The following is a 922746-nucleotide window of genomic DNA, read 5'->3' on the forward strand; positions in this document are numbered from 1 at the left end:
AAGATGGTCACCAAGGAGTTCAAGGGCCTGGTCCACGGCGATTACGGCAAGACTCCCGCTCCCATCAGCCCCGAGTTCACCAAGAAGATCCTGGGCGACGAGCAGCCCATCACCTGCCGCTTTGCCGACACCCTGGCTCCCGAGATGGACAAGCTGAAGGCTGAGGCCGCCAAGTGGGCAACTCAGGAAGAGGATGTTCTGACCTACGCAATGTTCCCGCAGGTCGCACCCAAGTTCTTCGAGAAGCGCAATGCCAAGAAGCAGGGCGTGGACGCTGACCACGCTGATTACACCAATCAGTCTCACCCTGTCTAAATCATAATACCAGAAGGGGCTGCTGCACCGTTTGATGCAGCAGCCCCTTCTTTTTGTTATTGTTTTTTGTGTTCCCGCAGGTCTCAGTTGTTCTTGCCATTCTCAGCCTTCATGGCGTTGTAGCCGATCAGCACGGTCCAGACATAGGCGCAGGTCTTGGGGATCATCAGCATACCGATCAGGGGGTTGACATCTGCCCACAGCACCACCGGGATATAGAAGCCGAAGCTCAGCACGATGGTCAGCCACATCCAGCGGAAAGCCTGATCCTTGTGTTCCTTGGCACTGTGGTAGAACAGCACGATGATCAGCAGGCCCAGCAGTGCAAAGGGAATGTTGCGCAAGATGCCCCAGGTCAGCGGGGTGTGGTTGGTCAGCCACTGGTTCTGCGGCATCATGCACAGCACGATGCGCACGGCAGAAAGGGCGTACACGGCAATGGTCAGATCCTTCTGGCCCTCGATCTGGTAGCGCTTGCGCCAGACGTAGTACAGCAGTACATAGAACACGGTCATGGTCACAGAGGTGATCCACTTGCCCAGGCCCAGAGGCACAGCGTAGTTCTCCAGGCCGGTGGTGCACAGTGCCAGGGCACGGGGCACCAGATGGAAGGAGTCACCTGCACCCAGCACCACGGCCATCAGGCCGAACAGGCGGAACTGGGTGCCAGCCTTGCTGCCGCGGATCATGCGGATGCCCAAGGTCAGCACGGTGACCAGATAGAAGATGTCGAAAACGGTCTCAATGATTGCTCTCATAAAAATGTTGCTCCTTTACGGTTGGTTTGCTGCTCTATCGCGATCCGGTCAGCGATTGCCGACCGGACTGCATCGTTGTGATGTGCAGACTGCCGTGGGTGGAATGCTGGGGAAGATGTCCTGCATCACTCAATATGAACGCTGTTCACTTTTGGCCGTAAAAAACTCCCACAAGACTGTGGGATGTTTTTTACACTTCATAAATGGTCCTGCGGATGATCTCCAATACCGTTATGGGGTCAAAATCCTGCTGCACCACGGCAGAAAGCATGAGGGAGAACAGGATGCCCGCAAATTTCTGGCGGGTGAATTCCTCAGTAAATGCGTCTGGCCGGATCTTTTTGTCCCTGGTCAGCACCATGGTCAGCGCATCCAGGATGTGCTGCCAGGTCTGCCGCATCTGCTGCTTGCCATCGGCGGTATCCTGCCGCACAAAGCCAAGCGCGTGGTGGGTGAAGAAGCCGGGGTATTGCTCAGAGCCGTACTCCATCTGCCGGTACATCCAGCGGATGCAGGACAGGGTATCCTCAAACACCGCCGGGTCGTCCGGGTGGCGGAAGATATCGCTCCAGATGCTTTCCACCGCCGCGCTCACCAGTTCGGTCTTGGAACCGAAGTAGTTGTAGATGCACCCCACGGATACCCCGCAGGCTGCTGCCACGGCACGGATGTTGACCGCTTCCCATCCATTCTGCTGGATGAGGACCCGGCTCGTTTTCAGGATCTCCTCCTTGGACGTTGCCATCGGATTCGTATGACCACCTCCTCAACATGAACGCTGTTCACGATGCATAGTATAGCGCTGTTCCTGCCCCTTGTCAAGGGGGGTAAAATAGATTTTTTTCGCCGCATTGCTTGCAAAAAAAGGGGCGGCAGAGTAAAATATATAGTATATGTATCGTAACATGGGTCTGTGTGCCCCAAAGCGGATACATATACGAAGAATGTCCGCAGAAAACCCTTTGGAATACGAGGAAAAAAGCATGATTTTGAGCATGACCGGTTTTGGCCGGGGAACTGCTGTGCGCAATGGCCGTGAGATCACGGTGGAGCTGCGCAGCGTCAATTCCCGGTACTTTGAGTATTCTTCCCGGATGCCCCGCACCTGCAGCTATCTGGACAGCCGCCTGAAAAAGCAGCTGAACGAGCGGGTGACCCGCGGCAAGGTAGAACTGAGCCTGACGGTGCAGAACGTGGATGCCGCCGATACTGTGGTGGCTGTGAATCAGGAGCTGGCAAAGAGCTACCAGCAGGCCCTGCGGGCCCTGTCTGAGACGCTGGAGGTCAAGAACGATGTGACCGCCGGGATGATCGCCCGTTTTCCCGATGTGCTGACCACCCGCCACGCCGATGTGGATGAGGAGCAGCTGTGGGAGGATGTTTCCGCTGTCACCGCCCAGGCACTGGACCGCTTTGTGGAGATGCGCGCCGCTGAGGGTGCCAAGATGAAGGCTGACGTGGAGAACCGCCTGCGTTTTCTGGAAGAATGCGTGGGCCGGGTGGAGACCCTGAGCGCCGGCCGGGTGGAGAACTACACCAACCGCCTGTACGAAAAGCTCAAGGTCATTCTGGAGGACCGGAACATTGATGATGCCCGTGTCCTGACCGAGGCCGCCATCTTTGGCGACAAGACCGCCGTGGATGAGGAGACCGTCCGCCTGCGCAGCCACATCGCCCAGTACCGCTCCATTCTGGAGCTGGACGAGCCCGTGGGCCGCAAGCTGGATTTCCTGACCCAGGAGCTGAACCGTGAAACCAACACCATCGGCTCCAAGTGTCAGGATCTGGATATCACCCGCATCGTGGTGGATATGAAGGCGGAGATCGAGAAGATCCGTGAGCAGATCCAGAATCTGGAGTAAACCCTGAGATTCAGATGGTTCGGAGGAAAAGATGAAACTGATCAACATCGGCTTTGGCAATCTGGTCAGCGCGGGCCGGGTGGTGGCTGTGGTCAGCCCCGATTCTGCCCCGGTCAAGCGTCTGGTCAAGGAAGCGCGGGAGCGGGGGATGCTCATTGATGCGTCCTATGGCCGCAGCACCCGCGCCGTCCTCATCATGGACTCCGACCACGTTGTCCTTTCAGCCCTTCAGCCCGAAACGGTGGCCAGCCGTGCCGCCGGTCAGGCCGAGGGCAAAGCAGTGACAGAAGAGGAGCAGTAAGACCATGGAAAATGAAAAATATCTGTTTGTCGTTTCCGGTGCCGCCGGTACCGGAAAGGACAGTGTGGTCAGCGCTTTGCGCAAGGCCCACCCCGAGATCGAAAAAACGGTTTCTGCCACCACCCGTTCCCCCCGCCCCGGGGAGCAGGAAGGGGTAGACTACTACTACCGCACCAAGGAGCAGTTCCAGCAGCTCATCAATCAGGATGAGGTCGTGGAGCACAATTTTTTCAACGGCAACTACTACGGCACCCTGAAGGAAGAGGTCAACAAGCGGCTGAACGCGGGCAAGCTGGTGGTCATGGTCATCGATGTGCATGGCGCGGCCAATATCCGCCGCATGTATCCCGGTGCCACCACCATCTTCCTGCTGCCCCCCTCCACCCAGGAGCTGGAGCGCCGCCTGCGCGGCCGCGGCACCGAGAGCGAGGAGAGCATCCGGGAGCGCCTGGAGATCGCCCGCAATGAGCTGGCCCAGCAGGACAAATTCACCCTCAAGCTGGTCAACGACGAGGTGGATGCCTGCGCCGCAAGGCTCTATGATGTCATCTGCCAGCGTGCGGGCCTGACCCGCTAAAACGCTTTGAAGGAGCTGCCTGAATGCCCAAAACGGTAGGCGTTGCAGTGAGCAACGCGACCTTTCATTTCGACAAACTCTATACCTATGCCGTCATGCCCGACCAGCAGGATACCGTCCGGCTGGGCAGCATGGTGCTGGTGCCCTTCGGGCGGGGGAGCCGTGCCCGGATGGGCGTGGTTCTGGCCTGCGATGCCGAACCGGAGAGCGCAAAGCTCAAGTTCCTGTTCGATGTGGCCCCGGCCTCTGCCTGCCTCACCCCGGAGCTGCTGCGGCTGGTGCATTTTTTGAAGGAGCGCACCTTCTGCACTTATTACGAGGCCGTCAAGGCGGTCATCCCTTACGGCGCACAGTACAAGCCCACCGTGGCGGAGGACGGCGTGACCCCGGTGCTACAAAAGCAGCTCGTCCGCCACACGGAAAATGCCTATAAGCTGGTGGGCACGCTGCCCCCAAAGCCCAGGCCGACCGCCAAACAGCTGGCCGCAGTAGCCCTGCTGGCCGGGGGTGAGCGCACCCTGTCGGCATTGGAGGAAAAGGGCATCAGCCGGGCAGTGCTGGACAACCTCTGCGCCAAGGGCGTGCTGGAATGCAGCAAGGTGAACAAATCCATCGACCTGTATTCTTCCATCCCGCTGAAGAACGAGCCCATCCTTCTCACGGAGGAGCAACAGGCCGCCTATGACACGCTGCTGCCCGGGCTGGAGGATGCAGCCCCGCACTCGGCCTTGCTCTACGGCGTGACCGGCAGCGGCAAAACGCTGGTGTTCCTGAAGCTCATTGAGCACTGCCTGCAGATGGGCCGCCGGGCGCTGGTGCTGGTGCCTGAGATCAGCCTGACCCCTCAGATGATCCTGCGGCTGAAAAGCCAATTTGGCAAACGGGTGGCCGTGCAGCATTCCGCCCTCAACCACACCGAGCGCCTGCTCCAATGGCAGATGATCCAGGACGGCGGCGCGGATATCGTGGTGGGCACCCGCAGCGCGATCTTCTCCCCGCTGGAAAACATCGGCCTTGTCATCATTGATGAGGAGCAGGAGCACACCTACCGCTCCGAATCCGCGCCCCGCTACTCGGCCCACGAGGTGGCCCGGCAGCGCGCGGCGGAGAACGGGGCCCTGCTCCTGCTGGCCAGCGCCACCCCCAGCACCGAGAGCTATTATGCCGCCCAGCATGGCCGCACCCAGCTGGTGCGCCTGACCAAACGCTATGGCGGCAACCCGCTGCCCAAAGTCCAGATCGTGGATATGCGGGCCGAGCTTGCCTCCGGCAACCCCCGGGAGATCAGCCTTGCCATGGAGGATGCCATCCGGCACAACCTTGAGGCAGGCAAGCAGACCATTCTGCTGCTCAACCGCCGGGGTTACCAGACCGTGGCTCAGTGCGAGGACTGCCGCGAGGTGCTCAAATGCCAGAAGTGCAGCGTGCCCATGGTCTACCACAAATCGGCCCACAAGCTGCTCTGCCATTACTGCGGCAGCCAGCTGGACCCGCCCCCTGCCAGATGCCCCGCCTGCGGCGGAAAACTGCAGTACCGGGGCTTTGGCACCCAGAAGGCCGAGGAGGAGCTGGCAAAGCTCTTTCCGGAGGCCCGCATCCTGCGGATGGACCAGGATACCACCGCCGCCAAGGATGCCCACGAAAAGCTGCTGGCAAAGTTTGCCCGGCATGAATACGACATCATGGTGGGCACCCAGATGGTGGCCAAGGGGCTGGATTTCGAGGATGTGACGCTGGTGGGCGTGCTGGGCATCGATTCGCTCCTGTTCGCCCAGGGCTTCCGGGCCTATGAGACCGTGTTCAGCCTCGTCACGCAGGTGGTGGGCCGGAGCGGCCGGGCAAAAGACCCCGGCTTTGCCATCATCCAGACCACCGACCCGGACAACCCGGTGCTCAACCTTGCCGCCGCGCAGGACTACGACGCGTTCTTCGAGCAGGAGATCGCCTACCGGAAGCTGGGGCTTTATCCGCCCTTCTGCGGGCTCTGCGTTGTGGGTTTTGCCGGGCCAAAGGAGAGCGAGGTGGCCCGGGCTTCCGCCCGCTTTGCGGCCCTGCTGGGCCGACAGGCGGCCAAACAGCCCGACCTGCCCCTGCGGGTGCTGGGCCCCACCCCCGGCAGCATTGAAAAGATCAACGATTCCTACCGCTATAAACTCACCGTCAAGTGCCGCAACGACCGCCGTTTCCGGGACCTTATCCGGGAAACGCTGACCCTCTACGAGCAGGAAAAACTGCCCGGCAAGGCCACCGTTGTGGTCGATCTGCACTCGGACGGGGATATCTGATACAACACAACAATACAACACAACAAATTTTGGAGGTACCACTATGGCTATCCGCAATATCGTAAAAGAGGGCGACCCCATCCTGAACAAGGTCTGCCGCCCCGTGACCAACTTTGACGACCGTCTTGCCACCCTGCTGGATGACATGCGGGAGACGATGATCGCCGCCGACGGCGTGGGTCTGGCAGGCCCTCAGGTGGGCATGCTGCGCCGCGTGTTCGTGGTGTGGGACACCACCGATGCTCCCGAGGAGATCCCCGAGGATTATGAGTACAAGTTCATCGATTTCGTCAACCCCGAGATCCTGGCTGTTTCTGAGGATGAGGAGACCGCCTACGAGGGCTGCCTGTCCTTCCCCGGCCACAACGGTGCTGTGACCCGTCCCGTTGCCGTCAAGGTGCGTGCGCAGGACCGCAACGGCAACTGGTTCGAGCTGGAGGCTGAGAACCTGCTGGCCCGCTGCATCCAGCACGAGAATGACCATCTGGACGGCATTACCATCATGGAGTCCAGCGAGTATTTCTACGAGGACACCGAGGAGGGCAAAAAGGCTGCCCGTGAAGCGAAAGGAAACAACTGATGCGCATTCTGTTTATGGGGACCCCGGGTATCGCCGCAGAGTGCCTGAAGGCCTTGTATGCCGCCGGTCACGAGATCTGCGGCGTGTACACCCGGCGGGATAAGCCGGTGGGCCGCAAGCAGGTGCTCACCGCGCCCCCGGTCAAGGAAGTTGCTCTGGAGCACGGGACCCCCGTGTTCCAGCCCCGTACCCTGCGGGACGGCAGCGAGGATGCCAACATCCGGGCGCTGGCCCCTGACCTCATCGTGGTGGTGGCCTACGGCTGCATCCTGCCCAAATCCGTGCTGGAAGCTCCGAAGTATGGCTGCATCAACCTGCATGTGTCCCTGCTGCCCAAGTACCGCGGCAGCGCCCCCGTGCAGTGGGCTGTTCTGAACGGCGACACCGAGACCGGCGTTTCCATCATGCAGATGGACGAGGGGCTGGACACCGGCGATGTGCTGGTCTGCGAGAAGATCGCCATCGGCCCGGAGGAGACCAGCGGCGAGCTGTTCGACCGGGTCACCGCCGTAGGTGCCCGCGTCCTCTGTGAGGCGGTGCCCGCTATGGAAGCTGGCACCCTCCAGCCCCAGCCCCAGCAGCATGAGAATGCCACCCTGGCCCCCATGCTGGACAAGGAGCTGGCGGAGTTCAAGCTGACCGATACTGCCGCGCACATCCACAACTGGGTGCGCGGCATGAACCCCTGGCCCATGGCCTGGTTCGTGACCGCAGGCGGCAAAAAGGTCAAGGTGACCGAGTGCCGCGTGGCTGCCTCCAACGGTGAGGCTCCCGGCACGGTGCTTTCCACAAAGCCCCTGACGGTGGCCTGTGCCGATGGCGCGGTCCAGCTGCTCCATGTGGTGCCTGAGGGCAAAAAGCTGATGGATGGCACCTCCTTTGCGGCTGGTCTGCGCCTCAAAGCGGGGGATACCCTCTGATGGCGGCCAATCCACGGGCAGCGGCAGTGGCTGCACTGGTCCGGCAGGAGCAGGACGGCTTCTCAAACCTTGTGCTGGATGCCGAACTCCGCCGCCAGAAGTTGGAGGGCCGGGATAAGGCCTTTGCTGGTGCCATCTTCTACACCGTGCTGGAACATCAGGGCACGCTGGATTTCATTCTGGAACAGTTCCTGCCCAAGGGCCTTGCCAGGCTGGACCCGCAGGTGCGTGAGATCCTGCGGGCCGCACTGGCGCAGGCCCGTTATATGCAGGTGCCGGTGTCGGCGGCGGTGAACGAGGCCGTCAAGCTGACCCGCACCTTCAAAAAGGCGAGTGCGTCCGGGCTGGTCAATGCCGTCCTGCGCAAGGCCTGCAATTATGATCTGGAAACTGCCCGTTTCCGGAACGAGACCCAGCGCCTCATGGTGCTGGGCTCTGCGGGGCAGGATGTGGCAGAGTTCCTGCGCACCCATTACCCCGAGGAAGCGCTGGGCATCCTGACCCACACCGCCGACGGCGGCTGCACCAGCCTGCGGGCCAACTGCCTGAAAATGGATGCCGCGGCCCTCTGTGAAAAACTGCTGGAAAGCGGCGTGAAGAGCGCGCAGCCCGGCCTTGTGCCCGGCAGTGTGCTGGCAAAGTTCGAGGGCAGCCCGGCGGAGCACCCGCTCTTCAAGGAGGGCTGTTTCCATGTGGAGGGGCAGGCCAGCCAGCTGGCAGCCCTCTGTGTGGAGGCAAAGCCCGGCGATACCGTGATCGACCTCTGCGCGGCACCCGGCGGCAAAACGCTGCTGCTGGCCGAGGAGATGCAGGGGCAGGGCGCACTGTACAGCTGCGATGTGGCAGAGCACCGGGTCGGGCTCATCCGGAGCGCTGTGGAACGGATGGGCTTTGCCCATGTCACCGCCCTCTGCAATGATGCCACCCGCCCCAACCCAAAGCTGCCCGCCGCAGACCGCATTCTGGTGGATGTTCCCTGCAGCGGCCTGGGCATTCTGGCAAAAAAGCCGGATATCCGCTATAAGACGCTGGAAAAAGCACGCCACGATGAATTATTGGCCACCCAGTCGTCCATTCTGGACACAGCAGCCGCTCTGCTGAAAGCAGGCGGGCGGCTGGTTTACTCCACCTGTACCATCGACCCCGCTGAGAACGAGGAGCAGGTGGCGGCATTCCTTGCCCGCCACCCGGAGTTCCGGGTGGTCCGGCCCGCTGTGGCGTTCCCTGACGGAATGACAGTGGGGGAGCACGGGGCGCTCTCGGTGCCCACCCGCACCGGGATGGACGGCTTTTTCCTCTGCGCCATGCAGAAAACCCAATGAACCCGCCGTCCGGTTCGTATTGATTCATAGGAGAATACCATGGAACAAAAACGCTGTATCTCTTCCCTGACGCTGGCCGAGCTGACCGCTGCGCTGAAAGCTATGGGTCAGCCGGGCTTCCGGGCAAAGCAGATCTTCCACTGGGTGCACCAGAAGCTGGTCACCGAGTTTTCTGCCATGACCGACCAGCCCAAGACACTGCTGGCAAAGCTGGAAGAGCAGTTTTACATTGCTGCCCCCAAGATCGAGCGCCGGCAGGAAGCCAAGGACGGCACCGTGAAATATCTGCTGCGGATGGCCGATGGCAACTGCATCGAGACCGTTGTCATGCGCTACCACTACGGCAACACGGTCTGCGTCTCCACGCAGGTGGGCTGCCGGATGGGTTGCCGCTTCTGCGCCTCCACCCAGGCAGGCCGGGTGCGCAACCTGGAAGCCGGTGAGATCTGCTCTGAGATCTATACCGCCCAGAAGGACATCGGGGAGCGCATCTCCCACATCGTCCTCATGGGCATCGGGGAGCCGCTGGATAATTTTGACGAGGTCATGCGCTTCCTTGAGAACATCTCCTCCCCGGAGGGCGTGAACATCGGAATGCGCAACATCAGCCTTTCCACCTGCGGTCTGGTGCCCAAAATCGACCAGCTGGCCGAGAAAAAGCTGCAGCTGACCCTTTCGGTCTCCCTGCATGCCCCCAACAACGAGATCCGCAGCGGCATGATGCCGGTCAATGATGCCTACCCCGTGGAGGTGCTGATGCCCGCCGTCCGCCGCTATCAGGAGACCACGGGCCGCCGGGTCAGCTTTGAGTATTCGATGGTGCGCGGTGTCAATGATTCCGATGCCTGTGCCAGACAGCTGGCCGACCTCATCCGGGGCATGGGTGCTCATGTGAACCTCATTCCCATCAACCCGGTGGACGGAAGCCCCTACTCGGCTACCGATGCCGCCAATGTCCAGCGCTTCCAGAAAAAGCTGGAGAGCCTGGGGGTCAACGCTACGGTACGCCGCCGTCTTGGCAGCGAGATCAGCGCCGCCTGCGGTCAGCTGCGCCGGGACGAAATGAATGGTAAGGCGTAAATCGCAAGAGGAGAAGCCTATGAAACTAGCAGGAAAAACGGATGTGGGCCGCGTCCGGCAGGAAAATCAGGATGATTACCGTGCCGGGGAGCTGCCTGGCGGTGCTGTCTGGGCACTGGTGTGTGATGGTATGGGCGGTGCCAGAGGCGGCCGCGAGGCCTCACAGGGGGCCTGCAATGTCATCGAACAGGTGTTTCAGGAGCAGTACGCCCAGTGCGGAGCAGGGCAGGAGGGAGCTTTTTTGAAAAAGGCCCTCATCAGCGCCAACCGCTATGTGTTCAACAAAGCTGCCCACGAGGAATCGCTGGCCGGTATGGGAACCACGGCGGTCTGCGTACTGGTGCGGGGCGGGGAAGCAACCCTCTGCCACGCGGGCGATTCCCGCGCCTACCTCTGCCGGGGCGGCAAACTGACCCAGCTCACCCACGACCACTCCTATGTGCAGGAGCTGGTGGACTGCGGCACCATCACGGAGGAGGAGGCCGAGCACCATCCCCAGAAGAACATCATCACCAGGGCGCTGGGCGTGGATTACCGGCTGGAGCCGGAGGTCACCTCGGTGCAGCTGCAGGCAAAGGATCTGCTGCTGCTCTGCTCGGACGGCCTGACCAACATGGTGCCGGTGGAGCAGATGGAGCAGCTGCTGGCGCAGGGCCCGTTCTACGATCTGCCCGACCGGCTGGTGGATGCCGCCAACGAGAACGGCGGCTCCGACAACATCACCGCCCTGCTGCTGGCTGTGGAACCTACGGAGGTGCACCATGGATAACCTGATCGGCAAAACGCTGGATGGTCTGTACACGGTGCGGGAGCTCATCGGCACCGGAGGCATGGCCAATGTCTACAAGGCCGTTGTGGGGCCGGGGGGCCCGGTGCCGGAGGGCACGGTCGTGGCCGTTAAGGTGCTGCGGCAGGAGCTCATGCACGACCCCGACCTTGTGCGCCGTTTCAAGAACGAGTCCAAGGCCATCTCGCTGCTCAACCACCCCAACATCGTCAAGGTGTATGATGTCTCGGTGAGCGACCATCTGCAGTATATCGTCATGGAATATGTGGACGGTATGACCCTGCGCGAGTATCTGAACGAGCGGGGCGGCAAGCTGACCAGCCGGGAGACCGTTCACTTTATCTCCCAGATCCTGAAAGCGCTGGACCATGCCCACCACAACGGCGTGGTGCACCGGGACATCAAGCCCCAGAACATCATGCTGCTGGACAACGGCCAGCTGCGGATGATGGATTTCGGCATTGCCCGCATCTCCCGGGCTGAGAACCAGCTCTCGGGCGGCAAGGCCATGGGCAGCGTCCACTATATCAGCCCGGAGCAGGCCAAGGGCGATGAGACCGACTTCACCAGCGACCTCTATTCGGTGGGCGTGATGATGTACGAGATGCTCTCGGGGCATCTGCCCTTCGATGCCGATGACGTGGTGGAGGTGGCCATCAAGCAGATCTCGGATCAGCCCAGGAGCCTGCGGGAACTGGCTCCCTGGGTGCCGGTGGGGCTGGTGGAGATCACCGAGCGCGCCATGGCAAAGCGGCCCGAAAACCGCTACAAGAGCGCCGCTGAGATGCTGGAAGCCCTCAACGCCTATGTAGAGAACCCGGCCATCGTGTTCAACTACACCTATCTTCCCGATGAAATTCCTGAAAAGGTGGTGGAACCCCCTATGCCCAGAAAAGAATCCCGTCCGGAGCGCGGCAGTGCCCCGGCAAAAGGCAGAAAAAAGAAAAAGCGCACCGTGTTCCTGCCGGTGCTGTTTGGCATCACCGTGGCCTTTGCACTGGCCTGCGCGGCCCTGTGCTGGATGATCCTGAATGATTCCAGTTCCCTGATGGGGGAAAAGGCCGATGTGGTGCTGGCAGATTACAGCGGCATGACCCAGGATGAGGTCAACGCTTCCCAGCAGGTGGCATCCGGCCAGATCGTCATCAACTGGGAGCAGGCCTACAGCAACGATTACGCCGCCGGTTACGTCTACCGGCAGTCCCCGGTGGCGGGCCGTACCGTCCGCGAGGGTCAGAGCGTGACCCTGACCGTCAGCCTGGGCATCCAGTATGTCACCGTGCCGGATGTCTCCAACTATGTGCAGGCAGATGGTGAGCAGCAGCTCAAGGATCTGGGGGTCTCTGTTTTGATCACCCAGGCGGTGGAACCCAGCGTGGCCGCAGGCTCCATCATCCGCACCGAACCTGCTGCGGGCAGTCAGGTTGCCGCAGGTTCCACAGTGGTGGTCTATGTCAGCCGCCCGCAGGTCAACACCACGGCCAAGGTGCCTGCCCTGACCGGTCTCAAGAGCGTGAACGATGCCCGCTCCGTGCTGGTGCAGAACAAGCTGGGCCTTGGCAGCACCACCGAGCAGTACAGCGACCAGCCCGCAGGTACCATCATCGGCCAGAGCCCGGCGGCAGGATCTACCGTCAAGGTGAACAGCCGTGTCAGCATTACCGTGAGCGCAGGCCCCGAGCCGGTGCCTGAGACCCCGGCTGAACAGCCGGGCAGCTCCTCCAGCGATTGGTGGAGCGGCCTGATCGGGGGCAGCTCTTCCAGCAGCGGCGATTCTTCCAGCAGCGAGGGTACCGGCCTGGGCGACTGGTGGAGCGCGCTGCTGTCCTGAGGGAGGAACGGATGAAGGGATATATCGTAAAAGGAATTGGCGGCTTTTACTACGTCAAGACCGAAGAGGGTGTGATCGAGTGCAAGCCCCGGGGCATCTTCCGCAAACAGAAGATCACCCCCGTGGCGGGCGATGAGGTGACGCTGGAGACCGAGAACGGCGCGGCAGTCATTGCCGAGATCGCACCCCGCAAAAACGTGTTTGTCCGGCCGCCTGTGGCCAATCTGGATGTGCTGTTCCTTGTGGCCAGCACCACCCAGCCCACCCCCAGCACGCTGGTGCTGGACAAGCTCTCGGCCATCGCCGTGGACAAGGGGGTGCAGCCCGTCATCGTCTGCACCAAGGCTGACCTCGGTGAGGTGGAGTTCCTGCGCAGCGCCTATGAAAGATCCACTCTGCCCTTCATTGCCATCCGCTACGACAGCGGGGAAGGGTTGGACGAGGTCAGGCAGTGGATCAGCGGGCGGCTCTGCGCCTTCTGCGGCAACTCCGGTGTTGGCAAATCGACCCTGCTCAACACCCTGCTGCCTCAGGCCGAGCGGGAGACCAGTGCCATCAGCCAGAAGCTGGGGCGCGGCCGCCATACCACCCGCGAGGTGACCATCTTTGAGGCCTTTGGGGGCCGCATTGCGGATACCCCCGGTTTTGCCAGCCTGGAAGCCAACCGCGCCGGGTTCATCCCCAAGGAGAATCTGGAGCACGCCTTCCCGGAGTTCGGGCCCTACCTTGGGCAGTGTCAGTTCACCGGCTGCTCCCACCGCACGGAAAAGGGCTGTGCCATCCGTGCCGCTCTGGCCGAGGGAAAAGTCTCCCGGACCCGGTACGACAGCTACTGTGCCATGTATGAGGAAGTCAAGGATGTCAAGGACTGGCAGAGGAGGGGAATGTGATGCGCTGCGTGATCCTCTCGGCCTGCCCGGTCTCGCCGGAGCTGAAGTGTCTGCTCCGCCCCGATGACTTCATCATCGCCTGTGATGCAGGCTACCGCAACTGCGCGCCGCTGGGCTGCAAGCCCAATATCATCCTGGGAGATTTCGATACCGCGCCCTGTCCGGTGCAGCAGAACGACGATATCATCGTCCTGCCTCACGTCAAGGACGACACCGACACCGAATATGCCGCTAAGCTTGCCAGTGAGAAGGGCTTTACTGAGGTGCTTCTTCTGGGGGCGCTGGGCGGCAGGCGGATCGAGCATACCCTCTCGAATCTTGCCACCGGCCTTGGGCTGGAAGAACGAGGGGTGCGGGCAACGCTTCAGGATGAGCGCAGCCGCATTACCTTTGTCCGCTCCGGCGAGACCCGCGCCTACCCGAAGGAGGAATTTTTCTATTTCTCCGCTTTCCCCATGGAGGGCAGGGCGGAGGGCGTGTGTGAGCGCGGTTCCTACTATGAGCTCACCGATGATGTGCTGGTGGCCGGTTACCCGCTGGGAGTCAGCAATGAGTATGCCGAAGGCTCAGACTGCATCACCATCTCCACCCGCAAGGGGGCGCTGGTGGTCGTGGAAACAGTGCCGGATACACCGATCCTGACCGGGAACAAGGCCTGAGCCGCACACTTTGCCGTCCTGCCGCTTATATTGTGGTATCACACCACGAAAGGCGGGAGAGCGATGCAGGTGGTCGTTATCAAAAGCCCGAAGTGTCTGCGCGGCGTTCTGCGCAAGCTGTTCGGCATCAAAAAAGGATAAGAAAAATACCGGGGCAGGCGGCTGCTCCGGTATTTTTTGTGGCACATCATTCTTTTGTGGTATAGGTCAGATCCAGCACCGGGCCAAAGGGGTCAAAAATGAGGTTCTGGATGCCGGGTGCGATCAGCAGGCGCTTCTGCTGGGCAAACAGAGGGACCGCCACGGCATTGCTGAGCAGCTGGCGCTCACAATCGCCCAGCAGGCGGCAGCGGGAGCTTCCGGTGGCCTGGGTGCTGGCCTGCAGCTGGGTGGCATACAGGGAATCTGCATAGCCGGTCAGGCTGCCGCCCGCTGCGGTGAACTGGTTCAGCATGTTGTACACACTGCCGCCCTCGGCGCTGATGGGGGCCAAGGCGATGGTGTAGTCCCCCTCGGCCAGCCGTTTCGCAAAGGTCTCCTCGTCCACTTCCTCTACGGAGAAGAAGAGGGAAAACTCCTTCTGCCACACGCCATTGATCTCCTCAGCGGCGCTGGTCACGCCGGAACCGGCAGGCACCATCAGGCTGACCTTGTTGAAGTCAGAGGTGGTCAGCGTCTGCCGCGCCGTGAGGTAGAGCGCTCGGGCATCCACCGCGGCGGGAGTCACATCCCCGGCGGTATCCCGGTAGTTCATGCCGTCCACAGTCAGGCCATCCGGTACCAGACCGTTGGCGGCGGCATAGAGCCCGCCGTCCGGCACCTCGGCTGCACCCCGCGCGGCGGAGGCCAGTGCCTGCCGCAGCTCGGTGGAAGCAAACACGCTGCTGCAGTTGAACAGCAGGCTCCATGTGGTATCGGAGTAGGAGAGGGAAGTCAGGGTGGTGGGCGCGGCGGTGTCGTCCGGGGCGGCAGAGCACTTCTCGTTGGCAATCAGCTCTGCGGCGGACTGCCCGGCGCTGTTGGTGTTCTGCACCAGCCGCAGGCTGTCGATGAGGCTGCCCGAGGGGGCACGCCGCAGGAACAGGCCGCTGGCTGTCCAGTTGTAGATGTAGAAGCTGCCGCTGGAAAGGGTGGACGAAGCATTCAGACCGTAGGTGCCCCGGGTGGAATTGAAAAATTCCTCATCGCAGGGCATGGCACCGGGCAGGGTGAGCTTCTCGAGGAAATTGTCGTCGGCACTGCTCAGGTGGAACACCAGCGTCAGCGGCCCGGAGGCCGTGACTCCCAGTGCGCTCTCGGGCATCTGCCCGGCCAGCACGGCGGCGCTGTTTTCAAGGGCCGCAAACTCCACCGTGTAGGGGGAGTTGGTCTCCGCCCGGAACAAGCGCCGGAAAGCGAACACAAAATCCTCGGCGGTGATGGCGTAGTCAGTGGCGTTGCCCTTGGCGGCGGTGTAAGTCAGGCCGTCCTTGAGGTAGAAGGTGTAGGTGAGGCCATCGGAGGACTTCTCCCACCGTTCGCAGAGGGCAGGCTCATATTTGCCGCTGGGATCTTTGCGGACAAGGCCGCTGTACAGGTTCTCGCAGGCGATGACATCCGCAGAAGCCGAGGCCACCTGCGGGTCAAGGTTGGCCGGGATGCTGTCCACGAACCAGGTGAAGCTGTTGGAGCCCGAACCACAGCCGGTCAGGGCAAAAACAAACGCAATGGTCAGCACCACTGCGGAAAAGCGGATCAGGGAATGTTTCAAGAAAATGCGCTCCTTGTAAGATGATACAATTAAAGTATAGCGGAAACGGTCGGAAAAGACAATCGACATTTTGTGAATTCAGATAGGATTTCGGTGCATCCGGGGCCAGAACAAGGTTTGGCGTTGCCAATTGGCTGGAAAAGGTGTAAAATGGAGCAGTGAATCAATTTCAGCCTGAATTTTCATAGAGGAGGTTCTTTCTTTATGCAGAAAGATCAGCAGAAGCTTGCAGAACTCATCCGGGGCAAAAAGGTGGCGTTCATCGGTGCCGGTGTCAGCCACAAGACTCTTATCAAGGAGTTTGTGGAGCTGGGGGCCCATGTGACCCTGTGCGACCAGAAAAAGAGCGTGGAAGAGTTTGGCGATTATGCCGCTACCATCCGGGAACTGGGCATTGACCTGAGCCTGGGCGAACACTATCTGGACGGCTTCAAGGGCCAGGATATCATCATGCGCACCCCCGGCTTTGTGGGCTACTTTGAAAAGCCCCTGCAGGATGCCATGGCGGCGGGCACCATGGTCACCAGCGAGGTCGAGCTTTTCTTCGATTTCTGCCCCTGCGAGATCGTGGCCGTGACCGGCTCTGACGGCAAGACCACCACCACCACCCTCATCTCCAAGTTCTACGAGGCCGCAGGCCGCAAGGTGCATCTGGGCGGCAACATCGGTGCGGCCCTGCTGCCCATGCTGCCTGAGGTCCGGCCGGAGGATGTGGCTGTGGTGGAGCTGTCCAGCTTCCAGCTCATCAGCATGCACCAGAGCCCGAAGATCGCGGTGGTGACCAACGTCACCCCCAACCACCTCGATCACCATAAGGATATGCAGGAGTACATCGACGCAAAACGCAACATCCTGCTCTACCAGAACCCGCCCTGCCGTGCCGTGCTGGGCTACGAGAACGAGATCAGCCGCTCCATGCAGAAGGACTGCAAGGGCGGGCAGGTCTGGTTTACACGCCTGCACGATACCGACAACGGTGCCTTCCTGCGCAAAGAGGACAACATGCTCTGCATGGCCGAGGACGGCGTGGTAACGCCCTTCCTGGCCCAGAAGGACATCAAGCTGCGGGGCCTGCACAATATCGAGAATCTGCTGGCCGCTGCCGCCGCAGTCTGGGGTGAGGTTCCCATAGAGGCCATCCAGAAGGTGGGCAGCACCTTTACCGGCGTGGAGCACCGCATTGAGCCGGTGCGCACGCTGGACGGCGTGCTCTACTACAACGATTCCATCGGCACCAGCCCCACCCGCACCATTGCGGGCCTGCGCAGCTTTGACCAGAAGGTCATCCTCATTGCGGGCGGCTATGATAAGCACATCCCCTATGAGCCGCTGGCTCCCGAGATCGTGGCCCATGTCAAGGATCTGGTGCTGATGGGTGCCACCGGCCCCCGCATTGAAAAGGCCCTGCGGGAAGACCCCGGCTTCAACGAGGCCGCACTGCCCATCCAGCACGCGGACAATATGCAGCACGCCGTGGAGCTGGCCCGTGCCGCCGCAAAGCCCGGCGATATCATCATCCTGTCTCCCGCCAGCGCCTCCTTCGACCTCTACCCCAACTTTGAGGTGCGCGGCCGCGAGTTCAAGAACATCGTCAACGCACTGAAATGATCACGCAGGTCAGAACGCCTCGCCAGAGGCAGCGGTTCCGCAGCGCCTGCCGCGGAAAGCTCTGCCTTGGGGTCACGATGCCGCAGGCGCTGGCGCTCTTCGGCAAAAGCCAGCCGGGCCGGTTCTTCGCCGGGCCAACGCTGGCGCTGGATGTGGGCGGCAGTACCGCCTGGCTGGCGGGCCACGCCAACCCGGACGAACTGGCCAGCTTCCTGCATTTTTGCGGCTGTAAGGCGGTTGTCCTGGACGAGGCCGAGTGCCCGCCGCCCACCGGCTGGGCCCGTGCAAAGTCCCATTTTGTCTTTGGCCTGGCACCCGGAAAGCAGCTGCCGGAACCCGCTGTGGAAGAAACGCTCTGGGCCTCCCTGCATTTTGACCCGGAGCCGCCGGCGGGCCCCGTTGCGCAGATGCTGTTTCCGGACCGCCCCACGCGGCGGGATGATTTTTATTCTGAGCTCTGCTCAAAGCGCGCCCGCGGCAGGGCTGTGGTCTGGGCTCTGGAGCAGGGAGGGGAGCTTGCCTGCACCGTGGGCGCTTACGCCATTGGAACGGAGCAGGCTTACATGGCCTGCGGCGAGACTGCGGAGCCATTGCGGGGGCGCGGCATCGGCGGGCGGCTTATCGTCCGGCTGGCCAACACCCTCTCGGCGCAGGGCCTGCAGCCCCTTTTCCTCTGCTCCCCGGAACGGGTGCACTTTTATACCCGCCTCGGCTTTGAAAAGCTGGGAGAGTATGCCCGGTACGAAGCCACAGTCTGACACGGCGGGAGTTTCTCTGAGGACCGTCCGCTGGGGTGGGACCCTGTTGCCGCAGGCAATAGGGCGGGCGATGGAATGGCCCGTTTCGTGTCCGAGGAGAAAGCTGCCGACGGGTCATCATAGCATAAACTTACAAAAAGATTAAGGAACCAAAATGTCAATGCTGAACCACTTTTTTGATTACAAACCCGAAGTCCTGGCGCTGGACGAAAAAGCCATGGAGCTCTGCCAGCCCTATTTCCACCACATGGAGGAGATCCGGGACTACAACCAGCTGAAAATGCTCAAGGCCTTTGCCGATACCCAGATGTCCTCCACCGATATGCTGGGCACCACCGGCTACGGCCTGTGGGATACCGGCCGCGCCAAGCTCGAGCAGATCTTTGCCGAGGTGATGGGCGCGGAGGATGCCCTTGTGCGCAGTCAGTTCCAGAGCGGCACCCATACGCTGGCGGTGGCCCTGTTCGGCCTGCTGCGGGCAGGGGATACCCTGCTGGCTGCTACCGGCCGCCCCTACGATACGCTGGAGGGCGTGATCGGTCTGGACGGCAAGGGCAAGGGCACCGGCACCCTGATGGACTACGGCATCCGGTACGACGAAGCCCCCCTCAAGGCCGACTTCACCCCGGATTACGCGCTGATCGCTCAAAAGGCCCCGGGGGCAAAGGTCTGCCATATCCAGCGCAGCCGCGGCTACCTGCAGCGCAATGCCTTTGATCTGGATACCATTCAGAAGATCGCCGACACGGCCCGTGCCGCCAACCCCGAGATCATCATCTTTGTGGACAACTGCTATGGTGAGTTCACCCAGATGAAGGAGCCCTGCCAGGCCGGTGCTGACCTTGTGGTGGGCAGCCTCATCAAGAACCCGGGCGGCGGCATCGCCCCCACCGGCGGCTATATCGCGGGCCGGAAGGATCTGGTGGAGCTGTGTGCCTACCGCCTGAACGCCCCCGGACTGGGCAAGGAGCTGGGCTGCACACTGGAAACGCCCCGTGATATGTACCTTGGCTTCTACTATGCCCCCGGCGTGGTGTGTGAGGCCATCAAGACCGCCATCTATGCCCAGTGCCTGCTGGAGCTGGTGGGCAAAAAGCCCATCCCGCGCTACTGCGAGGACCACAACGATATCGTGACCTGCTTCGATGCCGATACCGCCGATGCCCTCATCGGCTTCTGCCGCGGCATTCAGGCCGCCAGCCCCGTGGACAGCTATGCCGCACCGGAACCCTCTCCGGAACCGGGCTATACCGATGAGGTCATCATGGCAAGCGGCAGTTTTACTCAGGGCAGCACCATCGAGCTCTCCTGCGACGGCCCCCTGCGTGAGCCTTACACCTGCTACCTGCAGGGCGGCCTGAACTTTGCCGCAAGCCGTGCCGGTGTCCTGCTGGCCGTGCAGAATGCTTATTTCAAGGATTGATCTTTTCAGAAAGAAAGCGTGAATCAAATGAATCGTGTTACTCCCATTGATGCCCGGATGCTGGAACGCTTTGAGCAGGGCTATGCTGCCCGCCCGGAGCTGAATGTGATGTCCAATGCAGTTTCCCGCACGGCGCTGCCGGACGCGGCCTTTGTGCCCGCCGCCGCTGCCAAGCTGCGGATGGACTTCTCTGTGCTGGTCAAGACCAATAACATCACCAACCAGAAGCAGAGCGGCCGCTGCTGGATGTTCTCCACCCTGAACGTCCTGCGCCAGCGGGTGATCGCCAAGTGCGATCTGGAGGATTTCTCCTTCTCTCCCACCTATCTGGCGTTCTACGATAAGCTGGAAAAGGCAAATCTCTTCCTTGAGAACATCCTCCACTTTGCGGATCAGGATCTGACCGACCGTGAGACCTACACCCTGCTGGGCAACCCGCTGCCCGACGGCGGCCAGTGGGATATGGCCATCAGCCTGATCAAAAAGTACGGCGTGGTGCCCTCCTGGGTCATGCCGGAAACTGTCCACTCCACCGGCACGGCCAAGTATCTGCCCATCCTGAACCGCAAGCTGCGGGAGGATGCGCTGGAACTGCGGGCCATGGCAAAAGAGGGAAAGGACACGGCCGCCCGCCGCGAGGAGATGCTGGCGGAGATCTACAACGCCCTGTGCATCCTCTACGGCCAGCCTCCCAGGAGCTTTGACTTTGAGTATACCGACAAGGATGAGCACTACCACTGCGACCGGAACCTGACCCCGCACACCTTCCTGGAAAAATATGTGGGCAATGATCTGGATGATTACGTCGTCATCATCTCCTCGCCCATCCATGCGTTGAACCACACCTACTGCCAGCCCTTTATGGGTGACGTGGTGGAGGAGAATATGTTCTGGCTGAACCTCTCGCAGGAGGAGCTGGAGGATCTGACCATCCGTCAGCTGCAGGCAGGGGAGGGGGTCATGTTCAGCTGCGACTGCCACCCCGACGGCGACCGCGCCAACGGCTATTGGGACCCCGACTGCTTCCAGTACGGCGAGGTGCTGGGCGGCTTGACCTTTGGCATGACCAAGGCCGAGCGGCTGCTCACCCGTGAAAGCACCATGAACCATTGCATGATGTTCTGCGGTGTCAATCTGGACGAGAACGGCAAGGCTGACCGCTGGAAGATCGAGAACAGCTGGGGCGATGCCTCCGGCCAGAAGGGCTATTACATCGGCAGCGAGAAGTGGTTCAAGGCCAATGTATACCAGATCACCGTCCGCAAGAGCCTGCTGAGCGATGCCCAGCGTGCCCTGCTGGATCAGGAGCCCCTGCCCATGAAGCTGTGGGACCCGCTGGCTTAAATTCAAATAAGATGCTATAAAGAAATCCCCTCGTCATAGGCGGGGGGATTTCTCTGTTAAGCGGGTAATAGGGGAAGCTTCAACGTGAAGCAGCTGCCTTTGCCTACTTCACTTTCCAATAGGATTTCTCCGTGGTGCAGGTGGGCAAGCTCCTGCGCAATGGTCAGTCCCAGACCTGTGGAGTCGTGCTTGGAAGAGGTGGTGGTGTGGAAATACCGGTCAAATACGGCGGCCTGATCCTCCGGCGCAATACCGCAGCCGGTGTCCCGGACGCTCACCAGAGCAGCACCGGCCTCCACCCGGCTGTTGACGGTGATGTTCCCTCCTGCAGGGGTGTAGTGAATGGCATTTGTCAACAGGTTCTGCAGGATCTGCTGCAGCCGGATCTGGTCGCCCCACACCGGCAGCTCCGAAGCCGGGGGAGCCTGAAGCACCACGCCCTTCTTCTCAGCCTCCTCCCGGCAGCTGTCACAGACCGCAGCGATGACATCCCCCAGAGATATCCGGTCCTCGTTGAGCATCACCTGTTTCTGCTCCAGCTTTGCAGCCAGAAACAGATCCTCCGTCAGGCGGCGGAGAAAGGCCGTCCGCTGCTGTAAGGCGGGCAGCAGGGCCGGCAGGGCCTCCGGTGCAGCCTCCAGCGTATCCAGGCCACTGCTGACCGCAAACAGGGGACTGCGCAGGTCGTGGAAAATGTTCAGCATCATGCTTTTCCGGGCCTCGGTCTCCTCCGTCAGGGCCTTTGTCCGCTGAATGACACGGGCATCCAGCTCCCGGGCCAGCTGCTCCGCCCGATCAAATTGCAGGGCATACCGGCGGCAGACGTAGGCCATGCAGCCCAGAGTAAAAGGAGCGTCGTAGATCCGGGCACACCGGAACAGGTAGAAAAACACGCTCTCCTGAAAAAACGGCACGTGCATGCCCGGCAGGACCACCCATACCCGGAAGCCAATGGTGATGGCACAGGGAAACAGCATCAGCAGGGCAGCATCGGAGCCCCGGGCATACATTGCCATCAGTATGCCCAGACAGTAGCCCATGCCCAAAAGCAGCCCCACCGCCCGTACGCGGCTGAGGGGAATCAGCGTCAGAACAAGATACCCCAGCGTCAGAAGCAGGGAATGGAGCCGCTGCCCGTGAGACACCGGCACAGCCCCTGTCAGGGCGGCACACAGCAGAATGCCTGCCAGAACCGTGACGGTAAAGAATCCCCGGCGGAAAAAGACGCTCCAGCCGGAACTTCCCACCGGAGCCAGAATGATCACCAGAGCCCAGAGGGTCAGCACCGTCAGATACAGCAGAAAATACCCCAGTTCCTTCTGCGGCTTGTATCGGTACAGGGCCAGCACCACCGCCCCCAGAGTGCAGAATACTGCAATGGCCATCCACTGCAGCACCGTGCGGAAGGTCAGGGCAGCCACTCCTTTTTCCGGGAACAGGGCAGCCCATGCCATCAATTGGGCTTCGGAGTCCATGCCGGGGACCCCAAAATCCGCCAGCGCCGGCAGTCGCTGGTTGAACCAGATCCCTGCCAACCCAATGGCCAGTGCCAGTGCCCCGGCAGCAGCCGGAAGCAGAAATCGCTTTTTTATCATAAAAAGACCCCCTGCAAAAACTTTGGAGAACCGGTTGAGAACAGCCCGGAAATACGGTATACTAGATAAGGATATTATAGCAAATTCACGCCGAAAAGGGGAGAGCAAACAGGATGATCCGCATTCTTCTGGTGGAAGATGATCCGGTGATCCGGGATACTACCAGCTATTTCTTGAACTGTCAGCAGAATTTTGAGGTGGTCTGCGCTGACACCGGCGGCGAAGCGCTGAGCCACGCCCGGGAAAAGTTCGATGTGATCCTGATGGATATCCTTCTGCCGGATACCAACGGCATGGAACTGTGCCAGCGCCTGCGCAGCTGGTACCACTGCCCCATCATTTTTACTTCCTGTCTGGACGATACAGACACAGTGGTACGGGCGCTGGAATTGGGCGGCGATGATTTCCTGACCAAGCCCTACAACCACAAAGTTCTGCTGGCCCGCATCATGGCAAACATCCGCCGTGTCCAGATGGATGCCGCAGAGCCCAGCGTCAGCGGCTACCACTGTGCGGCCTTTACGCTGGATCCCAACAGCCATTGCGTGGAAAAGGATGGCCGGAGCATCCATCTGGCCGACATGGAGTACCGCATCCTGACCCTCTTCATCCGGTATCCCAACACTTTCTTTACCGCAAACGAGCTTTACCGGAAGATCTGGGGGAAGGAGAGCCTGGGGGATGTCCGCACTGTGCAGGTGCACATCCATAACCTCCGCAGTAAGATCGAGCCCGACCCTGCAAAGCCCATCTACCTCAAAAATGTCTGGGGCAAAGGCTATATTTTCCGCCCGGAAGGGGAGACGGAAGCCTGAAATGGTTTTGCTGTCTTAAATATCGTTAATCCTCAAAGCACCCACTTCTTAAGGAAACTTAAGCCGTGGGTGTTTTTTCTGCTCTGATTTGACCGTTATTTATCAAACAAAGTGGAAAACAGGAATTTCCCAGTGAAGAAACGGCAAAGATGTTTAAGAATTCTTAAAAGACAACAGGCAGACTTTGTGTTAATTTATTATCGAACGAAGTCTGCACCGCATTGTGGCGGTACGTTTCGGATAAGAAGGAAAATCAAAGAATAAGAACAGAAAAAGAGAAGAAAGGATCATCCAAGCATGAACAAGATCTCGCGTAAAGGCTTTCTGAAGATCGCCGCTGCCGCTGCCATGTCCGGTGTCACCGCCGGTGCACTGGCTGCCTGCAACGCTGCAAACTCCTCCACCGCCGCTTCCTCCGGTGCAGCAGGCAGCTACACCCCCGGTACCTATACCGGCACTGCCGAGGGCATTTCCTCTACCGTCAAGGTCACCATGACCTTCTCTGACAGTGCTGTGACCGACGTTGTGGTCGACACCTCCGGCGAGACCGCTTCCTACGGCGCTGCTGCTGCCGAGGAGCTGAAGAACCAGCTGCTGAATGCCGGCTCTGACGAGATCGACGGCGTGTCCGGCTCTACCATCACCTCCGATGCCGTGAAGAAGGCCGCCAAGAGCTGCTTTGCACAGGCAAAGGGAGAGGCAACTGTAACTTCCGTTCAGCTGCCCACCGGTGACGAGACCGATTGGCTGGGCAAGGAGCCTGACATTGACGAGGCTGCCATCACCGAGACCGTGGACACCGACATCCTCATCGTGGGTGCCGGCAACGGCGGTATGTTCGCTGCTGCTTATGCCGCTGCCAAGGGCCTGAACTTCCGTGTCATCGAGCAGAACGGCAATGTGCAGGATACCCGTCACTGGGTGGGTGCTGTGGATGGCTTTGGCGCTCAGGAACAGGGCATCAAGATGGATCGTGCCAAGCTGCTGAGCGAGGTCTCCCGTTACGCCTCCGGCAAGTGCGACCAGCGCGTGGTCAAGACCTGGATCAACGAGTCTGCCGAGATGATCGAATTTGTCCGCACCATCATGGAGGACAAGTACGGCGTGAAGATGATCTACACCTACGGCGACGAGGCCAAATGGCCTGCAGAAAACGCCGAGCACAACACCGATTATATGTACCCCGAGATCGAGTATACCTATGATCGCTCCAGTGGTGCCGCCCGGAACGAGCTGCTGCTTCAGTACATTCAGGAGCTGGGCTACGATGTGGACTTCAAGACCAGTCTGGCCAAGCTGGAAAAGAACAGCGATGGCCGCATTACCGGCATCATCGCCCAGAGCACCGAGGATGACCACTTCATCCGCTACAACGCCAACAAGGGCGTGCTGCTGGCCTGCGGCGGCTTCCCCGGCAACCCCTACATGATGGAGCAGCTGGACCCGCTGGGCACTTCCGTCACCACCGCATGCTCCTACTCTCCCTCCGATAAGGGCTACGGCATTCGGGCTGCAATGTGGGCCGGTGCCAATCTGGACAAGGAGGCCGCTCCCATGCTGTTTGACCGCGGCATCGTGGCCCCCGGCGTGGATGGCGGTTATGTGGACAGCGACACTGCCTTTGGCGGCAAGGCTTTCCCTGGTACCATCCGTCAGTACAACCCCGGCACCCAGCCCTTCCTGAAGGTGAACCGCAACGGCGAGCGCTTTGCCAACGAGAGCAGCCCCTACAATGACATCGTCTACGCCGCTGCTCACCAGCCGGGCCGTGTCTACGCTCAGATCTGCGATGCCAACATTCTGGAGGACGCAAAGCGTTTCCACACCATCGGCTGCTCTGCCCAGACCCGTAACGGCGGTGAGAAGTACATTCAGGGCAAGATGGACGAGGCGATCGAGGCCGGTGCATTGTTCAAGTGCGATACGCTGGACGAGCTGGCTGACAAGATGGGCTTTACTGGCGCTGCCAAGGACACCTTCCTTGCCACCGTGGAGCGCTACAACGAGCTCTACGACAAGCAGAACGACGAGGACTTCGGCAAGCCTGCTTACCGCCTCAGCGCCATCCGCACCGCGCCCTTCTACGGCTGCTGGCTGGGTGCCTCTCTGCTGACCACTGAGCAGGGCATTGCCATCAACGAAAAGGGTCAGGCTCTGGACAACGATAACAAGCCCATGCCCGGCCTGTATATCACCGGCGATATGTCCGGCAGCTTCTTTGCCAACAACTATCCCTGCCTGATGGCCGGTGTGGCTATGGGCCGCACCCTGACCTTCGCCATGAAGGCCGTCAAGCAGATGGCCGGTCTGGAATGATGTCACTCCCCGGAAAATGAACTGAAAACCGCATAAAAATGCAGCGCCGCTGAAGCCCTGAAAAGCTTCGGCGGCGCTGTTTTACGTTTCCCTCTATACACAAAAAATGTCAGGCAGTCCTCAGCACACGGCGCGGCGGGGCGCGGCCAGAGGCTCGATCACCGGCGGGTGCATCCCTTCCCGGTAGTCCAGATCCCCCTGATCCATGCCGCGGAGCAGTACCTCGGCGGTGGCAATGTTGGTGGCAATGGGTACGCTGTGCATATCGCACAGGCGGAGCAGATTCTGCTCGTTGGAGCTGCCGCTGTCGGCCCGGAGCGGGTCGCGGAAGAACAGCACCAGATCCACTTCATCGCAGGCAACACGGGCGGTGATCTGCTGAATGCCGCCCAGCTTTCCGGAGAGGTAACAGTGAACTGGCAAGCCGGTGGCCTGGTTCAACATCCGGCCGGTGGTACCGGTGGCAATGACAGTGTTCCGGGACAGGATACCACTGTAGGCGGTGCAGAACTGAAGTGCAAGTTCTTTGCGGGAATCATGTGCAAGAATGGCAATTGTCATAATTCGCCCTCTCCTTTGTACTAGTGTCGTCATGCGGACAGCTGTTTGAAATGGATTGCAGTTGTGAGAAGAACAGTTCCGGGCACATTTCAAAACGCCCCGCTGAACTCATTCCCACACTTTCCAATATAGTTTTACCGCGTCGAAATATGGGTTGTCAAGGGGAAAATGTGAATTTTTGCCCTAATTTCGGCTAAAAGTATGACTTTGTTTTTGTACAGAATGGAGAAATGAAAAATACATCATGGCACAAACGGAAAAATAATTTTCGAAATTTTGGGGCGAAAGTGTTTCTATAACAAAAACAGTCCATCCCTGCAAAACAAAAATACAGGCCGCTGTCCTTCCACGGCGGCCTGTAAGAAAAAAACGGAAAAATGTTTTCGCAATTGAACGGTTCAGCGGATCTGGCCGCTGCCGTGAATGATGTACTTGTAGCTGCACAGCTCTTCCAGCCCCATGGGGCCACGGGCGTGGAGCTTCTGGGTGGAAATGCCCATCTCGCACCCCAGCCCGAACTCCCCGCCATCGGTAAAGCGGGTGGAGCAGTTGACGTAGACCGCCGCACTGTCCACCGCCGCCGTAAAGAGGGCGGCATGGGCCTCGTCCCGGGTCAGGATGGCTTCGCTGTGGCCGGTGGAGTGCGCGGCGATGTGGCCGACGGCCTCCTCCACGCTGTCCACGACCTTGACAGCCAGGATGTAGTCCAGGAACTCGGTGTCAAAATCGGCAGGGCCTGCAGGGGTGCCGGGGATGATGGCGGCGGCACGCGGGTCCAACCGCAGCTCCACCGGATGCAGTCCCTTTGCAGTGCGGTCAGGGCCCAGCCGCCGGGACAGCTTGGGCAGGAACTCTGCCGCAATGTCACGGTGCACCAGGCACACCTCCTCCGCGTTGCAGACGCTGGGGCGGCTGGCCTTGGCGTTTTCGATGATGTCCAGCGCCTTATCCTGCTCGGCAGAAGCATCCACGAAGATGTGGCAGATGCCGGTACCGGTCTGGATGCAGGGGACTTTTGCGTTTTCCACACAGGCGCGGATGAGCCCGGCCCCGCCGCGCGGGATGAGCAGATCCACATAGCCCACCGCCGTCATCAGGGCGTTGGCCGAGGCGTGGGTGGTGTCCTCAATCAGGCAGACCGCTGTTTCGGGCAGGTCGTTTGCCCGCAGACCCTCCCGCAGAGCCGTTACAATGGCGTTGGCACTGCGCCATGCCTCCCTGCCGCACCGCAGGATGCAGGCATTGCCGCTCTTGATGGCAAGGGCGGCGGCATCGCTGGTTACGTTGGGGCGGCTCTCGTAGATGATGGCGATCACGCCCATGGGCACGGCGGTCTTTTCGATGACCAGCCCGTTGGGGCGCTCCACCCGGCGCAGAACTTTGCCCACCGGGTCGGGCAGGTCAGCCACTTCCCGGATGCCCTTTGCCATGGCGCTGATGCGCTCCGGTGTCAGGGCCAGCCGGTCCAGCATGACCTCCGAGATGTGCTCCCTGGCTGCTTCCAGATCGGCGGCATTGGCTTCCAGAATGGCCTGCTGGCGGGCAGGGGAGCAGAGTGCCTCTGCCATGCCCAGCAGGGCGGCGCGGCGCACCTCGCCCGAGGAAAGGCCCAGCGTGCTTCTTGCTGCGCGGGCGGCTTCCAGGATCTCCTGTGTCGTCATGGATCAGCCCTCCTTTCTGCCCGCAAAGCGGGTGCCTGCGGGTCTGCCGTCTGCAATGTCGTAGAGCAGCTCCGGGTGGGAACCGTTGGCAATCACCATGTCCGCGCCCTCTGCCGTTACCATCTGGGCGGCACGGAGCTTGGTGGACATGCCGCCGGTGCCCAATGCGGAGCCTGCCCCGTCTGCCAGCGCCAGCACCTCCGGAGTGATGCGCTCTACCAGCGGGATGAGCTTTGCGTCCGGGTGGGTGTGGGGATTGGCGGTGTACAGGCCGTCGATGTCGCTCAGCAGCACCAGCAGATCCGCATGGATGCAGCAGGTGACGATGGCGGCCAGCGTGTCATTGTCGCCGATGGAGGTGATCTCGTCGGTGGCAACGGTGTCGTTCTCGTTGATGATGGGCAGCGCACCCAGCTCCAGCAGCCGGGTCAGGGTGTTCTGGAAATTCAGCCGCCGTCCCTCGTGCTCCACATCCACGCCGGTGAGCAGGATCTGCGCCACGTTGTGGTTGTAGGCGGTGAACAGGCGGTCGTAGGTGTACATCAGCTCGCATTGGCCCACAGCGGCGCAGGCCTGCTTGGTGGCCATATCACCGGGGCGGGAGGGCAGGGACAGCTTGCCCACCCCCATGCCGATGGCACCGGACGAGACGAGGATGACCTCGTGCCCTGCGTTCTTCAGGTCGCTCAGCACCTTGACCAGATCCTCCGTGTGGCGGATGTTCAGCCGCCCGGTGGAGTGTGCCAGCGTGGAGGTGCCCACTTTGACGACGATGCGCATAAACTTAACCCTTTCCCATTTCCTTTGTCTTGTCGTAGGCGGCGATCACCGCATCGGTCACCGCGCCGCGGAAGCCGTGCTCTTCCAGCACGCGCACGCCCTGAATGGTGCTGCCGCCGGGGCTGCACACCGCATCCTTGAGCTCACCGGGGTGTTTTCCGCTTTCCAGCACCAGCTTGGCGCTGCCCAATACCATCTGGGCAGCATATTCCTGCGCCTTGGCCCGGGGCAGGCCGCAGGCCACGCCGCCGTCGGCCAGCGCTTCAATGAACTGATACACCCAGGCCGGGCCGCAGCCGGAAACGCTGCTTGCCGCATCGATCAGGGCCTCGGGCACAGCGTCCAGCCGCCCGGCGGGTGCCATCAGCTTCAGAAACTCCTGCTCCTCCTCCGCTGTCACATTGGCGGAGCAATACTGGATCATGCCTGCCCCCACCGAAGCCGGGGTGTTGGGCATGATGCGGATCACGGGGTAATCTTCCCCCGCCATCTCCTGGATGCGCGCGATGGAAAGCCCTGCCGCCATGCTGCAAAGGATGAAGCGGCTCGGCCGCTCGTTCAGGGTGAACTTAAGCGGAGCCAGCAGGGCCTCCATCATCTGGGGCTTGACCGCCAGAAAGATCAGGTCGGAGCGGCCCGCCACTTCGGCGTTCGTGGTGGTGTTGCAGCCCAGCTCTGCGGCCAACGCCTCTGCCTTGGCGGCAGTGCGGTTGGCAAGATAAACGTTCTGTGGGTCGGCAGCCTTGCAGACGGCCCGCGCAATGGCACCGCCCATGTTCCCACAGCCTAAAAATCCGATGGTCTTGATCATACTTGCTTTCCCTTCCTTTCTCACTCAGAAAGAAATAAATGGAACGCACATTCGTTCCACTCCATCCATTGTAAGCATCCGGAGCCAGAAAATCAAGAGGAACCTCCCGGAAACCCGGCAAAAAGGCGGAGGGACGGCTGCAAAATGGAGAGGAATGTGAAAAAAATATCAAAATGAGAGATTTTGAACTTGCAAAACGGGGGGCATTTGCGTTATAGTATAAAGGAAGTATTCTTACTTCTCTGGCCCCATAGGGCGGCTACCACGGTCAGCGGCACAGTGTGTGCCGCTGGGAAAGGATGGATCTCGTGTCGCAAACTACAAAAAGGGCGTTGGAGGCATCGCTGAAAAAGCTGCTGCTTCAAAAGCCGCTGAATAAGATCACCATCAATGATATCACCGAGGACTGCGGCGTGAACCGTATGACCTTCTACTACCACTTCAAGGACATCTACGACCTCGTGGACTGGATCATGGTCGAGGATGCCGCCAAGGCGCTGGAGGGCAGACAGAGCTTTGAGAACTGGACAGATGCCTTTCTGGACATCCTGCATCAGGTGCAGGACAACAAGGTTCTGGTGATGAATGTTTACCGCTCCGTGAGCCGTGAGCAGTTGGAACAGTACTTATATAAACTGCTGGACTCCATGCTGCGGGACTTTGTGGACCGCAGTGCGCAGGGCTTTACCGTGCAGGATTCCGACAAGCAGTTCATCATCGACTTTTACAAATACGCGCTGGTGGGCATGGCACTGGAATGGATCCGCAGGGATATGAAGGAGGACCCCGTCCGGATGACCGAGCGGCTGAATGTTCTGCTCCACGGCGAGCTTGAGCGGGCGCTCCGCCGCTTCCGCACCGACCGCAGCCCCGCAGATCTTGACGACTGACAATATTTTATCAATCCGGGCACCGTGATGGGTTTTCCATCACGGTGCTTTTTCTGTTTATGGCCTTCCGTTTGACAAAATGTTACAGTATGGTCAGCGCAAAATGAAAGGTGAAAACCTGGAAACCACAGCAAACGGAGGGAATAAAATGTATTATTCCAGCGGGAACTATGAGGCCTTTGCGCGCCCGAAAAAGCCTGCGGGAGTGGATCGGAAATCGGCCTATCTCGTGGGCACCGGTCTGGCGGCGCTGACAGCTGCCTGCTACCTGGTCCGCGACGGTCAGATGAAAGGGGAACACATCCATCTCTTTGAAAAGGGACCCATCCCCGGCGGTGCCTGTGATGGCTGCCAGTACCCCGGCATCGGTTATGTGATGCGGGGCGGCCGGGAGATGGATGACCATTTTGAAGTCATGTGGGATCTGTTCCGTTCCATCCCGTCGCTTGAGACCGAGGGCGCAAGCGTGCTGGATGAGTACTACTGGCTGAACAAGGCAGACCCCAACTACTCGCTCTGCCGCGCCACGGAAAACCGGGGGCAGAACGCCCACACCGATGGGAAGTTCGGTCTTTCGGATCAGGGCTGCATGGAACTCATCAAGCTCTTTTTTACCCCGGATGAGCAGCTCTATGATAAGCGCATCACCGATGTCTTTGACGCGGAGGTGTTCTCTTCCAACTTCTGGCTTTACTGGCGCACCATGTTCGCCTTTGAGAACTGGCACAGCGCACTGGAAATGAAGCTCTATCTGAAGCGCTACATCCACCATGTGGGTGGTCTGCCTGATCTGCGGGCACTGCGCTTTACCCGGTACAACCAGTACGAGAGCATGATCCTGCCCATGATCCGCTATCTGGAAGGACACGGTGTGCGCTTCCACTACAACACCAAGGTCACCAATATTGAGTTTGAGCTGACCGAGGGCAAAAAGCAGGCCAGGACCATCTGCCTGCTGGTGGACGATGAAGCGGAACGGGTGGACCTGACCGAGAATGATCTGGTGTTCATCACCAACGGCGGCTGCGTGGAAAGCACCTCCATCGGCTCCCAGGATCAGCCTGCAGTGTTCAACCCCACCCTCCGGCCCGGCAACGGCTGGGATCTGTGGAAGAAGATCGCCGCGCAGGATGAGGCCTTTGGCCGCCCGGAGAAGTTCTGCTCCGATCCGGAGCAGACCAACTGGATGAGTGCCACGGTCACCACGCTGGACGAACGCATCGTGCCCTACATCCAGAACATCTGCCAGCGTGACCCTTTCAGCGGCAGGACTGTCACGGGCGGCATCGTCACGGCGCGGGATTCCGGCTGGCTGCTCAGCTGGACATTCAACCGTCAGCCCCAGTTCCGGGATCAGCCCAAGGGCCAGCTCGTGGGCTGGATCTACGGCCTGTTCAGCAACACGCCCGGTGACTACATCAAGAAGCCCATGCGGGATTGCACCGGCAAAGAGATCTGCATGGAGTGGCTGTATCATCTGGGGGTCCCCGAAAACCAGATCGAGGACCTGGCGGAGCACAGTGCCAATACTGTGCCTGTGATGATGCCCTATATCACAGCTTTCTTCATGCCCCGCACCGCAGGCGACCGCCCGGCGGTGGTGCCGGAGGGCGCAGTGAACTTTGCCTTCATCGGCCAATTTGCCGAGACGAAGCGGGATACCATCTTCACCACCGAGTATTCCATGCGCACCGGCATGGAAGCTGTGTACACCTTGCTGGATATCGACCGGGGCGTGCCGGAGGTCTGGGGCAGCACCTACGATGTCCGCGACCTGCTGAACGCCGCTGTTCAGCTGCGGGATGGCAAACCCCTGAGTGATCTGAAAATGAACTGGATCAAAAAATTTGCACTGGGCAAAGCGGTAGAAAAGGTACAGGACACCGACCTGGGCCGTCTGCTGCTGGAGTATAAGATCATCTGAGCGCCGGGAATTCAGCCCGGCAGGCAGGGAAGAGAGCCCTGTAAAATTCTATTGAATCTGGAGGAAATAAAAATGAATACCGCATTTGATTCTCTGACGCACAAAATGCAGCGTGCTGCACTGGGCAAGACTGTGGATCTCGTGCTTTCTCATGCCGAGAAGGACCCCGCCAAGACGGTTGGACAGATCGTAGATCTTTCAAAGCAGTTCTACGGCGATTCCTTCAGCGAGGAGACCTATGCACATGCCAAGCAGACCCTGACCGACCCCAACAGCAAGTGGTCGAAGCTCATCAACTGTATGCTGAACCAGCTGGACCCCAACGTGGCCCGCACCACGGCCCTGAACCTGGGCTATGAGGCCTTCTTCCGCGGTACCAAGACCATCCGCGAGAATCGTGTCAAATATCAGTGCAACATTCCCTGGCTGATCCTGTTTGACCCCACCTCCGCCTGCAATATGCACTGCGTGGGCTGCTGGGCCGGTGAGTACGGTCACAAGAACAACCTGAGCTTTGACGATATGGATAAGATCGTCACCGAGGGCAAGGAGCTGGGCGTTTATCTGTACATGCTCACCGGCGGTGAGCCGCTGGTGCGCAAGGTTGATATCCTCAAGCTGGCCGAGAAGCACAACGATGTGCAGTTTGCCATCTATACCAACTCCACCCTGATCGATGAACCGTTCTGCAAAGAGGTCGTCCGTCTAGGCAACATCGCCTTCATGCTGTCCATCGAGGGCACCCCGGAGACCAACGATGCCCGCCGCGGCGAGGGCCACTATGCTGCCGTTATGCGCGCGATGGATCTGCTCAAGGAGCACGGCATCCTGTTCGGCACCTCCATCTGCTACACCCGCGACAACATCGAAGCCGTTACCAGCGATGAGTTCATGCGTTTCCTCTGCGATAAGGGTGCACACTTTGGCTTCTACTTCCACTACATGCCCGTGGGTAACGAGGCAGCGCCTGAGCTGATGCCCTCTCCCGAGCAGCGCAAGTACATGATCCAGCGCATCCGCTATCTGCGCAGTGAAGCCTGCGATATCCCGTTCTACCCCATGGACTTCCAGAACGACGGCGAGTTTGTGGGCGGCTGCATTGCCGGCGGCCGCAACTACTTCCACATCAACTCGGCCGGTGACGCGGAGCCCTGCGTGTTCATCCACTATTCCAACGCCAACATCCACGACAGCAGCATCCTGGAGATCCTGCAGAGTCCGCTGTTCATGGCCTACCACAACGGCCAGCCCTTCAATAAGAACCATCTGCGCCCCTGCCCCATGCTGGAAAACCCCGAGCTGCTGCGCAAGATGGTTCACGAGACCGGCGCCCACAGCACCGACCTCCAGAGCCCGGAAAGCGTGGATCATCTGTGCGACAAGTGCAAGAGCTACGCCGCCAACTGGCAGCCGACCGCCGACGAGATCTGGTCCCATACCAAGATCCGCGAGAGCCGTTACGAGAACTATAAGGATTGGAAGCCCAATCAGCAGTAATTGCAGGTACTCCCCCTGAAATCCCCCTTTTGGTATATCTGCCCTGAAAGCCGAAGCTCCCCCTTCCCCAAGCGCCGAGACAGCGCCGGGAAGGGGGAGCTTTGCGTTTCTCGGCTGCTCTGAGAAAATCGTGTGGTAGGAATACAAAAACCGGCCCCGCCTCCCATGCAGGAGACAGAGCCGGTTTTGCGATTCTATTGTGTTTGGGATCACTCGTCGTCGGGGTCACCGAAGGCATCGTGATAGAGGTTTACCATGCCGGATTCGTCGTTGCGATTCAGGCCGTGGAACACCAGCTTTTTGATGACATCATAGATGACCGCGAAGAGCGGCACACCGATGATCATGCCCACAAAGCCCCACAGGCCGCCAAACAGCAGGATGGCGAACAGCACCCAGAAGCTGGAAAGGCCGGTGGTGTTGCCCAGGATCTTGGGTCCGATGATGTTGCCGTCCACCTGCTGCAGCACCAGAACGAACAGCACGAACCAGAGCGCCTTGATGGGGTTCTGGATCAGAATGAGCAGGGTGGCGGGGATGGCACCGATGAAGGGGCCGAAGAAGGGGATAACATTGGTCACGCCGATGATGACCGACACCAGCAGGGCGCTGGGGAACTTGAAGATCAGGCAGGCGATATAGCACAGCACGCCGATGATGGCAGAATCCAGGATCTTGCCGTTGATGAAGCCGCCGAACATCCGGTCAGCGTAACGGACTTCCTCCATGATGAGGTCGGCCCAGCGGGGCTTGACCAAACTATAAAGGATGAGCTTGCCCTGCTGCCCGAACTTCTTCCGGCTGGCCAGCAGATACACCGAAACGATGAGGCCGATGACGAAATTCTTGATCCAGGTCACCACGTTCACCACGCCCACAGCGGCACCGCTGAGGATGTTCTGCATGGAGGGGAGCAGGGTGTTTTTGATCCAGGCATCCAGGTTGGCATCCAGGCTGTCGTAAGAGTTCTCGATGAAGTCCAGCAGCTTTTTGTTGTTGGCAATGAACTCCTGCTTGGAGATCCACTCCACAAAGTCGCCGATGTTGTCCCGCGCCGTGAAGTACAGGGCGGTCACGCTGTTGATGAGCTGCGGCACGATCATCATGATCAGAGCGTAGATCAGCAGCAGGCCGAACAGGATGGTCAGAGCAACGGCCAGCATGTTGGCAAAGCGGTGCATCCTTTCCGGGAACAGCTTGTGGAGAAATGCTTCAATCCAGTTGCACACCGGCTTGAGCAGATAGGCAATGACACTGCCGTAGATAAAGGGCATCAGGATGCCGGTCAGGGTTGAAACGGCATTGCCGAAGCCCTGAAAGCGGTAGATCAGGAAAAAGAAGAGGATGCTCAGGCTGATCGCGCCAAAGCCTGCGAACATTCCGTAGAGATAGGGTTTGATATGCGGTTTTTTGTCCATCATGTCATGGAAACTCCATTCCTGCCGCAGACAGCAGGATTCCCTGCGGCAATGTCAGCGCTTGTTGCTCCTGCGCCAGATGTGCAGCTTTTCGGCTTCGGCGATCAGCTCGTCCCGGAAATCGGGGTGTGCCACACTGATCAGTGCTTCTGCCTTTTCCCAGCTGGTCAGACCCTTCAGGTTCACACAGCCGTACTCGGTGCACAGGTAGTGCACGTTTGCGCGGGTGTCGGTGACGATGCTGCCGTTTTCCAGGGTAGGACGGATGCGGCTCTCCAGCTTGCCGGTCTTTTTATTCATAAAGGTAGAGGACAGGCAGATGAAGCTCTTGCCGCCATTGGAAAGGTATGCGCCCAGAACAAAGTCCAGCTGACCGCCTGCACCGGAAATGTGCTTGATGCCTGCACTCTCCGCGTTCACCTGACCGAACAGGTCAATATCCACCGCATTGTTGATGGAGATGAAGTTGTCGATGGCGGAGATGCTGCGGATGTCGTTGGTGTACTCCACGGGAGCGGCCATGCACTCCGGGTTGTCGTTCAGGTAATCGTACATCTTCTGGGTGCCTGCACCAAAGGCGTAGACCTGACGGCCCCTGTCCAGATTCTTGTGGCGGCCGGTAATCTTGCCTGCCTTTGCAATATCCACAAAGGCATCCACATACATCTCGGTGTGCACGCCCAGATCCTTCAGGTCGCTCTGCGCGATCAGGTTGCCGATGGCGTTGGGCATACCGCCGATGCCCAGCTGCAGGCAGGCACCGTCGGGGATCTGCGGGACGATGAGGTTTGCTACCTTCAGATCGACCTCGGTGGCGGCACCGGCAGCGGCCATCTGGCCGATGGGCGGGTTGCTGCCCTCCACAACACCGGCAACCTGGGAGATGTGCACCCAGTTCTCGGTGCCGCCCAGGCATTTGGGCATGTTCCGGTTGACCTCAACGATGATCTTCTTGGCCTTATCGCAGACGGCACCCAGGTGGGAAGCACAGGGGCCAAAGTTGAAATAGCCATGCTCGTCCATGGGGGTCACCTGGAACACCGCCACATCCACGGGGTCAGAGCTGTCGCGATAATAGCGGGGCAGTTCAGAGTAGCGGATGGGGGAGTAGAAAGAGAAGCCCTGGGCGATGGCCTTGCGCTCAATGCCGCCCATGTGCCAGCTGTTCCAGGTCATGTGGGCAGCAGGATCCTCGATCTGGAAGATGGCGGGCACCCACATCAGGATGCCGCCGCGGAAGTTGACATCCTCCAGCTCGGGCAGACGCTTTGCAATGGCAGCGTCCACTGCAACGGGGGTGTTCACGGCCCAGCCGTAATCCACCCAGTCGCCGCTTTTGACCAACGCGGCAGCCTGGTCAGCTGTCATTTTCTTCTGCGCATACAATTCCGTAAAATCCATTATAAACCATCCTCTCTTACAATAACATAAAGGAATTGTAAATTCCAACTTAGTTATATCATTAACAAACGGGAGAATCAATACTTTCCTAGCAAAAAACAGGGCTGGATGCAATATAACTAAAAATCTTAGCTTTTTGTAGAGATTCTTTGGTGCACAAAAAATAAATTTTACACAAAAAATACTTGATAAAATTTTGACGATGTGCTTTACTTATAGCGTAGCAGGATGCAGCGTGGCACTGCGGGTAAGATTGTTTAAAAATTAACGATACACCGTAGCAGAAGAAAAGAACATCTTGCACAGCAAACTGGAAAGTGCTATCATGTCAGAACCAATGCGCTTTTCAAAGGCGCGCAAGGAGGACAAAACCGATGGCAACTGCAGTTTACCCCGGGTCGTTCGATCCGGTCACACGAGGTCATCTCGATATTATCAAGCGCGCGGCAAAGATCAACGATCATCTGATCGTGGCCGTGCTCATCAACAGTGCAAAGCACCCATTGTTCACCGTGGAGGAGCGGGTGGCCCTGCTGCAGGAATGCTGCAAGGGGATCCCCAATGTCACGGTGGAGAGCTTCGACGGCCTGACCGTGGAGTTCGCCAAGAAGCGCCACGCTTCGGTCATGGTGCGGGGCCTGCGGGCGGTAACGGATTTTGAAAACGAGATCCAGCTGGCGCAGACCAATCACGCGCTGATGCCCGGCATTGAGACCATGTTCCTTGCAACCAGCATCAAGTGGAGCTATCTTTCCTCTACCATTGTAAAGGAAGCCGCTCGCTACGGCAGCAGCATCTCCAAGTTCGTTACTCCGAATGTGGAAGCTGCCGTGGAGCAGAAGATGGCCGAGCTGCGCAGCAGGGGAGAGAACGTCTGACCCCCATTCCTTATGCAAGAAACGCTTCGGCGTTTTGATAAAACAGTCTTTCTTAAATCACAACATACACAATCAGGAGGCTATTCACATGAAAAAGATCGTTATCGCATCTGCATGCCGTACCGCCATTGGTAAGTTCGGTGGCACCCTTGCCAACGTCCCCGCTGCTGAGCTGGGCTCCATCGTCATCAAGGAGGCTCTGAACCGCGCAAACGTCAAGCCTGAGCAGGTCGATCATGTTTACATGGGCTGTGTGATCCAGGCTGGTCTGGGCCAGAACGTTGCCCGTCAGGCTTCCCTGAAGGCTGGCCTGCCCATCGAGACCCCCGCTGTCACCGTCAACGTGGTCTGCGGTTCCGGTCTGAACTGCGTGAACATGGCTGCTCAGATGATCGAGGCAGGCGATGCTGATATCGTGGTCGCAGGCGGCATGGAGAACATGGACATGGCTCCCTTTGCAATGATGAAGGGCCGTTACGGCTACCGCATGGGCGCTCCCATGGGCAAGAGCGAGCTGGTCGATACCATGGTCAACGATGCTCTGTGGGATGCCACCGGCTTCAACAAGCACATGGGCATGACCGCTGAGAATGTCTGCACCAACGAGACCTTCCAGAAGAAGTACGGCTACAGCCCCATCAACCGCGAGATGCTGGATGAGTTCTCTTACAACAGCCAGGTCAAGGCTGACAAGGCCATCAAGGACGGCGCTTTCAAGGATGAGATCGTTCCTGTTGTCATCAAGGGTAAGAAGGGCGACACCGTGTTCGATACCGATGAAGGCCCCCGTCTGACCCCGGTCGAGAAGCTGGCAACCCTGAAGCCCGCTTTCACCAAGGACGGCATCGTGACCGCAGGCAACTCTTCCGCCATCAACGATGGCGCTGCTGCTCTGGTCATTATGAGCGAGGAAAAGGCCAAGGAGCTGGGCGTTGAGCCTCTGGCAACCTGGGTCGCTGGCGCTCTGGCCGGTGTTGAGCCCGAGGTCATGGGTCTGGGCCCCATCGCAGCAACCAAGAAGGTCATGGCAAAGACTGGCCTGACTGTTGCTGATATGGACCTGATCGAGGCCAACGAGGCATTTGCTGCACAGTCTGTGGCTGTCAGCCAGGCTTTGAACTTCGATATGAGCAAGGTGAACGTCAACGGCGGTGCAATCGCTCTGGGTCACCCGGTCGGCGCTTCCGGCGCTCGTATCCTGGTCACCCTGCTGTACGCTATGAAGCACCGTGGTGCTCACAAGGGTCTGGCTACCCTGTGCATCGGCGGCGGCATGGGCTGCGCTACCATCGTTGAGATGTAAGCTCCCCCTTTGGAATTGAATTGAATGACAGCCCGCGCCCCGGCTCAGACCGGAGACTCTGCCGGGGCGCGGGAGCTGTTTTGAAACACTGAGAATCTGAATTGGAGGTTTTCACAATGGCTTTTGTAAAAACCGAGGTGCAGGGCGCTGTCGAGATCATCACCATCGACCGTCCCAAGGCACTGAATGCCCTGAACCCTGAGGTTCTGGCAGACCTGAAGGCAGCTTTTGAGGCTGTCGATCAGGAGACCATCCGCTGCATCGTCCTGACCGGCGAAGGCGACAAGAGCTTCGTTGCAGGCGCTGATATCGGCTCCATGAGCACCATGACCAAGGCAGAGGGCGAGGCCTTCGGCAAGCTGGGCAATGACGTGTTCCTGATGATCGAGAGCTTCCCCATCCCCGTCATTGCAGCCGTCAACGGCTTTGCACTGGGCGGCGGCAATGAGCTGGCCATGAGCTGCGACATCCGCATCTGCTCTGACAACGCCGTGTTTGGTCAGCCCGAAGTTGGTCTGGGCATCACCCCGGGCTTCGGCGGCACCCAGCGTCTGGCACGTTTGGTCGGCATGGGCATGGCAAAGCAGCTGGTCTACTCTGCCCTGAACATCAAGGCGGACGAGGCCTACCGCATTGGTCTGGTCAACGCCGTGTATCCGCAGGCTGAACTGATGGAGAACGTGCTGAAGCTGGCTGGCAAGATCGCCAAGAACGCTCCCATTGCAGTGCGCAACTGCAAGAAGGCCATCAACGGTGGCATCAGCCTGCCCATTGAGAAGGCTGTGGAAGTTGAGGAGAAGCTGTTCGGTGCTTGCTTCGAGACCCACGATCAGCAGGAAGGCATGGCCTGCTTCCTGAGCCGTGAGAAACCGAAGCCCAAGGCAGTGTTCACCAACAACTAATCCGTTACATAATTTTTGATATTAAAGGAGAGATTTCCTATGAAGATCGGTGTTATCGGCGCTGGCACTATGGGCCAGGGCATCGCAAAGGCATTTGCACAGGTTGAGGGCAACACCGTTGCTCTGTGCGACATCAAGCAGGAGTGGGCTGAGAACGGCCTGGCAAAGATCAAGAAGGGCTACGAGAAGCTGGTTGCTAAGGGCAAGATCCCCCAGGAAAAGGCTGACGCGATCGTTGCAGCCATCACTCCGGGCCTGAAGGAAAATCTGTGCGCAGACTGCGACCTGGTCGTTGAGGCTGCTTTTGAGGATATGAAGGTCAAGCAGACCACTTTCGGCGAGCTGGATAAGATCTGCAAGCCCGAGTGCATCTTCGCTTCCAACACCTCCTCTCTGTCCATCACCGAGATCGGCAAGGGCCTGAGCCGTCCTCTGGTCGGTATGCACTTCTTCAACCCCGCTGACCGCATGAAGCTGATCGAGGTCATCGCTGGCTGTAACACCCCCGCCGAGACCGTTGAGAAGATCAAGGAGATCTCCGTGGCCATCGGCAAGAACCCTGTTCAGGTCAACGAGGCTGCAGGCTTTGTGGTCAACCGCATCCTGATCCCCATGATCAATGAGGCTGCCTTCATCAAGATGGAGGGCGTTTCTGATATCGCAGGCATCGACACCGCTATGAAGCTGGGTGCCAACCACCCCATGGGACCCCTGGAGCTGGGCGACTTCATCGGCCTGGATATCTGCCTGGCCATCATGGATGTCCTGTACCATGAGACCGGCGACAGCAAGTATCGCGCCTGCCCGCTGATCCGCAAGATGGTTCGCGGCGGCAACCTGGGCTGCAAGACCGGCAAGGGCTTCTACGTTTACAACGCAGACCGCACCAAGACCCCTGTTGACCAGCTGTAATTTCTGATAAACATTTCTCCCGGCCGTGGGGAAAGCGGTCGGGAGGAATTTGTTTGCAACCGGGAAGGGGAGAACCCCGACCCCGGGAGATAAAAAACACCCGTTAGGAGGATATAGCGATGGATTTTACTCTGTCCAAGCAGCAGCAGATGGTGCAGAAGATGTACCGTGAGTTTGCTGAAAACGAAGTCAAGCCCCTGGCTAAGAAGGTTGATGCAGAAGAGTACTTCCCCAAAGAGACCGTCGAGAAGATGGGCAAGCTGGGCATGATGGGCATTTACTTCCCCACCTCTGTCGGCGGTGCAGGCGGCGATGTGCTGTCCTACGTCATGGCAGTGGAGGAGCTGAGCAAGGTCTGTGGCACCACCGGTGTCATCGTCTCCGCTCACACCAGCCTGTGCGCTGCTCCTATTTATGAGAACGGCACCCCCGAGCAGAAGGCAAAGTATCTGCCCAAGCTCTGCAGCGGTGAGTGGCTGGGCGCTTTCGGCCTGACCGAGCCGGGCGCTGGTACCGATGCACAGGGTCAGCAGACCATTGCCAAGGAAGAGGATGACTGCTGGGTTCTGAATGGCTCCAAGATCTTCATCACCAACGCCGGTTTCGCTGATGTCTTTATCGTCATCGCTGTCACCGACCGCGTTCTGGATAAGAAGGGCCGCCCCACCAAGCTGTGCTCTGCCTTCATCGTTGAGCGCACCGATCCGGGCTTCTCCGTCGGCAAGGCTGAGGATAAGATGGGCATCCGTGGTTCTTCCACCTGCGAGCTGATCTTCGAGGATTGCCGTATCCCGAAGGATCGTATGCTGGGCGTGCGCGGCAAGGGCTTCCAGCTGGCCATGGCTACCCTGGACGGCGGCCGTATCGGCATCGCTTCTCAGGCTCTGGGCATTGCCGAGGGCGCTCTGGAGGAGACCGTTGCCTACGTCAAGGAGCGCAAGCAGTTTGGCCGCAGCATCTCCGCATTCCAGAACACCCAGTTTGAGCTGGCTGAGATGAAGGCCCGCGTTGAGGCTGCCAAGTATCTGGTCTACGCTGCCGCTCTGAAGAAGCAGCAGGCCATGGACGGCGCAAAGGTCCGTTACAGCGTGGAGGCTGCTCAGGCTAAGCTGATCGCAGCCCGCACCGCAAGCGATGTGACCCGCCGCTGCCTGCAGCTGTTCGGCGGTTACGGCTACACCCGTGACTACCCCATCGAGCGCATGATGCGTGATGCCAAGATCACTGAGATCTACGAGGGCACCAGCGAAGTGCAGATGATGGTCATTTCCGGCGCTCTGCTGAAGTAAGGGAGGTAAGATTTACAATGAAAGCAATTGTTTGTGTAAAGCAGGTTCCTGATACCTCCGGCAAAGTCGCCGTCAAGGCAGACGGTACTCTGGATCGTGCCTCTATGGCCACCATCACCAACCCCGATGACCTGAACGCTCTGGAGGCTGCTCTGAAGCTCAAGGACGCTACCGGCTGCGAAGTCGTTGTCATCACCATGGGTCCTCCTCCGGCCGAGGGAATGCTGCGTGAGCTGCTGGCCCGCGGCGCGGACAAGGCTGTTCTGGTCTCCGGCCGTGAGTTCGGCGGTTCCGATACCTTTGCAACCAGCCAGATCCTGGCTGCTGCTGTCAATAAGATCGGCGTTGGCCCTGAGGACGTTGTGTTCTGCGGCCGTCAGGCAATTGATGGCGACACCGCACAGGTCGGCCCCCAGATCGCTGAAAAGCTGCATCTGCCTCAGGTCACCTATGTGGCTGACATCCAGAAGGATGGCAACACCCTGACCGTGAAGCGTATGCTGGAAGACGGCTACATGATGGTCAAGGTGCAGACTCCCTGCCTGCTGACCTGCATCAAGGAGCTGAACCAGCCCCGTTACATGAGCGTCAATGGCATCTTCACCTGCTACGACAAGCCCATGGAAGTGTTCGATTACAACGCTCTGAAGGATGATCCGCTGATCGAGGTCGACACCATCGGTCTGAAGGGTTCTCCGACGAACGTCTTTAAGTCCTTCACTCCTCCGCAGAAGGGCGCAGGCACCATGCTGACTGGCGACGACACCGCCGCACAGCTGGCAGGTATCCTGGCCAAGAAGCACCTGATCTGATGAAAGGAGCATAGGATTACAATGGCTGATTTTAACGAGTACAAGGGCGTTTGGGTCTTTTGCGAGCAGCGCCAGGGCAAACTGATGCCCACCGATTTCGAGCTGGTCAGCGAGGCCCGCAAGCTGGCTGATGAGCTGAACTGCGAAGTCACCGGCCTGCTGCTGGGCGATAACGTGGACGGCATTGCCAAGGAGCTGGGCGGCTATGGCGCTGATAAGGTCATGGTCTGCGACAGCCCCCTGCTGAAGGATTACACCACGGACGCATACGCCAAGGTCGTCTGCGACATGGTCAACGAGTACAAGCCCGAGGTCCTGCTGATCGGTGCCACCAACATTGGCCGCGATCTGGGCCCCCGCTGCGCAGCCCGCCTGCACACCGGCCTGACCGCTGATGCTACCCACCTGGATATCGACACTGCAAAGTACATCGACTTCCTGAAGGAGAGCTCCACCATCGATCTGTCCAAGCAGAAGTTCGATATGGAAGACCGCAACCTGAAGATGACCCGTCCCGCATTCGGCGGCCATCTGATGGCTACCATCATCTGCCCCCGCTTCCGTCCCCAGATGTCCACCGTGCGTCCCGGCGTTATGAAGAAGGCTCCCTTCGATCAGGCTAAGGCAGATGCCTGCCAGATCGTGAAGCCTGCTTTCGAGCTGTCCGCTGCCGACATCAAGACCGAGGTCCTGAGCGTCGAGAAGGCTGCTGAGAAGCTGGTCGATCTGATCGGTGCCGATGTCATCGTCTCCGTTGGCCGCGGCATCAGCAAGGATGTCAACAAGGGCATCGAGCTGGCTGAGCAGCTGGCTGCTGCACTGGGCGGCGGCGTTGTGGGTGCTTCCCGTGCCGTTACCGATGCAGGTTGGATGACCGCTGACCATCAGGTCGGTCAGACCGGTAAGACGGTCCACCCCAAGATTTATGTTGCTCTGGGCATTTCCGGTGCCATCCAGCACACCGCTGGTATGCAGGATTCCGAGTGCATCATCGCCGTCAACAAGAACGAGAGCGCACCTATCTTCGGTGTTGCTGACTACGGCATCGTGGGCGATCTGTTCAAGGTCGTTCCCGAGCTGATCAAGCAGATCGAGGCTGCCAAGGCTGCTGAATAAGCATCTGATTTTCCCCGAACCCTGATTGTGATAAGGCCGCCGCGCAGTGGAAACGCTGTGCGGCGGCTTTTTGCGTCTCCGGAAAAGCGCTCCGTTCTATCCCACCTGTTCCCGGAATAAAATGACACCAAGAGCGGACAGGAAAGGAGCGCGTACCATGGAGTTGAAGATCTTTCGGGATGCCCTGCCGGCGGCGGGGACAAACTGTACCCTTAAGGCAGAGCTGCCGCTGGAAACAGAGATCCTGATCTCTGATTATCTGCCACCGGTGTTTAAGCTGGTCAAGTGCTTTGTCAGGCCGGTGGTGCTGCAAAAGCGGCTGCAGCCCGGCAAGCTGCAATTGGAGGGATATCTGCGCTGTGTGGTCTATTATCAGGGGGAGGATGGGGCGGGTCTGTGCCAGACCGAGCAGAAGCTCCCCTTTACCAAGCTGCTTGACCTGCCGGAGTTCGTCTTCACGGCATGGGCCGTGCAGGTGGAAGGCCAGACCGAATATCTGAACTGTCGCACCGTCAACCCGCGCCGCATCGAGGTGCGGGGGGCGTATGGGCTGGTGGTATCGGTGCATACGCAGGTCAAAACGGATGTCATCACGGCTCTGTCGGATGGCGGTGTGGAGCAGAAATTGCTCACCCTTTCCGGGGTGCGGCGTGCCGCTGTGCTGGAAAAGCTGGTCACGGTCGAAGGCGAGATCCGCTTTCCCACGCCGCCCGCCGCCGTTTTGGACCTCAGCGGCAATGCCTCTGTCGGAGACCTCAAGCTCCTGAACGGGAAAGCCGTTGCCAAGGGCGTGCTGGTCGTTTCCTGCGCCTGGCGTGCCGAGGGCGACCCGGTACTGCAGAGCCAGAGCGTGAACCTGAACTTCAATCAGGTGCTGGATGTGGACGGCCTGAGCGAGGACTGCCGCTGCCTCTGCGTGGCCGAGCCGGTGGGCTTTACGCTCACGGAGGGAGAAGGGGAGGAACCCAGCCGCCTGACCGCCACCCTGATGCTGCGCCTGCGGGCATGGAGGCCCTATCAGCTGCAGTGCGTGGCGGATGCCTTCTCCACGAAATTTGAGACAGAACAGACCCCGCAGACGGTACAGACGGAATCGCTGGCCTGCACCCTGGATGAGACCGTGACCCTGACCGGCTCCGGCCCTCTGCCGGACGCTGGGGCTAAAATTCTGGCCTGCTTTGCCTCCTTTGGCCCGGCCTTGCTGGCATACAGGGAAAATAACTGGGAGCTAACCAGCCGGGTAACTGTGACTGCCTTTGGGGAGAACAGCCTTTCGGAGCTGGAAAGCTATGAAAAGGTGTTGGAGCTTGCCCTGCCGCTGGAGCGGGAGCTGCCCTCGGATGCGGAGCTGATCCCGGAGTGCTGGCTCCGTGCCGAGGACCTGCGCTGTGTCTGCGCAAACGGCACACTGGAGGTCAGCCTTTCCGTCAAGGCAGAAGGAGCCATCCTACAGCGGAGCGGAAACACCTGTGTGGGCTCCATCGCGCTGGGAGAGCCGTTGATCCCGGCAGACCCGGAGATCAGCCTGCGCATCTATTATGCACAGGCGGGGGAGGAGCTGTTTGCCATCGCCAGGCGGTTCCATGTCTCCCCGGCCCAGATGCTTGCCGCCAACGACCTTGCAGAGGGCACCACGGCCATTGATGCGCCTCGGAGGCTTCTGGTGCCGGGAGCAGGGGGCTGATCCATCCGATTTTGTACTTCATAGAAGGACAATTCAAAGCTAAAGTATGACTTATGAACTAAAAATGAACAAAAAACATCCCGGACCTCTCCCAATTTGAGAAAGGCTCTGCTATAATAATTTTTGTCGTGTAAAAAAGCCTTTTAGATAAAGGAGAAGTTATGATCAAAAATATCGAGTTGGAGAAGGGCGCATACCAGTTTGATGCCAAGATGCCCCTTCGCCAGGCCATCCCGCTGGGCCTGCAGCATGTATTTGCCATGTTCGTGGGCAACCTGACCCCGCTTCTTATCATCACCAGTGCCTGCGGCCTTGCAGGCGGTGAGTTTGCTGACCTGCAGGTCAGCCTGCTGCAGAACGCCATGTTCGTGGCCGGTGTGGTCACGCTGGTGCAGCTGTTCTCCATCGGCCCTGTGGGCGGTCAGGTCCCCATCATCATGGGCACCAGCTCCGGCTTCCTGGGCGTGTTCAACAGTGTGGCTGCTTCCATGGGCGGCGGCGTGCTGGCCTACGGTGCCATCATGGGCGCTTCCATTCTGGGCGGCCTGTTCGAGACTGTGCTGGGCTTCTTCCTCAAGCCCCTGCGCAAGTTCTTCCCCTCGGTGGTCACCGGTACGGTGGTGCTGTCCATCGGTCTGTCCCTGATCTCCGTGGGTGTCAACTCCTTTGGCGGCGGCAACGCAGCCAAGGACTTCGGTTCCGCGGAAAACCTGCTGCTGGCCGTGTTCGTGCTGGTGGTGATCCTGTTCTTCAAGCATTGGACCACGGGCTTCCTGAGCTCCTCCTCCATCCTCATCGGCATCGTGGCGGGCTATCTGGCTGCCTTTATCATGGGCTTTGTCCTGCCCACCACCGGTGTCACCGCCGAGGGTGTGGAGTTCACCAAGGCATGGGTGCTGAACTGGGGCAAGGTGGCACAGGCCGATTGGTTTGCCATCCCCAAGCTGGTCCCCGTCAAGATCATTTTTGATATGCGCGCCATCCTGCCCGTGCTGATCATGTTCATCGTCACCGCTGTGGAGACCGTGGGCGATATCTCCGGCGTGATGGAGGGCGGCATGGGCCGTGAGGCCACCGATAAGGAGCTGTCCGGCGGTGTTATCTGCGACGGCCTGGGCTCTTCCTTTGCCGCCTGCTTCGGCGTTCTGCCCAACACCTCCTTCAGCCAGAACGTGGGCCTGGTTTCCATGACCAAGGTCGTCAACCGCGGTGCACTGGCTACCGGTGCCATCTTCCTGATCCTCTGCGGCCTGATCCCCAAGCTGGGTGCATTGGTCTCCATCATGCCGCAGGCCGTTCTGGGCGGTGCTGCCGTGATGATGTTCTCTTCCATCGTGGTGTCCGGCATCCAGCTCATTACCAAGGAAAAGATGACCCCGCGCACCCTGACCATCGTTTCCGTTGCACTGGGCGTGGGCTACGGCATGGGTGCCAATGCCAGCATCCTGGCACACACCCCCCAGTTCTTCCAGCTGATCTGCGGCGAGAGCGGCATCGTGCCCGCAGCCTTTGTGGCCATTGTGCTGAACGTGCTGCTGCCCAAGGACGATAAGGCCGTATAAACCTCTCAGTCACCTTCGGTGACAGCTCCCCTGACAGAGGAGCCAAGAAGTGCCCTTGCCTCTCCTGTCAGGGGAAGCACCATTGCGCAGCAATGGCGGAGAGCTCCTCCAGAGCTTCCGGCGTATCTGCATCCAGCAGTTCTTCCCGCCGCTGGGCGTAAACGATCTGTACCTGCTCAGGGTGAGCCTTGAGTACAACACTGCCGCCCTTGCCCTCGGGCAGGGTGCGCAGAGCGGGAAAATATCCGCATTCAAACAGAACGGGACTTCCGACAACGGTGTCCGGGCCATCTGCGGCCCGGGCTCCCAGCCGGAAGATCGCCCGCTCTGTTTCTTTTTGTGTCTGGGCAAAAGCAGTGATCAGCGCTTCCAGCGTCTCCCGCTGCAGCAGGGGCTGATCTCCGGGCAGGAAGATGCAGCCTGCAAGGTTGGGGCATTGCTCCAGCAGCGCCTCCAGCCCCAGCCGAACGGTGTCGTTCCGGCCCGGCAGGCTGTGGAGCAGGCAGGGAACGGCCTGTGCGTCACACAGGGCCTTTACCTCGGCAGAGCGGGTCACGACCACCCGGGCGGCAAGGGCGGGGGTGGCGGTGACCTCCAGCGCCCGGCAGAGCAGGGGGCGGCCCCCGAAATCGGCCAGCAGCTTGTTGGAGCCGAACCGCCGGGCCAGCCCCGATGCCATGATGACGCACCCCACCGGAGGGCGGGCGTTTTTTCTGAACAACTCTGCCATAAAATCATTCCTCCTGAATCTGCCGGATCTGCGGCAGTCTTTCCAGTGGCATTATAAGGGATTTTGTGATAAAATAAAAGTAGCAATCAAAAAAAGAGAGGTACTGCGTATGATGACGATCCGGGAATACAAACGGGCCGAAAGCCTCGAGGAAGCCTGGCAGCTCAACCAGAAGCGAAACAATCGGGTCATCGGCGGCATGATCTGGCTCAAGATGGAGAATATCAATGTCGGCACCGCCATCGACCTGTCGGGCCTTGGGCTGGACAAAATTGAGGAAACGGCCGAGGGCTTTTCCATCGGGGCCATGGTGCCCCTGCGGCAGATCGAGCTCCACGAGGGGCTCAATGCCTACACGGAGGGCGCTGTGCGGGAATCTGTGCGCCACATTGTGGGCGTACAGCTGCGCAGCCTTGCTACCGTGGGCGGCAGTATTTACAGCCGCTTTGGCTTTTCCGATGTTCTGACCATGTTCCTGGCCCTGAACGCCTCGGTGGAGCTCTACAAGGGCGGCATCGTGCCGCTTTCGGAGTATGCTCAGCGCCCGTACGACAGGGATATCCTGGTACGGGTCATCGTGCCGAAAGAGCAGGCAGCATTCTGCTATCAGTCGGTGCGCAACAGCCAGACGGATTTCCCGGTGCTGACCTGTGCCGCCGCGAAAACGGCCGGGGGCTTCCGGGTCGCCATTGGTGCCCGGCCCGGTAAGGCAGTGCTGTATACCCTGCAGCCCAATGCCGCCGAAACGCCGGAGCTGACCGCCGCCCGCTTTGCCGCTGAGGTGCGGGCAAACATCCGGACGGAGAGCAACATGCGCGGCAGTGCGGAATACCGCAATCATCTGGCCGGGGTGCTGGTCAAGCGCGCTGTGCTGAAATTGGAAGGGAATAGGTGAGACAAGATGCAGGTGAATATTATTCTGAACGGAACCAAAGTCACGGCAGAGGCCGCACCGGACACCCTGCTCATCGATTTTGTCCGCGCACACGGCTGTTACAGTGTCAAGCGCGGCTGTGAGACCTCCAACTGCGGCCTGTGCACCGTCTTTCTGGACGATGTGCCGGTGCTGTCCTGCTCTGTGCTGGCAGCCCGTGCCGACGGCCACAGGGTGACCACGCTGGAGGGCCTGCAGGAGGAGGCTGCTGAGTTCGGTGCTTTTATCGCCGATCAGGGTGCAGAGCAGTGCGGCTTCTGCAACCCGGGCTTTATTATGAACGCCCTCGCCCTCTTCCGGGAAAAGGAATACCCCACTGAGGAGGAGATCAAGGAATATCTTGCGGGCAACCTCTGCCGCTGCTCCGGCTACGAGGGTCAGCTGCGAGGCATCCAGAATTTCCTCGCCTGGAAAAAAGCAAAACAGGAGGGTGCCGAATGAAAAACGTCAACAAAGCATTCCGCAAAAAGGATGCCATGCAGCTTGTGACCGGCAAGCCCGTTTACATGGATGATCTGGCCCCGGCAGACTGCCTGATCGTCAAGCTGTACCGCTCACCCCATGCCAACGCCATGGTGGAGCGCATCGACACGTCCGTGGCCAAAAAGGTGCCCGGCATCGAGGCTATCTTCACCTGGGAGGATGTGGACCAGAACGCCCGCCGCTACACGCAGGCCGGCCAGACCTACCCCGAAGCCAGCCCCTACGACCGCCTGGTCATTGACCGCCACGTCCGCTTTGTGGGGGACGTGGTGGCCATTGTGGTGGGCAAGGATGAGAAGTGTGTCGAGAAAGCCATGAAGCTCATCAAGGTGGAGTATCAGGTGCTGGAGCCGGTGCTGGATTTCCACACTGCGAAGGATAACCCCATCCTTGTCCACCCGGAGGACAACTGGGAGAGCCTGAGCCCCGTGGGTGCCGACAACAAGCGCAATCTCTGTGCCCACGATGCGTGCGGCGACGGCGACATCGATGCCGTGCTGGCAAAGTGCGATGTTGTCATCGACCGTGTCTACCACACCAAGGCCTGCCAGCAGGCCATGATGGAGACCTTCCGCACCTGCTGCTGGATGGACCTGTACGGACGGCTGAACATCCTCAGCTCGACCCAGATCGTGTTCCATACCCGCCGCAATGTGGCAAACGCCCTGCACATCCCCAAATCCATGATCCGCGTCATCAAACCCCGCATCGGCGGCGGCTTTGGTGCCAAGCAGACGGCGGTCTCGGCCATCTATCCGGCCTTTGTTACCTGGAAGACCAAGAAGCCCTGTAAGCTGATCTTCACCCGCGAAGAGAGCCAGACCGCATCTTCGCCCCGCCACGAGATGGAGATGCACGTCCGTCTGGGTGCCACCAAGGACGGCATCGTGAAGGGCATCGACCTCTATACCCTGTCCAACACCGGTGCCTACGGCGAGCACGGCCCCACAACGGTGGGCCTTTCCGGCCACAAGTCCATCCCGCTGTACGGCAAGGCCCAAGCCTTCCGTTTTGTCAGCGACGTGGTCTACACCAACCACATGTCTGCCGGTGCGTACCGCGGCTATGGTGCGACCCAGGGCCTGTTTGCGGTGGAATCTGCTGTCAACGAGCTGGCCGCCAGACTCCACATGGACCCCTTCAAGATCCGTGAAATGAACATCGTCAAAGAGGGCGATGTGATGCCCGCCTATTACGGCGCTGTGAACACCAGCTGCGCGCTGGATCGCTGTCTGAAAAAAGTCCACGAGATGATCGACTGGGACAACAAGTACCCTGTGCGCGACCTTGGCAATGGCAAGGTGCGTGCCGTGGGTATGGGCATGGCCATGCAGGGCTCCGGCATTTCCGGCATGGATGTGGGCAGTGCCACCCTCAAGGTAAACGATGACGGGTTCTACTCCCTCATCATCGGCGCTGCCGATATGGGCACCGGCTGTGACACCACGCTGGCTCAGATCGCCGCCGAGGTGCTGGACTGTGACCTGGACAATATCACCGTCTTTGGCGCGGATACCGATACCTCGCCCTATGACTCCGGCTCCTACGCTTCCTCTACCACCTATGTCACCGGCAAGGCAGTGGAAAAGTGCGCCCTGCGGCTGCGCGGCCAGATCTGCAAGCTGGGCGCGGAGCTGCTCCAGACGACCGAAGATGCTGTGGATTTTGACGGCAAGTTCGTCTCCCTGAACGCAGACCCTGAGAAGAGGGTCTCTCTCTCTGAGGTGGCCTTCGCCTCCCAGTTCGGCCACATGGTGCCGCTGGAGATCACCGAGACCCACACCTCGCCCCTTTCGCCCCCGCCCTACATGGTCGGTGCAGCTGAAATTGAGCTGGATAAGGAGACCGGCGAGGTCAAGGTGGTGGATTATGCCGCCTGCGTGGACTGCGGCACCCCCATCAACCCCAACCTGACCCGTGTGCAGGCCGAGGGCGGCATTCTGCAGGGCATTGGCATGGCCCTGACCGAGAACATCACCTACGATGCCAAGGGTTGGCCGATGGAAAATTCCTTTATGCAGTATAAGATCCCCGCCCGTGTGGACATCGGCCACATCCGGGTGGAGTTTGAGAGCAGCTACGAGCCCAACGGCCCGTTTGGTGCAAAATCCATCGGTGAGGTGGTCATCAATACCCCGCTGCCCGCCATCGCGGATGCCATCTACAATGCCATCGGCACCCGCTTCTACGAGCTGCCCATCACCCCGGAGCAGGTCGCCATGGCGGTGGAAGAAAACCGCTGATGCTTTCGGAAAAACAATTTCCGTTTCTGGCAGAAAAGGGCCATGTGGTCTCGCTGGTGGGCGGCGGCGGAAAAACCACCCTGCTCTATGCCTTTGCCCGGCATTGTGCCGCCAAAGGCTGGCGGGTGCTGGTGAGCACCACCACCCACATCCGGCAGCCGGGGGAGAATTATGCCGCAGATGAAGCCGCTCTTGCGTCCCTCTGGGCGGCAGGGCAATATGCCGTGGCCGGTGTCCCGGCAGAGCAGGGCAAGCTGACCGCCCTGCCGCCGGAGCAGTTGACCTGCTGGATGGCACAGGCGGATATGGTTCTTCTGGAAGCGGACGGTGCAAAACGGATGCCCTGCAAAGTTCCGGCGGCCCATGAACCGGTGCTGCTGCCGGAAAGCGATATCGTGCTGGCCGTGGCAGGATTGTCTGCGCTGGGCAGACCTCTGCGGGAGGTCTGCTTCCGGCTGAAGCAGGCCTGCGCCCTGCTGGGCGCAGCCCCCGAAACGCTTCTGACCCCGGAGCTGCTGGCAAGGCTGCTGGCCAGTGAGCAGGGGGGACGAAAACTGGTAGGGAACCGCCGTTTTTCTGTGGTGCTCAATCAGGCGGATGCCCCCGCCCGCATTGCCGCGGGCGAACAGACCCTCGCGCTCCTGCGCGAAAAATATGAGGTGCAGGGCGTGTTGACTTATTTTGATGAAAGGGAGCGTGCATGAAATGGCAGAACAAGGCCCCATTGTCTTCTGCACCGGCGGCGGATGCACCGCCAAGCTGGGGGCCGGGGTACTGAGCCGCATTCTGGAAAAGCTGCCCCGGGGCGAAAAAGACCCCGACCTTCTGGTTGGCTACGACAGCCGGGACGATGCTGCCGTCTACCGCATCACCGAGGACATTGCTCTGGTGCAGACGGTGGATTTCTTCCCGCCGATGGTCGATGACCCCTATACCTTCGGGCAGATCGCCGCAGCCAATGCCCTGAGCGATGTCTACGCCATGGGCGGTGAGGTCAAAACGGCACTGAATCTTGTCTGCTTCCCCGAGAGCATGGATCTGAATGTGCTGGGAGAGATCCTGCGCGGCGGTGCCGAAAAGGTGGCCGAAGCCGGGGGCACGCTGGCGGGTGGGCACTCCATTGCCGATACCGGCGTGAAGTACGGCCTGTCGGTGACCGGTCTGGTAGACCCGCACCGCCTGACGGCCAACGATACCGGCCGCCCGGGCGACAAGCTCCTTCTGACCAAGGCGCTTGGCGTGGGGCTGATCTGCACCGCCAACCGGGTGGGCGAAGCCGCTCCGGAACAGATGGAAGCAGCAGTCCGTTCCATGGCCACCCTGAACAAAACGGCGGCAGAGATCGCACGCAGGTACGAGGTGCACGCCGCCACGGATGTGACCGGGTTCAGCTTCCTGGGCCATCTGCACGAGATGATGGGGGAGAAGCTCTCCTGCGTCATCGATGCCCATGCGGTGCCGGTGCTGCCCGGTGCGTGGGAGGCCGCAGATGCCTGCCTGTACACCGCCGCCGGTCAGCGCAACCGTAATCATACCGGGCCCTTTGTCCGGTTTGAAAAAGTGCCCTTCCCGATGGAAGAGATCCTGTTTGATCCCCAGACCTCCGGCGGCCTGCTGTTTGCCGTGGCCCCGCAGGATGCCGCTGCCCTGGAAGCAGAGCTGCAGGCGGCGGGTCTGCCCGCAAAAATCGTGGGCACCATTGGGGAAAAGCAGACACCGGAGATCACAGTAACATACGAATGATGGAGGAACAACCGATGATCAAGATCGATGCCCGTGGAGATGCCTGTCCGCTGCCCGTGGTCAAGGCCAAAAAGGCCATTGCAGAGCTGCACGGCCCCGGCGAGGTGGAAGTGCTGGTGGACAATGAAATTGCTGTCCAGAACCTGACCAAGATGGCCCAGCAGAAGGGCTATCTGTCCAGCTCCGAAAAACTGGCCGAACAGGAATACCGTGTTCGCTTTACCATCAAGGACACGCCCGCTGCGGAAACCGCTGTGCCGGGCAAGGTGAAACAGCAGGCAGAAGCGGAAACCTGCATCCCGGATGCCCGCACCGATACAGTGGTGGTCATCGCGTCCGACAAGATGGGGGAGGGGGCCGAGGAGCTGGGCAAGACCCTGCTCAAGGCCTTCGTGTTCTCCCTGACCCAGCAGGACAAGCTGCCCAAGACGATCCTTTTCTATAACGGCGGCGCATCCCTGACCTGTGAGGGTTCGCCCATGCTGGAAGACCTGAAGGCACTGGAAGCTGAGGGTGTGGAGATCCTGACCTGCGGCACCTGCCTGAACTACTACGGCATAACGGAGAAGCTGGCCGTGGGCGGCGTGACCAATATGTATGTCATCGCTGAAAAGATGCTGAACGCCGGGAACGTGGTCAAGCCGTGATCTACCTTGATAACGCCGCAACCACTCTGCACAAGCCTCCGGAGGTGGGGCAGGCGATGCTGGATGCTCTGCAGACAGCGGGCAACCCGGGCCGTGGGGCCCATGCGCCCACCCTGCACGCCTCCCGTGTCGTCTACGAGACCCGGGAAGCGCTGGCCCAGCTCTTCCACGCCGAAGGCCCGGCCTGCATCGCCTTTGCATCCAATGCGACCCAGGCGCTGAACACGGCCATCAACGGGCTCTTTGGCCCGGGGGATCATGTCATCACCACGGTCTGCGAGCACAATTCCGTCCTGCGGCCCCTCTACCGCCTCCAAAGGCAGGGGGTTGAGGTGAGCTTTGTGGATGTGGACGCAAACGGTGTGCTCTGCTATGCGCAGTTTGAGCAGCTGCTCCGTCCAAACACCAAGGGAGTGGTTGTGACCGGTGCTTCCAATGTCACCGGAAACCGCACGGACCTGGCGTTCGTGTCCGCTTTTGCAAAAAAGCACGGCCTGTTGTTTCTCGTGGATGCCGCCCAGACAGCGGGTGCCATGTTGGTGGATGTGCAGGCACTGGGGATCGATGTGCTCTGCTTTACCGGGCACAAGGCGCTGCTGGGCCCGCAGGGCACCGGCGGGCTGTATGTCCGGCCCGGGCTGCAGGTTGCCCCCCTTGTGGTGGGCGGCAGCGGAGTCCACAGCTTTGATGAACACCACCCTACCGAAATGCCCACCGCTCTGGAAGCCGGGACGCTGAATGTGCCGGGAATCGCCGGGCTGGGGGCCGGGGTGCGCTGGCTCCTGACGCAGGGCGTGGAAGCGCTGGAAGCAAAAGAAAATGCGCTTGCACGCCTGTTTTATGAAACTGTCCGGGAAATTCCCGGTGTGCGGCTCTATGGTGACTTCACTGCGCCGCGTGCGCCCATCGTCTCGCTGAACCTGATGGGCGAGGATTCCGCCCGGGTGGCAGATGCGCTCTGGGAGGAGTACGGCATCTGTGTGCGGGCCGGTGCGCACTGTGCTCCACTGATGCACAAGGCGCTGGGCACCGTGGAGCAGGGCGTGGTGCGGTTCAGCTTCTCCCACACCAACACCCGGGAGGAGGCGCTTGCCGCTGCCCGTGCGGTGCGCAGCCTGGCGGAGGAATAAATAATGCGTGCAAAGAGACCCTATATCGTGTTATCCTTCCGCACCACAGTGGAAGCAATGGCATGGGAAAAACACTGCGAAGCGGAACACATCCCCGGGCGGCTTATTCCGCTGCCCCGGGAGCTCTCTGCCGGGTGCGGCCTTGCGTGGCGGATGCCGCCCGAGGACTGGCCGCTGTGGCAGAGCCGCATCGACCCCGCCGCCTATGATGCCGCAGCGGTGGTAGAACAATAACAAATAAAGGAGAATTGGATGGGAAACCGTTCTTTTTTCAATGCACTCCATGACCGGGAGGGGGATTTTCTGCTGGCCACGGTGCTGGAAGGCCGGGCGCAGGGGGAACGTGTCCTGCTGCGGAACACAGCACCGGTCTGGCCGGAGGAGCTGCCTGCGTTCTGGGGGGAGCATCTGCCTGCCTTGGCCGCTGTGACCTCCAGTGGAATTCTGAAATCAGCCGGACAGCGCATCTTTGTGGAGCGCTTTGGCGCAGCCCCGCAGCTTGTGGTCTGCGGCGGCGGCCATGTGGGCGCGTCGGTGGTGCGGCTGGCAAAGCTGCTGGGCCTGCCGGTCACAGCGCTGGAGGACCGCCCCGAGTTTGCGGAGGAGCTGCGTCAGGTCGGGGCCGATGCTGTGCTCTGCCTGCCCTTTGCAGAGGGCCTTGCACAGATCCCCGGCGGGCAGGAGACATACTTTGTGGTCGTGACCCGCGCCCACAGCTGTGATATCGCCTGCCTGCGTTCTATTCTGCAAAAGCCCGCCGCCTATGTGGGCATGATGGGCAGCCGGAAGCGCGCGGCTCTGGTGCACACACAACTGGCCGAGCTGGGGCTGCCGCAAGAGCGCATTGATGCCCTGCACGCGCCCATTGGGCTTTCCATTGGCGCAAAAACCGCACAGGAGATCGCACTTTCTATTCTTGCGGAGATCGTCTCTGTTAAAAACAGCCGCCAGCAGACCGAGGGCTTTTCCCCGGTGCTGCTGGCTGCGCTGGAACAGCAGACCGCTCCGGCGGTGCTGGCGACCATCGTAGGCCGCCATGGCTCTACGCCACGGGAGGAAGGCTCCAAGATGTTGGTCCTGCCCGATGGCTCTGCCGTGGGCAGTGTGGGCGGCGGCATCATGGAGTACCGCACCCAGCAGCTGGCGCGGGAATTGCTGGAGCCAGGGGCTGCCCCGTGCAGGCTGGCCGCCTTTACCACAGAGGGGGCTAGCGATGCCGCTGCTATTGCAGCCTGCGGCGGCTCCATGGAAGTCTTTTTGCAGCGTCTGGAACCGGAGGAATGAGCCATGAAACGTGATGACCTGATCGTTGTCCGGGGCGGGGGAGACCTTGCCACCGGTGTTGTGCATCGGCTCTGGTCGGCTGGCCTGCGGGTGCTGGTGCTGGAAACGGCCCATCCCGCCGCCATCCGTCGGCAGGTGTCTCTCTGTGAGGCTGTTTACGAAGGCGAGACCGCTGTGGAAGGAATGCGGGGCATCCGAGTGGAGACGCTGGCGGATGCCGATGCCGTCTGGGCACAGAACGCCGTGCCGGTCCTGATAGACCCAACAGGTGCGTGTCTGCCGCAGGCAAGGCCTGCTGTTCTGGTGGATGCCATCATCGCAAAGAAAAATCTGGGCACCACCCGGGAGATGGCTCCGCTGACCATTGCCCTTGGTCCTGGCTTTGCGGCGGGGCAGGATGTTGACGTGGTGGTGGAGACCAAGCGCGGCCACAAGCTGGGCCGCATCATCCGGGAAGGGTCTGCCGCACCCAACTCCGGCGTGCCGGGCATCATTGGCGGCTATGGTGCCGAGCGTGTGCTCCATGCGCAGGCCGCGGGCATCTTCCGCAACCTGCATTCTATCGCTGATTTTGTGGAGGCAGGCGAGGCTGTGGCCGAGATCGAAACACCAGACGGCCAGCGTTTACCGGTGGCCACACAGATCTCCGGCATCCTGCGGGGTCTGCTGCGGGATGGCTACCCGGTGACCAAAGGATTCAAGGTAGCCGATGTGGACCCCCGTCGCGCAGAGCTGGAAAACTGCTTCCTCATCTCGGATAAGGCCCGCTGCATTGCGGGCAGTGTGCTGGAATTGATCACAGCAGCGTGCTGGAACTAAAAGAAACGGGACTGTTTTTGCAACAGCCCCGTTTCTTTGTTACTCTGTCAGTTTGGTGATGAGCATCTGATAGATCTCGTTGCCCTTGAGGATGAACTGCTTCTTGACCAGATCGGCACTCAGTCGGTCAGGCGTGCCGATGTCCAGACAAAACAGCTCCTGATCCAGTGCCTTGATGGTGCAGCGGATGGAGCAGTGGCCGTCCGGCTTTTCGGTGATGCGGGCGCTGTACTCGGCTTCCTTGCGGGCCCAGGTCTGGCTGCGCAGAACCGCCGCCACCGCGCGCTCCCGCACACTGCGGGGCAGGTCATAGGCAAGCTCCTGTGCGACCCTGCGTCCTTTTTCGGTGATGGAATAGCGATCTTCCTTCAGTGTGACCAGCTGCTGGCGAGTGATATCATCCAGACAGGAGCCGATCTCAAAATAGTTGACCAGCTGCTCTTCCATCAGCGCATTCTCGATCTCCGTCCGGGTGATCGGCCCGGCATTCTTTACCAGATAACACAACAGCAACCGGATCTCCGTGCTGTCGGTCAGTCCGCCGGGACGAACACCGGCGGTAAAAGCATCGTTGGCGGCCATCGTTCTGCACATCCCCCTGTTATTTCAAATTGCTGCCCGGCACTGCCTCGGGGCAGGCCGTAAAGAATCACTTTCTTATAGTATAAAGGGTTTCAGACCGGATTGCAAGCCGCAACCGCAAAATCTGTCTCAATGCGCTTGCGGCTTTCGGGGGTGGAATACAGCCAGTGGTCGATATGCCCCTCGGTGATGAAATAGCGCAGGTCGAACCGGTGGCTCTGGCCCAGGCTGTGGTTGACGATGACCAGCTTGATCTTCATTTTATCGGGCAGGATGTTTTTGATGTAGACGCTCACCGCCTGCCCGGGGTGCAGGTCAGGGCAGGTCTCGGCAAGGCCGGCCAGATTGGGGGCGATCTCCACAAAGGTGCCATATTCCTCCACGCTCCGCACAATGCCCACCACGGTCTCGCCCACGGTGAACCCGGCGGCGTTTTCCTCCCAGGTGCCCAGCAGCTCCCGGATGCTCAGCACGAACCGCCCCTGCACGTCCCGGTTTTTGATGGCGCACAGGATCTGCTGGCCCACACTCACCCGGTCGGCAGGGGAGGAGATACGGCTGACCGACATGCAGTCGATGGGCAGCAGGGCGCTGATGCCGCACCCAACGTCACAAAAGGCACCAAACGGCTCGATGTGGGTCACAGTGCAGGGCAGGATGTCCCCGGGCTGTAAGGTGTCCAGATACTCTGCCTTGCACATCCGCTGTGCCTCGGCCCGGGAAAGCAGGTAGCAGGGCTGGCCGTTTTCCCCGGTCTCCATCCCTTCGATCACAAAGCAGGTGGGGCGGCCCACCCGCGTCAGCACCGCAATGTCCCGCACGGTGCCGCTCTCGGCCCCATCGGCGCACTGGCCAAAGGGCATCACGGCCTTTACCCCGCCCAGGTCGAACCGGAGCTGGCGCTGGGTGTCAAAGGCAAGGGCGGTGCTCTGTAAAATTTCGCGGCTGGCGATGGCGGCGCGCAGTTCTGTGGGGCTGAGCCGGTCTGCGGAACGGTAATTGCCTTCAGTACGAAATGTCTGCATCATGGTTTGTTCCTCTTTCTGTGTTATTTTAGCGTTTTCCGCTGCACGTCGGCACACAAAGCAGGTGTCGGCATTAAAACTCTATGCGCGGACAATTGCATTTTATACGAGTTTGGTTTATACTATATCTGTATGTGCGGCATAGAAACCTGCTGCACAGGGTACTGCCCCGCAAAGGGGCGGCAGGAGGGAAAGAAACATGGATATCGCAGTGGGAGATACCATCCAGACCCGCAAAAAACACCCGTGCGGAGCTTCCAGCTTCGAGGTGCTCCGGGTCGGTATGGATTTCAAGATCCGCTGCACGGGCTGCGGCCGTGAGGTCATGCTGCCCCGCGCGAAAATTGAAAAAAACATCAAGAAAGTGCTCAAGCCCGGCGCTGCCGAGTAACCATTGGGTCATGTAAGGAGAACTGCACAGTATGTCAAGACTGCTTTCCCAAATGGAGGCTGTCAGCCACCGGTTTGAAGAACTTTCCATCCGCCTGAACCAGCCGGAAACAGCGGCAGATCCTGCACTGTTCCGCCGTCTGATGCAGGAGTATCACGAGGCAGAACCTGTGGTGCAGGCCTATCAGGCCCTGATCACGGCGCAGGATCATCTTGCTCAGGCCAAAGCCCTGCTCGAGGGCGAGACCCTTGATCCGGACTTTAAGGAAATGGTACAGCAGGAGATCGGCGAAAAAAGTCAGGAAGTGGCGCAGCTGGAAAATAATCTCAAAATTTTGCTGCTGCCCAAGGATGTCAACGATGATAAAAGCGTCATCATGGAGCTGCGCGGCGGTGCGGGCGGCGAAGAGGCCGCACTGTTTGCCCACAGCCTGATGCGGATGTACACCATGTACGTTCAGAGCAGGGGCTGGGAGCTGGAGGTTCTGAACCTCAACGAGACGGAGCTGGGCGGTGTCAAGGAAGCTATCCTTGCCGTGAACGGCGCAGGGGCCTATAACCGGCTCAAGTATGAGAGCGGAGTGCACCGTGTCCAGCGTGTGCCCGAGACCGAAACGCAGGGCCGCATCCACACCTCCACGGCAACCGTGGCGGTGATGCCGCAGGCCGAAGAGGTGGATCTTGTCATCGACCCCAAGGATCTGCGCATCGATACCTTCCGCTCCTCGGGTGCGGGCGGCCAGCACATCAACAAAACGTCCAGCGCCATCCGGGTCACGCACATCCCCACCGGAATGGTGGTGGAGTGCCAGAACGAGCGCAGCCAGTTCCAGAATAAGGATAAGGCGCTGGAGATCCTGCGCAGCCGCCTGCTGGCCCAGAAGCAGAAGGAACAGCAGGATGCCATCAATGCCAACCGCGCAGGGCAGGTGGGAACCGGTGATCGCAGCGAGAAGATCCGGACTTACAACTTCCCGCAGGATCGCTGCACCGACCACCGCATCGGCCTGACGGTCCACAATCTGGATAAGATCATGGACGGAAATCTGGACGAGATCATTGACGCACTGGCAACCCATGAACAGGCCGAAAAACTGCGTCAGCTCAACGCACAGGCTGAATGAAGCTGTGATGAAAAGAATAACGTGCTTGTGTTGATTTGATGATTGAAAAGTATTTTCACTTTACAGATAGAAAGAACGATGAATCGCATGAAAATGAAAACTGAAATTTTACCTGCTGAGGGCGAAGCAATCGCCAAAGCGGCTGATCTGCTGCGCAGAGGGGAGCTGGTGGCCCTGCCCACCGAGACGGTCTACGGCATTGCCGCCGATGCGCGGAACGGCGCGGCGGTCGCAAAGATCTTTGTGGCCAAAGGCCGCCCGCAGGACAACCCCCTGATCGTCCATGTCACCGGCCCGGAGATGCTGCCCGGCCTTGTCAGCGAGGTGCCCGAGCGTGCCCAGCTGCTGATGGCCGCGTTCTGCCCCGGCCCTTTGACCATCATCATGCCCCGCGGCCCGGAGGTGGCCGCGGAGTGCTGTGCCGGTCTGGACACGGTGGGCATCCGGATGCCCAGCCACCCGGTGGCACGGGCTGTCATTGCGCAGAGCGGCTGTGCCTTTGCGGCCCCCAGCGCGAACCTTTCCGGCAAGCCCAGCCCCACCAACGCACAGGATGTGTTCACCGATATGGATGGCCGTCTGCCCCTGATCCTGGATGGCGGCGAGTGCGATGTGGGTGTGGAGAGTACCGTGATCTCTGTGGTAGGCGAAAAGCCCACCCTGTTCCGCCCCGGCCATATCACGCTGGAAGATCTGGAGCGTGCTCTGGGGGAGGAGGTCGAGGTCTCCAAGGCCATCCTCGAGAAGCTGCCCGAGGGTGCTGTTGTCCGCAGCCCCGGCATGAAGTATAAGCATTACGCCCCTAAGGCAGATGTCACCCTGCTGGACGGCACCTTTGAGCAGTTCAAGGCCTATGTGGATGCCCATGCCGACCAGAACCCCAGCTGTCTCTGTTTTACCGGCGAGGCAGAAAAGCTCGGCTGGCCCTGCGTGGAGTATGGCAGGGAGGACGATGGTGCCGATCAGGCAAAGCATATCTTCCGCAGCCTGCGTGCCCTGGATGAGCAGGGGGACGGCGTGGTCTATGCCCGCTGCCCGAAAAAGGACGGCCTGTCCATGGCAGTGTACAACCGCCTGATCCGAGCGGCAGCGTTCCGGGTGATCCAGCTATGATCACGCTTGGGATCACCGGCCGCAGCGGCTGCGGCAAATCGACTGTGACGGCGGTGTTTGCCGCCCATGGTGTCCCGCTGGTGGATGCCGACCAGATCTCCCGCGAGATCCTTCTGCCCGGTTCTCCGCTGCTGCCGGTGCTGGCCCAGCGGTTCGGGGCAGATATCCTGTATGCCGACGGCAGCCTGAACCGCCGCCTGCTGGCAGACCGCGCCTTTGCTGCGCCGGAAGGAAAGGCTGCTCTGGATTCCCTCGTGCTTCCAGAGATCATCCGGCGGGTCTGCAGACTGAAGCAGGCCGCCCGGGAGGCCGGAGCACCGCTTTTTGTGATAGACGGAGCCGTGATCGTGGGCACCGATGCGGAAAAAGAGTGCGACCACCTCTGTGTGGTCACTGCGCCCTTTGCCACCAGTGTGGCCCGCATTGCGGCCCGGGACGGCATCGCCCCGGAAATGGCGGCACGGCGGCTCAACGCCCAGACCCCGGAAGAAGTCCTGCTTGCCAGGGCCGATCTTGTCCTGCGCAACGATGCTGACCTTGCTTCTCTGGAAGCGGCGGCAGCGGCGCTCTGTGAGCAGCTGCAGGCTGAGGGTGCACGGAAAGGGGGCGCGGACACTTCGCTTTGAAAAAGTTTTTGAAAACGCTGGTTCTGCTCTTTCTGCTCTGTATGGTCCTGCTGGCGCTGCCGCCGGTGCGCCGTCAGGTGGAACAGCGGCTCTACCCGCGGAAATACAACGACCTTGTGGAGCAGTACGCTGCCGAGTATGACCTTGACCCGCTGCTGGTCTATTCCTTCATCCGCACCGAGAGCGGCTTTGACCCGGGCGCAACTTCCAGTGTTGATGCGCGCGGCCTGATGCAGATGACGGAGGAGACCTTCCTCTGGCTCCGCAGTAAGCTGGGCCTGGAGGAGGAGGTTTCCTTTGGCGACCTGTACGACCCCGATGAGAGCATCCGCTTCGGGTGCTATTACCTTCACCTCTGTCTGGTGCGTTACAACGGCGATATCTCCACGGCCGCCGCAGCCTACCACAGCGGGTGGGGCACTGTGGATGCCCTGCTTCAGAAGGAGGAACATTCAGAGGACGGGTTGACCCTGTCGGGTTTCCCCTATAACCAGATGCACCACTATGTGGAAAAGATCACCGCCTGCTATGCCAAGTACACCGAGCTGTACGGAGCCTGAGCAGGCTGCAAACCCGCTTGAACCGGCTTGCGCCGGTTTGAAATATTTAGGAATACCGAAACAGAAAGGCAGGAGAAATTCTATGGCAGAAAAAACTCCGAACCAGCAGCTGGCTGAAAAGCTGCTCTATAAGCCTGCTTACGTCGCCGATAAGGACGCTGACGTGAAGCAGAAGGCCCACGACTTTGCCGAGGGCTACAAGAAGTTCCTGGATGCAGGCAAGACCGAGCGCGAGGTTGCCGCCGAGAGCGAGCAGATGCTCAAGGATGCAGGCTACCAGCAGTTCGACCCGAAAAAGACCTACAAGCCCGGCGACAAGATCTACTTTGTCCAGTACAACAAGGCTGTGGTGGCTTCCACCATCGGTACCAAGAGCTTTGAGGATGGCTTCCATCTGGTCATTGCCCACACCGACAGCCCCCGTCTGGACCTGCGCCCCACCCCGCTGTATGAGTCTGACCACCTGAGCTACTTCAAGACCCATTACTACGGTGGTGTCCGCAAGTATCAGTGGGGCACCATTCCGCTGTCCATCCACGGCGTGTTCACCCGTGAGGATGGCTCCACCGTCACCGTCCGTGTGGGCGAGGATGAGAACGATCCCGTCTTCTGCATCACCGACCTGCTGCCCCATCTGGGTGCCGAGCAGAACGCCCGTCCCCTGAAGGACGGCATCAAGGCTGAGGAGCTGAACCTCCTCATCGGCTCTGATGCTGTTGATGACGAGAACGTCAAGGAAGCTGTCAAGCTGAATACCATGATCCTGCTCAACGAGAAGTACGGCATCACCGAGAAGGAGTTCATGCGTGCTGAGATCGAGATCACCCCGGCTTACAAGAGCCGTGACGTTGGCTTCGACCGCTCCATGGTGGGCGGCTATGGCCACGATGACCGTGTGGACGCTTATCCTGCACTGATGGCCGAGATCGAGACCAAGAACCCCGCCTACACCACCGTCTGCGTCCTGACCGATAAGGAAGAGATCGGCTCCGATGGCGTGACCGGTATGCAGAGCATGTACGCCTTCCACTTCATGCAGGAGCTCTGCCGTGCCGCCGGTCAGGATGATATCCTGGCCTTCCGTCACAGTGTCTGCCTGTCCGCTGACGTGACCGCTGCCTACGATCCCACCTGGGCAAGTGCATTCGAGCCTATGAATGGCACTTATGCAGGCCGCGGCGTTGCCATCTTCAAGTACACCGGCGGCGGCAGCAAGGGCTCCGCAAGCGATGCCTGCGCTGAGCTGGTCAGTGATATCACCCGGATGCTGGACAACGGCAACGTTGCATGGCAGATCGGTGAGCTGGGCCGTCTGGATCTGGGCGGCGGCGGCACCATCGCCAAGTATGTCGCAAACCGCGGCATCCCCGTGCTGGATATCGGTGTGCCTGTGCTGTCCATGCACGCTCCCTTCGAGGTCATCCACAAGAACGACCTGTACATGGCTTACCGTGCCTTCTCCCTGTTCAACAACGCACAGTAAGCGCGATCCAGAATGAATGCCCCGGCAGGTTTTGCGCCCGCCGGGGCATTTTTGCGCTATTTTAAGAAAAATGCTTGACCTTTAACCGACTTTATGGTGTAGTGTAAGGGCGGAGGTGAAGCAAATGAACATCAAACAGGCTTCAGAACAAAGCGGTGTGTCTGCCCCGAACATCCGCTTTTACGAAAAAGAGGGGCTTCTCACACCGGCGCGCAGGCAGGGCAATGACTACCGCGATTACACCGCCGGGGATGTCCGCACCCTCAAGCTCATCCGAATGCTTCGGATGCTGGATGTGCCGCTGCCCACCATCAAGGCGGTGCTGCGCGGGGAACAGCCCCTGCAGCAGGCGCTGCAAGCCCAGCAGACTGTGCTGGAGCAGCAGGCGGCTCAGCTGGCGGGTGCGATCCGCTTTTGCGCAGAGCTGACCCAACAGGCTCCTCAGGTGGATCAGCTGGATGTGGACGACTGCCTGACCCGCATGGAAAGCCCCACCCCGCAGCAGGGCTTCTTCTCCGGCTGGCTGCAGGATTACTGCACGCTGGCGCGGGTTCAGCATCAAAAGCACTTTTTCTTTATTCCGCAGGGCAGCATCAACACCCCGCAGGAGTTTACGGCGGCGTTGCAGACCTATGCAGAAGAGCGGGGAATGCAGTTCGCCCTGACCAAAGAGGGGATGTACCCGGAGTTCTCGCTGGATGGCATTCCGTATAAAGCTTACCGCAATCCGGGCAAATACCGGGACGAGATCTGCTGTGACACCGTGCATCCCGAGCAGCTTGACACCGGGCTTCCCTCCCGGCGGGAAAAGCTGCTGCGCATTGCGCGTATCGTGCTGCCGCCGGTGTGCGTCTTTGCGGCTATCATGGCAGCGGGGTGGGCAGTCACCGGCGGCACGGACTGGCTCTGGCTGGCGGCGCTGGCATCCGGCGGGGTACTGCTGGGGCGCTGCTTTGAAAAGTGGCTGTAAGGCGCATTACCCCAGCGGCAGCGCCTCGGCTACGGTCAAAAAAGTGTAGCCGTTGTCCGTATACCACCGTATGATGTCCGGCAGCGCCTCGGCGGTGGTGCGGGTGGTGGCAGAATCGTGCATCAGAACGATGCACTGGGTCTGCTCACCGGTCTCATGCACCACATTCCGGTAGATGGTTCCGGCACTGGGCTTGCCGCCTACGGCATCCTCAGCACAGACGTTCCAGTCTACATAGGCATATCCTTTTTCGGCACACTGCTGTTTCAGCTCGGCCATCACACCGCGCCCGCCGTAGCGGCGGCTGACCGTGTTGGTGCTGCCGCCCGGAAAGCGCAGGTAATGCAGAGAAGCTGTGTTGACATAGGGCGAGATGCGCTCTTTCAACAGCTCGATATCCTGCCAGTAAGCAGCTGAACTCTGGTAGATGTCACTGTATTCATGGGAAGCGGAATGCAGCGCGATCTGGTGGCCTGCCGCCGCCGCATCCGCAATGAGCGGCAGGTATTTTTCATTGTAGCCCGTGGCCACCACAAAAAAGGTGGCCTTGACCCCGGCGGTGTTCAGCGCATCCAGAACCGCCGGGGTCGTTTTGCTGGGGCCATCATCGAAGGTCAGGCAGACCCATTTCTCCGGCACCGGCTCTTCCTGCGGCAAGGAGCTTGCAGGGGCCGCCTCCGGAGCAGGGGAGGCAAAGCCGGTATCCGGTACCGGGGTCAGGTCGCTTTCCTGGCAGCCGGGCCCCGCCGGCACAGCAAAGAACAGCCCCAGCCCAAAGCCTGCCGCTGCGCCCGCCAGAAGCAGAGCTGCCCTGCGAAATAAGATCTTCCCGTTTGCTCTCAGCCATGAAACCATCTCCCAAACCTCCTTGACAAATCGCATTGGATCTGCAGTATCTCTTATAGGATATGACCCGCTGAAAATTTGTAGAATACAAAAGCAGGCAGAGGAATTGACATTTTCCGCAAAAATTGATAAACTAAATAAGTTCTCCGTGCAGGAGTGGCGGAATGGCAGACGCGCTGGTTTTAGGCACCAGTTCCCAGTGAGTGAGGGTTCAAGTCCCTTCTCCTGCATACACAAAACGGCAGGCCCTTGGATAGAATCCGGGCCTGCCGTTTTGTTTGCGGCTTTGGTTGGAAAGCATAAGAAAATCCCACGATCTATCGCTAGACCGTGGGATTTCTTTTATGCGAGGGAGGGGACTCGAACCCCCAAGGATAAACCACACGCACCTCAAACGTGCGCGTCTGCCAGTTCCGCCACCCTCGCACAACTATAAAATTGTTGCAATCCCGGATTTCTGAGGCTCGAAACCGTTGTTGCGGACTGCTTGAATATACTACCACATTACCCCGGGAAAGTCAAGCGATTTTGATAGAAATTTCCTCGTTTCATATTCGATCGTGTTCCGGTGCATACTAGAACAAATTATCACCGGGGAGGCAGGACCGTGAAACGACGCAACAGAGCACAGCGATTGCTGAGACTGACAGCAGTGTATCTTCTCCTGCTGCCGTTTCTGCTGCTGGGTTGGCTGTACAGCCGCCTGCCGGATCGTGTTTATCTGGAACCCGGGCAGGCCTTGCTTTTGCCCCGCTTTGGCTGGGTGGAACCTATGGGGCTTCACGGCAGCCAGAATGCGGCCAGTACCCAGGTCGTGGGCAGTTACCAGACCACTCTGTCACTGGGCGGCTGGCTTCCCATCAAGAATATCCGCACGGTGGTCACGGAGCGCACGCAGGTCACGGTCTGCGGTACGCCGTTCGGGGTCAAAATGTTCTCCGAGGGGGCACTGATCGTTGGCTTTTCCGATATTGACAGCCCCGGCGGGAGCACAGTGAACCCGGCAAAGGCGGCGGGACTGCGCCTGGGAGACCGCGTGATCCGCATTGGACAGACCAGGACGGAAAACAATGACGCTGTGAAGGAAGCGCTGGAAGCCGCCCGGGGAAGCGCCGCAGAGGTCATCTATGTCCGCAGCGGGGAACAGCGCAGCACCACCCTGACCCCTGTCTGGGATGCTGCTGCCGCCCAGTGGCGGGCAGGCATGTGGGTGCGGGATTCCTCCGCCGGTGTGGGCACTCTGACCTTTGTGGACCCGGAAAAGGGTGTCTTTGCAGGGCTGGGGCATCCCATCAGCGACGGCGACACCGGCGAAAGCATCGCTCTGCGCAGCGGGGAGATCGTGCCGTGTGATATCACCGGGTGCAGCATGGGCACTGTGGGCAGCCCAGGGGAGCTGAAGGGGAAGTTCCTGAGCGCCCACGCCATTGGCAGCATCCGGATCAATGGAGAAAACGGTGTTTATGGCACAACGCGGACAGGCTTTTCCGGGCAAACCATGCCGGTGGCGTTTGCGCAGGAGGTCGAGACGGGGGATGCACAGATCCTGGCTACCGTCGCTGGGGAAACACCCCGTACCTACCATGTCCGCATCGAGAAGATCAGCGATGCCGATCCGCGCCGCAATATGGTCGTCCGGGTGGTGGACAAAGCCCTGCTTTCCCGGACCGGCGGCATTGTGCAGGGGATGAGCGGCAGTCCCATTTTGCAGAATGGGCGGCTGGTCGGCGCGGTGACCCATGTTCTCGTCAACGATCCGACACGGGGCTATGGAATTTTCGCGCAGACCATGCTGGAGCAGGCTGAACAGGTTGCAACGGCGGAAAAATGAGCAGATTTGGTAAAACAAAACAGGCTGATTCGACTGAAGATTCCATAATATGGCAAAAATAACAGTTGAAATCCATGGGAATTTATGGTAAAATCAGAAACGTAAGGAAAACCGCACACATTGGAGGAATGAACGATGGACAAGATCAAATTTTTGATGTCGGATACTGGCGCAGAGATCACGGCAGCCTGTCGTGAAGCTTTGGAGCAGAAGGGCGTAGAGGTGACCGTGGTGGAAAAAGACGGCCTGAAGGTCCTGCAGAAAATGCTTGCAGTGCGGCCCCAGGTGGTGTTGCTGGATGCCTTTATGCCCGGGCTGGATGCGCTGGCCGTGAAACAGAAGTACAATGCAGCCGGTGAGCGTCACACCTCTTTCTTTGTGACGGGGGCGTTCCAGAGCGAGGAAATGGTGCAGGAGCTGCTGGACGAGGGCTTTGCTTACTACTTCGTCAAGCCCTTTGACGAGACGGTTCTGGCAAGCCGCGTGCTGAAGGTGGCTGCCGGGCAGGAAAAGCGCATTCTGCATACCAGCGTGGACAGCGATGAACTGACAGTCACTGAGATCCTGCACCAGATCGGCGTTCCCGCCCACATCAAGGGCTACCAGTTCCTGCGGGATGCCATCCTGCTTACCATGAACGAGCCGGAGTACATCAACGCTGTGACCAAGCGTCTCTACCCGGAAATCGCCAAGAAAAACGGTACCACTGCCAGCCGGGTGGAGCGCGCCATCCGCCACGCCATTGAGGTGGCGTGGGACCGGGGCGATGTGGACACTCTTAACAGCTATTTCGGCTATACCATCCACAACCTGCGGGGCAAGCCCACCAATTCAGAGTTCATTGCGATGATTGCCGATAAGATGCGGCTGGATAAACGGCAGAGGGCAGTGTGATGGATACACGTGCCGACGTGATATTTTGTGCGCAAAGCTGGCAATTCTGGGATGGTGAAAAATGTTTATCGCTATGGCATTATAGAATTATGGATTCCATAGCGATGAATTGAATGTTGATAGGGCGATAAATCTCCGGAATTTATTGGGTGTGGAGCCGAATGGATTCCGGAGGTTTTTTGTGGTGGAAAAAGATGTAGAAATGTTTCTGGAGGCGTGTGAGTTAAAGGGACTGAGTCGGTATTCTTTTCGGAGAAGATGGCAGGGCAGATTCGGAAGTGGATCAAGTATAAAGACCGCTATCGTAAAAGCATGGCTCACACCGAGGGCTGGGTAACAGCAGAACAATAAGACACCAGCGTATCGTGTTGCGAAAACATGGTACGCTGGCGTTTTTGTTTGAAGAAATTGCTATGTTCTCTTATTGCTGGTAAAATAGGGGCGGATGTACGAATAAGAATGAATGTGGGAGCGTGATGGAAAGTGGATATCTCTTTTAAGATGGGCGATGAAAAGTTCAATTATAGAGTGAGTGCAATCATAATTTCTAACGGAAGAATTTTGGCAATGTCCCATGACAAACCGTCAGAGTACTACTCTCTGCCCGGGGGTAGAGTGATGATGGAGGAAACGGCCGAACAAGCGATGATACGGGAAGTTCGGGAAGAGCTTGGTGTTTCACTGAAGATATCCCGGCCATTATGGTTGAATCAATCTTTTTTCACAAAAGATACAGATGGTCTCCGATATCACGAGATATGTATTTATTTTTTGATGGATACCGCAGATGCTGGCCTGCTGGAAAGGCAAAACACGTTCACTCGAACAGAGGGAACCGATACGCATATATTTAAATGGTTAGAGATTGCTCAATTAAAGGATGAAACTTTTTATCCATTGTTCCTGAAAAAAGAAATTTCCAACCTTCCGGATGGGTTCACGATCCGAACGGAAGTGCGATGATGAATCTGTGCTTTCGATGTTGACGCTTTTGTTGTACAAAATTGAGGAATTTATCCTAATGGCATTTCTTCTGTTGTGATATAATTGTATCGATCAAAAGGAGGAATGCAAGATGATCCATCTGCTGTTAGCGGTGATCTATGTTTCTTTTATCAGTCTGGGCCTGCCGGATTCTCTGCTGGGGGCTGCGTGGCCTTCGATCTATCCGGGGTTTGGAGTTCCGGTCTCCTACTCCGGTGTGATCTTCTGTATCATATCGGTGGGAACGGTGCTCTCCAGCCTGCAAAGTGACCGGATGACCCGCCGGTTTGGAGCAGGCGGTGTTACAGCCATCAGCGTGGCCATGACCGCCGCAGCGCTGTTCGGGTTTTCTGTCAGCAGCTCATTCTGGGCCATGTGCCTGTGGGCGATCCCTTATGGACTGGGAGCTGGAAGCGTGGATGCGGCACTCAACAACTATGTGGCGCTCCATTTTGCCAGCCGCCACATGAGCTGGCTCCATTGTATGTGGGGGATCGGTGCCTCGGTCGGGCCCTACATCATGGGCGCGGCGCTTTCTTCCCGTGCCGGGTGGCAGACGGGGTATCGGGTCATCAGTGTGATGCAGATGGTGCTGACGATCATTATTCTGCTGAGCCTTCCGCTCTGGAAAACGAAATCGGGTGCGAATGCCGAGGAGCGGGAAGCAGCTCCGGCAGAAGCGCTGACCCTGAAACAGATTTTCCGGATCTCGGGCGTAAAAGAGGTTCTGGTTACATTTTTTTGCTACTGCTCTCTGGAGCAGACCACCAGTCTGTGGGCCAGCAGTTATCTGGTGCTGAACAGGGGAATCGCGCCGGAGACCGCCGCCGGCTTTGCCAGTCTTTTCTTTGTCGGCATCACCGTGGGGCGGGCGTTGTGCGGCTTCCTGACCTTAAAATTCGATGATACCCAGATGGTTCGTATGGGGCAGGGGATCATCGCGATTGGGATAGCGGCGTTTCTTCTGCCGCTTGGGGAAGCAGTGACACTGGCAGGGCTGCTGCTGGTTGGTCTTGGCTGTGCTCCGATCTATCCCAGCATCATTCATGCAACGCCGGGCCGCTTCGGTGCGGACAGGTCACAGGCGGTCATTGGGGTTCAGATGGCCAGCGCCTATATTGGCAACTGCCTGATGCCGCCGTTGTTCGGCGTGATCGCAAACCACACCACGATTGCAATTTTTCCGTATTACCTGCTGGTGATCCTGATTTTGATGGGATATATGCACGAAGCGCTGCAAAAGAAAACAAAAGCGGCGCAATAAAATACCGCTGCTCTTGCATTTGGGGAAATGCACAAGAGCAGCGGTATTTTTGTATGCATATCAATCCCGCACCTGCACCGGAACAGTCGGCAGGTCTCACAATCGGATGCGGCGCACCACGATGATGGTTCTGGATGCGGCACTGGGGGAAACCCTTTACTCAGACGGCCCAGATCGCTGGGGTTCTCTTGCCTGTATGCGTCGGCAGGCATCCTCCTTCACAAGCTCAATGATCACCGCCGTCAGGGGGATAAAGAAGATGATACCGATGATGCCAAAGAGCTCTCCGCCGATCATAGCGGCCACAAGGGTGTACAGCGGAGAAAGCCCCACAGATTTTCCCACCACCCGGGGGTAGATGAACTGGTTTTCAATAAACTGTACGGCAAGGTAAACAATGAGGCAGCGCACGGCCAGAACGGGATCCACCAACAGCACGAGGAACACGCTGACTACGCAGGAGATCAGCGCTCCGACGTAGGGGATAATGGCGCAGATGGCGGTCAGCATTCCCACCAGGCTGCCGTAGGGGATCTTGAAAACGGAAAACGCAAGGGCCATGAGAATGCCAAGGATCACGGCCTCGCTGCATTGCCCTGTCAGGAAGTTTGCAAAGGATTGCCGGAACAGTCGGCAGAACTTCAGCAGCCAAGCGGAGTGGCTGGGCTTCAGGTAGGCACAGACCAATGTGCGGGCGTGGTGGCAGAGACTCTCTGAGCCAACGGACATATAAACGGAGATGATCAGGGCAAAGGATGCGGTCACCACGATATTTACCGTGGCAGATACGGCACCTACCGCATTGACCAGCACGGTGTCGATGCTGTCGGTGACCCTGCGGAGCAGCTGCTCCCAGTCGATGCCCTCCAGCCAGCTCATCAGCCACCCCATGTCGGCATCCTGTGCGCTGAGATAGGCGGTCCAGCGGGGGATGTTTGCTTCGATCTGTACATAGAGGCTGTGAAAAGACTGCACCAGCTCCGGAATCAGCAGTGTCAGCGCCAGCACCAACACCAGCACAACACCCAGCAGGGTGATGAAGAAGCTCAGGAGATGAAGTACTTTATCCGAGGGCTGTTTTTTGGCCTTGCAGAACAGGCGTTTCAGCCGTTTTTCCAGCCCGGTCATAGGCACGTTGATAAAAAGTGCCAGAATGCCGCCTGCCAGAATGGGCAATACCAGGTCTACCAGCTGTGCAGCAAATGCCAGAACGGAAGAAAGCCGCAGCAGCGCCACAAAAAGCGTGACTCCTACAACAGTTATGAGCAGATATTGTTTTGTTTTTGGTTCCATGAAAAAATCCTTTCCCGGAGCTGATGGCTGAAATATGCAAAGAGAACGTCTGCGAACTCTTTTTTCGTATTGTAATCAGAAGCAGCTGGCTTGTCAAGAAGTTGGGAACTGCGGGGTTTTCTTTTTGGGTCGGGCGTGATATAATATGTAGGTCGCAATTCTGTGAAAAAACTCAAAATAAACGGGAATGCGTGGAAAAGCAAAGGAATATAACAAAGAGTATCTTTGCTGCTTATATAAGGTTGAACGAAAATCAACTTAATACAAAATTCCATAGTACAGTCTGTATAAAAATGACACGAAAAAAGCTGAAATTTCCTCTTGCTTTTTCTGAGATCTGTGCTATAATATTAAGGCAATCGTTTCCAAGGCCGCTCGCGGGGGTAGCCGATATTGAAGGTTGTGATGGGCACATACATTTATAATATGGCCCCAATAAGTCAGAACCAGAAATGAGGTGAAAAAGAATGAAACAGGGTATCCATCCGAACTACGTTGACTGCACCATCACTTGCGCTTGCGGCAACGTCATTAAGACTCGTTCTACCAAGCCCGAGATCCACGTCGAAGTTTGCTCCAAGTGCCACCCCTTCTACACTGGTAAGCAGAAGCTGGTTGACACCGGCGGACGTGTTGAGCGCTTCAACAAGCGTTTCGGCCGTAAGTAATTACTGGTCTTTTCAGCGCCGTCTCCTTTGGGAGGCGGCGTTTTTTGTTGTTATGCCGCACAAAAGCTCTCTTTCTGTAATCTACACGCCGTTCCCTTATTTTGAACACATTTCCGGACTAAAATAAACCAGTATCTTCAAAAAGCGCTTTGCGCTGCCTTAGAAAGGAGCGTTGTGAACGTGATCGAAGTTTCTCATCTCACCAAACAGTATGGCAATCATCTTGCCGTGGACGATGTCTCGTTTACCGTGGCAGATGGCCAGATCTGTGGTCTGCTGGGGCCCAACGGCGCGGGCAAATCCACCATTATGAACATCCTCACCGGCTATCTCTCTGCCACCAGTGGGCAGGTGACGGTGGCAGGGCACCCTCTGCCCGAGGAGGCCGATGCCGCCAAGGCCTGTGTGGGCTATCTGCCCGAACAGCCGCCCCTTTACCCGGAGATGACGGTGCAGGAGTACCTGACCTTTGCCGCCGAGTTGAAGGGTGTGAAAAAGGCGGAACGGAAGGAGCAGGTGTGCAGGGCTGCCCGCCGTACCGGGCTGGAAACCGTTCTGCCCCGGCTCATCCGCAGCCTTTCCAAGGGCTACAAGCAGCGGGTGGGCATTGCACAGGCATTGCTGGGCAGTCCCAGGCTCATCATTCTGGACGAGCCGACGGTCGGCCTGGACCCGGCACAGGTCATCGAGATCCGCAAGCTCATCCGGGAGCTGGGTCGGGCACATACAGTTATCCTGTCCAGCCATATCCTCAGTGAGGTGCAGGCAGTCTGCCAGCAGATCCTGATCCTTTCCAAAGGGCATCTGGCGGCAGCAGGCAGTCTGGAGGAGCTGACCGCCGATGGCAAGAGCCTGGAAGCGGTGTTTCTGGAACTGACCGACGGTGAATCGGAAGAAGCAACCGGAGAGGAGGACGCAGAATGACAGCTATTTTTAAGCGGGAATTCCGCAGCTTCTTTCACGGGATGCTGGGGTACGTCCTCACGGCGTTTCTGGTGGCGAGTTCCGGCCTGTATTTTCTGGCCCGGTGCCTGATCTACGGCCTGACGGATTTCAGTTACTACACCCTCTACCAGACCATTTTCATGCTGCTGCTCTATATCCCGGTGCTGGCGATGCGCTCACTGGCCGAGGAGCGCCACAGCCGCACCGACCAGCTGCTGCTCACCAGCCCGGTCTCAGTGTGGGGCATCGTGCTGGGCAAGTTCTTTGCCATGGCGGCTGTGTTCGCTCTGCCCTGCGCTGTGGATGCGGTGATGATCTTCATCCTCTGGGCGCTGGGCAGCACCGTGTCTGCTCTGCTCGCAAACCTTGCGGGGCTGCTCTGCTACTTTTTGCTGGGCTGTGCAGCCATTGCATTGTGTGAGTTTCTCTCCGGCCTGACCGAGAACCAGATCATTGCTGCCGTGGCGGGCTTTTCAGCTCTGCTGCTGGCCTACCTGATGCCCAGCCTGCGCAGCATGTTCAATGCGGGCAGCGCCGTGGCGCTGGCAGTGTTCACCGGGATCGCAGGCGCGGCTTCTCTGGCGGCCGGTCTGCGCACCCGCAGCTTTGTGCTGGGGTGCCTGACCTTTGCGGCGCTCTGCCTGGGCCTGACGGGGCTGTTTCTGCTCCGCAGTGCATGGCTTACCGAGGCTTTCAGCGCCGTGCTGAGTGCCCTGTGCCTGTTTACACCCTTTGAGGATTTTGTCAACAACAGCTTCTCCATCCCTGCCGTGGTCTATTATCTGACTGTGACGGCAGTGTTCCTGTTCCTTACGGCGCAGGACATTGAGAAGCGCCGCTGGAACTGAGAGGAGGGAACACAGATGAAGCTTTTTGCAAAGCAGAGCTCCTCGGGTGACGGGCGGGTGTTCCGCAGCGGGGTGTGGTCGGCAGCCATTGCCGCGGCTGTGATCGTGCTGGCCGTGCTGGTTAATCTCATTGTCCGGGCCATTCCTTCCAGATATACCGAGTTCGATCTCTCCGAGGCGGGGCTCTACACCCTGAGCGAGAGCTCCAGACAGGTGGCCGACGACCTGACGCAGGATGTGACCATTTACTATCTGGCTCAGACCGGCAATGAGGACCAGATCATCTCCAAGCTGCTGGACAAATACGCCGCCCAGAGCAGCCATATCACTTGGGAGCTGAAAGATCCGGCAGTCTACCCGACCTTTGCGGCCCAGTACGGCGCACAGGATCTGACCTCCGGTGGGCTGATCCTGGTCTGCGGGGAACAGAGCAAGGTGCTGGATGCCGCAGAGCTTTACGACTACGATTACAGCGATTATGCCGCCACCGGCGCGGCCAACGTGACCTTTGACGGTGAAAGCAGGATCACCTCTGCCATCTACCAGCTGACCAGCGGAGAGAGCCGCCATGTGTACTACACCACCAACCACGGCGAGCAGGCGCTGACTTCCACCCTGACCGATGCGCTGGAAAGCCAGAACCTGACCGTCTCGGCACTTGACCTGCTCTCCCAGACCATCCCCGAGGACTGTGACCTGCTTGTCATCAACGATCCGGCGCAGGACTTTTCCGGCGCAGGCAGTCTGGTGGATGAGCTGGGCCAGCTGCGCAGCTACCTGAGCAACGGAGGCCGCGTGCTGCTGCTGACGGATTCCTATTATAGTACCCCCAATCTGGATGCTGTGATGGCCGAGTTCGGCCTGACCCGCACCGAGGGCCTTGTGGTGGAGGGTGACACTAACCACTACCTCAATGGCTACCCGGCCCTTTACCTGCTGCCGGATTATGCCAGCACAGAGGAATCCACCGCGCTGGACGGTGTGAACACCAGCCGCCGAGTTCTGCTGCAGATGGCACAGGGCATCACCCTGACCGAGACAGAGCATGTGGTCTCGGAAGCCCTGCTGGTCAGCTCGGACAGTGCTTACAGCAAACCGGAAGGTTACGAGATGACCACCACCGAGAAGGCGGGCGGCGACATTGCCGGTCCCTTCACGCTGGCAGCATACGCCCGCAATGAGGACACGGGTGCCCAGGTCATCTGGGTCAACTGCGGCAATATGGACAATGAGGGCATCTATCAGGTCATCCCGGGCAATGTGACCTTCTTGCAGGGGTGTGCGGCTTCGCTGGCCGGGCAGGAGAGCGCTGTCCTCATCGACAGCAAGGCACTGGAAGCAGTTCCGTTGGAAGTGCCAGGTATTGCCGCCTCTACGCTGGGCCTGCTCTTTGTCATCGTTCTGCCTGCGGCTCTGCTGGCTGTGGGTGCCGTGGTGGTCGTGCTGCGGCGTAGAAAGTGAGGACCTGTCCATGAAAGCAAAACAGCGTACCCTCGGGGTGCTGCTTTTCCTCATCCTGCTGGCAGGCGGCGTGTTTGCCCTGCTGACGCTGCGGAATGCCCGGGAAGAACAGGCTGCCAGTGCGGCCGCAGATGGAACCATTCCGCTGGCGGCAGTTTCGGGCAATGACCTGACGCAGATCGTGCTCCACTATCAGGGCGAGACGAACACCCTGCTCTATACCGCCGATGGCTGGACGCTGGCTGAAGATCCCGCTTACCATCTGGACACCTCTGCCTGCAACACAATGCTCATCGCGCTTTCCTCTTTGAACGCAAAGCGGGAGCTGAGCCCGCAGGCAGGGGAGGACTACGGCTTTGCGGAGCCTGCGCTGACCATAGAGGTGACGGCAGCGGGCGAAACGGACACCTATACCTTCGGGACCAGCAATACCATGACAGGGGATCTCTATGTCCGCAAGAATAACAGCGATGTCATTTATACGGTATCGGGGACCAAAGCCGCCTGCTTTGAGTTGACCAGGGCGGAGCTGTTCGGTGCCTTCAACCCGGCGGGGCTGACGGTCTCGGAGATCGAAGCCGTCTCCTATACGCTGGCCGATGGCGAGACCGTGACCCTGAAAGCAAACTCGGAGCCTGTAGCAGAGAGTGACAGCAACGCCTACCAGACTGTCTGGCGGCTGGCAGGGGACACCGCCGCAGACCTCGACGAGACAAAGGTGGATGCCATCCTCTCGGCGCTCTGCACCTATGTCTCGGCACAGGCAACAGATGCCGACCCGGCGGCGTATGGTTTTGAGGCTCCGCTGGTCACAGCAGAGGTCACCACAGCCGATGGCACAATAAATCTGACCTATGCCATGGGGACAGACGGCTGTTACCTGATGGTGGAAGGCGACAGCTCCGTTTATACGGTGGATGCCAGTGTGGTGAGCGCGCTTTTATACCCTGCGGATCAGCTGAAAGCAGAATAAAACGTTTCACTCCCGCACTGTGCGAATTCTTGGTACAGCGCGGGATTTTTTTGCGCCGGATGTAAAGTTTCGGCAAACCTCGACAGAGTGATTGACATTTCAGTTCGGATTGTTTATGATAGGCGATGACAGGGCAGAATAACTGCACAATATTACGGATGTCATGGATGTTGTGCGGGGCTGGTCGCCCTGGTACGAAGGATGGGGTGGATGCCCTGTCTTTTTTCGTATCTGAGTTTAAGGAGGAAAAGTAAAAAATGGACAACTCGGTGATCGTTTCACTGCGCGATATCGTGGTGGAATTTGACGGTCAGCGCATTCTGGATGGGCTGAACCTGGACATCCATGACAAAGAGTTCGTAACGCTGCTGGGCTCCTCCGGCTGCGGCAAGACCACCACCCTGCGCCTGATTGCAGGCTTCCTGGAACCCAACGCGGGTCAGGTGCTGCTGAAGGGCCGAGATATTACCGGTGTGCCCCCCTATAAGCGTCCGGTGAATACCGTGTTCCAGAAGTACGCGCTGTTCCCGCACCTGAACGTGTTTGAGAATGTGGCCTTTGGCCTGCGCCTGAAGAAGATGGACGAAGAGACCATCCGCCGCAAGGTACGCGATATGTTGGAGGTGGTCGGCCTGAAGGGGTTTGAGCGCCGCAGCATCGGTCAGATGTCCGGCGGCCAGCAGCAGCGAGTTGCCATTGCCCGCAGTCTGGTCAATGAGCCTGAGATCCTGCTGCTGGACGAGCCTCTGGGTGCACTGGACCTTAAGCTCCGCAAGGAGATGCAGCTGGAGCTCAAGCGCCTGCAGCGTGAGATGAACATCACCTTTATTTATGTTACCCACGATCAGGAAGAGGCCCTGACCATGTCCGATACCGTCGTTGTGATGAACGGCGGCAAGGTGCAGCAGATCGGTACCCCCGAGGATATCTACAACGAGCCTAAAAATGCCTTTGTGGCGGACTTTATCGGCGATTCCAACATTGTGGATGGCGTGATGCACCGCGACTTCCTGGTCTCCTTCTCGGGTGTGCAGTTCCCCTGCGTGGACCGCGGCTTTGCCCGGGAACAGAGCGTTCAGGTGGTGGTCCGCCCCGAGGACATTGAAGTGGTCAGTCCCGTGGAGGGTCAGCTGGTGGGCGTAGTCAATGATGTCATCTTCAAGGGCGTTCACTTTGAGATGCACGTTGAGTGCGAGGGCCGTGAGTGGCTGATCCACTCCACCCGCGCCTGCACCCCCGGTGAAACCATTGGTATGCGCATCGGCCCCAACGAGATCCATATCATGGCACGTTCGGAGGGCTGAATGGGAAATGATGAAAATTTACGATAAGAAGCTGGCCTATCCTTATTTTATCTGGATGGTGCTGTTCACGGTGGTTCCGCTGATCATCGTGGTCTATTATGCCCTGACCGATGGCAGCGGCAATTTCACCATTGCCAATCTGACCAGCGTCAGCGGCTACGGCTCCGTGTTTGCCCGCAGCCTGCTGCTGGCCCTTGTGGCTACCGTGATCTGCCTGATCATTGCATTTCCGGTGGGCTATTTCCTGTCCCGCCTGCGGGTGAACAAGCAGCATATCATGCTGATGCTGGTCATGCTGCCCATGTGGATGAACTTCCTGCTCCGCACCTATGCCTGGATGGGCCTGCTGAGCATCAACGGCCCTGTGAACGCGGTGCTGGGCTTTTTTGGCCTGGGCCCCTATACCATGCTGAACACCTCCGGCGCGGTGGTGCTGGGCATGGTGTATAACTATGTGCCCTACATGATCCTGCCCCTCTACACCAGTATGACCAAGATCGATCAGAGCCTGGTGGAAGCGGCACAGGATCTGGGAGCCTCCACCACCCAGACCCTTTTCCGGGTGCTCATCCCCATGAGCGTGCCCGGCATCAGCACCGGCATCACCATGGTGTTCGTTCCGGCGGTGTCCACCTTTGTCATCAGCCGTATGCTGGGCGGCGGCTCCAACCTGATGATCGGCGACCTGATCGAGATGCAGTTCCTGGGCAACAGCTACAACCTGAACGTCGGTTCGGCCATGAGCCTTGTGCTGATGATCATCGTCCTGCTCTGCATGAGCTTCACATCCAGCTTTGATGAAGATGAAATGGAGGGCGTGTCCTGATGAAAACGAAACATCTGCGCCTGATGCAGCGGGCCTACGTCATCCTCTTCTTCTGCTTCATGTACCTGCCCATTGCCTATATGATTGTGTTCAGCTTCAACCAGAGCAAGGGCTACGCACTGTTCACAGGCTTTACCCTTAAGTGGTACACCAGCCTGCTCCATAACTCTGCCATCCTGAGCGCTTTGCGCGTCTCGCTGGAGGTGGCCCTCATCTCTGCGGTCATTGCAACGGTGCTGGGCACGGCGGCCTCGCTGGGCATTGCATCCATGAGCCGCAAGAGCCGCCTGGTGGTCACCAACATCACCTATATCCCGGTGGTCAACCCGGAGATCATCACCGGCATCTCCCTGATGCTGCTGTTTGTGGCTTACCAGCGCTTTTCCGAGGGAGTCTCCTGGCTGCCCGACACCATCATGGGAATGCCCACGCTGCTGATTGCGCATATCGCCTTCAATGTGCCCTATGTCATCTTCAACGTGACCCCCAAGCTCAAGCAGCTGGACATCAAACTGTATGAGGCAGCTCTGGATCTGGGCTGCGATCCCAGGCAGGCGTTCTTCAAGGTCATCCTGCCTGAGATCAGCCCGGCCATCCTGTCTGCCTTCCTCATCTGCCTGACCTACTCCATCGATGATTTTATGATCTCCTATTTCAACTGCGGCACGGTGGAGACCCTGCCCATTGCCATCTATTCCATGACCCGGAAAAAGGTCAGCCCGGAGATCTATGCCCTGTCCACCATCATGTTTGTGGTGATCCTGACCATCATCCTCATCTCCAATGCCATGGAGAGCCGGGAGTACCGCCGGGATCAGAAGGCACTGAGAGGGGAGGACGTAAAATGAAACGTTTTGCTGTTCTGCTGCTGACGCTGGCCATGGTATTCTGCTGTGCTGCGCCCGCCTTTGCCGCCGGAACCATTGAGGTGACCGAGGACGTTTCGGTCTCGGACGATTACGACTGGACTCGCTTTCAGGGCCAGAATCTCACCCTGAACGTTTACAACTGGGGCGAATACATCTCCAACGGCTCCGATGACAGCGTGGATGTGGTGGCCGCCTTCGAGAAGCTTACCGGCATCAAGGTCAACTACACCACCTTTGATTCCAACGAGTCCATGTACGCCAAACTGAAATCCGGTGCGGCCAACTACGATGTGGTCATCCCTTCGGATTACATGGTGGCAAAGATGATCGCCGAGGGAATGCTTGCACCGCTGGATTACAGCAACATCCCCAACTCCCAGAACATCGATGCGGTCTACCGTGATCCGGATTATGACCCCACCAACGCCTATACCGTGCCCTATATGCTCTGTACCACCGGCATCATCTACAACACCACCATGGTGGAGAATGCCCCCACCAAATGGGCTGACCTGTGGGACGAGCAGTACACGGGCAACATCCTGATGTTCAATAACAGCCGTGATGCCTACGCCATTGCAGCGTTCAAGAACGGCACCAGCATCAACCCCGAGACCCCGGAAGAGGTGGACGAGGTGGTGGAGACCCTGAAAGCGCAAAAACCGCTGGTGCAGGCCTACGTTATGGATGAGATCTTTGATAAGATGATCGGCGGCGAGGCGGCCATCGGCGTGTACTACTCCGGCGATGCCATTACCATGATCGATGATAACCCGGATCTGGCCTGGGTGTTCCCGGAGGAGGGCAGTGTGCTGTCGGTGGACTGCATGGCGGTGCCTGCCACCAGTGAGCACAAGGAAGCTGCGGAGATGTTCATCAACTTCATGTGCGAGCCGGACATCGGAAAGGCCAATGCGGAGTATATCGGCTATACCACCCCCATGCAGAAGGTGTGGGATATCCTGGACGAGGATCTGAAGTACAGTGAGATCGCATACCCCTCTGAGGAAGTGGAAGCCAGGGAAAAGGTGTTCACCGCCCTGAGCGATGAGGTCAACAACGAGCTCGATGTAAAGTGGAGCGAGATGAAGAGCTACAATGAGGGCGGCAGCGGCGTTGTGTTCCTGATGCTGCTGCTTGCCATGGTAGCGCTGGCCTGCTTCAATATCTGGCGCAAGCTGCGCAAAAAGACCCGGAATCAGTATTGAGAAGAAAGGGCCCTCTCCGTCAAAGCCTCTGGCAATGCGAAGCAATGACGGAGAGGGTCCTCTTTTGGAAAGGAAACGTATGAATCAATATACCTATCATACCACCGTCCTGAACGCAGACGGCGATTTTCGCCGGATGATCAAGCCCAGCGCCCTGTTCCGCTATGTGGAGCAGGCTGCGGCAGACCACGCCCGCGCCTACGGCATGGACGATGCTTTTTTCAAAGCGCACCACACGGCGTTTCTGGTGGGCAAGCAGGCGGCGCAGATCACCCGGATGCCCCTGCGTGCCGAAAAGCTGACCTTTCTTACCGCCTGTGAGCCGTGCAAGAAGGGTTCGATGAAGCGGCTGACCCGCATTCTGGACGAAGCAGGGAAGGAGTGTGCCCTGATCGACAGCCGGTGGATCGTGGTGGATACCGATCGCGAGTGCATCCTGCGCCAGCCCTCCTGGTATACGCCCGGTTACTGGAACGAGGATCTGGACGGGGAGCTGCCCCAGCTGGTGCACAAAGCAAAGGAACTGACCTGTGCAGGCAGCCGGACAGCCAGTTACTCCTTGTGCGACCTGAACGGCCATGTGAACAACGCCTGCTATCTGGACATTGCCTGCGATGCCCTGCCGCTGGAGGTGGTCAAGGCCGGGCCGTTGAAATTTGTCTCCGTCAAGTACCACCGGGAGATCCCGCTGGGCAGTCAGGTCGAGGTGTTTTATGCGCCCTCGGCCGATGGCTGGTATGTGGTGGGCCGCCGCGAAGAGCACGCCGCGTTTGAATGCTACCTGGAATTTACAAAATAAATCCGGAAAAATTACAATTATGTTACAAAATCTGCGAAAAAGGTCTTGCAAAACAGGAACAAAAGAGTTACAATATGGTTACAGAAAGCGATGAGCGCTTTTTGAGACTGAAATCTTTTTCTTCTTGTTGAATAAGAGATATCGGGTGCAGGGCCTTCTCCTCCTCCGGCTGTTCTCCTTCACAGCTGTCGGCCACTGTATCGCACAGGCGGTATCTCGCTTCGTGTGCAAAAAAGTCCGTCCGGTTTTCCGGTGCGGACTTTTTTGCACTCTAATTTGTGTCAGAAAACCGGCCTGTCAGGCGGAAAAGTATGACCTTGCACGTTTTTGGTGGTCAATTTTACTGTTTTTCCGCAAAGGACAGTTCTAAAGTTTGTTGCCGCTGGGGTTTGTATTCTGACGGGGTTTGTGGTAAAGTATAGTCAATCAATTTATAAGCAGCAAACATGAATTATTTTGATGCTGGCCCGTTGTTGATGCGTTAAGAAAAAAGGAGTTTAGAGTATGGCTTATTTCTATGAAGAACCTTCCCGCACCTTTGGCGAGTACCTGCTGGTTCCGGGTTATTCCTCTGCAGAGAATGTCCCCACGGCAGTCAGCCTGAAGACCCCGCTGGTCAAGTACCGCAAGGGGGAAGAGGCCTGCCCGCTGGAAATGAACATCCCCATGATCAGTGCCATCATGCAGTCGGTCTCCGGCGATAAACTGGCCATTGCACTGGCACGTGAGGGCGGTGTGTCCTTCATTTACGGCTCCCAGAGCATTGAGAACGAGGCTGCCATGGTGCGCCGCGTCAAGAGCTATAAGGCCGGTTATGTGGTCTCCGATTCCAACCTGGCTCCCACCGCCACCCTGCACGATGTGCTGGAGCTCAAGGCCCGCACCGGCCACTCCACCATTGCTGTCACTGCCGATGGCACTCCTCACGGCAAGCTGATGGGCATTGTGGCCTCCCGTGATTACCGTGTCAACCACACCCCCGATGATGCTTCCGTTACCACTTTTATGACTCCCATCGAGAAGCTGGTCACCGCACCGGAGAATACCTCCCTGCACGACTGCAACAACATCATCTGGGACAACAAGATCAACACGCTGCCGCTGGTGGATGCTGAGGGCAACCTGAAATACTTCGTGTTCCGCAAGGACTACGATTCCCACAAGAAGAACGTCAACGAGCTGCTGGATGCCAACAAGAGCTATGTGGTCGGTGCCGGCATCAACACCCGCGACTATGCCCAGCGCGTTCCCGCACTGGTCGAGGCTGGCGTGGATGTGCTCTGCATCGACTCCTCCGAGGGCTACTCCGAGTGGCAGAGCCGTACCATCGCCTGGATCCGTGAGCACTACGGCGACACCGTGAAGGTGGGCGCAGGCAACGTTGTGGATGCCGAGGGCTTCCGTTTTCTGGCAAAGGCCGGCGCAGACTTTGTTAAGATCGGCATTGGCGGCGGTTCCATCTGCATTACCCGTGAGACCAAGGGCATCGGCCGTGGTCAGGCCACCGCTGTCATCGAGGTCGCAAAGGCCCGTGACGAGTACTACAAGGAGACCGGCATCTATGTGCCCATCTGCTCCGATGGCGGCATCGTCCACGATTATCATATCACTCTGGCTCTGGCCATGGGCGCTGACTTTGTCATGCTGGGCCGCTACTTCGCACGCTTTGACGAGAGCCCCACGAACAAGGTGCGCATCAATGGCCAGTATATGAAGGAGTACTGGGGCGAGGGCTCCAACCGTGCCCGCAACTGGCAGCGTTATGACCTGGGCGGTTCCACCAAGCTGAGCTTTGAGGAAGGCGTGGACAGCTATGTTCCTTACGCAGGTCCTCTGGCCGATGGTGTCCAGACCACCCTGTACAAGGTCAAGAGCACCATGTGCAACTGCGGCGCACTCTCCATCCCCGAGCTGCAGCAGAAGGCCAAGCTGACTGTGGTTTCCTCTACCTCCATCGTGGAGGGTGGCAGCCATGACGTTGTGCTGAAAAATGCGACCCCCAATATTATAAACGGCTGAGCCTGAACAGGCTTGCAGGGCCGCTCCCGGAGCTTTCGGGGGCGGCCCTTTTGGCAGTACCGAAAAAAAGATTTTTCTTTCTGCACGCAGGAAATTTACAAAAGCCCTTGCACCCGGGCGGCAAAGATGCTATCATGGTACAAACGTCCTGTCAAGACAGGGTGCAGGCCCACGCACTGCCGGAACAAAGGCAGGGGGAGAAGGGGCTGCTTTTTCAGCAGCGGCAAGGCTTTTTCGCTGCTGCGAAGTACAAGGAGAGGAAACTTTTCATGGACGAGATCAAAGTTGTTCCGTACATTCCGGACGAAGATTATGATAACCCTGCCATGGTGGTGGATTTCTACGAATTCACGATGGCAAACTGCCTGTTCCTGCACGGCTTTAAGAACACCACCCTTGTGTTCGATATGTTCTTCCGCAAGAACCCGGACAACATGGGCTACTCCATCAGCGCAGGCCAGCGCAAGCTGACCCGGTTCCTGCTGAATTATCACTTCAACGAGCAGGATATCCGCTGGCTGCGCACCAAGGGTATGAGCGAGGAATTCTGCGAGTATCTGCGCACCTATAAGTGGAAGGGTGATATGTACGCTCTGCCCGAGGGCACGGTTTGCTACCCCCATGTGCAGATGGTCCGCATTGAGTGCGACCTGGTGGGTGCGATTCTGATCGAGACCTACCTGCTGCAGACGATGAATTTCCACAGCCTGATCACCACCAAGGCGACCCGTGTGACTGGCCTGAACACCCATACGCCCCGCAGTGTCATGGAGTTTGGCACCCGCCGCGCGCAGGGCGAGAGCGCAGGCAATGATGGCGCGTATGCCGCTGTTCTGGGCGGCTGCATCGGCACTGCCAACTGCCTGGCTGAGATGAAGTATGGCTCTGAGGTCAAGGCAGTTGGAACCGTGGCACACAGCTTCATCGAGTTCTTCCCGACGGAGTTTGATGCCTTCAAGGCCTTTGCGGATACCTATCCGGATTCCGTCAGCCTGCTGCTGGATACCTACAACATCATGGAGAGCGGCCTGCCCAACCTCATCAAGCTGGACGACTACCTGATCGAGAAGTACCCCAATGACCCCAACCGCCGCGTCAAGAGTGCCCGTATCGATTCCGGCGATCTGGCCCGTGGCTCCAAGCGCCTGCGCAAGGCACTGGATGCCGCAGGCAAGCCCTATATCAAGCTGGTGGCCTCCAATGGCCTGGACGAGCGGAAGATCGCCAACATGGAGCTCTATGAGCACGCTCATTTTGATTCCTACGGCGTGGGCGAGAATCTCATTACCTCCGCTTCTGACCCTGTGTTCGGCGGTGTGTATAAACTGGTGGCGGTCAAGCTGCCGGATGGCACCTATCAGCCCAAGATGAAGTGCTCGGATTCTGCCAGCAAGGCCATCATCCCGGGCAAGAAAATGCCCTGGCGGCTCTACGATGAAAATGGTCAGGCCCAGTGCGATCTGATCGCCATGGATGGTGAGGTCATCGAAGCGGGCAAACCGGTAAAGATGGTCAATCTTGACCCGGATGCCATCGAGCGCACCATTACCATCACCCCCACCAAGGTCAAGCGGCTGCTTGTGCCCCATATCCTGAACGGTGAGCTGGCCATCGAACTGCCCGGGATTGCCGAGAAAAAGGCCTATATCGCAAAGCAGCTGACCGAAGAGACTTGGGAGACTGAGCTGCGCATCGAGATGCCGCATAAGCACTATGTCAATATGACCCCCGCTGTGGCCGAGTGCCGCGCCAAGATGTATTCGGAACTGCATGGCGGAAAGGTGTAACTTGACAAAGCAGGGTTTCTATTGTATTATAATAGCCGTTGTGTGAATCCTACATGTTTTGATACATGTTTGCAACTCCGTAACGATGGACTTGTGATAAATGTTTACCTCATCACCTGTTATTCCCGGTTCTCTGTGAATGTCCAGAGCAGCAGGGCTTTGTAAGCCGGGTTTCTATGCGCCACTGTGGTGAAATTGGCAGACACGAGGGACTTAAAATCCCTTTCTGGAGACAGAGTGCGGGTTCAAGCCCCGCCGGTGGCATAAAAAATCCCCTTCAGCGTAAGCTGAGGGGGATTTTTTACTGTTGTATCGCGTACAAAGTGTAATTCTGCGCAGGCAGGAATGCCGGATGCAGCTCAGTGGTTTTCCATAGCATTGAATCGTTCCAGGAAGCTGTGATCCACACCCTCGGATCGATAGCCCGGCATGGTATCAATGGCAACATTGTGGATGCTGCGGAAGATGCTGTTTTCGATATTGGGATTGTCACGCTTCAGGCGGCGAAGCAGAATCTTGATCTCCTGCCGCTTGGAACCACCGCCGCCGTTGTCGCACATGGTGCAGTTCTCGGTAAAGCGGCAGGCGCACTGGATGAATTCCAGATCATTGTAGCGCTTCCAGGCCAGGATATCTTCTTCCCGGATGCAGTACATGGGGCGGATCAGGGTCATGCCGGGGAAGCTGGTGCTGTGGAGCTTGGGCGGCATGGCCTGCATCTGGGAGCCGTAGAACATGCTCATCACGGTCGTCTCAATAACATCGTTGAAGTGGTGGCCCAGCGCGATCTTATTGCATCCCAGCTCCTTGGCCTTGCTGTACAGGTGGCCGCGCCGCATCCGGGCACAGAGGTAGCAGGGGTTCTTTTCGGTGTTGTTGGCAACGGAAAAGATGTTGCTCTCGAAGATGGTCACCGGGATGTGCAGCAGCTCGGCATTGGACTCGATCTTCTGACGGTTGATCTCGTTGTAGCCGGGGTCCATCACCAGAAAGACCAGTTCAAAGGGAACATCGCTGTGCTTCTGCAGCTCCTGCATCAGCTTTGCCATCAGCATGGAGTCTTTGCCGCCCGAGATGCAGACGGCGATCTTGTCGCCCTCCTGTACCAGCTCGTAGCGCTTTACCGCCACGATAAAGGGGGTCCACAGCTCCTTGCGGTATTTCTTGATGATACTGCGTTCGATCATCTGATAAGGTTCAAGCTCACGTTTCATGTTGGTTCCTCTTTTTATTTAATGTAGGGCGGTCAGCTCACGGTAGCAGACATCGAACGTCTGCAAAAAGGCTTTGATCTCGTCCTCGGTGGTCAGATGGCTCAGGCTGATGCGCCAGGAGGACAGTGCGTTGCGGCGGTCGCGGCTGACCGCAAACACCGCACGCGAAGGCAGACCGTCCGAAGAGCAGGCTGACTTGACCGAGACGCAGACCCCTTTGGCATCCAGCTCCCGCTGGAACACGGTGCCCTTGACATTACGGACGCTCAGATTCAGCACATGAGGGATGGCGTGTTCTGGGCTGTTGATGCGCACCAGCGGATATGTGCTGAGGGCGGCGCGGAGCTCTGCATTCAGTTTTGCCACATGGCCAACGTGTCCGGGCAGGTCAGTGACGGCGAGATCAAGCGCACAGGCCAGCGAGGAGGCCAGCGCCACAGTGGGGGTGCCGCTGCGGTAGATGGTGGTACTCTCGCCGCCATGGATGAGAGGCTCCAGCGCCAGATTCCGCCGCTTGATCAGCAGGCCGATGCCGTTCAGTCCGTAGAATTTGTGGGCCGTCAGGCTCATGGTGTCCACGCCCTCAAAAGAAACGGGGATCTTGCCCACAGCCTGGGTCGCATCCACATGCAGGTGACAGTGAGGGTATGCTTTCAGGATGGCGGCGATCTCCTGTACAGGCTGCACCACACCCAGTTCACTGTCCACCAGCGTTACGGCAACGCAGATGGTATCCGGGCGAAGCAGATCCTTCAGGTGCTCAAGATCTACAGTACCGTCCTGTTTCACGTCCAGCAGGTTGATCTCATACCCCTGCTCCTGTAATGCCGTCAGGGTGCCGCTGACCGAAGAATGCTCCAGCGGAGTGGAGATGATGTGCCTGCCCGCATGGCGGGAGAGACGGGCCAGCCCCTTTAAGGCAAAGTTGTTGGCCTCGCTGGCACCGGAGGTATAGATGATCTCTGCTGGCTGAACGCCCAGCAGGGAGGCGATTTTGATGGTGGCGGCATCGATCTCTGCCTTGGCGGCAGAGCCTGCCTGGTGGTGAGAGTTGGCGTTGCCGATGCAGCGGCGCTCCACGGCACAGAACTGCTCCAACACCCGCGCATCCACCGGGGTGTTTGCAGAATAATCCAGATAGATCATAACATTCCTCTTGAAATACAAATCAATTCAATAGGTTATATTATAGTGCGGACAGGGGCATATTTCAAGATGTCCGGCCAAAAAGCTGAGGGAAACTGCGGCAAACGGATTGCATCCGGGCAGGGTTTCTGGTATACTTTATAAAGTCAGACAGGGAAGGGGAGAGCAAAATGTTTCGTTCGACTTTGCGGAGCGCGTGTTTTGCCTTCCGGTCCCGTTTTTTGAATCTGCTCCAGAAGATTGAGGCACTGCCGTTGCTGCGGCAATGCCTCTTTTTTTGGGCAGCGATGAAAGGAGAACTTCTCTATGAGTGAAAAGATCGATTACTCCAAGGGCATTTACGATGCCCGGCAGCTCGGCACCGGACGGATGCTGATCCTGGGCTTGCAGCACATGTTTGCCATGTTCGGCGCAACTGTGCTGGTGCCCCTGCTCACCGGCCTGAGCGTTTCCACCACTCTGCTCTGTGCCGGTCTGGGCACCCTGCTGTTCCACCTTGTCACCAAGGGCAAGGTCCCGGCCTTCCTTGGTTCCTCGTTTGCATACCTGGGCGGTTTTTCCATTGTAGCCCCCATGCTGGCTGACGCAGACGGCAACCTGACAGTTGTCAATACCAAAATGCTGCCCTACGCCTGCGCGGGCGTGGCACTGTCCGGCATTCTGTACCTGCTGGTCAGCCTGCTCATCTCCACCTTTGGCATCCGCCGCATTATGAAATTCTTCCCGCCGGTGGTCACAGGCCCCATCATCATCTCTATTGGTTTGATCCTGGCCCCCTCTGCCATCACCAACTGCGAGTCCAACTGGCTGCTGGCTTTTGTGGCCCTGGGCACCGTTATTGTCTGCAACATCTGGGGCAAGGGTATGGTCAAGATCCTGCCCATCCTGATCGGTGTGCTGGTCTCCTATGCTGTGGCTCTGGTCACTGGTGCAGTCAACTTTGAGGCCATTGCTGCTGCCGACTGGTTCGGCATCCCCCTGCACAAGAGTGCCATGGGCCTGTTTGCCATCGACGGCAGCCCTGAGTTCATCAGCGCAATGTTCACCATCATCCCCATTGCGCTGGCAACCATGATGGAGCATGTGGGCGATATCGCTGCCATCAGCGCTACGGTCGGCCACAACTATATCAATGATCCCGGCCTGAACCGCACCCTGATGGGCGACGGCCTTGCCACTGCCATGGCCGGTCTGCTGGGCGGCCCCGCCAATACTACCTACGGTGAGAACACCGGTGTTCTGGCCCTGAGCCGCATCTACGATCCGCTCGTCATCCGCATTGCCGCTGTGATGGCTGTGATCCTGAGCTTCAGCCCCAAGTTTGAGGCCGTCATCAACACCATCCCCACCGGCATCATTGGCGGCATCAGCTTTGTGCTGTATGGCATGATCTCCGCGATTGGTGTCCGCAATGTGGTCGAGAACCGTGTGGACTTTACCAACAGCCGCAACCTGATCGTTGCCGCTGTCATCCTGGTCTGCGCACTGGGCTTCAACTCTGTGGGCGGTCTGACGTTCGCTGTGGGCGGTGTCTCCATCAACCTGTCCGGCCTGGCCATTGCCGCTATCGTGGGCATCCTGCTCAACGCCATCCTCCCCGGCAATGATTACGAGTTTGATGCTGCCAACGGTTCCGATGCTCCGAGCAGCGGCAACCTGCAGGTCTAAAAAATAAATAGGAATAATTCTTAAAATTAGTCTTGACTAATCTAGGAATCATTGCTATAATAGGCTCAGAAGCAAGGCCCCCTGTACCAGAGGGGAGGCCAAGATCATAATGAAAAACAATGGAGGATATTCTTATGAAAAAGTATGTTTGCACCGTCTGTGGTTATATCGCTGAAGGCTCTATCCCTGAGCAGTGCCCTGTCTGCAAGGCTCCTGCATCCGCATTTGTCGAAAAGACCGGCAACACCTATGTGACCGAGCATGTGGTCGGCATCGGCAAGGCTGAGGGTGTGCCTCAGGAGATCGTTGACGGTCTGCGTGCAAACTTTGAGGGTGAGTGCAGCGAGGTCGGCATGTACCTGGCCATGGCCCGTGTGGCAGAGCGCGAGGGCTACCCCGAGATCGCTGAGGCTTACAAGCGCTATGCCTACGAAGAGGCTGACCACGCATCCCGTTTCGCCGAGCTGCTGGGTGAGGTCGTGACCGACAGCACCAAGAAGAACCTGATGATGCGTGCTGAGGCTGAGTGCGGCGCATGCTCCGGCAAGATGGACCTGGCCAAGAAGGCAAAGGCCCTGAACCTGGATGCGATCCACGATACCGTCCATGAGATGGCGAAGGACGAGGCTCGTCATGGCCGCGGCTTCGAGGGCCTGCTGAAGCGTTACTTCAACGTGGAGCTGTAATTCCTGCATTTTTCTGAACCTGTTATCATAAAGCTGCCGTGCGGTTCCAAAGCTGCACGGCAGTTTTTTTGCTTGACGGGATCCATGGCAGGGCGTACAATGAAAAAAACATTCCGAAAAGGGGAAGTCTTATGAAATCAACTTCCACACGCTTTGCGCTGCTGGACGAGCTGCGCGGGCTGGACCTGATCAGCATGATGCTTTACCATGGCATGTGGGACCTGGTCTATCTGTTTGGTGTGCGTGCACCGTGGTATGGCAGCTGGCAGGGAGAACTGTGGCAGCAATCCATCTGCTGGGTGTTCATCTTGCTGTCCGGCTTCTGTCTGCCGCTGGGCCGCCACCCGGTCAAACGAGGCGCGGTGGTGTTTGGGTGCGGCGCACTTGTCACGGCGGTCACGCTGATCTTCATGCCAGCGGATGCTGTCTGGTTCGGCGTGTTGACCCTGCTGGGCTCGGCTATGATCATCACAGGACTGCTGAAAAAGTGGCTGGAAAAGGTGCCCCCGGTGGTCGGCCTTGCAGGGAGCATGTTTCTGTTTTACTTCACCCGCTATGCAGCCGATGGCTATTTGCAGCTGGGCCATTGGCTCATCACACTGCCGGGCTTTCTCTACGCCAACTACTTCACGGCCTATCTGGGGTTTTATCCCTTTGGCTTCTTCTCTACGGATTACTTTCCGCTGACCCCGTGGCTCTTCCTGTTCTGGGCTGGTTTTTACCTGCATCATCTGGCAGAGCGAACAGCGCAGAGTCTCCGTCCGTTGCGTCGTTCGGTTTGCCCGCCGCTGGGGTGGCTGGGGCGGAACTCGCTGATGCTATATCTGCTCCACCAGCCGGTGATCTACGGCGTGCTGACGGTGGTGTTCCTGTTGCTGCGCCGGGGTGAAGGAGCGCTCTGAAAAATTCTGCAAAAGGTTCTTGACAAGGAGCCCGCCCTGTGGTATTCTTTTGATGGTTAGAAAAGCCTAACCAAATTGCTCTGTCTTATGTCAGGCAGAGCAATTTCTTGAAGATAAAAGTTAGAATATACTAACTGAAATTGAAAGAGAGGTTCTTCATTATGAGCAAAGTAGCAGTTGTATTCTGGAGTGCAACCGGCAACACGGAGACCATGGCAAACTACGTGGCAGAGGGCGCAAACGGCACCATCGTTCCCTGTGGCGAAATGAACGCCGCAAAGCTGGCAGAGTTTGATGCAGTTGCATTTGGCTGCCCCGCAATGGGCGCAGAGCAGCTGGAAGAGAGCGAGTTTGAGCCGATGTTCTCCGATCTGGAGGGCTCCCTGAACGGCAAGAAGATCGCTCTGTTCGGCTCTTATGGCTGGGGCGACGGCCAGTGGATGCGCGACTGGGTCGAGCGTGCACAGGGTGATGGTGCACAGGTGCTCAACGGTGAGGGTCTGATCTGCAACGAGGCACCGGATGAGGATGTTCAGGCTGCCTGCCGCAAGCTGGGTGCAGATCTGGCTGCATGGTAAAGCGGAAACTTGACAAAAGAAGTTTGTTCTGATAGACTAACCGGCAGAGTGTAAGAATTCCGGCTCTCTGCCGGTTTTTTGTTTTGTCAGGAGGAAAAGAATGTCAAAGACCACCCCGAAAGACCTTGCCAAAAAGAGAAACGATGAAAAACTGCTGGTCAGTGAGATGATCGCACTTTACTGCCGCAAACAGCATCATAGCCCGAAGGGAAAACTCTGCCCGGAGTGCCAGCAGCTCCATGATTATGCACTGGCCCGGATCGAGCATTGCCCCTTTATGGAGACGAAAACTTTTTGCTCTGCCTGCAAAGTTCACTGCTACAAACCGGAAATGCGGGAGCGGATCCGTACTGTCATGCGCTGGGCCGGGCCACGGATGCTGCCGGTGCATCCCATCCTTTCCATCCGGCATGTGGTCGTCACCTTGAAATCGAAGCGGGAAGCCCGGGCAGAAAAATAAGCACCCATGTATAATCGCCTGAAGCCGGGGCAACCTAGAGCCAAGGAGGCGATAGAAATGGAAAACACAGGTGTGACCTGCGATGTCTGCGAGTGCCGCCACAATGTGCAGAGCTGCAAGTGTGATCTGCCCCAGATCAAGGTGACAGAGCACTGCTCCTGCACCACCCAGCAGGTGGAGACCCCGCACTACTGCCAGAATTACGAAAAGAAATAATCTGTAATGGCAGAAAACTCCCCGCCCAGCGCCCAAGACAGGGCATTGAGCGGGGAGTTTTTGTGTGCTGTTCAGTGGATGACCACACTGCAGGTAGCAAGGCTGCGCACCAGTGTGCCGACGCTGTCCTTCATCTGGATGCCGGCAAAGCCCAGGCGGAAAGCGGTCTGCACATTCTCCAGCCGGTCGTCAATGAAAACACTTTCCCCGGCCTTGAGCTGGTATTTGTCCAGCAGGGCCTTATAGATGCGCGGGTCAGGCTTGTTGATGTGCACCTCGCAGGAGGCCACGCCGCCGTCGAACAGGCCCTTGAGGTCGCGCTCGGTCAGAAAATCCAGCACATCCTCGGGGATATTGCTCAGGTAGTAGACACAGTAGCCACGGCTCTTGAGTTTCCGCACCAGCTCCTGCATCCGGCGGCGGGGGCGGAGGATATGCATCCAATCGTCCAGCACGCCCTGCACCTCAAACGCGCGGCCATATTCCTTTGCGCGGGCCAGCATCCGCAGGTTGGCCTCGGAGCGGGTGATAAGCCCTGCATCCAGCAGCTTCCACTCCTCGCTTTCAAAAGTCAGCTGGGAGACCTGTTCCTCTACCTCGGCATTGCAGAAGCGGTCTACCAGGTAGGTCTTGGGGTCGAAATCCACCATGACACCGCCCAGATCAAAGATGATATTTTTATACATCGCTGTTTCCTCAATTCTGTATGGATGTTTCTGCCAGAAAGATTCTGTCCACAGTATAGCACAACTGCCCGCTCTGCATCAAGCACTGCGCTGCCGCATAGGATGAAACAGGCAAACTGCGGGGAGGGGAGCACGATGACATTCCGGGAGCTGTGCACAAAGGAGATCGTTCAGCTGAGCAACGGGGCCTGCCTTGGCCGCGCCGATGATCTGGAGCTCGATCCGGCAACGGCGCAGGTCAAAAGCCTGCTGCTGCTCGGGCAGCCTCATCTGTTTGGACTGCTGGGCCGGGACGAGACTCTGGTCATCCCCTGGACGGACATCGAAACACTGGGAGTGGACGCGATCCTGGTCCGCACGGAGCTGCCGGAGCCGGAAGCCAAAAAGCAGGGTTTCTGGCAAAAAATGCGGCACTGGCTGGACGGCTGAAATTTTTCGTGAATTTTTCCTGCATCAGGGTTTGATTTTACAAAAAATCGGATTATAATAGAGAACCGTGAGCGGCAGAGCCTTGCCGCTCCGGCTTGAAATCTGATTTCCGGAAGTGAAAGGAACTTCTCTCTATGAACGCAAAAAAACATACGCCGCTTTCCCTGCATGGGCTGCGGCTGCTCTTCCCGCCGCTGGCAACGCTGGGCATCCTGTTCCTGACGGAGTGGATCGCCCGCGGCAGCCTGACAGGGGAGACCTTTACCCAATACATTTTCCCCCATGCCGAAGCCTATCTGCTGGCGTGGGCCATGCTGTTTCTCAGCTGGCTGGCAGTGGACTGGCTGACCCGGTTTGCACCGTTGGCGACCCTGCTGGCGGCGGTGCTGGGCTGTGCCCCGGCGGCAGTCAATTTCTACACACTGCAGCTGCGCGGCGAGCCCTTCCTGCCCTGGGATCTGATGCAGGTGTCAGAGGCTGCGGGCGTGGCAGCTGCGGCCGGTATCCACATCCAGACCAGCATGGTGGTATCCATTGTTATTATCGTGCTGCTGGTCGTAGTGTCTTTCTTCCTTTATAGAGGGCGGCAGAAGCTGAACTGGAAGCCCCGGGTGGCAGGCTTTCTTGCCAGTGCGGCAGCTACCTGCGGCCTGCTCTTTGGCGTGTTCCTGCAGCCTGCCGTGACACAGGCCATTGGCATTGTGCCGGATGCCTGGATGCAGGATCGCTACTACCGCTATTATGGTGTCATCACCAGCTTTCTGACCAATCTGACCAATCTGGAGATCTCCAAGCCGGAGGGGTATTCAGAGGAGGCTGTCAACGAGATCCTGGATGATACTGAAGCTGCACAGAAATATTCCACTGCTCCGCTCTACCCGGGATCTTACGGTGCCACCACCTCTGCGGACGAGACTGTGAAAAAGCCCACCATCATCTACGTGATGGACGAGTCCTACTGGGATGTGTCGGAGCTGGAGCAGTACGGTTTCCAGTTTGATACCGATGTCTCTGCCAACCTCCACGCCCTGCAGCAGACCAGTGCTTCTGGCCGGGCGTACAGCCCCAGTTTCGGCGGCGGAACCTGCGATGTGGAGTTTGAAGCGCTGACAGGCTATTCGGCTTCCTTTCTGCCCAATGGCAGCAAGCCCTACCAGCAGCATGTGACCAAGCCCATGTTCTCGCTGCCCAATTACCTCAAGCTGACGCAGGGATATCAGACGGCGGCAGTTCATTGCTTCTGGGCCAGGTATTGGAGCCGGGACACGGCATACCCCAACCTGGGCTTTGACACCTTCCTGAGCCTGGAACAGATGACCCACGTCAACAAGGTGCGCAGGCACTACTGGACCAGCGGTCTGGTCACGGATGACTCCATGGCGGACCAGATCATCCAGCAGTATGAAAAGATGAAGACATCCTCGGATGCACCGGTTTTTCTGCACGCAGTCACGATGCAGAACCATACCAATTATAATAAAGACAACTACCCGGACGATGTGCGGGTGAAGGTGACAGAGCACCCGGCGGGCCTCAAGGCCAGCACCATCGGCGCACTGGAAGATTTTGCGACTGGCATCCGGGATGCCGATGCCATGCTGGGCAAGCTGACCCAATACTTCTCGCAAGTGGACGAGCCGGTGATCCTGGTGTTCTGGGGCGACCATTACAACCCCATTGATTCCAATTATGATGTCTTTACCAGCAGCGGCTATGCCAGCGATTCCAGTGCGGACCCGCGCCTGCACCAGACCACCCTGTTGATGTGGTCGAACTACACCGACAAGCCCGTGGATCTGGGCACCATTGCCGCTTACGATATCTCGCCGGTGATGATGAACCTCTACGGTCTGGAGCAGCCGCTTTATTTCCAGCTGCTGAACCGCCAGCTGCAGGTGGCCGACCGCGCCAATACCCGGGGTACGGTGATGAATCTGGACGGTACCACCACCCAGACCCCGAGCTCCCTGCAGGAAAGCTGGAGCCAGAAGCACTGGCTGCTGCAATATGACCTGATGTTCGGCAAGGGCTATGCCCTCAGCCGGATGGGCATGGAGAGCCTGAACAGCACTCAGACGGGCGAATAAACGAAAAATACGCGATTTTCTTGTAAAAAACAGAGAAAACCCCTTGCATCACACGCCTGTTTGTGCTATTATTATTCAGCATTACACACGCATCACTATGCCCTTTTGTGCTCTTTCGGGAGTGGAGGGCAGTCCAAGGCCATCCGATATGGCCGCGGATCACGGTGTGCGGAGGCAAAACAATATTGGAGGTATTTTTACTATGGCAGTCGTTTCTATGAAGCAGCTTCTCGAGGCAGGTGTGCACTTCGGTCACCAGACCCGCCGCTGGAACCCCAAGATGAAGAAGTATATCTTCACCGAGCGCAACGGCATCTATATCATCGATCTGCAGAAGACCGTGAAGAAGCTGGACGAGGCTTACAACTACGTGAAGGAAGTTGCAGCTGAGGGCGGCGACATCCTGTTCGTCGGCACCAAGAAGCAGGCTCAGGAGTCCATCCGTGACGAGGCTCTGCGCTGCGGCATGCACTATGTCAACGCTCGCTGGCTGGGCGGTATGCTGACCAACTTCCGTACCATCCGTAAACGCATCGACCGTATGGATCAGCTGGCTAAGATGAAGGAGAACGGCACCTTCGAGCTGCTGCCCAAGAAGGAAGTTGCTAAGCTCGAGCTGGAGATGGAGAAGCTGGACAAGTACCTGGGCGGTGTCAAGAACATGAAGACCCTGCCGAAGGCTATGTTCATCGTTGATCCTCACAAGGAGCGCATCGCTGTTGCTGAGGCTCGCAAGCTGAACATCCCCATCGTGGCTATCGTTGATACCAACTGCAACCCCGACGAGATCGATTACGTCATCCCCGGCAACGACGACGCTATCCGCGCTGTCAAGCTGATCGCTGGCGCTATGGCTGACGCTGTTCTGGAAGGCAAGCAGGGCAACCAGGAGGCTCCCGCTGAGGAAGCTGCCAACGCCTGATTTCTGGCTGTACAGAACAAACCCGTGAAATAACGTGTAAGGGAGACTACAAAAATGGCTATTTCTGCAAAGGACGTTATGGAACTGCGCAAGCAGACCGACTGCGGCATGATGGAGTGCAAGAAGGCTCTGACTGAGGCTGACGGCAACTTCGAGAAGGCTATTGAGATCCTGCGCGAGCGTGGTCTGGCTACTGCTGCCAAGAAGGCAAGCCGCGTTGCTGCCGAGGGTATGGTCTACGCTGACTACTGCCCCAAGTGCAAGGTCGGTGTTGTCATCGAAGTCAACGCTGAGACTGACTTCGTTGCCAAGAACGACAAGTTCGTTGATTTCGTCAAGGAAGCAACCAAGGTCGTCATGCTGCAGAACCCTGCTGATGTTGAGGCTCTGATGGCTTGCAAGACCGAGGCTGGCGAGACCGTTGACGAGGCTCTGAAAAACCTGATCCTGGTCATCAAGGAGAACATCAAGATCCGTCGTTTTGTCCGTTACGAGGGCGTTTGCTCTGCTTACGTCCACGGTGGCGGCACCCACGGCATCCTGGTCAACTTCGAGACCACCAACGACATCGACAGCAAGGACGAGTTCACTGCTTACGGCAAGGACATCGCCATGCAGGTCGCAGCTGCTAACCCCAGCTACGTCGATGAGGCTTCTGTCCCCGCTGAGGTCGTTGCCAAGGAGAAGGAGATCATGCTGGCTCAGATGGCTGGCGATCCCAAGAACGCCAACAAGCCTGATGCTGTGAAGCAGAAGATGATCGAGGGCAAGATCAAGAAGTTCTTCAAGGAGAACTGCCTGGTCGATCAGGAGTTCGTCAAGGACGGCGATCTGTCTGTTGCTCAGTACACCGCTAAGGTCGCTAAGGATCTGGGCGGCGAGATCAAGATCGTCAAGTTCACCCGTTTCGTGAAGGGCGAGGGCCTGGAGAAGCGTGCTGATGACTTCGCTGCTGAAGTTGCAAGCATGGTGAAGTAATTCAGTCTGACTGAATGAATTTAAGAGCTGTGGTACCTGTAACAGGGTGTCACAGCTCTTTTTGTTTGTGTTTGAACGGGAAGTGTGTTATCATAGGAACAATTACAATGAAGAGAAAGCTGGAAGTGAAGAATCTCGACCAGCCGCTGTACCGAAAAAAGGAAGGCGGCATCTGACAGGAGATGTTACGATGAAAACACAGAAACTTGAGATCAGCGGTATTCCTGCTTTGCTGTACGGGAAAGAAAGCCGGAAAGTATATCTCTATGTCCATGGCAAAATGGGATGCAAAGAAGAAGCCTTGCCTTTTGCAGAGCTTGCCTGCCCAGCAGAGTATCAGGTCCTTGCTGTTGATTTGCCCGAACATGGAGAGCGCAAGGGAGGCTCCGAAAAGCTGCTGCCGTGGGTGGCGGTTCCAGAGTTGGAAGCGGTCTATTCCTATGCCGCAGAGCGTTGGAAGAATGTCTCTTTGCGGGCTACAAGTATTGGAGCCTGGTTTTCCATGTTGGCCTTACAGGCAAAGCCTTTACGGAGTGCTCTTTTGCTCTCACCAGTGGTAGATATGGAAGATCTTATCACCAATATGATGCAGTGGGCAAATGTGAGTGAGGCCCAGTTGAAAGAAGCAGGGGAGATTTCCACGGATTTCGATGAGACGCTGTCGTGGCAGTATCTCTGCTGGGTGAGGGAGCATCCCTACCGCTGGAAAGTGCCCACGCAGGTGCTCTATGGCGCAAGGGATAACCTGACTTCCAGGGCAGTGCTTGAGCAGTTCAAACAACGGACAGGTGCGCATCTGACCATCATGGAAGAAGGAGAACACTGGTTCCATACCGAGCTGCAATTGGCTGTTCTGCAGGAATGGGAGCGAGCACATATCTGAAAGAAGAGGAGAGAGAAACATGAAGATCGAACCCAGAACGTTCACACTGCCCAACGGGGAAGTGCTGACGGTGCGCAGCTTATGCGCCGATGATGCGGAGGCATTGAGTGCATTCCGCAATGCAATCTACAGCGAAACACATTTTATGGCCCGATACCCGGAGGAAGGAGCGAGTCTGGAAGCGATGCGGAACTGGCTCGCAGGCTACGGGGAAAGCCCTGTGAACTTTGAGGTGGGCGCTTTTGCCGGAGAAAAGCTGGTGGGGGAGTTTGGTGTTGCACAAGTGCGGCCGCATATCAAATATCGCCATCGTGCCGTAATGGGCATCTCCGTACGGAAAGATTACTGGGGCTGCGGTCTGGGCAGTTATCTGATGCAGCTGGCCATTGACCAGACCCGCGCCAACGGCTTCGAACAGCTGGAACTGGGGGTGTACAGCGATAACGCCCGTGCCATCCATCTCTATGAGAAGTTTGGGTTTGAGCGCTATGGCATCCAGCCCCGGGCCTTTAAACTGAAAGACGGCACCTACCGGGATGAGATCATCATGGTGAAGATGCTGTGACCTGAAAAGGATAAAATAAAATCTCCCACTGACGGGGTTCGATGTCGTCAGTGGGAGATTTTTATCGTTTTACGGTCAAACCGTGAAAACCTCAGATTTTGGCCTCGCTGTTGTGCTCAGCCTTTTTGTAAGCAGAGAAGGAGTGGAACACAATGTTCAGACCCAGAACGATCAGCAGAACAGCCAGGATCAGCTGCAGGCCATTGGCAATGAACACGGCACCCCAAGTGGTCTCGCCCGCAGGAATGCTGACAGAAGCGGCGGTGCTGATGGCCTTGACCATGGCAATCAGGCGCTGCACCAGAGCGGTGAAGGTGACGCACAGCATGATGATCAGCGGGGGGAACAGCATCTTGTTGCTGCGGCCGGTGACCTTCAGGAAGACGCACAGAGTGGCCAAAACCAGAGCGCTCAGCAGCTGGTTGGCGGAACCGAACAGAGGCCAGATGTTTGCGTAGCCGATCTTGGTCAGCAGGAAGCCGAAGGCCAGAGTGAGGAAGGTGGAGAAGTAGACGTTGCAGAACAGCTTGCGCCAGCCCTCAGCGTGCTCCATGTCGTCCACACTGAACAGCTCCTGGAAGCTCATGCGGCCGATACGGGCCACAGCGTCCAGACTGGTCAGGGCCAGAGCGGAAACACACATCGTCATAAAGACCGTTGCTGCATAAGCGGGAACGCCGAACATCTCAAAGAAACCGGCAACACCGCGGCTGAAGATCTGGAACGGGGTGCCTGCAGCGGGGGTACCGTCCGCAGCAGCGGCAGCACCGGCAACGCACAGGGCCAGAACAGCCAGCAGGCTCTCCAGAATCATTGCGCCATAGCCAACCTTCAGCATATCCTTCTCGTTCTCAACGGTCTTGGAGGAAGTACCGGAGGAAACCAGGCTGTGGAAGCCGGAAACAGCACCACAGGCAACGGTGACGAACAGGATGGGGAACATGGTACCCAGCTTCTCATTGGTGAAGCCGGTGTAAACGGGCAGATTCATGGTGGGGTGTGCAACGACCAGACCAACCACAGCGCCTGCGATCATGGCAACAAACATGAAGGTGGTCATGTGGTCCCGGGGCTGCTTCAGCAGCCACATGGGAAGCACGGCGGCAAAGAAGATATAAACGAAGGTGATATAGCTCCATGCGGCCTTGCCCAGGATGATGGGCAGATTTGCGCCAATGACAAAGGACAGCACGATGAAAACAATGCTGATGACGCTCTCCTTCCAACCGGAGAAGTTGAACTTCTTCTGGATCAGGCCAAAGACCACGGCGAAGACCATGAACATGATGGAGACCATGCCGGCAGCGCCGTTGGTCTGAGCAGCGTCCACCAGAGCGCCGTCCGCGCCATAAGCATTGAAGGTGCCGGCGACCATGTCAGCAAACGCTGCAATAACGATGCCGCAGAACAGCCAGCAGAACAGCAGGAACAGCTTGCGGCCTGTCTTGCCGATATACTTTTCGATCAGCATACCCATGGACTTGCCGTCATTCTTTACAGAAGCATACAGAGCGCCGAAGTCGGTAACAGCACCAAAGAAGATGCCGCCCAGCAGGACCCACAGCAGAACAGGCAGCCAGCCAAAGGCAGCAGCCTGAATGGCACCGGTAACAGGGCCGGCACCTGCAATGGAGCTGAACTGATGTGCAAAAACGGTCCAGCCGTTGGTGGGAACGTAATCCCGGCCGTCCTCATGGACGACCGCAGGGGTCTTGGCGGTGGGTTCGATGCCCCACTTGTTTGCCAGCCAGCGTCCGTAGAGGGTGTAAGCACCAAACAGACACACGGCTGCGATCAAAACGATGACCAGCGTGTTCATTTCTTTTACCTCTTTCCTTTGCTTTTCATGCGGCAAAGAGGTCACGCTGTGGCTCCTTTGCCTGAAAATTGTGTATACTTTATCCCCATTTTCATAATTTGTCAATATTTTTCGGAGCAGTTCAGAGGATGTGCTAATTCGACAGAAAATCAGGCAAAAAATTTTAGGTGATTTTATTTCACTTGTGAAGAGAAGAAAACTGTGGACACGCTGAATTGAAAACGATTCACGCAAAAGACTTGACTTTCACACTTTCGTGTGCTAAAGTGATAACATGATATGATTCTTTCTGTCAGAAGTTCCGGCGTTTGCCGCAGAGGAGACCGCAATGACTGAGAAAAATTCCAGAAAAAACGAGACCGTAGATGCGTTGTTCGATGCCATCCTGAGCCTTGAGAGCCGGGAGGAGTGCTATGCTTTTTTTGAGGATCTGTGCACAGTAAAGGAGATCTCCGATATGGCACAACGGCTGGAAGCGGCAAAGTTGCTGCTTGGCGGCCGCACCTATGACCAGATCGTGAAAGAGGTAGAGATCAGCACGGCGACCATCAGCCGTATCAATCGCTGTATCCAATACGGAACCGGCGGTTACCAGAGCGTAATTGAAAAGATCTCTGCACAGGAGAAAAAGCAGTAACGGCTGCACGGCAGGGGACATAAGATGGGGTACACCTTATATAGAAAGGATGAGTCCCCTATGGCAACGATCAATTGTCCCACCACGCTGGAATGTCCGGCCCTGCCCCGTGTTACCCTGAGTCAGGCTGTGATCGATCTGATGGAAAGTATCGCACTGCAGGAAAGTGCTCTGAGCCACATCCTCTGCGCCGAGAGCCAGAAGATGAAAACCGCACTCGCCATGAACGAGATCGACCTGTGCAAGCTGCTGGAAGTGAACGATTCTGCCACCAACATGGTGCACGCCGTGGCAAATCTGGAGCTGGTGCTGAAGGAAAAGCTGGAGTTTATCTCCAATAATCTCTATTATCCCTCCGCTGATAACGGCGCTGCAGCCCAATAAGCCTGCATGACCCCCTGCCTGTCCGCATTCTGGCGGGCAGGCATTTTGCGTTTTAAGGCCAGATTGTGACCGATTTGTATAAAAAGTGCAAAAACGATTTGTTGGAATTGCTGAAAGCGCAATTCTGTGCTATACTATACCGTGTATATGTGTGAAAGAGAGGGAAACGAACTTGCAGCACTATGACGTGATCTTATTTGACGTGGACGGAACCCTGATCGATTCCGCCCCCGGCATCCTGAATACACTGGAAGAAGTTTTTACCAAGATGGGCGTGGATGTCACCCATGTGAACCTGCGGCGCTATCTGGGGCCGCCGCTCCGCAAGAGTTTTGGAGAGCATTTTTCTGACCCTGCAAAAATCGAGGAGGCCACCGAGCTCTATCGGGAGAGTTACCGCGAAAAGGGCAGCCATGAGGGTACGGCCTACCCCGGTGCGGCAGAGATGCTGCGCCGCCTGAAGGAGGCAGGATTTGTGCTCTGCACCGCAACCTCCAAGCCGACTGTGGTCGTGACCCCCATTCTGGAAGAACAGGGACTGGCCCCTTACTTTGATTTCATCGGCGGCGCGTCCATGGATGAGAGCCGGGATACCAAAACGGAAGTGGTGCGCTATGTTCTCACCCAGCCCTGTGTACAGGGCAAGCGGGTGCTGATGGTGGGCGACCGCAACGATGATATGCGCGGTGCTGCTGATTGCGGGCTGGATGCCGCCGGTGCCCTGTATGGCTACGGCAGCAGGGAAGAACTGGAGCCCTTTGGCCCGGTGCTGCTGGCGGAAAGTTGTGAAGAACTGACGGACAAGCTTCTGGCCTGCCGTGCAAACGGTTGAACGATAGGATAAGTGGTGAATATAACATGAATCATAAGAATCAATCGGACAAACAGTCTATGACATCGCTGCAGCGGCAGGCCGTTCTGGTCTGTGTGGTCTGCGCACTGGCGGCTTTGCTGACCGTAGGCATCACCCTGACCCTGCTCAAACGGGGAAAGCCAGAAACGCCCGGCACACCCGCAGACTCCGTGCCGACGGACACCACCGGGGACGGTGAAAGCACAGATCTTGCCAATCACTATCAGATCGATAACACCTCCAGCGCTCTGCTGACTGAAACAGCGGATGCGGGCACGGAATATCTGGACAGCACCCTGTTTCTGGGAGACTCCAACACCGTGCGTCTGTATAACAACGGTCTGATCTCCTTGCAGCAGTTCTGCGCCAAGGAGGGCATTGGCACCCAGGTGGCCCTGAACGAAGGAATCGTCACCTTTAAGAATGACACCACCCACTACACCATCGCACAGGCGGTGGCAAAAATGAAGCCCCGCCGTGTCGTGATGACCTTTGGCACCAACGACACCGGCATGGAGGTGGCTGATTTTATCAGTAACTATACCGCGCTGGTGCAGGCCATTCAGGAGGCTTACCCCTACACCGATATCATCGTGAACACGGTGCCTCCTATCCCGGAGAATCACTCCAATTACCCCCATATGGATCAAGCCAAGATCGATGATTTTAATATGGCACTGCTCAACATGTGTGAACAGCTGGGGGTCAGATTTCTGAATACGGCTGAGGTCCTCAAGGGAGAAAATGGCTACGGCCAGCCGGATTACTACACGGATGGTGATATCCACCTCAAAAGCGCCGGTCTCAAGGCTGCGCTGAACTATCTGCGCACCCATGCTTACCAGACCGAGGATCGCCGCCCGGACACCAATAATATCCCCACCCGTACGTTGGAATATGTATCCAACCCCAGCTCGGCGGTGCAGGCCCCCAGCTCGGAAGAACCCGCTTCTTCCAGCGAGAGTGAAAGCGTCAGCAGCTCTGAGACTGCCAGCGTTAAGTTTGAGGCCCGTTATCAGGTGGAAAAGAGCGGCGGCGGCACCCTGAGCTGTGGGAACGAGAGCGGCAAGACCAGCCTGACATACGGTATCACAGATGCATCCCAGTCGCTGACTGTCACGGCCACCCCTGCGGAGGGCCATGTGTTCGTCAAGTGGAGCGACGGCGTGACCAGCAAGACCCGTACCGATACCGGCTTCAAGCAGAATCTGGACGTAACAGCCGTGTTTGCCGCTGCTTCCGTTCACATCTCGGAAGGCAAGGCTTCCGCCGGCTCCTATGTCTTTAAGGCTGCGCTGGAGGGTAAATATGCCAAGAGAGAAAACCTGCATTGGTTCGCCAACGGTCAGGAAGTGAAGGAGGCCGCAGGCCAGACAACGGTCACCGTGTCCGCTTCGGCCATCACCAGCGGCAGCTATAAGATCTATGCGGTGGTCGTGTACAACGACTGCGCCGTGGTCAGTAATGCGCTGACCATCACGGTCAGCCCGGAGCCCGCTTCCAGCTCAAGCTCCGGCAGCTCTTCTACTTCTTCCGGCAGCACATCCGCGTCCTCTTCGGAGAGCAGCAAGTCTGAGAGCTCGAGCAGCAGTTCTTCCCACAGCACGGCGGAAAGTGAGAGCAAGAGCGAATCCAAGAGCGAGAGCACCTCTTCTTCTCACAGCAGCTCGGAGAGCAAGGCAGAGAGCACATCGTCCTCCAGCAGTGCTGCCTCTGAGAGCAAAACGGAATCCAAGGAGCAGACCAACAGTGAATCGGTCTCCGTTTCGGTTGAAAATGATATTGAGCCTGCAGAGGAACCTTCCGCTTCCACCGAAGCAGAAGCCAGCCGGTAAACCTTTTTCTGTCTGCCCGCATAGGCTGGGCAGAAGGGAGGGAGCCGGATGTTCTGTGAAGAGATCAAGATCCCCGGGCTGCCCGGTGAGGGAACTGTGACCGATGGCAGTGTGGATTGGTATGAGATGGACTGGGAGAATGTGGACAACGGCATGACCGAGGAGCAGATGCCCAGAAACGTTGACAAACCCTGCGCCGCACAAGATCCGTGCACAGACAATTCCCCGGTGCAGACCGATGATGAAACCTATGAGATAGTTCAGGAATAACCGGAAGCCAGCTCTGCCGGGGCGGGGCTGGCTTCTCGCTGTTCTTTTGATCTGGGAAAAATTCCCCGGTGATCGGGGACAAGCGTCCCGGAAAATGACACAAGCATGAAAGAGGGGTAATGAACCATGGCAAAATACTACTGTGTTCTGTTTGATGCTGATAATACGCTGCTGGATTTTGATGCAGCGGAAAACAAGGCGCTGGCTGGCACCCTGCGGGAGTACGGCATTGAGCCGGATGCCGAGACGGTGCAGACCTACCGCACCATCAACGAGGAGCTCTGGCGGCAGCTGGAAAAGGGTCAGATCCGCCGAGACAAGCTGATGGGGGAGCGGTTCACCCGCTTTCTGAAGGCAGTGAATGCCGCAGGCAACGGTGTGGAGATGAACAAATTCTATCTGGATCAGCTCTCTACCCACCCTGACCTGACATCTCCCAACGTGCTGGACGTGCTCCGGGAGCTTTCCGAAGTGGCAACACTGGCTGTGGTGACCAATGGCTTTGACCGGGTGCAGAGCCGCCGTGTGCGGGAATCCGGCATACTGGATTTTGTGGAGGATGTGTTCGTTTCTGAAAAAATGGACAGTGAAAAGCCCAACCGCAAGATTTTTGATGCCGCGCTCCGTGCGCTGGGCGTGGAGAACCGTGAGCATGTGCTGATGGTGGGCGACAGCCTGAGCAGTGATGTGCAGGGCGGTGTGAACGCCGGGCTGGATACCTGCTGGTATAACCCCAACCACGCCGAGAATCCCGGCAAGGTCGTTCCTACCTATGAGATCAGCAGCCTGGAAGAGCTTTACCCGCTGGTGATGGAGCCGGAGGAACTGGCCAATGTGGGCCTGAAGAATCGCCGCCACCAGCTGTAATGCTGTGCGGCCTGTGTGAGAGATTGGAAAACGAACAATGCTGATACATTTGGAAAAGCTGGGCAAGAGCTTTGGCGAGAAGATCGTCCTGCATGATGTCACGGCCAGTGTCGAACGGGAGGACCGCATCGGCATCGTGGGCCAGAACGGCGCAGGCAAAACGACCCTGCTGAAGATCCTGACCGGCGAGTATACGGACTACGAGGGTGAGTTCAGTGTGACCCATGGTGTGACGCTGGGCTATCTGGAACAGAATGCAAAGCTCGACCCTACGTTGGATATCTACGGCGAGATGCGTTCCTGCTTTGCCCATGTGCTGGATGCCATGGCCCAGATGCAGATCCTGGAGCGCAGAATGGCCGCCAGCCCGGAGGATGCCTCTCTGCTGGAACAGCACGATGCCTTGCAGAACATCATTGATGCCGCTGACGGCTACAATATGGACGTCAACATCAAAAAGGTGCTGTCCGGTATGGGGTTTGCGCAGGATACCTGGACGAAGAATATCGCTGTGCTTTCGGGCGGTGAGCTGACGCGCCTGCGTCTGGCAAAGCTGCTGTTGGAAAAGCCGGATGTCCTGATTCTGGACGAGCCCACCAACCACTTGGATTTTGCCACCATGGAATGGCTGGAGAATTACCTCAAGGGCTATTCCGGTGCCGTGCTGGTCGTCAGCCATGACCGCTATTTCCTGGACAATATCTGCACCAGGATCTGGGAGGTTTCCTTCCAGACCATGACCACTTATAAGGGCAACTTCTCAGCCTATCTGCCCCAGAAGGAAGCTGCCGATGCCCTGCGCCAGAAGCAGCACGATGCAGATGTAGCACTGGCTGAAAAGCTGCAGGATTATGTAGACCGCAATCTTGTGCGCGCTTCCACCACCAAGATGGCCCAGAGCCGCCGCAAACAGCTGGAAAAGCTGGAGATCACGGAAGCACCAAAGGATGAAACGAACCAGCTCAAGTTCCGCTTTGAGTATGATGTGGAGCCGTGGAACGAGCTGGTGCTGATGAAGAACCTGACCATCAGGATCGGGGAGCGCACCCTGCTGGAACCCTTTACCTACACGGTCTGCCGGGGTCAGCGGCTGGTGATCGCAGGCCCCAACGGTGCGGGCAAATCCACGCTGATGCAGGTGCTGGATGGTAAGCGCCGCCCCTCTGGCGGCATGGTGCGGCTGGGTACGGGAGCCCGGCCCAGCATTTTTGCCCAGCAGCAGAACCGTTTGGGACAGGGCCGGGTGATCGATGTCATCTGGAACAAGTATCCCCGGATGACGGAGCTGGAAGTGCGCAGCCATCTGGCAAAGCTGGGTTTCCGGGGCGAGACAGTGTTCAAGCCCTGCGAGGCACTTTCGGGCGGCGAGCTGGCCCGCCTGCGCTTTGCTGAGATCGTGCTGGAGCGGCCCAATCTGCTGTTTCTGGACGAACCCACCAACCACCTGGACATCTACACCCGCGAGAACCTGACCGAAGCCCTGATGGCATACACCGGGACCCTGCTCATGGTCACTCATGACCGCCATCTGATGAACAGTCTGGGCTGTCCCATCCTCTATCTGGAAGATGGCAAGGCCACCCTGTATCCGAGCTACGATGCCCTGATGGGCCGTGCCGCTCCTGCTGCCGCTCCGGAAAAAGCCGGGGATCAGCCCGCCAAGGCCGGTTACGGCAAAGAGCAGCGCCGCCGCCGCGCGGAGCTGCGGGCCAAGATCAAGGCTTGCGAGGATGAAATGGAAGCCTGCGGGGCAAGGGAAGTGGAGCTTGACAATGAGATCAACTCCCCGGAGGTCTACAATGACCCCGATCTGCTCCGCCAAAAGAGCGATGAGCTCAGTGATCTGCGCTTCCATCAGGAGGAGCTGTTTGCTGCCTGGGAAAAGGCAATGGAAGAGCAGGAGCAGTACGAACAGGCTGCTGGTGAAGAATAATCTGCTGCAAAGGAGAACAATGATGCCCTATAACCGCCGCAATTACAACAAAACGCACAGCATCGCCCTTTCAGGCCTGCTGTTTGCTCTGGCGATGGCGCTTTCCTTCATCGAGGGCACATTGGTCATCCCCGGGCTTTTGCCAGGCATGAAGCTGGGTCTGGCGAATATTGTGGTGATGTATGCCCTGTTCTTCATGGGGCCAAAACAGGCCCTTGTGCTGGATGTGCTGAAGGCGTTCTTCGTCTTTCTGGTCTCCGGCTGGACGGCAGGTTTTCTTTCCCTCTGCGGCGGCCTGCTCTCGCTGCTGGTGATGTGGCTGCTCTACTATCACTGCCCGCTGCGGCCTACCTGGTTCATCCTGTCGGTCTGCGGCGCGCTGGCCCACAACATCGGCCAGCTGCTGGGAGCCAGTGTCATCCTTTCCACAGCAGTGTCCCTTTACTATGCACCGATTATGCTGGTGCTGGGCCTTGTGATGGGAATGCTCACCAGTGTCACCCTGCGGGCTATGCTGCCTGCGCTGGGACGGCTGGGTTATAATATCCAGGAAAACCGCAAAGGATGAGCCGTCCGGTTGCAACCGGGGCCGGAATCCGATATAATAAATCAAATCTGAATTTTTACCCAACAAAAAAACTGCCCACGGGATAGCGCACTTTGGCGCGGGGCAGCTGGGAGGTATGAGTTTATGTCTGAAAAAGTGACTGTTAAGGTGGAGCGCAATATCCTCCATCTTCCCGCCATTGCCCTGCGTGGGCTGGTGGTGTTCCCCAACAACCTGCTGCATTTTGAGGTAGGTCGTGACAAGAGCATTGCCGCTGTGGAATGGGCCGTGCGGAATAAATCCGAGGTGTTCCTCATTGCGCAGAAGGATATGAAGGCTGAGGACCCCAAGGCAGAGGAGATGTACCAGTACGGCGTTGTGGCCGAGATCAAGCAGGTCATGCGTGTTTCGGATGATCTGGTGCGCATTCTGGTGGAGGGCAAGTTCCGCGCCAAGCGCACCGAGCTGGATACCGACGGCAGCTTCCTGCTGGCATCGGTGCGGCCGGCTCCTGTGCGCCCCATCAAGGCAGAGGAAGAGACCGAGGCGGAGGCCCTGCTCCGCAACGTGAAAACGAGCTTCGACGCGGTGCTTTCCATGAATCCCCGCATCAGCAAGGATGTGGTGTTTGCTGTTACCTCGAATAACGACCCCGCCTTCCTGTGCGAGTACATCCCTGCCAATCTGCTCTTCCGCTTTGAGGATAAGCAGGCTGTGATGGAGGAAAGCACCCTCATCGGCCGTCTGCGCCTGCTGGTGGAACGCCTGCATCGGGAGCGCCGGATGCTGGAGATCGACAAGGAAATCGCCCAGAAAGTGGACGAGGCCATGGATAAGAACCAGCGTGATTACTACCTGCATGAGCAGATGCACATGATCAGCCAGGAGCTGGGCGAGGACGATGATACCACGGCAGAGGCCGAGGAGTACCGCCGCAGGATCCAGGAACTGCATCTGGACGAGGAGCGGGAGAAGAAACTGCTCAAGGAAGTGGACCGCCTTGCCAAGATGCAGAGCAGCAATCAGGAGGGAACGGTCATCCGCACCTATCTGGACACCTGCCTGGATCTGCCCTGGAACAGTTTTACCGAGGACGACCTCGATATCGCCAAGGCACAGCGCATCCTTGACCGCGACCACTACGGCCTGAAGAAAGTCAAGGACCGCATTCTTGAGGTGCTGGCTGTCCGCAAGCTGGCCCCGGATGTCAAGGGGCAGATCATCTGCCTGGTCGGCCCTCCGGGTGTCGGCAAGACCAGCATTGCCCGCTCCATTGCCGAGAGCCTGAACCGCAAGTATGTGCGCATCAGTCTGGGCGGTGTGCGGGATGAGGCAGAGATCCGCGGCCACCGCCGCACCTATATCGGGGCCATGCCCGGCAAGATCATCAACGCCATGATCTCCGCCAAGAGCTCCAACCCCCTGATGCTGCTGGACGAGATCGACAAGCTGGCAGGCGATTTCCGGGGTGACCCGGCCGCCGCCCTGCTGGAAGCTCTTGATCCCGAGCAGAACACCACCTTTAATGATCACTTTATCGATATGCCGTTTGATCTGAGCCATGTGCTTTTTATCACCACGGCAAATGATCTGAGCGCCATTCCCGGCCCTCTGCGTGACCGCATGGATGTCATTGAGCTGCCCAGTTATACCCGGGTGGAGAAATACAACATTGCCCGCAAGCATCTGGTACCCAAGCAGCTCAAGGCCTGCGGTCTGGCCGGGAAGGTCATCTTCTCCCAGAGCGCGCTCTACGGCATCATTGACGGCTACACCCGTGAGGCCGGTGTCCGCACCCTGGAGCGTACCATCACCAGTGTCCTGCGCAAGTGCGCCCGCAAGATCGCGTCCGGTGAGGCGGAAAACGTTTCTGTGACCGGCAGCAGCCTGGAAGAGCTGCTGGGGCCCCGCTTCGTCAAGCCCGATTTCCTCAACCGGACCAACGCCATCGGCATTGCCAACGGTCTGGCCTGGACCAGCATCGGCGGCGAGACCCTGCCCATTGAGGTGCAGGTCATGGACAATGGCAGCGGCAAGATCACCGTCACCGGTTCGCTGGGCGACGTGATGAAGGAGAGTGCCCAGCTGGCCATCACCTATGTCCGTGTCCACGCCGAGGAATACGGCATCGACCCTGAGCGGCTGAAGAAATGCGATCTGCACATCCATGCCCCCGAGGGTGCCGTGCCCAAGGACGGCCCCAGCGCCGGTGTTACTCTGACCACGGCTCTGGTGTCCTGCCTGTCCGGCATCCCGGTGCGCGGTGATGTTGCCATGACCGGCGAGATTACTCTGCACGGCAATGTGCTGCCCATCGGCGGTCTGCGCGAAAAGAGCATGGCTGCCTACCGTGAGGGGATGAAAACTGTGCTCATCCCCAAGGATAACGTTCCGGACCTGTACGAGGTGGATGACGAGGTGAAGAAGAATCTGACCTTCCTGCCCATGTCTGACCTCGCACAGGTGCTCAATGCCGCTCTGCTTAAGCCCAAGAGCGTTTCTGCCCGTCATCCGCACCCCGCCAAAAAAGCAAAGCCGGTGGAAGCGGCCATCCCGCCCGCACCGGAAAAACCGAAGCCGGGGGCTGTCTGCTAATCAAAGGAGCAAACGATGAACTACAACAAAGCGGATTTTATTGCAAGCTACGGCATTTCCAGCCAGCTGCCCGAAAGTGACCGTCCGGAACTCAGCTTCTCAGGCCGTTCCAACGTGGGCAAGTCCAGCCTCATCAACAAGCTGTGCAACCGCAAGAACCTTGCCCGTGTATCCAGTACACCGGGCAAAACGGCCACCATCAACTTCTATGAGGTGGACAACTGCTATTTTGTGGATCTGCCCGGCTATGGCTATGCCAAGGTCAGCAATGCAGACCGCGAGCGCTGGGATGACCTCATCAACAGCTATTTTGAAGCCCCCCGGCATCATACCCTGCTGGTGCAGCTTATTGACTGCCGCCATGCCCCCAGCGCGGATGACCTGCAGATGCTGAAGTATCTGCACTACCATCAGATCCCCTTTGTTGTGGCATTGACCAAAGCTGATAAGCTCAAAAAGAGCCAGCTGGCCAAGACACGGGAGGATTTTGAAAAGGTCTGCCTGCCCTATGGCTGCCAGAAGGTGGTGCTGACCAGCGGCGAGAACGGCTACGGCATCCCAGAGCTGCAGGCGGTGTTGAACGAGGCCGTGGCGGCTGAGTTCACCGATGACGAGGAAGCGGAGTAAACCATGGCCTACAATGAATTTGCCTATTTCTATGATGAATTCAACGGCGAAGCCGACTATGATGCCCTTTATGAGCAGATCCGGCAGGAACTGAATGCTCACGATATCCGGGGTGGCATTCTGGCCGATCTGGGCTGTGGAACAGGGGAGCTGACCCTGATGCTGACCCAGGCGGGCTATGATATGATCGGCATCGATCAGTCCGAGGAGATGCTCTGTGTTGTGCGGGATAAGGCGGAACAGCTGGGCCTTTCCGGCAAGCTGCTGCTTTTGCAGCAGGATCTGCTCAAGCTTGACCTCTACGGCACCATCCGGGGTACGGTGTCTACCTTCGATACCTTCAACCACATCCCGGACCTGGATACCGCCATTGCCAACGCGGCTTTTTTCATGGAAGAGGGCGGCGTGTTCCTCTTTGATATGAATACCCCTTACAAGCACCAGAAGGTGCTGGGGGAAAATGTATTTACCTTTGAGGAAGAGGATGCTGCCTGCGTCTGGCGCAACCACTATCACCCTGCGGACCGCCGGGTGGAGATCACGGTGGACATCGACTACCGCGAGACCGGTGAACACTTCCATGAACAGTTCTATGAATATACCTATGACCTGGATACCATCCAAGCCGCATTGGAAAAGCACGGCTTTGTGCTGGAAAAGGTCTGCGACGGTGAGAGCTTCGGCCCCCTGACCGAAGAGAGCGAACGCTATTTCTTCTGTGCCGTCAAGCAGTATACCCAATTGGAGGAAAAAGAAAATGTCTAATCTGATCCGCGGTATTTCTGAAAACGGCGGTGTTGTGTTCTGCGGTGTGGACTCCACTGAGATTGTCCGCACGGCCGAGCAGCTGCACCACACCAGTGCGACCTGCAGCGCAGCCCTGGGCCGCCTGCTCACCGGTGCGTCCCTGATGGGCTCCATGCTCAAGGACGATGGCGATTCCATTACGCTGCGTGTGGCGGGCGGCGGCCCCACCGGCACGGTTGTTGCCTGTACCGATGGCACCGGCAATGTCAAGGGCTGTATCGACCACCCGCTGGTAGAGCTGCCTCTGAAAGCAAACGGCCATCTGGATGTGGGCGGTGCTGTGGGCAAAAACGGCGTGCTGACTGTCATCCGTGACAACCGCCTGCAGAAAGAACCCACTGTGGGCCAGGTGCCTCTGGTCTCCGGCGAGATCGCCGAGGATCTGACCAGCTACTATGCTTACAGTGAGCAGGTGCCTACCGTCTGCGCTCTGGGGGTGCTGGTGAATACTGACCTGACCATTGCCTGCGCGGGTGGCTTCCTGCTGCAGCTGCTGCCCGGTGCCACCGATGCCGAGATCACCCAGCTGGAGCAGAACATCGCCGCAATGCCTTCCGTTACTGAACTGCTTCGGGAAGGCAAGACCCCAGAGGATATGATGAACCTTGCACTGGCAGGCTTCAACCCCAATGTACTGGATGAGCGCGAGGTGCAGTACAAGTGTGACTGCAGTGAAGAGCGTACCGAAGAGATGCTGCTGAGCCTGGGCCGCAAGGAGCTGGAAAAGCTCCGGGATGAGGACCCTGACTGCGAGGTCGTCTGTCATTTCTGCCACACCAAGTACCACTTTGACTTGAATAAGTTGGTAGAAAAGGCCGCCTACAAAAAGGAAAAGGCCGAAACGCAGGAACCGGAAGCCTGAGATGGAAAGTTATTACACGCCTTGCAAAGAATTTGATGCCTGCAATGAACTGATTGAGCGCTACTGGAAAACGGGTCAGTATGAACAATGTTTTCGAGGGCATTTACAACTTGCAGAGAAGGGGTATCCGCTGGCAGAATGCCAAGTAGGATATTTTTACTTGGAAGGCATCGGTGTCCAGAAAAATTTAGAAAAAGCTTTTTATTGGACGGAACGCGCCGCACAACATGGCGACCGTGATGCACAGTTCAATCTTGGCTGGTTCTATGAAAATGGAATTGTTGTGCCGAAGGATTTGAAATGGGCAGAACGGTGGTATGTTCGGGCGGCAAGTCAACGACAAAAGGAAGCACTTGAAAAAATTAAAAAGATTAAATAAGCAAAACAGCCCGGAGCGAAAAACTCCGGGCCGTTTTCAGGTGCAGATGTCAGCGATGATGGTGTAGACCACCCGGTAATGCAGCATATTGTTCTCGGTTGTGACATCTACTTTCTGCGCCACAAATTCTGCGTCCGGGTAATCATTTTGCAAGGTCTGTAAGCCATGCAGACGGGCCAGTGCACTGGCTTCATCCTCTGAGGAATGAACTTCATTTTCTGCCTGTTCGTAATAGGTGCTTTCCTCGACGGAAAGCGGGAGCGTCAGCCCCAGAAGCTCCGGCTGAAGATGCCGTGTGACCGCCGTGGAATCGTCCGCAGGGGAGAAAAGGGAAGGCAATGGGAACACCCGCCCGGCAAGGAAAAGCCTTCGCTGAACGACAGTGTTTCCAGTCAGCTGGTATGTGGCAGCCATCAGCGGAAGCTCTTCCGCAAACTCCCACTCGAACTGCGCCCGGACGCTTCCGGCGGCAGGCTGAAAGATCAGCGTACCGTCCCGTTCAGCCCGGGCAGTGCCGATGAGTCCCTGGCCTTTTTCCACTGCCTGCCCGGGAACCACCAGCATCGTCCCGCTGACAAGGTTTGTGTTGACCACCGTACCTGCAGCCTTTGCCCGCAGGCCATGGAGCGTTCCGGCGGCGATCTCCGGCACCGGTTTGGCTTCTGCCGCTTCCAGTTCCAGCCGCCCATCCAGAAAATTCAGGCTGACCCACGAGAACTCACCGCTTTGCAGCAGAGCATATTCCCCGGCGGTAAGTTTTTCCTGCGTGACGATACTGCCCGGCATCAGGAAAACGGTTTCCCGCAGAACGGAAGCTGCCCGCGCCTGCTGGCCGGTCGTCAGGCCGGAAGCATCCACAGCCCAGACAAGGCCCTGGGACCAAAGCAAAAGCGGCACAAACAGCAAAAGCCCGGCCCACAGCCCCCGCCGCCGGAGGTAGGGCCGCAGGAGAAAAAACAGCCCTGTCTTTTTGCGGATGCGCAGATGCACCTGCCGCTTGCGGGCAAGTTTTGTCAGCCGGAGGTAGTGCCATGCCGCGCACCGGGCCGTAAAGCCGCCGGGAGCAGGGAAGATGTCAGTGAGATGCAGGCCTGTCCGTGCAGCTTCGGAGAGCAGGCCATCGGTATCACCGTTCCGGGCAGAAAATGCTGCCCCGGCCCAAAGCTGTAAGATGCTGCATCCCTCCCTAACTGCTGGAAAAATCTGTGCGTAAAAACCGCCCCCGCAGGGTAATTCGGTGAGCGGCCAGCGTTTCGATTCTAAGCCCGTCCCCATACACGGTGAACAGCCCGCCCGCAAATTCCAGGCAGAGCCTGCCCTCCTCATAGGTGCGCACCCTGTGGAAGTGCTCGATCTCCATCACACCGCCGCTCAGATAGACAGAGGGCTGCCCATAAAAGCCCCGGGGAGGCTGGCGCAGCATCCGGCCAAACCAGCCGCGCAGGGAGAGCCGCCCGGTTTTCTGCTGTTTCACACCCGCTCCCTCCCCGCCGGGCAAAACTGCGCCCCGTATCACATATATATGGAACCGGAGGGCGTGTGTATGAATCAGCTTTTCAGATGGGATCAGACGGGTTTGTTTTTGCTGGCACTGGCGGCAGGGATTCTGCCGTTTGCAGTGCCGGAGGTTTGTGCCGCTGCTCTGCGGGAAGGGTTGACCCTCTGCAGCGGGCCGCTGCTGCTTTCTCTGTTCCCGTTTCTCGTGGTATCGCGCCTGCTCATCCAATGCCCGGAAAGCGACCTGCTGGCCCTGCCGTTCCGGTTGGCGGCGTGGGGCATCGGCATCCGCAGACCCTGTGCGGCACGGGTGCTCTGCATCGGGTTCCTGGGTGGCTTTGCACCAGCAGCCAGTGCGGCGGCGCAGGCAGTCAGGACCGGTCAGCTCACGGCTGAGGAAGCGGATGCCCTGCTGCCGGCTTGTATCTGTTCCGGGCCATCCTTTGTGGTGCTGACGGTAGGGCAGAGCATGCTGGGCAGTGCGGAGCTTGGTGTGCTGCTGTTTGCGGCACAGATTACTGCAAACTATCTGACTGCCGCCCTGCTGAACCGGTTTGCAGGAGTGCATTCGGTCGAACAGGAATCTGCAGCGCCAGCATCCCCTGCACCGCCGCGGTTGGATGAGATCCTGGCCGATGCTGCCATAACGTATTGCAAGCTCTGCGGGTTTATCCTCTTTTTCCGGTTGCTGGCCGCCGGAGCAGGGGCTCTCTTGCCTACCGGTGCGGGCACACTCTGTGCCATTCTGCTGGAAGTCTGCTCTGGCTGTGACCTGGCTTCCCGTACCGGACGGTGGGGGAGCCTGCTCTGCTGTGCGGCACTGAGCGTGCAGGGGCTTTCCGTGTTGCTGCAGGTGCGCACCATCTGCCCGGCGGAAATGACCCTGCACCCGCTCTATCGGGCCAGAATACTCCATCTGCCGCTTTCACTGGCCCTGTTCTATCTGTTGCTGCCGGGCGGGGAGGCGGATGTGTTCAGCACTCTGCCTGCCCGGGTCCTTTTGATGCGGCGGGTGCCGCCGGATTGTGCCCTGCTCGTTTTTGCAGTGTGCTGTATGGCAGCCTGCACTTTGCGCAGTGGAATCCGTCAAGTTGAACAGAAACAGATGGCAAGAAATGCAGGTGGGTGTTGTATAAATTCCAAAACTTTGCTATAATAAGACGTAAGCATTCAATGACAGGGAAGCTTCCCTGAACAGATGGAAATAAAATAAATGAGCACACGCTTATTTTAGATGGAGGACCATAGAATGGATTTACAGAATATGGATCTTAAGGGCGGGAGCCTGCAAATTTCCACCGAGGTCATCGGCAAGATCGCACGCTGTGCTGCACTGGAAGTGGACGGTGTGTCCGAGGTCTCCTGCGGCAAGCAGAACAAAAAGGTCAAGGAGCTGCTGGCTGCTGCCAGCATCCAGCCCCCTGTTACCGTGGAGATGCGGGACGGCACCGCAGAACTGACCCTGAATCTGGTGGTCAAGTTTGGTGCAAAGATCCCTGCTGTGGCCGAAAAGGTACAGGAGAATGTCAAGTCTGCTGTTCAGAACATGACCAATGTCACGGTAAGCCGTGTGAACCTTGTCATTGCCGGCCTTGCAGCTGAGGAACAGGAATAAAAAGTAGAAGAGGAAGATTATGGAAAATATTTTGCCCCGTCGTGAAGCCCGTGAGAATGCGTTCCTGCTGGCTTTTTCCCAGACCTTTGGTGATGTGCCCCTGCAGGAAGCACTGGATACGAACAACGAGTGTGGGGAAGAGCGTCCGGTGGATGTGTTCGGCCAGCGCCTGCTGAGTGCCTATTACAGCCACTCTGCAGAGGTGGACGACCTCATCCGTGACCATCTGCGCAACTGGACTATGGAGCGCCTGCCCCGTGTCAGCCTGACTGTCCTGCGTCTGGCTCTGGCTGAGATGCTGTATGGCGACGAGCGTAAGCCCGGTGTTGTCATCAATGAGGCTGTGGAGCTGACCAAGAAATACGGCGCAGATGAGGACTATCAGTTCGTGAATGGTCTGCTGGGTGCTGTTGCCCGTGAGCAGGGTCTGGACACGGAGCCGGTGGAGTCGGAAGAACAGTGAGCCACTATACGCTGGGCATCGACACAAGCAACTATGCAACCTCTCTGGCGGTTTTTCACACAGCCGGAGAGGTTGTTTGCGCAAAGAAACGTTTTCTGCCGGTCAAGGAGGGCCAGCTGGGCCTGCGGCAGAGTGATGCGCTCTTCCACCATACTACGGCTCTGCCTGAGATGCTGGAGGAGCTTGGCCGGGAGTTTGATCTGACCCAAATCTCGGCAGTGGGCGTTTCCCAGAAGCCGCGCCCCGTGGAGGGAAGCTACATGCCCTGCTTCCTGGCGGGTGTCAGCGCGGCCACAGCCTTTGCGCAGGCCCGGGGCATCCCGCTCATCCATACCACCCATCAGCAGGGACACGCGGCGGCAGCGCTGTTTGCAGCAAAAGGGGAAGAGCTCTTCCGCCAGAAAGTGCTGCTCTTCCACATCTCAGGCGGTACAACGGATCTTCTGCTCTGCAATGAGGTAAAGGAGATCGCTACACTGGGCACCAGCACCGACCTATACGCCGGGCAGGCAGTGGATCGTGTGGGGGTCAAGCTGGGGTTTGGCTTCCCGGCAGGTGTGGAAGTTTCCCGTCTGGCTGCCTTGTGTGAGGAACCCATTAAGCCCAGATCCAGCGTGAAGGGGATGCAGTGCAGTCTTTCGGGGCTGGAGAATCAGTGCAATGCCCTGCTGAATGAGGGCAAAACCCCGGAGTATGTCTGCAAATACTGCCTGCTCTGTGTGGCAGACACCGTGGTCAAGATGACAAGAGCCGCCCAGAAGGAATACCCCGGCCTGCCGGTGGTCTGTGCGGGCGGTGTGATGAGTAGTGATATCATCCGCGCCTGGGTGCAGCAGCGCCTGCCGCAGGTGTATTTCGTGCCCGGGCAGTATTCCAGCGACAACGCCATCGGTGTGTCCATTCTTGCCGCACAGGGGGCTGGATTATGGCTGAAGTGATCTCGGTCTCGGCCCTGAACCGGTACGTCAAAAATCTGCTGGACGTGAATGATGTTCTGTTCGATCTGGCCCTGCGGGGCGAGATCGCCAACTTTGTGCAGAACGCCCGGAGCGGGCACTGCTACTTTTCCCTGCGGGACGAAGCCGCCAGCGTCAGGGCTGTGATGTTCCGCTCCGATGCGCGGCGGCTGGGTTTCCAGCCCGAAGAGGGCATGAAGGTGGTGGTGCGCTGCCGTGTGACCCTCTACGAGCGGGACGGCGCGTTTCAGGTCTATGTCAACGACATGTTCCCGGACGGCATCGGTTCGACACAGCTGGCCTTTGAACAGCTGAAGGCGAAACTGGACAAAGAAGGGCTTTTTGCACCGGAGCATAAAAAGCCGCTGCCCAGGTTCCCGCAGTGTATCGGCCTTGTCACCAGCAAGACCGGTGCTGCACTGCAGGATATTCGCAATGTCATCGGTCGGCGCTGGCCCGCAGTGCGTCTGCTGCTGGCTCCTGTGAATGTGCAGGGCTTTGAAGCGGCAGAGGAGATCGCTGATGCCATTACCCGGCTGGACAAAAGTGGGCGGGTGGACGAGATCATTGTAGCGCGCGGCGGCGGAAGCCGGGAGGACCTGTGGGTATTCAACGCCGAGGTCATTGCCCGGGCGGCCTACCGCTGCAAAACGCCCCTCATCAGCGCCATTGGCCACGAGATCGATTTTACGATCCTGGATTTTGTGGCAGATCAGCGCGCGCCCACACCCTCAGCGGCGGCAGAGCTTGCTGTGCCCGACCGTGCCGAACAAGGACGGAAATTATGCACTTTGGAAGAAAATATTCACAATTGTATCCAATTTAAGCTGAGTTTATGTTATAATAGGCTGGAACAGACCGAACAGCTGCTTTCCCGTGCTGGTGTACAGGCAGCGCTGGAGGAGCGTGCTGCCCGCCTGGATACTCTGGCCGGGCGGCTGCAAACTGCCGCCAGAGGTAAGCTGCAGGCCGGAGAGCTGCGTCTGAAGCATACGGCAGCACTTGCCGCATCCCTGAACCCCTACGGTGTGCTGGCCCGCGGCTATGCCATGGTGCAGGACAATAGGGGAAGGATCTGCACGCCGGATGCACTCCGGCCCGGGCAGACCTGTAAACTCCGGGGCACGGAACACCGCGTGACCTGCACGGTCAATACAGTGGAGGAACTGGATGAGAGCACCCAAAAGCTTTGAGGATGGAATGACCCGGCTGGAAGCCATCCTTGAACAGATGCAGCAGCCGGAAACAACGCTGGCGGAATCGGTCAAACTCTATGCCGAAGCCGCATCCCTGATGGATTATTGTAACAGTACGCTGGAAAAGGCCACGCTGCAGCTGGATGAGATCGACGCGCAGCGGGCCCCCCGGCCGGATGCCGCACATTAAGGAGGAAGTTTCATGGATTACGCGAAGCAGTATCAAGAGTATCTTGCCCGGGCAAATCAGGCACTGGAAAAGGCCTGCGAGACTTTTTTGCCCGAGGAATCTGAGGTCTGCCGGGCTGCACGTTACAGCCTGCTGGGCGGCGGCAAACGCATCCGCGCAGTGCTGGTTCTGGCCGTGTGCGATATGCTCAACGGCAGCGCTGAAGCAGCCGAGCAGTTTGCGGCGGCGGTCGAGATGCTGCACTGCTATTCTTTGATCCATGATGATCTGCCCTGCATGGACAACGATGACCTGCGCCGGGGCAAGCCCAGCTGCCACAAGGCCTTTGGTGAATCCACTGCGATGCTGGCCGGCGATGTACTGTTGACCGAGGCGTTCAACGTGGTCGCAAATGCACCGGCTTCGCCCATTGTCAGTGTGCGGGCCGCAAGGGCCTTGGGCGCTGGTGCGGGCAGCCATGGCATGGTTTATGGGCAGGAGCTTGACCTGAAATATGAGGCACTGGCTGCCACTGAAGAGCAGCTGCGGCTGATCCACCGGAACAAGACCGGTGCGCTCATCAATGCTGCTGTTCAGATGGGTGCTGCCGCTGCTCAGGCCAATGAGACCCAGTGCAAGGAGCTGGAGGACTATGCCTTCGGCATTGGTCTGGTGTTCCAGATCGTGGACGATGTGCTGGATGTGACCAGCACCGCCGAACAGCTGGGCAAACCCATTGGCAGCGACAGTGAGAACGGCAAGACCACCTTTGTGACCTTGTATGGGGCCGAAGGTGCCATGGAGCTGGCAAAAAAACTGAACAACGAGACCTGCGCCTCCCTGCACGCGGAATTTGGCGAAAAGGCCGCTTTCCTGGAGCAGCTGGCAAAAGAGCTGCTGGTGCGCCGCAGCTGATCCGAAAAAATAAGAAGGTGGAACTACCATGCAATTTATCCATAGCGTCCTGACGTTCAATGAGATCCTTACAGTATCCCTGTTGTCCTGGTTTGTGGCGCAGGTGCTCAAGACCATCATCAACTTTGTCCTGCTGGGCAGGTTCCAGCTGGAGCGGATGTGGGGCGATGGCGGTATGCCCAGTGCCCACAGTGCCACGGTAACGGCCATGGTCATTGCTACGGCACGCAGCGAGGGTATCCATTCGGCTATCTTTGCGGTGGCCGCAGTTGTTGCCATCATCACCATGCACGATGCTATGGGTGTGCGCCGCGAGACCGGTGAGCAGGCCAAGGTGCTGAACAAGATGCTGGAGCAGTGGATCGAAGTGACCGAGAAAAACAATCCCTTCCTGCAGAATATGCACCTGAAAGAGATGGTTGGTCACACTCCGCTGCAGGTTATGGCCGGTTTTGCACTGGGTATACTGGTCGGCTTCCTCTATCCTATGGGCCTCTGAGCGCCCCATTTCAAAACGTGAGAAGGACGTGAATTTATGAATTCGCCTTTGCTGGAGAAAATCTCTCAGCCCAGCGATCTGAAAAAGCTGTCCAGTCAGCAGACCGTGCAGCTTTGCGCAGAAATCCGTGAATTTCTTCTGGATAACGTATCAAAGACCGGCGGCCATCTGGCATCCAATCTGGGTGCTGTGGAGCTGACGGTGGCTCTGCACCGGGTGCTGACCACCCCCACGGATGAGATCGTGTTTGATGTGGGCCATCAGTGCTATACCCACAAGCTGCTGACCGGCCGCCGCGAGGGCTTTGCCAAGCTGCGGCAGCTGGATGGCATTTCCGGTTTCCCGAACCCAAACGAAAGTGAGCATGATGCTTTTATTGCCGGTCACGGCAACACCGCGCTCTCGCTGGCCGTGGGCATTGCCTGGGCCAAAAAGCTGCGGGGCGAGCCGGGACAGGTGGTTGCCCTCATTGGTGACGGTGCCTTTACCGGCGGTATGGTCTACGAGGGCATGAACAATATCGGCGGGCTGGACAATCTGCTGGTCATCCTGAACGACAACAAGATGTCCATTTCCAAGAATGTGGGCGCGTTGTCCCGCTACCTGAGCCATCTGCGCACCACCAGCCGCTATTACGATGCCAAGGAAAATGTGCGTTCCTTTCTGGATGGCGTGCCTGTCATCGGCCCACCGCTGAAATCTGCGATCCAGAACAGCAAGGCCATGGTGCGCAGGGCAATGTATCATTCGACCATGTTTGAGGATATGGGCTTCCACTATTATGGTCCTTTTGATGGTAACAATGAGCCGGAGCTTGAAGGGATCCTGCGCGATATCCACAGGCAGCCCGGCCCCCATTTCCTGCATGTCGTGACCAAGAAAGGCAAAGGCTATGCCCCGGCTGAGAGCAACCCCGGTAACTTCCACGGTGTTTCGACCTTTGATCTGGTCAACAGCATCCCGGACCCTGAGGTGGCTCCCAAGGAGTCTTTCTCGACGGTGTTCGGCAATGTCCTGAACAAGGAGGGGGCGGAAAACCAGAAGATCTGTGCCATCACGGCCGCAATGAAGTATGGTACGGGCCTGCAGTTCTTTGCACACACCCACCCCAAGCGTTTCTTTGATGTGGGCATGGCAGAGCAGCATGCTGTGACCTTTGCAGCGGGCCTTGCCAGCCAGGGAATGCTGCCGGTAGTCTGCATCTACTCCACCTTCCTGCAGCGTTCCTATGACCAGATCATCCATGATGTGAACCTGCTGAAGGAGAATGTTGTCCTTGCCATCGACCGGGCCGGTTTTGTTCCGGCAGACGGCGAGACTCATCAGGGAATCTTCGACCCGGCCTTCCTCAGTCAGGTGGGAATTCCTGTCTATTCGCCCTCCAACTATGCCGAACTGCGGCACTGGCTGCCCATCCTGCTCAGTGATGAGATGCAGGGTCCCCGGGCAATCCGGTATCCCCGCGGTGGTGAGAGCGCAGCACTGGCGCAGTTTGGCTGTTCCGGCAGGGAATATGACCGGCTCTATACCGCCCCTGATGCTAAGACTGTAATGGTCAGTTACGCCGACGAAGTCGAGGATGTGCTGACTGCGGCGAAGCTTCTGGGCAAAGAAAATGTTCCCTGTGATGTTTATAAGCTTGTAAAGATATATCCCTTTACACCTGAGCTTATTTCTGAAATTTCAAGATATGACGTTGTTTTGTTTGCGGAGGAATGCGTAGCCTGCGGCGGCATCGGTGAGCATCTGGAAATGGCTCTGCGGAAAGCAGGATGGCGGGGTGCTTATATCCATCGTGGTGTGGAGGATGTGCGTCTGCCCCATGCGACGGTTCCGCAGATCAAGCAAAGCACCGGCCTGGATGCAGAACATCTGGCACAGGCCATCCGTACATGGAAAGGAGCAGAATCTTGAAGATTCGTTTGGATCAATATCTGGTTCAGCATGGCCTGATCCAGAGCCGTGAGCGCGCCAAGGCGATGATCATGTCCGGCGTGGTCTTTGTCAATGAACAGAAGGTAGACAAAGCCGGTGAGATGATCAAAGAAGATGCCAAGGTGGAGGTGCGCGGCCATGATATCGGTTATGTCAGCCGCGGCGGCCTGAAGCTGGAAAAGGCGATGCAGTGTTTTCCGCTGACCCCCAAGGGGAAAGTCTGCATGGACATTGGCGCATCCACCGGCGGCTTTACCGACTGTATGCTGCAAAATGGGGCAGTCAAGGTCTACGCAGTGGATGTGGGCTACGGTCAGCTGGCATGGAGTTTGCGCACCGATGAGCGAGTGGTCAATATGGAGCGCACAAACATCCGCAACGTGACCCTTGACCAGCTGGCAGAGCCAATCGAGTTTTTCAGTGTAGATGTCTCTTTTATCTCGCTGCATCATATTTTCCCGGTGGCGCAGGCCATCACCACTCCGGACGCTATGGGTGTCTGCCTGGTCAAGCCTCAGTTTGAGGCTGGCCGCGAAAAGGTGGGCAAAAACGGCGTTGTCCGTGACCCTGCCACCCACCGTGAGGTGCTGCACAATGCCATGGGCTATGCTGCTGCCAACGGCTTCAAGGTCTGCGGACTGGATTTCAGCCCCGTCAAGGGCCCTGAGGGAAACATTGAATATCTGATGTTCGTTCAGAAGAGCGATGAACCCGGTGCGCTGGATGATTCGGTTGCTGAACAGGTGGTGGTATCCAGCCATTCTACGCTGGACCGCTGAACCATAATCCATAAAATCAGGGAGGGCGCGGACGATGACCGTCTACATTTCCCCAAACCCCGGCAAGGCTATGGCCTACGGCATTTCCCAGCGTGCGGCGCAGATCCTGCTGACCCATGGGGCACAGGTGCTGATGCAGGACGGCCTGCAGGCCGAGTGCATGACCATGGGCGTGGAGTATCTGACCCAGAAGGAATGCCTGGAACGGACGGATGTCATCCTGACCATCGGAGGAGATGGCACCATCCTGCATGAAGCCAACCTCTCACTGGAATACAGAAAGCCCATTCTCGGCATCAATCTGGGCCGGTGCGGCTTTCTGGCTACCTGTGAGGTCGATGAAATGGAAGCCAAGCTCTCCGCCGTAGCCCGGGGTGAATATTTTCTGGATAACCGGATGCTGCTTTATGTCCGTGTGCTGGGGGATGACAGCTGGGAGGGCCATGCCCTGAATGATGTGGTTATGACCAAGGGCCGCCTGCAGCAGGCAGTGGATTTCAGCATCTATTGTGATGATATCCTGGTGGAGCATTACCGGGGCGATGGTGTCATTGTGGCAACGCCCACCGGCTCCACCGCTTATTCTCTGGCGGCAGGCGGGCCGATCCTTGATTCTCAGACCAAGGGCATCGTTGTCACACCCATCTGCCCCCACAGCCTTGCCAGCCCGGCCATGGTTTTTGCGCAGGAGCGCAAGATCAACCTCTGTGTGGGCCAGGTGGCAGATGAAGAAGTTTTTATCAGTTGTGATGGGAATGCGGGCTATTCCGTAAAAGCCGGAGCCACCGCGGAGGTGCGGCTGTCTGATCAGGTCGTGCAGCTCATCACCTTCAGCAAGGCCGACCAGTTCCAGGCCATTGACCAGAAACTGCGCGGCAGACGATGACACAAACACAACGAAGGGAGAAGATCACATGGGACGCACCAGCCGAGGGGATAACAAAAGCAAGCAGCAGCGGCAGCAGACCATCCTGCGTCTGATCCAGGAGAATCCCATCAGCCGACAGGAGACTCTGTTGGAGTACCTGAGCAAGGAAGGTTTTGATGCCACACAGGCGACCATTTCCCGCGATATCCGGGAGATGAACCTTGTCAAAGCTGCCACCACCACCGGCTACCGCTATGTTTCCAGCCACAGCGAGGCACTTAACCCCAAGATGCAGGCCCGGTTTGAGACCATCTTCCATGAATCTGTCCTGGGGGTGGACTTTGCGGGCCATGTGGTGCTGGTAAAGTGCTACTCTGGCATGGCCAATGCGGCCTGCGAGGTGTTTGACGCACTCAAGTGGAAAAATGTGGTCGGCACCCTTTCTGGTGACGATACCTTTCTGATCGTGGCCCGCTCAGAGCGGGACGCAAAGACCATTTGCACCGAGCTTGGGCATTACATCGGGCAGAAATAAAGGCAGGAGAGAACGAACATGTTGAGCAGTCTGCAAATTGAAAATGTTGCAGTCATCCAGAAGGCCAACGTGCATTTTGAGAAGGGCCTGAATGTCCTTACCGGCGAGACCGGTGCGGGCAAATCTATCCTGATTGACTCCATCAATGCCATTCTGGGCAACCGCACCTCCAAGGATCTGGTGCGCACGGGGGCTGCAAAAGCAGTCATCCGGGCGGCATTTGATGATGTTCCGCCTGCAGTGCTGGACAGCCTGGAAAAGGCAGGATATGAGCGCTCAGAAGCGCTGACCCTGAGCCGTGAGATCACTGCCGAGGGCAAGAGCACCTGCCGCATCAACGGAATGCCTGCCACAGCAGCCATTCTGCGGGAACTGTGCGGTGGGCTCATCAACATCAACGGCCAGCACGATTCCGTAGGCCTGTTGAACCCGGCCCGCCATGAGGGTATCCTGGATGCCTACGCCCAGAACGGGGCGGTGTATCAGGAGTATTATGCTGTTTACCGGGAGCTTATCAAGGTCAAAAAGGAGCTGGATGCCATCATCACCGATGAGGGTGAAAAACAGCGAAAGATCGATCTGCTGAGTTATCAGGTACAGGAGATCGAGGATGCCAGCCTGACCGCAGGCGAAGAGGAGACGCTGATGGCCCGCCGTAAGGTGCTGGCAAATGCCTCCACCATCCGGGAGCGCATCTCCCAGAGCTATGCGCTGCTTTCGGGCGGAGATGATGCCCCGGGTGCCGTTGATCTGCTGGGGGAAGCCTCCAATGCGATCGATGGAGCCGCCCAACTGGACAGCGGCCTTTCTGCTGCCGCCGGACAGCTGCTGGATCTTTATTACACCGCAAAAGACCTTTCTGCTGACCTGATCGGGCGGCTGGAGGGCTACGAGACGAATGATGCAGAGCTGGATGAGATCGAACAGCGGATGGATCTGATCTACAAGCTCAAGCGAAAATACGGTGATACTGTGGAAGATATCATCGCCTTTGGACAGCAGGCAAGGGAAGAGCTGGACCGCATCCAATTCTCACAGGAGCGGACAGAGCATCTGCAGGCTGAAAAGCATCGGCTCTATGTACTTGCCCGGGATAAGGCCGAGGTGCTGACCCAGACCCGCCTGAAAGCCTTTGAGGAATTGAACAGGCGCATCTCCGGCACACTGGATTTTTTGAACATGCCCGGTGTCCGCATGACCCTGCGCCATACCCGCGGCCCGTTGGCCAGCCATGGCCAGGACAGCGTGGAGTTTTATATTTCCACAAACCCCGGTGAGGATCCCAAGCCGCTGGCAAAAATCGCTTCCGGCGGTGAACTGAGCCGTATCACGCTGGCAATCAAAAATGCCATGGCCGATAAGGACGCAGTGCCTACGGTCATCTACGATGAGATCGACAGCGGCGTATCCGGCAAGGCGGCCAGCCGCATCGGTGAGGTGCTCAAACAGAGCGCAAAAGATCACCAGATCCTCTGCATCACCCACACAGCGCAGATCGCTGCACTGGCCGACTGCCATCTGCTTATCCAGAAGAATATCACGAATGAGCGAACCTATACCGAGATCCACCCGCTGGATACCGAGGGAAGAGTGGACGCACTGGCGCATATCATTTCTGGTGACCATGTCACGGAGCTTTCCCGTGCCAATGCCAGAGAGATGCTGGGGCTGGCCGAGCATGAAACCGGTGATTGACAACCCTGCTGATTTGTGCTAAACTGATTTTTGTTGAAAGACGTTGAAGGGAACAAGTACCTTGTTAGTGTCTGCCCAGAGAGACCCCGGTTGGTGCAAGGGGTGTGCAGAACAACAGGGGAAATACCTCCCGGAGTTGCAGGCTGAATGCTTTGGCTAGTAGGCTGTGCCGCGTGCGAGCGTTACAAACGCAGGAGTGTATCCCATCTCTGTGGGGCGCACTCGTGAGGCCGTTTCCGTGAGGGGGCGGCAAACAGAGGTGGTACCGCGATTTTCTCGCCCTCTGCCAAATTCATTTTTGGCAGGGGGCGTTTTCTTTTGTCCTCTGCCCGATAAAACAGGAGGATAATCCCATGACCCTTTACGAAGAACTGCAGGCTCGCGGTCTGGTAGCCCAGATCACCGACAATGAGATCATTGACCTCATCAACAACGGCAAGGCCACTTTCTATATTGGCTTTGACTGCACTGCAGACAGCCTGACTGCAGGCCATTTTATGGCCCTGACCCTGATGAAGCGCTTGCAGATGGCTGGCAATAAGCCCATTGCCCTGATCGGCGGCGGCACCACCATGATCGGTGACCCCTCTGGCCGTACCGATATGCGCAAAATGCTGACCAAGGAGGATATTGCTCACAATGCAGCCTGCTTCAAGAAGCAGATGGAGAAGTTCATCGATTTCTCTGAGGGCAAGGCTCTGATGCTGAACAATGCCGACTGGCTGCTGAACCTGAATTATGTTGAGCTGCTGCGTGATGTGGGTGCCTGCTTCTCCGTCAACAACATGCTCCGCGCCAAGTGCTATGAGCAGCGCATGGAGAAGGGCCTGTCCTTCCTCGAGTTCAACTACATGATCATGCAGAGCTACGACTTCTACTACATGTTCCAGCACTACGGCTGCAACATGCAGTTTGGCGGCGATGACCAGTGGAGCAACATGCTGGGCGGCACTGAGCTGATCCGCCGCAAGCTGGGCAAGGATGCCTACGCGATGACTATTACCCTGCTGACCGATTCTCAGGGCAAGAAGATGGGCAAGACTGCAGGCAATGCGGTCTGGCTCGACCCCAACAAGACCAGTCCCTTTGAGTTCTACCAGTACTGGCGCAATGTCGGCGATGCTGACGTGATGAAGTGCATCCGGATGCTGACCTTCCTTCCGCTGGAGCAGATCGATGAGATGAGCACCTGGAAGGATCAGCGTCTGAACGAGGCCAAGGAGATCCTGGCCTACGAGCTGACCAAAATGGTGCACGGCGAGGAAGAGGCTGAGAAGGCCCAGAACGCTGCCCGTGCCCTGTTCAGCGGTGCTGCCGACACTGAGCACATGCCCTCCACTCAGCTGACCGAAGCGGATCTGACCGATGGCTCCATCGGCATCCTGACCCTCATGGTCAAGGCCGGTCTGGCCGCTTCCAACGGCGAGGCCCGCCGCCTGGTCGTGCAGGGCGGTGTCCTGGTGGATGGTGAAAAGGTAGCTGCTCCCACTGTCAGCTTTACCGCTGATCAGCTGAAGAACGGTATCGTCATCAAGAAGGGCAAGAAGATCTACCACAAAGTGACCCTGTAATCTTTTAGAACCAGCGTATGATAAAAGCCCGGCGGCATCCGATTTTTGGATGCCGCCGGGCTTTTTACGTTTATGTGATATTCACAGAGAAGGGCAGCTTACAGCTCAAAGGCCTTCTTCAGCACATCGTAAGCGGAGTCCTCGTTCTCACTGCGCACCAGCAGAGAAATATCCAAATCGCTGGTGGTAATGAGCAGAACCTCGATGTCAGCCATGGCCAGTGCGTTCAGGGCCCGGGCAGCTACACCGCAGCTGGTGACCATGTCCTCACCAAAGAGGTTCAGCTTGGAGTAACCAACGCTGATCAGCGGGGAGGCCTTGGCATCCTTGTCAAGATTGGCGGCAGAGATGGCCTTCATCACCAGCGTCAGATCGCTGGCAGATGCGGTAAAGCTGAAATCGATGTTGGTACCGTGAGGGGCGCTCTGACTGATCATATCCACCACAACGCCGGTATCGGCAAAGATCTGCAGGTAGCGGGCCAGGCTGTTGCCCTTGAACTCCACATCCTGTACACTGATCATCATCAGGCTGGGCTCAATGTTGATTTTGGAAACACCATACATAATGAACACTCCAATCTGCCCCAAAGGGCTGCAAATTCAGGCGAGCGCCAAAAACGCGCTGTTGATGTTGGTCTGTAATACGTTCTGAATGTACTCTATCCCAAAGCTGGGGTAGGCGGCCCGGACACCGTGCGCCTGCGCCAGTTCCGACGTGTAATCCCGGAAGAGGTAGGTGCGGACGTTGGATTTACCGGCATCATAGTGGGTCACGGTGGGATGTAATTGCGGGGAAGCGACAGCGCAGTGAACGCTGCCATCCGGGTCCGTCGTCTTGTTCAGCTCCAGTGTCAGGATGGCACCGATGAGTTGATCCGGTTTGCTCTGGGTGCTGAGGAAATTTCCCAGGGAATAGGCCACAAAGGTCTGACGGCCATCCACAGAGGTCTTCCACTCGGCATCCTGCACCACATGAGGGTGCGTGCCCAGAATAACATCCGCACCCCAGTCGGAAAGCTGCTGGGCGAGGTCCCGCTGGATCTGGGTGATCTTGTGGCTGTCCTCCACGCCCCAGTGAACTCCCACCACCACGAAATCGGCCAGCTCACACGCCCTGCGCACCTGTTGTTCCATCACATCCCGCTGGCTGGTGTAGATGACATTGGCCGTCATGGCACTGCTCTGCGGGATGCCATTGGTGTGGTCGGTGTAGGAGAGGTAGGCAATCGTCACACCGTTTACCGTCTGCAGGGGGATGGTACTATAATCGCTCTCTCCGTACCACAGGCCGGTCGTGACCACATCTTCCGGCATCTCGTCCCAGAACCGCAGCGTTGCTGCAATACCTTTGGCACCTTTATCGTAGGTGTGGTTGTTGGAAAGACTGAACACCTGGATGCCTGCCCGGTAAAGAGCCTCTGCGCATTCACCGGGGGTAGAAAAGCAGGGATAGGTGGAAGGCTCCAGTTCCTTGCTGCAGAGCGTTTCCTGGTTGATCCAGTTTACATCCTGCGCGGCATAAAAATCCAGCAGGTGCTCGTAGCAGTAGTCAAAATTATATCGCTGGCCTTCCGCTGCCCGGCGGGCTGCCTGTTTGTAGATGGGAGCATGGATCAGATTGTCCCCGGTGGCCGAAAAACGCAGTGTGGTTGTAACAGGCTGCGGTTCCGGTTCGGGCGGGGAAACGCTTTCAGCGGTCGAAGGCTCGTCCTCAAAAGGGCCAAGCACGATGCCGGGAGTCTGGAAGCGCCAGAAGCCCAAGCAGGCCAATGCCGCACCAGCCACCAGCAGCACGCCCATCATCCTCAGAAAAACGGGTTTTCGTTTTCGCCGGTTCTGCAGTTCGTGCCGCGAATGTCGTTTCGTGGATGCAGCGTGTCTTGCCTGTTCCATTCCGTCAGCCCTCCTGCCACTCAAAATGGTGGAAGACGCAGAGACCTTACAGCTCTGCGATCATGTTACCCATATTGTACAGGCCCGGCTCTTTTTTTGCAAGATAGACAGCAGCATTTATTGCGCCATTTGCAAAAACACTGCGGGAATATGCAGTATGCTTGAGGGTGATGACCTCGTCCGGACCGCAGAACAGCACCTCGTGGTCGCCCACGATGCTGCCTCCGCGCACGGAGCTGATGCCGATCTCCTTGGGGTCGCGCTTCTGGCGCACAGAGGAACGGTCGTAAACATAATGATATGCGCCGTTGTTCTCTTCGTTGATGGCATCGGCCAGCATCAGGGCAGTGCCGCTGGGAGCATCCAGCTTGTTGTGGTGGTGCTGCTCCACGATCTCCACATCATAGTCTGCACCCAGAATGGCCGATGCACGCTTGCACAGCTCCGACAGCAGGTTGATGCCGATGGACATGTTGGCGCTCTTGAACACGGGCACAATGCGGGACAGCTGCACCACCTTCAGCTGCAGCTCTTCGGAAAGGCCAGTGGTGCAGACCACGATGGGCATCTTGTGTGCTTCGCAATAGGTCAGCGCTTTTTCCACAGCAGCAGGAGCGCTGAAATCAATGATGACACCGCCCTTGCCGTCCAGCTTATCCAGACTGTCGTATACGGGGATGCCGTTCTGCTCACCGTCCTGCTGGTCGATCCCGGCGACCACGCGGCAGTCACTCCGGTTTGCAATCATCTCGCAGAGGGCGTGGCCCATCCGGCCGCCAATGCCCTGAATGATAATATCCGTCATTTTTGTTTCCTCGTTTTCTGTTGTAACGGCAAATGCCCGGGAGAAACCATTTCCACCGGGCATTGTGCGTTGTTTCGTTTATTCCCGAATCAGACCTTCGGCCTCCAGTGCCTGCTCGATCTTCTCCTTGTGGGCATCACTGGGCTCGACCAGCGGCAGACGGCAGGGACCGGCCTCCCAGCCCAGCACATTCATGGCGTACTTGACAGGGATGGGATTTACTTCGCAGAAGAGTGCATCCGCCAAGGGCAGGATCTCCAGCTGCAGCTTGCAGGCAGTTTTGGTGTCACCCTCAAACCATGCCTTGCAGCAGTTGTGCACCAGCTCAGGCTTGACATTTGAGACCACACTGATGACACCCTTGCCGCCCAGAGATAGCAGGGGGACCACCTGATCATCGTTGCCAGAGTAGATGTTCAGCTCGTCGCCGCACAGCTGAGCGATCTTGGCCACCTGAGAGATGTTGCCGGAGGCCTCCTTGATGCCGTTGATGAGCGGATTCCGGCTCAGCTCCAGCGCTGTCTCGGGGGTGATGTTCAGGCCGGTACGGGAAGGCACATTATACAGGATAACAGGGATGCCGCCCGCCTCGGCCATAGCGGTAAAGTGAGCCACCAGACCTGCCTGCGTGGTCTTGTTGTAATAAGGGGTCACCAGCAGCAGGGCATCGGCACCGCAGGCAGCAGACTTTGCTGCCAGTGCACAGCCGTGATCGGTATCATTGGAACCAGCACCCGCAATAACAGGCACCCGGTGGTTGACCGTCTCGACCGTAAACTTGATGGCGGCCAGCTGCTCCTCATCGGTCATGGTAGAGCATTCGCCGGTAGTTCCGCAGATCACAATCGCATCGGTGCCCCGTGCAATCTGATTTTCAATGATGCGGCCCAGCTCATCAAAGTTGATGCTGCCATCTTCGTACATGGGGGTGATGATCGCCACCGCCGCGCCGGTAAAGACAGGATTCTTCATAGTATAAAACTCCTTTGTACGCTCCGTCAGGAACGTGTTGTTCAGTCAAAATAGCCCTTTGCCGCCAACAGCTCAGCCAGCAGCACGGCACCGCCGGCAGCGCCGCGCAGGGTGTTGTGGCTCATGCAGGCGAACTTGTAGTCAAACAGGGTGTCCTCGCGCAGGCGGCCGATGCAGACAGCCATGCCGTTCTCGGTGTTGCGATCCAGCTTGGGCTGAGGACGATCGGGCTCAGTGAAGTAGTGAAGGAACTGCTTGGGTGCGCTGGGCAGGTTCAGCTCCTGTGCAGGGCCGCGGAAGTTAGCCCAGGCCTCGAGCATCTGCTCCTGGGTGGGCTTTTTGTCAAAGCTTACAAACACGGCAGCGGTGTGGCCGTCAGAAACGGGAACACGGAAGCACTGCGCAGTGATCGTGGGCTTCTCGGCGTTGACGATCTGATCGCCCTCGATGTGGCCCCACAGCTTCAGCGGCTCGCGCTCGCTCTTCTCTTCCTCACCGCCGATGTAGGGGATAACGTTATCTACGATCTCGGGCATCCGGTCAAAGGTCTTGCCTGCACCGGAAATGGCCTGATAGGTGCAGACCAGAGCCTTGTTGACACCAAACTCCTTCATCAGAGGATGCAGGGCAGGCACATAGCTTTGCAGGCTGCAGTTGGACTTGACCGCAATGAAGCCGCGCTTGGTGCCCAGACGCTTGCGCTGGGCAGGGATGATCTCAATGTGGTCCGCGTTGATCTCAGGCACGACCATGGGAACGTCCGGGGTAAAGCGGTTTGCGCTGTTGTTGGAGACCACGGGACACTCAGCCTTTGCGTAAGCCTCTTCCAGTGCCTTGATCTCGGCCTTGGGCATATTGACTGCGCAGAAGATGAAATCGACCTGAGAAGCGACCTCTTCCACCTTGGCGGCATCCAGCACGACCATCTTCTTGACGCTCTCGGGCATTGGAGTGGTCATTGCCCAGCGGCTGCCAACGGCATCCTCATAGGTCTTGCCTGCGCTGCGGCCGGATGCGGCCAGCGTGGTCAGCTTGAACCAGGGATGATTCTCAAGCAGGGTCACAAAACGCTGCCCCACCATACCAGTTGCACCAACGATACCAACTTTATACTGTTTTTCCATTTCCAGCACCTTTCCTTTCAATAAAAAGCAAATTTACATCGAACACGGCTTGCAAACAAGCCGACCTTGCAATATAATAGATACTGTTTATACAGATTTTATGATAACATTGATACGGCACTCGTGTCAATCATCGGAAAGGCAAATGCAAAGCATGTTAAAAAAAGATTTTTGGTATGATTTACCCAAAGAACTCATTGCACAGGAGCCTGCAGACCCCAGAGATTCGGCCCGGCTCATGGTTCTGAGCCAGAAGGACGACAGCATCCAGCACCGGATCTTCCGCGATCTGCCGGAATATCTTGAGCCGGGTGACCTGCTGGTGGTCAACAACTCCAAGGTGCTGCCCGCCCGCATCGTGGGGGTCAAACAGCCCACCGGTGCTGTGTGTGAGCTGCTGCTTCTGCGGCAGGTCAAGGGAGATCAGTGGGAGTGCCTGGCAAAGCCCGGCAAGCGGATGCAGCCCGGCACCAAGGTTAGTTTTGGTGACGGCACCCTGACCGCTGTGGTGGACGAAACGCTGGAGGATGGCAACAAGTTTGTTACATTCTATTATGACACCGAGACCCTTTATGAAAAACTGGATGAATTTGGCAAGATGCCGCTGCCGCCCTACATCACCAAGCAGTTGGAAGATCAGAGCCAGTATCAGACGGTCTATGCCAAGGAGCTGGGCAGCGCTGCTGCACCCACGGCAGGCCTGCACTTCACCCCGGAGCTGATGGATACCATCCGTTCCAAGGGTGTCGGAATTGCTGAGGTTACCCTGCATGTGGGTCTGGGAACCTTCCGCCCCGTGCAGGAGGACGAGATCACAGATCACAAGATGCACAGCGAGTGGTATTCCATCAGCGAGGAGACTGCTCAGCGCATCCGGGAAACCAAGGCCGCCGGGCACCGCGTGATCGCCGTTGGCACCACCAGCTGCCGCACGCTGGAAGCCGCCGCCGCAAAATATGGCGAGATCAAGGCCTGCAGCGGCAATACCTCTATTTTTCTCTACCCGGGTGTCAAGTTCAACTGCATCGATGGCCTGATCACCAACTTCCACCTGCCGGAAAGCACCCTCATCATGCTGGTCTCTGCCCTCTACGGCTACGAAAAGACCATGGCTGCCTATAAAGTTGCCGTAGAGGAAAAGTACCGCTTCTTTTCCTTCGGCGATGCGATGCTGATCCTGTGATCCCTCAGCACCCGCTCTCCCAAAAGCCCAAAACACTGCCGGATCCGTTTCGGCAGCTCGGTATCCACCACTTCTGAACCTGCCGCCTGCCCGGCGGCACAAGGCTGTACGGCTGTTTTCCGTACACAGAAAGGAAAAAACTTATGCCTTCTTTGACCACTTTTAAGCTGCTCAAGCAGGAGCACAACGCCCGGCGGGGTGAGTTCAAGACCGTGCACGGCACGGTGCAGACCCCTGCCTTCCAGAATGTTGCCACCGCCGGTGCCATCAAGGGCGGCCTGTCCGCGCAGGATCTGCAGCGGATCGGCACCCAGGTAATGCTCTGCAACACCTACCACCTGCATCTGCGCCCCGGTGATCAGCTGGTAGCCGATATGGGCGGCCTGCACAAGTTTACCCGCTGGAACGGCCCCATCCTGACCGACAGCGGCGGATTCCAGGTGTTCAGCCTGTCCAAGCTGCGTAAGATCACGGAAGAAGGCGTGACCTTTGCCTCTCATCTGGACGGCCACCGCATCTTTATGGGCCCTGAGGAGAGTATGCAGATCCAGGCAAACCTGGGCTCCACCATCGCAATGGCTTTTGATGAGTGTGTGGAGAATCCTGCCCAGCACGCGTACTCCAAAGCCAGCTGTGAGCGCACCACCCGCTGGCTCAAGCGCTGTAAGGCTGAGATGGCCCGTCTGAAGCAGGAGGGCAAGGCCACCAACCCCGACCAGCTGCTGTTCGGCATCAATCAGGGATGCACCTTTGCTGACCTGCGTGTAGAGCACATGAAGCAGATCGCGGAGCTGGAGCTGGACGGCTACGCCATCGGCGGTCTGGCCGTGGGTGAGCCTGCTGAGGTGATGTACGAGATGATCAGCGAGGTGGAGCCTTATATGCCCAAGGATAAGATCCGCTATCTGATGGGTGTCGGTACCCCTGGCAACATGATCGAGGCTGTTTCCCGCGGCGTGGATCTGTTTGACTGCGTCATGCCCAGCCGCAATGCCCGCCATGGCCACCTGAATACCTGGGGCGGCATCATCAATATCAAGAACGCAAAGTATGAGCGGGACGAGCGCCCCATTGACCCCACCTGTGGCTGCCCGGCCTGCCGGAACTACTCCCGTGCCTATATCCGCCACCTGTTCAAGGCAGAGGAGCTGCTGGGCATGCGTCTGGCCGTTATGCACAACCTGTGGTTCTACAACCACCTGATGGAGCGTATCCGCGATGAGTTGGACGCAGGCACCTTTACCGCCTTCCATGACCGTTACGTCAAGCTGCTGGATACAAGAATTTGAGCTTTTTCATGCTTTTCCCTTGCAAGAGGGAGCAGAAGCGGTTATAATGAGTTTATCTGAATTTTGAGAGGAGACTTTGTCCCATGCAATTTCTGACTACTACCACTGAAAGCTATATCAGCCTGTTCTTCACCCTGGCTCTGATGCTGGTTCTGCTCTACTTTATGATCTATCGTCCCCAGAAGAAGCAGGAGAAGAAGGATGCTGCCATGCGTGCAGCTCTGGAGATTGGTGATCAGGTCGTGACCATCGGCGGTATTGTTGGCCGTGTGGTCGCCATCAAGGATGACACCTTTGTTCTGGAGACCGGTTCCGACCGTGTGAAGATCCGCTTCACCAAGAATGCGATCAGCTCTGTTGAGAAGCTGAACATGGACAATGCTCCTGCCAACGCAAAGAAGTAATCTCTAAAAGCAAGGTCTTTTTTACCCGCCCCTCTGCATACAGTAGTGCAGGGAGGCGGGTTTTTATGTTGGAACAGAAGAAGTTACCCATCCTGGAAGCACTGGCCGCATTCGGCATTGGTGGGATATTCACCGCCGCCTGCATGGCCGGGCTGGCCTACCTGATGGCAAACCAGAGCCTTGCGCAGAGCACTGCCTGGCCCATGGTCAGTGCCATTGTCTGTGCCGGGAGCTTTTGCAGCGGCTGGCTCATGGCGTTTTTCTATCACAGCAGAGGCCTTATCTGCGGTGCTGTACAGGGCGGACTGTTTGTTCTGCTTCTGCTGGGGTTCGGTCTTTCGGAGGGCATTGAACCAACGGAAATGCAGCTGACCCGCTTTGCACTGGTATTCGTTTTTGGCTGTCTGGGCGGAGTGTTCAGCATCCTGCGTACAGAACGGCACCGGCATTGAGAATTTACAGCAGAAAAACAGGAGGACAGGGAAGTATGTGGGTCTATCAGGAAACACCGGAAACCGCAGCGGCAAAAGCACTGCCCGAAGCGATCATGCCGACAGCACAGGAAGAGCAGCTAAAACAGAAGAACGGTGGAGTTCTTCCTGAGACAGCGCAGGAAAAAAGGCGATCCATCCCGGCGGCGTTCTCTGAGAGGTACGGAAACACACCGGAGAGAGCCGCTGTGCACCGAAGCAAGCTGAGCAGGGAAACTATCCTTCTGGCGGCGGCGTACCTTCTGGGGACCTTTCTGGCGGGTGTGGCGGCAGCGCGTTGTGTGGCAGGCGATGCTGAAACGCTTTCCTATTACCTGAACTGCTGGCAGAGCCTGTTTTCTGTGCAGGATGCCGCCGGGGCAGTGCGCCTGTTCCGAACGGAATTTTTCACTGTGGCAGGTGCACTGACGGCAGTGCTGTTCCTGGGGCTTTCCGCCCTGGGGCCGCTGCCCATCTTCCTTTTTGCGATGCTGTATGGGACAGGCTCCGGATTGCTTTCGTCCAGGCTGCTTGTGGATTTGAACCCACGGACAGCATTTGTGCTGCTCTGCGTCTGCGGTATCCCTGCATCCCTTGCGGCCGGAACGCTGTGCACGTTCGGCGCATCCGCACTGCAGGTAAGTGGAAGGCTCTGTTCAGCCGCATTCGGGCGCGGAGGACAAGCCCCCGGCACAGGCGCGCTTTTGGGTCAGTTTTCCCGGATGCTGTTTCTGCTCCTGCCACTTTGCGGTGCGGCAGTGGGAATGCTGTATCTGGCAGGGCAGGCGAAACTTATATGAGCTGAAAAAATCTCTGGCAAAAGAGTTTGTGATGCCTACGATAAGAATTGAATAGGGCAAATCATTACGAGATGGCTTTTTGCAAAGTTCCGGAATTGTTTTTGCGTAGGGAGTACTTGACAGGTATTCTCTTTTATGCTAAACTATCTATCGTTGCAGAACGCGTGCTACTGTGGCTCAGCTGGTAGAGCAGCTCACTCGTAATGAGCAGGTCGCCTGTTCGAATCAGGTCAGTAGCTCCAAAAGTCCTATGAATCTACGATGAATTTCGTCTGGTTTATAGGACTTTTTTGTTATTCTGTTTCTGTATAAAAAAGATTCTCGCATCGTTTTTGCATCTGTAATGTGATTGTTTGCGGATTTCAGAGAATATGGTACAATAAAGCCAATCATTTTGAGGAAGGAGCTGAACACAGCGCACAATGTACACGAACCATATCAACCCCGTTGCCCAGAAAAATCAGGATGCATTTTGCACGGCACTGTTTCAGCTTTTACTGAAAAAGCCGCTGGAAAAGATCTCCGTCACAGAGCTGTGTCACATGGCAGACCTCGACCGAACCACCTTTTACCGCAGCTTTGAATCCAAGGACGATGTGCTGGATTACTATCTCGACCGGCAGATGACCCTGCTTGCGGGGCAGCTGCCGGCGTACAGTACCCTGGAAAAAAACCTGACTGCGCTGTTCCGCTGGACGTATGCGGAGCGAAAGAACCTTTGTGTCCTGATGGATTGCCATCTGACCAGTTTTTTCAGTGATGCGTTGAGCGAGAAGATCATCCTTGTTCTGATCTCCAACATCGAAGTCGGGGATGCAAGACAGTTTGTGCCATGGCCCGTTTCATTGCCGGGCGAAAATCGATACTTCCGCAACTCGTTCATCGGGGCATATATGGGTTTTTTCAACAGCTGGCGCTATGGAAACTTTGCAGAACGACCAGAGGATCTGGCCAAATGTATGGCTTCGTTCTATCTTCACTGAGGAGGGTGAGACGGGATGGCGGACTTGCGGAAAGAGGAGTTGTTCCCAGCGGATGCATTTGGATTGTTCTATCTGCAGATCACACGCATCCCCGGCGGATGGCACCGCCATGCAGAGTATGAGATCTTCTACCACATCAGCGGCCCCATCGTCTTTGAAGTCGCGTCACCAGATGCATAGAAAAATCCCCCCAGAGATTTCTGACTGCAGTGTCAGAGCTCTGAGGGGATTTTGCGTGTCAAGAAACGGAGATCAGATATCGATCATTCCGTTTTCGTCCTTCGGAATAGGGAGTGCGATCAGGAGGTCAACCAGAGAAAATGCAAGGCCGAGACCGGTCCAGCCGACAAGCAGGTAGAAGATGCCCAGTTTCCAGCGGTGCTCCAGAAAGCGGTGTGCACCGCACCAGCCCAGAAAAACAGTAAGAGGACATAGATCCGCTTATCTACCTTGTGGCGGAGGCGGGTCTCCTCCCAGGGGATATCAGCGGAATTGCGCAGGACAGGGGTCTCAGTCTTCGTCTTGGACATGGGTTTGAACTCCTTTGATTGGTCTGAAAACAACTCAAACCTGCCCACGGGGGACAGGTTTGAGTCAGTGTGAGCCTCAGTGGCAGATCAGCTCACGGTTTTGAACACTCGGCAAAGGTGAGTGTTCCTGAAGGAAGGCAAATCAGGCGTTCTCAGTCTGATTTTAAAAGTCTGCCACGGCCCTTAAGAATCAAAGGAGCCGATCTCCAAGGTCTAATATATCAGTTTGTTCGATGATTGTCGTGTGTAAATCCTGTGCCATTTACATTGTAAATCCTGCTGTTCTGTTTTCCGCTGCCAAGAAATCGAAGTCAAAGATGGACATTTTGCACAGTTTTTCTCCTTTTTTCACCCCACAAGATTGGTTTGATGCACCTTGTTTTATGATATGCAACAAAACAGCAAAATCTGTTGCACAGCGTGCTAAAAAAACCGAAAAAGATTTGTGCGGCATTTTTTTAACAATTGTGATATATTACTTACAGTAAGGCTTGTATCCTACACAAAAAAGGAGATTTTTATGAAGGATATTTATATTTCCGGCTTTGCCGATGAGATCAGCTCATCTTTTGATGAGCAGCTCAAGACAGTCCGTGAGCTTGGAATGCAGTACATCAGCCTGCGCAGTGCAGATAAGAAAGGGATCGCCGACTTTACCGTTGAGGAAGTCAAGACCGATCTGCTGCCCCGCCTGCAGGCCGCTGGTGTTGGCGTTTCCAGCCTGGGCAGTCCCATTGGCAAGGTCAGGATCGACGATGAAGAGGGCTTTGAAAAGCAGTGTGCTCAGCTGGAAACGCTGTGCGAGATCGCTAAGGTCCTGAATTGCAAGTACATCCGCATGTTCAGCTTCTTTATGCCGGAAGGCAAGGATCCTGCCGACTATCGTGACGCTGTCATTGAGAAGCTGCGCAAGTTCATTGCCATTGCTGAGAAGCACGACGTGATCCTGATGCACGAAAACGAGAAGGATATCTATGGTGATGTTCTTTCCCGCTGTGTTGACCTGATGCAGACGCTGAACAGCGCACACTTCAAGTCCGCATTCGACTTTGCAAACTTTGTACAGTGCGGCGAGGATACCGCCAAATGCTGGGATGCTCTCCGCCCGTACATTGTATATATCCACATCAAGGATGCCGTTTCTACCGACAAGGAGAATGTGCTCTGCGGTACCGGCGAGGGAAAGATCCCCGAGCTGCTGCACAAGGCCATCGTGGAAGAGGGCTATACCGGCTTCCTGACCCTTGAGCCGCATCTGGTGCTGTTTGACAGCCTGCAGAGCCTTGAGACCACGGATGCAAAGAACATCATCCGTGAGAACAAGTATAAAAACGGTGCTGAAGGTTACGCCGCACAGTATCACGCACTGTGCGATATTCTGGCAAAATTCTAACGTAACAGAAAAAAGGAGAAGATTCAAATGGAAAAGACTGAAGGAAAGATCCGTTATGGCCTGATCGGTATCGGTGCTCAGGGCGGCAGCTACGCTCGCTTCCTGACCAACGCTCCCGCTCCGTTCCCCGGCATGGTCTGCGCACCGTGCCCCGACAACTGCGCACTGGGCGCTCTGTGTGATATCGACCCCGAGAAGGAGAAAATGTGCAAGGAGCAGTACCCCGATGTGCCCTTCTTCAAGGATTGGAAGGATATGATCGCCAGCGGCACTGTTGATGCCATCATCACCACCGTTCCTCACTACCTGCACCACGAGATCTCCATCTACGCTATGGAGCATGGCATGAACGTTCTGTGCGAGAAGCCCGCCGGTGTCCGCAGCAAGGATGTTCAGAAGATGATCGCCTGCGCTAAGGCTCATCCCGAGGTTTCCTTCGGCATCATGTTCAACCAGCGTACCAACAAGCTGTATCAGAAGATCAAGGAGATCGTTGCCAGCGGTGAGCTGGGCGAGATCCGCCGCTCTCAGTGGATGATCAACTCCTGGTGGCGTCCTGACAGCTACTACCAGCAGAGCGCATGGCGTGCTACCTGGGGCGGCGAAGGCGGCGGTGTCCTGGTCAACCAGGCTCCCCATCAGCTCGACCTGTGGCAGTGGATCTGCGGTATCCCCGTGAAGGTCTTCTCCAAGAATATCAACGGCTGCCATCGTAACATCGGCGTTGAGAACGACGTGACCATGCTGGTCGAGTTCGCTAACGGCGCTACCGGCACCTTCACCACCTGCACCCACGATGCCATCGGCACCGATCGTCTGGAGATCGACCTGGACGGTGGCAAGATCGTTGTTGACAACAGCAAGACCGCTCATGTCTACCACTACATCGACAAGGAAGGCAACCCCTGCACTGAGGATTACCTGAACGAGCACATGAACATGATGGAAGTTGCCATGCTGACCAGCGGCAATGGTGCAGGCTCCAAGCTGTACACCGAAGAGACCTTTGAGAACAACGATGGCTGGGGCTTCCAGCACACCACCGTTATGCAGAACTTTGCTGCTCACATCCTGACCGGCAGCCCGCTGCTGGCTCCCGGCGAGGACGGCATCAACGGTGTCAACCTGGCAAACAGCAGCCAACTGTCTGCATGGACCGGCCGTGAGGTCTCCAACCCCTGCGATCCCGAGGAGTATGCGGCTGAGCTGAACAAGCTGATCGAGGCTGAGGGCAAGTTCCCTGTCCGCGAGTAATCAGTATCCCTGAAAAAAGCAATGCCTGTTCCAGGCTTACAAGGAGTTGCGTTTCCATGAAAAGAGCTGCGATCATTGGCTGCGGCACCATCTTTCAGGTTCATCTGCCCATCATTGTGGCAAATCCTGAGATCGAACTGTGTGCCGTGTGCGATAACAATCCCGCTGTGCAGGAAAAGCTGCCTGCTGCAGCAAAGGCCGTGCCGTTCTATACGGACTATGAGGAGCTTCTGGAAAAGGAGCATCCCGATGTGGTACATCTCTGCCTGCCGCATTACCTGCATGTGCCCGTGTCGGAGTATTTTGCTTCCCACGGTGTGAATGTCTTCTGCGAGAAGCCGGTGGGTCTGAACACCGCACAGGCCAAGGAGTTTGTGGAATTTGAGGCTGCGCACCCTGAGGTCAAGATCGGCATCTGCCTGCAGAATCGTCTGAACCGCACCACCGTTGAACTGAAAAAGATCATCGATGGCGGCGAATATGGCAAGGTCATCGGCTGCCGCGGCTTTGTACCCTGGTTCCGCGGCAAGGCTTACTATGACGAACAGCCCTGGCGCGGCCAGCTGGAAACTGCTGGCGGCGGCTGCATGATCAACCAGAGTGTTCACACGCTGGATCTGCTGTATTATCTGTGCGGCGACATCGATGCCATCCATGGCTCAGTGAATCAGCTGGCAGATTACGGCATTGAGGTCGAGGACACCGTAGCTGCCCGCCTGCACTTTGCTAATGGTGCAAACGGTGTGTTCTTTGCCACCAACTGTGATTACACCAACGAGAGCGTCCAGATCAAAGTTGCATGTGAAAAGGCTTCCTTCCTGATCGAGGATGATGCTTTGTTCCGGATCGACGCAGATGGTGTGCGCACCAAGCTGTGCGAGAATGAGAAGCTGCCCGGTGCCAAGTTCTATTTTGGTGCTTCTCATGGCATCCTGATCAACAAATTTTACCGTGCCATTGAGAACAACACAGACGATTACATCCATGTAAGAGATGCGGAAATGAGCATCCGGCTGATCGATGCCATCCATGCAAGCAGCAAGGCTGGCCATCCCGTTGCTCCGTGACCGCAAAACACAGATAGAAGGAGAAATGAACCATGGCAAACAAAGGTTTGATCGGTGTTCAGATGAGCACCATTGCCCCTGCTAAGATGCCTCACTTTGACGCATACGAGAGCATGGGCAAGCTGGCCGATATCGGCTATCACTGTGTCGAGATCTCTCAGGTCCCCATGACCGCTGAGAACGTTGCAGGTTTCCGCAAGGCTATCGATGAGCTGGGCCTGAATGTCTCTTCCTGCACCGCATCCACCTCTCCCATGCTGCCCGGTATGCCCGGCGAGTTCCTGTGCAATCCCGACGACTATAAGAAGATCGTTGAGGACTGCCGTAAGCTGGACTGCGATATGCTGCGCATCGGCATGCTGCCCATGACCTGCATGGGCAACTACCAGAAGGCTGTGGATTTCGCCAAGGAAGCAAATGAGTATGCTCTGAAGCTGAAGGAAGACGGCATTGACCTGTACTACCACAACCATCACGTAGAGTTCGTTCGTTACGACGGCGAGTTCCTGCTGGACATCATCCGCGCAAATGCTCCTGCTCTGGGCTTTGAGCTGGACAGCCATTGGATCCACCGCGGCGGCCAGGACCCTGTTAAGTTCATTAAGAAGTATGCCGGCAGCATCCGTCTGGTCCACCTGAAGGATTACCGCATCGGTGAGATGCCCATCCCCGAGGGCGGCGTGGACTTCACCAGCAAGGAAGGCATGATGAAGTTCATGAGCAACTTCACCAACATTGTGCAGTTTGCTGAGGTTGGCGAGGGCACTCTGGATATGCCCGCTATCATCCAGGCTGGCCTGGAGGGCGGCGGCGAGTACTTCCTGGTGGAGCAGGATGACTGCTATGGCCGTGATCCGTTCGATAGCCTGAAGATCAGCCACGACAATCTGGTCAAGATGGGCTTCGGCGACTGGTTCTAATTGAAAAGTTTCTGAGGAGTCGTTTTTTACGATCCAATAAATGAAATCGATGCTGTTTTGCAGAAATGCAGAGTAGCATCGATTTTTTATGTTTCAGGGTTCTGCTTTGTAACACGCTCCAAAATGTTGAAAATATTTTGTGCAAGTTTCACAGTTTTCTATTTGAGCCTTTGGTGGTACAATAGATGTGGAAATTCATAAACCGCTGGAGGAGCTACATGGCCGAAAAAAGTATTGAGTTGGATAGTGTGGAGATCGCCGCTGCCATCTTTGGCAACTGTGACCGCAACATTCGTCTATTGGAAAAGGAGTTCTCTGTCACGGCAGTCTGCCGGGGTACGATGCTTCGCCTCTCTGGCGAGGAGGCCAACGTGGCCGCTGCTGTGCGTGCCGTGGAGGGGATGCTGCTCCTGATCGAAAACCACACGCCGCTGGAGGATCAGACGGTGCGCTACTGCCTGAGCCTTGCTCACGATGGAAAGGAGCAGCGTGTCCGGGAGCTGACTGAGGATTTTGTCACGGTCACAGTCAAGGGCCGCCCCATCCGCCCCAAGACACTGGGACAGAAGGAATATCTGAATGCTATCCGCAAGAATGCTGTGACCTTTGGCGTAGGTCCCGCCGGTACCGGCAAGACCTACCTGGCCGTTGCGATGGCGGTCAAAGCGTTCAAGGCCAAGGATGTTTCCCGCATTGTGCTGACCCGCCCCGCCGTGGAAGCAGGCGAGAAGCTGGGTTTTCTGCCCGGTGATCTGCAGCAGAAGGTAGACCCTTACCTGCGTCCTCTCTACGATGGCCTGTTCGATATGCTGGGTGCCGAGACCTATGAGCGCCTGGTGGAAAAGCAGATCATTGAGGTTGCTCCGCTGGCATATATGCGCGGCCGCACGCTGGATGATTCCTTTATCATCCTGGATGAGGCGCAGAATACCACACCGGAGCAGATGAAGATGTTTCTGACCCGTATGGGTGTAGGTTCCAAGGTGGTTGTGACCGGCGATGTGACCCAGATCGATCTGCCGGACCGTACCCGCAGCGGCCTTGTGGATGCGCTGCATATTCTCAAGAACGTGGATGGCATTGCACAGTGCTATTTTACGGAGAAGGATGTTGTCCGCCATCGTCTGGTGCAGGAGATCATCAAGGCCTACGAAGCGGCTGCGCACCCGGCCAAGCGTTGAAACCGACGCGGAAAGCTGCAATTGCAGCATAAAATGAAGGGAGAGGAATGTTATGTCCAATAAAGTTTTGATTACCAATTCACAGAAAGCCGTAAAAGTGCCTTCTGGCCTGCGGATCCTGATCCGCCGTGCCTGCAATGCTGTGCTGGAATATGAGCACTTCGATGAGCCTGCTGAGATCAGCGTGACTTTTGTGGATAACGCTGCCATTGCAGAGCTGAACAATCAGTACCGCAACAAGCCGATGCCCACCGATGTGTTGAGCTTTCCTCTGGGAGAAAACGGCGTTTACGATGTGGATGAGAACAACGGCTGCAAGATGCTGGGGGATATCGTCATCAGCATGGAACGTGCTCAGGAGCAGGCAACGCTCTACGGCCATCCGCTGCAGCGTGAAGTCGCTTTCCTGACCGTTCATTCCATGCTGCATCTGCTGGGCTACGACCATGAGAACGGTGGTCTGGAAGCCATGCGGATGCGCGAAAAGGAAGAGGCTGTGCTGACCCAGCTTGGCCTGCCCCGCACCGTCAGCTATACGGAATGATCAAAGATACCGGCAAAGGATAGGAGTTCTATTTTGAAAAACGCAGCACCCATGCAGCAGCATTACGATACCTCATCTGTGTTCGTGGCGGTCATCGGCCGCCCGAACGTGGGCAAATCCAGTCTGACCAATCGTCTGGTGGGGGAGAAGGTGGCCATTGTCACCTCCAAACCCCAGACGACCCGCACCCGCATCACCGGCGTTGTGACCCGCGGCCCCCTGCAGTATGTTCTGCTGGACACCCCGGGCGTGCATAAGGCCCACAATAAGCTTGGCAAGCGGATGGACAAGACGGCCAGCGATTCCATCGCGGATGTGGATGTCTCCATGATGCTGTTTGAGCCATACGGTGCTCTGAATGAGCCGGAGATGGTTCTGGTGGACGCTCTGCGCAGCAGCGGCGGCCCGGCCATTGCAGTCATCAATAAGACCGATCTTGTCAAGGAGCCTGCTGATCTGGAAGCCCGCAAGGCTGAGCTCAAGGAGCTGGGTGTGTTTGATGCCATTTACACCGTAAGCGTCCGGGCAGACGACCACTGTGAGGAACTGTTCGATGCCCTGAGCCAGTATGCTGTGGAGGGCCCACACTACTTTGACGATGATGCCTACACCGATATGCCGGAAAAGGAACTGGTGGCGGAGGTCATCCGTGAAAAGGCACTGCTGTATATGCGGGATGAAATCCCACATGGCATTGCAGTCGTGGTGGAGCGCTTCAAGGAGCGCCCCGGTACAGATCTGGTGGATATCGACGTAAATATCTACTGCGAACGCGAGAGCCATAAGGGCATGGTCATTGGCAAGGGCGGTGCGATGCTGAAAAAGATCGCCAGCTCTGCCCGTGCAGACTGTGAGGAATTTCTTGGCTGCCGGGTCAACCTGCAGTGCTGGGTCAAGGTCAAAGCAGATTGGCGGGACAATGAGTTTCTGTTGAACAACTTTGGCTTCAAACAGAACCCGAATAATCGTTGATTTTTCTCTTTACATTGCCCGGGACACTGCTCGGGCAGGGAGAATATGCAGATGGATACGATCGTAACACCTGGGCTTGTGTTAAAAGAGACCCGGTACAAGGAATCTGACCGGATTTTGACCATTCTTACACCGGAGCTGGGGGTCATTTCGGCCTCAGCACAGAGCAGCCTGCGGCTGAAGAACAAATTATTCAGCGCCTGCGGGCTTTTTTGCTACTCCGAATTTGTGCTGCTGCCAGGCCGGAATATGTACACCATCCGAGAAGCGGAAGTGCGCAACGTATTTCACGGCATTTCCTCCACCATCGAGGGGATGAGCCTTGCCATGTATCTTGCCGAGATGGCGGCGGCGCTTTCTCCTACGGGGGAGGAAGCTGCCAAGGAACTGCGCCTGCTGCTGAACTGCCTGTATATGATCAGCGAGGGGAAAACCGACCTGCGTGTGGTCAAGGCTGTGTTTGAGCTACGCACCATGAGCGAGTGCGGCTTTCTGCCGCAGCTGGTCTGCTGCAGGATCTGTGAAAAATACGATGGTCCCGCGTTTTATCTTGACCCGCAGGAGGGCATTCTGCTCTGTGAAGACTGTGCGAAAAAGGCGGGCAAAACCTGCAATCTGGACATGGGTGCCTTGTATGCCTTGCGTCATATCTGCCTTGTAGAAGATAAGAAAATATTTGCATTTAAAATCTCGGTCGGCAGTCTGGCAAAGCTGTCTGCGGTGGCAGAGCGCTACGCTTTGACCCACCTGGACAAACCGCTGAAAAGTTACGACTTTTTGAAATCCGTTCTGCCTTGACCGGGATAAACAATCTTGACCGGGATAAACAATTTTGATATAGGGAACAAACATGGAAACAAGCTATTTGAAAACTTTAGAGCTTGATAAGATCATTGCGCGTGCATCCGAGGGCTGCGTGTGCAAGGAAGCTAGAGAGCAGCTGCTGGCTCTGGAGCCTCAGTGCGATCCTGATGAGGTGCGTTACGCGCTGGAACAGACCGATGCCATCAACAGTCTGCTCATCAAAAACGGGTCTCCGCGCTTTGGCGGGGTAGAGGGTGTCAGCTCTCTGGTAGCCCGTGCGGTCAAGGGCGGTGTGCTCTCCATGGGGGAACTGCTGATGGTGGCCGGCGCTCTGCGCAACTTTCAGAACCTGACCAGCTGGTATGGTTCCTCGGAACATGATGCTCTGCCTACAGATGATCTGTTCTACGCGCTGGCACCTCAGCCCGGGCTGGAGCAGCAGATCTCCAGCGCCATTCTGGCTCCGGATGCCATGGCAGACACGGCTTCCCACACCCTGAACGAGCTGCGCAAAAAAATCCGCGCTACGGAAAACAGCATCCGCGACCGGCTTGAAAGCATGGTCCGCAATATGGATACCTCCAAGTATTTGCAGGAGAGTGTAGTCTCCATTCGCAATGGACGGTATGTTGTGCCCGTTAAGAGCGAGTATCGCGGCGAGGTGAGTGGCATCATCCATGATGTCTCGTCCACCGGCGCTACTGTCTTTGTGGAGCCGCAGGCGGTCGTGGAAGCAAACGCACGCATTCTGCAGTACCGTGCACAGGAGGCGCAGGAGATCGAACGCATTCTGGTGGCATTTACGGCACAGGTAGCCGCCATTGAGCCTCAGTTCCAGTACAGCTACAAGGCAATGCTGGAAATTGATGTGCTGTTGGCAAAGGCTCGTCTGGCTCTGGATATGAAGGCATTCAAGCCCTCTGTCCGCACCGACAGCTCCTTTTCGCTCATCCGGGCGCGTCATCCGCTCATTGACCCCAAAAAGTGTGTACCTGTGGACATTGCGTTGGGTAAAGAGTACGATTCGCTCATCATCACCGGCCCGAACACCGGTGGTAAAACTGTCACCCTGAAAACGGCGGGTCTGCTGTGCGCAATGGCACAGTGCGGCTTCCTGATTCCTGCCGATGAGCGCAGTGAGATCTGCGTGTTCGATGAATTTCTTGTGGACATCGGTGATGAGCAGAGCATCGAACAGAGCCTTTCTACTTTCTCTGGCCACATGAAGAAGATCACCGGTATTCTGGAACTTGCCATGCCGCACACGCTGGTCTTATTGGATGAGCTTGGCGCGGGCACTGACCCTGCCGAAGGTGCAGCACTGGCTGTGGCCATCATCGAGGAACTACGCCGCCGCGGTGTGCTGCTGATGGCAACCACTCACTACGCCGAACTGAAGGTGTTTGCGCTGGAAACCAAGGGTGTAGTCAATGCCAGCTGTGAGTTTGATCTGGAGACACTGCGCCCGACTTACAAGCTGAGCGTAGGTGTGCCCGGCAAGTCCAACGCCTTCCTCATCAGTGAGAAGCTGGGCATCCCGGAGCGTGTCATTGAGGCAGCCCAACAGCATCTGTCTGCCGAGGATAAGCGCTTGGATGCAGTTTTGGGCCAGCTGGACGACCTGAAGCTGCAGCTGAAAGAAAGCCAGGACGAGGTTGAGGAGCTGAAGAATGAGGCTTCTCACCAGCTGGAGGCCGCTCAGAAAAAGCGGGATGAATTGATCCAGCAGGGCGAAAACGAGTTGGAAGCTGCCCGTGCCAAGGCCCGTGCGCTGGCACAGCAGGTGGAAAGCAAGGCGTATGCACTGACCGATGAGCTGCGCCAGCTGCAGAAGGACGAGCGCCTGAGCACCCAGCAGAAAGCCCAACGTGCCCGCGAGATTGCAAAGAAAGAGTCTGAAAAGCTCTTTATCGGCACTGAGGTGGTGCATAACCCTGTCAAGGAGTTTGTCCCACTGAAAGAAGTCAAGGTAGGGCAGGAGGTCTGCATTGCAGAGCTCAACCAGCTGGCCACCGTGCTGGCACTGCCGGATAAAAACGGCGATGTTCTGGTGCGTGCCGGCATCATCAAGACTAAGGTCCCGCTCAAGGGCCTGAAGCAGCCGGATAAGCTCATCAAAGAGCCTCAGCCCAAAACCAAGGCACAGCAGCGCTATTCCCGCCTGACGGGCGATGCAAACCGGCCCAACGGCAGGGTAGAGCGTGTGCAGCGTTCGGCCAAAATGGAGCTGAATCTGCTGGGCCTGACTGTGGATGAGGCTCTGCCTGAGGTGGATGCTTATATCGATCGCGCCATTCTGAACGGGCAGACAGTGGTGTACCTGATCCATGGCAACGGCACCGGAGCTCTGCGCACCGCGATTCATAAATATCTGCGCGGCAACCGGATGGTCAAAAGCTTCCGGCTGGGCCGTTATGGTGAGGGCGAGAGCGGTGTGACCGTGGTTGAATTGAAGTAAAAACATACCGGGAGTTTCCCGGCAGCGCCCGTCCGGAAGATTATTCTTTAGGCGGGCGTTTCTTATAAAACGGCAGGGAAGTCATCATGGCAAAACATTCGGTACAGCGCAAAAGGAAGAAAAGGGGCAATGGCTTTTCCTTTGGCAGCGCAGTGGTTCTGGTTCTCTGTTTTATTGGTGTCAGTTTTGGGCTGTATCTGTGGCAGGCGGCTTTCTCCATTGGACAGCCAACACCGACCGTAGACGATGATGATTTTCGTCCGACCATCGGTGAGCCGCCGTACCGTATTGTGATCGATGCAGGACATGGCGGCTCAGATCCAGGGGCAAGGGGAGTGGTGCAGGAAAGCGAGATGACCGCTGCCACAGCGGAGGCTTTGAGCGCCTGGCTGGAGCGTGACCCCAATTATATCCCACTGACCACCCGGGAAAGTTACGACAGCACCGCAAAACCTGCTGAACGCGCCGCTGCCGCCAATGCACAGGATCCGGATCTGTTGTTGTCCATCCATGGTAATTCAGCACCCGAAGGCTCCAGCGCAGCCGGGTTTGAATGTTATCCGGCTGTTCCGGGACGAGCATACCATCAGGAGAGCTATTATTTTGCAAAGCAGCTTGCCAGGGCTATGCAGGCGGCAGGGGCCAGCCTGCGGGGACGCGGGGGAATCCGATATATCTATTACCAAGGGGAAGTAAAACAGTTGGTGGAGAGCAGCCACAAGGAAGTGCGTGTAGAGCGCAGCTTTACGATTCTGGAAGATGTAAATTGTCCAGCCGTGCTGGCGGAGCAGTGTTTTGTGACCAGCGATACGGACGTAGCCCAGTTCGGCAGTGAGGACGGATGTAGGCGGACTGCTCGTGCATACTATGAAGCGATCTGCGCATACTTTGAAACCACACCATTGCCGGAAGAGTGATGGGTACATATGATCGGTCAGACCCTCTGAAATCTCAGAACCAGCAGCGGGAAGAGAGAGGAGGGTCTGATTTTTTGATTATTATCTTTTCGTATAATGCAGGTTATGCGAAATATAGGGGAGTGAAAAAGCCCTCTTTTCCAGTTTTGGGCGTTTTTAAGGCCGCCTCGGCTCGATTTGAGCTCCGGCGGCCTGTTTTACAATAACTGTGTATTTTGCGTTTTTTACACACGTTTTTCCTGTTATTGATCTGTTACAGCATCCGGTTCATTACAACGACCGTATAGTCCTGCGTGTGATTTCTCAATCCGGTATCTGTGAACTGATTCTTTTTCCAGAATGATTCACTTTGCTTGTTGCCATCCACGTAACCCAGCCGGATATACTCGTAACCCAGACTGTGCAGATACACACACAGCTCTGTGATGATCCTGCTTCCAATGCCATGTCCCTGTACAGAACGTTCCATCATAAAGAATCCGATGAAGCAGCTTTGTTCCGTTGGATAATGGTCAATAAAGTCCAACACAGCCACAAGCTGCTCGGCATCATCAAAAAATCCGAGATCATACTTATCCTGAGGTTCGTCCATTTTGCGCTGCGGCAAGGCACACATATCATCCCGAATGCTTTCCGCAGTTACAAATGGCGGACAATGTTCATAAAACTGCTCGTTTTTCTCACAAAGTCTTAAAATCAACGGAATATCGCGTTCTATCAACATCCGCACATGATAGCTCTTAGAGAAGTTGATATAGTTCATACAGTTTCCTTATCCCCGGTCATAGAAGAGATATCCACCCGGATGCCATCATTGGCAGCACCCTCAAAAGCTTCCATCGGGCCGGTAGATTTTTCAACATCCATCGAATCGACGTTATTTTCCCCTCTGTTCTCCCCTGCTGCCCGTTTTGTTGTATCCAAGCGTGCTTTTTCGGGTGTGACCGTGCCCAGCGGGTTCTGCTCAATGGCGGCACGCACCTGAAATTCTTGCAGATGCGTATAAATTTGCGTTGTACCCACACTGCTGTGACCCAGCAGCTGCTTGAGGGTCAAAATATCCACATTGCCGGTCTGATACATCAGCGTTGCCGCAGTATGACGCAGCTTATGGGTGGAAAAGCCCTTGAGCCCGGCTGCTTTCATGGCACCGGTGACGAGCTGCTCCACCCTGCGGTTGGAAATGCGCTCCTTCCGGCGGCGCGTCACAAACACAGCCTTTTCCTTTGGATTCAGGCCCTCCATCGTGTTGCGTTTGGCCAGGTAGAGCTGCAGGGCTTCGACGCAGGCCTCATTCAGATAGACCATCCGTTCCTTGTGGCCCTTGCCAAAGAGCCTGATCTGCCGCTGTTCCAGATCGATATCGCCCAGATCCATGCCCACCAACTCAGAAAGTCGCATTCCGCAGTTCAGGAATAGAACCACCATGCAGTAATCCCGCTCCGGAAAATCGCTCTGATATTGCGTGCTCTCCAGCAGATCCATGGACTGTTCCGCTGTCAGATATTTGGGCAGGACCTTATCCTGCTTGGGCGGCTTGATGGAGGCAGTCGGGTTCTCTGTCAGCTTATTGACCTGATTGACCAAGTAATCATAAAAGCCGTGCAGGCTGGCCAGCCGCCGGGCGGTCGAGGATTTTTTGTTGCCGCATTCGCGGTTCAGGAAATAGAGATATTCATAGATGTCCTCTTTACTCACACTGCCCCAGAAGGCTGTATCCAGACCCTTGGGGTCAATATCCTTGATCTCCGTATCTGCCGGAACCAGCCCGCGGCGGCGTTTCATAAAACGGGAAAAACCGCGCAGATCGCAGTAATAACTGAAGGCCGTGTTGGCGCTTTTGCCCGCGATCACCTCCAGGTACCGCACATATTCCACAATATCCAGCGAAGCATCATCAAACGGTGGGTGCTTGCCCGGATTTTTTTCATCAAGATAGATCGACATAGTTTCTCCGTAAATTCGTTACAACCGGTCTGATTTCAATGCATGGATCGCATCCGAGATATAAGCCGCACCTATCAGCTTCATGCCCGGATAATCTGCCGGGTTCAGGTGGGCAAGGCTATGTTTTGGCACCACAGCCCGCTCAAAGCCGATGCGCTCGGCTTCCCGCAGGCGTTGTTCAAGGTTGGGCACACTGCGCACCTCACCGCCCAGACCCACTTCTCCAATGGCAATGAGCTTATCGCTCACGGGGCAGTCCAGCAGAGACGACACCATACACAGGCAGACCGCCAGATCGCAGGCAGTATCCCGCAGGGCAATGCCGCCCACTATATTGATATAGACATCCAGATTGCCAAAGAAATACCCGGCCCGCTTTTCCAGAACGGCAATGAGTAGATTCATGCGGTTATAATCATAGCCGCTGCAGGCACGGCGCGGTGCCGGGAAATTCGTTTTGGTGGCAAGGGCCTGGATCTCGCTTAGAATGGGGCGGCTGCCCTCCATCGTACAGGCGACGCAGTTGCCGGAAACCCCCAGCGGACGGCCTTCCAAAAGCATCTGGGAAGGGTTTTCGATCTCCTCCAGCCCCTGCCCTGTCATATCAAACATGCCCAGTTCATTGGTGGAGCCATAGCGGTTCTTGGCGGCCCGCAGAATGCGATAAGGCAGCATCTTGTCGCCCTCAAAGTAGAGCACAGTATCCACGATGTGCTCCATGACCTTGGGGCCTGCAATGGCTCCGTCTTTGTTGACATGGCCCACAATGAACATGGGGATCTCCTGCTTTTTGGCTACCGCCAGCAGACGGGCGGCGCTCTCCTTGACCTGACTGACCGTACCGGCAGAGGAAGAAAGATCCATACAGCGCATCGTCTGGATAGAGTCGATGACTACAAGCTCCGGCTTTTCCTTTTCAATCAAGCCGCAGATCTCGTCCACATCGTTCTCCGCAGCAAGATAAATATTCTCCTGCGGCACTTTCAACCGTGCAGCACGCAGTTTGACCTGACGGACAGATTCCTCACCCGTGATATACAAAACAGAATGCTGGTTGGAGATGGCACCGCAGAGCTGCAAAAGCATCGTAGATTTGCCAACACCCGGTTCTCCGCTGAGCAGAACCACGCCGCCCAGCACAATGCCGCCGCCCAGCACCCGGTCAAGTTCCGATATGCCGGTCAGGATGCGGCTTTTCTCTTCCGTAGTGCTGATATCGGCCAACCGCCGGGCTGTCAGCGAAGTAACACCCTCCTGCCGGGCAGGTGCTGCCGCTTTGCTGCCGGAAAGCCCTGCCTTGGGCGCTTCCGCAACAACATCCTCATTCATGGTATTCCAGCTTCCGCAACTGGGGCAGCGGCCCATCCAGCGCGGGCTGGTTTCGCCGCAGTTGGAGCAGACGTAAACAGTTTTGAGCTTTGGTTCCTTCATGGTGCACTCCCTGCAAAAACGCCGCTGGAAAAGCGGCGCTCAATTTCATTGTTCTGTTTTAGTTTACCACATTCTGTTGTCTGCCGCAACTGCTCCCTTACTTTACCTCAACAACGGTGATATTTTGGGCTGTCACACTGCTCTTGCTCAACACAATGTCACGGATCTGCGCTACCTGTGCGGCCGTTAAGGCATCGCCCGAGGTCATAACAGTCAGATCGGCCCGACCTGACTGCAGAAAGCAGAGACAATCCGCAAACCCCTTGGCCTTGACCAGTGTCTCGATCTCGTTTTCCGCGTTGAGATCCGCAAGGTTTCCGGTCAGCTGGCTGGTGTACTCCTTCTTTTCTTCCGTGGAGAGAGATGCGGATTTCAGCGCTTTCTGAATGCTGTCCATGGCTTCATCGTGGGCTTTGGTCCGCTTGAGCCGCGCTTCCTCAAAGAACTTGGAGCCGCTGTTGTTTGCAACGCTCACAAGCTGAGCTTCGCCATAATTCTTGTTGGCACTGGAAACCGCCTCGGCTTCGGTCATCAGTTCATCCGTAACGGGAACGGTCTCCTGACTGACGGCAGAAACGTTGACTGCATCCTCTTCCAGCGTCACACCGGTGCGGGCATACTGCCAGTTCAGGTAAACGGCAATGACCAGTGCTGCTGCCAGGGTAATGGCTGTTGCTTTGCGGGTATTCTTCGAGATGGCTCTCATAGCTGTTTCCTCCTTATATTACATGGTGCGTTATCCTTTGCGCTGTTCTACACAAATTCGATTGGCCGAAAGATCCAGCAGTGCCCGGACAAGCTCTGTGATGCGGGCGGCGACCCGGACATCTCCCCCACCATCACAGACAACAGCCACACCGCAGACGGCAGGCAGATAGGTCGTCTCTTCCAGGGCGGAGCCATCCTCCAGCAGAACATGGGTCTCCTGGTTCTGCATCTGGCCGGACTGCGTATCCACAGCATAGATCGTTTCTTCCCCACTTTCCAGTGTCACCATCACAACGGTTTTTCCTGCCCCATCGAGCTGTTCGATCAGCTCTTTCAGCTGCGTTTCCAATTGCTCCCGGTAGACAGTTTCTGAAACAGCAGCAGAACTGCCCGCACTTGCTGCGGGTTTTGCGGGGGTCGAGAATAATTCTGAGAATAAGATCAGCAGCATTGCCGCCACACCCAGAATGATTGCGAGCTGGGTGCGGCTTTGCTTCTGGAGCAAACCGGCAAAGAGGCTCTGTTCCCTGCTCTTCATCTGGAAAGGTTCCCCTCCTTTGCTTCCTGTCCGCTGCTGCGGGCATCCAGTTCAGCCCGAATGGCATCTTCCAGCGTGCCCATGGATGCGGGCGAAAGATCCGGCACAGAAAAGGACTGAACTTCTGTCCGGAGCTGAGGGATGACCTGTAAAAGCACCACTAAAATATATAGTCCAGCCACGGCTTTTATGCACCGTCGGGCCCAGCTGTTTCCTGTGAGCCGGGCCAGCAGCTCTGCGCAGATACAGGCAGTGCAAAAGATCACGGCTGCGCTTTTCAATGTCTGCATCAAACGCCTCCCAGCATAAAAAGAAGTGCGGTTCCTGTTACGGCCAGCCCGAAAAAGAGTGCGATACAGGCCATCATACACCGGACAGCGGAAGCAAAACAGGTAAGCAGTGCCTGTCCACGGTTGTTTCCGGTCAGGCTGCACAGCGTCCCGCAGAGAACGATACATCCCAGATGTGCAAGCATCCCGAGATACAGTGGCAGAAACTCAGCCAATAAAATCAGGATAGCGGCCATTCCAAGGCCGCTTTTGAGCAATTGGATGCCTGCCAGAACAGCCTCGGAAGCATCGCTCAAACTCTGCCCCACAATGGGAATGGTGCCGGTGAGAAACTGTCCTGTGCGAAGCGCCGTTCGGTCGAGCTGTGCGGCAGAGATGCGCTGGAATCCCAGCAGTGCAGCCAGCAGCTTTCCAGTAAGGGAAAGTCCCTTTTGCAGCAGTGTCCCTGCCGCTTTGCACAGGTTCCCCAGGCAGCTCTGTTCCGTGATACAGCAAGCCATGCTCAATGCAAGGTAGCATTCCAGAATGGGCGGTACAAAGGCCGTCAGGGCCTGTGCCAGCAGACAAAGCAATGTCAGAAAAAAGCCGCTTGCGGCGGCCCCGGCACTTGTCTCACCGCCCATGATCAGAACACCGGCATAGACAGGAAGAAAACCGGAGAGAAAGCGGTTCCAGCTTTCAATCTGCGCACACAGCTGCCGGGCAATTTCAAGCAATGGCTCCCACAGAAGGATCCCGCACCCACCGGCGCAGACAAGGTCACACCAGCTGTGATCACCTTCCTCCCCAAGAAACAGACTGACTATGGCAGACAGGAGCAGAAACAACAGCAGTGCGGCATAACCGCGGATGCTTTCCCGCAGTGTCTGGAACAGCGACGAAGTGCAAAAACTTTGCAGAACGCTCCACGGGTCTTCTGCTACCTGCAAAGCATCCACAGGACTTTGGTCGAGATAAGGCTGCCAGAGCTCTGCTCCCGGCAGCTGTGTGTGCAAACCGGCACTCTCTGCCGCAAAAGCTGTCGGGGCGCACAGGCAGAAGCTCGTCCCCACCAGCAGAAAAGCCCACCACTTCCAGTTCTTCATCTTGCAATGCTCCCAATCGTCTGCAGGATCTCTTCCAGCAAGGGCCACGCCGCCGCCAGTACAAGACACCGACCTGCCAGCCCAACACACCACCCTAAAGATTCTGCCCCGGCTTCCTCACACAGGGTGCGGGTATAATCTGTCAGCAGAACGATAGCCGCACTCCGTACAAGGCAGGAAAAAGCCCCGCTGTCAGCTTGTCCAGCCAGGCGTGCTATGCCGGAAAGTACTGTCCGGATGCTTGTCCCGGCCCGCACCAGCAGCACCAGCGCTGCCCCAAGGGAGAGCAGGAGTGCATAGGCGGGGGCCTGCTTTTCCAGAACCGCATAGAGCAGTGCCGCGAGCAGCGCAATGCCGAACACAGCCACGGTTGCACTCATAGTGCAAACAGCGACTTGATGGTAACGAACAGCACACTGATCTGTTTGACCAGGATGGACAGCACGACCACCAGACCTGCCAATGTCGTCATCATTGCCTGATCCTCCCGCCCGGAGCGGATCAGCAGTTGGTTCAGCACGGCAACAATGATGCCAATGGCCGCAATTTTGAAGATAAGGTCAATCTCCATCCGCGTCCTCTCCTTTTGAGCTGATTCATCCCAGCAGAATGGCAGCTGCAAGCCCGGCGGCCAGGCCCAGCTTGTGCGAAAGCATCGACTGCGTTCGGGCCGCAGCTTCACCTTCCTGCAAGGCTGCCTGAAACTGTGCCTGATACAATTCAAGCCGTCTGCACTCCTGCTCCGCTTCCAACCGTCCCAGGCCTGAAAAACATTCTGAGAAGCGGGTGCGTTCTTCTAAGGTCAGGGAGGGAAAGGGCTCCAGCGTTTGTAACGAAACCGTTTCTGGTGGAAGCTGCCCATCCTGTATCAGCTTCCGGCAGAGAAGATTCAGGTCACTGCGGCGGAAGCTGATTTCCTGATGCAGCGTTTCCAGCAGATCCAGCGTTTTGTGCAGGGCTTCCAGATGCGCCTGCGCCTGCTGATGAAAGCTGTCGCCTGCGCACCAGCCGCAGACGACAAAACAGCAGACACTCAACCAGCGCAGAGGGCTCATAGAAACCGCACCTCCCCGATGCAGCCGGGTGCTTGTCTGCCGGTCAGCCAGACGAGCACCCGCACCGCGCCGCGCTCCATCAGATATTTCACCTGTGGGCGCATGGTCGCCTCTTCAGGTGTGGCAGCATGAAGGGTGGCGATAAAATCCACCCCGCTGAACAGGCCCTGCTCCAGCGCTGTGACCTCATCCAGACCTCCCAGCTCATCCAGCAGGATCACCTGTGGCGAAAGGCTGCGCAATACCATCTGCACTGCTTGTCCCTTGGGGAGCCCGGCAAGAACATCCAGCGCCTCGCCGGGCGCATTCCCGGCAAAGAGCTCCCGCCGTTCATCAATGACCGAAAGGATCTTCTGCTGCCGGACGAGCTCCCGGGCAATACTGCGCAGCAGTGTGGTCTTGCCGCTGCCCGGCTCTCCAACAAGAAGCATCCCGATGAAATGCCCCCGCAATGCTGCGGTCAGTTCCTGTGGAAGCGGAACGGTCTTTTCCCGGGCAATGCGCAGGTTGACAGAGGTGAGCTCCTGCAGAACCGTGCCCTGTTCCGGGTTTTGCAAAAAACGCCCGCCAAGCCCTGCCCGACATCCATTTTCCAGTGTGACATAGCCCTGTGCGATCTCTGTCTGATGGGTATGGACTGAACCGCCGCAGAGGGTGAACAGGATCTCTTCCATCTGCAACGGGGTCAGCTGCATCGTTTGCAGTGCGTTCAGTTCAGGTGCCAGCTGTGTCGGTGTGCAGCTGCACCCCTGCACCGTAAACTGTGGAGCACAGCCCAGCCGGAGCCGCAGCTCATGTACAGTCTCTGCGTCTTCTGATGGGAGCTGCCCCAGCGGCCTTGCCAGCCATTGGGGCAAAGCCTGCACCACCTGATAATACTCGTCCATCTTCTGTTCTCCTTCCGTGTCCTTTGCCATCAGTTTATGCACCGGCCCGGAGGTTAGAACCCACAGGACACAGAAAAGCCCGCACAGCATCCAAACTGTACGGGCTTTATAGAACAGGTTTTCTGATTATTGCTGGGACTTATCCTCTGCGATCATAGCAAGGAACTCTGCTTCGGTCAGCACAGGCACACCCAGTGCCTGTGCCTTGGTCAGCTTGGAACCTGCAGCGGCACCAGCCACCACATACGCTGTTTTTTTGGAAACAGAACCGCTTGCTTTTCCGCCATTCTTTACGATAAGTGCCTCGGCTTCGCTGCGGGAGAGTGTTTCCAGTGTTCCGGTCACGACCAACGTTTTCCCGGCGAGCTTATCGCCCTTGGGCTCTCCCTTCCACTGCATGTTCACACCGGCATCGGCCAGGCGGTGCACCAGATCGGTAGTGCCATCCTTGGCAAAGAATTCAGTCACGCTCTGGGCCATCACGCCGCCAAAGCCATCAATCTCGCCGATCTGCTCCTCGGTTGCTTCCCGGATGGCCTGCAGAGAGCAAAAATGCTCTGCCAGCAATGCGGCGGCTTTATCGCCGATGTTGCGAATTCCAAACGCAAACACCAGCTTATCCAGATTGTTCTGCTTGGAAGCTTCGATCGCCTGCAGAAGATTGTTTGCGCTCTTTTCCTTGAACTTTTCCAGTGTGAGCAGCTGCTCTATTGTCAAGTCATAGAGATCTGCCGCAGAGTGTACCAGCCCTTTATCCACCAGCTGCGTGGCGACCATGGTGCCCAGACCGTCGATGTCCATGGCATCCCGGGATGCAAAGTGGATGATATTGCGGAGTGCCTGTGCAGGGCATTCCGGGTTGACACAGCGCAATGCGGCTTCATCTTCCAGGTGCACTGCCGGGGCACCGCAGGAAGGGCAAAATTCCGGCATCTGGTAAGGCTGAGCGTCCGGTTCGTGGCGGGTCACACCGATGACCTCCGGAATGATATCACCCGCCTTGCGCACCTGAATGGTATCTCCGATACACAGACCCAGTTGACGGATAAAATCTTCATTGTGAAGGGTGGCACGGGAAACCGTGGTACCTGCCAGAAACACCGGGTCAAAGCAGGCAGTGGGAGTCAGAACGCCGGTGCGTCCCACGCCGACTTCAATACTGCGCAATGTGGTCTCCTTGACCTCGGGCGGATACTTGAACGCAATGGCCCAGCGCGGGAATTTGTTGGTGGAGCCCAGCAGTTCCCGCTGTGCAAAGTTGTTCACCTTGATCACGGCACCGTCCATATCAAAATCCAGTGCGGCACGGTTCTGGCCGATCTGCTCGATCTCTGCAATGGCATCCTCGATATCGTGCACGATATGATAACGCGGAGAGACTGGCAGGCCCAGACTCTTGAGGTAATCGAGGCTTTCGGCATGGCTGGTCAGTTCCCTGCCCCGCACCTGCTGGACGTTGAATACGAAGATGGACAACCCCCGGCTGCCGGTAATCTTAGAATCCTTCTGACGCAGAGACCCTGCGGCAGCATTGCGCGGATTTTTGAACGGTGCCGCACCCTGTAATTCCTGTTCCGCACAAAGGTGCTGGAAGGCATCGTGCGGCATGTAGACCTCGCCGCGCACTTCCAGATATTCCGGGGCATTTTTCAAAGTCTTTGGAATACGCTTGATGGCCTTGACATTGGCTGTCACATCTTCACCCACCACGCCGTCACCGCGGGTGGAAGCACGCACTAGCACACCGTTTTCATATTCCAGGCTGCAGGAAAGGCCGTCGATCTTGATCTCGACGACATATTCCGGCTCGATTCCGGCTTCCCGTACCCGGCGGTCAAAATCACGCAGTTCGTCGTAGGAAAACGCATCCAGCAGGCTTTCCATCTTTACAGCATGCGTCACCTTGGCAAAGCGCCCGCTGGGTGTGCCGCCCACTTTCTGGGTCGGAGAATTCGCAGTGACCAGCTGCGGGAATTCTGCCTCCAGTGCTTTCAGTTCCCGGGTCAAAGCGTCATATTCAAAATCCTCCAGCTCCGGGGCATCCTGATCATAGTATAAACGGTTGTTCCTTTCAATGATCACGCGCAGCTCTTCCGCGCGTTTGCGTGCCTGTTCCAGTTCCACGTTCGTTTACTCTCCTTTTCCCAATACCAATACTGTAATTATACCATATTTCAAAAACAAAATACAGCAAAAAGTGCTGCCGGTGGCTCGGGAGTGAACGTGTCGAATCCTAACAAGACAGTCACTTTATTTTGCCCAGGTGGGTTCCTCCGTGCCATCATAATCGAACAGGCCATCATTTTTCTCTTCCATGGCCTTGATCATGTGGTAGGTGTACTCGTTATACGGCGTGGGGATACCAAGCTCCTTTCCCATCCGCATCAGTGCTCCCGAGAACATATCGATCTCTGTATGCCGTCCGGCATCCAGATCCTGCAGAGTGGAATAACGGGCCGTGGCAGGAACAGCGCATCCGTGGCTGACGGCATCTGCAATGCGCAGATCAATGCCCCGTGCAGTTGCAATGGCTTCCAGTTCCCGGCGCAGGCCATCGCTGATGGCTTTCATGTGGACGCTGTCACGGTAGCAGCCCACACCGGCTCCCAGAATCGCCTGCGGCAGATTGTTGCAGACGTTCAGCCGGAACTTGCTCCACATCTCTTCCTGAATGTGCTCCGTGACCCGGAAGTTGACCCAGGAATCCGTGAACAGTTCCCGCACTGCCTCGACACGTTCACTCTCAAACGGTGCAAATCGCTCGCCATAGATCACGCCAAGTGTTGCATCCGGGTCAAAATGGTAACCATCCGCTTCCTTGTGAGATGTAACCTTAATGAAGGAATACAGCAGATGCTCTGCACCTACCTGTGCGGCGATCAGCTCTTCGCTGTCCACACCGTTCATCAGACTCATCACAACGGTATTGCTGCCGACAGCGGTCTTGATGCTTTCCAGAGCTCCGGGCAGTGAGCCATATTTCAGTGCAACGACCAACAGGTCTACACCCTGCGCTTCCTGCGGGGTCCAGACCTCCGGGCGGTAAACTGCTCCATTGATGGCGCAGCCGCTTTCTTTTAGCCGCCGGGCACGGTCGCCTTCCGCTATCACACCCAGACGGATATTATCCTTTTTAGAAAGCCCCCAGATGATGTAAGAGCCCACCGCTCCAGCGCCCAAAATGGCAACAGATTGTATTTTCATGTTAGATTCTCCCTCTTTGATTTGTCCGATTCTATTGTAGCACGAATTCGATTTACTGGAAAGAGAAATGAAAATGCGAAGCCACTTTTGCACATAGATTTTACAGCAATTAGATTGCAGCGGATGCTGATGTGCCGCGGGGCAGCGGATATGCTGGGCGCAACCTTCAATTGACCGCAAACGGTGCCAAAGTGCTTTAAAGCGGGACACAAAAGCCCCCGGAGAACGTTTCACGGCTCTCCGGGGGCTGATTTTACGCATTATAAAACGTAGATACGTCTGTTATTCTCAAATAGAAATGGTGTTGCACACGTCAATAAGCACGGGGTCAAGCGTCTTAGTCATCTCAAGCGCCTCATCCACGGGGTAATCCACAAGGTGCTCACCCTTCATACCAACGATGCGGTTGTACTTACCCTGCTCCAGCAGGCAGACAGCGTGATAGCCCATTGCGGAAGCATTCACGCGGTCACGCAGAGTGGGAGAGCCACCGCGCTGGACATGGCCCAGAATGGTGGCGCGGGTATCGATGCCGGTACGGGCCTGGATCTCGTTGGCAATCTCCTGAGAGTGGCCAATGCCCTCGGCAACGATGACAATGAAGTGGCGCTTACCGGTGCGCTGCGTCTCGGTAATCTTATCCAGAATATCGTGCTGCATATCGAATTCCTTCTCCGGCAGCAGCACAGCCATGGCACCGGAGGCAATGGCGACGTTCAGAGCGATGTAACCCGCATTGCGGCCCATGACCTCGACCACGCTGCAGCGGTCATGGCTCTGGGTGGTATCGCGCAGCTTGTCGATCATTTCCAGGGCGGTGTTCATTGCAGTATCGTAGCCGATGGTGTAATCGGTGCAGGCGATATCATTATCGATGGTGCCGGGCAGACCGATCATCGGAATGCCGCGGTGTGCCAGCTCACGGGCGCCACGGTAGGAGCCGTCGCCGCCGATGACCACCAGTGCGTCAATGCCCAGCTCACGGCACTTTGCAGCGCCCTTGTCCTGACCCTCCTTGGTCTTGAACTCCAGGCAGCGGGCCGTATACAGGATGGTGCCACCGGCAGAGATGATATTGGAAACGCTGCGCAGGTTCATTTCAAAGCACTCGCCATCCAGCAGGCCATTGTAGCCGCGCTGAATGCCGATCATACGGAAGCCCTTATGCAGGCCTGCACGGACAACGGCGCGAACTGCAGCATTCATGCCGGGAGCGTCGCCGCCGCTGGTCAGCACACCAATCGTTTTGATTTGCTTTTCCATGGAAAGATTCCCTCCAATTGTTTCGTCATTTACCTATGGAGCACTTACCCTCTCTCTTTGGGCACCGGCTCCATCGCCTTGCTCAGATCAAAACTTGCCTTTAGACATTATAACACAGTTCCCGCTTGAATCCAATACCTTTTTGGCACTTCGTTAAAAGTTTATTAAAATTCACAACCGTGCGTCTTGGTGTCGTTTTTGGCACACCTGCACCAAGTTCGAATCGTTCCTGCGCATGTCATTTTGTTGCAACATTCTTTTCGCCCACGATGCGCTGCAGTTCCTCAAAGAAAAGCGGATGACCTGACGTATACAGCCTGCGGGGAGCCGCCAGCTTCTGTTTTGTGTCCTCCAGATAGAAGATCACCGGCATATCACCGTCAAAAATCTCCAGCAAATTGACCACCTTGGCGTACTCCGGGCTGGTGCGGGAGGGCAGCCGGACGTAGAGCCGCCGGGCTGCATCCCGCATCTGATTGGGGCGGTTGGCCTGCGGTCTGGCGGGGTTGTAGCCTTCAATGGGCGAAATGCTTTCGGCAACCAGGCGGGCAGGTTCATCCTCTCGGATAGACAGGCGGCCCTCAATGACCACGACCGCGTTATCGTGCAGCACGTCCCGGAATGTTTCCAGTGTACGCGGGAACACGATGACCTCCATGGTGCCGGTCAGATCCTCTACGCTGGTATAGGCCATCATGCTGTTGGTCTTTGTCGTCACCATTTTGCTTTTGACAATGGTGCAGACGATGCGGACATGGCTATTGTCCGGCACATTGGCATCCTCACCGGTCAGAGCTTTGATGGTGTGGGTAGCAAACTGAGCCGACTGCTCCCGGTAGGCATCCAGCGGATGTCCGGAAAGGTACAGGCCGCTGACCTCTTTCTCCTGTTGGAGCAGCTCGGCATGGGTATACTCAGGGCAGGGCTTGATCTCATAGCTGTCGGCGGCAGACGTATTGTCCATGCCGCTCATCATCGAGAAGAGATCGATCTGACCATCCAGATTCTTCCGGCTGTCACTCTCGATGCTCTTGAGCACACCCTCAGTTGCTTCGACCAGACTGCGGCGGTTGGAGCCGAGATTATCAAAGGCACCGGCCTTGATGAGGCTTTCCACAGTGCGGCGGTTCAGCTCGGTGCCATGCATCCGTTTGCAGAAATCGTACAGGCTGGTATAAGGCTTTTCCTGCCGCTCCTCTACGGAGCGCTCGATCAGCCGGGTGCCGACATTTTTTACGGCGTTCAGGCCAAACCGGATCCGGCCACTGTCCTCTGCAGTAAAGCCGCTGCCCGAGATATTGATATCCGGCGGCAGGACCTTGATCCCCAGCCGGGCGCACTCGCCGGAATACTCGATGACCTTGCCGGTGTTGTCCAGAACACTGGTCAGCAGAGCAGCCATAAACTCGCTGGGGTAATGGCACTTAAGGTAGGCTGTCTGGAACGCCACATAGGCATAGCAGGCGGCATGGCTCTTGTTGAAGGCGTAGGATGCAAAGCTGGACATCTCATCGTAAATTTCGTTTGCAACCTTTTCCGAGATGCCGTTTGCCACACAGCCCGGGCACTCGTTGCCGGGGTCTGTGCAGCCGTGGACAAAATGTTCCCGCTCTGCCTCCATCACAGCGTGTTTCTTCTTGCTCATGGCACGGCGGACATTATCTGCCTGCCCGAACGAAAAGCCCGCCAGCTCCCGGAAGATCTGCATGACCTGTTCCTGATAGACGATGCAGCCATTGGTCACATCCAGAATGTGGGCCAGCTGCGGGGTCTTATAGCTGATTTTGTCCGGTTCATGGCGGTTGCGCAGGTAGGTCGGGATGGAATCCATCGGGCCGGGGCGGTACAGACTGATCAGAGCGATGACATCTTCCAAATTCTGCGGCTGCAGGCCCACCAGCACCTGCTTCATACCTGAGGATTCAAGCTGGAACACGCCTTCGGTCTCACCCCGGGAGAGCAATTTGTAGGTCTCGGGGTCGTCATAATCCAGTTTGGCGATGGAGAAATCCGGTTCTTTTTTCTGGATGGCCAGCTCCGCATCCCGGATGACCGTCAGGGTGCGCAGACCGAGGAAGTCCATCTTCAGCAGACCCAGCTCCTCGATCTCCGTCATGTTGAACTGGGTCACGGGCAGGCCATCGTTGGTGGCAAGGGGCAGATAATAATCCGTTGGTTCCGGGGTAATGACAACGCCTGCCGCATGGGTGGAAGCGTGGCGGGGCATTCCCTCCACCTTCATGGCAGTGTCGAGCAGTTCCGTCACCTTCGGGTCCGTTTCATACATCCGCCTGAGCTCTGGCGAGACCTCCAACGCATGTTTGATGGTCATTTTGAGCTCCGCCGGGACCTGCTTTGCCACTACATCCACTTCCTGATACGGCATTCCCATCACACGGCCCACATCGCGGATCGCATTGCGGGCAGCCATGGTGCCAAAGGTAACGATCTGAGCTACATGGTCAGCGCCATACTTGCGGTTGACGTAGTCGATTACTTCCTGGCGGCGCTCGTAGCAGAAGTCCACGTCGAAATCGGGCATACTGACACGTTCCGGGTTCAGGAAGCGCTCAAAGATCAGGTTATAGCGGATGGGGTCAATGTCAGTGATGCCCACGCTGTATGCTGCGATACTGCCCGCACCGGAGCCACGGCCCGGGCCCACCGGGATCCCCTGGCTCTTGGCATAGTTGACGTAATCCCAGACGATGAGGTAATAGTTGGTATAGCCCATCGTCTTGATGACACTGATCTCGTAGTTCAGGCGGTCTTTGTTGGCCTGCGGCACATTGGAACCGTAGCGGCGCTCCAGACCCTCCCAGCAGAGCTTTTCAAAGAACGCCTGGTTGTCCATGCCGCCGGGGGCCTTATAATACGGAATTTTGGTGTTACCAAACTCAAAATCAAAATTGCACTGGTCGGCAATGATCTGTGTGTTGGCACAGGCATCCGGCACCATGGCAAACAGATCGTACATCTCATCCGTTGTTTTAACGTAGAATTCGTCAGTCTGGAACTCCATACGGTCGGCATCCTGCATGGTTTTTCCGGTTTGGATGCAGAGCAGGATCGCCTGCATCTTGGCATCCTCCTTGCGCAGGTAGTGGGAATCGTTGGTGGCTGCCATGGGGATGCCGGTCTCCCGTGCCAGCTTGATGAGCTGGGGCAGCACAATGTTATCCTCTTCCAGCCCGTGATCCTGCAATTCAATGTAGTAATTGCCCTCACCAAAGAGGTCGCGATACCACAAGGCAGATGCCTTAGCGCGCTCGTAATCGCCGGACAGGATCGCCTGCGGGATCTCACCCGCCAGGCAGGCAGACAGGCAGATGAGGCCTTCGTGGTATTGCTCCAGCAGCTGCTTATCCACACGCGGCTTGGAGTAGAAGCCCTCGATAAAGGCGGCAGAAACCAGCTTGGCAAGGTTTTTATAGCCCGTCTCGTTCTTGCACAGCAGGATCAGATGATTGTTGCCATCGATCTTGTTCACCTTATCAAAGCGGGTGCGGGTGGCCACATAGACCTCACAGCCGATGATGGGCTTGATGCCCGCCTTTTTGGCCGCCTTGTAGAACTGCACACAGCCGTACATCACACCGTGGTCGGTGCAGGCAATGGCAGTCTGGCCGCACTCCTTCACCCGATCCATCAGCTGGTCAATGCGGCAGGCACCATCCAGCAGACTGTATTCTGTATGGATATGGAGGTGGACGAAGTCTCTTCCCTGCTTGTTGCCCTCACTGGGTTCGATCATTTCGTTTCCTCCTTTTCTACGTTTTCTTCCAATCTTCTGCGCAGATCTTCTGCCAGCGCTTCCAGCTTCTTCATCCGGTGCGAAAGCCCCGATTTGCTCACGGGCGGGTCAAAGCAGGCACACAGAGCTGTCAGGGACAAGTCCGGATTTTCCATTCGAATGGCCGCAGCCTGCTGCAAGACCTCGGGCAGTGTTTCCAGCGCACCCTGCTCCTGCAAAAAACGGATTGCACGGGTGGTCTGGGCATTGGCCCGGGCCGTTTTGCCCAGATTTGCGGTATCGCAGTTGGTCTGACGGTTGATCTGGTTGCGCAGCTGCTTGACTGCCTTCTGGGCATTCATCCGGGCTGAAGCTTCTGCCGCTCCCATAAACGCAAGGATGCGCTCCACGCTGGCGCTGCTTTTGACGTAAATCAGGTTTACGCCGTTGCGGCGGGTACGGTGGGGCGCAAATTCATGCTCAGCAAGCAGGGCCTCAAAATCCTTTGCAAGGTTGGTGCGTCCGGTCAGAAATTCCAGATTATACTCCTTCTGTGGGTCCGTCACAGTGCCGCCGCACAGAAACGCCGTGCTGATATAGGCACTCACGCAGGTCTGGCACCGGATGAGCCCCGGGTCGATCTGCAAGCTCGTCTCGCTGCCCGTGGTGCCGAACAGCTCGTGCATCCGGCGCACCTGCTCCGACTCTCGGATGCCGAACTCATATACCACACCGCTGGGGCGGGGCTTTTCCAGCACCGTACCCTGCACGCCGCAGCGGGCAAACAGCTGTTCGGCCACACGGGCGGTCAATTCCTGCTCAGTCTGCAGCACAAGGCCCCGTGCATCAAAATCTTTGGCAAAGCAGGCGATGCCATAGGCTGCCGCCCGCACACAGCAATCCTTTTGCAGCTGTAAACTGCGCTGTGCGATCTCTTCCCGTGCCTGGGATGCAAAACTCATGTCACTCTCATTTCTGTTCTCACGGGCTCTGCCGGGTCAGCGCGCCGCATCACGGTGCTGAATGCCGGTCTGATAGCCCAGTTGTTTGCAATATTCCGCGATCTTCCGCGCAAAGGTAATAGAGCGGTGCTTGCCGCCCGTGCAGCCCACTGCAATGGTCAGCTGGCTTTTTCCCTCCTTGACATAGAGGGGCAGCGCATACTCCAGAAAACCTTCGTACCGGCGCAGCAGTTCCTTTGCCTCCGGGTGGCCCATGACAAAATCTACCACTTCCTCATCCAGCCCCGTTTTATGTTTGAGCTCCGGGATATAGAAAGGGTTGGGCAGACAGCGGACATCCAGCACCAGGTTCGCATCCTCTGGGATGCCGAACTTGAAGCCGAAGGACATCACGGTGAGCCGCATTGCTGCCTTTGCCCCGCCATCTGGCGCAAACAAATTACAAATGCGTTCCTTATTCTGGGCCGTGGAGAGAAACTCCGTGTTGATGGTATAGTCTGCCCGTTCCCGGAAGGGCTGCAGGATCTGTCGTTCCTTTGCCAGCGCCTCCCGGGTGGAGATTCCCTCGGCAATGCTGATGGGATGGCGGCGGCGGGTCTCACTGTAACGGCGCATCAGCACATCGTCCGGAGCATCAATGAATAAGATCTCGTACTCGACGCCCTGCTCATCCAGCTGGTGCAGCGCCTGTTCGATCTGCTCGCTGGTGTGGCAGCCGCGCACATCCATGGAGAGCGCTACCCGCTTGAGCTGGTTATCGCCTGCCTTGGAGAACGCCGTGATGCTGGGCAGAAGCTCTGCCGGAACATTGTCGATACAAAAAAAGCCGATATCCTCCAGTGCGTTCATCGCAACCGATTTTCCCGCACCGGAAAGCCCGCTGACGATCAGAAGATCCATACCATTTTCCCTCTTATGCCTTGACCACTCGAATTTCCTTTTCCAGGTCGTACCCGGTCTTTTCCTTTACGACTGCCCGCACCTCATCGCACAGGGCCAGCACATCAGCGCAGGTCGCGCCGCCCAGATTCACCACAAACCCGCAGTGCTTCTCGCTGACGGCAGCACCGCCGTGGCGATAGCCCCGCAGGCCGCACTGGTCGATGAGGGCAGCCGCAAACGCTCCCACCGGCCGCTTGAAGGTGCTGCCGGCGCTGGGCTTATCCAGCGGCTGCTTATCGATGCGCTTCTGCATCAGCTCATCCATCCGGGCCTTGATGGCTGCCGAATCTCCATGCTTCAGGTGGAACTTTGCGCTCAGGATGCAGCCGCCGTTTTCCTCAAAGATGCTGTGCCGGTAGGAGAGGTCGAGGTTTGCGGCATCTTCTGTCACGATCTCACCTTCTCTGGTCAGATACGTCACAGAGACCAGCACATCCTTCATCTCTCCGCCGTAGGCACCGGCATTCATATAAACTGCACCACCCACTGTGCCGGGGATGCCATAAGCAAATTCCAGGCCAGTCAGGCTGCTGTCCAGCGCCGCCTTACACAGAGCAGAAAGCTTCAAGCCCGCACCTGCGATGACTGCATCGTAGACCGCCCCCGGCTCTGCACCCGGATGGCTGACGTTTTCCAGAAAACCGATTCCCATTTTCAGAGCCGTGGTATCCACGACCACGCCCCGGTAGCCCGCATCCTCAAACAGGATGTTGCTGCCGTTGCCCAGCAGGTAATATTTCACATCGCACGCTTTGCACAGTGCGATCACACGGCAGAGCTGTTCCTCCGTCTCCGGCTGGACAAAAACATCCGCCGGGCCGCCGATTTTAAAGGTGCAGTGGGCAGCAAGGGATTCGTTTTCGATAAAGCGGATCTCCTCCGCTTGCAGCAGTTGTTTCAATCGTTCCATAAAACAGGATTCCTTTATCTGTAATCTTCATTCAACGGTGCCGTCCAGACCCAGACGGATCAGCAGCTCCTTGGCGGCATTATAACCCATCCGCTTCTGGCGGTTGTTGATGGCGGCGGTTTCCAGCACAACAGCCAGATTGCGTCCCGGGGAGACCGGGATGCTGGTGCTGGGGATGTTCACGCCCAAAATCTCGTAATATTCGCTCTCCAGTCCGGTGCGCTGATAGTTCTTGGTGGGGTCCCATGCTTCCAGCTGGACCACAAGGTCCAGGCTCTCGCTCTCCTTGACCGCACCCACGCCGAACACACGGGCCACATTGACGATGCCGATGCCGCGCAGCTCGATAAAATGGCGGATGTTCTCCGGGGCCGTGCCCATGATCTGGCGGTTGGAGACCTTGCGCAGCTCCACCGCGTCGTCCGCCACCAGACGGTGGCCGCGCTTGACCAGCTCAATGGCCAGCTCACTCTTGCCGATGCCGCTGTCGCCCAGGATCAGGATCCCTTCACCATACACCTCCACCAGCACGCCGTGGCGGGTGATGCGGGGTGCCAGCTCCAGATTCAGCACGCTGATCAGACTGCCCATCAGGGTGCAGGTCATCTCGTTGGAGCGGAGCAGGGCCACCCCGTGCTTCTGAGCCAGTTCCAGCATCTCGGGAAATGGTTCCAGTTCCTCACTGCGGCAGACGATGACAGCCGGGGGCTGCTGGCTGAACAGCTGGTCCAGCCGCTCGTACCGCTTCTCGGCAGAAAGACCAGAAAGGAAGTTCATTTCGGCCAGACCCAGGATCTGCAGCCGGAGTTTATCAAAGTAATCATAGTATCCGGCAAGGAACAGGCCCGGGCGGTTGACCTCCGCAATCTCGACATTGATCTCTTCCAGCCCTTTCGGGGTGTAGACCACATCCAGACTGACCTTTTCCGTCAGCTTCTTCAGCGAAACATTGAAATTCGCCATCGTTCTTCCTCCTGCACAAATGTTTCCTCTCCCTGCCCGGCAGCACACCGGCTGCGGGGCACGCTTTTTCTTTCCCTTATTATAAACGAGATGGTTTCGGATTACAATGATTCTGCCGGAAAATCTTCATTCCGGAGCCTGCATCCCGTTGCATCCTCCCTCATATCTATTTATAATAGAGATGGTACATCCCCGCACCGGGAAACAGTCATTCACTTTACACGCATTTTACATTCTCTGGATTTCCGATTTTACATTCAAGCTCTATACTCATAAACAGGAGAACATTCCGTCAAATAAACGTGTCAAACAAAGCGAGGAACTTCAAATGACTGTTTTTAATGTATTTTCCCTGCTGGGCGGCCTGGCCTTGTTCCTGTTCGGTATGGACATCATGGGCAAGGCGCTGGAAAAGCAGGCCGGCGGCCAGCTGCAAAAGATCCTGAGCAAACTGACTGACAACCCGCTCAAGGGCTTTTTCCTGGGTCTGTGCGTCACTGCCGTGATCCAGAGTTCCAGCGCCACCACCGTTATGGTGGTCGGCTTTGTCAACAGCGGCATCATGGAGCTGCATCAGGCCATCGGCGTTATCATGGGCAGCAATGTGGGCACCACGGTCACCAGCTGGATCCTGAGCCTTTCCGGCCTGCAGGGCGACAGCTTCCTGATCAATATGCTCAAGCCCACCTCCTTCAGCCCGGTGCTGGCCTTTATCGGCATTCTTCTGTACATGGGCAAAAGCGAAAAGCGCAGGGGTGTCGGCACCATCCTCATCGGCTTTGCCGTGCTGATGACCGGTATGACCGCCATGTCCAATGCTGTGCTGCCCCTGCAGAATGAGGCATGGTTCACCAACCTGTTCATCCGCTTCTCCAATCCTCTGCTGGGCGTTCTGGTGGGTGCCGTTGTCACCGGCATCATCCAGAGCTCCAGCGCCAGCGTTGGTATTCTGCAGGCACTGAGCGCCACCGGTGTCATCACCTACGGCAGTGCCATCCCCATCATCATGGGCCAGAACATCGGCACCTGCGTCACCGCGTTGATCTCCTCTGTGGGTGCCAATAAAAATGCCCGCCGCGCCGCCATGGTGCACCTGTACTTCAACATCATCGGTGTCACCCTGTTTCTGGCTGTTTTCTATGGTGCAAATCTGTTGCTTGACTTTGCCTTTGTCACTGAAACGGTCACTGCCTGGGGCATTGCCGTGGTCCACTCCATCTTCAACCTGACGGCCACCGCTGTTCTGCTGCCCTTTGCAAATGGGCTGGAAAAGCTGGCCATCCTCACCATTCCGGACGATGCCGAAAAAGAGAGCTTTGCTCTGCTGGATGAGCGCCTGCTGAACACTCCCGCCGTGGCTGTGGAGCGTGCCCGCGCCGCCACTGCAGACATGGCCGAGCTGGCCCGTGTGGGCGTGGTGCAGGCCATGAGCCTGACCCACAAGTGGGACGATTCCCTTGCCCAGAAGGTGCGGGAGGAGGAGGAAAAGGTGGACAAATATGAGGATGCACTGGGCACCTATCTCGTCAAGCTGTCCAGCCGTGAAATGAGCCATGCCGACAGCCAGAGTGTGAACACTCTGCTCCACACCATCAGCGATTTTGAACGCATCAGCGATCACTCTGTAAATGTTCTGAGCTCCGCCGAAGAGATCCACGCCAAGAGCATTGAGTTTTCCAAGGATGCACAGGAGGAGCTGCAGGTGCTGGAGGGGGCCGTGCAGGATGTGCTGAGCCGCACCACCGACGCATTCCGCAAAGGCGATCTGCACCTGGCCGGCAAGGTCGAGCCGCTGGAGACCGTTGTGGATGAACTGGTGCGTGCCATCAAGGCCCGCCACGTGGCACGCCTGCAGACCGGCAGCTGTTCCATTGAATATGGTTTTGTTCTGGAAGATCTGCTGACCAACTATGAGCGTGTCTGCGACCACTGCAGCAATGTGGCTGTTGCCCAGATCGAGGTGGCACAGGACAGCTTTGATACCCACGCTTACCTGAACGACCTGCGCTACGGCAACGAGACCAAGGAAAGTGAACAGTTCCAACGCCGTCTGGATCGTTACCGTGAGCGCTATCTCTTCCCTGACAGCGACACTGCACCCGCAGACGCAAAGGAGGAACCCAACAAATGATCTACATTGTAGAAGACGATGCCGCCATCCGCGAGCTGGAGCAATATGCACTGCAATCCAGCGGATACGAGGTACAGAGCTTTGAAACCTCTGAGCCTTTCTGGCAGGCCATGCGCACCGCAGAGCCTGAGCTGGTCATTCTGGATGTGATGCTGCCCGGTGAGGACGGTTTCTCCATTCTGAAAAAGCTCCGCAATACCCCTGCCCTGCGCCGCCTGCCCATCATCATGGTCACAGCAAAATCCAGTGAGCTGGATACCGTGCGCGGGCTGGACTGCGGTGCAGATGATTACATCACCAAGCCCTTTGGCATCATGGAATTTCTGAGCCGGGTACGGGCCGCCCTGCGCCGCTCTGCCCCCGAGGAAAAGCAGAATGTTTATGCCTTCCATGAGATCCTGCTGGACAACGCCCGCCACAGCGTGACTGTGAACGGCACCCATATTGACCTGACTTACAAGGAATACAGTCTGCTGCGCCTGCTGCTGGAAAACACGAACCTTGTTGTGACCCGCGAGACCATTCTGCAGGTGGTATGGGGCACCGATATTTCTGTTGAGAGCCGCACCGTGGATATGCACATCCGCACCCTGCGCAAAAAGCTGGGGGACGCGGGCAGATATATCTGCACCGTGCGCAAGGTCGGCTACAAGCTGGCCGACAATGAGGAGGGCGAGGAAGAATGAAACCGCAGAGCATGGAAGAAAAAATCAGTTACCGGCTGTTTTTCATGGGCTTCGTCGGTCTGGTCTGCACCGCCGTGCTCTGTCTCTTCGTCTTTCACAAAGCGTTCCGGGAACAGGCGTGGACCTCGCTGGAGCATCAGGCTGATCTGGTTTCCGCCGGATACGAGCAGCTTTCCTCTCCGGATCAGCTCTCCGTGTTCGTCAACGGAGACCTGCGCATTACCCTGATCGCAGCAGATGGCAGTGTGGTGTTCGAATCCGCCACTGACCAGCAGATGGAAAATCACCTGTCCCGCCCGGAGATCCAGCAAGCCATGAGGGAGGGTGTAGGCCGTAACTGCCGCGATTCCCAGACCATGGGGTACGAGACCTACTATTACGCCATGCTGCTGCCCGGCGGCGATATCCTGCGTGTGGCCCAGGATTCTGAGACCATCTGGTCGATCTACGACGCGGCCCTGCCCGCCATCATCCTGAGCTGCATTTTGATGATGGGTGCCGCAGCGCTGATTGCCGGGCTGCTGACCCGCAGTCTTGTCCAGCCCATTCTGAAAATGACGGATGATCTTGAGCACATTCAGGAAAACGTTCCCTACCGGGAACTCATCCCCTTTGCTGAGAGCATCCACTCTGACCGGCTGCTGCGGGAAAACAACGAGAAGATGCGGCAGGATTTCACGGCCAACGTCAGCCACGAGCTGAAAACGCCGCTGACCAGTATTTCCGGCTATGCGGAACTCATTGAGACCGGCATTGCCAAACCCGCAGATGTGCCCGAGTTTGGCCGGAAGATCCATGTAGAAGCCAGCCGGATGATCCAGCTGGTGAACGACATCCTGCAGCTGTCGCACCTGGACAGCGTCAGCGAGACCCATGCACAGCCCGACATGGAAACGGTCGATCTGCTGGACGTGGCCAAGGATTGTGTGGAACGTCAGAAACTGAACGCGCAACGCTCCTTCATCTCCCTGACCTATCTGGGCGAGAGCGCCAGAGTGCTTGGCAACCGGGATCAGCTGGATGAGCTGTGCCAGAACCTGTGCGACAACGCCATCCGCTACAATCGCCCCGGCGGCAAGGTCCAGCTCATCACCTCCTGCACCCGGGACGGCCATTGTACCCTGACCGTCAAGGATAACGGCATCGGCATTCCGAAAGATGCGCAGTCCAGCGTGTTCGAACGCTTCTACCGGGTGGATAAGAGCCGGAGCAAGGCCACCGGCGGCACCGGTCTGGGGCTGGCTATTGTCAAGCACATTGCCCGCATCCACAACGCCCGCATCAAGTTGGAAAGCGAAGTGAACGTTGGCACCACCATCACCGTCGTTTTTGAGACCGCCCACTAAAACTGCAAAAAGCTCACGTCTGCCTGCACCTGCGGGCAGGCGTTTTTTGTTGTCAGCGCTTCTCGCACTGTTCCCTGCTTCAGCGCCCGGACTGCTCCCAGAGAGAGCAGATCATACCCGTTTTCCCAGCAGCGCTGAACGGTCTGCACGCAGAGCAGCTCCAGCGCCGCACACTGTGCTGCTGTGGGCAGAGCGGTGCCCGCCCTGCGCTGGCCGGTCAGGGTCACGGCAAAGCCATCTTCTTCGGCTTCCACCGATACCACACAGCGCCGGAACGTCACCTGCCCGCTACCCAGCGGAAAAGTGTGTTCTCCGCTCTGACCCAGCAGCAATTGTGCCATCTGGCTCTCTGCCGGGGTGAGCCGGGTGTTCCCTGTTTCGGTGAGCAGAAGCATTTCCTCCGCATTCTCAATGGCACCATCCGTCAGGATAAGCACCGGAGCCAAAAAGGCGTTCCGGCTCTCGTATAGGTGCGGAGCCTGCGGTGCAGCTTCTTTCACGACCTGCAAAAGTCGTTCCGGGAACAGTTCGTTTTCTCCGTCTGCTGCGGCCAGTTCTTCTCCGGAAAGATCCATGCAGAGGACCCGGGCAGACAAGCCCTGCACCGGCTCCTCTTTCAACACGGTCTCCGCCTGTCGAATGGTTTTTAAAGTTGTTTCGGCATTCAAAAGCAGATACTCGCACAGCCGGTAGCTTGCTTTACGGGGCAGGCCACGCTCGGCTTCAGTCAGAGCCGTTTGCAGGGTGTTTCCCTGCCCGGTGCAGAGCTGTACCTTTGCGGCAGCATCAGAGGCATCGGCAGCGGCTTCCGGAAACTGGTAGAGCAGGCTCACCATCCAACTCTGCACCGCCACCGTGGGCGGGGTAAGAATCAAGGCACGCACCATGCTTTTTTCGGTGTTCTCTGCCCGCAAAAATACCCCGCACCAGAGCACCAGCACCCCTGCCGCCAGCCACCGGAGGGCACGCTGTTGGCCCGTCATGCGTTTTCCTCCGCAGGCGTGGCCCTGCCCCACATCCGCCCGGCCAATTGACGCACCACCTGCACCAGCACGCAAAACCGGAACATTGCCGCTGCCAACCAGACCAGCAGCACAAGGGCATCAAACCGGGAGATGCTGCCCAGCCTGCCCGCCCGCAAAAGCTCGATGCCGGGCAGGGCATTCCCCGCCCCAAACACCAGTTCCGTGCAGAGCGCAAAGCTGCCAGCCAGTATAAAAGCTTTCACCGGAAGCCAGACAGCGCACCGCACCTGCTTTGCCGGGCAGAACAGCGGTAGGGCGAAGTATTCCGGATACAGGGGCAGGATAATCGGTTGAGCATCAGCTTGCATCATCAGACTTTCCCAGTGGAACTGGCCATTCAGCCCCAGCAGGCAGAGCAAACCCGCCAGCGCCGCCGCCCAGCACAGGATCGGCGCACAGCGGACCAGTACCGAAGGTTCCAGCTTCCATCCTGCCCAAAGCAGCAGCGGGAGAAGCCCCAGCATGGCCATGGAAGAAAAATTCCCCCAGCAAAGCTCCTGCGCCTGACGGAAGGTCTCCACAGCCTCCCAGACAAACCAGAGTCCCAGCCCTCCGCAGACTACCCGGGAACGCAAGTCTGTACCCAAAAAACTGTCTGCACGCTGCTCTGCCCCGGCTGTCAGGGCGGTAATCAGAACCAGCGCCAGTGTCATGGGCAGGCCGCGCAGCAGAAAACTGCGGGCTGAGACAGGTGCCCCTGTCTGTAATACACACCGAGCGAACTCCGCAGTGAGCACACTCAGGGTCAGTGTTTTTTCGGAGAAACAGGATCGTTCCAACTTCAACCACCTCGTTTTTGCCAAATGGTAAAGGGCCGCCGGGAAAGTTTTGGGTAGCTGCGCCGGGTCACACCGTCCGGCGAGAGCGGCACCTCGGGAAATACGGCATCCCGCAGGTAGGGCACACCCAGCGCTGAGACCCGGGTCAGCCCGAATAACACGCCCAGCGCGCAGGCGGCAAGTCCCACCGGGCCAGCCAACCCAGCTGCCAGCAGCACCGCCAGCCGCAGAACAGTTGCCACCTCATACAGCGAGGGCGTGACGAACACTGCAATGGATGCGGCAGCGGCGGTCAGGATGACCGGCGTACTCATCAGTCCGGCAGCAATGGCGGCATCCCCGATGATGAGGGCCGCGATCAGGCTGACGGAGTGCCCCAGGGTCTGGGGCATCCGCAGGCCAGCCTCCCGAATGATCTCCAGCATCAGGATCACCAGAAGCATTTCCCCAAACAGCGGCAGCGGCGTTGCCTGCTCGGCGGCCTCGATTTTGAACAGCAGCTGGGGCGGCAGAAGTTCCGGCAGGTAGACTGCCCAGCAGACGAACACGCCCGGTAGGAAAATGCTCAGGTAGAACGAGATATATTTCAGCACCCGCAGAAAGGATGCAAAATAGGCCGTTCCTGCATAGTCATCCAGGCATTCAAAGTTTTCGCAGAACAGGGTGGGCAGGATCAGCGCTGAGGGGCTGCCATTGACCAGAATGACGAATTTCCCCTCTCGCAGCTTTGCCGCTGCCACAATAGGCCGTTCGGTATAGCGCACAGGAGCAAAGGTGCGGATCTTACAGGGAAAGAGCCATGGCACAAAGTAGCTGGAATCCAAAAGCAGCTGCGGCCTGGCCCGCTGCAAGGTCTGCCGCACCTTTTGCACCGCTTTTGGGTCTGCCGTATCCCGGCAGTAACAGAGAGCATACTCCGTTTTCATCTCACAATCGGCTTGACCGATCTCAATGACCAGAGCATCATTGCGGAAGCACCGCCGCAGCAGGCTGGTATTCACCCGGAGCAGATCCGCAAAGCCTTCCCGGGAGCCGCGGAGATTTCCCTCCCCTGCCGGTTCATCCACCGAGCGGGCGTTCAGGCTCTGCACCGAAAAGGCGATGCCTTTTGCGCATCCGTCCAGCAATAGCACTGCCATGCCCGCTGTCATCCGCCGGATCAGGGCCTCCCAGTCCTCCACAGGGTCAGGCTCTGCGGGCAGTGCGGAGTGCTCAAACAACAGCGCAAACACCTGTTCCCCGGTCAGCTGTTCTGCCGGGCCGGGCGGTGTGCGGCGGCTGGCGGCATCCAGCAGCAGCTGCCACAGCCCTTTCAGGCTGGCCATCCCATCAAACAGAACGATGGCTCCTTTGCAGTGGTAAAGCTCAAGCTCCTTCGCATAAAAATCTGCCGATCGGCCAAACCTAGCGTTGAGCTCCGCAAGGTTTGCCGCCAGATGGCTGGAAAGCTGTTCCATTTTGCCGCCCCCTTTCTGGTAGCTTGTCCGCCGGGGCGGCGGTTATACGCTGGGAGGTGTTCCGGTTTGAAACTCTTGATCTTCCGTACCATCCTGATCTATCTCTGCGTCCTGTTTGCCATGCGGCTGATGGGCAAACGTCAGTTAGGGGAGCTGCAGCCTGAGGAATTGGTATCCACCATCCTCATCTCCAATCTGGCTTCCATCTCCATTGAATCTGAAGAAGTACCGGTCACAGCCAGCCTGATCCCCCTCTTTCTCATTGCAGCGCTGGAGCTGCTGGGATCGATCCTCAGCTTCAGGAGCCAGCGCTTTTTCAACCTGATGTCCGGGCGGCCCAAAACCGTCATCCTGAATGGTGAGATCGATCAGAACGCTCTGCGCACCCTGCGGCTGACTGCCGCCGATCTGATGGAGGCGCTGCGCGGCAAAGATGTGTTCGACCCCAGGGATGTCTCCTATGCGGTCGTGGAGACCAACGGCAGTCTCTCGGTGGCTCTGCGCCCGGAAAAGGAACCGGCCACCCTCGCCGACCTTGGGGCAAGGGTACAGCGGGCACAGGCCACCATCCCCTTTGTGCTGGATGGTCAGGTGCTTGCCGAAAACCTGACCACCTGCGGCAAGGATGCTGCCTGGCTGGAACGCACCGCACAGGCTAACAGCCTGCTTCTGGAAGAGATCCTGATCCTGGCGGGCAACGATACCGAGGATTATTTTCTGCTGAAAAAGGAGCCTCGTCAAACGGCGGGGTTCCGGCAAGGGGGTGCGGCATGAAACGTATTTATGTCTGCATTGGCATCGTAGTCCTGCTGCTGGCAGCAGCCTTTTACAGCAGCTTCCGGGTACAGCAATTCGCCGAGGATATCTCCGATGACATCGACACCGCCATGGAGGATATCCGGAACAGCGATCTGACCGGTGCGCGGCAGGCACTGGCCGAAGGAGCCGAGCTCTGCGACACCATGCGGGAAGGCATGAACCACCTGCTCCGCACGCAGGACTTCACGGAGCTGGAAGCCGCCCTGCGCGCCGCCGATGGCCATCTGGAACTGAATGCACCCGAGGAAGCCTTCGGGGAACTGCGCCGGGCGCAGGTTCAGGTAGAGACCCTGGCCTGGCTCTCTCATCGTATTCTTTGAGGATGATTGCTTTGAGCTGAACAGATGAGGCTGTGCACAATAAAAAGCCAGGCTTTCTCGTGAAGTTCACGAAAAAGTCTGGCTTTTAACGCTGGAACCTTAGTTTTTCTCTTTGCGGTCGCCCATCAGTTTTTTCAGCTCCGTGAAAAAGCTCTCGACATCGGCAAACTGCTGGTAAACCGAAGCAAAGCGGACATAGGCCACTTCATCGATCTTTTTCAGCTCCTGCATGGTCAGTTCACCAATGCGCACACTGGACACCTCGCGGTCATAGGAGCTCATCAGGCTTTGCTCAATGCTGCTGACAGCCCGTTCCAGTGCATCGTAGCTCACCGGGCGCTTGGCGCAGGCCCGCAGCATTGCGTTGAGCAGCTTCTGACGGTCAAAAGGCTCACGGGAGTTATCCTTTTTGATGACGATCAGCGGGACGGTCTCCACCACTTCATAGGTCGTAAACCGCATGCGGCAGCGCAGACACTCACGGCGGCGGCGGATCCGCTCACCGTCTTCGGTCGGGCGGGAATCGATGACCTTGGATTCCTCATCGCCGCAATAGGGACATTTCATAAATCGTTCCTCCTGATGTTGGTTCTTGGCCTGTCGGGCAAAACACGGTCAGGCTTTTTTGGTTTCAGCCTTTTTGCTCTTGCGGTCGCTCCACAGCACCCAGGCGGAGGTGGAAACACAGAGCGAGGTATACACGCCGCTCAGCATACCCATCATCAGCGGGAAGGCAAAGGTAAAGATGCTGTCCAGACCGTACAGCTTGGAGACCACGCACATCACACCCAGTGCCATTACAGTGGTCACCGTAGTGATGATGGTACGGCGGGCAGACTGGTTGACCGAGTGGTTGACCAGCTCCTCGAACGGGGTCTTTTTCCCCATCAGGGCACGGTTCTCGCGGATGCGGTCATAGACCACAACCGTATCGTTGATCGAGTAGCCCAGAATGGTCAGCATGGCGGCAATAAAGTTGCCGTCCAGCGGGGTGCGCAGCAGCACAAAGGTGCCAAACACCACCATCAGGTCGTTCAACAGGGCTAGCACAGCCATCAGGCCGCCGGTCAGGCCGCCGATCTTCTTGAAACGGAAACCGATATACAGCAGGATGAGCAGCAGGGAGAACACCACAGCCACCAGACTCTTCTGCAGGAACTTGGTGCCCATGGCAGCGCTGACATTGCTCAGGGACAGCTGGGCAAAGGCATTGTCCGGGTACTGTTCGTTCAGGGAGGTCAGCAGATTCTCCACCTGATCGGTGGTCACGGTCTCGTTGCCGGGCATGGAGATCTTCAGAGTCTGCTCCCCGGTGGCGACATTCTCGCCGGTCTGCAGGGTCAGGCCATTGTTTTCCAGTGCGGTGGAGGCGGTCTTCTGAACTTCGGAGGTGCTGATCTCACCCTGATAGCTCAGGGTGATCATGGCACCGCCCGTAAACTCCGTATCCAGCCGGACACCGAACACTGCAGCACACAGGATGATGGCCGCCATCAGGCAGGTGGAGATGGTCAGGAAGCGCTTGCGCAGGCCCACAAAGTTGATGGGCTTCTTTTCCTTGACTTCCTTGCCGGGCTTGACAGCACCATAGAGCCAGGGATTCCGCAGGGCCTTGATGGAGGCTGCACCGCGGATCATCACACGGGTGGCAAACACGCCGAACACAAAGTTCAGCAGAACGCCGGTCAGCAGCGTGTAGCCGAAGGCGTAGATGGTGCCTGCGGTGGAGGGCCCAAAGGCGAAGAACACGAAGTGCAGGGCCTTGGCGAACAGGCCGTCCGAGGGGCCGAAGGCACCCATCAGCACGATTGCCACAATAACAATAGTCACGTTGCCATCAATGATGGGGGTCAGACCGCGGGCAAAGCCGCTCTTGAGCGCGCCATCCAGCGATTTGCCGTTGTTCAGCTCCTCCTTGATGCGCTCGGCGGTGATGACATTGGCATCCACGCCCATACCAATGGCCAGGATGATACCTGCGATGCCGGGCAGAGTCAGGGTAAAGCTCTCAAACACCGGGAAATAGCCGGAGACGAAAGCCAACGTTGCCGCCACCTGACCGGCCAGTGCAATGCAGGCCAGGAAGCCGGGCAGACGATACAGCAGAGTCATCAGCACCACGATGAGGGCATAGGCAATGAGACCGGCCAGCACCATGGCGCTCAGGCTGTTCTCGCCCAGGCTGGGGCTGACGGTGGAATAGCTGTCCACAGTCAGGGCAAAAGGCAGTGCACCGGAATTGATCTGGCGGGCCATCTTGACCACGTCCTCCTGCGTGAAGGGATTGGACGCGGAACTGGTGATGATGGCGGCACCATCGGTGATGGCCGCATTGACCGTTGCCGTGCTCACGTTCTGATCATCCAGCCAGATGCTGATGGTTCCACTGCTCTGGTAGAGCTCCGTGGTGGCATCTCCGAAGGCCTTGGCACCCTCGTCGTTGAACTTGAGGGCCACATAATATTCGGATGTACTGCCGCTCACCGGGCCGTACTGAGCAGCTGCGCTCTCGACCATGGAGCCGTCCAGGATCAGTTCGCCGTCTGCGCTGCTCCCCTTGCGGAAGGTCAGGTAGGCGGTGCTGCCGATCTCTTCAATGGCGGCTTCGGGATCAAAATCGGTCTCGCCGGACTGCCACGGAAACTCCAGGATCAGGCGGTCGGAGTCATAATCCACATACAGCTCGTAGTCGGTCACGTTCAGGCCAACCAGACGATTCTCAATGACCAGCTGGGCAGCGTCCAGCTGATCATCGGTGGCATCGTAGTTGTCCGAGGGGGCAAACGTTACGTTGACACCGCCCTTGATATCCACGCCAAAGCGGATATCCTGCGCTCCCTTGATGTAGGTCTTGGTCACATCACCGTACTTGACTGCCACACCAAAGAATGCCGTGTAGACAAACGCGGCGATCAGGAGCACTGTGACAACAAGCTGCCATGCTTTGCCTTTCGTCTTCATAAGAAACAGGAAACCTCCAAAATATAATAAACCTCCGCCGCGCAGAAAAACCTCTGCACGGAGGAGATTTTTTGCAGAATAAAACGCTTACTCTACCTTTTCGGCCAGCAGCTTTTCGATGACTGCCAGCTTTACGCAGACGCAGAGCAGATCAGATGCGGTCTCCACCTCGTCCAGGCTGGGATAGGTGGGCGCGATACGCAGGTGAGAATCCTGCGGGTCCTTGTGGTAGGGATAGGCGGAACCGGCACCGGTCAGGGTCAGACCGCACTCCTTGCACAGCTGGGCCACACGCTTGGCGCAGCCGGGCATAACGTACAGGCTGATGAAGTAACCGCCCTTGGGGTTCGTCCAGTGAGCGATATCGCCGCAGGGGGTCAGCTCCTCGGAAAAGGCCGTCTTGACCGCATCAAAGCAGGGGATCAGGCGGCGGCGGTGCTTTGCCATGTGGGCCAGCACACCCTCTTTGTTCTTCAGGAAGCGGACATGGCGCAGCTGGTTCATCTTATCATAGCTGATGATCATCACGGAGAAGCGCTTGCAGATATACTTCATGGAGTCCACGCTGCATGCAATGGCGGAAACACCTGCACCGGGGAAGGTGATCTTGCTGGTGGAGGTGAACATGAACACACGGTTCTCCGTGCCGTACTTCTTGCTCTCGTTCAACAGAACAGGGGTCTCGATGATCTCCTCGGTCAGGTGGTGGACGATGTAAGCCTCATCCCAGAAGATCTTGAAATCAGGAGCAGCGGTCTTCATCTTGGCCATCCGGTCAATGGTCTCATCGCTGTAAGTATAACCATCCGGGTTGGAATACTGGGGCACGCACCAGATGCCCTTGATGGTGTCATCCTCGGCCACCAGCTTCTCCACAATGTCCATATCGGGGCCATTGGGGGTCATGGGCACGCTGATCAGCTCAAAGCCATACTCCTCAGTGATGGAAAAGTGGCGGTCATAGCCGGGCACCGGGCAGAGGAACTTGCGCTTTTCCACCTGAGACCAGGGGCAGGGAGACTCAGGGAAGCCGAACACATAGCCAATGTTGATGAGGTTGTACATCAGCTGCAGGCTGGAATTGCCGCCCACGAACACTTCCTCGGGCTTGACACCGAACACATCCGCAAACAGAACACGAGCCTCGTGCAGGCCCTCAAGATCACCATAGTTGCGGGCATCGGTGCCTGCGTCGGTGGTGTAATCGTTCATCTGCAGCAGACCCATTGCCAGATCCATCTGATGAGGGCCGGGCTTGCCACGGGCCATGTTCAGCTTCAGGTTCATGGCCAGAAACTTTTTGTACTGCTCATTCAGCTTTGCCTTTTCGGCAGTGAGCTCCTCACGATTCATCTCAAGATAGTTTGCCATTGAAAAACACACTCCTTTATCGTACTTCCAATTTCCCACAGTATCCGATGCCGGGTGTTTCAGGAGTTCCTGCCAGAGAGTTCTCCCACCACCGTCATCCAGACTTTAATATTATACCGCAACTCCGGGCGCGAAACAAGCAAATTGCAAAAAAAGCCCCGCCAAAGCCGAAGCATTTGACAGGGCATCCCTTCCCTGCTGTCTGCAGAGTGCAGATATCAGCTCAGGGCGGTCTGGTTCTTATACCGTTTGCGCACAGCGCCGTATTCCAGATGGGCCTCGCCGCCCTCCACGGTGTCCTTGTCGATGGTGACACGGATGATGGTGGGGTCATTGGGCACATCATACATGACAGGCAGCAGGATGCCTTCCATGACGCTGCGCAGACCGCGGGCACCGGTCTTGCGCTCAATGGTCTTGCGGGCGATCGCGTGGAGGGCCTCGTCGGTGAACTCCAGCTCTACACTGTCCATGCTCAGCAGTTCCTTGTACTGCTTGACCAGGCTGTTGCGGGGCTCCTTGAGCACACGCACCAGTGCGTCCTCGTCCAGATCGTCCAGCACAGTGATGACCGGCAGACGGCCGATCAGCTCAGGGATCAGGCCAAACTTGACCAGATCGTGAGGCTCCACCTTGCGCAGCAGGGCACGCTGGGCATCCTCGGAGTTGTCCTTCAGGCTGCTGCCGAAGCCCAGTGCAGAGCGATCAGTGCGGCGCAGGATGTATTTATCCAGGCCATCAAAGGCACCACCGCAGATGAACAGGATGTTGGTGGTATCGATCTGGATAAACTCCTGCTGGGGGTGCTTACGGCCGCCGTTGGGCGGCACGTTGCTCACGGTGCCCTCCAGGATCTTCAGCAGCGCCTGCTGCACACCCTCGCCGCCCACATCACGGGTGATGGAGGGATTCTCGCTCTTGCGGGTGATTTTGTCGATCTCATCGATGTAGATGATACCCACCTGTGCCTTCTGCACATCAAAATCCGCCGCCTGAAGCAGCTTGAGCAGGATGTTCTCCACATCCTCACCCACATAGCCCGCCTCGGTCAGGGTGGTGGCATCCGCAATGGCGAAGGGCACCCCCAGCATCTTGGCCAGGGTCTGAGCCAGCAGAGTCTTGCCGACACCGGAGGGGCCCAACAGCAGAACGTTGGACTTCTGCAGTTCCACATCCGCACCTTTGCCGCTCAGAATGCGCTTATAATGGTTGTAAACGGAGACCGCCAGCACACGCTTGGCCTCATCCTGACCAATGACATACTGGTCCAGCCCGTTCTTGATCTCAGCCGGGGTCAGGATATTGATATCCAGACCATCCACAGCCTGCATCCGGGTACGGCTTGCGCCGCGGCCCGGGCGGCCGTTTGCTTCCGGGTGCTCCGGCTGATCCGAGAGCAGATCATGGCACAGGCCGATGCACTCGCTGCAGATGTTGACACCGGGGCCGATGATCATCCGTTCCACTTCGTCCTGATGCTTGCCGCAGAAGCTGCACACCAGGTCTTTTTCATTTTTGCCGGAATTGTTGTTTGCCATAACTGTTATTCCTTATTCTGGGTCTTTGCGCGCAGGGCTCTCCCCCGCGCCTTTCAGTTTCAGCGGTGGGCGATGACCTCATCGATCAGGCCGTATTCCTTGGCTTCCAGCGCGGTCATATAGTTGTCGCGCTCGGTGTCCAGCTGGATCTTCTCCAGCGGCTGGCCGGTGTATTCGCTGAGCATGTGGTTCATCTTATCGCGGATATACACCATGTGCTCGGCGTGGATCTTGATATCGGTGGTCTGGCCGGAAAGGCCGCCGCCCTGACCGCCGATCAGCGGCTGATGGATCAGGATCTCGGAGTTAGGCAGGGCAAAGCGCTTGCCCTTGGTGCCGCTTGCCAGCAGGAAGGCACCCATGGAAGCGGCCATGCCCATGCAGATGGTGGAGACATCACACTTGATATACTGCATGGTATCGTGGATGGCCATGCCTGCGCTGATAGAGCCGCCGGGGCTGTTGATATACAGGCTGATATCCTTGTCCGGGTCCTGCCCTTCCAGGTACAGCAGCTGCGCCACCACAAGGCTTGCGGAGGTGTCGTTGACATCCTCGCTCAGAACGATGATGCGGTCATTCAGCAGACGGGAGAAGATATCATAGGAACGCTCACCATGTGCCGACTGTTCGACAACGTAAGGAACAAAACTCATAAAGTTCGCCTCCTGATACGAAAAATAATTCTATTTGCAAAATTGACCGATACGGCAAAAGAAACAGGGCCGTATCGGTCAATTTTAACAACCTTTGTTTACAGGGTACGCTTCAAACAGCGTTTCCTGCAAATTGCGGCCTTGGCAGCTGGATTATTCAGCGTCCTCGGTCTTTTCAGCCTCAGCGGCCTTCTCTACGATGTTGGCGTGGCTCTTGATGAAGTCGATGGCCTTGTTGATTGCCAGATCCTTCTTCAGGTCGTCAACGTTGACCAGCTCACGGACCTTGTCCTCTTCCATCTTGTACTGGTCAGCGATGCGCTTGATCTCAGCGGAGACATCCTCCTCGGAAGCCTCGATGTTCTCAGCAGCGGCAACAGCCTCCAGAGCCAGGCGGATCTTGACCTGCTTCTCAGCCTGAGGCATGAAGGAAGCACGGAACTGATCCATGGTCTGGCCCATATACTTCAGGTAGTCTTCCAGGCGCAGACCCTGCTGCTCCACACGGAAGGCGAAGTCATTGACCATCTCGTCCATACGGGTATCGTACATCGCCTGGGGGATCTCAGCCTCCATGCTCTCGATGACCTGATCGACCAGAGCGTTCTCAACAGCCAGGTCATCCTGCTTGTCCAGCTGCTCCTGGTTGTTCTTGCGGATGGACTCCTTGAACTCTTCCAGGGTGTCGTACTCGGAGCAGTCCTTAGCCAGCTCGTCATCCAGAGCGGGCAGCTCCTTGTACTTGACCTCGTGCAGCTTGATCTTGAAGACAGCAGCCTTGCCAGCCAGCTCAGCAGCCTGATACTCCTCGGGGAAGGTGACGTTCACGTCGAACTCCTCACCGGCGGAGTGGCCAACGATCTGATCCTCGAAGCCAGGGATGAAGGAGCCGCTGCCCAGGGTCAGGTTGTAGTGCTCAGCCTTGCCGCCCTCAAAAGCGACACCGTCCACAAAGCCCTCGAAGTCGATATCAGCGATATCGCCATTCTCAGCAGCACCCTCGCGGGTCAGCTCACGGGCGTTGCGCTCCTGCACGCGCTTCAGCTCTGCATCGACGGCCTCGTCGGTAACAGTATGGACAGTCTTCTCAACGGTCAGACCGTTGTAGTTGCCGACCTTGACTTCGGGCATCACAGCGACCTTGACGGTCAGGGTCACGCCCTCGGTCTCGCTGGCAGCATCCACAGAAACCTCGGGACGGCCAACAGGCTCGATGCCGGCTTCCTTCACAGCTGCCTCGTAAGCAGCGGGGAACAGCTCATTGATGGCATCATAGGTAAAGACATCAGCGCCGTACATCTTCTCGATCAGAGAACGGGGAGCCTTGCCCTTGCGGAAGCCGGGCACGGAGTACTTCTTGCCCTCCTTCTTGAAGACATCGGCCACTGCGCCTTTAAAGGCCTCAGCGTCGATAGAGAACTGCAGCTCTGCCATGCTCTTCTCGAGCTTTTCGCACTTGATGAAATTCATTTTGTGTATCCTCCACTCAAAAATTCTATTGCGTTGGGGACAGGTTTTCTTCCCTGTCTCCTGCAACCGCGCACCGCGTCCTGTATTTTCTGTTTGCGAAATGCGGGGACGCGCGCGCTCAATTGGGTGCAACAATCGCGTCAAAACTTATTATAGCACGTTCCAGACACAATTGCCAGACCAAATTTTGACTTTTTGTTCTTTTTGCCCACACTTCCCGCCTTTAATTGATGCGGTAGGGGCAGAAACGCAGGCCATCGGCACTGACAAGCTTATACCGGATGCCGTCCACATCGCCCTGCACCGCGTACCGGATGGCGTTTCCGTGCAGGTGGCCGTAGTAACAGCGGGTGATGCCGTAGGCCTTCAGGGTGGCCACGATCTCAGGGGCGCTGGTGCCGGTGTAGACCGGCGGGTAATGCAGGAACACCAGCTTCTCCAACCCCGGTTCCGCAGCATCCAGGCTCATTTTCAAGCGCCCGATCTCACGGTTCATCACCTTTTCATCGTGGGGTTCTCCCACATCGAACAGCCAGCCCCGGGTGCCGCACAGCGCATACCCCTCCACAGAGTAGGAGTTGTTGTGCAGGATGTGCAGGGTGTCAAAGCCCTCAGCCTTGAGGTAAGCGTTCATCTTGTTGGCCGTGGTCCACCAGTAATCGTGGTTTCCCTTCATGATCAGCTTCTGGCCGGGAAGCTCCTGTAAAAACGCAAAATCCCTGCGCGTATCGTTCAGGCGCATGGCCCAGCTGATATCCCCCGCCAGCACGATGGTGTCCTCGGGTTTGATCAGTTTGCGCCAGTTGCGCTCCAACCGCTCCACATAGCCGTTCCACCCCGGAAAAACATCCATGGGTTTGGAAGCGCCCAGTGAAAGATGGGTATCGCCAAGCACATAAAGTGCCATTCACTTTTCTCCTGTTCTAAGTCCGGCAGGACAAGATTTATTCCTGATAGCTCAGCGCCACCTGCGCGATCTGCTCCGGGTCGATGACGGTATTGAACCGCTCGGCCTTCTGCCGCAGGGCAGCAAGGCTTGCGGGAGCAGTGCGGCCGGTGGCTTCTTCCAGCTCCTGCATGGCTTCAAAGTCGTTCTGCGGGGCAGTGTGGCCCAGAGCCTCCAGCACGCTGCGGGGGAACTTGTAGGGGGAGGCAGTGGACAGCACCACCATGGGCACACCCTCGCGCTTGTGACGGCCTGCCACATGGAAAGCCACAGCGGTGTGGGTATCGCAGAGATAGCCATCCTGCTCATAGCGGGCACGGATCTCCCCTGCCACCTCTTCCTCACTGCTCCAGCCGCAGCCAAAGCTCTCCTGAATGGCGGCCAGCGTCTCGGGCCGGACGGTATAGCTGCCGGTTTCAGACAGGCTCTTCATCAGGTCAGCCACCTCGGCATCGCTGCCGGTGACGTGATAGAGCAGGCGCTCCAGATTGGAGGACACCAGAATATCCATGCTGGGAGAAGTGGTCTTGAAGAATTCCCGCTTGGCAGTATAAGTACCGGTGGTCAGGAAATCGGTCAGGACGTTGTTCTCATTGGAAGCGCAGATCAGTCGGCCCACCGGCAGGCCCATCTGCTTTGCATAGTAGCCCGCCAGAATATCGCCAAAATTGCCCGTAGGCACACAGAAGTCCACCTTGTCGCCAAAGCGCACCTTCCCTGCCTTGAGCAGCTGGGCGTAGGCGGCAAAGTAGTAAACGATCTGCGGCACCAGACGGCCCCAGTTGATGGAGTTTGCACTGGACAGGCGGATGTTCCGCTTTGCCAGCTCGGCAGCAATGGCCGGGTCGCCAAAGACCTTTTTCACGCCGGTCTGGGCATCATCGAAGTTGCCGCGCACAGCGTAGACCGCCACATTTTCGCCTTCCTGGGTCACCATCTGCAGGCGCTGGATCTCACTGGTGCCGCCCGTGGGGAAGAACACCGCGATCTCCACACCCGGGATATCGTGGTAGCCATCCAGCGCGGCCTTGCCGGTATCGCCGCTGGTCGCCACCAGGATCAATGTTTTCTCGGTGCGGTCAAGATTTTTCTTTGCCTCCACCAGCAGCTTCGGCATCAGCTGCAGGGCGTAATCCTTGAAGGCGCAGGTCGGGCCGTGCCACAGTTCCAGAGAGTACACCTCATCCGAAACAGGGGCCAGATAGCCCGCCTTTCCGCCAAAGGCCGCACCATAGGTGGCCTTGGCGGCCTCCTGCAGGAACTCCTGTGAATAATCAGTCAGATACTGCCCCACGATGGCAGCAGCCATCTCGGGGTAATCCAGCGCACAGATCGCCTTGACATCCACCTGCGGGAAGCTCTGCGGAACAAACAGACCGCCCTCATCCGACAGGCCCTGTGCAATGGCCTGAGAGGCACTTACCACGCGGTTATGATCTCTCGTGCTGAAAAACTGCATTGTCGTCGCTCCTTTTTGCCAGCGGGACCCGCATTGGCCCCATGTTTGCGGCAGCGGCAAAAGCCGTTTTCTGCCTTTTCCCACCGATGCACCCCGCATTACGCGGTAAATGCACCCTTTATAATATGTACCATCCAGCGCCCGCTGTCAAGAGGGGTCACCTCGGCAACGTCAAAACGAACCGGTTCATCACTCTGTCCGGTGTGCTGGAGATAATATTCCGCGGTGCGGATGAGCCTGCGCTGCTTGGCAGGGGTCACGGCCGCAGCAGGTGCGGCCAGCGGGTCGGGGCTGCGGGTCTTGACCTCACAGAGCACCAGTGTGCCGTCCGGCTCCCGCAGGATGAGGTCGATCTCCCCCATCCGGGTGCGGTAGTTGTGGGCTACCAGCTCACATCCATGCTTCTGGTAATACCGCGCGGCCACAGCCTCGCCGGTGCGGCCGGTCTCGGCCCGATCCATCACTTGCCCTCCGGCCAATAGCCCTGCTTTTTCAGGAAACTGCGGCGGTAGAAGGGCTGGATCCCGTACTGCTCGATCAGTTCATAATGGAGCCTGGTCGGGTAACCCTTGTGTTTTGCCAGCTGATACTGCGGGTACTGCTTGTCCAGCTCCATCATATAGCGATCCCGGCTGACCTTTGCCAGGATCGATGCCGCGCCGATGCTGGCGCTGGTGGCATCGCCCTTGACCACCGGCTGGGCGGGGATCTCCAGCGCAGCCGGGACACGGTTGCCATCCACCAGCACAAGATTCGGCACAATGTCCAGCCCTTCCGCAGCCTGCTTCATGCCGCTCATGGTGGCGTTCAGGATATTATCCCGGTCGATGATCTCCGGGCCTACAAAGACGATCTTATAGGCCAGCGCCTTGTCAAGGATCTCATCAAAGAGGGCTTCCCGTTTTTTCTCGGTCAGCTTCTTGGAGTCGTTGATGCCGTACACCGGCTTCTCCGGGTCAAGGATGCAGGCCGCCACAACGACCGGGCCGCACAACGGGCCGCGGCCCGCTTCATCCACACCGGCAAAAAAGCCGTACTGCGCACGGATAGCCGCATCATACTCGTACAGAGGGGCAGAGATCTCCTCGTCAGAACGCCGTTTCATTCGTCGTCCTCCTCGGCAAAGTCTGCCAGGTCATCCCGCTGGGGCGGGCGCTCCAGAGAGATGCGGCCCCACTTGCAGGCACGGAACTCGTCCACCAGCATAATGGCACAGCGCTCGGTGTTCACCTCGCCGCCGCGCACCAGCAGACCGCGCTTGCGGCCGATAGCCTCCATCAGTTCGTAGGGCGGCAGGGCCAGCGTCTCTGCATCCAGCTTGTAGCGCTGGGCCACGAGGTCGGGGTAATTGCGGCGCACCTCATCCAGCAGATTCATGGCCAGCTCTTCCACATCCAGAATATCATCCTTAATGGAGCCGATGAAGGCCAGATTAGAAGCAATGGTCTTGGAATCAAACTTTTTCCAGAGCACGCCGGGCATATCCAGCAGGTCAAACTTTTCGGTGCTGACCCACTGCTTGCCCTTGGTCACGCCGGGGCGGTCGGCCGCCTTGGCACGGGCAGAACCTGCAAAGGTGTTGATGAAGGTGGATTTGCCCACGTTGGGGATGCCGCAGAGCATCACCTGAGTTTTGGCACCACCCATACCACGGTTCTGGCGGCGCTCCAGCAGCGAGGCCAGCTCCTTTTCAATGGCGGTCTGCACCGCCTTGGCACCGCCCTTCTGCTTGGCGCTGATGGCCACACAGCCTGCATCGGCGGCGTGGAAGTATCTGATCCACTCCTCTGTCACAGCAGGATCGGCCAGATCTGCCTTGTTCAGCACATAGAGCTTGGGCTTGCGGGCCGTAATACGCTCCACCTCGGGGTTCAGGCTGGAAAGTGGGATGCGGGCATCCAGCAGCACCAGACTGGCATCCACATGCTGGATCTCCGTCTCCATCATCCGCAGGGTCTTGGTCATGTGGCCGGGGAACCATTGGATGTTATATTGATTTGCAAAGCGGGTATCGTTGTTCATTTTACCACCCCAAAATCCGAAAAGGGCAAAAAGCAGAGCAGCACTTTGCCCAGAATATCGCGTTCATCAATACAGCCCACATAGGACGAGCGGCTGTCCAGCGAGGCGTTGCGGTTATCGCCCATCACAAACACCGTGCCCTCCGGCACCGTGTACGGGAACGTTACGTCATAGCCAAGATAGGTCGGTTCAGCGATATAGGCTTCCTGCAGCACTTCCCCGTTCACCGAGACCGTGCCCGCCTGATAATCAATGTTCACCACATCGCCGCCCTTGGCAATGACACGCTTGACCAGCGGCTTACCGTAGGCCGTGTAGCTGTCCACGATGACCACATCGCCCCGCTGGGGCTCGTAGCCTGCGCCCCAGACGATCAGCTTATCGCCGTTCTGCAAGGTGGGCACCATGGATTCGCCGTCCACCTGAATGATGCGGAAGAACAGTGAGAATACCAGCACCAGCACCAGCGCGGCGGAGATCAGCGCCTCGTACCACTCAAACACATTCTGTCCGCGCACAGTTTCCTGTGTTGAAGCATGCTTTTCCATTTCCCGATGCACCTCACAATCTTGTCTGGCCCGGAATAAAGAAAAAAGGGACAACAAGTTGTCCCTTTTCTCCCGGTTTTACGCGGGGATCATCAAATATCGCTCTTAACCTTAGCAGCCTTGCCGGTACGACCACGCAGATAGAACAGCTTAGCGCGGCGGACCTTGCCCTTGCGGACAACGGTGACCTTCTCGACGAAGGGGCTGTTGATGGGGAAGACACGCTCAACGCCGACACCGTAGGAAACGCGGCGAACGGTAAAGGTCTCTGCAACGCCGCCGTGCTTCTTAGCAATGACGGTGCCCTCGAAAGCCTGGATACGCTCACGCTCACCTTCCTTGATGCGAACGTCAACGCGGACGGTATCGCCAACGTTGAACTGGGGCTTCTCAGCCTTGATGCTGCCTTCAGAAATAATCTTCAGTGCGTCCATTTTTGAATCCTCCATTTGTTTTTAGACGTTCATGCACGGCACCTTGCCGTCAGAGGACCGCCCGTTTAATGATATTGTCATTAACCCCGCTGTGGTATCAGCGGACACTAACGCCTTAATAGGATAGCACAAAACGCCCGTAAAATCAAGCGATTTGCCCAAAATAATCCCAAAAATTTTCTGTTCTGCCCAAAAGGCATTCTTTGCCCGGGAAATCAGGCAAAGAGCTGCCGATCCGCCGTCAGGAAGCGCTTGCGCAGGATGCCTGCGCTGGCGGCAGGCAGACCAAACTTTTCTTCCAGAAAGCCGGTGAGCAGTGAGGGATTCAGGTTCAGCTCCTGTGCGGCAGGCAGGCAGAGCTCCATGCAGACACGATCCCCTGCGGTGGTATATTCCACCTGCGGGATGTGATCCTTGAGCTCCACGATCTTTTTGCCCTTTTTGCTGTGCTTTTCCACCGGGGCGCTTTCCAGCGCGTTATACTGTTCCAGCACAGCCGCTGCCGCTGCCGGGTAGGTGATCTGGTAGCAGGCAAAGGCGATGAGGTCAGCCTTCATCTGCACCGGGCCCACATGGGTGATGCGGATGCCGGTGGGCATGATGGCATTCAGTTCGGTCTGCCACTGGGCAAAGTCCGGGTTCTCAGCCTCGGTCTTGACATCCACGCATTCGCACTCGCTCTCCTGCCCCAGCGAAAGCGGGCAGGCAAAGGTCATGTAGATGTGGGGGTTGAAGCCCAGCGTGTGCCACACAGGCAGGCCGCTGCGCTTGAGCACCCGCTGCATCACCCGCTGCAGATCCAGCAGGGAGATGTAGGAGGCCTCATTCTTCTTCTCAAACGAGATTCTGACTGTAATCAAAGCAGGGACCTCCTAACAGATGATTGGCACCGCAGCCATGGCAGGCGCGGTTGCAGGGCTGGGTGGTCTGGGCGGCAAGGGCCTTGTTGTACTCCCGCACCAGATATTCATGGGTCACACCGTAGTCCATGTGGCTCCACGGGGTCACCTCGTCCAGCCCAATGGGACGCTGGCAGTAGAACTTGGGATCAATGCCCAGATCCTCAAACACCTGCATCCAGGTATCATACTTGAAGCACTCTTCCCAGCCGTCAAAGTAACAGCCTCGTTTGTAGGCTTCCAGAATAACAGGAGCCAGACGGCGGTCGCCCTTGGCGAATACGCCCTCCAGAAAACTGGTGGTGCTGTCGTGATAGTTCACCTTGATCTTGCGGCTGTGGACGCTTTCCAGCAGGTGCTTCTGCTTGGCCTGCAGGCTTTCCTCCGTGTCCATAGGCACGAACTGGAAAGGCGTATGGGGCTTGGGCACAAAGCAGGCACAGCTGATGGTCACCTGCACCCCCCTGCCCTTGGCGTGCCTGGGGTTGGAGTAATAGAGATCTACCACCTTCTGGGCGGTCTCGGCAATCCCCTCGATGTCCTCCATCGTCTCGGTAGGCAGACCCATCATAAAGTAGAGCTTGACCGAGGAATAGCCGTTGGCAAAGGCCAGCGAGCAGGTCTTTTCGATCTCATCCCAGGTAACATTCTTGTTGATGACATCCCGCAGGCGCTGGGTACCGGCCTCGGCCGCAAAGGTCAGGCCGCTCTTGCGCACCTTTGTAGTCTTTTCGATCAGGCTCTGGGAGAAGTTGTCCATCCGCAGGGAGGGCAGCGAGAGGCTGACGTGCTCCTTGGGGGCCCACTCGTTCAGATCATCCAGCAGTTCTTCCAGCTGGCCGTGGTCGGAGGTGGACAGGCTGGACAGGCTCAGCTCCTCATAGCCGGTGTTGGCACACAGATCCTGTGCTGCCTTATTCAGCAGGCTGGCATCCCGCTGGCGCATGGGGCGGTACAGGAAGCCCGCCTGGCAGAACCGGCAGCCGCGCACACAGCCGCGCAGCACCTCAATGCTGGCACGGTCCTGGATGGCCCCCACCATGGGCACAACAAAGTTCGTTGGCGGGGCAAACTCGTTCAGATCCTTGATGATGGCCTTGGTGATGACCGCCGGGATGCCCGGCTCGTTGGGGGTAATGGCCTTGACCCGGCCGTCCTCAAAGTAGGTCACATCGTAGAAGGCAGGGATGTAGACCCCGGGGATCTTTGCAATGCGGCGCAGCAGCTCCTTTTTGGAGACGCTGCCCTCTTTCTTGGCACGCTCGATCTCGGCGCAGATGGAAGGCAGCTGGTTCTCACCCTCACCCAGCTGGATGACATCAAAGAAATCTGCAATGGGCTCCGAGTTGCAGGCGCAGGGGCCGCCCGCCACGATCAGGGGCCAGTGCTCGTCGCGGTCCTTTGCGTAGAACGGAATGTGCGCCAGATCGAGCATTGCCAGAATGTTGGTATAGGAAAGCTCGTACTGCAGGGTAAAGCCCACCGCATCAAAATCGGTCAGGGGGTCCTTGCTTTCCATGGTGTACAGGGGCAGGTCCAGCCGCTCCATCTCAGCCTTCATATCCAGCCAGGGCATGAAGGCCCGCTCACACCACCAGTTCTCGTGGCTGTTGAGCAGCTCGTACAGGATCTTCTCACCGAGGAAGGACATTCCCACCTCGTAGGTATCCGGGAAGCAGAATGCAAACCGGACATCCACCTTTTCTTTGTCTTTATACACGCTGCCCGGTTCGCCGCCGGTGTAACGGCCCGGCTTCTGTACCCGGCCCAGCGCTTCTTTCAGCTTGGGATCAAACATCAAGTTCCTCCATTGACAGAACAGTTTTACTTCATTCATTTTATTGTACCCGATTCTGCCGGGAAATGCAATCATTGTTTTGGAGGCACCACCATCCGCACGCCGCCAGCTGTGCCCCATCCAGCGGCGGGATGGGCAGGAGGTTGAAGGCCCCGGTCAGGAGGTTGGCCGCCAGAAAGGCACTGGCCCGGATGGTGGCCCGCTGTTCCAGCCGAAGCATCCAGAGCCCGGCCAGCACAAAATTCACCGCAGGGCCTGCCGCGGCAAGGAGAGCGGTCTGCCACAGGGTCATTTCCCTGCCCCGGGTGCGCATACAAAAGCCGGTAAGGGTGACTTCAATGACCGGAAACTGCCCAAACAGGGCAAGATATACCCCAATGTGCCCCCACTCATGCAGGAATGCCGCCAGCAGCCCCAGCCGCAGAAACCCGCTTGCATCGAAATAGAGCAGAACGTACAGCGCCCCGCAGAGCAGCAACGGGTCCCGGAACACAAGCGGCCCATACCGGAATCGATGCCGCATCATGGCAGGCTCAGTGCGGCAGAAGGATCATACCGGATGCCGCCTGTCAGAAATTCAAAGTGCAGGTGTGCCCCGGTGGCACGGCCCGTCTGTCCGGCAGTGCCCAGCCGCTGGCCTGCTGCAACCACCTCCCCGGCCCGGACATAGAGATACTGCATGTGGGCATAGAGCGTTTCCTGCCCGTCCCCATGGGTCAGCCGGACATAGTTGCCGTAAGCGGTTCCACGCCGGGCGGCGGTCACCACACCGTCCAGTGCCGCAAGGACCGGTGTGCCCTCCGCGCAGGCAAGGTCCACGCCCCGGTGGAAGGCTTTTTCCCCGGTAAAGGGATCCTTCCGCCAGCCATAAGGGTCAGAGACACGCCACGCCGCCGTTTCCAGCGGGAAGCAGAGCGTCTGCCCCGGCTTTGCCTGTTTCAGGCTGGCTCCCGCCGGGATATTTTTGCCCGCACAGACCGGGAGCACCCTGCCCGCCAGCAGAATGATCAGCAGCACCATCAGAGTCAGCACCGCCGCCCATTGATATCGATTGTGTTTCCCTGCTCGTCCATGTTTTGCCTGCATCTTTTCGCCCTCCGTTCTGGAAAGTGTATGCAGGAGGAAGATCACTGAGAACCAAAACACCCCCTGGGAGATTTCCCAGAGGGTGCTCTTTCCGTATTTACCGGCGGAGCCAGTCATGGAGCCGCTGGAAGAGGCTGGGGTGACCGTGCCGTTCCGCGCGATCAACAGCGTGCGGAGCGGGTGCGCTCTGCACAGCCGGAGCAGGTGCTGCTTTCAACGTGGCAGGCTGTTTTGCTGGTTCTGGGGGCTGCTCCGCCACCTGAACCGGCTCCGGTCTTGTTTCGGGCTCAGACGGCCGTTCCGGTGCCTTTGGCTCGGGCTGCTCCGGTTCTGCCGCAGAAGCGGTATCCCGGGCGAGCCAGTCATCCCGGAGCAGATCGTACATGTCCATCTGGCCGTTGACAAGGGGCTCACCGGGGGCCGCTTTCACCTTCTGATAGCTGCCGTCTGCCCGCATCTCCCGGGCATTGACGTTATCCCGCAGCTGCAGCTGCAGGATATCGCTCAGCTTCTGGATGAGGACAGGGTCCTCCACCCGGACGCCCACCTCCACGCGGCACTCGGTGTTGCGGGTGAGGAAATCGCCGGAGGCGATATAGATGCGGGTGGTCACGCCATCGTAGAAGCTGTAGATGCGGCCATGCTCAAGGTAGCGGCCCACCAGACTGCGGATATGCAGGTTCTCGGTCTTGCCCGGCACCTCGGCGCGGACACAGCAGATACCGCGCACGATCATATCGATGCGAACCCCCGCACAGCTGGCTTCTTCGAGCTTCAGGATGATATCCCGATCCGAGATGGAGTTGTTTTTCAGGATCATGGATGCGGGGCGGCCCAGCTTGGCGGCATTGATGACCCGGTCCATCTCGTCCAGCAGCACGCTCTTGAAGCGCAGAGGAGCCACCAGCATTTTCTCGGTGGTCTCCGTCAGCTTCTGCACGGCAAGGTTCTGGAACACGTTGGAGGCTTCCTCACCGATGCCCAGATCTGCCGTGATGAACGAATAATCGGTATAGAGCTCGCTGGTCTTTTCGTTGTAGTTGCCGGTGCCGATCTGGGTGATGTAGCTGTAGCCCTGCGGGCCCTTCTTGGTGATAAGGGTCAACTTGGAGTGCACCTTGTAATCATCAAAGCCATAGAGAATGGTACAGCCAGCCTCTTCCAGCTGCTTGGACCAGTCGATGTTGTTCTGCTCGTCAAAGCGGGCACGCAGCTCCACCAGAGCCACCACTTCCTTGCCATTTTCGGCGGCTTCGATCAGGGCCTGCACGATCTGGGATTCCCGCGCCATCCGGTAAAGGGTCATCTTGATGGAGATGACCTCCGGATCCCGCGCAGCCTTTTTCAGCATCGCGATGAAGGGACGGATGGACTGATACGGATAACTGAGCAGGACATCGTGCTTTTCTACCTCGGCGGCAAGGTCATAATCCTGGGGCGGCAGCATGGGCCGGGCCGTGGGATAGAACAGCTCCGGGTTGCCCTCGGCCTCCATTTTACCGGTGAGCTTGTAGAAGAAGCTCAGATCCAGCGGGCTCTTCTGGGCAAACACCCGCTTATGGCTCAGCTCTAATTTGTCGCAGAGGAGACGCAGGATCTCCTGCGGGGCCGTGGGAGTTACCTGCAGGCGGACAGCGGCCAGCTTGCGGCGGCGCTTGAGCAGGTCGGCCATGATCTCGCGGTAATCGATATCATGGTCCATCATGCCCTCTTTTACATCAATGTCGGCGTTGCGGGTGACGCGGAACAGGCACTTTTCCTGGACGGCATCCTTGCCAAAGATGAGGGACGCGTAATGCAGCACCAGTTCCTCTGTCAGGGCTAACTCGGTCTTGCCCTCCCGGCGCACCAGGATCAGCCGCTCCATCTGGCTGGAGATGGGGATCATACCAAGGCTCTGGCCCTCTTTTTCCTTGAGCAGAGCACCGAGGTAGATCTCCTTATTGCGCAGGAATGGGAACGGGTGGCGGTTGTCCACGATCTGCGGGCTGAGGATGGGGAACAGCTCGTTCTGGAAGTACTTTTTCCAGAAGCGTTCCTGCTCCTTATCCATCGCATCGAAGTTTACCTTTTTATAGCCGCAGGCATCCAGATTTTCCAGCGCCTTCTCGTAGTATTTATCGCAATCCTCCTGCAGATGGGCAACTTTGGGCATGATGGCGTTCAGCTGTTCCTCGGCCGTCATGTTGGTCTTGTTCTCACGCTTGTCTTTGTCCTTCTGACTGCGTGCAAGGTTGGCGCGCTCCTGCAGAGAGCCCACACGCACCATGAAAAATTCATCCAGATTGGAGCCATAAATGGCAAGGAATTTCACCTGCTCCGCCAGCGGGACATTCTTATCCTTGCCCAGCACCAGCACACGGCGGTTAAAGTCCAGCCAGCTGAGTTCACGGTTGATGAAGATCGTATCCTCTTTCATAGTAGTTTACTCCCTTTTTCCCTGACCTGCGGCTTTCGCCGCAGCGCTTCAGCTCACGTAAGCAAGCCCATCCCACTCTTCCACCACCGCTTCTGTCAGGCCGGGCACGGCGGCGGCCTCTTCTACCGCAGCAAAGCGTCCGTACTGCTCCCGGTATTCGATGATGGCCTGGGCGCGCTGCTCCCCTACTCCCGGCAGGGTGCAGAGAGCGTCCTGCCCGGCGGTGTTCAGATCGACCCGCGCCAGCTGGATGAGCGGTGTTTCACTCCCGGCTGCACGGCCCGGCCCTGTCTGCCGCGGAACGGCAAACCCAAACGCCAGCGCGACGCACACCGCGCAAACAAGGGCCGCTGTCCACAGAAATCTCTGTTCCGTTTTAGTGAGACTGGCTTTCTTCATTCCATTGTACCCGACTTTCTCTAAAAAAGAAAGCCCTCTGCGGAGAATTTGCAGAGAGCTTTACAATGATTTTACGCAGAAGTTTCCGCACGGCGCACCATGCCATACAAAAGCTCTGCCGCTGCACCGGTATCGTGGTCGGTCAAGGTCATCCGGTTGGCAGCAAGGCGCAGTTCAGGCGCGGCATCCGCAGGCACAACGCTCTCCCCCGCCAGATGGACAAGGTCGAGCATCTGGGTGCAGCCGGCCAGCACCGTCAGCTGCTCGGCGGCATAGCCGGAGGGAGGGCAGACGGCGTTGAGCATGGCACTGCCTGAGACAAGGCCCGGGGTAAGCACCAGCGTATCCGGTGCAAGGCGCTCCGCATGCAGGAAGGCTGCCGCGTCCCCCAGCGCCTTTTGCAGCGTGGGCAGAATGGGCATCTGCTTTTTGTCCTGATAGAACAGGATACGCAGAACGTCCTCGCCCTTGACATCAGCAGCGTTGCTCAGCACAAAGGGAGTCCACTCCTGCTTGAGGTGGAACACCAGCCCTTCGCTCATCCGCACAGCGCGGGTGGAGCCATCGCGCATCTGCAGGGCAATGCCCACGCCGGACAGGGAGGGCAGTATCTTCAGGACAGACTCCTCCATCCCCTCAAAGCTGCACAGCGCGGTGCCGGAGCCCTCCGAAAAGTTGTAGGCCAGTGTGCCGCCGCAGACCAGTGCGGGTGCACTGAGCCGCACCCCGCCCAGCAGAGAGCGGACCGCCCGGGGTGAGCGCTGAGAGAAAACGGTCAGCCTGCCGCCCCTGCTGGCAAAAAGCTGCAGCACGTCCCGCTGGAGCTGGGGCAGATTGCCTGCGGCATCCAGCAGCAGGCTGTCCAGATCACAGAGGACTAAGGTCTGGTCAATGGTCGTCTCTTTCATAGGGTATTTCCTCCTGTGCGCTGACGGAGCGTGGTCAAGAAGCGGGTGAAGTAATCCGGCAGCTCAGAATCGAACCGCAGGTGTTCCCCCGTGATGGGGTGAACGAACCCCAGCGTTTTTGCATGCAGGCACTGCCCATGCAGGCTGGTGATGCAGTTGTGGGGGCCGTACACCGGGTCGCCCGCCACCGGGTGGTGGATGGAAGCCATGTGAACGCGGATCTGGTGGGTACGGCCCGTTTTCAGGCGGCACTCCAGCATCGTGAACTCGCCCAGCCGTTCCAGCACCTTGTAGCCGGTATAGGCGTACTTTGTGTGGGGCTCACTGGCCGGATAGACCGCCATCTTCTTGCGGTCGGTCTTGCTGCGGCCCAGGTTGCTCTCCACAAAGCCCTCATCCTGGGCAAAGCCGCCATAGACGATGGTATTGTAGGCCCGCTCCACGCTGTGCACTGCCATCTGCTGGGAAAGGCCGATGTGGGTTGCATCATCCTTTGCCACCACCAGCAGACCGCTGGTGTCCTTATCGATGCGGTGGACGATGCCGGGCCGGATCTCGCCGCCAATGCCGGAAAGGCTGCCCTTGCAGTGCCAGAGCAGAGCGTTGACCAGGGTGCCGTCCGGGTTGCCGGGAGCCGGGTGGACGACCATCCCTTTGGGCTTGTTGACCACCAGAAGGTGCGCATCCTCATAGATGATGTCCAGCGGGATCTCCTGCGGCACAGCCTCGATGGGCTTTGCATCGGGGATCTCCAGCAGGATGATATCCCCTGCCTTGAGCTTCAGGCTCTTGGCCGGAGCCTTACCGTTGCAGAGCACATGGCCCTCAGCCACTAGGCCCTGCAGGGCACTGCGGGAAAGGCCGGTGTCCTCGCCGCTCAGAAAGCGGTCGATGCGCTGGCCTACGCCCTCGGCTTCTACGATGTATTCACGCTGCTCCATGGCTTACTGCTCCTTCGGGCCCTTTTTCGTATCCTCGTGCAGCTCCTCCAGGAAAATGACCAGCACCCAGAGTGCCACACCAACACAAACACAGATATCTGCAAAATTGAACACTGCGAACCGCATGAACAGCAGGTTGATGTAATCCACCACCTCGCCGTTCAGCACACGATCGATCAGGTTGCCGATGCCGCCGCCCAGCACCAGGATGAGTGCGGCCTGCTGCAGCCGGTTGTTCCGGCTGCGGAAGAACAGCCAATAAGCAACCAACAGCAGCGCTGCGCTGGTTGCAACGATCAAAAACAGCTGCTTGCCGCTGAGCAGGCTGAATGCCATGCCCTGATTGAGCACGAACCGCAGCTCCACCACATGGGGGATCAGCGGCATTGCGCCCACCGGCTGCAAAGCACTGACAGCCCAGAACTTGATGGCCTGATCGAGGCCGACCAGCGCCGCAACGCACAGCAGATTGAAGATCACAAATGCCATAAAAATACTCCCAACGGCGGCACGCTGCCGCCTGTGTTCTGATACCAAAAAGCGGCGCTCCCTGCTCGAAAGGAGCGCCGCAGCGTTTATTTCAGGAAGACTTATGCTTCCACCACGCTTGCGCAGCGTGCGCAGAGGGTGGGATGTGCGGCGTGGGTGCCGATGTCTGCGGAATACTTCCAGCAGCGCTCGCACTTTTCGCCGGTGGCATGTGCAGCAGCAACGCCCAGACCCTCAACAGCGGAGGCGGAACCACCCTCGCCCTTGACCAGCTCCACATGGGAGACGATCATCAGGTCAGCCAGCTCGTCCATGGGAATGCTGTTCAGCAGGTCATAGACGGCATCATTGCAGTACAGGGTAACGGAAGCTTCCAGAGAAGCACCGATGGTCTTTTCTGCACGGGCCTGCTCCAGCACCTTCTTGACCTCGTCACGGACAGCAATGAGCTGTGCCCACTTGGCCTTGAAGGCATCGTCTGCAGCGTACTGGCCTGCCTTGGGCATTGCCTCGAACACAACGTACTTGTTCATGCCTTCGGTCTTGGGCAGGAAGTCCCAGATCTCCTGGCTGGTGAAGCAGAGGATGGGGGCAATGATCTTGTCCAGAGCGACCAGGATCTTGTACATGGTGGTCTGGGCAGCCTTGCGGCCCACACCGTTGGTGCAGTACAGGCGGTCTTTCGTCACATCCAGGTAGAAGTTGGACATAGCAACAACGCAGAAGTTGTAGACGGCGTGATAGACCTTGTTGAAGTCATACACATCATAGCCTGCCTTGGCATTCACGATCAGGTCATCCAGAGCAGCCAGTGCCCAGCGGTCGATCTCCTGCAGCTGGTCATCTGCCACACAATCGGTGTTGGGGTCAAAGCCATCCAGATTGCCCAGAATGAAGCGGGCGGTGTTACGGATCTTGCGGTAAGCCTCGCTCAGCTGCTTGAAGATATTCTTACCGGCGCGCACATCCACAGTGTAGTCGGAAGAAGCGACCCACAGGCGGATGATATCCGCACCGTAGTCCTTGATGATCTCGCTGGGCTCCACGCCGTTGCCGGCGCTCTTGTGCATCTGCTTGCCCTGCTCGTCCACAACCCAGCCGTGGCACAGAACGGACTTATAAGGTGCGCAGCCCTTGGCAGCCACGCTGGTCAGCAGGCTGGACTGGAACCAACCGCGGAACTGGTCGCCGCCCTCCATATACATGTCGGCCGGGAAGCTCAGCTCCGGGCGCTCCTCCAGAACGGCAGCATGGGTGGAACCGGAATCGAACCAGACATCCATGATGTCGGTATCCTTGGTCCACTCGGAAGCGCCGCACTTCTCGCAGACTTCACCTGCGGGGATGATCTGCTCTGCCTCGTACTTGTACCAGGCATCGGAGCCTTCCTTGCGGAACAGCGTGCTGACAGCCTTGATGGTGGCATCGGTGATGTGGTAAGCACCGCACTTCTTGCAGTAGAAAGCCGGGATGGGCACACCCCAGGTACGCTGACGGCTGATGCACCAGTCGTTGCGGTCACGGACCATGCCCTTCATGCGGTCGTGGCCCCAGTCAGGCATCCACTTCACGGTGTCGATGGCCTTGTAGACATCGTCACGGAACTTGGCAACAGAGCAGAACCACTGCTCGGTGGCACGGAAGATGATGGGGTTGTGGCAGCGCCAGCAGTGGGGGTACTGATGCTTGATGTGCACCTGACCCATGATGGCACCAGCCTCGGTCAGGTCGGCCAGAATGGTCTTGTTGGCAGCCCAGACACGCTGACCTGCGTACTTGCCGGCCAGCTCCGTCAGGCAGCCGCCGTCGTCCACGGGAACAGTGATGGGCACGTTGTACTTCTGAGAAACATTGAAGTCATCCACGCCGTGGCCGCCTGCGGTGTGGACGCAGCCGGAACCGCTTTCCAGCGTGACATGGTCACCCAGGATGACGGTGCCCTCCTTGGGCAGATAGACGTGGTTGTAGCGCATCAGCTCGAACTCAGCGCCGGAAACAGGCTCGCCCACGATCTCGTAGTTCTCAATATGGCAGGCATCCATCACGCTCTTGACCAGCTCGGTGGCCATGATATGGTACTCCTCGCCGATCTTGACAAAGGAATACTCAAAGGCACCGTTCAGGCAGATGGCCTCGTTGGCGGGCAGGGTCCAGGTGGTGGTGGTCCAGATCACGAAGTAGGTCTTATCCATCGGGATGCCGTGCTTTGCCAGCACACCGTTGGGGTCCTGAGATACATGGAAGCGGACGAAGATGGAATCGCAGTCGTCCTCGCCGTACTCGATCTCTGCCTCAGCCAGAGCGGTGCGGCAGTCGGGGCACCAGTACACGGGCTTCAGGCCCTTGTAGATGTAGCCCTTCTTGGCCATCTCGCCAAAGATCTCGATCTGGCGGGCCTCGAACTCAGGCTTCAGGGTCAGGTAGGGGTGCTCAAAGTCACCGATAACGCCCAGACGCTTGAACTGGTCGCTCATAATGTCGATATGCTCGGTGGCAAACTTTTCGCAGATCTGGCGCAGCTCCAGCTTGGAGATGTCCTTCTTTTTCTCGCCCAGAGAGGACAGAGCCTTCAGCTCAATGGGTAGGCCGTGGGTATCAAAGCCGGGCACATAGGGAGCCTGGAAGCCCTCCATGTTCTTGTCGCGGATGATGATATCCTTGATGATCTTGTTCAGGGCGGTGCCCATGTGGATGTTGCCGTTTGCATACGGAGGGCCGTCGTGCAGGACAAACTTGGGCTTGCCGTCATTGTGCTTGATCAGGTTGTTGTACAGGTCATTCTTCTCCCAATCCTCCAGCATGGCGGGCTCCTTCTTGGGCAGACCGGCACGCATCTCAAACAGAGTCTTGGGCAGATTCAGGGTACTGTCGTACTGAGACTTATTCTTAGCCAATGGTTACACACTCCTCTAATTTACTAAAACGCTTTGGGATCACTCGCTGAACTTCACGCCCTTAAAAGCGGCGTAGTCCGGCGCTGCAGCCTCATCCTCGGCGGCAGGGGCCGGGGGCGGGTCGAGCTTGAGCTGGCTTTCGTCCTGTGCCCAGAACTCCTCGCTGGTCTTTTCATCCGCAGGGGTCTCGTCCTCAGCATCCACATCCGCTGCAGCAGGCTGTGCCTCGGCGATCTCCTCGGTCACAGCGGCGGCAGTGGTTTCGGAAGCTGCCGCCTCGTCCTCGGCAGGAGCATCCTCAGCGGGCTCCTCCTTCTGGAACTCAGGCAGGCGGCTCAGAGACTCAACATGGCTGCGGTACAGGTTCAGCACATCGGACTTGAAACGAGTCACTTCCAGCCGGACGCGGTCATACTCGCGCTCCTGGGCAAGCTTTTTCTCGTTTGCCTCGTTGATGATCTCATCCGCGCGGTCACTGGCTTTTTGCAGCAGCTCGTTGGCATCACGGATAATATCATCACCGCGCAGATTTGCGCGATGCAGGATCTCTTCCGACTTCTGGTTTGCTTCCCGGATAACATTCTCACCCATCCGCTGGGCATTGATCAGCGCGCTCTTGAGCATATCGCCGTCAGCCTCGTAGCTCTCCATTTCCTTGTGCAGACGCTGATTCTCGGCGGTCAGCTCAGCGATCTGGCGGCGCAGCTCCTCAGCCTGATCTTCATCCTGCTTCAGCTGCTCCTCTACTTTATCCAGGAAACGGTCCACCTCTTCGGTCCGGTAGCCGCGGATGTTCTTTTCAAACTGTGCAGCACGCACATCCTGCGGGGTCAGCATAGTGGTTTCCTCCCTTTTCATTCAATATTGAAAAAACTCGATGATCGATCGGTCTTTTTTGCTTTTTCCGGGCAGGGCCGTCAGGCTAAAGCGCCCCTTGCCGCGCACCGTGAATACATCACCCTCATACACCGGGGCGTGGGCACTTTCGGCAGGCAGATGGTTGATCTCCACCCGGCCCGCCGCGATCCACTCACACGCCTGCCCACGGCTGCAATGGAGCATGGCCGCAAGCACAGCGTCCAGCCGCAAAGATGACACGGTGGCTGTCTGCGTTTTGCGCTCTGCCTGTGGGAATTCGGGTACCTCATCCAGCGAAAGCAGCGTGGTGGTGACCTCTGTCCGGCCCACCTGCAGCAGTTCTCGGCAGATGAGCTCCCCCGCCGTTTCCAGCGCAAAGACATAGGCAGTGCCCGGTGTATCGGCCGGGAGCACGATATCTCCCAGCGCTTCCCGCCGCAGCTCCAGCCCCATCAGGCTGCCCAGATAATCCTTGTGACTCGGCAGTGCCGCCCCTGAAAGGGTGCGGCAGGTCAGCTTCACACAGCACAGCGGGCTTGCAGGGTAGCAGCCCTCCGGCTCCAGGCAGAGCAGCTTCCGCTCTGCTCCGGGCCAGCCGCCTTCAAAATGATAGTCGCTCTCCGGCACATCGGCACGGTTCAGCGCAGCACGGGCCAGATCCTGTTCCCTGTCGCTCAAAAAGCCGGAGTAGCGGGCAATGCCGCGTCCCTCGGCCGCGCGGGCCAGATCCTCCACATGCCGCATCAGAAAGCGCTCTTCATCGGTGCGGGCGGGCACAAAGCCCCGCACTGCCCTGGGAGCAGGATCAATAGAACGCGCCATTGTTCTCCAGCTCGTCCAGCAGATCGCCCATAATGTCCACGTTGTACGGGGTAATGATGAAGGTGCTGTTGGCAACGCGCTTGATCTGGCCGTTGTTGGCGTAAGCCACGCCGGACAGGAAATCCACCAGACGGCGGGAAACTTCCTTGTTGGTAGACTCCAGATTCAGCACGACCGTGCGCTTGTTGTTCAGGTGGTCTGCAATGGTGCTGGCATCCTCAAAGCGCTCGGGCTTTACCAGAACGACCTTGAGCTGGGTGGTGGCGTGGATGTTGACCACCTTGTTCTTCTTTTGGGCACCCTCCACCGGCTCTTCCTCTGCATCGTCCATGCCAACGCCGAGACCGCTGTTGTTGTTCACCATCTGGGGGCCGTCGTCGATGTACTGATCGTCGTAATCGTCCTCACCGCCGAAAAGGCCCTTTTTGAGACTATCCACGAAAGACATAGTATCTGCTCCTTTCATTCGGGCAGCCGCAGCTGCCTGGCGCCTTTTGCAAAAGAGATGCAAATAGCTTTTACTATTATCGGATTTTTTGCCGCAGATGTCAATAACTACAAAAGTTTTCCATCATACAAATTTTGTCCGGAGACAATAATCTCGTCATAAAGCCGAACCTGACTGACAGAACCAGCCGTTCCGCTGGGCAAAACGATGAGGTCATCACCGTCTGTGATCTGCGGGTGGGCATCGTCCACAGGGTCGATGCGGCAGAAGCGGGCCAGGTTGCCGTACTTCACATACACACCGGGGATGTAGTTCTCACCCTGACCTTCTGCCTCGGAGCCGTCCTCCTTGAGGTAGTGCACCGCAGCAGCAGGCACCCGCAGGCCGGTGTTGCGGCCCACGATGATCTGGGCATCGGCACAGTTCAGCCGGAGCACATCGCCGTTGATGATCTCGCAGGAGAGGACGAAACGGGCAATGTCGTTCTCCGCATCGATGTTCACCTCGCTGACCTTTGCCTTGAGGGGCGTTTCCACCTGACCGGGAAAGCGGATCTCAACGCTCTTGGTCAAGGGCTTGCCGTCCCTGCCCAGCAGCTTTTCCGCCTGTTTGGCTGAGCACACCCCGGCATAGTACCAGGTAAAGCCTGAAACGATCTTGCCTGCGCAGCCGTCCAGCGCGATCTCCGGGGAGGATTCAACGTAGGCTTTCAGGTTGGCTGCATCCAGGGCAAGGATATCGGCAGAACCTGCGTTCAGCCGCCCGGAGCTGGAGCTGCGGATGAAATAGCCCGTCTGCGGGGCCGTGATCTGGGATGGATTGCCCAGCTGGGACTGCACCGTGGCGGCCTGCTGGGTCAGCGCGGTGATCTGGTCGGAGAAGCTGGCCACCTCGCCGGTGATGACCCAGAGCTTGTTCTGGGCCAGAATGTAATTTTCCTTCTCCGCATCGGTATCCTCGTAGTCCCCTGCATCCAGCGAATCCATCAGGTCGTACAGAGCAGCGGAACGGTTCTTGCGCAGGGATTCCAGCTGCACCGAAGTGGTGTTCTGGGAGCGCTGCAGCAGGTCGATCTGGTCATTGATCTGGGTCAGCTGCTGGCGCAGGGTGGCCTGTGCTGCATCACTGTAGATCTCAGCCACCGCTGTGCCTGCCGAAACACGTTCGCCGTCTGCCACCAGATACCCCAGCGTGCCGCCGCCCGCAACGTAGCTTTCCTCAAACAGGAGCACCCCCTCGGCATCCACGGTGTCCTCCACCGTAGCCAGCAGGGCGGTCTCGTAGGTATTGGGCGGAAACAGCACCTGCATTGCCTGATAGCCCACATACAATGCCGCCAGCAGCAGAAACACGATGACGACAGCGGCCAGCGTTTTCAGTGCGCCGGAGATGCCCTCGCGGTTTTCTTCCTGCATATCGCTCATCCTTTCGCTAAAAATTCATTTGTGAGACATGCGGCCTGTTCCCGGACATCCGGGGCCGAGGCATCCAGCCAGCAGATGCCCTCCATGTGGCGGAACCAGGTCAGCTGGCGCTTGGCATAGTTGCGGGAAGCCTGTTTCAGCTTTTCCACGCAAGGGGCAAGCGCACTCTCCCCCGCAAAGTAGGGGAAGAATTCTTTGTATCCGATGGCCTGGGCCGCCGTCTTATAGGTATCCCGGTGTTCCCACACACGTTTTGCCTCGTTCAGCAGATTCTGCTCCATCATCTGATCCACCCGCAGGTCGATGCGGCGGTAGAGCTGGGCGCGCTCCGGGAAATCCAGCCCAAGGATCAGAGAACGGTAGGGCTTTTCGGGCGGGAGCGAGTCTGCTTTCTGCTCACTGAGCTTTTTCCCGGTGGCGCGGTAATGTTCCAGCGCCCGCAGCACCCGGACATGGTTGTTCGGATGGATGGCCGCCGCTGCTTCGGGGTCCACTGCCTGCAGCTCCGCATACATGGCTTCCGGGCCTTTTTCATTCAGTTCTGCGGCCAGCTGTTCCCGCAAACCGTCCGGCGTTTTCTCAGCAGCAAAGCGGACACCATACAAAAAACTCTGGACATAGAGCCCGGTGCCGCCCACGAGGATGGGCAGATGTCCTCTGCTGGAGATCTCATGCTCCAGCGCTCCGGCCAGCGCGGTGAAATCCGCCACGCTGAACAGTTCATCGGGCTGCAGGATATCTACCCCATGGTGCGGAATGCCGCGAGTCTCCTCGGGGGTCACCTTGGCGGTGCCCACATCAAGACCTTTATAGATCTGCATCGAATCGGCGCTGATGATCTCACCGCCGAACTGCTCGGCCAGTGCAACGCCCAGCGCGGTCTTGCCGGAAGCCGTGGGGCCAACCACGGCCAGCACCGGGTGCTTTTTGTTACACGATCCGTCCAAACTGCTTTTCCAGCTCCTTCCGGGTCAATTTAAGGACACAAGGCCGACCATGGGGGCAGAAGGGCGGTACCTCGCCCGAGAGGATCTTTTCAGCCAATGCCATCAGCTCCTGCGGGGAGGTCTTATCCCCCGCCTTGATGGCCGCGCGGCAGGAGATGGAATGGAGCACCCACTCAGTCTTTTCGCTCAGGGCATCGCGGCTGCCCTTGGAGAGCTTATCCGCCAGCTCCACCAGCAGATCCTCGGCGCTGCCCTGTTCCACATCCGCGGGCACAGAGCGCAGGAACACGCTGTTGCCGCCAAAGTCATCGATCTCCAGTCCTGCGCTTTCCAGCAGCTCAAGGTTGGAGAGGAGGGCAGTCTTTTCCTCCGCCGACAGCTCCACCACCAGCGGCTCCAGCAGCAGCTGGGCCGGAACATCTCCATAGTTTGCCGCCAGCTTCTCGAAAAGCTGGCGCTCGTGGGCGGCGTGCTTATCAATGATACAGATCTCCTCCCCGCGCTCAGCGAGGATATAGGTCTTGAAGATCTCACCCACATAGCGCAGAGGGGCAGGGCCTTCCTGCACGTCAAAGCCCAGCTGTTCCGGCGTATCCTCGGCAGCAAAGGTCTGCTGCGGAGCTGGGGCGGCAGGCATTTCCTCCTTGGGGGCAGGATCCCATGCCGCCATGTGGTCCTGATGTTCGGGCAGATCTGCACTGTCCGGTTCAATGTCCAATGCACCTTCTCCCAGCGCTGCGGCAAAGGCGGGTGCTTCAGGCTCACTCTCCGTGGGAGCTGGTGCCGGGCTGTGCAGGGTGGCATCCTGCCGGATGGGCAGGCCCGATGCAACCGTTGTCCAGCTGTGCTCTGTCGGCTTATCCTCGGCAGTGCCCGGCACAGGCAGGATATCCGGGTGGCTTGCAGGTGCCGGACGGGACAGCGGTACTGCTGCCGGTGCCGGAGTGAAGCTCCGGAAGCTCCGCTGGGGCTGAGGGGTATGCTCATGGAGCGTTCCCGGCTCAGCCTGGCCCGGAATGATGGCAGAAAGTCCTGTAAAGTTGTTCTTCTTCACATCATTTTCTATCGTGTTATCGCTTATTTCATATTTGTTGGATTCTTCATCTTTTTTATCCTCTTCAAAGGCGAAGCGCCGCTCTCCGGTGCCCGGTTGGGCCAGTGCCAGCTTGACAGCGTGATAAACGAGATCAAAGATATCGTTTTCCCGGGCAAAGCGCACCTCAGTCTTGGCCGGGTGGACATTGACGTCCACAAGGTCAGCAGGCATTTCCAGAAGCAAGATTCCTCCAGGGAACTTGCCCTGCATCGTGGTGCCTTTGAACGCTGTTTCCATGGCCGCCATCATGGTGCGGTTGCGAACATAGCGCCCATTGATGTAGAAATACTGCATACTGCGGCTGGCGCGGCAGCTCCTGGGCTGGGTGATGAGGCCCCACACCCGGTAGACCCCTTCCTGATTGTCCAGCTCCATGAGGTCACGGCTGAATTCCCGGCCCAGCACCGCGTAGGCGGCACTGCGCAGCTTGCCGTCACCGGGGGTGACATACTGCAGCTTGCCTTCCCGGACAAACTTGAAGCTGACCTCGGGGTGGCTCAGGGCCACATGGGCCACGATATCCGCCACAAAGGTACCCTCGCTGGAATCCTTTTTGAGGAACTTCATCCGGGCCGGGGTGTTGTAGAACAGATCCTGCACTCGGATGGTAGTGCCCACGCCGCGTGCACCGGGCTCCAGCGGATAATCCTCGCCGCCCTCGATGCGGTAGACAGAGGCGCACTCGTCGTTCTCAGTACGGGTCAGTACTTCTACCCGCGCCACGCTGGCAATGGAAGCCAGCGCTTCTCCACGGAAGCCCAGGGTGTGGATATGGTTCAGATCATCCTCCGTCCGGATCTTACTGGTGGCGTGGCGGATGAATGCCGTGGGGATATACTCTGCTTCAATGCCCGAGCCGTTGTCGCTGATCTCGATCAGCTTCACGCCGCCTGATTCAATGGTCACGGTGATCTGGCTTGCCCCGGCATCAATGGCGTTTTCCAGCAGCTCCTTTACCACGGAAGCAGGCCGCTCCACCACCTCACCGGCTGCAATGAGCTCCGCCGTGTGCTTGTCCAGAACATGGATGACTGCCATATTCGTTCCCTCCCCTGTTTTTTAGGAAATCAGCCGTTCAGGCTGCCCTTCAAGGTCTTTTTCAGCTCGTACAGGAAATTCAGCGCTTCAATGGGGGTCAGCGTTTCCACATCCAGCGCATCCAGTTTTTCCAGCACCTCGCTGGGCACTGCGGGAGAGTTATACTCCTGCAGCGCGTCAAAGTCCATCTGCTCCACCTTGTTCTTGGGGGCAGTGGCTTCCAGTGCGCGCAGCACCTCGTGGGCGCGGCGGGTCACAGTGCCGGGCAGACCGGCCAGCTTTGCCACCTCGATGCCATAGCTGTCATCGGCAGGGCCGCGAACGATGCGGCGCAGGAAGGTGATGTCCTCACCCCGCTTTTTCACCGCAATGTTGTAATTTTTCACGCCGCTGATGGTGCCCTCAAGGTCCGTCAGCTCGTGGTAATGGGTGGCAAAGAGGGTTTTGCAGCCCAGTCCCTTGGCAGGGTCGCTGATGTGCTCCACCACGGCGCGGGCAATGCTCATGCCGTCAAAGGTGGACGTGCCGCGCCCGATCTCATCCAGCACCACCAGACTGCGGGAGGTAGCGTTCTTCAGGATCTCTGCCACCTCGGTCATCTCCACCATAAAGGTAGACTGACCTGCCGAAAGGTCATCCGACGCGCCGATACGGGTAAAGATGGCATCCACTACACCCACATGACACTCTCTGGCCGGAACAAAGGAACCGATCTGTGCCATCAGGGCAATCAGCGCATTCTGGCGCATATAGGTCGATTTGCCTGCCATGTTAGGGCCGGTGATGATGAGGCAGCGATCCTCACCGCAATTCAGGGTGGTATCGTTGGGTACGAACAGACTGCCCTTGAGCATCTGCTCCACCACAGGGTGGCGGCCCTCCACGATGGTCAGCTGGTCGCTCTCATCCACAGTGGGGCGGCAGTAGTTGTTTTCTGCTGCCACCTGAGCCAGAGCAGCCAGTACGTCCAGCTCTGCCACGGCGTTGGCTGTACGCTGGATGCGGTCGAGCTGGGCACCAATGCTTTCCAGCAGCTCATTGAACAGCCGGTGTTCCAGAGCGATCAGCCGCTCGTGGGCACCCAGGATCTTATTTTCCAGCTCCTTGAGCTCCTGTGTGATGTAGCGTTCGCCGGTGGTCAGAGTCTGCTTGCGGATGTAGCTCTCCGGCACCTGTGCCTTATAAGAGTTGCTGACCTCGATGAAATAGCCAAACACGTGGTTATAGCCGATCTTCAGCTTGGGGATGCCGGTCTCCTGCCGCAGGCGGGTCTCGAGCTGAGCCAGCACGCCCTTGGTGTTATCGCGGATGGAACGCAGCTCGTCCACCTCGGGGTGGTAGCCCTTGGCAATGACACCACCATCCTTCAGGGTAGAAGGTGCGTCAGGGTCCACAGCGGCATAGATCTTGTCCTTGATATCGCTCAGCGGGTCGATCCTGGAGACGATTTCGCTGAGTTCGGCGCAGCCGCAGCTTTCGGCCTGCTGGCGCAGGCTGGGCAGGCGCTCACAGGTCTGTGCCATGGCATAGATCTCTTTGGGCGTGGCTGAACCGTAGACCGTGCGGGTCATCATACGCTCCAGATCGGCGATGTAATGCAGTTCTTCGATCAGATCGCCGCGCTGTACGGTCTGGTTGACCAGGCTTTCCACAGCATCCAGACGGTGGTTGATGGCATCGCTGGAAAGCAGCGGCTGCTCGATCCAGGTGCGGAGCAGCCGCTTGCCCATGGCAGTGCTGGTCTTGTCCAGCACCCAGAGCAGGGTCCCCCGCTTCTCGCGGCCCCGCAGGGTCTCGGTGAGTTCAAGGTTGGCCCGCGTCACAGGCGAAAGCTGCATATACTGGGCTTCATTGTAGCTGATGACGGTCTTCAGGCGCTCCACACCTTTGATCTGGGTGGTGTGCAGGTATTCCAGAAGCGCGGCCATGGCAAACCGCACCAGACCTTTTTTATCAATAGAGGTCGTCTCATCCCAATTGCGGCCAAACTGATTTTCCAACGAGATGGCCACCAGACCCGGAGCGTAGCGCTCCTCTTCCACCAGCTCCACAGAGCAGGTCATGTTCTTTTTGATATAGCCGGTCAGCTCACGGCAGTCCAGCATTCCGGGATTCATCAGCACCTCGCTGGGATGGTAGCGGCAGAGCTCCGCGATCACGGCAGGCACGATCTTCTCTCGTTTCAGCTCGGTGATGTGGGCCGTACCGGTGGAAACATCGGCAAAACAGATGCCCGCCGCATTCCCTTTCAGAAAAATGCTTGCAATGTAGTTGTTTTTGTCATCCTGCAGCATACTGCTCTCAATGACAGTGCCCGGCGTGACCACCCGGATGATATCGCGCTTGACCAGTCCCTTTGCCTTGGACGGGTCCTCCATCTGCTCACAGATCGCCACCTTGTATCCCTTGGCGATCAGGCGGGCCACATAGCCCTCGTAGCTGTGGAAGGGCACGCCGCACATGGGGGCACGCTCTTCCATACCGCACTGCTTGCCCGTCAGGGTCAGGTCCAGCTCCCGGGAGGCGGTCAGCGCATCGTCAAAGAACATCTCGTAAAAGTCGCCAATGCGGTAAAACAGGATCTCGTCCTTATACTGCTTCTTGATGTCCATATACTGCTGCATCATGGGCGACAGTTCTGCCATAATCGTTCACCTTTCCTGCGGGCTATGCCGCTTTGCTTCTTTCCGTCGGTTTGCAGTAAGTAACTGCGAATGGAAGGAAAACGCGGCCTGCGATTTGCAGCCGCGTTCTCATTTTACCTGTTAGTGGCAGCCTCCGCAGGTGGAGCAGCTGCCGGTGCAGGATTCGCTGGGCTCCTGCACGGTCATGGGGTCGCCGCCGTTCATTGCGGTGTTGATGATGGCATCAATGTAGTTGACCAGGTTCTCGCAGTCGCGCTTTGCCTCGTTGTAAGCAGTCATACCCTCGTCAGCCATGATCTTGCCATACAGGTCGTTGACCTTGGTGTTCAGCTCGGCGATGCGCTCATCACTGCGCTCGTTCTTGCTGATCTCGTTGTTCAGATCCATGCGGGCCAGATTGAATTCCCCGATGAGATTCTGCAGCTCCTCATCCTTGTCGTTTGCCTTGCGGGCCTGATCCAGAGCCAGGTAACGGGGGTCAGTCTGCAGTGCCATGGCGGCGCGCTTGAACAGATCGATGCAATCCATAATCAAAAATCTCCTTTGATGTGTTTGTTTTTATAGTTACATTATCATTGGGGCCGGTGTGCCCCGGGATCACGTTTCCAGTTCGCCCAGCAGGACGGTGGCGCGGGCACCGGTCAGGTGCACCTGTGCGTAGCTGCCCATCAGGGCGGGGTCTGCGGCAAACTCCACGGTCAGGTTGTTGTCCAACCGGCCGGAGAGGGTTCCGTCGCTGCGGCCATAGCCTTCCACCAGCACCCGGACAGTCTGGCCCACCTGCTGCCGGACCAGATCCATTGCGATCTCGTCCTGCACCTTGAGCAGACGGGTCATCCGGTCGGTTTTCTCCGCGCGGGGGGTGGGGTCGGGCATTTCCGCTGCCTTGGTGCCGGTGCGCTTGGAGTAGATGAAGGTGAACAACTGCATGTAGCCGACTTTCTTCACAAGTTCCAGCGTGTCCTGGAAATCCTCCTCCGTTTCCCCGGGGAAGCCCACGATGATATCGCTGGAGAAGGTAATGCCGGGCACCTTTTTGCGGGCGTACTCGATCAGCTCCATGTACTGCCCGATGGTGTAATGGCGGTTCATCTTTTTCAGCAATTCATCCGAGCCGCACTGCACCGGCAAGTGCAGGTGCTTGCACAGGTGGGGCTGGGCCGCAATGGTGTCGATCAGCTTGTGGCTGGCATCCTTCGGGTGGCTGGTCATAAAGCGGATCTGGTAATCGCCGGGCACAGCGCAGAGCAGATTGAGCAGATCAGCAAAGTCCACCTGTTCCTCCAGGCCCTTGCCGTAGCTGTTCACGTTCTGGCCCAGCAGGGTAATCTCCTTGTATCCGGCTTCCACCAGCCCCCGGAACTCCGCCAGGATATCGCCGGGCTTGCGGCTCTTCTCACGGCCCCGCACATAAGGTACGATGCAGTAGGTGCAGAAATTGTCGCAGCCGTACATGATGGGCAGCCAGGCGCGGAACTCACTCTCGCGCCGGATGGGGATGTTCTCCACGATGACCGGGCGCTGGGCAGGCTCCATCAGCACGCGCTTATGCTTCTGCAGCTTCTGAGCAATGAGCTGGGGCAGCGTATCGATGCCATCCACGCCAAAGACCAGATCAACATAGGGATAGCTCTTGCGCAGCTTTTCCACCACATGTTTCTGGTTGGCCATGCAGCCGCACAGGCCGATCATCAGGCCGCGCTTTTTCTCCTTCAGGCCCTTCAGTGCACCCACATTGCCGAACACGCGCTGCTCGGCGTGCTCCCGCACGGCGCAGGTGTTGAAGAGGATGAGGTCTGCATCCTCGGGCTTATCGCACAGGCCGTAGCCGATATCCACCAGCACGCCCTTGATGCGCTCGCCATCGTTGACGTTCTGCTGACAGCCATAGCTGTGTACAAAGGCCAGCGGCGGGGTGTCGTAAGCCGCACGCACCAGCTCCGCAGCCGTCTCGTTGTGTTCAAAGTTAATGTATTCCAATAAAAACCATCCTTATTTTTCAAAAGCTCTTTTTAGTATACCCTCTTTCTGCCATAAGGGCAAGTGGGAAACCGCAAATTTCAGAATCCTTCGGGGTAATTCAGCCTTCTGCCTGCTTTTTGGCGCATGCTTCACACAGGCCGAACAGCACCACAGCGCAGTCCTGCACTACAACATCCTTCTGGCGGCGCACCAGCCTCATCACCTGTTTCTCGTCCACATCGGCATCCACTACGCCACCGCAGGCCGTGCAGTAGAGGTGGCTGTGCCAGCACAGGGTGTGATCAAAACGATCCGCCCTGCCCGGAATGGACACCCGGCGCACCATGCCTGCCTCCACCAGACTGTTCAGGTTGCGGTAGACAGTGCCCAGGCTCAGGCCCGGGCACTCCGGGGCCGCCTTATCAAAGATCTCTTCGGCGGTGGGGTGGTCGCAAAGCTGCTCCACGGTGCGCAGCACCAGCTCCCGCTGTTTGGAATAACGCATCTTCCTCTCTCCTTCTCTTCCCTTTATACGTTCTCTTCGCCCTTGATCCGCGCCCAATATGCGCGGGAGGCCTGCTCGTTCTTGTTTTCCCCAAAGGTGTAGTATTTTGTATTCTTGAGCACATCCGGCAGATACTGCTGCTCGACCCAGTGGTTGGGGTAATCGTGGGCATACTTGTAATTCTGGCCCTTTACCAGCGCATCCTCGCCGTCATAGTGCTTGTTCTGCAGCTGGCGGGGAATGGGCCCGGTACGCCCGGCCTGCACATCCGCAATGGCAGCGTTGATGGCATCATGGGCGCTGTTGGATTTGGGGCTGGTCGCCACCAGCACAACTGCATCCGCCAGGGCCAGCCGCGCTTCAGGCAGGCCCACCGCGTTGGCGATATCCACCGCCGCCTTGACGATGGGGATGATCTGCGGGTAGGCAAGGCCCACATCCTCGCAGGCGCACACCATGAGCCGACGGCAGGCAGAGGGCAGATCCCCGGCTTCCAGCAGCCGGGCCAGATAGTGGAGCGCTGCATCCGGGTCGGAGCCGCGCATGGATTTCTGGTAAGCCGACACGATATCATAGTGGTCATCGCCGTCCCGGTCGTACCGCATGGCAGTGCGGCGGGTGACCTGCTGGATCATATCCAGCGTGATGTGTTTTCCCTCCGGTTCGGGAGCCGCCGCCGTCACTGCAAAATCAAGGCAACCCAGTGCCTTGCGCAGATCGCCGCCCGCGCTCTCAGCAAGATAGGCACAGGCATCGTCCTCCATCCGGATGGGCGTACCCTCGCTCTCCGAAAGCTTTTTCAGGGCGTTCCGCAGCCCCTGCTCCACATCCGCAGCTGTCAGCGATTTGAACTCGAACACAGTGCAGCGGGAAAGCAGTGCATTATAGATGTAAAAATAGGGGTTCTCGGTGGTGGAGGCGATTAAGGTCACAGTTCCGTCCTCAATGCACTCCAGCAGGCTTTGCTGCTGCTTCTTGTTCAGATACTGGATCTCATCGAGGTACAGCAGGATCCCCCCCGCCCCGGCCAGTGTGCCGATATCCTTGAGCACTGCCTTGATATCCCCCGTGCCGCAGGAAGTGCCGTTGAGCTTGTGGAGCGTCATGCCGCTGTTCTCGGCAATGATCCGGGCCACGGTGGTCTTGCCTGTGCCGGATGGGCCGTAAAAGATCATATTGGGGATACGCCCGCTCTCGATGGTGCGGCGGAACACCCGCCCCGGGGCCAGCAGATGCTGCTGGCCGCAGACTTCGGCCAGCGTTTTGGGGCGCATACGCTGCGCCAGCGGTTCATTCATCGGGCGTTCCCTCCTGTACTGCCCTGCTGTTCTGCATGGGCCTTATATAGAAATAGTATACCTCATTTTTACACGAACAGCAAGAGCAATAATGAAAATCATTCTCAGATGGATGCTGCAAATCCCATTTACAAAAAGGTCGAAACATGCTATTATCATAGTACATTTACGAGAAACGAGGGGTACAGATGAAGATAGCCGCTGCGGCAGAAGATCTCTCTGCCAAAAAGGAGCTGGCGCTCCAGGTCATCGACCGGCTGAAAACAGAATATCCGGATGCAGCCTGCACGCTGGATTACGACCACGCCTGGCAGCTGCTGGTCAGCGTCAGGCTGGCGGCTCAGTGCACTGATGCCCGGGTGAACATTGTGGTACAGGACTTGTTTGCAAAATACCCCAATGTAGCAGCGTTGGCTGCGGCAGAGCCCGAGGAAATCGAGGCCATCGTCAAGCCCTGTGGGCTGGGCCGCAGCAAGGCCCGGGATATCTCGGCCTGTATGCGGGTACTGCGGGATAAATACAACTGCAAAGTGCCCACCACCTTTGAAGCGCTGCTGGCATTGCCCGGCGTGGGCCGCAAGAGCGCCAACCTGATCATGGGTGATGTGTTCTGCAAGCCCGCCATCGTCACAGATACCCACTGCATCCGGCTGTGCAATAAAATCGGGCTGGTGGATGGCATCAAGGAGCCGCAGAAGGTGGAGATGGCCCTGTGGAAGATCATCCCGCCGGAGGAAGGCAGCGACCTGTGCCACCGCTTTGTGATGCATGGCCGGGCTGTCTGCAATGCCCGCAAACCCGAATGTGAAAAGTGCTGTTTGAACGATATCTGCCGGTACGCGGCAGAAAACGCCGTTCTTACAAAAGAAACCAAGGAGGCTTCTGTATGATTACATTGTCTATCCTGATCGTCCTTGCCCTGATCTGCGCTCTGGTGGGCGTGCTGATGGGCCTGTTCTCTCTGATCGGCCTGCTGGCTTCCCTGCTCGTGGGCGTGCTGGTAGGCGCTCTGGCCGGTCACATCGCCAACCGCTTTATGGGCACCCAGACCTCCACCGGCCGCAACATTGTGTTGGGCATTCTGGGCAGCTTTGTGGGCGAGTTCCTGTTCGGCCTCATCGGCATCCATGCCACCGGCAGCATCAGCTCCTTTGTTATCTCGGTGCTGGGTGCCTGCGTCTGCATCTGGGTGGATAACCGACTGTTCCACGATCGTTGACCGGTTTTCTCTGGTTGTTTGTCTTTGCTCTCCCCTCCGGGAGAGCTTTTTTATTTTCAGCCCCTTGACAGTTATATCGAGAAGCGATATAATTCATCCATGATATATCGTATAGCGATACAAAGTGAGGTGATATAATGGAAAATCCGGCACTGACGGAAACCACCTACTACATCCTGCTTTCCCTCTATCATCCGCGGCATGGCTACGGCATCATGCAGGAGACCCAGCAGCTCTCCGGCGGAAGGGTACGGCTGGCTGCCGGAACCCTGTACGGTGCCCTGAATGCCCTGTGCGAAAAGGGCTGGATCTCTCCCCTGCCCATGGAAAGCGGGAGCCGCAAAAAAGAATACCAATTGACCTCCGCCGGGCTGAAGGTGCTCAAACAGGAGCTGGTCCGGCTGGAGGAGCTTGCTGCCAATGGCCGCGCCATTTTACAGGAGGAACAGGTATGAGTGAAACAAAAACGCTGCATCGGAATTTCTGGGTCTGGGAATTTGAAAAAGAAGAACGCTGGCTCAACGAAATGGCGCAGGAGGGCTGGGCCCTGCAGAATGCCGGGTTCTGCACCTACACCTTTGAAAAGACGGAACCCGGCCAGTACATCATCCGGCTTGCCATGCTGGACAGTTCCCCGGATTTTGAAAGTTTCATGGGAGAGTTGGAAGCACAGAGCGTTGGGCATTGCTTCAGTTGGGGATATTTCCGCCGCAGCGCCCAGCTAGGTCCCTTTGATATGTTTTCGGATGTGGATTCCCGTATCTCCCACCTGAACAAAATTGGACAGATGGTGAGGCTGCTCTGTCTGGCAAACCTTCTCATAGGCGTTACCAACACCTTCAGCGGTGCATCACTGGCATGGCTAAACCTGCTTTGCGCCACGTTTTTGGCCTACGGGCTGGGACGTATCAGCAGCAAACGAGAGAGTCTGGTGGAAGAACGTCAGCTCCACGAGTGATTTTTTCTCCTTGATGTGCAGGATCTTCAGAGTTTTCAAAAAGTTCATTTTTACCCGCTTGCATTCCGATGCAGGCGGGTATATTATTGTCATTAGCAAATAGTTATCATGTGTTAAGTATTTGCATCCGTCAAGTGATAAGGAGGATTCGTATGCCGCAGAAGAGCGCACCGGAACTGTTCGCCGTGGTCCATTATCTGCATCGGCTGAGCACAGAAGGCAAACGCGGTGCCAAAATGGCACTGGAAAGCTGCCCCAAGTGTCATTTCATCATGCTGGAAGGCGTGCTGATGACCATTGAAGAGCATGGCCAGAATGGCACCATCTATGTTTCCGATCTGGCTGCCGCCGTCAAACAGCCCCTGCCCGCTGTTTCCCGCGCGCTGCGCCAGCTGGAGCAGGATGGACTCATTGAGCGGATCACAGACCCCAATGACCGCCGCAAAACGCTGGTGCGCCCCACGGAAAAGGGGTTGGATGCCAGCCGCCAGGTCGAAACTGCCATCAGCCGTTACTTTGAGCGGGTCATCTGCCGCATCCCGGAAGAGCAGCGGGAGCAGCTGTTCTCCCTGACCGGTGTACTGCTGGAGGCTGTGGAAGCGGAAAATGCGGAGCAACAAGCAAAATTGAAGGGAGAAAACGAAAATGGGTAAAATTTTCAAGCAGCTGGCCCGCCACTGGGCCGCCTGCCTTGCCGTGGTGGCTCTGCTGTTCGTGCAAGCCTACTGCGACCTTTCCCTGCCGGATTACACGAGCAGGATCGTGGACACCGGCATCCAGCAGGGCGGCATTGAAAGCCCCCTGCCGGAGACTGTGCGCCAAAGCACACTGGATACCCTCTCGCTTTTGATGAGCGAAGAGGATGCGGATGCACTGCAGAATGCCTACGGATATTATCTTCAGGACGATGGTGTTCTGAAGCTCCGCAGTGACCTGACCGATGCTGAGCGTACCGCTCTGGAGGAGGCCGTTACCACACCGGATATCGTGCTGTATATGGCGGCGGCGCAGAATGCCAACGCCCCTGCCGGGGATGAAGCAGAAGCCATGACCGCTGCTCCTACGGCAGAAGATCTGGATGCCGTTTGTGCCCAGTTCGCAGCCATGGCCCAGATGCCCGGCTTTTCACGGGAAATGATCCAGCAGCAGCTGGCCAGCGCCATGGAACAGGTGGACGAGACCACCCTTTCCAGCATGGCAAGTCAGGCTACTCTGCTGGTCAGCCTGGAATATGAGGCACAGGGCGTTTCCCATGATGTGCAGATGGCCTACCTCTTCCGGGTGGGTGGCCAGATGCTGGCCCTGACCCTGCTGATGGTGGTCGTTGCCATTCTGGTGGGCCTGATCGCCTCCCGCGTCTCAGCTTCCATCGGCCGGGAGCTGCGCAGAGAGACTTTCTCCTCGGTCATCCATTTTTCCAACGCAGAGATCGAGAATTTCTCCACCGCTTCCCTGATCACCCGCACCACCAATGATATCCAGCAGGTGCAGTTTACCTGTGTCATCCTGCTGCGCATGGTGGCCTACGCTCCCATTCTGGGCATCGGCGGCGTGATGCACGTCACCCAGGGCAACACCGGCCTTGCCTGGATCATCGTGCTGGACGTGGCCGCTCTGCTTCTGCTCATCACGGTTCTGATGAGCGTCGCCATGCCCAAGTTCAAGATTATGCAGACGCTGGTGGACAAGCTGAACCTCGTCAGCCGCGAGATCCTGACCGGCGTGATGCCGGTGCGTGCATTCAGCCGCGAATCCTTTGAGGAAAAGCGTTTTGATGCTGCCAGCCGGGAGCTGATGGGCACCCAGCTGTTCACCAACCGCGCCATGGTGGCCATGATGCCCTTTATGACCCTGATCATGAACGGCACCAGCCTGCTCATCGTCTGGTTCGGCGGCAAGGCCATGGATGCAGGAAACATGCAGGTAGGCGAGATGATCGCATTCATCACCTACACCATGCAGATCGTCATGTCTTTCCTGATGCTGGCCATGGTGGCCGTGATGCTTCCCCGTGCCGGTGTGGCCGCTGACCGTATCGACGAGGTCTGCCGCACCAAGGCTTCCATCCATGATCCGGACGCTGCCGCCGCAAAGCCCGCCCTTGAAAAGAAGGACTGGGATGGCGTGGTCCGGTTCGAGGATGTCAGCTTCCGCTTCCCCGGTGCCGACAGCGATGCGCTGGAGCACATCAGCTTTACCGCAAACCCCGGCGAGACCACAGCCATCATCGGCTCCACCGGCTGCGGCAAATCCAGCCTGCTCAACCTCATCCCCCGCTTTTATGATGTCACCGGCGGCCGCGTGACCATTGATGGCATCGATGTGCGGGAGATGCCGCAGGAGCAGCTCCACAGCCTTTTGGGCTATGTTCCCCAGAAGGGCATTCTGTTCAGCGGCACCATCGAGAGCAATCTGAAATTCGGCGGTGCGCAGATCACCGATGCGGGCATGAAGAAGGCGGCTTCCATCGCACAGGCCACCGAGTTCATCGACGCAAAGCCCGAGGGCTATGCAAGCCCCATTGCACAGGGCGGCTCCAATGTATCCGGCGGCCAGAAGCAGCGGCTCTCCATCGCCCGTGCCATTGCCAAGGAGCCGAAGATCTATCTGTTCGACGACAGCTTCTCTGCCCTTGACTACAAGACGGATGTCACCCTGCGCCGTGCGCTGAAGGAAGAGACCGACAACGCCACTGTGATCATTGTGGCACAGCGCATTTCCACCGTCCTCCACGCCAATCAGATCCTGGTGCTGGACGACGGCAGGCTGGTGGGCAAGGGCACTCACGCGCAGCTCATGGCCACCTGCCCTGAATATCAGGAGATCGCCAGGAGCCAGCTGAGCCAGAAGGAGCTCAACCTGCAAGACCTGAACACCGGAAAGGAGGATGAGTGATATGCCGAGACCCGGAAAACAGACCACCGAGCGCGCCAAGGATTTCAAGGGCACTCTGCGGCAGCTCCTCAGCGCATTGAGCCAGTATAAGCTCTCCCTCATCGTTGTGATGGTCTTTGCCATCCTTTCCACCATCTTCAATATCGCAGGCCCCAAAATTCTGGCCAAGGCCACCACGGCCCTTGCCACCGGCTGGATCGCCAAGCTGCGGGGGATCGGCGGCATCGACTTTGCCTACATCGGCAAGATCCTGCTCATCCTGCTGGCCATGTACCTCTGCTCCGCCGCATTCAGCTTCATTCAGGGCTGGCTGATGACCGGCCTTTCCCAGAAGGTCTGCTATGATTTCCGCCGCCAGATCAGCGAAAAGATCAACCGCCTGCCGCTGGCCTACTTTGAAAAGCGGACAGTCGGCGAGGTGCTCTCCCGCATCACCAACGATGTGGACACCCTGGGCCAGAGCCTGAACCAGAGCGTGACCCAGCTCATCACCAGCATTACCACCATGATCGGCGTGCTGATCATGATGCTGTCCATCAGCCCCAAAATGACCCTGATCGCACTGCTCATCCTGCCCGTCTCTCTGGTGCTGGTGATGCTGGTGGTCAGGTTCAGCCAGAAATACTTCAAGGCCCAGCAGGCCACCCTGGGCGTTGTGAACGGTCAGGTGGAGGAGGTCTACTCCGGCCACAATGTCATCAAGGCCTTCAACCGGGAGGCCGCCGTGCTGGAGGACTTCAACGCCGCCAACGACAAGCTGTTTGAATCCGCCTGGAAGAGCCAGTTCCTCTCCGGCCTGATGCAGCCCATTATGAACTTTGTGGGCAACCTGGGCTATGTAGCCGTTGCCATCGTCGGCAGCATCTTTGCCGCCAACGGCATCATTACCATCGGCGATATCCAGGCTTTTATCCAGTATGTCCGCAATTTCACCCAGCCCATCCAGCAGCTGGCACAGGTGTCCAACATGCTGCAGAGCATGGCCGCCGCTGCCGAGCGCGTGTTCGAGTTCCTGAACGAGCCCGAAGAGGATCAGCTGGCCGACCCTGCCCGCCGGGCAGACCCTGCCTGCATTGATGGTCAGGTCACCTTTGACCATGTCCGGTTCGGTTATGTGCCCGAAAAGACCATCATCCACGATTTCAGCTGTAAGGTGCAGCCCGGCCAGAAGGTCGCCATCGTTGGCCCCACCGGTGCCGGCAAGACCACCATGGTCAAGCTGCTCATGCGGTTCTACGATGTAGATTCCGGCTCCATCACCCTGAATGGCCACGACATCCGCGACTTTGACCGCAGTGCCCTGCGCGAGGGCTTCGGCATGGTGCTGCAGGACACCTGGCTGTTCAAGGGCACCATCATGGAGAATATCCGCTATGGCCGTCTGGATGCCACCGACGAAGAGGTCATTGCCGCCGCCAAGGCCGCCAATGCCGACCACTTCATCCGCACCCTGCCCGGCGGCTACCAGATGGAGCTGAACGAGGACGCTTCCAACGTCAGTCAGGGCCAGAAGCAGCTGCTGACGATCGCCCGGGCCATTCTGGCCGACAACCGCATCCTGATCCTGGACGAGGCCACCAGCAGTGTGGACACCCGAACCGAACAGCGCATCCAGACTGCTATGGACAACCTGATGCGGGGCCGTACCAGTTTCGTCATCGCCCACCGCCTGTCCACCATCCGGGATGCAGACCTCATCCTTGTCATGCGGGACGGCGACATTGTGGAGCAGGGCACCCACGACCAGCTCATTGAGGCCGGCGGTTTCTACGCTGACCTGTACAACAGCCAGTTTGAGGATGTTGTGGATTAAGCCACGCTCCCTTCTTTGAAAAAGGCTCAGGTTTCGATCAAAAACCTGAGCCTTTTTCTTTTGTCAATTCCTACCGGATGTGCTATACTTATTTTTGTGTCTTGAAGTAGGAAAGGAGTAACCACTCATGGAAACCACTCAAAAGCCCTACGCATTCAGCCGCAAGGTATTCTGCGAAGGGATGCGGGATGGTGTGCCCATTGCGCTGGGCTATTTTGCTGTCTCGTTTTCATTGGGCATTGCAGCCCGCAATGCGGGGCTGACCCCAATTCAGGGCTTTTTTGCAAGCCTGTTCAACAATGCTTCTGCCGGTGAGTATGCAGCCTTTTCGCTGATCGCCGCCGGTGCCACCTATCTGGAAGTTGCCATCATCACCCTGATCGCCAACGCGCGCTACCTGCTGATGAGCTGTGCTCTGGCCCAGAAATTTGCCCCCGGCACGCCGTTCTTCCACCGGCTCATCATCGGCTACGATGTCACCGACGAGCTGTTTGGCATCACGATCGCACGGCCCGGCTATCTGAACCCGTTCTACACCTACGGTGCCATTGCGCTGGCGGCCCCCGCCTGGGCCATGGGCACAGCGCTGGGCATCATTGCAGGCAATCTGCTGCCGGTGCGTGTGGTCAGCGCCCTGAGCGTGGCCCTGTACGGCATGTTCCTGGCCATCATCATTCCCCCCGCCCGGAAGAACAGAGTCGTTGCCGTGCTGGTGATGCTGAGCTTTGCCCTGAGCTTCGCCTGCGGCCGCCTGCCCGGCATCGCTTCCCTTTCGGACGGCACCCGCACCATCCTGCTGACGGTGCTGATCTCCTGCGGGGCAGCCGTTCTGTTCCCTGTTACACCCGAAGCACCAGAAGCTGCCGGAACTGAGGAGGTGCAGGCATGACCTACAATAATTGGGTCTATATCGCCGTGATGGCCACTGTTTCTTACGCCATCCGTGTACTGCCGCTGACCCTTATCCGCAAACCCATCAAAAACCAGTTCATCCAGTCCTTCCTCTACTATGTGCCCTATGTAACGCTGGCCGTGATGACCTTCCCGGCCATCATCAACGCCACCCAGAGCCCCATTGCCGGTGCCGCCGCGCTGGTAGTGGGCATCGCCGCCGCATGGTTCGGAGCCAGTCTGTTTCAGGTGTCCGTCTCCTGCTGTGCCGTGGTGCTTGTGCTGGAACTGTTTTTGGTGCACTGAGCTTTCTGCCGCTGTGGTTCTGGGTAGGCCATGGCGGCTTTTTTGGTCTTTGAAAATTTTTTCGGAAAACTTGTAACGTTCCGGCGGTTTTGCCGTCTTATGGGCGAACCGGTTCCAAAACACACCAAAAAGGAGGGATGCGCACATGGAGCACCGCAGTTTTGAGCAGATTTATCTGCAGTATTACAAGCCCGTGTACGCTTACCTGATGACATTGTGCCAAAACGAGGAACTGGCAGCAGAACTGACCCAGGAGACCTTTTACAAGGCGCTGGATGCCATTGACGGGTTCAAGGGCGGCTGTGCACTGAATGTCTGGCTGTGTCAGATTGCCAAAAACACCCTGACGGATACATACCGGCGGCAGAAGCGGGAACTGCCCCCGCTGGACGACACTCTGACGGATGTGCCTAGCCCCGCCCCCCTGCCGGGGGAAGAACTGGAGCAGCGGGAAGGAGCACTGAGCCTTTACCAGAAGCTTCATGCCCTGCCCGAACCGTACCGGGAGGTGTTCTGGCTGCGGGTCTACGGCGAACTGACCTTTGCAGAGATCGCCGCACTGCACCACAAGACCGAAAGCTGGGCGCGGGTGACCTTTTACCGCGCCCGGATGAAAATGAAGGAGGCCATCTTATGAAACTACCCTGCTACCTGGTTCAGGACCTTCTGCCCCTTTATAAAGATCACGTCTGCGACGAACAGACTTCCGCCGATGTGGCAGAGCACCTGAGAGACTGTGCCGCCTGCTCTGCCCTGCTGGCTGAAATGGACGCCCCGCCCCAGGAAACTGCGGTACAGGAAGAGCAGGCCGCTGAGGCCGCTGAGGCGCTGAGCACCGTAAAAAAGAATCTGCGCACCCGGCAGGTAAAAAACACGCTGGCCGCTGTGGGCGGACTGCTGGCCCTGATCTGCGCTTTCTTTGGCTGGCGCTACTGGATGATGCACTCCTATGTGGACCTGCCTGCCGAAGATCTTGTAGTAGAAGAGACCCGTGAAGTACTTCCCTCTGATTCCTACGGGTCTATCCGCACCATTCAGAAAAATGCAGTCAGGAATGCAAAGACAGGAGTTTATTACACCACAGTCGGCTATCAGGTACGTTATTACAGGGACAGCCCCATTGTGTTTCTGAGCGTCACACAGACCCGGTGGGAAGCCCTGATGCGCACGTTCAGTAAAAACAACGAGCCTATCTGGTTTGAGGTTTCAAGTCCTTACACGCTGTTTGTTACGCGGGACACCTATTTGACCCTGCGGGCTGCCCGGCTCATGCCAGAGCAGGATGAACTGATTGACATTCTGGCAGATGATGCAACGCTGACCCGTTACGATGGCGGTTTCTCGTGGACTGATACTTCTAAGACCGTCAGCATTCTTTTAGAACAAGTGCGTTTTGCAAAAGTACGCGCAAGGAAAACATCATGAAAAAAATCTTAATTTCCGGATCCTCCGGCTTTGTGGGTTCCCGGGTACTGCACCAGTGGCAGGGCCGTGCAGAGCTTTTCACCTTCCCGCGCGGATCTCTGGCTGCTGCCGATGAATCCGCCATTCGCCGTTTTGTGGAAACCGTGCAGCCGGATGTTATCCTGCATCTGGCGGCATTGTCCGATACCGGCTACTGCCAGCAGCACCCGGAGGAATCCCAGCGTGCCAACGTCGAACTGCCTGTCTGGATGGCAAAAGCTGCACGGGACACCGGGGCCAAACTGATCTCATTCAGCTCGGATCAGGTGTACGCAGGTGTGACCCAGCCCGACCCCCTGCCCGAAACGCTGCCGCTCTCCCCCGCCAACACCTATGGTCAGCACAAGCTGGAGGCCGAGGAGCGGGTCCTTGCGCTCTGCCCGGAGGCGGTGCTTCTGCGGGCTCCGTGGATGTACGATCTGCCCGGCGATGGCCTGCCCCTCCGGGGCAATCTGCCGCTGAACCTGCTGCAGGCCGCACAAAACGGTACTCCCGTTCGCTTTTCACCGAACGACCACCGGGGTGTCAGCTGGGTGCGGGAGGTGGTGGAACAGCTCTTCCCCGCCTTGCAGCTGCCCGGCGGTGTATACAATTTTGGCAGCGGGAACGATGCCGACATGGTCACAACGGCCCGGCAGTTTGCCGAAGCGCTGGGCGTGCAGGTGCAGATCGAGCCTGCTGATTTCTCCCGCAACCTTGTGATGGACAGCTCAAAGTTGGCCGCACAGGGGATTCGATTCCATGATACATTGAGCAGTTTTGAAGGCTGTTTGAAACGGATCAAACCTCTCAGTCGCGCTGACGCGCGCCAGCTCCCCTAATAGGGGAGCCCTTGGCATAAACAGAAAGCCACCCGGTCACAGACGGAAACGCTGCGACCGAGTGGTTTTTAGCTGTTACAGCAGAATACAGATCAATCCGGTGCAGCCATCGTTGATGACCTGTTCCAGCGTTTCCTGCAGGCGGGTGCGGGCTTCCTGCGGCATGTGGAGGAGCTTGTTCTGCAGTCCCTCATTCACCAGTTCATGCAGGCTCTTGCCAAAGATGTTCGATTCCCACAGCCTCTCCGGGTCGGCTTCAAAATCGCCCAGCAGACTCTGCACCAGATCCTCGCTCTGCTTCTCGGTGCCCACAATGGGGCTGATCTCGGTGTGGATGACGGCTTTCATCATATGGATGGAGGGTGCGCTGGCTTCCAGCCGGACACCGTACCGCCCGCCCTGCCGGACGATCTCCGGTTCCTCCAGCGAGAGCTCCTCAATGCTGGGCATCACGATGCCGTAGCCGGTGGCTTCCACCTGTTCCAGTGCACTGCGGATCTTCTCGTACTCCCGTTTTGCCCGGGATAGCTCAATGATGCAGGGCATCAGGCCCGCTTCGTCGCCAATTTCCAGCCCCGTCTGCTCACTGAGGACGCGGTAGAACACCTCTGGCTTCAGCAGAACGGTCACCCGCACCACACCGTCGGAAAGGTTCATGCCGCTCAGGGCAGACTCCTGCACCGAATCCCCGGCCAGCGCCCCGGCACTGTTCTGGGCTGGAACATCCTTCATCCGGCTGATCTTCTCTGAAAACTGGAGTGCCGCCGTGTAGATCTCGTTCTGGAGCCAGTGGCCCTTTTCCAGCATCGTCACCCAGCGGGGAATGGCAAAATCCAGCTCCCGCACCGGAAATTCGTAGAGGACACGCTGCAGGATGGACAGCAGGTCATCTTTCTGCAGATCCAGGCAGCTCACCGGCAGGACCGTGCGTCCGTAGTCCTGTTCCAGCTCTGCGGCCAGAGCCTTTGTCTCCGGAGCATCCGGGCGGGTACTGTTGAGCAGGATGACAAAGGGTTTGCCCAGCGCTTCCAGCTCTTCCACCACCCGCTTTTCGGCGGGCAGGTAGTTTTCCCGGGGGATCTCGCTGATGGAGCCATCGGTGGTGACCACGATGCCGATGGTGGAGTGATCCCGGATGACCTTGCGGGTGCCGGTCTCAGCGGCAAGGTCAAAGGGGATCTCTTCCTCGAACCAGGGGCTTTTGACCATGCGGGGCTTCTCGTCCTCCTCGTGGCCCATGGCTCCCTCCACCATATAGCCCACACAGTCGATGAGCCGGATACGGCACTCCCCGCCGCCCTCCAGTTGGAGCGGCACGGCCTGCTCCGGGATGAACTTCGGCTCTGTGGTCATGATCGTTCGCCCTGCCGCCGACTGCGGCAGCTCATCCCGGGCCCGGAGCTTTGCGTCCGCCGGGCCGATGGCGGGCAGCACCAGCTGCTCCATAAACTGCTTGATGAGGGTGCTCTTGCCGGTGCGCACCGGCCCCACCACCCCGATCAGGATCTCCCCGCCGGTGCGTGCCCCGATCTCCCGGCAGACAGTGGCTTCCAAACACTCCTGTTTTTCCAAATTGCTCTCTCCTCTCTCCCGTCCGCACCGGGCGGCAAGGCCGCACCTTCTGCGTCTGCTTCTCGGAAACAGTCTATTCGGACAGGCGGCAGGATATGAGCGGCACCTAGCGAAAAAGCGTCGGTTGACAGAAAATCTTTCCTACGCTACAATAGAGAAAACTGTATGGAAAGGTGGAACGCAGATGGAGTGGAAGGTTTATTTTGAGGACAATCCGGGCTGTCACCGCCCGCATCGGGGCCGCCCCGGGCAGGAAGTGTCCTGCGGGGCACACTCGGTGTGGGGCGGGCAGCATTTCATCATCCCGGCGATTTACCTTTGTGGAAAAGGGCTGGTTGTAGACATCTGCCGCCGGGTGGAGCGTGAAGCGATCGAAGCGCATTACCAGAAGTTGGCCGCTTACGAAGGGATGGATATTGACGAATGCCCGCCGGAAGCTGTCGAACTGGCCGAAGCCGAGGACCCGTTTGGTTCTTTTGACTATCTGCCAAGTGTAGCCATCAACGGCAAAACCGTGGAGTACAGCCGCGGTGCCGGGGAATATTATAACCCCCTCCGCTCCGAAGAGAAGATCGTTTGCAGCGGTGAACAGGCCGCGCGGGACATCGTGAAGCACTACGGGCTTGACCCGGAACAAGGCTGGGATCTCCGGCAGTGGAGCTTTCCCTGGGCGACAAAGCGCAGGCCTGCCCACATCACCAGCCTGACACTGACCCTCACCCAGCGGGAACAGCCTGCCGAAGCGGTGCAGTTCACGGCAGCGCCCGGAAAGGTCGTGGAGTTTGCCCACCCCGTCACCGGTGTGCCCTGCGTGCTGACGGTCAAAGACCTGAAACCGGCCCGGCTGCCGGAGAATGACCTCCCCCACATGGGGCCGCCCATGGAATGGCCCCGGGAATTTGTGGAAATGACTTACACCCTGACCCCCGCCGTGACCACCGGCTGGGTGCAGGTGAACGACTGCGCCTCTAGTGATAAGCCCATCCGGAAAAGCGACGCACCCACGGAAGATGGAGCCATTGGCATCATCGGCGGGGCAGACGGCCCAACGGCGATCTTTGTGAGCGGAAAGCAGCAGGGTGATACCCGCACCGCCTGTTCCTCGCTCCACTTTGCGCCGGTGGAACCGGAAACTATCCGGTGGAAGGTAACCTACTACCAGAAGCAGCTCCCGGATGAAACTATAGCGCTCTTATAACGAAAAGACAGGCGGCTCCAACCAAAGTTGGATGCCGCCTGTTTTACTGTTCAGATCAACTTGATGGCCACCGCCTCGCTGGTGCGGTCCTGGGCTTCGTTGGTATGCTCGGGGTCATCCAGCATATAACGGAGCAGGAGCACCTCGCCCACATAAAGCACCGCCACCTTGATGGGGATGCTGCCGGAATCCAGCGGGCTCTCCTGCGCACCGCACCGCAGCACCACATCCGCCATGGCTGCGCCGGGCGAATCCTCATAATGGGTGAGCAAAATGATCTTTGCGCCGGATGCCTTGGCCGTGCGCAGCGTTTCCAGCATATCGCGGGTCGCGCCGGAATAGGAGATAAAGAGCACCACATCCTCCGGGCCCATCAGGCTGGCAGCCAGGATCTGCAGATGACTGTCCCCCGCGGTGCGGAACTTATTGGACAGGCTGGAAAAGCGGGCGCAGATATCGTTGGCCAGCAGCATACTGCCGCCCTGACCCAGGCAGAACACCTGCCGCGCGGCACGCATCAGATCCACAGCCTGCTCCACGGCTTCGGGCGAAAGAGAATTCTGGGTGCCGTTGATGGCAGTGAGAAACAGGCCGCTGGCGTGCTCACACAGGCTGGCGGTGGTAGCGCCCGGCTCCGGCTCATGCTGGTTGACCAGCGCACCGGTGGCGTTGGCCTGCGCCAGCGAAATGCGCATCTCATGGTAGCCCTCAAAGCCCAATGCCCGGCAGAAGCGGAACACCGTTGCCTCTGCCACCTTGCATTCCCGCGCAAGGGAGGAAATGGAAAGGTACTGTGCCTCGTCGGCATGGTGGACAAGGTAATCTGCCACAGCACGGCCGGATTTTGTCAGTTCATCCTGCCTTTGCTGCAGCAGCTCCCAGAAGTTTGTGGTCGTAGACATGATGGTCTCCTTTTTCCTGCTCCATTTCCCGCCGGAAGGGCCGGCCGCACACGCCAACACCATTGTCGGGAAGTTTTCCTTTAAGGAAAGTATAAAAGAATCCCCGCCGCTTGGCAAGAGGGGCTTTGACTACAAATTCGCGATCGTTTCTGTGCAGAGCGCCCAAATCCGCCGCATTAGTATGACTTATTTGTGAAAATTCTTTTCAATTTGCCGGATTTCCCACCCTTTTTGAGTGAAAACTATTTTCACCGGCAAAAAGTGTGGTTTTTCTATAATGGTTACAAAATAGCTACAACTTTCAAAATTTCCGTAAATCCTGCCCAAAAGGCCAGTCTTTTCACTAAAATTGTGCGACATCCACAAGAAAAGTCTTTCATTATTGGGCAGACAGCCGATAGACAAAATGAAAATATTTTTCTATAATAAGGCCAATAGAAGCGGTTCCCGCACGAGGGCCGCAGAGCAGAATCGCACTACATCAATGAGTAAGGAGAAGTTTCTTATGAAAAACAGTATCTCTCGCCGCTCTTTCCTGAAGGCCGTGGGTGCCCTGAGTGCAGCCGGTGCACTGGCCGCATGCGGCGGCAGCTCCTCCAGCAGCACTGCTGCTTCCTCCACTGCAGCTTCTGCAGCGGCAAGCACCGCAGCTGGCGCAAACATCAAGCTGTGGACATACCCCATCGGCGGCTGGGGCAAGGACGAGACTGTGCAGGAGCTGATCTCCAGCTTCAACGCAAAATATCCCGACATCAAGGTCACCGTTGAGTACCTGGATTACACCAATGGTGATGACCAGGTCAACACCGCCATTGAGGGCGGCAGCGCACCCGACCTGATCATGGAAGGCCCCGAGCGTCTGGTTGCCAACTGGGGCAAAAAGGGCGTTATGGCTCCCCTGAACGACCTGTGGACCGACGATGCCAAGAAGGACATCTACGCTTCCGTTGAGTCCGCCTGCAGGAACGATGCCGGCGACTACTATGAGTATCCCCTGTGCATGACCGCACACTGCATGGCCGTGAACATGACCAAGGTCAAGGAAGTGGGCGCAGACCAGTACATTGATACTGATAAGCACACCTGGAGCACCGACGGCTTCCTCAAGACCGTTGACGCACTGTACAATGGCGGTTACGAGAATGTTGCAGCCATCTACTGCAGCGGCCAGGGCGGCGACCAGGGCACCCGTGCAATCATCAACAATATGTACGGCGGCACCTTCACCGATGCTGAGCACACCAAGTACACCGCTGACTCCCCCGAGAACATCAAGGCCATCCAGGCTCTGTACGATGCCAAGGGCGTGAACTTTGATGCTTCCATCAACGGCGGCGAGGAGATCACCCTGTTCCGCAACGGTACCCTGCAGATGGCATTCTGCTGGAACATTGCACAGCAGCTGAACTCCGACAACAACGATGCCGGCCTGACCAACAGCGGCGACGAGATCTTCCCCATGGCCTTCCCCACCGAGAGCGGCGATCCCAAGCTGTGCGGCGGCATCTGGGGCTTTGGCATCTTCGACAACGGCGACGAGGCCAAGATCGAAGCAGCCAAGACCTTTATCGACTTCATCGCTGCTGACCCCGATCAGGTTGGCGCAAGCGTTCTGGCTTCCACCTACTTCCCCGTTCGTGAGAGCGTTGGCGATATCTATGCCGGTAACGACATTATGAGCGAGTACACCAAGTTCATGGGCTTCCTGGGCGATTACTACCAGATCACCCCGGGCTGGGCAACTGCTCGTACCGAGTGGTGGAACATGCTGCAGCGCGTTGGCACCGGCGAGCCCGTTGAGCAGGCCGTTGCTACCTTTGTTGAGAACGCAAATGCTGCCGCTGCTGCCGAGGCATAAGCGCACCGCCTGAGTTTTTCATCGTAACGTTATAAACCTTGCCCCTTCCTCGATAATCCCGGCGAGGGAGGGGCATTCTTTTTGCAAGTTCCGTCGGGAGCCGGTCATTTTACCGGAGCTAAACGAAAGGTTTGGTGATTTTCTTGGCTGCTACCACCGTAAAAGTCAAAGAGCCAAAGCGCAGCCGCGCACTGGTCCGGCAGGAGACCATCGCATCCTACCTCTTCCTTCTGCCCAGCCTGATCTTCTTTCTGGGGTTCGTCATCTACCCCATGATCCTCTGCGTGGTCACGAGCTTCTTTGATTCCACCATGAACCGCGCCGATGTCTTTGTCGGCCTTGCAAACTACAAAGAGCTGTTCGCCGATAAGATCTTCCTGGGCGCTCTGAAGAACACCTTCATCATCGTTATCGTGTCGGTGCCTGTGACCTGTGCCTTCTCGCTGTGGGTCAGCTCCGCCATCGTGGATCTGCCCGAGTGGGCCACCAGCCTTTTCCGCTGCGTGTTCTACCTGCCCGTTGTCACCGGTTCCGTTGCCGTTACCGTTGTCTGGAAGTGGATGTACAACAATTACTACGGCATCTTCAACTATCTGGGCAAGACGCTGGGGCTGATCGACAAGAACATCAACTGGCTGGGCGATGAGCGGTTCGCTCTGGGCTGCATTATCCTCATCCTGCTGACCACCTCTGTGGGCCAGCCCATCGTTCTGTATGTTTCTGCCCTGGGCAACGTGGACCAGTCCATCGTAGAAGCTGCCGAAGTGGACGGCGCGACCGATTTCCAGTGCTTCTGGAAGATCAAGTGGCCCGCCATCATGCCCACCACCCTGTACATCCTGGTCATCACCACCATCAACTCCTTCCAGTGCTTTGCGCTGATCCAGCTGCTGACTTCCGGCGGCCCCAACCACAGCACCGATACCATCATGTACTACATCTACTACACCGCGTTCAAGCTGTACCGCTACGGCTATGGCAACGCCATGGGTGTTGTGCTTGCCATCATCATTGCCATCCTGTCTGCTATCCAGTTCAAGGTTGGCAACCAGAACAATTGAGGAGGTGCGTAACAATGAGTGCAACTGCTGCAACCGCAAAAAAGCAAAAGCCCTTGAAGCGTCACCCCAGCAAGCTCAAGCAGGCCAGCGCCTATACCATCCTGACCCTGATCCTGATCAGCATCGTGGCCGTGACCTTTGCGTTCCCGCTGTACTGGATCATCACCGGTTCCTTCAAAACCGGTGCAGCCATCAACTCCACCACCCCCGAGTGGTGGCCCCATGAGTGGGTGCTGACCAACTACCAGAAGCTGTTTGCCGGAAAGAGCGCTCCGCTGTGGCAGCTGGCCATCCCCTTCAGTGCACGCTTCAGTGCCGACGGCGAGCCCATCTATTTCTCGGTCGGACCCACCGCTCCTGCTGCCCTGCGCTGGATGATCAACACCGTGTTCATGGCTGTTGTCTCCATGATCCTGACCTGCATCACCGCCGCCATGGCCGGTTATGCACTGGCCAAGAAGCGCTTTGTGGGCCGTCAGCTCCTGTTCACCCTGATCGTGTGCGCAATGGCTCTGCCCAAGCAGGTCATTCTGATCCCCCTGCTGCGTGAGATGAGTGCCCTGAACCTCTACAACACCATCTGGGCCGTCATCTTCCCCATTGTCGGCTGGCCATTCGGTGTGTTCCTGATGAAACAGTTCAGCGAGGGCATCCCCACAGAAATGCTGGAGGCCGCCCGCATTGACGGCGCAAGTGAAGCCAAGACCTTTATCAGCATCGTGCTGCCCATGGTCAAGCCGGGCATCGGTGCTCTGGCCATCTTCACCTTTATCAACAGCTGGAACGATTACTTCATGCAGTTGATCATGCTGTCCAGCACCAGCAACCTGACCATTTCTCTGGGCATTGCAAAGCTGCAGGCGGAAAACAGCACCGACTTCGGTCTGATCATGGCAGGTGCTGCACTGGCTGCTGTGCCTATCATCATCATCTTCCTCATCTTCCAGAAGTATTTCACCAAGGGCATCGCAATGGGTGCCGTTAAGGGCTAAAATTGCGACCGCCGCCTGCGGCGGAAACAGGAAGCAATTTTTGGCGCAGCGGTCTGCAAGACGCAAGGCCCGCACCAAGGGCCGAAGCGGATGCAGGGCACCGCAAGAGGGCACTGATGCAGTTGCCCGGAACAGAAAGCGTTGGAGCTTGATGTTCAGGGAGCAATTTTTGGCGCAGCGGTCTGCAAGACGCGAGACCCGCCCAAGGGTCGAAGCGGATGCAGGGCACCGCAAGAGGGCATTGATGCAGTTGCCCGGAACAGAAAGCGTTGGAGCTTGATGTTCAGGGAGCAATTTTTGGCGCAGCGGTCTGCAAGACGCGAGACCCGCCCAAGGGTCGAAGCGGATGCAGGGCACCGCAAGAGGGCGCTGATGCAGTGAACAGAACAAATAAGCATATAGGAGCTTAAGGAGACAAACCATGAAAGATATCACTAAGTACCAGGGCGTTATCCCCGCTTTCTACGCCTGCTACGACGCAGAGGGCAATATTTCCACTGAGGGTGTCAAGGCTCTCACCCGCCATCTGATCGCCAAGGGCGTTAAGGGCGTGTATGTCGGCGGTTCCTCCGGTGAGTGCATCTACCAGCATGTGGACGAGCGCAAGGCCGTGCTGGAGGCAGTGATGAGCGAAGCCAAAGGCAAGCTGACCGTCATTGCACACGTTGGCTGCAACAACACCGCCGACAGTGTGGAGCTGGCCCGCCATGCCGAGAGCGTGGGTGTGGATGCCATCGCCTCCATCCCCCCCATCTACTTCCACCTGCCCGAGTATGCCATTGCAAAATACTGGAACGACATGTCCGCTGCTGCTCCCAACACCGAATTCGTCATCTACAACATTCCCCAGCTGGCTGGCACCGGCCTGACCATGAGCCTGCTGAAGGAGATGCTCAAGAACCCCAACGTGGTAGCTGTTAAGAACAGCTCCATGCCCACCCAGGACATCCAGGTGTTCAAGGATGCCGGTATCGCTGCCCGCGGCGAAGGCAACTTTGTGGTCTTTAACGGCCCCGATGAGCAGTTCGTCTCCGGCCGCGTCATCGGCGCAGACGGCGGCATCGGCGGCACCTACGCCGTGATGCCTGAGCTGTATCTGGCCATGAACGAGCATATCAACAAGGGCGAGGTCAAGGAGGCTCAGGCCCTCCAGTATGAGGCCGACCGCATCATCTACAAGATGTGTGAAGCCCACGGCAACCTGTATGCCGTGCAGAAAGAGATCCTGCGCCGGATGTACGGTCTGGAGCTGGGCGGCGTGCGTGAACCCATGCCCAGCCTGATCCCCGAGGATGAGGCCATCGTGGCCGAAGCACAGGCCATGATCGAAGCCGCCATCGCAAAACTGTAAGCTGAACAAGCGCCCCCTCTCCGTCTCTTTTCAGAGGGGAGGCGGGCGCTTCTTTTTTGGAGGGAAAGCGTATGATCTGCGATACCCTGGATCAACTGCATCTGTACAAGGGGTTCCACAAAAACCTCGACACGGCCATTGAGTTTCTGGCCGCACACCCGCTGGAAACCCTGCCGCTGGGCCGTACCGAAGTGGACGGCGACGAGGTGTTCATCAATGTGATGGATGCCGATCTCAAACCCCACACCGGTTCCCACGCCGAATATCACCGGCTCTACGCCGATCTGCAGATCGACCTGACCGGCGGCGAGGGCTGGGGCTACGAGACCGCCCCCGGCACCGAGGTGGAGCCCTACCAGCCGGATATCGGCAAAAAGGACAGCGAGGATGCCGTTTTCGGCGCTCTGGGCGAGGGGCGGTTCGTCCTCTTCTTCCCCGGTGAGCTGCACCGCCCCGGCGTGGAAATGCCCGGCTGCGATCGTGTCCGCAAAGCTGTTGTCAAGATCAAGATGGAGGATAAGTATCATGGATAAGGAAAAACTGTTTGCTCAGATCAAGGGCGGGCTGATCGTCTCCTGCCAGGCATTGGAGCACGAGCCCCTGTACACCAAGGAGGGCGGCGTGATGCCCCTGATGGCCAAGGCAGCCGCCATGAGCGGCGCGGTGGGCATCCGTGCCAACACCGTGCGGGACATCACCCAGATCAAGGAGGTCGTGGACCTGCCCGTGATCGGCATCATCAAAAAGGACTACCCCGGCACCCCCATGTACATCACTGTGACCATGAAGGAAGTGGATGAGCTGGTGGCCTGCGGCGTGGATATTCTGGCGGTGCAGGGCACGGGAGCTCTCCGCCCGGATGGTTCCACCTCCGCTGAATTCATCCGCGCCATCAAGGCAAAGTACCCGGATCAGCTGGTGATGGCCGACTGCGACAACTTTGAGAACGCCATGGCCTGTGCCGAGGCCGGTGCCGACTTTGTGGGCACCACCATGCGCGGCTACACCCCTGAGACCCAGGGCATTGACGACATCGATTTTGATTTCGTCCACAAGCTGGCCACCGAGTGCCCCGCCAAAGTCATTGCCGAGGGCCACATCCACTACCCCGAACAGGCCGTCAAGGCACTGGAAGCCGGTGCTTTTGCACTGGTGGTGGGCGGTGCCATCACCCGCCCTGCCGAGATCACGGCCCGCTTCACCGGAGCCATCAACGCCATGAACAAGTAAAACGGAGACACTGAGATGAAACAGTATCTTGCGATCGATATCGGCGGCACTGCCGTCAAGCTGGGCATCGTGGATGAGACCGGCACGGTGGGCCCCAAGGCCGAGGAGAGCGTCAACTTTGACGGCTACCAGACCCCGGTGCTGGCCACCGTGCTCAAAGCCGCCAGAGCCTTTGTGGAGACCCAGAACATCGACGTGAACACGCTGGAAGGCGTGGGCGTTTCGGCCACCGGCCAGATCGACAGCCGCAAAGGTACTGTAGCCGGTACCTGCGGCAACTTTCCCAACTACATCAACAGCCCCATCCAGGCCGAACTGGAACGGCTCTTCGGCCTGCCCGTCACCGTTGCCAACGATGCCAACTGCATGACGCTGGGCGAGGTCTGGGTCGGCGGCGCAAAGGGTTATACCGATGTCATCGGCGTGACCCTGGGCACTGGCGTGGGCGGCGGCATTCTGACCGGCGGCCGCCTTTTGGAGGGTGCCCGCGGACTGGGCGGTGAGCTGGGCCACTACCGCACCCATGCACTGAACGGTGTTCCCTGCACCTGCGGTGCCACCGGCTGCTGGGAGCGCTACGCCGCCACCACGGCTCTGGTACGGGCCGCACAGGAAAAGGACCCGGCCTGGAAAGACGGCCGCGCCATTTTTGCTGCTGCGGAGGCTGGCAACGAGACCGTTCTGGCCCTGCTGGATGCCTGGACGGATGAGATCGCACAGGGCCTTGCAGGCATGGTGCACATCTTTAACCCGCAGCTCATTCTCATCGGCGGCGGCGTGAGCGCCCAGCAGAAGCTGCTCATTGAGCCCATTGCCGCCAAAGTCAGGGCCTCCGTCATGCCCGCCTTTGCCGAGGGGCTGGAGATCCGCGCCGCCCAACTGCACAATGATGCCGGTATGGTAGGCGCAGTCTATTACTTCCGCCAGCAGCACGGCGAAGCCTGATCATCTGAACGATCAAAGGAGTATATTGAGATGAAAACACATATTCTCTGCCTGGGCGATTCCAACACCCACGGTTATTGTGCCGACCCCAAGGATAACGCCGATGGCGGCATCCGCTTCAACGAGGACGAGCGCTGGACCTGCCGCCTGCAGGCTGCTCTGGGCGACAAGTATCTGGTAACCGAAGAGGGCCTTTCTGGCCGCACCACCGTTTTTGTAGATCCCATCCACGAGTCCATGGATGCTCTGAGCGTGGCCTATCCCCTGCTCAAGAGCCATGAAGTCATCGACCTGCTCATCATCATGCTGGGCACCAACGATGTGAAAGAGCGCTTCAACGCAAACGCTGCCTGCATTGGTGCGGGCATGGAGCGCCTGATCCAGAAGTGCAAGACCGTGGATTGCTGGGGCGGCAAGGACCCCAACATTCTTGTAGTTGCTCCTCCGCGCATCAAGGAGGGCTTCCACGATGAGGTCATGGGCGACGGCTGTGTGGAGAAGTCCAAGGGCGTTGCCGGCTGGTACAAGATCATCACAGAGCGCAACAACGTCCATTTCCTGGATGCTGAAGGCTGCGAGTTCAACCAGATCGACTTCATGCACCTGACCCGTAAGGGCCACGCACAGCTGGCTGAAAAGCTGGCCGAGCTGGTGCCAACGCTGCTCTGAGTCAAAAAGAACAACCCTCTCCGTCATTGCCTCGCAATGCCGCCTCGCCCTTTCGGGGGAAGCAGGCAAAGCAAAAGGCTTTGACGGAGAGGGTTGTTTTCTTTTGTCAGATGTAATCCGAAATATACGGGATCTTATGGAAGAGCACGTCATCCAGCCGTTCCACAGCCTCTTCCCTGCCCTCGATGCGCTCCAGCTCATACAGACGCTCTGCGGTCTTGTAGCCCAGCAACAGGGTGGTAAAGGTGCCGATGCCCATTTTCAGGTGATACTCGGCGGGTTCACGGGTCATGGTACAGTGCCCATCCGCAAAGCGAACGTTGAACGTCCGGTCGTTCCATGGCAGAAGCGAGTCCTCGATCTCCAGCTCGATACACAGGGTGCCGCCGTCCGGGTCACAGGGGTAATCGGCGAGGAAATCCTCCACGTCGATGATGCGTCCCATGGCATAGGGGCGGATGCTCTCCTTGATGTCGCCATCGTCCATCTCAAAGGCGATGGGTTCGCTGAAATAGGTGCTGCCGTGCACCTCATCGATCATGGAATCATGGGCATGGATATACTCCCACAGGCCTTTCTGGGCCTCACGGTTGAGGTAGACCATCTCCTTGATGTGCATGATGTCATTTTTGATGAGGTAGACCATGTAGCCGCAGGGCTTATCCTTGACGTTGTAGTAGACCGCAACATTGGTATCGTCCTCGTCCCAGCGCCAGTATTCCTCCCAGGCCAGACTGTTGCGGAACAGACAGCCGTGGGTGATGGACGCAAAGTGGGAGTGCAGCTCATGGAACTCGGTGTTATCCCAGCTGACACGCTGGACATAGCCGGGGGCCTTGACCTTGGTGGGGATCTGCCGGTCCTTGATGTTGAACGAGATCTTGTTGGAAACGATCTCCCAGCCCAGGTGATGGTACAGCGGAATGCTGTACGGGTAGAGCAGGGCGAAGGATTTGCCCTCCTCGTGCATCTGGGTCAGGCCCTTGATCATCAGGTGCTTCATAATGCCCTGCCCGGTGTACTCCGGGTAGGTGCAGACACTGGTGACAAAGCCCACATGGTAGACCGTATCGTAGATGTTCATTTTCAGCGGATAGACGGCAAACTGGGACACCAGCGTGTCTCCATCAAAGCAGCCCAGAACATCGGCACGTTCCAGCACCGGGAACTTGGACTGTTTGATCTCGTCGTCCTTCCAGCCTGTGGCAGTCAGCTCTTCTTCCGTGACCTGAAAGGTGTAGCGGAGCAGTGCGTTGTACTGATCCAGATCCTTCGCTTCCAGATAACGGGTCAGATAATGGTCCGCGGCGTTCATACGAACACCCCCGTCCTTACGGGGTCAGACGGTTGGGGCCGCGGAACAGGAACTCCGCGTCCTTGATGCTCTCGCCCACCAGCAGCATGGTCAGGCGGTCGATGCCCAGACCGAAGCCGCCGTGCGGGGGGCAGCCATACTGGAAGAATTCCAGATAGAACTTGACATCCTCAGCCAGACCCTTTTCCTCGGCCTGCTTCTTCAGCACCTCATAGCGGTGCTCACGCTGGGCACCGGTGGTGATCTCCACGCCGCGCCAGATCAGGTCGTAGCCCTGAGGCACACCGTTCTCGTCACGCATGTGGTAGAAAGCACGCTTCTCAGCATCGTAATCAGTGACGAAGAGGAACTCGTGGTTATAGTGCTTCTTCACCCAGTCGTAGCTCAGGCGCTCAGCCTCGGTAGTCAGGTCGCCCTTCTCGGAATCGTCCACCACATAACCGAAGTCCTCTTCCAGACCCTTGTACAGGTCAGCCAGCTTGACCACGGGGAACGGGGTCTCGGGCACGATGACTTCCTTGCCGAACAGCTCCTGGATCTGGTCGCCGTATGCGTCCTTCACAGCCTGCAAGCCAGCCTTGAGCAGCTGTTCCTCCATGGCCATGACATCCTTGTAAGAGGTGATGTAGCTGAACTCCAGATCGAAGCCGGAGAACTCCGTGGCGTGCTTGTTGGTATAGCTCTTCTCAGCACGGAACACAGGGCCGGTCTCAAAGATGCGCTCAAAGCCTGCAGCCATTGCCATCTGCTTATAGAACTGGGGGCTCTGTGCCAGATAGGCATTGCGGTCGAAGTAATCCACCTTGAACACCTCGGAGCCGCTCTCGCTGGCAGCAGCGATCAGCTTGGGGGTGTGGATCTCGATAAAGTTCTGGTCCAGCAGGAACTTGCGCATGGCGTTGACCATGCAGCTCTGGGCCTTGAACATCAGCTGGTTCTCGTCGGTGCGCAGATCGACCCAGCGGTAATCAATGCGCTGGTCGATGCTGGAACGCTCCACCGCCTTTTTCTTCTTGGTGGCGGCAATGGCCTTACGGGCAATGGGCAGTGCATCCGCAATGCTCTCCACCTCGATGGCCTCGGGGATCATCTCGATGCCGCCCATCTTGACGTAGTCGTTCTCGACCACCTTACCGGTGACAGTGATGACAGAATCAGGGGTCAGCTGATCGATGGTGTCCACCAGATCAGGATGATCCTCTTTTTCAACCGTGATCTGCAGCTTGCCGGTGATATCCTTCAGTACGATAAAGGCCATATACTTGCTGTTGCGCAGGTTTTCAATAAAACCCTGTACCTTGACCGTATTGCCAATTTCCTTTTGTACCTCGTTGATATAGGTGCGATTCATGGAAATCCTCCTTTGATGTCTTATACCGTTTTATTATACGCTTTTCAGGGGATAAATCAAGTATTCTGCCCAGGCCAGTCTTACTTCTTGTGGTTTTCCTCTTCGTGCAAAGTGCCGGTGCCGCCCTCGACCACACCGTCGTGGTCGAGCACCGCCCTGATGGTGCCAAAGAAGCACTTTACGTCCATGCCAAAGCTCAGATGCTCCACATAGTAGCCGTCCAGCCGGGCCTTGTCCACGATCTCCAGCTCATCCCGCCCATGGATCTGGGCCCAGCCGGTCAGGCCGGGGCGGACATCGTTGGCACCGTACTTGTCCCGCTCGGCCAGAAGGTCATACTGGTTCCACAGCGCCGGGCGCGGACCGATGACTGCCATATCGCCCACAAAGATGTTCCAGAGCTGGGGCAGCTCGTCCAGACTGGTCTTGCGCAGGAAGTGCCCCACCCGGGTGATATACTGATCCGGGTCCTTGAGCATGTGGGTAGGCATATCGTGGGGGGTGTCGATGCGCATGGTGCGGAACTTGAGGATATTGAAATGTTGTTTGTGGATGCCCACCCGCTTCTGCCTGAAAAAGATCGGCCCCGGGGAATCGATCTTGATGGCAAGGCAGAGGATGAGCAGCAGCGGCGAGAGCACGATCATGCCGCAGAGGGACAAAATGACCGCCAGCAGCCGCTTGATGCCGTTTCGATACATGGAAGATCCTCCCTTTTCAGAGTACTTTTTATTATAGCAAGCCATTCGACAGTTTGCAATCCATTCCGTGCAGTTTCTCGCCCGAGAGGCTCAGGCAGGTGCAGCAGAAGTATTGGCTGTTGCGCAGGCCACAAAACGCCTGTTTTGTTGTATTATTCATCCTGTTTTCTCTCTTGTTCCGGAACGATTTCTGCCGTATCATTATAGTAACAACTCTATCTGAAACAGGAGGTCTTTTCTGTGATCCAACGTTTTTCTTTCGGGCATCCTTTTCCCACCCAGAGCGTTGTGCTGTCTCTTCCCGCGGAAAGCGGCCCCATCCCCTTTCTGACTCCCGATGGCAGCGGCTGGCAGCTCACCCTCAGTGAGCAGGCTGCCGTCTACGGTCTGGGTGAAATGCCCCGCGGCATCAACAAACGCGGCTGGCACTACATCGCCAACAACACCGATGAATCCCGCCACAGCGAGGACAAGCTTTCCTTCTATGGTGCGCACAATTTCCTGCTGGTGCGGGACGGCAGCACCTGCTTTGGCCTGTTCGTGGATTTCCCGGGCAAGGTTTATTACGACATCGGTTATTCCCGCCACGATCTTCTCTCTTTCCACACCGAGACCCCAGACTACGATCTGTATCTCCTCTCCGGCGGGAACGAAAATGCGATCTGCAGGGAGTTCCGTACCCTCATCGGCCGCAGCTACATCCCGCCCAGGTGGGCATTCGGTCTGGCACAGAGCCGCTGGGGCTACAAGACTGAGGAGGACGTACGGGAAGTTGCACGCCAGTACAAGGAGCACGACCTGCCGCTGGACATGATCTGTATGGACATCGAGTATATGCAGGACTATGCCGATTTCACCGTAAACAAGGAACGTTTTCCAGACCTTACAAAGCTCTCCGCAGACCTGAAAGCGCAGGGCATCCGGCTGGTGCCCATCATCGATGCCGGCGTGCGCGTTGACCCCAACGACTCCACCTGCACTGAGGGGCTGGAAAAGGGATACTTCTGCAAAAAGGCCGACGGAACTCCCTTTGTGGCGGCAGTCTGGCCCGGCAAGGCTTACTTTGCCGACTTCCTGCGCCCCGAGGTGCGGGAGTGGTTCGGCCACAAATACAAGGCCCTGACCGACTGCGGCATTGAGGGCTTCTGGAACGATATGAACGAGCCCTCCCTCTTCTACTCACCTGAGCGGCTGCGCGCTTTTCTGGACGATATGGCCGCCCTGCGGGAGAAGGACAACATTGAGCAGGAGGAGTTTTTCCCGCGCGTGGTGGGCGGTGCCATGGGCCTGATGAACAGCCCGACAGACTACGCCAGTTTTTACCACGAGGCAGACGGCCGGAAGGTACGTCACGATCAGGTTCACAACCTTTATGGCGGCAGCATGACCCGCGCCGCAGGGGAAGCCTTTGCCGACCTGCGTCCGGGCCAGCGCACCCTGCTTTACAGCCGTTCCAGCTTCATTGGCAGCCACCGCTACGGCGGCATCTGGCTGGGCGACAACAATTCCAGCTGGGCTCAGCTGCTGGCCAATATCCAAATGATGCCCAGTGTCCAGATGTGCGGTTTCCTGTACAGCGGTGCCGACCTCTGCGGCTTCTCCTGCGATACCACGCCGGATCTTGCCCTGCGCTGGCTTGAGTTCGGTCTGCTCACCCCGCTGATGCGCAACCACTCCGCGGTGGGCACCCGGATGCAGGAATACTACCGCTTCCCCGAGGTGCTGCCCGCTGTGCGTAATATGATCCGTCTGCGCTACGCTCTGCTGCCCTACCTGTACAGCGAATTTATGAAGGCTGCGCTGGAAAACACCAGCTACTTCCGGCCGTTGGCCTTCGATTACCCGGATGACCCCGATGCCCGGGAGGTGGAAGATCAGCTTTTGCTGGGCGAGGGCCTGATGGCCGCTCCCGTCTATGTCCAGAATGCCCACGGGCGGCATGTCTACCTGCCCGAGCCCATGAAGCTCCTGCGCCTGCGGGCTGTGGACGACTACGACGAAGAGATCCTGCCCGCCGGACACCACTATATCCGCTGTGCGCTGGACGAAATGCTGTTGTTCCTCCGTCCGGGTCACATCATTCCCGTGGCACAGCCCGCCAACAACACCGCTGAGCTGGATGATGCCAGCCTGACCCTGTGGAGCTTCCTGCCCAACGGCGAATCTGCGGAGTACCGGATGTACCGGGACGATGGCGTGACAACGGAATACGAGAAGAAAGAGCACTGGAAAACGCTGCAGATCCATCATTCCTGATCAAAGCGCCCCAGAAAGGCAGGAACCCCCTGCGCGGCATCTTGTATTTTACAGAAAACTGTATTATAATATAGGTGTTCTTTACAAATTGCGTTGTGCCGCAAAACGGCACGGCGCATTTTTTACGCTTCGATTTTGGTGCAAGAGTATGAGAGAAGTTTCAAAGGAGGCGGAGCTTTCATGGCACAAATGTCCCAAGCCGGTGATCTGACCAGCGGCCCGATGCTGAAAAAGATCATCCTGTTTTCCCTGCCGCTGGCGGCATCCAGCTTTTTGCAGCTGCTGTTCAATGCTGCCGATGTGGTCGTGGTGGGCCGATTTGCCGGCAGCGCCGCGCTGGCAGCAGTTGGTTCCAACGGTGCACTCATCAACCTGCTGGTCAACCTGTTTGTCGGCCTTGCGCTGGGTGCAAACGTTGTGGCGGCCCGCTGTTATGGTGCAAAGGATGACCAGGGCGTGCACGAAGCGGTGCAGACTGCTGTTACCCTGAGCCTTGTGGGTGGCGTTCTGATGGCTTTTGTGGGCTTTTTTGCAGCCCACGGTCTGCTGGAACTGATGTCCAGCCCCGAGGATGTTATTGACCTTGCCACACTTTACCTGAAGATCTACTTCATCGGAATGCCGATGACCATGCTGTACAACTTCAACGCCTCCCTGCTGCGTGCCGTGGGCGACACCCGCCGCCCGCTGGTCTGTCTGGCGGTGGCAGGTGTCATCAATGTGGTGCTGAACCTGCTGTTCGTCATCGTATTCCAGATGAGTGTGGCGGGTGTTGCGCTGGCCACCATCCTCAGCCAGACGGTATCCGCCATTATGGTCACGGTGCTGCTGGTCAGGGAAGAGGGTGCCATGCACCTTGACCTGCGGCATCTGGGCTTCCACAAGAAAGCCATGCTGCAGATCATCCAGATCGGCCTGCCCGCCGGTCTGCAGAGCACCGTGTTCAGCCTGTCCAACGTGGTGATCCAGTCGGCCATCAATTCCTTTGGCTCCACGGTCGTGGCCGGAAACTCTGCCGCATCCAACCTCGAGGGCTTCATCTACACCGGCATGAATGCCTTTGCGCAGGCAGCCGTGACCTTTACCAGCCAGAACGTGGGTGCCCGCCGGTACGACAACCTCGACCGCGTCATGCGCAACTGCCTGCTCTGCGTCACTGTGGTGGGCCTGTTCCTGGGCTGCGGCGCTTACTTTGGCGGCGAGGTCCTGCTGCACTTCTATTCCACGGATGAAGCCGTGGTGGCCGCCGGCCTGTCCCGGATGCAGATCATCTGCACTGCCTACTTCCTGTGCGGCATAATGGACACTTTGGCCAGCTGCCTGCGCGGCCGCGGCTACTCGGTGATCCCCATGGTCGTCAGCCTGGTGGGCAGCTGCCTGCTCCGTCTGGTCTGGATCGCAACCATCTTCCGGATGTTCCGCTCCACCGGCACGCTGTACATCAGCTACCCCATCAGCTGGGCCCTGACCGCAGGGGTGCATCTCATCTGCCTGCTGGTCGTGCGCAAAAAGATGAACGATCAGCTGAAGGAAGAGAGCCGCCTGGCCGCATAACAAGAAATGCTCTCCTGTGCTTAGCAGGAGAGCGTTTTTGTTTACAGCATCTTCTTTAACAGATATCGGTCATACCCGCCGTACATCTCACGGCGGTCGGCAATGACAAAACCGCAGGCAAGGGCATTGTTCAGGCTGTATTGATTCTCCGGGCTGACGGTGGCCCCGATGCCCACGATGCCGGGCCGGACAAGGGGCAGCGCCGCTTCCAGCAGCTTCCGCTGCAGACCGTTGCCTCGCCAGTCCGGGTGGACCACTGCGCTGTCTGCATTGACCCAGTGCTCCCACTCCTCCCGGGGCACCCCCAGAAAGGCCGCATAGTTGTGCGCGCTCCGGCCGCAGTAGCGCAGGATAAAGTACGCCCCCAGCCGTTCGCCGTCGTATGCTCCGATGCACAGGTCCTCCCTCAGATAGGCCGTGATATTCTCCAGTGTGTCCGGCACAAACTGCTCCGGGTGGGGCATGGCGGCCCGCACTTCGTTCTGCAAAGCAAAGAATGCGGCGGCATCCGCAGGGCCGCACCGGCGCAGGCGAATGGGAAGCTGTGCAGACCGGCCACACACTTTTTGCAGTATCAGTTCCATTTTGTGAACCCTCCAAAAATAAAATCATACTTTCTGCTGGATTCCAGTATAATTACCATTCAAAATAAAGTCAAATCATGCTATAATGAAAGTAAGAAAATCTGTCCGGCGCAGCTTTTGGGTTGCAGGGCAGGTTTTCCCAAGTCCAGGCGGGCACTGCCCCGCCCGCGAACCGGAGGAACAGCCCATGAAAGAATCCAGCTCTTCGTCATCCATCCGCCTGGGCGGTGCGGTCATCAGTGACCGTGTCGTTGCGGCGCTTCTGGAAGAACTGCGCACCGGCCGCTACGCCGATGCCGACCGCCTGCCCGCCGAGGTCGATCTGGCCGCGGAACTCGGTGTCAGCCGTACCGTGATCCGGGACGCGCTGAGCGAGATGGAGCGCGCCGGTTACATCGAGCGTGTGCGCGGCATTGGCACAGTGGTCAACCGCACTGTGCTTGGCCTGCGCAGCCGCCTTGACCAGAAGCTGGAATATTACCCGCTGATCCGCAGCTTTGGCAGCTACCCCCACGCCGATGGCATCCAGATCTATCCCATCCGCGCCGGGGCCGAGCTTGCCCGGGATCTTGCCATTGCACCGGGGGACGAGGTCATCTGCATCAAAAAACGCATCCTGGCCGACACCACCCCGGTCATCTACTCCATCGATTATCTGCCCCGCGCCCTCTTTGGCAGCCGGGACTACACCCGCATCGACCTGAGCGGCGGCGTGTTCGATATTCTGGAGCAGGAATGCAACCAGCAGATCTCCTCGAATGTGGCCCACCTCAAGGCCAGCTGCGGCGACGAGGCCATCCGGGCTGCCATGCGTCTTGCCCCCGGCGAGGCCATGCTGCTGCTGGATGAGATCTGCTTCAACCGTCTGTGCCACCCGGTCATGCGCTCACTGAGTTATTACACGAATTTCTTCGATTTTTCCATTCTACGAAAATTACTTTGACGGAGGTAAAATTCATGCGCCATCTCATCGATCCCTTGGATTTCAGCCAGGAGGAGATCACTTCCCTGCTGGATCTGGCCGACCGCATCCGCTCCGACCCTGCCGCTTATCAGGACGTTGCGTCTCACAAAAAGCTTGCCACTCTGTTCTATGAGCCGTCCACCCGCACCCGCCTTTCCTTTGAGGCGGCCATGCTGAACCTGGGCGGCCATGTGCTGGGCTTCCCGAGCGAGACCGTCTCCAGCGCTTCCAAGGGAGAAAGCGTTGCAGATACCATCCGTGTGGTCTCCTGCTATGCTGATATCGTGGCAATGCGCCATCCCAAAGAGGGTGCGCCGTTCCGCGCTTCCCGCTACTCCCGCATCCCGGTCATCAATGCCGGTGACGGCGGCCACCAGCACCCCACCCAGACCATGACCGATCTGATGACCATCCGCACCCGGATGGGTCGGCTGGATAACCTGACCATCGGCCTGTGCGGCGATCTGAAGTTCGGCCGCACCGTCCATTCTCTCATCAAGACCATGGCACGCTGCAAGAACATCCGCTTTGTGCTCATCAGCCCCGAGGAGCTGCGGGTGCCCGACTACATCATCAAGGATGTGCTGGAGGCCAACGGCATTGAGTACCGTGAGACCCGGAGCCTGGAGGAATCCATGCCTGAGCTGGATATCCTGTACATGACCCGTGTGCAGAAGGAGCGCTTCTTCAACGAGGAGGATTACATCCGCCTGAAGAACAGCTACATCCTGACCAGCGAAAAGATGGCCCTTGCCAAGCCTGAAATGGCAGTGCTGCATCCCCTGCCCCGCGTGAACGAGATCGCACTGGATGTGGACAACGATCCCCGTGCTGCCTACTTTGAGCAGGTGCAGAACGGCGTATACGTCCGCATGGCACTGATCATGACGCTGCTGGGTCTTGCCGACCCCAAGGCACCGAAGGAGGGCAACTGATATGCTGAATATTGACGAGATCCAGAACGGCATTGTGATCGACCACATCAAGGCAGGCACCGCTGTGGGCCTGATGGAGCTGCTGGGCATCACCGGCAACAAGACCGCCAACGTGGCACTGATCCAGAATGCGCGCTCCCACAAGGCCGACTGCGGCCGCAAGGACATCATCAAGGTCGAGGGGGATGCCTCCTGGCTGAACCTGGACGTGCTGGCCTACCTTGACCCTGACATCAGCGTGACCGTGATCGAAAACGGCAAGGCTGTGCGCAAGGAAAAGCCGAAGCCCCCCAAGCGTCTGGTGAACATTGTGCGGTGCCGCAATCCCCGCTGCATCTCCTCCATTGAAGAGGAATGCGACCAGATCTTTGAGATGAGCTCCAACGGCAAATACCGCTGCATCTACTGTGAGCAGGAGCTGCAGGTGAAGCCGGAATAATCGGTACAAAAGCAAAAGGCAGTGCGTCCCACGCGGCGCACTGCCTTTTTTGTTTGTTACACGAAATCCTCCCGCATCGGGGTGAAGATATCCAGCAGGATGCCCGCTTCCGTGCAGGTACAGCCATGCTCCACATCGTCCTCCTTCCGGCCCGATCTCAAACAAAAAAGCCCGACAAAGCTCCCTCCGGCAGCACCGCCCGGCATCCCATTCCCACATACGATGCCGTGCAGGTGCAGTGCATTCAGAAGGTCTCTATCTGCAGCAATCCCCCAAGATCGCCATTCAGAGCTTCGTCAGACTTTTTATTCGTAAAGACGTTCCGGCCCACGCACACACGCCTGCGTTCCCGGATGTTCCTTCCTCTGTCGGCCGCAAACCATACAGCGGGGAGGCGCTCCTGCCTTTAACTTGATTTCATTGTAGCAGATTCCGATGAAACTTTCACTCCAAATGTCATATTCTGCAGGGTTTCATGTCATAACTTGCGGAGCGGGATGGTGCAGGTAAAGCGGAACCAGCACTCCCGGCAGCTGATGGTATATTCGCCGCCGTATTTTTTCAGCACATCCTGCACGTTCCACAGCCCGAAGCCGTGGCCCGCCCCTTTCTGAGAGATGCGGGGCAGCTGGCCGTCCACGAGGTTCAGGTCCTTTTTCACCCGGTTGCGGACAGAGAGCACCACCTCTTCCTCGCTCTTCCGCATCCGCACATAGACCTCCGGCGGATCAGCCTGCGCGGCGGCCTCAATGGCATTGTTGAGCAGGTTGGAGAGCACGATCACAAGGTCTGTCTGATCCATGGGCATATCCCGCAGATCGGGCAGATCAAAATAGACCATGACCCCTTTTCGGCTGGCTTCCTCGTACTTTTTGCTGAGCAGGGCATCCAACAGGGGGTTGTGGGTGTTCATAATGGTGGTATTCGCCGCAATGGTCTTTGTGAGCGTGGAAAGGTAGGCCTTTGCGCCCTCGTAATCGCCCTGCTGAAGCAGCAGAGCCAGTGCATCGGTGTGGTTGGTGAACTCATGGGTCAGCCGCCGCTGGGTCTTGTAGGATTCCAGAAGAGCTTCTGCGCTCTTCTTCTGGCGCACAGCCTCCACCATCAGTGTCTGCTGCAGCAGCATCTGGTCGTTGACCATCTGCACGATCCCCAGATGGATCAGCACTGCTATGGTCAGGCCAAAGGTCAGCATCATGTTCATCATGCTGGGCACTTCGCTGCCGCCGGATACCATCAGCACGATGTTCAGCACCACAACGATGCCAGGAAAAAAGGACATGACCAACATCTGCAGCGGGGTCAACGCCTGCTCCCGCCGCCAGCGCCGGATAATGTAGGCTGCAAGCAGGCCAGCCCCCACAACAGCAGCTACCAGCAGGAACAGACAGCTGCGGTAGCGCCAGACCTCCCGGACGGGAATGTGCTTACACCAGGCAAAGGTGTAGCTGACCGTGTTTTCCGTCAGCAGGCACATGATGCCGTTGACAAAGCAGGCCGAGAGCTTCTGGTTCCAGCTTCCGCCGAAAAAGAGCACCGTGACCAACAGGTAGATGACGTTCAATATCACAGATCCGATATTGAAAAAACCAATGTCATGCCGGATCGAGGCCGCCAGAAATACTGCTGCCAGCAGGGCTGCCCACAGGCAGGGGAAGCGGAATCTCCTACCGCAGCCCAGAAATGCATGGTCCACCATGATAAAGGCCGCCCACTGGCCAATGCAGACCAGATGCCCCATCAGAAGCCAGAGCATTTCCTTAGTCATCCCCAAACTGCCCCTTCCATTCCAGATAGGTGCTGCGAATCTCAGCATAGCCATTCCGACTCACGCCCAGCTTGACCCCATTGCGCAGGGTAACCATATAGCTGCTGATCTGCCGGATGTACTTCATATTGACCACCGCGCTCCGCCCCACCCGCAGAAAGCCGTTCTCAAACAGGGCCTGCGGCAGCTCGTTCAGCTTGCCATAGTAGGAACACAGGGGCTGGTGGGCCACATCTCCGTAAACGTTGATCTTGCGCAGGTCGCTTTCGAGGTAGTAGATGCTGTCGTAGGGCAGCTCGGTCTCGGTGCGGTTCTGCCGGATGGTCAGGGTCTTGGGAGTCCGGTGATCCTGCTCGTGCAGAATGGCATCCAGACAGCGGGGCAGCTGGCAATCCAGATCGCGCTTGAGGATATAGCGGAACGCATTCACGGTGTAGCCCTCCGGGGCAAATTCCAGATAGGCCGACACATACACCAGGCAGATCTCCGGGCTGCACTGGCGCAGCTGCTTTCCCAGTGAGATGCCGTTCATGGTGTCCAGATCCACATCCAGCAGCGCCACCTGATACAGATCAAGGTCCCGCCGGGCCAGTGTCTCTTCCCCGCTGTGGCAGACGGTGCATTCCACCTGCAGGCCCCGCAGCGCAAAGAAATCCCGGACGAGCGTTTCCACGCGGGCAGCAAATACCGCATCATCATCACAGATCAAAATGTGCATTGTGTCCTCCAACAAAACGCCCTCTCCGCCAGTGCGTCCGCCTCTCCCAAAAGGCGAGGCAATTGCTGCTCTGACTTCAGGCTGTGCAAGTTGCTTGCCCATCAGATGCGTTGCCCTCCTTGGGGAGCTGGCGAGCGAATGCGAGACTGAGAGGGTTTATTCCCTTATGCAAAGAACTTGTCGTAGATGCCAAAGGCGAAGATGAACAGCACGATCACGGGCAGACCGTAGGTCAGGTAACCGCGCATCCAATCGTGGATCTTCAGCCCCTCGCCGGTGTTGACTTCCTTCTTATAGTTGTCCCAGCCCCATCCATAGCGGGAAACGCAGAACAGCAGGTAGACCAGGCTGCCCAGCGGCAGGAACAGGTTACTGACAAGGAAATCCTCGAAGTCCAGCACTGCACCGCCAAACACGGCAAAACCATCCCAGGCCCAGAGGTTATACCCCAGCACGCAGGGCATGGACAGCAGGATGATGAGGAACAGGTTGACCAGACTGGACTTTTTACGAGTGCAGCCGGTCAGCTCCATGCCGCAGCAGATGATGTTCTCAAACACCGCCAGCACAGTGGACAGGGCCGCAAAGGCCATGAACAGGAAGAACAGGCTGCCCCACAGCTTGCCCAGCGCCATGTTAGCAAAAATATTGGGCAGGGTGATGAAGATCAGGCTGGGACCTGCGGTCTGATCCACACCAAAGGTAAAGCAGGCCGGGAAGATGATGAGACCGGCCGTGATGGCCACAAAGGTATCCAGCACCACCACACGGACGCTCTCGCCCAGCAGGGAGTGCTCCTTGCCGATGTAGCTGCCAAAAATAGACATGGCACCGATGCCCAGGCTCAGGGTGAAGAAGGCCTGATTCATCGCACCCACCAAGGTGTTGACGATGCCAACCTCCTTCATACGGCCAAAGTCAGGCACCAGGAAGAAGGAAAGACCCTCCTTTGCGCCATCCATGAAAAGGCTGTTCACGGCCAGAATGACCATGATGAGGAGCAGGGCGATCATCATGCCCTTGGTCACACGCTCCAGACCATTCTGCAGGCCCTTAGCGCAGACCAGAATGCTCAGAACGACCACGAACACCATCCAGAAGGTCATAATACCGGGGCTTGCCAGCATCTCGGTGAACTTGCCCGCCACCTCGTCTGCGTTCAAGCCGGAGAGCTTTCCGGCGGCAGTCATATAGAAATAGTGCAGCATCCAGCCTGCAACGGTGGTGTAGAACATCATCAGCAGGTAACAGCCGATCAGGGTGAAGTAGCCATGGATATGCCACTTCTGACCCGGCTTTTCCAGCACCTGATAGGCCCGCACCGGGCTTTTGCGGCTGGCACGGCCCACAGCAAATTCCATGGTCATAATGGGCAGACCCAGAATGACCAGGAACAGCAGGTAAAACAGTACAAAGGCTCCTCCGCCGCCCTGACCTGCCATATAAGGAAATTTCCACACGTTGCCAATGCCGATGGCACAGCCTGCCGACAGCAGGATGAAGCCCAGCCGCGATTTCAGCGTTTCACGTTCCATAATAAATTTGTCCCCTCCAATAATTTCAGCCGCCCGCCTTCTGCACGAAAAACAGGCGAAATCAGTTTATTATATCACAAATTGGAAGAGAATGGAGTGCTTTTTCGTATTTTCCCTTGCAAATTTCTTTCATCTTATATAAAATAGACAAGATGAAATGTGTACAACACGGAAAGGAACAACCGGATGGTCTCAGACGAAACAGCCTACCGGAAGTATCTGGCCGGAGACGAAGCTGCCGCTCAGCTGTTGGTGGAGCGGTATGGCGACGCGCTGACCCTTTACATCAACGGCGTGCTGGGCGATATCCACGAGGCAGAGGATCTGATGATCGAAGCCTTTGCCCATATTTTTGCAAGAGAGCGGCCCATTCAGGATGGCTGCTTCAAGGCTTACCTCTATAAAACCGGGCGCAATCTCGCATTGCGCTGCAAGACCCGGCGGCGGTTTTTTCTGCCGCTGGAGGAACTGCCTTTTGAACTGCCGGACGAGGCACTGGCCGAGACTGGATCACTCCGGAACGAACAGCACCGGCAGCTGTACGCCGCACTGGGCAAACTCAAAAAGGAATACCGGGAGACACTTTTTCTGGTCTATTTTGAAGAACTGAGCTACCGGCAGGCCGCACAGGTGCTGGGACGCACCGAGCAGCAGGTAACGAACCTTGTGTACCGGGGCAAGCAGCAGCTGAAACAACTTTTGGAACAGGAGGGATATCAGTATGAAAACTGATGCCGAACGGATGGCGCTGATCCGCCAGCGCACGGCCCAGCTGCAGCGTCAGGCGCGCGCACGGCAGATGCTGCTGATCGATGCAGGCTGTATGGCGGCCTGTCTTGTGCTGGTGGTCTGCCTGGGCCTTGCCATGCCCGGCTGGGCAGGCACATCGGTCGCGCTGCATGTTTCCCCCACCGGCACCGCCGGGATGCTGAGTGAGCGCGGAGCCGACGGTTATATCCTGGTGGGCGTACTCTCGTTCCTGCTGGGCTCCTGCGTGACCATCCTGCTCTACCGACTGCGCCGCAGCAGTGAAAAGAAGCACACGAGGGACGACGATGAGCTTTGAGATCATTGACAACACCTTTCAGGTGATCGTGCTGGCTGCGATGGCGCTCCTCGCCTTTCTCCTCGCCTTCCGGCGCAGCAGCCGCTCCTGCCTGATCCTGGCGTTCGGCTACGCCAGCTTTATGATGGGCACTTTGTACTACCTGCTCCATCTGATCATTCTGGGCCATGGGCCGCAGGTGTTTTATGTGGCCGAATGCTCCTGGATGGCCTCGTATTTCTTTTTTCTCTCGCTGGAGATCCTCTATTGGGAGGGCCTGCGCCCGCCGTTCTCGCCTTTTGCGCTGGCAGCTGGGGTGGTCTTTGCCGGAGTTGTCATGCGGGTGCAGGTGTTTGGCCCTTCGCCGCTGATGTCTGGTGCGCTGGCGCTCACCTTTGGCACGCTGGCCTATCTCTGTTTTTCGGCCCTGCAAAAGGAAAAACGGCTCCGGCCTTATGAGATCGCACTTTTGTTTGAAATGTCCTTGCAGATCCTTCTGTTCGTTGCCTCCGGGTTCATCCGTGATTACACCCGGTTCAGCCTTTACTATGCTGTGGACATCCTGTTGACCCTCACGCTGGTCAGCTTCCTGCCCCGTATCCTGCAGGAGGAGCCCCATGACCTACATTGAAAACATCTTTTTGTGCCTGGCGCTTCCCATGCTGCTCTCCCTGCTGTTCACATCGGGCAGCCCCCGGCGCTTTACCCTGTTCGTGGTGCTGGGCATGGCCACCTGCCTGCTTTCGGCTTATGTCAGCAGCTTTTTCATGGGGCGGCACCAGTGCAGTGCCGTGACCACCGCCATTGAGATCGCACCTGTCTGCGAGGAGATCCTGAAGCTGCTGCCTCTGCTGCTCTACTTTTTGATCTTTGAGCCGGATTCCCACAAGCTGACTCCTGCGGCCATTGGCATTGCAGTGGGCTTTGCTACCTTTGAAAACGTCTGCTACCTGACCGAAAACGGTGCAGGAAGTTTTGTTTTCCTGCTCATCCGCGGCATGTCCGCCGGGGCCCTGCATCTGGTCTGCGGTATCCTGACCGGTCTGGCACTGGCCTATGTGTTCCGCCGTCCGTGGCTCACCTGCACCGGCACGGTGGGGATTCTGGGGGTCTGCATGGTGCTGCACGGCATCTACAACCTGCTGATCACCGCCGACGGCTTCTGGCAGATGGTCGGGTACTTCTTTCCTTCTGCCATCATCGTCACCCTGTTTGCGGCAAGGCTGCTCCACAGGGGCAGGCACACTGTTTTTCACTGACCGTTTCCCGCTCTTTTCCGGAGCGGGAAATTTTTTTGAACTTTTTTCAAATTTGGGTGAAAGGAATCGGCGTGAACTGTATTATAGGAGATAGAGAGGACGGAAAGCAGCCGCTCTGATGATCTCTCAAAAGGAGGGACTGTCCATGACCCAGAAGGCGAGTGTTCGTATGGAGGAAATTCGCCGCCGCACACGCAGGCTTCGTCAAAGGCGGGCACATCGAATCAACTGCGCTCTCTCCGCAGTTTGTCTGTTTTTGACAGTCGGCATTGCGTCCCTGCTGTATCAGGAGCATGTTCCGGGTCTTTCCATCGTTCTGGCCGGGTACGGCTCGGTGCTGCTGCACAGCGGCGCTGATGCTTATATCGTGGTCAGCGTCGGCTCCTTTGTCACCGGCGTTGTATTCACGTTGCTCGGCATCCGGTACAGGCGGTACAAAACACTGCACCGCCCCTTCTCCCCGGATGCTGCAGACAAGGCTTCCTCCCAAAGCCTCTCTGACGACCAGTAGCGCCCTCCATGCTCTTCTCCCACACACTTTTCTCCATACCCCGAAAAGGCTCTGCCGTTTCTCCCGGCAGAGCCTTTTCCCTTTCAACCAAAAACAGCACGCCGAAGCCGAACGGCGTGCTGTTTTTTCTGGTTCTATGGTTATCTGTCCCACTTGTCGCACAGGGCGTTGATCTGGTCGGCAAACTTGGCAAGATCCTTGTTGGCCCCGCCCTCGTTGTGCTCGATGACGCGGAGCAGCCGCTTGCCGGCGCTGACCAGCCGCTGGAACACCGTTGCGGCGCGGGACGCGCCCTCACTGGGCTTGTGCTCCAGCCGGACACGGGAGCCTTCCTGCAGGCAGACCGCACCCTCGGCCCCAATGGCCCACTGCTCCCCATTGTAAGGGGCACAGGCGGTAAAGCCCTGCTCGGTCAGGGTCTGGGCAAAGATGTTCTCCACCTCGTCCTCGCCATGGATGACAAACACCCGCTTGGGCTTGGGGCTGAACGCGTTCACCCAGGCCAGCAGGCCCTCGCGGTCGGCATGGCCCGAAAGGCCCGTCAGCTGACAGATTTCTGCCTGCACGTCGATGGTCTCACCGAACAGCTTGACATTGACGGCACCATCGATCAGGGTGCGCCCCAGCGTTCCCACGGCCTGATAGCCCACAAAAAGGATCGTGCACTCCGGCCGCCACAGATTGTGCTTGAGGTGGTGGCGGATGCGGCCTGCCTCGCACATGCCGCTGGCCGAGATGATGACCTTGGGCACCCGGTCGGCGTTGATCATCCGGGACTCATCGCTGGTCACGCTGACCTGCAGCCCCGGGAACTGGATTGGGTCGATGCCCTGTGCCAGCAGCGCCCGGGTATCCTCGTCAAAGCAGTCGGGATCGGTATCTTTGAAAATGCGGGTCGCCTCAATGGCAAGGGGGCTGTCGATGTAGACCGGGAAATTACCGTGGCCGGTGACCAGCCCCTCTTTTTTGATCTCACGGATAAAGTAGAGCAGCTCCTGGGTACGGCCCACCGCAAAGCTGGGGATGACCACATTGCCGCCCCGGTCAAAGGTGCGCTGCAGGATCCTGCTCAGCTCCCCCACATAGTCCGGGCGGGGACCGTGGCTGCGGTCGCCGTACGTAGACTCCATAAACACATAGTCCGCGTCCCGGATCGTTGTCGGGTCCTTGATGATGGGCTGATGCTGGTTGCCGATGTCCCCGGAAAAGACCAGCTTGGTGGTGGTGCCGCTCTCAGTGACCCAGATCTCGATGCTGGAAGAACCCAGCAGATGGCCCACATCGATGAAGCGGATCACAAGGCCCGGGGCCAGTTCGATCTTAGTGTTATACTCCATGCCCCGGAACAGCTGCATGGCCGCCTCGGCATCCTGCACGGTGTACATCGGCTCCACCGGCTCGGCACCGGCACGCTTCGCCTTGCGGTTCTTCCATTCAGCTTCAAACTCCTGAATGTGGGCAGAGTCCCGCAGCATGATGCTGCACAGCTGAGTCGTGGGCTTGGTGGCATAGATCCTGCCCCGGAAGCCGTTGCGCACCAGCAGCGGCAGCTGGCCTGTATGGTCGATATGCGCATGGGTCACCAGCACGCCGTCAATTTCACCCGGTGCCACAGGGAGGGGCTGGTTTTCGTAGACATTCTTGCCCTGCTCCATACCGCAGTCAATGAGGTAGCGCTGCCCAGCTGCTTCCAGCAGGGTGCAGCTGCCCGTGACCTCGTGGTTGGCTCCCAAAAATGTGAGCTTCATAGATACACCTCCCGGTTCAGTTTTGCACCCTTAGTATAGCACAACTCGCTGCATCCATCTGCCCAAATCATGTAAAGAGTTATCGGGCAAAGCGCCGAAATTTTGAAAAAGTTTTTATACAATCTTGACAAACCACCCCCAACTGAGATAAACTTTATTCGTATGACGTAACTTCTACAGAGATTCAAAATAGAGAGGTAGTTATTTATGGTTCGTAACGATTTGCGCAACGTCGCCATTATCGCTCACGTTGACCACGGCAAGACCACGCTGGTGGATGCCATGCTGCGTCAGAGCGGCGCTTTCCGCGACAATCAGGTCGTGGCAGAGCGTGTCATGGACAGCGGCGATATCGAGCGTGAGCGCGGTATCACCATTCTGGCCAAGAACTGCTCCTGCACCTACAAGGGTGTCAAGATCAACATCGTTGATACCCCGGGCCACGCCGACTTTGGCGGCGAGGTCGAGCGCGTGCTGAAGATGGTCAACGGCGTGCTGCTGCTGGTGGACGCTGCTGAGGGCTGCATGCCCCAGACCCGTTTTGTTCTGCAGAAGGCTCTGCAGCAGAACCTGAGCCTGGTGGTTGCCATCAACAAGATCGACCGCCCCGATGCCCGCATCAAGGAAGTCATCGATGAGGTGCTTTACCTGCTGATGGATCTGGGCGCTTCCGATGAGCAGCTGGAATGCCCCATCCTGTTCTGCTGCGGCCGTCAGGGCACCGCAAGCCTGGACCCCGATGTGCCCGGCACCGACCTGATCCCCCTGTTCGACACCCTGCTGGACACCATCCAGCCTCCTCAGGGCGATCCCGAGGCTCCCTTCCAGATGCTGGTCTCCTCTGTTGACTACAACGAGTTCGTTGGCCGCATCGGCATTGGCCGCATCCAGAACGGCGTTGCCAAAGTCGGCGAGGAAGTGGTCGTGTGCGATTGGCACAACCCCGACCTGAAGATGCGCGGCCGTCTGACCAAGCTGTACGATTTCCAGGCCAATGGCCGTCAGCCCTGCGACAACATCACCGCAGGCGATATCGTTGCATTCTCCGGCCTGCCCGATGTCACCATCGGCAACACGCTGTGTGCTCCCTCTCAGGTTGAGCCGCTGCCCTTCGTGAAGATCAACGACCCCACCGTGGAGATGACCTTCTCCGTCAACGACAGCCCCCTGGCCGGCCGTGAGGGCAAGTACGTCACCAGCCGCCAGATTCGTGACCGCCTGCAGAAAGAGCTGCTGAAAGACGTTGCTCTGAAGGTGGAGGATTCTCCCACCACCGATTCCTTCCGCGTCATGGGCCGTGGTGAGATGCACCTGTCCATCCTGATCGAGACCATGCGCCGTGAAGGTTACGAGCTGCAGGTCTCTCCCCCGCACGTTCTGACCAAGGTCATCGACGGCAAGACCTACGAGCCCATGGAGCACGTTGTCATCGACGTTCCCACCCAGTATCAGGGTGCTGTGATGACCGGCCTGGGCCAGCGCAAGGCCGTTCTGCAGCAGATGGAGTCTCTGGGCACCGACCGTGTCCGCCTGGAGTTCCGGATGCCCAGCCGCGGCCTGTTCGGCTACCGCAACCAGTTCCTGACCGATACCCACGGCGAAGGCATCCTCAACCAGATCTTTGATGGCTACGATGTCTGGGCCGGTATGATCGCCAACCGTTCCACCGGTTCTCTGGTCAGCTTTGAGACCGGCGAAGCCGTTACCTACGGCCTGTACAACGCGCAGCAGCGCGGCACCCTGCTGGTGGGCGCTGGCGAAAAGGTCTACGAGGGCATGGTCATCGGCTACACCGCTTCCGGCGAGGATGTGGATGTCAACGTCTGCAAGACCAAGCACCTGACCAATACCCGCGCTTCCGGTTCCGATGACGCTCTGCGCCTGATCCCCGTCAGCAAGCTGAGCCTGGAAGGCTGCCTGGAGTTCCTGGCACAGGATGAGCTGCTGGAGGTCACCCCTGAGAATCTGCGCATCCGCAAGCAGATCCTGAACCACGACCAGCGCATGAAGGCAAAGAGCAAGCTGAAGTAAGCTGCTTCCCTTCCCGATCAACATAAAAAACGGCATCGCAAACCAATCGGTCTGCGATGCCGTTTTTGCGTTTCGCTCTTTATTCAGCGCTGTATGCGCTGCCCATAGTCCAGGAGTTGGAAGCCGAATACTTTGCGTGGTTGCGCAGGTAGGTGACCCAGGCACCATAGCCGTTTCCGGCCGAGAAGTGGACTCCATCCGGAGCCGCCAGCATCTCTTTCAAATTCCCATTCTCATCGGCAAAGGTCTCCCACAGGTCAAGGTAGACACAGCCCTTGTCTGCAGCCAGCTTTGCCAGCTGCTCGTTCACAGAGCGCAGGACATCGGACGCAAGACCGGGCTTTTCCGCAGCAGCCCGGGGCCGCACCGGCGGGATGGACTGGACATAGATGACACAGCCGGGCAGAGCCTGCCTGAGCTGATCCAACATCTGGCCATAGTAGGCCAGAAAGCGGTCTGCTGCGCCCAGCGTGGTCAGCGTGTTGGTGCCCAGCAGGATATAGAGCTTTTTCGGCTGGGCCGCTGTCAGCACATCCATTGCCACCTCTGAGCCGCGCACGCTGCTCTTGACCGCGCTGCGGTTCACGATGGCATCGGGGCCCACACCGGTATAGCCGCAGATGAGTGCCCCGCCCAGGTTGATGCTGTAATCGGAAAAGCCCACGGTCAGGCTGTCGCCCAGCAGGGCCGCATCCGAAAAGTAACTCAGATCCACCTGCCCACAGCCGGGCTGACGGATCACGCTGCTGTCATACGCCTTGACCTGATAGGCCCCCGCTGCCTGCCGGGCGGGGCCGAACTGTTCCAGCGTGACAGCCGCCGCATCGTCGGCTCCACTGCCTTCCCCTGCCGTACCGCCGGCGCTGTCTGCCGCAGAGGCTCCCGTATCTCCCTGCATGGGCAGCGGAGCCAGGATATTGGCCGCTGTGCCCGCCGCCGGGCTTTGCTGGACAGCCTCGCTCTGCTTTTCGCCATTTTCCAGAATGGCCGTGACGGCCAGCGACAGCAGCAGGATCGCTGCAATGACCCCCGCCAGCCGCAGGCCGGTGCCTGCCTTGCTGCGCCGTCTCCGGCCATGGGTGGAATGATATTCGTGTGAGATTCCCATTCTTTTTCCCGCCTTTCCCTGTTTTCTTTTCTCTATCATTACGGTCAGTATCCCCGAAAAATTGCAAAGTTTGCATTCTGCACTCCGACCGACCCTGTGTTTTTGTAGGATACGCCAAATATTGTATCATAATTTTTTTGCCCGTGCAACCAATCAGGTCTTGCATACAACAGAGAAATAGTTTACAATAGTATTGTTGCAGGAATTGCACAGTTTTCATTGAATCAGATGCACATCCTGCATTCTTTTTGTACGACTTGCGGCGCGCATCCGCAATCTCCTTCCCCGGGCAGTGCAGGGCTCTGGGAGGACACAGAAGGACTTGCCGCGCTTTGCAGGACGTGAACTGTTGTTCTTTTGGATAAGGAGGACGTATGTCAAAAAATGTCATCATCGGCCAGAGCGGCGGCCCTACCGCCGTTATCAATTCCAGCCTGGCAGGCGTATACAAAGCTGCCTGTAGTCTGGGAGCCGATAAGGTCTACGGAATGAAGTACGGCATCGAGGGCCTTTTAAAGGAAGAGATGCTGGAACTGAACGTTCTGCTGGATGACCGCATGAGTATCGAGCTGCTCAAGCGCACCCCGTCCAGCTATCTGGGCAGCTGCCGCTACAAGCTGCCAGACCCGGATGTGGACTCTACCCCGTTCATCAAGCTGTTCACCCTGTTTGACAAGTACGATATCTGTGCGCTGTTCTACATCGGCGGCAATGACTCGATGGACACCATTGCAAAGCTCTCCCGTTACGGTGCCCAGGTGGGCAGCAGCGTCCGGTTCATCGGTGTGCCCAAGACCATCGACAACGACCTCTGCCTGACAGACCACACCCCCGGCTACGGCTCTGCCGCCAAGTACATTGCCACCATCCTGAAGGAGGTCATCCGTGACTCCTCCGTTTACAACATCCGCAGCGTGACGGTGGCCGAGATCATGGGCCGCCACGCGGGCTGGCTGGCCGGTGCAGCTTGTCTGGCCGGCGGCGATGACTGCGAAGGCCCCGACCTCATTCTGCTGCCCGAAGTTCCCTTTGACCCGGACAGGTTCCTGACCCGGGTGGACGAGCTGCAGCGGGTCAAGCCCAATGTCATCATTGCAGCCAGCGAGGGCGTTAAGACTGCCGACGGCACCTATCTGTGCGATCTGGTCTCCACCGCCGGGCAGCTGGATGCCTTTGGCCACAAGGCCATTCTCAGCGGCACCAGCCGGTATCTTTCTGACCTCATCCACGATAATCTGAACTGCAAGAGCCGTGCCATTGAGTTCTCGACTCTGCAGCGCTGCGCCAGCCATCTGGCCAGCCGCACCGATGTGAACGAGGCCTACGCCGTGGGCGGCGCTGCCGCTTCCGCTGCCTTTGCGGGCGAGACCGGGCGGATGATCTCGCTCAAGCGCATTTCCGATTACCCCTACCAGTGCATCACCGAGTCCGTGGATGTCCAGCAGGTGGCAAACCTGGAGAAAAAGGTGCCGCTGGACTGGATCACCCCGGACGGAATGCAGGTGACGGCGGCGTTTGAGGAGTATGCCCGCCCGCTCATCCTGGACGAAGTAACGCCGGTCTACGTCAACGGCACCCCGCGCCATATCTGCCTGTAAGCTTCCTTTGCGCGTTTCCTCCCCCCTCGTGGTCTGTTTTCGTGCTCCTGCACGATAATATAAAAGCCGAAACAGAAGAAAAGGAGAAATCATCATGGGTAAAAATGCAATCGTTGGTCAGTCTGGCGGCCCTACCTCCGTCATCAATGCAAGTCTGGCAGGCGTATTCGAGAGCTGCAAGAGCCGCGGCGCTGAGATTGTTTACGGCATGTGCAACGGCGTTGCCGGTCTGCTGGAGGAGCGCGTGGTGGATCTTTCCACCGTGCTGACCGACGACCTGGATATCGAGCTGCTCAAGCGCACCCCGTCCAGCTTCCTGGGCAGCTGCCGCTATAAGCTGCCCGATTGGCACGATGACGAGACCGTTTACAAGAAGCTGTTCACCATCCTGGAAAAGCTGAACATTGGCTACTTCTTCTACATTGGCGGCAACGACTCCATGGATACCATCGGCAAGCTGGCCGAGTACGGCAACCGCATCCAGAGCGACATCCGCTTCATGGGCGTTCCCAAGACCATCGATAACGACCTGATGGTGACCGACCACACCCCCGGCTACGGCTCTGCGGCAAAGTACATCGGTGTGGTGATGAAGGAGATCATCCGCGATGCCACCGTTTACGGCACCAATTATGTCACCGTGGTCGAGATCATGGGCCGCAACGCCGGCTGGCTGACCGCTGCTGCCTCTCTGGCCAAGAGCGATGACTGCGAGGGCGTGGATATGATCTGCCTGCCCGAGGTCCCCTTCAACGTGGAGCACTTCATTGAGAAGGTCCGCGCCATGCAGGAGAAGAAGCCCAGCATCGTGATCGCTGTTTCCGAGGGTGTCAAGCTCGAGGACGGTCGTTATGTCTGTGAGCTGGCCGATGATGTGCACGCAGTGGACGCTTTCGGCCACAAGGCACTGACTGGTACCGCACGCTATCTGGCAAATGTGGTCGCCCGCAATCTGGATACCAAGACCCGCTGTATCGAGCTGTCTACCCTGCAGCGCTGCGCTGGTCACCTGACCAGCCGCACCGATATCACCGAGGCTTACCAGGTGGGCGGCGCTGCTGCCAAGGCTGCCTTTGAGGGTGTCACCGGTCAGATGGTCGCCCTGAAGCGCATCTCCAACAGCCCCTATCAGTACATCACCGAGCTGCACCCCATCAGTGAAGTTGCAAACCTCGAGAAGAAGGTTCCCCTGAGCTGGATGAACGAGAATCACACCCAGATGACCGAGGAATTCCTCGAGTATGCCCGCCCGCTGATCCAGGCTGAGCTGACTCCGCTGTACATTGCAGGTCTGCCCCACCACATCTACATGAAAAAGTAATTTCTCCTTTGAATCCTTCTAAGGCATAGCAAAACTCCCGCCCGGCTCCGGACGGGAGTTTTTTCTGTGTGGCTTATGAATTACTGTTTGCCCAGCTGCCAGAACGCCACGGCGCTGGCGGCGGCAACGTTCAGGGAATCGACCCCGTGGGACATGGGGATCTTGACTGTGTAATCGCAGGAAGCGATGGTGGTATGGGAAAGGCCGTCTCCCTCCGTGCCCAGCACAATGGCAAGCTTCGGTTCCCGGGCAAGAGCTCCGTCATCGATGCTGACCGAACGGTCGCTCAAGGCCATGGCAGCCGTCTTGAAGCCCAGGGCATTCAGCTGAGCAAGCCCCTTTTCGGGCCAATCAGCGGACGTTTCGCCGATCTGCGCCCAGGGCACCTGAAATACCGTGCCCATACTCACGCGCACGGCCCGGCGGCAGAGCGGGTCACAGCAGGAGGGGTTGATAAGAACAGCGTCCATGTTCAGCGCTGCCGCGCTGCGGAAGATGGCACCCACGTTGGTGGAATCCACAATGCCCTCCAGCACGGCCACCCGCCGGGCGTTCCGGCAGAGCTCCTCCACGGTGCGGGGCTTCGGACGTTGAAAGGCGCAGAGCACGCCCCGGGTCAGCTCGTAGCCTGTCAGTGCAGCCAGCAGCTCCCGGTCAGCAGTATAAATGGGTGCATCCCCGCAGCGGGTCAGGATCTCCGCCGCTGGGCCGGTGATCTGCCTGCGCTCCATCAGCAGGGAGACCGGTACAAAGCCTGCATCCAGTGCCCGGGAGATCACCTTGGGGCTCTCGGCAATGAAGATGCCTTTTTCGGGTTCCAGCCGACTGCGCAGCTGGTTCTGCGTCAGGCGGGCGTAGGGGTCCAGCTCCGGCGCGTGAAAATCCGTGATCTCGATGATATTGGGCATGGGGAGATTCTCCTTTTTCTGTATGAATGGTCTTATTGTAGCACAACCCGGATGCAATTGCAAAATACATGGCAGGCATATTCGTTTTACATGGTCAAAACCGCCAAAAAGCGTCTTTGGTTTTTGACAAATCCGTCAACCCGCGTTATAGTATAGGGGTAAAAAATCAGAGGGGGAATTTGCATGAATTCCAAGAAAAAGCGCCGCGGCCAGATGTCGGAAGCCTTCTGCACGGCAATGTTCCTTTCACTGTCCGGCGGCCTGCAGGACGTATACACCTATCTGTTCCGGGGCAAGGTGTTTGCCAACGCCCAGACCGGCAACATCGTGCTGATGGCTGTCCATGCCTTTGCCGGGGAGTGGGGGCGTGTGCTGCATTATCTTGTGCCCCTGTGCTTCTTTGCGCTGGGCGTGTTCGCGGCAGAGCTGATGCACCAGAAGCTGCAGAATCTGCAGCGGCTCCACTGGCGGCAGCTGGTGGTGCTGTGTGAGATCGTGATGCTGTTCGTGGTGGGCTTTTTCCCGCAGGAGTGGAATCTTATGGCCAATGCGCTGGTCTCGTTTGCCTGTGCGATGCAGGTGCAGACCTTCCGCAAGGTGAACGGTTATGCCTTTGCCAGCACCATGTGCATCGGCAACATGCGCAGCGGCATGGACTCCCTCTGCAGCTGGGTGCTCAACCGCAATCCTGCCGCCCTGAAAAAATCCCTTTATTACTGGGGCATCATCCTCCTGTTTGCGCTGGGCGCGGGCCTGGGCAGCCTGACGCTGGACCTCTGCGGCGCAAAGGCCATTTGGTTCTCCTGCCTGCTGCTGGCCGTCAGCTTCTGCCTGATGTTCCTGAAAGAAGATGTGGAAGAGATCAAAGAAGATCTTGAAGCACTGGAAGCAAAACATTAAATAAAACATTAAGTCAGGGAGTTTCCCTCAGTTTCACGCTGTTTACCGCCATGCCAAAGGCTCCCCTGGTAGGAGAGCTGGCGAGCGCCAGCGAGACTGAGGGTTTATTTTTCTCCGAATCTATCCAACACTTCCCCGGTCTCCTTCGTCTTACAGGCAGAACGACGCAATGAAAGGAGGAAGCCCCATGTGGGAGCTGCTGTACGAGACCTTCTGGGACAGGCTGGAACACTTCTGTTTCAATCTCTGCCGGGACGAGGCCCGGGCGGAGGATCTGACCCAGGAAGTCTTTCTGCGGGCACTGCAGAACCGGAGCCTTATCAACAGCTTTACAGAGCGGCAGTGCAAGGCCTGGCTGTTTACCACTGCACGGAATCTCTACTGCGACCAGCTCCGCCGGACGGCAAAGGAGGAGCAGCTGCTCAGCACCTTTTTCCCGGAAGAGGACAGTGCTGAACCGGATTCCGCGCTGGACACAGTGGAAGCCGCCAGTCTGCTGGCTCTGCTCACCCCGGAAGAACGGCGGCTGTTCACCCTGCGCTATACAGCGGGCTACAATGCCAGCGAAATCGGTCAGCTGCTCAGTCTCCCGCCCGGCACGGTCCGCAGCCGCCTTGCCCAGATACGCCATCGCCTCAAAACTGAACTTACGGAGGATTAAATGATGAAAAAGAACCTGAACGTGGACGCTATGATCCTGGACCTGCGCAATGTGCAGGAGGATTTTCTTGACCGCTATGAGCAGATCAAGCTGGACTGCATGATCGCGCTGACCTCGCCCCGGGTGCAGACGCTCCTGAGCCAGCACAACATTTCTCTGGATTCGATGCTCTGCAAAAATGTCCCGGAGGAGGTCTCGGTGGGTGTGGTCAATGGCAAGGTCACGCTGAGCTCTGCCAGCCAGACTGCCGCCGGGCAGGTACTGGTGGTCAACGGCAAGCTGATGATCACACCGGATGCTGCGGAGGTTTTACAGAAGTACGCCTGCATTCTGGTCAACGGTATGATCTACTGCCCGCAGTGCCTCTCGGCAGTGGTATCCGCCCGCTGCATCCTGAACGGAAAGCTGGCGGTCTACCCCGATGATGCAGTGCTCCTGCCGGGAAGCTCCATCAAGCTAGACAACACCTTCCTGCTGCGGGCACAAAGCCGCCTGTACTGGAATGAACATCGCTTCCTGGCGGTTGACCCCAGGCTCGACACTGCCGCACTGGCCGCAAAGGGCTGCAGCTTTTCCGCTCCAAAGGCTATCCTGTGCGCAAGCCTTGCGCCCGTTCTGGCCCCGCTCTTCCCGGATTCCACCGAGCTGATCATCGTGCCGGACGGCACCGCCGTGGTGGAGGACGACCTGGAGCTGACCGCCTCTTCCCTGCGCCGGTATGGCACCCGTCTCTATGTGCTGGGTGATGCTGTCATCCCCGCAGAGAGCGCAGACCTGCTGGCTCAGATCGAATTCCTGCATGTTACCGGTGAAGTAGAGCTGCCTGATGCTCTGGAAGCGGCCTTCTTTGCCATCCCTGAGCTGGAATGCGGCAAAGTAGTCCACGAGGACGCTCTGCCCAAACAGACCCGCGCCAAAGCAAAGGATGAGGAGCCCGATCCGGATACCGTGACCCTCAGCGGCATCCAGCTGACCCTGTAATCCGCACCGTTCCTCCCTGCCCCGCTCTTTCCGGCAGAAGCGCTCTGCTGGAAGGAGCGGGACTTTTGTTGATTTTTTATTGCACCCGCTCCTCTGATATGATATACTAATTTTTGTATTGTGTAATTCCCCGGGCACACTTCCGCTGTGGAACCCGCTGCCCGGGCAGGATATGGGAACCGAAATCAGGAAGAGGAGCAACGAATGAAAAAAGGATTTGACAACGACAAATACCTGCAGATGCAGTCGGAGCACATCCGGGAGCGGATCGCGCAGTTCGACAACAAGCTGTATCTGGAATTCGGCGGCAAGCTGTTCGATGACTACCACGCCTCCCGCGTGCTGCCCGGCTTCCAGCCCGATTCCAAGCTGCAGATGCTGCTGCAGCTGAAGGATCAGGCCGAGGTCGTTATCGTCATCAACGCTGAGGACATCGTCAGCAGCAAGGTGCGCGGTGACTATGGCATCACTTATGATCTGGACGTTCTGCGTCTCATCGACGCATTCCAGGAGCGCGGCCTGTTTGTGGGCAGCGTATGCGTGACCATGTACACCGCTGCCCCCGAGGTGGAAGCCTTTGAGAAGCGGCTGAACAGCCTGGGCATCCGCACCTTCCGGCACTATAAGATCCCCGGCTACCCCAACGACGTTGCCCGCATCGTGAGTGACGAGGGCTATGGCCGCAACGAGTACATTGAGACCCAGCGCCCGCTGGTGGTTATCACGGCTCCCGGCCCCGGCAGCGGCAAGATGGCCACCTGCCTGTCCCAGCTGTACCACGAATACAAGCGGGGCGTGAAGGCCGGTTATGCCAAGTTTGAGACCTTCCCCATCTGGAACATTCCCCTGAAGCACCCGGTCAACCTGGCATACGAGGCCGCTACCGCCGACCTGAACGATGTGAACATGATCGACCCGTTCCATCTGGAGGCCTATGGCAAGACCGCGGTCAACTACAACCGCGACATTGAGATCTTCCCCGTGGTCAACGCCATGTTTGAGCTGATCGCAGGCAAGAGCCCCTACCACTCCCCCACCGACATGGGCGTGAACATGGCCGGCAACTGCATTGTGGATGATGCGGCCTGCTGCGAGGCTTCCCGCAACGAGATCGTCCGCCGCTACTTCAAGGTCCTGTGCGACCTCAAGAACGGCGCACAGATCCAGAGCGAGGTCTACAAGCTGGAGCTGCTGATGAATCAGGCCGGGCTGACCCAGGGCAGCCGCCCGGTGGAGCAGGCCGCCCATGCAGTCTCCGAAAAGACCGGCGGTGCCCCCGCTGCCGCCATTGAGCTGCCGGACGGTACCGTTGTCACCGGCAAGACCGGCCCCCTGCTGGGTGCCGCTTCCTCCGCTCTGCTCAACGCGCTGAAAAAGCTGGCCGGCATCGACCAGGAGCTTGACCTCGTTTCTGCTGCCGCCATCGAGCCCATCCAGACCCTCAAGACCAACTATCTGGGCAGCAAGAACCCCCGTCTGCACACCGACGAGATCCTGATTGCCCTGTCCAGCTCGGCCGCGCAGAATCCCACTGCTGCAGCCGCCCTCAAGCAGCTCTCCCACCTGAAGGGCTGCGATATGCACTCCACCGTCATCCTGTCCAGCGTGGATATGGATACCGTGAAGAAGCTGGGCATGTATCTGACCTGCGAGCCCACCTATGAGGAAGCAGACCGGATGTACCACAAGAAGTAAAAAATAATGACCCTCTCTGTCATTGCTTTGCACTGCCGTCTTTCCCCAAGGGCTAGGCGACCGTATCTGCGCGACGGAGAGGGTCATTTTTATTTCCGGGTCTGTTCCCAGTAGGCTCCCATGCTCTGGCCGGGCTGGTCTGTGACATCATCGTTCAGATAGTCTGCAAGACCAAAGGCTTCCGGCTTCCAGCTGCGGGCAGCATCCACGGTGGGGTATTCCACCTCAGCGTACCAGAACGCAGTGGGCTGGCCCTCATCCACGTGGTTCACCTCCAGCACAAGGCCATCGGGCAATGCGTAGCTTCTGCGGATCTTCCCGATCAGGGGCTTGCCGATGATCTTTGTTTCCAGTTCATCAAACAGTTTCTTGTCGATGGGGCGCTCGATCTCCTCCCGTGCAAGCCCGCTTCCGGACTTGAAGCAGAGGATATAGGCCGTCTCGCCGCCCTTGAGCGCCTCCTCCCGGATGCGCACGGTGGGCCGCACGCTGATATATCCCTGCCGCATGGCAAACTCTTCCTTGAGCGGCAGAGCCGGGAAGTTTTCGCCCTCCGGCCAGCCGTTCACCATCCATTTGCGTTCGATCTCCATGACGTTTTCCTCGTTTCTGTGTTTTTGTATTTATTCTAGCACGTTTTTATGCTAGAATAAATATCAGTATGAAATTTTAGCATCCTCACCCTCTCAGTCAATGCCTGACGGCATTGCCAGCTCCCCCAAAGGGGGAGCCAAGAGCCGCTCTGTATTCAAGCTTGATGAGACTAAATCGAAAATCGCCAAAGGCTCTCCCTTTGGGAGAGCTGGCGAGCGGAGCGAGACTGAGAGGGCGAGCCAGTTATAACAGGAGCAACTATGAAATCTTCTCGCAATTACCCCGTTTACACCGTCAACAAACACGCCGAGGGCCTGCTGGTGGGCGGCCACCCCTGGGTGTACGAAAACGACATCCTGGGTTCCCCGGAATCAGAGCCTGAAAACGGCACGCTGGTCGATGTGGTCAGCACAAAGGGTGCCTATCTTGGCACCGGTTTTCTCTCGCTGAAAAGCAAGATCCGGGTGCGGCTCATCTCCCGCAACGCCAACGACACCTTTGATGCCGCTTTCTGGAAGCGCCGGGTCGAATACGCCTGGGCCTACCGCAAGACCGTGCTGGAGCCCGCCGACCTGACCGCCTGCCGTGTCATCTTTGGCGAGGCTGACCAGTTCCCGGGCCTGACTGTGGACCGGTTCAACAATATCCTTGTCACCCAGACCCTGAGCGTGGGCATGGAAAAGCTCAAGCCCATCCTCTTCCCCCTTCTGGCAGAAGTCCTGCGCGCTGACGGCCAGACCATTGAGGGCATCTACGAGCGCAACGACGAGGCTCTGCGGGCCAAGGAGGGCCTGGCACAGAGCAAGGGCTGGTTTGGCCTGCCCGGCGAGACGCACCCCGACAGCACCCAGACCGAGATCTGCGAGAACGGCGTGTTCTACCACGTTGATTTTGAGAATGGCCAGAAGACCGGCTTTTTCCTCGACCAGAAATACAACCGCCGGGCTGTGGCCCGCATTGCTGCCGGGCACACTGTGCTGGACTGCTTTACCCACACCGGCAGCTTTGCGCTGAACGCCGCCAAGGGCGGGGCTGCCCGGGTCACCGCCGCTGACATCAGCGCCGAGGCCATTGCCATGGCCCAGCGGAACGCCCAGCGCAACAACCTGACCAACATGGATTTTCTCTGCGAGGACACCTTTGAGCTGCTGCCCCGGCTGGAAAAGGAGGGCCACCCCTACGACTTTATCATCCTTGACCCGCCGGCCTTTACCAAGGCCCGCCGCACGGTGGAGAACGCCATGCGCGGCTATAAGGAGATCAACTACCGCGCCATGAAGCTGCTGCCCCGGGGCGGCTATCTGGCCACGGCCAGCTGCTCTCACTTTGCCACCGAGGAGCTGTTCATCAAGATGCTGCACGCCGCCGCAAAGGATGCTCACCGGCAGCTGCGGCAGATCGAGGTGCGCCAGCAGGCCCCGGATCACCCCATCCTGTGGGGCGTGCCCGAGACCAATTACCTGAAGTTCTTCCTGTTCCAGGTGATCTAAAAGTAATACCAAATACGATATCTCCCAAAAAAACGAGAACGTGTTTGTGCAGAATCGTCAGTTTTGTCAATTGCCTTTTGAGCCGTTCCGGGATATAATCAAACCATAGACAGCAACGGCGCTGTGGGTCACCTCCTGACTCGCAGCGCCGTTTTTGTTAAAAAGCTTTTCGCTGTTTTCGGGCCGCAGTTCGGCGGCGGGAGACAGTTTCGGAAGGGACAGACATAAGATCAAGTAAGGAGTAGGATTTATGGCAGCAAATGTTATGGAAATCTACGGCAGCAAGGTCTTTAACGAGCATGTAATGAAGGAGCGCCTGCCGAGCGCTACTTACAAGAGCCTGGAGCGCACCCTGCACAAGGGCGCACCCCTGGATATCGAGGTGGCAAACGTTGTGGCCAGCGTGATGAAGCGCTGGGCCATGGAGCTGGGTGCCACCCACTACACCCACTGGTTCCAGCCGCTGACCGGCATCACCAGTGAGAAGCACGACGGCTTTGTGAGCCCCGTGGGCGACGGCACCGCCATCATGGAGTTCTCCGGCAAGGAGCTGGTGCGCGGCGAGCCCGATGCTTCCTCCTTCCCCTCCGGCGGCCTGCGTGCCACCTGCGAGGCCCGCGGCTACACCGCATGGGACCCCACCAGCTACGCTTTCGTGAAGGATGACGTGCTGTGCATCCCCACTGCTTTCGTCAGTTACACCGGCGAGGCACTGGACAAAAAGACTCCCCTGCTGCGCTCCATGAACGCACTGTCCGGTCAGGCCATCCGCATCCTGAAGCTGTTTGGCAAGGATGTTGATTACGTCTCCACCACCGTCGGCCCCGAGCAGGAGTACTTCCTTGTCAAGAAGGAGGATTACGAGGCACGCCAGGATCTGATCCTCACCGGCCGCACCCTGTTCGGTGCTCCCTCTGCCAAGGGTCAGGAGCTGGAGGAGCATTACTTCGGTGTCATCCGTCCCGAGGTCTCCGCATTTATGAAGGAGCTGGACGAGGAGCTGTGGAAGCTGGGCGTTCCCGCCAAGACCAAGCACAACGAAGTGGCTCCCTGCCAGCATGAGCTGGCCCCCATCTTCGACACCACCAATGTTGCCATTGACCACAACCTGCTGACCATGGAGATGATGAAGAAGATCGCTCCCAAGTACGGTTTGGTCTGCCTGCAGCACGAGAAGCCCTTTGAGGGTGTGAACGGCAGCGGCAAGCACAACAACTGGTCCATGTCCACCACCCACGAGAACCTGCTGGACCCGGGCGACACGCCCATGGAGAACCTGCAGTTCCTGGTATTCCTGGCCGCTGTCATCAAGGCAGTGGACGAGTACGCCGATCTGCTGCGCACCTCCGTTGCCACCCCGGGCAATGATCACCGTCTGGGTGCCAACGAGGCTCCTCCGGCCATCATCTCGATCTTTGTGGGCGAAGAGCTGGAAGCTGTCATCGATGCCATTGCATCTGATTCTCCTTATGCCGGCCCCGTCAAGATGAAGATGGATCTGGGCGTGGATGTCCTGCCCAAGTTCAGTAAGGACACCACCGACCGCAACCGCACCTCTCCCTTCGCCTTCACCGGCAACAAGTTCGAGTTCCGTATGCCCGGTTCTGCTGAGAACCTAAGCGATGCCAACACCATCCTGAACACTGCTGTTGCCAAGGAGCTGAAGGGCTACGCTGACGAGCTGGAGGGCGCTGAGGACTTTACCAGCGCTGCCATTGCTCTGATCAAGCGCACCATCCGTGACCACCGCCGTGTCATCTTCAACGGCAACGGCTACACCGCCGAGTGGGAAGAGGAAGCAGCACGCCGCGGCCTGCCCAACAAGAAGAACACGCCCGCCGCTCTGCCCGCACTGATCGACCCGAAGAACATCCAGCTGATGGAGGATTTCGGTGTTCTGACCAAGATCGAGATGGAAAGCCGTTACGAGGTCGAGATGGAGCACTACTCCAAGATCATCAACATCGAGGCTCTGACCATGCTGGAGATGGCCCGCAAGCAGCTGCTGCCCGCCATCAACGCCTACATGAGCGAGGTTGCCAACACCGCCGCATCCAAGCTGGCCGTCAGCGAGGCCATCAGCGTGCGCAGCGAGACCAAGACTCTCACCCGCCTGTCCACCGATGCCGATGCCATGAGCGATGCCATCGATGCCCTGCAGGCTGCCGTGGATACCGCTGAGGCCATGACCGATGAGAGTGCCAAGGCTGTCTCCTTCCACGATGACGTTCTGCCCAAGATGGATGCTCTGCGCGCCGCTGCTGACGATGCCGAGACCATCTGCGGTGAGGACTATTGGCCTCTGCCCAGCTACAGCAAGATGCTTTACTATGTCTGATCTTTCTGACATAGCTTGATAAGCATCGCTGGGTTGTTGGATTTTTAAGCCATTCCCCTTTTCCTATTTCTTACACCAGCCTAAAGACCTGCTTTGCGTATACGAAGCAGGCCTTTAGGCGTTTTTTAAGAACGCAAGCTGATTTTTCCAGTTTTGCACTGATGTGCCATTCGCCGCACCCTGCGGCTCGGAGGGAACCACTATGAGCTATAATACCCAACAGGACATCCTTGATTTTGTGGAGGACAACAACGTCAAATTCGTCCGCTTTGCCTTCTGCGATATCTTTGGCACCCAGAAAAACATCGCCGTGCTTGCCAGCGACCTGCCCAAGGCCATGGAGGATGGTGTCTGCTTTGACGGCAGCTCCATTGCCGGTTTTATGAAGGTGGAGGAGAGCGATCTTGTGCTCCGGCCCGATCTTTCCACCGTGACCATCCTGCCCTGGCGGCCCACCGAGGGCCGGGTGATGCAGTTCTTCTGTGACGTGGAAAAGCCGGACGGCGCTGCCTTTGGCGGCAACTGCCGCGGCTTCCTGCGCCAAATGAGCCGCAGCTTTCGCAAACTGGGACTGACCTGCAACGTGGGGGCTGAGTGCGAGTTCTACCTGTTTGAGAATGACGACCGGGGCCGCCCCACCCGCATCCCCATCGATTTTGGCGGCTACTTTGATGTAGCCCCGCTGGATGCAGGTGAGAACCTGCGCCGGGACATCTGCCTGACCATGGAGCAGATGGGCATGAGCCCCCAGCACAGCCATCACGAGAGCGGCCACGGTCAGAACGAGATCGACTGCCACTACGCCGGCCCCCTGAAAACAGCCGACCATGTGATGATGTTCAAGCAGATCGTGCGGGCTGTTGCCATGCGCAACGGCATCCACGCCAGCTTCCTGCCCAAGCCCCTGCCGGATCAGGCAGGCAGCGGCCTGCACATCAACCTTTCGCTCTGCATGGACGGCCGCAATCTGTTTGAGGGCGACATTGCCCCGGACAGCATTGCAGGCAGCTTTATGGCGGGTGTTCTGGCCCACAGCCGGGAGCTGACCGTGTTCACCAATCCCCTGCCCAACAGCTACCAGCGCTTTGGCTGTGACGAGGCCCCCCGCTATGTAAGCTGGAGCCGCCAGAACCGCAGCCAGCTGGTGCGCATCCCGCAGGTCAAGGGCAACAACTGCCGCATGGAGTTGCGCAGCCCTGACCCTGCCTGCAACCCCTATCTGGCCGTGGGTCTGGTCCTGGCCGCCGGTCTGGACGGCATCGAGCACCGGATGGTGCTGCAGGCCCCCATCAACAAGAACCTGTTCGATCCCACCGAGGCCGCAGGTCTTGGACTGGAAAGACTGCCTTCCACGCTGGAGGAGGCCGTGCAGGCCGCGCAGGAGAGCGAATTTCTGCACCGCGTGCTGCCGGAAGCGCTTTCGCATCGGTACTATGAGGAAGAGCTGAAGCGCTGTGCCGCCCTGAAAGCTGCCGCCGACCCGGCAGAGTACGAGCGGGTGCACTACTTCAACGCCATCTGAACCGCTTTTGAGGGAAAGTACGAAAGGGCAATGATTCGGCCCCTTGCCTGGATGTAAGAGAAAGGAGCGATTCAAATGGGACGTGCTCTGATCGTGAGCGCCGGAGCAAGCTCCAACGAGTACATCTCCGCGCGGCTGGCAGAGCTGGGATACACCCGGCCTACGATCATCCCCAGTGGTGCCGAGGCCCGGCGCAGGATGCTGGAATCCGATTTTGAGCTGATCGTGGTCAACGCGCCTTTGCCGGACGAGTTTGGCCACGAGCTGTGTTCCTCTGCCGTAGAAAAAACAGACGCAGGCGTGGTGCTGCTGGCCAAGGCAGCCGCCGCCGAGCAGCTGCTGACCCCCATGAGTGAGCAGGGGGTGCTGCTGCTGAGCAAGCCGTTCTCCAACACGCTGTTCCTGCAGGCCATCCATCTGGCCGCGGCCAGCAACCACCGCCTGCAGCTGCTCCGGCAGGAAAACGCGCGGATGCAGGAAAAGATCGCACAGGTACGGCTGGTCAGCCATGCAAAATGCTGTCTGGTGGAGCGGGAGCAGATGAGCGAGGTTGCCGCCCACCGCTACATTGAAAAGCGCGCCATGGACACCCGGCGCAGCCGTGCAGAAATTGCACAGGAAATCCTTGATTCTTACGAGGATTAGGATTATAATTTGGTGTTGTATGTTTTGTTCCGGATGCAGGCGCATCCGCACTGGGAAAGAATGATCTCTGAAAGATAAATTAGAGGAGGACTGAACAAATGGCAAAATTCATCTTTGTGACCGGCGGCGTTGTCTCCGGTCTGGGCAAGGGCATCACGGCGGCTTCTCTGGGCCGCCTGCTCAAATGCCGCGGACTGAAGGTCGCCAGCCAGAAGCTGGACCCTTATGTGAACGTGGACCCGGGTACCATGAGCCCCCTGCAGCACGGTGAGGTGTTCGTGACCGATGACGGCACTGAGACCGACCTTGATCTGGGCCACTATGAGCGCTTCATCGACGAAAATCTGAACAAGTACTCCAACCTGACCACCGGCAAGGTGTACTGGAACGTGCTGAACAAGGAGCGCCAGGGCGCTTATCTGGGTCAGACCGTCCAGATCATCCCCCACATCACCAACGAGATCAAGAATTACATCTACAACATGGCATCCTCTACCGATGCCGATGTGGTCATTACCGAGATCGGCGGCACCACCGGCGATATTGAGAGCCAGCCCTTCCTGGAGGCCATCCGTCAGGTGGGCCTGGAGCAGGGCCGCGACAACTGCTGCTACATCCATGTTGTGCTGGTGCCCTATATTTCCGGCTCCGATGAGTACAAGTCCAAGCCGGCCCAGCATTCCGTCAAGGAGCTGCAGGGCATGGGCGTGAACCCCGATATCATCATCCTGCGTGCTGACGGCAGCGTGGGCGGCGATATCCGCCGCAAGATCAGCACCTTCTGCAATGTCAAGCCTGAGTGCGTCATTGAGAACCTGACCATGCCCAGCCTGTACCAGTGCCCGCTGATGCTCCACACCAACGGCCTGGATGATGTGGTGGTGGAAAAGCTCAAACTGGACGTGCCCCCCGCCGACCTGACCGAGTGGAAGGGTGTGGTCTCCCGCATTGCCACCCGCAGCAAGACCTGCACCATTGCACTGGTGGGCAAGTACGTCAAGCTGCACGACGCTTATCTTTCCGTGATGGAGAGCCTGTACCACGCCGGTTTTGAGAACGACAGTCAGGTAGACATCAAGTGGGTGGAGAGCGAGGACCTGATCGATCAGGATGCCTGCAAAGAAGTGTTTGCTGACGTAGACGGCATCATTGTGCCCGGCGGCTTTGGTGACCGCGGCATCGAGGGCATGATCCAGGCCGCACAGTATGCCCGTGAGAACCAGATCCCCTACTTTGGCATCTGCCTGGGAATGCAGATCATGGTGATGGAGTTCGCACGCGGCGTGCTGGGCTATGCCGATGCCAATTCCAGCGAGTTCACCCCCGATGGTACCCACAATGTCATTGCCCTGATGGCCGACCAGCAGGGCAACATCCCCAAGGGCGGCACCATGCGTCTGGGCAAGTACCCCTGCACCGTCAAGCCCGGCACCAAGATGGCCGAGTGCTACGGCGAGGCTGAGATCTGGGAGCGTCACCGTCACCGCTACGAGTTCAACAACGAGTTCCGTCAGGAGATGGAGGATGCCGGGCTGGTCATTTCCGGCACCAGCCCTGACGGCCGTCTGGTGGAGACCGTGGAGCTGCCCGGCCGTGACTTCCATCTGGGCGCACAGTTCCACCCCGAGTTCAAGAGCCGCCCCAACCGCGCTCATCCCCTGTTCAAGGGCTTTATCGCCGCCGCACTCAAATTCCGCATCCATGCACAGCGCGGCATGATGCACGTCTGACCTTCTCAGGCGTTTCGTTCCAGTTCTCCTCGTAGGAGAGGCCTGTAAGATCGCAACAAAAAAGCAGCTGCACTCCGTGTTTTTACGGAATGCAGCTGCTTTTTGCTTGTATTACTTACTTTTTAGCGGCAGCGGCCTTTTTGCGGGCGGCGCGGCTGGTCTTTTTGGCGGCGGGCTTCTTTGTGGGAGCCTTGGCAGCGGGAGCAGCGGCCTTGACAGGCTCCGCCTTCACCTCTTCGGTCTTAACAGGCTCAGCGGGCTTTTCCTCAGCCTTTGCAGGCTCCTCCACGGGCTTTTCCTCCACAACGGGCTCTTCCTTGACCTCCGGCTTTGCCTCCTCTGCAGGAGCGCTCTCGACCACAGGTGCAGCCTCTACAACGGGCTCCTCTGCCTTCTTGGCAGGGGCACGCTTTGCGCGGTCCTTCACCTCGGAAATGGTCCACAGCTGGTCATCGCCTGCGGCCTCCTGCCAGATCTGCAGGATAGCACCATCGTTGGCACCCATGCCTACGGTATCGATGCACTTGCCGCTGGCCCAGGAAGAGCGCAGACGGACGGTACCGGCGGGGGTGGGCTCCACGGCCCACATCTGGGAAGTGCCGCCCACATCCTCCCACAGGTGCAGCCAGGTGCCGTTGGCGGTGCCGGTCATCATCAGGTCGATCAGCTTGCCGGATGCGCGGTTGCGGATGCGGTACACACCGTCACCCTCGCGCACAAAGGCCCACTCCTGCTCTGGCTTGTGCTCGTACTTGCCCAGGCGGATATCGCCGCCGTTGGTGGCCTTCTCCACGGCCTGAATGACACTGCCGCCCTTGGCAGCGATGGTATAGAAGCGATCTGCCTCGATCACGGTCTGCGCTACAGTTTTCATGTAAATCCCTCCAAGTTTGTTTCTTTTGAGCCAATCATTTTCGTTTTACAGGTAAATTATACCACCTGCTGTTATTTTTTACAAGGATTTCGCCATTTCTTTAGCACTATTCACAAAAGGGCCCCGCTTTTCAGCCCGTTTTGCACCGTTTGCGAAAACTTTTCGCCCCGTTTCTCCCCATAAAGCAGCAGCACCCCGCCATTTCTGGTGAGGTGCTGCTGTCGTTTTGGAAAACATCAAGAGGGTTCTGGCAGAGCTCCCTTACTGCTTTGCCTGACTGGGATGCGGCTGCACAGGCATTTTAGTGAACAGCGCTTTCAGGACCAGCGGAGTGGCCACACTGGACACGACGATGAGCAGGATGACGGCGGTGAAGTAGACGGAATCCACCACGCCGATGTCCAGGCCCTTCTGGGCCACGATCAGGGCCACCTCGCCGCGGGTCATCATGCCAACACCCACCTTGAGGGAATCACCCCAGCTGAACCTGCAGACCTTGGCCGCCAGCCCGCAGCCGATGATCTTGGTGATCAGGGCCACCACCACGAAGCACACGCTGAACAGCAGGATCTCCGGGGTCAGGCCGCTGATATCAGTTTTCAGACCAATGCTGGCAAAGAAGATGGGAGCAAACAGCACATAGTTGCTGATGTCCACCCGGCGCTCCACATAGGGGGCATCCTCCAGAGTGCACAGGACGATGCCTGCGATGTAGGCACCGGTGATGTCTGCAATGCCAAAGTAGGCCTCAGCAATGTAGGCCATGGCAAAGCAGAATGCCATACTGACGATGGTGATGCGCTGGGTGTGGGGGTTGCGCTTGTCCAGCCACTTCATGGCGTAATGGGCAATGAGGCCCACGCCGATGGCGGTGGCGAAGAACAGCACGGTGTTCATCAGCACCTTACCCAGCCCTGTACCGGTGCCGGAGCTGGCTCCCAGCACACAGGTCAGCACCACGATGCCGATGACATCATCGATGACAGCGGCACTGACAATGGTGGTGCCAAGAAAGCTCTTCAGGTGGCCCATCTCCTGCAGGGTGGCCACGGTGATGGACACACTGGTGGCGGTCATAATGGTACCGATGAAGAGAGCACGGTAGAACTCCTGGCTGCCCAACGCCGAGAAGCCGTAGAACAGACTATAAAGGAGCGTGCCCCCTGCCAGCGGCACCGCCACGCCCACACAGGCGATCAGTGTTGCGATGGGACCTGCTTTGATCAGCTCCTTCAGATTGGTACCAAGGCCCGTGGAGAACATCAGCAGCACCACGCCGATCTCTGCAAAGATAGAAATGGTATCGCTGATATGCACAAGGTTCAGCAGGCAGGGCCCAATGATCAGGCCCGCAATGATCTCGCCCACCACCTGCGGTGCCTTGCACTTGCGGGCCACCAGCCCGAAGAACTTGGCACTGAGGATGATGATGGCAAGGTTCCGAAAAACAGAATACATAAATTTGTCTTCCTCCGTTCTATTTCTTTATACAGGGCGGCCGGCCGCGCCCGCCATCCTATTTCTTTATTATATCGCCGCTCATTGCCAAAATCAAAATGATTCTCAATTTTTCTCGTTAAAAAAACAGACAAAGTTCACCAAAGCTTCAGCACAAATTTTTGTGCGGATTTTTGGGCCGCAGGGCTTGACAAAACAGCAGGGACTTGCTATAATAAATTGCTGTCTGAACAGACACGCCGCACACGGCAGGCGATGCCGCATGTCGTGTGTACCCTTGGCCTCATAACCTTGAGGCCCTTAAGTCCAAAAGGAGGTGCTACAAAATGGCAAAGTACGAAACCATGCTGATTACCAGCGCCGCTCTCGACGAGGAGGCTACCGCCGCTCTGGTTGGTAAGTTCAAGACCCTGATCGAGAACAACGGTACGATCGATTCCATCGACGAGTGGGGCAAGCGCCGTCTGGCCTACCCCATCAACGACGAGGAGGAAGGCGTTTACACTGTGATCAACTTCACCAGCGAGCCCAGCTTCCCCGCTGAGCTGGACCGTGTGTACAAGATCACTGAAGGTGTTATGCGCAGCCTGATCGTTGCCCACGAGGAGTAATCTTTTCGTGACAGAAAGGGAGACCGTAAAATGTTGAATGTTGTTGCTATCATGGGCCGTCTTGTGGCGGATCCTGAACTCCGCACCACGCCCCAGGGCACCAATGTGTGCAGCTTCCGCATTGCCTGCGACCGCAATTTTGTGCGTCAGGGTGAGCAGCGTCAGGCTGACTTCATTGATATCGTTGCCTGGCGTTCTCAGGCCGAGTTTGTTTCTAAGTATTTCCAGAAAGGCAGTCTGATCGCCATCGAAGGCTCTCTTCAGACCCGCCAGTATCAGGATAAGAACGGCAACAATCGCACGGCTGTGGAAGTCGTAGCCAACAACATTAGCTTTGCAGGCCCCAAGAGCAGCAATCAGGGCGGTGGAGCAAATTACCAGAATTCTGCTCCCGCCTACCAGAACGCAGCCCCTGCCCGTCCGGCTGCTGTGGAGGCAGCTCCCAGCTATTCCGCCGGCAGTGCAGATGATTTTGCTGTCATTGATGACAGTGATGACCTGCCGTTCTGATTTCGTAACGGTCTGACCGTTCAATTCTTATAGGAGGTAATAAGCAATGGCTTTTGAAAGAACCGAAGGCTCTCGCCCCGCACGCCCCATGCGTCGCGGCCGCAAGAAGGTTTGCAGCTTCTGTGTCGATCGCATCGACACCATCGATTACAAGGACGTGCCCCGTCTGCGTAAGTACGTCTCTGAGCGTGCTAAGATCATTCCCCGCCGTGTGACCGGCACCTGCGCTTATCATCAGCGCGCACTGACCACCGCCATCAAGCGTGCTCGTCACGTTGCTCTGATGCCCTACGTCAGCGACTAATCAGAACTTTATCAACCCATTCAAAATAATCAGCAATCAGCAAAGCGCTTTCACCGATGACAAGGTGAAAGCGCTTTTTTTGTTGTGTCTTTCGTTTGTGCAGTGCTCCCGACACTCAGTAGTCTGCCTGTTTCTTTTTGCTGCATTCTGGGAACATCTTATGGAACCGTTCCCGCAGTTTCCGGGCAGATCTCTCTCATCCATAAAATTGCATCATCCGGTCAAAAAGTTACAAACCGGTACGGTTTTCCCGGCATTTTATGATTTGTTACCGGGAATTCCTGAAATCAGCCGGTGTTTTGATGTGTTGGCAGATCAATCTGCACAAATGCAAGTTGATTCTTTGTACACCTTTTACGAAATTACTTCCATATGATTGATTTTTTGAACAAATTGTGCCATACTATAGCCACTGGAAACGTTCCCGACACCGTTCCCGAAAATCCAACCGAAAGCGAGGGCACGCGATATGACGATCAAGGACATTGCCCGCATCAGCGGCTGTTCTGTCAGCACCATTTCGCGCGTCATCAATGATCGGCCGGATGTCCGGCCCGAGACCAAGGAGCATGTGCTCAAGGTCATGCGGGAGGCAGGCTTTACCCCCAACACCAACGCGCGGCAGCTGAAGATCCAGCAATCCCGCAGCCTGGTGTTCGTGGTCAAGGGGACCCGGAACATCTTCTTCTCCGACTTCCTCGTTCAGCTGCAGCGGGCCGCTACCCTGTATGGGTACAACGGCATCGTCTCCTACCTGGACGAAAACGCCAACGAGATTGATGCTGCCGAGAAGATCCTGCGGGAGATCAAGCCCAAGGGCATGATCTTTCTGGGCGGCAGTGTCACGAACTTCCAGAACGGCTTTGCAAACATCTCCGTTCCCTCCGTGCTGGCCACGCTGGTCTCCAATGAATTGGACTTCCCCAACCTCTCGATGGTGGGTGTGGATGACCGGGCCGCAGCAAAAGCGGCAGTCTCCCATCTCATCGCACAGGGTCACCGCAAGATCGCGGTGTTGGGCGGCCCGGCCACCAGCTTTCCCAGCCGGATGCGCCGTTTGGGTGCGCAGGATGCCATGGAGGACGCAGGGCTTGTCCTTGACGATAAGCTCTATGGCCTGTCCAACTACGATTTCGAGTCCGCCTACCACGCCATGAACAGTCTGCTGGCCCGCCGGGCCGAGTTCACTGCCCTGTTTGCCATGAGCGATGTGATCGCCTTTGGTGCGATTCGGGCGCTGGTAAGCGCAGGGTTGCGGGTGCCGGAGGATGTCTCAGTGATCGGTTTTGATGGCATCACGATGTCCCGCTACTGCGTGCCGGTGATGACCACCATCGTCCAGCCCAGTGAACAGATCGCACTGCAGAGCATCGAGCTGCTGGTGCGGCAGATCGAACACGGAGCCCCGGCCCAGACCGTCACGCTCCAGCCGGAATTGCAGCAGGGCGAAAGCGTTTGCCCCTGCCGCCGGAACTATTCAGTCTAACTTCCGTCCTCATGCTGTGGACGGTGGCAGATATTAACCAAAAGAAGAAGGAGTACTACTATGAAAAAGATGATCTCTCGTCGTAACTTTCTGAAGGTCGCAGGCGCTTCTACCGCTGCTCTGGGCCTGGCTGCCTGTGGTGGTTCGTCCAGCTCCACCGCTTCCTCCACTGCCAGCTCTGCTGCCGGTTCCGAGACCGCTGCAAAGGCTGACGGCAAGGTCTACTACCTGAACTTCAAGCCCGAACAGGATCAGGCCTGGCAGGACCTGGCTGCTGCGTACACCAAGGAGACCGGCGTGCCTGTGACCGTTGTGACCGCTGCTTCCGGTCAGTACGAGACCACCCTGATGAGCGAGATGGAGAAGAGCGAGGCTCCTACCCTGTTCCAGGTCAACGGCCCTGTGGGTCTGGCCAACTGGAAGGATTACTGCTACGATCTGTCCGGCAGCAAGCTGTACGGCGAGCTGACCAGCGACTCCTTCGCCCTGAAGGATGGCGACGCTGTCACCAGCATTGCATACGTCATTGAGACCTACGGCATCATCTATAACAAGGAGCTGCTGACTGCCGCTGGTTACACCCAGGACGACATCAAGGGCTTTGATGATCTGAAGAAGGTCGCCGATGATATCCAGGCACGCAAGGCTGAGCTGGGCGTGGATGGTGCTTTCACTTCCGCCGGCATGGATGCCTCTTCTGACTGGCGTTTCAAGACTCATCTGGCAAACCTGCCCATCTACTACGAGTACAAGGCAGACGGCATCAGCTCCACCGATGCTATCAAGGGCACCTACCTCGACAACTACAAGCAGATCTGGGATCTGTACATCACCGATTCTACCTGCGACCCCACGCTGCTGGCTTCCAAGACCGGCAACGATGCCGTGGCAGAGTTTGTTGGTAAAAAGGCTGTCTTCTATCAGAACGGCACCTGGGCTTACAGCGACGTGAAGGATCTGGGCGACGACAACCTGGGTATGCTGCCCATCTATATCGGCGCTGAGGGCGAGGAGAACCAGGGCCTGTGCACCGGTTCCGAGAACTTCTGGTGCGTGAACAACACCTCTTCTGACGAGGACATTCAGGCCACTTTGGACTTCCTGTACTGGTGTGTCACCTCCGAGACCGGCACCAGCGCAATGGCTGATGATATGGGCTTTGTCATCCCCTTCAAGGCTGCAAAGGATTCCACCAACCCCCTGATCGCCATTGCAAACGACTACGTTGCAGCTGGCAAGACCAGTGTTGACTGGTGCTTCTCCACCATGCCTTCCGAGGAGTGGAAGAACGGCGTTGGTTCCGCTCTGACCGCTTACGCAGCAGGCACCGGCGACTGGAACGGCGTTGTGACCGCTTTCGTCGATGGCTGGGCTAAGGAGTACAAGCTGGCAAACGGCTAAGCATTCTCGGTTTTCTCTTTCCCCTTTTATTTGTGTAAACCGTAATGGGAGGCGGGCGAGCTGTTCGCCCGCCTCCTTTTGTTTTGGAGGTATATCATGCAAAAGGCCATCAGCAAATATTGGCCGGTGTTCGTGCTTCCTACGCTGATCGCGTTCATCATCGGCTTTATCTGGCCCTTTATCTGGGGCATCTTCCTTTCCTTCCAGCGCTTCACCACCGTGAGCAAGACCACCTTTGTGGGCATCCAGAACTATATTTCCGTGTTCCAGGATTCCACCTTCCTGCACGCTTTCGGCTTTACGGCAGCGTTCACTGTGGTCTCCACCGTGCTCATCAATGTCTGCGCCTTTGCCATTGCAATCGTGCTGACCCGCGGCATCAAGGGCACCAACATCTTCCGTACCGTCTACTTTATGCCCAACCTGATCGGCGGCATCCTGCTGGGCTACATCTGGCAGATCCTGCTCAACGGCGTGCTGGCAAACCTGCAAAAGCCCCTGCTGGCACTGGATGCCAAGGCCGGTTTCGTCGGTCTGGTCATTCTGATGTGCTGGCAGCAGATCGGTTATATGATGATCATCTACGTGGCCGGTCTGCAAAGCGTGCCCGGTGACCTGATCGAGGCTGCCAAGATCGACGGTGCTTCTGACCGCGAGATCCTGTTCAAGATCAAGCTGCCCATGGTCATGCCCAGCATCACCATCTGCACCTTCCTGACCCTGACCAACAGCTTTAAGCTGTTCGACCAGAACGTTGCCCTGACCGCAGGCGAACCTGCCAACGCCAGTGAAATGCTGGCCCTGAACATCTACAACACCTTCTATGGCCGCTCCGGTGCTCAGTGGAAGGGCATCGGCCAGGCAAAGGCTGTGGTATTCTTCCTGATCGTTGTGGTCATCTCTCTGGCGCAGCTCCACTTCACCCGTTCTAAGGAGGTCCAGCAGTAATGATTAAACAGAAAAAGTTGTGGGATAGCACTCTCACCGTCATCATGGCCCTGCTTTGCCTGCTGTGGATCTACCCCATTGTCCTGATCCTGCTGAACAGCCTGAAAAAAGAGGGTACCTTTACCACCTCTACCGTGTTCCAGCTGCCCACCAGTGAGAGCTTTGCAGGCCTTTCCAACTACGTCTACGGCGTAATCAAAATGGGCTTCCTCTCCAGTCTGGGCTACAGCCTTGTCATTACCGTTTCCAGTGTGGCCCTCATCCTGCTGTGCTGCTCCATGACAGGCTGGTACCTGACCCGGGTGAACAACAAGCTCAGCAAGTTTATGAACCTGCTCATCGTGTTCTCGATGGTCGTCCCCTTCCAGATGGTCATGTTCACCCTCTCCAAGACTGCAGATACCCTCAAGCTGAACACCCCCTGGAACATCTGCATCATCTACCTGGGCTTTGGTGCCGGTCTGGCTGTGTTCATGTTCACCGGCTTTATGAAGAGCGTTCCCATGGAGATCGAGGAGGCCGCCATGATCGATGGCTGTAACCCCATCCAGATCTTCTTCAAGATCGTGTTCCCCATCCTGAAGCCTACCATGATCTCCACCGCCATTCTGGAAACCATGTGGGTCTGGAACGACTACCTGCTGCCCACTCTGGTGCTGGATATCAAGAAGTACCGCACCATCCCCATGGCAATCCAGTACTTCCGCGGCGGCTATGGCCGTGTGGAGCTGGCTCCCATGATGGCCTGCATCATCATCGCCATCATCCCCATCATCATCCTGTACATGACCTGCCAGAAATACATCATTGAGGGTGTTGTTGCAGGCGCTGTCAAGGGTTAAGGAGGAGTTCACCATGCGAGCATGCGGCATTCTGATGCCCGTTTTTAGTCTGCCGGGGCCCTTTGGCATCGGCACGCTGGGGAAAGAAGCCTTTTCGTTCGTGGATTTTCTGGCCCGTGCAAAGCAGACCTATTGGCAGATCCTGCCCATTGGCCCCACCGGCTACGGTGACAGCCCCTACCAGAGCTTTTCCGCCTTTGCCGGGAACCCCTACTTTATCGATTTCCGTGTCCTGCACGAGCAGGGCTATCTGACCGCTGATGAGATTCCCGCTAAGGTTCCGGTTGGACCGGTGGACTACGGCGTGCTCTACCAGCAGCGCCCGGTGGTGCTGCAAAAAGCCGCTGACCGTCTGCTGGCTGCAGCCAGCGTGGAGTACAAAGACTTCTGCACGGCACAGAGCTTCTGGCTGGACGATTACGCCCTGTTCATGGCCATCAAGGCCGAACAGGGACAGGCAGGCCTGTGTGACTGGCCGGATGACCTGCGCACCCGCCAGCCCGCTGCCGTAGCCGCTGCCAGGGAGCGTCTGGCCGGGCAGGTGGATTATTTCAAGGCGGTGCAGTTCTTCTTCTACACCCAGTGGAACGCCCTGAAAGCCTATGCCAACAGCAAGGGAATCCAGCTGGTGGGAGATATCCCCATCTACGTCAGCCCGGATTCCAGCGATCTGTGGACGCGGCCGGAGCTCTTCCAGACCGACGGCCAAACCCACCTGACGCAGGTGGCAGGCTGCCCCCCGGATGCCTTTGCGGCAGACGGTCAGCTCTGGGGCAATCCGCTCTACGACTGGCCCCGCCACAAGGCCGAGGATTTTGCCTGGTGGAAGCGCCGGATGCAGCACGCTACTTCGATTTATGATGTCGTGCGCATCGACCACTTCCGTGGTTTTGAGAGCTACTACGCCATCCCTGCCGGAAACAAGACGGCGGCAGGCGGCCACTGGGAAAAGGGGCCGGATCGTGCTTTCATCGATGCCATCCACGAGACCCTGGGTCAGGGCGGCATCATTGCAGAGGATCTGGGATACCTGACCCCTGAGGTCAAGACCATGCTGGCTGCCAGCGGCTATCCGGGCATGAAGATCATGCAGTTTGCCTTTGACAGCCGGGAACCGGGCAACTATCTTCCCTACACCTACCCTCACAACAGCGTGGTCTACACCGGCACCCATGACAATGTGACCACCGAGGGCTGGCGGCAATCTGCCAGCCCCGAGGATGTCCACTATGCCTGCCGTTACCTGCGCTGCCTGCCCGAGGATCTGACAGAGGCTATGATCTGCGCCTGCCTTGCCAGTGTTTCGGATATGGCCATCATCCCCATGGCCGACTGGCTGCATCTGGGTGCGGAGGCCCGCATCAACACCCCCAGCACCCAGGGAGCCAACTGGCAGTGGCGGCTGGATACCCCGCTTACCAGTCTGCTGGCCGAGCATATTGCCGATCTGACAGCACTGTATGACCGGGCTCCGGCTGTGGCAGACCGCTAAAACGTTTCCTTCTTCTTTTCTCCCCATACAAAGACGGCAGGCACCAGCCCCTCCTTTCCGGAGGAACTGGTGCCCGCCGTCTCTTTTTGCATTATTTTCAATTTTCACACAACATTTTTTCGCCGCATCCCGCGCAGGACGTTCCATATATTTCCGCGCAGAACCGTTTCTTTTTTACAAAACGGCCACAGTATCTTCACAATTCTTTCGCATTTGGGGTTACATCGCTCTCTTGTTGTTTTTGGGCAATTATGCTATAATCCAATTAGCTTCATATCCGCCTTTGCGCGGATTTTACGAACGAAAGGAGTTTTCCACCATGGAATTTACCTATCAGAGCACGATGCAGCTGCCCGCGTCCTATGCGGTTCTCTCCGAAGATGAAATGGTCTACACCGTTGGCGGCGCTTTTGAGCTGAATATCAACGCGCAGGATGTCCTGAATTTCACCGTTAATGTCGGTGTCAACCTGGTACGTATGCTGGGTCAGGCTGCCATCAGCAACACCATTGCCGGTATCATTGACATGCGGAACGATGGTCTGACCACGATGGGTGCCATTGAGCATTACTGGGGCCGCCAGACTCCCGTTGGCAAGACCATGACTGTGGTTGCTGCCGGTTTTGCAGGCGTTTATGTCTACTACTGGGCTAGGTCTGCTATTGAGAGCTTCCTGTCCATTTACAATGACATGCGGAACATCTACAACGAGAGCGAAGCCAAAAATCAGGCACAGGCCGCAGGTACAGCAGCTCTGGCCGCCTGAGTAAATCTTTGAAAGGAGCCTTTTATGGAAAACTTGCGTATGCCTGCATCTTATGCAACGCTTCCGGAAGAAGAGCTGCCGGAGATCTTTGGCGGCGGAGAACTGGGAGATGCATTGGACAGCTTTACGGATAACCTCCACCTGGACGATTTCTTCTTTCAGGGGGGGATCCTCTCCATCTCCATCTCGTTTGTGCCTCTGCTCCTGTTCAATGTTGTTGTTTCCGGCTACCGGTTTGTAGAAAACATTTACAAGAACCTGTCCAACTGGTTCGGTTATCACGATGATACCTTCTCTGCCGTTTCTAGTTTCACGGATGAAATGCGCCAGAAACAGCAGCAGCGCGGTATCTGAGTCGTTTTCCCTGTAACATGAAAGAGCTTCACAATTCCGGCTTCTGCCGGAGTGTGAAGCTCTTTTTGTTTGGCCGGATCCAGATGTTCAAATGACCCGCAGGGCCCCCTGCTCCCGCAGACGGAGCAGATAGCAGCTGCCCGCACCGAACACCTTTTCTATCGCGTCGTGATATTTTGCCGTCAGCATACCGGGTACAAACGCCTGAATGGTCCCTGCAAAGCCGCCGCCCTGCATCCGCCAGGCTCCCCCCTGCCCCTCAAGCAGAGTCTGACTGAGGGCAAGCGCCACCGAGAGTCCCTGATGCCGTACGTCTGTGGAGCAGTAAACGTTCTGGCACAGGGCAAAAGAGGCGTGTCCACTTTCCAGAATCAGCTGCAGGAAAGCATTGAAATCCCCGCTGACCAGAGCATTCCGCTGGGCCAATGCGCGGGCATTCTCTTCAAAATAGTGGACTGCACGCAGAACAGCACGATCCCCGCAAGCCCTGCGCAGGCGTGGCAGAGCCGTCCAGAACTCCTGCTCCTTGACCTGCCCCAACACCTTACCGCCCAGACAAGCCGCCACCGATTCCATTTCATGCCGGATGGCCGCAAATTCACCGGTCAGCTCGCTGTGACTGCCCCGGGTATCGGTCACGCAAAGGGTCATGTCCGCCGGGAGCAGCCCTGCCGTGTGGATCTTTTCTATCCGGGGCTTCTTTGGGTCGGCAAAATCCGCAAAGATGACCCCTCCCACGGCGCTGGTCAGCTGATCCAACAGGCCGCTTGGTTTTCCGAAATATGTATTTTCCGCATACTGGCAGATCTTCGCCAGCTCCGGCGCTGTCAGCCCGCAGCCATATTCCCCGTTCAGGATGGCCGCCATCCCCATCTCAAAAGCCGCCGAGCTGGAAAGCCCGCTGCCCCGGAGCACGTCGCTGGCGGTATAGGCATCGAAGCCACCCACCGTCTTTCCCTGTGCCCGGAAACCTTCCGCAATGCCCCGGATCAGACTGGCCGAATGGGTGCTCTCGCCCTGCTGAGGCTCGGCCTCGCTCAGGTCAATGACATCCAGCTTGTTGAAACCTCGGGATTTGACCCGGATAAAACCGTCGTCACTGGGGGATGCCACTGCGACCAGATCCAGCGTCACCGCTGCTGCAAGCCCATACCCGTGCTGATGATCGGTGTGGTTGCCGCCCAACTCCGCCCGGCCCGGAGCCGAGTAAACATGCACCTGTCGCCCGGGGCCATAGTAAAGCTCAAACTGTTCCAGCGCGGCGGCATACCGCTGCCGCTGGCGGGCCAGCACCGCCGGTTCTGTGCCATAGAGCATGCAGAGCGCTTTGTCCCACTGCCCCGCAAGGATCTCCCGTCTGAGTTGTGCACTGGTCGCCATGGCTGTTCCTCCTCCACAAGCGTTCTCCGCAAAGTCCGTGCATGAAGGCTCCATGCACTTGGGTTAGCCTTATTGTACTTGATTCCGCCCTCTTTTGCAATTTGAATCCGCAAAAAATCCAATTTCAGCGCGAAAAACAAAATTTCGGATGTACTTTTGTTGAATTTGCAGATACAGTTATGATATACTGGGAATAAGAATGCGGTCAACTGGAGGAAACGATCATGGCAGATGTCTACAAGCAGTCCTTCAAGCAGAATTACACCAATAATATTGAATTATCCATCTTCAACTGTGGTCTGGAACGCTGTGCCCCGGGCCAGACCTGGGGCCCCGGTATCCGGGATCACTACCTGATCCATCTGGTGGTCTCGGGCAAGGGCACCTTTGAAGTGGGCGGCAAGACCTTTGAGGTCGTGCCGGGGGATCTGTTCTTTGCCCGGCCCAGTCAGCTCATCCGCTACTCTGCCGATGAGCAGCAGCCCTGGGAGTACAGCTGGGTCGGCTTCAACGGTGCCTGCGCTCACAAACTGGCGGCACAGCTGCCCTTTACCGACACTGCTCCTGTGCACCATACGCAGGACCCGGAGGGAATGCGGGCAGCTCTGACCAACATCTATTCTTCCCGCGGGTTAGAGCCTCAGGATGAGGCTGCCATGGTGGGGTACCTCTACCTGTTCATCTCTGCCCTGATGAAGGAAACCAGCGAGACGCGCCCCCACAATGCTTCCTCCTCCAATCAATATGTACTGAATGCCATCAAATACATCCAGTTCAACTATTCGCACGACATCTCCATCGATGATGTCGCTAAGAGCGTAGGCGTTTCCCGCAGTCATCTGTACCGGGTGTTTATGCTCAATGTGGGCAAGAGCCCCATCGATTATCTGACCGAATACCGCATCAACGAAGCCTGCAAGCTACTGAGGGCCGGCAACCTTTCCATTGCAGAGGTTGCCATCTCGGTGGGCTTCTTTGACCAGTTCTATTTTTCCCGGGTCTTCAAGCGGGCCAAGGGGATGCCGCCCAGCAAATACATTGCCGCCCAGAGCGAAAATGCAGATGCCCCCGCTTCGGAAGAAGCCTGACCCAATCCCATTCCAAAGGAGAATTTCCATGCCCTTACAAAAAAATCAGGTGCTGACCCTGACCATTGAGCGCCTGTCCAACGATGGCAGCGGCGTTGCTCACAGCCCGGACGGTGAGGCTGTGTTCATACCCGGCACCGCCCCCGGTGACGTTGCCGCCATCCGCATCGTTAAAGATTGCGGCCGCTACGCTTTCGGTATTCTAGATGCTATTCAGACTCCCTCGCCTGACCGTATCCCGGTAGATTGTGCAGTGGCCGGCCCCTGCGGTGGCTGCAGCCTGCGGCATCTGGATTATGCCGCTGAACTGCGCGCTAAGGGCGAAAGCGTTACCGATGCTTTCCGCCGCATTGGCGGGCTGGATGTACCCGTGCTGCCGCCCCTCCCCTCCCCCGAGATCGACCGCTACCGCAATAAGGTTCAATTCCCGGTGGGCCGTGATAAGAACGGCAAGCCCTGCATCGGTTTCTACGCCGGACGCACCCACCGCATTGTTCCCTGCCCCGACTGCAAGCTGCAGCCGGATGTGCTGAACAAGATCGGCAATACCCTCTGCGATTTCTTTGCCGCCCACAACATTCAGCCCTACGATGAGCAGACGGGCAATGGGCTGGTGCGTCATGTGTTTCTGCGCCGGGGTGTCCACAGCGGCCAGATCATGGTCTGTCTGGTCTGCACCCGGGCAAAGCTGCCCCACGCAGAGGAGCTTTGCCGCGCACTGACTGCGCAGTTTTCCGATATCGCTACCATCCTGATCAACGTCAACGCCAGAAACACCAATGTGATCCTGGGCAGCGAGACCCACACCCTGTACGGCCCCGGGTTCATCGAGGATACCCTCTGCGGCGTTCCTGTGCAGCTGGGCCCCTTGTCGTTCTATCAGGTCAACACCCTGGCCGCAGAGCAGCTCTATGGCATTGCTGCAGAATATGCTCAGTTGACTCCGGATGATCTGCTGCTGGATCTCTACTGCGGCATGGGCACCATTGGCCTGTCCATGGCAGACCATTGCCGGGAGCTCATCGGCGTGGAGATCGTGCCTGAGGCCATCGAAAGCGCCAAGGCCAATGCAGCCCGCATGGGTGATACCATAGCCGCAAAGAGCCGCTTCTTCTGCGCCGATGCTGGTAAGGCGGCCTCTCAGCTTGCCGCCGAGGGCCTGCACCCGGATGTTGTGATGCTCGACCCTCCCCGCAAAGGCTGTGACGAAGCAACCCTTTCCGCTGTCGTCACCATGTCCCCCCGCCGGGTGGTCTATGTCAGCTGCAATCCCTCCACCGCCGCCCGGGATGCCAAGTGGCTGGAAGAGCATGGGTATCGGGCAGAAAAGGTGCAGCCGGTGGACCTTTTCCCGAGGACGAAACACGTCGAGACGGTTGTCTTGCTTTCCAAGGGCGAGGTCGACTCGAAAAAGATTCGGGTTGAGTTCTCTTTGGAAGATATGGATATGTCCGAATTTCAGGATGGGGCAACCTACACCCAGATCAAAGACTATGTGCTGGAGCATAGCGGGTTAAAGGTATCCAATCTTTATATCTCACAGATTAAGAGGAAATGTGGGATTGAAGTTGGCAAGAATTACAATTTGCCGAAGTCCGAGGATTCCAGACAGCCACAGTGCCCACCGGAAAAAGAGAAAGCGATCCGAGAAGCATTCAAATATTTTGGGATGATCTAACATCCTGCAAAATGGAGGTTTCTTATGGATAGATTGATTTCTTGTGAGTTTAACATGGATACCGCTTGTGTGGAATTGAAATTTTTTGATGGCAGCAAGATTGCCATTGATACGATTGCGGTGGAAAACGAGGTTGCCGACAATATGTATCAGCGGTCAGAACTGGATTATCTGATCTACAATGACCCGATTGGATATGCAGACCTTGTTTTGAACGGAAACCCCGAAATTTATCTAAAAACTGTAACTGAATGTAAACCCTTAGATTAAAACTCAGCCCTCTGCCTTTTCCTTGGCAGAGGGCCGTTTTTTGCTTAACAGTTATTGAGCATCCCTTAATTGCTCTACAACGCTGCATTTCGCTGCGTTGTCATACATCATGCAAGGAATCAGCCACCCCAGCAGAAGAAATACCGGAATTGTCAGCAGGACAGGCAGAATGGTGAATCGATACTCAAAGAACCAGAACATACTGCCCAGCATTTTTCCTGCAAGAGGTCCCACCGCCAGCGACAGAATAAAGGCCGCCGCTACGGAGGACATTGCGTAAAATAATCCCTCGTAGATCAGCATGGTTTTGAGCTGCCGGTTCGTCATTCCTACAGCCTGAAGCACAGCAAATTCACGGCGGCGGGAAAGAATACCGGTCATCATGGCGTTGAAGAAATTTAAGAGTCCCACCAGCCCGATGATAGCACAGAGAATACCACCTATCAGAAGGAACATCTGCCGGAACTGAGCAAATTCAGAGCGAGCCGTGGCCTTGCTTTCATACATCAAGGGCGAAAACTCACCGGCAGTGAGCTTCGATAGATATTGCTCTGCTTCGGCCTCGTCAACTTCGTCCGCTGTGTCGAACAGGTAGAGCATCGGAATGGCTGCACCACCGCTGTCCCTCTGTGCGGTGTCCACAGACAAAACTACGTCATATCCAATACCACTATAACGATAACTCATGGAATTCGGAAGTTCTACCAAGGCGCAGACCGTGTACTCTACATCTCTGGCTCCATACAATTTTGCCTGAAAGTACTCCTCCGGTGTATCTTCGGTGAGTTCCCCGGTGCGGCTGTCGATATATTTCACATCGTCCGCATAGGTAACGGTGATCGTGTCTCCCACCTTGGGGTAGTATTCAAGATTGGGCAGATTACCGTAGTCATCTAAGGAAACCGCAATGGCAATGGCGTTATTGTCCGGCTCCAACATGGGAGAAATATCTCCGTCGAATACTTGCAGCTTGTCAAACAGACTGTTATCCAGAGCCTCGATTCTGGTATCTCCCATCACCATATTGCCCCGGTGCTCCAGACGGCTCATATGGCTGTCCAACTGCTCGGCGCTTTCGTACTTTGCATAGTCCTGCCGCAGAGCATTCTCCGTCATCCACAGGTAGGCGGGTTTTCGCACAGCATATCCCGTGCCGGAAAGACTGGCCTTTGTGTTTGCTGCGATCTCTTCGATTTGTTCTGGCGTGATGAATTCATCTGCCGGGTTGTAACGGAAATAGTCGGGCGTGCTGACGATAAAATCGGCGCAGGTCATGGCGGATACATACTTCTCCATGCTGAAGCCGCCCACAAAGGCACACAGCGCATTGAACAGTGTCACCGACAGTGCCAGAGACACCACCACCAGCACCGTCTTTTTCTTGTTTCGTCCCAGATTGGCAAAGGCCATCTGATGGAGCTTTGCTCCCCGGATGCTGCGCCGTTTTTTCTTGGTCTGCATCACATCCGTATATTTGGTAGCCTCCACCGGAGAGACCTTGGCTGCCATTTTTCCGGGCTTAGAACAGGACAAAAGCACCGTCAACAAGGCAAACAGCATGGACCCAAGGAAGATCACAGGCGAAGTGCTGATGGTGGTGATGCCTGTATCCAACTGGATGGAGTGCAAGACAACAGGCACCAAAACAGCGCCGATGCCGTAGCCCAGCAGCAGCCCCGCCGGAATGCCGATCAGACAAAGCAGAAGTGCCTGCTGGCGAATGATGCGTTTGAGCTGCCGGGGCGTTGTGCCAATGGTTTTCAGAAGTCCGTAAAACCGGATATCCCCTGCAACAGAGATCTGAAAAATGTTATAGATGATAAGATACCCAGTGAAAATCACCAGCAGCAAAAAAGCTGCTATGGCGATCACAAGTTCCGGATCAAGCTTCGACTCCAGCTGGGATGAGGTATATCCCCAGTTGACGCCGATCCGGACGCTGTTGGGATCGGTATAGCTGTCCCATGTGTAGCCAAGATCGGTATCCACCTGCTCCATCTGCCCTTGAATGTTTGTGCCGGAGGCCAGCATGACATTCAAATCGGTGCGGAAAGGCTGTAAACCTGTTTTTACTGCCTGCGCTTCGATGTCATCTGCGTAATCACGGCTGATGTTGATGTAATGAACAGGCATTAGTTCATCATAGTCCCAATAGCCTACCAGCGTAAAGGTATCTGTTACAGTAAAGGCGGTTTGATCCTTGTCCGTAATGGAATAGGAAACCGTGACCTCGGCGCCCAGCTCCGGCGTTACGCCAAGCAGCTGCAACGCTGCCGTATCCATGGCTACCTCTTTGCCGCTTTCGGGCATCCGTCCGGTAGTAGGGGTTGCATAGCTCCATTTAGTGCAGTTGGCATCCATGTAGCTGATCTCTGCCGGTACTTTGGCAAAGACCCCCTCCGCAGTGATACCGATTACCTTCCGTATCCCCGCAGCCTTCACCTTTGGGTGGGCAGCGATGCGTTCCGCCTGCTCGGGGGAAACATCCTTAAAGGTGCCGTGTGCATAGCCGCCTACCTGCCGAAACTGGTAGGTTTCATAGCTGGCGTTCAGTGACAAGACAATGGTGAACATGGACGTAAATAGCAGCGTTGTCAGCGCAATGGCAAAAATAGCGATCAGATTGCGGCGACGGTTCGCATAAAGAGATTTTAAGCTGAGCTTTCGAATACATTTTCTGTTTTTGACATTCATCGTAGCCACCTCCCGTTAGTTCTGGGAGACGATCCGACCATCTTCGATACGGATAATGCGGTCTGCCATCTGCGCAATTTCTTCGTTGTGAGTGATCATTACGATTGTCTGGGCGAACTTTTGACTGGTGACTTTCAAAAGGCTCAATACATCCTGGCTGGTTTTGGAATCCAGATTGCCGGTGGGTTCATCTGCCAGAATGATAGCGGGTGCTGCCGCCAGCGCACGGGCAATGGCTACCCGCTGCTGTTGACCGCCTGAGAGCTGATTGGGCAGCGCATCCAGACGATCATCCAGCCCAAGTGTCTGTACAATCTGCTGTACGAAATCCTTATTGACCTTGCCACCGTCCAGCTCAATGGGTAGAACAATATTTTCATACACATTCAGCACCGGAACAAGATTATATGCTTGGAACACAAAGCCGATTTTCCTGCGACGGAAGATGGTCAGCGCTTCCTCCTTCAGGGAGAAAATATCCTGTCCGTCCACCATGACCGTGCCACTTGTAGGGCGATCCAGCCCGCCCAGCATGTGCAGCAGCGTGGATTTGCCGGAGCCGGATGTGCCGACAATTGCAACAAATTCGCCCTTCTTTACACTTAAATCAACTCCATCCAACGCATGAACTGCGTTATTGCCGGAGCCATAAATCTTTTTCAGGTTTTTTGCCTGTAAAACTTCCATAAATGAGTACCTCCATGAAAAAATCTGTATGTATGAAAGGAAATGATCCTTTGATACATACAGATTATCGCATAGGAATCTTTCCACATTCTTTCCGGCGGAAAATGAAATCTAACAGTTTTGATAGAATTGTTGTTATTTCGGCAGAAATATGGAAAACGTACTTCCTTTTCCCGGAACGGAAGCAACCTTGATATAACCGCCCTCGCCGGATATGATCTGTCGGGCAAGGTATAAGCCGATGCCCACACCTTCTTGTTTCTGCACACTATTTGAGCGGTAAAAGCGAGCAAATATCTTCGCTTGCTCACTTTCCGGGATGCCTGAACCGGTATCCGATATATCGATCCTTGCAAACATTTCATAGCTTACGGCAGAAATAGTAATGGTGCCATGCTCTGTATATTTGATGGCGTTGTCTACGATATTAGCCAGCGCTTCCGCTGTCCATTTGAAGTCGAATACAGCAAAAGCATCGGTATCTTGCAGTCGCAAAGACAATCCTTTTTCAGAAGCCTTGGCAGTATATTGTTCTACTACGCTTTCAAGCAGCGGCTGCAGCGCTGCTTGCTGAGGGGAGAGTGAAATGATCCCGTTTTCCAGTCTGGAAAGCTTTACGAGAGAATTGATCAGAAATCGCAGCTTTTCCGATTGTTTGTACAGCGCCTCCACATTTGCCTTCGCCGATGCAGGCAGAGTTTCCTCCTTCAGAAGCTCGCTGTATAACAGCAGGTTTGCAATCGGCGTTTTCGTCTGGTGGGAAATGTCTGCAATCAAGGTTTTGATTTTGTCTTTTTCCTGCGCTATATTTTGAGAAGATGCTTCTGCTGCGGAAAGATAGTGCGCAAACTTCGTTTCCAATGCAGACAGCTGGCTTTCATCAAAATTGTTTTCAGAAAAGGAGCCGGTCATGGCAGCGTCTAGCATCCTTTCGATTTCTTCCATCGTTTTTCTGGCCTTTCTCCGCTCCCATAACACAACAGCTGCCGCCGCCAGAAAACACAGCAGTATGATCACAATGCCGGTTTTATTCATCTTTTGTCACCCAGCTATAACCGATTCCATAGACGGTTTTAATATATTTCTGTGCACCAAGCTTATCCCTCAGACGCTTGATCGTAACAGACAAAGCATTTTCATCCACATATTCTGCGCCATCTGTCCAGATCCGGTCTACAAGGTCTCCACGGGTCATGGTTCGGCCTCGGTTTTCAACAAGCAGACGCAGTAATTTTTGTTCGGTTTTGCTCAATTCCACTTTTGAATCTGCCACATAAAAGGTCATAGCCTCAAAGTCAAAGTGAAATAGATCCATATGGAACGGCGCATTTTTATGGTTTGACGCTTGCTTTCGCAGTTGGGTATTCACCCTTGCCCGCAAAACCGAAAGAGAAAAGGGCTTGGTAATATAATCATCAGCGCCTCTCTCCAGTCCGTCTACGATATCCAGATCGGTGTCATTGGCAGTCAGCAGAATAACAGGAATCCCGGGCGTGTTTTCCTTGATCTCCCGGAGCAGCTCAAGCCCACTGCCATCCGGCAGATTGATATCCAGCAGAACCAGGGATACACTCCCGCAAAGCAATTGTTCTCTTGCCGCTTTTAGATCATGGCAGGATATAATCTGACGGTCATCTGCTTTCAGCGCTTTGCATAAGCCTTGATTCAAACCGATATCATCTTCAACAATCAGTAATTGCTCCATGTATCTCACTCCCTCGTTATTCAAAGGCCACCATTATTTCCTTGGGTAATTTTTCGTTCTCACAGTTCAGAAGATAGGCGATTGCTCTGCTTGCAAATTTGTTCGTTTTCACTGTATCCCAATCGGCAAGCAAAATGACCTCTGCCTTGCCGTTCTCAAAATCTAATGATATTTCGCCCCATTCGCCGTCGCAGTCTGCCTGATATTCGTAGATTGCGGCGGCGATTTTCTTTTTTCGCTTGGTCTTGGATTTCTGTTTTAGCCGGACTGCATGGATTGCGCCCTCGGCAACCAAAAATTCCGTCAACTTGTCCACTGCTTTTCGGTAGGCTCGTTCTGCACCGCTGGCTGTACTGCCCTCAAACATAACCGCCAGTTCTTCAAAGGTGGGGCGGTCTTTCCATGAGCTGACACGCCCACAGGTCATGCAAATTGCTAATCGTTTTTCGAGCAAGGTCTGTTCCCGGTAATTCAGTTTCTCAAATGCCCGCTGCACCTTTTCTGCCTGTATGCCGTTCCAGAGGATATCGGTATAGTTCCAGCTATCGTCAAGGGCTACATCCTCGCCTGTTTCTTCGCCGTCCTCGTCTGTGACATAGAAAGGCTGCTGATTGCGGATACCTCGCACAACTTTCAGATAGTTTTCGGCAAGAGCAAGATCACAGTTGTATTTCTTGGAAAACTCGTTGACCGCATCCTTGGTATTGTGGTACAGCCAAGCCATTGACCGCACCATTTTGTAATTAGTCAGAGAGGATACCGACCATTTTTCTTCGCCCATGCGAAAACGGAGCATAGCATCCCGGATGAACGGATAGATGTATGTAGCATACTCTGCGCCCTTGGTAAGGTCATAATCCATCAGTTTTTGGAGCATTTGTTCCCGGCAGGAGAGCTTTATATCTATAAATCGGTCTGTGTCGTACAAATCGCCGCCATCCACACCGAGAAAGTCTTTGATGCGCTTGTTAAGCTGCGGCTCGTAGTGGTGTAGGAAGAATGAGAAATGTATCAAATTCTTTTCCTGCAAGGCAGACAGGATATATTCGTTCAGACTGCCTACCTTTGGCGGCTCAGGTTCCAGTTGGAAGATGCGCTCTGCCACATAGGGAATGATACCATCACCGTGCGGATTGACTTGGTGTTTCGGTATGTATCCGGTCATATTCCATGTAAAATCACTCAGCATAGCGCACCTCCCTTCTCATTTCTATAAGAATCCCTTAAGACATTCTTTCATAAAAAGCATGAAGTATTTCTGCCAATTCCTGCGGTGATTCAATATTAACTTCATGTCCGGCACCAATAATCGTTTTTAATTCCACGTTCTTAAGCAATTCTGCCAATTCAATAGAAGCATTTTTATTCGCAGTATCTTTCTCGCCATATAACAATAGTGTAGGGCATGATATTTTGTGCAGAGAGTTGTTAAAGTCCAACTCCATCATGGTTTCGCATAGAAGTAAGAAATCAGCTTTTCTAAATCCCATTTGTTGAAACATGGATTTAGGCATAAATCTAAAGAGAAGATTTTGAAATTTCAGAAGCTTCTTGGGCATTTTATATTGTGTGGCGATAAGCACCAAGGAGCGAACTTTTTTCGGATATTGTATAGCATAGTTCAGAGCTAATACGCCCCCAAGCGATAAACCGCACAAATCAATAGGCTCATCATATTGATTGCAGTAATCTGAAAATGCAGCATATAGATTATCATAGGTCACTTCTTTGCTATGAACTAAATCAGGAAGATTCGGACACAAGCTGTAATCAGTAGTTTGCAAAATATCTATTGTTTTTGTCCAACTGTCAGATGTTTGTCCTAATCCATGCACATATATTTGTTTCATATTGTTCCCCCACTAAATATGTATCTTAGCTTCTGCAAGCAAAGCAGCCTGTTCCATTTCTTTTTCATAAGCTCCTTTGGCATAAGCAACATCACTTTTTGCCCGGAGTTCTTTATCTTTTGCCAGTTTCTTCATGACCTCCGCAAGGTCAGCGTCCAGAGTACCACGCTTTACATAGCGATTTATGGTGTTCAGCCTCTTTTCATATATCTGGATAATCGGATGATCGTCTGCAAGCTCTCGCTGTTCTCTGCCTTTTAGATTGCCGATCTGCCGGCAAGTGCGGTGCAGCTTGTCCCCCGGTGCATAGCCGCCGCAGTATTTGGTGTGCCTTGCGTTGGTGGTGAGGAACCACTTGCCGCAGATTTTGCATTTTTTCGGGGCATGACCAACACATAAGCCCTCAAAAAGATCAGACCGGAACATCCCTACAAAGGATACATAGTGCATCCGCTTGACCAGCTTCGCAACTTTTTCGCCGGGACGGATGACCGATATATACTGAACGGAATTGTTCAGGGTAGACATCCAGGCATTGCCCTCTGTGATAGAAAACTCCGGTGGGAAATAGGTGCCGAACATTTTCGCAAAGCCCTCTGCGGTGCGGTCTGCTTCGTTTCCGTCCGATTGTTCTGCAAAATCAAGCATCGCCTTTTGGTATTCCTCAAGGGAGTAAGCCAGATGCCCGCATACAGCGGTATAGCGCTGGAGCATCACCGCATCAGCATATTTCGGAACTTCTTCGAACGGTAAAGAATTGGTTACGGCTTTTATGGCGAACTCCACATATTTCAGAGCATTGTCCGCAGTAAAGACCCTTTCTATTCGTTCCCGGTGCTTTGGTATATCCATATAGGAGAACGGCGGCGTTTTGCTGAGAATCTCTAACATTGTCAATGCAGCTTCCTTTGCCATTGGAAAGAGTGCAGAAGTATCCTGTCCGGCATTCAGCATCCCGAGCAGCAGATTGATTTTCTCGCATTGCTCGTTCATTTTTGTAATAGTATCCGCAGGAACATTCAGTGCATCACAGGCAAGCGTGCCGACAGGGAATGTTTTGCCCTCATATATGACCGTATCCTGCCAGAAGTCCAATGTCATCAATTCTTGGTTCATGCTTACCTCCTGTCCTGTTTTTTCACTTTCTTAATTGTATCATGCTAATGTAAAGAAATCTACATCTATCAATAAGTTGTCCTGTTTTTTGAAACGGAGTTGTCCTCCGATTAGCCTGTTTTTTGAGAAATCCGTCATAACCATAATAGAAGGAGCGAAGCACCTGCCAATCACTGCGGGTGCTTCGTGCTTTCCAGAATATTATGAACGGAGGGTTTTTTATGACAATCTATGGAACCATCAAAGCGGCAATCAGTGTCAAGCAAGCCGCCGAACACTACGGGCTGAAAGTCAACCGAAACGGTATGGCTTGCTGCCCGTTCCACAATGACAGGCATCCGAGCTTGAAGCTGAATGAGGACTATTTCTTCTGCTTCGGCTGTGGAGCAAAGGGAGATGTGATCGACCTTGTGGCAAGGTTGTTCAATATGAGCAGCTATGAAGCAGCGCAAAAGCTGGCTTCGGACTTCGGACTTGACCCGAAACCGCCCACTGTCGCAGCTATGGTCAAGCCAAAGCGTCCTTATATCCGTCAGTTCCGGGAGGATGAAATGCTGTGTTTCCGGGTGCTGACGGATTATCTGCATCTGCTGGAAGATTGGAAAGTGCGGTATGCACCCAAAACACCGGAGGAGGCTCTGGATGATCGTTTTGTGGAAGCCTGCCAGATGCACTGTCCTATCGAATATATGGCAGATGTGCTGACCGTGGGTGATCTGGAAGAGCGGGTGGCATTGGTGGACGAGCTGATGAAGGAGGGAAAAATTACTTTTCTGCAAGAGTACATCACACGAAAGAAAAAGGAGGTGGCGCACCATGGCGAAGAACCGGAAAACGCCTGATATGAATTTGCCTGTCTGGTTTGATGGGCAGAACATCAACGAAGCTCTGTTTTGTGAAGAATTTCTGCATGAGCGCAGAATCATCTTCGCAAACGGAGCTTTTTTTACGCCCGATGGTCGAGTGACGGACGATCTCCCACTGCGTGGGGAGATTTACGACAAGCTGAAATTCTGTGCCGTGAACAACATCCCCCGGAAGATCACCAACATTCTGGAAGTGCTGAAACTGGAAGCGCAAGTGCCTGACTTCCCACCGGAGCAGGATCGCATCCATGTGTTCAACGGTACGCTGCTATTGAACGGCACATTTACCGAGGGCAGACCGGCTATCGTGCGAAGCCGTCTGCCTGTTGTCTACAATCCCGATGCTCCTGCGCCCGTGATCTGGCTGAACTTTTTGAATGGACTGCTCCATGCGGAAGACATTCCCACCTTGCAGGAGTTTATCGGTTATTGCCTGATCCCCTCCAACAAAGGACAGCGCATGATGGTGATTAAGGGCAACGGTGGCGAGGGTAAATCCCAAATCGGTGCGGTGCTTTCGGCTATCTTTGGCACAAACATGAAGGACGGCAGCATCGGCAAGATTTCTGAAAACCGCTTTGCCCGTGCCGATCTGGAGCACATCCTGCTGTGCGTAGATGATGATATGCGGATGGAAGCTCTGCGCCAGACCAACTATGTAAAATCCATCGTGACAGCACAAGGCAAGATGGATTTGGAACGTAAAGGCAAGCAGAGTTATCAGGGCTGGATGTTCGCCCGGCTGCTGGCATTCAGTAACGGTGATCTGCAAGCCCTGTATGACCGCAGTGACGGATTTTATCGCAGACAGCTTGTGCTGACCACCAAGGAAAAGCCGGTGGACAGAGCTGACGATCCTGATCTTGCAGAGAAGATGAAAGCTGAAGCCGAGGGTATCTTCCTGTGGGCATTTGAAGGCTTGCAGCGGCTTGTTGCCAACAACTTTAAGTTTACGGAGAGTGACCGTATCCGGGAAAACCGGGAAGCGGTCAAACGTGACAACAACAATATCTTTGATTTCATGGATTCCGAGGGATACATCCGGCGTAAAGCGGATGCGTCCATCAGCTCCAAGGATTTCTATGAAATCTATCGGATGTGGTGCGAGGAAAATTCTCTTGCTCCGCTGAAAGCCCGCAGCTTCAGCGACGCCATGATTGCCAATGCCAAGAAATTCAATCTGGAGCATTGCAACAACATCACCAACTCAGCCGGACGGCGGGTGTGGGGATTCATGGGAGTGGAAGCCATTGCACGACCTCATATAAATGGGTTTTACGGAGATTCGCCGTGTACGTACGTACCGGAGGACATTCCGGAGGAATGGCGGCAGGTCGAGTAAATCCCATTGCTGGTATGTATGTACGCAGCAAAAGAGCGTAAAACGCTTGTTATAGAAACAGCACACATCCTCTCGTTCGGGCTGTTTCTATGTCCACAGGCGTTTGAAAAAGTGTCTGTGGACACCGACTGCAAGAGGAAGTTGACACAGAACAGCTTCATGCAGACGGGCTGACCATGGGAAAAGGCGCAGACATTTTCGCCTTGGTCAGCAGAGGTCACCGCAGTGACCGCATTCCCCCTCGGGAGAGCCCTCGGAGAGCCCACGGCACTTTGCAGCCAGTATGGATGAAAGTGTCATAGTGGGTTATTACACTTTGAAAAAGTGCCGTTCTCCAGCCTTCCGCTGTCTGCAAATCTCAAAGAAAGGAAAAATCCAATGGCAAGAAATGATGGAATAGACCGTACCGTAGCCAGAAATCAGGACTTGGAAACACCGGCTGATGTGGCGAAGGTACAGGAACACAATGAGCGTGAAAAGGACAGCTACAGCAATCAGGACATCGTGCCGGAACGTACTGCGCTGAATGTTCACTTCAAGTCTCCCACTGACGATTATGTAAAAATGTTCGAGCAGATGGAACAGGATGGCGTGATCTCCACCAGAGGTCTGAAACCGGATGCCGTCAAATACGGTGAGTTGATCTTTGATGTGAACTCTGCTTACTTCTACAATCACGGCGGCTATGAATTTGCAAAACAGTTTTATGCCGATGCCTATAAAGCCGCCGTGGAGATCGTAGGCGGTGAGCAGTATATCCTATCCGCTGTGATGCACGCCGACGAGCGCAACCAGGCAATGTCCGAAGCTCTGGGCGAAGATGTGTACCACTACCACCTTCATGTGGTTTATATCCCGGTGGTAGAGAAGCAAATTCTGTGGTCGAAGCGATGTAAGGATGAATCCCTCCGGGGAACGGTAAAGGAAACGATCACGCAGGTCAGCCGCAGTAAAAAATGGGAGTCCAAGCCGGTGCTTGACAAGGATGGTAATCCAATGTTGAACGCAAAAGGAAAAAAGATTTTGAAGTCGTCCTACAGTGTGTTGCAGGATGACTTTTTTCATTTCATGCGAAATGCCGGATATACCGATGTGGAGCGTGGAGAGCGTGGCAGTACAGAGGAACATCTGACTGTGACCCAGTTCAAGGTGCAGGCAGAACAGCAGCGCTTGGAAGCTGTGACCGGGCAGGTGGCACAGGCGAAGCGGGGGTTGGAGAATGCCAAAGCTGCCACGGAGAAACAGAAAAAGAAACTGGAAGCTCTGCAAAAGGAAACCAAAACAGCAAAGACCGTTGCTCTGACGGTGCAGGAGATTGAAACGATGGGAAAGAAAGCCACATTCGGAAATAATATCACGCTGACACCGGATGAATGCGACACGCTCAAACGCTATGCGGTCAACGGCATTATCGCCAATGCTGACAACAAGCGCTTGAAGGAGAAACTGGCTTCCGCTGAAAAGACGGTTTCCATCTGGAAACAGCGGTATGAAGCAGTAAGCGAAAAATATATGGAACTGAAACAGAAAGCCCAGCCTTTTCTGGATGCACTGGAAATTGCATCCGAAAGGGTTCGGGCTTTTATCAATTCTATCCTCATCAGAGGAAAGGAAACGCAGGAACACAAACACCCTGCCCAGAAGCGTGGACAGGATATGGAACTTTGATGGAGGAATTGCCTATTGAAGAAATATTATGAGGAAGCGAAATACAATGCGGCATTTGACCGCTGTGTGGATGTTATGAGCCAGATGCTCCAGAAGTACGGGCATCAGGTTTTGGATAAATTAGAGCAGGATACTCCACAAACGGTGGAGTGTTCCAAGGATGATAAGCAAGCGCAGCCTTTGACGGATAAGGCTGCGTAAAAATTTACAATTTACACGTTGCGTACTTGTTGCGGCTATGCTATAATATGTACGCAACGTGTATTTTTGCTTTTTTGGAGAAAAGACGAATGGATTGTAAAAACAGAATTATTAAGTTGCGTGAAAGCACAGGACTGAACCGGAAAGATTTTTGCAAGCTCGTCCATATTCCTTACCGGACTATGACCGAGTGGGAATTGGACAACCGCCATGCACCGGATTATGTGCTTAGACTTTTGGAGTATTATATCCGCAACGAGGGATTGATGGTAAAAGAAATGAGCGAAGGAGGTAGCGATTCTGAAAAAGAAGCAACTTAAATGTTATCTATATACGAGAGTGTCCACCTCCATGCAGGTAGACGGATACAGCTTGGATGCCCAGCGGGACAAGTTGCGGAAGTATGCGGCATACGAGGATATGGTCGTTGCCGGGGAGTATTCTGACGAAGGATTTTCCGGCAAGAACATCCAAGGGAGGCAGGAGTTTCAACGGATGCTGAACGACATCCAGGACTGCAAAGACGGCGTTTCCTATGTGCTTGTCTTTAAGCTCTCCAGATTTGGCAGAAATGCAGCCGATGTTCTGAACTCTTTGCAGCTCATGCAGGATTTTGGTGTCAACCTGATTTGCGTGGAGGATGGCATTGACAGCTCCAAGGATGCCGGAAAGCTGATGATCTCTGTGCTGTCTGCGGTGGCAGAGATTGAGCGAGAAAATATCCGCACACAGACAATGGCAGGACGGGAGCAAAAGGCTCGTGAAGGCAAATGGAACGGCGGTTTCGCTCCCTATGGATACAAACTGGAAAACGGAAACCTTGTCATTGCAGAGGATGAAGTGGAAGTTATCCGAGTAATCTATGATCGTTATATTCATACAAACGAGGGTGTTGCAGGAGTTGCAAAATATCTGAACCGCAATGGTTATGTAAAGAAACTAAGACAGAATAATACCATTCCGGGATTTTCAAGAGATTTTGTGAAAAATGTATTGTACAATCCTGTTTATATGGGAAAGATTGCTTACGGCAGACGAAGAACTGAAAAGAAACAGGGTACAAGAAACGAGATTCACGTGGTTGAGCAGTCGGAGTTTCCGGTTTATGAAGGACAGCACGAAGCTATCATTTCTGAAGAGGATTGGTATCTGGCACAGGAAAAGCGCAAGATCAATTCCTTTAAGCGGGAAAAGGTCAACAATCCAGACCACGCACACATCCTGTCCGGTATCTTGAAATGCCCATGCTGCGGAAAGAGTATGTACGGCAATATTGCCAAGGCTCATAGCAAGGACAAGAAAACACGGTATTATTACTACTGCAAAAATACAGTTACGCCGACAGGGCATGAGTGCAGTTTCCGGCTGAATATCGAACAGACAGAGATCAACAAATTTGTGGCGAAGATTATTTCCGCTATGGTCAACAATCCCCGATTTGTAGAAGCAATTCAAGCGAAAATCGGAACAGCGGTTGATACAGAGGATATGGAAAAGCAGATCGCCGTCCTGCAAGGGCAGCTAAAGCAAGCCTTTGGAACGAAAAGCCGCTTGGAGCGTCAGATGGATACCTTGGACATCAACGATGCCCACTATGACAGAAAGATTTTGGACTTGCAACGCCGCTATGATGAGCAGTATGATACGATAGAGGAAATCGAAGTTCAGATTGGCGAATTGCAAAGTCAGATACGCAGTATCCAGCAGGAGAAAATATCCGGCGATAACATTTATCGGCTCTTACTGGCATTTGATGAAGTCTACCATTCCGCAACAGAAGCGGAACAGAAAGAGTTTATGAAAGCCTTTATCGAGCGAATTGAGATGTTCCCGGAAAAGAGAAAAGACGGAAGCTGGATAAAGAAGATTGTATTCAATTTCCCTGTGCCTGTTGATGGCGAGGAAGTGAAAGAACTTCCCTTGGAAACTGAAACAACCGTCGAAGCGATAGTTTCGCTACAAAGAGAAATCTAGTAGAAATCCTCCGTTTTACGTTATTTTCTCGTCACGTTGTGTTCGATGGCGAGGGCGATAAACTCCGCAACAAACGCATTGAAAATCACATTACTGTTTCGGTGGTAATTGATATGGAGTGCGGAAACACAAAGAATTGAATATCTAACAATCGGCATAGCCGCAGACTTTCACAAAAAGCCTGCGGCTTTTTCTTTGCCCAAAAACAGAAAGGAGGCATCCGTGAAATGGCAGTTTTTCGGGTAGAAAAGAACAGCGGCTACACGGTCATGTCAAACCACCACCTGCGGAACCGGGCCTTGTCCCTGAAAGCCAAAGGTCTTTTATCCCAAATGCTCTCCCTGCCGGAAGATTGGGACTACACCCTGCAAGGGCTGGCCCGTATCAACCGGGAAAGCATTGACGCGATACGGCAGGCCATCCGGGAACTGGAACAGGCAGGATACATCCAGCGTTCCAGAGAACGGGACGAGAAAGGGCGGCTGCGCGGTGCAGACTATGTGATCTTCGAGCTGCCGCAGCCTGTTCCTGCATCGGTTTCACCTACATTGGAAAATCCAACGTTGGAGAATCCCACGCAGGAAAACCCTACGTTGGAAAATCCAATGCAATTAAATAAAGATAAACTAATTACAGAAAAACAAAAGAAAGAGGGATTAAATACCGATTCCATTCCTATCCATTCCCCAAACCCCTTGCCTTTGGACGAGGACGAGGCAGCGGCACCGCCGCCGGAACGGACAGGAAGCCGAAAGGAAACGGCCTATCAAATCTACCGGGACCTGATTTTGGAGAACATCGAGTATGACACCCTCACCCAGAATCCCCGGATAGACCGGGAACAGCTGGACGAAATCGTGGACATCCTGCTGGAAACGGTCTGCACTTCCCGCAAGTCCATCCGGGTAGCCGGGGACGATTACCCGGCAGAACTGGTCAAAGCGAAGTTCCTGAAACTGGACAGCCATCACATTGAGTTCGTCATGGACTGCCTGCGGGATAACACCACCAAAGTCCGCAACATCAAGCAATACCTGCGGGCCATGCTTTTTAATGCGCCCAGCACCATCAACAGCTACTATGCGTCCCTTGTGGCGCACGATATGGCGCAGCCTGATTGGGGCCGCCTGCCCAACACCTGACCGAAAGGAGTACCCATCCATGAGAACCATTTACCTGCGGCGACTGGTGGTTCCACCCTAGCCGCCGCTTTTCCGACTACTTCCCAAGGAGGGATGCTGAATGCAGGAAGAAGTCACCCAGAAAACCATTGCCCTGTCCATGAAAACAGGCAAACTCACCGCCCAAGCGTTGCAAGCTGCACTGAAAAAATACTTGCAGCACCGGGCCAAGGGGCCAAAGCTGCACCACGGCAAGCAAAGCCTGAAACAGCTGAAAGCCCACGGCGCAACCCTGACCAACATTGAAGTCACGGAGGCGAACATCGGGGCATTCAAACCCTGCGCCAAGAAGTACGGCGTAGACTTCACCTTGCGCAAAGACAAGACCACCCAGCCGCCCCACTACATCGTGATCTTCAAGGCCAAGGATGCGGACAATCTGGAACAGGCGTTCCGGGAGTTCACGGCCAAAACGCTCTCCAAGGAGCAGCGGCCCTCCATCCGCAAGGTGCTGACCGCAGCCAAGCAGAAAGCGGCCCAGCAGCCGAAACGCGCTAAAGAAAAAATCAAGCAAAGGGGGCTGGAACGATGAAGTCTGAACTGAAAAAACTGCTGGTGCTGAATCTGCCGTATCTGCTGTTCGTGTACCTGTTCGCCAAATGCGGGCAAGCGTACCGTCTGGCTGCGGGCGCGGATGCTTCGGCCAAGCTGCTGCACCTAACGAGCGACATCTCCGCCGCCTTTGCAAATCCACTGCCAAGCCTGCACCCATTTGACCTGTGCGTGGGCGTTGCCGGGGCGGTGGCTGTCCGGCTCATTGTGTACAGCAAAGGCAAGAATGCCAAGAAGTACCGCAAGGGTGAAGAATACGGCTCTGCCCGGTGGGGCACCGCCAAAGACATTGCCCCGTACATCGACCCCAAGTTTGAAAACAACATCCTGCTGACCCAGACTGAACGCCTGACCATGACCGGGCGGCCCAAAGACCCCAAGACGGCCCGGAACAAAAATGTGCTTGTGATCGGCGGCTCCGGCAGCGGCAAGACACGCTTCTATGTGAAGCCCAACCTCATGCAATGCTTTCCCACTTCTGACTATCCTACCTCATTCGTGGTCACAGACCCGAAAGGCACACTGGTTCTGGAAACGGGCCAAATGTTCCAGCGGGCAGGCTACCGGGTGAAAATTCTGAACACGATAAACTTTTCCAAGTCCATGAAGTACAACCCCTTTGTCTATATCCACTCGGAAAAAGACGTGCTGAAGCTGGTGAATACCCTTATCGCCAACACCAAGGGCGAGGGTGAAAAATCAGCAGAAGATTTTTGGGTGAAGTCGGAACGGCTGTTCTACACGGCTCTGATCGGCTACATCTGGTACGAGGCCCCGGCAGAGGAAATGAACTTCACCACCCTGCTGGAAATGATAAATGCCAGTGAAGCCCGCGAGGATGACCCGGACTTTCAAAGCCCGGTGGACCTCATGTTTGAGCGGCTGGAACAGAAAGACCCGGACCACTTCGCTGTCCGGCAGTACAAAAAGTTCTTGCTGTCGGCGGGCAAGACCCGTTCCTCCATCCTGATAAGCTGCGGTGCCCGTTTAGCCCCGTTTGACATCCGGGAAGTGCGGGAGCTGATGGAGGACGATGAAATGGAACTGGACACCATTGGGGATGAAAAGACCGTGCTGTTTTTGATTATGAGCGACACGGACACCACCTTCAACTTCATTCTCGCCATGCTTCAAAGCCAGCTTATCAATCTGCTGTGTGACCGTGCGGATGATAAATACGGCGGTCGGCTGCCTGTCCATGTACGGCTGATTCTGGACGAGTTCGCCAACATCGGGCAGATTCCCAACTTCGACAAGCTGATCGCCACCATCCGCAGCCGGGAAATCTCGGCATCCATCATTTTGCAGAGCCAGTCGCAGCTGAAAGCCATCTACAAAGATGCGGCCGAAATCATTTCAGACAACTGCGATTCTGTTCTCTTTTTGAGTGGGCGGGGCAAAAATGCCAAAGAGATCTCCGATGCGCTGGGGAAAGAGACTATCGACAGTTTCAACACCAGCGAAAACCGGGGTTCTCAAACCTCCCACGGACTGAACTATCAAAAACTAGGAAAGGCGTTGATGTCAGAGGACGAAATCGCAATCATGGACGGCGGCAAATGTATTTTGCAGCTGCGGGGCGTGAGGCCGTTCTTCTCGGAGAAGTTCGACATTACCAAACACCCGCACTACAAGTACCTTGCAGATGCGGACAAAAAGAATACCTTTGATGTGGACAGGTTCTTATCCACCCTGCGCCGGAAGCGGCAGCAGGTAGTCGCACAGGACGAAAGTTTTGACCTGTACGAAATCGACCTGTCGGATGAAGATGCAGCCGCCGAATGAGGCGGCATTTTTTGAAAAAATTTTTGAGTGCCGCAGAACAAGCGGCAGAAAGTGAGGACCTTATGGAATTTTTCAACAGTGCAGTCGATACTTTGCAGACGATCGTGGTCGGTCTGGGCGGTGCCCTGTGTGTCTGGGGCGGCATCAACCTGTTGGAGGGCTATGGACAGGATAACCCCGGCAGCAAGAGCCAGGGCGTGAAGCAGCTGGTCGCGGGCGGCGGCGTTGCCCTGATCGGCGTGACCCTTGTCCCGCTGCTGTCCGGGCTGCTGGGCTAAGTCCTGCATCGCTGCCCACAATTTTCCGAACAACTAACACTTAAAATCCTACTCCGCGCTATCCCTCTCACATGGGAGGGCGCGGGAAAGGAGGTATCTTTGCTTGATTAGTGAGATCATTGAGAAATGGATAAAAGGCATTTTGATAGATGGCATCACGGGCAACCTCTCCGGCCTGTTCGATAACGTGAACGCCAAGGTGGGCGAAATCGCTTCGGACGTTGGTTCTACCCCGCAGGCATGGAACAGCGGCATTTTCAATATGCTGCGCAGTCTTTCCGAAACGGTAGTGCTGCCCATTGCAGCGGCCATCCTTGCCCTTGTGATGTGCCATGAGCTTATCCAGATGATTACCGAAAAGAACAATATGCACGACTTCGACACCTCCATGTTCTTCCGCTGGATTTTCAAGTCTGCCTTTGCCATCCTCATTGTCAGCAATACATGGAACATCGTTATGGGTGTGTTCGATGCCACCCAGAGCGTTGTCAACCAAAGCTCCGGCGTTATCATCGGTGAAACATCCATCCACTTTGACCGCCTGATACCCGGACTGGAATTTCAGCTGGAAAGCATGACCATTGGCAGTCTGCTTAGTCTGTGGTTCCAGACCCTTGTAGTGGGCCTGACCATGAACATCCTTTCCATCTGCATCTTTCTTGTGACCTACGGCCGCATGATTGAGATTTACGGCGCGTCCAGAAGTGCTGCTTTTCATCCAAGAGCGGTGTGCGGACATTTTGGAAATTCGGCTTTAGCAAGCCGGTAAAGAAAAGTATCAAAGACGTGAAAAACGTCACTTTAGCGTCATCCGGTTTACCCCGGAGGGAAACCACAAGGGGGACAATAGCGTATCGGAAACGTTGCGAGTTGGGGAAACCATCTACCCACGACTGAGCAGCAAGACGCAACATTGTGAATGAGGAACAAGGCTAAACTGCTTTAAGGGCAGTCCGAGGCGGGATACTCGACCCGACGGCGCAGGATGGTTGTATTCGCCGTATGTCATAGCGGAATGTGACATGTAAACACAGACCGCATGATATTTATGACAGCCAGCCGCAGTAAGCGGAAAAGGACGAAAACCCACTACCGACATCACAATACGCTTTTTCCAAAGTGTCTAACTGGAGATTGCCTAAACTGGAACGCCGGAACTATCCGGCTATGCGTAATACCGCAAGGTGATAAATTCCAAGGGGTAAAAACCCAAGAAAGATGACGCTGAATATCCAGCATGGCAACGGAACCTCCGTAGTAGTCCGAGGGCGGGAAAGCCGTCTACATGGCGAAGGGAGGCAGGATATCAACCAATTCATAAAAAGGAAAGGTGCGTGAGGCATCATGAGAAGTCCTAAAAATGTGTTGGAAAGCCTAAAATCCAAGGCGTGTAACAAGAGTTACAAGTACGAGCGGTTATACCGCAACCTGTACAATCCACAATTCTATCTGCTGGCATACCAGCGGGTACAGGCGAAACCAGGCAACATGACAGCCGGAACAGACGGCAAAACCATTGACGGAATGGGAATGACGAGGATAAACTCCCTCATTGAAAAGATGCGGGATTTTAGTTATCAGCCTAACCCGGCAAGGAGAACGTATATTCCGAAATCCAATGGGAAAATGCGTCCTCTGGGGATACCGTCATTCGACGATAAACTGATACAGGAGGTGGTACGGCTCATCTTAGAGAGCATTTATGAGCCAACCTTTAGCGACCATTCCCACGGTTTCCGTATAAACAGGAGCTGTCATACAGCACTCAAATATGTACGGAAATACTTTACGGGAACAAAGTGGTTCGTTGAGGGGGATATAAAGGGCTGTTTTGACAATGTAGACCATCAGGTGTTGATTGCTATTCTGCGAAAGCGGATTGCAGACGAACATTTCATCGGCCTGCTCTGGAAGTTCTTGAAAGCCGGATATATGGAGGATTGGAATTATCACAACACTTACTCCGGCACTCCGCAAGGCTCCATCATCAGCCCTATCCTTTCAAACATCTATATGAACGAACTGGACAGCTATATGGCAGAGTACGCAGAAAAATTCAACAGCGGAAACCGCCGTAAAATCAATCCTGCGTTCAAGAAGAAGTTGGATGTCTGTCGGGGAAAAGAGCAAAGGCTTAAAAGAAATCTCTCTAAAATGAACGAGGAAGAAAAAGAGGGTCTGATTGCAGAAATCCGGGAACTGCGGCGCAGTCTAAAATCTATGCCGTATAGCGACCAGATGGATGATAGCTATAAAAGGCTTTGCTACATCAGATACGCCGATGATTTCTTAATCGGAGTTATCGGTAGCAAAGAGGACGCAGAGCAGATTAAACAAGATGTAGGTTGCTTTATCCGGGAGAAACTTCATCTGGAAATGTCCGAGGAAAAGACATTGATTACTCATGGACATGACCCTGCGAAGTTCTTGGGATATGAGGTCACAATCGCCAAAGGCGAACACAATAAAAAGACCAAAACCGGGGCTGCCAGACGTGTGAACAATGGAAAAGTTCTGCTCTATGTCCCCCATGATAAATGGGTAAAACGCCTGCTCTCCTATAATGCCCTCAAAATCAAATACGACAAACAAAATGGACACAAAGAGGTTTGGGAACCTGTCCGGCGCACCCGCCTGTTGCACTTGGACGATTTGGAAATCCTGAACCAGTACAACGCAGAAATCCGTGGATTGTATAACTACTATCGGCTCGCAAACAACGTGTCTGTACTCAACAACTTCTACTATGTCATGAGATACAGTATGCTCAAAACTTTCGCCGGCAAATATCGGACAAGAATCAGCAGAATTATCCGCAAGTACCGTCAAGGAAAAGATTTTGTTGTGGAATATCCGAAGAATAACGGCAAAGTGGGTAAAGTACTGTTCTACAATGAAGGATTCCGCCGGAATACCAAAGTCGAAAGCGGAAACCCGGACGTAGTGGCAAGAGCAGTTGAGAACTATGGGCGCAACAGCCTGATTAAAAGACTGCAAGCGAATAAATGCGAGTGGTGCGGCACAGAAAATGTGCCTCTTGAAATACACCATGTACGAAAACTCAAGGATTTGAGTGGCAGAAAACAATGGGAAATCGCCATGATTGGGCGCAAGCGCAAAACAATGGCACTCTGCGTTGGCTGCCACGATAAGTTACACGCTGGGAAATTAGACTGATATCTGGAGAGCCGGATACATCGAGAGGTGTAAGTCCGGTTCGGAGGGGAGTTCTTGGAAACCTACCATAGCAATATGGCAAGGCACCGGGTTCTTACCCTACTTGTGACCGCACTGGGACCTATCCCGCTGGCGACCATGGGCAGCAGCGAGTGGCGCAGCACCGGGCAGAATTATTTGAAGTCTTTGCTGGCGCTGGGTTTCCAAGCGTTCCTGATTATGATTGTCGTGGGCATTTACGCGGTGCTGATACGCAATATTTCGGGCGCGGCGGACATTGCCGGGGCTATCTGGGGCTGTATGGGCTATACCGTTCTGCTCTGCTTCTGTCTGTTCAAGACCGGCAGCATCAGCAAGTCCGTGTTCGGTGCCCATTGAGAAAGGAGCGTTTGAATGGCGTATGTGACCGTTCCCAAAGATTTGACCCATGTAAAATCCAAAGTCTTATTCGGGCTGACCAAGCGGCAGCTGGTCTGCTTCGGCGGTGCGCTTTTAACGGGCGGACCGCTTTATTTTTTGGCCCGGAACTATCTTTCCAACAGTGCAGCGGCCCTGCTGATGATTTTTGCCATGCTGCCGGGGCTGCTGTTCGCTCTGTTCGAGCGGCACGGCCAGCCCCTTGAAGTAGTGATTCAGCAAATGATTCAGTGCTGCTTTATCCGTCCAAAGGAAAGGCCCTATCAGACCAACAATGCTTACGCCGCCCTTGTGCGGCAATACCAAATGGAACAGGAGGTAAAGGCCATTGTCCAGAAAAACGATACCCCGCGAAACCGAAAAGCCCAAAAAGCTCACCCGCGCCCAGAAAAAAGAAATTGATGCCGTTATCCGCAAGTACAAGGGTGACGGCAAGCCCTGCACGGCACAGGCCACCATCCCGTATGAGGCCATCTACCCGGACGGTGTATGCCGCATTGACCGACGCACATTCTCCAAGTGCATTGCCTTTGAGGACATCAGCTATCAGCTGGCCCAGCCGGAAACAAGAACCGCCATCTTTGAACACCTGTGCGACCTGTACAACTATGTGGATGCCTCCATCCATGTGCAGCTGTCTTTTCTTAATCGCAAGGTTGACCCGGTGCAGTACGCAAAAAGTTTTGAGATCACACCGCGGGGAGACGATTTTGACGACATCCGCGCCGAGTACACCGCCATCCTGCAAAAGCAGCTTGCCAGCGGCAACAACGGCATTGTCAAAACCAAATATCTGACGTTCACCATCGATGCCGACAGCCTGAAAACGGCGCGGGCACGGCTGACCCGCATTGGCCTTGATCTGCTGGGCTACTTTAAGACCATGGGCTGCGTGGCACACGTCATGGATGGGCGGGAACGTTTGGAGGTGCTGCACGGCATCTTCCACCCGGACGGCGAACCGTTCCGTTTTGACTGGGACTGGCTGGCACCCTCCGGCCTGTCTACCAAGGATTTTGTGGCCCCGTCCTCCCTCTGCTTCGGCACGGCCAAGACCTTTGGTTTGGGCGGCAAGTATGGAGCCGTGAGCTTTTTACAAATCCTTGCGCCGGAACTTTCGGACGAAATGCTGGCCGACTTTCTCAAAACGGAAAGCGGCATTCTCGTCAATCTCCATGTGCAGGCCATCGACCAGACCGAGGCTATCAAGACGATTAAAAGGAAGATTACCGACCTTGATGCCATGAAGATTCAGGAGCAGAAAAAGGCTGTTCGTTCCGGGTACGATATGGATATCCTGCCCAGCGACCTTGCCACCTACGGCGAGGATGCCAAAAAGCTGCTGAATAAATTGCAGACCCGGAACGAGCGGCTTTTCATGCTGACCTTTCTGGTGCTGAACGTGGCCGACACCAAGCAAAAGCTGGGAAACGATGTGTTCCAAGCGGCAGGTGTGGCCCAGAAGTACAACTGCTCTCTTGTCCGGCTGGACTACCAGCAGGAGCAGGGCCTTGTGTCCAGCCTGCCGTTGGGCATCAACCAGATAAAGATTCAGCGCAGCCTTACTACCTCCAACGTGGCGGTGTTCGTGCCCTTTGTGACGCAGGAGCTTTTCCAGAGCGGTGCGGCCATGTACTACGGCATCAACGCAAAATCCCACAACATGATCATGCTGGACCGCAAGCAGGCCCGGTGTCCCAACGGCCTAAAGCTGGGCACGCCCGGCAGCGGAAAATCCATGAGCTGCAAGTCTGAAATCGTCAGTGTATTTTTAACGACCGCTGACGATATTTTTATTTCAGACCCAGAAGCCGAGTATTATCCGCTGGTCAAGCGGCTGCATGGGCAGGTCATTAAACTTTCGCCCACCAGCAAGGACTATGTGAATCCTCTGGACATCAACCTGAACTACTCCGAAGATGATAGCCCGCTGGCCTTGAAATCAGATTTTGTGCTGTCGTTCTGTGAACTGGTCATGGGCGGCAAAACGGGTCTGGAAGCGATTGAACGCACCGTGATAGACCGTGCCGTGAAAGCCATCTATCGCCCCTATCTGGCAAACCCCTGCCCAGAGAATATGCCGATTCTCTCTGACCTCCACCAAGCCCTGCTCGACCAGCACTTGCCGGAAGCGGACCGGGTAGCGCAGGCATTGGACCTGTATGTATCCGGCTCGCTGAATGTTTTTAACCACAAAACGAATGTGGACATCCATAATCGGCTTGTGGCCTTTGACATCAAAGAACTGGGCAAGCAGTTAAAAAAACTGGGGATGCTCATTATCCAAGACCAGATATGGGGCCGCGTCACCCAGAACCGCAGCCAAGGCCGGGCTACATGGTATTTTGCAGACGAGTTCCACTTGCTTTTGAAAGAGGAACAGACCGCCGCGTACAGTGCCGAGATTTGGAAACGCTTCCGCAAATGGGGCGGCGTACCCACGGGTGCCACCCAGAATGTGAAGGACCTTCTTTCTTCCCCGGAGATCGAGAACATTCTGGAAAACAGCGACTTCATCACGCTGCTGAATCAGGCATCCGGCGACCGCAAAATCCTTTCGGAACGGCTGAACCTCTCCGCAGACCAGCAGAAGTACATTGACAATTCCGAACCGGGCGAAGGACTGCTGATTTTTGAAAATGTGGTGCTGCCGTTTTCCAATCCCATTCCGAAAAACACCCAGCTCTATAAAATCATGACCACCCGGCTCAACGAGGTGGTGGAGCTATGAGCTTAACGCATTTTAGCTTGTTTTCCGGCATCGGCGGCATTGACCTTGCCGCAGAAGCGGCGGGTTTCACCTCTGTCTGTCAATGCGAGTGGGCGGCCTTTCCCGCCGCTGTTCTGGCAAGCCACTGGCCGGAGGTGCCCAGTTTTCAGGACATCACCACCGTAACAAAGGAGGCTTTCTTTGAAAAAACAGGACTTCGCACCGTCACCCTCATTTCAGGCGGCTTCCCGTGCCAGCCGTTCTCCACCGCAGGGCGGCAGCGTGGCTTCCACGATGAACGCTACCTCTGGCCCGAAATGCTGCGGGTCATCCGGGAATTGCAGCCCCGTTGGGTGCTTGGAGAAAATGTTGCTGGCTTCCTCCGTATGGGGCTCGACAAAACGCTCATTGACTTGGAGCAGGCAGGTTACGATGTTCGGGTTTTCGTATTACCTGCTGCTGCCGTTGGCGCGTGGCACGAACGGAAACGGGTATTCATCATCGGCTCCGCTGCTTCCCACACCACTTGCCAGCGACACCGGGGATGTGGGCAAGGGGCTGGACATCCAAATCTCTGCGAATGGCAGCTACCGCAAGATGAACAAGGATGGCAAGGCGTGGACGGCGCGGCTTTCCCATGTAGTCTACCGCATGACCCCCACCACGCTGGAAAAGCCGTATCTCAACCCGGACTGGGTAGAGTGGCTGATGGGTTTCCCGCGCAAATGGACGGACATTCCCTTTGGGCCGAAGAACCCGCCGACATCCCGCGCCTGACCGAAGATGTGCCGAACCGCAGCAAGCGGATGAAAACACTGGGCAATGCAGTTTCGCCGCCGCAGGTGTTCCCGATTCTCAAATACATTGCGGACATTGAAACGGGCCGCTGTCCGATGGGAGGTGAAGAACCTTGAAAGAATTGCAGGCAAAAGCCAAAGTCACCCAGACCATGACCCGTGACGGTCTGGTGGTGGAAAATCAGGCGGACGGCACTGTAGAGAATGTTTCCAGTCGGGAAGCGGAACAGGACTACTCCACGGATGCCGAGGGCACGGCCGAAAAAATTCTGGAACGGGCCGAGGACATCAAGGTCGGGCATGAAAATAAAAAGAAAGCGAAAAAGGCGGCAGAAACCGCAGCCACCGCCGAAAGCGAAGATGGTCTGCACCGTTCCGCCGCCCGTCTGGAACTGACCGAAGAAGAACGGGCAGACCCAGCGTTGCAGCCGTACATCCAAAAGGCGGGAGTGAAAGCCGACAAACTGGATGCGGCCCGCGCTGCTCTGCCCAAAAAGCGTGTCCCGGTCAAGGAAAAAGTCTATGATGCAGCCAGCGGCAAGGCAAAATCCACCCTGCGTTTTGAGCAGCAGGACAAAGGCCCTCCCAGCCTGAAACCAAACCCGGCCAGCCGTCCACTGTCGGAAGCGTTGCTGTTCGCTCACGGAAAAATCCATGAGGTCGAACACGAAAATGTGGGTGTGGAGGGTGGCCACAAGGGTGAAGAACTGGTGGAGCATCAAACCGCCAAGGTCATCCGCAGCGGCATCCGGCACCACAAGATGAAGCCCTACAAGGCCGTGGAAAAGGCAGAGCGTCAGCTCATGTCTGCCAATGCAGAATACTTTTACCAGAAATCCTTGCGGGACAATCCGCAAATTGCACAGGCGGTCAGCAATCCCATTTCCCGGATGTGGCAGAAACGGCGTATCAAACAGCAGTATGCCAAAGCTGCACGGCAGGCCGGACAAGTCGCCGCGCAGGGTGCAGCCGCCACCGCAGAGAACGGTTTCCGGGTAACAAAGCTGGCGGCCGAGGGCGGCGAACGGGTAGCCGAATTTGCAGCACAGAACTGGAAAACCATTCTGATTGTGGCCGTGTTCGGTCTGCTGGCTCTGCTCCTGATAACAGGGTTGCAGTCCTGCACCGTGATGGCGGGCACCGCTGGAACCGGCGTGACGGCATCCTCTTACTTTTCCAAGGACAAGGATATGCTGGGCGCAGAGAAAGCCTACGCCAAGTTGGAACAAAAACTGCAACGGTATCTCGATACCTACGAGGCCACCCACAACTACGATGAATACCATTTTTATCTGGACGAAATCGGGCATGACCCCTATGTGCTGATCTCGATTCTGTCCGCGCTGCATGACGGCGTGTTCACGCTGGCCGAGGTGCAGGGTGAACTTGAAATGCTCTTTGAAAAGCAATACATCCTGACCGAGACCGTGACCATGCAGATACGCTACCGCACAAAAATGATGGTCATTATTGGCCCGTATGGTGTGCCGCAAGTTATCACCTACCAAGAACCGTATGAATACTACATCTGCACGGTCAAGCTGAAGAACAAGGATTTATCCCACCTGCCCGTGGAAGTACTGACCGAAGAACAGCTTAGTGCCTATTCGCTCTATATGCGCACGCTGGGCAACCGGCCGGATTTGTTTGGGCAGTCGCAGTACCCCAATGCGTCCACCATCAAGCAGCCCACCTACTACGATATTCCCCCGGAAGCACTAAAGGATGATAGGTTTGCCGCCATGATGGAGGAAGCCACGAAGTACATCGGCTACCCGTATGTGTGGGGCGGCAGTTCGCCCAGCAGCAGCTTTGATTGCAGCGGCTACATTTCGTGGGTGCTGAATCACTCCGGCTGGAACGTGGGCCGCCAGACCGCACAGGGCCTTTACAACCTCTGTACTCCTGTTTCGACGGCGCAGGTCAAACCGGGCGACCTTGTGTTTTTCAAGGGAACCTACGATACCCCCGGCGTGAGCCATTGCGGTATCTATGTGGGCAATTCCATCATGCTGCACTGCGGCGACCCGATCTCTTACACAAACCTCAACTCAAAATATTGGCAGGAACATTTTTACAGCTATGGGCGTTTACCGTAACGCCAGAAAGGATTTTGTATGGCAAAAAGACTTTCCCGCATTGAGCGTGACATCGAACGGCTCAAAGAAAAAATCAGCGAATATCAGCAGCAGTTGAAAGAACTGGAAGCTGAAAAGACCGAACAGGAAAATTTGCAGATCATTCAGTTGGTGCGCAGCATGAATATGAAGCCGGACGAGTTCGCGGCCTTCCTGCGCAGCGGTGCGCTGAATGCTGCACCCACCGCCACACCGTACCACAAACAGGAGGATGCCGCCGATGAAACCTGACAACTGGAACCGTTTCGCTGCCGGACTGCTGGCTATCCTGCTCTGCCTCTGCTCCTTTTCCATGCCCGCTTTCGCAAGCGGTACTGACCCTGCCCCGGAACCTCTGCCGGAGATTATCGAAGAAGAACCCACTACGAGCGGCATGGAGCCGGAGGGTGTGCCCATCACGCCCAAGGGCAATGCAACACTGGTGGATGACTTTTACGGCGACAAGCAGCTTATCACAGTGACCACCAAGGCCGGGAATTATTATTACATTCTAATTGACCGCGCCAACGAGGACAAGGAAACGTCCGTTCACTTCCTGAACCAAGTGGACGATGCCGACTTGCTGGCCCTGCTGGATGAAGAACCGCAGACCACCGAGGTCTGCACCTGCACGGTGAAATGTGAGGCAGGAAACGTGAACGAAAACTGCCCCTTGTGTGAAAAGAGCCTGCGGAGCTGCACGGCCCCGGAAGCAGTGAAAACCGACACAGAAACGCCGCAGGAAAAGCCGAAGTCCAACATAGGCAGTCTGATGATCCTGCTGGTGCTGGCTTTGGCTGGCGGTGGCGCGGCACTCTATTATTTCAAGTTCCGCAAACCCAAGGCCGACACCACCGGGCACGATGATCTGGATGAGTACGATTTTGGCGAGGACGAGGATGCAGACGAGGAACCGGCCGAAATCGAGAGTTCTAATGATATTTCCCAATAATCTCTCTCTTATCATAAAGGAACCGGGTCTACCCATTGTCGAGCAGACCCGGTTCTCATTTTTCAAAATCGTGAGAATTGGGATTGTACCAGCGAGAATCGTTCAAAAGAACAAGATTTCCTCTTTCTTTGCGCTCTCCCTCATAAATCGCGTGGCAATTAGGGCAGGTAAAGAAAAATCTATAATGGTTTGAACTACTCAGTGTTTCATACTCTCCTTGCATTTGTGAGCCGCAGAACTTGCACGTTTGAAACATTTTATCCCCCTGCCTTTATATCACTGATTGCTGCCTGTAACATTGCTGCCGCAACAGCAGCGGCAATATCTTTTACCGTATCCAATGCCAAAGGCAATCCCTTTTCCTTTATAACTTTTAGGGTTTTATTCCACACGGTGTCATTCTTTATTTTGTCTAGGAACTCATGTCCTTCCCAAGTTAGTCTGCCTACATAAAAAGCATACAATCTATCATCTGCATAACGCGACACATAGGAAGATACCAATTGCGCATCATGTAAAAGACTACAATGATATGCAACCACTTCTGGTGTATAATCGTTCAATCCCAAATCGTGATATGATAAAGCCCTGTCTGTGTATTTTTCCTCTATTGCAAAAAGAATTTTTCGGATTAGCACCATATCTCTTTCCATTGTATCACCCCTTTTTTAATCATTATACCACATATTTCATCTACATAAAAGGATGGTGTTCTATATGAATTTAGTTATTGCCGAAAAGCCCAGTGTGGCCCGCAGCATTGCCGCCGTGATCGGGGCCGATGAAAAGCAAAACGGCTATTGGCAGGGCGGCGGGTATCTGGTCAGCTGGTGCATCGGGCATCTGGTGTCCTTTGCCGAGGCGGGCCAGTACGATGAAAAATACTGTAAGTGGCGGTATGAGGATTTGCCCATCCTGCCCCAGCCGTGGCAGTTCATCGTCCCGGACGAGAAGAAACAGCAGTTTGAAGTTCTGCGTGCCCTGCTCAACCGCCCCGATGTGGATAGTGTGACCGCTGCGACCGACGCAGGCCGGGAGGGAGAACTGATTTTCCGTTTCGTCTACCAAATGGCCGGTTGCACAAAACCTGTGAAGCGGCTCTGGATTTCCAGCATGGAGGATGCCGCTATCCGGGAGGGCTTTGCAAACCTGCGCCCGGATTCGGACTATGATGCGCTATACCAATCGGCCCTCTGCCGCGCAAAGGCAGATTGGCTGGTGGGCATCAATGCAACGCGACTGTTTTCGGTGCTGTATCACAAAACCCTGACGGTAGGCCGGGTGCAGACCCCGACACTGAAAATGCTGGTGGACCGGGACGCAAAAATCCTGCGCTTCCAGAAAGAAAAGTATTACACGGTCGGCATCCAGTCCGGCAGCCTGAAAGCAGACAGTGGGCGCATTGCGGATGCAGAAACCGCAAATTCTCTCAAAGAAAAATGCACAGGCACAACTACCGTTTGTACTTCTGTCAAACGAGAGAAAAAGACAGAACAGCCGCCCAAGCTCTATGACCTGACCACCTTGCAGCGGGAAGCAAACCGCTTGTTCGGATTTACGGCAAAACAGACCCTTGATTATGCCCAGCAGCTTTACGAGAAGAAACTGCTGACCTATCCCCGCACCGACAGTCAATATCTGACCGAGGATATGGGCCAGACAGCACAACATCTTGTGTCTGATCTGCTGGGGCTGCTGCCCTTTGCCCAAGGGCTTGACTTGACCCCGGAAGTGGGCCGGATTCTGAACAGCAAAAAGGTATCGGACCACCACGCCATCATCCCCACGTCCGAATTTGTAAAGCAGGGTTTCACTGGTCTTGCCGAGAGTGAATGCAAGCTGATGAGTCTTGTCTGCGCCAAACTGCTCTGCGCGATAGCCGCGTCCCATGAGTACGAAACCGTGACTGCGGTATTTTCCTGTGCAGGAAATGAGTTCACCGCCAAGGGAAAGACCGTGCTTGTCCCCGGCTGGAAAGAGATCGACCAACGGTTCCACTCCACCATGAAAGCAGACGGCGAAGAAGAAGCGGAAAGCCTGAACACCCTGCCAGAACTGGCCGAGGGGCAGAGTTTCCGCGTAACTTCTACCGTATCGGAACACTTCACATCCCCGCCGAAAGCCTACACCGAAGATACGCTCCTGTCAGCAATGGAGCGGGCCGGAGCCGAGGATATGCCGGAGGAAGCGGAACGCAAGGGGCTGGGTACGCCCGCCACCCGCGCCGCGATTCTGGAAAAGCTGGTGCAAATGGGCTTTGTGCAGCGCAAGGGCAAGCAACTGGTGCCCACCAAGGACGGCATCAATCTGGCGGTGGTTCTGCCGGAAAGTTTGACCTCTCCCGCTCTGACTGCTGAATGGGAAAATCGCCTGACCGAGATTGCCAAAGGCAGCGCAGACCCAGACGAGTTCATGGCGGAAATTGAAACGCAGGTGCGCCAGTTGGTCAAGACCTATTCCTGCATCAGTGCAGACAAACAAAACCTGTTCCAGTCGGAACGGGTTATCATCGGTAAGTGTCCCCGGTGCGGTGAAAACGTCTATGAGGGCAAAAAGAATTTTTATTGCGGGAACCGTGGCTGTCAGTTCGTGATGTGGAAGAACGACCGCTTCTTTGAGCAGCGGAAAAAGGCGTTCACCCCAAAGATCGCCGCCGCTCTGCTCAAAAACGGCAAGGCAAAGATAAAGGGTCTCTACTCCGAGAAAACAGGAAAAACCTATGATGCAACGGTGCTTCTGGCAGATACGGGAGGCAAGTACGTCAATTACCGAATTGCGCCAGATTCTATAATGTGATAGAATAAACTTAACTAACGGAACTTTGCAGGGGGATGCCGTAATGAAATTCACAGATAGATGTCCAGCTACTTGGAAAGAGCTACAGGATGATGTTGCGTTGCTTCTAAATCAATCGGGATATCGAGCAGTTAGCCCTTGTACAATTGATACCGTTCGTGGCAAAGTGGAAGTTGACGTTTTGGTCGAATCTCCTGACGAACTAGTTAAAAGAATTGTGTGTGAATGTAAATTCTGGAATTCTTCAGTTCCAAAAGAAAAAGTGCACGCATTCAGAACGGTTGTACAAGATTCTGGTGCATCATTGGGTCTTTTGATTTCACAAGCCGGCTTCCAATCCGGCGCGATTGAGGCTGCAAATCTTTCAAATGTACGCTTGATGACGTGGAATGAATTTACAGATATAATTGCCGACAAATGGACATTAACGCGATTAAAGCAGCTCAAAAAGGAATCTGTTCCATTGTCTGAATATACCAGCCCTCTTCATTTTCCATTTGATGACTTAAAAGATGAAGATGTCGGACGCTATCTAAAGGCTTGTGATAAATACAGGCCTTTGCGTACTACCTGTTGGGAAATTACTAGAAAAGATTTGAAAGAAAATGATTCTCTAACAGATTTTTGGTATAAGGGGTCGGAGTTCACAACAATCGAAAGCTATCTAAATTTTCTTTCAGATCAAGTAACAGCAGGTCTAAAAGAATTTGGCGAAATTCTTACAAATTCCAATATCACAATTCCACCTGAACGGCTCGAAAAGTCGTATGGGTATATTTATATGTCCCTTTAACAGATTTCGGATAAGTTCATAATAAAATTACGAGGGCCGGTTATGGTAAGGTGAAGCATTCATTTTGCCATAACCGGCTCTCTCTATCCGTAGGATAGGGACAGTTCTTTGAAAGGAGCGTGCGATAATGAGCGAACTATTTTCCATCCAGCTGCAAAATCGGCAGCAGCAAGGCAGGGATGGCGTCTGGCTGGACCTGCCTACCACAACCGAACAGGTACAAGCAGCCCTGCGGCAAATCGGCATTTCGTCCGATAATCCGCAGGGCCTTTTCATTTCCGGCTACTTTGCCGAGGAAGAAAAACGCTTTGCAATTCCTTATAACATGGTGCTGGCATCCAATGTGGACGAACTGAACTTTCTGGCATCACGACTGGAAACACTCTCTACCGGGGAACGCGCAGAGCTGAACGCCGCCCTGCAAGCCCCGCAGAGTGAACTTCTCAGCATCGGGAGAATCACCGACTTTCCCGAAAACGTGGAATATTATGTGCATCTGCCGGATGTGCGCGGCCCTGCCCAGCTGGGAGACTACTACTTGAACCGTTCCGGCATGGTGGATATGCCGGACGAATGGAAAGGAGGCATCGACACGGCCCAGTTTGGCCGGTATGTGGCTCAGCAGGAACAGGGTGCGTTCACCCAGTACGGCTACCTTGTCAAAAGCGGGGACGAGTGGCAGAAAGTCCACGAGGGCCAGCCCGTGCCGGAGGAATACCGGGTGCTGTCCTTTCCCGCGCCGGAAGTTCTGCGGGATGCGGCCAACATCCCGCCGCCTGTTCAGCCTGAAACGGAACCGCAGAAAGTTATCCCCATCATCCTGAACGGCAAAGACAGCGCGGAACGGATGAAAGAAATTACGGACCGGCTGGAAACAGGGATTCAAGAGCTGTTCGACAGCGACCGCTACAAAGCCTACCTCACCACGATGGCGAAATTCCACAATTACAGCTTCAACAACACCTTGCTGATCGCCATGCAGGGCGGCCAACTGGTGGCGAGCTTCAACAAGTGGAAAGACACGTTCCACCGCACCGTAAAGAAAGGCGAAAAAGGCATCAAAATCCTTGCTCCTGCGCCGTACAAGGTCAAGCAGAAGATGGAAAAGCTGGACGAACAGGGCAAGCCGATTCTGGACAAGGACGGCAAGCCGCTGACGGAAGAAAAAACGGTGCAGATTCCGGCCTTTAAGGTGGTTTCCGTGTTCGATGTCAGCCAGACCGAGGGCGAACCGCTGCCATCTATCGCAGTGAATGAACTGTCCGGCAGCGTGCAGGACTATCAAGATTTTTTCAAAGCGTTGGAGCAAGCTTCCCCGGTGCCCATCGGGTTTGAGGACATCGAGGGCGGGGCGCACGGTTATTTCCACCTGCTTGACAACCGCATTGCCATCCAAGAGGGCATGAGCCAGTTACAGACCATCAAGACAGCCATCCATGAGATCGCCCATGCAAAGCTGCACACCATCGACCCGAACACCCCGGAACAGAGCAACCGCCCGGACAGCCGCACCCGCGAGGTGCAGGCCGAAAGTGTGGCCTATGCCGTCTGCCAGCACTATGGGCTGGACACGTCCGAGTATTCGTTTGGCTATGTAGCTGGGTGGAGTTCGGGCCGGGAACTGGCCGAACTAAAAGCCTCTCTGGAAATTATTCGCAGCGCGGCCCATGAACTGATCTCCGCACTGGACGAACATCTGGCAGAACTTCGCCAGCAGCGGGAAGCAGACCTTTCCGCTGCACAGGAGGCCGCATTTGCACTGGATAATGGCAATACGCTGTTCATCCAGACCTGCGATTCTGGCTATGACTACACTCTGTATGGCCCGGACCACACGGCTCTGGACGGAGGCCAGCTGGATGCGCCCGGTCTGACCCTGCCGGATGCCGGAGAGGAAGCTCTTGCTCTGCTGGGGCAGACAGCCGCAGTGTCAGAAGTCCTATTGGGCGATAAGCTGATAGCGTTCCAAGAGGCCGCAGAAAAGGCCAACGAAATTCCCGAACCCGTTAAAATTCCAGACCCTGCCGCAGAGCCTACGGTCACGATTCTTTGGAGTGAAAGCGACAAGCTGCAGGACGGCGAAATCATGCCGCTGTCTGTGGCAAACCGCGTTTTTGAAGAACTGGACACCGCCCAGCACACGGACCGGGAAAAGGACGGCTACACGGGCGGCTGGTACGACAAGACCGCATTCCGTATTGATTTTACCCTGAACGGCCAGCCCGACAACTACGAGGGACGGCAGGATTTTGGTGACGGAGAGGGTTCTTTGGTTCAGCATATCCAGAACTACCACGAATACTACGCCAAGGACGAGAACTGGAAAAATTTTGTTCTGCACAACAAAGGCCCGGAAGCGTGGGAACAAGACAAGGCAGAGCGGGAAATGGTGCTGACCGAGTTTATTCCGTACCTCAAACAGCACTGCAATCTTTCGGCCATGGAGCAGGCAGCTACCGCCGCTTTGCGAGAGGGTCAGAACATTTCGCCAGAACAGGCTGCCCATTACAACGCTGTTGTGACCTATGTGCATGACTGCCGCCCGCTGCTTAACCAAGGCCAGTATAACTTGCCGGAACCTCCCAAGCTATCCGACTTCGACCAGAGCTTGCAGGACTACAAGGCGCAGGTACAGGCCGAGATCGCGCAGGAAGCGGCCGCTGCCGGAATGACCATAGAGGAATACGTGGCGGCAGATTTTGAGGCACCGCAGCAGGACAGCTTTTCCATCTACCAGCTGCGTAATGAGGATTCCACCCGTGATTACCGTTTTGAACCTTACGACCGCCTGCAGGCTGCCGGTTTGACCGTGGACAAGGCCAACTATACGGAAGTATACGCCGCACCGCTGACTGCTGGCACCACGTTGGAGGACATCTACCGCACATTCAATGTGGACTATCCGGCAGATTTCAAGGGACACTCACTGTCTGTTTCGGATGTGGTGGTGCTGCACCAGAATGGGCAGGACACCGCCCACTACTGCGACAGTGTGGGCTTCCAGCAGGTGCCGGAGTTTTTGCGGGAAAATCCGCTGCGCACCGCAGAACTTTCCACGGAACAAAACGAAAATATGATTGATGGTGTGTTGAACAATGCACCCTCTCTGGGCGAATTGGAGGCAAAAGCAAAAGCCGGAGAACAAATCTCTCTGACAGACCTTGCCGCCGCAGTCAAGGCCGAGGAAAAGGCACCAAAAGCCAAGAAGTCCCGCACAGCCAAGCCGAAAAAGCCGTCCATCCGGGTACAGTTGGATGCCGCAAAAAAGGAGCAGAGCAAGCAAACGCAGCCACGAGAAAAGACAAAGGAATTGGAGGTGTAAACCGTGCAAAAGTTTGAAAATATGGATGTGATCGCTGCGCTGGAAGCTATTATGCACCAGAACACCGCGTACTACCAGAGCGATTTTGCCTATGACATCAAGCTGCTTCGGGAGGCGGCCCGCAGCGACCACCCGGAAGATAAGCTGCTGTTGTGGCTGTCCCGGCCCTCTGGAACATTCTGCTTCCGGGAACGGGATGTGCTGCTCAAAGACACACAAGCCTACAACACATGGAAATTTTGCGGTGAACAGACCCATGACAGGATTCTTGCCTATGCGGTGGAGTTGACCGGTGCGGCCAACGGAACCGTGCAAGGCAATCTGTATGAACTGGACTATCAGCAGCACTTCCAGCATATCAGGGATGCAGCCCTGCCCGTGGGTGCCAATCGCCTGATCTACGAAAGTGGGATGCGGGAGATTGGCCCGAAAGAGCATTTCGACAGCCACCCGGACAAATATTTCGGGGGGTTCGTGCGGTATGAAATGCAGCCCCGTGACCCGGAACTTCTGCAAGCGGCCATCCGGCAGGAGCAGCGCAGTCGAGAACCGGCACGGCCCGGTGATTTCAAAGAATATCTTGCGGCACTGCACACCGGGCTGATCGAGGCCGAGGCACAGCGCATTGTGGCCGGTATGAAGCGGCTGGCTGCTCCCAACAGCCCGGACAAGAATCATTTTATGGTGGAAGTATCGCCCTACTTCACCAAGCTGGCATCCAGCCGGGACACGGACCAGCTGCTTGCCATGCTGCCGTATAAATCTTTACATCTGTCCAGCGTAAAAGACCGTTTTGGCATCTACGCGCTGATTGACAAAAACGAGAATCGGGACAAGGGCATTTGCAAGCCCCGCGCTTCTCTCCGCAAGCAGCTTTCCGAAACAAAACAGGCCGCCAGCCCGAAAAAGGCAGCGGCCCGCAGCAAGCAACACGAACTGGAGGTCTGACGCATGAATTTCAGCGTAGAAGAAGAAAATCTGATCTGTATGTACCACACTTCTGACCGCCGCCGCACGATGGCACGGATGCTGGCCGCCCTGCCGGATATGGACACGGAAATGCGGCGGCTGGCAAACGGTACCATTGCAAAGTTGGAGCGTATGACCGATGCTGACTTTGACGGACAGAGGTTTGATTTTACGGGTGAATAATACCGTCAGCTTGACAATGACGCATTATTTTTAATCAAAGTAATGTGTCATTGTCAAAACGAAAATAGCCGGACACGGTGGCCTTGTGGCTGCTGTGTCCGGCTGTTTTTCTGTCAATCACTTTCTGATAAAGCGAATGATATTCCCGTGTACCGAAATGTATTTTTCTTTTTCCAATGTTTTTATATCGTTGTCAAAACTCGCCGTTACGCCTTGAATTACGCCGGGCTGCTCAGGCGGGAGGTATCGTTGCTTTAATTCTTCATAAGAAATTTCCCCTGCCGCTGAAATAAGGGCTAAAAGTCCCAGATTATAGGGTTCAGTCATTTTCATATTAAATCCTCCAAATCTTATTATTTTTCTTTCTTTTCGGCAGACTGCTCCGGCAGTTCGGCGGCATCTTCTACAATGTCGGTCACAAGCTGCTGGAAGTCAAACGCATTCTTTTCTGTAATAACGGGCTTGCCAGTTTCTGCTTCAAGAGCCTGCCGTGCAATACCGGCTACCTTGCCGCCGCGTTTAGCAACCTGCTTGTTTTCTTCAAAGGTCTGCGGCTTTGCAGTCTTGGAAATATCCGTGGTAGATGCTTCCGCCAGCATGGTCAGCACAAGTTCCAAATCGGTCATGTTGTCCCGGAGATTTTCTTTTGTCAGACCTTTCAGCCGCTTGTACTGCCCCGTGGTCATGCCGGACCATGCGCGGGAGATTTCATCGGTCAGGATGGCGTACTCCTTGCCCTTTTGCACTCCGCGCTTCTTCCATTCGTCCGTTAGTTCGTTGCGGATGCGGATTGCCAAAAGCCGCTGGTGAATCCATTCTTCGGAGTAGCCTTTCTTCAAATAGGTATCAAGCGCACGGTCAATAGCTTGCTCCGGGTCGATGGTTTCTTCGATGCGTTCCTTGCCCACCATTGCCAGCCATGCCTTGAACGGTTCAGCTTTCGGGGACGGGATGGACTGGATGATACGCAAAAGCTGTTCGGTGTTGGCGACATCTGTCTTGTACCGTTTTCCATCAGAGGACAACATTTTCAGTTGTACGATTTTTTCGTACAACTCATTTGCCCCCTCAGCTTTCAGCTTACGCTTAAGGTCGCTCCAATAACGCCGTGGATTGGCTGTTCCAGTTAAAACAGAAATAACATCAATAATCGAAAAATACCATTCTTCCTTTTCTGCATCCCATGCAGTACGGATTTTCTGATCTTCAAAAAGCTGGATAGAGCCGTTATCGTTCACTTCTGCCATAGAGGGTTCCTCGCTTTCGTTGTCTAAGTCTATTTTACATGATTTCGGGCGGAAACGCCACCCGGTCTAAGCGTTTGTAGTTCAAAAATCCAACCAATATTTTGTGCAGATTTACCGTTCCTGCATCTGCTCCTTTCCCGGTGCTGTCCGCAGAATGCCGTCCACATTCTGCTTTATGATGCCATACTCCTGCATCTGGCGTTTGGCATCATTGTACTGCCGCTGCATCTGGTCTTTCTGCTCGGCCAGTTGCTTATACTCGTTTTTCAGGGCGTAGAGGTCGGGTAGCTTTTGAAAGCCCTGCTCTTTTAGAGCTTTCGCCGCTGCTTCATAGAGAATCAAGGTTCCTTCATGTTTACGTCGGAACGGCTTTTTGTCAGCAGCCCGCTGATACTCCTGCAACAGTGGGCGCAGTTCTTTACAGGTGGTGACATCCTTTATCAGCACGGCCATTTCAGCAAGTCGGCGCTCTGCTGCTTTCAATGCGGCGGCAGCTTCGGTGCTGGCGGCGGTGATCTCGGCCACCCGGCTTTCCAAATCCGGGTAGCTTTCGATTTCATGCTCGGTCAGGAAGTTCAGCGTCCGGGCCGCCTGTTTCAGATTGTGGAGTTTTGCCCACTTCTCATACCCTGCGGACTGCTGGGCCTTGATGCTGTTCTCCAAATCAATCCGCAGCGAAATTTTGCGGTTTTCTTTGGGCTTCCGCTCCACGAACCGCCCTTTGATGCGTTCGATGATGGCTTCCTCGGTGTAGGCTTCGCCCAGCGTTTTGCAGCGGGTGAACCGTTCCTGTCCGGGCGCACGGAACGACACATACTTGCCCCTCTTGACCTCATAGCTTTGCTCCTGCAGGAGCCGCAGAAAATCGTCAAAATCCTTGGCCTGCGGGATGGCTGCATCTATGGCAGCTTTCAGCTTCGCCTTCCAGCTTGTACCCTTGCGGTGTGCGTCCCACTCGGCATAGCTCTTGCCTCTGTCTTGGCCGGGCATTACCACGGACAGGCCGTGTTCCTTGCAAAGTCGGTCACTGGTGCGCCGGATGTAAGCATAGCTCCGCCGGTTGGAAACATACTTCCGCTGGTTCACCATGTCCACAGCACAGAAAATGATGTGGTTGTGGACGTGCCCCTTGTCAATGTGCGTGGTCAGTACATAGGGATATTTTCCTTGCAGGACTTCATCTGCAAGCTGTCGACCAATCTCGTGGGCCTGCTCCGGCGTGGTTTCGCCCGGCGCAAAAGACTGTATCAAGTGGTGGGCCAGATTGTTGCCTTTCTGCATGGCCTGTGACAGCAGCAGTTCAAATTCGATGTCGGCGGTTTCGTAGGAGCAGGCAAAGGAGGACACCAGCATTTTTTCGTCCGTCTTGGCCGGATTCTCGATGTAGTCCAATGCCTTTTTCAGCGTTGACTTGATAGGATGTATCTTTGTAACTGCCATATCTGCGCCAATGCTCCCTTGATGTCCGCAACGTCTTGTGTGTACAGCGGCCCCATGCTGTTCAGCCGCCGCGCGATCTGATTGACGTTGACACCAATCTTTTGCAGTTCGGCGGTTTGCGCCCGGATGTCGGTGGTGTCGATGTGGACAACATAACCGTCTATCAGCATCTTCCGGGCGTATGCAGAAAAGTTCCGGGTATGCAGCAGAGCCATCTTCTGCCGGATAAGTTCCCGTTCCTCCGGCGTCACGGGAACACGCAGAACAATTTTTCGGGTTCGGTTCGTCATAGTTTCACCTCGTTTCTTGGGGGTCTGGGGTACTCCCCAGCAAGCATTTCTGCCGGGAGTGGCTACACTCCCTATGCTTGCTACGTTACCTTTCCCCACTACTATGACACCACAACACCCCCGTTCTGCCCGCAAAATGCAAAAAATAAGAGGACGCTTTTTGCATCCTCTCAATGACCATGCGTGGCAATCAGACACACGCATGGTCTTTTTCCTGTTCATGGATTCGCAGGGCACCGTCAATGGCACCTTCTACGATGGGCAAGTATTCTTCCGGGCAAAGCTGCAGCTTGTGGCTGACCCGCTGACGTTCCGCACTTTCTTCCCGCATGAGTTCCGGGTTGAAGTACCGCTCCACGGGCAGACCACATATTTTTATCAACTGAATCACCACCGGCAGGCTGGGCAGCGTGCCTTCGTTCTCAATATTAGCAAGATACCGGCTGTCACAATGTATCATGTCAGCCAGCGCACTGCGGGAAAGCTGTTTTGCCTTTCGTGCTGCCTTGACATCCGCTCCGAACGTTTCAAAGCCGGGACAGTCCTCAATTTTCGCCATTCTGCATCACCCATATACATTTTATAGTTCATGGACGATTGGCGAAATGATGCAAAGCGCATTGTTGCTAAACTTTATTGTTCATAGTTTGAGCATTGTATTCTCTGGAAAATCGAAATATAATAGAATATGGAGGTAATAGTATGGAAACTGGAACACACCCACATCTTCTGATTATTGAAGATGATGTGCTGCTCAATGATATGACGAAGCGGCTTTTGACCCAACATGGTTATTGCGTAACCTCTGCATATTCTGGAAGCGAGGCGCTTCTGTTGATTGAGAAAGGCACTTTTGACTTAATTTTACTTGATTTAATGCTGCCCGGCATACCGGGGGAAACAGTATTGGAAAAGATGAAAAGCACGATGGATATTCCGATTATCGGTGTGTCCGCTAAAACGGATATAGACAGCAAAGTGAACCTCATACGAAATGGTGCAGATGATTACATCACAAAGCCATTCGACAATCAAGAGCTTCTGGTGCGGATTGAAGCAGTGCTCCGGCGCTTTCAGAAGTCTACCACCCCCAACAATAGCAAAATACTTCGCTTTAAGGACTTGTCCCTTGATACAGAAGCTATGGAGGCTAAAATCAGGAATACCCCCATTACTTTGACACGGTATGAATACCTGATTTTGCAACTTCTGATGTCCTCGCCCTCAAAGGTATTCACAAAGAACAATATTTTTGAAAGCGTGTGGAATGAAAATTTTATCGGGGACGATAATGCAATCAATGTCCACATTGGAAATCTCCGCAAGAAGTTTGCCAAGGTCAATCCAGAGGAAAAGTATATTCAGACGGTTTGGGGCCTCGGTTTCAAAATGCAGGGCTAATCCTTAGAGAAATCTTATGAAGTTTGCACACCAGTCTGCTACAATAAGACAGCATGGAAAGGGGATGATTATTTTGGAGACTGCTTTGGAAACAGCCGGGTTGACCTATGTTTTCCCGGATGGAAACGGAATTAAAAATATCGCGTTTCAGGTAAAACGCGGAGAAATCTATGCACTGTATGGCGGCCATCACGCCGGGAAATCTGTACTGTTGCAAACCATTATAGGTACACTTAGACCTCAAGCTGGTACGCTCAAATTATTTGGCAATATAGACTATCAGAAGGAGCGCCGCCGGATTGGGTTTGTACCACAAAAGCCTGTGACAATCGGCTCTCTGTCACCTGCTGATATGCTGCGTTATTTTTCTTCCGTTTTTGGAACCACAGAAATCCATATTTTAGATATACTGCATTTGAACCTGAAAGAGAAAAAGGCGGTACGGCGATTGCCATTATCGACCCAGCGTTTAGTGAATTTGGCTGTTGCCCTTTTGGGAAATCCAGATATGATAATTTTGGACGATCCTTTTTCCGGGCTAGATAAGGGAGAATGTGAACACCTGCTTTCTGTTCTGAACTATCTGCATGAAATCAACCATACCACACTTTTAATCTCTGGACAGGATTATACGCTGCTTTCCCGGCTTGCATCCAAATATGGCGTAATGGCAGATGGAAAGCTGCTTTGTGAGCTTACGGCTGGGGAATTGAAAGAGAGCTGCCAGCGGTGCATAAAGATAAGAACTCCACAATTAGAACGGGCTATTACGATTTTAAGCCAGCAGTTCCCGGATTTTGAAGTGTTGGGTCATGACCTGATTAGAATTTTTCATTGTAATGAGCAATCCGGGGAAATCAATACGCTGCTGGTTCATTCCGGGATAGAAGTATCAGAAATCTGGCTTGCCGGTATGGAGCCGACCGACTATCTTTTGAAAATGACAGGAGGTGCAAAGAGTGATTCAGACGATGCAAAGTGAGTTGTTCCGTATCCGCAAAAGCCGCCTGTTTTGGGCCTGCCTCGTATTGGCTGCGTTTTTTGTCTTTGCGCTTGCCCTGACCTTTTATCACAATTCGGTAAATGGTATGCTTCCGTTTATATCACTGGTTTCGTTCACGGAGTTTCTGTTTTCAGATTACAGTCTGATTTTTCCATTGACGCTCTTTTTGTGCCTGTACTTTACAGAAGATTTTCATACCGGCACATACAGTATCACACTTTCTAAAGGTACAAGCAGAGTACACCTATTCTTTGGAAAACTGCTGGCCTCATGGGGTGGCGTTTTATTTTTTCTGTTTGTATGCTTTGGTGTTGCGTATTTGTCAATTCTGATGATGGGAGCATCCCGGTATGACATAAAGTATTCGTTTTCTGCAATCGGAGTCTTTCTTTTGTTTCAATGCCTGTGCTTTTTAGGTTACACTGCATTTCTCAATTTGTTAAGTTACCTGCTCCGGCATCGGATCATTGTTACGATTACCGCATTTTTTATGCTGGGGGTTTTGTATTTATATCTCACAAAGATAAGTACAGCACTGGATATGGATTATTCGCTCTACAAGTATTGGGTTGTAGGGCTATCTCATAGCTTGCAGATCAATACCTTTGGGGAGGATTTAATACCCATTTGTTTGACACTGGTAGTATATCTGTTTTTACCAACAGCTATTTCGCTCTCCCTGTTTCTAAGGTTGGACTTGCGCAATTTGGAAAGGCGGTGATGGCTACATGATGGTGTTATGTATCTTGCTTGCAATGCTTTCCCTGTTTTTGTCCCTGAAACTGATTTATCAGCGAAAGTTGGTTCAGAAAGTAAAAAAACAGATTGACTTTCTGATTGACCGTGATACGCAAACCGAAATTATGGTGGAAAAAACGGATGGGACAATACAGGATTTGGCTGCAAGTATCAATCATCTTCTGAAAAAATATCGTAGCATGGGGCAGGAAATTGAACGGAGCGATACACTGTTCCGAGATACCATTACCAGTCTTTCCCATGACTTGCGAACGCCGCTGGCAACAGCAAATGGCTATATCCAGCTCTTACAGGAACAGGATTTAACAGGGGAGCAAAAAGAATATGCAACGATTGCGGGAGAAAGAATTTCCGCTGTAAAGCTGCTTCTCGACCAACTGTTTGAATTTGTAAGGATTGAGGCCGACGAACTGAAATTGAATTGTAGAAATACGGATATACACAGTGTACTTCGGGATGTTGTCGCCTCATACTACGGCGATTTTGAACAGAAAAAATGTGTCCCCTATATCGTTATCCCAAATCCACCAGCTATCATTTGGGGCGATCCAGATGCCTTGACCCGGATTTTCTCAAATGTGGTTTATAATGCACTTGTTCACGGGGAGGGAAATTATCAAATCACCGCAGCGATAGAAGAAGCTCAAACGGTCATAACCATTAAAAATGCGTCGAGCAGTATTCAGCAAGAAGATATTCCTCATTTGTTTGACCGTTTTTACACCACCGACCAGTCACGAACAAAAAAGACAACCGGGCTGGGATTGGCAATCGCTCAAAGACTTGTGACCCGCATGGGCGGGCAAATTGTCGCTTCCTTGCAAAACGGTATCTTTGCAATTCAAGTCGTGTTTCCCATTGTCAATTCCTAAAGGGCTGCTTCGGCGGCTCTTTTTTCATCCTTAGACTTTCCTTAGACTTTTCTCAAACAAATCTTAAACCTCTTTGGTAAAGTATGAGCCATAGGAGGTATAAACAAATGGTTAAAGCAGCTTTAGTGGTTTCTATCATCGCTTTGGCGGTGTGCCTGCTCACGGCCTTGCATGGCGTATTGAGCGATGGATTAAAAGGACTAAAACAGAGATCAAAACCCATTAGTATTTCATTTTTGATTTATGCTGTGGCCTTTTTGCTTTTCATCTTTTTTCAATAACGGAGGTATTTCATGCTGCAAATCAAAAATGTAAATTTGAATGTTGGAAATACCGCATTGCTGTCCAACATCAACTTGACTTTAGAGCAAGGGAAAATCTATGGTGTACTGGGGCCAAACGGAGCCGGTAAAACAACACTGTTTAAGTCCATGCTGGGTCTGACTGCCTTTTCGGGAGAAATCCTCTCTGATGGACAGCCCGTTTCCAGTAGATGTTTTGGAAGTTTGATTGAATACCCGGCTTTTTACCCCCGGCTCACCGTAGAGGAAAATTTGAAGCTCCACGCACAATATTTAGGTCTGAAAAGACCAAACATCGAAGTGGCGCTCAAACAAGTGAACTTGCTGGATGCCCGAAAAAAGCTGTTCTCTCAACTTTCTTTGGGGATGCGCCAACGACTGGGAATTGCTCGCGCCTTTTTAGGCGATGTTCAATATTTACTGCTGGACGAACCTACCAACGGTCTTGATCCGATGGGGATAAAGGAAATCCGGCTGCTTCTGAAAGAACGCTTAAAATCTCCCCAACACTGTATTTTGGTATCAAGCCATAATCTGACGGAGATTGCTGCTGTCACGGATGTTCTTATTTTCATTCGTGACGGAAAAATCATCAAGATTGTAGAAAACGACTATAACGAAAAGGAACTGGAAGCCCTGTATGAGGATATTATGACTTCCGGCCAGAGGGAGGAAGCATAATGGGAGTGTTGATTAAAAATGAGTTTTACAAGTTGAAGCGGGAATGGTTTATGGTATTTCTTCTGCTGTTGTCGCTTCTTCCCATCATTACCGGCGGAGCAGGAGCAATTTTCAACAGTAGCACAACATCACTTGCTGACCTGTTCTTCTTTATGAATAACCAGTTTTCCATGTTCTTCCCAATGGTGCTCTTCATTTTGATTGGTTCGCTGTTTTATCAGGAATACAAAAACAAAACTTACATCAACTGGATTACCTACGGGTTTTCAAAGAAGAAGCTCTTTCTATCGAAAGTTACTGTCAGCGTCGTTATCGGCATCTGTTTTGCGGCTGTCTTATTTATCGCATTTGGCCTATTGGTGGCGATACTCAATGGAGCTGGCAGGTTGACCGGCGGTATTTCCCTGTTCCTCAAGCTGGCAATCGGGTTTGGAATTGAAGCCGGTGTTGTCGTTTTTGTAACGACCTGTTTAGGGGCAATCGTTATCAATCTGAGCCGCAATATTATTGTAACAAGCGTTGTCGGAGTTATATATGGCTTTGTATCTTGCCTGTTCATCGGTTCAGAAAGAGGCTTTGTCATTCCGGGTAGCTTTGCATATCGTGTGTCTATGTTCTTCTCGGATAAATCCACTTACTATGAGGTGCCTATATCGGCCACCATTGGCGGATGTATTAGCATTGTATTTTGCTTTATTGTTCTGTTTCTGGTTGGATTGATTGTCTTTTCTCATAAGAAAAAAATAGAAAATTAACTGCCGGACGACGGCAAAAGAAAAAAGCCGTCGTACAGCAGACATATCCGCGCGCCCATTTTGAACCGGCGGCTTTTGAGAAAATCAAGGCCGCCGGTTCTTTTTGCTTATCAAAGCGTTTCATCGTCCGTATGGCGGCCACTAGGAGGATGCCGCTATGCGCCTGATATTCTATCGAACGCCTAGCTTTGAACTATCAAAAAAAGCCTTGCTCCCGCACAGGGTCAGCAGGGCTTATACTATGTACTATACAATGTAGCTGCTACGCGTTTAATACTGCCATTATGCCCGGTTGGCCGTTTTCGGTTTGCTGGGCTTTTCTGTTGCCACCTGAAAATCTGCCTGCTTCAAAAAATATTTTTGGAAATTTTCAAAAAAGCGGGCAGAATCGGGTGTTTCAGGTGTCATATTAGCGGAAAGGGAAAAATCCACCCGACATCCCCACGGAAAGGGGGTGAGAAGATGGAAGCTATCCCTCGCAACGATGGCGAACAGTACCGATTCGATGCGTTCTGCAAAGCGGTGCTGCGAAATGAGGCCCGGAACTATCACCGAAATAAGAAACGTCTGCTTGACCGTGAAAAGTCATTCAGCGTTCTTTCGTTGGAAGAACTGGGGCAGCTCACGAGTGTAGACCATTATCCAAGTGAAGAATTTGTATTTTCATCCTACGGCTGTGATCTGCACATCGACAATGAACTTGTTGCCAATGCGTTTGCCGCTCTGCCAAAGCAAGAACAAAGCATTCTGATTCTGTTTTGCGTTCTGGAACTGGGCGATGGCGAGATTGGCGACCTCATGGGAATGTCCCGGAGTGCTGTACAGCGCCACCGGACAAAAACGCTGAACGAGCTGCGAAAAAAGCTAAAGGCGCACTTGCCGGAGGGAGGTTAGGCGTAAATGAACTCCTATGAACACACGAGCAGAGATTTTTTGCCGCTCTCGGTGATTCGCTCTGCCTGCGCTGGGGACACCGATGCAGTTGAACAGGTTTTGCAGCATTACAGAGGTTACATCAACAAGCTTTGTACAGGCATTCTCTACGATAAGCACGGCCAGCCCCATGTGTGCATAGACGAGTACATGAAACGCCATCTGGAAATCAAACTGATTTCTTCTATTGTAACCAAAGCCGAAACGGTCTGACCCTTTCCACGTTTCGGGACTGCACCTTGAAAAATATGCCCGCAGGACAATGGCGGTGCATTATAGGGCAAACGGATACGTTGCTGTCTGTATCGAGCCGGACGGCGGGTGCGCCACGATGCTTTTCTTTGAAAAGTGGAGCGATCACCACCCCGCCGCAATGCAAGCGCGGCTGCTTGCGGGCCATGACATACAGGCAGGCTGATACTCCCTTACCGTCAAAGTCCGAGCGTTCAGAGCGTCGCAGGCAATGAGTAGGGCTGCATGAGGAATGCAGGGGTGAGATTCCCGTGGGCTGCTGCCAGCAGCCGTCCGTTGGCTCATTTTTTATTTTGTGAAAGGGGGATATTTTTGAAAGAACAAAATTTGATACGTTATAGCATTCAGCTTGCTTTTTTGAAGCAGCTGTTGGAAAGAAAGCTCATAACCGATAGAGAGTATTCCCTTATCAAACAGCGCTTAATGAAAGATTATCGTGTGGTTTCCGAACTATCCTCTTGATTTTGTGTCGCATTGGCGTTATGATTAACGCAATGAAAGGAACACATTCAATAAGGAGGTCAAGCATGAAAGATGTTGAAGTCATTAAAGCGCACAACACACTCTCGCCACGAGCGCGTACAAACTTTGAAAAAAGGCTACGCGTAGCTGCCTATTGTCGTGTCAGCACTGATACCGAAGATCAGCTGAACAGCTACAAATCGCAGGTCAAATACTATACCGAACTTATAAAAAGTAAGCCGGAATGGTCTTTGGCCGGCATCTATGCTGATGAAGCTATCACGGGTACGCAGGTAAAAAAGCGCGAGGATTTCCAGCGTTTAATCAACGACTGTATGAACGGTGACGTGGATATGGTGATTACCAAATCCATTTCGCGTTTTGCCCGAAATACGCTTGACACTCTAAAATATGTTCGGATGCTCAAAGATAAAGGCGTGGCTGTGTTTTTTGAGGAAGAAAACATCAACACCCTTACTATGGACGGTGAACTGCTCCTTGTAATTTTAAGCTCTGTTGCACAGCAGGAAGTCGAAAATATTTCTGCAAATGTCAAAAAGGGCTTGAAGATGAAGATGCAGCGCGGTGAGCTGGTCGGGTTTCAGGGCTGTTTAGGTTATGACTACAATCCAGCGGACAAAACCATCACCATCAACGAAGAAGAAGCGGCTGTTGTCCGTTACATTTTTCAGCGATACACTGAGGGTGCCGGTGGTTCGGTTATTGCCAAAGAACTTGAAAACTTAGGCTATAAAACCAAACGCGGCAGTCCCAAATGGGCAGACAGTACCGTAATCGGCATTATCAAAAACGAAAAATACAAAGGCGACATTTTGTTAGGAAAGACATTTACCGTTGACCCTATTTCAAAACGGCGTCTATACAACTTCGGCGAGGAAGATCAATTTTATATTCGTGAGCACCACGAGCCCATTATTTCGGAAGAAGTCTTTGAAGCCGCACAGGAAATTTTGCGGCGGCGTGCAAAGCCCCGCAGCCTTAACGTGGACAGCAAACGTGAAAAGTTCAGCCGGAAATACGCTTTTAGCTGCATGATAGAATGTGGTTTCTGTGGTGGCACCCTGACAAGGAGGAGTTGGCATAGCAGTTCACAATATAATAAAGCAATCTGGCAATGTGTTGTTTCCACCAAAAAAGGAAAAAAGTTCTGCCCGGAGAGCAAGGGCGTTGACGAAAGAACGATTGAGCGGGCTTTTGTAGAATCTTATCGCCTCTTGTGCCAGAATAACAAGGATGTTCTGGACGAGTTTATGAAACGGACAGAAGAAACTCTTTCTGAAAGCAACGCGGGCAAGCGTCTGGCGAAAGCCGAAAGAGATATTCACGCTCTGGAAGTCAAGAAAAACAAGCTGGTTGATATGCGTCTTGAAGATACCATTGACAAGGAGACCTACGACCGAAAGTATTTAGACCTGTCCAGCCAGATTGAGCAGTTGCAGAAAGAGTGTGAAAGCCTGCAAGATGCAGCCGAAACCGAAACTACCATGCGCAAGCGTGTCGCCATGTTCCGACAGACACTTGAACAGAATGAGGTTCTGGACACCTTTGACCGACATATTTTTGAAAGTATAGTTGAAAAAGTAATCGTGGGCGGTTATGATAGTAATGGGAACAAAGACCCCTACATGATTGTCTTTGTTTACAAGACCGGGTTCAAAAACAGTGTGGACGGCAAGAATTTCAAGCCGCTTCGCAAGAATAGCAAGGAGAACCACTCCCCTGCTATTTTGTGTTCCCATGCTTCTAACGAGGCTGAATCCATGTGTTCCGATTCTAGCGACGACACATGTGGAATGTGTCATTGCGCTTTCCAAGGGTGAGATCGACTCCAAAAAAGTCCGTGTAGAGTTCTCTTTGGAGGGCATGGACACTTCAGGATTGCAAAAGGGAGTTTCCCATAGTTAAAGATACCACACCAAATATGATGAACCCACGCTTATACACTACCAGCTATAATAAACCGCAAGGACAGCAATTTGATGATACTGCTGTCCTTTCTTTTATAAAATTGCAGTACACATAAAAAAGCTGTAAAATGATAAATATATTTGTCCTTGTAACAATTCTCGGACATTTGCCTGTTATACTATCTGCAAAAAGCAAAGGAAGTGAGAATATGGAGCAGATTTTAATTGTCGAGGACGACAGTTTTTTGAATAAGATGTTAGACTATAACCTGACCGCAGACGGCTACGGCGTGACTTCTGCCCTAAATGCCAGAACCGCAGCCGAAGCCATCCGCCAGCGGGAATTTGATTTAGTGCTGCTGGACATCAACCTGCCGGACGGGAACGGTTTTGAACTGTGCAAGCTGATAAAGCCCCAGCACCCGGACACCATCGTAATATTCCTGACCGCCAACGATCAGGAGAGCGACCAGATACGGGGCTATGAGGTGGGCGCGGTGGACTACATCACAAAGCCCTTTGTGATCGGGGCCTTGCAGCGAAAAATCAAAGCCATGTTCGCCATGCTGGAACACCACAAACCGGCCAAGGACATTTACGACGACGGGCGGCTGTTTCTGGACTTCTCGGAACAGACGGCTTCCTTAAATGGCAAGCCCCTGACCCTATCCCCGATGGAGTACAAAATGCTGAACCTGTTCCGCAAAAATCCCCGGCAAGTGCTGACCCGTGGGCAGCTTTTGGAAAAGCTGTGGGATATAGACGAAAGGTTTGTAGACGAACACACCCTGACAACTTCTATCAGCCGGATTCGCAGCAAGATTGAATCCGACGGCGGCGCGCCCTACATCAAGACCGTTTACGGCATGGGCTATCAATGGACGGGAGGCGAGGCAAAATGAAGTTTCAAAACCTCTCGGTAAAGCGGCTGTTTGGCCGGGTGGCAATAGGGTTTGCCCTCTCCATGTCCGGGATCACCATAGCCCTTTTTCTTGTGACAAAACAGACGGCGGTGCTGCTGACGGGCGGGGCGCTGCTGTTGTGCGCCCTTGTAGGGATTTTTGTACTGACGCAGGCGTTTGGAAAACGGTTATCACAGTTTACCGCTGACCTGTGCCAGACCTTAGACCACATGATTGCCGGAAATGAAGCGCCCCAGCGGCCAGAGGACAGCGAAACCCAGCTTGCCAGAATCGGACACCGGCTGGCAAGGCTTTACCAGATCATGCAGGAGAACCGCCGCCGGGTGGACGAGGAACGGCAGGAGTTACAGACCCTTGTATCGGATATTTCCCATCAGGTGAAAACGCCGGTAAGCAATCTGAAAATGGCGACGGACACCCTGCTGGAAAAGCCTATGGCCGAGGCAGAGCGCACCGACTTTATCCGGGGAATCCGCAGCCAGACGGATAAGCTGGACTTTCTCTTTCAGGCCCTTGTGAAAACCTCCCGTCTGGAAACAGGCGTGATCCAGTTGGACAAGAAACCGGGCCGCCTCTTTGATACCGTGGCACAGGCCATGAGTGGGATCGTGTATGCAGCGGAGAAAAAGGAAATCGCCGTGTCCGTGGACTGCCCGGAGGATTTGACCGTTTCCCATGACAGCAAGTGGACATCGGAAGCCCTCTTTAACCTGCTGGACAATGCGGTGAAGTACACCCCGGCAGGCGGGAAAATCGCTGTGTCTGTGGTGCTGTGGGAAATGTATGTGGAAATCAAAGTGACCGACACTGGCAAGGGCATTTCCGAAAGCAATCAGGCCGCTATCTTCCAGCGCTTCTATCGTGAGGAAGAAGTACACGAACAGCAGGGTGTGGGCATTGGCCTGTATCTGGCCCGCGAGATCGTAACGCGGCAGGGTGGCTATATCAAAGTGGTTTCGGAGCCGGGCAAGGGTTCGGAATTTTCCATTATGCTTCCCTTGCGTTGAGAGAAACTTTCTGCTTCGGGTCAAGTTGGCCCGAAGTGCAGAGATAAAATGAAATGTCCGAGCGTTGTAACATTTCACCTCAATTTTCAATGAATTTTTTTAGCCGCTGTAACATTTCGCGGACATTTGGGTTTTACAATACACTCATCAACAGGTAGGAAACCTTGAAAGGAGTTTTGAATATGAGCGTTTTACAGACGATTGACCTGAAAAAGTATTACGGTACAGAACCGAACATTACCCGCGCCCTTGACGGCGTAAATTTCTCCGTGGAGGACGGCGAGTTTGTGGCTGTTGTGGGAACCTCTGGTAGCGGCAAGTCCACCCTGCTTCACATGATGGGCGGGTTGGACACTCCCACCAGCGGAACCGTGATTGTCCGAGGCGAAGAACTGGCAAAGAAGAACGACGAGCAGCTTACCATCTTTCGCCGCCGCAACATCGGCTTTATCTTCCAGAACTATAACCTTGTTCCCATCCTGAATGTGTATGAGAACATTGTCCTGCCGGTGGAGTTGGACGGGGACACGGTGGATCAGAAGTTTTTGGACGAAATTGTTCACCTACTGGGGCTGGAAGATAAACTGAAAAATATGCCGAACAATCTATCCGGCGGACAGCAGCAGCGTGTGGCTATCGCCCGCGCCTTGATTACCAAACCGGCTATCGTGCTGGCGGACGAACCGACCGGCAATCTTGACAGCAAGACCAGCACTGAGGTGCTGGGGCTTATCAAGCGCACCAGTGCGGAGTTCCGGCAAACCGTTGTGATGATTACCCACAACAACGATATTGCCCGTCTTGCAGATCGGATTGTCCGCATTGAGGACGGCAAAATTGTGGAATAAGTAGGGGTGGCAGACTATGACATGGCCTTTTGAAAATGATACCAGTAACATTGAAAAGAAACTGGCAAAGCGCAGTTTGCACCATGAACGGCAGCGTAATTTATTTGCAATCATTGCTCTTGTGCTAACTGCATTTATGATAACTGCGACATTCAGTATTGGTTTTAGTTACTTTGAAACCTACCAAATGCAACAAATTCGGTTAATGGGAACTACCGCTGATGTCGGAATCACAAATGTAACAGAAAATCAGTTGGTTGACATTTCAAAATCAAACCTTGTCCTTGACGTAGGTATACAGCAGCGTTTAGGCAGTGTTGATACAGAGCAACTGCAAAATGCGAGATTAGGTATAGTTTGGATAGATGATACCGAGTGGGAACACCACCGTCTTCCTACTATATCAGGTGTTGTAGGAAATTACCCATCAAGTAAAAACGAAATTATGCTACCTACATGGGTGCTTGAACAGATGGGCATTTCTGATCCGCAAATAGGGATGGAGATTGTGTTGTCGTACCAAATTGGCGATAGCTATAATTATGTCTCAGACACCTTTTTGCTGTCGGGCTACTATACGGACTACATTCCAATGCGCACAAATAATCGTGGTTATGTTTATGTTTCATCCGCTTTTAAGGATAGCTTAAATGTATCACTGGATAATAGTGTTACGGCAATGATCCGTTTTCAAGGCAATGATAATGCTGACAAAAACTGTGAAAGATTGCGGCGTGAGATTGACTTTACAGAAGGGCAAACATTTGAAATTGCACCATTAGAACAGGCAAATGGTGGAACTATTATTTTAGCTGTAATAATTTTAGCAGTTTTTATATCCTTTAGCGGCTATCTGCTGATTTATAATATTCTTTATGTCTCTGTCGTAAAAGATGTGCAATTCTATGGCCGTCTTAAAACGATTGGAACGACCCAAAGGCAGATAAAAAGAATTATCTATAAGCAGGCAATCAGAATCTCTTGTATTGGTATTCCGATTGGTCTGTTACTTGGTGCGGTTGTTTCCTTTGGCATTGTTCCTTACTTCCTGAATATGATGTATTCAACAAATTCTGATGTGGGAACAAAAGTATCTTTTTCGCCGTTTATTTTCATAGGATCGGCCATATTTACGTTCATTACCGTTATGATTGCAAGCATGAAGCCCGCCAAAATTGCCGGAAGTGTTTCACCAATAGCAGCACTCCAATATACAGCAGCCAGCACAAAGAGCAGCGCCAGAAATTGTAGCAAAATGAAGTTGTCCAGAATGGCATGGAACAATGTCTTTCGTAATGCTAAGAGTACAACCCTTGTTTTTGCATCGCTTTTTTTCGGCCTTTCCTTGTTCCTTGTCGTCACAGGGCTATTACATGGTTTAAGCCCGGAGAATTATGTGAGCCAATGGGGAGTAAGCGATTTTGCACTCACATATAGTATCCACGAAAGAGAAGATTTAATTTCCAGCGAAATGGTTTCAGAGATTGGTCAGCTTGACGGCATTGAGAATTTGAGGTTGACCTATGCACCTTATCCTCAAGTAGCAGCAGATGTTGTATATGACGATGCTGTATTTCACGAGTTTCTTGCGTCATTAGACGGAGTAAACGGCATTGATTTTTCTGATCCGGCAAAATTAGAAAATTATCAGCAAAACTTTTTTAGCGGGGTTTTTGGAATTGACAGTGCATATTTGGAAGAAATCAATAAAACCTTAAACTTGCCTATTGACACGTCTGCCTTTGAACAAGGAAAGGTTGTGCTGCTGTCCAAAACAGTAGAAGGCCTTATTCAGCCGGGGCAGGAAATAACAATCCAGACGCAGAACGGACAGCATTCCTTTATTGTAGCGAACGGTTATTTGAATGAAGGGTTTCGAGCAGGAGGAGACAATGAGAGAGGGACGGCTCCTGATTTGTATATTAGTCAAACAGCTTTGAAAGAACTCTTTCCGCAATATAGAGTGTTCCGCGTGGCCTTTGATACGGATGGTCAACATGACGAAAGTATACTGCAAGAATTAAAGCAAATCACCGCATCACAAGCTAACATTGATATTATATCCCGATATGAACGGCGAGAAGAAATGCAGGAATATCTCATTACAGCAAAGGTTTTAGGAACAGGGTTGTCCGTGATCCTGCTGCTTGTTGGTGTCATGAACTTTGTCAATACAATGGTTGTCAATGTAAATACTCGGCGCTATGAATTAGCTGTTCTTGAAAGCATTGGAATGACAAAGCGACAAATCAAACGAATGCTATTTATGGAAGGTTTCTATTATTGGGGCGTTTCCCTTTCCCTTGCAGTCACCATTGGAACAGCAATCTTCATCTTGCTATATATGGTTTTTAGTAAAGTGGCCTATTATGCTGTTTTCTCCTATCCATTTATCCCACTGGTGCTGGTGTCTGGACTGGTGTTGCTAATCTGCCTTATTGTGCCTATATGGGTCTACAAAACTGACGTTAACCTTCCAGTTGTGGAACGATTGCGGTTGACAGAGTGAGTTTTATCAAATAGCAAAACATCCTTAGATCAATCATATCGAAGCGGAGCAGATTTTAGCTGCTCCGCTTCTTTAGTATTTTTCAAAAAATTCTTTTGAAATGTCCGAGCTTTGTAACAATTCAGCCTGTTTTTCTGTCGAAATCAAAGGCACCTCGGACATTTATAGTTCTTCCAAAAGTTTGATGATAATATTACCATTCATGGAAGAAGCAATCTGTTATTGCAATAATGCGAAATTGACGATAGAAAGTTTTTCATATCTCGGTCAGCTCAACAATTACATTACTCTGCTGATACAGCCAGTCCGCAAATTCTTTCGGGCTGGCCGTTCCTGTTTTTACAGCCTTTTTTCTCTGTAAGGCTTCTTTCTTAAAGTCGGAAAAGGCAGCCTGTATTTTTTCCAGACGGTCAGTCGGAAAGCCTGCGGTATTTTTTACCCGGTTTATTTTGTTGCGCCAGTTCTGGCATTCATTTTTATAAAGCAGGTCATAGTTATTTTCTCTTGCCCTCTCGTCAAATTCCCGCTTGTTTTGAAGCGCCTGTGCTTTGCGGCACTTGTCGCTGCACAGCTCATACCGCTGGCTCTTTGCCAGAAAATATTTCCCACAGACCTTGCACCGCCGGAAGCAAAGTCCCCAGTCATTCAGCCGGTTCAAATAATAGGTAATCAACGGGGAGAGGGACGCATAGGCAGACACACATTCTTCTGTGCGCCGGTTGTCCGGGAACCAGAGGTCAAGCCGGGTATCTTCTGACGGTGCGCCTTTGAAATAAAGGCTGCCAGCTTGAAAATGTTTCGGTTTTCCTGTCTCCCTGTCAAAGGTCATGGCTTCGTTATGGAATACCCCGGCCAGGCTGCTCATTTTATCCATGAAGCGGTCACAGGCAGCGTTACGGTCACGGGGTTCTCTGGCAAGCAGATAGCTGTTCCAGATACGGAACGCCACATACATTTTCAGAGGGTCGTTGCTAAGATATTTCTCCCAAAGAAATTCGCTTGCCGCCTGCTCCAGCTCCGGCTGTTTCCATCGGTTGGAGTGGAGAGCTTGCCGCAGCGGAGAAAGCCCGTATAAGTTCCAGTCTCTGTCCGTGTCACGCTCAAAGTTTATCAAAAAAGTTCCCAGTGGGCGTGTCATATCACAAAGCACCTCTGCGTTTTGGCTCCCGTTCAGACGGAAGCGGATCTGCTGTTCTTCCCCAATCAAAATCCGCTCTTTCATTTTCTTCCTGTCCAGCGTCAGGACAAACAAAATCCTCTCAAAACATGGCTCATGCCGTATAAACTGATTCTCCATCCCTATCCCCTGCCTTTGTTTATGGTAATTATATAATTCAGTTATATCCGTTACACTCATGGTATCGCAGAATCATTGTTTTGTCAAGGATAGTACGCTATGATGATTGCGGTTGGTAATTTCGTACCGCACAGTACCTTGACAAGTGAATGACCGTCCAAAAGGGATATGACCGGCAGGAGAAGTGACGCATTCGGCGCACCAATGCAGGGAAACACCGCAGGAATGGGGCAGGAAAACGGCTTTTGGGGAGAACGGCAACAGGAAGCATTTTAACCTATTTGATTTATGGGAGGAACAGAATGAACGATAAAAAGAGATTGAACAGCTACGAGGATTTACCGCTGGTTCTGGATGTGGCGGACATTCAGCGGATTATGGGAATTTCAAGAGCGAGCGCCTATGAGCTGGTACACACACCCGGCTTTCCAGCGTTCCGCAGGGGCAGACTTATCAAGGTCAGCAAAATTGCTTTCTTTGAATGGATGGCAAAAGGCTCCGAAACCGTACCGGGAAGCGACAAATAAGCGTGAGGTATCATTCCCTGACTTGCAATACTGCCGCACTTTCCAAAGGGGCATACAGAGGGAAAAAAACTTAAAAATGATACCGAGACGCTACATCAAAACAGCCTATCTGCGTACATCAGATAGAAACGGAGAAAGGAGCCGGTTATGGCAAGAATGAGTAACAAGCGGCGGTTGGAATGGTCTTTCTTCTTAAATGACCGCAGCCGTATCACTTACAACGAACTGTGCCGGAAATGCCAGCACGAATGTAAACAGAGCTTCCGGGCGGTTGTGGTTGACTGCCCGAAGTATCTTTCCAAGCGTTCCAAGAAAAAGGACAAGACTGCCGGAAACGGCAAAATCCCTTAGGAACTAAGGGCGCACTTCTATACATAGTCTAAAGACCATGTATCGTGCGTCCTGCGGAGCTTACCTCTGCCGCTGATAAAATCAGCAATCCGAGGTCTGCGTTCGCTTCGCTCCGACAAGGTGGCTACACCCCCTTGCGCCGCTAAAGCGGCTATCCCCTGTGTACCCGCCGCAAAGAGAAATCCGCTCTGCGGTTTTCCCTTTTCATCGGGTTTTATAGAAGCACTGACACACGGACTGTCTGCGGATGGTCTTTCTTTATCTTATCAGCAAAGGATGTGAGAACATGGAAAAATCTTTGGAACAGTTGAAGCAGGAATATGAAAAAACCACTGTCCTGCTGGAACAGGAAAAACGGAAAATGCAGCGTTTGAAAAACCGGCAGGCGTATCTGGAAAGCGGTTCCCGGAAACAGAGGACGCACCGGCTGATTACCCGTGGGGCAGCTATTGAGAGCATTGCACCACAGACAAAGGAGCTATCCGAAGCGGAATTTTATTCCCTCATGGAAAGCATTTTGAATCTGCCGCAGGCGGAGCATTTCATCCGGTCTGCCACAGAGAACCACGCCCGTATTTCCGGGCAGGAGAAAGGCGGTGACTAAGGATAGCACTTTATCATTTTTCAATCGCACAGATCAAGCGCAGCGCCGGTCAGAGCGCCATTGCCAGCGCAGCCTATCGAGCCGGGGAGCGTCTTTACAGCAGCTACTATGGAGAAGTCAGCGACTACACCAAAAAGGGCGGCGTGATCGCTTCGGAAATCATGCTGCCGCCCCATGCGCCGGAAATATATCTTGACCGGGCGACCCTCTGGAATGCTGTGGAGAACTGCGAGAAACATCCAAAAGCACAGCTTGCCTATTCCTTTGATATTGCCATGCAGAATGAATTGACGCTGGAAGAAAACATGGAGCTGGCGAGGAAGTTCGTACAGGAGCAGTTTGTGACAAAAGGCATGATTGCCGACCTTGCTTTTCACAGCCCGGAGAAAGAGGACGGCGGCATCCCTAACCCGCATTTTCATGTGATGACAACCATGCGCCCTTTGAACCCGGATGGCACATGGGGACAAAAACAGCGTCGGGAATATCTTCTTGATGAAGATGGAAACCGAATCCGGGATAAAAACGGCGATTATATGTTTAACGCTGTCCATACAACAGACTGGCATGAGCCGGAAACGCTGGAACACTGGCGGGAGCAGTGGGCGGCTGCCGTTAATACAAAATTTGAGGAAAAAGGGCTGGATGTGCGTATCGACCACCGTTCCTATGTGCGGCAGGGGCTTGACCTGATACCTACTGTCCACGAGGGAGCTAATGTCCGGCAGATGGAAGCAAAGGGCATCCGCACCGAGAAAGGGGAACTGAACCGCTGGATTAAAGCCACCAACCGGCTCATGCAGGATGTGAGGCAGAAGATCAAAGCCCTGTTTGTCTGGATGGCAGAGGTAAAAGAAGAACTTTCCAAACCGCAGACACCGAGCCTTGCCGACCTGTTGATCGCTTATTACAACCAGCGCAACGCAGGGGCATGGAGCAATAAAGCCAGAACCGGAAACTTAAAGCAGTTTGCCGAAGCCGTCAATTATCTGACGGAAAACAAGCTGCTCACATTAGAGGATTTGCAGGAGCGTCTTTCCTCTGTCAACGAAGAATTTGAAGCGTTAAGCGACTCCATGAAAAAGAAATCTGCCCGGATAAAGGAATTGCAGGAATTGATACGGGAGGGCGAGAATTACCAGCGGCTAAAACCTGTTCATACGGAATTGAACAATATCAAGTTTAAGAAACAGAGGGAGAAATTTGAAACATCCCACGATGCGGAGTTACGGCTGTTTTATGCCGCCCGCCGTATTTTGAAAGAAAAACTGGACGGAAAACCCATTGCCCTGAAAGCATGGAAACAGGAATACGCACAGTTAAAAACAGAGTATGCCGAACTGTCTCCGCAGCACAAGCCACTCCGGGAGGAAGTCATACGGCTACGGCAGGTGCAGAACGCCGTAGATACCGCACTGCGCCGGAGGGAGCAGCCACAGGCAGTACAGAGAAAGAAACATGAGATGGAGCTATGATATAACCGGCAGCTTTACCGCTACCAGTATTTTTATGGAGGGAGCATTTGAATGTATTTGAAGCGGTGAAACAGTCTGTTACCACCCGGCAGGCTGCTTCATTCTATGGAATCCGGGTGGGAAGAAACGGCATGGTCTGCTGTCCATTCCACAATGACCGCACGCCCAGCATGAAAGTGGACAGCCGCTTTTACTGCTTCGGCTGCGGGGCTTCCGGGGATGTGATCGACTTTGCCGCTTTGCTGCATGGATTGGGGAAACGGGAAGCTGCGGTCAGGCTTGCGGAGGACTTCGGCGTTTCCTATGAGAAATCCGGCAATGCGCCGCCAGATAGGAAGCGTCACAACAGGTCACAGCCCCGACAAAAATCAGCGGAGCAGAGATTTCAGGAAACGGAACGGTATTGTTTCCGGGTGCTATGCGATTATCTGCGCCTGCTGGAGCATTGGAAAACAGCACACGCCCCACAGCCGCAGGATGCCATCTGGCATCCTCTTTTTGTGGAAGCGTTGCAGAGGATAAGCTACACAGAATACCTTTTGGATATTTTGTTATACGGAGAAATAGAAGAAAAAGCGGCATTGATCGCCGCACAGGGAAAGGAGGTGTTGCGGCTTGAACAGCGAATTTCAGAGCTTGCCGCCGGAAACGCAGGAAGCGGTCAAAAGGACGATGGACACAATGGAACCGGCGCAGACACCGGCAGAAATCCGGGAAACATTAGAGGGGACGCAGAAAGGCGGCGTGAAGAACAGCATCCGAAACTGCCTGACGGTGTTCCAGCGTGACCCTCTGTTTCGCGGGGCGCTGCGCCTGAACCTTTTGACGGAGCAGATTGACATTGTGAAGCCGCTGGGCTGGGAGCGCACCAGTACCACGCTGACCGACATGGACATGAACTACCTGCTTTTGTATCTGGAAGAAAATTACGGGCTTACCAGCGAGAAAAAGGTGCAGAGCGCCATCAAGATTGTTGCCAATGAAAACCGCTACCATCCAGTCAGGGATTACCTGAACAGCCTGCAATGGGACGGCACAGAGCGCATCCGTTACGCCCTGCATCACTTTCTGGGAGCCGATACGGACGAATACACCTATGAAGCCTTGAAACTGTTCCTGATGGGAGCCATCCGGCGGGTATTCAGACCGGGGAGCAAGTTTGAGGTCATGCTCTGTCTGGTTGGTGGTCAGGGAGCCGGGAAATCTACCTTTTTCCGGCTGCTGGCAGGCAGGGACGAATGGTTTTCAGACGATTTGAAAAAGCTGGACGATGAAAATGTGTACCGCAAGCTGCAAGGGCATTGGATTATCGAGATGTCGGAGATGATTGCCACAGCCAACGCCAAGAGTATTGAGGAAATCAAGTCATTCTTAAGCCGCCAGAAAGAAACCTACAAAGTGCCGTATGAGACACATCCGGCAGACCGGCTGCGGCAATGTGTATTTGGAGGGACGACCAACCGGCAGGACTTTTTGCCCCGTGACCGCACCGGCAACCGGCGCTTTCTCCCCGTGACGGTGTACCCGGAACGGGCGGAGGTTCACATACTGGACGATGAAGCGGCGGCGAGGGCGTATATCGAACAGATGTGGGCGGAAGCCATGACGGTTTATCGCAGTGGGAAGTATAAGCTGTCATTCAGCATGGAAATGAACCGATACCTGAACGCCCACCAGCAGGACTTTATGCAGGAAGACACACAGGCCGGCATGATCTACGCCTATTTGGAGGACTACACCGGCGACAGGGTATGTTCCAAGCAGCTTTATGAGGAAGCGCTGGGGAACTTAAATTCCCCGGCAGACTGGGAGACACGGGCAATCTGCGAGATTATGAATACCGGCATTGCGGGCGGCATCATACAGGGCTGGGTAGCCTACAAAAGCCCGAAGCGGTATAAGAAATACGGTTCTCAAAAAGGCTGGGAGCGTGTCAACCAAGCTCCGCCGGAGGGGGACGGTTTTCAGGAAATCACGGAAGAAGAAGCCCGGCAAATGGAACTTCCATTCTGAAAAGCCACCGGTTGACAGTTTGGTTGACGCTTTGGTTGACAGCCGGTTGACGGGGAAAAGCCTGATATTTGGGGCATTTCTCTCCTTTGTCAACCATGTCAACCAAGAAATCAAAGAAAAAGTAAAAAGTAATAATAGAGCGCCTATGGATTGTTTTCAAAGTCTTTTCTGCCGGTTGACACGGTTTGGTTGACACGGAGACAGTCTGCGGCTGTACACCTGTCTGACATTCCCTTGTCGGGCATATTTCATTTATGGAGGTAACTGCCTATGGCAAAAAGCAAAAACGAGAGCAATAACAAAAACAGCGGCACCCTGCTTACCGAAAAAGACGGCACCCAGTATTTTGTCATGGGGAAAGTCCGTATCAAGGTATCGGAGCATTTCGCACAGGATGGGAAGCCGCTTGACAGCCTGCTGGAAGATGTGATCCAGCACGCTGCCGCCGCTTCCTGAAAAAATACGGAATAACGACTGTCAATCAGCCCACGCTTATGATATACTTGTACCAGCGAGTATTGTATAAGCGTGGGTTGTTTCTTTTAGAAGGAGGATTTTTAACCGTGAAACAACCATACAATACAACGATTTATAACACTGCACTATATTTGAGATTGAGCCGTGACGATGAATTACAGGGGGAAAGCGGCAGTATCCAGACCCAGCGCATGATGCTTAGACAGTATGCCGCAGAGCATGGGCTGACCGTTGTAGACGAGTACATTGACGACGGATGGAGTGGGACAAATTTCGAGCGTCCAAGTTTCCAAAGGATGATTGATGACATCGAAGACGGGAAAATCAACTGCGTTGTCACAAAGGACTTATCCCGTCTGGGAAGAAACTATATCCTGACCGGTCAGTACACGGAAATCTATTTCCCCAGCAAGGGAGTACGCTACATTGCCATCAATGACAATGTGGACACCATCAACGGAGAAAGCGAGCTTGCACCGTTCTTAAACATCCTGAATGAAATGCACGCCCGACAGACCAGCAAAAAGGTCAAGGCTGCCATGCACACAAGATTTGCCAATGGCGCACACTATGGAGCCTATGCACCGCTGGGCTATGTAAAAGACCCGGACAAAAAAGGTCATCTTCTGATCGACCCGGAAACACGCTGGATTGTAGAGAAGATTTTTGACCTTGCTGTACACGGGCGTGGAGCCGCCAGCATTACACGGATTCTGGTGGAGGAAAAAGTACCTACCCCCGGCTGGCTGAACTATGAAAGATACGGGACTTTCGCCAATATCTACGCCGGTGCGCCCGCAGAAAAAGCCTATGCGTGGACGATAGCACAGGTCAAGAGCATTTTGAAAGAGGAAACCTACATCGGTCACAGCATTCACAACAAGCAGAGCAACATTTCATTCAAGAACAAGAAAAAGGTGCGGAAGCCGCAGGAAGAATGGTATCGTGTGGAAAATACCCACGAAGCCATCATTTCTGAAGAAGTGTTCCAAAAAGTTCAGGAGCTGATTGCAAGCAGACGCAGGAAACGCAGAAACGGTACGACACAGATTTTCGCAGGATTGATAAAATGTGCAGACTGCGGATGGTCTTTAGCCTATGGGGAAAACAAGCAGAATAAGAACCCATACGGGTACTACCATTGCAGCAAGAACGGGCAGGGATTACGCCAGTGTTCCATGCACTATATCCGCTATGATGTACTGTATGCCTATGTGCTTGCAAGACTGCAATACTGGTCTATGCTGGCACAGAAAGACGAGGACAAGCTGCTGAAACGCCTGCTCAATGCCAGCGACAGGGAAAGAAACTCTGCGAAGAAAAAGCAGGCTGCGGAGCTGAAAAAGGCAGAGAAGCGTAAAGCCGAGGTTGACGGGCTGTTTGCTAAAATGTATGAGGACTGGTCTGCCGGACGCATAACCGAGTATAACTTCAATATGCTGTCCGAGAAGTACCAGAACGAGCAAAAGGAGCTTGAAACAAAAATAAGACAGCTTCACGAAACGATGGAAGCCGCCGTACAGACCGCAGCGGATGCTGAAAAGTGGATTGCCCTGATGAAACAGTATGTCAACCCTGTGGAGCTGACCGCCGAACTTCTGAACACTCTAATTGAAAAAATAACCGTCCACGAAGCTGTCAAGGGCGAGGACGGAAGCCGTGAGCAGGAAGTAGAAATCTACTACCGCTTCATCGGCAAAATCGACTGACCTTTCTTTTTTACCCAACAATATCTTTAATTAAGGGAGACGGGTGCGACCTATCCTGAAATCAAAGCCCGCGTGTTGGAACAAACTGGACTGAAGGTATCTTCCCTGTATATCTCGCAGGTCAAGCAGAAATGCGGTCTGGAGGTACGAGAGAACCACCATAAGGCGAAGTCCGAAAATACGAAGCAGCCCCAGTGTCCGAAGGAGAAAGCGGATGCGATTGTGGATGCGTTGCGGCATTTTCAGATGATTTGATAAGTTGAAGCAACCTGCTGATGCTGAACAGGAGGCATCGAATGTCAAAATTAAACATTGATCAAAAAAGCGTGCGGGCACTTTTCAGTGAGAAGAAAGCTGATTTTCTCATTCCGGATTATCAAAGGCCTTACGCCTGGGGAGAAAAGGAATGCCAGACTCTTTGGGACGACCTGTTCTTATTTGCATTTCCTGATAATGACTGCGACAAATTCAACAGTGACAGCGATGAGTATTTTCTCGGCCCCATCGTCACATTTAAAAATGATGACGGTAAAATGGAGATTATTGACGGACAACAGCGCCTTACGACATTGATGCTGTTACTTCGAGCTTTCTATGAAAAATATGGAAGCATGAAGAACGATAAAGCCGTAAAGACCAGCAAGTTCATTGAGCAGTGCATCTGGAAAACCGATGAGTTTGGTGACCCGGACAAGTCAGCATTGAAAATCGACTCAGAAGTCGCCACCGACAAGGAAAAGGGCGAATTTCTGAATATCCTGAAATCAGGAACCGTGTCTGATTGCGAAAAGAGCAGCTACGCCAATAACTATCGCTTTTTTCAGCAAAAGATCGTAGACTTTCTGAATACTTACCCAGACTGGTTTTCCTTCTTTCCGATTCGGATCATGAACAACTGTATTTTGCTCCCGATCGAAGCAGAATCTCAGGACACCGCTTTGCGAATCTTCTCGACATTGAACGACCGCGGAAAGCCACTGTCTGATGCAGATATCTTCAAGGCGCAATTTTACAAGTATTACTCTGCCAAAGGCGAGCGGGAAGTCTTTATCCAAAAGTGGAAGGACCTCGAGGTGCTGTGTGATTCTATTTTCCATCCTATTACAGGCACCCCGATGGATGAGCTTTTCACACGGTATATGTACTATGAACGTGCAAAGCAAGGCATCAAATCCTCGACAACGGAGGCACTGCGTAAATTCTATGAACGGAATGCTTACAGCTTGCTAAAAAATGACCAGACTTTTGAAAATCTGATCGATCTTGCAAATTTCTGGAATGATGTGCAGAATCAAAATGTTGAGCGCTTCTCTGACCGAATTCTTCGCAGGCTCTTTGTTCTGAACTACGCTCCCAACGGTATGTGGACCTATTTTGTTTCGGTCTATTACATGGCCAATCGGGATTCCGATGGTCTACTGAACGACGATCGTTTCTATAGCTTTCTTAACAAAATCACCGCATTCATCTGGGCATATGCCGTTACAAATCCGGGCGTAAATGCACTGCGCACTCCCATTTTTGCAGAAATGATCAACATTGTAACCGGGCAACCTGTTCGGTTTTCTGACTATTTGTTTGATACGCAGAAATTGCAGAATGCTTTTGACAACTATACCTTCAGCAACAACCGCGCGATCACAAAGGCCATGCTGACATGGTGGGCATTCCAGAACTCCTGTCAGGAGCTCTTATCCCTTGAAAGTGTACTTGAGATTGAGCACATCTACGCACGCAATCGCCAGGAAAAGGAGCACTCGCTTTCCAATCCGAGAAATATTGAAAGCCTTGGCAACAAGGTGTTGTTGGAAAAGCGCATCAATATCCGCGCTTCTGATTATCGCTTCAGCGATAAGGTCAAGTACTATACCGGTTTTGAGAACAACCGGAAGCAGAAAAAAGAGGGTACAAAAATCAAGGAGCTTACTGATCTTGCTGCGAATGCCACAGATTTTACCGAATCTGACATTGTAGAGAGAAACGCCAAAATCATCCTCAGCTTTGTCACCTTCATGCGCAACAACGATCTTCTATGTGAAGATTAAATCCTTCTATGATCGATGCCCGTCTGATTTTCAGGCGGGCATTTTCTTTTGCCGGAATATGGTGTTTCCACTTTTATCGTGGTACAATAGATGCAAGAATCATTTTTCAGGAAAAGCATCCTGCTATCCGATTTATAGGACATCAATCGTTGTAAAATCAGGATGTCCACCCATCACAGAAAATAAGGAGCAACGTATGCCAAACGATAAAATTGCCGCCGTAGGTGCCAATATTGCCGAAAAAGCCGCCATGATCTGGAACGTGGCCGATATGCTGCGGGGGCCGTTCAAGCCCCACGAGTACGGTCTGGTCATCCTGCCTATGACCGTGGTAAAGCGGTTCCATGACTGCCTGCTGCCCACCCATCAAGCCGTGCTTGACACCTACGAAAAGGTGAAAAAGCTACAGGTCATCGACGGCTTTTTGCAGAAGGCCTCCGGCTACCAGTTCTATAACACCAGCCGTTTCACCTTCGAGACTTTGCTGGCAGACCCGGACAACATTGAGTCCAACTTCCGGGATTACCTGTCCGGCTTCTCCGCCAACGCACAGGACGTGCTGGCAAAGTTCGACTTTGACAACATCATCAAGCGGATGGTGGAGAGCAACACCCTCTACCTCGTTATCAAGGAGTTCGGCTCTGAGAAGGGCTATCTTGGCCCGGACAAGATCAGTGCCGTGGACTGCGGCTATATCTTTGAGGACTTGGTGCGGCGGTTCTCCGAGAGCTTTGGCGAGGAAGCCGGAGCCCACTTCACCAGCCGGGACATCATCTACCTGATGACCGACCTGCTGCTGTCCGAAGCCGACCTCGATACCAGCAGCATGACCGTTTACGATATGGCCATGGGAACCAGCCAGATGCTCAGTTGCATGGAGGAGCGCATCCACGAGCTGAACAGCGACATTGAGGTGACCTGCTTCGGGCAGGAGTTCAACCCCTCCACCTTTGCCATCGCCAAGGCGGACATGATGATCCGCGGCGGCGACCCCAACAATATGCGGTTCGGTGATACTTTGTCGGAGGATCAGTTCCCCGGGTTCACCTTCCAGTACATCATCTCCAACCCGCCCTTCGGCATCGACTGGAAGCGGGAGCAGAAAGCGGTGGAAGCCGAAGCCGCCCGGGGCGAGATGGGGCGTTTTGCGCCCGGTCTGCCCAAGATCAGCGATGGTCAGCAGCTTTTTGTGCTGAACGGTCTTGCCAAGCTGGCAAACAAGGGCAAGATGGCCATTATCCAGAACGGCTCTCCCCTGTTCAGCGGCGATGCCGGCAGCGGTCCCAGCAACATCCGGCAGTATATTCTGGAAAACGACTGGCTGGACTGCATCATCCAGCTTTCCACCGATATGTTCATGAACACCGGCATCTCCACCTACATCTGGGTGCTCAGCAAGGATAAGCCCGCCCACCGTGCGGGCAAGGTGCAGCTTATTGACGCCAGCCACTGCTTCGAGCCACGCCGCAAGAGCATCGGCACCAAGCGCAACGACATCACCGATGCCTGCCGGGAACTGATCGTCACCGCCTACGGCGAGTTTGCCAACGGCAAGGTGTACGGCGACAAAAACGGCATCTACTGCGAGAGCAAGGTGTTCGAGAGCGTGGAGTTCGGCTACAACAAGATCGTTGTGGAGCGCCCCCAGCGGGACGAGGCGGGCAACGTTATCCTGAAGCGTGGCAAGCCTGTGCCGGACACCAGTCTGCGAGACACCGAAAACGTGCCGCTGGTGCAGGATATTGACGCCTACTTTGCCCGGGAAGTTCTGCCCTACGCCCCCGACGCATGGATCGACCACAGCAAGACCAAGGTGGGCTATGAGATCCCCATGACCCGCTATTTCTACGAGTATCAGGCACCGGAAGCCGTGGAGGATATCGTGGCGCGCATCACCGCACTGGAACAGGACATCTCCGCCGGGCTGGCAGAGCTGTTCCATAAGGAGGGCTGACCATGGCACGGAAAATGAAAGACAGCGGCATTGAATGGATTGGGGAGATTCCGGAGGGGTGGAGAACCATAAACCCAAAAGCTCTCTTCACTCAGCGTAAAGACAAGGCACAGAAAGGCGAGCGCCAGCTTACCTCTAGCCAACAATATGGCATTCTTTATCAGGATGACTATATGGAGCTGACTGGCTCTAAAGTTGTTACTGTTGAAAAAGATTTTGATATTCTCAAACACGTCGAAGCTGGTGATTTTGTAATCAGTATGCGTAGTTTTCAAGGCGGATTGGAATACAGCACAAAATCCGGTGCTATTAGCTCCGCATACGTTATGCTTGTTCCGAATCTTGAATTGGTTTACCCACGCTTTTATAGATGGCTTTTGAAGTCCTCAGTTTATATTGACGCCCTACAACGAACCACAAATATGGTTCGTGATGGTCAGGCAATGCGTTATTCTAACTTTGCACAAGTCCGGCTTTTCACTCTTCCTCTTGATGAGCAAAAATCAAGAGCTGATTTTCTAGATTTAGAATGCTCAAGTATTGATAAAATACTTTTCAAAACCCGTTCCAGCATTGAGGAATACAAAAAGCTCAAGCAGACAGTTATTACGCAGGCTGTTACAAAAGGCGTGCGTGGTGAGCGGGAGATGAAGGATAGCGGGGTTGAATGGATTGGGGAGATTCCGAAAGAATTCAATCCCGTTCAGCTGAAATTTTTCTGCAAGCTAATTACAGATGGCACTCATTTTTCTCCTACAACTGTCGAAAACGGTTGGCCTTATATCACAGCCGGAGACGTTCATGGCATTGGTCTTGACTATAATTCTGCCAAACGTATTTCGGAAGAGGATTTTCAGTTATTAGTCGCACAGGGTTGCCAGCCTTTAAAAGGTGATGTATTGCTTGTCAAGGACGGTGCAACAACTGGTCGTGTTGGGTTTGTTGATAGTGACACTCCATGTGTTATTCTGTCTTCTGTCGCAATGCTTCGTCCTGCTGACAATGCCGATGGACACTATCTTATGTATTTACTGGCATCTGATTTTTTGCAAAAGCAAATCCTTGTTTCAATGGCAGGTTCTGCTATGCCACGTACAACACTAACAAAACTCACAAAATATATTGGTCTGCTTCCTCCTCTCCATGAACAAAAAGAAATTGCAAACTACCTTGACGCCAAGTGCGCCGAAATTGACAAGCTGATTGCAAAGAAGGAGCAGCTGGTAAAAGAGCTGGAAAGCTACAAGAAAAGTTTGATTTATGAGGTTGTAACCGGGAAGAGGGAGGTGTAAAATATGGATAACAATTCTCCAATTCATCCAGAAAATAAGCAAACCCCGTTAAGCGAAGATTTTTATGACATAGCAAAGGGCATGATTTCTGCTATTACAGCTTTTCGTAAAACATTGGTTGAATGGACGCCAACAATCCAGAACGCTCTTTCCAGTATATCGAAAGTAGCATCCGTACTACTTGAATCAATCCAACAAATGCAGCTTTCTTCTTACACACAAGAAGAACTTGATGAATTAAAATCGCGTTATATATCTTGGGGTACTTACGGCTGGACACCTCATCCCTTAAGTTTAAATGATGAATTTCAAATTTTTCCTGATAGTATGCAGCAAGCCGACAGTCTTATGCTGCCCTTACTCACTGAAGAAGCTATATCGGAACTATACAAAGCCATTTTAGATTATTCTGATGCTGTACCACAAGATTTTAAAGAAGCATTTTACGAATATTCCTCTGCAAAATATCGAATTTGCGCGCTTATTCTTTTCTCTTTAATTGAACGCACTTTAATCATGACGCAATCATTAGACGCTACCATGCGTGAAAACCGAAAAGTTTCTTGTGGAGGCATAAAAAACTTTGGCAAGCAAATCAGCAACACCCGCACAGAAAATATGTTCATATATGCGTGGATTTTAGAAGAAAACGTCATAGCTTGTTTGCAAGCCATGTATCAGAACAGTGCTAACTTTAAAGTGGAACCGCCTTTGATAAATCGTCATTTTATTGAACACGGAATGAGCAATCGCGAAACAACAAAAGTTGAATGTCTCAAGCTATTTTTGCTCTATCACAATGTACTTTTCCTTTCTCAATGGATAGAATCTCAGCCACCATATTTACATTGATTTCCAAAAACCCTAAACATCTCTACATGCCTTCATTTAAAAATTTTAGAGTAGTTACACAAGTGGGTCAACTTATAAAATTATAATAAGAATTGCAGGAGAAACAATTTTGAAATATTACGGCATCAAATCAAAATCAACCTATGAGAAAATAAGTTTTTCTATCGAAAAATCAAAATATTTTTTCTATCGAAACCAACCGTTCAGCAAAAAGCTAAGAAGAAAAAGTCAATTTGACTATGATTTATATTTCAACTCAAAACATTTTTATATTCATGATTGTTCTATTCCGGCTTCCAAATATTGTACTCCATTTTGTCTAATTTGTTCTGATCTCATTTCTATCGAGAACATAGAATCAGTTAAATCGGGTTTAAAGCGCCTAATCTTGCACCACTTGAGCAACGACTATCTAACTGGTTCTATCGATGATGAAATCAACAAATTAGATTCTCTTGCTCGCAAAACACCCCCTTCTTTTTCTAGTATTAAAATCGGACGCTATTCGTTCGCTTCCACTGAAACTTTGCATCAAAAAATTTCTTATTTCACCGTATATTTCAAAAGCGTAAGTTCAAAATTTATTTCTGTAGAATTTCACATTTTCTTTTCAAATAATTTCAAAGAAGAATTGTCTTCTTTCACGTCAAAAAACTATACACCTTCTCATGCTTTTATTCACAAAACCGTGTCATCTTTTTCAAAAGATGTTGGTGCAAAAGAATCATCAAACATTCTTTATTATCCAAATGAAATCCTTAAAAGTGATTACCTCTATGAGAAATTTTGTTTTATAAAATGGGATTTTTTTAATTTCATTCAGAAGTACTTTATAACTTTCTTTCACATTTCTAATATTATTCCCCCTTCCGTAATTCTCTATGGCACAAACATAGGTTATAATGAGCCCTATCATCGAGATTTTTGGCGTTCTGTAGGAATCGAGGCCCAATACGGCGAAACATTTCTTCATCGTGGTGATCCTTACAAATATGGTCGATTGTTTTTTCGAACCTCTTTAAGCGATCGATATGCTCCAGATGATTCTTCCAGTTTAATTTATATTATAAATACCGAGAAAAAGAAGCCTTCCTATGGTTTTCAGGATTTTGAAGATCAAATAGATTTGGAGTTTTCAGATATCACAACCAATTTATTTTTATTGTCTTTTTTATCCATTATCAATCAGTCCGCTTTAAAGCAATTATCAATTTATCGTCAGCGGCTCACAAAAATTAAATTAAAAAGGCGTTCTCTCAAAAAGTTATTGCTTTTACGATATGAATTTGAAAAAACAATCACTCCATTTGAATCTTTTTTATCTGATCACATTCAATGGAATTTAGTGCAAGATGATTTTCAGAAACTTTTTCCCAAGAAAATTTACTCATTCCGTCAAGCTCATTATTCTTTGTCTGTTCTTTCCATTTTTCAAAAAGATGCTATTCTAGATCAAATTTCCATCATAAAAGGTGAATTCGATCAAAAGACTCAAATCCTTCAGCATCTAGCGGACTATAAAAACGAATCTAAGAACAACAGATTCTCATGGTTTAGCACAATTGCCTCCATTATAACTCTTTACTTTTTAATTTACCCTGAAAACACAAAACCTGTTGCATCTTTTTTAAGTTTCCTCGTCAAATCACTTACAACTTTTCTCCAGATGTTCCAATCAACGGTATAATAATTATAAAGAGGTCTCAATCATGCCAATCATCACCACCGAAAAGCAGTTTGAATCGGACATTGCGGCGGCACTGCTCTCCCCTGCCGGGGGCTACACCCGCAATGGGGATTGCTACGACCCCAAGTTGGGGCTGTTTGTGGATACCCTGATCCGCTTTGTGCAAAAGACCCAGCCCAACGAGTGGGCATTTTTTGAAAAGCAGAACCCGGTAAACCCGGTGCGGAAGTTCTGCACGGCCTTTAACAATGCCTGCGATGCGGATGGGCTGCTTTCGGTGCTGCGGTATGGATTCAAGCACCGGGGACGGCGGTTCCGGGTGTGCTATTTCCAGCCGGAGTCCGCGCTGAACCAGAAGGACGCCCAGCGCTACGCCCAAAACGAGATCACCTGCAACCGGCAGTGGTTCTACTCCGACACCACCCACAACTCGGTGGATATGGTGCTGGCGGTAAACGGCATCCCGGTGTTCGCCTTTGAGCTGAAGAACCAGTTCACCGGGCAGACCGTGGAGAACGCCAAGCAACAGTGGATGCACGACCGGGACCCCCGGGAGGTGTGTTTCCAGTTCAACAAGCGCATTCTGGGCTACTTTTGCGTAGACCTGACCGAGGTGTGGATGGCCACCCGGCTGGCAGGCAAGGACACCCGCTTTCTTCCCTTCAATCAGGGCTCTAACGGTGCCGGGCGGGACGGCGGTGCAGGCAACCCGCCCAACCCCAACGGCTACCTTACCGCCTACCTCTGGGAAGAAGTGTTCCAGAAGGACAGCATGATGGACATCCTGCAAAAGTTCATGAGTCTACAGGACGGCAAGACCCTGATCTTTCCCCGGTATCATCAGCTGGACGTGGTGCGCAAACTGGTGGCAGATGTACGGCAGAAGGGTGCCGGGCAGCACTATCTCATCCAGCACAGCGCCGGGTCGGGCAAATCCAATTCCATTGCATGGACGGCGTACCGGCTGGCTTCCCTGTTCAACACCGAGAACAAGCCGGTGTTTGCCAGTGTCATCGTAGTTACTGACCGCACCGTGCTGGACGCACAGCTGCAGGAGACCATCTCCGGCTTCGACCATACGCTGGGTGCGGTGGAAGCCATCGGCGAGGACAAAAACTCCGGTGATCTGCGGGATGCCATCAACAACGGCGCACGCATCATCATCACCACGCTGCAAAAGTTCCCGGTCATCTATACTGAGGTAAACAAGACCGCCGGGAAGAACTATGCCGTTATCATCGACGAAGCGCACTCCTCCCAGACCGGCACCTCTGCCTTAAAGCTGAAAGCCGCCCTTGCCGACACCGAGGACGCGCTGCGGGAATATGCCGAGCTGGAGGGCAAAGCGGAGGACGAGATCGACCCGGAGGATGCGCTGGTGAAGGAACTGACCTCCCACGGGCGGCACAAGAACCTGTCCTTCTTTGCCTTTACCGCCACCCCAAAAGCCGCCACGCTGGAACTGTTCGGCACCGAGTACCCGGATGGCAGCCACCACCCCTTCCACATTTACAGTATGCGGCAGGCCATTGAGGAAGGGTTCATTCTGGATGTACTGCAAAATTACATGACCTATTCCACCTGCTTCAAGATCGCCAAGACCATCCCGGACAACCCCGACCTGCCCGCCAGCCGGGCGGCGAAGCTGATCCGCAAGTACGAAGAGCTGCACCCCTACAACATCAGCCAGAAGGCAAAGATCATTGTAGAGACCTTCCGGGAGACCACCAGCCACAAGATCGGCGGGCGAGGCAAGATGATGGTAGTCACCTCCTCCCGATTGGCGGCGGTGCGGTACTTTCACGAGGTCAAGCGCTATATTGCGGAGCAGGGCTATGACGATGTGCAGATCTTAGCGGCATTTTCCGGTGCCGTACTGGACGGCGGCGTGGAGTACACGGAGCAGTCCCTGAACGTCCGCGCCGACGGCAGCCACATTGCAGAGAGCCAGACCAAAAAGGAGTTCCACAACAACTTCAATGTGCTCATCGTGGCAGAAAAATACCAGACCGGTTTTGACGAACCGCTGCTTCACACCATGATCGTGGACAAAAAGCTGAAGGGCGTCAAGGCGGTGCAGACCCTCTCCCGCCTGAACCGCACCTGCCCCGGCAAAACCGACACCTTTGTGCTGGATTTTGTGAACAAGGCAGAGGACATCCGGGAGGCATTCCAGCCCTTTTATCAGGAGACTTTTCTGGAGCAGGAGGTCAACACCGACCTTATTTACAAGACTCAGAAGGAGCTGCGGAGCTTTGCCGTCTATTCCGATGCAGACGTGGAAGCCTTTGCCAAGGAGTATTTCCGCAGCACCAAGCAGAATAAAAACGCCGTGGGCCGCATGAGCAGCATCCTGAAGCCCGTGGCGGACCGCTACAATCAGAAAACGCAGGCCGAGCGATATCAGTTCCGCCGTCTGCTGCGCAGCCTTGTCAAGTGGTACGGCTACGTTTCACAGGTGGCACGGATGTTCGATGAAGAGCTGCACAAGGAGAACGTATTCTGCGCTTACCTGCTCAAGCTGCTGCCGCCGGACGAGGTCTCTCCGCTGGACTTGGAGGGCAAATTGCAGCTGGAGTATTACAAGCTGCAAAAGACCTTTGCCGGTGCTATTGAGCTGGAACACGCAAAGGGCGTCTACGAGCCGGTCACCCAGAAGGGTGCTCTCGGCCACGACCCCAAGGAGCCGCTGGACGAAATCATTCTGAAGATCAACGAGAAGTTCAAGGGCGAGTTCACCAATGCCGACCGGGTGCTGCTTACTGCCCTGCACGACCGTCTGCTGGCTGACCCGAAGCTGGCAAAGCTGGCGCGAAGCTCCGACCCGCAGATCTTTACCGAGAGCATCTTCCCCAAGGCTTTTGATACTGCCGCACAGGACAGCTATCTTGAAGCGCAGGACACCTTCTCTTCCCTGTTTGAGGACACCAGCAAGTATAAGGCTATTATGTCGGCATTGGCAGAGTGGTTGTATGGGGAATTCCGCAAGAAGTAAAACAGTTTTCCCTTTTTATTTGCTTAAAACAGCCTGCATCCACCGGATGCAGTTCAGGGGTTTGGGTGTTCCCCAACAAGCGTTTTGCAACGCAAATGGTGTTTGTATAGACAGACACATTGCTTGCAGATGCAGACGTTGTATATACGTCTGCCCTGCTTGCGAGCGCTATGAAGCCTCTCAACGCGACTTCCAAATTTGAAAATTATTTTGCAATCAGGACCGTCCGTTTTCAAGTTCAACTTGAAGCGGGCGGTTATTTTTCTGCACAAAAATTTTCGAGTTTGCAACCGCAGCAAGCAGGGCGAGTTGGTGCCAACTCACAAGTTTTGAATCAGATTTTTCAAATCTGACTTCAAAAACGATTGTTGGGCTTCGCCCAAACCCGATATTCAGCACAAAATTGCGCCGGCTGCACGTTTCCGCTGATACAGAATAAGCAAATTTTCTTGGAGAAAAAATTGTTTCAGAAGAATCAGCGTTGATTCATCCAATATTGCATCAAACCGGAACTATTACTTCCGGTTTTGAAAGTAAAAAGCGGAACTAATAGGTCCTAAAAAATCGAGTGACTTTATGGTATGCTCTATCCAGAACATTTTCCAAGAAGCGGAAGCATTCCTTCCGGTTTTTCCTTGGGTTTCTCCTAAAATACACTGAAAACCGGAAGGAATGCTTCCTAAAAATTTCTGTTTCATTGTGATATGCTTTCTACAGCTCCTCATCGAACCTTGAAAACCGCATGACCGTCTGCATGGGATACCCGGCGATGACCAGAAGGAGAGCCGGAAAACGCCGCCGAGAGGGGGCAGGAAGTCCATGCAGAGAGAACGGCATCCAAAATTTGAAATTACGTTGATACGCAAAACCAGAACCAATAGTTCCGATTTTTGCCTTGAAATTCACTTCGTATTTTTTAAAAACCGGAACTACCAGTTCCTAAAAATAAAATTTACGATGTGATACACTAAGCCCACAGAAGCACATTCTTCATTGCTTTCTCGCAAGTGCTGACAAAGAATGTCCGATTTTTAGTAGAAATTCAACTCGATTTTCGTGAAAATCGGACGTAATATGTCCTAAAAAATCTTCTATGAACGTGCTAATCTAGTTTTAAGCCCCTCATCGAACCTTGAGAACCTAATGACCGTCTGCATGGGATACCCGGCGAAGATCCTGAAAAGGAGAGCCGGAAAACGCCGCTGGAAGGGGGCAGGAAATCCATGCAGAGAGAACGGCATAAGAAAACAAACTCAATTTCAGAAAGGATGGTTTGCCTATGACAAAACTGAGCCAGCTTAAAATCGATCCGGAGTTCCAGAATCAAATCAACCCTCCGTCGTTTGAGGAAACCCACCAACTGGAAATGAACATCCTAAAAGAAGAACGTGTACTGAATCCGATCATCACGTGGAACGGCTATATTGTGGATGGACATACACGCTATCAAATTCTTCGGAAATATCCATTTATTCCATTTGAAGTCATCGAAAAAGAATTTTCCAGCCGTTATGAAGCACTCGTATGGATCTGTAAAAATCAGCTTGGGCGGCGAAACCTGACCCCAGAACAGAAAAAGTTCCTGATCGGAAAGCAGGCAGAAGCGGAAAAGCAAATCAAATCGTTTCACGGCAATCAGTATACTTTGGCATCTGAAAGTGGTCTGGTTCAAAATGAACCAGACCGCACAAAGCACGGTTCACGGTCGAAGGTCGCTGCGGAACATGGAACATCCGAAAGTTATGTTTACCGTGCAGAGCAATTTGCAAAAGGTGTGGAAGCTGCGGAGGAGGCAGTACCCGGAGCGCAGAAAGAAATCCTGAGTGGAAAGATCCGGGCAACCGACCGTGAAATTTCCTCGATTGCAAAGGTTCCAAAGGAAAAGCGCCCCGAAGTTGTGGCAGAGCTTCGTAAGCCTAAAGGCGAACGGGATTCCAGTATCACGGATTCGTATTCTTCGCCTTCAAAGGGCAATGAGTTTATAACGACCTTCAAGCAAGACATTCAGGGGCATAAGAAAGGACTCAACAAGGAAGAAAAACAGAATCTCAAGGATGCCGTCAAGAGCATCTATTCACCTCGCCGTTTGGCAGATGGCGAAGCCATGATGTGCGAGATTCAGGGAGCGCAGGAAGATTTTGTCCGGCGTTGGGAAATGTGTTTTCGTGAATACCCCGATATTCTTACCGAACCGAAGAACAATGAGAAACTGCTGGTTTTTATCGACCGTGCCAGCCGGTATCTTCAGATGGTAAAAGATCGTCTGAACAATGATGGAAACCTGAACTCTCAAATAGTCTAGCACGAATTCAGATGTAAAAACGGAGGTGAATGCAATTTCGGATTATTTGAGACCCAATATGCCACTGCCGCAGTATCTGCCCTATGCCCGATTTTTGTTGGATGCCGATTTAAGTCATACGGCAAAAATACTCTACACACTCTTGCTCGACCGTGCTACACTCTCCCAGAAAAACAACTGGGTGGACGATCGGGGACGCATTTATGTGATCTATCCGCTTTCCAATCTGGCGAAGGATTTAGGGTGCTGCGTTTCCAGCGTGACACGCGCCTTTACAGAATTGGAAAAAACTGACCTTGTCGAACGAGTGCGCTACGGCTTTTCTAAACCCAGCCACATTCTGCTCAAAGTTCCGCATACTGTGCAGAATTGCGCAGTCACAGTATGCACCAGCGCACAAGCTGACTGTGCAATTCTGCACAGTATGATTGCGCAAAAATGCACACCTAACCAACGTAATAAGAACAACCTGAATGATAACCACCTGATAAAATCAAACAATGCTTGTCTATCGTTGAGAGAATACCGGAATGTCTTTCTGACGGAAAAGGAGTATAAGCGGCTCAAGGCTGACTTTGCAGGGCTGGACAGTCTGATTGAGCAGTTGTCCGCTTATATCCAGTCCACCGGCAGAAAGTACGTCGACCATGCCGCCACCCTGCGCATCTGGGCAAAACGGCAAAAGTCAGAACAGAAGCAAGCACCGGGCATCCCGGACTACACATTCAAGGAAGGAGAAAGCCTATAGAGACGATTGAAAAAACTTTGGAACAGTCCATTTCCATTATTCCCGAAAACACTGAGGATTATTATGGCGAGGATGGCCTGCTTTATTGCGGAAAATGTCATACCCCAAAAGAAGCATTCTTTGCAAAGGGCATTGCCCTGATGGGCAAAAACAAGCACCCAATCGAATGCAGTTGCCAGCGCATCGAGAGGACAAAGCAGGAAGCCCTTATCAACCAGCAAAAGCACAACGACCTTGTGCGGCGGCTGAAAACCGATGGATTTTCCGACTCGGCAATGCTGGACTGGACCTTTGAAAACGACAATGGCCGCAGCCCTCAGATGCACTATGCACACCGCTATGTGGAGCAATGGCAGACCATGCGTTCAGAGAACCTTGGGCTTCTTCTCTGGGGCGGTGTGGGTACAGGCAAGAGTTTCCTTGCCGGGTGCATTGCGAACGCTCTGATGGAGCAGGAAGTGCCTGTGCGTATGACGAACTTTACCCGAATCCTAAACGAACTAAACGGCAGTTTTTCCGGGCGGAATGAAGCCATCGACAAGCTCTGTCGCTATCCCCTGCTTATTATTGATGACTTCGGTATGGAACGTGGCACCGAGTATGCGCTGGAACAGATCTACAACATCGTGGACAGCCGATACCGCAGCCGGAAGCCGTTGATTGTCACCACCAACCTGACGCTGGACGAGATACGGCACCCACAAGATACAGCCCATGCCCGCATCTATGACCGCCTGCTGGAAATGTGCATCCCTGTTTCCTGCATTGGGGTCAGCTTCCGGAAAGAGAATGCACAGGAAAAGCTGGAACGCTTAAAAATTTTAATCGGATAGATCAGAAACATTTCTGAAGGAATCCGCAGGACGTCCTAAGTTCTGCTACAAGAAAATGGAGTTGCCTATTGAATAATTTTCATCGTATAGAAAACAATCCCACCCCTTCGGAATGCTCTACGCCCACACTCGATGAATGGAGCGCATTCGCAACCTTTCTAGCCGATGTGATTGAGAAATACGCATCGGTCTGGGAAATAGACAACGCAGTATCCTCAACCAACAACAAAAATCAACAAGATGCTGTTGATACCACTCTTGCAGCATGATATAATATTCTTGTAATATTTGTCCCAACACAGTGGCAAGGTCTCCCCTTCCACTGTATTACATACACGGAACGAGGTGCTTAAAATGAATCGTCCAGATGACTCTCCTAAAAATTCCATTCTCATTTACACCACAGAAGATGGCCTGACCAAAATTGATACTACCTTTGACGGTGACACCGTCTGGCTTTCCATTGACCAGATGGCTGAGTTGTTCCAACGTGACAAATCCACAATTTCCCGTCACATCAAAAACATTTTTGCAGAGGGTGAGCTTGAACGAGATTCAGTTGTTGCAAAATTTGCAACAACTGCCGCAGACGGAAAGACCTATCAGGTCGAATTCTACAATCTTGACGTCATTATTTCTGTTGGTTATCGTGTCAAATCCAAACGAGGCACACAGTTCCGTATCTGGGCAACTGGCATCCTGAAGGAATATATGCGCAAGGGATTTGCGCTGGATGACGAACGCCTGAAAAATCTGGGCGGCGGTGGATATTTCAAAGAGCTGTTAGAACGCATCCGTGACATCCGTGCTTCCGAAAAAGTGTTTTATCGCCAGGTTCTGGAAATCTATGCAACCAGCATTGACTACGACCCAAAAGCAGAAATCTCCGTCCAGTTCTTCAAAAAAGTCCAGAATAAAATTCATTATGCCATCCACGGTCAGACTGCCGCCGAGGTCATTTACAACCGTGCAGATGCCGAAAAGGAATTTATGGGTCTGACTACTTTTGCAGGAAATCAGCCCACCTTACGAGAAGCTACCATTGCCAAAAACTATCTGAACGAGAAAGAGCTTCGCGCCATGGGACAGCTTGTTTCCGGTTATCTGGATTTCGCAGAGCGTCAGGCAGAGCGCGAACAGCCCATGACCATGCAGGATTGGGCCAATCACCTTGACCGCATTCTGACAATGAGCGGTGAGCAGTTGCTTGTCGGAAACGGCACTGTGACGCACAAGCAGGCCGTGGACAAAGCCACCACTGAATATCGGAAATACAAGGCTAAAACGCTCAGCGACGTGGAACAAGACTACCTGGATTCCATCCAGTTCTTAGAGCAGAAAATCGACAAGAAATAACGGTAGCCGTGAGGATTTCTTATGTCACAGGGAAAGACAAAAGTTTATATTTACACTCGTGTATCTACCACCATGCAAATCGATGACTATTCGCTGGATGCACAAAAGGCTCGCATGAAAGCCTATGCTGACTTCAACGATTACCAGATCGTTGGCGAATATGAGGATGCCGGCAAATCGGGAAAATCTATTGAAGGCCGTGCTTCCTTTTGCAAGATGATGGATGACATCAAATCCGGCAAGGATGGTGTTGCCTATGTGCTGGTGTTCAAGCTCTCCCGGTTTGGCCGCAATGCTGCCGATGTACTGTCTACCTTGCAGGTAATGCAGGATTTTGGTGTGAACCTGATTTGCGTGGAGGACGGCATTGATTCTTCTAAAGACGCTGGCAAGCTGATGATTTCCGTTTTGTCTGCTGTCGCTGAGATCGAGCGTGAGAACATCCGTGTCCAAACCATGGAAGGCCGCATTCAGAAGGCACGGGAAGGTCGCTGGAACGGCGGTTTTGCGCCTTATGGCTATCGTTTGGTTGACGGTGTGCTGCAAATCAATGAGGATGAAGCCCCTGCCATTCGTACGATTTTTGAGCAATATGTAAACACGGACACAGGTGCAAATGGTCTTTCCAAATATCTGGAGACCCACGGCTTTCAGAAACTTGCTCGTCAAAATGGCACCTCTCCCCTTTTCAGCGCAACATTGATTCGTGCCATCCTGAAGAACCCCGTCTACTGCGGAAAGATTGCCTTTGGTCGCCGTAAACTCGAAAAGATCCACGGCACCCGGAACGAATATCATCAGGTTCCACAGGAGAATTATTTGCTGGTGGACGGCCTGCACAAGGGCATCGTATCAGAAGAATTGTGGAACGCCGCACAGGTCAAGCTGTTGGCGCAGTCTAAACGATACGAACCAGTCAACCGCAGCAAGACGGAACAGGCGCATTTATTATCCGCCCTTGTCAAGTGCCCCATTTGCGGTGCTGGAATGTACAGCAACAAATGCACCAAACGAAAGAAAGATGGCACACCCTATAAATCTTTCTCTTATTACAGTTGCAAGCATCGCAAGATGCAGCGTGGGCAAAAATGCGATTTCAACAAGCAAATTCAGGAAGAAGTTCTGGACAACGCCGTGGTGGAGGTTATCATCAAACTGGTCAGCAATCCAAAGTTTGCCGCTATGATGCAGGAAAAGATCAACAGCAAAGTAGACACCACCGCCATTGAACAGGAAATTGTCGCCGCCGAAAAAATGCTGCGGCAGTATTACTCCGTCAAATCCAAAATCATGGAGGAGATCGACACGCTCGACCCGGATGAGCGCCACTATATCATCCGCAAATCTGACCTTGACGAGCGGCTTTACAAGATGTACGATAAAATCGAGGATGCAGAAAACAACCTGCTGGATGCCCGTGCAAAGAAACAGGCCATCGAAGCAGACAAAATCACCGGCGACAATATTTACAAGATTCTGCTCTGCTTTGAGAAGCTCTACAATGTTATGAATCCTGTCGAACGAAAAAAGCTGATGGAGCACCTGATTTCCGAAGTCCATATCTACCCGGAGCGTCAGTCCAACGGTCAGTGGCTCAAATCCATCAAATTCAGACTGCCCATCGTTGAAAAAGATATCGATCTGTGTTTGGACAACGAAAGTCATATCGAATGTATCACGGCATTTGTCCGCATGAAACCTTGATTTCTAGCACTTTCAAGGTTTGAAGAGCAGTAATTTTCCACCTTTGAACCGGCTCCAGATCCATCGGAACAGTCCTCACTGTTTCATAGAACTGCGAACAAGAAAACCGCCCTGCCGTATAGCTACGACAGAGCGGTTTTCTGCTGTATGGACTCGAAGGGAGTCGAACCCTCGACCTTTCGGATGCGAACCGAACGCTCATCCCAACTGAGCTACGAGCCCTCAACTGTCCTCTGACCACTAGAGCCAGAGGACATCGTTCATTTTGACTTTATTATTTTACTGCTTCTGGAATCATTTGTCAAGAGTTTCTACCTTCCGGCGAAGCAGACTCATGGGGGGCAGCTCCGGGGTGGGGATGGTGTACTTTTCCATGGCGTGGGGGGTGGATTCCACGCTCTCCCCTGCCTCGTTTTTGATCCACTCCGGGTGCAACGGGATGCTGCGGCCATCCGGGCAGAGCACCTCCAACGTATCCCCAAGGCTCCATTTGCCGCGCTGCTGGCAGGAGGCAACACCATTCTCCCAGCTTTCCACAGTGCCCACAAACTCCCACTCACGGATATAAGTAGCGCTGTCGGTTGCCTGACGGGCCTGCTCGCGGCCAAAGTAGAAGCCCGGGGAGTAGTGCCGGTGGCTGGTACGGGTCAGCTCGGCCAGAACGTCATCGCTCAGCTCAAAGTTATCGTTGAGAGGGTCGGCCAGATACTGATCCAGAGCCTTGCGGTAGGCGGCGGTGACGCTGGCGACATAGTAGAACGTCTTGGCGCGGCCCTCGATCTTCAGGCTGTCCACACCTGCCTTGCAGATGAGGTCGATGAAGGGAGCGGTGCACAGATCGTTTGCATTGAGGATATAGCTGCCGTTCTCATTTTCGCCGATCTCATACAGCTGGCCCGGGCGGGTCTCCTCGCTGAGGTAATACTTCCAGCGGCAGGGCTGAGCGCACTGGCCCCGGTTGGCATCCCGGCCTGCCATGTAATTGGAGAGCAGGCACCGGCCCGAAATGCTCATGCACATGGCTCCGTGAACAAACGCCTCGATCTCCAGCTCCGGCGGGGTCTTATCGCGCAGGGTGGCGATATCCTGCAGGCTCATCTCACGGGCCAGCACCACACGCTTTGCACCCATGTTGTAAGCGGCACGCGCAGCGGCCCAGTTGGTGATGCCGGTCTGGGTGGACATGTGGACATCGATCTCCGGGGCGAACTGCTTACAGGCTTCCAGCACACCCAGATCGGCCACGATAAAGGCATCCACACCGGCGGCAGCAGCAGCCTTGATGGCTTCGGGCAGACGGTCAGCTTCCTCATTGGTGGGCAGCGTGTTCATGGTCAGATAGACCTTGCGGCCGCGGGCATGGGCATAGATCACACCCTCGGTCAGCTGCTCCGGCGTAAAATTGGCAGGAGCCGACCGCATACCGAACTCCGGCAGGCTGCAATAAACAGCGTCTGCTCCATAGTTGATGGCATAACGCAGGCGCTCCAAGTCGCCTGCCGGGGCCAGCAGTTCCGGGATCTGTAACATAAAATCGTCCTCTCTTTTTAACACCCTCTCTGTCATCGCTGACGCGATGCCGCCTCACCGGATCGGTTTCTGCAAACCTGACTCCGGAGCCGCAGTTGGCACTCCCCTTGGGAGAGCTGTCAGCGAAGCCGACTGAGAGAGACTTACTTCTTCAAACTCTGATTGACTTCAGCCGCTTTCCGGCAGTTGGCCTGATGTTCAGCATAGGTCTTGGCGTAATAGTAGTGACCGGAAAGATCCGTAACAAAGAAATAGCAGTCCTTGACTTCCTCATCACACTGAGGTGCCAGAGCAGCCTGGATTGCGGCAAGGCCCGGGTTCGAGATGGGCCCGGCGGGCAGGCCGGTGCAGGTGTAGGTATCGTAGGCATTCCGGATGTTCTCGGGGATCTTCTCCCAGCCGCCATAATACGGAGCCACCCAGTTCCAGAGGTAGTTGTTGTCCTCATCGCTCTGGACATAGCTGGAGGTATTGCTCTGGAGCTTGGGGTAGGGCGAACCCTCGGCCAGACGGTTGCGGAACACCTGCGCCACATTGGAATCCTGATCGTTGCCCGCTTCCTCTTGCACAAAAGAGGCCAGTGTAATGACCTCGGGCAGGGTCAGCTCCTGCTTTTCCAGTTCCCTGTACATCTCGTCCGTAAACTGCTTATCGAAGTGTGCATAGAACGTTGCAACATAATGATGCACGGTATCGTCCGTCAAAAACTCATAGGTGTCCGGAAAGAGGTAGCCCTCACACTTCATAAAGCGATTGGGGGCATCGGCATCGTCTGGGACATACTGCCAGAAGGTGTACTCACTGAAATCTCCGGTGTTGGCTTCTTCCAGAAACTCCTCGGCAGTACACAGACCGGCTTCCTCCATTTTCCGGGCAATGGCAATGGCAGTGGTTCCCTCCGGGAAGGTCAGACGCACCGAATCCGCCTTGGCATACGTGGACAGCTCTGTGATCAGGCCATCGTAGGAATATCCGCCGGTTTGCAGCGTAAAATCACCGTACTGCAGTTTTCCGGCGGCACCCTTGTGCCCCACATACCAGCGGAACAGATAGGCCGAACGGATCACTCCAGCCTCCTTCAGCTCCTTTGCGATGGCAGCAACGCCGCTGCCCTGGGGGATGCTGACGGTCACCTCAGCACCCGGCTTTCCTCCATTGCCGCTGATCTCGTTATACGCAAACACGCCTGCCGCACCGGCTGTCAGTGCCAGCAGCAACAGCACGGCCAACAAGATCTTCAGCGCACTGCCTTTTTTCTTTTTCTGGTGTTTCTCTGCCATATCCACGTTCCTTTCAATCCATCATCAGGCGCATGTAGCTCTCCGAAACATCAAAAGGTTCTCCTTCAAAGCGGATGAGGCCATACTCCTGCCGGGTTCCCTCGCCCAGGAACAGATTCTGGGCAGCTCCCACCGTGATGACAGCCTTTTCCACAATGACCTCTTTCTCCCGGGCGGCTTCCATCAGCACCTCGGCGGCACGGTCATTTTCCGCCATCATCTCCACAAAGTAAAGGGTATCCTCCCTGCGGAAATAGATGCCGTAGCCCTGCTCACTGGACACGATGGTCGCACCACGGGAATACAGGTCCCGCAGAACTCCCCCCATCTGCTCCGGCGGCAGCTGAACGGTGTCAGGCCAGTATTTTGCCCGCAGCTCGCAGAGTTTTTTTGCCGTCACGGAATCGAATTCCGCCTGGCTCCACAGGTTGCGCTCCACCTCCCGGGGCAGGCAGCGCAGGGCAAAGGCTTTCTGGAAGCCTTTATCCTGCAGCAGCGTTGATTGTTCCGGGCTGGTGGGCACTGCCACCACAAAGCCTGCGCCCCGCAGTTTCTGCTGGGCGCACAGGGTATCCACCAGGCCCGCAAGGAGCAGGCTGCCCTGCCCGCACAGACCGAACAGATAGCTGCCCGGGCGGCCCTGCAGGGTCACCGGCACAGCCAGTGCCACAGCCTCAATGTGGTCGTTTTCCTCCGCGACGTAGACATTCTGCACCCCGGCAAAGCGTTCCACAGCGCCGCGGACAAACTCCTCCGTGTCGCCGCGCTGGGCCTGCCACAGGGCCAGCACCTCCGCCCAATCGGACGGCTGCATCAAACGGTACATGATATAGGATGCCTCCTTTTGTTTCAAATAACAGCGAGAGCAAGAGTTCTGACCTCTTCCTGAATATCCTCAATGCTCCGCATTTTCTCCCCTGCCGTGCAGTGGACGGTATCCCAGCCGAGGTGAGCAGCGCAGTATTCTGCCGCCCGGCGGCTGCGGGCCAGATATTCGGTGTCCTTTTCATGGACATCCTTCCTGGTCTCGTCGCCATGGTAGCGGGCAGTCATCAGCCGCTGGCTCACCGCCGGGTCAACCTGCAGATAGATCACCTTATCGGGCGCGGGCAGGCCCAGCAGGTGGTATTCATAGTCAAAGAGCCACTGCAGGAATGTGTCCCACTGCTCCGGCGGGAGTTTCGAGCACTGATGCACGGCATTGGAGGTGGTGTAGCGGTCAGCGATCAGGATGCCGCCTTCCTCGTAGAACTTGCCCCAGTCCGACTTATACCCCGCATAGCGGTCCACCGCATAAAAGCTGGATGCCGCGTAGGCGTTGACATCGTCAGGCTTGTCACCAAACTGCCCGGCCAGATACATCTTGACCAGCGCACTGGAATCACTGTCATAATCCGGGAAGGTGATCTCTCTTACCAGATGATCCGTCACCGTCAGGTGCTTTGCCAGCAGCTTAGCCTGCGTGCCCTTGCCGCTGCCGTCCAGCCCTTCCAGAACGATCAGCTTACCTTTGCTCATACACCAGCCTCCTGCTTGATGGCCTCATACTTTGCGCGGACTTCGGCAGTTCTGCCGCAGCACATCTTGCCCTCGGGGCAGGGGCCGCTGACACAGGCCGGGCCGGCCTTGGCAAAGATATGGGGTGCCACCGGGTAGACCAGCCGGAACATCTCCTCAGCCAGCTGACGGATCTCCCACTGAGCGCGGGAGCAGCAGCGCAGATGGAAGAAATTCTGCAGGCTGCGGGCGTTCATGGTCACGACCATCTTCGTCTCGCAGGCGTTGGGCAGCACAAAGCGGGCATCCTCGTTGGCCTGTTTGGAGGCCTTGGCACGGGCCTGCTTTTCCGGCATTCCCTCCGCCATCAGGCGGGCAGTGTGGCCGTCCTCCAGCTTTTTTGCAAGGTCCAGGTAGCGCTTCGCGTCCTCATCCATGCTCTCAAGAAAGGCTGCCTTTGCCTCAGGGATGGCCTCGATCTCCGGCGGGATGACATAGTGGAAGTCGTCCAGCCGGACATACCGCTGGCTCTGGACACTGAAGGATGCGATGCGATGCCGGGTGATCTGGGCCAGCAGCGTGCGGCTCACACCCTCAATGCCAAAGGTGAAGCTGGCATGTTCAATGGGGCTGGCATGGCCCAGGTCGCTGAGCATGGTCAGGAACTTGGCCGTCTTCTCCTCAGTCAGGCCGTCCAGCAGGTCGGTGATATGGGCATCGGAGTAGCAGAGCTTGGCCGCTGCTGCCACCACCTTTTCCGGTTCAGGGGTATATGCGATCAATCGAACGGTCATCATAGTTTTCTCATTCCTCCGTGATTTTCGTCAGCGGCGCAAAATTTGCCATGGTTTTCTTCACGCCGACCTTTTCAAAGTTGATCTCCACGATCTGGTCTCCGGCAGCGGCCTTGACCGCCAGCACCTTGCCCCGGCCAAAGACCTTGTGCTCCACAATGTCGCCCACCTCGTAATGTTTTGGGCCGGTGGATGCCGGGCGGGAAGCTGCCGGGCTCCCCGGAAAGCTCACGGGTTTGGATGCTGCCTTGGGGGCCGCGGGGCGGCCATAGCCCGCGCCAAAACCGGAGGAGCCGGACGCGCGCGGGGCGCTGCTTCCGCTGCCAAACCCGGAAGCACTGCTGCCACGGCCTGCATAACCGGAGCCGAAGCCGCCGCGCTCAGAGGCATTGTATTCATGGTTGAGGTAGCTGCCGCCGGTGCGGCCGCCGAAGCTGCTGGAATTGCGGCCCCAGCCGGACGCGCCGGAGTAGCCCGAGGCCCCGCCAGGAACGGTATCACTGTAACTGGAACCCCAGCCCATGGAAGAACGGCGTTCCAACGCCGGGCTGCGGGTCTCTTCTATATACTCAGGCTCGATCTCGCGCAGGAAGCGGCTGGGTTCGTTGCGCTGGGTGCGGCCGTAGAGCATCCGGGAGACGCTGTTGGAGATATACAGCTCCTTCTTGGCGCGGGTGATGCCGACATAGGCCAGACGGCGCTCTTCCTCCAGATCTGCCTCGGAGTATTTGCTCATCTCGCTGGGGAACACCCCCTCCTCCATGCCGATGAGGAACACATAGGGGAATTCCAGACCCTTAGCGGAATGGATGGTCATCAGGACCACCTGATCGGCGCTCTCGTTGTAGCTGTCAATGTCGCTGATGAGGGCGATATCCTCCAGGTAGCCTTCCAATGAGGCATCCTCGCCGTGCTGGTCGCAGTAGTTTTTGACGTTGTTGACCAGCTGGCTCAGGTTCTGCAGGCGGTCTGCCGCATCCTCGTGGCCCTTGGCCGCATCGGCTTCCAGCATGGCCTTGTAGCCGGTCACCTCAATGACATCCTGGGCAAATTCGTCCAGTGTCCTGGTTTCCAGCGATTCCTGCAGTTTTTCGTAGATCTGCCAGAATTTCAGCAGCGGCATCATGGCGCGGCTGAGTTTGGCGTATGCATCCGCGTGGGAGATGACTTCCAGCATACTGATTCCCTGCTGGGCGGCAAGGTCAGCGATCACATCGACGGTGGTGTTGCCGATCTTCCGGGCAGGCTCGTTGATGATGCGGCGCAGGCGCACATCATCCCGGGCGTTCGCCACGATGGACATATAGGAGTGAATGTCCTTGACCTCTTTGCGGTCGTTGAAGCGCTGGCCGCCCACGATCTTATGGGGAATGCCCGCGCGGGTAAAGTAGCTTTCGATGGGGGCCGACTGGGCATTCATGCGGTAGAGCACCGCATGGTCCGCCAGATGCCCGCCCTCTTTCAGGTGCTCACCGATGACATCTGCAATGTGCATGGCTTCGTCCTGCTCATTCTCTGCAGTGTAGACCTGCACCTTGTCGCCCTCGTCGTTCCGGGTCCACAGGGTCTTGCCCTTGCGCTCGGTGTTGTGCTGGATGACGCAGTTGGCAGCATTCAGGATATTTGAGGTGGAGCGGTAATTCTGCTCCAGACGGATGGTCTTGGTGCCGGGGAAGATGCGCTCAAAGTTCAGAATGTTCTCAATGGTGGCACCGCGGAAACGGTAGATGCTCTGGTCATCGTCACCGACAACGCAGATGTTCTTTTCCGGGCCGGTGAGCAGGCTGACCAGCCGGAACTGGGCCACGCTGGTATCCTGATACTCGTCCACCAGCAGGTAGCGGTACTTGTTCTGGTAGAACTCCCGCACATCCTCGTGCTCCGCCAGCAGCTGCACGGTCTGGTAGATCAGGTCGTCGAAGTCGAAGGCTCCTGCCTCCCTGAGCTTTTTCTCGTAGGCGGCGTAGACTTTGGCGGCAATGGCTCCCTTGGTGTCCCGGGCCGGGGTGCGCAGCGCCTCCTCCGGGCTGACCAGCTGGTCCTTCCAGCGGCTCATCTGGTTGATGGCGCTCTTGATCGGGAAGAACTTATCGTCGATGCTCAGTTCCTTATAGACCGCCTTCATCACACGCTGGGAATCATCGGTATCATAGATGGTAAAGCTGCGGGGGTAGCCGATGGATTCTGCCCAGCGGCGCAAGATGCGCACACAGGCCGAGTGGAAGGTGGAGGCAAACACCTCGTCCCCCTCTTCGCCGCCCAGCATATTGCGCAGGCGCTCCTTGAGCTCCCCTGCCGCCTTGTTGGTAAAGGTGATGGCCATCACGTTCCAGCTGCGGACAGCGTTCTGCCGCAGCATCCCGTCCAGCCAGGCGGGCGCATCGGTGCCGGTCATAATTGCCGTTTTCAGAGCCTTGACATCATCCTCGGTCACCTCACGGGGGGTCCAGCTGGAACCGTGGGCCGAGCCAAACCGGATCAGGTTTGCGATGCGGTTGACCAGAACAGTGGTCTTGCCGCTGCCTGCACCGGCCAGAATGAGCAGCGGGCCGTCGGTGGTAAATACCGCCTGCCGCTGCATATCGTTCAGGCGGCCAAACTGCTTTTCAATATAGGTATCGCGCAGAGCGCAGAATTCCTGTTGGAGACTTGCTGCCATTGTTTCACCTGTTCTTCTATAAAATCACTTACTTTATAAGTATATCACAATTCAAGAGGGTTGTACATAAAAAACCGCCCTTCCTGTACAGCACAGGAGGGGCGGCAGTGTTCAGATAAAGCTTAGCCGAAGATGTTGATCAGGATACCGGCAGCAACAGCGGAGCCGATAACGCCAGCGACGTTGGGGCCCATGGCGTGCATCAGCAGGAAGTTGGAGGGGTTCTCGCTCTGGCCGACCTTCTGAGAAACACGGGCGGCCATTGGAACAGCGGAAACACCAGCAGAGCCGATCAGGGGGTTGACCTGACCGCCGGTCAGGGCGTACATCACCTTGCCGCACAGAACGCCTGCAGCGGTACCAAAGGAGAAGGCGATCAGACCCAGCACAATGATGAACAGGGTGCGGCTGTTCAGGAAGGTGTTTGCAGAGGTGGTGCAGCCAACAGACAGAGCCAGGAAAATGGTGATGATGTTCATCAGTTCATTGCCGGCAGTCTTCTGGATACGATCCACAACACCGGACTCTTTCATCAGGTTGCCCAGCATCAGCATACCGACCAGAACGGCAGCATCGGGAACGATCAGAGAAACAATGATGGTGACCATGATGGGGAAGATGATCCTCTCGGTCTTGGACACGGTGCGCAGCTGCTTCATCACGACTGTGCGCTCTTTCTTGGTGGTGAGCGCCTTCATAATGGGCGGCTGGATCACGGGCACCAGAGCCATGTAGCTGTACGCCGCAACGGCAATGCTGCCCAGCAGCTCAGGTGCCAGACGGGAGGTAACAAAGATGGCAGTAGGGCCGTCTGCACCGCCGATGATGGAGATTGCAGCGGACTGCTTCTGGGTGAAGTCCACAATGCCGGTAGCAGCCAGCAGACGAGCGCCCATGTAAGTACCAAAGATACCGAACTGAGCGGCAGCGCCCAGCAGCAGGCTCTTGGGGTTGGAGATCAGGGGGGCGAAGTCGGTCATGGTGCCGATGCCCAGGAAGATCAGCGGGGGGTAAATGCCCAGCTTGACACCCATGTAAAGCATATCGGCCAGACCGCCGTTGTTCAGGATCTCGACCCACATCGGGTGCTCAAGACCATCACCAACGAAGTACTGCATATGGATAATGCCGCTGCCGGGCAGGTTGGCAAGGATCATGCCGAATGCCATGGGCAGCAGGATCAGGGGCTCAAATTCCTTCACGATGGCCAGGTACAGCAGGAAGCAGCCCACGCAGATCATGATCGCGTAGAGGTAGCCGCCCGGCTCACCGAACCGTGCAAAGCCGGAACTCTGGAAAATACCGACCAGAGTATCGATAAACTGTGTCATGTTTTTCCTCCTGTGTTAAAAAGGTGCGGTGGTGTCGTTGACACCAGCCTTGCTCCAGCCATTTGCAGCACGGCGCACGGCCTTCAGGGTGTACTTGCCATTGCCCATGGCATGGATGGCAGCCATAATTGCGGCAACCACATCGCCGGGAATGCCTTCCTCCACCACAGGGGCGGGAGCAGCCTGCTGCACGGGGGCAGCGGGCTTTGCGGCAGCCTTGGGAGCTGCAGGCTCCTTGGCGGCCTTCTTCTTGGCGGCCATACCGTCGAAGATCTTGCCTTCCAGCATGATGATGAGCATCAGCAGGACGAGGATGGCAAACACCAGCACGATACCGGTAATGGTGATAACCACATCAGAACCCAGATTCATGGTCTTCCTCCTAATAATAATTTACTCCGCACTCCGGAGCAGACCCCGGCGCGCAAAAAGCGATTTGAAAATATTATACAATATTTCCCGACCTGATTCAACAAGTATGAACAAAATTTTGTTGCAACTTTTCCAATTTCTTAACGAGCCGGGCCGGCACCCCATTTAACGGCGGCCCATGCGGGGGGTCGCATCCAGGAAGCCGGTCTCCAGCTTATCGTTCAGGCCCAGGCTCATGGCAGTGCCCAATGCCACGCAGTTCACGGGATCGGGCGAGACGGCCACATCCACCTTGAGCTCCTGGCTCAGGTATTCGGGCAGGCCGTGCAGCTGTGCGCCGCCGCCGGTCAGCACCACACCATTGCGGAAGATATCGCCTGCCAGCTCGGGCGGGGTCTTTTCCAGCACCTGATGGGCGGCAGTGCCGATCTGCTCACTCAGCATCATCACAGGCTCGTAGAGGTCGCTGGTGGAAACATTCACCTTGATGGGCAGGCCGGTCAGCAGGCTGCGGCCCTTGACCTCCATCGTCTCGTCGAAATCAGCCTTCTGGGGGCAGCAGGCAACGTTCTTTTTCAGCTGCTCTGCGGTACGCTGGCCGATGGCAATGCTGAACTTGTTGCGGACATGTTTCAGGATCTCGTCATCATAGTGGTTACCCGCCACACGGACACTGGTGGCCTTGACCTTGCCGCCCAGAGACAGGACAGCGATATCGGTGGTGCCGCCGCCGATATCAATGATCATCCGGCCATCGGGCTGGGTGATGTCGATGCCGGAACCCAGTGCAGCGGCAATGGGCTCATCGATCAGGTAGACCTGACGGGCACCGGCGGCCATCACGGCCTCCACCACGGCATCACTCTCAATGCCGGTGATGGCAGCGGGCACGCAGACAGCCACCCGGGGCTTGACCATGTGGGAGCTGTACACCTGATTCACAAACCGGCAGATCAGCTCCCGGGTCATGGTGTGGTCGCTGATGACACCGTCCTTCAGCGGGAAAATGGCGGAAATATAGTTGGGGGTGCGGCCTACCATGGCCAGGGCCTTGTCGCCCACCTCCAGCACGGAGTTCTTGCGGGTATCCATTGCCACCACGCTGGGCTGGTTGAGCACGACCCCCTGCCCTGCCTGTGCAATGATAATGGTCGTTGTGCCCAGATCGATGCCGATGTCATTCTGTGCCATAATGAAACGTTCCTTTCTCTGCTCCCCTGTTTTCTATCGTAAATGCCCGTTCGGGCGGGAAATCAAATCAATTCATATTGTAGCATAAGCCAGTAAAAAAGTATAGACCAAACCTCTCCTAGTAGGAGAGCTGACGCAAAGCGCCTGAGAGGTTATTCTGCCGCCATCTGTTCCGGCGGCAGATTCTCTTTCAGCAATTCGCACAGGCCGCTGTACCGCAGGTTCTGCCGGACATTGGACATCATCCGGTTCACCACATCCCGCCGCCCGGCCACGATGCACAATCTGCGGGCGCGGGTCACGCCGGTGTAGAAGAGGTTGCGGTAGCAGAGCCTTGGCGGCACCTGCGCCACCGGCAGCACCACCGCCGGGAACTCGCTGCCCTGGCTCTTGTGCACCGTGATGGCGTAGGCGATCTCCAGCTCGTTCAGGTTTTCCGCCGGGTAGAGCAGGCGGCGGTCATCCATCCGCACCACCATGGAGCGGTCGCGCATGTTGATGGATTCCACAATGCCAATATCACCGTTATAGGCTCCCACGCCCTGCTCCCCGCCAATGCGGTTCCAGACGATCTCGTAGTTGTTCCGCACCTGCATCACCTTATCGCCCACCCGGAACACCCGGGAGGCGCTCTGGAGCTGGGGTTTGCCCTTCTGCTCCGGGTTGAGCAGGTTCTGCAGCTCCACATTCAGCGCCTGGGTGCCGGTGGGTCCCAGCTTGGTGGGGCAGAGCACCTGAATATCCCGGACAGGGTCAAAGCCATAACTCCGGGGCAGACGGGTGGTGACAAGATCGCACACCAGTTTCTGCGCCGCATCGCCGTCCGATTCCAGAAAGAAGAAATCGTCTGTCTTACCGCCCTTCTGCAGCGGCTCACTGCTGATGATGTGGTGGGCGTTCTCCACAATGAGGCTGCGTTTGGCCTGCCGGAAGATCTCGTTCAGGCAGACGGTGGGCACCAGCCCGGAGCGGATGACCTCGCCCAGAATGTTGCCTGGCCCCACGCTGGGCAGCTGGTCGGCATCGCCCACCATAATAATGCGGCAGCTGTACCGCAGGGCTGCAATGAGCGCCTGAAACAGCTTCACATCCACCATACTCATCTCATCCAGAATGACCACATCGCATTTGAGCAGGTTCTTGTCATTGTGGATGAAGCTGACCACGCCGCCGGAGTAGTCCACCTCCAGCAGGCGGTGGATGGTAGAGGCCTTGCGGCCGGTCAGTTCACTCAGCCGTTTGGCCGCACGGCCCGTGGGAGCACAAAGCGCCACCCGGTCTGCCTGATGTTCCAGCAGCTGCAGGATGGCGTTGACCGTGGTGGTCTTACCGGTGCCGGGGCCGCCGGTCAGCACAAGGCAGTTTTCGGTCATGGCCTTGCGGATTGCTTCCCGCTGCAGGGGCGCATAGGCAAAGCCCTGGGTCAGCTCCAGCACCTGGATGTTTTTATCAAGGTTCCGCACCGTCTGCTTTTCCCGCTTCGCCAGCAGGGCCAGCCGGTCGGCAATGGCCTGTTCTGCTTCCAGCAGGTCAGGCAGATAGATATACGGCACCGCCTCCAGCATCTTTACGCCAAGCTGCCCGGTCTCAATGCAGTGGTCCAGCGCACGGGCCAGCTTTTCAGGCGGCTGCTGGATGAAGTGGGATGCCGTGTCCAGCAGCTGCGCACGGGGCAGGCAGGTGTGGCCGTTGCCCGCGTTGTGGCGCAGGGTGCGCAGAAGCGCTGCTTCCAGCCGCTGGGTGCAGTCCCCTTCCATGTGGTAATACTGTGCAATGCTGTCGGCATGGCGGAAATCCAGCTGCAGGGGTTCCCCACAGAGCAGATAAGGGTTCTGGGAGATGGCCTGCATGGCACTGGGGCCAAAGACGCGGAACACCTCCATGGCGCGGCGGGGGCTGATCTCAAACTGGGCCAGATAGGCGATCAGCTCCCGCATTCCGAACATCCGCTTGAACTCCTGCTGGATGCGGTCGGCCTTGTCTGCCGAGATGCCGGGGATCAGGGTGAGCTGGGCGGGATCGTTGGCGATCACTTCCAGCGCCGCCGCGCCGAATTTGTCGATGATCTTATTGGCCGTGCGCGCCCCAATGTAAGGCAGAGAACCGCTGGCAAGGAAGGCGTACACTGCCTCCAGATCCTTCGGCATATCGGTCTCGCATTCCTGGGCGTGGAACTGGCGGCCATAGGTGGCGTGGTTCTCATATTTACCGCGGCAGACCACACTCTCGCCCGCATGGAGCTCGCCCACGATCCCGCACACCACGGTGACCGTGCCGCCGCCGGAAATTTCAAACACCGTGTAGCCGTTATCCGGGTTCTCGTAGATAATGTCCTCCACCGTTCCCTCGATCTGTTCCAGCTCCATGCTCCTCACCCCCTTGTGACATAATTATTTATAGTATAATCGTTTTGGTGTTATTTGTAAAGGAATTGGGCAGGCCCTGCTCTATACAACCTCTCAGCTTTGGCGTTGCGTGAGGCTTTCCCTCTTCGCCAAGGCCTCCCCTACTAGGCAACAAAAGAGCCGCCCTTCTGCGGTTTCGCAAAAGAGCGGCTCAATTTTTACAAGTTTGCGTGCGGTCTTGCTTTTTCCTGTTTCAGCTTCCGGAACACAACGATATATGCAGGGATCAGGAAGAAGCAGGCAAAGAACCAGGCCACCGGATTTGCAATGCAGGCGGCAAAATAGCCCCACAGCGGCACGAACAGGAAACCCACCAGAGCACGGGCGATCATCTCTGCCACACCGGCAAACATGGCCAGGCTGGAATAACCCAGCCCCTGAATGGTGTAGCGGTAAATGATAAGGACCGCCAGCGGGATATAGAACACGCTGTTCCAGAAGATGAAGCTCTGGGCGTTGGCCATGATCTCGGTCTGGCTGCTCTCAAGGAACAGGCCGATCAAAGCCTTATCCAGCACGCGCAGGATCAGGAAGGATGCCACACTGTACACACAGCCGATGCCCAGGGCAGTGTTCACGCCCTTGTTCACACGGTTCAGGTCGTGGGCACCCATGTTCTGGCTGGCGTAGGTGGTCATGGCCGTGCCAATGCTCTCCAGCGGGACGGACAGGAACTGTGCCGCCTTGCCGCCTGCAGTCTGTGCTGCCACGATGTCACTGCCCAGACCATTGACTGCACCCTGCAGCACAACGGAACCGATGGCCGTGATGCTGCACTGCAGACCCATGGGGATGCCCATGCCGCACAGCTTGACACAGTGCTGTCTGCTCAGGCGGCTTTCTTCTTTGTTCCAGCGCAGCTCATTATAATGCTTGAGGATGTACCACAGGCTGCCCAGACCGGCCACTGCCTGGCTGAACACGGTGGCGAATGCCGCACCGAACACGCCCATCTTGAAGACGATGATACAGAGCAAGTCCAGCCCGATGTTCAGAAAGCTTGCCACCAGCAGGAAGTACAGGGGCCGCTTGCTGTCGCCCAGAGCGCGCATCAGGGCGCTGGTCATGTTATACAGCAGCGTAAACGGGATGCCGATAAAGATGGTGCGGATGTAGATGTCCGCCAGATCAATGATGTTGTCCGGAGTATTGGTCCAGACCAGAATGGAACGGGTCATGGCCACTGTGACCACGGTAAGCACTGCGGCAAAAAAGACACTCAGCCAGACGGCATTGGCGGTGTAGCGGCGCATCTCCACATAGTCTTTTGCCCCGAATGTCCACGAGATGGGGATGGAGAAGCCGCAGGCAATGCCATTGACAAAGCCCAGCACCAGATAGTTCAGACCGCCCACACTGCCGACTGCCGCCAGCGCTTCCACGCCCACAAAGCGGCCCACGATGATGGTATCTGCCAGATTATAGAACTGCTGGAACAGGCTGCCCAGCATCAGCGGCACCGCAAAGGCAAGGATCAGCTTGAGCGGGCTGCCCTGCGTCATATCTTTCGTCATACGCACGTTCCTCCTTGGGAAAGCATCACAGACCTTATAACACGAATTTTTTCCGACAAAAACGCCCTGCCGCGCAATGGGCAGGACGTTTTTGTTCATGTGGGTATTATATCAGGTTGCGATGAATTTTCAAGAGGTTTTTTCAAATTTTTCAGTGCTTCCCGGCCAGATGCTTCAGCAGCTGGAACAGAATGCTCCAGAAACCTGTTCCGGCATTGCCCGAAGGCGGGGTCTCCTCATCCGGAATGCTCAGCGGCGTATCATCCTCCGAGATGATCGCCGCAGCCACACCATATTCGTCCTGAGCAGCCCCCTCATCCGAAGGGGAAACCACCTGAACCACTGCCGCACTTTCGGTTTTCGCAGTCTCTGCGCCGCTGGCAGCCAGTGCGGGCAGACCCGCCGTAAGGACAACCCCTGCGATCAGTGCTGATGCAACACCACGTTGGAATGCATATTTCAATTTCATTTTTGTTAAGCCTCCTCCAATTGGGAATGGATCAATTCATGTTTCAATTATAGCACAAAATCCAAAACGATTATCACTGGTTTTTGCATAAAGCGTTATTTTTTCGCGGATGTGAAAAAGTTTCAGATTTCTGTTCACAAAATGCAATGTAGTTATGCAGTCCAAACCTGCTCTGTACAGCAAAACCGCCCCGGCGTGCATCTCTGCATTCCGGAGCGGTTCGGGTCATTCTTCATTTTGGACGATTTTCTCAAATGCCTGTTGCAGCAGCGCTTCGATTCCCTGCGCCGCATAAATCGTTGCGATCATCAACTCGTCCGGATCTACCGCAGTGAAATCCAAATCATACCCCGCATTTTCTGCCAACTGTGACAAAAAGACGCGCTGTGTTCGCCCATTGCCCTCCCGAAACGGGTGTAGCTCGTTGGTTCGTTGATAAAGATCCACCAATGCAGCGATAAAATCATTCCTTGCAAGCCCACAAAGAAGATTATTCTGCGCAAGACGCTTAAAAATCGCCGCACTCACCCGTGGGATTTCCTCCACCGGGCAGAACTGCGTTCCTTTTTTGGACAGGTTGACCATCCGTACCTGTCCCGCCCAATCATACAACTCACCGAATAAATGTCGATGGATTGCTTTATAGTGCTCAAAATCAAATGCTGCACATCGGGGGTTCTCTGACCATTGTATCGTTTTGGCCGTAACCAGAACCGATTCTACTGCATTCAGCTCTTTTTGCGTGTGCAGATCAAATTTATTGACCAGGACTGTCGTTCCCGGATAGCAGCCGTCCTGAGCCGCTTCGATGGTATAAGGCATTCGTCACCTCCGGGACAGCTCCTGCTTTTTCTGACGTTTCAATGCTTCTCTTACAAGGGTCGCAGTGTCGATTTTTCCATCCAGATAACGCAGGCAATCTCTCTTTTCCTGCTCTGAGATCTCCAGCCCCTCCATCCGGGCCGATGCCACTGCGTTTGCAAGTGCTCGTTTCCGTGCTACTGTCATTTTTCCGCCCCCCTGTTTTTATCAGTATACCAAAAAACACCCACAGAGTGCAAGAGATAAAACCGCCCCGGCGTGCGTCTCTGCACTCTGGGGCGGTTCGGGTCATTCTGAATAATGTGCGAGGAACTGTCTGGTACGCTCTTCCCGGGGGTGGTCGATGAGCTGTTTGGCCGGGCCCTCCTCCACGACCACGCCGCCATCCATGAACAGGATGCGGTCGGCCACATCGCGGGCAAAGTGCATCTCATGGGTGACAATGATCATCGTGGTCTTGCGGTCAGCAAGATCACGCAGGACCTTCAGCACCTCGCCGGTCAGCTCCGGGTCAAGGGCGCTGGTGGGCTCATCAAAGCAGAGGATATCCGGGTGAAGCGCCAGCGCGCGGGCAATGGCCACACGCTGCTGCTGGCCGCCGGAGAGCTGATGCGGGTAGTGGCCGGCCCGCTCCGAAAGGCCCATCTGCGCCAGCAGTTCTCTCGCCTGCTGTTCCAGCTCCGCGTGGATAGCCTTTTTGTTTGCCTGATATTCCGGACGTTCCTTTGCCAGCAGTTCCCCTGCCAACATCACGTTCTGTAAGGCCGTGTACTGCGGGAACAGGTTGAAGTTCTGGAACACCAGACCGAAATGGAGCCGCTTTTTACGGATCTCGCTTTCCTTCTGGGTGGCAGGGTCGGCGGCATCCCACATGGTCTCGCCGTTCACCTTGATCACACCCGTGTCAGGCCGTTCCAGAAAGTTCAGGCAGCGCAGCAGAGTTGTTTTGCCGGAACCGGACGAGCCGATGATCGCCAGCGCTTCACCCTGCTCCAGATCCAAGGAGATGTCCTTCAACACATGGGTCTCGCCAAAATTTTTCCCGATACCGGAAGCTTCGAGCAACGCCATAATCTATCTGCCTCCTTAGCAGCGGAAATAATCGAGCTTTTTTTCAGCCCAGTTGAACAGGATGGTCAGTGCGCCCACAAACACCAGGAAGAAGAGCGCGGTGGAGAACAGCGGCCAGATCAGGCCCTTTGCGCTGTACTCCTTGGCCATCATAATGATTTCCTTGTTGGCAATGGTGTTTGCCAGCGAGGTATCCTTGACCAGCGTGATGATCTCGTTGCCCATGGGGGGCAGGATGCGCTTGACGACCTGAAGCAAGGTCACCTTGAAAAAGATCTGTGTTTTGGTCATGCCAAGCACCTGCCCGGCCTCAGTCTGCCCCTTGGGCACTGCTTCAATGCCGCCGCGGTAGATCTCAGAAAAATAGCAGGCATAGTTGATGGCAAAGGCCACCACCGCCGCCACCATCCGTCCGCCGGAGCCGGAGGGCCAGGGGTTGTTCATGCCCAGCAGGCCGGGGCCCAGATAGATCACGATAATCTGCAGCATCAGCGGGGTGCCGCGGATGATCCAGACAAAGGTCTTGACCAGCCCGGCCAGCGGCTTGCAGCGGCTCATGGAGCCAAACGAGACCACCAGCCCCAGCGGCAGTGCAAACAGCAGTGTCAGGGCAAAGAGTTCACAGTTGAGCAGGAACGCGCCGGACAGGCGCATAAGAATCACAGACACAAAAACACACCTTTTTTATTCAGAATCCATATTCCCCTTCCATCACAGCCGGTGAAAGTTCCCTCTGCTCGGGAGCCTTTCACGCATCGGCAACAAAAAGCCTCCCTCACCGAGGGAGGTTGCATCGCATAGCGATGACGGAAGGAGTTTTTCAACAAATTCAGTCAGCCAGTGCCAGATCGTACTTATCGGCCAGTGCCTGCATGGTACCATCGGCCTTCAGTGCATCAAAGGCCTCATCCACAGCGGCGGCAGCATCACTGCCCTTGCGGAATGCCACACCGTACTCCTCGGCGTTCAGCTCGTCCACGATCTTCAGGTCGGCATAGTCAGTGCCCTCACCGATCATGGCGTTGGCCAGGGTCAGGTCAAGTACAGCGGCATCGGCAGTGCCTGCGGCAACTTCCATCAGACAGTCGGTCTGAACGCTCTTGGAAACGTAATCAGCCTGTGCCAGGTTCTCGTCTCCCTCAATGGCGGCCTCACCGGCGGAACCAGCCTCGGCGACCACGGTCTTACCCACCAGGTCAGCGGTAGAGGTATAATCGGTGCCATCTTTCACAACGACCACCTGTGCATTCTTTGCATAAGCCTTGGTGGTAGCGGTGTTCTGCATAATGTCATCGGTCAGGGTCATACCGTTCCAGATGCAGTCGATGCTCTTGGCATCCAGCTCCACGACCTTGGTATCCCAGTTGATCTCCACAAACTCCGGCTCCACGCCCAGCTTTTCGCAGACAGCAGTGGCCAGCTCGGTATCAAAACCGGTGAAGTTGCCATCGGCATCGGTGTAGTTCATGGGCTCGTAAACAGTGTAGCCAATGACCAGCTTCCCCTTGCCCTTGATGTAATCCAGGTCGCTGCCTGCGGTCTGGGAAACGGCGGCACTGCCGGAAGCAGAGGCCGAAGCAGATGCGGCAGTGGAAGTGGAAGCGGCACCGCCGCAGGCGGCAAGGCTCAGTGCCATGGCACCGGCCAGAAATGCGGATACAAGACGTTTCATATACGGTTCCTCCCTCAGTGGCAAGCAGCCTTGTTTTATTGCTTTACCATGCTAAATTGCTAAACTGTGGTTATAGAATAGCGCGTTTTCTGCCGTTTTGCAAGGGGGAAAACTGATTTTTCGCAGTTTGCTCAAATCTTTACCGCTTTACCACGGCAAAGCGGTCATTTTGACAAAACAAAAACGCCGCGTCGGCAGCTGCCAGACGCGGCGAGATGTTTCTCTCTGAAAATTCAGCGGAATGCCACCGCCCCCCTATCCGGGAGAGCCGGTGCGCGATTGCAGGACTGAATGGGCTTCCTCCTCAGCTCAGGGCATCCAGCGCCGCCTTTTGCAGATCGGTGATGTCAATGGTACACAGAGCCTTCAGGTCGGCATCGCCGCCGGAAAGCCCAGCGATCTCGGTGCGGGTCTTGCCCTTGAGGGCATCGCAGAAGCCCTCGCTGTGCTCATACCACTCCTTGCCCAGCGCCGATGCGCCGCGCATCCCATAGTCCTCGCCCAGCTCCAGCTTGGTCTTGACGAGGTCCGGGGCTGTCACACCGCCGTCCGACACCACCGTCAGGGCCGGCTCAGCCATATCCGCAATGGCGCTGGTCACACGGCGGTCTGTATCGGTGGTCAGTGCCACGATGCTCACATCCACCTGCGCATTCACATCCTTGTCATCGGTGGCGGTGATGTCCGAAGTCCCGTTCACCGCTTCGATGCCCAGCGCGACCCTGTCGCCCTTGGCGGCACCCAGTGTCCTGGCATTGGCGCAAGCCCGGGTCACGGCATCCCGGTAGCGATCCACAGCAATGGTGCAACCGCTCAGCAGATCGGCATCCGTGGGCTTGCCATCCTTATCCACTTTGAGCATGGAGACCTGTTCCGGGGTCATGCCGATCAGGTAACTGGCAAAGGCATCCGCCTGTTCCGCCCAGCCCTTTTTCAGGGAAGAGACCTCGGCCAGCGGGTAATCGTCCCCCTTCTGCCGCTTGGTGCGCCAGTCGGTGGGCAGGGTCACATGGCCGGTGCTGTCCGCCGAAACAGACACTTCCAGCTCGTCCAGCAGAACACTCTCCAGTTTCCCCTCGCCATCCAGCAGGACAGCGGCCGCTGCCAGCTCAATTTTCCCTGCCCTGTCCTGATCGGTAGCCTCTGTCACCACACCCAGACCGGTTTTCCATGCCGCTGTCTGGGTCTGTGCGGAGGATGTGCCGCTGCTTCCGCTCATGCTGCCGGAGCTGCCCGACCCGGCGTTCGTTTTGCCGCAGGCGGTCAGCAGCAGCGCCGCCGCCATGGCACAGCTCCAAAGAGCCCGATGGTTCTGATTCATAGATACGCTCCCTTTCCACACGGCCCGTTGGGCCTTTGCCCCATAGTATGTCCAGAAGAGCGTAAGATTACGCAGCCGACGGGAGTTTTCCAAAGCAAGTGTCCGCTGGGGTGGGACCCTGTTGCCGCAGGCAATAGGGCGGGCGATGGAATGGCCCGTTTCACTTGCGTGGAAAAGCTCCCAGAGTGCTGCGCGCAGCCGCTTACATCAACGGACTCAGCAGCCGCAGCACGCTGTCCAGTGCTGTGCCCGGCAGATTGGTGCGGCAGTCGGAGCGCATGATCTCCTGGCACTGCGGCAGGGTGCGCTCCACATCCTTCCGCAGTGCGGCGATCTGGCTGTTATGGAAAAGCAGTGTTCCGCATTCAAAGTGGAGGAACAGGCTCCGATAATCCATATTGATGCTGCCCACCGCGGCGACACGGTCATCGCTGACATAGCACTTGGCGTGGAGGAAACCGGGCGTGAATTCATAAATGCGCACGCCCGCCCTGAGCAGGGGCAGATAGTAGGAACGGCTGAGCCGGAATACCAGCTTCTTATCCGGGATCCCGGGCAGGATGAGCCGCACGTCCACCCCGCGCTTGGCCGCATTTTTCAGAGCATCCAGCATCTCCTCGCCCACGGCCAGGTAGGGCGTGTAGATATAAACATATCTCTGGGCCTGAGAGAGGATGTCCAGATAGACCGTCTCGGCCAGCGGTTCCTCGTCCAGCGGGCTGTCCGCGTAGGGCTGCACCACGCCATCCTGCACTGCGGGCAGGCGGGTAGGCGCAAAGGCGGTGTAATCGGTCTCCTGCGGGCGGAAGGCATTCCATACATTGAGGAACATCACGGTAAAGTTCCAGACAGCGGCACCCTCCAGACGGATGGCCGCATCCTTCCAGTAGCCAAAGCGCTGCTCGGCATTGATATACTCATCCGCCAGATTCACACCACCGGTGTAGGCCACATTGCCGTCAACCACCACGATCTTGCGGTGGTCGCGGTGGTTCATCACCAGCGAGACCAGCGGCACCACCGGGTTGAAAGGGATGCAGCGGATGTGCGCCTTCTCCATGCGGATGACAAAATCACTGGGCAGGCCCAGCAAGCTGCCAAAATCATCGTAGATCAGCCGCACATCCACGCCCTGGGCGGCCTTGCGGCGGAGGATCTGCTCCACACCGTCCCACATTTTGCCGGAACGGAGGATAAAAAATTCCAGAAAGATAAATTTTTCCGCCTTGTCCAGATCCGCCAGCAGCTGGGGATACATCTCCTCCCCGCAGGAAAAGTAGTGAGCAGCGGTATCCTTCCAGGCCGGATACGGCCCGAACTTTGCCACATAGCGGCTCAGGTTCCGGCTGGAGATATCCAGCGCATCGGTCTGGCCCTCAGGCTGGGCAAGCTCGGTCTGATGGGCCTGTTCCACCTTCTGCATCCGCTCCCGCAGATACTTGGCGGGGGCCTTGTTGCCAAAAGCCAGATAAAGCGCACCGCCCAGCAGGGGCAGAAGACCGATCAGAACGATCCAGCCGATCTTATAAGCACTGTTTTCATCCTTGCGCACCAGATACAGCACGATCATGATGCTCAGCGCCTTCAGGGCACCGTTCAGCCAGACCCGCCCCGCCGTGAACGACCAGAACGCCCAGAGCAGCCAGAGCACCTGTAAAGCCACCAGCACCACTGTGATCGTGACACGGTTGAAGATGCGGTTGAAAAACTTGACGATAGGCAATCTGAACATGTGGTATCCCTCCCCTGCCGCCCACGGCGATTTTTGATGCTGTTAGTATAGCGCAGAGCGGAAGATTTTGCAAACAAAAAAGCGCCCACAACGGCTTTCCCCGCTATGAGCGCCTATTCAATCGTGGGCAGAATTTTTCCGAGGGCCGTTCGCTTATGCTTCCGCGTCCTCATAACCAACCAGCAGGCCGCCCAGCTCTGCATAATAGCTGCACAGACCGCCGCATTCGCTGATGTCCACCTTTGCTCCATCAAACACAGCCTTTACCATGTGCTTCAGGCGCTCGGCGGCAGCGGGATTGCCGCAGTGAGAGATATGGAGCCTGCCGTTGGTGTAGCCGTGCTCCTTGAGTTCCAGCACGATGCGTTCCAGCGCACCATGCTCACCACGGGTCTTGCAGAGAACATCCAGCTCCCCGGCCTCACTTGCCTGTCCGATGACCCGGATGCCCAGCATCCGCGCCACAGCAGCAACGGCAGGCTTCACGCGGCCATTGCGGGCCAGATTGGCCAGCGACTCCAGCGAAAAGAGCAGATGGGTGTGCTTGTGGTAGCGGAGCATCTCTTCACAGATCTCGTCAAACTCCTTGCCCTCAGCCAGCAGATCCCGCAGATGCTCGGCCAGCAGGCGCTGCTCCGGGCCGGTGGAAAGGCTGTCCAGCACGAACACCCGCTTGCCGGGATTCTCCTGCTGGTACTCCTCGGCGGCCAGCTGGGCGGCATTGTAGCTGCCGGACAGAGTGCCCGTGATGGTGATGGCATACACCTCGTCGGCTCCCTCGTAGGCGGCCAGCCAGTCGCTGACGTTGGGGCAGGAAGTCGAGGTCTTGCCCTTATAGGTACGCAGGGTCTGGGCCATGCCCAAGGCATCCATTGTGCCGTTGTCCAGATATTCGGCATCGTCGGTGATGATCTTCAGGGGAACGCATTCAAAATCCACGCCCTGCAAAGTGTACAGGCTGGCGGAGGAATCCACAACAATCTTGGTGTTCATAAGCATTTATCTCCATTCCGGCGGCAGCGGATGCCGCAGTTTTTCCTGTTGTCTGAATCACTATATCAGTTTTTCAAAAACCTGTCAACTGTTTTCTTGAATTATTTCAAAAGTTTTTAATTTCCTGTTGACCACATTTCCAAAACATGGTATACTGTCCGCATGAAATTAGAATCAAACCGCCGCGTTGCGGCCTGCGCCGCAGGGTTTGCCCTGCCCCGGTATGCAGAACTCCCCACCGTAGGGCTTTATCTGGATCAGAGTGTACAGTTTGTCAACGGGTGTTTCCGCACATTTCAGGGGGTGGAGCTCACCGCTTCCATGGTGAGCAACTACGTTAAGAAAGGGATCATCAGCCACCCCATCAAAAAGAAGTATACCCGGGATCAGCTGGCCTGCCTGATCTACATCGTAGTTTCTAAAAACGTCCTGTCCATGGAAAATATCGACAGCCTGTTCAAGATGCAGCGGGCGCATTATACCTCCGCGCAGGCGTATGATACCTTTTGCGATGAGCTGGAGAACTACCTGCCCTATGTGTTCGGCCTGACCAAAAGCTTTTCCGAGCTGGAGCCGGATGTTGATGATGCACGCACGCTCCTGCGCAGCACCATCATCTCGGCTGTAAACAAGATCTATCTGGACTGCGTTTTCACCGATCTGCGGCAGGAGCAGGCCCTCTGGCCCGATATCCTGCCGGATCTGGCATAACAACAAAAAAGGCCCTCTCCGTCATGCTTTGTAAAGCAATGATGGAGAGGGCCTTTTTTTCTTAAAATGTAAGCGTGGGGCTGATCTCATTGCGGCGCTGAGCCTGCACGATGCAGTCCTTTTCCGGCACGACACCTGCCGCACCCAGGGTGTTGAACATGGTCTGCAAAGCAAGCGCTGGGGTGTTGTTCTCCTGCGAGAGATGGCAGAGGGCAAACTTCTTGCATCCCTCCTGGATCAGCTCCAGCAGCTTTGCCGAGCACTCATCGTTGGAGAGGTGGCCCCGGTTGGACTCGATGCGGGAGCGCAGGTAGTAAGGATACCGCCCGCTGCGGAGCATGTGGAGGTCGTAGTTGCTTTCCAGCGCCACCAGGTCACAGCCGCTCAGGGCCTGATGCACCGGCGGGGTCAGGACTCCCAGGTCGGTGGCAATGGTCATGGTCTTGTTGTCCGGGGTGTGGATGCGGTAGCCCACGCAGGGCACGTCATGGCTGGTGGGGAACATCGTCACGCCGAAATCTCCCACATCCTCTTCCCCGCCGGACAGGGTGCGCAGCTCACAGGTGGCGGGCACAATGCCGCTTGCATCCAGAAAATCCAGCGTATCGTCTGCGCCGTATACCGGCAGCGGATTCTTTTTGAGGAAGGTAGCCAGCCCCTTGACGTGGTCAGAGTGCTCGTGGGTGACCAGAATGCCCGCACAATCGCTGATGTTCAGGCCCAGCTCCTTGAGTGCCGCCGAGGTAGTGCGCACACCCTTTCCCATATCAATGATGATGTACTTTTCCCCCGTGCGCACCACGCTGCAGTTGCCGGAGGAGCCAGAGTATAACGAGATGAATTCAGACATTTCAAACCTCAAGAAACGAACCTCTCCGTCGTTGCTTCACAAAAGCTCCCTGTCAGGGGAACTTCTGCAAAACAGACTGAGAGGTTCTGAATGATCACATTGCCGATTCCAGTGCGGCGGGCATCCGCTCCACCTTGCTGATCTCAGCGCCCAGGCCGCGCAGCTTTTCCACGATGTTCTCATAGCCGCGCTCAATGTGGCCGATCTCCTCGATCTCGCTGGTGCCGTCTGCCATCAGGGCAGCAACGACCATGGCCGCACCGGCACGCAGGTCAGAAGCGCGCAGGGGGGCGGGGTTCAGTTTGTCCACACCCTCAAACACGGCCACCTGACCGTCCACCTGCACCACTGCGCCCATCTTGCGCAGCTCGTCCACATAGCGGAAGCGGTTATCCCACACGCTCTCGGTGATGGTGGAGGTACCCTTTGCCACGCTGAGCAGCACACCCATCAGGGGCTGCATATCGGTGGGGAAGCCCGGGTGGGGCATGGTGTTGATCTTCAGCGGCAGGATATCGCCCTTGCGGGAGACGCGGACGGAATCATCGAATTCCTCCACATCCACACCGGCACGGCGGAGCTTTGCCGTGATGGGTTCCAGATGCTTGGGGGTGACATTTTTGATCAGAACGTCGCCGCCGGTGGCAGCAGCGGCAACCATGTAGCTGCCCGCCTCGATCTGGTCAGGGATGATGCTGTAAGTGCAACCGTGCATCTTTTCCACGCCGCGCACCTTGATCACATCGGTGCCGGCACCGCGCACATCCGCGCCGCACATATTCAAAAAGTTCGCCAGATCAACGACATGGGGCTCCTTGGCGCAGTTTTCCAGAATGGTCTGGCCCTGTGCCATCACAGCGGAGAGCATACCGTTCATGGTAGCGCCCACGCTGACCTTATCAAAGAAGATATGGGCACCGTTCAGTTCCTTGGCACGCACGGTGATCATGCCGTAGTCCACGCTGTCCTCTGCACCCAGTGCGCTGAACACCTTGAGGTGCTGGTCGATGGGGCGGGGGCCCAGATTGCAGCCGCCGGGCATGGCCACCTGTGCCTTGCCAAAGCGGGAGAGCAGCGCACCCAGGAAGTAGTAGCTGGCACGCATCTGGCGGGACAGATCGTCCGGGACGTTGGTGCTGTTCAGGTGGGTGGTGTCGATCTCGTAGGTATTGCGGTTCAGCATCTTGATGCTGGCACCCAGGGTGCTCAGGATCTTCAGGCTGACTGCCACATCACTGATGTCCGGCAGGTTTTCGATCACACAGACATCTGCCGCCAGAATGGTGGCAGGCAGAATGCCCACAGCCGCATTTTTTGCACCGGAAATGGTAACTTCGCCATGCAGGGGCTTGCCGCCCGTAATAACAAACTTTTCCAATTTTATAATCTCCTTGTCGCAGGCCCGCCAGCGGCAGGGCCACTCAGGGTTCTTGCTTGATCTCTCCGCGCACCGCTGGGCACACACCCTCACGATACAACTATCTTATTATACACAACTTCGGGCAAAAAGCAAAGCCCCCTTTTCCCCTGCCCGATTATTTTCTGTTTTGCCCAGAATCTGCGGAGATATTCGACATTTTTGTTTCTTATTTCAAAAATTTTACAATCAGCGCCCCTTACCAGACGCAATCCTCGCTGCAAGTCTCCTTGATCCAGCCCAGTTGATAGGCCTTGACCAGCTGTTTCAGGTCATGCACCCGCTCCCGCAGGATCTCGCCCTCGTCCGTCTCTTCCACCAGAATGCGGTGGTTCTCCGTTTCCAGAATGTTCTTCTGCGACACGATGTCGATGTTTTCGTTCACGGCCTTTTCAGCACTGACAAAGGGCTGATGGGTCCGCAGGGACATGGTGCGGCTGGAGTACACCAGCGTGTACCCTGCAATGCCGGTCTTTTCATGGTAGGCGCGGCAGAACCCGCCGTCAATGACGACCAGACGGCCCCCGCCCTTGATGGGACTCTCGCCGCTCTTCTCCCGCACCGGCACATGGCCGTTAACGATGTGGCTGGTGCCGGGCAGACCGAATTCCGCCAGGATACGGCGGCAGGCGGCCTCTTCATTGTACCATGTATAATAGGGGTCCTTGACTTCCTCGTGGGTGGCGGGGTCGGCAATATACAGCCGCTCAAAGGTGGTCATGGCGCTGCGGCCGAACAACGGCGACAGCTTGCCGCACCACAGATACCACAAAAAGTCCTGACCGCTCCGCCGGGCCGCGCTGCTCTCGGGGGCAAAGTAGCCGCGGCGTGCCCGCTCGTCACAGTAGTCCATCAAGCCGCGGCCCGAGTAGTTGTGTCCCTCGAACCGCTCCACGGCAAAGCTGCCGTTTTTGGTCATGGGCACCACGCCGTGGTAGAGCAGGTTGCCGTTCTCGATGTGGTAAACGCTGCCCTTGGCATACAAAAATTCCACATGCTGCTGCAAGCGCTCGCTCTGCCGGAAGGATTCCACCAGCTTGCGGAGCACCAGCCGCTCATCATCATTCAGGGCGGCGGGGTCTGCCGGATCCACGGTGGGGAAGCTGGTGTCCCGCAGGGGGTATGCCTGCCCGTTCAGGGTCACTGTTCCCTTTTTCCAATCGATGTGCCGCAGGAAATCCCGACCCTGCATCTTGAAATCCGGGTTGCGGTCGATGACCTTGCACTCCATCTTGAGCATCAGAATGGTCACGGCCTTGTGCATCACGGCACAGCGGTGGAGCATTCCCTCGGTGTAAGGGCCGCGCGCCGCGTCGGTGTGGGGCATCCAGAGGGTCAGGTCGTCATTTCCGTAGAACTGCTCGGCCATCCGCTGCAGATGCCGCAGGTTGATGCCGTAGCAGTCCTCAAGCATGGCATGGTTGTGGTAGGCCAGTGTCGTTTTGAGCACAGTGCAGACACAGATGGGACTTCCGGCGGCGGCACCCATCCAGACCACATCATGGTTGCCCCACTGGATATCCACATGGTGGTGGCGCATGAGCCGGTCCAGTATGATATCAGGCCGGGGGCCGCGGTCAAACAGGTCGCCCACGATGTGCAGCTTGTCCACAGCCAGCCGCTTGATGAGCTCACACAGCCGGACGATGAACCGGTCGGCGCGGCCATTTTCGATGATGCTGCCCACGATCTGCCCATAATAAAGGTCCTTGTCGTGGTCCTCAAAGTGGGCATGGAGCAGCTCATCCAGAATATACCCGCAGCTGGACGGCAGGCAGGAGCGCACATGCTCCCGGGTATGCTTGGAGGACACCAACCGGCAGATATCAATGAGCTGAAGCAGGGTCTCTGTGTACCAGTGGTCAAGCGCTTCTTCATCCGCGCACCCAGCTTTGAGCTGGGGCAGCTTCTCGTTGGGGTAATAGATGAGCGTTGCCAGCCCGGCACGGGTCTGCTCCGGCACACTGTCCCCCAGCACAATATCCACCTTTTCCCGGATGACACCCGAAGCCGAGTTCAGGATGTGGACAAAGGCCTCGTTTTCACCATGCAGGTCGCTCATAAAATGTTCGGTGCCCTTGGGCAGCTTGAGCAGGGCCTGGGTGCTGATGATCTCACTGGCGGCGGCTGCCTGCGAGGGGTAATCCCGTGCCAGCAGGGAGAGATATTTCAAATGATCCCGGATCTCCTCGTTTTCGGTGCGCATGATATCCTCCGTCCGATATGTAGTATTTTTGCATGATATATAATATTCTATCATAGTATACCACATTCCATGTCATAAATGGTATAATAAACAAGAGTAATTCTGTCAAATCTTTTGCAAAGGACTTGGATATTATGCCCAAAACCATTTCTGTTGCCGTGCCGGAAGCCTGTACTCTCTGCCCCAGGCAGTGCAAAGCCGACCGGGCCGCCGGGCAGACGGGCTTCTGCGGGGCGGGCCGCACCCTGAAAGCGGCCCGCGCTGCCCTGCACTTCTGGGAGGAGCCCTGCATCAGCGGCACCCGGGGCAGCGGCACAGTGTTCTTCTCCGGCTGCACCCTCAAGTGCTGCTTCTGCCAGAACTACCCCATCAGCGCCGAGGGGCTGGGTAAGGAGATCACCGTAGAGCGCCTGGCCGAGATCTTTCTGGACCTGCAGGCGCAGGGAGCCCACAACATCAATCTTGTCACGCCTGGGCAGTGGCGGCCCTGGATCATCGCCGCCCTCGACCTGGCCCGGGCGCAGGGGCTGCATCTGCCCATCGTCTGCAACACCGGCGGATACGAGACCGTGGAGAGCGTGCACGCCTGGCGCGGTTTCATCGACATCTGGCTGGCCGACCTGAAATATGTTTCCCCTGCCCTTTCGGCAGAGCTTTCTGCCGCGCCGGACTATTTTGCACAGGCCAGGCCCGCCATTGAAGCCATGATGGCTCAGGCCGGGCACCCTGTTTTTGACAGCGAGGGCATCCTGCAGCGGGGCGTGATCCTGCGCCACCTTGCCCTGCCCGGCCATGTGGACGACAGCTTTGCCGTGCTCGATCAGATGGCAGCTTGGAACAAGGCCGACCCGGGGTGCTTCCTGCCCAGCGTGATGAGCCAGTACACCCCCTTCTATCAGGCGGCAGGTCACGGCATCGGGCGGCGCATCACCACCTACGAATACCGCCGGGTGGTCAACTACGCCATGGATCTGGGCCTCAGTTCTGGCTATATGCAGCAGAAGAGCAGTGCAAAGGAAGAGTATACGCCCAGCTTTGACCTGACGGGGGTGTGAACCGGTCGAGGGGCTGAACCTCTCAGCCATCGCTATCGCTCGGCAGCTCCCCTAATAGGGGAGCCATTGGCATATCGTCGCGTTTTCGAGGGTTCCGCTTCGCTACGTTTGGCCCTGCTAGCGTAATGTTCTGCCTTGCGGCAGATGTTGATTGCAGAGCCAGCGGCGAATAAATCGCAAAGAGAATCTTTTGCCAAGGCCTCCCCTACTAGGGGAGGTGGCATCGAGCGTTAGCGATGATGACGGAGAGGTTTACACCTTTCCCTGCCCTTTCGTCAAAACAACCAAAATTTCTTTTTCTTTTTCTCTCGGCCGAAACAGCATTTGCTTGCTATCCGGTGCGCTGTGCGGTATAATGGATACAACAATGTGTTCTCACATGAAATGGATCCCAGAAACGACTTTTTAGGAGGAGCGTTATGGAACACTACAATCCCATCCTCGGCAGCGAGCCCAACGGCCAGAAATTTATCACCTGCGGCGAGATCATGCTCCGTCTGACCCCGCCGAACTACGAAAAGATCCGCATGGCATCCAGCTTTGAAGCCAGCTACGGCGGCAGCGAGGCCAACATTGCACTGGCCCTGGCCAACCTGGGTGTGGACAGCACCTTCTTCAGCGTAGTGCCCAACAACAGCCTGGGCAAGAGCGCGGTGCGCTGGCTGCGCTCCAACGATGTGCATTGCACCCCCATGATCCTGACCGAGCCCAACGAGACCCCCTCCAACCGGCTGGGTACTTATTATCTGGAGACCGGCTACGGCATCCGCGCTTCCAAGGTCATTTATGACCGCAAGCACAGTGCCATTACCGAGTACGATTTCTCCCAGGTCGATCTGGACGCTCTGCTGGACGGCTACGACTGGCTGCACCTGAGCGGCATTACCCCGGCACTGGGCCCCAACTGCCGCGGCCTCATCATCGATATGCTCAAGGTGGCCAAAAAGAAGGGCCTGACCGTCAGCTTTGACGGCAACTTCCGCTCTACCCTGTGGAGCTGGGAGGAAGCCCGCGATTTCTGCACCGAGTGTCTGCCTTATGTTGACGTTCTGCTGGGCATTGAGCCCTACCACCTGTGGAAGGACGACAACGATCACAGCAAGGGCGACTGGAAGGACGGCGTGCCCCTGCAGCCCAGCTATGAGCAGCAGGACGAGATCTTCCAGCATTTCATTGCCCGCTACCCCAACCTCAAGTGCATTGCCCGCCATGTGCGCTATGCCCACAGCGGCAGCGAGAACAGCCTCAAAGCCTTTATGTGGTACGACGGCCACACCTTTGAGAGCAAGCTCTACACCTTTAATATTCTGGACCGCGTGGGCGGCGGCGATGCCTTTGCCAGCGGCTTGATCTACGCCATGCTGCACAACTATAAGGCTATGGACATGATCAACTTTGCCGTGGCAAGCAGCGCCATCAAGCACACCATCCACGGCGATGCCAACATCACCGATGATGTCAGCTCCATCCGCAACCTGATGAACATGAACTACGACATCAAGCGGTAAGCTTTCCGCTCTCAACCCGTTCCCAGATTTTCCCCGGGGACGGGTTCTTTTTTTATTGCCCGCGATGCTGGAAAAGCCTTTTCTTGTACATTCCTCCAAACTTTTTTGTGAGTTCCTACAATTCCATTGACAGAGAATTCCACGCATGGTATTCTTCAAATTGGTATTATTACCTTTTTTTGCCATACATTCTATGTCGTTTTTCTGCGGCACTCATCCATGAAAGCGAGGAAATCCATGAAAAAACGGTTTGTCAGTCTATTAGTGGCACTCAGCATAACGTTAACATTCCTACCCATGGGAGCAGTAGCAGCGGCTCCGAATAAGATTACTAAAGGGGACCTCATATATACAGTTAACGCCGATGGAGAATCGGTTACAGTTTCCGGTACATCAAGAAAACCTACACAACTTACCATTGGGAGCTCAATTTCAGATGGTAATGGTAAATCATATACTGTAACAAAAATTGGAATGGGGGCTTTTAATAATGTACGTAACACGCTTACGGAAGTTACATTGCCTCCTACGTTGGACGAAATTGAAGACAGTGCATTCTTTAAATGTTCCAGTCTAACTGAGATTACAATCCCTGAAGGTGTTACAAAAATTGGCACAAATGCTTTTTATGGTTGTTCTCAATTAACAAGCATTACGATTCCGAGTACCATCAAAAATATGGATGCGGCTTTTCCAAGCAATCCCAAGTTATCTCAAGTCACCTTAACAAATGGCATTTACAGAATCAGTAGTAGCGCTTTTAAGGATTGTACAGGGTTAACAGAAATAAAGGTACCTACAAGTGTGTATGAAATCTGCTCAGACGCGTTTAATGGATGCACAGGTCTTACAAGCGTGACCCTTGAAAAGGGTATTAACATTATAAATAGAAACGCATTCAAAGATTGCACAGAACTAAATGATGTAAAATATAATGGATATAAAACAGACTGAGACAAAGTCAGAGTTAATAAAACAGGCAATGATACACTAACCAGCAAAGTTCAGTATCTGTGTGATATCAACTTTGATTTGAACGGTGGCACTATAAATGGTAGTAACACTGTGAACAAGCAGACTGTTTACAGCAAAGATAAGTTGGTAACCGCAAAATGCTACCCGAATGACCAGACGTTTGTAGTTCCCTCCGACCCTGTAAGAGAAGGTTATACATTTCTTGGCTGGTATACACAGGCAGAAGGCGGCACAAAATATACATTTACAGAAGCCGTCAGCAGCAACATCATCTTGTATGCCCATTGGAACGCACATAGCCATACTGTAACACTGGAGAACGACGAAAACAAGAAAACGAACTCGTACGACTATGGTTCGTCCGTTTCTGTTCCTACACCCACAAAGAAAACCGGCTATAACTTTAATCATTGGGAAGTTACCGTTCCTGATGGAGAAACCGCCCCATCCTTGAACGGCCCAGATGAGAACGGCAATTATAGTTTCTCCATGCCGGACTATGATATAACCTTGACTGCAAAATGGACACAAAAAGATGTGATCGACCCGGATGTTGACCTCAAGTTTGACGCGGTAACCGGAGAAGTGACATCGAACAATACTCAAGTCAATGCTGATGATATCATCAATAGGAAGTTTTATGATGATAAGGGAAATGAAGTTCCCGGTGAGAAATTGAATGACCGCGGGCTCCCTACGGAACCGGGCGATTATATCGTCAAAGTTGATGTCAAAGAGACCGAAAATACCGCTCCCGCGAATCAAATCACTGGCAATCAGATTAAGTGGAGTTACAATGTTCCCCAGAAAGAAGAAAAGGTCACCTACACTCTATCCCTTCTTGGCGGTATTGCAAAAGTAAACGGCAAGGATGCTACTATCAATGACAATGGTGACATTACCATTGAAAAAGGTGCAACAGTGGAAGTAACCTTTGATAAGAGCATTCTTTCCGATGCTCAGACTTTTGACCAGTGGACAATTAAGCCTGCCAGCGTGCTGAACGCTGTTGAACCCAAGGCTGAAACCATTACCTTTACCATGCCGGGTGAAAATGTTATTATCGAAGCCATGACAAAGGATGCAAGCATTGAGGAAGAGCCCAACATTCTGGGCACTACCCTCATCATTGGTACTGCCGCCGCGGGTACCGCGGTGCTGGCCTACCAGACCTATCAGTTGGGTACTGAGTTCTATCTGATTTGCGCCCTGCCAACCGGTACAGCTATTCCAACAAACCGAGGTGAGCTGGCTGCACTGGTGTGGAACAATGCAGGAAAGCCTGAACCCGCCGCCGTGCTGAACGCCAATGCCACTGAGACTGACAAGGCCATTGCATGGGCCGTGGAGAACGACCTGCTCAAGGCCGCGAAGAGCAACGGCGAAACCTATGAAGCAACTGATCCTGTAAGCCGCACAGAGGTTATCAAAGCATGGAATCAGGTGCAGGCGTTCAAAAAGTAATTCGTACCGTAACGAGAAGAACAAATAACACCGCAAACCCAATACTCTAATAGAGAACCCCCCTGCCGGTGATCTCCCGGCAGGGGGGTTCTCTATGCTTTAAGAAGCAACTACTTTATTGCCGCTTCATCTTTTTTAAGAAAGGATCATACGGTCGTTGGCGAACTCGCCGCCGGACGCGATCTGGAACTTGGCCAGCAGGTCGGAGACGTGCAGGTTCCTCTTCTCTTCCCCGGAGACATCATAGATGATGTGGCCCTCGTGCATCATGATCAGGCGGTTGCCGTACTTGATGGCATCCTTCATGTTGTGGGTGATCATCATGGTGGTCAGGTGGTTCTCCTCCACGATCTTGGCCGAGAGGGTCAGCACCTTGAGCGCCGTCTTGGGGTCCAGAGCGGCGGTGTGCTCATCCAGCAGCAGGAGCTTGGGCTTGTTCATGGTAGCCATGAGCAGGGTCAGTGCCTGGCGCTGACCGCCGGACAGCAGGCCCACGCGGGCGGTCAGGCGGTCCTCCAAGCCCAGGTCCAGGCTCTTGAGCAGTTCACGGTAGCGCTCCCGCTCGGCCTTGGTGATACCGATCCTCAGGCCGCGCCGCTTACCGCGCCGGGCGGCCAGGGCAAGGTTCTCCTCGATCTGCATGGTGGCGGCGGTGCCGGTCATGGGGTCCTGGAACACGCGGCCGATATAGGCGGCGCGCTGGTGCTCCCCCAGTTTGGTCACATCGGTGCCGTCAATGATGATCTTGCCGCTGTCCACGGGCCACACACCGGCCACGGCGTTCAGCATGGTGGATTTGCCCGCGCCGTTGCCGCCGATGACGGTGACAAAATCACCTTCGTTCAATTTCAGATTCAGACCGTTCAGGGCCGTTTTCTCGTTGACGGTACCAGCGTTGAAGGTCTTGGAAACATTCTGGATCTCAAGCATTTTTTGCATCCTCCTTCTGTGCCTTCTTTGCCGCAGGCTTTGCGAAGTACTTGCTCTTCCAATAGGGCACGGCCAGGAACACCGCCACCACGGAGGCGCTCAGCAGCTTGAGCAGGTTTGCGTCAAAGCCGAGGGTCAGCACCAGCTGGATGACGATGTAGTAGATGATGGCACCCAGCGAGACGGACACCAGCTTGAGGGCAAAGTTGTGGAAGATGCGGCTGAACAGGGCCTCGCCGATGATGACAGCGGCCAGGCCGATAACGATGGCACCACGGCCCATGCTGACATCAGCAAAGCCCTGATACTGGCTCAGCAGTGCGCCGGACAGGGCCACCAGACCGTTGGAGACCGCCAGACCCAGCACCACATTGAAGCTGGTGTTGATGCCCTGGGCGCGGCTCATGGCGGGGTTGGAACCGGTGGCGCGGATGCCGCAGCCCAGCTCGGTGCCAAAGAACCAATACAGTACGCCGATGACCACGGCGCTGACCAGAATGACCATGATGATGGGGTTGTGCAGGGCAAGCTCCTTGACCCAGCGCAGGGAGATCAGCAGGTCGTACTTGTCCACATTGATGGACTGGTTGGCCTTGCCCATGATCTTCAGGTTGATGGAGTAGAGGGCCAGCTGGGTCAGGATGCCAGCCAGAATGGCCGGGATGCCCATAAAGGTGTGGAGCAGACCGGTGACAAGGCCGGTGGCCAGACCGGCCAGCAGGGCGATGAAAAGCGCTGCCCAGACGTTCATGCCGGAGAGCAGGCACATAACGCAGACCGCGCCGCCGGTGCCAAAGGAACCGTCCACGGTCAGGTCAGCCACATCCAGGATGCGGTAGGTCAGGTACACGCCAATGGCCATGATGCCCCAGATGAGGCCCTGCGCACAGGCACCGGGCAAGGCACCGGGCAGGTTGGCAAGTCTTGCAAGAATATCCAAAACGTTTTCCTCCTGTAACTACACTTTTTTCTGATACGGGAAAGCGGAGAAGAACCAAAATTCGCTCTTCTCCGCTGATTTTATTGTAAAGCCTCTCCGTCACCGCAGCGTGGCCCCGGCTTCCCTGTCAGGGGAGCTGTCTGCGAAACAGACAGAGCACTTGTTATTCCTCAATGGCCTCGTAACCCTCGGGAACGGTCATGCCCAGATCATCGCAGATGGTCTTGTTGTACTTCTTGGTCACGTTGGTGTACTCAACGGGCATGGTGGAGATATCGGCCTCACCGGTCAGAACCTTGGCAGCCATCTCACCGGTGGTGTAGCCCAGATCGTAGTAGCTGATGGACAGGGTCGCCACGCCGCAGCCGGAGCAGATGCCCTCCTCACCGGCGAACACGGGCTTCTTGGCCGGGCGGCAGATGCCATCGATGATGCCGGTGTTGGCAGCGCAGGTGTTGTCGGTGGGGACATACACTGCGTCGTTCTCGTCGGCAGCCTTCTGGCAGACAGAAGCCAGATCGTTGGAATCAGAGAAAGCGTACTGGGTGGCGGTAACGCCCTTGGCCTCCAGGTACTTCTGGACCTCGTCTACCTGATACTGGCTGTTTGCCTCGGCAGAGCAGTAGAGCAGGCCCACCTTGGTGGCCTCGGGCAGCCACTCGGTGATCATATCCGCCTGCTGATCCAGCGGAGCCAGATCAGAGGTACCGGAGACATTGCCGCCCACGGTGCCATCGAAATCGGTCAGGCCCAGAGCAACACCGTACTCGGTGACGGAGGTGCCCAGAATGGGGATGCTGTCGGTGGCAGCCTGTGCGGCCTGCAAGGCGGGGGTAGCGTTTGCCATGATCAGGTCAACGCCTGCGGAAACAAAGCCGTTGGCGATGGTGGCGCAGGTTGCGGAATCGTTCTGGGCGTTCTGGAAGTCAAAGGTGACATTCTCGCCGAACTGTGCGGTCAGAGCATCCTCAAAGCCCTGGGTGGCAGCGTCCAGAGCGGCGTGTTCCACCAGCTGGCAGATGCCAACGGTATACTTCTGGCCGTCAGCCGCTGCGGAAGAAGCCGCAGCAGAGGAAGCGGTGGAAGAAGCAGCCGTGGAGCTGGAGGAACCGCCGCAGGCAGTCAGGGCAGCAGCTGCGCCGCAGACAGCGGCGGCAGACAGGAACGAACGACGAGAAATTTTACGCATGATATTACTCCCTCAATTCTACTTTCGCGGCAACAGGACACCGCATGAAAGTCAGTATTCAGGCGGCCCATCGCATCGCGCTGCCGCTTTACACTCGTGAAGTATATCACACTTTCCGCTCTAAAACAACCGGGAAACAGCCCGAATTATCAATCAAAGTAATTTTATCTATCACTTTTTTCGATAGTTCTGTGCCGCATCTGCATTCCTTCGAGCTTTTTCAGCTCACCGTCCAGCCAGAGCAGATTTTCTTCCAGCTGGGGGCGGTACTCTTTTGCAAAGTCGTAGCGGTAATACAGCGCCTGCCACAGCTTTTCCTGCATCCGCCGGGCAAACACCGGCTCAAACAGAGCCTCCAGCCGCTCCACGGTATCCTCCAACTCCATGCACACCTGCGCCCAGCGCACATCGGTGGCCTCCCGGGCGGGCACATCGTAACGGGCCAGATAATCCCCCACCCTTGCCGCAATGACCTGCCCGCCGCACTGGGTGGGCTGCAAAAAGTAGGACACCTGCCCGTCCTTCGTGATTTCCTGCGCCAGCGGGTAAAGGGCGCAGACCAGCGGCTCGGCATCGTGGATGGCGCAGTGGTTCCCGGTGAGGAAGGGGCAGTTGCCGCGCTCTTCCTTCAGCGGGGCCAGCCGCAGCACCGGCAGGTGGCTGACCCGCCCGATGCTCCCCCGACAGAACGCCCGGGCCACGGTGCGGGGCGGCAGGCGCAGGCGGGCCGCAATGCGCCACAGGTCAAAGCCCGACAGCACGATATCCTCCCGCCCCCGGCAGCAGCCGCCGCAGCCCGCGCAGGCAAACGAAAACGCCTCGTCCCGGGCAAGCAGGGGCGCGGTGCGGGTAAAATCGGTGCGGCCGCAAAGATCGACCTGTGAATCCTTGAGCATGATGGTTCTCCTGTTCTGTGAATGGTTTTGTTCCATTGTACCACAAAGCCGGGCACAGAAAAAGGGAGCGCATCCGCTCCCCTGTTCAGGACCCCCGGCTCACACGGCGGTAGACCGTTACAGCATCCTCGATGTGGTAGGGCGCGGTGCTGTGGTCTCCCCCTGCCCCGGCCGTGACCAGAATGTATTCCCTGCCCTTCACCTCGGCCAGACTGGCAAGGCAGAGCCCTGCTTCCCCGGTGTAACCGGTCTTACCACCCAGAATCCGGCCACTGTGCAGCTCTGTGCCGTCCAGCTGGCTCAGCAGGGTGCTGTGCATCGTGAACCCCTGCGGGTGGCAGTTGGTGGCCGGAACGGTATACCGCTCCGTGGTAAACAGCTTGCGGAAGGTCTCGTTCTGCAGAGCTGCTTCTGTCAGCCGGGCCATATCCCGCACGGTGGAAACATGCTCCGGGTCGTGCAGACCGGTGGGGTTGCAGAAATGCGTGGCGGTCATCCCCAGCTCTGCCGCTTTCTGGTTCATCCGGGCCACAAAGGCTTCCTCGCTGCCGCTCACCTCCCGGGCCAGCGCTTCGCAGCACTCGGCCCCCGAGGGCAGCATGGCCCCGTACAGCAGATCCCGCACCGTGGCCGTTTCCCCGGGCTGAAACCCCGCCTGCGAGGCATTCTGGGCCTGCAGAGCCGGAAAGATCTCCTCGGGCAGGGTCACGGGCGTGTCGATGTCCGGGTTTGCTTCTATGGCCAGCAACGCCGTCATCATCTTGGTCATGGAAGCCGGATAGATCGTGCTGTCGGCATCCTTTTCGGCCAGCACCTCTCCGCTGTCGGCCCGCAGTAAAATGGCATGGGGACTGTTCAGCCCATCCAGCGTGATCCGCCGGGGCCACAGCAGCAGAAGCAGGGTCGCCAGCACCAGCAGCCAGAACAGCCGCCGGAAGGCTCTGCGCCGGTGCTTCCGGCGGTGCGGTGAAGTTTTCATTCTCGTTCTCATCCTTTTTTGCAAAATCAAAAGCGCTTTCATCCCCTAATACGGGACGAGAGCGCCTTTTTCTGCAAAAAGTGGGGCCGCCCCACAAAAATTTGTGCAGCGGCCCCAAGCCAGTTTAATATTTTACCTTTTTACGTCATCTACAAGAACGTGTTCAGTGCTGTGCCTTATGGAACATGCTCTTGCGCTTACGCTCCAGCAGATAACCGGCAGCCAGCAGGACACCGCCTGCACGCACCAGAACATCTGCCATCCAGTTGGTGGTACCGGTCTGGATCAGCTTGCCGCTCTCCGGGCGGGCATCCTGTACCGGCGGGTTCACGGGGGTCTCCGGGGCGGGCGTGGTCTTAGCAACTGCCTGCTCCACGGCGGGAGTGGTGGGCCGTGCATCCTGCACTGCCGGGGTGGTCGGCGTAGTGGGAGCCGGAGGAGTCGGATCGGAATCCTCAGGCGTTTCCGGTTCCGGGTTCGTGGGGATCACAGGGTCGGTCACTTCCCGCAGAGCGCCGTAAATGGTCACGGTGTACTGTGCGGAGTCGGTGCCATCGATGGTTTCGCCGGTGACCTTCACGTTGGAATCCGGGCCAAAGGCATCCAGCACGCCCGCTGCTGCGGTGGTGTTGGGGTTGTTCTGGCTCTCATAGCCCCAAACGATGGTATAGGTCTTGCCCTCATACTCATACTCGGTGCCATAGACCATATCATAAGCGCTGGGAGCACCCTCTGCCTGCTTTTCGTAGTTGCCCCAGATGAGCTTGGTGTTGCCCTCTGCATCGGTGGTCTTGGTGAAGTTCAGGCTCTTACCGTTCACCACCATATCCCGCAGAATAACGACCTGATCGCCATTCTCAGCGGTCTGATAGGCAGTGTCGAAATTATATCCGGCCTGCTTCAGCTCTTCCAGCGCCTTGCCGATGATCTCCGGGTCGTGGGAACCGTCCACATCCAGCATATAGTTCAGTGCGGCGGCGGGCACCCACACGGAGAGATACTGCTTCCCGGTCTCCTTGTTCAGGTCAGAGAGGTAGGTATAGGTCTTGCCATTATAGGAAAGGGCATCGAAGTTTGCGTGGGCATCATCCTTGGTCAGCAGGAAGTTGGTCAGCTTGTCGCCCTGCCCGTTCACCGGCCACAGGGTGTTGTCGGCCTTGTAGTCATAGGTCAGCGTGCCGCCAGTAACGATGAGCTTCTGGTTAACACGGCCAGGGCCAGGGTAACGTGTAACAGAGGTAGATTCCACATGCGCATTATCCTTGATAAGAATGCTGGAATTGGAGCCGAAAGCAAGTATGCCTGTTCCTTTATATCTTCCGCTGTCCACATAGTTGCCTTTTACGAGGACAGTGCCATTCTCCACAAGCAATTTGCCATTCGCACCCACAGCAATACCTGCATTGGAATCGTTTTGATCTACGAGCAGCGTGCCATTTTCGTCTACTATGATTCGGTTGCCACGAGAGGAATTAGCGTCAACAGCCCAGTTCTGATCGCCGCCGCCATACAGATTGTATTTTCCTCCGTTCGTAATATGCAGTCTTACACCGTGCTTATTCTCAGTGTTCTTACTTCCAAGCGCATAGAAACCCTGAGCAACCGTCTTGGACTTCACCGTGCTATTGTCGATCGTCACTTCCTTATAACCAGCCCAAATACCGCGATCTGCTTCGATATTTAGTTTGCTTCCGTTGGTAATTGTAAGATCTCCGTCACTGCCAACTTTATCCCCCGCGTAAATTGCTTTACCCTTGGTTGCGTTGAGATTTGCTTCTGTATGGTCGAAGGTGAGGCTGGAATTTCCGTTATCACCAGTGATGATAGCGCCAGCTCCATCGGCACTGATTGTAACAGAAGAATCTTTGAAGCTGATATCACCAGCAGATTCGAGTACATTACCTTTGTTATCTACACCCTTTCCCTCGTAATCGATGCCTCTGCCAACATCGCTGATATTCAGGGTGCTATCCTCCACAGTCAGGCTTGCATCCGAGCCTTGATGACCGTAGATACCTGTTTCCGTATTACTGATATCCAACGTGCTGCCATCTTCCACTTTGATCTCATCCCAGCTGGCAATGCCAATACCGGTATGCGGCGCTTGCTTTGCATTGTCCTCTACGCCGTCTATCGTTAAGGAAGAGCCGTCGGAGATGGTCAAATCACCGTGCTGGGTAACAGCACGGCCTGCCTGAGTGGCACCGGAAGTCTTAGTATCCTTAATGGTCACATCAGCGCCGTCCGTGATTTCCACGTCCGAGCCATCTGCCATTACCAGACCACCTGTGGTCTCATTGATGGTCAGTGAACCGCCAGCGGGGCTTTCCGTCTCTTCCGTGTCTGCATCCTCAGTTTCGGTCTTTTCTACACCGCCGCTGATGGTCAGGTTCGTTTCTGCACCCGCACTGGTCCCCGAACCATCACTTGCGCCGCCATCGCCCACACGGATACCTTCTACATTGACGTTCTTTGTAAGGATATTCTCTTTCTCGTTTTTAATTGCCTCGGAGCCATCGATGACATTCTCGCCCTTCAGGGTAAGATCCACATTGGAATTGTCCTGTACGTTGATACCCACCTTTCCGTTTTGTGTCAGGTTGATTTTGGTATTATCCAGCGTCAGGTCAACGTTGGTTTCCTTGTTTTTATCTTCGCCATCCAAATCCACACCGATATCAATGCCGTTGCCGCCGGTGGTCAGGTTGGAATCCTTGACTGTCAGGTCAACATCTGCACCCTCGCCCACCTTGATGATGGTTTTATCTTCTTTGGTATTTGCGGACACTTCAGCCGGAGTGTCAGTCGGGGTGCTGGTATCGCTGGTATCTACATTCACGCCGTCAACCACGATGGTTGCATCTTTCACATCCTCTTTGACCGTGATGGTGTTTCCAGGTGCGGTCTCAGTCGGGGTGTTGTTCTCTGTGTTGTCGGCAGAAGAATCTGTGGTATGATCCGTAGATGTGGTTCCCTCTTTCACATCTTCTTTGACCGTGATGGTGTTTCCCGTTGTGGTTTCCTCTGTGCCATTGCCAGAGTTATCAGTGGGTGGCGTAACATCTCCCGTTGGCGCGTTGCCGCCCTTAACGTAGATCGTACCATGATCCGCTTCATCCTCGTTGACGTAGGTGCGGTGCTCCTCACTGCCGTCCTCACCCTGATAACTATACGCGCCGCGAGTGTCATCCTTGTCAACAGTTACACTGCCATCGCCCAGATAATACGTCACCGCAGAAGCGCTGGGGCCAACCGCGCTCACTGCAACCGCGGTGGCCAGCGACATTGCTGCCAACTTGAATTTCTTGTTTGTCATTTTTCTTCTGCTCCTTTCCAGTTCATGCTCACATGATCGAAAAGTGGTGGTTAAACAGCAGACCAATCCTTTGTCAGTCATACATACCCCCAGTTTCTCCACGAAAAGCACCCAGACAAAAAGAAAAAAGCGCCGCACCAGCCAAATGGCTGGTACAACGCTTTGCGTTTTGTACTTTAGGGGTGCTCGCCCTCTCTATCTATGCTTTAGTCTGCCGCTTCTCAAGGGCAAGGCGATCGTGGTTCCCGGAAAAGCTACTCCCATAAACTTCTCCATAACCCCGCACCAACTGCCCTTTGGGGGCGCTGGCACATTTCCGCATAGTCGAAGAGGGTTGCAGAGCAAAGTGCAGCTGACGGCCCCTACCGGGCTTTTCGCCTTGCGTCACAGCCTTCCGACTGGTTTGCTGATCTTTCTGTTTTGCTGACAAGGTGCTTCTCGCACTTTATCATACCCCCCCCCCCCTATAAAAAATCAAGGGGTCTGGGTGAAGTTTGTGAACACTCACAAATTCATGGGATTTTTTAGGCTATTTTAACGGAAAGGCACACGCACAACAAAAACAAACCCCTGAAGAATTTCTTCCTCAGGGGTTTCATGCAAGTCGGCGACTACCTATTTTCACGCGCCGTTTCCAGCGAACTATCTTGGGCACGAGTGAGCTTAACTTCTGTGTTCGGAATGGGAACAGGTGGAACCTCACCGTCATCGTCACCGACCAATATGACTGGCTTAGTATAACATTTCTGTTCTACTTTGTCCAGTGTTTCTTGAAGGACGTGCCTTCAAAACTGAATAATCACTGCTAACATTTTGTCATTGACTTGAGAATTCAAGCGAATTGTGGTCAAGCCATCGATCTATTAGTACACACTTGCTGAATGGATCGCTCCACTTACACATCGTGCCTATCAACCTCGTAGTCTACAAGGGATCTTACCTGATTGAATCAGTGGGATATCTTATCTTTGGGTCGGCTTCACGCTTAGATGCTTTCAGCGTTTATCCGATCCGTACGTAGTTGCCCAGCTATGCTCCTGGCGGAACAACTGGTGCGCCAGAGGTACGTCCGTCCCGGTCCTCTCGTACTAGGGACAGCTCCCATCAAATATCCTGCGCCCACGACAGATAGGGACCGAACTGTCTCACGACGTTCTGAACCCAGCTCGCGTACCGCTTTAATTGGCGAACAGCCAAACCCTTGGGACCGAATACAGCCCCAGGATGCGATGAGCCGACATCGAGGTGCCAAACCTCCCCGTCGATGTGGACTCTTGGGGGAGATCAGCCTGTTATCCCCAGGGTAACTTTTATCCGTTGAGCGATGGCATTTCCACTCACATACCACCGGATCACTAACTCCAACTTTCGTTACTGCTCGACCCGTCAGTCTCGCAGTTAGGCTCGCTTCTGCGTTTGCACTCTTTTGCTTGATTTCCGTTCAAGCTGAGCGAACCTTTGAACGCCTCCGTTACTCTTTAGGAGGCGACCGCCCCAGTCAAACTGCCCACCTAACAATGTCCCCCGACTCGATTCAGAGCCGCAGGTTAGAATTCCAATATCGCAAGGATGGTATCCCAACGGCCTCTCCGCCAAAGCCAAAGCCTTGGTTTCCCAGAGTCCCATCTATCCTGTGCATGCAACATCGAAACCCAATATTAGGCTACAGTAAAGCTCCATGGGGTCTTTCCGTCTTGTCGCGGGTAACCGGCATCTTCACCGGTACTACAATTTCGCCGGGCGGGCTGTTGAGACAGTGCCCAAATCATTACGCCTTTCATGCGGGTCAGAACTTACCTGACAAGGAATTTCGCTACCTTAGGACCGTTATAGTTACGGCCGCCGTTCACTGGGGCTTCGATTCAATGCTTGCACATCTCCTCTTAACCTTCCAGCACCGGGCAGGCGTCAGCTCGTATACGTCATCTTTCGATTTAGCACAAACCTGTGTTTTTGGTAAACAGTTGCTTGGGCCGATTCTCTGCGGCTCCATCTCTGGAGCACCCCTTCTCCCGAAGTTACGGGGTCAATTTGCCGAGTTCCTTAACAACCCTTCTCCCGTTGGCCTTAGAATCTTCTTCCTACCTACCTGTGTCGGTTTGCGGTACGGGCACCTCAGAAATACACACAGCTTTTCTCGCCATCTTCCATCTCAGACTTCGGTACTAATTTCCCTCGATCTCTACCGGAACCAACACCCGGCTCTGAGACTTCATATGTGTCCCTGTGCTTAACTCTTTTGGTGGTGACGGAATCTCTACCGTCTGTGCATCGGCTACGCCTTCCAGCCTCACCTTAGCTCCCGACTAACCTGGAGCGGACGAACCTTCCTCCAGAAACCTGAGGCTTTCGGCCATGCAGATTCTCACTGCATTCGCGCTACTCATTCCGGCATTCTCACTTCTATACACTCCACAGCCGCTTACGCTACTGTTTCTCCGCGTATACAACGCTCCCCTACCCAATGTATTACTACATTGCCTAAGCTTCGGTGTCAGGTTTAGCCCCGTTAAATTCTCCGCGCAAAGACGCTCGACCAGTGAGCTATTACGCACTCTTTGAATGAGTGGCTGCTTCTGAGCCAACATCCTGGTTGTCTGCGTATCTTCACATCGTTTTCCACTTAACCTGACTTTGGGACCTTAGCTGTAGATCTGGGCTGTTTCCCTTTTGACAATGACATTTATCTGACACTGTCTGACTCCCAAGCATCAATACTCTGGCATTCTGAGTTTGATAAGCTTCGCTAACCTCTCGGCCGCTAGGCTATTCAGTGCTTTACCTCCAGGTATCTAACTTGAGGCTAGTCCTAAAACTATTTCGGGGAGAACCAGCTATCTCCGGGTTCGATTGGAATTTCTCCGCTACCCACAGTTCATCCGCCGCCTTTTCAACGGAGGTCGGTTCGGTCCTCCATGGAATTTTACTTCCACTTCAACCTGACCATGGGTAGGTCACCCGGTTTCGGGCCCATTATATGCAACTTAACGCCCTTTTCAAACTCGCTTTCGCTTCGGCTCCAGACCTTAAGTCCTTAACCTTGCTGCATACAATCGCTCGCCGGACCGTTCTACAAAAAGTACCCTATCACGCTTTGACGCGCTCTAGGTGCTTGTAGGCACAGGGTTTCAGGTTCTTTTTCACTCCCCTCCCGGGGTGCTTTTCACCTTTCCTTCACAGTACTATACGCTATCGGTCACTGGGTAGTATTTAGGGTTGGAGGGTGGTCCCCCCGTATTCCGACCAGGTTTCACGTGTCTGGCCGTACTCTGGATCCTGCGCAGCTCTCTCCGTTTTCACCTACGTGGTTCTCACACTCTCTGACCGGCCTTCCCATGCCGTTCGGTTAACAGATTAAGTCTTAAAAGCAGTCCGTACCCCGAAAGTATTTCTACTCTCGGTTTGCCCTCTTCCGCGTTCGCTCGCCACTACTTACGGAATCTCGTTTGATGTCTCTTCCTCGCCCTACTTAGATGTTTCAGTTCAGGCGGTTCCCTCAATACACCTATTTTAAATTTCAGTGCATTGTACCTGAGTATGAACCCAGATGAGTTTCCTCATTCAGAAATCTCCGGATCAATGCTTATTTGCAGCTCCCCGAAGCTTATCGCAGCTTATCACGTCTTTCATCGGCTCCCAGTGCCAAGGCATTCGCCCTGCGCCCTTGTTCGCTTGACCTTTCAAACGTTCTTTCAGAACATTTGGTATCCTCTTGATTCTCTCTTTTGCCAACGAAGATTATTGTTACCCTTCCTTTTGAAATTGCAATATTTCTTAAAAGAACTTACTATAATCTTTGTTTCGCAGTTATTATTCAGTTTTCAAGGTACGTCTTTGAGTGTCCTTTTCAGGGCCCTCAAAATCGAACAATATCTACTCTGCTTGTATCTGTCACCTGTTCCAGATGGCCGACCATCTTCGATGTTCTTCCATCTGCCTGACTCCTTAGAAAGGAGGTGATCCAGCCGCAGGTTCTCCTACGGCTACCTTGTTACGACTTCACCCCAATCACCAGTTTTACCTTCGGCGGCGTCCTCCTTGCGGTTAGACTACCGACTTCGGGTCCCCCCGGCTCTCATGGTGTGACGGGCGGTGTGTACAAGGCCCGGGAACGTATTCACCGTGGCATGCTGATCCACGATTACTAGCAATTCCGACTTCGTGCAGGCGAGTTGCAGCCTGCAGTCCGAACTGGGACGTTGTTTCTGAGTTTTGCTCCACCTCGCGGTCTTGCTTCTCTTTGTTTAACGCCATTGTAGTACGTGTGTAGCCCAAGTCATAAAGGGCATGATGATTTGACGTCATCCCCACCTTCCTCCGTTTTGTCAACGGCAGTCCTGCCAGAGTCCTCTTGCGTAGTAACTGACAGTAAGGGTTGCGCTCGTTGCGGGACTTAACCCAACATCTCACGACACGAGCTGACGACAACCATGCACCACCTGTCTCTGCGTCCCGAAGGAAAATACTGTTTCCAGCATCGTCGCAGGATGTCAAGACTTGGTAAGGTTCTTCGCGTTGCGTCGAATTAAACCACATACTCCACTGCTTGTGCGGGCCCCCGTCAATTCCTTTGAGTTTCAACCTTGCGGTCGTACTCCCCAGGTGGATTACTTATTGTGTTAACTGCGGCACTGAAGGGGTCAATCCTCCAACACCTAGTAATCATCGTTTACGGTGTGGACTACCAGGGTATCTAATCCTGTTTGCTACCCACACTTTCGAGCCTCAGCGTCAGTTGGTGCCCAGTAGGCCGCCTTCGCCACTGGTGTTCCTCCCGATATCTACGCATTCCACCGCTACACCGGGAATTCCGCCTACCTCTGCACTACTCAAGAAAAACAGTTTTGAAAGCAGTTTATGGGTTGAGCCCATAGATTTCACTTCCAACTTGTCTTCCCGCCTGCGCTCCCTTTACACCCAGTAATTCCGGACAACGCTTGTGACCTACGTTTTACCGCGGCTGCTGGCACGTAGTTAGCCGTCACTTCCTTGTTGAGTACCGTCATTATCTTCCTCAACAACAGGAGTTTACAATCCGAAGACCTTCTTCCTCCACGCGGCGTCGCTGCATCAGGGTTTCCCCCATTGTGCAATATTCCCCACTGCTGCCTCCCGTAGGAGTCTGGGCCGTGTCTCAGTCCCAATGTGGCCGTTCAACCTCTCAGTCCGGCTACCGATCGTCGCCTTGGTGGGCCGTTACCTCACCAACTAGCTAATCGGACGCGAGGCCATCTCAAAGCGGATTGCTCCTTTTCCCTCTGCTCGATGCCGAGCTGTGGGCTTATGCGGTATTAGCAGTCGTTTCCAACTGTTGTCCCCCTCTTTGAGGCAGGTTCCTCACGCGTTACTCACCCGTTCGCCACTCGATTGAGGAAGCAAGCTTCCTCTCTCTCGTTCGACTTGCATGTGTTAGGCGCGCCGCCAGCGTTCGTCCTGAGCCAGGATCAAACTCTTTATAAATGATATTTATCACTTAAAAAGTGTTAAATCTTCTTCGCTCAGTACGCAATCGCTTGCGTCCTGTGTGAATTACTTTGTTTGGAATTGTTTAACGTGTTTTTCCAACACGAAAATAGGTTCCGTTACAAGTTTTTCGATATTGTTCAATTTTCAAGGTCCTGTGCGCCTCAGCCTTAGCGGCTGACGACTTGATTATTTTACCACAGAAGTGATTTTTTGTCAAGCACTTTTTCGGAAGCTTTTCGATCTTTTCGAACTTGTGGCTCGTTTTTCAACGTATCCATATTGGTTCTTTTCGCTTTGCTTCTGCCGCTTTCAGAAGTCATTCTTTCCGGCGGCCCTTGGCGCTCAAGTATAATACCACATCCCCGCCCTTCTGTCAACACTTTTTTGCATCTTTTTTGAGTTTTTTCTATATTTCTTGAATTTGTTTCATTTCCCCGGCCGGGTGTTTCTTTTTTATTCCATAAACAGCACAAAGCCCCGCGCGCAAACGCAGGGCTTTGAAATACAACTGATCACAATTCTCCCCGGCCAGACAGCGCCCGGTACAGGGTCGTCTCATCGGTATACTCCAGGCTGGCACCCACGGGCAGGCCATAGGCCAGACGGGTGGTCTTGATGCCCAGGGGCTTGATGAGCTTTGCCAAATACATGGCCGTTGCCTCGCCCTCAACGGTGGGGTTCATGGCCATGATCACTTCCTTCACTTCACCATCTCCCAGACGGGCCAGCAGTTCCTTGACCGTCAGCTGTTCGGCACCGATGCCATCCATGGGGCTGATGAGACCGTGGAGCACATGGTACATTCCATGGTACTCCCGGGTACGCTCAAACGCCTGCACGTCACGGGGCGTTTCCACCACACAGATGACAGAGCGGTCCCGCTTGGCACTGGCACAGATGGGGCAGAGCTCGGCTTCGGTATAATTCTGGCAGACACGGCAGCGGTGGAGCTTGGTGTGGGCGTTCTGGATCGCACCCGCCAGTGCGGCGGCATCCTGATCCGACATGCTCAGTACCTGATAGGCCATCCGGGTCGCACCCTTCCGCCCAATGCCCGGGAACTTGCTGAATTCTTCGATCAGCTTTTCCAGCGGGGCTGCATTATAACCCATGGTGCTCCTCCACTTTGATCAAAGGCCGGGAATGTTCAGGCCGCCGGTCAGTTTGCCCATTTCGGCCTCGGCAGTCTCATCCACCTGCTTGACGGTTGCATTGACGGCAGCAGCCACCAGGTCTTCCAGCATCTCGATATCATCGGGGTCCACGGCCTCAGGCTTAATGGTGATGCTCAGCACCTCGTGCTTGCCGTTCATCTTCACCGTGACCATCTCACCGGATGCACTGCCGGTGTACTCGGCAGCTTCCAGCTCTGCCTGCTTGGCCTTCATATCTTCCTGCATCTTCTGGGCCTGACGCATCAGGGAGTTCATATCGGGGCGGCCGAAGCCTGCGGGCATTCTTGCTTTCATGGTTGGTTCTCCTTTTATTATCGTTTTTTGCGTTCACTATCCTCAATCGACACCTCCAGCCCCAGCTGTTCCAGCTTGCGGAGGGATTCCTCGGCGTTGGCCGAAGCGCGATTGACCGTCTTGGATTCATAGGGGCCGATGGGCACCGCCACACCGGACACCTGCGCGATCAGCTTTTTGATGAGCTTCTGGCTTTCCTTGTTGGCGCGGATAAAATCCCGGAAGGTCTTTCCGCCATCGATAAGCACCCGGGTACCATCAAAGTAACCCTTGGACTTTTTCAGGTAGGTGTAGAGCATGGGATCCTGCTCCTGCAGGAGCTTGATGACCTCTGCCCATTGCGGGAAGGGATTGATCCCCTCTGCCGCCACCTTGCGGGGCTTGTTCAGCGCCGGGTCAGCCGTATATTCCGGCTTGGGCTCCGGCTGAGGCTGGGCCGCAGACACTTCCTGCGCGGGAGCCGGAGACTCTTCTCTCTGCGGCGGCGCAGCCGGGGCCGGCTCGTCCCAGGGGGGCGGGGCCTCCGAAGTCACCGGCGGTTCCTCCGGCAGGGGCGGCAGCTCTTCTTCCGCAGGAGCTGCTGCTTCTGCCCTGGGAGGTTCCACGGGCTGAGGTACCGTTTCCGGCTCAGACTGCTGCATCGGCGCCGGTTCCACAGAGGGTTCCTGCACGGGAGCCGATGCCGCCGGTGCACTTACAAAAGGCTTGACCGGTGCCGACGCAAACGGTCTGGGGGCCTCCTGTGCAGGGACCGCAGGCCGGGCGGCGGGCACAGCCTGTACCGCCACCTGCTGGGACGGCTCCGAAAGGCTGAACAGGGCCAGTTCCAGCTCTATCCGCTGGTCACTGCCACGGGTCATGTGCTCCAGAGCGTTGCCCAGAGCCCGGATGGCCCGGATCGCCTCCCGCTGCCCCATCCGGGGGCCTTTTTCCAGATAGAGCTTTTCTTCTTCCGGGGATACACCCGAGAGCAGTGCCTGCCCGCCGGGCAGGGCCGCCAGCATCAGCGCACGGTAATGGGCAATGAGTTCCTCAGTCAGCCGCTTCACATCCACCGACTGCTGGCGCAGCTGAGCCAGCTGTGCCAGTGCCGCGGCGGCATCCTGCGCTTCCAGCGCATCTGAAATATGGAACAGATAGCTCCGGTCAGTCACACCTGCCATCCGGCGGACAACGTCCGCATCGATCTTTGCCGTGACACCGGCACAGGTATCCAGAATGGACAGCGCGTCTCGCATGGCACCATCGGCAAGGCGGGAGATAAGCTCCGCCCCCTCGCCGGACAGCTCCAGTCCCTCCTGCCCGGCGATGTACTCCACACGCTGGGCGATGTCCTCGGGGCCGATGCGGGTAAAATCGTACCGCTGACACCGGGAAAGGATGGTGGCGGGGACCTTCTGGATCTCCGTGGTCGCCAGAATAAAGATGACGTGGGCGGGCGGCTCCTCCAGCGTTTTCAGCAGGGCATTGAACGCTGCCGTGGAGAGCATGTGCACCTCGTCGATGATATATACCTTATAATGACAGGCGCTGGGGGTGTAGGCCGTTTCATCACGCAGATCACGGATATCGTCTACGCCGTTGTTGGAGGCCGCGTCCATCTCCACCACGTCCAGAATGCTGCCATTGTCGATGCCTCTGCAGATCTCGCACTCACCGCAGGGGTCACCGTTCTGGGGATGCAGGCAGTTGACTGCCTTGGCAAAGATCTTGGCACAGGTGGTCTTGCCGGTGCCGCGCACGCCGGTAAACAGATAAGCGTGGCCCACACGGCCTGTGGCGATCTGGTTGCGCAGTGCGGTCACGATGCCGCGCTGGGCCACCACATCCTCAAACCGCTGGGGCCGCCACTTGCGGTACAGGGCTCGATACATCTGCTTCTCCCCTTTCAACAAAAAAGCCGGGCAGCGCTGACGGGGTTTGACCCCCGCCTTGCGTAACTCGGCATACGGATGCAGGCTGACTGAAACGCACGGGACACACCGCTTAAGGCTGCTTGGTTCCCCACCTGACCTGGTTCACAGCGGCCCCATCGTACAGGGCCCGCATCCGTATGCCGAACCACGCAGCAGGCGCTGTCCGGCATGGCACATTTTGTGCTTGATTATTATAGCATGTTTCGGGGGAGAATGCAAGCCCCCGGCAGCGGGCTCACCCTCTCAGGCGCTTTGCGCCAGCTCCCTCAAAGGGGGAGCCTTTGGCAAAACCATCAAACAACATGCAAAACAAAAGCCCCTTCCGGCATTACACCAGAAGGGGCAGAGTGCTGAATAAAAGTTAGGACTGGCAGGCAGTGATCAGGCTCATCTTGTAGACCTCGTCAGCGTTGCAGCCACGGGACAGGTCGTTGATGGGTGCGTTCAGGCCCTGCAGAATGGGGCCGTAGGCAGCGTAGCCGCCCAGACGCTGAGCGATCTTATAGCCGATGTTGCCGGCCTCGATGCAGGGGAAGATGAAGGTGTTGGCCTGGCCAGCGACCTTGCTGCCCTTGCACTTGACCTGTGCAACTTCGGGAGCAACGGCAGCGTCAAACTGCAGCTCGCCGTCCACAGCCAGCTCGGGGTCCATCTCCTGAGCCTTGATGGTAGCGTCATGGCTCAGAGCAACGGTGCCGCCCTTGCCGGAACCCTTGGTGGAGAAGCTCAGAACTGCGACCTTCGGATCGATGCCGAACAGCTTTGCGGTCTTGGCAGTCTCAACGGCCACCTCAGCCAGCTTTGCGGATGCAGCGATCTTAACCTCGCCGGTAGCCTTATCAACGGTATCGGTGTAATCAATGTTGACAGCGCAGTCGCCCATGGCAATGCGCTTCAGGCCCTCTTCGCCAAAGTCACGGTCCAGAATGAAGCAGGAGCTCACCAGGTGTGCGCCCTTCTTGGTCTTGACCAGCTGCAGAGCAGGGCGGATGGTATCGGCGGTGGAGTAAGTAGCGCCGCCCAGCAGGCAGTCAGCCTTGCCCATCTTGACCAGCATGGTGCCGAAGTAGTTGGACTTCTTCAGCATTGCGGTACACTCTTCAGCGGTCTGCTTGCCCTTGCGCAGCTCGACCATGGTGTTCACCATCTCGTCGAAACCTGCGTAGTTCTCAGGGTCAATGATCTCAGCAGCGGAAATATCAAAATTGCCTGCGGCAGCAGCAGCCTTGCACTCAGCCTCGTTGCCCACCATGACAACCTTCAGAACGCCCTCGGCCAGCAGCTTGCTGGCTGCCTCCAGGATGCGGGGGTCATTGCCCTCGGTAAAAACGATCGTCTTGGGGTTTGCCTTCAGCTGTGCTACCAGCGGTGCGAACATATCAGCCATTGTTGATTACCTCCGAATTAACTATCCAATATTCACATCCGGGTGCCTGTTGGACACAAGGATGCCTTTCTCTTTTATTCTAGCACACCCGGCAAAAAGTTCAAGACAAAATTGGCTTTTTGTGCTATTATTTTAGGAGAAAACCATTTTTTATTTGTGAATAAATTATCATTCAGTCGCAAGGAGATCAAACTGCTATGGATTGGGATACATTAAAGGCCGAGTGCCTTGCCTGCCGCAGATGTGAGCTGTGCACTGACCGCACCCATGTGGTGTTCGGGCAGGGTGTCCAGACTGCCGAGGTGCTGTTCGTGGGCGAAGGCCCGGGCCAGAGCGAGGACGAGCAGGGCCTGCCCTTTGTGGGCCGCAGCGGCCAGCTGCTGGACAAATACCTGTTTGCCATTGATCTGGACCGGAGCAAAAACTGCTACATTGCCAACATCGTCAAGTGCCGCCCGCCCCACAACCGCGACCCGCTGCCCACCGAGAGCGAGGCCTGTATGCCCTGGCTCCGGGAACAGTTCAAGCTGCTGCAGCCAAAGATCGTGGTCTGCCTGGGCCGCATCGCCTCCCAGCGGATGATCCGCACCGATTTCTCCGTGACCAAGGAGCACGGCACCTTTGTGCAAAAGAACGGCGTATGGTTCATGGGCACCTTCCACCCCGCTGCCCTGCTCCGGCAGGCACAGAACAAACCCGCCGCCTTTGCGGATTTTGTGGCCCTGCGGGAGAAGATCCACGAGGTGTGCGGGCACACATATTAACAAGCTCACCCTCTCCGTCATTGCTGTCGCAATGCCACCTCTCCCGAAGGGAGAGGCCTTGGCAGAAAGATGAAGCTCACAAAAACTGCCAAGGGCTCCCACTTTGGGGGAGCTGGCGAGCGGAGCGAGACTGAGAGGGCAAGGCCGTTTCCAAGTATCATCTTCCTTCATTTTTGCATACCCTAAAGCAAAAGTGAGGTGTTCTGATATGAAAACGATCCAAAGCCGTTCCCCCGATTTCTTTCTGGGGGCCACCACACCGGCGGGCTTCAAGGGTTATTTTGAGCCGCTGCGCCGGGAGCCCGGGATGCAGATGCTTCTCATCAAAAGCGGGCCGGGATGCGGCAAATCCACCTTGATGAAGCATCTGGCCCGGGCCGCCGAGCAGCAGGGCCAGCGCATCGAAAAGATCCACTGTGCCAGCGACCCGGACAGTCTGGACGGGGTCATCTTCCTCGACCAGAAGCGCGCCATCATCGATGCCACCGCGCCCCATGTGGTGGAGCCGGACGCGCCCGGGGCTGATGAGCTGGTGGTGAGCCTGTACCACACCATCGATGCCGGAAAGCTGGCTCCCCACCGGGACGAGGTCAAGGCCCTGTTTGCCCGGAATGCCGCCCTGCGGGGCCGGGCAGCCCGGTATATCGCATCGGCGGGCAGCCTGATGCTGGACAGCCGCCGGGCCGAAGCCTGCAGCGCCAACTTTGAAAAGGTGCGCCGCTACGTCAAGCGGCTCTGCACCCGGCTGCTTCCCCGCACCGAGGGCACCGCCAGCGAGGAGCTGCGGCTGCTTTCAGCCATCACCCCCAAGGGGATGGTATTCTACCGGGGCACGGTAGAAGCGCTGGCCGACCGGTATGTGGTATTCCGGGATGATTATGGGGCGGTCTCCCGCCTGCTGCTGGAACTCATCCGGGCCGAAGCGCTGGCCCGGGGCTACCACATCATCACCTGCCCCTGCGCCATGCACCCTGAAGATCAGATCGACCACATCTTCATCCCGGCCCTGCGGCTGGCTTTTTTGACCGACAACCTCTGGCATCCCATCCAGCTGCCCGGCGTGCAGGCCGTGCGCTGCACCCGCTTTGTGGACCGGGAAAACCTGTCCGGCTTCCGCGCCCGCCTGCGCTTCAACGATCGTGCCGCCTCCGAGCTCATCGACCAGGCTGTCGCCCTGATGGCTCAGGCCAAAAACTGCCATGATGAGCTGGAGACTTATTACCGGGCCGCCGTGGATTTTGACCAGGTGAATGCTGTTGCAGCAAATTGTCAAAAGATCCTGGGTCTCGGGTAGGCCCTGCTCTGCACAGCCTGACCGAAACGCAGAATTTCAAGAGAAAGGAAGTGAACCCCATGCCAACCATCCGTCTCTCTGTCCGGGAGATGGTGGAGTTCCTGCTCCGCACCGGCAGCATTGACAGCCGCTTTACCGGCTTTGACCGGGCCAACGAGGGCGCACGCATCCACCGCAGGCTCCAGAAGGCGGCGGGCGAAGGCTACGCCGCCGAGGTGTTCCTCACGGCAGAGCGGACGATGGAGGGAATCGGATTCACCATCGAGGGCCGTGCCGACGGCATTTTTACCGATGCGGACGGCACGGTGGTCATCGACGAGATCAAGACCACTGCCGCGCCCACCGATGCCATCACGGAGGACATGAATTCCTGCCACTGGGCACAGGGCATGGTCTACGGGGCCATCTGCGCCGAACAGCGGGAGCTGGAAACACTGGATGTCCGGCTGACTTATTACCAGATCGACACCGATGAGATCATCCGCTATACACGGCACTTCTCCGCCGCTGAGCTGGATGCGTTTCTCAACGACCTGCTGCGGCAGTATCTTCCCTGGGCACGGCGGCAGCTGGACTGGGTGGAAGCCCGGAACCGGAGCCTTGGGGCCCTGCAATTTCCGTTTCTGGCCTACCGTCCTGGGCAGCGCGCCCTTGCCGGGGAGGTCTATCGCGCCTGTGCTGCGGGCAAGGCAGAGCAGAAGGGCGGTACCCGGCTGTTCTGCCAGGCACCCACCGGCATCGGCAAAACGATGAGCGCCCTCTTCCCTGCCCTGAAAGCCATGGGCGAGGGCAAGGGGGAAAAGATCTTCTACCTGACCGCCCGCAACACGACACAGGCCGCTGCTGAGGATGCACTGGTCCGTCTGCGGGCGGCAGACCAGGCGCTTTCCCTGCGCAGCGTGACCCTTTCGGCCAAGGAGAAGGCCTGCCTGTGCAAGGATACTGAGGGCCGTCCCGCCTGCCTGCCGGAAGCCTGCCCCTACGCCAACGGCTACTACGAGCGGCTGAAGGATGCGCTGGCCGACCTGCTGGACAGCACCGTCCCCTATGACCGGGCCGCCCTGACTGAGACTGCCCGGCGGCACAGGGTCTGCCCTTTTGAGCTGGGGCTGGACCTGAGCGAGTGGTGTGACGTAGTCATCGGAGACTACAACTATCTGTTCGACCCCACCGTGCACCTGCGGCGCTTTTTCGATGCGGCGGGCGACTACATTTTTCTCATCGACGAGGCCCACAACCTGCCGGACCGGGCCAGAGCCATGTACTCGGCACGGTTCTGCAAGAGCAGCCTGACCGATGCCAGACGGGCCATCGGCAAAGGAAAAAGTGCACTGAAAACCGCGTTGACAAAGGCAGACAGGGGCTTTCTGGAAGCACGGCGGGCGGTAACGAAGCTGGCCCCCCGCCGGGGTTCAGCGCCCACCGAATCGCCGGCAGAGGATCTCACCCAACAGACCAGCCTTCTGGACACCGAACCGGCAGAAGCCGCCTTCCCGCTGCCGGAGCCTTTGCTGGCGCAGGATGGCACGGTCTTTTTGCAAGAGCTGCCGAAGGAGCTGCTCCGACTGCTGTTCAGCCTGCAGGCCCCCCTGCAGGACTGGCTGGAGGCCAACCCGGAGGCCGATGCCCACGCCCAGCTGCTCGAGCTCTACTTTGCGTTGCAGGATATCACCCGGGCAGCAGAGCGGTACGACGCGCATTTTGTCACCCAGCTGACAGCCCGGGGCAGCGAGCTGGAATGGGAGCTGCTCTGCCTTGACCCTGCCCCCTTTGTGGATGCCAGCCTTGCCGCCGGGCGGGCTGCGGCACTGTTCAGCGCAACGCTCACCCCGCCGGGCTACTACCGCTCCGTGCTGGGCTGTCCCGATGCCCGGGCCGTGGCTCTGGAAAGCCCGTTTCCGCCCGAACATTTGGGGCTCTACTGCCTGCCCGGCATCTCCACCCGCTACCGGGACCGGGAGGCCAGTGTGCAGGCCGTCTCGGATGCGCTGGCCGCACTGGCCCGGGCCAAGGTGGGCAACTATCTGGCCTTTTTTCCCAGCTACGCCTATCTGCGGCAGGTATATGAGGACTTCACCGCCCGTTACCCGGACATCGAGACGCTGGCCCAGGAGAGTGGTCTGGACGACGCGGCCCGGGCGGCCTTTCTGGAACAGTTCGGCCCAAGCCCCGCAAAAACGCTGCTGGGCTTCGGGGTCATGGGCGGCATCTTTGGCGAGGGCGTGGATCTGGTGGGTGACCGGCTCATCGGGTGCGCCATCGTGGGGGTGGGCCTGCCTCAGGTGAACCCCCGGCAGGAGATCCTGCGCCGTTACTATGACGAAGCGGTCGGCACCGGTTTCGACTACGCCTACCGCTTCCCAGGCATGAACAAGGTGCTGCAGGCGGCGGGCCGGGTCATCCGCACGCAGGAGGACAGGGGCGTGGTGCTCCTGCTGGATGACCGCTTTGCCCGCGCCGAATACACCCGCCTGTTCCCCCGCCACTGGCACCAGCTCCAATACCTGCGCAGCACCACAGAGCTGGAGCAGCAGCTTGCCGCCTTCTGGGCACGGAACCAATAGAAAAAGCCTGTCAGCGCAAAAACCGACAGGCTTTTTCTCATGCTCCGGACATTTTCCGGCTCCTACTTCTTTCTGGGCAGGGATCTGCGCAGTTCATCCCAGGCAGTCATCTCCACCAATGTGGTGGCGCGCAGGGCGGCAAACGCTTCATCCAGATACTGCATCTCGCTCACCGCACGCATGGCGTGATCCGAAATGCACCACTTCCCAACGACCGTCTGCGCCATCCAGTAGACCATCCGCTCGGTCTTTTTCCGCTGTTTGGTGCCCTCGCGGTAGCGGTCGGTGTTCTCCGCATCGTTCACAGGAACACCTGCCGCTTTCAGCATCTCACAGCACTCCCAGGCTGCATCCACGATCATCCTGCGCTGTTCCACTGTGGTGCGGGAAAGTTCCCCATCCACCGCATAGCAGGCATAGGCGCAGGGCAGGATAAAGGCGATGTGGCTCTTGAGCCACTCGTCCATATCGCTGTAATAGGTCAGCTTGTAATGAGTCCCTTCAAAGGCAGCCTGCAGCCGCAGGCGGAATGCGCCGGACAGGGGAGCGGTTGCGCCGCCAACGGTCATTCCCATCCCCATGTGCACACTGACCAGCCGGTCATGCTCCCGGCGGCCTGCATTGTTCTGGAAGCCAAAGGCGATCTTATCCACCGGGCGCTGCATGGCCTGCAGCATCTCCTGCGCATAGGGATCATTGCCCACAAAGATGAAGTACTGGCTCCGGTTTGCTTTGAGGATGGGCAGCACATCGGCCAGCTGCCCGGCCTGCACCGTGACAAACACAAGGTCATACACATCCTCGGGGGCCAGCACATCTGTCGTCTGCATCCGATCCACCGTTGTTTTCCGCTGGAGCATGTGGCGGATGGTCAGGCCCTTCTGGTCAATGACCTCCTTCCACTCGCCCCGGGCCAGCAGGGTGACCACATTTTTCTTGTTCTGTGCCAGACTGTGGGCCAGCTGACAGCCCTGAACGCCTGCGCCGTACACCAAGATCCTCATAACAAGATACCTCCTGTTTTGCATGATCAGCCCGGCCAGAAACACCGGGCTGTTACTTTTTCAGGAACGAGAAGAAGCCCTTTTTCTCATAGGGCCGGGTCTGCACGCCGGTCACGGTGTAGCCCGTTTCGGCAATGGCCGCCTTCAGCGTCTCCACATCCACCGGCTGCTCCGAGACGATGACCGTCTCGCCCTTGGTGTGGGAAGAAGTCACCTTGTTCACCCGGGCGGTCTTGCGCACCACATCATTGATGTGGCTCTCGCACATACCGCACATCATGCCATCGACCTTCAGGATCGTTTCTACCATTGTTGTCCCCTCCATACTGTATCTGCGGGCACCCCTGTCAAACTGCACAAGTCCAGCCCGCTGTTTTCGTCATTTTGTTAGTTTTAGCTAACTCATTGCAGAAACAAAAAGGCTCCTGCCCCGCACAGCACTGCTCTGCGGAACTTTGCCGATCTGTTTTCAGTTTTATCATACCATACCGGTGGGCAAATTTCAAGCTGCCCGCAAAACCGGCCGGGGGACTTTATCAAAGGGTCAGTTCATGGAAAACAGCGCTGCTTTCCAACTCTTTCCATTGCATCGTGTTTCCTTCCAGGGTCATGTAGCTGTGAGGGCTGTTCTCTTTGGGGATGCTCACAGAACCCGGATTCAGGTAAAGATTTTCCTGCCCGAACTCTGTCCAGGCCGGAACATGGGTGTGCCCGTGCAGCAGTACATCTCCCGGGGCCAGTGGCGGCAGATTTTTCACATGATAGATATGCCCGTGGGTCGCATAAATGAGCCGCTGCCCCACCGGAAGCACCGCATAATCGGCCAGCACGGGGAATTCCAGCACCATCTGGTCCACCTCGGCATCACAGTTGCCCCGCACGCAGAGCAGCTTCTCCTTTTTCCCGTTCAGCAGGGGGATGACCTCCTTGGGGGCGTACTCTCGAGGCAGGTCGTTGCGGGGGCCGTGGTAGAGCAGGTCGCCCAACAGGAACAGCCGGTCGGCTCCCTCCCGCTCAAAGGCCTCCAGCATTTTGCGGCAGTAGTAGGCCGACCCGTGCAGGTCTGACGCGATCATCCATTTCATGGCAGATCCTCCTTTTGTGCGTTCTGTTCTTATTTTACCGCCGCCGCGCCCCTTGTCAAGGGCAAGGGCCCACTGTAAAAAGTCATACTTTTATTTTAAAAAGTCCTTGACAAGTATCCCTGTGATGTGGTATCTTTGAACCAATAAAATATCGTGTGGATTTTTACAGCATTCTGCAACTTTTCGCCACACAATGGTACAAAAGCCATTGTGTGGCTTTTGCTTTGCCTTCAAATCCAAATCTGACCCTCAGGAGCAATGAAAATGAACGATACTTTTATGAAAACCAGACCGGTGTTCCCGCTGCTGCTCTCCATGGCCCTGCCCAACGTCATCTCGATGCTGGTGAACAGCCTGTACAACATCGTGGACAGCCTCTTTGTGGCCCAGATCAGCGAGCAGGCCATGACGGCGCTTTCGCTGGTGTTTCCCATCCAGAACTTTGTCAATGCAGTGGCCATCGGCTTCGGCATCGGCATCAATGCTCAGATCGCGCTCTACCTCGGCGCAGGCGACCACGAAAACGCCAACCGGGCCGCCACCCACGGCATGATGTTTTCCCTGCTGCACGGCGTGCTGGGCATGGTCCTCTGCATTGCCATCATGCCCGGCTTCCTGCGCCGCTTCACTACCGATCCCGCTCTGGTGGACATGGGTGTGACCTACTCCACCATCGTGTTCCTGTTCTCGCTGGTCAACATGGCAGACCTCGCCTTTGAGAAGATCTTCCAGTCCGTGGGCCGGATGAACGTTGCCATGGTGGCGCTGATCACCGGCTGCGTGACCAACATCGCCCTCGACCCTGTCCTCATCTTCGGCCTTGGGCCGGTGCCCGCCCTGGGCATTGCCGGTGCGGCCCTTGCCACCGGCATCGGGCAGGCCGTTTCCCTTGTGGTCTACCTCTATGTCTACTGCACCACCGAAGTCGCCGTCCGCTTCTCCCGCCGCTGCCTGCGGTTCGATGCCGCCCTTGACGGCAAGCTCTATGCCATCGGTGTACCGGCCATCCTGAATCTGGCCCTGCCCAGCCTGCTGGTCACCTTCCTGAACGGCCTGCTGGCGGTCTACTCCCAGAGCTATGTGACGGTGCTGGGCATCTACTACAAGCTCCAGACCTTCCTTTACCTGCCGGCCAACGGCATCGTGCAGGGGATGCGCCCGCTGGTGGGCTACAACTACGGTGCCCGGGAGCATGGCCGTGTGTCCAAGCTCTACAACCTGACACTGGGCCTGAGCGCCGGGATCATGGCCATTGGCACCCTGCTCTGCCTGACCATTGCAGGCCCGCTGATGGGTCTGTTCACCTCTAACCCCGAGACCATCGCCATCGGCCAGACCGCCCTGCGGATCATCTGCCTGGGGTTCATCGTCTCGGCAGTGTCTACCACCTCCTCCGGCGCACTGGAGGGTCTGGGCAAGGGCGTGCCCTCACTGGTCATCTCCCTCTGCCGCTATATCATCTTCATCATGCCCATTGCGTGGGTGCTGTGCGGCCGCATGGGCCCTACCGGTGTCTGGCACGCCTTCTGGATCACAGAGGCCCTCTCTGCCGTGATCGCCTACGCGGTATATCACAAGGCAGTCCATCAGAAATAACCCTCTCTAACAAAAATTCCCGCTCGATGGAGCGGGAATTTTTTGTTATCATCTCTTCTTTTGTGGAAGGCTGCTCTCAGATCAGGCCCAGGGTTTTGAGCTCCCTTGCCACGCCGTCCTCCGTCACAGCCGGGCAGATGCGGTCGCAGAGCTTTTTCAGGTTGTCAGAGCCGTTGGCCATGCAGACGCTGATGCCTACCACATCGGTCATCTGCAGGTCATTGTCGCTGTCGCCAAAGCCGATGGTATCGGCCAGCGAACACCCCAGCTCATCGCAGATGGCCTTGATGCCGGTGCCCTTGTTGAACTTGCGGTTGATGAGCTCCCCGTTGACGATGGCTGACGGGGTATCCCCCAGCCGGGACTCACAGAAGATGAACTGGTCCTCATACAGCTGCTTTGCCTCGGCAAGGCAGGCCTCGTTGGGGGCGATGAACACCACCTTGTAAACCAGCTCTCCGTGGTATTCCTCAATGGGCCGGATGGTCATGCCATACTCCATCGTTTTGCGCCAGCGCTCGGCCTCGCTGTTCAGCTGCCCCGGCTTACGGGGGAACAAATGGGCGAATCGCTCGATCATCTTGATGCCGCCGTAAGTATCGTCCCGGGCTTCCAGGGTGCACTCGGCACCGGCACGCCCCAGCACCTCCCGCAGGCCCTCGACCTGCGCAGGCTCCATGGGAAGATCCACGAGAATTTTCCCATCACAGCCTACATAGCCGCCTGCAGAGCAGACAAAGCCATCGAAACCGTAGGCAAGCAGCGGCTTCGTCATGCGCAGGTTACGGCCGGTGCACAGAAACACCTTGTGGCCGTTGGCCCGGGCCTGCCGGATGGCCTCCACGGCACTGGCCGGAACGGTCATCTCACCGGGCGGCAGCAAAGTACCGTCAATATCCAGAAAAATCAGTTTTTGCTTCATAGTTTCCTCACTCTTTCACTGCCAGTTCATGGCAAAGCCGCGAATCAGCAGACCCACGGCCAGGATCGCCAGCAGCACCAGCAGAACGGTGCGGTTGGCCTGTTTCTGCTTCTGCCTGGCCCGGGCACGGCTGTTCCGGCTGCCGCCCTGCTTCCGGTTCTGGGATCTGCCGCCGGAGCTGCGGCCGCTCGTGTTCTGCTTTGTGCTGCTGCGGCGGGAAGCACTGCCGGAAGTCCCCTCTTTTTTCCTGCCCGCAGTGCTCTGGCCGGACTTTGCCGCACGGGGTGCTTTCTCTTCCGGGGCCGCCGACGCAATGGGCTTTTTGGCCCCGCAGCGGCTCAGATAATCCTCAGCCAGCCGGTAATACTGGCCCAGCTCACTGGTGCGCAGGGGTGCGCCTGCATAGCCCTCTTCCAATGCTTCCACTGCCTCGTTGAAGAGGATCGCCGCCTGCGCAGCCGCCGTGCGGTCGGAGGCATGGGCCGCTTCGTTGCGGGCAGTGCGCACCGCGTTGCAGGCCCGGCGGGCAGCAGCGGGGTGCTCCGTATTGCCCAGCAGATCCAGCGGGCGGGCAGCATCCTTTTCCGGGTCCAGCAGTACCCGCATACACAGGGTGGTATCCAGCTGCTGCCAGCTGTTTCGGCCCGCCAGATCGGGCAGACGGTCATAATATTCGGGGCTCTCCTGCTGGCGGGTGCGGATGTGATCCAGCAGGGCTCCCAGGCTGTGCTCCCCTGGTTTGTTCTCCCAGTGCCAGCGCAGCAGCTTGCGGCTGATCTCATCGCAGGTAGTTTTGATCTCAAAAGCGGTTTGCAGTGCTTCGTCAGGCATAACGTTTCTCCTTCGTACAACCAAAAAAACGGAGGAAGCGCAGCCTCCTCCGTCATTCATTTACATCATAAACTGATAATAAACGAAGCCCCACAGCGCAATGCCTGCGCAGACGATGGCGGTGATGGGCGGGACCCAGCGGACGAGGGTCTCGGCAATGCTGTCACGGCTCTCTTCCGCATCGTCCTCCTCATCGTACTGCTCCACCTCGGGTTCCGGCTGGCGGGCCGGGGCGGCACGGCGGGCAGCAGCAGGCATCACACGGGTGCCCTCGTCATCCACAGCCGCTGCACCGCTGCCGGGGAACGCCGCGCGGGTGGCGGCATCCAGCACCCGGGTAGGCTCTGCTTCCGGAACAGGGGTGTGTTCCACCGGCGGTGCAAAGCTGGTCGGAGCGCCGACAGGCTCTGCCGGGCGGGCCGTCGGGATGACCCGGGTGGGTTCTGCCTGCACCGGCGCGCTGGCCACGATGCGGGTCGGCTCTTCCTGCGGGGCGGCGCTCGCCACGCGGGTGGCCTCCGCCGCCGGGGCCTGCTCTGCAGGGGCGGCCTTCTGGCCAGGCTGCAGCAGGGTGTTCAGGGCGTTCTGCAGCAGGATGCGGTCACAGCCGCACTCGGTGCAGTAGACCGTGTCCTCTTCCTTCGGGTGGAAGGAACCGCAGGCACAGTACCAGCCGTTCTCGAACACCTGCGGCATATACTTGAGGCCGGTGCGGTTCATCCGGCTTTCCAGTGCCTTTTCCAGCTCCGGACTCAGGCGGCGCGGGGCCGGCAGGCGGACGCGCTTGATGGCATCCAGATGCACGACCTTTTTGCCGCTGTATACGTTCTTCAGGACCACATCCACGCTGGTGATGGCCTTCTGGGTCACGAACACGGCATCGTCCATGCCAAAGCTCTCACCGGGCTTGACCTCGATCTCGCGGTATTCAAAGGCATCCTCACACAGGATGATACCGTCCACGCCCTTGCACTTGAAGTGGATCTCCAGTGCAGTCAGGGTGACCTTGGAGATGTTCTTGAAGGTCAGGCAGACTGCGTTCTCTCCGCTGAGTTCGCCCTTGAGCAGTTCCACACAGACGAACTGCACCGGGCTGCCCGGGGTATAATAGTTGGCCCGGGTGCGTGCGACCGGGTTAAAATTTTCCTCCACGACACTCGCTCCCTTCGATCATTCGTTTTCCTGCGGGGCATCCTGCGCCGGGTCGGGCATTTCCTCGCCCAGCACGGCCTGCTCCGCCTGTTCAGCGGGCTCTGCGCTCTCGGCAGGTTCTGCGGTCTCCACATGGGCCGCCGGTGCGGCGGGTTCCTGTGCAGGCTCGTCACCGTCACGCGGGGGCAGCTTTCCGCCGGCCATCACGGTGTTGAACTCCTTCTCGTTGAGCTTTTCGCGTTCCATCAGAGCCTGTGCCAGCGCATGGAGCTGGTCGATGTGCTCCGTCAGGGTGCGGCGGCAGGTCTCGTAAGCCTCATCGATGATATCCCGCATCTCGCCGTCGATCTCGGCAGCGGTGCTCTCGCTGTAGCCCTTGCCCTGGGTGAAATCACGGCCCAGGAAGGTCTCCTCCTGCGAGGTGCCGTAGACCACAGGGCCCAGGCGCTCGGAAAAGCCGTACTTGGTGATCATCTGGCGGGCAATGTTGGTTGCCTGCTGCAGGTCGTTGGAGGCACCGGTGGAGATATCCTCCAGGATCAGCTGCTCGGCCACACGGCCGCCCAGGCTGGAAACGATATCCTCGAACATCTCACCCTTTGTCACGTAGCTGCGATCCTTTTCAGGCAGATACATGGTGTAGCCGCCAGCCTGGCCGCGGGGAATGATGGTGATCTCGTGCACGCGGGGATGGTGCTTGCAATAGAAGCCTGCCACGGCGTGGCCCGCCTCATGGTAGGCGGTCAGCTTCTTTTCCTCGGCAGTCACAACGCGGCTCTTCTTCTCAGGGCCTGCCATGACCTTCATGGAAGCTTCCTCGATGTCCTCCATGGTGATAGCCTTGCGGCTGCGGCGGGCAGCCAGCAGAGCGGCCTCATTGACCAGGTTCTCCAGGTCAGCACCCGCAAAACCTGCGGTGCGCTGTGCGATGACTCTGAGGGAGACATCGGGAGCCAGAGGCTTGTTCTTGGTGTGGACCTTGAGGATCTCCTCGCGGCCCTTGACATCGGGCAGGCCCACATAGACCTGACGGTCAAAGCGGCCCGGACGAAGCAGTGCCTTATCCAGAATGTCGGCACGGTTGGTGGCTGCCATCACGATGACACCATCGTTGGCCTCAAAGCCGTCCATCTCGACCAGCAGCTGGTTCAGGGTCTGCTCCCGCTCGTCGTGGCCGCCGCCCAGACCTGCGCCGCGCTGACGGCCCACGGCATCGATCTCATCGATGAAGATGATGCAGGGCATGGTCTTTTTGGCCTTATCAAACAGGTCACGCACACGGGACGCGCCGACACCGACATACATTTCCACGAAGTCGGAGCCGGAAATGGAGTAGAAGGGCACCCCCGCCTCACCGGCGCAGGCACGGGCCAGCAGGGTCTTACCGGTACCCGGAGGGCCCACCAGCAGAACGCCGTGGGGGATGCGGGCACCCAGCGTGTTGAACTTGTCGGGGCTCTTGAGGAACTCCACGACCTCCTTTAGCTCTTCCTTTTCCTCGTCCTCACCGGCAACGTCAGCAAAGGTCGCGGTCTTTTTGTTCTCGTGCTCGTCCTTCACCTTGGCCTTGCCCACGTTCATAATACCGCCGCCGCCAGCGCCGCCGCGCATCATGGAGAAGAGCAGGAAGCCGGTGCAGCCCAGCATTCCCAGGTAGAACAGGATCTCCATCCAGGGGATGGACTCCTTCAGGGTGGTGTAATCGTACTCCATGGGCGCGGTCGGGTTGGCTGCGTCGTAGGAATCGATATACTGCTGGACGTTCTCGATGAACACATAGGCGTAGGGCAGCTTGTAGCGCACCGTCACCGTGCCGTCATCGTTTCTGGTTGCCCCCACGGAAGAGGCGGAGGAGGAGAACATATTGCTCAGCAGACCGCCGGAGGCCTGTGTGGCAGCGGTGGCACCTGTGGTTTCGGGCAGCTCCTGCTTGCCCTCCTTCAGCGTCAGGGTGATGATGCTGGTGTTGCGGTCCAGCGTAAATGCTGTGACCTGATTGTTCTCAAAGTAGTGCACCACAGTCGAGTAGCTCATGGTGGAGCCGCCGGTACTGCTGTCGCTGGTGCCCAGCACCGACCAGATCATCAGGACACCGGCCAGTGCCAGCGCCAGGATCAGGGGATTAAAGCGAGGTCGTTTCGGTTGCAAAAGGGATCAACTCCAGTTCTAATTCGTTTTTGTTATGCGTAGATTTCCGGTTTCAGCACACCCACATAGGGCAGGTTGCGGTATTTCTCATCGTAGTCCAGACCATAGCCCACCACAAACTCGTCCGGCACCTGGAAGCCCTCGTAATCGGGCTGGATGTCGGCCTTGCGGCGGCTGGGCTTGTCCAGAATGGTGCAGATCCTCACGGAATTCGGGTTGCGCATCTTGAGCATGGGCACCAGCTTGGAAAGGGTGACACCGGTATCCAGAATGTCCTCCACGATCAGCACGTCCTTGCCGGACAGGTCGCCGTCCAGATCCTTGATGATCTTGACCAGACCGCTGGTGGTGGTATTGCTGCCGCCGTAGCTGGACACGACCATAAAATCAATGCTGCAGGGGATGGTCACGGCCCGCATCAGGTCGGCCATAAAGACCACCGAACCCTTGAGGATGGAGACGAGGACAAGGTTTCTGCCCTCGTAATCCCTGCTGATCTGTGCACCCAGTTCGGCAACCTTGGCTTTCAGTGCTTCCTCACTGACCAGGATGTTCTTGATATCGTCATTCATGCTCATGGGTTGTTCCTCCATTTTCCAATTCCAACTGCAAGATCTGTACAGTCTCCTCGTCCGGGGCCAGCCCCTCGGCAAAGCCCTCCCCACAGACCCACAGGATCTCACTGCCCGCCGCCAGCAGCGGCAGGCCCTCTCGTATTCCGGCAGGAATGCCTGCCTCATTCATCCATTTGCGCAGGGGCTTGCTCAGCCCCCGCCCCGCAGGCCGGAACCGGTCTCCCGGTTGACGGGTGCGCAGCGTAAGGGCAGAATATAACAAAGTTATTCTAGCATAATCCGCCCGATTTTTTAAGTCTTTTTTATGAACACCCTGTGTTTTTTCTCGAAAACCGCTTACAAAAAGCCGTGTTTTCAGGGTTTGGCCCCCGGGCAGAGCAAATTCCGCCCCATCGGCAGGGGCAAACGGCAGCGAAAACGCAGGGACCGCAGCCGCTTCCGGCCGGCGCTTTTCCTGCCAGAGCATCCCGCTGCCTGCGCAAAAGCGGACCGTATCGGTCAATTGCACCGCCCCGCTCCCCTGCTCCACCAGCTCTGCCAGCAGGCGGATGTACTTTTCCTCGGCATCCCGCACCGGAGCAACAAGGCTGTGGAGCGCCGCTTCCAGAATGAGCGGGTCAGCGCCCTGCAGCGGCTCCAGCCGCCATGCTGCCTTGGCTTCCGGTGCCTTGCGGGCAGTCTGGGCTGCATCCAGACGTGCGCCAGAAAGCAGCTGTTCTGCCTGCCCGGCAAAGTAGGCATCCGCGCGGGCCGCCTTTTCACAGAAGCGGGCCAGATTTTCCTCTGCCGCAGCGTTGACGCTGCGCAAGGCCGGAACGGCCCCATGGCGCAGGCGGTTGCGGGCGTAAGCATCGGATTCGTTCGTCTCGTCCGTCACCCACACCTGCCCGAAGGCGGCGCAGAGCGCTTCGGTCTCGACCCGGGTCAGGCCCAACAGCGGGCGGCAGTAACCGGGCCGCCTGGGCCGAATGCCCCCTGCCCCGTGCAGCCCGGTGCCCCGGGCCAGCCGGAACAGCAGGGTCTCGGCCTGGTCAGTAGCAGTATGGGCCGTTGCAATGCAGTCTATCCCGCCTGCCAGCAGTTGGGCAAAGCAGGCATAGCGGAGTCTGCGGGCCCAGTCCTCCCCGGCATGGGGCGGCACAGCCATTCCCACATCTGCCGGGCGGAAAACTGTCAGCGACACCCCCAGCCGGGCACACTCGGCCCGGGCAAAAGCTTCGTCCCGGTTCGCAGCCTCACCCCGCAGGCCGTGGTTGACGTGGCAGGCCGTAAGGGTATATCCAAAGGTTTCCCGCAGTTCCAGCAGCACCCGCAGCAGCGCCATGCTGTCGGCTCCGCCCGAAACGGCGGCGCACAGGTGCAGAGCCAGGCCCGGTTCCGCAGGCGCAAACAGCTGCTCCTGCCGGGCAAAGCGTTCTACTTTTGCGATCAATTTTGATGTTTCGTCGTTCATCAGCGTTTGAAGTCCACATCCATAAAGCGGGTGTGTGCGCCATCCCAGCCCAGCGGCACCGTGCTGGTCTCGCCGTGGCGGTTCTTTGCCACGATGCACTCCGCTGTATCGGCATCCACCTCTGCCACATCGGGGTTCTGGCTGGCGTAGTAGGAATCACGGTAAAGGAAGAGGACGCAGTCGGCATCCTGCTCGATAGAACCGGAGTCACGCAGGTCAGACAGCTGGGGCCGGTGAGAAGAGTTGTTGCCCTGTTTCTCCACCGCACGGGACAGCTGAGAAAGCGCGATGATGGGCACATTCATTTCCTTAGCCATGATCTTCAGGTTTCGGGTGATGGAGCTGATCTCCTGCACACGGTTCTCGCTGCGCTGGCCGGTGGTCATCAGCTGCAGGTAGTCGATGACGATCAGGCCCACATTGGGGCGGGTGGGGTCCTGATTGACCCGGCGGATCTTCGCCTTCATCTCGGTGATGGTGATGCCTGAGGTGTCGTCCATATAGATGGGGGCATCGTGGAGCTTTTCCGTTGCCAGTGCCAGATACTCCCAGTCCTCACTGCGAAGGGCACCGGTGCGGAAAGCCTGGCTGTCGATGCCTGCTTCCGCCGAAAGGATGCGGTTGGTCAGCTGCTCTTTGGTCATTTCCAGGCTGAAGATGGCCACCGGCACCTTTTGCTGCATGGCAACACGGGTGGCGATGTTCAGCGCAAAACTGGTCTTGCCCATACCGGGGCGGGCGGCCAGAATGATGAGGTCGCCGCGGCCCAGGCCGGTCAGAACAGTATCCAGCAGACGGAAGCCGGTGGGGATGCCCTTGTACTTGTCGGCATCCGGGCCGCTGATCTTCTGCAGGTTGGTCAGCGTCTCCACCATACTGGAGGAAAGCGGGGTCAACGCGCTGGAATCCCGCCCGGAGCGGATCTCGTAGATGCGCTGCTCGGCGTTTTCCAGCAGCAGGTCAGCGTCCGGCTCATCGCCCGCGTCCTGCAGAATGTCCTTGGCAACGCCCATCAGCTGACGCACCAGATACTTTTCCTGCACGATCTGGGCATAAGCCTTCACATTGGAGATGCTGGGCACCGTCTCGGCCAGACCGGTCAGGTAGACCTTTGCCTCGTCCGCACTGGGGAACACGCCATCGGAGATGACGGCATCCAGCAGGGTGACAAAGTCGATGGTCTGGTCCGCCGTAAACAGGCGCAGCATCTCAGAATAGATCTGGGCGTTCTGCCGGGTGTAGAACATTTCCGGCCGGATGATCTCCACCAGGTCGGTCAATGTCTCAGGCTTGAGCAGCACCGCGCCCAGCACGCTCTGCTCGGCCTGCATATTGTAGGGCAGATTGATGCCCACACTCTCCAGATTCAGTTCATTGGAATAATGTCGTTGTTCGTTGGGCATGGTTCATCCCCCTCCATACTGGGCCAGCTTCCCAAAACGCCAAAAACGCCCCCTGAAGGCAGGGGGCGCAGATGGCATTTCAATCAGGCCTGTTCTACTTCCACCATGATCTTGAAGGAAGCCACGACACCGACATGCAGGCGCACCTTTGCGTTGAACACACCGGCATCCTTGATGTCCTTGGTCTCCAGCTCGATCTTCTTTTTATCAATGGGAGAACCGGCCAGCTGGGCCAGAGCCTCGGCAACTTCCTTGCCGGTGACCTTGCCGTGCAGGCGGCCGGATGCGCCGCCCTTGGCCTTGATGGTCACGGTCTTGCCCTCGATCTTTGCAGCCACAGCCTGTGCGGCGGCCACAGTTTCAGCCTCGTGGAAATCCGCAGCGGCCTCCTTGCCGCGTGCGATATTCACCGCAGAAGCATCGGCCACAGCGGCCAGCTTGCGCGGGAACAGAAAGTTGCGGGCGTAGCCGTCGGAGACCTCATGGATCTCGTCCTTCTTGCCAATGCCCTTTACGTCCTGCTTCAGAATCACTTTCATGGTGTTATCCCTCACTTCTCACCGGGGAACCGGTGGATTTCTATGGCTAGTATACAGCAATTGCGCGTTTCCGTCAACGGTCGGGGGCTGCCGCATCTCCGGGAGCTTTCTCCCGCAAGTGAAACGGGCCATTCCATCGCCCGCCCTATTGCCGCTGCGCGGCAACAGGGTCCCACCCCAGCGGACACTTGCCGGAGAAACTCCCCTCGTGCGGCGATCAGCAGTTCACGCCAACTCTTTCCCTGCCACGTCCAGCGCAGCTTCAATCACCTTATCCATATCATAATACTTGTACTCGCCCAACCGGCCGCCGAAAATGACGTTCGGCTCGACATCGGCCAACTGCTTGTAGCGGGCGTACAGGGCACCGTTCTTCTCGTCGTTGACGGGGTAATAGGGCTCGTCACCCGGCTTCCACTCGGTGCTGTACTCCCGGCTGATCACCGTTTTGGGCTGGGTGCCGAACGCAAAATGCTTGTGCTCAATGATCCGGGTATAGGGCGTTTCCGCATCGGTATAGTTCACCACCGCGTTGCCCTGATAGTTGTCGGTATCCAGCACCTCAGTCTCAAAGCGGACGCTGCGGTACTGCAGGGCCCCCAGCCGGTAGCCAAAGTAGGCATCCACCGGGCCGGTGTAAACCACCTTGTCGGCCAGTGCGTTCAGGTTCTCCCGGTCGGCCAGATAATCCACATTCAGCCGCACCTCGATGCCCTCCAGCATCTTTTCCACCATAGCGGTATAGCCGCCATCGGGGATGCCCTGATACAGCGCGTTGAAATAGTTGTTGTCGTAGGTAAAGCGGACCGGCAGGCGTTTGATGATGAAAGCCGGCAGTTCGGTGCAGGGGCGGCCCCACTGCTTGCCGGTGTAGCCTTTGATGAGCTTTTCGTAAATGTCCGTGCCCACCAGACTGATGGCCTGCTCCTCAAGATTTTTCGGGTCGGTGATGCCCGCTTCCCGCTTCTGCTCCTCGATCTTTGCCTTGGCCTCGGCGGGGGTCACCACCCCCCACATCTTATTGAAGGTGTTCATATTGAAGGGCAGATTGTAGACCTCGCCGTGATAGTTGGCAACGGGGCTGTTGGTGTAGCGGTTGAACTCCGCAAACTGGTTCACATACTGCCACACTGCCTTGCTGCTGGTGTGGAAGATGTGGGCCCCATAGCGGTGGACCTGTATGCCCTCCACTTCCTCGGTGTAGATATTCCCGGCAACGTGGCCGCGCTTATCAATCACAAGGCATGTTTTGCCCGCCTTTTTTGCTTGCTGGGCAAACACCGCACCGTAAAGGCCTGCGCCTACGATGAGATAATCGTAATGGTTCATCCCTGCTTCTCCTTTTTTCTGGATTCAGGTTCATTTTTGGAGAGCGGCTTCTTCTGGCTCTCACGGTACTGGTCAATGGCGGTCTGGATGCGTGCCCGGGCTGCCTCGGGGGTGATATGTTTGAGCTGGGCCGCTGCCATAGTCTGGTGGCCGCCGCCGCCCAGACTTTCCATGATGACCTGAACATTGACCGCTCCCAGACTGCGGGCGGAAATATTCACGCCGCTCCCCACCTGCACGGCCACAAAGCTGGCCTCCACATTCTGGATGGTCAGCAGGTCGTTGGCTGCCTGCGCAATGGCCACACGGGCCTCGGGGGGCACCTCGCCGCTGACGGAAATGGCACAGTTGCGGTACATCTGGGCAGCCTCCACAAGGTCTGCCTTGGCGTTGTACTCCACCATGGTCACATCAAAGAGCTGGCGCACCCGCTCCGTCTCCGCACCGTAACGGCGCAGAGCGGCGGCAGCTTCAAACGTGCGCACACCGGTATGCAGGGTGAAGTCCCGGGTATCCAGCATAATGCCCGAGAGCAGGCCCTCTGCCTCTACCCGGCTGGGCTTGTCGTCCCGGTCGCCCACATACTGCAAAAGCTCCGTGACCAGCTCACTGGCCGAGGAGGAATAGGGCTCGTGGCAGACAAGGTCTGCATGCTCGATGAAGCCCACGCCCTTGCGGTGGTGGTCGATGACAGCCACCTTGCCGCACCTTTCCAGGATCTCCTTACTTTCCACAAGGCCCAGCTGGTATGTATCCACCACCACGCAGAGCGTTTTCTTGGAGATAATGGGCAAAGCCCCCTTGGGGTCGATGAAATCATCTGCCTGCCCGGCCCGGCACAGGGCATCGATCAGGCTGCCCGCCAGTGTGGCATCCCGCCTGACGGCGATCACCGCCGGGACATCGCAGATCTTGCAGATGCGCAGCACGCCCTCGGCAGCGCCGATGGCATCCAGATCGCTCATCCGGTGGCCCATGATGACCACATGGTCCGCCTCCTTGACGAGCCTGACCAGCTGATCGGCCACGATGCGGCTGCGCACCTTGCTGCGCTTTTCCACGCCGTGGCTCACGCCGCCGTAAAAGGTAAAGCCGTCCGGGGTCATCTCAGCGGCCTGATCACCGCCGCGGCCCTGCGCCATATCCAGCGCCTGCACGGCCATATCCTGGGCTTCCCGCAGGGTCTTGGCTCCGCGCCCGATGCCAATGGAGATGGACAGGTTCACGCTGGGGTCCAGAGCACGGATCTTATCCAGCACATCGTAGCCGCGCTGGGCATACTGCTCCAGATGGCGCTCTTCCACCACGGCGATATAGCGGCCGCTGGCAACGCGGCGCAGAAAGCCTGTGCCCCGGCCGATCATATCCTCCAGCACCCGGTTGATGCCCTCCAGCAGGCGGGCGCGCTCACTGTCCAGCATATCGCTGAACACATCGTCGTAGCCATCCACCAGGAACACCATGTACCCCGGGCGGCTGGCCTTGTACTCCGTTTCGATCCTGCGCAGGGCGGTCTCCTCATTGAACACAAGCAGCGTCATGCTCTCGCTGCCGCCCGGCACGGTACTGCTGTGCACATTCCACACACCGTCGGCCAGATTGAGCTGCTGCCCTTCCGGGGCGCGGGCCTGTGCGGTGTCCAGGCCGGGCAGCAGCTTCTGTGCCCTGCCTGCAAGCCGGTCCTCGCCGCCCAGCAGCGCCGTGCGGAAGCGGCTGTTATACCACAGCACCGTCTCGCCAGAAAGCAGAGCCGCCGGCTGAGAGAGAGATTCCAGGCTGTATTGGGTCCTGGAATTTTCAAAGCTGCCGCCAGCCACCCACTTGGCGGTCCAGCGCCGCAGCTGATACCGGAAAACGCAGATGCCGATGCCCCACAGCACCACCAGCACTGCCAGCGCAGGCCAGCCCGCGGGCCGCTGCACCAGAAGCGCCAGTGTCAGCAGTGCACACAGCACTGCCAGCGCGGCGATCAGCATTTCCAACGTCCATCTCGGTTTTTGTTTCATGGAATCTTCTGCCTCCTGGTCTGCCTGCCCCGGCGGGGCGGCTTCCGGCTTATACCTCCATCAGAATGGGGAGGATCATCGGGCTGCGCTTGGTGCGGCGGTAGATATAGCTGCTCAGCGCCTCACGTACCCGGGTCTTGACGCTGTTCCAGTCGCGCACATGCTCTTCCACGCAGCGATCCAGCGCGTTTTCCACAATGCTCTGGGCCCCGTCCATCAGGCTCTCGTTCTCGCGCACATAGACAAAGCCGCGGCTCACAAGGTCAGGCCCCGCCAGCACCTTGCCGGTCTTGCTGTCCACGGTGGCCACAATGATGACCAGACCATCCTCAGAGAGATGCTTGCGGTCACGCAGGACCACATTGCCTACATCACCCACGCCCAGGCCGTCCACCATCACGGCACCGGCGGTGACAGGCTCGCCCAGCTTGATCTCGTCCCGGCTCAGGATAACGTTGGAGCCGTTCTCGGCAATGAGGATGTTGCTGGTGGGAATGCCCAGAGACGCGGCGGTCAGGGCATGCTTTTTCAGCTGCTTGTACTCGCCGTGCACGGGCAGGAAATACTTGGGTCTGGTCAGGGTGAGCATCAGCTTCTGCTCCTCCTGGCAGGCGTGGCCGGAAACATGGACATCATACATGCTCTCGTAGATGACCTCCGCGCCCAGCAGGAGCAGACCGTTGACGATCTTGGTCACGCTCTTCTCGTTGCCGGGAATGGGGTTGGCGGAGATGATGATGAAGTCGCCGGGGCCCACCCGCACCTGACGGTGGCTGCAGGAGGCCATGCGGGAAAGGGCGCTCAGGGGTTCGCCCTGGCTGCCGGTGGTGATCAGCACCACCTGCTCCGGCGGGTACTGGTTCAGCTCATCCACACTGATAAGGGTGCCCTCGGGGATGTGCATATAGCCCAGCTCCTGCGCCATGGCAGTGTTATTGACCATGCTGCGGCCGCTGAACGCCACCTTGCGGCCATCCTCCACGGCCAGATCAATGATCTGCTGGACGCGGTAGATATTGGACGCAAAGGTCGCAATGATGATGCGCTTGTTCCGGGCACGTGCAAACAGGTTGCGGACACCGGCGGCCACCTTCTGCTCTGTGGCGGTAAAGCCCGGGCGCTCGGCGTTGGTGGAATCGCTCAGCAGGGCCAGCACACCCTTCTGACCATACTCCGAAAGGGTGGTCAGGTCGGTCACGCCGCAGGCCAGCGGGGTGTAATCGATCTTGAAGTCGCCGGTCTGGATGATCGTTCCGGCGGGGCTGTCAATGGCAAAGGCCACGGAATCGGGGATGGAGTGGTTGACATGGATGGGCTCCACGGTAAAGCAGCCCAGCTTGATCTTCTGTTTGGGGGTGATCTCCACGAACTTGGTCTTGCCCGCCAGACCAAACTCCTCCAGCTTGTTCCGGATGAGGCCGCAGGTCAGCCGGGTGCCGTAGATGGGCAGATCAAACTTCTGCAGCAGGTAGGGAATGCTGCCGATGTGGTCTTCGTGGCCGTGGGTGATGAGCAGGCCCTTGATCTTGTCCTTATTCTGCACCACAAAAGTAAAGTCAGGGATGACCATGTCCACGCCGTACATCTCACTGTCCGGGAATACAAGGCCGCAGTCCACAATGATCATATCCCCGTTGCACTCATACACGGTCATGTTCTTGCCCACTTCGCCCAGACCGCCCAGCGGGTAGATGTGGATGGGCACAGCGGCCTCCTTGGGCTGCTGAGAACGGCGGGGCCGCCGGTTATAATAAGGGCGGCGGGTGCGGGTACGCTTTTCCCCACCGGATTCACTGTTTCTGTTCGGATTGTTCTGAGCCTGAGCCGGGTTCTGTTCTTTGACCTGTGCCATGCGGTACCTCCAAAATCAATTACAAAACGCAGGCACACCCCTTTGCGAGCGGCCTGTCTGTTGTGAAGGAGCAGCAAGCGCACCGCCGCTCCCATCGAAACCATCGTATAGAATTTTTCGCTTCCATGCCCGTTTTCGGCACTGGGATGGCCGGAACGGAGTAATTTCTGCCCTGTCAGTCCATCTGTTCGATGCGACCGCGGCACTGCCCCGTTCCGGCCGGACACACCGCACCGGTGCGCCCCTATACGCATTTTGTTACAAACAGTATAGTATTTCTTGTCCACTTTGTCAATTCAAAGCTTTGCCGGAAAAGCCGGGGATGATACGTTTTCCTCTTGACAGAACCGGAAAAATAGCTCTAAATAGAGGTATCCAAAAATTCAAGTTCCGGGAGAAACAGATGAAACAAGTCGAAGTTTACACCGATGGCGCGTGCAGCGGCAACCCCGGCCCGGGCGGCTGGGGCGCAGTGCTGCGCTACCGCTTCAACGGCAAGGTCTACGAAAAAGAGCTCAGCGGCGGCGATGCTTCCACCACCAACAACCGGATGGAGCTGACCGCCTTTATCGAGGCCCTGCGCCAGCTCAAGGAGCCCTGTGAGGTGCGGCTGTGCTCTGACAGCCAGTACGTCATCAACGGGCTGGAAAAGGGCTGGGCCAGGGGCTGGAAGCGCCGGGGCTGGAAAAAGTCCGACGGCTCCCCTGCCCTGAACCCCGACCTGTGGGAACAGGCATTGGAGCAGGAAGCCCGGCACAAGATCACCTATGTCTGGGTCAAGGGCCATGCAGGCCACCCGGAAAACGAGCGCTGCGACCAGCTGGCCGTGGCACAAAGTCAGGCACACGGAGGGAGACAGGGACGATGAGCGATACATTTCTGCCCGGCAGCGGGTTCGATACCTATGAACAGCAGGACAAGGTGCTGGTGGGCCTGTGCGGCGGCACGGGCTGCAAAGCAGCTGTCCGCATTTTACAGCAGCAGGGCTTTGCGGTGATGGGCGCTGTGGTGCGTCTGTGCACCGATGACCCCGTTGTGGATGCCGCCAGGGAAGCCGCCAAGGCTCTGGGCATCGAGTGCATCACCCTGAATGCCAGCGAACTGGCCAGCCAGCTGGCCGAGGAGACCGCTGCCCCGGCCGACCTGCGCTTCCCCGCCCTGCTGGCGGCGGCTGACCGGCTGGGCATCCAGTACATTGCCACCGGCCACCGCGCCCGGGTAGAGACTGGTGCGGACGGCGTGCACGTCCTCTGCCCTGCCGAAATTGCGGACGAGAGTGTCCGGCTTGCCGCCCTGCCGCAGGAAACGCTGGGCCGGCTCATCCTGCCCTTGGGCGATTTCAGCCCCGAGGATGTGGCTGAGATGGCAGCAGAATAAAAAGCAAAAGAGATGCACCCCGCCTTCCTGAAACCGGTTCAGGGAGCGGGGTGCATCTCTTTTTGCTCTGTTTTATTTTATCGTACAACGCTCAATGGAAGTCATCCGCTTACTTTGCGAAGATCTGGATCCAGTTGTGGCCCCACTGAGAATTGGCATCGTAGTTGTAGCCAAGGCACATATACTTGGCGGCAGGGTCCATGATATTGACACGGTGGCCTTCCGAAGCCATCCAGTCTGCAACGACCTTTTCGGGCGTGGTCTCGCCCCAGGCGGCATTCTCGCCGGTGGCGGTATCAGACACGCCGTACTCTTTCAGCACGGTGAAGCAGTTGGTGCCATCGGGGCGGGTGTGGGAAGCGACCTTTGCCACTTCCTTTGCGCGCTCAGCGTTGACCAGCGCCAGCACTTCCTGTGCGAAACCGTTCTCACTGGTGCCGCGGGCGTAGGTAAAGATCATCACCCAGTAATTGCCGTACTCGCCGCCCTCGTAGTAGCCAATGCCAACGGAGGTGGCATCCTTGTCCAGCATCCGCTCCTTGAAGAAATCGTAGCGATTCCAGGCGGCGACCACGTCCGAAGCATTCTCAGCAGCTGCCCAGTAGTTCTCGCCCACAGAAACATCGTCCACACCGTACTCCGGCAGGATGGTGAACTCGCGGCTGCCATTGGGGCGGTTGTAGGAATAATTGACGGTAAGTTCTTCTGCACGGGCCTGTGCGGCAGCATTCAGTGCGCTGCTGCCCATGCTCAGAGGAGCCACACCGGCCTGTGCACGCTCTGCGTTGACGAGCTGCAGCAGCTCATCGGCCTTGGAAGCTGCGTGTGCGGGCATTGCCAGAACAAACATCAGGCAGATGAATGCGGCGCAGCAGACCAGATTCTTCAGGACTTTCATCGAAGCGTTACGCATGGTGTTGAACCTCTTTTGTGTTGCCCCATGAAAAAAGGTGTCGATTGCTGGTATACTCGGCAATCGACACCTGATGCTTCAGATGAAGGTCACTCAACACCCAATCTCCGCTGTGGAGACCCTCAGGTGATGAGAAGCAACTGGCTGCCATTTTACAGGCCCTATAGCTTTGCGTCACAGCCTTTCGACTGCTTTGCCGAGGATATTCAGTTTTGCGTGCCTTTCTTCTTTTGGGAAGAAATTTGAGAACGAAAAAAGGTGTTGTTCTGCAATACACTCAGCAAAACAACACCTAGAAATTCTAAGCAGGTCACCCAAAGAAAAATTTCTTTGAGAAGCAGCTGGCTGCCATTTTACAGGCCCTGTAGCTTTGCGTCACAGCCTTTCGACTGTTTTGCCGAGAATATTCAATTCACCTTGAGGAACTGTTCCCATTTCCTCGACATTATCCTACCACATCGGGCAGAACCTGTCAACTGTTTTGGAGCAGCTTTCTCAAAAAACTGCTTTTTGAAGAGTTCTTCCGTTATGCCTGCACCTCTGCCGCCTTTTTGCGCAGCTGGTCGAGGTCTGCGGCATCCGGGTGAGCCAGCGCCTTGTCAAAATTCTCGATCAGCATCTCGAGGTTGGGTGCATGGTTGGGCTGCTGCAGCATCTTTTCGTACTGCTGGCGCACAGTCATGGGCATCTTGCCCTGGCACATATAAGTTCCAATGACCGTGTTGCTCTCATCCAGCGACTTCTGCACCGCTGCCAGGATCTGCTCGAAATATTCCGCACTGCCGCCAAAGCCTGCGGTGCCGAACAAAAAGACCTGCTTCCCCTTCAGGGTCTGCAAAAAGGCGGTGAGGGTGTCATCGGCATGGCCCTTGTCCGTCCAGAAGCCGATGTAAAGGGTCTCAGCCTCCAGTGCCTCCGGGGCCGGTGCTCCGAAGTAGGTGCACTCATTCTGGGGCAAGCTTGCGCGAAGGGTGTCGGCCAGCAGGCGGGTGTTGCCGGTCTTGCTGCTGAAAACGATGGCGTAGCTCATGGTCATTCTCCTTTATTATGTTTGATATCAGATGCTTCCCTGTTCTTTTGCGTTCAGGGCATCATAGATACAGCGGGTGCCCTGATGGGCGATCAGGCCGCCCAGGCACTTCTTGTTGCAGCGGACACAGCGGTGGATCTTTGCCGCATTGCCGCTCTGCAGTTTGTTGACCCAGTTGGGGTCGGCCAGCAGCTGGCGGCACATTGCCGCACACTGGATGCGGCCGCTGGCAAGCTGCTGCTCCACAAAATCGGGGTCGTTCAGGCCGCCCACACCGCAGAGCGGCACGCTGGTATACCGGCGCACCTCATCGCAGAACTTGAGGAAGCAGCCGGTCTCCTTGAACTCGGGGTGGCTGGCCGACGGGATGGTATTTTCCAGCGCAGAGTGGTTGGCCAGTGTCACATGGAAGCTGGTCACGCCTGCCTGCACCAGCAGGGGCACGAACACGGCCAGTTCCTCCTCCACCACACCGGCGTTGCCGTAATGGGGGTTCTCCTGCCGGACAGCCAGCTTGTAGTCAATGGCCATGCCGGGCACAGCGGCGTGCACTGCCTTGACAGCTTCCACGGCAAAGCGGGCGCGGCGCTCGGCACTGCCGCCGTATTCATCGGTGCGGTGGTTGAAGATGGCGGAAGAGAAGCTGCCGCACATCCGGTCGCCGTGCACCTGCACCATGTCAAAGCCCGCCTGCTTTGCCAGCACAGCAGCCTTGCCAAAGCCCGCGATGATCTGATGGATCTTTTTCTGGGACATCTTGGTGATGTAGGGGCCCACGGCATCGTTCATCCGCTCCCGCAGCTGGTCGGGGGTGATTTTTTTCATCAGCATCCCCGGGATGCACTTGATGATGGACATCATGTCGGTATCGGTCTGGTGGAGCTGGGCGCAGACCTTGCAGCTGTATTTGTGGGCGATCTCGCAGATCTGCTGATAGAAGGCAAAGCCCTTTTTGTCAAACAGGGACTTCTCGAACCGGCTCTTGGCCACCGGCACGTCGCCGATGATGATCATGGCGCAGCCGCCCTTGGCCAGCCGCTCCATCTCCGCCAGATATTCCTCGTCCGAAAGGCCGAAGGTGGTGGGGGCAAAGATAATGCGGTTCTTCAGCTGCATTCCACCGTAATCAATGGGGCTCAGGATGGTGTCGTACATGTTACACACTCTCTTTCCTCGTCCGTGCTGCCTTTTGCAGCAGGCTCAGGAGCTGGTGCTGTTCCTCTTCGGTCAGCCCGCTCAAATTTTGTGCATCCCAATCGAAAAATACCTGGTGGCAGGTCCGGAATGCTCTCTCACCCGCCGGGGTCAGCCCCAAATGATAACTGCGGCCCTGCTTTTCCCGGGTCATAAAGCCATCTTCCACCAGCTTGATCACGCTGCGCTGGCAGTGGCCCCAGTCCAGGTGCAGGTTTTTGGTCATCTCAGCCGGGGTGCAGCCGGGATGTTTGCCCACGTAGATCACAAAATACATCATGCCACAGCTCAGGCCAAACTCCTGCAGCTGCTGGGTGGTGTAGGCTGTGAACTGCTTGTAAAACTCCATCACGTAGAAGGATATGGTCGATTGGATCACTCTTTGCATCTCCTTTACTTGACAAGGTCTAGTATAATCACATTACTTGATAAAGTCAAGTACTTTTTTCAAAAAAATTCTCCCTGCTCCGTATTTCTGTTTCGGGAGCAGGGAGAGAACGATTTTTTGCCTCAGACCAGCGGCATGATATTTTCCGGGGCGGCAGCAAGGCAGGCGGGTGCTTTTGGCGGCGGGGCCGCCAGCGTCTCCTTGGACACCTTCCACCACAGGCGAGTCTCACCGCCGGGCAGGGTGAAGATCATGTTCCAGTCAAAGGGATTCTCACTGGTGGAGACAGCCTGCACCGGCAGGCTGTTGGGGGTGCCGGGAGCGCAGGGCGCAAAATCATGGGCGCGAATGCCCACGGCACGGCAGCCCTCGGGCACCGGCAGAGCCACGGTCAGCGGCTGTTCCCAGCCCGCCAGATGAACGGTATGCTCCCCCACCCGGGTGCAGGGCAGAATGTTCTTGCAGCCGGTCAGGCGGGCGGCGGCACGGGTGCGGGGGTCGGCAAAGACCTCCTTGGTCGTACCTACCCGGAGCACCTCGCCGCTGTCCATCACGATCATCTCCCTGCACAGGCGGTAGGCCTCGTCCCGGTTGTGGGTCACCAGCAGGGCTGTGCCCGCAAATCCGGCCAGCAGGCTGCCCACCTCCCCCTCCACCTCCTCGCGCAGATAGCTGTCCAGCGCACTGAACGGCTCGTCCAGCATCAGGATGCGGGGTTGGGCCGCCAGGATGCGGGCCAGGGCGGCACGCTGCTGCTGTCCGCCTGAAAGCGCGCCGGGCAGGCGCTTGGCCAGTTCCTCCAGCCGCATAGCCCGCAATGCCTCGGCACAGGCAGCCCTGCGGGCGGCAGGGTCTTTTTCCTTTTTCAGTGCGCTGAGGATATTCTGCTCCACGGTCATGTTGGGGAACAGGGCGTAGTTCTGGAACAGCAGACCCACATTGCGCTGCTGGGGCGGCAGGTCGATGCCCTGAGCGCTGTCGAACAGCACCCGGCCATCCAGCACGATGCGTCCCTCGTCCGGCCGGACGATGCCTGCAATGCAGCGCAGGGTCATGCTTTTGCCGCAGCCGGACGCGCCCAGAAGGGCGGTGGCGGTGTCCCCTGCCGTGAACGCAGCGTGGAGAGTAAAGCCATCAAATCGCTTGGTCACATTTACTTCCAGGCTCATGCGCGTTTTCCTCCCTGCTTCTGCCTGCGTTCCAGCAGGTTGACTGCCAGCAGCACCACCGCCGAGATGACGATATCCACCAGCACCCACTGCATGGCCCCGGCTTCATCGTTGGTGCGCCAGAGCTGGTAGACCGTGGTTGCAATGGTGGCCGTCTTGCCCGGCGTGTAGCCTGCGATCATGCTGGTGGCACCATATTCGCCCAGCGCACGGGCAAAGGCCAGCACCGTACCGGCCAGAATGCCCTGACGGCAGCAGGGCATCCGCACCCGCCAGAAGATCCAGGTGTTGGAAAGCCCCAGCGTCTGTGCCGACCAGGCCAGCGTTTCGTCAAAGCTCTCAAAGGCACCGCGGGCCGTGCGGTACATCAGCGGAAAGGCCACCACGATGGAAGCAAAGATGGCGCTGTACCAGTTCATCACCAGCTTCACGCCGAAATGTTCCATGAAAAAGATGCCCAGCGGCCTTTTTGCGCCGAACAGCAGCAGCAGGAAATATCCCACGACCGTGGGCGGCAGCACCATGGGCAGGGTGAGCACCACATCCAGCACGCCTTTGAGCACGCGCGGGAGCTTTGCAATGTAGTAGGCCGCAAAGATGCCTAAAAAGAACACCGCCGCGCAGCTGATCAGCGCAATGCGCAGGCTGTTCCATAAGGGATACCAGTCCATACCATCCCCCCAGCGGATGCTTACAGTGTGGTGAAGCCGACGCTCTCGAACACGGTCGCAGCCTTGTCGGTGCGCAGGTAAGCCAGAAATTCCTTGGCAGCCTCGGCATGGAGGGCGTTCTTCATCACAGCGGCGGGGTAGATGACCTGGCCGCACATTTCCTTGGTGGCCTCGTCCACGGGGGTCAGACCGGCGCTGTACGCATCGGTGCAGTAAACGACACCGGCATCCACGCTGGCCTCGCTGACCTGGGTGGTGACTTCCTTGACGTTGGAGCCGTAGGTGATGACACCGGCAGCAGCCAGAGCTGCCTCATCCAGATCATAGTAAGCCAGGATCTTCTGGGTGTACTGACCCACGGGCACATCGCTGTTGCCCATGCAGAACAGGATATCCTCTGCCTTCAGGTGCTCGGCCAGGCTGTCGAAGCTGTCGATCCCCTTGTCGCTGCCCTCAGGCACACAGAGCACGACCTTGTTCTCCAGCAGATCCACACGGCTTTCGGCATCCACAAAGTCCAGGCCCTCGGTGTTCCCCTCAGCGGAAGCGGTGCTGTCCAGCTGGTTCATCTGCTTCTGACCGGCGGAGATGAACAGGTCGCAGTCCGCGCCCTCCTGGATCTGGGTCTTGAGGGTTCCGGAAGAGTCAAAGTTGAAGCTGAAGGTCACGCCGGGGTTCTCTGCGGAGTAGGTCTCGGCAATGGCGTTCAGGGTCTCGGTCAGGGAGGCAGCAGCAAAAACGATCAGCTCCATGCTCTCGCCGGAGGCAGCCTCAGAGGAGGCGGCAGCGGAGGATGCGGTGGAAGATGCAGTGCTGCTGGAGGAGCCGCCGCAGGCGGTCAGAACAGCAGATGCGGATGCGATGCCGGCAGCGCACAGGAAGCCGCGGCGGGAGATCATAGTTTTCATAGTCTTGCTCCTTACAGTGGGTATGCTTTTGTTGTACTTTTATTTTTACGCCCGGCACCAAAAGCAGCGCCTCGGCGGTAAAACAGGCTTATTTGCGGGCGCACTCTCCGTCCAGCCCGGCGGCAATGCGTACCCCGTGCTCCAGGCTGGGCAGGATGTACTCCAGATTCTCTTTCACGGCCTTGGGGCTGCCGGGCAGGTTGACGATGAGGGTCTTGCCCCGCAGCACGCTGGCGGCACGGCTGAGCATCCCGCGCGGGGTGATGCTCAGGCTGTGGTAACGCATGGCCTCAGCAATGCCGGGGGCGTTGCGGTCCGCTACGGCATAGGTGGCTTCCGGGGTGATATCCCGGGGGGCAAAGCCGGTGCCGCCGGTGGTCAGGATCAGGTTGACCTGACGGCCATCGGCCAGCCGGATGAGCTGTGCCTTCAGGGCCTTTGCCTCATCGGGCAGGATCATGGTCTCCTCCACCTGATAGCCTGCAGCGGTGAGCATCTCCACGATCAGGGGGCCGCTCTTGTCCTCACGCTCACCCCGGCTGCCCTTGTCAGAAAGGGTGATGACGGCAGCGCGCAGGGGTGGATTTTCCGGCGGGGGCAGCAGGGTCACCTCGTCCCCCACATGGATCTCGCCGCCATGCAGCACCCGGGCAAACACGCCCTCCCGGGGCATGATGCACTCGCCGGTCTTCTGCTTGATGACGCAGTCGTTGTGGCACTCTTTGCCGATCTGGGTCATTTCCAGCACCACGTCCCCGATGGCAAAGCGGCTGGTCACGGGCAGATTGCGGAAATCGTAGCCCTCCACCACCAGATTCTCGCCAAAGGCACCGTAGTCCACCCAGATCTTTTTGCGGAAGTTCTCGATCTTTTCGGCACTCAGCAGGCTGACCTGACGGTGCCAGTTCCCGCCGTGGGCATCGGTCTCAACGCCCCATTCCGGGGTCAGGCGTGCGCTTTCCACTTCGGTCTTGACCGTGCCCCGCTGGGGGCTGGTGCAGATCGCCAGAAGTTTTCCCATAGATTTATCCTCCAATTCGGTACATGCCCCGGGTCGCGGGGATGTCCTGTTTCAATTCAAAATGATGTTCCTGGGGCTTTTCCCAGATGGTGGTACGGATGGCAGTCAGCAGCTCTTCGTCAGACGCGCCACTGCGCAGCAGGGCTTTCAGGTCACATCCGGCCTCACTGGCAAGGCAGGGGCGCAGAAAACCCTGACTGGTCAGCCGCACCCGGTTGCAGGAGGCGCAGAACTTGCCGTGGACAGCGGCAATGAAGCCGATGTCCCCTTTCCAGCCCGGCACGGTGTAATAGACCGCCGGGCCATCGCCCAGCGCGGCACACGCGGCCCCGGGCAGCGGGGCCAGCTCCGGCCAGCGCCTGCGGAAGCGGGCCAGCAGCTCCGGGCCGGAGATACAGGGCATGGCCGCCCCGTAGCCGATGGGCATCATCTCGATGAACCGCACCTGCAGGGGCTTGTCCTGTGCCAGAGCGGCCAGCGCTTCCAGCTCACCTTCGTTCACGCCCACCTGGGGCACGCAGTTCAGCTTGACCGGAATGCCGCTTTCCAGCGCGGCATGGATGCCCGCCTGCACGGCGGCAAATTCATCCCGGGCCGTGATCTTTGCAAACAGGGCGGGGTCCAGCGTATCCAGACTGATGTTCACGCTGTCCAGCCCGGCCTCCAGCAGGGCGGGCAGCTGCTGTTCCAACAGGACGGCATTGGTGGTCATGGTGACCTTCCGGATGCCGGGGATGGCTTTCAGCCCCTTGACCAGCTGCTCCACGCCCTTGCGCACCAGCGGTTCGCCGCCGGTGACCCGCACGGTATCCACCCCGCACCGGGCAAACAGGGCGGCAAGGCGCAGGAATTCCTCGTAGGTCAGGATATCCTCCCGTTCCAGCTTGTCCACGCCATCCGGCATACAGTAGCGGCAGCGCAGGTTGCACAGGTCGGTCACGGAAAGGCGGAGATAATGGATATTGCGGCCCTTGGAATCAAACATAGCCGCCCTCCGCCCGGATATAATGTCCGCTCTTGCCGCCGGTCTTTTCCACCAGATGGATCTCGCCCAGCTCCATGCCCTTATCCACGGCCTTGCACATGTCATAAATGGTGAGCAGGGCGGTGGAAACGCCGGTCAGGGCCTCCATCTCCACGCCGGTCGCGCCGCTGGTCTTGACCGTGCAGCGTGCTTCCACGGCCCGGCGCTCGGGCAGCAGGTCAAACTCGATCTGCACCTTGGTCAGCGGCAGCGGGTGGCACAGGGGGATCAGCTCGCTGGTGCGCTTGGTGGCCATGATGCCGGCCACCCGGGCCACGCCCAGCACATCGCCTTTTTTCACGGTACCGCTTTCCACAGCGGCAAAGGCTTCCGCATTCATGGTAATGATACCGTGGGCCGTGGCCTCCCGGGCCGTGACTGGCTTTTCGCTCACGTCCACCATCACGGCGTTTCCGGCGGCATCAAAATGTGTCAGATTATTTTCACTCATATTTTTTCACCTTAGTTAAGCTCCCCCTTCGGGGGAGCTGGCAAAGCCGAAAGGCTTTGGCTGAGAGGGTTTCAGCAGTGTCCGAAGCCGCAATTGGGCCAGTGGCACTCGGCGCAGCCCAGGCAGAGGCCGCCCTCGCCCAGACGGGCGATATCCTCGGCGGTGATGGGGTCATCGGCCAGCAGGCGGGGCAGCAGCAGGTCAAAAATGGTGCGCTTGGCGTACATCACACAGCCGGGCAGACCGCAGACCGGCACACCGTCCAGATAGCTGACCAGGAACATGGCACCGGGCAGCACGGGCGCGCCGTAGGTAACGATCTCGGCCCCGGTGTTCCTGATGGCCAGCGGGGTGCGGTCGTCCGGGTCCACGCTCATGCCGCCGGTGGTAAAGATCAGCTCACAGCCTGCGGCCTTTGCTTCCAGAATGGCGGCCGTGATGCCCGCCGGGTCATCATCGCAGACCTTGTGGAAGGCCATCTCACAGCCATACACCGCCAGCTTTTGCTCGAGGATGGGAGTAAACTTGTCCTCAATACGGCCCTTGAACACCTCGCTGCCGGTGGTGATAACGGCAAACTTCTTCTGGTGGAAGGGCAGCACGTTCAGGATGGGCTTCGGCCCGGCAGCAGCCTGCATGGCCTCCATCTTCTCCTGCTCAATGACCAGCGGGATGATGCGGGTACCAGCCAGCTTGGCTCCCTTTTTCACAGGCAGATCGCCGTGGATCGTGGCGATCATCATCTGGGGGGTGCTGTTCACCGCCAGCAGGGCCCTGCGGTCGATCTTGAGCAGACCGTCGCAGTCGGCGATCAGTTCGATCTTGCCCTCCCGGGGCTCGGTGCCGTGGATATTCTGACCAGCAGCGGCCTTGTAGAGCAGGGCGGCAGCTTCGTCCTCGTGGAGGATGCCGGGCTTTTTCTCCCAGACATAGAGGTTTTCCTTGCCGATGCTCAGCAGCACCGGAATATCCTCGGGCTGAATGATGTGGCCCTTTTTGAAGCGGGCCCCCTTGAACTCACCCGGGATGATCTGGGTGATATCGTGGCAGAGCACCTGCCCTGCCGCGTCTTCGGTACGGATCAGTTTCATGGTTTCTTCCTCCCCCTGTTACAATGCAGGCATCTGTGCAGCGATCCAGTCGGCCAGCGCTGCGGGCTCGTCCAGCGCAAAATCCGCGCCCGGAACATCCCCCACGATGGCCAGCGGCTCAAAGGAGACAGGCTCCTCCGAGACAGCCTTGCGCACCACCTCGATCTTGGGCCAGCCGCTCTCCTTGAAGCCCTCCATCAGCACCAGATCATAGCCGTGGCGCTCAAACAGGGCCAGCAGATCCTGCTCGTTCAGGCGGAATTCCTCCGTCAGCAGGTAGCGGCTGCCCGAAAAGACCGCCACGCCCTCGGCCCCGGCCTCCCGCAGGCGGAAGCTGTCGGTGCCCGGCACGTCGGGGGTGAAATCGTGGCCGTCATGCTTGATGACACCCACCTTCAGGCCCTGTGCCCGCAGCAGGGGGATGAGTTTTTCCAATAACGTCGTTTTGCCGCTGTTGTGCGCACCGCTCACGGCCAGCACAGCCGGGCGTTTCAGGCTCAGCTCGGCAGCAAGCGCCTGTTTCTTTTCACTGTACAAAGTTCAGTACCTCCACTTCTTCGCCCGGAGCCACCGGGCCGCTGCCCGCAGGCAGCTCCACCAGGCAGTTGCAGCCCATCATGGCCGACAGACTGCCCGAGGAATGCGCCTCCGCGTTGCCCTCGCCGGGGATCTCCACCAGGCCGCCCAGCGTTCTGGCCCGCAGAAAGCGGGTTCCCTTGCTGGGCTTGGAAAAGCCGGTGGCCAGCCTGCCCCGGGTGTGCACCGGGATGCAGTCCTCTTCCCGCCGCCCTGCGGCCCGCAGCAGGGCCGGAACGGCATACTGCTCCAGCGTGGCAGCAGCGGCAAAGGGATTGCCGGACAGGCAGAACACCAGCTTTTCCCCCACCTGTGCAGCGATCATGGGGCTGCCGGGCTTCTGGGCCACCCCGGCAAAAACAGGCTCCGCGTGCAGCATTTCCAGCACTGTGGGCAGGTAATCCTTCTGCCCCACCGAAACACCGCCGCTGGTGATCACCGCATCACACCGGGTAAGCAGATCCTGCATCCGGGCGGCGATCTCCTCCGGGTCATCCGAGCAGTGGGTGCGCTCCATGGCAAAGCCCAGCTGCCGCAGGCGGGCGGCATTCTGGATCCCGTTGGCATCGTAGATCTTGCCGGGAGCCCAGGCCTCGCCCGCTTCCAGCAGCTCACTGCCGGTAGCAAGCACGCCCACGGTCAGGGGGCGAAAGACCTCGGCATCCGGGATGCCCTGACCGGCCAGCACACCGATGTGCGCCGGGGTCAGCACAGTTCCGGCGGCGGCAATGTGGGCACCGGCGGCGATGTCCTCACCCCGGAACACCACATTGGCGTTGGGCTGGAGCTGTGCGTAAATGCGCACCTGCTCCTCCCCGCCATCGGTCAGCTCCTGCATCAGAACGCAGTCCGCGCCGGGGGGCAGGGGTGCGCCGGTCATGATCCGGGCGGCACACCCGGCAGGCAGGACAGCGGCGGGGGCATCCCCGGCGTAGAGCTTCATCACCACCGGCAGGGTGACAGGGGTCTTCTCCCCCGCCCCGGCTGTGTCGGCACTGTGGAGGGCATAGCCATCCAGAGGGCTCCGGTCAAAAGGGGGCTGATCCATCCGGGCACACAGGTCCCGGGCTGCGATCCGCCCACAGGCATCATCCAGCGGCACCCGCTCCGTGGCAGGCACCGGGAGAGCCGCAGCAGCATCCAGCACCCGGCGCAGGGCCTGGGCTGGCGTGCAAAAAGGCTGTTTCATTGCAAAAATCCTCCATCGCTCCCCGGGGCACAGTTTGCCCGCTATGGCCCGGACAAACTCCCGGGGAGATCTCTTTTCGATCGGCAGGTGAAAAAAAGCGGAGACGTTCTGACCGAAAATCAAAACGCCCCCGCAAAAAACCGAACATGGCCCGGAGCGGCAGCCTGCAGGCCGCCACGCCGAGGGAGCCGCTTCCTTTTCCGCTGTTGCAGCAACGGGAAGGAGGCAACGCTCCGGAACGGTGGATGGGAGGAGTTCTTTTTTTCAAATTGCAGCGTTTCTTCTGCGGGAAGGCGGCCGGGTTTCCCCTGCCACCCTTGAATGCCGGCGTTGGCCCTTAGCATTGCGGCGCGGTGTCCTGCCCCCTGCGGGGTTTAGACAGCCTTGCTCAAAGAAGCTCTTGTACCCTATTCAATTGTGTATGATCTTTTAGTCGCAGAAATCATCCACGTCGCTGATGGCTTTTGCATAGCGGCGGGTGAGATGCTGGGTGGAGAAGAGGAACCGCTCGTTCTGATTGTTGGTCAGCTCTTCGATGTCGGCAAACTCCGGCCTGCCCTGCATGGTCTTCCAGGTCTGCTCGATCTCCTCCGGCGCAAGGCCGTAGGGGGAGCGCTGGAAGTACTTCAGCGGGGTGGCACTGGGGTAGACCCGTGCATTGAAGCGCACCATCTCAGCAAACATGACACAGAGGTCTTTGTCCTCAATGAGCTGGGCGATCATGGCGTAGTTATCGCTCATGTTGGCGTTGGAGTAATAGTAGGTATCCTTTGCGCCTGCACGGACAACGATATCCTCACACTGGGGATCCTGCGGCATCTGAGCCAGCAGCTCATCGGCGTTCTCCACCTCACTGACCAGCAGTGCGTGGGGCGTGATAAGCGCGGCGGCACTGCGGGAACGGATGTAACCGGCCAGCTCCTGCGCGGGGGTCAGCTCCGGCAGCTCCGGCACGGTCTTGGTGGGCTGATCCGCAAAGGGATCGTTTTCAGCCTCTGGCTCGCCGGCCAGAAAATCCAGCAGCTGAGGCTTTGCGGCCTCGTCCTGCACAGTTTCGGCGGCTTCGGGTGCGGCCCCGGCAGCCTGCATTGCTGCAAGCTCTGCGGTCTCCCGCTCCACGGCGGCGATCACATCCTCGCCGGTCTTAGCGGCGCTGCCGTCAAAGCTGCTGCCCGTTTCCTTCAAGCGGCGGGCCGTCTCGCTGGCGGCATTGATGTCGAACACCTCTGCCTTGGGCTTTTTCTTGGCGGCCAGCTCTGCCTTCTGCAGGTCCAGAACGGCCTGCTCCGGGTCCACGCTGCTGTCCACAGTGGTGGTGTAGCCGGGTTTACGTCTGCCAAACAACATGACGATCGTTCCTCTTTCTATGGGATTTATTCAGCTGCTGCGGTGTTCTGGGCGTAGATGCCGCGCTTTTCCAGATCATCAGCCATGTCAGCCAGATCATACTTCTCCAGCGTCTCGCGGGTGGGCACACCGGTGGTGCGGTCCCAGCCGAAGATGTCGTAGAACAGATCCTTTGCCTTCTCCATGTCGGCGCGGTCCAGCTTGGTGGTGCCTTCCTCAAATGCCTTGAAGTCGGGGTCCTTATCGAACACCCAATCACAGATGGCATCGTGCTCCTGACGCAGGTTTGCGCTGCCGCAATTCTGCTGGAAGCTGATGGCGGTCATCGCGCGCAGCATCTGGGTAATGCGGGCACCGTCCTCCTGCAGATCGGCCTGGGTATAAGTCTCGCCGGTAACAGCAGTCATAAAGTCTGCCTGCAGATCCAGGTCGCCGTGGTACTCGCGCTCCTTGGAGGGAGACTGGGTCATGGGCCACATCCAGTTGCACAGGGTGGCGGAGTCGTGGAAGTTCTTGTCGTTGACGCAGTATGCAGCCAGCTTTGCCTTGTTCTCGTTGATGGGAGTGTAGGCCTTGGCCTTATCGTAGCAGCCCTCGCCGAAGAAGTCCTCCATGACCTTCTTGGTCACCTCATAGGGAGCGCCGGAGCCGGTCTCGCAGACGATCTCGTGGATCATGCAGTCGCGGTTGTAGACGAGGTTGTACAGCATACCCACCTGCCATGCCTCAGCAGGGCCGTGGTGGTTGGGGAAGCCGTTGTAGATCAGGTTGGAGTTGGTGGCACCATCGTTGCGGTCCAGCCAGCTCTTGGGCAGGCCGAACTTCTCCATCATGGCCAGGGTGCCCTTGGCGATCACGGACAGGTCGCCCTCACCGTAAGCCATACGGCGGATCAGCTCCACCTCCCAGCGGGGATCGCCAGCCTTCTCCCACTCCCAGGGCAGGGAGTCGTACTCAGCCTCGCTGATGTACTTGGTGGCCTCCTCACGGGGCATCCGCAGGATCCACAGCAGGTCGCGGTTCAGGTTGCCGTAGTTGTCCCACAGGCCCATATCGTCCACAGCATGAGACCATGCCAGGTTGATGACCATGGTGCCGTCGCCCTCGTACTTGAAATCGTGCACGCCGTCCGGATAGACGCGGGTGCCGTACAGCACGGGCATACAGGTGTTGGAGTTGTGGGTGGGCAGGTCGTAATCGGCCAGCGGATCCACATCGTACTCAGTGTAGCAGCGGATGGGGCAGGAGGAGCAGCCGCCGTTCTTCACGGTGTACTCGGCAGCCGGAGCGCCGAAGTCGAAGTAGCCCTTGAAGCAGCGCAGAGCCACCTTGTTGATATCATTGTAGGGCTGCTCGCCGGTATCCACGGGGCCGCCGGGAGCCTTCTTCCACATACGGCCGGGAGCGCCGGACCAGCGGTTCTTGCCGGAGGTGGCGCTGTACTCTGCCCAGCTCTGGGGCTGTGCGGGCACGTTGTGGTTGTTGTTGCCGCCGATCAGGTTGCCCATCATGTAGTTGGAGAGCTCCAGCACCTTCTTGGGGTCAGCCACCTTGACGCTGCCGGTGCCGCGGATGGCCAGGCCCTTCAGCTTCTTGTTGCCCATGGCAGCGCCCAGACCGGCACCGCCGGAGTTGCCGAAGCTGGTGTTCAGGGTGGAGTAATCCACCAGGTTCTCACCGGCGGGGCCGATGGAAGCAGTCTCGAACTCACGGCCGTTCTGCTCCACCATCCACTTGTTGGCAGCAAAGGTACCCTTGCCCCAGATCTCGCTTGCGTCCTCCAGAGAGACCTCGCCGTCCTCGATGCGCAGGTAGACGGGCTTTTCGGAGATGCCGCTGACAACGATGCCGTCGTAACCGGCATACTTCAGCATGGAGCCGATGTGGCCGCCCATGTGTGCATCGATGATGGAGTGGCCCTTGGACCAGGTAGAACGGAAGGTCACGTTCATACGGCCGGAGCAGGGCACGCCGGCACCGGTCAGGGGGCCGACACCAAAGATGACCAGAGCCTTCTCGTCATAGGGATCCAGCTCCATGGGAGCTTCCTCGTACATAATGCGGTAGGCCATGCCCATACCGCCGATATATTTATGGTATTTTGCGTCGTCCTGGGTGGTGATCTCACCGGTGGTCAGGTTGACGCGCAGGATCTTGCCTGCCCAGCCATAGGTTTCAGCCATTGTTGTTCCTCCTTACAGGTCCTTGTAAGCAGCCTGTGCTGCGCTGGTAACGGCATCCCAGTCCACAATGGACAGAGCGCCGGACGGGCAGCCCGCCACGCAGGCACCGCAGGCGATGCACTTGGAGGACTTGCCGGTCTCGGGGTTGACGGTGGGCATGTGCCAGGGGCAGGCCTCCACGCAGGCACCGCAGCCGATGCACTTGTCGGTATCGACCACGCGGATGCCCTGCTCATTGGTGATAATGGCCTTCTGGGGGCATGCGTTGCCGCAGGCGGGATCCTCACACTGGCGGCAGGTATCCGGGAAGTAGACAAAGCAGTTGTCGGTGCCGGACAGCAGACCGTTGCCGTCGCCGTCCAGATTCAGGCGGCGCTGGATCTTGACGCGGCTGATGTAGGAAGAGCACACGCCGTCGTTGGTCAGGGTGCAGTTGATCTCGCACCGCTGGCAGCCGGTGCACAGGTCAGCATTGACCACCAGCAGACCCTGGGGCAGTGCCCAGGTCGCCACAGCACCGGCGTCCACCTGCTTCTGAGAGCAGCCGAAGAGGGACAGCATAGATGCGGAAAGGGTGAGTCCTGCAAGGCTCTTGCCCGAGATCTTCATAAATTGACGGCGGGTCATGTCAGCCGTCAGAAAATCAGTTTTTGCCATAGGTTTCCATTCCTCCGTGAGGTCACTCTGCGCAGAGCACCTCGGTTACATAGAAATAAGAATTGTTGACGATGTCCGTGACCGCCGTGGACGTAATGGTTGCACCGGAAAGCGCATCCACCTGGGTCATGTCAGCGCTGACCGTGTCGGCCGCACTGCCCTGGGTGGTCAGATCAGCGGCCTGCAGCTTGTACTCGGCCTGCTTTTCAGCGGACCAGTCTGCATAAGGCACTGCCTGTTCCTCGCCGTCCTGCGCGCTCTTGCTCAGGCACGCCGCGTACAGCTTGCGCCGTGCCACAGCCTCAGCACTGTTGTCCATCGGGGGGATGAGCGCGTCGTCCATCGGCTGGCCGTTCAGGGCCGAGAGGGTCAGCCCGGCTTCATACATCTTCCGGGTAGCCTCGGCCTCCGGGGAGGTATCACCCGCACGCCATGCGGCGGGGTCGAAGTCCTCAGCGGGAGCAGCATCGGTCTCGGCGCTGCCTGCGGCGGCAAAGGCCGTGCCGGTGGCCGGGTCGGTCACAGTGTAGCGCTTGCCTGCCAGCGTGAAGGGAGCTGCGCCCTGGTACTGGGCCGTGAACTCCGGGTTCTCACACTGAGCACCCAGGCTGTCGGTCTCGGCCTGCGCCAGGATCTTCACATCCAGCACATTGCCGTCGCGGTCCAGCGTCACACCGGCCTGCACCTCGCTCTGGAAGCCCTGCTTGCTGCCCACCACATAATACGTGGTGTCATCCAGCTGGTACACCGCGCTCACACCATAGGTGGCAGCGTCGGTATCTGCCAGCGGCAGGGCCGTTCCGGCCACCGTGGTGCGGCTGTGCATCAGCCCGCCAAGGCCAAGCGCCATGGCAAGCGTTGCCGCACCCATGGCCGCATAGCCGGGCAGTCGCCTGCGCCACAAGGACTGCGGCGCATGATTTGCCTGCTTCAATTGTATCACCTGCCTGTTTGATTCAGCTGTGCCCGGAACTCCCGGGCACGAAAACAGCCGTTCCACCTGCTGCAACAGTGCGGAACGGTTTCTTCGTTATAAGAATAACATCTTTTCCACCGGTTAGTCAACGTATACGCACAAACAAAGCCCTACAATTTCTCTCAAAAGCTCTTGCCTCTTGGTGAAATCATTTCTTTTGCCGGATGAACAGTTTCAATCCATATTCCTCTGCCAGCTCCAGCGACTGTACCGTGGGCATACTCTTGCTCACCAGTGCGGGCACACCGGCCCGGATGGCCTTGCGCACCATATCCACCGGCACCCGGCCGCTGGTAAAAAGCACACACTCCGCCAGCGGCACACCCTCTGTCAGGGCGCAGCCCACGGCCTTGTCCAGCGCGTTGTGGCGGCCCAGATCCTCGCACCGGTACAAGATCTTGCCCTCACGCAGCAGCAGACAGCTGTGCACGGCATGGGTGGCACGGTAGAGCGGCAGGCCCTGCCCCATGGCATCGGCCAGCGCATCCACCCATGCGGCGGGAATCTCCCGCTGGGGCACCGGGGCCAGCGGCGGCAGCTGCACCGGGCTGGCCAGCGTCAGGTTATCGGTGCAGCAGCTGGGCACCTCCTGCCCGGCCTGTTCCGCTGCCGCCAGCGGGTGGCGCAGCTGAACGCTTATCTTGAGCCCCTGCGCGCAGACGGCCACCCGCTCCACCTCGTCAGCGGAGGTGATCCAACCCTCGGTCAGCAGGCGGCCCAGCGCCAGCTGCGGCAGCAGCTCCGGCGTGCAGACCACCCGGAAGGCTGGCTGTTCGTTGACCAGAATGGCCGCGGCGTGCTCTGCCGCCAGTGTCCGCTCGGTGCCATCGGGCATCCGGACACTCTCTGCCCCCGGTGCTGCACCGAATTGATCCATGATCTGCATTGGGTGTTCCTCCCCTGTCTGTTTTACTCTGCTCCTATTGTAACACGCTTTTGCTCCGCTGAAAAGCGCCTGTGCCCTCTGGAACAAACTGTCGATCCGTGTCGTTTCCATTTTTCCCGGCTTTGTGATATACTACTGTAAAATGACAGAACCATATCCCAGTACCGAGGTGGAATCCAAATTGAAGCATCTCTTCCGCTCCCTCACGCGGGCACACCGGGCCTACAAGGACACCCGGAACCATGCCCTGACCCTGCTGCACCGGGCCTCCGCTGCCGTTCTGACAGCCGTGCTGGTGTACAAAGCCCTGACCTATCTTTTGTTTCTGCCCGCCATGAATGGCATCTGGTCGCTGACACTGCGCTGTTCGCCGGTGAACTACCTGACCAACAACAACGCACATCAGATCTTTACTTCACCGACCATTTTAGGCGGGATCGTGCTCATCGTCCTTCTGGCGGCGTTCTGGAACCTGTACGGCTTTTCCATCCTCCTGCACGGGTTTGCGCTGGCCCGCCGGGGTGAAACACTGCGTCCTGTTTCCCTGTTCGTCCGGTCGCTGGGGGATATCCGCCATGTCCTGCTCCCCAAAAACTGGCCCATCCTGCTTTACTGCGCCCTGCTCATCCCCTTTACAGATGTATTCGTGACCTACAACTATATCTCTCAGCTGGCCGTGCCGGAGTACATCCTTGGGCTTGTCCGGGCAAAGCCGCTCTATCTGGTGCTTTTTCTTCTCATTCTGGGTGCGGCGTTCCTGTTTACCCTGTTCTGGGTCCTGGTGCTCCCCCTCTTTACGCTGGAACGCAAAAGCCTGTGGGAAGCCGTTCAGGAGAGCGCTGCCCATGTCAGGGCACAGCTGCCCCGGCTGACCGGTGTGCTGCTGCGGTGGAACCTCAGTGCGCTGGTCCGGTCTGTTCTGGTCTTTTTCGGAGCTTCCCTGCTGGTTTACAGCGTGGCGGCGCTGATCGGCCTGCGGAGCACCCGCGCCATGCTGCTGCTCGCCCGTGCGCTGTATCTGTTGGAGATCCCCTTCTTCGGCTTTTTGCTGGACTGCAAGGTCACCACGGCCCAGTGCACCATCATCGCATTCTTCTACGATTGCTGCCGTGACTGCCCGCCGGAAGAGCTGCCGGAGGGCAAACCGCACCGCTTTGGCGGCTGGCCGCTGCTCACCGCTGCGGTGGCCGGGGTCACGCTGGCCACCGGGCTGATGGCAGTCTACCTCTACGCCCTGCCCCAGGACGATGCCCTGCTCACCGCCGTGGGCGGCGTGACCCCGCTGGTCACCTTCCACCGGGGCGACTGCACCGTGGCCCCGGAAAACACCCTTCCCGCCTTCCGGTCGGCCATCCTCAAGGGCGGCGACCGCATCGAGCTGGATGTGCAGATGACCAGCGACGGCGTGGTCGTGGTGACCCACGATTCAAACCTGAAACGCTGTACCGGCAAAAACGCAAAAGTCTATGATCTGACCTACGCCGAGGTGGCACAGCTGGACGCGGGCCGCTGGTTCAGCAGCCGCTTTGCCGACACCCGGATCCCCACCCTGGAACAGGTGCTGCAGCTCTGCCGGGGCCGCATCGGCCTGAACGTGGAGATCAAGCCCAGCGCCGCCACCCCTGCTCTGGAGGCTGAGACCGTACGCCTGCTGCGGGAATACGGCTTCGACAGCTCCAACTGCGTCATCACCTCCCAGAGCTACGAGACCCTGCACAAGGTCAAAGCGCTGGCCCCTGAGTACCCCACCGGCCACATTCTGGCTCTGGGCGTAGGCAACTACTACGACCTGCCCGATGCCGACTTTTTCAGCGTGGAGACCACCTTTATCACCTCCGGCATGGTCAACGCCGTCCATCTGCGGGGCAAGACCGTCTCTGCCTGGACCATCGACCGTGAAAAGGTCGCCACCCACATGCTGGAGCTGGGTGTGGACGACCTCATCACCGACAAGCCCGACATGGTGCAGGACCTGCTGGCCCGGAATCAGCAGGTGGACGACAGCCTGATCGACTTCCGTGACCTGCTCAACGCCCTGCTCCACCCGGAGCAGCCTGCCGACTCCTCCAATGACGCGGAGGAGACCATCACCGATGCCGTGGAAGACCCGGAGGAGTTCGTGGACGCGGCGTAACACAGTCCCCTCTTTCTTGCGGCATCATTGAACCAACGGTCTGTAAAAGCAAAACATCCCCGCACGGCCTGCCGAAACAGGAAGTGCGGGGATGCCTTTTTGTTCAGAGGAATGGGTTATAGAACCTTCCAAAGCGGATGGTCACGGTCAGGCTGATGAGCAGCAGAACCGCGCCCACGCCCAGGGCAATGAAGTCCCGCCGGGCAAAGGGGCGCTGGGTATACCAGGTGCGCTTGCTGTTCTTGCCGAAGCCGCGCAGCTCCATCGCGTTGGAGATGGTGTCGATGCGGTTCAGACTGGTCAGGATGAGCGGCAGCAGGATATTGACAGAGTTCTTCATCCGCTTGAAGAAGGGCTCCTTTTTGCCCAGCTCCACGCCGCGGGCCTGCTGGGCCTGGCTGATGCTGTGGTAGTCGCGCTGGATATCGGGGATGTAGCGCAGGGCAATGGCCACCGAATAGCCGACCTTATACGAGATGCCGATGCTGTTCAGGCTGGCAGCAAACTCGCTGGGGTCGGTGGCAGAGATGAAGAGGATGGCCACCGGCAGGGCCACAAAATATTTCAGGCTGATGTTGACCATGTAGAACAGCTGTTCCGCTGTCAGGTCATACCGCCAGAACAGGTGGCAGAGCACCGTGCGGGTGCCGTACAGGGTGGTCCCCTGATTGGGATCGAACAGGAAGATGAACAGGTTGTTCAGCAGCAGGAACACCAGCATGAAGGTCATCATAAACCGGACTTCCCGGAACCTGATCCGGCTCAGCCTGAAGGCCAGCAGGCTGACCACCAACAGGCCCAGCAGCACCCAGGTGTTGTAGGTGATCATGCTGGCAAAGGTAAACAGCAGGAAGAACGCCAGCTTGGTGGTTCCGGTCATCTTGTGGACGACGCTCTCCCGGGGGAGATAATTCAAAACAGTCTTAGCGGCCACCCTCTCTCACCTCCCGGTCCTGCTCAATAAATCTCTCTACAAATTCCTGTGCGGGCGCAATGCCGCAGCGGTTGGCCAGCGTGTACAGGCTGGTCTCCTTCAGGGCCGCCTGTTCCACCAGCGCAGGGTCACACAGAACGGCGGCCGCGGTGCGGTCGGCAATGAGCCGTCCGTCGCAGAACACCAGTGCGCGGCGGGTGTATTCCAGCATCAGGTGCATGTCATGGGTGATCATCACCACCGTCACACCCCGGGCGTTCAGGCCCCGCAGGAACTCCATGATATCGGTATAGTGCCGGAAATCCTGCCCGGCGGTGGGCTCATCCAGAAGGATGAGCTCCGGGTCGAGCACCAGCACGCTGGCAATGGTCACCCGCTTTTTCTGGCCGAAGCTCAGTGCCGAGATGGGCCAGTTCCGGAAAGGATACAGGCCGCAGACCCTGAGGGTCGCTTCCACCTTTTCCCGGATCTGTTCCTCGGTCAGGCCGGAGCGCTGCAGACCCAGAGCCACCTCCTCGTAGATCATGGTCTTGGAGATCATCTGGTTGGGGTTCTGCATCACATAGCCGATGTGCTGGGCGCGGCGGCGGATGTTCTCCTCAGCCAGCGGCTTGCCGTTCAGGAAGATCTCGCCCGCATCCGGGGTCTCGAAGCCGCAGATGAGCTTGGAGAGGGTGGATTTGCCCGCGCCGTTCCGGCCCACGATGCTCACCATCTCCCCCTTGCCGATCGAGAAGCTGACATCCCGCAGGGTCTGCTGGCCCTTCTGATAACCAAAGCTCAGGCCCTTTACCTCCAGCAGCGGCTCCCGTTCCGGCTGCGCGGCGGGCCGGGGCCGGGCCGTGAACCAGTCCCGGAGCTTTTGGGTGTCGGTATCGTCCAGCACAAGACTGTCCACATGGGCGGGGTGCTTGTCCGGAGTGATATCCACCCCGGCATAGCGCAGAGCCGTGACATACAGCGGCTCCCGGATGCCGTTTTCCGCCAGCAGACTGCCCGAGAGCAGCTCGTCCGGGCGCAGGTCTGCCAGAATGGTGCCGCCGTTCACCAGCACGATGCGGTCCACGTTCCGCCAGAGCACATCTTCCAGCCGGTGCTCGATGATGAGCACTGTGGTGTCCGTCTTTTTCTGGATCTCGTCGATCAGCTCAATGGCCTGCTTGCCGGTAGCGGGGTCGAGGTTGGCCAGCGGCTCATCGAAGAGCAGGATCTTGACCTGATCCACCATCACGCCCGCCAGGCTCACCCGCTGCTTCTGCCCGCCCGAAAGCTCGTGCGGCGCATAGCCGAGATGGTTCTCGATGCCCACCAGCTCGGCGGCATGGCGGGTGATGGCGTGCATCTCATCCTGTGGGGTGCAGCTGTTTTCCAGTGCAAAGGCAATGTCCTCGCCCACGGTCAGCCCGATGAACTGGCCGTCCGGGTCCTGCAGCACCGTGCCCACATGGGCCGAAAGCTCAAAGAGGCTGCTGTGAGGCGCATCCACACCGTCTACGGTCAGGGTGCCGGTGCACGCGCCGGGGTTGGAAAACGGGTTCAGCCCGTTGATGCACCCCGCCAGCGTGCTCTTGCCGCTGCCGGAGGGGCCCGCAATGAGCACCCGTTCACCCGGGTAGATCTCCAGATCGATATCGGTCAGGGTGGGGCGCTTCTGGGCGCGGTACTGGAAGGAAAAGTTGCGGAATGAGATGATGGGTTTACGTTCTGCCATGGGTATGGTACCTCAGCTGTTCATCAAAAAAGCCTTTCCAACGGGCCGGACGGCGCAGATGGAAAGGCCGGGTTTCATGCGGGGATCACTCCTGATCCAGAGAGCCCTTCTTGGCGATGGTTCTGGTGTAAGCCAGCACCAGCAGGCCGCCCACCACCACAGCGGTGATGCTGTTGGACACTGCGGCAAATGCACCCTGTGCAAACACCTTCTTGACGGGCTCGGCGTAGATGGCAATATCCAGCACGGGGGCCACCAAGATCCAGGCCAGCAGATGGGCCACGATATTGGCCAGCGCAAACAAAGCCACCTGCTTCTTGCTGAACTCGCCTTCCTGCAGGTTCAGCTTCTTGGAGAACAGGCCCACCACAACGCCCACAAAGGCGGAGGCGATGACCCAGCTCCACCAGGGGCTGCCGCCCCAGGACAGGTCGATGAGGGTGTGGCCGATGAAGCCGATCAGGCCGCCGGCCACGGGGCCGTACATGGCAGCCAGCAGGGCCAGAACGGCGTACTGCAGGCTGATGTTGGTGTTGGGCACCGGGCTGGGAATGGCCACAAAACGCCCCAGAACAAAGAACAATGCCGCGCCGATACCGACAGCGACAACGGTCTTGATGCTGCTGTTGTTATTTTTCATATTCTCTCTCCTCTTTTATTCCGCGGATGCGGGGTTTCTTGCAAGGCATCGTTAGTATACGACACCCTCTTGAGCCTTGTCAATGGACAATCCGCCCGCTTTGCAGAAAAACGGCTGCTTTCCTGCATTTGGGGGCGAATGCCTTCCCGCCCTGTGCAGCAAAAAAGAGCACCCGCGCCTGCCGGAGCGGATGCCCTGTAAATGCTGATTCGGTTTTGGCCCAAACCTTAGTTTTTAGCGGTCAGGCTGAAGGTGCTCAGGGTCTGGAAGGTGGTCACGATAACATTGATGTTGTTGACGATGGAGCTGCCTGCGGAGAACACGCGGGCGATGTAGTTGAACAGCTTGCCAACGTTCAGGAACACGTCCCAAGCGGTAGCCTCGGTGGTTGCGCCACCCTGCAGGTACACCATTTCGTTCTCATCGATCGCAGCAAAGCTAGCGGGCATTTTGATCTCATTGTTCATCATAACGGGGATTCCTCTCTTTCAAATCAATCTATACTTACCGTCTGCACCAAACCAAGTGCACCGGCACCAGAACCAGACCGTGGTTCCTCCGACAGGAACGGGCAGGGGCACGAGTTCCGCATTCCCTCCGGAATTGTTCCCATATATAGGTTATACGATAAATATTCAGATTTGTCAATCGAATTTTCGGAATTTTTACCATTCTGAGCCAAAAGTGGATACCCACAACACAGAACACCTGCCATTTCGACAGCTTTCCACAAAATATCCGCTACCGCACGATCCTTGGGCACGAAAAGCTCCTTCGTCTGCACGGCAGCACACAGATCCGTTCCACCCTGCGGCATTTCCCGGGCAAAAATTTGGCAAAAAATGCCCCCGCGCCCCCTACACAAACCGGAGCGGTTGTGCTATGATAAGGCTGAAAAATCGGTTTGGCAAAGCCAACCGCAAGGAGATGTCTTGGATGTCTGATCTGATGGAAACATTACGGCAGGAGGGCATCAGCCCCGACCTGCTGCGTGCTGTAGAAGAATACCGCGCCGCCCACGCTCTGCCCGAGGCCCTGCGCCCCCGCATCCCGGCTTCCGGCTTCACCTATTATGGCCGGGAGGTCTGGGAGCAGGCACTGGCGGCCCTGCTCTGCGGCGAAAACCTGCTGCTGGCCGGCGGCAAGGCCACCGGCAAAAATGTGCTGGCCGAGAATCTGGCCGCTGCTTTTGGCCGCCCCGCATGGGACATCTCGTTCCATGTGAACATGGATGCAGCCTCCCTCATCGGCATGGACACCTTTGTGGATGGGGCGGTCACCTTCCGGCCCGGGCCGGTCTACCGCTGTGCCCAGTGCGGCGGCTTCGGCGTGCTGGACGAGATCAACATGGCCAAAAACGAGGCCCTGGCCGTCCTCCACGCCGTGCTGGACTTCCGCCGCGCCATTGATGTGCCCGGCTACGAGCGCATCCCGCTGGCCGAAGAGACCCGCTTCATCGCCACCATGAACTATGGCTACGCGGGCACCCGAGAGCTGAACGAGGCCCTGACTTCCCGCTTTGCAGTCATCCAGATGCCCACCATCACGGAGGAAAACCTTGAAAAGCTGCTGCGGACCCAGTTTGCCGACCTGACGGACAAATATGTGCACCAGTTTGCTCTGCTCTTCCTCGACCTGCAAAAGAAATGCGACAGCGCCGAAATTTCCACCAAAGCGCTGGATCTGCGCGGAATGCTGGACGCTCTGCGCCTGATGCGCCGGGGCGTGGCTGCGGGGCCTGCGCTGGACATGGGCATCACCAACAAGGCCTTTGATTCCTACGAGCAGGGGCTGATCCGGGACGTGATCGCCGCCCGCATCCCGGCCAGCCTGACGGCTGAAAAGCTGTTTCGCTGATGGATGCCCGGAGTTATACCGCCGAGGAGCGGCGGGCCGCCAATCAGGTGTGGGCGGCGGCGGGAGCCTACGGCTTTGAGCCGCTTTTCCTGGCCCGCAACACCGACGGCACGATCGATTTTTATATGAACTGTGTCGTGGGGCTGGTGCACAAATACTATGGCGACGACCTGCTCCGCGACCTTTTTGCCACATGGGACGGCGATCTCCGGGAGAGCCAGCTGGACGATCTGACATGGCTCTACCTCGAAAGCGCGGTCTATCTGCTGGAGCTGCCCCGCCGCCCGGTCCTTTCCGAGCTGCGCCGGGCCCACGCGGACTATTTCTTCGGCATCCAGTACAAGCTTTCGCGGCAGGAGTGGATGGCAAAAAATCAGCTGGTCTACACCATGCAGGCTGACCGCTGGCGCACCGTACAGGGCAGGCATCACCCTGTGATGACCCCCTACGAGAGCCGGCTGGCAGAGGCACTTTCTCCCTCCCAACCGCCCCAGCCCGGCCAGCTCAAGGGTGAGCTGCTGGGCCTGTTTGCAAGGTTTGCCCTGTTTGACGGCAAGATCCGGCACAAAGTGGGGCTTCATCTGCATCTGGAGGGGCTGCTGGCCTCTCTCGCCACCAAAACGCTGCCCACCCAGATGATCAAGACCGACCGTCTGACCGTGGAGCACTCCGGTTCTGTGGAAGCGGGCAGCTCCGGCCCCACGGCAGACAAGCGGCTGGCCCACATCACCCTGCGGCAGAATGCCGCCGAGGACCGCGCCTACATTGAAAGCTGCTTTGGCCGTTCCCTCTATCCGCCCGAGCGTCTGCGCAAGGCCGAGCAGGCGCTCTGCACCGGGGCGCACCTCGGGTGCCGCCTCTGGTTTGCCTCCGGCGTGCCCAGCCCGGAACAGGCCCCCACACCGGAGGCAAAGCACCTGGCCGAGCAGGCTCAGCTGCAGGCCGACCGCAACCGCGCCTACTACGCCAAAAACCGGGCGCTTCACCGCAGCGTAGTGCTCCGGCTCACCGAGCAGATTCGCAACTGCATTCTGGTCCACCAGCAGCCCAATGCCCGGATCGCCCGCAGCGGCGCTCTGGACCCGGAGCGGGTCTGGCGCGCTCCCCTTCTGAACGACAGCCGGGTGTTCCGCTGTGCCGAAGAGGAGAATCAGCCCTCCTTCACCGTGGACCTGCTGCTGGACGCTTCGGCTTCCCGGCTCCACTGTCAGGAGGTCATTGCGGCGCAGGGCACGATTTTGGCCCAAAGCCTTGCCGCCTGCGGCATCCCGGTGCGGGTCAGCAGCTTCTGCAGCCTGCGGGGCTATACGGTTCTGCGGGTGCTCAAGGGCTTTGCGGACAAAAGCCTGCAGGGGATCGACCAGTATTTTGCATCGGGCTGGAACCGTGACGGCCTTGCCCTGCGGGCGGCAGGTGATCTGGTCAGCTTTGACCCCGGTCCCGCGCCCCGGCATCTGCTCATCCTGCTGACGGATGCTTCCCCCAACGACAGCCGCCGCGTGCCGCCCAGCCCGGAACAACCGCTGGGTTGTGATTACGGCGGCTCCTACGGCGTGGACGATGCCGCCGCTGAGGTACGCGACCTGCAGCGCAGGGGTCTGCGCGTCTCTGCCGTGTTCATGGGCGAGGACAGCTCCAGCCACGATGCAGAACGCATCTACGGCAAAAATCTCGCCCGCATCCGGGGCATGGATCAGCTGGCACGCGCCGCTGGGCGGCTCATCCAGAATGAGATCCGGGAGCTGGGCGATTGAATCCTGCCACCACAAAAGGCTTCTCCGACGGGAGAAGCCTTTTCCATTTACAACCAATCCGTTTGTCCATATCCCCGAATTTCCAAAATATTTCGGTTTTTGTCAAACTTTTAGTTGTATTTTGTTGTCGTATATGCTATAATGCAGGCAGAGAACAACCGATGGATGGTTTCCGACACATCATCCAAAACCAGAGAGGAGACCCGCTATGGATGCCAGCCGCTATTTTGAAGAGATGCACCGTGCCATGTCCGCACAAAAAAACAATTCTTCCCTGCTCCTGACCGTCAAGGTACAGGACCTGGGCGGCGCTGATGCCTATCTGGAGCTGCGGCAGTCTCCCAATGGCCGCGCCCGGGTGTTTTACTCCACCATGGGCCGCCGCAACCTGAACTTCCAGCTGTTCCGCAAGGGCTGGCAGCTCTGCCACAACGCATCCGGCGAGATGACAGGGCAATTCCCCACCCGGGCCGAAAACCTGCTGGACAGCGCGGACTTTTCCGCCTGCGTCCGGGATGACACCCTGGACGCGGGCCGTACTGAGATCATTCTGCGGGAGCTGCGCCGTACGGCAGGCACCTCCCGCTCCTGCCTGCCTCAATCTGCCCGGGAAGGTGCCATGATCACCGTGGAGAGCTTTGTGGGCCGGGGCGGCGAGTGGAACTACTGGTCCACCCGTGCCGCCGACTGCCTGCCCATTGCGGCAATCCTCTGCTGGCTGGGCGATTTTCTGGCCGGAACGGAGCGCCGCACCCTGCAATCCAGCCCTGAAGCCATGGCACTGGCCGCCCGTTGGCAGGCCGAACTCGCCTCCCCCTTTGCGCAGCCGGCTGACTGCGTCCAGCGCCCTGCCCGCTCGGTTTCGCCTTCCGCGCCCCGCCGTACCGCACAGCAGGTACAGAACCCCCGCTGGCAGAGCATCCTTGCCGTGCTTGCAACCGTATGATAAGAACAACAGGCGGTGCCGGAAACTTCCGGTACCGCCTGTTGTTTTCTGTTTTACTGTGCGGATGCGGCATCCACCACATGGCCCACCAACACAGAGGTGGTCACCGTGCCCACACCGCCGGGCACCGGGGTGACAGCCTCCACGATGGGTTCTGCCTCATCAAAGCGGACATCGCCGCAGAGTTTGCCCTCTTCGTTGACGTGGATGCCCACATCCACCACGACCTGACCTTCCCGCAGGCAATCGGCCCCGATGGCTCCCCGCCTTCCCATGGCGACCACCAGCACATCGGCCTCCCGGCAGAGGGCGGGCAGGTCCCGGGTGCGGGAATTGCAGAGGGTCACGGTGGCGTTTTCCCGGTCCAGCATCATGGCGGCGGGCTTGCCCACCACCAGGCTGCGGCCCACGACCACGGCCCGTTTGCCGGAAAGCGGCACGTTGTAGTATTTCAGGATCTCAAGGCAGGCCTGCGCCGTGCAGGGCGGATAACCGATGGGCATATTGGTGAACACACCAGCCATCGAGCCGTCCGTGATGCCGTCCACGTCCTTTTCCGGGGCAAGCGCCTCCTGGACCCTGCGGTCATCGAACCGCTTTGGCAGGGGCCGGAAGATCAGGCACCCGTGAACCGATGCATCCCCATTGATCTGCCGGATCACATCCAGCAGTTCCTCCTGCGTAACATCTTCCGCCAGATGGAACTGCCGCACCTCCACGCCAACCTTACCGCACCGGGTGACGATCCCCTTTTCATAAGAAATGTCATCCTCCCGCGCGCCGACCCGCACCACAGCCAGCGTGGGCACGATGCCCTTTTCCTTCAGCGCGGCACAGCGCGCGGCGTTTGCTTCGTTCATGGCGGCCACCACGGGCGCGCCCTTCAGGATCTGAGCCATTTTCTTCTCCCCTCACTCATTTGATACAGTCTGATAGACCCTGTCAGCCTGCGGCACAAACTCGGCCAGCAGCTGTTCCGCTCTGGCCTCCAGCGCATCCGCATGGGCTTTGTCTGCCATCAGGCGGGTGTTGACCTTCACGTTCAGCCCCGCCGCCTGCATGGCTGCCTTGCAGAACAGCGCCGCGCATCCGGCATCGGAACGGGCCAGCACGCTGCCCTTTTCGGCGTACTCTGCGGCCAGTGCGATGCCCTCACCGCAGGCAGTCATCACCTCCAGCGGCACGGCGCAGGCCCTGTCCAGTGCCTTTTCCAGCACCGCGGCCTTGTGGGCCTGCTGTTCCGGGGTCTCCTTCGGCAGCTTGTAGGCCGCCGCCACGGGCAGAAAGGCCTCCGCGTCGGCCTGTACCAGCGCTTCCAACCGCTTGCGCAGGGCCTCGGCCCGGACATTCAGGGCAGCGATGTCCGCTTCTACGGCAGCATATTTCTTTTTGCCCACGGTCAGGCTGCCCACCATGCTGCCCAGCGCCACACCGGCCGCGCCCACCAGCGCCGAAGCGCCGCCGCCGCCCGGAGCCGCCGCCTTGCTGGCCAGCTCCTCCAGAAAACCTTCACAGCTCAAATTCATCAGTTCCACGATATACTTTCCTCTCTGTTACAAATCCATCCAGCTGCCGGTCCTGTTCATCTGCAGCCGCTTCCGGCACCCGCTGGGCCTCAAAGGCCACGCCCAGCGCCACGGCGTTCCGGCACCTGGGCAGGTAGCGGTCATAGTAGCCCTTGCCCATGCCCACTCTGCGGCAGACCGCATCAAAGGCAGTGCAGGGCACCAGCACCAGATCAAGCGCCTCCGGCCGGATGAGCGCCGCCCGCTCCAGAACCGGCGTACGGATGCCGTAAGCCCCCATCTCCCAGCCGTCCGGCCCCGGCACGGCGGCGGTCAGGGTAAAGTTTTCCCCACAGACCGGATAGGCCACCGTTTTGCTCAGCCGGGCCGCCTGCTCTGCCAGCACAGCAAGATCCACCTCCCCGCCAAAAGCGGCGTAGAGCAGCAGATTCTCTGCCTTTTGGAAGCAGGGCATGGCCAGAAGGCGGGCACAGATGGCTGCATTGGCCGCCGCTCTCTCTGCCTGCGGCAGATCCCTGCGGGCCATGATGCCCGCCCGGCGCTGCGCTGCTTTCCGGTCCCGGATCTCCATTGACACTTCTCTCCCCTGAAATTTCATACCCACTCAATATATCTGAAATGCGGAAGAATTGCAAGAGCATGGCTGGAAAATAACTGCAAAATAGGCTATAATGGTGCAGAACAAACCAAAAAGGAGAACGATTATGCTCATTTATCTGCTGCGTCACGGCCAGACGGAGTACAACGCGCAAAAACGATATCAGGGCCAGCGGGACATCCCCCTTTCCGCCGCAGGCATTGCCCAGCTGAGGCAGGCAGATTTTGCACCGGAGGTGGTCTATGTCACCCCGCTGCAGCGCACCGCCCAGACGGCGCGGGTGTTCTTTCCCGGGGCAAAGCTCATTCCGGTGGACGGGCTGAAGGAGATGAACTTCGGCCGATTCGAGGGCCAGACCTTCATACAGGTGGAGCAGGACCCGGAATATCTGGCATGGGTGCAGGAAAACGAGCACGCCGCCCACCCGGATGGGGAGCGCAGGAGCGATTTCTGCAACAGGGTGTGCAAAACGCTGGCTGACCTCATTGACAAGGCCCTTGCCGAAGGGCAGGAGCGGTTGGTCATCGTGGCCCATGGCGGCACCCAGATGGCCGCACTGGAGCGGTTTGGCGTGCCCCGCCGCAGCTTTCCCGACTGGTGCGGCCCCAACGCGGGCGGCTATGTGCTGGATGCCCGGGACTGGCCGGAGCAGCACATCCTGCACCTGGTGGAGACCGTGCAGTACACCAAGGAGAACGGATGATGGAACAGGGCCTGCTGCATCTCTACTGGGGCGACGGCAAGGGGAAGACCACCGCCGCCATGGGCCTTGCCCTCCGCGCACTGGGCAGCGGCAAACGGGTTGTCATCGTGCAGTTCCTCAAGGGCGGGCAGAGCGGCGAGATCCCTCTGCTGGCCCAGCTGGGGGCAAAAATTTTCCGGGGCAAGGGCGGGCAGAAGTTCGTGTTCCAGATGAACGAAGCGGAAAAGGCCGCCGCCCGGGCCGTGCAGAACGAAAACCTGACCGCCGCACTGGCCGAGCCTGCCGACCTGCTTATTTTAGATGAGGCCGGTTCGGCCTGGGAGCTGGACATGGTGGACAAAGACCTGCTCCGGCGGGCCGTTCTGGAGCGTCCCGCCGCGCAGGAATGCGTGCTGACCGCCCACAAGGCCCCGCAGTGGATGCTGAATGCCGCCGACTACTCCACCGAGATGAAATGCCGCCGCCACCCCTACCAGAAGGGCATCAAGGCGCGCAAAGGCATCGAATACTAAAAACGCCCGGAGAACCGCAGCTTTCAGCGGCCCTCCGGGCGTTTTTGTGTTTACTGTTTTGCAATGATATCGCGGCTGGCCGCCAGCAGGCCAAGGGCCAGCGCAGCGCTCAGGATGTCGGCCACAGCCTGAGCCATCAGCACGCCCTGATACTGGAACAGATGTACGCAGACCACCAGTGCCAACAGAAACACCACGCCCTGACGGCTGATGGAGAGCAGGAAGGACGGTATGATTTTACCAGTTGCCTGGAACAGCACCGTGAGCAGGAGCACCACGCCGCCAAAGGCTGCGGTGTAGACCTGCCAGCGGAGCATCTGCGCACCCGTGGCGATCATCCCGGCATCCTGCACGAAGAGCCGCATCAGCGCCCCGGAATTCAGGCAGAGGATGAGGGACAGCACCACGGCAATGGAGACGAGGAAGGTCAGACAGAAGCGGATGAGCTTGCGCATCACGTCCCGCTTTTTTGCGCCGTACAGGTAACCGAACAGTGGGATGCCGCCGAACGAGAAGCCCACCAGCACCAGCTGGGCGATCATGCTCACCTTGCTGGCAATGCCCATGGCGGCAATTTTATCGTTGCCATAGGGCAAGAGGAACTGGTTCATCACAATGACAGTCAGGCTCTGCATCAGGTTGCTCAGCGCGGCAGTAACACCCACGCCCAAAATCTGCTGCAGCTCCCTGCCCGTGACGTGGCACTGGGACAGCTTGACAGATTTCGTCCCTATTATAAAGGTTTTGCTTGCATTTGTTTGTGACACATGGCACAATGAAACAAAAGAAATGAGGTGAACTCATGCAGGAAATTCGTGACCCAGCCTGTCTGGAAACGCTGGCCCGGAAGCTGGAACTTTCCTCCCGGACCAGAACAGCAAAACGCCCGCGCAGGAGCTTTCCTGTGCGGGCGCTGCATTTCTTTTTTGTGTTTTACCGCACCAACAGCAGCAGCCAGGCGGATGCCACAGCCTGCAGGATGAGCCAGCGGGCCACGACCTGCTCATCGCTCCAGCCCAGACGCTTGCGCACATGGTCGTGCAGCGGGGTCAGGGTGTTCTTGAGGATGGAGATGTGCAAAAACCGCTTGAAGCTGATCTTCAGGATGCCCAGGCTGCCGTCCACGATGAACACCAGCGCGGCCAGCAGGAAGGCGAAGGGATGGCTGCTCTTGAGGGCCAGGACGGCCAGGAAGAAGCCCATGGCGCGGCTGCCCGCGTCACCCATCAGCAGGGTGGAAGGCTTGGCGTTCTGCCACAGGTAGGCCAGCAGGGCACCAATGAACACGATGCCTGCGGTGGCGTAATCCCCCAGTTCCTCCCAGTAGGCCAGCAGGAAGGTTCCGATGCTGACCACGGCAAGGCTGGCGGAAAGGCCGTCCACGCCATCGGTGCAGTTGACCACATTGATACTGGCCCAGATCAGGACGATGATGAGGATAAGGTAGACGGCATAGGGCAGGCTGAAGCTCCAGCTCAGGAAGTTGACCTCCGTGCCGTTGAAGTTCAGGTAGGTCACGCCCGCCACAACGGCGATGACCAGATCGATCAGGCCCTTTTTGTACTCGTTCCAGGCAGTCTCGGCGGCATCGTCAAAATAGCCGGAGAGCATGGACGCAATGAGCAGGACGGTGTAGATGACATACTCTGCCTTAAAAGGCACCACGGCCAGCGTGACCAGTGCGATGCAGAGCACGAAGATGAGGCCGGAGCCCCGGGCCTTGCCCTTGGAGAGTTCGCCGTTCACGGCAAACGCGCGGCCATGGTCGTGGGGGAGCTTATCGTGGAACACCGAGTCCATCAGCGCGGTCAGCGCAAATGCAAGCAGAAAGCCCAGCGCATCCACGGTGCGCGGGTTGCCAGAAAGCAGTTGAAGCATAGTTTTTTTCCTCTTTCCCGGAGCGGCAGAGGCCGTTCCTGTTCTTTCACTGCTGGATACAAATGAAGTGTATCACGCCCGGGCCAAAAAATCAATCTCTGGGGCAATGGCTACCCCATGGGCTGATGGGTTGACATTTTTCGCCCCCCTGTCTATAATGGGAAGACAAACGCCCTTTCGAGGGTATTTTTTTGTCTCACAGGAAAATCGGAGAAAAAGGAGAAGACATGAAACTTTCACTTGAACAGCTTTCGGCCCGGATGCGGCAGGGTGAGACCATCCCCTCCCGCCAGACGGCCCAGGTGGCTCTGGCGCTGAGCATCCCCTCCATTCTGGAGCAGCTGGTGGTCACTGCCATGGGATACATCGATGCTGCCATGGTGGGCCACATCGGTGCAGAAGCTACTGCTTCCATCGGCATCGTCAGCTCCAGCACCTGGCTGCTCCACGGTGTTCTGGTGGGCCTGTACACTGCCCTCTCCATCCAGATCGCCCAGTATCTGGGGGCCGACCGGCAGGATGATGCCCGCAGCGTGCTGCGGCAGGCCATGCTTTTCAATGTGATCCTTGGCGTGGGAGCCGCCCTTTTCGGCCTGGGCATCAGCCCCTTTCTGCCGGGGTGGCTGGGAGCTGACCCCTCCCTGCGGGCAAACGCCACAGCCTACTTTGCCATCTGGTCAACGGCTCTGCCCTTCACCATGGCCATGGGCATGTACACCTCCATCCTCCGGGCAGAAGGCTACGCCCTGACCGCCAGCCTCATCAGCGTGCTGGTCTGTGTGCTGGATGCCATCTTCAACTTCTTCCTCATCAACCCCACCCGGACGCTGTGGGGCATCACCGTCTGGGGTGCCGGGCTGGGCGTGCCCGGCGCAGCCCTGGGCACCGCCCTGGCCACCGTGGTGGGCGGCCTGTTGGCTTTGGCCATCCTGCTGCTGCGGGAAGGCCCCCTCTGCATCCGGAAGCCTGCCCCCTGGAAGATCACCCGCTCCTGCCTGCGGAACCTGCTGTGGGTCGGTGGTCCTCTGGCGGGAGAACGCGCCGCCATCTCTCTGGCGCAGGTGGTGGTGGTGCGCATCGTGGCTGGCCTGGGTACCGTGGCCATTGCCGCCAACAGCCTGGCTGTCAACGCCGAGGGCTTGTGCTACATGGCAGGCTACGGCATCCAGAGCGCAGCTGTCACCCTCATCGGCCAGGCCGTGGGTGCCAACCGGAAGGATATGGCCAAGCGGTTTGCCTGGCTGTGTACCGGCCTTGGCATGGGGGTCATGGCCCTTTCCGGCGTTGGTCTGTGGATCTTTGCCCCCACCCTGATGAGCCTTTTCACCACCGATGCGGCTGTCATCGCTCTGGGTGCTCAGGTTTTGCGCATCGAAGCCTGGGCCGAGCCCATGTTCGGTGCCTCCATCGTGGCCAGCGGTGCCATGCAGGGTGCGGGCGACAGCACCTCCTGCTTTGTGCTGAACATATTCAGCATGTGGTGCATCCGGCTGACGTTGGCGTTCCTGCTGGCTCCCCGGCTGGGCCTGATGGGCGTTTGGGGTGCCATGTGCTGCGAATTAAGCATCCGGGGCCTGTTGTTCCTCATCCGCCTTGCCCGGGGCAAGTGGCTGGAAAAGGGCGCGCTGTCTTAATACACAAAACAGGGAGATTACATTATGACAAATGCAGAAAAGCGTGAAGCTGCACGGCAATTGATTCAAAAGTGGCATAATAAAGGCAGAGAAGACGAGGACGACCGCTCCTATTGGCTGGATATCTTGCAGCGCTTACTGGGTTGTGCTGATGCAACCGACAGAATTGAGTTTCAGAAAAAAGTAATCGTTAACGGAAACACAAAAAAAATCGATGCCTATATCCCTGAAACAAAAATCATTATTGAACAGAAGTCAGAAGGCATTCCTCTGGACAAGAAGATCTCGCAGTCCGGTGGAACCGAACTCACTCCTTACGAACAGGCCAAACGCTACAATGATAATCTGCCAACTTCTGAGAAAGCAAAGTGGATCATCACTTCCAATTTTCAGGAACTGTGGATTTACGATATGGATACCCGCGTTCCTGAAAATAATGTTGTAAAAATCCATATCGATGATCTTCACCACAATTCTTCGCTTCTGGACTTTCTGCTGGAGAAAAAGGTTGTCCAAGTCTCTAAAGAAGTAGATTTGTCACAAGAAGCGGGCAAACTCGTTGGCAAAATCTATGATGCATTTTTGAAGCAGTACCATGACCCAGAAAGCAAAAAAGCCCTCGAAAGCCTGAATGTTCTTTGCGTCCGGCTGGTATTCTGCCTTTACTCTGAGGATGCCGGTCTGTTTGAGCAAAAAGATTCCTTTAGCGAATACATTGCTCAATACGAGCCAAAAGACCTGCGTCCGGCTCTGTTGTCACTGTTTAAGGTTTTGGATACTCCCTATCCTGACCGACCCGACCTATATCTTTCGGAAGAGCTGGAAGCATTCCCCTATGTCAACGGCGGCCTATTTGCCAACGAGGATATTATCATTCCAAAAATCACACAGGAAATCAAAGACGCTCTTGCGGAAGCCGGGCATTTTAATTGGCGGGATATTTCGCCTACCATTTTCGGCGCTGTTTTTGAAAGCACGTTGAATCCGGTTACCAGACGGAAAGGCGGGATGCACTACACCTCGATTGAGAATATCCACAAGGTAATCGACCCGCTGTTTTTGGATGATTTGAAAAACGAATTCGCAGAGATTCTGACAATTGGTGTACAGAAGCAAAAGAAAAAGAAGCTGGAAGAGTTTCAGAACAAATTAGCCGGACTGACCTTTTTAGACCCAGCCTGTGGCTCTGGCAACTTCTTGACAGAAACCTATATTTCGCTCCGCCGTCTGGAAAATGACATTTTAAGGGAACTGCAAAACGGACAGGTCATCTTTGGTGATACCAATTGGAATCCTATTAAAGTCTCCATCTCCCAGTTTTACGGCATCGAAATCAACGATTTTGCCGGTGATGTTGCAAAAACCGCTCTTTGGATTGCAGAAAGCCAGATGATGAAGGAAACTGAAGATGTTGTCTTAATGCATCTTGATTTCCTTCCATTAAAAAGCAATGTAAATATCCATATCGGGAATGCCTTGCAGATGGATTGGGCTTCCATCATCTCCCCCTCCAAATTATCGTATATCATGGGAAACCCACCGTTTGTTGGGCAATCTGTCCGAACAAAAGATCAAGCTCACGATATGAACGATATCTGGGGACAGGGTGAAATAGAAACCAAACTCGATTATGTGATCTGCTGGTACAAAAAAGCGCTAGATTATATCAATACATCCAGCACGAATATCGAAATTGCATTTGTCTCCACGAATTCCATTTGTCAGGGCGAATCCGTTCCAACATTTTGGAAGAAAATGATTGATTCTGGTGCTGAAATTCACTTCGCATATCGTTCTTTTGTATGGGACAGTGAGGCAAATGAAAAAGCGGCAGTTCATTGTGTCATCATCGGTTTCTCCAACTTTAGCCGCTCTCATACAAAATTCATTTATACTGAAGAAACAAAAACAAAGGCAGAACATATAAACCCCTATCTATTAGATGCTCCTGACATTTGGATTACAAACAGAATTAATAAACCTCAAAATGGTTTACCCAAAATGACCACCGGTAGTCCTCCGACAGATGATGGCGCTCTAACACTTAGCATAACAGAGAAAGAAGAACTTGAGAAACAATATCCCGTATTGGCAAAATACATCAAGCCTTTTATAGGTGCAAAAGAATTCTTACATGATAATGTAAATAGCTATTCCAGATATTGCTTATGGTTTAAGGATGGTAATGTCTCTGATTATGTAAATATAAAAGAAATCACAGAACGCCTTGAAAAAGTCCGTGCTTTGCGAAAAAGCAGTAATGCAGATCGGATACAGAAAATGGCCGATTATCCTTACCTTTTCTGCCAAATTCGGCAACCGTTATCAACCTATCTTGTGTTTCCAAGACATTCTTCACAGAATAGGCGGTATATCCCGATTGGTTTTATGCCCTCTAGTGTAATTGCCGGAGACGCTTGCAGTATTATTCCAAATGTCACAATCTATGAATTCGGAGTTCTGACATCTAATGTTCATAATGCGTGGATGCGTGTTACTTGTGGTAGGATAAAAAGCGATTTCAGGTATTCCCCCGCAGTTTATAATAATTTTCCTTGGCCTACTCCCACCTTAGAACAAAAAGCCAAAATAGAACAAACTGCACAGGCCATTCTTAACACACGAGCAATGTATCCAAACAATTGTCTTGCAGATTTGTACAATCCTCTGGCCATGCCTGAACCGCTGTTAAAAGCCCATATCGCAAACGACAGGGCCGTCATGCAAGCCTATGGTTTATCAGTCAAGGACACCTCTGAAGCCGATTGTGTAGCGTTCCTGATGAAACGCTATCAGGAGTTGACACAAACGAAGTAATCTCTCAAATAGCAAAAAAGAAAGGACGCTTTCGCGTCCTTTCTTTTTGTTCTGTCACTCACTTCCGGCCATGCAGGATGGGAGAGAGCGGCTTATAGATCAACATGCAGATCAGGGCATCCAGCAGGCCCTTGACCAGAGTGAAGGGCATATTGAAGATGACCAGGCACTTGATCAGGCTGTTGGCAGAGGGCAGGATGGCCTGATACATACCCAGGATGGCTTCCAGCGGCATGTGGTAGAACTTGACGTAGGCCGGGTAGGTGATGAAGTAGTTGGACGGCACACTGAACAGGGCCATGGCCACAGCACCGGCCACGGCACCGATGATGGCGTTCTTGCGGCTCTTGTGGTGCTTGTAGAGGTAACCGGCCAGTGCGGAGAACACCGCACCCAGCATGAAGTTGCACAACTCACCCACCAGTGCAGTAGAGGTGCCCTTGATGACCACATGGAGCAGGTTCTTCATAAAGCTGATGATCACACCGTACACCGGGCCAAGGGCAAAGGCACCCAGCAGAGCGGGCAGGTCGGAGAAGTCCATCTTGACGAAGGACGGAATGAGCATCGGGAGCGGGAACTCGATGAACATCAGGATAAAGGCCACCGCGCTGAGCATGGCGGCAACGGTCAGGTTGCGGGTCGTGTTTTTCTTCATGGTAATATCCTCCCGGGGCGTTTTTGCCCCAAATCATAGATTGGAAAGCCCCTTTCGCATGGTTTCGGAACCGGGAAGACAATCAAAAACGCGCTCTGCCGCAGCAAACACTGCAACAGGGCGCGTAGACAAATCGTATTGCCTGCCGTTTCTTGCATCCGGACTATACCGTTGGCCCCGGAGTTTCACCGGGTCAGCACCCTTGCGGGTGGTCGCGGGCTATACCGCCAGTGGGGAATCTCACCCCGCCCTGAAACGAACTTTCTGGCCAAGAGTATAACGCGGCTGCTCCGCCTTGTCAACCCCTTTTTTATTTGCCCTGCACGGGCCGGATATGGTATACTGTGGGACAGGATGTTACAATTTTTGATACAAGGAGCTTTTTGCCATGATTTTTACCGTTCGTGACCTCGGGTTCGAGATCGGGCCTTTTTTGCTGGAGGGCTGGTGGGCGCTGGCTGCCCGGGCCGTCTGCGCCGCAGTCATCGTTTTTGCGGGGCTTCTGGTCGGCTGGCTGCTGCGCCGGAAGATCTTTCCCGCTCTGCAGGCCCGCAGCTGGCACTTTGCCGCCACGCCCATCCTCCTGCGCAGCTTACAGAGCCCTTTGGCGCGGATGGCCTTTTACAGCGGCCTGTATCTGGCCCTGACCAGCCTGCCGTGGGCCATTCCGGGCCTGACAAAGTTTCTGTTCACGGCCTATAAGATTGCAACGACCCTCCTGTTCTGCCAGGGCCTGTACAATGCTTCTGAGGTAGCCGACCTGCTGCTGGCCTCCTGCAGCCCGGAAATCCGGAGCAACAAGACCTTACGCTCCCTGCTGGACACCACCTACAAAGTGCTGGTCATCATTCTGGGTGTTGCCACCTGCGCGCAGATCGTCGGCTTCCCCATCGGCAGCATCGTAGCCGGTGCCGGTCTTGTGGGCCTGACCATCTCGCTGGCCGCGCAGGAAAGCGCCAGCAACCTGTTCAGCGGCATCGTCATCCTGCTGGACAAGCCCTTTTCCATCGGCGACTGGATCACCGTGGGCAATGTGGAGGGCGAGGTCATCGATATCAACTTCCGCTCCACCCGTATCCGCTCCATGGACCACAGCGTAATCATTATCACCAACAGCCAGATCTGCGCCTCCACTGTCCAGAACGCAGCCCTGCGCACCATGCGGCCCTATAAGTTCACACTGGGTGTCACCTACGGCACTACCCGTGCCCAGCTGGAAAAGCTGATGGCTGACCTGCAGGCCATGCTGGACAACAGCCCTTACACCAACAAGGGCACCAACATCGTCCGGCTGACCAGCTTTGGCGATTCCAGCATCAACATCCTCATCTCGGCCTACCTGACCACCAACGTCTATGCCACCTTCCTGCAGCAGCAGAATGATCTAAACTTGAACATCATGGACGTGATGCAGGCAGACGGCGTGGACTTCGCCTTCCCCTCCACCAGCGTCTACATCGAAAAGAATTGAGCATACCAGAACGCCCCCTGTGTGCCTGCTGCGGCGCACAGGGGGCGTTTTTATCATACGTCATTCCCGGGTCCTGATCTCGATCGTTCTGCCGCCAAGATTTTCATAGACGCGGTGGGAGACGGAGAGCACCGTGCGGCCTGCAGACGCGCGGCGCAGAGCTTCCAGCACGCGGGCCTCCGTTTCGGCATCCAGATTGGCGGTGATCTCATCCAGCAGCAGCACGGCGGGGTCTGCGGCGGCGGCACGGGCAATGGACAGCAGCTGCCACTCGCCCTGCGAGAAGATGCCCTCGGTACAGACAGTGTCATAGCCCTCCGGCAGAGCCCGGATGGCAGCATCGATCCCGGCCAGTGCGGCGGCAGCCCTTGCCATTTCCCCGGTGATCTGCGGGTCTCCCAGCGTGATCTGTTCCAGCACGGTGCCCGGCACGCGGGAGAAATGCTGTTCCACACAGCCGATGCAGGTGCGGCGCTCCCGGTCGGTGATGTCCCCCACCTTCACGCCGCCGATGGTCACCGTACCGTTCTCCGGCTGATACAGGCCCAGCAGGAGCTTGAACACGGTGCTCTTGCCCGCACCGGTGCGGCCCACCAGCGTGACCTGCTCCCCCTGTTTCACGGTCATGGAAAAATCCTTCAGAACGTGCCGTTCCCCATAGCCGAAGGTGACGTGTGCAAATTCCACATCGCCCCGGGCAGCCTCCCTGCGCGCGGGAGGGATCGTGCGCTCCGGCTGGTCGAGAAAGGCATCGATGCGCCTGACACCCGCCATGGCCGACTGGATGGTCTGGATCTCCATGCCCAGGCTTTCGATGGGGGCGAAGATGCGGGAGATGTAGTTGATGACGGCCACCGAGGTGCCCACCGACATGCCGAACAGGGTCAGAAGCTGTGCGTTCCCCGAAGTGGAGAGCAGCATCACGATGCCGACCACAGCAGCATTCAGCAGCAGCACCACCGGCGAATAGACGGCATCATAAAAATTGGTGCGCTCCATGGCGGCATAGCTGTCACCGATGCACCGGTCATACCGGCGCTCCATGTAATCCTCCAGCCCCAGCGCCCGGATGGTGCGGATGTTGTGCAGGGTCTCGGGCACCTGCCCGGAGACAGCGGCGACTGCGCGGCGGTTGTCCAGCTGCGCGGCCAGCATCCGCTTCTGGACGTGACGGGTGAACACGGCAAACAGCGGCAGAACCAGCAGCAGGATCAGTGCAAGGCCGGTGTTTTTCACCGCAATGACCCCCATGATGGAGACGATGCGGCAGGCATCTGCTGCCATGCTGATGATGCCGGAAGTGAACAGGGCTTCCACCGTGTCCACATCGCCCGAAAAGCGAGCGGCCACCTCGCCGGGATTCTGCTCTGCCAGTGTACCGGCGGGCAGGCGGCTCAGCTTCCGGGACATCTCCGAGCGCAGGGCATGGGTCATCCTCTGGCCAAAGAGCACCAGCAGGCTTTCCTGCGCCGAGGTGAGCACGCCTTCCAGTGCAAGGCTGCCGAAGTAGAGCAGCACGGCCAGAAAGGACAGCGGGAGGCCCGCGGTCAGACGATCGATGACCCGGGCCAGCAGCAGGGGCGGCAGCAGGGATGCCGCCACCGAAGCTGCCACACACAGCACCGTGCCCACCGTGAGAAGGCGGTGCGAAGCCGCTGCCATCCGGACGGCAGCAAACACGCCGTGATCATTTTTCTTTTTCATGCGCCCTCTCCCCCTTTCAGGCCGGTCTGGCTTTCGTACAGCTGGCGGTAGACCGGAACCGCTGCCATCAGCTCCCCGTGGGTGCCAACGGTGGTTCTGCCGCCCTCCATAAAAATGATCTGCTGCATCTGCGGAAAATGGTACAGCCGGTGGGAGATCAGGAACACCACCTTATCCCTGGCATACGCCTGCAGCTCGGCAAAGATCGCATCCTCGGTGCTGCGGTCCAGTGCCGAGAAGGGGTCATCCAGCACCAGCACCGGGCGGGGATGGGCCAGCGTCCGGGCCAATGCCAGACGCTGTGCCTGCCCGCCGGAAAGGCGGGTGCCGCCGCTGCCGATGACCGTCTCCGTACCCTTTTCCATGGCCAGCACTTCCTCCTTCAGGGCAGCGGCTGCAAGCCACGGCATGGCATCCTGTTCGCTGCCGCAGAGGACATTATTCTGCACGGTGTCGGCGCTCAGTTCCGGGTCATGGCCCAGATACCCGACCGTGGCGGCGATCTGGCGCGGGGTCAGGGCGGAAAGCTCTCTGCCGCCAAAGCAGACTGAGCCTTGATAGGGCGCTTCGCAGAGGAATACGCGGCCAAGGGTGGATTTTCCGCAGGCGACCGGGCCGGTGATGCCGACGATATCGCCGGGGTGGGCCGTCAGGCTCAGGCCGGAAAAGACAGGCTCTTCCCCATAGGAAAAGGCGAGTTTTTTCAGTGTTACCTCCTGTGCCGCCGGGATCTGCAGGGCATCCAGCTGCTCGGGCGTTTTCATCAGGGGTCTGATGCGCTTCCAGGAGACCTCTGCCTTTTGCACCGCGTTGAAGAGCTTGGCCACCTTGGAGGATTTGACCACCAGCTTGGTAAAACAGGAAAGGAAGGTGGTGAAGGCGGCGATATCCCAGTGGTTCCAGCCGGTGCCCAGCACATTCTTTGCGCCGAACCACAGGATGAACAGGGTCCCTGCCTCGGATGCCGCCAGATAAAGCGGCGGCAGAGCGGACTGCCACACGTTGTTCCGCACGGCAGTCTTTTCGGAAAGGCTCAGGGCCTCCTCGTATTTTTCCATCCGGGCCTCCTCGCAGCCGTAGATGCGGTAGGTCACGGCATTCCGGGCACGGTCCAGCGTGGCACTGCTCAGAGCACCGGCGGCCTTTTTATAAGCTGCACCGGCGCGCTGCACTGGCTTTTTCATCCCTGCCGCGCAGACATAGGACACGGGAGTAAAAAGCAGGCCCAGGATCGCCAGCCGCCAGTCGTACACCAGCAGCATGACCGCATAGCCCGCCAGCGCCACACCGGTGTCGAACACCTCCGTGGTGAACTTGCGCATTCCCTCCACGCAGTCGTCCACATCGGCGATGGCCTTGGTCATCAGCTCACCGGCCCCCTCTTTTTCCAGCGCTGCCCGGCTCTGCCGCACCAGATTGGCGTACAGGATGCCCTTCATCCGGCGGTTGATGTTGTTGGCAAAGCGGCGCACATAAAAACGTTTGACGAAGCGAGCCGCCTGCACCAGCAGTGTGACCGCAATGTAGGCCAGCACCAGCAGCGCCATTTGGGCAGCAGTCTCACTGCCGCCCAGGATATCCGCCAGGCACTGGGCCAACCGGCCCTCGAACCATGGCGCGGCCAGCAGACCGATGTTATAGACAAGGCCCGAAAGGGTCACAAGGAGCAGCGGGAACCACTCCACCCTGAAATAGGAGAGGACCCGGTCCGGGCGGAACGATTTATCTTTTTTCATGGGGCATTTTACCTCCTGTGGGTGTTCCATTCAGTATACCACGGTACAAAAAGCATCTGGACAGCTTTGTTCAGAAAAAAGCCATGACAGCAGGAACAAAATGCAAGATCATTTCAATGGTCACCGCTGTCATGGCGATCGGTTTTCTTTGTATGAAAAATGCTCCCGTCGGCAGGATCTGCATTGCAGTGGTGTGGGTCTGCCATCTTCTGTATTTCACCTTGCGGGTCAAGACCATCAAGCCCACAGAGCAGACTCAGGAAAGTGCAGAATAGATCCCCCCGGGATACCATCAGATTGCGGGCACCCATAGCCCGCAGGGATAACAGTTACGTTCTTATCGGTTCACGAAATTCAGCGCCAGCACAAGCAGCAGCATGTGTACCGGGTAAAAGGCGTAGCAGGCATACTGGAACGGTTTGCTGTGGCAGCCCTGCCGCCCGCGATACAGCCAGATGGGCACCAGCGCCAGCAGCGCAAGCCCCTGCTGACACAGCTCAAACTCCATGCCGAACAGCCGGATGGGGTACATCAGCCCGCCCAGAAGCACCACGTTGATCCAGTACAGGGTCAGCACCTGTCCCAGCAGGCACCACCATTTCCGGCCCCGGAAAATGTAAAAAGCGAACACGGTCAGCACACCGGCACCGTAGTAATCCACCATGCCCAGCGTGCCCAGCACCGCGCCCGCCACCACCACAAGAGCGGATACCAGCAGGTACAGCCCTGTTTTCTGCTTTTTGCGCATCGTTTCCATCAGATGCACCCCCAGAAGCCCCAGCAGCAGCGTCCAGATGACGTTCTGATGCACCGGGTAGAACCATGTCCCGCCATACATCAGATCAAAGGGCACTTCCGAAAGCAGTGCAAACAACAGCAGCCGCAGGGCATAACGCTTCAGATTCCGGGTATGAAAGTAGCCTTCCACTGCCATAAATGCAAAGATAGGGAACGCCAGCCGCCCGGCGCAGGTCAGCCAGTCCTGCGCCGGCAGAAGTGTCGCCCACAGGTGATCCATCAGCATCAGCGCCATGGCAATGAGATGAAGCGCTGCTGCACTCAGGTCAATGCAATTTGCGGCAGCGGGACGAATCGGTTTGGTTGACATGATCATACCTCGTCTTTGTCTAAATTCAGTTGCTTTGTCTGGAATACGAACGACTCCCTCCAAGAATTGCAGCCCCGGCGGTAAAAACTGCCGGGGCTGCAATTCTTCATCGCTTATCCCTCCGGTTTTGCACCGGCCATTTTGGATACGGCAAGCATCCAGGGCAGCTTCTGCCATTTGCTCTGCCTGCAAAATGGGGGATGCAGTGCACCCGCCCCGCAGGCGGAAAAATGCTCCCGCAGCAGTCTGCGGGGCAAATTCAGAAAGGGTGGCTTGCCTGCCTGCCCATGGAGACGTAAGCACAAAAGCAGGAATGCGGGAAAGGGCAAAGGACGGTTTCGGCGAAGAAACGTCTGGCGGTGGCGGAAAAGCCGAACGCAAGATTTTTTCAATTATGCTGGCTCGTAAGGTGAACCGGACCGAAACTTCCTTGCGGAACTGTGCAGCGTTATCGTTCATCTGCACCTGAACCGGCAGCCGCGCACCCGGCGCTTGCCGCACCCAAAATAGCCGGTGGAGCGTTTATTCAGGCATTGGTGCTTTCCAGATAGGTCTCAAATGCTTCGGCAAAGCTGGCGTTCACATCAAAGGGGACTGCATAGTCCACACGGGAGGTCACAAGGCACAGGTCGATCCGGTTGGAGGTCTCGTCCGCCTGCCGGTTCAGCTTGCCCAGAGCAGCATGGATGACCTTGCGGTCATAGTTGATGGTGGTCACTCGCTTCACATCACAGCGGTAGGCGATCTGGTTGCCCTCCGCATTGAAACGGTAGCCGGTACCGCCGCCGGAAAGCAGCTGCTCGGAGCTGCGCAGGTCGTTCATTCGCTTGAAGGTGCGCGCCACGCTCTGCCGCGCAGCGTTCAAGCTGACCTCGCTGTCCATATCCATGTCCAGCGCATCCTTTGCCTTGCGGATGGCAGCGAACAGGCGGCCCTTCTCCTCCAGCAGATAGAGCATGAACCGGGCAATATCGGTGATCTGCTGGGCATATTCGGTCTGGGGCAAGTCCAGGATTGTCTCGTCCTCAGCCTCTGCCATGACCTTGTGGCGCAGGTAGGTGTTGGCCACATTCGTCACGTTGGAATCGCAGTCCAGAATGCCCTGGGCCTCATCCAAAAGGGCCTGCAGCTTGTTCTGATAGCGGAATGCTTCTTTCAGATTCATTGTATCCACCTCGTTTTGTCTTGTTCACTGTGCGTTCCCGCCTGTTTTCCTCTATTGAACCATATTTTCCGGCAAAGCACAAGCCGCCCGCCAAAAGTGCATCAAAATGCAAAGCGCCCCAACATGTTCTTTACCACACGTTGGAGCGCTATTTTCTGGAGCAGGATACGGGACTCGAACCCGGTCAAGGACTGCCGGGAGAGGATACGCCGTAGCATTTTTGACGAAAATGCGCCATTTTGAAAAACCGATATTCACCGGTGGCGTTTGATGCTCACGCTTTACCAGAAAAAGTGGGTTACTAAAGTGGGTTACCGCAATATTTTCTGAAGCACTGATTCCAGCGCGGCAGTGGTCTCCTTTTCTTCGCCCTCGATCAGATGGGCGTAGATACCGTAGGTGTCCATTTGGCGGGAGTGACCGACCAAAGGCTTTACAGCACCTTCCGGTAGCGTCTTGGCCATGCTCACAAAGGTATGCCGCAGATTATACGGCGGAACGTAGGAAAGTCCGTTGACCTCACAGTAGCGCTTCCAGCGGTGTCGGAAGGTGTTCTCTGAGTTGATGCCGAACACTGAGTCTGACCCACCTGTCAGCAGACGCTGCGCGGCCAGAATCTCCTCCGCCGTCGGAGTCAACTGTACCGCACGAAGGGCGTTGTCATTTTTGCCCCGGGTCACTTCCCCTCTGGAATTGATGGCCCGGTGAATCTGGATCACAGAGCCTTTTACATCCCTCCAACGCAGGCCGATCATCTCCCCCGGGCGCATCCCGGTGACCGCGCTGAACCGGTATGCGTTGATATAAGGATCTGGCACGGTCATCCCACGCCACAGGGTGGTATCAATGGCAAAGAGAATTCTCAGATCTTCCGGTTGCAAGATGGTCTTTTCCCTCGACCTGGCCCCCTTCGGCACGTGTAGCGATTCCGGGTATAGCGTGGACATTTTGCCCAGTCTCATCCACTTGCAGAACGCCCGGAGATCAGCGCACATGGAACGGAGATATTTTCGACTCAAGCCACCCGCATAGCCACGGTTCACCGCAGTCTGCATCTGTGCCTCGGTCAGATCTTCAACCCGGCGGCGACCGATTACCGGTTTAACCCAAACTTTCCAGCGGCTTTCTACCGGTTCCCAGTTCGAGCGGCTGGTCGTCAGCTTCAGTTCCCCGATCCATTGCACGTAAACATTCTCCACCAGCACCCGCGTATTTGCGATGCCGTCATCCAGCCAGGCATCGGCTTTGCGATTTGCCTCACGCTGTCCCGTCCTGCCCGGTGTAGCTGACGTGAACGCTCTCCGCTCCCCGTTCTTCTGCACTTTGATCTGCCAGCGCTGTTGCTTTTCCATCCAGACAGCCGTATTTGTTCTTTTTCCCATATAAACACCTCCGAAAGACAGGTACACTTTGACAAGCCCAGCCGGAGGTGCTACAATACAGATGTCTGGTCTGTGTATCACCTTCCGGGTGAGCCTGATCTATCTAAACGCTCTCGGTGCGCCAACACCGGGGGCGTTTTTGCATTTTCAGGCACGGGCAGCAGGTCGCTACCCACGCAACAAAATTCTAGTTGTTTGCAACATTCAGTCGCATACAAACCTGCGCAACGTTTGTAGTCACGAAAAAGTGAGTGTTCATGCGGGTTTTTAGGCAAAACATACTGAAACATACTCAAACCCTTATCCTGACCCTAAATAGAAGAAAATAAGAATATATACACGCGCGAGTGCGCTTGATGCACGCCCGCGTAAGGTTTATAAGAATTTCTGTATGCTTTGTTTCAGGTTGCCCACGCCCCGGGAGGGAGGTCAGTAGACCTTCCGGCACTCGATCACCCGGCCCAGAACCTGCACCGGCGTTTTCTTCAGGTCATACACCTGCGGCTGGTGCACCGGGTTGGAGCTACGGGGTGTCAGGATCACAAGGTTCCCCTCCTGCCGGAAGGTCTTTACCGTGGCCTCGTCGCCGTTCACTAGCACCACCGCGATCTCGCCATTCTCCACTTCAGGCTGCTCGCGCACCAGGATCTGATCGCCATCATTCATCCCCGCAGCGTTCATGCTATCGCCCCGGATGTTCAGCCAAAAATATTTTGCACCGTCGGTCTGCCGGATCGGAATATAACCCTCAATGTTCTCCTCGGCATACATGGGCAGTCCCGCCCGGACTGTCCCCAGCAGCGGCGCTACCTGTGCCACGTTGCACGGTGTAGCTCCCACTCTCTGCTTCCAGTCAGCGCTCTCGTGGCTTTTCGCCACGGGGGCGTTTTTGTTTTCATCGAGCAACTGGTCAACCGTAATATGGAAATAATCCGCCACTTTTTGTAGCTGCGCCACCTGCGGGGTTCGCCCCAGGTTCTTCCAGGTTGACACCGTGCCCTTACTGATACCCAGCTCTATGGCCACGGCAGAGGGGCTTTTTCCCACGGACTTGCAAAGCTGGCGATACTTGTCATAAAACATAGTTTACCTCCATAGACTTTGTGCAAATCGTCAAAGTTCAATAAAATGCACTTTTAGGGCTTGAAAAGTCTACTCGGATGAACTATACTGTGCACAGCGGTTCACGAAAATAGACTTTAAGCTCAACTTCACAACCTGAGTATACCATAAGGGTTTATTTTTGTAAACACTTTTTTGCAAAGAAAGGAGTACATTTACATGAACCTATCCTGGCAAGCTGAGGTTTTCGCGATGATGAAGGACAACAACATCAGCCGCAGCGACCTCGCCGAAGCCGCAGGTGTCACCCCAGAGTACGTCAGTATGGTGCTGAACAAGCGGCGCAACCCCGCAGGCGCGGAGAACACCTTCAGAGCAGCCATCCAGAAGCTGCTGACCGAAAAGGAGTGACCGCCATGACACCGAGCACGCCACTGGGCAGCTTTCATCAGAGCCCCTTCTGGCGGCTGCGGGCAAGATTCCGGGACTACGGGCTGTTCGATTCCGAGCTTGCACAGGCCACCGGGATCGCCCAGTCAACTCTCAGCCGCCGGATGCGGGGCACGATGCCCTGGACATCCGACGAGATCAAGACCATCTGCCGGGTGCTGAACATCCCGCAGGAGCAGGTCGGGGCTTACTTCTTCCCCGACATCGAAAAGGAGGAATCACAGTGAAAAAGATCACGATCACCGGCAGCATTGCGCTGCTCGCTCTCATCGGGGCGGTCAAGGTGGCGCAGGGAGCCTGCACGGTCGCAGCACACGCCCTGACCCAGTGGGGCAGCTGGAGCTCGACAGAAGCTGCCCAGGCGGCTCCGTTCCTGGTATTTGCCCTGGCTGCAGGCTTGGCCTTATCGTTACACAGCCTGCTGACTGACAATGAGCGGTACAAGCGCCAGAGCTACGGCAAGGTAGACTGCACAGCCTACCGGCAGAACCGCGAACAGGAGGACTGAGCATGTTTTCTGACAAGAGACGCGGAGACATCTGGTGGATGAGTGACACCCACCGCAAACCGGCAGACACCTGCCTGATCCGGGGCGACCGACCGGTGATCGTGGTCAGCAGCGACAGCGCCAACCAGACCGGCAGCACGGCGACGGTGGTTCCCATGACCTCCAGCCCCGCAAGGCTGGCCCGGGGCGACGGATTCTGCGACAACGTCCTTCTTCTGGGCTACGGTGAGCCGAGCATGGCCCTGCCGAGGCAGGTACACGGCGCAGACCGAGCCGATCTGCAGCAGTACCTCGGCCACCTGACCGACGCGGACATGCGCCGCCTCGATGCAGCGCTCCGGAGCGCGCTCGGATTATGACCTGGTACACGGTATACGAGGCTTCGACCGAGGAGGTCATCGCCAGCGGTACCGGCCCGCAGTGTGCCAAAGCCCTGGGTATGACAATGGGGGTCTTTTACAGCACAGTCAGCCATGCCCGGGCAGGCATTAGCAGCAAGTACACATTCTACGTTGAAAAGCTGAAAAAGGAGGATTTTTCAGAATGAAAACGATCAAAGTCAAGTTGACCTTCACCGAGCCGCTGCTCGGCACCTGGCCTGCCAACCCGAACGTGGCCCGCGAGTACATCGCATCCAAGGGCCCCGACGCTTCCACCATCGAGGATGAGGTGGCCGCCCTGGGCGCAGATGCCGCAGCCGATAGGGCAATGACAGTATTCCCCCGCAACGAGGCGGGGCAGCCGATCTTATACGATTACCAGCTCAAGGGGTTCTTTAAGGACTCCTGCGGTATGCTGGGGCGCATCGGCGGCAAAGACGAGAAGGGCAAGAAGAAAGCAGTGAACGAATCCGGCAAGCTGACAGCCTACAAGAAGATCATCGACGGCCTGATTTTTGTCGGGCCCCGCCAGATCCCTCTGATCCTCAGCGGAGAGATGACCGAGTGCCAGCGCCCCCTGCGGGCCCAGACAGCCCAGGGCGAACGCGTGAGCCTTGCCAACTCCGAGCAGATTCCAGCTGGTTCGACCTGCGAGTTCGAGATCACCTGCATGGACGATGCCCACGAAAAAGCGGTGATGGAGTGGCTGGATTACGGCAAGCTCCGGGGCCTGGGCCAGTGGCGCAACTCTGGTAAAGGCCGCTTCACCTACGAGATTCTCGGCTGACTGCAAAGGCATTGGGCTGCCGTGCGACGCAACGGCAAGGAAATGCCCGGCCCGGCATGGCAACGGCAACGGATGGCATTGCCCAGATATGCGACGGCAAAGCACTGCTGTGGAAGCATAGCAACGGCAAGGCATGGCGAGGCTTCGTATTGCAAAGGCAAGGCATGACTTTGTATGGCAAAGGCATTGCGACGGGATGCTTCGCTCTGCAAAGGCTCGGCATAACATGGCTTAGCGACGGCATGGCTTAGCGGCGTAAAGTAGCGCAAAGGAGATGCTTGGATTCGTGGTGCGACGCGGTGGCAAAGGCTTGGCTCTGCGCTGAACAGCAATGGCATAGCATCGCGACGCGAAGATTGGCTTAGCAAAGGCATGGCAGCGCGACGATGGCGAGGCGTGGCAATGGCAAAGATACAGCTCCGAACTGCAAAGCGTAGAGTCAACAGAATCTTTTTATAAAAGGAGCATGACTATGAACTTCACACTGACTATCAGCGGCGAAACCCCAGCCGAACTGCTGGACACCCTGACCCAGCTGGGCGGCATGACCATCAACGTCAACACCTCACCCAACGGCGGGGTCGAGACCCACACCATGACCGCAGCCGAGCTTCCCCGGCACACCTCTCCGCTGCCCCAGAGCGAGCCTGTGCAGCAGCCGGACAAGCCCAAGGCGCAGACCACCGCCAAAGCCAAAAAGCCCACACGGGAGCCCGCAGTCGCCCCTGCGGAGGAGCCTGCAAACCCTACGAGTGCACCTGCCCAGAATGCGGGTGCTGCTGCGACTACGACCGCCCCTGCTGCCCCCTCTGCACCTCCGGCAACAGCGACCACCCCGGCGGTTGCAAACGGCTCCGTCACTGACCCCGCCATGCTGAACAAGATCCGTGATCTGGCCCGCAGCCTGATCGTGGCTGGCAAGCGGGCAGGGGTTCAGGCGGCCATCAAAGCCACCGGTGCTGCATCCATCTCTAAGCTGCCGCCTGACAGCTACACCAGCGTCTGGGAGGAGCTGCTCAAGCTGAAAGACGAGGTGGACGCAAATGCCTCCAATTAAACACGCTCTGCTGGGGGCCTCCAGCGCGGCCCGGTGGATCGCCTGTCCGCCCAGCGCCCGGGCCACCGAGAATCTGCCCGGGGAGACCAGCAAGTACGCCGAAGAGGGCACACAGGCGCACGAGGTATGTGAAACTGCGCTCCGTCACAAGCTCAAAGACTGGGAGAACGGAAAACCCTTTAACTTGCTAACCGACTGGGTGCATCAACCGACACTGACAGAGATGGTCAACGCCGCCAACCAATACGTGGAGTTTGTGTACCTCCAGTGGGGGCTTTACCTCCACCAGCCCGAGGTGTTCATCGAGCAGGAGGTGGACGTGAGCCAGTGGGTGCCCGGCGGCTTCGGCACCTGCGACTGCCTGCTGATCGGCGACGGCATCCTGCACATCATCGACTTCAAGTACGGGCAGGGCGTGCCGGTGAGCCCGGAGCGCAACCCGCAGCTCATGTACTACGCCCTCGGAGCTTACGCCCTTTTTGAGGGCATCGAGGAGGTCAGCACAGTGCGCCTGAGCATCGTACAGCCCCGGATGCAGGAGGAGCCCCAGACCTGGGTGGTTTCCCTGGCCGACCTTCTCACCTGGGCACGGGAGGTGCTGCAGCCTGCCGCTGAGATGGCATGGAAGGGCAAGGGCGAGTTCTGCACCGGCCCCCACTGCCGCTTCTGCAAGGCACACCCCGCCTGCCGGGCATGGAAGGACAAGTACGGCCCGCTGGCCGGATTTGAGCCTTACCCGGAACCCGCTACACTCTCTGACGAGGAGCTGGGCGAGTGGCTGCAGAAGCTGGAAGGTCTGGCCGCCTACGCCAGGGATCTGGAAGAGTACGCCCAGCAGGCGCTGATGGAGGGCCGTGCCCTGCCCGGATGGAAGCTAGTACAGGGCCGCAGCACCCGCAAGTGGACAGACCAAGATGCCGCCTTCCAGCAGATGCAGGCGGACGGCATCGACGAGGCCATGCTGTACACACGCACACCCATCTCCCTGACCGTGGCCGAGAAGATGATCGGCAAAAAGAAGTTTGCCGAAACCATGTCGGCCTTTATCACCAAGGCCCCGGGGACTCCCAAGCTGGCACAGGCCAGTGACCCCCGCCCCGCCTACGATCGTTTAGAGGGCTTCAAGCCCGAGGAGGACTAACCATGAACACCAACGAAGTTATCATTCCCTGCCGTCTGTCTTACGCCAACATCTGGGAGCCCAAGCAAGTGAACGGCACCGGCGACCCCAAGTACAGCTGCTGCCTGCTCATTAAGAAGAGTGACACCAACGCCCTGGCCGCCATCCGCAAGGCCATCGAGGCCATCAAGACCGACCCCGCATCCCTGGCAAAGTGGGGTGGCAAGCTGCCGCCCAAGCTGAAAGAGCCCCTGCGTGACGGCGACGAGGAGAAGGACGACGAGAACTACGCAGGCTGCTGGTTCATCAACGCCAACGCCAACGCAGACCGCCGTCCCCGGATCATCGACCGGGCCTGCAACGAAGTGCTGGATCAGGACGAGGTGTACAGCGGCTGCTACGCCAAGGTCAAGGTCGGCTTCTTCTCCTACAGCGCCAGCGGCAACCGGGGCATCGGCGCAGGGCTGGAAGTCATCCAGAAGATCCGCGACGGCGAGCGCCTGAGCGGAGGCAACAACCTGGACGGCTTCGAGGTGCTGACCGACGAGGACGACGATTTTCTGAACTGAGTATCACCCACCGGAGGCTCCGCACAACGGGCCTCCGGCCTTTTTGAAAGGAGGCAGCCGTGAAGAAACCGATCATCACGGTGGATATAGAAACCTACTCGCCGCAGGACATCGCCAAGGTCGGTGCCTACCGATACGCCCAAGACCCAGACTTTCAGATCCTGCTGCTGGGCTATGTCAACGAAGATCTGGACACTCCAACGGTCATCGACCTGACAACCTGGCCAGACACGGCACATTTCCTTCGGGAGCAGCTGCCGTGGCTGCTGGATGCCAGCTACACCAAGCGGGCGCACAATGCTGCGTTTGAGTGGTGGTGCTTGTCGGAGGCCATGGGCCTGAGCTGGGGACAGCGGGTGCTCTGGCTGCAGCAGTGGGAATGCAGCATGATCCACACCCTCTACTGCGGCCTGCCCGCCCAGCTGGGTGCGCTGGGTCAGGTACTGCAGCAGCCGGAGGATGCCCTCAAGATGAAAGAGGGCAAGGCGCTGATCACTTACTTCTGTAAACCCTGCAAGCCCACAAAGCGCAACGGCGGGCGCACCCGCAACTTGCCTCAGCACGACCCCGATAAGTGGCGGCTGTTCTGCAGGTACAACGGTATGGACGTGATCGCTGAGCGGGCCAACGACCGGAAGCTGGCTCCCTGGCCGGTTCCCGAGAGCATCATGCAGCAGTGGCGGGAGGATGTGGAGATGAACGCCCGGGGCGTGGCTGTGGATATGGCCCTGGTAGAGGGAGCCCTCGCCTGCTCTGCGCTGATCACGGAGGAGCAGACCGCCGAGAGCAAGACACTGACCGGGCTGACCAACCCCGGCAGCCGTGCCCAGCTCCTCGGCTGGCTCCACAACCGGGGCATAGAGCTGCCGGGGCTGACAAAAGAGGATGTGACCCACGCGCTGGCCGGAGAGCTGCCCAGCGACGTGCGCAGGGTGCTGGAGCTCCGGCAGCAGCTGGGCAAGACCAGCAACACCAAGTACGAGACCATCGCAGCCAGCGCGGGCCCTGACCACCGGGTGCGTGGCACCCTGCAATTCTACGGGGCCAACCGGACAGGGCGCTGGGCCGGGCGGCTGCTTCAGGTGCAGAACCTGCCCCGCACTTACCTCGACCATCAAGCTGAGTGGCGCAGCATTGTAAAGCTACACGACCCCGAAGCGTTAGCTCTGCTGACCGACAATGTGTCCGACACTCTGAGCCAGCTGATCCGCACAGCGCTGGTGCCCGGCAAAGGGTGCACCTTCGTAGATGCCGACTTCTCGGCCATCGAGGCCCGGCTGATCGCATGGCTGGCTGGTGAGGAGTGGGTGCTGGACGTTTTCCGCACCACCGGCAAGATCTACGAGGCCACCGCAGCCCGCATCTTCGGTGTGCCCTTCGACAGCATCGTCAAGGGCAACCCCAACTACAAGTACCGCCAGCGCGGCAAGGTGGCAACGCTGGCCCTGGGCTACCAGGGCGGTGTCGGGGCCATGAAACGGATGGGCGGCGATCAGCTGGGCCTGGACGACGACGGCCTGATGGACATCGTCCGGCGCTGGCGCAGGCAGAACCCCAGCATCTGCAAGCTCTGGGATACGATGCAGAAAGCCGCCGTGCACACCATCCGCACCGGCAGGACTACCGTACCCCGAGTAGGGGTGACGCTCCGCAAGGAGCTGGCCCTCGGGTTCCCCTTCCCGTTTCTGACCATGCAGCTGCCCAGCGGGCGCAAGCTCTTCTACGCCGACCCCGGCACCACGCCGGATGACCGCATTACTTATAAGGAGTGGGACACGGGCAGCTGGCGGGAAGCCGAGACCTACGGTGGCAAGTTGACCGAGAACCTCACCCAAGCTGTGGGCCGGGATTGCCTGGCTTTCGCGCTGGACAACCTCCGACGGGCTGGGTACCAGGTGGTGTTCCACGTCCACGACGAGGTCATCATCGAGCTGCCGACCACGCAGGACGCAGAGGCCGCGCTGGACAACGTGGTACGCATTATGAGCATTGTGCCGCCCTGGGCCGAGGGGCTGCCCCTGAACGCGGCAGGCTGGTACGGTGACTTCTTTACAAAGGACTGAGGACGATGAAAAACTCCATGATTTCCGACAAGGCGGCTGTCTACGCAATCTCGAAGGAGGATGCACTGACCCGGTTGTCAGCAGAGTATGATGCCCTGTTTACGCAGAAACGCTTCGGTGATGCTCACGGCGTAGCGTTGGCAATGCGGATCATCCGCAGCTTAGATTTACACATTCTCACCCAAAAGGAATGGAGGGAGAGCAGACGATGAGCAAGACTTATCCACCCGACAACTCAGGTGTGTGCCCCTGCACCTGCGGGGCCCTGCCCTACGGTGTCGGGGTGAGGACTGACGGGACGGTCGGGCTGACCAAGTACCGCAAGAGCAGCAGGTACGCAGCCGACGGAGGCTGGTCGGTGGTCTGCACCCGCTGCGGCAGGGTCGGCGAGCGCGGCAGCACGCAGATTGATGCAAAGGCCAGATGGAACGCGCACCGCTTCCGCTATGGCCCGCTGAAGGAGGAGGACAAATGAGCGCTACACCAATTGAGATCAGCGTGGGCGGCAGCCGATGGGCATCCAGCTGGGCGCAGGATCTTATGACCTGGGAGGACTTCACCGAAAGCCTGTCGGCCCGGATGTACAACAACGCCAGCACTGAGACCCACGCCGAGTACATGGCCCTGTCCAAGGCAGAGCAGGACAAGCGCAAGGACGTGGGCGGCTTTGTGGGCGGCAGCCTGCGGGACGGCCTGCGCCGCCGCGGCTGCTGCACCGGGCGCAGCCTGATCACGCTGGACATGGACGGCTGCGCCCCCGGCAGCACACAGCAGTGGGTGGCCGCCATCAAGGCCCTGGGCACAGCAGCGGTCTATTCCACCCGGAAGCACGACCCGGAGCACCCACGGCTGCGGGCCATCTTCCCCACCGACCGCGTGATGCAGCCAGAGGAGTACCAGCCCTGCGCCCGAATGGTGGCCCAGATGCTCGACCCCACCATGCAGGTGTTCGACAAAACCACCTTTGAAGCCGAGCGCCTGATGTACTGGCCCAGCCGCAGCAGCGACAGCCAGTGGGTCTGCGAGGCCACCGAGGACGGTGACCGGATCAGCGTGGACGACACCCTCTGGCTTTACGAGGACTGGCACGACGTGCGCCAATGGCCCGCCTGCTCCGCTGAGACGGTCAAGCTGCCCGGCGGCAAGCAAGCCGACCCCACCGCCAAGCAGGGCGTGGTGGGCGCTTTCTGCCGGACTTACGACGTGCCCGCAGCGATTGAGAAGTTTCTCCCCGGTGTGTACGTGGATGCAGGCGCAGGCCGCCTGACCTACGCCGCAGGCAGCACCACGGCGGGCGCGGTGCTTTACGACAAAGGCAACTTCATCTACAGCCACCACAGCACCGACCCCGCAGGCGGCAAGCTGCTGAATGCCTGGGATTTGGTGCGAATCCACCTCTTCGGTCAGCTGGATGCCGATGCCGCGCCGGGCACACCCGCAGCGTCCCTCCCCAGCTGGCAACAGATGCGGGCCCTGGCCGAGAACGACGGCCCCACGGCGGCCCTGCTGCGGCAGGAGACCGTAGACCACGCGATGGAGGGCTTCGAGCCGCTGCCCGAGGAGGACACCGACCCGGATAAGTGGCAGGAAAAGCTCGACCGCACCCAGAAGGGCGCGATTGCCTGCACCATTCAAAATGCTTGGCTCATCCTCGAGCACGACCCGGTGCTCAAAGGCCGGATCTGGTCGGATACCTTCTCGGAGCGGCTGCGGTGCAAGGGCCCCTTCCCCTGGAGCGACAAGACCCAGGAGCGGGACTGGAGCGACGAGGACGACGCTGGCGTGCGCTGGTATCTGGAGACGGCCTACCACTTCAGTGGGGTCAATAAAGCCGCCGACGCGGTGGCGCTGACCGGAGGCCGCCACGCCAAAGACCCGGTGCGGGAGTACCTGAGCGGGCTTACATGGGACGGCACCGAGCGGCTGGACACTCTGTTCATCGACTACTTAGGCGCGGAGGACAGCAGCTACACTCGCGCGGTCACCAGGAAGATGTTCGTTGCTGCGGTGGCCCGGTGTTTCCGCCCAGGCTGCAAGTTCGACCAGATCTGCATCCTCAGCGGCAAGCAGGGCATCGGCAAGAGCCTGCTCCTCAGCCGGATGGGCAAGGAGTGGTTCAACGACAGCATCACCAGCTTCGACGGCAAGGAGGCCCGGGAGAACCTGCGGGGTGTCTGGATCGTAGAGCTGGGCGAAATGACGGCTTTCAGCAGGAGCGAATCCGAGGCGGCCAAGCAGTTCCTGAGCCAGACGGAGGACAGATACCGGGCCGCTTATGGCCGGAGAACGGTGCAGTACCCCCGCAGGTGCGTGTTCTTCGGTACCTCCAACAGCTCCGATTTTCTCCGCGATGCCACCGGCAACCGCCGATATTGGCCCATAGATTGCAGCTACGAGCGGCGCACACGGGTCGTGCACGATGATCTGACCCCCGCAGAAGTGGATCAGCTGTGGGCCGAAGCGGTGGCCCGATTCAACGCGGGAGAGGAGCTGATCCTCCGGGATGAGCTGCAGAAGGCCGCTCTGGCAGAGCAGCAGGCGCACACCGAGCGCGACCCCTGGGAGGGCAGCATTCTCGATTTTCTGGACAAGCCCCTCCCTCTGGACTGGGCCAAGCGCACCATCGACGAGCGGGTCTGCTGGTGGGAGAACGGCCCCGCAGACCCTGCAACTGCCACCCAGCAGCGCACCTCGATCTGCGTCAACGAGGTCTGGCGGGAGGTGCTCGACAGCACCGGAAAGGCCCCCGACCGGCAGCAGTCCAAGCGCATTGCAGCCGTGCTGAATAGCCTCCCGGGGTGGGCTCCGGGCAAGTATCCCCAGCGCTGCGGGCCCTACGGAATGCAGCGTATCTGGCGCAGAAAATCGGAGTAATTACCCGTTCAAAAACGAGCATACAGAACCCGCCGAAACCGCTTTGAAAAACATACTGAACATACAGAGCAGGTCGGCGAAACCGAGCATACAGAGAACTCGGCAAACATTAAGAAAACCGAAGAAAACAAGAGCAGCAGCAGCGGTCAAAACATACACAACATACAGCCAACATACAAAGGCCAAAAAGTTTGTATGCACGAAAAAGCGAGCATCCATGCGGGTTTTCAGGCCAAAACATACTCAACATACACACTTTTTCTCTTTAAAGGGAAAAATCAAAGGAAATAAGAGCGCACGCGCATACACGTGAGAGCTTTATATTCTTCGCGTGAGGGTTTTATAGGATTTGAGTATGTTTGTATGTTCAGCCCAAGCACGAAAGGAGAAACTAAAATGCCGACAAATAAGCCCCTCGAGAAGAGCATCGAAAACGTCCTGCGCAAGGCCGTGGAGGCCGAGGGAGGTTTGTGCCTGAAGTGGGTGTGTCCCGGACACAGAGGTGTACCTGACCGGATGATCCTCTTCCACGGCGGCATCATCGCCTTTGTGGAACTCAAGCGACCCGGGGCAAAGGTCAAGGCGGGAGGATTGCAGGAGTGGTGGCGAGAGAAGATCCAGAGCTTTGGCTTCCCATGCCACGAGGTTAACGACAAATACCAAGCGCAGCAGTTGGCCGCAGACCTCAGCGCCGAGAGCCTCCGGCGGCAGACGGAAGATGAAGAGGCTATGAAAGCATGGCACTTCATCGGAGACCACAGCGAAGGGCCTGACGATGAGGAGAGCGACGACTGACACGCTGCCCTAAAAGAAACGGAGGTCAAAGCAATGCAGCAGTTTCACCCGCACCCGTATCAGCAGGCGGGCATCGAAGCGATCCTCGAGAAGCCCGGGGTGGCGCTCTGGATGGAGATGGGCCTGGGTAAGACGGTGGTCACGTTGACCGCCATCGACCAGCTGATCTACGACCGGCTGGAGATCAGCAGAGCGCTCATCATCGCCCCGAAGAAAGTAGCCGAAGCCACCTGGCAGGATGAGGCAGAGAAATGGGAGCACCTGCAGCACCTGCGCATTTCCACCGTGCTGGGCACAGAGAAGCAGCGCAAAGCCGCACTGGAAGCCCCAGCGGATATTTACATCATCAACCGCGAGAACGTCCCCTGGCTGGTTCACACACTGGGCCGGGGCTGGAACTTTGACATGGTGGTTCTGGACGAGGCATCCAGCTTCAAGAACCACGCCGCCCAGCGGTTCAAAGCCCTCAAGGCGGTGCGTCCCCGCATCCACAAAGTGGTCGAGTTGACCGGCACGCCAAGGCCCAACAGCCTGCTCGACCTCTGGGCCCAGATCTACCTGCTCGACCAAGGGGAGCGGCTGGGCCGGTACATCACCCACTACCGGCAGGCCTACTTCTGGCCCACCGAGTACAGCTACGAGCCCCGGGAGGGTGCCGCCGAGACGGTGGAGAGCCGCATCAAGGACATCGTCCTGAGCTTCAAAGCCGCCGACCACCTGACCCTGCCGGAGAAGATCACCGACGACATCCCCGTGGTGCTGGACAAGCCCGCCAAGGCGGCCTACAAGAAGCTGGAGAAGAACTACCTGCTGGAGGTGGACGGCGAGACCATCACCGCCCAGCAGGCGGCCGCCCTGACCGGCAAGCTGCTCCAGCTGTGCAACGGCAGCCTGTACGACGAGGACGGCACGGTGCACCAGATCCACCGGTGCAAGCTGGATGCTTTCGATGAGCTCATCGACGCGCTGGACGGCCAGAAAGCCCTCGTGTTTTACGGTTTCCGCTTCGACGAGGAACAGCTCACCGAGACCCTGAGAGCCCGCCACAAGGGCCTCAGATTCGCCGTGCTGCGCTCCGGGCAGGATGCCGCAGACTGGAACACAGGAAAGCTGGACGTTCTGCTGGCCCAGCCCGCCAGCTGCGCCTACGGACTGAACCTGCAGCAGGGCGGTCACCACCTGATCTGGTACAGCCTGCCCTGGAGCCTGGAGCTTTACGCCCAGGGCGAAGCGCGGCTCTACCGCCAGGGCCAGACCCAGAGCGTCATCGTTCACCGGCTGATCGTCAAGGGTGGTGCCGACGAGATGGTGGTCAAGGCGCTGAACCGCAAGGACACCGACCAGAACAGCCTGATGCAGGCCGTCAAGACCCACATCAAGGCGGCGCAGAGAGGAGACAGCAAGTGAGTATTCGGGCATTCCGCAGACTTCCCCGCGCCCAGCGGCGGGGCTTCATTGACACGATCACCGACCCGCTGACCCGCCGGGCCTTCGAGATCGTTTTTCTCGGGCCGGGCAAGGTCAGCTGGCAAAAAGCGGCACTGCTCTACGGTGGCGGCATATCCCCTGAGACCTTGCGGGTCTGGGCCTGGAAGGAGCTGCAGCGCCTCTGAGAGCCGCGCAGCACCCAAGGCGGCAAACTTCCCGCAACGCACTCAAGAGCCCCGCACAGAAGCCCGCAGGGGCCGCTGTGCGCAAGTCATAACGTTTTCACAGCAAAACCCATGCTATGCTCTTCTGGATAACACACAGGAGGACAGAGCATGGGTTTTTCTAACGAGAGGATGAGGACAGGGCAGCTGGTGAACTGGTTCCTGCTGGACGGCCTCGAGCTGACCCCGGCGGGATACCCTGTCACCCAGGCCCTGTCACTGCCCTTCGGGGTTGACCACCTGATCGGCTTCAACGAGCTTCTGACCTGCAAGCACCCGGAGAACGCAGGCGTGCACTTTTTCCTCGATGACTACCAGTTCGAGCGATTCTGGAGGATGCCGGAGCGGTACCTCTACGCGCTGGAGAAGTGCCCGCTGGTCATCGGCCCGGACTTCTCGCTTTACACCGACTTCCCCGCGCCCATCCAGCACTGGAACCACTACCGGAACCAGCTGCTGACCGCATGGCTTCAGCACAACGGTGTCTGCACCATTCCCACCGCAAGCTGGTCGGACGAGGACAGCTTCCGCTGGTGCTTCGACGGCATCAGCAAGGGCGGCGCGGTGGCTGTGAGCACGGTGGGATGCCTGGTGCACAAGGACGCACTGCAAGGGCTCCTGCGTGGCGTGGCGGAGCTGATCCGGCAGACCGAGCCGGAGGAGCTGCTGGTCTACGGCAAAGTGCCGCAGGAGATGGCAGCGATGCTCCGGGAGCACAACGTAGCCTGGCAGGCATTCCCGCACAGCATGGCGGCCCGCGTCAGGGCCAGAGAGGAGGCGCAGTAATGGGCGGCAGAGGCAGCAGCATGAAAGGTTCCCAGGGCATGGGAGGCGGCGCAGGAGCGCCCGCAGCAGCCGCACAGGCAATGCCCACGATTCAGGCGGCACCTGCTGTTCAGGCAGCACCGGCAGTTCAGGCAGCACCGGCAGTTCAAGCAGCGCCCCAGCAGGCAGGCCCGCCCACCGGTGCAAACGGCTTCGGCCACCTGACACCGCAGCAGGTCTCCGCGATGGAGAGCGCCGCACAGCGGCAGATGATGCGTGACCCGGCACTGGCAGCAGGCGTGACCGACTACATCAACCCGGTCATGCAGAGCAACGGCAAGGCGTTGAGCCAGAACGCCAACTGGGCAGCAGCCAACGGGCTGCCCCTGACTAAGCGGCAGCAGGCCATGATGGATGCAGTGGACAAGCTGGCAAAGCCCATCGGGCAGGAAACCACCCTGTACCGCGCCGACCACGACGATTTCCTGAAGCGCCTGAAGATCAACAACTACCAGAGCATGAGCGACAGCCAGCTGCGCAAGGCGCTGGTGGGCAAGACCTGGACGAACGACTGTCTGGAGTCCACAGCCTACGACAGCCGGGACAACCCCTTCTGGCCGCAGCCCGGCGGCAGGCGAAGCACCGGCAAACATGGCCAGGGTGGCTCCGTTTCCGGTAACCGTGAGGTGCTGATCCGGTATCACACCGCCAAGAGCACCCGGGCGGCGTTCATCCAGCCCAGCCAGTCGGAAGCCGTTCTGGCCGTTGGCACACACCACAAAATCACCGGTGTCCGGTCTACCCGCACCGGGCCCTCGCACACCCTCGGCTCTGGCAAGCGCGTGATTGAACTGGAAATCGAAGTGTGGTAAAATTAAATTGGAGGTATCTCACTATGGCGAAAATTTCCGCACAGAAGTTGAAAGAGATCGAAACCGCAGAGCAGAAGTTCCGGCCTCTTGACACCCCGAAAACGAGCCGCCCCTTCCCCAATCTGGGCATGGAGAAGCCCGCAGCCAAGAAGAAAGCCACCAAGGCGAAACCCAAGAAAAAGTAAGTCATAACGTTTTGCCCCCGCTTTTCATGTTACTCTTGACCGAGAAATTCACGGCCAAGGGAGGATTCACATGGGAGGCAGAGGCGGAAGCATGGGCGGCAGCCACGGCATGGGCGGAGGCGGCAGCGCAGGCGGTGCAGCGAAAGCAGCAGCACCGGCGCAGGCTGCACCCCAGACCCGCCAGCAGCAGCTGCTGGCACAGATCAAGGGCAACCCGGCGGCCCTGATGCAGATGAGTGATCAGGATGCGCTGGAAACGGTCAAGGCGATTGCTGCGCAGCCCATCGCAACGGATGGCACCCAGAATGACACCTTCTGTCAACGATGGTTGAATGCCACCGGACTGGCAAACGAGATGCCCGAGGTTCTGGATGATGTGGCTTTCGGCAAGGCCCGCCGCAAAGCAGGCGCAAACAAACTGTACCACAGTGATGCCCCCTATGACGGCAAGGCGACAACGGCAGTAAAGACCCTGCAGCAGCTTCAAACAGGCAAAACCGCATTTGCTTCTTTCGGCACCCACGGGAGCGGCACCTACCTCGACTATGACGCTGTTGGTAACGCCACTGTGTATGCAGGCACGCACGGCTCTCAGGTAAAGATGTTCCTGAATAACCATGCGCGCATAGCCAAAGCCGCTGATCTAAAACAAGCCAGAATCAATTTCGAGACAAAGCACCCCAAGACGTACCAATACCTAATCAGCAGCCATACAAATACGCAGTGGGGTAAAAGCGAATTGAAAACTATATGGCTGACAAGCTCCGGCTACAATGCGTACGACAACGGAGACTGGGGATACAAAGTCGCATACAGTCGAAAAGCCCTGACCATCTGTTCCACGATCAAGAGCAGACAACAGGTCGAGCGAAAGGGCACCAACTGGTGAGAACAAGGAGGACGACCATGGCAAATTACACCAACAACCAAGTAGAGACATTCATCTCTACCCGAGAAGCAGAACTCCGGAAAAAGGCCAAGACCCCCGGTGAACTCCGGGACTGCCGCTCTGTTGCAGCCATGGAATGGGACGCTCACACCGGACGCATTGAAAAAAGTGATCTCCCCAAGGGCTGGAAAGACCCCTACGCCAAGCTGGACAAGGCCGCAAAGGCCAAGCCCAAGACCACCAAGGCGAAAGCCAAAAAGTAAGTCGTAACGTTTTGCCATAGGTTCTCTGGTACAATTGCCAGAGAGCCTATTTTTATTTGCCCGGAGGGATTGCATGGAGAGCGTGAAACACCAAATCGAGTACAAACGGCTGGACGAAATCCGCCCCTATGACAACAACCCCCGGCGCAATGATGAGGCTGCAAAAGCCGTCGCCAACAGCATCAAAGAGTTTGGCTTTCAGTCCCCCATCATCGTGGACAGGGACGGCGTGATCATCGCAGGGCACACCCGGTACAAGGCCGCCCGGAGGCTCAAGTTGCAGGAGGTGCCGGTCATCGTTGCGGCAGAGCTCGACCCGGAAAAGGTCAAGGCTCTGCGCATCGCAGACAACTCCACCGGCGAAGTTGCCGAGTGGGATCTGCAGCTTCTGGTGCAGGAGCTGACCGGCATCGACTACGATATGACCGACTTCGGCCTGAACCTCCAGATCAAGATCGACGAGGAGGTCAAGGAGGACGACTTCAGCGCAGAGCCCCCGGAGCAGCCGGTCACCCAGCGGGGAGACATCTGGCTGCTGGGCGAACACCGGGTCATGTGCGGCGACAGCACCAGCCCGCAGGACGTGGAGCAGCTCATGGACGGCCAGCTGGCCGACCTGCTGCTCACCGACCCGCCCTACAACGTGAACTATCAGGGCTCGAACGGCAAGAAGATCGAGAACGACAACATGGCAGAAAGCCAGTTCCGGCAGTTCCTGCTTCAGGCATATAGTCGGGCCTTTGAGGCCTGCCGCACCGGTGCCAGCGCGTACATATTCCACGCAGACACGGAGGGCGAGGCCTTCCGGGCCATGTTCCGGGAGGCAGGCTGGGGCCTGCACGGATGTCTGGTCTGGGTCAAGAACAGCCTCGTTCTCGGCCACAGCGACTACCAGTGGCAGCACGAGCCCTGCCTGTATGGCTGGAAGCCCGGCGCAAACCACTACTTTGTCAACGACCGCAGCCAGACCACTGTCATCGACGACGCAAAGCCAGACGACCTGCGGCACATGAAGAAAGACCAGCTGCTGGAGTGGGCCATCAAAGCCCAGGAGCTGCTGACCCAGAAGCCCAGCAGCGTCATCCGCTGTGACAAGCCGCCCCGCAATGCAGAGCACCCCACCATGAAGCCGGTGGTGCTCTGCGGCAAGTTGATCAAAAACAGCTCCCTGCCTGGGCAGACCGTGCTCGATCTGTTCGGCGGCAGCGGTTCTACGCTGATCGCTTGTGAGCAGCTGAGCCGGAAGTGCTACACCATGGAGTACGACCCGCGCTATGTGGACGTGATCGTCCAGCGCTGGGAGGACTTCACCGGTGAAAAGGCCGTCCGTCTGAAATAACCATTCCCCTGCCGGGGCCGGTTTTCTACTCCTTTCCCGCCCCGGCATTTTTCATAGCCAAAACGGTGCACACTCGGGTCATCCTCCGCCCGTAGGGTTCCTCCAGAGTGGAACCAGTGTGCGCCGTTTTCTCATACGGAGGTGAAACCTTGGCACGAGAATCCCAAATCGGAAAATGGAACAGCCCCAGCGGACTGCTGCGTCTGCAGCGGCTGGCAATGCACGGCCTGACGCAGGCGGAGATCTGCGAGCAGATCGGCGTACCGGTGCGCACTTTCCGGCGCTGGTGCACTCAAGACCCGCGTATCAAGAAGGCAATCAGCGTAGGTGCAGAGGCCGCGCTGGCCAGCGTGGAGAATGCCCTGTTCAAGAAAGCCCAGAGCGGAGACCTGGGCGCAATGTGTTTCTTTTTGAAAAACCGTGACCCCGAGCACTGGAGCGAGCACCCAGAGCTGCGCGGCTACGATGGAAAGGTGGTGTTCGTGGATGACATACCAAAGACGGCAGCCCCCAAACCTGCTCAAGCAGCAACTGAAACTCAGCAGCCTGATCATCCCTGAATACTACGCCGCCCACACCGCCATCTGGTCAGGTGAGTATAACGAGTATCTGGGCGATGGTGGACGCGGCAGCTTGAAGTCCACCTTTGCAGCCACCGAAGTGGTGCTACTCGTCATGCGGGTGCCGAACATCCACGCGGTCGTCCTGCGCAAGGTCGGCAACACCATTGCCACCAGCGTCTGGCCGGAGTACAACCGCGTGATTGACCGGATGGGCATCCGGCATCTCTGGAAGCAGACCAAGAAGCCGTACACTCTGACCTATGTTCCCACCGGGCAGACCATCCAGTTCTACGGTCTGGACGACCCTGGCAAGTTGAAATCCATCGCTGTTCCGTTTGGCTATTTCGGTGTGATGCATTTTGAGGAGTTCGACCAATACGATGGGCCCGAAGAGATACGAAACGTAGAGCAGTCGGTGTTCCGTGGTGGCCCCTTCAGCTTTTCTTTCAAGACCTTCAACTCCCCCGCCATGGCGCGGCATTGGGTCAACCGGTACAAGCGGGAGGCAAAGCCGAAGCAGTTCCGGCATCACACAACCTACCTGACCACCCCGCCCGAGTGGCTGGGCCCCCGCTTCTACGATGACGCAGAGACCCTGAAGCAGCGCGACCCGGTGGCCTACGCCCACGAGTATCTGGGCGAGGTGGTGGGCTGTGGCACTGCCGTGTTTGAGAATCTGGAGCTGCGGCCCATCACCAGTGAGGAGATCGCAGGCTTCGACCGCCGCTACTACGGCCTGGACTTCGGCTGGTATCCCGACCCGAACCACTTTGGCGGCATGGCCTATCAGCACGCCCAGCAGACCCTGTACATCTTCGAGGAGCACAGGGCGCAGAAGGAGACCGATGCCCAGCTGGCCGAGGCACTGCGCCGACACCTGCACGACGAGATCATCGGCGATAGTGCGGCCAATCGCTCAATCGCTACACTGCGCGATCTGGGCTTTGACCGGCTGCGGGGCTGCCGGAAGTACGCAGCACACGGCGGCACGTCCGTCACCGACGGCATGAAGTGGCTGCAAAGCCGCGCAAAGATCGTCATTGACCCCCAGCGCTGTCCGTGGACGGCCCGGGAGTTTTCCGAGTATGAGTACGCCATCGACAAAAAGACCGGCGACGTGATGCCGGGGTATGTTGATGCAGCGAACCACAGCATCGATATGACACGCTACGCCATGGAGCCCGTCTGGCAAAAGAGAGGTGTTCAAAACGCATGATAAACCACGCAGATATTGAGAATATCATCGGTTGCAAGACCCTTGTCACTGACCGGATGCAGCGGGCTATCGAGGATTGGTACGATGCAGCCATCAACGGCCTGCCGCTGGACAAGAACCCGGAGACCCTGACCCTCGACCTGCCCGCGCTGATCTGCGCCGAGCTGGCCCGGCTGACGACACTCGAGCTGGAAGCCACAGTGGAGGGCAGTGACCGCGCGGATTGGATCAACACCCGGCTGCAGCGGGTGCTCACGCCCCGCAAACGGCGCATTTTTACGGTGGCGCTGGCCCTGGGCAGCGGCATCTGGAAACCCTACCAGAGCGGCAACAAGCTGGGCATCTCTTTTGCAAACGCAACCCGGTACTTCCCGGTCGCCCACGATGTCGAGGGCAGTTTGACCGAGGGCGTGTTCATCGACACCATCCAGGAGGACGACAGCTACTACCACCGTTTGGAGTGGATGCACGTTCTGGAGCGCCGACAGGATCTGCGAGATGCCGAGCTGGCGCAACTGGAGGACTATGACCTCGCAGCACCTACACAGTTTCCCTGCATCAAGGTGGTAAACCTTGCCTTCTGCAGTGCGACCCAGGACAGCCTCGGCAGCCCGGAGGATCTGAGCATCCGCCCGGAGTGGGACGAGATCGAGCCCGTAGCCTATCTGACCGGGCAGGAGACGCTGCCCGTGGGCTATTTCGTGACCCCTATCGTCAACAGCGTTGATCCCGATAGTGAGCTGGGGGCTGCCGTGTTCGAGCCCGCCCGCAGGCAGATCATTGATGCCGACGAGCAGTACACCCGGCTGGACTGGGAGTACGAGGGCGGAGAACTGGCCGTGGACACCGACGAGAAGTTCCTCAAGCCCAGCGCCACCGGGCAGCAGCTCTCCAAGGCGCAGGCGCTGAAGGAATACGGCGTACCGCCGGAAGCCATTGACCACACTGCCCCGCACCACAGAGAGCGGCTGTTCCACGGCATCAACGTCAACACCGGCATCACCGACAGCACCCCTTTCTATCAGGTGTTCTCCCCCGCCCTGCGGGACGGAAGCTACCTGACCGGTCTGAACCAGTATCTGCGCAACGTGGAAAGCCATGCGGGCCTGAGCTTTGGTGTGATCTCGCAGGTAGCGGACGTAGAAAAGACCGCCACCGAGATTGTCAACAGCAAGCAGAAGCTGTACGCCACGGTGTCCGACCTTCAGGCAGCACTGGAGGACGCGCTGCGAGGGCTGATCAGTGCCTTAGACTATTGGGCCGACCACATCCCCGGAGCGCCGGGCAAGGGCAAGCTGAACATTGCCTTCAAGTGGGATGACAGCATCATCCTCGACCGGCTCACCGAGATGGCCCAGTGGCAGCAGGAGGTCAGCATGGGTCTCCGCAGCAAGGCAGAGTACCGGATGCACTTCTTTGGTGAAGATGAGGAGACCGCTACACAGGCAGTGCGGGCCATTCAGCAGGAGGCCGGGGCTGCGGATATCTTGAAGGGAGTGCTGGACAATGGCGACGGCTAAAACCAATAGGGCCCTGCAGGCCGAGCGGATGGCGCAGGCAGCTGACCGGCTGGATTTTCTGGCAGCCAACGCCCGCATTTTGCGAGACCCCGCTGTGTGGGGCCAGTATCACGAGGCAGTACACACCGCCGAGCTTCTGGGCTTCACGGTGACCCAGACAGGCGGCAAGCATGAGGTGCACCCATGCTGACACCGGACGAGGTCAACGGCTATGCCGGGCTCATGGCAGCACCGTGGGACGAGCTGAGCGAGCGCATCCTGCGTGACATGGTGCGCCGGATCGTCAAGACCGGCAGCGTTACGGCAACCGCACAATGGCAAAGCTACCGCGCCCAGGCGCTGGGAGCCAGCCGTGCATACCTCCTCCAGCAGATGCAGGCCATCGTGCAGCAGCTGGGGCCCCAGGAGGCCGCTGTGTTTGCCCAGGCAATGAAACAGGCCTACGGCATCGACGTGCAGGATGCAGCCGCAGCAGGCCGCTCTCTGGCCCCTCTTGGCGAGAGCGAAGAGGCACAGCAGATCATCCAGAGCGGCTATCGGCGCACCATGAACACCCTGTACAATCTGACCCAGACCCGGGCCGTGATGGGCAACCAGAACATGGTGGAGACCACCCAGCGGCAGCTGGCGTATTACCTCGACATGGCCCACGCCGATGCCGTCAGCGGAGCGTTCAGCTCGGACGATTCTGCCAGGCGGGCGCTCAACGAGCTGGCGGCCAAGGGCGTGGGGGCCATCACCTATCCCAGCGGCCACATGGACAGTCTGGACGTGGTGGTTCTTCGGGCCACCCGCACCGGTATCAACCAAACCGCCGGAGAGATCACCCGCTTTAACGCGGATCAGTTGGAGTGCGACCTGATGGAGCTGGATGCCCACGTCGGTGCGCGCACCGGGGACGGCGGGCAGAACCTGACAAACCACAGCTGGTGGCAGGGCCAGATTGTCAGCCGGAGCGGCAAGCACGGCTACCTCTCACTGGACGACATCGGCTACGGAGACGTGCGCGGCTTTATGGGGGCCAACTGCGCTCACAACTGGAGCATGTACTGGGAGGGCGCAAGTGTGCGAAGCTACACGCCCGAGAGGCTGGCCGCAATCAACGCAGCTACTGTATCCTACAACGGCAAGGAGATCGGACGGTACAAAGCAACCCAGATGCAGCGTGCCCAGGAGCGCCAGATCAGGGCCGAGAAACGGGCCTTTCTGGTTGCCAAGGAAAGCGGCCAGAAGGACACAGAAAAGGCCGCAGCGGCCAAGCTGGCGGCCTCTCGAGACAAGCTGAAGGACTTCCTCCAGCAGACCGGGCTCAAGCAGTATCAGCTGCGAGAAAGCGTGCCCGGCTTTGGCCGCAGCGAGGCCTCCAGCGCAGCAGCCCAGGCGAGAAAATGAGTCGTGCTGGACTTTCTGAAAAGGCCGTGTTATACTTCAGGCCAGAATAAAGGAGGTCTCACCCTATGAAAATCAAGAACCATGTCCAGGCGGGCATCGTCCTGCTCGCGCTGGCCGTCAGCTTGACCGCCTGTGGCAGCAGCGCTTCCAGCACTGCAAGCAGCGTGGCATCCAGCGTCCCGGCCAGTTCCGTGGCCGAGAGCACCGCACCAGAGGCAAAACCCGCCAGCACAGAATCCTCGCCGCTGGATGGCATCAGCTTTAGAGCGGATAAAGTCCGGAATGATACCACCGGGAAATGGCGTATTTCGCTGATCGCAGAGAACATCGACATGAGCGAGTATGCCCTGGACTACTACAAGCAATATTTCACGGACGACAGCGAGATTCACTTCATCGTTAACTTCAACTACAACACGACCACCAAAATCATGGTGATGGGCGGCGACCTGGACGTAACCGTACAGGAGTACGTTGCCAAGGAAGAGCACGACGCAAAGATGCTGGGCAGCGGAACTGTGCTGGCCGAATATTTTGTGAACATCGAAACCGGCGAGCTCGAGAAAGTCCGATAAATAAAACATCGAAAACGCCCTGAAGGAATGCACCTCCATAACGCGCACATACGAACTCAATGTGCGGCTCATCAAGATGTGTTTCGTGATGACAGTAGAAAAGGCCCGTAGGTTAAACGCCTACGGGCCTTTTCTGTTACTTATTTACCGGCTCTGCGTAACCCATCAGCCCTATAATACACCGTCCGCTGAATATACGCAGAATCATCAGCAATGGCTCGCACAGAAGTATTATTGGACTGAATCTGAAATGCGCCAAGTATAAATTTTTGCAAGCTATCCACGCTATACTTCTGCACATTCACGCCGAAAAAATTAACCAGTATATCAATGACGGTTTCTTCGTGCTGTGAAAACTGACACGGATAAACCTTATGCTCTGGAATGAAGTACACCCAGAAAGTAAACCGCATCTTGTCGTATCCCGCTTTCAAGTCGAGGCAAACCGTATCTGTTTTCAAAAACCGAATCGCCTGATCCGTCAGCCGATTCAGCTCCCGTTCTCCGATGGTACATCCATCCGGGAATAGTTCTTCCATGAACTGCTGAAAACGCTGATCCCCAGATTTCCCGTCAAACACATCATGCCAAACTGAGCCGTACTCCTTCACCAGTTCTTCTTTTCGCTCAAAAAGAATTGTACAGGCCAGCTTAACAAAGTTTGCAGGCGAATCGACCTTAAAATGTAAAGATTCCATCATTTCACCCCTTATACATCCCTACCGATTGAATGGTATGCGAACCAGTGACCGCGCCGCTCAGCCTGACCCTCGTGCCAGAACTGACCGCCCATCTCCGCACGGAATCCACGCATCACTGATCGCCTCCCTTATAGTCCACCACGTAGCCGTTATACACGAAGTGCTCTGCCGCCATGGCAGCATCCAGAATCCGGTCTGCATACTCGGCAGCCTCCTCCGGGCTCTTGGTTCCGAGGGAGGCCCACTGGACACCCATCTTCACCGGGGTACCCTGCCGAGCAAAGTTGCAGTTGTGGATCTGGATGCCGTCCTCCGCAGAGAACTGCGCCTGAAGTGCAGCCAGCGCTTCGCCGTACACCTTCCAGTTGACTTTCTTCATAGATCAGCCCTCCTCAATTTGCCTTAATCAGAATGCCGTTGTCCAATGCGAACCACACACCATCGTCCTTCTGCACGGTCTTGCAACCCTGTGCCCGGAGCAGCTCCCGCATCTTCGACAGCTGGTGCTCGGTGCACTGCATCCAGAAGAATCCGGCGAAGTTGAACCACTCGCTGCTCTGGATATTGACGTGCTGGGCTTCCGCATAAATGCGGTTGAATGCGCTTGTTTTCATAGATCAGCCCTCCTTTACCAGTTCATAGTGTTTGATGCTGCCGTCCACGAATCTCCGGCCCTGCAGGATCTCCACGCTCTGGAGCAGGAACTCGAGGTGGGCCATATCGATGGCCCCGCAGGAGCCGGGGTCACGGAGCAGCTGCTCGGCCAGCGCGTCCTGCATTGTGACGGTGTAGCAGGTCTCCCCGACGATCTTCTCACCGTTCTCGATCTCTGCGGTGTCGTAAGTGATGTTCAGCTTCTTCATGGTTACCATTCTCCTTTCGCAGCTGCCTGGGCGATTGCCCGTTCTTCCTTCTCTTCGTCGAATGCCGCAGCGAACATCTGCAGCGCCTGGGTCTTGGTGATGGGCCCGAACTCCTTCACGAAGTAGGTGAAGGTGCGGTCATCCCAGCACTCGACGTAGCCATCGCCGCCCTTGGTATAGTTTGCCTTGGCCAGTGCGATGAACTCCTCGTAGGTCAATGCACGCTCTTTCATGGTTCAGTCCTCCTTGCTGTTGTACTCGTCGGTGTCCCGGCTGGATTCGCCCATCAGGAACACCCGATGCTTGTTGTTGTCATCCCGCAGCCAATCACCGCCCAGAGCAGTGATGGTGAAGAGCATCCCCTGATACTGCCCAGCGGCAGCCACCCGAGTGCTGTCATCCAAGTCCTGCCGGTGCATGAGGCCCCACTGAGTATCCAGCCCGAGGGTTACGGTGCCCAGGTGGCGGCGCAGTTCATCTTTCTTCATGGTTCAATCCTCCTTCTCATCCATCCTGCGGAGATCCTCGCAGATTGCGTCTGCCTCTTCTTCGGAGAGGTCGTACTCCGCTACAAGCTCGTCCCGGTCTTCTGCCCGCCAGCCGCCGTCATACAGCGCCGCTGCGGATGCCCAATCATCACATCTCATTTTTCGTTTTCCTCCGTTATTTTTATCCCAAAACCCTTTCGGTGGCTGTATGTTACCTCTGCGCGGAAACAAAGTCAAGTTGTTTTTGATTTATTTTTTAATTTCTTTTTGTTGTTGACTTTTGCCCCGGCAAGTCATATCCTTGTGGCAGAAAGGAGTGACCCGAGATGACCACATCAAGCCGAGTAAAGGCTCTTCTGGAGCTGACCGAGACCGACCAGAACACCTTCGCCGCCGCTTTCGGGATGACCACCCCGCAGGCCATGAGCAACAAGCTGAGACGGGACAGCTGGTCGGCCAGAGACCTCGCCAAGGCCGCCGCCCTCTGCGGCGCAAAGCTGGCGTTCATCCTCCCGGACGGCTCCCAGCTTATCCTCGCACCGGACGAGGAGTGACCGCTACACCGCAAAACGCCCCGCGCTGAAGAGGACAAACCTCCCGGCGCGGGGCGTTTTGCTTGTATACGGTTGCAACAAAATTCTAGCTTGTCGCAACATTCAGCGCAATACAAACTTTGTAGTCACGAAAAAGTGAGTGTTCATGCGGGTTTTCAGGCCAAAACATACAATGTCTACTCAAACTCTTATCCTGACCCTGAATAGAAGAAAATAAGAATACATACACGCGAGGGCACGCTTGATGCCCGCCCGCGTAGGGTTTATAGGAATTTTTGTATGCTTTGTTTCAGGTACGCAGCGCTCAAGTCGTAACGTTTTGGGCCCCTGGTTTGTGATACGATAATCCCAGATTACACCACGCGCCCGGTGTATAAGCGGCGCAGAGGGCACCGCGACCGGCAGCGCGAAACATCTGCTGTACGCCCTCCGGGAGGTAAAACCATGAAACGTGATGATTTGAGAGCCATCGAAGGTCTGACCGAGGAGCAGATCAACGAGATCATGCGCCTGCACGGGCAGGACGCAGCCACCTACCAGGCCACTGTACAGGGCCTGCAGGCGCAGCTGGCCACCGCTCAGCAGGGACTGGCCGCCTTTGAGGGCGTGGATGTCAACGACCTGCGCAGTCAGATCACCAACCTGACAAACCAGCTGAACACCCAGGCTGCCGAGTACGCATTCAACAACGTGCTACGCAGCGCTGCCCGGGAGGCAGGCGCTCTGGATGAGGCGGACGTGATCCAGCTGCTGCCGGACAGAGCTACACTGCGTGAGAGCAAGAATCAGGCGGAGGATGTCAAGCAGGCATTCGCTGATCTCAAATCCCGCAAGCCGTACCTTTTCCAGCAGGGCTCCCCCGCCCCGCAGGATAGCGGCTCCGAACCGCAGCCGGGCAACGAGCCCCAGGGCAACCCGATCATCGTCCCGAAGCCCCGCAGCCAGGGTGGCAGTGCACAGCCCACCCTGCAGGAGTTTCTCCAGATGACCGGTGCCGAGCGCATGGCCCTGCGCACCCGCAACCCGGCGCTTTTCCAGCAGCTCTCCACACTGGTGAGGGCTGCACGACACTAACGAGGTAATGAGCTATGCCTATCACCGGCACTTTTGGCGGCTTCCCGTTTGACCCCGAGGTCTATCAGGGCTTCGTAGATCAGGAGGCCACCTTCTCCGATTCCATCCTTGCATCCGGCATTCTGGCCAACGACCAGAGCATGGCCTCCGCCCTGGACAACGGCGGCGTGCAGGGTACCATCCGCTTTTACAACCCCCTCGACCCCGATCAGGACGCTCCTCTGGTGCGCGACGGCGTGGCCGACAACGTGCCCACCGAGATCTCCGGCGGCAAGCAGAGCTGGATTCGTATCGACCGCATGAAGGCCTGGAAAGCCACCGAGCTGACCCGTGAGCTGACCGCGGCTGATCCTATGGCTGCTGTGGCCCGCAACACTGGCCGCTACTGGCGCATGTACAAGCAGGGCCTGCTGGTCAAGCTGGTCAACGCCGCTCTGGGCGTTACCGGCCTGGAGAACCACTCTCTGACCGTCAAGACCGGCGGCGTGACCGCAAACCAGCTGATCGACGTGCAGCAGAGCGCCCTGGGCGATTTCTCCGGCAAGTTCGGCCTGCTGGTGGTGCACTCCAAGATCATGGCCGAGTATAAGAAGCTGGGCCTGCTGAACTACAACAAGTACACCATCACCAATGTGCTCCAGAAGGAAGTCAGCCTGCCCACCATCAACGGCCTGGTCGTCATCGAGAACGACCGCGGCACCGATGACGGCACCAACTACAACACCTTCCTGCTGGGTCAGGGTTCCGTTCTGACCGCAAACCCCAAGGTCATCTCCCCGGACACCACCGAGTACGATGCAGCCAAGGCAGGCGGTACGGACATCCTGTACAACAACCGCGCCTTCATCCTGCACCCCAACGGTCTGAGCTTCGACGCGGATAAGATTGCTAAGGAGACCCCCACCGACGCAGAGTTCACCACTTCCACCAACTGGAAGCTGAAGTTTGACCACAAGAACGTCCGCATGGGTAAGATCACCATTCCCAAGGCGAACTTTGCCGAGGCGTAACCTATGGACAGCTGGCTGACCTACTCCGATTTCAAGGAGAAGTACCCAGACAGCAGTCTGACTGAGCCGCAGTTCACGCCAATGGCCATCGACGCGGCGCTCTTCATCGAGAACGCTACACGTTGGTGCGCCAGCATCGCAGCTGAGCCGGAGCAGACAGAGCTTCTGGCCCTGTGCCAGGCCCGGCTGGTGGCCCTCTCAGAAGAGGTCAGCGCCAGCTGGGACGGTGTGACCAACGTCAGCAACCACGGGTACACTGAGAGCTATGCATCCGGGCTGGATATGCAATCCTACCTCGGCGCACGGCAGCAGCAGATCGTGGAGCAGACCCTGAGCGCCCCGGTTACCCGCTGGATGCTGTACCAGGGCGGCGTGTACCACCCGCCCCGCAGACGCTGAAGGGAGGTCAACCGATGCGAAAGCCTCTCGGCGCAGACCAGACTGTCACCATCACTCACATCATCCGCAAGGGCACTGTGAGCAAGAGCTACACCACAGTACTGTCCGGTGTCAGCTGTCGTGAAGTCAGCAGCGCTCACGTAGAGACCCCCGGCTTTGCCCGGCAGGAGCAGACTTCGTTCTGCATCTTTCCCGGCCACACCACAGCAGCCCCGGAGGGGGCTGCTGAGAGCCCCAATCCGGCTGGCAGCACGTTCCTCACCCCCGAGGCATTCAAGGCCGCAGAGGCCGCGCTCCGGGACCGTCGGTGGACAGTAGCGCTGGAGGACAAGGTGCTTCTACCAAGCGGGCGCACCGGGACGGTAACGTGCGTCCAGGACAACCGCAGCGGACGTTGCCCTCACTGGTATGTGGAGGTGAGCTGATGGCCAACCCTCTGCTGAAGATCAACCAGCCCGCAGATGTCAAGCTGGGGCAGAAGGGCAACCTGAACCTCGGCATCTGCTGGAAAGCAGACCTCGCCGGGCAGTACACAGAAGCCTTTGAACGGCTCCAGAAGGAGGCCGACGGCGAATTTGTCCGGCTGGTAAAACCATACATCCCCCTGCGCACCGGCGCTCTGGCAGGCAGCACGAACGATCATACCGTTCTCGGCAGTGGGCAGATCGTGCAGGCCACGCCCTACGCCGCCGCCCAGTACTACCGGCTGCCCTGTGGCCGGGGCGTGCGGGAGGACGGACGAGGCCCCCACTGGGGCGAACGTTGTGTCAATGACCACGGGCAGGAGTTCATCTCCTTTGTCAAGGCCAGGGCGCAGAAGGAGCTGAAATGAACGAAACCAAGACCCCCGACATTCAGGCCATGCTGGAATGGCTGGCCTCCTGCCCGCTTGCCGCTTCTCTGAACGACGGCGATGTGGCGTTCTCCATCGACTATCTGGGCGCAGAGCCCTGTCAGTTCTCCCTGGAGAGCACCCCGACCGCGCCGATTCTGGAGCAGTACATCAGGGGCAGCTTGAGGGCCAAGAACTACGTCTTGGCTTCTCGGATGAGCTACACCCAGAACGTGGTGGAGCAGGCCGCGAACAGCTCCTTCTGGGACGACTTCGCCGACTGGGTGGAGACGCAGACCTCCGCGCAGAATCTGCCCAAGCTGGCAGGTGATAAAAAGGCAGAGGCTGTGGTGTGCCTTTCCCCGGGGTACATCCTGAACCAGGATGCCAACACCTGCCGATTCCAAATTCAGCTTCAACTTCAATACTATCAGGAAGGGAGATAACCCTATGACTGTTTCCGAAACCCTGACCGCGCTCAAGACCAAGAAGGGCATCGTGCCCAGCGCGGACTACACCGGCACCGAAAAAGCCGATGACTTCATCTTTGCAATCCAGACCGATGCCTCCACCCAGACCAAGGAGAGCGACTGGGTCGTGTTTGCAGAGCGTGTCAAGGAGCACTCCGGTGCCCTGAACGCTTCCACCGAGGACGTGGCCTATATCCGCGCAGGCACTGTCACCGAGAAGGGCGAGACCCAGCGCACCTTCTCCCTGAACGGTAACCGCTGCGTGGGCGACCCTGCGCAGGATTTCCTGCTCTCCCACAAGATCAAGTTCGGCTCCGGCACTGAGGTGGTTTTCCCTTATATCTACTTCAGCGCAAAGACCGGCAAGGGCGAGAAGGGCGCAGCTGCCTTTATCGTCACTTCCGATGCAAGCGGCTCCGCCAGCAACTCCGCAGGTTTTGCCTGCGACGTGAAGGGTGTTGGCGTTCCGGCTGAGTTCAACTACCTGACCCTGACTCAGGCCGACACGCAGTCCACCAAGGCTGCCAAGGTCTGATAACAACACCACACAGCCCTCGTTCCCCGGTGAACGGGGGCCCTTTTTGTAACAGGAGGATTTTCCATGATCATCAACGGCATTGAATTTGATTTTTCCACCCTGAACGCCAACGACGTGGATCGGATGCTGGCTGCACAGACCCGGCAGCAGGAACGTGCTCGGACGGAGGGCAGCCGCTACACTCCCGAGAGCGATTACCCTGCCTGGCTGCGCTTCCAGTGCCGCATCTTTATGGACTACCTGGACGAAGTTCTGGGCGAGGGTGCTTCTGAGAAGCTGGGGCTGGACGGCAGCAACTTCAACGCCTGCCTGACGGTCAGCAAGGCCTTTGCCGAGGCCATGGCCGCAGAAAAGGCCAGTGCCAGCGCGCTGATCCACCCCACCGAGGAGCGGGCGCAGGTTTCGGCAGCACAGGTTTCGGCAGCACAGGTTTCGGCAGCACAGGCCATCCCTGCCCCCATGAACCGTGAGCAGCGCCGGGCCGCAGTCAAGGCACATCCCGCCGTGGTGGATTTCCGAGCACAGGAAGCGGCAAAGGCCGCCCGCCGTGCCCAGCTGAAGGCAGAGCTTGAGGCACTGGACAATGCATGACCTGCTGACGGACACCCTGCCCACCGAGTGGGAGGGCCGCGCCATCGACCCTGACTTCCGGCCCATGATCTGGCTGCTGATCCGCACCCGCCGCGCCAAGACTGACGAGGACAGCGCCCGGATGATTTGTGAAGCCGTTCAGCGGTTCTTTGTAGAGCCGGTGCCCGGAGTGCAGTACCAGGAAGCCTTTGAATCTCTGGTGCGCTTCTGCCAGGGCGGCGGCCCCGAGGACGAGGAGCGCACCGGGACTGGCAGCAGCAGCGACCCACAGGACGAGCCTGTGCTGGACTACCGGTGCGATGCTGACTACATCGTGGGGGCCTTTCAGCAGGCCTACGGCATCGACCTGACCGCTGACAAGGTGCACTGGTGGCGCTTCAAAGCACTGCTTCATGCCCTGCCGCCGGAAACGTCGCTGGGCAAGATCGTGGAGATCCGGGGCAAGGATACCTCCGATATGGACAGAGCCGACCGGGACTACTACGAGACCCTGAAAGAGCGTTTTGCCCTGCCGGATGGGCTGAAGGGGGTGAAGCGGCGCGAAACCCTGCAAGAGCACGAGGACGCTTTCCTCGACCGCTTCGGTTGATTCCCGCGCCCCGGTGCCCTGCCCCTTCTGCGGCAGAGCGCTGCCCGTGTGGGCGGCTCCCGAAGCCTGCGCCCACGGTTTGTGGGTGAAATGTAAGAACCCCGCATGTAAGCGGGAGATAGAAATCAAGTTATAACAGCCTGTGCCCCTGTGCCCGTGCTCCGAATGAGAGGTGGACACAGTGGCGGACTACAGTATTACCGGCGATACCCGGCTGGACGCAAGCGGCTTTAATAAGGGCCTGAGCGCGATGTCGGTAGCCGCAGGCAATTTGATCTCCGGGCTGACGCAAGCTGCTACCGGAAAGCTGACAGCGCTGGCAAAAACCTCTGTCGGTGTCGGCATGAGCTTCCAGTCCTCCATGTCCCAGGTGGCCGCCACCATGGGCGTGGGTGTGGATCAGATCCAGAGCCTGACGGACAAGGCCAAGGAGATGGGCAGCACTACAGCGTTCACTGCTACACAGGCAGCGGACGCTCTGAACTATCTGGCGCTTGCTGGCTACGATGCTAACAAGGCTGCTGAGGTGCTGCCCAGCGTCCTGAACCTGGCCGCAGCGGGCGGCATGGATCTGGCCTATGCGTCCGATCTGGTCACCGATGCTATGGCCTCGCTGAACCTCGAGGCCAACAAGCAGAATGTGGACGAGTTCGGCAACAAACTGGCCAAGGCGGCCAGCAAAGCCAACGCCAACGTCAGTCAGCTGGGCGAAGCCATCCTGACAGTGGGCGGCACCGCCGCGAATCTGAAGGGCGGCACCACGGAGCTAACAACCGCCCTGGGCCTGCTGGCAAACGTCGGCATCAAGGGCGCAGAGGGCGGCACGCACCTGCGCAACATCATACTGTCCCTGCAGTCCCCCACCGATGATGCCACCAAGCTCATGGAGCAGCTGGGCCTGCAGGTGTACGATGCGCAGGGCAATATGCGCGGCCTGGACGACATCCTGACCGACCTGAGCGGCTCTCTGGCTGGATTGACACAGGGGCAGAAGGACAGCGTCATCAACGCGCTGTTCAACAAGACCGACCTCGCAGCCGTCAACGGCCTGTTGGCGGCGCAGGGTGAGCAGTGGGAGTCACTGGCCCAGCAGATCGACGCAGCGGGCGAGGCAGCCGGTGACTCCGGCGCTATGGCCCAGATGGCAGAGACACAGCTGGACAACCTGCAGGGCTCCGTCACCATCATGCAGAGCGCCCTGGAGGGCCTGCAGCTGGGTATTTACGACTATCTGGAGCCCAGCCTGAACGAGGCAGCCAAGTGGGGCTCCGAATGCTTCTCTACCCTGACAAAGGCCCTGTCTGAGGGTGGCCCCGAGGCGATGCTTCAGGCAGCGGGTCAGATCATCTCCGATCTGGCCGCCAGCGTGACTGCGCAGCTGCCGGGGCTGGCAACCTCCGGCACAGAGATCATCGTTCAGCTTGCAGAGGATATCGTAGCAGCTACACCTGCAATGCTTGATGCTGCTGCCGGTGTGATGGCTGCTCTGGTACAGGGCATCGTTGATAACCTTCCCTCGTTGATTGACAGTGCCACAAAGGTCATCGTTCAGTTCACCCATTATCTGTCAGACCATGCAGGAGACCTGATGGACGCGGGCATCCAGCTGCTGGAACAGCTCATCATCGGCATCACCGACAACCTGCCCCAGCTGATCACAGCAGCGGCGGAATTGACCGCAAAGTTCTCTGCCGCGCTGATCTCCCATCTGCCAGATCTGCTGAACTGTGGCGCGGCCCTGCTGACCACTCTGGTAGACGGCATCATCCGCAGCATCGAGAACCTGGGCGAAGCCGCCCTCGCCTGCATCGCAAAGCTGACCGGCGTGTGGGACGGCAGCATGGATGAATGGGGCCACATCGGCGAGAACATCGTCAACGGCCTGCTGAACGGCATCACCGGGATGTGGGACACCCTCGTGTCCAACGTCAGGGGCAAGGTCAACGGGCTGGTCTCCACCGTCAAGAATCTGCTGGGCATCCACTCGCCCTCGAAGGTGTTCACCGAGATCGGCGAAAACGTCACGCAGGGCCTTGTCAACGGCATCAACACCGGTGCACCGGCGGCAGAGCAGGCCATCCAGAGCATTGCCCAGACCCTCTCCACCAACGGGCCGGATTTTGCTACCGTAGGAGCTACCATCACGGAGCAGTTCCGCACCAAGCTGGACGAGGGATGGGCGCAGATCCAGGCCGACATCCAGACAGATGCGCTGGGGGCCATCGAGACGCTGGCAACGGCCCTCAAGGATGGCGACCTCGAGAGCCTGGGCCTGTGGGCCGCTTCCTACTTCTGGCAGGCCTGCACCAAGGAACAGCAGGCGCAGATCCAGAGCGTGGCCATGGGGGCGCTCAACCAGCTGGGCAGCGCTTTGGGCGGCGTGTTCGGGAACCTCGCCAATCTGGCCATGGGTCTGGTGGCACAGTTCGTCCCGGCAGCGGCCAGCGCCACAGCCGGGCAGACCGCCCTGAATGTGGCCATGGACGCAAACCCCATCCTCTTTGTCATCTCCCTCATCGGGATGCTGGCGGGTGCGCTGATCAACTTCAGCGGCACCAATAAAAACGTTGCCAACGGCTTCCAGTCCGTCTGGGCGGGTGTCGAGGACTTTATGAGCTACATCTTCGAGGGCCTGATGCGCATCGTGGCGGCGGGCATCGAGGGTTTCGTCGTCCTCATCAACGGCCTGATCTGGATGTACAACAAGGTGGCGTGGCTCTATGGCGGTACGCTCGATTATGTCAGTAACCCCGCCTGGGACTATGCCAACCAAATCGCTGCCGACCGCAAGGCCCGGCAGGCCGAGCGGAAGAAGCAGCAGGAAGCCATCAACAACCCCAGCAGCTCCGGCACGTCTACCAACTCCCAGAAGGTCATCGAGAGCATGACCGACACCAGCAAGACCACCAGTGCCGACGGCAGCACCGTGACCACCAAGGTGCTCACAGAGAAGCTGCAGGACGAGACCGGCAAGATCACCCAGCGGGTGACCAAGACCGTCACCGAGGCAGGCACGAAGCTGGTGGACGGCGTGGAGCGCTCCTACAAGACCGTGACCACCTATGTGGATGGCCTCCAGACAAAGGTGGAGCGCAGTTTGGATGACATCGCTAAGACCACCACAGGCACAAAACCTGGCTCCACCACGCCGACAGCCCCCACCCCGGACAAAGACCTGACCGACGCTGTGGAGGCCAACACCGAGGCCCTGCTGGCCGCAAACAGCAAGCTGGCCGAGATGGTGCGGCAGGCCAACAGCCTTGTCCTCAGTGACAACATGGCCATCAGCCGGTCTGTGGCCGCATCCGGCACGGCACAGGTGGCCGCAGCCGCCAACAACTACCACCGGGAGGGTGACACCAACATCATCCAAAATATCTACTCCAAGGCCCAGACGGCGGCAGACCTCCAGCGGGAAGCCCGCTGGGAAGCCGACCGGGCCAAGGCCCAGAAACGATGAAAGGAGGGCTCCACAATGCCATTCAGAAAAGACCATTTGCAGCTGGTCACGGATGCCGGGGCCACTCTCGACATCGGGTGGGCTTACGGCACGCCCTACTCCCTCGACCCCATCAATGGCGTAGACGTGGACGTGCAGACCGCACAGGGCGTGAACCAGGTGGGCGTGAGCGTGGAGCGCCAGAGCGTGGCCGGGGTGAGCCGTGAGCTCATCATCCACTGCCACAGCTCCCACGGCGATGCGGATGCGGAATTACTGCTGGAAAAGCTGCCCTATTTCACCAGCGGCACAATGTATTTCGAGGATAAATTCTTCTGTCGTTTCGTGCTTTCCAAGACCCCCTACACAAAGAGCATCCACCCCTACCCGGTGTTGGCCTTCATGCTCTTCTGCCCGAAACCCTTCTGGTACGACCTGACCGCCCAGAGCTTCTGCATCAACGGCTTTGTGCCCAGCTTCAGGCTGCCCATCAACTACAGCACACCCCACCGTTTCGGCGTGCGCACCTCCGTCGGCTGGCTGAATGCCTATAACCCCGGGGCGCTGGCGGTGCCCTTCACGGCCACCCTCAAGAGCGACGGCACTGTGGTCAACCCCACCGTGCTGAACATCATCACGGGCCAGAGCATCCGCATCCTGACCACCCTGACCCCAGGGCAGGTCATCGAGATCTACCGCACCACCACCGACAAGCTGGCCGTCAAGCGGACAGAGGACGGCACGGAGGAGAACATCTTTTCTTTGCTGGATGAAGATTCTGACCTGCTGGAGCTGGCCCCGGGAGACAACTTGCTCAAGGCCACTGCCGACAGCGGCGAGACCAGCCTGCAGGTGACGGTGCGCTTTTATCCCATGGTTTCGGGCATTCTGCCGGAGGTGATCTCGTGACACTGGATGTTTTGGATGAGCTGACCCTCGCCCGGCTGGGCCGGGTAGAGGTGTGGGTGAGCCTTTACTGGGACGAGCCCTACAACACCGCGGGCGAGTTCACGCTGGAAGTCAGACCCACCGAGGAGAACCTGTCCCTGCTCCGGGAGGGCCGCTGGCTGCGCCGCAGTGACAGCGATGTGCCCATGCGCATTTGCCACCGGAGCAACGAGAATCAAGACAGCAACTTAGTGGTCACCGGCTTCCCGGGGACGTGGATCTTCACCAAGCGGGTCTGTACCAGCATCGTGAAGAATGAGAACGCCGAAGCCGCCATGCGCAGACTGGTCAGTGCAATGCAGCCATGGCCAAAGCTGGAGCTGGGTGCTGCTGTGGGCTTTGACACCACCTACACTGCACAGACCTCCGGCGGCAGTATCATGGACTACCTGATGACCATCGGCGCGGCCTGCGACCTGGGCTTCCGGGTGCGGCTGACAGGCAAGAACGCAGACAAGAAGCTGCTGTTCGAGGTCTACCGGCCCACCGCTGACCCAAACAACAGGTTCAGCACAAAGTGGGGCAACCTGCAGCAGGCCGCGTGGGCCTTCGGGGATTCCGACTACGCCAACGTTGCTGTGGTGCAGGGCGCTGGCGAGGGCGATGCCCGGGCCACCGTGACTGTGGGTCTGACGGATGCCACCGGTGCCGACCGACGGGAGCTTTACGTCGATGCTCGGGACGTGCAGCCGGACGAGGAAAAGGGCGAGACCACCAAAAGCCAAGCCTACCTCGAGCGGCTCATGGCCCGGGGCACGAATAAACTGCTGGAGCAGCTCCGTACCGGCTCCATTGAGTTGACCATCGATGCCGAGGGCCTTTCCCCCGGTGACGTTGCCTTTTGCACCATCCCGGAGCTGGGCTACAAGGCCACCGTCCGGGTGGCTGATGTCATCACCCAAAGCCAGAGCGACAGCACCACCCGCACCGTGCGGCTGGGCACGCCGGTCTGGCGCAAGCTGTAAGGAGATGATCTTTTGAGCAAAATCGTTTTATACCCCGCCAACGGCTACGACTTCGATGCCGCAGATGTGGCGGCCTACCTTGCGGGCCTCACCAGCGGCGTGTTCAGCGGAGATGAGGACTTCCCGGTGACAGCCGCAGGCGGGCTGAAGGTCACCGTGGGGGCGGGCCGTGGCTGGGTGCACCCCAGCCGATTCACCGGCTACTCCATCACCAAGCGGGAGGCCGACACCCTGACCATGCCGCTGGCCGACCCGTCTCTCCCCCGCATCGACCGCATCGTCATGCGCTATGATGCCGGTGCCAGAGCCGCCAGCCTGCAGGTGCTGCAGGGCACGGCATCCAGCACACCCACGGCCCCGGCCATCTCCCGCACCGAGCTGATCTACGACCTCTGCCTTGCCGAGATCACCCGCCCGGCAGGCTCCATCAGCATCTCTACGGGCCAGATCACTGACACCCGGCTGGACGAGGCGCTCTGCGGCCTCGTGCGGGACGGTGTGACCGGCATCCCCACCGACGAGCTGCTGGCCGCTGCCCGGGAGCGCATCAGCGCACTGGAGGAGAAAGCTACCAGCAGTGCCGCTGCCGCCAAAGCCAGCGAGGACGCAGCAGCCCTGAGTGAGACCCACGCCGCCGCTAGCGAGAAGGCAGCCAAGACCAGTGAGACCGCCGCCAAGCGGGCCCTGCAGGACACGGAGACGGAGCACAGCACCGCCTTGCAGAACATCGCACAGGCCCGCACCGCGGCCCTGAACGACGTAGCGGTCTCCACCAAGACGGCCACCGCTGCGGCAAAAACTGCCACTGAGCAGGCCACCGCCGCTGCGGGGAGCGCTTCCACCGCCGCCACCAAGGCCGAGGAGGCATCTACCAGCGCGGGGGCGGCAAAGGCCGATGCCGACCGAGCAGAGAAAGCCAGCACCAGCGCGGCCAATGCGGCCACCAATGCCGTGAAGCAGGCCAAGGAAGCCGGAGCCTTTGATGGTCAGTCGGCCTATGCGCTGGCTGTTCAGCTGGGGTACACCGGCAGTGAAGCCGCCTGGATCGCCAGCCTGAAAGGCGCAAAGGGCGACAAAGGAGATACCGGTGCGCAGGGCCCCAAGGGCGAAACCGGAGCCACTGGACCACAGGGGCCGCAAGGGCCTACCGGTGCAACTGGAGCCAGAGGTCCCACAGGCGCGACCGGCCCGCAGGGCCCGGCGGGTGCTTCGGCAGTAGCAGCCAGCGGCAGCAACTGGGTGAGATTTTCAGATGGTACGCAGATATGCTGGGGAACCAATTACGGTGGGAGAGTGGGTTTTCCTGTGTCTTTTGCTAATACAAATTATACACCTATTGGGTCACTGGATGCTCAGTATCCTGAGAGCTATAATTTTGGTTTTGAAGACAGTAGTACAACCGGCATGCGTATTAACACCTCTGGTGGAACAGTAAAAGTCCATTGGATTGCATTTGGTCGTTGGATGTGAGGTGAACGCAAATGGAGATCAAACCCGGAGCAAAAATCCCGAAGCCGGTTATCACGCAGGAAGAATGTGATGCCTATTCTGCCGTTGTGGAAGCCATTACCGCCCACAATGCAGCGGCTGCCGTGGGCGAGGCCCTGTGGAGCATGGACGACCAGCCGGAGGCCTACGTTGTGGTGGAGGCTGGCACGCAGCCAGACCCTGCCGATGCACCGAAGCCGACCCCTACACTGGAGGAGCGGCTTGCTACGGTGGAGAGCGCCCAGGCAGATGCCGATGCGCTGAACGTTGACCAGGCCTACCGGCTGACCCTGCTGGAGCTGGGGATCACTGAGTAAAACCCTCTGCCAAGAGGATGATAACATTTTAAGATGGGGCAGCGCCCCGGAAAGGACAAACCTATGTTGTACCGTACCTGTAAACGCATGATCGAACGCGGCAATCTGGAGGGCATGAGCACCAAGCTGGACGTGTTCTATGCCGCAAGCAAGTTGACTGATGACGAGTACAAGGAGCTGACCGAGCTGCTGGCCGAGAAGGAGGCGCAGAGCAATGCCCAGAACAATACTTGACGTTTCCCGCTGGCAAGGCAGCATTGACTGGGACGCGGTGAAGCGCAGCGGCCTTATCTCCGGCGTGATGATCCGGGCCATGGGCAACAGCAAAGAGGGCAAGCCCAGCAAGCCATACATCGACCCCTTCTTTGCCCGCAACTACGCCGAGTGCCAGCGCCTGGGCATCCCGGTGGGCGTGTACGGCTACTTCAAGGCTACCACCAAGGCACAGGCCGACAAGGAGCTGGCCCTGTTCAAGCAGGCGCTGGGCGGCAGAGCCTTCCAGCTGCCGGTGGCTGTGGACATCGAGGACAAGCTCCAGGCGGCCCTGAGCAAGTCCGCCCTGACCGACATCGTGACCCACTGCCTGAGCGTGGTGGAAAGCTGGGGCGTGTACGCCATGCTCTACACCGGCCTGAACTTCGGGCAGACCAACCTTTACATGGGCGGCGCGGCCCTCAAGCCCTACGACGTATGGCTGGCAGCCTATCGCACCAAGAAGCCCTCCCCCGGCTGGCTCTTCGGGATGTGGCAGTACACCAGCAGCGGCAAGATTCCCGGCATCGCCAAGGGCGCAGACCTGAGCGTGGCCTACAAGGACTATGCTGCCATCATCCAGAGGGCCGGGCTGGGGCAGGTCAGGGGGTGAGACCGACGGCAAGTTATCTGATTTCAGATGCACCATACGCACCCTGGCTCTCAGAGGTTCTAGCTACACTGGAAGAGCACAAGATCGACCGCATCACCGTAGCAGCGCCTCTGGCAGATGGTGAGGTGTTCACGGGGTACTACAACATGAATACCCAAGACAAGGCCCTGCTGGCATCCAATATCCAAGCAGATGCCGTTCTGGATGCGGTGTGTCACAACGGACAGCGCATCCAGCAGGCGTGGGAAGATGATGAGGAGGGGTGAGACCGATGTGGCAGTTTATCACGGAGTATTGGGCCGGGTGGCTCTGTGCTCTGATCGGCGGCGCGATCCTTGCCGCCATCCCCAAGATCAAGGCCCTGTGGGACGCGGTGCTGGCCCTGCTGCACGACCGCATCTATACCGAGTGCTACCGTTTTATGGAGCTGGGGTACATCACCCGCGACGGCCTGCGCAACCTGAATTACCTCTACAAGACCTATCATGTGATGGGCGGCAACGGCACCGGTACGGAATTGTACAAGAGAGCCTGCGCTTTACCCATCCACGACTGAAGAAAGGAACTGACAATATGAACGCACACATCACTGGGAACAACACCCCCGCCATCCCCGCCGCGACCATCGCCCGCACTGTTGTGCTGGCACTGGCCCTCGTCAATCAGCTGCTGAGTGCAGCAGGCAAGCCGGTGCTGCCCATCGACAGCGCCAGCGTGGAGCAGTGGGTGACCGCTGGCCTGACCACCGCTGCCGCCATCTGGGCATGGTGGGAGAACAACAGCTTTACTCCCGAGGCCATCCGCGCCGATGAGTTGCTGGATCAGATGCAGGGGAAGAAGTGAGCTACACCGCAGCGCTGCGGCTGTCCCCTCCCCGCCTCCTGATAGCGCGTACCATGGAGGGGACTTTGCGACACCTCCCGGCAGCCGGACGGCGCAACCGCCGGGCGATTTGATAAAGCACAGCCCCGGACAGTAAGATCGCTGTCCGGGGCTGTGCTCTGTTTACGAAAAGTCAAGTGGGTTACAAAGTGGGTGATCAAAAGAAAAAGAACGCCAATTCTCAACGAACTGGCGTTCTTTTTTATGGAGCAGGATACGGGACTCGAACCCGCCGCCTACTGCTTGGGAAGCAGTCGCTCTACCGGATGAGCTAACCCTGCAGGACTGCTCCATTAGTGTAGCAAAGTGCAGCGGTTTTGTCAACAGTTTTTTCTGTCGGAACGCGGCAGGCGGAAAAAACTTGCTTTTTGCGCCAGTTGCTTTATAATGAAAGATAGATTATCGCAATGGAAGGAATTCTACATGATCTTTGTGCCCATGCTGCACTATCTGCAGAACAAAAACTCATTCAGCGGCAACGAGGATGGGATGCGCTACCTCATCACCCCGGGCAAGCGCTCCGTCCCCGACCCGGACGGCGGCGAGGAGGCCAAAAAAGAAGAGGCCATCCTCACGGTGGATCTCTGGCCCGAGCCGTGGACGCTGGACAAGACCGACCCGGCCCTGCGGCGGCGGGAGATCTTCCCGATGACCGAGGAGGGCCGCACCGCAGTCGCCCAATATCTGAACGATGCCTACAACGCCGAACCGGAACGCTGGAGTGCCCACCCGTCCATCCTGGACTGCGAGCCCTGGACACCGCCCGCACCGGAACCGGATGCCGAAACACAACACTGAGGTGCACCATGATCTATCGACTGAAAGAATTCAAGGGTGACACCATCCCGGTGCCGCAGCTGGTCTTTTCCAAGCTGGGCATTGCGGAGGAATATAACGTCCGGGTGGCTCTGTATGTGCTGGCCACCGGCATCACTGACCCGGAGAAGCTCTGCGCCGACTTAAAGCTCCGCAGCAAGATGACCGCCGAGAGTGCCCTGTCCTTCTGGGCCGGTGCAGGTCTGCTGGAACGGTACGAGGAGAACGCCGCCCCGGGCGAAGAGCCCACAGCCCCTGCCCCCATGACCTGGAGCGAGATCGCAACGGCCAGCCGCACCGACCCCATGATCTCCTCCCTCATCGACTGCGCCCAGACCAGCTTTGCCCGTCCGCTGACCCACCCCGAAATGGAAAAACTGGTGAATTTCTATGTACAGGAGGCCTTTGCACCCGAGACCGTCATGCTCTGCGTGGCCTATGTGGCCAGCCGGGGCAAGCGGACGATGGGTGCCGTCAGCCACGAATTGAAAGTCTGGCGGGCCGAGGGTGTGGAGACCGGCGAACAGGCCGACGCACACCTCCAGCTGCTGGCCCTGCGCGCCCAGCGGGAGCAGTACGTCAGCGGCCTGCTGGGCATTGCCGACACCGAGCTGACCCTTGGCGGGCGCAAGGCCATTGCCCGCTGGTACGAGGTCTACGGCTACGATGATGCCATGGTGCAGGAGGCCGCCGTACAGGCCGGACCCAAGCGGGATCTCTGGTACTGGAACAGCATCCTCAAGACCTGGAACGCCAAGGGCCTGCGCACCGTCCACGATGTGCGGGGCCCGGTGGCCGGGATGGGTGCCAGCCGGAACCTCCGGGTGGACCGCGCCGAACCCAGCGGAAACGATTTTCTCAAGAACGCTGCCCGCCGCCGTCCGCTCCGCAAAAAGACGGACACACCTGCAGAATAAGGAGCTTTTATGCGTACCAAACAGGAACTGTATCAAGCCGCCCTGCGCACGGTGGCTCTGCGGCGGCAGACCGCCCGCGCCAATGCCGAGGATGCCCGGCTGGAGGCGGAGGCCGCCATCCCGGCCCTGCGCCACGCTGAGGACGAGGTGCGGGTGCGGGGCATCCGCTGCGCGCTGGCAGGCGCTGCCGGAAAAGACCGCACCGAAGCCGCCGCCGCACTGAGCAAAGCCCGGCAGGAGCTCACCGCCCTGCTGTCCGCCAGCGGCCGCCCTGCGGATGCGCTGGAGCCAAAATTCACCTGCAAGCTGTGCCAGGATACCGGCAGCGTGCAGGGCCGCACCTGCACCTGTGTTCACAAGCTGATGCAGGGTCTGCGCCGGGAGGAGATCGAGGCGCTGTCCAGCCTGTCCATTTCCAGCTTTGACACCATGGAGCTGCGGTACTACCCCAACACCATGGACGAGAAGCTGGGCGAGCCTGTCCGCACCTACATGGGCGGCCTGCTGGAGGATCTGCGCAGCTACGCTGAGGAATTCGACCACAACAGCGAGAGCCTGATGCTTTTCGGCAACGCGGGGCTGGGCAAGACCCACGCCGCCCTTGCCATTGCGGGCATCGTGCTGCAAAAGGATTTTGACGTGATCTACGTTTCCAGCCCGGACTTCTTCGGCAAGCTGGAAAACGCCCGCTTCGACTCCTCCGAGGATGCCGAGACCCTGCTGCGCACCGCCTCTGCTGCCGACCTGCTGATCCTGGACGATCTGGGCACCGAGTTCGTCACCCCCTACTTCATCACCACTTTTTACAGCCTGCTGAACAACCGCCTGGGAGCCGGTCTGCCCACCATCGTCACCACCAACATTGCGGATGGTTCCCTGCTGGAAAAGCGATACACCGAAAAGATCTCCAGCCGTCTTTCCTCCTTTGTCCCCTGCCTGTTTGCGGGCGAGGACATCCGGGGCCTGAAAGCGGCAGAGTAAGATAAGGAGGTTTCCCCATGAGCTTTGAGCGCACCACGCCCTGCGGCATGATCTCCGGCACGGCCTGCCAGTGGCCGGGCATTGCCGCTTACAAGGGCATCCGCTACGCCACCGCCGGGCGGTGGGAGTTCCCCGTCCCCATCACCCACTGGGACGGTGTCTACGATGCCACCCGGTACGGTGCCTGCTGCTACCAGCCCCGCGCCTTCTATGACGAAGCCGCCGCACCCGGAAAAGCCTTCTACTACAACGAGTTCCGCAAGGGCGAGACTTACACCTACAGCGAGGACTGCCTGTTCCTGAACATCTGGACCCCTGCTGACGCAGCTCCCGGGGACAGACTGCCGGTCATCTTCTACATTCACGGCGGCGGCTTTACCGGCGGCTGCGGCCACGAGAAACACTTCGACGGCCCCGTCTGGCCCACCAAAGGCTGCGTGGCTGTGACCATCAACTACCGGCTCGGCCCCATGGGCTTTGTCTGCCTGCCCGAGCTGGCCGATGAGGCCGGATCCACCGGCAACTATGCCCTTCTGGATCAGCTGGCGGCCCTGCAGTGGGTGCACGCCAACATCGCTGCCTTTGGCGGCGATCCCAACAACATCACCATCATGGGCCAGAGCGCCGGTGCCATGAGCGTCCAGCAGCTCGTCCTCTCCCCCATCACCAGGGGGCTGTTCTCCAAGGCCGTGATGAGCAGCGGCGGCGGCGTGAGCCAGATGCTGACGGCCAAGCCCGCTGAGGCCCACTACCCGTTCTGGAAGCAAGTCATGGAGACCGCCGGGTGCAGCACGCTGGCCGAGTTCCGTGCCCTCGCCCCCGCCAGACTGTTTGCAGCCTGGGATGCCGTCCGCACCCAGCCCCAATTCAAGGGTATGGGCTGTGAGCCCGTGGTGGATGGCCGTTTCCAGGTCAAGACCGGCCCTGAGACGCTGGCTGCCGACGAACAGCACCATATTCCTTACCTCATTGGCTTCACCAGCGAGGATATCGTTCCGCCCTATCTCTACCAGATGGCTCAGGACTGGTGCGCCCGGAACGCCGACAGCTATGGCTGGTTCTTCGACCGCCAGCTCCCCGGTGATGACCGTGGTGCCTGGCATTCCAGCGACCTGTGGTACTGGTTCGGCACGCTGGCTCACTGCTGGCGGCCCTTCACTGAGAAGGACACCGCCCTCAGCGCTCAGATGGTAGATTACCTGACCAACTTTGCCAAGACCGGCGACCCCAACGGCGCAGACCTGCCCCAGTGGCAGACTGTTACCGCCCAGCAGACCAATCTCCTCCGTTTTGGTGAGGAACCCACCCACATGGGCAGCGTAGATGTCCAGAAGCTCCTCTGGACGATGCAGAACGTCCCCGCCGTGGGGGAATAAGCTCCATCCGGATCATCTCAAGCTCCAATAGAAAAACATATCCCCCGCTGCAGACGTGCCAGAACACGTTTTGCAGCGGGGGATATTTTATGTTCTCTTCTTCAAATAATACCCAATGCCGATGGCATCTGCCAGTGCCCAGCCGATGGGCACACTGAGCCAGATTCCGGTAACGCCCAGCGGCGTGGCAGAAAGCAGATAGGCCAGCGCCACACGGGTGCCAAGGGAGGCAATGGTCAGGATGACCGACATCCCTGGCTGGTTGACCGCCCGGTAATAGCCGTAGAGCAGAAAGAGCACGCCAATGCCGATGTAGCACGCGCCCTCGATGCGGAGGTACTGCACGCCCGCCGCGATGATCTCGGTCTGAGCCGGGTCGATGAAGATTCCCATAAGCGGGGCGGCAAAGGCGCAGACCAGCACGCTGATGACGATGCAGAACACCGCGCTTGTCAGCCCGGCACTGCGGATCCCTTTTTTGATGCGGTCCGGCCGGTTGGCTCCGTAGTTCTGGGCCACATAGGTCGAGAAGGCGTTGCCAAAATCCTGCACCGGCATATAGGCAAAGGAATCGATCTTCACTGCCGCCGCAAAGGCCGCCATGATAACCGTGCCGAAGCTGTTGACCAGCCCCTGCACCATTAGGATGCCAAAATTCATAATGGACTGCTGAACACTGGTCATCACCGAAAGATTCAGGATATTGGCAAGGTTCTTCCGGTCCCACCTGCAGTCTGTCCGTTTCGGGCAGAGCTGCGGGAACTTTTTCAGGGTGTACAAGCCGATGCCCACCCCGGACACATACTGGGAAAAGACAGTTGCCACGGCGGCACCCTTCACACCCCAGTCAAGCACAAGGACACAGACCAGATCCAAGATCACGTTCAGGATGGCTGATACAGCCAGAAACGCCAGCGGCACCACGGAATTGCCGATGGCCCGCAGGAGGTTTGCGAAATAGTTATACAAAAAGGTGGCCGCAATGCCCAGAAAGATGATGAGCAGGTAGTCCTTCATCAGCGGGCAAAGCTCTGCGGGCACCCGCAGCACCCACAGGATGCCGTTCAGCCCCAGATAGACCAGCAGGTTGAGCACCAGGGCGATGCCCGCAATGAGCAGGAAAGACTGGAACACGCTCTGCCGCATCTTCTCGGTCTCGCCGCTGCCATACTGCATGGACACAGCCGCGCCGCTGCCCATGCACAGGCCCAGCAGGATCGAGGTCAGGAAGGTCATCAGGGTATAGGAGGACCCCACCGCCGCCAGCGCATCCGCGCCGAGGAAGCGGCCCACCACCCAGGTGTCGGCAATGTTGTACATCTGCTGCAGCAGGTTGCCGAACATCAGCGGCAGGGCAAACAGCAGGATATTCTTTGTAATGGGGCCTTGGGTCAGACTGTGCTGCATGGGGATCATTTCCTCCTGTTTCTATCTCAGACATTTCAGCAGAATTTTGCGCGGTATTCCTTGGGTGTGCAGTGCTTAATCTCCCGGAAGGTCTTGATGAAGTAGCTGCCATCTGCAAAGCCGCACTCCATCCCGATCTCGCCCGTCTTGAGCCGGGTGGAGCGGAGCAGCTCGGCGGCCTTCTCCACCCGGAACTGCTTGACATACTGGATGGGCGTGATGCCCAGCATCTGCCGGAAGCTGCGCAGGCAGGCGCTCTCGCTCAGAGCCACGCTGGCCGCAATGCGTTCCACGGTCAGTTCCTCGGCATAGTGCTCCTCCACAAAGCGGAGCATCTGCTTCATCCGCTCGGCGGCGATCTGCTCCTGCTGGGAGACCTTGGTCCTGCCGCCCACGCACTGGGTGCTCAGCAGCCGCAGTGCCGCAGAGAGATAATAACGCACCCGGTTCTCGTAATCAAAGGGCTCCACGGCAACCGCCTGCCAGGCTTCCCGCAGGCAGGCAAGCACCTGCGCCTGCCAGGGCACTGCCCCATCCAGCAGAAAAAACGCCGGGGCATCCGGCTGGAGCATGGGTCGGATGAGCTTCTGCCAGAAGATGGTGTCCATTCCGCCCACCAGCCGGGGGTGGAACACGCCCGAGTGGAGCAGGGCCTCCCCTTTTTCCGCCTGCTCCACCGCGTGGAGGATGCCGGAGTTCAGGAACACGCCCTGATTCGTCTGCAGGGTCACCCGGGTCTTGTTCACGTCCACCGTCAGGGGGCCCTTCATGGCCAGTATGTACTCAAACTCCTCGTGCCAGTGCCAGGCCACCGAATAGCTTTTCAGGTTCTCCGCGTAGCAGGCAATGGGAAACAGGGCGCTGCCATGCTGGACCAGTTCCCGCCCCTCGGCATCGGCCATAACATCCTGCTGGAAGGTCAGCCCGGTAACGATATTGGCAGCAGAGACACAGCTTGTCTGAAACGCCATATTGAACAATTCCTTTCCGCAATACTTTGAATATTTTTTGTCAATGCCGATTTTGTTGTACAAATCGGGTGTTTTTATTCTATCTATCGTGCCGATTTCGTGGTATTATTTCATCAGAACCAGCAAGCACAGTATAACACCGCAGGGGGCGGAAAACAACCCCCGGCACGGCTTGATCCGGTTCCCAAGGATCGTCCCGCATGGGCAACCTGGCCCGGGGGACTCTTACAGAATAAAACATTTCTTTGTGGGAGGTATTTTTATGCTTCGCATCCAGTATCTTGATAAAGACCGTTTCATGCAGCAGGTAGCCGCCAGCCGCGGCAGTGTGCTCCTGCACCTGGCCAATGGCGAGACCTGTGACCTGAAAAAGGACAACGCCGCCACCGAGCTGTTCCAGATGATGGACGCTCCCTCCAAGGGCTTTGACATCTCTGTCACCGACCCTGCTGATGTCTCCGGCTTCCTGCACTACATGCTTGAGGCCGGCCGCAGAGAGCGCACCGCCTGCTGACCCTTCGACATTCTCCTTTTTTCGCATATTACAGCAATGTAAAACGCCCGCTCCGGGGTCAGAAGCCGGAACGGGCGTTTTACGTTTTCTCTTTTTCTGTTACAGGATGCACCGGCTGATGGCCCGTGCCACCGCCAGCAGCTCATCCTGCCCGATGAAGCCGAACTTCGCCTCGTGCTCATCCGCAAAGCAGACCGTCAGCTCTGAGGTCTGCAGCGGGTCGCCGAAGCCTGCCGTCTTGATGCCGTAATGCAGGATCTTGCGGTAGGGCAGCACAAAGATCTCCTGCCGGGTACCGGTCATCCCCTGCATATCCACCATAAAAATGCGGTGGGTGGTGAACACAGCCTGATCGCGCACGGTCTTGTAAGCCCCCACGATCTGCTCACCGTCCAGCAGCAGCTCCTGCACATTTTTGCAGATCTCCTTTTCCTTGATGCGGATGAGGTTCTGCATCGGCTTGTCCCGAAATTCCATAACACACTCCCCTTTCGGCTTGTCCGGATGTTTGGTCAGCCCCATTGTAGCATCTCAGGCGGCGGTTGACAAGCCTTTGCGCTCCCTCTCGCCTTTTTGCTCCGGATGTGCTATACTGGGCAGGAACATCACAATCACCCGGGAAATGAGGTTTTGACCCATGGAGATCATCATCCATCAGGCAATTTTGCATGTGCTGGACACCACGCTGGACGCGCCGGTGCTCAGCGGCGGCGGCATGGAGCTGACTGCCGAAAAGACCGCCTACTTACAGAATCATATCGAAAAGCTGCTGGCCAGCGATGAGATCCGCCAGTGCCGCCCCCTGCCGGATTCGGCTTTCCGAAACGAGCTGGAGCACAATCAGGATTTCATTGATCTGTCCTGCCGCATTGCGGGGGTGCTGTTCGATTACATGCACGCCCACACCACCATCCCCGGGGCGGACCTGGCCGTGGTGGATTTCACCCGGGACGGCGCGCCCTGGCTGGGCATCCTCAAGCTGAACTATAAAAACGGCTACACCCACTACACCGAGACCGTGGAAGGTGCCCCGGTCAACTCCATCATCCAGCAGCGGGCCTGCCTGCCCACCCAGAGCGGCAAGGTGGAGGAGGGTGCGCTTGTCAACCTGACAGACTACTCCATGCGCCTGCTGGAAAAGAAATACGACATCGACGGCCATAAGGAGTTCTACCTCTCCTCTGTTGTGTTCCAGTATACCCAGGCCGAGCCCGAGAAAAAGAAGCTGCAGGCCATTCAGGAGGCCGCCGCACAGGCTGTGAAGGATGCCTATGAGGATGAGCCCCATGCCGACGCGCAGGTGGCCATGCTCATTGCCAACCAGGCTGCCGACAACGACAATCAGGTATCGGTGGAGCAGGTGCGCCAGCAGCTGGCCGAGGAATACCCGCTGGCCGCTGTGCCCTTTGATGACTATGTGGAGAAGAGCGAGGTGCTGGAAGAGGCCGCCGCTCCTGTCACCGTGACCCCCGCCCGCATCCGCCGGATGGAGAGCCGGAGCATCCGCACCGCCAACGGCATCGAGGTCAAGATCCCCACCGAACTGCTGAACTCCGATTCCGAGCTGGAGTTCCTCCACGATCCGGACGGCAGCGTTTCCCTGCTCATCAAAAATGTGATCCTGTAAGCCGCCGCAGATGGCGTTTTCCCTCTCTGCGCGCTGGTGCTCACCGCCCTGATGTAACAGATCACCAAAACAGCCTCAGCCCTTTGAGATCGGGCTGAGGCTTTTTCATCCGCATTTTCAGCGGTTTTTGCGCTTGTTCCGGTACATATCCCGGTCGGCAGCATGGTAGACTGCGATATAATCAAAGGGGCCTTCTGTCACGGTATGGTATCCAAAGGCAACATCCAGCTTGAGGCGGTCGTCGCTCTGGCGGGCCAGCTCCCCGTGCAGCCTCTCGATCAGCTGTTCGGCCTCTTCTGCAGAGAAGTGGTTGCAGGCAATGAGGAATTCATCGCCGCCCATCCGCAGGGCCACGCTTTCCGGCGGCAGGTTTTCCCGGATCACCCGGCCCACCCGCTTGAGCAGCAGGTCGCCATACTCGTGGCCGTAGGCATCATTCACACGCTTCAGGTAGTTACAATCGCCCATAATGATCGTGATGGGCATGATGGCTCCCTTCAGTTGCTCTGCACCCTTTACCTTCAGGTAGTTGCGGTTATACAGACCGGTCAGTTCATCGTGGACGGCCCAGTTCTCGGCCTGTTTTTCCAGCCGCACCCGTTCGGTGATATCACCAATAAGCCCCACGATGCCGATGATCTTTCCCTCCAGCACAACGGGGTTCTTTTTGATCTGATAGTATGCCGTCCCATCCTTCCGGGGCACCTCGGTGATATAGCCGGTTCCCTTGCCGGTGGCAAGCACCTTCTGGTCCTGCTCATAATAAAAGCGGGCCTGTTCCTCGCTGCTCCAGATCTCCAGATCTGTCTTGCCCAGCACATCCTCTTCCTGCCCTTCTCCGTAGGGGAAGAAAGTCCTAACGTCCGAAATAAAAAGATAACGGCATTCCGTATCCTTGAAAAAGAGGTTCGCCGGTGTACTGCGCAGAAAGGTCATCACTTCTTCGTAGCCGATCGCATCGATCCACTGCATCCTGTGGCCCCTCCTTTCCATTTCTCTTTTTTATTATTTTACCACATTCTATTATACGAGCGATGCACCTGTTTTGCAAGTGTTAATTGCGTTCCCTCGACGATCCGGAAGCGGACGACTCCACCCTCGGTGCAGACAGAAAGGCCGCTGACCCATCTTGATATGAACCCCAAAAGTTAGACAAAAATCAAATTAAGCGACCCCAACGGTCTGAATCCTGTATTGCACAGGGCTCAGGCCGTTTAGTTTTAATTTGATTCGGCGATTGTTGTAATAGTCGATGTAATCGATAATGGCCTTTTCAAGCTGGTCAATGGAATCAAATTTTTCCAAATAGAACAGTTCTGTCTTGAGCAGTCCAAAGAAGTTCTCGGCAACCGCATTGTCCAGACAAGTGGCTTTCCGAGACATACTTTGCGTAATTCCTTTTGCTTTCAGTAGATTCTGGTAGGACTTCATCTGGTATTGCCAGCCCTGATCCGAATGCAGAATCAGATTGTCAACCTTGTCCGGCAGCTTTTGAAAAGCACCTTCCAGCATATCCGTGATCTGTTTGAAATTTGGATGGCGGCTCAGGTTATAGCTGACAACTTCGCCATTGAACAGATCGAGAATTGGAGACAGATAGAGTTTTTGGTCGTTCACTTTGAATTCAGTAACATCTGTGACCCATTTTCGATTTGGCTGGTTTGTCTTGAAGTGCCGTTCCAGCAAGTTTGGCGCAACTTCTCCGACTTCACCCTTGTAGGAGTTGTACTTTCTTTTTGCGCGAACCTGACAGACTAAGCCCAGCTGCTTCATGAGTTTCCGAACCGTCTTGTGATTCACACAAATATCGTTGTTGTGTAGTTCTTGTGTAATTCTGCGATATCCGTATCGCTTCTTGTTCTCATTGAAGATTGTAATGATCTGTTTTTTTACCATCTGGTACTTCGCAGGATTTTGAGACCGATGCAGGTAGTAGTAAAATGTGCTGCGAGGAAGTCCGGCAAGTTGCAGCAATGCTTTCAATGGATATTTCTGCCTTAGCTCCTGAACTACTTGTGCTTTCTGTTTTGGCGTTCCTCTTCCAGTACCAAGGCGTTCAATTTTTTTAAGTAATCGATCTCCATCCGAAGCCGTTGATTTTCTGCAATCAGATCTTCTTCTACTTGCTTATCCAGCTTTGGCTTCCGACCTTTCTGTGTCCCACCGGCGGCACAGGCTCGACCTCGACGTTCTACCAGAAGTGCCTCTTCGCCTTCTTCCAGATAGATGCGCTCCCAATCTTGAAGCGTACGTCTTGGAATTCCATACTTGCTGGATGCTTCATAAAAGCTTAATTTTTCATTGTGAAGCTGTTTGATGATTTCTACCTTTTGAGCTCCGTTGTACTTTCGTTGTCCCTTTGGCATACAAAAACACCCCATTTCCTAAACAGTATACCATACTGTCTAACAAATGGGGTGCAGTTCATCTCAGGTCAGCGGCCTTTCTGTCTGCGCTTATTCGGCTGTGTTCAGCTGCGCCTTGTGGTATTGCAGGGTATACAGTTGGTAGTAGCGGCCATGCCGGGCCAGCAGCTGCTGGTGGGTGCCCTGCTCCAGAATTTTACCGTGGGACAGCACGATGATGTTGTCCGCATGCTGGATGGTGGACAGCCGGTGGGCCACAATGAGCATGGTGCCCACGGTACGCATCTTTTCCAGCGAATCCTGAATCAGCAGCTCGGTCTCGGTGTCGATGTTGGCAGTAGCTTCGTCCAGGATCATCACGCTGGGCTTATGGATGATGGTGCGGGCAAAGCTGAGCAGCTGCCGCTGCCCGGCGGAGAAGTTGTTGCCGCGCTCACGCACCTCTTCGTCCAGCCCGTGGTCCAGCTTGTTGATGAACTTGTCGGCGTTGACGTAGCGGCAGACCTCCATGATCTCGCTGTCGGGGATACCCTCTTCCCGCAGAACGATGTTGGAACGGATGGTACCCGAGAACAGGAACACATCCTGCAGCATCTGGCCGAAGTGCCTGCGCAGGGAGGAGATCTTGATCTTGCGGATGTCGATACCGTCGATCAGGATCTGGCCCTTCTGGAACTCGTAGTTCCGGCAGATCAGGGAGAGGATGGTGCTCTTGCCGGAGCCGGTGGAACCCACAAAGGCCACCGTCTGGCGGGCATCCACATGGAAGGAAACGCCCTGCAGCACCCACTCGCCGGGAACGTAGCTGAACCACACGTCCCGGAACTCGATCTCGCCCTTCACCTCGTCCAGCTCAATGGCATCGGGGGCATCCTGCATCTTGGGCTGGATGTCCATGATGGAGAACACCTTTTCTGCCGATGCCAGCGCCGACTGCAGCCAGTTGAACTGTTCGGCCAGGTTCTGGATGGGGGTGAAGAACTTGGAGATGTACATATAAAAGGTGACGATGGTACCGCTGGAAATGGTCTGACCCAGAAAGCTGACGTTGTTCAGGTGACCCATGCCGCCCAGATAGAACAGGCACAGGATCGAGCTGACATAGAGCATATACACCAGCGGACGGAACACGCTGAACACGAAGATCTGCTCCTGATTGGCCCGGGCCAGCTTCTGGCTCTTTTGGCGGAAGTCCTCCATCTTTTCGTCCTCCCGGCCAAAGATCTGGGTGACCTTGATGCCGGACAGGTTTTCTGACAGATAGGTATTGATATCGGTGGTCGCGTTCTTGAGCTTGCGGTTGGCGCGGCGGGAGAACTTGCGGAAGATGACCGTGAAGATCACGATGAAGGGCACAAAGCAGAGCACCATCAACGTCAGCTCGTAGTTCAGGCAGAGCATGGCCACCAGAATGCCCAGAATGACAAAGCTGTTCTTGGTCAGCTGGACCAAGAGGTTGGTGAACATCATGGAGATGGCGTTGGTATCGTTGGTCACTCGGGTGACCAGCTTGCCCACCGGGATCTCGTTGAGCTGCTCGTGTGCCAAAGATTCAATGTGGCTGAACAGATCCTCGCGCAGATCGGAGATGATGCGCTGGCCCACCCGCTGCAAAATCACGGCCTGCAGGTAAGTGCTGCCCATAGAGAACACCAGCACGCCTGCATACACTGACACGCCCAGGAAGAGGGCGCGGAGTTCAAACTCCCCGGCCACCAGCTCCTCGATGCGGCCCACGATGAGGGGTGAAATGATATCGTAGGCAATGGAGAAGAGCATCAGCACGCCCACAATGAGGAATTTGCTCAGGTAGGGCCGGGCATAGCGGGCAAGGCGGCGCATGATCTCGCCGTCCTCCATGTTGCGCTCAAAGCCCATGGCGGTCTTTTTGTCCTTGACGGCGGCATAGGCTGCCACCAGCAGGGCGGTGATCACGCCGATGACAGCGCCCACCAGAACCAATGGATTCAGATGCATCATGCGTTTTCGCCTCCCTTCGTCTCATCCTCCAGCCGCTGCAGATCGACCATCCGGCGGTACTCCGGGCAGGAAGCATACAGCTGATCGTGGGGCCCGACGGCTTCCACCCGGCCCTCGTTGAGGAATACGATCTTATCCAGCCGCTCCACCGTGGAAATGCGGTGGGCAATGAGCAGGGTGGTCTTGCCTGCCCGGCTGTTCTTGAGGTTGTCCAGAATGATCTTCTCGGTGCTGGTATCCACCGCCGAGACGGAGTCATCCAGGATCAGGATGGGCGCGTCCTTGAGCAGGGCGCGGGCGATAGAGATGCGCTGCTTCTGACCACCGGACACCGTCACGCCGCGCTCGCCCAGAACGGTCTCGTAGCCGTCCTTGAAATCCACGATATTATCCCGCACATCGGCCATGCTTGCCGCCCGCTCGATGTCCTCGGGGGTGGCATCGTCCACACCAAAGGCAATGTTGTGGGCGATGGTGTCCGAGAACAGGAAATTATCCTGCGGAACGTAGGCACAGGCATTGCGCACCGAGTGGATGGAGAGGCTGTTCACATCCCTGCCGTCCACGAACAGGGTTCCGTCCGGCACATTATAGGTGCGCAGCAGCAGGTCCACCAGGGCGGTCTTGCCCGCACCGGTCTTGCCCACGATGCCCACGCTCTCGCCGGGCGCAATGGTAAAGGAGATATCCCGCAGCACATCGTACTCGCCGTCCGGGTAGCGGAAGTTCAGGTGGCGGAACTCGATGCCGCCTTTGGGGTCGGTCAGGTCGGCCACGCCGGGGCGGTCGGCCACATCGATGGGGGCATCCAGCAGCTCAGTGATGCGGTTCAGGGAGGCCCTGCCGCGGCTGGTCTTTTCGATCAGCATGGACACAGCCATGATGGGCCAGACGATGGCCTCAAAGTAGCCGATATACTCCACCAGCTGGCCGGCGTTGAATCGACCCTGATAGACCAGATAGCCGCCGTAACCCAGAATGATGCAGATCACGGACTCCACGAACAGGGTCACCAGCACCTCCAGCAGGGTGGCGATCTTCGTGTAGGTCACGTTGATCTCCTCGTTTTCCTTGTTCAGCTTCCGGAAGGCCTGCAGTTCCTTGTACTCCTTGACAAAGGCCTTGATGACCGCAATGCCGGAAAAGTTCTCCTGCGCGAAATCGGAAAGACCGGAGAAGGCCTGCTGCCGCTCCTCCCAGCGCCGGGTCATCACCTTGCTCATCTGGGTGCCGATGGCAAACATGATCAGCGCCGGGATCAGGGCCAGCAGGGTCAGCCGCACATCCATGGTCCACATCTTATAAAGGGCCAGCAGACCCAGGGTCAGCGCGTCGAAGAACATCAGCACGCCGTCGCCGAAGCACTCCTGAATGGTGTCCAGGTCGTTGGTGTACAGGCTCATCAGGTTGCCGACCTTGTTCACCTGATAGTACTGCTGGGACAGCCTGCGGCTGTGGTCGAACATCCGCTCCCGCAGGTCTGCCGCGACCCGCACCGCCGAGCCGAAGAAACAGATGCGCCACAAAAAGCGCCCAATGACCATCAGCACCACGATCCAGATCATGGGCAGGCAGATGTGCTGCAGCAGCACCTCTTTGGTAAAGAGCAGCGTCTCACCGTTCACCACCACCTGGCCAAGGTTCACACCGTTGATGACCAGCCGGTAGAGCTGGGGGATCAAAAGCTGGATGTAATCCACCGTCAGCAGGGCGGCAAGGCCCAGCAGCAGCACGGGAGCATGCTTGAGGTAATACCGGTTGATGTACTTTCCGAATATCACTGCGTTTTTCCCTCCTTTTTCAATTCCAAAAAAGCTTTCAACGTACAAAAAAGCCGCTGCATCACACGACGAATCATGTTTTGCAGTGGCTTATTTGTCTGGAGCGGCCGACGAGGCTCGAACTCGCTACCTCCACCTTGGCAAGGTGGCGCTCTACCAGATGAGCTACGGCCGCATATAAAGTGCCTCCGATCGGAATCGAACCAATGACACGGGGATTTTCAGTCCCCTGCTCTACCGACTGAGCTACAGAGGCATATAAGCTGCTTCCAGAGAAGCAGCAGCGACCCGGATCGGGCTCGAACCGACGACCCCCAGCGTGACAGGCTGGTGCTCTAACCAACTGAGCTACCGGGCCACATGGTGGAAGTTAACGGGCTCGAACCGCTGACCCTCTGCTTGTAAGGCAGATGCTCTCCCAGCTGAGCTAAACTTCCACAAAATGGAGCGGCCGACGAGGCTCGAACTCGCTACCTCCACCTTGGCAAGGTGGCGCTCTACCAGATGAGCTACGGCCGCACATTTCATGTGGTCTGCCGGGGTTTCGCTCCCGGCGACGTTGGCTATTATAGCGTAAAACGCAGGCTTTGTCAACAACAAATTTCCAAAAAATCAGACTTTTTGCAAAACACGCCTGTCTGCGCCTGTTTTTCAAAAACAAAGCCGAAACCGGAATGAAACCGAAATGTTTCAGCTTTGCGGCGGCAGACACAAAGAAAATTCGGTTGCGTTCCCTTCTTAAAGAGGTTATAATAAACTTGTCAAAAAGTTGCACAAAAACACGTCTGCTGTGCCGCGCGGGCGGGCAGACGTGTTTTTGTGCCGAGATTTTGCCAGAAAAAGGAGCAACCGCAATGTACAAGATCACTGAAAAGGTCGCGTTGAACCCCACCGTGACAAAGATGGTCATTGAAGCCCCGCTCATTGCCAAAAAGGCAAAGCCGGGCCAGTTCATCATTGTGCGCCCGTTTGAGGACAGCGAGCGCATCCCCCTGACCGTGGCCGGTTACGACCGCGAAAAGGGCACTGTGGATATCATTTTCCAGATCGTGGGCGGCACCACCATGGAGCTGAATAGCCTGAACGCAGGCGACAGCGTCCATGACTTTGTGGGTCCCTTGGGCCGCGCCACCGAGACCGAGGGCCTGAAAAAGGTCTGTGTTGTCGGCGGCGGCGTGGGCTGCGCCATCGCCCTGCCCATTGCCAAGGAGTTGCACGACCAGGGCTGCACCGTCCACAGCGTCATCGGCTTCCGTAATAAGGATCTGCTCATCCTCGAGGACGAGTTCAACGCCTGCAGTGACGAGCTGCGCATTATGACCGATGACGGCAGCTACGGCACCAAGGGTGTGGTCACTGCCGCTCTGGACGAGCTGGTGGCCGCCGGCAACCAGTATGATCTGGTCATCACCATCGGCCCGCTGATCATGATGAAATTCGTCGTCAAGACCTGCCAGAAGCACGGGCTGAAGAGCATTGTCTCCATGAACCCCATTATGATCGACGGCACCGGCATGTGCGGCGGCTGCCGCCTGACCGTGGGCGGCGAGACCAAGTTTGCCTGCGTGGACGGCCCTGACTTTGACGGTGACCTCGTCGATTTCGACGAAGCCATGGCCCGCGGCACCATGTACCGCCCCTTTGAGGCAAAGGCCCGCGAGAAGGCCTGCAATCTGTTCAAGACTGAGGAGGCAAAGTAAGATGGCTTTCAATATGGATCCCAAAAAGTGCCCCATGCCCACCCAGGACCCCAACGTCCGCAACAAGAACTTTGAGGAAGTTGCACTGGGCTATACCGAAGAGATGGCCGTGAACGAGGCAAAGCGCTGCATCCACTGCAAGAACAAGCCCTGCCAGACCGGCTGCCCCGTGGGCATCGATATCCCCGAGTTCATCGGTCATGTGGCCGAGGGCGACTTTGAAGCCGCCTATCAGGTCATTGCCCGCTCCTCCTCCCTGCCCGCCGTCTGCGGCCGTGTCTGCCCCCAGGAGAGCCAGTGCGAGGGCAAGTGCACCCGCGGCATCAAGAACGAGCCTGTGGGCATCGGCCGCCTGGAGCGCTTTGTGGCCGACTGGCACCGTGAAAACGTCCACACCGCCCCCATCGTGCCCGCATGGAACGGCCACAAGGTTGCCATCATCGGCGCTGGCCCTGCCGGTCTGACCGCCGCAGGCGACCTGGCCAAGCTGGGTTATAAGGTCACCGTCTACGAGGCCCTGCATGTGGCCGGCGGCGTGCTGATGTACGGCATCCCCGAGTTCCGTCTGCCCAAGGCCATCGTGCAGCAGGAGATCGACGGCCTGAAGAAGATGGGCGTGGATTTTGAGTGCAACATGGTCATCGGCAAGGTGCTGACCATCGACGAGCTGATGGGCGAGTACGGCTACGAGGCCGTGTTCGTCGGCTCCGGTGCCGGTCTGCCCCGCTTCATGGGCATCCCCGGCGAGAGCCTGAAGGGCGTGTACTCCGCCAACGAGTTCCTGACCCGCTCCAACCTGATGAAGGCCTACCTGCCCACCAGCAAGACCCCCATCCGCACCGGCAAAAAGGTGGCCGTTGTGGGCGGCGGCAACGTGGCCATGGATGCTGCCCGCAGCGCCCTGCGTCTGGGTGCTGAGACTGTGTACATCGTCTACCGCCGCGGCATGGCCGAGCTGCCTGCCCGTAAGGAGGAGGTCGAGCACGCCGAGGAAGAGGGCATCATCTTCAAGACCCTGTGCAACCCCGTGGAGATCCACGCCAACGACGAGGGCTTCGTCAAGTCCATCACCTGCATTGAGATGGAGCTGGGTGAGCCCGATGCTTCCGGCCGCCGCCGTCCCATTGAAAAAAAGGGCAGCGAGTTTGAGCTGGATGTGGATACCGTGATCATGAGCCTGGGCACCAGCCCCAACCCCCTGATCCGCTCCACCACCCCTGGTCTGGAGACCAACAAGCACGGCTGCATCGTCACCGAGGGCGACGAGGGCAAGACCAGCCGTGAGGGCGTGTACGCCGGCGGCGATGCCGTGACCGGTGCCGCCACCGTCATCAAGGCCATGGGTGCCGGTAAGGCAGCCGCGAAGGCCATGGACGAGTACATTCAGAATCAGTAAGTTTCCCCTATAGAAAAAAGCCGGTGCGCCAAGAAAGTGCACCGGCTTTTTCTCTTCATATCAGGCCGTTTTCTACACAATACCAATAGATGCCGTCTTCCTTCACATCGCGGCAATGGGCGGTGGCGGCGGCTTGCAGCCGGGCAGAGGCGTTGGCCATAGCGACGCCGGTGCCGACGGCTCTGAACATTTCGATATCGTTGTTGCCGTCACCGAAGGCCATGCTGTCGGACTTGTCGATGCCGTAGAATTCCAGCATCTTTTCCACGGCGATGCCCTTGCCGCCGCTGGCCGGGATGATATCCACGGCGCGGTCCCACCATGCGGCGATCTTCGCGTTCTCCACATCCTTCAGGATGGCTGGGTACTCCGCTTCCCTGCCACTCATCAGCACCTGAAAGATCTCGCCCTGCGCCATAGCATCAAAATCGTCGGCGATCACCAGCTCGACCCCGCCGATGGCAAAATACTCCGCCAGATCAGGGTCGGAGCCGTTAGCGGCCAGCCGGTCCTTGGTGGCCAACGCCATGGGCCGCCCCAACGCTTCGGCGTTCCGGCGGAGCAGGGCAATGTCCGCTTTCGGGATGAGATTTTTGAAAACATCGCGCTCCGGCGTGAAGCAATAGGAGCCGTTGTAGGTCAGGAACGCATCGAAAGTGACCCCTTCGAACTTCGGCACTTCCATGGGAGCGCGGCCGGTGGCGATGCAGAGCTTGATGCCGTTCTGCCGCAGTTTTTGCAGCGCCTCCACCGTTCTGGGGCGGATGCCCTCCTTGAGCGGCACCAGTGTGCCGTCGATGTCAAAAAAGATGATCTTGGGCTTTGTCATAGCGTTCCTCCTGCATTTTTCTTATATCATAGCACACTTGCTGCCGTTTGCCAAATGTATCCCAGTTGTTGTGCAACCTGCTCAATTTTCAGAGGTGATTTTTGTCGGCTATTTCTGGCGCATTGTGATTGATTTTGACTGAAATCTTGCTATAATAAGGACAGGAAGCTTCATAAAGCTTCAAGTTCAATCACAAAACACCAAAGGAGTGACCTTTCCTCATGTTGGCAGAAGAACGCTTCGCCCTCATCCTTGACCTGCTGGCCCGCCAGCGCACTGCCACCGTGCAGGAGCTGTGCGAGGCGCTGAACGCAAGCGAGTCCACCATCCGGCGCGACCTGAACGAGCTGGACAAGCTGGGCAAACTGAACAAGGTGCACGGCGGGGCCACCCTGCCGGACAGCCCCTTCCGCACCGATGAGCCCACCATGGCCGCCAAGGAAGAGCTGGCCGTCAGTCAGAAGCAGAGCATCGCCCAGGCGGCGGCAGAGCTGATCCTGCCGGAAGATTTCATCTATCTGGATGCAGGCTCCAGCACGCTGGCTCTGGCACGGGCGCTGAACGGCCCGGCCCTGAACGCCAGCTATGTGACCAACGGCGTGGCCCATGCCCGCCTGCTGGCCCAGAAGGGCTGCCGGGTGTTCCTGCCCGGCGGGCTGCTGCGGCCCCAGACCGAGGCCATCATCGGGGCGGCTGCGCTGACTGCCATCCAGCAGTACAATTTCACAAAAGCCTTCATGGGGGCCAACGGCGTGGCGCTGGGTTCCGGCTTCACCACCCCAGACCCAGAGGAGGCCGCCGTCAAAGCTGCGGCTCTCCACCGGGCGCGGGAGACGTGGTTCCTGGTGGACGACACCAAATTCGCGCAGGTCTACCCCGCCGTCATCTGTGATCTGCACAGCGGTGCCATCCTGACGAACCGGTGCCCCAACCCCAAATACCGGCAATACACTCTGATAAAGGAGACCGAGGTATGATCTACACTGTAACGTTCAATCCTGCCATTGATTATGTCGTCCGTCTCGACAGGCCCCTTGAGGTGGGCGAGGTGAATCGCGCCGCCGGGGAGGACTGCGTGCTGGGCGGCAAGGGCATCAATGTTTCCGGCGTGCTCCGGGAGCTGGACTGTGAGAGCGTGGCTCTGGGCTTTGTGGCCGGTGAGACCGGTGCCTGGCTGGAGCGTGGTCTGGCCGCGCAGGGGCTCCGGACCGATTTCATCCATCTGGCCGAGGGCATGACCCGCATCAACGTCAAGATCAAGGCAGGCACCGAGACGGAGCTGAACGGCGCAGGCCCCAGCATCCCGGAAAGTGCCATGCAGCAGCTGGAAGCCCAGCTGGACACCCTGCAGCCTGACGACATCCTCGTTCTGGCAGGCAGCATCCCCAAGAGCCTTTCCCAGAGCACCTACGAGCGGCTGCTGGCAGGGCTGGAGGGCCACGGCGTGCGGGCCGTGGTGGATGCCACCCAGGATCTGCTGGTCAACGTCCTCCCCTATCACCCCTTCCTGATCAAGCCCAACAATCACGAGCTGGGCGAGATCGTGGGCCGGGAGCTGAAAACGGACGAAGAGATCACCGCCGCCGCCCGCGCCCTGCAGGAAAAGGGTGCCCGGAACGTGCTGGTGAGCATGGCCGGAAACGGTGCTCTGCTGGTGGATGAGCACGGCGAGGTGCACCGCATCGGCTGCCCCAAGGGCAAGGTCGTGAACAGCGTGGGCGCAGGCGACAGCATGGTGGCCGGTTTTGTGGCAGGTTATCTGCAAAGCGGCAGCTATGAGCAGGCCCTCCGGCTGGGCACCGCCTGCGGCAGTGCCACCGCGTTCAGCCTTGGGCTGGCCAAACGGGAAGAAATTAAGAACTTGTTCGAAACCCTTTAACGAGCTCGCCCTCTCCGTCATCGCTGACGCGATGCCACCTCCCCCAAAGTGGGAGGTCTTGACAGTCATTGCTATGTTGATGGTTTTGCCAAGGGCTCTTCCTTCGGGAGAGCTGGACGCGAAGCGGCCTGAGAGGGTGAGGACGCTACGATAGAAAGGAGAACCCTTATGCGCATTACGGAATTATTCACCGCAAAGTCCATCGAGCTGGATTCCGCGGCCTCCAACCGGGACGAGATCCTCTCCCGGCTGGTAGAACTGCAGGCCACCCACGGCAACATCACCGACACAGAAGCCTACAAGAAGGCACTCTACGCCCGGGAGGATGAGGCCTCCACTTATGTGGACAACGGCATCACCGTTCCCCACGCCAAGACGAATGTGGTCACCCGGCCCAGCCTGGCCGCCCTGCGTCTGAGCACCCCGGTGCAGTACAACGCCGAGGATGACGGCAAGACCGACCTGCTCTTTGCCATTGCAGCCCCCGAAAACGGCAGCCTGCATGTGGATATGCTGGCCCGCATGATGCAGATGCTGATGAACGAGGACTTTGTGGAAAAGCTGAAGGCCGCCAAGACCCCCACCGAATTCCTTGCCCTCATCGACGCACAGGAGGAGGCCCAGTTCGGTGAGGAGAGTTTCACCCAGCAGGCTATCCCCCAGAGCGGCTACCGCATTCTGGCCGTGACCGCCTGCCCCAACGGCATTGCCCACACCTACATGGCCGCCGAGGCGCTGGCCAAGGCCGGTGACAAGCTGGGCCTGCCCACAAAGGTGGAGACCAACGGCTCCGATGGTGCCAAGAACGTGCTGACCCGCGCCGAGATCGCAGCCTGTGACGGCATCATCGTGGCAGCAGACAAAAATGTGGAAACTGCCCGCTTTGACGGCAAGCCCGTGCTGTTTGCCCGGGTGGATGACGGCATCCACAAGCCCGAGGAGCTGCTGAAAAAGGTAGCCCACGGTGAAGTTCCTGTTTACCACGCCAAGGGCGGTGCCGCCGCTGCCGAGGAGGAGACCTCCGGCGACAGCTTTGGCCGCAAGGTGTACAAGGACCTGATGAACGGCGTGTCCCACATGCTGCCCTTTGTGGTGGGCGGCGGCATTATGATCGCGCTGGCCTTCCTGCTGGACGATTACACCATCGACCCCTCCAACTTCGGCATGAACACCCCCATCGCCGCCTTCTTCAAGACGGTGGGCAGCGCCGCCTTTGGCTACATGCTTCCCATTCTGGCAGGCTTCATCGCCATGTCCATCGCCGACCGTCCCGGCCTGGCCGTGGGCTTTGCGGGCGGCGTGCTGGCCATGAACGGCACCAACTTTGCAGGCCTTGCCAACGGTGAGACCACTGGCATTTCCGGCGGCTTCCTGGCCGCTCTGCTGGCCGGTTTCGTGGCCGGTTATGTGGTCGAGTTCCTGAAGAAGATCACCGAAAAGCTCCCCGCCAGCCTGAACGGCATCCGCCCCATGCTGATCTACCCGCTGGGCGGCATCCTCATCATCGGTGCCGTGATGTGCGGCATCAACCCGGTCATGGGCATGATCAACACCGCCATGACCAACTGCCTCAACGCCATGGGCGGCACCTCCAAAGTCCTGCTGGGTGCCATCGTTGCCGGTATGATGAGCATTGACATGGGCGGCCCCTTCAACAAAGCGGCCTACGTCTTTGGCACTGCCGCACTGGCCTCCGGCAACTACGAGGTCATGGCCGCTGTCATGGTGGGCGGCATGGTTCCTCCCATCGCGATCGCCCTCTCCACCACCTTCTGCCCCAAGAAGTGGACTCCTGACGAGCGCCGCAACGGCATCGTGAATTACGTCATGGGCCTGTGCTTCGTCACCGAGGGTGCCATCCCCTACGCCGCCGCCGACCCGCTGCGCGTCCTGCCCAGCTGTGTGGCCGGTGCCGCGCTGGCCGGTGCCCTCTCCATGACCTTTGGCTGCGCCCTGCGCGCTCCCCACGGCGGCATCTTCGTGTTCCCCGTGGTCGATCATGCCCTGCTCTACTGCGTGGCTCTTGCCGCTGGCAGCGTGGTGGGTGCCGTGATCCTGAGCCTGCTCAAGAAGGACCGCACCGACGCTGCCTGATCTGCCATTCTCCTTCTTCCTTTACCATAGAAAAAGGGCCCGTCTGCGCGCACCAAAATGCGGCAGGCGGGCCCTTTCGTGCTTATCCCTTGATGATCCGGAGCAGGGTCTTGTCCAGCTGGATGGTGCGGTTCCAGGGGTTCAGGATGATGCCCTGGATCTCCGGCACCTGCAGTGCGGCATCCAACAGCTTTTCAAACTCCACCAGAAAGGTGGACTGCACCGCTTCCGCGCCCTCCATCTCCTCTTCAAAGCTGGTAAAGGCATACCACCAGCTGGCCCCATCGGCCGTGCGGAGGGCCCGCAGCTGCATCTGCTCACTGGCCGGGTTTGGCTCCACCGCCACCACGACCTGTCCGTTTTCCCGCATCCTCCGCCGGATCACGGTCAGGGTATGCGCCAGCTGCTCCTGTGTAGGCTCCTGCTGTAACTGGCAGACTGCCTGTTCGATCTTCTCGTTGCCGTTCAGGCCCTCGTCCTTCTTCTGTGCCATAAGCTCTCCCATTCTTTTTGTTGTATTTTATGCTTGTATTATATCCGGACTTTACGAAAAATGGAAGCGCAGGCCAGAGATTCTTTCTTTTTTCGTCTGCTTTCGGGTGTTTTTTCAAAAATCAGTAGCCCCCGCCCCGAAAAAGTGTTACAATGTTTTCGTCTGGTATCATTTCAGAAACGACAGGACGCGCCGTTTTTTCCGTGAGCCGTCTTTGTCGGAATGGGAGAGATAATGTAATGAAACGAATCCTTCGTTCTGCCGTCAGTCTGCTGCTGTGCGCCGCCGTGGCGCTGGGCGGCACTGCCTGCGGCCGAAGCAAGCTGCCCACCACCATCACGATCTGGACCTACTACAACGGCGATCAGCTGGAATGCTTCAACCAGCTGGTGGAGCAGTTCAACTCCACCGTGGGCAAAGAGAAGAACATCCGGGTCGAAAGCTCCAGTCAGGGCAGCGTGAACGACCTGGAGACCAGCGTGCTGGCCGCCGCCGAGGGCAAGGTGGGTGCCGAGAAACTGCCCAACATCGTCTCCTCCTACGCAGACACCGCCTTTACGCTGGATCAGATGGGCCTTGCCGTTGACCTGAGCCCCTACCTGACCGAAAAAGAGAAGTCTGCCTATATCGCCGGGTTTCTCGAGGAGGGTGACCTGATGAACAACGGGGAGCTCAAGGTCTTTCCCATAGCAAAATCCACCGAGCTGCTCTACCTGAACGTCACCGACTTTGTCCCCTTTGCCGAGGCCACAGGCGTGACCTATGCGGATCTTTCCACCGTGGAGGGGCTGAACGAGGCCGCACACAAATACTACGACTGGACCGATGTCCAGACGGCTGCACCCAACGACGGCAAGGCCCTGTATGGCCGCGACGCGCTGACCAATTACCTGCTCTGCGGCGCACAGGAACTGGGTACGACCATCTTTGATGCCGAGAACGGCGTGATGACCCTGCACCTTGACAAGCCGACCCTCCGCAAGCTGTGGGATAACTACTATGTCCCCTACATCAAGGGCTGGTGCAGTGCCAGCGGCAAGTTCCGCAGCGACGATATCAAGATCGGCAGCCTGCTGGCCTATGTTGGTTCCTCCTCCAGCGCTTCCTTCTTCCCCACCCAGGTGCTGACCAGCGACACCGAGAGCCACGGCATCGAGATGGCCGCGCTGCCCTGCCCCAGCTTTGCAGGCTGTGAGCCGGTGGCCGTCCAGCAGGGGGCCGGCATGGTAGTCATCCCGGGCACCGAGGACGAGATCAGTGCCTGCGTTGCCTTTCTGAAATGGTTCACCCAGCCGGAAAACAACCTGCAGTTCTCGGTGCAGTCCGGCTATATGCCCGTGACCTATGCCGCCAATAGCATGTCCGCCCTTGAGAACAGCGGCCTGACGGTCTCCGACAGGATCCACAAGGTGCTGAGCCTGTCCATTGATGCCATCGATCGCAGCAAGCTCTACACCACTCATGCCTTCCCGGCTGCCCTGCGCGCCCGCAATACCCTGCAGTACGCGCTGGAGGACCGTGTCACTGCCGACCGTGCCACGGTGCTGGAGCGGCTGGCTGCCGGGCAGACCCCCGAGGAAGCCGAAGCCGAGTTCCTGACCGATGCCTATTTTGATGCCTGGTACGACCAGACTCTGGCCGCTCTCAGCGCCTTTGCGGGCTGAGATGCCCTTGGAACAACCACAAAAGGAGAGATCCTCAGATGCAGAACCACAAGCCGCACAGCCAGAAGGCCCCTCAGACGGGCCATTCTATCTTCGGCACCATCCTTTTCTCCCTGCTGGCTGTGCTGGCGGTGGAGTTCCTGCTGCTGACCTTTGCCGTCCACGCCACCCGGCTTGGCCCCCAGCTGAACCAGAACGCCGAGGATATCCTTGCCATGCAGGTGGACAACCGCAGCCGGTATCTTCAGTCCATCTTCCACGATGCACAGGAGCTGACCAGCCTTTCCGATGCCATCAATGGCCTGACCCAGCAGCTTCTGGACGAGGGAGAGATCAGCCTGAGCACGCTGGACAGCAGCAGCGACGCGGCCTATCCCCTGCTGGAAGCCGCCGCGCCGGAGCTCATCAGCACCCTGCGCATCAAGTCGGTGACCGGCGTGTTCCTCATCCTGAACACCCATGATCTGGACAAGCGGAAGCAGGACAGCCTCATGCCCGCCATCTACCTGCGGGATCTTGACCCGGATGCCGCCCCCTCCCAGCGCAACGCCGACCTGACCTTTGTGCGGGCACCGGCCCAGCTGGTGCAGTCCCTCTCCATTGCCACGGACAACAGCTGGTCCCCCACCATCCGTTACCGGGCACTGGGAAACCGTGGCTTCCTTTATCCCCCTTTCCAGGCCGCCTATAAAGACGGAGCCAGCCTTGCCGCCTCCGATTATGGCCACTGGACCTCACAATCCTATCTGGTGCCCGGGGACACCCACGAGGCCATTGCCTACAGCCAGCCCCTGATCCTGCCGGACGGCACCGTTTACGGCGTGATCGGCGTGGAACTGCTGGCCGACTACCTGTGGGAGAACCTGCCCTGCTCTGAGCTGCAGAACAACGGCACCTATTTCCTTGCCGTGACCGATACGGAGGAGCTCTCTGCCTCTGAACTGCAGCTGCGTCCGGTACTCCGTTCCCACTGCGACGGGCAGCCGGGTTCTGCGGACGAAAGCCTTACGCTGCGCCTCCACAGTGCCCAGACCCGCCGCTACCTCTTCAGCGATGCCCTCTACATTGCCTCGGTCTCCCCCTTGAACCTCTACAGCCGGAACGCTCCTTTCTCGGGCGAGCACTGGCTTCTCGTGGGCTCTGTTCCCGCGGTGCAGCTCTTTGCTTTCGCCCAGCGGCTGCAGCAGCTGCTCTCCTTCATCATTCTGATCACGCTGGCCGTTGGCTTTGTTTGCAGCTGGCTGATCAGCAGGCGGCTGGCCCGGCCCGTTGCCAAGCTCTCGGCTGAGGTAGCCGCTGCCGAAGCGGATTCCTCCGCCATCCCGCATCTGTCCGCCACCGGCATTACCGAGCTGGATCAGTTTTCCTCTGCCTTTACCCAGCTGAGCAAGGACGTGCTGGACTCCTCCACCCGCTTTTTGCGCATTATGAAATTGGCCAGTGCGGAGCTGGGCGGCTATGAGCTGCGCGATGACAGCGTTTATGTGACCGACAACTTCTTCTCCATGCTGGGCCTTGCACAGGAGCAGCCAGATCCGCTCACGCCAAAGGCTTTCCGCGCCCTGATGGGCACACTGGAGCAGCGGTGGTTCTACCGCCTGTCCCCGGCCAACAACAAGGTCTTTGCCATCCCCCAGCCCGACGGCAGCACCCACTACATCACCCTGCGTGTCACCCATATCCTGGGCGAAAGCGCCTCCGAGGTGGGTCTGGCTGAGGATATGACCACCACGGTGCTGGAGCAGCAGCGCATTGAGCACGAGCGCGATTACGATACCCTGACCGGCCTGTACCGCCGCCGTGCCTTTGACCGCGCCTGTGAAGCGCTGTTCCAGCAGCCCGAAAAGCTGGGCTGTGCCGCCCTGCTGATGATGGATCTGGACAACCTCAAGCAGATCAACGACACCTACGGCCACGACTGGGGCGATCAATACATCCGCCAGACCGGCCAGTGCTTTGCGGCCAACACGCCCGCCAACACCATCTGCTCCCGCCTTTCGGGCGATGAGTTCCTGATCTTCTTCTATGGCTACCAGGATCAGAATCAGCTCCGCGCCCAGCTGGAGCTGCTGAGTGCCGCCCTGCAGCGCAGCGTGTCCATCCTGCCCAACGGCAAGCAGCTGCACATCAGCATCTCGGGCGGCATTGCCTGGTACCCCACGGACGGCCACGACCTGCTCACCCTGAAAAAATATGCCGACTTTGCCATGTATCAGGTCAAGCATTCCCACAAGGGCCGCATGTGTGATTTTGATATCGGCAGCTACCATCAGGAGGCATACGCCGCCCAGACCCAGCAGGACTTTGAGCGCCTGCTGCAGGAAGAGCTGGTGACCTACCACTTCCAGCCCATCTGCTCTGCCCGCAGCGGCCGGATTGCAGCCTACGAGGCCCTCATGCGGGTGGATCTGCCCACCCTGCACTCCCCCGCTCAGGTCATGCAGCTGGCCCATGAGACGGGCCGCCTGTATGAGATCGAACGGATCACTGTGTTCCATTCCAGCGCGATCTTCCAGCGCATGCAGGCACAGGGCCTGTTCCAGAGCGATGCCCTGCTCTTCATCAACTCCATCGCCAATGTCAGCCTGACGGTTGAGGATGTGGAGGAATATGCTCAGCGCTACCCCGAGCTGCTCAAGCGGCTGGTGGTGGAGATCACCGAACAGGAGGATCTGGACCGCGCATGTCTGGAGCGGAAGCGGAACGTTCCGGGCTTCTCCGGCTCCTTTGCGCTGGATGACTACGGCAGCGGCTACAGCAACGAATTGAACCTGCTGGAGCTCTCGCCCCGGTATATCAAGATCGACATTTCCATTGTGCGCGGGATCGACACCGACCGTGATAAGCAGCAGATCGTCTCCAACATTGTGGCTTACGCCCACGCCCGCAGTATGCAGCTCATCGCCGAGGGCATTGAGACCGAGGCCCAGCTGCGCACCGTCATCGGTCTGGGCGTGGACCTGCTGCAGGGCTACTACCTCAGCCGCCCCGCCGCAGTGCCCGCCCCCATTGCACCGGCAGCGCAGGCGGTGATCGACCAGCTCGAACACCAGCGGTTTGATCCCCTCGGTTTATGATCTTTCCGGCTCCCCTGTGGGGGAGCCTTTTGTGACCCCATTCAGAGAAAGGAGACACGATGAACCACGAATCCAGTTCCGCTCTCCCCGCCGCCATCCGGGTGCGGGGCGCGCGGGTGCACAACCTGAAGAACATCGACGTAGATGTGCCGCTCCACAAGATCGTCGGCATTGCGGGCGTGTCCGGCTCCGGCAAGTCCTCGCTGGCGCTGGGTGTCCTCTACGCCGAGGGCTCCCGCCGCTATCTGGAGGCCCTTTCCACCTACACCCGCCGCCGGATGACCCAGGCCGAAAAGGCGCAGGTGGACGAGATCCGCTATGTTCCCGCCGCACTGGCTCTCCACCAGCGGCCCGGCGTGCCCGGGATGCGTTCCACCTTTGGTACCATGACCGAACTTTTGAACAGCCTGCGTCTGATGTTCTCCCGGCTCTCCCACTACCCCTGCCCCGCCTGCGGCTGCATGGTGCCGCCCAGCCTGAACATTGCGGCCGAGATCCCGCTCTACTGTCCCCGGTGCGGCGCGCAGGTGCCGGTGCTGGGCGCGGAGCAGTTCGCCTTTAACAGCACCGGAGCCTGCCCAGACTGCGAGGGCACCGGCATCGTGCGGGTGGTGGACGAATCCACTCTGGTGCCGGACGAGAGCCTTTCCATCAACGAGGGCGCAGTACTGCCCTGGCAGACCCTGATGTGGTCACTGATGAAGGAGATCGCCGAAAAAATGGGCGTGCGCACCAACGTCCCCTTCCGGGAGCTGACCCCGGAAGAGCGCGACATAGTGTTCCACGGCCCCGCCCAAAAGGTGCACCTGCTCTACCAGAACAGCAAGACCGGCGCGGCGGGTGAAATGGATTTCACCTACTTCAACGCCGTTTATACCGTAGAGAACGCCCTGGCCAAGGTGACGGATGAAAAGGGCATGAAGCGGGTGGAGCGATTTCTGAAGCAGGGCCCCTGCCCCGCCTGCGGCGGCTCCCGCCTGAACGCCGCGGCCCGGGCTCCCCGGCTGCGGGGCATCGGGCTGGCCGATGCCTGCCGCATGACGCTGGACACGCTGGTACAGTGGGTGGAGGGGGTGCCTGCCTCCCTGCCCGTGGAGATGCGTCCCATGGCTGAGAGCATCTGCGAGTCCTTTCAGGCCACCGCCGCCCGCCTGCTGGATCTGGGGCTGGGCTACCTCTCCCTTGACCGGGAGGCTGCCACCCTTTCCACAGGGGAGCGCCAGCGGGTGCAGCTGGCCCGCTCGGTGCGCAACCGCACCACCGGCGTGCTCTATGTGCTGGACGAGCCCTCCATCGGCCTGCACCCCTCCAACATCGAGGGCCTGCGGGGCGTGATGCACGACCTGATCGCGGACGGCAACTCCATCGTGCTGGTGGATCACGACACCGAGATCCTGCGGGATGCCGACTGGCTCATTGAGATGGGCCCCGGTGCCGGTGAAAACGGCGGCACCATCCTGACGCAGGGCACTGTGGAGCAGGTGGCCCAAAGCCCAGCCTCCCGCATCGGGCCCTTCCTTGCCGACCTGCACACTCTCTCAGCCCGCACCCGCACCCCGGAGGCGGAGCTCTTTGCGCTGGGCACCATCACTCTGCGCACCCGGGCCATCCACACCGTCAAGCCATTGGAAGTCCGGCTGCCCAAGGGGCGGCTCATCGCGGTGACCGGCGTGTCCGGTTCCGGCAAGACCACGCTGGTGCTGGAAAGCCTGATCCCCGCGCTGGAGGCCGCCGCCAAGGGCGAAGCTCTGCCTGCCCATGTGGAAAGCATCACTGCACCGGGCATTGCGCAGGTCAAGCTCATTGACGCAACGCCCATCGGCATCAATGTGCGGTCCACGGTGGCCACCTATGCCAATGTCCACGATGAACTGCGCAAGATCTACGCCCGCTCCCCCCTTGCCAGGGAGAAGGGCTGCAAGGCGGGCGATTTTTCCTACAACACGGGCCGCCTGCGCTGCCCCGGCTGCGACGGCACCGGCACCATCAGCCTGGACATCCAGTTCCTGCCGGATGTGGAGATCACCTGCCCGGACTGCGGCGGCTCCCGCTACCAGAAGGATGCCGCTGCCCTCTACCGCACCCGGAAGGACGGCACCCAGGCCGAGAGCCTGCCCCGCCTGATGGAGATGAGCGTGGACGAAGCCCTTGCCGCCTGTGCCGACCTCAAGCTGGTGGCCAGCCGGCTGCAGACCCTTTCCAGCCTGGGGCTGGGCTACCTGACTCTGGGCGAGGCCACGCCCAGCCTTTCGGGCGGGGAGGCCCAGCGGCTCAAGCTCGCCAGCGAGATGGGCAAAGGGCAGGCCGACACCGTGTTTGTATTCGACGAACCCACCATCGGCCTGCACCCGCTGGATGTGCGCACTCTGCTAGGCGTGTTCCAGCGTCTCATTGACAGCGGGGCCACTGTGGTGGTCATTGAGCACGATCTGGATGTGATCCGCAACGCCGACTATCTCGTGGACCTTGGCCCCGGCGGCGGTGAGAGCGGCGGACGCATCGTGGCCTGCGGCACACCGGAGCAGGTGGCCGCCGATCCCGCCAGCATCACCGGAAAATATCTGCACCTGTAACCAAAAGAGGGACCCCGCCCAACGGCGAGGTCCCTCTGACATTTTATGATAAATTTTAGGTATCCTGCAGCTCCCCGCGGCTGGCGGCCTTGAGGTAAGCAAAGATAAAGCCGTCCAGATCACCATCCATCACGGCATCGACATTGCCGGTCTCGTAGTTGGTGCGGTGATCCTTGACCATGGTGTAGGGCATGAACACATAGCTGCGGATCTGGTGGCCCCAGGCGATCTCATTCTGCACGCCCTTGATGTCGTCGATCTTGTCCATGTGCTGCTGCTTTGCGATCTGATAGAGCTTTGCCTTCAGCATTTCCATGGCGTAGTCACGGTTCTGGAACTGGCTGCGCTGGGTCTGGCAGCTGACCACGACGCCGGTGGGCTTGTGGATCAGACGGACAGCGGAAGAGGTCTTGTTGATGTGCTGGCCGCCGGCACCGGAGGAGCGGAACACCTGCATCTCGATATCCTCGGGGCGGATGTCCACCTGAATGGTGTTGTCCAGCTCGGGCATCACTTCCAGAGAGGCAAAGCTGGTCTGGCGGCGGGCGTTGGCATCAAAGGGGGATACGCGCACCAGACGGTGCACGCCGTTCTCGCTCTTGAGCAGACCGTAGGCGTTGGCACCCTTGACCATCATGGAAGCGCTCTTCATGCCGGCCTCATCGCCGTCCTGATAGTCCAGCACCTCCACGGTCATGCCGTGTGCCTGTGCCCACTTGTTGTACATGCGGTAGAGCATCTCGGCCCAGTCCTGCGCCTCGGTGCCGCCGGTACCGGCGTGGAAGGTCAGGATGGCGTTGCTGTGGTCGTACTCACCGTTCAGCATGGTCATCAGCTGCAGCTCGTCCACGGCCTTGCCCACGGCGTTCACGGCTTCCTCTGCCTCGGGCACCATGTCGGGGTCGTACTCCTCGTCCAGCATCACCAGCATGGTCTCGGCATCATCGTACAGGCCCTGCAGCTTCTCAAAGCGGTTCAGCTTGCCCTTCAGGTCGCCCACTTCATCAAAGACCTTCTTGCTCAGCTCAGCGTCATCGTAGAAGCCGGGGCGGCTCATGGTGTGCTCCAGCTCCTGCACGCGCTTGCGGGAAGCGTCGATGGCCAGCGCTTCCTCCAGGTCCTTCACAGCGGTGCCGTAATCGGCCAGCTGCACTTTCAGTTCGTCAGTAGTAATCATATTTTAAGAATCCCTCAAAAGATACAGTTTATACACAGATACTTCATTAGTATACCCAGAATCCATGATAAAGTAAAGAGGAAAAATACTCAACCTACTGGAATTTTGAAGATTTTTGCCTTTTCTTTTCTCTTTTAAGGGAGTATAATAAGTTCAACTAGCATACCGGGAGGATCTTATGCCCAAATATTATGGCTGCCCCTGTGAGGGCTGCGGCAAGCCGCTGACGCTGCAGGACGACATCGTTGTCTGCCCCGACTGCGGCGCGCCTTATCACCGCGATTGTTACGAAAAGCTCGGCCGCTGCATCCATGCCCCGGCCCACGCCGCCGGATACGAGTGGAAGTTCCCTTATCAGGAAAGTGAGCTGTGCACCTGCCCTGCCTGCGGCGAGCGCACCCTGCGCAGTGAGTCTGTCTGCCGCTGCTGCGGTGCGGCCTTGCCCCCGGAGGGGGCACAGGAGCCCGCCGACCGTGCCGATTCGGATGAGCACAGCGAGGAGTTTGATTACTCCACCTTTTACCGCCAGTTCCAGGAGACCGGAGCACCGCAGGTAGACCCGCTGCGCCAGACCTATCAGGCGGCTTTTGGCAAGGAAGAGGTCATGGACGGCATCCCCTGCAAGGACTGGGCAGATTTCATCGGCCCGGCTTCCCCTGCCTACCTGAGCGCCTACTGCCGGATGCAGCTGTCCCACACCAAGACCTCCATGAGCTTTTCGGCCATGCTGTTCGGCCCGTTCTATTTCTTCTACCGCAAGGCGTGGAAGCCCGCGTTCGCCTTTCTGGCCGCCGAGCTGGTGCTGGCCCTGCCCACCTTCATTGACCTTTTGCAGATCACGGACAGCAGCTTAGCCCCAGGGCTTTCCACCTCCACCCTGCTCACCCTTTCCCGGGTCTGCTCGGTGCTCAGCTTTCTGCTGATGATCGTGCGCGGCCTGTATGGCAAGTGGCTCTACCGCCAGAGTGCCGCCGAGAAGATCCGCCGCATCCGCGCGGAGTTCCCGGACGCGGCACAGCGCAAAGCCGTGCTCTGCGCGCAGGGCGGCACCAGCTGGGCCGCCGTGCTCGGCTGTCTGGTCCTGCTCATGGTCATCGGCAGCGCGTTCACCCTGCTGCTTGGCCCCAATGTGGATGCCCTGATCCATCTGGTCTACGGCTGAGCGTTCAGCCTGAAATGATATGATGAAGGAGTTCCGAACCATGAAAAAAGTTACGAAGGCTGTCATCCCTGCCGCTGGTCTGGGCACCCGTGTGCTGCCCGCCACCAAGGCCATGCCCAAGGGGATGCTTCCCATCGTGGATAAGCCCGCCATCCAGTATCTGGTGGAGGAAGCCGTCAAGTCCGGCATCACGGACATTCTGATCATTCTGGGCCGCAGCCAGAGCATCATTGAGGATCACTTTGACCGCAGCCCCGAGCTGGAAGAAAAGCTGGCCGCCCCCGGCAAGGAAAAAATGCTGGAGGAGTGCCTGGGCATCTCGAACCTTGCCAACATCTTCTTTGTGCGCCAGAAGCAGACGCTGGGCCTGGGCCACGCCGTGAGCATGGCAAAGGCCTTTACCGGTGACGATCCGTTCGTGGTCATCTACGGCGACGACGTGATCTGGGGCGAGGATCCTGTCTGCGCCCAGCTCATCCGCGCCTATGAGGAGTTCGGCCGCCCGGCTGCGGGTGTCTCCGCTGTACCCTGGGCCGATGTGAGCCGCTACTGCAGCCTGAAGACCACCCCCATCCACGACAACTATTTCTTTGTGGATAACATGATCGAGAAACCCAAAAAGGGCCAGGAGTTCAGCAATTACTCCATTCTGGGCCGTGTGCTGCTGACCCCTGAGATCTACGATATCCTCGCCCACACCAAACCCGGTGCAGGCGGCGAGATCCAGCTGACCGATGCCATGGCCGAGTATGCCCGCAACTGTGGCGGCATGACCGCCGTGGAGTTCACCGGCACCCACTACGACATGGGCAACAAGCTCCGCGTGGTGGAGGCTCAGGTGGAGCTGGCATTGCAGCATCCTGAGATCGGCGAGGCTTTCCGCGCCTACCTGAAGGAGTTCTGCAAGACCCTGTAACTGTCATTTTCCTTTCCATGACCCAAGACCGCTCTGCCGCCGGGCAGGGCGGTCTTTTGCTGCAATAACCCCGGCAAGAAATTGGTTGATATAAAACAGATCCTGCGGTATACTGGAATGGATTGTTTTTATTGAAAGATCGTGTCAAAGAGAAAGCGAGGTTTTTTCATGGCAAATGCCGACCGCAGCGCGGAGCAGTTCCGCAAAATGACGGAGACCCCCATCCCGAAATTGATCCTGAGCCTGGCGGCTCCCACGATATTGAGCATGCTCATCACCAGCATCTATAATCTGGCCGATACCTTTTTTGTGGGCCAGATCTCCACCAGCGCATCCGGCGCGGTGGGCATCGTTTCCAGCCTGATGGCCATTCTCCAGGCGCTGGGCTTTATGCTGGGCCACGGCTCCGGCAGCATCATCAGCCGCAGCCTGGGCAGCCAGAACACCGATGCTGCCACCCGGTTTGCTTCCACCAGCTTCTTCACGGCGCTGGTGTTCGGCGGTGTCATCACAGTGGCGGGCCTGCTCACCCTGCCCGATTTTATGATGCTGCTGGGCAGCACCGAGACCATCCTGCCCCATGCCTGTGCCTACGCGCGGTACATCCTGCTGGCCGCTCCTATTATGATGTCCAGTCTGGTGATGAACAACATCCTGCGCTATGAGGGCAAGGCCAGCTTTGCCATGATCGGCCTGGTCACCGGCGGCCTGCTGAACATCGCACTGGACCCGTTGTTCATCTTTGGGCTGGGCATGGGCACCGCCGGTGCGGGCCTTGCAACGGCCCTGAGCCAGACCATCAGCTTCTGCATCCTGCTGTCCATGTTCCTGCGGGGCAAAACAGTCAGCCAGTTCCGGATCACGGCAGTCACCCGCAGCCCGGCGGAGTTCGGCACCATCCTGATGACCGGTATGCCCAGCTTTGGCCGTCAGGGCCTGAACAGCATTGGCGGAATGCTGCTGAACATCGCCGCCCGGGGCTATGGCGACGCTGCCGTGGCCGGTATGAGCATCGTTTCCCGCATCTTCATGTTCATTATCTCGGTGGCCATCGGCACCGGTCAGGGTTTTCAGCCGGTGGCAGGCTTCAACTATGGTGCCCAAAAGTACCGCCGGGTGCAGCAGGCCTGCCTGTTCACCATGGCAACCAGCTTCTGCTTTCTCTCTGTCATTCTCACCGCCTGCTGGTTCAATGCCGAGACCCTCATCCGCCTTTTCCGTGATGATCCCGAAGTCACCGCCGTGGCCCTGCCCGCCTTCCGCTACCAGTGCTTTGCCATGCTTCTGCAGCCCGTGATCGTGGCGGGCAACATGCTGTTCCAGTCCATCGGCAAATCGGGCCGGGCCACCTTTCTGGCCTGCTGCCGTCAGGGCGTGTTCTTTATTCCGCTCATCCTCACCCTGCCCCGGGCCTTTGGGCTGCTGGGTGTTGAGATCTGCCAGCCCATCGCCGATGTGCTGACCTTCTTTGTCACCGTGCCCTTCCTCTTCCCCTTCCTGCGTCAGCTGGTGCGGATGGACGAAGCCGAGGCTGCCGAGGTCTGAGCGACCCCTGTAACAAAACTGTAACCATGACCGGACGTTCGATTGCAATTGAACGTCCGGTTTATTCGTATTATAATCAGGATAGGAAAGTTAAATTCTGCCAAACCTGTGAGGTACGCTTATGAAACGTTCTGTTCTCCGCATCGGCTGTGCAGTGCTCAGCCTGTCTGCCGCGGCAGGGCTGCTGGCCTCCTGCTCCCTGCTGCCTCCGGCCTCGCCCCTGCCCGATTCCAAGCCCGCCCAGGCTGAGGAAGCGCCCGGCCCCGCTGCCGCTTCACTGGACGACGGCAAGCTGCGCATCCTGTACAGCAACGGCTCCAACGGCGGCAATACCGTGCTCTGCGGCAATACCGTGTTGTATCAGGCCGCCAGCAGTGAGACCGTGTATCTGGTGCCGGATACCCTGACCGGCACCGTGCGGTACTATCTGCGGCAGTGGTCAGCCCCCGGCACACCCACCGGGCGGGCAACCGCCCTGTGTGACCGCAGCGGCAAGGAGATCCTGACCTTTGACCGTGCCTACGATGCTGTCCTGACCGGCAGCCTGCTGGTCCTGACCGCACCGGAACAGATGGCCTATGCCCCCTACAACAACCACGCCGCAGGCGATTGCCGGGTGATCGACCTTGCCACGGGTGAGGAGCTGGCTGTGCCAGAAAACGCCTACGGATGCAGCATAGCAGGCAGCTATCTGGCCTTTGAAGTCTGCAATGTCCCGGCAGACTATGTGCAGGAAAACGAATGGGGCGATGATCTGCCCCTCTACTGCGCCGTGCAGGTGCAGGATCGGCAGGGCGAGGTGGTCTATCAGGCAGAGCTGTCTGCCCTTTCCAACTTCTACGCCAGCAGCAGCGACAGCTCTGCCCCCACCGACTGGCTGGTGGTGAGCCACTACAACGAGGATGGCACGACGGGTGCCGACAGCCTGTACAACCCCACCACCGGCGAGGAGCTGACCGGTTACCAGCAGTACACCGGTGCAGGCACGGTCAGCCTGTACAACAACGACAGATACCAGCTGGTGGATCTGGTCAGCACGGAGCAAAGCGCCGTGCTCTGCGAGTATGACCAGCCCATCCGGTATTATGTGCCCGGCGCGGCAGTCACGGAGCCAGATGCCTCCACCCCCGAAATGGCGGGGCGGTATCTGTTCCACGACCTGCTCACCGGCGAGGAGAAGGATCTCTACGATGCCAATACGGATGATGCCACGTTGGCCATCTATGCCGTAGACGGCACCGTGCGGGTGTTCGACCTGCAGACCGGTGTTCTGCTGACCGATACCACCATCGACCCGGTGGAAAATCAGGTGCGTACCCATATTTCCCCCGAGGGGAACGGCTGGGCCTGGATCGAGCAGGATGACAATGACAGCTACGACGCAACGGCCATCCACATCTGCGGGCCGGACGGCATCCACAAAACCCTCGACCCGGCCAAGCTGAATGAGACCTACAACTACTACTCGCCCCTGCTCTCCACTGAGGACGGCATCTACTTCTACGGCTGCTACAACGGCCCCGGCAGCAGCTGGCTCTACGATGTTCTGGACAGCGACGGCAATGTGGTGGTAAGCGGTCTGCGCACTTGTGCCGGGTACTACGCCAACAGCGTCAATGGCCTGCCCGAGGGCGTGTTCGCTGCCGTCAAGGGCTTTGAGAGCGGCTGGATGGACCTGACCGGCCAGTGGCTCTACGCCGAGAGCATCTTCGCTTCCAGCAACGATGAAATGGACAACGGTTTCTTCTAAGGAGGTTTTTCCATGCGTACTGTCAAAATTTCCCGCCGCGCGTTCCTGACCGGTCTGGGTCTGGCATCCACCGCCGCCCTGCTCTCCGCCTGCAACACCGTGCCTGCCTCCTCTGATTCGGGGGCGGCACCGTCTCAGCCGGATTCTGAGGCCCCTGCCTCTTCTGCCGCCAGTGAAATGCCCGCACAGCCCATCCTGAGCGTGGATGAATTCCCCATTACGGATGGCAGCACGGCCTGCATCCCACTGATCGCGCAGATCATGGCCGACACCACCGGGCTGGATCTGGAGACCGCCCGGAGCGCCGTGACCACCAACACCACGGCCCAGGCCTGGCGCAACCTGGGCCTGTACGGCAACAATTACGGCGATTCGGTCAAGCTTATCATCGCCTACGAGGCCCCGGAATCCGTCAAGGAGGAGCTGAAGGCTGACGGTGACCCGCTGGAGCAGAAGGCCATTGGCCGGGACGCGCTGGTGTTCATCGTCAACGAGGACAACCCCGTGCAGAGCCTGACCCTGCAGCAGCTCAAGGACATCTACGCCGGAACGATCACCAACTGGAAAGATGTGGGCGGCAAGGATCAGGAGATCATTGCCTTCCAGCGGCGGGCGGACTCCGGCAGCCAGACCCTGTTCCAGAAGCTATTGATCCAGGACGGCCCGCTGATGGAGGCCCCCACCGAGCTGGCCCCCACCGCCATGGGTGAGCTGGTGGACAGCATTGCAGAGTATAACAACTCCGCCAACGCCATCGGTTTCTCGGTCTACTACTACATCGACCAGATGTACTCCAAGCCCGGCCTGCGGCTGCTGGCCGTGGATGGCGTGACCCCTTCCAACGAGACGATCGCCGACCAGAGCTACCCGCTATGCAACGAATTCTATGCCGCCATCCTGCAGGATTCCGCTGCCGACAGCCCGGAGCGCAGGATCTACGAGTGGCTCTCCACCGATGCAGGCCGTTCCTGCATTGAGCACTCCGGCTATGTGGCCGTCCAGTAATTCCCGGAAAATTCGACACATTTCATTGACTTTGCTCAGATCCTTTGCTAAACTGAAAAAAAGTTTGTCAGCTTTTTTCGTTTCACGATCTTGAACAAAGGAGATGCTGCACCATGTCCCATCCTTCCGACACCCCGCACTCCGCCCATGTTGAGAGCCGCAGCCGCAAGGCGCTGCGCAGCTACATCATTCAGGCCGCCACCCTGCTGGAGATCGTGCTGTCCGGGCTGGTGCTCATTGGCCTGCTGCTCAGCTTCATTCCCCTGCTCAAATGGATGCCGGGCCTGCTGTTTGATGGCAACGATGTAGAGATCCGCGGCTTCCTTGAGCGGGCGCTGGACATTGTCATCGGCGTGGAGTTCATCAAGATGCTGGCCAAGCACAGCCCCGGCAGCAGCCTGGAAGTGCTGCTCTACGCCATTGCCCGCCACATGGTGGTCGGCCACGAATCGGCTCTGGACAACCTCATCAGCGTGGGTGCCATTGCGTTGATCTTTGTCGTGCGCAAGTTCTTCTTTGTGCCGGCCTTTGGTGCCCACCTGCCCGACGGCAAGCCCGCCCCGGACCTGACCCCCAACCAGAGCGGCATCCCCGCCGAGGAGTTCCGCACCCGCCTGCGCCAGCGCATCCATGCAGAAGCTCTCGCCGACGAAGATGACGACGAGGATGAGACTGAGGAAGTATAATCCCCCAGATACAGCAAAACGAGGACAGCCATTGGCTGTCCTCGTTTTTTGCTTCAATCGTCGTAATGTCCCTTGCACTGATACACTTCGATCAGATCATTTTCAATGCGATAGACCAGCCGGTTCACATCATCGATCCGGCGGCTCCAATACCCGCTGAGATTTTCTTTCAGCCCTTCCGGTTTTCCAATGCCTTCATACGGGCTGCGCGAAATATCCTTGAGCAATGCGTTGATCCGTTTCAGCGTCTTTTTATCCTGAGACTGCCAATACAGATATTCCGCAAAGGCCCGCTCCGTGAAGGTGATCTTACTCATGTTCCATAGCCTCAAGCTCTTCCAGCGTTCTCGTTACAGTCTTTCCCTGACGCATTTCCTCAATGCTGTCATTCAGGGCGGCCATATTGGATGCACTATAAAAGGGATCCATCGAGACTTCAAACGGAATGCGTTTTTCACGCGTCATCTTCTTGGCCAGCATGGTGATGGCTGTTGTCATCGAAAGGCCCAGTTCATTGCAGATCTCATCAAAATCCCGCTTCAGATTCTCATCCATCCGGACACTTACCGTCGTCATACTCTCACGCTCCTTTGTCACTTTTATTATATTCATATCGTGCAACATTGTCAATACATCGTTGCACAGATTCGCACAAAAGAAACACCCTGTACATTTCTGCACGGGGTGTTTCTCATTACTGCATCTTAAAATTCAGATTTATGCGTTGGTCTCGCCGCCCTCAACGACCAGCTCATCCTCATAGTCAAGGCCATAGGTATCCACCAGCGTCTCCTCGTAATCCTTGTGGAAGAAGCTTTCCTCGCCCAAGCTCTTGATCTCGTCGTTGATCCAGTCCAGCAGGGTGGTGTTGCCCTTGCTCACAGCGGGGGCGATGGTATCCTGGCTGCCCAGAGAGGGGATGCCCACCGTGTAGCCGGAGTTCTGCTTTGCAAAAGCGATGACCTCGGTGTTGTCGTTGGCCCATGCTACGCCATTGCCGTTTTCCAGCGCGTTCTTGGCGGTTGCGTAGGAATCATACTTCTGCAGGGGAATGTCGGGATATTCCTTGGTCAGGTAGGTCTCGGCGGTGGTGCCGGAAATGACGATCATCTGATCGTCGGCGTTCCAGTTGTCCAGACTGGTAATGACATTGCTGTCGGGAGAGATGACACCCAGTGCAACGTTCATGTAGGGCAGTGCAAAGTCCACCTCCTCAGCGCGCTCGGGCGTGACGGTGAAGTTTGCCAGAATGATATCGACCTTGCCGGTCTGCAGATACTCAATGCGGTTGGCGGCTTCCGTGGAGACGAAGTTGGCTTCCACGCCCAGATCCTCGGCCAGGCGGCAGGCGAAGTAGACATCATAGCCCTGATACTCGCCGTTCTCATCCACATAGCCAAACGGGTTCTTATCGGAGAAAACGCCGATGTTCACGGTGCCGGCCGCCTTGATCTCGTCCAGCGTGCGGAACACGTCACTGCCCGCAGCTGCGGCAGAGCCGGAAGCGGCAGAAGAGGAGGATGCGCTGGCGCAGGGCCGCCAGATTCTTGCCGCCGTAGGCGACCGTCTCACTGCCCAGCTTCACCCGGCCCGCCTGCACCGGCTCCAGACCGTTCAGACAGCGCAGCAGGGTGCTCTTGCCGCAGCCGGAAGGCCCCACCACAACGATGACCTCACCGGGCTTGACGGCAAAGCTGACATTATCCAGAACATTGGTCTTGCCATCGTAGCTTTTTACCAGATGGTCTACAGTCAGAATCGGCTCTGCCATAACAGTCACTTCCATTTCTTTTCGAGGTAACCGGCCAGCAGGCTGATGGGCCAGCAGGCCAGAAAATACAGGATAAACACGGTGAGGTAGATGCCAAACGCCGCGTTGGGGCTGGCGGTGCGGTTGGCCTCAATGATCTGCTGGGCCACCTTGAGCACCTCCACCACACCGATCATCAACACCAGGCTTGTGGTCTTGATCATGCGGGTGATAAGGTTGATGGACAGCGGGATGAGCCGCCGCACCGTCTGGGGGATGATGATGTACCAATAGGTCTGCGCCCGGCTCATGCCCAGCGCCTCGCTGCTCTCATACTGATGCTTCGGGATGGCGATGAGGGCACCGCGGACGAGGTCGCTCATCTCGGCCGTGCCCCAGAGCACGAACACAATGACCGCCGCCGTCTCATGCCAAGGCTCAGGGCACTTTCGGTCTGGATGGGTTCAATGGCTTCCAGCCCGCTGCGGAAGGCCTCGGCCATGTAGCTGCCGCCCAGAAAGGCAAGGCCTGCAATGCCGCAGAGCTCGGCGTTGGTCTTGATGCCGATCTTGGGCAGGCCGTAATACAGAAAGAACAGCTGGACCAGCAGCGGCGTGTTCCGGCTGAGTTGGATATAAGCGCCCACGATACGGCGCAGCACCGGCACTTTTTCGTACTGGAGCACGGCGCAGACAAGGCCCACAAGGATGGCCCAGAAGATACCGGCCACGCCCAGACGCAGGGTGAGCCAGGCCGCTTTTTCATACTGCGGCAGATATTGCACCATCACATTCCAGTCCATGTCTGTTCCCCTCCTTTTCTCCTGATCTTGCGGATGTTTGTTTCCGTTGGCCGTATGATATACCCATTTTCCCAAAATGTCAATAGGTTTATAGGTTTTTTTGTTGCACAAATTCCGGTCAAATTGATAAACAAGCTATTCATCGCTGATTTTTCACTTCTGCTTTTCCACGCAAAAACGCCGTCTCTTGCCTTTTTGCACAAGAGACGGCGTTTGGTTCAGTTGCTTATTTTTGCTTTGCAGCAAGCAACAGGTCATTTTCTTTCCCGATGTTTTTGTTGTTCTCTAACTCTGATCGTTTTGCCTCCCAATCTCCATCATAAATAATCTCCTTCAATTTACAATAACTAAAAGCCAGCTTATCAATCTGTCCCAATGTCGTCGGCAATTCAATCTCTACCAGCCCCGTATGCTCAAAAGCGCCTTCTTCTATTCGTATCACTCCATAGCCGAGTTTCACTTTTTGCAGAGATTCACAGCGTGCAAATACCCTTTCTCCTGTCTTTTCTGTACCTTCAATCTCTGCCTGTGTCAGATAATGACAGTCTGCAAACACATCATCTCCAAGCACCCTGACATTCATCGGTACAGTAACCTGTAACAATCCAGACTCCTGAAACGCAGATTGCCGAATCTCGATTACATCCTCCGGAATTACAACAGACTTGAGCTTCCAATCATTTTTAAAGCAATTGGAGCCAATGCTATATGCCCTTCCCGTTGGAAGGTGCAAATTCACACCATCTTTATACTCATAGTGAGTTAAAACGATTTTTCCCTGTTGCTCTGACCACTCCGCCTTACAGCTCTCCGGGATTACCATGCCATCCCACGGTTTGGGCGGTTCCGGTTCCGGAAGTGGCTCCGGTTCACTGGAAGAAGCCGATTCCGAGGGGGCGGGCACTTCCTCCGGCTGAGAGGGAGCCGATACCTCACTGGAAGCGGGCGGTTCCGCAGGCGCGGGCATCTCTCCCCCGCCGCAGGCAGAAAGCAGCACGGTACCGCACAAAAACAGCGCTGTGCACAGAACGGACCTCCATTTCATAGCGAGTCTCCTATTCTGCCCCGCAGGGGCCATCTTCTTTTTTTCAGAACACCTTGCGGCACTCCACCACAAGACCGACCACCCGCACCTGCACCCGTTTCAGATCATAAATCTGGGGCTGGTGCACGGGGTTGAAGCTTTTGGGGGTCAGGACCACAAGGCTCCCCTCCTGACGGAAATATTTCACGGTGGCTTCATCGCCGTTGACCATCACCACGGCAAGCTGGCCGTTTTCCACCTCCGGCTGCTCCCGCACCAGGATCTCATCGTTTTCCGAAATGCCTACGGCGTTCATGCTGTCGCCCCGGACACGGAGCCAGAAGTACCGTGCCCCGTCTTTCCGGGTGATGGGGATGTAGCCCTCAATGTTTTCTTCCGCATACATGGGCAGGCCTGCACGCACCGTACCCAGCAGCGGAGCCGTGAGAGCGGGATCGAACGGGACAGCTCCTTCGGGCAGCTTCCGCTCCTCCTGCACCGACGGGACGGCTTCGCCCAGCAGCTCCCCCACCGGCACGCCAAAATAGGCAGATACTCTGGCCAGCGTCTCGCCCGAGGGGGTCGCTCCGGTGTTTTTCCATTTGGTCACTGTGGAGTTGCTCAAGCCCATCTCCTGCGCTGCCCGGCTGCGGCTGATTCCTCTGGCCTGGCACAGGGCCGTGTAGCAGTCATAAAACACAAATTTTGCACTCCTTCTTGTGCAGAACGCCGGTTTTCTAACCGGATTCAGATTTTCCCTTGACTTTCTGAATTTAATCAGATATTATAGCCTCACAAGCTGATTTTGGTTAGATTTTATTCACCAAACCTTCTGCGGTCTTTTCACAATCTTACCGGAAACTCTAACCAAAGTCAAGCTTTTTGAACGCAAAAATCACGACAAAAGGAGTGAAACTGTATGATCGAACGTCAGATCCATTTATCCTCGGGCGGCGGGGCTGCTTTGCAGGGGTACGATGGCCTGCTCCGCTTCGGCTACACCAGAAACCGGGGCATCTACGCCCTGCGGGTGGAAGCCGACGGCGAGTGGCAGGGCATGACCCTGCGGGCCTTCTGGCACCTGCCGGATGGGAACGCTGCCCCCTCCACGCTGGTGGCGGGCGGCCTTGTGGAGGTGCCCGCCCTCATCACGGCTGTGCCCGGGGAGGGGCGCATCACCTTTGAGGGCACCGATGGCACCCGCACCCTGACCAGCGCGGACGTGTGCTACTGCGTGGCCGAAAATTCCGGCACGGAGGACAGCACCCTGCCCCAGCCCGGCACGCCCGCCTGGCAGGCCCTGCTCGACCGGCTGAAAGCAGCTGTGGAAAGCGGTGCATTCCGGGGCGAAAAGGGGGAACCCGGACCGCAGGGAGAGCCCGGTGCCGCAGGACCCACCGGCCCCAAAGGAGAGCCCGGCCCGCAAGGCCCGCAGGGAGAACCTGGCCCCCAAGGCCCAAAGGGTGACCCCAGCGATCCCGGCCAGTGGGAGCTGCTGGAAAAGGTGTCCCTGAACGCCGCCGCTGCCAGCTTTGAGCGCACCTTTCCCACCGAACTGCAGGCGCTGAAGGTGCTGTTTCAGGCAGGCAGCAGCCAATCCAAGGGCACGCTGCACTGGGTTTGCAGCACCAGCGATGGTACCCAGCTGCTCAGTGCTTCTGCCCCCTGTTCTGCCAGCAGCGCGATGTCCAGCCCGCCCACCCGCACCTTTGCCAGCTTTCAGGCACTTCCCTGCTTCGGGCAGTATCTCTGTTTTGCCGCATCCGGCACCACGGGTGCACCACCTGCGGTCGTTCTGCCTGCCGGAAGCGGCGGCCAGAATGTGGATGCCAGCCAGAAGCTCGGCAGGCTGACCCTGACCGTGGACACCAACGTCCGGCTTGCCGCCGGTGCCACGATCGAGCTGTGGGGCGTTCCGGCCTGAGCGGGAACACCGAAACCGTTCCCGACAGAGCTTTCGGTAAAATTTCTTTCACTTTCCATGAAATTTTTGTGTTTCGTCTTGATGCGTCTTCCATATTTTGTTATACTGGTTAAAAAGCGGAAAGTGGGGAGTCGGCCATGGATGTCCCTGTTCGGTTTATCGATTCGATCATCAACAATCCCCTGCTGATGCAGTTTCTTGTGCATCGGTGGTTTTTTCTGCTGGAATATGACCCCCGTCTGGATCAGCTGCGGGTCTACGATACCCGGAGCCGCACGCTGGAAACGCTGGATGCCTACCTTGGCTCCGAGAAGCCGGAGCACGCCACGATCTTCGCGGAGGACCGCTGGAAGATGCGCGCCCTGCTCACCGGTGAGCTGTTCGGCCCGCTGGAGATGCGTTTTGTCTCGCCGGAGGGGGTGTATTATTCCCGGGAGGTGGATGCCCGCCCGGTCGAGGACCCCGCCCGCGGCATCCTCTATGTGGGCTATGCAAAGGACATCACCGACCAGAAGAATCAGACCCAGGAGCTGCTGGAGCAGGCCCGCCACGATTCCCTGACCCAGCTGTATAACAACCGCACCGGCAAGGAGCTTATCGACCGTTATCTGCAGGCCAAAGATCCCTATGCCTCCTGTGGAATGCTGGTCATCGACCTTGATTTTTTCAAGAACGTCAACGACCGCTACGGGCATCTGTTCGGCGACAAGGTCCTGCAGGAGTTTGCCCGGATGCTGCGCACCCTGTTCCGCTCCAGCGACATTCTGGTGCGGTTCGGCGGTGATGAGTTCGTGGCGTTTTTGAAGGATATTCCCAACACCACCCTGCTTCAGAAGACCCGCCAGCTGTCGGAATCCGTGCAGCAGGTCAAATTCTGGGAAAACGATTACCGGATGACCTGCAGCATTGGTGCCTGCTTCCTGCCTGAAAACACAGCGGGCTATTCCTTTGACCAGCTGTTCGAAAACGCGGACTGGGCCCTGTATCAGGCCAAGCAGAACGGCCGCAACCAGTATGTGTTCTGCGATAATCTGCGGCGCTATGCCCAGGCGGTTCCTGCCGCCCCGGAAACGGCCGATATCGATGCACGCTACCTGCACAACGACCTGATCTCCACCGCCTTTGAACTGTTTGAGAAGAACAACAGCTTTGAGACTGCTATCCCCCTCTTCCTGAAGATCGTCGGCATCCGGCTGCAGCTGGACCGCATTACCATTGTGGACACCTGCATCCGGGAACGCAGCGTCTCCCGGCAGTTCCAGTGGACCTCTCCCCACGCGGAGCCGGTGCCTCTGAACGGTAACTCCTTTACCAAGGAGGACTTCCTGACCCTGTTCCACAGCTACGATGAATACAGTACCACCGTGCTGCAGGCCGACAACATGGGGATGTACTCGCCGCAGGGGCGCGCGCTGCTGATGCAGGGCGGGGCCCAGACAGTGGTCTACGCTGCCATGTACGGCGAGGGCGAGTATCAGGGTGCCATTGCCTATGTGGTGTGCGGCAGCAAGCGGTACTGGACACCCCAGAACCGCCGGGAACTGGGTGAGATCACCAAGATCATCAACGCCTATCTGAGCAAGCATCTGGCCGTGAACGATGTAAGCCGCGGCATGACTTCTGCTCCTGAGTTTGACCGGCTGACCGGTCTGCTGGCCTTTACCCGTTTCAAGGAGGAGGTCTCCCACAAGATCATCGGCGGCTATGCCGAAGGCTACCAGATCTTCTACTGCGACTTTGAGAACTTCAAATATTTCAACGAGAAATACAGCTATGCCACCGGCGATCAGCTGTTGAAGGAATTCAGCGATTTCCTCATCGAGGCAGCCCGTCACTGGAGCGAGTGCTACCTGTGCCGGGTGGTGGGCGACCAGTTCGTGCTCTACCTCTCCTGCCGTGACGAGAAAGGCCCGCTCCATTATGCAGACACGCTCTGCCGCCGGTTTGAGCAGTATCAGGCGCAGCATTACCCGGAGGTACGCCTGCGGGTGCGGATGGGTGTGTACGCCATTGAGCCCGGCTGCCTGAGCGCCTCGGCCGCCATCGACAAGGCAAACTTTGCCCGCAAGCAGGTGCGCAGCAACACCCGTGTGTCTGCCATCCTGTTTGACAAAAAGCTGGAGGTCAAGCAGACCCTGACCGGCGAGCTGCTGAGCGGCCTGCCGCAGGCGCTTGAGAACGGCGAGTTCAAGCTGTACCTCCAGCCCAAGTTCTCGCCCAAGGATCTCTCGGTCACCGGGGCCGAGGCGCTGACCCGCTGGATCAAGCCGGACGGCACCGTGGTCTACCCCGACCAGTTCATTCCCATTCTGGAATCCACGGGCCGCATCGTAGATCTGGATCTGTACATCTTCGAGCAGGTGGCCCAGTTCCTGCAGCGCAATGCACAGGCCGGGCACCGACTGCTGCCCATTGCGGTGAACGCCTCGGTGGTGCTTGCCCGGGAGGATGCCCCCACCCAGGAGTACAGCGAAATTCTGGAAAAGCACAACATCAGCGCCCGGATGCTGGAGATCGAACTGACCGAGACGGCGGTGGTCTCGGAATACGACCGGGTAAAGCGCCTGCTTTCCTCCTTCCAGAGCGATGGAATGCAGACCTCGCTGGACGATTTCGGCGCGGGCAGTTCCCTGCTGAACAACATCGTGGATATCCCCGTGAACACCATCAAGCTGGACAAGCTCTTTCTGACCCGGTGCAGCTCCAACGCGCGAGGCACCGATTTTCTGCGGGAGGTCGTACATCTGGTCAAACAGCTGGGCTACAACGTCATCTGCGAAGGCATCGAGACCGAGGAGCAGGTGCAGCTCCTCCGCTCGCTGGACTGCGACGGCGCGCAGGGTTTCTGGTTCTCCAAGGCCATCCCGGCTGAGGAGTTCGAGCGGCGATATCTCTGCGACTGAGACAAAAAACACTCCCCTTCGGGTGGAGCCGTGCGGCACACGGTCCTGCCCGAAGGGGAGTGTTGCTGTTTAAAAAGAATTATACCGTGGTCTCGACCCGGGGAGCCCCACCGGCGATCTCTTCTGCCGTCAGGGGGGCGGCCTGCGCAGGGGCGTTCAGGCGCTCCTTGGCGACTGCCAGCATCAGCTTGATGCGGTTTTCCTGGTTGACCCGGGTGGCGCTGGGGTCATAATCGATGGGGGTGATATTGGCGCTGGGATACAGGGCACGGATCTTGTTCACCATACCCTTGCCCACGATATGGTTGGGCAGGCAGCCGAAGGGCTGGGCACAGACGATGTTACCGTAGCCGCCCTGCACCAGCTCGATCATCTCGGCGGTCAGCAGCCAGCCCTCGCCCATCTTGGCCCCCAGCGAAATGATGCCGTGGGGCTTTTCCACCAGCTCCTTGAAGGGGCCGGGGGCATAGAACCCGGCATCGGCTGTGGCCTTGAGCATGGCACGCTCCACACTGTCCAGCCAGTTGAGCAATTGATCCGTGCCCATCTTGACGGCCAGCTTGCCGCCGTAGAGGACATGATCCTCGCCCATATTGAAGATGCAGTACTGCACAAAGCCCATCAGGCCCGGGAAGTTCACCTCACAGTCCTGGCTCTCCAGGAACTTCTGCAGGTCGTTGTTGCCCAGGGGGCTGTATTTAACGTAGATCTCGCCGACCACACCCACCTTGACCTTGGGCACCCGGGTCACAGGGATGGCCGCAAAATCCTTTGCAATGAGCGGGAAGGTGTGCTTCATTTCCCGGGCAGTAAAGCCCTTGCCGGCCAGCAGAACGCGGCCCAGACGCTCGACCCACAGATCGACCATCCGGTCAGCGGCTCCCTTTTCGTTCTCGTAGGGGGCCACCTGATTGCGCAGGGCACAGAGCATATCGCCGTAGAAAATGCAGGCAAGCGCGCGGCGGGCCAGCGGCAGGGTCATCTGGAAACCGCTGTCTTTTTCCAGACCGGAGAAGTTCAGGCTGGCAACGGGGATCTGGGGATAGCCCGCCTTGACCAGAGCCTTGCGGAGCAGGTGGATGTAGTTGGAAGCACGGCAGCCGCCGCCGGTCTGGGTGATGAGCAGGGCCGTATGATCCAGGTCATACTTGCCGCTGTTCAGGGCGTCCAGAAACTGGCCGATGACCAGCAGGGCCGGATAGCAGGTGTCGTTGTGGACGTATTTCAGGCCCAGCTGTGCCACGGCGCTGCCGCAGTTGCCCAGGATCTCGCACTTGTAGCCGTCGTAGCGCAGGGCGTATTCCAGCAGCCGGAACTGGGTAATGGCCATGTTGGGGATGAGGATGGTGTGGGTCTGCTTCATCTCCGGGGTAAATTTGGGATAATTGTATTCCATAGGTTCCTCCTATGTATCAGGCTTCTGCCTTGGGGGCGGCCTTTTCCTCTGCTGCCTCGTCGCGCTCCTCCAGAGCGGCGAACAGGCTGCGCAGACGGATGTTGACCGCACCCAGATTTGTGATCTCGTCGATCTTGAGCTGGGTGTAAAGCTTACTGCCTGCCTGCAGGATCTCGCGGGTCTCATCGGTGGTAATGGCATCCACGCCGCAGCCAAAGGAGACCAGCTGCACCAGGTCCATATCCTTCTGGGTGGTGCAGTACTTGGCCGCCGCATACAGGCGGCTGTGATAGGTCCACTGGTTCAGCACACTGGTGGGGAACTTTTCCACCCGGTTGGAGATGCTGTCCTCGGTGACAACAGCCGCGCCGTGGCGGGTGATAAGGTGGTCGATGCCATGGTTGATCTCAGGGTCAACGTGGTAGGGGCGGCCAGCCAGCACGATGATGCGCTTGCCCTGACGGCGTGCCTCATCAATGATCTCGCTGCCCTTGACCCGGATCTGGGCCATGTGGGCCTCGTGCTCGGCGTAGGCAGCATCGGCAGCAGCCTGCACTTCCTTTTCGGAAATGCCGCCGAAGTATTTGGGCAGGACTTCCTTTGCCATCTTGCGGACAAAGTCCTTAGGGCGGTGGATGCCCACATAGTCATAGATAAACTTCTGGCCCTCCAGCTCGGGGCAGTTGCCTGCCAGAACTTCAGGGTAATAGGCCACCACCGGGCAGTTATAGTGGTTGTCGCCCAGTCCTTCGTCAAAGTTGTAGGTCAGGCAGGGGTAGAAGATGGCATCCAGGTGCATCTGGCTCAGGGCCTTGATGTGGCCGTGGCTCAGCTTGGCCGGGAAGCAGGCGGTATCGCTGGGGATGGTGGCCTGACCGGCCAGATACAGCCCCCGGCTGGACACCGGGCTGGTGTGCACGGCAAAGCCCAGCCTGGTCCAGAAGGTGTGCCAGAAGGGCAGCAGCTCGTACATATTCAGGCAGAGCGGGATGCCAATGGAGCCGCGCTTGCCGGGCACGGGCTTGTAACCGGCCAGCAGCTGCTGCTTGTAGGCGTACAGATTCAGGCTGTCGTCCTCGCTCTTACCGGTCACGGGCTTATCGCAGCGGTTGCCGGAGATGAACTTGCGGCCATCGGCAAAAGTGTTGATGGTGAGCTGGCAGTGGTTGCCGCAGCCGCCGCACTTGACGCTGACCACCTTCTGGTCGAAGGCTTCCAGCTCGGCCAGATTCATCATCCTGGAAGTTTCCTGATGGTTCTTATGGCTCTGGCGCAGGCCGAACAGGGCCGCACCGTAGGCACCCATCAGGCCCGCGATGTCGGGGCGGATGACCTCCACGCCCATCTCCTTTTCAAAGGCGCGGAGAACAGCTTCATTGTAGAAGGTACCGCCCTGCACCACGATCCTGCGGCCCAGCTCCTCAGGGCTGGATGCGCGGATGACCTTGTACAGCGCGTTCTTGACCACACTGATGGACAGACCGGCGGAAATGTTCTCGATGGAAGCGCCGTCCTTCTGGGCCTGCTTGACCGAGCTGTTCATAAACACGGTGCAGCGGCTGCCCAGATCCACGGGGCGGTCTGCGAACAGGCCGAGAGCAGCGAACTCCTTGACATCATAGCCCAATGCCTGAGCAAAGGTCTGCAAAAAGCTGCCGCAGCCGGAGGAGCAGGCCTCGTTCAGGAAGATGTTGCTGATGGCACCATCCTCGATCTTGAAGCACTTCATGTCCTGACCGCCGATATCGATGATGAAATCCACATCGGGCATAAAGTATTTGGCGGCGGTAAAGTGAGCCACCGTTTCCACCAGACCATAATCACAGCGGAAGGCGTTCTTGACCAGTTCCTCGCCATAGCCGGTGGTGGTCACGCTGGCCACCTGCAGGCCGGGGTGTTCCCGGTAGATCTTGATCAGCTGTTCCCGGATCAGGGGCAGCGGGTTGCCAAGGTTGGGCTGGTAATTGGTGTACAGGATCTGGCTCTTCTCGTCCACCACCACCAGCTTGACGGTGGTGGAGCCGGAGTCGATGCCGATATGCACCGGGCCGCACTGGGCGCTGAAAGGCACATGAGGCACGCTGTGGGACATGTGCCGGGCATGGAATTCCTCGTACTCCTGCTTGTTGGCAAAGAGCGGAGGCTCACTGGCATAAGTAGCGGTGGCGGCGTACTGGTCCAGCGCGTCGGCCACTGCGGAGAGTTCGAACTCCTTATCCGCATAGAGGGCGGCACCCAGTGCCACATAGAGCAGGCTGTTCTCGGGGCAGGTTCCGGTGACCCCCAGCGCCTCATCAAAGCTCTTGCGCAGCACGCTGCTGAAGGTCAGCGGCCCGCCCAAATACAGGATATTGCCCTTGATGGGGCGGCCCTGTGCCAGACCGGCAATGGTCTGGTTGACCACCGCCTTGTAGATGCTGGCGGCGATATCCTCCGTGCGCGCGCCCTGATTGATGAGGGGCTGCACATCGCTTTTGGCAAACACGCCGCAGCGGGACGCGATGGTATAGGTGCGCTCGGCCTTTTCCGCGGCCTTGTTCATCTCGTCGGCACTCATCTTCAGCAGGGTGGCCATCTGGTCAATAAAGGCACCGGTGCCGCCGGCACAGCTGCCGTTCATGCGGACCTCGGTGCCGTTGGTCAGGAACAGGATCTTTGCGTCCTCGCCGCCCAGCTCGATCACGCAGTCGGTGGCGGGCACAAACCGCTTGACTGCCACACGGGTGGAGAACACCTCCTGCACAAAGGGCACGCCGCAGCTGTCGGCCAGACCCATGCCGGCAGAACCGGAGATGCTCAGCAGTGCCTTGTTTCCGTGCAGGTGCTCTGCATCGATGCGGCGCAGCAGCTCCTGCGCCTTTTCCAGAATATGGCTGTAATGACGCTCGTATGTTGAATAAATCAGCGCATCATGTTCGTCCAGCACCGCGCACTTGATGGTGGTGCTTCCGATGTCAAGACCTACTCTCACTTGCTTTTCCTCCTGAGGAACAATATAAAAATACAGTTGTATTATACTCAAAAATCGGGATACAATCAATCCAGTCACCATATTTTACACGCAAAAAATAGTATTTTCCGCTCAAAAAGTTAAACATTTTGTTAAATTCACGAATACAGCTCCCCTGTTTTTCTACATTCCGGTTAAGATTCTTTACTCAGAGTGATTTTTACACAAAAACGCCCTGCCCCGGAAAAGCCCGGAGCAGGGCGCTGAACATCGTATCATTCCATTTTATCGGACAACAGGGCAAGCTCCCGCAGGATCTGCCAGCGCAGGCCATCAGCTGTGGTGAGCGCCGGATGGATGGTGTGCAGTTCCACACTGCCCTCAATGGGAAACATCGTTCCGGCCAGCGGGATGCGCACCTCCGCCCGAGTGCCGCTTCCGGCACCGCGCGGCGTGAGGGAAAGCACCCACCCCATGTGGGCGCAGTAACGGCGGCAGAGCAGCAGCCCTGCCTGCACACCGCCCAGGAAGCGGCGGCGGTTCTCCATCCAGTTTTCACCGGTGGGCAGGCCGCAGCCGTCGTCCTCCACGATCAGATACAGATCCTCGTCGTCCCGGGTGAGCCGGATCTTGATCTGCCCGCCGGGGCTTACGGCCCGCAGGGCGTTGGAAAGCAGATGAAACAGCAGCTGCTCGGCCTCCTGGGCATCCGCCTTGACATAGCAGCGCCGGAACGGGCTGTGATCCACGGTCAGCCGGATGCCCAGCTGCTTCTCGATCTCCGGGGCTATCTGGGCGGCCTCCATCAGGATCCAGCACAGGTCTACCGGCTTCATGGACGGCTTGTCGTTCATCTCCACTTCCAGCAGGCCCATCATCTCCCGCAGGGTGCGCTCCAGGCGGATGCTCTCCTGCCCCATATCCTCCAGCGCCTGCCGGGTCCTTTCGTCTCCGGTCCGGGCCAGATGCATCTGCAGGTATTCCCGGTTCTGGTCCATGATGCGCAGGGAGTGCAGCAGCACGCTCTCAAATTGTTTGCGGGGGAAATCCCCCATCCCGCTCTCTTTTGCCATTCCGTTCTCTCTCTTTTTTCTCATCGTCCGGCCTTCTGTCCCTGCGTTCCGCTGTCGATCAATTTCTGGCGGCCCGCATAGATCAGCTTGCCCAGGGTAACGCTATGCCCCATCAGGCCGTAATCCTGCTTGAATTTCTGCCAGGCTTCGGTGTTGTATTTTTCCACCCCGTCGATCAGGCGGCGCATCCCGCAGTCCACGGCGGCCACTGTGGTGTGGTGTTCCTCGGCCACAGTCTGCAGGATCTCCTTGCGCACGGCCAGCTTCCGCTCCGTGCCGCATACGACCTGCAGCGCAGTGGTCAGATATTCACAGTTTACATCCGGCTGCTGGATGCCCCACTCCGCATAAAGCTGCTTGCAGAACGGCAGCACCCAGAAGACGCCGATGTCCGTGGAGCTGCGCAGATCCAGCAGCAGATCCAGCAGGCTGCTGCGCTCCGGCAGGTACTGCCTGCCGTCCGGCCGCAGGAACGATGCCGTGGCATCGCTGTACCAGTCATCCCCCTGCAACAGCAGCAGCGGGCGGTTATGCAGGCTGTTGAGCCGCTTGAGGAACTCATACCCGTCCATATCCTCCAGCTGGCTCGAAAGCACCACGATATCCACACTGCGCTGCTGGCGCAGCTCCCGCAGCAGCTCCTCGCCGCTGTGGAAACAGACACAGCAGATCGCAGGATTCTGCTCCTCCAGATAATTTTTCCGGACGCGGATCTCCCGCTCGTCGTAGCTCAAAAGCGCGACATGCAGCTTTGAAACGAGTCGTTCCGTCAATCCAACCTTCCCCTTTGCCTTAAAATTGCCGCACTTTTCTTCCGTGCGTACTGTATGATACTATTTTATAAGGCCCTGTGGAAAGATTCAATCCCCGAAAAAACGTCACTATGCGTCGAACCGTGCAGGAATTGCGGCTTTTTGCGTCTTGATTTCTGGTAATTTACGTCATAAAGTGTCGATTTTTGTTTCTTTCACCTTTTTCAGCATAACACCATCTTTCCCGAAAAGCAATGGTTTGTTCACATTCATCTGATACTATATCTACGTTATTTTGTTTTTTGTCCGGCATTTCCCACACGCCGCCGGGCACGCATAAGAAAGGCCTGCCTATGCTACAACTGAAAAAGATCCGCAAGGAATACAAAACCGGTGACCTTGTACAGACCGCACTGAATGATGTCAGCCTGAACCTGCGCGACAGCGAATTTGTCGCCATCCTGGGCCCCTCCGGCTCCGGTAAGACCACCCTGCTGAACATCATCGGCGGCCTGGATCGGTACGACAGCGGTGACCTTGTCATCAACGGGATCTCCACCAAAAAGTACACCGACCGCGATTGGGACTCCTACCGCAACCACACCATCGGCTTTGTGTTCCAGAGCTACAACCTGATCCCCCATCAGACCGTTCTGGCCAACGTGGAGCTGGCCCTGACCATTTCCGGCATCTCGGGCGCAGAGCGCAAGCGCCGCGCCACCGAGGCACTGCAGAAGGTGGGGCTGGGCAATCAGCTGCACAAGCACCCCAGCGAAATGTCCGGCGGCCAGATGCAGCGCGTTGCCATTGCCCGTGCGCTGGTCAACAACCCGGATATCCTGCTGGCGGACGAACCCACCGGCGCGCTGGACAGCGAGACCAGCATCCAGGTCATGGAGCTGCTCAAGGAGGTGGCAAAGGACCGGCTGGTGGTCATGGTCACCCACAACCCGGAGCTGGCCCAACAGTACGCTACCCGCATCGTGAACCTGAAGGATGGTGTCATCCGCTCCGACACCGCCCCCTACAAACCTGACACCGCTCAGCTTGCCCCTGCCGTTCACAAGAACATGGGCCATTCCTCCATGTCGTGGTGGACCTCGCTGACCCTGAGCTTCAACAACCTCTGGACCAAAAAGACCCGCACCCTGCTCACGGCCTTTGCAGGCTCTATCGGCATCATCGGCATTGCGCTGATCATTTCCCTGTCCACCGGTGTCAACCAGTATATCGCTGATATGGAGCGGGACACCCTTTCCGAGTACCCGGTGCAGATCCTGCGCAGCGGCATGGATCTGACCAGCCTGCTGTCCGCCGACCTGCCCGGCCAGACCGCCGCCCCCGACCTCGGCGAAGGGATGGTGCCGGTGCGCCAGCTCGTGACCCAGATGGTTTCCGGCATCACCTCCAACGACCTGAAGAGCCTGAAAACCTACCTTGAGAGCGATGCCTGCAGCATCGGGGAGAGCGTTTCCTCGGTGGAGTATTCCTATAATGTCCAGCCTCAGATCTACCGCCAGGACCCGGACGGCAGCATCCGGCAGGTGAACCCGGATTCCTCCCTTTCCGCTCTGGGCATCAGTTCCACCAGCTCGACCAACAACATGATGGCCAGCATGATGAACACCAGCGTGTTCTACCAGCTGCCCGCCAGCGATGCCCTGTATCATTCCCAGTACGAGGTCAAGGCAGGCCGCTGGCCCGAAAACTACAACGAGTGCGTTGCCGTGCTGGGTGCGGATGGTTCCATCACCGATTATGCCCTTTACGCGCTGGGCCTGCGGGACAACGCCGAGCTGGACAAGATGATCCAGCAGTTCGCCCAGAACCAGAATGTGGATGTGCCCGAAGATTTCAAGACCTACCGGTACAGCGATTTTCTGGGCCGCACCTTCAAGCTGGTCAACGCGGCCGACCGCTACCAGTACGACGATGCCCACAGCACCTGGGTGGACAAATCGGACGACAAGGCCTTCCTGCAGGAGCTTGTGGCCAACAGCGAGACCATGACCATCGTGGGCGTGGTGCAGCCCAGGGAGAACGCCTCCGCCGCCATGCTTTCTTCCGGCATCGCCTATCCCGCCTCCCTGACCCGGCACGTCATGGACACCGCCGCCCAGAGCAGGCTGGTACAGGATCAGATTGCCGACCCGCAGACCAATGTGCTGAACGGTGAGCCCTTCGGCACCGGGCAGACCGCTGCCGTGGACATGGCTTCCCTCTTCTCCATTGACACCGACCAGCTCGAGAGTGCCTTCCAGTTCGACCCCAGCAAGCTGGATCTTGACCTGAGCGGCGCGTTCGACCTGAGTGATGGTTCCGTAGATTTTTCCTCCCTCATTGACCCGGACAGCTTCCAATTTGATCTGACCGAAACGCCCGGCATCGACATGAGCGCCCTGACGGACGTGTTCGCCAACATGGACATTTCCATCCCCGCCGACAAAATGCAGCAGCTGGCCCAGAAGGTGATGACCGGCTACAAGGATTACATCATCGGCAACGGCATTCTGGGGCTGGACAAGATCGGTTTTGACCAGTATCTTGCCAGTGACCAGTTCCAGCAGCTGATGAAGGATTCCATGGGCACCCTCATCGATACCGCTGCCCTGCAGGAGCAGTTTACTGCCGCCATGCAGCAGGTCATGGGCAGCGTGATGGCAAACTTCTCGGAACAGATCGCCGCCGAATTGCAGACCCAGCTGGGCGCTGCCATGGAGCAGGCCATGGGCCAGATCAGCACGAATCTGCAGAGCCAGATGACCGAGCGCTTCTCCTCTCTGGGCAGCCAGATGGAAAGCGCGCTGAAGATCGACGCAGATGCGTTCCGGAATGCCATCCGGTTCAACATGACCGAGGACGATCTGGCGGAGCTGATGAAGTCGAACATGATGTCCACCAGCGCCACCTATGAAAGCAACCTGCAGTCCCTTGGCTATGCCGGCGAAGACGACCCCAGCCAGATCAGCATCTATCCGCTGGACTTCGAGCAGAAGGCTGAGGTCCTCAACGTGCTGGACAGCTACAATGCCGCCATGCGTGAGCAGGGCGCGGAAGACAAGGTGATCCAGTACACTGATGTGGTGGGCACCCTGATGACCTCCGTGACCAGGATCATCAACATGATCTCCAACATGCTGGTGGCCTTTGTCTCCATCTCGCTGGTGGTCTCCTCCATTATGATCGGCATCATCACCTATATCAGCGTGCTGGAGCGCCGCAAGGAGATCGGCATCCTGCGTGCCATCGGTGCTTCCAAGCGGAACATCTCCGAGGTGTTCAACGCCGAGACCTTCATCATCGGCCTGTGCTCGGGCCTCATGGGCATCGGCCTCAGCAGGCTGCTGCTCATTCCGGGCAACATGCTCATCCAGAAGATCGCCGTCGGCACCAGCGTAGTGGCCGTTCTGCCCTGGAAGGCCGCTGTGGTGCTGGTTGCGCTGGCAACTGTGCTGACCATTCTGGGCGGCTTCATCCCCGCCAAAACCGCTTCCCGCTCTGACCCTGTCAAGGCTCTGAGAGCAGAATAAGATCACTTTTTCAAAGAGGCTGTTGCACAAGCCCCAGCAAAAAAGACCAGAGTTGTTTCGCCAAAAGGCGTTACAACTCTGGTCTTTTGCTTTCTTTCATGTGAACAGTGCGGCGGCTTCTTTACCACTCTTCTTCGTCAGCGCCCACCCTTGTGCGGCGGAACATGCTCTCCACAATGGCGCAGTATTTATCCGCCAGACAGACGATGACCGCCTCGCGGCAGGTCGGGATATGGCGGAAAGTCAGGGGCCACATGTGGCTTGCAATGACGTTCTGCTCCTTTTTGGTAATGCCGAACACCCGCTGTGCGTTCACACAGGCAGACCCCGGGTGGGAAAAGCCGTGCATCTCAAACAGATGCCGCAGGCCGTGGAAAGAGCCCTGCTTGTGCCAGTCATAGAGATAGAAATCGTGGAGGAAGGCCCCCACGGCCAGCGTGGTCTCATCGGCTCCCAAATGGAAGCGGTGGTTGATCCAGCAGCTGACCACGACCACATTCTTGCAGTGCTGGTAGGTGGTCACATCACCGTGCTGGATAAACTCACGCATTTCCTGCACCTTGGGGTGATGGTCGTACTGTTCCAGAATAGCGGACAGGCGCTCCCGTTCCGTTTGTGAAAGCTGCATGGAAAATTCCCTTTCTTTTTGTCAGAAACGCCGGGCTCAGCTCCGCAGCTGAACCGGGTTGGAGCTGCCGAAGTTCTCAGCGGCCGAAGGATTTTCGCGGGTCAGGCTCAGGTCCACCAGATACTGCTTGCCGTCGCCCAGCGCCTCCAGCTCGGCCAGCTTGGCCTCGGCAGAAGCCTTGTCCGGGTACCACTGGATGAGGAAGAAGTTTTCCTCCTCCACACCGTAATACAGCCACTGGCCGTCTGCCCGCAGCAGGTCGTCCAGATGATCCACCTCATCGCCATCGGTCAGGCCCAGGCCCTCCTCGGCGTAGACATTTTCAGGTTCCACCTGCAGCACCTCAATGACCTGAATGGCGCTCTGTAAGTATTCATCCTGCGAAATGCTCTTGTCCGAGCGTTCCCAGCCCGTCAGGAATGCCTGCATCAGCAGGTTCTTCACGGAGATCTCCGGCTTCATTGCCATAACATATTCCTCTTTCCTCGTTTGTTTCCGCTGACCAGTATACGCTAAAAATTGTGAAAGGTCAACTATTTCTTTATGAATTTTTTGTAGCAACGCACAAAAGGCATTTTGTTCCAGTTCATTTCTGAACTTTTTATGAAACCCCTTGATTTTTGACCCGCATCGGTGTATATTAGCACTCGAAAGATATGAGTGCTAAGAAGATGCAGTATCAGCTGCTTCTTCTGCATTGCCGCTCCTTTTGCGAGGGGCCGGATCTGAATACTGTACAAAAGAGGTTTTGTATTATGGCGAAGAAAGAATTTCAGGCTGAAAGCAAAAAACTGATGGACATGATGATCAACTCCATCTACACCAACAAGGAGATCTTCCTGCGTGAGTTGATCTCCAACGCTTCGGATGCCATCGACAAACTTTATTATAAGAGCCTGACCGATCCTTCCGTGGGCATGAACAAGGGCGATTTCCGCATCCTGCTCACCCGCGATAAGGACAATCGCCTGCTGACTGTCTCCGATAACGGCATCGGCATGACCAAAGAAGAGCTGGAGCAGAACCTGGGCACCATCGCCCATTCCGGCTCTCTGGACTTTAAGAAGGACAACAAGGACGAGAACATCGACATCATCGGTCAGTTCGGCGTAGGCTTCTACTCCGCCTTCATGGTCGCCGACAAGGTCACCGTCATCTCCAAGGCATACGGTGCGGACGAGGCCTGGCAGTGGGAGTCCAGCGGTGCTGACGGCTACGAGCTGACCCCCGCTGAGAAGGAAACCGCCGGTACCGACATCATCCTGCACATCAAGGACAGCACCGATACCGACAATTACGAGAACTTCCTCGACGAATACGGCATCGTGGCCATCGTCAAAAAGTACAGCGACTATGTGCGCTATCCCATCCAGATGGAGCGGGAAAAGAGCCGCCAGAAGCCCGAACCCGATCCCAAGCCCGAGGACTACAAGCCGGAGTGGGAGACCTACACCGAGCTTGAGACCCTGAACAGCATGGTGCCCATCTGGAAGAAGCAGAAGAGCGAGGTCACCGATGAGGAATACGCCAGCTTCTACAAGGATAAGTTCAACGATTACTCCGACCCCGCCCGCGTCATCGTGAGCCGCACCGAGGGCACCGCCAACTACAACGCCCTGCTGTTCGTGCCCAGCCATCGCCCCTATGATTTCTACACCAAGGAGTATGAGAAGGGTCTGGCTCTGTACGCATCCGGCGTGCTCATTATGGAAAAGTGCGCAGACCTGCTGCCCGATTACTTCAGCTTCGTCAAGGGCATTGTGGACAGCCAGGATCTGAGCCTGAACATCAGCCGTGAGATGCTGCAGAAGGACAACCAGCTCAAGCTGATCCACAACGCACTGGAAAAGAAGATCAAGAACGAGCTGCACTCCATGCTGGTCAACGACCGCGAAAAGTACGAGGCATTCTGGAAGGAGTTCGGCCGCCAGATCAAGTTCGGCGCTTACTCTGATTACGGGATGCACGCCGAGCTGCTGCGTGACCTGCTGCTGTTCTGGTCTGCCAAGGAGCAGAAGATGGTCACCCTGCAGGAGTATGTGGACAAGATGCCTGCCGAGCAGAAGTTCATCTACTTTGCCGCCGGTGATTCCACTGACCGTCTGGCAAAGCTCCCCGCCGCCGAGCTGGTTCTGGACAAGGGCTATGATGTCCTGCTGCTGACCGAGGATGTGGATGAGTTCTGCCTGCAGATCATGCGCAGCTACCCCCGCAAGGATGCCGAGGGCAAGGACGGCACCGTGGAGTTCAAGAACGTCAACAGCGGCGATCTGGGCCTTGAGACCGAGGACGAGAAAAAGGCCGCTGAGGATGCCACCGCCGAGAACAAGCCTCTGTTTGATGCCATGAAGGACGCTCTGGACGGCAAGGTCAAGGAGGTCAAGGTCTCCACCCGCCTGAAGGATCACCCTGTCTGCCTGAGCGCCGACGGCCCCCTGTCCATCGAGATGGAGAAGGTGCTCTCCAAGCAGCCCGGCAGCGAGGGCGTGAAGAGCGACAAGGTGCTGGAGCTGAACATCAACCACCCCGTGTTCGCCGTGCTGAAGGCCGCACAGGAGGCCGGTGATACCGACAAGGTCAAGAAATACAGCAGCCTGCTCTATGCACAGGCACAGCTGATCGAGGGCCTGCCCGTGGATGATCCCGCCGCTTACGCCGAGGCCGTTTGCAGCCTGATGAAGTAATTCCCTTTCCCACAAATAAATTACCCCCTTAACAAAAGGGCCGTGCTCCGCTATAATAAAGTGGAACACGGCTTTTTTATTTTAGGAGGATTCTGCCCCATGGAGCCCAGACGCAGCAAACATTTTCTTGCCCACATTCCCACCATTGCCCTGCTGGTAGTATTCGCCATGTCGCCCTGGCTGGGCATTCTGTTCTTCATCCTGCGTGCCATCGACCGGGATGCCGAGAAAAAGGAGCAGGAGAACGCGGAATATTCCAGCGATTTCCGTTCCCAGGACACCGGTGCCGGTCAGCCGGCCCGGGACACTGAGCCGGTCTACGGCCACGATGTGCCCACTGCCGAGCAGCAGAACGCCAAAAAGTGGCACAAGACCCTGACCAGCCTCTGCACGGTGTTCGGCGGCATCTTTCTGGTGGTGGGCCTTGCAGGCCTTGCCGATATCATTGACATGTGGGGCTACTGGTTCGACTGGGGCGAGTTTCTGACCGCGCTGGCCCAGACCATTGGCGGCGGCGCTGCGCTGGCCATGGGCCTGCGGATGAAGCAGGCCCGCAAGCTGGAGCGCCAGCTGGACAAGATCGTTGGGACCCGGGATAATATCCCGCTGGACGAACTCTTTGCAGCCGCGGGCATTGATGCCGACAGGGGCCGCGCCGCCGTGGAGCGCGCCATCGACCACGGCTATTTCGGGGCCGATGCCTATATCGACAACCGCACCGGCACGCTGGTGGTGCGGGGCGCTGCGCCCCAGCCGCCCAGACCCGCCGAGCCCGCACCCGCACCGGCTCCCGAGGATCAGTATGCCGCCCTGCAGCGCCAGCTCCGGCAGGCCAACGATGCCATCCCCGACCCGGTGATGACGGCCAAGATCTCCCGGCTGGAGGATGTCAGCGCCCGCATCTTCGCACTGGCAAAAAAAGACCCGGACAAAAAAGCCCAGCTGCAGAAATTTATGGATTACTACCTGCCCACCGCGCTGAAGCTGCTGAATACCTACGCCCAGCTCTCGGCACAGGATGTGCAGGGCACCAACATCACTGAGGCAAAGCAGAGCATTGAGCGGAGCATGGATCTGCTCATCACCGCCTTTGAAAACCAGCTGGACAAGCTGTTTGCCTCCGATGCGCTGGATGTTTCCACCGACATTGCCGCGCTGGAAGGGATGCTGAACCTCGACGGGCTCACCGGCGGCGATTTCGCGCCCCGGAGCTGACCGCCGGAACTGCGTTGACCTTTCATCCAGATGCAACAATAATACATGGTCTTTTCTCGACAGAACCGATATTATAGAATCAGAAGAACGGGCCCTGGCCCTTTGAAGAATCATTCACCTATACAAGGAGGAACGCGCCATGATGAAGCCTATTTCTGTCTGGAAGCAGGAGCTGGCGGGCGGCACCCATACCGCCCGGCTGGCCTCCCTCTACTGCTGTTCGCCGGAGCAGACCGCTGCCCACGCCGCACGCTATGCGGCAGTGCTGGACGGGCTGGAAGCTACCTTTGGTGCCCACACCGAGGCCGGACTGTACAGCGCCCCGGGCCGCACCGAGATCGGCGGCAACCACACCGACCACCAGCATGGCCGGGTGCTGGCCGGCAGCGTGAACATTGACATGATCGCTGCCGCTGCCCCCAACGGCCTGAACCAGCTGCGTGTGCAGAGCGAGGGCTATGACCTGTGTGTCATCGACCTTGGCGACCTTGCTGCCCGCAAGGAGGAAGAGAACACCACCATGGCCCTGCTGCGGGGCGAGTGCGAGGCCTTCAAGGAGCGGGGCGCTGCCCTCTCCGGCTTGGACGTGTACATCTCCTCCAATGTGCCCAAGGGCAGCGGCGTTTCGTCCTCTGCCGCCTTTGAGGTGCTGATCGGTGTCATCCTGAACGACCGCTTCATGGCCGAAAAGGTCTCCCCCATCGCCATTGCGCAGATCGGCCAGTGGGCAGAGAACGTCTACTTTGGCAAGCCCTGCGGCCTGATGGATCAGATGGCCTCCAGCGTGGGCAACATTATCACCATCGACTTTGCCGATCCTGCCCACCCCGATGTGGAGCCAGTGCAGGTGGATTTCTCTCAGGCCGGCCTTGCCCTCTGCATCCTGGATTCCGGTGCAGACCACGCCGACCTGACCGATGAATACGCCGCCATTCCCAACGAGTGCCGCGCCGTGGCCGCTGTCTGCGGCGGCGAAGTCCTGCGGGATGTGCCCTTTGAGACCTTTATTGCAAATCTGCCCGCATGCCGCAAACAGTGCGGCGACCGTGCCGTGCTCCGGGCTTTCCACGTCTACGCTGACAACCAGCGCGTTGCCCGGCAGGTAAACGCCCTGCGCGCCGGTGATTTTAAGACCTTCCTGCAACTGGTCAACGAATCCGGCACCAGCAGCTGGGAATACCTGCAGAACGTCATCCCTGCCGGGTACAAGGAGCATCAGGAAGTGGCTGTGACCATTGCCGCCGCAAAGCATTTCCTGAACGGCGCGGGCGCTGTCCGCGTTCACGGCGGCGGCTTTGCCGGCACCGTGCAGGCCTTTGTACCGCTGGAGAAGCTGGATGCCTTCAAGGCTGAGATGGAGGCCATTCTGGGTGCAGGCAAGTGCCACATCCTCTCCATCCGTCCGGAAGGAGGTGCCGTGCTGTGATCTCTACTGCCATTCAACAGCTCGTCAACTATGGGCTGGACACCGGGCTCATCCTGCCCGATGACGAGATCTACATCCGCAATCAGCTGCTGATGACCATGCAGCTGGACAGCTTTGCCGAGCCTGAGGGGGATGTCTGCTACACCGACCTCGAAAGCATCCTGAAAACGCTGGTGGACGATGCCGTGGCCCGGGGCGTGTGCGAGGACAATTCCACCGCCCGCGACCTGTTTGACACCAGGCTGATGGGTGTGCTGACCCCGCGCCCCTCTATTGTCCGCGCCAACTTTGAGGAGCGGTACGAAAGCGAGGGCCCCCAGGCCGCCACCGACTGGTTCTATGAATTCAGCCAGGATACCGATTACATCCGCCGCTACCGCATCAAGCGGGACGTGAAGTGGGTCACCAAGACCCCCTACGGCGATCTGGACATCACCATCAACCTCTCGAAGCCGGAAAAAGATCCCAAGGCCATTGCCGCCGCCAAGCTGGCCCCCCAGAGCGCCTACCCCAAGTGCCAGCTCTGCGTGGAGAACGAGGGCTATGCAGGCCGGATGAACCACCCCGCCCGCGAAAACCACCGCATCATCCCGCTGACCATCAACGGCAGCGCATGGAATCTGCAGTACAGCCCCTATGTCTACTACAACGAGCACTGCATCGTGTTCAACAGCCAGCACACCCCCATGAAGATCGAGCGGGCCACCTTCCGCAAGCTGCTGGATTTCGTGGGCCTGTTCCCCCACTATTTCGTGGGCAGCAATGCCGACCTGCCCATTGTGGGCGGCAGCATCCTGAGCCACGACCACTTCCAGGGCGGCCACTACGAGTTCGCCATGGCCAAGGCCCCCATCGAGAAGAGCTGGGTGTTCCCCGGCTTTGAGGATGTGGAAGCCGGCATCGTCCACTGGCCCATGAGCTGCATCCGCCTGACCTGTGCGGATGACGAGCGTCTGGTGGAGCTGGCAGACAAGATCCTGACCGCATGGCGCGGCTATACCGACGAGGCAAGCTTCATCTTTGCCGAGACGGACGGCGAGCCCCACAACACCATCACTCCCATTGCCCGGGTGCGGGATGGCAGATATCAGCTGGATCTGGTTCTGCGCAACAACATCACCACCCCGGAACACCCGCTGGGGGTCTACCATCCCCACGCAAAACTCCACCACATCAAAAAGGAGAACATCGGCCTGATCGAGGTCATGGGTCTGGCAGTCCTTCCCAGCCGCCTGAAGCAGGAGCTGTTCGATCTGGCAGATATGCTGGTGGCCCGGGTGCCTGCCGAGCAGTACCCCGAAGCCCTGCAGAAGCACGCCGCATGGGCACAGGAGATCCTGGCCCGCCATCCTGAGCTGAACAGCGACAGCGTCCACCTGATCCTGCAGGATGAGGTAGGCCAGGTGTTCGCGCAGGTGCTGGCAGATGCCGGTGTCTACAAGCTGGATGAAGCCGGCCGCGTCGGTTTCGTGCGGTTCCTCGAAAGTGTAAAGTAACCACCACAGGCCGGCGGTGATTCCCCACGCAAGTGAGTACGGGTTGCGGCTCCCAGCGTCTGCTTCGTGCAATTGCACTCGCATCCTGCTGGCCGCGGCCCCAACAACAGCTTCCTACATCCGCCACTGGCGGCGGTCGCTGTTGTTGCAGTCCATTTCATCGCCCGCTGGCCTGCTTCCCGGGAGGTTTTTATGCCCTATACTTTAGAAGTTTGTGTAGACAGTGTCGCAAGCGCCCTTGCGGCAAAGCGGGGCGGGGCCGACCGGCTGGAGCTGTGCGCCGACCTGATCATCGGTGGCACCACGCCCAGCCTTGCGCTGGTGCGGCAGGTCAAGGCCGAGACCGGCCTGCCGGTGCGTGCCCTGCTGCGGCCCCGGTTCGGTGATTTCTGCTACGACCGCTATGAGCTTGCCCAGATGGCCGAGACCGCCGCCGCGCTGGTGCAGGCGGGTGCGGACGGCATTGTGACCGGTGTGCTGACCCCGGAGGGGGAGCTGGACGTGGACGCACTGCGTCCCATCTACGTGGCCGCCCGGGCCGCTGCAAAGGCCGCTGGCTGTCCGGTCGTCTGCACCCTGCACCGTGCCTTTGATGTCTGCAAAGACCCCTTTGCGGCGCTGGAAGCGGCCAAAGCGCTGAACCTTGGCACCATCCTGACCAGCGGGCAGGCCGCCAGCGCCCCGGCGGGCGCTTCCCTGCTCCGTCGGCTGGTGGAGGCCGCCGGACCTGATCTTGAGATTCTGGTGGGTGCGGGCGTGACCCCGGCCAATCTTCCGGCTCTGGCAGCTGAGACAGGCGCGCACGCCTTCCACATGTCCGGCAAGCAGGTGCTGGACAGCCGGATGACCTTCCGGCGGGAAGGTGTTCCCATGGGCCTGCCCGGCTTCTCCGAGTTTGAGGTCTGGCAGACCAGCGAGGAGACCATCCGTGCCGCGCGGCGGGTCCTGAACGAATTATAATCCATAAAACGACCCCGGAAAGCTGCAGTCAAGCTTTCCGGGGTCGTTTGTTGATCATCGCTTTTTTCTGGCAGCCGGTCTCCTGTGTTTCCGGGGCAGCATGGCATACACATACCCAAAGGCTGTGCCGCACACACCGCCCACGATGTGCATGAAGTTCGCCACATTATCGCGGGCAAAGATGATATCATACACCTGCTGGCCCAGATACAGTGCCGCCACCAGCAGCATGGTCACCGGGATGCCGCCGGAGAAGCCCGACAGCGATGCCAGCATGATGAGCATGAACACGATGCCCGAAGCCCCCAGCAGGGCGGTATGGGGGAAGAGCACACACTGCAGAACCCCCGAGATGAGGGCCGTGAGCAGGATGCCCTTGAGCAGGGGGCCGCTGCCATATTTTTCTTCCATCGGCGGGCCGATGACCAGCAGCAGGAGCATATTGTTCAGGAAATGATCCCAGCTGGCATGGCCCAGCACATGGCCGAAAAGCCGGATGTAAAACAGTGGGTCTTTCAGAGAACCGCGGTAGACGCAGAACAGATGCTTTGTGGTCCAGCCGCCCGTCCACTGCCCCAGGAACAAAGCCCCCAGGGAAAGCAGAAAAAAGGTCAGGATCACCGGCGAATTGTATTGCAGCTGCAATGTTAGCTTGGGACGTTTCGTAAGCGTTTCATCCTTTCAGCGCCCGCTCTGGCACGGACGGAATTTAAGGATATTATAGCATTTATGCCAGATACGGGTCAAGCAGGGCATCCACCGTTTTGTTCCGCTTGGGAGCGGGCTTGTGCACGGCACGGCCGCGGCAGACCACCAGTTCCAGCTGGCGCAGGGCAATCAGGTCGTCCAGCGGGTTCTTCCGGATCACGATGAAATCAGCGCTCTTCCCCGCTTCGATGGAACCGGTCACATCCCCCACACCGGCCAGCCGGGCATTGCGCAGGGTGGCCGTGTGGAGGGCAAACTGGTTGCTCACGCCGCAGTATTTATGGAAGTAGCACAGCTCCCGCCAGAAATCATACTGTGTGACGTAGGGGCAGCCCACGTCATTGCCCAGACCCACCGGAATGCCGTTGGCAAGGGCCGTTCTGGCACTTTCCACCACGCCGTCAAAGACGATCCTGCCATTGTACTGGTCCTTCTCGGAAGCGCCGGAAATGGCCGGGTCAAACAGTGCATAGGGCAGCGCCGGGGAGATGGTGGTGCAGACGAAAGCACCCCGCTCCTTGTAGAGCCGGATGGTCTCCTCATCCATCTTTGCGCCATGCTCGATGGAGTCCACACCGTTTTCCAGCGCCACCTTCACCCCCTCGGGCGATTCGGTGTGGGCAGCCACGGGATACCCCAGCCTGTGGGCTTCATCGCAGACGGCCCGGACCATCTCAGGCTTCATCTTCAGCTCGCCGGGGGTGCCCTTTTGGGTGGCATCCAGCACGCCGCCCGTGATCATCAGCTTGACCAGGTCCACCCCCTGTTCACCGGCCCTGCGGAGCTGGGCCAGCGCTTCGGCATTGTTGTGGGCCGCCACCGCCACCGAGCCTGCCATGTGCCCGCCGGGCACCGAAATGCCCTCGTTGGCGGCAAGGATGCGGGGAGCCAGGATCTTCCCCTTTGCCGCGTCGTCCCGGCAGCGGGTATCGAAATCTGCCAGACCGCCCACGGTGCGGATGGTGGTCACGCCGCCCAGCAGTTCCAGCTTGGCGTAACTGCACACCAGCCGGTAAGCCACCGCCCGGGTCAGACCATTGCTCAGGATCCTGCGCACCAGTGCGGCGTTATCCCGGGGCTTTGCGCTGGGCTTGCCGTTGCCCGCCAGATGGACATGCAGGTTGATGAGGCCCGGCATCAGGTAGCCGCCCTTGAGGTCTACCTTCTCATACCCCTCACAGGGGGCGGTATCCTCCACGATGGCGGTGATCTTCTCCCCGTCCGCCAGCACCATCTTGTGCGCCACCGGCTCCATCTGTTCGGTGCCGTCCAGCAGGATGCAGTTGAAATAGGCTCGTTTCATCCGTATTCTTCCCTTTCCGTTCCGGCGCAGGCCGTTTTCTTTCAGTATATCACGTTTGCGGAAGCGATAAAAGACATCTGTCGTGTTTTTTCTTCTGCCTCCTGCATTGACATTTCCCGCCCCGGTGGGTACACTTATAAAGTATTCTTTTCTGAAAGGGGGCCCCGCCATGGCAACGGAAGCCAAACTGCGCCAGCTGGCAGACCGCGGCTGTTCGGTCTACTATTTCTATTCCAGCGAGCGGTATCTTGTCCGGCAGGCAGTGTCTGCCGCTGTCCGGATACTGAGCGCTGACACGGATGAGGAGACCACCGTGCTGGACGGTGCCGCGCCCGAGATCGAGCAGCTCATCATGGCGGCGGGCACCATTTCCTTCTTTGGCACCCGGCGCGTGGTGGTGCTGCCCGAGCTTGACCCCGCCGCCTACGGCGACAAGGATCTGGACGAGCTGTGCAGCACCCTTGCCAGCCTGGAAAATGCCGTGGTGGTGCTGGGCAGCGTGTTCGAGCTGGAGCGCAGCAAGCTCAAGACCGGCAAGCGGGCTCAAAAGCTGATCGCCGAATGCAAGAAGCTGGGCTTTGCCGAAGAGCTCTCCAAACCCAAGCCCTACGAGCTGAAGATGATGCTCATTGAGCGGGCCAAGGCGCAGGATACCACCCTGCCCGAGGGCGCTGCCGCAGCCCTGCTGGAGCGCTGCGGCGAGGATCCCTTCCTGCTGGAAAACGAGGTAGACAAGCTCTGTGCCCTTTCCGGCTACCAGACCGTTACCGCCGCCATGGTGGCCGAGATGGGCACCGTGAGCCTGGAAGCGGATGTGTTTGAGATGATCCGGATGATCACCGCCAAGAACGCCACCGGTGCCTGCAAAAAGCTGCAGACCCTGCTGCGCTTACAGCAGGAACCCATTGCCATCACCGGCGCAATGATCGGCAGCTATGTAGACCTGTACCGGGTCAAGCTGGGTGCTTCCAAACGGAAGAGCTACGCCGCCGTGTTCAAGGATTTTGGCTACAAGGGCAGCGATTACCGGCTCAAGCGCTCAGCCGAAACGGCATCGCATTACACGCTGGGCCAGCTGGAGACCTGCCTGCAGGTGCTGCTGGACCTCGATAAAAGTTTGAAGAGCCAGCCCGTGGATGTGCAGACCCTGCTGGAAGCAGCACTCTGCCGTCTGGCGCTGGCGGGGAGCGGACGATGAGCGAACGAGAACTGCTGCACACCGACCGGGTGCTGGTGGTGGAGGGCAAATACGATGCCGCCCGCCTTTCCCACCTGACCGATGCCATGATCCTGCTGACAGACGGCTTTGGCATCTACAAGGACAAAAAACGCCAGCAGCTGCTGAAAGCCCTGGCGAAAAAAAACGGCCTGATCCTCTTCACCGATTCCGATGCCGCCGGGTTCCGCATCCGCACCTACATCACCGGTCTGGTGGGGGCAGAAAACGTGGTGCAGGCCTACGTGCCCGCCATCCATGGCAAGGAAAAGCGGAAGCCCCAGCCTGGCAAGGAAGGCCTGCTGGGCGTGGAAGGCGTGGACGATGCCATCGTCCTGCAATGCCTGCGGGATGCACTGGGCGCAGAAGCCGGGGCCGCGCCTGCCCGCCCGGAGGGTCGGCAGATCACCTACACCGACCTGTACAACTGGGGGCTTTCCGGCACCCCGGGCAGTGCCGAGCGGAAATACCAGCTGCTCAATGCGCTGGGCCTGCCGCCCCGGCTCTCCAAAAAGGAGCTGGTGGAGGCGCTGAACCGGCTGTACAGCTTTGAGCAGCTGGATACCCTGCAGGCCGAAATACTCGAAGCACACTGACAGACAAAAAAGGAGACCGCACCGCGCGGTCTCCTTTTTGCGTTACAGGGCAACATCCAGCGCCATCATCAGGGCAAACCCTGCCACCACGCTGATGACCCCCGCTGGTTCGTCTGCCTCCACGGCTTCCGGGATCATCTCCTGTGCCGTCACACAGACCATGCACCCGGCGGCAAGGCTCATCAGCCAGGGCAGGGCCGCACTGACCCACCCGGCCAGTGCAAGGGCCAGCAGGCCCCCCAGCGGCTCCACAAGCCCGGAGGCAGCCCCCGCCGCAAAGGCGCGGCGCTTAGACCTGCCCTCCTGCGCCAGCGGCAGGCTGACCGCAGCTCCCTCGGGAATGTTCTGCAGCCCGATGCCCAGCGCAAGGGCCAGCGCCCCGCTGATGGCATCCGGTTCTCCCCGCAGGGCCAGCGCGGCAGCAAGGCCCACCACCATGCCCTCGGGCAGATTGTGCAGGGTGACTGCCAGCACCATCCGCCCACAGCGGCCCGGCCCGGCGTTCAACAGGCGGCCCGCCAGCGTTTCCAGCCGCAAAAGCCCTACCGCACCCAGCAGCAGACCCACGGCAGGCGGGACCCATGCAGGCAGCGCCCCCTGCTCTGCCCGCTCAATGGCCGGCAAAAGCAGGCTCCACACGCTGGCCGCCAGCATGATGCCCGCCGCCATGCCGCAAAGCATCCGCCGGGTGGCAGGCTCCCCGGTCTTCCGCAGCAGGAACACACCAGCCGCACCGGCCGTGGTGCAGAGCATCGGCAGCAGCAGCACTGCCGCCGTCAGGAAAATCTGTTCCAAATCGCACTCCCCCTTTTCCCGGTCTATGCCGGAGCGGCAGGAGGTGTGCAGAGAGCGACCCTAAACAGGATCTTCAAAACAATTTCTGCAAAATTTCCTTGATCTGCTCCAGATCCTCTACAAAATAGATCCCCTGCTGGCGTTCCGGGGAGGAGAGCCCCTTCTCGATCATCCGGGCAAGCAGGGCTTTCAGGCCATCGTAGTAGCCATTCAGGTTATAGAGGATGCAGGGCGCATCCAGATGCCTGAGCGACACCTTGGACATCACCTCGGCGATTTCCTCCAGTGTGCCGGTACCGCCGGGAAACGCAATAAACGCATCCCCCAGCGCGATCATCTTTGTTTTGCGCTCAGTCATATCCTTTGTCACGATCAGCTCCGTCAGCCCCTCGTGCTGCAGCTCTCCCTGCACAAAAAACTCCGGTTCCACGCCGGTCACTTTGCCCCCGGCGTTCAGGGTGCTTTCGGCGATCTCTCCCATCAGGCCGCAGCGGGAGCCGCCGTACACCAGCGCGTTCCCGCTCTCCCCGATCCACCTTCCCAGCTCCTGCACCGCCTGCTTCAGGGCCGGATCATTGCCCTCGTTTGCGCCCAGATATACCGTGATGTTCATTGTATTCTCCCCCAGTTTCGTTTTTGCCTTATTTTATCACGCTTTTCTCCGGCAGAAAAGAGGGCGGGCCGGTTTTCCTTGCAAATGCTGCCGGACTGTGCTATGCTGAGAGGAAAAAGGGGGATTTTCCTTATGAAAACAGCATTGACCATTGCCGGTAGCGACTCCAGCGGCGGCGCAGGCATTCAGGCAGACATCAAGACCATGACCGCCAACGGCGTGTTTGCCCTGAGCGCCATCACGGCTCTGACAGCCCAGAACACCACCGGCGTGACCGGAATCTTTGAGACCACACCCGAATTTCTGGCCCAACAGCTGGATGCGGTGTTCACCGATATCTACCCGGATGCCATCAAGATCGGCATGGTATCGTCGTCTGCGCTCATTGAGACCATTGCCAAAAAGCTGCGCCAGTACGATGCCAAGCACATCGTGGTCGATCCCGTGATGGTGGCCACCTCCGGCTCCAAGCTGCTGCAGGACAGCGCCATCCAGATCCTGACCGGGCAGCTTCTGCCCATGGCCGAGGTGGTCACTCCCAACATTCCGGAGGCCGAGATCCTGTCCGGCATGACCATCACCGATGCCGCCGGGATGGAGGCCGCTGCAAAGTGCATCAGCGAAAAATACGGCTGTGCCGTGCTCTGCAAGGGCGGCCACAAGGTGAACGATGCCGACGATCTGCTCTGGCGCAACGGCAGCGGCAAGTGGTTCCACGGCGAACGCATCGCCAACCCCAACACCCACGGCACCGGCTGCACCCTGTCCAGCGCCATTGCCTCCAATCTGGCAAAGGGCTATCCCCTGGATGCCGCCGTAGAGCGGGCCAAGGCATATATTTCAGGCTGCCTGTCCGCCATGCTCGATCTGGGCAAAGGCTCCGGCCCCATGGACCACATGTTCGCCCTGCGCGGCGAATTCGTGGAGCACTGAGCCACAAAAAAAAGGGCGATGATCTCTCATACGCCCCAGAACAGGATTCCCAGTCCCGCCGCCAGCAGGATCATTCCAATGGGCGACGGGGCTTTTTGCGTCCGCTTCTTCCAGACAAAATGCACCATCCATAAAACAGCAAACACAAGGATCGATCTCGCATCCGGTGCAAATCCATCCGCCAGTGTCTTGATGCCGCCCAGTGTGGAGAGCATCATGTTCAGCGCGGTCGCCAGGATCATGGCCACCACACAGGGCCGCACACCGGAAAGAAAGGCCTCCACGCCCGCATACTTCATCAGGTTTTTCAGCACCGCTGCGATCAGCAGGATGATGAAGAACGAGGGCAGCACCACCCCCAGCGTAGCGATCAGCGCTCCCGGAAAGCCGCCCTGCGATGAACCGATAAAGGTTGCCATATTGATTGCCAGCGGGCCCGGAGTGGACTCCGAAACGGCGACAAAACTCAGGAATTCTGCTTCGGTCAGCCAGCCATGACGCAGCACGGTCTCCCGCACCAGCGAGATCATCCCGTAGCCGCCGCCAAAGGAGAGCGCTCCGATCATCAGAAAATTGAGGAACAGCTGGAGGTAGATCATGCTTTCTCCTCCTTCCGCAGCTTTCTTAACAGGTAGAGCAGCACCCCTGCCGCCCCGCAGAGCAGGATGTAGTAGAGGGACGAGAAGGACACCGCAGCCAACGAGCAGCCCACCATGGCCGCCACGACACCGGCAACGATGATCCTGTTGAAGGCCGTGCCGGACAGGCTTTTCAGCATCTTCATCCCCGCCGAAAGGATCAGATAGATGACGCAGACCTGAATGCCCCGGAACGCGCTTGCCACTGCCGACAGCTGCAAGAACCGGTCAAACACCAGTGAGATCAGGTAGATGACCACAAACGAGGGCAGGCAGACCGCCAGCGTGGATGCCGCAGCCCCTTCTGCCCCTTCGATCTTATAGCCCACATAGGTGGCGCTGTTCACCGCCACAGGGCCCGGCGTGGACTCCGCAATGGCGACCATATCGAGAAATTCCTCCCGGCTCAACCACTGCTTGTCTTCCACAAATTCCCGTTCCAGCAGGGCCACCATTGCGTAGCCGCCGCCAAACGTGAACGCACCGATCTTCAAAAAAGTCCAGAACAGATCTCTTGTTTTTTTCATACACTTCACCTCGCTGCCTGCCTATTATAGCATAAAGTGTCCCATCAGGAAACCCATTCATAAGGCCTGCGATCATCCTATCTCTTCCGGCACAAATGAGTCCTTCTCACAAACAAGGTAGATGTCCTTCTTCATTTTCTTCTCAAAGTATCGTTTCAATCTCATATTAGAATCCCACTTGTCTTGCGGATAAAAGCCATACCGTTTCTTTACGTCGTTCATTCTATCTTCTATATCCAGAACCCCTTCCGCTCCCGCCAGACTATCACACAATTGAATCAGCCGGTCATAATCATCGTATACTGTCCTGGCCAATTCAGTCTTAATCATTTTCATTTCTTCCTCTGAAACATCAAATTTTCCAATGTATTCATTTATCGTGTGATTGTTAAAAGAATGCGTCAAACAGATTTTTGCCGCCTCATCATATCCAAGCGACATCATAAATCTGTACCCATCGGAAACATGGCCAAGATGTCTTACGCCAAATTTTCTTCCTATATCATGCAGCAAGCCTAAAACATAGGCCTTCTCCGCATCCATATCTCCACATGCCGCTGCTATTTTTTCTGCACAATGTGCTGCTGTTAAACTATGTTTTCCCCAAGGCCCCGGATTATTTGATAGACCATCCCGAATCAACGCCATTGCTTCTTCTCTTGTCGGCAGCATAACCTATCCCTTCTTTCCCTTTCCTTATGCATTGATAAAAACAAATGCCGAAAACCCGCATGAATACAGGCTTTCGGCATTTTGATCCATTACTCGAGCTCGGTAAGTCCAGATTGCAACTAAACAAATTTGTTTAGTAAATTTATCCTTGGATGTTCACTTTTCCATGAGATTGCCGTGGTAGATGTGGCTTGCTGATTTTTTAGTATCAGAATAGTATCACACAACCAGCGGGATCTCTGTGAATATTATAGCAGATATTTTTCCTAATATCAAATATTATTTACTATCATCCTCTGCCATTGAACTTCCGCCAATCCCAAAGAATTTATCGAAGAAGCTCTTCAACTTATCGATTACACCCTGCTTCTTCTGCGCACGGCCACCGCCGCCAAAGCGGGAAACAGGAGGCATCAGCTTATCAATGTCAGTGCCCACGGTCTTGATCTCACCGTCACGGAACGCATTGGCCAGATACTTGCGCGTCTCCGGCTCCTTTAGCTTTTCCTCTTGGATGATCTTTGCAAGCTCTTTCTCCCGCTGTTCGGACACAAAGGTGTTCCACTCTGCCATCACGTCATCCACATCGTTGACACCTGCAATAAAGGTTTCAATCAGTTGCTTTTTGCTGCGCAGTTCCGGGCTGGCATCAATCGCCTTGCGAATCGTGATGAGCACCTCTTTGTCATCGCAATGGGTGTCATGGTACTTTTTGACCAGCATCAGAATGTAGTCAATGTTAATTTCGACCTGCCGAATCAGCTCCACCTCGAACACCACATCATCCGTGATGTCCTCTTTGGTTTCATCGTGCTTCTTGTTGCGCCATTCATCCCGCAAATCCTGATAGCGGCCCAAATAGTCCTGTAAATCTCGTTCAGAGATCATCTCGTTGCCTTTGAAATCATCAAAGGAGGACAGCAGGTTCCGCATCCGCAGCAGTGCACCAAACAGCACGATAAAGTCCTTCTGGTTCTGCTCTCCGACGATCTGCGGCTCTGTCAGCGGGAACTTCTGCGTTAGGTCATCGATCATGTCTGTATAACCCTGATGGTATTTTCCCTGCTCGTCCATATAACCGTGGTAGTAGTCCGCATATTTGCGCAACAGAACGATGCCGCCCGCATTTTTATCTCCAAACAGCGAAATTGCCGCATCCACCCGCTTTTGCAGATTGCGGAAGCAGACGATATTGCCAAAGGTCTTGATGCTGTTCAAGATACGGTTCGTCCGGCTGAACGCCTGAATCAGACCGTGCATCTTCAGGTTTTTGTCCACCCAAAGGGTGTTCAGGGTCGTGGCATCGAAGCCCGTCAGGAACATATTGACCACGATCAGCAGGTCAAGTTCCTTGTTCTTCATGCGGAGCGATACATCTTTATAGTAATTCTGGAACCGTTCGCCATCGGTCGAGTAGTTCGTGTGGAACATCTCGTTGTAGTCCTGAATGGCGGCATCCAGAAAATCCCGGCTGCTCTGGTCGAGGTTGGAGGTATCTTCCGGGTTTTCCTCGTCCAGAATGCCATCCGTTTCCGCTTCATTGGCTCCATAGCTGTAAATGGTAGCAATGCGCAGCCGCTTGGTTGGATCTGCCGCCATCTGCTTTTTAAACTCCTGATAATACAGCTTTGCCATCGACACAGATGCCACGCAGAAAATCGAATTAAAACCGCTGACGCGCTGTTTTTGCTTGATTTCATCCACCGCACCACGCTGGGCAGAGGCCACCTCTGCCACATTCGTCAGCAGATTAAACTCATACGATTTGTCTCCCCGATAGGTTTTCTGGTCGAAGTGGTCAAGGATGTACTTTGTCACCAGAGAAATACGCTTGGGTGCCATGAACGCCTTTTCCCGGTCGATATCCCAAACCTGTTTATCGTCCATGTCTGGCTCTGCATCCATCGTCTTGATGTAGTCCACACGGAACGGCAGCACATTCTTGTCGTTGATGGCATCAACGATGGTGTAGGTATGCAGCGGTAGAACCTTTTCGCCTTTTTCATTTGGTTCACCGCCAAACAACTGAGGCGTTGTCCTCATACCGGGTTTTCCGCTCGTACCTGCATTTGCTGCGTAAATCGGTGTTCCGGTAAAACCGAACAGGTAGTACTTTTTGAAGTTGTGAACGATAGCACCGTGCATATCACCGAACTGGCTGCGATGGCACTCGTCAAAGATGATCACAACGTGCTTCTGGTAGACCTCATGCCCCGGATTTTTCTTGATGAAGGTCGCCAACTTCTGGATCGTGGTAATGATGATATGTGCTTCCGGGCTTTCCAACTGGCGTTTCAGAATCGTTGTACTGGTGTTGGAGTTTGCTGCGCCCTTCTCAAAGCGGTCATACTCCTTCATGGTCTGGTAGTCCAAGTCCTTTCGGTCTACCACAAACAGCACCTTGTCGATGTAGGGCAGCTGCGATGCCAACCGTGCTGTCTTGAAGGAAGTCAGCGTCTTGCCGGAGCCAGTGGTGTGCCAGATGTAGCCACCGCCCTCAATGCTGCCATACTTTTTGTAGTTGTTGGCGATCTCGATGCGGTTCAATATCCTCTCGGTTGCCGTGATCTGATATGGGCGCATCACCATCAGCATCTTTTCTGAGGTAAAGATGCAGTACCGGGTCAGCACGCTCAGGATCGTGTGCTTTGCAAAGAATGTCCGGGTAAAGTCGATCAGATCCGTTAGCACGCGGTTGTTTGCATCGGCCCAGTAGGAGGTAAATTCAAAGCTATTGCTGGTCTTTTCCTTTTTCGTCTTGCCGTGTTTGGCATCCTTGATGGCATTGTAGCGGGTGCTGTTGGAGTAGTACTTGGTATTTGTGCCGTTGGAGATCACAAAAATCTGCACATACTCATACAAGCCGCAGCCCGCCCAGAACGAATCCCGCTGATAGCGGTTGATCTGGTTGAACGCCTCCCGGATGGCCACCCCGCGCCGCTTCAGTTCCACATGAACCAGTGGAAAGCCGTTGACCAGAATCGTCACATCATAGCGGTTATCATGCCGTGCGCCGTCTGCTTGTTTTACCTCATACTGGTTGATGACCTGCAGGCGGTTGTTATGGATGTTCTTTTTGTCGATCAGTGTGATATTTTTGGAACTGCCATCATCCCGGTGCAGCACCTGCACATTGTCTTCCTGAATCTTCCGGGTCTTTTCGGGAATGTGCTCGTTGGGGTTGGCAATTACATCACTGAAAAACTGCTGCCACTCCGTATCGGAAAAGTGGTAGTGGTTCAGCTCTTCCAGTTGACTGCGGAGGTTAGCAGTCAGTTCATCCTCGGTATGCAGCGGCAGATAGGTATAGCCCTGCTCACACAACAGCCGGATAAACTCTTTTTCCAGTTCCGCCTCGCTTTGGTAGCTGTCAGAGCGCACCTTGGAGGGTTCATAGGTGGCAACAACGGTATCTTCACTCGTGCTTGCGACAACGTTGAACGAAATCATATATTGCGCTCTCCTTATCCAAATTACTTCCCAAGTCTGTTCTCATTGCATCTACTATTTTCTGAATATACTCTCTCATTAAGGGCATACGTTTCTTTTGCTCTTTCTCATAGCAATCTATCTTATATCTATATTCGCTATAATCCTCATCTGTGGGATAGTATATTTGATATATTGTGCCATCTTCATCTTCTTCGTACATATCGTCTGCCCGATCTGGATCATTGTCGTCTTTGAACTTTTTGTATTCATTTACAGATGTACGCAGCACCTCATAATACTTTTTATACTCTTCTGTCGTTTTTTCAGAAGCGAGCAACTTCATTCTTGACTTGTATGATGCTATCTTTTCAAAGTATTCTTTGTCGAATATCTTTTTCCAATCTTTTAATAGTAACTCTACCTGTTCAAAAACTTCAAGGTAAAGCTCCAATCTTTTTTGATGTATTATTTTTCGCATTTCATTATCTCGCGTAATTTTAGAAGTCAGAAATGCTGTCAGAATGGATGCCGTCAATGTTAAAATCGCACTCAATATAACTTGCTCCGTTGTCACCTCATCATCCTCTTTCTTTGAACGTCAGCAGTTTATCTCTGTAATACTCATACTGCCTTTGTCTTGCTTCAATCTCTGCGGGCAGGCCGCTGGTCAAATCATTGCAGATGGCATCAAAGCGGTCAAGAATAGAAACAACGCGCTTCTGTTCCTCAATGGGCGGCACTGGCAGATTTATCTCTCCCAGTCGTTCACCACTCACATGGGGAACACCTGCACCACGCTTCATTCCATTCAACTCTGCTTCCTTGTTTTTTAGTACGTAGTACAGATATCTCGGTGCAACAACTTCTTTCTTCGCTTCATATCCAAAGCCATCTGTAATAAAAATCGGTTCATTCCAGTAAGAAACAAATCCAGCAGATGCACCGCTCCGAGCCACTGCGACAATTTCGCCGATGTGGTTAGCACGGTCAATATAATATGCTGGTTCCTGTCCGCCCAAAATCACGGGAATATTACCATCGTTTTCGTTTTTCTTGGTAATGTACTCACCTCGAAAAACATTTGCAACCTCACTCAGCGGCAACATGGCATAACCAAACACATACTGTAGGAGCTTAATCAGTGCTCTGCTCTGCTCTGCTCTGCTCTGCTCTGCTCTGCTCTGCTCTGCTCTGCTCTGCTCTGCTCTGCTCTGCTCTGCTCTGCTCTGCTCTGCTCAAAATTGTGTTGCCGGTTTCTGCAAATGTCAAGAGCTTATCTCGGTAATACTCGTACTGCTTCTGCCGGGCTTCAATTTCTGCAGGCAAGCCAATATTGAGGTCAGAACAGATTTTTTCAAAGTTGTCCAGCACTTCGACTAAACGTTGCTGTACTTCTAATGTTGGAATAGGAATTTTAATTGCTTTTAATTCTTCAACCGAAGGAATATTCTTTATTGCACCGCCTCTTGCCACACTATTCAATATTTTTGATATTGTGTTATCAAAAAAGTATTGCAAGTAAAAAACATTGATTCTATTTGTAGGGGTTAATTTTAATAACGCTTGATTTATCACGCCTTCCGGCGCATTTTCAGGAATCACAAATGTTTTCCCAATCGTTCCAGAACAGCTAACAATCATCTCCCCCGGATGAACTGCAAATCTCTTTAATTCCTCGTATTTTTGCTTATCAATATAATACCTAAACTCCAGCTTGCGATATATAGCATGTTGCTGTTCATAAACCGCATAACCTGTTGGTTTAAATATTTCCTTTTTCAATGCTCCGCCAAAGGGGCCTCGCACAAATCTGCAAATATTGCCAAGTGTTTCCACAACCACATCATCCTTAGGAGTCAACAGTTTATCCCTATAATAGCCATATTGCGTATTCCTCGCCGTAATCTCTGTCATAAGATTTTGGGTCAACTCGTCTATTTTTTCCGTGTAACTATCTAAAATACGTACTATTTCTTCTTGAACCTCAATAGGCGGTACTGGCACCACGTATGCCTTAATCATTTTTAGATTCAAGCCTCCACGTGTGCCGTCTCCCGACGATATTTCTCGTATTCTTGCATACTGTGATCGCAGGTAATGAAACAAATATTTGCTTATAACTGTTTCATCAACTACAATCGCGCATAATGACTGATTGGTACACAATGGGATTCTTGTTATCGCTACTTTTCCTCTTGTTTTTCCTTGTCCTGCTAGCGCTATAACAACCGTTCCAACTGGCACCATTTTTGTGCTCGTTTCGTCATAGCCTTTTGGGGTTATTTTCTTTTCGGTAAACGTAACTTCTTCTTGATTTACCTCGCCAGAACTCATCCACGGAATTGTTCCATTTTCCCAGTATTCAGGGTGTGTTGTTTTTGGCGTAGCCCCCGGAAAGCACATTGCAAAATCGCCAATTCTTTTGTATTCCACACCATTCGGGCAAAGTTCTCGAAGCAGTTTATCCAGTTTACTCATTTTTCATTTCCCACCTAATACAGCTCATCGTTTGCTTTTTTTGTACAATCATCGGATAAATCATATAATTCCAAGGCATTAGTTTAAGCAAATATGGAATGTTATCTGTTCTAATGATTTCAAACTCATCGTTATACACATAAATCACATATTTGATTTTATCCTTGAATTGATAAATATAATTCAGAATTTTCTTATCTCTGCTAAGGCGATAGTTTTTGAAATTTTCTTGTCTACGCATATCGCCTTGCGACATACCATTGATCCAGTCTGTATACACGCATTCTGCCATTCCTAGTGCGCTTTCATCATACTCGATCATGAAAACTCCTATTTCTTTAGCTCCATTATATTTTTCAAGGCTTTGAAGATGTTTTTTCCAGCTATTTTGAAAAGATTTCTCCAAATCTTCATAACTATGTGCACCATATTCAAAAATCCAGCTTGTTGAGCGTAGCGTATTACACTCCATTTCATGCTCCCACTGCTTTCTTACCTCTTCTTGCTCTTTTTGAACTGCACTTTGAAAGGCTTGTTCGTCTTTCTTGTGTTCCGCTCCTTTTCGAGTAGTTTTAGATGATGTAATCTGAAAATGTTCTATAAATCCTTTTCGGAATATAAAATCAGGGAACTCACTAAGGCGTTCATTCGGTTTAGCTGTTCTCAGGATGCTCGCAATTTCAAACCTATCATCTTCTAATAATCCAAAACAGCTTTTATAGCATTCGTGATTTACAAGCCACTGCCAAAGCCCATTATTAAATTCATCATCAGTTACATTTAGAATTGTACGGTGTCCAAAAGGTTCCTCACAGGGCACATCATCACGCCAAAAGAATCCCCGCTTCACCAAATCCAAACAGTTTTGTTCTTTTATTCCTCTTTGGGTTGTCTGCCCCATAAGTATCTCCTTTCCATTTTATTCAATTGAATTTGTTTCCAAATACCTGTCAAAATCGCTCTGGTACAGCCGATCCTGCACCACACGGTACTTTTCAAACTCCGTTTCGGCGTGCATCTTTGCAAGCTGTGCCGAGATTTTGCCTGCGTCCTTCAGCACTTCCAGATCATCTGCCTGCAAATAGATGTCCAGCCGCTTGGCCCAGTCCTCCATGGTCATGGGGATATGACGACGGGCACGGTTCTCGGCAAGGTCGAGGTATGCCGAAACGATCAGCTCCATGGACTTCATTTCATCTTCGGTCAGGTAGTTTTTCGCCACCGAAACATCGCTCTTTTTGATTTTGCCGTTGGGAGCATCCTTCCATGTGTGAAGCCCCATGTGCGGCTTTTCAGCATCGGCACGCTCATAGATCAGTTCTGCCGCCGTATGGCGATGCACGGCATAGTGCATCTTATTCTGCACCTTCGCAAAGAACTCTTTTGTGGTCAGCGCATTGCGGTCATAATCCATCGAAGTAGCGTAAATATCGGTAAGTTTCTGGTAGAAGTTGCGCTCCGAAATGCGAATTTCCCGGATACGCTCCAACTGCTCTTCAAAGTATTTCTTGGTCAGGACTGTGCCGCCGTTTTTCAGGCGCTCCTCATCCATTGCCCACCCCTTGATGGTGTACTGCTCCACGATCTGGTTCGCCCAGACACGGAACCGCACCGCCCGCTGGTTGTTCACCTTGAAGCCAACCGCAATAATTGCCTGTAAGTTATAGTGGTTCGTGTTGTACTTTTTTCCGTCCGTAGCAGTTATTAAGTATTTCTTAATAACTGCTTCTTCCTGCAATTCCCCATCCTCAAAAATCTTTTTCAGGTGCTGGTTTATCGCCGCGACAGATACATCGTAAAGGGTCGCCATCATCTTTTGCGTCAGCCAGATGTTTTCATCCTCGTAGCGCATCTCGATGCTGTCCCTGTCCTCCCCTGTGGAGGCAACAAAGGTCAAATATTCAGCCGCAGAAGAACGTATCAATGCAGAATCTTTCTTTTCGTTTTCCATTTCAGCCCTCGATTTCTGCCACGATCTGGTCAATGGCGGCCCGCAGTTCGTTTTCTCGTGCTACGATTTGCGCAATTTCAGCGTTCAGCTTCACAATGTCGATCTTCTCGCGGGTGTCCTTGGCCTCCACATAAGTGGAAACCGACAGGTTATAGTCATTTTCCTGCACCTCGGAATACTCCGCCAGATGGGAGAAGTGTGCTTTTTCTGCCCGCTGTGCAAAGGTGTCCACAATCTTGTTGATGTTCTCCTGGGTGAGTTTGTTGTTATTGGTCACCTTGACGCACTCGGAAGAAGCATCAATGAACAGCATCTTATTATCTGTTTTGCCCTTTTTCAGCACCATGATGCAGGTGGCAATACTGGTACCAAAGAACAGGTTGCTCGGCAACTGGATGATGCAGTCAATGAAGTTGTTGTCCACCAGATACTTGCGGATCTTCTGCTCTGCGCCGCCACGGTACATGATGCCGGGAAAGCAGACGATTGCAGCCGTACCGTTGGAAGCCAGCCATGCCAGCGAGTGCATGATAAACGCTAAGTCCGCTTTGCTCTTCGGAGCCAGCACACCAGCCGGAGCAAAACGCGGGTCATTGATGAGCAGCGGATTCTCGTCACCGGCCCACTTGATGGAGTACGGCGGATTCGATACGATCAGCTCAAAGGGTTCATCATCCCAGTGCTGCGGATTTGTCAGCGTATCCTCACAGGCAATGTCGAATTTGTCAAACTCAATGTCGTGCAGGAACATATTGATACGGCACAGGTTATACGTTGTGATGTTGATTTCTTGCCCAAAGAAGCCATTGCGCACAGCGTCCCGTCCCAGCACCTTTTCTGCCTTCAGTAGCAACGAGCCAGAGCCGCAGGCCGGGTCATATACCTTGTTGATTTCCTTCTTGCCTACCGTACCCAGCCGGGTCAGCAGCTCCGAAACATCGGCAGGCGTAAAGAACTCGCCGCCGGACTTGCCCGCATTGCTGGCGTACATGGTCATCAGGTATTCGTAGGCATCGCCAAAAGCATCAATGTCATGCTCTTTCACATCTCCAAGGTTCATATCTGCTACGCCGTTCAGCAGCTTCACGAGCTTTTCATTGCGTTTGGCAACGGTCGCGCCCAGCTTGTTGCTGTTCACATCGTAATCATCAAACAGCCCTGCAAACTGTCCCTCAGAGGAGCTGCCCTTTGCGGATTCCTCAATGTGCCGGAAGACTGTTTCCAGCGTTTCGTTGAGGTTTTCATCGCTGGCCGCTTTTGCTCGTACATTGCAGAACAACTCACTGGGCAGAATGAAGAACCCTTTTTCCTGTACCAGCCCTTCCCGTGCCTGCTCTGCCTCTGCATCAGGCATATCCTCATAGCGGAAGTCCGGGTTGCCTGCATCAATTTCGCCCTGATTGATATAGCTGGCAATGTTCTCCGAAATATAACGGTAGAACATCGTACCGAGAACGTAGCTCTTGAAATCCCATCCGTCCACTGCGCCGCGCAGATCATCAGCAATCGCCCAGATTGCACGGTGCAGTTCTTCGCGTTCCTGCTCTTTTTTGGTGTCTACCATTTTTATTTCCTCCATCAAATGCGGATTTCCGCATTGTTTTCTTTCATTTTAACATAGTAAATGTACCACTATTGGTACATCATGGTGTTTTTTCTGAAAAGGATATACTTTCCCTTTATACTATCCTAGTAAAGCGTACCACAGCTTTTCCGTGATTGCAAGCCGATAAAAATTTCTATTGCATTTTTCAGCGAGATAGTGTACACTTTTTTCAATCTTGTCCACTATCTGCATCTCAGACGGTGTTTCGTATCAGTAAGCATCTACGGTTTTGGAGGGAAACAAATGAAAGCGAAAAAGACCAAACTGCCCGAAAATCTGTATCATTACACCAGCCTCATCAAGTATCGGATGATTCTTGCAACTGGGAAACTGCTTCTGACACCTTCCAATCTGAAATATGACAACGCCACGCTCCATGACGAACCACTCTTTTTTAATGGGCAGAAAATTGGTTATAAATCCGTTGACAAATATGAAAACTATCACCCTGTCGTCTGGCTGACTGCCAATGACCATGCTGGTGCCAAAAATACCGGCCTGTCCAACGACAAAATCATGTGCCGCATTACCATCAGGACCAATGGTAAAATCTGGCGGTATCTGCCTTGGCGCACTTTCTGCGACAAGTACAACGCTGACCGCAGCGTTGCCTCAACCCTCAAACAAACCGCTAATGACTACCTGAACTGGTATGTCTGTGAATCTGAGATTCCAGTTGCGGACTTTGCAATGGTCGAGTTTCTGGCTGAAGATGGCACCTACAAAGACGAGAAAGACATTCCCGGATTTGCTCTGACGGATATTGCCCCGGAACTTTTTGAGTAAAGAGTAAAATATCACTTATATGTACAGCCCCCGCCAACATTCGCTGGCGGGGGCTGCTATACTTACAGCTCTACGTTGTTCTGCCTGTTCTTCTTCTGGCTTCTATCCGCAGTCTGCTCCCGCTCCCTCATAAGTCCAATGACCTGCTGCATCTTTTCGGCACCGAAATAGTTCCATACTCGCCTGAAATCACGTTTCATCGCATAGAGCTGAGAGTTTTCAGCCTCCACCTCTTTCAGCCGCTGGCTTAGATGATGGGTAGCCTTCTTCTCGTCCTGATAGAAGTGCAGATACTTATCCCTCTCATCCTTGACCTCCCAGTACTTCCGATGGAGGGCAAAGAGTACCTTCACCAACTTCTGGATCAGCGGCATGGCCTTCTTCTCCCGATAGCTCTTGGCGGTCTCAAATGTGGCTGCTTCTGGCACCCATTCTTCTGGCCGCTGGGAGTATTGCGCTGACAGGTTTTCCAAACCTTCCATAATGGGAGCCAGCTTGTTCAGCTTCTGGCTCTGCTTCTGGTAGGTCTGCTCCACTTTCTGCATCCGCTGCTCGGCAGCGTCTACGGCTGTCTGCGCTGTTTCCAGCTGCTCCTGCATCTCGATCAGGTCGGTCTGGCACTCCTGCTTGGCAGCTTCCAGAGCCGCTACCTCTTTACTACGCTCCTGCTTTTTGAAGTCCAGCACAGACAGGTGCTCTTCGTGGGTGCCTTTCTGTTCCCACTCGATGCCATGCCTCTCCATCACGGCAGCAAGCTGCTCTTTCTCGGCGTTGATCCACTGGTTCAGCTCGGATTCCAGTTTAGAACCGCCTGCAAAGCCCAAGGCTTTCAGCGCCTGCTTCAGGGACACCTTGGTGTCCAGTCCTTTGCCCTTCCAGCCGGACACATACGGCACGAAGTCGATGTGCAGATGGGGCGTAGCTTCGTCCATGTGGAGGAAAGCCCCGAACACCCGCAGTGTCGGGTTCCGCTCTTGGAAGCCCTGCATATACTCGTCCAGCAGTTCCTTTGCCAGTGCGCCATTCTCGGTCAGGACACCCATATCATCTTTGTTGCCGATCTGGACGATCAGCTCATGGAAAAGCTTTTCCTGCTTGCCTGTCCGCAGGTGCTCATAGTAGTCGGTGATACAGCGGTCCTTGCGCTTCTGCTTGGCGTTGTAGCGGTTCACTGCCTCGTCAAACAGTTCGTGGTACACCTTCTGAATCGGTTCATCCCGGTACATAACATTCAGGCTGCTGCGCTCCGGGTCTACGTTTTCAGCGATGAAACTTCTCCGGTTATGGTTGAGGGAGCCGGGACCCCGCATTGCGGAAATGGTTCTTTTCAATCGCACGTCCTTTCTCTGTGGAAGTAACTGGTGCCGGACACGGCAAAGGCTTTGTTACTTTCGTCGAAAGTAACGCAAAAGCACTTTTGACAGACGTTCCGTCCATCAAAAGATGCCTTTGCGCCCTGCCGGGGGCTTCCGTCTGCGGACGGGGTTTCGCTGTACCTCGCCGCTGCCCGGTCCAACACCACCTTCCTGCGTGATTGCATTCACAGGAGCGTGACACGCTCCTGTACTTTGCCAATAGAGGGACTCACCAGCGGAAGCTTTCTGGCACGCCTCGTCTGTCCAGATACTCCTGCCGAGCCTGCTCCCGCTGTTCCTCGGTGGGTGCTGTCTTGTACTGGGCATACAGCTCATGCCGCAGCATCGCATCCAATTTTTGCTCCAGACCCTGCTCAATGACCTCTTCGTACTCATTTTCGCCGCTCAAATGATAATGCAGCAAGGCGACGAAAAGTTCCTGTGAAATCTGCACATTTTTCATCATTATCACCATTCCGTGTCGGTTGTGTCGATTGTGACGGTATTTTACATAGTAGCAAAAATACCGTCACAACCGTCACGAATCGTCACGCCCCCAGAATTTTCCAGCGTTAATTTGACCACTCTGCCCTCATGGGTGCGCTTGCTTTCGTACCGAATTCCATAATCGTTGTAGAGCCTGTCGGCACTCACGTTCAGCTTCCGGGTCAAGATGTTTGCCTGTATGCTCACACCAGACAGACGTTCCAGCAGCTCCGTGGGCGTACCGCTCCACTCTGGCTGTTCCGGGCTGAGCATCTTTGCCACCGCTTCCAGAAGCGGGTCGGGCGGCAGCTTCCAAAGTTCCGTTTCGGCTCCTTGGAACTTCCACACGCAGCGTTCCCGGTCAAACTCCAATGTCAGCTCCTGATCCGGCTGGTCACGCCCCACGATGTCCAGTAGTGCGGTGTTGTCCGTGCGCCGCTTCTTCTGCATGATGAACGCGCCATCCGCTGCACCCAACAGACCGTTGGTGCCGGAGATCATATCAAAGCTGTCCTCGGCTTCCATCTTCCGGGTGTGATGAACCACCAGCAGGCAGATGCCGTACCTGTCGCTGAAAGTTTTCAGTTTGGTCACGATCTCGTAGTCGCTGGCGTAGCTGTATCGGTCACCGCCGATCTCCCGCACCTTCTGCAGGGTGTCGATGATGATGAGCCGTACATCCGGGTGCTCCCGGATGAATCCTTCCAACTGCTGGTCAAGTCCCTCGCTCACGGACTTAGCTTGCGTTGCGAAGTAGAGATTGTTGGTCTCCTCTACCCCGAACATCCGGGAGAGTCGCCGCTGCAGCCGGGCGTAATCGTCCTCCAATGCCAGGTAGAGGACGGTGCCCTGATGCACCTCGTACTCCCACAGCGGAAGCCCCATCGCCACATGGTAGGCAAGCTGCCCCATGAAGAAGGACTTACCCACCTTGGGCGCACCTACGAAGAGGTAGGTGCCACTGTACAGCAAGTCGTTCACGATGGGTTTCCGAGGTGGATACACCGTGTCGTACAGCTCAGTCATTGATATCGTGTTCAGCCCGAAATTGTTTGACTTTTTCGCGGCTTGCAGATTGATTTGCTTGTCCGAATTTGTTATAATATTGGTGTTGATTTTTGAGGACGACTGTACCGCATCTGCGCCAACAGATGCACCCGGTACGGTCGTTTTTCTATTGTCCGTCATTCGCATTCCTCCTTAAGTCCATTCAACGTCAGAGCCACCATTTGCAGGGTCTCCAGCAAGTCCGGCGGAACTTCTTCATCCACGGCCAGCCGCTGCAATTCCTGATAGATCAGCCTCATCTGGTCTCGCAAGGCTTTGTAGACCCTTGGGTTGCCTACCACGGTGACCTCCCGGTCGGTCAGGCGGCGGATGATATACTCCTGTTTGGTCAGCCCGGAGAGCTTTACTTTGGCTTCCAGAACCTCGTCCTCTTCCGGGGACATTCGGAAGGCTACCACCTTGTTCCGCCAGCGGCCTTGCTGGTCGAGTACTCGTTCCATTTTCATCCCTCCTTTCGCTCCATGTTCAGCTTCTGTGCCATCTCCTGCTGCTTTGAGGGGAAGAGATGGGCGTACTTATAGGTGATGTCCACGCTCTCATGCCCCACCCGGTCTGCGATTGCCAGCGCCGAGAAGCCCATCTCGATCAGCAGCGATACATGGGAGTGCCGCAGGTCGTGGATTCGGATGCGCTTCACCCCGGCTTCCTTGGCTCCCCTGTCCATCTCGTGGTGCAGATAGCTCTTGGTCACCTCAAAGATCCGCTGGTCTGGCTGGACTTTGTAGAGGGATTTCAGATAGTCTCTGATCTCGTCCGTCAGAAACTGCGGCATCTGGATGACCCGGACGCTCTTGGGTGTTTTCGGGTCGGTGATCACATCCCGGCCTTTCAGCCTTTGATAGGATTTGGTGATGGAGAGCAGCCCCTTGTCCAAGTCGAAGTCTGCCGGAGTCAGAGCCAGCAGCTCGCCCTCCCGGATGCCACACCAGTAGAGGACCTCAAAAGCGTAATAGGATTGCGGCTTGTCCATCATGACCTCTGCGAATTTGAGGTACTCTTCCTTTGTCCAGAAAAGCATTTCCTTGTGCTTTTCTGACCCCATGCACCCGGCTGTGGCTGCTGCGTTTGATTTCAGTCCGTAGAACCGGACGGCGTGATTCAGAATGGCACTGAGTTGTCCATGCAGCGTCTTGAGGTAGGTCGGCGAGTAGGCCTTGCCGTTTTTGTCCCGGTAGTTCAGCATCTCGTTCTGCCACGCGATCACATCCCGCGGCTTGATCTCGCCGAGCCGCTTTTCCTTGAAATACGGTAAGATTTTCGTTCGGATGATATGCTCCTTGGTAAACCATGTGTTTTCCCGGAGTCGCTTCTTTTTGTCAGTGATATAAATTTCCACAAAGGCTTCAAATGTCATGGTCAGGTCTGCCGCCTGTTGAAGAAGGAACTCCCGCTCCCACGCCAGAGCATCCTTCTTGGTGGCAAATCCCCGTTTCAGCTTCTTCTGCTTCACACCTTGCCAGTTCTCGAAATAGAAGGAAGCGTACCATGTGCCCTGCCTGTTGTCCTTGTAGGCTGGCATCCTATCACTCCTCCCCTGCCCCGTAGATTTTCTCCTGATAGTACCTCCTGCTTACCCGGCCTCCCACGGTCGTGTAGCCCTTGGCTCTCAGTTCCTCGTTCCACTGGGCAATCATTTTGTACGCCAGACCCTGCGAGATGTCCAACTCCTTTGCCAGCTCGTCTGCCTTGATAAAAATGCTGTTTGCCATTTTTTGTCCTTTCCTTGTCGGTTTCATTTCGGTGCCGCTTCATCCTCGCTGACTTCCGGCAGGCATATCCCCTTTGCGGTGCTGTGCCGTCCCCTTGTGGAGCGCTCGCTTCCTTTCGGAAGGTCTTGGCGGTTTGGATCAGTTTGGCGGTCATTCAATTTTACTAAGCATTTTTGCTTATCTTTTTGTGCTCTCATTATACTAAACACATTCCGTTAAGTCAAGAGATTTTCAGGTAAAATCTTAAACTTTTTTGTTTATTTTCTATTGCACCTCCTATTTTTCTGTGCTATACTAGGTTCAACAAATATGTTTAAGTCAGGAGGCAATCGCATGGCAGTCGGTGACCGCATCAAACGTGCCCGCAACCTCCGAGGTATGACCCAGAAAGAACTGGGCATTACCATCGGGTTTGAGGAGAAAAGCGCAGACATCCGCATCGCACAATACGAAAGCAACACCCGCACTCCTAAAGAAGAGTTGCTCCGCAAGATTGCGGAGGTGCTGGACGTGAACTACCGTTCCCTCTATGAGCCGACCCTGTACGCCGCAGAGGATGTGATGTACACTCTGTTCGAGCTGGACGAGCACTATCCCGGCACCCGGCTCTATGAGGTCACAGACACCACCGACCCGGATCTCCCGGAAAAGCACATGGCAGTCAGCTTCCGCTATCGCCTGCTGGATGATTTCCTGAAGGAGTGGCAGCTCCGTAAGAAGCAGCTCCGGGAGGGCGAGATCACCAAGGAAGAGTATCTGGAATGGAAGCTCAACTGGCCACAGACCGCCGACGGCTGCGGCCGGTACGAGCCGAAGAAAAAGTGGCGTAAAGAATAAAAGACACAAAAATGCCCTCTGAAAAACTTACCGTTTCTCAGAGGGCATTTTCATGTCTCTCTTTATGAATAATCGTCTGATAGTATCAAAGCAGTATCAGAGCACCTTTTGGTTCTCAAAATATCGCATTGTATCAATACTTTTCAGATTCTGCAGATTACTCGAGCTCGATGGTGGCAGGCGGCTTACCGGTGCAATCGTAGAACACACGGTTGACGTGCTTGACCTCATTGACGATGCGGCTGGTCACAGTGCCCAGAACATCCCAGGGCACATTGTAGCTCTCAGCCGTCATAAAGTCGGTGGTGGTCACGGCACGCAGGGCCACAGCATAGTCATAGGTACGCTCGTCACCCATCACGCCGACGCTGCGCATATTGGTCAGAGCGGCGTAATACTGGTTGATCTCCTTATCCAGACCCGCCTTGGCGATCTCCTCACGCCAGATCGCGTCTGCATCCTGCACGATGGCAACCTTTTCGGGGGTCACCTCACCGATGATGCGGATGCCCAGACCGGGGCCGGGGAACGGCTGACGGCTGACCAGATACTCAGGCAGGCCCAGTTCGCGGCCAACCTGACGCACCTCATCCTTAAACAGGTTGCGCAGGGGCTCCACCAGCTCCTTGAAGTCCACGGTATCGGGCAGGCCGCCGACATTGTGGTGGCTCTTGATGACGGTGGATTCGCCGCCCAGGCCGCTCTCCACAACGTCGGGATAGATGGTGCCCTGTGCCAGGAAATCCACCTTGCCGATCTGCTTTGCCTGCTCCTCAAAGACGCGGATGAACTCCTCGCCGATGATCTTGCGCTTGCGCTCGGGCTCAGTAACACCGGCCAGCTTGCTGAAATAGCGGTCACGGGCATCCACACAGATGAAGTTGATATCAAAGCCGTTGGCATTGCCCGGGCCAAAGACAGAGCAGACCTCTTCCTTTTCGTTCTTGCGGAGCAGACCATGATCCACAAACACGCAGGTCAGCTGCTTTCCGATAGCCTTTGCCAGCATTGCAGCCAGCACAGAGGAATCCACGCCGCCGGACAGGGCGCACAGCACCTTGCCGTCGCCAATGCGCTCCCGCAGAGCCTTGACATTGTTCTCCACGAAGGAGTCCATCTTCCAGTCACCGGAGCAGCCACAGACGTTATACACGAAGTTGCGGAGCATCTTCTTGCCCTCAGCGGTGTGGAGCACTTCCGGGTGGAACTGAACAGCGTACAGGCCCTTCTCGGCGTTCTCTGCAGCAGCCACAGGGCAGTTCACAGTGTGTGCGGTGATCTTGAAGCCGGGGGCTGCCTGCTCGATGTAGTCATTGTGGCTCATCCAGCAGATGGTGGAGGGCTGAACATCCTCGAACATCTTGCTGCTGTTGTCCACAAAGACCTCGGTCTTGCCGTACTCACGCTCAGGGGCGCGGCAGACATGACCGCCCAGCAGGTGCATCATCAGCTGGCTGCCGTAGCAGATTCCCAGCACAGGGATGCCCCAGTTGAAGATCTCGGGGTCGATGGTGGGCGAATCTTCCAGATAGACGCTGTTGGGGCCGCCGGTGAAGATGATGCCCTTGGGGTTCTTCGCCTTGATGACCGACAGGTCAGTTTTGTAGGAATAGATTTCACAGTAGACATTGTTCTCGCGGACACGGCGCGCGATCAGCTGATTGTACTGGCCGCCAAAGTCCAGCACGATGACAGTTTCATGCTGCATGATGTTCTCCTCCCTTTTCTATCCAATGGAATTTTACAGATAGATATAGTATAGCACATCTCACAACGAAAATCGACAGTCTTTGTGAACTTTCCCGATTTTATTTTACGCGAACAGGATGCCGCAGCACCGTTTTCAATTTTTCCGGTGCTGTCCGGCGCGGATCGCTGAGGTAAATTTCGTGGTGACGGCGGTGCCCGGTGAAATCAGTCTCATAGCCCTGTTCCCGCGCAAAAGCATCCATCTGCTCCAGCGTCTCCGGTTCGGCATCATAAGAACCAACATGCATACACTGCACACAAAGTCCTTCATCATAGTGGAGGAACTGCACTTTGGAGAAATCCTTCTTCTTTTTTGCAGTCGCTTCCTGAACGGCCCAATCGAACACTTCCCGGGTCACGAAATCCGGCAGGCGGATCATACTTGTCCACTCAAAGCATTCTTTGTGGGCGTAGTCCACACCGTCCACCCCCTCTTGATGCCACAAACCCTCCAACGGTGGGACAACATATTCAAAGTAACCGTCGATCTTATGGCTTCCCTTGTAGCTCATCTTGATGGTAAAGGCAATGCCATACAGCAACTCCATTGCCGCCTGATATTCCCCACCTGGTTCATTGGGGTCTCCCCTGCCCTGTACAGACACAAAATTCATCGGCGGAACAGTTACAATACCCGGCTTCCTGGGTGGAAGATAAAACTCCTTGTACTCCTTCTTATAGTCAAACGCCATAGTGCCGTCCTCCATTCTTCGACATCTTGTTTCTTTAATGTCAGCATATCATAACAACCTTTATTTGTAAAGCACTTTTTGGCAAAAACAAAAATCCCCTGCCATCTCGGGCAGAGGATCTGTTAGCGCAAAAAGAGCCTTCCCACTCTCCGGAATGGGAAGGCTCTTTGTAAGTTTAACCTTTTGCCTTAGAACAGGCGCAGAGGGTCAAAATCACTCAATGATCTTGCCAACAACGCCGGAACCAACGGTACGGCCACCCTCACGGATAGCGAAACGCAGGCCCTCTTCCATAGCAACGGGGGTCAGCAGCTCAACGTGCATCTGAACGTTATCGCCGGGCATGCACATCTCGGTGCCTTCGGGCAGGGTGATGATGCCGGTCACGTCAGTGGTACGGAAGTAGAACTGAGGACGATAGTTAGAGAAGAAGGGGGTGTGACGGCCGCCTTCGTCCTTGGTCAGAACGTAGACCTGAGACTCGAAGACCTTGTGGGGATGGACAGTGCCGGGCTTAGCCAGAACCTGGCCACGCTCGATCTGGGTACGGTCAACACCACGCAGCAGAGCGCCGATGTTATCGCCAGCCTCAGCGAAGTCCAGAGACTTACGGAACATCTCCAGGCCGGTGATGGTGGTGCTCAGACGATCGGGCTTAATGCCAACAATCTCCATTGCATCGCCAACCTTAGCAATGCCACGCTCAACACGACCGGTAGCAACAGTACCACGGCCGGAAATGGTCATGACATCCTCGATGGGCATCAGGAAGGGCTTGTCTTCCTCACGATCGGGGTTGGGGATATAGCTGTCAACAGCGTCCATCAGCTCCTTGATGCAAGCATACTCGGGTGCATCAGGATCCTTGGAGGTGGACTCCAGAGCCTTCAGAGCGGAGCCACGGATGATGGGGGTGTCGTCGCCGGGGAAGTCATACTCGCTCAGCAGCTCACGGATCTCCATCTCGACCAGATCCAGCAGCTCTTCGTCGTCGACCATATCGCACTTGTTCATAAAGACAACGATATAGGGCACGCCGACCTGACGAGCCAGCAGGATGTGCTCACGGGTCTGGGGCATGGGACCATCGGTAGCAGCAACGACCAGGATAGCGCCGTCCATCTGAGCAGCACCGGTGATCATGTTCTTAACGTAGTCAGCATGGCCCGGGCAGTCAACGTGAGCGTAGTGACGAGCATCGGTCTGGTACTCGACGTGAGCGGAGTTGATCGTAATACCACGAGCGCGCTCCTCGGGAGCCTTATCGATGTTGGCATAGTCCATGAAGTCTGCGTCGCCCTTCAGTGCCAGATACTTGGTGATAGCGGCGGTCAGAGTGGTCTTGCCGTGGTCAACGTGACCGATGGTGCCGATGTTAACATGCGGCTTAGAACGGTCAAATTTTGCCTTTTCAGCCATTGGAATATCCTCCCTTAATCGGATTGAATTTGGTTACAACAGTCCTGCAAACACAGAATTGCATTGCAAAACTATTCTACTAAATTTGTCCTGTAAAATCAAGTGCTTTTACAGGAAATTTTGCCGGAGCTACACTACCCCGGCAAAATTTTACTTTGTTTCAGGCAATCAAGCCTTGGTGCGGCCAGCAATGATCTGGTCGGCAATGTTCTTGGGAACCGGCTCGTAGTGAGAAGGCTCCATGACATACTGGCCACGGCCCTGGGTCTTGGAACGCAGGTCGGTGGCATAGCCGAACATCTGAGCCAGAGGAACGAAAGCGTTGACACGCTGAGTGCCTGCCATTGCCTCCATGCCCTGGATCTGGCCACGGCGAGAGTTCAAGTCGCCGATGACATCGCCCAGATACTCATCAGGAACGATAACAGCAACCTTCATGATGGGCTCGGTGATGATGGGGTCAGCCTTGCGCATAGCATCCTTGAATGCCATAGAACCAGCAATGGAGAAGGCCATTTCAGAGGAGTCGACCTCATGATAAGAACCATCCCACAGGGTGACCTTGACATCAACGACAGGATAGCCAGCCAGAACGCCGGACTTCATAGCACCCTGGATACCATTGTCGATAGCCGGGATGTATTCCTTCGGGATAGCACCGCCAACGATGGCGTTGACGAACTCGTAACCCTTGCCGGGCTCGTTGGGCTCGATCTTGATCTTAACATGACCGTACTGGCCCTTACCACCAGACTGACGTGCGTACTTGGTCTCCTGATTGGCCTCCTTGCGGATGGTCTCACGGTAAGCGACCTGAGGTGCGCCGACATTGGCCTCGACCTTGAACTCACGCAACAGGCGGTCGACGATGATCTCCAGATGGAGCTCGCCCATACCTGCGATGATGGTCTGACCAGTCTCTTCATCAGTGTAGGTCTTGAAGGTAGGATCCTCTTCGGCCAGCTTTGCCAGCGCGATGCCCATCTTCTCGTTGCCGGCCTTGGTCTTGGGCTCGATGGCAACGCGGATAACGGGCTCGGGGAACTTCATGGACTCCAGAATGATGGGATGATTCTCATCACACAGAGTATCACCAGTGGTGGTGTTCTTCAGACCGACAACAGCAGCGATATCACCTGCATAGCAGCAGTCGATATCCTTGCGGTGGTTGGAGTGCATCTGCAGGATGCGGCCCATACGCTCTCTAGCGTCCTTCACGGAGTTGTAGACAGTAGTACCAGCCTCGACCTTACCGGAGTAGACACGGAAGTAAGCCAGCTTACCAACGAACGGATCGGTTGCAATCTTGAAGGCCAGAGCTGCGAAGGGAGCGTCGTCGGAAGACGGACGGGTCTCCTGCTCTTCGGTCTCAGGATTCACACCCTTGATGTCCTCAACGTCGGTAGGAGCGGGCATATAATCCACGATAGCGTCCAGCAGCTTCTGGACACCACGGTTCTTGTAGGAAGAACCACAGACCACGGGCACCAGAGTGTTGGCAATGGTCTCCTTGCGGATGGCAGCCTTCAGCTCCTCGCGGGTGATCTCCTCACCCTCGAGATACTTCTCCATCAGGACTTCGTCGTTCTCGGCAACAGCCTCGATCAGGATGTTGCGGTACTCCTCGGCCTGCTCGACCATATCCTCAGGGATGGGCTCAGTGCGCATATCGTTGCCCATGTCGTCATAGTAGACCTCAGCGTTCATATCGACCAGGTCAACGATACCACGGAAGGTATCCTCCTGGCCGATGGGCAGCTGGATCGCCACGCCGTTAGCGTGCAGACGATCATGCAGCATCTTGATGCAGCGGAAGAAGTCGGCACCCATGGTATCCATCTTGTTGACGTAAACCATGCGAGGGACTTTGTACTCATCAGCCTGACGCCAAACGGTCTCAGACTGAGGCTCGACACCGCCCTTAGCAGCCAGAACGGTCACAGAACCGTCCAGGACGCGCAGGGAACGCTGGACCTCAACAGTAAAGTCCACGTGGCCCGGGGTGTCGATGATGTTGATGCGGTGACGGTTCTTCTTGAATGCAACCGGATCCTTCTGGGTCTCAGAGTGGCTCCAGTAGCAGGTGGTAGCAGCGGAAGTGATGGTAATACCACGCTCCTGCTCCTGAACCATCCAGTCCATGGTGGCACCGCCATCATGGACTTCGCCGATCTTGTGGTTGATGCCGGTGTAGTACAGAATACGCTCGGTGGTAGTCGTCTTACCAGCATCAATGTGGGCCATAATGCCGATATTTCTCGTCATCTGAAGAGAAACTTCTCTGGGTGTAGCCATGAAATTAACCTCCTACAGAACAGATCAATAACGGAAATGAGCGAAAGCCTTGTTGGCCTCGGCCATCTTGTGGGTATCCTCGCGCTTCTTCACGGCGTTACCAGTGTTGTTGGCAGCATCCATGATCTCGGCGGCCAGACGCTGGGCCATGGTCTTCTCACCACGGCTGCGGCTGTAAGCGGTCAGCCAGCGCAGACCCAGGGTCTCGCGGCGGGCAGGGCTGACTTCCAGAGGAACCTGGTAGTTAGCGCCACCAACACGGCGGGTCTTGCACTCGAGGCTGGGCATGATGTTCTCCATCGCCTTCTCGAAAGTTTCCAGAGGATCGTTGCCGGTCTTTTCCTGAATCATGGAGAAAGCCTCGTAAACGATCTTCTGAGCGACGCCCTTCTTGCCATCCAGCATCACGCTGTTGACCAGACGGGTGACCATCTTGGAATTGTAAATAGGATCAGCTAAGACATCGCGCTTAGCAATGTTACCTCTTCTAGGCATCTTTCTTCCCTCCTTCACAGAATGATATCATCGGTACTCGAAAGTAATAAAACTCCCGTTGTGTCACAAAGAGCTGACCTTACATAAACCGTTACCCTCCGCGCAATGCGGACTTGTTATTTATATAATGGAAAGCCGTTTATGGCGGTTGTCCTCAATTACTTCTTTGCAGCACCGGCCTTAGGACGCTTTGCGCCGTACTTGGAGCGGGCCTGGTTACGGCCTGCCACACCCTGAGTATCCAGGGTACCACGGATGATGTGGTAACGCACACCGGGCAGGTCCTTAACACGGCCGCCACGGATCAGCACGACGGAGTGCTCCTGCAGGTTATGGCCGATACCGGGAATGTAAGAGGTGACCTCGATACCATTCGTGAGGCGGACACGAGCAACCTTACGCAGAGCAGAGTTAGGCTTCTTGGGGGTCATGGTACGAACTGCAGTGCAGACACCACGCTTCTGGGGGCTGCTCAGATCAGAGTACTGCTTCTTCTGAGAGTTATAAGTCTTCTGCAGGGCGGGAGCGGTGCTCTTGGTAACCAGGACCTCACGGCCTTTGCGTACAAGCTGGTTAAAAGTAGGCATTTTGTTTCTCCTTTCTTAATAGTGAACATCGGATATTTTCCGACTTTTTAGCCGCACTTCCCCTATGGGGACGCGCAACAGTTATATAATACTCGTTTTGATTAGGAATGTCAACAGTTTTTCCAATATTTTTTTGTTTTATTCGCCGAAGGACTCAACCGCCGATTTTTCCTTTACTCCCTCAGTCTGCTGCGCAGACAGCCCCCTCTCAGAGGGGGCCTTTCCCCTGCTTCGGGCCAAGCAGGCCTCCCTCCCAGAGGGAGGTGGCATTGCGAAGCAATGACGAAGGGAGTTTCAAATCAAAAAAGCCGCCCTCCCCTGCGTTCAGGGAAAGGCGGCTCATGGATTGATTCAGTTCCGGGCAGACAGAGTTTTACTGCTGGTTTGCTGCAGCCAGCTCAGCGGCAACAGCCTCGTCGCGCTCCTGCTCACGGCGCTTCAGATCCTCACGCACCTCCGGCAGACCGGTACCGGCGGGGATCAGCTTACCGATGATGACGTTCTCCTTCAGGCCGGCCAGCGGGTCAACCTTGCCCTTGATGGCGGCTTCGGTCAGGACACGGGTGGTCTCCTGGAAGGATGCGGCAGACAGGAAGGACTCGTTTGCCAGGGCAGCCTTGGTGATGCCCAGCAGCACCTGCTGATACTCGACCAGCTTGATGCCCTCTTCACCGTCATCAATGCGCTTCTGCAGCTCGGCGTTGATGTTCTCAACTTCCAGACGGTTTGCCAGTGCACCGCCGATCAGGTCGGAGGAGCCGGAGTCGGTCACGCGGACCTTGCGGCACATCTGGCGGACGATGACCTCGATATGCTTATCATTGATCTCAACGCCCTGCAGACGGTAGACCTTCTGGACCTCGCTGATCAGGTAGTTCTGCACATCGCTCAGACCCTTGATGGCCAGGATATCCTGGGGATACAGGACACCTTCGCGGGTGATGATGTCGCCCTTCTCCACACGATCGCCGGGCATGACACGTGCATGCTGGGTGAAGGGGATGGAGTAGCTCTTCACCACCTCGGCACCGTTCTCGTCCTTACCGGTGACCTTGATGACGACATTCTTCTTGGTGTCATCCTGAGAGACAACACCGGAGATCTCGCTCATAATGGCCATGCTCTTGGGACGGCGGCTCTCGAACAGCTCTTCAACACGGGGAAGACCCTGGGTAATATCCTCAGCAGATGCAATACCGCCGGTATGGAAGGTACGCATGGTCAGCTGGGTACCGGGCTCGCCGATGGACTCTGCTGCGATGACACCGATGGACTCGCCCAGCTGGACGGGCTCACCGTTTGCCATATCGCTGCCGTAGCAGTGTGCGCAGACACCCACCTTGGCGCGGCAGGTCAGCAGGCTGCGGATCTTCAGCTTGGTGATGCCTGCAGCCTCGATGTCGTTGGCATCGTACAGGTCGATCATCTTGCCCTCGGGCACGATGATCTCGCCGGTGACGGGGTTGATCACATCGCCCACAGCGTAACGACCGATGATACGCTCACGGAAGCTCTCGATCTTCTCCTTGCCCTCGTGGATCTCAGAGACCCACAGGCCGTCGGTGGTGCCACAGTCGATCTCACGGACGATAACCTCCTGAGAGACATCGACCATGCGGCGGGTCAGGTAGCCGGAGTCAGCGGTACGCAGAGCGGTATCGGCCAGACCCTTACGAGCGCCACGGGCAGAAACGAAATATTCCAGAATGTTCAGACCTTCGCGGTAGTTTGCACGAATGGGCATCTCGATGGTCTTACCTGCGGTGTTGGCCAGCAGGCCGCGCATGCCGGCCAGCTGCTTGATCTGGTTCATAGAACCACGCGCACCGGAATCAGCCATCATAAAGATCTCGTTGTCCTTGGGCAGGTTGGCTGCCAGCGCCTTGGAGACCTTATCGGTGGTTGCCTGCCAGATGTTGATGGTCTGGGTGTAACGCTCGTTCTCAGAGATCAGGCCGCGGTTGAACAGCTTGTTGACCTGAGAGACCTGCTTATCCGCGTCAGCGATCAGCTCGTCCTTCTGCGGAGGAATGACAGCGTCACACACAGCAACAGAGATTGCAGACAGGGTGGAGTACTTATAGCCCTGAGCCTTGATGGAGTCCAGCATCTTTGCGCAGGCACGGGTGCCATTGCGGGTCATGCAGCGGGAAATGATGTCGGGCAGGGTCTTTTTGGTCACGCGGAAGCTGACCTCATACTCCAGCCAGTGCTCCGGGTCGGTGCGGTCGATATAGCCCAGGTTCTGAGGAACGGGGTTATTGAAGATGATCCGGCCAACGGTGGCATCCACCAGACCGGTGCGCTCCACACCGTCAATGACCATGGTGCGGCGGACCTTGATGGGAGCGTGCAGGGTCACAACGTGCTCTGCATAGGCCATCAGGGCCTCGTTCTCATCACGGAAGATCTTTCCTGCACCCTCTTCGTTCTCACGAACGGTGGTCAGGTAGTAGCTGCCCAGGATCATATCCTGAGTAGGAACGGTAACAGGTGCGCCGTCAGAGGGCTTCAGCAGGTTGCCGGAAGCCAGCATCAGCATCTTGGCCTCACGGCAGGCATCCTCGCCCAGGGGCAGGTGAACTGCCATCTGGTCGCCGTCGAAGTCGGCGTTGAATGCGGTACATGCCAGGGGGTGCAGCTTGATGGCACGGCCCTCGACCAGCACGGGGTTGAAGGCCTGAATGCCCAGACGGTGCAGGGTAGGTGCACGGTTCAGCAGGACCGGGTGGCCCTTGATCACGGTCTCCAGGCTGTCCCAGACCTCGGGCTTTGCACGCTCGACCATCTTACGAGCAGACTTGATGTTGTTGGCAACACCCTTCTCGACCAGATCCTTCATCACGAAGGGCTTGAACAGCTCCAGAGCCATCTCCTTGGGCAGACCGCACTGATCCATCTTCAGCTCAGGGCCGACGACGATAACAGAACGGCCGGAGTAGTCAACACGCTTGCCCAGCAGGTTCTGGCGGAAGCGGCCCTGCTTGCCCTTCAGCAGATCGGACAGGCTCTTCAGGGCACGGTTGTTGGGGCCGGTGACCGGGCGGCCGCGGCGGCCGTTGTCGATCAGGCTGTCAACTGCTTCCTGCAGCATCCGCTTCTCGTTGCGCACGATGATGTCGGGAGCACCCAGCTCCAGCAGGCGGCGCAGACGGTTGTTGCGGTTGATCACGCGGCGGTACAGGTCGTTCAGGTCGGAGGTGGCAAAACGGCCGCCGTCCAGCTGGACCATGGGGCGCAGATCAGGGGGCAGCACGGGCAGCACGTCCATGACCATCCACTCGGGGCGGTTGCCGGAAATGCGGAATGCCTCCACGACCTCCAGACGCTTCAGGATGCGGACCTTCTTCTGGCCGGAGGACTTTTCCACCTCAGCGGTCAGCTCAGCGCTCAGCTGATCCAGATCGATCTCCTTCAGCAGCTCCTGGATGGCCTCAGCACCCATGGATGCCTCAAACTCATCGCCGTAGCGCTCACGCATCTCACGGTATTCCTTCTCGGTCAGCAGCTGCTTCTTTTCCAGCGGGGTCAGACCGGGATTGGTAACGATATAGCTTGCAAAGTACAGAACCTTCTCCAGCAGGCGGGGGCTGATGTCCAGCATCAGGCCAATGCGGCTGGGGATGCCCTTGAAGTACCAGATGTGGCTGACGGGCGCGGCCAGCTCAATGTGGCCCATGCGCTCACGGCGAACCTTTGCCTTGGTGACCTCGACACCGCAGCGATCGCAAATCTTGCCCTTGTAGCGGATGCGCTTGTACTTGCCGCAGTGGCACTCCCAGTCCTTGGTAGGTCCAAAAATGCGCTCGCAGTACAGGCCGTCGCGCTCCGGCTTCAGGGTGCGGTAGTTGATGGTCTCAGGCTTCTTGACCTCGCCGTAGCTCCAGTTGCGGATCTGCTCCGGAGAAGCCAGGCCGATTTTAATGGAATCGAAAACGTTGTTTTCCATGAAACGAACCCTTTCTTAATCTCTAGTTAAAAATCCACTTCGTCGGAAGCGGGAGCCGCACTGCCGGAGTTGTCATCTTCCAGCACAGAAGGATCATCGAAGCCTGCGTCAGCATCCTTGATGGTGTAATCGTTCAGCAGCTCATTCTCGTTGGTAACAGTCTCGGAACCTGCAACATCACGCATATCAAAGCCGGTCTCTTCGTCGTCGAAGTTCTGGCGCATATCGATCTCGTTGCCGTCCTTGTCCTGGACCACAACGTCCATACCCAGAGACTGCAGCTCCTTCAGCATAACGCGGAAGGACTCGGGGATGCCGGGCTGCGGGATGGGTTCGCCCTTGACAATGGCCTCGTAGGTCTTGACACGGCCCTCAACGTCATCGGACTTGACGGTCAGGATCTCCTGCAGGGTGTAAGCGGCACCGTAAGCTTCCAGAGCCCAGACTTCCATCTCGCCGAAGCGCTGACCGCCGAACTGAGCCTTGCCGCCCAGAGGCTGCTGGGTGACCAGAGAGTAGGGGCCGGTGGAACGGGCATGGATCTTATCATCGACCAGGTGATGCAGCTTGAGGTAGTACATATAGCCAACGGTAACGCGGTTATCGAACTTCTCGCCGGTACGGCCATCGTAAACGGTGGTCTTGCCATCACGATCCAGCTCGATCTTGGAGAAGTCGATGATGTGGCCCTTCTCACCCATGATCTTGGGCAGCTTGGTGGGATATGCGGGAGCATTCTCACCGTGCCACAGCTCACGGGCGGTGTCGAAGGTATCGCCGATGTCGTTCTCGCGAGCGGAATCGAACACGGGGGTCATAACCTTGATGCCGCATGCCTTGGCAGCGTAGCCCAGGTTGACTTCCAGCACCTGACCGATGTTCATACGGGAAGGAACGCCCAGGGGGTTCAGCACAATGTCCAGCGGGGTGCCGTCGGGCAGGTACGGCATATCCTCCTGCGGCAGGATGCGGGAAACGACACCCTTGTTGCCGTGACGGCCTGCCATCTTATCGCCGACGCTGATCTTACGCTTCTGAGCGATGTAGCAGCGGACGACCTCGCGGACACCGGGCTGCAGCTCATCGCTGTTTTCAGGAGTAAAGACCTTGACATCCACGATGATGCCGTACTCGCCGTGGGGCACGCGCAGAGAGGTATCACGGACTTCGCGGGCCTTCTCGCCGAAGATAGCGCGGAGCAGGCGCTCCTCAGCGGTCAGCTCGGTCTCACCCTTCGGGGTGACCTTGCCGACCAGGATGTCACCGCTCTTGACCTCGGCACCGATGCGGATGATGCCGCGCTCGTCCAGATCCTTCAGGGCATCCTCGGAGACGTTGGGGATATCGCGGGTGATCTCCTCAGGTCCGAGCTTGGTGTCACGGGACTCGGTCTCGTACTCTTCAATATGGATCGAGGTGTACACATCCTCGCGGACGATCTTCTCGTTCAGCAGGACAGCGTCCTCGTAGTTGTAACCTTCCCAGGTCATAAAGCCGATGAGGGCGTTCTTACCCAGAGAGATCTCACCGTTGCGCATTGCGGGGCCGTCGGCCAGCACCTGACCGGCCTTGACGCTCTCGCCCACTTCAACGATGGGACGCTGGTTGATGCAGGTGCCTGCGTTGGAGCGGGCAAACTTGACCAGCGGGTAGTTGTCCACGCCGCCCTGTGCATTGCGGACGGTGACGTGGTCGGCATCCATCTTCTCAACGATACCGTCGTTCTTTGCCAGAACAGCGGTGCCGGAGTCGGTGGCAGCCTTGTATTCCATACCGGTAGCCACGATGGGCTGCTGGGTGACCATCAGAGGCACTGCCTGACGCTGCATGTTGGAGCCCATCAGAGCACGGTTACAGTCATCGTTCTCCAGGAAGGGGATGCAGGCGGTCGCAACAGAGACCATCATTCGGGGCGAAACGTCCATATAATCGACCTTATCGGCATCGATTTCCAGGATGTCATCGCGGCGGCGGGCAGAAACGCGGGGACGGATGAAGTGCTTGGTCTCATCCAAAGGCTCGTTGGCCTGAGCAACAACGTACTCGTCCTCAACGTCAGCGGTCATATACTCCACTTCATCGGTAACGACCTGATCGATCAGCTTACCGTTTTCGTCGTAAGTCTTTTTGACCTTGCGGTAGGGAGCCTCAACGAAGCCGTACTCGTTGATCTTGGCGTAGGATGCCAGATAGGAGATCAGACCGATGTTGGGGCCTTCAGGGGTCTCAATGGGGCACATACGGCCATAATGGCTGTAGTGAACGTCACGGACCTCGAAACCTGCGCGGTCACGGCTCAGACCGCCGGGGCCCAGAGCAGACAGACGGCGCTTGTGGGTCAGCTCGGCCAGAGGATTGTTCTGGTCCATAAACTGAGACAGCGGAGAGGAGCCGAAGAACTCCTTGATGGCGGCGACCACAGGACGGATATTGATCAGTGCCTGCGGGGTGATAACGCTCTGATCCTGGCTCTGCAGGGTCATGCGCTCACGGATGACGCGCTCCATGCGGGAGAAGCCGATGCGGAACTGGTTCTGCAGCAGCTCACCAACGCTGCGGATGCGGCGGTTGCCCAGATGGTCGATATCATCGGTGGTGCCAACGCCGTGGCCCAGACCGTTCAGGTAGTTGATGGAGGACAGGATGTCCTTCACGGTGACGGTGCGGCCGATCAGCTGGTCATGGTTGCGGCGGAGCATTTCCTTCTGCTCCTCCACATCAGAGGTGGTGTCGAGGATCTTCTTGATCTCATCAAAGGAGCAGCGCTCGTTGATGCCGCACTCCTTGACATCAAAGGAGAAGAAGCCCTGTGCGTCCACACAGCCGTTGGTGATGACCTTAACCTTCTTGCCCTCGATGCTCAGAATAACGGTATCCACACCGGCGGCATCTGCCTTCTCGGCCAGCTCGCGGGTGATCTTGCCATTGGCCTCAACGATGATCTCGCCGGTCAGGGGAGCAACGATGTTCTCAGCGGCAACAAAGCCGGTGATGCGGCGGGCCAGAGACAGCTTCTTGTTCATCTTGTAGCGGCCGAAACGAGACAGGTCGTAGCGGCGCGGATCGAAGAACAGCATATTGATCTGGTTGGTAGCGGACTCCACCGTGGGGGGCTCGCCGGGGCGCAGCTTGCGGTAGACCTCCAGCAGGCCCTCGTCCTGGTTCTTGGTGGTGTCCTTCTCCAGAGTGGCCAGGATGCGCTCATCCTCGCCAAAGAAGTTCAGGATCTCCTCATCAGAGGAAAGGCCCAGCGCACGGCACAGCACGGTGACGGGCAGCTTGCGGTTCTTATCGATACGGACATAGAACACGTTGGAGGCATCGGTCTCGTACTCCAGCCATGCACCGCGGTTGGGGTTCATGGTTGCGCTGTACAGGTCGTTGCCCACCTTATCTTTGGCATCTCCGTAGAATACGCCGGGAGAACGGACCAGCTGGCTGACGATGGCACGCTCAGCACCGTTGATCACAAAGGTGCCCGCATCGGTCATCAGCGGGAAGTCGCCCATGAAAATTTCCTGGTCCTTGACCTCGCCGGTCTCCTTGTTCAGCAGACGGGCAGTCACGCGCAGGGGGGCAGCGTAGGTCACGTCGCGCTCCTTGCACTCCTTGATGCTGTACTTGGGCTCCTTATCCAGACGGAAGTCCACGAAGCTCAGCGCCAGGTTACCGGTGTAGTCCTCAATGGTGCCGATGTCGTGGAAGACCTCTTTCAGGCCCTCGTCCAGGAACCACTGATAAGAGTTCTTCTGGACCTCGATCAGGTTCGGCATACTGATGACTTCGTCGATGTGGGAGAAGCTCATGCGCTCGGTTTTGCCGAGCTTTACGGGCTTGACTTTCATCATAAAATCAACCACTCCTTACTTTTATACTCTACGGATATTGCGTTATACGGGTCAGATTTGAGCACACACACATAAATCGACCCGTATCCTCCAAGGAAGTTCGTCGCTTTTCACAAACTTTTCGGTCAACACCGTCCAGCCGCTTTCAGCGCAGCTCCCTTTTTGGCGCACTAGGCCATTATGTGATACTAATGCAGTATACACCTCAAAAGTCTTGCTGTCAAGCCATTTTTCGCATTTTGGCCCAATATTTTTGTCAAGCCCGCGATTTCATGGTACGCACGGGTGCGTGTAAGCTTTGCGCATTTTGGCTCTTGATTTTTGAGTTTTGCACGTTCTCGCCAAAAACACCCTTGTGCATTTTGTACACCTTGGCTCTTGATGCGTGCTCTCCCCTGCCCATGCAAAAAGCACCGCAGCTGCCTGCGGTGCCCTTATGTGCTCATTCTTCCAGATAATCCCGCAGTCGCTTTGCGCGGCTGGGATGGCGCAGCTTGCGCAGAGCCTTGGCCTCGATCTGCCGGATGCGTTCCCGGGTCACGTTGAACTCCTTTCCCAGCTCTTCCAGGGTGCGGGCCTGCCCGTCCTCCAGCCCGAAGCGCAGAGTCAGCACCCGTTCCTCCCGGGGTGTCAGGCTCTTGAGGACGTTTGCCAGCTCCCGCCGCAGCAGTTCCCGCCCGGCCTCGTCCACCGGAACGCCTGCTTCCTCATCCTGAATAAAATCCTCCAGGTGGGCATCCTCTTCCTCACCCACCGGTGTTTCCAGGCTGATGGGGTCCTGCGCCAGCTGCAGCAGCTCCCGCACCCGGTCAGGCTCCATGTCCAGCCGGACGGCGATCTCTTCGGCTGTGGGTTCCCTGCCGTTTTTGCGCAAAAGCTCCCCTGCCGTCTTTTTCACCCGGTTGATGCTCTCCACCAGATGCACCGGGATGCGGATGACCCGCCCCTGATCGGCAATGGCCCGGGTGATGGACTGCCGGATCCACCATGTCGCGTAGGTCGAGAACCGGAACCCCCGGTCAGGTTCAAACTTCTCCGCCGCCTTCATCAGGCCGAGGTTCCCCTCCTGAATGAGGTCAAGGAAGGGCAGCCCCCGCCCGGCATAGCGCTTGGCCACCGAGACCACCAGCCGCAGGTTGGCTTCGCTCAGCTTCCGCCGGGCATCCGCATCCCCGGCCTGCGCGGCCCGGGCAAGCTCCAGCTCCTGTTCCATTGTCAGCAGCGGCACCCGGCCGATCTCCTTCAGATATGCCTTCACCGGGTCATCCAGTGCTACGCCCTCGGCTGAGAGCTCGTGCTCCAGTTCCCCGATCTGTGTTTCATCCAGCATGGGCATGTTCGCTTCTTCTTCGGTTACACGGATGCCCCGGGCTTCCAGCGCCGCATACAGCGCATCCAGCCCGGATACATCGTATTCCTGCTCATCCATGGCCCGGCTGATCTGCTCGGGTGTCAGGGTATGGCGGCGGGCCCGGCCTGCCAGGATCTTTACCAGTTCTTCCGTCTGCGACAATTTCCGCATGATCCTTTCTCCTTCCAGCTCCAGCCGGAGGAGAGGAACGGTCAGTCGTCCGCAGGGTCTGTGCCCTGCTTCTTTTCTCGCATCGACTGGAGATACCGTATCAAATCATCATTGGACATTTCGGCCGCCTTGCCTGCCACGGGGGTGCCCCGGGCAATGCGGTCCAGATAGAGCCGGATATCGTCCGGCGTACAGTTCACATCGCTGTATTGTGCCGCAAGGCGGCTCAGCTCATTCAGCGCCTCTTCGCTCACAAAGGGACGCAGGGTGGAAAGGCTGATCTCGATCCCCTGCTCCTGGCACTGCAGAAACGCTTCGTACAGCTCCTTCTGCTGGGGCAGAACGAACTTTTCCGGGCTGAGCTGGGCTCGCACCTGCGGGATATAGCTGGGCTCCCGGAGCATGGCGGCCAGCAGCCGCTGTTCTGCCGAGGCAACCCCCAGCGCCTGAGAGCCGCCCGCACTGTAAGGCACGCTGATCTGGTGCATCTCACCGGACTGCAGCCGTGCCTGATTCTGCGCCCACCGGCGCTTGCTGTTGGAGCGCTTTACTGCATCGGCAAGCTGGGTCATTATGGCGGTCTTGGAGATGTTTGTCTCCTCGGCCAGCCGCCCGGCGTAGACCTCCTGCTCGGTGGGGTTGGAGCGCTCCGCCAGCATATTCACGGCTTCTTTGACATATTCCAGCCGCTGGGCATCCTGCTTGAGGTCGTATTTGTTCTTGAGCCGCCCCAGCCGGAAGTCCAGCGCGTTGCCCACGCCGTCCAGCAGTGCCTTGAACCGCTCGGAGCCATACTTTTTGATGTACTCATCCGGATCTTTTGCACCCGGGATCTGCAGCACGCCCACCTTGACCGGGCTGTTGCGGAACAGTTCCAGCGAGCGCAGGGTAGCCTTCTGGCCGGCCTCATCCGAGTCGTAGCTCAGGATGACCTCCTCCGCGTACTGGCTGATGAGCTTTACCTGATCCGGAGTCAGGGCCGTGCCGCAGGCGCAGACCGCCGTGTCGATCCCCGCCTGATGCATGGAAATAACGTCCATGTAACCCTCGCAGAGAACGAACCGCCGGGAAGCGCTCTTCTTGGCGATCTGCAGTGCGAACACGGTATCCGACTTGTGGTAGACCAGTGTCTCGGGGCTGTTGACGTACTTGGGTTTGGAATCGTCCAGCACACGCCCGCCAAAGGCAATGATGTTGCCCCGCAGGTCAAAGATGGGGGTCATCACCCGCTTCCAGAACAGGCAGTAGATCCGGCCCGACTGGCTGCGCTTGAACAACCCGCTGGCATCCAGCTCCTGCTGGTTGTACCCCTTATCGCGCAGATACTGGTACAGCCCCTGCCCGTCATCCGGTGCATAGCCCAGCCCGAACCGGACGATGGTCTTGTCGTCCAGACCGCGCCGCCGCCAGTAGGCCCGGGCCTGCCGGGCTTCCTCGACCGTGGAGTTCAGGCAGGCGTGGAAGTACCGTGCGGCTTCCTTGTTCATGGAAAGGATGCGGCTTCGCAGGCGGCCCGTCTTGTCGTCCTCCTGCGGCTCCGGCATTCCCGCGCGGGCAGCCAGCATCTTGACCGCCTCGGTGTAGTCGATGCTGTTGATGCGGCGGACGAAGTGAATGACATCGCCGCCCACGCCGCAGCCAAAGCAGTAAAAGCTCTGGGTGTCCGGGTAGACGTAGAACGAGGGGGTCTTTTCACTGTGGAAGGGGCACAGGCCGCCATACAGCCGCCCCTTCCGCTTGAGCTGGACATAGTTGCCCACCACATCCACGATATCGGTGCGGCGGGTCAGTTCCTCAATATATTCGTGTGGGATCATTTTGGTATTCCGATGCTCCTTTTATAACACATGCCACTTGCGGGGCACAAAGACATCCTCAAAGGTACGGATGGCAAATTCATCGCTCATGCCGCTGATATAGTCCGTCACTGCGCGGTCGCGTCCTTCCTGATAGGCCAGCTGCAGGTAGAAGTTGGACATCTGTTCGATGTGGGTCAGGTAATACTCGTACAGCTCGGTGAGCACCTTTTCCACCTTCTGTTCTTCCTTTTTGGCGCTGCGATCCACATAGACGGTGCGGTACATGAAATCCTTGAGAGCCAGGAAGGCTTCGTTCTCCTCTGCGCCCACCTGCACATCCCCCTCGCTGCTGCGCAGGATGCTGTTGATCATGGTGGTGATGCGCTGCGACTTCGTCTCACCCAGCACGGCGGTGCATTCTCTGGGCAGGGTGGCCGGGTCCAGCACACCGGCACGCACGGCATCCTCGATATCGTGGTTCACAAAAGCGATCTGATCCGCCATGCGGACGATGCGTCCCTCCGGGGTGGCCGCCCAGGTGCCCTTGGTATGGGTCACGATGCCGTTGCGCACCTCCCAGGTCAGGTTCAGGCCCCTGCCGTCCTTTTCCAGCTTGTCCACCACCCGCAGACTCTGCATATAATGCCGGAATCCCTCCGGGCAGAGCTTGTCCAGTGCGCTCTCCCCTGCGTGGCCAAAGGGCGTGTGCCCCAGGTCATGGGCCAGGCTGATGGCCTCGGTCAGATCCTCGTTGAGACGCAGGGCGCGGGCAATGGTGCGGGCGATCTGCGCTACCTCCAGCGTGTGGGTGAGCCGGGTGCGGTAGAGGTCGCCCTCCGGCGAGAGAAATACCTGGGTTTTCTGCTTGAGCCGCCGGAACGCCTTGCAGTGGATGATCCGGTCACGGTCCCGCTGGAACACCGGACGGATAGGGTCCTGCTCTTCGGGCCTCACCCTGCCCCGGCTGGCATCGCTGAATGTTGCCCAGGGGGCCAAGGTCAGCCGCTCGATCTCTTCGGTGCGCTGTCGTACATCCATCAGGAACCCTCACTTTCTGTTTTCTCCCCCTCCTCTCGCACGGCGCAGCCGATCCCCATGCCGCGTCTGCGGCAAGTATAGCACACCCGCCCTGTCGAAGGGGGAAAGTTTTTGTCTTGGAACGAATAAAATTTCTCGATCTTGCTGTCGCTCCCCAGACTTCCCCGCAGGGAAGCCAGTGTCATAACAGCCGGCAGGCAATTTTCCGGTCAGAACGGAGCGTAGAACGGCTGCGATACGCTCACCTGTGCAGCGCCCCGGGTCAGCTCCCGGAGCTGCTCCAGCAAGGGCGGCTCCGTACCCTCAGGCATCTGCCAGCGCAGGGTGACACGGTCGGTGAACTGAGGGTCTGCAAGCTTTGCCCCCGCCGCCTGGATGAGCAGCGCCGCCCGCTCATAGAGCGAGTAGTCCACAGTTACCTCCAACTCCACCACACTGCGTACCGTGACCACCTCGGCGGCTTCCAGCGCGCGGGCGGTGGCGGTGGTATAGGCCCGCACCAGGCCGCCGGTGCCCAGCAGCACGCCGCCAAAGTACCGGGTGATGACCACGACAAGGTCGGTCAAACCGCTGTGCTGCAGTACTTCCAGCGCCGGGGTTCCCGCCGTCTTGGCCGGTTCACCGTCATCGGAGTAGCGCTCCCGGTTGCCCTCCCGCAGGCGGTAGGCATAGACATTGTGCCGGGCTGTGCGGTTGGCTGCCCGCACCTGCTCCAAAAAAGCCACCGCCTTTTCCTCGCTGTCCGCAAAGGAGAGCTGTGCAATAAAGCGGCTCTTCTTTTCCTCATATTCTCCGGTGGCCGTGCCCCGGATGGTGCGGTAATCCTCCACGCTGGTTCCTCCTGCCCATTGATTTGATTTATTTAATAAGTATAGCATAAATCCCGGCAAAGAAAAAGCCTGCTTGCTGGCACTGCGTACCGTAAAACTCCCGTTTCAATCTTCACGAGTGATTTTTCTTGGAAGAAGCCCCGCCGAAGAACATCTGCCCGGCATTATATAAGCGAAAGAATGTATGAAAAAGAAGAAACACATCTCAGAAGAGCAGCATTATCTCTGTGAAATCGGTCTGGAAAAGATGCCATATGGATCTTCCTGGCTCTACAAATCTTATACAGAGGAAAGCCTCACGCACATCAAGATTACGGCCTATTATAGTGTGGGCGAGGCTTTTCTTCAAGCTTCCATTGCAGCATGGGGGAATCTATGGGATTGCCGTGCCGCGCTTCGCAAGTTGGTATCCTCCGTCTATCTGGAAAGCGATTTGAACCTTCCATTCGGAAAAAACGGAAAATTTTTATTCCAACTTGGGTATACTCCTGTTGTGTCCGACATGAAGAAAATCGTTCAGAAAACCGCCGCATTGTCTTTCCCCAAATGGGCGTTAGCCGTATGGGATATGGATACTGCAACAATATATATGGTCAAATACGACAGAAGTCATTGATTTTCTTTGTTTATCTGTGATACCATTCGTTACGAGACCAACAGCGTTGCTCTCTTCGCTTATGGTTGAGACTCCGGCACTCAAAGAAACTTTCCGAAAAACACAACGAGGTGACCATTTTTGAAACGTCGAACTTTTCTTGTCTGCACCGCTGCACTTTTTTGCGGTGCGCTTCTGGCAGGAGGCTGCACTCAAAAAACTTCTCAGCCCGTCCTTCAGCAAATTGAATACTCCAATTTGGCAGATTCGGATACACAAGCTCTTCTTTCCAAGCTTTTGCAGGATGCCGGCGTATCCGACCTACGGATACAGACCTTCTTTGATCATGTGCAAAAGTTCAACAATGCTGTGGACCCGGCGTGGCTCACCACAGGGTTTGAAAATGCCAAGCCTTCGGATCTGAAATACGATCCTTACTCCATGCAGGACGCATGGACAGAAAAATACGATACCTTCCCCGGCTGGAACTGTCGGATCACTGCCTGTGGGCTGTTCGGTGATTTTATCACTGTCACGGGCAAGGCAGACCTTGACTCAGCCGAGGATACCCTGTTTATGGACTATGAAACGCTGGATTCTGACCCGGAATCCCTTTGCGGCGACGAACGGCAAAAGTTTGATGCGCTGTTCGCCCCGGTTAAAACCACCAATACGACCGATATTCCTACCCATTTGAAAACGATTCAACAGGAATGGAAGAAACGCGGTCTCTCCTTCGTAGAAGATGATAAGATCCGTCTCGTCTCCGTAGTCCTGCACGATCAGTTCTCTGAAACGGACAATTCTCTTATGATCGGTCATGTCGGCGTTATGCTTCCCACATCGGATGCAGTATATTTCGTTGAAAAGGTCGCTTTTCAGGAGCCGTATCGCTTGTTGAATTTCAAAAATCGAACCGAGTTGAGCGATTATCTGATGCTGAAATACGACAGCTCGTGGGGACAGGATACTGCCCACACCTTTATTATGGAAAATTCAGACTTGATGGACGGCTGGCGCATTCTTGACGAACAGAAAGACGCAAGCTAAAAGCATCGCATTCGTTGGGTCGTAGACTTGTTGGCTGTGGATCGCATTTTTTACCGGCACGGTTCTACTCTTCTTATTTATAAGGAATCCTTCTCATTTTTCAGTAGATTCTTCCAGATTCTTTCGGTACTGTGCCGGACTGACACCATACTCTTTCTTGAATACCCGGCTAAAATAGAGTGGGTTATCATACCCTACGATCTCTGCAATTTCTCCAATATTGTATTCGGTGTTCTCCAATAAGCTTTGTGCATTTACCATCCGAAGGGACAGGATGTATTGTGCAGGGCTTATTTTCATGTACTGCTTAAAATTACGGATAAACCAGTTCGTACTGATATGCAGCGATTCTGCGTAATCGTCCACACTGACCTTTGTATTATAATTCTCGTTAAAGTAGGCAACGGCGGCTTCGATTTCTTCGGGGATGCTTGTAGTTGTTTTCTCGCTTTCCTGCTGTTGCCTGCTTACTAAAAACAGAATGATGTTAAAGAGAGAAGCAATATAGTCTTCATAGCCATATTCACATTGTTGCAGTTCCCGGATGATCTTTCGGAACAGCATTTTGTAATCCGGCAGTGTGCCGCTGTAAAAAACGTGCTTGTCCAAGGGTATTCCGTGATAGTTCAGGATGTTTTTGACATCATATCCTGTAAAGTGAATCCAGAACACCTCTGGATGATCTTCTACATAGTAGACATACTTCTGGATTTCTTGCGGCTGATAAAGCACCATATGTCCAGAAGTCACCACTTCCTCAACACCATCGAACCAGAAGTGTGCTTTACCAGATGCCACATAGAGGATTTGATAGTCTCTGCGACCCTTTGCCCAAAAAGTAGGTAGCTTAGGGCGTTTTTTCAAGCGATAAGTGCCGCAGCTGCCTACGACCAGCGGCTTTGAGTAGTCTTTGAAATCCAAACGGGAGTTGTTCAAATATCCTGAGTTGAAGTACATCCCTGCGTCCTCCTCATCTTCAGAGATTTTACAGTGATTTGGGAAATGTTCTATCAAAAAATTACAAACTCTTTGATTTTGTGCATATTTTGTTCCATCTTGTCTATATCTTTTCGTTCCATTAGATTCTATAATATTTTCAGACGAAACGCAAGAGATTTGGGCAACTTGCGTAATGAGAATTCCAGTCTGAAGTGCGCAGCAGATTGGTCGCGCCCACACAAAACAAGCAAGATGGGAGAAAGCACAATGACTGGGAAACGTTATCTAAAGTGGTATAATAAAGTCGGCTATGGCTCAGGCGATATTGCAGGCAACGTGGTGTACGCATTCCTGTCCTCCTTCGTCATGATCTATCTGACCAACACCGTTGGCCTGAACCCCGGTATTGTCGGCACTCTGATTGCAGTTTCCAAACTGCTGGACGGTGTGACGGACATTTTCTTTGGTTCTTTGATTGACAAAACGCATTCTAAGATGGGCAAAGCCCGTCCTTGGATGCTGTACGGCTACATTGGCTGTGCCATTACGCTGGTGGCAATTTTCGCCATCCCGACCAATCTGGGACAGTTTGCACAGTACGCATGGTTCCTGATCGCATATACTCTGCTGAACGCTGTATTCTACACTGCCAACAACATTGCTTACTCTGCACTGACTGCTCTCGTCACGAAGAACAGTGCCGAACAGGTCGAGATGGGTTCTTGGCGTTTCATGTTCGCCTTTGCCACCAGCCTGCTCATCCAGTCCATCACGCTGGGTGCTGTTACGGCATTGGGCGGTGGTGCTGCCGGTTGGCGCACGGTTGCAATCATCTACGCCATCATCGGTCTGCTTGTCAACACCCTCTCCGTTTTCTCCGTGAAGGAACTGCCGGAAGGCGAATTGGTGGATACCACCAACAAAAAGGAAATCGAGCAGGACGAAAAGTACAATCTGGTTCAGGCTGCAAAGCTGCTTGCTGGTAACAAATATTATATGATGATTTGCGTCACCTACATTTTGCAGCAGATCTACGGTGCCATGATCAGCATGGGCACCTACTATGCAACCTACATCCTTGGCAACCAGAATCTGTTCGGTGTATTCTCTTGGGCAATCAACATTCCTCTGATCATCGCACTGGTGTTCACCCCGACCTTGGTTGCAAAGTGGAATGGAATGTATAAGCTGAATGTAATGAGCTATACTCTGGCAACGATTTCTCGTGCACTGGTTGCTGTAGCTGGTTACATGGGCAGCGGCAATGTGACCTTGATGCTGCTCTTTACTGCAATCGCAGCTCTTGGTCAGGGTCCTTGGCAGGGCGATATGAACGCTGCAATTGCTGCTTGCTCTGAATATACTTGGCTGACGAAGCATAAGCGCGTGGATGGCACGATGTACTCCTGCACTTCTCTCGGCGTGAAGCTGGGCGGCGGTCTGGGTACTGCCATCACCGGCTGGCTGCTGGCAGCAAGCCATTTTGACAGCGCTCTGACCGTTCAGCCGGATTCCTGCATCAATATGCTGAAGATCATGTATCTGGTGATTCCGTTTGCTCTGGATGCCATCATCACCTTCATTCTCTCTCGTATGAAGGTCGAAGAAGCAAATGAAAAACTGCGTGCAGCAGTCTGATAACAAGCCATTATCATTTCTCCTTCATCTGCTGTTCCCCGGAGGAATCCAGCGATTCCTCCGGGGAGGCTGGAGAAATATTATAAAATTATAAAAGGTAAATGAGGAAATACTATGGCTGCATTTGATTTTGCAAAAGTAAAAGACCCCACCTTTTTCAAGGAAAACGTGCTGAATGCTCATGCAAGTTTCCGTACTTACGCTTCCCGCGAAGAATATCTGGCAGGAGAATCTTCGCTTGCGCTGAAGCTGGACGGTATCTGGAAATTCGCCTACGCAAAGAACTACACCAGTGCCATCCCTGGCTTTGAAAAGACAGATTACGATTGCAGCGGCTGGGATGACATTCATGTTCCGGCACACATCCAGATGGAGGGCTACGACATTCCCCAGTACGCGAATATTCAGTATCCGTGGGATGGCCGTGAAGAAGTACAACCGGGCGAGATCCCGCAGCGGTTCAATCCGGTGGCAAGCTATGTAAAATACTTCGAGCTGCCGGAATCCATGCAGGGCAAGCCCGTCCGCATCGAGTTCGAGGGTGTGGAAAGCGGCATGGCTCTTTGGCTGAACGGGTCTTATGTGGGTTACACCGAGGACAGCTTCTCCGCACACGCATTCGATCTGACTCCCTATCTCCAGCCGGGCGTGAACAAACTTGCTGTGCAGGTGTTCAAGTGGACTTCCTCCAGCTGGTGCGAAGATCAGGACTTCTTCCGCTTTTCCGGCATCTTCCGCAGCGTGTGGCTGTACGCCATCCCCACCGTGCATCTGGAAGATGTATCCGTCAAAACGCTGTTTGCCGGGGATGATTTTACTCATTCCACGCTGGAAGTTGCATTGCAGGTGGAGGGTAAGGGCGCAGCCCGTCTGACCCTGCGCCGCAGTGAACTGGAAGTGTTCTCCGAAAAAATCCCGCTGAACGGCGGCTCTGCGCTGTTCAGCCATGCGGTGGAAAACCCCCACCTGTGGAGTGCAGAAGACCCGGCTCTGTATGAACTGGAAATTGAGCTGCTGGACGATGCAGGCCATCTGGTAGAGGTGACCGGGCAGAAAATCGGTTTCCGCAAGTTCGAGCTGAAGAACAATCGGATGCTGCTCAACGGCAAGCGCATCGTGTTCAAGGGTGCCAACCGTCATGAGTTCAGCTCCATTACGGGTCGTGCTGTGGGCGTACACACCCATGAGGAACTGCTTCGGGATATCATCACCATGAAGCAGAACAACATCAATGCCATCCGCACCAGCCATTACCAGAATCAGGATGCACTGTACGACCTGTGCGACGAGTACGGACTGTACATGATCGCAGAGAACAATCTGGAATCCCATGGCACATGGGATATTCATCAGGCGGGCATTCGCGGCATCGAGGGCGTTTTGCCCAATGATAAGCCGGAGTGGAAAGCTGTCTTGTTTGACCGCATGAATTCCACTTACCAGCGTGATAAAAACCATCCTGCTGTTCTGATCTGGTCTCTGGGCAACGAATCGTTTGGTGGTGAGACCCTGCTCCAGATGGCAGAGATGGTCCGCCGCTTTGATGACACCCGTCTGGTGCATTACGAAGGTGTGGTCAATGATCCCCGCTTCCTCGAAACCACCGATATCGAGAGCCATATGTACAGCACTGTGAAGGACATTAAAGAGTATCTGGCACAGGGCGATAAGCGGCCTTATATCGAGTGCGAATACTCTCATGCTATGGGCAACTCCAACGGTGCTTTGCACAAGTACACGGAACTTGCCGACCAGAAGGACTGCGGCTATCAGGGCGGCTTTATCTGGGATTACATCGACCAGTCCATCTGGAAAAAAGACCGCTACGGCAAGTGGTTCCAAGCCTACGGCGGCGACTTCGGTGAGCGTCCTACCGACTATAATTTCAGCGGAAACGGCATTGCCTACGGTGGTGACCGTGCTCCTTCTCCCAAGATGCAGGAGGTCAAGTTCTGCTATCAGAACATTGCAGTTTCCATCGACAACTCTGGCTTCGAAGTCCGGAACAAGAACCTGTTCACCTCTACGGGTGCTTTCGACTGCGTTGCACTGCTGCATCGTGATGGAAAGCTGTATCAGCAGCAGAAACTGACCAATATTGATGTTGCTCCCGAAGAGCGTTCCAGCTTCCCGCTGCCGTTTATGGTTCCTGCGCTCCCCGGTGAATATGCAGTGACCATCAGCTTCCGTTTGAAGGAGGACACCAGCTGGGCAAAGAAGGGCCATGAAGTCGCCTTTGGACAGGGTGTGATCGCTGTGGTTCGTTCCATTCCCAGCAAGAAGGTCACGCCGTTTACCGTTACGCACGGTACACACAACATCGGTGTCCGTGGTGAGAATTTCGATGTTTTGTTCTCCGATCTGAACGGCGGTCTGACTTCCTACCGCTATGCCGGCAAGGAGATGATTCAGGAGATTCCCCGGCCCAACTTCTGGCGCGCTCCCACCGACAACGACTGCGGCAACAACATGGGCGGCGTTCGCGGCCAGTGGAAGCTGGCAAGCCTGTACGCTACCGCCAAGGGCATCGGCAGGGAGATTCCGTCTGTTCACGGCGGCACCATCCTCCAGAACCCCACCTGCGAGGTGGAAGCCGACAGCGTTGTCGTGACCTATCTCTATAACCTCCAGACCAGCCCCGCAGCAGAGTGCAGCCTGCAGTACCGCGTGTTCGGTGATGGCCGCATCCAGACCACCCTGCACTATGACCCGGTGGAAGGACTTGCAGCAATGCCGGAGTTCGGCGTACTGTTCAAGATCGACGCTGACTACGACACGGTGGAGTGGTACGGAAACGGCCCTGCGGAGACCTACTGGGATCGTCAGCATGGTGCAAAGCTGGGCATTTACCAGAACAAGGTCGCAGACAACATGGCACAGTACCTTGTGCCGCAGGAGTGCGGTGCAAAGACCGCTGTGCGCTGGGCAAAGGTAATGGACCGCAAGGGTCGTGGGCTGCTGTTTACCGCGGATGCCGCAAAGCCCATGTTCTTCTCTGCGCTGCCCTACACTCCCCATGAAATGGAGAGTGCCAAGCATCCCTACGAACTGCCCCCGGTCCATTACACGGTCATCCGTGCTATGGGAGAGCAGATGGGCGTTGGCGGCGATGACAGCTGGGGTGCCAATGTCCACCCGGAGTATATTCCCGATGTGACCAAGCCTGTGGAGTTCACCTTTACGTTCCGTGGCATCTGACCCTCGTTATTAAGACACCTTCGCGTTGAGATAAGGACATCCCTGCATGAGATTCCTATCAAAAGCGAGGGTGTCTTTTTTGGTATCACAAAATCTCAATTCCTGACGCCACTATTTATAAGTAGTGCTTCGCTCTATATAAGTAGCGTTGCTATGTCAAAATAACCGTATTCTGCTTTTGTTCAGAGCATTTCTTTGAATGGTTCTCCAAACTTTCTTTAACGTATTGAAGTATACAAATTTTTAGGATATAAAAAAATCCAACGATTTCTAACGTGAAATCGTTGGATTTTTGTCGGAGTGTAATTATAGGATCTGGAAAAAACCAGTCATATCAATGGTTTTAGGGCAGCAAGCGAGAGGTTTTTATCCTAAAAATCAATTTCCATACCCATTTCTTTTAATTTGGTTCTGTATGCCAGAATATCTTCTTTTTTCGCCAAACGAAGTATGTTATCAGGAGGCGATATGGTATTTATGAATTCTATTCGGTGTCCGGTTAATTCGAGGGTAGACTTAGCCAAATTGAAAGTAATAATTTCTTCCGGATCAAAAAAATCATTCTGGAACATATCAGAATAAAGGCTTGCAACGGTGTACAAAGGGAACATAATAAAAAACTTAATAATGGACTGCCAATCTTACACAAAGTACCGCCCAAACGAGACTACGGGCGGTATTTTTTGTATCATGGCGGAGAAAGGAGGAACTTCCCACGGGGGCTTGACTGAAAAGTTGAGCCCCTTTTTTCATGCCAAAAAACAGGAGGTAAATGCTTATGGCAGATGATAAAACCACAAAAACGCCGGAACAGCCGGTAACGGATAGCGGGCCGGGCAAGGAAACGCCTCCCGCTCCCCCAAAAGAGCCGGAGAAGGTTTCCGTTTCCCCGGAGCCGGAAAAAAAGACGGAACCGGAGGTAAAGAACCCACAGGTTTCTGTCTATAACTTCGCTGAAATTATGAAGGAAAAGAAGGTCGAGGAACGGGCGGCAGCTCCCAGCGGGGAAAAGCCTGACCCGGCAAAAGTGGAGAAACCGGAAAAGCAGCCGGAGACTCCGAAAAAAGCAGATGAAAAACCCAAAGAGCCGGAACAGCCGAAGCGCCGGGGCCGTCCCCCGAAGGCAGATAAGGACAAGGCCGCAGCCCCGAAGTCCAAAGCCCCCGCACAGAAACCGGAAAAGACGGTCAAAAAGGAGCCGGAGAAAAAAACGGCTCCAACGGTGCAGACCGCTCCCACTCCGAAGAAACCTGAAAAGCCGCAGGATGCACCACGCCGGGGCAAGGAGCAGATCGTCTATATCAAGCTGAATGAACTCCACGCTTTCAAGAACCATCCCTTTGAGGTTCGGGATGATGAAGAAATGCGGGCTATGGTGTCCAGCGTCAAGGACAAGGGCGTTACCCAGCCCGCTATCGTCCGTCCCCGTGAGGATGGCGGCTATGAGATCGTGTCCGGCCACCGCCGCCAGAAAGCCAGTGAGCTTGCCGGATATGCGGATATGCCCTGTATCGTCCGAAACCTGACAGACGATGAAGCCATCACCCAGATGGTCGAGGACAATCTCAACCAGCGTGAAGAAATCCTACCCAGTGAGCGGGCCAAAGCCTTAAAAATGCAGCTTGAGGCTATCAAGCACCAGGGCTCCCGCACTTCGGGCCAAATTGACCCGAAGGACGCTGGCAAACGCTCCAACGAGATCGTGGCCGAGCGCAATAAGATGGCCGTCAAACAGGTGCAGCGGTATATCCGGCTGAATGAGCTGGTTCCCGACCTGATGAAGCTGATGGATGAAAAAAAGCTGGGCTTTACTACGGCGGTGGAGCTTTCCTATATCGGCAAGAAGAACCAGAACTATATCGCCGTCGCCATTGACAGCCAGCAGTCCTCGCCTTCACAGGCGCAGGCAAAGCGTATGCGTGAGTTGGACGAAAAGAAGCTACTCAACGGGGATGTGATCGACGGCATTATGATGGAGGACAAAAAGGAGGTAGACAAAGTGATTTTGACAGGTGCGGAACTGAGCAAGTATTTCGGCAAGGAAACTACGCCGAGGGAAATGAAGGACCAGATCATCAAGCTGCTGGACGACTGGAAGGGTCAGCAGAAGGAACACGAAAAGCCGGAGAAGAAAACCGAACAGGAAAAGTAAGCCCAAACTTCGGGTCAGCATGGCCCGAGGATTGCGGGGCTCTGCCCCGCGCCCCGAAGCTCTGGAGATATAAATTATTCCCCGTCGCCAGTTATTCCGTAGCATAGCCGGGAAAATCAGTCAAGGGCAGCGCCGCCGCAGGCGGTGCCGGAGGCACCCTTGACGGATTTCTCCCGGTTATGCTTTTTCCCGGTCAAGCGACGGGGATATAAATTCTCCAGAGCCGTTCCCCTTCCCGGGGGAAGGGGCGGAGGGGTTGGGCGATACCTTGCTTTTCCCTAAACCAAAACAGAAATGGAGGTTCAACCAATGAAACGACCTTTAGCATACCTGACCGCCGCATGGAGCGGCGAGCCGGATGTTGATATGGAGCTGGCGGCCCACTACTGCCGTCTTACTTATGAGGCGGGCTTTTCCCCGATCTGCCCGCTCTTGTACCTGCCGCTGTTTTTGAATGACAGCGTTCCCGAGGAACATAAGGCCGGGATTGATATGCGCCGGGATATGCTGCGGCGCTCCCATACCCTGATCGTCTGCGGCAGCGCTGTGGACGAGGATGTAAAAAATGATATTGCGGTTGCCGGGCGGCTGGGCATTGCGGCGACCACACTGGAAGGGGTGCTTGCCGTGAAGGGACACGGCACCCCGGGCCATGCCGGACATTAAGCTGGGGAGCCTTTTCGACGGGATCGGCGTGTTCCCTCTGGCTGCTTCCCGGTGCGGTATCCGTCCGGTATGGGCCAGTGAGATTGAAAAAGCGCCCATCTCCATAACCAAAAGGCACTTTCCCGACATGGTGCATTTGGGAGATATTACGAAGGTGGACGGCGGGAAAATCCCACCTGTCCATATAATTACCTTCGGTTCCCCCTGTCAGAACCTTTCTCTGATCGGCAACCGCTCCGGCCTTGCCGGGGCAAAATCAAGCCTGTTCTATCAGGCGTTTCGTATCATACAGGAAATGAGGGATGCTACTGATAACCTATATCCAGCTATCGCTGTTTGGGAAAACGTCATGGGAGCGTTTTCTACAAATGACCGGATGGACTTTAGAGCCGTCCTATCCGCCTTCTCGGACACCGAAGTTCCAATGCCTCCTTCGGGAAGATGGGGAAACGCCGGAATGGTGCGAGGGGGAACGCCTGATGTGTGCTGGCGGCTCATGGACGCCCAGTATTGGGCAGGCACCCGAAGGCTGGCACGAAGGCAGCGGATTTTCGTCGTGGCGGATTTTGGAGGCAGACGTGCCGCAGACATACTATTTAAGCTCCGTCCAATGCTCCCACTTCCTCCGCCTTGCGGAGAGGGCGGGTGGGCCGCCGCCGAAGGAGATCGAACAGCTTCTTTTGAAACAGGGCGGCAGATACCAGTCATCCACCCCTTTCAGTGCTTCCGTATGCGGGGATCGGCAAAAAGGCAGGAAGAAACGGCCTTCCGAAACAGCTTCGGATTACCAACTGACCCTTTTCCCACTCTTTTAGCCAGTGACGTGACGCCCTTCGCCTTCTGGTATGAGGGCGACCCGGAGGGCGGCTGTATCCGTTTTCTGACGGAAACAGAAAGTGAACGGCTGATGGGGCTGCCGGAGGGCTGGACAAAGTACGGGGCGGACGGCGTGGAGATTCGGCCTCTGCAACGCTACAAGGCGCTGGGAAATGCGATTGCCCTCCCTTGCGCCGATTACATTATGGCCGGGATTTATGAGGTGCTGGCTGACCGGGCCGGAAAGGAGGAATGAGCCCATGTTTGAAGCCTATATAACCAATACAGCCCTATACCCCTTAATGGGGATTGAGGTAGGGACAACGGTACATTTCCCCATGACGACACAGGAGTTGCAGGCCGCCCTTGCCAAAATCGGGATAGACGGAAAACGGTACAGCGAAGTGTTCTTTACCAGCTTTGACAGTGATGTGCTGGGACTCTACGATCATCTCTACGAATGTGAGAACATCGACGAGCTGAACGAGCTGGGCCACGCCCTGCTGGAAGTACGGGATAAGGGCGGACTGGAAACCTTTGAAGCCGCTCTTGTCTTGGGAAACCACACACGGAGCGTGAAGGATTTGATAAACCTGACGCAGAACCTTGACCTTTACCGCTTTTACCCGGATATTTCTGATGATGAAGGGCTGGGCCGTCTGTACGCCGACGAGCTTGGAACCATCGACATACCGGAGCACATTCAGAACTACTTCGATTATGAAGCATACGGACGGGATGTGCGTATCAACGAGGGCGGCGTATTCGCTCCCGGTGGGTATGTGTCGGTAGTCCCGGAGGGCTTCAAGGAGTATTATCACGGGCCGCAGGACATCCCGCCGGAACACCGGATATTTGCCTATCCTGAAAAGGCCGAGCCTGTCCACTCCATTCTCGCCGCACTCAAACGGTTTCAAGAAGCCCCGCCCGCTCCGAAGAAGGACAAGGCGGGGCCTTCCCATGAAGAACGGTAGGACTTCGGGCCAGCATGGCCCGAAGCATGAAGGAGGTGCATACCATCAACTATTACTCTATCAATGAAGGGGCCGCCCGCCGGGCAAAGGAAATGAATAGCTTTTCCGACTACAAGGAAGGGAGCGCAACGGCGGAATACCGGGCAATGGTAGACAAGGCCGCAGCCATAGCCGAACAGCAAAAATCCCGGGTAGACCCCATGTACCATGAGAAGATCGACCATCTGTTAGACACCTACGCCCGCAAGCTGGCCGAAAACATGAACCAGGGCTTTGCCATTGACGCAAGGGTTCCCTCTGTGATGATCGCCGGACCTGCCAATTTCCCGGTGGGAAAGAAGGAAAAACAGAACCGGGCCCGGGACAGCAACATGGAGGAATGGCGGTATATTCAAGGGCTGCTGGATAAGATACGCAGTACCGGCATGGGCGGGATCAGCGCCGATGACCCGGCAGCGATTGAAAAGCTCCAGAAGAAGCTGGACGGGCTGGAACGCTCCCAGCTCATTATGAAGGAGGTCAACGCCTATTACCGCAAGCATGGCAAGCTGGATGGCTGTGCGCTGCTGTCGCCGGACCAGATCGAAAAGCTGAAAGCAAGCATGGCGGCAAACTGGCGGAGCGACCCGAGGCCCTTTGAAAGCTACCAGCTTACCAACAACAATGCGGAGATCCGCCGGGTAAAGGCCCGTATCGAACAGCTCTCCAAACAGGCGCAGCGGGAGTTTTCCGGCTGGGAGTTCGACGGGGGCCGTGTGGAGATGAACCGGGAGGACAACCGCTTGCAGGTATTCTTTGATGGAAAGCCTGACGCGGACACCCGGGCCGAGTTGAAAAGCAGCGGTTTCCGCTGGGCTCCCAGTGTAGGCGCATGGCAGAGGCAGCTCACGGACAACGCCATCCGGGCGGCTGACCGTCTGGAATGTATCAAGCCGCTGTCCGGCGAAAAGCCCTCCCAGCTTCAAAAGAAGCCCTCTATCTTGCAGACCATGCGGGAACAGGGCGAAAAAGTCCAGACGGAGCCGGAAAAGAAAGCTCCGTCCGGCAGAGATGCCGAGCGGTAAGCCTCGGGCCACATTGGCCCGAGGTTTTCTGTTCCCCGAGATTGTACGGGGGCCTCCCGGATAGCGGGAACCCCGACGGAAAGGAGGTTTTATGCAGGAAGAAGTAAACCAAAAAACGGTTGCCCTTTCGATCAGGACAACGAAGCTCACGGGAAAAGTGCTGGCTGCCGCTCTTGGGAAGGTAGCGCGGGCGCTGCAAAAGCACCACCGGAAGGCGCTGACCCCGCAGGGACGCCAGAGTGTAAAAAAGCTGATGAACCACTATGGCGGCAAAAGCGCCATGCCCTATGTGGGAGCCCCAAAGGATTTTGACCGGATCGCAAAGGAGTTCCATGTGGACTACGCTTTCCATAAAGTGAGCCCCGGTCATTACCTACTGTTTTTCAAAGCCAATCAGGCGGACGCTATCACGGCGGCCTTCCAGAAGTACAGCGCAAAGGTGCTGAACAAAGAGCAGGACAAGGCTTCCATCCTCGGCCAGCTTCGGAAATTCACGGAGCAGATCAGGACGCAGGCAAAGGAAAAGCAGCGGACCAGAGAGGCGGTGAAGGACGGACGTTGAGTGACAAGATTAGAAAATATGTGCTCCCAAACCTGCCGTACCTCTTTGTGTTCTGGTTCTTCTCCAAAATCGGGACGGCCTACCGGATCGCCCCCGGCACAGACTTCGGGACAAAGCTCATGGGGATGCTCGATACCTTCCCCAAAGCCTTTGAAACCTACTGGCCGGGGCTGGGCGGTATTGACCTGCTGGTGGGCCTTGCCGGTGCGGCTGGGGTGTATCTGCTGATACAGTCAAAGATCAGGCAGGCGAAAAAATTCCGGCGGGATGCGGAGTACGGCACCGCCCGCTTTGGAACAAAGGAGGATATAAAGCCGTTTGTAGACCCTAAATTTCAGAACAATGTCATTCTGACCGGGACGGAGTTCCTGACCATGAACACCCGTCCGAAAATACCCGCCAATGCCCGGAACCTAAACGCCTGTGTCATCGGCTCGTCCGGTTCGGGTAAGACAAGGTTCTGGCTGACCCCGCAGCTCCTTCAAGCCCATTCCTCGTATGTGGTGGTAGACCCGAAGGGCGGCACCCTCGATCAGTGCGGGCGGTTCCTGCAACGGGAGAAATACAGGGTGCGGGTGTTCAACAGTATCGACTTTTCAAAATCCATGCACTACAATCCGCTGGCCTATATCAAGACGGAAAGCGATGTTTTGAAATTCGTTACTGCTCTGATCGCCAACACCAAAGGCGACGGCAAGGAGGGCGACGAGTTCTGGACTAAAGCTGAAACCCTCTTGTACTGCGCCCTTGTGGCCTACATCGTCTTTGAGGGGCCGGAGGAAGAACGCAACATGAATACGCTGGTGGAAATGATAAACAGCATGGAAGTCCGGGAGGATGACGAAACCTTCAAAAATGCGGTGGACTATATGTTTGACGGGTTGGAACGTCGCAGCCCCCAGCACTTCGCCGTGAGGCAGTATAAGAAATACAAGCTCGCCAGCGGCAAGACAGCCAAAAGCATCTTGATTTCCTGCGGTGCAAGACTGGCTCCTTTTGATATTCCCCAGCTTCGGGAGATCATGTCTTATGACGAACTGGAGCTGGATAAGCTGGGGGATGAAAAATCGGCGCTGTTCTTTCTTATCAGCGACACGGACACCACCTACAACTTTTTGGTTGCCCTCGCTTTTTCGCAGATGTTCAACCTTCTGTGTGAACGGGCTGATAACACCTATGGCGGGCGTCTGCCCTACCATGTGCGGGTGCTGTGGGACGAGGCTGCCAACACCGGGCAGGTGCCGGGGCTGGAAAAGATTGTGGCCGTCATTCGTTCCCGGGAGATCAGCCTGACGCTCTTTTATCAGGCTATGAGCCAGTGCAAGGCATTGTACAAAGACCATTCCGAAACCATCATGGGAAACATGGACAGTATCGTGTTCCTCGGAGGCCGGGAGGCTTCCACCCTAAAGGATATTTCGGAAAACTGGCTGGGCAAGGCCACCATCTCTATGCAGACCGAGGGCCGAAGCCGGGGACAGTCTGAAAGTTACAGCCAGAATATGCAGCGGCTTGGCCGGGAACTGATGACCACCAGCGAGATCACCACCATGCCCGGGGATAAATGTATCTTGCAGCTTCGGGGGCTCCCGCCCTTCCTGTCCCCGAAGTATGACTTGAAAAAGCACCCGAATTACAAGTACACAGCCGAATTTGATAAAAAGAAAAACGCCTTCCGCTTGGAAAGCCTGTTCCGCCACCGGCCATTGAGACTAAAGCCGGAGGACGAATACACGGTGTACGAAGTGGACGGCTCCGACACGGACGAAGAAGCTGACCTGTTGAATTTCGATGATCTGGACAGCGACGAGTTTGTGTAACTTCGGGCCATGTTGACCCGAAGCGCCGCCGATGTGGGCGGCTTTTTTTGTACTCAAAACCATCAAACAAACAAAATGGAGGAACGTATATGGAATTTTTCAATCAGGCAATCGACATTCTTAAAATTCTGGTCATGGCTCTTGGCGCTGGTCTGGCGGTATGGGGCGTCATCAACCTTCTGGAAGGTTACGGGTCGGACAACCCTGCGGCAAAAAGCCAAGGCATTAAGCAGCTCATGGCGGGCGGCGGTGTCGTTCTGATCGGCCTTCAGCTTATCCCTCTGCTGTCCGGCCTGTTCAGCTAAGTGTCACCCGTTGTCCCTTTTCCAGAAAAGGAGCTGATGTATGGACTTTATCATCGACGCAATCGTTGAATGGCTGAAAGGTCTGCTCGTCGATGGTATCATGGGAAATCTGGACGGCCTTTTCGATAACGTCAATCAGAGCGTTGGCGAAATCGCCACACAGGTAGGCACGACCCCGGCGGACTGGAACGCCGGGGTCTTTTCCATGATACGACAGATCTCCGAAACTGCCATTCTGCCAATCGCCGGGGTCATCCTCACTTTTGTTATGACCTATGAACTGATACAGATGTTCATAGAACGCAACAACCTCCATGAAGTTGACACATGGATGTTTTTTAAGTGGGTGTTCAAAACCTTTGTGGCTGTGATGATCCTGACGAATACCTTCAATATCGTGCTGGCGGTCTTTGATGTGAGCCAGCATGTGATCCAGCAGTCAGCGGGCATTATCCAGAACGGGACAGAAATCACGCCGGATGTGCTGGACAGTCTGCGGACAGAGCTTGAGGCGATGGAGTTAGGCCCTCTGTTCGGACTCTGGCTCCAGTCCTTCCTGATCCAGCTTACCATGATTGCCTTAAACATCGTGATCTTCGTCATCGTATATGGCCGTATGATTGAAATTTATTGCGCGTCCAGAAGCGCCGCTTTTCATCCAAAGGCGGTGCGCGGACATTTTGGGAATCCGGCTTTAGCAAGCCGGTAAAGAAAAGTATCAAAGACGTGAAAAGCGTCACTTTAGCGTCATCCGATTTACCCCGGAGGGAAACCACAAGGGGGACAATAGCGTATCGGAAAAATCGCAAGTTGGGGAAACCATCTACCCACGACTGAGCGGCAAGACGTAACATTGTGAATGAGGAACAAGGCTAAACTGCTTCAAGGGCAGTCCGAGGCGGGATACTCGACCCGGCGGCGCAGGATGGTTGTATTCGCCGTATGTCACAGCGGAATGTGACAGGTAGACACAAACCGCACGATACTTATGACAGCCAGCCGCAATAAGCGGAAAAGGACGAAAACCCATTACCGACATCACAATACGCTTTTCCCAAAGTGTCTAACTGGAGATTGCCTAAACCGGAGTGCCGGGATTATCCGGCTATGCGTAATGCCGCAAGGTGAAAAATTTCAAGGGGTAAAAACCCAAGAAAGATGACGCTGAATATCTGGCATGGCAACGGAGCCTCCGTAGTAGTCCGAGGGCGGGAAAGCCGTCTACATGGCGAAGGGAGGCAGGATGTCAACCAATTCATAAAAAGGAAAGGTGCGTGAGGCATTATGAGAAGTCCTGAAAATGTGTTGGAAAGCCTAAAATCCAAGGCGTGTAACAAGAGTTACAAGTACGAGCGTTTATACCGCAATCTGTACAATCCACAATTCTATCTGCTGGCATATCAGCGGATACAGGCGAAACCAGGCAACATGACAGCCGGAACAGACGGCAAAACCATTGACGGTATGGGAATGGCAAGGATAAACGCCCTCATTGAAAAAATGCGTGATTTCAGCTACCAGCCCAACCCGGCAAGGAGAACGTATATCCCGAAATCCAATGGGAAAATGCGCCCTCTGGGAATACCGTCATTTGACGACAAACTGATACAGGAGGTGGTGCGGCTCATCTTAGAGAGCATCTATGAGCCAACTTTCAGCGACTACTCCCACGGTTTCCGCATAAACAAGAGCTGCCATACGGCACTCAAATATGTGCAGAAATATTTTACGGGGACAAAGTGGTTCGTTGAGGGGGATATAAAGGGCTGTTTTGACAATGTAGACCATCATGTGCTGATTGACATTCTGCGGAAGCGGATTGCAGACGAACATTTCATCGGTCTACTCTGGAAGTTCTTGAAAGCTGGATATATGGAGGATTGGAATTATCACAATACTTATTCCGGTACTCCGCAAGGCTCCATCATCAGCCCTATCCTGGCAAACATCTACATGAACGAACTGGACAGTTATATGGCAGAGTATGCAGAGAAATTCAACTGCGGAAACCGCCGTAAAATCAATCCTGCGTTCAAGAAGAAATTGGATGTCTGCCGAGGGAAAGAACAAAGGCTTAAAAGAAATATCTCTAAAATGAGCGTGGAAGAAAAAGAGGGCTTAATTGCAGAAATCCGGGAACTGCGGCGTAGTCTGAAATCTATACCGTATAGTGACCAGATGGACGATAGCTATAAACGGCTTTGCTATATCCGATACGCCGATGATTTCTTAATCGGAGTTATCGGCAGCAAGGAGGACGCGGAACAAGTAAAACAAGAGGTAGGATGTTTTATCCGGGAAAAACTTCATCTGGAAATGTCCGAAGAAAAAACATTGATTACCCACGGGCATGACTTTGCAAAGTTCTTGGGATACGAGGTCACAATCGCCAAAGGCGAATATAACAAAAAGACCAAAACGGGAGCTACCAGACGAGTAAACAACGGAAAAGTCCTGCTCTATGTTCCCCATGACAAATGGGTGAAACGACTATTATCTTACAATGCCCTCAAAATCAAATATGATAAGCAGAATGGAAATAAGGAGGTTTGGGAGCCGGTCCGGCGCACTCGCCTGTTGCATCTGGACGATTTGGAAGTCCTAAACCAATACAATGCAGAAATCCGTGGATTGTATAACTACTATCGGCTCGCAAATAACGTGACTGTACTCAACAACTTTTACTATGTAATGAGATACAGTATGCTCAAAACCTTTGCTGGAAAATATCGGACACGAATCAGCAGAATTATCCGCAAGTACCGTCAAGGGAAAGATTTTGTTGTGGAGTACCCGAAGAAAAATGGCAAAGTTGGTAAAGTGCTGTTCTACAACAACGGTTTTTGCCGGAATACCAAAGTGGAAAGCGGCAATCCCGATATAGTAGCAAGAGTAGTTGAGAACTATGGACGCAACAGTCTGATGAAAAGGCTGCAAGCGAACAAATGCGAGTGGTGCGGCGCAGAGAATGTGCCGCTCGAAATACACCATGTACGAAAACTCAAAGATTTAAGTGGCAAAAAACAATGGGAAATCGCCATGATTGGGCGCAAGCGCAAGACAATGGCACTCTGTATTGACTGTCACGATAAGTTACACGCTGGAAAATTAGACTGACATCTGGAGAGCCGGATACATCGAGAGGTGTAAGTCCGGTTCGGAGGGGAGTTCTCGGAAACCTGCCATAGTGATATGGTAAGGCGCTGGGTTCTTACCCTACTACTCACAAGTTTAGCGCCTATCCCATTTGCCACAGTCCCCAACAGGGAAACCGGACACATGGGGCAGAACTATTTCCGCTCCCTCTTTGCGGTGGGCTTTCAAGGTCTGTTGATCTTGGTCTGTGTTGCCATCTATGCGGTGCTGATCCAGAGTATCGCCACCGACGGCGACCCCATCGGGGCGATCTGGGGATGCGTGGGATATACGGTGTTGCTGTGTTTTACCTTATTCAAAACAGGCAGTCTTGCAAAATCCATCTTCGGCTGCCATTAAGAGACTTCGGGCCATGCTGACCCGAAGTGGAAAGGAGGCGGTATGCCCCGGCGTTACAAACAGGGTGCGGACGGACAGCCGCACCCGGCTTTCTACGGAAAGCTCCCCGAAGAATTTTCTAAAGCAGACACCATGCGCTTTATGGTGGAAACCGATCTGAAACTGTCCGGGTGCGTATCGGCGGACACGCTGGCGGCACTCCGGGCGGAAGGCTATGACTACAAGGACGGGAACCTTGTTCCCGCCGGAAAGGAGGAAACCATGCAGGAAAAGGTTGCAAACACCACCCCGGCCGCACCGTTGAAGCTGGATGTAAGCGTGCGGGTCATCGAACCTGTGAAAAACCTCATGGGCTTTGCCAGCGTGAAATTCAATGACTGCTTTGTGGTGGAAAATCTGAAAATCGTACAGGGCAGCAAGGGGCTCTTTCTTGGGATGCCCAGCCAGCCAGACGGCAAAGGCGGCTACCGGGATATGGCCTACCCTGTCACAAAGGAGTTCCGGGAACAGCTCAATACCGCTGTGCTGCAAGCCTATGAGGCAAAGCTGGAACAGATGGCGGAGCGCGGCTCTGTGGGGCGTGCGTCCATCAGCGACCAGCTCAAAGCCGGGAAAGCGGCTGCCGAGCAGGCAAAGGCAGAACGGCCCCCGAAGGAAAAGCCCAGCCGTGGGGCGGAGCGTTGACCTCGGGCCATAATGGCCCGAAGCAGAAAGGAGGCGGGAACCATGCCACGCAAACGGATGGGCTATGACGCGGCCTGCTATTACGACGGAAAACTGCTGGGCCGCTGTACCAAAGCGGACAGCGACGCCTATACCCTGTTGATGAACGCCTGCGGCGGGGAGGCCGCCCGTGTCCTGCGGGAATATGCCTATTTTTCCCCGGAACTTCGCGCCATATTGGAAAAGGCGGCGCTCATGCAGGCGAACCGGAGCCGGACGGGCGGAATGTTCCATGGGCCGAAAAGTTCCCCGTGGGGCGAGGTGCAGAGCTGTGAAACCCTCTGTCCAGGGGTGTTTCTGGTATCTACCGCCAGCCACGGCGGAACGATGGTGGCAAACGAGGTAGCCGCCGTCCTCTCCCCAGCAGCGAAAAAGTGCGGCTTCAAGGATAAGGGCTATATCTGCTATGAGGAGGACGCACAGGAAAGTGTGGTGCTCCGGGAGCTGCTGGACAAAAAGCTGTGGAACATCCCCGACCGCATTAAGGACAAAGGGCAGTTTGAAGAAAACCTCAACCAGTCCATCCGGCAGTATAATCCCGAATACTGGAGGGCAAGGCAGAGCGGACGAGAAGCCGTCGAAGCTGCCCGCAGCACAGCCCCGGCCAAAGAGGCCGCAAGATAACCTCGGGCCATGCTGGCCCGAAGCAGTAAAGGAGGTGTACCCAAATGGCCTATGTGCCAGTACCAAAAGACCTTTCCAAAATCAAGACAAAGCTGGCCTTCAACCTAACGAAGCGCCAGCTTGTTTGTTTTTCCAGCGCGGCGGCGGTGGGCCTCCCGGCTTACCTGTTTTCCCGTGGCAGTATCGGGAACAGTGCCGCCATGTTCCTGATGATCGGCCTCATGCTCCCGTTCTTCTTTCTGGCTATGTATGAGCGGGACGGTCTGCCGCTGGAAAAAGTGCTGAAAAACATCATCCGCACCCGGTTCCTCTATCCCCGTGTGCGGCCTTACAAAACCGAAAACTTCTATGCGCTGCTTAGCGCCAGAAAGGAGGCGCAGCCGATTGCGAAACAGCAGAAGGGCCGGAAAGCCCGCAGGCAGAAAGCCTGAAAAGCAGGGCCTTACCGGCCTGTTCACGAAAGGAAAGAACATTCCCACCACCGCCCAGCAGACCCTCCCTTACCGGGAAATGTACCGGGACGGGGTGTGCCGGGTAGCGGACCGCTATTACACCAAAACCATTGAATACGAGGACATCAACTACCAGCTCGCACAGTCCGAAGATCAGGCAGCCATCTTTGATGGGTGGAGCGCCTGCCTCAACTACTTTGACAGCAGCCTTCCGTTCCAGCTTTCCTTCCTCAACCACCGAAGCCGCCCGGGCAGCCGGTACAGCGTGAACATCCCCATGCAGGATGACGATTACAACAGCGTCCGGTGTGAGTATGTGGAAATGCTGGAAAACCAGATCGCCAAAAGCAACAACGGCATTGTTCGCACAAAGCTCCTGACCTTCGGCGTGAACGTGGACGACCTTTCCACCGCCAGGGCAAGGCTGGAACGTGTAGAGGCGGACATTTGCGGGAACTTCAAAAAGCTGGGCGTCAAGTGCCGCTCCCTTTCGGGGCTGGAACGACTGGAGCTTCTTCACGGGCAGCTTCACCCCGGCAGCGGCTCCCCCTTCCGGTTTTCATGGGATATGATCCCCAAAACCGGGCTTTCCACCAAAGACTTTATCGCCCCGGACAGTTTCGATTTTCGTTTCAGCCGTCTGTTCCGGGTGGGGACGACTTGGGGCGCTGCCTCCTACTTGCAGATTTTGGCCTCAGAGCTCTCGGACAAGCTGCTGGCGGAGCTTTTGGAAATGGATGCGGAAATGACCATCACTCTCCATATCCAAACCGTCGATCAGGCCGCCGCCGTGAAATCCATCAAGGCCAAAGTCTCCGACATTGACAAGATGAAGGTGGAGGAACAAAAGAAGGCCGCCCGGGCCGGGTACGACATGGACATACTCCCGCCCGACCTTGTGACGTACAGCAACGACGCAAAGACCCTTCTGGAAGATTTACAGAGCCGGAATGAAAGAATGTTCCTTCTGACCTTCCTTGTGGTAAACATGGCCCCGACCCGCCGGGAGCTGGACAATGACCTGTTCACGGTGTCGGGTATCGTCCAGAAATACAACTGCACCTTGAAGCGGCTGGACTTCCAGCAGGAGGACGGTTTTCTTTCCAGCCTTCCGCTGGGTCATAACGGCATTGAGATCAAGCGTGGCATGACGACCAGCTCCACGGCCATTTTCGTTCCCTTTATGACGCAGGAGCTCCGCATGGATGGCGAAGCCGTCTATTACGGGCTCAACGCACTTTCCCATAACGTCATCATGGCAAACCGGAAAAAGCTCAAAAACCCCAACGGCCTGTTCCTCGGCGTGCCGGGCTCCGGCAAATCCTTTGCCGCAAAGCGGGAGCTTGTGAACGTGTTCCTTGCCACCCGTGACCGGATCATTGTGGTTGACCCGATGGGCGAATATTCGCCCCTTATCAAGCGGCTGGGCGGTCAGGTCATCGAGATCGCCCCGGACAGCCCCCACCACATCAATCCGATGGACATTGATTTGAGCTTCGACGAGGAAAATCCGATGGCGCTGAAAGCCGACTTTATCCTGTCGCTGATGGAGCTGATCGTCGGCGGCAAGGACGGCTTGCAGCCGGTGGAGCGTACCGTCATTGACCGCTGTGTGCGCCAGATGTACCGGGAACACTTGCAGGACCCAGAAACAAGCAAAATGCCGACCCTCCAAACCCTGTATGACCTGCTCTGTTGCCAGCCGGAGGGCGAGGCGGTACGGCTGGCAACTGCCCTTGAAATCTATGTGTCGGGTTCCCTTAACGTGTTCAACCATGAAACCAATGTGGACCTGAACCGCCGTCTGGTATGCCTTGACTTGAAAAAGCTGGGGGCCGGGCTTCGGACGATTGCCATGCTCATTATGCAGGACTTGGTAAACTCGCAGGTGTCTATGAATTTCCTGCGTGGTATCGCTACATGGTGCTACTTCGACGAGTTCCATGTGCTGCTCCGTGACCGGCTGACGGCAAGCTACTGTGTGGCGATCTGGAAAATGCTGCGAAAAAAAGGGTGCGTTCCCAGTGCTTTAACGCAGAACGTGAAGGATTTTCTGGCAAGCCCGGAGATCGAGAACATCTTTGAAAACTCGGACTTCCTTGTGTTGCTCTCGCAGGCGCAGGGGGATCGCCAGATTTTAGCCAAACAGCTTGGGATCAGCCCCCATCAGCTTTCCTATGTGACCCATACCAATTCCGGCGAAGGGCTGCTGTTCTTCGGGAACACCACCATCCCGTTTGTTGACCGCTTCCCGCAGAACACAGAGCTGTACGCCATTATGACCACCCGCCCGGAGGACAAAAAACAGGAAATGAACCGGGCATAACACACTTCGGGCCATGATGGCCCGAGGTTTGGAAAGGAGGGATACATCATCGGAAAGAAACCGGACAAACAGAATTTTCAAGGGCCGGGGCCGACGGAGGATACCGGGAGCAATCGCCCCGGACCGGCTGAACGGGAAGGGCCTTCCCCCGCACCATCCCGACGCCTGCGGTTTGAGGACGAGGATACCGGGCAGGACAGTCCTTCGGGCCACGATGGCCCGAAGTCCAAAAGCGGCAAGTTTCAAGAGGACAGACGGAAAAGCCGTCCCTCTGACCGCATGAGGCAGGAAGATGAAGCGGGCGGGCCGCAGGATACCGGCAAGGCACAGGAGCCGGAGGGCTCCGCCGAGAAGGCCGGGAGCAAAAAGGACAAGTATCAGAAAGCACAGGCAAAAGCGGAACACGCCGGGGGAAAGCTGGGAAAGGCCCGGGAGAAACTGGACAAGACCGAGGCAAAACGGGCAGCGAAGAAGCCGCCGGGGCTTGCAAAAAAGGCAGTCCGGGGAGCCCGTACAGAAGCATGGTTCTATGTCCACAACAAGATACACGAGGTCGAGCATGAAAATGTGGGTGTGGAAGGAGCGCATAAATCCGAGCTGACCGCCGAGGCCGGGACCCGGAAACTGGCCCGGTATGCCAAACGGCGCTGGCGGGAACACCCGGCCCGGAAGGTGGCAAAGTGGGAACGGAAGGACATAAAAGCCCGGGCCAATGTGGATTTTCAGAAGATGGCTTCCGATCACCCGGAGCTTGCCAGCAATCCGCTTTCCCGTGTGCAGCAGAAATGGAAACTGAAACGCCGGTATTCCAAAGAAGCAAAGGCGGCTGCAAAACAGGGCGCAAAGGCCGCAAGGAAAACCGCTGCCGCTTCGGGAACTGCGACCCGTCGGGCGGCGCAGTTTGTGACCCGTCATCCAGTGGCGGTGCTGGTCCTGCTCCTGCTGTTGCTGCTCTGTTTTCTTGTGTCGGCGGTAAGCTCCATCTTTCCCACGCTTGGCAGCGGCCTTGCCAATGCGTTATCCGGCACCTCCTACGCCTCGGAGGATACGGACCTGCTGGGGGTGGACGAGGACTACACGGCACTGGAAAACGAGCTGGCGCAGACGGTAGCGAACATCGAAAGCACCCATCCCGGCTATGACGAGTACCGCTATTCCGTGGACGAGATCGGCCATAACCCCTATGAGCTGGCGTCCTATTTCTCGGCAAAGTACCATGTATATTTCCGGGAACAGGTGCAGGACGAGCTGCGGGAGATTTTCGAGGCACAGTATGAGCTGACCTTGACGGAGGAAGTCGAAATACGCTACCGCACCGAAACCAGCACCGACCCGGAGACCGGGGAAACCACCACCGAGGAAGTCTCCTATGAGTATTACATCTTAAATGTGACCCTCACAAACAAGACGCTGCCCGCCGTGATCCTGCCGAGACTTAACGAACAGCAGCGGGAAATCTACACCGTTATGCAGCAGCTCAAGGGCAACAAACCCTATCTGTGGGAAGGAATTTACAACGGCGGCGAAGATACCGGCCCCAGCTATGAGATACCCGGCGAGGCGCTGGATGACCCGGCTTTTGCGGCGCTCATGGAAGAAGCCACAAAGTACATCGGCTGGCCCTATGTGTGGGGCGGCTCCAGCCCGTCCACTTCCTTTGACTGTTCGGGCTTTGTCTGCTGGGTGTACACGGCCAGCGGCGTCCACAACCTGCCCCGTACCACAGCGCAGGGCATTTACAACCAGTGTGCTAACATTTTTCCCTCCGAGGCAAAGCCCGGCGACATTATCTTTTTCACGGGAACCTATGACAGCCCCGGCCCTGTGTCCCATGTGGGGATTTATGTGGGCAACGGGATGATGCTCCATTGTGGGTCCCCCATCCAATACGCAAACATCAATTCAAGCTACTGGCAGACACATTTCTATGCCTTCGGGCGTTTGTGAGCCAGAGGAAAGGAGTCCTTGCATGAACAAGATCGACAAGCTCGATAAGGAACTGGAAAAAGCCCGGGAGAAGGCTGCCGAGTGGCAGGCCAAAATCCGGGAGCTGGAAAAGCAGAAACAGGAGGAAGAAAACAGCCAGATCGTGCAGGCGGTGCGCTCCCTCAAACTGACCCCCGCCCAGCTGATGGCTTTTCTGAACGACCCCAAAAACAGCCTTACCGCTTCGGGCCATACTGACCCGAAGCCGGAGGCACCCGAAAAGGAGGACACAGCCCATGAAGAAAACTAAATTTCGCAGGCTGGCGGCGATGGCTGCCAGCCTTTTGTGTTGCCTGATCTTTACGGTCCCGGCCTACGCCCAGAGCAGCGAGCCGCAGCCGGAGACAACGCCCGCCCCGGTGGAAACCGAAGCGGAGCCGGAAACCCAGAACCCCTTTACCCCGGACGGGACGGGAACCGTGGTGGACAACGCCACTGACGAGGATGGAAAGGAGTTCTACACCATCACCACAGCAGACGAAAGCGTGTTTTATCTGGTGATCGACAAACAGAAAACCAGCGAGAATGTCTATTTCCTCAATACCGTTACCGTAGACGACCTTCTTCCTCTTGCCGAACAGGGTAAGGAACCGCCCAAAGAAGTGACCCCGGAGCCAGAGCCAAAGCCCACCGAACCTGTGGAGGAAGTACCGGAACCCGAGCCGGAGAAAAAGGACAGCCCCCTTCTCTCTCTGCTCCTGATCGGTGCGGTGGTGCTGGCCGGCGGTGGGATTGGTTACTATTTCAAGATTTACAAGCCGAAGCATGAGGCCCCGGATTTGGAAGATGATTACTGCGAATATGAGGACGGGGAGCTGGAGGAGATCGCAGAGGAACCCGAGGACGAAGATACCCCGCCGTGGGAGGAAGATACGGAGGAATGAGAATGAATTTTACAAGCAGCCCTTTTGAACGAATGATGAAGGAAGTACCGCACCCCGGCTGGGACAATGACGACCCTTGTAAGGGATGTCGTTATTACAAGGAGTGCAAAGGAAAGAAAAAACAGTGCCGGAAGAAGTTCCGGGCGCTGATCGTGGAGCCCCGCCCTTCGGGCCATCGTGGCCCGAAGTCTTAAATGGACGCCCGGGAGCTGACCCGTGACGAGAAGAAGAAAATCCGTTCTCTGGTCACGGGGATGTGTGCCAACTATGACAGGGAAAGCGGCCTGTGCCTTCCTCTGGACTGTGCCTGTTATATGCTGCACAAGTGCTGGACAGGGGCGTACTGCCGTTACTTCCGTGAGGCTGTCCTGCCCCTTGACCCGGAGCTTCAAGCGGCGCTGACAACGGAAGGCATCTCCCCGGAACTGCGGGCCTGTGCGGTCTGCGGAAAGGCGTTTTTGCCCGAGGGGCGTCAAGCCTACTGCTCCGACGTCTGCAAGGCCGAAGGAAACCGTCGGAAAAGCCGGGAACGCATGAGGAAAATGCGGGAGAAAAGGCCGGGCGGCTGTTACGATTTGCCGCCTCCAAAGGCTTGACATTCCGGGCTTTTTTGAGGGTGTTTCCGGGGTGGGAATATCTTATTACATTTCTCCCCGGTCTGCCCTCTTATTTCGTAACATCCAGCACTTCGGGTCATGTTAGCCCGAGGCACAGAAAGGAGGGATCTCTTGGAGACAGTACAAGGATATGTGATTTTGAAAGCTGCCACCTTTGAAACCGGACACGGCTTTGCGCTGGGGCATAATCCGGGAGCGCCGAGCCCCTTTGTGACCTTGCAGTTTACCGATGGGGAAAACAGCCATCGGGATTACTACTGGGGCCGCTATGGAACCAGTCAGGCGTGGGCGCAGAGGGACTTTGACCGCCGGGTGGACGACTATCAGCAGCTTTACCATGCGGCGGTCAAGCATACCGAGCTCGGACCGGAGGGCGTTTACCGCTATTATTCCACCCAGCGGCCCGTGGACATAGGAACTTACCCGAAGCTGCCGGATAACCAGCCTCTTTCCATCGTCAACTACGACGATGACAGGCGGCGTCCTGTGGCAGACGGCAGTCTGATGGCATGGGGCGAACTGACCTACGCAAAGCCGCTGACCGAAAAGCAGATGGAGGATTATGAACTGAAACCAGCACCGGGCAATCCCGACCGGGTGCGCCCATCCATTACCGCCCGGCTCAAAGAAGGAACCAGAGGGCAGGAACCCCCGAAGGAGCCCGGCCAGAAGCGGAGCCATAAAAACCATGAGGAACGATAAAGGAGGATCGCCATGCACGAAAAAGACAACTATCTGAAAACCGCCGAGCTCTCCACAGAGCAGAACTGCAACATGATCGACGGCGTACCCAACAACACGCCCATCCCACCCACGCCCCCGGAGCTGGACGCAAAACCGCTTGATAAGGTAAAGGAACCCAAAGAGCGCCGGAAAGGCCGGGAGCTGGAACGCTGATGGAGAACCGCAAGCGGAATGTCCATCTGCACGTCATGGTAACGCCGGACGAGCTGGCAGCCATCCATGAACGGATGGCTGAGGTGGGCATTTCCAACGCCGGGGCCTATGTACGGAAAATGGCTCTGAATGGGTATATCCTGCACATCGACCTTGCGCCCGTAAAAGAGCTGATCTCTCTGCAACGGCGCTGTTCTAACAATCTCAATCAGGTTGCCGTACACGCACATACCTATGGCGTGTACCCGGAGGAAATCGACGGATTGAAGCGGGACTATGAAAAGCTGTGGGGCGAGGTGTCAAAGGTGTTGCGGGAGCTCTCCGAGCTGGTGGCAAAGTAAGACGAGGGCGGCAGGCTTCCGTTGCGGGGCTTGCCGCCCTGCTCTTTTTTTACCACTTCGGGCCAGTATGACCCGAAGGTTTGGGACAGGATTTACTAATCTTTCGCAACATTTATGTCCCCGGGCAGGCATGATAAAATAGAGGTAGGAAGGATAGATAAAGGAGGTTTTGAAGATGAAGATACTGCTGAAAATATTGGTTGCTCCCTTTGCTTTAGCGTTGTCCCTTCTGGCGGCTCTGCTGGTGTTCCTGTTTGATATTTGTGCCGTCCTGCTGACGATTGCCTCTGTGATCCTGGCGGTGCTGGGTGTCGCTCTCTTTTTCACGCCGACGCCCATAGGCGGGATTGTATTTCTGTTTCTTGCCTTCCTTCTTTCGCCGTATGGACTGCAAGCGGCGGCGGGCTCCCTTCTTTGGGCGCTGGACGGAGGCAAATCCGCTCTGTACCGGTTTCTGGCAAGTTAAGCAGCCTCGGGCCATACTGGCCCGAAGTCGGGGCGGTCTGAATGGGCCGCCCCTTTCTCATGGAAAGGAGGAATGATTTTTGGCTACCACAACTTTGTTACAGCGCCATGCGGGCGAAGGCGAAACGATTGCTGAGGCTATCCGGGATTGTCTGGACTATGGCAAGGACCCGGAGAAAACAGAAAGCGGAAAGTATATCTCCGCTTATGAATGTGATCCGGCCACCGTGGCGGACGAGTTCCTTTTGGCAAAGGCCAGCTATGCCGCTATGACGGGCCGGGAACAGAAGAAAGAAAATAATGTGCTGTGCTATCAGATACGACAATCCTTCTATCCGGGCGAGATCACCCCGAAGGAGGCGAACCGTATCGGCTATGAGCTGGCTATGCGCTGGACAAAGGGGCGGCACGCTTTTATCGTTACCACGCACACCGATAAGCAGCACATCCATTGTCACATTTATTACAACTCCACCACCCTTGACTGCACCCGGAAATTCCGAAATTTTTGGGGCTCCAGCTTCGCCCTTCGGCGGCTCTCTGACAGGCTGTGCCTTGAAAACGGGCTGTCCATCGTGGAGAACCCGAAGCCCCGGAGCAAGAGCAAGTATCGGAACTATGGGGAGTGGCAGAAAGACCGGAAAGGGCCGCTTTCCTATCAGGACCGACTGCGCCTTGCTATTGATACTGCGCTGGCGGAACGCCCCGCTGATCTGGACGAATTTCTCAATTTGATGAAGCGGGCCGGGTATGAGGTCAAGACGGTTCGGGGCGGCGGTATCAGCTTCCGGCTGACCGGGCAGGGACAGGAACGCTTCACCCGTCTGCGTGCCTCCACGCTGGGGGACGGCTACGACTTGCAAGATGTTCTGTCCGCCATTGAGGGCAAAGAAAAACGCCCCGGGCGCTCGGAGCGGAAAATCAGTCTGGCGGTGGATATTCAAGCAAAGCTGGCTGCCGGTAAGGGGCCGGGATATGAACGCTGGGCGAAGGTATTTAACATTAAGCAGATGGCCGCCGCTCTTGCCTATATACAGGACAATAACCTGACCGATTATGAGCAGTTGGCGAAGAAAGCCACCGAGGCGGCAGACCGTTTCCATGTTATTTCCGAACAGGTCAAGCAGACGGAACAGGCCATGAAAACCAATGCCGGGCTAAAGGCCGCAACGGTTCAGTATGCCAAAACCCGCCCAGTCTTTGAGCAGTATAAGGCGACGAAGTACAGCCGGAAATTCCTTGCGGAGCATGAGGCCGACCTTGAACTGTACCGGGCTGCACAAGCGGAAATGCGCTCTCTGCTGGGCGGGGCGAAGCTCCCTAAAATGGATGTGCTGAAGGAGGAAGGCCGCAAGCTCACAGCAAAGAAAAAACAGCTCTATGGAGAATACCAGAAGGCACGACGGGATATGCAGGAGCTCGTCACGATCAAGGCGAACATTGACACTCTGATGGGCTACACCGAGCCGGGAAGAAAGCAGGAAAAGGAGCGTTAAGGTTATGAAAATAAGGAGCAAAGCGACGCTGACACTTCGGGCCATGTTGGCCCGAAGATACGGGTTTGGGGCGAGCCCCAACAAGCCGCCTTTGTGTCACTTGTGGCCACAGAGGCATTGCTTGCCACTTAGCGGCAGCCCCTAAAATGGCGCAAAAAAACAGAGGCCCTTATTCTGGAACCTCCGTTTCTCTGGCTTTCTTAATGCCCTCGGCTGTGGCTTCTATTACGACAAGCTCTTTTTCATTCATGGAGTTTAGAAGCACATCAATGTGCTTTCTGCAAGAGCTTGACCTTGCCCCTCCATCCGCATGAATAAACTGGTCAACTGAGACGTCAAACATGGTAATGAGTTTAACAAAAAGGTCGAAGCTGGGATACTGCCCCTTGTTCTCAATATTCATAATGGTGCGGGAGTCACGGTCTACTAATTCCGCAACATAGGCTTGTGTCCAGCCCTTTTCTTCTCTGGCTCTTTTGAGCGCCAACCCGAGGCCGTGAAAGTCAAACCTTCTTTCATCTTGGTTCATTCTCATATCACCCTATATCATTGTACATTTCGGGTTGAATTATGAGAATGTAATGAAATTTGATGTAAGGTAGTATTTTATTTCTTGTTTTTGTCTGTCTATTATAAGTTAATATATTTCTATTGGAATAACAACTTCTACGCTTAATCCGTGCGGGGCAGTATCAGAAAATTGAATTGTGCCTTGATGTATTTTCACAATCTGCCGCACGATTTTAAGACCCAGCCCATGCTCGATTTCTCCCGTTTGCTTTTGCGTACTGGAAATATCTCTGTCGTTATTCAATGTGTTTAGTTGCGGCTCACTTATTCCACAGCCATTGTCTATTACAGAAAAGGTACACGTTCTATCACAGCTTCCTACTGATACTTGTATCCTACACCCGTTTGGATTATGGACAATACAATTCCTGATTAAATTGCATAACATCCGATTTAGTAAGGATTGATCGCCAGTAATAGTGATAGCTTTTCCGGGATTATCTTCTGATAGCTCTAATTCATATTTGTCTGATAGGCCATCATTCAAAACTTCACTTACGGCTTGCCTCGCCAATTCTACCGGGACAAGTGTTTGCTTTTGCATAGGCTGCATGGAATATTCCAGTTTTGTAGTCAAATTCAAATTCTCAACTAAATTCTTTAGTTTTTCGCTATGTTTGCGGATAATTTCCGCTTGCTTTCTGGTGGTTTCCGGCAAAGAAGAAGTTTCTTCAATTTCGCTGGCATACCCTAAAATCATAGAAAGCGGCGTGCGTATATCGTGAGAAATACCCCTGATCCATTCGGCGCGGGTGTTATCTTTTTTTAGTAAGTAATCACCGGCTTTATTCAAACCGGCATTGATTTCTGCTAACTCCCCGTTTTCTTCCAGATGAACGGGATGCCCGGATGAAAGATGTCGTATGCCATTCAAAATCGGCTCCATAGCTTTTTCAATCCGGTGGGCATTTCGGACAAATAGATACAACATTAACAAAACATTGATACAGACAGCGGCTAAAAATCCAAACGCTATCGGCCGAACATATTGAGTTTTGATGGAAGTGTAGTAATTCGTTACATATCCCTGCGGGAAACCAACAACTAAAAGGCTGCCTTGTCGATTCCAAATATTAACTGGATAACTGTTAAGATACCAACGGCTGAACATAGCAACGTCCGTTGTGGAATAGTGGCGCGGCAATTCTTCCGGCACATTCATTTCCCAAATTATGTTTCCATTTTCATCCAAAATCATGGCCCATGCGCAAGCATTGTTTAACATGTCCTCTGCCTGTATATCGGCATTGAATTGCCCGTTAGTTTCTGTGATATGATTTGAAAAATCTTCAATCGGGAAATTTGAGTTTTTTACATTCCCTAAATAGGCGGCTGCAAAGAAAGAGGCTACTAACAAAATATTGACGAATAGAAAGAGAATGATGATACTGACTATTGAAAATATATAGCGGCGAAAAAATCGCTCTGATTTGTTCATGTTTGCACCCCCTTAATATTCAGACGATACCCAATTCCTTTAATTGTTACAAGCGCAACTGGTTTTGAAGGATTTTCCTCGATTTTTTCTCTTAGATGTCGGATATGAGTTGCTAATGTACTTTCGTATCCTTGCCAGAAATCACCGCATATTGCTTGACATAATGCGCCTGTGGTAACGATCCTGCCTTGATTTTCATACAGTTTTTCAAAAAGTTGAAACTCTTTGGCTGTCAGCGAAATATTTTCTCCGCTTCTCTGGACGATTGCTTTTTCCAGATCAACCGTAGCAGCTTCAAAGAACACTTTCCGCTCTTTCTCCGGGTAAACGCGTTTCAATATAGCCTGTACTCGAAATAGTAATTCTTTTGGTAAGAATGGTTTTAACAGATAGTCGTCTGCACCATTTTCAAAGCCTACAAATTTATCTTCAGCCTCGCCACGAGCTGTTAGCATTAAGACAGGAATTTTGCTGGTCTTTCGTAGTTCTTTTAATGCAGCAAACCCATCCATACCAGGCATCATAACATCGAGTATCATCATATCTGGTTCTTGTTCCTCACACATTTTTAAGGCTGCCTCGCCAGACGAAGCCGTCAATATTTGTGTAAATCCTGCTCTTGTAAAAATAGATTTTACCATCTCCAACAAATCTGTTTCATCATCAACTACAAGGATTCTTTTATCGTTCATAAGGCACCACCTTTTATTTGTTGCTCTTATTATACCTCAAGATAGGTAAAATGCCTATTCTGACCTTGAAATCTCAAAGTAAACTCAAGGTTGGCTCAATGTTATCTCAAAGTTGATATGTTATGCTGAGTACACAAACAAAAAAGGAGGCATAAGTGATGAACGATTACATTATTGAAACACATAATCTGACAAAAAAGTATGGAAGTCAGACCAGTGTTTCCCATCTGAATATTCATGTGAAAAAGGGCCGTATCTACGGGCTAGTGGGACGCAACGGTGCAGGTAAGACCACGACCATGCGGATGTTGCTAGGACTGACGGCTCCCACGTCTGGCGAGGTAACGATATTTGGAAAGCCCTTTCAGGGCAACGAAAAGAATATCCTGCCCCATATAGGCTGTCTGATTGAGTCGCCGGGCTTTTACCCCAATTTGACAGGAACGGAAAACCTAAAAATCTTTGCTGAACTTCGAGGATTAAGGAGCCCCAAATATATCAAAAATGCATTGGAACTTGTTAATCTACCTTACCGGGACAAGAAGTTGTTTTCCCAATATTCTCTTGGCATGAAGCAGCGGTTGGCGATTGCTCTGGCCGTCATGCATAACCCGGAACTTTTGATTTTGGACGAACCGATTAACGGCCTCGACCCCATCGGCATTGCGGAAGTGCGAGATTTTATCCGAGAATTGTGTGATACCAGCGGTAAAACCATTTTAATTTCCAGTCATATTCTTTCGGAAATCTCTCTGCTTGCAGACGATGTGGGAATTATTGACCACGGCAAGTTGCTAGAAGAAGAAAGTCTGAAAGAATTGGAGGCGAAAAACGCCAAGTTCATCCACTTCTGCGTATCGGATGCACAAAAAGCTGCGAAAATTATTGCTGCAACATTTCACAGCAAAGATTTTCGCCTTACAGATGCCAATAATCTGTATCTCTACGATATGACTCTGCCAGTGGAAAAGATTAACCGTTCTTTTGTCGAATCAGGAATTGAGATTCAAGAAGTCCATCTTTGTGAGGATACTTTAGAGGACTACTTCAAAAAGATAACAGGGGGTGAGGGGATTGCTTAACTTGATTCGGTGCGAGTTTTGGAAACTGAAAAGAAAAATGTTCGTGCAGTTGGTATTGGCGGCATCTTTTCTGTTTCCAATCCCGCTAACTGCCATTATCTATTATCTGAACACGGCGCAGAACAAATACGCTACAAAAGCAGCAGCTTTTGACGCCCTGTGGCAATCCGTAATCGGTTTTGGTATGTTGCTACTTCTTCCCTGCATTTTAGGAATTGTTGCAGCACTCCTCTTTTTTATGGAGCGAGATAACGACACCTTTAAAAACCTACGGACAATTCCGATAACAAGTTCACAGATGGTTATCGCAAAGTGCATTGTTTTATTATTGCTTAGTATTGCGTTTTGTATATCTTCGACTGTAGCCTCTATCCTTTGCGGTTTTGTCTTTTTCGGAGTGACCGATATTTTGTTTAAGGTATTGTTTTCCGCTATTTACGGATTATTGATTGCGATTAGTGCATTACCGCTGATATTGCTGATTATATTTTTCAGCAGATCCTATATTTTTTCCATTATGCTTTGTGTATTTTATAGTGTATTCAACCTGCTCTCAACATTTTCTATGACAGCACTTCCAAAATGGCTTGTACTTACTCTGCCTACACCGAGCATTATGTTGTGGGGAACCCAGCAAATGTCTTCTCGTACTGCTATAAACGACACAGAGGATTTGCAGAACTTCATTCAAATGGGATTGATACCTTCTACTCCTCAACTAATTATAACTTTGGGGGTAATTGGGGTTGTTTCACTTCTTCTGGCGGTCTATCTTTATAAGAAAAGGAGTGAGTGAAATGGTAACAATTATAAAAACCGAGTTTATGAAGCTGAAAAGATATTTTATTGTCTGGATTGGCGTGTCCCTCATGCTTCTTACAGTTCTGCTAACCTTGTTTACTACAATGGCCGATGACGGAATGGTATGGGACTACCAATTTCTTTTTGAACAGGTAGTTAAGCATTTTGTAACAATGATTTTCCCAATGTGTATCACGCTGATTAGTGGGTATATGATTTCCCGTGAATATACAGACGACACATTAAAAAATATTGAAACATTACCCATTTCATTTAGGAAACTTCTGGCAGGTAAATTGATTGTTTCTGCAATTCTGTCGCTTTTCTTAGGAATTGTGTGCTTTGTTTTCACAGTCATTGCAAATTTTATCATGGGATATGATGGATTTGCTTTGATTCCTGCGCTTACAGGATTGGTGCAAATGGCATTGTTAGGATTCTTCCTTTACTTGACAATGCTGCCCATTATTGTTCTGACAAGCAGATATAAAGGGAGTTTCCTTGTAGGGGTTATCGTCGCTTTTGTATATGGGTTTATAGGAATGTTTGCAAATGGGACTTTACAATCTATATATCCTGTCTCCGCTGCGCTTGGTTTAATCAATTATCGAGCTGGGGCAGAAGGAGTTATGTGGAATAAAGGACTGTGTTTTATTAGCATTCTGATTATGTGTGCTATTGGAATTGCTTTGATGTTTGTAAAACAGAAACCAGAAAAGAGAGAAGCTAAAAAAACACAGCACACAGCACCTAAAAAGGGCTGGTAAAAGAAAGAGAGGTAACCTTTATGAGTTCTAAGAAAAAAATAGGAATTGTGATTGTCGTTGCTGTACTAGCAATTACTTTTATGACTGTAGCTTTTCTCACTACGCAAACCAATACAGACTACTATACGCAGATTGATAACCGATGGGTAACAGATATTGCACCGCATGGTGCGATGAACTATAAATACACATTGGTTGCTTATGATGAAAGTGGTAATGCGAAAGACGTTACTTTTGAAACAAGCAAAGTTCTCACAGATGGTGCGTATCTGTGCTTGAAAGTGGCTCCCATCAGAGGGGTTGTAACATGGGCTGAAATGCAGTTTGATGAATTACCTTCTTCTGTTCAAGAAAAATATAAAGAATAACCCCGCAGGACAATAAAGGTGCCTGTAATGAAATATATTTAGATCAGCTGCCACACGACGGCAAAAGAAAAAAAAGCCGTCGTACAGCAGCCCTTTTGACACGCCCATACGACTAGCGGCGGCTTTGATTTTCAGAGCCGCCGTTTCTTTCGTTTATCCTAAACCAACGACGACCTAACACCGTGTAAATCCACGGCGGCATATAGGAGGATTGCCGCCGTGTCTATTTTTGTCTTTTTTCACAGTACCCATGACCTACATCAGTTAAAAAAAGCATAGCTCCCCCTCCGGGTTATTCCGGCTATGTATGCGAAATTTGTTGGAACCTTAACTATTATGTCATTTCATGCGTCCGTGTGGCTTCATGCCGCCCGGGCGCTTTTGTGTTCTTATGGGGCTGCTTCGGGTCATGTTGGCCCGAAGTCATTCCCCGGTGTCGCTCCCCGCCGCCTTCGTTTCGGTCACTCGTCAACCAACAACCGAAACGGAGGTCAATATGGCTATTATCAATTTGCGGGACTATTACCCATTCTATACATCAGATTGCTTCATGGAAGTATCGGAAGAAGTTGCAGAAATGTTCAAAGAATTTGATCGTAAAGAGGCTGCCTACCGGCTGCGTACATACCGCCACAAAGCCTACTATTCCCTTGATCGGGATGATGGGCTGGAGCATGAGGCTGTCTTTGTCGCACTTTCGCCCCATGAGCTGTACGAGCGAAAAGTTACCATGCAGGAACTTCACGCAGCGATTGCCAGTCTGCCGGACAAACAGGCAAAACGGATTTATGCTCATTTCATTCTCGGCATGACCAAACAGGACATTGCCCGGGCAGAGGGCGTCCATGAAAAAGTGGTTCGTGTCGCAATCGAGCGAGGTCTGCGGCGCTTAGAAAAAATTTTGAAAATTTCTTTGTAAGGCGTACCGATTTAGGCCGGAAAATGAAATGGCTTATGAGAGGTAAAACACTTCGGGTCACAATGGCCCGAGGTTCAGACAAGCCTCATGCAGATTGAAAATTGAATAAAAAGACACCCGGATACGAAGGGGAACGCGCTGTGTGACAGACCCGCCATGACCTCGGATTTCAGAGAATACAGTCTTTGTAAAACTGAGCGAGCGAACAGGTCCATGCCATAGGTGGGGCAAGGCTGGCTCCACCGGAACAGGTGCAGGCCCCGGATACTTGCGTTTAGTCACAGTCCGAGCGTTGAAGCGGCCTTGCAAGCCGTGAGCCGTCGCAGGCAATGAGAACGCCTTGCCATCAGAATGGGGAGAGTTGAAATACTATGGGGCATGAAGCCTATGTCCGTCCGGTGTGTCTGAAATGAAGTGAAAACCTATGGGGAGCCCCCGGCAATGCTGTCTGATGATAGGCCAACCGATCCGGCGCGGCTCCCCATCTTTTCAAAAAAGGAGCACTTTATGGGAAATGCGTTTGGAATGATCCCCGGCTTGGAACCGGACGAATGGAGCAATGACGCTTGCCGTGGTTATGTCATTATGGCAATGGAGAACTGCGGATTTTCAAAGAAGGATATACGGCGTGTTGTGGGGCAGCTTTATGAAGTATTTGACCTCAACAGCGTGGAGGACGCCAAAGAAAAGTACCATTCCAGTCCTTACTGACCTCGGGCCACATCGACCCGAAGTGGAGAAAACTCAAAGGGCGGCACCTGCCGGGTGCCGTCTTTTGACATTTCCCCACGGGACAAGTGGGAAAGGCTGGCATATACACGCACTTTCGCAAAGGAGGTTTTCAATGACGCAAGCTGTCACTTATGAACGAGAAACAAAGTCTGTCGCATTTCAAGGGAAGATCATTGTGCTGGAAAGCCTCACGCCGGTACTTCCCCCGAAGGAGAAAGCACAGCGCAAAAAAGAAATTGAGCGTTGTCTTTATGAGGTGTTCAGAAAATATGGGGACAGATTTCCCTAATCATTCGCAACATTGTTGTCCGGGGCTGCTGATGGTATAATATAGTTGTAAGGTTGGTAGCTCCATTCCAACAAGGAAAGGAGCCCAATATGGAATTTATCAGAGAAGATTGTATTTACGCAAGACAGTCAGTAGACCGCAAGGACAGTATCAGCATTGAAAGTCAGATTGACTTTTGCAAGTATGAATTGAAAGGTGGGAGCTGCCGGGTATTCAAGGACAAAGGCTATTCCGGTAAAAATACGGATAGGCCGGAGTTTCAAAAGCTGTTGGGCGAGATCCGCAAGGGAAAGGTCAGGCGGGTCATCGTGTATAAACTGGACCGTATAAGCCGCTCTATTCTGGACTTTGCAACGATGATGGAGCTGTTTCAAGAGTATGATGTGGAGTTTGTATCATCCACAGAAAAGTTTGATACTTCGACCCCGATGGGCCGGGCCATGCTGAATATCTGCATTGTATTCGCCCAGCTTGAACGGGAGACAATTCAGAAGCGTGTCACAGACGCCTACTATTCCCGGTGTCTGAAAGGTTTCCACATGAGCGGACAGGCACCATACGGTTATCAGTTAGAGCCTACTGTGGTAGAGGGTATCCGTACAAAGAAAATGGTTGCCGACCCCATAGCCGCCGACCATGTACGGCTGATGTTTGAAATGTACGCTGAACCGGAAACCTCCTTCGGAGATATTACCCGATACTTCGAGGAACAGGGTATCAAGATTTACGAGAAGTCAATGGTTCGGAGTTTTCTTTCCCAGCTTTTGCGAAACCCCGTTTATGCACAGGCCGACTTGGAGCTGTACGAATTTTTCAAGAGTCAGGGTGCAGCGATTGTCAATGACGCTTCTGACTTTGCCGGAACAAACGGCTGCTATCTCTATAAGGGGCGGGATGTGAAGGAGGACAAGGACAGGTGCTTAAAAGACCAGATACTTGTTATCGCTCCCCATGAAGCACTCATTTCCTCTGACACATGGCTGAAATGCCGGAAAAAACTTATGGCAAATACCACCTTCCAGCAGGGACGGAAACCGAAGAACACTTGGCTGGCCGGAAAAATCAAATGCGGTCATTGTGGGTATGCGCTGAAAGCCACCCATGTGCCAAACAGCACCGGGTATTTCCGCTGTACCAAACGGACGGAAAACAAAGGTTGTCCGGGCTGTGGGAAAATCCGCAAAGAAGAATTTGAGCAATTCATTTTCTCGGCCATGCAGGAAAAATTCAAAGACTTTCAGATACTCCACGGCAGGGAGGAAAAAGTCAATCCGAAACTGACAGCCTATCAAGTGGAACTGGCACAGGTGGAGGCAGAAATTGAAAAGCTGCTGGACACGCTGACCGGAGCCAATGCGACCTTGCTTGCCTACGCTAACAAAAAAATTGAAGAACTGGACACCCGACGCCAGACCATTTCAAAGGCAATCGCCGAATTGAGTGTTGAAACCATATCGCCCCAGCAGATAAAGAAGTTATCCTATTATCTCGACAACTGGGACAGCATAGATTTTGACGACAAAAGAAAAGCCGCCGATGGTTTGATCTCTACGATCAAGGCCACCAGCGACCGTGTTCAGATAGAGTGGAAAATCTGACATTTCCGCTCTATCGCCCCTCATTTCTATTTTATCTTGTTTGTACCCCTTGTACACCGATGTTTGCCATTTTTAATTCTTCAAGAGTAGGTATTCTTTGCTCAAGTTCTTTCCAGGGAGTTAAGTTATCGTCCGATGATACAAACATGTTTTCAAAAAACTCAATCATTCCAGTTTTGCTTTTGTGGTTCCTTAACTTTTTCCAAAATTTATGCCAATCAATCTTCCCTGCAATTAAATCAACAATGGCACTTACAACAAATATGCTCTTTCCAAGTTCTTCATTTGCAATACAAAGCAAGAAATAGCATCGGGCATACATCTTGTTTTCAAACAAAAGCTGTGCTTCCTTGTATAAAGAAGTGGCATTAGATTTTGTTTTTTTATGTGCGATTATTAGCTGTTCGACGGTCAGGGAGCCCTTATAGCGTTTCAATTCCATTTTTATCACTTCCGAGTGTATTCTCTGTTGATCAAGGTCGGGTACCGCTATATATGGTTTATTATATCATTACTTTTTGACTTTTTCTATGGCTTTCTTTACTATGCCGGGGAGTGGACAGAAGGAGTCAATGACATTTCCCTTAAAGTTCCTAAGCAGATACTTTTGGCTGTTAAAGGAGTTGTGGCTCTTAAATAACTGCCACCCAACGGGACTACGGGCGGCGTTTTCATATATAAAACCATGAAGGGAGGTCACTTTCACCCGGCCAGTCTGCGGACTGGCTTTTTTCATGCCACGAAAAGGAGGTTTGCAAATGGCAGATGATAAGAAAAACATTCCCGAGGCAACCCCGCCCGCCGAGGCTCCCGCTCCCACGGTAGAAAATGCCGTTGTGCCGGAGCAGCCTGCGCCCGAGCCTGCGCTGACCAATGCAGAGGTGGTCATGCTGGAGCATGAGAGGCAGGCGGCACTCTTTGAAATGGGTGAGGCCGTGCCCGATTCCGCCGACGCTGTTACTCACACCGAGGTGGAGGAGCCAACCGCTCCCGAAGTCCCCAAGGCTGAAAAGGAACAGGAGCAGCCGCCCACTCCCGGCAAGGACGATCCCGCCCCGGCACATTCCGGCAAGGTGGTGGACTTTTTCCGCCGCCCGTGACGAGGCGGCCAAGGAGGAGAAAAAGGCGGTCAAGCAGAAGCCGCCCACGGAAAAGGACAAGCCTGCCAAGCCCGGCAGAGGCCGTCCGCCCAAGGATGGTAAGGCCGCTCCCGATAAGGCAAAGCCGCCCAAACCTCGGGACAAAAAGTCCCAAAGCAAGCCCGCCCCGGAGAAGCCTGCCGTGGATAAGGGTGGCGCTCCCGCTGGTGCGGAGGTCACGCCGGAGCCGTCTGCGCCCCGTGACGCCACCCGCACCGAAAAAAAGGAGATCGTCTATCACCAATCCCAAGTTGCACAGCAATGGACGCTTTCTCCATTACGGGGCATGGCTGGGGACGGAGCGGCAGCCCTCATACAAGGAGCGGCTACGGCTTGCCATCAATGAAGCTCTTACCAAACGCCCCGCAGACTTTGACGCTTTTCTTCGGCTCATGGAGGCGTCCGGCTTCACGGTCAAGCATGGGCGCGGCGGTGTAATTTCTTTTCTCGTTCCGGGGCAGGAGCGGGCGACACGGCTGCGGGCATCTACCCTCGGGGACGGCTACAATCCCGAGGACATCAAGGCCGTTATCGCCGGGGAGCGTCCGCTCCCGGAGCAGCCTGTTTCTGCGCCTGCTGCCCCTCGCCGTGTCAATCTGATCGTTGATATACAGGAGCGCCTGCGCTCCGGCAAAGGTGCGGCCTATGCACGGTGGGCAAAGGTCTATAACCTTAAACAGATGGCGGCAGCGCTTCAATTCATGCAGGAACAGAATATCACCGAGTATGACCAGCTCTCCGCCAAGGCCGAGGATGCCGTTTCTCGCTTTCACGCTCTGACCGAGCAGCTCCGGCGGACGGAGGCTGACCTGTCCGCAACCTCCGAGCTGATGGGAGCCGTGGTGCGGTACGCCAAGACCCGCCCCGTCTTTGACGGGTATAAGGCCGCAAAGTATAGCTGGAAATATCTTGCCGAGCATGAGGCGGAGCTGGCGGACTACCGGGCAGCCAAGGCCACGATGGGAGAGCTGCTGGGCGGAGAGAAACTGTCCAAGATGACAGAGCTAAAAGAAAAACGCCGCCAACTGGCGGCGCGGAAAAAGGCGCTCTATGCAGGCGTTGGGCGTGGATATCCAGACCATCCAGAGCATCGTAGGCCATGCCGATACCGAGATGACTGAGCATTATCTCCATGTTCAGGAATCCATTCGGCAGAGTGCGATCCAGTTGTTCAGCGAGGCGTTTTCGGCCTGAAAATTGGACAGAACAGCACTAATTAGACCAGATAAAATCTTTGGCATTGTGGTCAAAATTGTGGTCAAAGCCAAATGAGGTCAGGCTATAAACAAAAAAATCCAACGATTTCTAACGTGAAATCGTTGGATTTATGGTCCAGCAAGACTGGACAAATCCGAACTTTTTTCCTCCGCCGAATCGGCGGTCAAAGTGTCCTCAAAACGGACGGTTTGGGTTCCATCCTTGTAGTTGAATGTGATCAGCATCCGGTCATCATACAGGAAAATGGCATTGACAAAAATTTCGATCAGTGCCTTCCGCTGTTTTTTCTGCGAAATATCGAACCTTCTAAATTTCATCAGCCAGAATCGGATGAAATCCTCATTGAAGCTGGGCTTCTTCAATTTTTCATCTGCAATTTTTGCAGTCAGCTCATCTTTCTGGTTCTCCAGTGCTTCCAGATGCTCTTTCGTTGTCCGGGTGTACAAGCCGTCCTCGATAGCCTTCATCAGATTCTCCAGCTTCTTGTCTACTTCCCGGAGCTGCTTTTCCAACAGCGGGATTGTGGTGTTCTCCTGATTCTGTACATCCCTGACCAGTTGAACGATCTTGTCGATCACCGCATCGTCCTGAATCAGCTTCATGGTCTCCCGGACGACCAGTTCTTCCAGCCAGTCCTTCTGCACGGTCTTTTTATTGCAGCCCTTGCGCCGCTTGACGTTGGCGCACTTGTAATAATAGTAGGTGCGCCCAGTGGCACTGGTTCCACTTTCGCCGAACATCAGCGCACCGCACTGCCGCAGAACAGCTTGGTGGTCAGCAGATATTCCTCGTCTGCTTTGCCACAGGCAGGGGCACGCTTGTTCTTATCCATACGCTTCTGCACCCGGTCAAAAAGGTCTTTCGGAACGATAGCCGGAATCGCATCCGGCACAACGATATCCCGGAAAGACAATTCACCAATGTAACGACGGTTCTTCAACATGGTGTTCACGCTGCTGTGGGTCATTTTGCCGCCCTGCATATTGCGGACACCTTTTTCATTAAGAAAATTCACGATTTCGACCATCTTATCGCCGTTGTCGTATCTCTGAAAGGCTTCCAGCACCAGCGGAGCAGTCAGCGGGTCAAGGTGATAAAACTTTTCCTCGTCGATTTTGTAGCCTATGGTTCCCGTACCGCCAGTGCACTTCCCTTTCAGAGCATTTTCGGTTTGGCCTCGAATGACCTTTTCGGAAAGTTCTGCGGAATAGTATTCAGCCATACCTTCCAGAAGGGTTTCCACCAGAATGCCCTGCGAGCCCTCGGCAATGGGTTCCATGACGGAAATCAGATGAACGCCGTTCTTTTTCAGGATCATCTTATAGTTTGCGCTATCAAAACGATTCCGTGCAAAGCGGTCAAATTTCCAGACGAGAACAACATCAAACAGCTTCTTGCCGCTGTCTTTGATCATCTGCTGGAATTCCGGGCGATTGTCCGTTTTGGCAGAGAATGCACGGTCAATGTAGTGCTTGATGACCATGATGCCGTTCTTTTCCGCATAAGCCGTGCATTCCCGAATCTGGCCTTCAATGGATTCTTCGCGCTGATTATCCGATGAATAGCGGGCATAGATTACGGCGGTCATAGACTCACTTCCTTTTTCTTATCGAACAGACGGGTAGCTTTTTGCATACTTGTAGATCTGCCGTGCACAGTCAAGGCTCATTTTGCTGGAATCGTTGTGTTTGAGCCATGCATTCACATTGCCCGGATTCAGCTTCAAGTCCTTGTAAAGACGGTAATTCGTCAATTTCTTTTTTTGTTGAAGTTCCAATACCCGGCGATGGATCAGTTCTTTTGTGTCATTGTCCGCAAGAGCGGCATCCCGCACCGAGCAATAGCTGCGCCAAACCTTCAAATAGCCTTCCGGCAGTTCTGATGATTGCTTTTCAAGAAGCACCAGCATTTGCTCCAGCGAATAGAGATTAGAAAGTTGCTCATATTCCGCAGCAATCGTGCTGTTTGCGGTGTAGCGGAGCAGCAGTTCTACTTTATTAAAAGCCAGCGCATAGAGAAACAGCGGTTCTTTCAGGCGGGGATTTTCAGCCATACGATCTGCCAGCTTATGGACGCTTGCCGTTTGAACCCCGGAAAGCTCTGCCACATACTGCTTCAAAAAGCCTTCGAATGTCAGCTTTCGCATGGTCTCCACCTCTCTACATACTCCTGATAGCGGATATAGAAATCCCGATACCGCCAGTCGTTCAAGATGCTGGCTCTCAACTCATCTTCATCCGTTGCAAGGTGTTCCAGCAAATCCCAATCCAACGAATTCCGCACAGCCTCACTCTCTACGTCTGCTTTGTCAGTGTCCCGAAAAGAGCACAGCTTTGCAATCACCAAGTCCTCCAAACTGGGTGTATAGAACTGCACCTTTGTACCACCAAAGGGTAGCGGCTGAAGCCGGTCTTGGAAGTTATACGGGAAATTGTCGATGTAGGCTTCCACATCGGTGTTGATGTCGTACTTGCCAAGCAAACTGTACAGTTCTTTCGGAACACTCAAGGCATCAATGTCATGAGTAGCGCGGGTCAACTTGCCCAACAAAATAAACGCACTGCCGCCTACGATCACCATCTGATAGCGGTCGTTATTGTCGATCATCAGGTCTGCGTCTTCGTCCAGACGTTCCAGACGCTTGCGGAGGTCATCTAAGATCATCTTTCCCATAAAACAGCCTTTCTTATTTTCAATAATAGTATTTTCTAAAACCATTTTACGAGAAAGACAGCTTATTGTCAAGAGCCAACCGCAAAGCTTACACAGATTTTTCTATGGAGTTAACCAAGAAAACAAAAACGAGCCATAAAAACAAAATATTGCAAAAGAAGATTCCATACGCAGCTGCAGAACCTATGCGTGCAATTATTACCGGGACGTTGTATATCGCTGGAATCTTATATAAACAGCTTACTATAACAGTTGTGATACCCAATTTTCCCGCGTGCCTAAAGTAGTCAAGAAGCGTTCCTAACAATGTATTTGATGGCCGTTTTTTATCTGTTATCTGTTTCAGTTCCTTTGCATATGGACTCCCAAGCAGAGCTGATGCAGCAGCAATATATACACCTACGGCTATTGATACTAGCGTAGTTGCCGTGTCTGCCATACTATCAAAATTCCAATTCAATAAGTAGGCTATTACTGAAACTGTTATAAAGCACCCTATCAGAAATATTTTATACTCCTTATCCACCACTGTCACCTCAGTTTTGCAAGCAGCAGTTCCCTTACTTCATCTGGTTCAAAATGCTCATTTTCATCTTTTGTTGGCTGAATCAAAAAGTGTTTTAGAACAGACGAAAAATCAAATGTTTGCTCTATACCACTTTCATCACATCCGATTATAACAACATCTTCAAATTCTTCACGATGCCGACAAATACGATCTACTAGACCTTTTCCTCCTCCATGTATTGGAAGGTCTCCATACGATATTTTTAGTTGAAGCTTGCTTGGCAAGTCCTGTCCCCAGATGTTACCAACTTGAGAAAACAATGTTCCTCCACGGCTGAATACATTATCCACTTGCGTATATTGAAATCCACGAATAGTTTTAATGTTCTTACAAAAATCATCTAATGATGTATAAATATTGCTTATCTTAAATTCCTTTTGCAGTGTGTCACTTAAATATTGCTCAACAAATCCCTTCTTATTGTAGTCATTCATATAAAGAAAATGTTTCTGTGCATCATAACACGCAAAAAATTGTTGTCTTGGTTCAACCTGTTCTTTTGAACGTGGATTCGGCATCTTCTCACCTGTTTTTTTATTTATGACATAATCTCTGAAGCGTACCGCATCATCGTAGTCAGATGCCATCCAGAAAAATCTTTCTTCGATAATATCCATATCAACAGAATATAAATACTTCTGCTTTTGCGGCCGAAATATATGATTTCCTTTTGCAACAACATCTTTCATATCTTCCAATGATGCCTCACGAATGCCATCAACTCGAAGAAGAAAATTACAAAACTTCATTTGTTCATCCTCTTTTTTATGCCATCATATTATCAGTCCACATCTCACACTGGCTAATGACCGTGCTGATTGCCGTATCATAATCTTCTGGCGGATACTTATACTTTTTTAGAAGGTGCTTCACCATCTTACGCATACTCGCACGGGCAGTTTCTTTTTTCTGCCAGTCTATTGTCCGATTTTTGCGCAGCATTTCCGTAAGCTCTCTGGTCAAGTCAATCAGTTCATTGTTTTGGTAGAAATCCTTGATGTTTTCCGGCTTTGTCAGAGCATCGTAAAAAGCCAGTTCCTCCTACGTCAAACCCAGCTTTTTACCGTTGTTATACAGTTCCGTAATCTCCTGTGCCGTTTTCAGAAGTTCCTTGATGACCTCCTCGTTTGTAATCAAGCCATTGTAGTAAGAGTTCATCAACTGTGTAATCTTTTCTGAAAACTTCTGAGACTGCACAACATTTGTCCGTTTATACAGTGAAACTTGCTCTGCCATAAGTTTTTTCAAAATTTCTACGGCAATGTTCTTTTCTTTCATTTTTGAAATTTCATCCAACACCGCCGGGTCAAACAGACTGATATTTTCATCTGCCTTCTTACTGTCAAACAAACTGATAACACCTTGACTCTGGATACTTGCTTTCAGCAGTTCATTGATTTGAGCATTGATTTCTTTCAAAGAAAGTGTCTTGCCGCCACTCCCACCATAGGTGATCTTCACCACCGTAGAACGGACTGCTTCCATATAGGCCGCTTCATGTCGCTCCTGCTCCGTGGTCATGCTGGAACACAACGAATGTGACTGCTTCAGCAACAGAGCTTCTCGCAGGAACAGATCTTTGCGCTTGGGTGCTTTTGCGTCCAGAACAAAGTTTACGCCGCCAGTGACCAGCTTTGCCATTATCAACGGAGAACCGCCAATAAATCCGCTGAAATCAAAGCCGTGCAACAAATCTTTGCACACCTGAAGCTTTTCCTGAAACTTCGGATATGCAACTTTGGCAATGTCCATATCACCATATCGGGACTGGTCACGCTTGGTATACTCCTTCATAGCGGCTTTGAGGGCAGATGCAATGCCAACGTAATCTACAATCAAGCCGCCCTCTTTGTCCTTAAACACGCGGTTGACACGCGCGATGGCCTGCATCAGATTGTATCCGTGCATTGGCTTGTAAACATACATCGTAGCCAGTGAAGGCACATCAAAACCTGTCAGCCACATATCCACAACAATGGCAATCTTCATCGGGTCATCGTTGTCTTTGAATTTCCGGGCAAGTTCTTCTTTGTGAGATTTTGTACCGATGATTTCTTTCCAATCCTCCGGGTCATTGTTGCCACCCGTCATAACTACGCCGATTTTTTCGTTCCATGTCGGGCGCAGCTCCAGAAGTTTTCGATAAATCTTCATCGCAATCGGGCGCGAATACGCCACGATCATCGCCTTGCCCGTCAAAAGATTAGCGCGGTACTTTTCGTAATGGTTGACAATATCTTCGCACAGCGATTGAATGGTAGAGTCTGCCCCCAGCACACTCTCCATCTGCCCCAACATCTTTTTGCTTTTTTCAATCGTTGCAGCGTCCGATTGCTGTTCCAGCGCATCGTAGGTCGCATCAATCAAGGTCAGCGTATTTTGGTCGAGGTGGAGTTTGATAACACGGCTCTCGTAGTAAACCGGACGCGTTGCGCCATCCTCCACAGCCTGTGTCATATCGTAAACATCAATATAATCACCAAAAACTTCACGCGTATTTCTATCTTTTGCCGAAATCGGCGTTCCCGTAAAGCCTATGTAGGTTGCATTCGGCAGGGGAAAAATTCAATAGTCAAATGCAACAACTTTTTGCTTATATTTTTGTACATTTTATCGCTCCACAACAAAGCCGTCAACATTCACTCTTTTGTTGGCAGCCTGTTATAACCCCTATTCTATTGCACCGACTATACCACATCACGCCCTTTTTAACGATTTATCTATATTTTGCTCTCTTTATCTACCCATCATGCCGCAATGCCCAGTTCCCGCAGGCACTCCCTAAATACGATCTCGCTTGACTTGTACCCCAATATCTTCCGTGGATAATTATTTATCCAGTTTTCTGCCTGCGTGATCTGCGCGTTCGTCACCGCCGCAAAGTTCGTTCCCTTGGGAAACCGCCGCCGAATCATGCCGTTGGTATTCTCGTTGGTGCCTCGCTCCCAAGAGGAATACGGGTGGCAGAAATACACTTTCGTCCGGGGCAGGTGCTTGTTGACGCAAGAGCGTTCCAGCTCCTCCGCCGCCGCAAACTCGGTGCCGTTGTCAAAGGTAATGCTTTTGAAGATCGCCCTAAACCGCCGGGCACCAAGTTTCCGTTCCAGTGCGTCCAGCGCCTTGACCACCGTTTCAGCCTTGCGGTTTGGTATCGCTATAATGATTTCTTTCCGGGTCTTGCGCTCGGTCATGGTCAGTAGGGCGCGGGTGGTCTTGCGCTTTCCCTTGCCGCTGTACACAGTGTCGCCCTCCCAATGGCCGAACTCCTCCCGCCCGTCGATCTCCTCCGGGCGCTGTTCAATGCTTTCGCCCGCCGGGGCGCGGCTGGCGCTTTTGTTCTTCTTCACTTTCTTATATTTGTGTTTCTTCTTTCCGTGCCGTGGCAGCTCCTCTTGCGTCAGGTTCAAAAACAGGCCCTTGGCAATGTACTTGTAGATCGTCGGCACCGACAGACTGGTTTTGAACTTCTTCCCCTCAATCATGGCAAACCCCAGCACCGCCGCCGGGCTACAATCTTTGTCTAAAATCGTGGTTTCAATATAGTTCGCCAGCTCATGGTCATTGCCTATTTTCAAGTCCGGCCCCTTTTCCCGCAGGTGGGCTTGGTATTTCTCCTCGGCAATGTCCGGGCTGTACGCGGTTTTGACCTCCCATGTTCCGCCGTCCAACCTGTCATACGCGCCGCGCTTCAACTCCCGGTAAATAGTCGAAACATGAACGCGCAGCTTGTCCGCCACCTCTCGCGGCTTCATCCCCATTTTCAGCCACTTTTCTATGCGCAAGCGGTCTGTCATGGTCAGGTGCTTATAGGTTCGCACTGTGTTTCCTCCTCTCCAATATCTGCGCTGCCAGTGTCGGCTTCTGCCGTTCTGTGCAGCTTTAGCACACAATACCATTCAAAAATAGCGGTCTGCGGCGCTTTTGTCAACCTCTCCGCATAACAGAAAAGGCCCCGGCCACCGTTCAAAACGAACAGCAGCCGGGGCCATATCTTAGTATTTAGTTCTGCGGGGTCTGCTCGGCGTCAGAAAAAATTTTTCCGATCTCCCCAATGGCGTTTTTCTCGGCAAGATCAAGTTCTTTCACCGCCGCCTCAATAAAGGCGTTGATCTCCGGGGTAACAGTAATGCCGTTTGCCTCCAACAACTCCACGACAAAGCGTTTCTTGGTCGCCTTGTCAATGGTGCCCGCCTCGGCCTGCTTCTCGGCGGCCTCCACGAACTTCTTCACGATGGAGTACAGGCGCTTTTCTTTCAGCCAAGGCAGGCCGGTGTCTTTCAGCCACGGGATAACCAGCGCGGTAAAGGACGCACCCAGCACCGCAAACACGATTTCCAGCAGATTGTTCACAACGATGGTCACAACTTCATTCATGATCTTTTCCTCCTATATATAGTCGGTCAGTTGGGCAGCTTCAAAACCTGCCCGGCGTGGATGGTGTTATTTTTCAACCCGTTCAGGGTCTTGATCTCCTTGTAGCGGGCACCGTTGCCAAGCTGCTGCGCAGCAATGCGCCACAGGCTGTCGCCCGCTTTCACGGTGTAGGTCTTGGCCGCCGGGGTAGCGCTTGCTTTGCCGGTAATGGCCGCCGCGTCCACCCAGCCATACACGGTGCTGGTGCTATCGGTATGTACAAGGTGGTAGGGGTGCTTTCCAGCCGTGGCAACCGCCGTCACCTTGGCCGGGCCGGGCTTCACGGTGGTGCCGCTGGCGGCCTGCGCGTTGGCGTAGTGCTTGCCGCCCGCAAACTGCACAATGTCGCCCACCTTGTATGTCAGCGCAGTGTTGCCCGTGGCGGTGCCAGTGTTCGTGCTGCCGCCGGTCTGCCCGCCGGGGGTAGCTGCACCAAGGCGGGCTTTGAACGCGGCCCACTTGGCGGCGCTGCCGGTGTCCTCGTTCCAGCCGATGATACCGGGGCACGGCTTGCCGTTCACATCATAGTGGCGGATAACATGGGCGGCGTCAATACCGTATTCCGCCATCAGGTACTTCACCAGCTCCACAAGATTGCTCACAACCTTGTCGGTAAAGCGCCAATGGCTGTCGTTGGCAACAGTCATTTTGCCGGTGTCATTGGTAGAGCATACCTCAATGCCAATGGTGTTGCGGTTCGTTGCCTTGCCGTAGTAAGCACCGCCCTTGGTATTGTACTTTCCGCCGCCGCAGTGCCAAGTGTAGCGGTTGCGAATGTCACCGTTGTACTGCACCGCGCCGCCGTCGTCCACGATAAAGTCCGCTGAAACCTGCTTAGAGGTGCCGCCAAAGTAAGAGGCCGTGCCCGCCGCGCTGCCCGGCTTAGAGGTCACACCAGCGGTGTAATGCACAACGATGTACCGGATTGCGCGGCCTGCTGCCGCCGTGGTGTTGTGGGTACTGGTTTTCTTGGTAATGCTGATATTCATATTCGTTTTGTCCTCCTGTTCCGCCTTGCCGTCGTACACGGTCAAGCCGTATTTCTCAATCAACCCAATCAGCTTTTGCGGGTATCCGGGGTCGGTGGCATAGCCCGCCGCCTTGATCGCTTTGCAGGCCACCTTGTAGTCGCGCTCGCCAACCACTGCCGCATAACGCTTGTTCGCCAACAAAAACGCGCTATGGTCGGCAACGCTTTCTGCCCAACTGTCATAGGCGCGGAACAGCGCGGTAATGGTGGTGTAGGTTGCGCCGTCGTAACACTCCTTGGTGTCCTTGCTGTACGCTTTCCCGCTCCACCGCGCGTCAGCCTTAATGCCGAACAGGGCGTTGGCCTTGGTGGCAAGCTCCGATGCACCCCAGCCGCTTTCCAAGATTGCCTGCGCAATGGTCAGGCTGGCAAGGATTCCGCTTTTCTGCATATCGGCCTGTGCCAGCGGCCCCACGATTGCGAGAAATTTTCTTTGTTCCATACGGTTTCCTCCGAAAAAGAGAGAGGGCCACACTGCTGGGTATCCGTAAAACAGTTTTCGAAAAATGACACGGCAACTGCCTGTCAGGATTGGTTACGGAGTACCCGGCTAGGCCGAGGAAGCATCAAGTCCCATGTCCGCACCGTCAAGGTGTTGGGTATGGGGCTTTTTGCATTTCAGGAACGTGTACATCTCTTGAAAGGTGTAACACACTAGACTTTGTACCAAAGTCGTGTGCCAAGGGTGCTGCGCCCCTTTGGAATCCCTGCTCACATCGCCTGTGGGCGATGTGGATTCGCCGGACAGAAAGCTCTCACAAAGGTGCACCGGGCTGTCTGCGGCGAGGAAAAGGCACTTCTGCGGAAGTGTAATAACCCACTATGACGCTTTCAGCCCTGCGGTCTGCAAAGTGTAGTGGGCTCTCCGAGGGGGAAACGGCTATATAGGGTGCGCTTCGGGCAAATCGCTGCGTATGTGCGTACCAATCTCTCGTACGCACGTACGCAGTAAAACGGCTAAAATCTCCTATATAGGGGTGTTCTTCTGGAAATCAATATGATATACTCAACTTAACCAACCATCAACTAATAGGAGGCGGTAATATTATGGGAAAAACTTTTGTGTGTAGCTTATGCCGTAATGGAATCATTGGCGGTGGTTTGTACATTGATGAACAGAGCATTACATATTCAACTCAAAAGCTCACAGTCAGTCCACTGTATCGCAACCTTGTATTGCCCATGAACGAGATAAGGGAGCTTTCATGGAGTCAGATGGTCGTTCCTGTTGCAGCAATTTCCATGAAAGATGGAGAATGTTATAAATTTATCATATATAACAAATCAGGATTTGAAAAGGCATATAAGCAATATAGCAACCACCAAGAATGAAATCACCTAGCAGGGTTTGGGGCAGGCACGCCCCAACAAGAAGCTGTCCCAAAAGGGCAAGAATTTTCAAGAATTGAAAATTTGTGGCCACGGGACGATTCTTGCTCTCACGAAAACCCATACTTTTTGAAAATCCGCTTTTCGCAGCCAAAGGAGGATGCACCATGAAAAAAGAGATCGAAGCCTTCGTCAACGCAGCCAACGAGCAGGAGTTGGAAGCCGCATGGAATAACCTCTCGGCAGAGGAACAGCGAGTTTTCGAGCAGCTCATGGAGGAAGACTCACCCGAAGATGCACTGGCATTTTTTGCCCAGCTGTATGACGATGCCCCGAAGGAGCAAGCCAGCGAAACCGTGAGCATCTCCGAAAACGAAATCTATTTCAAGCGGCAGCCCTTGACCGAAGAGCAGAAGAAGCACGGCTCCTATGTAGATGAGAACGGCAATCTCCATGTCAAGAACCTGTCTGCATTCTGGATTCCTGAACTGACCACCACGGAGAAAGTCGGTCACACCACCTACACCGTGACCGGCAGCTATGAGGGCAAGGAATCCTTTTTGAAGAAACTGGAGCGCATTGTTGCCAAGAACGCCCAGCAAAAATTTGAAGATGAGGGTGCAGACGAATGACAACTGCGTCCAATTCTGCTATACTTGATCCGGTAACCAATCCTGTACTGACAGTTGCTCCACAGAATAAGGAGGACACAACAATGTCTGGAGCAACGAATAAAATCACCGCACTTTACTGCCGACTGTCGCAAGAGGACGCACGGCTCGGCGAAAGCCTGTCCATTGAGAACCAGAAGGTCATCCTTCTGGAATACGCCAAAAAGAACCACTTCCCGAACCCGGTGTTCTTTGTGGATGATGGCTACTCCGGCACGAACTATGACCGTCCCGGCTTTCAGAGTATGCTGGTCGAGATCGAAGCAGGGCGTGTAGGAATCGTTATCACGAAGGATTTGTCCCGACTGGGGCGCAATTCTGCCTTGACTGGTCTGTACACCAACTTCACCTTTCCCCAGTATGGCGTTCGCTACATCGCCATTAACGACAACTACGACACCATTGACCCGAACAGCGTAAACAACGATTTTGCGGGCATTAAGAACTGGTTCAACGAGTTTTACGCCCGCGATACCAGCCGCAAGATTCGGGCTGTCCAGAAGGCCAAGGGAGAGCGTGGAGTGCCGCTGACGGTTAATGTTCCGTACGGCTATGTAAAAGACCCGGAGAACCCGAAGCATTGGCTTGTTGACCCGGAAGCGGCTGCGATTGTGAAGCGCATCTTCTCCATGTGCATGGAGGGACGTGGGCCGACCCAAATTGCGAACCAACTGTGGGCAGATAAAGTTCTGACTCCTACCGCCTACAAGTTGAGCCATGGCCGGAGCACAAACGCACCTGCCCCGGAAGACCCTTATCGCTGGGATAAAAGAGCAGTAAGTTTGATTCTGGAACGCCGGGAGTACACTGGCTGCACAGTCAACTTCAAGACCTATACTAACTCTATCTGGGATAAAAAGAGACATCTGAATCCTGTGGAAAATCAGGCTATCTTCCCGGATACACATGAGCGCATTATTGACGATGATGTGTTTGAAAAGGTTCAGGAGATTCGCAGCCAGCGTCACCGTATGACCCGAACAGGCAAGAGCAGCATTTTCTCCGGTATGGTCTACTGCGCTGACTGCGGTTCCAAGATGCAATATGGTTCGTCCAATAACAGGGACTTCAGTCAAGACTTCTTTGATTGCTCTCTGCACAAGAAGAACGGGAGCAAGTGCAAGGGACATTTCATCCGGGTAAAGGTTCTGGAAGGACGTGTGCTGAGTCATGTTCAGCGGGTGACGGACTACATTCTCCGTCATGAAAACTACTTCCGCAAGGTCATGGAGGAGCAGCTTCGTGTGGAAAGCAGCGAAAAGCTGACCGTCCTGAAGAAGCAGCTTGCCCGGAATGAGAAGCGGATTGTAGACCTCAAACGGCTGTTCATGAAAATCTACGAGGACAACGCCAATGGAAAGCTGAGCGATGACCGCTTCGACATGATGAGCCAGAGCTACGATGCCGAACAGAAGCAGCTGGAAGAGGAATCCCTCTCTATCCAACAGGAAATCGAAGTACAGGAACAGCAAATCGAGAATATTGAAAAATTCGTCCAGAAAGCGCACAAGTACGTTCATATTGAAGAACTCACTCCCTATGCTCTCCGTGAACTGGTGTCGGCTATCTATGTAGATGCCCCGAATAAGTCCAGCGGAAAGCGGGTGCAGCACATCCATATCAAGTACGATGGGCTGGGGTACATCCCTCTGGATGAACTGGAAGCAAAAGAAAAGGCGTGACCGAAGTCACGCCAAATCTTCCCCATTTAGGGAACTTTTGCAAATACTGTTTTATGGGAACTCTGCTCTGGGGAACTCCCTGTTGTACATATCGTTCTTGTCTGTGGTCTTTGGCAGGGTGCGTCCGGGTGGGCGCACCCTGTTTTTGTATGCTAAAATTACTGGTATTAGTTTTCTCTAAATCACACTCTCACTTTATACCAAAATTCATTCTACGCAACTGTTCTTCAATTTTTCAATCTTGCCTCTTGCTTCACATTGCTTTTCAAAGTTTTCTTGTGTACGTCTTGCCAAATCATCTTTTTTAACTTGAATAGAACTCAATTGTTTTTCAATTTGCATAATTTCTTTCAATGTACACTTTTCTCGTTTATAGTATTGTAGTATAAGTGCTTCCTTCATTTTTTCATAATTTTGTATTAAGGCAATCTTTTCTTGAAGGTCTGCATCCTTTATTATCCACGATGCTAGCTTATTATTGAAAATCAGCGTCACCAAAATACCGAATATCAACTCAACGCACGAATATAAAACATTGAATTTCATCAGTAATACTACCCCAACAATAAGCCACAGCACTATCCCAATTAAAAAAGCCATCCTTATATGCTCGCATCTTTTTGTAGCCTTTTGCACACACTCTTTTTGGCACATTTTAAGCTTTTCTTTTTCTTTATCTAGGCGCGCTTTCTCACCATCAAGTGACTGGTATTGTGCATCAATATCTCTTTTTTCTTGTTCAAGTTGTTTTAGATACTTTTCTTCGTGTTCGCATTCCAACTTTTCGTGCGCTTTCCTTATTTCGTGCTTTTCGGTTTCATTTCGGACTTTTTCCTCTTTGATTCCCTCATCTTTTGCTTCTGAGCGAATTTTATCAAGTATTTCAAAAGGGGTACTATCTGTAAATTTGCTGGCATCTCCTTCTGTGATTCTCACCAGCATATCTAAGGCCATTCGATTTGACTTCAGAAAATAGCAATTTTCTTTTGTAATTTTGTTTTCTTTCTCTAACTTGTCTAGTTCTTCTTTCAACCGATGTAACACTGCCACAGTTGGTTCAAAAGCAGCGGCCACAATCGTCATCAGCCGTTGCTTTCCTGCTATGCTAAGACTTTCTGATGAATTTGCCCAAATCAAATTTCCCCAAAACACATCCGACACACAAAAAGGAATCGCTGCTTCCACTTTTGATCCACTCTCTGATAGCTGGATTTTTGAAACCTTAGAAAGAGTTTCATTATGCGTCACAAAAATATTTTGAATTCCAGCAAAACTAAACGCATTTTGTCCCGCATTAAGAAAATCTGTAAAGAAAAACGATTTTGCATCGTCCCAAACAGTATTTCTCATCTCACCCTCATTGAATTGTGAATTGGTTCTTTTATACTCACTTACGATTTTATCATAATATGTTTTATCATCGGTCACGCCAACCGGAATTCTTTGAGGATAATCCATATCATACACATAAATTCCAAGACTCTCCAAATCATCTTGCAGATTCGCTATTTGGAGTTCTACATTCTCTCGACTTTTTCCGTTCATTATGTAATAGCTAGTTGCCTCAGATGACTTACTAGGATCAAACTGATAATTTCCTATCCAGTATTCACTACTCGATAGAATCGTAACAATTTCACTATATGTGTGTTGATAGACATAAGGTTTAAATCCAATATCTATCATATCTTTAATAAGTTTTTTATAATACTCACTTCGATCAATGGTACTAATACCAAGCAATTTAAAAATGATATTTGTATCAAGAAAAACCTTTGCATTTGACTTTTTCAAATCTATTCTATCACCAGTAAAAATCACTAATTCTGAAAGTATCCGCCCTACTATTGCAGATTCCACAAATGCAAAAAGTTTTCCATCGGATGTTTCGAGTTCTTTTAGTAATACGCAAAACCTGTATGTTTCCGTTGTACTTTTTTCATATTCATGGTTTTTAATGAAAACAACACCGTTCTCCTCAATGAACGCATTAAAAACTCTCGCAGCATCCTCAATTGTTATTTCCTCGCTGTACTTTGTAGCTATGAATTGTACATAACGATTCAATAACATTTTCTGGTTTCTTTCCTGATTTTCCAAATCATTCCAAAAAGACTCTCCAATGCTATCCAATGCTTCATTATCAAGATTTACGAGATATCTATTGTGCGTTCTCTTCAAAATTTTCTTGCGGCACAGATTGGAAAGAAGTCTCATCATTGGAAAATAAGGAATTGAAAAACCAAATTTATCATTGAAATCTTGTATAATATCGACTATGTTAATCTGCTGATATCTCTTGCTCTCTATAAGTGCAATTATCATAACATTAAAAGCTTCATCCACATTTTGAACTGCACCCCATTTGTTAGACAGTATGGTATACTGTTTAGGAAATGGGGTGTTTTTGTATGCCAAAGGGACAACGAAAGTACAACGGAGCTCAAAAGGTAGAAATCATCAAACAGCTTCACAATGAAAAATTAAGCTTTTATGAAGCATCCAGCAAGTATGGAATTCCAAGACGTACGCTTCAAGATTGGGAGCGCATCTATCTGGAAGAAGGCGAAGAGGCACTTCTGGTAGAACGTCGAGGTCGAGCCTGTGCCGCCGGTGGGACACAGAAAGGTCGGAAGCCAAAGCTGGATAAGCAAGTAGAAGAAGATCTGATTGCAGAAAATCAACGGCTTCGGATGGAGATCGATTACTTAAAAAAATTGAACGCCTTGGTACTGGAAGAGGAACGCCAAAACAGAAAGCACAAGTAGTTCAGGAGCTAAGGCAGAAATATCCATTGAAAGCATTGCTGCAACTTGCCGGACTTCCTCGCAGCACATTTTACTACTACCTGCATCGGTCTCAAAATCCTGCGAAGTACCAGATGGTAAAAAAACAGATCATTACAATCTTCAATGAGAACAAGAAGCGATACGGATATCGCAGAATTACACAAGAACTACACAACAACGATATTTGTGTGAATCACAAGACGGTTCGGAAACTCATGAAACAGCTGGGCTTAGTCTGTCAGGTTCGCGCAAAAAGAAAGTACAACTCCTACAAGGGTGAAGTCGGAGAAGTTGCGCCAAACTTGCTGGAACGGCACTTCAAGACAAACCAGCCAAATCGAAAATGGGTCACAGATGTTACTGAATTCAAAGTGAACGACCAAAAACTCTATCTGTCTCCAATTCTCGATCTGTTCAATGGCGAAGTTGTCAGCTATAACCTGAGCCGCCATCCAAATTTCAAACAGATCACGGATATGCTGGAAGGTGCTTTTCAAAAGCTGCCGGACAAGGTTGACAATCTGATTCTGCATTCGGATCAGGGCTGGCAATACCAGATGAAGTCCTACCAGAATCTACTGAAAGCAAAAGGAATTACGCAAAGTATGTCTCGGAAAGCCACTTGTCTGGACAATGCGGTTGCCGAGAACTTCTTTGGACTGCTCAAGACAGAACTGTTCTATTTGGAAAAATTTGATTCCATTGACCAGCTTGAAAAGGCCATTATCGATTACATCGACTATTACAACAATCGCCGAATCAAATTAAAACTAAACGGCCTGAGCCCTGTGCAATACAGGATTCAGACCGTTGGGGTCGCTTAATTTGATTTTTGTCTAACTTTTGGGGTTCATATCATTTTGGGCTTTTACAGTCTTTAATGCTGCATAACATGCATTTAACGAAAAACTCATTTTCTTCTCCCTTCTAATTATAACGATCATCGGTTTTTTCAAACTCTTTTAATAGAATTATAGCACGTTTAGTGATTTTTAACCACCCTATATCTTTTTTAGAAAAAGACATAACAAAATCTTCTTCCTTGCACATTACTAAAAAAGCAGAATTTCCCCGTGAAGAGAACCTTCTGCTGCATATTGTTATTTTTAATTATCAGTGTTTCCTATAAAACATGACCACCAATAATGTACACTATTTTACTGCCTAATCTTCCAGTCCATGATTCCCGGTTACGTTTTTCAAATATTCCTCCGGGTCACCATTCAGAATCAAATCGGCATAGCCCAGCGGGTCGTTGTAGATGAGATAATCCAGTTCTGACCTCTGCGCCATGGTCATGTCCAGTGCATCCTCGACCCCGGTGCAGTCGATGGAAATTTTTCTTCCATCCCGGAGCAGCAGCTCCACACATCCGGTATCCATATTAAACTTGCAAACGCTTTCATCATACTTCATGTTCGTGTCCTCCTGAAATCATGTTGTAGCTTATGTCGGTCAATCTATGATTTCGGATTTCATCTTCCACGGACACCCATATTGAATTTTCCGAAGAAAACAAATAATCCGAACCCATCTCCTATCGGAAACAAGTTCGGATTATTTTTGTTTGGTCCACCTGACACATTCTCACTCGAACAATTTTTCCCTTTACGCCACCCCCAATTCTTTCTACATACTTCTTTCAAATCTTACTTTTTCTCGTACATAGTATCTGCTGCATTATACAGCATCTCCAAAAACTGTCCCGCCGTTGGCCGATGATCCAGCGGGTATCCCGCCAACACCTGCACTTTCTCCGGGTCAGTTTTCCACGCCAGCTTTGCCGTCCTGCGAACAGCGCTCTCCACAGCCCTCCAAGCATGACCAGAAGCTTCCGCCACAGGCAGATAAACTTCCTTCTGCAAGGCTCGCAACCGATCAGGCCTGGTGCAAATCAGCGTCATACACTGCCGGAGAGTATAATAATCATTCTTTGTGCGAATGATACCCAGAGGGCGCAGCAAGTGGTCAAATTGTGTATCAGTCATTCTAACACATCCTTTCACCCATCATGCTACGCCTTTTGTCGAAAGAAGTCGAAAACACAAACTCAACCCCGAGGAACCATCAGGCTCCCCGGGGCTGGTGCTATGTACTCTTACTTGATCTTCCCCTGCATCTGATCCAGCAACTCATCGGCGCGGATGGCCTCGGGAGTAAAGCTGTTGTTCTCCCACCATGCCCAGATGGCGGCAGCGGTGGTCAGGCCAGCCGTCACCCACTGCTCCACGCTGGCGCTGTCGATGGGCAGCACCGGCTTGCCTGCTGCGCTCAGCAGCTGGTTGACGAGGGCCAGTGCCAGCACAACAGTGCGGGCGATGGTCGCGGCGGGGATGGCGGGGGTGTTGTTCTCAGTGATGTGTGCGTTCATAATGTCAGTTCCTTTCTTCAGTTGTGGATGGGTAAAGCGCAGGCTCTCTTGTACAATTCCGTGCCGGTGCCGTTGCCGCCCATCACATGATAGGTCTTGTAGAGGTAATTCAGGTTGCGCAGGCCGTCGCGGGTGATGTACCCCAGCTCCATAAAACGGTAGCACTCGGTATAGATGCGGTCGTGCAGCAGGGCCAGCACCGCGTCCCACAGGGCCTTGATCTTGGGGATGGCGGCAAGGATCGCGCCGCCGATCAGAGCACAGAGCCACCCGGCCCAATACTCCGTGATAAACTGCCACATCGGTCTCACCCCTCCTCGTCATCTTCCCACGCCTGCTGGATGCGCTGTCCGTTGTGACACACCGCATCCAGAACGGCATCTGCTTGGATATTGGATGCCAGCAGGGCCTTGTCTTGGGTATTCATGTTGTAGTACCCCGTGAACACCTCACCGTCTGCCAGAGGCGCTGCTACGGTGATGCGGTCGATCTTGTGCTCTTCCAGTGTAGCTAGAACCTCCGAGAGCCAGGGTGCGTATGGCGCATCTGAAATCAGACAACTTGTCATCGGTCTCACACCTCCATTACCGGAATACCGTATTCCTCGGCGCACTGCCGCTCAATGCGGCAGCCGCGTGCGTACTCCCAGCCCGGGGCGAAAACCGCCACGTCAGCCTTAGCCAGAAACTCGATGCTGCGTGCCAGATAATCCAGCGGCTTCGCATCGGGGCCAAAGTCCTCAAAGAACGTTTCCAGAGGAACCGCATCGTCACCAAACACGGCTTTTGCCTTCCCGATCACTGCGGCACGCTCCTGCAGCACCTGCTCGTCCGATAGGCCGTTCATAGGCTGGCTGATAAAAAGCCTCTTGCTCATCACTTATGCTCCTCTCACTTTTGTCAGCCCGGCCCGCTGGATGATGCCCGCGTAGTCTTTGTAGGCCACGCTGAGGTCTGCACCCTTGGCGATGCCGGGGATCTTGCCGCTACTGGTGTACTGCCACATGCCGAAGGCCCAGCCGGGAGCGGGCTTCTCGGCGCGGTAGGCCGCCAGCCATACGTCGTAGGGCTTGAGGGCCGTGCCGCCCATGTAAAGGTTGTTCTGCCCGAAGTACAGGCCGGTGTAGAGCATGGCGTACACGCCCCAGCTCTCCACCACGCTCAGGCAGTGGGCCACAATGTCGGTCAGGGCAGACTTGCTCAAGGCCTCCTGCAGCTTGTCCTCAATGTCCACAGCCACCGGCAGCTGGAACGTTCTGCCGCCCAGCGCCTGCTTGAACAGGGCCAGCTCCCTGTCGGCCTGTGCCTTGGTGGTGGCCTTGAAGTAGCCATACACGCCCACCGGGATGTCCAGGCGCTGGCACTCGGCGTAGTTGCGGGCGAAATAGGGGTCGATGTAGGGCTTGCTGGGTTTGCCCTCTTTGCTGTTGCCCATGGCCCGGATCATCACGCCGGAAACAAGGCCGCTTGCCTTGACCTTGTCCCAGTCAATGCGGCCCTGCCAGCGGGAAACGTCAAGTATGGTTCTGGACATTGCTCTGCACCTCCTTTGCAGTATTCAAAGTGCCTCCCACATAAACTCGCCAACTCGTACCGGTGTCATCATTGGGCCAAATCGTGACATGCTTTCCACTGCAGATTGGCCATGCATGGAAATGTCGAATCCCATATGCTGTGCAGGGATGATGCGGTAGCTCGTCCATGGTCATGGTATGCACATGGTAATGCTGCGGGTCTTTCTGATACTCAGCTCTCTGTAGGGCAACAGCTTCCTGCACGATCTTGTTAAGCCCTGCCTGGTCATACTCCATTTTGAAAGTTCCGCTCTCGAGCAGCTCGTCCAATGTGCCCTCCAGGGTCGTGTCACCCAGTGTGATGCGCACCTTCAGGTCATCCATTGCTCTGCGCCTCCTTACTGTGTGATTTCCTCAAACTCGCTCTTGACGAGAATCGCCTTGACCTTCTCCTTCAGCAAGCGGGGGCAGCGCTCATACAGAGCCTTTGCCTCCTCCATAGTCTCAGCAGACATAATTTCCTGTGCCCATAACATAGCCATCATAAGTACCATCCTTTCGATTTTTTGTGTGATTTTACGCATAGACAGTCTCGCTCATTTCCAGCAAGCACTGCTTCAGCATTTCGTTTTCGTTTTTCAGCGCTTCCAGCGTCTCCGGCAGCTTGTCCAGCGCCTCCTGCCGCTGCTGGGCTTCCCTATGGGCCTTTTCCTGTGCAGCCAGCTCTTCGGCGGTCGGTGGCTGAGGAACTTCCCCGTATTCATACACCTCATACTCCGCCCCGCATAGCCGGATGCCCCAGTAAGCTTCTCCGGGCTGTGCATTTTGGTTGTGTGCGTTCACAGCAGCCTCGATCGCGCTGTAATCTGCCGGGGTGCCGTCGGTCTCGGTCGGCATCGTGTACCCGGGGCGGATCGTTGTTTCTTCCATTTTGAAATCTCCTCTCTGGGTGCTCAGTCAATATAATTAAATTCCGCGCCCCAGAATGTAACCGTTCTCACCAGCGTGTTCAGCGGCAGCACGATGCAGGGGCGCAGACCGTGCGAGTCCTCTCTGTAGCCTGCATTGCAGAAACTTCCGTCCGCATAAAACGCGTACATATAGTTGCCGTTGTTGGTTCGTTTGGAGCGTGTCCAGTATTCGTCGCCTGCTTTTCGCTTGTCGGTGGCAGCAGTTGTATAGTCGAAGTAGTCCAGCTTTGCACCCTCCTGCGCCATCAGGCCATCTATGCCCTGCCAGGTGTAAATACCCATCTCGACCGCGGAAAGCAGAAAGCACTTTCTCGAAAGGCCGTTTGAGCCGGAGGAAACATTGGCCGAACTGTAATCCGACTGCTTCACGTAGGGCAGATGCACGGTCATCAGGCGGTTTGCCACACTGGACTTGATATTTCCGCCCGGGTAGTTGACGCACCAGTTGTCCAGTGCCCATCCTTCGTAGCCGTAGATGTAATTGTTACTGATGGAAGTGGATGCCGCAATGTCTGTTCTCCAGAGCCATGCACCGTTGGCCGTGCTGTCGTACAACCCGCCGCCCGGAACGCCCTTATGGATCAGCTTATACCAGTAGGTCTTGTTGCCGCTTGGGTCTGAGATGCCAAATTCAGTCCCCAATGCAAAGGAACTGATGGGATTGCCGCCGTCATAGAACTTCTTGGCTACGCCGTCCACGCCGATATAGCCCTTGTGCACCTGCCTTGCGGTACCGCCCACGCCGATGTAGATCTTGGAGACCGATTTGGCACTTCCGCCGATTCCGGTATAAATCGCCATGTTCTCTCCTCCTTATACGTACACCAGCAGGATAGAGCCGGTTGCAAGGCTGCTTCCCGCACCGGGGTCACTGGTTTGGGATGTGATGTTGGTGACCCCGAGCCAGCTTTTCAGCACATCCTTGGAAACATCTTTGATCTTCGTACCGTCATCCGTATAACCGGCAATGTGCGTCAGATTCGACGTATTAAGGCCGTCGCCCTCATAGCCGACTTGGATTGTTCTGGATGAACTATTATAGTCGGTTATGCCGGTTGTTTTTGAGGAGGTCTCTGCATTACCATCCAGCGAACCAATGAATTTTTTGGCCCTGACATTTGCAAAAGCGCCGCTTCCTCGACCGTCATTAAACCGATACTCATCAATGGTGTTGTCTCGGTATCCCCAGTAGACTGTGTTGTTTTCTGGAATGCCAACAAAATTCACTTCATTCTTGTTCTCGAACTCCAATTTCGAGTGGTTATGCGCACTCGGTGGAAACGTCTCCGGCTTATCCGTCACGGAATTCCAGTCGGTCTTGATGCTCTTGAACTTGTCGCCCACGGTCTTTGCGTCTGCCGGTGCATCGGGCACGGACAGGGTCTTATCCGTGCCTGCCCGTGTCCCGGCAAGCGCTGCGGCATCCTCTGCGGCCTTCTGCGCCTTTTCTGCTGCCTGACGGCTGGTGGATGCCTCACCCGCACTGGTGGATGCATCCCCGGCCTTGGTGGCGGCGGTGGACGCGCTCCCCGCAGCGGCGGTGGCCTGCTGGGCGGCAGTGTTTGCCGCAGCGGTGGCCGTCCTGGTGGAGGCCGCCACGTCGTTCAAGGCTGTGGTGCGGGCCCGTGTGATGTCCTGCAAGGCGGTGGTGTGCTCCGTCTCCGTGTCCTGCAGGGCCCGCTTGGCGGCGGTCTCACTGGTCTTGGCGTTCTTCTCGCTGGCGGCGGACTTGGTCTCGCTGCTCTTGGCTGCGTCAGCGCTGGCTTTGGCGTTTGTCTCACTCGTCTTTGCCGCATTCTCACTGGCCTTGGCATTGGTCTCCGACGTTTTTGCGTTGGTCTCGCTGGTCTTGGCTCTTACCGCACTCGCTTCGGCCTCCTTGGCCTTTGTGGTGCAGGTGGCCACACTTGAATCCATGCTGTCAGCACTTGCCTTCGCCTTGTCCGCGCTGGCTTTCGCGTTGGTTTCGGATGTTTTTGCGTTTGTCTCGCTGGTCTTGGCCGCGTTCATGCTCTCCAGCGCCTGCTTGGCGTACTTCGTCACCTCGGCCACGAACTGTTCATAGATGCTCGGCGTAATGTTCTCGGTGGTCGTGTCGGTGTCGATGGTGTCATAGCAGGTGTACTTGCCGGGCTTGGTCATGGCAATGTAGCCGCTGTCGTTGATGGCCAGCAGCATCCAGGTGCCCTCTTTTTCCAGTGTCCACCGCCGGTCTACCAGTGCGCTGTTGTTCTCGTCCAGGATCTGCGGGTCCGGCAGGGTGCCGCTCAGCCGCTTCACATGCAGCGAGATGGTGCACGCCTTCCACTCCTCCGGCACTTCAAAGTGCAGCCGGTCCACCTTGGCGCTCCGCACACCGCCCAGATACAGCGTCTCAATGTTTGCCCGGAACGTCGAACCGTTGTCCTGCAGCTTTCTGATCTTGATATCCAGTTGGCTCACAGTTTCACTCCCTTCCTGCCCCTATCCTATCACGCCCCGCCGGGTGCAACTACCCCGGACATACAAAAAAAGGGAGACCGTTCGGGGTGAACGGTCTCCCTTTCTTCTAAGCAGGGCTCCCCCAAAAAGAGCAGCAACGTGAACTTGGCTCCCCTACTAGGGGAGCTGTCACGCAAAGCGTGACTGAGAGGTTCACCTCACCCCTGCCCACTCATCCTTGCTGTTTTTTGCCTGTTCCTCCTTCTTTGCCGCGTCCTTCACCCACTGGGCAAAGTTCTTTTCCTCATACATAGCCGTCCCGTCCTCTTTGGTCAGGCTCGTCAGCAGCTTCTCCAGCTTCTCCCGGTCGTGGTCGTTGCCCGCCAGATACTCTTCCTTCACCGCCGCCGTGATCTTCGTCTTGATGCTGCCGTCCTCCTTGCCCGCCGTCCGCAGCCGCCGGATCTCATCCTGCACGTCGCTGGTCCTGCCGGTGTCCACCGCTTCAGTCAGGTCATCGTACACGCTGCCCTCGGTGCCGCCCTTGTACAGCTCCTCGGCCTTGCTTTCAATGGCTTCGGTCACAAGGTCGATCACCCATGTCCGCTTTTCCGCGTCAGCTTTCACACCCTCCCGGATGCCCAGGGTCTCGTACATTTCCCGCACAAGCTGCTTTGTCAGCTCCTGGCGCTGGCTGTCTTTTCCCTCGTTCCGGGCCTGTGCAGCCTGCTCCACCTCCGGGCTGTATTTCTTCAGCCGGTTCTTCAGCTGGCTGGCAATGGTCTTTTCGTCCTTGCCCATGGCTTCCAGCTTCGCCATAGCACCGCTGGCGTTGTCCGTGTCCCCCTCGGCAATGGCGTTGTACAGCCGGTCATACTGCCCGGTGGCGCTCGTCGGGGTCGAGCTGAACGAAAAGCCGCTTCCGCTTGCAATGCCTCGTGCATCTTCCACATAGGCATCAAAGGCATCCAGCATTTTCCGGGCGTTCCCCATAGGCACACCCGCAATTTCAAACCCGTACTGCATCAGGTTAACGCCTGCCTTTCGCAGTTTCTGGTGATACGCTTCCAGCTGTTCCTCCGTCATGTCACCGGTGTCCTGCCGGACAAGGCTGGAAAACTTCGTTACTGCTGCAAAAAGATCATTCACAGCGCTGATGTTGGTTGCACTCACCACATCGTAATCCGTACCGTTCACTGCATTTCCCACAGCGCTGTACAGCTCGCTGCCATACAGGAAGTTGCCCGCAAAGCTTTCCGTGTACAGATTCAGGAATCGCTTACTCACGCTGGCTGCGGTCACATCTCCGTTCTCGTCCTGCTCTCTGTCCCACCGGTGCAGCAGGAAGTCCGCACCGATCTTCATCAGTGCAAACACAGCAGTCTGGGTGATCTGGCTCACAATGGCCCGGTTCAGGTTCTTTCCGGCCCGCTTCACTTCTTCTGCCGTCTCGCTGCTGTGTGCAGCCTTGTCCCGTGCCTTCTGGGCGTTGTAGTCCATCACCGCATCGGCCATAATGCCGTAGTTCTGGAAACGCTGGGTCGTGAACATGGTCAGGGTCTTGGTCATTTGATCCGGATTTCGCTGGATTCCCGCCCGCTGCATGGTGGTGTAGTTGGGCTGGGTCTCCTCAATGACCCGCTGATACATCTTGTTCACGGCTTCCCAGTAGGCTTCGCTTCCTTTCGTGGCTGCACCCTCTGCAAACTCATTGGTATGGTGCTCCACATACCGCTTGGAGCCTTCCCACAGTGCCGCCACCGTGATCTCGTCCATGCTGTTGATCCAGCCGGTCACCCACTTTGGCAGCTTGTCCATGGCCTTTTCTGCCGCGCCCTGGCTCACGCCAATGCTGGCAAGCTCACCGCGCTGGCTTCCCCGCAGTCGGTATCGCAGCAGCACATCCCCATGCTGGGCAATTTCCTGTTCCAGCGCTGCCCGCTGCTTGCCGGAGAGGTTCTTCACAAACGGCACCACCGCCGCCATGGTATCCGCACCCAGTACCGCGCCCGCCGTTGGCAGAGATGCTGCCTGGGCAATGGCCACGCCCGGGTTCAGCGTCAGGATCGCGCCCGCATAGTTGCCGCGCAACCTGTCCAGCACTTTGGTCATTGTGGTCGAGCGCTTTCTTTGCGTGGTCTGCAGGTCGGTCAGCAGGTCATCGATGTAGTTCGTCGCGCTCTGGCCCCACTGCTCTTTCAGGATACCATTTTTCAGCATCTTGATGCCGTCCTCGGTCTCAATGCTACTGTTCAGCACCTTCTGCACATCCCGGATGGGTGCCGCCAGTCCGGCGTAGGCTGCCGTGTCCCGCAGGCTCCGCTGCACCACGCTGCTGCACTCCTCCAGCAGGATGGGCATCTGGCTCTTGACACGGTTCTTCAGGAAGCCCCGGCCCTCAATGGTGGCATCCAGTTTCACGCCCTCGATCTGGGTCGCCAGCGCCGTCTTGTCCACCGCAATGGGGTAATAGTTTTTCACGGTGGCCCGCTGGTAACCCAGCAGCTTCATGCTTGTCTCGTTGATCAGGTTCGTGGTGTAGCTGCCGAAGAAATTCTTCATGTCCTCGCACCAGGCCCGGTCGTAGTCGGTCATGGCCTTCTCCACGGCCTGGATCACGGTGTCGGCCATGGGGTTTCCCGCGCTGTCCTTCAGCATCCCGATCTTCACGGTCTGGCCTTTCTGGTAAGCCTTCTCAATGTCGCCCCTGTTGTACTCCTCCGCATCCGGGATCGTCAGGCCACCGTTCAGCAGGTGCTCCCGGCTGTCGGCGTTCTGCAGGTGCATGTACAGGCTGCACAGCTGGGCGTGGGTCAACGGTGCAGCCCGACCCTTGCTGTCCTTCAGGCCAATGTCCACCAGCTCCGCGCCCGGACCGGCGAATTTTTCCATCTGTCTCAGGTTCGCCTTGCCCGTCACATTGTCAAAGAGCTTCGTTCCCTCCACAGTGATCCGGGTCTGTTCCCGCTGGCCGTCATTCAGCATGGTGCCCAGCTTCTCCATCTGGCTGTTCTTTGCGTAGCCGCCCAGCATCCGGAACACACGGCCAGCCCCCAGCATGTCCAGGTTGTACCTGGTCAGGGCGCTCCGCAGCTTTCCATCGTTGCCCTTGCTCTGGCGCACCTCTGCAGCCGCCTCGTTGGCGATCTTGTCCACCGCTTCGGCTTTCTGCAAGCTCAGGGTCTTGTTTGCCGTCCGGATTACATGCAGTGTGCTGGTGGTAATGGCTTTCAGCATCCGCATCTGGTCCACCGTCATGGGCAGATAGGTGCGGTTCTCGGTCTCCCGGATCCGCTTTCTCAGCCGGTCACGCAGCATCTCGGCCTTTTCGCTGTCCGGCAGTGCCTCGGCCTCTGTCAGCTGCTGGTTCAGCCGGTCAAGCTGGGCCTGCTTGCTGGCATTCAGGTCAGCCTGCAGCGCGTCGATGAGCTCCGGCACCTTGCTCAGCTTCCAGTCCTCGCTGATGCCGTTGGAGCTGTTCTCGGCTCCCATCGACTGCATGATGCTGGTGCGCAGGGCCGTCAGCCTGGCCACGGCGTGGTCGTTCAGCAGGGTCATATCCGCCAGCTTTGCCACCTCTGCCGCCTGCTGGATCAGGTGGGGCTGCACATACCGGTCCTTGCTGGGCCGCAGGATCATCTGATTCAGCTGGGCAGCATTGGCCCGGATGCCCCGCCGCAGCTCGTCCTTCTGCCGGCCGTCCCGAGCTTTCTGTACCCGCTTCTCAGCCAGCTTCTTTGCAATGGCAATGTCCTCGTCCCGCTGCTGCTGGGCTGCAGTGATGGCGATTGCGTTTCGCTCCGCCTGCTTTTCCTGCCACTCCTGAGCTTTGCGCTGGTTTTCCTGCTCCCATTCCAGCAGTTCGTTTTCCTGATGGATCAGCTGCCACTCAGCTCTGTCAGCCCGGCGCTGTTCTCCTGCCACCTGGTGCGAAAGGTTCCAGTTCTCCCGCTTCAACTGTTTGTTTTCCAGCCGGATCTCGTCCAGCATCTGCTGGCGTTCTTCCTTCAGTCGCTTCTTTTCGGCCTTCCACTCCCGTTCGTAGGCTTCCTTCAGCACGTCCAGCTTTTCGGCCATGTCGCCGTAGTTGGTGATGTCCAGCCCCAGCGTATCCAGATTCTGATCCAGCAGCTTTTCTGCTTTTTCATTCCGCTTCTGCTGCTCTGTCCACTGCCGCAGTGCTTCATCTCGGCTTCCGTTCCGGCTGTTCTCATACATCCTCCGGTTGAACTCCCGGTTCTGCTCCTTCTGCACCTTCCGCAGATCCTTCAGCGCCTGCTCCGCGTTCTCCTCGCCCACGGCAGCAGCCACAGCCTGGCGCTGCCAGCGCTGGAACCCATCAAAGATGGCCTGTGCATCGGTCATCTCCGGCACGTTCAGGATATCACCCAGCATCCGGTCGGCCAGCTCCACTTTGGCATCCTCGTACTCGGCAGCATCTGCAAAGCGGCTCATCATCCTGGGCTTGATGGCATCGTGCACGTTCATCAGCACATCCAGCCACTCGGTGCTCTCCATGCTGGCCGCGCCGTCCACGCCTGCCTCCTGGGCCGCGCCCCGGAACAAGGCCGCTGCCCCTTCCTTGGTGCCGCCCATGGCCCGGGTGTCGTTGACGATGGATTCATACACTTCCGCCGGGTTGCCGTCCCGCACGCCTTCTGCCTGCCGCAGCTTCACGCCGTGCTTCCGGGCCTCCGCCACCGCTTCGCTCCACGTCCCGTACCGCTTCACCAGCTCCGCCTTGGCCGGGCCGTCCTTGTTCACCGTGTAGCTCAGGTCGTGGTATTCCGGGTACTCGTCCCACAGCTCGGTATTCCGGTAGGTGGCCCCACTCAGAATCTCATCCGCAATGGTCTCAGACAGCGCGCTGGCCTTGCTCATGCTGGCCCCGTCCGCCGTCATGTACTCCACCAGCGCCCGGGTCTCTCCGGCAATCTTCGTCCGGTCGGCCCTGCTGCCGTTGGCCTTTGTCCACCGCACCGCCAGCCCGTCAATGGAATCCTGGCTGATCCGCACACCGTGGGTCACACCCATCATCTGGGCCAGCGTCTCCATCGCCGCGCTGTTGTCCGCAATGGCCCGGCTTGCCTGCCGCTGGGTGTTCTTCCGCGCGTCCCGTTCCGCCTGTTCGGCCAGCTGGAAACGGACGTTCGGCACCTTGTTCAGCAGGGCCGTGCGCTGGGCATCGTCCCCGGCTTTGTAGAGCTTCACGTCAATGCCGGTCTCTTTCAGGCTGTCGATCAGGGTGCTGCTGGTGTTGTCGGGCAGAATCGCCGCCCGCACCTCATCAAAGCCCACGGCCCGCTGGGGCTTCGCTTCAAAGTACCCGGTGGGAATAGCAGCCACGTTCTTGTACAGGTTCAGGATCATCTGGGCCGTGTCCTTGCCAATGGTATACCCCTCTTTTGCAAAGGCCTTTCCAATGGCTGCCGCCGTCTGTTTTCCCTGTGCGGCCTGCATCAGGATGCCGCCCAGGATTTCCCGCTCTTCAAAGCTGTTGTCTGCATGGGGCGTAGTCTCTCTCCGCAGCTTGTCAAGGATATCGCTGATCTGGTCATCTGCCTTTTCCAGCAGCGCCTTGTACTCTTCTTCCGGCATCTGCTGCAAGCGGCCTTTGTCCGCCCGCACTTCGTCCAGGTTCTGGTACTCCGCCGTGGCCGTGCTCATCAGGGTGCTGGCCGAAAGGCCCCATGTATCCTGCCCTCGTGCATTCTGAGCATTCATAGCAGCCACAAGGTTTTCCAGCGTGTAGCTGTTGTGCAGCTGGGCAAAACTGCGCTTTATCCCTGCCGGAGTAAAACGGTCTTTTCCGTTTCGGATTCCCTTCTGTCCTAGAACATTTCCCAACTGGTCATACACCCAGTTCTTCACATCTTCTGCCGGAGCTTCCTGCCGGATAGCCTCCCTGGTCGCTTCCACATCCATCGCCTGCTTTCCGGCATTGGTATCGGTCAGCATTTTGTAGGCGTGCTCCAGCATCCCATACAGTCGTCCACGGTTGTCATTCCTCATCTTGTCAATGCGCATTTGCCAACGCCGGTTCTGGCCCTCCAGCTGTCCGTGAGTATACTTTTCTTCCAGTGCGTCCGCCGCTTTATCTGCCAGCTGATCCAGCTGGTCAAAGTCACCACCCTCGAATGCAGCTTTGATTTCATCCGCGCCAATGTGTTCGATCACCTTTTCCAGGGTATCATTGCCCAGGCTGTCGAACTGGTCCCGTTCTGTCTTATACGCCGGCTCCACAGTCTTACCTTTCGCTTCCAGATAGGCCAGCTGCACTGCCGTGTTTTCCTCCAGGCGCTGGGCAAGCTCTGCCCGGTCGGAGCTGCTCGTCTCTTCAATTCCAAGGCGCTGTAACGCAGCGCTGTTCGCAAATTTTCCTTCAAACGCATCTTTGCTTGCCGAATCCACCTTGCTTTCAAAGTCCCGCATCGCATCGTAATTCACTTCAAACTCCACATTGGGCCGGGTGGGTGTCCAGGCATCCGAACCATAGATACGGTTTGCCCGGTTCACCATGGGGTCAATGGTATCGGAGTTGAACACCAGCGAGATGGGGCCATACTTGGTGTGACCTTCCTGGGCTTTCACAACCGCAATAGACGGCGAGGGCATCCCGCCCAGCTCCAGCGCTTCCTGCAGGTTTTCGGCGGTCAGGTTGTGCACGGCCACAAGGTCTTTGTTCTTGTCCACCTCCACCGGAGCACTCAGCTGGAACCGCACCGATTTCTTCACAGGTTCGCTGTTTCCCTTGCTTTCGGCATTTTCTTGTGCTATACTGTTTTTAGAAAGCAGCTTAGGGGCTTCATCGCCCTGCTCGGTTTTGAGTACCGTGGTAAGGCTGCTTTCTTTTTTTGTTATTTTCCCATTCTCAATGGTCAGCAGGCTACCATCAGAACCACATACCTCATGGACATAGAATTTGCTCGCCGCATTCGGAACAGTATACTCATTTACAATAACAGCCTCATAGATTTTGATACCGTCCACCACAACCGGAGCCACAAAGGTATGAGTGTTGTACCCCCGTCCTTTCCAGTTTTCCACGAAACCAATTTGTTCACCGTACCGGATTACGTTGGGAATGGCCGCTGCAGCGATCTGCTTCACCGGGCCGTTTCCATGCTGCACGGTTGCCTTGGCTCCCTTGCGGGTCAGTTCCACCACACCAAATCCATCACGCTCTACTTTTCCGCCAATGGATTCAAAGAATCGGACGATATTTTCAGCATTTTCTTTGCTGGTAGCACCGTACTCAATTTCTTTTCCAGTGATTTCAGCCGCCGGTGTCATCTGTTCCAACCGGCCAAGATTACGGTTCAGCTGTTTTTCAAGGGTTTCCTCCCCCTCCTGCAGCTGGAACCGCATACTGCGTCCTTCCGCCGCGCTCTCTGTCTTGAGGGCAGCGGCATTTTCTTTTGCACTGCGCAGGTTGTCCATCGCTTTTTCAGCGTGGGCAAAGTATTCGTCCTGTAAAATTCTGCGCTCGTTCTCGGCCAGGCGCTGGGCCTTCAGGGCCGCCCGGTTGTCGGGGTCAAGGGTCAGCACTTCCTTTGCCCGGCTCACAATGCCGCCCAGCATCTCCTTCACCCGGTTCATCACGGTGCGGATGGTTCCGGCCCTGCCGCTGTTCTTCTCGGCCTGCCCGCGCTGGAACTCCACCCAGCGCTTGAAATCGGATTCATTGGAGAAGATGCCTCGCCAGGCATCGCCCACCAGCTCCTCGGCAGCTTCCTCATAGGTCAGGTTCTGCTGGGCATAGTCGGTCATCTTCTCCCGGATCATCTCGTCCACGGTCTCAAAGCCGCTGCTCCTGGCCAGATACAGCAGGGCATGGTCCTGCAAAGTCTTTGCTCCCTCGCTGTCCAGTGCGTTGTACCAGTGGTAGTCCTCGTGCAGCACCGTGCCGAACGTATCCTGTGCACTGTCCCCAAAGAAGATCCGGGCCGTCTCCGTGTCCACATAGGCCCGCACCCGGCTGTCTGCCTGTCCCGCACCGTTCTGCAGCACGTTTTTCAGAACCGCCGTGGTGCCGGTTGCTGCCGCGTTCAGCTCGATCACCTGGCTTCCAGCGTCGTTCGCATTGCGCAAGGTCCCCTTGTAAATGGTCTCACCCCTGCCCGTCAGGCTCTGTTCCGTCAGATTTCCGCCCAGCTGGCTCTTGGCCCACCGGGTCTCTGCCGCATCCCTGCCGTAGGTGTAGGCGATCTTCAGCGCGTTCCGGCCCTTGAGGTTGCCCAGCACATAGTTCACGTTGGCCGCCATGCCGCTGCCGGTGCCCGCCAGCTCCAGCGCCTGGTCAAAGGTCTTCACGTCCTCCATCTGGCCCAACCGGTACAGAGTGGATGCTGCCGCCGCATAGCGGTCACTGTCCACGCCTTCCGGCTGTTTCAGGCTGATCTCCTGCGCCGCCTTTTCGCCCACCTTCCAGCTCCGCAGCACCTGCTCCGTCCGGGCCTGCTTCTGGCCCTCCGTCTTCGGTGCTTCCATGCCGTAGGTCTCCCGCATCGGGCTGTTGCTGCTGTCCATCCCGTCAAGGGTGCTTTCTTCCACAGGGACCGACTGCATCACAGCCTGCCGGTCAGCTCCATTCTGCGCTGTCAGCTCAACGTTTCCCGTCCTGCCAATGGCCCCCATACTAGGGGGACTGTCAGCGCTTATGCGCTGACTAAGGGGTTCTGCACCGTCCGCTGCTGTTTCCGTGGAGCTTTCCACACTTTCCCCAGCGTTCTCAACAGCATTCTGCTGGCTGCGCTGTGCCGCCACTTCCCGCAGCATCCGCCAGGTAGCCGCAGCCGTGCTCGGCAACTTCACCCCATAGGCTTCCTCAAAAGCCGCGCGGTTTGCCTCGTTTCCGGCCTCCGGGTTGAACAGCCTGATGGTCTTGCCTGTCAGGCTGTCACCGGCCGCCGCTTCTGCAAACGTCTGCACAGCCAAGTTGTCCGATATGGCAGCAGTTTCCGCACTGTTGCCCTCAGCCGCAGGGCCCGCCGCTTTCAGGTCAGCAGAGCCTTTTTCAGTCCCATCAGACTCCACCGACATGCCAAGGGCCCCACTATTAGGGGGGCTGTCAGCGCCCACGCGCTGACTGAGGGGTTCCGGTTCCCGTGCCAGCTCCTCCCGGCGCTGGTGTTCCTTCAGCGCCTGCTCGTATTCGTCCTGAGCGGCATACCGCTCCACGTTGCCCCGCAGGCTGGAATCTCCCGCGTTCATCCTGGAAAGCCCTGTGCCCACAGCGCCGCCCAGTGCACCGGACGCGCCGCCGGTCAGCCCCGCTTCCAGCGCCTGAACCAGCGTGTCCGTGGTAAACATGGTCTGGGCAGCTTCGCTGTCTCCCAGGGCCGCATCAATGGCCTTGTCGGCGTAGGTCTCCACAAAGGCCTGCACGGCGTTGTCAATGCCGCCGGAAATGGCGTTGGCAACTGCCGGATGTGCCGCCGCAAAGGCCGAATCCCCAGCCAGCGCCCGGATCTTGTCTGCCACAGCTCCCGCCACGGAATTTCTGGCGTAGTCCGCGCCCATGGTTCTTGCCAGATCAGCCGCACCCACGCTGTTGATGGCCCATCCTGCGCCAAACTTGGCCACGCCGCCCACCAGCGCCTTGCCTGCGCTTTCGTCCTTGGCCGCGCTCTTGCCCATGGCATCCGCAGCGCCCTGGGCACTCAGCACCGGCAGCACCGCCGCCGGGTTGATGGCAGCCACGGCAAGGTTCTCTGCCGCGCTGGTCGCCACGCCCTGCACGGTCCGCTGCACATCGGTCAGGCCGCTCTGGGCCGCGCCCGTCAGCTGCTGGCCCCGGTTGTACAGCTGGTAGCCCACGCTCTTCTCCGTGTCGATGCCACCCTTTGCTTCCGTTCCGGCAATGCGGCTGCGCATGTCCTCGATCTCCTGCCGGGTAAATCCCTGCTGCAACAGGTCGCCGGTGCTGTACTTGGGCTGGTAGTCCATGTCAGTTTCCATCAGCTGGTCATACAGGTTCTTCTCGCGGGGGTTCCGGGCAAGCTCTGCTTCCAGTGCTTTCCGGTTCTCGCTGCTCTGCCGGATGTTCTTTCCGGCCTGCACCAGGTACTCCGCACCCATCAGCGGGGCAGCGGCCACGGTGTCCGCAACGCCGCCCACGGTGTTTGCCGTCCGCCGGGCCAGCTGCTTCCACTCCGGGATTTCTTCCATGGTGTCCAGATACTCCCTGGCCTGCCGGATCTCCGTGTCCGTGTACCCCAGCTTTTTCAGGTCCGCCGTGCTGTAGGTGTTGCCCACCTTCCCCTTGATTCCCGTGGTGCGGAAGGGGTCGATGCTACCATCCCCGGCGCTGGCCCCGTTTCTGCTGGTGCCGGTCTCGGCATAGCTGGTATAATTGCTCTTCTTTTCCAGCAGCTTGTTCACAAGCTCCTGATTCCGAGGCTGGTCAAACCACTGGTTGGCCTGGTCAAAGGCATCCGGCTGGCTGTACTCCGCATAGCTGTTCTTCAGCTTCTGGGCCTGCTGTCCGTACCACGTTCCCTTCCCCGCCGGGCTCACTGTCACCTTCTGCCGGTTCAGCTCGTCGCTCCGGTTGTCCATGGCATCCGCAAAGCCCAGGTTGTTCCTTGTCCGGTAATCCTCCAGCGCCGTGGAGTACAGGTCGGTGCCCGTCTGCTGTTTCTGGGTTTGCAGTGCCGCACGTTTTTCGGCCATTTTTTCCGCCGTCCATGGATTGCTATTGTCCGACACAGAGTTTCCCGTACTGCCAAGGGCTAACGGGTTGCGGCTGTCAGCGCTCTTGCGCTGACTGAGGGGTTCTGCCCCACCAGCAGCGGCATTGGTTTTTTTCTGAAGTTTGGCCCGCTTTTGGGCCATCTGTTCTGCTGTCCATGCCATTTTTGTTCTCCTTACCATCCCATCGCATTCCAGACCTTGGCCGCCACGTCATCATTTATGCCCATGTTGACCAGCCTGGCATAGATCGTATCCGAATCCACCCCTTCTGCACTCCACCCCTTTGCATAGCTCAGGGCATTGCTGTACGGCATTCCGGTACTCTTACCCGTGCTCCCTCCCGTGGTTCCCCCGGGCAGGGCCCACTTGTTCGGATTCGCCAGCGGGGCGATCAGCCCGCTGCCAGTTCCGGTCGCTGCTGTTGTGCCCGTGTCACCGTCCGGCAGCATTCCGGCGCTGGCCAGAATGTTCGCATAGACGCTCTTGGTCGGGTCATCATCCTTCAGGCTCTGATACTTACCCAGCGCCGTCAGCAGTTGGCTGTTTGTCCACCCGCTTCCGCTCTTGCTGGAGCCGCCGGAACTTCTCGAACTTCTGCTGCTCTTCGTAGCTGCCGCCTTTGCCAGCTGGGTCGCCAGCTGACGTTTTGCAATGGTGCCGTAAGAACCGGCTGCATTGCTGTCCAGCCCGTACATCTTCAGCAGGTTGGCCGCCGCCTCGCTGTTGCCGTTTGCCACAATGGAAGCCGCCGTGGTCAGCACGCTTGCCTGATCGTCCCGGGTCACCGGTGCGCCGGTGTAGTTGGCAAAGGCATCCTTGTTCAGGCCGTACCGGTTCAGCACATCGGCAGAAGCATCCCCGGCTCCCTGGGTGTACAGGTTGAACGCCTGCTGATAGGCGTTCAGGGCATCGCTCTGGTCGGTGCGGTTCTTGTTGTACTCCCACTGTTCCCGGGCAAAGTCGTTCTCCCACTGCTGCTGCGTGTACCCCTTGTACCCATCGTAGGCCGTCAGAGCCGCCGAGCCGATGTTCTTTACCGTGTTCCAGAGGTTGTTCCAGTAGTTGTCGTTCTCGTTCCGGGCCTGTTCGCTCTGGTTGGCAAGGAAATTCTGCCACGCCGTGTAGTTGGCAAAATTGCTGCCGTAGGCACTGCGATCCAGCGCCTCGGTGTTGGCCATGCCGGAAAGGGCACTCAGCAGGTCGTTCTGCTGTTTCTGGTATTCGCTCAGTGCCTGGCCTCTCAGGCCGGGTACCGCATTGTCAATGCCGCTCAGCGCCTGCTGCTGGCCCTGCTTTGCCACGCTGTCGGCGTAGCTGCTGCCATACCCACCCGCCAGCATCGCCGCGTTGGCCTGGGCGTTCTCCGCGCTGGCGGCAGCATTGGCCTGGGCCTGGGCGCGGTACTGCTGGTAGGCTTTGCTGCCGGTGTCCCAGTCGAACCCGCTGCCGATCTGCCCGGTCAGGCTGTCCATTGCGTCCTTGTTCCGGCTCACATAGTCCGCCGGGCGGTTGGCGTTCCATTCCCGCTCTTCCTGTTCCGCCTGGTTCTTTCTCCGTAAGGTATCAAATAACATAAAGTTCCCTTCTTTCTGTCCTCTGTCGCAGGGCCCCACACCGGTCTTCAGAGCAAGCCACCCGTCATCATCTTCACGATAAGCGGCCCGGCGAGCTGTGCACCGATCCGCAATACGTTCCCCCAGAAGTTGGTGTTGTTCGCATCCTTCTTCTGGTTGGCCCCCACCGCGTTGGCATACTCGGTCTGAGCACTGTTCAGCTGGCCATAGTAATTGTTCAGGCGGGTGTTGTAAGCATCCTGCGCCAGCTTTTCCTGCTGCTGCAAAGAGCTCAGCCGGTTGCCCAGGTCACTCTTTTTGGTGGCATATTCGTTGTAAGCCTGGTTGTATAAGCTGTCTGCCACGTCCGAAAGCCCGTTCATGGTGCTCTGGTAGGCCGTCTGCCCGCTGGAAGTGCCCCAGCTGTTGCCGTAGCCGCCGCTGCGGGCCGAAGCGTTGGCGGCAGCGTTCTCGCTGGCCAGCTCCGCACCCCGGGTGTACTGGTTCTTGTACTGCTGGTAAGCTGCGTCCTTGGTGTAGTCGTAAGAAAAGCCGTCCCGGTTCATCTTGTCCAGCTGGCTCTGCGTGCCGCTGATCTGGCTGCCGTACTCGCTCTGATACTCCCCGGGCTTCTGTCCTTTGATGTAATCCAAATTGTTCTTTGCCGTGGTCACCCGGTCATTGCTCTGGGCGTACTGGTAGCTGTTGGAACCGTTCTTTCTGGTTCCAAACACGCCGGTGCCCGCATTCTTTTCGCTGTTGCCGGTAATGCCGTCATACACATCCCCTACCATCAGCCCCACATTGTGGCCCGGGATCAGGTACTCCCACCATTCTCCTCTTGCCATCTTCTCACTGTCTCCTTTCGTTTACTCCACCTTCAGCCCCATGGCGGTCAGCTTGTCCCGCATGGTGTCGCTGAAATTCGTCTCGTCCAGGTTCTGCATCATGTACATCATCTGGTCCCGCAGCTGCATCAGGTAGTTGTTGATGCTCCGCCTGTCCTCCGGGGCCATGTTGTCACTCAGTTTCGGCATGGCGATCTCGCCAAGCCTCGTAATATCTGCCATTTGTTCACGTTCCTTTCTGTCTCACGGTCAGGCCGTCCTTCGTCCAACCCCCCAGTCGCCTGCGGCGACAGCCCCCGCTAATAGGGGGGCCCTTGGCATGGCATAAAGCTCTGCCTCTTTGCCAAGGCCGCCCCTATTAGGGGCGGTGGCATTGCGAAGCAATGACGGTGGGGTTTAACTCCAGCCGCTCCCCGTAAGAGATCTATCGTTTCGGTTCCCCTCCGGCCACCCGGTTGCCCCGGCTCTCTGCCATGCTGAACGCAATGCTCCGCACCGCGATCTGCCCGGTGCCCTTGATCCGCAGCCGCATGGTGTCGTGCCGCTCCGGCACAAAGGGCAGGTTGACCCGGGTGTATTTGTTCAGAACAGCTGCCTGGCCCAGCGTCTCCCAGGCCCCGCCCTCATAGCTGGCCTGCAGCTCCACAACGCTGTACGTCAGGGCATCCACCCGCAGAAACACCCGGTTGATGTACTTGTCCGCCGGGATGTTCAGTCCAATGTCGCCGCTCACAGCCTCAAAGCCCACCTTCTGTTCCAGATTCGCCTTTGCCGTGTCGGTGTCCCGGTCGGCCTCCCGTTCCGGTTCGGTGGCCCACAGGTTTACGCCGTCCCATTGGTAGAGCTGCCGCCCCGTGGAGCACATCGCCCAGCCGGAAGCATTCTCTTCCGCCGCCGTGTCCTCCTCGTGCCAGAGCCGCCGTTCGGTGTCGTAGACCAGCAGCCGGGTCTCGTTCCGGCCCGGCACCCGCAGATGCAGGTAATACCGGGTGTCCAGCACACCGCCCACCGCACCGCGCACGTTCATCAGCCAGGTGTTGTCCAGTCCGCCGCTGATCTTCACCGGCAGGCTGCCGTCCCAGGCCATCACGCCGTCGGGGGAAAGGTAGTACAGCACCTCTGCCAGCACACACATGCTCTTGCTGGCCTGCTTGGCCACGCCCCGGCACTGCACGCTCACCAGCTGATAGTCTGCCGGGCGGCTGCCGTAGAGCTTGTGCAGGCAGTTCTCCTTGAAGAACAGCACATAGCCCATGCAGGTGGCCGCACCGGTAAAGGGGCCGTCACTGCCCACGTTCACGGCGTAGCTGTCCGAAGCAATGCCCCGGTAGCTGTACCAGTTGGTGGGGTCGCCCAGCTTGCAGCTGTAGATCACGTTCTCCTCGCTGTTGCAGCCCCATACCCGGTTTGCGTTCTCGGTCACATATTCCAGCCGGGGCACCCGCCGCCTGGCGGTAATGGTGGTGCCGCCCGCTGTGGCGCTCTCGCTGCCGTTCATGCTCTTCCAGGTGGTACCACCCGCCGTCACGGTAAAGCTGCCGTAATAGCGTGCGCTCTCGGTCTTTGGGCTGCCGGTCAGCACAATGCTGTCCCCGTCCATCTGCTCAATGGTCACCTCACCGTTCACGCCCTCGGCCAGATATTCTTCCACCAGCCCGGGCACCTGCTCCACCGTAATGGTATCCCCCTTCTTGAAGCCCGCAGCGGCCAGCCCGGGCAGGGTCATCTTCACGCTGTTCAAAAGGATCTCCGCCCACTTGCCGCTCTTGGCATCGTACTGTTCCAGCACGTTCACATAGGCCCACTTGCTGGAAGAGGAGTTCTGTTTCAGAAACAGCGTCCCGTCCGCCGGGCCAGAAGGTTCCGTGGTGCCCACGCTGCTCACGGTGTAGGTCTTGCCGCCCGCGTCGCATGGGGCAATGGTCACCGTGCCGGTCTGGCTCCATGCGGCGCTCAGGGCTTCCAGCTTTCCGGTGGCCGTGTCAAAGCTCTTGGCATCCGGCCAGATCAGGATCTTCGTGCCCATGCCGATCATAATTTTCTCGCTGTCCGTCACGGCGTTTTCCAGCACGATCTCCCCGCCCGCAGCCGCAGTGGCCACGTCGTCCTCGCTGTCCTCGGTGTAGCGCAGGGTGGTACCCTCGCACAGCAGCAGGCCGTTCAGGTGGTACATCCCGTTGCAGCGGCCCATGGCCCGCATGGTGCGCCGGGGTGTCCGGGTCTGCAGTGCGGGGTATCCCCGGCTGGAAAAGTTCTTCATCTCGGTAAATTCTGCCTCGGCGCAGGCATAGCTTTCGTTCAGGCCGCCAAAGGCCGTCTGGATGCTCTTCCCCGTCGAGATGCTGTATAAACTCGGCAGTGCCATCTCAGTACCTCCACTTCGTGGCCATCCTGGGCAGGTAGGTGTGCCTGCACCAGGCTGCAAACTCCTGCTGGTTCTCGTTGACCAGCTGCATCTCGTTGGCATAGCGGTCGGTCTCGCCCAGGGCCGCGTCCATCTGGGCCGCCAGATAGTGGGCATAGTAGCTGTCGTAGGGCTCCGGCAGCAGCAGCTCCGCGTCCTGCCGCAAAAGTTCCTGCTCCCGGTCGTATAAAATATCCGCACCCACGGCATCAAAATCGGTGGTGTCGCTCTTGTCCACCACGCTCTTTCTCAACCCCGCATCCGCCTGCCGCAGCCATAAGATCTTCAGCTCGCGGTCAAACCCGTTGTTGGGCCGCAGCTTGTCAGCCGTTTCGATTGCTTTTCCTACTGTCACGCTTATCCCATCCTTTCACATCTGCAACCCGGGTTGCGGCTCCCAGCGTCCACTTCGCACAAAGCTTTGTGCTCGTGTCCTGCTGGCCGCGGCCCCAACAACTCCTCCCTGTTTCCGTCACTGGCGGCGGTCGTCGTCGTTTCAATTGCCTTTCCTACTGTCATAAAAGACCTCCAAACAAATAACCCCCGGCACAGCGTGTGCCGCCGGGCCGGGGGGATACATCTAAGCAGGGCTCCCCCTTCGGGGGAGCTGTAAGCAGCTCCGGCCATGCCGGACTGCGCACTGAGAGGGTTAAACTTACGCCTTATTCGCCAGCTCTTCCATGCGGGCAGCGGTCTGGTCGTCCTGTTCCTGGCTGTGGCGGATGACCTCCGCCACCTCCGGGGGCACCTCAATGTTCTTGCCGCGCTGCAGCTGGTAGTTCACACCATTCACGCTCACGAACAGGTCGCCCTTGTACTTCCCGCTGTCCGAAAACAGCCGGATCGTCTCAGTCTTTTTCTTTGCTTCTGCCATATCCATCAACCTTTCCCGTAACTTATTTCAAATCGGCGCAGAGCAAAAATGCGGTTAAGAGATCTTCGCGTGTATGCGCGAATCTCCAGCATTTTTGCTTGGAGCCTTCTTCTTCGGGGTTACTAGGGGCGAGCAGCCCCTAGTTCGTGCCTCCCGCGCTTCGAAAGTAGCGGGTGCTTTTCTGGTTCTCTTTTGGCACGCAAAAGAGAATAACCCTTTTAGTTTGCCTCAGCCGTTGCACTGTACCGTGCGCTGCAGCTCTCAATGCGCACCATGTACTGCTCCACCAGGCGCTCAGCGGTCTTGTGTGCCTTCCAGCCCACAGATGCGCGCTGGTTCAGGGGGTCGTCACCGTAGCCCAGCTGCTTCACGATGTGCTCCAGGCCGCCGCCCTCGATCTCGGTGGAACCGTAGGCGTGGGCACCCAGGATCAGGGTGCTGAACACGGCCAGACCCGTCGGGCAGCCGGTGCCCTTCCAGATCTTTGCCTCGCTGGTCTCCACAAAGCGCACACCGTGCAGCGTGCCGATCTCGCCGTTGTAGATCTCGTCCGGCTGGGCGTACTTGTGCACATCGATCCAGTCCGGGTCGCGGCGCAGGTCATAGGCCACATAAGGGTGGATGATGCCCACAAAGCTGGTGCCGATGGGGTCAGCGTTCATGGCCTTCAGCTGGGTGGCCGCGCGGGCGATCAGGTCGCTGGTCAGCTGGCAGGTCGCGTCCAGGGTAGCGCGGCTGGTCACAGCGGTCTCTGCGCCGCCCTCGCCGATCTTGGGTGCATAGATCACGTTGGTGCCGCCCGCCAGCACATCACGCACGATGGTGTCCAGGGTGCGGCCCGCCTGGCTGGCAATGATCTTGGTTGCCTGCACGATGTTGTTGTCAATGGCAGTCAGCTGCAGCGTGTCGGTAATGGGTACCCAGCCGCCGTACTGCTTGACTTCAGCGGTAACGGTGGAAACGTTCATGGTCTGGCCGTCCGGGGTCACACCCTCGGTCAGCGGAGTGGTGGCCTTGGGCAGGCTGTCATACTTGCGGAACTCAATGTTTTTGCCGCCGTTGGCCGGAATGGGATACGGGTCGCCGAACTGGTCATGCACCAGGGCAGGCTCTGCCTGGTCGATCAGGCGCTTCTCGTAAAAGGTTTTCATCTCGGCACTCATGCCGGATGCGCCGGTGGTGTTCTGGTTCTGGGTGCTGGCCGTTGCAAACATCTGCAGATCCAGCTTCAGGTTCTTGGTTCTGTTGTTCATAGCTTCCTCCTAAAATTTATTTTCCTCTACTCACGGCTCCCCTAGTAGGGGAGCTCCGGCATCTGCGCCGCCGTAGGCGGACAGTGCCGGTGAGAGGTTTACAGTGTAATAACTTCACCCCGCATGGCCCGCCTCTCCATCTCTTCCATTTCCTTGCGGCTCATGTGGGATACGTCGATCTTGGTCTGCACCGCGCCGCCGGGGCGGGTGCCATTCTCGCCGGGCCGGGCATTGCGCTGCTGCATCCGGGTCACCACACCCTGCTCCACCTGCCGGGCCGTGGCGGCCTGCTGCTGTTTCAGGATGTGATCAAAGTAGGCGCTGCGGTAGGCGTTTGTCATGGAAACGCCCGACCGCATCATCTTCTCCACCTCCGGGTTCGCCAGCACCTCAGCCATGTTGAAGTCGGGATACTGGGCTTTCAGCTGCTCCGCTTCCCGGTCCCATCCGGCCTGCAGCTCGGCAATGCGGGCCTGCTGGACACGCTGACGCTCCATCTGCTGGATCATCTGCTGCTGTTCGGTCAGGTGCTTGTTCTGGCTTTCCAGCTTGTCCAGCTCCCGGGCCGTCCTGGTGGAAACACCCTTCTCCATGGCCAGCTTCTCGTAGTAGGCATCGTCCTTCACCGCGCCGTTCCGCACAGCCTCGGTCAGGGCCACCAGATCGTTGGCATCCGTGCCGTACTTTTCCTGCAGCGCCTGCATCAGACCCTTCATGGCCGGGCTTGCTTCCAGCCGCCGGGTCGCTTCGGTCACGGCGTTCTGCATCAGCTCCTCGGTCAGGTCGGCATACTCTCCGCGCAGCAGCTCACCAAAGGCTTTCCGCCGCTCCTCCGGGCTCTTGGTCTTGCCTTCGCCCTTCTCCTCGCCGTCCTTGCCCTCGGCTTCGTTCTGGTTCTCTTCCGCTTCCTCGTCCAGCTCAGACTTTTCCTCACTGCCAAGGGCTCCCCCCTCGGGGGAGCTGGCGGCGCTCTGCGCCGACTGAGAGGGTGAGCCCTCTTCCCGGCTGCTCCGCTTCAGCACCCCGCTCCGCCGGGCCAGCCGCTCTTCTGCCGGCCGCAGGGCGGGCAGCTCAATGGCATTGCCTTCCCCGTTCGCTGCCCCTGCAGATGCGTTGGCTCTCCCGTTGGGAGAGCTGTCCGCGCCAGCGGACTGAGAGGTTCCGTCCCCGCCCGCAGCACCACCGTCTGCAAACATCTGCAGATCAATGGCATCTGCCTTGTCTGCGTGCATGTTGATGTACCGCACATGCTCCGGGTAGGCATCCGCCAGCAGGATCAGACCGTCTGTCACCAGCTCAAATTTTGCCAGGCTGTCAGTGCCCTGCTTTGCCTGTACCACCATCAGGTTCCGGTCATCGGCACAGGTCACGGTCCCGCTGTCCAGACTGTAGGCCAGCGTCTGCATCAGCGCGCTCACGGCAGCACATACAATGTCCTGCCCCTTGGGTGCAAACTCCGCGTGCCCCTCGGCCCGCAGGAACATCATGTCTCCCATCTCGTTGTAAGTGATCTGGATCATTCTATCGCTCCTTCCAAAATTTCCTCTAAGCAGGGCTCCCCTTTCGGGGGAGCTGCAAGCAACTGCGTCGTCAGACGCATTGCGCGCTGAGAGGGTCACTTATTCGGATTATTCACGTTCATGGCCCGCTGTGCCGCCTGGGTGGCCAGGCTGTTGCCTCCGCCGCCCACCACAGCCCCCAGGCCGTTGGTCGCTGTCTTTGCGGTGGTCTGTCTGCCGCTGCTGCCGCCCGTGGTTCCTGCCGCCTGTGCAGCGGCCCCGGCCATGGCGCTCATGTTGGTGCCGTTCTGCTGGTCAATGATGGCGCTCAGCTTCTGCAGCTGCTCCATGGCCTGCTGCAGCTGGGTGTACAGGGTACCGTTCTGCTGCACCCGTTCCCGCACCTTTTCGATGCCCTCAAAGTCCATCATGTCCAGCACCGCCAGCGCCGCGTCAGCGTTGGCCGGGGCAAACAGCCCCATCTGGTAGCACTCCTTTGCCGTCTCGTTCTGGGAAAGGCGGCTGAAGGTGCTCTTCTTGGCAGCCGATACCGTAATGTCAAACACCGGTTCATGGCTTCCCAGCTCCACCCCGCCGATCATCTCAACCGGCTGGGGCTGCAGCATTGCCCCGGAGAACTGCACATACTCCGGCTGGCCGCTGTCACCGGTAATGCGGTAGACCCGGCTCTCGTCGTAGAACTGCCGCATCAGGTCGATGATAAAATAGCACTCCTTTGCAAAGGCCCGGTAAGCGCTTTTCAGCATATCCCGGGAGAGCTTCGAGCCAGCCTCCTGCAGCGCCGCAATGGCAGAAGCCGCAGTCAAGCCGCTGGTGGTGCCGCCCTGGGAAACATCCCGGTTGCCGCTGATCTCCTTCAGCTCCGCCACTCTCGCGTCCCGGTAGGTGATCAGGTTGCCCGCCAGCCCCGCTGTCTGTAAGGGCCGCAGGGTCTCGTCCGTCACCCGCCCCGCTGCGTGGACGATGTCCTTGCCAAAATCGGCCAGCTCCTTCTCGTTGATGCCCGCACCGTCCTGGATGATGTACCGTGCCTTGGCCGAAAGCTTCACGTTCTCGTCCATGGCTGCGTTCATCTCGTCAATGGCGGTCTGGGTGTCCTTCATCACGTCGATGTACCCAAAGCCCGCCGGGCTGTCCTCTTCCACGAACAGGGTGTCGAACACAAAGGGGTACTTGCCGTGGTCGTAGAATCCCCGGTCAGCAAGGGCCGGGTCGTTCTCGCTGGCGTAGAGCACCACACCGTTGCAGAACTTGCAGTAGTGCAGCAGAGGCGGGCCGTCCTCCCGGGCCTTTTTGTAGTACCAGTCCACCACCACGCTCTTGTCCGAGGTGTCAATGCTCTGGTCGTGGATGTACTTTGCCACTTCCAGCGTGCTGCCGGTGTGGCCTTCCAGCTGGGGGTACTGGGCCTTCAGCTGTTCGTTGTCGGCCACCGCCAGGCTGAACAGGTTGGGGCTGTCCTGGATGTCCATCACGCCGGGCTCCCAGTACATCATCAGCAGATCCATGCTCTTGATGGAGATGTCTCCCACGCCGTTCCTTAACCCCGGGTCCCAGAAGATGCCCTTCACGCCGGTGCCCTGCTTGAGCTTGCGCCACCAGGTGTCGCTGTACACCTGCTCGTATTCTGCCTGTTCCAGCAGCACCGGCAGGATCTTGGAAAGCACCTTGGCGGTCTGTTCGTCGTCCGCTGCCCGGGGCAGCACGTTGGGTTCCGGGTAATTGTCCATGGCATCCGCGTGCTTGTTGGCAATGCTGTTGAACAGCCACCCGCTGGAAGGCTTGGGCTTGCCCTCCATCATCTCGTTTTTGTAGTTGGCCCAGTGCTGCATCCGGAACCACAGCTCGTTGTCCACGATCCGCTTGTCCAGCGCCGCCTTGCCGGTCTTGTATCTCTGTAACAGCGCCGTGGCCTTCGCCACCTGCTCTGTGCCGATCACGTCGGTCATACTCTAAAAAACCTCGCTTTCTTTCCCAGCTCCAGCGGGTCATCCGGCATGGGCTGCACCGGCTCTGTCCGGGGCGGGCTGAGGGGATTCTCCATCAGCACATACCGGCACTCATCGTAGATGTGATCCTCCTGGTCGGTGTCAATGTCCTCCACGTTGCTCTCGCTGTATACCAGGTTCGGGATGGTGCGGATAAAGTGCTTGCAGGTGTTGAACACCTGCAGCATGGGCCGCCCGTCCGCCTGGAACGCCAGCCGGTAGTGGAACTGCATCTTGCCCGCCAGCCGGGTGTGGTCGCCGGGTGCCCAGTGCAAAAAGTTCGGGCTCTTCTCCTGCATCATGGCAATGCTCTCGCCCTGGCTCTCGTTGAAGATGGCCGGATCGGCCACGCCCAGAATGGTGCGGCCCCGGAGCATGGGGTCGTTCTCTTCTGCTTCCCGGATCATCCTCGCCTGCTTCACAGGGTCAGCTTTGATGCCCTCGTTGGGGGTCCCGGTGCAGCCGTACAGCTCCCGGATGCGGTAAAGCCTGCCCTCTTCGTCCGCCGCATACCACCCCACGGAAAAGGGCTTCGAGTAGCCGAAATCGTACCCCCGCCAGATCTTCCAGTGTCCCGGGATGCGGAACGGGCGGATCACATGTGTCCACCGCTGGTCGTCGTAGTGGGCCGGGTCGTTCTTCCACTCGGTGAACACCTGCCCGGTAAAGCTGTCCCAGTCGCCGTAGAGCAGGGCTTTCTTCTCCGCTTCCGGCAGCGCAGCCAGCGTGCCCAGGTATCCCGGGTCATTTTCCAGCAGGGCCGCGTTGTCAAACACGGTGCTGGGGATAAAGATGCGGGTCCGCCGCTGCACGATCTCCCGTCCGTCCGGGGCCCTGGCCTTTACCATCTGCACCATCCGGGTGCCGGGCGGGGCCGGGCTGACGAACCTTGCCTTCACCCATCCGTGGCCGATGCCGCCGGGGTTGGCCGTGGCCCGGGTGTAGACCCGGGTATCGGGGCCGTTGGGTCGGTTTCGGCTCAGCAGGTAGCTGTACTCTTCCCAGGTGAAATGGGTCAGCTCGTCAAAGCCGATAAAGTCGTAGGCCTGGCCCTGGTAGTTGTACTTGTCCTGGGCGTGGTTCATGCTTCCAAAATAGATCTTTGCTCCGCTGGGGAAGGTCCAGCAGTGGGTGCTGCTGTTGTACCGGGCTTTTGGGAAAACCGGCTTATAATACCGCATGGTCTTGTCAATGAGCTCCCGCAGCTGGGGAAACGTCTTTCGGATGATGAGCCCCCGGTAGTGTGGGATCTCCACCTGCCGCAGGGCCTCGATCACCAGCGCGTCGCTCTTGCCGCCGCCTGCGGCCCCGCCATACAGCACTTCGTTCTCGGTGCGCTGCATAAACCGCACCTGGGCGGGCTGCGGCGACCAGATCACCGGTCTGCCGTCACGCATCCTCTGTGCCGCCATCCACTTCCACCTCCTGCTGGCCGTCCGTCTCACTGGCTGCCGCGATCTCTACCATCGGCGGACCACTCTCGCTGTCGGTGTTCTCCGCCGGGGCCATGGCAGCAGCCTTTTCGGCCACTTCCATCAGCACCTTTGCCACACCGGCCGCGTTCTTGTCGCTCATCACCCGGCCCTCGTACCGTTCTAGCTCGGCATTTAACAGGTCCCGCTCGTCCTCGTAGAGCCGCAAGTTCCGGGTTCCGGCTCCTCCATACACCACAAGCCCGGTCTCGGTGGCATCCGCCAGCTCCTCCGGGTCATCCTTCAGCAGGGTGCCCACGGCAAAGGCCCTGGCCCGGGTGTCCTCGTCCAAACGCCGGTGCAGCCTCTCCGTGATCTGCGCCGCCCGCTGGCTCTCAGCGGCCCGGCCCTGCAAAAAGGTCACCTGTGCCCGCACACCCAGGCTTGCCCGGATGGCGATCTCCCGCGCGGCTTCCTGCCGGGCCTTTGCAAAGGCATCACTGCGGCCTGCCTCCTCGCTCATCCAGCTGCGGATGGTGCTCTCCGGCACGCCGTACTTCTTCGCCACAGCGCAGATGGAGTTGGAGCCCAGCATGGCCATTACCACCTCTGCCCGGAACGCCTCCGGGTATTTCTTTCCCCGTTGTTTTCCCTTCACGGTATTCTTGCAGTACGCCCGCTTCTTTGCCAACTCTCTCACCTGCCTTTGCAAATAGCCTATCACGTCTCGCCCGCTCAAAATACCCCGGACATTTGCCCGCCGGGCAGCAGCCCTGCATCCGCTGCACACACTGCCACGGTGCTCAGGGCTTCCAGCTCTTTGGTGTAGTAGGTCGTTCGCCCCACATACAGCCGGGCGATCACCTTTTCCTCGGGCAGACCTTGCAGGTAGCGCAGCCGCAGCAGCTGGGCGCATACCGGGTCATTGCGGTCGTACCAGGCCAGCACCGCCCCGATCACCTGCGCCCAGGCAGCACAAACAGACCCCTCGCCATATCGGCGCAGAGCCTGCCGGGTCGCTTTCTTCTGCTCTTTTGTCACCGCCCCACCTTCTTTTCGCATGGGTATAACGCGCAAAATACCGGTGTTTTATCTGTCAGGTGCGAACTTTCGCAAAGGCATGTCCCACCTTCTGCTTCACCATCACCACATAGCACCGCAGGTCATCCGCATCCCAGCCCTCTTTCTCGCATCCGGGGCTCTCCGGTTCCGGTACCACGCAGCGCACGAATTTCCAGCCCGGGTATTTCTGCTCCCACCAATATGCACTGTCCTTGCAGTCCGTGCAGCCTTTGCGTAGCTGCTTCCGGCTCCATCTGGTGTCATTGGGTACCAGCTCCACCGGCTGGATCAGGCTTCTGCTCTCGTACCAGCGCAACTGCCCGTGCTTCTCGAAGTAGGTGATCAGGTCATCCAGCCGGTTCTGCAGGTTCAGCCGATCAGCGTTAGCTGTACCCAAAAGCTCATAGCTGCCGTCCGGTTGGCGTGCGGACCATTTGTCCTCAAGCAGCTGCCGAAAGTCTGCATTCTGTCGCATAGTCAGCCCTGGGCACTCGATCAGCAGGTGATGGTGGTAGCGTTCGCTTTTTCGTCCGCAGCCGGTCAGCCCCATGTATCGCAGGGCAAAGCCCGGGCCAAAGGCAGCTAAAATTGCCGTTTTTAGTCGGCGTATGTAGTTCCGCAGATCTTTTTCGGCTTGTTCCATGCTTTCCGGCAGGTATTCTTCCGCATAGGTCAGGGTCAGGTAGAACCCCAGCACCGTGAAATTGGCGTTTGCTTTCTGCACCCTCCGCCGGTGGGCGTGCTGGGCATTCCGCCGCTTCTGCCGTTCACTGCTGGGCCTGCACTTCTTCCTGCGCTTGGCCTGGTGTTCCTCCGGGGTAATGGCATACAGGTCTACCTCCATGTAACTCTCCCCACACAGGGTTCTCTTCTCTCTGGTGTAGGTATTCCGCATCCCGGTGCCCTCCTGCTGGCTTTCACTTTCTGCTGATATTCTCTTTCCAGTGACCCCACCGTCACAGAAATAACGGGTATACTAGCTCCCCAAAGAGGGCCCTTCCCCCTCTTTCTTTATAAAGGTATTATGAAACGTAACGGATACGGTGGACGTGTCAGGTCCATCGTATCCGTTGCTCTTCATAATAGATTAAGGTGTTTAAGGCGTGGCTGGCTTTCCTTTTTCCGCCCAGTAGCAGTAGGTCAGCTCCGGCTTTCCAATTTTTTGGGCCTTCTCGTTGTAGATCATCAGGTCGTGCACATCGTAGGCCAGGGCGCTGGGGTCGATCACGCCGCCAATTGGCTTGCGCTTCACCTTTGCTGGCTGATCCGGCAGCTTCATGGGGTGCCGGATCCGTTTCTGGCACAGCTCCATCTCCATCCGCGTAACGCCGCCGGGCTTGTACACGCCGCCCCGCTTGCGGTAGCACTCGTGCACCGTGCCTTCGCTGCCAAACAGTCCCTTTTCCTTCAGCTCTGCCGCCGTGCCCTTGCCCAGCAGGGTGCCGTCCGCACCGTAGCAGCTGTACACCCGCACCATCCGGGTCTCGGCCCGCTCGTCCGCGCTCAGGCCTTCTGCCCGGGCCCTCTCCACCCGGTCGTCCTTGGTGCTCTTCCGCTCCATCTTCCACCGGTAGTTCTTCGGGCTGGGGTTCTTGCATTTTTCCAGATTATTCCAAACGCTGCTCAGCTTGTTCACATCGGGAAAATATCCCTGCTCCACCAGCTCCACGCTGGTGCCCTTGGCCACCACCTCGCCGGTGTCCCAGTCCATCAGGGTGTATACCCATCTGCATCCACTCTGCATCTTATCGTCCTCCTTGATCCTTGGCTCCCATATCAGGGGAGCTCTGCAATGCGCTGGCATAGCCAGACCGCAGCGGTGAGAGGTTGCTTCCGGTAGCCGCTGCCATGGCATCCGCACATTTCTGCCGAACACTCTCTTCGTTCAGCACATTCAGGCTCTGGCGGCAGGCCTTGCGGCCCGCTGCCATCATCACGGTCCGCTTCAGAAACTCCGCTTCCTGCTCCTTGTAGCTTCGGCTCAGGGTCTGCACTGTCTTTTCATCGTCCACGTTCTCCACCACGATGTCCTCAGTCTGCAAGGCATCGCAGGCGCAGCGCCGCAGCTTTTCCATGGCCACGTCCAGCCCGTCCGTCTTTCCCCACTCATTCAACTGCTCATAGTTGTGGCGCATCTCTGCATACAGCCTGTTCAGCCGGTCTGCTCCAAACCCCAACTCCTGCACACAGGCCAGCGCCATCAGCTGCCAGGCCATGGTCGCTGCCCGGTCGCCCACCATTTTCAGCTGCTGCTCCCGCCGGGTGCGGGGTGTCCGCAACGCAGGCACCCGGAATTCCGTCGGCACGCCCTTGGGGATTGCCTCCGCCCGCATCCGCCGGGCCTTCTCCGTCTGGGGCATCCCGTTCTTGTCCGGCTGCATCACCACAGCCAGGCTCTGGCTGCCCAGCAGCTCCTTCCGTCTGGTGATCCGGTCAAGCCGGGTGCGGCCCAGCCCCCACAGCTCATGTAAGGCGATCTGCCCGCACCAGCAGGTCAGCTGCACCACGCTGTCCTGGGTCAGGTCCATCTCCGCCGAAAGGCTCATCTTTGTTTTCATGGTAACTTCTCCGTTCTTCATATTCCCCGCACGCCCGGTTCCGGCCCCCACAGCTCAGGCACCGGCTCCGGGTGATCTCAAACACATGTACACACTGGGTGCCGTCCATCTCACGGCTCCCCGGTCTCTGCCATCATGGCGGTCAGGTCGCCCAGCATCCCGCTCACCGTGCGGGAAAGAACGTTGATTGCATCCTCCTGCAGGTCGCCGGGTAGGGCCCGCACCGCAAAGCCCGCGTTCACCATCTCGTCCTTCAACCGGGTGTTGATCCGGCTCACCTCGGCCCAGAGCTTTGCCTCGTCCGGGGTCATCTTCCGCCGCCCGGGCCGCACAACGCCCTTGATCATGGCCGTCAGCTCGTGGAACTCCTCGTCGGTCAGGCTCCTGTCGTTCCCGGCCTCGGCAATAGCCCGTGCCCGATCACTTGGTGTCCCGGTAATCAAAATGTTCTTGTACTCTTCCAGCGTCATTTCTGTTCCCCCGCATTCATACCGTTCAGCGCGGCAATAAATTTTGCTTCTTTGCCGCTGTACCCTTCGGTCACCTTAAAGCCTTCCGTATCCATCAGCATGTCTTTGATCAGCCTTGCCGCTTCATCGGCAAACTCCTGGCTGGCAGAAATCGGGCCGCACAATCTCCGGGCCGTTCCCACAAAACACCGGGCAGCGCACATCAGTACCTCTTCCAGTTCCTCGTGCTCAGCTTCCATATCCAGAATCATCTGACCCTTGACCGTCTTTTTAATTTCAATCCGTACCATCCTTACCCCGCCTTTCTGCCGCAGACGGCCTTCTTCACCGTGTTCTCCGGCACCTTGTGGATCTTCTGCGGCTCCTTCCGCTGCTCCACCACCAGGCCCAGCCCGGCCAGCGCCAGGGCTGCACACCCCAGCACAATGGCCAGCAGCGTGTAGCCCAGCATTGCCCAGCCGTTGGCCGCGTTCTCAATGGCCCCGCCGCAGCCTGCTGCAGCCAGTCCCAGCACAATGGCACCGGCGCTCAGCACGCTGCCCGTGATCTTCTTTTTCATTTGCAAATCCTCCAACTCTGTGTTAAACTTCTGGTGATGTGTTGTCAAACCATCACCCTGGTTGGCTCGTCGGTGTTCCAGCACCGGCGGGCCTTTTTGCTTTTCTTGCATCTCTGGCCGCCTTCCACTCTTGAAACGCAGCCTCATTCTCCGGTTTTGAGTAAAAGTCCTGTGCGATGTGCAGCAATTCAATAATTTGCCAGTGCTCAAAGGGCAGTTTCTGCTTTCGGCCCATGGCAGCACCTCACAGCCACTCGGCGCAGATGGTCTCCACCACAGGCTTTGCAAAGCCGATCAGCTCATCGCCGCGCTTTGCGGCCACGACTGCCGGGCCCACCAGCTCTGCCGCCGTCATCTCACTGGCGCGCTGGTTCGTCAGGGGGCGCTCCTTCATCAGCCCTTCCTCGTTCACCAGCAGCAGAATGCCGTCCACGTCCTTCTCCCGCGCCCACTCGGCGCTCAGAACGCTGTTCACCGGCTCGATCGGCCCGCCCACCAGCTTCTGCAGGGTCTCCAGCTTCATGCTGTCACCATCATCACACTTCATGTTGAATGCCCGGTTCTTCGCCGGGATCACGATCATATAACGGTCCACTCCTTACTCCTCCTTATTGGCATATCCGGTCTTCTCGGCCTTCTCCACACTCACATCGTCGAACACCCCTTCCAGCACCCGCAGCACCCGGCGCTGTACAGTAGGCCTCAGCCCCGCCCGGCGCATTGCGATCAGGCAGTAGCCCATGCAGGCCGCGTTGCTCCACGGGCCATTGATGTCCTTGATGGCCACCATAATTTCTTCGTATCCCATGCTTTTCTTCCTTTCATTCGCTCTTTTTCGGGTCGGTGGGCTGGGTACGGCGCTGGCAAAAGAGATATTCCATCCTCAGCCCCGGGAAAAGGACATTCCGAACCTTTTCAGCTTCCGGATATGTAAAATCCGTCTCCCCGTTGATCTTGTTCCGGGCGGTTTTCTCTGAGCATCCAATCGCGCTCATAATGTCTTTTACCGTTAGGCCGTTCCGTTGCATCTCAGCTTTCAAATTGTCCATTGCAAATCCTCCGTTTCATTTCGATTTTACCTTTAACGGTAATTTACGGCTTGATTGTACATCCATTAAAGGTAAAAGTCAACCCTCTTTCAGAATATTTTTATCTTATTCGGTAATTTATTATTGACGGGGCAGTTTCTTTTTCTTATAATAGGGTTAAAGATTCAGAAAGGAGATTTTTACCATGTGGCTCGACAACTTAAACCGTATTAAAAAGAACAGCGGTATGACGATTGAGCAGATTTCAGAAGCATCTGGTGTGCCTAAAGGCACCTTGAACAAACTTTTTGCAGGCCAGACAAAAGATCCTCAGTTGTCCACCGTTTCCGCCGTGGTTCACTGCATGGGGTATACTCTCGATGATTTGTCTGATGATACCGTAAGCGGTAAAATCCAGCTTACCCCCGCCCAGACTGCCCTGCTGGACAACTTCGACCAGCTGAACGAAGAGGGCCAGACCAAGGCACTGGACTATGTAGAGGATCTGGTTCTCACCGGACGTTATAAAAAAGCTGCTGAGCATGGCGTGGCTGCAAAGGAAGCATAAAAAATGACCGCCTTGGTCACCCAAAGCGGTTAAGTTGTATATGATGGAGGAAATCAGCATGTCCTTAACGTTTCAAATCTGCGTCATCCTTGCAGTATTTCCGGTCATATTTTTATATTATCTGAAGCATCACCCAGAAAAGATAGACGAATATGCAGTTCGGCCCACTCGCCAAAAAATCGTTCACAAACTTCTCTTTTGGTTTTTGGGTTTCTCCGTCTTTTCTGTATACCTCCTCGCTTTTTCTATCGGTTTTAGTGTGGTTACCACTGATATTGCCGTGGCTTACGGTTTCGGATTTTCAACCGGGTTAATGTGTTCCATCTGGATCATGTACGCCCTCGCCAAACTTTTGCCCACCTATCCTCGCTCTTCGTTTCTGACCAGCATCATTGTTTTCTCCATTGTCTTTGCACTTTGCTTTATCGAACCTTCGATTATGCTTTCCGAGCCGCTGCTTAACGATAGCACGGTTCAGGTTCTTTCACTGATTATTCTTGTCATCGCCGCACTCTGGATGAACTCTCATCTATCAAAAGAAACTGCAGTTCCTCATGTGGATGAAATTCCTGAATCCAATTCTGCTACCTCTAAAATTGACTTGGCAAAGTTGGTCGATAGTGTGCCAGACATCAGCACCACTTCCACGCAGGTTTCCGAAGATGCACCAGCGGTGACAGAAACGGCAGACAAATCCGTTTCCCATGATGAGACTGTTCCAACGATCATCGTTTCAGAACCACAAGCTCAAATCTCCACTCCTCAAAAGAAACATCCGAACCTTCCCCATTGGGTAATTACAATCATTTTGATTGTCACCTGCATTCTTTGCGTTTTGATTGGTTATCTTGCCGGTGGTGGCTATTTGTCTGAAGATCTTGTTCCTAATTCACCTTATATTCAGAAACTCAAAAAAGCCGAAAGCGATGCTGCCTCTAAGGGATATAAGAAAGGCTATCACGATGGTCGGGACGATGGCTATGTTGCCGGGAAAGAATACGGTTACAGAGAAGGTTATAGCGCTGGCTATGATGAGGGTGCTTCTGACGAATTAGCTCTTTTATTAGACGACTATTTAGGATAATACAAAAATAACCCCGCCAGTGCGGCAACACCAGCGGGGCAAAACAATCCCCCCGCCCAGACTACCTTGCTGGACAACTTCGACCAGCTGAACGAAGAGGGCCAGACCAAAGCACTGGACTATGTAGAGGATCTGGTTCTCACCGGACGTTATAAAAAAGCTGCTGCGCATGGCGTGGCTGCAAAGGAAGCACAAAAAATAACCGCCTTGGTTTCCCGAAGCGGTTGCATTGTATATGGAGGCATATTATGTTCTCAGATTATGACCCGCTCGATCACAGAGGGAGTCTTTCCCCAGAAGATTCCAAGCAATATCTCGCTGAACTCAACGAACTCCAAAAAATCAGTGACACCTTTGAGCATACCCACGATGAAGATAAATTTTGGACAATGTATAATCACGCTTCTTGTCTTTCCAGCGAACTGGTCTATTTCAAGGAATGTTTGAACTCCTGTCAGGCTGAACTTGAAGCTGAAAAAACTCACGCCCTGCAACTCGATGCTAGCCGTATCCATGGCGCTCTGATCTTCACCAGCCTGTCCTTGGCCGCCTTCATTGCATTTGTTCTGCCATGTCCGCCTTCTATCGCTGTAGCCGGAATTGTTGGCATCTCTGTCCTTTCCTTCGTCCTCTGGCTTGTAGCCTTTGGCATTGTACAGGCACTTTACAGCCACCACCCGGAAATGTACGAGATGCACGAAAAAGAGGACAAGACTGCTTTTGCCGCAGCACTTGCTACCCCGGTCATTCTTGCAGCCGCTTATCAGTTCATCAAATTTTTTGCACATAAATAATTCTGCCAGGCAGTCTGACGGAATTTAGAAGGAGAATTTTCATGTCACTTGATGTAATTTCTGTAATCATTTCCGGTGTTTGCGCCGTTGGTAGTTTCATCTCTTTTTTACTTGCGCAAAAAGAAAAGCGTGAGGCCAAGGAAAGTGAAGCTCAGGCCAAAATCTATGCAGAAAACGCCAATCAGGCTAACGTTACAATGAACCAGCTTTATCAAGAGCTTTTGAAAGATATTGCGCACCGCCGCAGTATTGAATCAAGAGATGCTCTCAAAAACGAAGTCATCTCCTTTATTGCATGCAATGCTCCTGTTAAAACCGCTCGCATTGCAGATCACATCAATTTAAGTAAAGATGAAACCTTCGATCTTCTTCATGAAATGACTTTTGTAGACCAAACCATCAGTTGTGCCGGGCGCTGCGCAAAAGAAAGAATTGACAACGTTTTCTGGACCAGACGTTCGTGATGCATTACAAACAAAAATAACCCTGCCAGTGCGACAACACCAGCAGGGTTCCTCATAAGAAAACATTCCACCGTCTTGCTTTGTGAGGAGGTGCGGCCGGGGACTTCACGACCCGGTCTGCACTTTTATTGTAGCATGATCCCCCTCAGAACACAATCCGACAAAAAAGAATCCCCGGCAGCTCTGTACGATAGAGCCACCGGGGCCAGATGGGGAATCTGTCTGTCGGAGAATAATCATATGATTAGCGCCTATTAGGAAAACACACTGTCAAAGGGGTTCGTAGCGGGGGTTAGCCCGCTACTGCGGTATCTTCCGTAGTGTTGATTTCAATGTACTCGGCAATCTTGCGGAGCTCGTCAGCAAATTTGAATTTCACGCTGATATTGCCGTTTTCATAGACCTTGATATAGTCCACAAGTTCAACCAAGATTTCACGGTTGAGGGCTTCAATGTTCTGATACTTCATAAAGGCTACCAGTGCAGGATGCTCGTTGTCCACACCGTTTGCCAGTTCTGCGCGTTCAGCGTTCAGCCGGGTAAGCACCGCAGAAATATCAGAAGTCTGCCGTTCATAGTCAGCCTTCATATCCCGGTATTCCTGCTGGGTGATTTCACCGTCTTTCCAGTCCTGATAAAGAGATTGCTTGTAGCGTGTTATCTTTGTCAGTTCCCGCTCTTTTGCAGCTATCAGATCGTCCAGTCGGTAAGACTGGCTTTTTTTGATTGGAGCGGAATTGATCTGCGTGACGATTTCCGAGTAGGAAACAGCCAAATGTACCTGATGCTGTACAGCGAACAAAACAGCAGCCTCCAGCCGTTCATGCTTGATTGAGTGCATGGTGCAGGCTGTCCGGGAACGGTTCTTGTAGGTTGAGCAAGAATAATATACATTGTTGTTCTTGCCAACGCATCGGGTAATGGCCCGCCCGCAATCGGCACATTTCAGAAAGCCGCTGAATAAATGTACCTCACGGCCTTTCGGGGAAGTACGGGTATCACGCTGTAAGAGAGCCTGTACCTTATCGAAAGTTTCATAGTCGATAATGGCCTCATGCGTTCCAGCCACTTCCACCCATTCCTCGCGGGGAACAGCTTCAATCTGGTGTACCTTGTAGCTTTTCACCCGGCTCCGGCCCTGGGCTAAGTCCCCGGTGTAGGTCGGATTGGTAAGAATGGAGTGGATCATGCGGGCTCCCCACATAGGATCGTCATACCCTCTTGTCGAAACAGGCAAGCCCTTTTGTACCTTGTAAGCCGAGGGGCTCGGTACGCCGTGTTCGTTCAGGTACAACGCGATAGCACGTTTTGATGATCCTTGAATAAGCATTGTGAAAATGAGTTTAACATTTTCAGCAGCATCGGGATCAACAATCAGCCTGTGCTTGTCCTTTGGGTGCTTTACATAGCCGTAAGGAGCAAATGCTCCGATATACTGGCCGTTGCGCCGTTTGTAATCAAATACCTGCCGGATCTTTTTGGAAGTCTGATAGCAGTAATTATCGTTCATCACGTTTGTAATGGGAACGATGATATTTGAAACGCTGTCGGGGTTCTTGTAGCTGTCCACATTCTCAGCAAGGCTGATAAAGCGAACACCCATTTGAACAAACAGGTTGTCGATCAAACTTCCGGCATCGCTATAATTTCGTGCGAAGCGGGACAGGTCTTTTACTATAACGCAGTTGATTTTACCACTCATGACATCCGCCAAGAGCCGTTGAAAATCTTCACGGTTGGCGTCCGTTCCAGTATGACCATCATCCACATATTCCGTGATGCTTTCAAACTCGTCAATGTTGCGTCGGTAAAAATCGTTCAGTAGGTCACGCTGGTTCTTTACGCTGTTGCTATCGTCTTTTCCTTTTTTCAAATCTTCCTTTGAAAGCCGGATATAGATGCCCAGCCGCCAGCGGCGGATTGTGTAAGAGGGAGAGAAACTCTGCTGATACCCTCTGTTTTTTGCTCGTGCCATTGTTCCTCCTTCCCTATCACATTACACTTATATTATAACTCTGTCCGGGGAGGACAACAAGGATGCCTCCGCTTCGGGACACTTTGTCTCGAAGAAGCAAAACGAGCTGTAACCGAAGTTACAGCCCGCTTCTTTGCCGCAGCAGGAAATCCGTCAGCTTATCTTGGAGAGATGGCCCGCTTTCAGCAAATTCAATTTTCACGCCAACACCACCGATGCAAAAGCAGTATGGATTTTTGACAGTCTGCAAAAATCGAGAGATGCGCTCCTTTCGGGAAAGCGCATTGTCAAAGGTCATACCGCTCACATCAGGCAGGGACTCGGCAGCCACCGCGCCAATGTCAACGCTTCTCATTTGTTCAAGTTCCTGTGTAGTTAATTTCACGGTAAACCTCCTTCGCAGATTGATAGAACGCCTCCCGCTGTTTGGTGGGGAAACGCAACAGGCCAGCACCACCGGGATGCTGGCCTGTTGCCTTACTCCACCTTGGGACACTTTGTCTCGAGGTTTATTATAGTTTTTGAATATTAGAGAGCGCCGCACATATTTACTTGGCCTGTCCAAAGACAATCGTTATTTTCTGTGCGGCGCTCTCAACGCAAGTAAAGCGACAAGCCCGGAGGAACAGGCAGCCAACCTGTTCAGCGCCGGATCATGGCCTTGGGATGGCCGGGCCCATTTACAGTGTTGGTGTTGTTCGCTCAATCTCTTTTGGGAAATGTCACCGCGCACCCACCGTCTGGCTCCACGTACTTACTCAGGGTTGCCGTTATTCCCTTGCGTTAGGAAGAAAACCTCCTCTCATAAACCGAGACATTTTTTCATCAATTCCAAGTGGGTTAAGAAGAAAAAATCAAAAAGTTTTTTTCATGCGTTCAAGGCCACGCTTGATCGACTGGCGAATAGACTCCTCATGTACGCCCTCGGCCTCGGCAATTTCCTTAATTGACTTGCCAAGAATGATATGTGCGTCAATTCTACGGCCTTGGATCTCCGGCAGAGAATTGAGAGCGTTCCACAGACGAAGAAAGGTTTCCATCCGTTCAAGGAGCTCCTGCGGGGTCGGCTCATGCAGGCAAGCGGAATACTCAATCCCGTCATTGCAGTCCAGAGAATACTGCGCCTTGTGCCGGGAGAGCCGCCGCTGGTAGGCCATTTCATAACGGGCATCGGCCTTGAATACCTCGGCAACCTCGTCAGAAACTTCGATAAGCTGATCCTGCGTGTACCAATAATAAAGATCTTTCAGATTGATAGTAGTCATCGTAAAATCCTCCATTTCAGTTTGTTCGGGGTTGGTCGGAAACGAAATGGAGTAACGGCGGAGAACGGCACCGCACCTCGGGACACTTTGTCTCGAAGTCTGGAAAGCAAAATGCGCCTGCGCGACACAAGGCCGCACAAGCGCACGAAAATATATTATCGGTTATGTACTGTTTAATTTCACATTCAAAGCCGGACTGCTCCGATGGAGGGGCTATGCTTTTTTTAACTGGTGCAGATCATGGATACTGCGAAATAAAAAGAAGGACACGGCAAAATAACCTCCAATCGGCTACCGTGTCCCTGCAAGTCGTCATTGGTTTGTGTAGACGCAAAGAAACGGCGGCTCTGAAATCAAAGCCGCCGTTTCAAATGGGCGTGAAAATATGTCTGCTCTGCGACGGCTTTTTTTCTTTTGCCGTCGTCCGGCAATTCACAAGTTATTTCACAAACTGTTCTAATTCTCCCTTATCCACAGAAACCAGCTTTTCAATGTTGCCGGCCTTGTCACGAACAACATTCAAGCTAACGCCATCACTCACACCTTTGTCGCAAAAAGTGTAATGCTCCTTGTCGTAAAGGATATAGATAGGCTTCTCGCCGTACATCCAATGATTAGAAGTCTTGTCATAAGAAACGCCAAATTCGGTGTATGCGTCCAGACTGTCATCACGATAATTCGGATCGCCTTGTTCAAAGCTACCACTTCCGGCCGTAATTCCCGCCTTTTCCAATTCGGCTTTCAATACCTCCTGCTCTTTGGTGCGAGCATTAAAGTCAGCGTCCGAGGATTGCTTTAGACCTGTCAGAGTTCCATCTTCATCTCTAATGGGTTCAACGTCTATCACGCCGTCATCATAGGAAAAGCCATTCGTTTCATTAGAATTGATCTGATCCTTGAAGTAACGCACGACTTGCCCGTTATAGAAGAAACAATCCTTTTCCGTGTCGTATGTCATACCATACGGTTCATAGATAGAATACTTTTCAGCAATCTCAGCCCGGCGTTCTTGCTCCGCTTTGGCCTGTTCCTCAGAGGAAAGGACTTCATCATTCTCGTAGGCTTGCACCGAGGAAGCCTCGTCAGAGGAAATGGGAGTGCCGCTATCTTTCGCCTCCTCAAAAGGTGTTGAGCTGGTAGTTGACTGGTTTGCCGCGCTTGCAGCACAGCCACTTAAAACAGCCGATGCACAAAGCGCCATTGTGAGTAAAAGATTTGTGATTTTTTGTTTTTTCATATTCTGAAACACTCCTTTCTGTTTCTGAATATATAGTAGCAGAACTGTTTGGGATACCATTGTGGCGAATATGTTTTTTATGTGTAGTTAAAAATACGGGGCGATCAAATTTGACCGTCCCGCATTTTTCAAAATCGGATTGAAAACAATACCCCTCTGTCTGTGTTTTTCAAGCTATATATTATATTGTGCTGTTCTAAAATAGTTTTGACGATATAAAGTCCTAAGCCGCTACCCCCTGTTTTTCGATTGCGTGATTGCTCCATCCTATAGAAAGCATCAAATAATTTTGGAATTTCTGCTTCTGGAATATGCACACCAGTATTTTCTATCTGGAAAACTACCGATCCATTTTTAGAAAATGCGTCCATATAGATTGAACTGCCTCTCGGAGAATACAAGATGGCATTAGAAACAATATTGTTAATTGCTTTTTGTATCAGCATTTTGTCTACGACGATTTGCAGGGCGGGAGAAATATTCTCGTTCCAGTCAATTTCCTTTTGTACAATCAGATCCTCAAATAAAGCATATTCCCGTTTCAGAAGATCAGAAAAATCCATTTTTTCTTTTCGCAGACCTACTTTAGATGATTTCATACGCGAAACCGTCAGTATTTCTTGTACCATGCTCTCCATTGTATTGATGATTTCAAGGGAGCGCGATAGATATTTATTGCGATCCTGATAATCGCCCACATTCAAAATCATCCCCTCTGTCTGCCCCTTGATAATTGTAATAGGCGTTTTTAATTCGTGAGAAACAGCAGAGAAAAAATCAAGTTGTGCCTGTTCTAATTCTTTTTCGTGCTCTATGTCTGCCTGCAATTTTATATTTGCTGCCTGTAGATTTTCCAAAGCGGCAGATAGCTTTTTAGACATTTCATTCAAGCTATGCGCCAGGACACCAAGCTCGTCTGTCCGACTTTCTTCACACTTCCAGCTAAAGTTTAGTTCAGACATATTTTTTGATACTGCGCTCAGTCGTAATACGGGCTTTGTAACATAGCGGGAGTAAATCATTGAAGCAAGCGTAGCAATAATAAGAATAACAAAAAATAGAATGATAAAAACATTTGCCAGAGTATTCCTAAGCAGGTCAACCTCATGCGCGCTACCGGCAACTGTCAATGTATAAACAGTGTCCGATCCTGCGAAAGAGAACAGGTAGCTATGTGTTGCCCGATACGCCGCCGGATCAGTATTTTCAGTTGCTATTCCTCCATCAAGAAAACGAGGAAATTCTTTTACCCCCTGTGAGGGCAGTTCGATTGCGTTACCGTCATCGTCGGATAGTTGAAGCAATACCCCGTTATTGTTCAAAAGAAACTCATCAAAAAGCGTTCCGCTTTCCAACGGGGACATGGTTTGCAACTCCGCAATAAAAGAGGAAACCGTATTTTCCAAGCTTGCGTCAAGTGTTGTGCTATATGTTTTGGGAACGAGCCACGAAATGACGGTATATGTCAGAACACAGCAAATACTGGTCAGCAAAAAAGTGATTGCAAATATTTTTGCAAATAGACTTCCTTTAATTTTCTTTATCAATTTTATATCCCACCCCTCTGATTGTCTGGATGAAGTCAATCCCCAACTTTTTGCGAAGATTTTTAATGTGAGTATCTACAACCCTTTCATCGCCATAAAAGTCATATTTCCATAGCTTATCCAGCAGATTTTGCCGCGTAAGTACACGCCCTTGATTTAGCAGAAGCTCCCTTAACACCTCAAATTCTCGCTGGGTAAGGTCAAAAGAAACACCGTCTACCACAGCGGTATAACTGTCCATATCCAGAACGAGATTTTTATAGGTAATCGTTTGGTGTTCCTGCTCTGGTATCATAGAACTTCTGCGGAGAACAGCGCCGATTTTGCGAACCAATATCGGCATGGAGAATGGCTTTGTAATATAATCGTCAACCTGTAAATCTAAGCCTCGGATTTGTTCCTCCTCTCCGTTTAGGGCAGTCAGCATGATAATAGGGACACGTGACTGCTTGCGGATCAATTCACAGACAGTAAAGCCGTCAATTTTAGGGAGCATAATGTCTAACAAAATCAGGTCAAAATGTGTGCTTGCAAAAAGGGATATTGCCTCAATGCCATCACTCGCAAGAGTAACAGCGTATCCAACTTCCTGCAAAAAGTTTTTCAATAATTCTTGAATATCTAAATCGTCCTCAACGATTAAAATGTGTTGCATAGAAACACCTCCAAAAACCATTATAACAGAGAAGTTTGTGATTAAAGTGTAGTTTTTAATTTTTTAACTATAATACCTCTGTCCGCTACATTCATCAATCTTGTATTCAGATACAGAAAAGAAAAAGGAAACCGGTAATCATACTTCGGGACAAATTGTCCCAAAGTTATAGGTATATTGTACCTCACATTTCCGCGATCATCAATTTTGCGTATGTGAAATTAAATAGTCAGTAGTATGAAATATACAGTCGTTCAAATAATATCACATGAAATGTAAAATCATATCAGGTGATGTTATGAAGATAGAACGAGATGAAAGACGCTTTGATTTTCACGATATAGGGCTCGCCATCAAGCGTGCAAGAGAAGCCAGCGGTATGACACAGGAGCAACTGGCCTATATTGTTGACCGCGCTCCGCGTACCATTATGTATAATGAAAATGATGGTCAGCATCCAAGCTTCAACACCTTTTATCAGATGGTCACAATGTTTGATATATCGGTGGATCAATACTTTTACCCGTCCCAAAATAGCGGGAGCGAGTGCAGAAAGCGGATTGATGCCATGTTGAACGCCTTGGACGAAAGAGAATTGAAAATCGTTGAAGCTACAATCCAAGCGATGAAAGCATCGAAAGAAACGGAGGAAACGTAAAAGAAAGCGTAACCTCCGTTTTTTTGCGCCATGTTGCGGGTTGCGCGTTTTGGCAAGCAATTCGGGTGTGGCCACACTCCGAAATTTTTGCTGGCCGCAGGCCCGCAAAAATGCTTGTTGGGGAGCTCCCCAAACCCGCTGGACTTCGGGACAAATTGTCCCAAAGTCCCGGCGCTATGCGCCTGTTGTCTGCGGCCTGTCGCTATCGCTCCTGAGCCTTATTTTCCCGCCCGTCCGTCACGCCGAGCAGATGATCAATGTTCGCCTTGATTGCCACAGCCTGCCGCATATCCGCCTGGGCCTTGCGGTATTCCGCATAGAGGGCTTTTTTCTTTCCCGCCAATTCCTGGCGGGACTTTTTCATATCCGTCATCTTTGGCAATTTTGCACCGTCCAAAAGCTCATTCATAGTAGCCCGAGCCGCTCGGTAAGTGGCAAGCTCCGCCTCATGCTCCGACAGATATTTTTTACTGTACCGGGCCGCCTTGTAACCGTCAAACACAGGCCGGGTTTTTGCGTAGTCCACAGTAGTCGCCATGAGCCCGGAGGTCTTTTCCAGTTCCGCCTCCGTTTGCCGCAATTCCTCGGACAGCGTGTGAAAACGCTCTACCGCCTTTTCGGTACTGGCCGCCAGCGCCTCATAGTCCATCAAATCATTTTCCCGCAGATACTGGAGCGCAGCAGCCATCTGTTTCAGATTGTAAACCTTGGCCCACCGTTCATAGGCCGGGCCCTTGCCCTGTGCCATGCGCTCTTGAATGTCTATAATCAGATTGACACGACGGGCAGGAGCTGGGGCCTCCTTCGGGAGCTCCGGGATCGGACGCTCCCCGTCAATCACAGCCCGGATGTCCTCGGGATCAAAACCATCCCCGAGGGTGGATGCCCGCAGGCGGGTAGGCTTATCCTGTCCGGGAGCAAGAAAGGAGATCACACCGCCACGGCCATGCTTTACCAGAAAGCCGGACTCCTCCATGAGCCTCAGAAACGCCGGAAAATCGGCAGGCTGTTTTTTCAGAGCCTCCACGATGGCCAGCCGCACCCGCTGTTTTGCAGAGGGCGGCTTTTCCCCAATCCACTGGCCATAATGGAGATACCGGCCCTTGCTGTGCTGTTTTGGATTTTGGATCACAGAGAGGTCATGCTCAACGCACACCCGGTCAGAGAGCCGCCGCAGAGCAAAGCTGGAGCCGATAAAATTATGGAACTTCCGGGAGCGGTCAAAGGCCGTTGAATTGAAATAAATGTGATTGTGGAGGTGGCTCTTGTCTGTGTGGGTGCAGACAAAAAACTGATACTTTCCCTTTGTCCAGCGCATGGCTGTTTCATAGCCGATCTGGTTGGCCTCCTCTGCTGTTACTTCGCCGGGTGGGAACGCCTGCCGGATTTGAAAAAACAGGGCTCCACGCTCTACGGCCCGGCCCATTTCCGCCTGGTACTGGCTCTTTACCAGCAGAAACTCAGCGGGAGCCGTGGCCGGATCGCAGAGGTATGAGGACAGGGCTCCCAGCTTTTTCGGATTAAGCCCATAGTTAAAGCGTTCCTCCATTGTCTGGACAGCGCCTTTCCCAGCCGCCACCTTGTAGGGCCGGATATAAGTTGTAGCCGTGAGCACACCTCCTTCCAAAAGAAAACGGCGGCTGTCCGTCCAGCCGCCGCAGGGGGCTTCGGGACAAATTGTCCCAAAGCGTTATCCTGTGATAAAACTCTTTAGCGAGTAGTTGAGACTGTCCAGCTTGTCAATGAGCCACTCCGCCACAGCGGGCAGGCCGAAGGGCGAAACAGCAAAGGCGATCACAAGCCCCTGTATGCCCCAGCGATCCCCCGTGAATAAAGCAAACAGGGCTCCGATCAGACAGAGAAAGGACAGGGCGCAGAACACCCATGACGCAAAGGAAAAAGCAAAATTCAATACTGCCACAAGGAGCGTGAGGGCCAGAACAAAGGGGGCCGCTAAAAGTTTCAGAATGATCCGCATCGCTTGATACCTCCTTGAAAAGTGTGGTTTATGGTTCCTTACATGATAATTATACCTCTGTCCGGGAGGGACAACAAGGATGCCTCCGGCTTTCAGCACCTCGGGACAAATTGTCCCGAAGTAGTGAAAACCGGGGAGCGGCATACGCCACTCCCCGGCAGGATCAGAGCTCCACCAATGCGGAGAGCTTTTTCAGCAGATCGGACAGCGGCCCCCACAGGGCGGCATAGTCCCGTTGCAAAGCGGCGATCTCCTCGGGGTAAATCCCGCCGTAGGTGTTGGCCTGGATCGCCACTTGATTGAGGTTGTTTGAGCACCGCCGCTGGAGCGATACCAACTCCCGGACGGGCGAGAGATCAACATGGAGCACATAGCCATTGAGGGCCATTTTCCGCATATAGGCCCCCATATTGCGGATGCCCGACTCGGCCATGCGTTGTTGAATAAGGGCCTGCTCCTCCTCGGACACCATCACATGGAGATGGATCGGGCGGCGGCGTTTCTTTGTCATCGTTCCTCCCGTTCCCGGCTCCGGCGCTTGTGGGGCGGTTCCTTAACCTTATCCAGCTCCTTTTCCTCCGGGGGTGGGGCCTGGTTATTGAGAACACCGTCCAGCATATTGTAATTGTGCTCGGTGGCGATCTCCGCACTTTTCATCGGGTTATATCTTTCTTCCATACAAATCCTCCTATCGGTCACCCCGGTCGGGGGCCTTTTTCTTATGGATGGGATCGCCCTGGCTGGCTTCGGCCAGAGCTCCGGCCTCTTTCATCTGCTGGGCAATCGAGAGGGGCCTGTCATCGTTTTTTCGGGATAATTCAGAAATGACGGGGGCAGGACGGAGCTCATAGTCAGACGCCTCCTTTTCGGTCAGCGGTCTTGTATAAGTCAGATGCCCCCATGCCAGAAATGCGCCGCCCCCCACCGGGATGCGGCGGTCATAGTTGACGATCTCATCCGGGGCATTGTGGGGCGGTTTGGGGAATGTCCCGATGTCCACAGGCCGCTGGGTAGAGTAATATTTGTAAAGGCCGGGGGCCTCGGTCTGCACGATCCCCACATAGTAAAGCCGCTGATAGTCCTTTACCCGGTCTGAAAAATCCTGTTCCATAGCGGCCAGATCGTTGCCGTAATGTCCCCATTCATACTGCCGCTGGCCGTTCTTATCATCGTAACAGGCCCATGTGACATAGGGGGATGGAGCTGTGGGATGATGCCCCAGCGCAAAGCCCCTGCCATTTTCCAGCATCACAGCCTTCAAAATGGAATAGCCTTGATTTTTGTCCACAAATACACCTCCTTCATCGTGTCATATCCTTTTCCGTTTTCCGGGCAAAGGGCTGGAGCTGGTAAGGGCTCTGCCCATCCTCCGGGCGCAAAAATTCCATCCGGCCCGCCGCATAGATGGCATTTTTCGTAAGCTGTCTCTGCCATGCTCCCTGGCTGGGAGCCCACTTAAAACCGTTGCTTTTCAGTTCCCGCCGCTGTTCCTCCGATGGCTTTTCCTCAAAAAAGAGCTGCAAGCGTTTTTCTCCTTCGTTGATTTCCGCCCGTCCCCCGGGAAAGGCCCAGCCCGCACATTCCGACTGGCTTTTCAAATCCTCAATGCGCTGGCGTGTGCGGCGGATGTTGGCGTTGTTGTTGGTAAGCAGATAGGACGGATAGGGTACGGGATTTTTGCGCCAGTCGGATGCCATAGAGGACTGGAGCTTTCCAATTTCCTCGGCGGACAGGACGGGACAGCCCTCCAGCGTTTTATGCTTGCGGTAGTAGGCATTGACGGTTTTCATTTCCTCCTGCATGGCCTCCAGCCCTGCCAGCTTCGCCTCCAGCTTTTCCACGGCCCGGTCATCGTCTGCGCTGATCCCGCCCATACCTGTTGAGCGCACCTTATCCAGCAGGCCCTCGATCTGCATATATTCGCCCATATTCTTATCCCGGGCGGCGTTCTGCTTTTCCTTTTTCCGCACCGGGAAGTTGGAGCCTCCGGCGATGAGGAACGAGGGTACACGGGCATCTATGAGATTGCACTGGTTGATGTTCTCCGCCAGCTTGCGGGCATAGCGGTCTATGAGCCCGTCAATCTTTTCGTGGTACATGGGATCGACACGCCCTTTCTGCTGTTTCCCGAGGGTATAGGCCCGATCCACCATTTCACGGTAAGCGGCGGTGGCGGAGCCGGGAACATAGTCGGAAAAGCTGTTGGCGTTTTTGGCACGCCGGGCGGCCTCCTCATTGATGGGGTAATATTTCGGCATAATTCCTCCTCTCAGAAAGCGGGTACTTCGGGACAAATTGTCCCAAAGTCCCGCTGTATGGATGTTGACAGCATCAGGGCAAACGGGGCCATACCGTAGAATGATACGGCAGGCCAACGAAATGGCCCCGGAAAGCCTTGCTATAAGCGGATTTTGCAGGCCCTAATTGTCAACGGATGCACCCCGCTTTTTCCGCATATATTCCCGTTGCTGGCGGCGGTGGGCTTTCTTTGCACAGGCCGCCGAGCAGTACGCCTGCCGCCTGTCCGGGGGAACAGGCCCGCCGCATACCGGGCATATCTTAAAATCCGGCCTTGGGCCCTCGCTCATAAGGGCCACTTCCAGCGCCGGATCAAGGGGCAGGACGGACTCCCGGAAATAGCGGCAGTATGATCCCGTCCAGCATTTACCCAGCATATAGCAATTGCTATCCAGCGGCAGGCATCCGTATTCCCGGTCATAGTTGGCGCACCATGTTACCACAAGAGAGCGGATCGCTGTCTTTTCCTTGCGTGTCAGTTCACGGGACAATCCATCACCTCCCGCCAGCCCCGGCCTTCAAAAGCTCCTTGTAACAGGACACACAGGCGATCCCCCGCCAGTAACAGCAGGCATAACAGGCGGAGCCCCTGGGCGGCCTGTTCTCGGCGGGAGCCTGGGGACGGGGTTTTTCTTTCATCATTCGTTCAAAGGGACTGCTGGTAAAATTCATCTGATTTCCTCCTTTTCTTCGGTTTCGTCCTCCTCGTCCCACGGGGGGGCGTCATCTTCAAACTCGTCATAGTCCGGGTACTCTCCGCCATCGTCCTCCTCGGGCTGGTCAGCCTGCTGGTGTTTCGGACGGTAAATCTTGAAATACCATGCGGCCCCGCCGCCGATGCCCATGACAGCCAGCACTAAAAGGAGCATCCCGGCGTTGCCCGGCTTCTCGGGTTCCGGCTCAGGCTCCGGGGTAGGCTCGGGTTCCGGCTCTGCACCTACGCATTTCCCCATATTGACAGAGCATACCGGGCAGTCGGTATTGACAGCCCCCGCCGCACATTTCTCCGGACAGGAGCAGACCGCCTGTTCCACGCCAGCGGCCTCGGCTGCGGCCAGCAGATCCCCCTCATCCACAATGCTGAAAAAGTAGGTTTCATACTGTTCGCCTTCCTCGTCCACAGGCTTGTCATAATCAATGACAATGTAAAAGGTATTGCCGCCGCTGGTCTGGACGGTAATAAACTGCTTGTTGGTGTGCTCGTCATAGAGCAGATCACGGGTTACAAGGTTTCCCTCCTCGGAAAAGCCCTCGCCCGGCGTAATAGTCGGCTCCGGGGCCGGGGTTTCCATTGTGGGATCGCCGTAGTCCTCGCCCTCGCCGCCGCCTGCGTAGGCATAGGCGGGAACGCTAAGGCCGCATAACAAAACAGCGGCACAAAGCGCCGCTGTCAAAACTCGAAACCGTTTCATATTCAGTTTTCCTCCTTTTCCTCATCATCGGACTTCGGGACACTTTGTCCCAAAGACCCGCCGCCTTTCAGCTTTTCAAACAGCAGGGGCAGCTCCGCAAGAGGGATGCTCATGCCACGCACAATGTCCACGATCTCGCTGTTTTCCGCCTCCAGCTTTTTCTGCTCCAGCTCCTTGAGCCGGGCCTGCTGTTCGCTGATTTTGGCCTTGACCTTATCAATCTCGGCCTGGATTTTCATGCTTTTTGCTGTTGCCATAAATGACCTCCAATCATGGTAAACGCCCGTAGGCGTAAAAATGAGACTGCCAGTAGCTTGTATTTAAGTTTGCATATCCGATGGGATCGCCACAATGGAGCATCCGCCCATCGCCTACATAAATCCCACAGTGGCTCACGCCCGGGGTATCATAGGTTCCCTTGAAAAACACAAGGTCGCCGGGCCTTGGGGAGCTGGTCGGGGTACAGATGTTGTAAAGCCCCTGCGCCCCAAGGCGGCCCACATTCCAGCCGGAATGATTGATCACCCATGACACATAGCCGGAGCAGTCAAAAGATGTAGACGGGCTGGAGCCGCCCCACACATAGGGATAGCCGATGTATTTCTCTGCCTCTGAGAAAATAGCGGCGAATGTTTCATTGTCCAGATATTCCCCCGGAACCTCATAGCCCTCCGGCGGGTTGGTAATGTATTTGTCCACATAGGGGGAGTCGGGAAACAGGTCGGGACGATTGCCGAGGGTGGACATATAGATGGAGTACCGGGACATCTGTTCCTCGCTCAACAGGGAAACAGGCAGGTGGGACAGGTTCTTATTTTCCAGCGTCACATAGCAGATGTACCACGAATAGGGTTCATCGTCGCTGTCATAGCGTGTCTCCACCTCCACACGCTCCGTCAGAATATACTGCTGGTCAAAGAGCATTTGCAGGGAGCCATCCACCTGGGCAAGCGTCCATTCCCCCTCGTGAAGCGCCGACAGTAGGGAAACGAGCACATAGGGATCGTGTTCGATCTCGTCCAGATCGAAGTGGTACTCGTCATAATCGTGGGTGCTTTCGTAGGTATCAAGGTAGGTTTGCAGTTCTGCCTCCAGCCCGGCATAAGCCGCCTCCGTCCCTAAAATCGCCTCATCCGCAGAGGGGTAAGTGGTGGCCCCCAGCGCCCCGGCTCCGGCGTTGCCGATGGACACCAGCGAGGACGAACAGGACTGGAGCAGGACGATCACAAGGACACAGGCCAGTGCCAGCAGGCATCCGACTGGATGGCGCTTCACAAACCCGGCGGCCCGGGCTGTCAGCTTTTCCGTGGCGGCGGCGGTTTTCCCGGCGGCTTTTGCGCTCTGTTTTGCGGCCTCCTTCGACCGCTTTTGGTATTGCCTTCTAAGCCGCTGTTTCTGCCAGTACCGGGTAAAATAGTTTTTGGAAAGCTCCGGGTGCTCCTGTGCGGCGGTGTGGAAATGATAATCCGCCGCCGCTTTCTGATACCTGGCCTCGGCCCGGCTGGCCGCCCTTGCCGGATGCTCCCGGACTTTGCGTTTTACAAACCGGGAGCCATGCCGTAGGACAACCTCCCCGGCAAGCTCCGAGCGGTGGGCCCCTTCGGTTCCTACATTTTCCTGCTCCACCTCGTAGAGCTTGCCATGCACAAAGCCGTGAACGCCCCATCCGGCGGCCCCCGCCGCCTTACGGATCGGGCCTTTTTGTTTGGGCGGCTTCTGCTTTGCCAGCTTTTCCTGGGCGGCCTCCCGTTTTTCGCCCCGCTTTTCCATGCGGAGCTTGGATGCCGCCGCTTGTTCCTGCTGGCTTTTCTGCCGGAATTTTGACTTTGGGACACTTTGTCCCGAAGTGTCAGACGCCCCGGGCTCCTGTTCAGAGCCAGCCCCAAAAGCAGAGCCGCCGGGCTCGGCAGCCCCGTTTACGGGTTCCGTATGCGTTTGGGCCTCCGGGTGTGGTTTATTCGGTTTTCGCTTCATTCTTCATATCCTCCGGTCGGGTGGTTAAGAGGTCATAGATTTCCCCCTTCGGGAACCGATCTACAAACGGGATGGTCACATTCCCGTAAAACAGCAGGCCCTCGCCGGAATTAGAGTGGGTAATGTAGGAAAGCTGGTGCTCGGAAATACCAAGCTGTCTTGCCAAAATCGCCCGGTCACTCTGAGCCTGCGAGAGCAAAATCATAAAGTCGGTGTTGTCCAGAATGTTCTCGATCTCCCGGCTGGCCAGAAGGTCTTTCACATTCTGCGTGAGGGCGCTGGGAACGCAGCCTTTTTTTCTCAGCATTTTCCACACCGCCACAAAATAGCTGGCGGTCAGCGGATCACGGAGCAGGACATGGAACTCATCGAAATAGCACCATGTCGCCACGCCCTCCCGGAAGTTGGTATCTACCGCCTGGGACACAAATTCATTTGTGATATGCATGGCGATCTTGCGGAGGTTTTCTCCCATGTTTTTCAGCACGATACACACCACCCGGCTGTCGGTTTTCACATTCGTGGGATGGTTAAACAGGTTGAGGGAGCCGGTGCAGTAGAGCTCAAGGGCAGTTGCCACACGCCGGGCCTCGGGCTCCGGCTGTTTCAAGAGCTCCTCGTACAAGTCCTGCAAAAGCGGGGTTTTTCCCGTATCAAGCCCAAGGGCCTGTTCCCGGTACACCAGCCGCACACAGCGGTCAACAACTGTCTTTTCGATGGGCTGTAAGCCTTCCTTTCCGCCTACCACCAGCTCGCACAGGGAAAGCAGAAAATCCGCCTTCATGGAAAGAGGGCTCTCCCCGGCGGCCATGTTAAGCTCCACATCCATCGGGTTTAGGTGGTGGGGGCTGTCCGGGGCAATCTCGATCACCTGTCCGCCCAACCTGCGAACCAGCGGGGCATATTCACCCATCGGATCAACAATGATAATCCGATCCTGGGGAATGGTCAGAAAGACATTGAGCAGTTCCCGCTTTGCCGCAAAGGATTTTCCCGAGCCAGTAGAGCCGAGGTACATTCCGTTGGCCGACTTCAGCTTTTTACGGTCAGCCATAATGACATTGTGGGAAAGGGCGTTCATGCCATAGTAGAGGGCCTGCCCGTCCATCCGCAGCTCCCTTGTCATAAAGGGGATGAAGATGGCCGTGGAGCTGGTTGTCATACCACGCTGGATCTCCACTTCGTTGTAGCCGAGGGCCAGCGAGGACACAAAGCCCTGCTCCTGTTGCCAGTCCAGCCGCTTGAGGGCGCAGTTGTATTTCTGTGCGATGCCGCCCACGGTAAACACATCGTTTTCCAGCCGCTGGCGGGTAGGGGCCATATTGACTACCGTAAAAGTCAAAAGGAACATCCTCTCGTTACGGGACTGGAGGTCAGCAAGAAGCTCCGCCGCATCCTTGGAAAAGGTAATGAGGTCGGGCGGGAGAATGTCGGGATCGTACCCGGCCCGGACAGCCTTCCGCTGTTCCTCCACCTTCATTTTTCCGATGTCGGAGATTTTTCCCTTGATGGTTTTGATAGCCTTTAGCTGATCCACCGTCTGGATATGGAGGGTTACGGTCATTTCCGCATCCAGCTCCAGAATTTCCGCCAGCAGTTTATCCGAGAGCTCAGACGCTAAAATCTGCAAGTAGGAAACAGCGCCCCAATACTGGCCCACCCGGAACAGGCGGGAGTGCCGGAAGTCAAAGCTGTCCGGGGCGATATAGTCCTTGGTGCCGAGCCCCGTCTGCGGGATGTCCTTCCATGAAAAGCGGAACGGTTCCCGGTTGCCCGGATGCATCTGGCTGTGAAGCAGGGCCAGCCTTGCCCGCCCGTCCATCGGTTCACAGGGAACGCCCAGCCGCTTAAAGTTGCCCATCACATCGGCCTCCACACGCTCCAGACGGGGCCGGGCCTCCACGATCCCTCCGGCTGGGATGCCGAAAGTAATGTACTTGGAGCGTTCAATCCCATTGTTAGACCGGGCGATCTGGTTTTTCAGCATCCCGGTAAATTCCTCCCGGACGCTGTTAAAATTATCATCCGCCTGGGGAATGTTTACCTTATAGCGGCTCCGGGAGTGGGAGCGGCGGTTGATAAAGGAAAGCTGGAACGGCAGGGAGCTGTCAAAGTAGTTGAGGAATGAGCTCCAGCCGCCAAAGATTGCAGTCTGATCCTCGGTGGATGCCACGGAATAATTGATGTCCTCATATTCCACGGTCTTTGTGTAGAGCCCGCCGGGGAGCTTGCATACCCCGTCCGGGTGCATCGCCACATAGGGGATCGTCTGCTGGGCGGACAGGGCCGCCCGGTTTTTAGCCTTTGCGGTTTTTCTTCCGCTGGTTTGATTTGCCTTTCGCAATCGCATCCTCCTTTCTCACAGCGCCCCGTCCGGCAAAGGGGGCGTAAATGTTTTGTGTCTGATAGGGCCTGACTCCGGGCCGCAAAAACCGGGCCCGTATGATGTTTTTCAGCACCTTTTCCGCCGGGAGCCCGTCTTTTTCATACATGGCCAGAAGAAACGCCGGGAGCATCACGGCCAGCATAAGGAACATGGCCCCGGTATTACCTATAGAGCCCCGGGCCAGCAGATAGGACGGGATGCCTACCGCCGCCGCACAGCCAAAACAGATGAGCTGGCGCTTGGTAAGGTTTAGGGCCATTTTGGTTTTTACTTTTGACAGGTCGTTGGGTACATTCACATAGGGCATGGATCAGCCTCCTTTCCGGCCCCTTTAACCTCGGGACACTTTGTCCCAAAGTCCGGGATCGTGCTTTTCACTTCATTTCCCCACACCTCCCAGCCGGGCGGGGACTGTCTGGCAAAGAGCTCCACCCGGGGCAGGTCGCCCATAAGGGCCACGATCTTTTCCCGGGCCTCGTCCGGCTTTTTGCTGTGGGCTTCAATCGGGGAAATGATAAACTGATGGATATTTGCCGCCTGCCGTTTGGGATGGCCCCTGGTAGCCAGCAGGCAGATCTCCGCATTTCCCCTCGTCCAGAAGCCAAGGCCATAAAACCAACTGTCCGCCTTTTTATTCTTTTTCAGCCAGACAAAGGCCACCGACTTATAGCAGAAACCCCACGCCTCTATGAGCCGCAGGGCCTCCGGAAGCTGGGGGAAAGTCGCCCACAAAAAAAGTGCGCTGTCCGGGGCGGCCAGATCAGCCACCGGGAGCGCACACAGCTCGTCAATCCCCATTGTGGGATAATGGTTTTCTGCCGCCCCCTGTACCTTACTGCGCTGGTACTGCCAAGGGGGATCGGCGTAAATGATAGAATAGTTTCCGATAGTCATACTCCTTTCTGCCCGGCTTTGACCGCCTCAGTAGCCAGCCGGATGCGTTCTGTAGCTGGGGCGTAAAAGGCCGGGGCGGTTTCAAAGCATACAAAGCGGCGGCCCGTATTGGCAGCAGCCACAGCAGTCGTGCCGGAACCAGCGCAGATGTCTGCCACCACCTCCCCGGGCCGGGTATAGGTTCTGATGAGATACTCGCACAGTTCCACGGGTTTCTGCGTGGGGTGGACGGTACGCTGTACGGAAGAAAAGGCCAGCAGGTTTCCGGGGAAACGAAGGCCATCCTCTGATCCGCTGCTGGAACGCAGGAATTTTCCATAGTTGGGGCTGTTGTCCCCTGTCCGGGAAATTTTCTTATAGGGCTTGCCCTGTTCAAACTGCGGATCGTAATAGGGCAATTTTTGATAAAACACCAGAATGTTTTCCGTCCGCTTTAAGGGAGCCCGCCTTGCATTGAGAAAGCCAGTACACCTGCTTTTGTACCACACCCATTCATAGCGGAGCATAGAGAGGTTGGATGCCCCCAGCACCTTATCATAGGGACATTGTGCGAAAAACAGCACTGCGCCATCCGGCTTGACCGCCCACTTGACCGCCTCCCACAGCTCCGGGAGCGGGAGCGGCACATCCCAAAAGTTCCGGGTAGTGCCATAGGGCGGATCGGTAAGGAGCATATCAACCGAGTGCTTCGGCAAAGAGCGCAGCCCTTCAATCCCGTCCATCAAAAACAGCCCCTCCGGGCAGGCTGGAGACTTCGGGACAATTTGTCTCGAGGTCACATCACCTGTCATCCCGGGCCTCCTTTTTCTTTGCCGGGGCGGTTCGGGCGGCATTTTCCTTCCCGGCCTCCCTTGCGGCCTGTGCCATCTGCTCCTTGATCGGGGTGGGGCGGACTGCCTCGGCCCGGGCGATGAGCTTTTCCACCGCTGAATGGTACGCCTGGGCTCCCGCCGCATTGAGTCGCTCCTGGGTGGCCCGGTCATTGATCCGCACTGTGGAGCGGTAGCCCGTCCTGCTGGTGGGATCGGGTTTGCTGGGAGCCCCGAGGAAAATCCCGTTCTTACCATCCACCACCTTGAAATCGTCAATCACTACACTGCCATAGTTGACGCTGGCAAAGCCGATGAGCTTGCCCTGGGGCTCAATCGGGCGAACCGTGACTTCGATGGGAACAGCGGCCTCCTGCAAAATTGCGTCCGTCCGCAGCTTAACAGCCTCGTCCACCGTCACGCCTTTTACCTCGGCCAGTTCCGCAATCGGCGCATCGAACAGCCAGCGCCGCTCCTCGGCGGCGATCTGTTCCGGGGTTAATATGACATCCTTATCCAAAATCATTTCCTCCTTTCCCGGCCTCGGGACAAATTGTCCCGAAGTCCGTCCGTTTAATGCGCCCCGAAGATGCGCTGGGCGATGCCGCCTGTCTTAAACAGCATGAAGCACAAAAGAACCGTATAGCCTACGGTTCCCCATATCGCTCCAATCGGATCGCCGCCTGTGGCGATGCCCTGGACGAGCACCGCATAGATCGCAACACAGACCAGTATGAGCATCCCTTGAAAGCCCACGGCGAACAGGGATTTTAGGTAGTTCTGCCCTGTGCCGCCCAGCTCCCGGTTGGAAAGCGTGGCAACGGGGAGAGGGGCCAGACTGGTCATTAAATATATTTCAATCATTCTTCCGTACACCAGAACGAAAATGATGATCCCCATGATCTGCATGGTCAGCCCGATCACAGAGGACTGGAGCCACAGGCCAAGGAGCGGCCCCAAGTCCATGCCCTCCAGCGTGGTTTCCAGCTCCGCCAGCATATCCGGCGTAATGTCGGTGGAGCCTTGGATGAGCCCCGCCGCATCCGCAATCACGCTCTGCGACACATCGAACACCGCCATGACAATATTAAAGGTGTTGGAAAGAATGAGGATGGCACAAGCGGTTTTGAATACCCATTTGTAGATATTCGCCACATCAAACTCGTGCATATTGTTCTTTTCCAAAAGCATCTGTATCAGCTCGTAGGTGGCAACAAAGGTCAGCACCAATCCGGCAATCGGCAGGATCACCGTTTCGGAAAGCTGGCGGATGAGGGAGAAAACCCCGGCGTTCCATGCCGCCGGGGTAGTCCCTACCTGTACCGCAATCTCTCCGACTTTGGCATTGACGGTATCAAAGAGCCCTTCGAGGTTCCCCATGATACCGCTGATCAACAGCTCTTTCAGCCAGTTCGTGAGCCAGTCGGTGAGAAAATCCATAAGCCCTCCTTAGAACAAGCCAGACAGCAGGGGGATCAGCGTGGTTCCCAAAAGGATGATGCCGCCGCCAGCCATGAGCTGCTTCATGCCCTGGCTCTTGGAACCTGGGTTGTCCGATCCATAGCCCTCCAGCAGATTGACAACGCCCCACACGCCAAGTCCAGCGCCGAGGGCTACAACAAGAGTCTGCAAAGTATCAATAGCGGAAGTGAAAAACTGCATAGAGCCTCCTTTTCTCCGGGGTATTCCCGGCCATGAAAAAAGCCGCCATTTCTGGCGGCAGGTTACATACTTCGGGACACTTTGTCCCAAAGCCCTATTTATGCAAAGGCGTCCGGATCGTCGATGTCATCATAATTGAGGATGTCCTCGTCCTCGCTTGTGAGCCCATCGTCCGGCACAGCCACGGCATACACCTCACACAGCTCGTCCGGCCCGGGCCGCCTTTTGCGGTTAATGAGCCTGTCGAGATCAAAGGCGTTTTTCTTTTTGTCGGCTTCAGCCGTATATCGGTAGTTCGGGTGCTTTTTCAAATCGTATTTCGGGGAATAGAACGGGGGCAGGCCTCGAAGCTGTAAAATGCACTTATCCCCGGGCATGGTCGCCAGTTCGCTGGATGTCATCAGCTCCCGGCCCAGCCGCTGGTTATTTTGACTGTAGCTTTCCGACTGGCCACGGGAGCGGCTGTCCGTCTGCATGGAGATGGTAGCCTTACCCAGCCAGTTCTCGGATATTTCCTTGATGGTGCTGGCCTCCCGGCCTCCGAGAAATATCACGCTGTCCATATTTCCCAAAATGGTTTCGGCGTGTTTATCGTAAATCGCCTTACACTGAGCCAACTGCTGATAGAACAGCGTCAAGCTGATTTCACGGGAACGGATGACAGCCACAATTTTTTCAAGCTGGGGAACCTGCCCTGTGTTGGCGGCCTCGTCCCACAGCACCCGTACATGATGGGGCAGGCGGCCTCCGTGAACATTGTCGGCCCTCTCGCACAGCAGATTGAACATCTGCGAAAAGGCCAGAGCCACAAGGAAATTATAGGTTTGCGTAGTGTCCGAGATGATAAAGAACACCGCCGTTTTTCGATCCCCGATGCGGTCAAGCTCCAGCTCGTCATAGGCCATGACCTCCCGAAGCTGGGGGATGTCAAAGGGAGCCAGCCTTGCACCGCAGGAAATAAGGATCGACTTCGCTGTTTTGCCGCTGGCTAATTTGTACTTTTTATACTGCTTGACCGCAAAGCAATCCGGCTTTCGTTTTTCCAAGCCCGCAAACATATAGTCCACGGCGTTCATAAAATCCTCGTCATCCTCCTTGACCTCCATCCCGGAAATCATGTCAACCAATGTGTTCATGTTCCGATCCTCGGCGGGGCCCTCAAAAATGATATAGGCGATGAGGGCGCAGTAAAGCAGGGTTTCCGATTTTGTCCAGAACGGATCGCCTTCCTTGCCCTCGCCTTTAGTGTTGGAAATGAGAGCGTCCACAAATTTAAGGATGTCGGCTTCGTTGCGGATGTACGCCAGCGGGTTATAGTGCATGGATTTTGTGAAATCAATGGAATTGAACACCTTGATCCGATACCCACGCTTTTGCAGGAAGTGGCCCACCTGCCCGAGAACGCCTCCTTTGGGATCGACACACACATAGCTGCATCCGCCGTTTTTGTCTGCGCTGGCCTGCAAAATCTGCGGGGTAAGCCAGAACCGGGTTTTGCCGGAGCCGGACGAACCGATCACACAGGCATTGAGGTTGCGGGCGTTGGCCGGATTTTTCGGCCGGGTATTCATGGTAAGGAACTCCGTCCCGGTCAGAATGATGTTGTTTTCAAACTTTGGATCTACGAAAGGGGCTATATCTTTCGGACAGCCCCAACGGGCTGATCCATACTCCTCATCCCGCCGAAATTTTTTGGCGTTTTTGCTTTTCACATAGACCATCACCCGGAACGCCACAGCCCCTACAATGCCAACGAGCCAGTCAAAGGGAGCAAGCCCCGGGGCAAAGTCGGCAAAGGCCGGGCCAATGGTCTGGCCCAACCCCATGAGCTTATGAGCAAAATCCGCACCCGCCGCCAGACGGTAGGCCGTCCCCAGCTTGAGAAAGGCCCACAGGACAAACAGATACGGGATGTTGGGAATAAGGTATTTTTTGATGCTATCGTTCTTCACGAACCACCTCCTTTGACCGTTCCTGTGTTTTGGGCGGTTCCTTTACAAGCTGTTCCGCCGCTTTTTTGAGTTGTTCCCGGATGGGGATGCGGCTGGATTTTGACTGTTCCAGAAGCCTGCGGGAGTACCGCTCAAAACAGGCGGTAATTGCATCCGCCTGTCCCGCCTTGAAAAACAGCAGGTATTTGTCCGGCCCGGTTTTGTAAAAGGCATAGTCCACATTAAAACGGCGGGCCATACGGTCAAAGAGCTTCGGGGCCTCCACCTCGATGCTGTTCACATTTTCGCCGTGAGCCATGAGCTTTTTCACGCTCTGCCTGCCGTGGGGCCTTTGGGCTTTCCTATGCCGTTTGGCGATCTGGCGGCCCGCCGCCCGGAGCACATAGGCCAGCCCCCGGGCTGTCAGTTTGCTGGCCCGGACAGAAATCGCTATGGAGCTCCGGGAAATTTCTTCATCAATCAGTTACACCGCCTCCTTTCGCCTTGGGACAAATTGTCTCGAAGTCCCGTTACCGTTCCTCATGGTGTTTTTCAGCCAGCCGCCGGAACCCCTCCTTTGAGGAACCGTCAATAATTTCTTGATAAGCGGCCATCTGCTCCCGCATCGAAAGCTGGGGGTAAGCAAAAACCCTGTGTCCAGCGGGGATGTCCTGGGGGCCGTGGTAGACCTCCCGGAAATCGTCACTCACCTTCGTCACATAGCCGCCCGGTGCAAAGTGTCCGTTTTCGTTGATGGAAATGTCCCGCCCGTATGCTTCAAAGTCAAAGTAGGGTTTTATATTGTCCGGCACTTCGAGACTTTCCATATCCTCCACATAAAGGCGGCCCAGCATTTCCTCATTGTCCACGCCGGGATGAAAGTCGTAGCAGTCCAGGTTTTGCGTAAGGTTGATCAAGTCCTGCACAGAGCCACAATGCTGGCCGCTGTCCATAACCGCCTCCAGCGTTTCCCGTTCTGATGGGGAGAGCTCCTTCAGCAGATGGGCCAGATGGTTGAGCTCGTCAATGTTTTCATACTCGCCCAGATAGTCATAAAGGCCGAGAATGTCGCTGTCAAAGGAGATAATAAAGTATTCCTGGCAGCGCACCCCGTCCACGCCGATCCGCTTTAAGAGGGACTGCACCTCCTCCGTGTTGGTGGGGAAATGCAGCGTTTCCCCCACCAGATGCCCCGCACTGTAAAGGGCAGGATTTGAAATGAAAGCCTCAAAAACAGACTCCATCAGCGTTTTCCCTGTCCCTTGACGGTCAGGATGCCCTCAAGGGTGGTGGCGGTAATTCCCAGCCGCTGGGCCACGGCAATATCATTTTTCATGGCCTCGGTCATGGTGTGGCCGCAGACCACCAGCACATGGGAGCGGCGGAGCAGGTCACGCCCCATGTCGATGCCGCTTTTATGCTCCTCGGGTACTGCGTCATTGAGAAACAGGGGCAGATACAGGGACGGGCAGATCGGGGAAAAGCCTGCCTCATAAACCGCCCGGCAGTAGCGGGCGGCCTGTTCTGCGTTTTCACTGTCGCCGCTCAACCATGCGGCGGTAATGTATGCAAGGGGACGCTTCATAGTCAATACCTCCGATATTTTAATAAGTAAGTTCAGCCCAATCCCCCCGCCCTTTCCCAATCATGGGAAAGGGGGCGGCTCTGGAGGATATACCCCCGCCGCTTGCCGGGGAAATAGCACAGCCGGGGCAGACCGTCAAGGGCAGGCCGCCGTAAAACGGCGGTGCGATGCACCCTTGACAGCCCGCTCCCGGCTGTACGAAAAAACAGGCGGCGACGGGGGATATATACCACCAGAGCCATGATGCGGAGGGCAGGGCCCTCGGGACAAAATGTCTCGAAGTGGTTACTTGTCCTGCTCCATCTTTTTCGGAGCCTTCGCCAGTTCGGGCGGCTGTTTCTCTTTCCACTCGTCCAGCAAAGTCATGATCTGCTCCTTCATTTTGGCGGGAGTAGCCTCCTTGCCAAAATACTTTTCCAGTTCAGCGGTAGAAATAATCACGCCTCGATCCTCCTTTTTCTTTTCTGATAAGATGCCGTCAATGACATCACCATTGAGTTTCCCGTCCTTGTCCAGCTCCCGGAGCTTTTTCGCCTGGGCCAGAGAGGGGGACGCCTGTTCTCCGTCAATGGAAACAGCGATCAGCCGCTGGTTTTTGGGGCGGATATAGGAAATCTCCACAGCGGGCATAAAGCCCATTTTTTTATCGTCCACCTTGTCCAGCAGTTCCGGCACAAGGGAGTTCAGCCGCAGATAACGCATGACCTTTTTATAGTTCATGTCGTGCGCCTCGCCCACGATTTCAACGGAGCGTTTTCCAATATCGCCCTCGGCCACATTTTTCAGCCGCCCGCCCTGGTGCTTGATGTCCTCCACTTCCAGCTCCAGCAGGGCGGCCAGTTCGCTGGGGAGCGTCTGATCCCTCTGCTTGTTGCTGTCCTTCATAGCCTGTACCGCCTCGTGGTCAGTCATTTCCCGGACGATAAAGGGCATTTCCTCCAGCCCGGCCAGCTCACAACCATGATGGCGGCGATGGCCTGCCACAATTTCATAACCCTTGCCATCCTTTTCCGGGCGGGCAAGACCGGGAACCATTACGCCGTTTGCCTTGATGGACGCTACCGTTTCCTGCATTTTGGCATCGTCCCGCACCTTAAACGGGTGGGGGCGGAATGTGTGGAACGGATGCATTTCGGAAAGCTTCAGATAGACCAGCTTTCCTTCCTCCACAGGACGGGGCGGAGCGGCTGGCTCAGGCGGAGCCTGTTCCGGGGCCGGAGCCGCATTTTCGGGTGGGGCCTTTTCGGGTTCCGGGGCAGCTTTAACCTCCGCAGTCTTTTTCCCACTTCGGGACAATTTGTCTCGCTTAGTCGGCGTGGCCTCGCCGGGGGCCGCCTTATCCGCCTTGGGTGGGCGGCCCTTGCGGGGCTTCGCCGCCTCCTTGCCAGCAGGCTCCGCTTTTTCCTCTTTTGGGGGACGGCCCCGACGGGCCTTTTTAGGTTCATCATCCCCAGCGGTGGGAGGTTCCTCCTGCGTTTTCTCCTTCGGCTCTTTTGCCGCCTCCTCTTTTTCTACCTCGGCCCGGGCTGTCTGCCGCTTTTCATTCATCAGCTCATTGATTTTGTCAAAGGACACCACCACATCACCGGGCTCGGGCTGGGCAGGCCCCTCCTGCTGGGGTGTGGGAGCGGCAGTTTGTTCGGGAGCCGGAGCCTGGGGCTCGTCAACCGTAACAGGAGCGGGAGCCTCCGGGAGCTTCTCCTCACCGGGGCCTGTGTTCAATTTTTCATCTGCCATTCACTATCCTCCTTTTCGTGAAAGTTGCACAATTTTGCAGGTTAAATTTCTGTAATTATTTTTTTGCCTCCTTCCGGTCTATCCACGCAAAAAAGCCGCCCGATTTGAACGCCGGACGGCTTTTTGTGTAATGTGATAGATCAAATATTATTTTTTGTAGTTCGTAGGCTCCGAAAAGCCTTGTATTTACAGCGTTCCTAATAGGAAACAATCATAGAATAAGAAAACACGCCTGCTGAGCAATTTCATTGTACCATGATCCTGCTCAGCGCACAAGGAGCAATCATGGCAAGAAAAAAGAAAGTATCTCCCGGGAACCGTCTGGTTGCCTACTACCGTTACAGCGGCGGTTCCCAGCAGACCGAGCAGAGCATCGAGGGCCAGCGCCGGGACTGCGAAGCCTACGCCCGGCAGCATGGCTTGACAATCGTGCATGAATACATTGACCGGCACATTTCGGGCCGTGGTGTTGAATCCAGGCTGGCTTTTCAGCAGATGATCGCAGATAGCAGCAAGCATCTGTTCGATCTCGTGATTTGCTGGAAAACAGACCGCTTCGCCCGCAATCGCTATGATAGCGCGGTCTACAAAAAGAAACTGCGGGATAACGGAGTTCGCATTCTTTATGCAGCCGAAAGCTCTGTGGAAGGGCCCGAGGGCATTATTCTGGAAGGTCTGATGGAATCCCTGGCCGAATACTATTCCGCTGAGTTGGCTCAAAAGATGCGGCGTGGTATGCGGGAATCCGCATTGAAAGGAAGAGCCATCAATCCCAGCCGCCCCCTGGGGCTTACTACGGATGAACACAAGCGATTTATTATCGACGAGAAAAACGCCCCGACCATTCGATTCATCTTTGAGCACTATGCGGCCGGAGAAAGCAGCGCTTCCATCGTGGAGCAGCTGAACGCTGCCGGGCTCCGTACCAGTAAGGGCAATTCTTTCAACAAATGCAGCATTCCTCGCATCATCCAGAATGAAGCCTATCATGGTGTTTATATCTGCAAAGCCTACGATGTCCGTATTGATGGGGCAATCCCCGCCATCATCGACGATGATTTATGGAAGAGGGCGCAGAAAATGCTCACGCTCAATAAACAGCACCGTGCACCACATAGTTTCCATGCTGATTACTTGCTCTCTGGCAAGCTTTTCTGCGGTTGCTGCCACAGTCTGATGCGGGGCATCTCCGGCCACAACTGCCGCAACGATGTTTACTATTACTATGCTTGCGGGAATAAAGCTGATGGCGGTACCTGCAAAAAGAAAAACATCCCAAAAGATGTTGCCGAGAATCTTGTGGTCAATGCCATCTGTGAAAATATCCTTCGTCCAGACACTCTTGAAGATCTGGCCGACGCTATTGCCGCTGCACAGCAGGCAGATGTCAACCAGCCCGATCCAGAGCGTGCAATGTTAGAGCAAAACCTGGCTGATGTGCACCGAAAAATCAACAATATCATTGAATCCATTGAAAACGGTACTGCCAGCTCTCGTCTGTCCGCCCGCCTTGCTGACTTGGAGCAGCAGGAAAGCACTCTCAACTATCAGTTGGAATCCCTGAAAGAAATTCATCCACCCGTTCTGGATCGTGAGCGCATCCTTTTCCTGTTGGAGCAGTTCCTTATCTCTCCCAATGAACGTACCGAGGATTATAACCGCAGGATCATTGATACCTTTGTAAATCGCATCGAGATCACAGACACGGAAATGCTTATTTATTTTAATCTTTCCGAAGCGTCTGCTTCCGAAAAACAAAAAAATTCCCAGCCGAACAGTTGTTCGACTGGGAATCATCTGGTCCGAGTGGCGAGAATCGAACTCACGGCCTCTTGAACCCCATTCAAGCGCGCTACCAAAACTGCGCTACACCCGGATATCGTCCTCTGCCTCCCTACCGAAGCATTGGCGACAAAAGATATTATACGCATCTTTCCGGGTTTTGTCAACACTTTTCTGCATCTTTTTCTGATTTTTTCAAGAAAAGTATGATTTTAATCGTATGAGCGCCGCTTTACTTTTTTGCTTTTACGCCAGTTTCCGCATCTGCTGCCCGCAGCTGTCTGTCCTTTTCCAGCAGGGGCTTGAGGTACTGGCCGGTAAAGCTTCCGGGCACCTCGGCCACCTGCTCGGGCGTACCCTCGGCAATCACCAGACCGCCGGCGCTGCCGCCTTCAGGGCCAAGGTCAATGATGTGATCGGCACACTTGATGAGATCCAGGTTGTGCTCGATGACAATGACCGTGTTGCCCGCATCCACCAGCTTCTGCAGCACCTCGATCAGGCGATGCACGTCCGCAATGTGCAGGCCGGTGGTAGGCTCATCGAGGATATACACCGTCTTACCGGTGCCGCGGCGGGCAAGTTCGTTGGCCAGCTTGACACGCTGAGCTTCGCCGCCGGACAGGGTGGTGGCACTCTGGCCAAGGGTCACATAGCCAAGGCCCACATCCAGCAGGGTCTGCAGCTTGCGGGCGATCTTGGGCTGGTTTGCAAAGAACACCACCGCCTCCTCCACGGTCATGTTCAGCACGTCGGAGATGGTCTTTTCCTTATACTTTACCTCCAGCGTCTCGCGGTTATAGCGCGCGCCCTTGCATACCTCACAGGGCACATAAACATCCGGCAGGAAGTGCATCTCGATCTGCAAAATGCCGTTGCCCTCACAAGCCTCACAGCGGCCTCCCTTGACATTGAAGCTGAACCTTCCCGGGCCGTAGCCGCGCATCTTTGCATCCTGGGTCTCGGCAAAGACGGCGCGGATATCGTTGAACACGCCGGTATAGGTGGCCGGGTTGGAGCGGGGCGTACGGCCGATGGGCTGCTGGTCGATGCCAATGACCTTATCCACGAACTCAAGACCCTCCACCCCGTCGCACTTGCCCGCACGGCTGCGGGCACCGTTCAGCTCACAGGCCAGCGTCTTGTACAGGATCTCATTGATCAGGCTGGACTTGCCGGAACCGGAAATGCCGGTCACACAGACGAACTCGCCCAACGGGAACCGGACATCAATGTTGCGCAGGTTGTTCTCCCGGGCACCTTTCACGGTCAGAAAGTTTCCATTGCCGGTGCGGCGGGTCTGGGGCACGGCAATGCGCTTGCGGCCGGAAAGATAATCGCCGGTGATGCTCCGCTTAGCCTTACAGATATCCTTTACACTGCCCGCCGCCACGATCTCGCCGCCGTGAACGCCTGCGCCGGGGCCCACATCCACGATATAGTCCGCACTGCGCATGGTATCCTCATCGTGCTCGACCACTATGACAGTATTGCCGAGATCCCGCAGGTTCTTCAGGGTTGCAATGAGCTTGTCGTTATCGCGCTGGTGCAGGCCGATGCTGGGCTCGTCCAGCACATAGAGCACGCCGGACAGCGCACTGCCGATCTGGGTGGTCAGGCGGATGCGCTGGCTTTCGCCGCCGGACAGGGTGCCAGCCGCGCGGGCCAGGGTCAGGTAATCCAGACCCACGCTCTGCAAAAACTGCAGGCGGTTCCGGATCTCCTTCATGATCTGACCGCCGATCTGCCTCTGCTTCTCGGTCAGGTTCGGCTCATTTTCGGCAATAAATTTCAGCTCATCCCGGATGGACATTTCGCAGAACTCGCTGATGTTCTTATCCCCAACGGTCACTGCCAGCACCACCGGCTTCAGGCGCTTGCCGTGGCAGTCCGGGCACTCCACGCCGGACATGAAGCTGCCGATCTCTTCCTTCATCCACTCGCTGTTGGTCTCCCGGAAGCGGCGCTCCAGGTTCTCCACGATGCCCTCAAACGTATTATAGTAGACACCGCTGCCGAACTCGTTGGTTCGGTGCATCTCGATCTTTTCGCCGTTGGTGCCGTAGAGCAGGGCGTTCACTGCCTCGGTGCTCATATCCTTGATGGGCGTGTCCAGCGTAAAGCCGTATTTTTTACCCAGACCAAGGTAGTACATTTCGCTGACAGAGCCCTCGGCGTAGTACCAGCCGCTGGCCTTGATGGCCCCCTGCCGGATGGACAGGTTCTTATTGGGCAGGATGCGCTCCTCGTCCACCCGCATAAACGTACCAAGGCCCGTGCACTTCTCACAGGCACCCTGCGGGTTGTTGAAGGAGAAGAGCCGGGGCGACAGGTCCCCGATGGAGATGCCGTGCTCCGGGCAGGCGAAGTTCTGGCTGAAGGTCATGCACTCCCCACCGATGACATCGATCTCGGCGATGCCGCCGGTCAGAGCCAGCGCAGTTTCCAGCGAATCCGCCAGACGGCCCCGGATGCCCTTGCGCATGGCAAGGCGGTCCACCACGATCTCCACCGTGTGCTTGATGTTCTTTTCCAGCGTGATCTCTTCGTCCAGGTCATACAGATTGCCGTCGATCTTCACACGGGAATAGCCGCCCCGCCGGGCGGCATCCAGCTCCTTCTGCTGCGTGCCCTTTCGCTGGCGCACCACGGGAGCCAGCACCTGGAATTTGGTGCCGTCCTCCAGCTTGAGCACGGCATCCACCATCTCATCCACGGTCTGCTGGCTGATGACACGGCCGCACACCGGGCAGTGGGGCACGCCCACCCGGGCATACAGCAGGCGCAGGTAATCATAGATCTCGGTCACGGTGCCCACGGTAGAGCGGGGGTTGTGGCTGGTGGTCTTCTGGTCAATGGAAATGGCCGGCGACAGGCCGGTGATCTCATCCACATCGGGCTTGTCCATCCGGCCCAGGAACATCCGGGCGTAGCTGGAAAGGCTCTCCACATAGCGGCGCTGGCCGTCGGCATAAATGGTATCGAAGGCAAGGCTCGACTTGCCGGAACCGGACAGGCCGGTCATAACAATGAATTTTTCGCGCGGGAGGGTCAGATCAATATTCTTCAGGTTGTGCTCCCGTGCGCCTTTGATGACGATCTTATCGTTTGCCAAGGTACTTTCTCCCTCTTCTCTGTGTCTGTGCATGGTTCTGCCTGCGCTCGGTCTCGGCATCCGAGTCCACGGTAGGGTTCTCGCCCCGGCGCAGGCGGTCGATCTGGTCACGCAGGAAGGCCGCATGCTCAAATTCCAGCAGCTTGGCAGCCTCCTTCATCTCCCGGGTCAGGCGCTCGATGGCAGCTTCCCGCTCCAGTTTGCCCATGCGGCGGGTATTCCGCTTTGCGTTCTCCGCCTTATCGCTGATCTCAATGCTGTCCGCAATGGCCTTGACGATGGTCTTAGGCACGATGCCGTGTTCTTCATTGTAGGCCATCTGGATGGCACGGCGGCGCTCGGTCTCGGTGATGGCGCGTTCCATGCTGTCCGTCACCTCATCGGCGTACATAATGACCAGACCCTCGGCGTTGCGGGCCGCGCGGCCAATGGTCTGGATGAGGCTGGTCTCACTGCGCAGGAAGCCTTCCTTGTCGGCATCCAGGATCGCCACAAGGCTGACCTCGGGCAGATCCAGGCCCTCGCGCAGGAGGTTGATGCCCACCACCACATCGATGGAGCCCAGGCGCAGATCTTTGATGATCTCCATCCGTTCAAAGGTGTCCACCTCGTGGTGCATATATTTGACCTTGATGCCCTGCTCGGTCAAGAAGTCGGTCAGGTCCTCGGCCATCTTCTTGGTCAGGGTGGTCACAAGAACACGCTCGTTCTTCGCCGTGCGGGCGTTGATCTCGCCCAGCAGGTCAGTCACCTGCCCCTCCACAGGCCGCACCGAGATCAGCGGGTCCAGCAGACCGGTGGGCCGGATGACCTGCTGCGCGATCCGGGTGCTGTTCCGGCGCTCGTACTCGCCCGGCGTGGCCGAGACGAACACCATCTGGTTCAGTTTGCTTTCCACCTCCTCAAACTTGAGGGGGCGGTTGTCAAAGGCCGACGGCAGACGGAAACCGTACTCCACCAGCGTCTTTTTGCGGGCGTAGTCGCCGCCGTACATAGCGCGCACCTGCGGCAGGGTCACATGGCTCTCATCCACAAAAAGCAGAAAATCCTCCGGGAAATAATCCAGCAGGGTGGTGGGCATACTGCCCGGCGCACGGCCCGACAGCACCGCCGAGTAGTTCTCGATGCCCTTGCAGATTCCCACTTCGGTCAGCATCTCGATGTCGTAGTTCGTTCGCTGCTGGATGCGCTGGGCTTCAATGAGCTTGCCCTCGGCGGTGAACTTCTTCACCTGCTCGTCACACTCGGCGCGGATCTTTTCAATGGCCGCTGCCTTTTTATCGGCACTGACGATGTAGTGGCTGGCCGGGAAGATGGCCACATGCTTCACCACGTTCTGCCGGGTGCCGGTAACGGGGTTGAACTCCGTGATGCGGTCGATCTCATCCCCAAAGAACTCCACCCGGATGGCAAGATCGCTCATGTAGGCCAGATAGATATCCACCGTGTCGCCGTGAACACGGAACTTATTGCGGATAAAATTGATGTCGTTCCGCTCATATTGCAGGGTGACCAGCTTTTTGCACAGGTCATCCCGCTCCATCTGCATCCCGGGCCGCAGGCTGATGACCATGCTGCGGTAATCGATGGGGTCGCCCAGAGAGTAGATACAGGACACCGATGCCACAATGATGACATCCCGCCGCTCCGAAAGCGCCGCCGTGGCCGAATGGCGCAGGCGGTCGATCTCATCGTTGATGGCGCTGTCCTTTTCAATGTAGGTATCGGTGCTGGGGATGTAGGCTTCGGGCTGGTAGTAATCGTAGTAGGAAACAAAATACTCCACCGCATTGTCCGGGAAGAACGAGCGGAACTCGGTGCAGAGCTGGGCCGCCAGCGTCTTATTATGGGCCAGCACCAGCGTGGGGCGGTTGCACCGGGCGATCACGTTGGCCATGGTAAAGGTCTTGCCGCTGCCGGTCACACCCAGCAGGGTCTGGCAGCGGTCGCCCCGCTCAACGCCCTCTACCAGCTGCTCAATGGCCTGGGGCTGGTCACCCGTGGGGGCATAGTTGGAGACGAGATGGAACTTTTCATCGGCCATGTCTCGTTTCTCCTTTCTGTTCTCAGATAGAACTACAAATAGTTGTGCTTTTCATGTTGATTATAACACAATTATTTTATAATATCAATACGGCCTGAGCATCTCCCCGGTCTGGAAATCGTAAAATGGCAGGCGGTTGGCCTCCCGCATGGAGAAATATTCGCTCTCGGTCAGGATGATGTGATCCCGCAGATGCACCTTGACCAGCCCCAGTGCCCGGACGATATTCTCGGTGGCCATCAGATCCTCCCGCGAGGGCAGGGCCACGCCGTTGGGGTGGTTATGGCAGAGCACCACACTGTCGGTACCGCCCTTGAGGGCTGCCGCCACCACATCCTTGATTTCCAGACTCACCCGGTCGCTGGTGCCGTCCCGCAGCCAGAACAGCCCCTTGATGCGGCTGCGGCCATCCAGCGCAGTCAGCAGGGCGCGTTCCTGCACAGTCCCGGCAAACTGTGCCATCAGGTATTCGACCAGCTGGTCGGTGGTCTTCATGCATTTTTTTCCGTTGACCGCACACTGGGTATAGTATCTGCCGACCTGCGGCAAAAGATGCAGCATCCGGGCGGTAGAGGGGCCTACGCCCTCCACCGTCAGCAGATCCTCCTCGGAGGCATCCAGCACCCCGGCAAAGTCTCCGAACCGGTCCATGAGGACATGGGCAAGGCCGTTGGTGTCCTTGCGGGTGTTGGTGATGTAAAGGACATATTCCAGCGCTTCGTGGGGTTCCAGACTTTCCAGTCCATACTGCTCTACCCGAGCGCGCATCCGCTGGCGGTGCCCCTTATGCTGGCAGCTTTCCTTTGCCATGGTCGTTCTCCTTTTGCGTTATTACTTTAATAGTACCGTTTTTTCAGCAAAACACAAGGGGGCACAGGAAATATTCTGCGTTGACTTCAAAGAAAGGGTGGTTTATTATAGAGAAAAGGCTTTTTTATGAATCAATATGCCCTCTCAGTCAAAGCCTGCGGCTTTGCCAGCTCTCCCAAAGGGAGAGCCCCTTGTGGCTCTCGGTCAGCATGTACTGAACCCGGGAGATGCATTGCCTCTCCCTTTGGGAGAGGTGGATTTGCGAAGCAAAGACGGAGAGGGTTTGTCTTTCATCCAACAAAAGGAACGATTTTATGAAACAATTTACTGCCACCGCAAACGACGAGGGCGTGCGGCTTTCCCGCTTTGTCCAGAGCGTGACGCGCGATTTCCCCACCAGCCTGCTGTACAAGAGCTTCCGCAACAAGCGGGTCAAGGTCAACGGCAAAAAAGGTACCCCCGAGGATCGGCTCAAGGCGGGCGACCTCATTGAGCTGTACATCAACGATGAATTCTTCCCGCCCGAGGGCGCAAAGCCTGCAGCCCGCAAGCCTGCCCCCAAAAAGCAGCAGAACCAGCCCAAGGTGACCGTCATCTATGAGGACGAGAACATTGCCGTGCTGTACAAGCCCACCCATCTGCTCTGCCACAGCGACCGCACCGGCGATGCCAACCTTGTGGACGCATTCACCCAGTATCTGGCCCAGAAGGGCGAGTACGATGCGGGCGGTGAGAACCGCTTCAAGCCCGGCATCTGCAACCGGCTGGACCGTGGCACTGAGGGCCTTGTCATCGCGGCCAAGAGCTACGCCGCCCTGCGGGACATGAACGAGATCATCCGCACCGACCTGCTCAAAAAGGAATACTACACCATCACCGTGGGCATCCCCCAGAGCGGGCGGTTCACGGCCTGGTGGGAGCACGACGAGAAGAACAACAAGGTCAGCATCCATGCCCACCAATCTCAGGATGAGCGCCGCAAGCAGATCATCACCGATGTGGATGTGCTGCGCACCGCCGGGCCCTTTGCCCTGTGCAAGATCGGCCTCATCACGGGCCGCACCCACCAGATCCGCGCGCATCTGGCCTACCTGGGCAAGCCGGTGCTTGGAGATATCAAATACGGCAACCGCAAGATGAACGAGCGCACCGGCACCCGGACGCAGGCTCTCTGCGCCGTCCGCATCAGCTTCCTGGATATCCCGGAGGAGAACACCTTGCACTACCTCTCCGGCAAGGTCATCAAGCTGAAGGACCCCCAGATCGTCAAACAGTTCGACGCACTGGATAAGAATAAAGAAGGAGCAGCATCATGGCAGACCTGAACGCCTATTTCAAAAGCATCATCGACCAGGACCGCGAGGCCGTGGTTATCTGCGACCTGGATCACACCATCCTCTATATGAACCCTGCCGCTGTGGTGGATTACGGCAAATACGGCGGAGCCGCCCTGCTGGGCAAAAGCCTTCTGGCCTGCCACAACCCCCATTCGGTGGAAGCCATCCGCAAGGTGGTCGAGTGGTTCGCGGCGGATGCCAGCCACAACATCGTCTATACCTATCACAACGCAAAGCACGACCGCGACGTCTACATGGTAGCCCTGCGGGACGAGGACGGTACCCTGATCGGCTACTACGAGAAGCATGATTCCCGAAAAGCTGAAACTATGAAGCAGTACGATTTGTTCTGACAAAGAAAGGCGAACTCCACACAAAAAAGACTTTGCCGCCTACCCCCCGTGCGAAGATGCTACTCTGCTATACCTCCCGCATAGACAAAACGAACGCCTGCCGGGCTTTTCTCACACGGCAGGCGTTCGTTCGTTTTTATGGGGTCGATTCGTTACTTTGCCAGCAGCTCATCAGCCAGCACATCCATCTGTGCCTCAGCGGCAGCATTTGCGGCAGAGCGGATGGTCACAACGGCATCACAGACGGTGATGTTCTTCATGCCGTCCAGCTCGGCACGCATCAGCTTTGCAGCCATGGGGGCCCAGGTGCCGTTCTCCATCAGGCCAACGGTGCGGCCCTGGAAGTTCTTGGTCTTGAGGTGTGCCAGCAGATTCTCCATCGGCGGGAAGAGGAAGCCATCGTAGGTGGCACAGGCCAGCACGATCCGGCCACAGCGGAAGGCCTCAGTGACGGCATAGGAGACATCGGTGCGGGTCAGATCCATCTCCACCACCTTGGCACCCTTGGCGCGCAGCTTCTCAGCCATGGTGTGGGCGGCGGCTTTGGTGTGGCCGTGGATGGAAGCGCTGGCCACCAGGATCTTCTCCGGCTCCTCAGCCTTGTAGCTGGACCACAGGTCATAGTAGTTCAGGTACTTGCTCAGATCGCCGGTCAGCACGGGGCCGTGCAGGGGGCAGATGGTGGCGATATCCAGCGCGGCGGCCTTTTTCAGCAGAGCCTGCACCTGCGGGCCGTACTTGCCCACGATGTTCAGGTAGTAGCGGCGGGCCTCGCTGGCCCAGTCGGCGTTTTCGTCAAACCTGGCCACTGCACCAAACCGGCCAAAGCCGTCTGCAGAGAAAAGCACCTTTTCACTGCTCTCATAGCTCACCATGACCTCAGGCCAATGCACCATGGGGGCAAGCACAAAGGTCAGGGTGTGGGTGCCCAGGCTCAGGCTCTCGCCGTCCTTCACCACCACGCGGCGCTCCTTGGCAATGGCATCCGCCCCAAAGAACTGATCCATATACAGGAAAGTTTTGGCGTTGCCCACCACCTGCATTTCCGGGTAGAGGGCGGCCAGTCTGGCGATGTTGGCACCGTGGTCAGGCTCCATGTGGCTGACCACCAGGTAATCCGGCTTGCGTCCGGCCAGTGCCTCGGTCAGGTTGGCAAGCCAGGGCTCCGTGGCACGGTTGTCCACCGTATCCAGAATGGCGGTCTTTTCGTCCAGAATGACATAGGAATTGTAGCTCACGCCGGTGGGCACCGGGTACTGGCTCTCGAACAGGTCAATGGTGGTATCGTCCACACCCACGCCCAGAATGGCTTCGCTGATCTTTTTCACGCTCATAGCAGACATCCTCTCTATCCATATTGCAGTGCCGGAAAAGCGGCAATATAATACTAATAACGGTTCCTAGTATAGCACATTGTTAAAGATTATTCAAGCTCCTCCGGCAGTCTTGCTGCCACCGGCCGGCCGGGCTCGGTGTCCAGCTCCAGCAGGGCTGCTGCGCTGGAATCATCCAGGCTCTGGACACTGCGGAGCTTGCGGCTGATGGCCCGGCTGCGGACACCAATGAGGTTGTCCAGCTCTTCATCGGTCTGGCGCAGGCGCTGCTGCATCTTGGAGAGCCCCTGCCCGAACTTGTCAAACTCCGTCTTAACGGCACCCAGCAGCTGCCAGACCTCGCCGGAGCGCTTCTGGATGGCAAGGGTCTTGAAGCCCATCTGCAGGCTGTTGAGCAGAGCCGCCATGGTGCTGGGGCCTGCAATGTTCACCTGATAATCCCGCTGCAGCACCTCCAGCAGACCGGCGTTCACCACTTCGGCATACAATCCTTCAAAAGGCAGGAAGAGGATGCCAAAGGTCGTGGTGTAGGGCGGTTCCACATACTTTTCCCGGATGTCCTTTGCCTCGCTCCGCAGCACCAGCTCCAGCGCATGGCGGGCATTCTCCACCGCCTGCGCATCGCCGGAGGCCTGGGCATCCTGCAAGTGCGCATAGGTGTCGCCGGGAAATTTGGAGTCGATGGGCAGCCAGACCGTGCCGCCGTCCGTGCCCGGCATCTTGATGGCATATTCTACCCGCTGGGTGCTGCCCGGGATGGTGGCCACATTGGTCTCGTACTGCTCCGGGGCCAGGATCTCTTCCAGAATGGCCCCCAGCTGGATCTCGCCCAGAATGCCGCGGGTCTTAACGCCCGAGAGCACCTGCTTCAGCCCGCCCACATCGGCGGCAAGGTTCTGCATCTCGCCCAGCCCCTTGTACACCTGTTCCAGCTGGTCGTTCACAGCCTTGAAGCTCTCGGTCACCCGCTTCTGCAGGGCATCCTGCAGTTGCTCGTCCACAGTGTGGCGGATCTCATCCAGCTTTTTGGCGTTCTCGGCCTGCAGAGCGGTCATGTTTTCCGCAAGGGTCTTGCGCAGCTCTTCCAGCTTCTGGGTGTTGGCGGCCTCCAGACTCTGGAGCCGCTGGGTCAGGATCTGCTGCTGGCCGCTCTGGCCCTGTGCCAGCGTGGTGCTCATGCTCTGCACCGAGGTCTGCAGCGTCTCACTGACGCTGCGGATGGCGGTGTAGTTTTGCTCCGCCATTGCCGCCTGTCTGGCCGCAAAGTCTTTTGCCTGTGCATCGAGCTGCTGCTGCATCCAGCGCTTGAGCTCCTCGTAGTCTCCCCCGTTCCGGGGCTTGTTCAGTTTCCAGAGCACCGCTGCCAGCAGCAGGCAGATGGTGACCAGCAGCAGGGTGTACAATCCAGCTAAAAATTCCATTGATTATAAGTCCTCGAAATCGACCAATTCTTTCCGGGTATCCAGCGCATCGCCATAAAGGCCCACGCCGTCCACCTCGCACTCGCCCGACTGGTTATCATAGGGGTCGGAGCGGAACCCGTACATCGGCGGGTCAAAGGGTGCCTCAAAGGCGCGGTTTGCCACCATGCGCCCGGTGTCCAGGCTGCCGAAGTAGTGACGGCGCAGCTCTTCCTCGCCCTGCCGTGCCATGGAGGCACCAAACGAGCAGTCGGCATACATCCAGCCCTTGGGGGCAATGTAGAACATGGCCCAGTCGTGGCAGCCCACGCCGGTGGGCGACACCGACAGGCCGCTCTGCCAGCGGGCCGGAATGCCCACCAGACGGCAGAGGGTGATGAAGGTCAGGGCCATAATGCCGCAGTCACCGCGCCGGTCCCGCGCGCAGTGGTCGGGCAGGCATTCCTGCACAAAGTAGGCGGGCTGATAGTGATACCGCACGTTCAGGGTAACGTAATCATAGATGCGCTTTGCCTTTTCCGCCGGGTCGGTGATTCCTTCGGTCAGCTGCGCGGCCAGCGCCCGCAGATAGGGCGTGAACACGATATGCGGGGCCTGCTCCTCGGTATCAAAGGTCGGCTGTTCCGGTGCAGGCACAAAGTCCAGCGGGTCAGCATAGACTGCCGTTGTCTTGTAACGGTACTGCACCCCGAAGCGGCGGTTTTCGGTCAGGTCAGCCTCCCAGCAGACGGTGCGCTGGGGAGCGTTTGCATCGGCGATGCGGCCCGGCTGCTCGGTAAAGCTCTGCAGCTCGATCTCGCTCTGGGCCAGGCATTCCGCCGGGATGGGCAGCCAGGCGCGGACGTGCACGCTCTCCCGGCCCTCTGCCTTTGCCTTGGCCAGAGCAGCGGCAAAGGCCTCATCCGACATCCCCACGCTGGTTTTCAGCGTGATGCGGGCACTGGCCTGCCCCTCCCGCTCCATCTGGTCATGGATGCGGCGGCGGCGCTCCCGTGCCAGCGCGGCCGGGGCGGGCGGGTCGAGCTGACGGGCGGCAAGGTCGGCGTGGGTGGCGATCAGCGTCTCGGCAAAGCGGTCAAGGTAGTGCTTCTCCCCTTCCACAAACCGCCAGTCCACCCGGCCCTCATGCACAAGCTGGCGGAACTCCTCCACCGTGAAATCCCGCACAAGGCCCTGCATCCGGGCCACAGCCTGTGCCTCGTTCCAGCAGTATTCCTGCGGCAGGCGGCACATGATCTCCTTCTGCACCAGCAGGGCATCCCGCAGCGCGTCCACGTCGTGGGGCACAGGGTTGGCGGGCTGCTCGTACTCCGGCATTTCCAACCCCTGACTGCGGGGGCTGTTCTGGGTCTCCGTCCAGTCCTCGGCCAGATATTCATCGATCCGTGCCATTGCTTCTTTGTAATAGCCTGCGGCCTTCAGCCGCTCCACATCATCGGGCAGACCAACGTTCAGATGCACAAATGCTTCGTTCAGATCTTTCATCCTGTTTCATCCTTTCTCTCAGGCGCACTGCTCTTCCCAGAAAGCAGTGGCTTCCACCAGCCAGTTCTCGGCATCTGTTCCGGTGCCGATGCCGCAGACGTGAGGTGCATTGTTGAACACCCGGTAAACATGCTTGACGTGATTGGCCTGCAGGGCAGCTTCCAGCTGCGGTCCCTGCCGCCAGTAGACCAGCTCCTTCAGCAGCGTGTCGTTCACACCGTGCCAGTGGTAGGTGGCGGGGTAGTCCGGCGTGATCTCATCCGAAAGATTCCGGGTATAGTATTTGGGGCCGTACGCGCCGATATCCTGAATGACATGGTAGATGGGCTTGATGTAGGTCATATCGTTGATGGGGTAGCCCAGCAGCAGGGCGGCAGGCTTGGGCACATTGTAATGCTGATACCCCACCGATTCCGTGCCGAACAGACCCGTCAGGTGGCCGCCCATGGAATATCCCACGATGGCGTACTGCTCTGGCTGGATGCCAAACTCCGCAGCGTGTTCCTCAATGTACTGCATGGCCCGGCCGATGTCCTCCAGCGGAGCGTCATCGGAAGCATCCGTCCAGACGCGATACCGCAGAATAAAGGCGGCATAGCCCAGCTCATGCAGCTGCCAGGCCGTGCAGGCCCCCTCCTCCAGCTCGGCGCTCTCATTGGCACCGCTGCCAGCCAGGATCAGCGCAAACTTGGCATTTTCAGCCTTGGCCGGGAAATAGAACAGGCCGGTGTTGTTTTTGGTGCGGTCCGCCGCCTTTTCCGCATCCGTGTAGAACGAGTGGGTGACCTGAACGCCATTGTTGTAGTTCTCAATGACCAGATTCAGCCCCTTGGCGCAGCCTTCGGCCACATACTCGTTGGTGTAGCCCTCCACAGTGGTCATCTCCCACAGGGCCTGACCCGGCGGGCAGTCCTTATCCTGCGAGTAGGTGTAGAAGCCGGAGTTCTTGATGCCCGGGTTGTTGCGCACTTCCTTCATGGTGGTCTGGGCCGTGATGTTGGGCTCTCCCTTTTCCATTACGGCACCGGCGGGCAGGGCCAGCAGTGCCAGCAGACACAGCACCATCGCGACGATTCGTTTTGCCTGTTTCATGTTCCGTTCCTTTCCCCCGGCACCGCCCTGATTGCATTTTCCCGTACAGAGGACTATAATATGAGACTGCACAGGCGACACCGGTTGGTTTTTGTTCTATTGTATCACACCCGCCGGTATTGTCAAAATAAATCTGTCCGCAAAATCCATGCGTTGTGATCTCCACGCTTCCGAGGGGCCGGGTATTCAGATTCCGGACACTCTGCCCGGCCTGAGGTGAACAGGTTTCCATTGTGATTTGCGGCAGATTCTGCTATACTGAAAAGAGATATTGCACACGCAATGAGGGGAAACCGGAGCATTGCGGCTCCGGTCAGGATAGGAATATGAGTGAGATCACAGTCCGGCCCATGATGCCGGAGGATTGGACTGCCGTGTCCAAAATATATCTGGAGGGCATTGCCACCGAGCACGCCACCTTCCAGACCAACTGCCCGCCCTACACCGCCTGGGACGCATCCCATACCCGGGAATGCCGCCTGGTGGTGCTGGACGATGGGGTCGTGGCCGGCTGGGCAGCCCTGCATCGGGTAGATTCCCGCTGGTGCTACCGCGGCGTGGCCGAGGTGAGCATCTATGTCGGGGAGAAATTCCGGGGCAAGGGGCTGGGCTATCACCTGCTCACGGCGCTCTGCCGTGAGGCCGAACAGGCCGGGTACTGGACGCTGCAGTCCACGGTGCTGCAGGACAACGCCCCCTCCCGGGGCCTGCACCTGAAATGCGGCTTCCGCATGGTGGGCCGCCGGGAGCGCATTGCCCGGGACTGCCACGGCCGCTGGCTGGACACCTACCTGATGGAGCGGCGGTGTGCAGCGGACGAACCGGCGGGCTATAAAAAGCTGTAAGGTACTTTTTGCGGGAAAGATTTACAGTTTCTTCAAAAAGTGACCTTGAAAATCCACAAAAATATGATATACTAACGTAACGATACCAAAGCGATAGAAAGGAGGCGCGCGGAATGGCACCGACCAAAGAGCGTCCGGCAACCAAGACGATTGTCACAAACCGGGAAGCGCGCCACGAGTATTTCGTTCTGGAAGCGCTGGAGACCGGCGTTGAGCTGAAAGGCACCGAGGTCAAGAGCCTGCGTGCCGGCGGCGTAAACCTGAAAGACAGCTGGGTCGATATTGAGGACGGCGAGCTGCTGGTCAAGGGAATGCACATCACCCCCTACGACCACGGCAACATCTTCAATCAGGACCCCATGCGGGTGCGGCGGTTGCTGGCCCACAAGAACGAGATCCGGCGGCTGCACCAGCAGTGCAAGCTGCAGGGCTACACTCTTGTGCCGCTTTCGCTCTACTTCAAGCATGGCCGCGTCAAAATGGAGCTGGGCCTGTGCAAGGGCAAAAAGCTCTACGACAAGCGTGCAGATGCCGCCAAGCGCGATGCCAAGCGCTCCATCGACCGGGCCGTTAAATCCAACGGCGTTTACTATTGATTTCAGGCAGCATTCCTGCCCGGAAACTTCAAAGCTTACCCACACCGCAAGGTGTGTTTTATGGGGGCGTAAAGGTTTCGACGGGGGGAGCGAGGCCTGGGCAGCGGGTAGCAGTGGGGGACCTGCTCTAAACTCCTCCAAAAAATTAACTGACAACAATAATTATCAGTTGCTCGCAGCCTGAGTGCTGCGCGTTCCGCCCACTCTTGTGTCGTGTGGGGCCGGGGCGTCCTTTAGACACAGCACCTGAACGGACCTAAGCTTTGCGGACCGGCAGGAACTCATGAAGCTACCAATGCGTTAGCCTGGCGACCGGCGTGACGCGGAGGGAATGTTGTTGATCGCCTGCACCCGGAGACACCTACGCTGAACTCTTTTCGGACATGGGTTCGACTCCCATCGCCTCCACCACACAAGAAAAATCCGAACCTCTTCCCATCGGGAAAAGGTTCGGATTTTTCTTGTGCTGTATTTCTTACCGCGTCATTTTCATTTCCAGTCTCAGCAGCGCGGCTTTTTTATCGATGCCGCCTGCATATCCGGTCAGGCTGCCGTTTGTTCCGACAACGCGGTGGCAGGGAATGATGATAGAGATCACATTGTGTCCGACAGCCCCGCCCACAGCCTGCGCAGACATCCGGGAAAGGCCGCGCTCTGCAGCCAGCTGCCTTGCCAGTGCCCCATAGGTCGTGGTCTGGCCGCAGGGGATGCGGCGCAGCAGCGCCCACACCTCCTGCTGAAAGGCAGAGCCAGCGGGATGGAGCGGCGGAGTAAAGTCCGGCTCCTGCCCGCCGAAATAAACATCCAGCCAGCGTCTGGCCTCGGAGAGCACAGCGGTCTCCTGCTCCTGATGCACCGCATCCAGGGTGCGGGCAAAGTACTTCTGCCCCTCGAACCAAAGGCCGGTCAGGCCGATGTCATCAGCGGCCAGCAGGATGCCGCCCAGAGGAGACTCATAGTGCTGTGTAAAGATCACCGTTTACCGGATCTCAATGCCCAGCTTGAACTTCAGGTTGCCCAGCACCTTCTTGACGGTGCGCTCGACCTGCTCAGCGGAGATTTCCTCACTGGGGTCAGACAAGGTCAGGGAGAAGGCCATGCTCTTCTTGCCCTCGCCCAGGTTTGCGCCGCGGTAGATATCGAACAGCTTGACCTCGGTGATGAGGGAGCTTGCCTTCTTGATGGTGTCCTCGATCTCGCCGCAGGTGACCTTTTCCTCGCAGACAAGGGCCAGGTCACGCTTGACGGCGGCGTAGGGGCTCAGCGGCTTATAGCGCAGCTCACCGTCCACACAGGACATCAGAGCCTCATAGTCCAGCTCACCCAGATAGATGTTCTGGCTGTCCTTCTGGTCCTTTGCGATCTCCAGCTCGCCGTTGATCTCATTGGAGAGCTTACCGAACACGCCCAGACGCTTGCCGTTGCAGTAGACGGCGGCGCTGATGCCGGGGTGGAGCCACGGGGTGGTCTCGCGCTCATAGGTGAAGGTCAGGTCAAAGCCTGCGGCCAGCGCCTCCATTGCACCCTTGACGGTGAAGAAGTCCTCCTCGGGGCCAAAGGCACCAATGCAGAGGGTCTGACGCTCATGGGGATGCTCGCTGATGGGCAGCTCCTTGGCCAGATAGACGGGAGCCATCTCGAACAGGCGGCCCTCGGCATTGCCCTTCTTGAGGTTGTCCACGATGACATTCAGCATGGACGGGGTCAGCAGGGTGCGCATGATGGACAGGTTCTCGCTGATGGGGTTCAGGATGCGGATGGCCTTGCGGGCGGCATCCTCAGCGGGGATGTGCAGCATATCCAGCTCCGCGTTGGAGTAGAAGGCCAGGGTGGATGCCTCATAGAAGCCCTGCGCAGCCAGCAGGCGCTTGGTCTTGAGCTGCTGCTTCTGCGCGTAGTTCAGGCCGCCGTTGGTGACAGAGGCGGTGTTCAGGAAGGTGGGGTTGATGTGGTCATAGCCGTACTCACGGATGACCTCCTCCGCCAGATCGGGGAAGCTCTCCACATCCTCACGGTAGAGAGGAGCAGACACATCCCAGCTGCCGTCAGCCTGCACATCCACAGTGAACTCCAGGCGCTGCAGGATATCGATCATGGTCTGCTCGGGCACAGTGATGCCCAGCACGCCGCAGATCTTGGCAGGGGTGGTCACGATGTGCTTGCGCTCCAGCGGGCGGCCATCGGTCAGGTCATACTCGAGGGTGGTGATATCGCCGCAGTCCAGCTCCTGGATCAGGTGCAGGGCACGGGCCAGGCCCAGCTCGGGAGAGTTGCGATCCACACCCTTTTCATAGCGGGCAGAGGAATCACTGTTCTGGCCCAGAGCACGGCTGGTCTTGCGGACGCAGTCACGGGCGAAGGTGGCGCACTCGAACAGCAGGCTGGTGGTGTTCTCGTCCATGCCGGAGTTGGCACCGCCCATGATGCCGGCCAGAGCCACAGGCTTCTCGGCATCGCAGATGACCAGATTGTTGGGGTTCAGGGCGAACTCCTTTTCATCGAGGGTCACGATCTTCTCGCCCTCGTGGGCACGGCGCACATCAATGGTGCGGCCGGCGACCTTGTTCAGGTCAAAGGCGTGCATGGGCTGGCCCATTTCCAGCAGGGTGTGGTTGGTGATATCCACCACGTTGCTGATGGAGCGCAGGCCGCACAGGGCCAGATGGCGCTTCATCCAGCGGGGAGATTCGCCCATGCGGATGTTGCGGACGTAGTGCGCCATATAGCGGGGGCACAGGTCAGGGGCCTCCACCTGGACGTTGATGGGAGCATCCGGCTCGCAGACAGCCTTGTAATCCATGGCGGGCATGTGTAGGGGCTTGCCCAGAATGGCAGCGACCTCGCGGGCAATGCCCAGCACGGACTGGCAGTCGGGGCGGTTTGCGGTGATGGAGATATCGAAGATATAGTCATCCAGACCGACAACGGGTGCGATGTCGGTGCCGGGAACGGAATCCTCGGGCAGGATGAGCAGACCATAGACCTCAGAGCCCGGGAACAGGTCATCGTTCAGGCCCAGCTCCTCGCCGGAGCAGAGCATACCGTTGGACTCCACGCCCTGCATCTTGCGGGCCTTGATCTTGATGCCGCCGGGCAGGGTGGAGCCATCCAGAGCGGCGGGCACGCAGTCACCCAGCTTCATATTGGCGGCACCGGTGCTGATGCGGATATCGTGGCCGTAGTCACCGCAGTCCACCACACACTTGGTCAGGTGGGTGCCCTCCTGCTTTTCCATCTCCACGATCTTGCCAACGACCACCTTGCTGATGCCTGCATCCAGCGGGATCAGCTCTTCCACCTCAAAGCCGCAGGAGAACAGCTTCTCCTCCAGCTCCTGAGCGGTAACGTCGATATCAACGAATTCTTTTAACCAACTGAAAGGTACTTTCATTGTCTGTTCTCTCCCCTCTTATTCATGGAACTGCTTGAGGAACTGCAGGTTGTTCTCGAACATCAGGCCGATGTTGTTGATGCCGTACTTCAGCATGGCGATGCGCTCGATGCCAATGCCGAAGGCGAAGCCGGAATACTCATCCGGGTCAATGTTGCAGTTCTCCAGCACCTTGCGGTTGACAACACCGCCGCCCAGAACTTCGATCCAGCCGGTGTGCTTGCACAGGGGGCAGCCCTTGCCGCCGCACTCAAAGCAGCTGACATCGACCTCCACACTGGGCTCGGTGAAGGGGAAGTAAGAGGGACGCAGGCGGGTGCGGGTGTCCTTGCCGAACAGCTTCTGCACAAAAGTGTTCAGCGCGCCCTGCAGGTCGCCCAGGGTGATGCCCTTATCCACGACCAGACCCTCCATCTGGTGGAACATGGGGCTGTGGGTGGCATCGGAATCGGAACGGAACACACGGCCGGGGATCAGCACCTTGATGGGCGGCTTCTGGCTGTCCATGGTGCGGATCTGGCCGCCGGAGGTCTGGGTGCGGAGCAGGAACTCGTCGGACAGGTAGAAGGTATCCTGCATATCGCGGGCAGGGTGATCCTTGGGCACGTTCAGGCGGGTGAAGTTGTGGTCGTCGTCCTCGATCTCAGGTGCGTCGGCCACGGCAAAGCCCATGCCGGAGAACACGTCGATGATCTGGTTGGTGACCAGCGTCAGGGGGTGCAGACCACCCACCGTGCGGGTCTTGGCGGGCAGGGTGATGTCCACAGTCTCAGCGGCGTTGCGGGCGGCCAGCTCGGCCTCCTTCACCTTGGCGGCGGCGGCATCGTAGTCTGCCTGCACCTTCTGCTTGAGCTCGTTGATGATCTTGCCCATGGCGGGGCGCTCTTCGGGCGCGACAGAGCGCAGATTCTTCATCAGCGCGGGGATCTTGCCGTTTTTGCTCAGATATTCCTGCCAGAACGAGGCCAGCGTCTCCTTGGAAGAGACCTGACCGAGGCTCTCTGCGGCCTGTTTGGCCAGCTCGTCGATCATTGCTTGCATGGAAATTCTCTCCTTCTCAGTTCGTGTTTTCAAAGCGGGGCAGCAAAAAAGGCCCCGTCCCCTGCCGGGCCATTTCTGGCCGGACAAAAGGGACGAAGCCTTTGCAAATCCAATGCTCCGCGGTACCACCCGGTTTCCGCCCTGCACAAAGAAGGGCGGCTCTCAAACGCCGTAACGGGGCGCGCCGTCCTGCCCTAATAGAAGCCGTTCGGGCAGGCCGCTCAGGAGCGAACTTCGGCACACACCCACGCGGAAGCCCTTTCAGCCGGTGAAGCTTCTCTCTTTGCTGTGGAACTGCGTGCGTACTCTCTCCGTCGCTGCGTTTTCAAGATATTCAGGTTTCATAACCGGATATCATCTTACCACACTTTGGGCCTGTTTGCAAGCCGGGGCGGCACTTTTTCCCTGAATTTTACGGTTTTGCTTGTGTTTTGGCCGAAAGTATGGTATGGTAAGCGTAACGTTTTACTGAAAGGAGGGTACACCCAGATGGGTTGGAATGGCTGCATCTTTTTCAAAAAAGGTCAGATTTAATACGTTCCGGGTCGAAGTGTACCCTTTTATTGGAAACAAAACCTCTCCGTCTGCGCTTTGGCGCAGCCAGCTCCCCTCATAAGGGAGCCAAATCGAGGAAACCTTTCAGCAAGACGTGGAGCATGATTTTCAGCGCCGCGCAGCTTTGCTGTGGGGCGCTTTTGTTTTGCCTGAACCCCTCAGACTCGCTTCGCTCGTCAGCTCCCCTAGTAGGGGAGCCTCTGGCGAAACCGGAAATTCTGCGCGGATTGCCAAGGCCTCCACTATTAGGGGAGGTGGCAATGCGTCAGCATTGACGGAGGGGTTTCGTCACAGCAAGCTTTCGTTTGCAAGGGTACACTTTCTATTTTGAAATTTCACAACGACAAATAGAAAGGGTGTTCCCCATGAATCATAAACGTAAACTCAACCTGAAAAAGCAGCTTGCCTGCATTTACACTGCCGATCTCTTCTCCGGCCTACGCATCACGGATGCGGTATGGGTGGCCCTGCTGGCGGCCCGGGGCTTCTCTCTGTGGGAGATCGGCCTGGCCGAAAGCGTGTTCCATGTTGTCAGCCTGCTGTGCGAGGTGCCCAGCGGCATGGCGGCAGACCTGCTGGGCCGGAAAAAGACCCTCGTGTCCGGCGGCGTGTGCATGGTCCTGCAAAGCCTGCTGATGGCCTTTGCGTCAGACCTGTTCACCATCTGCTTTGCCATGGGGCTGAACGCGCTGGCCATGACCATGTTCTCCGGCACCTCCACGGCGCTGCTCTACGACAGCCTAAAGCAGGAGGGCTGCGAAGAAGAATACATTCAGGTCTCCGCCAACGGCTCTCAGATCTCCATGCTGGCCAACGCCATAGGCTCCATGGCCAGCATCCTGAACCAGTTTCTCGGCTACGCAGGCTTTTATCTGCTGAACGCCGCCTTTGAGGGCATTTCCGCCCTTGCCAATATGCTGCTTGCGGAGCCCATCGTCACTGAGTCGCAGGCCAGCCGGGAAAAGCACCCGCTGCGCGCTCTGCCCGAACAGTTCCGCCAGCTGGTGCGGGACAGCCTGCATGTCCTGCGCACCTGCCCAATGGCGGTGAAGCTTATCGCATCCAGCGCCCTCATCAGCGTGCCCAGTTACCTGACCAAGATGTTTTTGCAGCAGCGGCTCGTTGAGCTGGGCTGGCCCACAGAGCTGCTCTTCCTTCCCCTGCTGCTGGGCGGTCTGGCCTGCGTTGCGGGCACTGAGATCGGCCGCAGGGTGAGATGCCGTTCCATGCGGCGGCTCTACACGGCCTGTGCCCTGCTCTGCGGTGTGGGCACTCTGCTGGTGGGTGCTGCGCCTGCCTGGGGCGGCATCCTGGGCATGATGCTGGTGCAGGGTGTGTTGGAGGTCTATCTGCTCCACGAGAGCCAGAAGCTGAACGATGCCATCCCCAGTGACCAGCGGGCCACCCTCATCAGCGTGGACGGCATGGCATACAGCCTGCTGATGATTCCCGCAAGTCCTCTGGTGGGTGCTGTCGGCGATGCCTTCGGGCAGGCTGGTGCGGGCCTTGCCCTGCTGGGCGGGGTCATCGTGCTGAGCGGCGTGGCGCTCTTGAGGAAAAAGCCGCAGGAATCCTGATACAGCAAAAAGCGGATGCGTTCCGGTGGGAGCGCATCCGCTTTGTTATTTTGCTCAGAACCGCCGCCAGGTGTCCGGCATAAAGAACACCAGCATGGGGAAGATCTCCAGACGGCCCGCCAGCATGTCAAAGATCATAACCAGCTTGGCGGGGTTGGAGTAGCTGCCAAAGTTCATCATGGGGCCCACCTGGGCAAGGCCCGGGCCGATGTTGTTCAACGTGGCGGCAATGGCGGTGAAGTTGGTCACCATGTCAAAGCCATCCAGACTGATGAGGAAGAAGGATGCCGCAAAGATGAAGATGTAGGCGGCCACATAGACATTGGTGGCACGGATGGTCTCATGGTTGACCACCTTGCCGTCCATCCGGACAGGGGCCACCACCTGCGGGTGAAGGGCCTGCTTGAGCTCCTTGCCCACAGTCTTGCCCATCAGCAGGAGGCGGCTGACCTTCATGCCGCCGCCGGTGCTGCCTGCGCAGGCACCCACAAACATCAGCATGACAAGGATCTCCTTGGAGAGGGTGGGCCACAGGTCAAAATCACAGCTGGAAAATCCTGTGGTGGTAATGATGGAACCCACCTGGAAGGCGGCGTGGCGCAGGGCCTCGCCCAAGCCGTTGTACATGCTGTAAATGTTGGCCGTGATGATGACCACAGCCACACCGATGATCACAAAGTAGGCGCGCACCTCCTCGCTAGCGGCAGCGCGGCGGAAGCGGCGCATCAGCAGCAGGAAATAGGCGTTGAAGTTCACGCCAAACAGGATCATAAAGATGGTCACGACCCACTGGACATAGGGCGACATGCTGGCAAAACTGTCATTGCGGAAGCCGAAGCCGCCGGTGCCCGCTGTACCAAAGGAGGTAAGCAGAGCTTCAAACACCGGCATCCCGCCAAACAACAGGAACACGAACTCGATGACAGTCAGGCCAAAATAAATGCCATAGAGGATCTTTGCCGTGGACTGCACCTTGGGCACCAGCTTATCCACCTGGGGGCCGGGGCTTTCGGCTTTCATCAGGTTGACATGGGAGCCGCCGGTCAGGGGCAGCAGGGAGAGCAGGAACACCAGAACGCCCATGCCGCCGATCCAGTGGGTGAAGCTGCGCCAGAACAGGATGCCCCTGGGCAGGTCCTCCACGGCGGGCAGGATGCTGGCACCGGTGGTGGTGAAGCCGGAAACGGTCTCAAACATGGCATCCACCGGGTTGGGAATGCTGCCCGTGAGCACAAAGGGCACCGCGCCCACCACACTGATGAGCAGCCAGCAGAGCGCCGTGGTGGCAAAGCCCTCCCGCATATAGAAGATCTGGCTCTTGGGCTTGATGCGGTGGAGCAGAGCGCCCGCCACCGCAGAAAGCGCTGCCGTGAGCAGGAACACGCCCAGCACCATCCACTCACCGTAGATCAGGCTGGCCATGGCGGGCAGCAGGAGCAGCGCGGCTTCGCAATAGAGGATGTAGCTCAGCAGCCGCAGAACGATCGCATAATTCATGCCGCGCCTCCGTTAATCTTCCACGATGTCCCGCAGGTCATGCAGGCCGTGCTCCAGCGTGACCACGATAACGTTGTCGCCCACCTGGATCTCATCGCCGCCGCGCGGGATCTTGATCTCGTTGCCGCGGGTGATGCAGCAGAGCAGCAGGTTCTTTTTCAGGTGGAGCTGGCTCAGGGGCACACCGGTGGCGCGGCTCTTCTCATGGACCGTAAATTCCAGCGCCTCCACACGGTCGTCCAGAATGCGGTACAGGGTCTTGATGTTGCTGCCTGCCTCGTTCTGCAAAGCGCGCACATACTGCACGATGTAATCGCAGGTCATGTACTTGGGGTAGACGATGCTGCCCAGATCAAGCCCGGCCAGGATATCATCAAATTCCAGGCGGTTGATCTTGGTGACCAGCTTGCCGTTGGAATGCTTCTTGGCAAACAGGGTCAGCAGGACATTTTCCTCGTCGATGTTGGTCAGGGCCACAAAGGCCTCGGTGGAGGTCAGGCCCTCGGAGAGCAGGAACTCGCGGTTGGAGCCGTCCTCACACAGGATCTGTGCCTCGGGCAGGGCCTGGGCCAGCACATCGCAGCGGGCAGGGTCCCGCTCCACGATCCGCACCCGGACATGGTTTTCCAGCAGCTCCTGGCTCAGGTAGAAGGCAATGGCACCGCCGCCCACGATGAGGGCATTGCGCACCGGACGCACGGCCAGATGGATGCGCTGGAAGAACTCGTGGGCCTTTTCCTGCGTTGCAAGAAAGGTGACCTGATCGCCGGTCTGGAGCACAAAATTACCGTTGGGGATGATGACCCCGCCGTTGCGCTCCACGGCACAGACCAGGATATCGCTCTTGAGCCGGGTGGGGATTTCCCGGATGGCCACACCGTCCAGTGCCTGCGCCTCGGTCAGGGTGAACTTGATCAGCCGCACCCGGCCTTCCGCAAAGGTATCGATCTTGCTGGCACCGGGGAAGCGCAGCAGGTGGGAGATCTCCCGCGCCGCCGCCATCTCTGGGTTGATGATGGCCGAAATGCCGATCTGCTTTTTGATGAAGTCCAGCTCATGGCTGTAGGAGGGGTTGCGCACACGGGCAATGGCGTGGCAGTGGCCCGCCTTTTTGGCAAACATGCAGCAGAGCAGGTTCAGCTCGTCCGAGCCGGTGACTGCAATGAACACGTCCGCCTCCTCGATCCCAGCCTCGGACAGCGTTGTGATGGAGGAGCCGTTGCCGGCAATGCCCATCACGTCATAGGATTCGCTGATATGCTCCACACGGGCCTTGTTGGTATCAATGACCGTGACATTGTGGCCTTCCTCGCTGAGCTGTCGTGCCAGCGCTGTGCCGACTTTGCCGCAGCCCACCAGAATGATCTTCATAGAAAATGTCCTTTCCGTCCCTCCCTCCTTGCGGGAAGGATGCTTTCTCAGTAGCGCTCCACGCCGTCCTTGGTGACCAGGGCGTAGACCAGCGGGGCCTCCTCGGGCTTTTCCGCACCATAGACCAGACCGCTGCGGTACTCCGCAGCAGCGGCTTCAAACTTATCTGCCGCACCGTAGAAGGTGGCCAGGCTTTCGCCCTTGTGCACATAGTCACCGCGCTTTTTGTGCAGGGTGATGCCGGCCGCAAAGTCCAGCGGGTCTCCCTTTTTCTGGCGGCCAGCGCCCAGCAGCACACTGGCAGAGCCGATCTTCTCGGCATCGTTGGCCACGATGTAGCCATCCTGCTCGGCCAGCAGCTCAAAGCTGGCTGCGGGCTGCTCAAACAGGCTGTAATCGTCCAGCACACGGGTGTCGCCGCCCTGGGCCGCAAACATCTCCTTGCACTTGGCAAAGGCAGAGCCGTCCGCGATCACAGCCTGTGCCATGGCACGGCACTCCGCTGGGGTACCCTTGCCTGCCAGCACCAGCATATTGGCGGCCAGCTGCAGGCAGACCTCGGTCAGGTCGGCAGGGCCCTTGCCCTTGAGCACGTCCATGCTCTCCATGACCTCAAGGCTGTTGCCGATGTTATGGCCCAGCGGGGTGTCCATATCGGTGATCATGGCGGCCACCCGGCGGCCATGGTGGGTGCCGATGGCGACCATCAGCTCAGCCAGCTCAATGCTCTGGTCCACGGTCTTCATAAAGGCACCGGTACCGGTGGTCACATCCAGCAGGATGGCATCAGAGCCGGAGGCCAGCTTCTTGGACATGATGGAGGAGGCGATCAGCGGGATGCAGCTGACCGTGGCGGTCACATCCCGCAGGGCGTACATCTTCTTATCCGCCACAGCAATGCCCTCGCTCTGGCCAATGACCGACAGCCCGATCTTGTTCACCTGGGCAAAGAACTCCTCCTGCGAAAGGGCAGTTCTGGTGCCGGGCACGCTCTCCATTTTATCAATGGTGCCGCCGGTATGGCCCAGGCCGCGGCCGCTCATCTTGGCGATCTTCACACCGCAGGCCGCCACCACAGGGGCGATCACAAGGGTGGTCTTATCGCCCACGCCGCCGGTGGAGTGCTTATCCACCTTGATGCCGGGGATGGGGGAAAGATCGACCATCACGCCGCTGTGGGCCATCACGTCCGTCAGCTCGGCTGTTTCTTCGTTGGTCATGCCGCGCAGGTAGACCGCCATCATCCAGGCAGCCATCTGGTAATCGGCCACTTCCCCGCTGACAAAGCCGTTGACAATGGCTTCCAACTCTTCCCGGGTGTGGGTACCGCCATCGCGCTTTTTCGCGATCAGATCATAAATACGCATCGCAATTCTCCTGTCTGACAGTATGACTTTCAATGAATTCCATTATAACAGACTTTTTGACAAAGGCAATCCACATTCCGTCTCCTTTGTCGGGTTTTGAACACCAAGGGCGCAGCTGCCCGGAAAAGCAGCTGCGCCCTTGGAACAAACCTCGCTCAGCGGGAACCCTTGTCGTAAGGGATGCCCTCAGCCTTGGGGGCCATGCTGTTTTTGGAGGTAAAGGCCAGAATGATCATGGATGCGATGAACGGCATCATGTTATAGATGTTGCTGGACCAGTGGAGCTGCGCCAGGAAGGTGGAGTCCGCAATGTTTGCCAGGCTCTTGAACACGGCAAAGAACATGGCGGCGGCACAGATGTTGAAGGGCTTCCACTGGCCAAAGATCATAACAGCCAGTGCAAGGAAGCCCGCGCCAGCCACGCCGACCTCAAAGTTCCAGGTCTGCACCGGGGGCACGATATATGCCAGACCGCCGATAGCGCCCAGCGCACCGGAAAGCAGCACACCCGCGTAGCGCATCTTGTAGACGTTGATGCCCACAGAATCGGCTGCCTGAGGATGTTCGCCGCAGGCGCGCAGGCGCAGACCGAAGCGGGTCTTGTACAGCACCACATAGCTGATGACGAGCAGCACGATGCCCAACGGCACAAAGATGCTCAGCTCCAGGCCGCCGATGCTGAACAGGAACGGCTTGTTGGAATAGTTCAGCTTGGCGCTGCCGCTGTCGCTGAAATACTTGGCAATGACCACGGCAATGGCGGTGGCCAGCAGGTTCAGGGCCGTGCCGCCGATGGTCTGGTCCGCTTTCAGGTTGATGGAAGCAAAGGCCAGAAGCAGGCTGTACACGATACCGGCCAACGCAGCCACCAGGACCGAGATCAGCACCACCAGGAACGGCGACATGTCGGCCGGAAGCATGGTCAGGGTCAGAACACCCGCCACACCGCCGATGACCATGATGCCTTCCAGCGCGATGTTGATGATGCCGGAGTGCTCACTGAACATACCGCCCAGTGCCACCAGCATCAGGACGATGCCATACAGCAGGGTATATTTGATCAAAAGCAGCATCTTACTTGCCCTCCTTCTTCGCGTTGGCCTTTTCCGCCGGGGCAGGCTCTGCGTTCACATTGGTCTTGTCCGCATTCTTGAACAGCAGCTTCTGGATCTTGCCGCGGAACAGCATGGAGAATGCACACAGGTAGATGATGATGCCGCTGATCAGGTCGGCGATCTCCGTGGGGTAATACTTGGTGGAAAGGAAGGTGCCGCCCACCGAGATGTGGGAGATGAACAGGGCCGAGAAGATGGTGCCAATGGGGTTAGAGCTTGCCAGCAGGGCAACGGAGATGCCGTTGAAGCCCATGGCGGGCAGGCTGGTGGAGTTCAGCGGATTCCACTGGCCCACGTTGGACAGGTAGAACAGGCCCGCGCCAAAGCCTGCCAGCGCACCGGCAATGGCCATGGAGAGGATGATGTTCTTCTTTTCGTTGATACCGGCGTAGCGGGCAGCGCTCTTGTTCAGGCCGACAGCCTTCAGCTCATAGCCAAAGGTGGTCTTGTTCAGCACCACCCAGATCAGGATGGCAACCACAGCGGCCAGGAAGATGGCAATGGTGGTGCTGTTGGTCTGGAACAGCTTGTTCAGGCCGAAGTCCGGGATGACAGACTGGGCGAGATCTGCGTTCTTGCCCAGGTTCAGGGTGCGGGTGTTGCGCACATCATACATGGGGCCGGTGCCGTTCTGGTAGACCAGCTCATTGACAAGGTACAGGCCGATCCAGTTGAACATGATGGAGGTAATGACCTCGTTGATGTTGAAGTAGGCCTTGAAGAAACCGGGGATGGCACCCCACAGACCGCCCAGAATGGCCGCAGCCAGCAGGCAGACGAACCAGGGCAGCTTGAGCATGATGGCGCAGTAGAGGGCACCGTAAGCGCCCAGCGTGTACTGACCGGCGGCACCGATGTTGAACAGGCCGGTCTTGAAGGCAAAGCCCACGGAAAGGCCGGTCATGATCAGGGGCGCGGCGTTGGCCAGTTCCTTGCCGACACCATAGGGGGCATCATGGAAGCCGCCCTTGAGGATGCGGACAAAACCGTCTGCCCATGCGTGGGCCGGGTTGATGGCCAGCAGCACGAGGAAGCCCACAGCCAGACCGATCAGGATGCACAGCAGGGCAGCCATCACGCTGGTGACAGAACCCTGCAGCCCGTTGTGGGAAAGTTTTTTGTTTTTCATTTCTGCTTACTCCTTTCCCTGCTTGCGGGCACCGGCCATGTACAGGCCCAGCTCCTGGACTGTGGTGGTCTTGGGGTCAAACTCGCCCACGATCTCACCCTCGTACATCACAAGGATCCGGTCAGAGAGGTTCATCACCTCGTCCAGCTCCAGGCTGACCAGCAGCACGGCCTTGCCCCTGTCGCGCTCATCCACGATCTGCTTGTGGATATACTCAATGGCACCGACATCCAGGCCGCGGGTGGGCTGCACTGCCACCAGCAGCTTGGGGTCTTTGTCGATCTCACGGGCAATGATCGCCTTCTGCTGGTTGCCGCCGGACATGCTGCGCACGATGGTGGCGCTGCCCTGGCCGCTGCGCACGTCATACTGGGCGATCAGCTTATCAGAGTACTCCCGCACCTTTTCACTGCGGATAAAGCCGTTGTGCTGGAACTCGGGCTGCCAGTAACGCTGGAGCACCATATTGTTCTCCAGACTATAATCCAGCACCAAACCATGCTTGTGGCGGTCCTCAGGGATATGGCTCATGCCGTCCTTGGAGCGCTGGCGGATGCTCTCGTTGGTGATCTCCTTGCCGTCCAGCAGCACCTTGCCGCTGTTGAACTTTTCCAGACCGGTCAGGCCGTAGACAAACTCTGTCTGGCCGTTGCCCTCGATGCCCGCCAGACAGACGATCTCACCGCCACGCACCTGGAAAGAGACGTTCTTGACGGCATCCTTCTTGTGCTGGGCGTTGTGCATGGTAACGTTCTGCACGTCCAGCACCACCTCGCCGGGGGCGGCGGGCTTTTTGTCCACCTGCAGCTGAACATCGCGGCCGACCATCATGCGGGAAAGCTCTTCCTTTGTGGTGTCCTTGATGTCCACAGTGCCCATATACTTGCCCTTGCGCAGAACCGTGCAGCGATCTGCCACTGCCATGATCTCGTTGAGCTTGTGGGTGATGAAGAGGATGGATTTGCCTTCCTTCTTGAACCCGCGCATGATCTCCATCAGCTCGTCGATCTCCTGCGGGGTCAGAACAGCGGTGGGCTCATCAAAGATCAGGATCTCGTTGTCGCGGTAGAGCATCTTCAGGATCTCAACACGCTGCTGCATACCAACAGAGATATCACTGATGAGTGCATCGGGGTCCACACGCAGGCCGTACTTCTCGCTCAGGGCCACGACCTTCTTGCGGGCCTCAGCCTTCTGCAAAAAGCCCAGCTTATTGGGCTCCACGCCCAGAATGATGTTATCCAGCACGCTGAAGCATTCCACCAGCTTGAAGTGCTGGTGCACCATGCCGATGCCCAGCGCGTTTGCATCGTTGGGGTTGCGGACGGCGACCTCCTTGCCGTTCTTGAGGATCTTACCGGCCTCCGGCTGGTACAAGCCGAACAGCACGCTCATCAGCGTACTTTTGCCAGCGCCGTTTTCGCCCAGCAGGGCATGTACCTCACCCTTGCGCAGCTGCAGGGTGATATCATCGTTTGCCTTGATTCCAGGGAACTCCTTGGTAATGTGGAGCATCTCGATCACAAAATCCTCTGCCAATCTGCTCACTCTCCTTTCGTGTCAAATCGACACCTATACTATTCTGTGTACCATTATACCGTATTTTTGCGGTTTTGCACACTTCTTTTTGATTTTTTGGCGGGATGTACTCTTATAAGTATTACTTTTGTGCAAGCTGCACGATTTTTCGCGAGACAAAAACGACCCTCTCCGTCAAAGCCTGGCGGCAATGACGGAGAGGGTCGTTCCCTGCAGCCCTTGCGGACTGTTCAAATTTTACTGGATGTAGGTGACGTTGGTGAACTCGCTGACGGTGGGCTTGGTAGCATCGTCAGAGCTGTTGTCAACAACGATCTCGCCGGAAGCGATCTTCTGCTTCAGTGCCTCGTACTCCTCAACCGTGAAGGTCTCGAAGTTCCAGCTGTCCTCAGCGGTGGGCAGGCCGACGTAATCGCCGTCCTCCAGACCAAAGTTGCCGTTGGTTGCTGCAATGGTGCTCCACTCGCCTGCCTCGATGTCGGACAGAGAAGTAGAAACAGCCTCAGACAGGCCCTTCATAGCGGAGGTGATGAACGGGTTGTAAGCATAGGTGCCGTCAGCAACGCCGTTTGCACCGATGTAGTTCTGGTCAACGTCAACGCCGATGACGTAGCCGTTGTTCTTCAGGGCAGCCTCAACAGCGGAGGTGTAGATACCGCCGCCGCAGGCAAAGACGACCTGAGTGCCGTTGGAGTACCAGCCCTCCATACGGGAGGTGATGTTGGCATCGCCGTAGAACTGGCCGCCGTAGAAGTAGTTGATGTCGATGTTCTGGCCCAGCTCCTGAGCAGCAGCATCAGCGCCCTGCACAAAGCCGTAGCCGTAACGGATAACAGCGGGAACAGCCATGCCGCCCAGGAAGCCCAGCTTGGTCTTGCCGTCCTTGGCAATGGCGTAACCTGCCAGATAGCCTGCCTGCTCCTCCTTGAAGGTGATGCAGTAGCAGTTGGAGGGGATCTCATCGGTGCCGATATCGCCCTGGGTGACATCGACGGCAATGAACTTGACATCGGGGTACTGCTCAGCAGCCCATGCCAGAGAAGCACCATACAGGTAGCCGACGCAGACAATGACCTCAGCGCCGTCGTTGACAGCCTGACGGATCATGGTCTCACGATCCTCATCGGAAGCGTCAGCCTCGGGGATGTAGTACTGGCAGTCATCGCCCATGTAGCTGGAAACAGCGCTCCAGCAAGCCTGGTTGAAGCTCTCGTCATCGATCGTGCCGGTATCGCAGGTCAGAGCGACCTTTGTGATCTTGCTGGCAGCCTCGGAGCCAGCCTCAGATGCTGCAGAAGAAGCAGTGGAAGAAGCGGTGCTGGTGGAAGAGGAAGAACCACCGCAGGCGGTCAGAGCAGCGGCAGCAGCTGCAGCGCCAGCCACAGCCAGGAAGTTACGACGAGAAATCATCATAAGAAAACTCTCCTTTTTATACATTAAAAATTGCGCTTTAAAAAGGGAATGCGCACACTTGCACATTTACTGACCCAAGTATAGCCGGGTCATGTGAGGAAAGCAAGGCATTTCCGATTACAAAATCTTTACAGATTTTTTGTAAAATTCGCGTAAAAGTCGTACTATTTCGCCAATTTCGGCAAAATATCCGCTTCCCGCCTCACTCTTCCACGGCTTTGTTGCCCGCCACGTTGGAGGGGCCAAAGCCGAAGGGCAGCAGCTCGTCCATGCTGCGCTCGATGAAATCATCGGGGGTCTTTGCCATGATGACATTCAGCTCCGGCCCGCCGAACTCAAACAGCGCCTGACGGCAGACCCCGCAGGGCGAGGTGATCTGCTTGTTCACCTCGCCGCGGCGAGAGCCCACCACGGCAATATCGGTGAAGCGGGTCACGCCCTCACTCACCGCCTTGAACAGGGCCGTGCGCTCGGCACAGCTGGTAGGGGTGAAAGCAGCGTTTTCCACATTGCAGCCGGTGAAGATGCGGCCATCTTCGGCCCGCAGGGCAGCACCCACCATAAAGTCGGAGTAAGGCACATAGGCCTGCTCCCGGGCTTCCAGCGCCATCCGGATCAGGGCTTTCTTTTCGTCTAAAGTCAGATTGGTCATAGGGACCTCCTTTTCATTCTAAAGTATAAACAAACGTTTCTGCGTCTTTCTGAACAAATCCTATACTTTCAAACATTTTGCGGGACTGCTTGTTGAAAGAATAAATTTCTGCATAGCATTGCGGATACTTCTTCTCTTTTGCCAGTGCAAGAATCTTCCCAATCACTGTTCTCCCAATGTGCCGATTCTGATACTCTTTGCAGACCACAATCGAAATTTCTCCGCTTGTCTGCAAGCATACATCTCCGCACAGAATGCCCTTATATTCAATGTAGAACAAATCACCATGACTATCCAGATACTGGTACATATTTTTCAGGATAGGCAGGTCATAAATGCGATTCTGATTATCTACATGATGGCACAGTTCTGCGTCCTGATACCACGGAAGGGCAATTTCATAGGCTGGGTAATAAGGTACAAGGCAGATATCCTGATTTGGTTGAAAGTCGTTCATCTTTCATCCCCTCTTTTGCACTTCAATTATACGGCGTGTTCTCAAATTCTTCAAGAGATTTCTCGTTGTTCATTTATTATGCAACGAAAATTCTTGCATTTTTCATTACAGACGCATATAATAGAATCAAGAAGGAGGTGTATTAGAATGGCAAATGCAGTCAACGTGAACTTCCGGATGGACCCAGACCTGAAACGCAGCATGGAAGAGGTTTGCGCCGAGATGGGACTTTCTATGACAACGGCATTCACGATTTTCGCCAAAAAAGTTTCCCGGGAGCACCGCATTCCCTTTGAGGTTTCCGCCGACCCGTTCTACTCGGAAAGCAACATCAATCATCTCCGCCAGATCGTCCACGACATCGATACCGGAAAAGCCAAGCTCACCGAGCACGATTTGATCGAGGTAGATTAAATGAGATTGCTTCGGGCACTATACTGACACCTAAAAAGAGGGCCGTTGCTTTTTGGCAACAGCCCTCTTTCGCTCTCAAAAATAAACTTAGTACTCCGCGCCCAGTGCGACCTTCATCATGTTGGTGAAGCTGGTCTGACGCTGCTCGGCGGTGGTGATCTCCGGAGAGACGAAGCTGTCGGAGATGGTCAGCAGGCAGGCGGCGTTCTTGCCCAGAACCTGAGCGTTGGCGAAGAGGGCAAAGCTCTCCATCTCCACACACAGGCAGCCGCGCTCATCCCGCAGCTTTTCCCAGTAGGTGGGCTTTTCATCGGAGGGCTGGCGATAGAACACATCGGAGGAATGGATGTTGCCCTCGATCAGGGGGATGCCCTGCTTTGCGGCAGAAGCACGCAGCTTGTCGTTCAGGGTCTGGCTGGGCAGGGTGAGGTCCCCCTCAAAGCCGCTCTGGACCCGGGCATAATTGCTCTCGCTCACGGCACCGGCAGCCAGCACCACATCAAACAGCTTGGCCTTGTCGGTGTAGCTGCCGGCAGAGCCGATGCGGATGATGTTGTCCACATCGTAGAACTTGTACAGCTCGTAGGAGTAGATGCCGATGGAGGGCATTCCCATGCCGCTGCCCATCACACTGATGGGGCGGCCCTCATAGGTGCCGGTAAAGCCCAGCATTCCACGGACACCGGTGACCTGGCGGACATCCTTGAGGAAGGTATCCGCGATGAACTTTGCCCGCAGCGGATCGCCGGGCATCAGGACGGTCTTTGCGAAATCGCCTTTTTCAGCGCTGATGTGGGGTGTTGCCATAATCATTCTCCTTTTTTGTTTGTAAAATAAACCTCTCAGGCGCTTCACGCCAGCATACGAGTTGCGGCTCCCAGCGTCCACTTCGTGCAAAGTATTGCACTCGTGTCCTGCTGGCCGCTGCCCCAACAACGCCTCCCTTCATCCGCCACTGGCGGCGGTCGTCGTTGTTGCCTGATAGGGGAGCCAAGTTTATGCTTCCGCTCCCTTGCCTCTCCTATTAGGAAAGGTGGCAATGCGAAGCATTGACGGAGAGGTCCTGTTCTGATTTATCGCTTTCCGGGGAACACGCTCTGCGGTGCGATGTACGAGCCATTGCGGCGGATCTCGAAGTGGCAGTGGTTGCCGGAAGAGCGGCCCGTGCTGCCCACATAGCCGATGAGCTGACCCTGCCGCACGGTCTGGCCCGCACTGACCGCCAGAGACAGGCAGTGGGCATAGACCGTGGTATAACCGCCGGAGTGGCTGATGATCACAGAATAACCATAGCCCGTACCGGCACCGGCCTTGTTATAACCCGCCTTGGTCACGGTGCCGCCCGCCGATGCATAGATGGGCGTACCGGCAGAGGCACAGATATCCACGCCCTTATGGCCGCTGCTATACCAGCGTGAGCAGTTGCGGTAGCCCGGCACAGGCCAGATGAACTGACCGCTGCCACCGATGTATGCCGCCGCACCGTACTTCGTGACCTTCTTGGTGCCAACGACCACCTTTTTGTTCACCGGCTCCCGGATGGTCTCGGTGGAAAGGATGGTCTGCTCCAGCAGCGCGCCATTGGTATCGTAGACGTTCTGCATGGTGACGCGGCGCAGGCCGTTCTGGCCCTCCTGCAGGGTCTTGGTGGTACCCTTGGTGTACTCGTTGGACTGGGTGGTCTCGGTGCCGAAGGGGATTTCCTCCTCCCGCGTCTCCACCTTGGTGATGCGGACTTCCAGCAGAGCCTCCTGCTTGGTCACGATCAGCTGGTCGCCCTCCTGGATATTGGAGTTCTCGGTCAGGGGAGCACCCTTGAAATTCGTATTCAGGGCACACAGCTCCCGGAAGGTCAGGTCGTTCTTCTGGGCAATGTCCCACAGGGTATCGCCCGCCCTGACCGTATAGATCTTCTCCTGCTGCTGCACGCCGGTCAGCATATCCTCAATGGAATTGTCATCCTCAAAGCTGTCGTTGAAGTAGATTCCATCTTCCAGCGTCACATTTTTGTTAAAGCCCACGCTGATATTCTCGTCCGTCTGATCCTCGTAGGGGGCCAGCAGGCTCTCCAGATAGCTGCGCAGGGTGTCACCATCAGAGCAGACTGCCGTCAGCTCCCCATCCAGATACAGGGCGGTGCCCTCACTGATCTGGTCACTGGCGCTCTGCAGAATGGCGTTTGCCGTCTCGCTCTCGTCCATGGTCTTGTGGGTCACGGAGATGGTATAGGTCGGCTCGATGGTCAGCTCGGTCTTGTCCGAACCGGCGTAGTTGATGCGCTGCATCACATCCTCTTTTGCGAGGTTGAACACTTCCTCATTGGCCACATAGCCAACGGTCTGGCCGTTCACCTGCACAGCCAGCGCATAGGGCTGGGCCATCGTCCTGTTCCAGACCGTGACGAACACGGCCAGCATACACAGGGGCAGGATGTACATTGCTGTCCGGGGCAGCAGGCTCAGGTTGCGCTTGAGCCCGCCCACAAAATAGCACCCGGCCGCTTTTACGGAAGCACCAAAGCCCCGCTCCCGGCGCACGTCGTTGGCGTGGGCCGCCACAGCGCCGAGGCCCTTGAAGAACAGGTAAAGCGGTGCCAGCAGATCCTTGAACATCTGCGCCGCACCGGGAAAGGCTGTTGCAATGATGGTATGCCGGGCATTCCTGCACCAGCGGGCCAGTCTGCGGGCCACGGCAGCAATGCCGCGCCCTGTGCGCACCACCATGTACTCTGCCGCAAAGCCCAGTGCATAAAGTGCCTCGCCAAATGCCAGCACCACGGCACTGGCCCGCAGCTTTTTGGTCACATCATTCATGTGCCGCTGCGTTTTGCGGCGGAAACGGTGCCGCCGCAGCAGGCCGGAGATCTGGACCTTTGCCCAGAAGCTTCGCAGTTTTTCTCTGCCCTTCACCGGCGCTGCAGGAGCCTGGCTCTGCGGCTCCTTTGTTTTTTCTTCGATCAAAAGGGGTTGCTCCTTCCTGACGTTTTGGGTCGAAAGTTACAAATTCATATCAATTATACACTCTGCCCGGGCCGATACAAGGCTTGTCACAAAATTTGGGCAGAGCTTTCACAGAGGTTTCACCATATTTTCATATTTCAGCATCCAACAATGCCCGCATATCCTCGGGCAGGGGGCTCTCCACCGCAACGGTGTGGGCGTGTTCCTCCACCGGCGTTTCCAGCCGGATGCCGCCGGGCACCTCGGTGTAAGTCGGCACCCGGAAACTCTGCCGGGCACAATGGAGCGCCTGCCGGGCAATGCGGTCACGGTGCCCGCCGTAAAGGTCGTCCCCGGCCAGCGGGTGGCCGATGGATGCAAAGTGCACCCGGATCTGATGGGTGCGGCCCGTCACGGGAACACAGGCGGCAAGGCTCAGGCCCTGCGCTGCCCTTAATATGGTATACTCGGTGCGGCTGGGCTTGCCCTCGGGGGTCACGCACCGCCCGATGATGCTGTCCCCTCTCCGGCCAATGGGGGCATCGATGACTCCGGGGCCAAGGGGCAGTTCGCCCTCCACGATGGCGTAATAGAGTTTCTCTACATCCTCGGCCAGCAGGGGCGCGGCATAGCCGTTCTTTGCGGCCAGCACCAGCCCGCTGGTGTCTTTATCGATCCGGTTCACCGGGCGGAACACCGGGCTTTCGCCGTGGGCAGCCGCCCAGGCGGCATAGCCGTTGGCCAGGGTATCCCGGGGGTAGTTCAGGGTGGGGTGGACCGCCAGATGGGGCGGTTTTTCCAGCACCACGGCAAAAGCATCCTCATAAACGACCCTGACCGGGATCTCAGGCTGCGGCTCCACGCCGGGGCCGTCGGCGGGCAGCGCAAAGCGGATGGTCTGCCCCGCCTGCACACGGCGGTTGGCCAGAATGGGCACATCGTCTGCAAAAAAGCCGCTGCCATGGAATTTGACCGCCCGGGCCAGCTCTGTGGAGACGGCACACCGGCGCAGAAAGCCGCGCAGCAGCACGCCATCGGCTTCGGGTGGGACATTGAAAAGCAGCTGCATCCGTTGTCCCTCCCCAAAAATTTCACGCCATATTTAAATTTATTATACCAAATTTTATCGTCACTTGCAAATCTTGTTTTTTTATGGTATTATGGGGAACAGAAAACGAGTGGAACATACGGCGGCGGGGCGGCTTTGACCGCTCTGAGGAAAGTCCGGGCCTCACAGAGCACGGTAACTGCTAACGGCAGCCGAGGGTGACCTCAGGGAAAGTGCAACAGAAAGGAAACCGCCGCAGCAATGCGGTAAGGATGAAAGGGCGAGGTAAGAGCTCACCAGCGCATGGGTGACTATGCGGCTTTGTAAACCCTACCGGAAGCAACGCCTATATGGGACGTACAGCGCTGCTCGCGTGTCCCGAAGGCGGCATGAGCCTGTCAGCAATGGCAGGCCTAGACAGATCGTCGTTTAATACAGAACCCGGCTTACGGTCCATCTCGTTTTCCATTTGGTGTATCTGCAGGGGGTTGTTAGAACCCTTCTTTGCCCCGCCGTCAGGCGCAGAGGCAGAGAGGGTTGATAACAGCCCTCTTTTCGTTTTGGCCAGAGTGTGGTATACTATCCTCACCACGGGAGCACAGTTGTTCGCCGTGGGCAAACAAGAGAGACAGGATGTGAAATCCTCCGATGAAAGATGGTTTTTTGAAAGCAACAGCCCTCTCGCCCGCGCTTCGGGTGGCGGACTGCGCCTACAACACCCGGCAGATCCTCACAGAGCTGCGTGCCGCCGCCGCCCGCGGCGTGAAGCTGGCCGTGTTCCCTGAGTTCTGCCTGACCGGCTATACCTGCGGCGACCTGTTTTTGCAGCGCACCCTGCAGCAGGGAGCCCTGACCGGCCTGCAGGAGCTGCTGGATGCCAGCCGGGAGCTGGACACCGTGGCCCTTGTGGGCCTGCCCCTGATGGTACGGGGCAAGCTGTACAACTGCGCTGCCGTGCTCTGCCGCGGGCAGCTGCTGGGTCTGGTTCCCAAAACGTACCTGCCCAACTACGGCGAGTTTTATGAAAAGCGGCAGTTCACCCCCGGTTCCACCGAGGTGGAGTGGGTGAATGTCTGCGGGCAGGATGTCCCCTTTGGCACCTCCCTGCTCTTCCGCTGCCGCCAGATGCCCAGCTTTGTGCTGGGCGTGGAGCTCTGCGAGGACCTGTGGAGCGCGTTGCCGCCCTCCACCTTCCACGCACTGGCAGGCGCTACCGTCATCGCCAACCTTTCGGCCAGCGATGAAACGGTAGGCAAGGCCGAGTACCGCCGGGCACTGGTGGAAAACCAGTCTGCCCGCCTGCTCTGCGGTTACCTGTACGCCTCGGCAGGCCACGGCGAGAGCACCCAGGACATGGTGTTCGCAGGCCACGACCTGATCGCCGAGAACGGCACCCTGCTGGCCGAGGTAAAGCCCTTTGCGGGCGGCCTTGCCGAGACGGAGCTGGACTGCCAGCGGATGGAATCGGAGCGGGCACGCAACACCAGCTTTGAGCCCAGCACTGAGGGCTACCAGACCGTGGAGTTCGACCTGGCCCTGACCGACACCGTGCTGACCCGCTGGGTAGACCCCACCCCTTTTATCCCCCACAACGAGCAGCTGCGTGCCGAGCGCTGTGAGCTGATTTTGAAGATGCAGGCCGATGGCCTGGCCAAGCGTCTTGAGCACGCCCGCGCCAAAACAGCCGTCATCGGCATTTCGGGCGGTCTGGACAGCTGCCTTGCCCTGCTGGTGGCTGTCCGCGCCATGAAGCAGCTGGGCCGCCCCACCACCGATGTGCTGGCCGTGACCATGCCCTGCTTTGGCACCACCAAGCGCACCCGCAGCAATGCGGAGATCCTCTGTGACGAGCTGCACGTCAGCTTTACCGAGATCGACATTGCCGCCACGGTGCACAGCCACTTCCGGGACATCGGCCAGGACGAGAGCGTGCTGGATGTGACCTACGAGAACGGCCAGGCCCGCGTGCGCACCCTGGAGCTGATGGACACCGCCAACCGCACCGGCGGTCTGGTGGTGGGCACCGGCGACCTTTCCGAGCTGGCCCTGGGCTGGGCCACCTACAACGGCGACCACATGAGCATGTACGGCGTGAACGCAGGCGTACCCAAAACGCTGGTGCGCCACCTTGTCCGGTACGAAGCCGACATTGCCGCCACCCCGGCCCTGAAAGAGGTGCTGCTGGACATCCTCGACACCCCTGTGTCCCCCGAGCTGCTGCCCGCCAAGGACAACGGTGAGATCGCACAGCGCACCGAGGATCTGGTGGGTCCCTATGAACTGCACGACTTCTACCTTTATTATGTGCTCCGCTTCGGCTTTGGCCCGGCAAAGATCTTCCGGCTGGCCAGGGCAGCCTTTGCGGGCCGGGAGGAATACCCGGACGCGGTGCTTTACAAGTGGCTGCGCAACTTCTACTGGCGGTTCTTTGCCCAGCAGTTCAAGCGCAGCTGCCTGCCCGACGGCCCCAAGATCGGCAGCGTGACCCTCTCGCCGCGCGGGGACTGGCGGATGCCCAGCGATGCCTGCGCCGCCCTGTGGCTGGCCGAGCTGGAACAGCTGTTCCCCCAGAAGGATGCCTGAGCCATGAAGCAGAAAAAAAATCTCTGGGTCAATTTACTGTTTGCCGCTGTTGTTCTGGTGATCGCGGGGGTGCTTTTTTACCTCCGCAGTGCCGGGCAGAGCGGCAGCACCCTGGGCGCGGAGCTGATCTACGGCGATGCAAACACGGTGCAGAAGATCTCCCTGGACAAGGATGCCGTCTATGACATCGACACCGGCTATCTGACGGTGCACATCGAGGTCAAAGACGGCGCGGCACGGTTCATTGATTCCCCCTGCCCTGACCACATCTGCGAGAGCTTTGGCTGGATCTCGCAGGAGGATCAGACGGCCACCTGCCTGCCGGCACGGGCCGTTCTGACCATCGTGCCCCTTGCCTGAGGACATGTCAAAAAGGAGAATTCCTATGTTTGATGAAACTTCCCGTTCCCATATGGACGATGACAGCACCCGGCACATCCACCGGGGCCACCGCCCACCGGAAGAAAAGACTGTGGAGGTGGACAGCGCGGCCTTTTTTGCGCCGGAAACTGCCGCTCCCACCCCGCCGCCTGCACCGCCCAAGCCGCCGAAGCATACCGGCGGGCCTGCCCCGGAGTCAAAGCCCCCCCGCCGCAAGCCGGATGCAGATACCGGCGCGGCCAACCCGAAACGAGGTACTGTTTTGCTGATCGTACAAGCCATTCTGAGCATTGCGGCCTTCCTACAGCTCTGGCGCACCCAGATGCTGCCCGCGCTGTATCTGGTCATCATTGCGGCGCTGCTGGTGCTGTTCTGGCTGCTGGTCAAGCGCTGCCAGGAGTACAGCGCCCCCCGCAAGGTATCCCGGGTGTTCTCGGTGTTCCTGTGCGCCTTTCTGGCGCTGGGCTGTGTCTGGGCTCAGCAGGGCCTGAGTGCACTGGACAACGTGACCTCCGGCCTTGTCACCGGCACCGAGGCCAACAAGATCACCAAGGAGCCCTTTGTGGTCTATCTGAGCGGCGTGGACAACCGCGGCGAACTGACTGAAAAGGCCCGCAGCGATGTGAACATTCTCGCCGTGGTCAACCCCTCCACCAAACAGGTGGCGCTCATCAACACCCCCCGCGATTACTACGTTGATCTGGCGGGCACCAACAGCAAGGACAAGCTGACTCATGCCGGTCTGTACGGCGTGGAGACCAGCATGGCAACCCTGGGCAACCTGTACGGGGTCAATGTGGACCAATACCTCCGCATCAACTTTGCGGGCTTCATCAGCATCATCGATGCCGTGGGCGGCGTGGATGTCTACTCCGATCAGGCGTTCACCTCGGTGGGCAGCCCCGGCTACTATGACCCCACCACCTTTGCCGAGGGCTGGAACCATCTGGACGGCAAGAGCGCTCTGGCCTTTGCCCGTGAGCGCCATGCCTTTGCCTCCGGCGATATCCAGCGCGGCATCAACCAGATGAAAGTCATCGATGCCATGATGAACAAGATCAAATCCCCCACCGTGCTGATGAGCTTCTCCAAGCTGATGGATGCTGTGTCCGACTGCTTTGTGACCAGCCTTTCTCAGGAGCAGATCTCCGCACTGGTGCGGATGCAGCTGGCAAGCCTGTCTGACTGGGACATCCAGAGCTATACCGTGACCGGCACCGGCGGCAAGAGCTCCCAGTGCTACTCCGCAAAGGGTCAGAGCCTCTATGTGATGAAGCCGGATGAGAACTCCGTCAACCAGGCCAAGGAACTGATCGCATCCGTTCTGGGCGGCGAGGGCACCGTGAGCGATACCCAGCAGACCCCCGAAAAGACCGAGGTATACACCCCCACGGCCGATCCCAACGCGGGCACCTCTGTGGAAGAATCGCCCGACAGCGTCATTGTGGAGGAACCTGCCGAGAGCGTGCCTGCGGAACAGCCTGCCGATGAGCAGCCCGCAGAACCCACCCCCGAAGCGCCTGCCGAGAGCGAGGCTTCCACCGAAGCACCTGCTGAGAGTGAAGCCAGCAGTGGATCCACCAGCGGAGCAGAAACACCTTCTATCTCTCTGCCCACGCAGGAACAGGTGGAATCTGCTGCCAACTCCCTGCATCAGGCCGCTTCCACCGTGCTGGATGCTCTGTTCGGCTCCAGCAGCAGTGGAGAATAAAACAGAATAAAACAGCACAAGCCCCGGGCCTTGCAAAAGGTCCGGGGCTTGTTGTCTGCTGATTTTACAGGGAAGCGCGATTACTCAGCGTCGCCCAGCTCAAAGGTCTTGACAGAGACAGTGCCGTTGCGGCCAGCCTTGTCGGTGCGCAGATACTGGCGGGTGGTCTCGCCGTTGCTGGTCACGTCAGCAACATAGATCTGCTCGGCCTCGGCCTCGATGGGGAACTCCTCGGCCATGCCCTTCATGGGCAGAGCGCTCAGGTCTGCGTAAGCGTCCTTCACCTTCCACAGCTTCATGGTGTCGCCGTTGGACAGGGTGAACTCGCCGTAGCAGTCAGCGGAGTAGGTGGTGCCGTTCACATCCAGATCCTCGGTGCTGACAACGCTGGCGGCAGCGGCCTCGCTCTCGGCAGCTTCGCTGGAAGCGGCCACAGAGGAAGCAGCCTCGCTGGAAGCAGCGGAGGATGCGGTGGAAGATGCACTATTGGAGCAGCCAGTCATGGCAACAGCCAGCACAGCAGCGGTCAGTGCCAGACCCAGAGTACGATTGATTCTCATGTGATAGTCTCCTTCTATTCTGAAACCATATCAATTCCTGCGCCCGGCGTAAACTTTGTACGCACCGAGCGTGCATGTGCTAGTCTACCACAACTGACTATATTGTTCAAGACTTTGCACAAAAAATAGCCCTCTCGATCACGCTGTCGCATGACTGAGAGGGCCGATATTACTTCAGGATCTCCTGCAGCACGCTGTGGCCGTCCAGGCTGGAAGCGTCCACACCCAGATATTCACACACGGTCTGTGCAATGGTGCCAAAGCAGAGCCGGGTGCCCAAATCCACACCGGGCTTCACGCCCTTGCCGCAGACCAGATACGGCACATACTCGCGGGTATGGTCCGTGGTCTTGGTGTAGGAGGGGTCGCAGCCGTGGTCGGCGGTGATCATCAGCAGGTCGCCCTCCCGCATCCCGGGGATGAAGTCGGCCAGGAAGCGGTCAAATTCGGTGGCGGCGGCAGCATAGCCGGGCACGTCGCGGCGGTGGCCGTAGAGCATATCAAAATCCACCAGATTCACAAAGGCCAGGCCCTCGAAATCCCGGGTCTGCAATGCCTTGGTGAAGGCGATGCCATTGGTGTTGCCGGTAGTCTTGATCTTTTCGGTCACGCCCTGCCCGTCAAAGATATCAAAGATCTTGCCCACGGCGATGACATCCCTGCCGGCCTCCTTCAGCAAGTCGAGCATGGTGGCACGGGGCGGCTTCAGGCTCAGGTCGTGGCGGTTGGTGGTACGGTAGAAGGTCTCGGCGCTGCTGCCCAGGAAGGGCCGGGCGATGACACGGCCCACGCCGTACGCGCCCTTCAGCATCTCACGGGCGATCTCGCAGTAGCGGTAAAGCTCGTGCACGGGCACCAGCTCCTCGTGGGCAGCCACCTGGAACACGCTGTCGGCGCTGGTGTAGACGATGAGGGCATTTTCCTTCATGGCCTGCTCGCCGTAGTCCTTCAGCACCTCGGTGCCGGAATAGGGCAGATTGCAGAGGACTTTGTGGCCGGTTTTTGCCTCAAACTCCTGAATGAGCTCCTCCGGGAAGCCGTTGGGGAAGGTGGGCAGCGGGTTCGGGCTGACCACCCCGGCGATCTCCCAGTGGCCGATGGTGGTATCCTTGCCCATGCTCTGCTCCTGCAGGCGGGCAAAGGCACCGGCGGGCGCGTCGGTCTTTTCGCCCGCAGTCACACCGTCAATGTTGAACAGGCCCAGCTTTTTCAGGTTGGGGCAGTTGAAATTGGGATGCCCTGCAATGGCTCCCAGCGTGTTGGTGCCCTCGTCGCCAAAGGCGGCTGCATCCGGCTCCGCGCCGATGCCAAAGCTGTCCAGCACGATCAAAAATACACGCTTTTCCATATGTTTTCACTCCATTTTCCTCCGGGGCTGCCCCGGAACAGTCGCACTTTTGCTTACCCTCATTATAAGCAAATCCCGCCGGTTATGCAAGCGCTTTGTGGTGGAAAGTTTTTTGTTCAAACCTGATGAAATCTTAGCAGTTTCTTTGCAAAGATTTTTCTTGCGCTATTGTATCCAAGAGCTTATAATGTATAGTGGTATGGTTTGTTGAAACAGCCATATTGGCGTATACTGCCGCCGCGGGCGCAAAGCAATCACTGCCCGCCAGAGAGCAGCCAGCTTGGGCTGCTGCGTCAAGATAGAGAGCATTATAGCGTGAACGTTGGAGGTATTTTATGAGAAAAACGAAGATCATCTGCACCCTGGGCCCTTCTACCGATAAGGGCGATGTCCTGCGCGACCTGATCGCAAACGGCATGAACGTGGCCCGTTTCAACTTCTCCCACGGTTCCTACGAGGAGCATGGCGGCCGTCTGGCAAAGCTGAAAGCGCTGCGTGAGGAGCTGGGCAAGCCCGTTGCCGCCCTGCTGGACACCAAAGGCCCCGAGATCCGCCTGAAGGAGTTCAAGAACGGTGTGGAGATGCTGGAAGCCGGCCAGACCTTTACCCTGACCACCCGCGAGGTGGAGGGAACCAAGGAGATCTGCTCCGTCACTTACAAGGATCTGCCCCAGGACGTGCAGCCCGGCGGCACCATCATGCTGGACGACGGCCTGATCATGCTGCACATTGAGCAGGTCACCGACACCGACATCATCTGCACCGTGCTGAACAGCGGCAAGATCAAGACCAAAAAGGGTGTCAATGTGCCCGGCGTGCATCTGTCCATGCCCTACCTGAGCCAGAAGGACCGCGAGGACATCATCTTTGGCGTGCAGAACGGCTTTGACTTCATCGCTGCTTCCTTTGTGCGCACCGCTCAGGACGTGTACGACATCCGCAACCTGCTGAATGAGTACGACTCCAACATCCGCATCATTGCCAAAATCGAGAACCGCGAGGGTGTGAACAACATCGACAGCATCCTCTCCGCAGCCGATGCCGTCATGGTGGCCCGTGGTGACCTGGGCGTTGAGATCGACTTCACCGAGCTGCCCGGCATCCAGAAGGACATCATCGACCGCTCCTTCTCCTTCGGCAAGCCCATCGTCACTGCCACCCAGATGCTGGACAGCATGATGGTCAACCCCCGCCCCACCCGTGCCGAGATCTCCGACGTGGCAAATGCCATCTACGATGGCACCTCTGCCATCATGCTGTCCGGCGAGACCGCTGCCGGTGACTACCCCGTGGAGGCCCTCAAGACCATGTCCGCCATTGCAGAGCGCACCGAGAACGAGGAGCACTACCGCCCCCAGCGCCACGCCGAGATCCAGATCAGCGTCAGCGATGCAACCGCTCATGCTGCCTGCCTGACCGCCAAGGACGTGAACGCTGCCGCCATCGTCACCGTGTCCGAATCCGGCAACACCGCCCGCCTGCTGAGCAAGTACCGCCCCAAGCAGCCCATCATTGCCTGCGTTATGGACGAGCAGGTGCAGCGTCAGCTCTCCCTGAGCTGGGGCATCACTTCCCTGCTGATGGGCCCCGCCCACAGCACCGATGAGCTGATTGAGATGTCCACCGCTCTGGCCGAGAAGAACGGCTACCTGCACAACGGCGAGCTGGCCGTTGTGACCGCAGGCGTGCCTGTGGGCGTTTCCGGCACCACCAACATGATCAAGATCCACATGGTGGGCAACTGCCTGGCCACCGGTGTGGGCGTGGGCCGCGGCAAGACTGATCTGGTCTCCGCCAGCGGCAAGGCCTGCGTCTGCCGCACTCTGGAGGAGGTCAAGGCAAAGTTCCGCCCCGGCATGGTGCTGGTCGTTCCCTCCACCACCAACGAGATGCTGGGCTATGTCCGCGATGCCGCCGCTCTGGTGGTTGAGGAGCCCGGCCTGAACAGCCACGCTGCCATTGTGGGCAACTCCCTGCTCAAGCCCACCATCGTGGGTGCTGCAGGTGCCTGCAGCCACATCCGCGACGGCCTGGATATCGCTGTGGATTGTGCCCACGGCAGTGTCCAGCGCCTGCAGGCCTGATCCTGAAGGAGAACATCATGGAACGCATTGCAAGCTTTTGTGTCGATCACACCAAACTGGACCGGGGCATGTACCTGAGCCGCCAGGATGGTGATGTGCTGACCTGGGACATCCGGATGAAGAAGCCCAATCAGGGCGATTACCTGACCACCGGTGCCGCCCACACGCTGGAGCACCTGTTTGCCACCTACGCCCGCAACAGCGCGGTGAAGGACGGCGTGATCTACGTTGGCCCCATGGGCTGCCGCACCGGCTTCTACCTGCTCACCCGCGGGCTGACCCCGGCACAGGCACTGGAGTTGACCGTGGATTCCTTCCGCTTCATGGCCGCCTTTGAGGGGGATATCCCCGGTGCCAGCGAGGTGGAATGCGGCAACTACCGCGATATGGATCTGCCCGCCGCCAAGGCCGAGGCAGCCGCCATGCTGCCGGTGCTGGAAGCACTGACCGCTGACCAGCTGCACTACTAAGCGATACAGCAAAAGACCTCCCCATGCAGGCAGCACCTGCACGGGGAGGTCTTTTTACGTTTCAGGAAAGCTTTTTTGCGGAGTGCTTACTCCACGATGATGCTCTTGCCGGTCATCTCAGCGGGGACAGGCAGGCCGATATAGGGCAGCATGGTGGGGGCGATATCTGCCAGGCAGCCGCCCTCGCGCAGCTTCACATCGCCGCAGCCAACGGCCACAAAGGGCACCACGTTGGTGGTGTGGGCGGTGAAGGGAGTGCCGTCCGGGTTCATCATCTTCTCGGCGTTGCCGTGGTCAGCCGTGATAAAGGCGCAGCCGCCTGCGTTCAGCACAGCGGTGACCACCTGATCCACAGCGGCATCCACAGCCTCAACGGCCTTGACAGCGGCATCGAACACGCCGGTGTGGCCGACCATGTCGCAGTTGGCAAAGTTCAGGATGACCACATCATACTTGCCGCTCTCGATGCGCTTGACGCACTCAGCAGCCACCTCAGGGGCGCTCATCTCAGGCTGCAGGTCGTAGGTGGCAACCTTCGGGCTGGGGATGACGCAGCGGTCCTCACCCTCGTAGGGAGCCTCCACACCGCCATTGAAGAAGAAGGTGACGTGTGCATACTTCTCGGTCTCGGCAATGCGCAGCTGGGTCTTGCCGTTCTCGGACAGGTACTGGCCCAGAACGTTCTTCAGCTCCACGGGAGGATAGGCGACCTCGCAGTTGGGCATGGTGGCATCGTACTCGGCCATGCAGACATAGTTGACCTGCTTGCGGCCGCCGCGGCGCTCAAAGCCCTTGAAGTCGTCATCGCAGAAGATGCGGGTCATCTGGCGGGCACGGTCGGGACGGAAGTTCATAAAGATGACGGTATCGCCATCCTGCACGCGGCCGCCCTCACAGGTGACGCAGGGCAGAACGAACTCGTCGGTCTTATCGGCAGCATAGGATGCCTCAATGGCCTCGGCAGCGTTGGCAGCGTGGTTGCCCTCACCGTAGACGAATGCGGCGTAAGCCTTCTCCTCGCGGTCCCAGTTGTTGTCGCGGTCCATGGCGTAGTAACGGCCGGAAACGCTGGCGATCTTGCCAACGCCCAGCTCATCCAGCTTGGCCTGCAGGTCAGCCAGGAAGCCCTTGCCGGCGTGGGGGTCGGTATCACGACCATCGGTGATGCAGTGCAGGTAGACTTCCTTTGCGCCCATGTGCTTTGCCATTTCCAGCACGCCGAACCAGTGGTCAGCGTGGCTGTGGACACCGCCGGTGCCCACCAGGCCCATCAGGTGGATGGCCTTGCCTGCCTCAATGGCAGCCTTCATGTTCTTGACCAGCACGGGGTTCTTGAACATCTCACCATCCCGAATGGACTTGGTGATGAGGGTCAGCTGCTGGTAAACGATGCGGCCAGCGCCCATGTTGGTGTGGCCCACCTCAGAGTTGCCCATCTGACCATCGGGCAGGCCGACAGCCATGCCGGAGGCATCGATGGTGGTCATGGGATATTTTTCCATCAGGGCATCCAGATGGGGGGTCTTTGCGGCGACCACGGCATTGCCGTAGGTCTCGTTGGGCACCCAGCCAAAGCCATCCATGATGCACAGAAGTACAGGTTTCTTGGACATAACGTTGAATCTCCTTTGATTTAGAACAAATAGCGCCCGGCACAGCGCTGGAAAAACGGCGCAGCCGGGCGCTGGGAAAACAGGTCAGAGGGCCTTCTCAGCCGTTGGAAGCGGCATTGACGATAACAGCAAAATCAGGAGCCTTCAGAGATGCGCCGCCGATCAGGCCGCCGTCCACATCCTTCTTGCTCAGCAGCTCCTCGCAGTTCTTGGCGTTCATGCTGCCGCCGTACTGGACCGTGACAGCCTCGGCCACAGCCTCGCCGTACACTTCGCCGATGACCTTGCGGATCTGAGCGCAGACCTCCTCGGCCTGGTCAGCGGTCGCGGTCTTGCCGGTGCCGATGGCCCAGATGGGCTCGTAGGCAATGACCACATTTGCCATCTGCTCGGCGGTCACGTCGCGCAGGGCGATCTTGGTCTGCATCCGCACCAGCTCCTCGGTCACGCCCTCCTCGCGCTGCTGCAGGCTCTCGCCCACGCAGATGATGACCTTCAGGCCCGCATTCAGGGCAGCCAGAGCGCGCTTGTTCACGGTCTGGTCAGTCTCTGCAAAGTACTGGCGGCGCTCGGAGTGGCCGACGATGACGTACTCCACGCCCAGATCCACCAGCATATCGGCGCTGATCTCGCCGGTGAACGCACCGGACTTCTCAAAGTGGACATTCTCAGCACCCACATGGATGTTGGTGCCCTTGGTCTTTTCCACAGCGGTGACCAGATCGGTGTAGGGGGTGCAGATAACGACCTCACAGGAAGCATCCTTGACGGCGGGGATCAGCTCATCCACCAGCTTGGCTGCCTCAGTGGCGGTCTTGTTCATCTTCCAGTTGCCTGCAATGATTGCCTTACGCTTTGCCTTATCCATTCTAACGATCTCCTTATCACAAAATACCTCCCCGCCGCCTTCGGTGCCGCCTCTCCCGGCAGGAGAGGCAGGATAAACGACATCTCCTGCCTCCCGGATGGAGAGCTGGCGAACGTCGGCAAGCCTGAGAGATCTTATTACCCAAAATAAAAAGTGCGGCGGCGTATATGCCGCCGCACCTCAGTGATGCTGGTTCAGATGCTTATGCGTTCTGGATCACAGCGATACCAGGCAGCTCCTTGCCCTCCAGATACTCCAGAGAAGCGCCGCCGCCGGTAGAGATGTGGGTCATCTTGTCGCCCAGGCCCATCTGCTGCACAGCTGCTGCGCTGTCGCCGCCGCCGATCACGGTGGTAGCATCGCTCTCAGCCATAGCCTTGGCAACAGCCAGAGTACCAGCTGCCAGGGTGGGGTTCTCGAACACGCCCATGGGGCCGTTCCACACCACGGTCTTGGATGCCTTGACAGCATCGGCAAACAGCTTCATGGTCTCGGGGCCGATGTCGCAGCCCTCCATGTCAGCAGGGATGGCGGTGACGGGCACCACAGTGACATCCACGGGAGCATCGATGGGATCGGGGAAGTCCTTGATGCAGGCTGCGTCCACAGGCAGCAGCAGCTTCACGCCCTTCTCCTTGGCCTTGGCCATCATTTCCTTGCAGTAATCCAGCTTGGTATCGTCGCACAGGCTCTTGCCGACTTCGTAGCCCTGAGCCTTGACGAAGGTGTAAGCCATGCCGCCGCCGATGATCAGGGTATCGACCTTCTCCAGCAGATTGGAGATGACGTTCAGCTTATCGGCGACCTTAGCGCCGCCCAGGATGGCGGTGAAGGGACGAACGGGATCGTTGACTGCGTTGCCCAGGTACTTGATCTCCTTCTCCATCAGGTAACCGACAGCGGTATCCTTGATGTAGTCGGTGACACCTGCGGTGGAGCAGTGTGCACGGTGGCAGCTGCCGAATGCATCGTCAACGTATGCATCTGCCAGAGAAGCCAGCTCCTGGCTGAACTCAGGCATGTTCTTGGTCTCTTCCTTGCGGAAACGGGTGTTCTGCAGCAGAACGACATCGCCGTTGTTCATTGCGGCAACAGCAGCCTTTGCGTTCTCGCCCACAACGTTATCGTCATCAGCGAACACAACGGTCTTGCCCAGCTTTGCGCTCAGAGCCACAGCAACGGGTGCCAGGCTGAACTTTGCCTCGGGGCCGTTCTTGGGTTTGCCCAGGTGGCTGCACAGGATGACCTTAGCACCATCGTTGACCAGCTTCTGGATGGTGGGCAGAGCCGCATTGATGCGGTTCTCGTTGGTGATCACGCCGTCCTTCATCGGGACATTGAAATCGCAGCGGACAAGGACCTTCTTGCCGCAGTAATTCTGATCGTCGATCGTTTTCTTACCTAAACCCATGGTAACAAACTCCTCTCAAATTCTTTTCGTTCGGAATCGAATTTTGCTCTTCATCGGGGGCCGCGCACTGCGAACTTCCCCGTACATCCTTATTATAAACAAAAAGCGTGTGTATTGCAAGGACGGAGGATGGATAATTTATTAACAAACATTTGTTGCAGAAGCAAAGAAATGTGGTGATTTTGCCGGAACGCACCAGAAAACGCCGTTTTTTCTGAAAAAGACCCGCCGCAGGGAGTGTTCGCCCCCGCAGCGGATCCTGTCCATTCAGGATATTTTCCGGAACTTCTGCTTCGCTTTTTCCAGGTATTCCAGCACCAGCGGATTTTTCATACCCAGCAGGAAGGCTACGTATGCAGCCACTGAGCCCAGCACTGCCGCCAGAATGCAGATGAGATTGGGCAGAGCCAGTGCCTTGACCCCGGTACAGACAAGAACGATGCCCACACAGCCGCAGAGCACCGAGCCAACGGTGCGCCGGTCAGCAGAGACCGTGACCAGACCCCTGGAGCAGCGGATACAGAGCATCATGGAGCACAGCTCTGCCAGCAGGGTGGTAAAGGCCGCCGCATTCTCCCGGAACCGCGGGATGAGCAGGATGTTCAGCCCCACGTTCAAAATTGCACTCACAAGCGTTGCTACCAAAAATTGACCTTCTCTTTTCCATGGCACCAAAACACAAGTATTATAGAGCCACCCAAATAAACTTGCTACCAATGCTATACTCAAAACGCGAAGTGGCACAGCTGCTTCCAGATAGCTTTCGCTTGAGATAAAAAGAACGACCTCTTGACTTAGTTCAAACAATCCCACTACAGCCGGAAGAACGGTTAATACCATTGCCCCAAATACTTTATTAAAAAGCCTTTCAAAATTCAGCCTATCCTGCATTCCCGCATAACGAGACAACCTCGGAACAGATACTAAAAGAATAGATGCCAGAACCGATTTTACCATCGTATATATCTTCATTGCAACGGTGTAAATTCCCACATGATAGTCTGAAGTTAAAACTCCGAGAATTGTCACATCTGAATTTACATAAATCGTAATTGCAAAGCTCGATGCAAAAATCAGAAGTATTGGTTTTAAATGCTTTTTCCAGTCTATTTTTGCTGTCAGTCGAATCGTGCAATATTTCCTAGCTCGAAAGAAGTTCAATATATTCGCACCTGCTGCGGCAAACACCGTAATTCCTGCGTAAATACAGTAATCGTCCTGCGTTTTAACAAATGCGAACATCATCAGAATTGATATTATTTGAAAAATAATACCTCTAACTGTGATATAGGTATACTCCTCAAAGATCGTGAACACCCATTCGGTGCCGATGGTCGTAAAGAAGATCTGTAAACTCAGCACCAGCATCAGGTCGGTATAGGCATGGAGCTTTGTCCAGAAAAGCATCGTCACAGCCAATGCCGCATAGGTCAGGGCCGTGGAGATCATATTGATGGAGAACATCTCCGAGGCAAAGGCCGACAGCTTTTCCCGGTCGTTCACATAGCGGGACCCCTCACGCACCGCATAGGAGGAGATGCCAAGGCCTGCAAACAGCAGAAAATACCCGCAGACGGAGCTGGCAAAGTTCACTTTGCCCAAATTATTTACTTGTAGAATGTTAGATATGTACGGGAATGTAATCAGTGGAAAGATGATTTGTAGAATCGTCTTGGTTCCACTCATTATTGCATTTAATGTAAGCGATTTCTTCATAACTAGATACTTTCACTCACCCTGTTTTTTCTTTACCCATGCGTCCCAGAAGAAATACGAATACATGGTTTTAAGCCAGTAAAAATATCTCTTTTCCTGAAGTTGCTGTTGCATCATTTCCTTTGCCCATCTGTAAAACCCTGCTTTTGCTTTCGGATAACCTTCTTCCATAAAGTGTGCACTCTTTCCATATTTAACCACTAACTCACGACAAACCTGTGAATATCCCGCTTTTGCAGTCTTCTGTACAAGTGATTCATTCGCATACAATACAACAATTCGCTCCCACGCCATCATTTCTGTTAATTTTCCAGTAAAATAATCGCACAGCGTTACCGACTGATCATTGCGGTAGTAATAGTATAATTCACTTTCCGAACGAACAATCTTAGATGCTTTTTTGATGCATTCTGCTAAGAAAAGAGTATCTTCTCCAATATACAGGTCATCAGAAAATCGAATATCCTTCACACAGCTTTTTCGGTATACTGCGCTGCAGGCGACTTTATGCGCTGCTGGTGTAAACCAATCGTACCGTCTTGCATCCAATATGCAAACTTTATCTGTAATTTTGGGAATATGTTCTACGTCACTGCCTTCCCAAACATCCAGCATTTTACAGTATGCAATTTCCGCGTCCGATTGCACCAACATCATTTCCAGCCGTTCTATAAATTCCGAATGAATAAAATCATCTGGATCAACAAATGAAATATACTTTCCTGTACTTTTTTCCAATCCCAGATTTCGCGCAGAGGAAACACCACCGTTTGGCTTGTGGTATATCTTGATTCGCAGATCTTTTTCCGCGTAGCGCTGACAGATGGAAAGAGAGTTGTCTGTTGACCCATCATCCACCAGAATGATTTCCAGATCCCGATAGGTCTGACCAAGGATGCTGTCCAGACATTTTTCCAGATACTTTTCCTTGTTATAAATCGGCACAATGATACTGACAGTATCGTTCAGCACAAATTATCCTCCCTTATTCTGCCGCCGGGCCATTCTTCAGCAGGAACAGTTTTGCATACAGCCTCCGGCTGCATCTGAGCAGCTGATACTTCCGCTGGCTGCTGGTGCAGAGCAGCTTTGCCGCCGCCGGGTCACACTCCTGCAGAAAGGCCTCCATCTTTGCGCGGCGCTCCGTATCCTGCATCAGATACGGATAGCAGTGCTCCACCACGCTCAGCATAGCGGCATCATTTTCCGTCATTCCCGGATATGCTTCCCGGATGGCCCGATATTTCTGATAGCCCATATCCAGCTTATCCTCGTAGAACTTCATGTTCCTGCGGTGAAGGATGCTGTCCGGGCGCTGATAGTAATAATACAGCGGCACCAGGCGATATGCGACTTTGCTGCACTGCTGAAAAATGCGATATGTCGTGCCCTGATCCTCCATCATCCGCCCCAGCGGATAGCGGATATCCCGGAACAGCTCTCGCTTATAGAGCTTGTTCCAGGCAAAATCCCCCAGCTCATCCGAGACAAGGGTGCTGCGGATGGCCTCCCGGCCTGTCATACACTGCACCGGTACGGCGAGTTCAGCCGGGGCAAGCTCTTCCTCCCGTTCAAACATCCTGAAGCCCACCACAGCCACGTCCGCATCCTGTTCCTGCAGGTCACGGCAGAGCGTTTCCAGCATCCGGCTGTCCAGAAAGTCATCACTGTCCACAAAGCAGAGATACGTTCCCTTTGCCCGTTCGAGCCCCGCGTTGCGCGCTGCAGAGAGTCCCCCGTTTTTCTGGTGGACTGCTGTTACACGTTCTTCCTGTGCGGCATATTCGTCGCAGATGGCTCCGCTGGCATCGGTGGAGCCATCGTCCACCAGCAGGACCTCAAGATCCTGATAGGTCTGGTGCAGAATGCTGTCCACGCAGCGGCGGAGAAATCGCTCCACATTGTAGACCGGAACAATGACACTGATCAGCTCTGTCTCCATGTTCAGTTTCCTCAGAAGAATGTTTCTCTGCCGATGTGGAGGATCTCCGAGGTGTACGGGCAAATGGCATTGTTGCCCTGAATATACGCCTGATAGATCCAGATGATGACCAGCATTCCCCACATGGCAGCCTTCAGCAGCTTGCGCAGACGCTCATCCTCCACGCACTTGACCACACGGCCAATGGCGAGATAGCGGAAGAATGCAAAATACAGGCAGATGCGGTAGAGCGGCACATTGATGTTGCGCAGCTGGGCCGTTGCCATCTCGATCAGGATCATCACGATCCAGAAATCAGCATCCGAGCGGGTAAAGCGGCTGCTGCCCTTCCCTTCCTCTTTTGCGTACCAGCGGTACAGCACAATGGGCAGGATCAGGAAGGGCAGACGCACAATGATGGGATTCAGCGTGAAACCGCCCGCATTGGCATCATAATAATATCCGTAAAGCCGATCAATGAAGTCCACATTCAGGGCCAGCCTGACCACAGTCTTGCTGAAGAAGGCAAGGTAGACCGAAAATGCCGCCAGGCCACCCTTGACCCACCAGTTGTCGAAATGCTGAAGCAGGATATAGATCAGCAGCGCACCAAACGAGATAAAGGTGGCATTGTGGAACAGGCAGGAGACCGCCAGCAGTAGGACCGCCCAGTGATACTTTTTCTTCCACACAAAGCTGAACGCCAGAAATGCCACGCCCAGCGCCACAGACTGCCGCTCGGCATTATAAGTATCGCCATAATACAGGCAGAGGTAAGCCAGCCAGCCATAGGGCACGGAGACATACTCCTTATACTGCACCAGCCCGATCATAAACAGGCCACAGGCCAGCAGGTCCACCATAAAGTAGAGCCAGTGGACATCACCAAAAACATGGGCCGCCAGATAGACCAGCGTCATAAACAGCGGCTCTGTTTTGTGCCGCTGCCGGATGCAGGCCAGCAGGCCATCCTGCAGCTTTGCATCCGCCACCCATCCCGCATACACCACGCTGTCCGTGCCAATGGACGGGTCCCGCAAGCCTGCCAATACCGCCATCACCAGCACCGCCAGCGCCAGGCAGAGATAAAAGCCCTTCTCGTTGTTTTTCTTCGTCCGCAGGTGCTCACCATAGGCGGCAATGCCCACAGAAGCTGCAAAAGTCCCCAGATAAATCAGCATCGGAGCTCTCCTTTTTCATCACACAGCGTGGTTGTTTTTCATTTCGGCCAGAGTATAGATTAGATAAAAGAGTCCTCTGCCCTTCATCAGGGTCTCTACCTTGATGCGGTCTGCCCTTTTGGCCCAGGACCTTCGGGTCAGATCCCGGTGTTCCCGGACAAAGCGAAGGATCTGCTCCTGGGCCTCCGGGTAGCAGTCAAAGCCGCTGTTAAGGATTCGTTTCAGGGTTTTCAGGTAAGTGACCAACTGCAGATACTCCGCTTCTTCCCGAACCTCAGGCATAGTTCGGGACAGATGCTGGGTGACATCCTGAGCAATGTCCAGGAGCACCAGATTTTTCTCTTGGATGGGCTCGTGCATAATGGATCCGCCCCGCATCCGGTAATAATACAGAGGCTCATAGTCCGCTACCACCGTCCTGCATCCCTGCATGACTTTGTAGATCACAGCGTAATCCTCATAGAGCATCCCCTTTGGGAAACGCAGCTCCGCCCACAGCTCCCTGCGAAACAATTTCGCACATGCCGTATGGCCGATTTTCCCTTTTCGCAGAAGCATCCCACGGATGGCATCCTGCACCGTGAGTATCTCTGTTCCACCGGCCGTTCCGGTCTGCCGCTGGGGTTCTGTCTCAAATTGCAGCAACTGCCCCATGGCCACATCTGCCCTGTGCTGCTCACAAAGGCCCACCAGTTTTTCCAGCGCATTCTCTGGCAGTAGATCATCACTGTCCAGAAAGCAGAAATATTCTCCTCGGGCATGATGCATTCCGTGGTTTCTGGCATCAGACAGGCCCCCATTGGGCTTATGGAACACCTGGATGCGGCCATCCTCCGCAGCCAGTTCATCACAAAGCTCTCTGCTGCCATCGGTGGAGCCATCATCTACCAAAAGCAGCTCCCAGTTCTGGTAACTCTGCGCCTGCACGCTCTGCACACAGTCCCGCAGATACGGGTAAACATTATAGACCGGCACAATGACCGATACAAGCGGTTTTCTTTCCTCCAACCGGATCCCTCCACTTTACTTTTTTCCACGCCATTGCGTCTTTTCATAGACCCGCCGGGTCATGGCATAGCCGCTGTAGGAAAGCGCCGCCGCCAGCCGGGCCTTTTTGCGGGCCTGCGGATCCAGCAGAACGTTCCGGCGGTATTTTTTCACTTCCTGCCAGAGAGCCTTCTCTATTTTTTCATGCTGCCTGTCCCGGATCTGGAACAGAATATTGCAGACATTGCTCAGATAGCGGCATTCTGCCGCACGGCTCAGCTGGGGGAAATCGCGCTTTACGTTTTCCATCAGCGCGTGGCAGTGCCGCACGCTGTCCAGCTTTCTGGGGTTGAAGGCCATATTCTGGATGCTGCTGCCCCGCTGGAAATAATAGTAATCCCGGTTTGCGATATGTGCCGCCTTATGGGCACGCTTTGTCACCTCGTAGGCGACCGGGATATCCTCATAGAGCTTGCCCACCGGGTAGCGCACGCCCTCAAACAGTGCACGCTTATAGAGCTTGGTGGGGGTGGTCACCTCCATGCCCTCCTGATACAGGATGCGGCGCAGGCATTCCTCCCGGCTCAGGATCTCGAATGCTTCCAGACGCTCTGTGGGCACGGACTGCACCGGCTGACCCTCGAACGCCTCTTCAAAACAGCTGGCTGAAAAATCCGCTCCCGCCTGCTCCAGTGCCCGGTACAGGTTCTCGATGTAATAAGGTGACACCCAGTCATCGCCATCCACAAAAGAGAGATATTCCCCCTTTGCTGCGTCCACACCAGCGTTGCGGGCATCGGACAGACCACCATTTTTCTTGTGGAGCACCCGCACCCGGGCATCCTGTGCAGCATATTCATCACAGAGGGTCTCGCTGCCATCGGTGGAGCCGTCGTCCACCAGCAGCAGCTCCATGTTCTGATAGCTCTGCCCCAATAGACTGTCCACACAGCGGTTCAGATATGGCTTTACATTATAAACAGGAACGATGATGCTTACCAAAGGGTCCATCTTATCTCCTCATTTCAGCAGGTTGAAGTAAAACTCTTCCAGCTTCTTCGCCTCGGTGACGATATCAAAGCCGCCTGCCCGCATCTCAGCAGAGGTATCCCGCCGCCGGGCATTCTCTGCGGCCCGGATCGCCGCATCCGCCCAGACTGCTGGGCTTTCCCGCAAGCTCAGGTACTGCATCTCGGGCAGGACCTGAGCCTCCTGCGGCACCTCTGTGGAACAGATGACCGGCAGTGCCGCCGCTTGTGCTTCGATCAGCACGATCCCAAGCCCCTCATACCGCGAGGGCAGAACAAAGACATCCATGGCCTGATAGAACTTTGCGGGATCACTCTGTCGGCCCAGAAAGCGGACATTCTCCTGCAGCCCCAGTGCCTCCGCTTTCCGGCGGGCAGCGGCCTCGTTTTCCCCTTCTCCGATCAGCAGTAAAACGGCATCCGGCCGTTGCTTGCAGACCTCCGCCATTACATCCAGCAAAAATTCGTGATTTTTGGCATAGCAGAACCGCCCGACATGGCCCAGCACCAGTTCATCCCCCAGGCCAAGCTCCTGCCGGACGGCTTTCCGTTTGGCGGCATCATAAGTAAAGCGGTCGAGCTCAATGGCATTGTTGAACACCCGGAAAGGCTTTTCACCATAAAGCCAGCTGCCTGCCGTTCTGGAGCAGGCACAGAGCCGGGTGGGATACACTGCGGCAAAGGGACGGAGCAGGTACTTCATCACATTTTTTGCCCCTTCTCCCCTGCCCACCGTAGAATGGTTATGCGCGATCCGGTTGGGCACCCCTGCACGCTTTGCCCCCCAGAGGGAAAGCACGCTCAGGGTGTTCATGTGGGAGTGAACGATCTGGTATCCGTTCTGACGGAACAGCCGCCCGATCTCCCGTTCATACTGCGGCAGGTGGGTATATTTTGGCACCACATACACCCGGCCGCCCAGCTGTTCGATCTCTTCCCGCTGGGGCAGGGTCGAGCCTTCCAGCGCGAAAAAATCAAACTGAACTCTGGAACGGTCCATGTGGCGGTAGTAGTTCATCACCACCATCTCCACACCGCCGTAGTTCATATCTGTCATCATCTGGGCCACACGGATGGGCTGTGCATTCTGCTCCATAGTCATACCAGCTCCTTGCGGTCACAATCCTCGAACCAGTCCCGGAAGCTCTCCTCCAGCGTATAGTGGAACTTGTAATCAGTGGCGGCCAGCTTCCTGCCGCAGACATTGGTGGATACCATCAGCTTCCGGACACGGGCGGGATGGATACCCACCTTTTTGCCCCCGATGGGTCCCAGAATGCCCGCCGCAAACAGCAGCAGTCCGGCGGGCACCAACGGCACATGGCGGTGCAGGCCGGTCGCCTTCTGCATTGTATCGCAGATTTCTTCAATGGTATAGGCCGGCTCGTAGGTACAGTTATAGATCTCTGCTCCGGGGAAGGAATGATCCAGCATCCGGTACTTGAAGAAGCGCACCAGCTCCTTGACATAGATGCACGCCTTGATGGTGTCCTTCCGGCCGGCATAAAAAAAGTAGCCCTTCTTCTGCCCCCTGTACAGGCGGGTCATGTTGCCGTGCTCCCCTTTGCCATAAACGATGCCTGGCCGCACGATGGTCAACTCCCGGGCCGGATCACGGGCCTGCCAGATCTGGTGGATCTTTTCTGCCACCAGCTTGCTGATCCCATACGGCGTGTTGGGAGTTGGCAGAGTCTCCTCCGTCTTAAGGTCCTCAGACGCGCCATAGGGTGCAATGGAGCTGGTGAACAGGATCTTCCGAATGCCGTATTTTTCCGCAAAGGCGGTCACATTTTCCGCGCCCCGGATATTTGTTTCAAAATAGGCTTCTTCCGGGTGGCCGGGGGTGCGGTGGACCGCTGCCAGATCAAAGATCACGTCCTCCGGAGTCGGAACGAACTCAAAATCGATGGGCTTGCGCACATCCAGCCGGATATACTGCACCCCATCGTTCTTTTCCACAATGCCCGGCACCACGCCCTCTTCCCCGGGCATAACAAGATCCAGGTCGTAGATCACGTCGCCGGGTCTGACGCACTCCTTCAGCAGCAAATGAATGAGATGGGTGCCGATAAAACCAGATCCACCAAAAAGAATATAATTCATTTTGCCCCTTTCCGGTCAAACACAACGCCCACCGTCTTGAACAGCAGGTAGATATCCATCCAGATGGACCAGTTGTCGATGTACTGGACATCCAGCTTGACCACTTCTTCAAAATCATCAATATCGCTGCGGCCGCTTACCTGCCACAGGCCGGTAATTCCCGGCTTCATGGAAAGGCGGCGCTTGTGATGGCTCTCGTACTGCCGGTACTCATCCAGCGTGGGTGGGCGGGTACCCACCAGGCTCATGGAGCCCCGCACAACGTCAAAAAACTGCGGTAGCTCATCGATACTGGTGCGCCGGATAAAGCGGCCCACCCGGGTGATCCGGGGGTCATCCTCCATCTTGAACATCAGGCCGTTCATTTCGTTCTGGGCCATCAGCTCCTTTTTGCGTGCCTCCGCGTCCACATACATGCTGCGCAGCTTGTGGATGTAGAACACACGTCCATTCCGGCCCACCCGGCGCTGCTTGAAGATCAGCGGGCCGGGGCTTTCCAGCTTGAGCGGGATGGCCACCAACGCAATGATGGGAATGCTGATGATGCACCCCACGATGCCGCCTACGATATCCATGGTCCGTTTCAGCACCTGATCCCGCAGCTTGAGTTCCACCGTGCCCATCGTCACAACATTGCCGCCCGCACAGCGGCTCAGCTCCCGGCTGATGCGCACCGCACTGGTCTCATCACAGCAGGCTTTTTCAATCCGGTCCAGCACTGGCAGGCGGAAATGGACCGTCAGACCCATGCTCTCCATCTCCTCGAGGTAGGGCAGCATGTTCTCTTCGCTCTCCTGCGCCACATCCAGATACACTTCATCCAGCGCTGCCTGCCGCAGCCAGTCCATGAAATTATCGAAGTTTGCCTCGATCTTCACCCCATCGATCTCAGTGTGAAGCTGCTCCGGGGCAGCTTCCAGAATGGCAAGGCCGGTCACACGCTTGGACCAGTCCTTTTTCAGCTCTTCCAGAATAGGGCTTGCGCTCTCCTGCGTGGTCACCACTCCCACAAGGCTCTGAATCCCCTTGGTATAGCGGGAGCGTACCAGTATCTTTTTGAGGACAGCATGAGCGCCCGTCATCACAAAGACATCGATGACGGGCACAAACACCAGAAAATAGCGGGAGTGCAGCATGGAAGCCTTGGTCAGCGCCAGACAGGCCGCATCAATGAGAGTCAGCAAAAAATTGAACCGCACCGCAATTTCAACTTCACGAATCGGAGTGCGGTTCACGATATTTTCGCTCTGATCAAATGTAAAAAAAGTCAGAATATAGGCCAGCAGCAATAAAAAACAGGCTTCTACCAGATTGTCCAGCTGGAAGTCCCCCATCTTGTGCAGAACACCTGCGGTCAGCCCCCACGCCAGCCCAATGCTGAGAACCAAAGAGAGCAGATCAATCAGAAACAGGTATCCATACTGCAGTTTTTCACGTTTCGTAATCATACTGTTTCGTTGTCTCCATTTATTTTTACCATTTTATCATATCGGGAGAAGGGTTGCAATAGATGGAGATCGAATGCGTGCTGCTTTTGTCGGCACACTGCAAATGTGTTGTGCCATTTTACGAAAGTACCTTATCGCGCCCAAAATGGTCAGCAAAAAGCGCCCTTTCTCTCGTATCACACAAGAGAAAGGGCGCAGTCAAGCTTTATTCAGCTCAGGAGAAACTCCGATCAGCAGTTCTCAGCGAAGTACTTAATGGTACGGACCATCTGAGAGGTGTAGGAGTTCTCGTTGTCGTACCAAGACACGACCTGAACCTGATAGGTGTCGTCGCAGCTACGCTGAATTTTTGCACTTTTCCAAGTAGTTCTTCACAGTTTTGTAACAACAGTTACAGTACCAGAACATACCGTTGTCGTACCAAAACCGGTTTGTTCATACTACGATTATATCACGTTTCAGCGTCATTTGCAAGAATTCAATCCGTTTCGCTTCTGGCCTGCATTTTTCAGATTTCAGCGTATATTCTTACGGTATTCCACGGTTCGAGCGCCTGAGGCCTAGGGCTTCCGCCGGGGCAGCAGCTCTCCCAAGCACTCTCTTTAGAAGCTATATGACAGCTAGATTGCCAACATATTCCTGCTGATTAACTGAAATTTCTCCGGACGTGATTTGGGGCCATGGTGTGGGAAATGTAGCCGTTTATGTTTGATATAGAACAATTCTATTCATTCCAAGTCACATCAATTACCATTTATATAAGAAAACCGTGTGAACTGCCAGAGCTATAACTCTACGCTCCGACTGATCCACACGGCTCTAAAATATTTATTTCAGCTTTGCGAGGATTTCATCTGCGCTCATGCCGCTTGCCAGCAGCTTTTTCAGCACAGCTTCAGCTTCGGCTTTCTTTGCGGATTCCGCTGCTTTGGTTTCAGCATCCTTTTTCTTACTCTCCAGCTTCACCAGTTCTTTGTCCAGTTTGTTGAGCGAGGCCTTCTTGGTTTTCAGGTCTGCTTTCAATGCATCGATATTGGCAGTGATCGATGCGATCTCGGCGGCGGTGGTATCCTTTGCGGACTGCTTTTCAGAGAGCTGTGCAGCAAAGTCAATGGTTGTTTTTACGGTCTTGGGCTTGTTCTTGCTTCCTTTGGGACGGGGCATAGGGGGCACCTCCAATGTTTTTTGATGGCTTCAGTATAACACTCGTCTTTTATGTTCGCAAGAGGTGCAGTTTGTAGAAGAAAAATATATCTTTAATTTAAACAATAGATCGATTCAAATTGTGCAACCATGCAGGAATTGCGCTGTAATCTTTTACCCACAGAATATTAATTCCGATGCGATAAAAATAATTTTCAATTTGAAGCCAATCTTTTGATGTCAGTTGTTTTGTTGTTGAAGCAAACGCATCTGTGCTTTTATAAATCATAGCGAAAATCGCATAATGTTTTGGCAGATCAGTTGCGGTGATTTCTAAAAGTCTTCGGATGTTTGGATCACTTATTATCTCCACATATCAAACGAGCGAATGTTAAGAATATCACATATCTGGATTTCAACATCATTTTTTAACAAAATAACGTTCTCCATGTCAGAAAACGAACACCAGTATGCCTTCATTAAATAATTCATCACTTTTTCCTGTTCAGAATCACTATTTCTTCCATCATATACAATTTTGTCTGCGCTGACCCTTACCACAATTTCATAGGGTGTATGTGTAGTCACCCACTCCGCTGCCAGATCTGTATTCAGTAGCTCATCCATGTCCTTCAGGATTTCCGGTCTTTTATGAATATAGCCTCCATATGGCTGCTTACTATAAGAAAGAAATCCACAGATGCAATAATCGTAATACAACTTTCGTCCAACACGCCATGCAGCATACTCTTCTCTGTTATGTACTGGTGGACAATCGCCAAAACTGATGTCATATGTTCTTCCGTTATATTTCAAAGTATGTTGTTCAATATTAATATCAACATCATGATTGGAAAGAAACAATCCAAGCTCCGTTACCTTATTGGTACACGCAAGCTTCATTAATCCACCATTTCTAATAGATTCACAGGCAGTTGAACTTGTTGTAATATGTCCAAATGTGAACTCAAGTTCTCTAAATGCTGGCAAAAAGCAGTCTTCTTTGTCCAGAATCCTTTTTACATAATCCTCATCGCTTAAAAATTGCTCCTTATTGTAATTTCTGTTTAGGTATTGCCACGTTGACCATTCAATTCCTGTTAACCTTTGCAGTGTTTTTCTTGCGTTTTGCTGCGTAAGAACATCATATGTCATCGGGATATTTTTCCTTTTCCGACTCAATCAAACCGCTTCTCAGCGTCTTTCACAATCTCACATTCGACCTTTTCAGCAATTTCCTTATTCTCTGCGCTGACAGAGATATAGGTCTTCAGCTTCGGTTCGGTACCGGAGGGGCGCACCACTATGGAGCAGTTATCTTCCAACAAGAACTTCAGCACGTCGGACTTGGGCAGACCGTCCAGACCCGGCGCGTAGTCCAGCAGCTTGATGACTTTCTTGCCGCCGAACTCCTTAATATCACCCCGGAATGCCTGTATAATGCTCTGCATCTTGGCAAAACCGGCGCTGCCATCGAACTCATAGCTGTGCAGCGTGTTCAGGCAGTAGCCGTAGGTCTTGTACAACTCGTCCAGCTTGTCTAACAGGCTGATGCCCTTGGTTGCATAGTAGCTGAACATCTCGCAAATCATGTACGCGCCGTCCACACCATCCTTATCGCGGACGTAGGAACCGGTCAGATAGCCGTAGCTTTCCTCAAAACCGAACACATAGCTATCTGCCTTGCCCTGCTTTTCCAGCTTGCCGATCTGCTCACCGATGAACTTGAAGCCGGTCAGCACATTAATGGTACGCAGTCCATAATGACTTGCAATCTGCTCGCCCATATCCATGGTGACGATTGTCTTGACCATGACCGGGTCAGCGGGCATCTTACCATATTTGACGCGCTGGCTGCAAATATAATCCAACAGCAGCATACCGGTCTGGTTGCCGGTCAGCAGTTCGTACTCCCCTGCCTTATTCTTGACGGCGATGCCCACACGGTCACAGTCAGGGTCAGTCGCCAGCAGCAGGTCAGCGTTGCACACCTTAGCATATCCAACATTTGAAACATCATATGTCTTTACTGCGTCAAGAATCCGCAATGCAGAAGCATCTCCACTCATTCGTCAGTTAAATACCATACATGAGATAGTCAAAAACGCTAACCGTCAATATTTCAGTCATATTCTTTTCCTCAATCAGTCCATCATGCCCGTATTATACCACTGAATCATACGCTCATAATCGTCCTGCGTATCCAGATCTCTTATGCGCATCGGAACTGCCTTTAGAGGAAGAAGTGGTTGCAGCATCTCATCAATTCCTTGTGCCCCTGCAATCAACCGGCTCGATAAAACTTTGGAAAGGCACCCCCATTCATACTTACTTGGGCTACGTAAGAATTCGTTTACTTCATTATTTGAAACAGCCAAGTAAATTGGTTCACTTGAGTGTGATTCACATACACTTATACATTCCTGTGGCTCACTCATAAATCGATTGAAATCGTCCCTATTAATAAGTAAATCGCCATCCATAATTACGACGTATTTTCGCGCTCCAATCAATGTCTTAGATAAGCTCACCCCTGAGCCTGTCTTACGATAATCATTATTAAAAGCAAACATTACATCCTTACGGATATGCTTTACCTCCTTGATAACCTTTTCTGCTTGATAACCAACGGCAACGCGAATATCATCATACTCATCGAGCATTTCCAGCTGACGCTGTATAATAGACTTACCAGCTATTTTCACCAGTGCCTTTGTTGTCCCAATACCAAGTCTAGTGCCCATTCCTGCACAACAGATTACAACGCTAATATCATCGTGTCCCATAATCATGTTTCCTTCTAATCTTTTTATAGAAGCGTCCTGAGAAAATCCGCGCATCTATTATCATCGTAAAATGCATAATCAATATTTTGAATCAGCGATGGCGCAATATCCCTAATACCACCAAAACCAACTGAAATATTAGCAACTTGTGCCATACCAGAATCATTATCTCCATCACCAATAACAACAAGCGGCTGAACAAACTGTTTTGCGGTCAATTCCTTATCAATAACACTGACTATTTGCGTGATTTTATCGTTTTTATAGTTTGCTCTAGAGCAATACACATGATCATTGAGGCCGAGTTTGCGCATCAAATCATTGATCCAAATATCTAGATTTCCAGTTACAACGTAGCACCTATCACGATTTTCCCTTATAAACTGTGCGATATTCTCATTTAAGGGTATCTCAGCTACCATCGCTCGCGTTTCTGATACATTCATAACGCTTAATATTTCCACCCTTTTTAGGAAACTACTCTTAAATGGAATCTCTCCATTCATGGTCGCTTCCGTAAGTTCTCGCATTTCTTTTTGTCTATTCACCTTTTCTGCAATAGTAGGTAAAATTTCTTTGCATGTAATTGTCGAATCCAAATCAAATAAAAATATATACTCAGACATCTTTTTCAATCCTATTCTCAGAACTCAGCATTGCATTCAATGTCTCTGCCAATTTTTGGATAAACATATCATTATCCGCTTCATTTCTGATGGCAATTCTTAAATATTGTTTTTTCCCTTTGATTTTCTTACTTAGAGTCTTAATAAAGACTTTCTTTTCAAGTAGCATTCTCTGTTTTAATTCTTCTGCATCCAAACCGTCAAGCAATTCTACCATAAGATAGTTTGCTTGAGATGGTATCACACGTATATATCTTAGGTTTTGAAGTTTTGATATAAATCTAGTCCTTTCTTTTCTGAATTTATCTAGCGACTTTATATATGAATCACGATACTTACCGCAAATCTGCATATAGAATTCAGCAAACGAATTTATATTCCAGATTGATACATCCACTTTCATTCTTGAAATCAATCTTTTATCTCCGCTTGCCAAGACACCAAGTCTCAGTCCCGGCACACCATACGATTTAGAAATACTCTTAATCACGTATAGATTTGGATATTGATTTAAAATTTCTTGATCAATCAAAGATGAGTTTATCTCATCAGAAAAATCAACAAATGATTCATCAATAATTATCTTAATACCCTTATCTCTTGCCCACGATATCATCCTCAGCATATCGTTCTTAGGAATATAGTTACCTGATGGATTATCCGGATTAACCAATACAAGATTAGAAATAGTAGTTTTATCAAAGTATTCTATAAGATCACTCGCACTATAGGAAAAATCTTCTGATTCTACCAGATAATTAACCGTTTCAATCTCAGTATATCTGTTGGGATATTCATCAAATGTAGGTCGAACGAATCCAGTTTTCCCTTTTATAAATCCCATCATTGACTTAATTAACTCTGCCGCACCGTTTCCCACAATAATACTTTCTGGAGAAACCCCAAATGCGCTCGCCGCCAGTTCCGCATTCACTCTCATTCCTGACGGATATTGTTCAAGCAAAACTTTAAAATTATTCTGCAGCTCCTCAACTAGTTCACGTGGCGGATAATATGGTGTCACAAGATAAAAATAATCCAGATAATCAGGATATCTCCAATATCCGCCCCAACTTCCCAGCATTTTATCAGCAACACTTTTTTTATCTTTTGAAAAAAGAATTGTAGCCTGATTTATGTCCTCCGTATTATTGATTTCACGCCATACAGCATTGCTCACACGCAAGGCCTTAATCCTCGTGTCATTTGACATTGCAATTACATTCAACGGTTCAGAATATTCTAGACTATCTCCTTGCACATCAATTATGGTTTCCAATACCGGAACAAAATATTTTTTTGTAAAATTCATATCAAATTTGCAAATCCCAACCATCCGATACGAATTTAACTGAAGAGTCGAAGCCATTTGAGGTTCTTGTCCAACTGACAAAACACGAGCATTTCCGTCAACAAATACTGGTTTTCCTGTCATCCAATTTTTATAAATATCTACTGATACAACACATTCACCATCCGTTTCAAGTATAGATTCGAGAAGATTATCTTCCAGCACAAGCTGAGAATTTAGAATAACCGTATCGTCCATTGACAAATATTCTCTTCCCAAGAATATCGAGTAAATACTCTTTGACTCTTTGTAAAACTTATTTTCTAAAAACACAAGTTCAGTCTTTAAGTTTAATCTCTCGGTGAATTCAATTAGACTTTCTTTATTATCCCTAGTAATGAGAATTATTCTTGAAACAATACTATTATCTAGCTGAGTCAACATTCTTTCTATTATTGGAACTCCATCGATTTCAACCATCCATGGTTCATTGCTATTTCCCAATCCAGTCAGTCCTATTATCTCTCGATCCGCTAAAATGAGTGCCTGCATTATGATTTCCTTCTCTCCCTTTTAATTTCAATCTAAAACAGACGACTATCAGAAGCGCAAATTTCTTCTCCGTGAAACCTAGTAATCAGTACTTCCTCCACACCATCTTATTAACTACATTCACATAACCCTGAATGATGCGAACCACCTTCATGGACACGGTCTCGTCCACATAGTCGGGGCAGGGTTTGCCCAGAACACCCTTCTGCTTCATTTCAATTGCCATATCGGTGGCGTTGAGCAGCTCCCGGGTGGTAATGCCCGCCAGGATGAAGTCACCGGCTTCCAGTGCCTCGGGGCGCTCGGTGGAGGTGCGGATACACACAGCGGCGATGGGATGACCGATGGAGAGGTAGAAGCTGCTCTCCTCAGGCAGAGTGCCGGAGTCGGAGACGATTGCCAAAGCGTTCATTTGCAGCTTGTTGTAGTCGTTGAAGCCCAGCGGCTCATTGACCCGGACACGAGGGTCAAGCTGGAAGCCGCTCTGTTCCAGACGATGCTTGCTGCGGGGATGGCAGGAGTAGAGAATGGGCATATCATACTTCTCTGCCAGCGCATTGATGGCAGTGAACAGACTCAGGAAGTTCTTTTCAGAGTCGATGTTCTCCTCACGGTGGGCAGACAGCAGAATGTACTTGTCCTTTTCCAGCCCAAGACGCTCCAGCACGTCGCTTTTCTGAATCTTTTCCAGATTCATGTGCAGCACTTCCGCCATGGGAGAGCCGGTCTGGTAGGTGCGCTCCTTGGGCAGACCGGTATCTGCCAAATACTTCCGGGCAAACTCAGAATAGCACATATTCACGTCAGAAATTACATCCACGATGCGGCGATTGGTCTCCTCGGGCAGGCACTCATCCTTGCAGCGGTTTCCTGCCTCCATGTGAAACAGCGGGATGTGCAGACGTTTTGCACTGATGGCAGAAAGGCAGGAGTTGGTATCGCCCAGCACCAGATAGCCCTCCGGCTGCAATTCAGAGAGGAGTTCATAGCTGCGTCCCATGATGTTTCCACAGGTCACGCCGAGATTTTCGCCCACCACGGGCACCAGAATGTCGGGTCCGTATTCCCCAAAGGTGTTTTTCAGTTCAAAGTCTTCCCAGAAAACGGTGGAGAGGTTTCTGTCCCAGTTCTGATTGTAGTAGACCACGCAGCAGTCAAAGTATTCCCGGCAACGCTTGATAACCGCAGCCAGTCGGATAATCTCCGGACGGGTACCGCAACCAATCATGACCTTGGTGCGACCGTCGTTTTTCCATTTGAAATTGTGTTCCATATCATTCTCCTATTGACAACCAGTATCTTCTTTTACACCGGCTCGAAGAAGGTGTCCGGGTGGTTCGGGTCAAAAATCTCGTTGCAGGTCATCACCGTCACCAGATTTTCCGTCTCTGACAAGTTGATGATATTGTGAGTCCAGCCGGGAATCATGTGGACAGCCTCGATCTTATCCCCGGAAACTTCAAACTCCACCGTTTCTCCGGTGTTGATGTTCCTCTCCTGAATCAGACCGTAACCAGCAACCACAATGAACAGCTCCCACTTGGAGTTGTGCCAGTGCTGCCCTTTCGTGATACCCGGGCGGCTAATGTTGATAGACACCTGTCCGCAGTCAGCGGTGTGCACTAGCTCGGTGAAAGAGCCGCGGTTGTCCATGTTCATCTTCAGGGCATACTTAAACTTGTCCGTAGGCAGATAGGTCAGGTACAGGGAGTAAAGCTTCTTGGCAAAGGAGCCGTCTGGCATTTTCGGCATCATGAGGGTGGTGGGCTGTGCCTTGAACTCTTGCAGCAAGTCCACGATCTCGCCCAGCGTAACCTTGTGGGTCACGGGAACGCAGCAGTAGCGGCCATCCGCTTTGAGAACCGTTTCCACGCCATCGAACTCACAGTGCTGCTCCTTACCTTCCAGCAGGTCAAACATACCTTCTACCAAGTCATCGATGTACAGCAGCTCCAGTTCTGTACTCCGATCATTGACCGTAAAAGATTCATCGTTGGCCACTGCCCAGCAGAAGGTACTGACTGCACTGTTGTACTTGGGGCGGCTGTGGCCCATCAGGTTCACAAAGCGGTAGACCGCCACCTTTGCCCCAATCTCCTGAGCATACTGGAAGAACAGTTTCTCGCCAGCCTTCTTGCTGCGACCATACTCGCTGTTGCCAAAACGACCAGCCAGCGTAGCTTGAATGGAGGAGGACAGCATGATGGTCGCCTTGTTATTGTGCTTTTTTAGGCAGTTCAGCAAGTCGGATGCAAAGCCGAAATTACCCTTCATGAAATCCTCGGGGTTTTCCGGACGATTTACACCTGCTAGATTGAACACAAAGTCCGCCTTCTGGCAGTACTCATCTAGCTCCGCCGGGGTAGAATCCAGATCGTACTCATAGATTTCTTCAATATTCAATGCCGGGCGAGTTTTATTCTTCCCATCCCGGATGTTTTTCAGGTTGTTGCACAGGGCGGTTCCCACCATGCCCTTAGCACCTGTGACTAGAATGTTCATCCTATCGCCTCTTTAATGTACTGCGGTACAGTCCGGAATGTCTGCGCCATCCGGCACGGTTGCTTTATTGCAGATGGTGCAGTTGCTGCCGATACGGGCAAAATTCCCCACCGTGGTACCTGTGCGAATCACGCTGTTGGTATAGATCAAGGCGTAATCCCCTACCGTTGCATCACAGTGGACTTCTGTTCCGGCATTCAGCAGAACACCGTTTCCGACAGACGCACCGTTCTGGATACAAGCGTTTTGCAAAACCACACAGCCACAGCCGACTTCAGCAAACGGACTGACATAGGCACTGGGAGCAATGATGTTTGGGAACGCATAGCCAAGGGCTTTTGCCTTTTCATAAACCTGTGCTCGGAACCGGTTGTTGCCGATGCCAACCACCAGCAAGCCGTATTCTTTCCGCAACTCCGGCAAATCAGCAAGGCCGCCAGCCACCGGAATATCACAGACGTCAGTACCCACGGCTTGTCCATCATCCACAAAGGCACAGTTGTACTGGAGCATCGCCTGCTCTGCTACAATGCGCCCGAAGCCACCGGCACCAACCAGCAGCAGTTTTTCCTTAGACATTCGGGATGCCCTTCAGTGCGTTCTGGACATACTCGGTGGTCAGAATCTTCTTGACGGTGCCTTCCACGTCCAGACGCTCGGTGTTGTGGCTGGTGTAGGACTCGTCTGCCATGGTATGTACCTCGCCCTTGACCACGAACTTGTCGTAGTTCAGGTCACGGTTATCCGCAGCAACACGGAAGTAATGGCCCATATCCTCGCTACGCAGACGTTCCTCACGGGTCATCAGGGTCTCGAACAGTTTCTCACCGTGACGGGTTCCGATGATGTTCGTGCCAGTGTCACCGAACAGCTGCTGGACAGCTTTGGCCAGATCGCCGATGGTAGAGGCATCCGACTTCTGAATGAAGAGGTCGCCGGGGTTAGCATGCTGGAAGGCGAACATGACCAGATCCACGGCCTCGTCCAGGTTCATTAGGAAGCGGGTCATGTTGGGGTCCGTGATGGTGATGGGGTTGCCAGCCTTGATCTGGTCAATGAACAACGGAATGACAGAGCCACGGCTGCACATCACGTTGCCGTAACGGGTGCAGCAGATGGTCGTGCCGCCCCGCTCGGCAGCCACACGGGCGTTTGCGTAGATGACGTGCTCCATCATGGCTTTGGAGATACCCATGGCATTGATGGGGTAAGCTGCCTTGTCGGTGGACAGGCAGACAACACGCTTGACACCGGCATCAATAGCGGCGTGCAAAACATTGTCGGTACCGATGATGTTGGTCTGAACGGCCTGCATGGGGAAGAACTCGCAGGAAGGAACCTGCTTCAGAGCAGCAGCGTGGAAGATGTAGTCAACACCGGGCATGGCATCACGGATGGACTGGGGGTTGCGGACATCGCCGATGTAGAACTTGACCTTGCCAGCAGTCTCCGGGTGCTTGGCTTGAAGCTCGTGGCGCATATCATCCTGCTTTTTTTCGTCACGGGAGAAGATACGAATCTCTTTCAGGTCAGAATCCAGGAAGTGCTTCAGAACGGTAGAACCAAAAGAACCAGTACCACCAGTAATCATAAGGGTTGCGTTATCAAATGCAGACATTTTAATTTTCCTCTCTTACTTTGCTTCAAGCGATTTCTTTATATCAGAAGAACAAATTCCCTCTGTTCTCTTTAAACGAACAACTCTTTTGTTGTGCTCTTCACACCACTGCTCTACCGCGTCAAAACGTCCACCACGGTGATCTTCACCAAGCGCAAGAATATCAAAATCAATTGTCCCTAAAAATTCAGGATCAACAGATTCATACACCACCACTTTGTCAACGATCCGCAATGATTCAAGCATTTCCACCCGTTCTGCGGTCGTATATAAGACCTTAGCATCCGGTTTATACTTCTTAATATAATCTCCGTCTTGAACGGCCACAATTAAATAATCTCCATAATTTTTGCACTGTTTGAACAGTCGCAGATGTCCCAAATGGAAGTAGTCATATACTCCAAATGTAAGAATTTTACTCATCATCATTTTCTTCTTTCATTTTACAATATAAACAATAACGGATCGTATACCGTTGCATCAATATCATTCTTATACCTTTCATATAAACAGGTATTCTGTACATTCCCAAATCACCGGGCACTTATTTGCGCGCGCAAGTTGTTGGAACGACCTCTCGATTTCGGACGAATGCTCGTCCTGTTTCACCACCTCAATACACTCTCTCAAAAGTGCATAAAAAGCTCGTCCGAAATGGAATTTCACCTCGCATAGTTGCTTCTGTTAACTGCCACATTTCATCAAATTTTCCGATTCGTTTTGAAGATTCCAGTAAAACCTCTTTACGCGTAATTATGGAACTCGACATTTCCTCACGCTCACTACCCCTTTACTTCTGGTATGCTTTATACATATGATGGGATACTCTTTTCTCTTCGGGAGGAAGTTGCATATAATCGCCGTAAAATGCGTTTAGCCATTTATCATATCCAACAGGTGCATTGTACTCTCTTCCCTCAAAAGGAACCTTTATGAATGAAGAAAAAACATCCTTTTCACAAACAATTCTGGGAACAGAAGTGAAATTTCCGACTGACTTAGTAGGCATATCCGCATATTTCTTTGAATTGGAAACTATTTTTTGTGCAAAATATCCCTTTGGATAAAGATGCAACGCCACAAATCCAACAGCTTTCACAATATCCTTCATCACACCATGCGTTCCAATCATCCTATTTTGAAGAGCATTCAGCATGGAATACCAATCGCTACGGTCATACATTTTTTTACATTCTGATATGCTATCAGGAGCGTTATCATAAACAAAAATATCAATATTGATGCAACTTACAATGCCGTCTTCATCCGGCTCATACAAAATTGTTTCAGTGTCCATCACCTTTCCATAAGGATAAACACATGCTTTATCTAGTTCATTACAAGTAAATTTGTAGCGATTGTTTTCTTGATTAAATTTGTGCATAAATCTATCAAAATCCGGGCGTAACATCCCGACGTCAATATCATCATCCCATGGAATATAGCCTTTATGACGAATTGAACCAAGCAATGTCCCACAATCCAGCCAGTATTGGATTTGGTTTTTCTCGCAAAATTCTGTGACGGTATCTAAAATGCCAAGTTGGTAGTTTTTTACTTCTTCTTTATTAAGCCTTTTCATTTTTCTCGTTTCCTCTTTAACATTTTTGACAGAGATTCTTTTATATTGGGGATAAGTACTCTTATAACTAACAGCTGCAATTGTAGTTCCTATTGACTGCCATACGTCTTTCATAAGCCGTCTTTTTCAGATACATATTCAGCAAAACTCTTTTCGATATTTCCAACAATACCATCCGCGGCATGTCATAAGCACAAACTCCGTTACACAGCGGAATATCGCGATCCACATTACAGTAAAATGCCCAGTCGCAATCAATAAAAGCAGGCTTACTACCTGAACAACGGCGGCCAGAATTGTTGTTTTTGTTACCTGCGCGGCCTTGTCCAGCGCGCCCAATGTCGGCCAGCCCAGCACGATTCCCGGAAAACTGAAAATCAGCACTGGAACCAACGCACGGAACAGGGACGTCGCTGCAACATATTGTTCACCACCAACAATCAGCAATACATACGGTGCGACTGCAACCGAGAACACACTACCAGCCAAAACAATAGGCATAAAAATCATCAGAAGCCGCTTGATGAACTTCCAGCTTTTTGTTTTGATCATCTCTGGATACACACCCTCTGTGATAGGAGTGTACATCGTCTGCACTGCACCAATTAGCTGCATGCAGACACTCCAATACGCGACTTCCGTTGCCGGAAGAAATGCGCCAATCAGCAGCGTATTCAATGCGCCAAATGCGGTCGTTGCCATATTCGATGCAAAATAAACAAACGAATCTTTCAGCTTTTTCCAAGCAGCTTTTATGCCAGAAAAACGGATGGAAATCTTTTCTTTTTTCAGCTCGATCAATACAAGGATAACTGCTACCAGAGAGCCGATTGTATCCAACAGAGGAACAAACAAAATATCCTTATCCGAGTGGACAAAAACAAAAGTCAATGCAGTTGCGATGCCGCGCATAGCGACAAAGCGCAGTGTGATGACCTGCATTTTTTCGATGCCTCTAAAGAAATAATCGAACAGGAATACCGATAAAAATACAGTCACAAATGCCAGTAGCGTATACCCAATGTTGGCGCGAAGTAGTGGAATTACCGCAATCATTCCCAGCAGGACAACAAACGCTGCCGCAGCCAATAAGATACGGGCAAGGAGAACGTCGCCCACTTCTTTTTCCAATTTTTCGTGGTCGTTTTTTGCTTTTACAATGTCGCGCGTTCCAGACAGCATAAAACCAAAGTCTACACCCAACTGCATATACTGCATTACGGCTTTTACATACGAAACCACGCCGTAGCTTTCTACGGAAAGTACACGGGTCAGATACGGCAATGTCAAAAGTGGAAATACGATTTTGGCAATTGACATACCGTAGAGCATAATAATATTTTTAAGTACGTTTTTTTGTTTCATTATAAGATGTAATCCTGTTTTTCTATGTATTTTCTTGTCCATTCTTCAATGGAACAAATGCTTTTTGCTGGATTTCCGGCTACAATACTGTTTGATGGTATTTTACCGTGCAACACTGCCCCACCCCCGCAAATAGTATTGTCTCCTATTTCTGTTCCGGGTAAAATCAAAAATCTTGCACCTATAAAGCAATTTTCACAGGTTTCAGAAAATGATCGGTTGCTTCTTGTCCAATTGCTTGCAAGCCTTTCACAATCGAGAAATCGTGCGTAAGAACAACCACGTCGCGAGAAATTGTGGTATTTTTTCCGATTGAAATCAAGCGGTAATCGCTTCCGTCAAAATATGCACTTGGATCAATATAACCGCTTTTTCCTTCTCGATAATCCTCCGGAATGTTTATTCCAATTTTTCTCAAATATCTTGGATATAGCTCCTTATATAATTCATCGTTTACATACGACAGCATCTTTAAAGCTTTTCGTTCCAGAACTAGGAATACTTTTTTAGATTTCATATTTTTCTCCTTATTTATCCACCCGGTACACATAACTCATAATATAACAGACCACTAAATCATCGAAATCTGAAGAAATACAGGAATAGAAAATGCACTCTATTATTATCTCGCGACATCTTATTTTTAAGCGGTTACCCCTTTTTACTCGGCAAGATATTTACTTTCAATATGCCTAATTTTATATATTCTATTTTCATTAAAAATAGACACATAACTATATGTAGCTATCGTCACTGCATCATCATAATCGCCCTGTACAATATAGGAATTAATGTTTTTTACAAGCATCAATGATTCTAATAACACAAAGAAACCAGCTATGATCAATCTATTCCTGAATTTCATTGTACGAATCGCATAGATTAGAAGAAACAGCTCAACAAAACGCATCACACCACTCATGCGTGATGCGATATTACTATATCCAAGAAACACACCGTATATTGACATTGAAGTAAGATAAATCAGATATAAGGTTTGATATTTTTCTGTAATTTTCTTCGCTTTATTTATGAAAAAGTACAAATATGACACTACCCACAAAAAGAATAGACGTTCAAAAACCGACACAATGGAGATACTGAGTCCTGTCTTCATATAATAATTGATTCCGCTTATTCCAACAGACATAACAAGCTCTCTAACTGCTGGCAGTGTCATTGCAAATCCTATAATCCATGATACAACGCATCCATATTGGGCAACTTTTATTTTTCCGATTTTTTTTAAAACCATAGGAAATATAAAAACAATGGATGCACTATGAATTAAGGAGCACAATACAGTTACGAAAACATAGCTCTTGTATTTTTTCTCAAGAAGCATCGGTATCAAAATCCCCAAGTAAACTGCAGCAACTATCCCCTGTCGTATGGCGGATGTGAAATAGGTCATGTAGAGTGTCGGATACGCAAGGACTAAAACAAATGGAGTATCAATCTTGAAATATTTACAAAATCGAGCAAAACAGAGCATCTGGAATACTGCTGTGCATGCAATAAAAAATTCGTATGGCAATTTAGCGTATCGAAAGAGATTACATAAAATTAAATATCCAATTTCTCCATGAACTGTTGAATATATTGAAAAGTCAAATCCATCTGGTGACAAACGATTGTAAATATAGCGATATGCAAAATAATCTGTTCCTTGGCCAAAGCGCAAAGTTAACATTACTAAGAGGATTATTAGTAATAATTTAAATTCTCGATTCTTTACTTTATAAGTTGCTCGGAATAAAAAATCTTTTATTCCAAAAAAACAAATCACTATCCATATGACGAGATATAAGCTCATTTTAGTTCCCTTTTGCAAACAAATTACAACTTAGGCCTTATGAACCTAGCGTGTTACTTTATTCCTACCTTTATAGTTTCTCTGCTTCCACCTGTGTCATAAGTAACCACCCTTGTCCCACATGCCTGTGCTTCCAAGTTGACAGTCGGGTAATTATCTTCATACGTTGGATTTGCAAATACATCTGCCGCCGTATAAATCGCAGCCAGTTCCTGCGGACTATTCGTGCGAGGAATGCAAATAATCGTGCATCGACACGTATTATTTGTTACCCCCCCCCCCCATTAAATTTATAACCTGTTATTGCTTCATACAGTGCGTTCACATCCTGCGGCACAACGGTGTTCCCATTCTGTAGCGCAACTTCTTCACACGCTGTATCTTTGTACACAATAGAGGGTGTTCCGCACGCCTGTGCTTCCACCGGGGTCATTCCAAAGGTTTCCTCTACACTAGGGTTCACCAGAACATCCGCCGCTGTATAAATCGCAGCCAATTCCTGCGGGCTATTGGTGCGCTGGATACCCTTGATATTTTTCGGGAGATCTTTAATCTGTTTTTCGCTCAATCCTACCAGAACAATAGCGTACCGGTCGTCCAACATCTGCGCCAACTTATAGAAGTCAAACAAACCCTTGCGATCCTCCCAGACATTAGCAACGCCTAACACAATGATCTTATCCTGTAGCCCATAGCGTTCCCGGAAGTCACTAGGGGTCGGCTTGAAAATGCTGGTATCGATGGTGTTGTAATGCACCTCGACCGGATACTCTTTCAGAAAACTCTGACGGGTCAAATCGGCAAGCCACTTGCTGGGGGTGATAAGGGTCATGTTTTTCACCCCGGTAAAAGCCTTGCGCTTGCGTTCGAAATTTTTACTGACAGAACTCATTGCGAAGCAAGCCGGATAGCGGCGAAGCTGAGAGCAGTACGAACAATGGCTCTTCCATTGCTCGCACTTTACCATGGTAAAGTGCGAGCAATGGCCAGTGAAGGCCCAGCAGTCATGCAGCGTCCATTTCACCTGCATTTCAGGATGCTTTTTGATCCAATCAAACAGCATCTCCACATTGATATAGTAGCCATGGAGATTGTGGAGCCACAACAGGTCTGGTTTGTATTCCTCAGCCCACTTCAAGAACTCTTTAGTTGCACGCTTGGAGCCAAAGCCATGTGTATCGAACAGCCGTGTCTGGATCGCGTGCATCTTGCAGTCAAAATCTGTGCCAATACGCACTGCATATTTTTGAAACTGCTGCGGTACAGTACCCTTGCGGCCATAGGCGATTTTGACCTCGTTGCCTTCAGCTTCCAGCTGTTGTGCAAGATCTGTGCAAATGCGGCCAGTGCTGCCGATGCCGCAAACAGAATTAATAAAAAGGACTTTCATACATTACACCATTTGTTCTACCGCATCACAGTGTGCCGCAATGCTCTTATTTCTTGTAAAATAGTCACTCCACAGTTTCGCATCCTCGCACGTTTGGCTGTCATTCCTTAGTTGCAGAATAACATGTTTTACATTTTCTGGCTGGTTTGTTCCTGCGTTCTCTATTCCGTACCTTCCAACCAGCTTAGCAAACTCCGACGCATCATCAACACAAGTTACAATTGGCTTTCCAGCAATCAAACAATCAGCTGTTTTACTTGGAAGTGCCGCATAGATAAGACCTTTTTGAAGAGGGATCACATTAACATCTGCAGCAGCGTACAGATCTGCTACTTCTTCAGGTGGCTGCATTTCAACGAACGTCACATTGCTCAATTCTTTTTCTTTGGCAAACGTCTTAAGTCGTTCCTCGTTCACACCGCCACCGACAATATAAAAGCTGACATCCCTATCATCTTTCATCAAAGCAGCGGTCTCCAATATAAGTTCCACATTTTGCATCTTGCCTAGATTGCCAGCATACACCACACGGAACTCACCCGGCTTCTTCGGATACCTTTTCAGGAAAACATTTTCCTCATCACTGTGGGCTTTCAATTCCTCATGCCCCCAGTTGTAAATCACCTGCACCTTATCCTCCGGGATGCCGTACCGAGTAACGATAGTATATTTCATATCATCGGAAATCGTACTAAGTGCCGTTGCATTTTTGTAGGCGTATTTTTGCAGCGCATGAGCCACTTTGTAGACCGGACTGCTCTCAGAAAGAATGCCCGCAAAAAAAGCATTCTCCGGGAAGATATCCTGTTCGTTATAGAGAATCGGGCATCTTAAAATGTGCTTTACGTAGAACACTGTAAAAAATGCAGTATTATTGGACTGAAGAAAGATCTTATTCGGCTTGTCTTTTTTCATTAGTGTACAAGCTTGTTTATAATAGGATAGATCTGCCAAATAACGAGCCTTTAAATCAGCCTTTGCCTTCTTTTCAAAACGAATATTTTGTACTTGAAGCTGACCTTTTAAGTACTTCTCAAATTGCTGCGGATACTGTGGCGTATCCAAATACTGCTTCTGAATTAAATTCACCTCATGTCCTCGCTCCAGAAGGCCGAGGACAATATCACGCATGATATGATAGTCCGAGTATTGTGTATCAAAACTACCAATCGATACTACCGCAACTTTCATTCTCCAGTCTCCTCACACTCTTCCTGCCCCATCGCCGTGGTCGCACCTTCTGCTACACCTTCCGTGCTTTCCGGCATAAACAGGATCTTCACGGTCGCCAGCATGATTTTCAAATCCTCGATCAGGCTGGGATGCGCAATGTACATCAGATCCATCTGCAGCTTATCGTAGGGGGTGGTGTTGTACTTACCGTACACCTGTGCATAACCGGTCAGACCAGCCTTAGCCTGCAAGCGCAGCGCAAACTCCGGCATCTCCTCACAATACTGGGCGGCGATCTCCGGGCGCTCCGGACGAGGGCCTACAATAGACAAATCACCCTTCAAGATATTGAGAAGCTGGGGCAGCTCGTCCAGACGGCAGGCACGAATGACGTGGCCCACCTTCGTGATGCGGTCATCTTTATCACCGGTGGAAAGGCGTGCTACACCATCCTTTTCAGCATCCACTCGCATAGAACGGAACTTCAGGATCTCGAACGGTTTGCCGTCTTTGGTAAGGCGAACCTGCTTGTAAAAAGCCGGGCCACCATCGGACTTGACGGCAATAGCCGTAATCAGAAACAACGGACTCAGGATAACCAATGCTGCCAGTGAGATCACAATGTCCATTACCCGTTTCACAAACAGAAATTCCGGGCTTGCCATATAGCGACCCACACGCAGCATGGGCAGATGGAACATATGCATCGGCTGGGCACCGCTCATAATCACATCTCCCACACGAGGGATCACAAACACATTGATGCCCTGTCCCACACAGTATTTTAGGATGATATTGCGCTCATGGCTGTGGACACCGCTGATGAACACGCTCTGCATTCCATCCAGCAGACTCAGGTCGTTCAGGCATTCCTCAACGTTCAATGTCATCTTGACATCGTATTTTTTCGAGAGGCCATATTCATTGATGAGCTTTTCCAGACCATGCCGGACATCATAGACCACTGCGGTGGGCTGAGGAGGGAAGGTCCGGAAATACCAGCGATGGGCGCATTTTGCCCAGATTGAAGCCATCACGACCTGTCCGACAATCGCCGCAATACCCGGCAGAATATTGCAGAGCCGCCGGGACATCAGGCAGATCACGATATACAGAATGCCGTCTGTCGCCATTGCCGCCAGCACTTGCCCATAAATCAACTCCGAAATGCGTTGCAAAGACATCCAGAACGCATCGTAGACTTTACCTAACAGAAAGAACAACACCGCAAACAGACCGATCATGGCCCAGTTGCCCTTCCAACCAAACTTTGCATAGATCTGATACGAATAATACAGCTCCCAACAAAGTGCAAACGGAATTGTGATCATTACCAAATCGATGATTTTTACGATTTTCAACATCACATCATGCTGAAATTTTGACATAATACCCCAATAGCTCCTTTAGCTTTTTCTTTTGCTCTTCGCTCAACTTTTTCGACCCGCTTTGCAGCAGCCGTTTCTGGTTGTACACCCATCGGCTCAGCCAAATGCCATCCGCAGTCTTGTATTTTGCTGGAATCTCCAGATTTCCATGGCATCTTTTATACTCCTGCGCCAGCTCGTACCGGTGCTGCCACGGGTCCGGTTTCTCCCACTGCATTCCGATGGCATCCAGCAACTCAATGCGCTCTTGTGATAAAATCGCATTGCTCTTCTCCGGATTCCGATATGCATACTGCTGCCGCCGCACCCATTTTCCAAGGGCATAGCCCTCCGGCGAAACATAGGCCACCGGGACATCAAGGTCTCCATTTGCCTCAAAGTACCGTTTCGCTGCCTGATAAACCTCATTCCACTGTCGGTCATAGCGACTGCCCCACTGCATTCCTATGGTTTCCAGTCGTTTGATCTGATCCGCAGACAACTTTTTCTGCTCATAGGCTAGTTCTTGATTTTGAATCCAGCGACCAAGTGTTTTTCCATCTGCTGTTTTATAATCTCGTGGAACATCCAGATTTCCATACTCCTGCGCATAGATTGCCGCAAGTGCATATCCCTGTTCCCATTTGGCATCAAATACGCTCCATATCATTCCCATCTGATCCAACTGTCGGATGCGCTCTTCCGTCAGCTTTCCATCGCTTCGGCGTTTCCGCGCATTGTTGATCCACTTTCCCAGAGGATAGTCATTTTTCGTTTTGTATTTCGCCGGGACCTGCAAATTCCCAAACTGTTCCCGAAATTTTCGCGCTTCTTCCAGGCCGTGCTCCCATGCGGCATCGTTGCGGTTGCCCCACTCCATCCCGATACTGTCCAGCCGTGCAACCTGTTGCTCGGTCAGGTTCCCCGGAATCTGTCCCGCACGAACACGGCGCTGGGTCGTCAGCCATTCGCCAAGGCTCAATCCCGCCGGTGTGGTATAACGCTTTGGAATATTCAGGTCGCCATGCTCCGCATAGTAAATGCTTGCTTCCGAAAAATAATGGTCCCAACCAGAGGACAAGCTTGCTTGCAGCCGCTCAAACAGCACCCGGCAGTCATGCACCTGCTCAACCACCTTAAACCGTTCGGTGATGATCTTGTCGCCCTCACCGTTGGCATTCAGGCGGTAGACCGCCTCCTGAATCTCGCCCTGTAACCCCGCAATGCTGCATAGGCCCTCGAAGTTGTTGACTACATCGAGGATAAGCGGCGTAGAATTTTCCCCAGCGGTCAAAGCGCGGCCAATCTGCTGCTTGTAGATGGTGGGTGAAATGGTGGGCCGGAACAGGATGACACCTGAAATGCCTTCTACATGAACGCCCTCGTTGAGCATGTCTATGCAGAACAGCAACTTCAGCTTGTCGCTCTCATCCGTCTTGAAGTCTGCAAAAGCCTTGTCTGTACCAGGGTCATCGGAATAAGCTTCGTACACCGCCACTTCCGCATTCACCTTTGCAAACCATTCCGGCACATGAGAGATCATTTCGTCCATGTGCTCCTTGTTGGCGCAGAACACGATGTACTTTCCGGACTTGTTCGTGATATGATGTTCAAAAACCTTGTCTAATCCATCTGCTTGTTCCAAGGCGCGGCGCAGGGCATCCAGATATTTTTGATTTACGTCCTGAATCCCAGCAGAACGCAGATTATCCACTCTTGTCTGATAACGTGCCAAGTCTTTCTGGTACTGATAGACGGTGGTCACATAGTTCGGAGCAGGCAAAATCCCCCTGACGACTGCTTCGCCAAGGGTCATGTCGCTCGCAACACGGCTGTCAAAAAGCTCTTCGGCCATATCGCGGTTATTATCCAGATAGCGGATGTTTGTCGCCGTCAGCCCCAGCAGTTTTGCCTCCGGGCATAACTTTAACAAAGCCACCGTGCTTTCGCCCCAGCATTCCGCACCGGCACGGTGGAATTCATCGAGTATAATATAGGCGGGCTCCTGCGCTGCGATATCATCCAGTTGCGCCTGGGTACAGCACATCAGCTTCGCATAGGTATAAAAATGGACGTTCGCCAGCGGAAAGTCCGGGTCGTTCCTTTTCAGGCTCTCCAGCTGTGTCTTGAAGATATATTCACTGGGAGAAAGCCAGATCACGACCTTCTCCGGGTTGTCCTCGATCAGCTTGAACGCAATATAGCTCTTTCCGGTGCCTGTCGGATGAACAATGGCGGCCTTGCCATACTGCTCCATCATCCGGACTGCCGCATGATATGCTTTCTCGTTGTGCTCGAACAGACGCAGTGCCACCTAGTTCACCCCTTTCCGCAATAAAGGAGTATCCTTCACATGGAAAATGGAGGACTGTGAGTAAAATCTGGCGTTATTCAATTAGATTTAACGCTTTTCCGCCCCTCGTTGACACCTGATGTGAAAATATCCGATTCATCTCCCGGCGCTTTCGGATCAGGTCAGAATGCACATAGCGCTGCAAGGTGATGTTGGCGTTGGCGTGTCCCAACAATTCGCTGAGGGTCTTTACATCGCACCCCGCCTGCAGGCAGGTCGTTGCAAAGGTGTGGCGCAGTGCGTGCGGGCGCACTTGACGGACAGTCGCCTGCTTCAAATACGCTTTGATGCTTTTCCGATAGCAGCGGGGTTCGGTGGGCTTGGACTCGCTGCCGGACAGGAACCATGCAGCATTGCTGGCGCTTCCGCGCAGCTTTTTCAGCATCAGCGATAGCTGCTTTGGGATGGGAATTTCCCGGCGAGAAGTGCGGGTTTTGGGCATCTGGATGACCACCTTTGTATGACCGTTTCCACAGGAAATTCTGCAGACCGTCCGATTGATGTTCAGCGTGCCGAGTTTCAGGTCAAAATCGCCCCATTGCAGGCCGCAGATCTCACCAATTCGAAGCCCCAATTCCAGCCCCAGTAGTAAGCCGATTTTGCGAGGCGTGGGGTTCGCCTGTACATATTGATGAAGTCGCTGCTGTTCCGCCGGGGAGAGAGGCGCAGAAATTTTGTCGATGGCTTTTGGCAGCGCAACTTCCAGCTCCATTGGACGAATCAAACGTAAATGAGCGGCATATTTGCAGATACGTCGCAGCATCGAGAGGCATTCCCGAGCAGAGGAGTTTCCCAGTGGCTTGTGTGCCGCATCTGTGGGCGTGATGATTTGCTGCATGGCCTGTTCCAGAAAGCTTTCCTCAAGGGATGCAACGGGCACCTTGCTCAAAACCGGAAGAAGATATTTGTGCAGCGTGTACGAATAATGCGCATAGGTGGATTCTTTTATAGCGTTTTTCAGAGAGCACAGCCATACCTCGGACAGTACTTCAAAGGTCAGGTCGGTTTGATTCAGGTTATAGAACCCCGCCTCCGCTTTTCTCTGGATTAGTACCCGTTTGACCTCCGCATAGGCCGTTCCGTAAACGTAACCCCACTGGATCTTCCCCTCCGGTGTGCGCGCCTTGATGTACCTGCCTTCCCACCGACCGTCCTTACGCTTGCGAATGTTTTCTCCCCGTCGCGCCATCGCTGTTTCCTCCTGCTGTTTAGACCCTCATCTGACCCCTTATTTTCTCAATCTTCGTTTACAGCTGGAATTATTATACAGAACTAGGCATGATACAAAAACAATCCGGCCTTCGCGATGTTTTTTCAGGGTCAAATGTGATACATTTATGATGATTTCTATTGAATCCCAGATATAACCATGATAAAATAAGATGAGATTATAGACAACGATGTCAAAGGAACGGTATCCTCCATTTTCCATGTGGAGGATACATTTTTGTTAAATATATTCTTTGTCGTTACGCAGCCACATATTCTCTACAGCATAAAATACTTTCACGATATACGCAACTGCGTACGTAAAACCGCACGAACTTCTGTACTATCATGTTGAGGTGAACTTCATCATGACTGTAAAAGATGCCGTTGCCAAGCGCTTTGAACAACTCTGCGACCAGCGTAGGATACGCCCCAACGAGTTAGCGACCCGTGCCGGTGTAACACCATCTACGGTATATAGTATGCTTGACCCATCCCGTCAGCGTGTGTCCATCGCCACCATTAAAAAGCTCTGTGATGGTCTTGATATCACGCTTGGTCAGTTCTTTTCCTGTGCGCTGTTCGATGAACTGGAGCAAGAGAACCAATAGCTCACCGAACGATCTGCTCGACTTTCCCTGCAACGCGTACTCTCTTTTCTAAGTGAATTTTAGAATTTCATATCCATTGTCAGCCTGATTTGTGCTCTTTTGTATGGGTCAGGCTTTTTTTTTTTACGCTAAAAGGCCCCTGTCCATCACATTTCTGTGAAAGGCAGAGGCCTTTTGCTGCTAGATTCTAATTCGGTCTGGGGAGATGGAACAACTATCTCATTCTACCGGGTCAGTGTCCCTTACCAGATTTTTAACTACCCCCCGGATGCTGGTGATCCGCACCACCGGGTTTTTGCTTCATGAATCATGTGGTTCATACGGTTGTGGTCGCAGGAATCTCACGTTGTCAGTAAAAAATCAACCAGAGGAACGACCGAAATTGCAACACCGTCTACCTCAATGTCAGAATCTTCCTCGTAGGTCACGATGATATGGTGGTGCGGTTCGGTCACGGTTGCAGCAATTTTCTTCAGCAGATCGTTGTTTGTAGTAGTTTCTCCCACTGCTCATTTTGTCTATCATATAAGACATTATAGCCTATTCTATGTTCTATATATAAGACAAACAAAATAATTTCTTGCATCATTGCTTGACCAGAATATAGTCCGGTCTGATATCTTCCGGCTCCATCAGGATCATCTCATTGCAGCGCATCCCGGTGTCGAACAGTAACATAATACAGAAATTCATCGCGGAGATCCTTCAAACACATAAAAAAAACACCCTTTCTCTCATGGAAGAACCACAAAAGAAAGGGTGCAAAAATCTCTAAAATGGTTGTCGTACCAGATCAGGCTTGTTCGTAGTTGAGCAAGACAAACTCCAGTCGACAAATCATTTAATTTTTATCGCAGCTACGAGATCAGCAGTTCTCAGCGAAGTACTTAATGGTACGGACCATCTGAGAGGTGTAGGAGTTCTCGTTGTCGTACCAGGACACGACCTGAACCTGATAGGTGTCGTCGTCGATCTTAGCGACCATGGTCTGGGTAGCGTCGAACAGAGAGCCGTAACGCATGCCGATGACATCAGAAGAAACGATCGGATCCTCGTTGTAGCCGAAGGACTCAGAGGTAGCAGCCTTCATAGCAGCATTGATGGACTCCTTGGTGATATCCTTGCCCTTGACAACGGCAACCAGGATGGTGGTAGAACCGGTGGGAACGGGCACACGCTGAGCAGAGCCGATCAGCTTGCCGTTCAGCTCGGGGATAACCAGGCCGATAGCCTTAGCAGCGCCGGTGCTGTTGGGAACGATGTTCTGTGCGCCAGCACGAGCACGGCGCAGGTCGCCCTTGCGCTGAGGGCCATCCAGGATCATCTGGTCGCCGGTGTAAGCATGAACAGTGGTCATGATGCCGGAAACGATGGGGTAGGTCTTGTTCAGGGTGTCAGCCATGGGAGCCAGGCAGTTGGTGGTGCAGGAAGCAGCAGAGATGACCTGATCCTCAGTGGTCAGGGTCTTCTCGTTGACGGAGAAGACGATGGTCTTCAGGTCGTTGCCTGCGGGAGCAGAGATAACGACCTTCTTTGCGCCAGCCTGGATGTGAGCCATGCTCTTCTCCTTGCTGGTGTAGAAGCCGGTGCACTCCAGAACGACATCAACGTTCAGTTCGCCCCAGGGAGCATCCTTTGCGTCCTTAACAGCGTAGATCTTGATCTCCTTGCCGTCGACGATGATGGAATCCTCGGTAGCCTCGACAGTGTGCTTGCCTTCGCCGATCTTGCCGCAGAAGGAACCCTGAGCGGTATCGTACTTCAGCAGGTGAGCCAGCATCTTGGGGCTGGTCAGATCGTTGATTGCAACGACCTCGTAACCCTCAGCATCAAACATCTGACGGAAAGCCAGACGGCCAATACGACCAAAACCATTGATAGCAACTCTAACAGCCATGTTAATAGTACCTCCTAAATGTTCTTACCCTTTTATCGGATAATAATCACGGTATCTTTATTATAGACCAAATTGCGGAAACCTTCAAGTGCCCGCCAAAAAATTAACAAGGTAATTTCACACTTTTTTGTTTTTGAACGATTTTCACAGCTTTTATGGGAATCTTTTCAGCAATTCAACCAACGGCGTGTCGGGGTATTGCAGGCCTTCCGTCACTTCCTGCCACCCGCGCCACAGTGAAAAGCCCCAGCGCGCCGATGCAGCACATACCAAAGCCAAACAGCACCTCGGGCAGGTCGGCTGCCGTGATGCCGTGGAACAGCAGCACCAGCACCCGGGGCAGTTCCCAGCAGAAGCAGAGCAGGAACGTACAGATCCCGGCCTCGCACAGCTGGCAGCCGTTGGACGTTTCCGGCAGCCAAAGGGCGCGGACCATCGCCGAAAGAAACACCAGCGCGGCCAGCATCTGCCAGACCATAGCAGTCGGCTCCACCCGGTGCCAGCTGGAGCTGTTCTCCATAAAGCGGCTCAGCACCCCCCAATAGAACACCGCCGTGCCAAGCACCGCCGGGGTCATGCTCCGGCCGGGCAGACAGTATTCTCCCTTATGCGTCCAGCTGCGGCCCAGTCGGATCAGCCAGACAGCGCACACCAGCTCCAGCACAGCACGCACCAGCGCACCAACGCCGGTCATGCCCACTGTCAGACGCACCGCACCGGCCAGGCCGACACATACGCCGCCCAGCACCGATGTGATCCCCACCGGCCTGCACGCACTGCGCAGAACAAGGGGCTGGCGGGCCAGCTTCCTGGCAGCAATGATGCCAACGACAAGCGCCGCCCACAGGCTGCCGTACCGCAGCCAGACAGAGCCCGCCGTGCACAGGCCGGTATTCCAGTCCGTCCACAGGGCCAAGTCAAGCCCGCGCCCAATGGCAAGGGCACCACCACAGGTGAAAATCAGCACAAATAAAGCGTTCATCAGCGTTCCTCGATCGGTTTATATTTCTGGCGCACGCCCAGATACTTATAAGCGGGCCGGATGATCCGGTTGGCAAAAATGACTTCCTCTACCCGGTGTGCGCACCAACCCGGCACACGGGCAATGGCGAACAGCGGGGTGTAGATATCCTCAGAGATGCCCAGCATGTTGTAGATCAGGCCGCTGAACAGGTCCACATTGGCGCACACCGGCTTGCTGCTGCCCTTCTCCTCGGCAAAAATATCGGGAGCCAGCCGCTCGATGCTGCACAGCATGTTGTACTCTTCCTCAAAGCCCTTCTCGTAGGCCAGGTGCTTGGCGCGCTCCTTCAGGATGACCTCACGGGGATCGCTCATGGTGTAGACCGCATGGCCCATACCGTAGATCAGGCCGGAGCCGTCGCCCGCCTGCTTGCGCAGGATGCGGCGCAGATACTCGCGCACCTCGTCGTCATCCTCCGGGTGCTCCACATGCTTGAGGATATCCTGCAGCTGACGGTTGACCATCAGGTTGGCACCGCCGTGCTTGGGGCCCTTCAGCGCGCCAATGGCGGCTGCAATGGCCGAGTAGGTATCGGTGCCCGAGGAGGACAGCACACGGGCGGTAAAGGTGGAGCAGTTGCCGCCGCCGTGGTCGGCGTGGACCAGCAGGCACATATCCAGCAGCTTGGCTTCCTCGTGGGTGAACTTCTGGTCCGGGCGGTAGGTGCTCAGGATGTGCTCCGCGGTGCTCTGGCCGGGCTTGGGCATGTGGAAGAACATGCTCTGCTTGTCATAATAGCGGCGCTTCATCTGGTAAGCGTTCACCATCATGGTGGGCATACTGGCGATCAGGTTGATGCTCTGGTTCAGGATATTCTCCAGCGTCAGATCCTCGGCATGCTCGTCGTAGGAATACAGGCCCAGCACGCACCGCTGCATCTTGTTCATAATATTGGGCGAAGGAGCATTCATGGTATCCATAAAGCCATCGGGCAGGGCACGGTGCTCTGCCAGCAGCTCGCAGAAATCGTCCAGCTGCTCCTGGGTGGGCAGGCTGCCGAACAGCAGCAGCCAGATGACCTCTTCAAACACAAAGCGGTCGTTGCGGTAGGCCTCATTCACGATCTCGTTGATGTCCACGCCGCGGTAGATCAGACGGCCCGGAATGGGAATGACATGCCCTTCCTGATCCTTTTTGTAGCCCACAACGTCACAGACATTGGTCAGGCCTGCCAGCACACCGGTACCATCCGGGTTGCGCAGGCCGCGCTTGACACCGAGACGCTCACTCGTCTCCGGGTCGATGTAGTTGTTTGCCAGATACTCTTCACACAGCGTCCGCATGGTCTGCGGGTCCAGCGACGCTACTTCTGCATGGGTATAGTTCATGCGCGAATTCCCCTTTCTCTTATTTCTCTCTTATATACTTTCCGGCCATCCACCATGATGGCACACCCTTATGATAGCGCTTTTGTGAAGTAAATTCAAGTCTTGGATGAAATGTGCGCTTTTTCACCCCGCCGTACTGGTACACTGGGCCCAGAAAAATGCCTGTCCGGGAGGGAAAACTACGATGAAAAAGACATTCTTTCTCCTCTGCGCCCTGCTGCTGGTGCTGGGCGCACTCCTGCCGATCGCCGGTTACCGGCTGACACTGGCGGTGTTCGGCCCGGCACAGGGGGCTTCTTCCGCTCCCCTGCCGGACGCTGCAACTTCGGAAGCCGCCCCGGACAGCGCCGCCGTGCCGCCCTCCGATCAGGACAGCGAGAGCTTTTTGCTGGCCGACCAGAGCGCTGGGGCCGTGGTCTCGGTTCCCCGGCGGGACTATCTGATCGGTGCCGTGGCGGCGGAAATGCCCATCAGCTGGCCGGACGAGGCGCTCAAGGCGCAGGCCATCGCGGCCCACAGCTATGCTCTCTACTGCCGCGACCATGCCGCCGAACCAGCTTCCGGCTGGCTGAGCGTGGATCCCGTCCGGCGGCAGGGATACTTAACAGATGCAGTCCTCCGCAGCTACTGGGGCACCGCCTATGAGGAGAACTATGCCCGCCTCTCGGCGCTGGTGGACAGTGTGCTGACCGATGTGCTCTACTATGGCAGCGCCCCCGCCGGGACAAGCTACTTTGCCATTTCCAACGGCATGACCGAGGCCAGCGAAAACGTCTGGGGCACCGCCCTTCCCTATCTTGTGGCCGTGGACAGCTCCACCGACCTCAATGCGGACAACTACCTTTATACCGTCCAATTCACCGCCGAGCAGATGCAGCAGGCTCTCACCGGGCTGGGGCTTCTCCCTAACCCTGCCGCACCTGCCAGCTGGTTTGGAGAGGCCGCGCTCACCCCTTCGGGCTATGTAGCCTCCCTGCCCGTCTGTGGGCAAAGCGTCACCGGTCCGGCCCTGCGCAAGGCGCTGGGCCTGCGGAGTGCCTGCTTCACGGTGCAGTATCAGGAGGGCAGCTTTCTCCTCACCACCAAGGGCTATGGCCACGGTGTGGGGCTGAGCCAGTGGGGTGCCAAGGCGCTGGCCGAACAGGGACAGAGCGCGGAGGAAATTCTGGCGCACTATTTCCCGGGGACAGAGCTGCGGAGGTGAACGGGCTCACCCTCTCCGTCATCGCTTACGCGATGCCACCTCCCCCAAAGTGGGAGGCCTTGGCAGTAAATGCAAGGTTTGCGGTTTTGTCAAGAGCCCTCCCTTTGGGAGAGCTGGACGCGAAGCGGCCTGAGAGGGTGAGGATGCTAACAAAAAAGGCAGCTGACTCAACGGCCAGCCGCCCAGAAGATCAATATTCAGCCAAACAGGCTCGTCCACCAATCCTGACTGCTGCTTTCCTCGCCAGCAGCGGCTTCAGTCTCTGCCGCAGTCTCAGTTTCCGCGGCGGCTTCCTCCGCCTGCACAGCCTCTTCCAGAAGCTCCAGACCATCGTCATTGCCATCCTCGGTGATGTACCAGTAGCAGGACGCACCGCCAATGGAGATGCTGGCGGCAGACAGCGGCACACGGCCGGAGGCAACCCCGTTGGAAGGATCGGAACAGTAGAACACGCCGTCGGTGTAGTCCGTCAGGAGCACGGCATGGGGTCTGGTGCGGTCGTACAGCACGATGCCCTCCGGATGCTCTGCCAGAATGGAGACCAGCGCTTCCGTCTTGGCCGCCTTGCCCGATGGCAGGGTCGCATAACCCACATGCATATCGTTGTATGTAAAGCTGTGGGAGAGCCCGCCCGACCAGGCCGTGCTCTTGATGCCGTTTTCGGTCACATCCACCCAGCTGTCCATCCCATCCAGATAAGCCCGGCGGCGAAGCATCATTGCGGCAGAGGCCAGGGTGCAGGTGCCGCCCCGGCTCTGTTTGAAGTAGAACCCAACATCAACGTTCAGGTCCACGGCCAGTGCCCCGGGGAGCAGCACGGCCATCAGGGCCATCGTTGCAAGCAGGGCAGCGAGAGTTTTCCGAAGTTTGCTTCCAAAGTGCTTGGCTGTTTCCACGTCAGTATCCTTTCTTCACAAAAGAGCGTTTCATTCACTGGTGTAAAGTATATCATCCTGTTACTCTTTTGTAAACAGTTTTGCAGCCATTTTCTCAATATTTACACGCTTTGGTCACAATTCAAGGGCAGATTGCACAATCGTGCAGTGAAGTGGTTGGATATTTGCTACAAAAGTCCGGAAAAGTTTTTCATTGTGCTTTCCGCTTTTCTTCCCAACTGCCGGTTTCTTTTTCAACGCAATTATGGTATAATCTGCCCTGAAGTTGAATTTTCAGGAGCATCTATATATGAAAGCAACCATCGTCATCCCCAACATCAACGGCAAAGGCTGGCTCAAGGACTCCATCGAGTCGGTCTATGCCCAGACAGAGCAGGATTTTGAGCTCATCATCGTGGACAACGGTTCCACCGATGAAAGTCTGGAGCAGGCCCGCAGCTACTGCGGCCGCCCCAACTTCACCCTGATCGAAAACGGCACCAACACCGGCTTCTCCCACGCCGTGAATCAGGGCATTGCCCGGGCCAAGGGCGAGTATGTGGTCATGTTCAACAACGATGCCTTTGCCGAGCCCGACTGGCTGGCCGAGCTCATCCGCACCGCCGAGACCGATCCCAAAATCTTTGCCGTGCAGAGCCTGATGCTCCGCCACTTTGAACGGGAGCTGGCCGACGATGCCGGTGATTACGTCACCTGGATGGGCTTTGCCTGCAAGACCGGCGACGGCCGCCGGGCCAGCCGCTACACCAAACAGAAGCGCATCTTTTCGGCCTGCGGCGGCGCGGCGCTCTACCGCAAGAGCATTCTGGAGGAGATCGGCACCTTTGACGAGAACTTCTTCGCCTACTTTGAGGATGTGGACCTGAGCTGGCGTGCCAACAACGCAGGCTACAAGTGTGTCCTCTGCCCCACCGCCAAATGCTACCACATCTGCGGTGCCAGCACCGGCGCGGTGAAGTACAACGCCTTCAAGAGCCAGCAGAGCGGCCGGAACAGCATCCTGCTCCCCCTCAAGAACGAGCCGCTGCTCATGCTCATCCTGAACTTTCTCCCGCTGGCGCTGGGCTATCTGCTCAAGTGCTACAAGTTCCACAAGCAGGGCTTTGGCGAAGCCTGGGACAAGGGAATGCACGAAGCCTTTGCCCTGCTCAAAGAGGGGCGGCTCGGCAAGCGCCCCTTCCACCTGAAGGATCTGCCCAACTATATCCTCATGGAGCTGTGGATGATCTGGAACATGGTGCCCTACCTGTGGTATCGTCTGGTCGTGGTCAGGTTTGATCTGAAGTAACGTAAAAATCCCACCCTCTGTTCATCGGGCACATAAATGCCCGGAACAGAGGGTGGGATTTTTGTAATTCGATTCAGTAGCCTATTGATGCCGCAGTCTGGTTCCAGTAGCGGTTCATAATGTCAGTAGTCAGATATTTGTTGCCATGGTCATAATCATCTACGATCACGACCTGGTTCCACAGATCTTCGCTTCCACCGAAATAGACTTTATTCAGACTCTTGCAGGCATAGAATGCACTTCCACCAACCGTCTTTACCGTCGCCGGGATATAGATTTCCTGAAGAGAAACACATTTCCAGAAGGTACTGCCTTCAATAGAAGCAAGTCCTTCTGGTAGAGCAATTTTCCGCAAAGAACTACACTGGCTGAAAGTACCGCTGTCAATTTTGCTCATTTGCATCGGAAGCTTTATCCTTGTGATCGAAGTGCAACTCGTAAAGGCACTGGAACCAATCGTCTTTACGCTTTCCGGTATTGACACATCCGAAAGCGTTTCGCAGCCATAGAACGTTCCGCTTGCAATTTCCGTCACACCTTTCGGAATCTCGATAGCGTGCAGAGATGTACAGTTTGCGAAAGCGTTTCCACCAATTGTCGTTACTGTGTCCGGAATGGTAACATCACACAGCAGCTTGCATCCCCGGAAAATATAGCTTCCAAGTGTTTTGATGTTGTTGGGGAATTGCACAGTCTGAAGCTTTTCACAATTCTGGAACATATAGCTGGGCAGTTCACGGATGGTGTTTGTGAATTTTACCGAGATCAGGTTTGTACAGCCCTCAAACGTATTCTGCACAAACTCCGTTTTGCCCTTGATGAATGCAGTTTCCATTGCAGTGTTGTTGGCAAACGCCTGCTTTCCGGCTTTGGTCAGGCTCTCCGGCAGTACCAGATTCTCAATGTTACAGCCATTGAATGCACTTTGTCCCAGCTCCTTTAAGCCTTCCGGGAAAACTACGCTCGTCAGATTCTTGCACTGATAGAAAGCCTGCTGGTCTATCGTTTTCACCACAGACGGAATCACAAGACTCTCAATATCATTGTTCTGGGACAGGCACATATAGCCGATTTTGCTGACGGTATATCCCTCATACGTTTCTGGGATGGTCAGCTCTCCGCTGGGCACCTTTTCGGCATTCTTATCATAGCCCTTCAGTGTAATCGTACCATCAGAGTTTTTGCTGTATGTCCATTTGATTCCATTCGTTTCCTCCGGCTTACTGGAAGAAGTACTCTCCGATTCAGAAGAGCTGGAAGAGTTGCTGTTCGATTCCGCTGGCTTTTCCGAGGTGCCGGGCTGCTCCGAATTGTCGGGAGCTGCCGGCCCCTCTCCACCGCTGCAGCCTGCCAACAAGCCAGATGCCGCAACGATCGCCGCTCCTTTCATAAAATCCCGGCGTGTAACTTTTTGTCTCATGGTTTTCTCCTCCTTTTTACGTCCCCAATTCATTCAGTGCCTAAAAATCCACAAAATATCCTGAGGATTCTGATTTCATTATAGTATTATTGTCTTAATAAGTCAAGTTAATCTATTAGATTATTATTCTTTCAGTTTAATCCTGTATTGTCAGTATAAGACATCTACAGGAGGCCCATGACATGATCGACTATACTCTCATCGGAAAACGCATCCAAACACAGCGGTTGGAAAAAGGCATCACACAGGAAAAGCTGGCGGAGCAGGTTGGCATCTCGGTGGTATATCTCTCCAAAATCGAGAATGGGCGGGTCTATCCAACCCTGGAAACCCTCTCTAACATCTGCACCGAGCTGGATACTGAGCTTGCAGCGATTCTGACCAACACGGAAGTGGCCCGCAAGGACTATGCGAACGATCGAGTAGTGGAATTATTCAACGCCTGTTCTCTGCGTGTCAAGCCCATCGCTCTGGCCCTGCTGGAAGATCTCTCGAAGCTGTAACAGATGAAAAAAACTCCCCGCCGTGAGATTCACTCACAGTGGGGAGTCCGTTTTGATAGTTTTTTCGCTTTATGCCGCCGGGCTCTCAGAGGAAGCCTCGGTGCTCTCAGCCGGGGTGCTCTCAGCCGGGGTACTCTCCGCCGCCTCTTCCACCGGGGCAGCCTCGTCAGCAACGGCGCTGGCGGCGGCAGAATCGCCTGCGGTGGCAAGGATGGCATCGTTGACCTCGCTCTCAGCCAGCGGGGCAGGCTCCGCGGCAGAGGCTGCACTGTCGGCAGATTCGGGCTTGGTCTCGCTGTCGGTCAGGCCGGTCAGGTACCAGCTGCCGCTCTGGCGGCTGAACAGGTAATCCATATACTTGGTGGGCGTGTCGGACGAGGTGTTCAGGATGCTGTCATCACTGCTCTGGGTGGGGATATAGCCCACGGTAACGTGGAGCAGGCCGTCCTTCTTGAACAGTCTGGTGACGGTAGCGCGGAAAGTGCCCACGCTGCCGGTGACGGGGATCTTATAGCACTGGGTCGTCTCATCGAACTCGACAGTCATGTCGTCCATCTCAAAGCTCCTGTGGGTCAGCTTGAAGCTGGGGCCCACCAGCTTTGCCAGATAGGCATCCACATCCACCGAGGGCAGCAGCAGCTGTTCGGTGTCGGGGTCCGTGTTGTAGTTATCAAAGCTTCCCTGGGTCTCCTGGATGCTGTACACGCAGCCCCAGACGGCGGCTTCGCGCAGGGTCAGGTCATCGATGTTCTCAATGCCGTCAAAGGGCAGCGGGTCGAACAGGACCAGACCTTCCAGCCGGTCCTCATATTCCGCTTTCTGCTGGGTGTCGTCAAACAGGGTGGCCACACCCTTCACACCGGCCCGCACGACTGTTACAACGCCCACCAGTGCCAGCACGGCGATCAGCAGGCCAAGGGTCTGCCGGGCGCGGCGGCGGTGGAGCCGGGCGTGTTCTTCCGGGGTCATATAGGTCTTCATATCGTTATCGTCTCCTAAATCAGGTCATCTTTTGGGGAAATACCAGCTTTCAGTATACCACAAACTGCCCGCCGGTGCAAAACCCGGGGCGTGGATTTTTTGTGAAAGCGCGATTTATTCCCACGTTTTCCAGATCTCGGGCTGGTAGCCCACGGTGGCCTTTTTGCCGTTGCGCACGATGGGCGTTTTGAAGAGCTGCTGATTCTCGAACAGCTTGTCCTCCTTCTGCCAATCCACCAGTGCATCCAGCAGGGCCAGCGTCTGCTTATCCTTTGCCGCCGGGTTTACCAGCTGCTCCCAGCCGCCCAGCGCGCGGGCCACGTTCTCAAACTCGCCCCGGCTCATCTCTTTTTCCTTCAGGTCGATCATCTGGAACTTGATGCCCCGCTCCTTGAAATAGCGCTGGGCCTTTTTGGTATCAAAGCACTTGCTGGTGCCAAAGATCTGAATGTTCATCGTTTTTCCTCCTGGATCCTGTGTGCTCTATTGTATCATATCTGCCGGAAAAAACCTAGGGATAATTCATCTTCTTTCCGTCCATACTTGCTTTATCACAAGCCGACCCTGAGATTGAACGAAGGGCGGGCCATTTCAGAAAGAGAGGAACTTCCCATGAAAGCATTCGTTGACCCCGATCTCTGCATCGGCTGCACCCAGTGCACCGGGATCTGCCCCGAGGTGTTCCAGATGACAGGCATCCTGGCCGTTGCCGTGCCAGGCGAGCTGCCGCCCGACACCGTACCCACCGCCGTGGAAGCCGCACAGGCCTGCCCGGTGAGCGCCATCACCATCTCGGAGTAACGCCTTCACCTGCCTTCCCAACATGGGAGGGCATTTTTGTTTTTTCTGCAAAAATCCCCCGCTGGCCCCCATTTTGTGTTATACTATAAATTGAGTTATAATGCAATGGAGGAGACTGACTATGCGTTTACTAGTCATTGACGGCAACAGCATTGCCAACCGTGCCTTTTACGGCATCAAGCTGCTGACCACCAAGGACGGCCGCTATACCAATGCCATCTTCGGCTTTTTGAATATTATGAATTCCCTGCTCCGGGAGTGTGAGCCCGACGAGGTGGCCGTTGCTTTCGATCTGAAGCACCCCACCTTCCGCCACGAAATGTACGACGGCTACAAGGGCACCCGCCACGCCATGCCGGACGAGCTGGCCCAGCAGATGCCCATCCTGAAAGAACTGCTCACCGACCTGGGCTACCGCCAGGTATCGGCAAAAGGCTGGGAGGCGGACGACATTCTGGGCACGCTGGCCGCTGCCTGCGAGGCCCGCAGGGACGACTGCTTTCTGGCCACGGGAGACCGCGACAGCCTGCAGCTGGTGAGCGAGACCACCACCGTGCTGCTGGCCACCAGCGCCATGGGCCGCAGCAAAACGGAGACCATGGATCTGGATGCCATCCACGAAAAGTACGGCATTGAGCCCAAGCAGCTCATCGAGGTGAAGAGCCTGATGGGCGACACCTCCGACAACATTCCGGGCGTGAAGGGCATCGGCGAAAAGACCGCCATGACCCTGGTCAAGAACTTCGGCACCCTGGACAGCGTGTACGACCATCTGGACAGCCCGATCATCAAGCCCCGGCAGCGGGAAAATCTGCTGGCCTGCCGGGAGGATGCCTACCTCAGCCACACGCTGGGCACCATCCGCACCGATGCTCCCATCGACACAGCGGAAGGGGCCTACAAGGTGACCGAGGGCAACAAGCCCGCCGCTGTCCGTCTGATGCAGGAGCTGGAGATCCAGACCCTCATCACCCGGTTCGGGCTGGACGGCATCGTTCCGGAACAGGACCCCGATACCCTGCCGAAGGTGGACGCAGCCATTGCGTCCCTGCCCGCAGAACCCTCCGGCCACTATCTGGTGGCCGCACGCCCCGCCGTTCTGGGCAAAAAGAGCGCGGTCGTGCAGCCGGAGGCCTGGTACGCCGTGCAGGACACCACCGTGTATCCCCTCTCCGAGGAGGAACTGGTCTCCCTGCTGGACGATCCCAGGGTGACGCTGGATGTGTTCGATTCTGCCCCCCTCTACGCCAGAGCCATGGCCGCAGGCAGCTGGGGCAGCAGCATCGTCTGGGACGGCAAGCTGGCCGCCTACCTGCTGGACGCTTCCGCTTCCCACTATCTGCTCACCACCCTTGCCACCAGCTACCATGCAAGGTCGGCGTTCTCCTGTGAGGAGTACCCCGATGCCGGTTTCCTGGCAGACCTGTTCGCCAGAATGAAGGCGGAGATCACCGAAAACGGCGAGGACGACCTCTACAACAACATCGAGTTTCCGCTGGCACAGGTGCTGGCCGATATGACCCGCACCGGCATCCTTGTAGACCGTGAGGGCATCGAAGCCTTCGGCGTGCAGCTGCGGCAGGAGCTGGACCAGGTGCTGACCCGCATCGAGATGGAGGCAGGCACCTCCGATTTCAACCCCAACAGCCCCAAACAGCTGGGCACCCTGCTCTTTGACACCATGGGCCTGCGCCACGGCAAAAAGACAAAGAACGGCTGGTCCACCGATGCCGAGACACTGGAAAAGCTGCGGGACATCCCGCTGGTGGAGGACATTCTCCAGTACCGTGCCTGCCAGAAGCTGAACTCCACCTATGTGGAGGGTCTGCTCAAGGTCATTGGCGAGGACGGCCGCATCCACACCCGTTTCAATCAGACCGAGGCCCGCACCGGGCGGCTCTCCTCTGACAATCCCAACCTGCAGAACATCCCCATCCGCACCGAGATGGGCAGCAAGCTCCGCGCCTACTTTGTGGCAAAGCCCGGCTGCGTGCTGGTGGATGCCGATTACAGCCAGATCGAACTGCGCATCCTGGCCCATGTCACCGGCGATGCGCACATGCAGGAGGCGTTCCTCTCCGGTGCCGACATCCACCGCAGCACCGCAGCCAAGATCTACAACATCCGGCCTGAGGATGTCACGCCCCGCCTGCGCTCCAGTGCCAAAGCAATCAACTTTGGCATCATGTACGGCAAGGGCGCTTACAGCCTTTCCAAGGACATCGGCGTGAGCGTCAAGGAGGCAGAGGCCTTCCTTCAGACCTATCTGGCCACCTTCCCCAATATCGACGGTTATATGGAAAAGACCATTGCGGATGCCCGCCAGTGCGGCTACGTTTCCACCCTGTTCGGCCGCCGCCGCGCCCTGCCGGAGCTGAACAGCAACAACCACAACATCCGGGCCAGCGGCGAGCGGATGGCCCGCAACACCCCCATTCAGGGCACGGCCGCTGATGTTATCAAGCTGGCCATGGTGCGTGTCTGGCGGCGGCTGCGGGACGAAAAGATGGAAAGCCGCCTGATCCTGACGGTCCACGATGAACTGATCGTGGAAGCCCCGGAGGCGGAGGCCGAAAAGGCCGCGCAGATCCTGCGGGAGGAAATGGAAGGCTGCGTGCACTACGCGGTGCCCCTGAGCACCGATGTGCATACTGGCAAAAACTGGCTGGAGGCCCACTGAACTATGATCGTTTTAGGAATCGAATCCACCTGCGACGAGACCGCCGCATCCCTTGTGGAGGATGGCCGCCGCCTGCTGAGCAACATCATCTCCACCAGCGTCAAGGAGCAGGCTCTTTATGGCGGCGTGGTCCCTGAGATCGCCAGCCGCCGCCACTGCGAGTTCATCAGCGCCACGGTCAAAAAGGCTCTGCTGGACGCAGGCAAGACCATGGACGATGTGGACGCGGTGGCTGTCACCTTTGCCCCGGGCCTGATCGGCGCGGTGCTGGTGGGTGTGAACTTTGCCAAGGGGCTGGCCTATTCTGCCAACAAGCCGCTGGTTCCGGTGCATCATCTGCGGGGCCACATTGCGGCCCTCTACCTGACCCATCCAGAGCTCAAGCCGCCCTTCCTCTGTCTGGTGGCATCCGGCGGCCACAGCCATATCGTGGAGGTGCAGGACTACACCCACTACCACATTCTGGGCCACACCGTGGACGATGCCGCCGGCGAAGCCTTTGACAAGGTTGCCCGCACCCTGGGTCTGCCCTATCCCGGCGGCCCCAGCGTGGCAAACGCCGCCAAAACAGGCGACCCCAAGGCCTATCGCCTGCCGGTGCCCCATGTGGACGGCAAGTACAACGTCAGCTTCTCCGGCCTGAAAACCGCTGTGCTGAACGAGGTAAACAAGGCCCAGATGAAGAACGAGGAGATCAACGTGCCTGATCTGGCGGCAAGCTTTCAGGAGCGCATTGCGGGCATTCTGGCCGAAAAGCTGCTGCTGGCTGCTGCCGACACCGGGGCAAAGCAGGTCTGCCTGGCGGGCGGTGTGGCCGCCAATGGCCGCCTGCGTCAGCTGGTGAACGATGGTGCCCAGAAGCTGGGGGCCAAGGTCTATCTGCCTGAGCTGAAATTCTGCGGCGACAACGGCGCAATGATCGCGGCGCAGGGCTACTACCAGTACATGGCGGGCCACACGGCAGGCCTTGATCTGAACGGTCTGCCCACCCTGCCCATCGACTACGAATAAACGAAGCAAAACCAAAGCTCCCGGAGCGGTGCGGCATTCAGTGCCATCGCTCCGGGAGCTTTTTGCCCTGCTGCGGGCGCACAACCAAAAAGGCACCCTCGCCTTTCAGCGAGAGTGCCTTTTGTTTCAAGAATAAGAATTCAAGAAAGAACGTTCAGAAGGGATCAAATTACTTGATCTCGACCTTAGCGCCAGCCTCTTCCAGCTTCTTCTTGATGTCCTCAGCCTCAGCCTTGGAAGCCTTCTCCTTGACAGCCTTGGGAGCGCCGTCAACGATAGCCTTTGCTTCCTTCAGGCCCAGACCGGTGATCTCCTTGACCAGCTTGATGACCTGCATCTTGGTAGCGCCAGCCTCAGCCAGGATAACGTCGAACTCGGTCTTCTCTTCCTCAGCGGCAGCAGCAGCACCAGCAGCAGCGGGAGCAGCAGCAGCAACAGCAGAAACGCCGAACTCCTCGCAGTAAGCGTCGATCAGCTCTTTCAGCTCCAGAACGGTCAGGCCCTTGACGGACTCGATGATGGCAGTAATCTTCTCAGAAGCCATGGTAATAACCCTCCAATATCAATGGTTTTTGTTTGTTTCAGTTTTGTGTTAAGCAGCGGTCACGCAGCCATTAGGCAGCGGGCTCCTCCTGCTTGTCGGCGTAGGCCTGCATAGCAACAGCCAGACCGGACAGAGTGCTGGTAAGAGCACCTGCGAACATGGACAGCATACCCTCGCGGTTGGGCAGCTTTGCGATGGCGTTGGTCTCGGCAGCGTCCATGACCTTGCCTTCCATGAAGCCAGCCTTCACGACGAACTTCTTGGACTTATCGCCATCCTGGTACTTGCACAGGATGCGGGCAGCGGACATGGGGTCCTCTTCGTGAGCAAAGGCAACAGCAGTGTCACCCTTGAAGTTCTCAGCCAGGCCCTCCAGGGAGGTACCCTTGACAGCCAGACGCAGCATGGTGTTCTTCACGACCATGTAATCAACGCCTGCCTCACGCAGCTCCTTGCGGAGCTTGGTGTCGTTCTCGACGTTGATACCGCCGTAAGCGACGACGCAGCCGGAAACCGCACTCTCAAACTTTGCCTTCAGATCAGCGACATAAGCCTGCTTTTCAGAAAGAATCTTTGCACTGGGCATTCGGTTTCACCTCATTTCAAAAACTTGTATCGAAAGCCGGAGTAACGAAAAAGCCTCTTTCCCGCACTGTGTCGAGAAAGAGGCATAAAACAACTTTACGCGCGTTTCTCGGCAGGCGGTTTACACCTTACGCTGGACTCCAGCACCTGCTGTCTCAAAAACAGCATCATTATTTTACCGCAAACGCGCGGTGTTGTCAAGCGCTTTTTTGAATTTTTAAAGATTTTTTCTGTCATCCGTCAGGATGACAGAAAAAACTTCAAAGCTTCAAATTAGACACCGTACTTCAGGGTGTTCAGACGGATGCCAGGGCCCATGGTGGTGGCGATGGTAGCGCTCTTGAAGTAGGTACCCTTTGCAGCAGCGGGCTTTGCCTTTGCAATAGCGCTCATCACGGTATCCAGGTTGGTGTACAGCTTCTCAGCGCCAAAGGATGCCTTGCCCACGGGAACGTGGATGATGTTCTGCTTGTCCAGACGGTACTCGATCTTACCAGCCTTAGCCTCGGTAACAGCCTTGCCCAGGTCGGGAGCAACGGTACCGGCCTTGGGGTTGGGCATCAGGCCGCGGGGGCCCAGAACCTTACCAAGACGGCCAACGCGGCCCATCATGTCGGGGGTGGTGACAACAACGTCGAAGTCCATGAAACCGCCGGCGATGCGTGCGATCAGCTCGTCATCACCAACGATGTCAGCGCCGGCTGCCTCAGCAGCAGCGGCAGCAGCGCCCTTAGCAATGGCGCAGACGCGGACAGTCTTGCCGGTGCCGTTGGGCAGAACAACAGCGCCGCGGACCTGCTGGTCAGCGTGGCGGCCGTCAACGCCCAGGCGGACGTGCAGCTCAACGGTCTCGTCGAACTTGGCGGAAGCGGTCTTGCAAGCCAGCTCCAGAGCCTCGTTCATATCATACAGCTTAGAAAAATCGACCTGCTTAGCAGCATCGACATAGTGCTTGCCATGTTTCATTGTATATCCTCCTATGTGGTCATGCGGGCAGTGTTATGCCCTCCCACTGTTTGTGTCTCAGCCCTCGACGGTAACGCCCATGGAGCGGCAGGTGCCACGGACCATGCTGCATGCAGCTTCCAGAGAAGCAGCGTTCAGGTCGGGCATCTTGGTCTTGGCGATCTCTTCCACCTGAGCGGCGGTCAGAGTAGCAACCTTTTCCTTGTTGGGCTTGCCGGAAGCGGTGTTGATGCCAGCAGCCTTCTTGATCAGAACGGCAGCCGGAGGAGTCTTGGTAATGAAGCTGAAGGAGCGGTCAGCGTAAACGGTGATGACGACGGGGATAACATAACCCATCTGGTTCTTGGTACGCTCGTTGAACTCCTTGGTGAAGGCCATGATGTTAACGCCCTTCTGACCCAGAGCAGGGCCAACAGGGGGAGCCGGAGTCGCCTTGCCGGCCTCGATCTGCAGCTTAATGTAGCCAGTAACTTTCTGTGCCATAGTAAATGCACCTCCAAAAATCTGTGGTGAGTTGCGGCGTGGTCTCCCCACGCCTCCCACGAGCGCGTACACGATGCACACGCTCTATAAGAACCGCACTGCGGTCTTACCTTGGTAAACGGATGCCGGTTGGTTACGGCAGCTCGACCTGCGCGATATCCACTTCTGCGGGTGTCTCGCGGCCAAACATGTTGACCTTGAGCTTGACTTTGAAGCTCTCGGTATCGATGCCCTCCACAAGGCCCATAAAGCCTTCCAGCGGGCCGGCGGTGATCTGCACGGTATCGCCGACATTGAAATCGACGGTCAGCGGAGCCGCCTTTTCAACGCCCATCTTCTCCACTTCCTCAGCAGAGAGGGGAACGGGCTTGGATGCGGGACCGACGAAACCGGTGCAGCCGCGCGTGTTGCGCACCACATACCAGGTATCGTCGTTCATGACCATCTTGACCAGAACGTAGCCGGGGAACAGCTTATGCTCCACCATACGCTCCTTGCCGTCCTTGATCTCAGGCACCATCTCGGTAGGAACCTTGATGTCACAGATCAGGTCCTGCAGATGGCGGTTTTCCACCATGGTCTGTAGGTCGTTCGCAACCTTATTCTCGTAACCGGAATAGGTGTGGACTACATACCAAAGGGCCTCATTGGTCTGTTCTTCCATTTTGGTTAAGCCTCCGTTTCAAGATGAATCATGCGCCGATGATCAGGCCCAGGATGCCGCCGAAAATGGCATCCAGCGCGATCATCACAACAGCTGCGATCGCCACGGTCACGAGCACGACGATGGTGTTGGTCTTAACGTCCGCCTTAGACGGCCACACGACCTTCTTCAGTTCGCTCTTCGTGTCGCGGAAGAACTTGGCGATGTTTGCGCCAAAGCCCTTCATTCTGGCTACAAAGCCCGGCTTTTTCTCGGTTTTGTCTGCCATGATGCGTCCGCCTTTCTTACTTCGTCTCGCGGTGAACCGTGTGCTTCTTGCAGAAACGGCAGTACTTCTTCATCTCAAGACGATCGGGGTTGTTCTTCTTGTTCTTCGTGGTGTTGTAGTTGCGCTGCTTGCACTCGGTGCAGGCCAGAGTGATTTTAACGGTCATTTGTTGACACCTCCATTATAACGGTTGTTTTGAACCTCCCTCGGCTTGCGGTGCACGCCCTAAAAACAGGGCGCACTTAATAACCCCGCAAAAGAGGTGATATCATTGTATCACGCGTTTTGCCATTCGTCAAGCGGATTTTTTGCGTTTTTGAGACTTTTTTGAATTTTTTCTCTCCTGCCTGTTTTGGCCTACGCCTTGAATCCGCCGCATAGATATAGTATAATAAAGTGTCTATAACTGCTTATAGAAAATCCGGCCCCGGGCAAAGCGCCCCTTCCGGCCATAAGATCAGGAGAGATCATGATGCAATCTGAAGATAAACTCTGTGTCGTCGTGCTGTTTGGCGGCATGTCCAGTGAGCACGAGGTCAGCCGCGTGTCCGCCGGTACCTTTGTGGATAACCTGGACCGCGCCCGCTACGAGGTGCTGACCGTGGGCATCACCCGGGAGGGCCGCTGGCTGTGCACCGAGGCCACCAGCGCCCAGATGGCCGACGGCAGCTGGGAAGAGCTGCCCGGCAACATGCCCTGCGTCATCAGCCCCGACCGCGCCGACCACGGCATGATCCTGTTCACCCCGTCCGGTCAGGTAGAAAAGCTGCACGTGGATGTGGTCATCCCCGCGCTCCACGGCCTGTGGGGCGAGGACGGCACCGTGCAGGGCCTGCTGGAGCTGGCCGGCATCCCCTACGTGGGCTGCGGCGTGCTGGCAAGCGCTGTCTGCATGGACAAGGCCGTGGCCAACGCTCTGTTCGATGCAGCCGGTATCCCCCACACCAAGTGGCTGAGCGCCTGCCGCTGGGAGATCGAGAGCGACCTGGACGGCGTGTGTGACGGAGCCATTGCCAAGCTGGGCTGGCCCATCTTCGTCAAGCCTGCCAACGCAGGTTCCAGCGTGGGCATCACCAAGGCCCACGACCGGGATGAGCTCAAGCAGGCCATTGCACTGGCCCTCGAAAACGACCACAAGGTGGTGTTCGAGGCCTTTGTGGACGGCCACGAGGTCGAGTGCGCCGTCATCGGCTCTGACCCTGCCGTGGCCACCCGCCCGGGTGAGATCCTGGCCGGTGCCGAGTTCTATACCTATGACGACAAGTACAAGAACGGGGTCAGCCAGGTGGTCATCCCGGCCAGACTCAGCGAGGAAAAGCTGGACGAGGTCAAGACCTACGCCGCCATGGCCTACACCGCCCTGAACTGCGAGGGCCTGGCCCGCTGCGATTTCTTTGTGGAGCACGGTACCAACCGGGTGATGATCAACGAGATCAATACCTTCCCCGGCTTCACCCCCATCAGCATGTACCCCAAGCTCATGGAGCACGAGGGCACTCCCGTGCCCGCCCTGATCGATCACCTGATCGAACTTGCGCTGGAAAGGACGGAAAAGCAGCATGGATAACCGCCCCATCGGCGTATTTGACAGCGGCCTGGGTGGCCTGACCGGTGTGCGGGAGCTGCGCAGGCGGCTGCCCCACGAAAACATCGTCTACTTTGGCGACACCGGCCGGGTGCCCTACGGCAGCCGCAGCCCGGAGACCATCCTGCAATATGCCCGGCAGGACATCGCGTTCCTGCTCTCCAAGGATGTCAAGTGCATCATGGCGGCCTGCGGCACGGTGTCCAGCACCTACCCCGCCGCTGAGGCCGAAAAGCTCCCGGTGCCCTATCTGGGCGTGGTGGATGCCGCCGCCCGGGAGGCCGCCTTTTCCACCCGGAACCGGCGCATCGGTGTCATCGGCACTGCAGCCACCATCCGCTCCCGCAGCTATGAGGCGCTCCTGCGCAGGCTGGTACCCGGTGTGGAGATCACCGCCCGTCCCTGCCCGCTCTTTGTGCCGCTGGTGGAAGCGGGCTATGTGGATCACAGCGCCCCGGACAAGCAGGAGATCACCAAGCTGGTCATTGCCCAGTACCTGACGGAGATCCGGGATGCAGGGGTGGACACCCTGATCCTGGGCTGCACCCACTATCCCCTGATCAAGACCATGATCGGTGAGTTCATGGGACGGAACGTGGTGCTGGTGGACCCGGCCAAGACTGCCGCCCACCATCTGGAGCGCATCCTGAGCGAGCGGGGGCTCAAGGCCGACCACCCCGCCGGGCAGGCCCATTTCTATGTCAGTGACGCGCCGGACGGGTTCGTGCAGACAGCCGACCTGTTCCTGGGCGAGTACAAAGGCGGAGAGGTGGAGCAGATCGCCATTGACAAATATTAAAGTGAAGGAACACAAAACTGTGAGCACTGCACACAACGAAGATTATCGCATCCTGATCCGGAGCGTCTCGGAGCAGTTCGAGCACACGGAGCCCCTTCCCGCCGAGGAGACAGACAAGATCGAACTGATGACCTACGGCAGTTTCCTGAAAAAAGCCGGTTCCTATTATATTAGCTATAAGGAGACGGAGACCATCGGCTTTGCAGGCTGCACCACCACCATCAAGATCGCCGAGGACGGCAGCCGGGTGGCCCTGCTCCGCTTTGGCAAGGTCAACACCCAGCTGGTCATCCAGCGGGATTACCGGAACATCTGCTACTACGAGACCGAGGTCGGCCCCATTACGTTGGGCGTGACCGGCGACGGCATCGCGTGCGACCTCTCGGAGCCTGCGGGCGGCACGGCAAAGTTCAGCTATCTGCTGGATGCTGATGACCCCACGGCGCTCATCAATCGGACAACGCTTGAGATCCAGGTCGAGCACATCAACTGAACATCCTCACCCTCTCCGTCATCGCTTGCGCGATGCCACCTCCCCCAAAGTGGGAGGTCTTGACAGAAATTATAGAGTTTGTGGTTTTGTCAAAAGCTCGCCCTTTGGGAGAGCTGGACGCGAAGCGGCCTGAGAGGGTGAGCCCGTGAAAGGATAAAAATTATGACAGACTTTGAAAAGACCTATCAGAACTACAACCCCCGGGCAGCGGCACTGGCTGAGGCCCGCGCTCTGCTGACTGAGGCTGCCAAGGCCGCCATGGCCGACGGCACTCTGCCCGAGGCCGAGCTGCCCGCTTTTATCGTGGAGATCCCTGCCGACACCAAGAACGGTGACATCGCTTCCAATCTGGCCATGGCCGGTGCCCGCACCTGGCGCAAGGCCCCCAAGATGATCGCCGATGCCCTTCTGGCCCATCTGCCTTCCATCGAGCACAGCGTGTTTGCCAAGGTGGAAGTGGCCGGCCCCGGCTTCATCAACCTGTTCCTCGCCCCCTCCTTCTGGGCCAGCGTGGTGCTGGGTGCCTGCTCCAACAAGGAGTACGGCCGCACCGATCACGGCAAGGGTGCCAAGTACAATGTGGAGTTCGTTTCTGCCAACCCCACCGGCCCCATGCACATGGGCAACGCCCGCGGCGGCGCTCTGGGCGACTGCCTGGCCGCTGTGCTGGACTGGTCCGGCTATGATGTGACCCGCGAGTTCTACATCAACGATGCAGGCAACCAGATCCAGAAGTTCGGCAAGAGCCTGGCCGTCCGCTATCTGCAGCAGTTCTGCGGCGAGGAAGCCTATCCCCTGCCCGCTGAGTGCTATCAGGGCGGCGACATCAAGGTGCTGGCCGGTGAGTTTGCCGAGATCAACGGCGACAAGTACGTTGCAGCCTGCTCTGGGCTGGACGAAGAGGCCCTTTTTGCCAGCGAAGCCTTTGAGACCCTGAAGAACGCTCTGGTGGATTACGCCCTGCCCAAGAACATTGCCGCCCTCAAGCGCGACCTGGGCAAGTACCGCATCGATTACGATGTCTGGTTCCACGAGAGCACTCTGCACGAATCCGGCGCTGTCCTGGATGTTGTGAACAAGCTGCTGGAGCTGGGTGCCTGCTACAAGGCCGAGGATGGTGCCATCATGTACCGCAGCGCCCAGTACGCCGCCAAGTACGGCACCGTCAACAAGAAAAAGACCGAGGACGGCACCGAGGAGGAAGCCAAGGACGAAGTCCTCGTCCGCGCAAACGGCATCCCCACCTACTTCGCCGCCGACATTGCCTACCACTACAACAAGCTGGCCACCCGCGGCTTTGCCAAGGCCATTGATGTCTGGGGTGCCGACCACCACGGCCACGTTGCCCGCATGAAGGGTGCCATGGATGCCATCGGCCTGAACGGCAACGATCTGGATGTTGTGCTGATGCAGATGGTCAACCTGATGCGTGACGGTCAGCCTGTCCGGATGTCCAAGCGCACCGGCAACGCCATCACCCTGACCGACCTGCTGGAGGAAGTGCCCATCGACAGCGCACGCTTCCTGTTCAACATGCACGACGCAGGCAGCGGCATCGATTTTGACCTGGATCAGGCCGTCAAGACCGACAACGACAACCCCGTGTACTATGTCCAGTACGCACACGCCCGCATCTGCTCCATCCTCAAGAAGATGGAGAGCGAGGGCGTGGCCTTTGCCGGTGCCGGGCAGGTGGATGCCACCCTGCTGACCGACCCCAGCGAGATGGACCTGATCCGGATGCTGGCCGCCTTCCCGCAGGAGATCGTTATGGCTGCCGAGAAGTACGACCCCAGCCGCATCAACCGCTTTGTCATTGATCTGGCAAGCGCCTTCCACCGCTTCTACGGCAACTGCCGCATCCAGGGTGCAGACCCCGCCGTGCAGCAGGCCCGTTTGGCCCTGTGCATCGGTGTGAAGAACGTTATCTTCAATGTGCTGACCATGTTCAAGATCAACGTCCCCGAAAAAATGTAAAAGAGAATGAGAAGGGGCTGTTGCAAAACAGTGCCAACGAAAAGATGAGATAGACTTCCCCGAAAGGGGGTGCCTATCTCATTTTTTTATTGTATGCTGAGCCTTCCGCCCATATATATCACAGGACTCGGTTCTTTTTGTATCTTCCGTATAAAAAAATTCTCAGTTTTTGTGTTCTCTCACAAAGCATGTCCCATTATATTGACTTTATATTTTCATCTACTGTAAAATATTTTGTGTAAAGCGTCATATTCATTCGCATTATGACGCACATCGGACAAGTCTTTTACGAAATGCAAAGGAGGATTTTCTTATGAAAAAGCGTCTACTCAGCTTATTTCTGACATTCAGTATGCTGCTGACCTTTTTCCCTGTGGGCACTGTCACTGTTTTTGCAAGCGATTCCCCTATGGCATATACAGATGGTTCTTATCAGTTTATCCTCAATGCTGACAATACTGCAACAATAACCAAATATACGGGCAATGAACATAGGATCACGATCCCTGCTTGCGTAACACAAGATGCTCAAACATATCCTGTATCAAAAATCGGAGACCGGGTATTCTACAATTACAAGTACGTCCTGACAAGTGTCCAGATCCCCGACACTGTAACAGAAATTGGCAGCAATGCTTTTTATAATTGCACCTCACTGAAAAGCGTTACCATTCAGGACAATAAACCATCCTGCGTGAAAAAGATTGGCCGCCAGGCCTTTATGTTTTGCAGAGAATTGACAGATATTTCCATTTTTGATTCTGTAACAGAGATCGGTTCAGAATCTTTTCATCAATGCGAAAAATTAGATACTGTCACCATTCCAGAGGGTGTAACATCCGTTGCAGACGGCATGTTCAGTTATTGTTACAGCTTGCACACCGTTACTCTTCCAGACAGCGTAACTGCCATTGAAGCGCGGGCTTTTACCGGAACTGCATTGACTCAAATTCATATTCCTGCCAAAGTGACACGGATCGGAACCGATGCATTTTCCGAATGTTTCGCTCTCTCAACGATCACATCAGACAGCGAAAGCTATCCGGCAATAGACAATGTGTTGTACGAAAAATCAGCAAATGGCGATTACGCCTTAATCCGTTATCCTTCTCGAAGGGCGGATCCTGCTTTCAAAATACCCAATGGTGTGGCAAGAATTGATACTCATGCTTTTGACTGTTGTTCGTATCTGGCCTCTGTTAAAATGCCAGACTCCGTGGTCTCTATTGGAACCGGTGCCTTTATGAATTGTCAAAAGCTACACGACATTGAATTTTCATGCAGGATAACGGAACTTCCGGAATCAGTTTTTGCAGGTTGTATCAGTTTAAAGAGCATCGATATCCCGGAGGGTATCACACAGGTCCTTGATGATGCTTTTGCTGGCTGCGAGCAGCTCGAACGGATCGCGATTCCCAGCAGTGTAACAAAAATTTCCGAGTCAGCATTTTCCAATTGCACAGCATTGAATAACATAGAGTATTCAGGTTCTCGTTCTCAATGGAACGCTATTTCCACGGATTCCAGCCTACAAGATCTCCCTGTAGCACCTGGTTCTATTGATGTTACGGTAACCAGCGACATCCGTACCGTTACCGCCAAAGTTGATGGCAGCAGCGTTCCCATCAACGATGGCAAATTCATTGTCACGATTGGTAAAATAGTGGAATTGACCGTCAGCGATCCCCACTACAGAGATCGTTATACCTGGGCAGGGGGCAGCGGCACTGTGAGTGCAGACAATACCACCTATACTTTTGTTGCAGGTCAGGATGATACAGCCGTAACTCTGACCACTGTCGAACACACAAATTATGACACCGGTGATTTCACCATCAGCGGTCTATCGGACTATTCCTATGGGGACAATATCGATATCAGGATCGAGCCCAAGGATACACGCATCACAGATTACATTGTAAGATATGTCAGGAACGCAGGCACCTCAAACGAAGAAGAATTCAATGAGCTTCCAAAAGATGCCGGAACATACACCCTGCGAATCATTCAGGGTGATACCGTCCGAATCGACATTCCGGAAAAGATCACAATCCACCCCGTCACCATCACCAATGATACTTTCCAGAACGAACTCGCTGTCACCCTGCCAGCGGACGCTGTGGAAGAGGAAGGCAATGATCATACGGCCACAGTGACTGTCCGGGCGGACAGCAGGCTGAATGCTCTTTTACAATCTGACGAGATCAAACTTGAGCTTGTCTATCTCAACGATATGGGAGAAGAAGTCGTTGCCCCCACAAAAGCAGGCAGGTATACCGTAAAGGTAAAGATCCATTCCAATAGTCCCAATCTGATTTCTGCCATCGTGGACGGAGGCACGTTTGAAATTCGCCAAAAAGCTGCTCCCATTGTTCCCACTGCAGATCTTTATCCCCTGACCATTAAGAATGCTGACGTTTTTATTGAGCATGATGGCGAAGAGATTCATGCTGAGAGAAACGAGATTGGTGATCTGGTTGCAAAGGTGCCTGAAAACGCCAGTGTAACTGTCACCTACATCAGCCAGAGCGATGCCATTGCGTTCGATCAGTGGTTGGTCAGCGGTTTGGACGATTCGACCGATGTCAAACAAAATCCATTGCGCTTTCAAATGCCCGCAGGTGAAAAGGGTGTAACGATGGAAGCCATGACAAAAGATGCTTCCATCGAAGATGGTGGTTCTGGCATTCTGGGCACCGTTATGGTCATTGGTGCTGCCGCCGTATTGACATGGCAGGGCTGCCGAATCGGCACGGAGCTTTATCTGAAGCGTATTCTCCCCGATGGCGCAGTGATCCCCGCCAATGCCACCGAGCTTGCCGAACTGGTGTGGGTTGATGCCGGCAAGCCTGCTCCCGCTGCTGCGTTGGACAACGATGCCACCAATGCACAGAAAGCTCTCACCTGGGCCTCTGAGAACCAGCTGCTTCCTTCCAATAAAACTGCAGATGCTTCTGTAAGTTGCTGGGAAGTGATCCAGATCTGGCGCAAGGCGCAGACACTCAAGAACTAACCCCTGGCAGGCAGAAAGCCCCCTGACGATTACACTGTCAAGGGGGCTTCCTGCTGTTTATTGGTGAACCAATAGAGTGTTCACGATCTTCTTCGTCTTTTTATGATGTACACCACCGGCCTGAAAGTCATGGGCACCTTCTCTTTTTACCGCTTCGCGTGGCGCTCGCCCATGGGGATGACATCACAAAAGACGCAACGGCTCTTGGTGGAAAGGGCCACATCCTTGTGGTAGCAGCCAAAGAACCACTTTTCGTAGGTCAGCTTCAGCAGGACCTTATCAAGAAACAGGTGCAGGCGGTTGGATTCGCCCACCGCGAGGGAAGTAAAATCAAGGAATCTGCTTGGGGCATCGTGGGTCAGCACATAATCTACCTGCCAGCCGTTTGCTTCGAGATTGGCCTCACAGGCGGCGTATTCCTCATCGCTGGGCATCTCCTGCGGCCACCAGTTGTATCCGGCCTCCCGCTCTTCCTTGTCGGGGCTCTCGGTGCCGCCGAAGCAGAGGTATTTCTTTCCCTCCAGCTCCAGCACGCTGCCACGGCAGACATGGTACACATTGCCGCCCAAAGCCTGGACCCTGCCGCCAAACCGCTCCTCGACGGGGTACTGGGCCAGCAGGTCGTAATTCTCGTGGGCACCATCAAGGAAAAGCAGGGTATAGGGGCGCTTGCGCAGCCAGTCGAGCTTTTTCTGTTCCTCCTTGCTGCCATCCCACACAAAGCCGAAATCGCCCAGCACCACCACAATGTCCCGTTTACCCAGCCAGCGGAGCCTGCCGTGCTTGAAGCGGTCAAGCTCGCCGTGGGTGTCGCCTGTCAGATATACCATAGTCCCCTCCTGCCGCTTTGTGAAACCGTGGCAAAACCCTTGTCTCTGCGCGGCAAACCTGTTATTATTAAAGGAGCGAATCTTTGTTCGCCATTCTTTGTCATTTCCGGGCGCAGCGCCCGTATTTTATATATTATCGCTTTTTGAAGGAATTGTCCACATGAAACGTATTTTTGCACTGCTTTTATCCCTTGCCGTCCTGTTCAGCTGCCTTGCCGTGACGGCCGGAGCCATGTTTGACCCCAGCACGGTCTACGATGTCAAGGCCCAGAGCGCCTATATCGTGAACACCGACACCAACATCATCGTCTATGAAAAAGACAGCGAGAAGCAGGTGTCCGCCGGGGGCCTGACGAAATATATGACCATTGCGCTGGTGCTGACCAACTATGCCGACAGGCTGGACAACACATTCACGATGCCCTTTGCCATCTCGGACTATGTCCACAACACCGACAACGCCGATATGCGCTCGGGCGAGACCTTTACCTACCGGGAAGCCCTTTACGCCATGGTGATGCGCAACGCCAATGAGGCCGCCATGGGTCTGGCCTACGAGCTCTCGGGCGGCGATCTGGCGGGCTGGGTGAGCCAGATGAACACCCTCTCCCAGCGCATCGGCACCACCAACAGCACCTGGACAGATGCCTGCGGGCTGGACAGCGGCAACACCACCACCGCCGTGGACATGTACCTGATCCTGCGCTACCTGATGAGCTTTGATGCCTTCAAGGAGATCTCCGCCGCCCCCACCTTCACGATGCCGGCCAAGGAAAAGCATGCCAAGAGCTTTGTGCTGCTGAGCCAGAACGTGGCCCTGAACAAGACCAGCGGCGGCAGGTTCTACCGCAGCGCCATGCAGGGCGGCATGTGCGACGTGATGGCCTACAAGAACGACAGCGGCGATCAGAGCTATGTCTCGTGGGCCAACAAGGACGGGGCCACCTACATCTTCTGCATCATGCAAAGCCCCGACACCTGCGATGATTACGGCTATTCCAACCGCCGCCCGGCGCTGTGCGAGACCACCAAGCTCATCGACTGGGTGTTCGAGAGCTTTTCCATCCAGGCCGCGCTGGACACCGACCAGGCGCTGGCGGAGATCCCGGTCAAATACTCCTCCGATACCGACACCCTGCAGCTCTACCCCGCCGACAGCATGATGACCCTGCTGCCCTCCACGGGGGATGGCTCGGTGACGCAGAAATATTTCCACCTGCCCGATTACGCCACGGCCCCCATCCAGCAGGGCGACGTGGTGGGCACTGTGGAGCTCAAGCTGGCAGGCGAGACCATCGGCGTGGTGAACCTCATTGCCGGGCAGGATGTCCACCAGAACCCATTGCTTTTCACGGTCTCCAAGGTACAGGCCTTCTTCCACAGCCTGTATCTCAAGGTGGTCATCGTCCTCTCCTTGCTCACTCTGGCTGTCTACGGCCTGTGGGTGTTCATCAACCTGTGGAACGGGCGCAGACCGAACCGAAAGATCCATAGAAGATAACAGAAACAACCCTCTCCGTCATTACTTCGCAATGACGGAGAGGGTTGTTTTTAGTCAATCGTCGTTTTTGTTCTGCCGATGCCGAGCACTGCTGTCGTGATCTTTTTCCAGCTGTTGCAGCCACACACGCCGTCCACCGTCAGGCTGGTGCGGCGCTGGTAGCCTCTCAGGGCTTCCTCGGTGCGGGTGCCGAACAGGCCGTCGATGCGGCTGCCGGTCTGGTACCCCAGTGTGGAAAGCGCGTCCTGCAGGATCATCACATAGCAGCCCCGGCTCCCACGCCGCAGGGTGGGGTAGCCCGCTGTGGTGCCGCTGCAGGCCGGGGTACCGTAGCGGCGGTCAAAGTGCACCCAGGTGGGAGTCTGGCTCAGGGGCTCCACATAGCCCCATGCTCCGGTAGACCGGGCGGCCCTATAGATGGCCGTGCGCCGGCTCTGGGTCAGGCTCTGGCCCACATCAAAGGCCACGCCGGCGTAATGCTGGCTGCGGGTGCCGTGGCCGCCTTCCCAGATGCGCCGGAAGGCATACCCCACCGGGATGCCCTTGCCGTACTTGCGGCGGGTCAGGTTCCATGCCTCCATGGCGGCGATAGTCGTCCAGAGCACCGGGCTCCCCGATTTTCCCCGGAACTCCCGCAATGTCAGGGTGCGCTCGGTGCTGTAAGGCATCGGGTCGTTTTCGTTCAGGCTGTTGTAGGTGTACACCTTGTTCTCATAGGCATCGTAGATCAGCAGCCGTGCCATCCGTCATCCCTCCTCGCATTCGCAGCTCTGGGCACGGAGCGCAGCCCAGGTCTCCTCGTTCACCGTACCTGTTACCAGCAGGTCCGCCCGCTCCTGTGCTGCCCGGACACCTTCTGTTTCCTTCGGGCCGAAGCGGAAGTTCTCGGTCACATAGTCCTCGCCGCAGATCCGCATATAGCGTCCATTGAGCCACTGTTCGATCTGCCCCACATCCGGGCCAACGCTCCCCTCTTTCATGGCACGGCCCGGGTAAACATCGGCCTGCCCTGCATCCCGGTCAGGGTTGGGGGAAACGGCGGCCAGCTGCAGGCTCAGGGCCTCCACGGCCGTCCAGGTCTCTGCATCCGCGACTCCGGTCTCAGGCAGATCCAGCAGGGCCTGCGCACTGCGGGTAGAGGCCGCCGTCTCGTCGGTATACCGGTCAGACAGGGGCGGGCTTTCCACGCTGTCGAAATAGTAGGCAATGCGCTGCAAAAGGAGGTTGTAGTAGAGCACCGCGTCCCCTGTGGCCCCCACTGCCAGCGGTGTGCCCGGGTAAGGCAGGCGCTTCAGCGTGACCACCGGGCCGGACACCCGCAGGATGCTTGCCTTGCCGTAGAGCGAATTCCAGGTCGTGCGCCCTACTACGCCGTCCACTGTCAGCTTCGCAAAGCGCTGGTAGGCCCGCACGGCGTTCTCGGTTGCCGCACCAAAGCTTCCGTCGATGGAAACAGCGGGGATACTGCTCTCGTAGGCGCTCATCAGGTAGAGGTAGAACTGCAGCTCCCGCACTGCCGTTCCGGTGCTGCCCCGGCGCAGAACGCCCGGATACTCGCCGGGGCGCAGGCTGGCTGTGAGCAGCCGGTTGGCAATATCGTTGTAGACCTCATACAGCTTGTTCCAGGTCGTGCGGCCCACCACGCCGTCGCTGGTCAGGCCGAAGTAGCTCTGGAATCTCCGCACTGCCGCCGCCGTGCCTGCGCCGAATTTTCCATCTACAGTCAGGGTGTTCAGGTTGGGATACACCGTGCGGGCGATCTTGAGCCAGAACTGCACCAGCCGGACATTCTGCCCGCTGCTGCCCTGCCGCAGGGCCGTGCCCGGGTAAGCGTTGGGCCTGCCATTGTCGGACTGGATGCTGCGGAACTGATCGTAGAGTTCTGTCCAGGTGGCGCGGCCCACTACGCCGTCCACAGACAGGCCGTATCTTCGCTGGAAGGCCCGGACCGCACCGGCGGTGCCGCTGCCATACACGCCATCCACTGCCACGGAGGGGATGCTGCTCTCGTACTGAGCCAGAGTGTTCAACCAGAACTGCAGCTGCTCCACAGCGCTGCCGGAAGAGCCGACGCGCAGGATGGTGCCGCCCCAGGTGCCGTCCGAGAGGGTTCCGGCGGCCGTTTCGCCCTCGCTGGTCAGCTCTGCAAGGTCTTTCACCGAAACATAGATATAGCTGATCTTATACCAGGTCTGCCGCCCCACCACGCCGTCAGCGGTCAGGTTGAACTGCTTCTGGAATCTCTTCACGGTCTCGGTCATCCTGCTGCCAAAGACCCCGTCCACGGTCAGCAGGCCAAGGAAGGGGTAATCCTTGGTGATGCGGTTCAGCTGCCGCTGCAGGGTGAACACCGCCGTGCCCCGGTCTCCCCGCCGGAGGGGGGAACCCGGATAGCTTCTGGGGATGGACTGGATGTTGCTGGTGCGGACGATCTCGATATCGCTGCCGTAATAGTATTTGAGGATGCTCAGGGCATTGCGGCCCTGATTTGCCAGCGTGACCGTGCCCCACTGCTTGAGCCCCGGGCAGGTGACGGACTTTCCGTCACAGTATTCGGAGTAGTAGGGATTCACGGTGCCGGTCTTGCGGATGTAGGTGTTGAAGATGTCATCCGTCAGCTTTACCATCACATCGAACACAGTGCGGCCATGGACATAATACTGGTCGTAGCTGGTGGAGTTGGTGATATTGAAGGTGTAGCCCTTGCTGGGATACCACTCGGTGTAAATACGGTTGAGCGCCAGCGAGATCTGGCAGTGGATGTTCGCTTTCAACGCTTCAATGGGCCAAGTGGGGTAGACCTCGCTGGAAGCCACATTGGCGATATAATCCCGGAAGGACACCGTCACGTTCCGGGCCGAGGCGGCGGGCCTGCCCAGATGGACCGTGATATTTTTTGGCACGATGACCCGGTCCAGCACCCGGCTGCCGGTGCAGTGCTCGGTGGGGGCCGGGCCGCTGCCGCCGTTCCCCGCAAACAAAGCGTGGGTGGGGATGATCACGGGCGGGTTGGCGATGTCTTTTCCCTCCTCGGTGTCCGGGATCATCTCAGGCCGGGCCAGCGTGACCTGCCCGGCAAAGATCTGGATACCCTGGATGCGGACGGTGCGGTAGCCCGGCTTTCTGGCCGTCAGGCTGCACACGGCATAGGGCAGGGTCGTGGTGTTGTTCTCGTCCAGCGAGAGGGCGCAGGCCGGGGCACAGATGGCCACATCCTCGGCATTGCCCTCGGCATCGGTGATGCGGTGAGCCGTGAAGCCGCTGCCGGTGATCACAACAGTCACTCCCTCCACCGGAGCCGACTGCCGGGGCCGATAGGTCTGGATACGCAGGATGCCATTCATCATATAAAAAAACTCCTTTGCCGATAAGCTGATTCTCTTACAGCTTATTCCGCAAAGGAGCAGAGGGTGCATTTTTCAGTTGATGTAGCAGCGGTCCTGACCCACCAGCCAGTCCTCGCACAGGCGCTCGGCTTCTTCCACGCTGCGGCTCACACAGCGGAACAGCGCCCCGTTCAGCGAACAATAGGAGTAGCGGACTTTGGGCACACCGTTCGCATCCTTAAACTGTTCACAGCGTTCCTGCCCGGGCATCAGATAAAATGGTTCCATTTTCCACGCGCTCCCCTTATTTTTGTCATGTTATGGCATTTCACGGCACCGCCGCGCAACACCTTGCCTATTGTATCACCATCCGGCGGCAAAGGCTATTCGCCGATTGGACAAAAAGTACCGTGATTCTTCGGCCATGATTGCCATTGACAAGGTGTTTTTCACATTTTGCCGCGGGCGCAGCGGTCGGTCCCACCCTTACACGACCATGCACCACAGCGGGGTTGTGATGAGGGAGAGCACCGTAGAGACCGCAACGCACTTGCTGGCAAAGGCGGAATCCCCGCCGTACTTTTCCGCCAGAACGGCGGTCACACCGCCCATGGGCATGGCGGCCAATACCACGGAAACACCGGTCACAAGGCTGTCCGCGCCGCAGAGCCTGCAGCCCAGCAGCACCGCTGCCGGGATAAGCCCCAGCCGGATGAGGCAGTAGAGGAAGCAGTCCTTATCCCAGAGTCTGCCCATCCGGCTGCTGCCGATGATGGCACCGATCAGGATCATGGAAACACCCATGTTGCAATTGCTCAGGCTCTTGACGGTGCGGCCCAAAAAGCCGGGCAGCGGCAGCTGAGAGGCCATCAGCACCATGCCCACCACGACCGCCAGGATGCAGGGGTGGGTGAATGTTTTCCGCAGCACAGCCCTGCGGTCTGCCCGCATCTCCTCTTTGGAAGCGGGCTTTTCGTCCTGCAGAAAGTAGCTCACGCCCACCGACCACATTGCCACACGCTGGGGGATGAGGTAGATGGAGCTGAGCAGCAGGCCGCTGCTGCCCCAGATGCCGTCCACCAGTGCGCTGCCCAGAAACGCACCGTTGGAGCAGACCGTGCCATACTGGTAAACGCTCCGCCTTGCAAAGGGCAGCCAGTTGTAGCCCAGGGCACACAGCACCACACAGCCGATCTGCAGCGCCAGCGAGATCACAAGGATCGATGCGCTGCTCTTCAGCACATCCCAGCTGAACTCCACCAGAAACGACTGGATGATGTTCGCGGGCAGGATGACATTGATGAGCAGGTCGGTCAGGCACTTTCGTCCCTGTGCGTTGATGATGCCCTTGCGGGCCAGAAAAAAGCCAATGAGGGTCAGCAGCGCAAGCTGGCCCTGCAATGTCAGCAGACTTGAAATTTCAGCCATGATTCCTCCTGTGTTTTGCACCAAAAAAGACTTCTTTGTTCAAAGTATAAGAAATCCGGCCGGGAAAAGCAAGGATTCCGATCAATTTTCAGCCCAGCGGCAGGTACACCACCGCTTTGGCACCGTGGGGGGTGTTCTGCCCGAACACTGCCCTGCCGCCATGAGCGGCGGCGATCTGCTGCACTACATACAGGCCAAGGATATGGGGCGCATTTTCGGCAGGCTCCGCAGCGTTCAGTGCCGCCAGAACGGCAGAGGGATAGCCGATGCCGTCATCTGCCACGGTCAAGCAGAAGCGCTTCCCTGCCCGCCGGGTGTGCACGGTAATGTTCACCGGCTTTGGGTTATGCCGGACGCTGTTGTTCAGCAGGTTATCCAGCAGCCGTGCCAGCAGCGCCTCATCCACCGAAAGCACCGCCTGCTCTGCCGGGTCTTCCTGTTCCAGCGTGATCCCGCAGCGCTCTGCCAGCGGGCTTTCGCAGAACTGCGCCACCAGCTGCCGGAACAGCGGCCCTGCCCGGAGGTCTTTCCGGCGCAGGGGCTGGGCACCGTATTCCAGCTTACTGGTCAGGTTCAGGTCATCAATGAGGGTGCGCAGCTTTTCGCACTGGGTGCGGATGCCGGCCGCTTTCTGCCGGGAGCTGTCCGGCAAAAGTGCATCCTGTTCCAGCTGCTCCGCCCAGCCCAGGATCAGCGCCAGCGGGGTGCGCACGTCATGGCTGACCCCTGCGATCCACTGGGTGCGGGCGTTGTCCCGCCGGGAAAGCATCTCGTTTTTGGCTTGCAGCTGCGCCCCGGTCCGGTTCAGCTTTTCTGCCAATTCCCCGGCAAAACCGTCGGTAGGCAGCCGGACGGTCTGCCCCTGCGCCAGAGCATCCAGACCGTTTGCCACGGTCTCCAGCCGCTTTGCCCCCCGCCAGCTCAGCCAGAAGCAGAGCACCAGCCCCAGCAGCAGCATTCCCAGTGCTGCCGCCGGGAGCACCCGCACCATGCTCAGGGCAAAGTCCGGTGAGCTGTAAATGCTGTACTTCCACAGGCTCCCCTTTGGCAGCCCGATGACGAACAGTCCGTAGGGTTCTGTCCAGCAGAACACCGGGTAATCCGCCAGATACCAGCGGGCAAATTTGGCGATATCGCCGGGAGTGTAGGCATGGTTCAGTTCCTGCGGCAGGCCGTAGCTCCAGCGGATGTTTCCCACATCGTCCAGCACCATCGCCCACTCGTAGCCGTTCATCCACTCCTGCGGGGTGCGTTCTGCCCCAAAGGCAAGCCCTTCAGCGGTCTCCACCATAGAATCCGCGATCTCGCTGGAGGAATACTCCCGCTGCGGCAGGCGGCATCCCTCCTGCCAGCCCAGCCAGCCCAGCACCGCAACACCGGAAAACAGCAGCAGCAGAACAATGCCCACCGCCGCCAGCACATACCGCCGGATCAGGCGCACAAAGGTTTTCATGCTTCTTCCCCCTTTGTCAGCTTATAGCCGATGCCCCGCACCGTCCGCAGAAACTGCGGCGCACCGGGTTCGGCTTCCAGCTTCTCCCGCAGATGCCGGATATGTACCCCCAGACTGTTCTCGCAGCCATAATAATCTGCGCCCCAGACCGCCGCACAAAGGGCATCGTAGGTAACGATGTGTCCCCGGTTCTCTGCCAATTTCCGCAGCAGCGCCAGCTCGGTAGCGGTCAGCGTCAGTGTTTTGCCCTCTGGCAGGGTAACAATGGCATCATTCAGGTCTACGCACCGCTCCCCCAGCTGCAAAGGTGCCGGTTTTGTACGGGACAGCTCTGCCCGGTACGCCCGCTGCAAAATATGCTGCACCCGCAGCAGCAGTTCCTGCATCAGAAAAGGCTTGGTCAGGTAGTCGTCTGCGCCAAGACCCAGCCCGAACAGACGGTCGGCATCCGCATCCCGTGCAGAGAGAAACAGCGCCGGAACGTCCGCTTTTGCCCGCAGCGCCCGGAACAGCGAAAATCCATCCCCATCCGGCAGGTTGATATCCAAAATCATCAGCTCCGGCTGTTCTGCCCCAAAGCAGATGCGGGCAGCGGCGCAGCTTTGGGCGGTTCTGATATGGCCATATCCTGCGCCCCGCAGCTGCTCACACAGCAGTGCCAGCAGCTCGGCGTTGTCGTCCACAAGCAGGAGCTTTGCATCATAAATGGTATCCATAAGGGCAGTTCTCCTTTCCCGCCTTTACTATACCACACTTTTTGCGCCGCAGCGGAAAACGCCTGCAAATTTAAGGGGAATTTAAGCTGCGCTTCCGGTCAGTTTAAGGCAGCGGGTGTATTCTGGCATCGTTCCGAAATCCATGAATGCGAAAGGAGACCATTTATGAAACCTGTGATTGAGACCCATGCCCTTTGCAAAAGCTACCATGGCCGTCCGGTGGTGGATCATTTGAACCTGACTGTCCCGGAGGGCTGTGTCTACGGATTTTTAGGCCCCAACGGTGCGGGCAAATCCACCACCATGAAGATGCTGCTGGGGCTTGTACACCCCACCGGCGGCAGTGTGGAACTGCTGGGGCACACCCTGAACGAAGCAAACCGCATTGCCCTGCTGCGGCAGACCGGCAGTTTGATCGAATCCCCCTCCGGTTACCTGCACCTGACCGCCCGGGAAAACCTTTCCATCGTGGCTGACTTGAAAGACGTGGACCGGAAGGACATCCCCCGGGTGCTGGAGATCGTGCACCTGACCAAGGACGCTGACCGGAAGGTGGGGCAGTACTCCCTTGGCATGAAACAGCGGCTGGGCATTGCCATGGCGCTGCTGGGCAGCCCCAAACTGTTGATTTTAGATGAACCCACCAACGGTCTGGACCCGGCGGGCATTCAGGAAATGCGCAGCCTGATTGCTTCCATGCCCCAGACCACCGGAGCCACCGTGCTGATCTCCAGCCACCTGCTGGGCGAGATCGAGCAGATGGTGGATCAGGTGGGCATCCTGAACCACGGCAGGCTGTTGTTTGAGGGTTCTTTGCAGCAGCTGCAAAAACACAGCCGGGGCGGCATTCTGCTGCGGGTGCTGGACGTTTCCAACGCCGCAGCCGTCCTGCAGCGGCAGGGGGTAAAAGCCACTGCACCGGCAGACCAGCCGGATACCCTGCAGCTGCCCCCGCTGCCGGACGAAGCGCTGGCGGCGCTGGTCTGTACCCTTGCCGAAAGCGGCGTGGGTGTGGTTGGCCTGACGGCCCAGACAAAGAGCCTTGAGGACATCTTCCTCAGCCTGACCCAGACCAGCGGGGAGGTGGCGTAAGATGGCAGCTTTCCGTGCAGAACTGCAAAAAGCCCACCGTCGGCACGACCTTGCTCTCTGCTTGCTCCTCCCCGGCATTGTCGTGCTGTGGGTGGGCGGCCTTGCCCCGGCAGACCCGGAGGAGCTTGCCAACGGTTACAGCGCCCTGCTTTACAGCCTGCCCGTTATTGAGGCCATTCTGATGCCGGTGATGATGGCAGTGCTGGCCTCCCGGCTGTGGGATATGGAGATCAAAGGCAACACCACAAAGCTGCTCTACACCCTGCAGAGCCGCCGCAGCCTGTTTGCAGGCAAGGCGGTCTTTGGGGTGCTGGAAGTGCTGTTGGTCACGGTGCTGGAGCTGGCCTGTGTTCCGGTTCTGGGGCGTGTCCATGGTTATACCGAAGCCTTTCCCACTGGGCAGCTGGTCTATCTGTTCGTCTGCACGCTGACTGTGGACACAATGCTCTTCTTTGGCGAATTTCTGCTGATGCTGTGGGTAGGCAATCCCCTGCCGGCGCTCTGCGTGGGCATTGTCGGGGCGCTGGTGGGGCTGTTCTCTGCTTTTATGCCGCCGCTTGTCAGTTATTTTGTGCCCTTTGGGTACTACATCCCGCTGAGCGCCTACGAAGTGGCGAACTGGGACAAGGCCACCCACACCGTCACCTACGGCACCCGCCCCTTCAACTGGGGGCTGCTGGCCTTTACCCTTGCGCTGGGCGCTGTGCTGTTTGCCCTTGCGTGGCGCAAGGTACAGGACGAGGAGGTATAAAACCATGCTGAAACGCTGTATTCTTGCGGAGAACCGCAAACTCCACGCATCCCCCATCTGGGCAATGTTCTTTGTGCTGCCCATTCTTTCCGCCACCTACGGCACCTTCAATTATCTGCAAAATCTTGAGATCCTCACCGACGGCTGGTATAGCCTGTGGACCCAGCACACCCTGTTTTATTCCATGTTCTTCTTCCCTGCCATGGTCGCCACCTATGCCGCCTACCTGTGGCGGTTGGAACATCTGGGGCACAACTGGAACCTCATCATGGCAAGCCCCGTGCCGCCGCTGGACCTGTTTGCCGCAAAGTTTGCGGTGGTGATAAAGCTGGCGCTGCTGACCCACGGTTTTGTGTTTGCACTGTTCGTGTTCTGCGGCAAGGTATTTGCCCATCTGCCCGGGCTGCCGCCGGTCACCTTACCTCTGTTTTTACTGCGGGGACTGCTGGGTGCGTTGGCTGTCATTGCCGCACAGCTGGTGCTGGCCATGGTCATCCGCAGCTTTGCCGTGCCCATTTTTCTGGGGCTGCTGGGCGGCATTACCGGCATCTTTATCAGCTCCAAGGGCTTTGGGCTCCTGTGGCCCTATTCCCTGATGCAGCTCGGTATGAACTCCAACAAAAGCGCGGATGTTCTGACGGGCAGCTACAGGCTGTTTGCCTTCAGCTGCATCTTCTGGCTGGGGACAATGTTCCTTCTGGCATGGCTCCTGCTGAAAAAACGGGATGTCCAGGCATAGCACAAAGGGGAGAGCACCTTCACGGTTGCCCTCCCCTTTTTTCAGCTGTTCAGCTGCTGCATGATCTTCCTGACCTCGCTGCTGGAGTATCCCTCCTTGAGCAGCTGGGTGCGGATGGCCGTATCACTGCGGCCCTGACTGCGCATTCTCGCCGCGCTGTACGGCACGGTGCCGCCGCTGGAAACGCCGCTTTTGCCCACCTTCAGGCCGGTGTCACCCGTCAGGCTGCCGCGCTTCGCCGCTGCATCGGCGCTGGCTTTTTCGGCAGTCCGGCTGGCCTTTTCCTGCTTGGCTGCCCACTGGCTCTTGCTCAGGTCCAGCCGCTCTGCCGCAAGGGCATTGCTGACCTGCTGCTGGCGGAGTTTATCCTGATATTCCTGCTGCGCCTGCTCGTTTTTGTACTGCTGCTGTGCCAGCTCATCCTGCCGCAGCTGCTCCTGCATTTTCTGCTTCCACGCCGTGTCAGCCCGTTCGGCTTCATAGGCGCGGTTGCCCGCATAGATGTTGTACCCGGTGTTCAGCAGGCTGCCTGCCATGCTGCCCAGACCCGTGGTGCCGGTGATGGCCAGCTGGGCCGCGTCACCCAGAAGGCCCAGCACGGTCATCACATTGTTGAATCCCTGCTGGCGGCGGGCCGCCTCCTGCTGTTCCTGTGCTGCGTAGTAACCATACAGGCTGTCCAGCTGGCCCAGATAATCCTGATAGCGCCCGTAATCCTGGGTGTAAGCCGTGTTGTAGGCATTGCCCTTTTGTTCCAGCTGGGTGTAGTAATCCGCCAGCTCCCGCTCATACTTCTGCTGGGCATTCTGCTCCTGCCCGTTCAGCTGGTCGATCTGCTCCACCAAGGCATCGCCGCCGCTCTGGTAGGTATCCAGCGCCAGCCGGTACAGCGTGGGGATGGCCTCGCTCAGTGCACCGATCTGCTGCTGGTATGCCTGCCGGGCCGCACTGGCCGCGTAGCTGGAACCATATCCGCCGGTCAGGGCAGCGGCCTGCGCCGCCGCGTCGGCACTGGCGTTCTGGGCATTCTGGGTGTACAGCTGGGCGTACTGGCGGTACAGTGGGTCGGCACCATAGCTGTAACTGAATTCCTTCCGGTCCATCAGATCCTCCATCAGGCCGTCAATGCGGCCCTGATAGGCGCTCTCGTAATCGCCGGGGCGGTTGGCCTGCCACTGCTTCAGGTCGCTGGCCGCGTCCGTCACCTCCTGCGAGGGCCGGTACTCTGCCGAAGCCAGCGCGTTTTCCACATCCTGCCGGTTTTTCAGCCCGCCTGTGGTGTACTCCTGCTTCTTTTTCTCGCTCATGTCTCCTCCTTTCCCAAACTGCCGGAAAGCCTGCCCCGCAGCTCCTCCGAGAAATTCTCGGTGTCCAGATTGCAGAGCACATACTGCAATTGCTCCTGCATCTGGTACAGATAATTCCGCAGGGCCCGGGCATCCTCCGGATCCATATTCTCACTCAGCCTGGGCAGGCCGATCTTGCCCAGACCCGCAATGCTTGCCATGATTCATCCCTCCAGTTCCATCCAGTTTCCCTTTGCCCCGCTGAAGGTCTTGGCCAGACTCCGCAGGGTGATCTGCCCATAGCCCCACAGCCGCAGCCGGAGCGAGGCGCACCGCCGGGGCACAAGGTGCAGATCACAATTGCGGCGCGGGCCCTCCACTGTCAGGGCAGCGGCGTTCTCCCAGGGGCCGCCGTCATAGCTCACTTCCACAGTCACCCGGCTCCTGCAGGCGGCATCCAGCCGCAGTGTCAGCCGGGAGAGGTAACGCTCCTCGGGGCTGTCCAGCCCCAGATCTCCGGTGGTCAGGGCAAACTCCACGCCCTGTTCCGTCCCTTCGCTTCTCTGCCCTGCCGCTTCCCGGCTGGGATCAGCGGCCCAGAGCGCCCGGCCATCCCAGAGATAGAGCTGCCCGCCGGTGCTGGCCATCTCAAAGGAGCAGACATCCTCCTCGTGCCAGAGGCCCCGCTCGGTATCATAGACCAGCAGACGCACCTCGTTTTCCCGGCTGACATGCAGATAATACCGGCCATCCAGCGCGCCGCCCACGGCCTGCTTCACATTGGCAATCCGCCCGGCATCCAGCGCCGCCGACACCTTGGCCGGGATGCTGCCGTCCCACGCCATCACGCCGTCGGGCGAGAGATAGTACAGCGTCTCGTTCAGCACGCAGAGACTGCGGGCCGCGTTTCTGGCCACGCCCCGGCAGCGCAGGGAGCTGAGCTGGAAATCCGAGGGCTTGGAGCCGTAGAGCTTGTGCAGGGTGTTTTCCTTGAAGAACAGCGCATAGCCCATGCAGGTGGCCGCGCCGGTAAAGGGACCGTCGCTGCCCACGGTCACGGCATAGCTGTCTGCCGCGATGCCCCGGTAGGAGAACCAGTTGGTGGGGTCGCCCAGCTTGCAGGCGTAGATGACATTCTCGCTGCTGGAACAACCCCACACCCGGTTGTCGCACTCGGTCAGGTACTCAAGGTCGGGCACCCGGCGCTCTGCCTTCACACCCTCCGCCGGGAAATACTCTTCCCGCTGTGTGCCGTCCATGCTCACCCAGACAGCACTGCTGCCATTGTGGACAAGCCTGCCGTAAAAGTGTTCGCCGCCCGGGTGAGCCCGCAGGCGCAGGGTGGTTTCGGTCACACCGTACACGATGCGGTCGCCGTCCAGCCCGGCCCACTGGCCTGCCTGTTCAGCCCCCGTACCGGTCAGGGTCACGGTGTCCCACACCCGGAACTCCGCCCCGATGCCCTCAGCGGTCACAAGGCAGTAGTCCAGCGGGATCACCGTCCAGTTGCCCGAAGCCTCGCTGTACACCTCCAGCGTGTTCTCTGCGGAATAGGGCTTGTCCGGCTCGTTCAGCTTCAGAAACAGCTGGCCGTCCTGCGGGTGTTCCGGCTCCTTCGTGCCCTTGTCCTTCACCTCGTAGGTATTCCCCGAAGCATCACAGGGCGCAAAGCTCACGCTCAGGCTTCCCGCTTCCCAGGCAGCACCCAGCGGGGCCGCACTGCCGTCGGCCGTATCGAACGCCACCTTGTCCGGGAAGATCAGGATCTTTGTTCCGATGCCCACCATCGTCTTGCGGCTGTCTGCCACGGCATTTTTCACGGTGACCGGCTGGGCCGGGGCCTCGTCCGGGGTATAAACCAGGTCCTGCCCGCAGACGGTCAGCAGACCGTTCAGGTGATACATCCCGTTCAGCCCGGCCAGCTCCTGCAGCCTGCGGCGGGGCAGCCGGGTGCTCAGGGCCGGGAAATCCCGGGCCGAAAAATTCATTCTCCCGCTGTACTCAGCCTCGGTGCAGCCGTAGGTCTCGTTCAGGCCGCCAAAGGCCCGCAGCAGATCCCGGGTGTTCTTCACACCGGTCCGATTTGTCAGAAGCATCCACTTTCCTCCCTTTCACCACCACCACTGTGCACCGCGCTTCGGCTTTGCCCGCCGCCGCAGCCAGGCGCTCAGCTCGGCCAGAATGCTGTTATACCGGGCCTGCTCCCCGGCGTAACGTTCCGTCTCGCCCAGGGCAGCATCCAGCTTTGCGCAGAGGTAATGCGGGTAGAGCGCATCAAAGGGCACGGGCACCAGCAGCTCTACGGCATCGTCCAGACCGCCCTCCGCAGGCCAGGCAAGGTCTGCCCCCACTCCGGCCCGCAGCCCGCAGCCGGAGAACAGCAGGGCCCGCAGCATCCCGTCCTCCTCACAGAGCCAGCGCTGCCGGGTGCGGCTGTCCACCTTGCAGCCCGGCCGCAGTTCCTCGGCCCGTTCCAGAGCCTGTCCCACTGTCATGCGCTCACCCCTCGATCCTCTCGGCGGCGGCAATGCGGGCGGCGGTGCGCTCATCCTGCACCTGGCTGTGTTCCAGCACCTCTGCCACCTCGGGCGGCACTTCCACCTCCACGCCCCGGCGGATCTTATAGCTCACGCCGTTCACACTCACAAACAGGTCGCCTTTGTACCGGCTGTTGTCCTTGAACAGCCGGATTCTTACGTTTTTCTTGTCCATTTTTCATCCTTTCTGCCCTCTGTCGCAGGGGCACTGCCTTTTACGCCTCGCCTGGTTTCGTTCATCCAGCAGGGCTTGCCCGGTTTGCCAAGGGCTCCCCTACTAGGGAAGCTGGCGCGAAGCGCCTGAGAGGTTCAGTTGGCACTCGCATTCTCCGAATAGCTGGATACGCTCTCAATGCGCACCATGTACTGCTCCACCAGACGCTCGGCGGCGCGCATCCCCTTCCAGCCCACGGAAGCGCGCTGGTTCAGCGGGTCGTCGCCATAGCCCAGCTGCTTGACGATGTGTTCCAGGCCGCCGCCCTCCAGCTCGGTCACACCGTAGGCATGAGCACCCAGCACCAGCGTACCGAACACTGCCAGACCACTGGGGCAGGTGGTGTCCTTCCAGATCTTGGCCTCACTGGTCTCCACAAAGCGGATATTGCCCAGCTTGCCGATCTCGCCGCGGTACATGGTCTCAGGGTCGGCATACTTGTGCGCCTCAACGAACTCCTTGCAGGTCTTCAGGTCATAGGCGGCATAGGGGTGGATGATGGCAATGTAGCTGTCGCCGATGGGGTCCGCATTCATGGCACCCAGCTGCGCCGCCGCCCGGAAGAACAGCTTCGGGGTCAGGGTGCAGGTCTTGTCCAGCTCCTTGCGGCTCTTCACCTCCGTTTCGGTGCCGTCTGCATTCTGCTTGGGGGCATACAGCACATTGGTGCCGCCCGCCAGCACATCACGGGTGATGCTGTCCATGGTGCGGCCCGCCTGGCTTGCCAGCACACGGGTGGCCTGCACCACGTTGTTGTCGATGGCGGTCATCTGCAGCACGTCAGTCAGCGGGGTCCAGCCGCCATACTGGTGCAGGTCGCTGGTGATGGTGGTCACGTTCAGGGCCTGACCGTCCGGGGTCACGCCCTCGGTCAGCGGAGTGGAAGCCTTGGGCAGGCTGTCGTACTTGCGGAACTCGATGGTCTTGCCGCCGTTCTGGGGCACAGGATAGTAATCCGCAAACTGGTCATGCACCAGCCGGGGCTCTGCCTGGTCGATGAGGCGCTTCTCGTAGAAGGTCTTCATCTCCGGGGTCATGGTGGTGGTGGAGTTCAGGGGAGTTTCGGCAAACAGCTGAATGTTGAAGTTGTTCATAGTCATTATCCTTTCTTTCATTGATTTCAAGCTCCCCCTTCGGGGGAGCTCCGCAAGGCGCTGGCAAAGCCAGACCGAAGCGGTGAGAGGGTTTTTCCTCAAAAACTGATCTTTGCACCATGGAGTGCCTGACGTTCCAGCGCTTCCCGCTGGCTGCGGGTCATCCGGTTCACATCCGCACCGGTCACGGCGGCGCTGCCGGGGTGGGTGCCGTTTTCAGCAGGGCGCGCCCCGCGCTGGCGGATACGCTCCACCACGCCCTGCTCCACGGTGCGGGCAGTCTGGCGCATGGCATCCCCGTAGTGGGCCAGCCGGTAGGCATCCAGCATCCGCATCCCGGGCAGCTGCATCAGGCGGCGCATCTCGGGGTCTGCCAGCTCCTTTTGCAGGGAAAACTCCGGCACTGCCCGGCGCATCATGGCCTCCTCCGCAGCCCAGCGCCGGTGCAGGGCATCCACAGCCTGGCTTCCCGGGAAACGTTTTGGCAGCGCAGGGCGGGGCGGTTCCTGTTCCTGCCCTTCTTCTGCCTTGACCGGTTCGGTCTCTTTCACCTCCTTCTCCCCCTCCGGGGCGGTCGTCTCCTGCCTTGCGTCCGCTTTCTCACCGGGCTTCATGGTACCCGATGCCACAGCCTGCTGTTCCTGGGCCGCGCTCAGGGCAGGGGCAGCCGCTTCGCCGCCGTCAGCAAACAGCTGCAGGTCCATCATCTCCTGCTTGCCCCGGGCACTCCGGTCGGCAAAGCGTACATTGTCCGGGTAGCGCTCGGCCAGCAGGGCAAAGCCCGCCTTGGCCAGCTCAAAGGCCCCCTCGACCCATGCGGTACAGGGCCGGGCGGCAGTCACCGTCAGGCGGGGGCCATCGGGCTCGTCAAAAGCATCGCTGTGGGCGTTTTCCTCGCCCGCCAGCAGGCTGACCAGTGCCTGCATCAGGGTGCTGACACCGGCACACACGATATCCTGCCCTGCCGGGGCATAGCCTGCATGGCCCGCCGCCTCCAGACGCATGGCCGGGCCGTAAGGGCCGTCCAATTCCGTATAATTCACCTTGATCATTTCTGCCTCCTTCTCATGTAAAACCTCTCCGTCACCTGCGGTGACACCTCCCCTCATAGGGGAGACAAGCCAGCAGCAGCGTGAACCTGGCTCTCCTGTCAGGAGAGCTGGCGCAAAGCGCCGGAGAGGTTTTTCGCCAATGCTCGTGTGCTCAGATTTTCCTCCGCGCCGCTCAATTTCTCGTGGAACCGCGCGATCTGCATCTGGGCCGCCGTCAGCTTCTGTGCCAGCGTGCCGTTCTGCCGCACCCTCTGGCGCACTTTTTCGATGCCCTCAAAGTCCATCATCTCCAGTGCCGCCAGGGCCGCGTCGGCATTCTGGGGTGCAAAGAAACCCAGCTGGTAGCACTCCTTCGCCGTCTCATTCTGGGAAAGGCGGCTGAAGGTGGATTTCTTCTCAGCGCTCACCACGATATCAAACACCGGTTCCCGGCTTCCCAGCTCCACGCCGCCCATCAGCCCCATGGGGCGGGCACGCAGCGCTGCCCCGGAAAAGGGCACGAACTCCCTGCCTCCGGCAGGCCCGATGACGCGGAACACCCGCTCCTCATCGTAAAACTGCCGCATCAGGTCAATGATGAGGTAGCACTCCCTTGCAAAGGCCCGGTAGGCACTCTTGAGCATATCGCGGGAGAGCTTGCTGCCCGCCTCCTGCAAGGCCGCAATGGCACTTGCCGCCGTCACGCCGCCTGCGGTGCCGCCCTGGGTCATATCCCGGTTTCCGCTGATCTCCTTCAGCTCCTCAATGCGGCTGTTGCGGTAGCTCAGGCTGTTCCCCTGCAAACCGGCGGTCTGCAATGGGCGGAAACTCTCGTCTCCCAGCCGCCCGGCCACATGGACGATGTCCCGGCTGAGATCTGCCAGTTCCTCCTCGTTCACGCCCGCCGTGTCGCTGAGCACATACCGCTGCTTGGATGCCAGCAGGACATTTTCATCCATGGCATGGTTCATCCTGTCGATGGCGGTCTGGCATTCCTTCATCACATCGATATAGCCAAAGCCCGCCGGGCTGTCCTCTTCCATAAACAGCGGGTCGAACACGAAGGGATATTTTCCGTGGTCGTAGAAGCCCCGCCCGGCAAGGGCCGGGTCGTTCTCGCTGGCGTAGAGCACCACGCCGTTGCAGAACTTGCAGTAGTGGAGCAGGGTGCGTCCGGCCTCGTCCGGCTTTTTGTAGTACCAGTCCACCACCACGCTTTTTTCGGTGGTATCCAGCCCGCCGTCGTGGAGAAAACGGGGTACATCCAGCACACTGGCGCTGTGGCCCTTCAGCTGGGGCCAGCGGCTTTCCAGCTGTTTGCTGTTCTCCATGCTCAGGGAGAAAAAGTGGGGCGAGGCCTGGATATCCGCCACGCCCGGCTCCCAGTAGAGCATGAGCAGGTTCATGGGCCGGATGGCGATTTCTCCCACGCCGCCCCGGGCCTCCGGGTCCCAGAACACGCCCTTGACCCCGGTGCCCTGCTTGAGCTTGCGCCACCAGGTGTCGCTGTACACCTGCTCATAGTCTGCCTGCTCCAGCACCACCGGCAGGATGCTGGAAAGCACCTGTGCGGTCTGCGCATCGTCTGCCGCCCGGGGCAGAACGTTGGGGGCCGGGTAATTGTCCATGGCATCGGCGTGCTTGTTGGCAATGCTGTTGAACAGCCACCCACTGGCAGGCTGGGGCTTGCCCTCCATCATGGGGTTCTGGTAGTTCTTCCAGTGTCCCATCCGGAACCACAGCTCGTTGTCCACAATGCGTTTGTCCAGCGCGGCTTTTCCAGCCTTGTATTTCTGTAAAATGGCAGTGGCTTCGGCCACCTCTTCTGCCCCGATGGGGGGCTTTTCATCGATCATTGCTTACTCCTTTCTTGTTAGCTTCCTCACCCTCTCAGTCTCGCTCCGCTCGCCCACAGCCGGGTTGCGGCTCCCAGCGTCTGCTTCACTCTGTTCGCATCCTTGCTGGCCGCTGCCCCAACAACTCCTCCCTCAATCCGCCGCTGGCGGCGGTCGTCGTCGTTGCTCCCAAAGTGGGAGCTTCTGACGAAACTGCAAACTTTACAATAACTGCCAAGGCCTCGCCCTTCGGGAGAGGTGGCAGCGCGCCAGCGCTGACGGAGAGGGTGAGCCGCCTATACCCTGTAAAATCTCGCCCTCCGGTGCAGCTCCAGCGGGTCATCCCCCACCGGAGGCTGCACGGTCTGCCGGGGCGGGGAGATGGGATTTTCCATCAGCACATACCGGCACTCGTCGTAAATGTGATCCTCCTGCCGGGTGTCGATGTCCTCCACATTGCTCTCGTCATAGACCAGGTTCGGGAGGGTGCGGATGAAGTGCCTGCAGGTGCTGAACACCTGAAACATGGGCCGCCCCTCCCCATCGAACGCCAGCCGGTAGTGGAACTGCATCTTCCCCGCCAGGCGGGTGTGGTCACCGGGGACCCAGTGGAGAAAATGGGGGCCCCGCTCCATCATGGCGGCAATGCTCTCGCCCCGGCTCTCATCAAAGATAGCGGGGTCAGCCACCCCCAGAATGGTGCGGCCCTTGAGCATCGGGTCGTTCTGCTCTGCCTCCCGGATCCGCCTTGCCTGTTCCACCGGATCAATGCGCAGGCCCTCGTTGGGGCGGCCCGTACAGCCGTACAGCTCCTTGATGCGGTAAAGCCTGCCCTCCTCATCCGCCGCGTACCACCCCACTGAGAACGGCTTCGAGAAACCGAAATCGTACCCCCGGTAGATCTTCCAGTGTCTGGGGATGGCAAAGGGCGCAATGACATGGGTCCAGCGCTGGTCCTGATAATGCCCCGGGTCGTTCCGCCACTCGGTGAACACCTGCCCCGAAAAGCTGTCCCAGCTGCCATAGAGCAGGGCCTGCTTTTCCGCTTCGGGCAGGCTTGCCAGACTGGCAAGGTAGTCCGGGTCATTTTCCAGCAGGGCGGGGTTGTCGAACACGCTGGACGGGATAAACACCCTTGCCCGCTCCAGCACCTTCTCGGTTCCGTCCGGCATCCGCACCGGGAACTGTTCCACAATGGGGGTGCCGGGCGGGGCAGGCGTGATGAACCGGGCTTTCACCCAGCCGTGCCCCACACCGCCGGGATTGGTGGTGGCCCGCAGGTAGACCCGGGTGCCCGGGCCGGTAGGGCGGTTGCGGCTCATCATATAGCTGTACTCTTCCCACTCGAAATGGGTCAGCTCATCGAACCCGATGAAGTCGAAGGCCTTGCCCTGATAATTTGTGCGGTCCTTGGTGTACTGCATGGAACCAAAGTAGATCTTTGCCCCGCTGGGGAACACCCACACATGGCTGGTGGCGTTGTACTGCGCCGTAGGAAAAGCCCGCTTGTAGTAAGCCATGCTCTTGTCCACCAGATCACTGAGCTGGGGGTAGGTCTTGCGCAGGATGAGCCCCCGATAGTGGGGGATGTGCACCTGCCGCAGGGCCTCGATCACCAGCGCGTCACTCTTGCCGCCGCCTGCCGCGCCCCCGTACAGGGCTTCTGGTTCCGGGCGGCGCATGAACTCCGCCTGCCGGGGCTGGGGCCGCCATACGATCTCTGCATTCATACGTCCTCCACGGCTGGCAGAAGCACCACACCGCACGCCCGGGCCTCGGCATCCGCACCCTGATCGTTCAGGGTCTTGGCCACCGCGGCCAGATCCTTCAGCACCGCCGTGGCCTCCTTGAGTCCCTTCATCAGGGCGGGGTCGGAGCCATCGGCACGCTGGACCTTCTGCCGGGCGTTCAGTTCCTTGACCTCCTGCGCCAGCATGGTGCTCAGGGTGTCGGTGGCCTTGTGCAGGCTGGCAAGGCTCTTGTCCCTGCCCGGCTGTTTTGCTTGCGCCATCCTGTGTTCTCACATCCTTTCTGTTTGGCTTGGCACAAGGATACCAGCTTTTCGTCCCCTGCAACAGCGCGCACTTTCTCAGGGCCGTTTTGTACTTTTAGCGTCATAGAATCCAATCCGTATAAAATAACTTCTCATTTTTCATCGCTGTATCGCGCCGTGCAGAAATCTCCGTTTTTCTTCCGGATTTTTCACGCGCAGACACATCAGGTGCGTGAAGCGCCTTTTGCGCAAAAAAGCAGGCACTCCGCCCGCCCCGTCCGGGGCAAAGGCAGAGTGCCTGCTTTCGTTACAGATTCAGTTTCGGTTCTGCTTACAGGGTCTCGATGCGGTCAAACAGCTGCTTGCCTGCTTCCACAGCGTCCTTGCTGCCAAAGGCTACACGGGTGGCGTTTGCCATCCGGTCTGCAAGGTCTGCGGCCTCTGCCCGGATCGTTTCAGCTGTCACGCTGCACATGGCCTTGCGGTCCGCGGCCAGCATGACATCGGTGATGCCGCAGAAGTACCGGCGGTCCAGCTCCTTGGCCTCAGCGTTGGGCTTTTTGGGCGAATCCATCTCGGACACCGCACCCACGATGAACTCGGTCAGGTCTTTTTCGGTGTACTCCCGGCCTGCCAGCACCTCGGGGGCCTTGGCAAAGGTCTCGTAGCTCTCGGTCAGGTGGGGGTCACGGTAGGTGTACAGTCCCTCGGTCTGGGCACGGGTCAGCATTCCGGTGCCGTAAGCGCCGCCCACCTCACGGATGTTGTGCCACAGGTATTCGTAGCTCATAATGCGGGCCAGCACCCGGCGGTCGGCCTGCCGCTCCATGGGCCAGGTCAGGATATCATAGTTCACTCCGCCGTCAATGATAAATGCCTCGTTCACGGGGGCCGTCAGCACCTCTGTGTAGGGCTTGGCAGCGGTGCGGCCCTGGGCAGCAAAGGCACTGCCGGGCAGCAGGGCACGCAGCTTTTCCAGCGCTTCCTCGCTGCCATGCAGGCTGACGGTCAGGGCTGCATGGTTCAGCACCTTTTCCCGCACCGCCTCCAGCTTTTTGCCCATGGCGGCCCAGTCGGCCCGTTCCAGCAGGTTACACAGGAAGTGGTATCCGGTCACGCCGCTGCACCGCTCACTCAGGGCATACTCCACTGAGTAGTGGGCGGCGGCACGCACGGCAGCGTACTGGTTGCCCTGCCGGATGAACTGCTGCTCCATGTTCAGCTTCTGCTGGCTCAGCACCCGGGCAAAGGCTTCCTCGGCCTTGGGGCCGGTCAGGCAGGTCTTATAGAGGTACTCACTGCCCAGCGCAATGGCCTTGTCCAGATTCCGCTCCAGCAGGCTCATGTTCCAGGTAAGCTTTGCGTGGCAGGGGTTGCCCTCCTGCCGCCCGGTCCAGAAGCTGATGCAGGCCATGCTGTTGCCCAGCCAGGTGGCGCGCTGGGTCTGCAGCTCCCGGGCAGTGTGCTCGGGGGTATCCAGCTCGTCCAGAATATCGGTCAGCAGGTCAAGATACTGCACCTCTTCCGGGGTGCACTCGCCCAGGTCGTAGTAGAAATTCAGATACAGGCTGCCTTTGGAGGGGTGGTGCAGCAGCTCCGCACCGGCCAGCGGTTCCACCGTACCGGCAGCGCTCCTGTCACCGTCGCCCAGGTCGGCCACGGTCAGCGGATGGTCCAGCACCAGCTTGCCGTCGTTGCGGGCAGGGGCAGCATCCTCTTCGTCCTTCTTGGGCAGGGCCGGGGTCTGGATCACCTGCACCGGCTCGGCCAGCAGCAGATCCTTCAGCAGGTCGTTGAACCAGCCGGTGGAGAGCTTCTCCCGCAGGGAAGCAAACAGCTTGTCGGTGTGGAGCAGCAGGGCCGGGTCGCCGGTGTGGAGCCAGCCGGTGGCGGCATAGATGGCATCCAGCACACCGTCGGGCAGGCTGCCCGGGCGCTCCAGGGAGGCAAACTCCATGGCGTTCAGGCTGGCCAGCAGCAGCTCCTCGGGGATGCCCCCTGCCAGCAGATCGGTCACAGCCTGTTTCACGCCAGCTGCAAATTTGGGGGCAGTCTCTGCGGTGGCCCCCCGCAGCACCAGCTCCAGCGTGGGCTGCAGGGTGCTGTCGTCAAAGCCAATGTCAATATCCGCCCCCAGCTTCTGCTCCAGCAGAGCTGCCTTCAGCGGGGACTGGTTGGTACCCAGCAGGGCATCCAGCAGGATCTCCACGCCCAGCTGGCGCTCCCGGTCAGCAAACGCGCCGGTGTACCAGGCCAGCGCACACTGCACCTGATCCGGCTCGGGGTTTTCGGTGTAGTACGGGATGTGCACACGCACACCGTTCTGCTGATCCTGCACCGTCAGCCGGGGGCGGCTGGTTCCCTTGGGCATCCTGCTCAGATAGTGCTCATCCAGAAACGCCAGCTTCTCGGCCATATCCATCTTGCCGTACAGGGTGATGCAGCAGTTGTCGGCGCTGTAATGGCGGCGGTACACCCGCTGGTATTTTTCATAGGTCAGGGCCGGGATGGAGGCCGGGTCGCCGCCGGACACAAAGCCGTAGGCCGTATCCGGGAACATGGCCCGCTCCAGCGCGTTCTGCAGCTGCGCGTCCGGGGAGGCCAGCGCACCCTGCATCTCATTGTAGACCACACCGCTCACCGTGCCGTCCGCGTCCCGGTGCCAGCCCTCCTGCTCGAACACGGCCTTGTCCACCATGGCCAGCGGGCAGAACACGGCGTTCAGGTACACGTCCATCAGGTTCCTGAAGTCGGTCTCGTTGGGGGTGGCAAAGGGATACACGGTCTTGTCCGGGAAGGTCATGGCGTTCAGGAAGGAGGCCATACTGCTCTTGAGCAGCTGCAAAAAAGGCGAGGTCACGGGGTACTTCTCGCTGCCCGCCAGCACCGAGTGCTCCAGAATGTGGAACACACCGGTGTCGTCGGAGGGGAAGGTGCCGAAACCGATGCCGAACGCCTTGTTGGTGTCCTCGTTCTCCACCAGCAGGACAGTGGCCCCGCTCACATCGTGGTTCAGAACCGTCAGCACACCGTGCTGCTCCGGGCAGTCCTCGCGGCGCACCAGCGTATAACCGGGATAGTTCATGTTGTTTCTCCTTTGGGTCATATTTTTTCAAAGTGTTTGGCCCTATTGTACCACGCCTTCCGGTAAGACGCAACGAACAAAAAAGCCCTCCCAAAGGGAAGGCTCTTGCGGTTAAACCCCACCGTCATCCCTGCGGGATGCCACCGCCCCTGGTAGGGGCGGCCTTGGCAAAGAGATGATGCTTTACGTTATGCCAAGGGCCCCACTACTAGGGGGGCTGTCACCGCAGGTGACTGGGGGGTTAAATTCACTTTTGATCCGACACCCGGAACAGCACGAATCCCACAACGAACAGCACGATCAGGCTGCCCACGCCCACATTGGCGCTGCCGGTCAGCTGGCTGCCCACACTGACGATCATGGTGCCCAGAAAGGATGCGCCCTTGCCGCAGATATCGAACAGGCCGAAGTACTCGCCCGATTTTTCCGGCGGGATGATCTTGGCAAAATGGCTCCGGCTCAGCGCCTGGATGCCGCCCTGGAACATGCCCACCACAACGGCCAGCACCCAGAACTGCCACTGGTGCTTCAGGAAAAAGGCAAACAGCGCAATGCCCGCGTAGGCTGCGATGCAGACCGGGATGAGGGTGCCCGAGGGGTATTGCCCGCTCAGCCGCCCGAACACCAGTGCCGAGGGGAAGGCCACGATTTGGGTAACCAGCAGCGCCAGCAGCAGGCCGGTGGTGTCCAGCCCCAGGGCCGTGCCGTAGGCCGTGGCCATATCGATGATGGTGTACACACCATCGATGTAGCAGAAAAAGGCCAGCAGGAACCAGAACACCTGCCTGTCCTCTTTCAGGTGGCGGAGGGTGTGGCCGATGCGGGCAAAGCTCTGCCGGATGGCATGTTCCTGCACCTCCACAAAGTGCACCTGCTTATACTGGCGCAGCAGGGGCAGGGTGGTCACCAGCCACCAGACGGCGGTGATAAAGAGAGCAAGGTTCAGCGCTGTCATCTGGGAGATGCCGATGCTCCCGGCCCCCAGCACCAGCGCCAGACAGACCACAAAGGGCACACAGCTGCCAATGTAACCCCAGGCATAGCCTTTGGAGGAGACCTCATCCATCCGGTCCGGCACAGTCACATCGCTGAGCATGGAGTCATAGAACACCAGACTGCCCGAAAAACCCACCTTGGCAAAGATGAAGATGAGCAGGAACGGCAGCCAGGTACTTGCCATCCCCATGGCGCAGCAGCCGATCACGCCCACTGCCACGCAGAAGGTGAAGATGGGCTTTTTGAAGTTGCGGGTATCGGCCAGTGTGCCAAGGATCGGGCTGAGCACCGCCGTGATGACTGTGACCGCCGAGGCTGCATAGCCCCAGTAGGCCAGATACTCCACCGAGCTCAGGCCGCCCCCCTCAGCCAGTGCGTTGAAGAAGATGGGGATCAGCGTTGCCACCAGCAGCACAAACGCCGAGTTGCCCACATCGTATAAGATCCACGCCCGTTCCAGGCTGGTCAGGCGAAATTTTTGCTTTGCTTCGTCCATTTTCATTCCTCTCAAAATTCTCCGAAGGTGTGGTCATAGGCCTTGTCCAGCGGTGCGCCGTTGGAGAGCCCTTCCACATATTCCGTGATGAGCCGCACTGCCAGCGGGAGGGCCTGCTGATACAGCGCTTCCAGCTCTTTGTCGCTGGCCTCGCACCGGGGATTGGGCTGGAGGTTCGCCACCAGCCCGTGCATGACATCATAGGTACCTGCCGCTTTCAGGGCCGTCAACACCACCCAGCGCTTGACCGGGCTGGTAGCCTGCAGCAGATGGTGCACCCGCACCATGCCCCGCATGGCTCCGTAGGTCTCGTCTGCCGTGACATTTTCGTAGAACGGCGCAATGATCTTTGCAAACTCCCGGTTGGGGCGGATATGCCCCGCCGTGAAAAAGTGCATCGGGTCAAGCCCGTCCTCCCGCATCAGCTGGTTGTCAAACTCCGTCTCGATCTCGCAGTGGCTCACACCGCTTTCCCGGGTGTAGCGCTCCACATAGGGGTGGCAGGTGCTGTCCAGTGCAAAGTGGCAGACGAACCCCAGCGCATAGGCCAACGCAGCATTCTTGTTGCGGGCCGTGTTCACCACGTCCCGGGCCCGGGTAAAGAACACCCGGCCCGGCTGCTCGTGCATGGCGTTGCCCAGCCGGTTCACAGGGTTGGACTGCAATGCCCGGTAGTAGAACATCAGGTCAGGCCCGTGCAGGCCCATATCATACAGCGGCCGGTACGGGGTGACCTTTTCCCGCAACTCCCTGGGCAGCTGCACCAGAACATCCGCGCCAAAGCGGCGGTGTGCATATGTAGATGGCATATCCTCTCTCCTCCTTTTCGTACCAGAATCAGTATAGCAGAATCCCACCCCCGCCGCCACCCTTCCGGGTCTGATTTGTGTAAAATTTTTGAGATATTTTTCATCACGCCCATCCCATAGCGCAAAAACGCCCCGCCGGTCTCCCGGCAGGGCGCTTTCGCAGGGTGGTATTGCAGACCAGTTCGGTCTGTGAAACGTCCGGCAGCCAAAAGCCGCCGGGCGTTTTTGACCCGGCGGCTTTCAGCTATTCCAAACGATCAGTCTTTTTTCACCATCATCTTGCTGGCCTTATAGATATCGCCGCAGCCCAGAGTGATGACCAGATCTCCCTCCCGGGCGTTCTGCTTGACCCAGTCAGCGGCAGCCTCCAGGCTGTCCACCAGCACAGAGTTGGGAATCTGCGCCGCCAGCTTTGCGCTGGTAATGGTGGGGTCGTTGGGCTCGCGGCTGCCCATGATGGGGGTGATCACCGTGATATCAGGGATCTTGAACACATCCACAAAGTCGTTGAACAGCATCTTGGTCCGGCTGTATGTAAACGGCTGATGGACTGCGATGACACGATTGTAGCCCAGCTCCTTGGCGGTGTTCAGGGTCGCGCGAATCTCGGTGGGATGGTGGGCGTAGTCGTCCACGACCACCGCGCCGTTGCACTCGCCGTAGACCTCAAAACGGCGGCCTGCCCCCTTGAAGTTCAGGGCAGCGTTGGCGCACTCCTCCACGGTCAGGCCCACAGAGCGGCAGACAGCACACATGGCCAGTGCATTGTAAATGTTGTGGCGGCCCGGCACTGCCAGACGGATGTGGCCCAGCTCATTGGTATCCCACTCCTTCAGATCAAATTCAAAGAAGCCGGGCTTGTACTCCTGCACGTTGACAGCACGGTAGTCGGCCGCATTGTCAATGGCAAAGGTGCGCACGCGGCGGTCCAGGGTGTACATGACATCCATGGTGTTCTTATCATCCGCATTGGCAAAGATCATAAAATGGGTCATCAGGGCAAAGCGCTTGAAGGCAAACTTCAGCTCGCCCATGCTGCCGTAATAGTCCAGATGGTCGTTATCGATGTTCAGCACCACGGACATATAAGGGGTCAGCTTGAGGAAGGTCTCGGAGAACTCGCAGGCCTCGATGACGATATCATCGCCCTTGCCGGCCTTGCCGTAGCCGCCGATGAGGGGCAGCTTGCCGCCGATGACTGCAGAGGGATCACGGCCTGCCAGCTCCAGTGCGGTGGTGATCATGGAAGTCGTGGTGGTCTTGCCGTGGGTGCCGGAAACGCAGATGCTGTCCTTGTACAGGCGGCTCACATAGCCCAGCAGAACACTGCGCTCCACAGTGGGGATGCCATAGGAAGCGGCAGCGTTCAGCTCCACGTTGTCCTTGGCAATGGCGGCAGAGTAGACCACCAGGTCAGAGCCGATCACGTTGTCCGCAGCATGACCCAGGCTGACCTTCACGCCCATCTCCCGCTCCGAGCGGATGATGCTGCCGTCCAGCACATCGCTGCCGGAGATATCATATCCCTTGGCAGTGAGGATCTGGATCAGCGGATACATGCCGCTGCCGCCGCAGCCGATGAAGTGGATCTTTTTTACATGATCCAGCAGATGCATGGTATAATCAGTAACGAACATAAGCAGGCAAACCTCCAATAAACAAACGGCCGCAAGGCAGACCGAATCCATCTTAATTCTTGGGTACTACTTATTATATAATTTTTGGCCGACAAAATAAACAGTTCCGAGCGAATTTTCGGAAAGAACCAGAAACTCCGGCACATTTTTGTGACAACTGTACAGATAGCCCATGGATTTTCGCCCCTTTTGCACACTTCATAAAAGATTTACATTTTTTATTGGCTTGATAGCTAACAATTTTGAAGTATTTGTGGTATGATAGATGCAAATTTTGAACTATCACGCTGCCGCCGGACGCGCGGCTGGAAAAGAGGAATCTCATTTTGAACATCAAGATCACTGCGGACAGCACCTGCGATCTGTCCGAAGCGCTGCTCCGGCAGTGGAACATCAGCCTGATCCCCATGCACATCCTCATGGGGGAGGAAAGCTATCTGGACGGCGTTACCATCCACCCCGCCGATGTATTCGCCCATGCCCAGAACGGCGGCAAGATGCCCAAATCCGCCGCCCCCAATCTGGTGGAGTACACCGACTTCCTCGCCCCCTTTGCCAAAGACTACGATGCCGTCATCCACATCAATGTCGGCTCCAAATTCTCCTCCTGCTTCCAGAATGCCCGGCTGGCGGCGCAGGAGTTCGGCAACGTCTATGTTGTGGACAGCGAGAATATCTGCACCGGGCAGGGCTATCTCGTCCTGCAGGCAGCCAAATGGGCCGCTGACGGCCTGCCGCCCAAGAACATTTCCATGCGCTTACAGGGCCTTGCCAAGCGGGTCGAGTTAAGCTTTGTGCTCAACCAGCTGGACTACATGGCCAAAAGCGGCCGCTGCTCCGGCGTGCTGGCCTTCGGGGCCAACATTCTGGGCATCAAGCCCAGCCTGGCCGTCATCGATGGTGAACTGAAAGTCGTGCGGAAATACCGGGGCAGCCTACCCATCTGCGTGGGCAAGTATATCACCGATCAGCTGGCGAACCGGGAGGACATCGACCGCAGCATGGTGTTCATCTCTTCCACCCAGGCGAAGCCCGGCTGCATGGAGGCCATCAAGGCCGGACTGCGGCAGTACGGCAATTTTGAGAATGTCTACGAGACCGACATCGGCACCACTATCGGCGGCTATTCCGGCCCCGGTACCATCGGCATCGTGTTTGCACGCAAGCAGTAAATTTCTCCCTGCACACAAAAAAGACGCGCTCATCACAGAGCGCGTCTTTTTTGCTTGATATCCGGTTTTCTCAGCTCAGCCGTCCGCTCTCTACCGAGAAGCTCAGGTCGGCCACGGCCATGGTGGATCTGCGATGGGAGACCAGCAGGACAGTCTTTTCCCTGCACTCATCCCGCACGGCCTTGAGGATGATCCCTTCGTTCAGGCTGTCCAGATTGGAGGTAGGCTCGTCCAGCAGGAGAAAGGGTGCATCGTGCAGGAAGGCACGGGCCACACCGATGCGCTGGCGCTCACCGCCGGAGAGTGCACCGCCCAGCTCGCCCACAGGGGTATCATATCCCTTGGGCAGGCTGTTGATAAAGCCATCCAGCGCGGCCTTTCTGCAGGCAGCCTCCACCTCGGCACGGGTGGCATCGCGCCGGGCGATCCGGATGTTGTTTTCTATGGTATCGTCAAACAGCTCCGTTTCCTGGGTCACAAGACTTTCCTGGGCGCGCAGGGCGGCAGTGTTCACGGCGCGGATGTCACGTTCACCAAACCGGATGGTGCCGCTGCTCACATCCCAGAAGCGCATGAGCAGCCGCAGGAAGGTGGATTTGCCGCTGCCGGAACGGCCCGTGATGCCCACGATCTTCTTTTCCGGAATGGTCAGGCTCAGGTCGTGGAGCACCTCTTCCTTGGCGTAGGCAAAGCTGACATGCTCAGCCTGTGCACCGGTAAAGACGGTATCCACGCCATCGGTCACATCGGCAGTCACGGGGTCCTCGTCCAGCAGGTCAAGGACACGGTCGGCACTGGCGAACACCTGGGTCAGGCTGGCACCGAGGTTGGCCAGCGCCACCACCGGGCCAAAGGAGCTCAGGGCCGACAGGGTGCAGACCAGCACTCCCTCCGCACCCAGCTGGCCGTTCTGATACAGCCGGATGCTCACCCCCAGCACAGCCAGCGCCGTCAGCACGATGAGGGTGTTGGCGGCACCCACAGTCACGCCCTCGCGGTACTTCATGGCCTTCTGCTTCTCCCCCAGCGTCTCGCTGTGGGCCGTGATGCCCTCGGCACGCGCGGCGGTGTTCTGGTACTGCAGGATATCCCGCAGGCCGCGCAGGCTTTCCAGCAGATAGCTGTTGGTGTCGGCCAGAGCCTGCCGGTACTCGCGGGCGGCTTTGTCGCCCCGTCTGGCAGACCACACCGGCAGAGCAATGCCCACCAGCAGATAGCCTGCCAGCAGCACCAGTGCGGGCAGAATATGATAACTGGCCGTAAAGCAGGTCATGCCGGTCACACAGAGGATCGCGATGCAGACCGGCGAAATGGTGTGGGCATAGAACACCTCCAGCTGCTCGATGTCGGCGGTGATCAGGGAGATCAGGTCGCCCCGGTCACGGCCCTCCAGCTTGGCGGGGGTCAGGCGGCGGAGCGCGCCGAACACCTTATCCCGGATGAGGGCCAGCAGCTTGAAGGCGATATAGTGGTTGGAGGCCTGCTCTGCGTAGCGCAGCACGCCGCGCAGCAGGGCAAAGACAAGGATACAGACAAAGGCCGTGCCCACGCCTGCCAGCGGGCTGGGCAGGCCTGCCGCCGTGAGCAGGGCAAAGCCGCCGAAGACCGTGATAAAGGTGGCGCAGAAGTGGCCGATGACCCCCATGACAATGGCTGCCAGCATGATGGGCAGCATGGGCCGGACCAGCACGATCAGCCGTGCGGCAATGGCAAACGGACTGCGGTGTTTTGTGTTGTTCATGCGCTCACCTCCCCAAGGTCTTCCAGCTGTTTCTGGGTGTTGTACAGGCGGCTGTACACCCCATGTGCTGCCAGCAGGTCGTTGTGCGTTCCCTGCTCGGCGATTCGGCCTGCCTCCAGCACATAGATGCAGTCGCTGTCCACCACATTGGCCAGACGGTGGGAGATCAGGATCACTGTTTTCTTTCCCGCCAGGCTGTGGATGGCTTTCATGATATCGTTTTCGCTCTCGGCATCCACATTGGAGGTCGCCTCGTCGAACACATAGATGGGTGAATCATGCAGCAGGGCACGGGCCATGGCAAGGCGCTGGCGCTGCCCGCCGGACAGGTTGGAACCGCCCTCGTGAAGCGCCGTTGCAAGGCCGCTCTGGCTGCGGCAGAAGTCTGCAAGGTTCACCTGCTCCAGGGCCGCCCAGAGCTCGGCTTCGGCTGCATCGGGCCGGGCCATCCGGAGGTTGGCTTCCACCGTGCCCTTGAAGATGGCCGCATTGTGGGGCACCAGTGTCAGCAGGCGCAGGCGGTCGGCCTGCTTCCATTCGCTGACCGGGATACCGCCCAGCGTGACCTCTCCCTCCGTCGCGGTGCGGGCACCGGACAGGATGGCCGCTATGGTGCTCTTGCCGCAGCCGGATTCTCCCACCAGCGAGACAAAGCTGCCCTGCGGGATGGTCAGGGACACATCGTGCAGGATGGTGCGCTCCTTCTCGTAACCAAAAGTGACATGCTCCAGCGCAAGGGTGCTGTCGGCCGGGTCGGCGGTCTTTTCGCCATCTTCAGGCTCCTGGGCAGAGAGCAGCCTGAAGATCTTCTCAGCCGAAGCCGCACCATTCATGGCAATGTGGAAGTAGCTGCCCAGCAGGCGCAGGGGCAGGAAGAAATCCGCCGCCAGCAGGAGGATGGTCAGGGCGCTGGTCAGGCTGAGCTGGCCCTTGGCAAAGGCCGATGCCGCGCTGATGATGCCCAGACCGGCACCGCCGTAGGCCATCAGGTCCATCAGGGTCACGCTGTTCAGCTGCATGGTCAGCACCTTCATCGTGATCTTGCGGAACCGCTCGGCCTGGGCATTCATCTCCTCGTGCTTCCAGCCGTCTGCCTGATAGATCTTCAGGGTGGTCAGGCCCTGGATATTCTCCAGAAAGCTGTCACCCAGGGTGGTGTACTCGCCCCAGTAGTTCGCCAGCAGCTTCTTGGCGAACTTCTGCACCGCCACAATGGACAGGGGGATGAGCGGCACACAGCACAGCAGAAGAATGGCCGAGCGCGCGTGCACGCCCACCAGCAGCACAAACAGGGTCACCGGGGCCAGCAGGCTGTAAAACAGCTGGGGCAGATACTTTGCAAAGTAGGTGTCGATCTGTTCCACACCCTCGCTGGCCAGCATCACGGCTTCACTGGTGGCCACCGTCTCGCTGTAACCGGCCCCCAGCCGGGTGAGCTTTGCATAGATGCTGCTGCGCAGGGTGCGCTTGACATCCTTGGAAGCCCGGTCGCTCATATCGGAGGCGCAAAGGGTCAGGCCATAGCGCACCGGCACAGTCAGCAGGCAGAGCAGCATCCCCTGCCAGAGGGCATTGCCGGTCAGGCTGCCCGCAAACACGCCGCCGATGAGGCGGGATACCGTCATCACCAGCACCACATTGCACAGCATCCCCAGCCACTGGAACAGCACGTTCAGCCCCACATAGCGCAGGGCCTTCCGATCGAAGGAAAGCAGTTTTTTGTTGATCACGAAGCATTCTCCTTTTCAGATTCATCCGGGCCGAACAGGCGGTCATATTCGCCGGTAAAAGCCCGTTCGGGCAGGGCCGAAGTCAGGGCCAAAGCGGCATTATAGCGTTCCTCCTCGGTCATGTCGATGCGCACAGGCGGAAAATGCGTCAGCACCGTTTCCAGTTGAGCCCTGACCGCCTTTGCCACAAAGATGCCCCGATCGGTCAGATAGATCTTGCCGTAGTGTTCCTTCACGATCATTCCCCGATCCATCAGCAGGTTCATAATGCGCACCACGCTGGGCTTGGTCACGTTCAGCTTTTCGGCAATGCTGCGGGAGCAGATATCCAGATGCGTCTGGGAGACCTCATAGATGGCCAGAAGATACCGCAGATGGGCTGCTGTCAGTTCCATAGTATCACTCTCTTCTATAATAATGTAAGCTGCTTCCAGTGTTATCCAAAGCTAACTTTTTTCATTCTAAAAAAGGGCGCGGGCCGATTGGATGTTCGACCCGCGCCCAGCGGTTTTTACCGATCAGTGACAGCCGCTGCAGCCGCCGCAATTGCCATTGCAGCCGCCTTCGCCGCAGCCCCCACAGCCGCCATGCTTGTGGGAGTGCCATGTGGCCCAGCCCACACCGCCAAACACGATAGCACCTACAATGATGGTAGGCAGATTAAAGTTCGTGGCCAGGAATTCCATCATACAGAACACACCCTTTCAAACCGGACAGATGATCTTACTTGATCTTGGAAACGTCGATCTTGACCTCGTTGTCGCCAACGTACTTGTTGGGGCGGAACATCAGGTACAGGAATGCGGCAAAAATCACGATTGCCACGATGGTGAAGAAGTTGAAGCCAACCTCACCGGTGATCAGACCACCGATCTGGTACACGACCAGAGCCGCGCAGTAAGCCAGAGCGCACATATAACCGATGGCGATGGCAGTCCACTTGCCGTTGTTCATCTCACGCTTGATCGCGCCCATAGCAGCGAAGCAGGGAGCGCACAGCAGGTTGAAGATCATAAAGGCGTAAGCGGACAGAGCGGTGTAATCCTGCGCAACGGCTGCCCAGATCTCATCACCGTTCTCAGACAGCTCGCCGCCGAAGTGATACAGAACACCGAAGGTGCCAACCACGTTCTCCTTTGCGATCAGACCAGAGACGGAAGCAACGGTTGCACGCCAGTTGCCAAAGCCCAGAGGAGCAAAGATCCAGGCGATCTTGGTAGCGATAGCGGCCAGGACGGAGTTGTCCTGATCCTCGACCATGCCGAAGGCACCATTCTCGAAACCGAAGCCCTGCAGGAACCACAGCACAACGGTAGCTGCCAGAATGACGGAACCGGCGCGCTTGATGAAGGACCAGCCTCGCTCCCAGGTGGCACGGAAAACGTTGCCCCATGCAGGCACATGGTAAGCGGGCAGCTCCATAACGAAGGGTGCGGGGTCGCCAGCGAAGAGCTTGGTCTTCTTCAGAATAACACCGGAGCAAATGATGGCAGCCATGCCGATGAAGTAAGCGGAAACAGCCACCACAGAGGAACCACCGAACATTGCACCTGCGATCAGGCCGATGATGGGCATCTTAGCGCCGCAGGGGATGAAGCAGGTGGTCATAATGGTCATGCGGCGGTCACGCTCGTTCTCGATGGTACGGGAAGCCATGACACCGGGCACGCCGCAGCCGGTACCGACCAGCACGGGGATGAAACTCTTGCCAGACAGGCCGAAACGGCGGAAGATACGGTCCATGATGAAGGCGACACGGGACATATAGCCCACATCCTCCAGGATGGACAGCAGGAAGAACAGAACCAGCATCTGGGGAACGAAGCCCAGCACCGCGCCGACACCGGCAACGATACCGTCCATGATCAGACCGTACAGCCAGCCTGCCACACCGATGCTCTCCAGGAAACCGCCCAGCGCGCCCGGCACGATCTCACCAAACAGGACATCGTTGGTCCAGTCGGTCGCAAAGGTGCCGATAGCCCAGCCGCCATCTGCAATGGAGGTGCCCATGGACAGGGAGTACATCAGGAACATGACCAGCGCAAAGATGGGCAGAGCCAGCACACGGTTGGTCACGATCTGGTCGATCTTGTCAGAAGCAGTCAGGTGCTCCACACGGGCCTTTTTCTTGACGGCCTTGTCAACGACACCGTTGATGTAGGAGTAGCGCTGGTTGGTGATGATGCTCTCCGCATCATCGTCCATCTCCTTCTCGCAGTCTTTGATGTGCTCATCAATGTGGTCAGCCAGAGCCTTGTCGAGCTTCAGCTCTTCCACGACCTTCTCATCCCGCTCGAACAGCTTGACCGCGTACCAGCGCAGGAAGCGGTCATCGACCTTGCCCTGGATGGACTCCTCGATGTGTGCAATGGCATGCTCCACACTGCCGGTAAAGACGTGGGGCAGCTCACCGGCCTTCTGCTTCTGGGCAGCGGCAACCGCAGCCTTGGCAGCAGCCTCGGTGCCCTCGCCCTTCAGTGCGCTGATCTCAACTGCCTGGCAGCCCAGCTCGCTGCTCAACTTCTTCAGGTCAATCTTATCGCCGTTCTTGCGGACCAGATCGATCATGTTGACCGCCATAACAACGGGGATGCCCAGCTCGATCAGCTGAGTGGTCAGGTAGAGGTTGCGCTCAATGTTGGTGCCATCGATGATGTTCAGGATGGCATCGGGCTTCTCCTTGACCAGGTAAGTACGGGAGACGACCTCCTCCAGCGTGTAGGGAGACAGGGAGTAGATACCGGGCAGGTCCTGGATGATGACATCCTTATCGCCCTTCAGCTTGCCTTCCTTCTTTTCCACGGTAACGCCGGGCCAGTTGCCAACGTACTGGTTGGAGCCGGTCAGGTTATTGAACAGGGTAGTCTTGCCGCAGTTCGGGTTACCGGCCAGTGCAATTTTAATACTCATTGCGTGTCCTTTCCTCTCTTTGGAATCAAACCACTTCGATCATTTCAGCGTCGGCCTTGCGCACACTCAGTTCGTAGTTGCGCACGGTCAGCTCCATGGGGTCGCCCAGAGGTGCCACCTTACGGACATAGATCTCAACACCCTTGGTGATGCCCATGTCCATGATGCGGCGCTTGACCGGGCCTTCGCCATGCAGGCGTGCCACGGTGCAGGTCTCGCCGACCTTCACGTCCTTCAGAGTTTTCATGCAAATTTCCTCCTCTACTTGTCTTTATTCAGAGACCATTCCAGTGTCGGAGCAGGTCCCAAACAGCGTGCTGCGCTGTTCAGCCGATCATAATGCGATTTGCCATCGTCCTGTCGAGTGCCAGGCGGCTTTCCTTGACCTGTACGATCAGGTTACCTGCGATCTCGTTGACCACGGTCACTTCGCTGTCCACCACAAAACCAAGCTCTGCCAGATGCAGGCGGACTTCATCTTTGCCGGTAATCTTCTTGATGGTGACGGTCTCGCCCGCCTTCGCCATTGTCAGTGGCATCATAACATTCCACTCCCTTTTTCATACTGTTTGTGGGCTGCTGATGCACCGGAGGGGTTAGTCAGTCGGAACTATCAGCATAGATAGTTTACGCTTACTAACCTTTGTTGTCAACAGTTTTTTCATTATTAAAAGTTAGTTTATATGAACAAACAGTTTTTCTGCCCAAATATCCCAGTTTTTTCATCACAATCAACAACAACTAACTCAAATTTCTGAGTAAAAGTTAGCCATTGTTTACATTTTACCGTCATTTTTTCTATTCATAAAATGACACAGCCGCCCGATGCAGTAGTCATGCAACGGACGGCCGCGTGTCAAAAGGAGGATTTCTTCCCGCCGGAGCGTGGTTTGTTCCGGTGGGTGCCAGGATAAAAAGAGAGTATTGGTAGAGAATGACTTGTCAAGCCGCCACAGCAAGGCGGAAAATGGGGGTACCCTTGTGGAACAGGCGCAGATATACTCTGGTGCACTTGTTCAACTGGGCAAAATGACGTGCGGCGGCATTAGGGTCGCCGTAAGCCTTCCAGCAGCCGCAGCAGGTGAAGTTGCGGCCCTGATTTTCGATAAAGCCCACCACATCGGTGAGCGGATAACCAAGAAACACGCCGATCTCATGGGGAAAATCGGCCTCGCAGCACAGCCGCCGGGACAGCTGCCGCAGCATACTGTCACAATCGGAAGCATCTTCCGGCAGGGCATAGCCCTCGCGTTGCAGGAACTCCCGCACCGCCTCATCGGCCAACACCTGACGCAGGCGGCTCTCGCGGTAAACATAAATGAGATACCGGTGGGTTTGAGCACAGCCCTTGAGGACCCGGACCTTCAGCCCCTTCTCCCCCAGCTGGTCATTCCAGCGGTGCACCCGGGCAGCCAGGTCGGCACAGTCCCGGGTCTCATAGCGGAACAGCCCGGCAGGTTTCAGTCCTGCCAGCACCGGCGCGCACTGTTCGATCATCACGGTCTCAAAATTACGCTCCATGGCTGCTTTCCTCCGCTCTCGTTTTCTTCAGGAACAGCGTTCCCCGCCGCGCCGCATTCTATGCAGGTGCAGCAGTTAGATATTTCTAACCTCAAACTCTAAAAGAATGCGGCACAGACCATTTGTCCGCTGACCGCTTTGTGGTTAGTTATTTCTAACGTGGCATTATCTTACCACAGCTCTGGGGTGGTGTCAAGGGGTTTTGACAAGTTTTCTGCATCAAACTTTTTGCGCGTGTTGCGGCGTGTCGAAATTCATGGTATAGTATAGTCAGCCGCCCGCAAAGGCGGCGAAGGCGCTGTGTCCAAAACGCAGGCGGCAGCCCACTTGCCGGTACCTAGGTGCCGGGAATGGCTGGTTTCTTGAAGAGTTGCCCGCTCCCCGGATGCCTAAGGGCGGAAAGGGGGTGAGGACCATGAGTTTTTCGGATGTTGCAGTTTTGCTGACATTGATCGGTGGAACGATTTTTGTAACGTTTCAGATTACATGGACAATCGCCACAAGCGATAAAAAACGCAAGAAAAAATGACCGCCTCGAAGTTCCCCAACCCAGAGCGGTCATTTTTCTTGACTAATATGGCAAGGGGCTAGTCGTTTGCGGCCAGCGCCTTTTCTATTTGTAGTATAGTCAATTTCCTTTATTTTGTCAAGGAAAGGCTGGATATAAACCTATGCCATCAATCTTTGATTACAAGCACTTCTTTGATGATTATTGTAAAGAATGCTCCCTTGATTTGCACTTATCCTTTGATATGCCCTCTGATTATGAGACCGCTTGCGGAACATTTGACCCTGCAAACAAAACTGTGTTCATCAATGCAGAGCATCTGAACGCCAAACCTGACTATGAGAAAGCATTTTTTCTGTTTCACGAACTGCGTCACGCATCGCAGTATCTCTGTCCGGAACACTTCGGTTCCGAAATACACCGAAGCCTTCAATATGTCATTGGCTATGATGGTACATGCTATAAGCTGGTAAATGGCCATTACATCTCCTGCAAATTGGATGGCAATGAAGATCATTTTACCAACCTATATCTTGGTCAGCCGCACGAAGTCGATGCCAATACATTTGCTTACGAACAAGTCAAACAGCTCTATGGAGATTCTAAAGAGTTAAAAGCACTGTTTGATTTTTGGATGCCTCGCCATCCTCTCCCTGCCCACGCATACGATCTCATATTTTCGCAAATCGACAAAAGTATTTCTTGTATATCACCTTTGGAGAAAACGCTATGACTTTCACACCTTTTGAAACCGCCCGGCTTCGCCTGCGCCCGCAGGAAACTCGGGATGCCGGGTTTGCACTCTGCATCTGGGGTGACCCCATCACCGGAAAATATTTGTCCGACCCAGTGCTGGACGATATCGATGACCTGAACGAATATATGGAATTGCTCCGCAGCCTGAGCGACAGCACCGACTGCTATTATGTCATTGCAGAGGACAAAGTCACCCACCAGCCAATTGGTACTTGCTGTGCTGTGGTCAAGGATGGCGGCAGCTGCTGGGATATCGGTTACTGCATCCACCCTACCTGCTGGCGCAAGGGTTATGCCAAAGAAATGGTAAACGCTCTGGTGCAGTTCGGTGCACAGAACGGTATAAAAACCGTTCTGGCCGATGTTGCCGCTGAAAATGCCGGTTCCTGCGGTGTGATGCGTGCACTAGGTTTCACGCCCACTGAAAATGGAATCTTCCGCCGAAGCGGCTCTCAGACCGAATACAAAAATCTGACGTTTAAGAAGGAATTATGATTTCAACCACCCTTTCCCCTCTCGTGGAAAAACTCTCCAATTTTCTCTCTGCCCATCCCGATCACCCGGTGCTGGTGGCGCTGGACGGCCGGTGCGGCAGCGGCAAAACCACGCTGGCGGCACAGCTGGCCCGGCAGTTTCCCCAGAGCATCACGGTGCATACCGATGACTTCTATCTTCCCCCAGCCAGCCGTGTGGCAAACTGGGAGCAGATCCCTTGCGCCAACATGGACTTGGAGCGTCTGCGTGCCCAGGTGCTCACCCCCGCCCGGGCCGGGCAGGCGATTCCCTACCGTGCCTACTCCTGCCGGGCGGGTGCCTACCTGCCGGAACAATGCTTTGCGCCCCAGCCGCTGGTCATCGTGGAGGGCAGTTACAGCTGCCACCCCACCCTTGCGGACTGTTATGATCTGAAGGTTTTCGTCACCTGCTCCAAGGAAGAGCAGGCCCGCCGTCTGCTGGCGCGGGAGGGAGAACGCTATTCCGGCTTCACCGCCCGGTGGATCCCGCTGGAAGAGGGGTATTTCGCAAAATTCCAGATCGAGCAGACCGTTGACTTTATCCTTGATACGACCTGTTAACTTTTTGCAAATTCCAGCGCTCTGCCCCTGCAAACCTGCTGCAAAATATGTTATAGTTAGGATGGAACAATAATTTTTCAAGGCAAGGAGCAGTATATGGAACATTTTGTGCAGTTTGAGGATGTTTCCAAATATTATCAGACCGGCAGTGTCCGCATTGCGGCGGCCGATCACCTGAATTTTTATGTAGACAAGGGCGAGTTTTGCATCATTGTGGGTCCCTCTGGTGCAGGCAAGACCACCCTGCTGAACATTCTGGGCGGCATGGACACCTGCGATGAGGGCCATGTCTGGCTGGACGGGCAGGATGTGAGCCATTTTTCCGAAAAAGAGCTCACCACCTACCGCCGGTATGATGTTGGCTTCGTGTTCCAGTTCTACAATCTGGTGCAGAATCTGACTGCACTGGAAAATGTGGAGCTGGCCAGCGAGATCTGCCGTGATCCGCTGGACCCCGCCGCCACGCTGGAAAGTGTGGGTCTGGGCGAGCGGCTCAACAACTTCCCTGCCCAGCTTTCGGGCGGCGAGCAGCAGCGCGTTTCCATTGCCCGGGCGCTGGCCAAGAACCCCAAGCTCCTGCTCTGCGATGAGCCCACCGGTGCACTGGACTACAAGACCGGCAAGCAGGTGCTGGCCCTGCTCCAGCGCACCTGCCGCGAAACAGGGCGCACCGTCATCGTCATTACCCACAACACGGCCCTGACGGCCATGGCGGACCGGATCATCCAGGTCAAGAGCGGACAGATCCTGTCCAACAAGGTCAACGAACACCCGGTGCCGGTGGAACAGATCGAGTGGTGACCGCTATGCAGAAAAGCTATCGTAAAAATATCCAGCGTGACTTCCGGAGCAATCTGAACCGGTTCCTTTCCCTGTTCGGCATCGTGGCGCTGGGCGTGATGATGCTGACAGGTCTGGTCAGCTTTGCCCCCAGTATGCGCACCGCCGGGCAGAAGTACTATGTCCAGCAAAATGTGTTCGACCTGCGGGTGCTCTCCACGCTGGGCCTTTCGGAATCGGATCTCTCCGCCATTGCCGCCACGGAGGGCGTGAGCGCCGTGATGCCCGTGAAGTATCTGGACACCGAGGGCCGCTGGTCAAGCTCTACTGACGGAGCCGTGCTGCGGGTGCAGCAGCTTCCCGCTGACCCGGCTGCGGATACCGAGGCCAATATGAACCGCCTGACCCTGCTGGAGGGCCGGATGCCCGAAACCGCCAACGAGTGTGTGGTGCAGGTGCTGGGCCACGCTGACCCTGTCCCGCTGGGCACCGTGGTCACCCTGCCCGAGGATACCGAGGACATCCGCCGCACCGAATATACCGTGGTGGGCCAGGTGCAGGACCCCCAATATTTTTCTGCCACCCAGGAGACCAGCACCGTCGGTGACGGCATTCTGGATGCTCTTGTGTTCGTGCAGGACGGTGAATTGACCGCAGATTATTATACCGTCTGTTATCTCAAGGTAGCAGATGCCGCACAGTATGACAATTACAGCGATGAATACCAGACCGCTGTGGATACTGTGGCTGACCGGCTGGATGCCATCAGCAAGGAGCACTGTGTGGCCCGCCGGGCCCAGCTTATTGAGGATGCCACCACCCAGCTGGACGATGCCAAACAGACCTACAGCGAGCAGAAGGCCGAAGCCGAGCGCCAGTTTGCACAAGCCGAGCAGAAGCTGACCGACGCGCAGCGGGAGCTGGATGCCGCCAAGGCCCAGCTGGACGCGGGCGAAGCCGAGCTTGCCGCCCAGAAGGCCGCCCTGCCCGATACCATGCAGAGCGGTGCCGCCACGCTGGTGAGCAGCGAAGAGCAGGTATTGGAATTTGAGGATCAGCTTCAGCAGATCCAGCTGCTGGTCAACCTGAAACAGGTGGCTGACCCCCTGCTGGGCTATGCCGAGACTGCCCTGAACAATGCCCAAAAGGCGCTGGATGAGGCCGAGCCCGAGGACGAGGAATACACCGAGCTGCGGGACGCGCTTGCCAAGGCACAGGCAGCCTACGATAACATCAAGGGCCAGCTGGACGGTTATCAGGCCCAGCTGGATGCCGGCAAGCAGCAGATGTACGCCAAAGGGCTCATCTCCTCGCCCAACCTCTCCAACACAGACCTTGTCACCGAGGCCAAAGCCGCCCTGCGCAAAATGAAGGTACAGCTGCTGCAGGGCCAGCTCCAGCTGAGCACCGGTACTGCCACAGCCTACACCCAGTTTGAGGCCGCCCGCGCCCAGCTGGACGAGGGCTGGGCACAGTACCGGTCCGGGCAGGAGCAGCTGGACGCTTCCCGCACCGAATATGAGACCCAGAAGGCCGATGCGGAGCAGAAACTCGCCGAAGGCCAGCAGCAGATCAACGATGCGGAAGAGAAGATTGCGGACATCCAGAACGGCGAGTGGTATGTGCTGGACCGTGGCAGCACCCTGAGCATTGTCACGCTGGAACAGTACGCCGACCGGATGGCTGCCATTGCCCGGGTGTTCCCGGTGTTCTTCTTCCTGGTGGCGGCGCTGGTGGCTTCCACCACCATGACCCGCATGGTGGACGAGAACCGCCTGCAGATGGGCACCCTCAAGGCGCTGGGATACTCCAACGTCAGTATCGCAGGCAAGTACTTACTGTACGGCATTGCCGCCAGCGTTCTGGGCAGCATCGTGGGCATTGCCGTAGGCTTTGTGGTGTTCCCTACCATCTTCTGGTACGCCTACCGCACCATGATGTTCTCCATCCCCACCTTTACGCTGCACTTCTACCCGGGCCTGGCATTGGGCAGCATGGCCCTCAGCGCGGCGGTCATCGGCCTTGCCACCCTGCAGGCCTGCCGCGCCAGCCTCAAGGAAAAATCCGCCGCCCTGCTGCTGCCCCGTGCGCCTGTAGCGGGCAAGCGCATCCTCCTTGAATATCTCACCCCGCTGTGGAAGCGGATGAGCTTCTCCCAGAAAACCACCGCCCGCAACCTGTTCCGCTATAAAAAGCGCTTCTTTATGACCGTTCTGGGTGTGGCGGGCTGCACGGCCCTGCTCCTCATCGGCTTCGGCATCCAGGATTCCCTGCTGCCCATGCTGACCAAGCAGACCACCGAGCTGACCCACGCCGACCTGACCATCTCCCTGAGCGACGAAAAGGCGCTGACCATGGAGAACGGTCTGGCCGATCTGCTGGATTCCAGCAGCGGGATCACCAGCTGGGGCCGCTATTACACCAAGAGCGTCACCCTCTACAATGATGCGGGGGAAAAGGAGACCGTCAGCCTGGTTGCCGCCAATGACGAAAGCCAGATGACTGAATACTTCACCTTCCGCACCCGGCAGGGCCACAAGGCCATTGCCTTTGACGATTCCAGCGTCATCCTGACCGAAAAGACCGCTGAAAAGCTGGGGCTTTCCGTGGGCGACAGCTTTGAGGTGGAGACCGCTGACGGCGGGCGCAGGTCCCTGACCCTGACCGGCATCACCGAAAACTATGTCTTTACCCGGCTGTACCTCTCGCAGGCGCAGCTCAAAACGCTGAACGGCGGTGCTCTGCCCGCCTGGAACGCCGTTTACGGTCAGACCGACTGCCCCACCGATACAGCCCGCGCCTCCCTCTCCTCCGCCATTCTGGCCTGCAACTATGTCAGCTCCGTCTCCTTCATCGAGGACACCACTCAGATGTTCGATGGCCTGATCGGCTGCCTGAACTATGTGGTCATGCTGGTCATCGTCTGCGCTGCCGCATTGGCCGCCGTGGTGCTCTACAACCTCATCAGCGTCAACCTGGGCGAGCGCAAAAAGGAGCTTGCCACCATCAAGGTGCTGGGCTTCTATGACAAGGAGGTCTACCGCTACATCTTCCGGGAGATCGACCTGCTCTCTCTCATCGGCTCCCTGGTGGGTCTGGTGGTGGGCATTCCCCTGCACCAGTTCATCATCCGCACTGTGGAAATGGACCAGATGATGTTCATCCGCTCCATTGCCCCCCGCAGCTTTGTGTTCAGCGTGGCGCTCACCATGCTCTTCAACTTTGCCGTCTGCCTGCTCATGCGCCGCCATGTCCGCCAGATCAGCATGGTGGAAAGCATGAAAGCGCCGGAATAATTCCCTTACAGACAGAACAACGCCCGCCGGGTGTGGTACTTCTCGTACCGCCCGGCGGGCGTATTGTTTTGCATTCTATCCAGCTGCAGTCTCAGCCGCCCAGATAAGCGTTGCGGACGCGCTCATTGGTCAGCAGCTCTGCACCGGTGCCATCCATGACCACGTGGCCTGTCTCAAGAACATAGGCGCGGTCGGCCACGGAAAGGGCCATCTGTGCGTTCTGCTCCACCAGCAGGATGGTCATGCCTGCCTTGTGGATATCGCGGATGATATCAAAGATCTCCTGCACCAGCAGCGGGGAAAGGCCCATGGAAGGCTCGTCCAGCATCAGCATAGAGGCGTTGCTCATCAGGGCACGGCCCATGGCCAGCATCTGCTGCTCGCCGCCGGACATGGTGCCCGCCAGCTGCCTGCGGCGCTCCTTCAGGCGTGGGAAGAGGGTGAACACCTTTTCCTTGTTGGCTGCAATGGTGGAAGCGGGCTGGGTGTAGGCACCCATATCCAGGTTTTCCTCCACGGTCATGTGCAGGAACACATGGCGGCCCTCCGGCACCTGTGCCAGACCGGCCTCCACGATCTTATGGGCGCGCACGCCCTTGATGCTCTTGCCCTTGTACAGGATGTCGCCCGTTTTGGGGTGGAGCAGGCCGGAGATGGTTTTCAGGGTGGTGGACTTACCGGCACCGTTGGCACCGATCAGGGTCACGATCTCGCCCTCGTGCACCTCAAACGAAACATCCTTGACTGCGTGGATGTTGCCGTAATAGACGTTGATGTTATCAACTTTCAGCATCGTTTCTGCCATCGGTTCAGCCCTCCTTCTTGCCCAGGTAGGCCTCGATGACCTGGGGATTGTTGCGGATCTCATCCGGGGTGCCCTTGGCGATGATGCGGCCGAAGTTCAGCACCGCGATGCCCTCGCAGATGCCCATGACCAGGCTCATGTCATGCTCGATCAGCAGCACGGCGATGTTGAACTCATCGCGGATGCGGCGGATGGTCTCGGTCAGCTCAGCGGTCTCCGAGGGGTTCATACCCGCGGCAGGCTCATCCAGCAGCAGCAGCTTGGGGCTTGTGGCCAGCGCACGCATGATCTCCAAACGGCGCTGTGCACCATAGGGCAGGCTGCCGGCCTGCGTATAGGCCATATCTGCCATGTGGAAGATGTCCAGCAGCTCAAAAGCACGCTCGGTGCAGTGCTTTTCCTCTTTCCAGTAGTTGGGCAGGCGGATCAGCGAAGAAGCAAGATCGTACTTCATGGACTCATGCAGGCCGACCTTGATGTTGTCGATGACGCTCATTTCCTTGAACAGACGGATGTTCTGGAAGGTGCGGGCCACGCCCATCCGGTTGACCTGATAGGTCTTTTTGCCCGCCGTGGGCATTCCATCGATCAGGATGGAGCCGCGGGTGGGCTGGTAAACATTGGTCAGCAGGTTGAACACCGTGGTCTTACCGGCACCGTTGGGGCCGATCAGGCCGGTGATCTCGTTGCGGCCGATCATCAGGTTGAAGCCATCCACGGCGGTCAGACCGCCGAAATCGATGCCCAGCTCACGGACATCCAGAATGGGCTTTTTGTCCTTATCGCGGTCCGTCAGGAAGCCGCCGGAGGGGACGCTGTTCAGTCTGGTCTGGAACTCACTCATGGTCTGCACCCTCCTTCTTTTTCTTGCCAAACAGGACACGCTCCACAAGGCGGCTCATGGAGAAATCGTAGCTGCCCAGCAGTCCGCCCGGGCGGAAGATCATCATCAGGATCAGCACCAGCGAGTAGATGACCATGCGGTAGCTGTCGAAGCTGCGGGTCGCCTCAGGCAGGATGGTCAGGACCGTTGCAGAGAGGATGGAGCCCAGCATGGAGCCCATGCCGCCCAGAACCACCATGACCAGGATCTCGATGGACTTCATAAAGCCGAAGGTGGAGGGGTTCAGCACGCCGATGTAGCAGGCATACAGGCCGCCTGCCAGACCCGCAAAGGCAGCGGAGAAGGCAAAGGCCATGACCTTGTAGTAGGTGGTCTGGATGCCACAGCTCTCGGCGGCGATCTCATTGTCGCGGATGGCCAATACGGCACGACCGTGGCGGCTCTTCATCATAGCGTGGATCAGGAAGCAGGTGATGACCACGCAAAGGAACACGTTGGTGAAGTTGGAGTACTTGGGGATGTTCTTCAGGCCCTTGGAGCCATAGAACAGCTTGAAGCCCAGCACATCGTCGATATTGTTCAGGGTGATGCGGATGATCTCGCCAAAGCCCAGCGTCAGGATGGCCAGATAGTCGCCGGTCAGGCGCAGGGCCGGGATGCCGATGAGCACACCGAACAGACCAGCCACGATGCAGGCCAGCACCAGACCGATGGCAAAGGAGACACCGTCCGGCAGCGGGCAGAACTTGGTGAACAGGGCGCAGGTGTAGGCACCCACAGCCATGAAACCAGCATGGCCCAGCGGCAGCTGCCCCAGATAGCCGGTGGCAACGTTCAGGGAGACCGCCAG

The 922746-nt window shown here is 56.4% G+C and carries 857 protein-coding genes, 12 tRNA genes, 3 rRNA genes, 3 other RNA genes, 9 pseudogenes, 3 riboswitches and 2 other annotated features (2 of these 889 running past the window's edge); of the genes and pseudogenes, 432 read left to right on the plus strand and 452 right to left on the minus strand.

The annotated features are described in order from the left end of the window. A protein-coding gene (locus MTP40_RS06285) for an oxaloacetate decarboxylase subunit alpha (RefSeq protein WP_097770778.1) crosses the window boundary here: on the plus strand, positions 1–315 show its end. It extends 1089 nt beyond the left edge of the window; only the last 315 of its 1404 coding nucleotides appear in the window; its start codon lies off the left edge, out of view; it ends in the stop codon at positions 313–315. 83 nt (positions 316–398) lie between these two features. On the opposite strand, the gene MTP40_RS06290 is transcribed toward MTP40_RS06285, so the two are convergent. Both MTP40_RS06290 and MTP40_RS06295 read right to left on the minus strand, forming a co-directional pair. Beyond that, entirely contained in the window at positions 399–1073 is a 675-nt protein-coding gene (locus MTP40_RS06290; protein ID WP_207684690.1) for a hypothetical protein, read from the minus strand. Positions 1074–1263: 190 nt separating this feature from the next. After that, entirely contained in the window at positions 1264–1818 is a 555-nt protein-coding gene (locus tag MTP40_RS06295) for a TetR/AcrR family transcriptional regulator (protein WP_207684691.1), read from the minus strand. A gap of 238 nt (positions 1819–2056) precedes the next feature. Here MTP40_RS06295 and MTP40_RS06300 point away from each other — a divergent pair, with 238 nt between their 5' ends. From MTP40_RS06300 to MTP40_RS06355, 12 genes are read left to right on the plus strand one after another with little or no spacing between them, the layout of a single operon-like run. After that, the gene (locus MTP40_RS06300; RefSeq protein WP_207684692.1) at positions 2057–2935 is read left to right on the plus strand and encodes a YicC/YloC family endoribonuclease; all 879 of its coding nucleotides are present in this window, start codon (positions 2057–2059) and stop codon (positions 2933–2935) included. Between the two features lie 31 nt (positions 2936–2966). After that, positions 2967–3236: a DUF370 domain-containing protein gene (locus MTP40_RS06305; protein ID WP_097770781.1), complete on the plus strand. Its 270-nt coding sequence runs from the start codon at positions 2967–2969 to the stop codon at positions 3234–3236. 4 nt (positions 3237–3240) lie between these two features. Next, the gene (gmk, locus tag MTP40_RS06310) at positions 3241–3813 is read left to right on the plus strand and encodes a guanylate kinase (RefSeq protein WP_207684693.1); all 573 of its coding nucleotides are present in this window, start codon (positions 3241–3243) and stop codon (positions 3811–3813) included. A 23-nt stretch (positions 3814–3836) separates the two neighbouring features. Then, positions 3837–6098: a replication restart helicase PriA gene (priA, locus tag MTP40_RS06315; protein ID WP_156069718.1), complete on the plus strand. Its 2262-nt coding sequence runs from the start codon at positions 3837–3839 to the stop codon at positions 6096–6098. A gap of 43 nt (positions 6099–6141) precedes the next feature. Then, a complete protein-coding gene (gene def, locus MTP40_RS06320; RefSeq protein WP_098922518.1) occupies positions 6142–6678 on the plus strand; it encodes a peptide deformylase in 537 nt (178 codons plus the stop codon). After that, positions 6678–7598 carry a methionyl-tRNA formyltransferase gene (fmt, locus tag MTP40_RS06325; protein WP_249260014.1) on the plus strand — a complete coding sequence of 307 codons (921 nt, stop codon included), beginning with the start codon at positions 6678–6680 and terminating at the stop codon, positions 7596–7598. Before def ends, fmt begins: the two co-directional genes overlap by 1 nt. Beyond that, a complete protein-coding gene (gene rsmB / locus MTP40_RS06330; RefSeq protein WP_249260015.1) occupies positions 7598–8920 on the plus strand; it encodes a 16S rRNA (cytosine(967)-C(5))-methyltransferase RsmB in 1323 nt (440 codons plus the stop codon). The genes fmt and rsmB overlap by 1 nt, the downstream gene beginning before the upstream one ends. Positions 8921–8959: 39 nt before the next feature. Further along, complete coding sequence (gene rlmN, locus MTP40_RS06335) at positions 8960–10000, plus strand: 23S rRNA (adenine(2503)-C(2))-methyltransferase RlmN (protein WP_005932700.1); 1041 nt, start codon at positions 8960–8962, stop codon at positions 9998–10000. Positions 10001–10019: 19 nt separating this feature from the next. Next, positions 10020–10769, plus strand: coding sequence for a Stp1/IreP family PP2C-type Ser/Thr phosphatase (locus MTP40_RS06340; protein ID WP_249260016.1), 750 nt, complete (start codon positions 10020–10022; stop codon positions 10767–10769). Further along, positions 10762–12618 (plus strand): Stk1 family PASTA domain-containing Ser/Thr kinase, encoded by a 1857-nt coding sequence (gene pknB, locus MTP40_RS06345; RefSeq protein WP_156069724.1) that lies wholly within the window; start codon positions 10762–10764, stop codon positions 12616–12618. The genes MTP40_RS06340 and pknB overlap by 8 nt, the downstream gene beginning before the upstream one ends. An 11-nt stretch (positions 12619–12629) precedes the next feature. Next, positions 12630–13508 carry a ribosome small subunit-dependent GTPase A gene (gene rsgA / locus MTP40_RS06350; protein WP_249260017.1) on the plus strand — a complete coding sequence of 293 codons (879 nt, stop codon included), beginning with the start codon at positions 12630–12632 and terminating at the stop codon, positions 13506–13508. After that, complete coding sequence (locus MTP40_RS06355; RefSeq protein WP_249260018.1) at positions 13508–14167, plus strand: thiamine diphosphokinase; 660 nt, start codon at positions 13508–13510, stop codon at positions 14165–14167. Before rsgA ends, MTP40_RS06355 begins: the two co-directional genes overlap by 1 nt. A gap of 187 nt (positions 14168–14354) precedes the next feature. Here the strand turns inward: MTP40_RS06355 and MTP40_RS06360 are convergent, their stop codons facing one another. Then, complete coding sequence (locus MTP40_RS06360) at positions 14355–15917, minus strand: ABC transporter substrate-binding protein (RefSeq protein ID WP_249260019.1); 1563 nt, start codon at positions 15915–15917, stop codon at positions 14355–14357. A gap of 204 nt (positions 15918–16121) precedes the next feature. On the opposite strand from MTP40_RS06360, the gene murD reads away from it, so the two are divergent. The 4 genes from murD (at position 16122) to MTP40_RS06380 (ending at position 21050) form a co-directional block, all read left to right on the plus strand. Next, positions 16122–17525, plus strand: a complete 1404-nt coding sequence (gene murD, locus MTP40_RS06365; protein ID WP_249260020.1) for a UDP-N-acetylmuramoyl-L-alanine--D-glutamate ligase — start codon at positions 16122–16124, stop codon at positions 17523–17525. Further along, positions 17522–18283: a GNAT family N-acetyltransferase gene (locus MTP40_RS06370; RefSeq protein WP_117503965.1), complete on the plus strand. Its 762-nt coding sequence runs from the start codon at positions 17522–17524 to the stop codon at positions 18281–18283. The genes murD and MTP40_RS06370 overlap by 4 nt, the downstream gene beginning before the upstream one ends. A gap of 160 nt (positions 18284–18443) precedes the next feature. Beyond that, positions 18444–19706, plus strand: coding sequence for a methionine gamma-lyase family protein (locus MTP40_RS06375; protein WP_117503967.1), 1263 nt, complete (start codon positions 18444–18446; stop codon positions 19704–19706). Positions 19707–19733: 27 nt separating this feature from the next. Further along, on the plus strand, positions 19734–21050 hold the full coding sequence (locus MTP40_RS06380) for an aminopeptidase C (protein ID WP_249260021.1): 1317 nt from the start codon (positions 19734–19736) through the stop codon (positions 21048–21050). 56 nt (positions 21051–21106) lie between these two features. Here MTP40_RS06380 and MTP40_RS06385 read toward each other — a convergent pair whose 3' ends face one another. After that, entirely contained in the window at positions 21107–22645 is a 1539-nt protein-coding gene (locus tag MTP40_RS06385; RefSeq protein WP_249260022.1) for a sensor histidine kinase, read from the minus strand. A 113-nt stretch (positions 22646–22758) separates the two neighbouring features. Between MTP40_RS06385 and MTP40_RS06390 the strand changes: the two genes are divergently transcribed. Together MTP40_RS06390 and MTP40_RS06395 are read left to right on the plus strand one after the other, a co-directional pair. Next, positions 22759–23460: a response regulator transcription factor gene (locus MTP40_RS06390; RefSeq protein WP_249260023.1), complete on the plus strand. Its 702-nt coding sequence runs from the start codon at positions 22759–22761 to the stop codon at positions 23458–23460. Positions 23461–23757: 297 nt separating this feature from the next. After that, entirely contained in the window at positions 23758–25776 is a 2019-nt protein-coding gene (locus MTP40_RS06395; RefSeq protein ID WP_249260024.1) for an FAD-binding protein, read from the plus strand. Between the two features lie 120 nt (positions 25777–25896). Here MTP40_RS06395 and MTP40_RS06400 read toward each other — a convergent pair whose 3' ends face one another. The 4 genes from MTP40_RS06400 to proC all read right to left on the minus strand — a co-directional run bounded on the left by MTP40_RS06400 (position 25897) and on the right by proC (position 29589). Continuing rightward, positions 25897–26337: a methylglyoxal synthase gene (locus MTP40_RS06400; RefSeq protein WP_005932722.1), complete on the minus strand. Its 441-nt coding sequence runs from the start codon at positions 26335–26337 to the stop codon at positions 25897–25899. Between the two features lie 398 nt (positions 26338–26735). Next, positions 26736–27998 (minus strand): glutamate-5-semialdehyde dehydrogenase, encoded by a 1263-nt coding sequence (locus tag MTP40_RS06405; RefSeq protein WP_249260025.1) that lies wholly within the window; start codon positions 27996–27998, stop codon positions 26736–26738. A gap of 3 nt (positions 27999–28001) precedes the next feature. Further along, on the minus strand, positions 28002–28778 hold the full coding sequence (gene proB, locus MTP40_RS06410) for a glutamate 5-kinase (protein WP_117503979.1): 777 nt from the start codon (positions 28776–28778) through the stop codon (positions 28002–28004). 4 nt (positions 28779–28782) lie between these two features. Beyond that, a complete protein-coding gene (proC, locus tag MTP40_RS06415) occupies positions 28783–29589 on the minus strand; it encodes a pyrroline-5-carboxylate reductase (RefSeq protein ID WP_097772215.1) in 807 nt (268 codons plus the stop codon). 299 nt (positions 29590–29888) lie between these two features. Here proC and MTP40_RS06420 point away from each other — a divergent pair, with 299 nt between their 5' ends. From MTP40_RS06420 to MTP40_RS06430, 3 genes are all read left to right on the plus strand, one after another. Further along, positions 29889–30479 (plus strand): TetR-like C-terminal domain-containing protein, encoded by a 591-nt coding sequence (locus MTP40_RS06420; RefSeq protein WP_242700784.1) that lies wholly within the window; start codon positions 29889–29891, stop codon positions 30477–30479. Between the two features lie 148 nt (positions 30480–30627). After that, entirely contained in the window at positions 30628–32403 is a 1776-nt protein-coding gene (locus tag MTP40_RS06425; protein ID WP_249260026.1) for an oleate hydratase, read from the plus strand. 72 nt (positions 32404–32475) lie between these two features. Then, complete coding sequence (locus tag MTP40_RS06430; RefSeq protein ID WP_249260027.1) at positions 32476–33900, plus strand: radical SAM protein; 1425 nt, start codon at positions 32476–32478, stop codon at positions 33898–33900. A 209-nt stretch (positions 33901–34109) separates the two neighbouring features. Here MTP40_RS06430 and MTP40_RS06435 read toward each other — a convergent pair whose 3' ends face one another. Together MTP40_RS06435 and MTP40_RS06440 are read right to left on the minus strand one after the other, a co-directional pair. Continuing rightward, complete coding sequence (locus tag MTP40_RS06435; RefSeq protein ID WP_156057923.1) at positions 34110–35321, minus strand: AI-2E family transporter; 1212 nt, start codon at positions 35319–35321, stop codon at positions 34110–34112. Positions 35322–35372: 51 nt separating this feature from the next. Then, the gene (locus tag MTP40_RS06440; protein WP_249260028.1) at positions 35373–36719 is read right to left on the minus strand and encodes a butyryl-CoA:acetate CoA-transferase; all 1347 of its coding nucleotides are present in this window, start codon (positions 36717–36719) and stop codon (positions 35373–35375) included. A gap of 374 nt (positions 36720–37093) precedes the next feature. On the opposite strand from MTP40_RS06440, the gene coaD reads away from it, so the two are divergent. The 9 genes from coaD to MTP40_RS06485 all read left to right on the plus strand — a co-directional run bounded on the left by coaD (position 37094) and on the right by MTP40_RS06485 (position 47177). Then, positions 37094–37597 (plus strand): pantetheine-phosphate adenylyltransferase, encoded by a 504-nt coding sequence (gene coaD, locus MTP40_RS06445; protein ID WP_005932740.1) that lies wholly within the window; start codon positions 37094–37096, stop codon positions 37595–37597. 88 nt (positions 37598–37685) lie between these two features. Beyond that, positions 37686–38900 carry an acetyl-CoA C-acetyltransferase gene (locus MTP40_RS06450; RefSeq protein ID WP_249260029.1) on the plus strand — a complete coding sequence of 405 codons (1215 nt, stop codon included), beginning with the start codon at positions 37686–37688 and terminating at the stop codon, positions 38898–38900. Between the two features lie 116 nt (positions 38901–39016). After that, positions 39017–39802, plus strand: coding sequence for an enoyl-CoA hydratase-related protein (locus tag MTP40_RS06455; protein WP_098922489.1), 786 nt, complete (start codon positions 39017–39019; stop codon positions 39800–39802). 39 nt (positions 39803–39841) lie between these two features. Further along, positions 39842–40714: a 3-hydroxyacyl-CoA dehydrogenase family protein gene (locus MTP40_RS06460; RefSeq protein WP_156065689.1), complete on the plus strand. Its 873-nt coding sequence runs from the start codon at positions 39842–39844 to the stop codon at positions 40712–40714. Positions 40715–40833: 119 nt separating this feature from the next. Further along, positions 40834–42003 carry an acyl-CoA dehydrogenase gene (locus MTP40_RS06465; RefSeq protein WP_005932748.1) on the plus strand — a complete coding sequence of 390 codons (1170 nt, stop codon included), beginning with the start codon at positions 40834–40836 and terminating at the stop codon, positions 42001–42003. Positions 42004–42020: 17 nt separating this feature from the next. Beyond that, positions 42021–42815: an acryloyl-CoA reductase electron transfer subunit gamma gene (gene acrB / locus MTP40_RS06470; RefSeq protein ID WP_005932750.1), complete on the plus strand. Its 795-nt coding sequence runs from the start codon at positions 42021–42023 to the stop codon at positions 42813–42815. 21 nt (positions 42816–42836) lie between these two features. After that, positions 42837–43931, plus strand: a complete 1095-nt coding sequence (gene acrA, locus MTP40_RS06475; protein ID WP_005932752.1) for an acryloyl-CoA reductase electron transfer subunit beta — start codon at positions 42837–42839, stop codon at positions 43929–43931. A 157-nt stretch (positions 43932–44088) separates the two neighbouring features. Continuing rightward, positions 44089–45615, plus strand: coding sequence for a DUF3794 and LysM peptidoglycan-binding domain-containing protein (locus tag MTP40_RS06480; RefSeq protein WP_249260030.1), 1527 nt, complete (start codon positions 44089–44091; stop codon positions 45613–45615). A gap of 161 nt (positions 45616–45776) precedes the next feature. Continuing rightward, positions 45777–47177, plus strand: coding sequence for a uracil-xanthine permease family protein (locus MTP40_RS06485; RefSeq protein WP_249260031.1), 1401 nt, complete (start codon positions 45777–45779; stop codon positions 47175–47177). Between the two features lie 67 nt (positions 47178–47244). Here the strand turns inward: MTP40_RS06485 and MTP40_RS06490 are convergent, their stop codons facing one another. After that, complete coding sequence (locus MTP40_RS06490; RefSeq protein ID WP_249260032.1) at positions 47245–47907, minus strand: nucleotidyltransferase family protein; 663 nt, start codon at positions 47905–47907, stop codon at positions 47245–47247. A gap of 109 nt (positions 47908–48016) precedes the next feature. On the opposite strand from MTP40_RS06490, the gene MTP40_RS06495 reads away from it, so the two are divergent. Genes MTP40_RS06495 through yqeB form a run of 10 tightly spaced genes read left to right on the plus strand, consistent with a single transcriptional unit; the run spans position 48017 to position 57190 of the window. Beyond that, positions 48017–48802 carry an FAD binding domain-containing protein gene (locus tag MTP40_RS06495; protein ID WP_249260033.1) on the plus strand — a complete coding sequence of 262 codons (786 nt, stop codon included), beginning with the start codon at positions 48017–48019 and terminating at the stop codon, positions 48800–48802. Between the two features lie 6 nt (positions 48803–48808). Continuing rightward, the gene (locus MTP40_RS06500; RefSeq protein WP_005932760.1) at positions 48809–49282 is read left to right on the plus strand and encodes a (2Fe-2S)-binding protein; all 474 of its coding nucleotides are present in this window, start codon (positions 48809–48811) and stop codon (positions 49280–49282) included. After that, entirely contained in the window at positions 49279–51567 is a 2289-nt protein-coding gene (locus tag MTP40_RS06505; RefSeq protein WP_249260034.1) for a xanthine dehydrogenase family protein molybdopterin-binding subunit, read from the plus strand. The genes MTP40_RS06500 and MTP40_RS06505 overlap by 4 nt, the downstream gene beginning before the upstream one ends. Continuing rightward, the gene (gene yqeC, locus MTP40_RS06510; RefSeq protein ID WP_249260035.1) at positions 51567–52271 is read left to right on the plus strand and encodes a selenium cofactor biosynthesis protein YqeC; all 705 of its coding nucleotides are present in this window, start codon (positions 51567–51569) and stop codon (positions 52269–52271) included. Before MTP40_RS06505 ends, yqeC begins: the two co-directional genes overlap by 1 nt. A gap of 1 nt (position 52272) precedes the next feature. After that, entirely contained in the window at positions 52273–53310 is a 1038-nt protein-coding gene (gene selD, locus MTP40_RS06515) for a selenide, water dikinase SelD (protein ID WP_249260036.1), read from the plus strand. A gap of 14 nt (positions 53311–53324) precedes the next feature. Then, positions 53325–53957 carry a sulfurtransferase-like selenium metabolism protein YedF gene (gene yedF / locus MTP40_RS06520; RefSeq protein WP_035394061.1) on the plus strand — a complete coding sequence of 211 codons (633 nt, stop codon included), beginning with the start codon at positions 53325–53327 and terminating at the stop codon, positions 53955–53957. Next, complete coding sequence (locus tag MTP40_RS06525; protein WP_249260037.1) at positions 53954–55087, plus strand: aminotransferase class V-fold PLP-dependent enzyme; 1134 nt, start codon at positions 53954–53956, stop codon at positions 55085–55087. Before yedF ends, MTP40_RS06525 begins: the two co-directional genes overlap by 4 nt. A gap of 3 nt (positions 55088–55090) precedes the next feature. Further along, a complete protein-coding gene (locus MTP40_RS06530; protein WP_097771062.1) occupies positions 55091–55321 on the plus strand; it encodes a DUF3343 domain-containing protein in 231 nt (76 codons plus the stop codon). 18 nt (positions 55322–55339) lie between these two features. Next, positions 55340–56371: an XdhC family protein gene (locus MTP40_RS06535; RefSeq protein WP_242700786.1), complete on the plus strand. Its 1032-nt coding sequence runs from the start codon at positions 55340–55342 to the stop codon at positions 56369–56371. Positions 56372–56374: 3 nt separating this feature from the next. After that, positions 56375–57190 carry a selenium-dependent molybdenum cofactor biosynthesis protein YqeB gene (yqeB, locus tag MTP40_RS06540; protein ID WP_207683820.1) on the plus strand — a complete coding sequence of 272 codons (816 nt, stop codon included), beginning with the start codon at positions 56375–56377 and terminating at the stop codon, positions 57188–57190. 39 nt (positions 57191–57229) lie between these two features. Here the strand turns inward: yqeB and MTP40_RS06545 are convergent, their stop codons facing one another. Together MTP40_RS06545 and MTP40_RS06550 are read right to left on the minus strand one after the other, a co-directional pair. After that, the gene (locus MTP40_RS06545) at positions 57230–57772 is read right to left on the minus strand and encodes a DUF4364 family protein (RefSeq protein ID WP_207683821.1); all 543 of its coding nucleotides are present in this window, start codon (positions 57770–57772) and stop codon (positions 57230–57232) included. Positions 57773–57864: 92 nt separating this feature from the next. After that, positions 57865–58800 (minus strand): S1 RNA-binding domain-containing protein, encoded by a 936-nt coding sequence (locus MTP40_RS06550; RefSeq protein ID WP_249260038.1) that lies wholly within the window; start codon positions 58798–58800, stop codon positions 57865–57867. Between the two features lie 196 nt (positions 58801–58996). Between MTP40_RS06550 and MTP40_RS06555 the strand changes: the two genes are divergently transcribed. The 7 genes from MTP40_RS06555 (at position 58997) to MTP40_RS06585 (ending at position 65063) form a co-directional block, all read left to right on the plus strand. After that, entirely contained in the window at positions 58997–59188 is a 192-nt protein-coding gene (locus MTP40_RS06555) for a DUF951 domain-containing protein (RefSeq protein WP_005932779.1), read from the plus strand. Positions 59189–59219: 31 nt separating this feature from the next. Beyond that, entirely contained in the window at positions 59220–60311 is a 1092-nt protein-coding gene (gene prfA / locus MTP40_RS06560; protein ID WP_117504007.1) for a peptide chain release factor 1, read from the plus strand. Between the two features lie 87 nt (positions 60312–60398). Next, the gene (locus MTP40_RS06565; RefSeq protein ID WP_227612344.1) at positions 60399–61424 is read left to right on the plus strand and encodes an L-threonylcarbamoyladenylate synthase; all 1026 of its coding nucleotides are present in this window, start codon (positions 60399–60401) and stop codon (positions 61422–61424) included. Continuing rightward, positions 61421–62050: a dephospho-CoA kinase gene (gene coaE / locus MTP40_RS06570; protein ID WP_005932782.1), complete on the plus strand. Its 630-nt coding sequence runs from the start codon at positions 61421–61423 to the stop codon at positions 62048–62050. Before MTP40_RS06565 ends, coaE begins: the two co-directional genes overlap by 4 nt. Continuing rightward, a complete protein-coding gene (locus tag MTP40_RS06575) occupies positions 62047–62610 on the plus strand; it encodes a lytic transglycosylase domain-containing protein (RefSeq protein WP_249260039.1) in 564 nt (187 codons plus the stop codon). Before coaE ends, MTP40_RS06575 begins: the two co-directional genes overlap by 4 nt. A gap of 82 nt (positions 62611–62692) precedes the next feature. Further along, positions 62693–64093 carry an aminopeptidase gene (locus MTP40_RS06580; protein ID WP_249260040.1) on the plus strand — a complete coding sequence of 467 codons (1401 nt, stop codon included), beginning with the start codon at positions 62693–62695 and terminating at the stop codon, positions 64091–64093. A gap of 124 nt (positions 64094–64217) precedes the next feature. Further along, complete coding sequence (locus MTP40_RS06585) at positions 64218–65063, plus strand: MerR family transcriptional regulator (RefSeq protein WP_249260041.1); 846 nt, start codon at positions 64218–64220, stop codon at positions 65061–65063. A 6-nt stretch (positions 65064–65069) separates the two neighbouring features. Here the strand turns inward: MTP40_RS06585 and MTP40_RS06590 are convergent, their stop codons facing one another. Then, a complete protein-coding gene (locus MTP40_RS06590) occupies positions 65070–65918 on the minus strand; it encodes a polysaccharide deacetylase family protein (protein WP_249260042.1) in 849 nt (282 codons plus the stop codon). A gap of 141 nt (positions 65919–66059) precedes the next feature. On the opposite strand from MTP40_RS06590, the gene MTP40_RS06595 reads away from it, so the two are divergent. Then, a tRNA-Leu gene (locus tag MTP40_RS06595) sits at positions 66060–66139 on the plus strand. 115 nt (positions 66140–66254) lie between these two features. On the opposite strand, the gene MTP40_RS06600 is transcribed toward MTP40_RS06595, so the two are convergent. Beyond that, a tRNA-Leu gene (locus MTP40_RS06600) sits at positions 66255–66335 on the minus strand. Between the two features lie 181 nt (positions 66336–66516). On the opposite strand from MTP40_RS06600, the gene spoIVB reads away from it, so the two are divergent. The 4 genes from spoIVB (at position 66517) to MTP40_RS06620 (ending at position 70882) form a co-directional block, all read left to right on the plus strand. Then, positions 66517–67740: a SpoIVB peptidase gene (gene spoIVB, locus MTP40_RS06605; RefSeq protein WP_249260043.1), complete on the plus strand. Its 1224-nt coding sequence runs from the start codon at positions 66517–66519 to the stop codon at positions 67738–67740. A 135-nt stretch (positions 67741–67875) separates the two neighbouring features. Continuing rightward, on the plus strand, positions 67876–68634 hold the full coding sequence (gene spo0A, locus MTP40_RS06610) for a sporulation transcription factor Spo0A (protein WP_117476226.1): 759 nt from the start codon (positions 67876–67878) through the stop codon (positions 68632–68634). Positions 68635–69135: 501 nt separating this feature from the next. Next, positions 69136–69597 carry an NUDIX hydrolase gene (locus MTP40_RS06615; protein ID WP_005932800.1) on the plus strand — a complete coding sequence of 154 codons (462 nt, stop codon included), beginning with the start codon at positions 69136–69138 and terminating at the stop codon, positions 69595–69597. A 112-nt stretch (positions 69598–69709) separates the two neighbouring features. Then, complete coding sequence (locus MTP40_RS06620) at positions 69710–70882, plus strand: MFS transporter (RefSeq protein WP_249260044.1); 1173 nt, start codon at positions 69710–69712, stop codon at positions 70880–70882. Positions 70883–71038: 156 nt separating this feature from the next. Here MTP40_RS06620 and MTP40_RS06625 read toward each other — a convergent pair whose 3' ends face one another. Next, the gene (locus MTP40_RS06625) at positions 71039–72118 is read right to left on the minus strand and encodes an AI-2E family transporter (protein ID WP_249260045.1); all 1080 of its coding nucleotides are present in this window, start codon (positions 72116–72118) and stop codon (positions 71039–71041) included. Between the two features lie 524 nt (positions 72119–72642). On the opposite strand from MTP40_RS06625, the gene rpmE reads away from it, so the two are divergent. The 13 genes from rpmE to MTP40_RS06690 all read left to right on the plus strand — a co-directional run bounded on the left by rpmE (position 72643) and on the right by MTP40_RS06690 (position 86146). Beyond that, positions 72643–72843 carry a 50S ribosomal protein L31 gene (gene rpmE, locus MTP40_RS06630; protein WP_005926533.1) on the plus strand — a complete coding sequence of 67 codons (201 nt, stop codon included), beginning with the start codon at positions 72643–72645 and terminating at the stop codon, positions 72841–72843. Between the two features lie 180 nt (positions 72844–73023). Next, the gene (locus tag MTP40_RS06635; RefSeq protein WP_442900446.1) at positions 73024–73767 is read left to right on the plus strand and encodes an ABC transporter ATP-binding protein; all 744 of its coding nucleotides are present in this window, start codon (positions 73024–73026) and stop codon (positions 73765–73767) included. Beyond that, positions 73764–74636 carry an ABC transporter permease gene (locus MTP40_RS06640; RefSeq protein WP_249260046.1) on the plus strand — a complete coding sequence of 291 codons (873 nt, stop codon included), beginning with the start codon at positions 73764–73766 and terminating at the stop codon, positions 74634–74636. Before MTP40_RS06635 ends, MTP40_RS06640 begins: the two co-directional genes overlap by 4 nt. A gap of 15 nt (positions 74637–74651) precedes the next feature. Beyond that, positions 74652–76097, plus strand: coding sequence for a GldG family protein (locus MTP40_RS06645; protein WP_249260047.1), 1446 nt, complete (start codon positions 74652–74654; stop codon positions 76095–76097). Between the two features lie 10 nt (positions 76098–76107). Then, the gene (locus tag MTP40_RS06650) at positions 76108–77070 is read left to right on the plus strand and encodes a DUF4340 domain-containing protein (RefSeq protein WP_207696884.1); all 963 of its coding nucleotides are present in this window, start codon (positions 76108–76110) and stop codon (positions 77068–77070) included. A 257-nt stretch (positions 77071–77327) separates the two neighbouring features. Then, positions 77328–78374: a spermidine/putrescine ABC transporter ATP-binding protein gene (gene potA / locus MTP40_RS06655; protein WP_005932816.1), complete on the plus strand. Its 1047-nt coding sequence runs from the start codon at positions 77328–77330 to the stop codon at positions 78372–78374. Between the two features lie 10 nt (positions 78375–78384). After that, positions 78385–79200, plus strand: coding sequence for an ABC transporter permease (locus tag MTP40_RS06660; RefSeq protein WP_097771254.1), 816 nt, complete (start codon positions 78385–78387; stop codon positions 79198–79200). Further along, on the plus strand, positions 79200–80048 hold the full coding sequence (locus MTP40_RS06665; RefSeq protein ID WP_207696883.1) for an ABC transporter permease: 849 nt from the start codon (positions 79200–79202) through the stop codon (positions 80046–80048). Before MTP40_RS06660 ends, MTP40_RS06665 begins: the two co-directional genes overlap by 1 nt. Continuing rightward, positions 80045–81277, plus strand: coding sequence for an ABC transporter substrate-binding protein (locus MTP40_RS06670; protein ID WP_249260048.1), 1233 nt, complete (start codon positions 80045–80047; stop codon positions 81275–81277). Before MTP40_RS06665 ends, MTP40_RS06670 begins: the two co-directional genes overlap by 4 nt. A gap of 79 nt (positions 81278–81356) precedes the next feature. After that, complete coding sequence (locus tag MTP40_RS06675; RefSeq protein ID WP_249260049.1) at positions 81357–82076, plus strand: acyl-[acyl-carrier-protein] thioesterase; 720 nt, start codon at positions 81357–81359, stop codon at positions 82074–82076. 504 nt (positions 82077–82580) lie between these two features. After that, positions 82581–84095: an IMP dehydrogenase gene (locus tag MTP40_RS06680; RefSeq protein WP_098922427.1), complete on the plus strand. Its 1515-nt coding sequence runs from the start codon at positions 82581–82583 to the stop codon at positions 84093–84095. A gap of 269 nt (positions 84096–84364) precedes the next feature. Continuing rightward, positions 84365–85882, plus strand: coding sequence for a nicotinate phosphoribosyltransferase (locus MTP40_RS06685; protein WP_117476217.1), 1518 nt, complete (start codon positions 84365–84367; stop codon positions 85880–85882). A 180-nt stretch (positions 85883–86062) separates the two neighbouring features. Continuing rightward, positions 86063–86146: transfer RNA gene (locus tag MTP40_RS06690), tRNA-Leu, on the plus strand. 95 nt (positions 86147–86241) lie between these two features. Here MTP40_RS06690 and MTP40_RS06695 read toward each other — a convergent pair. Both MTP40_RS06695 and MTP40_RS06700 read right to left on the minus strand, forming a co-directional pair. Continuing rightward, positions 86242–87096 carry a tRNA 2-thiocytidine biosynthesis TtcA family protein gene (locus tag MTP40_RS06695; protein ID WP_098922422.1) on the minus strand — a complete coding sequence of 285 codons (855 nt, stop codon included), beginning with the start codon at positions 87094–87096 and terminating at the stop codon, positions 86242–86244. 18 nt (positions 87097–87114) lie between these two features. Continuing rightward, positions 87115–88242, minus strand: coding sequence for a cysteine desulfurase family protein (locus tag MTP40_RS06700; protein WP_249260050.1), 1128 nt, complete (start codon positions 88240–88242; stop codon positions 87115–87117). Between the two features lie 306 nt (positions 88243–88548). Here MTP40_RS06700 and MTP40_RS06705 point away from each other — a divergent pair, with 306 nt between their 5' ends. The 6 genes from MTP40_RS06705 to MTP40_RS06730 all read left to right on the plus strand — a co-directional run bounded on the left by MTP40_RS06705 (position 88549) and on the right by MTP40_RS06730 (position 92752). Next, positions 88549–89910, plus strand: a complete 1362-nt coding sequence (locus MTP40_RS06705) for a uracil-xanthine permease family protein (RefSeq protein ID WP_098922418.1) — start codon at positions 88549–88551, stop codon at positions 89908–89910. A gap of 134 nt (positions 89911–90044) precedes the next feature. Continuing rightward, complete coding sequence (locus MTP40_RS06710; protein WP_035394078.1) at positions 90045–90596, plus strand: ferritin family protein; 552 nt, start codon at positions 90045–90047, stop codon at positions 90594–90596. Between the two features lie 131 nt (positions 90597–90727). Continuing rightward, on the plus strand, positions 90728–91498 hold the full coding sequence (locus tag MTP40_RS06715) for a heparan-alpha-glucosaminide N-acetyltransferase (protein ID WP_249260051.1): 771 nt from the start codon (positions 90728–90730) through the stop codon (positions 91496–91498). Between the two features lie 161 nt (positions 91499–91659). Then, positions 91660–92076: a flavodoxin gene (locus tag MTP40_RS06720; protein ID WP_249260052.1), complete on the plus strand. Its 417-nt coding sequence runs from the start codon at positions 91660–91662 to the stop codon at positions 92074–92076. A gap of 100 nt (positions 92077–92176) precedes the next feature. Next, the gene (locus MTP40_RS06725; protein WP_117504043.1) at positions 92177–92536 is read left to right on the plus strand and encodes a nitrous oxide-stimulated promoter family protein; all 360 of its coding nucleotides are present in this window, start codon (positions 92177–92179) and stop codon (positions 92534–92536) included. A 57-nt stretch (positions 92537–92593) separates the two neighbouring features. After that, entirely contained in the window at positions 92594–92752 is a 159-nt protein-coding gene (locus MTP40_RS06730; RefSeq protein WP_117504045.1) for a DUF1540 domain-containing protein, read from the plus strand. 71 nt (positions 92753–92823) lie between these two features. Here MTP40_RS06730 and MTP40_RS06735 read toward each other — a convergent pair whose 3' ends face one another. Next, entirely contained in the window at positions 92824–93438 is a 615-nt protein-coding gene (locus MTP40_RS06735) for an HAD family hydrolase (RefSeq protein ID WP_117504047.1), read from the minus strand. Positions 93439–93573: 135 nt separating this feature from the next. On the opposite strand from MTP40_RS06735, the gene MTP40_RS06740 reads away from it, so the two are divergent. The 6 genes from MTP40_RS06740 (at position 93574) to MTP40_RS06765 (ending at position 99302) form a co-directional block, all read left to right on the plus strand. After that, complete coding sequence (locus MTP40_RS06740; protein ID WP_207683837.1) at positions 93574–93867, plus strand: PRC-barrel domain-containing protein; 294 nt, start codon at positions 93574–93576, stop codon at positions 93865–93867. A gap of 134 nt (positions 93868–94001) precedes the next feature. After that, on the plus strand, positions 94002–95954 hold the full coding sequence (locus MTP40_RS06745; RefSeq protein ID WP_207683838.1) for an LTA synthase family protein: 1953 nt from the start codon (positions 94002–94004) through the stop codon (positions 95952–95954). A 202-nt stretch (positions 95955–96156) separates the two neighbouring features. Next, a complete protein-coding gene (gene rpsB, locus MTP40_RS06750; protein ID WP_035394088.1) occupies positions 96157–96876 on the plus strand; it encodes a 30S ribosomal protein S2 in 720 nt (239 codons plus the stop codon). Between the two features lie 54 nt (positions 96877–96930). Further along, the gene (gene tsf, locus MTP40_RS06755; RefSeq protein WP_005932850.1) at positions 96931–97854 is read left to right on the plus strand and encodes a translation elongation factor Ts; all 924 of its coding nucleotides are present in this window, start codon (positions 96931–96933) and stop codon (positions 97852–97854) included. Between the two features lie 190 nt (positions 97855–98044). Continuing rightward, positions 98045–98737: an alpha/beta hydrolase gene (locus tag MTP40_RS06760; protein WP_249260053.1), complete on the plus strand. Its 693-nt coding sequence runs from the start codon at positions 98045–98047 to the stop codon at positions 98735–98737. 19 nt (positions 98738–98756) lie between these two features. Further along, a complete protein-coding gene (locus MTP40_RS06765) occupies positions 98757–99302 on the plus strand; it encodes a GNAT family N-acetyltransferase (RefSeq protein ID WP_156071929.1) in 546 nt (181 codons plus the stop codon). A gap of 91 nt (positions 99303–99393) precedes the next feature. Here MTP40_RS06765 and MTP40_RS06770 read toward each other — a convergent pair whose 3' ends face one another. After that, positions 99394–101121: a carbon starvation CstA family protein gene (locus MTP40_RS06770; RefSeq protein WP_207683840.1), complete on the minus strand. Its 1728-nt coding sequence runs from the start codon at positions 101119–101121 to the stop codon at positions 99394–99396. Positions 101122–101449: 328 nt separating this feature from the next. Between MTP40_RS06770 and MTP40_RS06775 the strand changes: the two genes are divergently transcribed. The 13 genes from MTP40_RS06775 to MTP40_RS06835 all read left to right on the plus strand — a co-directional run bounded on the left by MTP40_RS06775 (position 101450) and on the right by MTP40_RS06835 (position 113717). Next, positions 101450–101758, plus strand: coding sequence for a YerC/YecD family TrpR-related protein (locus MTP40_RS06775; protein ID WP_097771978.1), 309 nt, complete (start codon positions 101450–101452; stop codon positions 101756–101758). 60 nt (positions 101759–101818) lie between these two features. Beyond that, entirely contained in the window at positions 101819–102142 is a 324-nt protein-coding gene (locus MTP40_RS06780; protein WP_035394090.1) for a hypothetical protein, read from the plus strand. Between the two features lie 172 nt (positions 102143–102314). Beyond that, a complete protein-coding gene (locus MTP40_RS06785) occupies positions 102315–102974 on the plus strand; it encodes an HAD hydrolase-like protein (RefSeq protein WP_035394092.1) in 660 nt (219 codons plus the stop codon). Between the two features lie 59 nt (positions 102975–103033). After that, positions 103034–104830 carry an SGNH/GDSL hydrolase family protein gene (locus MTP40_RS06790; RefSeq protein ID WP_249260054.1) on the plus strand — a complete coding sequence of 599 codons (1797 nt, stop codon included), beginning with the start codon at positions 103034–103036 and terminating at the stop codon, positions 104828–104830. A 48-nt stretch (positions 104831–104878) separates the two neighbouring features. After that, positions 104879–105100, plus strand: coding sequence for a hypothetical protein (locus MTP40_RS06795; protein ID WP_249260055.1), 222 nt, complete (start codon positions 104879–104881; stop codon positions 105098–105100). A gap of 126 nt (positions 105101–105226) precedes the next feature. After that, on the plus strand, positions 105227–105967 hold the full coding sequence (locus MTP40_RS06800; protein ID WP_249260056.1) for a YjjG family noncanonical pyrimidine nucleotidase: 741 nt from the start codon (positions 105227–105229) through the stop codon (positions 105965–105967). Positions 105968–106004: 37 nt separating this feature from the next. Then, positions 106005–107900, plus strand: coding sequence for an ABC-F family ATP-binding cassette domain-containing protein (locus tag MTP40_RS06805; protein ID WP_156065724.1), 1896 nt, complete (start codon positions 106005–106007; stop codon positions 107898–107900). A 19-nt stretch (positions 107901–107919) separates the two neighbouring features. Beyond that, the gene (locus MTP40_RS06810) at positions 107920–108468 is read left to right on the plus strand and encodes a Gx transporter family protein (protein WP_243139761.1); all 549 of its coding nucleotides are present in this window, start codon (positions 107920–107922) and stop codon (positions 108466–108468) included. Between the two features lie 123 nt (positions 108469–108591). Beyond that, entirely contained in the window at positions 108592–111042 is a 2451-nt protein-coding gene (gene lon, locus MTP40_RS06815; RefSeq protein ID WP_249260057.1) for an endopeptidase La, read from the plus strand. Positions 111043–111057: 15 nt separating this feature from the next. After that, complete coding sequence (gene yihA / locus MTP40_RS06820) at positions 111058–111669, plus strand: ribosome biogenesis GTP-binding protein YihA/YsxC (RefSeq protein WP_156061179.1); 612 nt, start codon at positions 111058–111060, stop codon at positions 111667–111669. A gap of 3 nt (positions 111670–111672) precedes the next feature. After that, positions 111673–112434, plus strand: coding sequence for a class I SAM-dependent DNA methyltransferase (locus MTP40_RS06825; RefSeq protein WP_249260058.1), 762 nt, complete (start codon positions 111673–111675; stop codon positions 112432–112434). After that, positions 112427–113338, plus strand: coding sequence for an Hsp33 family molecular chaperone HslO (hslO, locus tag MTP40_RS06830; RefSeq protein WP_097771971.1), 912 nt, complete (start codon positions 112427–112429; stop codon positions 113336–113338). Before MTP40_RS06825 ends, hslO begins: the two co-directional genes overlap by 8 nt. A gap of 1 nt (position 113339) precedes the next feature. Then, the gene (locus tag MTP40_RS06835; RefSeq protein ID WP_005932878.1) at positions 113340–113717 is read left to right on the plus strand and encodes a tetratricopeptide repeat protein; all 378 of its coding nucleotides are present in this window, start codon (positions 113340–113342) and stop codon (positions 113715–113717) included. Positions 113718–113753: 36 nt separating this feature from the next. On the opposite strand, the gene MTP40_RS06840 is transcribed toward MTP40_RS06835, so the two are convergent. Both MTP40_RS06840 and MTP40_RS06845 read right to left on the minus strand, forming a co-directional pair. Next, on the minus strand, positions 113754–114992 hold the full coding sequence (locus tag MTP40_RS06840; protein ID WP_249260059.1) for a sporulation protein YqfD: 1239 nt from the start codon (positions 114990–114992) through the stop codon (positions 113754–113756). Continuing rightward, positions 114904–115191 (minus strand): YabP/YqfC family sporulation protein, encoded by a 288-nt coding sequence (locus tag MTP40_RS06845; RefSeq protein WP_249260060.1) that lies wholly within the window; start codon positions 115189–115191, stop codon positions 114904–114906. Before MTP40_RS06845 ends, MTP40_RS06840 begins: the two co-directional genes overlap by 89 nt. 69 nt (positions 115192–115260) lie before the next feature. On the opposite strand from MTP40_RS06845, the gene MTP40_RS06850 reads away from it, so the two are divergent. The 14 genes from MTP40_RS06850 to tyrS all read left to right on the plus strand — a co-directional run bounded on the left by MTP40_RS06850 (position 115261) and on the right by tyrS (position 128410). Then, positions 115261–116370, plus strand: coding sequence for a hypothetical protein (locus tag MTP40_RS06850; protein ID WP_249260061.1), 1110 nt, complete (start codon positions 115261–115263; stop codon positions 116368–116370). A 78-nt stretch (positions 116371–116448) separates the two neighbouring features. Beyond that, positions 116449–116829: an Asp23/Gls24 family envelope stress response protein gene (locus tag MTP40_RS06855; protein WP_005933700.1), complete on the plus strand. Its 381-nt coding sequence runs from the start codon at positions 116449–116451 to the stop codon at positions 116827–116829. Between the two features lie 19 nt (positions 116830–116848). Beyond that, positions 116849–117292, plus strand: coding sequence for a transcription antitermination factor NusB (gene nusB, locus MTP40_RS06860; protein ID WP_005933702.1), 444 nt, complete (start codon positions 116849–116851; stop codon positions 117290–117292). Continuing rightward, a complete protein-coding gene (locus tag MTP40_RS06865) occupies positions 117289–118230 on the plus strand; it encodes a glycoprotease (protein WP_249260062.1) in 942 nt (313 codons plus the stop codon). The genes nusB and MTP40_RS06865 overlap by 4 nt, the downstream gene beginning before the upstream one ends. Further along, positions 118218–119441: an exodeoxyribonuclease VII large subunit gene (xseA, locus tag MTP40_RS06870; RefSeq protein ID WP_117476198.1), complete on the plus strand. Its 1224-nt coding sequence runs from the start codon at positions 118218–118220 to the stop codon at positions 119439–119441. The genes MTP40_RS06865 and xseA overlap by 13 nt, the downstream gene beginning before the upstream one ends. Further along, complete coding sequence (gene xseB, locus MTP40_RS06875; protein WP_249260063.1) at positions 119419–119634, plus strand: exodeoxyribonuclease VII small subunit; 216 nt, start codon at positions 119419–119421, stop codon at positions 119632–119634. The genes xseA and xseB overlap by 23 nt, the downstream gene beginning before the upstream one ends. Positions 119635–119646: 12 nt before the next feature. Next, a complete protein-coding gene (locus tag MTP40_RS06880; RefSeq protein WP_097771112.1) occupies positions 119647–120528 on the plus strand; it encodes a polyprenyl synthetase family protein in 882 nt (293 codons plus the stop codon). 28 nt (positions 120529–120556) lie between these two features. Then, positions 120557–121027: a divergent PAP2 family protein gene (locus MTP40_RS06885; RefSeq protein WP_005934165.1), complete on the plus strand. Its 471-nt coding sequence runs from the start codon at positions 120557–120559 to the stop codon at positions 121025–121027. Positions 121028–121063: 36 nt separating this feature from the next. Next, positions 121064–122941, plus strand: coding sequence for a 1-deoxy-D-xylulose-5-phosphate synthase (dxs, locus tag MTP40_RS06890; protein WP_249260064.1), 1878 nt, complete (start codon positions 121064–121066; stop codon positions 122939–122941). After that, positions 122938–123741, plus strand: a complete 804-nt coding sequence (locus MTP40_RS06895) for a TlyA family RNA methyltransferase (protein ID WP_035394439.1) — start codon at positions 122938–122940, stop codon at positions 123739–123741. The genes dxs and MTP40_RS06895 overlap by 4 nt, the downstream gene beginning before the upstream one ends. Before the next feature lie 34 nt (positions 123742–123775). After that, positions 123776–124627: an NAD(+)/NADH kinase gene (locus tag MTP40_RS06900; RefSeq protein ID WP_097771968.1), complete on the plus strand. Its 852-nt coding sequence runs from the start codon at positions 123776–123778 to the stop codon at positions 124625–124627. A 28-nt stretch (positions 124628–124655) separates the two neighbouring features. Next, entirely contained in the window at positions 124656–125144 is a 489-nt protein-coding gene (locus tag MTP40_RS06905; protein ID WP_005934198.1) for an arginine repressor, read from the plus strand. An 18-nt stretch (positions 125145–125162) separates the two neighbouring features. Then, positions 125163–126839: a DNA repair protein RecN gene (recN, locus tag MTP40_RS06910; protein WP_005934201.1), complete on the plus strand. Its 1677-nt coding sequence runs from the start codon at positions 125163–125165 to the stop codon at positions 126837–126839. A gap of 34 nt (positions 126840–126873) precedes the next feature. Continuing rightward, positions 126874–127126, plus strand: a binding site (T-box leader). A 66-nt stretch (positions 127127–127192) separates the two neighbouring features. Next, the gene (gene tyrS / locus MTP40_RS06915) at positions 127193–128410 is read left to right on the plus strand and encodes a tyrosine--tRNA ligase (protein WP_097771118.1); all 1218 of its coding nucleotides are present in this window, start codon (positions 127193–127195) and stop codon (positions 128408–128410) included. 98 nt (positions 128411–128508) lie between these two features. Here the strand turns inward: tyrS and MTP40_RS06920 are convergent, their stop codons facing one another. The 5 genes from MTP40_RS06920 to asd form a co-directional block, all read right to left on the minus strand. Continuing rightward, entirely contained in the window at positions 128509–128976 is a 468-nt protein-coding gene (locus tag MTP40_RS06920) for an ACT domain-containing protein (RefSeq protein ID WP_097771119.1), read from the minus strand. A gap of 36 nt (positions 128977–129012) precedes the next feature. Continuing rightward, the gene (locus MTP40_RS06925; protein ID WP_242700790.1) at positions 129013–130305 is read right to left on the minus strand and encodes a CapA family protein; all 1293 of its coding nucleotides are present in this window, start codon (positions 130303–130305) and stop codon (positions 129013–129015) included. Positions 130306–130351: 46 nt separating this feature from the next. Then, complete coding sequence (dapB, locus tag MTP40_RS06930; RefSeq protein ID WP_249260065.1) at positions 130352–131110, minus strand: 4-hydroxy-tetrahydrodipicolinate reductase; 759 nt, start codon at positions 131108–131110, stop codon at positions 130352–130354. Positions 131111–131188: 78 nt separating this feature from the next. Continuing rightward, positions 131189–132082: a 4-hydroxy-tetrahydrodipicolinate synthase gene (gene dapA / locus MTP40_RS06935; protein WP_156069870.1), complete on the minus strand. Its 894-nt coding sequence runs from the start codon at positions 132080–132082 to the stop codon at positions 131189–131191. 41 nt (positions 132083–132123) lie between these two features. Further along, positions 132124–133206 (minus strand): aspartate-semialdehyde dehydrogenase, encoded by a 1083-nt coding sequence (asd, locus tag MTP40_RS06940; protein WP_035394444.1) that lies wholly within the window; start codon positions 133204–133206, stop codon positions 132124–132126. 154 nt (positions 133207–133360) lie between these two features. Here asd and queA point away from each other — a divergent pair, with 154 nt between their 5' ends. The 8 genes from queA to MTP40_RS06980 all read left to right on the plus strand — a co-directional run bounded on the left by queA (position 133361) and on the right by MTP40_RS06980 (position 138515). Beyond that, positions 133361–134389, plus strand: a complete 1029-nt coding sequence (queA, locus tag MTP40_RS06945) for a tRNA preQ1(34) S-adenosylmethionine ribosyltransferase-isomerase QueA (protein WP_097771258.1) — start codon at positions 133361–133363, stop codon at positions 134387–134389. A 143-nt stretch (positions 134390–134532) separates the two neighbouring features. Beyond that, positions 134533–135678, plus strand: a complete 1146-nt coding sequence (gene tgt / locus MTP40_RS06950) for a tRNA guanosine(34) transglycosylase Tgt (RefSeq protein ID WP_156061155.1) — start codon at positions 134533–134535, stop codon at positions 135676–135678. A gap of 83 nt (positions 135679–135761) precedes the next feature. After that, the gene (gene yajC / locus MTP40_RS06955) at positions 135762–136082 is read left to right on the plus strand and encodes a preprotein translocase subunit YajC (protein WP_005934224.1); all 321 of its coding nucleotides are present in this window, start codon (positions 135762–135764) and stop codon (positions 136080–136082) included. A gap of 65 nt (positions 136083–136147) precedes the next feature. Next, entirely contained in the window at positions 136148–136534 is a 387-nt protein-coding gene (locus MTP40_RS06960) for a TIGR04086 family membrane protein (protein WP_005934226.1), read from the plus strand. Positions 136535–136569: 35 nt separating this feature from the next. Next, a complete protein-coding gene (locus MTP40_RS06965; RefSeq protein WP_249260066.1) occupies positions 136570–137352 on the plus strand; it encodes a hypothetical protein in 783 nt (260 codons plus the stop codon). Positions 137353–137518: 166 nt separating this feature from the next. Further along, positions 137519–137594, plus strand: a tRNA-Thr gene (locus MTP40_RS06970). 180 nt (positions 137595–137774) lie between these two features. Continuing rightward, the gene (locus tag MTP40_RS06975; RefSeq protein ID WP_098922354.1) at positions 137775–138335 is read left to right on the plus strand and encodes a TetR/AcrR family transcriptional regulator; all 561 of its coding nucleotides are present in this window, start codon (positions 137775–137777) and stop codon (positions 138333–138335) included. Between the two features lie 15 nt (positions 138336–138350). Next, positions 138351–138515 carry a hypothetical protein gene (locus tag MTP40_RS06980; protein WP_215665692.1) on the plus strand — a complete coding sequence of 55 codons (165 nt, stop codon included), beginning with the start codon at positions 138351–138353 and terminating at the stop codon, positions 138513–138515. 72 nt (positions 138516–138587) lie between these two features. Here the strand turns inward: MTP40_RS06980 and MTP40_RS14515 are convergent, their stop codons facing one another. Continuing rightward, the gene (locus MTP40_RS14515) at positions 138588–138749 is read right to left on the minus strand and encodes an NINE protein (protein ID WP_442900449.1); all 162 of its coding nucleotides are present in this window, start codon (positions 138747–138749) and stop codon (positions 138588–138590) included. A gap of 636 nt (positions 138750–139385) precedes the next feature. Here MTP40_RS14515 and MTP40_RS06990 point away from each other — a divergent pair. The 10 genes from MTP40_RS06990 to MTP40_RS07035 all read left to right on the plus strand — a co-directional run bounded on the left by MTP40_RS06990 (position 139386) and on the right by MTP40_RS07035 (position 150375). Next, a complete protein-coding gene (locus MTP40_RS06990; RefSeq protein ID WP_249260068.1) occupies positions 139386–140258 on the plus strand; it encodes a sugar phosphate isomerase/epimerase family protein in 873 nt (290 codons plus the stop codon). Positions 140259–140285: 27 nt separating this feature from the next. Further along, positions 140286–141512, plus strand: a complete 1227-nt coding sequence (locus tag MTP40_RS06995; protein WP_005934242.1) for a Gfo/Idh/MocA family protein — start codon at positions 140286–140288, stop codon at positions 141510–141512. A 56-nt stretch (positions 141513–141568) separates the two neighbouring features. Continuing rightward, positions 141569–142579 (plus strand): Gfo/Idh/MocA family protein, encoded by a 1011-nt coding sequence (locus MTP40_RS07000; RefSeq protein ID WP_005934245.1) that lies wholly within the window; start codon positions 141569–141571, stop codon positions 142577–142579. Positions 142580–142611: 32 nt separating this feature from the next. Then, positions 142612–143499, plus strand: coding sequence for a sugar phosphate isomerase/epimerase family protein (locus MTP40_RS07005; RefSeq protein WP_005934249.1), 888 nt, complete (start codon positions 142612–142614; stop codon positions 143497–143499). A 218-nt stretch (positions 143500–143717) separates the two neighbouring features. Then, entirely contained in the window at positions 143718–144680 is a 963-nt protein-coding gene (locus tag MTP40_RS07010) for a PhoH family protein (protein WP_035394446.1), read from the plus strand. A gap of 52 nt (positions 144681–144732) precedes the next feature. After that, entirely contained in the window at positions 144733–145224 is a 492-nt protein-coding gene (gene ybeY / locus MTP40_RS07015) for an rRNA maturation RNase YbeY (protein ID WP_005934255.1), read from the plus strand. A gap of 51 nt (positions 145225–145275) precedes the next feature. Next, positions 145276–146196, plus strand: coding sequence for a GTPase Era (gene era, locus MTP40_RS07020; RefSeq protein ID WP_005934257.1), 921 nt, complete (start codon positions 145276–145278; stop codon positions 146194–146196). 51 nt (positions 146197–146247) lie between these two features. Continuing rightward, positions 146248–146994, plus strand: coding sequence for a DNA repair protein RecO (gene recO, locus MTP40_RS07025; protein WP_249260069.1), 747 nt, complete (start codon positions 146248–146250; stop codon positions 146992–146994). A gap of 52 nt (positions 146995–147046) precedes the next feature. Next, positions 147047–149458, plus strand: a complete 2412-nt coding sequence (locus tag MTP40_RS07030; RefSeq protein ID WP_249260070.1) for an endonuclease MutS2 — start codon at positions 147047–147049, stop codon at positions 149456–149458. Positions 149459–149544: 86 nt separating this feature from the next. Next, positions 149545–150375 (plus strand): N-acetylmuramoyl-L-alanine amidase, encoded by an 831-nt coding sequence (locus MTP40_RS07035; protein WP_249260071.1) that lies wholly within the window; start codon positions 149545–149547, stop codon positions 150373–150375. A 253-nt stretch (positions 150376–150628) separates the two neighbouring features. On the opposite strand, the gene MTP40_RS07040 is transcribed toward MTP40_RS07035, so the two are convergent. The 19 genes from MTP40_RS07040 to hprK form a co-directional block, all read right to left on the minus strand. Continuing rightward, positions 150629–151138 (minus strand): GNAT family N-acetyltransferase, encoded by a 510-nt coding sequence (locus MTP40_RS07040; protein ID WP_249260072.1) that lies wholly within the window; start codon positions 151136–151138, stop codon positions 150629–150631. After that, the gene (locus MTP40_RS07045) at positions 151135–152322 is read right to left on the minus strand and encodes a tyrosine-type recombinase/integrase (RefSeq protein ID WP_249260073.1); all 1188 of its coding nucleotides are present in this window, start codon (positions 152320–152322) and stop codon (positions 151135–151137) included. The genes MTP40_RS07040 and MTP40_RS07045 overlap by 4 nt, the downstream gene beginning before the upstream one ends. A gap of 18 nt (positions 152323–152340) precedes the next feature. After that, complete coding sequence (gene radA, locus MTP40_RS07050; protein ID WP_117476182.1) at positions 152341–153753, minus strand: DNA repair protein RadA; 1413 nt, start codon at positions 153751–153753, stop codon at positions 152341–152343. Positions 153754–153850: 97 nt separating this feature from the next. After that, positions 153851–154459 (minus strand): SpoIIIAH-like family protein, encoded by a 609-nt coding sequence (locus MTP40_RS07055; RefSeq protein WP_005934277.1) that lies wholly within the window; start codon positions 154457–154459, stop codon positions 153851–153853. A gap of 30 nt (positions 154460–154489) precedes the next feature. Beyond that, positions 154490–154999 carry a stage III sporulation protein AG gene (locus MTP40_RS07060; protein ID WP_156061135.1) on the minus strand — a complete coding sequence of 170 codons (510 nt, stop codon included), beginning with the start codon at positions 154997–154999 and terminating at the stop codon, positions 154490–154492. After that, positions 154996–155289, minus strand: a complete 294-nt coding sequence (locus MTP40_RS07065; RefSeq protein WP_249260074.1) for a hypothetical protein — start codon at positions 155287–155289, stop codon at positions 154996–154998. Before MTP40_RS07065 ends, MTP40_RS07060 begins: the two co-directional genes overlap by 4 nt. Next, positions 155289–156374 (minus strand): stage III sporulation protein AE, encoded by a 1086-nt coding sequence (locus tag MTP40_RS07070; RefSeq protein WP_207683861.1) that lies wholly within the window; start codon positions 156372–156374, stop codon positions 155289–155291. Before MTP40_RS07070 ends, MTP40_RS07065 begins: the two co-directional genes overlap by 1 nt. Continuing rightward, a complete protein-coding gene (locus tag MTP40_RS07075) occupies positions 156371–156754 on the minus strand; it encodes a SpoIIIAC/SpoIIIAD family protein (protein WP_156073836.1) in 384 nt (127 codons plus the stop codon). Before MTP40_RS07075 ends, MTP40_RS07070 begins: the two co-directional genes overlap by 4 nt. Further along, positions 156751–156945 (minus strand): stage III sporulation protein AC, encoded by a 195-nt coding sequence (gene spoIIIAC, locus MTP40_RS07080; protein WP_005934292.1) that lies wholly within the window; start codon positions 156943–156945, stop codon positions 156751–156753. Before spoIIIAC ends, MTP40_RS07075 begins: the two co-directional genes overlap by 4 nt. Before the next feature lie 25 nt (positions 156946–156970). Continuing rightward, the gene (locus MTP40_RS07085) at positions 156971–157429 is read right to left on the minus strand and encodes a hypothetical protein (protein WP_097771140.1); all 459 of its coding nucleotides are present in this window, start codon (positions 157427–157429) and stop codon (positions 156971–156973) included. Beyond that, entirely contained in the window at positions 157426–158346 is a 921-nt protein-coding gene (locus MTP40_RS07090) for an ATPase, T2SS/T4P/T4SS family (RefSeq protein WP_242699244.1), read from the minus strand. Before MTP40_RS07090 ends, MTP40_RS07085 begins: the two co-directional genes overlap by 4 nt. A 96-nt stretch (positions 158347–158442) precedes the next feature. Continuing rightward, positions 158443–160440 carry an NAD-dependent DNA ligase LigA gene (gene ligA, locus MTP40_RS07095; RefSeq protein WP_207683864.1) on the minus strand — a complete coding sequence of 666 codons (1998 nt, stop codon included), beginning with the start codon at positions 160438–160440 and terminating at the stop codon, positions 158443–158445. Positions 160441–160566: 126 nt separating this feature from the next. Then, the gene (locus MTP40_RS07100) at positions 160567–161520 is read right to left on the minus strand and encodes a ketopantoate reductase family protein (protein ID WP_207696848.1); all 954 of its coding nucleotides are present in this window, start codon (positions 161518–161520) and stop codon (positions 160567–160569) included. Positions 161521–161808: 288 nt separating this feature from the next. Then, a complete protein-coding gene (pfkA, locus tag MTP40_RS07105; protein ID WP_097771144.1) occupies positions 161809–162783 on the minus strand; it encodes a 6-phosphofructokinase in 975 nt (324 codons plus the stop codon). A 238-nt stretch (positions 162784–163021) separates the two neighbouring features. After that, positions 163022–166537 carry a DNA polymerase III subunit alpha gene (locus MTP40_RS07110; protein ID WP_207683866.1) on the minus strand — a complete coding sequence of 1172 codons (3516 nt, stop codon included), beginning with the start codon at positions 166535–166537 and terminating at the stop codon, positions 163022–163024. After that, positions 166534–167478 (minus strand): DNA-binding protein WhiA, encoded by a 945-nt coding sequence (gene whiA / locus MTP40_RS07115; protein ID WP_207683867.1) that lies wholly within the window; start codon positions 167476–167478, stop codon positions 166534–166536. The genes MTP40_RS07110 and whiA overlap by 4 nt, the downstream gene beginning before the upstream one ends. 36 nt (positions 167479–167514) lie before the next feature. Beyond that, positions 167515–168378, minus strand: a complete 864-nt coding sequence (gene rapZ, locus MTP40_RS07120; protein WP_207683868.1) for an RNase adapter RapZ — start codon at positions 168376–168378, stop codon at positions 167515–167517. A gap of 13 nt (positions 168379–168391) precedes the next feature. After that, the gene (gene murB, locus MTP40_RS07125) at positions 168392–169330 is read right to left on the minus strand and encodes a UDP-N-acetylmuramate dehydrogenase (protein ID WP_207683869.1); all 939 of its coding nucleotides are present in this window, start codon (positions 169328–169330) and stop codon (positions 168392–168394) included. A 27-nt stretch (positions 169331–169357) separates the two neighbouring features. After that, positions 169358–170293: an HPr(Ser) kinase/phosphatase gene (hprK, locus tag MTP40_RS07130; RefSeq protein WP_097771149.1), complete on the minus strand. Its 936-nt coding sequence runs from the start codon at positions 170291–170293 to the stop codon at positions 169358–169360. Between the two features lie 328 nt (positions 170294–170621). Between hprK and MTP40_RS07135 the strand changes: the two genes are divergently transcribed. Genes MTP40_RS07135 through MTP40_RS07145 form a run of 3 tightly spaced genes read left to right on the plus strand, consistent with a single transcriptional unit; the run spans position 170622 to position 174456 of the window. Beyond that, positions 170622–172424, plus strand: coding sequence for a Na/Pi cotransporter family protein (locus tag MTP40_RS07135; protein ID WP_249260075.1), 1803 nt, complete (start codon positions 170622–170624; stop codon positions 172422–172424). Beyond that, on the plus strand, positions 172421–173110 hold the full coding sequence (locus MTP40_RS07140; RefSeq protein ID WP_097771952.1) for a response regulator transcription factor: 690 nt from the start codon (positions 172421–172423) through the stop codon (positions 173108–173110). The genes MTP40_RS07135 and MTP40_RS07140 overlap by 4 nt, the downstream gene beginning before the upstream one ends. Further along, on the plus strand, positions 173107–174456 hold the full coding sequence (locus tag MTP40_RS07145; RefSeq protein WP_005934322.1) for a sensor histidine kinase: 1350 nt from the start codon (positions 173107–173109) through the stop codon (positions 174454–174456). Before MTP40_RS07140 ends, MTP40_RS07145 begins: the two co-directional genes overlap by 4 nt. On the opposite strand, the gene MTP40_RS07150 is transcribed toward MTP40_RS07145, so the two are convergent. The 3 genes from MTP40_RS07150 to MTP40_RS07160 are packed head-to-tail and all read right to left on the minus strand — an operon-like array spanning position 174453 to position 177717. Further along, on the minus strand, positions 174453–175439 hold the full coding sequence (locus tag MTP40_RS07150; protein ID WP_249260076.1) for a hypothetical protein: 987 nt from the start codon (positions 175437–175439) through the stop codon (positions 174453–174455). The genes MTP40_RS07145 and MTP40_RS07150 overlap by 4 nt on opposite strands. Beyond that, entirely contained in the window at positions 175436–176260 is an 825-nt protein-coding gene (locus MTP40_RS07155; RefSeq protein ID WP_249260077.1) for a hypothetical protein, read from the minus strand. Before MTP40_RS07155 ends, MTP40_RS07150 begins: the two co-directional genes overlap by 4 nt. A gap of 2 nt (positions 176261–176262) precedes the next feature. Then, entirely contained in the window at positions 176263–177717 is a 1455-nt protein-coding gene (locus MTP40_RS07160) for a spore germination protein (protein WP_249260078.1), read from the minus strand. Between the two features lie 66 nt (positions 177718–177783). On the opposite strand from MTP40_RS07160, the gene MTP40_RS07165 reads away from it, so the two are divergent. Beyond that, a complete protein-coding gene (locus MTP40_RS07165) occupies positions 177784–178491 on the plus strand; it encodes a DUF421 domain-containing protein (protein ID WP_156058118.1) in 708 nt (235 codons plus the stop codon). Next, the gene (locus MTP40_RS07170; protein ID WP_005934332.1) at positions 178488–178856 is read left to right on the plus strand and encodes a DUF4363 family protein; all 369 of its coding nucleotides are present in this window, start codon (positions 178488–178490) and stop codon (positions 178854–178856) included. Before MTP40_RS07165 ends, MTP40_RS07170 begins: the two co-directional genes overlap by 4 nt. A 99-nt stretch (positions 178857–178955) precedes the next feature. Here MTP40_RS07170 and nrdR read toward each other — a convergent pair whose 3' ends face one another. The 34 genes from nrdR to MTP40_RS07340 form a co-directional block, all read right to left on the minus strand. Beyond that, the gene (gene nrdR / locus MTP40_RS07175; RefSeq protein ID WP_005934334.1) at positions 178956–179423 is read right to left on the minus strand and encodes a transcriptional regulator NrdR; all 468 of its coding nucleotides are present in this window, start codon (positions 179421–179423) and stop codon (positions 178956–178958) included. A gap of 48 nt (positions 179424–179471) precedes the next feature. Continuing rightward, positions 179472–181817 (minus strand): protein translocase subunit SecF, encoded by a 2346-nt coding sequence (gene secF, locus MTP40_RS07180; RefSeq protein ID WP_156061103.1) that lies wholly within the window; start codon positions 181815–181817, stop codon positions 179472–179474. An 87-nt stretch (positions 181818–181904) separates the two neighbouring features. After that, entirely contained in the window at positions 181905–183188 is a 1284-nt protein-coding gene (locus tag MTP40_RS07185; protein ID WP_156061101.1) for an aminotransferase class I/II-fold pyridoxal phosphate-dependent enzyme, read from the minus strand. A gap of 218 nt (positions 183189–183406) precedes the next feature. Next, positions 183407–184726, minus strand: a complete 1320-nt coding sequence (clpX, locus tag MTP40_RS07190; RefSeq protein ID WP_097771158.1) for an ATP-dependent Clp protease ATP-binding subunit ClpX — start codon at positions 184724–184726, stop codon at positions 183407–183409. A 59-nt stretch (positions 184727–184785) separates the two neighbouring features. After that, on the minus strand, positions 184786–185382 hold the full coding sequence (clpP, locus tag MTP40_RS07195; RefSeq protein ID WP_098922298.1) for an ATP-dependent Clp endopeptidase proteolytic subunit ClpP: 597 nt from the start codon (positions 185380–185382) through the stop codon (positions 184786–184788). 153 nt (positions 185383–185535) lie between these two features. Next, positions 185536–186852 (minus strand): trigger factor, encoded by a 1317-nt coding sequence (gene tig / locus MTP40_RS07200; RefSeq protein WP_005934342.1) that lies wholly within the window; start codon positions 186850–186852, stop codon positions 185536–185538. Between the two features lie 223 nt (positions 186853–187075). Beyond that, complete coding sequence (locus tag MTP40_RS07205; protein ID WP_097771161.1) at positions 187076–187759, minus strand: metallophosphoesterase; 684 nt, start codon at positions 187757–187759, stop codon at positions 187076–187078. A gap of 37 nt (positions 187760–187796) precedes the next feature. Beyond that, positions 187797–189257: a threonine synthase gene (gene thrC / locus MTP40_RS07210; RefSeq protein WP_249259087.1), complete on the minus strand. Its 1461-nt coding sequence runs from the start codon at positions 189255–189257 to the stop codon at positions 187797–187799. A gap of 98 nt (positions 189258–189355) precedes the next feature. Beyond that, a complete protein-coding gene (locus MTP40_RS07215) occupies positions 189356–189718 on the minus strand; it encodes a YraN family protein (protein ID WP_249259088.1) in 363 nt (120 codons plus the stop codon). Next, the gene (locus tag MTP40_RS07220; protein ID WP_154276100.1) at positions 189718–190362 is read right to left on the minus strand and encodes a ribonuclease HII; all 645 of its coding nucleotides are present in this window, start codon (positions 190360–190362) and stop codon (positions 189718–189720) included. Before MTP40_RS07220 ends, MTP40_RS07215 begins: the two co-directional genes overlap by 1 nt. Further along, on the minus strand, positions 190359–191279 hold the full coding sequence (gene ylqF, locus MTP40_RS07225; RefSeq protein WP_249259089.1) for a ribosome biogenesis GTPase YlqF: 921 nt from the start codon (positions 191277–191279) through the stop codon (positions 190359–190361). The genes MTP40_RS07220 and ylqF overlap by 4 nt, the downstream gene beginning before the upstream one ends. After that, the gene (gene lepB / locus MTP40_RS07230; RefSeq protein ID WP_097771940.1) at positions 191276–191827 is read right to left on the minus strand and encodes a signal peptidase I; all 552 of its coding nucleotides are present in this window, start codon (positions 191825–191827) and stop codon (positions 191276–191278) included. Before lepB ends, ylqF begins: the two co-directional genes overlap by 4 nt. 92 nt (positions 191828–191919) lie before the next feature. Continuing rightward, positions 191920–192261, minus strand: a complete 342-nt coding sequence (rplS, locus tag MTP40_RS07235; RefSeq protein WP_035394456.1) for a 50S ribosomal protein L19 — start codon at positions 192259–192261, stop codon at positions 191920–191922. A 215-nt stretch (positions 192262–192476) separates the two neighbouring features. Beyond that, positions 192477–193121 carry a TIGR03936 family radical SAM-associated protein gene (locus MTP40_RS07240; RefSeq protein WP_097771166.1) on the minus strand — a complete coding sequence of 215 codons (645 nt, stop codon included), beginning with the start codon at positions 193119–193121 and terminating at the stop codon, positions 192477–192479. After that, entirely contained in the window at positions 193096–194958 is a 1863-nt protein-coding gene (locus MTP40_RS07245) for a TIGR03960 family B12-binding radical SAM protein (RefSeq protein WP_097771167.1), read from the minus strand. Before MTP40_RS07245 ends, MTP40_RS07240 begins: the two co-directional genes overlap by 26 nt. A 40-nt stretch (positions 194959–194998) precedes the next feature. Then, positions 194999–195484: a peptidase gene (locus MTP40_RS07250; protein WP_207683880.1), complete on the minus strand. Its 486-nt coding sequence runs from the start codon at positions 195482–195484 to the stop codon at positions 194999–195001. Next, positions 195481–196044: a M23 family metallopeptidase gene (locus MTP40_RS07255; RefSeq protein WP_242700791.1), complete on the minus strand. Its 564-nt coding sequence runs from the start codon at positions 196042–196044 to the stop codon at positions 195481–195483. Before MTP40_RS07255 ends, MTP40_RS07250 begins: the two co-directional genes overlap by 4 nt. A 97-nt stretch (positions 196045–196141) precedes the next feature. Then, complete coding sequence (gene ppk1 / locus MTP40_RS07260; protein ID WP_207683882.1) at positions 196142–198463, minus strand: polyphosphate kinase 1; 2322 nt, start codon at positions 198461–198463, stop codon at positions 196142–196144. Positions 198464–198511: 48 nt separating this feature from the next. Further along, entirely contained in the window at positions 198512–198862 is a 351-nt protein-coding gene (locus MTP40_RS07265) for a ComEA family DNA-binding protein (RefSeq protein ID WP_154276094.1), read from the minus strand. 71 nt (positions 198863–198933) lie between these two features. Further along, positions 198934–199770, minus strand: a complete 837-nt coding sequence (locus MTP40_RS07270) for an HAD hydrolase family protein (protein ID WP_156061083.1) — start codon at positions 199768–199770, stop codon at positions 198934–198936. After that, positions 199767–200711 carry an RluA family pseudouridine synthase gene (locus tag MTP40_RS07275; RefSeq protein ID WP_156061081.1) on the minus strand — a complete coding sequence of 315 codons (945 nt, stop codon included), beginning with the start codon at positions 200709–200711 and terminating at the stop codon, positions 199767–199769. The genes MTP40_RS07270 and MTP40_RS07275 overlap by 4 nt, the downstream gene beginning before the upstream one ends. Positions 200712–200714: 3 nt before the next feature. Further along, complete coding sequence (lspA, locus tag MTP40_RS07280) at positions 200715–201200, minus strand: signal peptidase II (RefSeq protein ID WP_097771174.1); 486 nt, start codon at positions 201198–201200, stop codon at positions 200715–200717. A 101-nt stretch (positions 201201–201301) separates the two neighbouring features. Further along, positions 201302–204094 carry an isoleucine--tRNA ligase gene (gene ileS, locus MTP40_RS07285; RefSeq protein ID WP_156058144.1) on the minus strand — a complete coding sequence of 931 codons (2793 nt, stop codon included), beginning with the start codon at positions 204092–204094 and terminating at the stop codon, positions 201302–201304. A 39-nt stretch (positions 204095–204133) separates the two neighbouring features. Then, positions 204134–204931: a DivIVA domain-containing protein gene (locus MTP40_RS07290; protein ID WP_243139764.1), complete on the minus strand. Its 798-nt coding sequence runs from the start codon at positions 204929–204931 to the stop codon at positions 204134–204136. A 21-nt stretch (positions 204932–204952) separates the two neighbouring features. Continuing rightward, a complete protein-coding gene (locus tag MTP40_RS07295) occupies positions 204953–205774 on the minus strand; it encodes a YlmH family RNA-binding protein (protein WP_156058148.1) in 822 nt (273 codons plus the stop codon). After that, positions 205758–206222: a cell division protein SepF gene (locus tag MTP40_RS07300; RefSeq protein WP_035394461.1), complete on the minus strand. Its 465-nt coding sequence runs from the start codon at positions 206220–206222 to the stop codon at positions 205758–205760. The genes MTP40_RS07295 and MTP40_RS07300 overlap by 17 nt, the downstream gene beginning before the upstream one ends. A 107-nt stretch (positions 206223–206329) precedes the next feature. Further along, entirely contained in the window at positions 206330–207637 is a 1308-nt protein-coding gene (locus MTP40_RS07305; protein WP_227610638.1) for an HlyD family efflux transporter periplasmic adaptor subunit, read from the minus strand. Between the two features lie 5 nt (positions 207638–207642). Beyond that, complete coding sequence (gene miaA / locus MTP40_RS07310) at positions 207643–208563, minus strand: tRNA (adenosine(37)-N6)-dimethylallyltransferase MiaA (RefSeq protein ID WP_249260089.1); 921 nt, start codon at positions 208561–208563, stop codon at positions 207643–207645. A 13-nt stretch (positions 208564–208576) separates the two neighbouring features. After that, entirely contained in the window at positions 208577–210727 is a 2151-nt protein-coding gene (mutL, locus tag MTP40_RS07315) for a DNA mismatch repair endonuclease MutL (RefSeq protein WP_249259090.1), read from the minus strand. A gap of 29 nt (positions 210728–210756) precedes the next feature. Then, entirely contained in the window at positions 210757–213372 is a 2616-nt protein-coding gene (gene mutS, locus MTP40_RS07320) for a DNA mismatch repair protein MutS (protein ID WP_097771180.1), read from the minus strand. Positions 213373–213492: 120 nt separating this feature from the next. Beyond that, positions 213493–213900: a YlbF family regulator gene (locus MTP40_RS07325; protein ID WP_207683886.1), complete on the minus strand. Its 408-nt coding sequence runs from the start codon at positions 213898–213900 to the stop codon at positions 213493–213495. A gap of 69 nt (positions 213901–213969) precedes the next feature. Further along, complete coding sequence (gene miaB, locus MTP40_RS07330) at positions 213970–215352, minus strand: tRNA (N6-isopentenyl adenosine(37)-C2)-methylthiotransferase MiaB (protein ID WP_005934386.1); 1383 nt, start codon at positions 215350–215352, stop codon at positions 213970–213972. 100 nt (positions 215353–215452) lie between these two features. Beyond that, positions 215453–215839, minus strand: coding sequence for a Fur family transcriptional regulator (locus MTP40_RS07335; RefSeq protein WP_098922258.1), 387 nt, complete (start codon positions 215837–215839; stop codon positions 215453–215455). A 23-nt stretch (positions 215840–215862) separates the two neighbouring features. Then, a complete protein-coding gene (locus MTP40_RS07340) occupies positions 215863–217137 on the minus strand; it encodes a replication-associated recombination protein A (RefSeq protein WP_005934388.1) in 1275 nt (424 codons plus the stop codon). A 188-nt stretch (positions 217138–217325) separates the two neighbouring features. On the opposite strand from MTP40_RS07340, the gene MTP40_RS07345 reads away from it, so the two are divergent. From MTP40_RS07345 to MTP40_RS07400, 12 genes are all read left to right on the plus strand, one after another. Beyond that, positions 217326–218027: an endonuclease III domain-containing protein gene (locus MTP40_RS07345; RefSeq protein WP_207683887.1), complete on the plus strand. Its 702-nt coding sequence runs from the start codon at positions 217326–217328 to the stop codon at positions 218025–218027. Beyond that, positions 218024–218356, plus strand: coding sequence for a GlsB/YeaQ/YmgE family stress response membrane protein (locus MTP40_RS07350; RefSeq protein ID WP_005934393.1), 333 nt, complete (start codon positions 218024–218026; stop codon positions 218354–218356). The genes MTP40_RS07345 and MTP40_RS07350 overlap by 4 nt, the downstream gene beginning before the upstream one ends. A 137-nt stretch (positions 218357–218493) precedes the next feature. Continuing rightward, complete coding sequence (locus tag MTP40_RS07355) at positions 218494–218811, plus strand: PadR family transcriptional regulator (RefSeq protein WP_117534147.1); 318 nt, start codon at positions 218494–218496, stop codon at positions 218809–218811. Then, a complete protein-coding gene (locus MTP40_RS07360; RefSeq protein ID WP_207683888.1) occupies positions 218808–219314 on the plus strand; it encodes a DUF2812 domain-containing protein in 507 nt (168 codons plus the stop codon). Before MTP40_RS07355 ends, MTP40_RS07360 begins: the two co-directional genes overlap by 4 nt. A gap of 152 nt (positions 219315–219466) precedes the next feature. Continuing rightward, entirely contained in the window at positions 219467–219967 is a 501-nt protein-coding gene (locus tag MTP40_RS07365; RefSeq protein WP_156065779.1) for a MarR family winged helix-turn-helix transcriptional regulator, read from the plus strand. Beyond that, entirely contained in the window at positions 219960–222209 is a 2250-nt protein-coding gene (locus MTP40_RS07370) for an ABC transporter ATP-binding protein (protein WP_249259091.1), read from the plus strand. The genes MTP40_RS07365 and MTP40_RS07370 overlap by 8 nt, the downstream gene beginning before the upstream one ends. A gap of 1 nt (position 222210) precedes the next feature. Beyond that, positions 222211–224022 (plus strand): ABC transporter ATP-binding protein, encoded by a 1812-nt coding sequence (locus MTP40_RS07375; RefSeq protein WP_156065783.1) that lies wholly within the window; start codon positions 222211–222213, stop codon positions 224020–224022. A 127-nt stretch (positions 224023–224149) separates the two neighbouring features. Next, positions 224150–224911 carry an AzlC family ABC transporter permease gene (locus MTP40_RS07380; RefSeq protein WP_249259092.1) on the plus strand — a complete coding sequence of 254 codons (762 nt, stop codon included), beginning with the start codon at positions 224150–224152 and terminating at the stop codon, positions 224909–224911. Beyond that, positions 224908–225219, plus strand: coding sequence for an AzlD domain-containing protein (locus MTP40_RS07385; RefSeq protein WP_249259093.1), 312 nt, complete (start codon positions 224908–224910; stop codon positions 225217–225219). The genes MTP40_RS07380 and MTP40_RS07385 overlap by 4 nt, the downstream gene beginning before the upstream one ends. 145 nt (positions 225220–225364) lie before the next feature. Continuing rightward, entirely contained in the window at positions 225365–225856 is a 492-nt protein-coding gene (locus MTP40_RS07390; RefSeq protein ID WP_117476140.1) for an RNA polymerase sigma factor, read from the plus strand. Next, positions 225853–226644, plus strand: a complete 792-nt coding sequence (locus MTP40_RS07395; RefSeq protein WP_249259094.1) for a zf-HC2 domain-containing protein — start codon at positions 225853–225855, stop codon at positions 226642–226644. Before MTP40_RS07390 ends, MTP40_RS07395 begins: the two co-directional genes overlap by 4 nt. After that, positions 226641–227504, plus strand: coding sequence for an SDR family oxidoreductase (locus MTP40_RS07400; protein WP_249259095.1), 864 nt, complete (start codon positions 226641–226643; stop codon positions 227502–227504). The genes MTP40_RS07395 and MTP40_RS07400 overlap by 4 nt, the downstream gene beginning before the upstream one ends. 75 nt (positions 227505–227579) lie before the next feature. On the opposite strand, the gene spoIVA is transcribed toward MTP40_RS07400, so the two are convergent. Then, the gene (spoIVA, locus tag MTP40_RS07405) at positions 227580–229076 is read right to left on the minus strand and encodes a stage IV sporulation protein A (RefSeq protein WP_207683892.1); all 1497 of its coding nucleotides are present in this window, start codon (positions 229074–229076) and stop codon (positions 227580–227582) included. Between the two features lie 184 nt (positions 229077–229260). Between spoIVA and MTP40_RS07410 the strand changes: the two genes are divergently transcribed. Beyond that, the gene (locus tag MTP40_RS07410; protein WP_249259096.1) at positions 229261–230274 is read left to right on the plus strand and encodes a sodium ion-translocating decarboxylase subunit beta; all 1014 of its coding nucleotides are present in this window, start codon (positions 229261–229263) and stop codon (positions 230272–230274) included. Between the two features lie 50 nt (positions 230275–230324). Here MTP40_RS07410 and MTP40_RS07415 read toward each other — a convergent pair whose 3' ends face one another. Continuing rightward, entirely contained in the window at positions 230325–231176 is an 852-nt protein-coding gene (locus MTP40_RS07415) for a MurR/RpiR family transcriptional regulator (protein WP_005934417.1), read from the minus strand. Positions 231177–231681: 505 nt separating this feature from the next. Here MTP40_RS07415 and MTP40_RS07420 point away from each other — a divergent pair. The 8 genes from MTP40_RS07420 (at position 231682) to MTP40_RS07455 (ending at position 239282) form a co-directional block, all read left to right on the plus strand. After that, positions 231682–233034 (plus strand): ABC transporter substrate-binding protein, encoded by a 1353-nt coding sequence (locus tag MTP40_RS07420; RefSeq protein WP_117476134.1) that lies wholly within the window; start codon positions 231682–231684, stop codon positions 233032–233034. A 134-nt stretch (positions 233035–233168) separates the two neighbouring features. Next, positions 233169–234095 (plus strand): carbohydrate ABC transporter permease, encoded by a 927-nt coding sequence (locus tag MTP40_RS07425; RefSeq protein ID WP_097771261.1) that lies wholly within the window; start codon positions 233169–233171, stop codon positions 234093–234095. A gap of 14 nt (positions 234096–234109) precedes the next feature. Continuing rightward, positions 234110–235087: a carbohydrate ABC transporter permease gene (locus MTP40_RS07430; protein WP_097771198.1), complete on the plus strand. Its 978-nt coding sequence runs from the start codon at positions 234110–234112 to the stop codon at positions 235085–235087. 421 nt (positions 235088–235508) lie between these two features. Beyond that, positions 235509–236438: a dihydrodipicolinate synthase family protein gene (locus tag MTP40_RS07435; protein ID WP_249259097.1), complete on the plus strand. Its 930-nt coding sequence runs from the start codon at positions 235509–235511 to the stop codon at positions 236436–236438. Between the two features lie 71 nt (positions 236439–236509). Next, positions 236510–236971, plus strand: a complete 462-nt coding sequence (locus MTP40_RS07440; protein ID WP_249259098.1) for a YhcH/YjgK/YiaL family protein — start codon at positions 236510–236512, stop codon at positions 236969–236971. Beyond that, the gene (locus MTP40_RS07445) at positions 236964–237668 is read left to right on the plus strand and encodes an N-acetylmannosamine-6-phosphate 2-epimerase (RefSeq protein WP_005934431.1); all 705 of its coding nucleotides are present in this window, start codon (positions 236964–236966) and stop codon (positions 237666–237668) included. Before MTP40_RS07440 ends, MTP40_RS07445 begins: the two co-directional genes overlap by 8 nt. A 15-nt stretch (positions 237669–237683) precedes the next feature. Next, positions 237684–238613 (plus strand): ROK family protein, encoded by a 930-nt coding sequence (locus tag MTP40_RS07450; RefSeq protein ID WP_249259099.1) that lies wholly within the window; start codon positions 237684–237686, stop codon positions 238611–238613. Positions 238614–238643: 30 nt separating this feature from the next. Then, positions 238644–239282: a GDSL-type esterase/lipase family protein gene (locus MTP40_RS07455; RefSeq protein ID WP_249259100.1), complete on the plus strand. Its 639-nt coding sequence runs from the start codon at positions 238644–238646 to the stop codon at positions 239280–239282. Between the two features lie 106 nt (positions 239283–239388). Here MTP40_RS07455 and MTP40_RS07460 read toward each other — a convergent pair whose 3' ends face one another. The 3 genes from MTP40_RS07460 to MTP40_RS07470 all read right to left on the minus strand — a co-directional run bounded on the left by MTP40_RS07460 (position 239389) and on the right by MTP40_RS07470 (position 242649). Continuing rightward, positions 239389–240597 (minus strand): GNAT family N-acetyltransferase, encoded by a 1209-nt coding sequence (locus MTP40_RS07460; RefSeq protein ID WP_249259101.1) that lies wholly within the window; start codon positions 240595–240597, stop codon positions 239389–239391. A gap of 16 nt (positions 240598–240613) precedes the next feature. Further along, positions 240614–241948 carry an aspartate--tRNA(Asn) ligase gene (gene aspS / locus MTP40_RS07465; RefSeq protein WP_097771203.1) on the minus strand — a complete coding sequence of 445 codons (1335 nt, stop codon included), beginning with the start codon at positions 241946–241948 and terminating at the stop codon, positions 240614–240616. An 80-nt stretch (positions 241949–242028) separates the two neighbouring features. Beyond that, positions 242029–242649, minus strand: coding sequence for a sugar transferase (locus MTP40_RS07470; protein WP_097771204.1), 621 nt, complete (start codon positions 242647–242649; stop codon positions 242029–242031). Between the two features lie 240 nt (positions 242650–242889). Between MTP40_RS07470 and MTP40_RS07475 the strand changes: the two genes are divergently transcribed. Continuing rightward, complete coding sequence (locus MTP40_RS07475; protein ID WP_249259102.1) at positions 242890–244905, plus strand: glycoside hydrolase family 31 protein; 2016 nt, start codon at positions 242890–242892, stop codon at positions 244903–244905. Between the two features lie 180 nt (positions 244906–245085). Next, positions 245086–246459 carry an MATE family efflux transporter gene (locus tag MTP40_RS07480; RefSeq protein ID WP_249259103.1) on the plus strand — a complete coding sequence of 458 codons (1374 nt, stop codon included), beginning with the start codon at positions 245086–245088 and terminating at the stop codon, positions 246457–246459. Positions 246460–246500: 41 nt separating this feature from the next. Here the strand turns inward: MTP40_RS07480 and MTP40_RS07485 are convergent, their stop codons facing one another. Then, a complete protein-coding gene (locus MTP40_RS07485; RefSeq protein WP_207697561.1) occupies positions 246501–247043 on the minus strand; it encodes a GNAT family N-acetyltransferase in 543 nt (180 codons plus the stop codon). A gap of 187 nt (positions 247044–247230) precedes the next feature. Here MTP40_RS07485 and MTP40_RS07490 point away from each other — a divergent pair, with 187 nt between their 5' ends. The 3 genes from MTP40_RS07490 to MTP40_RS07500 are packed head-to-tail and all read left to right on the plus strand — an operon-like array spanning position 247231 to position 249381. Further along, positions 247231–247986: a GntR family transcriptional regulator gene (locus MTP40_RS07490; RefSeq protein WP_005934447.1), complete on the plus strand. Its 756-nt coding sequence runs from the start codon at positions 247231–247233 to the stop codon at positions 247984–247986. 14 nt (positions 247987–248000) lie between these two features. Continuing rightward, positions 248001–248942, plus strand: coding sequence for an aspartate carbamoyltransferase (gene pyrB / locus MTP40_RS07495; protein ID WP_249259104.1), 942 nt, complete (start codon positions 248001–248003; stop codon positions 248940–248942). Between the two features lies 1 nt (position 248943). Next, positions 248944–249381, plus strand: coding sequence for an aspartate carbamoyltransferase regulatory subunit (locus MTP40_RS07500; protein ID WP_005934452.1), 438 nt, complete (start codon positions 248944–248946; stop codon positions 249379–249381). Positions 249382–249859: 478 nt separating this feature from the next. Here MTP40_RS07500 and MTP40_RS07505 read toward each other — a convergent pair whose 3' ends face one another. The 3 genes from MTP40_RS07505 to MTP40_RS07515 form a co-directional block, all read right to left on the minus strand. After that, entirely contained in the window at positions 249860–251149 is a 1290-nt protein-coding gene (locus MTP40_RS07505) for a sensor histidine kinase (protein WP_249259105.1), read from the minus strand. Then, entirely contained in the window at positions 251142–251867 is a 726-nt protein-coding gene (locus MTP40_RS07510) for a LytR/AlgR family response regulator transcription factor (protein ID WP_117504210.1), read from the minus strand. The genes MTP40_RS07505 and MTP40_RS07510 overlap by 8 nt, the downstream gene beginning before the upstream one ends. Before the next feature lie 164 nt (positions 251868–252031). Continuing rightward, positions 252032–253402 carry a sodium-dependent transporter gene (locus MTP40_RS07515; RefSeq protein WP_249259106.1) on the minus strand — a complete coding sequence of 457 codons (1371 nt, stop codon included), beginning with the start codon at positions 253400–253402 and terminating at the stop codon, positions 252032–252034. A 186-nt stretch (positions 253403–253588) separates the two neighbouring features. Between MTP40_RS07515 and MTP40_RS07520 the strand changes: the two genes are divergently transcribed. From MTP40_RS07520 to MTP40_RS07540, 5 genes are all read left to right on the plus strand, one after another. Continuing rightward, complete coding sequence (locus MTP40_RS07520) at positions 253589–254134, plus strand: RNA polymerase sigma factor (RefSeq protein ID WP_117535280.1); 546 nt, start codon at positions 253589–253591, stop codon at positions 254132–254134. After that, on the plus strand, positions 254124–254468 hold the full coding sequence (locus MTP40_RS07525) for a hypothetical protein (RefSeq protein ID WP_117534128.1): 345 nt from the start codon (positions 254124–254126) through the stop codon (positions 254466–254468). Before MTP40_RS07520 ends, MTP40_RS07525 begins: the two co-directional genes overlap by 11 nt. Then, positions 254458–255078, plus strand: a complete 621-nt coding sequence (locus MTP40_RS07530) for a hypothetical protein (RefSeq protein WP_117535279.1) — start codon at positions 254458–254460, stop codon at positions 255076–255078. The genes MTP40_RS07525 and MTP40_RS07530 overlap by 11 nt, the downstream gene beginning before the upstream one ends. Beyond that, positions 255065–255706 (plus strand): PrsW family glutamic-type intramembrane protease, encoded by a 642-nt coding sequence (locus MTP40_RS07535; protein ID WP_005934466.1) that lies wholly within the window; start codon positions 255065–255067, stop codon positions 255704–255706. Before MTP40_RS07530 ends, MTP40_RS07535 begins: the two co-directional genes overlap by 14 nt. A 145-nt stretch (positions 255707–255851) precedes the next feature. Beyond that, a complete protein-coding gene (locus MTP40_RS07540) occupies positions 255852–256217 on the plus strand; it encodes a hypothetical protein (protein WP_249259107.1) in 366 nt (121 codons plus the stop codon). 140 nt (positions 256218–256357) lie between these two features. Here the strand turns inward: MTP40_RS07540 and MTP40_RS07545 are convergent, their stop codons facing one another. Beyond that, positions 256358–257965 carry an MBL fold metallo-hydrolase RNA specificity domain-containing protein gene (locus MTP40_RS07545; protein ID WP_117535276.1) on the minus strand — a complete coding sequence of 536 codons (1608 nt, stop codon included), beginning with the start codon at positions 257963–257965 and terminating at the stop codon, positions 256358–256360. Between the two features lie 207 nt (positions 257966–258172). On the opposite strand from MTP40_RS07545, the gene typA reads away from it, so the two are divergent. Next, on the plus strand, positions 258173–259996 hold the full coding sequence (gene typA, locus MTP40_RS07550) for a translational GTPase TypA (RefSeq protein WP_097771217.1): 1824 nt from the start codon (positions 258173–258175) through the stop codon (positions 259994–259996). A 79-nt stretch (positions 259997–260075) separates the two neighbouring features. Here typA and MTP40_RS07555 read toward each other — a convergent pair whose 3' ends face one another. Next, positions 260076–261104 carry a GDSL-type esterase/lipase family protein gene (locus tag MTP40_RS07555; protein WP_249259108.1) on the minus strand — a complete coding sequence of 343 codons (1029 nt, stop codon included), beginning with the start codon at positions 261102–261104 and terminating at the stop codon, positions 260076–260078. A gap of 374 nt (positions 261105–261478) precedes the next feature. Here MTP40_RS07555 and MTP40_RS07560 point away from each other — a divergent pair, with 374 nt between their 5' ends. Further along, positions 261479–262702, plus strand: coding sequence for a 6-phosphofructokinase (locus tag MTP40_RS07560; protein WP_005934476.1), 1224 nt, complete (start codon positions 261479–261481; stop codon positions 262700–262702). Between the two features lie 94 nt (positions 262703–262796). Beyond that, positions 262797–264023, plus strand: coding sequence for a 6-phosphofructokinase (locus tag MTP40_RS07565; RefSeq protein ID WP_156064457.1), 1227 nt, complete (start codon positions 262797–262799; stop codon positions 264021–264023). Positions 264024–264103: 80 nt separating this feature from the next. Here the strand turns inward: MTP40_RS07565 and MTP40_RS07570 are convergent, their stop codons facing one another. Next, entirely contained in the window at positions 264104–264931 is an 828-nt protein-coding gene (locus tag MTP40_RS07570; protein ID WP_249259109.1) for a TrmH family RNA methyltransferase, read from the minus strand. A gap of 183 nt (positions 264932–265114) precedes the next feature. On the opposite strand from MTP40_RS07570, the gene MTP40_RS07575 reads away from it, so the two are divergent. From MTP40_RS07575 to MTP40_RS07590, 4 genes are all read left to right on the plus strand, one after another. Further along, a complete protein-coding gene (locus MTP40_RS07575) occupies positions 265115–265831 on the plus strand; it encodes a YoaK family protein (protein ID WP_117476118.1) in 717 nt (238 codons plus the stop codon). Between the two features lie 187 nt (positions 265832–266018). Then, the gene (locus MTP40_RS07580; RefSeq protein WP_249259110.1) at positions 266019–266492 is read left to right on the plus strand and encodes an RNA polymerase sigma factor; all 474 of its coding nucleotides are present in this window, start codon (positions 266019–266021) and stop codon (positions 266490–266492) included. Next, entirely contained in the window at positions 266493–267473 is a 981-nt protein-coding gene (locus MTP40_RS07585) for a hypothetical protein (RefSeq protein WP_097771888.1), read from the plus strand. Between the two features lie 204 nt (positions 267474–267677). After that, positions 267678–269168, plus strand: a complete 1491-nt coding sequence (locus MTP40_RS07590) for a DUF1846 domain-containing protein (RefSeq protein WP_249259111.1) — start codon at positions 267678–267680, stop codon at positions 269166–269168. Between the two features lie 89 nt (positions 269169–269257). On the opposite strand, the gene MTP40_RS07595 is transcribed toward MTP40_RS07590, so the two are convergent. Further along, positions 269258–269761 (minus strand): CYTH domain-containing protein, encoded by a 504-nt coding sequence (locus MTP40_RS07595; protein ID WP_098922209.1) that lies wholly within the window; start codon positions 269759–269761, stop codon positions 269258–269260. Positions 269762–270022: 261 nt separating this feature from the next. Here MTP40_RS07595 and MTP40_RS07600 point away from each other — a divergent pair, with 261 nt between their 5' ends. The 5 genes from MTP40_RS07600 to MTP40_RS07620 all read left to right on the plus strand — a co-directional run bounded on the left by MTP40_RS07600 (position 270023) and on the right by MTP40_RS07620 (position 277487). Further along, positions 270023–271252, plus strand: a complete 1230-nt coding sequence (locus tag MTP40_RS07600) for a class I SAM-dependent rRNA methyltransferase (protein WP_249259112.1) — start codon at positions 270023–270025, stop codon at positions 271250–271252. Between the two features lie 250 nt (positions 271253–271502). Further along, a complete protein-coding gene (locus tag MTP40_RS07605) occupies positions 271503–273590 on the plus strand; it encodes a glutamine synthetase III family protein (RefSeq protein ID WP_097771886.1) in 2088 nt (695 codons plus the stop codon). 202 nt (positions 273591–273792) lie between these two features. Next, a complete protein-coding gene (locus MTP40_RS07610) occupies positions 273793–275112 on the plus strand; it encodes a glutamine synthetase family protein (RefSeq protein WP_249259113.1) in 1320 nt (439 codons plus the stop codon). 75 nt (positions 275113–275187) lie between these two features. Then, the gene (locus tag MTP40_RS07615) at positions 275188–275757 is read left to right on the plus strand and encodes an ANTAR domain-containing response regulator (protein WP_249259114.1); all 570 of its coding nucleotides are present in this window, start codon (positions 275188–275190) and stop codon (positions 275755–275757) included. A 98-nt stretch (positions 275758–275855) separates the two neighbouring features. Continuing rightward, positions 275856–277487 (plus strand): CTP synthase, encoded by a 1632-nt coding sequence (locus tag MTP40_RS07620; protein WP_156064447.1) that lies wholly within the window; start codon positions 275856–275858, stop codon positions 277485–277487. 115 nt (positions 277488–277602) lie between these two features. Here MTP40_RS07620 and MTP40_RS07625 read toward each other — a convergent pair whose 3' ends face one another. Continuing rightward, positions 277603–278361, minus strand: a complete 759-nt coding sequence (locus MTP40_RS07625; RefSeq protein ID WP_249259115.1) for an RICIN domain-containing protein — start codon at positions 278359–278361, stop codon at positions 277603–277605. A 261-nt stretch (positions 278362–278622) separates the two neighbouring features. After that, a complete protein-coding gene (locus MTP40_RS07630; protein WP_156073935.1) occupies positions 278623–279819 on the minus strand; it encodes a cation:proton antiporter in 1197 nt (398 codons plus the stop codon). 326 nt (positions 279820–280145) lie between these two features. Here MTP40_RS07630 and rpsF point away from each other — a divergent pair, with 326 nt between their 5' ends. From rpsF to MTP40_RS07685, 11 genes are all read left to right on the plus strand, one after another. Beyond that, positions 280146–280430: a 30S ribosomal protein S6 gene (gene rpsF, locus MTP40_RS07635; protein WP_005933510.1), complete on the plus strand. Its 285-nt coding sequence runs from the start codon at positions 280146–280148 to the stop codon at positions 280428–280430. Positions 280431–280460: 30 nt separating this feature from the next. Beyond that, positions 280461–280940, plus strand: a complete 480-nt coding sequence (locus MTP40_RS07640; RefSeq protein ID WP_005933513.1) for a single-stranded DNA-binding protein — start codon at positions 280461–280463, stop codon at positions 280938–280940. Positions 280941–280986: 46 nt separating this feature from the next. Beyond that, positions 280987–281244: a 30S ribosomal protein S18 gene (gene rpsR, locus MTP40_RS07645; RefSeq protein ID WP_050762800.1), complete on the plus strand. Its 258-nt coding sequence runs from the start codon at positions 280987–280989 to the stop codon at positions 281242–281244. Between the two features lie 160 nt (positions 281245–281404). Then, positions 281405–281620: a hypothetical protein gene (locus tag MTP40_RS07650; protein WP_249259116.1), complete on the plus strand. Its 216-nt coding sequence runs from the start codon at positions 281405–281407 to the stop codon at positions 281618–281620. 93 nt (positions 281621–281713) lie between these two features. Then, a complete protein-coding gene (locus tag MTP40_RS07655; protein WP_117476108.1) occupies positions 281714–282730 on the plus strand; it encodes a LacI family DNA-binding transcriptional regulator in 1017 nt (338 codons plus the stop codon). A gap of 60 nt (positions 282731–282790) precedes the next feature. Beyond that, a complete protein-coding gene (locus tag MTP40_RS07660; RefSeq protein WP_242885383.1) occupies positions 282791–284131 on the plus strand; it encodes an extracellular solute-binding protein in 1341 nt (446 codons plus the stop codon). 96 nt (positions 284132–284227) lie between these two features. After that, entirely contained in the window at positions 284228–285079 is an 852-nt protein-coding gene (locus MTP40_RS07665; protein WP_098922200.1) for a carbohydrate ABC transporter permease, read from the plus strand. Next, the gene (locus tag MTP40_RS07670) at positions 285079–285921 is read left to right on the plus strand and encodes a carbohydrate ABC transporter permease (protein WP_249259117.1); all 843 of its coding nucleotides are present in this window, start codon (positions 285079–285081) and stop codon (positions 285919–285921) included. The genes MTP40_RS07665 and MTP40_RS07670 overlap by 1 nt, the downstream gene beginning before the upstream one ends. Before the next feature lie 13 nt (positions 285922–285934). After that, positions 285935–287413 (plus strand): 4-alpha-glucanotransferase, encoded by a 1479-nt coding sequence (gene malQ, locus MTP40_RS07675; RefSeq protein WP_249259118.1) that lies wholly within the window; start codon positions 285935–285937, stop codon positions 287411–287413. 319 nt (positions 287414–287732) lie between these two features. After that, entirely contained in the window at positions 287733–288179 is a 447-nt protein-coding gene (locus MTP40_RS07680; RefSeq protein WP_005933531.1) for a hypothetical protein, read from the plus strand. Between the two features lie 24 nt (positions 288180–288203). Next, positions 288204–288533, plus strand: a complete 330-nt coding sequence (locus MTP40_RS07685) for a hypothetical protein (RefSeq protein WP_097771250.1) — start codon at positions 288204–288206, stop codon at positions 288531–288533. An 87-nt stretch (positions 288534–288620) separates the two neighbouring features. Here MTP40_RS07685 and MTP40_RS07690 read toward each other — a convergent pair whose 3' ends face one another. Beyond that, positions 288621–289913: a galactokinase gene (locus tag MTP40_RS07690; RefSeq protein ID WP_249259119.1), complete on the minus strand. Its 1293-nt coding sequence runs from the start codon at positions 289911–289913 to the stop codon at positions 288621–288623. Positions 289914–290137: 224 nt separating this feature from the next. Between MTP40_RS07690 and MTP40_RS07695 the strand changes: the two genes are divergently transcribed. The 3 genes from MTP40_RS07695 to MTP40_RS07705 are packed head-to-tail and all read left to right on the plus strand — an operon-like array spanning position 290138 to position 292949. Continuing rightward, the gene (locus MTP40_RS07695) at positions 290138–291001 is read left to right on the plus strand and encodes an AraC family transcriptional regulator (protein WP_035394341.1); all 864 of its coding nucleotides are present in this window, start codon (positions 290138–290140) and stop codon (positions 290999–291001) included. A gap of 28 nt (positions 291002–291029) precedes the next feature. Continuing rightward, a complete protein-coding gene (gene rlmD, locus MTP40_RS07700) occupies positions 291030–292679 on the plus strand; it encodes a 23S rRNA (uracil(1939)-C(5))-methyltransferase RlmD (RefSeq protein WP_249259120.1) in 1650 nt (549 codons plus the stop codon). A gap of 24 nt (positions 292680–292703) precedes the next feature. Next, entirely contained in the window at positions 292704–292949 is a 246-nt protein-coding gene (locus tag MTP40_RS07705; RefSeq protein ID WP_055058599.1) for a DUF6061 family protein, read from the plus strand. A gap of 51 nt (positions 292950–293000) precedes the next feature. On the opposite strand, the gene MTP40_RS07710 is transcribed toward MTP40_RS07705, so the two are convergent. The 7 genes from MTP40_RS07710 to MTP40_RS07740 all read right to left on the minus strand — a co-directional run bounded on the left by MTP40_RS07710 (position 293001) and on the right by MTP40_RS07740 (position 301001). After that, complete coding sequence (locus tag MTP40_RS07710; RefSeq protein ID WP_055058598.1) at positions 293001–295643, minus strand: ABC transporter permease; 2643 nt, start codon at positions 295641–295643, stop codon at positions 293001–293003. 15 nt (positions 295644–295658) lie between these two features. Then, a complete protein-coding gene (locus MTP40_RS07715; RefSeq protein ID WP_006858253.1) occupies positions 295659–296330 on the minus strand; it encodes an ABC transporter ATP-binding protein in 672 nt (223 codons plus the stop codon). 135 nt (positions 296331–296465) lie between these two features. After that, entirely contained in the window at positions 296466–297365 is a 900-nt protein-coding gene (locus MTP40_RS07720) for a sensor histidine kinase (RefSeq protein ID WP_156071037.1), read from the minus strand. After that, complete coding sequence (locus MTP40_RS07725) at positions 297358–298035, minus strand: response regulator transcription factor (RefSeq protein ID WP_055058960.1); 678 nt, start codon at positions 298033–298035, stop codon at positions 297358–297360. The genes MTP40_RS07720 and MTP40_RS07725 overlap by 8 nt, the downstream gene beginning before the upstream one ends. A gap of 16 nt (positions 298036–298051) precedes the next feature. Next, positions 298052–299224 (minus strand): hypothetical protein, encoded by a 1173-nt coding sequence (locus MTP40_RS07730; RefSeq protein WP_055058961.1) that lies wholly within the window; start codon positions 299222–299224, stop codon positions 298052–298054. A gap of 34 nt (positions 299225–299258) precedes the next feature. Then, positions 299259–299885: an alpha/beta fold hydrolase gene (locus MTP40_RS07735; RefSeq protein WP_055058962.1), complete on the minus strand. Its 627-nt coding sequence runs from the start codon at positions 299883–299885 to the stop codon at positions 299259–299261. Positions 299886–299897: 12 nt separating this feature from the next. After that, positions 299898–301001 (minus strand): DUF6076 domain-containing protein, encoded by a 1104-nt coding sequence (locus tag MTP40_RS07740; RefSeq protein WP_055058963.1) that lies wholly within the window; start codon positions 300999–301001, stop codon positions 299898–299900. Positions 301002–301222: 221 nt separating this feature from the next. On the opposite strand from MTP40_RS07740, the gene MTP40_RS07745 reads away from it, so the two are divergent. The 19 genes and pseudogenes from MTP40_RS07745 to MTP40_RS07835 all read left to right on the plus strand — a co-directional run bounded on the left by MTP40_RS07745 (position 301223) and on the right by MTP40_RS07835 (position 321018). Next, complete coding sequence (locus MTP40_RS07745) at positions 301223–301843, plus strand: CHC2 zinc finger domain-containing protein (RefSeq protein WP_055058964.1); 621 nt, start codon at positions 301223–301225, stop codon at positions 301841–301843. Next, positions 301818–303209: a DNA primase family protein gene (locus tag MTP40_RS07750; RefSeq protein ID WP_055189204.1), complete on the plus strand. Its 1392-nt coding sequence runs from the start codon at positions 301818–301820 to the stop codon at positions 303207–303209. The genes MTP40_RS07745 and MTP40_RS07750 overlap by 26 nt, the downstream gene beginning before the upstream one ends. Positions 303210–303587: 378 nt before the next feature. Beyond that, complete coding sequence (locus tag MTP40_RS07755) at positions 303588–304877, plus strand: plasmid recombination protein (protein ID WP_055058966.1); 1290 nt, start codon at positions 303588–303590, stop codon at positions 304875–304877. Between the two features lie 15 nt (positions 304878–304892). Beyond that, positions 304893–305078, plus strand: coding sequence for a hypothetical protein (locus MTP40_RS07760; RefSeq protein ID WP_007488117.1), 186 nt, complete (start codon positions 304893–304895; stop codon positions 305076–305078). Positions 305079–305167: 89 nt separating this feature from the next. After that, complete coding sequence (locus MTP40_RS07765; protein ID WP_055058967.1) at positions 305168–305398, plus strand: helix-turn-helix domain-containing protein; 231 nt, start codon at positions 305168–305170, stop codon at positions 305396–305398. Then, positions 305379–307052, plus strand: a complete 1674-nt coding sequence (locus tag MTP40_RS07770; RefSeq protein WP_442900450.1) for a recombinase family protein — start codon at positions 305379–305381, stop codon at positions 307050–307052. The genes MTP40_RS07765 and MTP40_RS07770 overlap by 20 nt, the downstream gene beginning before the upstream one ends. A gap of 227 nt (positions 307053–307279) precedes the next feature. Further along, complete coding sequence (locus MTP40_RS07775; protein WP_249259122.1) at positions 307280–308194, plus strand: DUF6017 domain-containing protein; 915 nt, start codon at positions 307280–307282, stop codon at positions 308192–308194. A 100-nt stretch (positions 308195–308294) separates the two neighbouring features. Next, positions 308295–308765: a PcfB family protein gene (locus tag MTP40_RS07780; RefSeq protein WP_249259123.1), complete on the plus strand. Its 471-nt coding sequence runs from the start codon at positions 308295–308297 to the stop codon at positions 308763–308765. Next, positions 308762–310570, plus strand: a complete 1809-nt coding sequence (locus MTP40_RS07785; protein ID WP_249259124.1) for a VirD4-like conjugal transfer protein, CD1115 family — start codon at positions 308762–308764, stop codon at positions 310568–310570. The genes MTP40_RS07780 and MTP40_RS07785 overlap by 4 nt, the downstream gene beginning before the upstream one ends. A 62-nt stretch (positions 310571–310632) precedes the next feature. Continuing rightward, positions 310633–310848 carry a Maff2 family mobile element protein gene (locus MTP40_RS07790; RefSeq protein WP_005922889.1) on the plus strand — a complete coding sequence of 72 codons (216 nt, stop codon included), beginning with the start codon at positions 310633–310635 and terminating at the stop codon, positions 310846–310848. Positions 310849–310951: 103 nt separating this feature from the next. Next, positions 310952–311539, plus strand: a pseudogene (locus MTP40_RS07795) (VirB6/TrbL-like conjugal transfer protein, CD1112 family); the annotation flags it as partial. 653 nt (positions 311540–312192) lie between these two features. Beyond that, positions 312193–314025, plus strand: a complete 1833-nt coding sequence (locus tag MTP40_RS07800; RefSeq protein WP_249259125.1) for a reverse transcriptase/maturase family protein — start codon at positions 312193–312195, stop codon at positions 314023–314025. 102 nt (positions 314026–314127) lie between these two features. Continuing rightward, a pseudogene (locus MTP40_RS07805) lies at positions 314128–314403 on the plus strand (VirB6/TrbL-like conjugal transfer protein, CD1112 family); the annotation flags it as partial. 15 nt (positions 314404–314418) lie between these two features. Further along, positions 314419–314844, plus strand: a complete 426-nt coding sequence (locus MTP40_RS07810; protein WP_008982752.1) for a PrgI family protein — start codon at positions 314419–314421, stop codon at positions 314842–314844. Further along, on the plus strand, positions 314771–317173 hold the full coding sequence (locus tag MTP40_RS07815) for a VirB4-like conjugal transfer ATPase, CD1110 family (protein ID WP_249259126.1): 2403 nt from the start codon (positions 314771–314773) through the stop codon (positions 317171–317173). Before MTP40_RS07810 ends, MTP40_RS07815 begins: the two co-directional genes overlap by 74 nt. Then, on the plus strand, positions 317170–318066 hold the full coding sequence (locus tag MTP40_RS07820; protein ID WP_249259127.1) for a DNA cytosine methyltransferase: 897 nt from the start codon (positions 317170–317172) through the stop codon (positions 318064–318066). Before MTP40_RS07815 ends, MTP40_RS07820 begins: the two co-directional genes overlap by 4 nt. After that, positions 318063–320048: a C40 family peptidase gene (locus MTP40_RS07825; protein ID WP_249259128.1), complete on the plus strand. Its 1986-nt coding sequence runs from the start codon at positions 318063–318065 to the stop codon at positions 320046–320048. Before MTP40_RS07820 ends, MTP40_RS07825 begins: the two co-directional genes overlap by 4 nt. A gap of 18 nt (positions 320049–320066) precedes the next feature. After that, complete coding sequence (locus MTP40_RS07830; RefSeq protein WP_249259129.1) at positions 320067–320318, plus strand: DUF4315 family protein; 252 nt, start codon at positions 320067–320069, stop codon at positions 320316–320318. Further along, the gene (locus MTP40_RS07835; protein WP_249259130.1) at positions 320308–321018 is read left to right on the plus strand and encodes a DUF4366 domain-containing protein; all 711 of its coding nucleotides are present in this window, start codon (positions 320308–320310) and stop codon (positions 321016–321018) included. The genes MTP40_RS07830 and MTP40_RS07835 overlap by 11 nt, the downstream gene beginning before the upstream one ends. A 257-nt stretch (positions 321019–321275) precedes the next feature. On the opposite strand, the gene MTP40_RS07840 is transcribed toward MTP40_RS07835, so the two are convergent. Further along, a complete protein-coding gene (locus MTP40_RS07840) occupies positions 321276–321671 on the minus strand; it encodes a DUF2513 domain-containing protein (RefSeq protein ID WP_112121137.1) in 396 nt (131 codons plus the stop codon). 64 nt (positions 321672–321735) lie between these two features. Between MTP40_RS07840 and MTP40_RS07845 the strand changes: the two genes are divergently transcribed. The 5 genes from MTP40_RS07845 to MTP40_RS07865 all read left to right on the plus strand — a co-directional run bounded on the left by MTP40_RS07845 (position 321736) and on the right by MTP40_RS07865 (position 329081). After that, positions 321736–323814 (plus strand): type IA DNA topoisomerase, encoded by a 2079-nt coding sequence (locus MTP40_RS07845; protein ID WP_249259131.1) that lies wholly within the window; start codon positions 321736–321738, stop codon positions 323812–323814. 43 nt (positions 323815–323857) lie between these two features. Beyond that, positions 323858–324607, plus strand: coding sequence for a restriction endonuclease (locus MTP40_RS07850; protein ID WP_120120746.1), 750 nt, complete (start codon positions 323858–323860; stop codon positions 324605–324607). A gap of 127 nt (positions 324608–324734) precedes the next feature. Further along, positions 324735–327929, plus strand: coding sequence for a YodL domain-containing protein (locus MTP40_RS07855; RefSeq protein ID WP_249259132.1), 3195 nt, complete (start codon positions 324735–324737; stop codon positions 327927–327929). A 3-nt stretch (positions 327930–327932) separates the two neighbouring features. Continuing rightward, a complete protein-coding gene (locus MTP40_RS07860; RefSeq protein ID WP_442900395.1) occupies positions 327933–328877 on the plus strand; it encodes a hypothetical protein in 945 nt (314 codons plus the stop codon). 3 nt (positions 328878–328880) lie between these two features. Then, the gene (locus MTP40_RS07865) at positions 328881–329081 is read left to right on the plus strand and encodes a transposon-transfer assisting family protein (RefSeq protein ID WP_118564492.1); all 201 of its coding nucleotides are present in this window, start codon (positions 328881–328883) and stop codon (positions 329079–329081) included. Positions 329082–329198: 117 nt separating this feature from the next. Here MTP40_RS07865 and MTP40_RS07870 read toward each other — a convergent pair whose 3' ends face one another. The 5 genes from MTP40_RS07870 to MTP40_RS07890 all read right to left on the minus strand — a co-directional run bounded on the left by MTP40_RS07870 (position 329199) and on the right by MTP40_RS07890 (position 332617). After that, entirely contained in the window at positions 329199–329414 is a 216-nt protein-coding gene (locus MTP40_RS07870) for a hypothetical protein (RefSeq protein WP_005935981.1), read from the minus strand. 20 nt (positions 329415–329434) lie between these two features. After that, the gene (locus MTP40_RS07875) at positions 329435–330328 is read right to left on the minus strand and encodes a BRO-N domain-containing protein (protein WP_005935984.1); all 894 of its coding nucleotides are present in this window, start codon (positions 330326–330328) and stop codon (positions 329435–329437) included. 111 nt (positions 330329–330439) lie between these two features. After that, entirely contained in the window at positions 330440–331768 is a 1329-nt protein-coding gene (locus tag MTP40_RS07880) for a relaxase/mobilization nuclease domain-containing protein (protein ID WP_249259133.1), read from the minus strand. Then, the gene (locus MTP40_RS07885; RefSeq protein WP_097793304.1) at positions 331729–332058 is read right to left on the minus strand and encodes a plasmid mobilization protein; all 330 of its coding nucleotides are present in this window, start codon (positions 332056–332058) and stop codon (positions 331729–331731) included. The genes MTP40_RS07880 and MTP40_RS07885 overlap by 40 nt, the downstream gene beginning before the upstream one ends. Positions 332059–332248: 190 nt before the next feature. Further along, positions 332249–332617 carry a helix-turn-helix transcriptional regulator gene (locus MTP40_RS07890; RefSeq protein WP_249259134.1) on the minus strand — a complete coding sequence of 123 codons (369 nt, stop codon included), beginning with the start codon at positions 332615–332617 and terminating at the stop codon, positions 332249–332251. A gap of 143 nt (positions 332618–332760) precedes the next feature. On the opposite strand from MTP40_RS07890, the gene MTP40_RS07895 reads away from it, so the two are divergent. The 7 genes from MTP40_RS07895 to MTP40_RS07925 all read left to right on the plus strand — a co-directional run bounded on the left by MTP40_RS07895 (position 332761) and on the right by MTP40_RS07925 (position 337831). Next, positions 332761–333459: a response regulator transcription factor gene (locus MTP40_RS07895; RefSeq protein ID WP_004064254.1), complete on the plus strand. Its 699-nt coding sequence runs from the start codon at positions 332761–332763 to the stop codon at positions 333457–333459. A gap of 16 nt (positions 333460–333475) precedes the next feature. Next, positions 333476–334441 carry an ATP-binding cassette domain-containing protein gene (locus MTP40_RS07900; RefSeq protein ID WP_002570971.1) on the plus strand — a complete coding sequence of 322 codons (966 nt, stop codon included), beginning with the start codon at positions 333476–333478 and terminating at the stop codon, positions 334439–334441. After that, positions 334419–335183 (plus strand): ABC transporter permease, encoded by a 765-nt coding sequence (locus MTP40_RS07905; protein WP_249259135.1) that lies wholly within the window; start codon positions 334419–334421, stop codon positions 335181–335183. Before MTP40_RS07900 ends, MTP40_RS07905 begins: the two co-directional genes overlap by 23 nt. Before the next feature lie 7 nt (positions 335184–335190). Next, the gene (locus tag MTP40_RS07910; protein ID WP_002570969.1) at positions 335191–336093 is read left to right on the plus strand and encodes a sensor histidine kinase; all 903 of its coding nucleotides are present in this window, start codon (positions 335191–335193) and stop codon (positions 336091–336093) included. Positions 336094–336200: 107 nt separating this feature from the next. Continuing rightward, on the plus strand, positions 336201–336374 hold the full coding sequence (locus tag MTP40_RS07915; RefSeq protein WP_249259136.1) for a receptor: 174 nt from the start codon (positions 336201–336203) through the stop codon (positions 336372–336374). Between the two features lie 12 nt (positions 336375–336386). Next, positions 336387–337076: an ABC transporter ATP-binding protein gene (locus MTP40_RS07920; protein WP_005930891.1), complete on the plus strand. Its 690-nt coding sequence runs from the start codon at positions 336387–336389 to the stop codon at positions 337074–337076. Next, positions 337076–337831, plus strand: coding sequence for an ABC transporter permease (locus MTP40_RS07925; RefSeq protein WP_099357300.1), 756 nt, complete (start codon positions 337076–337078; stop codon positions 337829–337831). Before MTP40_RS07920 ends, MTP40_RS07925 begins: the two co-directional genes overlap by 1 nt. Before the next feature lie 282 nt (positions 337832–338113). Here the strand turns inward: MTP40_RS07925 and MTP40_RS07930 are convergent, their stop codons facing one another. Next, positions 338114–338263, minus strand: coding sequence for a hypothetical protein (locus tag MTP40_RS07930; RefSeq protein ID WP_156071490.1), 150 nt, complete (start codon positions 338261–338263; stop codon positions 338114–338116). A gap of 30 nt (positions 338264–338293) precedes the next feature. On the opposite strand from MTP40_RS07930, the gene MTP40_RS07935 reads away from it, so the two are divergent. The 8 genes from MTP40_RS07935 (at position 338294) to MTP40_RS07970 (ending at position 346693) form a co-directional block, all read left to right on the plus strand. Next, positions 338294–338725 carry a sigma-70 family RNA polymerase sigma factor gene (locus MTP40_RS07935; RefSeq protein ID WP_249259137.1) on the plus strand — a complete coding sequence of 144 codons (432 nt, stop codon included), beginning with the start codon at positions 338294–338296 and terminating at the stop codon, positions 338723–338725. Between the two features lie 6 nt (positions 338726–338731). After that, the gene (locus tag MTP40_RS07940) at positions 338732–338977 is read left to right on the plus strand and encodes a helix-turn-helix domain-containing protein (protein ID WP_117506283.1); all 246 of its coding nucleotides are present in this window, start codon (positions 338732–338734) and stop codon (positions 338975–338977) included. 264 nt (positions 338978–339241) lie between these two features. Further along, positions 339242–339478, plus strand: coding sequence for an SHOCT domain-containing protein (locus MTP40_RS14520; protein ID WP_177716362.1), 237 nt, complete (start codon positions 339242–339244; stop codon positions 339476–339478). Positions 339479–339543: 65 nt separating this feature from the next. Beyond that, positions 339544–341319 (plus strand): recombinase family protein, encoded by a 1776-nt coding sequence (locus MTP40_RS07950; RefSeq protein ID WP_249259138.1) that lies wholly within the window; start codon positions 339544–339546, stop codon positions 341317–341319. A gap of 296 nt (positions 341320–341615) precedes the next feature. After that, positions 341616–342308 (plus strand): response regulator transcription factor, encoded by a 693-nt coding sequence (locus MTP40_RS07955; protein ID WP_035394423.1) that lies wholly within the window; start codon positions 341616–341618, stop codon positions 342306–342308. Further along, positions 342305–343336 carry a sensor histidine kinase gene (locus MTP40_RS07960; protein WP_055192238.1) on the plus strand — a complete coding sequence of 344 codons (1032 nt, stop codon included), beginning with the start codon at positions 342305–342307 and terminating at the stop codon, positions 343334–343336. Before MTP40_RS07955 ends, MTP40_RS07960 begins: the two co-directional genes overlap by 4 nt. A 182-nt stretch (positions 343337–343518) precedes the next feature. Further along, positions 343519–344184, plus strand: coding sequence for an ABC transporter ATP-binding protein (locus tag MTP40_RS07965; protein WP_015536575.1), 666 nt, complete (start codon positions 343519–343521; stop codon positions 344182–344184). A gap of 16 nt (positions 344185–344200) precedes the next feature. Further along, entirely contained in the window at positions 344201–346693 is a 2493-nt protein-coding gene (locus MTP40_RS07970; RefSeq protein ID WP_138373914.1) for an ABC transporter permease, read from the plus strand. Between the two features lie 256 nt (positions 346694–346949). Here MTP40_RS07970 and MTP40_RS07975 read toward each other — a convergent pair whose 3' ends face one another. After that, positions 346950–348050, minus strand: a complete 1101-nt coding sequence (locus MTP40_RS07975; protein ID WP_442900399.1) for a DUF6076 domain-containing protein — start codon at positions 348048–348050, stop codon at positions 346950–346952. 242 nt (positions 348051–348292) lie between these two features. Between MTP40_RS07975 and MTP40_RS07980 the strand changes: the two genes are divergently transcribed. The 20 genes from MTP40_RS07980 to MTP40_RS08075 all read left to right on the plus strand — a co-directional run bounded on the left by MTP40_RS07980 (position 348293) and on the right by MTP40_RS08075 (position 372914). Beyond that, positions 348293–348517, plus strand: coding sequence for a helix-turn-helix domain-containing protein (locus tag MTP40_RS07980; RefSeq protein ID WP_005362423.1), 225 nt, complete (start codon positions 348293–348295; stop codon positions 348515–348517). A 147-nt stretch (positions 348518–348664) separates the two neighbouring features. After that, positions 348665–348868, plus strand: a complete 204-nt coding sequence (locus MTP40_RS07985) for a hypothetical protein (RefSeq protein ID WP_004614949.1) — start codon at positions 348665–348667, stop codon at positions 348866–348868. 286 nt (positions 348869–349154) lie between these two features. Next, complete coding sequence (locus MTP40_RS07990) at positions 349155–349472, plus strand: DUF3847 domain-containing protein (RefSeq protein WP_008816380.1); 318 nt, start codon at positions 349155–349157, stop codon at positions 349470–349472. Between the two features lie 2 nt (positions 349473–349474). After that, entirely contained in the window at positions 349475–350947 is a 1473-nt protein-coding gene (mobQ, locus tag MTP40_RS07995; protein WP_180998409.1) for a MobQ family relaxase, read from the plus strand. A gap of 47 nt (positions 350948–350994) precedes the next feature. After that, positions 350995–351735 (plus strand): CHC2 zinc finger domain-containing protein, encoded by a 741-nt coding sequence (locus tag MTP40_RS08000; RefSeq protein WP_014079457.1) that lies wholly within the window; start codon positions 350995–350997, stop codon positions 351733–351735. Beyond that, positions 351620–352960, plus strand: coding sequence for a virulence-associated E family protein (locus tag MTP40_RS08005; RefSeq protein WP_009321442.1), 1341 nt, complete (start codon positions 351620–351622; stop codon positions 352958–352960). The genes MTP40_RS08000 and MTP40_RS08005 overlap by 116 nt, the downstream gene beginning before the upstream one ends. Before the next feature lie 270 nt (positions 352961–353230). Further along, the gene (locus MTP40_RS08010) at positions 353231–353416 is read left to right on the plus strand and encodes a hypothetical protein (RefSeq protein ID WP_004849804.1); all 186 of its coding nucleotides are present in this window, start codon (positions 353231–353233) and stop codon (positions 353414–353416) included. Between the two features lie 38 nt (positions 353417–353454). Next, positions 353455–355146: a recombinase family protein gene (locus MTP40_RS08015; protein ID WP_005936058.1), complete on the plus strand. Its 1692-nt coding sequence runs from the start codon at positions 353455–353457 to the stop codon at positions 355144–355146. A 296-nt stretch (positions 355147–355442) separates the two neighbouring features. Next, on the plus strand, positions 355443–357191 hold the full coding sequence (locus tag MTP40_RS08020) for a DUF262 domain-containing protein (RefSeq protein WP_249259139.1): 1749 nt from the start codon (positions 355443–355445) through the stop codon (positions 357189–357191). Between the two features lie 196 nt (positions 357192–357387). Continuing rightward, positions 357388–359145 (plus strand): type I restriction-modification system subunit M, encoded by a 1758-nt coding sequence (locus tag MTP40_RS08025; RefSeq protein WP_249259140.1) that lies wholly within the window; start codon positions 357388–357390, stop codon positions 359143–359145. Between the two features lie 2 nt (positions 359146–359147). After that, a complete protein-coding gene (locus tag MTP40_RS08030; protein WP_249259141.1) occupies positions 359148–360437 on the plus strand; it encodes a restriction endonuclease subunit S in 1290 nt (429 codons plus the stop codon). A 3-nt stretch (positions 360438–360440) separates the two neighbouring features. Beyond that, complete coding sequence (locus tag MTP40_RS08035) at positions 360441–361289, plus strand: hypothetical protein (protein WP_249259142.1); 849 nt, start codon at positions 360441–360443, stop codon at positions 361287–361289. A gap of 109 nt (positions 361290–361398) precedes the next feature. Continuing rightward, positions 361399–362976 (plus strand): hypothetical protein, encoded by a 1578-nt coding sequence (locus MTP40_RS08040; RefSeq protein ID WP_249259143.1) that lies wholly within the window; start codon positions 361399–361401, stop codon positions 362974–362976. A gap of 22 nt (positions 362977–362998) precedes the next feature. Next, positions 362999–365971 carry a type I restriction endonuclease subunit R gene (locus MTP40_RS08045; RefSeq protein WP_249259144.1) on the plus strand — a complete coding sequence of 991 codons (2973 nt, stop codon included), beginning with the start codon at positions 362999–363001 and terminating at the stop codon, positions 365969–365971. A gap of 1279 nt (positions 365972–367250) precedes the next feature. Then, on the plus strand, positions 367251–368273 hold the full coding sequence (locus MTP40_RS08050) for a hypothetical protein (RefSeq protein WP_156073988.1): 1023 nt from the start codon (positions 367251–367253) through the stop codon (positions 368271–368273). Positions 368274–368331: 58 nt separating this feature from the next. Then, complete coding sequence (locus MTP40_RS08055) at positions 368332–369021, plus strand: replication initiator protein A (protein WP_207707235.1); 690 nt, start codon at positions 368332–368334, stop codon at positions 369019–369021. 17 nt (positions 369022–369038) lie between these two features. Next, entirely contained in the window at positions 369039–369854 is an 816-nt protein-coding gene (locus tag MTP40_RS08060) for an ATP-binding protein (protein WP_197039550.1), read from the plus strand. Between the two features lie 68 nt (positions 369855–369922). After that, positions 369923–370123: a hypothetical protein gene (locus tag MTP40_RS08065; RefSeq protein WP_249259145.1), complete on the plus strand. Its 201-nt coding sequence runs from the start codon at positions 369923–369925 to the stop codon at positions 370121–370123. Between the two features lie 85 nt (positions 370124–370208). Next, positions 370209–371210: a virulence RhuM family protein gene (locus MTP40_RS08070; RefSeq protein ID WP_186850778.1), complete on the plus strand. Its 1002-nt coding sequence runs from the start codon at positions 370209–370211 to the stop codon at positions 371208–371210. Positions 371211–371231: 21 nt separating this feature from the next. Then, positions 371232–372914 (plus strand): recombinase family protein, encoded by a 1683-nt coding sequence (locus MTP40_RS08075; protein ID WP_249259146.1) that lies wholly within the window; start codon positions 371232–371234, stop codon positions 372912–372914. 148 nt (positions 372915–373062) lie between these two features. Here MTP40_RS08075 and MTP40_RS08080 read toward each other — a convergent pair. From MTP40_RS08080 to MTP40_RS08180, 21 genes are all read right to left on the minus strand, one after another. Beyond that, positions 373063–373136, minus strand: a tRNA-Ala gene (locus MTP40_RS08080). A gap of 72 nt (positions 373137–373208) precedes the next feature. Next, complete coding sequence (locus tag MTP40_RS08085; protein ID WP_117504256.1) at positions 373209–374444, minus strand: peptidase U32 family protein; 1236 nt, start codon at positions 374442–374444, stop codon at positions 373209–373211. A 143-nt stretch (positions 374445–374587) separates the two neighbouring features. After that, complete coding sequence (gene mltG / locus MTP40_RS08090; RefSeq protein WP_249259147.1) at positions 374588–375724, minus strand: endolytic transglycosylase MltG; 1137 nt, start codon at positions 375722–375724, stop codon at positions 374588–374590. A gap of 13 nt (positions 375725–375737) precedes the next feature. Then, the gene (locus MTP40_RS08095; RefSeq protein ID WP_249259148.1) at positions 375738–376550 is read right to left on the minus strand and encodes a GNAT family N-acetyltransferase; all 813 of its coding nucleotides are present in this window, start codon (positions 376548–376550) and stop codon (positions 375738–375740) included. A gap of 23 nt (positions 376551–376573) precedes the next feature. Beyond that, entirely contained in the window at positions 376574–377242 is a 669-nt protein-coding gene (locus MTP40_RS08100) for a dTMP kinase (RefSeq protein WP_097771764.1), read from the minus strand. Further along, the gene (gene thyX / locus MTP40_RS08105; protein WP_249259149.1) at positions 377239–378018 is read right to left on the minus strand and encodes an FAD-dependent thymidylate synthase; all 780 of its coding nucleotides are present in this window, start codon (positions 378016–378018) and stop codon (positions 377239–377241) included. The genes MTP40_RS08100 and thyX overlap by 4 nt, the downstream gene beginning before the upstream one ends. Positions 378019–378025: 7 nt before the next feature. Beyond that, entirely contained in the window at positions 378026–380674 is a 2649-nt protein-coding gene (locus MTP40_RS08110) for an ATP-dependent helicase (RefSeq protein WP_249259150.1), read from the minus strand. Positions 380675–380796: 122 nt separating this feature from the next. Next, positions 380797–382005 carry a sodium ion-translocating decarboxylase subunit beta gene (locus MTP40_RS08115; protein WP_156060954.1) on the minus strand — a complete coding sequence of 403 codons (1209 nt, stop codon included), beginning with the start codon at positions 382003–382005 and terminating at the stop codon, positions 380797–380799. Between the two features lie 15 nt (positions 382006–382020). Then, entirely contained in the window at positions 382021–382377 is a 357-nt protein-coding gene (locus MTP40_RS08120; protein WP_097771767.1) for an OadG family transporter subunit, read from the minus strand. A 165-nt stretch (positions 382378–382542) separates the two neighbouring features. Further along, on the minus strand, positions 382543–383568 hold the full coding sequence (locus MTP40_RS08125) for a rod shape-determining protein (RefSeq protein WP_154277187.1): 1026 nt from the start codon (positions 383566–383568) through the stop codon (positions 382543–382545). A gap of 152 nt (positions 383569–383720) precedes the next feature. Then, positions 383721–385934, minus strand: a complete 2214-nt coding sequence (recD2, locus tag MTP40_RS08130) for an SF1B family DNA helicase RecD2 (RefSeq protein WP_249259151.1) — start codon at positions 385932–385934, stop codon at positions 383721–383723. A 197-nt stretch (positions 385935–386131) separates the two neighbouring features. Beyond that, positions 386132–387487, minus strand: coding sequence for an MATE family efflux transporter (locus MTP40_RS08135; protein WP_154277188.1), 1356 nt, complete (start codon positions 387485–387487; stop codon positions 386132–386134). Positions 387488–387638: 151 nt separating this feature from the next. Beyond that, positions 387639–387956: a hypothetical protein gene (locus tag MTP40_RS08140; protein ID WP_154277189.1), complete on the minus strand. Its 318-nt coding sequence runs from the start codon at positions 387954–387956 to the stop codon at positions 387639–387641. 225 nt (positions 387957–388181) lie between these two features. Continuing rightward, complete coding sequence (locus tag MTP40_RS08145; RefSeq protein WP_249259152.1) at positions 388182–388778, minus strand: Fic/DOC family protein; 597 nt, start codon at positions 388776–388778, stop codon at positions 388182–388184. 3 nt (positions 388779–388781) lie between these two features. Beyond that, positions 388782–388964, minus strand: a complete 183-nt coding sequence (locus tag MTP40_RS08150) for an antitoxin VbhA family protein (RefSeq protein ID WP_035395000.1) — start codon at positions 388962–388964, stop codon at positions 388782–388784. Between the two features lie 102 nt (positions 388965–389066). Next, positions 389067–389849 carry an amino acid ABC transporter ATP-binding protein gene (locus MTP40_RS08155; protein WP_097773767.1) on the minus strand — a complete coding sequence of 261 codons (783 nt, stop codon included), beginning with the start codon at positions 389847–389849 and terminating at the stop codon, positions 389067–389069. A gap of 15 nt (positions 389850–389864) precedes the next feature. Then, on the minus strand, positions 389865–390503 hold the full coding sequence (locus tag MTP40_RS08160) for an amino acid ABC transporter permease (RefSeq protein ID WP_005936193.1): 639 nt from the start codon (positions 390501–390503) through the stop codon (positions 389865–389867). A gap of 175 nt (positions 390504–390678) precedes the next feature. Then, positions 390679–391521 carry a transporter substrate-binding domain-containing protein gene (locus MTP40_RS08165; protein ID WP_249259153.1) on the minus strand — a complete coding sequence of 281 codons (843 nt, stop codon included), beginning with the start codon at positions 391519–391521 and terminating at the stop codon, positions 390679–390681. 304 nt (positions 391522–391825) lie between these two features. Then, positions 391826–392842 carry a hypothetical protein gene (locus MTP40_RS08170; protein ID WP_249259154.1) on the minus strand — a complete coding sequence of 339 codons (1017 nt, stop codon included), beginning with the start codon at positions 392840–392842 and terminating at the stop codon, positions 391826–391828. A 202-nt stretch (positions 392843–393044) separates the two neighbouring features. Further along, entirely contained in the window at positions 393045–394574 is a 1530-nt protein-coding gene (gene cls / locus MTP40_RS08175) for a cardiolipin synthase (protein ID WP_249259155.1), read from the minus strand. A 153-nt stretch (positions 394575–394727) separates the two neighbouring features. After that, positions 394728–395567: a DegV family protein gene (locus MTP40_RS08180; RefSeq protein WP_242699397.1), complete on the minus strand. Its 840-nt coding sequence runs from the start codon at positions 395565–395567 to the stop codon at positions 394728–394730. 162 nt (positions 395568–395729) lie between these two features. On the opposite strand from MTP40_RS08180, the gene MTP40_RS08185 reads away from it, so the two are divergent. Beyond that, positions 395730–396278: a DUF1836 domain-containing protein gene (locus MTP40_RS08185; RefSeq protein WP_005936372.1), complete on the plus strand. Its 549-nt coding sequence runs from the start codon at positions 395730–395732 to the stop codon at positions 396276–396278. Between the two features lie 61 nt (positions 396279–396339). Here the strand turns inward: MTP40_RS08185 and MTP40_RS08190 are convergent, their stop codons facing one another. The 3 genes from MTP40_RS08190 to MTP40_RS08200 form a co-directional block, all read right to left on the minus strand. Further along, the gene (locus MTP40_RS08190; protein ID WP_097773761.1) at positions 396340–397128 is read right to left on the minus strand and encodes an MBL fold metallo-hydrolase; all 789 of its coding nucleotides are present in this window, start codon (positions 397126–397128) and stop codon (positions 396340–396342) included. 94 nt (positions 397129–397222) lie between these two features. Continuing rightward, on the minus strand, positions 397223–398506 hold the full coding sequence (locus MTP40_RS08195) for a UDP-N-acetylglucosamine 1-carboxyvinyltransferase (protein ID WP_097773760.1): 1284 nt from the start codon (positions 398504–398506) through the stop codon (positions 397223–397225). A gap of 238 nt (positions 398507–398744) precedes the next feature. Next, entirely contained in the window at positions 398745–400751 is a 2007-nt protein-coding gene (locus MTP40_RS08200) for a fructose-1,6-bisphosphatase (protein ID WP_156065908.1), read from the minus strand. Between the two features lie 134 nt (positions 400752–400885). Between MTP40_RS08200 and MTP40_RS08205 the strand changes: the two genes are divergently transcribed. The 4 genes from MTP40_RS08205 (at position 400886) to MTP40_RS08220 (ending at position 405753) form a co-directional block, all read left to right on the plus strand. Further along, complete coding sequence (locus MTP40_RS08205; protein WP_249259156.1) at positions 400886–401806, plus strand: radical SAM protein; 921 nt, start codon at positions 400886–400888, stop codon at positions 401804–401806. A gap of 419 nt (positions 401807–402225) precedes the next feature. After that, positions 402226–403314, plus strand: a complete 1089-nt coding sequence (locus tag MTP40_RS08210; protein ID WP_117477422.1) for a sugar kinase — start codon at positions 402226–402228, stop codon at positions 403312–403314. A 237-nt stretch (positions 403315–403551) separates the two neighbouring features. Next, entirely contained in the window at positions 403552–404268 is a 717-nt protein-coding gene (locus MTP40_RS08215; RefSeq protein WP_249259157.1) for a leucine-rich repeat domain-containing protein, read from the plus strand. A gap of 78 nt (positions 404269–404346) precedes the next feature. Continuing rightward, positions 404347–405753, plus strand: a complete 1407-nt coding sequence (locus MTP40_RS08220; RefSeq protein WP_256469135.1) for an InlB B-repeat-containing protein — start codon at positions 404347–404349, stop codon at positions 405751–405753. A gap of 135 nt (positions 405754–405888) precedes the next feature. On the opposite strand, the gene MTP40_RS08225 is transcribed toward MTP40_RS08220, so the two are convergent. From MTP40_RS08225 to pta, 14 genes are all read right to left on the minus strand, one after another. Then, entirely contained in the window at positions 405889–406683 is a 795-nt protein-coding gene (locus MTP40_RS08225; protein ID WP_249259159.1) for an ABC transporter ATP-binding protein, read from the minus strand. Next, positions 406676–407623 (minus strand): ABC transporter permease, encoded by a 948-nt coding sequence (locus tag MTP40_RS08230; protein ID WP_098922117.1) that lies wholly within the window; start codon positions 407621–407623, stop codon positions 406676–406678. The genes MTP40_RS08225 and MTP40_RS08230 overlap by 8 nt, the downstream gene beginning before the upstream one ends. A gap of 163 nt (positions 407624–407786) precedes the next feature. Beyond that, on the minus strand, positions 407787–408812 hold the full coding sequence (locus tag MTP40_RS08235; RefSeq protein WP_098922116.1) for an ABC transporter substrate-binding protein: 1026 nt from the start codon (positions 408810–408812) through the stop codon (positions 407787–407789). Between the two features lie 164 nt (positions 408813–408976). Beyond that, positions 408977–409708 carry a YkgJ family cysteine cluster protein gene (locus MTP40_RS08240; protein WP_249259160.1) on the minus strand — a complete coding sequence of 244 codons (732 nt, stop codon included), beginning with the start codon at positions 409706–409708 and terminating at the stop codon, positions 408977–408979. An 85-nt stretch (positions 409709–409793) separates the two neighbouring features. Further along, positions 409794–410687 carry a D-alanyl-D-alanine carboxypeptidase family protein gene (locus MTP40_RS08245; RefSeq protein ID WP_249259161.1) on the minus strand — a complete coding sequence of 298 codons (894 nt, stop codon included), beginning with the start codon at positions 410685–410687 and terminating at the stop codon, positions 409794–409796. Positions 410688–410850: 163 nt separating this feature from the next. Next, positions 410851–414003: a carbohydrate-binding domain-containing protein gene (locus MTP40_RS08250; RefSeq protein WP_249259162.1), complete on the minus strand. Its 3153-nt coding sequence runs from the start codon at positions 414001–414003 to the stop codon at positions 410851–410853. 602 nt (positions 414004–414605) lie between these two features. Continuing rightward, positions 414606–414722, minus strand: a 5S ribosomal RNA gene (gene rrf / locus MTP40_RS08255). A gap of 124 nt (positions 414723–414846) precedes the next feature. After that, positions 414847–417681 (minus strand): 23S ribosomal RNA (locus tag MTP40_RS08260). A 271-nt stretch (positions 417682–417952) separates the two neighbouring features. After that, a 16S ribosomal RNA gene (locus MTP40_RS08265) occupies positions 417953–419463 on the minus strand. Together the 16S, 23S and 5S rRNA genes form the textbook arrangement of a ribosomal RNA operon. Positions 419464–419981: 518 nt before the next feature. Then, positions 419982–420581, minus strand: coding sequence for a recombination mediator RecR (gene recR, locus MTP40_RS08270; protein WP_005931596.1), 600 nt, complete (start codon positions 420579–420581; stop codon positions 419982–419984). Positions 420582–420599: 18 nt separating this feature from the next. Continuing rightward, positions 420600–420938, minus strand: coding sequence for a YbaB/EbfC family nucleoid-associated protein (locus MTP40_RS08275; protein ID WP_005931599.1), 339 nt, complete (start codon positions 420936–420938; stop codon positions 420600–420602). 17 nt (positions 420939–420955) lie between these two features. Beyond that, a complete protein-coding gene (gene dnaX / locus MTP40_RS08280; RefSeq protein ID WP_249259163.1) occupies positions 420956–422812 on the minus strand; it encodes a DNA polymerase III subunit gamma/tau in 1857 nt (618 codons plus the stop codon). A gap of 75 nt (positions 422813–422887) precedes the next feature. Continuing rightward, an RNA gene (gene ffs, locus MTP40_RS08285) (signal recognition particle sRNA small type) lies at positions 422888–422987 on the minus strand. A 228-nt stretch (positions 422988–423215) separates the two neighbouring features. Continuing rightward, complete coding sequence (gene pta / locus MTP40_RS08290; RefSeq protein WP_005931805.1) at positions 423216–424241, minus strand: phosphate acetyltransferase; 1026 nt, start codon at positions 424239–424241, stop codon at positions 423216–423218. 197 nt (positions 424242–424438) lie between these two features. Here pta and MTP40_RS08295 point away from each other — a divergent pair, with 197 nt between their 5' ends. The 3 genes from MTP40_RS08295 (at position 424439) to MTP40_RS08305 (ending at position 428863) form a co-directional block, all read left to right on the plus strand. Next, entirely contained in the window at positions 424439–425005 is a 567-nt protein-coding gene (locus MTP40_RS08295) for a uracil-DNA glycosylase (RefSeq protein ID WP_156070311.1), read from the plus strand. 208 nt (positions 425006–425213) lie between these two features. Beyond that, positions 425214–426299: a hypothetical protein gene (locus tag MTP40_RS08300; protein WP_249259164.1), complete on the plus strand. Its 1086-nt coding sequence runs from the start codon at positions 425214–425216 to the stop codon at positions 426297–426299. A 59-nt stretch (positions 426300–426358) separates the two neighbouring features. Next, positions 426359–428863, plus strand: a complete 2505-nt coding sequence (locus MTP40_RS08305) for an ATP-dependent DNA helicase (protein ID WP_249259165.1) — start codon at positions 426359–426361, stop codon at positions 428861–428863. A gap of 62 nt (positions 428864–428925) precedes the next feature. Here the strand turns inward: MTP40_RS08305 and MTP40_RS08310 are convergent, their stop codons facing one another. The 3 genes from MTP40_RS08310 to yfcE all read right to left on the minus strand — a co-directional run bounded on the left by MTP40_RS08310 (position 428926) and on the right by yfcE (position 430952). Beyond that, positions 428926–429867 carry a ketopantoate reductase family protein gene (locus MTP40_RS08310; protein ID WP_197036478.1) on the minus strand — a complete coding sequence of 314 codons (942 nt, stop codon included), beginning with the start codon at positions 429865–429867 and terminating at the stop codon, positions 428926–428928. Between the two features lie 52 nt (positions 429868–429919). Beyond that, complete coding sequence (locus tag MTP40_RS08315; protein WP_249259166.1) at positions 429920–430177, minus strand: heavy-metal-associated domain-containing protein; 258 nt, start codon at positions 430175–430177, stop codon at positions 429920–429922. Between the two features lie 226 nt (positions 430178–430403). After that, a complete protein-coding gene (gene yfcE, locus MTP40_RS08320; RefSeq protein ID WP_249259167.1) occupies positions 430404–430952 on the minus strand; it encodes a phosphodiesterase in 549 nt (182 codons plus the stop codon). Between the two features lie 264 nt (positions 430953–431216). Here yfcE and MTP40_RS08325 point away from each other — a divergent pair, with 264 nt between their 5' ends. Continuing rightward, positions 431217–432548 (plus strand): MATE family efflux transporter, encoded by a 1332-nt coding sequence (locus MTP40_RS08325; RefSeq protein ID WP_249259168.1) that lies wholly within the window; start codon positions 431217–431219, stop codon positions 432546–432548. Between the two features lie 76 nt (positions 432549–432624). Here MTP40_RS08325 and MTP40_RS08330 read toward each other — a convergent pair whose 3' ends face one another. The 11 genes from MTP40_RS08330 to MTP40_RS08380 form a co-directional block, all read right to left on the minus strand. Beyond that, the gene (locus tag MTP40_RS08330) at positions 432625–433470 is read right to left on the minus strand and encodes an HAD family hydrolase (RefSeq protein WP_249259169.1); all 846 of its coding nucleotides are present in this window, start codon (positions 433468–433470) and stop codon (positions 432625–432627) included. 15 nt (positions 433471–433485) lie between these two features. Further along, on the minus strand, positions 433486–434301 hold the full coding sequence (locus MTP40_RS08335; RefSeq protein WP_249259170.1) for a hypothetical protein: 816 nt from the start codon (positions 434299–434301) through the stop codon (positions 433486–433488). 60 nt (positions 434302–434361) lie between these two features. After that, positions 434362–435453, minus strand: coding sequence for a hypothetical protein (locus MTP40_RS08340; protein ID WP_249259171.1), 1092 nt, complete (start codon positions 435451–435453; stop codon positions 434362–434364). An 18-nt stretch (positions 435454–435471) separates the two neighbouring features. Beyond that, positions 435472–437538, minus strand: coding sequence for an ATP-dependent zinc metalloprotease FtsH (gene ftsH, locus MTP40_RS08345; RefSeq protein WP_249260091.1), 2067 nt, complete (start codon positions 437536–437538; stop codon positions 435472–435474). A 95-nt stretch (positions 437539–437633) separates the two neighbouring features. Next, a complete protein-coding gene (hpt, locus tag MTP40_RS08350) occupies positions 437634–438179 on the minus strand; it encodes a hypoxanthine phosphoribosyltransferase (protein ID WP_249259172.1) in 546 nt (181 codons plus the stop codon). Continuing rightward, positions 438166–439629: a tRNA lysidine(34) synthetase TilS gene (tilS, locus tag MTP40_RS08355; protein WP_249259173.1), complete on the minus strand. Its 1464-nt coding sequence runs from the start codon at positions 439627–439629 to the stop codon at positions 438166–438168. The genes hpt and tilS overlap by 14 nt, the downstream gene beginning before the upstream one ends. Continuing rightward, positions 439629–441032 (minus strand): replicative DNA helicase, encoded by a 1404-nt coding sequence (dnaB, locus tag MTP40_RS08360; protein ID WP_249259174.1) that lies wholly within the window; start codon positions 441030–441032, stop codon positions 439629–439631. Before dnaB ends, tilS begins: the two co-directional genes overlap by 1 nt. Before the next feature lie 83 nt (positions 441033–441115). Beyond that, a complete protein-coding gene (rplI, locus tag MTP40_RS08365) occupies positions 441116–441571 on the minus strand; it encodes a 50S ribosomal protein L9 (protein ID WP_097770524.1) in 456 nt (151 codons plus the stop codon). Between the two features lie 225 nt (positions 441572–441796). Next, positions 441797–442900 (minus strand): UDP-galactopyranose mutase, encoded by a 1104-nt coding sequence (gene glf / locus MTP40_RS08370; protein WP_249259175.1) that lies wholly within the window; start codon positions 442898–442900, stop codon positions 441797–441799. After that, positions 442897–444906 carry a DHH family phosphoesterase gene (locus tag MTP40_RS08375; RefSeq protein ID WP_249259176.1) on the minus strand — a complete coding sequence of 670 codons (2010 nt, stop codon included), beginning with the start codon at positions 444904–444906 and terminating at the stop codon, positions 442897–442899. Before MTP40_RS08375 ends, glf begins: the two co-directional genes overlap by 4 nt. Before the next feature lie 49 nt (positions 444907–444955). Continuing rightward, complete coding sequence (locus MTP40_RS08380; RefSeq protein WP_097770527.1) at positions 444956–446758, minus strand: ribonuclease J; 1803 nt, start codon at positions 446756–446758, stop codon at positions 444956–444958. Between the two features lie 403 nt (positions 446759–447161). Between MTP40_RS08380 and rnhA the strand changes: the two genes are divergently transcribed. Next, positions 447162–447626 carry a ribonuclease HI gene (rnhA, locus tag MTP40_RS08385; protein WP_035393761.1) on the plus strand — a complete coding sequence of 155 codons (465 nt, stop codon included), beginning with the start codon at positions 447162–447164 and terminating at the stop codon, positions 447624–447626. Continuing rightward, on the plus strand, positions 447623–448135 hold the full coding sequence (locus MTP40_RS08390; RefSeq protein WP_207697679.1) for a hypothetical protein: 513 nt from the start codon (positions 447623–447625) through the stop codon (positions 448133–448135). Before rnhA ends, MTP40_RS08390 begins: the two co-directional genes overlap by 4 nt. A gap of 109 nt (positions 448136–448244) precedes the next feature. On the opposite strand, the gene MTP40_RS08395 is transcribed toward MTP40_RS08390, so the two are convergent. The 18 genes from MTP40_RS08395 to MTP40_RS08480 all read right to left on the minus strand — a co-directional run bounded on the left by MTP40_RS08395 (position 448245) and on the right by MTP40_RS08480 (position 465809). Continuing rightward, a complete protein-coding gene (locus MTP40_RS08395; RefSeq protein ID WP_243136782.1) occupies positions 448245–449048 on the minus strand; it encodes a CAP domain-containing protein in 804 nt (267 codons plus the stop codon). Positions 449049–449180: 132 nt separating this feature from the next. Beyond that, positions 449181–449256: riboswitch (cyclic di-GMP riboswitch) on the minus strand. Positions 449257–449381: 125 nt separating this feature from the next. Further along, a riboswitch (cyclic di-GMP riboswitch) is annotated at positions 449382–449457 on the minus strand. Between the two features lie 117 nt (positions 449458–449574). Continuing rightward, positions 449575–450078: a flavodoxin family protein BilS gene (bilS, locus tag MTP40_RS08400; RefSeq protein WP_117476952.1), complete on the minus strand. Its 504-nt coding sequence runs from the start codon at positions 450076–450078 to the stop codon at positions 449575–449577. 27 nt (positions 450079–450105) lie between these two features. Further along, entirely contained in the window at positions 450106–451233 is a 1128-nt protein-coding gene (gene bilR, locus MTP40_RS08405; protein WP_249259177.1) for a bilirubin reductase, read from the minus strand. 1 nt (position 451234) lies between these two features. After that, positions 451235–451660, minus strand: a complete 426-nt coding sequence (bilQ, locus tag MTP40_RS08410) for a bilirubin utilization transcriptional regulator BilQ (protein ID WP_249259178.1) — start codon at positions 451658–451660, stop codon at positions 451235–451237. A gap of 122 nt (positions 451661–451782) precedes the next feature. Further along, on the minus strand, positions 451783–452829 hold the full coding sequence (locus tag MTP40_RS08415; RefSeq protein WP_249259179.1) for a sulfate/molybdate ABC transporter ATP-binding protein: 1047 nt from the start codon (positions 452827–452829) through the stop codon (positions 451783–451785). Next, positions 452826–453500: a molybdate ABC transporter permease subunit gene (gene modB / locus MTP40_RS08420; protein ID WP_154277332.1), complete on the minus strand. Its 675-nt coding sequence runs from the start codon at positions 453498–453500 to the stop codon at positions 452826–452828. Before modB ends, MTP40_RS08415 begins: the two co-directional genes overlap by 4 nt. Positions 453501–453520: 20 nt before the next feature. Then, on the minus strand, positions 453521–454408 hold the full coding sequence (gene modA / locus MTP40_RS08425) for a molybdate ABC transporter substrate-binding protein (protein WP_249259180.1): 888 nt from the start codon (positions 454406–454408) through the stop codon (positions 453521–453523). Between the two features lie 88 nt (positions 454409–454496). Beyond that, the gene (locus tag MTP40_RS08430; RefSeq protein WP_249259181.1) at positions 454497–455429 is read right to left on the minus strand and encodes an MOSC domain-containing protein; all 933 of its coding nucleotides are present in this window, start codon (positions 455427–455429) and stop codon (positions 454497–454499) included. Positions 455430–455433: 4 nt separating this feature from the next. Further along, positions 455434–456414: a GTP 3',8-cyclase MoaA gene (gene moaA / locus MTP40_RS08435; RefSeq protein WP_098925117.1), complete on the minus strand. Its 981-nt coding sequence runs from the start codon at positions 456412–456414 to the stop codon at positions 455434–455436. After that, entirely contained in the window at positions 456407–456904 is a 498-nt protein-coding gene (gene moaC, locus MTP40_RS08440) for a cyclic pyranopterin monophosphate synthase MoaC (RefSeq protein ID WP_249259182.1), read from the minus strand. The genes moaA and moaC overlap by 8 nt, the downstream gene beginning before the upstream one ends. A gap of 71 nt (positions 456905–456975) precedes the next feature. After that, the gene (locus MTP40_RS08445) at positions 456976–457995 is read right to left on the minus strand and encodes a molybdopterin-binding protein (protein WP_097773731.1); all 1020 of its coding nucleotides are present in this window, start codon (positions 457993–457995) and stop codon (positions 456976–456978) included. A gap of 18 nt (positions 457996–458013) precedes the next feature. Continuing rightward, positions 458014–458532, minus strand: a complete 519-nt coding sequence (gene mobB / locus MTP40_RS08450; protein WP_249259183.1) for a molybdopterin-guanine dinucleotide biosynthesis protein B — start codon at positions 458530–458532, stop codon at positions 458014–458016. Next, positions 458522–459760: a molybdopterin molybdotransferase MoeA gene (locus MTP40_RS08455; protein WP_249259184.1), complete on the minus strand. Its 1239-nt coding sequence runs from the start codon at positions 459758–459760 to the stop codon at positions 458522–458524. Before MTP40_RS08455 ends, mobB begins: the two co-directional genes overlap by 11 nt. A 429-nt stretch (positions 459761–460189) precedes the next feature. After that, complete coding sequence (locus MTP40_RS08460; protein ID WP_249259185.1) at positions 460190–461107, minus strand: hypothetical protein; 918 nt, start codon at positions 461105–461107, stop codon at positions 460190–460192. A 26-nt stretch (positions 461108–461133) separates the two neighbouring features. After that, positions 461134–463290 carry an aldehyde ferredoxin oxidoreductase N-terminal domain-containing protein gene (locus MTP40_RS08465; protein WP_117476945.1) on the minus strand — a complete coding sequence of 719 codons (2157 nt, stop codon included), beginning with the start codon at positions 463288–463290 and terminating at the stop codon, positions 461134–461136. Positions 463291–463302: 12 nt separating this feature from the next. Further along, a complete protein-coding gene (locus MTP40_RS08470) occupies positions 463303–463947 on the minus strand; it encodes a ferredoxin-like protein (protein WP_097770542.1) in 645 nt (214 codons plus the stop codon). Positions 463948–463969: 22 nt separating this feature from the next. After that, positions 463970–464881 (minus strand): FMN-binding protein, encoded by a 912-nt coding sequence (locus MTP40_RS08475; protein ID WP_249259186.1) that lies wholly within the window; start codon positions 464879–464881, stop codon positions 463970–463972. A gap of 190 nt (positions 464882–465071) precedes the next feature. After that, complete coding sequence (locus MTP40_RS08480) at positions 465072–465809, minus strand: formate dehydrogenase accessory sulfurtransferase FdhD (RefSeq protein ID WP_249259187.1); 738 nt, start codon at positions 465807–465809, stop codon at positions 465072–465074. A gap of 181 nt (positions 465810–465990) precedes the next feature. Here MTP40_RS08480 and MTP40_RS08485 point away from each other — a divergent pair, with 181 nt between their 5' ends. Continuing rightward, positions 465991–467943 carry a glycerophosphodiester phosphodiesterase family protein gene (locus tag MTP40_RS08485; protein ID WP_249259188.1) on the plus strand — a complete coding sequence of 651 codons (1953 nt, stop codon included), beginning with the start codon at positions 465991–465993 and terminating at the stop codon, positions 467941–467943. A gap of 103 nt (positions 467944–468046) precedes the next feature. On the opposite strand, the gene MTP40_RS08490 is transcribed toward MTP40_RS08485, so the two are convergent. The 4 genes from MTP40_RS08490 to MTP40_RS08505 all read right to left on the minus strand — a co-directional run bounded on the left by MTP40_RS08490 (position 468047) and on the right by MTP40_RS08505 (position 471698). Next, on the minus strand, positions 468047–468877 hold the full coding sequence (locus MTP40_RS08490; protein WP_117533210.1) for an energy-coupling factor transporter transmembrane component T family protein: 831 nt from the start codon (positions 468875–468877) through the stop codon (positions 468047–468049). Beyond that, positions 468867–470588 carry an ABC transporter ATP-binding protein gene (locus MTP40_RS08495; protein ID WP_249259189.1) on the minus strand — a complete coding sequence of 574 codons (1722 nt, stop codon included), beginning with the start codon at positions 470586–470588 and terminating at the stop codon, positions 468867–468869. The genes MTP40_RS08490 and MTP40_RS08495 overlap by 11 nt, the downstream gene beginning before the upstream one ends. An 85-nt stretch (positions 470589–470673) precedes the next feature. Continuing rightward, the gene (locus tag MTP40_RS08500) at positions 470674–471228 is read right to left on the minus strand and encodes an ECF-type riboflavin transporter substrate-binding protein (RefSeq protein ID WP_117476940.1); all 555 of its coding nucleotides are present in this window, start codon (positions 471226–471228) and stop codon (positions 470674–470676) included. Positions 471229–471455: 227 nt separating this feature from the next. Continuing rightward, entirely contained in the window at positions 471456–471698 is a 243-nt protein-coding gene (locus MTP40_RS08505; protein ID WP_098925097.1) for a hypothetical protein, read from the minus strand. A gap of 466 nt (positions 471699–472164) precedes the next feature. Here MTP40_RS08505 and MTP40_RS08510 point away from each other — a divergent pair, with 466 nt between their 5' ends. The 3 genes from MTP40_RS08510 to MTP40_RS08520 all read left to right on the plus strand — a co-directional run bounded on the left by MTP40_RS08510 (position 472165) and on the right by MTP40_RS08520 (position 475785). Next, the gene (locus MTP40_RS08510; RefSeq protein ID WP_249259190.1) at positions 472165–473085 is read left to right on the plus strand and encodes an AAA family ATPase; all 921 of its coding nucleotides are present in this window, start codon (positions 472165–472167) and stop codon (positions 473083–473085) included. Beyond that, the gene (locus MTP40_RS08515) at positions 473085–474839 is read left to right on the plus strand and encodes a hypothetical protein (protein ID WP_249259191.1); all 1755 of its coding nucleotides are present in this window, start codon (positions 473085–473087) and stop codon (positions 474837–474839) included. Before MTP40_RS08510 ends, MTP40_RS08515 begins: the two co-directional genes overlap by 1 nt. A 208-nt stretch (positions 474840–475047) precedes the next feature. Continuing rightward, complete coding sequence (locus MTP40_RS08520; RefSeq protein ID WP_249259192.1) at positions 475048–475785, plus strand: hypothetical protein; 738 nt, start codon at positions 475048–475050, stop codon at positions 475783–475785. 53 nt (positions 475786–475838) lie between these two features. Here MTP40_RS08520 and MTP40_RS08525 read toward each other — a convergent pair whose 3' ends face one another. From MTP40_RS08525 to MTP40_RS08535, 3 genes are read right to left on the minus strand one after another with little or no spacing between them, the layout of a single operon-like run. Beyond that, complete coding sequence (locus MTP40_RS08525; protein WP_117504874.1) at positions 475839–476684, minus strand: bifunctional 5,10-methylenetetrahydrofolate dehydrogenase/5,10-methenyltetrahydrofolate cyclohydrolase; 846 nt, start codon at positions 476682–476684, stop codon at positions 475839–475841. Between the two features lie 12 nt (positions 476685–476696). Further along, a complete protein-coding gene (locus tag MTP40_RS08530; RefSeq protein ID WP_117504935.1) occupies positions 476697–477311 on the minus strand; it encodes a cyclodeaminase/cyclohydrolase family protein in 615 nt (204 codons plus the stop codon). Then, complete coding sequence (locus tag MTP40_RS08535; protein WP_207684100.1) at positions 477295–477882, minus strand: 5-formyltetrahydrofolate cyclo-ligase; 588 nt, start codon at positions 477880–477882, stop codon at positions 477295–477297. Before MTP40_RS08535 ends, MTP40_RS08530 begins: the two co-directional genes overlap by 17 nt. 133 nt (positions 477883–478015) lie before the next feature. On the opposite strand from MTP40_RS08535, the gene MTP40_RS08540 reads away from it, so the two are divergent. Both MTP40_RS08540 and MTP40_RS08545 read left to right on the plus strand, forming a co-directional pair. Beyond that, the gene (locus tag MTP40_RS08540) at positions 478016–478612 is read left to right on the plus strand and encodes a histidine phosphatase family protein (protein WP_117533217.1); all 597 of its coding nucleotides are present in this window, start codon (positions 478016–478018) and stop codon (positions 478610–478612) included. Then, positions 478609–479124, plus strand: coding sequence for a cob(I)yrinic acid a,c-diamide adenosyltransferase (locus MTP40_RS08545; RefSeq protein WP_249259193.1), 516 nt, complete (start codon positions 478609–478611; stop codon positions 479122–479124). The genes MTP40_RS08540 and MTP40_RS08545 overlap by 4 nt, the downstream gene beginning before the upstream one ends. 50 nt (positions 479125–479174) lie before the next feature. On the opposite strand, the gene MTP40_RS08550 is transcribed toward MTP40_RS08545, so the two are convergent. After that, on the minus strand, positions 479175–479789 hold the full coding sequence (locus tag MTP40_RS08550) for an MATE family efflux transporter (RefSeq protein ID WP_249259194.1): 615 nt from the start codon (positions 479787–479789) through the stop codon (positions 479175–479177). 268 nt (positions 479790–480057) lie between these two features. Then, positions 480058–481002 carry a phospho-N-acetylmuramoyl-pentapeptide-transferase gene (locus MTP40_RS08555; RefSeq protein WP_005931988.1) on the minus strand — a complete coding sequence of 315 codons (945 nt, stop codon included), beginning with the start codon at positions 481000–481002 and terminating at the stop codon, positions 480058–480060. Between the two features lie 227 nt (positions 481003–481229). On the opposite strand from MTP40_RS08555, the gene MTP40_RS08560 reads away from it, so the two are divergent. Both MTP40_RS08560 and MTP40_RS08565 read left to right on the plus strand, forming a co-directional pair. Next, positions 481230–482636 (plus strand): MATE family efflux transporter, encoded by a 1407-nt coding sequence (locus MTP40_RS08560; RefSeq protein WP_207684105.1) that lies wholly within the window; start codon positions 481230–481232, stop codon positions 482634–482636. 24 nt (positions 482637–482660) lie between these two features. Beyond that, on the plus strand, positions 482661–485453 hold the full coding sequence (locus MTP40_RS08565) for a class I SAM-dependent DNA methyltransferase (RefSeq protein WP_207684106.1): 2793 nt from the start codon (positions 482661–482663) through the stop codon (positions 485451–485453). Between the two features lie 58 nt (positions 485454–485511). Here MTP40_RS08565 and MTP40_RS08570 read toward each other — a convergent pair whose 3' ends face one another. Then, positions 485512–486111 (minus strand): ECF transporter S component, encoded by a 600-nt coding sequence (locus MTP40_RS08570; protein ID WP_097770557.1) that lies wholly within the window; start codon positions 486109–486111, stop codon positions 485512–485514. A gap of 142 nt (positions 486112–486253) precedes the next feature. After that, a riboswitch (FMN riboswitch) is annotated at positions 486254–486373 on the minus strand. A 126-nt stretch (positions 486374–486499) separates the two neighbouring features. Between MTP40_RS08570 and MTP40_RS08575 the strand changes: the two genes are divergently transcribed. Next, positions 486500–487582 carry a mechanosensitive ion channel family protein gene (locus tag MTP40_RS08575; protein WP_207684107.1) on the plus strand — a complete coding sequence of 361 codons (1083 nt, stop codon included), beginning with the start codon at positions 486500–486502 and terminating at the stop codon, positions 487580–487582. A gap of 60 nt (positions 487583–487642) precedes the next feature. Here the strand turns inward: MTP40_RS08575 and MTP40_RS08580 are convergent, their stop codons facing one another. Continuing rightward, positions 487643–489286 carry an ABC transporter ATP-binding protein gene (locus tag MTP40_RS08580; RefSeq protein WP_207684108.1) on the minus strand — a complete coding sequence of 548 codons (1644 nt, stop codon included), beginning with the start codon at positions 489284–489286 and terminating at the stop codon, positions 487643–487645. After that, complete coding sequence (locus MTP40_RS08585) at positions 489283–491022, minus strand: ABC transporter ATP-binding protein (protein WP_207684109.1); 1740 nt, start codon at positions 491020–491022, stop codon at positions 489283–489285. The genes MTP40_RS08580 and MTP40_RS08585 overlap by 4 nt, the downstream gene beginning before the upstream one ends. Positions 491023–491105: 83 nt before the next feature. On the opposite strand from MTP40_RS08585, the gene MTP40_RS08590 reads away from it, so the two are divergent. Beyond that, complete coding sequence (locus MTP40_RS08590) at positions 491106–491297, plus strand: hypothetical protein (protein ID WP_242700832.1); 192 nt, start codon at positions 491106–491108, stop codon at positions 491295–491297. A 62-nt stretch (positions 491298–491359) separates the two neighbouring features. Here the strand turns inward: MTP40_RS08590 and MTP40_RS08595 are convergent, their stop codons facing one another. From MTP40_RS08595 to MTP40_RS08610, 4 genes are all read right to left on the minus strand, one after another. Beyond that, entirely contained in the window at positions 491360–492130 is a 771-nt protein-coding gene (locus MTP40_RS08595) for a TraX family protein (RefSeq protein WP_207684110.1), read from the minus strand. 526 nt (positions 492131–492656) lie between these two features. Then, a complete protein-coding gene (locus tag MTP40_RS08600; RefSeq protein WP_207684112.1) occupies positions 492657–493295 on the minus strand; it encodes a hypothetical protein in 639 nt (212 codons plus the stop codon). Positions 493296–493606: 311 nt separating this feature from the next. Then, positions 493607–494677: a tyrosine-type recombinase/integrase gene (locus MTP40_RS08605; protein ID WP_117533226.1), complete on the minus strand. Its 1071-nt coding sequence runs from the start codon at positions 494675–494677 to the stop codon at positions 493607–493609. Positions 494678–495106: 429 nt separating this feature from the next. Beyond that, positions 495107–495760, minus strand: a complete 654-nt coding sequence (locus tag MTP40_RS08610) for a helix-turn-helix domain-containing protein (RefSeq protein WP_207684113.1) — start codon at positions 495758–495760, stop codon at positions 495107–495109. Positions 495761–495958: 198 nt separating this feature from the next. On the opposite strand from MTP40_RS08610, the gene MTP40_RS08615 reads away from it, so the two are divergent. The 28 genes from MTP40_RS08615 (at position 495959) to MTP40_RS08750 (ending at position 517573) form a co-directional block, all read left to right on the plus strand. Next, positions 495959–496150 (plus strand): helix-turn-helix domain-containing protein, encoded by a 192-nt coding sequence (locus MTP40_RS08615; protein ID WP_207684114.1) that lies wholly within the window; start codon positions 495959–495961, stop codon positions 496148–496150. Between the two features lie 5 nt (positions 496151–496155). Then, positions 496156–496416 (plus strand): helix-turn-helix domain-containing protein, encoded by a 261-nt coding sequence (locus MTP40_RS08620; RefSeq protein WP_117533229.1) that lies wholly within the window; start codon positions 496156–496158, stop codon positions 496414–496416. Then, positions 496413–496697, plus strand: coding sequence for a hypothetical protein (locus MTP40_RS08625; protein WP_117533230.1), 285 nt, complete (start codon positions 496413–496415; stop codon positions 496695–496697). The genes MTP40_RS08620 and MTP40_RS08625 overlap by 4 nt, the downstream gene beginning before the upstream one ends. 2 nt (positions 496698–496699) lie before the next feature. Then, on the plus strand, positions 496700–497056 hold the full coding sequence (locus MTP40_RS08630; protein ID WP_117533231.1) for a type II toxin-antitoxin system PemK/MazF family toxin: 357 nt from the start codon (positions 496700–496702) through the stop codon (positions 497054–497056). After that, a complete protein-coding gene (locus MTP40_RS08635; protein WP_117533232.1) occupies positions 497053–497244 on the plus strand; it encodes a hypothetical protein in 192 nt (63 codons plus the stop codon). The genes MTP40_RS08630 and MTP40_RS08635 overlap by 4 nt, the downstream gene beginning before the upstream one ends. Next, on the plus strand, positions 497241–497864 hold the full coding sequence (locus MTP40_RS08640; protein WP_117533233.1) for a hypothetical protein: 624 nt from the start codon (positions 497241–497243) through the stop codon (positions 497862–497864). The genes MTP40_RS08635 and MTP40_RS08640 overlap by 4 nt, the downstream gene beginning before the upstream one ends. A 472-nt stretch (positions 497865–498336) precedes the next feature. Then, positions 498337–498921 carry a hypothetical protein gene (locus MTP40_RS08645; protein WP_117533235.1) on the plus strand — a complete coding sequence of 195 codons (585 nt, stop codon included), beginning with the start codon at positions 498337–498339 and terminating at the stop codon, positions 498919–498921. Continuing rightward, entirely contained in the window at positions 498908–500062 is a 1155-nt protein-coding gene (locus MTP40_RS08650) for a DUF2800 domain-containing protein (RefSeq protein WP_117533236.1), read from the plus strand. The genes MTP40_RS08645 and MTP40_RS08650 overlap by 14 nt, the downstream gene beginning before the upstream one ends. Before the next feature lie 2 nt (positions 500063–500064). Then, positions 500065–500610, plus strand: a complete 546-nt coding sequence (locus MTP40_RS08655; RefSeq protein ID WP_117533237.1) for a DUF2815 family protein — start codon at positions 500065–500067, stop codon at positions 500608–500610. Positions 500611–500669: 59 nt separating this feature from the next. Then, the gene (locus MTP40_RS08660) at positions 500670–502673 is read left to right on the plus strand and encodes a DNA polymerase (RefSeq protein ID WP_249257146.1); all 2004 of its coding nucleotides are present in this window, start codon (positions 500670–500672) and stop codon (positions 502671–502673) included. Positions 502674–502678: 5 nt separating this feature from the next. Further along, positions 502679–502885: a hypothetical protein gene (locus MTP40_RS08665; RefSeq protein ID WP_147322501.1), complete on the plus strand. Its 207-nt coding sequence runs from the start codon at positions 502679–502681 to the stop codon at positions 502883–502885. Continuing rightward, positions 502882–503148 carry a hypothetical protein gene (locus tag MTP40_RS08670; RefSeq protein WP_117533240.1) on the plus strand — a complete coding sequence of 89 codons (267 nt, stop codon included), beginning with the start codon at positions 502882–502884 and terminating at the stop codon, positions 503146–503148. Before MTP40_RS08665 ends, MTP40_RS08670 begins: the two co-directional genes overlap by 4 nt. Further along, on the plus strand, positions 503145–505547 hold the full coding sequence (locus tag MTP40_RS08675; protein ID WP_207684116.1) for a virulence-associated E family protein: 2403 nt from the start codon (positions 503145–503147) through the stop codon (positions 505545–505547). Before MTP40_RS08670 ends, MTP40_RS08675 begins: the two co-directional genes overlap by 4 nt. Before the next feature lie 396 nt (positions 505548–505943). Continuing rightward, entirely contained in the window at positions 505944–506342 is a 399-nt protein-coding gene (locus MTP40_RS08680) for a hypothetical protein (RefSeq protein ID WP_249257147.1), read from the plus strand. A 33-nt stretch (positions 506343–506375) separates the two neighbouring features. Continuing rightward, positions 506376–507749 (plus strand): DEAD/DEAH box helicase, encoded by a 1374-nt coding sequence (locus MTP40_RS08685; RefSeq protein WP_249257148.1) that lies wholly within the window; start codon positions 506376–506378, stop codon positions 507747–507749. Beyond that, positions 507746–507955, plus strand: a complete 210-nt coding sequence (locus MTP40_RS08690; protein WP_207684119.1) for a hypothetical protein — start codon at positions 507746–507748, stop codon at positions 507953–507955. Before MTP40_RS08685 ends, MTP40_RS08690 begins: the two co-directional genes overlap by 4 nt. Before the next feature lie 150 nt (positions 507956–508105). Next, complete coding sequence (locus tag MTP40_RS08695; RefSeq protein WP_207684120.1) at positions 508106–508780, plus strand: DUF4417 domain-containing protein; 675 nt, start codon at positions 508106–508108, stop codon at positions 508778–508780. After that, positions 508780–509631 carry a hypothetical protein gene (locus tag MTP40_RS08700; protein ID WP_207684121.1) on the plus strand — a complete coding sequence of 284 codons (852 nt, stop codon included), beginning with the start codon at positions 508780–508782 and terminating at the stop codon, positions 509629–509631. Before MTP40_RS08695 ends, MTP40_RS08700 begins: the two co-directional genes overlap by 1 nt. A 23-nt stretch (positions 509632–509654) precedes the next feature. Beyond that, complete coding sequence (locus MTP40_RS08705; protein WP_207684122.1) at positions 509655–509816, plus strand: hypothetical protein; 162 nt, start codon at positions 509655–509657, stop codon at positions 509814–509816. Between the two features lie 70 nt (positions 509817–509886). Beyond that, the gene (locus MTP40_RS08710) at positions 509887–510705 is read left to right on the plus strand and encodes a hypothetical protein (RefSeq protein WP_207684123.1); all 819 of its coding nucleotides are present in this window, start codon (positions 509887–509889) and stop codon (positions 510703–510705) included. A gap of 17 nt (positions 510706–510722) precedes the next feature. Continuing rightward, on the plus strand, positions 510723–510968 hold the full coding sequence (locus MTP40_RS08715; protein WP_249257149.1) for a hypothetical protein: 246 nt from the start codon (positions 510723–510725) through the stop codon (positions 510966–510968). A gap of 73 nt (positions 510969–511041) precedes the next feature. Then, complete coding sequence (locus tag MTP40_RS08720; protein ID WP_207684125.1) at positions 511042–512307, plus strand: DNA modification methylase; 1266 nt, start codon at positions 511042–511044, stop codon at positions 512305–512307. Positions 512308–512456: 149 nt separating this feature from the next. Continuing rightward, positions 512457–512867: a helix-turn-helix domain-containing protein gene (locus MTP40_RS08725; protein WP_117533246.1), complete on the plus strand. Its 411-nt coding sequence runs from the start codon at positions 512457–512459 to the stop codon at positions 512865–512867. Then, the gene (locus MTP40_RS08730) at positions 512794–514086 is read left to right on the plus strand and encodes a PBSX family phage terminase large subunit (protein ID WP_181967220.1); all 1293 of its coding nucleotides are present in this window, start codon (positions 512794–512796) and stop codon (positions 514084–514086) included. Before MTP40_RS08725 ends, MTP40_RS08730 begins: the two co-directional genes overlap by 74 nt. Continuing rightward, the gene (locus tag MTP40_RS08735) at positions 514083–515606 is read left to right on the plus strand and encodes a phage portal protein (RefSeq protein ID WP_249257150.1); all 1524 of its coding nucleotides are present in this window, start codon (positions 514083–514085) and stop codon (positions 515604–515606) included. Before MTP40_RS08730 ends, MTP40_RS08735 begins: the two co-directional genes overlap by 4 nt. Further along, positions 515593–515796: a hypothetical protein gene (locus MTP40_RS08740; protein WP_207684127.1), complete on the plus strand. Its 204-nt coding sequence runs from the start codon at positions 515593–515595 to the stop codon at positions 515794–515796. The genes MTP40_RS08735 and MTP40_RS08740 overlap by 14 nt, the downstream gene beginning before the upstream one ends. After that, on the plus strand, positions 515790–516998 hold the full coding sequence (locus MTP40_RS08745) for a phage minor capsid protein (RefSeq protein WP_249257151.1): 1209 nt from the start codon (positions 515790–515792) through the stop codon (positions 516996–516998). Before MTP40_RS08740 ends, MTP40_RS08745 begins: the two co-directional genes overlap by 7 nt. A gap of 65 nt (positions 516999–517063) precedes the next feature. Next, positions 517064–517573, plus strand: coding sequence for a hypothetical protein (locus MTP40_RS08750; protein WP_207684129.1), 510 nt, complete (start codon positions 517064–517066; stop codon positions 517571–517573). A 140-nt stretch (positions 517574–517713) separates the two neighbouring features. Here MTP40_RS08750 and MTP40_RS08755 read toward each other — a convergent pair whose 3' ends face one another. The 7 genes from MTP40_RS08755 to MTP40_RS08785 form a co-directional block, all read right to left on the minus strand. Next, entirely contained in the window at positions 517714–518274 is a 561-nt protein-coding gene (locus MTP40_RS08755) for a hypothetical protein (RefSeq protein WP_207684130.1), read from the minus strand. Positions 518275–518386: 112 nt separating this feature from the next. After that, positions 518387–518653: a hypothetical protein gene (locus MTP40_RS08760; protein WP_249257152.1), complete on the minus strand. Its 267-nt coding sequence runs from the start codon at positions 518651–518653 to the stop codon at positions 518387–518389. Between the two features lie 13 nt (positions 518654–518666). Continuing rightward, the gene (locus MTP40_RS08765; protein WP_207684132.1) at positions 518667–518888 is read right to left on the minus strand and encodes a hypothetical protein; all 222 of its coding nucleotides are present in this window, start codon (positions 518886–518888) and stop codon (positions 518667–518669) included. A gap of 3 nt (positions 518889–518891) precedes the next feature. Beyond that, on the minus strand, positions 518892–519137 hold the full coding sequence (locus MTP40_RS08770; RefSeq protein ID WP_207684133.1) for a hypothetical protein: 246 nt from the start codon (positions 519135–519137) through the stop codon (positions 518892–518894). 2 nt (positions 519138–519139) lie between these two features. Further along, positions 519140–519370, minus strand: coding sequence for a hypothetical protein (locus MTP40_RS08775; RefSeq protein WP_207684134.1), 231 nt, complete (start codon positions 519368–519370; stop codon positions 519140–519142). 3 nt (positions 519371–519373) lie between these two features. After that, entirely contained in the window at positions 519374–519625 is a 252-nt protein-coding gene (locus tag MTP40_RS08780; RefSeq protein WP_117533255.1) for a hypothetical protein, read from the minus strand. Positions 519626–519628: 3 nt separating this feature from the next. Beyond that, the gene (locus tag MTP40_RS08785) at positions 519629–519784 is read right to left on the minus strand and encodes a hypothetical protein (RefSeq protein WP_207684135.1); all 156 of its coding nucleotides are present in this window, start codon (positions 519782–519784) and stop codon (positions 519629–519631) included. Between the two features lie 167 nt (positions 519785–519951). Here MTP40_RS08785 and MTP40_RS08790 point away from each other — a divergent pair, with 167 nt between their 5' ends. The 20 genes from MTP40_RS08790 (at position 519952) to MTP40_RS08885 (ending at position 534547) form a co-directional block, all read left to right on the plus strand. Next, positions 519952–520179, plus strand: a complete 228-nt coding sequence (locus tag MTP40_RS08790; RefSeq protein ID WP_207684136.1) for a hypothetical protein — start codon at positions 519952–519954, stop codon at positions 520177–520179. Between the two features lie 444 nt (positions 520180–520623). Next, positions 520624–521253: a phage scaffolding protein gene (locus tag MTP40_RS08795; protein ID WP_249257153.1), complete on the plus strand. Its 630-nt coding sequence runs from the start codon at positions 520624–520626 to the stop codon at positions 521251–521253. Between the two features lie 14 nt (positions 521254–521267). Next, the gene (locus MTP40_RS08800; protein ID WP_207684138.1) at positions 521268–522263 is read left to right on the plus strand and encodes a hypothetical protein; all 996 of its coding nucleotides are present in this window, start codon (positions 521268–521270) and stop codon (positions 522261–522263) included. A gap of 3 nt (positions 522264–522266) precedes the next feature. Further along, a complete protein-coding gene (locus tag MTP40_RS08805; protein WP_207684139.1) occupies positions 522267–522662 on the plus strand; it encodes a hypothetical protein in 396 nt (131 codons plus the stop codon). A gap of 14 nt (positions 522663–522676) precedes the next feature. Beyond that, the gene (locus MTP40_RS08810) at positions 522677–523087 is read left to right on the plus strand and encodes a hypothetical protein (protein WP_207684140.1); all 411 of its coding nucleotides are present in this window, start codon (positions 522677–522679) and stop codon (positions 523085–523087) included. Continuing rightward, complete coding sequence (locus tag MTP40_RS08815; RefSeq protein WP_207684141.1) at positions 523087–523494, plus strand: hypothetical protein; 408 nt, start codon at positions 523087–523089, stop codon at positions 523492–523494. The genes MTP40_RS08810 and MTP40_RS08815 overlap by 1 nt, the downstream gene beginning before the upstream one ends. Next, positions 523491–523940, plus strand: a complete 450-nt coding sequence (locus MTP40_RS08820) for a hypothetical protein (RefSeq protein WP_117533262.1) — start codon at positions 523491–523493, stop codon at positions 523938–523940. Before MTP40_RS08815 ends, MTP40_RS08820 begins: the two co-directional genes overlap by 4 nt. A gap of 4 nt (positions 523941–523944) precedes the next feature. Further along, the gene (locus MTP40_RS08825) at positions 523945–524499 is read left to right on the plus strand and encodes a phage tail tube protein (RefSeq protein WP_207684142.1); all 555 of its coding nucleotides are present in this window, start codon (positions 523945–523947) and stop codon (positions 524497–524499) included. 66 nt (positions 524500–524565) lie between these two features. After that, the gene (locus tag MTP40_RS08830; RefSeq protein WP_249257154.1) at positions 524566–525093 is read left to right on the plus strand and encodes a DUF6673 family protein; all 528 of its coding nucleotides are present in this window, start codon (positions 524566–524568) and stop codon (positions 525091–525093) included. Further along, entirely contained in the window at positions 525086–525682 is a 597-nt protein-coding gene (locus MTP40_RS08835) for a Gp15 family bacteriophage protein (protein WP_207684144.1), read from the plus strand. The genes MTP40_RS08830 and MTP40_RS08835 overlap by 8 nt, the downstream gene beginning before the upstream one ends. 181 nt (positions 525683–525863) lie before the next feature. Beyond that, positions 525864–529142 carry a phage tail tape measure protein gene (locus MTP40_RS08840; protein WP_249257155.1) on the plus strand — a complete coding sequence of 1093 codons (3279 nt, stop codon included), beginning with the start codon at positions 525864–525866 and terminating at the stop codon, positions 529140–529142. 15 nt (positions 529143–529157) lie between these two features. Continuing rightward, on the plus strand, positions 529158–530030 hold the full coding sequence (locus MTP40_RS08845; RefSeq protein WP_249257156.1) for a phage distal tail protein: 873 nt from the start codon (positions 529158–529160) through the stop codon (positions 530028–530030). Beyond that, positions 530027–531034 (plus strand): siphovirus ReqiPepy6 Gp37-like family protein, encoded by a 1008-nt coding sequence (locus tag MTP40_RS08850; protein WP_249259195.1) that lies wholly within the window; start codon positions 530027–530029, stop codon positions 531032–531034. The genes MTP40_RS08845 and MTP40_RS08850 overlap by 4 nt, the downstream gene beginning before the upstream one ends. 12 nt (positions 531035–531046) lie before the next feature. Beyond that, entirely contained in the window at positions 531047–532504 is a 1458-nt protein-coding gene (locus tag MTP40_RS14460) for a hypothetical protein (RefSeq protein ID WP_269076661.1), read from the plus strand. Between the two features lie 11 nt (positions 532505–532515). Then, a complete protein-coding gene (locus tag MTP40_RS08860; protein ID WP_249257158.1) occupies positions 532516–532839 on the plus strand; it encodes a hypothetical protein in 324 nt (107 codons plus the stop codon). Positions 532840–532902: 63 nt separating this feature from the next. Then, complete coding sequence (locus MTP40_RS08865; RefSeq protein WP_249259196.1) at positions 532903–533073, plus strand: hypothetical protein; 171 nt, start codon at positions 532903–532905, stop codon at positions 533071–533073. Then, positions 533054–533704 carry a GH25 family lysozyme gene (locus tag MTP40_RS08870; RefSeq protein WP_249257160.1) on the plus strand — a complete coding sequence of 217 codons (651 nt, stop codon included), beginning with the start codon at positions 533054–533056 and terminating at the stop codon, positions 533702–533704. Before MTP40_RS08865 ends, MTP40_RS08870 begins: the two co-directional genes overlap by 20 nt. Then, a complete protein-coding gene (locus MTP40_RS08875) occupies positions 533701–533970 on the plus strand; it encodes a hypothetical protein (RefSeq protein WP_249257161.1) in 270 nt (89 codons plus the stop codon). The genes MTP40_RS08870 and MTP40_RS08875 overlap by 4 nt, the downstream gene beginning before the upstream one ends. Positions 533971–533975: 5 nt before the next feature. Further along, positions 533976–534260: a hypothetical protein gene (locus MTP40_RS08880; RefSeq protein ID WP_097770017.1), complete on the plus strand. Its 285-nt coding sequence runs from the start codon at positions 533976–533978 to the stop codon at positions 534258–534260. A 17-nt stretch (positions 534261–534277) separates the two neighbouring features. Next, positions 534278–534547 carry a phage holin gene (locus MTP40_RS08885; protein WP_249257162.1) on the plus strand — a complete coding sequence of 90 codons (270 nt, stop codon included), beginning with the start codon at positions 534278–534280 and terminating at the stop codon, positions 534545–534547. A 244-nt stretch (positions 534548–534791) separates the two neighbouring features. Here the strand turns inward: MTP40_RS08885 and MTP40_RS08890 are convergent. Further along, a tRNA-Gly gene (locus MTP40_RS08890) sits at positions 534792–534867 on the minus strand. A gap of 142 nt (positions 534868–535009) precedes the next feature. Here MTP40_RS08890 and MTP40_RS08895 point away from each other — a divergent pair. Genes MTP40_RS08895 through MTP40_RS08910 form a run of 4 tightly spaced genes read left to right on the plus strand, consistent with a single transcriptional unit; the run spans position 535010 to position 538676 of the window. Continuing rightward, positions 535010–535384 (plus strand): hypothetical protein, encoded by a 375-nt coding sequence (locus MTP40_RS08895; RefSeq protein WP_097770564.1) that lies wholly within the window; start codon positions 535010–535012, stop codon positions 535382–535384. Positions 535385–535392: 8 nt separating this feature from the next. Further along, a complete protein-coding gene (locus tag MTP40_RS08900; RefSeq protein ID WP_249259197.1) occupies positions 535393–536319 on the plus strand; it encodes a DnaD domain-containing protein in 927 nt (308 codons plus the stop codon). 9 nt (positions 536320–536328) lie between these two features. Beyond that, positions 536329–537300 carry an ATP-binding protein gene (locus MTP40_RS08905; protein WP_156076089.1) on the plus strand — a complete coding sequence of 324 codons (972 nt, stop codon included), beginning with the start codon at positions 536329–536331 and terminating at the stop codon, positions 537298–537300. A gap of 17 nt (positions 537301–537317) precedes the next feature. Next, positions 537318–538676 carry a carboxylesterase/lipase family protein gene (locus tag MTP40_RS08910; RefSeq protein ID WP_207684153.1) on the plus strand — a complete coding sequence of 453 codons (1359 nt, stop codon included), beginning with the start codon at positions 537318–537320 and terminating at the stop codon, positions 538674–538676. 87 nt (positions 538677–538763) lie between these two features. Here the strand turns inward: MTP40_RS08910 and MTP40_RS08915 are convergent, their stop codons facing one another. Further along, positions 538764–540083: an MATE family efflux transporter gene (locus tag MTP40_RS08915; protein WP_249259198.1), complete on the minus strand. Its 1320-nt coding sequence runs from the start codon at positions 540081–540083 to the stop codon at positions 538764–538766. 35 nt (positions 540084–540118) lie between these two features. Then, a complete protein-coding gene (locus MTP40_RS08920) occupies positions 540119–541054 on the minus strand; it encodes a helix-turn-helix domain-containing protein (protein ID WP_117476924.1) in 936 nt (311 codons plus the stop codon). Between the two features lie 262 nt (positions 541055–541316). Between MTP40_RS08920 and MTP40_RS08925 the strand changes: the two genes are divergently transcribed. Next, complete coding sequence (locus MTP40_RS08925) at positions 541317–541568, plus strand: hypothetical protein (RefSeq protein WP_097773703.1); 252 nt, start codon at positions 541317–541319, stop codon at positions 541566–541568. Between the two features lie 99 nt (positions 541569–541667). Here MTP40_RS08925 and MTP40_RS08930 read toward each other — a convergent pair whose 3' ends face one another. Beyond that, positions 541668–542045: a PH domain-containing protein gene (locus MTP40_RS08930; protein ID WP_035393789.1), complete on the minus strand. Its 378-nt coding sequence runs from the start codon at positions 542043–542045 to the stop codon at positions 541668–541670. A 160-nt stretch (positions 542046–542205) separates the two neighbouring features. Here MTP40_RS08930 and MTP40_RS08935 point away from each other — a divergent pair, with 160 nt between their 5' ends. After that, a complete protein-coding gene (locus tag MTP40_RS08935) occupies positions 542206–543195 on the plus strand; it encodes a nucleoid-associated protein (RefSeq protein WP_005932044.1) in 990 nt (329 codons plus the stop codon). A gap of 117 nt (positions 543196–543312) precedes the next feature. Here the strand turns inward: MTP40_RS08935 and MTP40_RS08940 are convergent, their stop codons facing one another. From MTP40_RS08940 to MTP40_RS08985, 10 genes are all read right to left on the minus strand, one after another. Beyond that, entirely contained in the window at positions 543313–544167 is an 855-nt protein-coding gene (locus MTP40_RS08940; protein ID WP_242957869.1) for a sensor domain-containing diguanylate cyclase, read from the minus strand. Positions 544168–544359: 192 nt separating this feature from the next. Continuing rightward, positions 544360–545256 (minus strand): IS3 family transposase, encoded by an 897-nt coding sequence (locus MTP40_RS08945; protein WP_249260079.1) that lies wholly within the window; start codon positions 545254–545256, stop codon positions 544360–544362. Beyond that, on the minus strand, positions 545205–545561 hold the full coding sequence (locus MTP40_RS08950; RefSeq protein WP_197039581.1) for a helix-turn-helix domain-containing protein: 357 nt from the start codon (positions 545559–545561) through the stop codon (positions 545205–545207). Before MTP40_RS08950 ends, MTP40_RS08945 begins: the two co-directional genes overlap by 52 nt. 90 nt (positions 545562–545651) lie before the next feature. Beyond that, positions 545652–547541 (minus strand): ABC transporter ATP-binding protein, encoded by a 1890-nt coding sequence (locus tag MTP40_RS08955; RefSeq protein WP_249259199.1) that lies wholly within the window; start codon positions 547539–547541, stop codon positions 545652–545654. After that, positions 547538–549322, minus strand: coding sequence for an ABC transporter ATP-binding protein (locus MTP40_RS08960; RefSeq protein ID WP_249259200.1), 1785 nt, complete (start codon positions 549320–549322; stop codon positions 547538–547540). Before MTP40_RS08960 ends, MTP40_RS08955 begins: the two co-directional genes overlap by 4 nt. A gap of 99 nt (positions 549323–549421) precedes the next feature. Next, a tRNA-Gly gene (locus MTP40_RS08965) sits at positions 549422–549497 on the minus strand. 8 nt (positions 549498–549505) lie between these two features. Next, positions 549506–549578 (minus strand) — tRNA-Phe (locus MTP40_RS08970). A gap of 28 nt (positions 549579–549606) precedes the next feature. Beyond that, positions 549607–549680, minus strand: a tRNA-Asp gene (locus MTP40_RS08975). A gap of 3 nt (positions 549681–549683) precedes the next feature. Further along, positions 549684–549759 (minus strand) — tRNA-Val (locus MTP40_RS08980). A gap of 6 nt (positions 549760–549765) precedes the next feature. Then, positions 549766–549841 (minus strand) — tRNA-Gly (locus MTP40_RS08985). Positions 549842–550176: 335 nt separating this feature from the next. Here MTP40_RS08985 and MTP40_RS08990 point away from each other — a divergent pair. Together MTP40_RS08990 and gltA are read left to right on the plus strand one after the other, a co-directional pair. Continuing rightward, positions 550177–551022: a sulfide/dihydroorotate dehydrogenase-like FAD/NAD-binding protein gene (locus MTP40_RS08990; RefSeq protein WP_035393563.1), complete on the plus strand. Its 846-nt coding sequence runs from the start codon at positions 550177–550179 to the stop codon at positions 551020–551022. 1 nt (position 551023) lies between these two features. Continuing rightward, a complete protein-coding gene (gene gltA, locus MTP40_RS08995) occupies positions 551024–552418 on the plus strand; it encodes an NADPH-dependent glutamate synthase (protein WP_156058277.1) in 1395 nt (464 codons plus the stop codon). A 55-nt stretch (positions 552419–552473) separates the two neighbouring features. Here gltA and MTP40_RS09000 read toward each other — a convergent pair whose 3' ends face one another. Further along, on the minus strand, positions 552474–553247 hold the full coding sequence (locus MTP40_RS09000; protein WP_156058278.1) for a Cof-type HAD-IIB family hydrolase: 774 nt from the start codon (positions 553245–553247) through the stop codon (positions 552474–552476). A 221-nt stretch (positions 553248–553468) separates the two neighbouring features. On the opposite strand from MTP40_RS09000, the gene MTP40_RS09005 reads away from it, so the two are divergent. From MTP40_RS09005 to MTP40_RS09015, 3 genes are all read left to right on the plus strand, one after another. Further along, entirely contained in the window at positions 553469–554224 is a 756-nt protein-coding gene (locus MTP40_RS09005; protein WP_249259201.1) for a DeoR/GlpR family DNA-binding transcription regulator, read from the plus strand. After that, the gene (pfkB, locus tag MTP40_RS09010; protein ID WP_249259202.1) at positions 554221–555126 is read left to right on the plus strand and encodes a 1-phosphofructokinase; all 906 of its coding nucleotides are present in this window, start codon (positions 554221–554223) and stop codon (positions 555124–555126) included. Before MTP40_RS09005 ends, pfkB begins: the two co-directional genes overlap by 4 nt. Positions 555127–555294: 168 nt before the next feature. Beyond that, entirely contained in the window at positions 555295–557220 is a 1926-nt protein-coding gene (locus MTP40_RS09015; RefSeq protein ID WP_249259203.1) for a PTS fructose transporter subunit IIABC, read from the plus strand. Positions 557221–557302: 82 nt separating this feature from the next. Here the strand turns inward: MTP40_RS09015 and MTP40_RS09020 are convergent, their stop codons facing one another. Next, complete coding sequence (locus MTP40_RS09020; protein WP_249259204.1) at positions 557303–557713, minus strand: SseB family protein; 411 nt, start codon at positions 557711–557713, stop codon at positions 557303–557305. 239 nt (positions 557714–557952) lie between these two features. Here MTP40_RS09020 and MTP40_RS09025 point away from each other — a divergent pair, with 239 nt between their 5' ends. Genes MTP40_RS09025 through MTP40_RS09035 form a run of 3 tightly spaced genes read left to right on the plus strand, consistent with a single transcriptional unit; the run spans position 557953 to position 565027 of the window. Continuing rightward, on the plus strand, positions 557953–559377 hold the full coding sequence (locus MTP40_RS09025; protein WP_249259205.1) for an extracellular solute-binding protein: 1425 nt from the start codon (positions 557953–557955) through the stop codon (positions 559375–559377). A 38-nt stretch (positions 559378–559415) separates the two neighbouring features. Beyond that, the gene (locus MTP40_RS09030) at positions 559416–562454 is read left to right on the plus strand and encodes a putative bifunctional diguanylate cyclase/phosphodiesterase (RefSeq protein WP_249259206.1); all 3039 of its coding nucleotides are present in this window, start codon (positions 559416–559418) and stop codon (positions 562452–562454) included. Between the two features lie 59 nt (positions 562455–562513). After that, positions 562514–565027: an excinuclease ABC subunit UvrA gene (locus MTP40_RS09035; RefSeq protein ID WP_207685073.1), complete on the plus strand. Its 2514-nt coding sequence runs from the start codon at positions 562514–562516 to the stop codon at positions 565025–565027. A gap of 55 nt (positions 565028–565082) precedes the next feature. Here the strand turns inward: MTP40_RS09035 and prfB are convergent, their stop codons facing one another. Then, complete coding sequence (gene prfB, locus MTP40_RS09040) at positions 565083–566204, minus strand: peptide chain release factor 2 (RefSeq protein WP_005930411.1); 1122 nt, start codon at positions 566202–566204, stop codon at positions 565083–565085. 178 nt (positions 566205–566382) lie between these two features. Between prfB and MTP40_RS09045 the strand changes: the two genes are divergently transcribed. The 6 genes from MTP40_RS09045 to MTP40_RS09070 all read left to right on the plus strand — a co-directional run bounded on the left by MTP40_RS09045 (position 566383) and on the right by MTP40_RS09070 (position 573268). After that, the gene (locus tag MTP40_RS09045; protein ID WP_156060817.1) at positions 566383–567366 is read left to right on the plus strand and encodes an RING finger protein; all 984 of its coding nucleotides are present in this window, start codon (positions 566383–566385) and stop codon (positions 567364–567366) included. Between the two features lie 40 nt (positions 567367–567406). Beyond that, on the plus strand, positions 567407–568282 hold the full coding sequence (locus tag MTP40_RS09050) for a UTP--glucose-1-phosphate uridylyltransferase (RefSeq protein ID WP_249259207.1): 876 nt from the start codon (positions 567407–567409) through the stop codon (positions 568280–568282). A gap of 168 nt (positions 568283–568450) precedes the next feature. Further along, complete coding sequence (locus MTP40_RS09055) at positions 568451–569827, plus strand: MATE family efflux transporter (protein ID WP_097773686.1); 1377 nt, start codon at positions 568451–568453, stop codon at positions 569825–569827. Between the two features lie 121 nt (positions 569828–569948). Then, positions 569949–571577, plus strand: coding sequence for a DUF5046 domain-containing protein (locus MTP40_RS09060; protein ID WP_097773685.1), 1629 nt, complete (start codon positions 569949–569951; stop codon positions 571575–571577). 12 nt (positions 571578–571589) lie between these two features. Then, positions 571590–572582, plus strand: coding sequence for a PstS family phosphate ABC transporter substrate-binding protein (locus MTP40_RS09065; protein ID WP_097773684.1), 993 nt, complete (start codon positions 571590–571592; stop codon positions 572580–572582). Positions 572583–572695: 113 nt separating this feature from the next. Beyond that, positions 572696–573268, plus strand: a complete 573-nt coding sequence (locus tag MTP40_RS09070) for a transporter (RefSeq protein ID WP_097773683.1) — start codon at positions 572696–572698, stop codon at positions 573266–573268. A 53-nt stretch (positions 573269–573321) separates the two neighbouring features. On the opposite strand, the gene MTP40_RS09075 is transcribed toward MTP40_RS09070, so the two are convergent. From MTP40_RS09075 to MTP40_RS09110, 8 genes and pseudogenes are all read right to left on the minus strand, one after another. Next, positions 573322–573585: a Txe/YoeB family addiction module toxin gene (locus MTP40_RS09075; RefSeq protein WP_097770265.1), complete on the minus strand. Its 264-nt coding sequence runs from the start codon at positions 573583–573585 to the stop codon at positions 573322–573324. Then, entirely contained in the window at positions 573578–573844 is a 267-nt protein-coding gene (locus MTP40_RS09080) for a type II toxin-antitoxin system RelB/DinJ family antitoxin (RefSeq protein WP_035393578.1), read from the minus strand. Before MTP40_RS09080 ends, MTP40_RS09075 begins: the two co-directional genes overlap by 8 nt. A gap of 141 nt (positions 573845–573985) precedes the next feature. Further along, positions 573986–574840, minus strand: a complete 855-nt coding sequence (locus MTP40_RS09085; protein WP_249259208.1) for a transporter substrate-binding domain-containing protein — start codon at positions 574838–574840, stop codon at positions 573986–573988. Further along, positions 574743–575039 carry an ATP-binding cassette domain-containing protein gene (locus MTP40_RS14480; protein ID WP_275542646.1) on the minus strand — a complete coding sequence of 99 codons (297 nt, stop codon included), beginning with the start codon at positions 575037–575039 and terminating at the stop codon, positions 574743–574745. The genes MTP40_RS09085 and MTP40_RS14480 overlap by 98 nt, the downstream gene beginning before the upstream one ends. Positions 575040–575044: 5 nt before the next feature. After that, positions 575045–575446 (minus strand): annotated as a pseudogene (locus MTP40_RS09095) (ABC transporter permease subunit); the annotation flags it as partial. Continuing rightward, positions 575398–575820 carry an amino acid ABC transporter permease gene (locus MTP40_RS09100; protein WP_156076069.1) on the minus strand — a complete coding sequence of 141 codons (423 nt, stop codon included), beginning with the start codon at positions 575818–575820 and terminating at the stop codon, positions 575398–575400. The pseudogene MTP40_RS09095 and the gene MTP40_RS09100, both read right to left, overlap by 49 nt. 226 nt (positions 575821–576046) lie before the next feature. Beyond that, entirely contained in the window at positions 576047–576865 is an 819-nt protein-coding gene (locus tag MTP40_RS09105) for a leucine-rich repeat domain-containing protein (protein WP_249259209.1), read from the minus strand. A 43-nt stretch (positions 576866–576908) separates the two neighbouring features. Continuing rightward, entirely contained in the window at positions 576909–577544 is a 636-nt protein-coding gene (locus tag MTP40_RS09110; protein ID WP_005930458.1) for a LexA family protein, read from the minus strand. A gap of 219 nt (positions 577545–577763) precedes the next feature. Between MTP40_RS09110 and MTP40_RS14465 the strand changes: the two genes are divergently transcribed. Both MTP40_RS14465 and MTP40_RS09120 read left to right on the plus strand, forming a co-directional pair. Further along, the gene (locus MTP40_RS14465; protein ID WP_269076662.1) at positions 577764–578768 is read left to right on the plus strand and encodes a collagen-like triple helix repeat-containing protein; all 1005 of its coding nucleotides are present in this window, start codon (positions 577764–577766) and stop codon (positions 578766–578768) included. A 137-nt stretch (positions 578769–578905) separates the two neighbouring features. Then, the gene (locus MTP40_RS09120) at positions 578906–581671 is read left to right on the plus strand and encodes a bifunctional diguanylate cyclase/phosphodiesterase (RefSeq protein ID WP_249259210.1); all 2766 of its coding nucleotides are present in this window, start codon (positions 578906–578908) and stop codon (positions 581669–581671) included. 79 nt (positions 581672–581750) lie between these two features. Here the strand turns inward: MTP40_RS09120 and MTP40_RS09125 are convergent, their stop codons facing one another. The 4 genes from MTP40_RS09125 to MTP40_RS09140 form a co-directional block, all read right to left on the minus strand. Beyond that, positions 581751–583067 carry a 2-hydroxyacyl-CoA dehydratase gene (locus tag MTP40_RS09125; RefSeq protein WP_005930465.1) on the minus strand — a complete coding sequence of 439 codons (1317 nt, stop codon included), beginning with the start codon at positions 583065–583067 and terminating at the stop codon, positions 581751–581753. Positions 583068–583083: 16 nt separating this feature from the next. Further along, complete coding sequence (locus MTP40_RS09130) at positions 583084–586038, minus strand: acyl-CoA dehydratase activase (protein WP_256469137.1); 2955 nt, start codon at positions 586036–586038, stop codon at positions 583084–583086. A gap of 254 nt (positions 586039–586292) precedes the next feature. Then, on the minus strand, positions 586293–587090 hold the full coding sequence (locus MTP40_RS09135) for a sensor histidine kinase (protein WP_156070674.1): 798 nt from the start codon (positions 587088–587090) through the stop codon (positions 586293–586295). Between the two features lie 20 nt (positions 587091–587110). Further along, entirely contained in the window at positions 587111–587863 is a 753-nt protein-coding gene (locus MTP40_RS09140) for a response regulator (protein WP_249259211.1), read from the minus strand. Between the two features lie 332 nt (positions 587864–588195). Here MTP40_RS09140 and MTP40_RS09145 point away from each other — a divergent pair, with 332 nt between their 5' ends. Then, positions 588196–591372, plus strand: coding sequence for an ABC transporter ATP-binding protein/permease (locus MTP40_RS09145; RefSeq protein ID WP_249259212.1), 3177 nt, complete (start codon positions 588196–588198; stop codon positions 591370–591372). 121 nt (positions 591373–591493) lie between these two features. On the opposite strand, the gene MTP40_RS09150 is transcribed toward MTP40_RS09145, so the two are convergent. Both MTP40_RS09150 and MTP40_RS09155 read right to left on the minus strand, forming a co-directional pair. After that, positions 591494–592000 (minus strand): HD domain-containing protein, encoded by a 507-nt coding sequence (locus tag MTP40_RS09150; RefSeq protein WP_005930482.1) that lies wholly within the window; start codon positions 591998–592000, stop codon positions 591494–591496. Between the two features lie 36 nt (positions 592001–592036). Further along, entirely contained in the window at positions 592037–592468 is a 432-nt protein-coding gene (locus MTP40_RS09155) for a hypothetical protein (RefSeq protein WP_223383978.1), read from the minus strand. A gap of 287 nt (positions 592469–592755) precedes the next feature. Between MTP40_RS09155 and htpG the strand changes: the two genes are divergently transcribed. From htpG to MTP40_RS09180, 5 genes are all read left to right on the plus strand, one after another. Next, positions 592756–594684, plus strand: coding sequence for a molecular chaperone HtpG (gene htpG / locus MTP40_RS09160; protein WP_097773669.1), 1929 nt, complete (start codon positions 592756–592758; stop codon positions 594682–594684). Positions 594685–594783: 99 nt separating this feature from the next. Further along, positions 594784–595899: a 5-bromo-4-chloroindolyl phosphate hydrolysis family protein gene (locus tag MTP40_RS09165; RefSeq protein WP_249259213.1), complete on the plus strand. Its 1116-nt coding sequence runs from the start codon at positions 594784–594786 to the stop codon at positions 595897–595899. Positions 595900–596038: 139 nt separating this feature from the next. Beyond that, on the plus strand, positions 596039–597325 hold the full coding sequence (locus MTP40_RS09170; protein WP_207684931.1) for a galactokinase: 1287 nt from the start codon (positions 596039–596041) through the stop codon (positions 597323–597325). Beyond that, positions 597322–598821 carry a UDP-glucose--hexose-1-phosphate uridylyltransferase gene (gene galT, locus MTP40_RS09175; protein ID WP_249259214.1) on the plus strand — a complete coding sequence of 500 codons (1500 nt, stop codon included), beginning with the start codon at positions 597322–597324 and terminating at the stop codon, positions 598819–598821. The genes MTP40_RS09170 and galT overlap by 4 nt, the downstream gene beginning before the upstream one ends. A gap of 192 nt (positions 598822–599013) precedes the next feature. After that, on the plus strand, positions 599014–599781 hold the full coding sequence (locus MTP40_RS09180; RefSeq protein WP_249259215.1) for a copper homeostasis protein CutC: 768 nt from the start codon (positions 599014–599016) through the stop codon (positions 599779–599781). Between the two features lie 54 nt (positions 599782–599835). Here the strand turns inward: MTP40_RS09180 and MTP40_RS09185 are convergent, their stop codons facing one another. Continuing rightward, positions 599836–600426 carry a rhomboid family intramembrane serine protease gene (locus tag MTP40_RS09185; RefSeq protein WP_249259216.1) on the minus strand — a complete coding sequence of 197 codons (591 nt, stop codon included), beginning with the start codon at positions 600424–600426 and terminating at the stop codon, positions 599836–599838. Between the two features lie 82 nt (positions 600427–600508). Continuing rightward, positions 600509–601792, minus strand: coding sequence for an amidohydrolase family protein (locus MTP40_RS09190; protein ID WP_249259217.1), 1284 nt, complete (start codon positions 601790–601792; stop codon positions 600509–600511). Between the two features lie 169 nt (positions 601793–601961). On the opposite strand from MTP40_RS09190, the gene holA reads away from it, so the two are divergent. Both holA and MTP40_RS09200 read left to right on the plus strand, forming a co-directional pair. Further along, positions 601962–602990 carry a DNA polymerase III subunit delta gene (gene holA, locus MTP40_RS09195; protein WP_249259218.1) on the plus strand — a complete coding sequence of 343 codons (1029 nt, stop codon included), beginning with the start codon at positions 601962–601964 and terminating at the stop codon, positions 602988–602990. Then, entirely contained in the window at positions 602987–603604 is a 618-nt protein-coding gene (locus tag MTP40_RS09200) for a toprim domain-containing protein (RefSeq protein ID WP_154277276.1), read from the plus strand. The genes holA and MTP40_RS09200 overlap by 4 nt, the downstream gene beginning before the upstream one ends. 42 nt (positions 603605–603646) lie before the next feature. Here the strand turns inward: MTP40_RS09200 and MTP40_RS09205 are convergent, their stop codons facing one another. Next, the gene (locus tag MTP40_RS09205; RefSeq protein WP_249259219.1) at positions 603647–604399 is read right to left on the minus strand and encodes a ZIP family metal transporter; all 753 of its coding nucleotides are present in this window, start codon (positions 604397–604399) and stop codon (positions 603647–603649) included. A gap of 73 nt (positions 604400–604472) precedes the next feature. Continuing rightward, positions 604473–605012, minus strand: coding sequence for a TIGR00730 family Rossman fold protein (locus tag MTP40_RS09210; protein ID WP_117476895.1), 540 nt, complete (start codon positions 605010–605012; stop codon positions 604473–604475). 132 nt (positions 605013–605144) lie between these two features. On the opposite strand from MTP40_RS09210, the gene thiD reads away from it, so the two are divergent. Next, positions 605145–605945: a bifunctional hydroxymethylpyrimidine kinase/phosphomethylpyrimidine kinase gene (thiD, locus tag MTP40_RS09215; RefSeq protein ID WP_117476894.1), complete on the plus strand. Its 801-nt coding sequence runs from the start codon at positions 605145–605147 to the stop codon at positions 605943–605945. A 26-nt stretch (positions 605946–605971) separates the two neighbouring features. On the opposite strand, the gene MTP40_RS09220 is transcribed toward thiD, so the two are convergent. The 10 genes from MTP40_RS09220 to MTP40_RS09265 all read right to left on the minus strand — a co-directional run bounded on the left by MTP40_RS09220 (position 605972) and on the right by MTP40_RS09265 (position 617207). Continuing rightward, positions 605972–606544: a chromate transporter gene (locus MTP40_RS09220; protein WP_249259220.1), complete on the minus strand. Its 573-nt coding sequence runs from the start codon at positions 606542–606544 to the stop codon at positions 605972–605974. Continuing rightward, a complete protein-coding gene (locus tag MTP40_RS09225; RefSeq protein WP_186851434.1) occupies positions 606541–607110 on the minus strand; it encodes a chromate transporter in 570 nt (189 codons plus the stop codon). The genes MTP40_RS09220 and MTP40_RS09225 overlap by 4 nt, the downstream gene beginning before the upstream one ends. Before the next feature lie 72 nt (positions 607111–607182). Further along, entirely contained in the window at positions 607183–607782 is a 600-nt protein-coding gene (locus tag MTP40_RS09230) for an HD domain-containing protein (RefSeq protein ID WP_249259221.1), read from the minus strand. Positions 607783–608061: 279 nt separating this feature from the next. Next, complete coding sequence (locus MTP40_RS09235; RefSeq protein WP_249259222.1) at positions 608062–611232, minus strand: type I restriction endonuclease subunit R; 3171 nt, start codon at positions 611230–611232, stop codon at positions 608062–608064. Next, positions 611198–611788 (minus strand): hypothetical protein, encoded by a 591-nt coding sequence (locus tag MTP40_RS09240; protein ID WP_249259223.1) that lies wholly within the window; start codon positions 611786–611788, stop codon positions 611198–611200. Before MTP40_RS09240 ends, MTP40_RS09235 begins: the two co-directional genes overlap by 35 nt. Positions 611789–611792: 4 nt before the next feature. Continuing rightward, positions 611793–612320 (minus strand): restriction endonuclease subunit S, encoded by a 528-nt coding sequence (locus tag MTP40_RS09245; RefSeq protein ID WP_249259224.1) that lies wholly within the window; start codon positions 612318–612320, stop codon positions 611793–611795. A gap of 28 nt (positions 612321–612348) precedes the next feature. Next, positions 612349–613692 (minus strand): restriction endonuclease subunit S, encoded by a 1344-nt coding sequence (locus tag MTP40_RS09250; RefSeq protein WP_249259225.1) that lies wholly within the window; start codon positions 613690–613692, stop codon positions 612349–612351. Continuing rightward, positions 613685–614593, minus strand: a complete 909-nt coding sequence (locus MTP40_RS09255; protein ID WP_249259226.1) for a hypothetical protein — start codon at positions 614591–614593, stop codon at positions 613685–613687. Before MTP40_RS09255 ends, MTP40_RS09250 begins: the two co-directional genes overlap by 8 nt. Before the next feature lie 18 nt (positions 614594–614611). Next, positions 614612–615643 carry a virulence RhuM family protein gene (locus MTP40_RS09260; RefSeq protein WP_249259227.1) on the minus strand — a complete coding sequence of 344 codons (1032 nt, stop codon included), beginning with the start codon at positions 615641–615643 and terminating at the stop codon, positions 614612–614614. 1 nt (position 615644) lies between these two features. Beyond that, on the minus strand, positions 615645–617207 hold the full coding sequence (locus MTP40_RS09265; RefSeq protein ID WP_158394857.1) for a type I restriction-modification system subunit M: 1563 nt from the start codon (positions 617205–617207) through the stop codon (positions 615645–615647). A gap of 285 nt (positions 617208–617492) precedes the next feature. On the opposite strand from MTP40_RS09265, the gene MTP40_RS09270 reads away from it, so the two are divergent. Then, positions 617493–618035 (plus strand): hypothetical protein, encoded by a 543-nt coding sequence (locus MTP40_RS09270; RefSeq protein ID WP_217296352.1) that lies wholly within the window; start codon positions 617493–617495, stop codon positions 618033–618035. Positions 618036–618097: 62 nt separating this feature from the next. On the opposite strand, the gene MTP40_RS09275 is transcribed toward MTP40_RS09270, so the two are convergent. From MTP40_RS09275 to MTP40_RS09300, 6 genes are all read right to left on the minus strand, one after another. Continuing rightward, entirely contained in the window at positions 618098–619366 is a 1269-nt protein-coding gene (locus MTP40_RS09275; RefSeq protein ID WP_371316233.1) for a plasmid recombination protein, read from the minus strand. A 253-nt stretch (positions 619367–619619) separates the two neighbouring features. Further along, a complete protein-coding gene (locus MTP40_RS09280; protein ID WP_097778380.1) occupies positions 619620–619853 on the minus strand; it encodes a complexin-2 in 234 nt (77 codons plus the stop codon). A gap of 44 nt (positions 619854–619897) precedes the next feature. After that, a complete protein-coding gene (locus MTP40_RS09285; RefSeq protein WP_249259228.1) occupies positions 619898–621064 on the minus strand; it encodes an AAA family ATPase in 1167 nt (388 codons plus the stop codon). Then, positions 621061–621390 carry a plasmid mobilization protein gene (locus MTP40_RS09290; RefSeq protein WP_249259229.1) on the minus strand — a complete coding sequence of 110 codons (330 nt, stop codon included), beginning with the start codon at positions 621388–621390 and terminating at the stop codon, positions 621061–621063. Before MTP40_RS09290 ends, MTP40_RS09285 begins: the two co-directional genes overlap by 4 nt. Continuing rightward, positions 621387–622463, minus strand: coding sequence for a site-specific integrase (locus MTP40_RS09295; protein ID WP_249259230.1), 1077 nt, complete (start codon positions 622461–622463; stop codon positions 621387–621389). The genes MTP40_RS09290 and MTP40_RS09295 overlap by 4 nt, the downstream gene beginning before the upstream one ends. Before the next feature lie 4 nt (positions 622464–622467). Then, positions 622468–622653: a hypothetical protein gene (locus MTP40_RS09300; RefSeq protein ID WP_015538532.1), complete on the minus strand. Its 186-nt coding sequence runs from the start codon at positions 622651–622653 to the stop codon at positions 622468–622470. Positions 622654–622986: 333 nt separating this feature from the next. Between MTP40_RS09300 and MTP40_RS09305 the strand changes: the two genes are divergently transcribed. Then, on the plus strand, positions 622987–623490 hold the full coding sequence (locus tag MTP40_RS09305; protein ID WP_249259231.1) for a helix-turn-helix domain-containing protein: 504 nt from the start codon (positions 622987–622989) through the stop codon (positions 623488–623490). Positions 623491–623647: 157 nt separating this feature from the next. Here MTP40_RS09305 and guaA read toward each other — a convergent pair whose 3' ends face one another. From guaA to MTP40_RS09365, 12 genes are all read right to left on the minus strand, one after another. Beyond that, entirely contained in the window at positions 623648–625198 is a 1551-nt protein-coding gene (guaA, locus tag MTP40_RS09310) for a glutamine-hydrolyzing GMP synthase (protein WP_097773655.1), read from the minus strand. A gap of 100 nt (positions 625199–625298) precedes the next feature. Then, positions 625299–625931, minus strand: coding sequence for a GyrI-like domain-containing protein (locus MTP40_RS09315; RefSeq protein WP_035393594.1), 633 nt, complete (start codon positions 625929–625931; stop codon positions 625299–625301). Positions 625932–626144: 213 nt separating this feature from the next. Beyond that, positions 626145–627350 carry an elongation factor Tu gene (gene tuf, locus MTP40_RS09320; protein WP_005930548.1) on the minus strand — a complete coding sequence of 402 codons (1206 nt, stop codon included), beginning with the start codon at positions 627348–627350 and terminating at the stop codon, positions 626145–626147. A gap of 168 nt (positions 627351–627518) precedes the next feature. Further along, a complete protein-coding gene (fusA, locus tag MTP40_RS09325; protein ID WP_097773654.1) occupies positions 627519–629645 on the minus strand; it encodes an elongation factor G in 2127 nt (708 codons plus the stop codon). A 24-nt stretch (positions 629646–629669) separates the two neighbouring features. Next, positions 629670–630140, minus strand: coding sequence for a 30S ribosomal protein S7 (gene rpsG / locus MTP40_RS09330; protein ID WP_005930552.1), 471 nt, complete (start codon positions 630138–630140; stop codon positions 629670–629672). A 158-nt stretch (positions 630141–630298) separates the two neighbouring features. Further along, a complete protein-coding gene (gene rpsL / locus MTP40_RS09335) occupies positions 630299–630727 on the minus strand; it encodes a 30S ribosomal protein S12 (RefSeq protein ID WP_005930554.1) in 429 nt (142 codons plus the stop codon). 373 nt (positions 630728–631100) lie between these two features. After that, the gene (rpoC, locus tag MTP40_RS09340) at positions 631101–634676 is read right to left on the minus strand and encodes a DNA-directed RNA polymerase subunit beta' (RefSeq protein ID WP_249259232.1); all 3576 of its coding nucleotides are present in this window, start codon (positions 634674–634676) and stop codon (positions 631101–631103) included. Positions 634677–634702: 26 nt separating this feature from the next. Beyond that, entirely contained in the window at positions 634703–638524 is a 3822-nt protein-coding gene (gene rpoB / locus MTP40_RS09345; protein ID WP_207684849.1) for a DNA-directed RNA polymerase subunit beta, read from the minus strand. Between the two features lie 442 nt (positions 638525–638966). After that, positions 638967–640046, minus strand: a complete 1080-nt coding sequence (rpoD, locus tag MTP40_RS09350) for an RNA polymerase sigma factor RpoD (protein ID WP_330220914.1) — start codon at positions 640044–640046, stop codon at positions 638967–638969. A gap of 41 nt (positions 640047–640087) precedes the next feature. Then, complete coding sequence (gene dnaG / locus MTP40_RS09355; RefSeq protein WP_249259233.1) at positions 640088–641863, minus strand: DNA primase; 1776 nt, start codon at positions 641861–641863, stop codon at positions 640088–640090. Between the two features lie 21 nt (positions 641864–641884). Further along, the gene (locus tag MTP40_RS09360; protein WP_097770300.1) at positions 641885–642883 is read right to left on the minus strand and encodes a deoxyguanosinetriphosphate triphosphohydrolase; all 999 of its coding nucleotides are present in this window, start codon (positions 642881–642883) and stop codon (positions 641885–641887) included. A gap of 209 nt (positions 642884–643092) precedes the next feature. Further along, positions 643093–643713: an IMPACT family protein gene (locus MTP40_RS09365; protein WP_117533319.1), complete on the minus strand. Its 621-nt coding sequence runs from the start codon at positions 643711–643713 to the stop codon at positions 643093–643095. A 184-nt stretch (positions 643714–643897) separates the two neighbouring features. On the opposite strand from MTP40_RS09365, the gene MTP40_RS09370 reads away from it, so the two are divergent. Together MTP40_RS09370 and MTP40_RS09375 are read left to right on the plus strand one after the other, a co-directional pair. Further along, positions 643898–644329 carry a hypothetical protein gene (locus MTP40_RS09370; RefSeq protein ID WP_249259234.1) on the plus strand — a complete coding sequence of 144 codons (432 nt, stop codon included), beginning with the start codon at positions 643898–643900 and terminating at the stop codon, positions 644327–644329. 120 nt (positions 644330–644449) lie between these two features. Next, the gene (locus tag MTP40_RS09375) at positions 644450–645358 is read left to right on the plus strand and encodes a DUF4300 family protein (protein WP_249259235.1); all 909 of its coding nucleotides are present in this window, start codon (positions 644450–644452) and stop codon (positions 645356–645358) included. 93 nt (positions 645359–645451) lie between these two features. Here MTP40_RS09375 and MTP40_RS09380 read toward each other — a convergent pair whose 3' ends face one another. Beyond that, positions 645452–646315, minus strand: a complete 864-nt coding sequence (locus MTP40_RS09380; RefSeq protein WP_249259236.1) for a helix-turn-helix domain-containing protein — start codon at positions 646313–646315, stop codon at positions 645452–645454. A 249-nt stretch (positions 646316–646564) separates the two neighbouring features. Between MTP40_RS09380 and MTP40_RS09385 the strand changes: the two genes are divergently transcribed. From MTP40_RS09385 to MTP40_RS09515, 28 genes and pseudogenes are all read left to right on the plus strand, one after another. Then, positions 646565–647935, plus strand: coding sequence for an MFS transporter (locus MTP40_RS09385; RefSeq protein WP_249259237.1), 1371 nt, complete (start codon positions 646565–646567; stop codon positions 647933–647935). A gap of 114 nt (positions 647936–648049) precedes the next feature. Continuing rightward, the gene (locus MTP40_RS09390; RefSeq protein WP_249259238.1) at positions 648050–651133 is read left to right on the plus strand and encodes a glycoside hydrolase family 2 TIM barrel-domain containing protein; all 3084 of its coding nucleotides are present in this window, start codon (positions 648050–648052) and stop codon (positions 651131–651133) included. Between the two features lie 772 nt (positions 651134–651905). After that, positions 651906–653285: a ParB/RepB/Spo0J family partition protein gene (locus MTP40_RS09395; RefSeq protein ID WP_118640018.1), complete on the plus strand. Its 1380-nt coding sequence runs from the start codon at positions 651906–651908 to the stop codon at positions 653283–653285. A gap of 309 nt (positions 653286–653594) precedes the next feature. Beyond that, a complete protein-coding gene (locus MTP40_RS09400) occupies positions 653595–653951 on the plus strand; it encodes a DUF7768 domain-containing protein (protein WP_015555151.1) in 357 nt (118 codons plus the stop codon). Continuing rightward, positions 653938–654351: pseudogene (locus tag MTP40_RS14525) on the plus strand (DNA cytosine methyltransferase); the annotation flags it as partial. The gene MTP40_RS09400 and the pseudogene MTP40_RS14525, both read left to right, overlap by 14 nt. A gap of 423 nt (positions 654352–654774) precedes the next feature. Then, positions 654775–655023: a DNA cytosine methyltransferase gene (locus tag MTP40_RS14530; RefSeq protein ID WP_243035821.1), complete on the plus strand. Its 249-nt coding sequence runs from the start codon at positions 654775–654777 to the stop codon at positions 655021–655023. 4 nt (positions 655024–655027) lie between these two features. Then, positions 655028–655741, plus strand: coding sequence for an antirestriction protein ArdA (locus MTP40_RS09410; RefSeq protein WP_256469138.1), 714 nt, complete (start codon positions 655028–655030; stop codon positions 655739–655741). A 26-nt stretch (positions 655742–655767) separates the two neighbouring features. Then, entirely contained in the window at positions 655768–656805 is a 1038-nt protein-coding gene (locus MTP40_RS09415) for a hypothetical protein (RefSeq protein WP_249259240.1), read from the plus strand. 91 nt (positions 656806–656896) lie between these two features. Then, positions 656897–657367 (plus strand): PcfB family protein, encoded by a 471-nt coding sequence (locus MTP40_RS09420; protein WP_015567070.1) that lies wholly within the window; start codon positions 656897–656899, stop codon positions 657365–657367. Next, on the plus strand, positions 657364–659187 hold the full coding sequence (locus MTP40_RS09425) for a VirD4-like conjugal transfer protein, CD1115 family (protein WP_021425361.1): 1824 nt from the start codon (positions 657364–657366) through the stop codon (positions 659185–659187). The genes MTP40_RS09420 and MTP40_RS09425 overlap by 4 nt, the downstream gene beginning before the upstream one ends. An 89-nt stretch (positions 659188–659276) precedes the next feature. After that, positions 659277–659492 carry a Maff2 family mobile element protein gene (locus MTP40_RS09430; protein ID WP_016306504.1) on the plus strand — a complete coding sequence of 72 codons (216 nt, stop codon included), beginning with the start codon at positions 659277–659279 and terminating at the stop codon, positions 659490–659492. Positions 659493–659532: 40 nt separating this feature from the next. Beyond that, a pseudogene (locus MTP40_RS09435) lies at positions 659533–660123 on the plus strand (VirB6/TrbL-like conjugal transfer protein, CD1112 family); the annotation flags it as partial. A 653-nt stretch (positions 660124–660776) separates the two neighbouring features. Next, positions 660777–662609 (plus strand): reverse transcriptase domain-containing protein, encoded by a 1833-nt coding sequence (locus MTP40_RS09440; RefSeq protein WP_249259241.1) that lies wholly within the window; start codon positions 660777–660779, stop codon positions 662607–662609. 102 nt (positions 662610–662711) lie between these two features. Then, positions 662712–662987 (plus strand): annotated as a pseudogene (locus tag MTP40_RS09445) (hypothetical protein); the annotation flags it as partial. 42 nt (positions 662988–663029) lie between these two features. Next, entirely contained in the window at positions 663030–663671 is a 642-nt protein-coding gene (locus MTP40_RS09450; protein ID WP_158565097.1) for a septation protein SpoVG family protein, read from the plus strand. A 42-nt stretch (positions 663672–663713) separates the two neighbouring features. After that, positions 663714–664334, plus strand: a complete 621-nt coding sequence (locus tag MTP40_RS09455; RefSeq protein ID WP_442900414.1) for a DUF7007 domain-containing protein — start codon at positions 663714–663716, stop codon at positions 664332–664334. A 44-nt stretch (positions 664335–664378) separates the two neighbouring features. Then, positions 664379–664765 carry a PrgI family protein gene (locus MTP40_RS09460; protein WP_003500106.1) on the plus strand — a complete coding sequence of 129 codons (387 nt, stop codon included), beginning with the start codon at positions 664379–664381 and terminating at the stop codon, positions 664763–664765. Further along, entirely contained in the window at positions 664683–667112 is a 2430-nt protein-coding gene (locus tag MTP40_RS09465) for a VirB4-like conjugal transfer ATPase, CD1110 family (RefSeq protein WP_442900415.1), read from the plus strand. Before MTP40_RS09460 ends, MTP40_RS09465 begins: the two co-directional genes overlap by 83 nt. Positions 667113–667391: 279 nt before the next feature. Further along, entirely contained in the window at positions 667392–669059 is a 1668-nt protein-coding gene (locus MTP40_RS09470; protein WP_249259242.1) for a C40 family peptidase, read from the plus strand. Positions 669060–669081: 22 nt separating this feature from the next. Continuing rightward, positions 669082–669348 carry a DUF4315 family protein gene (locus tag MTP40_RS09475; RefSeq protein ID WP_005927622.1) on the plus strand — a complete coding sequence of 89 codons (267 nt, stop codon included), beginning with the start codon at positions 669082–669084 and terminating at the stop codon, positions 669346–669348. Beyond that, on the plus strand, positions 669335–669982 hold the full coding sequence (locus tag MTP40_RS09480; protein ID WP_249259243.1) for a DUF4366 domain-containing protein: 648 nt from the start codon (positions 669335–669337) through the stop codon (positions 669980–669982). The genes MTP40_RS09475 and MTP40_RS09480 overlap by 14 nt, the downstream gene beginning before the upstream one ends. Positions 669983–669984: 2 nt before the next feature. Beyond that, positions 669985–670176 (plus strand): hypothetical protein, encoded by a 192-nt coding sequence (locus tag MTP40_RS09485; RefSeq protein WP_003500082.1) that lies wholly within the window; start codon positions 669985–669987, stop codon positions 670174–670176. Further along, positions 670177–670578, plus strand: coding sequence for a cysteine-rich VLP domain-containing protein (locus MTP40_RS09490; RefSeq protein ID WP_117440917.1), 402 nt, complete (start codon positions 670177–670179; stop codon positions 670576–670578). 99 nt (positions 670579–670677) lie between these two features. Continuing rightward, entirely contained in the window at positions 670678–671301 is a 624-nt protein-coding gene (locus MTP40_RS09495) for a hypothetical protein (RefSeq protein WP_442900416.1), read from the plus strand. A gap of 12 nt (positions 671302–671313) precedes the next feature. Then, the gene (locus MTP40_RS09500) at positions 671314–671496 is read left to right on the plus strand and encodes a DUF4316 domain-containing protein (RefSeq protein ID WP_003500078.1); all 183 of its coding nucleotides are present in this window, start codon (positions 671314–671316) and stop codon (positions 671494–671496) included. Continuing rightward, positions 671496–671837 carry a plasmid mobilization protein gene (locus tag MTP40_RS09505; RefSeq protein WP_117567870.1) on the plus strand — a complete coding sequence of 114 codons (342 nt, stop codon included), beginning with the start codon at positions 671496–671498 and terminating at the stop codon, positions 671835–671837. Before MTP40_RS09500 ends, MTP40_RS09505 begins: the two co-directional genes overlap by 1 nt. A 175-nt stretch (positions 671838–672012) precedes the next feature. Next, positions 672013–672303: a CD1845 family protein gene (locus tag MTP40_RS09510; protein WP_009901657.1), complete on the plus strand. Its 291-nt coding sequence runs from the start codon at positions 672013–672015 to the stop codon at positions 672301–672303. Positions 672304–672382: 79 nt separating this feature from the next. After that, positions 672383–673798 (plus strand): relaxase/mobilization nuclease domain-containing protein, encoded by a 1416-nt coding sequence (locus tag MTP40_RS09515; RefSeq protein WP_117762123.1) that lies wholly within the window; start codon positions 672383–672385, stop codon positions 673796–673798. Positions 673799–673967: 169 nt separating this feature from the next. Here MTP40_RS09515 and MTP40_RS09520 read toward each other — a convergent pair whose 3' ends face one another. The 3 genes from MTP40_RS09520 to MTP40_RS09530 form a co-directional block, all read right to left on the minus strand. Continuing rightward, positions 673968–674333 (minus strand): helix-turn-helix transcriptional regulator, encoded by a 366-nt coding sequence (locus MTP40_RS09520; RefSeq protein ID WP_005927604.1) that lies wholly within the window; start codon positions 674331–674333, stop codon positions 673968–673970. A gap of 102 nt (positions 674334–674435) precedes the next feature. Further along, a complete protein-coding gene (locus MTP40_RS09525; RefSeq protein WP_005927602.1) occupies positions 674436–675806 on the minus strand; it encodes a sensor histidine kinase in 1371 nt (456 codons plus the stop codon). Then, positions 675803–676498 carry a response regulator transcription factor gene (locus tag MTP40_RS09530; protein ID WP_005927600.1) on the minus strand — a complete coding sequence of 232 codons (696 nt, stop codon included), beginning with the start codon at positions 676496–676498 and terminating at the stop codon, positions 675803–675805. Before MTP40_RS09530 ends, MTP40_RS09525 begins: the two co-directional genes overlap by 4 nt. Positions 676499–676656: 158 nt before the next feature. On the opposite strand from MTP40_RS09530, the gene MTP40_RS09535 reads away from it, so the two are divergent. The 8 genes from MTP40_RS09535 (at position 676657) to MTP40_RS09570 (ending at position 683054) form a co-directional block, all read left to right on the plus strand. Next, a complete protein-coding gene (locus MTP40_RS09535) occupies positions 676657–677580 on the plus strand; it encodes an ABC transporter ATP-binding protein (RefSeq protein ID WP_249259245.1) in 924 nt (307 codons plus the stop codon). After that, on the plus strand, positions 677564–678376 hold the full coding sequence (locus tag MTP40_RS09540; protein ID WP_236741931.1) for an ABC transporter permease: 813 nt from the start codon (positions 677564–677566) through the stop codon (positions 678374–678376). The genes MTP40_RS09535 and MTP40_RS09540 overlap by 17 nt, the downstream gene beginning before the upstream one ends. Position 678377: 1 nt before the next feature. Next, positions 678378–679148: an ABC transporter permease gene (locus MTP40_RS09545; RefSeq protein ID WP_005927592.1), complete on the plus strand. Its 771-nt coding sequence runs from the start codon at positions 678378–678380 to the stop codon at positions 679146–679148. Positions 679149–679168: 20 nt separating this feature from the next. Further along, a complete protein-coding gene (locus tag MTP40_RS09550; RefSeq protein ID WP_005927589.1) occupies positions 679169–679516 on the plus strand; it encodes a YxeA family protein in 348 nt (115 codons plus the stop codon). A 496-nt stretch (positions 679517–680012) separates the two neighbouring features. Then, positions 680013–680435 carry an RNA polymerase sigma factor gene (locus MTP40_RS09555; protein WP_027643547.1) on the plus strand — a complete coding sequence of 141 codons (423 nt, stop codon included), beginning with the start codon at positions 680013–680015 and terminating at the stop codon, positions 680433–680435. Between the two features lie 441 nt (positions 680436–680876). Continuing rightward, on the plus strand, positions 680877–681146 hold the full coding sequence (locus MTP40_RS09560) for a hypothetical protein (protein ID WP_005927584.1): 270 nt from the start codon (positions 680877–680879) through the stop codon (positions 681144–681146). A gap of 133 nt (positions 681147–681279) precedes the next feature. Then, entirely contained in the window at positions 681280–681456 is a 177-nt protein-coding gene (locus MTP40_RS09565) for a hypothetical protein (RefSeq protein ID WP_165483719.1), read from the plus strand. A gap of 89 nt (positions 681457–681545) precedes the next feature. After that, positions 681546–683054, plus strand: coding sequence for a recombinase family protein (locus MTP40_RS09570; RefSeq protein ID WP_055194511.1), 1509 nt, complete (start codon positions 681546–681548; stop codon positions 683052–683054). A gap of 31 nt (positions 683055–683085) precedes the next feature. On the opposite strand, the gene MTP40_RS09575 is transcribed toward MTP40_RS09570, so the two are convergent. Beyond that, complete coding sequence (locus tag MTP40_RS09575; RefSeq protein WP_249259246.1) at positions 683086–683496, minus strand: AbiV family abortive infection protein; 411 nt, start codon at positions 683494–683496, stop codon at positions 683086–683088. 316 nt (positions 683497–683812) lie between these two features. Here MTP40_RS09575 and MTP40_RS09580 point away from each other — a divergent pair, with 316 nt between their 5' ends. Further along, positions 683813–684154 (plus strand): hypothetical protein, encoded by a 342-nt coding sequence (locus tag MTP40_RS09580; protein WP_207685198.1) that lies wholly within the window; start codon positions 683813–683815, stop codon positions 684152–684154. Positions 684155–684423: 269 nt separating this feature from the next. After that, positions 684424–685314 (plus strand): annotated as a pseudogene (locus tag MTP40_RS09585) (hypothetical protein); the annotation flags it as partial. Between the two features lie 204 nt (positions 685315–685518). Here the strand turns inward: MTP40_RS09585 and MTP40_RS09595 are convergent. The 9 genes and pseudogenes from MTP40_RS09595 to MTP40_RS09635 form a co-directional block, all read right to left on the minus strand. Further along, a pseudogene (locus MTP40_RS09595) lies at positions 685519–686999 on the minus strand (recombinase family protein). Between the two features lie 18 nt (positions 687000–687017). After that, positions 687018–687557 (minus strand): transcriptional regulator, encoded by a 540-nt coding sequence (locus MTP40_RS09600; RefSeq protein ID WP_207685199.1) that lies wholly within the window; start codon positions 687555–687557, stop codon positions 687018–687020. Next, entirely contained in the window at positions 687545–688084 is a 540-nt protein-coding gene (locus MTP40_RS09605; protein ID WP_117476688.1) for a DUF6036 family nucleotidyltransferase, read from the minus strand. Before MTP40_RS09605 ends, MTP40_RS09600 begins: the two co-directional genes overlap by 13 nt. Before the next feature lie 88 nt (positions 688085–688172). Then, positions 688173–688610, minus strand: a complete 438-nt coding sequence (locus MTP40_RS09610) for a hypothetical protein (protein ID WP_158405821.1) — start codon at positions 688608–688610, stop codon at positions 688173–688175. 5 nt (positions 688611–688615) lie between these two features. After that, complete coding sequence (locus MTP40_RS09615; protein WP_207685129.1) at positions 688616–689401, minus strand: hypothetical protein; 786 nt, start codon at positions 689399–689401, stop codon at positions 688616–688618. A 16-nt stretch (positions 689402–689417) separates the two neighbouring features. Then, a pseudogene (locus tag MTP40_RS09620) lies at positions 689418–691208 on the minus strand (type I restriction endonuclease subunit R); the annotation flags it as partial. Between the two features lie 191 nt (positions 691209–691399). After that, positions 691400–692470 carry an IS30 family transposase gene (locus MTP40_RS09625; protein ID WP_249259248.1) on the minus strand — a complete coding sequence of 357 codons (1071 nt, stop codon included), beginning with the start codon at positions 692468–692470 and terminating at the stop codon, positions 691400–691402. 181 nt (positions 692471–692651) lie between these two features. Next, positions 692652–693026, minus strand: a complete 375-nt coding sequence (locus MTP40_RS09630) for a phage holin, LLH family (protein WP_249259249.1) — start codon at positions 693024–693026, stop codon at positions 692652–692654. A 26-nt stretch (positions 693027–693052) separates the two neighbouring features. Beyond that, positions 693053–694537, minus strand: coding sequence for a glucosaminidase domain-containing protein (locus tag MTP40_RS09635; RefSeq protein WP_249259250.1), 1485 nt, complete (start codon positions 694535–694537; stop codon positions 693053–693055). Between the two features lie 605 nt (positions 694538–695142). Between MTP40_RS09635 and MTP40_RS09640 the strand changes: the two genes are divergently transcribed. From MTP40_RS09640 to MTP40_RS09650, 3 genes are all read left to right on the plus strand, one after another. Next, complete coding sequence (locus MTP40_RS09640) at positions 695143–695427, plus strand: hypothetical protein (RefSeq protein ID WP_015538118.1); 285 nt, start codon at positions 695143–695145, stop codon at positions 695425–695427. A gap of 164 nt (positions 695428–695591) precedes the next feature. Next, positions 695592–696056: a hypothetical protein gene (locus tag MTP40_RS09645; protein WP_005924522.1), complete on the plus strand. Its 465-nt coding sequence runs from the start codon at positions 695592–695594 to the stop codon at positions 696054–696056. After that, positions 696053–697777, plus strand: a complete 1725-nt coding sequence (locus tag MTP40_RS09650; protein WP_442900417.1) for a recombinase family protein — start codon at positions 696053–696055, stop codon at positions 697775–697777. The genes MTP40_RS09645 and MTP40_RS09650 overlap by 4 nt, the downstream gene beginning before the upstream one ends. 207 nt (positions 697778–697984) lie before the next feature. On the opposite strand, the gene MTP40_RS09655 is transcribed toward MTP40_RS09650, so the two are convergent. Next, positions 697985–700123 (minus strand): hypothetical protein, encoded by a 2139-nt coding sequence (locus tag MTP40_RS09655; protein ID WP_249259252.1) that lies wholly within the window; start codon positions 700121–700123, stop codon positions 697985–697987. Between the two features lie 65 nt (positions 700124–700188). Here MTP40_RS09655 and MTP40_RS09660 point away from each other — a divergent pair, with 65 nt between their 5' ends. After that, positions 700189–700545, plus strand: coding sequence for a helix-turn-helix domain-containing protein (locus MTP40_RS09660; protein WP_197039581.1), 357 nt, complete (start codon positions 700189–700191; stop codon positions 700543–700545). After that, on the plus strand, positions 700494–701390 hold the full coding sequence (locus MTP40_RS09665) for an IS3 family transposase (protein WP_249260079.1): 897 nt from the start codon (positions 700494–700496) through the stop codon (positions 701388–701390). The genes MTP40_RS09660 and MTP40_RS09665 overlap by 52 nt, the downstream gene beginning before the upstream one ends. A gap of 340 nt (positions 701391–701730) precedes the next feature. Here the strand turns inward: MTP40_RS09665 and MTP40_RS09670 are convergent, their stop codons facing one another. From MTP40_RS09670 to MTP40_RS09835, 34 genes are all read right to left on the minus strand, one after another. Next, positions 701731–701982, minus strand: coding sequence for a DUF6061 family protein (locus MTP40_RS09670; protein ID WP_249259253.1), 252 nt, complete (start codon positions 701980–701982; stop codon positions 701731–701733). 233 nt (positions 701983–702215) lie between these two features. After that, positions 702216–702554 (minus strand): sporulation initiation factor Spo0A C-terminal domain-containing protein, encoded by a 339-nt coding sequence (locus MTP40_RS09675; RefSeq protein WP_249259254.1) that lies wholly within the window; start codon positions 702552–702554, stop codon positions 702216–702218. A 110-nt stretch (positions 702555–702664) separates the two neighbouring features. Further along, positions 702665–702937 (minus strand): phage holin, encoded by a 273-nt coding sequence (locus MTP40_RS09680; RefSeq protein WP_097772491.1) that lies wholly within the window; start codon positions 702935–702937, stop codon positions 702665–702667. 17 nt (positions 702938–702954) lie between these two features. Next, positions 702955–703239, minus strand: a complete 285-nt coding sequence (locus tag MTP40_RS09685) for a hypothetical protein (RefSeq protein WP_249259255.1) — start codon at positions 703237–703239, stop codon at positions 702955–702957. Between the two features lie 5 nt (positions 703240–703244). Continuing rightward, positions 703245–703505, minus strand: a complete 261-nt coding sequence (locus MTP40_RS09690) for a hypothetical protein (RefSeq protein WP_249259256.1) — start codon at positions 703503–703505, stop codon at positions 703245–703247. Between the two features lie 5 nt (positions 703506–703510). Continuing rightward, positions 703511–703813 carry a DUF4406 domain-containing protein gene (locus MTP40_RS09695; protein WP_249259257.1) on the minus strand — a complete coding sequence of 101 codons (303 nt, stop codon included), beginning with the start codon at positions 703811–703813 and terminating at the stop codon, positions 703511–703513. 3 nt (positions 703814–703816) lie between these two features. After that, the gene (locus MTP40_RS09700; protein WP_249259258.1) at positions 703817–704470 is read right to left on the minus strand and encodes a GH25 family lysozyme; all 654 of its coding nucleotides are present in this window, start codon (positions 704468–704470) and stop codon (positions 703817–703819) included. After that, positions 704451–704834 (minus strand): hypothetical protein, encoded by a 384-nt coding sequence (locus MTP40_RS09705; protein WP_249259259.1) that lies wholly within the window; start codon positions 704832–704834, stop codon positions 704451–704453. Before MTP40_RS09705 ends, MTP40_RS09700 begins: the two co-directional genes overlap by 20 nt. A gap of 14 nt (positions 704835–704848) precedes the next feature. Then, complete coding sequence (locus MTP40_RS09710; RefSeq protein ID WP_249259260.1) at positions 704849–704995, minus strand: hypothetical protein; 147 nt, start codon at positions 704993–704995, stop codon at positions 704849–704851. 31 nt (positions 704996–705026) lie between these two features. Further along, positions 705027–705380 (minus strand): hypothetical protein, encoded by a 354-nt coding sequence (locus MTP40_RS09715; protein ID WP_249259261.1) that lies wholly within the window; start codon positions 705378–705380, stop codon positions 705027–705029. A 23-nt stretch (positions 705381–705403) separates the two neighbouring features. Beyond that, positions 705404–706222 (minus strand): DUF6273 domain-containing protein, encoded by an 819-nt coding sequence (locus MTP40_RS09720; protein WP_249259262.1) that lies wholly within the window; start codon positions 706220–706222, stop codon positions 705404–705406. Between the two features lie 12 nt (positions 706223–706234). Then, positions 706235–707863 (minus strand): hypothetical protein, encoded by a 1629-nt coding sequence (locus MTP40_RS09725; RefSeq protein ID WP_249259263.1) that lies wholly within the window; start codon positions 707861–707863, stop codon positions 706235–706237. A 192-nt stretch (positions 707864–708055) separates the two neighbouring features. Next, positions 708056–718516: a hypothetical protein gene (locus MTP40_RS09730; RefSeq protein ID WP_249259264.1), complete on the minus strand. Its 10461-nt coding sequence runs from the start codon at positions 718514–718516 to the stop codon at positions 708056–708058. Between the two features lie 194 nt (positions 718517–718710). Then, complete coding sequence (locus MTP40_RS09735; RefSeq protein ID WP_249259265.1) at positions 718711–720111, minus strand: hypothetical protein; 1401 nt, start codon at positions 720109–720111, stop codon at positions 718711–718713. Positions 720112–720158: 47 nt separating this feature from the next. After that, the gene (locus tag MTP40_RS09740) at positions 720159–720938 is read right to left on the minus strand and encodes a hypothetical protein (RefSeq protein WP_223454646.1); all 780 of its coding nucleotides are present in this window, start codon (positions 720936–720938) and stop codon (positions 720159–720161) included. Between the two features lie 21 nt (positions 720939–720959). Next, positions 720960–721160 carry a hypothetical protein gene (locus tag MTP40_RS09745; protein WP_249259266.1) on the minus strand — a complete coding sequence of 67 codons (201 nt, stop codon included), beginning with the start codon at positions 721158–721160 and terminating at the stop codon, positions 720960–720962. 202 nt (positions 721161–721362) lie between these two features. Continuing rightward, positions 721363–723303 (minus strand): hypothetical protein, encoded by a 1941-nt coding sequence (locus MTP40_RS09750; RefSeq protein ID WP_249259267.1) that lies wholly within the window; start codon positions 723301–723303, stop codon positions 721363–721365. A gap of 1 nt (position 723304) precedes the next feature. Next, positions 723305–723697, minus strand: coding sequence for a hypothetical protein (locus MTP40_RS09755; RefSeq protein WP_249259268.1), 393 nt, complete (start codon positions 723695–723697; stop codon positions 723305–723307). A 300-nt stretch (positions 723698–723997) separates the two neighbouring features. Next, positions 723998–724216 carry a hypothetical protein gene (locus tag MTP40_RS09760; RefSeq protein ID WP_249259269.1) on the minus strand — a complete coding sequence of 73 codons (219 nt, stop codon included), beginning with the start codon at positions 724214–724216 and terminating at the stop codon, positions 723998–724000. Between the two features lie 218 nt (positions 724217–724434). Beyond that, entirely contained in the window at positions 724435–725469 is a 1035-nt protein-coding gene (locus tag MTP40_RS09765; protein ID WP_249259270.1) for a N4-gp56 family major capsid protein, read from the minus strand. A gap of 98 nt (positions 725470–725567) precedes the next feature. Then, a complete protein-coding gene (locus tag MTP40_RS09770) occupies positions 725568–726989 on the minus strand; it encodes a ribosomal-processing cysteine protease Prp (RefSeq protein WP_249259271.1) in 1422 nt (473 codons plus the stop codon). A 95-nt stretch (positions 726990–727084) separates the two neighbouring features. Further along, complete coding sequence (locus MTP40_RS09775; RefSeq protein WP_249259272.1) at positions 727085–728938, minus strand: portal protein; 1854 nt, start codon at positions 728936–728938, stop codon at positions 727085–727087. After that, positions 728935–730389, minus strand: a complete 1455-nt coding sequence (locus tag MTP40_RS09780; protein ID WP_249259273.1) for a terminase large subunit domain-containing protein — start codon at positions 730387–730389, stop codon at positions 728935–728937. Before MTP40_RS09780 ends, MTP40_RS09775 begins: the two co-directional genes overlap by 4 nt. Then, positions 730367–731080: a helix-turn-helix domain-containing protein gene (locus MTP40_RS09785; protein WP_249259274.1), complete on the minus strand. Its 714-nt coding sequence runs from the start codon at positions 731078–731080 to the stop codon at positions 730367–730369. The genes MTP40_RS09780 and MTP40_RS09785 overlap by 23 nt, the downstream gene beginning before the upstream one ends. A gap of 44 nt (positions 731081–731124) precedes the next feature. Next, positions 731125–731430: a SqdX protein gene (locus MTP40_RS09790; RefSeq protein ID WP_156076029.1), complete on the minus strand. Its 306-nt coding sequence runs from the start codon at positions 731428–731430 to the stop codon at positions 731125–731127. A 55-nt stretch (positions 731431–731485) separates the two neighbouring features. Next, entirely contained in the window at positions 731486–732346 is an 861-nt protein-coding gene (locus MTP40_RS09795; RefSeq protein ID WP_249259275.1) for a rolling circle replication-associated protein, read from the minus strand. A gap of 201 nt (positions 732347–732547) precedes the next feature. Continuing rightward, positions 732548–733195 (minus strand): hypothetical protein, encoded by a 648-nt coding sequence (locus tag MTP40_RS09800; RefSeq protein WP_249259276.1) that lies wholly within the window; start codon positions 733193–733195, stop codon positions 732548–732550. A 1-nt stretch (position 733196) separates the two neighbouring features. Then, positions 733197–734009, minus strand: coding sequence for a hypothetical protein (locus MTP40_RS09805; protein WP_249259277.1), 813 nt, complete (start codon positions 734007–734009; stop codon positions 733197–733199). A gap of 110 nt (positions 734010–734119) precedes the next feature. Continuing rightward, positions 734120–734479 carry a hypothetical protein gene (locus tag MTP40_RS09810; RefSeq protein WP_249259278.1) on the minus strand — a complete coding sequence of 120 codons (360 nt, stop codon included), beginning with the start codon at positions 734477–734479 and terminating at the stop codon, positions 734120–734122. Then, a complete protein-coding gene (locus MTP40_RS09815) occupies positions 734476–734769 on the minus strand; it encodes a hypothetical protein (RefSeq protein ID WP_249259279.1) in 294 nt (97 codons plus the stop codon). Before MTP40_RS09815 ends, MTP40_RS09810 begins: the two co-directional genes overlap by 4 nt. Positions 734770–734771: 2 nt before the next feature. Continuing rightward, positions 734772–735038 (minus strand): hypothetical protein, encoded by a 267-nt coding sequence (locus tag MTP40_RS09820; protein ID WP_249259280.1) that lies wholly within the window; start codon positions 735036–735038, stop codon positions 734772–734774. A gap of 52 nt (positions 735039–735090) precedes the next feature. Further along, positions 735091–735273, minus strand: a complete 183-nt coding sequence (locus MTP40_RS09825; RefSeq protein ID WP_249259281.1) for a hypothetical protein — start codon at positions 735271–735273, stop codon at positions 735091–735093. A gap of 9 nt (positions 735274–735282) precedes the next feature. Continuing rightward, a complete protein-coding gene (locus MTP40_RS09830) occupies positions 735283–735633 on the minus strand; it encodes a DUF3846 domain-containing protein (protein WP_249259282.1) in 351 nt (116 codons plus the stop codon). Positions 735634–735636: 3 nt separating this feature from the next. Continuing rightward, positions 735637–735846 (minus strand): hypothetical protein, encoded by a 210-nt coding sequence (locus tag MTP40_RS09835; protein ID WP_249259283.1) that lies wholly within the window; start codon positions 735844–735846, stop codon positions 735637–735639. A gap of 425 nt (positions 735847–736271) precedes the next feature. Between MTP40_RS09835 and MTP40_RS09840 the strand changes: the two genes are divergently transcribed. From MTP40_RS09840 to MTP40_RS09855, 4 genes are all read left to right on the plus strand, one after another. Then, entirely contained in the window at positions 736272–736634 is a 363-nt protein-coding gene (locus MTP40_RS09840; RefSeq protein WP_249259284.1) for a helix-turn-helix domain-containing protein, read from the plus strand. 58 nt (positions 736635–736692) lie between these two features. After that, a complete protein-coding gene (locus MTP40_RS09845) occupies positions 736693–737718 on the plus strand; it encodes a Yae1 family protein (RefSeq protein WP_249259285.1) in 1026 nt (341 codons plus the stop codon). 248 nt (positions 737719–737966) lie between these two features. Beyond that, on the plus strand, positions 737967–738512 hold the full coding sequence (locus MTP40_RS09850) for a hypothetical protein (protein ID WP_249259286.1): 546 nt from the start codon (positions 737967–737969) through the stop codon (positions 738510–738512). A gap of 41 nt (positions 738513–738553) precedes the next feature. Then, positions 738554–738976, plus strand: coding sequence for a hypothetical protein (locus MTP40_RS09855; RefSeq protein WP_249259287.1), 423 nt, complete (start codon positions 738554–738556; stop codon positions 738974–738976). Positions 738977–739268: 292 nt separating this feature from the next. Here MTP40_RS09855 and MTP40_RS09860 read toward each other — a convergent pair whose 3' ends face one another. The 6 genes from MTP40_RS09860 to MTP40_RS09885 all read right to left on the minus strand — a co-directional run bounded on the left by MTP40_RS09860 (position 739269) and on the right by MTP40_RS09885 (position 745655). After that, positions 739269–740951, minus strand: a complete 1683-nt coding sequence (locus MTP40_RS09860) for a recombinase family protein (RefSeq protein WP_117804795.1) — start codon at positions 740949–740951, stop codon at positions 739269–739271. A gap of 118 nt (positions 740952–741069) precedes the next feature. Then, positions 741070–741336 (minus strand): DUF6870 family protein, encoded by a 267-nt coding sequence (locus MTP40_RS09865; RefSeq protein WP_007884026.1) that lies wholly within the window; start codon positions 741334–741336, stop codon positions 741070–741072. 469 nt (positions 741337–741805) lie between these two features. Continuing rightward, the gene (locus MTP40_RS09870; protein WP_249259288.1) at positions 741806–742216 is read right to left on the minus strand and encodes a sigma-70 family RNA polymerase sigma factor; all 411 of its coding nucleotides are present in this window, start codon (positions 742214–742216) and stop codon (positions 741806–741808) included. Positions 742217–742655: 439 nt separating this feature from the next. Then, complete coding sequence (locus tag MTP40_RS09875) at positions 742656–743453, minus strand: hypothetical protein (protein WP_249259289.1); 798 nt, start codon at positions 743451–743453, stop codon at positions 742656–742658. A gap of 128 nt (positions 743454–743581) precedes the next feature. Then, positions 743582–745000 (minus strand): HAMP domain-containing sensor histidine kinase, encoded by a 1419-nt coding sequence (locus MTP40_RS09880; RefSeq protein WP_249259290.1) that lies wholly within the window; start codon positions 744998–745000, stop codon positions 743582–743584. Beyond that, a complete protein-coding gene (locus MTP40_RS09885) occupies positions 744984–745655 on the minus strand; it encodes a response regulator transcription factor (protein WP_249259291.1) in 672 nt (223 codons plus the stop codon). Before MTP40_RS09885 ends, MTP40_RS09880 begins: the two co-directional genes overlap by 17 nt. Positions 745656–745953: 298 nt before the next feature. On the opposite strand from MTP40_RS09885, the gene MTP40_RS09890 reads away from it, so the two are divergent. Further along, the gene (locus MTP40_RS09890) at positions 745954–746313 is read left to right on the plus strand and encodes a helix-turn-helix domain-containing protein (RefSeq protein ID WP_054754179.1); all 360 of its coding nucleotides are present in this window, start codon (positions 745954–745956) and stop codon (positions 746311–746313) included. 202 nt (positions 746314–746515) lie between these two features. Here MTP40_RS09890 and MTP40_RS09895 read toward each other — a convergent pair whose 3' ends face one another. The 22 genes from MTP40_RS09895 to MTP40_RS10000 all read right to left on the minus strand — a co-directional run bounded on the left by MTP40_RS09895 (position 746516) and on the right by MTP40_RS10000 (position 764979). Beyond that, positions 746516–747862: a relaxase/mobilization nuclease domain-containing protein gene (locus MTP40_RS09895; protein ID WP_249260095.1), complete on the minus strand. Its 1347-nt coding sequence runs from the start codon at positions 747860–747862 to the stop codon at positions 746516–746518. Between the two features lie 141 nt (positions 747863–748003). After that, positions 748004–748291, minus strand: coding sequence for a CD1845 family protein (locus MTP40_RS09900; RefSeq protein WP_055246214.1), 288 nt, complete (start codon positions 748289–748291; stop codon positions 748004–748006). A gap of 163 nt (positions 748292–748454) precedes the next feature. After that, complete coding sequence (locus MTP40_RS09905; protein WP_148355534.1) at positions 748455–748802, minus strand: plasmid mobilization protein; 348 nt, start codon at positions 748800–748802, stop codon at positions 748455–748457. After that, a complete protein-coding gene (locus MTP40_RS09910) occupies positions 748799–748969 on the minus strand; it encodes a DUF4316 domain-containing protein (RefSeq protein ID WP_005933602.1) in 171 nt (56 codons plus the stop codon). The genes MTP40_RS09905 and MTP40_RS09910 overlap by 4 nt, the downstream gene beginning before the upstream one ends. A gap of 10 nt (positions 748970–748979) precedes the next feature. After that, positions 748980–749579, minus strand: coding sequence for a hypothetical protein (locus MTP40_RS09915; protein ID WP_249259292.1), 600 nt, complete (start codon positions 749577–749579; stop codon positions 748980–748982). 13 nt (positions 749580–749592) lie between these two features. Beyond that, positions 749593–750549: a hypothetical protein gene (locus MTP40_RS09920; protein WP_249259293.1), complete on the minus strand. Its 957-nt coding sequence runs from the start codon at positions 750547–750549 to the stop codon at positions 749593–749595. Between the two features lie 162 nt (positions 750550–750711). Beyond that, entirely contained in the window at positions 750712–751080 is a 369-nt protein-coding gene (locus MTP40_RS09925; protein WP_249259294.1) for a cysteine-rich VLP domain-containing protein, read from the minus strand. A gap of 177 nt (positions 751081–751257) precedes the next feature. Beyond that, positions 751258–752001, minus strand: coding sequence for a DUF4366 domain-containing protein (locus MTP40_RS09930; RefSeq protein ID WP_249259295.1), 744 nt, complete (start codon positions 751999–752001; stop codon positions 751258–751260). 2 nt (positions 752002–752003) lie between these two features. Beyond that, positions 752004–752258 carry a DUF4315 family protein gene (locus MTP40_RS09935; RefSeq protein ID WP_055246251.1) on the minus strand — a complete coding sequence of 85 codons (255 nt, stop codon included), beginning with the start codon at positions 752256–752258 and terminating at the stop codon, positions 752004–752006. A 13-nt stretch (positions 752259–752271) separates the two neighbouring features. Continuing rightward, positions 752272–753975 carry a C40 family peptidase gene (locus MTP40_RS09940; RefSeq protein ID WP_249259296.1) on the minus strand — a complete coding sequence of 568 codons (1704 nt, stop codon included), beginning with the start codon at positions 753973–753975 and terminating at the stop codon, positions 752272–752274. Beyond that, on the minus strand, positions 753956–756325 hold the full coding sequence (locus tag MTP40_RS09945) for a VirB4-like conjugal transfer ATPase, CD1110 family (protein ID WP_442900419.1): 2370 nt from the start codon (positions 756323–756325) through the stop codon (positions 753956–753958). Before MTP40_RS09945 ends, MTP40_RS09940 begins: the two co-directional genes overlap by 20 nt. Further along, positions 756273–756668: a PrgI family protein gene (locus tag MTP40_RS09950; RefSeq protein ID WP_015560022.1), complete on the minus strand. Its 396-nt coding sequence runs from the start codon at positions 756666–756668 to the stop codon at positions 756273–756275. Before MTP40_RS09950 ends, MTP40_RS09945 begins: the two co-directional genes overlap by 53 nt. Then, positions 756656–757255 carry an MT-A70 family methyltransferase gene (locus MTP40_RS09955; protein ID WP_249259297.1) on the minus strand — a complete coding sequence of 200 codons (600 nt, stop codon included), beginning with the start codon at positions 757253–757255 and terminating at the stop codon, positions 756656–756658. Before MTP40_RS09955 ends, MTP40_RS09950 begins: the two co-directional genes overlap by 13 nt. Next, positions 757252–758046: a DNA-methyltransferase gene (locus MTP40_RS09960; RefSeq protein ID WP_249259298.1), complete on the minus strand. Its 795-nt coding sequence runs from the start codon at positions 758044–758046 to the stop codon at positions 757252–757254. The genes MTP40_RS09955 and MTP40_RS09960 overlap by 4 nt, the downstream gene beginning before the upstream one ends. Further along, complete coding sequence (locus tag MTP40_RS09965; RefSeq protein ID WP_442900420.1) at positions 758036–758584, minus strand: septation protein SpoVG family protein; 549 nt, start codon at positions 758582–758584, stop codon at positions 758036–758038. The genes MTP40_RS09960 and MTP40_RS09965 overlap by 11 nt, the downstream gene beginning before the upstream one ends. A gap of 53 nt (positions 758585–758637) precedes the next feature. After that, positions 758638–759504, minus strand: coding sequence for a VirB6/TrbL-like conjugal transfer protein, CD1112 family (locus MTP40_RS09970; RefSeq protein WP_249259300.1), 867 nt, complete (start codon positions 759502–759504; stop codon positions 758638–758640). A gap of 9 nt (positions 759505–759513) precedes the next feature. Then, positions 759514–759726 carry a Maff2 family protein gene (locus MTP40_RS09975; RefSeq protein ID WP_014080814.1) on the minus strand — a complete coding sequence of 71 codons (213 nt, stop codon included), beginning with the start codon at positions 759724–759726 and terminating at the stop codon, positions 759514–759516. Between the two features lie 98 nt (positions 759727–759824). After that, positions 759825–761678 carry a VirD4-like conjugal transfer protein, CD1115 family gene (locus tag MTP40_RS09980; protein ID WP_249259301.1) on the minus strand — a complete coding sequence of 618 codons (1854 nt, stop codon included), beginning with the start codon at positions 761676–761678 and terminating at the stop codon, positions 759825–759827. Next, a complete protein-coding gene (locus tag MTP40_RS09985) occupies positions 761665–762060 on the minus strand; it encodes a PcfB family protein (protein WP_249259302.1) in 396 nt (131 codons plus the stop codon). The genes MTP40_RS09980 and MTP40_RS09985 overlap by 14 nt, the downstream gene beginning before the upstream one ends. Positions 762061–762187: 127 nt before the next feature. Then, positions 762188–762901, minus strand: coding sequence for an antirestriction protein ArdA (locus tag MTP40_RS09990; protein ID WP_249259303.1), 714 nt, complete (start codon positions 762899–762901; stop codon positions 762188–762190). Then, positions 762901–763242 (minus strand): DUF7768 domain-containing protein, encoded by a 342-nt coding sequence (locus MTP40_RS09995; protein WP_249259304.1) that lies wholly within the window; start codon positions 763240–763242, stop codon positions 762901–762903. Before MTP40_RS09995 ends, MTP40_RS09990 begins: the two co-directional genes overlap by 1 nt. A 285-nt stretch (positions 763243–763527) precedes the next feature. Next, positions 763528–764979 carry a ParB/RepB/Spo0J family partition protein gene (locus MTP40_RS10000; RefSeq protein WP_249259305.1) on the minus strand — a complete coding sequence of 484 codons (1452 nt, stop codon included), beginning with the start codon at positions 764977–764979 and terminating at the stop codon, positions 763528–763530. A 285-nt stretch (positions 764980–765264) separates the two neighbouring features. Between MTP40_RS10000 and MTP40_RS10005 the strand changes: the two genes are divergently transcribed. After that, a complete protein-coding gene (locus MTP40_RS10005; RefSeq protein ID WP_249259306.1) occupies positions 765265–766815 on the plus strand; it encodes a recombinase family protein in 1551 nt (516 codons plus the stop codon). Here the strand turns inward: MTP40_RS10005 and MTP40_RS10010 are convergent. The 4 genes from MTP40_RS10010 to MTP40_RS10025 all read right to left on the minus strand — a co-directional run bounded on the left by MTP40_RS10010 (position 766778) and on the right by MTP40_RS10025 (position 772730). Then, a tRNA-Pro gene (locus MTP40_RS10010) sits at positions 766778–766855 on the minus strand. The two genes, MTP40_RS10005 and MTP40_RS10010, sit on opposite strands and share 38 nt — an antisense overlap. Positions 766856–766993: 138 nt before the next feature. Further along, on the minus strand, positions 766994–769876 hold the full coding sequence (uvrA, locus tag MTP40_RS10015) for an excinuclease ABC subunit UvrA (protein WP_207685124.1): 2883 nt from the start codon (positions 769874–769876) through the stop codon (positions 766994–766996). After that, positions 769863–771920, minus strand: coding sequence for an excinuclease ABC subunit UvrB (gene uvrB, locus MTP40_RS10020; protein ID WP_207685123.1), 2058 nt, complete (start codon positions 771918–771920; stop codon positions 769863–769865). Before uvrB ends, uvrA begins: the two co-directional genes overlap by 14 nt. Positions 771921–772004: 84 nt before the next feature. Then, complete coding sequence (locus tag MTP40_RS10025; protein WP_207685122.1) at positions 772005–772730, minus strand: JAB domain-containing protein; 726 nt, start codon at positions 772728–772730, stop codon at positions 772005–772007. Between the two features lie 314 nt (positions 772731–773044). Here MTP40_RS10025 and MTP40_RS10030 point away from each other — a divergent pair, with 314 nt between their 5' ends. After that, on the plus strand, positions 773045–774055 hold the full coding sequence (locus tag MTP40_RS10030) for an RluA family pseudouridine synthase (RefSeq protein ID WP_207685121.1): 1011 nt from the start codon (positions 773045–773047) through the stop codon (positions 774053–774055). Next, positions 774043–774420, plus strand: coding sequence for a PAS domain-containing protein (locus tag MTP40_RS10035; protein WP_207685120.1), 378 nt, complete (start codon positions 774043–774045; stop codon positions 774418–774420). Before MTP40_RS10030 ends, MTP40_RS10035 begins: the two co-directional genes overlap by 13 nt. Positions 774421–774572: 152 nt before the next feature. Here the strand turns inward: MTP40_RS10035 and MTP40_RS10040 are convergent, their stop codons facing one another. The 4 genes from MTP40_RS10040 to MTP40_RS10055 all read right to left on the minus strand — a co-directional run bounded on the left by MTP40_RS10040 (position 774573) and on the right by MTP40_RS10055 (position 779752). After that, positions 774573–775754 carry an FprA family A-type flavoprotein gene (locus MTP40_RS10040; protein WP_249259307.1) on the minus strand — a complete coding sequence of 394 codons (1182 nt, stop codon included), beginning with the start codon at positions 775752–775754 and terminating at the stop codon, positions 774573–774575. An 89-nt stretch (positions 775755–775843) separates the two neighbouring features. Continuing rightward, positions 775844–777175, minus strand: a complete 1332-nt coding sequence (rmuC, locus tag MTP40_RS10045; RefSeq protein WP_249259308.1) for a DNA recombination protein RmuC — start codon at positions 777173–777175, stop codon at positions 775844–775846. A 3-nt stretch (positions 777176–777178) separates the two neighbouring features. Beyond that, positions 777179–778660 carry a transglutaminase-like domain-containing protein gene (locus tag MTP40_RS10050; protein ID WP_249259309.1) on the minus strand — a complete coding sequence of 494 codons (1482 nt, stop codon included), beginning with the start codon at positions 778658–778660 and terminating at the stop codon, positions 777179–777181. 18 nt (positions 778661–778678) lie between these two features. Further along, entirely contained in the window at positions 778679–779752 is a 1074-nt protein-coding gene (locus tag MTP40_RS10055; RefSeq protein ID WP_238077700.1) for an alpha/beta hydrolase, read from the minus strand. A gap of 326 nt (positions 779753–780078) precedes the next feature. On the opposite strand from MTP40_RS10055, the gene MTP40_RS10060 reads away from it, so the two are divergent. From MTP40_RS10060 to ssrA, 3 genes are all read left to right on the plus strand, one after another. Then, positions 780079–780597 (plus strand): GNAT family N-acetyltransferase, encoded by a 519-nt coding sequence (locus MTP40_RS10060; RefSeq protein ID WP_249259310.1) that lies wholly within the window; start codon positions 780079–780081, stop codon positions 780595–780597. Positions 780598–780710: 113 nt separating this feature from the next. Next, entirely contained in the window at positions 780711–781193 is a 483-nt protein-coding gene (gene smpB / locus MTP40_RS10065; protein ID WP_249259311.1) for an SsrA-binding protein SmpB, read from the plus strand. A gap of 62 nt (positions 781194–781255) precedes the next feature. Next, positions 781256–781604, plus strand: a transfer-messenger RNA (tmRNA) gene (gene ssrA, locus MTP40_RS10070). A 64-nt stretch (positions 781605–781668) separates the two neighbouring features. Here the strand turns inward: ssrA and MTP40_RS10075 are convergent. The 3 genes from MTP40_RS10075 to pheS are packed head-to-tail and all read right to left on the minus strand — an operon-like array spanning position 781669 to position 785625. Further along, positions 781669–782169: a methylated-DNA--[protein]-cysteine S-methyltransferase gene (locus tag MTP40_RS10075; RefSeq protein WP_249259312.1), complete on the minus strand. Its 501-nt coding sequence runs from the start codon at positions 782167–782169 to the stop codon at positions 781669–781671. A 3-nt stretch (positions 782170–782172) separates the two neighbouring features. Continuing rightward, complete coding sequence (pheT, locus tag MTP40_RS10080; RefSeq protein WP_249259313.1) at positions 782173–784584, minus strand: phenylalanine--tRNA ligase subunit beta; 2412 nt, start codon at positions 784582–784584, stop codon at positions 782173–782175. A gap of 18 nt (positions 784585–784602) precedes the next feature. Then, on the minus strand, positions 784603–785625 hold the full coding sequence (gene pheS, locus MTP40_RS10085; RefSeq protein ID WP_005930972.1) for a phenylalanine--tRNA ligase subunit alpha: 1023 nt from the start codon (positions 785623–785625) through the stop codon (positions 784603–784605). A gap of 85 nt (positions 785626–785710) precedes the next feature. After that, positions 785711–785952 (minus strand) — a binding site (T-box leader). 593 nt (positions 785953–786545) lie between these two features. Between pheS and MTP40_RS10090 the strand changes: the two genes are divergently transcribed. Next, entirely contained in the window at positions 786546–787757 is a 1212-nt protein-coding gene (locus MTP40_RS10090; protein WP_249259314.1) for an MFS transporter, read from the plus strand. Between the two features lie 54 nt (positions 787758–787811). On the opposite strand, the gene MTP40_RS10095 is transcribed toward MTP40_RS10090, so the two are convergent. From MTP40_RS10095 to MTP40_RS10135, 9 genes are all read right to left on the minus strand, one after another. Beyond that, a complete protein-coding gene (locus MTP40_RS10095) occupies positions 787812–789254 on the minus strand; it encodes a TrkH family potassium uptake protein (RefSeq protein WP_005930985.1) in 1443 nt (480 codons plus the stop codon). A gap of 12 nt (positions 789255–789266) precedes the next feature. Next, positions 789267–790625, minus strand: coding sequence for a Trk system potassium transporter TrkA (gene trkA / locus MTP40_RS10100; RefSeq protein ID WP_249259315.1), 1359 nt, complete (start codon positions 790623–790625; stop codon positions 789267–789269). Between the two features lie 47 nt (positions 790626–790672). Next, entirely contained in the window at positions 790673–791992 is a 1320-nt protein-coding gene (locus MTP40_RS10105; RefSeq protein ID WP_154276649.1) for a thymidine phosphorylase, read from the minus strand. Positions 791993–792147: 155 nt separating this feature from the next. Beyond that, positions 792148–793065 carry an ABC transporter permease gene (locus MTP40_RS10110; RefSeq protein ID WP_097770339.1) on the minus strand — a complete coding sequence of 306 codons (918 nt, stop codon included), beginning with the start codon at positions 793063–793065 and terminating at the stop codon, positions 792148–792150. Position 793066: 1 nt separating this feature from the next. After that, entirely contained in the window at positions 793067–794236 is a 1170-nt protein-coding gene (locus MTP40_RS10115) for an ABC transporter permease (protein ID WP_097770340.1), read from the minus strand. Positions 794237–794242: 6 nt separating this feature from the next. Continuing rightward, positions 794243–795751: an ABC transporter ATP-binding protein gene (locus MTP40_RS10120; protein ID WP_097770474.1), complete on the minus strand. Its 1509-nt coding sequence runs from the start codon at positions 795749–795751 to the stop codon at positions 794243–794245. A 261-nt stretch (positions 795752–796012) separates the two neighbouring features. Further along, entirely contained in the window at positions 796013–797188 is a 1176-nt protein-coding gene (locus MTP40_RS10125; RefSeq protein ID WP_249259316.1) for a BMP family lipoprotein, read from the minus strand. A 202-nt stretch (positions 797189–797390) separates the two neighbouring features. After that, positions 797391–797840, minus strand: a complete 450-nt coding sequence (locus tag MTP40_RS10130; protein WP_005931014.1) for a cytidine deaminase — start codon at positions 797838–797840, stop codon at positions 797391–797393. Positions 797841–797853: 13 nt separating this feature from the next. Beyond that, complete coding sequence (locus MTP40_RS10135; protein WP_156065524.1) at positions 797854–798297, minus strand: GNAT family N-acetyltransferase; 444 nt, start codon at positions 798295–798297, stop codon at positions 797854–797856. 147 nt (positions 798298–798444) lie between these two features. Between MTP40_RS10135 and MTP40_RS10140 the strand changes: the two genes are divergently transcribed. Further along, positions 798445–798711, plus strand: a complete 267-nt coding sequence (locus MTP40_RS10140; protein ID WP_005931018.1) for a type II toxin-antitoxin system RelB/DinJ family antitoxin — start codon at positions 798445–798447, stop codon at positions 798709–798711. Between the two features lie 87 nt (positions 798712–798798). Here MTP40_RS10140 and deoD read toward each other — a convergent pair whose 3' ends face one another. The 3 genes from deoD to MTP40_RS10155 form a co-directional block, all read right to left on the minus strand. Next, on the minus strand, positions 798799–799518 hold the full coding sequence (gene deoD, locus MTP40_RS10145; protein ID WP_035393670.1) for a purine-nucleoside phosphorylase: 720 nt from the start codon (positions 799516–799518) through the stop codon (positions 798799–798801). A gap of 266 nt (positions 799519–799784) precedes the next feature. Beyond that, positions 799785–801671, minus strand: coding sequence for a M23 family metallopeptidase (locus MTP40_RS10150; RefSeq protein ID WP_249259317.1), 1887 nt, complete (start codon positions 801669–801671; stop codon positions 799785–799787). A 130-nt stretch (positions 801672–801801) separates the two neighbouring features. Then, entirely contained in the window at positions 801802–802719 is a 918-nt protein-coding gene (locus tag MTP40_RS10155; RefSeq protein ID WP_249259318.1) for an RluA family pseudouridine synthase, read from the minus strand. 106 nt (positions 802720–802825) lie between these two features. Here MTP40_RS10155 and rnpB point away from each other — a divergent pair. The 4 genes from rnpB (at position 802826) to MTP40_RS10175 (ending at position 807373) form a co-directional block, all read left to right on the plus strand. After that, positions 802826–803163, plus strand: an RNA gene (gene rnpB / locus MTP40_RS10160) — RNase P RNA component class A. A gap of 183 nt (positions 803164–803346) precedes the next feature. Continuing rightward, positions 803347–805281: an NAD(+) synthase gene (locus MTP40_RS10165; protein WP_249259319.1), complete on the plus strand. Its 1935-nt coding sequence runs from the start codon at positions 803347–803349 to the stop codon at positions 805279–805281. 3 nt (positions 805282–805284) lie between these two features. Further along, on the plus strand, positions 805285–805641 hold the full coding sequence (locus MTP40_RS10170; RefSeq protein ID WP_117504707.1) for a NusG domain II-containing protein: 357 nt from the start codon (positions 805285–805287) through the stop codon (positions 805639–805641). Between the two features lie 25 nt (positions 805642–805666). Further along, positions 805667–807373: an LCP family protein gene (locus tag MTP40_RS10175; RefSeq protein WP_207684784.1), complete on the plus strand. Its 1707-nt coding sequence runs from the start codon at positions 805667–805669 to the stop codon at positions 807371–807373. Between the two features lie 80 nt (positions 807374–807453). Here MTP40_RS10175 and MTP40_RS10180 read toward each other — a convergent pair whose 3' ends face one another. Further along, positions 807454–807933 (minus strand): hypothetical protein, encoded by a 480-nt coding sequence (locus MTP40_RS10180; RefSeq protein WP_179859179.1) that lies wholly within the window; start codon positions 807931–807933, stop codon positions 807454–807456. A gap of 169 nt (positions 807934–808102) precedes the next feature. After that, positions 808103–809281 (minus strand): phosphopentomutase, encoded by a 1179-nt coding sequence (locus MTP40_RS10185; protein WP_005931044.1) that lies wholly within the window; start codon positions 809279–809281, stop codon positions 808103–808105. 335 nt (positions 809282–809616) lie between these two features. Between MTP40_RS10185 and pyk the strand changes: the two genes are divergently transcribed. Beyond that, complete coding sequence (gene pyk / locus MTP40_RS10190) at positions 809617–811365, plus strand: pyruvate kinase (protein ID WP_097770350.1); 1749 nt, start codon at positions 809617–809619, stop codon at positions 811363–811365. 17 nt (positions 811366–811382) lie between these two features. After that, a complete protein-coding gene (locus tag MTP40_RS10195; RefSeq protein WP_097770351.1) occupies positions 811383–811835 on the plus strand; it encodes an S-ribosylhomocysteine lyase in 453 nt (150 codons plus the stop codon). 86 nt (positions 811836–811921) lie between these two features. On the opposite strand, the gene gpmI is transcribed toward MTP40_RS10195, so the two are convergent. The 33 genes from gpmI to MTP40_RS10360 form a co-directional block, all read right to left on the minus strand. Then, the gene (gene gpmI / locus MTP40_RS10200; RefSeq protein WP_249259320.1) at positions 811922–813448 is read right to left on the minus strand and encodes a 2,3-bisphosphoglycerate-independent phosphoglycerate mutase; all 1527 of its coding nucleotides are present in this window, start codon (positions 813446–813448) and stop codon (positions 811922–811924) included. A gap of 97 nt (positions 813449–813545) precedes the next feature. Next, positions 813546–814316: a triose-phosphate isomerase gene (gene tpiA / locus MTP40_RS10205; protein ID WP_005931061.1), complete on the minus strand. Its 771-nt coding sequence runs from the start codon at positions 814314–814316 to the stop codon at positions 813546–813548. Between the two features lie 202 nt (positions 814317–814518). After that, positions 814519–815727: a phosphoglycerate kinase gene (locus MTP40_RS10210; protein ID WP_097773591.1), complete on the minus strand. Its 1209-nt coding sequence runs from the start codon at positions 815725–815727 to the stop codon at positions 814519–814521. A gap of 267 nt (positions 815728–815994) precedes the next feature. Next, on the minus strand, positions 815995–817443 hold the full coding sequence (locus tag MTP40_RS10215) for a flippase (protein WP_249259321.1): 1449 nt from the start codon (positions 817441–817443) through the stop codon (positions 815995–815997). Positions 817444–817455: 12 nt separating this feature from the next. After that, positions 817456–818415: a glycosyltransferase family 2 protein gene (locus MTP40_RS10220; RefSeq protein WP_249259322.1), complete on the minus strand. Its 960-nt coding sequence runs from the start codon at positions 818413–818415 to the stop codon at positions 817456–817458. A gap of 13 nt (positions 818416–818428) precedes the next feature. Continuing rightward, positions 818429–819385 carry a glycosyltransferase family 2 protein gene (locus tag MTP40_RS10225; protein ID WP_249259323.1) on the minus strand — a complete coding sequence of 319 codons (957 nt, stop codon included), beginning with the start codon at positions 819383–819385 and terminating at the stop codon, positions 818429–818431. Positions 819386–819396: 11 nt separating this feature from the next. Continuing rightward, the gene (locus tag MTP40_RS10230; protein WP_249259324.1) at positions 819397–820545 is read right to left on the minus strand and encodes an EpsG family protein; all 1149 of its coding nucleotides are present in this window, start codon (positions 820543–820545) and stop codon (positions 819397–819399) included. An 18-nt stretch (positions 820546–820563) separates the two neighbouring features. Then, a complete protein-coding gene (locus tag MTP40_RS10235) occupies positions 820564–821553 on the minus strand; it encodes a glycosyltransferase family 2 protein (protein ID WP_249259325.1) in 990 nt (329 codons plus the stop codon). 15 nt (positions 821554–821568) lie between these two features. Further along, positions 821569–822543: a glycosyltransferase family 2 protein gene (locus MTP40_RS10240; RefSeq protein ID WP_249259326.1), complete on the minus strand. Its 975-nt coding sequence runs from the start codon at positions 822541–822543 to the stop codon at positions 821569–821571. Between the two features lie 9 nt (positions 822544–822552). Further along, entirely contained in the window at positions 822553–823656 is a 1104-nt protein-coding gene (locus MTP40_RS10245) for a glycosyltransferase family 1 protein (protein ID WP_249259327.1), read from the minus strand. 2 nt (positions 823657–823658) lie between these two features. Then, positions 823659–824663, minus strand: coding sequence for an NAD-dependent epimerase/dehydratase family protein (locus MTP40_RS10250; protein WP_156064155.1), 1005 nt, complete (start codon positions 824661–824663; stop codon positions 823659–823661). Next, complete coding sequence (locus MTP40_RS10255) at positions 824660–826111, minus strand: sugar transferase (protein ID WP_249259328.1); 1452 nt, start codon at positions 826109–826111, stop codon at positions 824660–824662. Before MTP40_RS10255 ends, MTP40_RS10250 begins: the two co-directional genes overlap by 4 nt. Positions 826112–826939: 828 nt before the next feature. Next, positions 826940–827275: a hypothetical protein gene (locus tag MTP40_RS10260; protein ID WP_156070037.1), complete on the minus strand. Its 336-nt coding sequence runs from the start codon at positions 827273–827275 to the stop codon at positions 826940–826942. Positions 827276–827617: 342 nt separating this feature from the next. Next, a complete protein-coding gene (locus MTP40_RS10265; protein ID WP_249259329.1) occupies positions 827618–828409 on the minus strand; it encodes a hypothetical protein in 792 nt (263 codons plus the stop codon). A gap of 23 nt (positions 828410–828432) precedes the next feature. Beyond that, positions 828433–829245 carry a hypothetical protein gene (locus MTP40_RS10270; RefSeq protein ID WP_442900422.1) on the minus strand — a complete coding sequence of 271 codons (813 nt, stop codon included), beginning with the start codon at positions 829243–829245 and terminating at the stop codon, positions 828433–828435. A gap of 153 nt (positions 829246–829398) precedes the next feature. Then, the gene (locus MTP40_RS10275; protein WP_173016449.1) at positions 829399–830040 is read right to left on the minus strand and encodes an NTP transferase domain-containing protein; all 642 of its coding nucleotides are present in this window, start codon (positions 830038–830040) and stop codon (positions 829399–829401) included. 23 nt (positions 830041–830063) lie between these two features. Continuing rightward, positions 830064–830666 (minus strand): HAD-IB family phosphatase, encoded by a 603-nt coding sequence (locus MTP40_RS10280; RefSeq protein ID WP_117504674.1) that lies wholly within the window; start codon positions 830664–830666, stop codon positions 830064–830066. Next, on the minus strand, positions 830659–832509 hold the full coding sequence (locus MTP40_RS10285) for an aminotransferase class I/II-fold pyridoxal phosphate-dependent enzyme (RefSeq protein WP_117504672.1): 1851 nt from the start codon (positions 832507–832509) through the stop codon (positions 830659–830661). The genes MTP40_RS10280 and MTP40_RS10285 overlap by 8 nt, the downstream gene beginning before the upstream one ends. Positions 832510–832594: 85 nt before the next feature. Beyond that, positions 832595–833782: a UDP-N-acetyl glucosamine 2-epimerase gene (locus tag MTP40_RS10290; protein ID WP_154276675.1), complete on the minus strand. Its 1188-nt coding sequence runs from the start codon at positions 833780–833782 to the stop codon at positions 832595–832597. A gap of 32 nt (positions 833783–833814) precedes the next feature. Next, entirely contained in the window at positions 833815–835011 is a 1197-nt protein-coding gene (locus MTP40_RS10295; RefSeq protein ID WP_154276676.1) for a polysaccharide biosynthesis C-terminal domain-containing protein, read from the minus strand. Between the two features lie 12 nt (positions 835012–835023). Continuing rightward, positions 835024–835590, minus strand: coding sequence for a PglD-related sugar-binding protein (locus MTP40_RS10300; RefSeq protein WP_249259330.1), 567 nt, complete (start codon positions 835588–835590; stop codon positions 835024–835026). Continuing rightward, the gene (locus MTP40_RS10305; protein WP_249259331.1) at positions 835583–836629 is read right to left on the minus strand and encodes a polysaccharide biosynthesis protein; all 1047 of its coding nucleotides are present in this window, start codon (positions 836627–836629) and stop codon (positions 835583–835585) included. Before MTP40_RS10305 ends, MTP40_RS10300 begins: the two co-directional genes overlap by 8 nt. Positions 836630–836644: 15 nt before the next feature. Continuing rightward, entirely contained in the window at positions 836645–837058 is a 414-nt protein-coding gene (locus MTP40_RS10310; RefSeq protein WP_081028495.1) for an adenylyltransferase/cytidyltransferase family protein, read from the minus strand. A gap of 361 nt (positions 837059–837419) precedes the next feature. Next, on the minus strand, positions 837420–838325 hold the full coding sequence (locus MTP40_RS10315) for a LicD family protein (protein WP_238077726.1): 906 nt from the start codon (positions 838323–838325) through the stop codon (positions 837420–837422). Between the two features lie 24 nt (positions 838326–838349). After that, positions 838350–839576, minus strand: coding sequence for an oligosaccharide flippase family protein (locus tag MTP40_RS10320; protein ID WP_173016450.1), 1227 nt, complete (start codon positions 839574–839576; stop codon positions 838350–838352). Between the two features lie 181 nt (positions 839577–839757). Next, entirely contained in the window at positions 839758–840093 is a 336-nt protein-coding gene (locus MTP40_RS10325; RefSeq protein ID WP_154276681.1) for a hypothetical protein, read from the minus strand. 144 nt (positions 840094–840237) lie between these two features. After that, positions 840238–841392 (minus strand): EpsG family protein, encoded by a 1155-nt coding sequence (locus tag MTP40_RS10330; RefSeq protein ID WP_249259332.1) that lies wholly within the window; start codon positions 841390–841392, stop codon positions 840238–840240. Positions 841393–841445: 53 nt separating this feature from the next. Next, on the minus strand, positions 841446–841637 hold the full coding sequence (locus MTP40_RS10335) for a glycosyltransferase (protein WP_330220937.1): 192 nt from the start codon (positions 841635–841637) through the stop codon (positions 841446–841448). 23 nt (positions 841638–841660) lie between these two features. Further along, positions 841661–842782, minus strand: a complete 1122-nt coding sequence (locus MTP40_RS10340; RefSeq protein ID WP_249259333.1) for a glycosyltransferase — start codon at positions 842780–842782, stop codon at positions 841661–841663. Between the two features lie 3 nt (positions 842783–842785). Continuing rightward, on the minus strand, positions 842786–843973 hold the full coding sequence (locus tag MTP40_RS10345; protein ID WP_154276683.1) for a glycosyltransferase family 4 protein: 1188 nt from the start codon (positions 843971–843973) through the stop codon (positions 842786–842788). Then, positions 843970–845343: a sugar transferase gene (locus tag MTP40_RS10350; RefSeq protein WP_154276684.1), complete on the minus strand. Its 1374-nt coding sequence runs from the start codon at positions 845341–845343 to the stop codon at positions 843970–843972. Before MTP40_RS10350 ends, MTP40_RS10345 begins: the two co-directional genes overlap by 4 nt. Next, positions 845324–847636, minus strand: a complete 2313-nt coding sequence (locus MTP40_RS10355) for a Helicase associated domain protein (protein ID WP_238078404.1) — start codon at positions 847634–847636, stop codon at positions 845324–845326. The genes MTP40_RS10350 and MTP40_RS10355 overlap by 20 nt, the downstream gene beginning before the upstream one ends. Positions 847637–847709: 73 nt before the next feature. Next, positions 847710–848864, minus strand: coding sequence for a tyrosine-type recombinase/integrase (locus tag MTP40_RS10360; protein WP_097770375.1), 1155 nt, complete (start codon positions 848862–848864; stop codon positions 847710–847712). A 388-nt stretch (positions 848865–849252) separates the two neighbouring features. Between MTP40_RS10360 and MTP40_RS10365 the strand changes: the two genes are divergently transcribed. Further along, positions 849253–849495 (plus strand): helix-turn-helix domain-containing protein, encoded by a 243-nt coding sequence (locus tag MTP40_RS10365; RefSeq protein ID WP_097770376.1) that lies wholly within the window; start codon positions 849253–849255, stop codon positions 849493–849495. Between the two features lie 865 nt (positions 849496–850360). Here the strand turns inward: MTP40_RS10365 and gap are convergent. The 3 genes from gap to MTP40_RS10380 form a co-directional block, all read right to left on the minus strand. Next, the gene (gene gap, locus MTP40_RS10370) at positions 850361–851392 is read right to left on the minus strand and encodes a type I glyceraldehyde-3-phosphate dehydrogenase (protein WP_249259334.1); all 1032 of its coding nucleotides are present in this window, start codon (positions 851390–851392) and stop codon (positions 850361–850363) included. A 175-nt stretch (positions 851393–851567) separates the two neighbouring features. Beyond that, positions 851568–852374 (minus strand): hypothetical protein, encoded by an 807-nt coding sequence (locus tag MTP40_RS10375; protein ID WP_249259335.1) that lies wholly within the window; start codon positions 852372–852374, stop codon positions 851568–851570. Next, positions 852374–853744, minus strand: a complete 1371-nt coding sequence (locus MTP40_RS10380) for a citrate synthase (RefSeq protein ID WP_005931146.1) — start codon at positions 853742–853744, stop codon at positions 852374–852376. Before MTP40_RS10380 ends, MTP40_RS10375 begins: the two co-directional genes overlap by 1 nt. Before the next feature lie 184 nt (positions 853745–853928). Between MTP40_RS10380 and MTP40_RS10385 the strand changes: the two genes are divergently transcribed. Beyond that, positions 853929–854948 (plus strand): SpoIID/LytB domain-containing protein, encoded by a 1020-nt coding sequence (locus MTP40_RS10385; RefSeq protein WP_249259336.1) that lies wholly within the window; start codon positions 853929–853931, stop codon positions 854946–854948. Between the two features lie 197 nt (positions 854949–855145). On the opposite strand, the gene MTP40_RS10390 is transcribed toward MTP40_RS10385, so the two are convergent. After that, positions 855146–855844 (minus strand): hypothetical protein, encoded by a 699-nt coding sequence (locus MTP40_RS10390; protein ID WP_197037321.1) that lies wholly within the window; start codon positions 855842–855844, stop codon positions 855146–855148. A 289-nt stretch (positions 855845–856133) separates the two neighbouring features. On the opposite strand from MTP40_RS10390, the gene MTP40_RS10395 reads away from it, so the two are divergent. Further along, positions 856134–857132, plus strand: a complete 999-nt coding sequence (locus MTP40_RS10395) for a glycosyltransferase family 2 protein (RefSeq protein WP_249259337.1) — start codon at positions 856134–856136, stop codon at positions 857130–857132. 73 nt (positions 857133–857205) lie between these two features. Here MTP40_RS10395 and MTP40_RS10400 read toward each other — a convergent pair whose 3' ends face one another. Continuing rightward, positions 857206–858552, minus strand: a complete 1347-nt coding sequence (locus tag MTP40_RS10400; protein WP_249259338.1) for a leucine-rich repeat protein — start codon at positions 858550–858552, stop codon at positions 857206–857208. Between the two features lie 182 nt (positions 858553–858734). Between MTP40_RS10400 and MTP40_RS10405 the strand changes: the two genes are divergently transcribed. Continuing rightward, the gene (locus MTP40_RS10405; RefSeq protein WP_156064101.1) at positions 858735–859055 is read left to right on the plus strand and encodes a helix-turn-helix domain-containing protein; all 321 of its coding nucleotides are present in this window, start codon (positions 858735–858737) and stop codon (positions 859053–859055) included. Positions 859056–859124: 69 nt separating this feature from the next. On the opposite strand, the gene MTP40_RS10410 is transcribed toward MTP40_RS10405, so the two are convergent. Both MTP40_RS10410 and MTP40_RS10415 read right to left on the minus strand, forming a co-directional pair. Further along, the gene (locus MTP40_RS10410) at positions 859125–860036 is read right to left on the minus strand and encodes an Ice-structuring protein (RefSeq protein WP_249259339.1); all 912 of its coding nucleotides are present in this window, start codon (positions 860034–860036) and stop codon (positions 859125–859127) included. Positions 860037–860150: 114 nt separating this feature from the next. After that, positions 860151–860492 carry an arsenate reductase family protein gene (locus MTP40_RS10415; RefSeq protein ID WP_005931157.1) on the minus strand — a complete coding sequence of 114 codons (342 nt, stop codon included), beginning with the start codon at positions 860490–860492 and terminating at the stop codon, positions 860151–860153. 156 nt (positions 860493–860648) lie between these two features. On the opposite strand from MTP40_RS10415, the gene MTP40_RS10420 reads away from it, so the two are divergent. The 3 genes from MTP40_RS10420 to tsaD all read left to right on the plus strand — a co-directional run bounded on the left by MTP40_RS10420 (position 860649) and on the right by tsaD (position 864528). Further along, entirely contained in the window at positions 860649–860837 is a 189-nt protein-coding gene (locus MTP40_RS10420) for a ferredoxin (protein WP_005931159.1), read from the plus strand. A 121-nt stretch (positions 860838–860958) separates the two neighbouring features. Continuing rightward, positions 860959–863517, plus strand: a complete 2559-nt coding sequence (gene polA / locus MTP40_RS10425; RefSeq protein WP_249259340.1) for a DNA polymerase I — start codon at positions 860959–860961, stop codon at positions 863515–863517. 3 nt (positions 863518–863520) lie between these two features. Beyond that, the gene (gene tsaD, locus MTP40_RS10430) at positions 863521–864528 is read left to right on the plus strand and encodes a tRNA (adenosine(37)-N6)-threonylcarbamoyltransferase complex transferase subunit TsaD (RefSeq protein WP_249259341.1); all 1008 of its coding nucleotides are present in this window, start codon (positions 863521–863523) and stop codon (positions 864526–864528) included. Between the two features lie 169 nt (positions 864529–864697). On the opposite strand, the gene rplL is transcribed toward tsaD, so the two are convergent. The 7 genes from rplL to rpmG form a co-directional block, all read right to left on the minus strand. Next, positions 864698–865072 carry a 50S ribosomal protein L7/L12 gene (gene rplL / locus MTP40_RS10435; RefSeq protein ID WP_005931165.1) on the minus strand — a complete coding sequence of 125 codons (375 nt, stop codon included), beginning with the start codon at positions 865070–865072 and terminating at the stop codon, positions 864698–864700. Between the two features lie 70 nt (positions 865073–865142). Continuing rightward, complete coding sequence (gene rplJ / locus MTP40_RS10440; RefSeq protein ID WP_005931168.1) at positions 865143–865658, minus strand: 50S ribosomal protein L10; 516 nt, start codon at positions 865656–865658, stop codon at positions 865143–865145. A 272-nt stretch (positions 865659–865930) separates the two neighbouring features. Then, positions 865931–866623 (minus strand): 50S ribosomal protein L1, encoded by a 693-nt coding sequence (gene rplA / locus MTP40_RS10445; protein ID WP_005931176.1) that lies wholly within the window; start codon positions 866621–866623, stop codon positions 865931–865933. Positions 866624–866680: 57 nt separating this feature from the next. Further along, positions 866681–867106: a 50S ribosomal protein L11 gene (gene rplK, locus MTP40_RS10450; protein WP_005931181.1), complete on the minus strand. Its 426-nt coding sequence runs from the start codon at positions 867104–867106 to the stop codon at positions 866681–866683. 133 nt (positions 867107–867239) lie between these two features. Continuing rightward, a complete protein-coding gene (gene nusG / locus MTP40_RS10455) occupies positions 867240–867770 on the minus strand; it encodes a transcription termination/antitermination protein NusG (RefSeq protein WP_005931184.1) in 531 nt (176 codons plus the stop codon). 28 nt (positions 867771–867798) lie between these two features. Further along, positions 867799–868038: a preprotein translocase subunit SecE gene (secE, locus tag MTP40_RS10460; protein WP_005931188.1), complete on the minus strand. Its 240-nt coding sequence runs from the start codon at positions 868036–868038 to the stop codon at positions 867799–867801. 16 nt (positions 868039–868054) lie between these two features. Continuing rightward, complete coding sequence (gene rpmG, locus MTP40_RS10465) at positions 868055–868204, minus strand: 50S ribosomal protein L33 (RefSeq protein ID WP_005920501.1); 150 nt, start codon at positions 868202–868204, stop codon at positions 868055–868057. 306 nt (positions 868205–868510) lie between these two features. Between rpmG and MTP40_RS10470 the strand changes: the two genes are divergently transcribed. From MTP40_RS10470 to MTP40_RS10490, 5 genes are all read left to right on the plus strand, one after another. Beyond that, positions 868511–869605, plus strand: coding sequence for a D-alanine--D-alanine ligase family protein (locus MTP40_RS10470; RefSeq protein WP_097773558.1), 1095 nt, complete (start codon positions 868511–868513; stop codon positions 869603–869605). Next, on the plus strand, positions 869598–870422 hold the full coding sequence (gene murI, locus MTP40_RS10475; RefSeq protein ID WP_005931199.1) for a glutamate racemase: 825 nt from the start codon (positions 869598–869600) through the stop codon (positions 870420–870422). Before MTP40_RS10470 ends, murI begins: the two co-directional genes overlap by 8 nt. A 19-nt stretch (positions 870423–870441) precedes the next feature. Then, positions 870442–870915: a DUF1934 domain-containing protein gene (locus MTP40_RS10480; protein WP_227611447.1), complete on the plus strand. Its 474-nt coding sequence runs from the start codon at positions 870442–870444 to the stop codon at positions 870913–870915. A 162-nt stretch (positions 870916–871077) separates the two neighbouring features. Beyond that, on the plus strand, positions 871078–872892 hold the full coding sequence (argS, locus tag MTP40_RS10485) for an arginine--tRNA ligase (protein ID WP_249259342.1): 1815 nt from the start codon (positions 871078–871080) through the stop codon (positions 872890–872892). A gap of 313 nt (positions 872893–873205) precedes the next feature. After that, on the plus strand, positions 873206–875905 hold the full coding sequence (locus tag MTP40_RS10490) for a leucine-rich repeat domain-containing protein (RefSeq protein WP_249259343.1): 2700 nt from the start codon (positions 873206–873208) through the stop codon (positions 875903–875905). A gap of 146 nt (positions 875906–876051) precedes the next feature. Here the strand turns inward: MTP40_RS10490 and MTP40_RS10495 are convergent, their stop codons facing one another. Next, positions 876052–876735: a metallophosphoesterase gene (locus MTP40_RS10495; protein ID WP_005931215.1), complete on the minus strand. Its 684-nt coding sequence runs from the start codon at positions 876733–876735 to the stop codon at positions 876052–876054. Positions 876736–876895: 160 nt separating this feature from the next. Here MTP40_RS10495 and MTP40_RS10500 point away from each other — a divergent pair, with 160 nt between their 5' ends. Then, the gene (locus MTP40_RS10500; RefSeq protein ID WP_156070075.1) at positions 876896–878236 is read left to right on the plus strand and encodes a D-alanyl-D-alanine carboxypeptidase family protein; all 1341 of its coding nucleotides are present in this window, start codon (positions 876896–876898) and stop codon (positions 878234–878236) included. A gap of 50 nt (positions 878237–878286) precedes the next feature. Here the strand turns inward: MTP40_RS10500 and MTP40_RS10505 are convergent, their stop codons facing one another. From MTP40_RS10505 to MTP40_RS10530, 6 genes are all read right to left on the minus strand, one after another. Continuing rightward, a complete protein-coding gene (locus MTP40_RS10505; protein ID WP_117504622.1) occupies positions 878287–878979 on the minus strand; it encodes a peptidoglycan-binding domain-containing protein in 693 nt (230 codons plus the stop codon). Positions 878980–878982: 3 nt separating this feature from the next. Further along, the gene (locus MTP40_RS10510) at positions 878983–881583 is read right to left on the minus strand and encodes a peptidoglycan-binding protein (protein ID WP_215666065.1); all 2601 of its coding nucleotides are present in this window, start codon (positions 881581–881583) and stop codon (positions 878983–878985) included. A 72-nt stretch (positions 881584–881655) separates the two neighbouring features. After that, entirely contained in the window at positions 881656–881850 is a 195-nt protein-coding gene (locus MTP40_RS10515) for a DUF3873 family protein (protein ID WP_005931230.1), read from the minus strand. Between the two features lie 198 nt (positions 881851–882048). Further along, a complete protein-coding gene (locus tag MTP40_RS10520; protein WP_249259344.1) occupies positions 882049–882990 on the minus strand; it encodes an AEC family transporter in 942 nt (313 codons plus the stop codon). Between the two features lie 88 nt (positions 882991–883078). Beyond that, complete coding sequence (locus MTP40_RS10525; protein WP_249259345.1) at positions 883079–884443, minus strand: sensor histidine kinase; 1365 nt, start codon at positions 884441–884443, stop codon at positions 883079–883081. After that, on the minus strand, positions 884440–885159 hold the full coding sequence (locus MTP40_RS10530; RefSeq protein WP_249259346.1) for a response regulator transcription factor: 720 nt from the start codon (positions 885157–885159) through the stop codon (positions 884440–884442). The genes MTP40_RS10525 and MTP40_RS10530 overlap by 4 nt, the downstream gene beginning before the upstream one ends. A 165-nt stretch (positions 885160–885324) precedes the next feature. Here MTP40_RS10530 and MTP40_RS10535 point away from each other — a divergent pair, with 165 nt between their 5' ends. The 3 genes from MTP40_RS10535 to MTP40_RS10545 are packed head-to-tail and all read left to right on the plus strand — an operon-like array spanning position 885325 to position 887741. Continuing rightward, entirely contained in the window at positions 885325–886251 is a 927-nt protein-coding gene (locus MTP40_RS10535) for an ABC transporter ATP-binding protein (RefSeq protein ID WP_249259347.1), read from the plus strand. Between the two features lies 1 nt (position 886252). Continuing rightward, positions 886253–887002, plus strand: coding sequence for an ABC transporter permease (locus MTP40_RS10540; protein WP_249259348.1), 750 nt, complete (start codon positions 886253–886255; stop codon positions 887000–887002). A 4-nt stretch (positions 887003–887006) separates the two neighbouring features. Next, complete coding sequence (locus MTP40_RS10545; protein WP_249259349.1) at positions 887007–887741, plus strand: ABC transporter permease; 735 nt, start codon at positions 887007–887009, stop codon at positions 887739–887741. Between the two features lie 41 nt (positions 887742–887782). Here the strand turns inward: MTP40_RS10545 and MTP40_RS10550 are convergent, their stop codons facing one another. The 14 genes from MTP40_RS10550 to murC all read right to left on the minus strand — a co-directional run bounded on the left by MTP40_RS10550 (position 887783) and on the right by murC (position 904754). Next, on the minus strand, positions 887783–889048 hold the full coding sequence (locus tag MTP40_RS10550; RefSeq protein WP_249259350.1) for a cell envelope biogenesis protein TolA: 1266 nt from the start codon (positions 889046–889048) through the stop codon (positions 887783–887785). Beyond that, on the minus strand, positions 889045–889248 hold the full coding sequence (locus tag MTP40_RS10555) for a hypothetical protein (protein WP_005931258.1): 204 nt from the start codon (positions 889246–889248) through the stop codon (positions 889045–889047). The genes MTP40_RS10550 and MTP40_RS10555 overlap by 4 nt, the downstream gene beginning before the upstream one ends. A 3-nt stretch (positions 889249–889251) precedes the next feature. After that, on the minus strand, positions 889252–891123 hold the full coding sequence (locus tag MTP40_RS10560; RefSeq protein WP_249259351.1) for a hypothetical protein: 1872 nt from the start codon (positions 891121–891123) through the stop codon (positions 889252–889254). Positions 891124–891138: 15 nt separating this feature from the next. Beyond that, complete coding sequence (locus MTP40_RS10565; RefSeq protein ID WP_249259352.1) at positions 891139–891522, minus strand: hypothetical protein; 384 nt, start codon at positions 891520–891522, stop codon at positions 891139–891141. Between the two features lie 4 nt (positions 891523–891526). Next, positions 891527–891739, minus strand: coding sequence for a hypothetical protein (locus MTP40_RS10570; protein ID WP_005931267.1), 213 nt, complete (start codon positions 891737–891739; stop codon positions 891527–891529). A 134-nt stretch (positions 891740–891873) separates the two neighbouring features. Further along, positions 891874–892872, minus strand: coding sequence for a N4-gp56 family major capsid protein (locus MTP40_RS10575; protein WP_097770406.1), 999 nt, complete (start codon positions 892870–892872; stop codon positions 891874–891876). Between the two features lie 98 nt (positions 892873–892970). Next, entirely contained in the window at positions 892971–893924 is a 954-nt protein-coding gene (locus MTP40_RS10580) for a ribosomal-processing cysteine protease Prp (protein WP_207683930.1), read from the minus strand. 98 nt (positions 893925–894022) lie between these two features. After that, positions 894023–895759 carry a portal protein gene (locus MTP40_RS10585; protein WP_207683931.1) on the minus strand — a complete coding sequence of 579 codons (1737 nt, stop codon included), beginning with the start codon at positions 895757–895759 and terminating at the stop codon, positions 894023–894025. A gap of 275 nt (positions 895760–896034) precedes the next feature. Then, entirely contained in the window at positions 896035–897468 is a 1434-nt protein-coding gene (locus tag MTP40_RS10590; RefSeq protein ID WP_156058448.1) for a phage terminase large subunit, read from the minus strand. Next, the gene (locus MTP40_RS10595; protein WP_207683932.1) at positions 897465–897749 is read right to left on the minus strand and encodes a chemotaxis protein; all 285 of its coding nucleotides are present in this window, start codon (positions 897747–897749) and stop codon (positions 897465–897467) included. The genes MTP40_RS10590 and MTP40_RS10595 overlap by 4 nt, the downstream gene beginning before the upstream one ends. A gap of 313 nt (positions 897750–898062) precedes the next feature. Next, positions 898063–900816 carry an insulinase family protein gene (locus MTP40_RS10600; protein ID WP_249259353.1) on the minus strand — a complete coding sequence of 918 codons (2754 nt, stop codon included), beginning with the start codon at positions 900814–900816 and terminating at the stop codon, positions 898063–898065. A 247-nt stretch (positions 900817–901063) separates the two neighbouring features. Further along, a complete protein-coding gene (locus tag MTP40_RS10605; RefSeq protein ID WP_249259354.1) occupies positions 901064–902314 on the minus strand; it encodes an MFS transporter in 1251 nt (416 codons plus the stop codon). A 5-nt stretch (positions 902315–902319) separates the two neighbouring features. After that, positions 902320–903117, minus strand: coding sequence for a zinc dependent phospholipase C family protein (locus MTP40_RS10610; RefSeq protein ID WP_249259355.1), 798 nt, complete (start codon positions 903115–903117; stop codon positions 902320–902322). A 257-nt stretch (positions 903118–903374) separates the two neighbouring features. Then, on the minus strand, positions 903375–904754 hold the full coding sequence (murC, locus tag MTP40_RS10615; protein WP_035393696.1) for a UDP-N-acetylmuramate--L-alanine ligase: 1380 nt from the start codon (positions 904752–904754) through the stop codon (positions 903375–903377). A gap of 326 nt (positions 904755–905080) precedes the next feature. Between murC and MTP40_RS10620 the strand changes: the two genes are divergently transcribed. Then, positions 905081–905926: a DegV family protein gene (locus MTP40_RS10620; protein ID WP_097773534.1), complete on the plus strand. Its 846-nt coding sequence runs from the start codon at positions 905081–905083 to the stop codon at positions 905924–905926. A 70-nt stretch (positions 905927–905996) separates the two neighbouring features. On the opposite strand, the gene MTP40_RS10625 is transcribed toward MTP40_RS10620, so the two are convergent. The 8 genes from MTP40_RS10625 to MTP40_RS10660 all read right to left on the minus strand — a co-directional run bounded on the left by MTP40_RS10625 (position 905997) and on the right by MTP40_RS10660 (position 913831). After that, entirely contained in the window at positions 905997–907667 is a 1671-nt protein-coding gene (locus tag MTP40_RS10625) for an amino acid ABC transporter ATP-binding/permease protein (protein ID WP_249259356.1), read from the minus strand. Further along, positions 907664–909397, minus strand: coding sequence for an ABC transporter ATP-binding protein/permease (locus MTP40_RS10630; RefSeq protein ID WP_249259357.1), 1734 nt, complete (start codon positions 909395–909397; stop codon positions 907664–907666). Before MTP40_RS10630 ends, MTP40_RS10625 begins: the two co-directional genes overlap by 4 nt. Beyond that, a complete protein-coding gene (locus MTP40_RS10635) occupies positions 909394–909792 on the minus strand; it encodes a metal-dependent transcriptional regulator (RefSeq protein ID WP_005931315.1) in 399 nt (132 codons plus the stop codon). The genes MTP40_RS10630 and MTP40_RS10635 overlap by 4 nt, the downstream gene beginning before the upstream one ends. 123 nt (positions 909793–909915) lie before the next feature. Further along, entirely contained in the window at positions 909916–910086 is a 171-nt protein-coding gene (locus MTP40_RS10640; protein ID WP_005931317.1) for a FeoB-associated Cys-rich membrane protein, read from the minus strand. A gap of 34 nt (positions 910087–910120) precedes the next feature. After that, a complete protein-coding gene (feoB, locus tag MTP40_RS10645) occupies positions 910121–912310 on the minus strand; it encodes a ferrous iron transport protein B (RefSeq protein WP_249259358.1) in 2190 nt (729 codons plus the stop codon). 25 nt (positions 912311–912335) lie between these two features. Then, the gene (locus MTP40_RS10650; protein ID WP_005931321.1) at positions 912336–912557 is read right to left on the minus strand and encodes a FeoA family protein; all 222 of its coding nucleotides are present in this window, start codon (positions 912555–912557) and stop codon (positions 912336–912338) included. A 79-nt stretch (positions 912558–912636) separates the two neighbouring features. After that, positions 912637–912852: a FeoA family protein gene (locus MTP40_RS10655; protein ID WP_005931323.1), complete on the minus strand. Its 216-nt coding sequence runs from the start codon at positions 912850–912852 to the stop codon at positions 912637–912639. Between the two features lie 400 nt (positions 912853–913252). Then, complete coding sequence (locus tag MTP40_RS10660) at positions 913253–913831, minus strand: DUF3793 family protein (RefSeq protein ID WP_249259359.1); 579 nt, start codon at positions 913829–913831, stop codon at positions 913253–913255. Positions 913832–914502: 671 nt separating this feature from the next. Here MTP40_RS10660 and MTP40_RS10665 point away from each other — a divergent pair. From MTP40_RS10665 to MTP40_RS10685, 5 genes are all read left to right on the plus strand, one after another. Then, complete coding sequence (locus MTP40_RS10665) at positions 914503–915072, plus strand: hypothetical protein (RefSeq protein ID WP_249259360.1); 570 nt, start codon at positions 914503–914505, stop codon at positions 915070–915072. Further along, positions 915069–915590, plus strand: a complete 522-nt coding sequence (locus tag MTP40_RS10670) for a GNAT family N-acetyltransferase (protein ID WP_249259361.1) — start codon at positions 915069–915071, stop codon at positions 915588–915590. Before MTP40_RS10665 ends, MTP40_RS10670 begins: the two co-directional genes overlap by 4 nt. Next, positions 915587–916171 carry a uridine kinase family protein gene (locus MTP40_RS10675; protein WP_156065597.1) on the plus strand — a complete coding sequence of 195 codons (585 nt, stop codon included), beginning with the start codon at positions 915587–915589 and terminating at the stop codon, positions 916169–916171. Before MTP40_RS10670 ends, MTP40_RS10675 begins: the two co-directional genes overlap by 4 nt. Before the next feature lie 96 nt (positions 916172–916267). Next, positions 916268–916972: an ABC transporter ATP-binding protein gene (locus MTP40_RS10680; protein ID WP_005931348.1), complete on the plus strand. Its 705-nt coding sequence runs from the start codon at positions 916268–916270 to the stop codon at positions 916970–916972. 5 nt (positions 916973–916977) lie between these two features. Further along, on the plus strand, positions 916978–920247 hold the full coding sequence (locus tag MTP40_RS10685; RefSeq protein ID WP_249259362.1) for an FtsX-like permease family protein: 3270 nt from the start codon (positions 916978–916980) through the stop codon (positions 920245–920247). Positions 920248–920338: 91 nt separating this feature from the next. Here MTP40_RS10685 and MTP40_RS10690 read toward each other — a convergent pair whose 3' ends face one another. The 3 genes in view from MTP40_RS10690 to MTP40_RS10700 are tightly spaced (at most 4 nt apart) and all read right to left on the minus strand, a layout consistent with a single transcriptional unit that may run on beyond the window. Further along, the gene (locus MTP40_RS10690; protein ID WP_181966830.1) at positions 920339–921052 is read right to left on the minus strand and encodes an ABC transporter ATP-binding protein; all 714 of its coding nucleotides are present in this window, start codon (positions 921050–921052) and stop codon (positions 920339–920341) included. Between the two features lie 4 nt (positions 921053–921056). Then, positions 921057–921896, minus strand: coding sequence for an ABC transporter ATP-binding protein (locus tag MTP40_RS10695; protein WP_097770421.1), 840 nt, complete (start codon positions 921894–921896; stop codon positions 921057–921059). Continuing rightward, positions 921889–922746, minus strand: the 3' portion of a protein-coding gene (locus MTP40_RS10700) for a branched-chain amino acid ABC transporter permease (RefSeq protein WP_005931359.1). 156 nt of this gene lie beyond the right edge of the window; 858 of the gene's 1014 nt are visible here — the last part of the coding sequence; its start codon lies off the right edge, out of view — the gene reads right to left on this strand; its stop codon occupies positions 921889–921891. Before MTP40_RS10700 ends, MTP40_RS10695 begins: the two co-directional genes overlap by 8 nt.

Source organism: Faecalibacterium sp. IP-3-29 (assembly GCF_023347335.1).
GTDB lineage: Bacteria > Bacillota > Clostridia > Oscillospirales > Ruminococcaceae > Faecalibacterium > Faecalibacterium duncaniae.

What these genes read in the sequence shown, in the direction of transcription:
- MTP40_RS06290 (WP_207684690.1), bottom strand. Translation starts at nt 1,073, where the DNA reads ATGAGAGCAATCATTGAGACCGTTTTCGACATCTTCTATCTGGTCACC.
- MTP40_RS06295 (WP_207684691.1), bottom strand. Translation starts at nt 1,818, where the DNA reads ATGGCAACGTCCAAGGAGGAGATCCTGAAAACGAGCCGGGTCCTCATC.
- MTP40_RS06300 (WP_207684692.1), top strand. Translation starts at nt 2,057, where the DNA reads ATGATTTTGAGCATGACCGGTTTTGGCCGGGGAACTGCTGTGCGCAAT.
- MTP40_RS06305 (WP_097770781.1), top strand. Translation starts at nt 2,967, where the DNA reads ATGAAACTGATCAACATCGGCTTTGGCAATCTGGTCAGCGCGGGCCGG.
- gmk (WP_207684693.1), top strand. Translation starts at nt 3,241, where the DNA reads ATGGAAAATGAAAAATATCTGTTTGTCGTTTCCGGTGCCGCCGGTACC.
- priA (WP_156069718.1), top strand. Translation starts at nt 3,837, where the DNA reads ATGCCCAAAACGGTAGGCGTTGCAGTGAGCAACGCGACCTTTCATTTC.
- def (WP_098922518.1), top strand. Translation starts at nt 6,142, where the DNA reads ATGGCTATCCGCAATATCGTAAAAGAGGGCGACCCCATCCTGAACAAG.
- fmt (WP_249260014.1), top strand. Translation starts at nt 6,678, where the DNA reads ATGCGCATTCTGTTTATGGGGACCCCGGGTATCGCCGCAGAGTGCCTG.
- rsmB (WP_249260015.1), top strand. Translation starts at nt 7,598, where the DNA reads ATGGCGGCCAATCCACGGGCAGCGGCAGTGGCTGCACTGGTCCGGCAG.
- rlmN (WP_005932700.1), top strand. Translation starts at nt 8,960, where the DNA reads ATGGAACAAAAACGCTGTATCTCTTCCCTGACGCTGGCCGAGCTGACC.
- MTP40_RS06340 (WP_249260016.1), top strand. Translation starts at nt 10,020, where the DNA reads ATGAAACTAGCAGGAAAAACGGATGTGGGCCGCGTCCGGCAGGAAAAT.
- pknB (WP_156069724.1), top strand. Translation starts at nt 10,762, where the DNA reads ATGGATAACCTGATCGGCAAAACGCTGGATGGTCTGTACACGGTGCGG.
- rsgA (WP_249260017.1), top strand. Translation starts at nt 12,630, where the DNA reads ATGAAGGGATATATCGTAAAAGGAATTGGCGGCTTTTACTACGTCAAG.
- MTP40_RS06355 (WP_249260018.1), top strand. Translation starts at nt 13,508, where the DNA reads ATGCGCTGCGTGATCCTCTCGGCCTGCCCGGTCTCGCCGGAGCTGAAG.
- murD (WP_249260020.1), top strand. Translation starts at nt 16,122, where the DNA reads ATGCAGAAAGATCAGCAGAAGCTTGCAGAACTCATCCGGGGCAAAAAG.
- MTP40_RS06370 (WP_117503965.1), top strand. Translation starts at nt 17,522, where the DNA reads ATGATCACGCAGGTCAGAACGCCTCGCCAGAGGCAGCGGTTCCGCAGC.
- MTP40_RS06375 (WP_117503967.1), top strand. Translation starts at nt 18,444, where the DNA reads ATGCTGAACCACTTTTTTGATTACAAACCCGAAGTCCTGGCGCTGGAC.
- MTP40_RS06380 (WP_249260021.1), top strand. Translation starts at nt 19,734, where the DNA reads ATGAATCGTGTTACTCCCATTGATGCCCGGATGCTGGAACGCTTTGAG.
- MTP40_RS06385 (WP_249260022.1), bottom strand. Translation starts at nt 22,645, where the DNA reads ATGATAAAAAAGCGATTTCTGCTTCCGGCTGCTGCCGGGGCACTGGCA.
- MTP40_RS06390 (WP_249260023.1), top strand. Translation starts at nt 22,759, where the DNA reads ATGATCCGCATTCTTCTGGTGGAAGATGATCCGGTGATCCGGGATACT.
- MTP40_RS06395 (WP_249260024.1), top strand. Translation starts at nt 23,758, where the DNA reads ATGAACAAGATCTCGCGTAAAGGCTTTCTGAAGATCGCCGCTGCCGCT.
- MTP40_RS06400 (WP_005932722.1), bottom strand. Translation starts at nt 26,337, where the DNA reads ATGACAATTGCCATTCTTGCACATGATTCCCGCAAAGAACTTGCACTT.
- MTP40_RS06405 (WP_249260025.1), bottom strand. Translation starts at nt 27,998, where the DNA reads ATGACGACACAGGAGATCCTGGAAGCCGCCCGCGCAGCAAGAAGCACG.
- proB (WP_117503979.1), bottom strand. Translation starts at nt 28,778, where the DNA reads ATGCGCATCGTCGTCAAAGTGGGCACCTCCACGCTGGCACACTCCACC.
- proC (WP_097772215.1), bottom strand. Translation starts at nt 29,589, where the DNA reads ATGATCAAGACCATCGGATTTTTAGGCTGTGGGAACATGGGCGGTGCC.
- MTP40_RS06420 (WP_242700784.1), top strand. Translation starts at nt 29,889, where the DNA reads ATGGATCTCGTGTCGCAAACTACAAAAAGGGCGTTGGAGGCATCGCTG.
- MTP40_RS06425 (WP_249260026.1), top strand. Translation starts at nt 30,628, where the DNA reads ATGTATTATTCCAGCGGGAACTATGAGGCCTTTGCGCGCCCGAAAAAG.
- MTP40_RS06430 (WP_249260027.1), top strand. Translation starts at nt 32,476, where the DNA reads ATGAATACCGCATTTGATTCTCTGACGCACAAAATGCAGCGTGCTGCA.
- MTP40_RS06435 (WP_156057923.1), bottom strand. Translation starts at nt 35,321, where the DNA reads ATGATGGACAAAAAACCGCATATCAAACCCTATCTCTACGGAATGTTC.
- MTP40_RS06440 (WP_249260028.1), bottom strand. Translation starts at nt 36,719, where the DNA reads ATGGATTTTACGGAATTGTATGCGCAGAAGAAAATGACAGCTGACCAG.
- coaD (WP_005932740.1), top strand. Translation starts at nt 37,094, where the DNA reads ATGGCAACTGCAGTTTACCCCGGGTCGTTCGATCCGGTCACACGAGGT.
- MTP40_RS06450 (WP_249260029.1), top strand. Translation starts at nt 37,686, where the DNA reads ATGAAAAAGATCGTTATCGCATCTGCATGCCGTACCGCCATTGGTAAG.
- MTP40_RS06455 (WP_098922489.1), top strand. Translation starts at nt 39,017, where the DNA reads ATGGCTTTTGTAAAAACCGAGGTGCAGGGCGCTGTCGAGATCATCACC.
- MTP40_RS06460 (WP_156065689.1), top strand. Translation starts at nt 39,842, where the DNA reads ATGAAGATCGGTGTTATCGGCGCTGGCACTATGGGCCAGGGCATCGCA.
- MTP40_RS06465 (WP_005932748.1), top strand. Translation starts at nt 40,834, where the DNA reads ATGGATTTTACTCTGTCCAAGCAGCAGCAGATGGTGCAGAAGATGTAC.
- acrB (WP_005932750.1), top strand. Translation starts at nt 42,021, where the DNA reads ATGAAAGCAATTGTTTGTGTAAAGCAGGTTCCTGATACCTCCGGCAAA.
- acrA (WP_005932752.1), top strand. Translation starts at nt 42,837, where the DNA reads ATGGCTGATTTTAACGAGTACAAGGGCGTTTGGGTCTTTTGCGAGCAG.
- MTP40_RS06480 (WP_249260030.1), top strand. Translation starts at nt 44,089, where the DNA reads ATGGAGTTGAAGATCTTTCGGGATGCCCTGCCGGCGGCGGGGACAAAC.
- MTP40_RS06485 (WP_249260031.1), top strand. Translation starts at nt 45,777, where the DNA reads ATGATCAAAAATATCGAGTTGGAGAAGGGCGCATACCAGTTTGATGCC.
- MTP40_RS06490 (WP_249260032.1), bottom strand. Translation starts at nt 47,907, where the DNA reads ATGGCAGAGTTGTTCAGAAAAAACGCCCGCCCTCCGGTGGGGTGCGTC.
- MTP40_RS06495 (WP_249260033.1), top strand. Translation starts at nt 48,017, where the DNA reads ATGATGACGATCCGGGAATACAAACGGGCCGAAAGCCTCGAGGAAGCC.
- MTP40_RS06500 (WP_005932760.1), top strand. Translation starts at nt 48,809, where the DNA reads ATGCAGGTGAATATTATTCTGAACGGAACCAAAGTCACGGCAGAGGCC.
- MTP40_RS06505 (WP_249260034.1), top strand. Translation starts at nt 49,279, where the DNA reads ATGAAAAACGTCAACAAAGCATTCCGCAAAAAGGATGCCATGCAGCTT.
- yqeC (WP_249260035.1), top strand. Translation starts at nt 51,567, where the DNA reads ATGCTTTCGGAAAAACAATTTCCGTTTCTGGCAGAAAAGGGCCATGTG.
- selD (WP_249260036.1), top strand. Translation starts at nt 52,273, where the DNA reads ATGGCAGAACAAGGCCCCATTGTCTTCTGCACCGGCGGCGGATGCACC.
- yedF (WP_035394061.1), top strand. Translation starts at nt 53,325, where the DNA reads ATGATCAAGATCGATGCCCGTGGAGATGCCTGTCCGCTGCCCGTGGTC.
- MTP40_RS06530 (WP_097771062.1), top strand. Translation starts at nt 55,091, where the DNA reads ATGCGTGCAAAGAGACCCTATATCGTGTTATCCTTCCGCACCACAGTG.
- MTP40_RS06535 (WP_242700786.1), top strand. Translation starts at nt 55,340, where the DNA reads ATGGGAAACCGTTCTTTTTTCAATGCACTCCATGACCGGGAGGGGGAT.
- yqeB (WP_207683820.1), top strand. Translation starts at nt 56,375, where the DNA reads ATGAAACGTGATGACCTGATCGTTGTCCGGGGCGGGGGAGACCTTGCC.
- MTP40_RS06545 (WP_207683821.1), bottom strand. Translation starts at nt 57,772, where the DNA reads ATGGCCGCCAACGATGCTTTTACCGCCGGTGTTCGTCCCGGCGGACTG.
- MTP40_RS06550 (WP_249260038.1), bottom strand. Translation starts at nt 58,800, where the DNA reads ATGATGCAGACATTTCGTACTGAAGGCAATTACCGTTCCGCAGACCGG.
- MTP40_RS06555 (WP_005932779.1), top strand. Translation starts at nt 58,997, where the DNA reads ATGGATATCGCAGTGGGAGATACCATCCAGACCCGCAAAAAACACCCG.
- prfA (WP_117504007.1), top strand. Translation starts at nt 59,220, where the DNA reads ATGTCAAGACTGCTTTCCCAAATGGAGGCTGTCAGCCACCGGTTTGAA.
- MTP40_RS06565 (WP_227612344.1), top strand. Translation starts at nt 60,399, where the DNA reads ATGAAAATGAAAACTGAAATTTTACCTGCTGAGGGCGAAGCAATCGCC.
- coaE (WP_005932782.1), top strand. Translation starts at nt 61,421, where the DNA reads ATGATCACGCTTGGGATCACCGGCCGCAGCGGCTGCGGCAAATCGACT.
- MTP40_RS06580 (WP_249260040.1), top strand. Translation starts at nt 62,693, where the DNA reads ATGGCAGAAAAAACTCCGAACCAGCAGCTGGCTGAAAAGCTGCTCTAT.
- MTP40_RS06585 (WP_249260041.1), top strand. Translation starts at nt 64,218, where the DNA reads ATGAACATCAAACAGGCTTCAGAACAAAGCGGTGTGTCTGCCCCGAAC.
- MTP40_RS06590 (WP_249260042.1), bottom strand. Translation starts at nt 65,918, where the DNA reads ATGGTTTCATGGCTGAGAGCAAACGGGAAGATCTTATTTCGCAGGGCA.
- spo0A (WP_117476226.1), top strand. Translation starts at nt 67,876, where the DNA reads ATGGACAAGATCAAATTTTTGATGTCGGATACTGGCGCAGAGATCACG.
- MTP40_RS06615 (WP_005932800.1), top strand. Translation starts at nt 69,136, where the DNA reads ATGGGCGATGAAAAGTTCAATTATAGAGTGAGTGCAATCATAATTTCT.
- MTP40_RS06620 (WP_249260044.1), top strand. Translation starts at nt 69,710, where the DNA reads ATGATCCATCTGCTGTTAGCGGTGATCTATGTTTCTTTTATCAGTCTG.
- rpmE (WP_005926533.1), top strand. Translation starts at nt 72,643, where the DNA reads ATGAAACAGGGTATCCATCCGAACTACGTTGACTGCACCATCACTTGC.
- MTP40_RS06640 (WP_249260046.1), top strand. Translation starts at nt 73,764, where the DNA reads ATGACAGCTATTTTTAAGCGGGAATTCCGCAGCTTCTTTCACGGGATG.
- MTP40_RS06645 (WP_249260047.1), top strand. Translation starts at nt 74,652, where the DNA reads ATGAAGCTTTTTGCAAAGCAGAGCTCCTCGGGTGACGGGCGGGTGTTC.
- MTP40_RS06650 (WP_207696884.1), top strand. Translation starts at nt 76,108, where the DNA reads ATGAAAGCAAAACAGCGTACCCTCGGGGTGCTGCTTTTCCTCATCCTG.
- potA (WP_005932816.1), top strand. Translation starts at nt 77,328, where the DNA reads ATGGACAACTCGGTGATCGTTTCACTGCGCGATATCGTGGTGGAATTT.
- MTP40_RS06660 (WP_097771254.1), top strand. Translation starts at nt 78,385, where the DNA reads ATGAAAATTTACGATAAGAAGCTGGCCTATCCTTATTTTATCTGGATG.
- MTP40_RS06665 (WP_207696883.1), top strand. Translation starts at nt 79,200, where the DNA reads ATGAAAACGAAACATCTGCGCCTGATGCAGCGGGCCTACGTCATCCTC.
- MTP40_RS06670 (WP_249260048.1), top strand. Translation starts at nt 80,045, where the DNA reads ATGAAACGTTTTGCTGTTCTGCTGCTGACGCTGGCCATGGTATTCTGC.
- MTP40_RS06675 (WP_249260049.1), top strand. Translation starts at nt 81,357, where the DNA reads ATGAATCAATATACCTATCATACCACCGTCCTGAACGCAGACGGCGAT.
- MTP40_RS06680 (WP_098922427.1), top strand. Translation starts at nt 82,581, where the DNA reads ATGGCTTATTTCTATGAAGAACCTTCCCGCACCTTTGGCGAGTACCTG.
- MTP40_RS06685 (WP_117476217.1), top strand. Translation starts at nt 84,365, where the DNA reads ATGGACGAGATCAAAGTTGTTCCGTACATTCCGGACGAAGATTATGAT.
- MTP40_RS06695 (WP_098922422.1), bottom strand. Translation starts at nt 87,096, where the DNA reads ATGAAACGTGAGCTTGAACCTTATCAGATGATCGAACGCAGTATCATC.
- MTP40_RS06700 (WP_249260050.1), bottom strand. Translation starts at nt 88,242, where the DNA reads ATGATCTATCTGGATTATTCTGCAAACACCCCGGTGGATGCGCGGGTG.
- MTP40_RS06705 (WP_098922418.1), top strand. Translation starts at nt 88,549, where the DNA reads ATGAGTGAAAAGATCGATTACTCCAAGGGCATTTACGATGCCCGGCAG.
- MTP40_RS06710 (WP_035394078.1), top strand. Translation starts at nt 90,045, where the DNA reads ATGAAAAAGTATGTTTGCACCGTCTGTGGTTATATCGCTGAAGGCTCT.
- MTP40_RS06715 (WP_249260051.1), top strand. Translation starts at nt 90,728, where the DNA reads ATGAAATCAACTTCCACACGCTTTGCGCTGCTGGACGAGCTGCGCGGG.
- MTP40_RS06720 (WP_249260052.1), top strand. Translation starts at nt 91,660, where the DNA reads ATGAGCAAAGTAGCAGTTGTATTCTGGAGTGCAACCGGCAACACGGAG.
- MTP40_RS06725 (WP_117504043.1), top strand. Translation starts at nt 92,177, where the DNA reads ATGTCAAAGACCACCCCGAAAGACCTTGCCAAAAAGAGAAACGATGAA.
- MTP40_RS06730 (WP_117504045.1), top strand. Translation starts at nt 92,594, where the DNA reads ATGGAAAACACAGGTGTGACCTGCGATGTCTGCGAGTGCCGCCACAAT.
- MTP40_RS06735 (WP_117504047.1), bottom strand. Translation starts at nt 93,438, where the DNA reads ATGTATAAAAATATCATCTTTGATCTGGGCGGTGTCATGGTGGATTTC.
- MTP40_RS06740 (WP_207683837.1), top strand. Translation starts at nt 93,574, where the DNA reads ATGACATTCCGGGAGCTGTGCACAAAGGAGATCGTTCAGCTGAGCAAC.
- MTP40_RS06745 (WP_207683838.1), top strand. Translation starts at nt 94,002, where the DNA reads ATGAACGCAAAAAAACATACGCCGCTTTCCCTGCATGGGCTGCGGCTG.
- rpsB (WP_035394088.1), top strand. Translation starts at nt 96,157, where the DNA reads ATGGCAGTCGTTTCTATGAAGCAGCTTCTCGAGGCAGGTGTGCACTTC.
- tsf (WP_005932850.1), top strand. Translation starts at nt 96,931, where the DNA reads ATGGCTATTTCTGCAAAGGACGTTATGGAACTGCGCAAGCAGACCGAC.
- MTP40_RS06760 (WP_249260053.1), top strand. Translation starts at nt 98,045, where the DNA reads ATGAAAACACAGAAACTTGAGATCAGCGGTATTCCTGCTTTGCTGTAC.
- MTP40_RS06765 (WP_156071929.1), top strand. Translation starts at nt 98,757, where the DNA reads ATGAAGATCGAACCCAGAACGTTCACACTGCCCAACGGGGAAGTGCTG.
- MTP40_RS06770 (WP_207683840.1), bottom strand. Translation starts at nt 101,121, where the DNA reads ATGAACACGCTGGTCATCGTTTTGATCGCAGCCGTGTGTCTGTTTGGT.
- MTP40_RS06775 (WP_097771978.1), top strand. Translation starts at nt 101,450, where the DNA reads ATGACTGAGAAAAATTCCAGAAAAAACGAGACCGTAGATGCGTTGTTC.
- MTP40_RS06780 (WP_035394090.1), top strand. Translation starts at nt 101,819, where the DNA reads ATGGCAACGATCAATTGTCCCACCACGCTGGAATGTCCGGCCCTGCCC.
- MTP40_RS06790 (WP_249260054.1), top strand. Translation starts at nt 103,034, where the DNA reads ATGACATCGCTGCAGCGGCAGGCCGTTCTGGTCTGTGTGGTCTGCGCA.
- MTP40_RS06795 (WP_249260055.1), top strand. Translation starts at nt 104,879, where the DNA reads ATGTTCTGTGAAGAGATCAAGATCCCCGGGCTGCCCGGTGAGGGAACT.
- MTP40_RS06800 (WP_249260056.1), top strand. Translation starts at nt 105,227, where the DNA reads ATGGCAAAATACTACTGTGTTCTGTTTGATGCTGATAATACGCTGCTG.
- MTP40_RS06805 (WP_156065724.1), top strand. Translation starts at nt 106,005, where the DNA reads ATGCTGATACATTTGGAAAAGCTGGGCAAGAGCTTTGGCGAGAAGATC.
- MTP40_RS06810 (WP_243139761.1), top strand. Translation starts at nt 107,920, where the DNA reads ATGATGCCCTATAACCGCCGCAATTACAACAAAACGCACAGCATCGCC.
- lon (WP_249260057.1), top strand. Translation starts at nt 108,592, where the DNA reads ATGTCTGAAAAAGTGACTGTTAAGGTGGAGCGCAATATCCTCCATCTT.
- yihA (WP_156061179.1), top strand. Translation starts at nt 111,058, where the DNA reads ATGAACTACAACAAAGCGGATTTTATTGCAAGCTACGGCATTTCCAGC.
- MTP40_RS06825 (WP_249260058.1), top strand. Translation starts at nt 111,673, where the DNA reads ATGGCCTACAATGAATTTGCCTATTTCTATGATGAATTCAACGGCGAA.
- hslO (WP_097771971.1), top strand. Translation starts at nt 112,427, where the DNA reads ATGTCTAATCTGATCCGCGGTATTTCTGAAAACGGCGGTGTTGTGTTC.
- MTP40_RS06835 (WP_005932878.1), top strand. Translation starts at nt 113,340, where the DNA reads ATGGAAAGTTATTACACGCCTTGCAAAGAATTTGATGCCTGCAATGAA.
- MTP40_RS06840 (WP_249260059.1), bottom strand. Translation starts at nt 114,992, where the DNA reads ATGGGGACGGGCTTAGAATCGAAACGCTGGCCGCTCACCGAATTACCC.
- MTP40_RS06850 (WP_249260061.1), top strand. Translation starts at nt 115,261, where the DNA reads ATGAATCAGCTTTTCAGATGGGATCAGACGGGTTTGTTTTTGCTGGCA.
- MTP40_RS06855 (WP_005933700.1), top strand. Translation starts at nt 116,449, where the DNA reads ATGGAGGACCATAGAATGGATTTACAGAATATGGATCTTAAGGGCGGG.
- nusB (WP_005933702.1), top strand. Translation starts at nt 116,849, where the DNA reads ATGGAAAATATTTTGCCCCGTCGTGAAGCCCGTGAGAATGCGTTCCTG.
- xseA (WP_117476198.1), top strand. Translation starts at nt 118,218, where the DNA reads ATGGCTGAAGTGATCTCGGTCTCGGCCCTGAACCGGTACGTCAAAAAT.
- xseB (WP_249260063.1), top strand. Translation starts at nt 119,419, where the DNA reads ATGAGAGCACCCAAAAGCTTTGAGGATGGAATGACCCGGCTGGAAGCC.
- MTP40_RS06880 (WP_097771112.1), top strand. Translation starts at nt 119,647, where the DNA reads ATGGATTACGCGAAGCAGTATCAAGAGTATCTTGCCCGGGCAAATCAG.
- MTP40_RS06885 (WP_005934165.1), top strand. Translation starts at nt 120,557, where the DNA reads ATGCAATTTATCCATAGCGTCCTGACGTTCAATGAGATCCTTACAGTA.
- dxs (WP_249260064.1), top strand. Translation starts at nt 121,064, where the DNA reads ATGAATTCGCCTTTGCTGGAGAAAATCTCTCAGCCCAGCGATCTGAAA.
- MTP40_RS06900 (WP_097771968.1), top strand. Translation starts at nt 123,776, where the DNA reads ATGACCGTCTACATTTCCCCAAACCCCGGCAAGGCTATGGCCTACGGC.
- MTP40_RS06905 (WP_005934198.1), top strand. Translation starts at nt 124,656, where the DNA reads ATGGGACGCACCAGCCGAGGGGATAACAAAAGCAAGCAGCAGCGGCAG.
- recN (WP_005934201.1), top strand. Translation starts at nt 125,163, where the DNA reads ATGTTGAGCAGTCTGCAAATTGAAAATGTTGCAGTCATCCAGAAGGCC.
- tyrS (WP_097771118.1), top strand. Translation starts at nt 127,193, where the DNA reads ATGACCCTTTACGAAGAACTGCAGGCTCGCGGTCTGGTAGCCCAGATC.
- MTP40_RS06920 (WP_097771119.1), bottom strand. Translation starts at nt 128,976, where the DNA reads ATGTATGGTGTTTCCAAAATCAACATTGAGCCCAGCCTGATGATGATC.
- MTP40_RS06925 (WP_242700790.1), bottom strand. Translation starts at nt 130,305, where the DNA reads ATGGAACAGGCAAGACACGCTGCATCCACGAAACGACATTCGCGGCAC.
- dapB (WP_249260065.1), bottom strand. Translation starts at nt 131,110, where the DNA reads ATGACGGATATTATCATTCAGGGCATTGGCGGCCGGATGGGCCACGCC.
- dapA (WP_156069870.1), bottom strand. Translation starts at nt 132,082, where the DNA reads ATGAAGAATCCTGTCTTTACCGGCGCGGCGGTGGCGATCATCACCCCC.
- asd (WP_035394444.1), bottom strand. Translation starts at nt 133,206, where the DNA reads ATGGAAAAACAGTATAAAGTTGGTATCGTTGGTGCAACTGGTATGGTG.
- queA (WP_097771258.1), top strand. Translation starts at nt 133,361, where the DNA reads ATGTTAAAAAAAGATTTTTGGTATGATTTACCCAAAGAACTCATTGCA.
- tgt (WP_156061155.1), top strand. Translation starts at nt 134,533, where the DNA reads ATGCCTTCTTTGACCACTTTTAAGCTGCTCAAGCAGGAGCACAACGCC.
- yajC (WP_005934224.1), top strand. Translation starts at nt 135,762, where the DNA reads ATGCAATTTCTGACTACTACCACTGAAAGCTATATCAGCCTGTTCTTC.
- MTP40_RS06960 (WP_005934226.1), top strand. Translation starts at nt 136,148, where the DNA reads ATGTTGGAACAGAAGAAGTTACCCATCCTGGAAGCACTGGCCGCATTC.
- MTP40_RS06965 (WP_249260066.1), top strand. Translation starts at nt 136,570, where the DNA reads ATGTGGGTCTATCAGGAAACACCGGAAACCGCAGCGGCAAAAGCACTG.
- MTP40_RS06975 (WP_098922354.1), top strand. Translation starts at nt 137,775, where the DNA reads ATGTACACGAACCATATCAACCCCGTTGCCCAGAAAAATCAGGATGCA.
- MTP40_RS06980 (WP_215665692.1), top strand. Translation starts at nt 138,351, where the DNA reads ATGGCGGACTTGCGGAAAGAGGAGTTGTTCCCAGCGGATGCATTTGGA.
- MTP40_RS06990 (WP_249260068.1), top strand. Translation starts at nt 139,386, where the DNA reads ATGAAGGATATTTATATTTCCGGCTTTGCCGATGAGATCAGCTCATCT.
- MTP40_RS06995 (WP_005934242.1), top strand. Translation starts at nt 140,286, where the DNA reads ATGGAAAAGACTGAAGGAAAGATCCGTTATGGCCTGATCGGTATCGGT.
- MTP40_RS07000 (WP_005934245.1), top strand. Translation starts at nt 141,569, where the DNA reads ATGAAAAGAGCTGCGATCATTGGCTGCGGCACCATCTTTCAGGTTCAT.
- MTP40_RS07005 (WP_005934249.1), top strand. Translation starts at nt 142,612, where the DNA reads ATGGCAAACAAAGGTTTGATCGGTGTTCAGATGAGCACCATTGCCCCT.
- MTP40_RS07010 (WP_035394446.1), top strand. Translation starts at nt 143,718, where the DNA reads ATGGCCGAAAAAAGTATTGAGTTGGATAGTGTGGAGATCGCCGCTGCC.
- ybeY (WP_005934255.1), top strand. Translation starts at nt 144,733, where the DNA reads ATGTCCAATAAAGTTTTGATTACCAATTCACAGAAAGCCGTAAAAGTG.
- era (WP_005934257.1), top strand. Translation starts at nt 145,276, where the DNA reads ATGCAGCAGCATTACGATACCTCATCTGTGTTCGTGGCGGTCATCGGC.
- recO (WP_249260069.1), top strand. Translation starts at nt 146,248, where the DNA reads ATGGATACGATCGTAACACCTGGGCTTGTGTTAAAAGAGACCCGGTAC.
- MTP40_RS07030 (WP_249260070.1), top strand. Translation starts at nt 147,047, where the DNA reads ATGGAAACAAGCTATTTGAAAACTTTAGAGCTTGATAAGATCATTGCG.
- MTP40_RS07035 (WP_249260071.1), top strand. Translation starts at nt 149,545, where the DNA reads ATGGCAAAACATTCGGTACAGCGCAAAAGGAAGAAAAGGGGCAATGGC.
- MTP40_RS07040 (WP_249260072.1), bottom strand. Translation starts at nt 151,138, where the DNA reads ATGAACTATATCAACTTCTCTAAGAGCTATCATGTGCGGATGTTGATA.
- MTP40_RS07045 (WP_249260073.1), bottom strand. Translation starts at nt 152,322, where the DNA reads ATGTCGATCTATCTTGATGAAAAAAATCCGGGCAAGCACCCACCGTTT.
- radA (WP_117476182.1), bottom strand. Translation starts at nt 153,753, where the DNA reads ATGAAGGAACCAAAGCTCAAAACTGTTTACGTCTGCTCCAACTGCGGC.
- MTP40_RS07055 (WP_005934277.1), bottom strand. Translation starts at nt 154,459, where the DNA reads ATGAGAGCCATCTCGAAGAATACCCGCAAAGCAACAGCCATTACCCTG.
- MTP40_RS07060 (WP_156061135.1), bottom strand. Translation starts at nt 154,999, where the DNA reads ATGAAGAGCAGGGAACAGAGCCTCTTTGCCGGTTTGCTCCAGAAGCAA.
- MTP40_RS07065 (WP_249260074.1), bottom strand. Translation starts at nt 155,289, where the DNA reads ATGCAGACATTGAAAAGCGCAGCCGTGATCTTTTGCACTGCCTGTATC.
- MTP40_RS07070 (WP_207683861.1), bottom strand. Translation starts at nt 156,374, where the DNA reads ATGAAGAACTGGAAGTGGTGGGCTTTTCTGCTGGTGGGGACGAGCTTC.
- MTP40_RS07075 (WP_156073836.1), bottom strand. Translation starts at nt 156,754, where the DNA reads ATGAGTGCAACCGTGGCTGTGTTCGGCATTGCGCTGCTCGCGGCACTG.
- spoIIIAC (WP_005934292.1), bottom strand. Translation starts at nt 156,945, where the DNA reads ATGGAGATTGACCTTATCTTCAAAATTGCGGCCATTGGCATCATTGTT.
- MTP40_RS07085 (WP_097771140.1), bottom strand. Translation starts at nt 157,429, where the DNA reads ATGAGCCCTCTGCGCTGGTTGAGTGTCTGCTGTTTTGTCGTCTGCGGC.
- MTP40_RS07090 (WP_242699244.1), bottom strand. Translation starts at nt 158,346, where the DNA reads ATGGCAAAGGACACGGAAGGAGAACAGAAGATGGACGAGTATTATCAG.
- MTP40_RS07100 (WP_207696848.1), bottom strand. Translation starts at nt 161,520, where the DNA reads ATGAAAATACAATCTGTTGCCATTTTGGGCGCTGGAGCGGTGGGCTCT.
- pfkA (WP_097771144.1), bottom strand. Translation starts at nt 162,783, where the DNA reads ATGGAAAAGCAAATCAAAACGATTGGTGTGCTGACCAGCGGCGGCGAC.
- MTP40_RS07110 (WP_207683866.1), bottom strand. Translation starts at nt 166,537, where the DNA reads ATGATCGAACCCAGTGAGGGCAACAAGCAGGGAAGAGACTTCGTCCAC.
- whiA (WP_207683867.1), bottom strand. Translation starts at nt 167,478, where the DNA reads ATGAGTTTTGCATCCCAGGCACGGGAAGAGATCGCACAGCGCAGTTTA.
- rapZ (WP_207683868.1), bottom strand. Translation starts at nt 168,378, where the DNA reads ATGGATCTTCTGATCGTCAGCGGGCTTTCCGGTGCGGGAAAATCGGTT.
- murB (WP_207683869.1), bottom strand. Translation starts at nt 169,330, where the DNA reads ATGGAACGATTGAAACAACTGCTGCAAGCGGAGGAGATCCGCTTTATC.
- hprK (WP_097771149.1), bottom strand. Translation starts at nt 170,293, where the DNA reads ATGGCGAATTTCAATGTTTCGCTGAAGAAGCTGACGGAAAAGGTCAGT.
- MTP40_RS07135 (WP_249260075.1), top strand. Translation starts at nt 170,622, where the DNA reads ATGACTGTTTTTAATGTATTTTCCCTGCTGGGCGGCCTGGCCTTGTTC.
- MTP40_RS07140 (WP_097771952.1), top strand. Translation starts at nt 172,421, where the DNA reads ATGATCTACATTGTAGAAGACGATGCCGCCATCCGCGAGCTGGAGCAA.
- MTP40_RS07145 (WP_005934322.1), top strand. Translation starts at nt 173,107, where the DNA reads ATGAAACCGCAGAGCATGGAAGAAAAAATCAGTTACCGGCTGTTTTTC.
- MTP40_RS07150 (WP_249260076.1), bottom strand. Translation starts at nt 175,439, where the DNA reads ATGACGGGCCAACAGCGTGCCCTCCGGTGGCTGGCGGCAGGGGTGCTG.
- MTP40_RS07160 (WP_249260078.1), bottom strand. Translation starts at nt 177,717, where the DNA reads ATGGAACAGCTTTCCAGCCATCTGGCGGCAAACCTTGCGGAGCTCAAC.
- MTP40_RS07170 (WP_005934332.1), top strand. Translation starts at nt 178,488, where the DNA reads ATGAAACGTATTTATGTCTGCATTGGCATCGTAGTCCTGCTGCTGGCA.
- nrdR (WP_005934334.1), bottom strand. Translation starts at nt 179,423, where the DNA reads ATGAAATGTCCCTATTGCGGCGATGAGGAATCCAAGGTCATCGATTCC.
- secF (WP_156061103.1), bottom strand. Translation starts at nt 181,817, where the DNA reads ATGAAGACGAAAGGCAAAGCATGGCAGCTTGTTGTCACAGTGCTCCTG.
- MTP40_RS07185 (WP_156061101.1), bottom strand. Translation starts at nt 183,188, where the DNA reads ATGGCAAACTATCTTGAGATGAATCGTGAGGAGCTCACTGCCGAAAAG.
- clpX (WP_097771158.1), bottom strand. Translation starts at nt 184,726, where the DNA reads ATGGCAAACAACAATTCCGGCAAAAATGAAAAAGACCTGGTGTGCAGC.
- clpP (WP_098922298.1), bottom strand. Translation starts at nt 185,382, where the DNA reads ATGAGTTTTGTTCCTTACGTTGTCGAACAGTCGGCACATGGTGAGCGT.
- tig (WP_005934342.1), bottom strand. Translation starts at nt 186,852, where the DNA reads ATGAATTTCATCAAGTGCGAAAAGCTCGAGAAGAGCATGGCAGAGCTG.
- MTP40_RS07205 (WP_097771161.1), bottom strand. Translation starts at nt 187,759, where the DNA reads ATGGCACTTTATGTGCTTGGCGATACCCATCTTTCACTGGGCGCTTCC.
- thrC (WP_249259087.1), bottom strand. Translation starts at nt 189,257, where the DNA reads ATGCAGTTTTTCAGCACGAGAGATCATAACCGCGTGGTAAGTGCCTCT.
- MTP40_RS07215 (WP_249259088.1), bottom strand. Translation starts at nt 189,718, where the DNA reads ATGGATCGGGCCGAGACCGGCCGCACCGGCGAGGCTGTGGCCGCGCGG.
- MTP40_RS07220 (WP_154276100.1), bottom strand. Translation starts at nt 190,362, where the DNA reads ATGAAACGGCGTTCTGACGAGGAGATCTCTGCCCCTCTGTACGAGTAT.
- ylqF (WP_249259089.1), bottom strand. Translation starts at nt 191,279, where the DNA reads ATGAACAACGATACCCGCTTTGCAAATCAATATAACATCCAATGGTTC.
- lepB (WP_097771940.1), bottom strand. Translation starts at nt 191,827, where the DNA reads ATGGAAAAGCATGCTTCAACACAGGAAACTGTGCGCGGACAGAATGTG.
- rplS (WP_035394456.1), bottom strand. Translation starts at nt 192,261, where the DNA reads ATGGACGCACTGAAGATTATTTCTGAAGGCAGCATCAAGGCTGAGAAG.
- MTP40_RS07245 (WP_097771167.1), bottom strand. Translation starts at nt 194,958, where the DNA reads ATGTTTGATCCCAAGCTGAAAGAAGCGCTGGGCCGGGTACAGAAGCCG.
- MTP40_RS07250 (WP_207683880.1), bottom strand. Translation starts at nt 195,484, where the DNA reads ATGATGCGGCATCGATTCCGGTATGGGCCGCTTGTGTTCCGGGACCCG.
- MTP40_RS07255 (WP_242700791.1), bottom strand. Translation starts at nt 196,044, where the DNA reads ATGCAGGCAAAACATGGACGAGCAGGGAAACACAATCGATATCAATGG.
- ppk1 (WP_207683882.1), bottom strand. Translation starts at nt 198,463, where the DNA reads ATGAAAGAGGATACGATCTTCATCAACCGTGAACTCAGCTGGCTGGAC.
- MTP40_RS07265 (WP_154276094.1), bottom strand. Translation starts at nt 198,862, where the DNA reads ATGAAGAAAGCCAGTCTCACTAAAACGGAACAGAGATTTCTGTGGACA.
- MTP40_RS07270 (WP_156061083.1), bottom strand. Translation starts at nt 199,770, where the DNA reads ATGAAAGAGACGACCATTGACCAGACCTTAGTCCTCTGTGATCTGGAC.
- MTP40_RS07275 (WP_156061081.1), bottom strand. Translation starts at nt 200,711, where the DNA reads ATGGAGCAGCGTGAATACATCGTAGAAGCCGAGGGCGTAGGCCAGCGC.
- lspA (WP_097771174.1), bottom strand. Translation starts at nt 201,200, where the DNA reads ATGGCATTTGTGATCTTCAATCTGCTGTGCGTTGCGGCGCTGGTCGGC.
- MTP40_RS07290 (WP_243139764.1), bottom strand. Translation starts at nt 204,931, where the DNA reads ATGCTGACCCCGCAGGATGTGCGTGCTGCACAGTTTGAAAAGAACATC.
- MTP40_RS07295 (WP_156058148.1), bottom strand. Translation starts at nt 205,774, where the DNA reads ATGGCGCGTTCTATTGATCCTGCTCCCAGGGCAGTGCGGGGCTTTGTG.
- MTP40_RS07300 (WP_035394461.1), bottom strand. Translation starts at nt 206,222, where the DNA reads ATGTCTTTCGTGGATAGTCTCAAAAAGGGCCTTTTCGGCGGTGAGGAC.
- MTP40_RS07305 (WP_227610638.1), bottom strand. Translation starts at nt 207,637, where the DNA reads ATGCAGGAAGAAAACCGCGAGGGCATCTCCGGCGCACTGAAAACGCTG.
- mutL (WP_249259090.1), bottom strand. Translation starts at nt 210,727, where the DNA reads ATGGCAGTCATCCATGTTCTGGACAAGCACACGGCGGAGCTCATTGCA.
- mutS (WP_097771180.1), bottom strand. Translation starts at nt 213,372, where the DNA reads ATGGCAGAACTGTCGCCCATGATGCAGCAGTATATGGACATCAAGAAG.
- MTP40_RS07325 (WP_207683886.1), bottom strand. Translation starts at nt 213,900, where the DNA reads ATGGATTGCATCGATCTGTTCAAGCGCGCCGCCATGGCACTGCAGACT.
- MTP40_RS07335 (WP_098922258.1), bottom strand. Translation starts at nt 215,839, where the DNA reads ATGCGTTATTCCAAACAGCGGGAGCTGGTGCTGCGCACCGTGGAGCAG.
- MTP40_RS07340 (WP_005934388.1), bottom strand. Translation starts at nt 217,137, where the DNA reads ATGAATGAACCGCTGGCGCAGCGTATGCGCCCCAAAACGCTGGCCGAA.
- MTP40_RS07345 (WP_207683887.1), top strand. Translation starts at nt 217,326, where the DNA reads ATGAAGATAGCCGCTGCGGCAGAAGATCTCTCTGCCAAAAAGGAGCTG.
- MTP40_RS07350 (WP_005934393.1), top strand. Translation starts at nt 218,024, where the DNA reads ATGATTACATTGTCTATCCTGATCGTCCTTGCCCTGATCTGCGCTCTG.
- MTP40_RS07355 (WP_117534147.1), top strand. Translation starts at nt 218,494, where the DNA reads ATGGAAAATCCGGCACTGACGGAAACCACCTACTACATCCTGCTTTCC.
- MTP40_RS07360 (WP_207683888.1), top strand. Translation starts at nt 218,808, where the DNA reads ATGAGTGAAACAAAAACGCTGCATCGGAATTTCTGGGTCTGGGAATTT.
- MTP40_RS07365 (WP_156065779.1), top strand. Translation starts at nt 219,467, where the DNA reads ATGCCGCAGAAGAGCGCACCGGAACTGTTCGCCGTGGTCCATTATCTG.
- MTP40_RS07370 (WP_249259091.1), top strand. Translation starts at nt 219,960, where the DNA reads ATGGGTAAAATTTTCAAGCAGCTGGCCCGCCACTGGGCCGCCTGCCTT.
- MTP40_RS07375 (WP_156065783.1), top strand. Translation starts at nt 222,211, where the DNA reads ATGCCGAGACCCGGAAAACAGACCACCGAGCGCGCCAAGGATTTCAAG.
- MTP40_RS07380 (WP_249259092.1), top strand. Translation starts at nt 224,150, where the DNA reads ATGGAAACCACTCAAAAGCCCTACGCATTCAGCCGCAAGGTATTCTGC.
- MTP40_RS07385 (WP_249259093.1), top strand. Translation starts at nt 224,908, where the DNA reads ATGACCTACAATAATTGGGTCTATATCGCCGTGATGGCCACTGTTTCT.
- MTP40_RS07390 (WP_117476140.1), top strand. Translation starts at nt 225,365, where the DNA reads ATGGAGCACCGCAGTTTTGAGCAGATTTATCTGCAGTATTACAAGCCC.
- MTP40_RS07395 (WP_249259094.1), top strand. Translation starts at nt 225,853, where the DNA reads ATGAAACTACCCTGCTACCTGGTTCAGGACCTTCTGCCCCTTTATAAA.
- MTP40_RS07400 (WP_249259095.1), top strand. Translation starts at nt 226,641, where the DNA reads ATGAAAAAAATCTTAATTTCCGGATCCTCCGGCTTTGTGGGTTCCCGG.
- MTP40_RS07410 (WP_249259096.1), top strand. Translation starts at nt 229,261, where the DNA reads ATGGAGTGGAAGGTTTATTTTGAGGACAATCCGGGCTGTCACCGCCCG.
- MTP40_RS07415 (WP_005934417.1), bottom strand. Translation starts at nt 231,176, where the DNA reads ATGTCTACGACCACAAACTTCTGGGAGCTGCTGCAGCAAAGGCAGGAT.
- MTP40_RS07420 (WP_117476134.1), top strand. Translation starts at nt 231,682, where the DNA reads ATGAAAAACAGTATCTCTCGCCGCTCTTTCCTGAAGGCCGTGGGTGCC.
- MTP40_RS07430 (WP_097771198.1), top strand. Translation starts at nt 234,110, where the DNA reads ATGAGTGCAACTGCTGCAACCGCAAAAAAGCAAAAGCCCTTGAAGCGT.
- MTP40_RS07435 (WP_249259097.1), top strand. Translation starts at nt 235,509, where the DNA reads ATGAAAGATATCACTAAGTACCAGGGCGTTATCCCCGCTTTCTACGCC.
- MTP40_RS07440 (WP_249259098.1), top strand. Translation starts at nt 236,510, where the DNA reads ATGATCTGCGATACCCTGGATCAACTGCATCTGTACAAGGGGTTCCAC.
- MTP40_RS07445 (WP_005934431.1), top strand. Translation starts at nt 236,964, where the DNA reads ATGGATAAGGAAAAACTGTTTGCTCAGATCAAGGGCGGGCTGATCGTC.
- MTP40_RS07450 (WP_249259099.1), top strand. Translation starts at nt 237,684, where the DNA reads ATGAAACAGTATCTTGCGATCGATATCGGCGGCACTGCCGTCAAGCTG.
- MTP40_RS07455 (WP_249259100.1), top strand. Translation starts at nt 238,644, where the DNA reads ATGAAAACACATATTCTCTGCCTGGGCGATTCCAACACCCACGGTTAT.
- MTP40_RS07460 (WP_249259101.1), bottom strand. Translation starts at nt 240,597, where the DNA reads ATGAACGCCGCGGACCATTATCTGACCCGTTATCTGGAAGCGAAGGAT.
- aspS (WP_097771203.1), bottom strand. Translation starts at nt 241,948, where the DNA reads ATGAATCGCACCTATATCAACGAGGTACAAAAGGAAATTGGCAATACG.
- MTP40_RS07470 (WP_097771204.1), bottom strand. Translation starts at nt 242,649, where the DNA reads ATGTATCGAAACGGCATCAAGCGGCTGCTGGCGGTCATTTTGTCCCTC.
- MTP40_RS07480 (WP_249259103.1), top strand. Translation starts at nt 245,086, where the DNA reads ATGGCACAAATGTCCCAAGCCGGTGATCTGACCAGCGGCCCGATGCTG.
- MTP40_RS07485 (WP_207697561.1), bottom strand. Translation starts at nt 247,043, where the DNA reads ATGGAACTGATACTGCAAAAAGTGTGTGGCCGGTCTGCACAGCTTCCC.
- MTP40_RS07490 (WP_005934447.1), top strand. Translation starts at nt 247,231, where the DNA reads ATGAAAGAATCCAGCTCTTCGTCATCCATCCGCCTGGGCGGTGCGGTC.
- pyrB (WP_249259104.1), top strand. Translation starts at nt 248,001, where the DNA reads ATGCGCCATCTCATCGATCCCTTGGATTTCAGCCAGGAGGAGATCACT.
- MTP40_RS07500 (WP_005934452.1), top strand. Translation starts at nt 248,944, where the DNA reads ATGCTGAATATTGACGAGATCCAGAACGGCATTGTGATCGACCACATC.
- MTP40_RS07505 (WP_249259105.1), bottom strand. Translation starts at nt 251,149, where the DNA reads ATGACTAAGGAAATGCTCTGGCTTCTGATGGGGCATCTGGTCTGCATT.
- MTP40_RS07510 (WP_117504210.1), bottom strand. Translation starts at nt 251,867, where the DNA reads ATGCACATTTTGATCTGTGATGATGATGCGGTATTTGCTGCCCGCGTG.
- MTP40_RS07515 (WP_249259106.1), bottom strand. Translation starts at nt 253,402, where the DNA reads ATGGAACGTGAAACGCTGAAATCGCGGCTGGGCTTCATCCTGCTGTCG.
- MTP40_RS07520 (WP_117535280.1), top strand. Translation starts at nt 253,589, where the DNA reads ATGGTCTCAGACGAAACAGCCTACCGGAAGTATCTGGCCGGAGACGAA.
- MTP40_RS07525 (WP_117534128.1), top strand. Translation starts at nt 254,124, where the DNA reads ATGAAAACTGATGCCGAACGGATGGCGCTGATCCGCCAGCGCACGGCC.
- MTP40_RS07530 (WP_117535279.1), top strand. Translation starts at nt 254,458, where the DNA reads ATGAGCTTTGAGATCATTGACAACACCTTTCAGGTGATCGTGCTGGCT.
- MTP40_RS07535 (WP_005934466.1), top strand. Translation starts at nt 255,065, where the DNA reads ATGACCTACATTGAAAACATCTTTTTGTGCCTGGCGCTTCCCATGCTG.
- MTP40_RS07540 (WP_249259107.1), top strand. Translation starts at nt 255,852, where the DNA reads ATGACCCAGAAGGCGAGTGTTCGTATGGAGGAAATTCGCCGCCGCACA.
- MTP40_RS07545 (WP_117535276.1), bottom strand. Translation starts at nt 257,965, where the DNA reads ATGAAGCTCACATTTTTGGGAGCCAACCACGAGGTCACGGGCAGCTGC.
- typA (WP_097771217.1), top strand. Translation starts at nt 258,173, where the DNA reads ATGGTTCGTAACGATTTGCGCAACGTCGCCATTATCGCTCACGTTGAC.
- MTP40_RS07555 (WP_249259108.1), bottom strand. Translation starts at nt 261,104, where the DNA reads ATGGGAATCTCACACGAATATCATTCCACCCATGGCCGGAGACGGCGC.
- MTP40_RS07560 (WP_005934476.1), top strand. Translation starts at nt 261,479, where the DNA reads ATGTCAAAAAATGTCATCATCGGCCAGAGCGGCGGCCCTACCGCCGTT.
- MTP40_RS07565 (WP_156064457.1), top strand. Translation starts at nt 262,797, where the DNA reads ATGGGTAAAAATGCAATCGTTGGTCAGTCTGGCGGCCCTACCTCCGTC.
- MTP40_RS07570 (WP_249259109.1), bottom strand. Translation starts at nt 264,931, where the DNA reads ATGCCCAATATCATCGAGATCACGGATTTTCACGCGCCGGAGCTGGAC.
- MTP40_RS07575 (WP_117476118.1), top strand. Translation starts at nt 265,115, where the DNA reads ATGAATTCCAAGAAAAAGCGCCGCGGCCAGATGTCGGAAGCCTTCTGC.
- MTP40_RS07580 (WP_249259110.1), top strand. Translation starts at nt 266,019, where the DNA reads ATGTGGGAGCTGCTGTACGAGACCTTCTGGGACAGGCTGGAACACTTC.
- MTP40_RS07585 (WP_097771888.1), top strand. Translation starts at nt 266,493, where the DNA reads ATGATGAAAAAGAACCTGAACGTGGACGCTATGATCCTGGACCTGCGC.
- MTP40_RS07590 (WP_249259111.1), top strand. Translation starts at nt 267,678, where the DNA reads ATGAAAAAAGGATTTGACAACGACAAATACCTGCAGATGCAGTCGGAG.
- MTP40_RS07595 (WP_098922209.1), bottom strand. Translation starts at nt 269,761, where the DNA reads ATGGAGATCGAACGCAAATGGATGGTGAACGGCTGGCCGGAGGGCGAA.
- MTP40_RS07600 (WP_249259112.1), top strand. Translation starts at nt 270,023, where the DNA reads ATGAAATCTTCTCGCAATTACCCCGTTTACACCGTCAACAAACACGCC.
- MTP40_RS07605 (WP_097771886.1), top strand. Translation starts at nt 271,503, where the DNA reads ATGGCAGCAAATGTTATGGAAATCTACGGCAGCAAGGTCTTTAACGAG.
- MTP40_RS07610 (WP_249259113.1), top strand. Translation starts at nt 273,793, where the DNA reads ATGAGCTATAATACCCAACAGGACATCCTTGATTTTGTGGAGGACAAC.
- MTP40_RS07615 (WP_249259114.1), top strand. Translation starts at nt 275,188, where the DNA reads ATGGGACGTGCTCTGATCGTGAGCGCCGGAGCAAGCTCCAACGAGTAC.
- MTP40_RS07620 (WP_156064447.1), top strand. Translation starts at nt 275,856, where the DNA reads ATGGCAAAATTCATCTTTGTGACCGGCGGCGTTGTCTCCGGTCTGGGC.
- MTP40_RS07625 (WP_249259115.1), bottom strand. Translation starts at nt 278,361, where the DNA reads ATGAAAACTGTAGCGCAGACCGTGATCGAGGCAGATCGCTTCTATACC.
- MTP40_RS07630 (WP_156073935.1), bottom strand. Translation starts at nt 279,819, where the DNA reads ATGTATTCTGTTTTTCGGAACCTTGCCATCATCATCCTCAGTGCCAAG.
- rpsF (WP_005933510.1), top strand. Translation starts at nt 280,146, where the DNA reads ATGGCAAAGTACGAAACCATGCTGATTACCAGCGCCGCTCTCGACGAG.
- MTP40_RS07640 (WP_005933513.1), top strand. Translation starts at nt 280,461, where the DNA reads ATGTTGAATGTTGTTGCTATCATGGGCCGTCTTGTGGCGGATCCTGAA.
- rpsR (WP_050762800.1), top strand. Translation starts at nt 280,987, where the DNA reads ATGGCTTTTGAAAGAACCGAAGGCTCTCGCCCCGCACGCCCCATGCGT.
- MTP40_RS07650 (WP_249259116.1), top strand. Translation starts at nt 281,405, where the DNA reads ATGGAACCGTTCCCGCAGTTTCCGGGCAGATCTCTCTCATCCATAAAA.
- MTP40_RS07655 (WP_117476108.1), top strand. Translation starts at nt 281,714, where the DNA reads ATGACGATCAAGGACATTGCCCGCATCAGCGGCTGTTCTGTCAGCACC.
- MTP40_RS07660 (WP_242885383.1), top strand. Translation starts at nt 282,791, where the DNA reads ATGAAAAAGATGATCTCTCGTCGTAACTTTCTGAAGGTCGCAGGCGCT.
- MTP40_RS07665 (WP_098922200.1), top strand. Translation starts at nt 284,228, where the DNA reads ATGCAAAAGGCCATCAGCAAATATTGGCCGGTGTTCGTGCTTCCTACG.
- MTP40_RS07670 (WP_249259117.1), top strand. Translation starts at nt 285,079, where the DNA reads ATGATTAAACAGAAAAAGTTGTGGGATAGCACTCTCACCGTCATCATG.
- malQ (WP_249259118.1), top strand. Translation starts at nt 285,935, where the DNA reads ATGCGAGCATGCGGCATTCTGATGCCCGTTTTTAGTCTGCCGGGGCCC.
- MTP40_RS07680 (WP_005933531.1), top strand. Translation starts at nt 287,733, where the DNA reads ATGGAATTTACCTATCAGAGCACGATGCAGCTGCCCGCGTCCTATGCG.
- MTP40_RS07685 (WP_097771250.1), top strand. Translation starts at nt 288,204, where the DNA reads ATGGAAAACTTGCGTATGCCTGCATCTTATGCAACGCTTCCGGAAGAA.
- MTP40_RS07690 (WP_249259119.1), bottom strand. Translation starts at nt 289,913, where the DNA reads ATGGCGACCAGTGCACAACTCAGACGGGAGATCCTTGCGGGGCAGTGG.
- MTP40_RS07695 (WP_035394341.1), top strand. Translation starts at nt 290,138, where the DNA reads ATGGCAGATGTCTACAAGCAGTCCTTCAAGCAGAATTACACCAATAAT.
- rlmD (WP_249259120.1), top strand. Translation starts at nt 291,030, where the DNA reads ATGCCCTTACAAAAAAATCAGGTGCTGACCCTGACCATTGAGCGCCTG.
- MTP40_RS07705 (WP_055058599.1), top strand. Translation starts at nt 292,704, where the DNA reads ATGGATAGATTGATTTCTTGTGAGTTTAACATGGATACCGCTTGTGTG.
- MTP40_RS07710 (WP_055058598.1), bottom strand. Translation starts at nt 295,643, where the DNA reads ATGAATGTCAAAAACAGAAAATGTATTCGAAAGCTCAGCTTAAAATCT.
- MTP40_RS07715 (WP_006858253.1), bottom strand. Translation starts at nt 296,330, where the DNA reads ATGGAAGTTTTACAGGCAAAAAACCTGAAAAAGATTTATGGCTCCGGC.
- MTP40_RS07720 (WP_156071037.1), bottom strand. Translation starts at nt 297,365, where the DNA reads ATGAATAAAACCGGCATTGTGATCATACTGCTGTGTTTTCTGGCGGCG.
- MTP40_RS07725 (WP_055058960.1), bottom strand. Translation starts at nt 298,035, where the DNA reads ATGGAGCAATTACTGATTGTTGAAGATGATATCGGTTTGAATCAAGGC.
- MTP40_RS07730 (WP_055058961.1), bottom strand. Translation starts at nt 299,224, where the DNA reads ATGCTGAGTGATTTTACATGGAATATGACCGGATACATACCGAAACAC.
- MTP40_RS07735 (WP_055058962.1), bottom strand. Translation starts at nt 299,885, where the DNA reads ATGAAACAAATATATGTGCATGGATTAGGACAAACATCTGACAGTTGG.
- MTP40_RS07740 (WP_055058963.1), bottom strand. Translation starts at nt 301,001, where the DNA reads ATGAACCAAGAATTGATGACATTGGACTTCTGGCAGGATACGGTCATA.
- MTP40_RS07745 (WP_055058964.1), top strand. Translation starts at nt 301,223, where the DNA reads ATGACAATCTATGGAACCATCAAAGCGGCAATCAGTGTCAAGCAAGCC.
- MTP40_RS07750 (WP_055189204.1), top strand. Translation starts at nt 301,818, where the DNA reads ATGGCGAAGAACCGGAAAACGCCTGATATGAATTTGCCTGTCTGGTTT.
- MTP40_RS07755 (WP_055058966.1), top strand. Translation starts at nt 303,588, where the DNA reads ATGGCAAGAAATGATGGAATAGACCGTACCGTAGCCAGAAATCAGGAC.
- MTP40_RS07765 (WP_055058967.1), top strand. Translation starts at nt 305,168, where the DNA reads ATGGATTGTAAAAACAGAATTATTAAGTTGCGTGAAAGCACAGGACTG.
- MTP40_RS07775 (WP_249259122.1), top strand. Translation starts at nt 307,280, where the DNA reads ATGGCAGTTTTTCGGGTAGAAAAGAACAGCGGCTACACGGTCATGTCA.
- MTP40_RS07780 (WP_249259123.1), top strand. Translation starts at nt 308,295, where the DNA reads ATGCAGGAAGAAGTCACCCAGAAAACCATTGCCCTGTCCATGAAAACA.
- MTP40_RS07785 (WP_249259124.1), top strand. Translation starts at nt 308,762, where the DNA reads ATGAAGTCTGAACTGAAAAAACTGCTGGTGCTGAATCTGCCGTATCTG.
- MTP40_RS07790 (WP_005922889.1), top strand. Translation starts at nt 310,633, where the DNA reads ATGGAATTTTTCAACAGTGCAGTCGATACTTTGCAGACGATCGTGGTC.
- MTP40_RS07800 (WP_249259125.1), top strand. Translation starts at nt 312,193, where the DNA reads ATGAGAAGTCCTAAAAATGTGTTGGAAAGCCTAAAATCCAAGGCGTGT.
- MTP40_RS07810 (WP_008982752.1), top strand. Translation starts at nt 314,419, where the DNA reads ATGGCGTATGTGACCGTTCCCAAAGATTTGACCCATGTAAAATCCAAA.
- MTP40_RS07820 (WP_249259127.1), top strand. Translation starts at nt 317,170, where the DNA reads ATGAGCTTAACGCATTTTAGCTTGTTTTCCGGCATCGGCGGCATTGAC.
- MTP40_RS07830 (WP_249259129.1), top strand. Translation starts at nt 320,067, where the DNA reads ATGGCAAAAAGACTTTCCCGCATTGAGCGTGACATCGAACGGCTCAAA.
- MTP40_RS07835 (WP_249259130.1), top strand. Translation starts at nt 320,308, where the DNA reads ATGAAACCTGACAACTGGAACCGTTTCGCTGCCGGACTGCTGGCTATC.
- MTP40_RS07840 (WP_112121137.1), bottom strand. Translation starts at nt 321,671, where the DNA reads ATGGAAAGAGATATGGTGCTAATCCGAAAAATTCTTTTTGCAATAGAG.
- MTP40_RS07845 (WP_249259131.1), top strand. Translation starts at nt 321,736, where the DNA reads ATGAATTTAGTTATTGCCGAAAAGCCCAGTGTGGCCCGCAGCATTGCC.
- MTP40_RS07850 (WP_120120746.1), top strand. Translation starts at nt 323,858, where the DNA reads ATGAAATTCACAGATAGATGTCCAGCTACTTGGAAAGAGCTACAGGAT.
- MTP40_RS07855 (WP_249259132.1), top strand. Translation starts at nt 324,735, where the DNA reads ATGAGCGAACTATTTTCCATCCAGCTGCAAAATCGGCAGCAGCAAGGC.
- MTP40_RS07865 (WP_118564492.1), top strand. Translation starts at nt 328,881, where the DNA reads ATGAATTTCAGCGTAGAAGAAGAAAATCTGATCTGTATGTACCACACT.
- MTP40_RS07870 (WP_005935981.1), bottom strand. Translation starts at nt 329,414, where the DNA reads ATGAAAATGACTGAACCCTATAATCTGGGACTTTTAGCCCTTATTTCA.
- MTP40_RS07875 (WP_005935984.1), bottom strand. Translation starts at nt 330,328, where the DNA reads ATGGCAGAAGTGAACGATAACGGCTCTATCCAGCTTTTTGAAGATCAG.
- MTP40_RS07880 (WP_249259133.1), bottom strand. Translation starts at nt 331,768, where the DNA reads ATGGCAGTTACAAAGATACATCCTATCAAGTCAACGCTGAAAAAGGCA.
- MTP40_RS07885 (WP_097793304.1), bottom strand. Translation starts at nt 332,058, where the DNA reads ATGACGAACCGAACCCGAAAAATTGTTCTGCGTGTTCCCGTGACGCCG.
- MTP40_RS07890 (WP_249259134.1), bottom strand. Translation starts at nt 332,617, where the DNA reads ATGGCGAAAATTGAGGACTGTCCCGGCTTTGAAACGTTCGGAGCGGAT.
- MTP40_RS07895 (WP_004064254.1), top strand. Translation starts at nt 332,761, where the DNA reads ATGGAAACTGGAACACACCCACATCTTCTGATTATTGAAGATGATGTG.
- MTP40_RS07900 (WP_002570971.1), top strand. Translation starts at nt 333,476, where the DNA reads ATGAAGTTTGCACACCAGTCTGCTACAATAAGACAGCATGGAAAGGGG.
- MTP40_RS07910 (WP_002570969.1), top strand. Translation starts at nt 335,191, where the DNA reads ATGATGGTGTTATGTATCTTGCTTGCAATGCTTTCCCTGTTTTTGTCC.
- MTP40_RS07915 (WP_249259136.1), top strand. Translation starts at nt 336,201, where the DNA reads ATGGTTAAAGCAGCTTTAGTGGTTTCTATCATCGCTTTGGCGGTGTGC.
- MTP40_RS07920 (WP_005930891.1), top strand. Translation starts at nt 336,387, where the DNA reads ATGCTGCAAATCAAAAATGTAAATTTGAATGTTGGAAATACCGCATTG.
- MTP40_RS07925 (WP_099357300.1), top strand. Translation starts at nt 337,076, where the DNA reads ATGGGAGTGTTGATTAAAAATGAGTTTTACAAGTTGAAGCGGGAATGG.
- MTP40_RS07935 (WP_249259137.1), top strand. Translation starts at nt 338,294, where the DNA reads ATGGAAGCTATCCCTCGCAACGATGGCGAACAGTACCGATTCGATGCG.
- MTP40_RS07940 (WP_117506283.1), top strand. Translation starts at nt 338,732, where the DNA reads ATGAACTCCTATGAACACACGAGCAGAGATTTTTTGCCGCTCTCGGTG.
- MTP40_RS14520 (WP_177716362.1), top strand. Translation starts at nt 339,242, where the DNA reads ATGAGGAATGCAGGGGTGAGATTCCCGTGGGCTGCTGCCAGCAGCCGT.
- MTP40_RS07950 (WP_249259138.1), top strand. Translation starts at nt 339,544, where the DNA reads ATGAAAGATGTTGAAGTCATTAAAGCGCACAACACACTCTCGCCACGA.
- MTP40_RS07955 (WP_035394423.1), top strand. Translation starts at nt 341,616, where the DNA reads ATGGAGCAGATTTTAATTGTCGAGGACGACAGTTTTTTGAATAAGATG.
- MTP40_RS07960 (WP_055192238.1), top strand. Translation starts at nt 342,305, where the DNA reads ATGAAGTTTCAAAACCTCTCGGTAAAGCGGCTGTTTGGCCGGGTGGCA.
- MTP40_RS07965 (WP_015536575.1), top strand. Translation starts at nt 343,519, where the DNA reads ATGAGCGTTTTACAGACGATTGACCTGAAAAAGTATTACGGTACAGAA.
- MTP40_RS07970 (WP_138373914.1), top strand. Translation starts at nt 344,201, where the DNA reads ATGACATGGCCTTTTGAAAATGATACCAGTAACATTGAAAAGAAACTG.
- MTP40_RS07975 (WP_442900399.1), bottom strand. Translation starts at nt 348,050, where the DNA reads ATGAGTGTAACGGATATAACTGAATTATATAATTACCATAAACAAAGG.
- MTP40_RS07980 (WP_005362423.1), top strand. Translation starts at nt 348,293, where the DNA reads ATGAACGATAAAAAGAGATTGAACAGCTACGAGGATTTACCGCTGGTT.
- MTP40_RS07985 (WP_004614949.1), top strand. Translation starts at nt 348,665, where the DNA reads ATGGCAAGAATGAGTAACAAGCGGCGGTTGGAATGGTCTTTCTTCTTA.
- MTP40_RS07990 (WP_008816380.1), top strand. Translation starts at nt 349,155, where the DNA reads ATGGAAAAATCTTTGGAACAGTTGAAGCAGGAATATGAAAAAACCACT.
- MTP40_RS08005 (WP_009321442.1), top strand. Translation starts at nt 351,620, where the DNA reads ATGGACACAATGGAACCGGCGCAGACACCGGCAGAAATCCGGGAAACA.
- MTP40_RS08010 (WP_004849804.1), top strand. Translation starts at nt 353,231, where the DNA reads ATGGCAAAAAGCAAAAACGAGAGCAATAACAAAAACAGCGGCACCCTG.
- MTP40_RS08015 (WP_005936058.1), top strand. Translation starts at nt 353,455, where the DNA reads ATGATATACTTGTACCAGCGAGTATTGTATAAGCGTGGGTTGTTTCTT.
- MTP40_RS08020 (WP_249259139.1), top strand. Translation starts at nt 355,443, where the DNA reads ATGTCAAAATTAAACATTGATCAAAAAAGCGTGCGGGCACTTTTCAGT.
- MTP40_RS08025 (WP_249259140.1), top strand. Translation starts at nt 357,388, where the DNA reads ATGCCAAACGATAAAATTGCCGCCGTAGGTGCCAATATTGCCGAAAAA.
- MTP40_RS08030 (WP_249259141.1), top strand. Translation starts at nt 359,148, where the DNA reads ATGGCACGGAAAATGAAAGACAGCGGCATTGAATGGATTGGGGAGATT.
- MTP40_RS08035 (WP_249259142.1), top strand. Translation starts at nt 360,441, where the DNA reads ATGGATAACAATTCTCCAATTCATCCAGAAAATAAGCAAACCCCGTTA.
- MTP40_RS08045 (WP_249259144.1), top strand. Translation starts at nt 362,999, where the DNA reads ATGCCAATCATCACCACCGAAAAGCAGTTTGAATCGGACATTGCGGCG.
- MTP40_RS08050 (WP_156073988.1), top strand. Translation starts at nt 367,251, where the DNA reads ATGACAAAACTGAGCCAGCTTAAAATCGATCCGGAGTTCCAGAATCAA.
- MTP40_RS08055 (WP_207707235.1), top strand. Translation starts at nt 368,332, where the DNA reads ATGCCACTGCCGCAGTATCTGCCCTATGCCCGATTTTTGTTGGATGCC.
- MTP40_RS08070 (WP_186850778.1), top strand. Translation starts at nt 370,209, where the DNA reads ATGAATCGTCCAGATGACTCTCCTAAAAATTCCATTCTCATTTACACC.
- MTP40_RS08075 (WP_249259146.1), top strand. Translation starts at nt 371,232, where the DNA reads ATGTCACAGGGAAAGACAAAAGTTTATATTTACACTCGTGTATCTACC.
- MTP40_RS08085 (WP_117504256.1), bottom strand. Translation starts at nt 374,444, where the DNA reads ATGTTACAGATCCCGGAACTGCTGGCCCCGGCAGGCGACTTGGAGCGC.
- mltG (WP_249259147.1), bottom strand. Translation starts at nt 375,724, where the DNA reads ATGGCAGAGAAACACCAGAAAAAGAAAAAAGGCAGTGCGCTGAAGATC.
- MTP40_RS08095 (WP_249259148.1), bottom strand. Translation starts at nt 376,550, where the DNA reads ATGTACCGTTTGATGCAGCCGTCCGATTGGGCGGAGGTGCTGGCCCTG.
- MTP40_RS08100 (WP_097771764.1), bottom strand. Translation starts at nt 377,242, where the DNA reads ATGAGCAAAGGTAAGCTGATCGTTCTGGAAGGGCTGGACGGCAGCGGC.
- thyX (WP_249259149.1), bottom strand. Translation starts at nt 378,018, where the DNA reads ATGATGACCGTTCGATTGATCGCATATACCCCTGAACCGGAAAAGGTG.
- MTP40_RS08110 (WP_249259150.1), bottom strand. Translation starts at nt 380,674, where the DNA reads ATGGCAGCAAGTCTCCAACAGGAATTCTGCGCTCTGCGCGATACCTAT.
- MTP40_RS08115 (WP_156060954.1), bottom strand. Translation starts at nt 382,005, where the DNA reads ATGACACAGTTTATCGATACTCTGGTCGGTATTTTCCAGAGTTCCGGC.
- MTP40_RS08120 (WP_097771767.1), bottom strand. Translation starts at nt 382,377, where the DNA reads ATGAATCTGGGTTCTGATGTGGTTATCACCATTACCGGTATCGTGCTG.
- MTP40_RS08125 (WP_154277187.1), bottom strand. Translation starts at nt 383,568, where the DNA reads ATGGCACAGAATGACATCGGCATCGATCTGGGCACAACGACCATTATC.
- recD2 (WP_249259151.1), bottom strand. Translation starts at nt 385,934, where the DNA reads ATGGAGCTGGAACAGATCGAGGGAACGGTGGAGGACATTATCTACGAG.
- MTP40_RS08135 (WP_154277188.1), bottom strand. Translation starts at nt 387,487, where the DNA reads ATGACGAAAGATATGACGCAGGGCAGCCCGCTCAAGCTGATCCTTGCC.
- MTP40_RS08140 (WP_154277189.1), bottom strand. Translation starts at nt 387,956, where the DNA reads ATGAAATTGAAATATGCATTCCAACGTGGTGTTGCATCAGCACTGATC.
- MTP40_RS08145 (WP_249259152.1), bottom strand. Translation starts at nt 388,778, where the DNA reads ATGCCTTATACCATCGAAGCGGCTCAGGACGGCTGCTATCCGGGAACG.
- MTP40_RS08150 (WP_035395000.1), bottom strand. Translation starts at nt 388,964, where the DNA reads ATGACAGTAGCACGGAAACGAGCACTTGCAAACGCAGTGGCATCGGCC.
- MTP40_RS08155 (WP_097773767.1), bottom strand. Translation starts at nt 389,849, where the DNA reads ATGGCGTTGCTCGAAGCTTCCGGTATCGGGAAAAATTTTGGCGAGACC.
- MTP40_RS08160 (WP_005936193.1), bottom strand. Translation starts at nt 390,503, where the DNA reads ATGCGCCTGTCCGGCGCGTTCCTGCTCAACTGTGAACTCTTTGCCCTG.
- MTP40_RS08165 (WP_249259153.1), bottom strand. Translation starts at nt 391,521, where the DNA reads ATGAAACGTCTTGTATCCGCATTTCTGGCCGGTGCCATGGCACTGAGC.
- MTP40_RS08170 (WP_249259154.1), bottom strand. Translation starts at nt 392,842, where the DNA reads ATGAATCAGAACCATCGGGCTCTTTGGAGCTGTGCCATGGCGGCGGCG.
- cls (WP_249259155.1), bottom strand. Translation starts at nt 394,574, where the DNA reads ATGTTCAGATTGCCTATCGTCAAGTTTTTCAACCGCATCTTCAACCGT.
- MTP40_RS08180 (WP_242699397.1), bottom strand. Translation starts at nt 395,567, where the DNA reads ATGAACACCAAGATTGTTGTGGATTCCTCCGCCAGCCTGTACACTTTG.
- MTP40_RS08185 (WP_005936372.1), top strand. Translation starts at nt 395,730, where the DNA reads ATGAAATTAGAATCAAACCGCCGCGTTGCGGCCTGCGCCGCAGGGTTT.
- MTP40_RS08190 (WP_097773761.1), bottom strand. Translation starts at nt 397,128, where the DNA reads ATGTCTGAATTCATCTCGTTATACTCTGGCTCCTCCGGCAACTGCAGC.
- MTP40_RS08200 (WP_156065908.1), bottom strand. Translation starts at nt 400,751, where the DNA reads ATGCGCACCGAAAACGAGGAGATCCGGGATCATTTGAAATATCTCTCC.
- MTP40_RS08205 (WP_249259156.1), top strand. Translation starts at nt 400,886, where the DNA reads ATGCCCAAAACCATTTCTGTTGCCGTGCCGGAAGCCTGTACTCTCTGC.
- MTP40_RS08210 (WP_117477422.1), top strand. Translation starts at nt 402,226, where the DNA reads ATGGAACACTACAATCCCATCCTCGGCAGCGAGCCCAACGGCCAGAAA.
- MTP40_RS08215 (WP_249259157.1), top strand. Translation starts at nt 403,552, where the DNA reads ATGAAAAAACGGTTTGTCAGTCTATTAGTGGCACTCAGCATAACGTTA.
- MTP40_RS08225 (WP_249259159.1), bottom strand. Translation starts at nt 406,683, where the DNA reads ATGCTTGAGATCCAGAATGTTTCCAAGACCTTCAACGCTGGTACCGTC.
- MTP40_RS08235 (WP_098922116.1), bottom strand. Translation starts at nt 408,812, where the DNA reads ATGCGTAAAATTTCTCGTCGTTCGTTCCTGTCTGCCGCCGCTGTCTGC.
- MTP40_RS08240 (WP_249259160.1), bottom strand. Translation starts at nt 409,708, where the DNA reads ATGCTCAAGGATTCACAGGTCGATCTTTGCGGCCGCACCGATTTTACC.
- MTP40_RS08245 (WP_249259161.1), bottom strand. Translation starts at nt 410,687, where the DNA reads ATGAAAACTTCACCGCACCGCCGGAAGCACCGGCGCAGAGCCTTCCGG.
- MTP40_RS08250 (WP_249259162.1), bottom strand. Translation starts at nt 414,003, where the DNA reads ATGACAAACAAGAAATTCAAGTTGGCAGCAATGTCGCTGGCCACCGCG.
- recR (WP_005931596.1), bottom strand. Translation starts at nt 420,581, where the DNA reads ATGGGTTATAATGCAGCCCCGCTGGAAAAGCTGATCGAAGAATTCAGC.
- MTP40_RS08275 (WP_005931599.1), bottom strand. Translation starts at nt 420,938, where the DNA reads ATGAAAGCAAGAATGCCCGCAGGCTTCGGCCGCCCCGATATGAACTCC.
- dnaX (WP_249259163.1), bottom strand. Translation starts at nt 422,812, where the DNA reads ATGTATCGAGCCCTGTACCGCAAGTGGCGGCCCCAGCGGTTTGAGGAT.
- pta (WP_005931805.1), bottom strand. Translation starts at nt 424,241, where the DNA reads ATGGCTGATATGTTCGCACCGCTGGTAGCACAGCTGAAGGCAAACCCC.
- MTP40_RS08295 (WP_156070311.1), top strand. Translation starts at nt 424,439, where the DNA reads ATGGATTGGGATACATTAAAGGCCGAGTGCCTTGCCTGCCGCAGATGT.
- MTP40_RS08300 (WP_249259164.1), top strand. Translation starts at nt 425,214, where the DNA reads ATGAAAACGATCCAAAGCCGTTCCCCCGATTTCTTTCTGGGGGCCACC.
- MTP40_RS08305 (WP_249259165.1), top strand. Translation starts at nt 426,359, where the DNA reads ATGCCAACCATCCGTCTCTCTGTCCGGGAGATGGTGGAGTTCCTGCTC.
- MTP40_RS08310 (WP_197036478.1), bottom strand. Translation starts at nt 429,867, where the DNA reads ATGAGGATCTTGGTGTACGGCGCAGGCGTTCAGGGCTGTCAGCTGGCC.
- MTP40_RS08315 (WP_249259166.1), bottom strand. Translation starts at nt 430,177, where the DNA reads ATGGTAGAAACGATCCTGAAGGTCGATGGCATGATGTGCGGTATGTGC.
- yfcE (WP_249259167.1), bottom strand. Translation starts at nt 430,952, where the DNA reads ATGAAATGGATGATCGCGTCAGACCTGCACGGGTCGGCCTACTACTGC.
- MTP40_RS08325 (WP_249259168.1), top strand. Translation starts at nt 431,217, where the DNA reads ATGAACGATACTTTTATGAAAACCAGACCGGTGTTCCCGCTGCTGCTC.
- MTP40_RS08330 (WP_249259169.1), bottom strand. Translation starts at nt 433,470, where the DNA reads ATGAAGCAAAAACTGATTTTTCTGGATATTGACGGTACTTTGCTGCCG.
- MTP40_RS08335 (WP_249259170.1), bottom strand. Translation starts at nt 434,301, where the DNA reads ATGCCTGACGAAGCACTGCAAACCGCTTTTGAGATCAAAACTACCTGC.
- ftsH (WP_249260091.1), bottom strand. Translation starts at nt 437,538, where the DNA reads ATGATCTGGTCGGTGCTGGGCACCAGCGACAGCAGTACCGGCGGCTCC.
- hpt (WP_249259172.1), bottom strand. Translation starts at nt 438,179, where the DNA reads ATGAGCATGAATGACGATATCAAGAACATCCTGGTCAGTGAGGAAGCA.
- tilS (WP_249259173.1), bottom strand. Translation starts at nt 439,629, where the DNA reads ATGAACGACGAAACATCAAAATTGATCGCAAAAGTAGAACGCTTTGCC.
- dnaB (WP_249259174.1), bottom strand. Translation starts at nt 441,032, where the DNA reads ATGCCCAACGAACAACGACATTATTCCAATGAACTGAATCTGGAGAGT.
- rplI (WP_097770524.1), bottom strand. Translation starts at nt 441,571, where the DNA reads ATGAAAGTGATTCTGAAGCAGGACGTAAAGGGCATTGGCAAGAAGGAC.
- glf (WP_249259175.1), bottom strand. Translation starts at nt 442,900, where the DNA reads ATGAACCATTACGATTATCTCATCGTAGGCGCAGGCCTTTACGGTGCG.
- MTP40_RS08375 (WP_249259176.1), bottom strand. Translation starts at nt 444,906, where the DNA reads ATGAAACAAAAACCGAGATGGACGTTGGAAATGCTGATCGCCGCGCTG.
- MTP40_RS08380 (WP_097770527.1), bottom strand. Translation starts at nt 446,758, where the DNA reads ATGGCACAGGTCAAAGAACAGAACCCGGCTCAGGCTCAGAACAATCCG.
- rnhA (WP_035393761.1), top strand. Translation starts at nt 447,162, where the DNA reads ATGAAACAAGTCGAAGTTTACACCGATGGCGCGTGCAGCGGCAACCCC.
- MTP40_RS08390 (WP_207697679.1), top strand. Translation starts at nt 447,623, where the DNA reads ATGAGCGATACATTTCTGCCCGGCAGCGGGTTCGATACCTATGAACAG.
- MTP40_RS08395 (WP_243136782.1), bottom strand. Translation starts at nt 449,048, where the DNA reads ATGCGTAACGCTTCGATGAAAGTCCTGAAGAATCTGGTCTGCTGCGCC.
- bilS (WP_117476952.1), bottom strand. Translation starts at nt 450,078, where the DNA reads ATGAGCTACGCCATCGTTTTCAGCAGCAAGACCGGCAACACCCGCCTG.
- bilR (WP_249259177.1), bottom strand. Translation starts at nt 451,233, where the DNA reads ATGTACGACACCATCCTGAGCCCCATTGATTACGGTGGAATGCAGCTG.
- bilQ (WP_249259178.1), bottom strand. Translation starts at nt 451,660, where the DNA reads ATGCAAAGAGTGATCCAATCGACCATATCCTTCTACGTGATGGAGTTT.
- MTP40_RS08415 (WP_249259179.1), bottom strand. Translation starts at nt 452,829, where the DNA reads ATGAGCCTGGAAGTAAATGTGACCAAGCGATTTGATGGCTTTACTCTC.
- modB (WP_154277332.1), bottom strand. Translation starts at nt 453,500, where the DNA reads ATGGACTGGTATCCCTTATGGAACAGCCTGCGCATTGCGCTGATCAGC.
- modA (WP_249259180.1), bottom strand. Translation starts at nt 454,408, where the DNA reads ATGAAAACTATGATCTCCCGCCGCGGCTTCCTGTGCGCTGCCGGCATC.
- MTP40_RS08430 (WP_249259181.1), bottom strand. Translation starts at nt 455,429, where the DNA reads ATGGGAAAACTTCTGGCGATCTGCACCAGCCCCCAGCGGGGCACGGTC.
- moaA (WP_098925117.1), bottom strand. Translation starts at nt 456,414, where the DNA reads ATGTTTGATTCCAAGGGCCGCAATATCCATTATCTCCGCCTTTCCGTG.
- moaC (WP_249259182.1), bottom strand. Translation starts at nt 456,904, where the DNA reads ATGAGTGAAAATAATCTGACACATTTTGATGCCGCCGGAAACGCCGTG.
- MTP40_RS08445 (WP_097773731.1), bottom strand. Translation starts at nt 457,995, where the DNA reads ATGAAACTGATCCGTACCGAAGACGCGGCAGGGCAGGTGCTCTGCCAC.
- MTP40_RS08455 (WP_249259184.1), bottom strand. Translation starts at nt 459,760, where the DNA reads ATGAAACAGCCTTTTTGCACGCCAGCCCAGGCCCTGCGCCGGGTGCTG.
- MTP40_RS08460 (WP_249259185.1), bottom strand. Translation starts at nt 461,107, where the DNA reads ATGTTGTTTGGCAGACGTAAACCCGGCTACACCACCACTGTGGACAGC.
- MTP40_RS08465 (WP_117476945.1), bottom strand. Translation starts at nt 463,290, where the DNA reads ATGGCTGAAACCTATGGCTGGGCAGGCAAGATCCTGCGCGTCAACCTG.
- MTP40_RS08470 (WP_097770542.1), bottom strand. Translation starts at nt 463,947, where the DNA reads ATGGCAAAAACTGATTTTCTGACGGCTGACATGACCCGCCGTCAATTT.
- MTP40_RS08480 (WP_249259187.1), bottom strand. Translation starts at nt 465,809, where the DNA reads ATGCAGATCATGGATCAATTCGGTGCAGCACCGGGGGCAGAGAGTGTC.
- MTP40_RS08495 (WP_249259189.1), bottom strand. Translation starts at nt 470,588, where the DNA reads ATGGCAGAACGTAAACCCATCATCTCATTCCGCAACTTTTCCTTCCAG.
- MTP40_RS08500 (WP_117476940.1), bottom strand. Translation starts at nt 471,228, where the DNA reads ATGAAAAATAACAACAGCAGCATCAAGACCGTTGTCGCTGTCGGTATC.
- MTP40_RS08505 (WP_098925097.1), bottom strand. Translation starts at nt 471,698, where the DNA reads ATGATGAACAATGAGATCAAAATGCCCGCTAGCTTTGCTGCGATCGAT.
- MTP40_RS08510 (WP_249259190.1), top strand. Translation starts at nt 472,165, where the DNA reads ATGTCTGATCTGATGGAAACATTACGGCAGGAGGGCATCAGCCCCGAC.
- MTP40_RS08515 (WP_249259191.1), top strand. Translation starts at nt 473,085, where the DNA reads ATGGATGCCCGGAGTTATACCGCCGAGGAGCGGCGGGCCGCCAATCAG.
- MTP40_RS08520 (WP_249259192.1), top strand. Translation starts at nt 475,048, where the DNA reads ATGGATGCCAGCCGCTATTTTGAAGAGATGCACCGTGCCATGTCCGCA.
- MTP40_RS08525 (WP_117504874.1), bottom strand. Translation starts at nt 476,684, where the DNA reads ATGGCTCAGATCCTGAAGGGCGCGCCCGTGGTGGCCGCCATGAACGAA.
- MTP40_RS08530 (WP_117504935.1), bottom strand. Translation starts at nt 477,311, where the DNA reads ATGAATTTGAGCTGTGAAGGTTTTCTGGAGGAGCTGGCCAGCAAGGCG.
- MTP40_RS08535 (WP_207684100.1), bottom strand. Translation starts at nt 477,882, where the DNA reads ATGGAGATCCGGGACCGGAAAGCAGCGCAGCGCCGGGCGGGCATCATG.
- MTP40_RS08540 (WP_117533217.1), top strand. Translation starts at nt 478,016, where the DNA reads ATGCTCATTTATCTGCTGCGTCACGGCCAGACGGAGTACAACGCGCAA.
- MTP40_RS08545 (WP_249259193.1), top strand. Translation starts at nt 478,609, where the DNA reads ATGATGGAACAGGGCCTGCTGCATCTCTACTGGGGCGACGGCAAGGGG.
- MTP40_RS08555 (WP_005931988.1), bottom strand. Translation starts at nt 481,002, where the DNA reads ATGCTTCAACTGCTTTCTGGCAACCCGCGCACCGTGGATGCGCTGGGC.
- MTP40_RS08560 (WP_207684105.1), top strand. Translation starts at nt 481,230, where the DNA reads ATGAAACTTTCACTTGAACAGCTTTCGGCCCGGATGCGGCAGGGTGAG.
- MTP40_RS08565 (WP_207684106.1), top strand. Translation starts at nt 482,661, where the DNA reads ATGACAAATGCAGAAAAGCGTGAAGCTGCACGGCAATTGATTCAAAAG.
- MTP40_RS08570 (WP_097770557.1), bottom strand. Translation starts at nt 486,111, where the DNA reads ATGAAGAAAAACACGACCCGCAACCTGACCGTTGCCGCCATGCTCAGC.
- MTP40_RS08575 (WP_207684107.1), top strand. Translation starts at nt 486,500, where the DNA reads ATGATTTTTACCGTTCGTGACCTCGGGTTCGAGATCGGGCCTTTTTTG.
- MTP40_RS08580 (WP_207684108.1), bottom strand. Translation starts at nt 489,286, where the DNA reads ATGAAAAAGAAAAATGATCACGGCGTGTTTGCTGCCGTCCGGATGGCA.
- MTP40_RS08585 (WP_207684109.1), bottom strand. Translation starts at nt 491,022, where the DNA reads ATGAAAAAAGATAAATCGTTCCGCCCGGACCGGGTCCTCTCCTATTTC.
- MTP40_RS08590 (WP_242700832.1), top strand. Translation starts at nt 491,106, where the DNA reads ATGACAGCAGGAACAAAATGCAAGATCATTTCAATGGTCACCGCTGTC.
- MTP40_RS08595 (WP_207684110.1), bottom strand. Translation starts at nt 492,130, where the DNA reads ATGTCAACCAAACCGATTCGTCCCGCTGCCGCAAATTGCATTGACCTG.
- MTP40_RS08600 (WP_207684112.1), bottom strand. Translation starts at nt 493,295, where the DNA reads ATGAATCTGAAAGAAGCATTCCGCTATCAGAACAAGCTGCAGGCCCTT.
- MTP40_RS08605 (WP_117533226.1), bottom strand. Translation starts at nt 494,677, where the DNA reads ATGGGAAAAAGAACAAATACGGCTGTCTGGATGGAAAAGCAACAGCGC.
- MTP40_RS08610 (WP_207684113.1), bottom strand. Translation starts at nt 495,760, where the DNA reads ATGTTTTATGACAAGTATCGCCAGCTTTGCAAGTCCGTGGGAAAAAGC.
- MTP40_RS08615 (WP_207684114.1), top strand. Translation starts at nt 495,959, where the DNA reads ATGAACCTATCCTGGCAAGCTGAGGTTTTCGCGATGATGAAGGACAAC.
- MTP40_RS08620 (WP_117533229.1), top strand. Translation starts at nt 496,156, where the DNA reads ATGACACCGAGCACGCCACTGGGCAGCTTTCATCAGAGCCCCTTCTGG.
- MTP40_RS08630 (WP_117533231.1), top strand. Translation starts at nt 496,700, where the DNA reads ATGTTTTCTGACAAGAGACGCGGAGACATCTGGTGGATGAGTGACACC.
- MTP40_RS08635 (WP_117533232.1), top strand. Translation starts at nt 497,053, where the DNA reads ATGACCTGGTACACGGTATACGAGGCTTCGACCGAGGAGGTCATCGCC.
- MTP40_RS08640 (WP_117533233.1), top strand. Translation starts at nt 497,241, where the DNA reads ATGAAAACGATCAAAGTCAAGTTGACCTTCACCGAGCCGCTGCTCGGC.
- MTP40_RS08645 (WP_117533235.1), top strand. Translation starts at nt 498,337, where the DNA reads ATGAACTTCACACTGACTATCAGCGGCGAAACCCCAGCCGAACTGCTG.
- MTP40_RS08650 (WP_117533236.1), top strand. Translation starts at nt 498,908, where the DNA reads ATGCCTCCAATTAAACACGCTCTGCTGGGGGCCTCCAGCGCGGCCCGG.
- MTP40_RS08655 (WP_117533237.1), top strand. Translation starts at nt 500,065, where the DNA reads ATGAACACCAACGAAGTTATCATTCCCTGCCGTCTGTCTTACGCCAAC.
- MTP40_RS08665 (WP_147322501.1), top strand. Translation starts at nt 502,679, where the DNA reads ATGAAAAACTCCATGATTTCCGACAAGGCGGCTGTCTACGCAATCTCG.
- MTP40_RS08670 (WP_117533240.1), top strand. Translation starts at nt 502,882, where the DNA reads ATGAGCAAGACTTATCCACCCGACAACTCAGGTGTGTGCCCCTGCACC.
- MTP40_RS08675 (WP_207684116.1), top strand. Translation starts at nt 503,145, where the DNA reads ATGAGCGCTACACCAATTGAGATCAGCGTGGGCGGCAGCCGATGGGCA.
- MTP40_RS08680 (WP_249257147.1), top strand. Translation starts at nt 505,944, where the DNA reads ATGCCGACAAATAAGCCCCTCGAGAAGAGCATCGAAAACGTCCTGCGC.
- MTP40_RS08685 (WP_249257148.1), top strand. Translation starts at nt 506,376, where the DNA reads ATGCAGCAGTTTCACCCGCACCCGTATCAGCAGGCGGGCATCGAAGCG.
- MTP40_RS08695 (WP_207684120.1), top strand. Translation starts at nt 508,106, where the DNA reads ATGGGTTTTTCTAACGAGAGGATGAGGACAGGGCAGCTGGTGAACTGG.
- MTP40_RS08700 (WP_207684121.1), top strand. Translation starts at nt 508,780, where the DNA reads ATGGGCGGCAGAGGCAGCAGCATGAAAGGTTCCCAGGGCATGGGAGGC.
- MTP40_RS08705 (WP_207684122.1), top strand. Translation starts at nt 509,655, where the DNA reads ATGGCGAAAATTTCCGCACAGAAGTTGAAAGAGATCGAAACCGCAGAG.
- MTP40_RS08710 (WP_207684123.1), top strand. Translation starts at nt 509,887, where the DNA reads ATGGGAGGCAGAGGCGGAAGCATGGGCGGCAGCCACGGCATGGGCGGA.
- MTP40_RS08715 (WP_249257149.1), top strand. Translation starts at nt 510,723, where the DNA reads ATGGCAAATTACACCAACAACCAAGTAGAGACATTCATCTCTACCCGA.
- MTP40_RS08720 (WP_207684125.1), top strand. Translation starts at nt 511,042, where the DNA reads ATGGAGAGCGTGAAACACCAAATCGAGTACAAACGGCTGGACGAAATC.
- MTP40_RS08730 (WP_181967220.1), top strand. Translation starts at nt 512,794, where the DNA reads ATGACATACCAAAGACGGCAGCCCCCAAACCTGCTCAAGCAGCAACTG.
- MTP40_RS08735 (WP_249257150.1), top strand. Translation starts at nt 514,083, where the DNA reads ATGATAAACCACGCAGATATTGAGAATATCATCGGTTGCAAGACCCTT.
- MTP40_RS08740 (WP_207684127.1), top strand. Translation starts at nt 515,593, where the DNA reads ATGGCGACGGCTAAAACCAATAGGGCCCTGCAGGCCGAGCGGATGGCG.
- MTP40_RS08745 (WP_249257151.1), top strand. Translation starts at nt 515,790, where the DNA reads ATGCTGACACCGGACGAGGTCAACGGCTATGCCGGGCTCATGGCAGCA.
- MTP40_RS08750 (WP_207684129.1), top strand. Translation starts at nt 517,064, where the DNA reads ATGAAAATCAAGAACCATGTCCAGGCGGGCATCGTCCTGCTCGCGCTG.
- MTP40_RS08755 (WP_207684130.1), bottom strand. Translation starts at nt 518,274, where the DNA reads ATGATGGAATCTTTACATTTTAAGGTCGATTCGCCTGCAAACTTTGTT.
- MTP40_RS08760 (WP_249257152.1), bottom strand. Translation starts at nt 518,653, where the DNA reads ATGAAGAAAGTCAACTGGAAGGTGTACGGCGAAGCGCTGGCTGCACTT.
- MTP40_RS08765 (WP_207684132.1), bottom strand. Translation starts at nt 518,888, where the DNA reads ATGAAAACAAGCGCATTCAACCGCATTTATGCGGAAGCCCAGCACGTC.
- MTP40_RS08770 (WP_207684133.1), bottom strand. Translation starts at nt 519,137, where the DNA reads ATGAAGAAGCTGAACATCACTTACGACACCGCAGAGATCGAGAACGGT.
- MTP40_RS08775 (WP_207684134.1), bottom strand. Translation starts at nt 519,370, where the DNA reads ATGAAAGAGCGTGCATTGACCTACGAGGAGTTCATCGCACTGGCCAAG.
- MTP40_RS08780 (WP_117533255.1), bottom strand. Translation starts at nt 519,625, where the DNA reads ATGAAGAAAGATGAACTGCGCCGCCACCTGGGCACCGTAACCCTCGGG.
- MTP40_RS08785 (WP_207684135.1), bottom strand. Translation starts at nt 519,784, where the DNA reads ATGAGATGTGATGATTGGGCATCCGCAGCGGCGCTGTATGACGGCGGC.
- MTP40_RS08790 (WP_207684136.1), top strand. Translation starts at nt 519,952, where the DNA reads ATGACCACATCAAGCCGAGTAAAGGCTCTTCTGGAGCTGACCGAGACC.
- MTP40_RS08795 (WP_249257153.1), top strand. Translation starts at nt 520,624, where the DNA reads ATGAAACGTGATGATTTGAGAGCCATCGAAGGTCTGACCGAGGAGCAG.
- MTP40_RS08800 (WP_207684138.1), top strand. Translation starts at nt 521,268, where the DNA reads ATGCCTATCACCGGCACTTTTGGCGGCTTCCCGTTTGACCCCGAGGTC.
- MTP40_RS08805 (WP_207684139.1), top strand. Translation starts at nt 522,267, where the DNA reads ATGGACAGCTGGCTGACCTACTCCGATTTCAAGGAGAAGTACCCAGAC.
- MTP40_RS08810 (WP_207684140.1), top strand. Translation starts at nt 522,677, where the DNA reads ATGCGAAAGCCTCTCGGCGCAGACCAGACTGTCACCATCACTCACATC.
- MTP40_RS08815 (WP_207684141.1), top strand. Translation starts at nt 523,087, where the DNA reads ATGGCCAACCCTCTGCTGAAGATCAACCAGCCCGCAGATGTCAAGCTG.
- MTP40_RS08820 (WP_117533262.1), top strand. Translation starts at nt 523,491, where the DNA reads ATGAACGAAACCAAGACCCCCGACATTCAGGCCATGCTGGAATGGCTG.
- MTP40_RS08825 (WP_207684142.1), top strand. Translation starts at nt 523,945, where the DNA reads ATGACTGTTTCCGAAACCCTGACCGCGCTCAAGACCAAGAAGGGCATC.
- MTP40_RS08830 (WP_249257154.1), top strand. Translation starts at nt 524,566, where the DNA reads ATGATCATCAACGGCATTGAATTTGATTTTTCCACCCTGAACGCCAAC.
- MTP40_RS08835 (WP_207684144.1), top strand. Translation starts at nt 525,086, where the DNA reads ATGCATGACCTGCTGACGGACACCCTGCCCACCGAGTGGGAGGGCCGC.
- MTP40_RS08845 (WP_249257156.1), top strand. Translation starts at nt 529,158, where the DNA reads ATGCCATTCAGAAAAGACCATTTGCAGCTGGTCACGGATGCCGGGGCC.
- MTP40_RS08860 (WP_249257158.1), top strand. Translation starts at nt 532,516, where the DNA reads ATGGAGATCAAACCCGGAGCAAAAATCCCGAAGCCGGTTATCACGCAG.
- MTP40_RS08865 (WP_249259196.1), top strand. Translation starts at nt 532,903, where the DNA reads ATGTTGTACCGTACCTGTAAACGCATGATCGAACGCGGCAATCTGGAG.
- MTP40_RS08870 (WP_249257160.1), top strand. Translation starts at nt 533,054, where the DNA reads ATGCCCAGAACAATACTTGACGTTTCCCGCTGGCAAGGCAGCATTGAC.
- MTP40_RS08880 (WP_097770017.1), top strand. Translation starts at nt 533,976, where the DNA reads ATGTGGCAGTTTATCACGGAGTATTGGGCCGGGTGGCTCTGTGCTCTG.
- MTP40_RS08885 (WP_249257162.1), top strand. Translation starts at nt 534,278, where the DNA reads ATGAACGCACACATCACTGGGAACAACACCCCCGCCATCCCCGCCGCG.
- MTP40_RS08895 (WP_097770564.1), top strand. Translation starts at nt 535,010, where the DNA reads ATGATCTTTGTGCCCATGCTGCACTATCTGCAGAACAAAAACTCATTC.
- MTP40_RS08900 (WP_249259197.1), top strand. Translation starts at nt 535,393, where the DNA reads ATGATCTATCGACTGAAAGAATTCAAGGGTGACACCATCCCGGTGCCG.
- MTP40_RS08905 (WP_156076089.1), top strand. Translation starts at nt 536,329, where the DNA reads ATGCGTACCAAACAGGAACTGTATCAAGCCGCCCTGCGCACGGTGGCT.
- MTP40_RS08910 (WP_207684153.1), top strand. Translation starts at nt 537,318, where the DNA reads ATGAGCTTTGAGCGCACCACGCCCTGCGGCATGATCTCCGGCACGGCC.
- MTP40_RS08915 (WP_249259198.1), bottom strand. Translation starts at nt 540,083, where the DNA reads ATGCAGCACAGTCTGACCCAAGGCCCCATTACAAAGAATATCCTGCTG.
- MTP40_RS08920 (WP_117476924.1), bottom strand. Translation starts at nt 541,054, where the DNA reads ATGGCGTTTCAGACAAGCTGTGTCTCTGCTGCCAATATCGTTACCGGG.
- MTP40_RS08925 (WP_097773703.1), top strand. Translation starts at nt 541,317, where the DNA reads ATGCTTCGCATCCAGTATCTTGATAAAGACCGTTTCATGCAGCAGGTA.
- MTP40_RS08930 (WP_035393789.1), bottom strand. Translation starts at nt 542,045, where the DNA reads ATGGAATTTCGGGACAAGCCGATGCAGAACCTCATCCGCATCAAGGAA.
- MTP40_RS08935 (WP_005932044.1), top strand. Translation starts at nt 542,206, where the DNA reads ATGGAGATCATCATCCATCAGGCAATTTTGCATGTGCTGGACACCACG.
- MTP40_RS08940 (WP_242957869.1), bottom strand. Translation starts at nt 544,167, where the DNA reads ATGCAGTGGATCGATGCGATCGGCTACGAAGAAGTGATGACCTTTCTG.
- MTP40_RS08950 (WP_197039581.1), bottom strand. Translation starts at nt 545,561, where the DNA reads ATGCCAAAGGGACAACGAAAGTACAACGGAGCTCAAAAGGTAGAAATC.
- MTP40_RS08955 (WP_249259199.1), bottom strand. Translation starts at nt 547,541, where the DNA reads ATGATGCATCTGAATCCATTGGTTCTGGTGGGCGCTGTCATCGGCGTG.
- MTP40_RS08990 (WP_035393563.1), top strand. Translation starts at nt 550,177, where the DNA reads ATGTACAAGATCACTGAAAAGGTCGCGTTGAACCCCACCGTGACAAAG.
- gltA (WP_156058277.1), top strand. Translation starts at nt 551,024, where the DNA reads ATGGCTTTCAATATGGATCCCAAAAAGTGCCCCATGCCCACCCAGGAC.
- MTP40_RS09000 (WP_156058278.1), bottom strand. Translation starts at nt 553,247, where the DNA reads ATGACAAAGCCCAAGATCATCTTTTTTGACATCGACGGCACACTGGTG.
- MTP40_RS09005 (WP_249259201.1), top strand. Translation starts at nt 553,469, where the DNA reads ATGTTGGCAGAAGAACGCTTCGCCCTCATCCTTGACCTGCTGGCCCGC.
- pfkB (WP_249259202.1), top strand. Translation starts at nt 554,221, where the DNA reads ATGATCTACACTGTAACGTTCAATCCTGCCATTGATTATGTCGTCCGT.
- MTP40_RS09015 (WP_249259203.1), top strand. Translation starts at nt 555,295, where the DNA reads ATGCGCATTACGGAATTATTCACCGCAAAGTCCATCGAGCTGGATTCC.
- MTP40_RS09020 (WP_249259204.1), bottom strand. Translation starts at nt 557,713, where the DNA reads ATGGCACAGAAGAAGGACGAGGGCCTGAACGGCAACGAGAAGATCGAA.
- MTP40_RS09025 (WP_249259205.1), top strand. Translation starts at nt 557,953, where the DNA reads ATGAAACGAATCCTTCGTTCTGCCGTCAGTCTGCTGCTGTGCGCCGCC.
- MTP40_RS09030 (WP_249259206.1), top strand. Translation starts at nt 559,416, where the DNA reads ATGCAGAACCACAAGCCGCACAGCCAGAAGGCCCCTCAGACGGGCCAT.
- MTP40_RS09035 (WP_207685073.1), top strand. Translation starts at nt 562,514, where the DNA reads ATGAACCACGAATCCAGTTCCGCTCTCCCCGCCGCCATCCGGGTGCGG.
- prfB (WP_005930411.1), bottom strand. Translation starts at nt 566,204, where the DNA reads ATGATTACTACTGACGAACTGAAAGTGCAGCTGGCCGATTACGGCACC.
- MTP40_RS09045 (WP_156060817.1), top strand. Translation starts at nt 566,383, where the DNA reads ATGCCCAAATATTATGGCTGCCCCTGTGAGGGCTGCGGCAAGCCGCTG.
- MTP40_RS09050 (WP_249259207.1), top strand. Translation starts at nt 567,407, where the DNA reads ATGAAAAAAGTTACGAAGGCTGTCATCCCTGCCGCTGGTCTGGGCACC.
- MTP40_RS09055 (WP_097773686.1), top strand. Translation starts at nt 568,451, where the DNA reads ATGGCAAATGCCGACCGCAGCGCGGAGCAGTTCCGCAAAATGACGGAG.
- MTP40_RS09060 (WP_097773685.1), top strand. Translation starts at nt 569,949, where the DNA reads ATGAAACGTTCTGTTCTCCGCATCGGCTGTGCAGTGCTCAGCCTGTCT.
- MTP40_RS09065 (WP_097773684.1), top strand. Translation starts at nt 571,590, where the DNA reads ATGCGTACTGTCAAAATTTCCCGCCGCGCGTTCCTGACCGGTCTGGGT.
- MTP40_RS09070 (WP_097773683.1), top strand. Translation starts at nt 572,696, where the DNA reads ATGTCCCATCCTTCCGACACCCCGCACTCCGCCCATGTTGAGAGCCGC.
- MTP40_RS09075 (WP_097770265.1), bottom strand. Translation starts at nt 573,585, where the DNA reads ATGAGTAAGATCACCTTCACGGAGCGGGCCTTTGCGGAATATCTGTAT.
- MTP40_RS09080 (WP_035393578.1), bottom strand. Translation starts at nt 573,844, where the DNA reads ATGACGACGGTAAGTGTCCGGATGGATGAGAATCTGAAGCGGGATTTT.
- MTP40_RS14480 (WP_275542646.1), bottom strand. Translation starts at nt 575,039, where the DNA reads ATGGCAGAGCCGATTCTGACTGTAGACCATCTGGTAAAAAGCTACGAT.
- MTP40_RS09100 (WP_156076069.1), bottom strand. Translation starts at nt 575,820, where the DNA reads ATGGACTGGAATGTGATGGTGCAATATCTGCCGCAGTATGAAAAAGCG.
- MTP40_RS09105 (WP_249259209.1), bottom strand. Translation starts at nt 576,865, where the DNA reads ATGAAATGGAGGTCCGTTCTGTGCACAGCGCTGTTTTTGTGCGGTACC.
- MTP40_RS14465 (WP_269076662.1), top strand. Translation starts at nt 577,764, where the DNA reads ATGATCGAACGTCAGATCCATTTATCCTCGGGCGGCGGGGCTGCTTTG.
- MTP40_RS09120 (WP_249259210.1), top strand. Translation starts at nt 578,906, where the DNA reads ATGGATGTCCCTGTTCGGTTTATCGATTCGATCATCAACAATCCCCTG.
- MTP40_RS09125 (WP_005930465.1), bottom strand. Translation starts at nt 583,067, where the DNA reads ATGGAATACAATTATCCCAAATTTACCCCGGAGATGAAGCAGACCCAC.
- MTP40_RS09135 (WP_156070674.1), bottom strand. Translation starts at nt 587,090, where the DNA reads ATGGCAAAAGAGAGCGGGATGGGGGATTTCCCCCGCAAACAATTTGAG.
- MTP40_RS09145 (WP_249259212.1), top strand. Translation starts at nt 588,196, where the DNA reads ATGCTACAACTGAAAAAGATCCGCAAGGAATACAAAACCGGTGACCTT.
- MTP40_RS09150 (WP_005930482.1), bottom strand. Translation starts at nt 592,000, where the DNA reads ATGCAGCTTTCACAAACGGAACGGGAGCGCCTGTCCGCTATTCTGGAA.
- MTP40_RS09155 (WP_223383978.1), bottom strand. Translation starts at nt 592,468, where the DNA reads ATGGCAATGAAGCCGGAGATCTCCGTGAAGAACCTGCTGATGCAGGCA.
- htpG (WP_097773669.1), top strand. Translation starts at nt 592,756, where the DNA reads ATGGCGAAGAAAGAATTTCAGGCTGAAAGCAAAAAACTGATGGACATG.
- MTP40_RS09165 (WP_249259213.1), top strand. Translation starts at nt 594,784, where the DNA reads ATGGAGCCCAGACGCAGCAAACATTTTCTTGCCCACATTCCCACCATT.
- MTP40_RS09170 (WP_207684931.1), top strand. Translation starts at nt 596,039, where the DNA reads ATGATGAAGCCTATTTCTGTCTGGAAGCAGGAGCTGGCGGGCGGCACC.
- MTP40_RS09180 (WP_249259215.1), top strand. Translation starts at nt 599,014, where the DNA reads ATGCCCTATACTTTAGAAGTTTGTGTAGACAGTGTCGCAAGCGCCCTT.
- MTP40_RS09190 (WP_249259217.1), bottom strand. Translation starts at nt 601,792, where the DNA reads ATGAAACGAGCCTATTTCAACTGCATCCTGCTGGACGGCACCGAACAG.
- holA (WP_249259218.1), top strand. Translation starts at nt 601,962, where the DNA reads ATGGCAACGGAAGCCAAACTGCGCCAGCTGGCAGACCGCGGCTGTTCG.
- MTP40_RS09200 (WP_154277276.1), top strand. Translation starts at nt 602,987, where the DNA reads ATGAGCGAACGAGAACTGCTGCACACCGACCGGGTGCTGGTGGTGGAG.
- MTP40_RS09210 (WP_117476895.1), bottom strand. Translation starts at nt 605,012, where the DNA reads ATGAACATCACGGTATATCTGGGCGCAAACGAGGGCAATGATCCGGCC.
- thiD (WP_117476894.1), top strand. Translation starts at nt 605,145, where the DNA reads ATGAAAACAGCATTGACCATTGCCGGTAGCGACTCCAGCGGCGGCGCA.
- MTP40_RS09220 (WP_249259220.1), bottom strand. Translation starts at nt 606,544, where the DNA reads ATGATCTACCTCCAGCTGTTCCTCAATTTTCTGATGATCGGAGCGCTC.
- MTP40_RS09225 (WP_186851434.1), bottom strand. Translation starts at nt 607,110, where the DNA reads ATGAAAAAAACAAGAGATCTGTTCTGGACTTTTTTGAAGATCGGTGCG.
- MTP40_RS09230 (WP_249259221.1), bottom strand. Translation starts at nt 607,782, where the DNA reads ATGCTGCCGACAAGAGAAGAAGCAATGGCGTTGATTCGGGATGGTCTA.
- MTP40_RS09235 (WP_249259222.1), bottom strand. Translation starts at nt 611,232, where the DNA reads ATGATTTCGTTCAACGTTGTCGCAAGCACGAGTGAAGATACCGTTGTT.
- MTP40_RS09245 (WP_249259224.1), bottom strand. Translation starts at nt 612,320, where the DNA reads ATGTTGCCGCTGAGTGAGGTTGCAAATGTTTTTCGAGGTGAGTACATT.
- MTP40_RS09250 (WP_249259225.1), bottom strand. Translation starts at nt 613,692, where the DNA reads ATGAGTAAACTGGATAAACTGCTTCGAGAACTTTGCCCGAATGGTGTG.
- MTP40_RS09255 (WP_249259226.1), bottom strand. Translation starts at nt 614,593, where the DNA reads ATGGGGCAGACAACCCAAAGAGGAATAAAAGAACAAAACTGTTTGGAT.
- MTP40_RS09260 (WP_249259227.1), bottom strand. Translation starts at nt 615,643, where the DNA reads ATGGAAAACGAAAAGAAAGATTCTGCATTGATACGTTCTTCTGCGGCT.
- MTP40_RS09265 (WP_158394857.1), bottom strand. Translation starts at nt 617,207, where the DNA reads ATGGTAGACACCAAAAAAGAGCAGGAACGCGAAGAACTGCACCGTGCA.
- MTP40_RS09270 (WP_217296352.1), top strand. Translation starts at nt 617,493, where the DNA reads ATGAAAGCGAAAAAGACCAAACTGCCCGAAAATCTGTATCATTACACC.
- MTP40_RS09280 (WP_097778380.1), bottom strand. Translation starts at nt 619,853, where the DNA reads ATGAAAAATGTGCAGATTTCACAGGAACTTTTCGTCGCCTTGCTGCAT.
- MTP40_RS09285 (WP_249259228.1), bottom strand. Translation starts at nt 621,064, where the DNA reads ATGACGGACAATAGAAAAACGACCGTACCGGGTGCATCTGTTGGCGCA.
- MTP40_RS09290 (WP_249259229.1), bottom strand. Translation starts at nt 621,390, where the DNA reads ATGAAAATGGAACGAGTACTCGACCAGCAAGGCCGCTGGCGGAACAAG.
- MTP40_RS09295 (WP_249259230.1), bottom strand. Translation starts at nt 622,463, where the DNA reads ATGCCAGCCTACAAGGACAACAGGCAGGGCACATGGTACGCTTCCTTC.
- MTP40_RS09300 (WP_015538532.1), bottom strand. Translation starts at nt 622,653, where the DNA reads ATGGCAAACAGCATTTTTATCAAGGCAGACGAGCTGGCAAAGGAGTTG.
- MTP40_RS09305 (WP_249259231.1), top strand. Translation starts at nt 622,987, where the DNA reads ATGGCAGTCGGTGACCGCATCAAACGTGCCCGCAACCTCCGAGGTATG.
- guaA (WP_097773655.1), bottom strand. Translation starts at nt 625,198, where the DNA reads ATGCAGCATGAAACTGTCATCGTGCTGGACTTTGGCGGCCAGTACAAT.
- MTP40_RS09315 (WP_035393594.1), bottom strand. Translation starts at nt 625,931, where the DNA reads ATGGCGTTTGACTATAAGAAGGAGTACAAGGAGTTTTATCTTCCACCC.
- tuf (WP_005930548.1), bottom strand. Translation starts at nt 627,350, where the DNA reads ATGGCTGAAAAGGCAAAATTTGACCGTTCTAAGCCGCATGTTAACATC.
- fusA (WP_097773654.1), bottom strand. Translation starts at nt 629,645, where the DNA reads ATGGCTACACCCAGAGAAGTTTCTCTTCAGATGACGAGAAATATCGGC.
- rpsG (WP_005930552.1), bottom strand. Translation starts at nt 630,140, where the DNA reads ATGCCTAGAAGAGGTAACATTGCTAAGCGCGATGTCTTAGCTGATCCT.
- rpsL (WP_005930554.1), bottom strand. Translation starts at nt 630,727, where the DNA reads ATGCCTACTTTTAACCAGCTTGTACGCAAAGGCCGTGAGGTCCTGGTT.
- rpoC (WP_249259232.1), bottom strand. Translation starts at nt 634,676, where the DNA reads ATGGAAAACAACGTTTTCGATTCCATTAAAATCGGCCTGGCTTCTCCG.
- rpoB (WP_207684849.1), bottom strand. Translation starts at nt 638,524, where the DNA reads ATGATGAAAGTCAAGCCCGTAAAGCTCGGCAAAACCGAGCGCATGAGC.
- rpoD (WP_330220914.1), bottom strand. Translation starts at nt 640,046, where the DNA reads ATGCGGAAATTGTCGCAGACGGAAGAACTGGTAAAGATCCTGGCAGGC.
- dnaG (WP_249259233.1), bottom strand. Translation starts at nt 641,863, where the DNA reads ATGATCCCACACGAATATATTGAGGAACTGACCCGCCGCACCGATATC.
- MTP40_RS09360 (WP_097770300.1), bottom strand. Translation starts at nt 642,883, where the DNA reads ATGGATGTACGACAGCGCACCGAAGAGATCGAGCGGCTGACCTTGGCC.
- MTP40_RS09370 (WP_249259234.1), top strand. Translation starts at nt 643,898, where the DNA reads ATGAAAAAGAAGAAACACATCTCAGAAGAGCAGCATTATCTCTGTGAA.
- MTP40_RS09380 (WP_249259236.1), bottom strand. Translation starts at nt 646,315, where the DNA reads ATGTACTTCAACTCAGGATATTTGAACAACTCCCGTTTGGATTTCAAA.
- MTP40_RS09385 (WP_249259237.1), top strand. Translation starts at nt 646,565, where the DNA reads ATGACTGGGAAACGTTATCTAAAGTGGTATAATAAAGTCGGCTATGGC.
- MTP40_RS09390 (WP_249259238.1), top strand. Translation starts at nt 648,050, where the DNA reads ATGGCTGCATTTGATTTTGCAAAAGTAAAAGACCCCACCTTTTTCAAG.
- MTP40_RS09395 (WP_118640018.1), top strand. Translation starts at nt 651,906, where the DNA reads ATGCTTATGGCAGATGATAAAACCACAAAAACGCCGGAACAGCCGGTA.
- MTP40_RS09400 (WP_015555151.1), top strand. Translation starts at nt 653,595, where the DNA reads ATGAAACGACCTTTAGCATACCTGACCGCCGCATGGAGCGGCGAGCCG.
- MTP40_RS09410 (WP_256469138.1), top strand. Translation starts at nt 655,028, where the DNA reads ATGTTTGAAGCCTATATAACCAATACAGCCCTATACCCCTTAATGGGG.
- MTP40_RS09415 (WP_249259240.1), top strand. Translation starts at nt 655,768, where the DNA reads ATGAAGGAGGTGCATACCATCAACTATTACTCTATCAATGAAGGGGCC.
- MTP40_RS09420 (WP_015567070.1), top strand. Translation starts at nt 656,897, where the DNA reads ATGCAGGAAGAAGTAAACCAAAAAACGGTTGCCCTTTCGATCAGGACA.
- MTP40_RS09430 (WP_016306504.1), top strand. Translation starts at nt 659,277, where the DNA reads ATGGAATTTTTCAATCAGGCAATCGACATTCTTAAAATTCTGGTCATG.
- MTP40_RS09440 (WP_249259241.1), top strand. Translation starts at nt 660,777, where the DNA reads ATGAGAAGTCCTGAAAATGTGTTGGAAAGCCTAAAATCCAAGGCGTGT.
- MTP40_RS09450 (WP_158565097.1), top strand. Translation starts at nt 663,030, where the DNA reads ATGCCCCGGCGTTACAAACAGGGTGCGGACGGACAGCCGCACCCGGCT.
- MTP40_RS09455 (WP_442900414.1), top strand. Translation starts at nt 663,714, where the DNA reads ATGCCACGCAAACGGATGGGCTATGACGCGGCCTGCTATTACGACGGA.
- MTP40_RS09460 (WP_003500106.1), top strand. Translation starts at nt 664,379, where the DNA reads ATGGCCTATGTGCCAGTACCAAAAGACCTTTCCAAAATCAAGACAAAG.
- MTP40_RS09465 (WP_442900415.1), top strand. Translation starts at nt 664,683, where the DNA reads ATGCGCTGCTTAGCGCCAGAAAGGAGGCGCAGCCGATTGCGAAACAGC.
- MTP40_RS09470 (WP_249259242.1), top strand. Translation starts at nt 667,392, where the DNA reads ATGAGGCAGGAAGATGAAGCGGGCGGGCCGCAGGATACCGGCAAGGCA.
- MTP40_RS09475 (WP_005927622.1), top strand. Translation starts at nt 669,082, where the DNA reads ATGAACAAGATCGACAAGCTCGATAAGGAACTGGAAAAAGCCCGGGAG.
- MTP40_RS09480 (WP_249259243.1), top strand. Translation starts at nt 669,335, where the DNA reads ATGAAGAAAACTAAATTTCGCAGGCTGGCGGCGATGGCTGCCAGCCTT.
- MTP40_RS09485 (WP_003500082.1), top strand. Translation starts at nt 669,985, where the DNA reads ATGAATTTTACAAGCAGCCCTTTTGAACGAATGATGAAGGAAGTACCG.
- MTP40_RS09490 (WP_117440917.1), top strand. Translation starts at nt 670,177, where the DNA reads ATGGACGCCCGGGAGCTGACCCGTGACGAGAAGAAGAAAATCCGTTCT.
- MTP40_RS09495 (WP_442900416.1), top strand. Translation starts at nt 670,678, where the DNA reads ATGTTAGCCCGAGGCACAGAAAGGAGGGATCTCTTGGAGACAGTACAA.
- MTP40_RS09500 (WP_003500078.1), top strand. Translation starts at nt 671,314, where the DNA reads ATGCACGAAAAAGACAACTATCTGAAAACCGCCGAGCTCTCCACAGAG.
- MTP40_RS09505 (WP_117567870.1), top strand. Translation starts at nt 671,496, where the DNA reads ATGGAGAACCGCAAGCGGAATGTCCATCTGCACGTCATGGTAACGCCG.
- MTP40_RS09510 (WP_009901657.1), top strand. Translation starts at nt 672,013, where the DNA reads ATGAAGATACTGCTGAAAATATTGGTTGCTCCCTTTGCTTTAGCGTTG.
- MTP40_RS09520 (WP_005927604.1), bottom strand. Translation starts at nt 674,333, where the DNA reads ATGAGAATGAACCAAGATGAAAGAAGGTTTGACTTTCACGGCCTCGGG.
- MTP40_RS09525 (WP_005927602.1), bottom strand. Translation starts at nt 675,806, where the DNA reads ATGAACAAATCAGAGCGATTTTTTCGCCGCTATATATTTTCAATAGTC.
- MTP40_RS09530 (WP_005927600.1), bottom strand. Translation starts at nt 676,498, where the DNA reads ATGAACGATAAAAGAATCCTTGTAGTTGATGATGAAACAGATTTGTTG.
- MTP40_RS09535 (WP_249259245.1), top strand. Translation starts at nt 676,657, where the DNA reads ATGAACGATTACATTATTGAAACACATAATCTGACAAAAAAGTATGGA.
- MTP40_RS09545 (WP_005927592.1), top strand. Translation starts at nt 678,378, where the DNA reads ATGGTAACAATTATAAAAACCGAGTTTATGAAGCTGAAAAGATATTTT.
- MTP40_RS09550 (WP_005927589.1), top strand. Translation starts at nt 679,169, where the DNA reads ATGAGTTCTAAGAAAAAAATAGGAATTGTGATTGTCGTTGCTGTACTA.
- MTP40_RS09555 (WP_027643547.1), top strand. Translation starts at nt 680,013, where the DNA reads ATGGCTATTATCAATTTGCGGGACTATTACCCATTCTATACATCAGAT.
- MTP40_RS09560 (WP_005927584.1), top strand. Translation starts at nt 680,877, where the DNA reads ATGCTGTCTGATGATAGGCCAACCGATCCGGCGCGGCTCCCCATCTTT.
- MTP40_RS09565 (WP_165483719.1), top strand. Translation starts at nt 681,280, where the DNA reads ATGACGCAAGCTGTCACTTATGAACGAGAAACAAAGTCTGTCGCATTT.
- MTP40_RS09570 (WP_055194511.1), top strand. Translation starts at nt 681,546, where the DNA reads ATGGAATTTATCAGAGAAGATTGTATTTACGCAAGACAGTCAGTAGAC.
- MTP40_RS09575 (WP_249259246.1), bottom strand. Translation starts at nt 683,496, where the DNA reads ATGGAATTGAAACGCTATAAGGGCTCCCTGACCGTCGAACAGCTAATA.
- MTP40_RS09580 (WP_207685198.1), top strand. Translation starts at nt 683,813, where the DNA reads ATGGCAGATGATAAGAAAAACATTCCCGAGGCAACCCCGCCCGCCGAG.
- MTP40_RS09600 (WP_207685199.1), bottom strand. Translation starts at nt 687,557, where the DNA reads ATGCGAAAGCTGACATTCGAAGGCTTTTTGAAGCAGTATGTGGCAGAG.
- MTP40_RS09605 (WP_117476688.1), bottom strand. Translation starts at nt 688,084, where the DNA reads ATGGGAAAGATGATCTTAGATGACCTCCGCAAGCGTCTGGAACGTCTG.
- MTP40_RS09615 (WP_207685129.1), bottom strand. Translation starts at nt 689,401, where the DNA reads ATGAAGTTTTGTAATTTTCTTCTTCGAGTTGATGGCATTCGTGAGGCA.
- MTP40_RS09630 (WP_249259249.1), bottom strand. Translation starts at nt 693,026, where the DNA reads ATGAATGAAGTTGTGACCATCGTTGTGAACAATCTGCTGGAAATCGTG.
- MTP40_RS09635 (WP_249259250.1), bottom strand. Translation starts at nt 694,537, where the DNA reads ATGGAACAAAGAAAATTTCTCGCAATCGTGGGGCCGCTGGCACAGGCC.
- MTP40_RS09640 (WP_015538118.1), top strand. Translation starts at nt 695,143, where the DNA reads ATGGGAAAAACTTTTGTGTGTAGCTTATGCCGTAATGGAATCATTGGC.
- MTP40_RS09645 (WP_005924522.1), top strand. Translation starts at nt 695,592, where the DNA reads ATGAAAAAAGAGATCGAAGCCTTCGTCAACGCAGCCAACGAGCAGGAG.
- MTP40_RS09650 (WP_442900417.1), top strand. Translation starts at nt 696,053, where the DNA reads ATGACAACTGCGTCCAATTCTGCTATACTTGATCCGGTAACCAATCCT.
- MTP40_RS09660 (WP_197039581.1), top strand. Translation starts at nt 700,189, where the DNA reads ATGCCAAAGGGACAACGAAAGTACAACGGAGCTCAAAAGGTAGAAATC.
- MTP40_RS09670 (WP_249259253.1), bottom strand. Translation starts at nt 701,982, where the DNA reads ATGAAGTATGATGAAAGCGTTTGCAAGTTTAATATGGATACCGGATGT.
- MTP40_RS09675 (WP_249259254.1), bottom strand. Translation starts at nt 702,554, where the DNA reads ATGACTGATACACAATTTGACCACTTGCTGCGCCCTCTGGGTATCATT.
- MTP40_RS09680 (WP_097772491.1), bottom strand. Translation starts at nt 702,937, where the DNA reads ATGAACGCACACATCACTGAGAACAACACCCCCGCCATCCCCGCCGCG.
- MTP40_RS09685 (WP_249259255.1), bottom strand. Translation starts at nt 703,239, where the DNA reads ATGTGGCAGTTTATCACGGAGTATTGGGCCGGGTGGCTCTGTGCTCTG.
- MTP40_RS09690 (WP_249259256.1), bottom strand. Translation starts at nt 703,505, where the DNA reads ATGACAAGTTGTCTGATTTCAGATGCGCCATACGCACCCTGGCTCTCG.
- MTP40_RS09695 (WP_249259257.1), bottom strand. Translation starts at nt 703,813, where the DNA reads ATGAGCAAGAGGCTTTTTATCAGCCAGCCTATGAACGGCCTATCGGAC.
- MTP40_RS09700 (WP_249259258.1), bottom strand. Translation starts at nt 704,470, where the DNA reads ATGTCCAGAACCATACTTGACGTTTCCCGCTGGCAGGGCCGCATTGAC.
- MTP40_RS09705 (WP_249259259.1), bottom strand. Translation starts at nt 704,834, where the DNA reads ATGGATGACCTGAAGGTGCGCATCACACTGGGTGACACGACCCTGGAG.
- MTP40_RS09710 (WP_249259260.1), bottom strand. Translation starts at nt 704,995, where the DNA reads ATGATGGCTATGTTATGGGCACAGGAAATTATGTCTGCTGAGACTATG.
- MTP40_RS09715 (WP_249259261.1), bottom strand. Translation starts at nt 705,380, where the DNA reads ATGGAAGAAACAACGATCCGCCCCGGGTACACGATGCCGACCGAGACC.
- MTP40_RS09720 (WP_249259262.1), bottom strand. Translation starts at nt 706,222, where the DNA reads ATGGCGATTTATACCGGAATCGGCGGAAGTGCCAAATCGGTCTCCAAG.
- MTP40_RS09730 (WP_249259264.1), bottom strand. Translation starts at nt 718,516, where the DNA reads ATGGCCGAAAAACGTGCGGCACTGCAAACCCAGAAACAGCAGACGGGC.
- MTP40_RS09735 (WP_249259265.1), bottom strand. Translation starts at nt 720,111, where the DNA reads ATGTTATTTGATACCTTACGGAGAAAGAACCAGGCGGAACAGGAAGAG.
- MTP40_RS09740 (WP_223454646.1), bottom strand. Translation starts at nt 720,938, where the DNA reads ATGGCAAGAGGAGAATGGTGGGAGTACCTGATCCCGGGCCACAATGTG.
- MTP40_RS09745 (WP_249259266.1), bottom strand. Translation starts at nt 721,160, where the DNA reads ATGGCAGATATTACGAGGCTTGGCGAGATCGCCATGCCGAAACTGAGT.
- MTP40_RS09750 (WP_249259267.1), bottom strand. Translation starts at nt 723,303, where the DNA reads ATGGCACTGCCGAGTTTATACAGCATCTCGACGGGGAAGAGCATCCAG.
- MTP40_RS09760 (WP_249259269.1), bottom strand. Translation starts at nt 724,216, where the DNA reads ATGGCAGAAGCAAAGAAAAAGACTGAGACGATCCGGCTGTTTTCGGAC.
- MTP40_RS09765 (WP_249259270.1), bottom strand. Translation starts at nt 725,469, where the DNA reads ATGAACAACAGAACCAAGAACCTGAAGCTGGATCTGCAGATGTTTGCA.
- MTP40_RS09770 (WP_249259271.1), bottom strand. Translation starts at nt 726,989, where the DNA reads ATGATCCAGATCACTTACAACGAGATGGGAGACATGATGTTCCTGCGG.
- MTP40_RS09775 (WP_249259272.1), bottom strand. Translation starts at nt 728,938, where the DNA reads ATGACCGACGTGATCGGCACAGAGCAGGTGGCGAAGGCCACGGCGCTG.
- MTP40_RS09780 (WP_249259273.1), bottom strand. Translation starts at nt 730,389, where the DNA reads ATGGCGGCACAGAGGATGCGTGACGGCAGACCGGTGATCTGGTCGCCG.
- MTP40_RS09795 (WP_249259275.1), bottom strand. Translation starts at nt 732,346, where the DNA reads ATGCGGAATACCTACACCAGAGAGAAGAGAACCCTGTGTGGGGAGAGT.
- MTP40_RS09800 (WP_249259276.1), bottom strand. Translation starts at nt 733,195, where the DNA reads ATGCAGAGTGGATGCAGATGGGTATACACCCTGATGGACTGGGACACC.
- MTP40_RS09805 (WP_249259277.1), bottom strand. Translation starts at nt 734,009, where the DNA reads ATGAAAACAAAGATGAGCCTTTCGGCGGAGATGGACCTGACCCAGGAC.
- MTP40_RS09810 (WP_249259278.1), bottom strand. Translation starts at nt 734,479, where the DNA reads ATGACGCTGGAAGAGTACAAGAACATTTTGATTACCGGGACACCAAGT.
- MTP40_RS09815 (WP_249259279.1), bottom strand. Translation starts at nt 734,769, where the DNA reads ATGGTACGGATTGAAATTAAAAAGACGGTCAAGGGTCAGATGATTCTG.
- MTP40_RS09820 (WP_249259280.1), bottom strand. Translation starts at nt 735,038, where the DNA reads ATGAAAAAGAAGATCACGGGCAGCGTGCTGAGCGCCGGTGCCATTGTG.
- MTP40_RS09825 (WP_249259281.1), bottom strand. Translation starts at nt 735,273, where the DNA reads ATGGGCCGAAAGCAGAAACTGCCCTTTGAGCACTGGCAAATTATTGAA.
- MTP40_RS09835 (WP_249259283.1), bottom strand. Translation starts at nt 735,846, where the DNA reads ATGGGATACGAAGAAATTATGGTGGCCATCAAGGACATCAATGGCCCG.
- MTP40_RS09840 (WP_249259284.1), top strand. Translation starts at nt 736,272, where the DNA reads ATGTGGCTCGACAACTTAAACCGTATTAAAAAGAACAGCGGTATGACG.
- MTP40_RS09845 (WP_249259285.1), top strand. Translation starts at nt 736,693, where the DNA reads ATGTCCTTAACGTTTCAAATCTGCGTCATCCTTGCAGTATTTCCGGTC.
- MTP40_RS09850 (WP_249259286.1), top strand. Translation starts at nt 737,967, where the DNA reads ATGTTCTCAGATTATGACCCGCTCGATCACAGAGGGAGTCTTTCCCCA.
- MTP40_RS09855 (WP_249259287.1), top strand. Translation starts at nt 738,554, where the DNA reads ATGTCACTTGATGTAATTTCTGTAATCATTTCCGGTGTTTGCGCCGTT.
- MTP40_RS09860 (WP_117804795.1), bottom strand. Translation starts at nt 740,951, where the DNA reads ATGGCACGAGCAAAAAACAGAGGGTATCAGCAGAGTTTCTCTCCCTCT.
- MTP40_RS09870 (WP_249259288.1), bottom strand. Translation starts at nt 742,216, where the DNA reads ATGACTACTATCAATCTGAAAGATCTTTATTATTGGTACACGCAGGAT.
- MTP40_RS09875 (WP_249259289.1), bottom strand. Translation starts at nt 743,453, where the DNA reads ATGAAAAAACAAAAAATCACAAATCTTTTACTCACAATGGCGCTTTGT.
- MTP40_RS09885 (WP_249259291.1), bottom strand. Translation starts at nt 745,655, where the DNA reads ATGCAACACATTTTAATCGTTGAGGACGATTTAGATATTCAAGAATTA.
- MTP40_RS09890 (WP_054754179.1), top strand. Translation starts at nt 745,954, where the DNA reads ATGAAGATAGAACGAGATGAAAGACGCTTTGATTTTCACGATATAGGG.
- MTP40_RS09895 (WP_249260095.1), bottom strand. Translation starts at nt 747,862, where the DNA reads ATGGAGGAACGCTTTAACTATGGGCTTAATCCGAAAAAGCTGGGAGCC.
- MTP40_RS09900 (WP_055246214.1), bottom strand. Translation starts at nt 748,291, where the DNA reads ATGCGGATCATTCTGAAACTTTTAGCGGCCCCCTTTGTTCTGGCCCTC.
- MTP40_RS09905 (WP_148355534.1), bottom strand. Translation starts at nt 748,802, where the DNA reads ATGACAAAGAAACGCCGCCGCCCGATCCATCTCCATGTGATGGTGTCC.
- MTP40_RS09910 (WP_005933602.1), bottom strand. Translation starts at nt 748,969, where the DNA reads ATGGAAGAAAGATATAACCCGATGAAAAGTGCGGAGATCGCCACCGAG.
- MTP40_RS09920 (WP_249259293.1), bottom strand. Translation starts at nt 750,549, where the DNA reads ATGCCGAAATATTACCCCATCAATGAGGAGGCCGCCCGGCGTGCCAAA.
- MTP40_RS09930 (WP_249259295.1), bottom strand. Translation starts at nt 752,001, where the DNA reads ATGAAACGGTTTCGAGTTTTGACAGCGGCGCTTTGTGCCGCTGTTTTG.
- MTP40_RS09935 (WP_055246251.1), bottom strand. Translation starts at nt 752,258, where the DNA reads ATGGCAACAGCAAAAAGCATGAAAATCCAGGCCGAGATTGATAAGGTC.
- MTP40_RS09940 (WP_249259296.1), bottom strand. Translation starts at nt 753,975, where the DNA reads ATGAAGCGAAAACCGAATAAACCACACCCGGAGGCCCAAACGCATACG.
- MTP40_RS09945 (WP_442900419.1), bottom strand. Translation starts at nt 756,325, where the DNA reads ATGCGATTGCGAAAGGCAAATCAAACCAGCGGAAGAAAAACCGCAAAG.
- MTP40_RS09950 (WP_015560022.1), bottom strand. Translation starts at nt 756,668, where the DNA reads ATGCCCTATGTGAATGTACCCAACGACCTGTCAAAAGTAAAAACCAAA.
- MTP40_RS09955 (WP_249259297.1), bottom strand. Translation starts at nt 757,255, where the DNA reads ATGACTATCGGAAACTATTCTATCATTTACGCCGATCCCCCTTGGCAG.
- MTP40_RS09960 (WP_249259298.1), bottom strand. Translation starts at nt 758,046, where the DNA reads ATGACAGGTGATGTGACCTCGAGACAAATTGTCCCGAAGTCTCCAGCC.
- MTP40_RS09970 (WP_249259300.1), bottom strand. Translation starts at nt 759,504, where the DNA reads ATGGATTTTCTCACCGACTGGCTCACGAACTGGCTGAAAGAGCTGTTG.
- MTP40_RS09975 (WP_014080814.1), bottom strand. Translation starts at nt 759,726, where the DNA reads ATGCAGTTTTTCACTTCCGCTATTGATACTTTGCAGACTCTTGTTGTA.
- MTP40_RS09990 (WP_249259303.1), bottom strand. Translation starts at nt 762,901, where the DNA reads ATGGAGTCTGTTTTTGAGGCTTTCATTTCAAATCCTGCCCTTTACAGT.
- MTP40_RS09995 (WP_249259304.1), bottom strand. Translation starts at nt 763,242, where the DNA reads ATGAAGCGTCCCCTTGCATACATTACCGCCGCATGGTTGAGCGGCGAC.
- MTP40_RS10000 (WP_249259305.1), bottom strand. Translation starts at nt 764,979, where the DNA reads ATGGCAGATGAAAAATTGAACACAGGCCCCGGTGAGGAGAAGCTCCCG.
- MTP40_RS10005 (WP_249259306.1), top strand. Translation starts at nt 765,265, where the DNA reads ATGGCAAGAAAAAAGAAAGTATCTCCCGGGAACCGTCTGGTTGCCTAC.
- uvrB (WP_207685123.1), bottom strand. Translation starts at nt 771,920, where the DNA reads ATGGCCGATGAAAAGTTCCATCTCGTCTCCAACTATGCCCCCACGGGT.
- MTP40_RS10025 (WP_207685122.1), bottom strand. Translation starts at nt 772,730, where the DNA reads ATGGCAAAGGAAAGCTGCCAGCATAAGGGGCACCGCCAGCGGATGCGC.
- MTP40_RS10030 (WP_207685121.1), top strand. Translation starts at nt 773,045, where the DNA reads ATGAAACAATTTACTGCCACCGCAAACGACGAGGGCGTGCGGCTTTCC.
- MTP40_RS10035 (WP_207685120.1), top strand. Translation starts at nt 774,043, where the DNA reads ATGGCAGACCTGAACGCCTATTTCAAAAGCATCATCGACCAGGACCGC.
- MTP40_RS10040 (WP_249259307.1), bottom strand. Translation starts at nt 775,754, where the DNA reads ATGAGCGTGAAAAAGATCAGCGAAGCCATTCTGGGCGTGGGTGTGGAC.
- rmuC (WP_249259308.1), bottom strand. Translation starts at nt 777,175, where the DNA reads ATGGAATTTTTAGCTGGATTGTACACCCTGCTGCTGGTCACCATCTGC.
- MTP40_RS10050 (WP_249259309.1), bottom strand. Translation starts at nt 778,660, where the DNA reads ATGAAAGATCTGAACGAAGCATTTGTGCATCTGAACGTTGGTCTGCCC.
- MTP40_RS10055 (WP_238077700.1), bottom strand. Translation starts at nt 779,752, where the DNA reads ATGAAACAGGCAAAACGAATCGTCGCGATGGTGCTGTGTCTGCTGGCA.
- MTP40_RS10060 (WP_249259310.1), top strand. Translation starts at nt 780,079, where the DNA reads ATGAGTGAGATCACAGTCCGGCCCATGATGCCGGAGGATTGGACTGCC.
- smpB (WP_249259311.1), top strand. Translation starts at nt 780,711, where the DNA reads ATGGCACCGACCAAAGAGCGTCCGGCAACCAAGACGATTGTCACAAAC.
- pheT (WP_249259313.1), bottom strand. Translation starts at nt 784,584, where the DNA reads ATGAAAGTACCTTTCAGTTGGTTAAAAGAATTCGTTGATATCGACGTT.
- pheS (WP_005930972.1), bottom strand. Translation starts at nt 785,625, where the DNA reads ATGCAAGCAATGATCGACGAGCTGGCCAAACAGGCCGCAGAGAGCCTC.
- MTP40_RS10090 (WP_249259314.1), top strand. Translation starts at nt 786,546, where the DNA reads ATGAATCATAAACGTAAACTCAACCTGAAAAAGCAGCTTGCCTGCATT.
- MTP40_RS10095 (WP_005930985.1), bottom strand. Translation starts at nt 789,254, where the DNA reads ATGAATTATGCGATCGTTCTGCGGCTGCTGAGCTACATCCTCTATTGC.
- trkA (WP_249259315.1), bottom strand. Translation starts at nt 790,625, where the DNA reads ATGAAGATCATTCTGGTGGGCTGCGGCAAAGTCGGCACAGCGCTGGCA.
- MTP40_RS10105 (WP_154276649.1), bottom strand. Translation starts at nt 791,992, where the DNA reads ATGCGTATTTATGATCTGATCGCGAAAAAGCGCGATGGCGGTACCCAC.
- MTP40_RS10110 (WP_097770339.1), bottom strand. Translation starts at nt 793,065, where the DNA reads ATGCTGCTTTTGATCAAATATACCCTGCTGTATGGCATCGTCCTGATG.
- MTP40_RS10115 (WP_097770340.1), bottom strand. Translation starts at nt 794,236, where the DNA reads ATGAAAAACAAAAAACTTTCCCACAACGGGCTGCAGGGTTCTGTCACC.
- MTP40_RS10120 (WP_097770474.1), bottom strand. Translation starts at nt 795,751, where the DNA reads ATGCTCCACATTACCAAGGAGTTCCCTGGAATCAAGGCAAACGATGAT.
- MTP40_RS10125 (WP_249259316.1), bottom strand. Translation starts at nt 797,188, where the DNA reads ATGATGATTTCTCGTCGTAACTTCCTGGCTGTGGCTGGCGCTGCAGCT.
- MTP40_RS10130 (WP_005931014.1), bottom strand. Translation starts at nt 797,840, where the DNA reads ATGACCAATCTGACTTTAGACGAAAAGAAAGCCCTGATCCGGATGGCG.
- MTP40_RS10135 (WP_156065524.1), bottom strand. Translation starts at nt 798,297, where the DNA reads ATGAACGACTTTCAACCAAATCAGGATATCTGCCTTGTACCTTATTAC.
- MTP40_RS10140 (WP_005931018.1), top strand. Translation starts at nt 798,445, where the DNA reads ATGGCAAATGCAGTCAACGTGAACTTCCGGATGGACCCAGACCTGAAA.
- deoD (WP_035393670.1), bottom strand. Translation starts at nt 799,518, where the DNA reads ATGGCAACACCCCACATCAGCGCTGAAAAAGGCGATTTCGCAAAGACC.
- MTP40_RS10155 (WP_249259318.1), bottom strand. Translation starts at nt 802,719, where the DNA reads ATGCAGCTGCTTTTCAATGTCCCACCCGAAGCCGATGGCGTGCTGCTG.
- MTP40_RS10165 (WP_249259319.1), top strand. Translation starts at nt 803,347, where the DNA reads ATGAAAGATGGTTTTTTGAAAGCAACAGCCCTCTCGCCCGCGCTTCGG.
- MTP40_RS10170 (WP_117504707.1), top strand. Translation starts at nt 805,285, where the DNA reads ATGAAGCAGAAAAAAAATCTCTGGGTCAATTTACTGTTTGCCGCTGTT.
- MTP40_RS10175 (WP_207684784.1), top strand. Translation starts at nt 805,667, where the DNA reads ATGTTTGATGAAACTTCCCGTTCCCATATGGACGATGACAGCACCCGG.
- MTP40_RS10180 (WP_179859179.1), bottom strand. Translation starts at nt 807,933, where the DNA reads ATGAGAATCAATCGTACTCTGGGTCTGGCACTGACCGCTGCTGTGCTG.
- MTP40_RS10185 (WP_005931044.1), bottom strand. Translation starts at nt 809,281, where the DNA reads ATGGAAAAGCGTGTATTTTTGATCGTGCTGGACAGCTTTGGCATCGGC.
- pyk (WP_097770350.1), top strand. Translation starts at nt 809,617, where the DNA reads ATGAGAAAAACGAAGATCATCTGCACCCTGGGCCCTTCTACCGATAAG.
- MTP40_RS10195 (WP_097770351.1), top strand. Translation starts at nt 811,383, where the DNA reads ATGGAACGCATTGCAAGCTTTTGTGTCGATCACACCAAACTGGACCGG.
- gpmI (WP_249259320.1), bottom strand. Translation starts at nt 813,448, where the DNA reads ATGTCCAAGAAACCTGTACTTCTGTGCATCATGGATGGCTTTGGCTGG.
- tpiA (WP_005931061.1), bottom strand. Translation starts at nt 814,316, where the DNA reads ATGGATAAGGCAAAGCGTAAGGCAATCATTGCAGGCAACTGGAAGATG.
- MTP40_RS10210 (WP_097773591.1), bottom strand. Translation starts at nt 815,727, where the DNA reads ATGGGTTTAGGTAAGAAAACGATCGACGATCAGAATTACTGCGGCAAG.
- MTP40_RS10215 (WP_249259321.1), bottom strand. Translation starts at nt 817,443, where the DNA reads ATGAAGAAATCGCTTACATTAAATGCAATAATGAGTGGAACCAAGACG.
- MTP40_RS10225 (WP_249259323.1), bottom strand. Translation starts at nt 819,385, where the DNA reads ATGGAGACAGAGCTGATCAGTGTCATTGTTCCGGTCTACAATGTGGAG.
- MTP40_RS10230 (WP_249259324.1), bottom strand. Translation starts at nt 820,545, where the DNA reads ATGCTGATTTATCTGGGGACTTTTGCAGCTTCTGTGGGCATTGCCGCC.
- MTP40_RS10240 (WP_249259326.1), bottom strand. Translation starts at nt 822,543, where the DNA reads ATGGACCCTTTGGTAAGCATCATCGTTCCTGTTTATAATGTAAAGCCA.
- MTP40_RS10245 (WP_249259327.1), bottom strand. Translation starts at nt 823,656, where the DNA reads ATGGAGCAGAATGCACAGCCCATCCGTGTGGCCCAGATGATGACAGAT.
- MTP40_RS10250 (WP_156064155.1), bottom strand. Translation starts at nt 824,663, where the DNA reads ATGAATTATATTCTTTTTGGTGGATCTGGTTTTATCGGCACCCATCTC.
- MTP40_RS10255 (WP_249259328.1), bottom strand. Translation starts at nt 826,111, where the DNA reads ATGATTACGAAACGTGAAAAACTGCAGTATGGATACCTGTTTCTGATT.
- MTP40_RS10260 (WP_156070037.1), bottom strand. Translation starts at nt 827,275, where the DNA reads ATGCCCCGTCCCAAAGGAAGCAAGAACAAGCCCAAGACCGTAAAAACA.
- MTP40_RS10265 (WP_249259329.1), bottom strand. Translation starts at nt 828,409, where the DNA reads ATGACATATGATGTTCTTACGCAGCAAAACGCAAGAAAAACACTGCAA.
- MTP40_RS10275 (WP_173016449.1), bottom strand. Translation starts at nt 830,040, where the DNA reads ATGGGACACGATGATATTAGCGTTGTAATCTGTTGTGCAGGAATGGGC.
- MTP40_RS10280 (WP_117504674.1), bottom strand. Translation starts at nt 830,666, where the DNA reads ATGTCTGAGTATATATTTTTATTTGATTTGGATTCGACAATTACATGC.
- MTP40_RS10285 (WP_117504672.1), bottom strand. Translation starts at nt 832,509, where the DNA reads ATGCAGGCACTCATTTTAGCGGATCGAGAGATAATAGGACTGACTGGA.
- MTP40_RS10290 (WP_154276675.1), bottom strand. Translation starts at nt 833,782, where the DNA reads ATGGAACACAATTTCAAATGGAAAAACGACGGTCGCACCAAGGTCATG.
- MTP40_RS10295 (WP_154276676.1), bottom strand. Translation starts at nt 835,011, where the DNA reads ATGAACATTCTAGTCACAGGTGCTAAGGGCATGGTGGGAACCGCCCTG.
- MTP40_RS10300 (WP_249259330.1), bottom strand. Translation starts at nt 835,590, where the DNA reads ATGTCTAAGGAAAAACTGCTGCTGGTTGGTGCCGGTGGCTTCGGGCGC.
- MTP40_RS10305 (WP_249259331.1), bottom strand. Translation starts at nt 836,629, where the DNA reads ATGTCTGCATTTGATAACGCAACCCTTATGATTACTGGTGGTACTGGT.
- MTP40_RS10310 (WP_081028495.1), bottom strand. Translation starts at nt 837,058, where the DNA reads ATGATGATGAGTAAAATTCTTACATTTGGAGTATATGACTACTTCCAT.
- MTP40_RS10315 (WP_238077726.1), bottom strand. Translation starts at nt 838,325, where the DNA reads ATGAAAGACGTATGGCAGTCAATAGGAACTACAATTGCAGCTGTTAGT.
- MTP40_RS10320 (WP_173016450.1), bottom strand. Translation starts at nt 839,576, where the DNA reads ATGAAACAAAAAAACGTACTTAAAAATATTATTATGCTCTACGGTATG.
- MTP40_RS10325 (WP_154276681.1), bottom strand. Translation starts at nt 840,093, where the DNA reads ATGAAATCTAAAAAAGTATTCCTAGTTCTGGAACGAAAAGCTTTAAAG.
- MTP40_RS10330 (WP_249259332.1), bottom strand. Translation starts at nt 841,392, where the DNA reads ATGAGCTTATATCTCGTCATATGGATAGTGATTTGTTTTTTTGGAATA.
- MTP40_RS10340 (WP_249259333.1), bottom strand. Translation starts at nt 842,782, where the DNA reads ATGAAAGTCCTTTTTATTAATTCTGTTTGCGGCATCGGCAGCACTGGC.
- MTP40_RS10345 (WP_154276683.1), bottom strand. Translation starts at nt 843,973, where the DNA reads ATGAAAGTTGCGGTAGTATCGATTGGTAGTTTTGATACACAATACTCG.
- MTP40_RS10350 (WP_154276684.1), bottom strand. Translation starts at nt 845,343, where the DNA reads ATGTCAAAATTTCAGCATGATGTGATGTTGAAAATCGTAAAAATCATC.
- MTP40_RS10360 (WP_097770375.1), bottom strand. Translation starts at nt 848,864, where the DNA reads ATGGCGCGACGGGGAGAAAACATTCGCAAGCGTAAGGACGGTCGGTGG.
- MTP40_RS10365 (WP_097770376.1), top strand. Translation starts at nt 849,253, where the DNA reads ATGACTGTAAAAGATGCCGTTGCCAAGCGCTTTGAACAACTCTGCGAC.
- gap (WP_249259334.1), bottom strand. Translation starts at nt 851,392, where the DNA reads ATGGCTGTTAGAGTTGCTATCAATGGTTTTGGTCGTATTGGCCGTCTG.
- MTP40_RS10375 (WP_249259335.1), bottom strand. Translation starts at nt 852,374, where the DNA reads ATGAACGCTTTATTTGTGCTGATTTTCACCTGTGGTGGTGCCCTTGCC.
- MTP40_RS10380 (WP_005931146.1), bottom strand. Translation starts at nt 853,744, where the DNA reads ATGAACTATACCCATGCAGAAGTAGCGTCGCTGGACCCGCAGACCATG.
- MTP40_RS10385 (WP_249259336.1), top strand. Translation starts at nt 853,929, where the DNA reads ATGAAAAAGACATTCTTTCTCCTCTGCGCCCTGCTGCTGGTGCTGGGC.
- MTP40_RS10395 (WP_249259337.1), top strand. Translation starts at nt 856,134, where the DNA reads ATGAAAGCAACCATCGTCATCCCCAACATCAACGGCAAAGGCTGGCTC.
- MTP40_RS10400 (WP_249259338.1), bottom strand. Translation starts at nt 858,552, where the DNA reads ATGAGACAAAAAGTTACACGCCGGGATTTTATGAAAGGAGCGGCGATC.
- MTP40_RS10405 (WP_156064101.1), top strand. Translation starts at nt 858,735, where the DNA reads ATGATCGACTATACTCTCATCGGAAAACGCATCCAAACACAGCGGTTG.
- MTP40_RS10410 (WP_249259339.1), bottom strand. Translation starts at nt 860,036, where the DNA reads ATGAAGACCTATATGACCCCGGAAGAACACGCCCGGCTCCACCGCCGC.
- MTP40_RS10415 (WP_005931157.1), bottom strand. Translation starts at nt 860,492, where the DNA reads ATGAACATTCAGATCTTTGGCACCAGCAAGTGCTTTGATACCAAAAAG.
- MTP40_RS10420 (WP_005931159.1), top strand. Translation starts at nt 860,649, where the DNA reads ATGAAAGCATTCGTTGACCCCGATCTCTGCATCGGCTGCACCCAGTGC.
- polA (WP_249259340.1), top strand. Translation starts at nt 860,959, where the DNA reads ATGCGTTTACTAGTCATTGACGGCAACAGCATTGCCAACCGTGCCTTT.
- tsaD (WP_249259341.1), top strand. Translation starts at nt 863,521, where the DNA reads ATGATCGTTTTAGGAATCGAATCCACCTGCGACGAGACCGCCGCATCC.
- rplL (WP_005931165.1), bottom strand. Translation starts at nt 865,072, where the DNA reads ATGGCTTCTGAGAAGATTACTGCCATCATCGAGTCCGTCAAGGGCCTG.
- rplJ (WP_005931168.1), bottom strand. Translation starts at nt 865,658, where the DNA reads ATGCCCAGTGCAAAGATTCTTTCTGAAAAGCAGGCTTATGTCGCTGAT.
- rplA (WP_005931176.1), bottom strand. Translation starts at nt 866,623, where the DNA reads ATGAAACATGGCAAGCACTATGTCGATGCTGCTAAGCAGGTCGATTTT.
- rplK (WP_005931181.1), bottom strand. Translation starts at nt 867,106, where the DNA reads ATGGCACAGAAAGTTACTGGCTACATTAAGCTGCAGATCGAGGCCGGC.
- nusG (WP_005931184.1), bottom strand. Translation starts at nt 867,770, where the DNA reads ATGGAAGAACAGACCAATGAGGCCCTTTGGTATGTAGTCCACACCTAT.
- secE (WP_005931188.1), bottom strand. Translation starts at nt 868,038, where the DNA reads ATGGCAGACAAAACCGAGAAAAAGCCGGGCTTTGTAGCCAGAATGAAG.
- rpmG (WP_005920501.1), bottom strand. Translation starts at nt 868,204, where the DNA reads ATGACCGTTAAAATCACTCTGGCCTGCACCGAGTGCAAGCAGCGCAAC.
- MTP40_RS10470 (WP_097773558.1), top strand. Translation starts at nt 868,511, where the DNA reads ATGCAATCTGAAGATAAACTCTGTGTCGTCGTGCTGTTTGGCGGCATG.
- murI (WP_005931199.1), top strand. Translation starts at nt 869,598, where the DNA reads ATGGATAACCGCCCCATCGGCGTATTTGACAGCGGCCTGGGTGGCCTG.
- argS (WP_249259342.1), top strand. Translation starts at nt 871,078, where the DNA reads ATGACAGACTTTGAAAAGACCTATCAGAACTACAACCCCCGGGCAGCG.
- MTP40_RS10490 (WP_249259343.1), top strand. Translation starts at nt 873,206, where the DNA reads ATGAAAAAGCGTCTACTCAGCTTATTTCTGACATTCAGTATGCTGCTG.
- MTP40_RS10495 (WP_005931215.1), bottom strand. Translation starts at nt 876,735, where the DNA reads ATGGTATATCTGACAGGCGACACCCACGGCGAGCTTGACCGCTTCAAG.
- MTP40_RS10500 (WP_156070075.1), top strand. Translation starts at nt 876,896, where the DNA reads ATGAAACGTATTTTTGCACTGCTTTTATCCCTTGCCGTCCTGTTCAGC.
- MTP40_RS10505 (WP_117504622.1), bottom strand. Translation starts at nt 878,979, where the DNA reads ATGGCACGGCTGCTGATCTACGATGCCTATGAGAACAAGGTGTACACC.
- MTP40_RS10510 (WP_215666065.1), bottom strand. Translation starts at nt 881,583, where the DNA reads ATGATGAATGGCATCCTGCGTATCCAGACCTATCGGCCCCGGCAGTCG.
- MTP40_RS10515 (WP_005931230.1), bottom strand. Translation starts at nt 881,850, where the DNA reads ATGGAACCATTTTATCTGATGCCCGGGCAGGAACGCTGTGAACAGTTT.
- MTP40_RS10520 (WP_249259344.1), bottom strand. Translation starts at nt 882,990, where the DNA reads ATGGCTGAAATTTCAAGTCTGCTGACATTGCAGGGCCAGCTTGCGCTG.
- MTP40_RS10525 (WP_249259345.1), bottom strand. Translation starts at nt 884,443, where the DNA reads ATGAAAACCTTTGTGCGCCTGATCCGGCGGTATGTGCTGGCGGCGGTG.
- MTP40_RS10530 (WP_249259346.1), bottom strand. Translation starts at nt 885,159, where the DNA reads ATGGATACCATTTATGATGCAAAGCTCCTGCTTGTGGACGACAACGCC.
- MTP40_RS10535 (WP_249259347.1), top strand. Translation starts at nt 885,325, where the DNA reads ATGAAACCTGTGATTGAGACCCATGCCCTTTGCAAAAGCTACCATGGC.
- MTP40_RS10540 (WP_249259348.1), top strand. Translation starts at nt 886,253, where the DNA reads ATGGCAGCTTTCCGTGCAGAACTGCAAAAAGCCCACCGTCGGCACGAC.
- MTP40_RS10545 (WP_249259349.1), top strand. Translation starts at nt 887,007, where the DNA reads ATGCTGAAACGCTGTATTCTTGCGGAGAACCGCAAACTCCACGCATCC.
- MTP40_RS10550 (WP_249259350.1), bottom strand. Translation starts at nt 889,048, where the DNA reads ATGAGCGAGAAAAAGAAGCAGGAGTACACCACAGGCGGGCTGAAAAAC.
- MTP40_RS10555 (WP_005931258.1), bottom strand. Translation starts at nt 889,248, where the DNA reads ATGGCAAGCATTGCGGGTCTGGGCAAGATCGGCCTGCCCAGGCTGAGT.
- MTP40_RS10560 (WP_249259351.1), bottom strand. Translation starts at nt 891,123, where the DNA reads ATGCTTCTGACAAATCGGACCGGTGTGAAGAACACCCGGGATCTGCTG.
- MTP40_RS10565 (WP_249259352.1), bottom strand. Translation starts at nt 891,522, where the DNA reads ATGACAGTGGGACAGGCTCTGGAACGGGCCGAGGAACTGCGGCCGGGC.
- MTP40_RS10570 (WP_005931267.1), bottom strand. Translation starts at nt 891,739, where the DNA reads ATGGACAAGAAAAACGTAAGAATCCGGCTGTTCAAGGACAACAGCCGG.
- MTP40_RS10575 (WP_097770406.1), bottom strand. Translation starts at nt 892,872, where the DNA reads ATGAACAACTTCAACATTCAGCTGTTTGCCGAAACTCCCCTGAACTCC.
- MTP40_RS10580 (WP_207683930.1), bottom strand. Translation starts at nt 893,924, where the DNA reads ATGATCAAGGTGAATTATACGGAATTGGACGGCCCTTACGGCCCGGCC.
- MTP40_RS10585 (WP_207683931.1), bottom strand. Translation starts at nt 895,759, where the DNA reads ATGATCGATGAAAAGCCCCCCATCGGGGCAGAAGAGGTGGCCGAAGCC.
- MTP40_RS10590 (WP_156058448.1), bottom strand. Translation starts at nt 897,468, where the DNA reads ATGAATGCAGAGATCGTATGGCGGCCCCAGCCCCGGCAGGCGGAGTTC.
- MTP40_RS10595 (WP_207683932.1), bottom strand. Translation starts at nt 897,749, where the DNA reads ATGGCGCAAGCAAAACAGCCGGGCAGGGACAAGAGCCTTGCCAGCCTG.
- MTP40_RS10600 (WP_249259353.1), bottom strand. Translation starts at nt 900,816, where the DNA reads ATGAACTATCCCGGTTATACGCTGGTGCGCCGCGAGGACTGCCCGGAG.
- MTP40_RS10605 (WP_249259354.1), bottom strand. Translation starts at nt 902,314, where the DNA reads ATGAAAATGGACGAAGCAAAGCAAAAATTTCGCCTGACCAGCCTGGAA.
- MTP40_RS10610 (WP_249259355.1), bottom strand. Translation starts at nt 903,117, where the DNA reads ATGCCATCTACATATGCACACCGCCGCTTTGGCGCGGATGTTCTGGTG.
- murC (WP_035393696.1), bottom strand. Translation starts at nt 904,754, where the DNA reads ATGTTCGTTACTGATTATACCATGCATCTGCTGGATCATGTAAAAAAG.
- MTP40_RS10625 (WP_249259356.1), bottom strand. Translation starts at nt 907,667, where the DNA reads ATGAACAACACAAAACACCGCAGTCCGTTTGCCATTGCCGCACGGCTG.
- MTP40_RS10635 (WP_005931315.1), bottom strand. Translation starts at nt 909,792, where the DNA reads ATGGAACTGACAGCAGCCCATCTGCGGTATCTTCTGGCCATCTATGAG.
- MTP40_RS10640 (WP_005931317.1), bottom strand. Translation starts at nt 910,086, where the DNA reads ATGATGGAATTCCTGGCCACGAACTTTAATCTGCCTACCATCATTGTA.
- feoB (WP_249259358.1), bottom strand. Translation starts at nt 912,310, where the DNA reads ATGAGTATTAAAATTGCACTGGCCGGTAACCCGAACTGCGGCAAGACT.
- MTP40_RS10650 (WP_005931321.1), bottom strand. Translation starts at nt 912,557, where the DNA reads ATGAAAACTCTGAAGGACGTGAAGGTCGGCGAGACCTGCACCGTGGCA.
- MTP40_RS10655 (WP_005931323.1), bottom strand. Translation starts at nt 912,852, where the DNA reads ATGATGCCACTGACAATGGCGAAGGCGGGCGAGACCGTCACCATCAAG.
- MTP40_RS10660 (WP_249259359.1), bottom strand. Translation starts at nt 913,831, where the DNA reads ATGGAGCGTAATTTTGAGACCGTGATGATCGAACAGTGCGCGCCGGTG.
- MTP40_RS10665 (WP_249259360.1), top strand. Translation starts at nt 914,503, where the DNA reads ATGCCATCAATCTTTGATTACAAGCACTTCTTTGATGATTATTGTAAA.
- MTP40_RS10670 (WP_249259361.1), top strand. Translation starts at nt 915,069, where the DNA reads ATGACTTTCACACCTTTTGAAACCGCCCGGCTTCGCCTGCGCCCGCAG.
- MTP40_RS10675 (WP_156065597.1), top strand. Translation starts at nt 915,587, where the DNA reads ATGATTTCAACCACCCTTTCCCCTCTCGTGGAAAAACTCTCCAATTTT.
- MTP40_RS10680 (WP_005931348.1), top strand. Translation starts at nt 916,268, where the DNA reads ATGGAACATTTTGTGCAGTTTGAGGATGTTTCCAAATATTATCAGACC.
- MTP40_RS10685 (WP_249259362.1), top strand. Translation starts at nt 916,978, where the DNA reads ATGCAGAAAAGCTATCGTAAAAATATCCAGCGTGACTTCCGGAGCAAT.
- MTP40_RS10690 (WP_181966830.1), bottom strand. Translation starts at nt 921,052, where the DNA reads ATGGCAGAAACGATGCTGAAAGTTGATAACATCAACGTCTATTACGGC.
- MTP40_RS10695 (WP_097770421.1), bottom strand. Translation starts at nt 921,896, where the DNA reads ATGAGTGAGTTCCAGACCAGACTGAACAGCGTCCCCTCCGGCGGCTTC.